The 892,441-nt window shown below is 71.3% G+C and carries 831 protein-coding genes, 1 tRNA gene, 4 pseudogenes and 2 riboswitches (1 of these 838 only partly in view); of the genes and pseudogenes, 380 read left to right on the forward strand and 456 right to left on the reverse strand.

Annotated elements, in window-relative coordinates:
* The 7 genes from ACTWJ8_RS00830 to ACTWJ8_RS00860 all read left to right on the forward strand — a co-directional run.
* On the forward strand, nt 1-412 hold the 3' portion of the coding sequence (locus ACTWJ8_RS00830) for an arylamine N-acetyltransferase family protein (RefSeq protein ID WP_443262371.1). 401 nt of this gene lie to the left of the window's left edge; 412 of the gene's 813 nt are visible here — the last part of the coding sequence; the start codon falls outside the window, past its left edge; its stop codon occupies nt 410-412.
* A 94-nt stretch (nt 413-506) separates the two neighbouring features.
* Nucleotides 507-1,691: a substrate-binding domain-containing protein gene (locus tag ACTWJ8_RS00835; protein WP_443262373.1), complete on the forward strand. Its 1,185-nt coding sequence runs from the start codon at nt 507-509 to the stop codon at nt 1,689-1,691.
* A gap of 103 nt (nt 1,692-1,794) precedes the next feature.
* Nucleotides 1,795-3,135, forward strand: a complete 1,341-nt coding sequence (locus ACTWJ8_RS00840; RefSeq protein ID WP_356382278.1) for an ABC transporter substrate-binding protein — start codon at nt 1,795-1,797, stop codon at nt 3,133-3,135.
* Between the two features lie 29 nt (nt 3,136-3,164).
* The gene (locus ACTWJ8_RS00845) at nt 3,165-4,148 is read left to right on the forward strand and encodes a carbohydrate ABC transporter permease (RefSeq protein WP_443262374.1); all 984 of its coding nucleotides are present in this window, start codon (nt 3,165-3,167) and stop codon (nt 4,146-4,148) included.
* The gene (locus tag ACTWJ8_RS00850; RefSeq protein WP_356382272.1) at nt 4,145-5,008 is read left to right on the forward strand and encodes a carbohydrate ABC transporter permease; all 864 of its coding nucleotides are present in this window, start codon (nt 4,145-4,147) and stop codon (nt 5,006-5,008) included. The genes ACTWJ8_RS00845 and ACTWJ8_RS00850 overlap by 4 nt, the downstream gene beginning before the upstream one ends.
* Before the next feature lie 23 nt (nt 5,009-5,031).
* Nucleotides 5,032-6,012, forward strand: coding sequence for a hydroxyacid dehydrogenase (locus ACTWJ8_RS00855; RefSeq protein WP_443265148.1), 981 nt, complete (start codon nt 5,032-5,034; stop codon nt 6,010-6,012).
* Nucleotides 6,009-7,886 carry a DUF2264 domain-containing protein gene (locus ACTWJ8_RS00860; RefSeq protein ID WP_443262375.1) on the forward strand — a complete coding sequence of 626 codons (1,878 nt, stop codon included), beginning with the start codon at nt 6,009-6,011 and terminating at the stop codon, nt 7,884-7,886. Before ACTWJ8_RS00855 ends, ACTWJ8_RS00860 begins: the two co-directional genes overlap by 4 nt.
* Nucleotides 7,887-7,891: 5 nt before the next feature.
* Here the strand turns inward: ACTWJ8_RS00860 and ACTWJ8_RS00865 are convergent, their stop codons facing one another.
* Nucleotides 7,892-8,461, reverse strand: a complete 570-nt coding sequence (locus ACTWJ8_RS00865) for a TetR/AcrR family transcriptional regulator (RefSeq protein ID WP_443262376.1) — start codon at nt 8,459-8,461, stop codon at nt 7,892-7,894.
* A 4-nt stretch (nt 8,462-8,465) separates the two neighbouring features.
* A complete protein-coding gene (locus tag ACTWJ8_RS00870) occupies nt 8,466-9,920 on the reverse strand; it encodes an MFS transporter (protein WP_443262377.1) in 1,455 nt (484 codons plus the stop codon).
* 169 nt (nt 9,921-10,089) lie between these two features.
* Between ACTWJ8_RS00870 and ACTWJ8_RS00875 the strand changes: the two genes are divergently transcribed.
* The 7 genes from ACTWJ8_RS00875 (at nt 10,090) to ACTWJ8_RS00905 (ending at nt 17,373) form a co-directional block, all read left to right on the forward strand.
* Nucleotides 10,090-11,043: a Gfo/Idh/MocA family protein gene (locus ACTWJ8_RS00875; protein WP_443262379.1), complete on the forward strand. Its 954-nt coding sequence runs from the start codon at nt 10,090-10,092 to the stop codon at nt 11,041-11,043.
* Nucleotides 11,044-11,064: 21 nt separating this feature from the next.
* Nucleotides 11,065-12,258 carry a DUF4032 domain-containing protein gene (locus tag ACTWJ8_RS00880; protein ID WP_356382258.1) on the forward strand — a complete coding sequence of 398 codons (1,194 nt, stop codon included), beginning with the start codon at nt 11,065-11,067 and terminating at the stop codon, nt 12,256-12,258.
* 430 nt (nt 12,259-12,688) lie between these two features.
* Complete coding sequence (locus ACTWJ8_RS00885) at nt 12,689-13,510, forward strand: helix-turn-helix transcriptional regulator (RefSeq protein ID WP_356382255.1); 822 nt, start codon at nt 12,689-12,691, stop codon at nt 13,508-13,510.
* A gap of 101 nt (nt 13,511-13,611) precedes the next feature.
* Entirely contained in the window at nt 13,612-14,655 is a 1,044-nt protein-coding gene (locus ACTWJ8_RS00890) for a PhlD (protein WP_356382252.1), read from the forward strand.
* Nucleotides 14,656-14,722: 67 nt separating this feature from the next.
* Entirely contained in the window at nt 14,723-15,391 is a 669-nt protein-coding gene (locus ACTWJ8_RS00895) for a TetR family transcriptional regulator (RefSeq protein ID WP_443262380.1), read from the forward strand.
* A gap of 7 nt (nt 15,392-15,398) precedes the next feature.
* Complete coding sequence (locus tag ACTWJ8_RS00900; RefSeq protein ID WP_443262381.1) at nt 15,399-16,190, forward strand: SDR family NAD(P)-dependent oxidoreductase; 792 nt, start codon at nt 15,399-15,401, stop codon at nt 16,188-16,190.
* A gap of 112 nt (nt 16,191-16,302) precedes the next feature.
* Nucleotides 16,303-17,373, forward strand: a complete 1,071-nt coding sequence (locus ACTWJ8_RS00905) for an acyltransferase family protein (protein WP_443262382.1) — start codon at nt 16,303-16,305, stop codon at nt 17,371-17,373.
* Here the strand turns inward: ACTWJ8_RS00905 and ACTWJ8_RS00910 are convergent.
* Entirely contained in the window at nt 17,354-18,049 is a 696-nt protein-coding gene (locus ACTWJ8_RS00910; RefSeq protein WP_443262383.1) for a DUF2470 domain-containing protein, read from the reverse strand. The genes ACTWJ8_RS00905 and ACTWJ8_RS00910 overlap by 20 nt on opposite strands.
* 127 nt (nt 18,050-18,176) lie before the next feature.
* On the opposite strand from ACTWJ8_RS00910, the gene ACTWJ8_RS00915 reads away from it, so the two are divergent.
* The 3 genes from ACTWJ8_RS00915 to ACTWJ8_RS00925 all read left to right on the forward strand — a co-directional run bounded on the left by ACTWJ8_RS00915 (nt 18,177) and on the right by ACTWJ8_RS00925 (nt 20,623).
* Nucleotides 18,177-19,754: an FMN-binding glutamate synthase family protein gene (locus ACTWJ8_RS00915; RefSeq protein WP_443262384.1), complete on the forward strand. Its 1,578-nt coding sequence runs from the start codon at nt 18,177-18,179 to the stop codon at nt 19,752-19,754.
* Between the two features lie 108 nt (nt 19,755-19,862).
* Nucleotides 19,863-20,159 (forward strand): hypothetical protein, encoded by a 297-nt coding sequence (locus ACTWJ8_RS00920; protein ID WP_443262385.1) that lies wholly within the window; start codon nt 19,863-19,865, stop codon nt 20,157-20,159.
* 68 nt (nt 20,160-20,227) lie between these two features.
* Nucleotides 20,228-20,623 carry an ATP-binding protein gene (locus ACTWJ8_RS00925; RefSeq protein ID WP_356382231.1) on the forward strand — a complete coding sequence of 132 codons (396 nt, stop codon included), beginning with the start codon at nt 20,228-20,230 and terminating at the stop codon, nt 20,621-20,623.
* A 45-nt stretch (nt 20,624-20,668) separates the two neighbouring features.
* Here ACTWJ8_RS00925 and ACTWJ8_RS00930 read toward each other — a convergent pair whose 3' ends face one another.
* Both ACTWJ8_RS00930 and ACTWJ8_RS00935 read right to left on the reverse strand, forming a co-directional pair.
* Nucleotides 20,669-21,307, reverse strand: coding sequence for an MBL fold metallo-hydrolase (locus ACTWJ8_RS00930; protein WP_356382229.1), 639 nt, complete (start codon nt 21,305-21,307; stop codon nt 20,669-20,671).
* On the reverse strand, nt 21,307-22,392 hold the full coding sequence (locus tag ACTWJ8_RS00935; RefSeq protein WP_443262386.1) for an S-(hydroxymethyl)mycothiol dehydrogenase: 1,086 nt from the start codon (nt 22,390-22,392) through the stop codon (nt 21,307-21,309). Before ACTWJ8_RS00935 ends, ACTWJ8_RS00930 begins: the two co-directional genes overlap by 1 nt.
* 118 nt (nt 22,393-22,510) lie before the next feature.
* Here ACTWJ8_RS00935 and ACTWJ8_RS00940 point away from each other — a divergent pair, with 118 nt between their 5' ends.
* Nucleotides 22,511-23,305, forward strand: coding sequence for an ABC transporter permease (locus ACTWJ8_RS00940; protein WP_443262387.1), 795 nt, complete (start codon nt 22,511-22,513; stop codon nt 23,303-23,305).
* On the opposite strand, the gene ACTWJ8_RS00945 is transcribed toward ACTWJ8_RS00940, so the two are convergent.
* Nucleotides 23,302-23,805 carry a MarR family winged helix-turn-helix transcriptional regulator gene (locus tag ACTWJ8_RS00945; RefSeq protein ID WP_443262388.1) on the reverse strand — a complete coding sequence of 168 codons (504 nt, stop codon included), beginning with the start codon at nt 23,803-23,805 and terminating at the stop codon, nt 23,302-23,304. The genes ACTWJ8_RS00940 and ACTWJ8_RS00945 overlap by 4 nt on opposite strands.
* A gap of 58 nt (nt 23,806-23,863) precedes the next feature.
* Between ACTWJ8_RS00945 and ACTWJ8_RS00950 the strand changes: the two genes are divergently transcribed.
* Nucleotides 23,864-24,640, forward strand: a complete 777-nt coding sequence (locus tag ACTWJ8_RS00950; protein ID WP_356382220.1) for an alpha/beta fold hydrolase — start codon at nt 23,864-23,866, stop codon at nt 24,638-24,640.
* Here ACTWJ8_RS00950 and ACTWJ8_RS00955 read toward each other — a convergent pair.
* Entirely contained in the window at nt 24,603-25,199 is a 597-nt protein-coding gene (locus ACTWJ8_RS00955) for a DedA family protein (protein WP_443262390.1), read from the reverse strand. The two genes, ACTWJ8_RS00950 and ACTWJ8_RS00955, sit on opposite strands and share 38 nt — an antisense overlap.
* A gap of 275 nt (nt 25,200-25,474) precedes the next feature.
* On the opposite strand from ACTWJ8_RS00955, the gene ACTWJ8_RS00960 reads away from it, so the two are divergent.
* Entirely contained in the window at nt 25,475-26,353 is an 879-nt protein-coding gene (locus ACTWJ8_RS00960) for an AraC family transcriptional regulator (RefSeq protein ID WP_356382214.1), read from the forward strand.
* An 8-nt stretch (nt 26,354-26,361) separates the two neighbouring features.
* Here ACTWJ8_RS00960 and ACTWJ8_RS00965 read toward each other — a convergent pair whose 3' ends face one another.
* Complete coding sequence (locus ACTWJ8_RS00965; protein WP_356382211.1) at nt 26,362-26,655, reverse strand: hypothetical protein; 294 nt, start codon at nt 26,653-26,655, stop codon at nt 26,362-26,364.
* A gap of 142 nt (nt 26,656-26,797) precedes the next feature.
* Nucleotides 26,798-27,082 carry an ATP-binding protein gene (locus tag ACTWJ8_RS00970; RefSeq protein ID WP_443262392.1) on the reverse strand — a complete coding sequence of 95 codons (285 nt, stop codon included), beginning with the start codon at nt 27,080-27,082 and terminating at the stop codon, nt 26,798-26,800.
* Between the two features lie 271 nt (nt 27,083-27,353).
* On the opposite strand from ACTWJ8_RS00970, the gene ACTWJ8_RS00975 reads away from it, so the two are divergent.
* The 11 genes from ACTWJ8_RS00975 to ACTWJ8_RS01025 all read left to right on the forward strand — a co-directional run bounded on the left by ACTWJ8_RS00975 (nt 27,354) and on the right by ACTWJ8_RS01025 (nt 36,710).
* Nucleotides 27,354-27,566 (forward strand): hypothetical protein, encoded by a 213-nt coding sequence (locus tag ACTWJ8_RS00975; protein WP_443262393.1) that lies wholly within the window; start codon nt 27,354-27,356, stop codon nt 27,564-27,566.
* Nucleotides 27,567-27,592: 26 nt separating this feature from the next.
* Nucleotides 27,593-27,745: a hypothetical protein gene (locus ACTWJ8_RS00980; protein ID WP_443262394.1), complete on the forward strand. Its 153-nt coding sequence runs from the start codon at nt 27,593-27,595 to the stop codon at nt 27,743-27,745.
* Between the two features lie 306 nt (nt 27,746-28,051).
* Complete coding sequence (locus ACTWJ8_RS00985; protein ID WP_443262395.1) at nt 28,052-28,261, forward strand: hypothetical protein; 210 nt, start codon at nt 28,052-28,054, stop codon at nt 28,259-28,261.
* An 85-nt stretch (nt 28,262-28,346) separates the two neighbouring features.
* Nucleotides 28,347-28,838: a glutathione peroxidase gene (locus ACTWJ8_RS00990; RefSeq protein WP_443262397.1), complete on the forward strand. Its 492-nt coding sequence runs from the start codon at nt 28,347-28,349 to the stop codon at nt 28,836-28,838.
* Between the two features lie 47 nt (nt 28,839-28,885).
* Nucleotides 28,886-30,433, forward strand: a complete 1,548-nt coding sequence (locus ACTWJ8_RS00995) for an ATP-dependent DNA ligase (protein WP_443262399.1) — start codon at nt 28,886-28,888, stop codon at nt 30,431-30,433.
* A 141-nt stretch (nt 30,434-30,574) separates the two neighbouring features.
* A complete protein-coding gene (locus ACTWJ8_RS01000) occupies nt 30,575-31,060 on the forward strand; it encodes a cation:proton antiporter regulatory subunit (protein WP_443262401.1) in 486 nt (161 codons plus the stop codon).
* 4 nt (nt 31,061-31,064) lie between these two features.
* Nucleotides 31,065-32,324 carry a cation:proton antiporter gene (locus ACTWJ8_RS01005; protein WP_356382193.1) on the forward strand — a complete coding sequence of 420 codons (1,260 nt, stop codon included), beginning with the start codon at nt 31,065-31,067 and terminating at the stop codon, nt 32,322-32,324.
* 134 nt (nt 32,325-32,458) lie between these two features.
* Nucleotides 32,459-33,976, forward strand: coding sequence for an MFS transporter (locus ACTWJ8_RS01010; RefSeq protein ID WP_443262402.1), 1,518 nt, complete (start codon nt 32,459-32,461; stop codon nt 33,974-33,976).
* A 174-nt stretch (nt 33,977-34,150) separates the two neighbouring features.
* Nucleotides 34,151-34,678: a GAF domain-containing protein gene (locus ACTWJ8_RS01015; RefSeq protein ID WP_356382188.1), complete on the forward strand. Its 528-nt coding sequence runs from the start codon at nt 34,151-34,153 to the stop codon at nt 34,676-34,678.
* A 55-nt stretch (nt 34,679-34,733) separates the two neighbouring features.
* A complete protein-coding gene (locus ACTWJ8_RS01020) occupies nt 34,734-35,210 on the forward strand; it encodes an NUDIX domain-containing protein (RefSeq protein WP_356382185.1) in 477 nt (158 codons plus the stop codon).
* Nucleotides 35,211-35,315: 105 nt separating this feature from the next.
* Nucleotides 35,316-36,710, forward strand: a complete 1,395-nt coding sequence (locus ACTWJ8_RS01025) for an NADP-dependent succinic semialdehyde dehydrogenase (protein WP_443262403.1) — start codon at nt 35,316-35,318, stop codon at nt 36,708-36,710.
* Here the strand turns inward: ACTWJ8_RS01025 and ACTWJ8_RS01030 are convergent.
* Genes ACTWJ8_RS01030 through ACTWJ8_RS01040 form a run of 3 tightly spaced genes read right to left on the reverse strand, consistent with a single transcriptional unit; the run spans nt 36,685 to nt 40,560 of the window.
* Nucleotides 36,685-37,503, reverse strand: coding sequence for an oxamate carbamoyltransferase subunit AllH family protein (locus ACTWJ8_RS01030; protein ID WP_443262404.1), 819 nt, complete (start codon nt 37,501-37,503; stop codon nt 36,685-36,687). The two genes, ACTWJ8_RS01025 and ACTWJ8_RS01030, sit on opposite strands and share 26 nt — an antisense overlap.
* Nucleotides 37,500-38,945 (reverse strand): DUF1116 domain-containing protein, encoded by a 1,446-nt coding sequence (locus ACTWJ8_RS01035; RefSeq protein WP_443262405.1) that lies wholly within the window; start codon nt 38,943-38,945, stop codon nt 37,500-37,502. The genes ACTWJ8_RS01030 and ACTWJ8_RS01035 overlap by 4 nt, the downstream gene beginning before the upstream one ends.
* A gap of 49 nt (nt 38,946-38,994) precedes the next feature.
* Entirely contained in the window at nt 38,995-40,560 is a 1,566-nt protein-coding gene (locus ACTWJ8_RS01040) for an acyl-CoA synthetase FdrA (RefSeq protein ID WP_443262406.1), read from the reverse strand.
* Between the two features lie 226 nt (nt 40,561-40,786).
* Here ACTWJ8_RS01040 and ACTWJ8_RS01045 point away from each other — a divergent pair, with 226 nt between their 5' ends.
* Nucleotides 40,787-42,160: a purine-cytosine permease family protein gene (locus ACTWJ8_RS01045; protein WP_443262407.1), complete on the forward strand. Its 1,374-nt coding sequence runs from the start codon at nt 40,787-40,789 to the stop codon at nt 42,158-42,160.
* Here the strand turns inward: ACTWJ8_RS01045 and ACTWJ8_RS01050 are convergent.
* Nucleotides 42,141-43,709, reverse strand: coding sequence for a PucR family transcriptional regulator (locus tag ACTWJ8_RS01050; RefSeq protein ID WP_356382168.1), 1,569 nt, complete (start codon nt 43,707-43,709; stop codon nt 42,141-42,143). The genes ACTWJ8_RS01045 and ACTWJ8_RS01050 overlap by 20 nt on opposite strands.
* 202 nt (nt 43,710-43,911) lie before the next feature.
* On the opposite strand from ACTWJ8_RS01050, the gene ACTWJ8_RS01055 reads away from it, so the two are divergent.
* The 5 genes from ACTWJ8_RS01055 to ACTWJ8_RS01075 all read left to right on the forward strand — a co-directional run bounded on the left by ACTWJ8_RS01055 (nt 43,912) and on the right by ACTWJ8_RS01075 (nt 49,540).
* Nucleotides 43,912-44,967, forward strand: coding sequence for a carbamate kinase (locus tag ACTWJ8_RS01055; protein ID WP_356382165.1), 1,056 nt, complete (start codon nt 43,912-43,914; stop codon nt 44,965-44,967).
* 80 nt (nt 44,968-45,047) lie between these two features.
* Entirely contained in the window at nt 45,048-46,181 is a 1,134-nt protein-coding gene (locus ACTWJ8_RS01060; protein ID WP_356382162.1) for an acetamidase/formamidase family protein, read from the forward strand.
* A gap of 69 nt (nt 46,182-46,250) precedes the next feature.
* Nucleotides 46,251-47,528: an amidohydrolase family protein gene (locus ACTWJ8_RS01065; protein WP_356382159.1), complete on the forward strand. Its 1,278-nt coding sequence runs from the start codon at nt 46,251-46,253 to the stop codon at nt 47,526-47,528.
* Nucleotide 47,529: 1 nt separating this feature from the next.
* Nucleotides 47,530-48,099 carry a DUF1097 domain-containing protein gene (locus ACTWJ8_RS01070; RefSeq protein ID WP_356382156.1) on the forward strand — a complete coding sequence of 190 codons (570 nt, stop codon included), beginning with the start codon at nt 47,530-47,532 and terminating at the stop codon, nt 48,097-48,099.
* An 88-nt stretch (nt 48,100-48,187) separates the two neighbouring features.
* Nucleotides 48,188-49,540 (forward strand): esterase-like activity of phytase family protein, encoded by a 1,353-nt coding sequence (locus tag ACTWJ8_RS01075; RefSeq protein ID WP_443262408.1) that lies wholly within the window; start codon nt 48,188-48,190, stop codon nt 49,538-49,540.
* Nucleotides 49,541-49,560: 20 nt separating this feature from the next.
* On the opposite strand, the gene ACTWJ8_RS01080 is transcribed toward ACTWJ8_RS01075, so the two are convergent.
* Together ACTWJ8_RS01080 and xylA are read right to left on the reverse strand one after the other, a co-directional pair.
* Nucleotides 49,561-49,902: a hypothetical protein gene (locus ACTWJ8_RS01080; RefSeq protein WP_443265150.1), complete on the reverse strand. Its 342-nt coding sequence runs from the start codon at nt 49,900-49,902 to the stop codon at nt 49,561-49,563.
* A 108-nt stretch (nt 49,903-50,010) separates the two neighbouring features.
* Complete coding sequence (gene xylA, locus ACTWJ8_RS01085) at nt 50,011-51,177, reverse strand: xylose isomerase (RefSeq protein WP_443262409.1); 1,167 nt, start codon at nt 51,175-51,177, stop codon at nt 50,011-50,013.
* A gap of 120 nt (nt 51,178-51,297) precedes the next feature.
* Between xylA and xylB the strand changes: the two genes are divergently transcribed.
* From xylB to exaC, 5 genes are all read left to right on the forward strand, one after another.
* Nucleotides 51,298-52,737 carry a xylulokinase gene (gene xylB, locus ACTWJ8_RS01090; protein ID WP_443262410.1) on the forward strand — a complete coding sequence of 480 codons (1,440 nt, stop codon included), beginning with the start codon at nt 51,298-51,300 and terminating at the stop codon, nt 52,735-52,737.
* A 57-nt stretch (nt 52,738-52,794) separates the two neighbouring features.
* Nucleotides 52,795-53,991 (forward strand): ROK family protein, encoded by a 1,197-nt coding sequence (locus ACTWJ8_RS01095; RefSeq protein WP_443262411.1) that lies wholly within the window; start codon nt 52,795-52,797, stop codon nt 53,989-53,991.
* Nucleotides 53,992-54,253: 262 nt separating this feature from the next.
* A complete protein-coding gene (locus tag ACTWJ8_RS01100; protein WP_356382142.1) occupies nt 54,254-54,859 on the forward strand; it encodes an N-acetylmuramoyl-L-alanine amidase in 606 nt (201 codons plus the stop codon).
* A 149-nt stretch (nt 54,860-55,008) separates the two neighbouring features.
* Nucleotides 55,009-56,277 (forward strand): GAF domain-containing protein, encoded by a 1,269-nt coding sequence (locus ACTWJ8_RS01105; RefSeq protein ID WP_356382827.1) that lies wholly within the window; start codon nt 55,009-55,011, stop codon nt 56,275-56,277.
* A gap of 75 nt (nt 56,278-56,352) precedes the next feature.
* A complete protein-coding gene (gene exaC / locus ACTWJ8_RS01110) occupies nt 56,353-57,876 on the forward strand; it encodes an acetaldehyde dehydrogenase ExaC (RefSeq protein WP_356382140.1) in 1,524 nt (507 codons plus the stop codon).
* A gap of 196 nt (nt 57,877-58,072) precedes the next feature.
* Here exaC and ACTWJ8_RS01115 read toward each other — a convergent pair whose 3' ends face one another.
* Nucleotides 58,073-58,558, reverse strand: a complete 486-nt coding sequence (locus ACTWJ8_RS01115; protein WP_443262412.1) for a hypothetical protein — start codon at nt 58,556-58,558, stop codon at nt 58,073-58,075.
* A 735-nt stretch (nt 58,559-59,293) separates the two neighbouring features.
* A complete protein-coding gene (locus tag ACTWJ8_RS01120) occupies nt 59,294-59,854 on the reverse strand; it encodes a transposase (protein WP_443262413.1) in 561 nt (186 codons plus the stop codon).
* Nucleotides 59,855-59,937: 83 nt separating this feature from the next.
* Here ACTWJ8_RS01120 and ACTWJ8_RS01125 point away from each other — a divergent pair, with 83 nt between their 5' ends.
* Together ACTWJ8_RS01125 and ACTWJ8_RS01130 are read left to right on the forward strand one after the other, a co-directional pair.
* A complete protein-coding gene (locus ACTWJ8_RS01125; RefSeq protein ID WP_443262414.1) occupies nt 59,938-60,501 on the forward strand; it encodes a hypothetical protein in 564 nt (187 codons plus the stop codon).
* A 153-nt stretch (nt 60,502-60,654) separates the two neighbouring features.
* Nucleotides 60,655-61,071 (forward strand): hypothetical protein, encoded by a 417-nt coding sequence (locus ACTWJ8_RS01130; RefSeq protein ID WP_443262415.1) that lies wholly within the window; start codon nt 60,655-60,657, stop codon nt 61,069-61,071.
* Nucleotides 61,072-61,214: 143 nt separating this feature from the next.
* Here ACTWJ8_RS01130 and ACTWJ8_RS01135 read toward each other — a convergent pair whose 3' ends face one another.
* Nucleotides 61,215-62,762, reverse strand: a complete 1,548-nt coding sequence (locus tag ACTWJ8_RS01135) for an IclR family transcriptional regulator (protein WP_443262417.1) — start codon at nt 62,760-62,762, stop codon at nt 61,215-61,217.
* 317 nt (nt 62,763-63,079) lie between these two features.
* Between ACTWJ8_RS01135 and ACTWJ8_RS01140 the strand changes: the two genes are divergently transcribed.
* Genes ACTWJ8_RS01140 through ACTWJ8_RS01150 form a run of 3 tightly spaced genes read left to right on the forward strand, consistent with a single transcriptional unit; the run spans nt 63,080 to nt 66,055 of the window.
* Nucleotides 63,080-64,366, forward strand: coding sequence for an MFS transporter (locus ACTWJ8_RS01140; RefSeq protein WP_443262418.1), 1,287 nt, complete (start codon nt 63,080-63,082; stop codon nt 64,364-64,366).
* A 28-nt stretch (nt 64,367-64,394) separates the two neighbouring features.
* Nucleotides 64,395-65,384 (forward strand): hydroxyacid dehydrogenase, encoded by a 990-nt coding sequence (locus tag ACTWJ8_RS01145; protein ID WP_443262419.1) that lies wholly within the window; start codon nt 64,395-64,397, stop codon nt 65,382-65,384.
* A gap of 35 nt (nt 65,385-65,419) precedes the next feature.
* On the forward strand, nt 65,420-66,055 hold the full coding sequence (locus ACTWJ8_RS01150; RefSeq protein ID WP_443262420.1) for an RraA family protein: 636 nt from the start codon (nt 65,420-65,422) through the stop codon (nt 66,053-66,055).
* 363 nt (nt 66,056-66,418) lie between these two features.
* On the opposite strand, the gene ACTWJ8_RS01155 is transcribed toward ACTWJ8_RS01150, so the two are convergent.
* Entirely contained in the window at nt 66,419-67,039 is a 621-nt protein-coding gene (locus ACTWJ8_RS01155; protein WP_443262421.1) for a TetR/AcrR family transcriptional regulator, read from the reverse strand.
* A 226-nt stretch (nt 67,040-67,265) separates the two neighbouring features.
* On the opposite strand from ACTWJ8_RS01155, the gene ACTWJ8_RS01160 reads away from it, so the two are divergent.
* From ACTWJ8_RS01160 to ACTWJ8_RS01180, 5 genes are all read left to right on the forward strand, one after another.
* A complete protein-coding gene (locus ACTWJ8_RS01160; RefSeq protein WP_443262422.1) occupies nt 67,266-68,138 on the forward strand; it encodes an ABC transporter substrate-binding protein in 873 nt (290 codons plus the stop codon).
* Entirely contained in the window at nt 68,135-69,055 is a 921-nt protein-coding gene (locus ACTWJ8_RS01165) for an amino acid ABC transporter permease (RefSeq protein ID WP_443262423.1), read from the forward strand. Before ACTWJ8_RS01160 ends, ACTWJ8_RS01165 begins: the two co-directional genes overlap by 4 nt.
* Nucleotides 69,052-69,828: an amino acid ABC transporter ATP-binding protein gene (locus tag ACTWJ8_RS01170; protein WP_443262424.1), complete on the forward strand. Its 777-nt coding sequence runs from the start codon at nt 69,052-69,054 to the stop codon at nt 69,826-69,828. Before ACTWJ8_RS01165 ends, ACTWJ8_RS01170 begins: the two co-directional genes overlap by 4 nt.
* 43 nt (nt 69,829-69,871) lie before the next feature.
* Nucleotides 69,872-71,182: an aminotransferase class V-fold PLP-dependent enzyme gene (locus ACTWJ8_RS01175; RefSeq protein WP_443262425.1), complete on the forward strand. Its 1,311-nt coding sequence runs from the start codon at nt 69,872-69,874 to the stop codon at nt 71,180-71,182.
* Between the two features lie 147 nt (nt 71,183-71,329).
* A complete protein-coding gene (locus ACTWJ8_RS01180) occupies nt 71,330-72,115 on the forward strand; it encodes an ATP-dependent DNA ligase (RefSeq protein ID WP_443265152.1) in 786 nt (261 codons plus the stop codon).
* 11 nt (nt 72,116-72,126) lie between these two features.
* Here the strand turns inward: ACTWJ8_RS01180 and ACTWJ8_RS01185 are convergent, their stop codons facing one another.
* Nucleotides 72,127-72,480 carry a hypothetical protein gene (locus ACTWJ8_RS01185; protein ID WP_443262426.1) on the reverse strand — a complete coding sequence of 118 codons (354 nt, stop codon included), beginning with the start codon at nt 72,478-72,480 and terminating at the stop codon, nt 72,127-72,129.
* A 164-nt stretch (nt 72,481-72,644) separates the two neighbouring features.
* Between ACTWJ8_RS01185 and ACTWJ8_RS01190 the strand changes: the two genes are divergently transcribed.
* The 3 genes and pseudogenes from ACTWJ8_RS01190 to ACTWJ8_RS01200 all read left to right on the forward strand — a co-directional run bounded on the left by ACTWJ8_RS01190 (nt 72,645) and on the right by ACTWJ8_RS01200 (nt 74,445).
* Entirely contained in the window at nt 72,645-73,163 is a 519-nt protein-coding gene (locus ACTWJ8_RS01190; RefSeq protein ID WP_443262427.1) for a GNAT family N-acetyltransferase, read from the forward strand.
* A gap of 28 nt (nt 73,164-73,191) precedes the next feature.
* Entirely contained in the window at nt 73,192-73,698 is a 507-nt protein-coding gene (locus tag ACTWJ8_RS01195) for an NUDIX hydrolase (RefSeq protein ID WP_443262429.1), read from the forward strand.
* 82 nt (nt 73,699-73,780) lie between these two features.
* Nucleotides 73,781-74,445 (forward strand): annotated as a pseudogene (locus tag ACTWJ8_RS01200) (MSMEG_1061 family FMN-dependent PPOX-type flavoprotein).
* 50 nt (nt 74,446-74,495) lie between these two features.
* On the opposite strand, the gene ACTWJ8_RS01205 reads toward ACTWJ8_RS01200, so the two are convergent.
* The 4 genes from ACTWJ8_RS01205 to ACTWJ8_RS01220 all read right to left on the reverse strand — a co-directional run bounded on the left by ACTWJ8_RS01205 (nt 74,496) and on the right by ACTWJ8_RS01220 (nt 81,316).
* Nucleotides 74,496-75,020, reverse strand: coding sequence for a hypothetical protein (locus ACTWJ8_RS01205; protein ID WP_443262430.1), 525 nt, complete (start codon nt 75,018-75,020; stop codon nt 74,496-74,498).
* On the reverse strand, nt 74,986-75,411 hold the full coding sequence (locus ACTWJ8_RS01210; RefSeq protein WP_443262431.1) for a transposase: 426 nt from the start codon (nt 75,409-75,411) through the stop codon (nt 74,986-74,988). Before ACTWJ8_RS01210 ends, ACTWJ8_RS01205 begins: the two co-directional genes overlap by 35 nt.
* 591 nt (nt 75,412-76,002) lie before the next feature.
* On the reverse strand, nt 76,003-80,919 hold the full coding sequence (locus ACTWJ8_RS01215; RefSeq protein ID WP_443262433.1) for a trypsin-like serine peptidase: 4,917 nt from the start codon (nt 80,917-80,919) through the stop codon (nt 76,003-76,005).
* 43 nt (nt 80,920-80,962) lie between these two features.
* Entirely contained in the window at nt 80,963-81,316 is a 354-nt protein-coding gene (locus ACTWJ8_RS01220) for a trypco2 family protein (protein ID WP_443262434.1), read from the reverse strand.
* A 536-nt stretch (nt 81,317-81,852) separates the two neighbouring features.
* Here ACTWJ8_RS01220 and ACTWJ8_RS01225 point away from each other — a divergent pair.
* The 4 genes from ACTWJ8_RS01225 (at nt 81,853) to ACTWJ8_RS01240 (ending at nt 84,930) form a co-directional block, all read left to right on the forward strand.
* Complete coding sequence (locus ACTWJ8_RS01225) at nt 81,853-82,020, forward strand: hypothetical protein (RefSeq protein WP_443262435.1); 168 nt, start codon at nt 81,853-81,855, stop codon at nt 82,018-82,020.
* 1,011 nt (nt 82,021-83,031) lie between these two features.
* The gene (locus ACTWJ8_RS01230) at nt 83,032-83,229 is read left to right on the forward strand and encodes a hypothetical protein (RefSeq protein ID WP_443262436.1); all 198 of its coding nucleotides are present in this window, start codon (nt 83,032-83,034) and stop codon (nt 83,227-83,229) included.
* 109 nt (nt 83,230-83,338) lie between these two features.
* On the forward strand, nt 83,339-84,421 hold the full coding sequence (locus ACTWJ8_RS01235; protein ID WP_443262437.1) for an NAD(P)H-dependent amine dehydrogenase family protein: 1,083 nt from the start codon (nt 83,339-83,341) through the stop codon (nt 84,419-84,421).
* A gap of 29 nt (nt 84,422-84,450) precedes the next feature.
* Entirely contained in the window at nt 84,451-84,930 is a 480-nt protein-coding gene (locus ACTWJ8_RS01240) for a carboxymuconolactone decarboxylase family protein (RefSeq protein ID WP_443262438.1), read from the forward strand.
* Nucleotides 84,931-84,970: 40 nt separating this feature from the next.
* Here the strand turns inward: ACTWJ8_RS01240 and ACTWJ8_RS01245 are convergent, their stop codons facing one another.
* The 10 genes from ACTWJ8_RS01245 to eccD all read right to left on the reverse strand — a co-directional run bounded on the left by ACTWJ8_RS01245 (nt 84,971) and on the right by eccD (nt 111,124).
* Nucleotides 84,971-86,614 carry a GMC oxidoreductase gene (locus tag ACTWJ8_RS01245; protein ID WP_443262439.1) on the reverse strand — a complete coding sequence of 548 codons (1,644 nt, stop codon included), beginning with the start codon at nt 86,612-86,614 and terminating at the stop codon, nt 84,971-84,973.
* A 137-nt stretch (nt 86,615-86,751) separates the two neighbouring features.
* Nucleotides 86,752-101,808: a WXG100-like domain-containing protein gene (locus ACTWJ8_RS01250; RefSeq protein WP_443262440.1), complete on the reverse strand. Its 15,057-nt coding sequence runs from the start codon at nt 101,806-101,808 to the stop codon at nt 86,752-86,754.
* Between the two features lie 9 nt (nt 101,809-101,817).
* Nucleotides 101,818-102,210: a hypothetical protein gene (locus ACTWJ8_RS01255; protein ID WP_356382126.1), complete on the reverse strand. Its 393-nt coding sequence runs from the start codon at nt 102,208-102,210 to the stop codon at nt 101,818-101,820.
* A gap of 3 nt (nt 102,211-102,213) precedes the next feature.
* Complete coding sequence (locus tag ACTWJ8_RS01260; protein ID WP_443262441.1) at nt 102,214-102,672, reverse strand: YbaB/EbfC family nucleoid-associated protein; 459 nt, start codon at nt 102,670-102,672, stop codon at nt 102,214-102,216.
* A gap of 124 nt (nt 102,673-102,796) precedes the next feature.
* Nucleotides 102,797-106,483 carry an AAWKG family protein gene (locus ACTWJ8_RS01265; protein ID WP_443262442.1) on the reverse strand — a complete coding sequence of 1,229 codons (3,687 nt, stop codon included), beginning with the start codon at nt 106,481-106,483 and terminating at the stop codon, nt 102,797-102,799.
* 31 nt (nt 106,484-106,514) lie between these two features.
* The gene (locus ACTWJ8_RS01270) at nt 106,515-106,985 is read right to left on the reverse strand and encodes a type VII secretion system-associated protein (RefSeq protein WP_356382117.1); all 471 of its coding nucleotides are present in this window, start codon (nt 106,983-106,985) and stop codon (nt 106,515-106,517) included.
* Between the two features lie 98 nt (nt 106,986-107,083).
* Entirely contained in the window at nt 107,084-107,392 is a 309-nt protein-coding gene (locus tag ACTWJ8_RS01275) for a WXG100 family type VII secretion target (protein ID WP_356382114.1), read from the reverse strand.
* Nucleotides 107,393-107,417: 25 nt separating this feature from the next.
* A complete protein-coding gene (locus ACTWJ8_RS01280; protein ID WP_443262443.1) occupies nt 107,418-107,753 on the reverse strand; it encodes a hypothetical protein in 336 nt (111 codons plus the stop codon).
* Nucleotides 107,754-108,092: 339 nt separating this feature from the next.
* Nucleotides 108,093-109,625 carry a type VII secretion protein EccB gene (gene eccB / locus ACTWJ8_RS01285; RefSeq protein WP_356382109.1) on the reverse strand — a complete coding sequence of 511 codons (1,533 nt, stop codon included), beginning with the start codon at nt 109,623-109,625 and terminating at the stop codon, nt 108,093-108,095.
* 92 nt (nt 109,626-109,717) lie between these two features.
* A complete protein-coding gene (gene eccD, locus ACTWJ8_RS01290; RefSeq protein ID WP_443262444.1) occupies nt 109,718-111,124 on the reverse strand; it encodes a type VII secretion integral membrane protein EccD in 1,407 nt (468 codons plus the stop codon).
* Between the two features lie 336 nt (nt 111,125-111,460).
* Between eccD and eccCa the strand changes: the two genes are divergently transcribed.
* On the forward strand, nt 111,461-115,411 hold the full coding sequence (eccCa, locus tag ACTWJ8_RS01295; protein ID WP_443265154.1) for a type VII secretion protein EccCa: 3,951 nt from the start codon (nt 111,461-111,463) through the stop codon (nt 115,409-115,411).
* 10 nt (nt 115,412-115,421) lie between these two features.
* Here the strand turns inward: eccCa and ACTWJ8_RS01300 are convergent, their stop codons facing one another.
* The 4 genes from ACTWJ8_RS01300 to ACTWJ8_RS01315 are packed head-to-tail and all read right to left on the reverse strand — an operon-like array spanning nt 115,422 to nt 121,842.
* Nucleotides 115,422-116,660: a S8 family serine peptidase gene (locus tag ACTWJ8_RS01300; RefSeq protein ID WP_443262445.1), complete on the reverse strand. Its 1,239-nt coding sequence runs from the start codon at nt 116,658-116,660 to the stop codon at nt 115,422-115,424.
* The gene (locus ACTWJ8_RS01305) at nt 116,657-119,974 is read right to left on the reverse strand and encodes a right-handed parallel beta-helix repeat-containing protein (RefSeq protein ID WP_443262446.1); all 3,318 of its coding nucleotides are present in this window, start codon (nt 119,972-119,974) and stop codon (nt 116,657-116,659) included. The genes ACTWJ8_RS01300 and ACTWJ8_RS01305 overlap by 4 nt, the downstream gene beginning before the upstream one ends.
* A gap of 60 nt (nt 119,975-120,034) precedes the next feature.
* On the reverse strand, nt 120,035-121,141 hold the full coding sequence (locus ACTWJ8_RS01310; protein WP_443262447.1) for a ricin-type beta-trefoil lectin domain protein: 1,107 nt from the start codon (nt 121,139-121,141) through the stop codon (nt 120,035-120,037).
* Nucleotides 121,138-121,842, reverse strand: a complete 705-nt coding sequence (locus tag ACTWJ8_RS01315) for a type VII secretion system-associated protein (protein ID WP_443262448.1) — start codon at nt 121,840-121,842, stop codon at nt 121,138-121,140. Before ACTWJ8_RS01315 ends, ACTWJ8_RS01310 begins: the two co-directional genes overlap by 4 nt.
* A 363-nt stretch (nt 121,843-122,205) precedes the next feature.
* Between ACTWJ8_RS01315 and ACTWJ8_RS01320 the strand changes: the two genes are divergently transcribed.
* Together ACTWJ8_RS01320 and ACTWJ8_RS01325 are read left to right on the forward strand one after the other, a co-directional pair.
* A complete protein-coding gene (locus tag ACTWJ8_RS01320) occupies nt 122,206-123,156 on the forward strand; it encodes a mannose-binding protein (RefSeq protein ID WP_443262449.1) in 951 nt (316 codons plus the stop codon).
* 122 nt (nt 123,157-123,278) lie between these two features.
* Entirely contained in the window at nt 123,279-124,184 is a 906-nt protein-coding gene (locus ACTWJ8_RS01325; RefSeq protein ID WP_443262450.1) for an alpha/beta fold hydrolase, read from the forward strand.
* Here ACTWJ8_RS01325 and ACTWJ8_RS01330 read toward each other — a convergent pair.
* From ACTWJ8_RS01330 to ACTWJ8_RS01350, 5 genes are read right to left on the reverse strand one after another with little or no spacing between them, the layout of a single operon-like run.
* Nucleotides 124,178-125,005 carry an SCO6745 family protein gene (locus ACTWJ8_RS01330; protein WP_443262451.1) on the reverse strand — a complete coding sequence of 276 codons (828 nt, stop codon included), beginning with the start codon at nt 125,003-125,005 and terminating at the stop codon, nt 124,178-124,180. The two genes, ACTWJ8_RS01325 and ACTWJ8_RS01330, sit on opposite strands and share 7 nt — an antisense overlap.
* Nucleotides 125,006-125,047: 42 nt before the next feature.
* A complete protein-coding gene (locus tag ACTWJ8_RS01335; RefSeq protein WP_443262452.1) occupies nt 125,048-126,073 on the reverse strand; it encodes an NAD(P)-dependent alcohol dehydrogenase in 1,026 nt (341 codons plus the stop codon).
* Complete coding sequence (locus tag ACTWJ8_RS01340; RefSeq protein ID WP_443262453.1) at nt 126,070-126,789, reverse strand: metal-sulfur cluster assembly factor; 720 nt, start codon at nt 126,787-126,789, stop codon at nt 126,070-126,072. The genes ACTWJ8_RS01335 and ACTWJ8_RS01340 overlap by 4 nt, the downstream gene beginning before the upstream one ends.
* A 1-nt stretch (nt 126,790) precedes the next feature.
* Entirely contained in the window at nt 126,791-127,792 is a 1,002-nt protein-coding gene (locus ACTWJ8_RS01345) for an amidohydrolase family protein (RefSeq protein ID WP_443262454.1), read from the reverse strand.
* A 48-nt stretch (nt 127,793-127,840) separates the two neighbouring features.
* On the reverse strand, nt 127,841-128,635 hold the full coding sequence (locus ACTWJ8_RS01350) for an acetoin reductase (RefSeq protein WP_443262455.1): 795 nt from the start codon (nt 128,633-128,635) through the stop codon (nt 127,841-127,843).
* A 219-nt stretch (nt 128,636-128,854) separates the two neighbouring features.
* On the opposite strand from ACTWJ8_RS01350, the gene ACTWJ8_RS01355 reads away from it, so the two are divergent.
* On the forward strand, nt 128,855-130,624 hold the full coding sequence (locus ACTWJ8_RS01355; protein ID WP_356382071.1) for a sigma-54-dependent Fis family transcriptional regulator: 1,770 nt from the start codon (nt 128,855-128,857) through the stop codon (nt 130,622-130,624).
* 282 nt (nt 130,625-130,906) lie between these two features.
* Here ACTWJ8_RS01355 and ACTWJ8_RS01360 read toward each other — a convergent pair whose 3' ends face one another.
* Complete coding sequence (locus tag ACTWJ8_RS01360; protein WP_443262456.1) at nt 130,907-132,325, reverse strand: DEAD/DEAH box helicase; 1,419 nt, start codon at nt 132,323-132,325, stop codon at nt 130,907-130,909.
* Between the two features lie 397 nt (nt 132,326-132,722).
* On the opposite strand from ACTWJ8_RS01360, the gene ACTWJ8_RS01365 reads away from it, so the two are divergent.
* Together ACTWJ8_RS01365 and ACTWJ8_RS01370 are read left to right on the forward strand one after the other, a co-directional pair.
* Nucleotides 132,723-133,016, forward strand: coding sequence for a hypothetical protein (locus ACTWJ8_RS01365; RefSeq protein WP_443262457.1), 294 nt, complete (start codon nt 132,723-132,725; stop codon nt 133,014-133,016).
* Nucleotides 133,017-133,241: 225 nt separating this feature from the next.
* Nucleotides 133,242-133,880, forward strand: coding sequence for a phosphatase PAP2 family protein (locus ACTWJ8_RS01370; RefSeq protein WP_443265156.1), 639 nt, complete (start codon nt 133,242-133,244; stop codon nt 133,878-133,880).
* Between the two features lie 3 nt (nt 133,881-133,883).
* On the opposite strand, the gene ACTWJ8_RS01375 is transcribed toward ACTWJ8_RS01370, so the two are convergent.
* The 26 genes from ACTWJ8_RS01375 to rpmB all read right to left on the reverse strand — a co-directional run bounded on the left by ACTWJ8_RS01375 (nt 133,884) and on the right by rpmB (nt 167,453).
* Nucleotides 133,884-135,149 (reverse strand): glutamate-1-semialdehyde 2,1-aminomutase, encoded by a 1,266-nt coding sequence (locus tag ACTWJ8_RS01375; protein WP_443265158.1) that lies wholly within the window; start codon nt 135,147-135,149, stop codon nt 133,884-133,886.
* A gap of 94 nt (nt 135,150-135,243) precedes the next feature.
* Complete coding sequence (gene rfbC / locus ACTWJ8_RS01380; protein WP_356382063.1) at nt 135,244-135,795, reverse strand: dTDP-4-dehydrorhamnose 3,5-epimerase; 552 nt, start codon at nt 135,793-135,795, stop codon at nt 135,244-135,246.
* Entirely contained in the window at nt 135,792-137,000 is a 1,209-nt protein-coding gene (locus ACTWJ8_RS01385; protein ID WP_443262458.1) for a polysaccharide pyruvyl transferase family protein, read from the reverse strand. The genes rfbC and ACTWJ8_RS01385 overlap by 4 nt, the downstream gene beginning before the upstream one ends.
* Nucleotides 136,997-137,944: a glycosyltransferase family 2 protein gene (locus ACTWJ8_RS01390; RefSeq protein ID WP_443262459.1), complete on the reverse strand. Its 948-nt coding sequence runs from the start codon at nt 137,942-137,944 to the stop codon at nt 136,997-136,999. Before ACTWJ8_RS01390 ends, ACTWJ8_RS01385 begins: the two co-directional genes overlap by 4 nt.
* On the reverse strand, nt 137,941-139,230 hold the full coding sequence (locus tag ACTWJ8_RS01395) for a hypothetical protein (RefSeq protein WP_443262460.1): 1,290 nt from the start codon (nt 139,228-139,230) through the stop codon (nt 137,941-137,943). The genes ACTWJ8_RS01390 and ACTWJ8_RS01395 overlap by 4 nt, the downstream gene beginning before the upstream one ends.
* A gap of 5 nt (nt 139,231-139,235) precedes the next feature.
* Nucleotides 139,236-140,519, reverse strand: a complete 1,284-nt coding sequence (locus tag ACTWJ8_RS01400; RefSeq protein ID WP_443262461.1) for a DUF4910 domain-containing protein — start codon at nt 140,517-140,519, stop codon at nt 139,236-139,238.
* On the reverse strand, nt 140,507-141,532 hold the full coding sequence (locus ACTWJ8_RS01405; RefSeq protein ID WP_443262463.1) for an NAD-dependent epimerase/dehydratase family protein: 1,026 nt from the start codon (nt 141,530-141,532) through the stop codon (nt 140,507-140,509). The genes ACTWJ8_RS01400 and ACTWJ8_RS01405 overlap by 13 nt, the downstream gene beginning before the upstream one ends.
* Nucleotides 141,533-141,535: 3 nt before the next feature.
* Nucleotides 141,536-142,213 (reverse strand): PIG-L deacetylase family protein, encoded by a 678-nt coding sequence (locus ACTWJ8_RS01410; protein WP_443262464.1) that lies wholly within the window; start codon nt 142,211-142,213, stop codon nt 141,536-141,538.
* Complete coding sequence (locus ACTWJ8_RS01415; protein ID WP_356382042.1) at nt 142,210-143,004, reverse strand: glucose-1-phosphate cytidylyltransferase; 795 nt, start codon at nt 143,002-143,004, stop codon at nt 142,210-142,212. Before ACTWJ8_RS01415 ends, ACTWJ8_RS01410 begins: the two co-directional genes overlap by 4 nt.
* Complete coding sequence (locus ACTWJ8_RS01420; RefSeq protein ID WP_356382039.1) at nt 143,001-144,251, reverse strand: class I SAM-dependent methyltransferase; 1,251 nt, start codon at nt 144,249-144,251, stop codon at nt 143,001-143,003. The genes ACTWJ8_RS01415 and ACTWJ8_RS01420 overlap by 4 nt, the downstream gene beginning before the upstream one ends.
* A complete protein-coding gene (locus tag ACTWJ8_RS01425; RefSeq protein WP_356382036.1) occupies nt 144,248-145,474 on the reverse strand; it encodes a glycosyltransferase family 4 protein in 1,227 nt (408 codons plus the stop codon). Before ACTWJ8_RS01425 ends, ACTWJ8_RS01420 begins: the two co-directional genes overlap by 4 nt.
* Before the next feature lie 2 nt (nt 145,475-145,476).
* On the reverse strand, nt 145,477-146,718 hold the full coding sequence (locus ACTWJ8_RS01430; protein ID WP_443262465.1) for an O-antigen ligase domain-containing protein: 1,242 nt from the start codon (nt 146,716-146,718) through the stop codon (nt 145,477-145,479).
* Between the two features lies 1 nt (nt 146,719).
* On the reverse strand, nt 146,720-148,255 hold the full coding sequence (locus ACTWJ8_RS01435) for a right-handed parallel beta-helix repeat-containing protein (RefSeq protein ID WP_443262466.1): 1,536 nt from the start codon (nt 148,253-148,255) through the stop codon (nt 146,720-146,722).
* A 15-nt stretch (nt 148,256-148,270) separates the two neighbouring features.
* On the reverse strand, nt 148,271-150,208 hold the full coding sequence (locus ACTWJ8_RS01440; protein ID WP_443262467.1) for an alginate lyase family protein: 1,938 nt from the start codon (nt 150,206-150,208) through the stop codon (nt 148,271-148,273).
* Entirely contained in the window at nt 150,205-152,385 is a 2,181-nt protein-coding gene (locus tag ACTWJ8_RS01445) for a bi-domain-containing oxidoreductase (protein ID WP_443262468.1), read from the reverse strand. The genes ACTWJ8_RS01440 and ACTWJ8_RS01445 overlap by 4 nt, the downstream gene beginning before the upstream one ends.
* 19 nt (nt 152,386-152,404) lie before the next feature.
* A complete protein-coding gene (asnB, locus tag ACTWJ8_RS01450) occupies nt 152,405-154,336 on the reverse strand; it encodes an asparagine synthase (glutamine-hydrolyzing) (RefSeq protein WP_443262469.1) in 1,932 nt (643 codons plus the stop codon).
* Between the two features lie 3 nt (nt 154,337-154,339).
* Entirely contained in the window at nt 154,340-155,860 is a 1,521-nt protein-coding gene (locus tag ACTWJ8_RS01455; RefSeq protein WP_443262470.1) for a Wzz/FepE/Etk N-terminal domain-containing protein, read from the reverse strand.
* A complete protein-coding gene (locus ACTWJ8_RS01460; protein WP_443262471.1) occupies nt 155,857-157,224 on the reverse strand; it encodes a Wzz/FepE/Etk N-terminal domain-containing protein in 1,368 nt (455 codons plus the stop codon). The genes ACTWJ8_RS01455 and ACTWJ8_RS01460 overlap by 4 nt, the downstream gene beginning before the upstream one ends.
* On the reverse strand, nt 157,221-158,498 hold the full coding sequence (locus tag ACTWJ8_RS01465) for a glycosyltransferase family 4 protein (RefSeq protein ID WP_443262472.1): 1,278 nt from the start codon (nt 158,496-158,498) through the stop codon (nt 157,221-157,223). Before ACTWJ8_RS01465 ends, ACTWJ8_RS01460 begins: the two co-directional genes overlap by 4 nt.
* On the reverse strand, nt 158,488-159,813 hold the full coding sequence (locus ACTWJ8_RS01470; RefSeq protein ID WP_356382012.1) for a nucleotide sugar dehydrogenase: 1,326 nt from the start codon (nt 159,811-159,813) through the stop codon (nt 158,488-158,490). Before ACTWJ8_RS01470 ends, ACTWJ8_RS01465 begins: the two co-directional genes overlap by 11 nt.
* 77 nt (nt 159,814-159,890) lie before the next feature.
* On the reverse strand, nt 159,891-161,531 hold the full coding sequence (locus ACTWJ8_RS01475) for a sugar transferase (RefSeq protein ID WP_443262474.1): 1,641 nt from the start codon (nt 161,529-161,531) through the stop codon (nt 159,891-159,893).
* Nucleotides 161,532-161,971: 440 nt separating this feature from the next.
* A complete protein-coding gene (locus ACTWJ8_RS01480) occupies nt 161,972-163,969 on the reverse strand; it encodes a beta-N-acetylhexosaminidase family protein (RefSeq protein ID WP_443262475.1) in 1,998 nt (665 codons plus the stop codon).
* 128 nt (nt 163,970-164,097) lie between these two features.
* Nucleotides 164,098-164,880 (reverse strand): DUF1963 domain-containing protein, encoded by a 783-nt coding sequence (locus ACTWJ8_RS01485; RefSeq protein WP_356382007.1) that lies wholly within the window; start codon nt 164,878-164,880, stop codon nt 164,098-164,100.
* A gap of 57 nt (nt 164,881-164,937) precedes the next feature.
* Entirely contained in the window at nt 164,938-166,767 is a 1,830-nt protein-coding gene (locus ACTWJ8_RS01490; protein ID WP_356382005.1) for a SpoIIE family protein phosphatase, read from the reverse strand.
* 144 nt (nt 166,768-166,911) lie between these two features.
* On the reverse strand, nt 166,912-167,217 hold the full coding sequence (gene rpsN, locus ACTWJ8_RS01495) for a 30S ribosomal protein S14 (protein WP_356382002.1): 306 nt from the start codon (nt 167,215-167,217) through the stop codon (nt 166,912-166,914).
* Nucleotides 167,217-167,453 carry a 50S ribosomal protein L28 gene (gene rpmB / locus ACTWJ8_RS01500; RefSeq protein WP_356381999.1) on the reverse strand — a complete coding sequence of 79 codons (237 nt, stop codon included), beginning with the start codon at nt 167,451-167,453 and terminating at the stop codon, nt 167,217-167,219. Before rpmB ends, rpsN begins: the two co-directional genes overlap by 1 nt.
* A gap of 116 nt (nt 167,454-167,569) precedes the next feature.
* Between rpmB and rpmG the strand changes: the two genes are divergently transcribed.
* The 4 genes from rpmG to rpsR all read left to right on the forward strand — a co-directional run bounded on the left by rpmG (nt 167,570) and on the right by rpsR (nt 169,476).
* Nucleotides 167,570-167,734 carry a 50S ribosomal protein L33 gene (rpmG, locus tag ACTWJ8_RS01505; RefSeq protein WP_356381996.1) on the forward strand — a complete coding sequence of 55 codons (165 nt, stop codon included), beginning with the start codon at nt 167,570-167,572 and terminating at the stop codon, nt 167,732-167,734.
* A 63-nt stretch (nt 167,735-167,797) separates the two neighbouring features.
* Nucleotides 167,798-168,052, forward strand: a complete 255-nt coding sequence (locus tag ACTWJ8_RS01510) for a type B 50S ribosomal protein L31 (RefSeq protein WP_356381993.1) — start codon at nt 167,798-167,800, stop codon at nt 168,050-168,052.
* The gene (locus ACTWJ8_RS01515; RefSeq protein WP_356381990.1) at nt 168,052-169,206 is read left to right on the forward strand and encodes a CobW family GTP-binding protein; all 1,155 of its coding nucleotides are present in this window, start codon (nt 168,052-168,054) and stop codon (nt 169,204-169,206) included. The genes ACTWJ8_RS01510 and ACTWJ8_RS01515 overlap by 1 nt, the downstream gene beginning before the upstream one ends.
* A gap of 30 nt (nt 169,207-169,236) precedes the next feature.
* The gene (gene rpsR, locus ACTWJ8_RS01520) at nt 169,237-169,476 is read left to right on the forward strand and encodes a 30S ribosomal protein S18 (protein ID WP_356381987.1); all 240 of its coding nucleotides are present in this window, start codon (nt 169,237-169,239) and stop codon (nt 169,474-169,476) included.
* Between the two features lie 6 nt (nt 169,477-169,482).
* Here rpsR and ACTWJ8_RS01525 read toward each other — a convergent pair whose 3' ends face one another.
* From ACTWJ8_RS01525 to ACTWJ8_RS01535, 3 genes are all read right to left on the reverse strand, one after another.
* Nucleotides 169,483-170,748: an amidohydrolase gene (locus ACTWJ8_RS01525; RefSeq protein ID WP_443262476.1), complete on the reverse strand. Its 1,266-nt coding sequence runs from the start codon at nt 170,746-170,748 to the stop codon at nt 169,483-169,485.
* Between the two features lie 63 nt (nt 170,749-170,811).
* A complete protein-coding gene (locus tag ACTWJ8_RS01530; RefSeq protein WP_356381982.1) occupies nt 170,812-171,600 on the reverse strand; it encodes a class II aldolase/adducin family protein in 789 nt (262 codons plus the stop codon).
* Nucleotides 171,597-172,601, reverse strand: a complete 1,005-nt coding sequence (locus tag ACTWJ8_RS01535) for a C-terminal binding protein (protein WP_443262477.1) — start codon at nt 172,599-172,601, stop codon at nt 171,597-171,599. Before ACTWJ8_RS01535 ends, ACTWJ8_RS01530 begins: the two co-directional genes overlap by 4 nt.
* 155 nt (nt 172,602-172,756) lie before the next feature.
* Between ACTWJ8_RS01535 and ACTWJ8_RS01540 the strand changes: the two genes are divergently transcribed.
* The 3 genes from ACTWJ8_RS01540 (at nt 172,757) to ACTWJ8_RS01550 (ending at nt 176,892) form a co-directional block, all read left to right on the forward strand.
* A complete protein-coding gene (locus ACTWJ8_RS01540) occupies nt 172,757-173,656 on the forward strand; it encodes an Lrp/AsnC family transcriptional regulator (RefSeq protein ID WP_443262478.1) in 900 nt (299 codons plus the stop codon).
* A 173-nt stretch (nt 173,657-173,829) separates the two neighbouring features.
* A complete protein-coding gene (locus ACTWJ8_RS01545) occupies nt 173,830-175,467 on the forward strand; it encodes an amidohydrolase (RefSeq protein ID WP_443262479.1) in 1,638 nt (545 codons plus the stop codon).
* Nucleotides 175,468-175,545: 78 nt separating this feature from the next.
* Nucleotides 175,546-176,892 (forward strand): MFS transporter, encoded by a 1,347-nt coding sequence (locus ACTWJ8_RS01550; RefSeq protein WP_443262480.1) that lies wholly within the window; start codon nt 175,546-175,548, stop codon nt 176,890-176,892.
* Here ACTWJ8_RS01550 and ACTWJ8_RS01555 read toward each other — a convergent pair.
* Both ACTWJ8_RS01555 and ACTWJ8_RS01560 read right to left on the reverse strand, forming a co-directional pair.
* Entirely contained in the window at nt 176,889-177,479 is a 591-nt protein-coding gene (locus ACTWJ8_RS01555) for a hypothetical protein (RefSeq protein ID WP_356381968.1), read from the reverse strand. The genes ACTWJ8_RS01550 and ACTWJ8_RS01555 overlap by 4 nt on opposite strands.
* Entirely contained in the window at nt 177,479-178,573 is a 1,095-nt protein-coding gene (locus ACTWJ8_RS01560) for a baeRF3 domain-containing protein (RefSeq protein ID WP_443262481.1), read from the reverse strand. The genes ACTWJ8_RS01555 and ACTWJ8_RS01560 overlap by 1 nt, the downstream gene beginning before the upstream one ends.
* Nucleotides 178,574-178,757: 184 nt before the next feature.
* Here ACTWJ8_RS01560 and ACTWJ8_RS01565 point away from each other — a divergent pair, with 184 nt between their 5' ends.
* From ACTWJ8_RS01565 to ACTWJ8_RS01610, 10 genes and pseudogenes are all read left to right on the forward strand, one after another.
* Nucleotides 178,758-180,191 carry a basic amino acid/polyamine antiporter gene (locus ACTWJ8_RS01565; protein ID WP_356381962.1) on the forward strand — a complete coding sequence of 478 codons (1,434 nt, stop codon included), beginning with the start codon at nt 178,758-178,760 and terminating at the stop codon, nt 180,189-180,191.
* A 41-nt stretch (nt 180,192-180,232) separates the two neighbouring features.
* Nucleotides 180,233-181,495 carry an arginine deiminase gene (locus tag ACTWJ8_RS01570; RefSeq protein ID WP_356381960.1) on the forward strand — a complete coding sequence of 421 codons (1,263 nt, stop codon included), beginning with the start codon at nt 180,233-180,235 and terminating at the stop codon, nt 181,493-181,495.
* Nucleotides 181,496-181,525: 30 nt separating this feature from the next.
* Entirely contained in the window at nt 181,526-183,712 is a 2,187-nt protein-coding gene (locus ACTWJ8_RS01575; protein WP_443262482.1) for a hypothetical protein, read from the forward strand.
* Nucleotides 183,713-183,787: 75 nt separating this feature from the next.
* Entirely contained in the window at nt 183,788-184,111 is a 324-nt protein-coding gene (locus ACTWJ8_RS01580; protein WP_356381954.1) for a type II toxin -antitoxin system TacA 1-like antitoxin, read from the forward strand.
* Nucleotides 184,108-184,500 (forward strand): fic family toxin-antitoxin system, toxin component, encoded by a 393-nt coding sequence (locus ACTWJ8_RS01585; protein WP_443262483.1) that lies wholly within the window; start codon nt 184,108-184,110, stop codon nt 184,498-184,500. Before ACTWJ8_RS01580 ends, ACTWJ8_RS01585 begins: the two co-directional genes overlap by 4 nt.
* Before the next feature lie 10 nt (nt 184,501-184,510).
* On the forward strand, nt 184,511-185,080 hold the full coding sequence (locus ACTWJ8_RS01590) for a hypothetical protein (protein WP_443262484.1): 570 nt from the start codon (nt 184,511-184,513) through the stop codon (nt 185,078-185,080).
* A 63-nt stretch (nt 185,081-185,143) separates the two neighbouring features.
* Nucleotides 185,144-185,551 (forward strand): annotated as a pseudogene (locus ACTWJ8_RS01595) (ADP-ribosylglycohydrolase family protein); the annotation flags it as partial.
* Nucleotides 185,552-185,580: 29 nt separating this feature from the next.
* Nucleotides 185,581-185,783, forward strand: a riboswitch (cobalamin riboswitch).
* 36 nt (nt 185,784-185,819) lie between these two features.
* On the forward strand, nt 185,820-186,884 hold the full coding sequence (locus ACTWJ8_RS01600) for an ABC transporter substrate-binding protein (RefSeq protein ID WP_443262485.1): 1,065 nt from the start codon (nt 185,820-185,822) through the stop codon (nt 186,882-186,884).
* Nucleotides 186,885-186,895: 11 nt separating this feature from the next.
* Nucleotides 186,896-187,975 (forward strand): FecCD family ABC transporter permease, encoded by a 1,080-nt coding sequence (locus ACTWJ8_RS01605; protein ID WP_443262486.1) that lies wholly within the window; start codon nt 186,896-186,898, stop codon nt 187,973-187,975.
* Entirely contained in the window at nt 187,972-188,799 is an 828-nt protein-coding gene (locus ACTWJ8_RS01610) for an ABC transporter ATP-binding protein (protein ID WP_443262487.1), read from the forward strand. Before ACTWJ8_RS01605 ends, ACTWJ8_RS01610 begins: the two co-directional genes overlap by 4 nt.
* Nucleotides 188,800-188,811: 12 nt before the next feature.
* Here the strand turns inward: ACTWJ8_RS01610 and ACTWJ8_RS01615 are convergent, their stop codons facing one another.
* Nucleotides 188,812-189,432: an L-threonylcarbamoyladenylate synthase gene (locus tag ACTWJ8_RS01615; protein ID WP_356381946.1), complete on the reverse strand. Its 621-nt coding sequence runs from the start codon at nt 189,430-189,432 to the stop codon at nt 188,812-188,814.
* 158 nt (nt 189,433-189,590) lie between these two features.
* Here ACTWJ8_RS01615 and ACTWJ8_RS01620 point away from each other — a divergent pair, with 158 nt between their 5' ends.
* Nucleotides 189,591-190,739: a hypothetical protein gene (locus tag ACTWJ8_RS01620; RefSeq protein ID WP_356381944.1), complete on the forward strand. Its 1,149-nt coding sequence runs from the start codon at nt 189,591-189,593 to the stop codon at nt 190,737-190,739.
* Nucleotides 190,740-190,751: 12 nt separating this feature from the next.
* Here ACTWJ8_RS01620 and ACTWJ8_RS01625 read toward each other — a convergent pair whose 3' ends face one another.
* Nucleotides 190,752-191,117, reverse strand: coding sequence for a hypothetical protein (locus ACTWJ8_RS01625; protein ID WP_356381942.1), 366 nt, complete (start codon nt 191,115-191,117; stop codon nt 190,752-190,754).
* Nucleotides 191,118-191,192: 75 nt separating this feature from the next.
* Between ACTWJ8_RS01625 and ACTWJ8_RS01630 the strand changes: the two genes are divergently transcribed.
* Both ACTWJ8_RS01630 and ACTWJ8_RS01635 read left to right on the forward strand, forming a co-directional pair.
* Nucleotides 191,193-191,549 carry a DUF779 domain-containing protein gene (locus ACTWJ8_RS01630; RefSeq protein WP_356381939.1) on the forward strand — a complete coding sequence of 119 codons (357 nt, stop codon included), beginning with the start codon at nt 191,193-191,195 and terminating at the stop codon, nt 191,547-191,549.
* A 38-nt stretch (nt 191,550-191,587) separates the two neighbouring features.
* Nucleotides 191,588-192,820 carry a phosphodiester glycosidase family protein gene (locus ACTWJ8_RS01635; RefSeq protein ID WP_443262488.1) on the forward strand — a complete coding sequence of 411 codons (1,233 nt, stop codon included), beginning with the start codon at nt 191,588-191,590 and terminating at the stop codon, nt 192,818-192,820.
* Nucleotides 192,821-192,895: 75 nt separating this feature from the next.
* Here the strand turns inward: ACTWJ8_RS01635 and ACTWJ8_RS01640 are convergent, their stop codons facing one another.
* The 3 genes from ACTWJ8_RS01640 to ACTWJ8_RS01650 form a co-directional block, all read right to left on the reverse strand.
* A complete protein-coding gene (locus tag ACTWJ8_RS01640; protein WP_443262489.1) occupies nt 192,896-193,297 on the reverse strand; it encodes a hypothetical protein in 402 nt (133 codons plus the stop codon).
* Nucleotides 193,298-193,404: 107 nt separating this feature from the next.
* The gene (locus ACTWJ8_RS01645) at nt 193,405-193,599 is read right to left on the reverse strand and encodes a hypothetical protein (protein WP_356381934.1); all 195 of its coding nucleotides are present in this window, start codon (nt 193,597-193,599) and stop codon (nt 193,405-193,407) included.
* Nucleotides 193,600-193,710: 111 nt separating this feature from the next.
* Nucleotides 193,711-194,568, reverse strand: coding sequence for a phosphatidylinositol-specific phospholipase C/glycerophosphodiester phosphodiesterase family protein (locus ACTWJ8_RS01650; RefSeq protein WP_443262490.1), 858 nt, complete (start codon nt 194,566-194,568; stop codon nt 193,711-193,713).
* Between the two features lie 190 nt (nt 194,569-194,758).
* On the opposite strand from ACTWJ8_RS01650, the gene ACTWJ8_RS01655 reads away from it, so the two are divergent.
* A complete protein-coding gene (locus ACTWJ8_RS01655; RefSeq protein ID WP_443262491.1) occupies nt 194,759-195,520 on the forward strand; it encodes an aminoglycoside adenylyltransferase family protein in 762 nt (253 codons plus the stop codon).
* Between the two features lie 448 nt (nt 195,521-195,968).
* On the opposite strand, the gene ACTWJ8_RS01660 is transcribed toward ACTWJ8_RS01655, so the two are convergent.
* Nucleotides 195,969-198,734 (reverse strand): ATP-binding protein, encoded by a 2,766-nt coding sequence (locus tag ACTWJ8_RS01660; RefSeq protein WP_443262492.1) that lies wholly within the window; start codon nt 198,732-198,734, stop codon nt 195,969-195,971.
* Between the two features lie 105 nt (nt 198,735-198,839).
* On the opposite strand from ACTWJ8_RS01660, the gene ACTWJ8_RS01665 reads away from it, so the two are divergent.
* Genes ACTWJ8_RS01665 through ACTWJ8_RS01690 form a run of 6 tightly spaced genes read left to right on the forward strand, consistent with a single transcriptional unit; the run spans nt 198,840 to nt 203,194 of the window.
* Nucleotides 198,840-200,063: a GNAT family N-acetyltransferase gene (locus ACTWJ8_RS01665; protein WP_443262493.1), complete on the forward strand. Its 1,224-nt coding sequence runs from the start codon at nt 198,840-198,842 to the stop codon at nt 200,061-200,063.
* Nucleotides 200,064-200,099: 36 nt separating this feature from the next.
* On the forward strand, nt 200,100-201,128 hold the full coding sequence (locus ACTWJ8_RS01670; RefSeq protein ID WP_443262494.1) for an aldo/keto reductase: 1,029 nt from the start codon (nt 200,100-200,102) through the stop codon (nt 201,126-201,128).
* A gap of 9 nt (nt 201,129-201,137) precedes the next feature.
* Nucleotides 201,138-201,548, forward strand: a complete 411-nt coding sequence (locus ACTWJ8_RS01675) for a VOC family protein (protein WP_443262495.1) — start codon at nt 201,138-201,140, stop codon at nt 201,546-201,548.
* Between the two features lie 10 nt (nt 201,549-201,558).
* Nucleotides 201,559-202,038, forward strand: coding sequence for a helix-turn-helix transcriptional regulator (locus ACTWJ8_RS01680; protein ID WP_356381913.1), 480 nt, complete (start codon nt 201,559-201,561; stop codon nt 202,036-202,038).
* A 19-nt stretch (nt 202,039-202,057) separates the two neighbouring features.
* On the forward strand, nt 202,058-202,714 hold the full coding sequence (locus ACTWJ8_RS01685; RefSeq protein WP_443262496.1) for a glyoxalase: 657 nt from the start codon (nt 202,058-202,060) through the stop codon (nt 202,712-202,714).
* Nucleotides 202,715-202,729: 15 nt separating this feature from the next.
* On the forward strand, nt 202,730-203,194 hold the full coding sequence (locus tag ACTWJ8_RS01690) for an iron chaperone (protein WP_443262497.1): 465 nt from the start codon (nt 202,730-202,732) through the stop codon (nt 203,192-203,194).
* Here the strand turns inward: ACTWJ8_RS01690 and ACTWJ8_RS01695 are convergent.
* The 9 genes from ACTWJ8_RS01695 to ACTWJ8_RS01735 form a co-directional block, all read right to left on the reverse strand.
* Nucleotides 203,160-203,858 carry an ABC transporter ATP-binding protein gene (locus ACTWJ8_RS01695; RefSeq protein WP_443262498.1) on the reverse strand — a complete coding sequence of 233 codons (699 nt, stop codon included), beginning with the start codon at nt 203,856-203,858 and terminating at the stop codon, nt 203,160-203,162. The genes ACTWJ8_RS01690 and ACTWJ8_RS01695 overlap by 35 nt on opposite strands.
* On the reverse strand, nt 203,851-204,768 hold the full coding sequence (locus tag ACTWJ8_RS01700) for an ABC transporter ATP-binding protein (RefSeq protein ID WP_443264770.1): 918 nt from the start codon (nt 204,766-204,768) through the stop codon (nt 203,851-203,853). Before ACTWJ8_RS01700 ends, ACTWJ8_RS01695 begins: the two co-directional genes overlap by 8 nt.
* 41 nt (nt 204,769-204,809) lie before the next feature.
* On the reverse strand, nt 204,810-205,682 hold the full coding sequence (locus tag ACTWJ8_RS01705) for an ABC transporter permease (protein WP_443262499.1): 873 nt from the start codon (nt 205,680-205,682) through the stop codon (nt 204,810-204,812).
* Nucleotides 205,675-206,667 carry an ABC transporter permease gene (locus ACTWJ8_RS01710; RefSeq protein WP_443262500.1) on the reverse strand — a complete coding sequence of 331 codons (993 nt, stop codon included), beginning with the start codon at nt 206,665-206,667 and terminating at the stop codon, nt 205,675-205,677. The genes ACTWJ8_RS01705 and ACTWJ8_RS01710 overlap by 8 nt, the downstream gene beginning before the upstream one ends.
* Nucleotides 206,664-208,256, reverse strand: a complete 1,593-nt coding sequence (locus ACTWJ8_RS01715; RefSeq protein WP_443262501.1) for an ABC transporter substrate-binding protein — start codon at nt 208,254-208,256, stop codon at nt 206,664-206,666. The genes ACTWJ8_RS01710 and ACTWJ8_RS01715 overlap by 4 nt, the downstream gene beginning before the upstream one ends.
* Before the next feature lie 103 nt (nt 208,257-208,359).
* Nucleotides 208,360-209,472, reverse strand: a complete 1,113-nt coding sequence (locus ACTWJ8_RS01720) for an acyl-CoA dehydrogenase family protein (RefSeq protein WP_443262502.1) — start codon at nt 209,470-209,472, stop codon at nt 208,360-208,362.
* Nucleotides 209,469-210,653, reverse strand: a complete 1,185-nt coding sequence (locus ACTWJ8_RS01725; RefSeq protein ID WP_443262503.1) for an acyl-CoA dehydrogenase family protein — start codon at nt 210,651-210,653, stop codon at nt 209,469-209,471. The genes ACTWJ8_RS01720 and ACTWJ8_RS01725 overlap by 4 nt, the downstream gene beginning before the upstream one ends.
* Nucleotides 210,650-211,636 (reverse strand): NADPH:quinone oxidoreductase family protein, encoded by a 987-nt coding sequence (locus ACTWJ8_RS01730; RefSeq protein WP_443262504.1) that lies wholly within the window; start codon nt 211,634-211,636, stop codon nt 210,650-210,652. Before ACTWJ8_RS01730 ends, ACTWJ8_RS01725 begins: the two co-directional genes overlap by 4 nt.
* Nucleotides 211,637-211,724: 88 nt before the next feature.
* Entirely contained in the window at nt 211,725-212,351 is a 627-nt protein-coding gene (locus ACTWJ8_RS01735; RefSeq protein ID WP_356381887.1) for a helix-turn-helix domain-containing protein, read from the reverse strand.
* 96 nt (nt 212,352-212,447) lie between these two features.
* Between ACTWJ8_RS01735 and ACTWJ8_RS01740 the strand changes: the two genes are divergently transcribed.
* Nucleotides 212,448-213,461, forward strand: coding sequence for an NAD(P)/FAD-dependent oxidoreductase (locus tag ACTWJ8_RS01740; protein ID WP_443262505.1), 1,014 nt, complete (start codon nt 212,448-212,450; stop codon nt 213,459-213,461).
* Nucleotides 213,462-213,496: 35 nt separating this feature from the next.
* On the opposite strand, the gene ACTWJ8_RS01745 is transcribed toward ACTWJ8_RS01740, so the two are convergent.
* Both ACTWJ8_RS01745 and ACTWJ8_RS01750 read right to left on the reverse strand, forming a co-directional pair.
* Nucleotides 213,497-213,709: a helix-turn-helix domain-containing protein gene (locus ACTWJ8_RS01745; protein ID WP_443262506.1), complete on the reverse strand. Its 213-nt coding sequence runs from the start codon at nt 213,707-213,709 to the stop codon at nt 213,497-213,499.
* Complete coding sequence (locus ACTWJ8_RS01750; protein ID WP_443262507.1) at nt 213,709-214,179, reverse strand: DUF2975 domain-containing protein; 471 nt, start codon at nt 214,177-214,179, stop codon at nt 213,709-213,711. The genes ACTWJ8_RS01745 and ACTWJ8_RS01750 overlap by 1 nt, the downstream gene beginning before the upstream one ends.
* Before the next feature lie 121 nt (nt 214,180-214,300).
* On the opposite strand from ACTWJ8_RS01750, the gene ACTWJ8_RS01755 reads away from it, so the two are divergent.
* Entirely contained in the window at nt 214,301-215,215 is a 915-nt protein-coding gene (locus tag ACTWJ8_RS01755) for an SDR family oxidoreductase (protein ID WP_356381874.1), read from the forward strand.
* A gap of 33 nt (nt 215,216-215,248) precedes the next feature.
* On the opposite strand, the gene ACTWJ8_RS01760 is transcribed toward ACTWJ8_RS01755, so the two are convergent.
* The 3 genes from ACTWJ8_RS01760 to ACTWJ8_RS01770 all read right to left on the reverse strand — a co-directional run bounded on the left by ACTWJ8_RS01760 (nt 215,249) and on the right by ACTWJ8_RS01770 (nt 217,659).
* The gene (locus ACTWJ8_RS01760; RefSeq protein WP_443262508.1) at nt 215,249-215,680 is read right to left on the reverse strand and encodes a PPOX class F420-dependent oxidoreductase; all 432 of its coding nucleotides are present in this window, start codon (nt 215,678-215,680) and stop codon (nt 215,249-215,251) included.
* A 64-nt stretch (nt 215,681-215,744) separates the two neighbouring features.
* Nucleotides 215,745-216,584, reverse strand: coding sequence for an enoyl-CoA hydratase/isomerase family protein (locus tag ACTWJ8_RS01765; RefSeq protein ID WP_443262509.1), 840 nt, complete (start codon nt 216,582-216,584; stop codon nt 215,745-215,747).
* A 70-nt stretch (nt 216,585-216,654) separates the two neighbouring features.
* Nucleotides 216,655-217,659: an SDR family NAD(P)-dependent oxidoreductase gene (locus ACTWJ8_RS01770; RefSeq protein WP_443262510.1), complete on the reverse strand. Its 1,005-nt coding sequence runs from the start codon at nt 217,657-217,659 to the stop codon at nt 216,655-216,657.
* Between the two features lie 72 nt (nt 217,660-217,731).
* Here ACTWJ8_RS01770 and ACTWJ8_RS01775 point away from each other — a divergent pair, with 72 nt between their 5' ends.
* Both ACTWJ8_RS01775 and ACTWJ8_RS01780 read left to right on the forward strand, forming a co-directional pair.
* On the forward strand, nt 217,732-218,325 hold the full coding sequence (locus ACTWJ8_RS01775; protein ID WP_443262511.1) for a TetR/AcrR family transcriptional regulator: 594 nt from the start codon (nt 217,732-217,734) through the stop codon (nt 218,323-218,325).
* Nucleotides 218,322-219,788 (forward strand): MFS transporter, encoded by a 1,467-nt coding sequence (locus ACTWJ8_RS01780; protein WP_443262512.1) that lies wholly within the window; start codon nt 218,322-218,324, stop codon nt 219,786-219,788. Before ACTWJ8_RS01775 ends, ACTWJ8_RS01780 begins: the two co-directional genes overlap by 4 nt.
* Here ACTWJ8_RS01780 and ACTWJ8_RS01785 read toward each other — a convergent pair.
* From ACTWJ8_RS01785 to ACTWJ8_RS01795, 3 genes are all read right to left on the reverse strand, one after another.
* Nucleotides 219,718-220,362, reverse strand: a complete 645-nt coding sequence (locus tag ACTWJ8_RS01785) for a LysE family translocator (RefSeq protein WP_443262513.1) — start codon at nt 220,360-220,362, stop codon at nt 219,718-219,720. The genes ACTWJ8_RS01780 and ACTWJ8_RS01785 overlap by 71 nt on opposite strands.
* A 134-nt stretch (nt 220,363-220,496) precedes the next feature.
* Complete coding sequence (gene hemC / locus ACTWJ8_RS01790) at nt 220,497-221,429, reverse strand: hydroxymethylbilane synthase (RefSeq protein WP_356381855.1); 933 nt, start codon at nt 221,427-221,429, stop codon at nt 220,497-220,499.
* 48 nt (nt 221,430-221,477) lie between these two features.
* Nucleotides 221,478-222,056, reverse strand: a complete 579-nt coding sequence (locus tag ACTWJ8_RS01795) for a TetR/AcrR family transcriptional regulator (protein WP_443262514.1) — start codon at nt 222,054-222,056, stop codon at nt 221,478-221,480.
* A 155-nt stretch (nt 222,057-222,211) separates the two neighbouring features.
* Here ACTWJ8_RS01795 and ACTWJ8_RS01800 point away from each other — a divergent pair, with 155 nt between their 5' ends.
* The gene (locus ACTWJ8_RS01800; RefSeq protein WP_443262515.1) at nt 222,212-222,763 is read left to right on the forward strand and encodes a hypothetical protein; all 552 of its coding nucleotides are present in this window, start codon (nt 222,212-222,214) and stop codon (nt 222,761-222,763) included.
* A gap of 18 nt (nt 222,764-222,781) precedes the next feature.
* Here ACTWJ8_RS01800 and ACTWJ8_RS01805 read toward each other — a convergent pair whose 3' ends face one another.
* From ACTWJ8_RS01805 to ACTWJ8_RS01825, 5 genes are all read right to left on the reverse strand, one after another.
* On the reverse strand, nt 222,782-223,528 hold the full coding sequence (locus ACTWJ8_RS01805; protein ID WP_356381847.1) for a PIG-L deacetylase family protein: 747 nt from the start codon (nt 223,526-223,528) through the stop codon (nt 222,782-222,784).
* A 29-nt stretch (nt 223,529-223,557) separates the two neighbouring features.
* The gene (locus ACTWJ8_RS01810; protein WP_443262516.1) at nt 223,558-224,862 is read right to left on the reverse strand and encodes an alpha/beta fold hydrolase; all 1,305 of its coding nucleotides are present in this window, start codon (nt 224,860-224,862) and stop codon (nt 223,558-223,560) included.
* 76 nt (nt 224,863-224,938) lie between these two features.
* On the reverse strand, nt 224,939-225,526 hold the full coding sequence (locus ACTWJ8_RS01815) for a dihydrofolate reductase family protein (protein ID WP_443262517.1): 588 nt from the start codon (nt 225,524-225,526) through the stop codon (nt 224,939-224,941).
* A 60-nt stretch (nt 225,527-225,586) separates the two neighbouring features.
* A complete protein-coding gene (locus tag ACTWJ8_RS01820; RefSeq protein ID WP_443262518.1) occupies nt 225,587-226,075 on the reverse strand; it encodes a nitroreductase/quinone reductase family protein in 489 nt (162 codons plus the stop codon).
* Nucleotides 226,076-226,164: 89 nt separating this feature from the next.
* A complete protein-coding gene (locus ACTWJ8_RS01825; protein WP_443262519.1) occupies nt 226,165-227,193 on the reverse strand; it encodes a LacI family DNA-binding transcriptional regulator in 1,029 nt (342 codons plus the stop codon).
* 265 nt (nt 227,194-227,458) lie between these two features.
* On the opposite strand from ACTWJ8_RS01825, the gene ACTWJ8_RS01830 reads away from it, so the two are divergent.
* The 9 genes from ACTWJ8_RS01830 to ACTWJ8_RS01870 all read left to right on the forward strand — a co-directional run bounded on the left by ACTWJ8_RS01830 (nt 227,459) and on the right by ACTWJ8_RS01870 (nt 240,094).
* The gene (locus ACTWJ8_RS01830; RefSeq protein WP_443262520.1) at nt 227,459-230,548 is read left to right on the forward strand and encodes a family 78 glycoside hydrolase catalytic domain; all 3,090 of its coding nucleotides are present in this window, start codon (nt 227,459-227,461) and stop codon (nt 230,546-230,548) included.
* A 172-nt stretch (nt 230,549-230,720) separates the two neighbouring features.
* Nucleotides 230,721-231,740 carry a LacI family DNA-binding transcriptional regulator gene (locus ACTWJ8_RS01835; protein ID WP_443262521.1) on the forward strand — a complete coding sequence of 340 codons (1,020 nt, stop codon included), beginning with the start codon at nt 230,721-230,723 and terminating at the stop codon, nt 231,738-231,740.
* 89 nt (nt 231,741-231,829) lie between these two features.
* Nucleotides 231,830-233,122 (forward strand): extracellular solute-binding protein, encoded by a 1,293-nt coding sequence (locus ACTWJ8_RS01840; protein WP_443262522.1) that lies wholly within the window; start codon nt 231,830-231,832, stop codon nt 233,120-233,122.
* Nucleotides 233,119-234,009: a carbohydrate ABC transporter permease gene (locus ACTWJ8_RS01845; protein WP_443262523.1), complete on the forward strand. Its 891-nt coding sequence runs from the start codon at nt 233,119-233,121 to the stop codon at nt 234,007-234,009. The genes ACTWJ8_RS01840 and ACTWJ8_RS01845 overlap by 4 nt, the downstream gene beginning before the upstream one ends.
* A gap of 1 nt (nt 234,010) precedes the next feature.
* The gene (locus ACTWJ8_RS01850) at nt 234,011-234,844 is read left to right on the forward strand and encodes a carbohydrate ABC transporter permease (protein WP_443262524.1); all 834 of its coding nucleotides are present in this window, start codon (nt 234,011-234,013) and stop codon (nt 234,842-234,844) included.
* 7 nt (nt 234,845-234,851) lie between these two features.
* Nucleotides 234,852-235,919, forward strand: a complete 1,068-nt coding sequence (locus ACTWJ8_RS01855) for a glycoside hydrolase family 130 protein (RefSeq protein WP_443262525.1) — start codon at nt 234,852-234,854, stop codon at nt 235,917-235,919.
* Complete coding sequence (locus tag ACTWJ8_RS01860; RefSeq protein WP_443262527.1) at nt 235,916-237,133, forward strand: Gfo/Idh/MocA family protein; 1,218 nt, start codon at nt 235,916-235,918, stop codon at nt 237,131-237,133. The genes ACTWJ8_RS01855 and ACTWJ8_RS01860 overlap by 4 nt, the downstream gene beginning before the upstream one ends.
* Entirely contained in the window at nt 237,130-238,740 is a 1,611-nt protein-coding gene (locus tag ACTWJ8_RS01865) for a glycoside hydrolase family 13 protein (RefSeq protein ID WP_443262528.1), read from the forward strand. Before ACTWJ8_RS01860 ends, ACTWJ8_RS01865 begins: the two co-directional genes overlap by 4 nt.
* Nucleotides 238,724-240,094, forward strand: a complete 1,371-nt coding sequence (locus ACTWJ8_RS01870; RefSeq protein WP_443262529.1) for a phosphomannomutase/phosphoglucomutase — start codon at nt 238,724-238,726, stop codon at nt 240,092-240,094. Before ACTWJ8_RS01865 ends, ACTWJ8_RS01870 begins: the two co-directional genes overlap by 17 nt.
* Nucleotides 240,095-240,106: 12 nt before the next feature.
* Here the strand turns inward: ACTWJ8_RS01870 and ACTWJ8_RS01875 are convergent, their stop codons facing one another.
* Genes ACTWJ8_RS01875 through ACTWJ8_RS01900 form a run of 6 tightly spaced genes read right to left on the reverse strand, consistent with a single transcriptional unit; the run spans nt 240,107 to nt 246,202 of the window.
* Entirely contained in the window at nt 240,107-241,132 is a 1,026-nt protein-coding gene (locus ACTWJ8_RS01875) for a LacI family DNA-binding transcriptional regulator (RefSeq protein WP_443262530.1), read from the reverse strand.
* Nucleotides 241,125-241,445: an L-rhamnose mutarotase gene (locus ACTWJ8_RS01880; RefSeq protein ID WP_443264772.1), complete on the reverse strand. Its 321-nt coding sequence runs from the start codon at nt 241,443-241,445 to the stop codon at nt 241,125-241,127. The genes ACTWJ8_RS01875 and ACTWJ8_RS01880 overlap by 8 nt, the downstream gene beginning before the upstream one ends.
* A 24-nt stretch (nt 241,446-241,469) precedes the next feature.
* Entirely contained in the window at nt 241,470-242,549 is a 1,080-nt protein-coding gene (gene rhaS / locus ACTWJ8_RS01885; RefSeq protein ID WP_443262531.1) for a rhamnose ABC transporter substrate-binding protein, read from the reverse strand.
* A gap of 48 nt (nt 242,550-242,597) precedes the next feature.
* The gene (locus ACTWJ8_RS01890) at nt 242,598-243,584 is read right to left on the reverse strand and encodes an ABC transporter permease (protein ID WP_356381824.1); all 987 of its coding nucleotides are present in this window, start codon (nt 243,582-243,584) and stop codon (nt 242,598-242,600) included.
* On the reverse strand, nt 243,577-244,632 hold the full coding sequence (locus ACTWJ8_RS01895) for an ABC transporter permease (protein ID WP_356381821.1): 1,056 nt from the start codon (nt 244,630-244,632) through the stop codon (nt 243,577-243,579). The genes ACTWJ8_RS01890 and ACTWJ8_RS01895 overlap by 8 nt, the downstream gene beginning before the upstream one ends.
* A 58-nt stretch (nt 244,633-244,690) precedes the next feature.
* Entirely contained in the window at nt 244,691-246,202 is a 1,512-nt protein-coding gene (locus ACTWJ8_RS01900; RefSeq protein WP_443262532.1) for a sugar ABC transporter ATP-binding protein, read from the reverse strand.
* A 260-nt stretch (nt 246,203-246,462) separates the two neighbouring features.
* Between ACTWJ8_RS01900 and rhaI the strand changes: the two genes are divergently transcribed.
* The 7 genes from rhaI to ACTWJ8_RS01935 all read left to right on the forward strand — a co-directional run bounded on the left by rhaI (nt 246,463) and on the right by ACTWJ8_RS01935 (nt 256,036).
* Complete coding sequence (gene rhaI / locus ACTWJ8_RS01905) at nt 246,463-247,629, forward strand: L-rhamnose isomerase (RefSeq protein WP_443262533.1); 1,167 nt, start codon at nt 246,463-246,465, stop codon at nt 247,627-247,629.
* 52 nt (nt 247,630-247,681) lie between these two features.
* Nucleotides 247,682-249,721 (forward strand): bifunctional aldolase/short-chain dehydrogenase, encoded by a 2,040-nt coding sequence (locus tag ACTWJ8_RS01910; RefSeq protein ID WP_443262535.1) that lies wholly within the window; start codon nt 247,682-247,684, stop codon nt 249,719-249,721.
* A gap of 640 nt (nt 249,722-250,361) precedes the next feature.
* Nucleotides 250,362-251,807, forward strand: a complete 1,446-nt coding sequence (locus tag ACTWJ8_RS01915) for a rhamnulokinase (RefSeq protein WP_443262536.1) — start codon at nt 250,362-250,364, stop codon at nt 251,805-251,807.
* 115 nt (nt 251,808-251,922) lie between these two features.
* Nucleotides 251,923-252,696: a (Fe-S)-binding protein gene (locus ACTWJ8_RS01920; RefSeq protein WP_443262537.1), complete on the forward strand. Its 774-nt coding sequence runs from the start codon at nt 251,923-251,925 to the stop codon at nt 252,694-252,696.
* A complete protein-coding gene (locus ACTWJ8_RS01925; RefSeq protein WP_443262539.1) occupies nt 252,693-254,171 on the forward strand; it encodes a LutB/LldF family L-lactate oxidation iron-sulfur protein in 1,479 nt (492 codons plus the stop codon). The genes ACTWJ8_RS01920 and ACTWJ8_RS01925 overlap by 4 nt, the downstream gene beginning before the upstream one ends.
* Nucleotides 254,168-254,806 carry a LutC/YkgG family protein gene (locus tag ACTWJ8_RS01930; RefSeq protein WP_443262540.1) on the forward strand — a complete coding sequence of 213 codons (639 nt, stop codon included), beginning with the start codon at nt 254,168-254,170 and terminating at the stop codon, nt 254,804-254,806. The genes ACTWJ8_RS01925 and ACTWJ8_RS01930 overlap by 4 nt, the downstream gene beginning before the upstream one ends.
* Nucleotides 254,807-254,872: 66 nt before the next feature.
* Nucleotides 254,873-256,036, forward strand: coding sequence for an ABC transporter ATP-binding protein (locus ACTWJ8_RS01935; protein WP_443262541.1), 1,164 nt, complete (start codon nt 254,873-254,875; stop codon nt 256,034-256,036).
* Between the two features lie 31 nt (nt 256,037-256,067).
* Here the strand turns inward: ACTWJ8_RS01935 and ACTWJ8_RS01940 are convergent, their stop codons facing one another.
* The 4 genes from ACTWJ8_RS01940 to ACTWJ8_RS01955 form a co-directional block, all read right to left on the reverse strand.
* Nucleotides 256,068-257,240: an NAD(P)/FAD-dependent oxidoreductase gene (locus tag ACTWJ8_RS01940; RefSeq protein WP_443262542.1), complete on the reverse strand. Its 1,173-nt coding sequence runs from the start codon at nt 257,238-257,240 to the stop codon at nt 256,068-256,070.
* Nucleotides 257,241-257,327: 87 nt separating this feature from the next.
* Nucleotides 257,328-258,281, reverse strand: a complete 954-nt coding sequence (locus ACTWJ8_RS01945) for an ABC transporter substrate-binding protein (RefSeq protein WP_443262543.1) — start codon at nt 258,279-258,281, stop codon at nt 257,328-257,330.
* Nucleotides 258,281-258,955: an ABC transporter permease gene (locus ACTWJ8_RS01950; protein WP_356381789.1), complete on the reverse strand. Its 675-nt coding sequence runs from the start codon at nt 258,953-258,955 to the stop codon at nt 258,281-258,283. The genes ACTWJ8_RS01945 and ACTWJ8_RS01950 overlap by 1 nt, the downstream gene beginning before the upstream one ends.
* Entirely contained in the window at nt 258,952-259,656 is a 705-nt protein-coding gene (locus tag ACTWJ8_RS01955) for an ABC transporter permease (RefSeq protein WP_443262544.1), read from the reverse strand. Before ACTWJ8_RS01955 ends, ACTWJ8_RS01950 begins: the two co-directional genes overlap by 4 nt.
* A 121-nt stretch (nt 259,657-259,777) precedes the next feature.
* On the opposite strand from ACTWJ8_RS01955, the gene ACTWJ8_RS01960 reads away from it, so the two are divergent.
* Entirely contained in the window at nt 259,778-260,743 is a 966-nt protein-coding gene (locus ACTWJ8_RS01960; protein ID WP_443262545.1) for a pirin family protein, read from the forward strand.
* A gap of 40 nt (nt 260,744-260,783) precedes the next feature.
* Here ACTWJ8_RS01960 and ACTWJ8_RS01965 read toward each other — a convergent pair whose 3' ends face one another.
* The 3 genes from ACTWJ8_RS01965 to ACTWJ8_RS01975 form a co-directional block, all read right to left on the reverse strand.
* The gene (locus ACTWJ8_RS01965) at nt 260,784-261,698 is read right to left on the reverse strand and encodes a GNAT family N-acetyltransferase (protein WP_443262546.1); all 915 of its coding nucleotides are present in this window, start codon (nt 261,696-261,698) and stop codon (nt 260,784-260,786) included.
* 175 nt (nt 261,699-261,873) lie between these two features.
* The gene (locus ACTWJ8_RS01970) at nt 261,874-262,719 is read right to left on the reverse strand and encodes an aldose epimerase family protein (RefSeq protein ID WP_443262547.1); all 846 of its coding nucleotides are present in this window, start codon (nt 262,717-262,719) and stop codon (nt 261,874-261,876) included.
* 638 nt (nt 262,720-263,357) lie between these two features.
* Entirely contained in the window at nt 263,358-264,251 is an 894-nt protein-coding gene (locus tag ACTWJ8_RS01975) for a LysR family transcriptional regulator (RefSeq protein ID WP_443262548.1), read from the reverse strand.
* A 148-nt stretch (nt 264,252-264,399) separates the two neighbouring features.
* Between ACTWJ8_RS01975 and ACTWJ8_RS01980 the strand changes: the two genes are divergently transcribed.
* Complete coding sequence (locus ACTWJ8_RS01980; RefSeq protein ID WP_443262549.1) at nt 264,400-265,086, forward strand: RraA family protein; 687 nt, start codon at nt 264,400-264,402, stop codon at nt 265,084-265,086.
* A 77-nt stretch (nt 265,087-265,163) separates the two neighbouring features.
* On the opposite strand, the gene ACTWJ8_RS01985 is transcribed toward ACTWJ8_RS01980, so the two are convergent.
* The 3 genes from ACTWJ8_RS01985 to ACTWJ8_RS01995 are packed head-to-tail and all read right to left on the reverse strand — an operon-like array spanning nt 265,164 to nt 267,802.
* The gene (locus ACTWJ8_RS01985) at nt 265,164-266,507 is read right to left on the reverse strand and encodes an MFS transporter (protein WP_443262550.1); all 1,344 of its coding nucleotides are present in this window, start codon (nt 266,505-266,507) and stop codon (nt 265,164-265,166) included.
* 24 nt (nt 266,508-266,531) lie between these two features.
* Complete coding sequence (locus tag ACTWJ8_RS01990; RefSeq protein WP_443262551.1) at nt 266,532-267,143, reverse strand: RraA family protein; 612 nt, start codon at nt 267,141-267,143, stop codon at nt 266,532-266,534.
* Nucleotides 267,143-267,802, reverse strand: a complete 660-nt coding sequence (locus ACTWJ8_RS01995; RefSeq protein ID WP_443262552.1) for an RraA family protein — start codon at nt 267,800-267,802, stop codon at nt 267,143-267,145. The genes ACTWJ8_RS01990 and ACTWJ8_RS01995 overlap by 1 nt, the downstream gene beginning before the upstream one ends.
* A 136-nt stretch (nt 267,803-267,938) precedes the next feature.
* On the opposite strand from ACTWJ8_RS01995, the gene ACTWJ8_RS02000 reads away from it, so the two are divergent.
* The gene (locus ACTWJ8_RS02000) at nt 267,939-268,880 is read left to right on the forward strand and encodes a LysR family transcriptional regulator (RefSeq protein ID WP_443262553.1); all 942 of its coding nucleotides are present in this window, start codon (nt 267,939-267,941) and stop codon (nt 268,878-268,880) included.
* A 75-nt stretch (nt 268,881-268,955) separates the two neighbouring features.
* Here the strand turns inward: ACTWJ8_RS02000 and ACTWJ8_RS02005 are convergent, their stop codons facing one another.
* The gene (locus ACTWJ8_RS02005; RefSeq protein WP_443262555.1) at nt 268,956-270,161 is read right to left on the reverse strand and encodes an ROK family transcriptional regulator; all 1,206 of its coding nucleotides are present in this window, start codon (nt 270,159-270,161) and stop codon (nt 268,956-268,958) included.
* Nucleotides 270,162-270,361: 200 nt separating this feature from the next.
* Between ACTWJ8_RS02005 and ACTWJ8_RS02010 the strand changes: the two genes are divergently transcribed.
* From ACTWJ8_RS02010 to ACTWJ8_RS02040, 7 genes are all read left to right on the forward strand, one after another.
* Complete coding sequence (locus ACTWJ8_RS02010; RefSeq protein ID WP_443262557.1) at nt 270,362-272,008, forward strand: subtype B tannase; 1,647 nt, start codon at nt 270,362-270,364, stop codon at nt 272,006-272,008.
* A 144-nt stretch (nt 272,009-272,152) separates the two neighbouring features.
* On the forward strand, nt 272,153-272,806 hold the full coding sequence (locus tag ACTWJ8_RS02015; RefSeq protein ID WP_443262558.1) for a GntR family transcriptional regulator: 654 nt from the start codon (nt 272,153-272,155) through the stop codon (nt 272,804-272,806).
* Between the two features lie 46 nt (nt 272,807-272,852).
* Nucleotides 272,853-273,608 carry a PIG-L deacetylase family protein gene (locus tag ACTWJ8_RS02020; RefSeq protein WP_443262559.1) on the forward strand — a complete coding sequence of 252 codons (756 nt, stop codon included), beginning with the start codon at nt 272,853-272,855 and terminating at the stop codon, nt 273,606-273,608.
* The gene (locus tag ACTWJ8_RS02025; protein WP_443262560.1) at nt 273,608-274,312 is read left to right on the forward strand and encodes a 4-carboxy-4-hydroxy-2-oxoadipate aldolase/oxaloacetate decarboxylase; all 705 of its coding nucleotides are present in this window, start codon (nt 273,608-273,610) and stop codon (nt 274,310-274,312) included. The genes ACTWJ8_RS02020 and ACTWJ8_RS02025 overlap by 1 nt, the downstream gene beginning before the upstream one ends.
* Nucleotides 274,309-275,397: a 4-oxalomesaconate tautomerase gene (locus ACTWJ8_RS02030; protein WP_443262561.1), complete on the forward strand. Its 1,089-nt coding sequence runs from the start codon at nt 274,309-274,311 to the stop codon at nt 275,395-275,397. Before ACTWJ8_RS02025 ends, ACTWJ8_RS02030 begins: the two co-directional genes overlap by 4 nt.
* Nucleotides 275,394-276,347: a catechol 2,3-dioxygenase gene (locus tag ACTWJ8_RS02035; RefSeq protein WP_356380370.1), complete on the forward strand. Its 954-nt coding sequence runs from the start codon at nt 275,394-275,396 to the stop codon at nt 276,345-276,347. The genes ACTWJ8_RS02030 and ACTWJ8_RS02035 overlap by 4 nt, the downstream gene beginning before the upstream one ends.
* A 265-nt stretch (nt 276,348-276,612) precedes the next feature.
* Nucleotides 276,613-277,923 carry an MFS transporter gene (locus tag ACTWJ8_RS02040; protein ID WP_443262562.1) on the forward strand — a complete coding sequence of 437 codons (1,311 nt, stop codon included), beginning with the start codon at nt 276,613-276,615 and terminating at the stop codon, nt 277,921-277,923.
* Between the two features lie 72 nt (nt 277,924-277,995).
* Here the strand turns inward: ACTWJ8_RS02040 and ACTWJ8_RS02045 are convergent, their stop codons facing one another.
* Together ACTWJ8_RS02045 and ACTWJ8_RS02050 are read right to left on the reverse strand one after the other, a co-directional pair.
* On the reverse strand, nt 277,996-279,492 hold the full coding sequence (locus ACTWJ8_RS02045; RefSeq protein WP_443262563.1) for a UbiD family decarboxylase: 1,497 nt from the start codon (nt 279,490-279,492) through the stop codon (nt 277,996-277,998).
* A gap of 129 nt (nt 279,493-279,621) precedes the next feature.
* Entirely contained in the window at nt 279,622-280,260 is a 639-nt protein-coding gene (locus ACTWJ8_RS02050) for a UbiX family flavin prenyltransferase (RefSeq protein WP_443262564.1), read from the reverse strand.
* A gap of 294 nt (nt 280,261-280,554) precedes the next feature.
* Here ACTWJ8_RS02050 and ACTWJ8_RS02055 point away from each other — a divergent pair, with 294 nt between their 5' ends.
* The 3 genes from ACTWJ8_RS02055 to ACTWJ8_RS02065 are packed head-to-tail and all read left to right on the forward strand — an operon-like array spanning nt 280,555 to nt 283,992.
* Nucleotides 280,555-281,913: an MFS transporter gene (locus ACTWJ8_RS02055; protein WP_443262566.1), complete on the forward strand. Its 1,359-nt coding sequence runs from the start codon at nt 280,555-280,557 to the stop codon at nt 281,911-281,913.
* Between the two features lie 10 nt (nt 281,914-281,923).
* The gene (locus ACTWJ8_RS02060) at nt 281,924-282,595 is read left to right on the forward strand and encodes a response regulator transcription factor (RefSeq protein WP_443262567.1); all 672 of its coding nucleotides are present in this window, start codon (nt 281,924-281,926) and stop codon (nt 282,593-282,595) included.
* A gap of 17 nt (nt 282,596-282,612) precedes the next feature.
* Complete coding sequence (locus ACTWJ8_RS02065; protein WP_443262568.1) at nt 282,613-283,992, forward strand: sensor histidine kinase; 1,380 nt, start codon at nt 282,613-282,615, stop codon at nt 283,990-283,992.
* Here ACTWJ8_RS02065 and ACTWJ8_RS02070 read toward each other — a convergent pair.
* The 4 genes from ACTWJ8_RS02070 to ACTWJ8_RS02085 all read right to left on the reverse strand — a co-directional run bounded on the left by ACTWJ8_RS02070 (nt 283,983) and on the right by ACTWJ8_RS02085 (nt 288,094).
* A complete protein-coding gene (locus ACTWJ8_RS02070) occupies nt 283,983-284,942 on the reverse strand; it encodes a TAXI family TRAP transporter solute-binding subunit (protein WP_443262569.1) in 960 nt (319 codons plus the stop codon). The two genes, ACTWJ8_RS02065 and ACTWJ8_RS02070, sit on opposite strands and share 10 nt — an antisense overlap.
* A 67-nt stretch (nt 284,943-285,009) precedes the next feature.
* Complete coding sequence (locus ACTWJ8_RS02075) at nt 285,010-285,990, reverse strand: TAXI family TRAP transporter solute-binding subunit (RefSeq protein WP_443262570.1); 981 nt, start codon at nt 285,988-285,990, stop codon at nt 285,010-285,012.
* The gene (locus ACTWJ8_RS02080) at nt 285,987-287,399 is read right to left on the reverse strand and encodes a sensor histidine kinase (RefSeq protein ID WP_443262571.1); all 1,413 of its coding nucleotides are present in this window, start codon (nt 287,397-287,399) and stop codon (nt 285,987-285,989) included. The genes ACTWJ8_RS02075 and ACTWJ8_RS02080 overlap by 4 nt, the downstream gene beginning before the upstream one ends.
* Nucleotides 287,400-287,410: 11 nt before the next feature.
* The gene (locus ACTWJ8_RS02085) at nt 287,411-288,094 is read right to left on the reverse strand and encodes a response regulator transcription factor (RefSeq protein ID WP_443262572.1); all 684 of its coding nucleotides are present in this window, start codon (nt 288,092-288,094) and stop codon (nt 287,411-287,413) included.
* Nucleotides 288,095-288,330: 236 nt separating this feature from the next.
* Between ACTWJ8_RS02085 and ACTWJ8_RS02090 the strand changes: the two genes are divergently transcribed.
* Genes ACTWJ8_RS02090 through ACTWJ8_RS02100 form a run of 3 tightly spaced genes read left to right on the forward strand, consistent with a single transcriptional unit; the run spans nt 288,331 to nt 291,778 of the window.
* Complete coding sequence (locus tag ACTWJ8_RS02090) at nt 288,331-289,356, forward strand: amidohydrolase family protein (protein ID WP_443262573.1); 1,026 nt, start codon at nt 288,331-288,333, stop codon at nt 289,354-289,356.
* Between the two features lie 47 nt (nt 289,357-289,403).
* Nucleotides 289,404-290,324, forward strand: a complete 921-nt coding sequence (locus ACTWJ8_RS02095; protein WP_443262574.1) for an amidohydrolase family protein — start codon at nt 289,404-289,406, stop codon at nt 290,322-290,324.
* Nucleotides 290,325-290,371: 47 nt separating this feature from the next.
* Complete coding sequence (locus ACTWJ8_RS02100) at nt 290,372-291,778, forward strand: MFS transporter (RefSeq protein ID WP_443262575.1); 1,407 nt, start codon at nt 290,372-290,374, stop codon at nt 291,776-291,778.
* 138 nt (nt 291,779-291,916) lie between these two features.
* On the opposite strand, the gene ACTWJ8_RS02105 is transcribed toward ACTWJ8_RS02100, so the two are convergent.
* The 9 genes from ACTWJ8_RS02105 to iolC form a co-directional block, all read right to left on the reverse strand.
* Nucleotides 291,917-292,786, reverse strand: coding sequence for a sugar phosphate isomerase/epimerase family protein (locus tag ACTWJ8_RS02105; protein WP_443262576.1), 870 nt, complete (start codon nt 292,784-292,786; stop codon nt 291,917-291,919).
* On the reverse strand, nt 292,783-293,799 hold the full coding sequence (locus ACTWJ8_RS02110) for a Gfo/Idh/MocA family protein (RefSeq protein WP_443262577.1): 1,017 nt from the start codon (nt 293,797-293,799) through the stop codon (nt 292,783-292,785). The genes ACTWJ8_RS02105 and ACTWJ8_RS02110 overlap by 4 nt, the downstream gene beginning before the upstream one ends.
* 109 nt (nt 293,800-293,908) lie before the next feature.
* Entirely contained in the window at nt 293,909-295,336 is a 1,428-nt protein-coding gene (locus tag ACTWJ8_RS02115) for a sugar porter family MFS transporter (RefSeq protein ID WP_443262578.1), read from the reverse strand.
* A gap of 9 nt (nt 295,337-295,345) precedes the next feature.
* Complete coding sequence (locus tag ACTWJ8_RS02120; protein ID WP_443262579.1) at nt 295,346-296,296, reverse strand: TIM barrel protein; 951 nt, start codon at nt 296,294-296,296, stop codon at nt 295,346-295,348.
* A 60-nt stretch (nt 296,297-296,356) separates the two neighbouring features.
* Nucleotides 296,357-297,850 carry a CoA-acylating methylmalonate-semialdehyde dehydrogenase gene (locus tag ACTWJ8_RS02125; RefSeq protein WP_443262580.1) on the reverse strand — a complete coding sequence of 498 codons (1,494 nt, stop codon included), beginning with the start codon at nt 297,848-297,850 and terminating at the stop codon, nt 296,357-296,359.
* Between the two features lie 10 nt (nt 297,851-297,860).
* Nucleotides 297,861-299,738, reverse strand: coding sequence for a 3D-(3,5/4)-trihydroxycyclohexane-1,2-dione acylhydrolase (decyclizing) (iolD, locus tag ACTWJ8_RS02130; RefSeq protein ID WP_443262581.1), 1,878 nt, complete (start codon nt 299,736-299,738; stop codon nt 297,861-297,863).
* Entirely contained in the window at nt 299,738-300,625 is an 888-nt protein-coding gene (gene iolB, locus ACTWJ8_RS02135) for a 5-deoxy-glucuronate isomerase (RefSeq protein ID WP_443262582.1), read from the reverse strand. The genes iolD and iolB overlap by 1 nt, the downstream gene beginning before the upstream one ends.
* The gene (locus ACTWJ8_RS02140) at nt 300,622-301,485 is read right to left on the reverse strand and encodes a Cgl0159 family (beta/alpha)8-fold protein (protein ID WP_443264774.1); all 864 of its coding nucleotides are present in this window, start codon (nt 301,483-301,485) and stop codon (nt 300,622-300,624) included. The genes iolB and ACTWJ8_RS02140 overlap by 4 nt, the downstream gene beginning before the upstream one ends.
* A 10-nt stretch (nt 301,486-301,495) precedes the next feature.
* The gene (iolC, locus tag ACTWJ8_RS02145; RefSeq protein WP_443262583.1) at nt 301,496-302,452 is read right to left on the reverse strand and encodes a 5-dehydro-2-deoxygluconokinase; all 957 of its coding nucleotides are present in this window, start codon (nt 302,450-302,452) and stop codon (nt 301,496-301,498) included.
* A gap of 210 nt (nt 302,453-302,662) precedes the next feature.
* On the opposite strand from iolC, the gene ACTWJ8_RS02150 reads away from it, so the two are divergent.
* Entirely contained in the window at nt 302,663-303,655 is a 993-nt protein-coding gene (locus ACTWJ8_RS02150; protein WP_443264776.1) for a LacI family DNA-binding transcriptional regulator, read from the forward strand.
* A 458-nt stretch (nt 303,656-304,113) separates the two neighbouring features.
* Here the strand turns inward: ACTWJ8_RS02150 and ACTWJ8_RS02155 are convergent, their stop codons facing one another.
* The gene (locus ACTWJ8_RS02155; protein ID WP_443262584.1) at nt 304,114-305,475 is read right to left on the reverse strand and encodes an MFS transporter; all 1,362 of its coding nucleotides are present in this window, start codon (nt 305,473-305,475) and stop codon (nt 304,114-304,116) included.
* A 211-nt stretch (nt 305,476-305,686) separates the two neighbouring features.
* Between ACTWJ8_RS02155 and ACTWJ8_RS02160 the strand changes: the two genes are divergently transcribed.
* Nucleotides 305,687-307,390: a tetratricopeptide repeat protein gene (locus tag ACTWJ8_RS02160; protein ID WP_443262585.1), complete on the forward strand. Its 1,704-nt coding sequence runs from the start codon at nt 305,687-305,689 to the stop codon at nt 307,388-307,390.
* Nucleotides 307,391-307,513: 123 nt separating this feature from the next.
* Here the strand turns inward: ACTWJ8_RS02160 and ACTWJ8_RS02165 are convergent, their stop codons facing one another.
* The 8 genes from ACTWJ8_RS02165 to ACTWJ8_RS02200 form a co-directional block, all read right to left on the reverse strand.
* Entirely contained in the window at nt 307,514-307,762 is a 249-nt protein-coding gene (locus ACTWJ8_RS02165; protein WP_443262586.1) for a hypothetical protein, read from the reverse strand.
* 78 nt (nt 307,763-307,840) lie between these two features.
* Complete coding sequence (locus tag ACTWJ8_RS02170; protein ID WP_443262587.1) at nt 307,841-308,308, reverse strand: Lrp/AsnC family transcriptional regulator; 468 nt, start codon at nt 308,306-308,308, stop codon at nt 307,841-307,843.
* A 9-nt stretch (nt 308,309-308,317) separates the two neighbouring features.
* On the reverse strand, nt 308,318-309,814 hold the full coding sequence (locus ACTWJ8_RS02175) for an amino acid permease (protein WP_443262589.1): 1,497 nt from the start codon (nt 309,812-309,814) through the stop codon (nt 308,318-308,320).
* Between the two features lie 46 nt (nt 309,815-309,860).
* Entirely contained in the window at nt 309,861-310,325 is a 465-nt protein-coding gene (locus ACTWJ8_RS02180; RefSeq protein ID WP_443262590.1) for a RidA family protein, read from the reverse strand.
* 19 nt (nt 310,326-310,344) lie between these two features.
* Nucleotides 310,345-311,544, reverse strand: coding sequence for a MalY/PatB family protein (locus tag ACTWJ8_RS02185; protein WP_443262591.1), 1,200 nt, complete (start codon nt 311,542-311,544; stop codon nt 310,345-310,347).
* 178 nt (nt 311,545-311,722) lie between these two features.
* A complete protein-coding gene (locus tag ACTWJ8_RS02190) occupies nt 311,723-312,424 on the reverse strand; it encodes a GNAT family N-acetyltransferase (RefSeq protein ID WP_443262592.1) in 702 nt (233 codons plus the stop codon).
* Between the two features lie 17 nt (nt 312,425-312,441).
* Entirely contained in the window at nt 312,442-313,530 is a 1,089-nt protein-coding gene (locus ACTWJ8_RS02195; RefSeq protein WP_443262593.1) for a flavin monoamine oxidase family protein, read from the reverse strand.
* A gap of 76 nt (nt 313,531-313,606) precedes the next feature.
* Entirely contained in the window at nt 313,607-314,635 is a 1,029-nt protein-coding gene (locus tag ACTWJ8_RS02200) for an alcohol dehydrogenase catalytic domain-containing protein (protein WP_443262594.1), read from the reverse strand.
* Between the two features lie 159 nt (nt 314,636-314,794).
* Here ACTWJ8_RS02200 and ACTWJ8_RS02205 point away from each other — a divergent pair, with 159 nt between their 5' ends.
* The 4 genes from ACTWJ8_RS02205 (at nt 314,795) to ACTWJ8_RS02220 (ending at nt 316,998) form a co-directional block, all read left to right on the forward strand.
* A complete protein-coding gene (locus ACTWJ8_RS02205) occupies nt 314,795-315,676 on the forward strand; it encodes a LysR family transcriptional regulator (RefSeq protein ID WP_443262595.1) in 882 nt (293 codons plus the stop codon).
* A 150-nt stretch (nt 315,677-315,826) separates the two neighbouring features.
* A complete protein-coding gene (locus ACTWJ8_RS02210; RefSeq protein ID WP_443262596.1) occupies nt 315,827-316,108 on the forward strand; it encodes a hypothetical protein in 282 nt (93 codons plus the stop codon).
* A gap of 17 nt (nt 316,109-316,125) precedes the next feature.
* A complete protein-coding gene (locus ACTWJ8_RS02215; protein WP_443262597.1) occupies nt 316,126-316,341 on the forward strand; it encodes a DinB family protein in 216 nt (71 codons plus the stop codon).
* A gap of 129 nt (nt 316,342-316,470) precedes the next feature.
* Nucleotides 316,471-316,998, forward strand: coding sequence for a carboxymuconolactone decarboxylase family protein (locus tag ACTWJ8_RS02220; protein WP_443262598.1), 528 nt, complete (start codon nt 316,471-316,473; stop codon nt 316,996-316,998).
* Between the two features lie 90 nt (nt 316,999-317,088).
* Here the strand turns inward: ACTWJ8_RS02220 and ACTWJ8_RS02225 are convergent, their stop codons facing one another.
* Nucleotides 317,089-318,384, reverse strand: a complete 1,296-nt coding sequence (locus ACTWJ8_RS02225) for a CitMHS family transporter (protein WP_443262599.1) — start codon at nt 318,382-318,384, stop codon at nt 317,089-317,091.
* 283 nt (nt 318,385-318,667) lie between these two features.
* Between ACTWJ8_RS02225 and ACTWJ8_RS02230 the strand changes: the two genes are divergently transcribed.
* The 12 genes from ACTWJ8_RS02230 (at nt 318,668) to ACTWJ8_RS02285 (ending at nt 329,603) form a co-directional block, all read left to right on the forward strand.
* Complete coding sequence (locus ACTWJ8_RS02230) at nt 318,668-319,384, forward strand: FadR/GntR family transcriptional regulator (protein ID WP_443262600.1); 717 nt, start codon at nt 318,668-318,670, stop codon at nt 319,382-319,384.
* A 211-nt stretch (nt 319,385-319,595) separates the two neighbouring features.
* On the forward strand, nt 319,596-320,264 hold the full coding sequence (locus ACTWJ8_RS02235) for an aspartate/glutamate racemase family protein (protein ID WP_443262601.1): 669 nt from the start codon (nt 319,596-319,598) through the stop codon (nt 320,262-320,264).
* Nucleotides 320,261-321,109, forward strand: coding sequence for a sugar phosphate isomerase/epimerase family protein (locus ACTWJ8_RS02240; protein WP_443262602.1), 849 nt, complete (start codon nt 320,261-320,263; stop codon nt 321,107-321,109). The genes ACTWJ8_RS02235 and ACTWJ8_RS02240 overlap by 4 nt, the downstream gene beginning before the upstream one ends.
* Nucleotides 321,110-321,157: 48 nt before the next feature.
* On the forward strand, nt 321,158-322,243 hold the full coding sequence (locus ACTWJ8_RS02245; RefSeq protein ID WP_443262603.1) for an isocitrate/isopropylmalate dehydrogenase family protein: 1,086 nt from the start codon (nt 321,158-321,160) through the stop codon (nt 322,241-322,243).
* A gap of 230 nt (nt 322,244-322,473) precedes the next feature.
* A complete protein-coding gene (gene otnK, locus ACTWJ8_RS02250; protein WP_443262604.1) occupies nt 322,474-323,736 on the forward strand; it encodes a 3-oxo-tetronate kinase in 1,263 nt (420 codons plus the stop codon).
* On the forward strand, nt 323,736-324,473 hold the full coding sequence (otnC, locus tag ACTWJ8_RS02255; protein WP_443262605.1) for a 3-oxo-tetronate 4-phosphate decarboxylase: 738 nt from the start codon (nt 323,736-323,738) through the stop codon (nt 324,471-324,473). The genes otnK and otnC overlap by 1 nt, the downstream gene beginning before the upstream one ends.
* Complete coding sequence (gene rraA, locus ACTWJ8_RS02260) at nt 324,473-324,964, forward strand: ribonuclease E activity regulator RraA (protein WP_443262606.1); 492 nt, start codon at nt 324,473-324,475, stop codon at nt 324,962-324,964. The genes otnC and rraA (ACTWJ8_RS02260) overlap by 1 nt, the downstream gene beginning before the upstream one ends.
* A gap of 42 nt (nt 324,965-325,006) precedes the next feature.
* Complete coding sequence (locus ACTWJ8_RS02265; protein ID WP_443262607.1) at nt 325,007-326,179, forward strand: DUF475 domain-containing protein; 1,173 nt, start codon at nt 325,007-325,009, stop codon at nt 326,177-326,179.
* 255 nt (nt 326,180-326,434) lie between these two features.
* Entirely contained in the window at nt 326,435-327,805 is a 1,371-nt protein-coding gene (locus ACTWJ8_RS02270) for an NAD-dependent succinate-semialdehyde dehydrogenase (RefSeq protein ID WP_443262608.1), read from the forward strand.
* Nucleotides 327,806-327,842: 37 nt separating this feature from the next.
* On the forward strand, nt 327,843-328,295 hold the full coding sequence (locus ACTWJ8_RS02275; protein ID WP_443262609.1) for a cupin domain-containing protein: 453 nt from the start codon (nt 327,843-327,845) through the stop codon (nt 328,293-328,295).
* 21 nt (nt 328,296-328,316) lie between these two features.
* The gene (locus tag ACTWJ8_RS02280; protein ID WP_443262610.1) at nt 328,317-328,613 is read left to right on the forward strand and encodes an antibiotic biosynthesis monooxygenase family protein; all 297 of its coding nucleotides are present in this window, start codon (nt 328,317-328,319) and stop codon (nt 328,611-328,613) included.
* Between the two features lie 54 nt (nt 328,614-328,667).
* Nucleotides 328,668-329,603, forward strand: coding sequence for a GntR family transcriptional regulator (locus tag ACTWJ8_RS02285; protein WP_443262611.1), 936 nt, complete (start codon nt 328,668-328,670; stop codon nt 329,601-329,603).
* 82 nt (nt 329,604-329,685) lie between these two features.
* Here the strand turns inward: ACTWJ8_RS02285 and rraA (ACTWJ8_RS02290) are convergent, their stop codons facing one another.
* The gene (rraA, locus tag ACTWJ8_RS02290) at nt 329,686-330,189 is read right to left on the reverse strand and encodes a ribonuclease E activity regulator RraA (protein ID WP_443262612.1); all 504 of its coding nucleotides are present in this window, start codon (nt 330,187-330,189) and stop codon (nt 329,686-329,688) included.
* A 101-nt stretch (nt 330,190-330,290) separates the two neighbouring features.
* Here rraA (ACTWJ8_RS02290) and ACTWJ8_RS02295 point away from each other — a divergent pair, with 101 nt between their 5' ends.
* Entirely contained in the window at nt 330,291-331,415 is a 1,125-nt protein-coding gene (locus ACTWJ8_RS02295) for a lactonase family protein (protein WP_443262613.1), read from the forward strand.
* A gap of 45 nt (nt 331,416-331,460) precedes the next feature.
* The gene (locus ACTWJ8_RS02300) at nt 331,461-332,351 is read left to right on the forward strand and encodes a GntR family transcriptional regulator (RefSeq protein ID WP_443262615.1); all 891 of its coding nucleotides are present in this window, start codon (nt 331,461-331,463) and stop codon (nt 332,349-332,351) included.
* 41 nt (nt 332,352-332,392) lie between these two features.
* Here ACTWJ8_RS02300 and ACTWJ8_RS02305 read toward each other — a convergent pair whose 3' ends face one another.
* The gene (locus ACTWJ8_RS02305; RefSeq protein ID WP_443262616.1) at nt 332,393-333,760 is read right to left on the reverse strand and encodes an MFS transporter; all 1,368 of its coding nucleotides are present in this window, start codon (nt 333,758-333,760) and stop codon (nt 332,393-332,395) included.
* 222 nt (nt 333,761-333,982) lie between these two features.
* Here ACTWJ8_RS02305 and acnA point away from each other — a divergent pair, with 222 nt between their 5' ends.
* The 4 genes from acnA to ACTWJ8_RS02325 all read left to right on the forward strand — a co-directional run bounded on the left by acnA (nt 333,983) and on the right by ACTWJ8_RS02325 (nt 340,801).
* Nucleotides 333,983-336,616, forward strand: coding sequence for an aconitate hydratase AcnA (gene acnA, locus ACTWJ8_RS02310; RefSeq protein ID WP_443262617.1), 2,634 nt, complete (start codon nt 333,983-333,985; stop codon nt 336,614-336,616).
* A 90-nt stretch (nt 336,617-336,706) separates the two neighbouring features.
* Nucleotides 336,707-337,876, forward strand: a complete 1,170-nt coding sequence (locus ACTWJ8_RS02315; protein WP_443262618.1) for an ABC transporter substrate-binding protein — start codon at nt 336,707-336,709, stop codon at nt 337,874-337,876.
* Nucleotides 337,877-337,947: 71 nt separating this feature from the next.
* On the forward strand, nt 337,948-339,714 hold the full coding sequence (locus tag ACTWJ8_RS02320) for an ABC transporter permease (protein WP_443262619.1): 1,767 nt from the start codon (nt 337,948-337,950) through the stop codon (nt 339,712-339,714).
* Entirely contained in the window at nt 339,707-340,801 is a 1,095-nt protein-coding gene (locus tag ACTWJ8_RS02325) for an ABC transporter ATP-binding protein (RefSeq protein ID WP_443262620.1), read from the forward strand. The genes ACTWJ8_RS02320 and ACTWJ8_RS02325 overlap by 8 nt, the downstream gene beginning before the upstream one ends.
* A 372-nt stretch (nt 340,802-341,173) precedes the next feature.
* Here the strand turns inward: ACTWJ8_RS02325 and ACTWJ8_RS02330 are convergent, their stop codons facing one another.
* Together ACTWJ8_RS02330 and ACTWJ8_RS02335 are read right to left on the reverse strand one after the other, a co-directional pair.
* Nucleotides 341,174-342,106, reverse strand: a complete 933-nt coding sequence (locus ACTWJ8_RS02330; protein ID WP_443262621.1) for an intradiol ring-cleavage dioxygenase — start codon at nt 342,104-342,106, stop codon at nt 341,174-341,176.
* A 276-nt stretch (nt 342,107-342,382) separates the two neighbouring features.
* Nucleotides 342,383-342,955 (reverse strand): hypothetical protein, encoded by a 573-nt coding sequence (locus tag ACTWJ8_RS02335; RefSeq protein ID WP_443262622.1) that lies wholly within the window; start codon nt 342,953-342,955, stop codon nt 342,383-342,385.
* A 227-nt stretch (nt 342,956-343,182) separates the two neighbouring features.
* On the opposite strand from ACTWJ8_RS02335, the gene ACTWJ8_RS02340 reads away from it, so the two are divergent.
* On the forward strand, nt 343,183-344,499 hold the full coding sequence (locus ACTWJ8_RS02340; RefSeq protein WP_443262623.1) for an AbgT family transporter: 1,317 nt from the start codon (nt 343,183-343,185) through the stop codon (nt 344,497-344,499).
* A gap of 87 nt (nt 344,500-344,586) precedes the next feature.
* Here ACTWJ8_RS02340 and ACTWJ8_RS02345 read toward each other — a convergent pair whose 3' ends face one another.
* From ACTWJ8_RS02345 to ACTWJ8_RS02375, 7 genes are all read right to left on the reverse strand, one after another.
* A complete protein-coding gene (locus ACTWJ8_RS02345) occupies nt 344,587-344,721 on the reverse strand; it encodes a hypothetical protein (protein ID WP_443262624.1) in 135 nt (44 codons plus the stop codon).
* 116 nt (nt 344,722-344,837) lie between these two features.
* On the reverse strand, nt 344,838-345,413 hold the full coding sequence (locus tag ACTWJ8_RS02350; RefSeq protein WP_443262625.1) for a transposase: 576 nt from the start codon (nt 345,411-345,413) through the stop codon (nt 344,838-344,840).
* Nucleotides 345,410-345,925: a winged helix-turn-helix domain-containing protein gene (locus ACTWJ8_RS02355; RefSeq protein WP_443262626.1), complete on the reverse strand. Its 516-nt coding sequence runs from the start codon at nt 345,923-345,925 to the stop codon at nt 345,410-345,412. The genes ACTWJ8_RS02350 and ACTWJ8_RS02355 overlap by 4 nt, the downstream gene beginning before the upstream one ends.
* 54 nt (nt 345,926-345,979) lie before the next feature.
* The gene (locus ACTWJ8_RS02360; protein WP_443262627.1) at nt 345,980-346,633 is read right to left on the reverse strand and encodes a helicase associated domain-containing protein; all 654 of its coding nucleotides are present in this window, start codon (nt 346,631-346,633) and stop codon (nt 345,980-345,982) included.
* Nucleotides 346,634-346,978: 345 nt separating this feature from the next.
* Nucleotides 346,979-347,773, reverse strand: coding sequence for an IS21-like element helper ATPase IstB (gene istB, locus ACTWJ8_RS02365; protein ID WP_443262628.1), 795 nt, complete (start codon nt 347,771-347,773; stop codon nt 346,979-346,981).
* On the reverse strand, nt 347,770-349,347 hold the full coding sequence (gene istA / locus ACTWJ8_RS02370) for an IS21 family transposase (protein ID WP_443262629.1): 1,578 nt from the start codon (nt 349,345-349,347) through the stop codon (nt 347,770-347,772). Before istA ends, istB begins: the two co-directional genes overlap by 4 nt.
* Nucleotides 349,348-349,959: 612 nt before the next feature.
* Nucleotides 349,960-350,229, reverse strand: a complete 270-nt coding sequence (locus ACTWJ8_RS02375) for a hypothetical protein (RefSeq protein ID WP_443262630.1) — start codon at nt 350,227-350,229, stop codon at nt 349,960-349,962.
* 408 nt (nt 350,230-350,637) lie between these two features.
* Between ACTWJ8_RS02375 and ACTWJ8_RS02380 the strand changes: the two genes are divergently transcribed.
* Together ACTWJ8_RS02380 and ACTWJ8_RS02385 are read left to right on the forward strand one after the other, a co-directional pair.
* Entirely contained in the window at nt 350,638-351,570 is a 933-nt protein-coding gene (locus tag ACTWJ8_RS02380) for an oxidoreductase (RefSeq protein ID WP_443264778.1), read from the forward strand.
* A gap of 69 nt (nt 351,571-351,639) precedes the next feature.
* Complete coding sequence (locus tag ACTWJ8_RS02385; protein WP_443262631.1) at nt 351,640-352,314, forward strand: SDR family oxidoreductase; 675 nt, start codon at nt 351,640-351,642, stop codon at nt 352,312-352,314.
* A 102-nt stretch (nt 352,315-352,416) separates the two neighbouring features.
* Here the strand turns inward: ACTWJ8_RS02385 and ACTWJ8_RS02390 are convergent, their stop codons facing one another.
* Entirely contained in the window at nt 352,417-353,010 is a 594-nt protein-coding gene (locus tag ACTWJ8_RS02390; protein WP_443262632.1) for a TetR family transcriptional regulator, read from the reverse strand.
* A gap of 402 nt (nt 353,011-353,412) precedes the next feature.
* On the opposite strand from ACTWJ8_RS02390, the gene ACTWJ8_RS02395 reads away from it, so the two are divergent.
* Complete coding sequence (locus ACTWJ8_RS02395; protein WP_443264780.1) at nt 353,413-353,712, forward strand: hypothetical protein; 300 nt, start codon at nt 353,413-353,415, stop codon at nt 353,710-353,712.
* 32 nt (nt 353,713-353,744) lie between these two features.
* Complete coding sequence (locus ACTWJ8_RS02400; RefSeq protein ID WP_443262633.1) at nt 353,745-354,029, forward strand: hypothetical protein; 285 nt, start codon at nt 353,745-353,747, stop codon at nt 354,027-354,029.
* Between the two features lie 119 nt (nt 354,030-354,148).
* On the opposite strand, the gene ACTWJ8_RS02405 is transcribed toward ACTWJ8_RS02400, so the two are convergent.
* Nucleotides 354,149-354,970: an alpha/beta fold hydrolase gene (locus ACTWJ8_RS02405; RefSeq protein WP_443262634.1), complete on the reverse strand. Its 822-nt coding sequence runs from the start codon at nt 354,968-354,970 to the stop codon at nt 354,149-354,151.
* 308 nt (nt 354,971-355,278) lie between these two features.
* On the opposite strand from ACTWJ8_RS02405, the gene ACTWJ8_RS02410 reads away from it, so the two are divergent.
* The gene (locus ACTWJ8_RS02410) at nt 355,279-356,019 is read left to right on the forward strand and encodes a GntR family transcriptional regulator (RefSeq protein ID WP_443262635.1); all 741 of its coding nucleotides are present in this window, start codon (nt 355,279-355,281) and stop codon (nt 356,017-356,019) included.
* A 17-nt stretch (nt 356,020-356,036) separates the two neighbouring features.
* On the opposite strand, the gene ACTWJ8_RS02415 is transcribed toward ACTWJ8_RS02410, so the two are convergent.
* The 6 genes from ACTWJ8_RS02415 to ACTWJ8_RS02440 are packed head-to-tail and all read right to left on the reverse strand — an operon-like array spanning nt 356,037 to nt 361,766.
* Nucleotides 356,037-356,846 (reverse strand): SDR family NAD(P)-dependent oxidoreductase, encoded by an 810-nt coding sequence (locus tag ACTWJ8_RS02415; RefSeq protein WP_443262636.1) that lies wholly within the window; start codon nt 356,844-356,846, stop codon nt 356,037-356,039.
* On the reverse strand, nt 356,843-357,421 hold the full coding sequence (locus tag ACTWJ8_RS02420) for a carboxymuconolactone decarboxylase family protein (RefSeq protein ID WP_443262637.1): 579 nt from the start codon (nt 357,419-357,421) through the stop codon (nt 356,843-356,845). The genes ACTWJ8_RS02415 and ACTWJ8_RS02420 overlap by 4 nt, the downstream gene beginning before the upstream one ends.
* A gap of 35 nt (nt 357,422-357,456) precedes the next feature.
* The gene (locus ACTWJ8_RS02425) at nt 357,457-358,839 is read right to left on the reverse strand and encodes a carboxylesterase/lipase family protein (protein WP_443262638.1); all 1,383 of its coding nucleotides are present in this window, start codon (nt 358,837-358,839) and stop codon (nt 357,457-357,459) included.
* Nucleotides 358,836-360,059, reverse strand: coding sequence for an amidohydrolase family protein (locus ACTWJ8_RS02430; RefSeq protein ID WP_443262639.1), 1,224 nt, complete (start codon nt 360,057-360,059; stop codon nt 358,836-358,838). The genes ACTWJ8_RS02425 and ACTWJ8_RS02430 overlap by 4 nt, the downstream gene beginning before the upstream one ends.
* The gene (locus ACTWJ8_RS02435) at nt 360,056-360,889 is read right to left on the reverse strand and encodes a fumarylacetoacetate hydrolase family protein (RefSeq protein ID WP_443262641.1); all 834 of its coding nucleotides are present in this window, start codon (nt 360,887-360,889) and stop codon (nt 360,056-360,058) included. Before ACTWJ8_RS02435 ends, ACTWJ8_RS02430 begins: the two co-directional genes overlap by 4 nt.
* A 4-nt stretch (nt 360,890-360,893) precedes the next feature.
* Nucleotides 360,894-361,766 carry a fumarylacetoacetate hydrolase family protein gene (locus tag ACTWJ8_RS02440; RefSeq protein ID WP_443262642.1) on the reverse strand — a complete coding sequence of 291 codons (873 nt, stop codon included), beginning with the start codon at nt 361,764-361,766 and terminating at the stop codon, nt 360,894-360,896.
* 123 nt (nt 361,767-361,889) lie between these two features.
* Here ACTWJ8_RS02440 and ACTWJ8_RS02445 point away from each other — a divergent pair, with 123 nt between their 5' ends.
* Nucleotides 361,890-362,651, forward strand: coding sequence for an SDR family NAD(P)-dependent oxidoreductase (locus ACTWJ8_RS02445; protein ID WP_443262643.1), 762 nt, complete (start codon nt 361,890-361,892; stop codon nt 362,649-362,651).
* 39 nt (nt 362,652-362,690) lie between these two features.
* Nucleotides 362,691-363,470, forward strand: coding sequence for an SDR family NAD(P)-dependent oxidoreductase (locus ACTWJ8_RS02450; RefSeq protein ID WP_443262644.1), 780 nt, complete (start codon nt 362,691-362,693; stop codon nt 363,468-363,470).
* Between the two features lie 131 nt (nt 363,471-363,601).
* Here the strand turns inward: ACTWJ8_RS02450 and ACTWJ8_RS02455 are convergent, their stop codons facing one another.
* The 9 genes from ACTWJ8_RS02455 to ACTWJ8_RS02495 form a co-directional block, all read right to left on the reverse strand.
* Nucleotides 363,602-364,006: a VOC family protein gene (locus ACTWJ8_RS02455; protein WP_443262645.1), complete on the reverse strand. Its 405-nt coding sequence runs from the start codon at nt 364,004-364,006 to the stop codon at nt 363,602-363,604.
* 3 nt (nt 364,007-364,009) lie between these two features.
* Complete coding sequence (locus tag ACTWJ8_RS02460) at nt 364,010-364,909, reverse strand: ABC transporter ATP-binding protein (protein WP_443262647.1); 900 nt, start codon at nt 364,907-364,909, stop codon at nt 364,010-364,012.
* Nucleotides 364,906-365,730: an ABC transporter permease gene (locus ACTWJ8_RS02465; protein WP_443262648.1), complete on the reverse strand. Its 825-nt coding sequence runs from the start codon at nt 365,728-365,730 to the stop codon at nt 364,906-364,908. The genes ACTWJ8_RS02460 and ACTWJ8_RS02465 overlap by 4 nt, the downstream gene beginning before the upstream one ends.
* 17 nt (nt 365,731-365,747) lie before the next feature.
* On the reverse strand, nt 365,748-366,599 hold the full coding sequence (locus ACTWJ8_RS02470) for an ABC transporter permease (protein ID WP_443262649.1): 852 nt from the start codon (nt 366,597-366,599) through the stop codon (nt 365,748-365,750).
* A 22-nt stretch (nt 366,600-366,621) separates the two neighbouring features.
* On the reverse strand, nt 366,622-367,629 hold the full coding sequence (locus ACTWJ8_RS02475) for an ABC transporter substrate-binding protein (RefSeq protein ID WP_443262650.1): 1,008 nt from the start codon (nt 367,627-367,629) through the stop codon (nt 366,622-366,624).
* A 180-nt stretch (nt 367,630-367,809) separates the two neighbouring features.
* Nucleotides 367,810-368,256, reverse strand: a complete 447-nt coding sequence (locus ACTWJ8_RS02480; protein WP_443262651.1) for a hypothetical protein — start codon at nt 368,254-368,256, stop codon at nt 367,810-367,812.
* A 164-nt stretch (nt 368,257-368,420) separates the two neighbouring features.
* On the reverse strand, nt 368,421-369,794 hold the full coding sequence (locus tag ACTWJ8_RS02485; protein WP_443262653.1) for an FAD-binding oxidoreductase: 1,374 nt from the start codon (nt 369,792-369,794) through the stop codon (nt 368,421-368,423).
* Entirely contained in the window at nt 369,791-370,720 is a 930-nt protein-coding gene (locus ACTWJ8_RS02490; protein ID WP_443262654.1) for an amidohydrolase family protein, read from the reverse strand. The genes ACTWJ8_RS02485 and ACTWJ8_RS02490 overlap by 4 nt, the downstream gene beginning before the upstream one ends.
* Nucleotides 370,713-371,537, reverse strand: a complete 825-nt coding sequence (locus ACTWJ8_RS02495) for an SDR family NAD(P)-dependent oxidoreductase (RefSeq protein ID WP_443262656.1) — start codon at nt 371,535-371,537, stop codon at nt 370,713-370,715. Before ACTWJ8_RS02495 ends, ACTWJ8_RS02490 begins: the two co-directional genes overlap by 8 nt.
* Nucleotides 371,538-371,745: 208 nt before the next feature.
* On the opposite strand from ACTWJ8_RS02495, the gene ACTWJ8_RS02500 reads away from it, so the two are divergent.
* Both ACTWJ8_RS02500 and ACTWJ8_RS02505 read left to right on the forward strand, forming a co-directional pair.
* Nucleotides 371,746-373,092, forward strand: coding sequence for a hypothetical protein (locus ACTWJ8_RS02500; RefSeq protein WP_443262657.1), 1,347 nt, complete (start codon nt 371,746-371,748; stop codon nt 373,090-373,092).
* The gene (locus tag ACTWJ8_RS02505; RefSeq protein ID WP_443262658.1) at nt 373,089-373,706 is read left to right on the forward strand and encodes a carboxymuconolactone decarboxylase family protein; all 618 of its coding nucleotides are present in this window, start codon (nt 373,089-373,091) and stop codon (nt 373,704-373,706) included. The genes ACTWJ8_RS02500 and ACTWJ8_RS02505 overlap by 4 nt, the downstream gene beginning before the upstream one ends.
* Nucleotides 373,707-373,794: 88 nt before the next feature.
* Here the strand turns inward: ACTWJ8_RS02505 and ACTWJ8_RS02510 are convergent, their stop codons facing one another.
* Entirely contained in the window at nt 373,795-374,868 is a 1,074-nt protein-coding gene (locus tag ACTWJ8_RS02510) for an MBL fold metallo-hydrolase (RefSeq protein WP_443262659.1), read from the reverse strand.
* A 397-nt stretch (nt 374,869-375,265) separates the two neighbouring features.
* Here ACTWJ8_RS02510 and ACTWJ8_RS02515 point away from each other — a divergent pair, with 397 nt between their 5' ends.
* Nucleotides 375,266-377,203: an MFS transporter gene (locus tag ACTWJ8_RS02515; RefSeq protein ID WP_443262660.1), complete on the forward strand. Its 1,938-nt coding sequence runs from the start codon at nt 375,266-375,268 to the stop codon at nt 377,201-377,203.
* Nucleotides 377,204-377,291: 88 nt separating this feature from the next.
* On the opposite strand, the gene ACTWJ8_RS02520 is transcribed toward ACTWJ8_RS02515, so the two are convergent.
* From ACTWJ8_RS02520 to ACTWJ8_RS02550, 7 genes are all read right to left on the reverse strand, one after another.
* The gene (locus tag ACTWJ8_RS02520) at nt 377,292-378,068 is read right to left on the reverse strand and encodes an SDR family NAD(P)-dependent oxidoreductase (RefSeq protein WP_443262661.1); all 777 of its coding nucleotides are present in this window, start codon (nt 378,066-378,068) and stop codon (nt 377,292-377,294) included.
* Between the two features lie 69 nt (nt 378,069-378,137).
* The gene (locus ACTWJ8_RS02525; protein ID WP_443262662.1) at nt 378,138-379,115 is read right to left on the reverse strand and encodes a LysR family transcriptional regulator; all 978 of its coding nucleotides are present in this window, start codon (nt 379,113-379,115) and stop codon (nt 378,138-378,140) included.
* Nucleotides 379,116-379,267: 152 nt separating this feature from the next.
* Nucleotides 379,268-380,227 (reverse strand): fumarylacetoacetate hydrolase family protein, encoded by a 960-nt coding sequence (locus ACTWJ8_RS02530; protein WP_443262663.1) that lies wholly within the window; start codon nt 380,225-380,227, stop codon nt 379,268-379,270.
* A gap of 91 nt (nt 380,228-380,318) precedes the next feature.
* Complete coding sequence (locus ACTWJ8_RS02535) at nt 380,319-381,281, reverse strand: cyclase family protein (RefSeq protein ID WP_443262664.1); 963 nt, start codon at nt 381,279-381,281, stop codon at nt 380,319-380,321.
* A 5-nt stretch (nt 381,282-381,286) separates the two neighbouring features.
* A complete protein-coding gene (locus tag ACTWJ8_RS02540; protein WP_443262665.1) occupies nt 381,287-381,529 on the reverse strand; it encodes a hypothetical protein in 243 nt (80 codons plus the stop codon).
* Between the two features lie 172 nt (nt 381,530-381,701).
* Nucleotides 381,702-381,860: a hypothetical protein gene (locus ACTWJ8_RS02545; protein WP_443262666.1), complete on the reverse strand. Its 159-nt coding sequence runs from the start codon at nt 381,858-381,860 to the stop codon at nt 381,702-381,704.
* A gap of 215 nt (nt 381,861-382,075) precedes the next feature.
* Entirely contained in the window at nt 382,076-382,921 is an 846-nt protein-coding gene (locus ACTWJ8_RS02550; protein ID WP_443262667.1) for a 3-hydroxyacyl-CoA dehydrogenase NAD-binding domain-containing protein, read from the reverse strand.
* On the opposite strand from ACTWJ8_RS02550, the gene ACTWJ8_RS02555 reads away from it, so the two are divergent.
* Nucleotides 382,806-383,798: an aldehyde dehydrogenase family protein gene (locus tag ACTWJ8_RS02555; RefSeq protein ID WP_443262668.1), complete on the forward strand. Its 993-nt coding sequence runs from the start codon at nt 382,806-382,808 to the stop codon at nt 383,796-383,798. The two genes, ACTWJ8_RS02550 and ACTWJ8_RS02555, sit on opposite strands and share 116 nt — an antisense overlap.
* Nucleotides 383,799-383,885: 87 nt before the next feature.
* Here the strand turns inward: ACTWJ8_RS02555 and ACTWJ8_RS02560 are convergent, their stop codons facing one another.
* On the reverse strand, nt 383,886-384,383 hold the full coding sequence (locus ACTWJ8_RS02560) for a MarR family winged helix-turn-helix transcriptional regulator (RefSeq protein WP_443262670.1): 498 nt from the start codon (nt 384,381-384,383) through the stop codon (nt 383,886-383,888).
* Nucleotides 384,384-384,429: 46 nt separating this feature from the next.
* On the opposite strand from ACTWJ8_RS02560, the gene ACTWJ8_RS02565 reads away from it, so the two are divergent.
* Complete coding sequence (locus ACTWJ8_RS02565) at nt 384,430-385,707, forward strand: multidrug effflux MFS transporter (RefSeq protein WP_443262671.1); 1,278 nt, start codon at nt 384,430-384,432, stop codon at nt 385,705-385,707.
* Here the strand turns inward: ACTWJ8_RS02565 and ACTWJ8_RS02570 are convergent.
* From ACTWJ8_RS02570 to ACTWJ8_RS02595, 6 genes are all read right to left on the reverse strand, one after another.
* Complete coding sequence (locus tag ACTWJ8_RS02570) at nt 385,661-386,671, reverse strand: ISAs1 family transposase (RefSeq protein WP_443262672.1); 1,011 nt, start codon at nt 386,669-386,671, stop codon at nt 385,661-385,663. The two genes, ACTWJ8_RS02565 and ACTWJ8_RS02570, sit on opposite strands and share 47 nt — an antisense overlap.
* Before the next feature lie 14 nt (nt 386,672-386,685).
* Nucleotides 386,686-387,024: a transposase family protein gene (locus ACTWJ8_RS02575; RefSeq protein ID WP_443262673.1), complete on the reverse strand. Its 339-nt coding sequence runs from the start codon at nt 387,022-387,024 to the stop codon at nt 386,686-386,688.
* Between the two features lie 240 nt (nt 387,025-387,264).
* Nucleotides 387,265-388,680, reverse strand: coding sequence for an FAD-binding oxidoreductase (locus ACTWJ8_RS02580; RefSeq protein WP_443262674.1), 1,416 nt, complete (start codon nt 388,678-388,680; stop codon nt 387,265-387,267).
* Nucleotides 388,681-388,848: 168 nt separating this feature from the next.
* On the reverse strand, nt 388,849-389,616 hold the full coding sequence (locus ACTWJ8_RS02585; protein WP_443262675.1) for an SDR family NAD(P)-dependent oxidoreductase: 768 nt from the start codon (nt 389,614-389,616) through the stop codon (nt 388,849-388,851).
* Between the two features lie 352 nt (nt 389,617-389,968).
* Nucleotides 389,969-391,036, reverse strand: coding sequence for a quinone oxidoreductase family protein (locus tag ACTWJ8_RS02590; RefSeq protein ID WP_443262676.1), 1,068 nt, complete (start codon nt 391,034-391,036; stop codon nt 389,969-389,971).
* A gap of 88 nt (nt 391,037-391,124) precedes the next feature.
* On the reverse strand, nt 391,125-392,066 hold the full coding sequence (locus ACTWJ8_RS02595; RefSeq protein ID WP_443262677.1) for a LysR family transcriptional regulator: 942 nt from the start codon (nt 392,064-392,066) through the stop codon (nt 391,125-391,127).
* 349 nt (nt 392,067-392,415) lie between these two features.
* Between ACTWJ8_RS02595 and ACTWJ8_RS02600 the strand changes: the two are divergent.
* The 9 genes and pseudogenes from ACTWJ8_RS02600 to ACTWJ8_RS02640 all read left to right on the forward strand — a co-directional run bounded on the left by ACTWJ8_RS02600 (nt 392,416) and on the right by ACTWJ8_RS02640 (nt 403,813).
* A pseudogene (locus ACTWJ8_RS02600) lies at nt 392,416-393,896 on the forward strand (ABC transporter substrate-binding protein).
* Nucleotides 393,897-393,941: 45 nt separating this feature from the next.
* Nucleotides 393,942-394,889, forward strand: coding sequence for an ABC transporter permease (locus tag ACTWJ8_RS02605; RefSeq protein ID WP_443262678.1), 948 nt, complete (start codon nt 393,942-393,944; stop codon nt 394,887-394,889).
* Nucleotides 394,886-396,721: a dipeptide/oligopeptide/nickel ABC transporter permease/ATP-binding protein gene (locus ACTWJ8_RS02610; protein ID WP_443262679.1), complete on the forward strand. Its 1,836-nt coding sequence runs from the start codon at nt 394,886-394,888 to the stop codon at nt 396,719-396,721. The genes ACTWJ8_RS02605 and ACTWJ8_RS02610 overlap by 4 nt, the downstream gene beginning before the upstream one ends.
* Nucleotides 396,718-398,490 (forward strand): sugar ABC transporter ATP-binding protein, encoded by a 1,773-nt coding sequence (locus tag ACTWJ8_RS02615; protein WP_443262680.1) that lies wholly within the window; start codon nt 396,718-396,720, stop codon nt 398,488-398,490. The genes ACTWJ8_RS02610 and ACTWJ8_RS02615 overlap by 4 nt, the downstream gene beginning before the upstream one ends.
* Entirely contained in the window at nt 398,487-399,461 is a 975-nt protein-coding gene (locus ACTWJ8_RS02620) for an ABC transporter permease (RefSeq protein WP_443262681.1), read from the forward strand. The genes ACTWJ8_RS02615 and ACTWJ8_RS02620 overlap by 4 nt, the downstream gene beginning before the upstream one ends.
* Nucleotides 399,458-400,477: an ABC transporter permease gene (locus ACTWJ8_RS02625; protein WP_443262682.1), complete on the forward strand. Its 1,020-nt coding sequence runs from the start codon at nt 399,458-399,460 to the stop codon at nt 400,475-400,477. The genes ACTWJ8_RS02620 and ACTWJ8_RS02625 overlap by 4 nt, the downstream gene beginning before the upstream one ends.
* Nucleotides 400,478-400,801: 324 nt before the next feature.
* Nucleotides 400,802-401,992, forward strand: coding sequence for an FAD-dependent oxidoreductase (locus tag ACTWJ8_RS02630; RefSeq protein ID WP_443264782.1), 1,191 nt, complete (start codon nt 400,802-400,804; stop codon nt 401,990-401,992).
* Nucleotides 401,989-402,588, forward strand: a complete 600-nt coding sequence (locus ACTWJ8_RS02635) for a cupin domain-containing protein (protein WP_443262683.1) — start codon at nt 401,989-401,991, stop codon at nt 402,586-402,588. Before ACTWJ8_RS02630 ends, ACTWJ8_RS02635 begins: the two co-directional genes overlap by 4 nt.
* Before the next feature lie 55 nt (nt 402,589-402,643).
* A complete protein-coding gene (locus ACTWJ8_RS02640; protein WP_443262684.1) occupies nt 402,644-403,813 on the forward strand; it encodes an alpha/beta hydrolase family protein in 1,170 nt (389 codons plus the stop codon).
* A gap of 201 nt (nt 403,814-404,014) precedes the next feature.
* On the opposite strand, the gene ACTWJ8_RS02645 is transcribed toward ACTWJ8_RS02640, so the two are convergent.
* From ACTWJ8_RS02645 to ACTWJ8_RS02655, 3 genes are read right to left on the reverse strand one after another with little or no spacing between them, the layout of a single operon-like run.
* Complete coding sequence (locus tag ACTWJ8_RS02645) at nt 404,015-404,785, reverse strand: SDR family NAD(P)-dependent oxidoreductase (protein ID WP_443262685.1); 771 nt, start codon at nt 404,783-404,785, stop codon at nt 404,015-404,017.
* Entirely contained in the window at nt 404,782-406,083 is a 1,302-nt protein-coding gene (gene hisD / locus ACTWJ8_RS02650; protein ID WP_443262686.1) for a histidinol dehydrogenase, read from the reverse strand. Before hisD ends, ACTWJ8_RS02645 begins: the two co-directional genes overlap by 4 nt.
* 48 nt (nt 406,084-406,131) lie before the next feature.
* Nucleotides 406,132-407,079, reverse strand: coding sequence for a VOC family protein (locus tag ACTWJ8_RS02655; RefSeq protein WP_443262687.1), 948 nt, complete (start codon nt 407,077-407,079; stop codon nt 406,132-406,134).
* 295 nt (nt 407,080-407,374) lie between these two features.
* On the opposite strand from ACTWJ8_RS02655, the gene ACTWJ8_RS02660 reads away from it, so the two are divergent.
* Complete coding sequence (locus ACTWJ8_RS02660; protein ID WP_443262688.1) at nt 407,375-407,683, forward strand: antibiotic biosynthesis monooxygenase family protein; 309 nt, start codon at nt 407,375-407,377, stop codon at nt 407,681-407,683.
* A 418-nt stretch (nt 407,684-408,101) separates the two neighbouring features.
* Here the strand turns inward: ACTWJ8_RS02660 and ACTWJ8_RS02665 are convergent, their stop codons facing one another.
* The 3 genes and pseudogenes from ACTWJ8_RS02665 to ACTWJ8_RS02675 form a co-directional block, all read right to left on the reverse strand.
* Nucleotides 408,102-408,290, reverse strand: a complete 189-nt coding sequence (locus ACTWJ8_RS02665; RefSeq protein WP_443262689.1) for an Lrp/AsnC ligand binding domain-containing protein — start codon at nt 408,288-408,290, stop codon at nt 408,102-408,104.
* A 304-nt stretch (nt 408,291-408,594) separates the two neighbouring features.
* A pseudogene (locus ACTWJ8_RS02670) lies at nt 408,595-408,933 on the reverse strand (DUF3500 domain-containing protein); the annotation flags it as partial.
* Entirely contained in the window at nt 408,849-409,490 is a 642-nt protein-coding gene (locus ACTWJ8_RS02675; protein WP_443262690.1) for a DUF3500 domain-containing protein, read from the reverse strand. The pseudogene ACTWJ8_RS02670 and the gene ACTWJ8_RS02675, both read right to left, overlap by 85 nt.
* 355 nt (nt 409,491-409,845) lie before the next feature.
* On the opposite strand from ACTWJ8_RS02675, the gene ACTWJ8_RS02680 reads away from it, so the two are divergent.
* Nucleotides 409,846-411,636 carry a subtype B tannase gene (locus ACTWJ8_RS02680; RefSeq protein ID WP_443262691.1) on the forward strand — a complete coding sequence of 597 codons (1,791 nt, stop codon included), beginning with the start codon at nt 409,846-409,848 and terminating at the stop codon, nt 411,634-411,636.
* A 1,008-nt stretch (nt 411,637-412,644) separates the two neighbouring features.
* Here the strand turns inward: ACTWJ8_RS02680 and ACTWJ8_RS02685 are convergent.
* The 3 genes from ACTWJ8_RS02685 to ACTWJ8_RS02695 form a co-directional block, all read right to left on the reverse strand.
* Complete coding sequence (locus ACTWJ8_RS02685) at nt 412,645-413,103, reverse strand: hypothetical protein (RefSeq protein WP_443262692.1); 459 nt, start codon at nt 413,101-413,103, stop codon at nt 412,645-412,647.
* Nucleotides 413,104-413,245: 142 nt separating this feature from the next.
* A complete protein-coding gene (locus ACTWJ8_RS02690; RefSeq protein WP_443262693.1) occupies nt 413,246-416,320 on the reverse strand; it encodes an alpha-L-rhamnosidase-related protein in 3,075 nt (1,024 codons plus the stop codon).
* Between the two features lie 364 nt (nt 416,321-416,684).
* Nucleotides 416,685-417,041, reverse strand: a complete 357-nt coding sequence (locus tag ACTWJ8_RS02695; protein WP_443262694.1) for a winged helix-turn-helix transcriptional regulator — start codon at nt 417,039-417,041, stop codon at nt 416,685-416,687.
* A gap of 82 nt (nt 417,042-417,123) precedes the next feature.
* On the opposite strand from ACTWJ8_RS02695, the gene ACTWJ8_RS02700 reads away from it, so the two are divergent.
* A complete protein-coding gene (locus ACTWJ8_RS02700) occupies nt 417,124-417,420 on the forward strand; it encodes a DUF1330 domain-containing protein (protein WP_443262695.1) in 297 nt (98 codons plus the stop codon).
* Nucleotides 417,421-417,448: 28 nt separating this feature from the next.
* Here ACTWJ8_RS02700 and ACTWJ8_RS02705 read toward each other — a convergent pair whose 3' ends face one another.
* On the reverse strand, nt 417,449-418,003 hold the full coding sequence (locus ACTWJ8_RS02705; protein ID WP_443262697.1) for a hypothetical protein: 555 nt from the start codon (nt 418,001-418,003) through the stop codon (nt 417,449-417,451).
* A gap of 235 nt (nt 418,004-418,238) precedes the next feature.
* On the opposite strand from ACTWJ8_RS02705, the gene ACTWJ8_RS02710 reads away from it, so the two are divergent.
* Together ACTWJ8_RS02710 and ACTWJ8_RS02715 are read left to right on the forward strand one after the other, a co-directional pair.
* Nucleotides 418,239-419,039, forward strand: a complete 801-nt coding sequence (locus ACTWJ8_RS02710) for a hypothetical protein (RefSeq protein WP_443262698.1) — start codon at nt 418,239-418,241, stop codon at nt 419,037-419,039.
* 98 nt (nt 419,040-419,137) lie between these two features.
* Nucleotides 419,138-421,222, forward strand: a complete 2,085-nt coding sequence (locus ACTWJ8_RS02715; RefSeq protein ID WP_443262700.1) for a SpoIIE family protein phosphatase — start codon at nt 419,138-419,140, stop codon at nt 421,220-421,222.
* A 45-nt stretch (nt 421,223-421,267) separates the two neighbouring features.
* Here ACTWJ8_RS02715 and ACTWJ8_RS02720 read toward each other — a convergent pair whose 3' ends face one another.
* On the reverse strand, nt 421,268-421,768 hold the full coding sequence (locus tag ACTWJ8_RS02720; RefSeq protein WP_443262701.1) for a DinB family protein: 501 nt from the start codon (nt 421,766-421,768) through the stop codon (nt 421,268-421,270).
* A 326-nt stretch (nt 421,769-422,094) separates the two neighbouring features.
* Here ACTWJ8_RS02720 and ACTWJ8_RS02725 point away from each other — a divergent pair, with 326 nt between their 5' ends.
* The gene (locus ACTWJ8_RS02725) at nt 422,095-423,492 is read left to right on the forward strand and encodes an MFS transporter (RefSeq protein ID WP_443262702.1); all 1,398 of its coding nucleotides are present in this window, start codon (nt 422,095-422,097) and stop codon (nt 423,490-423,492) included.
* Nucleotides 423,489-424,712 carry an FAD-dependent monooxygenase gene (locus ACTWJ8_RS02730; protein ID WP_443262704.1) on the forward strand — a complete coding sequence of 408 codons (1,224 nt, stop codon included), beginning with the start codon at nt 423,489-423,491 and terminating at the stop codon, nt 424,710-424,712. Before ACTWJ8_RS02725 ends, ACTWJ8_RS02730 begins: the two co-directional genes overlap by 4 nt.
* Nucleotides 424,713-424,744: 32 nt before the next feature.
* On the opposite strand, the gene ACTWJ8_RS02735 is transcribed toward ACTWJ8_RS02730, so the two are convergent.
* Both ACTWJ8_RS02735 and ACTWJ8_RS02740 read right to left on the reverse strand, forming a co-directional pair.
* A complete protein-coding gene (locus ACTWJ8_RS02735) occupies nt 424,745-425,392 on the reverse strand; it encodes an NADPH-dependent F420 reductase (protein WP_443262705.1) in 648 nt (215 codons plus the stop codon).
* A gap of 64 nt (nt 425,393-425,456) precedes the next feature.
* The gene (locus ACTWJ8_RS02740; RefSeq protein ID WP_443262706.1) at nt 425,457-426,266 is read right to left on the reverse strand and encodes an inositol monophosphatase family protein; all 810 of its coding nucleotides are present in this window, start codon (nt 426,264-426,266) and stop codon (nt 425,457-425,459) included.
* Nucleotides 426,267-426,398: 132 nt separating this feature from the next.
* On the opposite strand from ACTWJ8_RS02740, the gene ACTWJ8_RS02745 reads away from it, so the two are divergent.
* Together ACTWJ8_RS02745 and ACTWJ8_RS02750 are read left to right on the forward strand one after the other, a co-directional pair.
* On the forward strand, nt 426,399-427,322 hold the full coding sequence (locus ACTWJ8_RS02745; RefSeq protein ID WP_443262707.1) for a LysR family transcriptional regulator: 924 nt from the start codon (nt 426,399-426,401) through the stop codon (nt 427,320-427,322).
* A 94-nt stretch (nt 427,323-427,416) separates the two neighbouring features.
* Entirely contained in the window at nt 427,417-427,857 is a 441-nt protein-coding gene (locus ACTWJ8_RS02750) for a hypothetical protein (RefSeq protein ID WP_443262708.1), read from the forward strand.
* Between the two features lie 73 nt (nt 427,858-427,930).
* On the opposite strand, the gene ACTWJ8_RS02755 is transcribed toward ACTWJ8_RS02750, so the two are convergent.
* On the reverse strand, nt 427,931-428,791 hold the full coding sequence (locus ACTWJ8_RS02755) for a helix-turn-helix domain-containing protein (protein ID WP_443262709.1): 861 nt from the start codon (nt 428,789-428,791) through the stop codon (nt 427,931-427,933).
* Nucleotides 428,792-428,909: 118 nt separating this feature from the next.
* Here ACTWJ8_RS02755 and ACTWJ8_RS02760 point away from each other — a divergent pair, with 118 nt between their 5' ends.
* From ACTWJ8_RS02760 to ACTWJ8_RS02805, 10 genes are all read left to right on the forward strand, one after another.
* The gene (locus ACTWJ8_RS02760) at nt 428,910-430,130 is read left to right on the forward strand and encodes an MFS transporter (protein WP_443262710.1); all 1,221 of its coding nucleotides are present in this window, start codon (nt 428,910-428,912) and stop codon (nt 430,128-430,130) included.
* A gap of 35 nt (nt 430,131-430,165) precedes the next feature.
* Nucleotides 430,166-430,948: a class I SAM-dependent methyltransferase gene (locus tag ACTWJ8_RS02765; protein WP_443264784.1), complete on the forward strand. Its 783-nt coding sequence runs from the start codon at nt 430,166-430,168 to the stop codon at nt 430,946-430,948.
* Nucleotides 430,949-430,958: 10 nt separating this feature from the next.
* A complete protein-coding gene (locus ACTWJ8_RS02770; protein WP_443262711.1) occupies nt 430,959-431,519 on the forward strand; it encodes a S1 RNA-binding domain-containing protein in 561 nt (186 codons plus the stop codon).
* A 1,051-nt stretch (nt 431,520-432,570) separates the two neighbouring features.
* Nucleotides 432,571-432,915 carry a pilin gene (locus ACTWJ8_RS02775; protein WP_443264786.1) on the forward strand — a complete coding sequence of 115 codons (345 nt, stop codon included), beginning with the start codon at nt 432,571-432,573 and terminating at the stop codon, nt 432,913-432,915.
* 377 nt (nt 432,916-433,292) lie between these two features.
* A complete protein-coding gene (locus ACTWJ8_RS02780) occupies nt 433,293-434,798 on the forward strand; it encodes a hypothetical protein (protein ID WP_443262712.1) in 1,506 nt (501 codons plus the stop codon).
* Entirely contained in the window at nt 434,795-435,877 is a 1,083-nt protein-coding gene (locus ACTWJ8_RS02785; RefSeq protein WP_443262713.1) for a PrgI family protein, read from the forward strand. Before ACTWJ8_RS02780 ends, ACTWJ8_RS02785 begins: the two co-directional genes overlap by 4 nt.
* Complete coding sequence (locus ACTWJ8_RS02790) at nt 435,874-437,781, forward strand: VirB4 family type IV secretion system protein (RefSeq protein WP_443262714.1); 1,908 nt, start codon at nt 435,874-435,876, stop codon at nt 437,779-437,781. The genes ACTWJ8_RS02785 and ACTWJ8_RS02790 overlap by 4 nt, the downstream gene beginning before the upstream one ends.
* Nucleotides 437,782-438,011: 230 nt before the next feature.
* Nucleotides 438,012-440,297, forward strand: coding sequence for a type IV secretory system conjugative DNA transfer family protein (locus ACTWJ8_RS02795; RefSeq protein WP_443262715.1), 2,286 nt, complete (start codon nt 438,012-438,014; stop codon nt 440,295-440,297).
* 29 nt (nt 440,298-440,326) lie between these two features.
* On the forward strand, nt 440,327-441,397 hold the full coding sequence (locus ACTWJ8_RS02800; RefSeq protein ID WP_443262716.1) for a replication-relaxation family protein: 1,071 nt from the start codon (nt 440,327-440,329) through the stop codon (nt 441,395-441,397).
* 20 nt (nt 441,398-441,417) lie between these two features.
* Nucleotides 441,418-442,332 (forward strand): C40 family peptidase, encoded by a 915-nt coding sequence (locus ACTWJ8_RS02805; protein ID WP_443262717.1) that lies wholly within the window; start codon nt 441,418-441,420, stop codon nt 442,330-442,332.
* A 25-nt stretch (nt 442,333-442,357) separates the two neighbouring features.
* Here ACTWJ8_RS02805 and ACTWJ8_RS02810 read toward each other — a convergent pair whose 3' ends face one another.
* The 6 genes from ACTWJ8_RS02810 to ACTWJ8_RS02835 all read right to left on the reverse strand — a co-directional run bounded on the left by ACTWJ8_RS02810 (nt 442,358) and on the right by ACTWJ8_RS02835 (nt 445,435).
* Complete coding sequence (locus tag ACTWJ8_RS02810) at nt 442,358-442,996, reverse strand: hypothetical protein (protein ID WP_443262718.1); 639 nt, start codon at nt 442,994-442,996, stop codon at nt 442,358-442,360.
* A 76-nt stretch (nt 442,997-443,072) separates the two neighbouring features.
* Entirely contained in the window at nt 443,073-443,537 is a 465-nt protein-coding gene (locus ACTWJ8_RS02815; RefSeq protein WP_443262719.1) for a hypothetical protein, read from the reverse strand.
* 93 nt (nt 443,538-443,630) lie between these two features.
* On the reverse strand, nt 443,631-444,746 hold the full coding sequence (locus ACTWJ8_RS02820; protein ID WP_443262720.1) for a DUF932 domain-containing protein: 1,116 nt from the start codon (nt 444,744-444,746) through the stop codon (nt 443,631-443,633).
* 33 nt (nt 444,747-444,779) lie between these two features.
* Nucleotides 444,780-444,853 (reverse strand) — tRNA-Ile (locus ACTWJ8_RS02825).
* Nucleotides 444,854-444,886: 33 nt separating this feature from the next.
* Complete coding sequence (locus tag ACTWJ8_RS02830) at nt 444,887-445,132, reverse strand: hypothetical protein (RefSeq protein ID WP_443262721.1); 246 nt, start codon at nt 445,130-445,132, stop codon at nt 444,887-444,889.
* A gap of 9 nt (nt 445,133-445,141) precedes the next feature.
* Nucleotides 445,142-445,435 (reverse strand): hypothetical protein, encoded by a 294-nt coding sequence (locus ACTWJ8_RS02835; RefSeq protein ID WP_443262722.1) that lies wholly within the window; start codon nt 445,433-445,435, stop codon nt 445,142-445,144.
* A 141-nt stretch (nt 445,436-445,576) separates the two neighbouring features.
* Here ACTWJ8_RS02835 and ACTWJ8_RS02840 point away from each other — a divergent pair, with 141 nt between their 5' ends.
* Entirely contained in the window at nt 445,577-445,810 is a 234-nt protein-coding gene (locus ACTWJ8_RS02840) for a hypothetical protein (protein ID WP_443262723.1), read from the forward strand.
* A gap of 288 nt (nt 445,811-446,098) precedes the next feature.
* On the opposite strand, the gene ACTWJ8_RS02845 is transcribed toward ACTWJ8_RS02840, so the two are convergent.
* From ACTWJ8_RS02845 to ACTWJ8_RS02855, 3 genes are all read right to left on the reverse strand, one after another.
* Entirely contained in the window at nt 446,099-446,641 is a 543-nt protein-coding gene (locus ACTWJ8_RS02845) for an NUDIX hydrolase (protein ID WP_443262724.1), read from the reverse strand.
* Between the two features lie 5 nt (nt 446,642-446,646).
* Nucleotides 446,647-447,768, reverse strand: coding sequence for an adenosylhomocysteinase (locus ACTWJ8_RS02850; protein ID WP_443262725.1), 1,122 nt, complete (start codon nt 447,766-447,768; stop codon nt 446,647-446,649).
* Nucleotides 447,769-447,831: 63 nt separating this feature from the next.
* A complete protein-coding gene (locus ACTWJ8_RS02855) occupies nt 447,832-448,272 on the reverse strand; it encodes an ATP-binding protein (protein WP_443262726.1) in 441 nt (146 codons plus the stop codon).
* Between the two features lie 226 nt (nt 448,273-448,498).
* Here ACTWJ8_RS02855 and ACTWJ8_RS02860 point away from each other — a divergent pair, with 226 nt between their 5' ends.
* Nucleotides 448,499-449,827: a hypothetical protein gene (locus ACTWJ8_RS02860; RefSeq protein ID WP_443262727.1), complete on the forward strand. Its 1,329-nt coding sequence runs from the start codon at nt 448,499-448,501 to the stop codon at nt 449,825-449,827.
* A 99-nt stretch (nt 449,828-449,926) separates the two neighbouring features.
* On the opposite strand, the gene ACTWJ8_RS02865 is transcribed toward ACTWJ8_RS02860, so the two are convergent.
* A complete protein-coding gene (locus ACTWJ8_RS02865) occupies nt 449,927-450,397 on the reverse strand; it encodes a hypothetical protein (RefSeq protein WP_443262728.1) in 471 nt (156 codons plus the stop codon).
* 245 nt (nt 450,398-450,642) lie between these two features.
* On the opposite strand from ACTWJ8_RS02865, the gene ACTWJ8_RS02870 reads away from it, so the two are divergent.
* Nucleotides 450,643-451,548: a LysR family transcriptional regulator gene (locus ACTWJ8_RS02870; RefSeq protein WP_443262729.1), complete on the forward strand. Its 906-nt coding sequence runs from the start codon at nt 450,643-450,645 to the stop codon at nt 451,546-451,548.
* Between the two features lie 83 nt (nt 451,549-451,631).
* On the opposite strand, the gene ACTWJ8_RS02875 is transcribed toward ACTWJ8_RS02870, so the two are convergent.
* The 3 genes from ACTWJ8_RS02875 to ACTWJ8_RS02885 form a co-directional block, all read right to left on the reverse strand.
* Nucleotides 451,632-452,765, reverse strand: coding sequence for an NAD-dependent epimerase/dehydratase family protein (locus ACTWJ8_RS02875; RefSeq protein ID WP_443262730.1), 1,134 nt, complete (start codon nt 452,763-452,765; stop codon nt 451,632-451,634).
* A complete protein-coding gene (locus ACTWJ8_RS02880; RefSeq protein ID WP_443262731.1) occupies nt 452,722-455,001 on the reverse strand; it encodes a hypothetical protein in 2,280 nt (759 codons plus the stop codon). Before ACTWJ8_RS02880 ends, ACTWJ8_RS02875 begins: the two co-directional genes overlap by 44 nt.
* 185 nt (nt 455,002-455,186) lie before the next feature.
* On the reverse strand, nt 455,187-455,576 hold the full coding sequence (locus ACTWJ8_RS02885) for a hypothetical protein (RefSeq protein ID WP_443262732.1): 390 nt from the start codon (nt 455,574-455,576) through the stop codon (nt 455,187-455,189).
* Between the two features lie 128 nt (nt 455,577-455,704).
* Between ACTWJ8_RS02885 and ACTWJ8_RS02890 the strand changes: the two genes are divergently transcribed.
* A complete protein-coding gene (locus ACTWJ8_RS02890) occupies nt 455,705-456,040 on the forward strand; it encodes a hypothetical protein (protein ID WP_443262733.1) in 336 nt (111 codons plus the stop codon).
* A gap of 20 nt (nt 456,041-456,060) precedes the next feature.
* Here ACTWJ8_RS02890 and ACTWJ8_RS02895 read toward each other — a convergent pair whose 3' ends face one another.
* The 12 genes from ACTWJ8_RS02895 to ACTWJ8_RS02950 form a co-directional block, all read right to left on the reverse strand.
* The gene (locus tag ACTWJ8_RS02895; RefSeq protein ID WP_443262734.1) at nt 456,061-456,570 is read right to left on the reverse strand and encodes a TadE family protein; all 510 of its coding nucleotides are present in this window, start codon (nt 456,568-456,570) and stop codon (nt 456,061-456,063) included.
* Nucleotides 456,567-456,941 carry a TadE family protein gene (locus ACTWJ8_RS02900; RefSeq protein WP_443264788.1) on the reverse strand — a complete coding sequence of 125 codons (375 nt, stop codon included), beginning with the start codon at nt 456,939-456,941 and terminating at the stop codon, nt 456,567-456,569. The genes ACTWJ8_RS02895 and ACTWJ8_RS02900 overlap by 4 nt, the downstream gene beginning before the upstream one ends.
* A 41-nt stretch (nt 456,942-456,982) precedes the next feature.
* Nucleotides 456,983-457,177: a hypothetical protein gene (locus ACTWJ8_RS02905; protein ID WP_443262735.1), complete on the reverse strand. Its 195-nt coding sequence runs from the start codon at nt 457,175-457,177 to the stop codon at nt 456,983-456,985.
* Between the two features lie 33 nt (nt 457,178-457,210).
* Nucleotides 457,211-458,104, reverse strand: a complete 894-nt coding sequence (locus tag ACTWJ8_RS02910; protein WP_443262736.1) for a type II secretion system F family protein — start codon at nt 458,102-458,104, stop codon at nt 457,211-457,213.
* Nucleotides 458,101-458,751, reverse strand: a complete 651-nt coding sequence (locus tag ACTWJ8_RS02915) for a type II secretion system F family protein (RefSeq protein ID WP_443262737.1) — start codon at nt 458,749-458,751, stop codon at nt 458,101-458,103. Before ACTWJ8_RS02915 ends, ACTWJ8_RS02910 begins: the two co-directional genes overlap by 4 nt.
* 266 nt (nt 458,752-459,017) lie before the next feature.
* A complete protein-coding gene (locus ACTWJ8_RS02920; protein ID WP_443262738.1) occupies nt 459,018-460,340 on the reverse strand; it encodes a CpaF family protein in 1,323 nt (440 codons plus the stop codon).
* 937 nt (nt 460,341-461,277) lie between these two features.
* Nucleotides 461,278-461,649, reverse strand: a complete 372-nt coding sequence (locus ACTWJ8_RS02925; protein WP_443262739.1) for a hypothetical protein — start codon at nt 461,647-461,649, stop codon at nt 461,278-461,280.
* 1,501 nt (nt 461,650-463,150) lie between these two features.
* Nucleotides 463,151-463,741: a hypothetical protein gene (locus ACTWJ8_RS02930; protein ID WP_443262740.1), complete on the reverse strand. Its 591-nt coding sequence runs from the start codon at nt 463,739-463,741 to the stop codon at nt 463,151-463,153.
* Between the two features lie 150 nt (nt 463,742-463,891).
* Nucleotides 463,892-465,103: an FAD-dependent oxidoreductase gene (locus tag ACTWJ8_RS02935; RefSeq protein ID WP_443262742.1), complete on the reverse strand. Its 1,212-nt coding sequence runs from the start codon at nt 465,101-465,103 to the stop codon at nt 463,892-463,894.
* Entirely contained in the window at nt 465,103-466,260 is a 1,158-nt protein-coding gene (locus ACTWJ8_RS02940) for an MAB_1171c family putative transporter (RefSeq protein WP_443262743.1), read from the reverse strand. Before ACTWJ8_RS02940 ends, ACTWJ8_RS02935 begins: the two co-directional genes overlap by 1 nt.
* 5 nt (nt 466,261-466,265) lie before the next feature.
* Nucleotides 466,266-466,811: a hypothetical protein gene (locus ACTWJ8_RS02945; protein WP_443262744.1), complete on the reverse strand. Its 546-nt coding sequence runs from the start codon at nt 466,809-466,811 to the stop codon at nt 466,266-466,268.
* Between the two features lie 108 nt (nt 466,812-466,919).
* On the reverse strand, nt 466,920-467,351 hold the full coding sequence (locus ACTWJ8_RS02950) for a helix-turn-helix domain-containing protein (RefSeq protein ID WP_443262745.1): 432 nt from the start codon (nt 467,349-467,351) through the stop codon (nt 466,920-466,922).
* A gap of 363 nt (nt 467,352-467,714) precedes the next feature.
* Between ACTWJ8_RS02950 and ACTWJ8_RS02955 the strand changes: the two genes are divergently transcribed.
* The 5 genes from ACTWJ8_RS02955 to ACTWJ8_RS02975 all read left to right on the forward strand — a co-directional run bounded on the left by ACTWJ8_RS02955 (nt 467,715) and on the right by ACTWJ8_RS02975 (nt 471,015).
* The gene (locus ACTWJ8_RS02955; protein WP_443262746.1) at nt 467,715-468,611 is read left to right on the forward strand and encodes a GGDEF domain-containing protein; all 897 of its coding nucleotides are present in this window, start codon (nt 467,715-467,717) and stop codon (nt 468,609-468,611) included.
* Nucleotides 468,608-469,033 (forward strand): hypothetical protein, encoded by a 426-nt coding sequence (locus tag ACTWJ8_RS02960; RefSeq protein WP_443262747.1) that lies wholly within the window; start codon nt 468,608-468,610, stop codon nt 469,031-469,033. Before ACTWJ8_RS02955 ends, ACTWJ8_RS02960 begins: the two co-directional genes overlap by 4 nt.
* A 147-nt stretch (nt 469,034-469,180) precedes the next feature.
* Entirely contained in the window at nt 469,181-469,558 is a 378-nt protein-coding gene (locus ACTWJ8_RS02965) for a winged helix-turn-helix transcriptional regulator (RefSeq protein ID WP_443262749.1), read from the forward strand.
* A 36-nt stretch (nt 469,559-469,594) separates the two neighbouring features.
* Complete coding sequence (locus ACTWJ8_RS02970; RefSeq protein ID WP_443262750.1) at nt 469,595-470,242, forward strand: DUF2637 domain-containing protein; 648 nt, start codon at nt 469,595-469,597, stop codon at nt 470,240-470,242.
* 158 nt (nt 470,243-470,400) lie between these two features.
* Nucleotides 470,401-471,015 (forward strand): DUF1648 domain-containing protein, encoded by a 615-nt coding sequence (locus ACTWJ8_RS02975; protein WP_443262752.1) that lies wholly within the window; start codon nt 470,401-470,403, stop codon nt 471,013-471,015.
* Here the strand turns inward: ACTWJ8_RS02975 and ACTWJ8_RS02980 are convergent.
* The 9 genes from ACTWJ8_RS02980 to ACTWJ8_RS03020 form a co-directional block, all read right to left on the reverse strand.
* Nucleotides 470,942-471,541, reverse strand: coding sequence for a hypothetical protein (locus ACTWJ8_RS02980; protein WP_443262753.1), 600 nt, complete (start codon nt 471,539-471,541; stop codon nt 470,942-470,944). The genes ACTWJ8_RS02975 and ACTWJ8_RS02980 overlap by 74 nt on opposite strands.
* Nucleotides 471,542-471,572: 31 nt before the next feature.
* Nucleotides 471,573-471,812, reverse strand: a complete 240-nt coding sequence (locus ACTWJ8_RS02985; RefSeq protein WP_356381730.1) for a hypothetical protein — start codon at nt 471,810-471,812, stop codon at nt 471,573-471,575.
* A 96-nt stretch (nt 471,813-471,908) separates the two neighbouring features.
* Nucleotides 471,909-472,844 (reverse strand): LysR substrate-binding domain-containing protein, encoded by a 936-nt coding sequence (locus ACTWJ8_RS02990; protein WP_443262754.1) that lies wholly within the window; start codon nt 472,842-472,844, stop codon nt 471,909-471,911.
* A 120-nt stretch (nt 472,845-472,964) separates the two neighbouring features.
* Nucleotides 472,965-473,801, reverse strand: a complete 837-nt coding sequence (locus ACTWJ8_RS02995) for an HpcH/HpaI aldolase/citrate lyase family protein (protein WP_443262755.1) — start codon at nt 473,799-473,801, stop codon at nt 472,965-472,967.
* A complete protein-coding gene (locus ACTWJ8_RS03000) occupies nt 473,798-474,973 on the reverse strand; it encodes a CaiB/BaiF CoA transferase family protein (protein ID WP_443264790.1) in 1,176 nt (391 codons plus the stop codon). The genes ACTWJ8_RS02995 and ACTWJ8_RS03000 overlap by 4 nt, the downstream gene beginning before the upstream one ends.
* Before the next feature lie 48 nt (nt 474,974-475,021).
* Nucleotides 475,022-476,392 (reverse strand): GntP family permease, encoded by a 1,371-nt coding sequence (locus tag ACTWJ8_RS03005; protein WP_443262756.1) that lies wholly within the window; start codon nt 476,390-476,392, stop codon nt 475,022-475,024.
* 126 nt (nt 476,393-476,518) lie between these two features.
* On the reverse strand, nt 476,519-476,833 hold the full coding sequence (locus tag ACTWJ8_RS03010) for a winged helix-turn-helix domain-containing protein (RefSeq protein WP_356381719.1): 315 nt from the start codon (nt 476,831-476,833) through the stop codon (nt 476,519-476,521).
* Nucleotides 476,820-477,356 (reverse strand): hypothetical protein, encoded by a 537-nt coding sequence (locus ACTWJ8_RS03015; RefSeq protein ID WP_443262757.1) that lies wholly within the window; start codon nt 477,354-477,356, stop codon nt 476,820-476,822. Before ACTWJ8_RS03015 ends, ACTWJ8_RS03010 begins: the two co-directional genes overlap by 14 nt.
* Before the next feature lie 109 nt (nt 477,357-477,465).
* On the reverse strand, nt 477,466-477,885 hold the full coding sequence (locus ACTWJ8_RS03020) for a hypothetical protein (RefSeq protein ID WP_443262758.1): 420 nt from the start codon (nt 477,883-477,885) through the stop codon (nt 477,466-477,468).
* A 117-nt stretch (nt 477,886-478,002) separates the two neighbouring features.
* Here ACTWJ8_RS03020 and ACTWJ8_RS03025 point away from each other — a divergent pair, with 117 nt between their 5' ends.
* Entirely contained in the window at nt 478,003-478,233 is a 231-nt protein-coding gene (locus ACTWJ8_RS03025) for a hypothetical protein (protein ID WP_443262759.1), read from the forward strand.
* Between the two features lie 3 nt (nt 478,234-478,236).
* Here ACTWJ8_RS03025 and ACTWJ8_RS03030 read toward each other — a convergent pair whose 3' ends face one another.
* The 7 genes from ACTWJ8_RS03030 to ACTWJ8_RS03060 form a co-directional block, all read right to left on the reverse strand.
* Nucleotides 478,237-479,136: an NADP-dependent oxidoreductase gene (locus ACTWJ8_RS03030; protein ID WP_443262760.1), complete on the reverse strand. Its 900-nt coding sequence runs from the start codon at nt 479,134-479,136 to the stop codon at nt 478,237-478,239.
* Between the two features lie 32 nt (nt 479,137-479,168).
* Nucleotides 479,169-479,963 carry a VOC family protein gene (locus ACTWJ8_RS03035; RefSeq protein WP_443262761.1) on the reverse strand — a complete coding sequence of 265 codons (795 nt, stop codon included), beginning with the start codon at nt 479,961-479,963 and terminating at the stop codon, nt 479,169-479,171.
* Between the two features lie 102 nt (nt 479,964-480,065).
* Nucleotides 480,066-482,306: a 1,4-alpha-glucan branching enzyme gene (gene glgB / locus ACTWJ8_RS03040; RefSeq protein WP_443262762.1), complete on the reverse strand. Its 2,241-nt coding sequence runs from the start codon at nt 482,304-482,306 to the stop codon at nt 480,066-480,068.
* A 29-nt stretch (nt 482,307-482,335) separates the two neighbouring features.
* Complete coding sequence (locus ACTWJ8_RS03045) at nt 482,336-483,676, reverse strand: maltokinase N-terminal cap-like domain-containing protein (RefSeq protein ID WP_443262763.1); 1,341 nt, start codon at nt 483,674-483,676, stop codon at nt 482,336-482,338.
* Nucleotides 483,673-485,427, reverse strand: a complete 1,755-nt coding sequence (treS, locus tag ACTWJ8_RS03050; RefSeq protein WP_443262764.1) for a maltose alpha-D-glucosyltransferase — start codon at nt 485,425-485,427, stop codon at nt 483,673-483,675. The genes ACTWJ8_RS03045 and treS overlap by 4 nt, the downstream gene beginning before the upstream one ends.
* 54 nt (nt 485,428-485,481) lie before the next feature.
* The gene (locus ACTWJ8_RS03055; protein ID WP_443262765.1) at nt 485,482-487,470 is read right to left on the reverse strand and encodes a maltotransferase domain-containing protein; all 1,989 of its coding nucleotides are present in this window, start codon (nt 487,468-487,470) and stop codon (nt 485,482-485,484) included.
* Nucleotides 487,471-487,476: 6 nt separating this feature from the next.
* A complete protein-coding gene (locus ACTWJ8_RS03060) occupies nt 487,477-487,740 on the reverse strand; it encodes a DUF5133 domain-containing protein (RefSeq protein WP_443262767.1) in 264 nt (87 codons plus the stop codon).
* A 288-nt stretch (nt 487,741-488,028) separates the two neighbouring features.
* Here ACTWJ8_RS03060 and ACTWJ8_RS03065 point away from each other — a divergent pair, with 288 nt between their 5' ends.
* From ACTWJ8_RS03065 to ACTWJ8_RS03075, 3 genes are read left to right on the forward strand one after another with little or no spacing between them, the layout of a single operon-like run.
* A complete protein-coding gene (locus ACTWJ8_RS03065) occupies nt 488,029-488,562 on the forward strand; it encodes a pep a2 (protein WP_443262768.1) in 534 nt (177 codons plus the stop codon).
* The gene (gene glgX / locus ACTWJ8_RS03070) at nt 488,559-490,646 is read left to right on the forward strand and encodes a glycogen debranching protein GlgX (RefSeq protein WP_443262769.1); all 2,088 of its coding nucleotides are present in this window, start codon (nt 488,559-488,561) and stop codon (nt 490,644-490,646) included. The genes ACTWJ8_RS03065 and glgX overlap by 4 nt, the downstream gene beginning before the upstream one ends.
* A gap of 22 nt (nt 490,647-490,668) precedes the next feature.
* Complete coding sequence (locus ACTWJ8_RS03075; protein ID WP_356379780.1) at nt 490,669-490,995, forward strand: plasmid stabilization protein; 327 nt, start codon at nt 490,669-490,671, stop codon at nt 490,993-490,995.
* A gap of 13 nt (nt 490,996-491,008) precedes the next feature.
* Here the strand turns inward: ACTWJ8_RS03075 and ACTWJ8_RS03080 are convergent, their stop codons facing one another.
* On the reverse strand, nt 491,009-492,145 hold the full coding sequence (locus ACTWJ8_RS03080; RefSeq protein WP_443262770.1) for an LCP family protein: 1,137 nt from the start codon (nt 492,143-492,145) through the stop codon (nt 491,009-491,011).
* Nucleotides 492,146-492,223: 78 nt separating this feature from the next.
* Entirely contained in the window at nt 492,224-492,778 is a 555-nt protein-coding gene (locus tag ACTWJ8_RS03085; protein WP_356379786.1) for a transglycosylase SLT domain-containing protein, read from the reverse strand.
* 477 nt (nt 492,779-493,255) lie between these two features.
* Here ACTWJ8_RS03085 and ACTWJ8_RS03090 point away from each other — a divergent pair, with 477 nt between their 5' ends.
* The gene (locus ACTWJ8_RS03090) at nt 493,256-494,668 is read left to right on the forward strand and encodes an FG-GAP-like repeat-containing protein (protein ID WP_443264791.1); all 1,413 of its coding nucleotides are present in this window, start codon (nt 493,256-493,258) and stop codon (nt 494,666-494,668) included.
* A gap of 423 nt (nt 494,669-495,091) precedes the next feature.
* On the opposite strand, the gene ACTWJ8_RS03095 is transcribed toward ACTWJ8_RS03090, so the two are convergent.
* From ACTWJ8_RS03095 to ACTWJ8_RS03110, 4 genes are all read right to left on the reverse strand, one after another.
* Nucleotides 495,092-496,447, reverse strand: coding sequence for an aspartate aminotransferase family protein (locus ACTWJ8_RS03095; protein WP_443262771.1), 1,356 nt, complete (start codon nt 496,445-496,447; stop codon nt 495,092-495,094).
* 50 nt (nt 496,448-496,497) lie between these two features.
* A complete protein-coding gene (locus ACTWJ8_RS03100) occupies nt 496,498-497,601 on the reverse strand; it encodes a phosphotransferase (RefSeq protein ID WP_443262772.1) in 1,104 nt (367 codons plus the stop codon).
* Nucleotides 497,602-497,740: 139 nt separating this feature from the next.
* Complete coding sequence (locus ACTWJ8_RS03105; protein ID WP_443262773.1) at nt 497,741-498,682, reverse strand: SDR family NAD(P)-dependent oxidoreductase; 942 nt, start codon at nt 498,680-498,682, stop codon at nt 497,741-497,743.
* Between the two features lie 155 nt (nt 498,683-498,837).
* Nucleotides 498,838-500,265 (reverse strand): amino acid permease, encoded by a 1,428-nt coding sequence (locus ACTWJ8_RS03110; RefSeq protein WP_443262774.1) that lies wholly within the window; start codon nt 500,263-500,265, stop codon nt 498,838-498,840.
* A gap of 135 nt (nt 500,266-500,400) precedes the next feature.
* Here ACTWJ8_RS03110 and ACTWJ8_RS03115 point away from each other — a divergent pair, with 135 nt between their 5' ends.
* On the forward strand, nt 500,401-501,234 hold the full coding sequence (locus ACTWJ8_RS03115; protein WP_443264793.1) for an IclR family transcriptional regulator: 834 nt from the start codon (nt 500,401-500,403) through the stop codon (nt 501,232-501,234).
* A gap of 19 nt (nt 501,235-501,253) precedes the next feature.
* On the opposite strand, the gene hutC is transcribed toward ACTWJ8_RS03115, so the two are convergent.
* Nucleotides 501,254-502,009 carry a histidine utilization repressor gene (hutC, locus tag ACTWJ8_RS03120; protein WP_356379801.1) on the reverse strand — a complete coding sequence of 252 codons (756 nt, stop codon included), beginning with the start codon at nt 502,007-502,009 and terminating at the stop codon, nt 501,254-501,256.
* A gap of 239 nt (nt 502,010-502,248) precedes the next feature.
* On the opposite strand from hutC, the gene hutU reads away from it, so the two are divergent.
* Nucleotides 502,249-503,928, forward strand: coding sequence for a urocanate hydratase (hutU, locus tag ACTWJ8_RS03125; protein ID WP_443262775.1), 1,680 nt, complete (start codon nt 502,249-502,251; stop codon nt 503,926-503,928).
* Nucleotides 503,925-504,875 carry a formimidoylglutamase gene (gene hutG, locus ACTWJ8_RS03130; RefSeq protein ID WP_443262776.1) on the forward strand — a complete coding sequence of 317 codons (951 nt, stop codon included), beginning with the start codon at nt 503,925-503,927 and terminating at the stop codon, nt 504,873-504,875. Before hutU ends, hutG begins: the two co-directional genes overlap by 4 nt.
* 78 nt (nt 504,876-504,953) lie before the next feature.
* On the opposite strand, the gene ACTWJ8_RS03135 is transcribed toward hutG, so the two are convergent.
* The 5 genes from ACTWJ8_RS03135 to hutH all read right to left on the reverse strand — a co-directional run bounded on the left by ACTWJ8_RS03135 (nt 504,954) and on the right by hutH (nt 511,437).
* The gene (locus ACTWJ8_RS03135; RefSeq protein ID WP_443262777.1) at nt 504,954-505,823 is read right to left on the reverse strand and encodes an alpha/beta fold hydrolase; all 870 of its coding nucleotides are present in this window, start codon (nt 505,821-505,823) and stop codon (nt 504,954-504,956) included.
* A gap of 88 nt (nt 505,824-505,911) precedes the next feature.
* Nucleotides 505,912-506,298, reverse strand: a complete 387-nt coding sequence (locus ACTWJ8_RS03140; RefSeq protein WP_443262778.1) for a nuclear transport factor 2 family protein — start codon at nt 506,296-506,298, stop codon at nt 505,912-505,914.
* A gap of 52 nt (nt 506,299-506,350) precedes the next feature.
* Entirely contained in the window at nt 506,351-506,908 is a 558-nt protein-coding gene (locus ACTWJ8_RS03145; protein ID WP_443262779.1) for a HutD/Ves family protein, read from the reverse strand.
* A 35-nt stretch (nt 506,909-506,943) separates the two neighbouring features.
* Nucleotides 506,944-509,664 carry an aminotransferase class I/II-fold pyridoxal phosphate-dependent enzyme gene (locus ACTWJ8_RS03150; protein ID WP_443262780.1) on the reverse strand — a complete coding sequence of 907 codons (2,721 nt, stop codon included), beginning with the start codon at nt 509,662-509,664 and terminating at the stop codon, nt 506,944-506,946.
* Nucleotides 509,665-509,901: 237 nt separating this feature from the next.
* The gene (gene hutH / locus ACTWJ8_RS03155; protein WP_356379818.1) at nt 509,902-511,437 is read right to left on the reverse strand and encodes a histidine ammonia-lyase; all 1,536 of its coding nucleotides are present in this window, start codon (nt 511,435-511,437) and stop codon (nt 509,902-509,904) included.
* A gap of 128 nt (nt 511,438-511,565) precedes the next feature.
* Between hutH and ACTWJ8_RS03160 the strand changes: the two genes are divergently transcribed.
* The 5 genes from ACTWJ8_RS03160 to ACTWJ8_RS03180 all read left to right on the forward strand — a co-directional run bounded on the left by ACTWJ8_RS03160 (nt 511,566) and on the right by ACTWJ8_RS03180 (nt 515,758).
* Complete coding sequence (locus ACTWJ8_RS03160; protein WP_356379821.1) at nt 511,566-512,336, forward strand: IclR family transcriptional regulator; 771 nt, start codon at nt 511,566-511,568, stop codon at nt 512,334-512,336.
* A gap of 136 nt (nt 512,337-512,472) precedes the next feature.
* Entirely contained in the window at nt 512,473-513,312 is an 840-nt protein-coding gene (locus ACTWJ8_RS03165; protein WP_443262781.1) for a helix-turn-helix transcriptional regulator, read from the forward strand.
* Nucleotides 513,313-513,377: 65 nt separating this feature from the next.
* Nucleotides 513,378-513,845 carry a hypothetical protein gene (locus ACTWJ8_RS03170; protein WP_356379827.1) on the forward strand — a complete coding sequence of 156 codons (468 nt, stop codon included), beginning with the start codon at nt 513,378-513,380 and terminating at the stop codon, nt 513,843-513,845.
* A 288-nt stretch (nt 513,846-514,133) separates the two neighbouring features.
* On the forward strand, nt 514,134-514,766 hold the full coding sequence (locus tag ACTWJ8_RS03175; protein WP_443262782.1) for a hypothetical protein: 633 nt from the start codon (nt 514,134-514,136) through the stop codon (nt 514,764-514,766).
* 197 nt (nt 514,767-514,963) lie between these two features.
* Nucleotides 514,964-515,758, forward strand: coding sequence for an SDR family oxidoreductase (locus ACTWJ8_RS03180; protein WP_443262783.1), 795 nt, complete (start codon nt 514,964-514,966; stop codon nt 515,756-515,758).
* On the opposite strand, the gene ACTWJ8_RS03185 is transcribed toward ACTWJ8_RS03180, so the two are convergent.
* Nucleotides 515,759-516,547 carry an SDR family NAD(P)-dependent oxidoreductase gene (locus ACTWJ8_RS03185; protein WP_443262784.1) on the reverse strand — a complete coding sequence of 263 codons (789 nt, stop codon included), beginning with the start codon at nt 516,545-516,547 and terminating at the stop codon, nt 515,759-515,761.
* Nucleotides 516,548-516,659: 112 nt separating this feature from the next.
* On the opposite strand from ACTWJ8_RS03185, the gene ACTWJ8_RS03190 reads away from it, so the two are divergent.
* The gene (locus ACTWJ8_RS03190) at nt 516,660-517,298 is read left to right on the forward strand and encodes a TetR/AcrR family transcriptional regulator (protein WP_443262785.1); all 639 of its coding nucleotides are present in this window, start codon (nt 516,660-516,662) and stop codon (nt 517,296-517,298) included.
* 44 nt (nt 517,299-517,342) lie between these two features.
* Here ACTWJ8_RS03190 and ACTWJ8_RS03195 read toward each other — a convergent pair whose 3' ends face one another.
* Together ACTWJ8_RS03195 and ACTWJ8_RS03200 are read right to left on the reverse strand one after the other, a co-directional pair.
* A complete protein-coding gene (locus ACTWJ8_RS03195; protein ID WP_443264795.1) occupies nt 517,343-517,735 on the reverse strand; it encodes a VOC family protein in 393 nt (130 codons plus the stop codon).
* Between the two features lie 111 nt (nt 517,736-517,846).
* A complete protein-coding gene (locus ACTWJ8_RS03200) occupies nt 517,847-518,617 on the reverse strand; it encodes an NAD(P)H-dependent oxidoreductase (protein WP_443262786.1) in 771 nt (256 codons plus the stop codon).
* 172 nt (nt 518,618-518,789) lie between these two features.
* On the opposite strand from ACTWJ8_RS03200, the gene ACTWJ8_RS03205 reads away from it, so the two are divergent.
* Both ACTWJ8_RS03205 and ACTWJ8_RS03210 read left to right on the forward strand, forming a co-directional pair.
* Complete coding sequence (locus ACTWJ8_RS03205) at nt 518,790-519,920, forward strand: 5-methyltetrahydropteroyltriglutamate--homocysteine S-methyltransferase (RefSeq protein WP_443262787.1); 1,131 nt, start codon at nt 518,790-518,792, stop codon at nt 519,918-519,920.
* A gap of 112 nt (nt 519,921-520,032) precedes the next feature.
* Nucleotides 520,033-521,043, forward strand: coding sequence for an alpha/beta fold hydrolase (locus tag ACTWJ8_RS03210; protein WP_443262788.1), 1,011 nt, complete (start codon nt 520,033-520,035; stop codon nt 521,041-521,043).
* 17 nt (nt 521,044-521,060) lie between these two features.
* Here ACTWJ8_RS03210 and ACTWJ8_RS03215 read toward each other — a convergent pair whose 3' ends face one another.
* From ACTWJ8_RS03215 to ACTWJ8_RS03225, 3 genes are all read right to left on the reverse strand, one after another.
* Nucleotides 521,061-521,267 (reverse strand): hypothetical protein, encoded by a 207-nt coding sequence (locus ACTWJ8_RS03215; RefSeq protein ID WP_356379852.1) that lies wholly within the window; start codon nt 521,265-521,267, stop codon nt 521,061-521,063.
* A gap of 99 nt (nt 521,268-521,366) precedes the next feature.
* Nucleotides 521,367-522,794 carry a sugar porter family MFS transporter gene (locus tag ACTWJ8_RS03220; protein ID WP_443262789.1) on the reverse strand — a complete coding sequence of 476 codons (1,428 nt, stop codon included), beginning with the start codon at nt 522,792-522,794 and terminating at the stop codon, nt 521,367-521,369.
* Nucleotides 522,787-523,668, reverse strand: coding sequence for a phytanoyl-CoA dioxygenase family protein (locus ACTWJ8_RS03225; RefSeq protein ID WP_443262791.1), 882 nt, complete (start codon nt 523,666-523,668; stop codon nt 522,787-522,789). The genes ACTWJ8_RS03220 and ACTWJ8_RS03225 overlap by 8 nt, the downstream gene beginning before the upstream one ends.
* A gap of 151 nt (nt 523,669-523,819) precedes the next feature.
* Here ACTWJ8_RS03225 and ACTWJ8_RS03230 point away from each other — a divergent pair, with 151 nt between their 5' ends.
* Nucleotides 523,820-524,839 (forward strand): LacI family DNA-binding transcriptional regulator, encoded by a 1,020-nt coding sequence (locus ACTWJ8_RS03230; protein ID WP_356379861.1) that lies wholly within the window; start codon nt 523,820-523,822, stop codon nt 524,837-524,839.
* A 22-nt stretch (nt 524,840-524,861) separates the two neighbouring features.
* Here ACTWJ8_RS03230 and ACTWJ8_RS03235 read toward each other — a convergent pair whose 3' ends face one another.
* Nucleotides 524,862-525,905, reverse strand: a complete 1,044-nt coding sequence (locus tag ACTWJ8_RS03235; protein ID WP_443262792.1) for an aldo/keto reductase — start codon at nt 525,903-525,905, stop codon at nt 524,862-524,864.
* Between the two features lie 67 nt (nt 525,906-525,972).
* On the opposite strand from ACTWJ8_RS03235, the gene ACTWJ8_RS03240 reads away from it, so the two are divergent.
* Entirely contained in the window at nt 525,973-526,509 is a 537-nt protein-coding gene (locus ACTWJ8_RS03240; RefSeq protein ID WP_443262793.1) for a TetR/AcrR family transcriptional regulator, read from the forward strand.
* On the opposite strand, the gene ACTWJ8_RS03245 is transcribed toward ACTWJ8_RS03240, so the two are convergent.
* Nucleotides 526,496-527,410, reverse strand: coding sequence for a DMT family transporter (locus tag ACTWJ8_RS03245; protein ID WP_443262794.1), 915 nt, complete (start codon nt 527,408-527,410; stop codon nt 526,496-526,498). The genes ACTWJ8_RS03240 and ACTWJ8_RS03245 overlap by 14 nt on opposite strands.
* Nucleotides 527,411-527,429: 19 nt before the next feature.
* On the opposite strand from ACTWJ8_RS03245, the gene ACTWJ8_RS03250 reads away from it, so the two are divergent.
* Nucleotides 527,430-527,963, forward strand: a complete 534-nt coding sequence (locus ACTWJ8_RS03250) for a MarR family winged helix-turn-helix transcriptional regulator (RefSeq protein ID WP_356379873.1) — start codon at nt 527,430-527,432, stop codon at nt 527,961-527,963.
* Nucleotides 527,964-527,972: 9 nt separating this feature from the next.
* Here ACTWJ8_RS03250 and ACTWJ8_RS03255 read toward each other — a convergent pair whose 3' ends face one another.
* The 4 genes from ACTWJ8_RS03255 to ACTWJ8_RS03270 form a co-directional block, all read right to left on the reverse strand.
* Complete coding sequence (locus tag ACTWJ8_RS03255; protein ID WP_443262795.1) at nt 527,973-529,334, reverse strand: MFS transporter; 1,362 nt, start codon at nt 529,332-529,334, stop codon at nt 527,973-527,975.
* Between the two features lie 105 nt (nt 529,335-529,439).
* A complete protein-coding gene (locus tag ACTWJ8_RS03260) occupies nt 529,440-529,904 on the reverse strand; it encodes an RpiB/LacA/LacB family sugar-phosphate isomerase (RefSeq protein ID WP_356379879.1) in 465 nt (154 codons plus the stop codon).
* 31 nt (nt 529,905-529,935) lie between these two features.
* Nucleotides 529,936-530,931, reverse strand: coding sequence for a LacI family DNA-binding transcriptional regulator (locus ACTWJ8_RS03265; RefSeq protein WP_356379882.1), 996 nt, complete (start codon nt 530,929-530,931; stop codon nt 529,936-529,938).
* Nucleotides 530,932-531,116: 185 nt separating this feature from the next.
* On the reverse strand, nt 531,117-532,334 hold the full coding sequence (locus ACTWJ8_RS03270; protein WP_443262796.1) for an ROK family transcriptional regulator: 1,218 nt from the start codon (nt 532,332-532,334) through the stop codon (nt 531,117-531,119).
* Nucleotides 532,335-532,537: 203 nt separating this feature from the next.
* On the opposite strand from ACTWJ8_RS03270, the gene ACTWJ8_RS03275 reads away from it, so the two are divergent.
* From ACTWJ8_RS03275 to ACTWJ8_RS03300, 6 genes are all read left to right on the forward strand, one after another.
* A complete protein-coding gene (locus ACTWJ8_RS03275) occupies nt 532,538-533,884 on the forward strand; it encodes an ABC transporter substrate-binding protein (RefSeq protein ID WP_443262797.1) in 1,347 nt (448 codons plus the stop codon).
* The gene (locus tag ACTWJ8_RS03280; protein ID WP_356379891.1) at nt 533,881-534,810 is read left to right on the forward strand and encodes a carbohydrate ABC transporter permease; all 930 of its coding nucleotides are present in this window, start codon (nt 533,881-533,883) and stop codon (nt 534,808-534,810) included. Before ACTWJ8_RS03275 ends, ACTWJ8_RS03280 begins: the two co-directional genes overlap by 4 nt.
* Complete coding sequence (locus ACTWJ8_RS03285) at nt 534,810-535,712, forward strand: carbohydrate ABC transporter permease (RefSeq protein ID WP_443262798.1); 903 nt, start codon at nt 534,810-534,812, stop codon at nt 535,710-535,712. Before ACTWJ8_RS03280 ends, ACTWJ8_RS03285 begins: the two co-directional genes overlap by 1 nt.
* A 105-nt stretch (nt 535,713-535,817) precedes the next feature.
* A complete protein-coding gene (locus ACTWJ8_RS03290) occupies nt 535,818-538,793 on the forward strand; it encodes an alpha-mannosidase (RefSeq protein WP_443264796.1) in 2,976 nt (991 codons plus the stop codon).
* Nucleotides 538,794-538,847: 54 nt separating this feature from the next.
* Nucleotides 538,848-540,701: a glycoside hydrolase family 2 protein gene (locus tag ACTWJ8_RS03295; protein WP_443262799.1), complete on the forward strand. Its 1,854-nt coding sequence runs from the start codon at nt 538,848-538,850 to the stop codon at nt 540,699-540,701.
* Nucleotides 540,698-542,503: a sulfatase gene (locus ACTWJ8_RS03300; protein WP_443262800.1), complete on the forward strand. Its 1,806-nt coding sequence runs from the start codon at nt 540,698-540,700 to the stop codon at nt 542,501-542,503. Before ACTWJ8_RS03295 ends, ACTWJ8_RS03300 begins: the two co-directional genes overlap by 4 nt.
* Nucleotides 542,504-542,625: 122 nt before the next feature.
* Here the strand turns inward: ACTWJ8_RS03300 and ACTWJ8_RS03305 are convergent, their stop codons facing one another.
* Nucleotides 542,626-543,321, reverse strand: coding sequence for a nitroreductase (locus tag ACTWJ8_RS03305; RefSeq protein ID WP_443262802.1), 696 nt, complete (start codon nt 543,319-543,321; stop codon nt 542,626-542,628).
* Between the two features lie 105 nt (nt 543,322-543,426).
* On the opposite strand from ACTWJ8_RS03305, the gene ACTWJ8_RS03310 reads away from it, so the two are divergent.
* Nucleotides 543,427-544,032 carry a TetR/AcrR family transcriptional regulator gene (locus ACTWJ8_RS03310; protein ID WP_443262803.1) on the forward strand — a complete coding sequence of 202 codons (606 nt, stop codon included), beginning with the start codon at nt 543,427-543,429 and terminating at the stop codon, nt 544,030-544,032.
* Here ACTWJ8_RS03310 and ACTWJ8_RS03315 read toward each other — a convergent pair.
* Entirely contained in the window at nt 544,029-544,745 is a 717-nt protein-coding gene (locus ACTWJ8_RS03315) for a response regulator transcription factor (protein ID WP_356379909.1), read from the reverse strand. The two genes, ACTWJ8_RS03310 and ACTWJ8_RS03315, sit on opposite strands and share 4 nt — an antisense overlap.
* A 183-nt stretch (nt 544,746-544,928) precedes the next feature.
* Nucleotides 544,929-545,552, reverse strand: a complete 624-nt coding sequence (locus ACTWJ8_RS03320; RefSeq protein WP_356379912.1) for a hypothetical protein — start codon at nt 545,550-545,552, stop codon at nt 544,929-544,931.
* Between the two features lie 235 nt (nt 545,553-545,787).
* Here ACTWJ8_RS03320 and ACTWJ8_RS03325 point away from each other — a divergent pair, with 235 nt between their 5' ends.
* The gene (locus ACTWJ8_RS03325; protein ID WP_356379915.1) at nt 545,788-546,204 is read left to right on the forward strand and encodes a pyridoxamine 5'-phosphate oxidase family protein; all 417 of its coding nucleotides are present in this window, start codon (nt 545,788-545,790) and stop codon (nt 546,202-546,204) included.
* 20 nt (nt 546,205-546,224) lie between these two features.
* Here the strand turns inward: ACTWJ8_RS03325 and ACTWJ8_RS03330 are convergent, their stop codons facing one another.
* From ACTWJ8_RS03330 to ACTWJ8_RS03355, 6 genes are all read right to left on the reverse strand, one after another.
* The gene (locus ACTWJ8_RS03330) at nt 546,225-547,217 is read right to left on the reverse strand and encodes an Acg family FMN-binding oxidoreductase (protein ID WP_443262804.1); all 993 of its coding nucleotides are present in this window, start codon (nt 547,215-547,217) and stop codon (nt 546,225-546,227) included.
* Nucleotides 547,218-547,313: 96 nt separating this feature from the next.
* Complete coding sequence (gene narI / locus ACTWJ8_RS03335; RefSeq protein ID WP_443262805.1) at nt 547,314-548,048, reverse strand: respiratory nitrate reductase subunit gamma; 735 nt, start codon at nt 548,046-548,048, stop codon at nt 547,314-547,316.
* The gene (gene narJ / locus ACTWJ8_RS03340) at nt 548,045-548,677 is read right to left on the reverse strand and encodes a nitrate reductase molybdenum cofactor assembly chaperone (RefSeq protein ID WP_356379924.1); all 633 of its coding nucleotides are present in this window, start codon (nt 548,675-548,677) and stop codon (nt 548,045-548,047) included. Before narJ ends, narI begins: the two co-directional genes overlap by 4 nt.
* Nucleotides 548,674-550,347 carry a nitrate reductase subunit beta gene (gene narH / locus ACTWJ8_RS03345; protein WP_443262807.1) on the reverse strand — a complete coding sequence of 558 codons (1,674 nt, stop codon included), beginning with the start codon at nt 550,345-550,347 and terminating at the stop codon, nt 548,674-548,676. Before narH ends, narJ begins: the two co-directional genes overlap by 4 nt.
* Nucleotides 550,347-554,084, reverse strand: coding sequence for a nitrate reductase subunit alpha (locus tag ACTWJ8_RS03350; protein ID WP_443262808.1), 3,738 nt, complete (start codon nt 554,082-554,084; stop codon nt 550,347-550,349). Before ACTWJ8_RS03350 ends, narH begins: the two co-directional genes overlap by 1 nt.
* A 68-nt stretch (nt 554,085-554,152) precedes the next feature.
* Complete coding sequence (locus tag ACTWJ8_RS03355; RefSeq protein WP_443262809.1) at nt 554,153-555,436, reverse strand: MFS transporter; 1,284 nt, start codon at nt 555,434-555,436, stop codon at nt 554,153-554,155.
* Nucleotides 555,437-555,674: 238 nt separating this feature from the next.
* On the opposite strand from ACTWJ8_RS03355, the gene ACTWJ8_RS03360 reads away from it, so the two are divergent.
* Nucleotides 555,675-557,429 carry a GAF domain-containing protein gene (locus ACTWJ8_RS03360; RefSeq protein WP_443262810.1) on the forward strand — a complete coding sequence of 585 codons (1,755 nt, stop codon included), beginning with the start codon at nt 555,675-555,677 and terminating at the stop codon, nt 557,427-557,429.
* Nucleotides 557,430-557,518: 89 nt separating this feature from the next.
* Here ACTWJ8_RS03360 and ACTWJ8_RS03365 read toward each other — a convergent pair whose 3' ends face one another.
* Complete coding sequence (locus ACTWJ8_RS03365; RefSeq protein WP_356379933.1) at nt 557,519-557,860, reverse strand: STAS domain-containing protein; 342 nt, start codon at nt 557,858-557,860, stop codon at nt 557,519-557,521.
* A gap of 219 nt (nt 557,861-558,079) precedes the next feature.
* Here ACTWJ8_RS03365 and ACTWJ8_RS03370 point away from each other — a divergent pair, with 219 nt between their 5' ends.
* The 3 genes from ACTWJ8_RS03370 to ACTWJ8_RS03380 all read left to right on the forward strand — a co-directional run bounded on the left by ACTWJ8_RS03370 (nt 558,080) and on the right by ACTWJ8_RS03380 (nt 559,588).
* Nucleotides 558,080-558,514: an Hsp20/alpha crystallin family protein gene (locus tag ACTWJ8_RS03370; RefSeq protein WP_443262811.1), complete on the forward strand. Its 435-nt coding sequence runs from the start codon at nt 558,080-558,082 to the stop codon at nt 558,512-558,514.
* A 71-nt stretch (nt 558,515-558,585) separates the two neighbouring features.
* Nucleotides 558,586-558,792 (forward strand): DUF2180 family protein, encoded by a 207-nt coding sequence (locus ACTWJ8_RS03375; RefSeq protein WP_356379939.1) that lies wholly within the window; start codon nt 558,586-558,588, stop codon nt 558,790-558,792.
* A gap of 16 nt (nt 558,793-558,808) precedes the next feature.
* Entirely contained in the window at nt 558,809-559,588 is a 780-nt protein-coding gene (locus tag ACTWJ8_RS03380) for a universal stress protein (protein ID WP_356379942.1), read from the forward strand.
* A gap of 25 nt (nt 559,589-559,613) precedes the next feature.
* On the opposite strand, the gene hypE is transcribed toward ACTWJ8_RS03380, so the two are convergent.
* The 17 genes from hypE to ACTWJ8_RS03465 all read right to left on the reverse strand — a co-directional run bounded on the left by hypE (nt 559,614) and on the right by ACTWJ8_RS03465 (nt 576,694).
* Nucleotides 559,614-560,648 (reverse strand): hydrogenase expression/formation protein HypE, encoded by a 1,035-nt coding sequence (gene hypE / locus ACTWJ8_RS03385; protein ID WP_356379945.1) that lies wholly within the window; start codon nt 560,646-560,648, stop codon nt 559,614-559,616.
* Nucleotides 560,645-561,760 carry a hydrogenase formation protein HypD gene (gene hypD, locus ACTWJ8_RS03390; RefSeq protein ID WP_356379948.1) on the reverse strand — a complete coding sequence of 372 codons (1,116 nt, stop codon included), beginning with the start codon at nt 561,758-561,760 and terminating at the stop codon, nt 560,645-560,647. The genes hypE and hypD overlap by 4 nt, the downstream gene beginning before the upstream one ends.
* Entirely contained in the window at nt 561,757-562,410 is a 654-nt protein-coding gene (locus ACTWJ8_RS03395) for a CBS domain-containing protein (protein WP_356379951.1), read from the reverse strand. Before ACTWJ8_RS03395 ends, hypD begins: the two co-directional genes overlap by 4 nt.
* A 9-nt stretch (nt 562,411-562,419) precedes the next feature.
* Complete coding sequence (locus ACTWJ8_RS03400) at nt 562,420-563,763, reverse strand: Ni/Fe hydrogenase subunit alpha (protein ID WP_443262812.1); 1,344 nt, start codon at nt 563,761-563,763, stop codon at nt 562,420-562,422.
* A complete protein-coding gene (locus ACTWJ8_RS03405) occupies nt 563,760-564,527 on the reverse strand; it encodes an oxidoreductase (RefSeq protein ID WP_443262813.1) in 768 nt (255 codons plus the stop codon). The genes ACTWJ8_RS03400 and ACTWJ8_RS03405 overlap by 4 nt, the downstream gene beginning before the upstream one ends.
* Before the next feature lie 5 nt (nt 564,528-564,532).
* The gene (locus ACTWJ8_RS03410; protein WP_356379959.1) at nt 564,533-565,342 is read right to left on the reverse strand and encodes an FAD/NAD(P)-binding protein; all 810 of its coding nucleotides are present in this window, start codon (nt 565,340-565,342) and stop codon (nt 564,533-564,535) included.
* Entirely contained in the window at nt 565,339-565,803 is a 465-nt protein-coding gene (locus ACTWJ8_RS03415; RefSeq protein ID WP_356379962.1) for a Crp/Fnr family transcriptional regulator, read from the reverse strand. The genes ACTWJ8_RS03410 and ACTWJ8_RS03415 overlap by 4 nt, the downstream gene beginning before the upstream one ends.
* Complete coding sequence (locus ACTWJ8_RS03420) at nt 565,800-566,927, reverse strand: 4Fe-4S dicluster domain-containing protein (protein WP_443262814.1); 1,128 nt, start codon at nt 566,925-566,927, stop codon at nt 565,800-565,802. The genes ACTWJ8_RS03415 and ACTWJ8_RS03420 overlap by 4 nt, the downstream gene beginning before the upstream one ends.
* A gap of 34 nt (nt 566,928-566,961) precedes the next feature.
* Nucleotides 566,962-567,189: a hypothetical protein gene (locus ACTWJ8_RS03425; protein ID WP_356379968.1), complete on the reverse strand. Its 228-nt coding sequence runs from the start codon at nt 567,187-567,189 to the stop codon at nt 566,962-566,964.
* Nucleotides 567,190-567,289: 100 nt separating this feature from the next.
* Entirely contained in the window at nt 567,290-567,829 is a 540-nt protein-coding gene (locus ACTWJ8_RS03430; RefSeq protein WP_443262815.1) for a flavodoxin domain-containing protein, read from the reverse strand.
* A gap of 15 nt (nt 567,830-567,844) precedes the next feature.
* Nucleotides 567,845-568,582, reverse strand: coding sequence for a CBS domain-containing protein (locus tag ACTWJ8_RS03435; protein ID WP_356379973.1), 738 nt, complete (start codon nt 568,580-568,582; stop codon nt 567,845-567,847).
* 41 nt (nt 568,583-568,623) lie between these two features.
* Nucleotides 568,624-571,308, reverse strand: a complete 2,685-nt coding sequence (locus ACTWJ8_RS03440) for a bifunctional acetate--CoA ligase family protein/GNAT family N-acetyltransferase (protein WP_443262816.1) — start codon at nt 571,306-571,308, stop codon at nt 568,624-568,626.
* 52 nt (nt 571,309-571,360) lie between these two features.
* A complete protein-coding gene (locus ACTWJ8_RS03445; protein ID WP_356379978.1) occupies nt 571,361-571,708 on the reverse strand; it encodes a HypC/HybG/HupF family hydrogenase formation chaperone in 348 nt (115 codons plus the stop codon).
* Between the two features lie 7 nt (nt 571,709-571,715).
* Entirely contained in the window at nt 571,716-574,016 is a 2,301-nt protein-coding gene (gene hypF / locus ACTWJ8_RS03450; protein WP_443262817.1) for a carbamoyltransferase HypF, read from the reverse strand.
* A gap of 4 nt (nt 574,017-574,020) precedes the next feature.
* Nucleotides 574,021-574,521 (reverse strand): hydrogenase maturation protease, encoded by a 501-nt coding sequence (locus ACTWJ8_RS03455; RefSeq protein ID WP_443262818.1) that lies wholly within the window; start codon nt 574,519-574,521, stop codon nt 574,021-574,023.
* A 30-nt stretch (nt 574,522-574,551) separates the two neighbouring features.
* Nucleotides 574,552-575,574 (reverse strand): type I glyceraldehyde-3-phosphate dehydrogenase, encoded by a 1,023-nt coding sequence (gene gap, locus ACTWJ8_RS03460; RefSeq protein ID WP_356379987.1) that lies wholly within the window; start codon nt 575,572-575,574, stop codon nt 574,552-574,554.
* A 112-nt stretch (nt 575,575-575,686) separates the two neighbouring features.
* Nucleotides 575,687-576,694: an Acg family FMN-binding oxidoreductase gene (locus tag ACTWJ8_RS03465; RefSeq protein WP_443262819.1), complete on the reverse strand. Its 1,008-nt coding sequence runs from the start codon at nt 576,692-576,694 to the stop codon at nt 575,687-575,689.
* 189 nt (nt 576,695-576,883) lie between these two features.
* On the opposite strand from ACTWJ8_RS03465, the gene ACTWJ8_RS03470 reads away from it, so the two are divergent.
* Nucleotides 576,884-577,747 carry a universal stress protein gene (locus tag ACTWJ8_RS03470; protein ID WP_356379993.1) on the forward strand — a complete coding sequence of 288 codons (864 nt, stop codon included), beginning with the start codon at nt 576,884-576,886 and terminating at the stop codon, nt 577,745-577,747.
* Nucleotides 577,748-577,786: 39 nt separating this feature from the next.
* Here the strand turns inward: ACTWJ8_RS03470 and ACTWJ8_RS03475 are convergent, their stop codons facing one another.
* The 3 genes from ACTWJ8_RS03475 to ACTWJ8_RS03485 are packed head-to-tail and all read right to left on the reverse strand — an operon-like array spanning nt 577,787 to nt 582,305.
* Entirely contained in the window at nt 577,787-578,674 is an 888-nt protein-coding gene (locus ACTWJ8_RS03475; RefSeq protein ID WP_356379996.1) for a universal stress protein, read from the reverse strand.
* Between the two features lie 49 nt (nt 578,675-578,723).
* Nucleotides 578,724-581,408 carry a pyruvate, phosphate dikinase gene (gene ppdK, locus ACTWJ8_RS03480; protein WP_443262820.1) on the reverse strand — a complete coding sequence of 895 codons (2,685 nt, stop codon included), beginning with the start codon at nt 581,406-581,408 and terminating at the stop codon, nt 578,724-578,726.
* A 12-nt stretch (nt 581,409-581,420) separates the two neighbouring features.
* Nucleotides 581,421-582,305, reverse strand: coding sequence for a universal stress protein (locus ACTWJ8_RS03485; protein ID WP_443262821.1), 885 nt, complete (start codon nt 582,303-582,305; stop codon nt 581,421-581,423).
* A gap of 212 nt (nt 582,306-582,517) precedes the next feature.
* Between ACTWJ8_RS03485 and ppk2 the strand changes: the two genes are divergently transcribed.
* Nucleotides 582,518-583,321, forward strand: coding sequence for a polyphosphate kinase 2 (gene ppk2, locus ACTWJ8_RS03490; RefSeq protein WP_443262822.1), 804 nt, complete (start codon nt 582,518-582,520; stop codon nt 583,319-583,321).
* 40 nt (nt 583,322-583,361) lie between these two features.
* Complete coding sequence (locus ACTWJ8_RS03495) at nt 583,362-584,288, forward strand: universal stress protein (RefSeq protein WP_443262823.1); 927 nt, start codon at nt 583,362-583,364, stop codon at nt 584,286-584,288.
* Between the two features lie 222 nt (nt 584,289-584,510).
* On the opposite strand, the gene ACTWJ8_RS03500 is transcribed toward ACTWJ8_RS03495, so the two are convergent.
* From ACTWJ8_RS03500 to ACTWJ8_RS03510, 3 genes are read right to left on the reverse strand one after another with little or no spacing between them, the layout of a single operon-like run.
* Nucleotides 584,511-587,771 (reverse strand): glycosyltransferase, encoded by a 3,261-nt coding sequence (locus ACTWJ8_RS03500; protein ID WP_443262824.1) that lies wholly within the window; start codon nt 587,769-587,771, stop codon nt 584,511-584,513.
* A 54-nt stretch (nt 587,772-587,825) separates the two neighbouring features.
* Nucleotides 587,826-588,080, reverse strand: coding sequence for a hypothetical protein (locus ACTWJ8_RS03505; RefSeq protein WP_443262825.1), 255 nt, complete (start codon nt 588,078-588,080; stop codon nt 587,826-587,828).
* On the reverse strand, nt 588,050-588,649 hold the full coding sequence (locus ACTWJ8_RS03510; RefSeq protein WP_443262826.1) for an AMP-binding protein: 600 nt from the start codon (nt 588,647-588,649) through the stop codon (nt 588,050-588,052). The genes ACTWJ8_RS03505 and ACTWJ8_RS03510 overlap by 31 nt, the downstream gene beginning before the upstream one ends.
* 197 nt (nt 588,650-588,846) lie before the next feature.
* Between ACTWJ8_RS03510 and ACTWJ8_RS03515 the strand changes: the two genes are divergently transcribed.
* The 10 genes from ACTWJ8_RS03515 to ACTWJ8_RS03560 all read left to right on the forward strand — a co-directional run bounded on the left by ACTWJ8_RS03515 (nt 588,847) and on the right by ACTWJ8_RS03560 (nt 598,080).
* Nucleotides 588,847-589,125, forward strand: a complete 279-nt coding sequence (locus ACTWJ8_RS03515; protein WP_443262827.1) for a hypothetical protein — start codon at nt 588,847-588,849, stop codon at nt 589,123-589,125.
* An 804-nt stretch (nt 589,126-589,929) separates the two neighbouring features.
* The gene (locus tag ACTWJ8_RS03520) at nt 589,930-590,211 is read left to right on the forward strand and encodes an SHOCT domain-containing protein (protein WP_356380016.1); all 282 of its coding nucleotides are present in this window, start codon (nt 589,930-589,932) and stop codon (nt 590,209-590,211) included.
* 90 nt (nt 590,212-590,301) lie between these two features.
* Nucleotides 590,302-590,823, forward strand: a complete 522-nt coding sequence (locus tag ACTWJ8_RS03525; RefSeq protein WP_443262828.1) for a hypothetical protein — start codon at nt 590,302-590,304, stop codon at nt 590,821-590,823.
* Nucleotides 590,824-591,053: 230 nt separating this feature from the next.
* Nucleotides 591,054-591,347 (forward strand): dsRBD fold-containing protein, encoded by a 294-nt coding sequence (locus ACTWJ8_RS03530; protein WP_443262829.1) that lies wholly within the window; start codon nt 591,054-591,056, stop codon nt 591,345-591,347.
* Nucleotides 591,344-591,850, forward strand: coding sequence for a flavodoxin domain-containing protein (locus tag ACTWJ8_RS03535; RefSeq protein ID WP_443262830.1), 507 nt, complete (start codon nt 591,344-591,346; stop codon nt 591,848-591,850). The genes ACTWJ8_RS03530 and ACTWJ8_RS03535 overlap by 4 nt, the downstream gene beginning before the upstream one ends.
* Nucleotides 591,851-591,999: 149 nt before the next feature.
* Nucleotides 592,000-592,860, forward strand: coding sequence for a universal stress protein (locus ACTWJ8_RS03540; protein WP_443262831.1), 861 nt, complete (start codon nt 592,000-592,002; stop codon nt 592,858-592,860).
* 52 nt (nt 592,861-592,912) lie between these two features.
* A complete protein-coding gene (locus tag ACTWJ8_RS03545; protein ID WP_443262832.1) occupies nt 592,913-593,914 on the forward strand; it encodes an Acg family FMN-binding oxidoreductase in 1,002 nt (333 codons plus the stop codon).
* Between the two features lie 126 nt (nt 593,915-594,040).
* Nucleotides 594,041-594,922: a universal stress protein gene (locus ACTWJ8_RS03550; protein ID WP_443262833.1), complete on the forward strand. Its 882-nt coding sequence runs from the start codon at nt 594,041-594,043 to the stop codon at nt 594,920-594,922.
* Nucleotides 594,923-594,943: 21 nt separating this feature from the next.
* On the forward strand, nt 594,944-595,690 hold the full coding sequence (locus ACTWJ8_RS03555) for an HAD family hydrolase (protein ID WP_443262834.1): 747 nt from the start codon (nt 594,944-594,946) through the stop codon (nt 595,688-595,690).
* Nucleotides 595,687-598,080, forward strand: coding sequence for a glycoside hydrolase family 65 protein (locus ACTWJ8_RS03560; RefSeq protein ID WP_443262835.1), 2,394 nt, complete (start codon nt 595,687-595,689; stop codon nt 598,078-598,080). The genes ACTWJ8_RS03555 and ACTWJ8_RS03560 overlap by 4 nt, the downstream gene beginning before the upstream one ends.
* A gap of 16 nt (nt 598,081-598,096) precedes the next feature.
* Here the strand turns inward: ACTWJ8_RS03560 and ACTWJ8_RS03565 are convergent, their stop codons facing one another.
* From ACTWJ8_RS03565 to ACTWJ8_RS03575, 3 genes are all read right to left on the reverse strand, one after another.
* Complete coding sequence (locus ACTWJ8_RS03565; protein ID WP_443262836.1) at nt 598,097-598,684, reverse strand: Rv1733c family protein; 588 nt, start codon at nt 598,682-598,684, stop codon at nt 598,097-598,099.
* A gap of 306 nt (nt 598,685-598,990) precedes the next feature.
* Entirely contained in the window at nt 598,991-599,908 is a 918-nt protein-coding gene (locus ACTWJ8_RS03570) for a universal stress protein (protein WP_443262837.1), read from the reverse strand.
* A gap of 225 nt (nt 599,909-600,133) precedes the next feature.
* Nucleotides 600,134-602,059 carry an FAD-dependent monooxygenase gene (locus tag ACTWJ8_RS03575; protein WP_443262838.1) on the reverse strand — a complete coding sequence of 642 codons (1,926 nt, stop codon included), beginning with the start codon at nt 602,057-602,059 and terminating at the stop codon, nt 600,134-600,136.
* A gap of 79 nt (nt 602,060-602,138) precedes the next feature.
* On the opposite strand from ACTWJ8_RS03575, the gene ACTWJ8_RS03580 reads away from it, so the two are divergent.
* From ACTWJ8_RS03580 to ACTWJ8_RS03590, 3 genes are read left to right on the forward strand one after another with little or no spacing between them, the layout of a single operon-like run.
* Nucleotides 602,139-602,879, forward strand: coding sequence for an IclR family transcriptional regulator (locus tag ACTWJ8_RS03580; RefSeq protein WP_356380049.1), 741 nt, complete (start codon nt 602,139-602,141; stop codon nt 602,877-602,879).
* A gap of 52 nt (nt 602,880-602,931) precedes the next feature.
* The gene (locus tag ACTWJ8_RS03585) at nt 602,932-603,219 is read left to right on the forward strand and encodes a hypothetical protein (RefSeq protein WP_443262839.1); all 288 of its coding nucleotides are present in this window, start codon (nt 602,932-602,934) and stop codon (nt 603,217-603,219) included.
* Complete coding sequence (locus tag ACTWJ8_RS03590) at nt 603,216-603,398, forward strand: hypothetical protein (RefSeq protein ID WP_443262840.1); 183 nt, start codon at nt 603,216-603,218, stop codon at nt 603,396-603,398. The genes ACTWJ8_RS03585 and ACTWJ8_RS03590 overlap by 4 nt, the downstream gene beginning before the upstream one ends.
* A 25-nt stretch (nt 603,399-603,423) precedes the next feature.
* Here ACTWJ8_RS03590 and ACTWJ8_RS03595 read toward each other — a convergent pair whose 3' ends face one another.
* From ACTWJ8_RS03595 to ACTWJ8_RS03610, 4 genes are all read right to left on the reverse strand, one after another.
* Nucleotides 603,424-603,606: an amidohydrolase family protein gene (locus ACTWJ8_RS03595; RefSeq protein ID WP_443262841.1), complete on the reverse strand. Its 183-nt coding sequence runs from the start codon at nt 603,604-603,606 to the stop codon at nt 603,424-603,426.
* A 96-nt stretch (nt 603,607-603,702) separates the two neighbouring features.
* Complete coding sequence (locus tag ACTWJ8_RS03600) at nt 603,703-604,614, reverse strand: amidohydrolase family protein (RefSeq protein ID WP_443262842.1); 912 nt, start codon at nt 604,612-604,614, stop codon at nt 603,703-603,705.
* Between the two features lie 149 nt (nt 604,615-604,763).
* Entirely contained in the window at nt 604,764-606,203 is a 1,440-nt protein-coding gene (locus ACTWJ8_RS03605) for a PepSY-associated TM helix domain-containing protein (RefSeq protein ID WP_443262843.1), read from the reverse strand.
* A 155-nt stretch (nt 606,204-606,358) separates the two neighbouring features.
* Nucleotides 606,359-607,024 carry a hypothetical protein gene (locus tag ACTWJ8_RS03610; RefSeq protein WP_356380064.1) on the reverse strand — a complete coding sequence of 222 codons (666 nt, stop codon included), beginning with the start codon at nt 607,022-607,024 and terminating at the stop codon, nt 606,359-606,361.
* Nucleotides 607,025-607,082: 58 nt separating this feature from the next.
* A riboswitch (cobalamin riboswitch) is annotated at nt 607,083-607,224 on the forward strand.
* A 30-nt stretch (nt 607,225-607,254) separates the two neighbouring features.
* On the opposite strand from ACTWJ8_RS03610, the gene ACTWJ8_RS03615 reads away from it, so the two are divergent.
* The 4 genes from ACTWJ8_RS03615 to ACTWJ8_RS03630 all read left to right on the forward strand — a co-directional run bounded on the left by ACTWJ8_RS03615 (nt 607,255) and on the right by ACTWJ8_RS03630 (nt 611,531).
* The gene (locus tag ACTWJ8_RS03615; RefSeq protein ID WP_443262844.1) at nt 607,255-608,316 is read left to right on the forward strand and encodes an ABC transporter substrate-binding protein; all 1,062 of its coding nucleotides are present in this window, start codon (nt 607,255-607,257) and stop codon (nt 608,314-608,316) included.
* Nucleotides 608,313-609,425 (forward strand): FecCD family ABC transporter permease, encoded by a 1,113-nt coding sequence (locus ACTWJ8_RS03620; RefSeq protein ID WP_443262845.1) that lies wholly within the window; start codon nt 608,313-608,315, stop codon nt 609,423-609,425. Before ACTWJ8_RS03615 ends, ACTWJ8_RS03620 begins: the two co-directional genes overlap by 4 nt.
* On the forward strand, nt 609,422-610,210 hold the full coding sequence (locus ACTWJ8_RS03625) for an ABC transporter ATP-binding protein (protein ID WP_356380073.1): 789 nt from the start codon (nt 609,422-609,424) through the stop codon (nt 610,208-610,210). The genes ACTWJ8_RS03620 and ACTWJ8_RS03625 overlap by 4 nt, the downstream gene beginning before the upstream one ends.
* Nucleotides 610,211-610,277: 67 nt before the next feature.
* On the forward strand, nt 610,278-611,531 hold the full coding sequence (locus ACTWJ8_RS03630; RefSeq protein ID WP_443262846.1) for an amidohydrolase: 1,254 nt from the start codon (nt 610,278-610,280) through the stop codon (nt 611,529-611,531).
* A 50-nt stretch (nt 611,532-611,581) separates the two neighbouring features.
* On the opposite strand, the gene ACTWJ8_RS03635 is transcribed toward ACTWJ8_RS03630, so the two are convergent.
* The 4 genes from ACTWJ8_RS03635 to ACTWJ8_RS03650 form a co-directional block, all read right to left on the reverse strand.
* The gene (locus ACTWJ8_RS03635) at nt 611,582-612,091 is read right to left on the reverse strand and encodes a DinB family protein (RefSeq protein WP_443262847.1); all 510 of its coding nucleotides are present in this window, start codon (nt 612,089-612,091) and stop codon (nt 611,582-611,584) included.
* The gene (locus ACTWJ8_RS03640; protein WP_443262848.1) at nt 612,088-612,501 is read right to left on the reverse strand and encodes a hypothetical protein; all 414 of its coding nucleotides are present in this window, start codon (nt 612,499-612,501) and stop codon (nt 612,088-612,090) included. The genes ACTWJ8_RS03635 and ACTWJ8_RS03640 overlap by 4 nt, the downstream gene beginning before the upstream one ends.
* A gap of 141 nt (nt 612,502-612,642) precedes the next feature.
* Nucleotides 612,643-613,158 carry a DinB family protein gene (locus tag ACTWJ8_RS03645; protein ID WP_443262849.1) on the reverse strand — a complete coding sequence of 172 codons (516 nt, stop codon included), beginning with the start codon at nt 613,156-613,158 and terminating at the stop codon, nt 612,643-612,645.
* 152 nt (nt 613,159-613,310) lie between these two features.
* The gene (locus ACTWJ8_RS03650; RefSeq protein WP_443262851.1) at nt 613,311-615,053 is read right to left on the reverse strand and encodes a phosphatidylglycerol lysyltransferase domain-containing protein; all 1,743 of its coding nucleotides are present in this window, start codon (nt 615,051-615,053) and stop codon (nt 613,311-613,313) included.
* Nucleotides 615,054-615,218: 165 nt separating this feature from the next.
* On the opposite strand from ACTWJ8_RS03650, the gene ACTWJ8_RS03655 reads away from it, so the two are divergent.
* Nucleotides 615,219-616,436 (forward strand): alpha/beta hydrolase, encoded by a 1,218-nt coding sequence (locus ACTWJ8_RS03655; protein WP_443262852.1) that lies wholly within the window; start codon nt 615,219-615,221, stop codon nt 616,434-616,436.
* Nucleotides 616,437-616,529: 93 nt separating this feature from the next.
* On the opposite strand, the gene ACTWJ8_RS03660 is transcribed toward ACTWJ8_RS03655, so the two are convergent.
* Both ACTWJ8_RS03660 and ACTWJ8_RS03665 read right to left on the reverse strand, forming a co-directional pair.
* Entirely contained in the window at nt 616,530-617,360 is an 831-nt protein-coding gene (locus tag ACTWJ8_RS03660) for a hypothetical protein (RefSeq protein ID WP_356380092.1), read from the reverse strand.
* Between the two features lie 218 nt (nt 617,361-617,578).
* The gene (locus ACTWJ8_RS03665; RefSeq protein WP_443262853.1) at nt 617,579-618,865 is read right to left on the reverse strand and encodes a glycosyltransferase family 4 protein; all 1,287 of its coding nucleotides are present in this window, start codon (nt 618,863-618,865) and stop codon (nt 617,579-617,581) included.
* A gap of 246 nt (nt 618,866-619,111) precedes the next feature.
* Here ACTWJ8_RS03665 and ACTWJ8_RS03670 point away from each other — a divergent pair, with 246 nt between their 5' ends.
* Entirely contained in the window at nt 619,112-619,792 is a 681-nt protein-coding gene (locus ACTWJ8_RS03670; protein ID WP_443264798.1) for a response regulator transcription factor, read from the forward strand.
* A gap of 1 nt (nt 619,793) precedes the next feature.
* Nucleotides 619,794-621,251 carry a HAMP domain-containing sensor histidine kinase gene (locus ACTWJ8_RS03675; RefSeq protein WP_443262855.1) on the forward strand — a complete coding sequence of 486 codons (1,458 nt, stop codon included), beginning with the start codon at nt 619,794-619,796 and terminating at the stop codon, nt 621,249-621,251.
* A 37-nt stretch (nt 621,252-621,288) separates the two neighbouring features.
* On the opposite strand, the gene ACTWJ8_RS03680 is transcribed toward ACTWJ8_RS03675, so the two are convergent.
* Nucleotides 621,289-622,788, reverse strand: coding sequence for a glycosyltransferase (locus tag ACTWJ8_RS03680; protein ID WP_443262856.1), 1,500 nt, complete (start codon nt 622,786-622,788; stop codon nt 621,289-621,291).
* A 226-nt stretch (nt 622,789-623,014) separates the two neighbouring features.
* Here ACTWJ8_RS03680 and ACTWJ8_RS03685 point away from each other — a divergent pair, with 226 nt between their 5' ends.
* Nucleotides 623,015-624,490, forward strand: coding sequence for a DUF6056 family protein (locus ACTWJ8_RS03685; RefSeq protein WP_443262858.1), 1,476 nt, complete (start codon nt 623,015-623,017; stop codon nt 624,488-624,490).
* Between the two features lie 6 nt (nt 624,491-624,496).
* On the opposite strand, the gene ACTWJ8_RS03690 is transcribed toward ACTWJ8_RS03685, so the two are convergent.
* The 5 genes from ACTWJ8_RS03690 to ACTWJ8_RS03710 form a co-directional block, all read right to left on the reverse strand.
* Nucleotides 624,497-625,309, reverse strand: coding sequence for an HpcH/HpaI aldolase/citrate lyase family protein (locus tag ACTWJ8_RS03690; protein WP_443262859.1), 813 nt, complete (start codon nt 625,307-625,309; stop codon nt 624,497-624,499).
* A complete protein-coding gene (locus ACTWJ8_RS03695) occupies nt 625,306-626,190 on the reverse strand; it encodes a hypothetical protein (RefSeq protein WP_443262860.1) in 885 nt (294 codons plus the stop codon). Before ACTWJ8_RS03695 ends, ACTWJ8_RS03690 begins: the two co-directional genes overlap by 4 nt.
* Before the next feature lie 54 nt (nt 626,191-626,244).
* Nucleotides 626,245-627,585, reverse strand: a complete 1,341-nt coding sequence (locus ACTWJ8_RS03700; protein WP_443262861.1) for an MFS transporter — start codon at nt 627,583-627,585, stop codon at nt 626,245-626,247.
* A 150-nt stretch (nt 627,586-627,735) separates the two neighbouring features.
* Nucleotides 627,736-628,551 carry an alpha/beta fold hydrolase gene (locus tag ACTWJ8_RS03705; protein WP_443262862.1) on the reverse strand — a complete coding sequence of 272 codons (816 nt, stop codon included), beginning with the start codon at nt 628,549-628,551 and terminating at the stop codon, nt 627,736-627,738.
* A gap of 17 nt (nt 628,552-628,568) precedes the next feature.
* Nucleotides 628,569-629,525: a LysR family transcriptional regulator gene (locus tag ACTWJ8_RS03710; protein WP_443262863.1), complete on the reverse strand. Its 957-nt coding sequence runs from the start codon at nt 629,523-629,525 to the stop codon at nt 628,569-628,571.
* A gap of 152 nt (nt 629,526-629,677) precedes the next feature.
* On the opposite strand from ACTWJ8_RS03710, the gene ACTWJ8_RS03715 reads away from it, so the two are divergent.
* Complete coding sequence (locus ACTWJ8_RS03715) at nt 629,678-630,889, forward strand: CaiB/BaiF CoA transferase family protein (RefSeq protein ID WP_443262864.1); 1,212 nt, start codon at nt 629,678-629,680, stop codon at nt 630,887-630,889.
* A gap of 51 nt (nt 630,890-630,940) precedes the next feature.
* On the forward strand, nt 630,941-632,110 hold the full coding sequence (locus tag ACTWJ8_RS03720; protein WP_443262865.1) for an acyl-CoA dehydrogenase family protein: 1,170 nt from the start codon (nt 630,941-630,943) through the stop codon (nt 632,108-632,110).
* Here the strand turns inward: ACTWJ8_RS03720 and ACTWJ8_RS03725 are convergent.
* Together ACTWJ8_RS03725 and ACTWJ8_RS03730 are read right to left on the reverse strand one after the other, a co-directional pair.
* Nucleotides 632,085-632,462: a hypothetical protein gene (locus tag ACTWJ8_RS03725; protein WP_356380122.1), complete on the reverse strand. Its 378-nt coding sequence runs from the start codon at nt 632,460-632,462 to the stop codon at nt 632,085-632,087. The genes ACTWJ8_RS03720 and ACTWJ8_RS03725 overlap by 26 nt on opposite strands.
* Nucleotides 632,463-632,557: 95 nt before the next feature.
* Complete coding sequence (locus tag ACTWJ8_RS03730; protein ID WP_356381606.1) at nt 632,558-632,935, reverse strand: ATP-binding protein; 378 nt, start codon at nt 632,933-632,935, stop codon at nt 632,558-632,560.
* Nucleotides 632,936-633,243: 308 nt separating this feature from the next.
* On the opposite strand from ACTWJ8_RS03730, the gene ACTWJ8_RS03735 reads away from it, so the two are divergent.
* The 3 genes from ACTWJ8_RS03735 to ACTWJ8_RS03745 all read left to right on the forward strand — a co-directional run bounded on the left by ACTWJ8_RS03735 (nt 633,244) and on the right by ACTWJ8_RS03745 (nt 635,259).
* Nucleotides 633,244-634,113 (forward strand): helix-turn-helix domain-containing protein, encoded by an 870-nt coding sequence (locus ACTWJ8_RS03735; protein ID WP_356380125.1) that lies wholly within the window; start codon nt 633,244-633,246, stop codon nt 634,111-634,113.
* Nucleotides 634,110-634,361: a DUF397 domain-containing protein gene (locus tag ACTWJ8_RS03740; protein WP_356380128.1), complete on the forward strand. Its 252-nt coding sequence runs from the start codon at nt 634,110-634,112 to the stop codon at nt 634,359-634,361. The genes ACTWJ8_RS03735 and ACTWJ8_RS03740 overlap by 4 nt, the downstream gene beginning before the upstream one ends.
* An 82-nt stretch (nt 634,362-634,443) precedes the next feature.
* Nucleotides 634,444-635,259, forward strand: coding sequence for an SAM-dependent methyltransferase (locus ACTWJ8_RS03745; RefSeq protein ID WP_356380131.1), 816 nt, complete (start codon nt 634,444-634,446; stop codon nt 635,257-635,259).
* Between the two features lie 121 nt (nt 635,260-635,380).
* On the opposite strand, the gene ACTWJ8_RS03750 is transcribed toward ACTWJ8_RS03745, so the two are convergent.
* A complete protein-coding gene (locus tag ACTWJ8_RS03750) occupies nt 635,381-636,328 on the reverse strand; it encodes a LysR family transcriptional regulator (protein WP_443262866.1) in 948 nt (315 codons plus the stop codon).
* A gap of 114 nt (nt 636,329-636,442) precedes the next feature.
* Between ACTWJ8_RS03750 and pcaD the strand changes: the two genes are divergently transcribed.
* The gene (pcaD, locus tag ACTWJ8_RS03755; protein ID WP_443262867.1) at nt 636,443-637,267 is read left to right on the forward strand and encodes a 3-oxoadipate enol-lactonase; all 825 of its coding nucleotides are present in this window, start codon (nt 636,443-636,445) and stop codon (nt 637,265-637,267) included.
* A gap of 12 nt (nt 637,268-637,279) precedes the next feature.
* On the opposite strand, the gene ACTWJ8_RS03760 is transcribed toward pcaD, so the two are convergent.
* Nucleotides 637,280-639,097: an alkyl/aryl-sulfatase gene (locus ACTWJ8_RS03760; protein WP_443262868.1), complete on the reverse strand. Its 1,818-nt coding sequence runs from the start codon at nt 639,095-639,097 to the stop codon at nt 637,280-637,282.
* A 212-nt stretch (nt 639,098-639,309) separates the two neighbouring features.
* Here ACTWJ8_RS03760 and ACTWJ8_RS03765 point away from each other — a divergent pair, with 212 nt between their 5' ends.
* Nucleotides 639,310-639,999, forward strand: a complete 690-nt coding sequence (locus ACTWJ8_RS03765) for a DUF899 domain-containing protein (protein ID WP_443262869.1) — start codon at nt 639,310-639,312, stop codon at nt 639,997-639,999.
* Between the two features lie 57 nt (nt 640,000-640,056).
* Here ACTWJ8_RS03765 and ACTWJ8_RS03770 read toward each other — a convergent pair whose 3' ends face one another.
* Together ACTWJ8_RS03770 and ACTWJ8_RS03775 are read right to left on the reverse strand one after the other, a co-directional pair.
* The gene (locus ACTWJ8_RS03770; RefSeq protein ID WP_356380152.1) at nt 640,057-640,278 is read right to left on the reverse strand and encodes a hypothetical protein; all 222 of its coding nucleotides are present in this window, start codon (nt 640,276-640,278) and stop codon (nt 640,057-640,059) included.
* A 208-nt stretch (nt 640,279-640,486) separates the two neighbouring features.
* Nucleotides 640,487-641,368, reverse strand: a complete 882-nt coding sequence (locus ACTWJ8_RS03775) for a universal stress protein (RefSeq protein WP_443262870.1) — start codon at nt 641,366-641,368, stop codon at nt 640,487-640,489.
* 238 nt (nt 641,369-641,606) lie between these two features.
* On the opposite strand from ACTWJ8_RS03775, the gene ACTWJ8_RS03780 reads away from it, so the two are divergent.
* Complete coding sequence (locus ACTWJ8_RS03780; protein ID WP_443262871.1) at nt 641,607-642,137, forward strand: cupin domain-containing protein; 531 nt, start codon at nt 641,607-641,609, stop codon at nt 642,135-642,137.
* 4 nt (nt 642,138-642,141) lie between these two features.
* Here ACTWJ8_RS03780 and ACTWJ8_RS03785 read toward each other — a convergent pair whose 3' ends face one another.
* The 5 genes from ACTWJ8_RS03785 to ACTWJ8_RS03805 are packed head-to-tail and all read right to left on the reverse strand — an operon-like array spanning nt 642,142 to nt 646,675.
* On the reverse strand, nt 642,142-642,285 hold the full coding sequence (locus tag ACTWJ8_RS03785) for a hypothetical protein (RefSeq protein ID WP_443262873.1): 144 nt from the start codon (nt 642,283-642,285) through the stop codon (nt 642,142-642,144).
* Nucleotides 642,282-643,772 carry a glycosyltransferase gene (locus tag ACTWJ8_RS03790; protein WP_443262874.1) on the reverse strand — a complete coding sequence of 497 codons (1,491 nt, stop codon included), beginning with the start codon at nt 643,770-643,772 and terminating at the stop codon, nt 642,282-642,284. Before ACTWJ8_RS03790 ends, ACTWJ8_RS03785 begins: the two co-directional genes overlap by 4 nt.
* Complete coding sequence (locus ACTWJ8_RS03795; RefSeq protein ID WP_443262875.1) at nt 643,772-644,512, reverse strand: PHP domain-containing protein; 741 nt, start codon at nt 644,510-644,512, stop codon at nt 643,772-643,774. The genes ACTWJ8_RS03790 and ACTWJ8_RS03795 overlap by 1 nt, the downstream gene beginning before the upstream one ends.
* Entirely contained in the window at nt 644,509-645,588 is a 1,080-nt protein-coding gene (locus ACTWJ8_RS03800) for an ATP-grasp domain-containing protein (protein ID WP_443262876.1), read from the reverse strand. Before ACTWJ8_RS03800 ends, ACTWJ8_RS03795 begins: the two co-directional genes overlap by 4 nt.
* Nucleotides 645,581-646,675 carry a PIG-L deacetylase family protein gene (locus tag ACTWJ8_RS03805; RefSeq protein ID WP_443262877.1) on the reverse strand — a complete coding sequence of 365 codons (1,095 nt, stop codon included), beginning with the start codon at nt 646,673-646,675 and terminating at the stop codon, nt 645,581-645,583. Before ACTWJ8_RS03805 ends, ACTWJ8_RS03800 begins: the two co-directional genes overlap by 8 nt.
* A 178-nt stretch (nt 646,676-646,853) precedes the next feature.
* Between ACTWJ8_RS03805 and ACTWJ8_RS03810 the strand changes: the two genes are divergently transcribed.
* The 8 genes from ACTWJ8_RS03810 to ACTWJ8_RS03845 all read left to right on the forward strand — a co-directional run bounded on the left by ACTWJ8_RS03810 (nt 646,854) and on the right by ACTWJ8_RS03845 (nt 656,489).
* Nucleotides 646,854-647,696, forward strand: coding sequence for a triphosphoribosyl-dephospho-CoA synthase (locus tag ACTWJ8_RS03810; RefSeq protein ID WP_443262878.1), 843 nt, complete (start codon nt 646,854-646,856; stop codon nt 647,694-647,696).
* A gap of 100 nt (nt 647,697-647,796) precedes the next feature.
* Nucleotides 647,797-649,530: a PP2C family protein-serine/threonine phosphatase gene (locus ACTWJ8_RS03815; protein WP_443262879.1), complete on the forward strand. Its 1,734-nt coding sequence runs from the start codon at nt 647,797-647,799 to the stop codon at nt 649,528-649,530.
* A gap of 184 nt (nt 649,531-649,714) precedes the next feature.
* The gene (locus ACTWJ8_RS03820; RefSeq protein ID WP_443262881.1) at nt 649,715-651,322 is read left to right on the forward strand and encodes an AMP-binding protein; all 1,608 of its coding nucleotides are present in this window, start codon (nt 649,715-649,717) and stop codon (nt 651,320-651,322) included.
* A gap of 34 nt (nt 651,323-651,356) precedes the next feature.
* Nucleotides 651,357-652,538 carry an acyl-CoA dehydrogenase family protein gene (locus tag ACTWJ8_RS03825; RefSeq protein ID WP_356380183.1) on the forward strand — a complete coding sequence of 394 codons (1,182 nt, stop codon included), beginning with the start codon at nt 651,357-651,359 and terminating at the stop codon, nt 652,536-652,538.
* The gene (locus ACTWJ8_RS03830; protein WP_443262882.1) at nt 652,535-653,893 is read left to right on the forward strand and encodes a phosphotransferase family protein; all 1,359 of its coding nucleotides are present in this window, start codon (nt 652,535-652,537) and stop codon (nt 653,891-653,893) included. Before ACTWJ8_RS03825 ends, ACTWJ8_RS03830 begins: the two co-directional genes overlap by 4 nt.
* Before the next feature lie 45 nt (nt 653,894-653,938).
* On the forward strand, nt 653,939-654,769 hold the full coding sequence (locus ACTWJ8_RS03835) for a crotonase/enoyl-CoA hydratase family protein (RefSeq protein WP_356380189.1): 831 nt from the start codon (nt 653,939-653,941) through the stop codon (nt 654,767-654,769).
* Nucleotides 654,770-654,822: 53 nt separating this feature from the next.
* Complete coding sequence (locus ACTWJ8_RS03840; RefSeq protein WP_356380192.1) at nt 654,823-655,719, forward strand: enoyl-CoA hydratase-related protein; 897 nt, start codon at nt 654,823-654,825, stop codon at nt 655,717-655,719.
* Nucleotides 655,716-656,489 (forward strand): SDR family NAD(P)-dependent oxidoreductase, encoded by a 774-nt coding sequence (locus ACTWJ8_RS03845; RefSeq protein WP_356380195.1) that lies wholly within the window; start codon nt 655,716-655,718, stop codon nt 656,487-656,489. Before ACTWJ8_RS03840 ends, ACTWJ8_RS03845 begins: the two co-directional genes overlap by 4 nt.
* Nucleotides 656,490-656,514: 25 nt before the next feature.
* Here the strand turns inward: ACTWJ8_RS03845 and ACTWJ8_RS03850 are convergent, their stop codons facing one another.
* The 3 genes from ACTWJ8_RS03850 to ACTWJ8_RS03860 form a co-directional block, all read right to left on the reverse strand.
* Complete coding sequence (locus ACTWJ8_RS03850; RefSeq protein WP_443262883.1) at nt 656,515-657,537, reverse strand: phosphotransferase family protein; 1,023 nt, start codon at nt 657,535-657,537, stop codon at nt 656,515-656,517.
* The gene (locus ACTWJ8_RS03855) at nt 657,534-659,084 is read right to left on the reverse strand and encodes an acyl-CoA synthetase (protein WP_356380201.1); all 1,551 of its coding nucleotides are present in this window, start codon (nt 659,082-659,084) and stop codon (nt 657,534-657,536) included. Before ACTWJ8_RS03855 ends, ACTWJ8_RS03850 begins: the two co-directional genes overlap by 4 nt.
* Nucleotides 659,085-659,212: 128 nt before the next feature.
* Entirely contained in the window at nt 659,213-660,274 is a 1,062-nt protein-coding gene (locus ACTWJ8_RS03860; RefSeq protein ID WP_443262884.1) for an AraC family transcriptional regulator, read from the reverse strand.
* Nucleotides 660,275-660,508: 234 nt separating this feature from the next.
* On the opposite strand from ACTWJ8_RS03860, the gene ACTWJ8_RS03865 reads away from it, so the two are divergent.
* The gene (locus ACTWJ8_RS03865; RefSeq protein ID WP_443262885.1) at nt 660,509-661,639 is read left to right on the forward strand and encodes an NDMA-dependent alcohol dehydrogenase; all 1,131 of its coding nucleotides are present in this window, start codon (nt 660,509-660,511) and stop codon (nt 661,637-661,639) included.
* A 37-nt stretch (nt 661,640-661,676) separates the two neighbouring features.
* Here ACTWJ8_RS03865 and ACTWJ8_RS03870 read toward each other — a convergent pair whose 3' ends face one another.
* Together ACTWJ8_RS03870 and ACTWJ8_RS03875 are read right to left on the reverse strand one after the other, a co-directional pair.
* A complete protein-coding gene (locus tag ACTWJ8_RS03870; protein WP_356380209.1) occupies nt 661,677-662,360 on the reverse strand; it encodes a GAF and ANTAR domain-containing protein in 684 nt (227 codons plus the stop codon).
* A 45-nt stretch (nt 662,361-662,405) separates the two neighbouring features.
* Nucleotides 662,406-663,218, reverse strand: coding sequence for an acyl carrier protein (locus tag ACTWJ8_RS03875; protein ID WP_443262886.1), 813 nt, complete (start codon nt 663,216-663,218; stop codon nt 662,406-662,408).
* 304 nt (nt 663,219-663,522) lie between these two features.
* Between ACTWJ8_RS03875 and paaI the strand changes: the two genes are divergently transcribed.
* The gene (gene paaI, locus ACTWJ8_RS03880; RefSeq protein WP_356381609.1) at nt 663,523-663,903 is read left to right on the forward strand and encodes a hydroxyphenylacetyl-CoA thioesterase PaaI; all 381 of its coding nucleotides are present in this window, start codon (nt 663,523-663,525) and stop codon (nt 663,901-663,903) included.
* On the opposite strand, the gene ACTWJ8_RS03885 is transcribed toward paaI, so the two are convergent.
* The 10 genes from ACTWJ8_RS03885 to ACTWJ8_RS03930 all read right to left on the reverse strand — a co-directional run bounded on the left by ACTWJ8_RS03885 (nt 663,884) and on the right by ACTWJ8_RS03930 (nt 674,318).
* Complete coding sequence (locus ACTWJ8_RS03885; RefSeq protein ID WP_443262887.1) at nt 663,884-664,360, reverse strand: nuclear transport factor 2 family protein; 477 nt, start codon at nt 664,358-664,360, stop codon at nt 663,884-663,886. The genes paaI and ACTWJ8_RS03885 overlap by 20 nt on opposite strands.
* Before the next feature lie 52 nt (nt 664,361-664,412).
* Nucleotides 664,413-665,573: a thiolase family protein gene (locus tag ACTWJ8_RS03890; protein ID WP_443262888.1), complete on the reverse strand. Its 1,161-nt coding sequence runs from the start codon at nt 665,571-665,573 to the stop codon at nt 664,413-664,415.
* A gap of 35 nt (nt 665,574-665,608) precedes the next feature.
* Nucleotides 665,609-666,367, reverse strand: coding sequence for a 3-hydroxyacyl-CoA dehydrogenase (locus tag ACTWJ8_RS03895; RefSeq protein ID WP_356380221.1), 759 nt, complete (start codon nt 666,365-666,367; stop codon nt 665,609-665,611).
* A gap of 37 nt (nt 666,368-666,404) precedes the next feature.
* Nucleotides 666,405-667,562 (reverse strand): acyl-CoA dehydrogenase family protein, encoded by a 1,158-nt coding sequence (locus tag ACTWJ8_RS03900; protein ID WP_356380223.1) that lies wholly within the window; start codon nt 667,560-667,562, stop codon nt 666,405-666,407.
* 76 nt (nt 667,563-667,638) lie between these two features.
* A complete protein-coding gene (locus ACTWJ8_RS03905; protein WP_443262889.1) occupies nt 667,639-668,559 on the reverse strand; it encodes an acyl-CoA thioesterase in 921 nt (306 codons plus the stop codon).
* On the reverse strand, nt 668,556-670,226 hold the full coding sequence (locus ACTWJ8_RS03910) for a class I adenylate-forming enzyme family protein (protein ID WP_443262890.1): 1,671 nt from the start codon (nt 670,224-670,226) through the stop codon (nt 668,556-668,558). Before ACTWJ8_RS03910 ends, ACTWJ8_RS03905 begins: the two co-directional genes overlap by 4 nt.
* Nucleotides 670,227-670,249: 23 nt before the next feature.
* Nucleotides 670,250-671,395, reverse strand: a complete 1,146-nt coding sequence (locus tag ACTWJ8_RS03915; RefSeq protein ID WP_443262891.1) for a CaiB/BaiF CoA transferase family protein — start codon at nt 671,393-671,395, stop codon at nt 670,250-670,252.
* Nucleotides 671,392-672,159 (reverse strand): crotonase/enoyl-CoA hydratase family protein, encoded by a 768-nt coding sequence (locus ACTWJ8_RS03920; protein WP_356380235.1) that lies wholly within the window; start codon nt 672,157-672,159, stop codon nt 671,392-671,394. Before ACTWJ8_RS03920 ends, ACTWJ8_RS03915 begins: the two co-directional genes overlap by 4 nt.
* Before the next feature lie 210 nt (nt 672,160-672,369).
* Entirely contained in the window at nt 672,370-673,245 is an 876-nt protein-coding gene (locus tag ACTWJ8_RS03925) for a universal stress protein (RefSeq protein ID WP_443262892.1), read from the reverse strand.
* Between the two features lie 98 nt (nt 673,246-673,343).
* Nucleotides 673,344-674,318 (reverse strand): aldo/keto reductase, encoded by a 975-nt coding sequence (locus tag ACTWJ8_RS03930; RefSeq protein WP_443262893.1) that lies wholly within the window; start codon nt 674,316-674,318, stop codon nt 673,344-673,346.
* 83 nt (nt 674,319-674,401) lie between these two features.
* Here ACTWJ8_RS03930 and ACTWJ8_RS03935 point away from each other — a divergent pair, with 83 nt between their 5' ends.
* Both ACTWJ8_RS03935 and ACTWJ8_RS03940 read left to right on the forward strand, forming a co-directional pair.
* On the forward strand, nt 674,402-675,022 hold the full coding sequence (locus tag ACTWJ8_RS03935; RefSeq protein WP_356380244.1) for a TetR/AcrR family transcriptional regulator: 621 nt from the start codon (nt 674,402-674,404) through the stop codon (nt 675,020-675,022).
* A gap of 121 nt (nt 675,023-675,143) precedes the next feature.
* Nucleotides 675,144-676,145, forward strand: coding sequence for a hypothetical protein (locus ACTWJ8_RS03940; protein WP_443262894.1), 1,002 nt, complete (start codon nt 675,144-675,146; stop codon nt 676,143-676,145).
* An 18-nt stretch (nt 676,146-676,163) separates the two neighbouring features.
* Here the strand turns inward: ACTWJ8_RS03940 and ACTWJ8_RS03945 are convergent, their stop codons facing one another.
* From ACTWJ8_RS03945 to benA, 6 genes are all read right to left on the reverse strand, one after another.
* On the reverse strand, nt 676,164-677,150 hold the full coding sequence (locus ACTWJ8_RS03945) for an Acg family FMN-binding oxidoreductase (protein ID WP_443262897.1): 987 nt from the start codon (nt 677,148-677,150) through the stop codon (nt 676,164-676,166).
* 90 nt (nt 677,151-677,240) lie between these two features.
* Entirely contained in the window at nt 677,241-680,015 is a 2,775-nt protein-coding gene (locus ACTWJ8_RS03950; protein ID WP_443262898.1) for a helix-turn-helix transcriptional regulator, read from the reverse strand.
* A 28-nt stretch (nt 680,016-680,043) separates the two neighbouring features.
* A complete protein-coding gene (benD, locus tag ACTWJ8_RS03955; protein WP_443262899.1) occupies nt 680,044-680,829 on the reverse strand; it encodes a benzoate diol dehydrogenase BenD in 786 nt (261 codons plus the stop codon).
* A complete protein-coding gene (benC, locus tag ACTWJ8_RS03960; RefSeq protein ID WP_443262900.1) occupies nt 680,826-681,860 on the reverse strand; it encodes a benzoate 1,2-dioxygenase electron transfer component BenC in 1,035 nt (344 codons plus the stop codon). Before benC ends, benD begins: the two co-directional genes overlap by 4 nt.
* 35 nt (nt 681,861-681,895) lie before the next feature.
* Nucleotides 681,896-682,402, reverse strand: coding sequence for a benzoate 1,2-dioxygenase small subunit (gene benB / locus ACTWJ8_RS03965; RefSeq protein WP_443262902.1), 507 nt, complete (start codon nt 682,400-682,402; stop codon nt 681,896-681,898).
* Nucleotides 682,399-683,757, reverse strand: a complete 1,359-nt coding sequence (benA, locus tag ACTWJ8_RS03970; RefSeq protein WP_443262903.1) for a benzoate 1,2-dioxygenase large subunit — start codon at nt 683,755-683,757, stop codon at nt 682,399-682,401. Before benA ends, benB begins: the two co-directional genes overlap by 4 nt.
* Before the next feature lie 242 nt (nt 683,758-683,999).
* On the opposite strand from benA, the gene ACTWJ8_RS03975 reads away from it, so the two are divergent.
* From ACTWJ8_RS03975 to ACTWJ8_RS04005, 7 genes are read left to right on the forward strand one after another with little or no spacing between them, the layout of a single operon-like run.
* Nucleotides 684,000-684,908 (forward strand): LysR substrate-binding domain-containing protein, encoded by a 909-nt coding sequence (locus ACTWJ8_RS03975; RefSeq protein WP_443262904.1) that lies wholly within the window; start codon nt 684,000-684,002, stop codon nt 684,906-684,908.
* 16 nt (nt 684,909-684,924) lie between these two features.
* Entirely contained in the window at nt 684,925-686,028 is a 1,104-nt protein-coding gene (locus tag ACTWJ8_RS03980) for a mandelate racemase/muconate lactonizing enzyme family protein (protein ID WP_443262905.1), read from the forward strand.
* A 35-nt stretch (nt 686,029-686,063) separates the two neighbouring features.
* Nucleotides 686,064-686,918 carry a catechol 1,2-dioxygenase gene (gene catA, locus ACTWJ8_RS03985; RefSeq protein ID WP_443262906.1) on the forward strand — a complete coding sequence of 285 codons (855 nt, stop codon included), beginning with the start codon at nt 686,064-686,066 and terminating at the stop codon, nt 686,916-686,918.
* 6 nt (nt 686,919-686,924) lie between these two features.
* Nucleotides 686,925-687,221, forward strand: coding sequence for a muconolactone Delta-isomerase (gene catC, locus ACTWJ8_RS03990; protein WP_356380261.1), 297 nt, complete (start codon nt 686,925-686,927; stop codon nt 687,219-687,221).
* Nucleotides 687,218-687,997 (forward strand): alpha/beta fold hydrolase, encoded by a 780-nt coding sequence (locus ACTWJ8_RS03995; RefSeq protein ID WP_443262907.1) that lies wholly within the window; start codon nt 687,218-687,220, stop codon nt 687,995-687,997. Before catC ends, ACTWJ8_RS03995 begins: the two co-directional genes overlap by 4 nt.
* Nucleotides 687,998-688,019: 22 nt before the next feature.
* On the forward strand, nt 688,020-689,225 hold the full coding sequence (locus ACTWJ8_RS04000; RefSeq protein WP_443262908.1) for a pyridoxal phosphate-dependent aminotransferase: 1,206 nt from the start codon (nt 688,020-688,022) through the stop codon (nt 689,223-689,225).
* Nucleotides 689,226-689,266: 41 nt separating this feature from the next.
* Nucleotides 689,267-689,788, forward strand: coding sequence for a hypothetical protein (locus ACTWJ8_RS04005; protein WP_356380270.1), 522 nt, complete (start codon nt 689,267-689,269; stop codon nt 689,786-689,788).
* Between the two features lie 20 nt (nt 689,789-689,808).
* Here ACTWJ8_RS04005 and ACTWJ8_RS04010 read toward each other — a convergent pair whose 3' ends face one another.
* Nucleotides 689,809-690,702 carry a LysR family transcriptional regulator gene (locus ACTWJ8_RS04010; protein ID WP_356380273.1) on the reverse strand — a complete coding sequence of 298 codons (894 nt, stop codon included), beginning with the start codon at nt 690,700-690,702 and terminating at the stop codon, nt 689,809-689,811.
* 116 nt (nt 690,703-690,818) lie between these two features.
* On the opposite strand from ACTWJ8_RS04010, the gene ACTWJ8_RS04015 reads away from it, so the two are divergent.
* The 3 genes from ACTWJ8_RS04015 (at nt 690,819) to ACTWJ8_RS04025 (ending at nt 694,965) form a co-directional block, all read left to right on the forward strand.
* Complete coding sequence (locus ACTWJ8_RS04015) at nt 690,819-691,904, forward strand: alcohol dehydrogenase catalytic domain-containing protein (protein WP_443262910.1); 1,086 nt, start codon at nt 690,819-690,821, stop codon at nt 691,902-691,904.
* A 178-nt stretch (nt 691,905-692,082) separates the two neighbouring features.
* Entirely contained in the window at nt 692,083-693,486 is a 1,404-nt protein-coding gene (locus tag ACTWJ8_RS04020) for a glycoside hydrolase family 16 protein (protein WP_356380278.1), read from the forward strand.
* Between the two features lie 132 nt (nt 693,487-693,618).
* A complete protein-coding gene (locus tag ACTWJ8_RS04025; protein ID WP_443262911.1) occupies nt 693,619-694,965 on the forward strand; it encodes a serine hydrolase domain-containing protein in 1,347 nt (448 codons plus the stop codon).
* A gap of 14 nt (nt 694,966-694,979) precedes the next feature.
* Here ACTWJ8_RS04025 and ACTWJ8_RS04030 read toward each other — a convergent pair whose 3' ends face one another.
* Nucleotides 694,980-695,177 carry an antitoxin gene (locus tag ACTWJ8_RS04030; protein WP_356380283.1) on the reverse strand — a complete coding sequence of 66 codons (198 nt, stop codon included), beginning with the start codon at nt 695,175-695,177 and terminating at the stop codon, nt 694,980-694,982.
* A 280-nt stretch (nt 695,178-695,457) separates the two neighbouring features.
* Here ACTWJ8_RS04030 and ACTWJ8_RS04035 point away from each other — a divergent pair, with 280 nt between their 5' ends.
* The 5 genes from ACTWJ8_RS04035 (at nt 695,458) to ACTWJ8_RS04055 (ending at nt 698,506) form a co-directional block, all read left to right on the forward strand.
* Nucleotides 695,458-696,087: a Pr6Pr family membrane protein gene (locus tag ACTWJ8_RS04035; protein WP_356380286.1), complete on the forward strand. Its 630-nt coding sequence runs from the start codon at nt 695,458-695,460 to the stop codon at nt 696,085-696,087.
* A gap of 103 nt (nt 696,088-696,190) precedes the next feature.
* On the forward strand, nt 696,191-696,604 hold the full coding sequence (locus ACTWJ8_RS04040) for a hypothetical protein (protein ID WP_356380289.1): 414 nt from the start codon (nt 696,191-696,193) through the stop codon (nt 696,602-696,604).
* 97 nt (nt 696,605-696,701) lie between these two features.
* On the forward strand, nt 696,702-697,112 hold the full coding sequence (locus ACTWJ8_RS04045) for an SseB family protein (RefSeq protein WP_443262912.1): 411 nt from the start codon (nt 696,702-696,704) through the stop codon (nt 697,110-697,112).
* A gap of 52 nt (nt 697,113-697,164) precedes the next feature.
* A complete protein-coding gene (locus ACTWJ8_RS04050) occupies nt 697,165-697,845 on the forward strand; it encodes a phosphoribosyltransferase (protein WP_443262913.1) in 681 nt (226 codons plus the stop codon).
* A gap of 34 nt (nt 697,846-697,879) precedes the next feature.
* Entirely contained in the window at nt 697,880-698,506 is a 627-nt protein-coding gene (locus tag ACTWJ8_RS04055; protein ID WP_443262914.1) for an NADPH-dependent F420 reductase, read from the forward strand.
* Between the two features lie 24 nt (nt 698,507-698,530).
* Here the strand turns inward: ACTWJ8_RS04055 and ACTWJ8_RS04060 are convergent, their stop codons facing one another.
* Complete coding sequence (locus ACTWJ8_RS04060; protein ID WP_443262916.1) at nt 698,531-701,614, reverse strand: FAD-binding and (Fe-S)-binding domain-containing protein; 3,084 nt, start codon at nt 701,612-701,614, stop codon at nt 698,531-698,533.
* 51 nt (nt 701,615-701,665) lie between these two features.
* The gene (locus tag ACTWJ8_RS04065; RefSeq protein WP_443262917.1) at nt 701,666-703,024 is read right to left on the reverse strand and encodes a hypothetical protein; all 1,359 of its coding nucleotides are present in this window, start codon (nt 703,022-703,024) and stop codon (nt 701,666-701,668) included.
* A gap of 113 nt (nt 703,025-703,137) precedes the next feature.
* On the opposite strand from ACTWJ8_RS04065, the gene ACTWJ8_RS04070 reads away from it, so the two are divergent.
* Entirely contained in the window at nt 703,138-704,358 is a 1,221-nt protein-coding gene (locus ACTWJ8_RS04070; protein WP_443262918.1) for a molybdopterin-dependent oxidoreductase, read from the forward strand.
* A gap of 5 nt (nt 704,359-704,363) precedes the next feature.
* A complete protein-coding gene (locus ACTWJ8_RS04075) occupies nt 704,364-704,831 on the forward strand; it encodes a hypothetical protein (protein ID WP_356380306.1) in 468 nt (155 codons plus the stop codon).
* On the opposite strand, the gene ACTWJ8_RS04080 is transcribed toward ACTWJ8_RS04075, so the two are convergent.
* Genes ACTWJ8_RS04080 through ACTWJ8_RS04090 form a run of 3 tightly spaced genes read right to left on the reverse strand, consistent with a single transcriptional unit; the run spans nt 704,729 to nt 706,754 of the window.
* Nucleotides 704,729-705,439 carry a class I SAM-dependent methyltransferase gene (locus ACTWJ8_RS04080; RefSeq protein ID WP_356380309.1) on the reverse strand — a complete coding sequence of 237 codons (711 nt, stop codon included), beginning with the start codon at nt 705,437-705,439 and terminating at the stop codon, nt 704,729-704,731. The two genes, ACTWJ8_RS04075 and ACTWJ8_RS04080, sit on opposite strands and share 103 nt — an antisense overlap.
* Nucleotides 705,436-706,056 (reverse strand): TIGR04282 family arsenosugar biosynthesis glycosyltransferase, encoded by a 621-nt coding sequence (locus ACTWJ8_RS04085; RefSeq protein ID WP_356380311.1) that lies wholly within the window; start codon nt 706,054-706,056, stop codon nt 705,436-705,438. Before ACTWJ8_RS04085 ends, ACTWJ8_RS04080 begins: the two co-directional genes overlap by 4 nt.
* Nucleotides 706,053-706,754, reverse strand: a complete 702-nt coding sequence (locus ACTWJ8_RS04090; protein ID WP_356380314.1) for a glycosyltransferase family 2 protein — start codon at nt 706,752-706,754, stop codon at nt 706,053-706,055. Before ACTWJ8_RS04090 ends, ACTWJ8_RS04085 begins: the two co-directional genes overlap by 4 nt.
* A 114-nt stretch (nt 706,755-706,868) precedes the next feature.
* On the opposite strand from ACTWJ8_RS04090, the gene ACTWJ8_RS04095 reads away from it, so the two are divergent.
* From ACTWJ8_RS04095 to ACTWJ8_RS04110, 4 genes are all read left to right on the forward strand, one after another.
* Entirely contained in the window at nt 706,869-707,621 is a 753-nt protein-coding gene (locus ACTWJ8_RS04095) for a response regulator transcription factor (protein ID WP_356380317.1), read from the forward strand.
* A 2-nt stretch (nt 707,622-707,623) separates the two neighbouring features.
* Nucleotides 707,624-708,730 (forward strand): sensor histidine kinase, encoded by a 1,107-nt coding sequence (locus ACTWJ8_RS04100; protein WP_443262919.1) that lies wholly within the window; start codon nt 707,624-707,626, stop codon nt 708,728-708,730.
* A gap of 160 nt (nt 708,731-708,890) precedes the next feature.
* Nucleotides 708,891-710,354, forward strand: coding sequence for a catalase (locus ACTWJ8_RS04105; protein WP_443262920.1), 1,464 nt, complete (start codon nt 708,891-708,893; stop codon nt 710,352-710,354).
* Nucleotides 710,355-710,450: 96 nt separating this feature from the next.
* The gene (locus tag ACTWJ8_RS04110) at nt 710,451-710,837 is read left to right on the forward strand and encodes an ankyrin repeat domain-containing protein (protein WP_443262921.1); all 387 of its coding nucleotides are present in this window, start codon (nt 710,451-710,453) and stop codon (nt 710,835-710,837) included.
* An 18-nt stretch (nt 710,838-710,855) separates the two neighbouring features.
* On the opposite strand, the gene ACTWJ8_RS04115 is transcribed toward ACTWJ8_RS04110, so the two are convergent.
* Nucleotides 710,856-711,854 carry an NAD-dependent epimerase/dehydratase family protein gene (locus ACTWJ8_RS04115; protein ID WP_443262922.1) on the reverse strand — a complete coding sequence of 333 codons (999 nt, stop codon included), beginning with the start codon at nt 711,852-711,854 and terminating at the stop codon, nt 710,856-710,858.
* Nucleotides 711,855-712,067: 213 nt separating this feature from the next.
* Here ACTWJ8_RS04115 and ACTWJ8_RS04120 point away from each other — a divergent pair, with 213 nt between their 5' ends.
* Entirely contained in the window at nt 712,068-713,768 is a 1,701-nt protein-coding gene (locus ACTWJ8_RS04120; protein ID WP_443264799.1) for a chloride channel protein, read from the forward strand.
* Here ACTWJ8_RS04120 and ACTWJ8_RS04125 read toward each other — a convergent pair.
* Both ACTWJ8_RS04125 and ACTWJ8_RS04130 read right to left on the reverse strand, forming a co-directional pair.
* Entirely contained in the window at nt 713,765-714,307 is a 543-nt protein-coding gene (locus ACTWJ8_RS04125) for a MarR family winged helix-turn-helix transcriptional regulator (RefSeq protein ID WP_356380331.1), read from the reverse strand. The genes ACTWJ8_RS04120 and ACTWJ8_RS04125 overlap by 4 nt on opposite strands.
* Nucleotides 714,300-714,989 (reverse strand): TetR/AcrR family transcriptional regulator, encoded by a 690-nt coding sequence (locus ACTWJ8_RS04130; protein ID WP_443262924.1) that lies wholly within the window; start codon nt 714,987-714,989, stop codon nt 714,300-714,302. The genes ACTWJ8_RS04125 and ACTWJ8_RS04130 overlap by 8 nt, the downstream gene beginning before the upstream one ends.
* Before the next feature lie 105 nt (nt 714,990-715,094).
* Between ACTWJ8_RS04130 and ACTWJ8_RS04135 the strand changes: the two genes are divergently transcribed.
* The 10 genes from ACTWJ8_RS04135 to ACTWJ8_RS04180 all read left to right on the forward strand — a co-directional run bounded on the left by ACTWJ8_RS04135 (nt 715,095) and on the right by ACTWJ8_RS04180 (nt 724,247).
* Nucleotides 715,095-716,264 (forward strand): FAD-dependent oxidoreductase, encoded by a 1,170-nt coding sequence (locus ACTWJ8_RS04135; protein ID WP_443262925.1) that lies wholly within the window; start codon nt 715,095-715,097, stop codon nt 716,262-716,264.
* 30 nt (nt 716,265-716,294) lie between these two features.
* Nucleotides 716,295-716,801, forward strand: a complete 507-nt coding sequence (locus ACTWJ8_RS04140) for a nitroreductase family deazaflavin-dependent oxidoreductase (protein WP_443262926.1) — start codon at nt 716,295-716,297, stop codon at nt 716,799-716,801.
* Nucleotides 716,802-716,890: 89 nt separating this feature from the next.
* A complete protein-coding gene (locus tag ACTWJ8_RS04145; protein WP_356380343.1) occupies nt 716,891-717,127 on the forward strand; it encodes a hypothetical protein in 237 nt (78 codons plus the stop codon).
* A 434-nt stretch (nt 717,128-717,561) separates the two neighbouring features.
* Entirely contained in the window at nt 717,562-717,960 is a 399-nt protein-coding gene (locus ACTWJ8_RS04150; protein ID WP_356380345.1) for a hypothetical protein, read from the forward strand.
* A 132-nt stretch (nt 717,961-718,092) separates the two neighbouring features.
* A complete protein-coding gene (locus ACTWJ8_RS04155; RefSeq protein ID WP_356380348.1) occupies nt 718,093-719,043 on the forward strand; it encodes a hypothetical protein in 951 nt (316 codons plus the stop codon).
* A 115-nt stretch (nt 719,044-719,158) separates the two neighbouring features.
* Nucleotides 719,159-720,697: a peptidoglycan-binding protein gene (locus tag ACTWJ8_RS04160; protein ID WP_356380351.1), complete on the forward strand. Its 1,539-nt coding sequence runs from the start codon at nt 719,159-719,161 to the stop codon at nt 720,695-720,697.
* Nucleotides 720,694-721,392: an ABC transporter ATP-binding protein gene (locus ACTWJ8_RS04165; protein WP_356380353.1), complete on the forward strand. Its 699-nt coding sequence runs from the start codon at nt 720,694-720,696 to the stop codon at nt 721,390-721,392. Before ACTWJ8_RS04160 ends, ACTWJ8_RS04165 begins: the two co-directional genes overlap by 4 nt.
* Entirely contained in the window at nt 721,389-722,657 is a 1,269-nt protein-coding gene (locus ACTWJ8_RS04170) for an ABC transporter permease (protein WP_443262927.1), read from the forward strand. The genes ACTWJ8_RS04165 and ACTWJ8_RS04170 overlap by 4 nt, the downstream gene beginning before the upstream one ends.
* Before the next feature lie 80 nt (nt 722,658-722,737).
* A complete protein-coding gene (locus tag ACTWJ8_RS04175) occupies nt 722,738-723,250 on the forward strand; it encodes a SigE family RNA polymerase sigma factor (protein WP_356380359.1) in 513 nt (170 codons plus the stop codon).
* 10 nt (nt 723,251-723,260) lie between these two features.
* Nucleotides 723,261-724,247: a hypothetical protein gene (locus ACTWJ8_RS04180; RefSeq protein ID WP_356380362.1), complete on the forward strand. Its 987-nt coding sequence runs from the start codon at nt 723,261-723,263 to the stop codon at nt 724,245-724,247.
* Between the two features lie 12 nt (nt 724,248-724,259).
* Here the strand turns inward: ACTWJ8_RS04180 and ACTWJ8_RS04185 are convergent, their stop codons facing one another.
* Nucleotides 724,260-725,057, reverse strand: a complete 798-nt coding sequence (locus ACTWJ8_RS04185) for a class I SAM-dependent methyltransferase (RefSeq protein WP_443262928.1) — start codon at nt 725,055-725,057, stop codon at nt 724,260-724,262.
* 68 nt (nt 725,058-725,125) lie between these two features.
* Here ACTWJ8_RS04185 and ACTWJ8_RS04190 point away from each other — a divergent pair, with 68 nt between their 5' ends.
* Nucleotides 725,126-725,716: a TetR family transcriptional regulator gene (locus tag ACTWJ8_RS04190; RefSeq protein ID WP_443262929.1), complete on the forward strand. Its 591-nt coding sequence runs from the start codon at nt 725,126-725,128 to the stop codon at nt 725,714-725,716.
* A gap of 344 nt (nt 725,717-726,060) precedes the next feature.
* Complete coding sequence (locus tag ACTWJ8_RS04195; RefSeq protein WP_443262930.1) at nt 726,061-727,602, forward strand: subtype B tannase; 1,542 nt, start codon at nt 726,061-726,063, stop codon at nt 727,600-727,602.
* 69 nt (nt 727,603-727,671) lie between these two features.
* Here ACTWJ8_RS04195 and ACTWJ8_RS04200 read toward each other — a convergent pair whose 3' ends face one another.
* The 6 genes from ACTWJ8_RS04200 to ACTWJ8_RS04225 all read right to left on the reverse strand — a co-directional run bounded on the left by ACTWJ8_RS04200 (nt 727,672) and on the right by ACTWJ8_RS04225 (nt 733,276).
* The gene (locus ACTWJ8_RS04200; protein ID WP_356380367.1) at nt 727,672-729,018 is read right to left on the reverse strand and encodes an MFS transporter; all 1,347 of its coding nucleotides are present in this window, start codon (nt 729,016-729,018) and stop codon (nt 727,672-727,674) included.
* A 63-nt stretch (nt 729,019-729,081) separates the two neighbouring features.
* Nucleotides 729,082-730,035: a catechol 2,3-dioxygenase gene (locus ACTWJ8_RS04205; RefSeq protein ID WP_356380370.1), complete on the reverse strand. Its 954-nt coding sequence runs from the start codon at nt 730,033-730,035 to the stop codon at nt 729,082-729,084.
* A complete protein-coding gene (locus ACTWJ8_RS04210; RefSeq protein WP_443262932.1) occupies nt 730,032-731,120 on the reverse strand; it encodes a 4-oxalomesaconate tautomerase in 1,089 nt (362 codons plus the stop codon). Before ACTWJ8_RS04210 ends, ACTWJ8_RS04205 begins: the two co-directional genes overlap by 4 nt.
* Entirely contained in the window at nt 731,117-731,821 is a 705-nt protein-coding gene (locus tag ACTWJ8_RS04215) for a 4-carboxy-4-hydroxy-2-oxoadipate aldolase/oxaloacetate decarboxylase (RefSeq protein ID WP_443262934.1), read from the reverse strand. The genes ACTWJ8_RS04210 and ACTWJ8_RS04215 overlap by 4 nt, the downstream gene beginning before the upstream one ends.
* Entirely contained in the window at nt 731,821-732,576 is a 756-nt protein-coding gene (locus ACTWJ8_RS04220) for a PIG-L deacetylase family protein (protein ID WP_443262935.1), read from the reverse strand. Before ACTWJ8_RS04220 ends, ACTWJ8_RS04215 begins: the two co-directional genes overlap by 1 nt.
* A 46-nt stretch (nt 732,577-732,622) precedes the next feature.
* Nucleotides 732,623-733,276: a GntR family transcriptional regulator gene (locus tag ACTWJ8_RS04225; protein WP_443262936.1), complete on the reverse strand. Its 654-nt coding sequence runs from the start codon at nt 733,274-733,276 to the stop codon at nt 732,623-732,625.
* Nucleotides 733,277-733,500: 224 nt separating this feature from the next.
* Between ACTWJ8_RS04225 and ACTWJ8_RS04230 the strand changes: the two genes are divergently transcribed.
* Nucleotides 733,501-734,781, forward strand: coding sequence for a phytase (locus tag ACTWJ8_RS04230; RefSeq protein WP_443262938.1), 1,281 nt, complete (start codon nt 733,501-733,503; stop codon nt 734,779-734,781).
* On the opposite strand, the gene ACTWJ8_RS04235 is transcribed toward ACTWJ8_RS04230, so the two are convergent.
* On the reverse strand, nt 734,759-735,232 hold the full coding sequence (locus ACTWJ8_RS04235; protein ID WP_356380383.1) for a MarR family winged helix-turn-helix transcriptional regulator: 474 nt from the start codon (nt 735,230-735,232) through the stop codon (nt 734,759-734,761). The two genes, ACTWJ8_RS04230 and ACTWJ8_RS04235, sit on opposite strands and share 23 nt — an antisense overlap.
* A gap of 114 nt (nt 735,233-735,346) precedes the next feature.
* Here ACTWJ8_RS04235 and ACTWJ8_RS04240 point away from each other — a divergent pair, with 114 nt between their 5' ends.
* The 3 genes from ACTWJ8_RS04240 (at nt 735,347) to ACTWJ8_RS04250 (ending at nt 738,001) form a co-directional block, all read left to right on the forward strand.
* Nucleotides 735,347-735,904 (forward strand): quercetin 2,3-dioxygenase, encoded by a 558-nt coding sequence (locus tag ACTWJ8_RS04240; RefSeq protein WP_443262939.1) that lies wholly within the window; start codon nt 735,347-735,349, stop codon nt 735,902-735,904.
* A complete protein-coding gene (locus tag ACTWJ8_RS04245; RefSeq protein ID WP_443262941.1) occupies nt 735,889-736,773 on the forward strand; it encodes an alpha/beta hydrolase fold domain-containing protein in 885 nt (294 codons plus the stop codon). Before ACTWJ8_RS04240 ends, ACTWJ8_RS04245 begins: the two co-directional genes overlap by 16 nt.
* Nucleotides 736,774-736,843: 70 nt before the next feature.
* Entirely contained in the window at nt 736,844-738,001 is a 1,158-nt protein-coding gene (locus ACTWJ8_RS04250) for an alpha-hydroxy-acid oxidizing protein (RefSeq protein WP_443262942.1), read from the forward strand.
* Here the strand turns inward: ACTWJ8_RS04250 and ACTWJ8_RS04255 are convergent.
* Together ACTWJ8_RS04255 and ACTWJ8_RS04260 are read right to left on the reverse strand one after the other, a co-directional pair.
* Complete coding sequence (locus ACTWJ8_RS04255) at nt 737,977-738,507, reverse strand: flavoprotein (RefSeq protein ID WP_443262943.1); 531 nt, start codon at nt 738,505-738,507, stop codon at nt 737,977-737,979. The two genes, ACTWJ8_RS04250 and ACTWJ8_RS04255, sit on opposite strands and share 25 nt — an antisense overlap.
* Nucleotides 738,500-739,342 carry an N-formylglutamate amidohydrolase gene (locus ACTWJ8_RS04260; protein WP_443262944.1) on the reverse strand — a complete coding sequence of 281 codons (843 nt, stop codon included), beginning with the start codon at nt 739,340-739,342 and terminating at the stop codon, nt 738,500-738,502. Before ACTWJ8_RS04260 ends, ACTWJ8_RS04255 begins: the two co-directional genes overlap by 8 nt.
* A 111-nt stretch (nt 739,343-739,453) precedes the next feature.
* Here ACTWJ8_RS04260 and ACTWJ8_RS04265 point away from each other — a divergent pair, with 111 nt between their 5' ends.
* The 5 genes from ACTWJ8_RS04265 to ACTWJ8_RS04285 are packed head-to-tail and all read left to right on the forward strand — an operon-like array spanning nt 739,454 to nt 744,741.
* Nucleotides 739,454-741,469 (forward strand): CocE/NonD family hydrolase, encoded by a 2,016-nt coding sequence (locus tag ACTWJ8_RS04265; protein WP_443262945.1) that lies wholly within the window; start codon nt 739,454-739,456, stop codon nt 741,467-741,469.
* A 2-nt stretch (nt 741,470-741,471) separates the two neighbouring features.
* Nucleotides 741,472-742,368: an ABC transporter substrate-binding protein gene (locus ACTWJ8_RS04270; protein WP_443262946.1), complete on the forward strand. Its 897-nt coding sequence runs from the start codon at nt 741,472-741,474 to the stop codon at nt 742,366-742,368.
* Nucleotides 742,365-743,351 (forward strand): ABC transporter ATP-binding protein, encoded by a 987-nt coding sequence (locus tag ACTWJ8_RS04275; protein ID WP_443262948.1) that lies wholly within the window; start codon nt 742,365-742,367, stop codon nt 743,349-743,351. The genes ACTWJ8_RS04270 and ACTWJ8_RS04275 overlap by 4 nt, the downstream gene beginning before the upstream one ends.
* A complete protein-coding gene (locus tag ACTWJ8_RS04280; protein ID WP_443262949.1) occupies nt 743,348-744,097 on the forward strand; it encodes an ABC transporter permease in 750 nt (249 codons plus the stop codon). The genes ACTWJ8_RS04275 and ACTWJ8_RS04280 overlap by 4 nt, the downstream gene beginning before the upstream one ends.
* Nucleotides 744,097-744,741 carry an ABC transporter permease gene (locus ACTWJ8_RS04285; RefSeq protein ID WP_443262950.1) on the forward strand — a complete coding sequence of 215 codons (645 nt, stop codon included), beginning with the start codon at nt 744,097-744,099 and terminating at the stop codon, nt 744,739-744,741. The genes ACTWJ8_RS04280 and ACTWJ8_RS04285 overlap by 1 nt, the downstream gene beginning before the upstream one ends.
* Here the strand turns inward: ACTWJ8_RS04285 and ACTWJ8_RS04290 are convergent.
* The 3 genes from ACTWJ8_RS04290 to ACTWJ8_RS04300 form a co-directional block, all read right to left on the reverse strand.
* Nucleotides 744,738-745,229, reverse strand: a complete 492-nt coding sequence (locus ACTWJ8_RS04290) for a DUF5709 domain-containing protein (RefSeq protein ID WP_443262951.1) — start codon at nt 745,227-745,229, stop codon at nt 744,738-744,740. The genes ACTWJ8_RS04285 and ACTWJ8_RS04290 overlap by 4 nt on opposite strands.
* 133 nt (nt 745,230-745,362) lie before the next feature.
* The gene (locus ACTWJ8_RS04295) at nt 745,363-748,557 is read right to left on the reverse strand and encodes an amidohydrolase family protein (RefSeq protein WP_443262952.1); all 3,195 of its coding nucleotides are present in this window, start codon (nt 748,555-748,557) and stop codon (nt 745,363-745,365) included.
* A 168-nt stretch (nt 748,558-748,725) separates the two neighbouring features.
* Nucleotides 748,726-748,869, reverse strand: coding sequence for a hypothetical protein (locus ACTWJ8_RS04300; protein WP_356380418.1), 144 nt, complete (start codon nt 748,867-748,869; stop codon nt 748,726-748,728).
* Nucleotides 748,870-749,039: 170 nt separating this feature from the next.
* Here ACTWJ8_RS04300 and ACTWJ8_RS04305 point away from each other — a divergent pair, with 170 nt between their 5' ends.
* Both ACTWJ8_RS04305 and ACTWJ8_RS04310 read left to right on the forward strand, forming a co-directional pair.
* Nucleotides 749,040-749,327 (forward strand): tetratricopeptide repeat protein, encoded by a 288-nt coding sequence (locus tag ACTWJ8_RS04305; RefSeq protein ID WP_443264800.1) that lies wholly within the window; start codon nt 749,040-749,042, stop codon nt 749,325-749,327.
* Nucleotides 749,328-749,403: 76 nt separating this feature from the next.
* Nucleotides 749,404-750,597 carry a methyltransferase gene (locus ACTWJ8_RS04310; RefSeq protein WP_443262953.1) on the forward strand — a complete coding sequence of 398 codons (1,194 nt, stop codon included), beginning with the start codon at nt 749,404-749,406 and terminating at the stop codon, nt 750,595-750,597.
* A gap of 63 nt (nt 750,598-750,660) precedes the next feature.
* On the opposite strand, the gene ACTWJ8_RS04315 is transcribed toward ACTWJ8_RS04310, so the two are convergent.
* Nucleotides 750,661-750,936, reverse strand: a complete 276-nt coding sequence (locus tag ACTWJ8_RS04315; protein ID WP_356380426.1) for a hypothetical protein — start codon at nt 750,934-750,936, stop codon at nt 750,661-750,663.
* Between the two features lie 100 nt (nt 750,937-751,036).
* On the opposite strand from ACTWJ8_RS04315, the gene ACTWJ8_RS04320 reads away from it, so the two are divergent.
* Nucleotides 751,037-751,711 (forward strand): hypothetical protein, encoded by a 675-nt coding sequence (locus ACTWJ8_RS04320; protein ID WP_443262954.1) that lies wholly within the window; start codon nt 751,037-751,039, stop codon nt 751,709-751,711.
* Between the two features lie 30 nt (nt 751,712-751,741).
* Entirely contained in the window at nt 751,742-752,419 is a 678-nt protein-coding gene (locus tag ACTWJ8_RS04325) for an AIM24 family protein (protein ID WP_443262955.1), read from the forward strand.
* A gap of 14 nt (nt 752,420-752,433) precedes the next feature.
* Here ACTWJ8_RS04325 and ACTWJ8_RS04330 read toward each other — a convergent pair whose 3' ends face one another.
* The gene (locus tag ACTWJ8_RS04330) at nt 752,434-752,895 is read right to left on the reverse strand and encodes an SRPBCC family protein (protein ID WP_356380435.1); all 462 of its coding nucleotides are present in this window, start codon (nt 752,893-752,895) and stop codon (nt 752,434-752,436) included.
* Between the two features lie 168 nt (nt 752,896-753,063).
* On the opposite strand from ACTWJ8_RS04330, the gene ACTWJ8_RS04335 reads away from it, so the two are divergent.
* Complete coding sequence (locus ACTWJ8_RS04335) at nt 753,064-754,581, forward strand: MFS transporter (protein ID WP_443262956.1); 1,518 nt, start codon at nt 753,064-753,066, stop codon at nt 754,579-754,581.
* A gap of 41 nt (nt 754,582-754,622) precedes the next feature.
* Here the strand turns inward: ACTWJ8_RS04335 and ACTWJ8_RS04340 are convergent, their stop codons facing one another.
* Nucleotides 754,623-754,820, reverse strand: a complete 198-nt coding sequence (locus ACTWJ8_RS04340) for a hypothetical protein (protein ID WP_356380440.1) — start codon at nt 754,818-754,820, stop codon at nt 754,623-754,625.
* A gap of 301 nt (nt 754,821-755,121) precedes the next feature.
* Between ACTWJ8_RS04340 and ACTWJ8_RS04345 the strand changes: the two genes are divergently transcribed.
* Nucleotides 755,122-755,808 (forward strand): haloacid dehalogenase type II, encoded by a 687-nt coding sequence (locus ACTWJ8_RS04345; protein ID WP_443264802.1) that lies wholly within the window; start codon nt 755,122-755,124, stop codon nt 755,806-755,808.
* Here the strand turns inward: ACTWJ8_RS04345 and ACTWJ8_RS04350 are convergent.
* The 4 genes from ACTWJ8_RS04350 to ACTWJ8_RS04365 are packed head-to-tail and all read right to left on the reverse strand — an operon-like array spanning nt 755,798 to nt 760,208.
* On the reverse strand, nt 755,798-756,625 hold the full coding sequence (locus ACTWJ8_RS04350; RefSeq protein ID WP_443262958.1) for an alpha/beta fold hydrolase: 828 nt from the start codon (nt 756,623-756,625) through the stop codon (nt 755,798-755,800). The two genes, ACTWJ8_RS04345 and ACTWJ8_RS04350, sit on opposite strands and share 11 nt — an antisense overlap.
* 39 nt (nt 756,626-756,664) lie before the next feature.
* Nucleotides 756,665-757,654, reverse strand: a complete 990-nt coding sequence (locus tag ACTWJ8_RS04355) for a 3-hydroxyacyl-CoA dehydrogenase NAD-binding domain-containing protein (protein ID WP_443262959.1) — start codon at nt 757,652-757,654, stop codon at nt 756,665-756,667.
* Entirely contained in the window at nt 757,651-758,763 is a 1,113-nt protein-coding gene (locus ACTWJ8_RS04360; RefSeq protein WP_443262960.1) for an NAD/NADP octopine/nopaline dehydrogenase family protein, read from the reverse strand. Before ACTWJ8_RS04360 ends, ACTWJ8_RS04355 begins: the two co-directional genes overlap by 4 nt.
* A 56-nt stretch (nt 758,764-758,819) precedes the next feature.
* Nucleotides 758,820-760,208: a spinster family MFS transporter gene (locus ACTWJ8_RS04365; protein ID WP_443262961.1), complete on the reverse strand. Its 1,389-nt coding sequence runs from the start codon at nt 760,206-760,208 to the stop codon at nt 758,820-758,822.
* A gap of 203 nt (nt 760,209-760,411) precedes the next feature.
* Between ACTWJ8_RS04365 and ACTWJ8_RS04370 the strand changes: the two genes are divergently transcribed.
* Nucleotides 760,412-760,618: an EF-hand domain-containing protein gene (locus tag ACTWJ8_RS04370; protein WP_443264804.1), complete on the forward strand. Its 207-nt coding sequence runs from the start codon at nt 760,412-760,414 to the stop codon at nt 760,616-760,618.
* Nucleotides 760,619-760,681: 63 nt separating this feature from the next.
* Here the strand turns inward: ACTWJ8_RS04370 and ACTWJ8_RS04375 are convergent, their stop codons facing one another.
* Nucleotides 760,682-761,221 carry a VanZ family protein gene (locus ACTWJ8_RS04375; RefSeq protein WP_443262962.1) on the reverse strand — a complete coding sequence of 180 codons (540 nt, stop codon included), beginning with the start codon at nt 761,219-761,221 and terminating at the stop codon, nt 760,682-760,684.
* 268 nt (nt 761,222-761,489) lie between these two features.
* On the opposite strand from ACTWJ8_RS04375, the gene ACTWJ8_RS04380 reads away from it, so the two are divergent.
* Together ACTWJ8_RS04380 and proP are read left to right on the forward strand one after the other, a co-directional pair.
* Nucleotides 761,490-762,008, forward strand: a complete 519-nt coding sequence (locus ACTWJ8_RS04380; protein WP_356380469.1) for a lytic polysaccharide monooxygenase auxiliary activity family 9 protein — start codon at nt 761,490-761,492, stop codon at nt 762,006-762,008.
* 269 nt (nt 762,009-762,277) lie between these two features.
* A complete protein-coding gene (gene proP / locus ACTWJ8_RS04385) occupies nt 762,278-763,765 on the forward strand; it encodes a glycine betaine/L-proline transporter ProP (RefSeq protein WP_443262963.1) in 1,488 nt (495 codons plus the stop codon).
* An 18-nt stretch (nt 763,766-763,783) separates the two neighbouring features.
* Here proP and ACTWJ8_RS04390 read toward each other — a convergent pair whose 3' ends face one another.
* The 3 genes from ACTWJ8_RS04390 to ACTWJ8_RS04400 all read right to left on the reverse strand — a co-directional run bounded on the left by ACTWJ8_RS04390 (nt 763,784) and on the right by ACTWJ8_RS04400 (nt 766,158).
* Complete coding sequence (locus tag ACTWJ8_RS04390; protein ID WP_356380475.1) at nt 763,784-764,413, reverse strand: hypothetical protein; 630 nt, start codon at nt 764,411-764,413, stop codon at nt 763,784-763,786.
* Between the two features lie 107 nt (nt 764,414-764,520).
* Nucleotides 764,521-764,967: a hypothetical protein gene (locus ACTWJ8_RS04395; RefSeq protein WP_443262964.1), complete on the reverse strand. Its 447-nt coding sequence runs from the start codon at nt 764,965-764,967 to the stop codon at nt 764,521-764,523.
* Nucleotides 764,968-764,982: 15 nt separating this feature from the next.
* Nucleotides 764,983-766,158 (reverse strand): PucR family transcriptional regulator, encoded by a 1,176-nt coding sequence (locus ACTWJ8_RS04400; protein ID WP_443262965.1) that lies wholly within the window; start codon nt 766,156-766,158, stop codon nt 764,983-764,985.
* Between the two features lie 129 nt (nt 766,159-766,287).
* Here ACTWJ8_RS04400 and ACTWJ8_RS04405 point away from each other — a divergent pair, with 129 nt between their 5' ends.
* Nucleotides 766,288-767,499 carry an FAD-dependent monooxygenase gene (locus tag ACTWJ8_RS04405; protein WP_443262966.1) on the forward strand — a complete coding sequence of 404 codons (1,212 nt, stop codon included), beginning with the start codon at nt 766,288-766,290 and terminating at the stop codon, nt 767,497-767,499.
* 16 nt (nt 767,500-767,515) lie between these two features.
* Here the strand turns inward: ACTWJ8_RS04405 and ACTWJ8_RS04410 are convergent, their stop codons facing one another.
* From ACTWJ8_RS04410 to ACTWJ8_RS04445, 8 genes are all read right to left on the reverse strand, one after another.
* Nucleotides 767,516-769,258 (reverse strand): family 43 glycosylhydrolase, encoded by a 1,743-nt coding sequence (locus ACTWJ8_RS04410; protein ID WP_443262967.1) that lies wholly within the window; start codon nt 769,256-769,258, stop codon nt 767,516-767,518.
* Between the two features lie 47 nt (nt 769,259-769,305).
* Nucleotides 769,306-769,815 (reverse strand): hypothetical protein, encoded by a 510-nt coding sequence (locus ACTWJ8_RS04415; RefSeq protein WP_443262968.1) that lies wholly within the window; start codon nt 769,813-769,815, stop codon nt 769,306-769,308.
* 159 nt (nt 769,816-769,974) lie between these two features.
* The gene (locus ACTWJ8_RS04420) at nt 769,975-770,568 is read right to left on the reverse strand and encodes a hypothetical protein (protein WP_443262969.1); all 594 of its coding nucleotides are present in this window, start codon (nt 770,566-770,568) and stop codon (nt 769,975-769,977) included.
* A gap of 57 nt (nt 770,569-770,625) precedes the next feature.
* Nucleotides 770,626-771,735: a hypothetical protein gene (locus tag ACTWJ8_RS04425; protein ID WP_443262970.1), complete on the reverse strand. Its 1,110-nt coding sequence runs from the start codon at nt 771,733-771,735 to the stop codon at nt 770,626-770,628.
* Nucleotides 771,736-771,739: 4 nt separating this feature from the next.
* Nucleotides 771,740-772,273: a hypothetical protein gene (locus ACTWJ8_RS04430; protein ID WP_356380498.1), complete on the reverse strand. Its 534-nt coding sequence runs from the start codon at nt 772,271-772,273 to the stop codon at nt 771,740-771,742.
* 91 nt (nt 772,274-772,364) lie between these two features.
* A complete protein-coding gene (locus ACTWJ8_RS04435; RefSeq protein ID WP_356380501.1) occupies nt 772,365-773,630 on the reverse strand; it encodes a putative T7SS-secreted protein in 1,266 nt (421 codons plus the stop codon).
* Nucleotides 773,631-773,652: 22 nt separating this feature from the next.
* Nucleotides 773,653-773,955, reverse strand: coding sequence for a WXG100 family type VII secretion target (locus ACTWJ8_RS04440; protein ID WP_443262971.1), 303 nt, complete (start codon nt 773,953-773,955; stop codon nt 773,653-773,655).
* A gap of 824 nt (nt 773,956-774,779) precedes the next feature.
* Nucleotides 774,780-774,956 (reverse strand): hypothetical protein, encoded by a 177-nt coding sequence (locus ACTWJ8_RS04445; protein WP_356380507.1) that lies wholly within the window; start codon nt 774,954-774,956, stop codon nt 774,780-774,782.
* A 102-nt stretch (nt 774,957-775,058) separates the two neighbouring features.
* On the opposite strand from ACTWJ8_RS04445, the gene ACTWJ8_RS04450 reads away from it, so the two are divergent.
* Together ACTWJ8_RS04450 and ACTWJ8_RS04455 are read left to right on the forward strand one after the other, a co-directional pair.
* On the forward strand, nt 775,059-775,481 hold the full coding sequence (locus tag ACTWJ8_RS04450; protein ID WP_443262972.1) for a hypothetical protein: 423 nt from the start codon (nt 775,059-775,061) through the stop codon (nt 775,479-775,481).
* 150 nt (nt 775,482-775,631) lie between these two features.
* Nucleotides 775,632-776,123 carry a hypothetical protein gene (locus tag ACTWJ8_RS04455; protein WP_356380513.1) on the forward strand — a complete coding sequence of 164 codons (492 nt, stop codon included), beginning with the start codon at nt 775,632-775,634 and terminating at the stop codon, nt 776,121-776,123.
* A 16-nt stretch (nt 776,124-776,139) separates the two neighbouring features.
* On the opposite strand, the gene ACTWJ8_RS04460 is transcribed toward ACTWJ8_RS04455, so the two are convergent.
* The gene (locus ACTWJ8_RS04460) at nt 776,140-777,567 is read right to left on the reverse strand and encodes a dihydrolipoyl dehydrogenase family protein (RefSeq protein ID WP_443262973.1); all 1,428 of its coding nucleotides are present in this window, start codon (nt 777,565-777,567) and stop codon (nt 776,140-776,142) included.
* 152 nt (nt 777,568-777,719) lie between these two features.
* Here ACTWJ8_RS04460 and trxA point away from each other — a divergent pair, with 152 nt between their 5' ends.
* Nucleotides 777,720-778,127, forward strand: coding sequence for a thioredoxin (gene trxA, locus ACTWJ8_RS04465; protein WP_443262974.1), 408 nt, complete (start codon nt 777,720-777,722; stop codon nt 778,125-778,127).
* A 118-nt stretch (nt 778,128-778,245) separates the two neighbouring features.
* Here the strand turns inward: trxA and ACTWJ8_RS04470 are convergent, their stop codons facing one another.
* Together ACTWJ8_RS04470 and ACTWJ8_RS04475 are read right to left on the reverse strand one after the other, a co-directional pair.
* Nucleotides 778,246-779,286 (reverse strand): LacI family DNA-binding transcriptional regulator, encoded by a 1,041-nt coding sequence (locus tag ACTWJ8_RS04470; protein WP_443262976.1) that lies wholly within the window; start codon nt 779,284-779,286, stop codon nt 778,246-778,248.
* Nucleotides 779,287-779,326: 40 nt separating this feature from the next.
* A complete protein-coding gene (locus ACTWJ8_RS04475) occupies nt 779,327-780,430 on the reverse strand; it encodes a glycosyl hydrolase family 18 protein (protein ID WP_356380525.1) in 1,104 nt (367 codons plus the stop codon).
* 72 nt (nt 780,431-780,502) lie between these two features.
* On the opposite strand from ACTWJ8_RS04475, the gene ACTWJ8_RS04480 reads away from it, so the two are divergent.
* From ACTWJ8_RS04480 to egtD, 5 genes are all read left to right on the forward strand, one after another.
* Nucleotides 780,503-780,958, forward strand: a complete 456-nt coding sequence (locus ACTWJ8_RS04480) for a type II toxin-antitoxin system PemK/MazF family toxin (protein WP_356380528.1) — start codon at nt 780,503-780,505, stop codon at nt 780,956-780,958.
* A 270-nt stretch (nt 780,959-781,228) separates the two neighbouring features.
* Nucleotides 781,229-782,527, forward strand: a complete 1,299-nt coding sequence (gene egtA, locus ACTWJ8_RS04485) for an ergothioneine biosynthesis glutamate--cysteine ligase EgtA (RefSeq protein WP_356380531.1) — start codon at nt 781,229-781,231, stop codon at nt 782,525-782,527.
* Nucleotides 782,524-783,873 carry an ergothioneine biosynthesis protein EgtB gene (egtB, locus tag ACTWJ8_RS04490; protein ID WP_443262978.1) on the forward strand — a complete coding sequence of 450 codons (1,350 nt, stop codon included), beginning with the start codon at nt 782,524-782,526 and terminating at the stop codon, nt 783,871-783,873. The genes egtA and egtB overlap by 4 nt, the downstream gene beginning before the upstream one ends.
* Entirely contained in the window at nt 783,873-784,628 is a 756-nt protein-coding gene (gene egtC / locus ACTWJ8_RS04495) for an ergothioneine biosynthesis protein EgtC (RefSeq protein WP_443262979.1), read from the forward strand. The genes egtB and egtC overlap by 1 nt, the downstream gene beginning before the upstream one ends.
* The gene (egtD, locus tag ACTWJ8_RS04500; protein ID WP_443262981.1) at nt 784,625-785,599 is read left to right on the forward strand and encodes an L-histidine N(alpha)-methyltransferase; all 975 of its coding nucleotides are present in this window, start codon (nt 784,625-784,627) and stop codon (nt 785,597-785,599) included. The genes egtC and egtD overlap by 4 nt, the downstream gene beginning before the upstream one ends.
* Here egtD and ACTWJ8_RS04505 read toward each other — a convergent pair.
* On the reverse strand, nt 785,596-786,885 hold the full coding sequence (locus ACTWJ8_RS04505; RefSeq protein WP_443262982.1) for an extracellular solute-binding protein: 1,290 nt from the start codon (nt 786,883-786,885) through the stop codon (nt 785,596-785,598). The two genes, egtD and ACTWJ8_RS04505, sit on opposite strands and share 4 nt — an antisense overlap.
* A gap of 161 nt (nt 786,886-787,046) precedes the next feature.
* Here ACTWJ8_RS04505 and ACTWJ8_RS04510 point away from each other — a divergent pair, with 161 nt between their 5' ends.
* A complete protein-coding gene (locus ACTWJ8_RS04510) occupies nt 787,047-787,262 on the forward strand; it encodes a dodecin (protein ID WP_356380546.1) in 216 nt (71 codons plus the stop codon).
* Between the two features lie 79 nt (nt 787,263-787,341).
* Entirely contained in the window at nt 787,342-788,349 is a 1,008-nt protein-coding gene (locus ACTWJ8_RS04515) for an LLM class flavin-dependent oxidoreductase (RefSeq protein WP_356380549.1), read from the forward strand.
* Here ACTWJ8_RS04515 and ACTWJ8_RS04520 read toward each other — a convergent pair.
* Nucleotides 788,346-789,347: an alpha/beta hydrolase gene (locus tag ACTWJ8_RS04520; RefSeq protein WP_443262983.1), complete on the reverse strand. Its 1,002-nt coding sequence runs from the start codon at nt 789,345-789,347 to the stop codon at nt 788,346-788,348. The two genes, ACTWJ8_RS04515 and ACTWJ8_RS04520, sit on opposite strands and share 4 nt — an antisense overlap.
* A 32-nt stretch (nt 789,348-789,379) precedes the next feature.
* Nucleotides 789,380-790,987 (reverse strand): phosphodiester glycosidase family protein, encoded by a 1,608-nt coding sequence (locus tag ACTWJ8_RS04525; RefSeq protein ID WP_443262985.1) that lies wholly within the window; start codon nt 790,985-790,987, stop codon nt 789,380-789,382.
* 169 nt (nt 790,988-791,156) lie between these two features.
* On the opposite strand from ACTWJ8_RS04525, the gene ACTWJ8_RS04530 reads away from it, so the two are divergent.
* A complete protein-coding gene (locus ACTWJ8_RS04530; RefSeq protein ID WP_443262987.1) occupies nt 791,157-793,535 on the forward strand; it encodes an ATP-binding cassette domain-containing protein in 2,379 nt (792 codons plus the stop codon).
* Here ACTWJ8_RS04530 and ACTWJ8_RS04535 read toward each other — a convergent pair.
* From ACTWJ8_RS04535 to ACTWJ8_RS04555, 5 genes are all read right to left on the reverse strand, one after another.
* Nucleotides 793,508-794,338, reverse strand: coding sequence for a lysophospholipid acyltransferase family protein (locus ACTWJ8_RS04535; protein WP_443262988.1), 831 nt, complete (start codon nt 794,336-794,338; stop codon nt 793,508-793,510). The genes ACTWJ8_RS04530 and ACTWJ8_RS04535 overlap by 28 nt on opposite strands.
* Entirely contained in the window at nt 794,335-795,111 is a 777-nt protein-coding gene (locus ACTWJ8_RS04540; protein WP_443262989.1) for a GNAT family N-acetyltransferase, read from the reverse strand. The genes ACTWJ8_RS04535 and ACTWJ8_RS04540 overlap by 4 nt, the downstream gene beginning before the upstream one ends.
* 247 nt (nt 795,112-795,358) lie before the next feature.
* Nucleotides 795,359-796,105, reverse strand: a complete 747-nt coding sequence (locus tag ACTWJ8_RS04545) for a succinate dehydrogenase/fumarate reductase iron-sulfur subunit (protein WP_356380564.1) — start codon at nt 796,103-796,105, stop codon at nt 795,359-795,361.
* Complete coding sequence (locus ACTWJ8_RS04550; RefSeq protein WP_443262990.1) at nt 796,102-798,051, reverse strand: fumarate reductase/succinate dehydrogenase flavoprotein subunit; 1,950 nt, start codon at nt 798,049-798,051, stop codon at nt 796,102-796,104. The genes ACTWJ8_RS04545 and ACTWJ8_RS04550 overlap by 4 nt, the downstream gene beginning before the upstream one ends.
* Nucleotides 798,052-798,056: 5 nt before the next feature.
* Nucleotides 798,057-798,728 carry a succinate dehydrogenase gene (locus ACTWJ8_RS04555; RefSeq protein ID WP_356380570.1) on the reverse strand — a complete coding sequence of 224 codons (672 nt, stop codon included), beginning with the start codon at nt 798,726-798,728 and terminating at the stop codon, nt 798,057-798,059.
* 133 nt (nt 798,729-798,861) lie between these two features.
* Between ACTWJ8_RS04555 and ACTWJ8_RS04560 the strand changes: the two genes are divergently transcribed.
* Nucleotides 798,862-799,752, forward strand: a complete 891-nt coding sequence (locus ACTWJ8_RS04560; RefSeq protein WP_356380573.1) for a LysR family transcriptional regulator — start codon at nt 798,862-798,864, stop codon at nt 799,750-799,752.
* A gap of 3 nt (nt 799,753-799,755) precedes the next feature.
* Here ACTWJ8_RS04560 and ACTWJ8_RS04565 read toward each other — a convergent pair whose 3' ends face one another.
* From ACTWJ8_RS04565 to ACTWJ8_RS04575, 3 genes are all read right to left on the reverse strand, one after another.
* Nucleotides 799,756-801,855, reverse strand: coding sequence for a putative bifunctional diguanylate cyclase/phosphodiesterase (locus ACTWJ8_RS04565; RefSeq protein WP_443262991.1), 2,100 nt, complete (start codon nt 801,853-801,855; stop codon nt 799,756-799,758).
* Nucleotides 801,856-801,899: 44 nt separating this feature from the next.
* On the reverse strand, nt 801,900-802,715 hold the full coding sequence (locus ACTWJ8_RS04570; protein WP_443262992.1) for an SAM-dependent methyltransferase: 816 nt from the start codon (nt 802,713-802,715) through the stop codon (nt 801,900-801,902).
* A 318-nt stretch (nt 802,716-803,033) separates the two neighbouring features.
* Nucleotides 803,034-803,993 (reverse strand): SCO0930 family lipoprotein, encoded by a 960-nt coding sequence (locus tag ACTWJ8_RS04575; protein WP_356380582.1) that lies wholly within the window; start codon nt 803,991-803,993, stop codon nt 803,034-803,036.
* A 256-nt stretch (nt 803,994-804,249) separates the two neighbouring features.
* Here ACTWJ8_RS04575 and ACTWJ8_RS04580 point away from each other — a divergent pair, with 256 nt between their 5' ends.
* The 5 genes from ACTWJ8_RS04580 (at nt 804,250) to ACTWJ8_RS04600 (ending at nt 807,222) form a co-directional block, all read left to right on the forward strand.
* Complete coding sequence (locus ACTWJ8_RS04580) at nt 804,250-804,801, forward strand: hypothetical protein (protein WP_443262993.1); 552 nt, start codon at nt 804,250-804,252, stop codon at nt 804,799-804,801.
* A 54-nt stretch (nt 804,802-804,855) separates the two neighbouring features.
* The gene (locus tag ACTWJ8_RS04585) at nt 804,856-805,617 is read left to right on the forward strand and encodes a bestrophin-like domain (protein WP_443262995.1); all 762 of its coding nucleotides are present in this window, start codon (nt 804,856-804,858) and stop codon (nt 805,615-805,617) included.
* Nucleotides 805,618-805,663: 46 nt separating this feature from the next.
* Nucleotides 805,664-805,897, forward strand: coding sequence for a hypothetical protein (locus ACTWJ8_RS04590; protein ID WP_356380590.1), 234 nt, complete (start codon nt 805,664-805,666; stop codon nt 805,895-805,897).
* 142 nt (nt 805,898-806,039) lie between these two features.
* Nucleotides 806,040-806,537, forward strand: coding sequence for a hypothetical protein (locus ACTWJ8_RS04595; protein WP_356380593.1), 498 nt, complete (start codon nt 806,040-806,042; stop codon nt 806,535-806,537).
* 19 nt (nt 806,538-806,556) lie between these two features.
* Nucleotides 806,557-807,222: a class F sortase gene (locus ACTWJ8_RS04600; protein ID WP_443262997.1), complete on the forward strand. Its 666-nt coding sequence runs from the start codon at nt 806,557-806,559 to the stop codon at nt 807,220-807,222.
* A 9-nt stretch (nt 807,223-807,231) separates the two neighbouring features.
* Here ACTWJ8_RS04600 and ACTWJ8_RS04605 read toward each other — a convergent pair whose 3' ends face one another.
* Complete coding sequence (locus ACTWJ8_RS04605; RefSeq protein ID WP_443262998.1) at nt 807,232-808,047, reverse strand: polysaccharide deacetylase family protein; 816 nt, start codon at nt 808,045-808,047, stop codon at nt 807,232-807,234.
* An 88-nt stretch (nt 808,048-808,135) separates the two neighbouring features.
* Here ACTWJ8_RS04605 and ACTWJ8_RS04610 point away from each other — a divergent pair, with 88 nt between their 5' ends.
* The 4 genes from ACTWJ8_RS04610 to ACTWJ8_RS04625 all read left to right on the forward strand — a co-directional run bounded on the left by ACTWJ8_RS04610 (nt 808,136) and on the right by ACTWJ8_RS04625 (nt 811,426).
* Nucleotides 808,136-808,597, forward strand: coding sequence for a universal stress protein (locus tag ACTWJ8_RS04610; RefSeq protein ID WP_356380601.1), 462 nt, complete (start codon nt 808,136-808,138; stop codon nt 808,595-808,597).
* Nucleotides 808,598-808,704: 107 nt separating this feature from the next.
* Complete coding sequence (locus tag ACTWJ8_RS04615) at nt 808,705-810,126, forward strand: amino acid permease (RefSeq protein ID WP_443262999.1); 1,422 nt, start codon at nt 808,705-808,707, stop codon at nt 810,124-810,126.
* Nucleotides 810,127-810,241: 115 nt separating this feature from the next.
* A complete protein-coding gene (locus ACTWJ8_RS04620; protein ID WP_443263000.1) occupies nt 810,242-810,778 on the forward strand; it encodes a sigma-70 family RNA polymerase sigma factor in 537 nt (178 codons plus the stop codon).
* A 147-nt stretch (nt 810,779-810,925) separates the two neighbouring features.
* Nucleotides 810,926-811,426 carry a hypothetical protein gene (locus ACTWJ8_RS04625; protein ID WP_443263001.1) on the forward strand — a complete coding sequence of 167 codons (501 nt, stop codon included), beginning with the start codon at nt 810,926-810,928 and terminating at the stop codon, nt 811,424-811,426.
* A gap of 15 nt (nt 811,427-811,441) precedes the next feature.
* Here ACTWJ8_RS04625 and ACTWJ8_RS04630 read toward each other — a convergent pair whose 3' ends face one another.
* From ACTWJ8_RS04630 to ACTWJ8_RS04645, 4 genes are all read right to left on the reverse strand, one after another.
* Nucleotides 811,442-812,635 carry a sensor histidine kinase gene (locus tag ACTWJ8_RS04630; protein WP_443263003.1) on the reverse strand — a complete coding sequence of 398 codons (1,194 nt, stop codon included), beginning with the start codon at nt 812,633-812,635 and terminating at the stop codon, nt 811,442-811,444.
* Nucleotides 812,632-814,212, reverse strand: a complete 1,581-nt coding sequence (locus tag ACTWJ8_RS04635) for a sodium/solute symporter (RefSeq protein WP_443263004.1) — start codon at nt 814,210-814,212, stop codon at nt 812,632-812,634. Before ACTWJ8_RS04635 ends, ACTWJ8_RS04630 begins: the two co-directional genes overlap by 4 nt.
* Nucleotides 814,209-814,577, reverse strand: a complete 369-nt coding sequence (locus ACTWJ8_RS04640; RefSeq protein ID WP_356380618.1) for a hypothetical protein — start codon at nt 814,575-814,577, stop codon at nt 814,209-814,211. The genes ACTWJ8_RS04635 and ACTWJ8_RS04640 overlap by 4 nt, the downstream gene beginning before the upstream one ends.
* A 65-nt stretch (nt 814,578-814,642) precedes the next feature.
* On the reverse strand, nt 814,643-815,377 hold the full coding sequence (locus ACTWJ8_RS04645) for a LytR/AlgR family response regulator transcription factor (RefSeq protein WP_443263005.1): 735 nt from the start codon (nt 815,375-815,377) through the stop codon (nt 814,643-814,645).
* Between the two features lie 79 nt (nt 815,378-815,456).
* Here ACTWJ8_RS04645 and ACTWJ8_RS04650 point away from each other — a divergent pair, with 79 nt between their 5' ends.
* Nucleotides 815,457-816,110, forward strand: a complete 654-nt coding sequence (locus ACTWJ8_RS04650; protein WP_443263007.1) for a zf-HC2 domain-containing protein — start codon at nt 815,457-815,459, stop codon at nt 816,108-816,110.
* Between the two features lie 4 nt (nt 816,111-816,114).
* Here ACTWJ8_RS04650 and ACTWJ8_RS04655 read toward each other — a convergent pair whose 3' ends face one another.
* Both ACTWJ8_RS04655 and ACTWJ8_RS04660 read right to left on the reverse strand, forming a co-directional pair.
* Nucleotides 816,115-816,978, reverse strand: a complete 864-nt coding sequence (locus tag ACTWJ8_RS04655; protein WP_443263008.1) for an Fpg/Nei family DNA glycosylase — start codon at nt 816,976-816,978, stop codon at nt 816,115-816,117.
* Between the two features lie 13 nt (nt 816,979-816,991).
* On the reverse strand, nt 816,992-819,094 hold the full coding sequence (locus ACTWJ8_RS04660; RefSeq protein WP_443263009.1) for a SpoIIE family protein phosphatase: 2,103 nt from the start codon (nt 819,092-819,094) through the stop codon (nt 816,992-816,994).
* Nucleotides 819,095-819,169: 75 nt separating this feature from the next.
* On the opposite strand from ACTWJ8_RS04660, the gene ACTWJ8_RS04665 reads away from it, so the two are divergent.
* Nucleotides 819,170-820,579 carry a lipase maturation factor family protein gene (locus ACTWJ8_RS04665; protein ID WP_443263010.1) on the forward strand — a complete coding sequence of 470 codons (1,410 nt, stop codon included), beginning with the start codon at nt 819,170-819,172 and terminating at the stop codon, nt 820,577-820,579.
* On the opposite strand, the gene ACTWJ8_RS04670 is transcribed toward ACTWJ8_RS04665, so the two are convergent.
* The 8 genes from ACTWJ8_RS04670 to ACTWJ8_RS04705 are packed head-to-tail and all read right to left on the reverse strand — an operon-like array spanning nt 820,540 to nt 828,626.
* A complete protein-coding gene (locus tag ACTWJ8_RS04670; RefSeq protein WP_443263012.1) occupies nt 820,540-821,406 on the reverse strand; it encodes an amidohydrolase family protein in 867 nt (288 codons plus the stop codon). The two genes, ACTWJ8_RS04665 and ACTWJ8_RS04670, sit on opposite strands and share 40 nt — an antisense overlap.
* The gene (locus ACTWJ8_RS04675) at nt 821,403-821,717 is read right to left on the reverse strand and encodes an L-rhamnose mutarotase (protein WP_356380638.1); all 315 of its coding nucleotides are present in this window, start codon (nt 821,715-821,717) and stop codon (nt 821,403-821,405) included. The genes ACTWJ8_RS04670 and ACTWJ8_RS04675 overlap by 4 nt, the downstream gene beginning before the upstream one ends.
* On the reverse strand, nt 821,714-822,712 hold the full coding sequence (locus tag ACTWJ8_RS04680) for an aldo/keto reductase (protein ID WP_443263013.1): 999 nt from the start codon (nt 822,710-822,712) through the stop codon (nt 821,714-821,716). The genes ACTWJ8_RS04675 and ACTWJ8_RS04680 overlap by 4 nt, the downstream gene beginning before the upstream one ends.
* A 5-nt stretch (nt 822,713-822,717) precedes the next feature.
* On the reverse strand, nt 822,718-823,494 hold the full coding sequence (locus ACTWJ8_RS04685; protein ID WP_443263014.1) for an SDR family NAD(P)-dependent oxidoreductase: 777 nt from the start codon (nt 823,492-823,494) through the stop codon (nt 822,718-822,720).
* A complete protein-coding gene (locus tag ACTWJ8_RS04690; RefSeq protein ID WP_443263015.1) occupies nt 823,491-824,870 on the reverse strand; it encodes an L-fuconate dehydratase in 1,380 nt (459 codons plus the stop codon). Before ACTWJ8_RS04690 ends, ACTWJ8_RS04685 begins: the two co-directional genes overlap by 4 nt.
* Before the next feature lie 27 nt (nt 824,871-824,897).
* Entirely contained in the window at nt 824,898-825,899 is a 1,002-nt protein-coding gene (locus tag ACTWJ8_RS04695) for an ABC transporter permease (protein WP_443264806.1), read from the reverse strand.
* Nucleotides 825,900-825,936: 37 nt separating this feature from the next.
* On the reverse strand, nt 825,937-827,466 hold the full coding sequence (locus ACTWJ8_RS04700; RefSeq protein ID WP_443263017.1) for a sugar ABC transporter ATP-binding protein: 1,530 nt from the start codon (nt 827,464-827,466) through the stop codon (nt 825,937-825,939).
* A complete protein-coding gene (locus tag ACTWJ8_RS04705; RefSeq protein WP_443263019.1) occupies nt 827,463-828,626 on the reverse strand; it encodes a sugar ABC transporter substrate-binding protein in 1,164 nt (387 codons plus the stop codon). Before ACTWJ8_RS04705 ends, ACTWJ8_RS04700 begins: the two co-directional genes overlap by 4 nt.
* Before the next feature lie 209 nt (nt 828,627-828,835).
* Between ACTWJ8_RS04705 and ACTWJ8_RS04710 the strand changes: the two genes are divergently transcribed.
* Together ACTWJ8_RS04710 and ACTWJ8_RS04715 are read left to right on the forward strand one after the other, a co-directional pair.
* A complete protein-coding gene (locus ACTWJ8_RS04710; RefSeq protein WP_356380656.1) occupies nt 828,836-829,570 on the forward strand; it encodes a FadR/GntR family transcriptional regulator in 735 nt (244 codons plus the stop codon).
* Nucleotides 829,571-829,573: 3 nt separating this feature from the next.
* Nucleotides 829,574-830,443 carry a GNAT family N-acetyltransferase gene (locus tag ACTWJ8_RS04715; RefSeq protein ID WP_443263021.1) on the forward strand — a complete coding sequence of 290 codons (870 nt, stop codon included), beginning with the start codon at nt 829,574-829,576 and terminating at the stop codon, nt 830,441-830,443.
* A gap of 7 nt (nt 830,444-830,450) precedes the next feature.
* Here ACTWJ8_RS04715 and ACTWJ8_RS04720 read toward each other — a convergent pair whose 3' ends face one another.
* The gene (locus ACTWJ8_RS04720; RefSeq protein ID WP_443263023.1) at nt 830,451-831,152 is read right to left on the reverse strand and encodes a TetR/AcrR family transcriptional regulator; all 702 of its coding nucleotides are present in this window, start codon (nt 831,150-831,152) and stop codon (nt 830,451-830,453) included.
* A 156-nt stretch (nt 831,153-831,308) separates the two neighbouring features.
* On the opposite strand from ACTWJ8_RS04720, the gene ACTWJ8_RS04725 reads away from it, so the two are divergent.
* A complete protein-coding gene (locus ACTWJ8_RS04725) occupies nt 831,309-832,790 on the forward strand; it encodes an APC family permease (protein ID WP_443263025.1) in 1,482 nt (493 codons plus the stop codon).
* A 44-nt stretch (nt 832,791-832,834) separates the two neighbouring features.
* On the forward strand, nt 832,835-834,478 hold the full coding sequence (locus tag ACTWJ8_RS04730; RefSeq protein ID WP_443263027.1) for an amidohydrolase: 1,644 nt from the start codon (nt 832,835-832,837) through the stop codon (nt 834,476-834,478).
* A gap of 18 nt (nt 834,479-834,496) precedes the next feature.
* Here the strand turns inward: ACTWJ8_RS04730 and ACTWJ8_RS04735 are convergent, their stop codons facing one another.
* The 4 genes from ACTWJ8_RS04735 to ACTWJ8_RS04750 all read right to left on the reverse strand — a co-directional run bounded on the left by ACTWJ8_RS04735 (nt 834,497) and on the right by ACTWJ8_RS04750 (nt 837,163).
* The gene (locus ACTWJ8_RS04735; protein WP_356380671.1) at nt 834,497-834,673 is read right to left on the reverse strand and encodes a hypothetical protein; all 177 of its coding nucleotides are present in this window, start codon (nt 834,671-834,673) and stop codon (nt 834,497-834,499) included.
* 468 nt (nt 834,674-835,141) lie between these two features.
* Complete coding sequence (locus ACTWJ8_RS04740) at nt 835,142-835,987, reverse strand: cytochrome c biogenesis CcdA family protein (protein WP_443263029.1); 846 nt, start codon at nt 835,985-835,987, stop codon at nt 835,142-835,144.
* A complete protein-coding gene (locus ACTWJ8_RS04745; RefSeq protein ID WP_443263031.1) occupies nt 835,984-836,739 on the reverse strand; it encodes a DsbA family protein in 756 nt (251 codons plus the stop codon). The genes ACTWJ8_RS04740 and ACTWJ8_RS04745 overlap by 4 nt, the downstream gene beginning before the upstream one ends.
* Before the next feature lie 58 nt (nt 836,740-836,797).
* Nucleotides 836,798-837,163 (reverse strand): hypothetical protein, encoded by a 366-nt coding sequence (locus ACTWJ8_RS04750; protein WP_443263033.1) that lies wholly within the window; start codon nt 837,161-837,163, stop codon nt 836,798-836,800.
* A 130-nt stretch (nt 837,164-837,293) separates the two neighbouring features.
* On the opposite strand from ACTWJ8_RS04750, the gene ACTWJ8_RS04755 reads away from it, so the two are divergent.
* Both ACTWJ8_RS04755 and ACTWJ8_RS04760 read left to right on the forward strand, forming a co-directional pair.
* Nucleotides 837,294-837,857 carry an HD domain-containing protein gene (locus ACTWJ8_RS04755; RefSeq protein ID WP_443263035.1) on the forward strand — a complete coding sequence of 188 codons (564 nt, stop codon included), beginning with the start codon at nt 837,294-837,296 and terminating at the stop codon, nt 837,855-837,857.
* A gap of 81 nt (nt 837,858-837,938) precedes the next feature.
* Entirely contained in the window at nt 837,939-838,775 is an 837-nt protein-coding gene (locus ACTWJ8_RS04760) for an SDR family oxidoreductase (protein ID WP_356380685.1), read from the forward strand.
* Here the strand turns inward: ACTWJ8_RS04760 and ACTWJ8_RS04765 are convergent.
* Nucleotides 838,754-840,280: an SDR family NAD(P)-dependent oxidoreductase gene (locus ACTWJ8_RS04765; RefSeq protein ID WP_443263036.1), complete on the reverse strand. Its 1,527-nt coding sequence runs from the start codon at nt 840,278-840,280 to the stop codon at nt 838,754-838,756. The two genes, ACTWJ8_RS04760 and ACTWJ8_RS04765, sit on opposite strands and share 22 nt — an antisense overlap.
* Before the next feature lie 255 nt (nt 840,281-840,535).
* On the opposite strand from ACTWJ8_RS04765, the gene ACTWJ8_RS04770 reads away from it, so the two are divergent.
* Nucleotides 840,536-841,321 carry an NAD(P)-binding domain-containing protein gene (locus ACTWJ8_RS04770; RefSeq protein WP_443263037.1) on the forward strand — a complete coding sequence of 262 codons (786 nt, stop codon included), beginning with the start codon at nt 840,536-840,538 and terminating at the stop codon, nt 841,319-841,321.
* A 33-nt stretch (nt 841,322-841,354) separates the two neighbouring features.
* On the opposite strand, the gene ACTWJ8_RS04775 is transcribed toward ACTWJ8_RS04770, so the two are convergent.
* The 8 genes from ACTWJ8_RS04775 to ACTWJ8_RS04810 form a co-directional block, all read right to left on the reverse strand.
* Entirely contained in the window at nt 841,355-842,722 is a 1,368-nt protein-coding gene (locus ACTWJ8_RS04775) for a wax ester/triacylglycerol synthase family O-acyltransferase (RefSeq protein ID WP_443263038.1), read from the reverse strand.
* A gap of 167 nt (nt 842,723-842,889) precedes the next feature.
* Nucleotides 842,890-845,238, reverse strand: coding sequence for a GH92 family glycosyl hydrolase (locus ACTWJ8_RS04780; protein WP_443263039.1), 2,349 nt, complete (start codon nt 845,236-845,238; stop codon nt 842,890-842,892).
* A 62-nt stretch (nt 845,239-845,300) separates the two neighbouring features.
* Entirely contained in the window at nt 845,301-847,700 is a 2,400-nt protein-coding gene (locus ACTWJ8_RS04785) for a beta-L-arabinofuranosidase domain-containing protein (protein WP_443263040.1), read from the reverse strand.
* A gap of 64 nt (nt 847,701-847,764) precedes the next feature.
* A complete protein-coding gene (locus tag ACTWJ8_RS04790; RefSeq protein WP_443263041.1) occupies nt 847,765-850,392 on the reverse strand; it encodes a PA14 domain-containing protein in 2,628 nt (875 codons plus the stop codon).
* A gap of 215 nt (nt 850,393-850,607) precedes the next feature.
* Nucleotides 850,608-852,074, reverse strand: a complete 1,467-nt coding sequence (locus tag ACTWJ8_RS04795) for an MFS transporter (RefSeq protein WP_356380704.1) — start codon at nt 852,072-852,074, stop codon at nt 850,608-850,610.
* Nucleotides 852,071-853,273 carry a M20 metallopeptidase family protein gene (locus ACTWJ8_RS04800; protein ID WP_356380706.1) on the reverse strand — a complete coding sequence of 401 codons (1,203 nt, stop codon included), beginning with the start codon at nt 853,271-853,273 and terminating at the stop codon, nt 852,071-852,073. Before ACTWJ8_RS04800 ends, ACTWJ8_RS04795 begins: the two co-directional genes overlap by 4 nt.
* Before the next feature lie 86 nt (nt 853,274-853,359).
* Entirely contained in the window at nt 853,360-854,559 is a 1,200-nt protein-coding gene (locus tag ACTWJ8_RS04805; protein WP_443263042.1) for an acyl-CoA dehydrogenase family protein, read from the reverse strand.
* 18 nt (nt 854,560-854,577) lie between these two features.
* A complete protein-coding gene (locus ACTWJ8_RS04810; RefSeq protein WP_443263043.1) occupies nt 854,578-856,128 on the reverse strand; it encodes an acyl-CoA synthetase in 1,551 nt (516 codons plus the stop codon).
* A 133-nt stretch (nt 856,129-856,261) separates the two neighbouring features.
* Here ACTWJ8_RS04810 and ACTWJ8_RS04815 point away from each other — a divergent pair, with 133 nt between their 5' ends.
* Nucleotides 856,262-856,885 (forward strand): TetR/AcrR family transcriptional regulator, encoded by a 624-nt coding sequence (locus ACTWJ8_RS04815; RefSeq protein ID WP_443263044.1) that lies wholly within the window; start codon nt 856,262-856,264, stop codon nt 856,883-856,885.
* A 53-nt stretch (nt 856,886-856,938) separates the two neighbouring features.
* Here the strand turns inward: ACTWJ8_RS04815 and ACTWJ8_RS04820 are convergent, their stop codons facing one another.
* Complete coding sequence (locus ACTWJ8_RS04820; protein WP_356380718.1) at nt 856,939-857,337, reverse strand: VOC family protein; 399 nt, start codon at nt 857,335-857,337, stop codon at nt 856,939-856,941.
* A gap of 142 nt (nt 857,338-857,479) precedes the next feature.
* On the opposite strand from ACTWJ8_RS04820, the gene ACTWJ8_RS04825 reads away from it, so the two are divergent.
* The gene (locus ACTWJ8_RS04825) at nt 857,480-858,133 is read left to right on the forward strand and encodes a TetR/AcrR family transcriptional regulator (protein ID WP_443263045.1); all 654 of its coding nucleotides are present in this window, start codon (nt 857,480-857,482) and stop codon (nt 858,131-858,133) included.
* A gap of 11 nt (nt 858,134-858,144) precedes the next feature.
* Here ACTWJ8_RS04825 and glgC read toward each other — a convergent pair whose 3' ends face one another.
* Nucleotides 858,145-859,362 carry a glucose-1-phosphate adenylyltransferase gene (gene glgC / locus ACTWJ8_RS04830; RefSeq protein ID WP_443263046.1) on the reverse strand — a complete coding sequence of 406 codons (1,218 nt, stop codon included), beginning with the start codon at nt 859,360-859,362 and terminating at the stop codon, nt 858,145-858,147.
* Between the two features lie 17 nt (nt 859,363-859,379).
* Nucleotides 859,380-860,543 carry a glycogen synthase gene (gene glgA, locus ACTWJ8_RS04835; protein WP_356380725.1) on the reverse strand — a complete coding sequence of 388 codons (1,164 nt, stop codon included), beginning with the start codon at nt 860,541-860,543 and terminating at the stop codon, nt 859,380-859,382.
* A 293-nt stretch (nt 860,544-860,836) separates the two neighbouring features.
* Here glgA and ACTWJ8_RS04840 point away from each other — a divergent pair, with 293 nt between their 5' ends.
* Entirely contained in the window at nt 860,837-861,826 is a 990-nt protein-coding gene (locus ACTWJ8_RS04840; protein WP_443263047.1) for a DMT family transporter, read from the forward strand.
* On the opposite strand, the gene ACTWJ8_RS04845 is transcribed toward ACTWJ8_RS04840, so the two are convergent.
* Both ACTWJ8_RS04845 and ACTWJ8_RS04850 read right to left on the reverse strand, forming a co-directional pair.
* Nucleotides 861,816-862,919, reverse strand: coding sequence for a transglycosylase family protein (locus ACTWJ8_RS04845; RefSeq protein WP_443263048.1), 1,104 nt, complete (start codon nt 862,917-862,919; stop codon nt 861,816-861,818). The two genes, ACTWJ8_RS04840 and ACTWJ8_RS04845, sit on opposite strands and share 11 nt — an antisense overlap.
* Nucleotides 862,920-863,006: 87 nt before the next feature.
* Nucleotides 863,007-863,978 (reverse strand): acetylxylan esterase, encoded by a 972-nt coding sequence (locus ACTWJ8_RS04850; RefSeq protein WP_443263049.1) that lies wholly within the window; start codon nt 863,976-863,978, stop codon nt 863,007-863,009.
* A gap of 111 nt (nt 863,979-864,089) precedes the next feature.
* Between ACTWJ8_RS04850 and gndA the strand changes: the two genes are divergently transcribed.
* Entirely contained in the window at nt 864,090-865,529 is a 1,440-nt protein-coding gene (gene gndA / locus ACTWJ8_RS04855; protein ID WP_356380735.1) for an NADP-dependent phosphogluconate dehydrogenase, read from the forward strand.
* Nucleotides 865,530-865,548: 19 nt separating this feature from the next.
* Here gndA and ACTWJ8_RS04860 read toward each other — a convergent pair whose 3' ends face one another.
* The 6 genes from ACTWJ8_RS04860 to ACTWJ8_RS04885 all read right to left on the reverse strand — a co-directional run bounded on the left by ACTWJ8_RS04860 (nt 865,549) and on the right by ACTWJ8_RS04885 (nt 868,804).
* On the reverse strand, nt 865,549-865,758 hold the full coding sequence (locus ACTWJ8_RS04860; protein WP_356380738.1) for a hypothetical protein: 210 nt from the start codon (nt 865,756-865,758) through the stop codon (nt 865,549-865,551).
* Between the two features lie 79 nt (nt 865,759-865,837).
* Entirely contained in the window at nt 865,838-866,281 is a 444-nt protein-coding gene (locus ACTWJ8_RS04865) for a nitroreductase family deazaflavin-dependent oxidoreductase (RefSeq protein WP_443263050.1), read from the reverse strand.
* Nucleotides 866,282-866,324: 43 nt separating this feature from the next.
* Entirely contained in the window at nt 866,325-866,975 is a 651-nt protein-coding gene (locus ACTWJ8_RS04870) for an aspartate/glutamate racemase family protein (protein WP_443263051.1), read from the reverse strand.
* Between the two features lie 36 nt (nt 866,976-867,011).
* Nucleotides 867,012-867,356 (reverse strand): GNAT family N-acetyltransferase, encoded by a 345-nt coding sequence (locus tag ACTWJ8_RS04875; RefSeq protein WP_443263052.1) that lies wholly within the window; start codon nt 867,354-867,356, stop codon nt 867,012-867,014.
* Nucleotides 867,357-867,385: 29 nt separating this feature from the next.
* Nucleotides 867,386-867,808, reverse strand: coding sequence for an aspartate 1-decarboxylase (gene panD, locus ACTWJ8_RS04880; protein ID WP_356380749.1), 423 nt, complete (start codon nt 867,806-867,808; stop codon nt 867,386-867,388).
* Between the two features lie 105 nt (nt 867,809-867,913).
* Entirely contained in the window at nt 867,914-868,804 is an 891-nt protein-coding gene (locus ACTWJ8_RS04885; RefSeq protein WP_443264807.1) for an SCO6745 family protein, read from the reverse strand.
* 112 nt (nt 868,805-868,916) lie between these two features.
* Here ACTWJ8_RS04885 and ACTWJ8_RS04890 point away from each other — a divergent pair, with 112 nt between their 5' ends.
* Nucleotides 868,917-869,609 (forward strand): GntR family transcriptional regulator, encoded by a 693-nt coding sequence (locus ACTWJ8_RS04890; RefSeq protein ID WP_443263053.1) that lies wholly within the window; start codon nt 868,917-868,919, stop codon nt 869,607-869,609.
* Nucleotides 869,610-869,665: 56 nt separating this feature from the next.
* On the opposite strand, the gene ACTWJ8_RS04895 is transcribed toward ACTWJ8_RS04890, so the two are convergent.
* Nucleotides 869,666-870,517, reverse strand: a complete 852-nt coding sequence (locus tag ACTWJ8_RS04895) for a LysR family transcriptional regulator (RefSeq protein ID WP_443263054.1) — start codon at nt 870,515-870,517, stop codon at nt 869,666-869,668.
* Between the two features lie 81 nt (nt 870,518-870,598).
* On the opposite strand from ACTWJ8_RS04895, the gene ACTWJ8_RS04900 reads away from it, so the two are divergent.
* Together ACTWJ8_RS04900 and ACTWJ8_RS04905 are read left to right on the forward strand one after the other, a co-directional pair.
* A complete protein-coding gene (locus ACTWJ8_RS04900) occupies nt 870,599-871,117 on the forward strand; it encodes a cupin domain-containing protein (RefSeq protein ID WP_443263055.1) in 519 nt (172 codons plus the stop codon).
* The gene (locus ACTWJ8_RS04905; protein WP_443263056.1) at nt 871,114-871,473 is read left to right on the forward strand and encodes a DoxX family protein; all 360 of its coding nucleotides are present in this window, start codon (nt 871,114-871,116) and stop codon (nt 871,471-871,473) included. The genes ACTWJ8_RS04900 and ACTWJ8_RS04905 overlap by 4 nt, the downstream gene beginning before the upstream one ends.
* 57 nt (nt 871,474-871,530) lie before the next feature.
* Here ACTWJ8_RS04905 and ACTWJ8_RS04910 read toward each other — a convergent pair whose 3' ends face one another.
* On the reverse strand, nt 871,531-871,911 hold the full coding sequence (locus tag ACTWJ8_RS04910) for a winged helix-turn-helix transcriptional regulator (protein ID WP_443263057.1): 381 nt from the start codon (nt 871,909-871,911) through the stop codon (nt 871,531-871,533).
* A 77-nt stretch (nt 871,912-871,988) separates the two neighbouring features.
* Here ACTWJ8_RS04910 and ACTWJ8_RS04915 point away from each other — a divergent pair, with 77 nt between their 5' ends.
* Both ACTWJ8_RS04915 and ACTWJ8_RS04920 read left to right on the forward strand, forming a co-directional pair.
* Nucleotides 871,989-872,915 carry an NADP-dependent oxidoreductase gene (locus tag ACTWJ8_RS04915; RefSeq protein WP_443263058.1) on the forward strand — a complete coding sequence of 309 codons (927 nt, stop codon included), beginning with the start codon at nt 871,989-871,991 and terminating at the stop codon, nt 872,913-872,915.
* A gap of 187 nt (nt 872,916-873,102) precedes the next feature.
* Entirely contained in the window at nt 873,103-873,351 is a 249-nt protein-coding gene (locus tag ACTWJ8_RS04920) for an SCO4226 family nickel-binding protein (RefSeq protein ID WP_356380768.1), read from the forward strand.
* On the opposite strand, the gene ACTWJ8_RS04925 is transcribed toward ACTWJ8_RS04920, so the two are convergent.
* Nucleotides 873,327-873,995 (reverse strand): phosphatase PAP2 family protein, encoded by a 669-nt coding sequence (locus ACTWJ8_RS04925; protein ID WP_356380771.1) that lies wholly within the window; start codon nt 873,993-873,995, stop codon nt 873,327-873,329. The two genes, ACTWJ8_RS04920 and ACTWJ8_RS04925, sit on opposite strands and share 25 nt — an antisense overlap.
* 115 nt (nt 873,996-874,110) lie before the next feature.
* Entirely contained in the window at nt 874,111-875,025 is a 915-nt protein-coding gene (locus tag ACTWJ8_RS04930) for a LysR family transcriptional regulator (RefSeq protein ID WP_443263059.1), read from the reverse strand.
* A 132-nt stretch (nt 875,026-875,157) separates the two neighbouring features.
* Between ACTWJ8_RS04930 and ACTWJ8_RS04935 the strand changes: the two genes are divergently transcribed.
* The 3 genes from ACTWJ8_RS04935 (at nt 875,158) to ACTWJ8_RS04945 (ending at nt 878,533) form a co-directional block, all read left to right on the forward strand.
* A complete protein-coding gene (locus ACTWJ8_RS04935) occupies nt 875,158-875,748 on the forward strand; it encodes a hypothetical protein (protein ID WP_443263060.1) in 591 nt (196 codons plus the stop codon).
* A 10-nt stretch (nt 875,749-875,758) separates the two neighbouring features.
* Nucleotides 875,759-877,135: an MFS transporter gene (locus ACTWJ8_RS04940; protein WP_443263061.1), complete on the forward strand. Its 1,377-nt coding sequence runs from the start codon at nt 875,759-875,761 to the stop codon at nt 877,133-877,135.
* Nucleotides 877,136-877,270: 135 nt separating this feature from the next.
* Nucleotides 877,271-878,533, forward strand: a complete 1,263-nt coding sequence (locus ACTWJ8_RS04945; protein WP_443263062.1) for a hypothetical protein — start codon at nt 877,271-877,273, stop codon at nt 878,531-878,533.
* Here the strand turns inward: ACTWJ8_RS04945 and ACTWJ8_RS04950 are convergent.
* Entirely contained in the window at nt 878,518-878,964 is a 447-nt protein-coding gene (locus ACTWJ8_RS04950) for a MarR family winged helix-turn-helix transcriptional regulator (protein WP_443263063.1), read from the reverse strand. The genes ACTWJ8_RS04945 and ACTWJ8_RS04950 overlap by 16 nt on opposite strands.
* A gap of 103 nt (nt 878,965-879,067) precedes the next feature.
* Here ACTWJ8_RS04950 and ACTWJ8_RS04955 point away from each other — a divergent pair, with 103 nt between their 5' ends.
* The 3 genes from ACTWJ8_RS04955 (at nt 879,068) to ACTWJ8_RS04965 (ending at nt 880,861) form a co-directional block, all read left to right on the forward strand.
* Nucleotides 879,068-879,979, forward strand: a complete 912-nt coding sequence (locus tag ACTWJ8_RS04955; RefSeq protein ID WP_443263064.1) for an alpha/beta hydrolase — start codon at nt 879,068-879,070, stop codon at nt 879,977-879,979.
* A gap of 166 nt (nt 879,980-880,145) precedes the next feature.
* Nucleotides 880,146-880,559, forward strand: a complete 414-nt coding sequence (locus tag ACTWJ8_RS04960; protein ID WP_443263065.1) for an SsgA family sporulation/cell division regulator — start codon at nt 880,146-880,148, stop codon at nt 880,557-880,559.
* Nucleotides 880,556-880,861 (forward strand): hypothetical protein, encoded by a 306-nt coding sequence (locus ACTWJ8_RS04965; protein ID WP_443263066.1) that lies wholly within the window; start codon nt 880,556-880,558, stop codon nt 880,859-880,861. The genes ACTWJ8_RS04960 and ACTWJ8_RS04965 overlap by 4 nt, the downstream gene beginning before the upstream one ends.
* 282 nt (nt 880,862-881,143) lie before the next feature.
* Here the strand turns inward: ACTWJ8_RS04965 and ACTWJ8_RS04970 are convergent, their stop codons facing one another.
* Together ACTWJ8_RS04970 and ACTWJ8_RS04975 are read right to left on the reverse strand one after the other, a co-directional pair.
* Entirely contained in the window at nt 881,144-883,906 is a 2,763-nt protein-coding gene (locus tag ACTWJ8_RS04970) for a helix-turn-helix transcriptional regulator (protein WP_443263067.1), read from the reverse strand.
* A gap of 182 nt (nt 883,907-884,088) precedes the next feature.
* Nucleotides 884,089-885,978, reverse strand: a complete 1,890-nt coding sequence (locus ACTWJ8_RS04975) for an ABC transporter ATP-binding protein (protein WP_356381637.1) — start codon at nt 885,976-885,978, stop codon at nt 884,089-884,091.
* 181 nt (nt 885,979-886,159) lie between these two features.
* Between ACTWJ8_RS04975 and ACTWJ8_RS04980 the strand changes: the two genes are divergently transcribed.
* Both ACTWJ8_RS04980 and ACTWJ8_RS04985 read left to right on the forward strand, forming a co-directional pair.
* Complete coding sequence (locus ACTWJ8_RS04980; protein WP_443263068.1) at nt 886,160-888,442, forward strand: glycoside hydrolase family 3 N-terminal domain-containing protein; 2,283 nt, start codon at nt 886,160-886,162, stop codon at nt 888,440-888,442.
* A gap of 28 nt (nt 888,443-888,470) precedes the next feature.
* On the forward strand, nt 888,471-889,259 hold the full coding sequence (locus ACTWJ8_RS04985; RefSeq protein ID WP_443264809.1) for a crotonase/enoyl-CoA hydratase family protein: 789 nt from the start codon (nt 888,471-888,473) through the stop codon (nt 889,257-889,259).
* Nucleotides 889,260-889,266: 7 nt separating this feature from the next.
* Here the strand turns inward: ACTWJ8_RS04985 and ACTWJ8_RS04990 are convergent, their stop codons facing one another.
* Nucleotides 889,267-890,130, reverse strand: coding sequence for a GNAT family N-acetyltransferase (locus ACTWJ8_RS04990; protein ID WP_443263069.1), 864 nt, complete (start codon nt 890,128-890,130; stop codon nt 889,267-889,269).
* A gap of 129 nt (nt 890,131-890,259) precedes the next feature.
* Between ACTWJ8_RS04990 and ACTWJ8_RS04995 the strand changes: the two genes are divergently transcribed.
* Nucleotides 890,260-891,084 carry an SAM-dependent methyltransferase gene (locus ACTWJ8_RS04995; RefSeq protein ID WP_443263070.1) on the forward strand — a complete coding sequence of 275 codons (825 nt, stop codon included), beginning with the start codon at nt 890,260-890,262 and terminating at the stop codon, nt 891,082-891,084.
* 133 nt (nt 891,085-891,217) lie between these two features.
* Nucleotides 891,218-891,394: a hypothetical protein gene (locus tag ACTWJ8_RS05000; RefSeq protein ID WP_443263071.1), complete on the forward strand. Its 177-nt coding sequence runs from the start codon at nt 891,218-891,220 to the stop codon at nt 891,392-891,394.
* A gap of 216 nt (nt 891,395-891,610) precedes the next feature.
* Here ACTWJ8_RS05000 and ACTWJ8_RS05005 read toward each other — a convergent pair whose 3' ends face one another.
* The gene (locus tag ACTWJ8_RS05005; RefSeq protein WP_443263072.1) at nt 891,611-892,309 is read right to left on the reverse strand and encodes a vWA domain-containing protein; all 699 of its coding nucleotides are present in this window, start codon (nt 892,307-892,309) and stop codon (nt 891,611-891,613) included.
* Nucleotides 892,310-892,441: the final 132 nt, after the last annotated feature.

Raw genomic sequence — 892,441 nt, forward strand, 5'->3', positions numbered from 1 at the left:
GCTGGCGTACGAGGAGCGGGGCGAGCAGCGGGACCCGGACGGCGTGTTCCGCATCGAGGACGGCGCGGCGGGCACGGTGGACGGGGCGGCCGACACCGACTTCCTCGTGCTGCGGGACGGCGATCCGCAGTACCTGCTCGAACAACGCCCGCGCGCGCTGCGGGACTTCGAGGCGGGCGCCTGGTACCACCGCACCTCCCCCGCGTCCCACTTCACCCGGTCCCTGGTCTGTTCGCGGCTCACGGAGGACGGCCGGATCACCCTCAGCGGTCATACGCTCACCACGACCGTCGGCGGGCGCCGCACGCGCACCGAGCTGCCCACCGATGCCGCCGTGCTCGAGGTCTACGACCAGCACTTCGGCATCGTCCTCGATCGGCTGCCGCCGGAGCCGAATCCCGCCGAGGTCTGACGCCCGGCACCGACCGCTGGTTATGCTCGGCCGAAGCGTTCAGCGAAACGCTCAAACGAACAGCGGAACCAGCGGTTACGAGGGGGCCATCAGCATGCGCGAACCGGTCGATCTCAGGCGGCAGCGGATCCTCGCCGCCGTGCAGGCGCGCGGCGCGACGCGGGTCAGTGATCTCGCCGACGAGCTCGCGGTGTCGGTGGTGACGCTCCGCCGCGACGTGGAGGAGCTGGCACGCGCGGGCAAGCTGCGCCGCGGCCACGGGGTCGCCCGCCCCATCCTGCCGGAGCAGGACGAGGGCGGGGACCATGCGCGGCAGGGCGGGCGGACGCCGGCGGCGGGCGCCGATGCCGCCGATCCGGCGGCGGACGGCGGGCCCGTGGCGGTCGTCGTGCCCGAGCGGCACGCGTATCTGTACGAGATGCTGCACGGCGCCCGCACCGCGTTCGAGGAGGCCGGGGTGCGGATCGCCCTGCACATCGCGCCGGCCGCGCCCGGCGCCGAACAGCCGCTGGTGGAAAGGGCGCTGGCGGACGGCGCGCGCGGTCTCCTGGTCGCCCCGCGCTGGCGCAGCCTCACCACCGAGGAGGCCGACTACACCTGGCTCGCGCGCGTGGACGTGCCGACCGTCGTCATGGAGCGCAGGCCGCGCCGGGGCAGCGCGCTGCACGCCGTGGACACCGTGTGCACCGACCACTGGTACGGCGTGCACCTCGCGGTCGAGCACCTCACGGACCTCGGCCACCGCCGCATCGTGCTCGCGGCGCGCGACGACAGCCCGACGGCGCGCGCGGTGCGGGCCGCGTTCGCCGAGATCGCCGCCGAGCATCCGCTGGTCGACAAGTGGGCGGTCGCCCTCAGCTCCCCCTCCGCGGTTCCCGAGCCGGAGCGGGAGCACGAGGAGAAGCCGCTCGAACTGCCGTCCCTGATGGCCGAGCTGGGGGCCACGGGCGCCCTGCTGCACGGCGACGTCGATGCCCTGATGCTGGTCCAGTCGTTGCGCGACGCGGGCATGCGGGTCCCGGAGGACTGCTCCGCCATCGCGTACGACGACGTGGTCGCCGGGCTCGGCAGCACGCCGCTGACCGCCGTGTCGCCGCCGAAGGCGGAGGTGGGCCGGGCGGCGGCCGAGCTGCTGCTGCACCGTCTCGGGCGGCGCGCGGCGGGCGGCGCGGTCGGGCCCGCCCAGCGGGTGGAGCTGCTTCCGACGCTCAAGGTGCGCGGTTCGACCCGCTCCGCGCCGGTCCGCGATCCGCACCCCTCAACCCCCGCCGCGCAGTGAGCGTTTGACCGTTTCGTTTTCTTCTGATCGATCTATTGACCGCCTCCCGTGAAGCGATCAGTATTCCCGTGACTCGAACACGCAGGAGCCGCGGGAGGCGCCCATGCCTGGTCGACAAAGCCGTCGATCGGTGCTCGCCGCGATCACTGCGCTGCCCCTGACAGGAGCCCTGGGCGCCTGCAGCGGGACGGGCAGCGCATCGTCGGCCAACACCAGCACCAGCAGAAAAGGCAAGACCACCATCACGTTCTGGTCCGCACTGCGCGGCAGCCAGGAGGTGGTGGACGAGTTCAACAAGACGCACGACCACATCCAGGTGGACTTCGAGCAGGTCCCGTCCGGCACCCAGGGCGGCTACCTCAAGCTCAGCAACGCGGCCCGCGCGGGCAACGCCCCCGACGTCGCGACGATCGAGTACCCGCAGCTGCCGGGTTTCGCGATCGACGGCGTCACGCGCGACATCACGTCGCTCATGAGTGACGACCTGCGGCGCAAGCTGCTGCCGCAGGCGCTCGACCAGACGACGTTCGAGAAGCACACGCACAGCGTGCCGCTCGACATCGAGCCGATGGTCATGCACTACCGCAAGGACCTCTTCGACAAGTACGGCTTCGACGTCCCCACCACCTGGGACGAGTTCGCCGACCTGGCCCGCAAGGTGCGGCGCACGGGCGGCGGCCGCAGGCTGACGCTGTTCCCCACCGACGGCATGACGCAGTTCGCCGCGTGGTCCTGCCAGGCCGGCGCCCAGTGGTTCGACACCTCGCACGGCGCGTGGAACGTGTCGATGGCCGACGCCCCGACCCGCAAGGTCGCCGCGTACTGGCAGCGCCTCATCGACGAGGACCTCGTCTACACCAACGCCTCCAGCGCCCGCATCGCCGACGCCCAGATCGGCAACGGCCTGGTGCTCACCCGGCTGAGCGGCGCGTGGGACGCGGGGGCCCAGATGAACGCGCGCCCCGAACAGAAGAACCTATGGCGCATCGCCCCGCTCCCCCAGTGGACGCCGGACCGGCCCTCGCTCGGCACCCACGGCGGCTCCACGTTCGCCGTCACCAAGAACAGCTCGAAACCCGAGGCCGCGATGGAGTTCATCGAGTGGCAGGTGTCGCACCCCGACGCCCTCAAGGCCCGGCTGTCCAGCGGCGCGAGCAGCCAGTACCCGGCGGCGACCGGCCTTGTGTCCGTGGGCGGCGCCGCGTTCAACCGCGCGTACTACGGCGGCCAGGACATCTACCGGCTCTTCGAGGACGAGGCCCACAAGATCGGGCCGTGGACGTGGGGGCCGCGGATGACCGCGACCGGCTACGTCATGCAGGACGCGTTCGCCCGCGCCGGTGCCGGGTCCGGCACCGTCCTGTCCGCCGTGCGCGCCGCGCAGGACGGCACCATGCCCGACCTGAAGGCGCTCGGCCTCAAGACCACCCAGCGCTCGACATGACCGCCCGCACCCCGAAAGGCAGGTGACCCATGACCGCGACAGCCCACGCCCCCACGGCTCCGTCCGCCCCGCAGGAGGCGGGCGACGGGGCCACGTTCAAGGCGCAGCGGGCGGCCAAGCGCCGCCGCGGCGGTGCGGCCGGCGTCCTCATGACGCCGTTCTTCGTCCTGCTCACGCTGGTCTTCCTCATCCCGGTGGCCACCGCGGTGTGGCTGAGCTTCTTCAGCGACGACCAGCCGGGCCTCGGCTTCGGCCCCGAGCGCAGCGTCTTCGTGGGCCTGCGCTCGTACGCCGCCGTCCTCACCGACCCGACGTTCCTGTCCGGGCTCGGCACGGTCGCGCTGTACTGCGTGATCTACATCCCGCTGATGGTGATCGGCTCGCTGGCGCTCGCGCTGCTGCTGGACTCCGGTGTCGTACGGCTGCGGTCCTGGGCCCAGTTGGGCCTGTTCCTGCCGCACGCGGTGCCGGGCATCATCGCCGCCCTGATCTGGCTGTACCTCTACACGCCCGGCATCAGCCCGGTCGTCGAGGCGTTCGCGAAGGCGGACATCCAGGTCGACTTCCTCGGCCTGCACACGACGCTGCCGTCGATCGTGAACATCGCCCTGTGGTCGAACCTCGGCTACAACATGGTGATCTTCTACGCGGCGCTCCAGGCGGTCCCCCGCGAGGTCCTGGAGGCGTCCGTCGTGGACGGCGCGGGCCCCGTGCGCACCGCGCTCCAGGTGAAGACGCCGCTGGTGCGCTCCTCGGTCGTGATGGTCGCGATGTTCACGCTGATCTGGGCGCTCCAGCTGTTCACCGAGCCGATGCTGCTGCACCAGTCGTCGCAGATGGTGGACACCCGGTTCTCGCCGAGCATGTACATCTACGACGCCGCGTTCTCGCGCAACAACTACTCGCTGGCCGCCGCCGCGTCCGTGATCCTCCTGATCATCACCATCGCCGTCTCCTACGGGGTCACCCGCTGGACCAATCGCGTCAACGCGGCCGAGGAGGACGCCCGATGAGCGCCACCGACTCCACCCTCCTTCGCCCCCGCACGCTGGGGCGCGCGACGGTCAACGTCGTCGTCGCGGTCTCCGTCCTCTACACACTGCTGCCCGTCCTGTGGCTGGTGCTCGCGTCGGCGAAGTCCCGCGACGCCCTGTTCAGCAGCAGCATCCTGTCGCTCAGCGACTTCTCCTTCGTGCAGAACCTCAAGGACCTGTTCGCGATGGACGGCGGCCTGTACGCGCGCTGGTACGGCAACAGCCTGCTGTACGCGGTCCTGGGCGCGGCGCTCGGCGCCCTGATCAGCGTCGCCTGCGGGTACGCCTTCGACAAGTACCACTTCCGGCACAAGGAGAAGCTGTTCGGCCTGGTGCTGGCTGCGGTGATGGTGCCGCAGACGGTCCTCGCGCTTCCGCTGTACCTGATCGCTTCGGCAACCGGTGTCGTGAACACGTTCTGGTCGGTGTTCGTCCCGGTCCTGTTCAACCCGTTCGGCGTCTACCTGGGCCGCATCTTCGCGCAGGGCTATGTGCCGAACGAGGTGCTGGAGGCGGCCCGCGTGGACGGCGCCGGCGAGTTGGCGACGTACTTCAAGGTCGCCCTGCGGATGCTGGGCCCCGGCCTGGTCACGGTCTTCCTCTTCCAGCTCACCACGATCTGGAACAACTTCTTCCTGCCGATGGTCATGCTGTCGAATCAGGATCTGTACCCGGTCAGTCTGGGTCTGTTCCAGTGGAACAGTCAGGCGACCGTCTCTCCCGAGTACTACCCGGTGGTGATCATGGGTTCGCTTCTCGCGGTCCTCCCCCTCATTCTCGCGTTCGTCTTCCTCCAGCGCTTCTGGCGCTCCGGCCTCACGGCGGGGGCGGTCAAGTGAGCAAGCCCCGCGTGGCGTTGGCCATGTCCCCCCAGGCCGCGGCGGCCGTCTTCACGCCGCGGTCCATGGCCGCGCTCACGGAGGTCTGCGACCTCGCGCCCCTGCCCGTGCTCGACGACCTCACGACGCCGCGGGCGAAGGAGCTGCTCGCCGACGTCGAGGTGCTGGTCACCGGCTGGGGCTGTCCACCGCTCGACGAGGCCGTGCTGGCGGCGGCGCCCGCACTCAAGGCCGTCGTGCACTCGGCGGGTTCGGTGCGCGGACACGTCACCGAGGCCTGCTGGGAGCGGGGCATCGCGGTGTCGTCGGCGGCCGCGGCCAACGCGCTGCCGGTCGCCGAGTACACCCTCGCGATGATCCTGCTGCACGGAAAGCACGTCCTGGAGCGCGCCCGCGACTTCCGGAGCACCCGGGAGCGCGGCGACTGGCTGCTCACCTCGCACGAGGTGGGCAACTACCGCCGCACCGTGGGCCTCCTGTCCGCCTCGCTGATCGGCCGACGGGTGGTGGAACTCCTTCGGCCCTTCGACTTCGAGGTCCTGCTGCACGATCCGTACGTCTCGGACGCGGACATGGCGGAGCTCGGCGTGGAGCGGGTGTCGCTGCCCGAGCTGTTCACGCGCAGCGATCTGCTCAGTGTCCACACGCCGCTGCTGCCCGCCACGGTCGGCCTGGTCAGCCGGGAGCTGCTCAGCTCGATGCGGCCGGGCGCCACGCTGATCAACACCGCGCGGGGCGCCGTCGTCGACCAGGACGCCCTGACCGACGTGGTCTGCGCGGGCCGGATCCGCGCGGTGCTCGACGTGACGGACCCGGAGGTGCTGCCCGCCGACCACCCGCTGTGGGACTGCCCGCACGCGCTGATCACGCCGCACCTCGCCGGGTCCCAGGGCAGCGAGTGGCAGCGCCTCGCCGACACCGCCGTCGGCGAAGTGGCGCGCTGGGCCGCGGGCGACGGCTTCGCCCATCCCGTACGACCCGAAAGGCTGGCGTTCCTCGCATGACCACGATGCCGTTCGATCTCCCCGACGACGACCGGGAGTTGAGCCCGTACACCGGTTTCACGCGTGCGCACTGGGAGGCCGTCGCCGACGGGCTGCTCGGGGCGGCCTGGCGGTGGGCGACGCCCGAGGGCGCGCTGCTCGACCTGCCGGGCAGGCCCTCCGGGTCCGGCGTCCGCTCCGACGGCCTCGAGGGCTACGCCCGTACGTTCCTCGCGGCCGGCTTCCGGATCGCGGGCGCCCAGGGCAAGGACCCGCACGGCTGGCTCGACCGGTACGCGGGCGGTCTCGCGGCCGGCACCAGGACGCCGGGCCGTGACGACGCCGAGTCCTGGCCGCTGATCCTCGACCACCACGTGCAGGGCCAGCCGATGGTGGAGTCCGCGTCGGTGGCGCTCGGCCTGTCGCTGACCCGGCCGTGGCTGTGGGACCGGCTCGACGGCGATGTGCAGGACCGGGCCGAGAAATGGCTGCGCGGCGCGATCACGCACACCCCGGCGCCGAACAACTGGTACCTGTTCCCGTTCATGGTGGCGTCGTTCCTGGAGTCGGTCGGCCGGGCCGACGCGGCGACGGGCCGGGCGATGCAGCGGGCGCTCGACCTGTTGGAGGGATGGTACGAGGGCGACGGCTGGTACCGGGACGGCGACGGCCGGGCGTTCGACCACTACAACGGGTGGGCGCTGCACCTGTATCCGCTGCTGCACGCGCATCTGGCGGGCGACCGGGCGCTGTCCGCGCGGGTCGGGCCGCGGCTGCGCGAGCATCTGGAGGGGTTCTCGCTGCTGTTCGGCGGGGACGGGGCGCCGATCCACTTCGGGCGCTCGCTCACGTACCGGTTCGCGGCGTCGGCGGCGGTCGGCATCGGCGCGGTCACCGGTCACACGCCGCTGTCCCCCGGCGTCTCGCGCCGGCTCATCAGCGGGAACCTGCGGCACTTCCTGGACCGGGGCGGCGTCACGGACGAGGGTCTGCTCAGCCTCGGCTGGCACGGACCGCACGACGCGACGTTGCAGCACTACTCGGGTCCGGCGTCGCCGTACTGGGCGTCGAAGGGGTTCGTGGCGCTGCTCGCGGGCGAGGACGACCCGCTGTGGACGGCGACCGAGGAGGCGGCTCCGGTGGAGGGCCCCGACCGGGTGCTCGCGCTGCCCGCGCCGGGGCTGCTGGTGCAGTCGACGCGGGCGGACGGCATCGTGCGGCTGCACAACCACGGCAGCGACCACGTGCGGCCGTTCGAGGGCGAGCAGGCCGACCAGGTCGACCCGCACTACGCGCGGCAGGCCTACTCCACGCACACCGGTCCCACGTCGCGGGCCAACGCGGCGGACAACCATCTGTCGGTCGAGTGCGCGGGCGTCGGCAGCGTGCGGCGCCGCATCCACCCGCTGGGCGCGGGGCACGGCGACGGCTGGGGCTGGGCCGCGTCCTGGCACCGCCCGGTGTTCACGTCGGGCCCGCCGATGGTGCCGGGCCTGCGCGTGGAGAGCGTCACCGTGGCGCGGGGCGCGTACGAGCTGCGGGTCCACCGGGTGGTCGGTGCCCCGCACGGGGCGCGCGTGACGCTCACCGGCTGGGCGACGGACGCGCTGCGTTCGGAGCTGGTGGGCCTGCGCGGCTGGGAGGAGCGCGACGCGGTGCGGGCGCCGCAGGGCACGGCGTACGAGCCGTGGGTGCGGGTGCCGCGGCTCTCGGCGGGCGTCGAGGGGACGGCGGTGTTCGCGGCGCTCGCCTCGCTGGGTACGGATGAGGGCGGGGGCGGCGTCGACGGCGCGGTGTCCGACGTGGCGTTCGCGCACGACGAGCTGACGGTCTCCTGGGCCGACGGGGCACGCACGGTCGTCTCCTTCGAGCCGGTCGACGTGCGGCACGGCTGAGGGGCTCAGGGCGGCGTCAGCTGGGCCTGCACCGCGGGTCCGCAGCGCTCGACGACCGCCTCGATGTCCGCGGCCCGTACGTGCGGGCCGCGGGCGATGCCGTACATCACACCGAGGCCGAGGAGGTGGGCCACGGCGAGTTCGGCGCGCAGGCCGGCGTCGGCGCCCGGCAGCCGTTCGGCGAGGCGGGCGCAGACCTGCGTACGGAAGTTGGTGCGCAGGATGTCGCCCTGTGCGCCGTGCAGCGGGGCGAAGACGATGCGCAGGATCGGGTCGGCGCCCCGCTCGGCCTGGCCGGTCAGGACGTGGCGCACCATGTGGCGGCCGAGGTCCGCGAGGGGCGCGTCGAGGATCGCGTCGACGTCGTCCTCGAAGTCCATGACGCGGGAGAACAGGGCGTCTTTACTGCCGAAGTACTTGAGGACGAGCGGCGGGCTGACGCCCGCCCGGTCGGCGACGGCCTTCAGGGTGATGTCGCCGTGCGCGTGCCGGGCGAGCAGATGCCGGGCCACCCTGATGATGGCGCCCTTGGTCTCCTCGGCGTCGCGGCGTCCCGTGCCGGGCGTCGCGGCCATCGCCTCAGGCTCCTTTCGGCATCGCCGTGCGGGCGGGTGCGCCGGTCACGGACCGTCCTCCCGAGCCGTCGGACGGGACGGCCAGGGCGACCGCCGCGGCGACCAGGGCGACGGTGCCCGCCATGGCGAAGGCCAGCTGGTAGCCGTGCAGGGTCGGCACTTCGGCGCCGCCGACCCATGTGGAGTGGTGGACGAGCACGGCGGCGACGGCGGCGCTGGAGACGGCCTGCCCGATGGTGCGCATCAGGACGTTGACGCCGTTCGCGGAGGCCGTCGCGTCGGCGGGGACGGCGCGCAGGATCAGGGTGGGCAGCGCCGAGTAGGCGAGGGTGGTGCCGGTGGAGACCACGGCGGCGCCGACGAGGATCACCCACAGATCGGTGCTGTCGGCGATGCGGACCGCGTAGCCGAGGGCGAGGACGACGCCGCCGATGGCGAGGGTGACGCGGGGGCCGCGCGCGGTGGAGATGCGGGCCGACACCGGTGAGAAGAGCAGCATGATGAGGCCGCTGGGCAGCATGCACAGGCCGGTGGCGACGATGGACAGGCCGAGTCCGTAGCCGGTGGCGGCGGGCGCCTGCACGAGTTGCGCCGTCACGAGGGAGTTGGCGTAGAACGCGAAGCCGGTGAGCAGGGCCGCGACGTGCGGCAGTCCGACCCGGCGGCCGACGGCGAGCCGCAGGTCCACCAGGGGCCTTTCGGTGCGCAGTTGCTGCCACGCCCACAGGCAGAGGATGACGACGGCGCCCGCGAACAGGCCGACGACGGCGGGGCTCGACCAGCCCCACTGGCCGCCCTGCGAGACGCCGAGCAGCAGGCAGACGAGCCCGGAGGCCAGCCCCAGGGTGCCGAGCGCGTCGAAGCGTCCCGGGGAGCGGAGCGGCGATTCGCGCACCGCCCACCAGGCGAGGCCGAGCCCGAGGGCGCCGAGGGCACTGGTGGCCCAGAACATGACGTGCCAGTCTGCGTACTGGACGATGAGCGCGGCGAGCGGCAGGCCGAGCCCGGCGCCTACGCCGACCGTTGAGCTCATCAGGGCGACGGCGGATCCGGTGCGGTGCGGCGGGAGTTCGTCGCGCAGGATGCTGATGGACAGCGGGACGACGGCGGCAGCGGCGCCCTGGAGCGCGCGGGCGGCGATGAGGACGCGGATGTCCGAGGTGACCGCGCACAGCACCGAGCCGACGGTCATCAGGGCGAGCGCGATGAGCAGCACGCGCCGCTTGCCGTACATGTCGCCGGCCCGGCCGAGGACCGGAGTGAGGACGGCGCCGGCGAGCAGGGTCGCGGTGACCATCCAGGAGACGGCGGCGGGCGAGGCGCCGGTCAGACGCGGCAGGTCGGGAAGGAGGGGGACGACGACGGTCTGCATGACCGCCATGAGGATGCCGCCGAAGGCGAGCACGGGCACGGCGAGCCGCTCGCGCGGGCGCGCCGCCGGTATCGGGGCGGGGTTCATCGGTCTCCGGTCGCAGGGTCGGGCGGGGCCGTTCCGTGGCGTGCGGGTCGGGGTGAATGCGTGTTCACCCCGTTCGGTGAATCAGTATTCACCGAACCGCGCGCCCTGTCTGCACCCCCTGGCCCCGTCCTCTGTGCAGGGGCCATCCACAGGGCCGATACTGCCGCCCATGACCTCCTCCACCGCGTCCTCCGCAGACTCGACCGTCCCCGTGCGCTTCGGGCTCGTCGGCACGGGCCCCTGGGCCCATCGCACATACGCGCCCACGCTGGCGGACCACAAGGCCGTCGACCTCGTCGGCGTCTGGGGGCGCCGCCTGGACGCCGCGGCCGAACTCGCGCGGGCGCACGGCACGTCGGCGTACGACGACGTGGACGCGCTGTTCGCGGCGTGCGACGCCGTGGCGTTCGCGGTGCCGCCGGACGTGCAGGCGCCGCTCGCCGCGCGGGCCGCGGCGGCGGGCTGCCATCTGCTCCTCGACAAGCCGCTGGCCACCCGGCCCGACGAGGCGCGCGCGGTCGTCGACGCTGCGGAGGCCGCGGGCGTCGCGTCGACCGTGTTCTGCACGCTGCGGCACGCCCCGCTCACCGCGCCGTGGATCGCCGAACAGGCCGCCGCCGACGGCTGGTTCACGGCCCGCGCCGACTGGTTCGGCGCGCTGTACACGCCCGGCGACGACGCGCACGTGCGGGCCACGACGCCGTGGCGGGCCGAGCGCGGCGCCCTGTGGGACGTGGGCCCGCACGCCCTGTCGGTGCTCCTGCCGATCCTCGGCGACGTGACATCCGTGGCGGCGCACGCGGGGCCCGGCGACACGGTCCATCTCGTGCTGCGGCACACCGGCGGCGCTTCCAGCACGGCGACGCTGAGCCTGACCACTCCCCCGGCGGCGGGCGGCACCGTCGTCGAACTCCGCGGCACACACGGCGTGTCGACGATGCCGGCGGGCCGCGGCACCGCGCCGGAGGCGCTCGCGTCGGCCGTCGACTCGCTCCTGGAGGCGGCGCGCGGCGGCACACCGCACCCGTGCGACGCCCGGTTCGGCCTGCGGCTCACGGCGATCCTCACAGCGGCGGAGCGCTCGCTCGCATCGGGACGCCCGGAACCGGGACCCGCCCAGTAGGCCCCGTTTACGCTGGTGGCCATGCCGCTCGAGATCAGCGCCACCAACCCCGAGCACCCGGTGCTCCTGCTCGCCCTGCCCTGGCACATCCCGCTGGAGGAGTGGCCGGAGGAGTACCTGGTGCCGCTGCCGCGCGGCATCTCGCGGCACGTGGTGCGCTACGCGCGGGCCGGGGACGAGGTCGTCGCCGTCAAGGAGCTGGCGGAGCGTCCGGCGCTGCGCGAGTACGAACTGCTGCGCACGCTCGACCGGTTGGGCATCCCCGCGGTGGACCCGCTCGCCGTCGTCACGGGCCGCGAGGACGCCGCGGGCCATCCGCTCGAACCGGTGCTGATCACGCGGCACCTGGGCGGTTCGCAGCCGTACCGCTCGATGTTCGAGACGACGCTGCGGCCGAAGACGGTGCACCGCCTGATGGACGCCCTCGCGGTGCTCCTCGTCCGGCTGCACCTCGCCGGGTTCGCCTGGGGCGACTGCTCGCTGTCGAACACCCTGTTCCGCCGGGACGCGGGCGCGTACGCCGCCTATCTGGTGGACGCGGAGACGGGCGAGCTGCACCCCCAACTGAGCGACGGGCAGCGGGAGTACGACATCGATCTGGCGCGCGTGAACATCGCGGGCGAGATGCTCGACCTGGAGGCGTCCGGCGCGCTGCACCCGTCGATCGACCCGATCGAGTTCGGCACGGAGATCGTCCAGCGGTACACCGACCTGTGGTCCGAGCTGACGCGCACGTCGGTGTATCCGGCGGGCAAGCACCACTACATGGAGCGCCGCATCCGCCGCCTGAACGATCTGGGCTTCGACGTGGCCGAGATGCAGATCTCCCGCTCCCCGCACGGTGACACCGTCACGTTCGTGCCGAAGGTCGTCGACGCGGGGCACCACCAGCGCCAGTTGCTCCGGCTGACCGGAATGGACGCCGAGGAGAACCAGGCGCGGCGGTTGCTGAACGATCTGGAGGCGTGGATGGCGACGCAGGAGGACGCGGCCGACGCGCGCCCCGAGGTGCTCGCCCACCGCTGGGTCCGCGACGTGTTCCGGCCCACCGTGCGGGCCGTGCGCGACCGGGTGCCGTCCCCGATGGACCCGGCGGAGCTGTACCACCAACTCCTGGAGCACCGCTGGTACTTGTCGGAGCGGGCCCAGCACGACATCGGGCTCGACGCGGCGGCCGACGACTACGTGCGGAACGTGCACAAGAACGGTGGCTGACCCGCGCCCGGTACCGGGCGCGGTCGGTGCCGTGGCCGCTACGTGATGGCGAGTGACGGCACCGACCGCAGCCAGTGACCTCCACCGGCCGCCCGGACGAGTGTGGGCGTTTGCGTCTCACAACGCATTTTCCGGCCACATCGAACTCAATTGGTGGCCCGGCCCCACTCGCACCTGCTGAACGGCTGCAGAGGCTTCCGGGTTACCCGCAGCGGGAAATTTCGGCCATTTTCGAGTGGCCCGGCACATGTGCCGCTGCGCCGTGCCGTCGTGCGCACGGACGAGGAAACCCGCAGGTGGGCAACCCAGCTTCGTCCATCATGACGCACCGTCTGATCGTTTTCTTCGGGCAATGTTTATTACCAAAGACCTTGGGACTATTTAGACTGCTGCCGCTCAACCCGGCGTGAACAACGAGGGATTACCCACCATGAACAAGAAGGCGCTTCGCGCCCTGCTCCGTGAACGGCGCGCCCTCATAGCCCCCGAATCCCATGGCTTCAGCAGACCCACGGGACAGGGGCGCCGCGCGCCGGGCCTGTCCCAGCACCAGGTCGATCAGCTCCTGCACCGCACGATCGGCACCTACCACCGCCTGGAGTCGGGCACGTACCCGAACGCGCCCGCGGAGCTCCTGCGGGACGTGGCGCGCCTGTTCGGCCTGAACGAGCAGGAGTGGGTGCTGCTGTGCCGCTACGCGCTGCTCCAGGATCCGCCGGGGCCGCTGTACCCGACGTCGGGCAAGGAGATCCCCGGCGTGTGGCAGGAGGCGGTCGACGGCATCAACCACATCGCGTACGTCTCCGACTCGTCCTGGGACCTGCTGGCGTGCAACAAGGCGTTCACGGAGCTGTTCCCGGACCACAGGCCCCCGGCGAACACCATGCGCTGGATGCTGCTCGACCCGCACGCCCGCCACATGCTCGTGGACTGGCAGAACGCGTGGGCGCCGCTGCTGCTGCCCCAGTTGCGCGCCGCGCTCGCGGCGCGCCCCGACGACGACACGCTCGCGCAGATCGAGAAGGAGGTCCTCGCCGACCCGGACGCGGCGCCGATCTACGAGTCGGGCGGCTCCGCGATGCACCCCGACGGCGACGAACGGCCGCTGCTGCACGCACGGCTCGGCCCCGGCTGGGCGACGATGTGCGCCGCGCAGCCGCTCACCACACCGGGCGCGCGCCTGATGATCCTCGTCTTCCATCCGGGCGTGCGCCGCGCCCACCCCAGGAACCCCGCCCTGCGCGCAGGCTGAATTCCGCCCCTCCCGCACCACCTGCCCGTGGGCAGACGCGGCATCGCCACGTAGGTTGAACAAGCCCCCCACAGCCCCCTTCAGCCCCGTGGGAGACACCCATGCCCGCCTACGTCTCGATGCCGCACACCGTCCTCGGTCCCCACAAGGTGACCACGGACGAGATAGCCGACGACATACGTTCACGCCACCCGGGCCACCCCCGGATATCCGCCGCGGTGCGCGCCGTCCAGGGATGCGGGGTGTCGACCCGCTACTTCGCCCGCCCCCTCGACTCCCCCACGGTCGCGGGCGAGGCCGGCATCGCCGAGCGCGCCCGCACCGCCTTCGCCGACGCGCTCGAACTCGCCGAGCGGGCCGCCACCTCCGCCATCGAGGCGGCCGGCCTGAGAGCGAGCGACCTCGACGGCATCGTCACCACCCACTCCACCGGCTGGGCCACGCCCAACCTCGACGTCCACCTGATGACCCGTCTCGGCCTGCGCCCCACCGCACGCTCCCTCGCCCACACGTCGCTGGCCTGCACGGGCGGCACCAAGTGCCTGATCCGGGCGGCGGAGATGGTGGCGGCGCGGCCGGGCAGCAAGGTGCTCGTCGTCGCCGCAGAGGTGATCTCCGCCGTGTACCACCACAGCGACACCGGCATCGACGCGATGATCTACAAGGCGCTGTTCGGCGACTCGGCCGGTGCCGCCGTCGTCAGCGACGAACCGCTCGGCCCCGGCTTCGCGTACGAGGACGGCTTCGAGCACGTGCTGCCCGACACGGCGGGACAGCTGGGTGGCCGGATCACCGCGGACGGGCTGCACTTCGACGCCACCAAGCAGGGCCGCGCCGCCTTCACCCGGACGCTGCCGGCGCTCACCGACTGGCTGGGCGCGCGGCCCACCGAGTTCGCGGTGATCCATCCGGGCAGCCCCCGCATCATCGCGGACACCGCGGCGGCACTCGGCCTCGACGGCGACGACGCCCGCCACTCCACCGCGACGCTCACCGACGAGGGGAACCTGGGCGGCGTCAGCGTCCTGCGCGTCCTCGAGCGCACCCACCAGGAGCCGCCGCCCGCAGGGGCCCGCGGCACCGTAGTGGCCTACGGGCCCGGGTTCACCACCGCCGCGCTCCACGGCCACTGGCACGCCTCCTGATCCCGCCCTCAAGATGTCCCGGCGGGACACATGTCCCAATGGGACACGAAGGTGTACAGTCGAAGACATGAAGGCGAACGAGGCCACCGGCTCCCGACCCGCCGGCGACCGCCGGCAGGCCAAGGCCCTGCGGACGCGCGAGGCGCTCGCGGAGGCCGCCGTGGAGCTGGTCCTCGAGCGCGGGCTCGCCGAGGTGACCGTCGAGGCCATCGCCGAGCGCGCGGACGTCACACGCCGCACCTTCAGCCGGCACTTCGCGGGCAAGGAGGACGCGGCGCTCGACTTCACGCGCGCCGACGGCGCGGGGATCAACGCGGCGCTGCGCGCCCGCCCCGCCGACGAGCCGCCTCTGCTCGCCTACCGGGGCGCGGTCGCCGACTACCTCGCCGACCGCGAGAGCCCCGGCTGGCACCACCGCCCACGGCTGCGCGAGCTGTACGCCGTCGTGGACGCGGAGCCCGCCCTGTTCGCCGCGTACGAGCGGATCCGGGTCGACGCCCAGGACGAGTCCGTACGCATCATCGCCGACCGGCTCGGCACCGACCCGGCCCGGGACCCGCGTCCCGAGGTCGTGGTCGGCGCCGCCGCCGGAGTACTGACCGCCGCGCTGCGCACCTGGGCGCGCGGCGCGGGCACGGACGCCGAAGACCTCGCCGCTCTGGTCGCGCGGGCCTACGACGCCCTCATCACGGAGGCCGCCGCCGCGGCGGCCCCCGACGTCGCAACCAGAAGGTGAACGCATCATGAGCACCACCCCCACCACCGGCTCCGTGACCGACTACGCCGCCGAGTTCGCAGGGAAGACCGCCCTCGTCACCGGCGCGGCCTCCGGCATCGGCCTGGCCACCGCCCGTCGCCTGGGCCTCGGCGGCGCCAATGTCGTCATCGCCGACTACAACGAGAAGGGCGCCCAGGAGGCCGCCGACGCGCTGAAGGCGGAGGGCCTGAAGGCCGCCACCGTCGCCCTCGACGTGACCGACCCGGCGTCCGTCGAGGCGGCCGTCCGGTTCTCCGTCGACACCTTCGGCGGTCTCGACCTGGCCGTGAACAACGCCGGCATCGGCGGCGCGAGCGCGCCCACCGGCGAGTACGACATCGATGTCTACAACCGCGTCGTGCGGACGAATCTTGACGGTGTGTTCTACAGCATGCGCTACGAGATTCCCGCCATCGAGGCCGCGGGCAAGGGCGGCGCGATCGTGAACGTCGCCTCGATCCTCGGCTCGGTCGGCTTCGCGGGGTCGCCCGCGTACGTCGCCGCGAAGCACGGCGTGGTCGGCCTGACGAAGACGGCCGCCGCCGAGTACGCCGCGAAGGGCATCCGCGTCAACGCCGTCGGCCCCGGCTTCATCGACACCCCGCTCCTCAAGGAGATGAACAAGGCCGCCTACGACGGTCTCGTCGCGCTGCACCCGGCGGGCCGCCTCGGCCACTCCGAGGAGGTCGCCGAGCTGATCGCGTTCCTACTCTCGGACCGCGCCTCCTTCGTCGCGGGCAGCTACCACCTGGTGGACGGCGCGTACACCGCCGTCTGATCCGCCGCGCCGCATACGCCGCTTGTGTCACATCTCCTCTCATGGAACGGTCTGCGAGGGGTACGGGCGAAGGGACCCGGACCGTCCCGATGTGGAGGGCACAAGGCAGGCAATGGCAGCGCAGGCTCGCGAGTCCTACTTCGACAACGTCAAGTTCCTGACGATCGTCCTCGTGGCCTGCGGGCACGCGTGGGAGCCGCTGACCTACGGCTCCCGCGCGGTGACGGCGCTGTATCTCACGGTCTACGCCTTCCACATGCCGGCGTTCGCCCTCGTCTCCGGCTATTTCTCCCGCACGTTCGACATGGCCCCGCACCGGCTGAAGCGCCTGGTGACCGGGGTCGTCGTGCCGTATGTGGTGTTCGAGGTCGCGTACACGCTGTTCTACCGGTGGGCGCAGGACGATCCGGGGTATCCGATCAGCCTGCTGGACCCCTGGTACCTGATGTGGTTCCTGGCGGCCCTGTTCGTGTGGCGGCTCACGACACCGCTCTGGCTCCAGCTGCGCCACCCCGTCCTGGTCTCGCTCGCCGTGGCGACGGGCGTGTCGATGTGGCCGGGCGCGGGCGGTGACCTGGCGCTCCAGCGGGTGCTCCAGTTCCTGCCGTTCTTCGTGGCGGGTCTGGTGTTGCGCCCCGAGCACGTCGCCCGGGTCCGGACGTGGCGCGTGCGGTGGGTGGCGCTCGGGGTCGGGGCGGTGGCCCTGGTCGCGGCGTACTGGGTGGCGCCGTGGTTCGACGCCGGCTGGTTCTATCACCGGGGCGCCGTGCAGGGGCGGGGCGTGCCCGGGTGGGTGGGTCTGATCGCGACGCCCGCCCTGTTCGTCCTGGCCCTCGCGCTGACGGCGTGCTTCCTCGCGTGGGTGCCGGGCCGCAGGCTCTGGTTCACGGCCCTGGGCACCGGGACCGTCTACGCGTATCTGCTGCACGGTTTCGTCATCAAGTCCTCCCGGTTCTGGGACTGGTACGACCACCCGTGGCTGCACGGCCCGCTTGGCGAGGTGGCCGTGACGCTCGCCGCGACCGCCCTGGTCACGGCGCTGTGCACGGAGCCGGTGCGCCGGGTGTTCCGCTGCGTCGTCGAGCCCCGCATGGACTGGGCGTTCCGGGGCTCCGGGCGGGCCAGGGCGCTGCCCGAACAGGCGGGGGCGCCCCGGGAGCGGGTCACATCCCGCGGCGGCTGATCTGGTGCGCCGAGGCCAGCAGGCAGTGCATGCGTTCGGTGAGCGCGCCGAGGTCGTCGGCGGGCCGGTGGAACGCGAGCCGCACGTCGGCCTGGCCGCGCACCCGCTCCAGACGCAGCGTCAGGCCGTGCCGGTCGACGGCGAGCGGCTGGACGCGGACGACGCCGTGCAGGCTCTCCGGCGTGATGAGCCGGGTGAGCTGTTCGACGGCCTCCGGGTGGGCGTCGGCGAGATGGGTGAGCAGCTTGGGCTCGGCGAGGGCCAGCGGGTCGGGCGTGGCGGCGGCCAGTTCGTCGAGGTCGATGCCGACGCGCCCGGCCCGGTTCTCCAGAACCGCGCGCTCGGGGCGCAGCACCAACTCATCTCCGTCCGGGACCAGCTCCCCCGACAGCCACACCCGGGCGCGCACCCGGTCCCGTACGGGGACGGGCGCCGCGTCGGCGAACTCGAGGAGCGCGGTGGGCCGTCCGTGCGGCGCGCAGAGCACGGCGGCGGCGAGCACGCTGTCGGCCGGCGGCACGATCCGCACCGTGCCGTCGTCGTCCACGCAGTGCGCGCCGACGAGGTCGTCCTGTCCCACGTCGGTGGAGACGCCGCAGGTCCACGCGGCGGCGAGCACGGAGCGTGCGTGGGCCGCCGTGCTGGGCACGGCGGCAGTGATCTGTCGGACACCCATCCCGAACCTCCATTAGGTAAGCCTCACCTAACTTATCCGAGATGATCGACGGGGGTCCACCCCGCCCCGCCGCCGGCTTCCTGTGTCGCCGCCCGCCTCGTGCCGTCCGGTGCGATTGACTCGGCGGGTGCGCAGATACCTCGTGTTCCTCGTCGCCGTCGTCGGCGCGCTCGCCGCGCTCGCGCTGTCGCTGCTGCTGTCCCCGTGGTGGTGGTTCGCCGCAGGGCCCCTGCTCGCCCTCGCGGCGCTCGGGGTGTGGGGCCTGACCCAGTCGCGCCACTCCGTGCTGCGCAACTATCCCGTCCTCGGGCATCTGCGCTTCGTCATGGAGTCGCTGCGCCCGGAGATGCAGCAGTACTTCGTCGAGCGCAACTACGACGGGCGGCCCTACGACAGGGACGTGCGCAGCATCGTGTACGAGCGGGCGAAGGCGGTGGAGGCCGAGGAGCCGTTCGGCACCGAGCGCGACGTGTACGCGTCCGGGCACGAGTTCCTGGTGCCTTCGCTGCTCCCGGTCGACCCGTTCGAGGAGCCGCCCACCGTCCGCGTCGGCGGGCCCGACTGCGCCCACCCGTACGACATGGCGCTCCTGAACGTGTCGGCGATGAGCTTCGGTGCCCTGTCGAGCAACGCGATCCGCGCGCTCAACAAGGGCGCGGCGCTCGGCGGTTTCGCGCACGACACCGGCGAGGGCGGCCTGTCCGAGCACCATCTGGCGCACGGCGGCGACCTGATCTGGGAGATCGGCACCGGCTACTTCGGCTGCCGCACCCGCGAGGGCCGCTTCGACCGCGCCGAGTTCGCCGACAAGGCGGCACACGAGAACGTCAAGTGCGTCTCCCTGAAGCTGTCGCAGGGCGCGAAGCCCGGCATCGGCGGCGTGCTGCCGGGCGGCAAGGTCAACGCGGAGATCGCCCGCGTACGGGACGTGCCGGAGGGCGAGACGGTGGTGTCGCCGCCGTACCACCGGGAGTTCGAGACGCCGCGCCAAATGGTGCGTTTCCTGGCCGAGTTGCGGGAGCTCGCGGGCGGCAAGCCGGTCGGGTTCAAGCTGTGCCTGGGGTCTCGGGCGCAGTTCCTCGCGGTGTGCAAGGCGATGGCCGCGGAGGGCGTGACGCCGGACTTCGTCGTCGTGGACGGCTCGGAGGGCGGCACGGGCGCCGCGCCGCTCGAGTTCGCGGACCACCTGGGGACGCCCCTGACCGAGGGGCTGATCACGGTCCACAACGCGCTCGTCGGCACCGGTCTGCGCGAGCACATCAGGGTCGGGGCGAGCGGGAAGGTCGCGACCGGCGCCGACATCGTCAAACGCCTCGTGCAGGGCGCCGACTTCACCAACGCGGCTCGCGCGATGATGTTCGCGGTCGGCTGCATCCAGGCGCAGCGCTGCCACACCAACACCTGCCCCGTCGGCGTGACGACGCAGGACCCGCGCCGCGTGCGCGCCCTGGACGTCGACGACAAGTCCGAGCGTGTGCGCCACTACCAGGAGGCGACCGTGCGCGGCGCGGCGCAGATCATGGCCGCGATGGGCGCCCGGCACCCGCGCGAGCTCCGCCCGGACCAGCTGATGCGGCGCACCGGCGCGGACATGCCGGTCTCGTACGCCCGGCTGCACGACTGGCTGGAGCCGGGCGAGCTGACCGGGCAGCCGCCCGTGACCTGGGCGGCGGACTGGGCGGCGGCCGACCCCGATCGCTTCTGAGGGCCGGCCGCCGCGCCTGGCGCCATCGAACAGCGCCAACTCCACGCGAACGAGGGGTGAATATGCCAACCGCCCGCGCGCCGCGGCACGGGACGGCATCATGCCGCCATGGACGGTAGTACTGCGCTCCTGCGGGAGCTGTTCACGCCCGACGAGTACGCCGCGGTCCGCAGTCACGCGGACCATCTCGGCGTGACAGTGATCGAGTACGTACGCTCCTCAGCCGCCGAACGCGCCCTGGAGCGGCTCCACATGATCCGGGCCCTGGAAACCCACGCACCGCAGCTGGCGAAGTTGCCGATACCGCAGGTGGAGCGCTCCCACTGCGCCGACGGCGGTTCGTCGCCCGCCCTCGACCGCTTCCTCGACACGCTGGCGCACCCGCACCCCACCGAGAGCGGCTGACCCGGTCTGAACGGGTCTGTACGGGGCACTGGAAAGGGTACGGACGCGAACGAAGGGAAGTGATCGGCATGCGTGCGTCGAGGGGCGCCCAACGGCGCGCCGCGCGCGTGGAGTTCCTCATGCCGCGGGGTTCGGGCGCCGCCCGCTGGGCCCGGCGGCTGACCCGCCGGTTTCTCGCCGCGCACGACGGGGACCGGGCGACCGACGCCGAGCTGGTGGTGTCCGAACTGGTGGCCAACGCCACCAAGGACGGCGACGGTTCCTGCCGGATGAGCCTGCGGCTCGACCCGGGCGGGCTGACGGTGGCGGTCCACGACGAGCTGCCCGGGCTCCCCCGGCGGGCCCCCGATTCCAGGACCGCCGAATCGGGGCGCGGCATCGCACTGGTGCACGCGCTGGCCAGCCGCTGGAGCGTCGAGCCCGACCCGCGGGGCGGCAAGACGGTCACGGCGCTGCTCGCCTGACCCCCGGGGCGGCGCGTACACCGCCCCGGCGGCCGGGCGCGGGCCTCAGTGCCCGCGGGCGATCCACTCGTCGAGGTGCGGGGCCTCGTCGCCGATCGTCGTGCTGTCACCGTGCCCGGTGCGTACGACGGTCTCGGGCGGCAGCGTCAGGAGCCGGTCCTTGATGGACTCCACGATGGTCGGGAAGTCGCTGAAGGTCCGCCCGGTGGCGCCGGGCCCGCCCTGGAACAGCGTGTCGCCGGTGAACACCACGCCGAGCGCGGGCGCGTACAGGCTGACCGCGCCGTGGCAGTGCCCCGGCGTGTGCAGCACCGTCAGCTCGACGCCGGCGACGGCGATCCGCTGCCCGTCGGCCAGCTCCCCGTCCGGCGCGCGGTCGGGGTGCGTGCGCTTCCACAGCTCGGTGTCGGCCGGGTGCAGGAGGATCGGGGCCCCGGTCCGCGCGGCGAGCGCGGGGGCTGCGTCGATGTGGTCGTCGTGCGCGTGCGTGCACACGATCGCGACCAGGCGCCGGTCGCCGACCGCCGCGGCGATGGCGTCGGCGTCGTGGGCGGCGTCGATGACGATCGCCTCGCTGTCGTCGCCGACGATCCAGACGTTGTTGTCGACGTCCCACGTGCCCCCGTCGAGGGAGAACGTGCCGGAGGTGACGAGGTGCTCGATGCGCGCCGTGGCCTCGCTCATCAGAACACCACCACCGAACGCAGCACGTCACCGTGGTGCATCCGCTCGAACGCCTTCTCCACGTCGTCCAGGCCGATGGTCTCGGTCACGAACGCGTCGAGGTCGAGGCGCCCCTGGAGATACAGGTCGATGAGCATCGGGAAGTCACGGGACGGCAGGCAGTCGCCGTACCAGGACGACTTCAGCGCGCCGCCCCGCCCGAACACGTCGAGCAGCGGAAGCTCCAGCTTCATCTCCGGCGTCGGCACACCGACCAGGACGACCGTGCCCGCGAGGTCACGGGCGTAGAAGGCCTGCTCGTACGTCTCCGGGCGGCCGACCGCGTCGATGACGACGTCGGCGCCGAAGCCGCCGGTCAACTGGCGCACAGCCTCGACCGGGTCGGTGGAGCGGGAGTTGACGGTGTGCGTCGCGCCCAGCTCGCGCGCGGTGGCGAGCTTCTTGTCGTCGATGTCCACGGCGATGATCTTCGCCGCGCCGGCCAGGCTCGAACCGACGACGGCCGCGTTGCCCACGCCGCCGCAGCCGATGACGGCGACGCTGTCGCCCCGCCCCACGTTCCCGGTGTTGATCGCGGCGCCGATCCCGGCCATCACACCACAGCCGAGCAGGCCCGCGGCGGCCGGCGACGCGGCCGGGTCGACCTTGGTGCACTGCCCCGCGGCCAACAGCGTCTTCTCGGCGAAGGCGCCGATCCCCAGCGCGGGCGACAGCTCCGTACCGTCGGCCAGGGTCATCTTCTGCTTCGCGTTGTGCGTGTCGAAGCAGTACTGCGGACGCCCGCGCTCACAGGCACGGCACTGCCCGCACACCGCACGCCAGTTGAGGACGACGAAGTCGCCGACGGCGACCTCCGTCACGCCGTCCCCCACCGATTCCACGACACCCGCCGCCTCGTGACCGAGGAGGAACGGGAACTCGTCGTTGATCCCGCCCTCCCGGTAGTGCAGATCGGTGTGACAGACCCCGCAAGCCTGGATCTTCACGACGGCCTCGCCCGGACCCGGGTCCGGCACCGTGATCGTCGCCAGTTCCACGGGCGCACCCTTGGCTCGCGCGACCACGCCCTGCACCTGCTGTGCCATGACGGTCAGCCCTCTTTCTCCATAGCGGCTCTCACGCTTCGTTACCCGCCCATCCTCGCGCACGTGAGGAGCGGAAAACAGCACCGGTGCCCAGGTCGGGGCGCTCTACGCTGCTCTGGTGCACCAGCGGATCCAGGCTGCGGCCGCCCTCCTCCCGGTCAACGGCGCGCTCGTCGGAGCGCTCGCCGTCCTCCTGACGATCGCGGCGGGCGTGGCGGCCCTGCACCGCCTCTCCCCCGACGGTTCGCGGCGCCGGGCGCGGGACATCGCGGTCGCCGGGGCCCGGGCGGCGGTCCAGCTCGCCGTGGTGTCGCTCGTGATCGGCTGGGTGGTGCGGCACGGGGCTGCGCTGCTCGCCTTCCTACTGCTGATGGCGGCGGTGGCCGCGCGCACGGCGGGCCGCCGCGTCACGTCGAACCGGACCTGGGTGTGGGCGGCGCTCCCGATCGCGGCGCCAGTGGCCCCGGTGGTGGGCGGCCTCATCGCCTCGGGTCTGCTTCCGCTGCGCGGCATCGCCGTGATCCCGGTGACCGGCATCCTCATCGGGGGCGCGCTGACGGCGACCGTACTGGCGGGGCGCCGGGTCCTGGACGAGCTGACGGCGCGGCGGGGCGAGGTGGAGGCGTGCCTCGCCCTCGGCCTGCTCCCCCACGAGGCGCGCCTGGAGATCGGCCGGCCCGCCGCGTCGGAAGCCCTCCTTCCCGGCCTCGACCAGACGCGGACGGTGGGCCTGGTGACGCTGCCCGGCGCGTTCGTCGGGATGCTGCTCGGCGGGGCGTCGCCGGTGACGGCCGGGGCGGTGCAACTGTTCGTGCTGGTGGCGCTGATGGCCGTACAGGCGATCGCGGTGGCGGTGACGGTGGAGTTGGTGGCGCGGGGGCTGTTGCACCGGTCCGCGCCGGGTGCGCCCTAGTCGTCCATGATCTTGAGGAGGCCGGAGAGGACGCGCAGGCAGGTGTCGATGTCGGCCTCGGTGATGTCGCCGTCGACGGTGCGCAGGGCCGCGCGCTCGCGATCGAGGACGACGCCGATGACACGGCGGCCCTCGTCGGTGAGGCGGATGAGCGAGGACCGTTTGTGGGCGGGGTTCGGGACGGCCTCGACGAGCCCGCGCTCGGCGACCTCGTTCACCATGCGCTGCACGAACTGACGGCTGAGCGCCTGGAACCGCCCCATCTGCGGAACCGTCATGGGCCCTCGCCCGTGCAGCATGGCGAGCACGGCGCGGGAGCCCGACGAGAGCCCTTCGGCGGCGACGTCGCGCTCCACGGCGACGTAGGCGCGGCGGTAGAGAGGGCCGACGAGGTCGAACACTTCGGCGAGGCGGTCGGCGAGGGCGGGGGGAAGGGTTCCCGTGTCGCGGTCCGCGTCGTGCACGCCCTCGTTCGCCTTCTCGTTCACGTTCTCGTTCACGCGCCCCATCATGACACCTGGGTTGTCATATCGCCGAGCAGATGACAACCTGGTTGTCATGTCCGACCTCTTCTGGATCGACAAAGGCACCGGCCGCCCTCTCGTTCTGCTCCACGGCGGCTTCCTCGACCACCACATGTGGGACGACCAGATCGCCGTCCTCGCGGCGGACCACCGCGTGATCGCGCCGGACGCGCGGGGCCACGGCCGCTCCCCCAACGCCACGGAGCCGTTCCGGCACACGGACGACCTCGCGGCGCTGCTGCGCCACCTGGAGACCGGCCCGGCAATCCTGGTCGGCGTCTCGATGGGCGCCTCCCTGGCCGTGGACACGGCGCTCGAACACCCGGAGTTGGTGGCGGGCGTGGTCGTGAGCGGCGCGGGGACGAGCGAGCCGTACTTCACGGATCCGTGGACGACGGGGCTCTGGCAGACGTGGCAGTCGGCGATGGCCGCGGGAGACGTGGCCGCGGCGGTGGAGGCGTTCACGCGGTTCGCGTCGGGCCCGCACCGCACGCTCGACGACCTCGACCCTCAAGTGGTCGACCGCCTGCGGAAGATGACCTGGGGCACGATGTCGAAGCACACGGCGGAGGAACCCGACTGGAGCGTCCCCCTCAAGGACACCTGGGACCGGGCCGCCGGACTCACCCTCCCGATCCGCGCGATCAACGGCGCCGTCGACTCGCCCGACCACATCGGCATGGCGGAACGCCTGACGTCGAGCGTCACGAACGGCCGCTCGACCTCGATCCCCGACACGGCGCACTACCCGAACATGGAACGCCCGGCGGAGTTCAACCGGGCGCTTGCGGAAGCCCTGCGCGACATGTGACACCGACGCGCCGCCTGCGCCGCACGGCGATCCACCGCACGACCGCGGCCAGGGTCGCCACGGTCCCCGAAATGGCGAGCCCCAGCAGCGCGCCCGTGAACGGACCGCCGGCGGCGACCCCGCCCACGACACCGACCCCCGTCGAGTACGAGGCCCAGACCGCCTCCGCCACACCGGACGCCACGAGGAACCGGCTCACCCGGAAGTCCACGAGGCCCGCCGCGACCACGCCGACGAACCGCCCGGCGGGCAGAAACCGGATCCCGATGACGAACGGGATGCCGTGTCTGCGGACCCGTACGGCGGCCCAGTCGAGCAGCACGGCCCGCCGTCGTACGCGCCGCACGCGCCGCAGTACGGGACCGCAGAACCGTCGCGTGGACCGGAACACCAGGACGTCGCCCAGCACGGCGGCGCTCCACACCACCAGCAGGACCAGGGCGAGTTGGAGCCGACCGTCGGCCGCCATGGCGCCGGCGCTGACGAGCAGCCACGAGTTCGGCACCAGCGGGAGCATGACGCACACGGCGAGGAGACCGTAGACCAGACAGTCGGGCATACCTTCAGCAAACGGGAGGAACGTTAAGAAAACGAGAGGAGTCGGCGTATCTCGGGGAAACCTCTGGGGGCCGCCCTTAAGGGAAGCCGCCCGACGGGTCACTCCACGATGCGCCCACGCCCCACGCCACCGCACTGGGGCGACCGTCCGACCGCGGGGTGGGGTTAACCCCCGCGTCCGGGCAGCACGACCCGACAGAACCGGGCACGGATTGTCGGGTCCGGCACGATGGACCCTCCCTAGCGTAGTGATCACCGAGGGAAGGACGGCAAGGAGTGCTGGAACGGCTGAACCAGGCCATGGACCACATCGAGCACCACGTCGAGGCCCACCCCGACGAGCCCGTCGACACGGCCGAACTCGCCCGTGTCGCCAGGACGTCGGAGTACCACTTCCGGCGGATGTTCTCGGCGCTCGCGGGCCTCCCGCTTTCCGAGTACATCCGCCGCCGTCGGCTGACGCTGGCGGGCGCGGAGGTGCTCGCCGGGGAGCGGACGCTGCTCGATGTGGCGGTGCGGTACGGCTACGGCTCGGGCGAGTCGTTCGCGCGGGCGTTCCGCGCGGTGCACGGTGTCGGGCCCGGCGAGGCCCGCCGGACGGGCGCCGCACTGCACTCCCAGCCACGCATGTCCTTCCGCCTGATCGTCGAAGGGAGCAGCAGCATGCGATACCGGGTCGTGGAGAAGGACGCGTTCACTCTCACCGGCAGGGGGACGAAGGTCCCCCTGGTCTACGAGGGCATGAACCCCGCCATCGTCGAATTCATCAAGAGCATCGGCAAGGAGACACTGTCCCGCTGGGAGGAGCACGCGACGGGTGATCCGGGCGGTGTGCTGGCCGCGGTCAGCAACCATGCGGCGGACGACGCTGAGGGCACCGAAATCGACTACTTCCACGGCGTGTTGACGGAGGACCCCCTCCCCGACGCGCCGGACACCCTCGACGTTCCGGCCGGCACCTGGGCGGTCTTCGAGTCGTCCGGCGAATTCCCGAAGGCGGTCCAGTACCTCTGGCGTGACGTCTACACACAGTGGTTCCCGTCGAACCCGTACCGCTCGCGCCCGGGCCCGTCCCTCTCCCGCACCACAGTGTCACCGGACGGCACCCACGCGGACGCGGAGCTGTGGATCCCGGTGGAACGCGCCGGAGACTGACCCTCCGGCTACCGCTTCCGCACCCGCCGGTCGTACCAGGCCTTCGCGCCCCGCCGCCCCACACCACTGACGACCGCCACGCCGAAACTGATCAGCGTGGCGGTCTCCCAGCGCGCCTGGTCCATGACGGCGCCGTTGGCCACGATGCACAGCGACAGCGTCATGAAGAACACCATCGAGCACAGCATCCGCAACGGCACCAGATACCAGACCGGCTTGCCACGCATCCCGTGCCGAACGATGTCGGCGAACTCCCGGTCGACGTCAGCATCCGAGAACTCCGCCCCATGCTCCTCGCCCACCGCGCACCCCGATCCGCTGAGCAAGTCCCGATGGGCGGATCGTCCCGTGGCCGGGAGGGGACGTCAATGCCGCCCGTGAGGACGGACTCCACAGCACGAAAAAAGGGCCCCGAAGGGCCCTTCGCGTGTGCGCCGGAGGGCGTCAACCGCCGATCGGGAGGCCGCCCATGAGGCCGTCGGTGGGCAGACCGCCGCCCGCGACCGGCAGACCGCCCTTGGTCAGGCCGTCGGTCGGCAGACCGCCGTCCGCGAGGCTGTCGGTCGGCAGGTCGCCCGGGCTGTTCACGGCGCCGCTGAGGCCGCCGCCGTCGTGCGTGGCCGGGAGGGCGGCCGCGCTCGCCGCACCGGCCGTGGCGACCACGGAGGCCGCTCCGGCAGCGGTGAGCAGTGCGACGCGGGTGACCCCACGAGAAAGGGAGAGGGACATGTCGTTCCTTCGAGAACGGGGGATTACGGACATCGTGACTACCGCTCGAAGCGCACGAAGGTTGCGGTCGAGGATGTGAAGGCTTGGCGATGACCCTTTCCGCCGCCCGGCCCGCACCACGGGCCCGCCGAAGTGGGCGTGGTGGGTCGTCGGCATCCTCGTCCCCGCGCTCGGCCTCATCGTCACGCTGATCACGCAGACCAGGCACAACGCGGCCCGGAGCGAGCCCCCGTCGTCGGCGCCTCGCGCGTCGGCGGCAGCGGAGACTCCGGTGGCCGCCGACCCCACCGACTCGCCCCCGGCGGACGACACCGTCACCACCGTGTCTCCGTCCCCTTCGCCCTCGAAGGCATCGCCGAAGGTCCTCAGGACCGGCAACTTCTCGATGCACGAAGGGGACTACGCCGACCTCGAACACGGCACCGTAGGAGAGTCGGTCAAGAGCGCCGACTTCGCGGTGACCGGCGGCGCACGGACGCGCTGACCGACTACCCCCACAACGGGGCCTCCATGGACTACGGCCTGGAGGGCACCTGGTTCTGCCTGCCGACCAGCGCGAACCACCTCGCCGCCGTGGAGTGGATGGGCGACTTCGAGAACGAGGGCGCACGTTTCCACTTCATCGTCTGGGACGTCCCCGCACCTCCCGCCGCCGACCGGTAGCCACGGACGCCCCGGCACTGGTGTTGACCAGAACTTGCACAGAGCGTGCGCAAGGCCGGGGCGGCCTCGTCGCGCTGGTACGGATTTGTCGCCCCAGCCGCGTCGGCGACAACCCCTTCGAGCGCGCCGCACGCTCGACGAGGTGGAGGAACTGCCCCGATTCTGTGCCCGCACACACAAGATTGTCGCCTCAGGTTGGCCAACTGCGCTCCCGTCACCGGCCATTGACTGGATGCTCCGCGCGGCCGTGTGGTGTGATCACCCGCGCCACTCCCCCTTGAAACCCCCCGTGCGAAGGACTTCCCCATGAACTCCGCTCACCAGATCCAGTCCCTCGAGATCTCCGACGCCGACCTCGACAGCGTCTCGGGCGGCCTGAGCCCCGAGGGCAGCGTCACCATCGACGACAAGACCTTCGGCACCGCCGACCTGGTCTCCACGCTGCAGGGCGCCGCCACCCAGGCCCAGGGCGCCCTCGCCCAGCCCCACCAGATCGCCATCAACGGCTCCCTCTGATTCCGCGCGCCGAGGTCCTCCTGCCCGGCGGGGCAGGAGGACCTCGGTCGTTTCTCCGTGGCCCGGGACGCGTACGCTCCGGGCCATGACCGTTTATGACGCAGTAGCGATCGACAGGCTTCAGGGTGGATCGGCCGAGCTGGGGCAGTACCTCGGCAAGGCCGTGCTCATTGTGAACGTGGCCTCGAAGTGCGGGCTCACGCCGCAGTACACCGCCCTGGAAGAGCTGCAGAAGAAGTACGCGGATCGTGGGTTCACCGTGCTTGGCGTGCCGTGCAACCAGTTCATGGGGCAGGAGCCCGGCAGCGCCGACGAGATCGCCGAGTTCTGTTCGGCGACGTACGGCGTGACCTTCCCGATGACGGAGAAGGTCGACGTGAACGGCGACGCGCGGCACCCGCTGTACGGGAACCTCGTCGGCGCGGCCGATGCCGAGGGGCACACCGGGGACATCCGCTGGAACTTCGAGAAGTTCCTCGTCGGGCGGGGTGGCGACGTCGTCGCGCGGTTCTCGCCGCAGACCACACCCGATGCAGACGAAGTCGTTCAAGCCATTGAGCGGGAGATCGGCGCCTAGGAGCCGCTCCTCCTGCGCCGCCGCCCGGCCCGTAGCACGATGGGCGCATGTTGTTCGCTCGGCTCGCTCAGGTGTCCCAGGACGTCGCCGCCGCCTCCGCGCGGTCGCGGAAGATCGCGCTGCTCGCCGAACTGTTCCGGGACGCCGAGCCGGACGACGTGCCCATCGTCATCCCGTATCTGGCCGGTCGGCTGCCGCAGGGGCGGCTCGGTGTCGGGTGGCGGGTGTTGAGCGAGCGGACCGAGCCCGCCGACCGGCCGCGGTTGAGCGTTCATGACGTCGATGCCCTGATGACCGAGCTCGGGGATGTGTCGGGCGCCGGGTCGCAGGCCGAGCGGAAGCGGCTCGTCGGTGAGCTGATGGGCGCCGCCACGGAGGCGGAGCAGCGGTTTCTGTTCGGGCTCGTGACCGGTGAGGTGCGGCAGGGAGCCCTGGACGCCGTCGCCACCGAGGGGCTCGCGCAGGCCACCGGCGCCGCCCCCGCCGACGTACGGCGCGCGGTGATGCTGGCGGGCGGGTTGCAGGACGTCGCGCAGGTGCTGCTCGCGCGGGGGCCCGAGGCGCTCGACGAGTTCCGGCTCACCGTCGGCCGGCCCGTCCAGCCGATGCTCGCGCACAGCGCCGCGAGCGTCGACGAGGCGCTCGACAAGCTCGGTGCCTGCGCCGTCGAGGAGAAGCTCGACGGGATTCGTGTGCAGGTACATCGGGACGGGCGCGACGTGCGGGTCTTCACGCGGACCTTGGATGACATTACCGATCGGCTTCCTGAAGTCGTCGATGCCGTACGGGAGTTCCCTGGTGAGCGGTTCATTCTCGACGGCGAAGTGATCGCGCTCGGCGCGGACGGGCGGCCGCGGGCGTTCCAGGACGTCGCCGGGCGGGTCGGCTCGCGCGTCGACGTGGCGCGGGCGGCTGAGGCGCTGCCGGTCTCCCCCGTGTTCTTCGATGTGCTGTACGTCGATGGGAGGGATCTGCTGGATCTGCCCTTCGCGAAGCGGCATGAGCAGCTGGCTCGGCTGATTCCCGAGCCGATGCGGGTGCGGCGCGTACTCAATGACGATGAAGCCGATGACGAGCAGCGGCGTAACGCCGGGCGCTTCTTCGACGAGACCCTCGCCCGTGGGCATGAGGGTGTCGTCGTGAAGGGGCTCGAAGCGCCGTACAGCGCCGGGCGGCGCGGTGCCTCCTGGTTGAAGGTCAAGCCCGTGCACACCCTCGACCTGGTGGTGCTCGCCGCCGAGTGGGGGCACGGGCGGCGCACCGGGAAGCTGTCCAATCTGCACCTGGGGGCGCGCAGGCCCGACGGTTCGTTCGCGATGCTCGGCAAGACGTTCAAGGGGCTCACGGACGCGCTGCTCGCCTGGCAGACCGAGCGGCTGCTCGAGCTGGCCGTGCACGACGACGGGCATGTCGTCACCGTCCGGCCCGAGCTGGTCGTGGAGATCGCCTACGACGGGTTGCAGCGGTCGACCCGTTACCCGGCGGGCGTGACGCTCCGCTTCGCGCGCGTGGTGCGGTACCGCGAGGACAAGACGGCCGCGCAGGCGGACTCCGTGGAGACGGTGCTCGCGGCCCATCCCACGGTCGCCCCTTGACCTCGCCAAGAACCGTTTGAAACCGCTGACCGTTTCTTTGCCAAAGCTTGGCGCGTATAGGGTGACGTTCATCCATTCAAAGTTGCATCTGCCACCTATTGGCCGCCGGGACAGCGGCCGCGCACGGACAAGGGGAGAGACGTGCCCGCTTCACGCCTGAGCAGGACACCATTGCCGGGAATCGGCTACCGCTACGACCTGACCACCCGCGAACAACGTCAGCTGTCGGTCGTGGCGCATCGCGACGGGGGCCGCACCCTCAGCGCGTACCGGGCCGACGACCCGGACGCCTGCGACCTGTCGCTCAAGCTGACGTCGGGGGAAGCCGCGTACCTCATCGACGCGCTGACGCCCTCGCACCACAGCCCGAACCTGTTGCACACCACCGACCTGGGGCTCGTCGCCGAGCGCATCGAGATCCCGGGCGGTTCGGTGTGGAACGGCCGGCTGCTCGGCGAGACGAAGATGCGCACCGAGACCGGCGCCTCGATCGTGGCCGTGCTGCGCCGCGCCGACGCAATCCCTTCGCCGACGCCCGACTTCCGGCTGGCGGGCGGCGACACGGTCATCGTGATCGGTACGCGGGAGGGCGTCGACGCGGCGGCCACGATTCTGGGGCGGGAGTGACCGTATGCACAGTGCTGTCTTTCTGATCGAATTCGGTGCCATCACGCTGGCGCTGGGGCTGCTCGGCCGGCTTGCCGGACGTCTGCGGTTCTCGCCCATCCCGCTCTATCTCCTGGCAGGTCTCGCGTTCGGCGAGGGCGGTCTGCTGCCGCTCGGCGCCAGCGAGGAATTCGTCGCCATCGGGTCCGAAATAGGCGTGATCCTGCTCCTGTTGATGCTGGGTCTGGAGTACACGGCCAGCGATCTCGTCACCAACCTGAAGACGCAGTACCCGGCCGGTCTCGTCGACATGACGTTCAACGCGCTGCCGGGCGCCGTCGCCGCGCTGCTCATGGGGTGGGGTCCGGTGGCCGCCGTCGTGCTCGCGGGCGTCACCTGGATCTCGTCCTCGGGCGTGATCGCCAAGGTGCTCGGCGACCTGGGCCGGCTCGGCAACCGCGAGACGCCCGTGATCCTCAGCATCCTGGTGCTGGAGGACCTGGCGATGGCCGTGTATCTGCCCATCATCACGGCGCTGCTCGCCGGGGTCGGCTGGGCGGCGGGCGGGCTCACGCTCGCCATCGCGCTCGGCGCCGCCGGTCTGGTGCTGTTCATCGCCGTGCGGTACGGACGGCACATCTCGAAGTTTGTCTCCAGCGACGACCCGGAGAAGCTGCTCCTCGTGGTGCTCGGCCTGACCATCCTGGTCGCGGGCCTCGCGCAGCAGCTCCAGGTGTCCGCCGCCGTCGGCGCGTTCCTCGTGGGCATCGCGCTGTCCGGGGAGGTCGCCGAGAACACGCACACGCTGCTGTCCCCGCTGCGCGACCTGTTCGCGGCCGTGTTCTTCGTCTTCTTCGGCCTGCACACCGATCCGGCGAGCATTCCGCCGGTGCTGCTGCCCGCGCTGCTGCTGGCCGTGGTCACGGCCTGCACGAAGATCGCGTCGGGGTACTGGGCGGCGCGCCGCGCCGGGATCTCCGTCAAGGGCCGCTGGCGGGCCGGTGGCGCCCTCGTGGCGCGCGGCGAGTTCTCCATCGTCATCGCCGGTCTCGCCGTGACCTCCGGCATCGAGCCCCGACTCGGCCCGCTGGCCACGGCGTACGTCCTGATCCTGGTGATCGTGGGCCCGCTGACCGCGCGCTACGTGCAGCCGCTCGCGCAGCGCCTGTTCCCGCAGCGCACCCCGGCCTCGCTCGACCTTCCCGAGCCGCGCCCGGCCGCCGAGGACGAGAAGCCCGAGGCGGTCGACGAGAAGCAGGCGGCGGTGGACGAGCACAGCCGCTGACCTCGCCCGGAACGACGGGGCCGTCCTCCCATCCGGGAGGGCGGCCCCGTTCGCGCTCCGGTCGCCCGCCATGACGGGGGCGCTTAGCGTGGTGGGCGAAGCCGATCGGGGGGCCGGGTGGTTTGGAGGCCACGATGGATCGCTCGCCCGACACCCCGCAGGCGCGGAGCGCCCCGCCGGACGACGGCTCCACGCCCTACGCGGGCGGGGGCAGGCACGAGCACCGCTGGGTGATCCTGGCCGTGATCGGCCTCGCCCAGCTGATGGTGGTGCTCGACGCCACGATCGTGAACATCGCGCTGCCGTCGGCGCAGAAGGACCTCGGGTTCTCCGACGGCGACCGGCAGTGGGTCGTCACCGCGTACTCCCTGGCGTTCGGCAGCCTGCTGCTGCTCGGCGGGCGCGTCGCCGACCTGGTGGGCCGCAAGGCGGTCTTCCTGACGGGTCTCGTCGGATTCGCGGTGGCATCGGCGCTCGGCGGCGCCGCGGTCAGCTTCGGGATGCTGGTGGTGGCGCGTGCGCTGCAGGGCGCGTTCGGCGCGCTCCTGGCGCCCGCCGCGCTGTCGCTGCTGACGACGACGTTCACGGATCCCAAGGAACGGGCGAAGGCGTTCGGCATCTACGGCGCCATCGCGGGAGCGGGCGGCGCGGTGGGCCTGCTGCTCGGCGGCATCCTGACCGAGTACCTGGACTGGCGCTGGTGCCTGTTCGTGAACCTGCTGTTCGCCGCGTTCGCGTTCCTCGGCGGGCTGCGGCTGCTGCACGGCGGGCGTCCCGTGGACCGGCCGAAGCTGGACGTGCCGGGCACGATCCTGGTGTCGGCGGGCCTGTTCTGCATCGTGTACGGGTTCTCGAACGCCGAGACGCACGACTGGGGCGACTTCCTGACCTGGGGATTCCTCATCATCGGCGTGGTGCTGCTCGCGGCGTTCGCCCGGTTCGAGAGGGACGCCGAACATCCGCTGCTGCCGCTGCGCGTGCCGCTCGACCGGGACCGCGGCGCGTCGTACCTGGCGATGTTCATCGCCGGTGCGGGCATGTTCGGCGTGTTCCTCTTCCTGACGTACTACTTGCAGCAGATCCTGGCGTTCTCGCCGGTCCAGACGGGTGTGGCGTTCCTGCCGATGGTCGCCTGCATGATCTTCTCGTCGATGGTCACGCAGAACGCGCTCGCGCCGAAGTACGGCCCGAAGCCGCTCGTCCCGCTGGGCATGGCGCTCGCGGTCGGCGCGATGATCTGGCTGACCTTCCTCGACCTCGACAGCACCTACGCGGGACATGTGCTGCCACCGACGCTGGTGATGGGCCTCGGCATGGGCCTGATCTTCGCGACGGCCATGAACCTGGCGACGTCCGGGATCGCCGCGCACGACGCAGGTGTGGCCTCGGCGATGGTGAACACGAGCCAACAGGTGGGCGGTTCCATCGGCACGGCGCTCCTGAACACCCTCGCCACGACCGCCGCGGCCAACTATCTCGTCGGCAAGAAGCCGACGCCGCTGGTCCGGGCGGAGGCCGCGATCGAGAGCTACTCGACGGCCTACTGGTGGTCGGCCGCGTTCTTCGGCGTCGGCTTCGTCGTGACGCTGCTCCTGTACCGGCCGGGCGCGCCGAAGGTGATGTCCGGCGAAAGCTCCGCCGTGCACATGTGAGGTGCGCACATGTGGGGAGCGCACATGTGGGGAGCCCATGTGTGAGGCACCCGCCGGAACGCGTCGTCCGGTTCGCCCGGCCCATCCACCGGGCATACCCCCTGAGCACAGTCCACCGCGCGCCGCGGCGGTTGTGCCGTGCGGGGCGGACAGGACAGGGGCGAGGTGGCCGTCATGCGTGGCGTGCCGTACGACGCGTACCAGGTGGACAGCGAGCGGCTGGCGACGGCGTTCGTCGAAGTGGCCGACGCGGCCGTACGAGGTGGTGCGCAGGCCCTGTCCGCGCTCGTCGGCAGCTGCGTGGCGCTGCTCGGGGTGGAGTCGGCGGTGGCCGTCCTGAATCCGCCGCCGGGCCGGGTGGAGGTCGCGGCATCGGATCCGCGCGGGCTGCGCCTGGAGCAGGCGGCGCTGACCTGGGGCGAGGGGCCGGGACGTGACTGCCGCAGCTCGGCCACGGCGATCCGGGGCGTCCCGCTGGCGCATCCGTACGCGCGCGCCAACTGGCCCTCGTACACGGCGATGGCCCGCGGTCTCGGATTCGCGTGCGTGGTGGCGGTGCCGCTGCGGGCCCGGGACCGGGCGGTGGGCTCGCTGAGCCTGCTGTCGGAGCGCCCCGGCCCGCCCGGCCCGCTGCAACTGCGGCTCGGCCAGCATCTGGCCGACGCGACGGCGCTGGGGGTCGTGCCGCGCGCGGGGAACTGAAGGAGATCCGTGCCGCCTGCTCGCGAACGCGCGGCCCCGCACCGAGACTTGACGCATGGCTGACGGGACGAGGCGAACGAAGCGCAGCGCCGGCCTGCTCCTCTTCCGGCGCGCTTCGCACGAGATCGAGGTACTGCTCGGGCACATGGGCGGCCCGTTCTGGGCGCGCAAGGACGCGGGCGCGTGGGGTGTGCCGAAGGGCGAGCACGAGCCGGGCGAGACGGCGTGGCAGGCGGCACGCCGCGAGTTCCAGGAGGAGCTGGGCCTGCCGCCTCCGGAGGGCGCCGCGCTGCCGCTGGGCGAGACGGTGCAGTCGGGCGGCAAGCACGTGACGGTGTGGGCGGTGGAGGCCGATCTGGATCCGGCGGCCGTGGTGCCGGGGACGTTCACGATGGAGTGGCCGCGCGGTTCGGGGCGTACGGCGGAGTTCCCCGAGCTCGACCGGGTCGCCTGGTTCGGCCTGGACTCGGCGCGCGGCCGGATCGTGAAGGCGCAGGCGGTGTTCCTGGACCGGCTGGCCGAGCAGGTCTGACGTCGCACGACGCGGGTACCCGGCCGGGTCCCACCCGCCGCCCACGTTGCGCACCTCCGTGGCGCGCGGGAAGGTCGTAGGAACCGCGCAGAGGAGGTCGGCAGCATGCCCATCGCGACGGTCAACCCGGCGAACGGCGAGACCCTCAAGACGTACGAGGCCCTGTCCCCGGAGGAGATCGAACGCAGGCTCGCCCTCGCGGCGAGCGCCTTCGACTCCTACCGGACGACGACGTTCTTCGACCGGGCCAGGCTGCTGCAACGGGCCGCCGACCTGCTGGAGGCGGACGCGCCCGACATCGCCAAGGTGATGACCACGGAGATGGGCAAGCCGGTCGCCGCGGCCCGCGCCGAGGCGCTGAAGTGCGTGAAGACGATGCGCTGGTACGCGGAACACGCGGCGCGGCTGCTGGCGGACGAGCATCCGGCGGAGCCCGACGTGAAGGACTCGGGCGCGGTGCGGGCGCATGTGCGCTACCGGCCGCTCGGCCCGGTGCTGGCGGTGATGCCGTGGAACTTCCCGCTGTGGCAGGTCGTACGGTTCGCCGCGCCGGCCTTGATGGCGGGGAACGTGGGGCTGCTCAAGCACGCGTCGAACGTGCCGCAGACCGCCCTCTACCTGGAGGATCTGTTCCGGCGCGCCGGATTCCCCGAGGGCTGTTTCCAGACGCTGCTGATCGGCTCGGGCGCCGTCGAGGACATTCTGCGCGACGAGCGCGTGGAGGCGGCGACGCTGACCGGCAGTGAGCCGGCCGGGCGTTCCGTGGCCTCCATCGCGGGCGACGAGGTGAAGAAGACGGTCCTGGAGCTGGGCGGCAGCGACCCGTACGTGGTGCTGCCGTCGGCGGACGTGGCGAAGGCGGCGAAGACGGCCGTGACGGCGCGCGTGCAGAACAACGGGCAGTCGTGCATCGCCGCGAAGCGGTTCATCGTGCACGAGTCGGTGTTCGACGAGTTCAGGGACGCGTTCGTGGCCGGGATGCGGGAGCTGCGGGTCGGCGATCCGCTGGACGAGGACACGGACGTGGGTCCGCTCTCCAGCGAGCAGGGCCGCAGCGATCTGGAGGAGCTGGTCGACGACGCGGTGGAGAGCGGCGCGACGGTGCTGTGCGGCGGGCAGCGGCCGAAGGACTTCGCGGACCGCGGCTGGTTCTACGAGCCGACGGTCATCGCCGATGTGACGCCGGAGATGCGCATCCACCGGGAGGAGACGTTCGGTCCCGTGGCGACGCTGTACCGGGTCGCGGACCTCGACGAGGCGATCGCGGTCGCCAACGACACGTCGTTCGGGCTGAGTTCCAACATCTGGACGCGGGACGAGGACGAGATCGAGCGGTTCGTGCGCGACAGTCAGGCGGGCGGCGTCTTCGTGAACGGCATGACGGCCTCCCATCCGGCGCTGCCCTTCGGCGGCGCGAAGCGCTCGGGGTACGGGCGCGAGCTGTCGGACCACGGGATCAAGGAGTTCTGCAACATCACGACGGTGTGGATCGGGGCCTGAGGGCGAGCCTGGCCCCGGCGCACAGCCCGTGCAGCAGGTCGCTGCCGGAGCTGTGACCGACGGCGAGCAGTGCGGCGACCGGTGCGGCGAGGTCCGCGCCGGTCGCCGCCGCGTGCAGCACGGCCGCCGCCTGCGGGACGCAGTACCCTGCGGCGGCGTGGTGCAGGAGGGCAGCGGAGACGGGGGCGGTGCGGGTCGCGGCGTGGTGGGCGGTGTCGAGGAGGACGGGCAGCCAGTCGGGGGCCGGTCCCGGTAGGCGGGCGGCGAGCAGGAGGCCGCAGAGGTGGTCGTCGCCGGACGGGGTGGCTCCGGGGCCGAGGCCGATGAGGGCGTCCGCGGCGCGGCGCCGGTCGACACCGGCCCCGTGCGTGAGGGCATGGTCGAGCGCCGTGACGGCGGAGCGGATCTCCGAGGTCACGGGGCGCGGCGGTCGCAGTGCGGCGAGGCGTTCGCGGGTCGGGCCGGGTGGGGTGTCCTGGGCGCGGGGCGGCTGCCATGTGTCACGGGCGACGAGGTCGAGGCCGCCGACGGCGAGGTGACCGCCGCCGACCCGCCCCGCGTCGCCGACCGCCGTGCCGTCGAAGGGCCGCTCCCCCGCCGCCCCCGGCAGCACGACGGCCGTCGGCACGCGCACGGCCCCCGGAGCGATCACGGCGAGCGGGGTGTCGGCGCCGTACGGGAGCACGTACAGCGCCTGTCGGGTGGTGGCGAGGACCCTGGCCGGGCGGGGCGGCCCGGCCAGGACGTCTCGGGCGAGGGTGCTCACGGTGCAGGAGAGGCGGGCGGGGCTCATGGCCGGGCAGCGGCGTCCGGCACGTCGAACGCCGCGAGTGCCTTGCGGAAGCACTCCAGGGGCGCGTGCGCGAGCCCTGCGCCGATCTGCCCGATGCCGGGTTCGCGGTGGGCGATGCCGGTGGTGACGACGGGCTCGATGCCGGTGTCGAGGACGGCGCGTACGTCGATGCCGACGGGCGAACCGATGCCGCCGAGGGCGGGGAGCCGGTAGGCCTCGTGGCGGGCGAGCGTGATGCGGGCCATGTCGCGGCTGGTCCGCAGCGCTTCGTGAACGGTGCCGCCGACGAAGCCGGTGATGGCGGGGGCGGCGGCGAGGGCGAAGCCGCCGAGGCCGTTCGTCTCGGTGATGGCGCTGTCGCCGATGTCGGGGTTGGCGTCCTCGGGTCCGTATCCGGCGAAGTACAGGCCGCGGACCTCGGCGGCGGGCGCCGTGAACCAGGCGTCGCCGAGGCCGCTGACGCGGATGCCGACCTCCACGCCGTTGCGGGCGAAGGCGGTGACGAGCGTGGAGTGCGGGACGCCGTGGGCGGCGGAGGTGGCGAGTTTGGCGGCGGCCATCGAGAAGTTGAGGAACCAGTAGTGGTTGTCGGCGAGGAAGTCGAGCACGTCGGGTCCGTGGGGCACGCGGGCCAGTGGTGCGGCGAGTTCTCGGAGGAGCAGGGCGGAGGCGGCGGTGTTGCGGCTGTGGCACTCGTCGCCCATCTGGAGCGCCTGGGCGACGACGGCGCGCAGGTCGACGCCGTCGGGCCGGTCGGCGAGGGCGGCCCGCAGGGCGGGGGCGAGTACGTCGGCCATCCAGCGGAGCCGGTCCATCACGTCGTCGCCGAGCGCCCCGTAGCGCAGGCAGCGGCCGGCGCCCTCGTTGAGGTTGGCGTAGGCGCGGCGTCCCGTGGCCGGGTCCTCGACGACGAGCACGGGCATCGACGGCGAGGTGATGCCTCCCATCGGGCCCACGGCCTCGTGGTGGTGGCACGGCTCGAAGCGCAACACGCCCGTGTCCGCGAGCCGTTCGGCCTCGTCGGGGGTCGCGGCCCAGCCTTCGAGGAGCGCGGCGCCGATGACGCCGGCCCGCATCGGGCCGCACATGTCGGGCCAGGCGACGGGCGGTCCGGCGTGCAGCAGGACGCGTTCGCCGGTGGCGCGGTCGTCGAGGACCGGCAGGACGTCGCGGGCGGTACGCACGTCGCGCCACACGGGCCGCACGGCGAGCAGCCGGTCGACGGCGACCCGGTTGGCGGCCCCGACGGCGTCGTGCCCGGTGAGTTCGGCGAGCTTCCACGCGAGGTCCGGGTCGCCGCCGGCCGGGGGCCGCCAGTCGAGGCCGGTCACGTGCGCGCCGGCGGTGCGCGGCACGTCGGCGAAGTCGGCGACACCGACGGCGGCGATACGGGGTGGGATGTCACCGGAGCGGAGCAGGTCGGGGGCGAGGGGCGGGGTCATGGGTGGCCTCCTGAAGGGTGGGCGGACGGGCGGATCAGGCACACCCCGCTCACGGGCCGGCCTTCGCCGTCGCCGCCAACTCCCCCGCCGTGGCGTGCATTTGGTCTGGCTGGGCCACCAACGACACCGCCCACTCGGCGGCGTCGGTACTCGTCGGGGCGAGCACCGCGCCCGCCTTCTCCAGCCGGGCGCGGACCCCGTCCGCGTTCTGCGGGTCGCCGTCCGTGCCGACGACGAACGCGATGACCGGTGGACGGCGGTCCGCCACGCTCTCCAGCTCGGCGGCGAGCGCCTCGGCCGGGTCGGGGCCCGCGCCGTGGCCGAGGACGACGTCCAGGACCACGGCCGCCGTGTGCGGGTCGGTCAGCGCGGCGCCGAGGTGGGCGGCGCGCACGGTGGGGTCGATCATCGGGTGCGGGCGGCCCGCGGTGTAGGCGTCGTCGCCGAGGTCGAGCACGAGGTGGCGTTCCGGCAGGGTGATGGCGCGGCCGGGCACGTACGGGTCGGCCTCCGTGGCGGCTTCGGGCAGCAGGTGCCGTGCCTCGTAGGCGAAGGTGCCGCCCGCGTACAGGGCGCGCAGGTACCGGCCGGGCCCTGGTGTCACGGCCGGTGGGGTCCACGGAGGCGCGGGTGTCCCGCCGAGAGTCCGTGTCACTTCCCTGACGGCGTCGCGCAGTGTGCCGACGACGGTGACTGAGCCGCGCTCGGTGGGGCGCTCGGTGCCGAGGAACGCGGCGACGACCGGTTTGCCCGCGCGGCCGGCGCGTTCGACGACCCGCTCGGCGACCTCCGGCGCGGGCGGCTTGGACACGAGCACGATCAGCTCGCAGCCGTCGTCGGCGGCGAGGAGGTCGAGCGCGTCGAGGGTGGTGCGCGCGCCCACTTCGGCGCTGAGGTCGCGGCCACCGGTGCCGATCATCTGGCGGACGCCCTCGCCCGCGGCGTCGAGGAGGCAGGAGACCTGCTGAAGTCCCGTTCCCGACGCGCCGATCAGGCCGACGCGGCCGGGGCGCAACACATTGGCGAAGCCGAGCGGGACACCGTCGAGGACGCCGGTTCCGCAGTCGGGGCCCATGGCGAGCAGGCCGAGCCTGTGGGCCTCGTCCTTGATGCGGATCTCCTGGTCGAGCGACACGTTGTCGCTGAAGACGAAGGCGTGCATGCCGCGGCGCAGCGCCTTGAGCGCCTCGGCGGCCGCGTACGGGCCCGGGGTGGAGATCAGGGCGAGGGCGGTGGCCGGGTCCGCCTCGACGAGAGCGCGCGGCTCCCATGCGTCGGGCTCCGTGCCGTCGGAAGCGGCGGGCTGTTCGAGCAGCGCGGGCACCTCGCGCAGGGCCCGCTCGATCGCGTCGGCGGTGCCGCGCAGCGCGACGATCAGGTCGGCGGGGCGCGCGGCGCGGCCCTCGTCGGTGAGGAGGCGGGCGTCGTCGAGCAGCCGCAGATTGGGTTCGGTCGCCATGACGAGGCTGGCGGCCGTGATGCCGGGAAGGCCGGTCAGGTGCTGCGCCGCGCGCATCAGGGCGACGGAGTCGGCGTAGGCGTCGCACCGCACGGAGTTCGTGGTGAGGGTGTCAGCGGCGGGGTGCCCTTCGATGGCGGGCGGGGTGGGCTCCATGGCTTCGACGCTACGGCCGCCGCCGGGCGGGGTCTTCGGCGAACGGTGCCAGTGGGCGGGCGCCGATCACCGGCAGCGGCTGACAGTGACCGGGACACGGGGCCGCGACCAGCATGGTCGGGGACGGCCGTGGCCCGTCGGACCGCTCACCGACACCACGGGCGCCGCGCGTCGACGGAGCCGCAGCAGGCCCATTCACCGAACAGGCAACCGAAAGGTGTCCGCCATGCCCGTCCCCCAGCCCCCGCCGCACCAGGATCCCCGCGACCGTGCCCGCAGGGCCGCCGCGGCCACCGAGGACTTCGCCGACGAGCGGCTGCCGCCGGGCAGTGCACGCCCCACCCTGTCGATCATGATGGTGCGGATGGGGTTCACGGTCTCGGCGACGGACCTGCTGTACGGCATGTCGCTCGGCCTCTTCTTCCCGTTCTGGACGGCCCTGTTGATCGCGCTGGGCTCGTCGCTCGTGGTGAGCGCGGTGTCGATCCTGTGCGGCCTGATCGGCCGCCGGGAGCGGATCACGACCGCGCTCGGGCTGCGGGCCGCCTTCGGGCGCGGCGGCAGCCGCATCCCGTCGTTCGTGATCGCGCTGCTGTCGGCGGGCTTCGTCGGCTACAGCACGGGCATCACGGCGGGTGTGCTGCCCGGCGGGCGCGATCCGTGGCTGGGGCTCGTGTACTGCGTGGTGCTCAGCGCCGCGTACACGGCCGTGTCGATCCTGGGCTTCAGCAAGGGGCTGACCTGGGTGGGGCGGATCAGTGTGCCGCTGATGCTGGCGACCGTGCTGATCGCGGTGGTGGCGACAGTGCGGCACGCGGGTGGGCTCGGTGCCGTGGTGGGCAGCGAGCCGGTACGGGCCGGGGAGGCGACGGCGCTCGGCCTGTTCGCGCTCGGCATCAACAAGTGGATGACGGGGGCGACCGTCACCCCGGACATCACGCGCTTCGCCCGCAACGACACAGCCGTGTGGACGACGACGATCGCCGAGTTCGTCGTCGGCAACCTCGGCTTCAACCTGCTGGGCATCCTTCTCGGCCTCGGTGTCGGCGAGTCCGACATGGGCGCCGCGTTCGGCGTCGTCGGGGTGGGGGCGCTGGCCACCGTCGCGATCTTCGTCCAGGGCTTCCCGCACGAGGTGAACAACATGTACGCGGCGTCGCTCGCGGGCCGTTCGGCGTTCGACGTGCCGCGGATCGCGGTGAACGGCGTCGCGGGCCTGCTGGCGTGCGGGCTGGCGTACTACGGGCTCACGGCGGGGATCCTCGACGCGTTCCTCACCTATCTCGGGTATCTCGGATACGCGGTGCCGCTGATCCCGGGCATCCTGCTCGCCGACTACTTCCTGGTGCGGCGCGGCAGCTACGACCTGTCGGAGGCGGCGGTGGCGGCGGTCAACTGGCGTGCGGTGGCGGCGTTCTCGGTAGGACTCGCGATCAATGTCGTGCTCGGGTTCGTGGCGGGTGACGAGCTGTGGCACGTACTGCCGCTGTCCGGAGCGGTCCTGTATCTCCTGTTCTCGCTGCCCCAGTTGCGCAACAGGCCGCCCGCCCGTACGGGCATGGGTGCAGAGGCGGCGTCCGTCAGCGGGAGCGCGCGCTGAGCAATCGGTGGGCGTGGACGGCGAGTTCCGTCTGGAGCCGGCGCATCGGGTCCTTGTCCGGTGCGCCGGTGAGCCTTTCGATCTGCTTGAGGCGGTAGCGCAGCGTGTTGTAGTGCACGTGGAGTTCCTCGGCGGCCTCGACGCCGTTGCGGTCGTGGCGCAGATACACGGTGAGGCTGTGCACGAGGCTGCCGTCGTGCCCGGAGTCGTAGGCGATGAGCGGGCCGAGCGCGTCGTCGACGAGCGCCTGGAGCTCCCCGGCAGGCAGCTGGTCGAGCAGCCGGTACACGCCGCTCTCCTCGTGGAGCCGGACGAACGACCGCCCGGGGCCTTCGAGTTCGCGGCCGAGGGCGAGGGCGCTGAGGGCCTCGCTGTGGCTGAGGTGGAGCTCGGCGAAGTCGGCGCGCACGGTGCCGGCCGCGACGGCGAAGGTCCGCCCGGGGCACGCGGCGGCGACGGCGCGCCGCAGCTCCTCGCAGCGCCCGCGCAGTGCGGCGCCGTCCGTGGCGACGAGGGCGGTCAGTCCGCCGGGGGTGCCCCAGGCGGGTGTGTGGGCGCCGAGGGCGGTGCGGGCGGCGGCGAGCAGGCGCTCCTCGGTGAGGCGGACACCGCCGTCCTCCGTGCGGGCCCCGGCCTCGACGACGACGGCGGCGCGCGGGCGTTCCAGGTCCCAGCCGAGCGCGGCGGCGCGGCGCGCGGACTCGGCCCGGTCGCGGGGCGGATGCGAGACGAGTTCGGTCAACAGCAGGGTGCGGTACCGGCGTTCGCGCTCGGCGAGGACGCGTTCCTGCACGGCGAGCATGCCGGCGAGGCTCGCGACGTGCTCGGCGGCCGTGGCCCACTCCTCGTCGGGTGCGCAGCCCGGCCCGGCCCACAGGGCGACCTCGCCGCCGCCCCGGTGGCCCACGGTGATCGGCCGGGTCACGGCGGCCGGGGTGTCGTCCGGTACGTCGCCGGCCGCGGCGACGACGGTGCCGTCGGGGCCGCGGATGGCCGAGGGGCAGCCGGTCTCGCCCGACAGCAGGACGACCAGTTCGCGGTAGGAGCCGCCGCCGAGTACCGCCTGGGAGAGCCGGTCGCGCAGTGCCTGCGAGCGTTCCAGGCTGAGCGCCTGCCGGTTGAGCACGGTACCGATGACCTCGGAGAGCACGTCATTGAGCATGACGTGGCCCGGCAACTCGACGATGGGGAAGCCGAGTTCGTCGGCGCTGCGCAGCATCGGGGCGGGCAGCCGCGGCAGGTAGGGGCCGACCTTCACGCCGAGGGCCGCGAGGCCGCGCGCGGCGAGTTCGGGTACGAGGCCGGTGAGCGCCTGCTCGTCGTCGCGGACGGCGTACGCGGTGGTGAGCAGGAATTCGCCGCCGCGCATCCAGCGGATGATGTCCGGCACTTCCATGATGTTGGCGACCCGGATGCCGCGCCGCGCGCCGCGCTCCCCCGCCGCCAGACGGGCGCCCGTGAGCGCGGGCAGCTCCAGCGCCTGGGCCACGGTCAGGCCCGCGGAGCCGGCGGGACGGGGTGCCGTCACGGTGCGCGGAACAGGGGTCACGCAGCTCACTATGGGCGCCCGGGCGGGGGCTGTAAACGCTCGTGACGCAAGGTTGTATACGACTCCTGGGCCCGCCGGGGCCCCTCCACCACGAGCCCACGCGGCGCGCCCCGAGGCACTGTCAGCGAGCGTCAACGCCCCCGCGCACACGCTGGCACCGGCTGCCCATGACCGCCGCGCCCGGGGTTCCTATCGTCCTGGCATGCCTCCAGGAACCGCGCCCTCACCAGCCGCTTCCCTTGTGCGGCCGGGGGCCGTGACGCACCCCGCCGCCCCTGTCACGGTCCTCGCCATCGGCGGCAACGCCCTGCTGAGCGGCGGCCCGCGCGCCACCATCGCGGAACAGTTCACCGCCGCCCGCCAGTTGGCGCGCCCGGTGGCCGACCTGGTCCGCGCGGGCCACCGCGTCGTCGTCACGCACGGGAACGGCCCGCAGGTCGGCTTCATCAAGCGCCGCGCCGACCTCGCGGCCGAGCTCGCGCCCGAACTCCCGCTGCTCGACCTCGACATGTGTGTCGCCGACAGTCAGGGCAGCATCGGCTACATCCTCGTACGGGGTCTCTCCGAGGCCCTGCCGCCAGGGTCGCGACCGGTCGCGGTGCTCACGCACACCGTCGTCGACGCCGACGATCCGGCGTTCGCGCGGCCCACGAAGCCGATCGGCGCGCACTACGAGCGGGCGGAGGCGGAGCGGCTCGCCGCCCGGCACGGCTGGACCGTCGCCGACGACGCGGGGCGCGGATGGCGCCGCGTCGTGCCCTCACCCGCGCCCCGGGCCGTGGTCGAACTGAACGCGGTGGCCGCCCTGTTGGACGCCGGGCACGTCGTGGTGGCGGGCGGCGGGGGCGGCATCCCCGTCACGCGCGGGCCCGACGGGGCGCTGCGCGGCGTGGAGGCGGTCGTCGACAAGGACGCCACGTCCGCGCTGCTCGCCTCCGCGCTCGGCGCGCACGAGCTGATCGTGACGACCGGCGTCGAACGGATCGCCCTCGACTGGGGCACCCCGCACCGCCGCGACCTCGACCGCCTCGACGCGGCCCAGGCCCGCGCGCATCTCGCGGCGGGCCAGTTCCCCGAGGGCAGCATGGGCCCGAAGGTGCGCGCGGCCCTCGACTTCCTCGCGGCCGGCGGGCACCGGGTCCTGATCACGTCGCCCGGCGCGCTGGGCGAGGCGCTGCGCGGCGCGACCGGTACGCGGATCGTGCCGACGCCCCGGTCGGCCGACGCCAATGGCAACACACCCGGTGCGGAGCCGTAACACGCCCGACGGAAGATCACCCCAGCGGCAGCCCCACCTCACCGTCCCCGACCCCGCCCTCATCGGCCGAAGGACCCCACATGACGCTGACGTCCGCCGCCCCCTCCCCCGACGCCGTGCCCGTCGACGGCCGCCACCACCTCACCACCACACCCGACACCGCGCGCTGGGGCACCCTGCCCCGCGCGGACAGCGCCCCGGTCCTGAAGGTCGACGACGGCGACACGGTCACGCTCGACCTCGTCTCGCACGAGGGCATCCTCCCGGACCAGGGCCGCGACCCGGTGGAGTTCTTCGGCGCCTACGGGGTGCCGGCCCATCAGGTGCCGCGCGACGCCCAGGAGATCGCCGCGTCCGACCTCGGCCGTGCGCCGGACGGACTGCTCGGCCCGCACATCGTCACCGGCCCGGTGGCGGTGCGCGGCGCCCGGCCCGGCGACCTGCTGCGCGTCCGCACGCTCAGCCTGCACCGCCGCACCCACTACGGCATCGTCTCCAACCGGCACACGCGCGGCTCGCTGCCCGACGAACTCCCGGAGGCGGGCGCCGCGTTCACGGGCCCCGACACGCGGCGCGCCGAGTACGGCACGGTGTGCTCGTTCTGCACGGTCGAGCGGGCCGCGGACGGCACCGAGTTCGGTGTGCTGCGCTGCACGCCGACGCTGGACGCCCGGTTCCCGCTCGGACCGTTCGTCGGGATCATGGGGGTGACCGACGAAGGGCCCGACACCCTCAGCTCGGTGCCACCGGGCCCCTTCGGCGGCAACCTCGACATCAAGCACCTGACCTGCGGCTCGGATCTGTATCTCCCGATCCGCACGGAGGGCGCGGGCTTCTACGCGGGCGACCCGCACTTCGCGCAGGGCAACGGCGAGGTGGCGCTGACCGCCCTGGAGGCGCCACTGCGCGCCACCGTGCAGTTGTCCGTGGTGCGGGGCGATGCCGCGCGCCGGGTGAGCGGGCTGCTCGGCGAGCCGTTCGCCGAGACCCGTACGCACTGGATCCCGTTCGGGCTCGACGCCGATCTCGACGAGGCGATGCGCAAGGCCGTGCGCGCGGCGCTCGCCTTCCTCACCGCGCGCACCGGCATGGACCGGGCCACCGCGTACGCGTATCTGAGCGCGGCGGCCGACTTCGAGGTGTCGCAGGTCGTCGACCAGGTCAAGGGCGTGCACTGTCTGATCCGCAAGGCGGACTTCCCCGCCGAGGTGTAGGCCCCGACCCGCCGCGCGCACCGCACCGCGACCGCCCGTCACGCATCTCTCGACCGAAGGAGAACTCTCGTGACCGCTCTGCTGCTGCGCCACGCGCGGGTGGAGGACTCGCCCGACCCGACCGACATACGTGTCAGGGGCGGCCGGATCGAGGCCATCGGGCCCGGTCTCGCGCCGCCCGCCGGCGCCGAGGTCGTCGACTGCGCGGGCCGCGTGGTCGTCCCCGGCCTGATCGAGGCCCATCTGCACCCGGACAAGGCCCTGCTCGACGGGTTGACCCCGGAAGGCACCGGTTCGCTCGCGGACGCCATCAGGATCACCGCCGACCTCAAGGCGGGATTCACGTACGACGAGGTACGCGCGCGTGCCGAGCGGGTGCTGCGGATGTGCGTCCTCAACGGCACCACGGTGATCCGCGCGCACCCGGACGTCGACCCGGTCACGGGCCTGACCGGGCTCAACGTCCTCCTGGAGCTGCGCGAGAAGTGGGCGTCCCTGGTGACGCTCCAGGTCGTGGCGTTCCCTCAGGAAGGCATCTTCAAGTCGCCCGGCACGGAGAAGCTGCTGCGCGAGGCCCTCGACGCGGGCGCCGACGCCGTCGGGGGTTGTACGTACAACGAGGCGTCGCTCGCGGACTGCCACCGACACGTGGAACTGGTCCTCGACCTCGCGGCGGAGTACGGCGTCCCCGCCGACATGCACGCGGACTTCGGCGACGACGCGGGCGACAGCCGCTTCGCCCTCGCCGAGTTCATCGCCGCCCGCACGGCCGACCGCGGCCTCCAGGGCCGGGTGACGCTCGGGCACGCCACCTCTCTTGCCGGGCGTCCACCGGCCGAGCGGAGCGCCGCCCTCGCCGCTCTCGCCGCGGCCGGGGTGTCGGTGGTGCCGCTGCCCGCCACGGACCTGTTCCTCGGCGGTCGCGGCGACACCACGGCGCCGCGCCGCGGCCTTGCGCCGGTGCGCGAGCTCTGGGACGCCGACGTCCTCACCGCCTGCGCCACCAACAACATCCGCAACGCCTTCACCCCGTACGGCACCGGGGACGTGCTCGAGACCGCGCTGCTGCTGGCCCGGATCGCGCATCTGTCGGGGCCCGCCGATCTGCGCAGGGTGCTGCGCATGGTGACGTACGACGCCGCGCGCGTCATCGGCATCCCGGAGGAGGACTACGGGGTCCGGGAGGGCGCGGTCGCCGACCTCGTCGTCCTGGACACCCGCGACCACGCCACGCTGCTCCTCGACCGTCCCGCGCGCACGGCGGTGGTCAAGGCCGGGCGTGTGGTGGCCCGTTCGACCGTCTCGGCGGAGCTGGACGCTTCGCTCCTCGTGGGCGAGGTGGCGTGACATGGCCGGGACGACGACGGGCACGGGCACGACCGCTCCGGTGACGCCCGTGACCAGGGAACGGATCCCGCACGAGATCGTGGCGTCGGTGCTGGCCGCGACGACCGCGTTCGTGGGCGGCACCGCGCTGCATCTGCCGCCCTGGGCGATCTTCATCTCGTGGGCGGGCATGTTCCTGATGGGCGGGCCGAGCCTCGCGGGCGCGCGCAGGATGTGGTGCGCCATGCCGGTGGGTTCCACGTACGCGCTGCTCATCGTGCTTCTGGAGACCAACGCGGGCACGGCGTTCGGCGAGAGCCAGCTCGCCAGGAACGCGTTCGGGGCGCTGTGCATCCTGGTCCTCAACAGCGCGCTGATGTACACCGGCCGGGTCCGCTTCTTCTCCCTGATCCCCGGCATGTTCTTCGGGTTCGCCAGCTACTTCGCGACGTTCTTCGGCGGGTTCGGCTTCGATGCGGGCAATCCGTGGGCGGCCTGGGTGTGCGTGGTCGCCATGAACGCGCTCGGCCCGGTGTACGCCTGGCTGTCGATGCGGTTGACGTTCCCGGTGGAGATCAAGTCGCCTTCCTGAGCCGGGCGGTTCACCCGCGCTTCACCCGGCGTTCGGGGCCGGGGTCGAACGTGTGCGCTGACCACGTTTCAGCGCCGCAGGAGGCCCCATGTCCCCGCTCGTTCCCGGCAAGCGCCGTTCCCTCGGACGTTCCGCGGCGGCGGGGGTGCCGCTCGCCGTCCTCGTGGCGCTCGGCGTCGCGCCGGCGGTGACGGCCGCGCCCTCCGGCGCGGGCACGGCCGAGGTCACCGGCAGCGCGACGCTCGGCGACATCCCGCTGGACGAGTTCAGCAACGGCCTGCTGCCGGGCACGGTGGAGAACGACCGCGGCGTGGACCTCGGCGGCATCGGCTCCGACCTCTACCCGGCGGGCCGCAAGGGCGAGTTCTGGACGGTGACCGACCGCGGCCCGAACGGCCAGATCAAGGTCGACGGCACGAAGCGCCGCACGTTCCCCGTGCCCGGCTTCGACCCGGCGATCGTCAAGATCCGGGTCACGGGTGACAAGGTCGTCGTCCTCGACGCGATCCCACTGACGACCCGCTCCGGCAAGCCCGTCACCGGCCTCTCCAACCAGGAGTCCCGCGACGAGAAGCCGTACTCGTACGACGCGAAGACGCCGCTCGCGTACAACCCGAACGGGCTCGACACCGAGGGCATCGTGCGCGCGGCCGACGGCAGCTTCTGGCTCGTCGACGAGTACGGGCCCTCGCTCGTGCACGTCGCGGCGGACGGGCGGGTCCTGGCCCGGCACGTGCCGAAGGGGCTGGGGCTGCGGGGCGCGGACTACCGGGTCGTGGAGTCGCTGCCGTCGGTGCTGCTCCACCGGAAGGTGAACCGGGGCTTCGAGGGGCTGGCCCAACTGCCGGGCGGTGACCTGGTGCTCGCGGTGCAGAGCCCGCTGTCGCTGCCGGACGAGGACGCGGGCGAGGCCTCGCGCACGACGCGCCTGCTCCGGTTCTCGCCGAAGCGTCAGGCGGTCACGGCGGAGTACGCGTACCGCTTCGACCCGGTGGACGTGGTGGACCCGGGCGAGGACGACCCGTCCGAGCTGAAGATCTCGTCGATCGTGGCGGTCGGCGGCGACCGGCTGCTGGTCGAGGAGCGCACCGACAAGGCGGCCCGCCTCCAGGAGGTGCGGCTCACGCGCGGCGCGAACATCCTGGGCGGTCGCTGGGACGACGCCGACACGTCTCCTTCGCTCGAGCAGCTGACGGACCCGGCGGCGAGCGGCGTGCCGGTCCTGGGCAAGCGTCTCGTGGTGGACCTGGACAAGGTCGACGGCGTCCCGGACAAGATCGAGGGCATCGCGCTCGCGGGCCGCGACAGCCTCGCGCTGATCAACGACAACGACTTCGGGATGACGGACGGCACGGGCGCGTTCGACGCCGAAGGACGCCTCGTGGACAGCGGTGTCGAGACGAAGGTGACCACGGTGCGGCTGCCGAAGGGCGCCCTGTAGGCGCGTACGTGGCCGTCGGGTCAGCCGCCGAGCGCGCTGGGCAGCTCGCTCGGGAGCCCTCTGGGCAGCTCGGAGGGCAGTTCGCTCGGCAGGCCGCTGGGGAGTTCGCTCGGCAGCTTGCTGGGCAGTTCGCTGGGGATGCTCAGCGAGGGTGAGGGCGTGGCCCGTTCGCTGCTGCGCTCGGGCGACTTCTTGTCGTCGTCCGACGAGCCGTCGCGGGTCACGACGAGGAGGACGGCGCCCGCGATCACGACGAGCGCGACGAGCACCGCGATCACGAGGAGGGGTCGGCGCGGCGGCGGCCCCTCGTCCGGTGGCGGTGCGCCGAACCCGCCGCCCTGCGGGGGCGGCTGCGGTGGCATCGGAGGCACGGACACCCCTCCAGCATTGCCCCCGGGGGCCCAACATGCGAGCCCCCGGGGGGAAGTTGACCGGCCGGGGCGGGCGGCCGCCCCGGCCGGTGTCCGTGCTCAGCCGCGCGCGCCCAGCAGGTGGTCCATCGCCAGCTGGTCGAGGCGCTCGAAGGCCATGCCGCGCTCGGCGGCGGCCTCGACGTCGAACTCCTCGAAGGCGCTCTTGTCGGCGAGCAGCGCGGCGAGACCGTCGTCCGCGGTCGGCCGGGCCAGCTCGTCGAGGCGGGAGGCGGCCAGCGCCGCCTGGACCTCGGGGTCCTCGCGGAAGGCGGCGGCGCGCTCCTTGAGGATCAGGTAGTTGCGCATGCAGCCCGCGGCCGACGCCCACACGCCGTCGAAGTCCTCGGTGCGCGGCGGCTTGAAGTCGAAGTGCCGCGGACCCTCGTACCCGGCCTGCTCCAGGAGGTCGACGAGCCAGAACGCGGCGCGCAGGTCGCCGGCGCCGAAGCGCAGGTCCTGGTCGTAGCGCGTGCCGTGCTGGCCGTTGAGGTCGATGTGGTAGAGCTTGCCCGCCCACAGGGCCTGGGCGATGCCGTGCGGGAAGTTCAGGCCCGCCATCTGCTCGTGGCCGACCTCGGGGTTCACGCCGTACAGCTCGGGGCGCTCCAGGCGCTCGATGAACGCCAGGGCGTGGCCGACGGTCGGCAGCAGGATGTCGCCGCGCGGCTCGTTCGGCTTGGGCTCGATGGCGAACCGGATGTCGTAGCCCTGTTCGGTGACGTACTCGCCGAGCAGGTCGAAGGCCTCCTTCATGCGGTCCAGGGCGTCGCGGACGTCCTTGGCGCCGCCGGACTCGGAGCCCTCGCGGCCACCCCAGGCGACGTACGTCTTGGCGCCCAGCTCTGCGGCGAGGTCGATGTTGCGGATGACCTTGCGCAGGGCGTAGCGGCGCACGTCGCGGTCGTTGGCGGTGAAGCCGCCGTCCTTGAAGACCGGGTGCGTGAACAGGTTCGTGGTGGCCATCGGGACGACCATGCCCGCGGCGTCGAGGGCCTGCCGGAACCGCTTGATGTGCGATTCCCGCTCGGTCTCCGAGGCGCCGAAGGGGATCAGGTCGTCGTCGTGGAAGGTCACGCCGTAGGCGCCGAGCTCGGACAGGCGCTGCACGGACTCGACCGGGTCGAGCGCCGGCCGGGTCGCGTCGCCGAACGGGTCGCGGCCCTGCCAGCCGACCGTCCACAGGCCGAAGCTGAACTTGTCGTCAGGGGTGGGCTGGTACATCATCTTGCGGCTCCCTCGCCGACTATTTCGTCATGGCGCTTTACAAATTAGTATGCGGGAACGCCGCTGGGAAGAGCCGACCGCCGCACAGGCACAGATTTCCCGAGATTTCAGGAGAGCCGCATGTCAGCTGCCGATGGACCCCTCGTCGTAGGAGTCGACAGTTCCACGCAGTCCACGAAGGTTCTGGTCGTCGATGTCGCCACGGGCGCGACCGTGGCGCGCGGGCAGGCACCGCATACGGTGACCTCGGGCGCGGGCCGCGAGAGCGATCCGGAGGAGTGGTACCGGGCGCTGCGCGAGGCGCTGGCCCAGTGCGGCGACGCGGCGCGACGCGCCTCGGCGGTGGCGGTCGGCGGCCAGCAGCACGGCCTGGTGACGCTGGACGCGCAGGGCCGCCCGGTGCGTCCGGCGCTGCTGTGGAACGACGTGCGGTCCGCGCCGCAGGCCGCGCGGCTGGTCGACGAACTGGGCGGGCCGAAGGCGTGGGCGGAGCGGTTCGGCAGCGTGCCGGGCGCCTCGTTCACCGTCTCGAAGTGGGCATGGCTCGCCGAGCACGAGCCGGAGGCCGCGAAGGCCACGGCGGCGGTCCGCCTCCCCCACGACTACCTGACCGGCCGACTGACCGGTGACGGCACCACGGACCGGGGCGACGCGTCCGGTACGGGGTGGTGGGCGTCGTCGACCGAGGCGTACGACGAGGACGTGCTGGCGCGCGTGGGCCTCGACCCGGCGCTGCTGCCCCGCGTCGTCGCGCCCGGCGAGGTCGCGGGCACGGTGACGGGCGGCGATCTGCCGCTGGCCGAGGGCACGCTGGTGGCGGCCGGCACGGGCGACAACGCGGCCGCCGCGCTCGGTCTCGGCCTGCTGCCGGGCACGCCCGTGCTGAGCCTCGGCACGTCGGGCACGGTGTACGCGGTGTCGCGGAACCGGCCGGCCGATCCGTCCGGCACCGTCGCCGGTTTCGCGGACGCGCGCGGCGACTGGCTGCCGCTGGCCTGCACGCTGAACTGCACGCTCGCGGTCGACCGGATCGCGGCGCTGCTCGGCCTGGACCGGGAGGCGGTCGAGCCGGGTGGCACGGCGACGATCCTCCCCTACCTGGACGGCGAGCGGACGCCGAACCTGCCGGACGCCGCGGGCCTGCTCACCGGGTTGCGGCACGACACGACGGGCGGCCAGCTGCTCCAGGCGGCGTACGACGGGGCGGTGCACGCGCTGCTCGGGGCGCTCGACCGGGTGCTCGACGCGGACGCCGACCCGGCGGCGCCGCTGCTGCTGATCGGCGGCGGGGCGCGGGGCACGGCCTGGCAGGAGACGGTGCGGCGGCTGTCCGGGCGGGCGGTGCAGGTGCCGGAGGCCGGCGAGCTGGTGGCGCTCGGCGCGGCGGCGCAGGCGGCGGGCGTGCTGACCGGCGAGGACCCGGGGGCGGTGGCCCGGCGCTGGGACACGGCGCGCGGCCCGCTGCTCGAACCGGTGGAGCGCAAGGACGTGGAGACGCTGGAGCGGATCTCGGGGGTCCTCTCGGGAGCGGCTCCGCTGCTGGGCGGCGGGAACGGCTGACGCCACGCCTGGCAGCCCGACGCCGGACCACCCCGCCGCCCCTGGGAGCATGAGCGCATGACCACCGCACCGCCGCACCGGCAGCGACCGGGCACGTCCGACACCCAGCAGGCCATGCGCCGCCGCAACCTGTCCCGCGTCCTGCACGCCGTGGCCGCCGAGGGTCCGCTGTCGCGGGCCGCGGTGGCGCAGCACATCGGCCTGACCCGGGCGGCCGTCTCCACGCTGGTCGACGAGCTGATCAGGGCGGGTCTCCTGGAGGAGCTGGGGCCGCAGCGGCCGGGCGGGGTGGGGCGGCCCGGCTCTGCGCTCGCGGTCAGCGGGCAGGGGCCCGCGGGGCTCGGAGCCGAGGTGGGCGTCGACCATCTCGCGGTGTGCGCGGTGGATCTGCGGGGCGAGGTGCGGGCGCGGGCCCGGCGCCGGGTGAGCAACCGGGGGCGCGCCCCGAAGCCGGTCCTGGACGAACTCGCCGAGCTGGTGCGGGAGGTGAGCGAGGAGGCGTGGGCGGCCGGTCTGCGGCCCGCGGGGCTCGCGATCGCCGTGCCGGGCCTGGTGGCCCGTGACAGCACGACGGTCGTGCGCGCCCCGAACCTCGACTGGCACGACACGGACCTCGCGCCGCTGCTGCCGGTCGACGTGCCGGTCACCGTCGAGAACGAGGCGAACTTCGGCGCCCTCGCCGAACTGTGGCTCGCCGAGAACTCCCCCGCCGACTTCCTGCACGTGTCGGCGGAGATCGGCATCGGCGCCGCGCTCGTCGTCGACGGCCATCTGCTGCGCGGGACGCGGGGGTTCGCGGGCGAGCTGGGCCATGTGCCGGTCCGCCCTGAGGGCCCCGCGTGCCCGTGCGGCGGTCGCGGATGCCTGGAGCAGTACGCGGGTGAGGAGGCGGTGCTGCGCGCGGCGGGCATCGCGCCGGGGCCCGAGCGGGTCTCGCTGCTCGCCGAGCGGGCCGAGGGCGGCGACACGGGCACCCGCAGGGCGCTGCGGTCCGCGGGCTCGGCGCTCGGCATCGCGCTGACCGGGGCGGTGAACCTGATGGACCCGAGCGCGGTGGTCCTGGGCGGCGCGCTGTCCCGGCTCGCGCCGTGGCTGCTGCCGTCGCTGGAGCGGGAGTTGACGCGTCGTACGGCGTCGCCAGCGGACGGGGTCGTGGTCTCGGGGCTCGGTTCGGACGGGCCGCTGTTGGGCGCGGCGCATTCGGTGGTGCGGGCGGTGCTCGACGATCCGATGGGGGCGGTGGCCACCGCGTAGGCACCGCTCTTGTCGCGGCGCGTCTCGCCGGGCCGTGCCGGGGGCCCGCGTGTTTTCGCCAGTGGTGCGGACCTCTGACGTGCGGTTGTCCACAACGTGCGGGTAGTCCACACATCCGCCGTGCCCTCTTCCGCCCCAACCCGCGGGCCCCGTACGGTGATTCATGTGAGGCACGCCACGCGCGACATGTCACGCCAGGTGCCGCACCGCCCCCGCCCACTGAGCTCCGACCCCCCACCGGTGACCGAGAGGCAGTATTGACATGGACCGAGCAAGAGGTGCGTTCCCGAGCCGCCGCCGGCTGCTCCAACTCGGCGCGCTCGCCGCCGCCCCCACCGCGCTCCTGGCCACGGGCCGGGCGGACGCCGCGCCGCTGGCGACCGTGGACTACCCGAAGGCGGAGTGGGTCCCGGCGAGCAAGTCCAACTACACGGCGTCCAGCCGCCCGTTGACGTACCCCGTCAACTTCGTGGTCGTGCACGTCACGCAGGAGACGTACGCGACGACGCTCGACATCTTCCAGAATCCGGCCAAGCAGGTCTCCGCGCACTACGTGGTGCGCTCGTCCGACGGGCACGTCGCACAGATGGTCCGCGAGAAGAACGTCGCCTGGCACGCGGGGAACTGGGACTACAACACGCGCAGCATCGGCATCGAGCACGAAGGGTGGGTCGACAAGCCGGAGTACTTCACCGACGCCATGTACCGGGAGTCGGCGGCCCTGACCGCATCGATCTGCACGCGCTACGGCATACCGCGCACCCGGGACCACATCATCGGGCACGTCGAGGTGCCGGGTGCGGATCACACGGACCCGGGGGCGTACTGGGACTGGGACAGGTACATGCGACTCGTCACCGGCGCCTGAGCCGCCGCGGCAGGAGATTCGGCGTCTCCACACCCGTGAGCGGCATGTGCCGAAACGCCCGATCCGTGTTCCGGTTCTTGTCGGCCCGGGCCCCTGGAGCGACGATGTGCTCACCGCACCGTCGCGAGGGAGCCGTCCTGGAGGCCGAGTTGACCGATCCGTGGGTCGCCCTGGAGCCGGGCACCGATCCGTCCGAGCGGGTACGGGCGCTGCGCCGCGCGCACGACCGGTTCACCGCGGCGGGCACCGTGGCCCGTCCGGTGCGCCCGGTCGTCGCCGCGTCCTGGCGCCGCTCGGCGGGCGCGCACGTCAGCCCGGACGCCTCGGCGTCCGTGGAGATGCCGGAGGGCGACCTCGGCAGCTACCGCGCCGAGCATCCGCTGGCCCGGGTGATGCCGCTGTTCCGCGAGCTGATGGGCACCTTCGCGGCCGACGGCGAGCACCTGCTGGCGGTCTGCGACGCGCACGGCAGGCTGCTGTGGGTGGAGGGGCACGCCGGGACGCGCGCGGCGGCGGGCCGGATGAACTTCGTGCCGGGCGCCCGCTGGTCGGAGACGGCGATGGGCACGAACGCGCCGGGCACGGCCGTCGCCGTGGACCGCCCGGTGCAGGTGTTCGCGGCCGAGCACTTCATCCGCCACGTCCAGCCGTGGACCTGCGCCGCGGCTCCCGTGCACGATCCGCACACCGGGCGGCTGCTCGGCGCCATCGACATCACGGGCGGCGACCGGCTCGCGCACCCGCACAGCCTGGCGTTCGTGCAGGCCGTGGCGCGGGCCGCCGAGTCCCAGCTCGCCCTGCTCACCCCGCCGCCCACCGCCGAACCGGCGCTGCGGCTCACCGCGCTCGGCCGCGACGAGGCGCTGCTGCTCACCCCGACCGGCCACAAGGTCCGTCTCAGCCGCCGCCACAGCGAGATCCTCGTCCTGCTCGCCCGCCACCCGGAGGGCCTGACCGGCGACGAACTCCTCTGTTTCCTCTACGAGGACGAGTCCGTGACCCCGGTGACGCTGCGGGCCGAACTGGCGAGGCTGCGCCGCGTCCTCGGCCCCGACGTGCTGCGCTCCCGCCCCTACCGGCTCGCGGCCCCGGTCGACTCGGACCTCTCCACGGTCGAGCGGCGCCTGGCCTCCGGAGCGGTCACGGCGGCGGCGTCCGCGTACACGGGGCCACTCCTCCCCCAGTCGCAGGCCCCGGCCGTGGCCCGCGTCCGGGACCGGCTCGCGGACGAGCTGCGGGCGGCGCTCATCGCACGCGGCGACCCGGACCTCCTGGCGGACTGGGCGCACGCCCCGTGGGGCGAGGACGACCTCGACGTGTGGCGGGCGCTCGCGGCGGTCCGGCCGACCCCGCCGGTCCTGGCCCGCCTCGCCGCGCTCGACGACGAACTGCGCGCCCCCTCCGCGTACGCAACGTAGCTGCAACGTCCGGGCTCCTAGCCTCCCGTGCGAACGCTGCCCAACGGCGGGCAGCCGCAGAGGAGGCCACTCACCATGACCCGCTACGCAGCGCCCGGCACGCAGGGCTCCGTCGTCTCCTACCAGGCCCGCTACGACCACTTCATCGGCGGCGAGTACACCCCGCCCGCCCGCGGCCAGTACTTCGAGAACCCCAGCCCCGTGAACGGACAGCCGTTCACCGAGATCGCCCGTGGCACCGCGGAGGACGTCGAGCGCGCCCTCGACGCCGCGCACGCCGCCGCACCCGCCTGGGGGCGCACCGCGCCCGGGGCCCGCGCCGACATCCTCCTCAAGATCGCCGACCGGATGGAGCAGAACCTCGAACTGCTCGCCGTCGCCGAGTCCTGGGAGAACGGCAAGCCGGTCCGCGAGACCCTGGCCGCCGACATCCCCCTCGCCATCGACCACTTCCGCTACTTCGCGGGCGCGGTCCGCGCACAGGAGGGCTCCCTCTCCGAGATCGACGACGACACGGTCGCCTACCACTTCCACGAGCCCCTTGGCGTCGTCGCGCAGATCATCCCGTGGAACTTCCCGATCCTGATGGCGACGTGGAAGCTGGCCCCGGCGCTCGCGGCGGGCAACGCGGTCGTCATCAAGCCGGCCGAGCAGACCCCGGCGTCCATCCACGTCTGGCTGGACCTGGTCAAGGACCTGATCCCGGCGGGCGTCGTCAACATCGTCAACGGCTTCGGCGTCGAGGCGGGCAAACCCCTCGCCTCCTCGTCCCGGGTGGCGAAGGTCGCGTTCACGGGCGAGACCACGACGGGCCGCCTGATCATGCAGTACGCCTCGGAGAACATCAAGCCGGTCACCCTCGAACTCGGCGGCAAGTCCCCGAACATCTTCTTCGACGACGTCTGGGCGAAGGACGACGACTTCCGCGACAAGGCCCTCGAGGGCTTCACGATGTTCGCCCTCAACCAGGGCGAGGTGTGCACCTGCCCGTCCCGCGCGCTGATCCAGCAGGGCCACTACAGCGAGTTCATCGACGCGGCCGTCGCCCGCACCGAGGCCATCAAGCCGGGCCACCCCCTGGACACCGACACGATGATCGGCGCCCAGGCCTCCAACGACCAGCTCCAGAAGATCCTCTCGTACCTCGACATCGGCCAGCAGGAGGGCGCGAAGGTCCTCACCGGCGGCCAGCGCATCGAGTACGACGGCGAACTGGCGGGCGGCTACTACGTGCAGCCCACCATCTTCGAGGGCCAGAACCGCATGCGGATCTTCCAGGAGGAGATCTTCGGCCCGGTCGTCTCGGTCGCGTCCTTCGCCGACTACGACGACGCCATCAAGATCGCCAACGACACGTTGTACGGCCTCGGCGCCGGTGTCTGGACCCGCGACATGAACACGGCGTACCGCGCGGGCCGCGCCATCCAGGCGGGCCGCGTCTGGACCAACTGCTACCACGCGTACCCCGCACACGCGGCGTTCGGCGGCTACAAGCAGTCCGGCATCGGCCGCGAGAACCACAAGATGATGCTGGACCACTACCAGCAGACGAAGAACCTGCTCGTGTCGTACTCGGCGCAGAAGCTGGGCTTCTTCTAGAGGGACGCACGAAGGCGCCTGAACTGGGTTTTTACCCCTCAGGCGCCTTCTACTGGACTCTCTCAGAGCTGGGTCCAAGATGCGTGAGAAGTCCCAGCCCATCCCGCGAGTATCCCGGTTCCGACCAGCTCTTCCGGACCAGTCACGGACCAAAACCCACGACTCATTCCCCCCCCGACACTGCGCCTCGGCTGGCCTAGCCCCACTCCTCCATAGACTGCTCAATGAGGCGGTTGGCCTGCTCCCGCACACCGTCCAGGAACTTGGCGTGGTGACGGGACAGGACCTCGATGCCCTGCCCTTCGCGGCGAGCACATTCGGCCAGGTCCCCGCCGGAGTAGAGCCTGAACGAAATGCCGGCGCGCCGGAGATCGTAGGGCCTCTTGGCCAGCCCGCAGGCGAGTTCCACCCGAGTCAGCACGTACTTCCGTGACCGCGCCCACATAAGACCATAGGCAGCCGCGTCCACGTAGTTGTCGGCCAGATTCCGGAACAGCCGCCCGTCCGGCGCCGTCCCGAGCCGTTCGAAGTGCGCGCGGAGCATCCGCACGAACTGCGGAGGAATGGGCACCGGGCGGGTCGCCGTAGTCGCGCGGCGCTTGAGCGAGTGCACTTCGTGCACAGCGCCGTCGTCCGTCCATCCCTTCCCCACGATGACGACACCGCCCGAGAGGTTGAGCATCCCCCACCCGGTTTTGGGCAAGTGACACTGTTCGAGCCGTAGGTGGATGACCTCCGCGGGCCGCATTGGGCTCGTAACGCGATCTTGTGACCTCGAACACAAAGCACGGATACTCACTGCTCGGGGTCAGGCCAAGTCGCCACAAGTCCCCGGAGATCTGGAAAGCGGGGACCAGGGACTGTCTCCTGGGTGGGCTCGCCGTTGAGCCAGCACACTTGCTCGCGGGCGCCGTCGCCAGTGTCGAACAGGCAGCTGCTCTCGGAGGTGAAGTCGGTGAACACCTTCCTGACGTTGGCCGAGCGCGCGAACAAGCGACTCATCCCTGACGTCGCTGCCCAGCACTCCACCGACGCATAGCCGGGGTGCAGGAGTGACTCGAACCGGATCCTCGCATAGATGTACCCGATCTGGATGCGCCCGTCCGCCTCCGGCGGCATACCCGCCCGTCTCTGCATACTCGTGCAGCGCATCATCGACATCGAACATGAGTGACGTGTCGAGCTCGAGTGCACCGCTCGTGGAGCAATCGACCGGATCGCTCTTGAAGTGGGACGTGAACGGGAGGACGAGCCGGGCATCGCCGGGCAGGGTGACCAGAGGGGGCACGGCACGGGCCGGTGGCGCAAGCTCGGCCAAATTGGTCAATGCCCCGGCAACACTCCAAGGAGGCAGATACATGTCGTAGCCGTAGATCAGTCCCACGCTTCCCCCTGTCTCAGATCGAAGAGCGCCGTCTCACGCTCGGGCCCTTGAACGCCTGCTGGTTAGAGCTCGCGCCACGTTCATGAGAGGTCCCTCCTGAGTCGCCTCCAGCAGATCAGGCCGCAGGCCAACGAGACGAAGGCGTCGCGAAGGTCGAGGCGGCGTTCCCATCGGACGGCGAGGCGTTTGAACTGGTGGAGCAGGGCGAAGGTCTGCTCGACGACGTACCGGAGTTTGCCCAGGCCCTTGATATTCCGGGGCGCCCTTGCGGGAGATCACCGGCATGATCCGGAGTTTGCGCAGTTCGCGGCGGATGACCTTGGAGTCGTACGCCTTGTCGCCGAACACGGCGTCGGGGCGTCGGGGCGTCGGCGGGGATGACCCGGCTGTCCGGCGACCGACCGGACAGCCGTCGACGAGAACGATGGTCTGGGTGATGTCGTTGACGTTCGCCGCGGTGGTGACGACGTACAGCGGGGTTCCGCGCCCGTCGCAGATCAAGTGGTGCTTGCTGCCCGTCTTGCGCCGGTCGAACGGCGACGGACCGGTCGAGGCCCCCCCTTTTTTCCGCGGATGTGGGAGCCGTCCACGCATGCGCGGGACCAGTCTAGTTCGCCGGCTGGAAGCCGCTCCGCGGACCTGCGGCGCCTAGGGCACCGATCGGCCGGGAGCGCCGGATGACGCCCGAGACCTCTTCGCCGGGCGCGGCAGAGAAGGCACGCAGCGTCCTTAGGGTCCGCTTCGATCTCGCCGGCCAAGACGACTCGCACTCCCTGTTCGAGCGGCTGCTCGGCCTGATCGAGGACATCACCCCCGTTCACCAGCCGAACCCGGCAGATCACAGTGCCGACCTCGACATCAGCGGCGCGCGGCGGCACTTCGCCCGCACCCCGTACGAGGTCGCCGCGATCTTGCAGTTGCGGGCCATAGCGCTCTACGGCGCCCCCTGTGCGATCGGGGGCGGCCGCTCGCCGATGATCGCCGCGATGGCGGCCGCCCTCACTCCGTACGGGCGCATCACGGTCGTGGCGCCCGACGATGCAGCCGTGGCGCGGTTCCTGCGGCCCAAGCCGCTCACCGCTCTGCCCGGAATCGGTCCCTCCACCGCCAGGCTCCTGGGCCGCTACGGCCTCACGAACATCGGGCAGCTGGCCGAAGCTCCCTCGAGCGCCCTGAGCCGGACCCTGGGCGCGCACGCTAAGACCCCTCATCGACCGGTGTCAGCCAGGTCGCTGCGCTAACAGCGTCAACGGTCCCGAGCACCTGCCGACATGGCAAGCCGAACGAACCTCGCTCATGAAGCTCCTGGAAACCCGCAAACTGGCGCCCAACCACCGGGCCCACATCATTGACCAGCTCCGCGACGTCAGCCTCGTGGTCCGAAGGGCGACCCCGTGACCGGGCCCACCGTCTCCCCTCGCACAGAGCACGGTCTGCGCGAGGCCATGGAACGACTCTTCAACGGCAGGCCGATACGCACAGACGGGAAGCTCACCAAGAACAACCTCTGGCGCGAGGCAGGCGTCAGCCGAGCCACTATGAACCGCGCTACTGACGTGCTCATCGAGTGGGACCGTCGCGTCGGCCAGAGCCCAGCCAGTCAGCGCGACCAGCGGCAAACCGAAGAGATCGCCCTTCTGCGTCGGCGACTCAAGGCCAACCGCGAACAGCGACAACACCTACAAGATCAAGTCGATGCCGCGGCTACCGTCATCGCCACCCTGCTCGCCGAGAACACCGCGCTTCGCGAGCGGGCCACCACACAATCCGCTGTTATCGTCCCGCTCGCCAGATCTCGCACGGCCGAGTGAGCAGATTGCCACGACTCGGTGAGCCCAAGATCTGTCTCATGAGACATAGCGCAGTCTCAGAACCAGCCAGCCCTCTGCAGATGCCCGTTCCGCAGCGGCCCGCACATGTTGATCGACGCCTGTTCTGTCGTCAATGCATCGCACTACTGCAGTGAAAGGAGACGGGTGAGCGTGTGTGCAGCCCGGGTGAGACTGCAGGTGAGGCCGTCGATGTCGAGTTGGGCTGTCTGGTGCCGTGGAACGGTGGCGGTGACCGAACCGGCAATCGTGTGGCCAACGAAGTAGGGGACGGCGATGCCGAAGGCGTCCGGGATGCGTTCACCGTCTCCCTGCGCCCAGCCTCGTTCACGGATCTGCTGCAAGTCCTTGCTGATCTGTGTGCGATTGAGAGGCGTGTTGTCGGTGTGCTGGACCATGGGCAGTTGCGTCAGCGTGCCTTCTGGCAGGTGGGCCAGGATGGCCTTGCCTGCAGCGCCTGCGGCCAGGGGGACTTCCGTATCCGTGGGCAGGCTGTAGTGCACTGGCTTGGTGCCCCGTACGACGCTGGTCATGCGGGCGGAGTTGGTCTCTGGCGCGTACTCGGTGAGGGCGATGGTTTCACCGGTTTCCTGCGCGAGGGCGTGGAGCACCGGTTCGGCGATCGCGCTGGTGGATGGCAGAGGGCCCAGGGATGCCGCCCAGCGCAGCATGAGCGGCCCAGTTGCGGCGTGCTCGCCGTAAGGGACGGCGAGCCCGGTGACGAGGGCGGCGTCGAGGAGGCGGGCGGTAGTGGCGGGATTGCCGCCCAGGAGCCGGGCCAGTGCGCGGCCACCGGTGGGCAGGGGCGCCCCGGCGGCCAGGAGCGTCAACAGCCCTTCGAGGCGGCAGGCGGCCGATGCCCTGCCCTCCGTGTCATGTCGGCTCGTCAACTGCAACAGACCGGGTGCTTGTTGGGCTGTGGCCGTGGCGTCATCGGTGAGTCGGCCGATCTCGGCGATGGTGTTCCGGACGTGGACGGCGAAGCGCTCCAGGTCCTCGGTGGTGGTCTCGTGGCGCAGGCGGGTCACGGAGATCGCGCCGATGAGTCCGCTCGCGCGCAGGGGCGCTGCGACTCCGGCGGCCAGGGCGACGTGCTGGCCGATGCTGATGGTGATGCCGTCGTGGCGTGACTGCTGGACCAGCCGGGCGAGTTCGCCGTGGTCGGTGATGGTGTCGGCGGTGTGTGCGACCAGGTCCAGGCGGTCGAGGACCTCGGGGCCGAGTTCGGCGAGGATGGTGCGGCCTGCGGCGCCGGCGTGCAGGGGGATGATCCGGCCGGGGTCGAGCCGGTAGCGCAGCGGGCCTTCCGGTATGGCGGCGAGGGCTACGAAGGCCTGGGTGCGTGCGGGTTCGTAGAGGGCGAGCAGGATCGTGGCGTCACAGGTGGCCGCGAGTCGTTCCGTCAGCGGCCGGGCCTGGCTAAGCAGTGGGTGGGTGCGGTGGACACTGTCCATCAGCACGCGCAGGCGGGGGCCGTACGTGTAGGTGGCGTTGGCTGTCTGGGCGGCAAGGTCGCATTCGGCGAGGGCCTGCAGGACACGGTGGATCGTACTGCGGCTCAGGCCGGTTTCCCCGGCGAGTTCGCGTACCCCCCACGGCTCGCCCAGGGGGCGGCGGGTGAGGGCGTCGAGGGTGGCGATGAGCCGGTCGTTGGCGGCCGATCCGCTACTCATGCCGGAGCCTCTTTCGTGCGCGGTCGCGGACTGCTCGGCGGCGTCAGCATGGCGGGCCTCTCCGTCTCGTCTCGCCCCTGCCGTGTCGGGTATGCGGCCACCCTATGCCGCTGCCTGCGGGGCGAGGGGCTGTTGCTCCTGTTCAGAGGGCTGGTTGGTTGTTTCACCAAGGTTTCTTCCCGCTTGCAGGCAGGGGTTGACACCAGGCCAATCTCAGCCAGACACTCCCTGAACAGTTTACAGGACACCGTCCCATTTTTTGCACAGCGAGGTGCGAGATGTCAGTTCCAACGGACACTGCAGGGGTGAGCACGACCGTGACCGAGGAGCGCCGCCAGAAGGCCAAGAAGGCCACCGCGGTCGCCGCGTTCGGCACGTTCATCGAGTACTACGACTTCAGCGTCTATGGGTACGTGGCCGCGACGCTGTCGGTCGTGTTCTTCCCGAGCGACGACCCCACGGTGGGTCTGCTCAACACGTTCCTGGTCTTCGGCTCGGCGTTCGTCGTGCGTCCGCTCGGCGCGCTCTTCTTCGGTCGCCTCGGCGACCGCGTCGGCCGGCGCGCCAGCCTGATCGCGAGCATCGGCCTGATGAGCCTGGCCGCGGCCCTCACGGGAGTGCTGCCCGGCTACGCCACCCTCGGCGTGACTGCACCGATTCTGCTGGTCATCCTGCGCATGCTGCAGGGGTTCTCCACCGGTGGAGAGATCGGTGGCGCGGCCAGCTACATCCGCGAGTGGGCCCCCGCCGAGCGCCGCTCGCTGTACATCTCGTTCATCCCCGGCGTCGGAGTGTTCGGCAAGGCGTGCGCGGCAGGTATGGCCGCGCTGGCCGCTTCGTTCGTTCCCGAGCACGCGATGGAGACCTGGGGCTGGCGCCTGCCATTCCTTCTCGCCGTGCCGCTCGGCCTGCTCTGCCTGTACCTGCGCCTGAAGATCGAAGACACCCCCGAGTTCCGCCGTGCCGAACGCCACGAGGCCACCGCGCGCAAGCCGTTCAAGGAACTGGCCGCCGACCACCCGGGGCCGCTGGCCAAGGTCATGGCGATCTCCACCGTGCAGAACGTCGGCACCTACGTCGGCACCGTCTTCGTCGCCACCTACCTCAGCACCGTCCTGCACTTCTCTGCCAGCCAGGCCGCCACCATCGTGCTGCTCGCCGTCGTCACGGCGTCCGTGTTCATCCCGCTGTGCGGCCAGCTCGGCGCACGCCTGGGCGGCAAACGCCTCCTGATCGTTTCCTACGTGGCCTACGTGGCCGTCACGATCCCCTCGTTCTGGCTCATGGGGCGTGGCTCGGTGGGGCTGGCGATTGCGGGCCTGATCCTCGGCATGGTGCCCTACGCCTTGTGCCAGGCCAGCACCTACGCGGTCATGCCGGAGTTCTTCCCGGTTCAGGTCCGTCACACCGGCGTTGCCTTCGGCCACAGCATCGGCGCCGTCATCGGCGGCGGCGCGGGCCCCTACCTGAGCACGTGGCTCATCGACACCACCGGCAGCACCCTTGTGCCCGCCTACATCCTCGTCTTCTTCGGGCTGTTCGGCCTCGGTATCGCGCTGGGAGCCATGCGCTCCAGCAGCGATCCCGACCACCTCTACGCCTGACAGCACCTGATCGAACGGACTCCAACGCATGACGTCTCTCTACGTCTCCGACCCCACCCACCCCCACGTCCTCGCCCAGCTGCACGAACTCGGCGAAGTCCACCTCGGATACGGCCCCTCGGCCACCGAATACGCGGCCGTCCAGGAGCGCGTCGAGGCCGTCATGCTGCGCGCCGAGCGGTTCACCCCGGACAAGATCGCAGCCTCCTCCCGGCTGAAGATCATCGCCCGGCACGGGGTCGGCACCGACAACGTCGACATCCCCGCCGCCACCCGGGCCGGCGTATGGGTCACCGTGACCCCGGGCAGCAACGCCCGCTCCGTCGCCGAGCACGTCTTCGCTCTCACTCTGGCCCTCGCCCGCCGCATCCCGGCCGCCGCCGCCGGCACCGCCAACGGACAGTGGGGCACGATCAAACCGCACCTGACCGGGTTCGAGCTGCACGGACGCACCCTGGGCCTGTTCGGCTTCGGCCGCATCGCCTCCTTGACCGCCGAGATCGCCCGCGGCTTCGGCATGCCCGTCCTGGTAACCGACCCGTACGTGGACGCGGAACTCACCCGGCAGCACGGGGCCGAACTAGTCCCCTTCGACGAACTCATCGCGCAGTCGGACGTACTGAGCCTGCACGCCCCGCTCACCGCGACCACCAAGGGCATCATCGATGCCGACGCCATTGCCCGCATGCGTCCCGGCTCCGTCCTCATCAACACCGCCCGCGGCGCACTCGTCGACGAGGCGGCCGTCCTCCTGGCGCTGGAGTCCGGGCAGTTGGGCGGAGCCGCCCTCGACGTCCTCGAGGGCGAGTCGACCGACATGAACGACCCCCTGCCCCACAGCACGGAGATCGCCGCCCGCAACGGTCACCTCGACAACCTCATCGTGACCCCGCACATCGCCGGGCAGACCACCCAGTCCCTGCTCGCCGCAGGCACCCAGGCCCTGCACTGCATCCGGCAGGCCCTCGCCGGCGAGAGCCCGCAGCACGCCGTCAACAACCCCGCCGCCACGGCCTGATCTTCCACCGCCTGCGACCTGAATCGAGGCCTCCGTTGTTCATCAACGCCTCCACCGACAACATCGACATCGCCCCGCAGTGGCAGCGCGCCGACCTCGACGAGGTCAAAAGGCTCGCCCAGTACCCCGTGGCCCTCATCGGGGACGTCCAGGCCCGCATGGGCATCATGGCCTCCCCCATTCGCCCCGTGACGCCCTCCCCGCACTTGGCGGGAACGATCCTGCCCGTCCACGCGCGCGAAGGCGACAACCTCGCCATCCACCGCGCCCTCGACGACGCACGCCCAGGCGACGTCCTCGTCGTCAACGCCAACGCCGAAACCAACCGGGCCGTCTTCGGAGACCTGCTCGGCGAGATCTGCCGCGCCAAGGGCGTCACCGGAGTCGTCGTCGACGGCGCCGTCCGCGACGTCGACGAACTCGCCGGTCAGGGACTGGCCGTCTACGCCCGCGGCATCTCACCCGCCGGCCCCTGGAAGAACGGCCCCGGCCGCATCGGCCACCCGGTCGCCTGCGGCAACATCGTCTGCAACCCCGGCGACGCCATCATCGGCGACAACGACGGCCTCATCGTCATCCCCCAGCATGCCCTGGCCGCCACCCTCGAACGCACCCAGGCCCAGGAACAGACCGAGCAGAAGATGCGCGACGCCATCCACGCCACTGCCTGAGCACCCGAACCCTCCGTGCCAGCCGACTGACGGCCGGCGAAAAGACTCCACACCGCGAGGCAGGCACCCGCCCGCCTTCACCGCACCGAGGCGGGCCGCAACGCGCTGTGGACCGGGTGGGTGGGCGCGATTGAGGGCGCGCCCACCCACCAGCGCAAGCCGGCGGCCGACACTGCCCCAGCCCAGGCGTCACCTGTGCCACTCGGCCCTGCACAGAAGCCCGCCCCTCTGAGGCAGGGCTGCCCAGCAGTCGCTCTTGCCGCTCGTGGAAGTTCGTGCAACTTGAAAACTTCCTGGAGGACGGGGCCGCTTCCCCCTACGGCCAGTCCGGGACAGCCCTCTGCCTGCCACTCCAGGCCTTCCTCAGCGCGAAGCCGCGCCCGCCCAGCCGCGCAGCGCCCCGTAGTACGCCTGAGCCAGGCGGTTCACTACGGCTGCTTCGTCCAGGCCCTCACCGATGAGGTCAAGAATGTCGCGGGGGTCGAACATGATGTTGTAGAGGAACAGGGCGTGGTCGAAGTGCTCGTCCGCCACGTCGAGATGGCGCATCACGGCGCGGATCGGGCGTTCCCAGATGTCACGGACTGCGGTGATCACCTGGTCCCGTGCCCGTAGTCGGGCCAGAAAGCCCTGGCGGGAGCGGACCTGGACGGTGGCCACGCCGTGCGTGCGCACGAGACGGACGCGCTCGGCCGCCACGGCCTCGAACAGTCCGGTGCCGGTTTTCGGGCAGTCGTGGCTGAAGTTCCTGAGCTCGACGATGGTGCTGTAGACGTAGGCCGAGATCAGCTCGTCGAGGGTGGAGAAGTACCGGTAGGCGGTGGCCACAGAAAGGCCGGCCTGCTCGGCGACGCGCGGCATCGAGACCGAGGCGGGCTCCGTCACGAGAAGGTGACCGGCCGCGTCGAGCAGCTTGTTGCGGTTACGGACGGCGTCCTGACGCAGGCCGCGGCTCCGCCCTGTCGACGGGCCTGTGCTCTTCAACGTGGCCTCCGTGGTCCGCACTCCATCGATTGTCCCGAGACCTAGGTCTCACTTAACCATCAGCGTATCCCGTGGAGGATGGCGGGGCGAAGTCGATCGCTCCCACCAACACAACTGAGCAAACGGAGAGTTACGTCGCGTTCAAGGGCTTGACACGCACCGAAAGCTGCCTTCAACTCGTACTCGAACTAAGACAGCTATCGCAGTTCTGTCAGAGGAGATCGGTTTGAAGAAAGCCTCACTCCTGCGCACAGCCGCCACGGCCCTCACGCTCGCCCTCGCACTCTCGGCCTGCGGCGCCGAGCCTGCGGCGCACAGCATCGCGGCATCGCATCCGCTCAACCGCCTGTTGCCGGAGCACGTAAGGCAGTCGGGGAAGCTCAAGATCGGCGGCAGTACGAACGTCGCGCCGTACCTCTACCGGGACGGATCCGACATCACCGGTTTCGAGAAGGAGCTGATGGACGCGCTGGGCAAGGAGCTCGGCGTGGACATCGACTTCTACGACGCCGGGTTCACCGCGCTCGTCCCCGGCCTGCAGTCGGGGAAGTTCGACGTGGCGATGGGTGACTTCACCGACACTCTGGAGCGACAGCAGGCCGTGACCTTCGTCGACTACACGGCCTCGTACCAGACCCTCTTCGTACAGAAGGGGAACCCCAAACGGCTGAGGACCGCCGGCGACCTGTGCGGCACCACGGCCGCCGCCACAGTCGGCAGCCTGTCCGGTGACCTCGCCCTCAAGCAGGACGCGATCTGCAGGAAGGCGGGCAAGGCCGGGGTGAAGGTCATGGAGATGGACAACAACGCCGCCACGATGATGCAGGTACGCACCGGCCGGGCCGACTCGGTGGTCATCGACTACGTCATCGGCCGGTACGTCGCCGAGAACAGTGACGCGGGCGAGGTGGCCGGCAAGGCCTTCTACAAGCAGTTCCACGGCGCCGCCGTGCGCAAGGACAACGCCACCCTTCGCAAGGCGCTCGGCGCCGCATTCGAGGAGATCATGCGCAACGGAAGCTACGAACGCGTCCTGAAGCACTGGGACATGGAGCGCCTCGCGATGGACGCTCCCCGCGTGAATGCGGCCACGTCATGAGCGCCCCCATCACCGCATCGCGCGGCGCCGACATCGACGACATCGCCACGCTGCCCGTCACTCCCGTGCGCAGGCCCTGGCAGTGGGCGGCCAGCGCGATCGTCCTGGTCCTGCTCGCCTTGCTGGTCGCGTCGGTCGCGGGTAACTCCAACATGGGCTGGCCGGTCGTCGGCGACTACCTCTTCGACGCCGACGTCCTGCACGGCATCGGCTGGACCGTGCTGCTCACCGTCGTGTGCATGGCGCTCGCGGTGGTCATCGGCGTCGTCATTGCCGTGCTGCGTACTTCGGGCAACCGTGCGCTGTCCGGTGCCGCCGCGCTGTTCGTGTGGTTCTTCCGCGGCACGCCGCTGCTCGTCCAGCTCATCTTCTGGTTCAACCTGGCCTTGGTGTTCCCGCAGTTGGGGCCGGCGATGTTCTTCGGGCAGGGTGCGGCAGGCATCGACACCAACAACGCCATCGACTGGTTCACCGCGGCCCTGCTCGCCTTCGGTCTGCACGAGGGCGCCTACATGGCCGAGATCGTGCGAGGCGGGTTCCTCGCCGTGGACCGCGGCCAGACCGAGGCCGCCGAGTCGATCGGCATGACGAGCGGGCAGACACTGCGCCGCGTGCTGCTCCCGCAGGCACTGCGGGTGATCGTGCCGCCGTCGATGAACCAGTTCGTCAACCTCTTCAAAGCCACCTCCCTGGTCGCCTTCGTCTCCGGGCTCGACCTGCTCTCCGCGGTCCAGCACATCTACGCCACCAACTACGAGGTCGTCCCGCTCCTGATCGTCGCGAGCCTGTGGTACCTCGCGCTCGTCTCCCTGGCCACGCTCGGCCAGCACCTGCTGGAGAAGCGCCTCAACCAGGGCTACGGACGTGCCGCCGCTGTCGAACGGGAGCGCAAGAACACCAAGGAGGCCACCGCATGACGACCGCCACTGCCACCGCCATGGTCCAGGCCCGCGGGATCACCAAGTCGTACGGCTCGCTGACCGTCCTGGACGGCCTCGACTTCGACGTCGAGCGGGGCGAAGTGGTGTGTCTGCTGGGCCCGTCCGGATCCGGCAAGAGCACGCTGCTGCGCTGCCTCAACCGGCTGGAGAAGCCGGACGCCGGGGTGGTCAGCGTCGACGACGAGATCATCGGCTACCGGCACGAGAGCGGCCGCCTGTACGAACTGAGCGGCAAGCACCTCGCCCGCCAACGCGCCGACGTCGGCATGGTCTTCCAGCGTTTCAATCTCTTCCCGCACCGCACGAACCTCGAGAACGTCTTGGAGGGGCCGCTGCTCGTTCGCAAGGAACCGCGGGCGACCGCGCTCGCCCACGCCCGGGAGCTGCTCGCGAGGGTGGGCCTCGCCGACAAGGTCGACGCCTACCCCAACCACCTCTCCGGCGGCCAGCAGCAACGCGTCGCCATCGCCCGTGCATTGGCGATGCGCCCGAAGCTGATGCTGTTCGACGAGCCGACCTCCGCGCTCGACCCGGAACTGGTCGGCGAGGTCCTTGCCGTCATGAAGGACCTGGCCCGCGAGGGCATGACGATGATCGGCGTCACCCACGAGATGGGCTTCGCCCGCGAGGTCGCCGACCGGGTCATCTTCATGGACGGCGGCAAAGTGGTCGAACAGGGGCCGCCCAACGAGGTGATCGACAACCCGCGCGCCGAACGCACCCGCGCCTTCCTCGCCCGCATGAACTGACTGCTCCCCACCTACCACCTGCACCAACAGACTTGGAGTCACCGTGTCCCGCACCACCTCCGACACCCGCCCCTTTCCCGCCAAAACCATGAACTTCGTCCGGGAGCAGTTCGCACACCTGGAACGAGACATGCACGGCACGGAACGGATCTTCTTCGAGAACTCCGGTGGCTCCCTTCGACTGCGGTCCGCTGCCGAGCGCGCGCTGGAGGTGTCACTCTCGCCGGACAGCAACTCCCGCCCCACGCGCGTCGCCCGCGACCTCGCCCGCGTCCAGAAGCAGGGCGAACAGGACCTGTTGGCCTTCTTCAACGGCGCCCCGGACGGGGCCCTGCTGCCAACGGCGACGGCTTCGCAGGCAATGTTCGACGTGATACGCGTCATCACGGACGCGGCCCCGGGCACGAACATCGTCACCACCGCCATCGAGCACCCCTCCTCGTACGACGCCTGCGCGGGCAACGCCGCACGCACCGGCCAGGAGTTCCGCGTGGCCTCGGCCGACCCCGAAACGGGAGGTGTCGACCCACAGGCAGTCGCCGACCTGGTCGACGAAGGCACCTCCCTGGTCTCCGTCATCGCCACGTCCAACATCACCGGCGCCGTCACCGACATCGCGGCGGTCGTCGCCGCGGTACGGGCCAAGAACCCCGACGTGTACGTGGTCGCCGACGGGGTCCAGTACGCCCCGCACGGAGTGATCGACGTACGAGCGTGGGACGTCGACGCGGTGAACATCGCCCCGTACAAGATGTTCGGCGACCGCGGCAACGCCTTCACCTACCTCTCCCCCCGCCTCGCCGACCTCCCGCACGACAAGCTCGCCGCCGCGAGCACTCGCACGTGGGCGGTCGGCAGCTCAGCGCCCGCCGCCTACGCCGGCTTCTCGGCGATCGTCGACTATCTCGCGGCCATCGGCGGTGCTGAGCCCGGCAGCGATCGCCGCACGGCGCTGGTCGCCGGACTGCGGGCGATCCACGGCCACGAGCAGGCCCTTTTGCACACCCTCCTGGAGGGCACGGCCTCGCAGCCGGGCCTTCATCAACTTGCCGGTGTCCACGTCCACTTCGCCGACCGCGCCGCCACCCTGCCCCGCGACCTGATCGTGCCCCTCACCTTCGACGACGTGTCCTGCGCCGACGCCGTACGCGCCTACGAGGAGCGCGGCGTGATCGTCTACGAGCGCGTGGCCACCAGTCCGTACTCCGAACGCATCCTGCGCGCGGTCGGCCTCAACGGCGTCGTCCGCGTTTCCCCTCTGCACTGCCACACCCTGGAGGAGGCCGAGCGGTTCCTGGCCGTGACGCAGGAGATCGCGGACAAGGTACGCAGGGCGGGGGAGCAGGCCGCATAGTCGGGAGCCGGGTGAGGTCCCGGCCGACGAGTGGAAGCAGGTCATACGGAGAGGAGCCGTATGACCTGCCTAGCCATCCGGCCGTAGGCCAGAGCCGGAATCACCACTGCTGACAGTGCTGAACTGTCTCATGAGACGTAGCAGAGTCTGGAGAACGACGGCGACAGGGGCGTTGTGTGGCGGCGAGACGCCGTCCGCATCCAGACCCGGGCGGGCCGTGATGCCACCGAGCAGTGGCTCGACATCGCCGCGCCCGCCATGGCTCTCCCCCGCGACACCGTCCTTGATGGCGAGCTGGTGATCTGGCGGGCCGGTCGCGTCGACTTCGGGGCAGTGCGCTCGCGGAGCTCGGCGCGCGGGCGGCGCCTGGCCGGTCTCATGCAGCAGTGGCCCGCCACGTTCGCGGCATTCGACTGCCTGATGCTCGGCGCTCGGGATCTGCGAGGCCGCCCGTACACGGAGCGCCGGGCGGCGCTTCTCGACGTGCTGGAGCCGCTCGGTCCCCCGCTGCAGCCGGTGCCCGCCACGGACGACGTGGACGTGGCGCGCGTCTGGTACGAGACGCTGACCGCGCAGAGCGTCGAGGGGATCGTCGCCAAGCGGGCAGACGGCCCGTACCGGGCCAATCGCTCGTGGAAGAAGATCCGCCACAACGAGAGCATGGACGTCGCAGTCGTCGGCTACGTCGGTCCCCCGGGGCGGCCGCGCCGGCTTGCGCTGCGGCTGCCGGACGGGCGGTGCGTCTTGTCGCGGCCTGTCTCGGCGGTTGTCTCGGCCGAAGTCGCGGAGCACATCGCCGGATCGGGTCCGGGAGTAGCGTCGGCTTGGGCCGACGACGGGGAGCCGTATGTGACGACCGGGCCGGGTTTGGTCGCCGAGGTCGCGAGTGGCACCACACGGCACTCGACGGTGACGGTGATGCGCCTGAGGTGACCCGCAGGGCATCAGGCGGACCGGGACTTCTTCGAGGCCGTCTTCTTGCTGGCGGTCTTCTTGGTGCTCGAGGTGGTGGCCTTCTTCGCCGGGGTCTTCTTGGCGGTCTTCTTCTTCGGCTTCAGCTCGTGCACGTCTGCGTCGGCGCCGTCTGTGCGGGACTGCTTTGCGCGCTGCACGGACTGCTCCAGGGCGGACATGAGGTCGACGACCTGCCCGGCCTGCTCCTCTTCTGCCTGGGGCTGCGGGAGCTTCTTCCCGTCGACCTTGGCGTGGATGACGTCCTCGAGGGCGGCCGTGTAGCGGTCGGAGGCCCACTCGGCTTTACGGATCGGTCCCTCGTAGGTCATGGAGTCGATGAGCACGAGCGCCTCGTCGATCTCCTTGCCCGTGACGTCTGCCTCCCGCGGGGCAAGGGAGTCCGGGGGGGCGGGCCTCGTCGGGCCACTTCATGGCGTGCAGCGCGATGGCCCCGTCGACCACGCGCAGCAGTCCGAGGCGCTCCCGACCGTGCCACGCGAATTTGGCGATGGCGCCTCGCGAGGCCGTCACCGCCGATATACCGGAACTGATCCGGCTGCGCGCCGTCGCGCTGGAGGCCCTGGGCGTGGATCCGGGGCCGGCCGACACACCGTGGCGGCGCATCGCCCACGGCTGGTTCGAGGAGCGCATCAACCACCGCGACGACGTTGTCTGCCTGGTCATCGGAGGCGATCCCGGTTCACCACTCCTCGCCTGCGGCATGGCCTGGGTCACCTGCCACCTGCCCAGTCCACGCTGGCCCGACGGACGCCGCAGCTACCTCGACGGGATCGTGACCGACTCCCCTGCCCGCGGCCGCGGGCACGCACGCCGCATCGTGGACGCTCTGGTCGGCCACCTCCACGGCGCGGGCATCCACTACGTCCAACTACATGCCAGTACGGTTGGAATGCCGGTGTACGAGGCCGCAGGCTTCGTACCGGGCAGCTACCCGAGCATGGACCTGATCACGGAGCCGCACCTCCGGCTGGCCCGGGGCGAACAGGTCGGCAAGTCAGGTACGTAGCGGGCGGATCCGGCCTACCCTGCCGCACATGCCCCCTCACAAGAAGCCCTTCACCGTCAACGATGGCGTCGAGGTACCCAGACCCCGGCCGCACGAGACCTGGACCGTCGGCGCGGTCATCCTCAACCGGGAGGGCCACGCCTTCGCCCAGAAGCGCAGCCTGGATCGGCGCCTGTTCCCCGGGGTCTGGGACATCGTGGGCGGACATGTCGAAGACGGGGAAACTCTCCTGGACGCTCTCGCACGCGAGGTCGAGGAAGAGACCGGCTGGCACGTGACCCATGTGCGGCGCTTCCTCGGCACCACCACCTGGACGGGGGACGACGGCGCAGGCCTGCGCCAGGAGGCCGACTACCTGGTCGAGGTCGACGGCGACCTGGACCACCCGACGCTGGAATGGTCCAAACACTCCACCTACGACTGGTTCGGCCCCCACAACCTCGCCCGCCTCAAGGAGAACTGCGGCACGGACCAGTTCCTGATCCACGACCTCGTCGCACGGGCACTGCCAGGGCGCCCCGCCCCGTCTTCGTGACGCGTGTCGGAGGTCCTTTCGGCCGGAACCCAGTTCCGGAATCCCGGCTCAAGCCGGCGGGCCACCTTCTAAGGTCGCCCCCATGATGATCGACACCGATGCCGCTGGCTCGCTCTTCGCCTCCCTCCAGGCGGACGCCCTCACCAGCCCGGACCAACTGCGCGAGCTCTACCCGCAGCCGAACCCGCACGCACTGCGCAAGGAGACCGGCCGCCTCAACGAGGAGACAAGGACGCTGGTCGGCTGTTCCTCCCTGGGGTTCATCGGCAGCGCGGACGGCGAAGGCCGGGCGGACGTGACACCGCGCGGCGACCCGACCGGGTTCGTCTCCGTACTGGACGAACAGACCCTGGTGATCCCCGACGCGACCGGCAACAAACGGCTCGACACCATGCACAACGTGCTCGAGACCGGCCGCGTCGGTCTCCTCTTCCTCATACCCGGCCGGCCGACCACCCTGCGGATCAACGGGCGGGCCTGTGTCTCCGCACGTCCGGAGCTGCTCGCCCAGCTCACCCCTGTCGGAAAACCGCCGGTCACCGCACTTGTGGTGCAGGTCGAACAGGTCTACCCGCACTGCCCGAAGTCACTGATGCGCGCCAACGCCTGGCGCCCCGAGCGGTGGCTGCCCGCCGACGCCCAGCCGACCAGCGCCGAGGTGACCCTGGCCCAGCTGAACCTGCCCGGCCTGACCCTGGACCAGATCACGGAGGCCGAAAGGAGTCGCTTCGCCTGCGGTACGAGTGACGTCGACCGGAGAAGGCGCCTCCTGCCAAGTGCCGTGCGCCTAGGTCAGCTCAGAAGGCGGTGCGCCCGCCGCCCAAGCGGTGGGACCGTTCGGCAAGCTGCTTCAGGTTCAGCAACTGCCGTCGAGCCATGACCAGATCGCCGACCGACAGACCGATGGCTGCCCAGCGGCTGGTGCGCATGACGACCTTGAGCAGCAGCCGCGTTGTGTGCTGCCCCTGGGGCACGAGGATATAGGACATGAAGGCACCCATAATGGTGCCCGTCAGCTGCCTGCCTGGCTCGACCGAAACAATCCGGCCCAGCTTGCGCCCACCGGAGGTGGTGAACCTTTCCCCCGGTCGAGGCTCGGGAAGGCCCACCAGTTCACGCGGCGAGCGTCGGCCGAAGTTGTCGATCCAGTCGTACGAGTAAGGTGCAAGCCTCACTTGCCCGATCCACGGCCAAACAGCTTCAGCAGGCACCTCAACACTCACGCCCCGCCATGCCTGCAGTGTGGGCGAGTTGACGAAGGAGTCGCACGGGTAGGGCAACGAGACCTCACCCTCGCTGACACCCCAACGGTCGCCGATCATGCCCCTCCTCCGCCCGTAACCGGCCCACGCCTGCCCTCGCACACATGGCGCCTGGCCACCACGAGTGAAAGGTATCGGCTAGCTTCGCCTGTGATGCCGCTGGAGCCGCGTTCAGCTTTGCGAGCAGGGTGCGGTGTAACTGCTGGAAAGCTCCGGCCTGTTGCCAGCGGTCCAGGCGCCGCCAGCAGGTCTGGCCGGAGCCGAACCTCAGCTCCAGGGGCAGGAGTTGCCCGGCGATGTCCTGGTGCAGGACGTACAAGATGCCCTGCAAGCAGAGCCGGTCCGCCACCGGTCTCAATCCTGGCGACCGCTCGGGCCAGGGCGGCAGCAGCGGTTCGATCACTGCCCACAAGTCGTCGTCCACGATCCACGGCCCAGTCATCACACCCATCCGAACGGTCGGATCGTCACAACAGTCACGCCGGACCAAGGGACTTCAACAAGATACTGTTACGAGCTCTTCGCGTCGGGACGGCGATCACGCTCGTCGCGGGCTCCGCGCGCGACCGCATCGTACGCTCCCCGGACCGCCTCGCCACGGCGACCGGCGTCGGCGGGGCGCTCATGATCCTGCTCGCGGTGATCCTCCTGGTGTGGCGCTGCTTCGCCGCGCACGCTAAGTCGACCGTGAGCGGGCCCGAGCTCCGACATTCGGCTGGCCTGCTCTCTCGCCGAACTCGCCTCTGCCGCGGCTTCGATACGGCGCCCCGTTCCGGCGTCGCGCCCCCGTGGCCAGCCGCAGAAGAACGCAAGTCCGCGGCGCAACTCATTCTGAAACGATCAGTGAGCTTCTTCAACGCCCCAGAGAGTAAACGACCCTGATGGGGCTGACCGGCCATTGCTCTGCAGTGGTACTCGCCTTCACGGGTCGGGCCGTAACCCGATCGGTAACCACTCTGAAGAATCTTATTGATCGAGATCCACTGCGGGTACTCGCTGTAGATCCGAAGATTCAAGAGAGGACGGGAAGGAATCTGAGGCATCACCTGCTGTACGGCGCCAGTCCCTCGTTGCCGGCGACGACCAAGGAGTCGACGAGCATCTGCCATTCATCCAACTTACCGATCTCCTCGGCCGTTGTGCGAATTTCCTTGAGCCAGCTGTCCAAGAACCACGACTGCTTGACCGTGACACGCCCATCTTGAATGCACAGGTCAGAGACCCAGGGCACACCGCGGGTGACTTGCACTTCCTCCGGGAGCTTTCGCAGGATGCTGATAAGCGCGTCGACGGGCTTGACCTCACCTCGAGCGGCAGGCAGCCAATCGTCAATCACCTCAACAAGGTCGTCAGCGCGGACCCAGTCAATGGGTTCACCTACGACCTCGTTGTACAACCCCTGCGTCCAAGGAAGAGGATCCGGCAGTAGGGCAGAGGCGGCCCAGTCCCCCCAGTGGTGGTCGCGATAGGGGCTCGGGTCATCACTCAGGTAGCCAATGGCATGGCGCAGCAACGACGGCCAGACACCTCGGGCAGCCTCGGCCAAGCGGTCGCTCTCTGCACCTGCCGCAGCAAGACCGTGGAGAAAATTCGACATCAACTGTGCACCTGCGCGAAGGGCATCGAGGTGCTCGAGCAACGGTCTGATGTCGCCGTTCTTCGCGAACCCTTCGAGCAGGGCCCGTGCGGCGATAAGGGTGTGCGTCCCGCGGTCGTCCGCGGACCAGCCATCGCTCTCTTGCACGACCATGGCGCGTCGCTCGATGTCGAGGAGCGCGGCGAGGAGCGCGGCTGCCTCGTCAGTGCAACAGTGGTCTGTCGACGCGGCTGCGCCGAGGCCGCGAATGGCTGCATCGAGAACCGCGATCCTGACGGAGTCACCTGGTAGTTCCTGGAGGCGTTCGGCAACGTCGCCAGCAATCTGGACATTCGACCTTCTTTGACCGCTTTGGTCCCACGGGCCGATTTCTGCGCCACGGGCGGTCTCAAGCAACCAGTTCAATGCGGTCGGGTGGATGCAAGGGTTGAAGTGGCATGGCCCCCTCCAGACGACATCGCATCCACGTGCCAGGTACAGCCTGGTCTCCATAGGCGCCTTGCCTGCCATCGCAAGACCGGCTTCGGCAACATCTTCGATCGACCAACCAGCCGCTTCCAGCGGTGCGGCCAGGGCGGGCGTGAGGAACGCCGGCACGGCTTGAGCCACCGCCCGGTCGGCGCCAAGATCGAAGAACTGGCCCTCGTGATGTTGGCCCTCGGTCTCCTGGAACGACAATGCGATGCCGATGACAAGCTCGGTTGCGAATTGCGCTTCGTCACCAAGCGCCTCCATATCACCAGCAGCGGCTCGTTCGATCGCTGCTCGAGTGACGTGGGCAACGGCGTCCAAATCCCGGGGCGGCATTTGATCTCCGTCGGACTCCAGCAGGGCACGACCTGCCGCCAGATCCGCGGCGATCTCTGCCGATGGGGGCGGCACGTACTCGGTGTCGTGCTTGACCGATCCCCAATACCGGTTCTTCAGCCGCGTGCTGGTCTGCAGGGCTTCCTGGTAAGCCGTGTGCGCTTCTTGTGCGGCTCGCAGCTCAGGCGGCGGATCAACCTCAATATGGACTGCATCGCCGTGCTGTTTAACCCGGTATTGATCCGAGTCCAGACTGGCAGCCCAGTTCTTCGTAAGCTCTTGGCTGTATCCAAGACGGTCGCCATTCTCGACAAGCCTTTTGGCGACTTTCTTCAAATCCTGGACACGCCCCTGCCCACCATGCACCATAAGCCACATGGCCACCTCGCGCGGTGTCCAACGGCGACGTTCGAGGTTCGCGAGCCCTTCGGTTGTTGCACGTAGCCCTGAATACTCACTCGTCGTGCGACCGAACTCCAAGTCCCACACTACCGGTTCGGCGAGGAACAGGTCGAGTTCGGTGCCGACTTTCTCGATGTGGCGCGCGAGCAGACCAAATAGCATCCCCGGAACCGCGAGGTTCTCGCAGCCGTGCAGGAGTACCTCAACGACCCTTTTTGGTGACACGCCCTGACTCAACCACATATCGGCAAGGCGCTCCATCGCCTGGAGCGCGCTCATCGCCGAATATGGGCCGACCGACGTACCCCGGTACCAGCTCCAAACATGACTGTCGCCGACATACAAGCGGGAAGTGCCAAATATCTTCAGAATCGCACCGCGGTCTTCTCCCTCTCCATTCTCCGCCTCACCATCGGCATCCTCGCCGCCACTATCAAAAGGATCAGTAAATGCATAGGGCGGGCTAGGCCGCGACAACATTGCTACGCGCGCCCGCGCACCGCTATTCAGGATGCCATTCAACACCCGCACCGACGTCGACACTGACGCTGTCTGGAATAGCTGCCAGAACCCACCGAAGTAGTACTGGAAGAAAGGTACTCCGAAACCTCTCCAGCGCCCCTGATGCCCTCGGACGCCCTCATCTCGGTGCCAGCTTTTTTCGTCGTCGATGTAGTAGGCCATCATCAACGCCGCCAATAGCTCCGGGTCCTTCTGCGCCAAGGCTCGGGCACTCAATGGCGCGTCCGCGGCCGGAGCCAGGTACGCTGGTGCATCGTCCGCGATGGCCCGAAGACACGCTTCGATGGCATCATCAATGTCCGGACCAAGGAGGGCCAACGTTTCGACGAAATTCTCCCTCGTCAGGTGGTAGTCCAGCTCACGTCGGCGTCGACGGCGTTGCAAGATTCGCCCAGACGGTACGCCCGCTCCGGTTTTGCGTAGAGGAAACGAGTTCCAGTAGTCAAGGAGACGGCCTCGAAGGCGGATTCGCAGCTCGTCGCCGGCCGGAATGTTTGCCAGGGAAATAGCTTGCAGCCAGTCCGCGAGCAGTTCGAACGACTCTTCCGACACCTCCCAGGGCTTTTTTTCATCGAGAAGAATCTGGACAACAGGGTTAGTGATAAGATGGTCGACCAGCCCGTTGACCTTATGCCTCTGCTGAACAACTCGAACCACGTCGCCGAGCACCAGGTCGACCGACTTATCCTCGCACGCGGACTTTAGGCATTCGTACGCGAATGGCGTCTCCAAAACCGCCTCCACCGGAACGTCAGACCACCGGGGTCCGTGCGCTGCCGCGAATACCTGCAAGTGTGAGCGCAGTTCGATGAACGTCCGAACGGGTCGAGTGTCTGGTGCTTTCAGTAGCCCCTTGCAGGCAAGTGTGGCGGCCGACAGTGCCCACCGGGGCGCCCCCGCTGCCTGCAGCAACTCGGTCGGGCTCTGACTACGGACGAGAAGGATGGCGGTCGCGTACCGCCGGACTTCGTCGTGCGCGAAGTCCGGCTGGTTCCGGTACCGGCTCGCCGGCGCGAGCAGATGATCACGGCGCAGCGCGTCGACTGCTGCGGCATCGACGCCTGCGAGGGGCCGATGCTCCTCGGGCAGCTTCATGGTCGCTGCGGCTACCGCAAGCAGTGTCTGTTCGCGTGCCTCCGCCGATCCGACACCGGGCCGTCCGTCGCCGCGAACAACCCTGCTCCACACGAGATCAAGACATTCCCACTCACCAAGCGCGCTGTCCGGCTCCGTCCCGGTCCGAGCCAGAAGGTCCAGCACGACAGGTCTGCGCAGCAGCGAGTTCGTAGGCAGGTCTCGCAGGACTGCACGCAGAAGCTGAAAATGGCCCGAGACGACCGAGATATCCTCATCTCCCAGAGGCGACATCTCGAAAGACGAAACGGACTTCGCGAACCCCAGCTCGACCTGTTCCCGTACGTAGCCCAGTGCCACATCAGATGTGACCGCGACGAGCCCAACACCGGCCGCAGCCGCTGCCAGCACCAGATCGCTCAAGAGGCCAGCGGACCGCTCCAGAGCAGCATCAGCCGCGTCGATGACCAAGACTCGAGACGGTGCCGATGCCTCTGCGAGCACGTCCTCCAGCGACATCCCAAGGGCAGCTCGCAGCTCCAAGCTGGACTGCGGCAAACTCCGGAAGTTCACCACCACCCCTTGGAATCCGGCGGGGTCTACGGCTTCCAGCTCGGCGACGGCCGACAGCGTCAGCGCACTCTTGCCGATGCCCGACTCGCCGGATACCAACAGAGCCGAAGCACGAGTACCGGCCTCACGCAGGGCCTCAGCGAGTTGCTCGCGGCGGTCGGCGAATGAGATCACGACCGGACCGCCGGATGACTCATCACCGATGGCGGTCCGAACGCCGGACGTAGCGAGCTTGCGTTGTTCAGCGAGCACCGACCACGCGTGTCGGCTTCGTATCGCGGTTGCCTCGTCGGCGGTGACGTCGTCGGCTGTGTTCCGGGTGCTGGGGAAGCCATGCTCGGTCAGCAGGGTGGTGAATCCTGGGTCGGTGAGGAGCAGGTGGATGGGTTCGGCGGTGAGGCGTCGTTCGCCCATGCCGGTGCCGTACTCGACCGCGACGCCGACGAGGTGTCCGTTGGTGAAGATGGCGGTGCCGGAGGCGCCGGCCCAAGGACGTTCTCTCTGCTGTGTGGCGGCGGGCCACACGCGGCAGTCGAGGACCCAGCGTCTGCCAGCGGTGGTCAGGGGGGCGAGTTCGCCGCGAAGGCTCTCGTATTGGACGCCGCCGCCCGAGAGAGTGGAGAACGCCGGAACCCCGATCCCGGCATAGGCCAGCGGAGCATCGCCCTGGGGCCGGCCCCAGGACACGGCCGTCGTGTGGCCTTCGTCGGCGTCCTGGTCCAGAAGCAGCAGCGCGACGTCCGGCACCCCGGCGCTATCCGGGCCGAGGTCCGGGGCTGGCCAGATGACCATCGCGGTGCGTTTGCGAAGCCCGGAGCCCGCGCGAGGATGCCCGACCCAGACGGTGGCACCGGACGCGCGGACACCGTCGTCGTGGACGACGTGGAGCGCGGTCAGAACCAGCCGGGGCCCGATGAGATAACCCGAACCCGACCCGCCTACCGGCTGGTCAGGCTTGATGTACGCCGTTCTCTGCGCGTCCACTGTCGTCCTCCCGCTACGCCCGCGCCTCCACGTTTGTAACTACTCAGGCGTCGCCGCCAGGCGGGACATCAGCCCTCGGCTCCCCGCCAGGCGTCTCGTGCCGGCGGATGCGAGCGGGCTGTCCGCCCAGGGCCTCGTCGCGGACGTTCAGCGTCAGCGTCAGCGTCTGCCGCTGCGTGCTCCCGCCCCCACCTCCGGCCTCCACTGCACCCTTGTTGCCGAAGGCGCCGACTTCGACGTTGACCTTGCCGTTGCCGTCCTTGCGGAACTCGACCTCAAGACAGAGTTCGGCCTGCTCGACCTCGAACCTGAACTGCTCATTGCCACCGGTATCAGCGGCTTTGTACAGCTCTTCGCGAAGTTCTGCCAGCGCCTCGGACAGCGTTACCTTTGCCACGATCCCCCTCCAACGCCCCTGCGGACCGTGTGCTCGACCGGCCTGAAGCGCAGCTTTCCTGACGACACCCCGCCTGCGCATGGGAAACGCGAAATCCCAGACCACACCCACCGAGGCTGCTTTGCCATGGTACGGAATGTCGGTCTGGAATGTACTGGGAAGCCACAGTTCGGAGCAGGGAAGAATCTGTTGCGCCGTACAGCCCAGGTGTGTCCAGTCAGGCCCCCCGTCACTAAACTCGCCAGCCCCCCCATCTCTGGTAGCGCTCCCACCTGCCAAGGTCTGGAGGCCGCAAAGTAGGACTTTGCAGGCTGCTGAGTGACTTTCAGGCCAGGTGTCCGTCACCATCCGCTTGAGATGGTTGGGGCTGCACTGCGCCCCACAGCCAGAATCGACAGACTGCTGAGGGTGGAGGAGGGGACAGTGCCGGATTTCGGGACGGTGCTCGGCGGTATCGCCCGCGGGGTCGTGGCGGTCGGCCGGTTGGCTTGGGCCGTGGGACCTCGCCGACGACCGCGAGCGAGTACGACGCCGACATGCAGATAGACCGGCTGTCGCAGTTCATCCAAGACGAGGTGCCAGAAGAACTGCACGGCCGGGCATGGGGCCTGGTTGTCGACGAACTGCGTCGAGTCGACACAGAGATCGAGCGGATGGTGGAGGAATCCAAGGTCGAACAACAGGCGGACACCGACGAATATTGACATCCAGGGAGCGGTGGGCCAGGAAGAGGCTGACGTTCCGGCCGAGGCGGCCCGTATGGCGAACCCAGCCCAGGGGACTGCTGCGTCGCCGACGGGGAGGAGGCCCTGGCGGTGACGCGTAGTGGCCAAGGCAGCGGCGTCCTCAGCCGTTCTACCTGGCACCGAGCCGCCCCGCATGCCATGTGGATCCTGCAGACGGGATGAGCGTGTCGAGGATGCGCTGGTAATCGGCACGCGCCAGGGGTTCATCAGCCCAGGCTGGATCAGCCCGCCCGCTGACGAGTTCGAGAAACTGGCCTGGTGTCGCCAACTCCACAGCCCATGCCTCACGGCCGGGCGCAGCCCACCAGATGTCCTTGTGTTCTGGATCGAGGCTGCCTCTGACTGGGCCGAGGTGTCGGCCAAGCGCGTCGAGACGGCACAGGCCCGTGCCTGCGAGATCTGCGATCGGGGCCTGCGCTTCGTCTGCGGTCTGGACGTGGGTGAAGATGGGCACGGTACGGCTGCGCTTTCTCGTGGTCAGGCGACTAGGGAGTGTATTCGGTCGTAATCACATCGCTGCTTCCATGGCCGAGCCGGTAGTCGTGACCTACGACGGACGCGAGGGGATCGATCTGCCGTGGCCGGCACAGTGCCTCCTCTGGACCCAATATCCGGGCGTTGCCCGCCAAGCCGACCCCAGCCGACACCGCCTGACGGCAGCCCCCCCCCTGGCTCTTCACCCTCCTCGACGGCCTCTCGCACCGCTCCCTGCGAGTGATCGGCGACACCGAATGGCACGACTCGCTGGCCGTGTACCAAGAAGCCATCGATAACGTTCCCAAGGCCGCGTTTTCGCCCGACGCCCACTGCTCGTGGTACACCCGAGCAGCCGAGCGGCTCCCCCACCTCCTGCCCATCGCACGCGCAGACGCCGCCTCCGCACAACAACAGACACAGCACCCAGACACCTTGGTAGTAGGACGACTACAGCCTCGGGCCCAGCCAGCAAGCGCAGCAGACGTGCATCACATGAATCACTCCCAGAACTCCCCATCCCTCGCCAGCTTCTCCGTCAGGGACCAGCAGGACCAAGATCCGGGCCAGCCCCCGCCTCGGGGCCGCACCAACCCCCGTTTCCCCGGGTCAGCGTGGGTACAGCTGCTGTACCACCAGCAGACGAAGAACCTGCTCGTGTCGTACTCGGCGCAGAAGCTGGGCTTCTTCTAGAGGCACAGGGCTGGGCGCCTGACCTCGCGCTTCACAGGTCGGGCGCCTTACTCAACAACTCCTGCGGCGGGACTATGAACTGACGACACGTCAGGTTACGCTCCGGCGCATGACTTCCACGGTGGTCTGGGGCACCGGGAACGTGGGACGCGCGGCGATCAGGGCCGTCGACGCCCACCCCGGGCTCGAACTCTGCGGCGTGCTCGTGCACGACCCCGCCAAGGACGGCCGCGACGCGGGCGACCTGGCCGGCTGCGAGCACGCCCTCGGTATCGCCGCGACGACGGACGTCGACGCGGTGCTGGCGGCCCGGCCCGGCGCCGTCTTCTACGCGGCCTCCGGCGAGCTGCGCCCGGAGGAGGCCCTCGACGACATCTGCCGCGCCCTGCGCACCGGCGCCGTCGTCGTCTCCCCCGCCCTCTATCCGCTCTACGACCATCGCAGCTCGCCGCCCGACTTCACCGATCCGGTGCGCGCGGCCATCGAGGAGGGCGGCGGCTCGCTGTTCGTGTCCGGTGTCGACCCCGGCTGGGCCAACGACGTACTGCCCCTGCTGGTCAGCGGTCTCGGGACCCGCGTCGACGTGCTGCGCTGCCAGGAGATCTTCGACTACTCGACGTACGACCAGGAGGACTCGGTACGCCATCTCGTCGGCATGGGGCACCCCATGGAGTACCAGCCTCTGATGCTGGCGGAGTCCGTGCCGACGATGGTGTGGGGCGGGCAGCTGAGGCTGATGGCGCGGGCGCTCGGGGTCGAACTCGACGAGATCCGCGAGACGTTGGAGCGCCGGGCCCTGGAGCGTGACGTCACGACGGCGGCCATGGGTGACTTCGCCGCGGGCACCCAGGGCGCGGTCCGCTTCGAGGTGCAGGGCGTCGTGGACGGCGAGGTGCGGATCGTCGTCGAGCACGTGACCCGGATCCATCCGTCCTGTGCGCCCGACTGGCCGGTACCGCCCGGTGGCGGGGCCGGCGCGCACCGGGTGATCGTCGAGGGCCGCCCGCGCATCGAGGTCACCGTCCAGGCCACCGACGAGGGCGGCAACCACGCGGCGGGCGGCAACGCGACCGCCGTCGGGCGCCTCGTCGGCGCGATCGAGTGGCTCGTGGCCGCGCCGCCCGGCCTCTACGACGCGCTCGATGTGCCCATCTCCCCCGCCGTCGGCCGGCTCGGAAGGAAGCAGCCATGACGGAAGCAGCGATGCCTTCGGAAGCAGTCATGAGGATCGACATACCGGACGGCCAGGAACCCATTCCGTACGTGTGGGGCGGGATGGTGCCCGGGATCGGGCCCGCGGCGGCGGCGTTCTCCATGGCGGTGTACGACCACTCGACGCTGGGGCTGCGGGAGTTCGAGGCCGCGCGGCTGCGGGTCGCCCAGCTCAACGGGTGCCTGTTCTGCCTGGACTGGCGTACCGAGCGGGACGGCGAGAAGGTCGAGGAGTCGTTCGCCGACGCCGTCGAGGACTGGCGCGGGACGGACGCGTTCGACGAGCGGACGCGGCTCGCGGCCGAGTACGCGGAGCGCTACACCGTCGACCACCACGGCCTGGACGAGGAGTTCTGGCAGCGGATGACCGCGCACTACAGCCAGGCCGAGATCGTGGAGCTGAGCATGGCCATCGGTTCCTGGCTGGCCTTCGGACGGCTCAACCACGTGTTGGGGCTCGACACGGTGTGCGCCCTGCCCAAGCCGTGAACCACCTCTTGGCGGCCGTGACCTGGGCAGGGCGCGGCCGTCACAGGTCAGTGGCGACGATCTTGGCGATGTTGCGCTCGGCGAGTGCCGTGATGGTCACGAACGGGTTGACGCTGGTGTTGCCCGGGATCAGCGCGCCGTCGATGACGTAGAGGCCCGTATAGCCGTGCAGGCGGCCGTAGTTGTCGGTCGCCTTGTTCAGTACCGCGCCGCCGAGCGGGTGGTACGTGAGGTGGTCGCCCCAGATCTTGTACGTACCGAACAGGTCGGTGCGGTAGATCGTGCCCTCCTTCGCGTTGATCTTGTCGAAGATGGTCTTGGCCATGTCGATGCCCGACTGCTTCCACGCCCGCTGCCAGTTCAGGTCGACGCCGCCGGACGTCGGGTTGTACGTGAACTCGGCCCGGTACGGGTTCTTCGTGATCGACAGATAGAAGGACGCGTAGGTCTCGATGCCGGTCGGCAGCGGCGCCACTTCGGCGAAGGCGCCTCCCGCGGCCCAGTTGTCGATGCCGCCTGTGGGGATGGCCGCCTGGAGCGAACCGGTCGGGTCCCACAGGTGGTTGGCGCGCCCGCACATGACGTTGCCGTTGTCGCCCCAGCCCTTGCCGATCTCGCCGTTGAGCGCGGGCAGGACGCCGGTGGCCTTGAGCCTGGTGAGGAGCTTACTGGTGCCGACGCTGCCCGCGGCGAAGAAGACCCGGTCCGCGGTGACTTCCTTGGTGGCCGTGACGGTGCCGGTGGTGTCGAGCTGGTCCATGCGCACGGTGTAGCCGCCGCCGGAGGCAGGAGCGACCGATGTCACCTTGTGCAGCGGGGTGATGGTGACCTTCCCGGTGGCCGTGGCCCGCGCGAGGTAGGTCTTCTGCAGAGACTTCTTGCCGTAGTTGTTGCCGTAGAGGATCTCCCCCGCGAGCGCCGACTTCGGCACCGTGCCCGCGGCCTCCTGCTTCATGTAGTCCCAGTCGTACACGTCGGGGACGAACACGAACGGGAAGCCGGAACGCTGCGCGTGCTTGCGGCCGACGCGCGCGTACTGGTAGCACTCGGCCGTCTCGAACCAGTCCGGGTCGATGGTCGCGACGCCGAGCCCCGCGTTGGCGCGCGGGTAGTACGTGCCGTACATCTCGCCCGCGTCCACGGACGGCAGGATCGCCGCGAAGTTCTCCCGCTTGGGTGTCACCGCCATGCCGCCGTTGACCAGCGAACCGCCGCCGACGCCGCGGCCCTGGTAGACGGTGATGCCGGCGAAGTCCTCGGCGTCCAGGATCCCGGTGTACTTCGGGATGTCCTTGTCGATCGGGAAGCCGAGGAAGTTGCTCAGGGGCTGCTTGGTTCTGGATCTCAGCCAGAAGGATCTCTTGTCGGGTGCGGTGGTGTTGGCGAAGATCTTGCCGTCGGATCCCGGGGTGTCCCAGGCCATGCCCATCTCCACCATCCGCACGTCGACACCGGCCTCGGCGAGCCGCAGCGCGGCCACGGAGCCGCCGTAGCCGGTGCCGATGACGAGGGCGGGCAGGTGCGCGCCGTCGGCGACGGGAGCGACGGCCGCCGCGGTGGAGCGGTCGGCCGCTGCGGCGTGGCCGCCGAGGGTCACGGCTCCGAGAACAGAACCTGTTCCCGCGAGGAAGCCTCGGCGGGAGATCCCGTTACGTGCCACTTCAGGGCGGGTTGAGTCGGTCATCTCACGTTCCTCACTCTCGACGGAATGGGAACGAGTTCTACTGTTGATCGCGAATCAAGTCGATGCATACCGATAGGTAACGTACAGCGGGTTCCCCCCGCCTTCTCCCGATCTTGGGCACCGAACTGAGATCCGATTCAGGCGTCTGCCGCCATGCTGTCGCCGTTGTTGTGGAAGGTGGCGTTGGTGCCGAGGCGGCGGAAGTCGTTCAGGACGCCCGCGAAGGTCTTCTTCGACGGCAGGTACGGCAGGAGGGCGGTGCGGTCGTTCTCCGTGAGGTGTTCGCGCAGGAGTTGGTTGTAGGCGTTGAAGGACGCCGCGGTGTTCGACGGCGCCTTCGCCGCTTCTCCGCGGTGGTCGTTGCTGACGGCGATGGACGCGAGGTCCATCAGGAAGCAGTCGAAGAGGTCCGTGACATCCCGGGGGCGCCCCTCCTCGCGCAGCAACTCGGCGAGGCCCAGGACGACATCGCGGTAGACGGCGTGCCGGCGGGTGAGGTGGTAGGCCGCCATGATGTGGTCCGCCTGGCCCGCGCCCTCCGTGGTCATGAACTTCGGGGGGTTCTGGCCCTCGAGGCCCGGCACCGGCAGGTCGGCGCCCTCGAACATGGCCTCCTCGACCTCGATCCGGGCGTCGCGGGAGGCCAGCGGGTGCAGGCCGATCTCGTGGGCGAGCATGCCCATCACGTGGCCGATGTCGTAGGTCTCGAAGTAGTAGCTCGCGAGGTTGATCTGTACGCCGTCGTCGCCGCGGTCCGTGACATCGGCGGGGGGTTCCTGCTTCAGCAGGTCGCGCTTGTGCAGGGTGATGCGGCAGGGGCGGGTGCCGAGGTAGGTGTCGACGACCTCGTGGCCTCGGAGCAGTTCGATGATGCGTACCGCCTTGTCGCGGTAGCGCTGGTCGGTGTGCTTGAGGTTGGTGAACTCGATGTTCCCGGACCGCAAGGGCGCATAGGCCGGCGCCGCTTGCGGTTCGGCAGGGGCTCGGGGCGGGGTCTCCGCCGAGGACTCGGTGGACTGGGGCAGGGACACCGGGTCGACCCACACCGTCGCGCGCGGCACGGCGGTGACGGCGGTGCGGGCCTCCTCCCAACTTCCTCCGTTCTCCTGGCTGTTCGCGGGCTGGTCGATGTCGCCGATCAGGGCGCTGAGGAGACTGAGGTGTCGGCCGCGCAGGCCCGCCGCCACGAGCGACGCGTCCTCGGGGGTCTCGTGCGGAGCGCCGAGCAGGCTGCCGGGAATGTGCGGGCGGTGGGCCGCGTCCGGCTCCCGGTACTCGTCGCGCAGGCCGAGCTGGTGTGTCAGTTCGTGCACCAGGTGCACCGGGTCGGCGTCCGCCCACCACACCGTCTGGTCCATCGGGCGGTCACGGTCCGCCAGGTCCACGGTCAGGTGCGGGGACTCCCCCGGCGTCACGAGTTCCACCGTCACATGCAGCCGGTCGCCGTTCGGCAGGCGGTACGCCGGGTCGTTGAGGTGCCGCGACACCCCGGCGTTCAACGTGTCGAACACCCGCCGCGACGCGCCCTCCCCGCCTCCGCGCAGCGCCACCCGCACGGTCAGGTCCGTCACCGGTTCGCCGCCGAAGGTGAACCGCCGCGCGTCGAAGCCCGAGCGGACCACGAACCGCGGGCGTGCGTCACGCGGGCCGACCGGAGCCGACGGTGTGACCTCCTGGACCGGTTCCGTACGGGCCCTGTCCACCGGAAGCCGGGGGCGCTCCTCGCCCGACGGTGGCGGCAGCGGGCGGCGGATGCTGTCGCCGCGGTTGTTGGTGCCCACGCGCATCGCGAGGGTGCCGAAGTCACGGACCACGCCCAGCATGCCCTTGTCCGGCGGCACCAGCGCCCGCACCGGGCTGTCGTCGGCGAGCTGCTGGACGAACATCTCCTTGTACGCGTTGTAGACCCGCGCCGTGTTCGACGGCTCCTTCGCCGCGTTGACCCGGTTGTCGCTCGTGATGGCGATCGAGGCGACGTCCATCAGGTACGTGTCGATAAGGTCCGTGACGTCCCGCTCCTGGGCGCCGGCCTTCCCTTCCCGCGCGTCTGCGGCGAGGACGTCGGCCATGCCCAGGACGATGTCCCGGTAGATCCGGTGCCGGGTGCTGCTCGGGAACACGGCCATGATGTGGTCCGCCTGGCGTGCCGTCTCCGTGCTCATCATGCGCGGCGGGTTCAGGTGTTCCAGGCCCGGGACCGAGAACGGCATGCCTTCGAGCAACGGCTCCTCGTCCCTGACCTCCGCGTTCCGGGACGCCAGGGGGTGCAGGCCGATCTCGTGGGCGAGCATGCCCATCACGTGGCCGATGTCGTACTTCTCGAAGTAGTAGCTGGCGAGGTTGATCTGTACGCCCTCGTCGCCGCGGTCGACGACGTCGGCCGGTGTCTCCGTCGTGCGCACGTGCAGCGTGATGCGTACCGGGCGGCCGCCTACGTAGGTGCTGATCGTGCCGTGTCTGCCCAGCAGGTCGGCGATGCGGGCCGCCTTGTCGCGGTAGCGCTGGTCGGTGTCGTTGAGGTTGGTGAACGCGATGTCGGGCGTGGCATCGGCGGTCTCGGCGCCCGACATGGTGTCCAGGTCGTACGCCGATGCGTCGGCCGGGGTTCGTTCGAGGAGCGGGACGAAGTCTCCGCCCCGGCGGCGCAGGCGGATGTGGGTGCTGTCGGAGGACGGGCCCGCGTAGGTGTGCGCGGTGCCGTTCTCCTCGATGAGGGTGACCGTGGTGCCGGTCGCGGCGGCGGCCCATTCGGCCACCGCACGGTCCGCCTCGCGTGTCCAGGGTGCCTCGGCGAGGTGGCGGCGCAGGTGTCCTTCGCGGGCGGCCTGGCTGGGGGTGGGTGCGTTCCGGACCTGCTTCAGCGGTGGTGGCGAGAAGAGCGTGGTGCGCTGGTCAGGTGTGCCCGGCAGGCCGTTCAGGCGCATCAGTTGGGCGGCCGGTACGCCGGCGCGGACACGCAGCCGCGCCGCTTCGTGGCGCTCGGTGTGCGGGTGGGCGGCGGCGTGTTGGAGGGCGGTGCTGAGGGCGCCGAAGAAGCCGTTGCCGCGGCCTGTGGGGCGGCCCTGGGTGTAGGTGGCTCCGTCGGGCGCGGTGAGGATGCCGTCGCGGTCGAGGCGATAGCGCGGGCCGCTGGGGTCGGTGGGCGGCGACCAGGGCGGAGTGTCGTGGCTGCGGTGCGCGGGCGGCTGCTCCTTGTCGCCGGTGTCGGCGGTCGTGGCCTCGCTGCCCGGCAGCGGTGTCGTGGTCGGTGCCGGCATGCCCGGTACCAATGCGGCGTGGAAGTAGCCGTCCGCGGTGAAGAGAACCGGGTCGGCCACCGGGTCGACGGCTGCCGGGTCGCCACCGTGCGGCAGGAACACCTGGTCGCGGCCCTCACCGGTGACGACGGTGAGCGGGGTGCCGAGGACGCGGGCGGCGAGCGCGGGCAGCAGGTCGGCTCCGCCGTGGTCGCCCGCGATACGGGCGGGCGGCGCCTGTTCACCATCGGGCCGGGACGTGGTGGTGTCCGGCGCCGGTTCGGCGGCGAAGGGGCGGGACAGCGCGGCGACGGCCAGGGCGACGCGCTGCGCGGGCGTCGGCCAGAAGGTGTCGGGCAGCCGTCCGAACGCGTCGTACTCGGCCTGCTGCGCGGGCGTGAACCGCACTCCGGCGAGGGCGAGTTCGTCCCGCGTGAAGGTGTCGGCGACGTCGAGGGCGAGGGCGTCGAGCAGGTCCTCGTTGCCGTCGTCGCCGAGCGCGGTGGCGAGCCGGTCGCGGGCGGCGCCGATGGCGGCGGCGGTGACGTCCGGGTCGCCGGGAGTGTGCGTGAAGCGGTCGGCGAGGTCGGTGCCGATCAGGTGCGGCAGCCGGTCGTGCGCGGCGGCGGTGGCGAGCAGTGCGTGGAAGAAGGAGGCGCCGTCGTGCGGCATGTCGTGCACCTCGCGCACCGTGGCGTCGTCCGGCGAGGTGAGGGTGCGCGGGGTGGCGCCTTCGGCGTCGGTGACGGTGTACGGGTCGGGGGCCTCGGAACGCCAAGCGGGTTGGGTGTACTCCTGCGGCCGGTCCGGTACGGGGACGGTGGTCGAGCCCTGGTGGTGGGCGGTGAGGCGGGACGCGGCGAGGTGCAGCCTGTGGTGGTCGGCGGCGGCGGTGTCGACGCGCTGCTGCCAGAGCCGGACGTCGTCGCGGGCGGCCTGCCAGGCGGTCACGGCCGGGGACTCGGCGACGGCCTTGGGCAGGGCGGTCGCCCGGTCGGGGTCGCCGTCGCCGAGCGCGGCCCGCTCGTCCGGGCTCAGGGCGAGCCACGTCTCGCGGGCTCGGGCGCGGGCGTCGTAGTAGGCGGTCTCGGCCTTGGCGAGGTCGCCCGCCGCGTCGGACATGGTGTCCCAGGCGGTGGCGACCTCGTCGGGGAACGAGGTGTCGTCCAGCAGTCCGAAGTCGCGGGCCAGGTCCTCGCGCAGCCACACCAGTGCGGTGGTCTCGGCCTCGGCGGCGCGCGGCCCCCGTACGGGCTTGCCGAGCGCCTGCATCGGGCGGCTGTCGGTGAGCCGGTGGTCCGCCTCCGCGACCGTCAGCCAGCTGACCGGCACGGCGAAGAGCATGCTGCGGTCGGTGACCACCTTGAGGTGGGTGCCGAGGGTGGTGTCACTGGCGCCCCGGAGCGCGTTGGTGTCATTGCTGCCGCCGAACGGAGCCGTGGCGCCGGGGATGACGAGGCCGGCGTTGGTGGTGCTGAAGATGGGGCTCGTACCGAGGGCGCCCTCGACGTTGTCGGTGACACCGGTCTCGTTGGCGTCGGAGGTCTTGGCGCGCTGCATGGCTTCCATGCGCGGCTTGCTCTCGACGGCGAGGAGCCGGGCGCCGGTGCGGTGCATCTTCGCGTACAGGCGGGAGTCGGCGGTGTGGGACTGGCCGAAGAGGCGGGCGGACGCCTGGGTCGGCAGCTGCGAGCCGTGGGAGCCGAGCGCTTCGCGGAAACCGGCCGTCAGACCGCCCTGGGTGGTGGCTTCCTGCTGGGCCTGCGCGGCGGCGGTGCCCAGGGCCGTGAGCGGGGTGGAGCGGGCCATGCGCAGCCGCTCGGCCAGGGTGTTGCCGGTGTGCCGCTGGCCCGCGTCGCTGTCGGCGAATCCGTCGGCGCGGGCGGTGGCGAGGGTCAGTGCGTCCCGTACGTTGCCCGCGCCGAGGATGTCGACGGCGAGGATGCCGGAGCCGATCCGGTCGTCGAAGCGCAGGACGTCGGAGGCGCCGGGGGTGGTGCCGGCGGGGGCGGTGCGCCATGCGGCGATGCCGTCGGGGCGTGCCTGTTCGGGGGTCTTCATCCGCACGGCGCGTTCCGGCTCGGGCACGTCGCGTTCGGTGAGCGCGCCGTCGGCGCCTTCGCCGTCCGGGGTGAGCAGGCTGGCCGGGGCCGTTTCGTGCAGGGTGCCGACGTGGGACACGGCGCGCGGCGCGAGCCGGCCGCCGGTCGCGTCGGTCATGGTGACGGTGAGGATGTAGTCGGTGACGATCTCCGCGTGTGCCTGGGTGGTGGCGATGTTCGGCATCGCCGTGCTGCCTGCGGTCCGCGTACGGGTGGTGGCCTGCTGCTGGGTGGCGGTGCCCTGGACCGCGGGCCCGGCGATCAGCGGGCCGCCGCCCATGCGCTCGCCGACGCCGAGGGTCGCGTCGCCGCCGCGGTCCTGGACGGTGGCGTCGGCGCCGTCGCGCGCGTTGGTGCGGTAGTCCTCCAACTCGTACCCCGTACGCAGCCGTTGGACGGTGGTGGTGACCGGTGTCAGCTTGAACGTGACCTGCCCCGGGCTGCCACCGACGACCACATGGTGGGGGCTGGACCAGGAACGGTAGCGGACCGGCAGGGTCATGCCGTCGGTGGTCAGTTCGTGCAGATGGGCGCGGAGGAAGTCCGGGGAGAGCCGCTGGAGCACCTGTTCCCGGTCGTGCGATGGGACACCGATCTTCGCCAGGCGTGGCAGGAGTTGGTGTGCCGCGTTGCCGGCGTCGAGCTGTCCGCTGGGGTGGGTCGGGAAGCGGCGGCCGCGCAGGAACGCGGGGACGCGGTAGCCGCCGCCGAGGTTGCGTGGTGTGTCGGTGCCGAGACCGTCCGGGGCTAGTCCGGCCTCGATGGCGTCCTGCATCGGCAGGTGCATCATCACGGCGTCCTTGATGCGCTGGAGCGCGGCGGCTGCCCTGCGCGGGGCGAGGACGCGCCCGAGCCGGTCGGAGACCCGTCCGGCGGCGGAGCCGAGTGCGGCCCCTGCGCGGGTGCCGACAGTGCCCATCGCGGCGGTCCAACGGTCCCGTACGGCGACGGTCTCGGTGGCGTCGGCGGCCAGGAGATACATCCGGCCCGTGTAGCTCAGGGTGGTGTTCCGGCCGCGCGTGACGGTCTGGGAGATGCTGCGGCCCTTGCCCCAGGCGTACTGGAGGGCGGTCTGGTACGTGCCGGTGACGCCCTGGTGTCCCGGGGTGTGCTGGTAGGGGATGTCGCTGCCCTGGAGGCCCACGGTGGCCCGTGTGGTGGTGCCGGAGCTGCCGAGGATGCGGTGCTCGTTGCCGAGGGTGGCCTCCAGGCTGCCGGGCTTCGGGTCGCTCGTGACCCGTACGTTCGTCAGCTCGCCGCGGACCGCGGCCTTCAGGTAGTGCGTGCGCAGTGGTCCCGCGCCGGTCAGTCCGGTGATCCGGGTGCCGAACGGTCCGAGGTACTGGCCGAGTTGGCCCGCGATGCTCAGGTTGGCCATGGCGCGGCGCAGCGCGGTGCGCACCGGGGCGCCGGGCGCGCTGACGTGCCATGTGGTGCCGGACGCACGGTCGGCGGTGTCCTGCATGAGCCGGGTGCGTGGGCCGCCGCCCTCGGTGCTGAGGACGACGTGCGGTGAGGTGAGCAGCTTGCGGGTCAGGTCACGGTCGGCGGTGGTGGTGTGCGGCAGGGGCCGCGTGCCGTCGAGGAGTTGGTCGGCTTCGGTGGCGGAGAGCCGCTGCGGGGGCGGGGCGGGTGCGGCTGCGGCGGTGCTCGGGTCGGTGGGGGCGTGGCGTTCGGAGCCGTGGGAGGAGGGGACGGCCAGTTCGACGCGGCCCACGCCGGCGCTGCCGCCGTCGAACAGCGGGCGTTCGGCGACCTTGCTGACGAAGATGCCGCCGCCGAGCAGACCGGCCGTGGCGAGGCGCGTCCAGCCGCGCGGGCGGCGGTGGCCCTCGAAGGTGGCTCCCAGCTCGACGCGGTAGCTGTAGAGGTCGGCGGTGCTCTGGAACGCGAGGTTGTCGTGGGTGACGGCGGACGTGCTCCGGGTGGCCGTCTGGTCGGTCCTGCCGAGGCGGGCGCCGACGGTGACATTGCCGATCTGGGCGAGTGAGGTGGTCCCGGGGACGGGGGTGTGGTCACGGGGCGAGACGCCGAGCTCGACGCCGCCGGAGAGGGTGCTGGAGGCCTGCTCGCCCTGTCCTGACACCTCGGTGCCGATCACGCCGTTGCGGAGGGAGCGCTCGCTCATGGTCGTCTCGAAGCGGCGGTCGGTGAGGCGCGCCCGCAGGATCAGCGTGTGGTGGCCGCGGCGCACCTTGCCGTCCTCGGTGAGGGTGACCGGGACTCCGGTGGTGGTCAGGTCATCGAGGCTCTGCGCCAGCGTGGGACGGTTCAGGGCCTCACGCACCTGGCGGTCGTTGTGGAGGGCGGTGCGCATGCGGCCGTCGCCGTACCAGAGCTTGGCGAGTCGCGGGTGACGGAGCATCAGCGGCGGGGCGAACAGGGACGGGTACGACTGGTGGAGGGTGTCGAGGACGGTGTCCGTGAAGAGGCGGAGGGGGTCGGGGGGCGGTTCGGTGGCGGCTTCGGGGCCCGTCGTGGTGTTGAGGTCTGCCGCGGCCCTGGGGTCCGTCGTGGTCGCGGCGCTCGCCGGTGTCTTCGGGGCCGGGGTCGTGTCCGGCGTCGACTTGGTGTCCGGGCGGAAGCCCTCGGCGCGGATCTGGCCGCCGAGGTGGACCGGGTCCTCGCGGGTGAGGTACCACGGCACGGGCGGCTCGGCGTCGGGGTTCGGGCCCGTCCGGCCGGGCGTGCGGCTGTCCCAGCCGGCGAGGCGTCGGGCGTCCTGCGTCGACATCCAGTCCAGGCTGACCACACGCACCGGACGGGCGGCGGAGGCGGGTTGACCGGCCGCCCGCACCATGAGGGTGCGCTCCACCCGGTACAGGGCGACCGGGTGGTTGCGGACGCGGCCGGTGACCTTGCGGGCCGCGTCCGCACCGTAGTAGTGGCCGCGCCCCGTGCTCACGTCCGAGCGGACCTGGGGCCCGCCCTGGACACGTACGTCCACATCGGGCCCGACGAAACTGTGGTTGGGACCCGAGGTGACCTGGACGCCGAAACGGGTGTCACGGACGTGGCCGCGCTGGTTCTGGTACGTGGTCTGCGTGAGGTCACGCACCTCCGCCTTGACCGACTCGGCGACCAGCGTGGCGCGGTGCGGCACCGACCGCTCGACCACCAGATGGCCGAGCGGGTGGTGTCCGCTCCCCCGGGTCAGTTCCGGGCTGCTCACCGGCCCCGCGAGCCGCCCGAACAGTCCGAGGAGCCGCCCCGGCCTGACGTACGACACGAGGGTGCGGTGCGCCGAACTGCCGGGCCGTGCACCGGAGATGGCGAGCGCGATCTCCTCCGGCGGGTCCGTCAGGTGCAGGCCGGTGGTGTCGACCATGCGGGGTTCGACGCCGCCCGGGAAGGTCAGCGTCTCGGGGGCGCGCCGAGTTCCCGTGTACGGGACGGTGAGGTCGTCGGGCAGCCGCCAGCTCAGGCCGTCCCGCACGGCGAACGAGGCGGTGTGCACAGGGGTGCGCCGCCAGTTGGGTCCGCCGGTGTCGTTCGTGGAGCGGCCAGGAGACTGCTTCGGCCCCTCGGTGACACGCTCCACCCGTACCCGATAGTGCACGTCGTCGAGGTGCAGGTGCGAGCCCTCGAAGGCGCGGTGCTCGGACTGGTGGAAGCTCTGGGTGCCGAGCGTGAAGTCGGTCCTGCGGGTCCAGCCGAGGGAGACACCGATCTTCAGGAGCCAGTTGAGCGGCGGGCCCATGCTCAGCGCGCCCGCGATCCGCCGACCGACGCCGACGCTGCGCCCGGCGCCGGTTCCCGACTGGCCTCGGCGCATGGTGTCGAGGCGGGTGGTGCCGCCGTCGATGTCGTTGAACCGTTCCCAGCGGTGGTACGGGACGGCCTCCACGGTCAGCTCGTGGCCGACGCCGGACTTCTCGCGACCCACGAAACGGGCGCCGCGCGGCGCGGTGAACGCGGCGGGCTGTTCGGTGAGCAGCCGCAGCAGTTCGGCCTCGTCGAACTGGGAACGCAGTTTGGGCGGCAGCGCGTCGAGGATCTGCCGGGCCGCGACGTCCGGGGCCCGGAGGTTGAGGGTGCCGAGGCCGGTGAAGAGTCCGGTGGGGGTGGCGCTGTCCGTGGTTTCGGCGTTCGGGTCGGCGTCCGGGCTGATCAGGACGGTGGGCAGCCGGCTGCCGTCGTCGAAGGTGACGGTGCGCGGGGCGGGGCCCGGCGGCGCGGCGTCCGGTCCGGTCATGAGGCGGGGCGGGCGGTGCCGGTCGAGCTGGGTCTCCAACGGGACGGGTTCGCCGCTGCCCTTGGGCGTGGTGTCGTCGTCGCTGAAGACGCCGTCGGCTCCGCCCATGCCGCGCAGCCACTCGCCGAACGGGTCGGGGGCGGTGGGCTCGGGGGCAGCGGTTTCGGGGGCCGGGGTCGGTGGTGGCGGTGCGGGGGTGGCGGGGATCAGGGCGTCGAAGTGGTCCCGGCCGTTGTACGCGAGGTGCAGTGTGCCGTGGGAGCCGCCGGGGTTGAGGCGGGTGACGTAGGTGTCTCCCGGCGCCCCGTGCGGGTCGGGCTGCACGAGCCGCAGGTCTACGTCGAGGGTGTGCGCCAGGGCGTGCGGGAGCAGGTCACCGAAGGGCGAGGACCACAGGCCGGTGCGCTCGGCGGCAGCCGCGATCAGCCCCTCGGTGCCGATGCGCCGCGCGTCGCCGGGCGTGGGAGCCACGTCAGCGAGTTGCGGATACCCGCTGTCGTCGAGGATCTGCCGCCACTGTTCGGGGTCGCCGTCGGTGACGACCTGCTCGGCGATCCGGTTCCAGTGCTCGGTGATCCGCTCCCGCTCCCCCGGGTCCGTGACCCCGGCGACGGCGGTCATGCGCAGGTCGTCCACCACCGCGAGCACCGGGTCGGGTGTCATGGCGGCGGCCGTGGCGACCAGTTCGGAACCGGCGAGGCGGTCGCGCAGGAGTGCGCGCAGTCCTGCGACGTTGCGCGCGGCCCAGGCGGGCGGGATGTCCTGGCCCCGCGCGCTGTCGAGCAGGGACCGGAAGAGGCAGTCGCCGTCGGCGCGGGTGCGCAGCCGGGTCAGCGAACGGCCGTCGACGTGAACGGTGCCGGTCGCTTCGGTTGTCGTAGTCCCCTTGCTGAACAGGGCCACGTCACCGGCGAGACTCGACGGGAGGCTACTGGAGGTGGCCAAGTCGGGTCTGCGACGCAGCAGTTCGGCGATGCCCTGCTGGTCGAGGGAGAGTTCGGAGAGGGGCAGTGGTTCGTTGGAGAGGGACCAGGTGACGTGCGCGGACGGGGCGTAGTCGAGGCCGCGTACGTCGTCGGGTGAGATCAGGGTGTTCGGGGGCGGTTCGGTGGGTGGCGGCGGGAGGAGCGTGTCGAGGGTGGTGTCGGGTCCGCCGGACGTACGCAACTCGGCTGCCGCGCGCAGGAATTCGGCGTACTGATCGGCGGTGGGCCCGGTGGTGGGGTCGGCGGCGTGGGTGTCACCGGTGTTGTGGAGGTGGTCGGTGACCATGCGGTTGAGGAGATCGGGGGTCATCCGGCCGTCGCCGTAGCGGGTGGTGGCGTGGGGGCTGTGCCAGCGGAGTGTGTCCACGTAGGCGAGGCCGGACAACAACTCTCGGTTCTGCGGGTGTTGTTCGGCGTCCGGGCCGAGTATGTCGCGCAGTGTGCGGATCTGCTGGAGGGTGCTGGCGCGGGTGAACGGGTCGGCCGGTTCCGGGCCGTGGTGGAGTCCGGCGTCGCGGGCCAGTCGGTCGAGGGTGGCACCGGTGGGTTCGGGGGTGAACAGCCGCCAGCGGCCGGGTCCGTCCGTGCCTTCGGTGAGGACTGCGCGGACGTTGCCGTCGCGGTCGCGGGCGGTGCCGACCTCGGTGGTCGGTGCGTACACGGGGCGGCCGGTGCGGTTGGCGACGTGCTGGGCGACGGGCAGTCCGGCCACGGCGGGCTGCCGGCCGGTCTCGCACGAGTACAGCACCAGGGGTCGGTCCTGCTGTCCGTCCTGCGCCCATGATGTGAGCACCTCACCGAGCTGCACTCCGCTGACCTTGACGCTGGGGTGTGCCGGGTCGTCGGTGCCGAGTGTGACGGTGCGGGGGGTGCCGTGGCCCGCGAAGTAGTCGGCGCGGGGCAGTGGGGTGGGTGGGCCGGTGAACACGGTGCGGGGGGTGTCGTTGCCGTCCGGCCCTGACGTGGTGCGGACGGGGCGGAAGGTGTCCTGGTCGATGAGTCCGGCACGGCGCTCGCTGAACGGTGTGCCGTCCTCGGCGGGGCTCTGCGAGATCGTCAGCGTCTGCACGGGGCGGCCGGGGGTGGGGTGTGCGGCCGATGAGGGCGTCCAGCGCCGGAGGCGGGAGATCGGGACTGTTTGCCCGGTGAGGGTGGTGATGACGGGTGGGGTGGGGGTGGTTGCGCTCTGGGCGGCGGGCCGGGTGACGATCTTCGCTGCGGGTGGTGGTGGGGTGCTGCTGCGGCCGGACTCGGTGTGCAGGCCGGTCGCCTCTTCGAGGAGGGGGCTGGACTCGGTGTCCGGTCCTGGGCCGCTCTCGGTGCTCGGGCGGGCGGCCGCCGGGCCGAGGGCGTCGGCGAGCGGCAGCAGCACGTCCGCGTCGGGGAACGCGGTGTCGGCGGACTGGGTGGCGGGTTGAGGGCCGGCGAGCGGACGTACCCGGACGGGGGCGCCGGGCCCTCCGCGGGTCAGCTCCACGGCGGTGCGTGCCGGGTGGCCGGTGCCGTCCGGCCCGAAGACGACGGCCTGGTCGGCTCCGGCACCGTCGAGGACGGCGGTTGCCTCGGGGGTTCCGGGCGGGGGCGGCGGGGTCTGGGACACGACGACCGTCAGAGGTGGCACCTCGGCAACGACCGGCTCCGCCTCGGGCGTGGACTCGGTCCGTACGGCGGTGTACGAGCCGGTGGTGGCCACGGGCGGCGGGGTGGCATGGGAGTCGGATGTGTTGGCGGCGTCCGCGGTGGTGGTGACGTCGGAGGTGTTGGCGGTGTCCGGTGAGGTGGTGAGGTCGGAGGACGTGAGCGTGTCCGGCGTGCTGCTGGTGGGCGAATCCTGCGGGTCCCCGACGGGCGACGGGGCGTCCGGTGTGGTGGACCCGGGGTCGCGCCGTGGGGCGGGGGTGCTGCCCGTGCCGGGGCCGGCGGAGGTGTTGGGGCTGGGCGTGAGTGCGGGTGTGGTGTTGCCGGGCGCGGGCGGGGCGACCGGGGCGGGTCCGTTGGCGGTCACGGCGCCGGGGGTGTGCGACGTGTCTGCGTCGGGGGACGTCGAGCCGTCGGGGGCGGGGCTCGTCGAGGGATGGGGGTCCGCATCGGTGTCGGGTGTGCGGGAGCCGACCGTGTCCGGTCCTGGCGAGGTGCCGAGCGTCTGGCCATCAGGCCGACCGGAGCCGTTGGCGACGCCCTGCGGCGAACCGTCCGCCGCATCGAAGTCCGAGCCCGGAGACACCGAGCGGGCGGAGTCAGGTGTGCCCGCCGAGCCGACGGCAGACCCGGTCGAGGCGTCCACGCCCGGCACGCGGGAAGCGTTGGCACCCAGTGCGGGCGAACTGTCGGACGTCCGGACGTCAGGCCGGTCGACGGTCTCGGGGCCGCCCCGCACCGAACCGTCCGCCGTATCCAAGTCCGAGCCCGGAGACACCGAGCGGGCGGAGTCAGGTGTGCCCGCCGAGCCGACGGCAGACCCGGCCGAGGCGTCCACGCCCGGCACGCGGGAAGCGTTGGTGCCCGGTGCGGGCGAACTGTCGGGCGTCCGGGCGTCAGGCCGGTCGGTGGTCTCGGGGCCGCCCTGCGGCGAACCGTGCGCCGTATCGGAGCCCGAGTCCGGGGACGTCGAGTGGGCAGAGTCGGGTGTGCCCGCCGAGCCGACGGCAGGCGCGAAGGACATGTCCGTGTCCTGGGTGTTGGAGGTGCCGGGCCCCGGCCCGGTCGAAGTACCGGAACCAGGAGCTGCGGGCGTGTCCGTACCGACGGCGTCGGATGTTTTCCGGTCGGCCGCGCCCGACGCATCCGCATCCTGCGCCGACGAACCACCCTGGCCCGTCGAGTCATTGCTGCCACCCGCCGCGCTCGAAGCCCCCGAACCGGGCGTCGTGGACGAACTGGCACCGACACCGGACTCTGCGCCGCCGCCCGGCAGCGACGTGTGGTCCGCTCCCCCGGGCGCATCGACCGGGTCCAGGCCCTGCGTATCGACGGCACCCGGAGCCGTCACCGTGACCGGCGCGCCCAAGCCGTCCAGGACGCCACGGATGTGATCCACGTCGGCCTGCGTCGCGGCGCCTCCCGGGGACACCACCCGCACCTCGGGGACCTGCGACAGGCGGTCGTGCAGGGCGTCTCGCACACCCACTTCGGTGCTGCCTGGTGACATCCCACGGAGCATGCCCAGGTCGTCCAGCGCCTGCCGGCGGACATCCGGCGGGCCGGTGAGGACCTGCTGCCACAAGTGGCTCTCCCCCGTGGACACCGAGGACGGCGTGTACGGCGTGTACGGCGTGTACGGCGGCGGGGCGTCCATCGGGGTGTACGGCGGAGGGCCGGCGGCCTGGTCGCCGGTGGGCGCGTCGGCGGCTGGGGACTGCGCCGGGACGTCGCCGCTCTCCGTGTGCGGGCGGCCGGATCCGCCCGCGGAGCGCGTCGGCTCGCCCTCGCCCCCGCTCACTGTCGGCGGCGTACGCATCGTGTCGATCGTGTTGCGGAACTCCGCACCGCTGTTGACGGCGGTCGACGTGAGCGAGGACTCGACCTGGCTGCTGACACCCGCGCCCACGAACGTGGACCAGCTCGTCGACCAGTCCCCGTCGAACACACCCTTGATGAAGATCTCCGCGAGCGCCTCACCGGCTCCGGCGGCGACGAAGTCGGTCGTCCCCTTGAGGCCGTAGTGCCCGGCGAGGCCCCGGAGGTTGTCCGCGTTGTCGCGCAGAATCGTGCTGTTGCGCCACAGGTTCGGGTTGTTGAGGAACGACAGGGAGTTGTTGTGCAGCAGCGGCGGCGGGTTGCGGGTGATGCCCGAACCGCCCGGCACCGGCGTCGGGTCGGGGGTGGGGGTGGGACCCGGGTCGTGCGGCTTCGGGTTCGGGCCCGGTGTGTGGTCCTTGAGGTCGGGGCCGAGGTCGTTCCGCGGATTCGGGGTCGGCGTCGGCGTAGGCGTCGGCTTGAAGTCGAGGTCGGGGCCGTCCTTGAGGAACTTGCTGTCGTAGCTGTTGACGATGTTGCGGCCGAACCTGTCGAAGATGCTGGTGAGGCCACCGGCCGCCGCGCCGAACGCCCCGTCCTTGAGGATCTGGTTCCAGTCGAAGCCGTCGGGGCGGCGATTGTTCGGCGCGAAGTTCATCATGGCCAGGCGCACCGCGAACGTGGTGAACGCCTCGGCGAACGCCTCCGTCAGCGCCGGCGCCAGGTGCAGCCGCTGCAGCAGATGGCTGAGCGTGGTGAGGATCATGAACCGGCTGCGCAGCTTGGCCATCATGATCTGGCTCGCCGACGCGCCGCCGGTGAAGAACGACATCGCGAGGTAGATGGCGATCTCGATGAGCAGGCGGATGACCTCGGCGATGACCTGCCACTTGGACTCCATGATGTCCATGGAGGTCTTGCGCCGGCCTTCGGCGATCTTGTCGAGCTGCTCGGCGAACTGGCGCAGGTAGTTCTTGCCGTTGTCGTCGGTGAGCGTGCCCATCGCCCTGGCGTACGACTTGGCCAGGTCGTCGGGCATCGCCTCGGCGATGTCGTGGACGGACTTGTCGATGAGCGACGACAGCCGGTCCATCTTCCGGCCCAGGCCGGAGTACGGCTGACGGCTGTCGTAGGCCAGATCCTCGTCGGCGTCGATCAGCTTCTCGCCGGTGAGGATGAAGATCATCGCGTTGACCTCGGGCGAGGCCTTGATGCTCATCGGTGCCCGTCAGCGGTGACCGCGGTTGCCGACACCGTCGACATCGACGCCGACGCCGTCGCCGAGTCCGTCGGTCTCGATGCGGCTGTTGCCGCGCTCGACGTCCTCGATGTTCTGGTCGCGGGTGCGCTTCATCATCTCGACCTGGCTGAGCGTGGAGTCCGTGATGCCCACCAGGGCGTCCCTGATGGACATCATGGTGTCCTTGGTGGTCTGCCGCTCCTTCTGCTCCTGCGGTCTGGCCTTCTCGGCGAACTCGCCTTCATGGCCCGGCCAGTTGACCGTGGGTGCCAGGCCGTCGAGGAACTCCTCGGTCATGCTCTTGACGAGTGTCGCGATCTCCTCGAGCTGGCCCGTGCAGGCCTCGATGCGCTGCGGGTCGACGTAGTACCGCTGTCCCATCCGTCAGTCCTCCCCGTCCTCGCCGAGCGCGTCACGCCAGGCGGGTGTGGCGGTCCGGGTGTCGTCGCGTGCGGTGTCCTCGTCGTCCTGCAGCACCTCGGGGCCGAAGATGCGCTCCCAGTCCAGCTCGAAGCCCTTCAGCTCCGGTACGTTGCTGCTCGGCTCCGCGAACGGTGCCATCGCCTTCATGACATGCCGGTTCATCTTGATGCGTGCCGCGCTCGACGCCTCCAGGACGCTCGCGGCCAGTTCCTGGGGTGACATGTCGCGGTGCTTGTTCTCCAGGAACTCGATCCCGGTCAGTTCGCCCTGGGGGCCGACGGTGGCGCGGACCGCCCGGTCGGAGGACAGCACGGAGAAGGACGCCTGCCGGAGTTCGCGCTCGGTGCGCGCGATGGCCTCCTGGGCCTCCTGGAGCTCGACCATCGCCTTCTCCAGGCGCTTCTCCAGCGGTTCCGCCATTGCCGGCCCACCAGCCCTTCCGCGTCGGTCTGTTCGTGCTGTCGGTGTCTCAACTACCTTCATGATCTTGCCTGGTGAGGGTCGTGCCGCGGAAGTCGTGGGCGAGTGGTGTTCGTCTCGACGCCTACCGTCCGATGACCGCGGGGGCGCCACCCTCGTCGGTGCCCCACACGTCCGCGTCCTCCTCCAGGTAGTCGGCGGAGCTGGTCGTGGCCCGTCGGCCTGTGGTGTCCGCGTCCTGCTCGGAACCTTCGCCGGTGGTCGTCGCGACGCGCGGGGCCGGGGCGAGGAAGGTGTCGCTGTCCTCCTGGCGGTTCCACGGGTTGCGCCGACGGCGGTTGCGCCGCTCGCTCTCCTCGGCCGCGTCGACCAGGACGGCACGCACGCGTTCGCCGTTGCCCTTGTCGGCGCCGCCCGCCCCCATGCCGCCGGCGCCGCCCATCGGCATCCCGGGCGTGCCCGGCGTACCGGGGGCTCCTGGTGCGCCGGGCTGCTGGGCGCCGCCGACTCCGGCTCCGCCGTTCAGTGCGGAGGCGCCGGTGGTGCTGTCCGCGAGAGGTGCCACGTGGCCGCTGCCGCCGACCGCGCCCGACACGTCGCCCAGGGACGAGGTGACGGTCTCGGTGCCGGGGCTCGCCCCGCCCGAGCCGTCCGTCCCATTCAAGCCACCCGTCCCGCTCAAGCCGCTCGACCCGCCCAGTCCGCCGACCCCGTCCAAGCCGCCCGACCCACCGAGCCCACTCGTTCCGACGCCTCCGCGTCTGTTCAGGTCGTGCAGATTCACCTTCTCCGTGTGCCCCTGGGGGTCCGTGGTCGTGGCGATCCCCGTGTCCGGGTCGATGGTCTGCTTGCTGCCGTCCGGATACGTCGTGGTGAGCTGCCCGTTGTCGAGCGTGGTCGTGGAGCCGTCCGGGTTGTGCACCGAGGCGCCGTGGGTGAGGTCGGTGGTCGTCGTGGTGCCGTCCGGGTTGGTGACGGTGAGCGCCCCTGTGTCGGGGTCGAACGAGGAGTGCCCGCCGTCGGGGAACGTGGTGGCGAAGTCGTCGCCGTCCATGCCGGTGTGTCCGCCGGTCGGGGTGTCCAGGCTGTTGGCGCTGTTGAGGTCGCCGAAGCTGCCGAAGTCCGACGTGGTCGGGATGTCGGCCCCGATACCGCCGAGGTCGTTCGATCCGCTGCCGCCGTTGATGTTGCCCAGGCTCCCGAGGTTGCTGGTCGTGGTGTGACCGCTCGGGTCCGTGGTGGTTGCCTGGCCGTTGGACGGGTCGACGGTCTGGCTGCTGCCGTCGGGGAATGTCGTCGTCAGCTTGCCGTCGTCCCCGAGGGAGGTCACCGAGCCGTCCGGGTTGGTCAGCGAGCGGCCGTCACCGAGGTCGACCGTGTGTGTCCCGCCGTTCGGGTCGGTGGTGGTGACTTCGCCGGTGGCCGGGTCGAAGGATGACGTACTGCCGTCCGGGAAGTCGGTCGACACGTCGCCGTTGTCGGTCAGTTGGGTGTGGCCGCCGGTCGGGGTGTCGAGGGTGCCGCCGCCGAGCTGTTCGTTGATCGCGTCGTTCGCGGCGTCGATGTCGGCGCCATTGAGGTTGGCCCCGTTGGTGTTCGCGTCGTTGTTCAGGCCCTGGAGGCTGCCGAGGTTGTCCGTGTGCGTGGAGCCGTCCGGGTTGGTGGTGAGGCTCTGGCCCGTGCCCGGGTCGACGGTCTGGGTGGTGCCGTCGGGGAACGTGGTCGTCAGCTTGCCGTCGTCGCCCAGGGAGGTCACCGAGCCGTCCGGGTTGGTCAGCGAGCGGCCGTCGCCCAGGTCCGTGGTCGTGGTCGTGCCGTCCGGGTTGGTCGTGGTGACTTCCCCGGTCGCCGGGTCGAACGAGGTCCGGCTGCCGTCGTCGAAGTCGGTGGTCAGCTTGTTGCCGTCGAGGCGGGTGCTGCCGCCGGTCGGTGTCTTCAGGCCGTTGCCGCCGCCCCCGTTGAGGCCCCCGAGGTTGCCCAGGCTCTGCGTCACCGGGATGTTCGGGTTGCCGCCGAGCCCCTGGGTGTCGCCGTTGCCGAGCTGCTGATCGGCGCCGCCGTTGCCATTCCCGTTCAGGTCGCCCAGATCGCCGAGACTCTCGGTGACCGGGTTCTGTCCACCGCCGCCGTTCAGGCCGTCGAGGTTGCCCAGGTTCTCGGTCGTGGGGCCGTTCTGCTTCAGGTACTCGTCGAGCTTGTCGAGGCTCTGGTCGCCGCCACCGCCACCACCGTTGATGTCACCGAGGCTGTTCTGGAGGTCCTTGGCCTGCTGGTCGGCCTCGCGCTGGGCCTCCTCCTGCTGCTTGCGCTGTTCCTCGCGCAGCTCCTCCTGGTACGCCTTGTCCTCTTTGCGCTGCTCTTCTTGTTCCTTCCGCAGCTCGTCCTGGTAGGCCTTGTCCTCGTTGCGCTGTTCTTCCTGCTCCTTGCGCAGCTTCTCCTGGTAGGCCCTGTCCTCCTCGCGCTGCTTGTTCTGCTCGTCGCGGAGGTCCTCCTGGGCCTGACGGTTCTTCTCGTTCTCCTCCTCGATCCGGTCCTTCTCCTCCTCCGCCTGCTGCTTCTCGTAGTCGTCGGAGGCCGTGCTCGTCGACTTGGGCTCCGGCACGTTGCCGGAGAAGTCCTTGGAGAGGTCGAGGAAGTGGTTGTTCAGGTTCGACTGCACCGTGCGGGCCGGTTCGCCGAGGTACTCGTCGATGCCCTGGTTCCAGATCTTGACGGCCTTGTCGCCGACCTTGGCCCAGTTCTCGATGTTCGTGAGGTCGCCGTACTCCGGGTGGCTCTGGGTGAAGCCGTCCTTCGGGGTGTGGTACGTGCTGGAGGAGTACATGCTGGTCGTCGTCCGGATCTCCGTCTGGGCGACGTTGTGCTCGTCCACCCACATCGCCAGGTCGTCCAGGACGTAGCGGAGCACCTGAAGCGGGTCGTAGTACGGGGAGTTGGCCCATTTGCTCCATGCCTGGAGGAGTTCCTTGGCGGAGTTCTCGAGGTACGTGCGGCCGAGGGAGAGGGCCCGGGAGTAGACGGTGGCGCCGTTGCCGGTCGCGTCGCCCTCGCCGGCCGTCTCGTCGAAGGTCTCGATGTAGTTCTCGTAGTTCTCGCGGACCTTCTTGAGCAGGTTGCGGAAGACCTCGGCCGCCTCGCCCTTCCAGCTCGCGCCGTCGCCGCCGAACCGCTTCTCCCAGTCCTCGAGGACTTCCTTCGTCTCGCGGAAGAACTTGGCGGCGTAGTCGAAGGACTCCCCGGTGCGGTCGAAGGAGTCGAGGTCGACGGCGGCTTCCTCGGGCACACCCACGTTGCTGAACCGGGCGTCGCCCGTGCCGCCGGCCAGCAGCTTCATGAGCGCCTCGCGCGGCCCGTTCATGTACCGGGCGAGCGTGACCGTGCTCATCTTGTCTTTGTTGTAGTCGGTGAAGTCGTTGCCCGAACTGACCGAGGCGTCCGCGTAGTTGTCGCTCCCGGGGTCGGCGAAGTGGATCTCGTCGCCCGACTTGACGCGGCCTTCGAAGACGATGCGGGCCTGTTTGATGACCGTCTTCTTGCCGCTGTCGAAGAAGTAGATGTCGTAGTCTTCGCCGCTGTTCTGGAGGAACCCGGAGTCCTTGACCGCGTTGCTGAGGCTGTGCTCCTGGATGTCCATCCGGAAGAGCTTGCCGCCGTGGTCGGAGCGGAGTGTGTCGAAGACGGTGGAGCGGTCCGGCACCGGGTAGCCCGTGATGTGCGTGACCAGGTTGGCCCAGATGTCGCTCTGCGGGTCCTTGGCGTCCTTGAACTCGCCGATGTTGTCCCGTGAGTCCTTGTCGTACCGCTCCGCCACCGGGCGCCCCTTCTCGTCTTCTCTACGGTCGTCAGCTGGTCTCGTCGTCGGTGCCCGAGCTGCCGGAGGTCAGGGTGTCGACGTCCTCGAACTTCTGGAGCAGGGTCTGCGCGTCGATCGCGTCGAGGTTCTTGTCCTTGGTCTTCTCGGCCTCGTCGATGGTGTCCGTGAGGGCCTCTTTCAGCTCCTTGAACAGGTCCATCTGGTCACCGAGCAGCTTGTCGATCGCGGTGGCCGCCGTGGTGATGCCCTCGATCAGCGTGGGGCCCGAGACGAGGGGCTCCTTGTTCATCTTGCCGAGGCGCAGGAGCTGTTGGTCCTGGGAGAGGTTGTCCGCGGTGGTGTGTCCGTCGATGAGTTCGCCGAGCGGGCGGACGCTGCTGCCGTCGCCGTCCTCGCGGTGCTTCTTCGCCTTGGTGTACACCGGCTGCACCTCGTGGTCCCGGAAGTTCTCCATCTGCTTGAGGTCGAAATGCGTGACGTCGGCCTTGTCGTCGGCCATGGGACGCCTCCTGCCGGTTGCTGCCTGACGGGGATCGGGGTGGCCCGACGGGCGCCCCGCGCAAGGGCCCCGGCCATGTCACCGGGGCCCGGTACGACTCAACGGGCGCGCACACTGCCCCAGTTGTCGGCGCTCCTGCGCTCGTCACGGGAGTGGTTGTCGTGGATGCTCTGGATCAGCTCGCCGTTGTCGCCGAGGAGCTGGGCCATGTTCTTGGTGGCCTGGTCCCACTCCGCCTGGACCCCGCGGTACATCTCCTGGTCCGCGCCCTCCCAGGAGGCGATGAGCGGCTTGAGCTCGTCCTCGAGGTTGTTCAGGGTCGTGATGATGTGCTGGGTCTGCTCGCTCAGTTCCTCGATCGCCTGCCGCACCTTGGGGTACTGCACATCGATGATGCCGTCGGCCATGACGTCTCCTCTACGGTGGGGGGTGTCAGCGCAGCGCTTCGAAGACGCCCTGGCTGGTCTTGCTGTTGAGGACCTCGGTCAGGTCCTGGTTCTCCTGCGCCAGCCGGTTGGCGGAGGTCACGTTCTCCTGGAGGGCGTCGGCCATCTTGCTGATCTGGACGACGACCTTCTGCGCCTCGCCGTTCCAGCTGCGGAAGAGCTTCAGGAGGGCCTGGCCCTCGTCGCCGCCGACGCCCGAACGCGCCGCGATCTCGGCGACGTTGTTCTGGATTTTCTCGACCTGGTCCCTGGCGCTCTCCAGGGAGGAGACGCCTCCCAGACCCTTGGCATATTCCGCTTTCCTCGCGGCGCTGTCCGCCATGTCGCGTTCCCTTCGTGGGGCGAGTCTCGTCGCACGTTGCTCGCTGAGGCTAAAGAGAACCGGCGCTTCCGCGCAACGCGTGCCGGAAAGATTTCGGGTATCAGAGCCGGGGCCAAAATACGTGTGTGGCAGTCGAGTTGAGGGCGTGTTTCGGAGAGATGAACGCGGCCTTGACGGCCGAATCGGGCAGCCCGACATGAACCGTTCACCTGGGTCCGTGATACGGACGGAAAACGGGCACACGCTCCTTCCGAACGGGCATCTCGGGGGCGAGAATCCGCCATTGAAGAGGACGCCCGCGGCATTGTGCGCGGATCCGGTCGGGGGAAATTCTGAGCTTTATCTGAGGTTCGGTGTCTCTTTTCCACTCGTGGCGCAGGCCGGTGCCGTCACCTTGGCGCGGGTCGCTCCGGTCGCGGCGTCCGGGTCGAGGTCGGCGCCGGTCGGCAGGGCGGCGAGCAGCGGGGCCGGTACGGAGTCGATGTCCCCGGCGGCGTAGCCGAGCGCGGTCAGCGAACTCTCGTCGGGCACGCGGTACTTCACCCCGTTCTCGGCGACGAGGTACGTGGTTCCCGCATGTGCGGCGCCGCTCGCGTTCAGGGCCCGTACGAGGGCGCCGCGGCCGGGCCTGACCACGGTGGCGTCGGTGCGGACGCAGGCGTCCCGGATCGGGCCCGCGGTGCCGGCGGGTACGGCGACCGGGGAGAGCGAGGTCAGCGGGACGAGGACGGACCTGATGCGGACGCCGCCGTCGCCGCCGTCGGTCTGGGCGCACAGCGCGGTGCCGCTCGGCGTGTTCTGCGGGGCGGGCGGCGCGTCGGGGAGCTGCGCCGATCCGGCCGCGCCCGCGTTCTTGGCCTGGTGCTCGCGCAGCGCGTCGGCGCCGACGGTGCGGGCCTCGGGCGACTTGCCCTGGTAGGCGTCCTTCTGGGTGGCCGGATCGCCGAGGACGAGGGCGGCGCCGAGCCGGGTGAGCGGCACGAGGCCGTCCTTGCGCAGCAGTTGGTACGTGCTGTCGCCGCCGGGCACGCTCACCTTGAAGACCTGGCCGACGCGGCTGGGCTCGCCGCCGATGTCGGGGCCCTGTTCGCCGCGGCCCGGGTTCGCGGGCGGCTTCAGGGTGGGGCCGGAGGCGAGGGAGTCCAGGAAGGCCGCCGAGACGGGCATGGGGCGCTGGGAGCCGTAGCCGAGGGCGGTGCGGGCGTCGGACGCGCGGTCGAGCGGCAGCCGGCTGCCGCGCCAGACCAGGTACTCGGTGCCGTCCGGTCCGCGTACGAGGACCCCGCGGTCGGCGGCGACGGCGGTGGCGTCCAGCGGCGCCCCGGCCACCAGGGTGGTGGCGCCGGGCTCGTTGACGCCGGTGTCCGACACGGTTCCCGAGGTGTTGGCGAGCGCCCCGCCGGGCCCGGTGACGCACATGTGCCAGGCATCGGCGTCGAGCCGGCCGGGTTCGGGCACGGAGTCGGGGGCCCCGGTGATGCCGACCGGCGAGCCCACCGGGACGTTGTCGAGGGAGGGGGTGTGGACGTCGGACGTGGCGAGGTCGGAGCCGCCGATGAGGCGCGCCGATGCGTAGTTGCGGACCGGGTGCAGGACGCCGTCGGTGTCGGTCCACAGGTAGCGGGCGCCGGTGTCACGGTTGACCACCAGGTGTTTTCCGTCGCGCCAGCTCTCGTTGCCGCCGGGGCGCAGCAGTCCGTAGACGGTGGCGCCCGCGCCGATCAGGACGGTCGCGAGGACGCCGAAGACGACTCCGCGGGTGGTGCGGCCGAGGGGGCTCTCGGGGGCGTCGGGGTCGGCCATCAGCAGGCCGGAGCTGAGCCTGCCCATCATGAAGGTGTGGGCGTGTACCTGGTCGCGTTTGGACTGCACGGCCTCTCCTCAACGTCTTTCTTTGATCCGTCCGCGCGTGCGCTCGGCCCGCGTACGTACGGGATGTGCTCAGCCGGTGTCGCGGGCGTCGCTCAGCCGAACAGGCCGCGCAGCCAGCCGAACAGGCCCGCCACCCACAGCGTCAGCGGCAGCACGGCCACCGCGAGCAGGGTGTGCAGGATCTCCGCGGCGCGCCCCCAGTACGGCAGCAGGCGGCGTCCCGGCACCGTCCAGGCCGCGATCACGAGCGCCGCGGCGGCGGCGAGCAGCACCGCGAACACGACGACGCGCGCGGTGCCCTCGGAGTCCACGGCCCAGGCGCGGGCGAGGAGCAGCAGCCCCCAGACGCCCGGCACCGCGAGGGTCAGGCGCTGTCCGATGTGCACGAGGCCGCGGGAGTGCAGGAGCAGGAGCAGGCTGAGGGCGGCGGCGGTCAGCACCTCGGGCAGGTTCGGGTGTTCGGTGAGGACGACGAGGGCGGCGACGACGACGGTGCCGGTGGCGGCGAACAGGGCGGCGACCCAGCGTCCGGCCAGCTCGGTGCGTTCGGCGACCTCGTCGCCCGCGTACGGCTCGATGCCCTCCTGGAGCTGGCCCGCGGACGAGGGCAGGGCGGGCAGCCGCATCCCGGCCAGTTTGAACGCGAAAGGCGCCACGGCTCCTGCGGCGAGCGCGACGACGGTGGCGACGACGGCGACCGCGGCGGGTGTGTGGAGGCCGGTGTACCCCATGAGGGCGCCTGCGACGGCGCAGGCCACGGCGACGACGGCGGTCGCGAACAGGGCCGGGGCGCCGACCGCGGTGGCGGCCAGGGCGAGGACCGCGCCGCCCGCTCCCGCGGCGCCCGCGGCGAGCAGCCGGGCTCCGGCGACGCGCGCCGCGTCGGGACCGGTGAGGTCGCCTCCGGGCAGCAGCCAGCCCGCAAGCGCGAGGCAGGGGGCGACGAGGAGGCCGAGGGCGGTCGCGGAGAGCCGGTCGCCGACCGCGCGGCTCGCCGATCCGGCGCCGGCGAGGACCAGCAGGCCGGTCACGGCGGCGCAGGCGGCGCGGGTGGAGTCGGTGGCGGTGACGCCTGGCCACAGCAGCAGGACGAGGGCGGCGGCGACGGTGACGAGGGCGGTGACGACGAGGGTCCAGCGGGAGGCCGCGGGGCGCCAGGTGTGCAGTCGGCGGCCCGCGGTGTCGGCTATGCCGTCCACGAGGTCGTCGAGCCGGGCCTCCGGGAGGGCTTCGGTGTGCGGGCGCAGGTAGAGCACGTCGCCGTCGGCGAGGCCCGCGCGTTCGAGGGTGGTCTCCTCGTCGAGGGGCGTGTCGCCGAGGCGTTGGAGCACCCAGCCCGCGTGGTCGAGCCCGGACTCCTCGGCGCCTTCGCCGACGTAACGCAGCAGCGTGGGCAGCAGGTCGGCGACCGGCACGTCGGCGGGGACGGCCAGGTCGACGGAGACGTTCGGCGCACGTACGGTCAGGCGGCACAGTGCGGCCACGACGCTGTCGGTCATCGGCTGAACTCTCGTCTTCCGTGGGGGCTTTGCCGGAGGACTTCCCCGAGAGGAACTTCTCCGAGAGGGATGTGTGAAGACTACGGAAAGCGCGCTCGGTCCCGAACGCCGGGTCGGGGCAATGGAATTCGGCACCGCGGTCGACGCTGACCTCACCCCGCGTGGACAGGGCGCGTTCCGTGAATGCAGACTACTGCCTACGCCCTCCGGATCGCACTGTCGACCGGACTCCCTTTGTCTGGTGCGGACTTGCTGCCGGAAAGTCAGTGAAACCGGAGGTTCTGTTCCTTGAGTGTGGTGCTGTTTCGCCGTCCGGCCCGTAGGCGCGGCCCGGAGATGCCCGACGGGCAATTGACCCTGCAGGAGCCTCCGGTTCTCTCCGAGACCGTTCCGGACACATCGGCGATATGGACTTATTTGCCGATGGCATTGATGTCCGTGTCGATGATGCTGATGTTCCTGCGGACCGGCGGCAGCAACGGCATCTTCATGTATCTGGCGATGGGCGTGATGGTGATCGCCGCCGCCGCGATGCTCCTCGGGCAGCTGATGCGCCGCGCCGGTGAGCGCAAGCAACGCCTCAAGGGCGAGCGGCGCGACTACCTCCGCTACCTGGCGCAGATCCGCAAGCGGGTCCGTACCACCATCGTCGAGCAGCAGCGGGCGCTGGCCTGGCGGCATCCGGAGCCCTCCTCGCTGCGTTCGGTGGCCCGTACGTCCCGGTTGTGGGAGCGGCGGCCCGCCGACGAGGACTTCGGCGAGGTGCGCATCGCGGTCGGCGAGCAGCAGCTCGCGGTGACCCTGGAGCCGGTCTCGACCCGGCCCGTGGAGGATTTGGAGCCGCTGTGCGCGCACGCGCTGCGCCGCTTCATCCGCGCGTACTCCACCGTCCCCGACCAGCCGCTCGGCCTGTATCTGCGGTCCTCGGCACGGGTGTTGCTGCGCCCGGACGGCGATGAGGACACCGATGCGGTACGTGACCTGGTGCGGGCGGTGCTCGGTCAGCTCGCGGTCTTCCACGCTCCGGAGGAGCTGTGGCTGGCGTTGTGTGTCAGTGACGAGCGGCGGGCCGACTGGGAGTGGACCAAGTGGCTCCCGCACGTGCTGCACCCGCACGAGGAGGACGGCGCGGGCCAGGTCCGCCGGATCACGGGTGACATCACCGAGCTGGACGACCTGCTGGGCGCCGAGTTCGCCGAGCGGCCGGGCTTCGACCCGGACGGCCGCCCCGGACGCGACGAGCCGTACACGGTCGTCGTCCTGGATGGTGTCAACGTCCCCGAGGGACACCGCTGGGAGGGGCATGGGTACCGCAACGCGCTGGTGCTCGATGTCTCGGGCGCGCTGCGCTGGCGTCCCGGCCGCAACACCCTGCGTCTGACCGTCGGGCAGGGCCGGGTCAATCTGGTGCGCACCGACCGCAGCCGCAAGGAGCGCTCGGTGCCGCTCGGCACACCGGACCGGCTCGGTGTGCTCGGTGCGGAGGCGCTGGCCCGGCTCCTCGCGCCGCGCCGGATCAGTCTGGGCGGCGACATGTCCCAACCCCTCGACTCCGACGTCGAGTTGACGACCCTGCTGGGCATCCCCGATCTGCACCGGCACGATCCGCAGACGCTGTTCGACCGGCACACCGGCAGCGGCCGCCTGCGCGTTCCGATCGCGGTCGGCGAGGACGGCCGGCCGATGGAGCTCGACATCAAGGAGTCCGCGCAGGGCGGCATGGGCCCGCACGGCATGCTCATCGGTGCCACGGGCTCCGGCAAGAGCGAGCTGTTGCGCACCCTCGTCCTCGGCCTGGCCCTCACGAACTCCTCCGAGACACTCAACTTCGTCCTCGTCGACTTCAAGGGCGGTGCCACCTTCCTCGGCCTGGACGAACTGCCGCACACCGCGGCCGTCATCACCAACCTCGCGGACGAGGCGGCGCTGGTGGAGCGCATGCAGGACGCCCTGCACGGCGAACTCATCCGCCGCCAGGAACTGCTGCGCGCCGCAGGGAACTACACCTCTGTCCTGGAGTACGAGCGGGCGCGCGCGGCCGGAGCCGATCTGAAGCCGCTGCCGAGTCTGTTCGTCGTGGTCGACGAGTTCAGCGAACTGCTGGCCACGCACCGCGAGTTCATGGACCTCTTCGTGATGATCGGCCGTCTGGGACGTTCGCTCGGTGTTCATCTGCTGCTGGCCTCGCAGCGTCTCGACGAGGGACGCATGCACCAGCTGGAGAGCCACCTGTCGTACCGGATCGGTCTGCGCACCTTCTCGGCCATGGAGAGCCGTGGTGTGCTGGGTGTCCCGGACGCCTACGAGCTGCCGGCCCAGCCCGGCAGCGGGTACCTCAAGTCCGGTGTGGAGTCGCTGACCCGGTTCCGTGCCGCGTACTCCTCGGGCACGTATCGCCGTCGCACGGGCGCCGTCGTGCAGGCCCGCGTGGCGAGCCAGGTCGTGCAGTGGACGAGTGGCTGGGTGGTGCCCCGCACCCTGGAGGCTCCGCCCGAGCCGGAGGTGGCCGAGGAGGAGGGCGGCGACGAGGAGACCCTGCTCGACGTGGCGCTGGACCGGCTGCGCGGCTCGGGTCCCGCTCCGCACCGGGTATGGCTGCCGCCGCTCGGCGCGCCGTCCCCGCTCGACGAACTCCTGGGCGGGGTCGTGCCCGACGAGGAGCGCGGGCTCACGGCGGCGAAGTGGCCGGGCACCGGCAAGCTGCGCGTCCCGGTGGGCCTGGTGGACAAGCCGTTCGAGCAGCGCCGTGACCCGCTGGTGGTGGACCTGTCGGCGGCGGGCGGCCATGTCGCCATCGCGGGCGGTTCGCAGAGCGGCAAGTCGACGCTGGCCCGGACGCTGATCGCCGCGCTGGCGCTGACCCACACACCACGCGAGATCCAGTTCTACTGCCTGGACTTCGGTGGCGGCGGCCTCTCCCAGTTCGCCGGTCTTCCGCACGTCGGCGGGGTCGCGGCGCGGCTCAACCCGGAGCGGGTGCAGCGCACGGTGTCCGAGGTGATGACACTGCTGGCGCGGCGCGAGCAGTTCTTCGTGGACCACACCCTGGACTCGATGCAGTCCTACCGGCGCCGCCGGGCCGCGGGCGAGTTCGCGGACGAGCCGTTCGGCGACGTGTTCATGGTGGTCGACGGCTGGTCGACGGTCCGGCAGGACTACGACGAGCTGATCCCGAAGTTCAACGAACTCGCCGCGCGCGGCCTGAACTACGGCATCCACCTCGTCGTCACCACCACTCGCTGGGTGGAGCTGTCCGCGCAGGTCCGTGACCAGTCGGCGACCCGCCTGGAACTGCGGATGGGTGACCCGATGGACTCGGAGATCGACACCCGCAAGGCGCGCTCGGTGCCGCGCAGCGGCGGCCGGGGCATCACCGCGGACAGCAAGATGCACTTCCTCGCGGGCCTGCCCCGCCTCGACGGCAGCGGCTCCCTCGACGACCTCGGTGACGGTGTCTCGCACCTGGTGTCCGAGATCTCCCGCGCCTGGAAGGGCGCCCGCGCCCCGGAGGTCCGGATGCTCCCGCACCGCCTCCCGCTGTCCGAACTCCCGGCGCCCGAGAGCACGGAGGGCGGCGGGCTTCGGCTTCCGCTCGGCATCGACCAGGACGCCCTGGAACCGGTGTGGCACGACTTCAGCCGCACTCCGCACCTCATCGTCGTCGGCGACACCGAGAGCGGCAAGACGAATCTGCTGCGCCGTGTCACCGACGGCATCGTGAGCCGGTACGCGCCGAACGAGGCGAAGATCATCGCGGTGGACTACCGCCGCACCCTGGTGGACGCCATCCCTGCCGAGTACCGGATCGGGCACGTGATCTCCCTGGACAATCTGACGGAGACCGTCGACGGCGCGGCCCGCGCGCTCAAGACCCGGGTGCCCGGCGCGGACATCGCGCCCGCCCGGATGCGCCAGTGCGACTGGTGGACGGGCCCGCGCCTGTTCCTCCTGATCGACGACTACGACATGGTGTCCGGCAGCTCGTTCCAGAACCCCTTCGAGCCGCTCTTCGAGCATCTGACGCTCGGCTACGAGATGGGCCTTCACATCGTCGTCGCCCGCGGCGCGATGGGCGCGGGCCGCGGTCTCAGCGACGGCCTGATCCGTCGCCTGGACGAGGCCAACAACCCGGCGGTGCTGCTGTCCTGCCCGCCCACCGAGGGCCGCCTGTTCGGCAACGCGAAGCCGCTCAACCTGCCGCCGGGCCGTGCCCTGCACATCGCCCGCCGCAAGGCGCGGCTGATGCAGACGGCGCTGATGGACGAGCTGCCGGGCCAGGAGGGCTGACCCCGCGCGTTCAGTCCGTGCCCGGCTCGCCCGGTCCCGCCGGGCGCCAGCCGCGGGCGCGGGCCCGGGGCAGCGCGAACGCCAGCCATACGACGAGGAGGACGACGGCGGAGCCACCGAGCAGCAGGAAGGTGGCTCGGCCGGTGGCCCGCTCGGTGTCGGAGGTGTCGCGCACGGCCACCGGCTGGGCGGCATGCTCGGAGCCAGCGGAACCGGACGCCTTGCGGTCGCCGACGACCGTGGTGACGGCCGCGTACGGGTCGAGTTGCGGGATGTCCGCCGGGTAGGCGGTGGAGGTGAGCCGGTGGACCACCTCGGTGGCCGCGTCGTCGGGGCGTGCGGCGCGCACCACGGCGGCGGCACCGGCCGCGAACGCGGTGGCCGCCGATGAGCCGCCGCCGAGGTAGTGGCCGCCGCCTCGGGCGCCGCCCGACACCACTCCGGCGCCGGGCGCGGCCAGGTCGACGCCCTCGGTCGGCAGCGCGCCCTTCGGCCGGGAGCCGTTCGGCAGCATGTCGGCGACCGACAGGACGCCGGGCTCGGCGGCCGGCCAGTAGCGGCGTGCGGGCACCTTGTCGTCGCCGAGGGTCTTCGGCGGGTCGGGGGTGGCCGCGGCGACCACGACGGCGCCCGCCTTGCGGGCCTCCGCGACGGCGCGGGTCAGGTCCTTGTCGCGGCGGGGCAGCGCCACTCCGATCGCGATCACTCCGGCGCGGGCCCGGGTCGCCGCCCGGACCGCGGACGTCACGAGGGAGGCGTCGGCGCGGCCGTTCTTGTCGGTGCCGCGCAGCGCGAGGATCTTTGCCCCGGGGGCCACGCCCGCCAGCCGGGGGTTTCCGCCGCCGTCACCGGCGATCAGACCGGCCAGGAAGGAGCCGTGGCCCACGCAGTCGTCGGCGGCGGCGCCGGACGCGGTGACCCGGCCGTCGAGCCCCGCGGCGTCGGGCGCGACCCCGGTGTCGATCAGGGCGACGGTCACGCCCGCCCCCGTCCCGTAGCGGCGCACCTTGTCGAGGTCGAGGCGCTGGCGGGACCAGTCCTGCTTCTTCGCCCGCTCCTTCGAGGCGGGCACGCAGGAGGCGCTGCCGTCCTTCGTGTCGAGCGTGGACGGCATCGCGGGCAGCGCCTGCCCCTTGCCGTCGTCCGCCGCCGACGGGCGCTGCGGGGCGGCCTGCGCGGGCGCGGTCACCGGCATGAGCAGGGCGGCGGCGAGGACGGCGCCGGACAGGGCGCGGGCGGTGTCCCTCATCGGGGTGCCGCCTTCGGCTCGGCGGTGGCGACGTCGGCGGGCAGCAGGATGCGCAGGTCGTCCAGGGTCGGCGAGGCCAGCGAGCTGAGGCGTCCCGCCTGCCGGGTGACCATCGAGTCGACGACCTGGCGGGCGAGCCGGGCGTTGCCGAAGGAGCGGTCCCTGGGCAGCGCGTCGAAGTACTCCTTGAGCAGCGGTCCCGTGCCGGGGCCGCATTCGTAGCCCATGGCGGAGGCCTGCGCGCGCACGATGGTGACCAGTTCCTCGGAGGTGTAGTCGGCGAAGGCGATCCGGCGCGGGAAGCGCGAGGACAGGCCGGGGTTGGAGCCGAGGAAGCGCTCCATCTCGTCGGTGTATCCGGCGACGATGACGACGACCTCGTCGCGGTGGTCCTCCATGAGCTTGAGGAGTGTGTCGACGGCCTCCTGGCCGAAGTCGGCGCCGCCGCCGCGCGGGGTGAGGGTGTAGGCCTCGTCGATGAACAGGACGCCACCTCGGGCCCGTTCGAAGACTTCCTTGGTGAGCTGGGCGGTGTGTCCTATGTAGCGGCCGACGAGGTCGGCGCGGGCCGCCTCGACCATCTGACCGCGCTCCAGGATGCCCAGTTGGGTGAGGATCTCGCCGTAGAGGCGGGCCACCGTGGTCTTTCCGGTGCCGGGCGGGCCCGTGAAGACCAGGTGATGGCTGAGCGTGGGCACGGGGAGTCCGGCGGCGGCGCGGTGGCGGGCCGTGGTGATGAGGTTGACGAGGTCGGCGACGTCGCGCTTGACCTCGGACAGGCCGACCATGTCGCCGAGCCGGGTCAGCGGGTCGTCCTCCTGCGCCCCGCTCCCGCCGGCCTGCGGGGCGGCCTTGTCGGACACGTCCTCGGGCAGCAGGAGCCGCAGATCGTGCTCGCCGACCTGCTCCTGTGTGGCGAGCCTGACCGCCTGCCGGTCGACCATCTCCTCGAAGACCCCGCGCGCGGCACGGCCGTTGCCGAACCCGGCGTCGCGGGGCATCGCCTCGAAGTGCGCGGCCAGCGCCTCCGCCGTGCCCTCCCCCAGCTCGTACTGGTGCTGGGCGCACATGCTCTCCATGATCGCGACCAGATCGGGCACCGAGTAGTTCTCGAACTCGACGGTGCGCGAGAAGCGGGAGGCGAGGCCGGGGTTGGAGGCCAGGAACGACTCCATCTCGCGGGAGTACCCGGCGGCGACCACCACCACGTCGTCGCGGTGGTCCTCCATGAGCTTCAGGAGGGTGTCGACGGCCTCCCGGCCGAAGTCGGCGCCGCCGTTGCCGCTGTCGGCGACGAGGGTGTACCCCTCGTCGATGAACAGCACGCCGCCCAGGGCCCGTTCGAAGGTCTCGGTGGTCTTGATGGCGGTGCCGCCCACGACCTGGGCGACCAGATCGGCGCGGGACACCTCGACGAGGTGGCCGCTGCGCAGCGAGCCCAGTTCGGCGAGGATCGCGCCGTAGAGCCGGGCGACGGTCGTCTTGCCGGTGCCGGGCGGCCCGGCGAAGATCAGGTGTCGGCTCATCGGCGGTGCGGTCATGCCGAGTTGCTCGCGGCGCTGGGCGAGCTGGGTCAGGCTGACGAGCGTCCCGACCTGCTGTTTGACGTTCTCGAGGCCGATCAGTGCGTTGAGCGCGCCGAGCGGGCCGTCCGCGCGGTCCGGCGGCGGCGCGTCGGCCGCGCCCGATCCCGCCGGGTCGGTGTTCTCGGCGCTGCCGCTGCCCCAGGCGTCGCGCTTGCCGTTGTCGGTGCTGTTGAGGCCCTCGACCGCGAGCCGTTCGCCGGGGGCGGTCTGCACGAGGCCGCCGCCCTCGTTCTCCCGGGCGGCGCAGTTCACCAGCGAGACGGGGGCGGTGGACTCCACGCGGAAGCCGTCCTGGGCGCCGCCGTTGGCCTCGCAGCCGCTGAGCGAGGCGAGCGAGCCCTCGCGGAGCAGCACGCCGTGGCCCTTCGCGGCGTGCACGGTGGTGCGGTTGGCGGTGAGTTCGCCTCCCGCAGTGACGAGCACACCGTCCTCGGCGGGCGTCTCGACGCGGAAGTCGCGGACGGTGACGTTGCCGCCGTCCTCGACGACGAGACCGTTCCCCGCGGCGTCGGAGACACCACCACCCGCCAGGTAGAGGGTGCTGCCCGCGGCGACCCGGACCCCGGCGCCGTTCGGGCGCAGGATCTCGCAGTCCTCGGCGCGTCCGCGGGCGCTGTCGGTGGCCGTGATGCCGTCGCCGTCCGGTTCGACGAGGCGGGCGCGGCGCAGCATCGGGTTGGCGCCGCCGCGTACGGCGACGGCGGGCGAGCCGCCGATGACCTCCAGGCGGTCCAGCTCGGGGGCCGCGTCCTCCTCCAGGAGCAGCCCGGTCCCGTCGGCGTCGCGCACGGTCAGGCCGGTCAGCGCCGGTGACGCGGCCCCGGCGACGCGGAGGGCGGCGCCGCGCGCGCCGTCCACCCAGCAGTCCTCGAAGGTGCCGCGCGACCGGTCGGTGACCAGGATGCCGTGGCCCCGGGTGCGCGAGACACGGCAGCGGCGAAGCACCGGGTCGGTACCCGCGGCCAGCGCGATCCCGGTCCCGGACGCCCCGGTGACACGGACGTCCTCCAGGGTCGTGCGGCCCGAACTGCTCAGGTGCACACCGGTGCTGGTGTCGTGCACGACGGTGCGGATGACCGTGAGGGCGGAGTTCTGCTCCAGGGCGAGCGAGGGCTTGTCGGTGGAGGACAGGTCGCAGTCCTCGACGGTGCCGCGGGAGTCGCCGTTGGCGAGGATGCCGTTGCCGCGGGCGTCGCGGACCGTGCAGTCGCGGATCCGGGCCTCGCCCTGCTCGGCGAGGACCACGCCACTGGTGCCGAGGTGCTCGAAGGTGCAGGACTCCACCGTGGTGGGCGAGGTCGACGTGATCACGACGCCCGCGCCCTGGGAGTTGCCGACCCGGCACTCGCGCAGGGCGAGCGAACCGGTGCCGCCCGCCAGCATCGCCGTCCAGGCGGCGCCGACGATCTCGCAGCCGTCGAACGCGGCCTGGCCGCGCCGCACGTCCACCGTCGGCAGCTCCGGGTCGCCGCCGCGCAGGGTCACCTCGGAGACCATCACGGCGTCGGCGCGCAGCGCGATCACGCTGCCGGTGCGCGGCCGGATCTCCACGGTGCCGCGTCCCTCGGCGGCGGTGAGGGTGACCCTGGTGGAGATCACCAGATTCTCCGCGTACGTCCCGGGCCGCACGCTCACGAGCGCGCCGGTCCGGGCGGCCGCGAGTGCCTCACCGATGGTCCGGTAGCGGTCCCCCGAACCGGGGCCGACCGTCAGTACCTGGCGCGACACGCACCAACCTCCTTGCTACGGCAGCGTCTTGGACGTACTCCCCCGGACCTCGGCATCCGGTCAGACGCTCCACTTCTGTGCGTCGGACCCGTTGCAGGTCCACAGCTGCACCGGGGCCTTGTTGTCCGGGTTGCTGCCCTTGATGTCGGCACACATGCCCACGACGGTGTTCACCAGGTCGTGGGCCTCGTTCAGGACGAACTTCTGGGCGTCGTTGCCGCTGCATCGCGCGATCTGCAGCGGGGTGCCCGGGGAGAAGTCGGCGTTGGCGACGTCCAGGCACAGTCCGTGGATCCTTACGGTGCCGTCGGAGGCGAACTGCCATTGCTGCGCGGGGCCGTTGTTGCAGTCCCACATCATCAGCTTCTTGCCGTCGGTGAAGTCGGCGGCGGGGACGTCGAGGCAGCGGCCCGCGAGGTGGCTGCGCAGCGCCATGGGGGCGCTGAAGGTGACGGTTCCGGCCTTGGCCGGTGTGTTCTTCTTGCCGTCCGTCTTCTTCGCCGGCGCCTTCTTCTGCGCAGGCTCGCTCTTGGGCTTGTCGGCGTTCTTGCCCGGCTCGGTGGAGGGGGATGCGGGGGCCGCGCCCTTCTTGCCCGAGTCCTTCGTGTCCGCGTCCTTCTTGTCGTCCTCGTCGTGCTTCGAGGCGCGGGCGCTGGGGGTGGCCTCGGAGAAGGCTCCGGGGGACTCCGTCTCGTCGCCGCCGAGGACGGTGCCCGCCGCCGTCGTCTCCTTGCGGTCGTCGTCGTCCTTGTCGCCGCCGAGCACCAGGAACGGTACGGACACGAGCAGTGCGCCCGCGACGGCCGCGCCTGCGAGCACCGCCTTGCCGGGGCGGCCGACCGCGGTGGTGGCACGCGGCTTGTCGATGGCCGTGGCGCTCATGGTCCGGACGAGCGCGGGCAGCCGGCTCTTGGCAGCGGCGGCGGTGTCGGACTCCGTGTCGGTGTCCGTCGGCGTGCTCGTCGAGGCGGCCGTCGGCTCCGCGGCCTGGGAATCCGTGGCCTGGGAGTCCGCGGCCTCGGAAGGTGCCTCGGGCTCGGCCGCCGTCTCCGGCTGGGTGGGTGGTTCGGGGGCGGCGGCGGTCGCGGCCGTGGCCGTCTCATCGCCGTCCGGCCCGGTCGCCGCCGCCTGGGCGGAGGTGGGGGGCTGCTGCGCCGAACGCGTCACGGGGTCCTCCCTGTGCTGTGGGGCGGGGAATCGGGAGCGCCGCCGGTCCGGACCGCGGTGGCGTCGTCCGCCTCCTTCGCAGCCGGCTCGGGGCCGAGCAACCGGTCCGCGGGGACGAGCAGCGGCGCCGCCGCCCCGGCGTTGGCCAGCAGCGTGGTTCCCGTTCCGCTCAGCGTCCGGGCCAACTCCCGCGCGGGAAGGCTGTCATGGCGAAGTGTTGCGGACATGAACGCGTGTGCCGGGGAGGTGAACAACAGCACCACCGGCTCCCCGTCCTGTCCGACGGCGGTGAGCGGTGCGCCGTCGGGTGCGCGCACGACGGTGACTTCGGCGTCGGCGAGCGCCGCGACCGCCTCCTGCGCCGTGCCGTAGCCGGTGGCGGCCCGCTGCGCCGCCGTGTCCACCGGGTCGGTGGGCTCGGGCCAGCCGAGCATGCGGGCGGAAGGGCGGTACGCGGGGTTTGCACGGTACTCGCCGACGTCGCCGTCCTCGTCGGACCGCCATTCGCCGAGCACGGCCCACTCCGGCGGGGGCCGCTCCTCGGTCCACTCCGGGTCGGCGACGCCGATCCAGTGTCCGGGTGCGTGGCGTGCGGCGGCGCGCACCGCGTCGGGTATGGCGGGGGTCGCGTCCGGCTCGGAGCCGTCGGGCGCCTCGGGCCGGGCGTCACGCCTGCCGTCCTGCCGTTCTCCGGGCCGCATCTCCACCTGAGCTCTTTGGTCCGTACGAATTCCCTGGTGTGTCGCGCGAGTTGCGCACACACCGCCGCTGATGGGATCAGGTGTCAACAGGATGCCACACACGTCTCTTCCGTTTCGGCCAGGGCAGGACCCGTATCGGTCCGTGGCCTGCCCGTTTGCCGCCCGAGTGCGGAACTTACCGGGAGCAGTGCGGTGTTGGCGGACATACCGCCACGGGGCGCGTGACAGGAGGGACGGTGGCGGCGCACGCGACGGGCTAAGTTGGTCACGACCGAACTGCCTTTCCCCGCGACGGCGTTCGTCCCGCCGCGCGCCGCGCACACCATGCGCACCAACCGCTCCGACCCCCAGTAGGAGTACCGCATGCCCAGCGAGCAGCAGCCACCCGGCTCGAACGGGGCGGCGGTGGCCGCCTCCCCCACATCCGGTACCGCGCCGGCACCGAGCCCTGCTGAACTCGGCGCCGACGCACCGGAGTCGGCCGCCGAACCGACGCCGAAGGAGTCCGGGGCCGGTGGTGCACTGCCACCGGAGTCACCCGAGCCCGGCACCGCGGAGTCCACCCGCACGCCGGAACCGCGGGAGCGCGTCGCCGTCGCCGCCGCCGTCCCCACCGCGCGGCCGGACACCACGACACGTACCGGCGTGGACGGTGGCCGCCCCCGCAAGCCGGTCCTGGCCGGGGCCGCGCTCGCCGGAGCCGCCCTCGTCGCGATCCCCGTGCTGCTCATCGGCGCGAACGACGATGGCCCCCGAGACGACAAGCGCTCGACCACGTCGGAGTCCGACACGGTGCTCAGCGCGGACTCCTCCCCCGACGACCTCGGCGACTACGTGGAGCAGAAGCCCGAGCCCTCCCCCACCAAGGAGAAGCAGACACCGAAGAAGGCCGTCGCGCCCGCCCCTCCGCCGCCCGCACCCACGACGAGCGCCCCGGCGGCGAAGGAGACACCGAAGCCGAAGCCCAAGCCGAAGGCGGCTCCCGAGCCGGACTGGGGTGTCACCACCGTCACCGCGCCCAGCGTGCTCGAGGTGGACCAGGCGTGGACCACCAACCGCATTCGTATGATCATGCAGCCCGATGGCAATCTCGTCGTCTACAACGAGAAGAACAAGCCGATCTGGGCCTCCATGACCTTCGGCGAGCACCACAAGGCGATCTTCCAGAGCGACGGCAATCTCGTCATCCACAACGGCGACGACCGGCCCATCTGGGCCTCCAAGAGCCATGGTCACGAGGGCGCCAAGCTGGTGCTCCGCGCCGACGGGAAGGTGGTCATCGTGCACAACGGCCGGGTCGTCTGGTCGACCTGACCCGCCTCGGCCCCGGGCGCGGCGGGCGTTCCTGGAGCCCCGTTCGGTGGAGATCCATTACCCCGTCAGCCGGTGTTCGTTGGGCTTGGTGACCGTTGCCCTGATCGAGGAGTCACCTGCTCATGCCTGAGGAATACGTGCGTCGGCTGCAGTTCAAAGGGTTCGCCTACGAGTGCCGAGTCGTGGAGAACCCCGCTCCTCGGACCGAGCCCATCGTGCTGCTGGGCGGCTCCTTCCAGGACATGTACGCCTTCCGGCGCCTGGAGAAACCGTGGACGGAGCTGGCGACGGTCATCACGGTCGACCTGCCCGGGTCCGGCGCGGCCGACGATCTGCCGGCCGAGTACGGCTTCGACTTCCTCGCCGAGGTCCTCGGTGACCTGCTCGACCAGCTGGAGCTCACGTCGGTGAACCTGTTCGCCGCCTCGTACGGTGTGCCGATCGGGTACCGCCTGACGCAGCGGCGGCCGGAGCGGGTGAAGCGGCTGATGCTGGCCGGTGCCTCGATGGAGTACCCGGCCGAGTGCCGCACCGCGCTGCGGGCGATGGTGGACAGCCTCGCGGCCGGTGACATCTCCTCCGCCTACGGCCGGGTGACGGTCGAGGCGCTGATGGCCCACCCGGACCGGCCCGTCCGCAAGCGTGCGGTCACGGCGCGGCTGCTGGCGGCCACGATGAGCGCCGTCACCGAGGCGGACGTGCCCCGGCACGTGGCCATCCTGGAGCGGGTCCTCGCCACTCCGGGGCTGCCCCCGGGCGGCATCCCGGACGTGCCGGCGCTGTGCTTCACCGGCGAGTACGACACGTTCTCCACCCCGGACCGTGTGCGCGAAGTAGCCGCAACGATTCAGCACGGGCAGTTCGCGCTCATCCGCGAGTCCGACCACCTGCCGAACCTGGAGCGCGGCAAGGAGTTCTCCCAGCTGGTCGCCGACTGGTTCACCGACCGGCCGATCGACACGCACGACTTCCTGACCGAGATCGAACACCCGGCCGCCGACCGGGTGCCGGTCGGCGCCGCTCACTGAGAGCCGGCCGCCACCAGTCGCGCGGTGATGGGCTCGAGCTCGGCGACCAGTTCGTCGAGCTCCTCCGGCGTGAGGGCGTCGTAGGGCGCGGTGGCGAGCTCGTCCGTCAGGTCCTCGATGCGCTGCTTGGTGGCGCGCCCCGCCTCGGTGAACCGCCCCTCGGCGTCGACGAGTCCGCGCCCGCGCAGCCCGGCCATGACCTCGGCGAGCCGCTCCTTCGGCAGGTGGTGGATGCGTCCGAACGACTCGGGCGGATCGATGCCCATGTCCAGGGCGGACAGGACATGGGACTCCGTCCCTCCGATGCCCGCGCCGACGAGCGCGGCGATGTGCCCGTCGGCGCGGTGCTCGCGCAGCACGGTCGCGGAGTGCCACAGCCGGGCGACCGGGTCGTCCGGCACCGGCAGCGCCCGCATCCCGGCGTACATCACGCGGCCCGCGACGGGCGCGCCCTGCGCCGCCTTGGTGGTCAGGTCGGCGGCGCGCGCCAGCCCCGGTGAGCCGGCGAGCTCGGGTCCCACGATCCGTCGGAGGGAGGCCGCGCTGCCCCGCTCCCGCGCGGCCAGGGACGCCTCGGGCGGGATCGTCTCCCAGGCGCTCGGGATGTGCCGCGCGACCTCTCCTTCGGCGAAGCTGTAGAACGCCGCGTCCACCACCTCGGCCGGCACCCGGCCGAGCGGCGCCGCCCTACTGGCGAAATAGCCGTCCCAGTAGGTGGGGTGGCCGAGCGCGGCCAGCTCCTCGTTGCACTCGTCCGCGAAGAACGTGACGAGACAGATCGGCTCCAGGAGCTCGAACATGCGACGGGCGGTGTGCGTCATGAGGCACATCATGCCCGCGGTCCCGTCCGCCGCGCGCGCCCTTCACGGCGTGAGGATCGCCCGCCCCCTGATCCGGCCGCTCTCCAGGTCGTCGAGTGCGTCCTGGAAACGGTCGAGGGGGTACTTCGCGGTGTGCAGGCGGACCCGGTCCTGGGCGGCGAGGACCATGAGTTCGCACAGGTCGTTGTAGGAGCCGACGAGGTTGCCGATGAAGTTGATCTCGGCGGAGATGATGTCGATGGTCGGTACGTCGATGTTCTCGCCGTAGCCGACGACGTGGTAGTCGCCCGCCTGTCGGAGCATGCCGACGCCGTCCCTGGTGGAGCCGCCCTCGCCGACGAAGTCGATGACGGTCTCGGCGCCCTGACCGCCGGTCAGCTCCCGCACCCGGTCGACGTGCCCGCCGTCCGCGACGACGCCGTGGTCGGCGCCGATCGACACCGCCAGGTCCACCGCCTCCGGGTTGCGGTCGACGACGACGAGTTCGGCGGCGGTGAGCGCCTTGAGGACCTGGACGCCGATGTGTCCGAGCCCGCCCGCGCCGATCACGACGCACCGGTCCCCCGGGCGCAGCCTGCGGGCCGCCTTCGCCGCGGCGTGATACGCCGTCAGGCCCGCGTCGGCGAGCGCCGCGACGTCCGCCGGTTCGAGGGAGTCGTCGATGCGCACGACACTGCGCGCGGACGTCTTCAGGTACTCGGCGTACCCGCCCGCGGTGTCGATGCCGGGGAACTGGTTGTTCGCGCAGTGCACGTCGTCGCCCGCCCGGCAGGCCCGGCAGAGGCCGCAGGTGATGAGCGGGTGCACGATGACCTTGTCGCCCTCGGAGACGTTGGTGACGGCGCTGCCGACGGCGTGCACCCAGCCGGCGTTCTCGTGCCCGATCGTGTAGGGCAGCTTCACGCCGGACTTCTCGGCCCACTGTCCTTCGAGGATGTGGATGTCGGTGCGGCACACGCCGGCGCCGCCGATCCGCACGATGACGTCGAACGGGCCGGTGACCTCGGGCTCCGGTACATCGGTCAGTTCGAGGGGCCGGTCGTATCCCACGACCTGTACTGCCTTCACGAGACGCTCTCCTTCGATGGGTCGGCCGCGGAGTGCGGATAGCGGGTGCGGAGCAGGCCCCGGCAGAAGTGCGCGTTGCCGTCGATGGAGACGCGGACGGCGCGGGCGAAGCGGAGCCGCAGCGGGATGTCGCCGGGCGGGACGCGGCTGCCGTCCTCCTGCACGAGGGCCGGTTCGGTGGGTGCCACGCCGAGGCCGAGCGCGGCGCGGCGTCGCAGCAGGGCGCGGGTCGCCACGGCGTCGGGCAGGTCGCCGAGGACGACGGCGTGCAGGTCCTCCTCGGCGAGGTCGGGCCGCTCGCGCAGCAGGAGCGTCAACGCCCGTTCCATGGCGGCTGCGTGGGCCTTGCGGCGGAACGTGAGGCGCAGCGCCTCCAGGTCCTTCTCGGCCTCGGCGCCGAACGTGCCCCGGTATCCGGCGTCGGCGGCGAGCCCGCGGTTGATGAGGTCCGAGTCGTGGTGGTCGTCGAGCTGCACGACGACCTCGCGGGTCCAGTCCAGTGCCGTCAGCGCGTCCTTGGCATCGGAGGCCATCAGGTACGCGAAGTTCGGCGAGCAGAAGGAGGTGGGCAGCCGGAGTCGCACGGTGAGCGCGCCGTCGGGGGTGAGGGTCACGGAGCGTACGAAGCCGAGGTCGGTGATGGGTTCGTCGAGCTCGGGATCGAGGACGGTGTCGAGGGCGGCGAGGGCCGACGCCTCGCGGGACGCGGCGGGCATGTCAGGCCGCCGCCGGGGTGTCGAGGCCGAGTCCGGCCGGGACCTCGATGTCGTACATCGCCGCCGCGTTGAGGCCGAGGATCTTCTTCTTCTGCGCCACGGTGAGCGGCGCGTACTCGGGTGTCATGTCCTCGGGGATCTGGAAGTCGACGAACCGCTCGATGAGCCAGCGCGGCGTCCACAGCGCGTAGTCGCTGGAGAACTGGATGCGGTCCTCGTCGAGCCAGTACAGCAGCTCGCCGATGATCTGCGCGAAGTAGCGCGGGCGGCTGTGGATGAACGGGATGGCGACCGCGAGTCCCGCGTGCACATTGGGTTCCTGCGTGGCGATCCAGCAGAAGTCCTCGAGGCGCGGCAGCCCGCAGTGCTCCACGACGAAGTTCATGCCGGGGAACCGGGTGGCCGCCTTGTCGACGTCGGCGACGTCGAAGGCGTCCCGGTCGAGCGGCCGGATCGTGGGCCCCTTGTGGATGTGGATGTTGTTGATGCCGAGTTCCTGGCACACCTCGAGATAGCGGTACGTCCACGGGTCGTCGAGCTTGTAGCCGCGGCTGTCGCCCTTCCACTCGGCGGTGTAGAGCTTGACGCCCTTGAGCTGGAACCGCTCGGCGTCACGCCGCAGTTGATCGAGGCCCTTCTGCTCGTAGCGCGGGTCCCAGGAGTGGTTGTACGTCAGCTTGTCCGGGTGTTTCCGGGTGAGCGCGAAGGCCTCCTCGGTCTGCCCGAAGCCGTTGCGGTAGAAGGCTCCGAGGCGGGCCGGCTGGAAGATGGCGTGGTCGACGTAGCCGTCGACGAAGAGGTCCTTCATGAGCCGCTCGCCGCCCTGGTAGAGGTACTCCTCGTACGACCAGAGCTCGGACTCGGGGCTCAGGTTGCGGTGGTAGTCGTAGAAGCAGTCGATGAACTGCTTTCCGTGGATGTTGAGTTGATTCTCCGGTCGCGCGTCCCAGAGCGCGACGTGGGCGTCGACGATGAAGTAGTTCTCGCCGTCCTTGGAGTACATCTCTCTCCTCAGTTCACGCGTGCGCGGTCGATGGCTGCCGTGGCGGCGTCAGGAGAACTGGATGCCGCCGTCGATCATCACGGACTGACCGGTCATGTAGTCGGAGTCCGGCGAGGCCAGGTACGAGACGAAGGAGGCGACGTCGGCGGGCTCCTCGACGCGGCCGAGCGCGATGGCCTCCGCGTACTTCTTGATGGCTCGCCCCTTCTCCAGGCCCTCCTCCGCGGCGAGGCGTTCGTCGATGAGGTCCCACATGTCGGTGCCGACGATGCCGGGGCAGTACGCGTTGACCGTGATGCCGTGCTTGGCCCACTCCATGGCCGCGGCCTGCGTCAGCCCGCGCACGCCCCACTTCGACGCCGAGTAGCTGCCGAGCAGCGCGAAGGGGCGGTACGCGACGATGGACGCGGCGCCGATGATCTTTCCGCCGCCGCCCTGGGCGATCATCTGGCGCGCGGCGGCCTGGTAGGAGAGGAAGACGCCGCGCAGGTTCACAGCCATGATCTGCTCGAACTCGTCGAGGCCGGTCTCCAGGAGCGGGGTGACGCGGGCGATGCCTGCGTTGGCGACGTAGACGTCGACCCGGCCGAAGCGGCCCGCGACCTCGTCGACGAGCGCATCGGTCTGCTCCTTGCTGGTCACGTCGGCGTGCACGGCGAGGGACCTGCGGCCGGTCTTCTCGATCGCGGCGGCCACCTCGCCCAACTCGCCCGCCATGGAGGGCAGGTCGGCGACGGCCACGTCGAGTCCGTCCTGGGCGAGCCGCTCGGCGATGCCCCGGCCGATGCCGCGGGCGGCGCCGGTGACGATGGCGGTACGGGGTGCGGTGGTGGCGGACGTCATGGCTTGCTCCTGTGCTCGACGGGAGGCATCCGCACCCTTCGTGCGGCGCCGGATTCCAGCCTGCGGGCGGCGGGGGCCGTCGAGTTTTTCAATGTGGAACACACCGGGCCGACGAGCGGGGCCGCGGCGTCCGAACCGCGCGGGAAGTCTTGGCGAACAGCACCTTGTCGGGTACAAACACCTTCGTAATACGGCGGAAACACGCCCATCGGAGTGGCCATGCTCAGTGACATCTCGGAGCGGGACCGGACCATCGCGCGGGCGCGTCTTCAGTTCCTCACCAACGCCGAGCCGCCCGCGCCGATCGTGCCCGAGGGCATCCGCAACTCCTGGCAGCGGTCCAAGCACCTGGGGGTCGGCACGGACGAGGTCGTCGTCCCCTACCAGCCGGACTACGACCGGGAGAGCCGGCTCGTGCGCGCCGCGACGCCGGTCCTCGACCGCCTCGAGCAGGCGCTCGCGGGGTCCGACGCCTGTGTGATCGTGACGGACCGCAAGGGCTGGGTGCGCGACCGGCGCGTCGGCGAGAAGCGGCTCTCCGCGCACCTGGACCGCATCCATCTGGCGCCGGGCTTCAACTACGCGGAGCAGTTCGTCGGCACGAACGGCATCGGCGTCGCGTTGGAGGAGCGCAGGCCCAATGTGGTGTTGGGCACCGAGCACTTCAACGAGCGTTTGCAGGGCGTCTCCTGCGCCGCGGCGCCGATCCGCAACTCGGTGACCGGGCGCGTCGAGGGCGCCATGAACCTGACATGTTGGAACGGTCCGGCGCGCACGCTCATGGCGGCTCTCGCGCAGGAGGCGGCGGGCGACGTCGAGCGGGTGATGTACGAGTTCAGCAGTTCGCACCAGCGGGCGCTGCTCGAGGCGTTCCAGCAGGTGAGCCACTACGGCGACCGGCCGGTGCTCTGTCTCGGCCAGGATCTGGTGCTCGCCAACTCGGCGGCGTCCGCGCGGCTCACCGGGGACGACCACCGGCTGCTGCACGAGGCCGCGGCCGACCTCGGGCACGCGCCGCGCGCCCGCAGGCCGGTGCGGCTGTCCGGCGGGGAGACGGTGCTGATGCGCTGCCGCCAGGTGGACAGCTCGGCGGGGGCGGCCGGGTATCTGCTGGAGCTGGCCTTCACGGATGTGCCCGACGACGCGTCCCGTCCCGCGGCGCGCGCGGCGCGGGACGCCAACCGGCCGTGGCCGCTGCCGGGCCTCGCCGGTTCCGTCCCGGCGTGGAACACGGTCGCCCGTACGGCGTCGCGCTGTGCCCGGGAGCGGACGCCGCTGCTGCTGCACGGCGAGCCAGGCACCGGGAAGTCGGCGCTGGTCGGCGCCGCGCATGCGCTGACGGGAGCGGCCTCGGTGCCGGTCGTCGTGGACGCCGGGCCCGGCCTCCCGACGGCGCTGCGGGAGACGGCCACTGGGCCCGGCCGCGCCCTTGTCGTACGCGGCATCGACGCCGTGCCGCCCGAGGACTGCGCCACCGTGGCCCGCGCCCTGGAGTCCGCCGCGACTCAGGGCACCTGGGTCGTCGGCACCGCCCGCGACCCGCACGGGGTACCGGAGCCGCTGCGGTCCTGCTTCGCCGAGGCAGCAGCGGTCCCCGCCCTGCGGCACCGGCTCGACGACCTCCCGGCACTGGTCGAGTGTCTGATCCGGCGGATCGGCGCGGGCGTCGCATGCGCGCCGGAGGTGCTGCCGCTGCTGCGCAGGAACGACTGGCCCGGCAACGTACGACAACTGGAGCAGACCCTGCGCGAGGCCGCAGCAGGACGCCGCACCTACCGCATCGAGGCGCGGGACCTGCCACCGTCCCTGCACAGCACGGGCGGCCGCAGGCTCAGCGCGTGGGAGGCGTCGGAGCGGGACACGCTGGTGCAGGCGCTGCTCGACGCGGAGGGGAACAAGCTCCTCGCGGCGCAACGGCTCGGCATCTCACGGACGACGATCTACCGGAAGATGCGCGCGTACGGCATCTCCCTGCCGACGCGCGGCTGACGGAGATCCGGGGGGGGCAGCCGCAGGCAGCTTCCGGACCTCACTCGTCTCCCGTCCCGGTCAGCCGCCGCGGCGGACGCGAGCGGCTTTGCGGGGCCCCTCCGCCGAATTCCGGGACACGCGGCCGCTTCCGCGGCGCCTCCCTGCCCACGCGGGGCCAACGGGGCCCGAGTCAGCCGCCGGCGACATCGCGGACCCCCACCGCATTCCGCAACCCACCGCCGCCCCCACGGCGTCTCCCTGCCTACGCCCGGACGACCGGAGGGTGCGTGCGGGTTCCGGTCAGCCGCCGCGGCGGACGCGGGCCGCCTTGCGGGCCTCTGCCAGTTTGCGGGCCTCGGTGGTCTTGCGGGAGCCGCGGCCGCCGCCCGAAGCGGAGCCGGTCTTCGGGTTCTTGGTGGTGCCCAGGCCTCGGAACGGGGCGTTCTGGTTCTTCGGGCGCGCCGCGGGGCCGCCGTCGAGGGGCTTGCCGGACGGGGCGCGGGCGCCGGTGATGCGGCTCAGCTCCGCCTCCCCCGAGCGCACCTTGGTGACCTTGGCGGTGACCTCGGCGTCGGCGAGGACCTGGCTCGTCTCGCGGCGCTGTCCGGACAGGGCGAGGGTCACGACCGTGCCGGAGCGGCCCGCGCGGGCGGTGCGGCCCGCCCGGTGCAGGTAGTCCTTGGGGTCGGTGGCCGGGTCGACGTTGACGACGAGGTCGAGGTCGTCGACGTGGAGGCCGCGCGCGGCGACGTTCGTCGCGACCAGGGCGGTGATCTCGCCGTTCTTGAACTGGGCGAGGGTCTTGGTGCGTTGCGGCTGGGCCTTGCCGCTGTGCAGGGCCGCGGCGGGGACGCCGCTGGCCCGCAGGTGCCGGGTGAGCTGGTCGACGCCGTGCTTGGTGTCGAGGAACAGCAGGACGCGCCCGTCGCGCGCGGCGATCTCCGTGGCGACGGACCAGCGGTCGGGGCCGTGCACGACGAGGACGTGGTGCTGGATGGTGGTGACGGCGCCGCCGGACGACGGGTCGACGGAGTGCTCGGCGGGGTCGTGCAGGTAGTCCCGCACGAGGCGGTCGACGTCGCCGTCGAGGGTGGCGGAGAACAGCATGCGCTGCCCGTCGGGGCGCACCTGGTCGAGGATCTCGGTGACCTGGGGCAGGAAGCCCATGTCGCACATCTGGTCGGCCTCGTCGAGGACGGTGATCCGCACCCGGTCGAGCCGGCAGCCCTTGCGCCCGATGAGGTCGTGCAGGCGGCCCGGCGTGGCGACGACGACCTCGGCGCCGTCCTTCAGCGCAGCGGCCTGCCGCCCGATGGACACGCCGCCGACCACGGTCGCGAGCCGCAGCTTCAGCGCCAGCGCGTATGGGGTGAGGGCCTCGGCGACCTGCTGCGCCAGCTCACGGGTCGGTACGAGGACGAGGGCGACGGGCTCCTTGGGCTGCGCGCGGCGTCCGGCGATGCGGGAGAGCAGGCCGAGGCCGAAGGCGAGGGTCTTGCCGGAGCCGGTGCGGCCCCGGCCGAGGACGTCGCGCCCAGCGAGCGCGTCGGGAAGCGCGGCCGCCTGGATGGGGAAGGGCTTGGTGACGCCGTGCTCGTCGAGCGTGCGCAGGACGGCGGCCGGGAGGCCGAGTTCCGCGAAGGACGCCGCCTGGGTCGCGGCCGGGGCCGGCCCGGGGTCGTCCTGCTGCCGGGGGTCGGGACGTACTGCTTCGCTCACCGTGAGCCTTCCTGCGAACGGACCGTACCGTGGAAGGCGCGGCGGGGAAGCGGCGGTCGGCGTGTGCGTCCGGCGGAGCACCGGCACCCTGGGGCCGCAAACGCCCCACCCTAGCACGCACCCCCTCCACACACCCTGTGACCTGGCCTTTTGCCGGTCCGTCAGCTGCTTGCTCGCGGCATCTCACGGTCCGCGGGCCACCCACACGCGCAATCGAGCCACGTACGTGTCTTCGATGCCCGGACGCGGCGGGGTCCACCGCACGGGTGCCGTCAGGCGTGCACGGGACGGTCGGGGGCAACGGCTGCAGCACGAGGGAGTGCGCGGCGCCCGCCGCGCCCCCAGGGCCCCCGCCGCCCCGCGGCCCGGGGTCCCGCCGAGGGAGGAAGGAACGCGCATGCCACTGGAGAGCCCGTCCCATTCGTCGGCCACGCTGGAGGCGTTGACACTTCTGCGCCGTGCTCTTCGGGACGGATACACGCCGGCGTCCCAGGCCCAGCTCGACTCGGCGGTCCTTCGTCTCAGAGACCGGTTCGGCGACGACGCCTCGGCCCACTGCGCGCTGCTGTGGGCGATGACGCACACCGCCGAGCTGAGCGTGGGTGTCGCGGCGCAGGCGTACGACCTGGACCCGGACTCCGTCCTCGACGAACTGACCGTCGGCCTGCGCCGCGTGGGGCACCGGCCGTGACGGTCACCCACCGCGCTCACCCGGCCCTGTCTTCCCCGTTTCAACTCTGCTCCCTCTCCGGTGAGTTGGCGGCACGCCGCGTGCGCCCGCCGGTTAAGGTCGCTGGAGACCGGTGCGGACACGACGGGGGGGCTCGCGGTGGATCACCTGGCAGGAGCAGGCCCGGAAGCGGGCCGGGACCGCCGCGGTCCCGAGGACGCCGCCCCCGGATCGAGGCCGCCAGCCGTGCTGCCTTCGGCGCTGCGTGCGCCGCTGGCCCTCACCGCGGCGGTCTGCGTGCTCGTCGTCGCCGTCATCGGCGTCATGTACGCGGGACACACCACGTTCGGGAGAGTGGACCGGTGGTTCGTGCTGCCGACGGACGACGCCGTCGCGCCGCCGTGGCGCGGGCTCGCCCTGACCGTCGACTTCCTCGGGGAGCCGGTGGGCGCGGCGGCGCTGGTCGCCGGGGCGGTGGTGTGGTGTCTGCTGCGGCGCAGGCCGCGCGCCGCGGTCCTCGTGGTGGTCGCGGTCGCCCTGACCGTGGGCACGGGGACCGTGCTCAAGTCGGTGGTCGACCGCACGATCCACGGGCCGGGCAACCTGTCGTACCCGAGCGGGCACACCGCCTTCCTCACCGCGCTCGCCCTGGTGGTGGCCCTGGTGGTGGCCGGTGGGCGGGGACTCGGGCGGGCGGCGGGGCTCGCGCTGTTCCTCGCCGCGGGGCTGCTGGCCGGCGCGGCGATGGGCTGGGCGGAGGTGGCGCTCAGCGCGCACTATCCGACGGACGCGGTGGGCGGCTGGTGCACCGCCCTCGCGGTGGTGCCCGCGGCGGCGTGGCTGGTCGACCGGGTCGCGGACTCCGGCCGACCGGCGCGCCGCTGAGGGTCAGGCCAGACGGCGGAAGACCGGCTTCACGGGGCGGCCCGCGAGCCACGGCGTGGGGTCACCGGCGTCGAGCGCCTTGCGGTACACCGCGCAGGCGTCGGCGACCACGTCGACGGTGCGCGCGATGTCCCCGTCGCCGAGCGCGCTGCTCACCACGAACGACGGGGCGAGCACCCCGCCCATGAGGAGCCGGCGCAGGAACAGCGTGCGGTACTGCTGCGACGGCTGCCCGTGCTCGTCGAGGGTGGCGAAGACCAGGTTGCTGGCCCGGCCCTTGACGAGGACGTGGTCGGCGACGCCCATGCCGGCCGCGGCCTCCCTGACCCCGGCGGCGAGCCGTTCGCCGAGGGTGTGCAGGCGGGCGCTGATGCCCTCCTCCACGTAGGTGCTCTGCACGGCCATCGCGGCGGCCAGGCAGTGGGTCTCCGCGCCGTGGGTCGTGGAGAGCAGGAAGACGCGCTCGTCGGAGTGGCGCAGTCCGCCGCGCTCCATCAGCTCGCGGCGTCCGGCGAGCGCGGACACCGCGAAGCCGTTGCCGAGCGCCTTGCCGAACGTGGAGAGGTCCGGGACGACGCCGTACAGGCCCTGGGCGCCGGCCTCCGACCAGCGAAGCCCGGTGATCATCTCGTCGAAGATCAGGACGCAGCCGTGCCGGTCGGCGAGGGCGCGCAGTCCGGCGAGGTAGCCGGGCGGCGGTTCGGTGTGCGAGGCCGGTTCGAGGATCAGGCAGGCGATGTCGCCCTCGTACCGCTCGAGGAGTTCCCCGGTGGCGGCCAGGTCCCCGTACGGGAAGGACACCGTGAGGTCGGTGGTGGTCTCCGGGATGCCCGCGGACATCGGGGTGGTGCCGATGAACCAGTCGTCGGTGGAGAAGAACGGGTGGTCGGCGCAGATCGCGACCCGTCGGCGTCCGGTGACGGCGCGCGCCAGGCGGACCGCGGCGGTGGTGACGTCGGAGCCGTTCTTCGCGAACTTGACCATGTCGGCGGTCGGCACGGTGGCGAGGAACCGTTCGGCGGCGTCGACCTCGATCATGGCAGGGCGCACGAAGTTGCTGCCGCGGTCGATCTCCCGCCGCACCGCCTCGTTCACGCGCGGGTGGGCGTGGCCGAGGCTGACCGAGCGGAGCCCGGAGCCGTACTCGATGTACCGGTTGCCGTCGACGTCCCACACGTGGGCGCCGCGGCCGTGGCTGATGACGGGCGCGAGGTGCTCGGGGTACTGGTCGTCGCCCTTGGCGTAGGTGTGGGCGCCGCCGGGGATCATGGCGTGCAGCCGCTCGTTGGCCGTGCGCGAGCGCGGGAGCTCGAAGCGTTCGGTGTCTACCGTGTCGGTCGTGTTCTCGGTGGGCACGTGTGCCTCAACTCCCCTTCTGCTTCAGGACCTCGGCGAGGCTCGGCGCCTTGCGGTCCCGCTCGGACATCGGGCCGACCGGGAGCGGCCACGGGATGGCGAGCTCCGGGTCGTCGTAGGCGATGGTCACGTCCTCGGACGGGTCGTGCGGCCGGTCGATGCGGTACGAGGTGTCGGCGGTGTCGCTGAGCGCCTGGAACCCGTGCGCGCATCCGGCCGGGATGTGCAGCGTCACCTGTGTGTCGCCGGAGAGTTCGAAGGTGGCGCGGTTGCGGTAGGTCGGCGATTCGGGCCGCAGGTCGACCACGACGTCGAAGATCCGCCCGTACGAGCAGCGGACCAGCTTGGCCTCGCCCTTGCCGGAGCGCAGGTGCATTCCGCGCAGCACGCCCTTGACGGAGCGGGACACGCTGTCCTGGACGAAGGCGTGCGGGTCGAGGCCCACGGAGCGGAGCACGTCGGCGTCGAAGGTGCGGCAGAAGAAGCCGCGTTCGTCGGCGTGCGGGGTGGGTTCGAGCAGGAACGCCCCGGCGATCTCCGGGACTTCGGTCAGTTTCATCGGTCCTCCGGACGCGCGGCGGCGTGGCTGGTCGGAAACAGTGCGGTGGACATCCGGGTGAGGTGGTCGGCGAGTTCGCGCGCGACGGCCTCGTTGCGCTCCGCCAGGGTCTGCCGCAGTTCGGTCGAGCGCTTCTCCAGGGCCCGGAACTGGTCGATCAGTCGGTCCGCGTCGACCTCGCGGGCGGAGTGGCAGTACGCGCCGAGGCCCATCCGTGCCATGAGGGCGTCGCTCTTGGCCGCGTAGGTGAGGGCGAGCGTGGGGGTGCCGGACTTCAGGGCGCAGATCAGGTTGTGGTAGCGGGTGGCGACCACGGTGTCGGCGGTCGCGGTCTCCCTCATCAGGTGGGTGAGGGAGGCCGGTTCGGCGGCGGTGACCTGCGGCGAGTCCACGGCGGCGCGGATCGCGTCGACGACCGTGGTGTCGCAGTCGTCTCCGGTGAGGAGGCGGACGCGGCGGCCGTCGTCGACGAGGTACCGGACGAAGCTGATCACGCCGTCGACGTAGCGGCGGTGGATCTCGTCGGCGCGGGCACGGTCGTCGTTGCCGCCGTGGAAGTCCATGACGCCGACGCAGACCGTGCCCTCCTGCCGGACGGTGCCCTCGGGTGTCGGCAGGGCGAACGCGAGGTCCGGGTGGACCATGTCGCGGGCGGTGCGCACGCCCATCGCGCGCATCGCGTCGCGGGACTGGGTGTCCCGGTACGAGCGGTGGGCGGCGAGCCGCGCCGACCAGCGCACGAGGGCGCGGGTCGCGGGGTCACGGATCGCGGCGGCGCCGACGCCGACGAGCGCGACCTTGGTGCCGAGCAGCCTGCCGCTCGCGCACAGCAGGAACAGGGAGTACGGGAAGCCCCAGGGCCGCAGCGGCAGGGTGGCCTCCAGGACGCCCATGCCGGGCACGATCACCACGTCGTGCCGGCGCACCCAGGCGGCGGTGCGGACGATGTCGACGAGCTTGCCGGCGCCCTTGGCCGCGACGGCGCCGACGCGGGACGCGGTGCGGTACTCGCCGCGGTTCCAGTGCAGCCGGGTCGCGGGAATGCCGTACCGGGCCGTGACGGTCTCGGGGCCACCGCACAGCGCGTCGACACGGGCGTCCGGGTGGGCCGTGCGCAGGTGATCGAGGACGGCTTCCAGTGAGCCGTCGTTGCCGAGATTGCCGGAGCCGAGCAGGCCGAACACCCCGACGCGCACGGGCGTCACGGCTTCCTGCCTTCGCGGCCCGCGACCAGGTCGTCGATGTTCACGTCGAGCTGGGCGGGGTCGACGGGGGCGCGGTCCTCGACCCGCTCCCCCGCGCCCGGCCTGGCCCTGCTGGTGGCCCACGCCGCCAAGTGCGTGTAGCAGGCGCGGCGTTCGGCCGATGACAGCGGGGCCCGCCGGATCGCGGACACGAATCCGAGGACGTACTCGGCGAGCAGGCGGGGCGTCGGGTGCAGCACGCCGGCGCGGCGCGGGTCGAGGTTGACGCAGCGGGAGCGCTTGGAGGGGTTGGCGCGCTCGGCGCGGGTCGGGTGGTCGCGGCGGAAGTACAGCAGCTCGGGCACCTGGTGGAAGGGGCCGTGCAGGCCGATCTCGGCGACGAAGGTGCGGTCGGCGTGGTGGTAGCTGTCGTGCGGCTTGACCTTGCGCAGCACGTCGGCGCGGATCACGCCGTAGAAGTCGTCGCCGCCGGGCTCGAAGAGCATGCTGCGGAAGCGCTCGGGGGCGCGTGGCGAGTCGGTGTTCAGGGTGTACGCGTACGGCACCTTGACCTTGCCGTCCTCGTCGATGACGGCCTGGTCGGCGTGGGCGAGGATCACCTCGGGGTGCTCGTCGAGGGCCTGGACGCAGCGGCGCAGCAGGTCGCGGGCGTACAGGTCGTCGTGCGAGGCCCACTTGAAGAGTTCGCCGCGGCACTGCGTGAACACGTAGTTGTGGTTGGGGGCGGCGCCGATGTTGCGGGGCAGCCGGATGTAGCGGATCCGCTGGTCGCGCCCGGCGTAGTCGCGGCAGATGTCCTGCGTGCGGTCGGTCGAGGCGTTGTCGGTGATGACCAGCTCGAAGTCGTCGTACGTCTGGCCGAGCAGCGCGTCGAGGGACTCGGCCAGGTACTCCTCGCCGTTGTAGACGGGCAGGCCGATGCTCAGCCGGGGGTGGGCGGTCATGTGGTCCTCACTTCGGGGGTGTTGTGGCGGTGTGCGCGCAGGGCCGACCGCAGGTGCAGCCACCACACGGCGGAGCCGGTGACGGTCGCGGCGGCGACTCCCCAGGCGGAGCCGACCGTGCCGCCGACGGCCGCGCCGCCGAGCCCGCCGCCGACGTAGCAGGCGGAGGCGAACAGTTGGGAGCGCAGGCTGAGCCGGGCCGCGCCGAGCGCGCGCAGCCCGGCGGCGGCGCCGGTGCCGAGCCCGGCGCCCGCGACGCCGAGGGTGACGGGAACGATGAGCTGCGAGGAGGCGGCCCACACGTCGCCGAGGAGCAGCTCCCCCGCCCGGTCGGGGACAAGCAGCAGGGCCGCGCCCCACAGCAGCGCGGCGACAGCCTGCCCGCCGCCGAGCATCAGGCAGAACGTGCCGAGCCGGTGCGGGGCCCGCCGCAGCACGCGGGCCGCCTCGGAGACGGTGACCAGCGAGAGCCCCATCAGGACGGCCATGAACGGGCCGAGCAGCAGTTCGGCGCCGCGCACGACGCCGACCGCGCCGACGCCGACGATCACGCCGAGCCCGTAGGCCCGCAGTTGGGAGCCGCCGCTGTTGCTGACGTTCTCGAGGAGGTAGCGGGTGCCGAGGTCGCGGTGGTCACGCAGCCAGTCGCGGGCCCCGGTGAGCCGGGGCCGGATGCCGGACTGGAGGCAGCCGTACACGGCGGCGACCGCGGCGGAGCCGCCCCAGGCGAGCACGAACGCGGGCACGCCGCCGACGCGGGCCGCCAGGAGCAGGGCCGGGACCAGCGCCACGCACCACACGATGTCGTTGACGAAGGCCTTGCGCCCCGCGCCCGCCGCGAAGAACGCGAACCGCCAGGAGTCCTGGAGCAGCAGACCCGGCAGGACGACGCCGAGGCAGGCGAACGCGGTCCCCACCTGGTCGCCGACGGCGAGGCCGACGACCAAGGACGCCGCTCCGAGCGCGATGCCGACGCCCAGGGCGGTGCCCGACGCGCGTGCCACCGCACCGCGCCACGAGGCGTCGGACACGCCGCTGAAGCGCACCACGAGCGGGTCGGTGGCGAGCCCCCGCGACACGTTGAGCACCACGCCGTACGTCACCCAGGCCAGGCTGAACACGCCGAACGCGGTCACGCCGAGCGAGCGGGCGACATAGATGCCCACCGCGAAGTTGGACACGCTGGAGGCGGCCTGGTCGGCGAGCCCCCAGGACAGCCGACCCGCGAGGGCCCGCCGGGCGGATCCGGCGGTCGGTCCGGTCGTCTTCTCCTCCTCGGTGGTCATCGGCGTCACGCCTTGATCAGCCCGGCGCCGCCGAGGGCGTCGGCCGCCGTGGCGACGGTGTCGAAGGGCAGCCCGGAGCGTTCGGCGATGTCCAGGAGGCTGTGGTCGCCGTCGGACAGGTTGAGCACCCAGAGCATCGCCATCTGGGCCTGTTTGGTGTCGCTGCGCCCGCCGAGCGCGTCGTACAGTCCGCGCCGCCCCAACTGCGGTTCCCCGTAAGGACTCTGGTTGACGTAGCGCCGGTTGCGGTCCAGGACGGCGAACGCCTCGCGGCACACGGAGAGGGTGTCCGCCATCGCCTCCGGGGAGACGAAGTCCAGGTCGTCCGCCGAGGTGTGGTACTCGGGGTATCCGGCGTACGGGGTGCGGGTGAGCGAGCCGACGCCGAGGTCGAATCCGGGCGAGCAGTACTGCCGCTCGTCGTACCCGTAGGGCGTGAACTCCGTGATGCGGTGCGGGCGTTCGGACGCGGTCAGCACGTGCCGGAGCACGCGGTCGATCTCGGCGTCGCCGCGCCTGCTCCGCTTGTACGTGAGGTCGCCCCGGTCGCCCGCGCAGGCGAGGACGAGCCCGTGCTTGACGCGGTCCACGCGGTCCTTGTTGCGGGCGAGCCAGGTGATCGCCCCGATGGTGCCGGGGGCGAACACGAACCGGTACGTGTAGTACGGGTCGCGCTCGGCCAGCTCCTTGGCGAGGAACGTGGCGACCGCGATGCCCGCCAGGTTGTCGTTGGCGAGCGACGGGTGGCAGACGTGGCAGGAGACGAGCACCTCGTCGGGCACCTGGCCGGGGACGACGTGCTCGGCGTAGGTGAGGTGCCCGTCCTCCAGGGTGGAGTCGACGCACACCTCGTACTCGCCGTCCGGCAGCGCGTCCAGCGTGTCCTGGGCGAGGCAGAAGCCCCACTCCGACTTGTAGTAGCTGGTGCGGTACGGCACCAGGGACGGCTGGTCGGGCAGCGTGTGCAGGTGCTCGCGCAGCTCGGCGAGCGGCATCCGCTTCGCGACGGGGACGCTGTAGCCGAGCACGTGCAGGCTGGACGCGGCGAAGTCGACGACCCGGTTGCCCGCGCTGTCGGCGACGTACGCGTCCCTGATGTTCCACTCCTGCGGCACCGTCCAGTCCAGAACCTGGGTGCCGGTCGGTACCTCGTGCACGTGGAGCGGGATGTGTTCACCGACGAGGGCCAGGGTGGCGCGCACGCCGTCGCCCGTGATGCTCCGGCAGAGCGGGTACATCCGCTCCACCAGGGCGTGCATCTCCGCTCCGAGCGCGGTCACGGGCGCCACCGCAGGGTGTCGTCGACGGCGCCGGCCGCGGACGCCGAGCGGAGCACGGCGAGGCGGGTGAAGCGGTTGTCGAAGGCGTCCTTGGTGAGGTCGAACTTCCGGTAGGCGTCGGCGAGTTCGAGGGCGCCGCGCTTGACGGTCCACTCGCAGTCGAATCCGGGTATCGCCTCGCGGAAGCGGGAGAAGTCGACCCGGTAGGAGCGCGGGTCGGCGCCGGACTCGCCGGTGATGTTGACCTTGGCGCCGGTCACCGCCTCGGCGACCTGCTCGGCGATCTCGGCGACGGTGACGTTGTTGATCTCGCTGCCGATGTTGAACGCCCGGTCGTGGACGGCCTCGCGCGGCGCGGTGAGCGCGGCGGTGAAGGCGCGGGCGATGTCGGCGGCGTGCACGAGCGGGCGCCAGGGTGTGCCGTCGGAGAGGACGAGGACCTCGCCCGACAGCAGTGCGTGGCCGACCAGGTTGTTGAGGACGATGTCGGCGCGCAGCCGCGGCGAGTAGCCGAAGGCGGTGGCGTTGCGCATGTAGACGGGCGTGAAGTCGTCGTCGGCGAGGGCGTGCAGGTCGTCCTCGACGCGCACCTTGGACTCCGCGTACGGGGTCACGGGGCGCAGCGGGGCGTCCTCGCCGACGAGTTCGTCGCCGCCCGCCGCGCCGTACACGGAGCAGGTGGAGGCGTAGAGGAAGCGCTTGACGCCGGCCTCGCGGGCGAGTCTCGCGAGGTGTACGGAGGCGTGGTGGTTGATGTCGTAGGTGAGTTCGGGCGCCAGCGAGCCGAGGGGGTCGTTGGAGAGCGCGGCGAGGTGGATGACGGCGTCGACGCCGGCCACGTGGTCGGCGGTCACGTCGCGCAGGTCGACGCGGTGCCCCTGCGGGTCGTCGGGTGTCGGGCCGAGGACGCAGTCGGCGAACAGGCCGGAGTCGAGGCCGACGACGTCGTGTCCTGCGGCCTTCAGGACCGGGGCCATGACGGTGCCCAGGTAGCCCTGGTGTCCGGTCAGCAGTACGCGCAAGGTTCAGTCCCCCAGAGTGGGGGCGCCCGAGGTGCGGGCGCCCAGGTCGAGCGTGAGTTTGGTGACGGCGAACGCCTCGGCGTAGCGCTCGTGGCATTCGATGCCCCGGATCCGGGCGAGGCCGAGGAAGGCCTCGCGGTCGTACCAGGGGCGGTGCCGCTGCGAGGCGTAGTGCTCCTGCAGCAGCCGTACCTTTTCCTCGGCGATGTCGTCGGTGAGCGGCTGGTACGCCGTCATCCGGCCGAGGTCGCCGTCCCATTTGACGATCTCGTAGCCGAGCACGAGGTGGTCGCGGAACGCGGTGGGGATCAGCCGGGCGAGCCCCCGGTGGTCCTGGTGCGCGTCGTCGGTGCGCGGGGCGATGACGAGGTCGGGGTCGCCCTGCGCGCGCAGTTCCTCGACGGCCGACTTGGCCTCCTCCCAGTGCGCGGGCAGCCGTCCGTCGGGCAGCTTGTGCACGGTGAGGCGGAGGTCGGCGCCGGGGCAGAAGGCGGCGAGCGCGGCGTGTTCCTCCTGCTCGCGCTCGGTGCCGCCGCCGGAGAGCACGAGTGCGTCGACACGCAGTCCGGGGCGGGCCCGGCACAGCGAGAGCAGCGTGCCGCCGGCGCCGATGGCGATGTCGTCGCAGTGCGCGCCGACGGCGACGATCCGGTCCGGGCCGCCGGTGGAGAGCCGGATCACGCGCCCACCCCCGCGGCGTCGCGCTCCCACACGGCCCAGGGGCGCTCGCCGCGCGCGTACCCGGCGTCGAGCGCGGCGCGCTCCTTGACGGTGTCGGTCGGCTTCCAGAAACCGCGGTGCTGGTGAGCGACGAGGCGACCCTCCTTGGCGAGCCCGGCGCAGCCGTCGGCGACCAGGTCCCCGTTCTCGGGGATGTGGTCGAAGACCTCCTGGCGGAGCACGAAGTAGCCGCCGTTCTCCCACAGCGGCATGTCGCTGACGGCGGTGATGCCGCCGACGAGGCCGTCCTCGCCGAGGTCCACGCAGTGGAACGAGGACTGCGGCGGCACGACCATCATCGACGCTCCGGCGTCGCGCGCGGCGAACCGGTCGACCATCTCGTCGAGCGGGGCGTCGGTGAGGACGTCGGCGTAGTTGGCGAGGAACATCTCGTCGCCGTCGAGGTGGTGGCGCACCCGGCGCAGCCGCTCGCCGATCGGGGACTCGATGCCGGTCTGCGCGAAGGTGATCGTCCAGTCGGCTATGTCGTTGGACAGCAGTTCGGCGCGGCCGTTGCGGAGCACGAAGTCGTTCGACGTCGTCTCTTCGTAGTTCAGGAAGAAGTTCTTGATGTGGTGCGCGCCGTAGCCGAGGCACAGGATGAACTCCTTGTGCCCGTAGTGCGCGTAGTAGCGCATGACGTGCCAGATCAGCGGGCGGGGGCCGACCATCGCCATGGGCTTGGGCACGTCGTCGGTGGCGCCGCTGCGCATGCGCATCCCGTAACCGCCGCAGAACAGGACGACCTTCATGCTGTTGCCTCCTTCGTGGGCGCCTCGACGATGCTCAGTTCCGGGATCGGGAAGACGAGCCGGCCGCCCCACTCGTGGACGTAGGACAGCTGCTCGACGAGCTCGGCGCGCAGGTTCCACGGGAGGACGAGGACGTAGTCCGGCCGGTCGGCGGCGATCTGCTCGGGGTCCAGGATCGGGATCCGGGTGCCGGGCGTGAACCGGCCGTGCTTGTAGGGGTTGCGGTCGACGGTGTAGGCGAGCAGGTCGGGGCGGATGCCGCAGTGGTTGAGCAGCGTGTTGCCCTTGCCGGGGGCGCCGTAGCCGACGACCGTCTTCCCTTCCTCGGCCGCCGTGATGAGGAACTTCAGGAGGTCGCGGCGGACCTTTGCGACGCGGGCGGAGAACTCGGTGTACCCGGACAGCTCCTGGAGCCCCGCCGCCTTCTCGCGGGCCAGTACGTCGACGACCCGCTGGGACGGCTCCCCCGCCACCTCCTGGGGGCGCGCCCACAGCCGGATGGAGCCGCCGTGGGTGGGCAGCAGCTCGACGTCGACGAGCGCGAGCCCGCCGCTGGCGAGCGCCCGGATCGCGGAGGCGACCGTGTAGTACTGGAAGTGCTCGTGGTAGATCGTGTCGTACTGGTTGTCCTCGATCAGGGTCAGCAGGTGCTGCACCTCGATGGAGACCCAGCCGTCGTCGGCGACCAGGGCTCGCAGGCCCTGCGTGAAGCCGACGACGTCGGGGATGTGCGCGTACACGTTGTTGGCGGCGACGAGGTTCGCCGGGCCGTGCTCGGCGCGGACCTTCGCGCCCGTCTCGGGCGAGAGGAACGCGGTGAGCGTGGGCACACCCTTCTCGCGGGCCGCCGCGCCGACGTTGACCGACGGCTCGATGCCCAGGCAGCGGATCCCCCGGTCCACCACGTGCTGGAGCAGATAGCCGTCGTTGCTGGCGACCTCGACCACGAAGGCGTCGGCGCCGAGACCGGCCCGCTCCACCGCGTCGGCGACGTAGGTACGCGCGTGCTCCACCCAGGACGTCGAGAACGAGGAGAAGTACGCGTACTCCTGGAACGTCTCCTCGGGTGTGATCAGCGGCGGGATCTGCGCCAGCCAGCACTCCGTGCACACCCGCAGGTGGAGCGGGTACGCGGGCTCCGGGGCGTCCAGCTGGTCCGCCGCGAGGAAGCTCTCGCACGGCGGCGTCGCCCCCAGGTCGACGACGCTCGCGAGCGTCGTCGATCCGCAGAGTCGGCATGCGGTCATTTACTGCCCCCCATTGGTTCGTCCCCCATTGATGTCGACCGGCCCGCGATCGCGGAGCGGTACTCCTCTTCCAGGCGCGCGAGCCCGACGGCCGGGCTGAAGCCCTGCTCGTAGCGGTGGCGGGCCGCGCGGCCCATGTCCCGGTTGCCCGCGGCGTCGGCCGTGATCCGGCGCAGGCACGAGGCGAGCGAGGTGCGCTCCCCCGGCCGGTGCAGCAGGCCCGTCACCCCGTCGTCGACGATCTCGACGAAGGCACCGTGCCCGGCGGCGACGGCCGGCACGCCCGCCGCCATCGCCTCGGCGACGACCAGGCCGAACGTCTCCGGCGCCAGCGAAGGCGCGACCACGGCGACGGACCGGGCGACGGCCTTGCGGACCTCGTCCGGGTCGAGCAGCCCGACGTAGCGCACGTCGTCCCTGCCCTCCGCCCAGGCGCGCACCTCGGCCTCCAGCGGGCCCGAGCCCGCGAGCACCAGTGGCACGCCGACCCCGCCCTCCGCCGCGATCATGTCCCAGGCCGCGGTGAGCACCCGTACGCCCTTGGCCTCGGCGAGGCGGCCGAGGAACAGCAGGTGTTCGCCGTCGCCCTCCCTTCGGACTCCCGGGTCGGGCACGAAGTTGTGCTTCACCGTGAGGAGATCCGCCGGCATGCCTGCGCGCACCAGGACGTCGCGCTGCGCTCCGGAGATGCAGAAGAAGCGCTCGACGTCCGACCACCAACGGCGCCTGTTGACGGACAGGTTGACGGCGAGCGGCACCGTCGCGAGCCGGGAGTTCCGGTAGCAGCCGTGGCGGACGGCGGGCAGCGGCACCTTCGTGCCGACGCAGTCCGTGCACAGCCGTCCGTCCCGCTGCAACGTGCCGGGCGGGCACACCTGGTAGTAGTTGTGCAGCGTCGTGACGACGGGCACGCCGACGTCCGCGCAGGCCGCGAGGACCGCGGGAGAGAGCAGCGGGAACACGTTGTGGACGTGCACCACGTCGGGGCGCTCGGCCCGCAGCCGGGCTGCCAACTCCTTGCGGACCGCCGGGTTCCACGGCACGAGCAGCGGCACCGCGACCTTGCCGAGCAGCGAGCGGCCCGCGATGTCGTCGCTGCGCCGCTCGAACAGGTCGACGCGGTGGCCCGCCGCGCGCAGCAGCGCGACCTCCTCGGCGACGACCCGGTTCTCGCCACTGGGTTGTCCCGACGAGTAGTGGTTGTGCACCACGAGTACGTGCATGGTCAGCTCACCTCCCGTTCCCGGGCCCAGCGCGGGAGACGTCGTCGGGGCTCTGTGGGGGCGGGGATCGGCGCGGTCTCGGCGGGCGCCGCGAGGAGCGTCGCCGCGAGCGCGAGGTGCAGCAGGTACGGCGAGGCGTCGCCCAGGCCCGCCTCGGTGTACGACGAGAGCACGACGTAGCTGATCAGGAAGATCGCGCAGGCCCTCGGCAGCGACGGCGGCCGCAGGAGTGCGACGCCGCCGAGGACGAGGAGGAGAGCCGCGACGACGGTGACGCCGATCAGGCCCTGCTCGTTGTAGACGGCCAGCCAGCTGTTGTCGATGGGCAGTCCGCCGAACGACTTGTCGCCGAGCCCGGTGCCGAAGAACTGCTCGGCTGTGGTGCGGGGCGCCGCGAGGAGGGCGTCCCAGACCTTGGCGCGGCCGGTGAGGCTGGTGAAGTACTCCTTGTTCTGGCCGCGCAGGAACCACGCCTGGACCGCGCCCGCGAAGCCGACCGCCGCCACCGCCACGACGAGCACCGACCAGCCGAAGAAGCGGCGGGCGGACGCGCTGGTCAGGAGCAGCGAGCAGATGGCGAGCGCGAGTCCGGCGAGCAGGCCGACGGTCGCGGTGCGGGTGTGGGTGAGCGCGAGCAGCACGAGGGAGGGCACGATGACGACGACCGCGCTCGTCCGGTCGATCCGGCGGCCCACCACGAGAAGCACGGTGAGCCCGATGATGACCGCCGTGTACTGGCCGATCTGCGGCGGCGTGAGCGGCCACAGCGCGCCGACGAGCCGGCCGCCGTACAGCTCGGGCATCGCGGCGCCCGGGGAGATCGCGAGGCCCGCGACGACCGTCAGGAGCACGCCCGAGTACATCCGGATGTGGTAGCGGACGAAGGTGAGGCTGCCGTCCCACCAGCAGCTGACCAGCCACAGGGTGCCGACGAAGAGGGCGAGGCGGCCGCAGCGGAACAGGCCGCCGGGGCCCACGCCCAGGCTGGAGATCACGCTGGGCACCAGCAGCATCGTCAGCAGGAACACGAAGGCGCTGGGTCGGATGCGCAGCCGCGGGTTGAGCACGAGCGCCAGCGTGAACGCGGCGACCAGCGAGCCCATCGTGACGAGCTGGATGACGGAGCGGGGCAGCGGGAAGACGGTCTTCGCGCCGGCCGAGCCCATCGTGTTGATGCACAGCAGGAGCCAGACGATGCCGACGGCCTTCGGCGGGCGGGCGGTGTCGAGGGTCATGTCGGCCATGTCAGCCACCGGCCTTCCGGCCGAAGGTGCTGCCGGCGTCCTGCTTGTACGGCGCGTCCTGCCAGTCCTCGCGGTCGACGACCTTGCTCTGGTCCTCGACGACGAACTTCCACGAGCCGCGATACACGTTGTCGCGCCACCGGTTGTGCTGCTTGAGCGCGATGGCCTTGCCGACCTTGGTGCCCTTGTACGGGGACCAGTCCGGGTAGGTGCCGTACAGGGACAGGACGCCCATGCGGTCGCACTTCTCGGTGCACTTGACGACGGATTTGTCCAGGACGAAGCGGTTGTCGTGGATGTCGACGCGCTGGGTCTTCCAGCGGCAGTCGTCGTACAGCGGCGGTTTGGCGATCCCCGGTCGGGCGCACTTCTTGAGGTCCTTGACCAGGAGCGTGCACTCACCGGTGGAGGTGTTGGCCGGGCTGTTGCAGTACCGGTTGGAGTTCTCCCACAGTGTGATGCCGTTCCAGTTGTTCTCCAGCAGGTTGCGGTAGATGTCGAGCTTGTCGGTGCGGGCCTTGACGCGGGGTTCGCCGCCGGCCTCGGAGACGTAGATCGTCCCGTAGGGGAAGCTGTCGCCGCGCTCGGCCGAGCGGCGGCTGCCGACCCAGTTGTTGTTCCGCATGGTGTTGTTGCGGACGATCGCGTTGTAGCTGGTCTCGTACATGAGGGCGGCGCCGTCGTTGGCCTCGATCAGGTTGTTCTCGATGAGGAAGTCGTTGTTGTTGTTGTCGGCCCACAGTCCGGCGCCGCGGTTGTCGTGGATCCAGTTGCCGCGGATGTCCGCGCCGTCGACGGCCCAGAACTTCATGCCGCCGGTGCAGCCGCAGCCGGGCTGCTTCTTCTCCCAGTCGTCGGTGTTGTTGCCGACGACCTCGTTGCCCTCGACGACGAGGCCGCGCGCGGTGTCGCCGTCCTTGTAGCCGTTGACCCCGTACTGGCCGTTGTCGCGCAGGCAGTTGGCGCGGATCCGCTGGTGGGCGCCGGTCATCATGGCGGCGCCCTTGTTGCGCTGGATCGTGGAGTTCTCGATGATCCAGCGGTCTGCCGAACCGTGGTTGACGACGCCCTCGTTCTGCGGCGGGACGAAGCGCTCCACGGTCAGGTGGCGGATCTCGACGTCACTGGCCTGGCCGCCGAACGCGTACTGGTTGACCTTGCGGCCGTCCAGGACGGCGCCGGGCGCCCCGATGTAGATGTCGCCCTTCTTGGGGATGACCTGGGCGTAGCGCGCGGCCTTGAGCCGGTGCTTGCCGGGGCGCAGCCAGAAGGTGGTGCCCGCCGGGTGGCTCTTGGTCTTCGCGGCCAGATCGTTGACCTTCTTGGGGTCGACCGTGACCGCGCCCTTGGGCGCCTTGGTCGGGCCGCCGGACGGCTTGTCGCAGATCCGGGCGACGGCCGCCCGTGACCCCGACATGGACGGCGAGGCCGACGGCTTGGCCCCGGCGTCCGACGTGCCCGTGCAGCCGGTCGCCGCCAGCAGGACCAGCGCCAGCGGTGCCGCGGGCCACGCCCAGTGCCGCCACTTCATACCCACGTGTCCCTTCCCTCCCTAGCCCCGGAACCTGAGCTGGGTGGTGTACCGCGTCGCGCCGTCGGTGGTTCCTGTGCCGATGAGCGTGGTGGCGGGTTCCTTGCGGCCGAATCCGGCGGAGTACCAGCCGAGCGGTGGCTCGCTCTCGCCGCGGTGCGCCGTCCACGACAGCGCGTCGGGCAGGGCGAGTTCGGCGGAGCGGTCCTCGCCGTCCCTGCTCCAGGTCAGCAGGGCGCGGTGGCCGGTCAGTTCGGCGGTGACCTCCGGTCCGATGTGGAAGGCGAGGCGTGCGTCGCGGGTCTGCCCGCGCACCTCGTCGGTGATCGTCAACTCGCCGGTGTCCGCGTCGAGTTCGACGCTGCGGCGGTGCGTGCTGGGCCGGTAGCCGTCGTGCTCGGCGGTCCAGCGGGCCGGGCCCGACTCCAGGACGCGGCTGCGGGCGTGCTGGAGCCACAGAAACGGTCCGCCGGATACGGACTGGTCGGCTCCGTCGAGCTCCAGGGTGTTGTGGCCGATGGTCGACCGGAAGTAGCGCCGCCATTCGGGCTGCCCGTGGTAGCAGTACGTCCCCGGGTCCGCGAGCACGTCGACGCCGTCGTGGCGGACCTCGACGGACAGCGCGTCGGCGTGGGCGTGCGCGGCGATCGACAGGAAGCCGTGCGGTCCTCCGTCGCAGCGGCACCAGATCTCCCCCGTCGCCGTCCGGGCGCGCAGGAGGGTCAGGCCGGCGTCCGCGAGGCGGTGCGGGCGGCCCGCCGGGCGGCGGACGTTCGGCGCGCCGGCGTCGATGAGCGAGGCCAGCAGCGGCGTGCGCACATCGGTGCCGGTGACGTCGGGCCACCAGTCGAGTCGGCCGAACACGGCGTCGCCGGTCGCCAGGAGCGAGCCCCAGCGGTCGGTGCCCGCCCCGTCGAGGACCAGGCCGTGCCCGTCGTCCGCGTCGCCCTGGCGCGGTGGCCGCAGGCGGGCGTCCACGACGGCGGCCAGCGCGTCCGTCATCCGCAGCAGCACGATCCGTACGGTCGCGGGGACCGGCACGTGCGCGGCGTCCGCCTCGGCGAGCGCGGCGAGGCCCAGCTCCAGGACGAGGCCGTGGTACTCGCTCGCCAGCTCGCGGTTGAGGCCGGAGTGGAAGGTGTTGCCGCGCAGGTGCCGGTCGAGGGACTTCAGGGCGCTGTCGCGCCACTGCTCCGACGTCGGGAACCAGGGAAAGGCGCAGGACGCCGCGAACTGTCCGGCGGCCTCGGCGATCACATGGTTGTTCGCGGAGGAGCCGCGGCTCGGGAACCCGGCGAGCCAGCGCTGGTGGTGCCAGATCTGCTGGACGGCCACCGGGTTGTCCTCGAACAGGTCGTGGACGCCGCGCCAGCCGTCGAGCAGCCGCCTGATCCACACCCAGGACAGCAGCCTGATGCCCAGCTCGATGCCGCTGATCCAGTGCACGCCGCGCAGCGGCGGGTTCGCCGCCCACCACGAGCGCAGGTGCTCGGCGACGCGCTCGGCGTACCGCTCGTCGCCGGTGAGCGCGTAGGCGGCGGCGATCCGCGTCAGGTACTGGTGCCGGGAGGGCTCCCAGATCTGCTTGATGTCGCCGACCGTCTCCTCGTCGCGGTACGGCACGCCGAACGCGTAGCCGAACGGCGCCCTGCGCCCGGTCTTCGGGTCGTACCACCAGTCGGGGTCGACGAGGTCGTCGCGGACCACGCCGAAGAACTCGGCGTGCCCGTGCATCAGCCGGTCGGCCTCGGCGACGAGGCGCTTCTCGGCGTCCGGGGGCACGGCGTCGAGCGCCCCCGCGGGCAGCACGGACGTGAACCGGGCCCCGGACACACTGGGGACGCTGGGGTGCGCGGTGCGCCAGCGGCGCCTGCGCACCGTGTCGCCCGCCCGGCCCACGACCTCCTGCGGCCCCATCCGGGAGAGGCGCCGCAGGTACCAGCCCGCGCTCATGGTCATCGCGGCCCCGCCAGGGTCACGGGGGCGCCGGACGCCAGACCTGTCTGCACGGCGAGGGTGGCCGCGGTGGTGGCGACGAGCGAGGACAGCGGGACCGGCATGGGCCCCCCGGTGCGCACGGCCCTGACGAACGAGGCCAGTTCGGCGTTCTGCCCCTTGTCGCGGGCCTTGGGGAGCCGGGAGCTGACCCAGCGCTTGCGGCCGTACACCGAGGCGCGCACGAAGTCGTCGAGGCGCAGCGCCCTGCCGTCGGCGACGAGGTCGAGCGTCTCCTTCGGGAAGGCGGCCGGGCCCGAGGTGACGTACGCGATGGTGGCGGTGGAGCCGTCGCCGTAGCGGAGCACGACCTGGAGGTCCTCGTTGCCTGCCGTGGCGGTCGCGTGCACGGAGACCGGGTCGGCGTCGAGGAGCCAGCTCGCGGTGTCGATGAAGTGGCCGCCCTCGCCCGCGAACCGGGAGCCCTCGGTGCCCTGCTGGAGGTACCAGCTGCCGTGGTCGAGGCGCCCCGCGTTGACGAGGTAGCGCAGGTGGGCCGGGCCGGTTCGGGTGCCGAAGCGCTGCTTGGCCTCGACCAGCAGCGGCGAGAACCGGCGGTTGAAGCCGACCTGGAGGCGGTCGTTGCCCGACTCCTCCACGGCGGCGAGCACGTCGGCCAGTTCGTCCTCGGTCAGCGCGAGCGGCTTCTCCACGAAGACGGTCTTGCCGGCGAGCAGCGCCTGCCGGGTGAGGGCGGCGTGCGAGCTGTGCCGGGTGACGACGAAGACGGCGTCGACGGACGGGTCGCCGAGGACGGCGTCGAGGTCGGTGGTGGCGGCGCCGAAGCCGAACTTGCGCTGGGCGTTGGCCGCGGACAGCGCGGTGGTGGTGACGACGGTGGACAGCTCGACGCCCTCGCGCTGTGCGAGGTGCGGCAGCAGCATCGACGACGCGTAGTTGCCCGCACCGATGAAGGCGAGGCGCACGGGCGTCCTGGCGGCGCGTGCCGTGCCCGACTTCGAAGGCCGGGCGGGTACGGCGGGCACGGCCACGGCAGGGGCCTCGGTCCCCGGCGTCTGCTCCGGGTAGCGGAACAGCGCGGTGACGGCCTTGAGTTCGCCGTCCTTGAGCCGCTGGTACGTCTCGACGGCGTCGTCGAAGTCGGCGACGTGCGTGATCAGCGGTTCCACGTCGACGCTGCCGCGGGCCATCAGGTCGAGGAAGCAGGCGAGGTTGCGGCGCTCGGTCCAGCGCACGTAGCCGATCGGGTAGTCGCGGCCCTCCAGCTCGTACTCCGGGTCGTAGCGTCCTGGCCCGTAGGAGCGGGAGAAGCGGACGTCGAGTTCCTTCTCGTAGTACGCATTCCAGGGCAGGTCGAGGCGGCACTTGCCGATGTCGACGACGCGGCCGCGGTCGCGGCACAGCTTGGCGGCCAGCTCGACGGGCCCGTTGCTTGAGCCGCCGGCCGCGAGATACACCTGGTCGACGCCGTGTCCGTCGGTGAGTTCGGCGACGGCGGTGGGCACGGCGGCGGACTCCGGGTCGCCGCAGGCGGCGGCGCCCTGCCGCTCGGCGAGTTCGCAGCGCGCCGGGTCGGGGTCGACGCCGACGACGCGCACGCCGGACGCGGCGAGCAGCTGCACCACGAGCTGGCCGATCAGGCCGAGGCCGATCACCAGCGCCGTCTCGCCGAGCTGCGGTTCGCCCTGGCGCACGCCCTGGAGGGCGATGGAGCCGACGGTGCCGAAGGCGGCGTGCCGGGGCTCGAGCCCTTCGGGCAGTCGGGCGTAGAGGTTCTTCGGCACCCAGTTGAGCTCGGCGTGCAGCGCGTGCTCGTTGCCCGCGCAGGCCACGAGGTCGCCGACCTTCACGTCGTCGACGCCCGCGCCGACCTGCTCGACGGTGCCGCACAGCGAGTAGCCGAGCGGCGTGTAGGAGTCGAGCTTGCCCATGACCTTGCGGTAGGTCGCGGGCACGCCGTTGGTGGCGACGCTCTGCATGACCTTGGCGACCTGGTCGGGGCGCGAGCGGGCCTTGCCGATCATCGACATGCCGGCCTCGGAGACCTTCATCATCTCGGTGCCGGTGGAGATCAGCGAATAGGCGGTGCGCACCAGCACGCCGCCGGGCTTGCACCCGGGCACGGGCACGTCGAGCACCGCGAGCTCGCCGCTCTTGTAGTTCTGCACAACTTGCTTCACTCGAACTCCTCTGAGATTCCTAAGCCGTCAACCGAGTGCTCTGGCGGCCGGACCCCGAGGTCGCGTCGCGATACCAGTACTCGAGGGTCAGTACGTGCCACAGGTGCTTGGAGTAGTCGCTCTGCCCGGCGGCGTCCGCCGCGGCGAGCCTGCGCAGCGCGTCGCGGCGCAGGAACCCGGCCCTTACGAGCTCGCCGTCGTTGATGACCTCGCGCACCAGCGGGGCCAGGTCGCGGCTCATCCAGGCCCGCAGCGGGGCGCTGAACAGGCCCTTGGGCCGGTAGACGATCTCGCGGGGCAGGATCGAGGTGGCGGCCTCCTTGAGCACCGCCTTGCCCTGTCTTCCGACGATCTTCCGGTCGCCGGGGATCGCGAACGCGGCCTTGACGACCTCGACGTCCACGTACGGGACCCGGACCTCGGTGGAGGCGGCCATGCTGGAGCGGTCGGTGTAGGCGAGGTTGAGGCCCGGCAGGAACATCCGGGCGTCGCCCAGGCACATCCGGTTAACGAAGTCGTCGAGGTCGTTGTCCTCGTAGACGTCGGCGTGCTCGGTCAACACGTCGTCGACCGTGCCCGCGAGGTCCGGGTCGAGCAGGCCGAGCAGTTCGGACCGGTCGTACATGGTGTAGCTGCGCCGGAACGCGGTCTCCTCCGGCAGGTCGGCGAAGGACAGGAACCGCTTGGCGAACCGCACCGAGCGAAGGCCGCGCCGCGACGTGGCGACGGGCAGCCGGTCGACGGCCGCCGAGATCCCGCGGCGCAGCGGGCGCGGCACCCGCTGGTAGCGCAGCGCGATCAGGTTGGCGAGGTGCTTGCGGTAGCCGGCGAACAGCTCGTCGGCGCCCATGCCGGACAGCATCACCTTGACGCCGGCCTCGCGGGCGGCGGTGCAGATCAGGAAGGTGTTGATGGCGGCGGGGTCGCCGATCGGCTCGTCGAGGCTGTACGTCATCTGCGGCAGCAGGTCGAGGACGTTCGGCGCGATCTCGATCTCGTGCAGGTCGACGCCGAAGCGCAGGGCGACCTGCCGTGCGTAGCGCAGATCGTCCGGCATGGCCTCGAACTTGGCGTCCTCGGCACGGAACCCGATCGTGTAGGCGGAGATGCCGGGCTGGTGGCGGGCGGCGAGTGCGGTGAGATAGCTGGAGTCGAGGCCGCCGGAGAGGAACGTCGCCACCGGCACGTCGGACAGCAGATGTCGCTTGGTCGACTCCTCGACAATCGCGGCGAGGTCAGGGAGTTCACCGGCGCGGGCGCGCTCGCGGCCCTCGGCGGCGACGTCCTTGAGGTTCCAGTACCGGCCGCTGTCCGTCCGCCCGTCGGGCCGGAACCGCAGCCAGCTGCCCGGCGGCAGCTTCTCCGCCTCGCCGTACGCGCACCGCGAGTCGGGCACCCAGTAGTACAGCAGCGACGCCACCAGGGCGGCGGGGTCGGGGCGCAGTGAGGTGACGGCGGCGAGCGCCTTCAGCTCGGAGGCGAACACGAGGCCGCCGTCGCGGCGCAGCAGGAACAGCGGCTTGATGCCCAACTGGTCGCGGGCGAGCACCAGTTCCCCGGTGCGCTCGTCGAAGATCCCGAACGCGAACATGCCGCGCAGCCGGGGCAGGCAGTCCGTGCCCCAGCGCCGCCACGCCTCCAGGAGCACCTCGGTGTCGGAGGTGCCGCGGAATCGCACGCCGTGCCCTTCGAGCTCGGCGCGCAGCTGCGGCGCGTTGTACAGCTCGCCGTTGTAGGTGAGGGCGAGGCCGTCCGAGACCATCGGCTGGGCGCCGGTCTCGGACAGGTCGATGATGGACAGCCTGCGGTGCCCGAACTGCACTTCGCCGTCGCCTGCGGGGTGCCCGTAGCGTCCCGAGCCGTCGGGCCCGCGGTGGGCGAGCGTGTCGGTGAGCCGGTCGGTCACGGCCTTGCCGTCCGGCCACCGGTAGGTGCCTGCGATGCCACACATGTGCTAGCGAGCCTCCTGGTCGTTGTCCGCGCCCCGTGAGGCCCACGCGGGCTTGCGCTCGGTGCGCCGGGTGCCCGTCCCGTTCTGCCGCGCCGTCCGCTCGCCACGGCCGCGCAGCGCGGTGTGCAGCCCGTCCCAGAGCGTCCCGTCGGTCCTGTCGCCCGGGTCGGGGTCGATCAGCACGATGCCGACCACCGGGATGCGCTGCTCGGCGAGCTGGCGGGCCACGGTGTGCAGCCAGGCGGCGCTGCCGTGCCCGGCCCGCACCACGAGCACGGTCTGGGTGCCGAGGTGCTGGAGGTCGGTCCACGCCGTGCCGGGTGCCACGGAGCCGACGCCGATGCGGCGGTCCTGCGGCGACAGCGCGGCGACGTGCTCGGAGCCGACGACCTTCGGGCCGCCCTGCTGGGGGCGGAGGTCGATGAGCGGGGCGCCGGGGAGTCCGTCGACGACGGTGACCGGGCCCTCGGCGGCCAGCGCGCCCGCGAGGTCGAGGGCGAGGGTCCCGGTGGCGCGCGGGCAGCCGAGTTCGAGCAGGGACAAGGGTTCCGCGGAGCCGCGCACGGTGCGGGCGAGGGTCGCGGTGAGGCGTTCGCGGGTCGTCCTGGCCCCCTTGCGGCGCCAGGGCCTTCCGGAGCGCCGGGGCAGTTCCGCGATGACGGAGGCGCCCAGGTTGGCGGAGATGTCGCGGCGCAGCACGGGCCGGTCCGCGACGACGGCGCCGACCGCGGACAGGGCGAGCCCGAGCACGAGGCCGAGGGCGAGCCCGATCGCGGCGTTGGTGGCGGCGGCCTTGGGCAGCGAGTGGTGCACGGCGCGCGGCGCGTCGACGATCTGCGTACCGGCGACGACCTTGGGTGTGCCGGTGCGGGCCTCGGCGGCGCGCTGGTCGAAGTCGGCGATCCGCGAGTTGAGTTCGGCGCGGCGGGAGAACAGGGTCTCGATGCCGGCCGATGCCTGCGGGTCGCTGTCCGGTGCCCGGTTGCCGATCTGCTTGTTGACGCGGGCGAGTTCTTCGCGCATGCGGTCGCGCTGGTCGAGCAGGGCCTGGGACTCCGCCTTGGCGGCGGCTTCCATGCGCCGCACGTGGTCGGCGATGAACGCGTCGGCGAGCGCCTTGGCGCGGTCGACGGCCTGTGCGTCGGTGTCGGCCGCGACGTCGATCTGGAGCACGTTGTTGGTCAGGCCGCTGCCCCGGTAGTCCTTCATGAAGTCCTCGGCGCTCTCCGAGGACTTGAGGGTGTTCAGGGCGTCCTTGGCGATCCGTGTGGTGCCGAGCACCTCGATGTCGGTGCGGATCAGGGTGCCGGTGTCGTTGGGCTGGTCCTCGGCGTGGGCGACCAGCACCTTGGTCACGGCGCTCGGAGGCGGCGGCATCAGGACCGCGACGGCGGCGCCGAGCACGAAGCCGATGGCGGCCAGGGCGCACCACAGGCGGCGGCGCCTGCGCACCGCCACGACGAGCGCGTGCAGGTCGATGAGCGGGGTCCCCGCGGAGGACTCCGACGTCCGGTTCGTCGTCACGCCGAACCTCCCGTCGCGTGGCCGCGCACCGCGAGGGCCGGGGTGGCGTGGTCGGGCGGTTCCTCGGGCGTGCGGCCCTGGCGGGCCCTGACCGGGCCGGCGACGACGATGCCGACGACCTCGTGCCGGCCGTCCGCGCAGGCGTCGGCGATACCGGTGAGCTCCTCGGCGGTCCAGCTGCCGGCGCTGAGGACGACGACGGCGCCGGACTCGGTGCCGCGGTCGGGCACGATCGGCCGGTCGACGGGGACCACGACGACGCGCAGCACCGGGTCGCCCTTGGCCTCGGCGACGAGTTGGCCCGCTGCCCGCAGGGCGAGTTCGTCGCCGTCCGGGACGACGACCAGGAGCCGTCGGGGTGCGGGGAGCTGGGCGCGGATGCGGGCGCAGACGCGCCGGAAGCGGGTGCGCCGTCCGGCCTCGTCGCCGGAGCGCTGCGGGGCCGGGACGTCCCAGCGGGTGTCGGTGCCGAGGAGCCGGCGCAGCGTGGCGCGCGCGCCACCGCTCCGGCCGCGTGTCGCGCGCTGTTCGCCGGGCACGTCGACGGCGCCGAGGAGCGTGGAGCCGAGCGCGACGGCGATCTCCTGCCCGGTGCGCAGCCTGCGGTTCATGCGGGCGGCGGTCAGGTGTCCGACGATGGCGACGAGGAGGAACAACAGGGCGCCCGCGACGATGAGTTGCGTACGGGTGGGCGGTGCCTGTCCGGTCGGCTCGGCGGCGGGGCCCATGACGACCATGCCCGCCTTGTCCGACGCCGGATCGGCCTCCTCCAGCTTCTTCATGGCCTCCTCGAGCGAGGTGCGCAGCTTCTCCAGGGCGGTGCGGGCCTGCACGCTCTCCACGGTCCGTCCGGGATCGGCGGCGCCGGCCAGTTCGGTGATCCGGCGGTTGGTCTCGAGCACCTGCTTGCGCAGCGCCTCGGGTCCGGCCGCGGCGTCGGCGTCGCTCGCGCCGCCCTGGATGCGGGCGGCGAAGGCGACGAACTGCTGGGCGACGCGGTCGGTGAGCTGCTGGGCGCGCCGGGGTGTCTCGGCGCTTCCCGCGATCGTGATGATGTTTCCGTCAGCGGCCTTGGCGGTCACCTGGTCGCGCAGGTCGGTGCCGGTGACGCCCGACCAGTCGAGCTTGGCGGCCGCGCGGTCGACCACCGACGAACTGGTGGCGATGTCCACCTGGGTGAGCAGCTCGCGCTCCTCCCACTGTCCTGGCAGCAGCACAGAGGCCGACGCCGTGTACCGCGGCGGGAACACCACGGACACGCCGTAGCCGACGAGCGCGCCGACCAGGGTGAGGACGGCGAGCAGCCGCCACCTCCTGCGCAGAATCCGGCCGATGGTGACCAGACGGATCGTGTCCTCGCTCAACGCCGCCGCCTCCTCCTCGCCGTGAAGGGGCCGCGCGCCGAGGCACGGGCGCGGTCGCAGGCGGCGGCATACGCGGCGAGCAGCGAGGCCTGCGAGTTCCGCCAGGAGAGCGGACCGCCGATCCGCTCCTGGCCGAGCTTGCCCATCCGCGCCCGGCGCTCGGGGTCGTCCAGCAGTTCGGCGACGAGCGAGGCGAATTCGCCCTCGTCGTTCGCACGCGCGTAGACGGCCGCCTCGCCTGCGGAGACGCGGGCCTCTCTGAGATCGAACGAGACGAGGGGCCGGCCCATCGCCATGTACTCGAGCACCTTGTTCATGGTCGACACGTCGTTGAGCGGGTTGCGCGGGTCGGGCGAGAGGCAGACGTCGGCGGTCGACAGGTAGCGCACGAGGTCGGCGTCCGGGATGCGCCCGGTGAACTCCACCTGGTCGGAAAGGCCGAGCCGCTCGGAGAGTTCGACCATCGCGTCGAAGGCGTCGCCCGAGCCGACGAACACCGCGTGCCAGTCGCTCCTGCCGAGGTCGTCGCGGAGCCTGGCGAGGGCTCGCAGCGCGTAGTCGACGCCGTCCTGGGGGCCCATCACGCCGAGGTAGCACAGCAGATGGGGCTTGCCGCGCTTCAACTCCGGCTCGGCGGGCACCGGTTGGAACCGCTCGATCTGCGGGGCGCTGCGCACCACGAACACGTCGTCCGGGTGCTTGCCGCCGCGGCGCACCGCGACGTCCCGGTAGCTCTCGTTCGTGGCGAGCACGATGTCCGCCGCCCGGTACGTCATCCGTTCCAGCGCGCGCACGCCGCGGTACAGGAGGTCCTCGCCGCGGTCGAAGCGGGACAGGTACAGCTCGGGCACCAGGTCGTGCTGGTCGAACACGAACCGGGCGCCGAGCCGCTTGAGCCGCAGTGCGGGCAGGAACAGCAGGTCCGGCGGGTTGCAGGCGTGCACGACGTGCACCGGTCCCACCTTGCGGGCGAGCCGGTAGGTGTGCCACAGCGCCGTGCCGTACTCCCGCAGGTAGCCGGCGGGTCCGCCGGTGGCGGCCGTGAGCGGGTAGCGGTGGATCCGCACCCCGTCGACGACCGCTTCCGCCTCGGTGTCCCGTTTCGTGCCCTGCGGGCAGATGACGTGCACCGTCCAGCCGGCGTCGCGCAGTGTCGTGCACTCCTGCCACACCCGGCGGTCGAAGGGCACCGACAGGTTCTCCACCAGGATCAGGGCGCGCCGCTCCGGCCTGTCGCCGCGGGTCGTCGCGTCGTCGTTCGTGTTACCAAGCAAGGCCCATGTACCCCGGTTCGGTCCGGCGCGCCTCGGCGTCGGGAAGGCGGATGAGGTCGACGACCGCCGGGCCACCGCTGAGCGGGAGCGCCGACAGGACGGCGGGGTCTCTGGTGCCGACGAGGCAGACCTCGGCGTGTGCGAGCACGTCGTCGACGGAGTCCGCGAGCAGCTGCGCGAGGTGCGGCAGCCGGTTCTCGATGTACTCGCGGTTGGCGCCCATGAGCCGGGACAGGCTCACGTTGGCGTCGTAGATCTTCAGGTCGTAGCCCTTGCCGTAGAGCCGCTCGGCGAGTTCGACGAGGGGGCTCTCGCGCAGGTCGTCGGTGCCGGGCTTGAAGGACAGGCCGAAGAGGCCGACCTTGCGCTTGCCCGCGCGCTCGACGAGCTCCACGGCGCGCTGGAGGTGCGCCGAGTTGGAGGCCAGGACGTGCGACAGGATCGGCACGGAGACGTCGGCCCGCTGCGCCGCGTGCACGAGCCCGCGCAGGTCCTTGGGCAGGCAGGAGCCGCCGAAGGCGAAGCCGGGCCGCAGATAGGCGGGGCTGATGTTGAGCTTGCGGTCGGCGAGGAACACGTCCATCACCTGGTGCGAGTCGACGCCGAGCGCCTGGCAGACGGCGCCCAGCTCGTTCGCGAAGCCGATCTTGAGTCCGTGGAAGGAGTTGTCCGCGTACTTGATGGCCTCGGCGACCGGGACCGCGACCCGGAACACCTCGCCGGGCAGCCCCTCGTACAGCTGGGCGACGACGTCGCCGCTGTCCTGGTCGAGCTGGCCGATGACGGTCTTGGGCGGGTCGAAGAAGTCCCGCACGCTGGTGCCCTCGCGCAGGAACTCCGGGTTGACCGCGACGCCGAAGTCGACGCCGGCGGTGCCACCGACGCTCTTCTCCAGGATCGGCACGAGCAGGTTCAGGCAGGTGCCCGGCAGCATGGTGCTGCGGAACACCACCGTGTGCCGGCGGCCGTCCCCCTTGCGCTCGGCCAGCGCGGCACCGATCTGTTCGGTGACCCGCTCCAAGTAGGTCGTGCACAGGCTGCCGTTGGGCTCCGACGGCGTGCCGACGCAGACCAGCGACACATCGCTGTCCATGACCGCCGCGCGGACGTCTCTCGTGGCCCGCAGCGCGCCGGTGCGCACGACCTCGGCGGTGAGCTCGCCGATCCGCTCCTCGACCACGGGCGCCTTGCCGTCGTTGACCAGGTCGACCTTGGCCTGGTTGACGTCGACGCCGATGACCTCGTGGCCCTGGCCCGCCAGGCACGCGGCCGACACGCAGCCCACGTAGCCGAGGCCCAAGACGCTGATCCTCATGACCGTTCCTCCCCCCAGAGCAGGCCCTTGTGGCCTGCCGTCCTTGCCGCGCCGATCGAACGGCGCTCCCCCGCGCTTCAGTAGGCCCCCTGCCCGTGGAGCACGGCGCGCAGGGTCTTCCACAAGATCACCGTGTCGAGGGCGAGCGACCAGTCCTCGACATACCGCAGGTCGAGGCGGACCGCCTCCTCCCACGGCAGGTCACTGCGTCCGCTGATCTGCCACAGGCCGGTGAGCCCGGGCTTGACCAGCAGCCGCCGCCGGATGTCGGGGCCGTACGCCGCGGACTCCTCCGGCAGCGGAGGCCGCGGGCCGACGAGCGACATCGACCCCGTCAATACGTTGAACAGTTGCGGGAGTTCGTCGAGCGAGTAGCGGCGCAGTACGTGCCCCACCCTGGTCACCCGCGGGTCCCGCCGGAGCTTGAAGAGCAGCCCCGCCCCCTCGTTCCGGTCGGCGAGGTCGGCCCGCTTGCCGTGTGCCCCGGCCACCATCGTGCGGAACTTGAGGATGGTGAACTCTCGGCCCTCCTTGCCGACCCGGCGCTGGCGGTAGAACACGCCGCCGCGGCTGTCGACGAGGACGGCCAGGCCGACGAGCACCATCACCGGCGCGAACAGCAGGATCAGCAGGGCCGCGCCCAGCCGGTCGACGACCTCCTTGATGGCCCTGCGGCCCCCGGTGAACGCCGGCATGCTGACGCGCAGCAGCGGTATCCCCAGGACCGCGTCGACGTGCAGCCGCGGTCCCGCCACCTCCATCAGGACGGGCGCCACGACCATTTCGGCGTCGCTGCCCTCCAGGTTCCAGGCCAGCCGCTGCAACCGGTCCGGTGTCCAGTGCGGGTCGGGGGTGACCGCCACGACCCGGTAGCCGTCGCGCGAGACGTGGCTCGCGACATCGCTCAGCGGGCCGACCACGGGCACGCCGTCCAGGCGGTCGCCGTCGACGCCGTGTCCGTCGGGGGTGCAGACGGCCTCCACCTGCCAGCCGATGTGCGGGAACTTGCGGGTCCTGGTGATCAGGTCGCGCACGGTGTCCGGGCTTCCGGCGGCGAGCACCGGGCGCAGGCAGCGTCCTTCCTTGCGCTGTCTGTGCAGCCACAGCCGCAGCAGATAGCGGGCGGTCATCGTGACGAGCGCGATCGCGGGGATCGCCACGAATATCCACAGTTTGATGTTGCGCGAGGTGAGGGCTATCCCACCGAGCGCAAGCACCACGGTCGCGGTGAACAGCGAGCGGCCGAGCCTGCGGAACTCCTCGGCGCCCTGGCCGAGCACGGCCGGCGCCCAGGAGCGGCTGACCGCGAGCGTCCCCAGCACCAGCAGTTCGGTGCCGAAGGCGAGGATCTTCCACTTCTCGTGCCAGTTCGCCGCGTCCCTGACCCCGAAGAAGCCGCCGATGGCCGCCACCACGAGGGCGGTCGCCAGCGTGTCACTGATGATCACGGTGCGCCGGTAGCGCTGTTCCCAGTCGCTCGCGGGCCTTTGCAGTGTCCCGTTCACCCGCCGCTCTCGGACCGGCGGGAACGGGCTGATCAATTCCCCCTGCTGAACAGCCCCGTCCGGGTCGCCAGCGGGTTCGACGTGCTCGCCCAACACGGTTACTCCCCCCTCGGGAGGCCCCCGCCTCCCGCGCTGTTTCCCCTCCTCGGAAGACCCCCCGTCTTCCGCGCCGCGCTGCTCCTCCCCCTCGGGAGGCCCCCGCCTCCCGCGCATGCATTCCGGCTGATTCAGCGCTGTTCGAGCGGTCCGCCTAGTCGGTGGCGGCCGATCCGCTCGGACCGGGACCCGTGCCGCGACGTCGCCTGGAGCTCCTCGCTCCCCCGGGCGCTCCCCGCGCCCGGCCCCATGGATCATCATTTGTCGCGTCGTGTCCCGCCATGTGAAGCACGGTCAATCTAGACCATTGAGCCCGCCCATAGAGAGGGATGTGTGGAATTTGTGGTCAAGGTTTGAAGTTGCCTGCACGATCAGCCAATGTCGCCGACGGCGCACCCCTTGTCAGCGCGGTCCGCGCGCCTGAACGGCCCATTCCCCAGCCTCCGCTAAATGGCCGGAACTAGCCGCTCCTGCCCGGGAGTTCGCCTGGACCGGAAACGGCGACGCCCGCCCCGGTCGCGTTCCCGGGGCGGGCGTCGGCTGGTTGTGGAGGGCCTTCACATCTTGGGTGCCTCGGCGATGAAGGTGTCGAGGACGCCGTCGGCAACCTTGATCGGCCCCTGCGGCCGGGTGGTGCCGGGGATCGTGGTGATCGCGGAGGCCTGCTTCGCCAGGTCGGCAGCCTTGACGAAGTCCGCGTCGCCGCCGCCCGAATCGACCCGGGCGCGCAGCCCGTCGAGGGTGGCGTTCAGGGACGCGCCCCACAGATCGAGGGCGTCGAGCCACGGCTTCGTCTGCGCGAGGAAGGCCTTGTCGCCCATCCCTGCCCTGATCCGCTCCGGCGCGTCCGCGAGCACTCCGGCGTACGCCGAGAGCGCGCGCAGGGCCGCCTTCCGCTCCGCCGCGCTGCCGCCCTCCCACGCCGCGCGGAAGTCGTCGAGGCGCGCGGCGAGTTCGGGGGCCTGCGGCTGCCAGTTGGTGTCGCCGAAGGTCGGGGCGAGGTGCTGGGTGTCGAAGAAGGCGAGGAGGGCCCGCGCGGTGGCACGGTCGCCGCCGGCCAGGTAGTCGGCGGCGGCGCGCCAGGTGCGGTCGGCGTCGTAGCCCTCGTCGTTCCAGGCGAAGGAGGCGCCGCCGAAGAGGGCGACCTTGCTGGGCGCGGCCTGGTTCATGGGGTTGAGCACGATGCCGCTCAACTCCTTGTGCAGCCCGGCCTCCCGCTTGTCGTACGGAGCCATCAGGAGCCGGCCCGTGGTCTGCCCGTAGTCGTTGACCGGGTAGTTGTCCCACAGGAACACCTTGCGGCCCCAGACCTCGGATGCGGCCTTGGCGTCGGCGACGCTGATGGCGGGCGGCACGACGTCGGTGCCGGTCCACTGGACGACGACCTTCGGGTCGAGCTGCTCGCGCAGCACCTTCTTGTACGCGGAGTCGGCGGTGTCGGAGTACTCGGTGGGCACGAACTGGAGCGGCTCGGCGCCCTCGTGGGTGTCGATGAACTCGTGCTGCACCGCGTTCAGCAGGTCGGCCTGCGCCTGCCCGGCGGCGGCCCGGCCCGGCGCTCCGTACGCGGCCTGGTCGGCGTCGCAGTTCCACTTGGTGTAGCTGATGTCGTCCAGGGCCACGTAGAAGCTGCGGGCGCCCTGCTCGTACAGCGAATTCAGCTTGTCCTTCAGCGCCTTGACGTCCGCGGGGTCGCTGTAACAGACGGAGAGCCCGGGCGAGATCGCGTACGTGAAGTCGACGTGGTGGGCCTTCGCCTGCTCGATCAGGTCCCGCAGGTCGGCGAGCTTGTCGTCGGGGTACGGGGTGCGCCACTTCTCGCGCAGGTACGTGTCGTCCTTGGGCGTGTAGATGTACGTGTTCGCCTTGACGTCGCCGTAGAAGGCGAGTTGGTCGACGCGGTCGGCGTGCGACCACGGGGCGCCGTAGAAGCCCTCGATGCTGCCGCGCAGCGGCATGCTCGGGTAGTCGGTGACCGAGACGGCCGCGAGGCGATGCGCCCCGGTCACCAGCTGACGCAGCGTCTGGGCCGCGTAGTAGGTGCCGTCCCCGTCGTTGCCCGCGAGGACAACGATGTCATGACCGTCGGCCGCGCGGGAGGCGAGCGAGTAGCCCTCCGGGTTGAGGGTGTCGGGCACGGTGCCGCCCGCACCCTTGAGGGCGTCGGCCACGGCGGCGTCCTTGATGGAGCCGACCACCACGGTCAACACCCCGGGCCCGGCGGGCGACTTGGCGGCATCCGCCGCCTTCACCGTCTCGACGGATCCGGCGCCGGCCGCCGCCAGCGCCCGCTTCACCACGTCGACGGTCGGCGTGTCGACACCCTCACCGAGAACGACACGCGCGCGGTCGGGCACGCGGAGGTCGGCGCCGGTGGATCTGATGTGCTGCGGCGTCGGCGTGACGACGGGCACCTTCGCCGAGGCGCCGGAACCGGCCGGGGCGGGCGCCCCGCCGAGCGCCTGGGCCGGTCCGGAGAACGTGCCGAGGGTCAGCAGGAGCGCGGCGCCGGCGAGCAGCGGGCGGGGAACACGGGACGAATGGCGTTCGGACATGCGAGAACTGCACCTCCACGGAAGCGGGCCCTCGCCTTCGGGGCGAGGGTGCGTGGTCTAAACCACCACCCATCCGTGGTGCTGTCAAGATCCCGTCACCGTGCGTGAGTTGCCCCTCGATCCGTCCCTCAGGCCATCTCCACGTACCGGTGCACCCGGTCGAAGCGGCGCTCGTCCAGGTCACGGCGCCTGATCACCCAGTGGGCGATTCCCGAGTCGAGTTCGGTGACGTCGTCGCCGCAGCGCCAGGTGGCGAGGAGGGTCCAGTCGTCGACGCTCTCGTCGCTGTAGCGGGCGTGGTGCACGGGGTCGTTCTGCGGATAGACCGGGTGGCCGCCGAGCTGGAGGACCCACACGGGCCGGTTCTCGCCCGCGGCGCCCCAGGCGTCGTCGAGCTGCTCGGCCAGCTCGAACTCCTCCTCGTCGGCCTCTTCGCCCCAGGTCTCCAGCGCGAAGCTCTCCGGTTCCCGCACCGCCGGAGCCTGCCAGAACGTACGCAGTTCGCGCGGCTGGTACGGCTTGCGCCACGCGTCGTCGAGCGGCCGCACGACCGTCGGCGTGCCGGCGGGCACGTAGAGGACCGTGTCCGGCTGCACGCCTTGGGCTCCGCTGACGTCGGGGCTCGCGAAGAAGAGCAGGCGCCCGTCGGCGGGGAGCGGCAGGTTGGTGGCACCGGGCGGCAGGGCCGCCAGGTCGACGTCGGCGACGAACGGGTCGGACGGCGTGGGCGCGTCGGTCGGCAGCAGCGGGTCGCCTCCCATCCGGGCGACGAGCGGTCCGTCGCCGCCCTCGGACAGATACGCCGCGGGCAGCACGCCGCGTATCCACTCCTCCACCGCCTCGGACGGCAGTCCGCTCTCGGCGGCCAGGGCACGGAATCGGTCGGGTCTTTCCATACTCTTCTCGGTCACGGCGCCACAGTAACCGCAGGGTGTGACAACGCAGTTGGGTGTCGCGGAAGCCCCGGCTCAGGGCTCTTCCGGACCGTCCTCGTCCAGTTCGAACCAGACCGTCTTGCCCTCCGGCTCCGGGCGCAGGTTCCAGCGGTGGGCAAGGAGGTCGAGGAGGACGAGCCCGCGCCCCGATGAGGAGAGTTCGCCGGGGGCTCGCCGGGCGGGCACCTCGTCGCTGCGGTCCGAGACCTCCACGCGCAGCCGGCGGTGGCCCTCGGTACCGCTGATGTCGGCGCGCAGCTCGGCGGCCTGCTCGGTATGGACCAGTACGTTGCCGAGGAGTTCGGAGACGAGCAGCTGGGCGGTGTCGACCTGTTCGGGGCGCGCCCAGTCGTGCAACAGCCCCTCGAACTCGATGCGGGCGTCGGCGATGCCCTGCGCCTGGTCCTGTTCGAGGGTGAAGCGCAGATTGCGGCCCGGCCGGTCCTCGTGGTCGACCCGGGGGTCGCGGCGCAGGAGCAGCAGGGCGATGTCGTCCTCGGTGAAGGAGGTGACGGGCCGGTCGCCGGGCTGGGTGGACTGCGGGGCGACGACGGCGTTGAGGAGCCGGTCGGCCATGCCCGTGATGTCGTCGGGCCCGCCGGGCGTGAGCGCGCCGCGTACGCGCAGCCAGCCGGAGTACATGTCGTGCCCACCGGACTCGATCAGGCCGTCGGTGCACAGCATGAGGATCTCGTTCTCCCGCAGCGTGAGCTCGCTGACCGGGTAGTTGTCCTCGCCGAGGTCGAGCCCGAGCGGCAGTCCGCCGCGCACGTGCTTGAGCAGGCAGGTGCCGTCGGGCAGCCGCAGCACCGGGTGCGGGTGTCCCGCGCGGGCGATGCGCAGGACGCCGGTGTGCGGGTCGGCCTCCAGGTAGATGCAGGTGGCGAAGCGGCCTTCGGCGAGGGAGGCCAGGAAGTGGGAGGCGCGCACGAGGACGGCGTCGGGTCCGTGCCCTTCGGCGGCGTAGGCGTGGATGGCGGTGCGCAGCTGGGACATGAGCGCGGCGGCGTGCACGTCGTGCCCCTGGACGTCGCCGATGACGAGGCCGAGGCGCCCGTTGGGCAGGGTGATGCTGTCGAACCAGTCGCCGCCGACCATGAGGCCGCCGCCGGTGGGGACGTACCGGGCGGTGACGGTGAGCCCTTCGGGTCCGGGGCCGACGCGGCCCATGCTGCTGCGCAGGCCCTGTGAGAGGGAGAGGTCGGCCTGGCCGTCGTAGGTCTGCTCGATGCACTGGCCGAGCAGCCGGGCGAGGGTCAGCAGGAAGGAGCCCATGCCGCCGGTCGTCTCGACCTGCGCCCCGAAGGCCGCCATCCACACGCCGGTGAGCTGGCCGTACGTGGTGAGCGGCAGGAACGCCCAGGACTCGTAGCGCTCGCGGTGGGCGTAGCCGCTGGCGGAGGGGAACCGGTCGCGGTAATCCTGCGGCGAGGTCAGCACGACGGGCCGCCCGGTGCGGGCCACCTGCGCGGCGGGGTGGGCGGTGCGCAGCGGCAGCCGGAACGCGTCGGCCTCACCGTCGCTGAGGCCGAACTGGCCGACGCAGTGCAGCACCTCCCGGTCCGCGCGGAACACGGCCTGTCCGCGCAGCGGGAAGTCGGTGTCGGCCATCCGGGAGATCAGGGTGAGCGCCTCCCCCAATGAGGCGACGCGGGCCAGCGCGTGCCCGGTGACGAGGAGGTCGGTGTCGCGGTGGCTCGTGCGGCGCGGGGGCGGCGGCCGGTCGGAGCCGGAGCCGCCGGACGCGGGACCCGCCAGTCGGTTGAGCACGTCGACCTGGCGCACCTCGACGTCGTACGGCTCGGGCTCCCGGCGACCCTCGGGCTCGTCGTCGGGGTCCTGGTGCTCGCGCCCGCCACCCACTGGGCACTCCCCTCGACTCGACGCACTACGGCTCGTCCCATGGTCCGCCGTACCGGCGCGTCGCGCCTGCCGCGCGCGCCGCGGGTTCCCCCATGCGAGGCATCCGGCCGGGCGCGGGGCCCGACCGGACGCCTCGGAGCTACCTCACCAGGAGGACTTGGTGACACCCGGCAGGTGCCCCGCGTGCGCCTCCTCGCGCAGCCGGACCCGGGACAGGCCGAACTTGCGGACGTGGCCGCGCGGCCTGCCGTCCACGCTGTCGCGGTTGCGGACCCGGGTGGCGCTGGCGTCGCGCGGCTGGCGTCGCAGTTCGGCGACGGCCGCGGCCCGGTCGGCGTCCGGGGTGCCGGGGCGGCGGATGATCTCCTTCAGTTCGGCGCGCCGTGCGGCGTGGCGGGCGACGACGGCCTTGCGCTTCTCGTTCTTGGCGATCTTGCTCTTCTTGGCCATCAGACCTTCTCCCCCCGGGCGCGGATGCGTGCGACGGCGGCCTCGATGCCGATCACGTCGATCGTCTTGACCCCCTTGGCGCTCAGGGTGAGGCGCACGCTGCGGCCCTCGCTGGGCAGCCAGTAGCGCTTGCGCTGGATGTTCGGGTCGAAGCGGCGGGAGGTGCGCCGATGGGAGTGCGAGATCCGGTTGCCGAAGCGCGGTGCGGCCCCGGTCAGCTGGCAGTGGGCGGACATGCGGTCCCTTTCTGTCGTGCGTGCTTGTCGGTTGTGTCGTGCGTGCTCGTCGGTAGCGGTCGTCCGTGCAGGTGGAAGCCTATTGAAAATGGATTCCATTTCCATATACTAGCCGCATGGCACGCAACGAACTCCGCCCGATCGTCAAACTCCGCTCCACCGCGGGGACGGGCCACACGTACGTCACCCGCAAGAACCGCAGGAACAACCCCGACCGGCTCGTCCTGCGCAAGTACGACCCCGTGGTCGGCCGGCACGTCGAGTTCCGCGAGGAGCGCTGACCGCGCACACCCCGCCGCACGACACCACCCCGTACGACCGCACGAACCACGAAGGAGTCCGCCATGAAGAACGGAATCCACCCCGCCTACCGGCCCGTCGTCTTCCGCGACCGCGCCGCCGGCTACGCCTTCCTCACCCGCTCCACGCTCACCAGTGACCGCACGGTCGAGTGGGAGGACGGCAACACGTACCCCGTGTACGACGTCGAGATCTCCTCGGCGAGCCACCCCTTCTACACCGGCACCCAGCGGGTCCTGGACACCGCCGGACGCGTCGAGCGCTTCGAGCGCCGCTACGGCCGACGCGAGGGGCGCTGATGGGGGACGCCGACCGACTCCCGGTCGTCATCGTCGGCGGACTGCACGCCGACGCCCGCCGGGAGGTGGTGCGGGGCCTGCTGGACACGGTGCCGTCCAGCGTGGCCCTGCACCACGACCTCAGCACCGCACCGAAGGGCACCGTGACCCGCACGGTCCGCGACGCATCCGGTGAACTGGGCCGGGGCGAGGCGCCGTTGGTCAACGACTGCGCCTGCTGCGCCCTGCGCGAGGACCTCGTGCCCGAGCTGGAGCGGCTCGCGGACGACGGGCGCACCCGGCTCGCCGTCGTGGAGCTGTGGGACTCCGTGGAACCGCAGGCGATGGCGGACGTCGTCGTCGCCCACGGCGAGCCGCGGCTGCGCCTGACCGGCGTGGTCACGGCCGTCGACCCGGCGCTCGTGCTTCCCTTCCTCGGCAACGGCGACGACCTCGCGGAGGCCGGGCTCGCGGCCGCCGCCACCGATCAGCGCACGGTCGCCGACACCTGGGCGCGTCAGCTCGAGTACGCTCCCGTCCTCGCGGTCGTCGAGAGCCCCGAGGCGGACGACGAGGACCGGGCGCTGCTCGCCCAGCTGCACCCGACGGCCCGCCAGGCCCCGTCCCGCTCGGCCGAGCTCGCCGAGCTGGTCCTCGCCGGGTTCGACGCCGAGGCGGCGCGCACCGCCCAGCACCCCGCGAGCGCCCGGCTCCCGCAGGAGGCGGACGAGGCGGGCGTCAGCACCGTCGTGTGGCAGCGGCACCGGCCGTTCCATCCGCAGCGGCTGTTCGACGCGCTGGAGGATCTGTGCTGCGCGGCGGCCCGCAGCCGGGGCCGCTTCTGGCTCGCCGACCGGCCCGACACCCTGCTGTCGTGGGACGCGGCGGGCGGCGCCCTCGGGGTCGACGACTGCGGTCCCTGGCTGCACGCGCTGCCGGACGCGGCCTGGGAGCTGGTGCCGCCGCAGCGGCGCGCGGCGGCGGCCGTGGACTGGCATCCGGAGCACGGCGACCGCTGCCAGCACCTCGTGTTCACCTCCCCCGCCCTCGACCGCGAGGGCCTGACCGCCCTGCTCGACTCCTGCCTGCTCACCGACGACGAGTACGCCGCGGGTCCGGACGGCTGGAGCCGGCTGCCCGCCGCCTTCGACCCGCTCCTCGACCCGGCGCGCTGAACCGCACCGAAAGGAACCAAAGGAACCACCATGGCCCGCTCCTCGCGCACCCCGCGCAAGCCCGCCAAGCCCCGCCCGAACCCGCTCGACGCGGCCGGCATCACCTACGTCGACTACAAGGACACCGACCTGCTGCGCCAGTTCATCTCCGACCGGGGCAAGATCCGCAGCCGCCGCGTCACCCGCCTCACGGTCCAACAGCAGCGCCGGGTGGCGGCCGCCGTCAAGAACGCGCGGGAGATGGCGCTGCTGCCCTACGGGACCCGGTGATCCGGTTCAGTCCTCCGGCGCGGCGAGCCAGGCGAGCGCCGCCGCCGTGAGGGCGCTGACGCCCGTGTCGAGGGTGGGCTGCGGGACCGGCGCGAAGTGCGGGCTGTGGTTCACCGGGACGTCCGAGGTGAGCCGCCCCGCCGCGGCCGCCTTCTCGTACACGGCCGGGTCGGTGCCGCCGATGCCCCAGTAGGTGAAGGGGACGCCGAAGGCCTCCGGGATGCGGCTCATGTCCTCGCTGGCCGTCTGCGGCTCGATGGTGTGCGCCTGGTCGCCGAAGAGCTCGTCGAAGGCGGCGGCGACGGTGCGGGTCGGGGCCTCGTCGTTGACGGTCGGCGGGAAGGCGGCGAGCGCCTCGAACTCGGGCTCGCGCTCGGCCCCGGACGCGGCGGCCTCGGCCCGTACGACGCGTTCGACGGCGGCGCGGACGGTGGCCCGTGTCTCCTCGTCGTACGTGCGGACGTTGATCTTCAGCTCGGCGCGGTCGGGGATGATGTTGGGCCCCGTGCCCGCGGTGATGCTGCCGACGGTGACAACGGCGGGCGTCGCGGGGGCCAGTTCGCGCGAGACCACGGTCTGGAGACGGACGACGGCCATGGCGGCCATCACCACGGGATCGATGGCGTGCTGCGGCATGGAGCCGTGCGCACCGCGCCCGTACAGGGTCACCCTCGTGCTGTCGGCGGCCGTGAGGAAGGAACCGGCGCGGGTGCCGACATAGCCCGCAGGATACGGCAGGACGTGCTGGGCGAGGACGACGTCGGGCCGCGGCGAGCGGTCCACGAGGCCGTCGGCGACCATCGCGTCGGCGCCGGTCCCACCCTCCTCGTCCGGCTGGAACAGCACCACGAGCGTGCCGTGCCAGGCCTCGCGCGCCCGCGCCATCAGGCGGGCGAACCCCAGCATCGAGGCGACGTGCACGTCGTGGCCGCAGGCGTGCATCACCGGGACCGGCGTGCCGTCGTCGGACGGCACGGTGACGGTCGAGGCGTAGGGCAGTCCGGTCGCCTCGGCGACCGGCAGGGCGTCCATGTCGGCGCGGAGCATGACCGTGGGGCCCTCGCCGCGGCGCAGGACGCCGATCAGGCCGGTGCCGCCGATGCCCTCGGTCACCTCGTATCCGTCGGTGCGCAGGGCCTCGGCGGCCTTGGCGGCGGTGCGGTGCTCCTGGCGCCCCAGTTCGGGGTGGGTGTGGAGGTCCTTGTAGAGGTCCTCCACCCAGGGGCGGATCTCCTCAAGTCCCTTGAGGACGGTGTCGGTTGCGCGGCTCACCAAGCGGTCCCTTCGACGGGGGCGTCCCCTTCAGTACACCCCGGCCGCGCCACCGCCGCACGCTCACTCCTTGTAGTCGGGGGCGATCCGCTCGACGAGCCGCAGCAGGGCGCCCCACGCCAGGTCGTAGGCGATGTCGTCCTCGATGTCGGAGGAGGCCTCGCCCTCGCCGGTGAGCTGCTGCGCCGTGTACTCGCAGACCTGCTCGGACGGGATGATCAGCTGCCCGCCGGCCTGGGCGGTCACCTGGATCTCGCAGGCCTTCTCCAGGTAGTACATGCGCAGGAACGCCTGCTTGGCGCTCTCGCCGACGGTCAGCAGGCCGTGGTTGCGCAGGATCAGCGCCGGGTGCGTGCCGAGGTCCTCGACCAGGCGCCGCTGCTCGTCGTAGTTGAGGGCCACGCCCTCGTAGTCGTGGTAGCCGACGCGGTTGTGGAACTCCATCGACATCTGGTTGACGGGGAGCAGTCCGCCCTGCTGGGCGGCGACGGCGCAGCCCGCCTTGGTGTGGGTGTGCAACACGCAGTGGGCGTCGGGGCGGGCCTTGTGGATCGCACTGTGGATCATGAAGCCGGCCGGGTTGACGGGGTGCGGGCTCGGCTCGACCGCGTTGCCGTCGAGGTCGATCTTGACCAGGTTCGAGGCGGTGATCTCCTCGAAGAGCAGGCCGTACGGGTTGATCAGGAAGTGGTTGTCCGGGCCGGGCAGGCGCTGCGAGATGTGCGTGAAGATCAGGTCGGTCATGCGGAAGTGCGCCACCAGCCGGTAGACGGCGGCGAGTTCGCGGCGCAGCCGCAGCTCTTCCTGGGCGGCCTCGTCGGCCGTGACGGGGGCGGTGAGGATGTCGGTCACGCGAGTGCTCCTTCGGTACGAGAGGCGGTGGGGTCGACGACGGGGGTGTGCGGGCGTCCCGTGGCCCACCAGGCGAGGACGTTGCGCGCGGGCTCGGTGACGTAGGCGCGCAGCGAGGCGTCGGAGAGGAAGGCGCTGTGCGGGGAGAGCAGCAGGCGCGGGTGGGAGCGCAGCCGGTCGTCGGCGGCGGGCGGTTCGGCGGGGAAGACGTCGAGCGCGGCTCCGGCGAGCCGGCCGCTGTCGAGGGCGGCGAGCAGGGCGTCCGGTTGGACGAGGTCACCGCGCGAGACATTGACGAGGAGACTGCCGGGCCGCATACGGGACAGGAGGCCGGTGTCGACCATGCCCTGCGTCTGCGGCGTGGACGGGACGTGCAGGGAGAGGACGTCGGCCTCGGCCACCAGCGCGTCCAGGTCGAGGCGTTCGACGCCCTCGGGCCAGTCCGTGGCGCGCGGGTCGTGGGCGGCGATCCGGCCGAAGAGGGGCGCGGCGACGCGAGCGAAGGTGCGGGCGATGCGCCCCATGCCGACGAGGCCGAGCGTCAACTCGCTCGTACGGCGCGGCACTTCGCGCAGGTCGGCGCTCCAGCCGCCGGACCTGACGACGGCGTCGGCCTGCGGGAGGCGGCGGGCCAGGGCGAGCGTCTGGGCGAGCGCGTGCACGGCGACGTCCTCGGTCGCGGCGCCCGGCAGGTTCGCCACCCACAGGCCCCTGCGCTCCGCCTCCGCGATGTCGATCATGTCGTATCCGGCGGACATGGTGGCGAGCATGCGCACCGTGGGGGTGCGGTCGAGGAGGTCCGCGTCCACGCGCGCGTACCCGACGATCAGCGCGTCCGCGTCGTGCGCGGCGGCGGCGATCACCTCCGGGTCGCGACTGCCGGCGATCCGCACCTCCCAGCCTGCGTCGGTGAGGAGCTTGACCCCGGGCTCCGGGTCGAGCTCCTCGGTGTCGGTGATCACGACGACGGGTCGCGGCACACCATCCTCCAGGGCACTCATGAATGATTCGATCGGCTTACGAGGGTTGAACCTACGTTTCGATTGCGTCGCTTGTCCAGGCCGGACGAGACGACGGCCCACCCGGTGACCGACAATGAGCGGGCGCCCGGCCGGCCCACGGCCGGGCCGAACCGAACCGCTGAGGGGAACAGCACGTGGATCTCGACGAGACCGACCTGGGCATCGTGCGCGAGCTGCAGACGGACGGCCGTCTCACGTACGAGACGCTGGCGCAGCGCGTGGGCCTGTCGCGGCCCGCGGCGCGGATGCGGGTGCAGCGGCTCCAGGAGTCGGGGGCCGTGCGGGTCGTGGCGATCGTGCACCCGGCCGTGCGGGAGCTGTCCGCCTCGGCACATCTGTCGATCGACACGGACGGGGCCGCCGGGCCGGTGGCGCGGGCGATCGCCGCGCTGCCGGAGGCGCCGTTCGTGACGCTGACCAGCGGGCGGCGGGCGATCATGACGGAGCTGCGGACGGCGGGCTTCGGCGCGCTCGACCGGACCATCGAGCGGATCCGGGCGCTGCCGGGGGTGCGCGCGGTCGACACGCTCATGGCGACCCGGCACGTGAAGGACCCCTACCTCCTCACGCGGGAGCCGACGGTGACCGCGCTCGACGCGGTGGACGAGCGGATCCTCGCCGAGCTGGAGGACGACGGCCGCCTGGCGTTCGCGGAGCTCGCGGCGCGCGTCGGCCTGTCGGCGGGCGCCACCCGGGCGCGCACCCTGCGGCTGCTCGACGGTGGTGTCGCGAAGGTGGTGGCGCTCGTCCGCCCGGACGTGCTCGGCATGGGATACCTGTGCGGGTTCAGCCTGCGGGTCGACGGCGCGGCGGCGGACGTCGCCGAGCGGGTCGCCGCCTTCGAGCGCGTCACGTTCCTGTCGACCTGCCTGGGCCGCGCCGAGCTGGTCGGCACGATCACCGCCGAATCGTTCGCGGCGGTGCGCGGCACGCTCGAGGAGATGCGGGAGCTTCCGGCCGTGCGCGAGGTGGAGAGCTGGCTGCACCTCGAACTCGTCAAGGAGCGGTACGACTTGGGGCCGCGCACGGACTGACCCGACGACCGGGAGCACTCACACAGTCGATACGGAACCAGAGCGGCGATTCAACTTTACAAACATTCTTCGCTGCATCCTCTGGTCAATCAGTCGTTCGCTCTCTATGGTTCAGCGAGCCGAATCGTCTGTCGGCGCTCTCCTGTACGTTCCCGGTCGAAAGCAGGCCTGCCATGCCCCACTCCCCCGAGTCCACGCTCCTTGTCACCGGCGCCGCCGTCGCGGTCCCCGGTACCGATGGCAGGGCGGAGGCGCTCGCCGTGCGCGGCGAGCGCGTCGTGCACGTCGGCACCGCCGAGGAGGCCCGCGCCGCGCTCGGCGGCCGTGTCGACGAGGAGCTGCGGCTCGACGGCGGCCTCGTGCACCCCGGCTTCGTCGACGCCCACTGCCACCCGGTGATGTACGGGCAGGCGCTCGCCTGGGTCGACCTGCGGCCCGAACGCGTCGGCGACATCGACACGATGGTCGAGGTGCTGCGCGAGGCGGCCCGCGACCTGCCTGCCGGGGTGCCGGTGCGCGGCTTCGGCTACGAGCACCGGCGGCTCGCCGAGGGCCGCCACCCCAGCTGCCACGACCTGGACCGCGTCGCCGACGACCGCGAGGTCTACGTGATGAACGCGTCCGGGCACGGCGGCGTCGTCAACTCGCACACCCTGCGCACCTGCCGGATCACCGCCGGCACGCCGCAGCCCGAGGGCGGCTCCATCGGCCGCTTCGAGAACGGCGAGCCCGACGGACAGCTCTGGGACGCCGCCTGCGACCTGCTGACGGGACCGGCCGGCGTGAAGATCGGCAACCACGGCCCGAACTTCCACCTCTCCGAACCCGACGACATCATGGCCGACCACCTGCTGCGCGCCCAGGAGGTGTTCCTCGCGGCCGGTGTCACCACGATCGGCGATGCGCAGGTGTCGCGGCGCGAGATGGAGACGTATCTGCGGGCGCGCTCGGACGGCTCGCTGCGCATGCGTGTCTCCGCCTACCTGACCTCCGCGCTGCTCGACACCGCGCTCGAGCTCGGCGCCGTGCGCGGCTTCGGCGACGACCGATTCGGCATCCAGGGCGTGAAGTTCTACGCCGACGGCACGCTCGGCGGCTGGACCGCGTACTTCCCCGAGGGGTACGCCGCCGACTGCTGCCACCACGGGCAGCTGTACCACTCCGTCGAGGAGTACGCGGAGATCGTGCGGCGCGCCCACGCCGCAGGGCTGCAGACCGCGACGCACGCCCAGTCCCCGTACGCCATCGGCATGGTGCTCGACGCCATCGAGAAGGCGCAGGCCGACCGGGAGCGGCCCGACATGCGGCACCGCGTCGAGCACTCCGGGCTTCCGACGGACGAGCAGATCGAGCGGATGGGCGCGCTCGGCGTCGTCCCCGTCATGCAGCCGCAGCACCATCTGCGCACCGGCGACGGCACGTTGACCGCGATCGGCGACATGGGGCACCGGTACAACCCGGCGGGGCGCTGCGCCGCGGCCGGGGTGCCGGTCGTGTTCTCCTCCGACGCGCCCGTCGCGCCGCCCGCGCCGCTCGAGGCGGTGTCCGCGGCGGCGACGCGCCGGACGGTGCTCGGCACGGTGCTGGGCGACGCGTCGCTGCGGCTGTCCGTCGCGGAGGGGCTGCACGCGCACACCGGGGCGGCGGCGTGGGCCTTGCACCGTGAGCACGCGGTGGGCGCGCTCGCGCCGGGGATGCTGGCCGACTTCTGCGTGCTCGACGCGGATCCGCTGACCGTGGCCGTCGACGAGGTGGCCGGGATCCGTGTGCGGGAGACGTGGGTCGGCGGCAGCCGCGCCTGGTCGGCGTAGTCCGCAACTCCCCCCAGAAAAAGAAGAAGACGCACCCCCCCACCCGTCCCCAACCCGCACTCATCGCCGGAGGTCCCCTTGTCGGACCGCACCACCTCCCGTACGCCCCAGAGTCCGTTCCGGACCGCGTTCGCCGCGCTGTCCGGGACTTCCATCGAGTGGTACGACTTCTACGCCTTCGCCACCGCTGCCGCGATCGTGTTCAACGACGTGTTCTTCCCCGCCGACATGCCCACTGCGCTGAAGACCATCTCCTCGTTCGCGACGTTCGCCGTGGGCTTTCTGCTGCGGCCGCTCGGCGGCATCGTCTTCGGGCACATCGGTGACCGCGTCGGCCGCAAGAAGACGCTCGTCATCACGTTGCTGATGATGGGCATCGCCTCGTTCGCCATCGGTCTGCTGCCGACGTACGACCAGGTCGGCGTCCTCTCGCCGATCCTCCTGATCACGCTGCGCCTCATCCAGGGCATCGCCATCGGCGGCGAGTGGGGCGGCGCCGTACTGATCGCGGTGGAGAACGCGCCCGAGGGCAAGGCCACGTTCTTCGGCTCCTTCGCCCAACTCGGCTCGTCCGTGGGCGCGTTGCTGTCCACCGGCATGTTCAGCCTCATGAACCTGTTCGGCGAGTCCGCGTTCAACAGCTGGGGCTGGCGCGTGCCGTTCCTGGCCTCCGCCGTGCTCGTCGTGATCGGCCTGGTGGTGCGCGCCAAGCTGGAGGACTCGCCGGTGATGGAGGACATCCACGCCGCCGAGGCCGAGAAGGCGACGCCGAGCCGGCTGCCCGTCGCCGAGGTGCTGCACAAGGACTGGCGGACGGTCCTGACCGGCGTGTTCGCGCTCGCCACCGCGACCGGCGGCTACTACGTCGTAACCAGCTATCTGCTCTCGTACGGCACCGATTCGCTGCACCTGTCGGAGTCGATGCTGCTCAACGGCCTCTCGCTGGCGGCGTTCCTGGAGCTCGTGGTGACACCGCTCCTGTCGCTGCTCGGCGACAAGGTGGGCGCGCACAAGGTCGTCGTGGCGGGGCTCGCCGGGGTCGTGCTGCTGTCGATCCCGCAGTTCATGGTGCTCGGCGGCGGCAGTGTCGCGCTGATCTATCTGATGATGCTGGCGATGCGGCTCGTGATGTCGGCGCTGTACGGGCCGATGGCCGCGATCCTCGCCGACGGCTTCGCCCCGCACGTGCGGTACACCGGCATCTCGCTGTCGTACCAGGTGTGCAACATGGTGTTCGCGGGCTTCGCCCCGGTCACCGCGGTCTGGCTGTCGTCGCTCGCGGGCGGCGCGTACTGGCCGCCCGCGGTGGCGCTGATGGTGATCTCGGCGCTCGGCATCTGGTGCACGCTGCGGCTGCGCGCGCACTTCGAGCAGCGCGTCGCGGCCGGGTCCACGGCCGCGACGCGGGAGACGGCGGCCGCCTAGTACCGCTGCGCCTTCGCGACGCTGGCCTTGAGGTGGGGCTCGGGGGGCTTGCTGCTGATCGCCAGCGGCTGCGCCCGCTCCCCCGCCTTCAGGTCCTTGGCCCCGACGACCTTGGTCTCGACGACCTTGCCGTCGGGGTCGCTGAAGTCGACCTGCACGGCGTACGAGGCGGTCTTCTCGGTCGTGTTGGTGATGTGCACGACGACGGCGCGCACGCCCTTGGTGTCGGAGAGCCGCTTGCCGGTCAGCTCGACGTCGCGCACCGCGTTGCCCTGGCCCTTGGCCTTGTCGAGCTGCTTGGTGAACTCCTGCCGGTTGCGCTCCACGTCGGCCGAGACCGACGCCTCGAACGAACTGGCGCGCGCCGAAGCCGACTTCGCCGCCTCGGACGCGGACGCCTTGATGGACTCCTTCTTCGACTTCAGCGCCGAAGGCGGGGTGCCGGAGAACCGGGAGGCGTCGGGGGACGAGGCGGAGGAGCTGGGGCTGGCCTTGGTGTCCTTGTCGCTGTCCGTGCCGCAGGCCGTCAGCGCCAGCACTCCGGCCAGCGCGCAGGCGAGCGGTGCGATCGTGGTCCGCGCGCGCATCAGAACCTCAGCACCGCGGCGACGCGCCCGGCGTCCGCGAGGGTTTCGTCGGGGACGAACACCACCTCCGCGCCGGTCTCCAGGGCGGACTCCACGACCTCGTCGACGATGTCGTGCACGGCGTCGAGGTCGTCGTCGGCGGCCGGTTCGAGGTGGCCGTCGCCGGCCCGCACGGTGATCCGGTAGTTCTCCTCGACGACGAGGCGGCGGATCCGGCCGTCCTGGGCCTCCTGCCACACCTCGTCGACGCCCGCCGCGTACTTCTTCTCGCCGCGGGCCTCCTCCAACTGGTCGAGCGCCTCGGCGACCTCGAGCCGCGCCGCCTCCTCACGGGCCGGCGCCACCGCCTGCGCGACCTCCTCGGGTGTGGCCTGGGCGAGCCCACCGACCTGCACCTCGATCGCGCCGCGCGCGGCGCTGCCGGAATCCGCCAGAAGGGTGAGGGCGGCCGACTCCCCGGTGACGTAGAGCGGCCTGGGGTCCTCGCCGAGCACGTCGCTGAGTTCGGTGTCGGCGTCGCGGAAGAACTGGCGGGTCTGTTCGTCGCGGAAGGTGCTGGGCACGTCGCCGATGCGTTCCTTGCGCTCGACGTCGGGGTCCTCGAGGCTGCGGGTCAGCGGGAAGCCGTGCTCGGTGTTCTCGGTGACGCGGTCGCCGCGGCCGTCCCACAGCGTGATGCGGTCGGCCGCCAAGGACAGCACCCAGTAGGGGTGCAGCGCGGCGTCGGCGGCCACCAGGTTGCGGGTGAGGAAGGTGTCGGCGACCACGACCCGCTCGGGTACCTCCCGGTCCACGACCCACGCCTGGTGCTCCCCGGGGGCCGCGAAGAGGACGAGCCCCTCGCGCGCCTGCGCCGGGTCGACCTCCTGCACCGCGGCCTTGAGCTGGCCGACGACGTCCTCCTGCAGTTCCTTCGTCACCGCCGGGTCCGCCGAGAGCTGTCGCTCCGCCTCGCTGACGAGGTTGCCGAGCCGCACCGGGTCCTGCTCGTTGTCCGGTCGGGTGCGGTGGGTCGGCATCGCGAGGGAGACGGCGGGATAGGAGCGCGGCTCGCGCAGCTCGCGCAGGATCGTCGGAGTCAATGAGGAATGCATGGCTGCTTGTCCTTCTCCTGAGACGGCTCGCACCATGCTGCCCACATCCGAAGCGATCGGCCATTTGGGATTCGGCCGCCGCCTACGCCGCACTCTTCACAAAAGGTGCACCACTCAACACCTTGGTAGAAAACTGTCTCCGAGCGGACCGGCTTCGTCCGCACTACGACCGAAGGGGACGGAGATGGAGCAGCAGGCCTCCGCACCGCCCGCGAAGCTTGCCCTGTTCACCCTCACGACCATGGTCATCGGCTCCATGGTCGGCGCCGGGGTGTTCTCGCTCCCGGCCCGGTTCGCCGAGCAGACGGGCGTGGCGGGCGCGCTGATCTCCTGGGCGATCGCCGGTACCGGCATGCTGATGCTCGCCTTCGTCTTCCAGTCCCTCGCCGTGCGCCGCCCCGACCTGGACGCGGGCGTCTACGCGTACGCGAAGGCCGGCTTCGGCGAGTACGTGGGCTTCTTCTCCGCCTTCGGCTACTGGGCCAGCTCCTGCGTCGGCAACGTGACGTACTGGGTGCTGATCATGTCGACCGTCGGCACCATCTGGTCGAGCCTCGGGGAGGGCGACACCGCGCTCGCGGTGATCCTCTCCTCGGTCGGCCTGTGGGCGTTCTTCCTGATGATCCGGCGGGGCGTGAAGGAGGCCGCGGCCATCAACCGGATCGTCACGGTCGCGAAGGTCGTGCCGATCGTCATCTTCGTGATCCTGGCGCTGGTCTTCTTCGACCCGGGCGTCTTCGCGGAGAACTGGGGCGGCGCCGACTACGCGGGCTCCCTGTTCAGCCAGGTCAAGGGCACGATGCTGGCGACCGTCTTCGTCTTCCTCGGCGTCGAGGGCGCCAGCGTGTACTCGCGGCACGCCAAGCGCCGCGAGGACGTCGGCCGGGCCACGGTCCTCGGCTTCCTGAGCGTCTTCGCCATCTTCGCCTCCGTCGTGATCGTCAGCTACGGGATCATGCCGATGAGCGAGATCGCCGAGCTGCGCCAGCCGTCCATGGCCGGGGTCCTGGAGGAGGCCGTCGGCACCTGGGGCAAGGTGTTCATCAGCGTCGGGCTCATCGTGTCGGTGCTCGGCGCGTACCTCGCGTGGACGCTGATGGCGGCCGAGGTGCTGTTCGTCGCCGCGAAGGACGACGACATGCCGCGCTTCCTGCGTCGCGCCAACGCCGCCGACGTGCCCATGCCCGCCCTGGTCATGACGACGCTGCTCACCCAGGTCGTGCTCGTCCTCACCGCGTTCTCCGACGACGCGTTCAACTTCGCGCTCGATCTGACCAGCGCGCTCTCCCTCATCCCGTATCTGCTCGCGGCCGCGTTCGCCGCGAAGATCGGCCTGCGCCCCGATCCGCTCACCGAGGGCGGCCGCACATCGGCCCGTGAGCTGACGATCGCGTGCGTGGCCGTCGTCTACACGGCGTTCCTGCTGTACGCGGCGGGCCTGAAGTTCGTCCTCGTATCGCTGATCTTCTACGCGCCGGCCACCGTGCTCTTCGTGATGGCCCGCCGCGAGCAGGGCCGGCGTCTGTTCTCGCCGCGTGAACTGGTCGTCCTCGCCGTCTCCGTGGCCGGCGCCGTCGTCGGCGTCGTCGCCCTCGCTGTCGGCTGGATCAGCCTCTGACCGACCCCCGACCCGTCCCACCCCTCTTCCGGAGGCACCCCGTGACCGACTCCGACAGCACCACTCCCGTCCCGTACGGCGTCCACTCCGAGGTGGGCCGGCTGCGCAAGGTTCTGGTGTGCGCGCCGGGGCTCGCGCACCGCAGGCTGACCCCGACGAACGCGGACGACCTGCTGTTCGACGACGTGATGTGGGTGGAGAACGCCCAGCGGGACCACGCGGACTTCGTCAACAAACTGCGCGGGCGCGGCGTCGAGGTCGTCGAACTGCACGAGCTGCTGGCCGAGACGATGGCGATCCCCGAGGCCAAGTCCTGGCTCCTCGACCGCAAGATCGTCGCGAATCAGGTGGGGCTCGGCCTGATCGACGACACCCGCGCGTTCCTTGAGGGCCTCGACCACCGGATGCTCGCCGAGTACCTGATCGGCGGGCTCGCCACCACGGACCTGCCCGACGACTACCGCTCCCCGTACGTGTCGCTGGCCCGCGAGACCGCGGGTGTGCGCGAGTACCTGATGCCGCCTCTGCCGAACACCCTCTACACCCGCGACACCACGTGCTGGCTGTACGGCGGGCTCACCATGAACCCGCTGTACTGGCCGGCGCGGCACGACGAGACGCTGCTGATGAAGGCGATCTACCGGTTCCACCCGGACTTCGTCGGCTCGCACGTGTGGTGGGGCGACCCGGAGCGGGAGTGGGGGCAGGCGAGCTTCGAGGGCGGCGACATCATGCCGGTGGGCAAGGGCGTCGTCCTGATGGGCATGAGCGAGCGGACGTCGCGGCAGGCGATCACGCAGGTCGCGGCCTCCCTCTTCGAGGCGGGCGCCGCCGAGCGGGTCATCGTCGCCGGGATGCCGAAGCTGCGCTCGGCGATGCACCTGGACACCGTGTTCACGTTCGCCGACCACGACATCGTGACGCTCTACCCGAAGATCATGGACGCGGTGCACACGTTCACGCTGCGGCCCAGCGACAAGGCGCCGGGCCTCGACGTCATCGACGAGGGCTCGGCCGCGTTCACCGACGTCGTCGCGAAGGCCCTCGGCATCGGCGATCTGCAGATCATCGAGACGGGCGGCGACGTGTACGCGTCCGAGCGCCAGCAGTGGGACAGCGGAAACAACGCGGTCGCCGTCGAGCCCGGCGTCGTCTTCACCTACGACCGGAACACGCAGACGAACACGCTGCTGCGCAAGGCGGGTGTCGAGGTCATCACCATCGTCGGCGCGGAACTCGGGCGGGGGCGCGGCGGCGGCCACTGCATGACCTGCCCCATCGCCCGGGACCCGCTCGACTACTGAGCCGGCCGTAGGCCCGGTACGGTCGAGGACATGGGGAAGGTCGCGCTCCATACGGTGGTCCGCGCGGTGGCCCTCGTCGTGGCCGCCGTCGCCACGCTGACCGTGTGCGTGACCGCCACCGTACGCGGCACGCTCCTCGACCCCGGCTTCCACTCCGCGGTCCTCGACGAGCAGCACACCTACGACCGGCTGTACAACGAGGTCCTCGTCGACCCCAAGTCCGCGCCCGTCACCCGCGATCTGCTGGCCCGGCTCGACGTGCCGGAGGCCCAGATCACCTCCAACATCAAGCTGGTGCTGCCGCCCGACACGCTCCGCGACCTCACCCGGCAGCAGATCGACGCCGTCGTCGGATACCTCAACGGCGACCGGGACGACCTGCGGCTCGTCGTCGACCTGCGCCCCGTCATCGCCAACCTCGGCGACCTGGCGCACACGTACTTCGGCGATCTCGTCGCGGGCGTGCAGCACCGCTCCGAGCCGGACTTCGACCGGTTCCGCGAGGCTCTGGCCGACGGGGTGCGGGACCTCGCGGCGGGGCGCGCGCCGAAGGGCCTGCCGGAGCTGCCGCTCACCCAGGAGCAGGCAGGCCAGGTCGCCGACACACTGCTCACGCTCGTACCGGCGAAGGACCGTGCCGGGCTGCGGCCCGAGGTGGAGACGGCGCTGGGGGACGGTGACCTGGGCACGGCGCTCGCCGTCCTCGCGCCGGCCACCGTCGCCGAGCGCACGGAGGGTGCGGCGGCGCAGTTGGGCGAGCTGGTCGACGGCGGCACGTGGGACCTGACCGGCACCCTCAAGGCGTCCGGCAACGACCTGTCGGGGCTGCGCGACGTGCGCCCGTACACGGCGGTGGGTGTCGGCGTGCTCGAAGTCGTCGCGGTCGGCCTCCTCCTGCTCTCCCTCACCGCGCTCTGGCTGCTCGGACCGCGCCCGGTCGGCCGCCGCCTCACCCTCCTCGGCCTGCCGCTCGCGGCGGGCGGAGCACTCGCCGCGCTCCTGGCCTGGGTGACCCGCCTCGTCACCGACGGCCGGCTGGTCGCGCCGCCCGCGTCCTGGCCGCCGAGCCTGACCCGGCTGATCGACGACGTGCAGCGCGCCGCGCTCGGCCATCTCACCGCGACCGCCCTGTGGGTGGCACTCGTCCCCGTCCTCGCGGGAGCGCTGCTCGCCGGGATCGGCCTGCTCACCCGGTCCGGGCTCGCGGGCCGTGTGCCCCGCCTCGCGCGGGAGCGGCTGCGGTCGCCGGGGCGGGCCGTGGGTGTGGGCTTCGGTGCGGCGTGCGTGGCGGTCGCCGGAATGGTGCTGGTGCCGCTGGCCGCGTCGCCCGCCGCCGCCCGCGAGTGCCAGGGCAGCACCGAGCTGTGCGACCGCCGCTACGACGAGGTCGCCTACCTCACCACGCACAACGCCATGTCGACGACCGCCGACCACTTCATCGGGCCGCTCCAGGACCCGCACATCACGACCCAGCTGAACCACGGGGCGCGCGCCCTCCAACTCGACACCTACCGCTGGGAGACACCCGCCGAGTTCACCGGCCGCCTCGACGAGTCCGACTTCACGGCGGAACAGCGCGCCCTGGTCCGATCCGCGGTCAACCGCTTCAACCCGCCGCGCGACGGCCTGTGGCTGTGCCACTCGGTGTGCAGGGCGGGAGCCATCGCGCTGGTGCCGACGCTCCGCGACATCGGCGCGTGGATGCGGGCGCACCCCGACGAGGTGGTCACCCTCATCATCCAGGACGCCATCTCCGGCGAGGACACCCGGCGCGCCTTCGAACAGGCGGGCCTGACGGACCTGATCCACCGCCCACCCGCCGACCCCTCGGCCCCCTGGCCCACCCTCGGCGAGATGATCCACAGTGGCCGCCGCCTCGTGGTGTTCGCCGAGAAGGCGGACGGCCCCGCGCCCTGGTACCGCAACTTCTACCGCTACGGCATGGAGACGCCGTTCACCTTCCGCCACCCCGACCAGATGTCCTGCACCCCGCACCGCGGCGGCGACGACAAACGCCTCTTCCTCCTCAACCACTTCATCACCAACAACGGCGGCAGCCGCCTCGACGCGGGCAAGGTCAACTCCCGCCACTTCCTCCTCGACCGCGCCCACACCTGCGCCCGCGAGCGAGGCCGTCCGGTCAACTTCGTCTCGGTCGACTACGCGACGATCGGCGACGCACGCGGAGCGGTGGACGCACTCAACGCGGGGCGGTGAGGCGCCACGCCGAGCACTGATGCCTTCTCCGCACATCTCTGGAGAGGCGATGGGGCCAGTGGTACCGTCGGTACCATGTCCAGTGGCGGCAACCCCAAGAAGGCGCTCAACCTGAGGTTCCCTGACCCGGCGCAGCGCGAGGCGATCGAGACCGCGGCGCGGCAGCAGAACATGTCGTTGCAGGAGTACATCCTGTCGGCGGCCTACGACAGGGCGACGGCGGTCGAGCGGTCCTTCCTGGCCCACTTCCAGGAGTCCATGGCCCACAGCGGTGCCGCTTTCAGGGACGCCGTGGACGAACTGGATCCGAGCCCCGAGCAGCGCGCCGCCGAAGCCGCGGCGCGTCGTGAACTCACAGCGAAGGAGTCGGGGCGGCGGGGCCACGGGAACGCCGCGTGACCGAGTCAAGTCCTCAGCATCCGCTCGACGTCCAGTTTCTCCTCCACGCCGCCGAACTCCTCGAAGGCGACCCACAGGTCGACGACTACGGCCCGCTGTACGCCGCGGTCGCACGCGTCAACGCACGCGCACTCGACCACGAGATCTACGGTTCGCTGAACCTGAAGGCCGCGGCCCTTCTCCAGACGCTGGCGAAGCTGCCGTGCCTGGAACACTCCAACGCCGCGTTCGCCTGGCACTCCACCGAGGCGTTCCTGCTCCTGCACGGCCGACGCCTCGACTACCCGCCCAAGGAGGCGGTCGACTTGGTACGCGACGCCGCCGCGGGCCACATCGGCGTCGCCGCCATCGCCCGCCGACTTCGCGACTGGACCAATAACCACGGATAAACCGGCCGCCATGACAGTCTTCTACTGCGCGAAGTGCAGCACTCAACTGACAGGCGACCTCGAGAAGCTTCCCGAGGTCCCCGACGCCTATGTCGCCGACTCAGAGCGCGACCCTGAAACCCGGTTGGCGCCGTCGACGGTGCCCATGGGGCGCTACGCCATCGACCCGAAGCCCTGGGGCGCACCCTTCGTGCGACCGTCAGCGCACGTCCTCGAACCTGATACATCGCAGAACCGTGCGCTTCTCATGCCACCCGGATTGACCGGCGCCGTCTCCACAGGCCCCAGGAACTCGGTGATCGTGCACCCGAAGGACGTCCCGAGCCTCCGACTGGCCGACGGCCTGGGGATACACAGCGGGTGCTGCGGGCCCTTGGGAACAGGAGGCCGCAACATGGCCTGCGGTTGCGGAACACTCGTGGCGACCCTCGCCGCGGACTGCCTCGGACCGCACGAGCTCCACCTCGACCCCATCCGCGTGTACGCACACGACACCGAGCCCAGGGCGGCGCGGATAATCTGCGCCAATGAAGCGGATTCAGCGGGCGGCCGGTGCGGTCGTCGGCTCGGCGGTGGGTGATGCTCTCGGGGGACCCTTCGAGTTCGGCCCACAGGGCGTGTTCTCCGCGCGGTTTCCCGCGGACTCATGCGCGTCACCTTGGAGGACGCCGAGCCCCTCGGCACGCTTCCGGACATCCTCACCCATGTTCACCCGGACCATCGCGACCGTTACGCCACCGTCCTCGCACCCGACTGGCACCCCGATCAGGCCACCGAGTTCAACGGTGCCGTGTGGCCGTGCCTGGGATCCGCCGTCTGGGCCCTGCGGACCACCGACAGTTTCGAGGGCGCGATACGCGCGGCGATCGACCTCGGCGGCGACACGGACACCGTCGCCGCGGTGACCGGAGGCCTCGCGGGGGCCTTCTATGGACTGGATGCCGTTCCCGCCCGCTGGACGCGGCCACTCCACGTCCCGCTGCCAGGGTTCGACGGGCGGGTGCTGCGCCTGGCGGATCTGCTTCACCTCGCGCACCGACTCGGAGGATGAACCAGGGGCGGACGGCCGGTTCGGGGGCGTGATAGCTTCGGTGTGCCAGTCGTACCTTTGTGTGTATTTCTACGCGCACGGGTCAGGGAATCCGGTGGGAGTCCGGAACTGACGCGCAGCGGTGAGGGTGACGGGCGGAGCCACTGCCACTGGGCCGCAGGTCATGGGTCTGGGAAGGCGCTTCGTCCGGGTGACCCCGAGTCCGAAGACCTGCTGGTGGCCTCCAGTGCCGCGTGGCGTGGGGGCGGACCGTAGGCCGGCTCCGCGTATGAGCCCTGGACGCGAAGGAATCCCCGTGCTGTTCGCACGTCAACTCCGCCGTTGCTCCCCGCTGTTGGCGGGTGCGCTGTTCCTTTCCGGGTGTGGTGCCTCCGGTGCCGCCGAGGACGACCGGGCCGGTGGTGGCGGTGGGCGCGGTGTCACGCTGAAGAATTGTGGCGAGACCGTGCGCGTCGAGCACGCCCCGAAGCGGGCCGTCGCGCTCGATCAGGGGGCCGCCGAGATCATGCTCTCGCTCGGGCTCGAGGACCGGATGGTGGGGACCGCCACCTGGACCGATCCGGTTCTGAAGGGGCTGGAGAAGGCCAACGCGAAGGTGCCGCGGCTCGCCGACCGGTATCCGTCGTTCGAGAAGGTGCTCGGCACCGAACCGGACTTCGCCGCCGCCTCCTTCACGTACACGCTCAGCAAGGGCGGTGTGGCGCCGCGCTCGGAGTTCGAGAAGCTCGGCGTGCCCACGTACCTCTCCCCCACCGACTGCGTCGGCAAGGACAACGGCGGGGATGGGGATGGCGTGCGGACCACATCGCTCACCCTCGACACGGTGTACGGGGAGATTCGGGATATTGCGCAGGTTTTCGGCGTGGAGGGGCGCGGTGAGGAGTTGGTGCGGCAGCTCAAGTCCCGGGTGAGCAAGGCCACTTCGGAGGTCGATGCGCGAGGCGTCGATGTTCTGTACTGGTTCGCCAACTCCGACTCGCCCTATATGGCCGGGTGTTGCGGCGCTCCCGGCGTCGTCACCAAGGAGCTCGGCGCCCGCAACGTCTTCGACGACACACGCGCCGAGTGGCCGCAGGTCAACTGGGAGACCGTCGCGGAGCGCGATCCGGACGTGCTGGTCATCGGCGATCTGACGCGTCGTTCGCAGTCCGCGGAGTCGGCCGCGCAGAAGATCCGGTTCCTGGAGAGCAATCCGGTGACCCGGAACATGACCGCCGTGAAGAAGAAGCGGTACGTGAAGCTGAGCGGGCAGGCCATGAATCCGACCATCCGGACGGTGGACGGCGTGGAGCAGGTGGCCAAGGGGCTGCGCTCGTTCGGGCTCGCCCAGTGACGGCCCCTCGCGTGACGACGACACCGCGGGTGACGACGAGCGCGGCCGCTTCTCGTACGGGCGTTCCCCGCACCGCGCGCCTCTCGCGCGCCACGCTCGCCTGGGCCCTCGGGATCGCCGTCCTCTGCGCCTCCGTGGCCCTCGCGATCACCATCGGGCCCGCGCAGATCCGCGTCGGCGACGTGTGGGCGGCGGTCGGTGAGCGGATCGGGCTCGGTACGTCGGACCTGTCGCCGATCCGGGACGGCATCGTATGGAATCTGCGGCTGCCGCGGACGCTGCTCGCGGCGGTGTGCGGGGCCGGGCTCGCGGTGTGCGGGACGGTGCTGCAGGCGCTGCTGCGCAACCCGCTGGCCGATCCGTTCGTGCTCGGTGTGTCGTCGGGGGCGTCGACCGGGGCCGTGCTGGTGGTGGTGCTCGGGCTCGGCGGGGGCGCGGTGTCCGTGTCCGGTGGGGCGTTCGTCGGCGCGGTGTGTTCGTTCGCGCTCGTGCTCGTGCTGAGTCACACGCTGGGCGGGAGCACCGACCGTGTGGTGCTGTGCGGGGTCGCGGCGATGCAGTTGTTCTCCGCGCTGACCTCGTTCGTGGTGCTGACGTCGGCGGACGCGGAGACGACGCGCGGCGTGCTGTTCTGGCTGCTCGGCTCGCTCAGCGGCGTCGGCTGGACCGAGGTGTGGCTGTGCCTGGCCGTTCTCGCCGTGACGCTGGTGGTGTGTCTGGCGTACGGGCGGACCCTCGACGCGTTCGCCTTCGGGGCGGAGGCCGCGGCCACGCTCGGTGTGCGGGTGGCGCGGACCCGGATCGTGCTGCTGTGCGTGACGGCGCTGCTGACGGCGGCCCTGGTGAGCGCGGCCGGGGCGATCGGGTTCGTGGGGCTCGTGCTGCCGCACGCCGCGCGCGCCCTCGTGGGATCGGGGCATGCCCGGCTGCTGCCGGTGACGGCGCTCGCGGGCGCGGTGTTCCTGGTGTGGGTGGACACGGTGGCGCGGACGGTGCTCGAACCGCAGGAGGTTCCGGTGGGTGTGGTGACGTCGCTGATCGGTGTGCCGGCGTTCGTGCTGGTGCTCTACCGCAGGCGGGGTGTGCGGTGAGCCTTCCTTCCCAGCGGGGGCTGCGCGCCGAGTGCCTGTCGTGGTCGCCGGGCGGGGCCCTGGTGCTGGACGGGGTGGACCTCTCCCCCGAGCCCGGCACCGTCACGGGCGTGCTCGGCCCGAACGGCTCGGGGAAGTCGACCCTCCTGCGGCTGCTGGCCGGTGTGCTGACCCCGACGAGCGGCGTCGTCACCCTCGACGGCGACCCGCTCGCCTCGGTGGGCCGCAGGCAGGCCGCCCGCCGGATCGCGATGGTGCAGCAACAGTCCGACGCCCAGGTCGAGTTGACGGTCGCCGACGTGGTGCGCCTGGGCCGCGTCCCGCACCGCCGCGCCTGGCAGACCGCGTCGGCCGCCGACGAGGCCGCGGTGCGGTCCGCCCTGGAACGCAGCGGACTCGGCGACCGGGCGCACCGACTGTGGCACACGCTGTCCGGCGGCGAGCGCCAGCGGGTGCAGATCGCGCGAGCCCTCGCGCAGGAGCCCCGCGAGCTGCTGCTCGACGAGCCGACGAACCACCTCGACATCCAGCACCAGCTCGAACTGCTCGACCTGATCGCGACCCTGGACATCACGTCCGTCGTCGCCCTGCACGACCTGAACCTGGCCGCCACCTACTGCGCTCGCGTCGTCGTGCTGCGCGAGGGCCGGGTCGTCGCGGCCGGAGAGCCCGGCGACGTACTGACCGAGGAACTGATCGCGGACGTGTACGGGGTGCGGGCCGAGGTCACCCGCCACGGCGCCCGCCCGCACATCCGCTACCTCGGCACGGCCCGCGGAGACACAAGAGAACCGACGAGCCGAGTCAACACGACGAGTCAATAGCTCGCCGACGCGTCACTCGAACCGGTCAGTGTCCCCGGCCCCGCGCCGTACGATCTCGGCCTCGCCGCCGGAGAAGTCGATCACCGTGGTGGGGACGGTGCCGCAGTCCCCGGAGTCGACGACGGCGTCCACCTGGTGGTCCAGCCGCTCCTTGATCTCCCAGCCCTGGGTCAGCGGGTCCTCCTCGCCGGGCAGCAGCAGCGTGCTGGAGAGCAGCGGCTCGCCCAGCTCGGCGAGGAGCGCCTGCGTCACCACGTGGTCGGGGATGCGTACGCCGACGGTCTTCTTCTTCGGGTGCTGGAGCTGGCGCGGCACCTCGCGGGTCGCGGGCAGGATGAACGTGTAGCTGCCGGGCGTGGCGGCCTTGATGGCGCGGAACACGTCGTTGTCGATGTGGACGAACTTGCCCAGCTGGGCGAAGTCCTCGCACACGAGGGTGAAGTGGTGGCGGTCGTCGAGCTGGCGGATCTGGCGGATCCGGTCGACGCCGGAGCGGTTGCCGAGCCGGCAGCCGAGCGCGTAGCAGGAGTCCGTGGGGTAGGCGACGAGCGCGCTGTCGCGGATGCCGTCGGCGATCGCGGAGATCAGGCGCGCTTGCGGGTTTGCTGGGTGCACGTCGAAGTACCTGGCCATTCGGCGAGCGTACGGGATCGGACACGCCGCACCGGGGTACACGGAGGGCGAATCGGGCACTCACGCGCGACAATCCCGACACCGGCCCACCCTGCCCTGGCCCCGGCGCGCCCACGGACCCATACTGGTCGCGCCCCGATCACTCACAGAACGACTCCATGGCGAAGAAGAACTCAACCACGACACCCGTCCCCGACACCGTGTGGCTCGGCCGCGGACGCCACCTCGGGTCCGAGCCCGAGCGCGACGTCCGGCGCAACCTGATCGCCCTCAAGGCGGCGGGTGTGCTCGACGACTTCCTCGACCTCGATCCCGAGGACGCCTCGCGTTCCACGGTGCTGCATCCGCGCGAGGCGGACGCCGTGCCGGGCCCGGGTGCCCGCCGGGTGTTCGAGGCGCGCTGGCGCGTGGCCGAGAACGTCACCGTGCGCGGCCAGCTCACCCTGTACGACCCGGAGAGCCGGGCGAGGGGCTCCGAGGGTGTCACGTGGATCCTCGCGGCGGAGGCGGAGCGGGCCTGGGAGCTGTCCTGGCCCTCCCCCGCGTCGATGTTCTGGCCGGACAGCGACCGGGTGCCGTGGGACCACGACACGGTGGCGGGGCTGCGGCTGCGGGCGCCGAACCACCTGCCCAAGGACGACGACGCGCTGCGCCGCCTCCTCAAGGACTGCTCGCGCTCCAGCTGGTACGTGCACGTGGTCGTGCACGAGGCGATGACGCCGGACGCCCAGGGGCAGCGCACGCTCACCCGGTTCCTGCCGCCGAGCCTTCAGCACCGGGTGATCGAGCACCGGGCCACTCCGGAGCAGGCGCAGATCGTGGACTTCGGGCTGCGCAAGGACTTCAAGGCGGGCATGCCGCGCGGCGGCGCCGTCGTGCTGCCGACCACGCCGCCGCATCCGGACTACGTGGCGGACCGTTTCACCGTGCGCAGCGTCTTCCTCGACGGCAGTGAGCCGACGGAACTGCTCGACCGCATCCGGGAGTTCACCGCGTTCCCGCGTCCGCTCACGGAGGAGGCGGAGGCGGCCCTGACGCGGCTGCGCAAGGGCTGGCACCTGCTGACGCCCGACGAGGAGCTGACGCACGCGCAGGACATGGTCACGAAGTACGCGGAGGCGCTGGAGGCCATGACGCGCTCCAGGGACAGCTATCGCGAGGCGGCGGAGGCGGCGCGGGCCGCGCTCGCCGAGATGCCGCGCGGCGAGGGCGCGGCGGGCTCCGCGGCGGACCCGGCCGGCAAGGACGCCTCGCCGTTCGGTTCGCTCGGCAAGGCGTTCGGCCGGTTCCGGGGCCCGCAGAAGTAACGGCCGGGCGGGTCAGTCCTCCTCTTCGGTCGCTTCGGCTCCGGGGTCGGACATCCGCAGTGCGATCTCCTGGAGGAGCTCGCTGGAGCTGACGTCGCTGCGGCCCTCGTCGTGGACCTTGGCGAGCTGCGTGAAGAGAAAGGCGAACGCCTCGACCAGTGACACGCTCGCCGGCATCAGCGCGGAGATGGTGAGTTCGGCGGCCTCCTCCGCGCTGGCGCCCGACGGGATCTCGATGGTCGGGAACACCTCCGACACGAGCCGCCCCAGTTGGGTCAGGTCGGTGTCGAGCGCCTCGCCGTCGCTGAGCCTGCGCACCATCTCGTGCGTCTCGGTGAGCACGCCGATGGCCCGCAGAATGATCTCCCTCTGTTCCATGTGCGGAGCTTATGCCGCGCGCCCCGCCGCGCGTGCAACGTGGTCGCAACGTCCGGTGCCTTTGACTGGCGTGTCATGACCGACGTACCCCGCGTGGAGCTGACGTCCGCGGCCGCCGAGCTGGTGCGGCGGCTGCGCGAGAGCCACGGTCCCTTGATGTTCCACCAGTCCGGCGGCTGCTGCGACGGCAGCGCCCCGATGTGCTATCCGGCGGGCGAGTTCCGCACGGGCGCGTCCGACGTGCTGCTCGCCGAGCTCACGGTGGAGGGGGTGGCGGAGCCGGTGGAGTTCTGGATGTCGAAGAGCCAGTACGAGGTGTGGAGCCATACGCGGCTGATCGTGGACGTCGTCGAGGGCCGGGGCAGCGGCTTCTCCCTGGAGGCACCCGAAGGCGTACGTTTCCTCATCCGTTCCCGACTCGTCAGCACGTAGCCATCGACGCGCGACCTCGCGTCTGCTGAACTCCCCGCATGCAGACGAGCATTGGCAAGAGAGGCAGAAGACTCCTTGCGGCCCTCGGGGTCGCGTCGATGCTGGCCGGTGCCGCCCTGACGGGTGCGGCGCCGGCCGGCGCCACGTCGGGCGAGCGGGTCGCCCCTGGCGTCACGTACACCGAGTTCGACGTCCCCGCCGCCAAGGGCACCGCGCACGCCCATGTCCTCACCGTCGATCTGACCGACCCGCGCGTGCGGGTCGACCTGCTGCACCCGGACGCGGTCGGCGCCCGGGCCACCGTCTCCGCCATGTCCGACGCGGCCGGGGCCGTGGCCGGCGTGAACGGGGACTTCTTCAACATCACGGAGAGCCAGCACCCCGGCGTCGAGGTCACCGGCGCCTCCGTGGGCCCGGCGATCGCGAGCGGGCACACCCTCAAGGCGGCGGTGCCGAACGGGCAGCGCTTCGGCCCGGCCCTGCCGCCCGGCACGTCCACCCGGGACGTCATCGGCGTCGGTGTGGACCGGCGGGCCCGCCTCGACTCCATGGACCTCGACGGTTCGGTCGCCACGCCGGACGACCGCGTGCCGCTGGGCGGCCTCAACCAGTACGCACTCCCGGTCGGCTCGGTCGGCGCGTTCACGTCGGACTGGGGCGGCGTGTCGCGGGTGCGGGCCACCTGCGGCACCGACACCCAGCGGGCGGCTCCGTGCAGCACGGACACGTACGAGGTGACGGTGCGGCACGGGAAGGCGGTGGCGGCCGCCGACACGCCGGGCCGGGGGCCGATCGAGGCCGGTGCCACGGTACTGGTCGGCCGCGAGGCCGGGGCGCAGTGGCTGCGGAAGCTGTCGGTGGGCGAGCCGGTGACGGTCCACCACCGCCTGGTCGCGGCGCACTCCCGGGTCCCGTACCGGTTCGCGGTCGGCGGCTATCCAGTGCTGCGCGACGGGGCTCCGCTGCCCGGCCTCGACGGGGTGACGTCGGCGGTGCGCACGGCGGCGGGCATCGGGAAGCACGGGCGTGAGCTGATCCTGCTCGCGCTCGACGGCGCGCCCGCCTACCGCACGGGCATGTCGATCGCGGAGGTGGCAGCCACGATGCGCTCGTTGGGCTCGAACGACGCGTTCAGCCTGGACGGCGGCGGCTCGTCGACGCTGGTGGCGCGGGCGCCAGGGGCGAGTTCCGTGTCGCTGCGCAACCATCCGAGCGATCCGCCGGAGCGGGCGGTCGCGAACGGGATCGGGGTGTTCTCGGCGGCCAAGTAGGGGCCTCACACGGGCGGTCGCCCGGACGGGCCGCTGGGGGCTCGTCCGGGCGACCGCGTGGTCGGATCGGCCGGATCAGTCGTAGTAGTGGACCCGCTTCATGCCGGGGTCGTCCGTGCCGATGTAGAACTCGGCGCGGTTGTTGTCCCCGTCGACGTAGTCGTCGAGATTGTTGAAGGTCCAGCAGCCGCCGCTGTTCACGTCGGCGACCAGCTTCGCGTCGTACTTCTCCGCATCCTGCTCGTACAAGTGGTACGTGTCCTTCTGGCTGCTGGACGTGGTGATGCAGGCCTTGAAGGAACCGCCGCCCGAGTGCACGACGTGGGTGCGGTACTCACTCTGGTAATAGACGCCCTTGGTCCCCAGATCGGTCCATCCGGAGGCCGCGGCGGCGCCCGCGGTCTGCGTCAGGCACATCCCGAGCGCGGCGGTCAGGACCGCGACTCCGGTGGCCGTGCGCCGATCGAACTTGCTCATGCCTCTCCCCGTGAATACGAACATGTGCACGTGCCGGTTCACCGTCTCAAAGGGGTCCGACCGCTGTCCAGGATCTTCAATTCACGGCCGCGCCAGGAGGGTTGCCCTCATGGGTTGAGGCTGCTGACCAGGCTCGCCGTGGAGTTGATGCCGTCGTGGATGGTCGGCGCCGCGTCGGTGCCCGCGAGCAGGAAGCCCAGCAGGACGCACACGAGGGCGTGCGAGAACTTCATGGCTCCGTTGCGCAGAAACAGCACCGCGACGATCAGGAGCAACAGCACGACGGAAATTGACAGAGACATCGTCGATCCTCCTCCGCCACGTCAACACCGTGGCTATCGGCCGCAAGTGTGACGCAGCGGAGGGCTCCGACCGGGGCACGACCTGTCCCCCGAACGGGTGTTAACAGCGGGTCACCGGTCGTGCGTCTCCAGGAACGCGCGCAGCCCGGCGAGGTCGTCGGTGTTGAGGTGGTCGACGTCTGCGGCGATCAATTCGGCCCAGACCGCGTCCCTTTCGGGTCCCGCGATGTCCGGTGTCGCCCAGAAGCGGACGCGCTGGCCCCGGGCGTGGGCGGCGCCGACGATGCCGCGCAGCTTGTCGCGCTCGGCGGGCGGGATCGGGCCGCTGCCCATCCAGGTGAAGTTGTTGGCCCAGTTGTCGCTGATGAGCGGGATGAACGAGGCGGGCGCCGCGCTGCCGAGGTCCGCGAGGCGGCCGTCGTAGAAGGCGCTGCGCCGGGACTGCGCCTCCATCGGCGGGCGGGCGGCCCGGTCGCCGGAGACGACGGCGGTGACGGCCCCGGTGTGGACGCGCCCGCGGTCGTACGTGGTGAAGAGGCGTCCGTAGCGGCGCAGTTGCCGGTCGAGTTCCTGGTACGTCGCCGCGCCGTCGGTCTTGATGTCGACGAGCAGTTGCAGCGGGGTGCGCCACCCCCGGTACACCGATCCGTGGTTCCCCTTCACGCGGGCGGCGAGCGGGGCGAGGTAGAGGGAAGCCAGGGTGCGGGAGGGGTCGAGGTCGACGGGATCGTGGGCGACGAGGAGGTCGCCGTTCACGAGGTAGATGTCGGCCTCGACGCTGTTGAACCGCTGGTCGAGCGCGTCGAACAGGGGGCGCGGGTGCTCGTAGTCGTTGTGGGCGTGGGCGCGGCGCAGAGGCGCGGGACCGCGCTTGGGCCCGGCGGCGTGGGCGAGCTGCGGTGTGGTGACACCGGCGGCGAGCGCGCCGGCGAGGGTGCCGAGGGCTCTGCGGCGAGTGGTCGGGGCCATGCGTGCCTCCCGTGGTGGGCCGGTGGGACAGGGCGAGTATGCGGGGCGCACGACGGCAACCGGCAGGGGTGGGGCGGGAGTTGGCGTGACCGGCACCCCCGGTTCACCGCGGGGCCATCAGGCCGCGCCGGTCACGGGCGTGCATGATGGCGGGGCGGAGGGCAGTCGGCGCGAGGCGGAGGGAGTCGGTGTGCGGCAGGCGGAGGACGTGGTGGAGGTGGTGCGCGAGGTGTTCGGCGCCGATCTGTTGGCCGCGTATCTCTACGGTTCGGCGGTCTCGGGCGGCCTGCGCCCGCACAGCGACGTGGACATGCTCGCCGTGACGGAATCGGCCACTACGCAGGGGCAGCGGGGCCGGCTCGTCGGCGCGCTCATGGGCCTGTCCGGAGCGGGCGCGGCGCACGGCGAGGAACGCCCGGTGGAGCTGACGGTCGTACGGCTCGCGGACGTGCGGCCCTGGCGGCATCCGGCGCGCCGCGAGTTCCAGTACGGCGAGTGGCTTCGGGAGGCGTACGAGCGCGGGGAGACGCCGGGGCCCGAAACGGACGAGGACCTGGCGCTGCTGCTGACCATGGTGCGGCGCGGTGGCGTGGCCCTGTGCGGACCGCCGGCCGCGGAGCTGCTCGATCCGGTGCCGGAGGCCGATGTGCGCCGGGCGACCGTGGCCGGGATTCCGACGCTGCTCGACGAGCTGGAGTCGGACACCCGCAACGTTGTCCTGACGCTGGCCCGGATCTGGGCGACGCTCGCGACGGGCGAGATCCTGTCGAAGGACGCGGCGGCGGACTGGGCGCTGGCCCGCCTCCCGGACGGCGAACGCGACGTCCTCGCACACGCCCGCGCCGCGTACCTCGGCGAGGCGCCGGACACGGAGGAGGCGTGGTCGCCACTGCGGCCCGTGCTGTACCGGCGGGCACAGGCACTCGTCGACGCGGCACGCTCGCTGACCTGAACAGATTCGGGGTTCGCCTGACGGCATCAGGGCCCCGCGCCGCCCGCGCGCAAGGTCCCAGCCAGTCCCTCGCGGAGAGCGATCCCCGCAGCCTCGGCACGCGTCGCCGCGCCGCACTCCGGGAGGATGCGGGAGACACGGACACGGCGGCACGCACCCCGACCTGAACAGGTACGGGGACTACCTGACGGCATCAGGGCACCGCGAGCCCCGCGCCGCCCGCGCGCAAGGTCCCAGCCAGTCCCTCACGGAGAGCGATCCCCGCAGCCCCGGCACGCGTCGCCACGCCGCACTCCGGGAGGATGCGGGAGACACGGACACGACGGCACGCACCCCGACCTGAACAGGTGCGGGGACTACCTGACGGCGTCAGGCCGCCGCGGGATCCGCGCCGCCCTCGTCCGGGGTCCCGGCCAGCCCCTCACGGACGGCGAATTAAGTGCGAGGATCACGGCGCCGCAGGCCCCGCGCCGCCCTCGTGCAAGGTCCCGGCCAATCCCTCGCGGAGAGCGATTCCCGCGGCCTCGGTGCGCGTCGCCGCGCCGAGCTTCGTGAGGATGTGGGAGACGTGGACGCCTGCCGTGCTCGGCGAGATGTGCAGGCGGGCGGCGATCCCGCGGTTGCTCAGCCCTTCCGTGATCAACCGGAGCACCTCGTGCTCCCGTTCGGTGAGCCCGTCCTGGGCGGGCCGCGGCCTCAGGAGCCTGACGATCTGCCGGGCGAGGGGTGCGGCGCCCAGGTCGTCGGCCAGCCGTGCTGCCTCCCCGAGACGATCCTTCGCGCTCGACCGGTCGCCCGCGGCCAGCGCGGCGCGTGCGCCGTGGAACAAGCTGAGCGCCAGCTCGTACGGCTGGCGCAAGCGGCGCCAGGAGGCGACCGCGTGCTCCCAGCCGTCGTCCTCGATCAGCGCGCGGAGCATGATCTGCCAGGCCCGGTCGAGCGCCCCCTCCACGCCGAGCGCGGCGTCGGTCGCGGCGAGTCGGTCCAGCCGGGCCGCGACCCGCTCCCGAAGTTCTCTGTCGGCGCGTGGAGACAGCCGGTCCCGCTGCGCCAAGGCACCGGCCACCAGGACCGGCCGGGCGTCGCTGGTGTGGATCCGGGTGAGCGCCGGGTCGGCCAGCGCCCGGTCCAGGAACGTGTCGGCCCTTTCGTAGGCGCCCTGTGCGGCGGCGAGCAGACACAGCAGTTGGTGGCGGGCGAACAGGCTTCCGGCGGCGGCGTGCTCGACGGCTTCCGCGGCTCGGGCCGCCGCCGTCAGGTCGCCGCGCAGCAACGCCAGCTGACCGGCGAGGACGCGCAGGCCGAGCCGTGACTGCGGCGGTGCGTCTCCTCGAAGGCTCTCCTCCAGTACGGCGCTCGCCTCGTCCCACCGTCCGGCCAGGATGAGGCCGCGCCCCGCGTAGCGCGCGAGCTCGGCGCCGCGGCTGCGGCTCATCCCGTACCGCCGGGCGAGGCGCATCCCCTCGTGTGCGGCCTCGACGGCGCGGTCGTGGTCGCCGGCTCGCGTGTGGAGGGTGGCCTCGTACATCGGCACCGTCAGGAACAAGTCGTTGCTGTCGAGCCGTTCGGCGAGCGCGCGGGCCTCCGCGAGCATGCCGAGGTCGCCCGCCATCGAGCCGACACCCAGCAGCCCCCGGACGGTGACCATCGCGTCGCCGGTGGCGCGGCCGATGGCGAGGGCCTCCTCGAACGACGCGCGGGCCAGGTCCGCCTCGGGCAGCAGGCCCATGGCGAGGACGCCGAGCAGCCGGCCCCGCTGTGTGCTGCCGGCGGGCAGCAGCTCCAGCGCGCGTTCCCAGTCGTCGGCGCCGCTGGTGTCGAGGCGGTGCCGCAGCCTTCCCCGGTGTTCGAGGAGCAGGGCGGCGCGCTCGGGATCGCTCCGCTCGTCCATCGCCGCGAGTCCCGCGTCGGCGTACTCGATGCCGTGCGCGTAGTCGCCGCTGAGCATGCACGCCTCGGCGGCGAGAGTCAGTACGTGGATCCGGTCGACGCCCAGCGGGACGTCCGGGTCCCACAGGTCGACGACCATGCCGAGCAGCCGTGCCTGTTCTGCGTACGCGTACGCCCGGCGGGCCCGGTCCGCGGCCTGCCAGGCGGCCGGCAGTGCGAGGGCGCGGTCCCCCGCGGCGCGGGCGTGCGCGGCGAGCTCCGCCGGGGAGCCGCCGTCGCGCAGGGCTCGGGCGTACCGGGCGTGCAGGCGTGCCCGCTCGCCCGGCAGCAGGTCCTCGTAGACCGCGTCCCGGATCAGGGCGTGGCGGAACGCGTAGCCGTCGTCGGCCGTGACCAGCAGGCTGCGGTCGACGATTTCGCGCAGCAGGTCGTCGAGGGCCGTCTCGTCCTGTTCCGCCACCTCGGCCAGCAGGGCGTGGGCGACCCGCTCGCCCGCCACGGAGGCGATGCGCAGCAGCTCACGGGCCGGGCTCCGCAGGGACCGGAGGCCGTCGAGGAGCAGGTCGCGGGCGTCGTCCGGGGTGTCGTCGCCCGCGCGGGCGAGCGCCTCGACGAACAGCGGGTTGCCGTCGCTGCGTTCGTGGACGCGGCCCACGGTGGCCGGGTCGGGGTCGGTGCCGAGGATGGCGGCGAGCTGGCGGCCCACGTCCCGTGCGCCGAGCGGGGCGAGCCGCAGGCGTGCGGTGCCCGGTCGGCGGGCGAGCTCCGACAGCAGTCCTCCGGCCTCCGTCGGCCGGTGGGTGAGGACGAGGAGCACGCCGGTCCTGGTCAGGTTCCTGGCCAGGAAGCCGAGGAGTTCGCAGGTGGCGGCGTCCGCCCAGTGCAGGTCCTCGACGGTGACGACCAGGGGGCGGTCGGCGGACACCCGCTCGATCAGCGTCAGCGCCTCCTCGTACAGCCGGTGCCTGCCGCCTTCGGCGTCGTCGTCGCTGTCGCCGAGTTCGGGGAACCAGCGGGCCAGCCGGCGGTAGGGGCCGGGCGTCACACCTTCGACCCGGAGGAGGGAGCGCAGCACCGTCAGGAGCGGCGCGTACGGCAGTGCGTCACGGCCCAGTTCCGCGCAGACGCCCCCGACCACCCGCACCTCCGGGCCGAGCGAGCGCGTGAACTCGGCGAGCAGCCGTGACTTGCCGATCCCCGCCTCTCCGGCCACCAACGCCACGGCCGGCCCCTGTTCGCAGGCGGCGTCCCAGGCCGCCGACAGCTCCGCCAACTCCTCGTTCCGGCCGACGAACACCGGACTGACCACACGCTGTGTCACCACCGCGCCAGCATATAAATCCGGCGCGCGAACGATCCGGCGCGTCGTCCGCGTAAATAGGGAGATCGCTCGATGTGCCGCGGGTGTTTACCCGGCCACGCTCGACGCATGACGACGACCTTCTCCCTGCGGACCATCGCCGCCCACGAGATCGACGCCTGGGCCCGCATGGTCACCACGACCTACGGACAGGACTGGCGGGACGGCGGCCTGCGCAACGCCGCCGTGTCCCTCGAACCCGAGCGCACGATCGCCGCCTGCGATGGCGGGGACATCATCGGCGGCGCGTCGGTCTACGGACGCGTCCTGACGGTCCCCGGCGGGGTCACGCCCGTCGCCGGTGTCACCCTGGTCGCGGTGCTGCCCACCCACAGGCGCCGCGGCGTCCTCACCGCGATGATGCGCAAGCAGCTCACCGACCTGCACGAATCGGGCGGCGAACCGGTCGCCGCGCTCAATGCGGCCGAGGCCACGATCTACGGCCGCTTCGGGTACGGACCCGCCAGCCAGGTGGCCGAAATGCGCGGGGACAAGAGGTCCATGTCCCTGCGCCCCGGAACCGATCTCGGCGACGGGTCGATCCGCCTGCTCGGCCGCGACGAGGCGCGCCCGCTCCTCGAGAAGGTCCACGAGTCGGTGCGCGCCACCGCCGTCGGGTGGGTCGACCGTACGGAGAAGTTCTGGGAGGCGCGCCTCGCCGAGACGGAGCAGGCCCGCGACGGCGGCACGGCGCTGCGCTTCGCCGTCCACCTGGAGCCCACGGGAGAGGCCACCGGCTACGCCCTCTACCGCTCGAAGGCGGATCTCGTGCGGGTCGTCGAGGTCGCGGCGGCGTCCCGGCAGGCGTACGCCGCCCTGTGGCGCTTCCTCGTCGACCTCGACGCCCACACCCACCTCGCGTACGACGGCGCCGTCGACGAACCGCTGAGGCATCTGCTGACCGACCCGCGCGCCGCCCGCACCACGGTGACCGACAACCTGTGGGTCCGCCTGGTGGACGTGGGCCGGGCGCTGACGGCGCGCCGCTACTCGGCACCGCTGGACCTGGTCCTGGAGGTCCAGGACGTGTTCTGCCCCTGGAACTCCGGACGCCACCGGCTCACGGCGAACGGCGACCAGGCCACGTGCGAGCCCACCCGGGACCCGGCAGACCTTCGGGTGAGCGCGGCGGAACTGGGCGCCGCGTACCTGGGCGGCACCACGCTGTCGGCGCTGGCCGATGCGGGGCGTGTCGAGGAGCTGCGGCCGGGCGCGCTCGCCGCCGCCTCGCGTGCCTTCCGCGGCGCGCGCGGGCCGTTCCATCCGTCGGGCGCGGCCTTCCCCGCGTTCTGAGGCAGTCCCCCACCACGACCGAAGGAGCAGCACGTCATGGACACACACCGGCTCGGACGCACGGACGTCGAGGTCACCCGCCTCACCTTCGGCGGCGGCCCGTTGGGCGGCCTGTTCGCACCGCTCGACGACGCCACCGCGGCCCAGGCGCTCGATGCCGCCTGGGAGGCCGGCATCCGCTCCTACGACACCTCACCGCACTACGGCATCGGCACTTCCGAGCGCCGCATCGGAGAACTGCTGCGCGGCAAGCCCCGCACCGCGTTCACCCTGTCGACGAAGGTCGGGCGGCTTCTCGTGCCGCAGGACCCGCGGGGGCGGCTGGACGCGTCCTTCGCGGTCCCCGCCACCCACCGCCGGGTCTGGGACTTCACCCGTGACGGCATCCGGCGCAGCGTCGAGGACTCCCTCACCCGGCTCGGCGTCGACCGGATCGACGTCCTCTATCTGCACGACGCCGAGCGGCACTTCGAGGACGCGCTGCGGCACGGCTACCCCGCCCTCGCCGAGCTTCGCGCCGAGGGCGTCGTCGGGGCGATCGGTGCGGGCATGTACGACACCGGCAAGCTCACCCGCCTGGTGCGGGAGGCCGATCCGGACGTGGTGATGCTCTCCGGCCGGCACACCCTGCTCGACCACAGCGCCCTGGACGAGCTGTTGCCTGCCTGCGCCGAGCGCGGGGTGTCGATGGTGGCCGCCTCCGTCTTCAACTCCGGCCTGCTGGCCACCGACCGGCCGGTCCCGGATGCGCGCTACGACTACGACGCGGCGCCTCCTGAGCTGGTGCGGCGCGTCCACCGCATCGCCGACGTCTGCGCGGCGCACGGGGTGACTGTTCCCCGCGCCGCGATGGCCTTCCCGCTGCTGCACCCCGCGGTCGCCGCAATCGCGGTCGGCATGCGCACCGCGCGGGAGGTGCGGCGGAACGTCGCCGCCTTCACCGCTCCCGTGCCGCCGGGCCTGTGGGCGGCGTTGTGCGGCGAGGGCCTTCTGGACGACCGAGTGCTGAAGCTCGTACCGGATTCCATCAGGAATCGAGAAGCGCGCCCCGATCCCCGCGCATAGCCTGCCGCCATGGACATCACCATTCATACGACCGCGCTGCCGCACGACGACCCGGACGCCTCGGTGGCCTTCTACCGCGATGTCCTCGGCTTCGAGGTCCGCAGTGACGTCGGGCAGGGCAAGATGCGGTGGATCACCGTCGGTCCGCCCGGGCAGCCGGGCACGTCGATCCTGCTCGCGCCGCCCGCCGCGGACCCGGGCATCACGGACGACGAGCGCCGCACGATCACCGAGATGATGGCGAAGGGGACGTACGGCTGGATCCTCCTCGCCACCCCCGACCTGGACGGCACGTTCGAGAAGGTGCAGGCCGGGGACACCGAGGTGGTGCAGGAGCCGACCGACCAGCCGTACGGGATCCGGGACTGCGCGCTGCGCGACCCGGCGGGGAACCTCGTCCGCATCCAGCAGCTGGGGTGAGGCGGGCGTCATGTGCACCCCTGAGTGGCGGCGGGCCCGCGTGCAGGCGCAGCGCCTCGACGATCTCGCGCGGCTGCGCCGGGTCCGTGACCGGATCGACCGCGAGTTCGCGCAGCCGCTGAACGTGGAGGCGCTCGCCCGTGACGCGCACATGTCCGCGGGGCACCTGAGCCGCCAGTTCCGTGCCGCCTACGGCGAGTCGCCGTACTCGTACCTGATGACGCGCCGTATCGAGCGGGCGACGGCGCTGCTGCGGCGCGGCGACCTCAGCGTCACCGACGTGTGCTTCGAGGTCGGGTGTTCGTCGCTCGGCACGTTCACCACGCGGTTCACCGAGCTCGTCGGCATGCCGCCGGGCGCCTTCAAGCGGCAGGCGGCGGACGAGCCCGCCGACTCGGGGGACCCGGCGGTCTCGGTCGAGGGCATGCCGGCGTGCGTGGCGAAGCAGGTGACGAGACCGGTCAGGAATCGAGAAGCCCCGGCGTCGTGAAGTCCCTAGCGTGAGGGGCATGGAAACCACCGCACACACCCAGGCCACCACGTCCCTCGCGTCCGTCACCCTCGAGGTCGACGACGTCGACGCCGCCCGCCGCTTCTACTCCGCGCTCGGCGTCGACGACCGCGTCCGGCTCACGCCCTCCGAGGCCCCCTCCTCCGGCTTCCGCGGCTTCACCCTCGCCCTCAGCGTGACGGGCCCGGCCACCGTCGACGGCTTCTTCGCCGCCGCCGTGGAGGCCGGCGCCGAGGTCCTGAAGCCGGCGACGAAGTCGCTGTGGGGCTACGGCGGCGTCGTACGGGCACCGGACGGAACCATCTGGCAGATCGTGACCTCCCAGAAGAAGCACACGGGCCCCGCCACCCGCGAGGTCGACGAGATCGTGCTGCTGCTCGGCGTCGAGGACGTGAAGGCGACCAAGCAGTTCTACGTGGACCAGGGCCTGCCCCTGGCGAAGGGCTTCGGCGGCAAGTACGCCGAGTTCGCCGCGGGCCGCCCCGGCGACGCGAAGCTCGCGCTGTACCGGCGTCGCGGCCTGGCCAAGCTGCTCGGCGTCCCCGTCGAGGGCTCCGGCTCCCACCGCATCGTCCTCGGCAGCACCCACGACGCCTTCACCGACCCGGACGGCTTCGTCTGGGAGCCCGCCGCGACCGAACCGACCGCCCTGTAGGAGAGGACCACCGCCATGGCAGGCACCAAGCCCAACGACGAGTCGTACGCGGGTTTCTCCGCCGAGGAGCGGGCCGCGATGAAGGAGCACGCCCGCGAGCAGAAGAAGACGGCCGCGCGGCGCGGGGCGTCGAAGGCGGAGAAGGCGGCGGCCGCAGAGCGGGACGTCGTCGAGAAGATCGCCGAGATGCCGGACGCGGACCGGGCCGTCGCGGAGCGGATCCACGCCCTCGTCAAGGCCCACGCCCCCGCGCTCGAACCCAAACTCTGGTACGGCATGCCCGCCTACGCCAGGGACGGCAAGGTCGTGTGCCACTTCCAGGCCGCGGAGAAGTTCAAGACGCGGTACCCGACGCTCGGCTTCAGCGACCAGGCGGCGCTCGACGAAGGCACGATGTGGCCGGTCGCGTTCGCAGTGAAGGAGCTGACGGCGGCCGACGAGGACGTCATCGCCGCGCTGCTGAAGAGGGCTGTCGGCTGAGGTCGCCCTCCCACTCCCCCACCAGCTCGGCCCACTCGACCGTCCGCCCGCACCACCGCTCGAGCAGCACGCGGTCGTGCCCCACGGCCAGCAGCCCGGCCCCGGTCTCCCGCCGGTACTCCTCCACCACACCCACCAGGGCCGCCGTGGTCGACGCGTCGAGCATGGCGGTCATCTCGTCGCAGATCAGCCAGCGGGGGCGCAGGGTGAGGGCGCGGGCGAGGCAGGCGCGCTGCAACTGGCCGTCGCTTACCTCGTGGGGGCGGCGGGCCAGGAGTTCGGCGGACAGGCCGACCGCGTCCGCCAACTCCCGTACGCGCGCGACGTGTTCACGGCGATTCGCCCGCAGTGGTTCGGCGATCAGCTCCGACAGGCGCAGTCGCGGGTCGGCGGAGAGGCGGGGCTGCTGGAAGACGACGCCGAACGCGGTGCGCTGGGCGCGCGGGGCGCGGTGCCGCCAGCCGCCGGCCGGTTCGCCGTCGATGACGACGCGTCCGGCGTCGGGGGTGTGCAGCAGCGCCGCGACGCGCGCCAACGTCGACTTCCCGCAGCCGCTGGGCCCGAGCAGTCCGACGCTCTCGCCGGGGCGCAGGGTCAGCGACACGTCACGGAAAACGGGGGCGCGGCGGTCGTAGCCCGCGGTGACGGAGCACAGTTCAAGCACGGGTCGCCTCCTGGTGGGCCGCTACGGGGTGGTGGCAGGCGGCGCCGTCCGTGAGCGCGGGCCGTGTCGCGCACAGCTCGTCGGCGTGTGCGCAGCGCGGCGCGAAGGCGCAGCCCTCCCCCAGGGCGCTCAGCTCGGGCGGCATGCCGGGAATGGGCGTGAAGGCGCGGTCGGGCAGGGCGTCGAGGAGTCCGCGCGCGTACGGGTGGCGGGGGCCCGGCTCACCGAAGAAGGCGTCGGTGTCGGCAAGTTCGACGATGCGGCTCGCGTACATGACGGCCACCCGGTCGGCGATCCGCTCGGCCGCCGCCAGGTCGTGCGTGATGAGGAGCAGCGCCCGTTCGCCGCCGATGTGGCGGCGCAGCTCGTCGACCGTGCGCTCGACGAGGTCGCGGTCGAGTCCGGTGGTGGGCTCGTCCGCGAGGAGCAGCGGGGCGTCGCCGACGAGGGCGAGGGCCGTCGCGGCGCGCTGGGCGAGTCCGCCGGAGAGTTCGTGCGGGTACCGGTCGAGGTGGTCGGCGGGGAAGGAGGCGCGCGCGGCGGCCTCCTCGACGGCCGCCGTCAGCTTCGGGCCCCGGCGCGGCGCACTCGTCAACTGCCGCAGTGTTTCCGCCAGTTGGGAGCGCACGGTCCGGACCGGCGTGAGGTGGGCGGCAGGGCTCTGCGGCACCAGGCCGATGCGGCGGCCGCGCACCTCTCGGGCGAGCGTGGCCTCGTCGGCCGCGAGGAGGTCGAGGTCGCCGACGCGGGCGGTGCCCGCCGTCTCCGCGTTCGCCGGGAGCAGTCCGAGGAGCGCGGAGGCGAGGACGGACTTTCCGCAGCCGCTCTCGCCGACGAGGGCCAGGCACTCCCCCGCCCGCAGCGCGAAGGAGGCGTCGCTGACGGCCCGTACGTACGCGCCGTCGCGCATCCGGAACCGTACGGACAGGCCCTCCACCGAAAGCACCGTGGTCACAGGGTCAGCTCCGATCGGCGGCGGGGGTTGAGGCGTTCGCGCCAGGCGCCGGCGAGTCCGGCGATCGCCAGGGTCGGCACGATGATGAACAGGCCCGGGAAGAGCGTCGGCCACCAGTCGCCCGCGAGGAGCGAGCCGCGGGCCGTCTGGACGAGCGTGCCGAGGCTGGCCTGGTGGGTGGGCAGGCCCAACCCGAGGAAGGACAGGGCGGATTCGTGCCAGATGGCGTGCGGCACCATGAGCACGGCGGCGAGCGCGGCCTGCGGCAGGACGCCCGGCAGGAGGTGTCGGGCCGTCACCCGCCACCGTGAGGCTCCGCCGGAGATCGCGGCGTCGACGTAGGGCCGCGAGCGCAGCGACAGCACCTCGGCGCGCACGATGCGGGCCGTGGACAGCCAGTGCGTCAGGCCCACCGAGATCACGACCGGCCAGACGCCCGGCCGGAACATCGCCACGATGAAGATGCCGAGCAGCAGGTGCGGCACGGAGGAGAAGGTGTCCACAACGCGCATCACACCCCGGTCCACCCAGCCGCCGAGCGCGCCCGCGAGCGCCCCGACGGCGGTGCCGATGACGGTCGCCACCACGGCCGCGACGACGCCGACGAGCAGCGAGACCCGCAGCCCGTACACGCAGCGCAGCAGCAGGTCGCGACCGACGTCGTCGGTGCCGAACGGGTGCGTCCAGGAGGGCGGTTCGAGCTTGGCCGCGAGGTCGACGGCCTGCTGGTCGAGGTGGGTGAGCGGCGGCACGATCAGCACGGCGAGGACGACGAGGCCCACGATCACCGCGGACGAGCGGACCCGCCAGGCGCGCGTGGAGCGGCGCCGTACGCCGCGAGTGCGCCATTGCACAGCTTGTTCAGCCATCGAAGCCCACCCTCGGATCGGCGATGCCGTACAGCAGGTCGGCGGCCCAGTTCCCGGCGAGCACGGCGAGCGTCGCGAGGACGGTGACGGCCGCGAGGAGCGGGAAGTCGACGGAGGTGGCGGCCTGCACGGTCGCGGCGGCGATGCCGGGCCAGCTGAACACGGTCTCCACGAGCAGCGCCCCGGTGATGAGTTCGGGCACGCGGGAGCCGATGAGCGTGAGCACGGGCAGCGTGCCGGAGCGCAGGGCGTGCCCGAACAGGACGGTGCGCGGGGCCAGACCGCGCGCCTTGGCGCCGCGCACGGGGTCCTCGTCGAGCGCGTCGCCGACGCCCTGGCGCACGTACAGGACGAACCACGGCAGCTGCGAGACCGCGAGCACGCCCGCGGGCAGCGCCAGATGGGACAGCACCTGTCCGGCGGTGACGGCCGTCGAGCCGGTGTCGGTGAGCCCTCCGACGGGGAGCACGCCGAGCTTCAGCGCGAACAGCCAGACGGCGAGAAGGCCCAGCCAGAACGGGGGCGCGGCCTCCAGCGTGTACGCGAGCGAGGTGATCGCCCGGTCGAGCCCGCGGCCCTGGCGGCGCGCGGCCAGCACGCCGAGGAGCGTGCCGAGGACGACCGCCAGGAGGAACGCGGTGGCGGCGAGGAGGACGGACCAGCCGAGGCGTTCGCCGATGACCTGGGCGACGGGCTGGCGCATGACGGCGGAGTCGCCGAGGTCGCCGGTGACGGCGCCGGTCAGCCAGTCCCACCAGCGGGTGACCAGGGGCTGGTCGACGCCGAGGTTGGCGCGGAGCTGGTCGAGGTTCTCCTGTGACGCGGTGAGCCCGGCGGTGCCCGCGTAGGCCTTGACCGGGTCGAAGGGGGACGCCGCGGCGATCGCGAAGACGCCGAAGGTGACGGCCGCGAGGACGGGCACGGCGAAGGCGATCCGCCGGCCCGTCAGGCGCGCCATCGGCCCCCAGGGGAGCCGCCTGCTCATGCCTTCCAGTCCTCCACGTTCCACCACGGCCCTGAGGCGAGCCCGTGGTCGTGCGGCTCGACCTGCGTGGTGAGGTCGCCGAACCGCTTGTCGACGACGTAGAGGTGGTCGATGTGGGTGAGGAAGGTGTAGCCGGGGTCCTTGGCGAGTTCGCGCTGGACGGTGTCGTAGGCGGCCTGCCGCTTCGCGCGGTCGTCGGTGCGGCGGGCGTCCTCCAGGGCGGCGTCGACCTTCTTGTTGTCGTAGTGCGCCATGTTGTTGAAGCCGTCGCCCGCGAGGGAGGACTTGAGCATCGTGTACTGGTCGAAGTCGGGGTCGGCGGGGGCGCCGCCGCCCGCGAGGACCGCGTCCTTCGGCATGCGCGGTTCGATGACCTCCCAGGTGCCGCTGTCGACCTTGACGTCGATGCCGAGCTTCTTGGCGTCGGAGGCGTAGGCGAGGGCGTGGTCCTGGCGGAGCTTGTCGCCGGTGAGGTACCAGAGCGGGAAGGCGGCGCGGACGCCGTCCTTCTCGCGGATGCCGTCCTTGCCGGGCTTCCAACCCGACTTGTCGAGCAGCTTCTTGGCCTTGGCGAGGTCGTGCGCGCGCTCGGTGCCCTTGGTGAACCAGGGGCTGTCGGTGGGCACGGGCCCGTAGGCGGCCTTGCCCGCGCCCTCCAGGATCTGGTCGACCATGGCCTTGCGGTCGACGCCGATGTCGAGGGCGCGGCGGATGTCGGTGTCTCCGGTCACCTTGTTGCCGGTGGGCAGGGTGACGACACGGTAGTCGAAGGTCTTCGCGGCGTACGTCTTCTTGTCGGCGTCAGCCTTGAAGGTCTTGGCGAGGTTGGGCGGCAGGATGGCGCCGTCGAGGTCGCCGGAGCGCAGCCGGGTGGCGCGCACGTCGTCGTCCTTGATGATCGCCATGGTGAAGTTCTTGATCTTCGGCGCGCCGCCCCAGTAGTCGGGGTTGGCCTTGAAGACGAGCTTCTCGCCCTTGGACCACTTCACCAGCTTGTAGGGGCCGGTGCCGATGGGCCTGGTGGTGAACTTCCCGTTGTTCACGTCCTGCTTGCCCGCGACGTGCTCGGGCGCGATGGGCAGGACGGTGCGCTCGGCGAACGGCGCGTAGGGGTACTTGAGGTGGAAGACGACGGTGTCGTCGCCCTTCGCCTCGACGTCGTCGACGGCGTCCAGCTCGGTCTTGGACGCGTTGTTCGTCTTCCTGTCGAGGATGGTCTCGTACGTGAAGACGACGTCCTTCGAGGTGAACGGCTTGCCGTCGCTGAACTTCACGCCGTCGCGCAGCGTGTACGTGTAGGTGCGGCCGTCGTCGCTCACCTTCGGGAGCTCGGCGGCGAGCGCGGGCTTGAGCTTCATGTCGGCGTCGTGGGTGAGCAGCCCGTCGAAGATCTTCGAGTTGCCGTCCTTGCCGTAGCCGAGGAGCGGGCTGAGGCTGTCGGGCTCGTAGGCGATGCCGACGACGGCGCTGTCCGTGCCGCCGCCCTTGGCGTCGTCGTTCGGCGCCGCGCAGGCAGCCGCGGTCACCGCCAGTGCGGTGACCGCGGCCCCTGATATCGCGATCCGTGCCGGCCTGGCCACGTCACCCACCCCTATTCAAGATCAGCAGTTGTTGCGAACGGGTCGCAATAATGCCATCCCGTCAAGGGGAGGTAAAACCCGGCTGTGAAGTTGTCGTCCGCGCGGGGCCCGCTCAGGGAGCCCGCAGGTCCACCAGTTCGGCCAGTTCCTCGCGGTGGCGGCCCGCCGTGCCGAGGGCGATGGAGTCCGCCTTGGCGCGCTTGAGGTAGAGGTGGATCGGGTGCTCCCACGTCATGCCGATGCCGCCGTGCAGCTGGAGCGCCTCCTCGGCCGCGTGCACCGCGACGGGCGCGGCGTACGCCTGGGCGACCGCCACCGCGACGTCCGCGTCCTCGCTGCCGGTGGCCAGCGCGTCGGCCGCGTTGCGGGCGGCGGCGCGGGTGTTGACCGTCTCCAGCCAGAGCTGGGCGAGGCGGTGCTTGAGCGCCTGGAAGGAGCCGACGGGCCGGTTGAACTGGTTGCGCTCCTTCGTGTAGCGCACGGTCTCCGTCAACAGCCAGTCGGCGAGCCCCAGTTGCTCGGACACGAGCAGCCCGGCACCGGCCCGCAGCGCGCGCCGCACGGGCGTCGCCGCGCTGTCGCTCAGCTGCCGTCCGGCGGCTCCCGCGAAGGTCACGACCGCGAGCGGGCGCGTCCGGTCGAGGGAGGTCTGCGGCTCGACGGTGACGCCGTCGGCGCCCGCGTCGACCGCGAACAGGCCGCTCGCGGTGGGCACGAGGAACACATCGGCCGCGCCCGCGTCGGCGACGCCGGTGACGCGGCCGGTCAGGTCCCCGCCCTCTTCCCGTACGTCCCGGAAGTCCTGCCCGGCCGTGGCCGCGAGCGGCACGGTGAGCACGCCGATGGAGCGGCCCGAGGCGAGGGCGGAGAGGACGCCGGCGGCCTCGTCGCCCGCGCAGGCGAGCAGCGCCTCCGTGGCGATGACGGCGCTCGTCAGGTACGGCACCGGGGCGACGGCGCGCCCCAACTCCTCCAGGACGACGGCCGCTTCGCGGTGCGAGGCGCCCTGGCCGCCGCGGCCCTCGGGGACGAGGAGCCCGGCGAGGCCCATGGTCTCGGCGAGGTTCTTCCACAGTGCGCGGTCGTGCGGCTCGTCCGTCTCGACGCGGGCGAGGACCTCGGTGGCGTCGCAGTGGTCGGTGAGCAGGTCGCGGACGGCGGAGCGGAGCGCTTCCTCCTCCTCGGAGTAGAGGAGGTCGGGCTCGCTGGTGGGGGTGGTGGTCATCGGGCCAGGTCCTTCCAGGCGACGTCCTTGTCGGTGCGCGGCTCGGACGGCAGGCCCAGGACGCGCTCGGCGACGATGTTCAGCAGGATCTCGCTCGTCCCGCCCTCGATGCTGTTGCCCTTGGCGCGCAGGTACCGGTATCCGGCCTCGCGGCCCGCGAAGTCCACGATCTCGGGGCGGCGCAGGGTCCAGTCGTCGTACAACAGGCCCTCCTCGCCGAGGAGTTCGACCTCCAGGCCGCTGATCTCCTGGTTGAGGCGGGCGAAGCCGAGCTTCATGCCCGCGCCCTCGGGGCCCGGGTGTCCGGCGACGAGCTGCTGGCGCAGGCGCTCGGACGTGAGGCGGGCGACCTCGGACTCGACCCACAGCTTCACGAGGCGCTGGTGCAGGTCGTGGGTGCGCAGCTCGGGGCGCTCGCGCCAGGTCTTGGCGACGAGGCCCACGAGTCCGCCCTCGCGCGGCACGCGCATGCCGCCGATGGAGACGCGCTCGTTGTTGAGGGTGGTCTGGGCGACCCGCCACCCGTCGCCGACCTCGCCGAGCCGGTGGGAGTCGGGGATCCGGACGTCGGAGAGGAACACCTCGTTGAACTCGGCCTCACCCGTGATCTGGCGCAGCGGGCGGACCTCGACGCCGGGGTCGGTCATGTCGCACACGAAGTACGTCATGCCCTTGTGCTTGGGCACGTCCGGGTCGGTGCGGGTGACGAGGATCGCGAAGCGTGCGTTGTGGGCGTTGGACGTCCACACCTTCTGGCCGTTGACGACCCAGGTGTCGCCGTCGCGGACGGCGCGGGTGCCGAGCGCGGCGAGGTCGGATCCGGCGCCGGGCTCGCTGAAGAGCTGGCACCAGATCTCCTCGCCGACCCACAGCGGCTTGAGGAAGCGCCGCTTCTGCTCGTCGGTGCCGTAGCGGAGGATGGTGGGGGCGGCCATGCCGAGGCCGATGCCGTTGCGCCGGGGGTTGTTGTCCGGGGCGCCTGCGGCGTCCAGTTCGGCGTCGACGACGGCCTGGAGTGCGCGGGGCGCGTCGAGGCCGCCGAGGCCCTCCGGGTAGTGCACCCAGGCGAGTCCGGCGTCGAAGCGGGCGCTGAGGAAGTCCTCGCGCGATGTGGTGGCGGGCGGGTGCGCGGCCAGGAACTCCTGGGTCTTGGCGCGCAGTTGCGCGGCGTCGAGCGTCATGCGGCGGCTCCTTCCGTACGGGCGTCGAGACCCGGCACGACCACGACGCGGCCCGTCGTGACGCCGTCGGCGACGCGCTGCACGGCGGACGCGGCGCCGCTGAGGTCGACGCGCTCGCTGACCAGCGGCTTGATGGCGCCGCTCGCGGCGAGTTCGGTGAGCTTCTGGTGGCAGTGCGGGATGAGCTTCGGGTTCTTGGTGGCGTACAGGCCCCAGTGCAGCCCGAGGATCGAGTAGTTCTTGACCAGCGCATGGTTGAGCGCGGCGGTCGGGATGGCGCCGGAGGCGAAGCCGACGATGACGATGCGCCCCTCGAAGGCGACGACCTTCGTGGACTGCCGGTACGCGTCGCCACCCACCGGGTCGTAGATGACGTCGGCGCCGCGGCCTCCGGTGGCCTCCTTCACGGCGGCGATGACGTCCTCGGAGCGGCGGTCGACGACGACGTCGCAGCCGAGTTCGGCCGCGACCTTCGCCTTTTCGGGGCCGCCGACGACGCCGATGACGCGGGCGCCCGCGGCCTTGCCGAGCTGCACTGCGGCGCTGCCGACACCGCCGGCGGCGGCGTGCACGAGCAGCGTCTCGCCGGACTGGAGGTGGGCGCGCTGGTGCAGGCCGAACCAGCCGGTCTGGTAGCCGATGTGCATCGCCGCGACCTCGGCGTCGTCCAGGGACTCCGGGGCGGGCAGCAGGGTGCGCTCGTCGGCGACGGTGTACTCGGCGAAGCCGCCGAGCGGCAGGGCGGGCGTGGCGATGACGCGGCGGCCGTCCTCGGTCTCGCCGCAGATCTCCACGCCGGGCGTGAACGGCAGCGGCGGCGTGACCTGGTACTGCCCCTTGCAGAGCAGCGCGTCCGGGAAGTTGATGTTGGCGGCGCGCACCTTGAGCAGAACCTGCCCCTCGCCGGGCACGGGGCGCTCGACCTCTTCGAGGCGCATCACCTCGCTCGGCTCGCCGTTCTCGTGCACTTGCCATGCCTGCATGCGGGGCCTCCACGGGACTGCTTCGTCAAACCGGGTTCGGCCGCATACTAAGCGGTCGCTTGCCGATCTGTGAATGCCCCGACGGAGGTCACTGCTCCTTCTTGCGGGCGGGCCTGGCCCGTACGTGCATGCGCTCGCCCTGCGGACCGAACAGCACGAGGAACTCGGCGGGGCCCTCCCCCGTGGACCCGAACCAGTGCGGGACGCGCGTGTCGAACTCGACGACCTCGCCCGGCTCGAGCACGAAGTCGTGCTCCCCCAGGACGAGCCGGAGCTTGCCGGAGAGCATGTACATCCACTCGTAGCCCTCGTGCGTCTTCTGGTCGGGCTCGATGCGGCGCTGCGGCTCGATCACCTTGTACGCCTGGAGGCCGCCGGGCTTCCGGGTGAGCGGGATCATCGTCCGCCCGCCCCGCACGATGGGCTTCGCCTGCACACGCGGGTCGTCGACCGGCGGCGCGCCGACCAGTTCGTCCAGCGGCACCTTGTGCGCGCGGGCGATCGGCAGCAGCAGCTCCAGACTGGGCCTGCGCAGCCCGGACTCCAGGCGGGAGAGCGTGCTCACGGAGATGCCGGTGGTCTCGGAGAGCCCCGCCAGGGTGGCGCCGCGCTCCTTGCGCAGGGCGCGAAGGCGGGGCCCGACTCCGGACAGGACGGCATCCATGCTCGCGTCCGCGGGCTCGTGTTCCTCGGGTCCATGACCGTGCCTACTCATGAATCCATTGCAGTTTCGGCAAGCTTGTTTGTCAATCCCGCGAGAGCGGGTGCACCTTCGAAGCACGTCGCATTCACGAGCTACGAGGTGGTCACCATGGAGACGCAGATCAAGCGGAACGCGTACGAGGTCGTGGTCGTCGGCGGCGGGACGGCGGGCCTGACGGCCGCGCTGATCCTGGGCCGCTCGCGCCGCTCGGTCCTCGTGGTGGACGCGGGCGAGCCGCGCAACGCGCCGGCCGCGCACATGCACGGATTCCCTTCGCGGGACGGCATGCCGCCCGCCGAGTTCCTCGCGGAGGTGCGGCGGGAGGTCACGGGGTACGGCGTGGAGCTGGTGCGGGACCGGGTCACGGCGGCCGAGCCCGACGGGGACGGCGAGTTCGAGGTGACGCTGGAGGGCGGCGGCCGGGTGCACGCACGGCGGCTGATCGTCGCGACCGGCCTGGTCGACGAGCTGCCCGACATCCCGGGGATCGCCGAGCGCTGGGGCGCCGACGTGATCCACTGCCCGTTCTGCCACGGCTACGAGTTCCGCGACCAGCCGGTCGGCGTGCTGTACCGCAAGGCGGCCGGCATCCACCAGGCCGTCCTCTTCAGCGCCCTGTCATCCGACGTCACGCTATTCCTGGACGGTACCGACGAGGACGAGCTCCCGGACGAGCACTGGCAGACGCTCGCCGTGGCCGGGGTCGCCGTGGTGAGCGGCAAGGTCGACGGCATCGAGGTCACGGACGACCGCCTCACCGGTGTCCACCTGGAGGGCGGCCGCGTGTTCCCGCGCTCGGTCCTGGTGGTCCCGCCGGTGATGTCACCGCGCGACACGCTCCTGACCTCGCTCGGCGCCCGTACGAAGGACACCCCGGCCGGCCCGTTCGTCGACGTCGACCCGACGGGCCAGACCTCCGTCCCTGGCATCTGGGCGGTCGGCAACGCGACCGGCCCCGCGGAACAGGTCGTCAACGCGGCGAGCGCCGGATACCGCGCGGGCGTCGCCCTCCACGCCCAGCTCCTCCAGTCGGACCTCGACCGCGAGGCGGAGCGCCGACGCGCCGGGGTGTTCTCGCCGGAGGGGGAACGGGCGGTGGCGCGGGCGCGCGCCGCCGTGTGAGGCGCCGGCCTGACGCGCTCCGGACGCGGGGCGTGTCAGGCGCCGTCCGCTTCCCACCGCAGCAGGTCCCCCGGCTGGCAGTCCAGGGCCTCGCACAGGGCCTCGAGGGTGGTGAAGCGCACGGCCTTGGCGCGGCCGTTCTTGAGGACCGCGAGGTTGGCGGGGGTGATGCCGACGCGGTCGGCCAGGTCGCCCACGGACATCTTGCGGCGGGCGAGCATCACGTCGATGTCGACGACGATCGGCATCAGATCACCTCGTCCAGCTCGGCCCGCAGCTGTGTCGCCTGGGCGAGCAGCATGCGCAGGACGAGGACGATGAGGGCGACGCCGAGGATGGCCAGGCCGATGCCGCCCATGATGAGCGTGACGCCGGGGTCGTCGCGCTGGCTGGGGGCGTTGACGGCCGTCACCGTGAACCAAAGGAGGGCGACGGCGACGACGGCGCCGATGACCCCGTTCACGTAGCGGAAGGCGGCGTGCGAGAAGACGGTGCCGCGGCGGACCATTCCCACGAGTCGGCCCACGCAGACCAGGGCGACCTGCGCCGCCACCATGCCCAGGACGGTGATCACGCGGAATGCCGTCAGGGGCCGGGACCCGTCCTCCGGGTCGCCCCCGCTGATCAGCAGCCACACCATCGACACCTGCACGAACACCGTGCCGACGAACACCACCGCCAGCACGACGCGCAGCGCGCGCACGGTCCAGTTCCCCATGGCTCCACCCCACCTTGAATCGAATGACGATTGGAATCTATCGAAATTCGATAGGTGCGGCAAATATCGGTCGTGCTCTGGGCATGGCAGGTTGGGCGCCGAGGGGGTATCCATGGCGGCCATGACGTCCGCATCCGCCGCTCCGCGCGGCCTTCCCGACCCTCCCCCGCTCGGCGCGTCCGCGCTGCCTCCTGCGACGTACGAGGGTCGGCTCGTGCTGGTGACCGGGGGCGGTACGGGGCTCGGGCGGGCCATGGCCGCGGAGTTCGCGCGGCTCGGTGCCGACGTGATGATCGTGAGCCGGAAGGCGGAGCATCTGGAGCCCGCGCGCGAGGAGTTGCGGGCGGTCGAGGGCGCGGGGCAGGTGACGGCGGCGACCTGCGACATCCGGGACGCCGCGCGGATCACCGAGGTGTTCGACGCGGCGGTCGCCGCGCACGGCCGGATCCCCGACGTCCTGGTGAACAACGCCGCCGCCAACTTCCCTTCCCCGGCCGAGGAGTTGTCGCCGAACGGCTGGCGCGCGGTCGTCGACATCACCCTGAACGGCACGTACTTCATGACCCGCGAGTTCGGCCGCCGCCACCTGGCGGCGGGCACACCGGGCTCGGTGATCGCCGTCGGCGCGTCGTACGCATGGACGGGCGGGCCCGGCTACGCGCACAGCTCGGCGGCGAAGGCGGGCGTGAAGAACCTGGTGGAGACGCTGGCCGTCGAGTGGGGTCCCTATGGGATCCAGGTGAACGGGCTCGTGCCGGGGCTCATGCCGCACGACGACATGACGGCCGACATCCGCGACAACCTCGACCGGGCCGAGGCGGACGGTCCGGGCCCAGCCGACCGGCAGCCCGCGCTGAGAGTGGGCGCGCCAAGGGAGTTGGGCTGGGCGGCGACGTTCCTCGCCTCGCCCTACGCCCGTTTCGTCAGCGGCCACACCCTCGTGGTGGACGGCGCGAACTGGCAGCGCCGCGAGCTGGTCAACGCGCCGGTGACGCCGGTGCGGGAGCAGCTCGGTCGCGGCCCGTTCGCGCCGTGATGCACAGGAGCGCCGTGACGCGCGGGGCCGCCGTCAGCCGAGCCGCTGCCCGTACACGTGGTCGACGGCCATGACCATCAGGACCCGCCGGTCGGACACCATCACGGACCGGTACTCGTCCCAGTCGGGGTGTTCGCCCGCGGCCTTGCGGTAGTAGTCGACGAGCGCCTCGACCTCGGGGCTCTTCGGGTCGTCGCCCGGCCCGACGAGGGTGACGGTGCCTTCGGCGGTGGCCCAGGCCCGGCCGTCGGAGCGGGTCACCTCCAGCGCGGCGCGCGGGTCGCGGCGCAGATTGGCGGTCTTGGCGCGGCCCTCGGTCATCGACACGTACAGCGTCTCGGTGGCGGCGTCGTAGTACGGCTGGACCGGCGAGAGCTGCGGGCGGCCGTCGGCCTTGAGGGTGGCGAGCACGCCGAGCCTGCTCTCGGCGAGGAGGGCGCGCGGGTCGAAGGGTGCGGTGGTCATGGTCACCTTTCGTGCGGGGGACGCTGCGGCGCCGGCGCGGTCCGCCGACACCCTTGGGAACATCTCACGCGCCCCGGTATTCCGGCGGTCTGCGGCGCGCCTTCGCCGTGTATCCCTCGGCGACGTCCTCGGAGGTGAGCGTCAGCGCGGCGCTCATGGCGACCTTGTCGAGCGCGGCGTCGAGGCCGGCGTCGGCGTACGCGTCGATGTCGCGCTTGACGGACTGCACGGCGAGCGGGGCGTTGGCGGCGATCTCCTCGGCCAGCTCGCGCGCGGCGCGCTCCAACTCGTCGCCGGGCACGACCTGTTGCAGCAGCTTCAGCCGGTACGCGGTCTCCGCGTCGATGCGTCGTCCGGTGAGCGCGAGGTACTTCGCCCATCCGGCCCCCGCCTCGCGCGCGATCCGCAGATCGCCACCGGCGTCGACGGCGACCCCCAACTGCGCCTCGGGCAGCGCGAACACGGCGTCGTCGGCCGCGATCCGCACGTCGGCCATGAGCGCGAGCTCGAACCCGAAGCCCAGGCAGTACCCCTGCACGGCCGCGACAACGGGCTGCGGGAGCCGGGCGAAGGCGGCGAACCGCTCGTGCACCCACCGAATGCCCTCGTAGTACGCCCGGTGCCGCGCGGCCCCGCTCTCCCCCTCGATGTTCCCGCCGGGCGCGGTCACGTCGATCCCGGCGCAGAACGCCCGCCCCTCGGCGCGCAGCAGCACGACCCGGATCCGCTCGTCGAACCGGATGCGGTCGGCCATCACCCCGAGCTGCCGACTGGACTCCCAGCTCCAGGCGTTGAGCTTGCCGGGCCGACACAGCGTCAGGACGCCGACCCCGCCCTCCTCGACGTCGAGCCGCAGACGCCGCTCGTCCCCCTCGGGGATGCGATGGTCGGTCGTGTCGATCATCCGCGCAGGGTAGCGGCGGCGGCCCGCGACCTGAAGACATGCGACAGGCCCGTACGAGGCCGGTTCCGGCTCAGGCGGCGACGAGGTCCGCCGACACGTCCCAGAGGCGGTCGGCGAGTTCGGGGTCGAGGGCCCATTCCTTGACGCCGTGCGGGTGTTCGGCGAGGTCGGCGTCGTTCGGCACGGTGTACGCCTCCTGCCCGTCGTCGAGATAGTGGCCTCCGGTGCGGGCGAACTCGGGTGCGACGGCCGCGACGAGCGTGGTCGCGGCGCCCTGCTCGGCCGTCTTGTACGTGAACACTCCGGCGGCCTCCGCCGCGTCGAGGGACGCCTTCTGACGGGGTGTGAAGTTCCGCTGGAGTCCGGTGGCGACGCCGCCGGGGTTCACCGTGTTGGCGACGATGCCGTCGGACGCCCAGCGGTGGGTCGCGGCCACGGCGAAGAGGGAGTTGGCGGTCTTCGACTGGGCGTAGGCGAGCTGTGGGTCGTAGGGGCGACGGTCGAAGTGGAGGTCGTCGAAGTCGACTCCGGCGCGCATGTGGGCCGTGGAGCTGACCGCGACGATCCTCGCCCCGTCGCGCTCGGCCGCTCCCCCGGCCAGCGCCTCGCGCAGCCCGGAGGCGAGGGCGAAGTGCCCGAGGTGGTTCGTCGCGAACTGCAACTCCCAGCCTTCGGGCGTGCGTTCAAGACCGCCGGTGACGAGCCCGGCGTTGTTGATCAGCAGGTGCAGCGGGCGCCCGCCCCACGTCTCGACGAAGCGCGCGACGGAGGCCCGGTCGGCGAGGTCGAGCGGAAGGACGCGGGGCCGGGCCCGGCCTGTGGATGCGGCCATCCTCTCGGCGGCGGCCTCACCCGCTTCGACGTTCCGCACGGCGAGGACCGTCTCCGCTCCGGCGGCGGTCAGGGCGCGGGCGGTCTCGAGGCCGAGCCCGGACGACGCGCCCGTCACGATCGCGCGGACGCCGCTGAGGTCGATGCCGCGCAGCACGTCGTCCGTGGTGCTGGAGGCGGTGAAAGGAGTGGTGATGAGTTTGGTGATGGGCGTGGTGATGGGGTCGCGAGGTGCCGGAACCATGCCGCGACTATACGAGCGCCTCTCCGACGCTCGGGGTAGACACTGTCTATCCCGGCGTAGTAGACAGTGTCTATGCCCTCTGAGCGAACCAACGACGCCCCCTCCCCCGGCGGCCTCCGCGAACGCCTGGTGGACACCGGCGTGGCCCTCGTGGACACGGAGGGCGCGGCGGCGCTGTCGCTGCGCGAGATCGCCCGGCGCGCCGGGGTTTCGCACGGTGCGCCGCGCCGCTACTTCCCGACACACCTGGAACTCCTGTCGGCGATCGCCCGCCGCGGCTTCACCGACCTCGGCGAACGGGCCACGCGGGCACTCGCCGACGCCAGCCCCGACCCTCGCGAACAGGTGGCCGTACTGTCGCGCCTCTATCTCGATTTCGCGGCGCGTCACCGCGGCATGTACGAGCTGATGTTCCGCCACGATCTGTTGGAGAGCGGCGAGTTGGGCCTGCGCGACAGCAGCCTTCCGCTGTTCAAGGTGCTCGTCGAGCTCGTCGCGGAGATCCGCACCGATGCCGAACCCGCCGTCGTCGCGGGCGCGTTGTGGGCGAACCTGCACGGCGTGGCCCAGCTGTGGGGCTGGGGCAGCCTGCAACTGGCCGTCGGCGTCGAGGACGTCGAGCCGCTGCTGACCTCCGTGCTCGACGCCCACCTGGGCCCGGCGTGAACGGCCGCGCCCGGCGGCGCATCACGCTCGCGGGCAGCATCGTAGGGGCCGTACTCGTCGCCCTCGACGGCACGGTCCTCACCGTGGCGCAGCCCGCCCTCCAGGACGACCTCAGCGCCTCCCTCGCCCAGGTCCAGTGGACCAGCACCGGCTATCTGATCGCGGTGGCGAGCCTGCTGGTGTTCGCCGGACGCCTCGGCGACCGCTACGGGCACGCGCGGCTGTTCGGCTACGGGATGCTGGGCTTCGCGGCGGCGTCGGCGGGCATCGGTTTCGCGCCGGACATCCACTGGGCGATCGGCCTACGCGTCGTGCAGGGCGTGTGCGGGGCCCTGCTGCAACCGGCGACGCTCGGGATGCTGCGCGCGGCCTACGCGGCGGAGTCCCTCGGCATGCCGATCGCCCTGCGGACGAGCGCGATCGGCGTCGCGGCGGCCACGGGACCGCTGGTGGGCGGGGTGCTCACGGCGCATCTGGGCTGGCGTTCGGTGTTCTTCCTGGGAGTGCTGCCGGGGGTGGTGATCGCGGGGTTGGTGCTCGGCGTACGGGATCGGGCGGGGGCCGAGGGGATCGACGTACAGGAGCGGGCACAACCGTCTGCCGACACGAGGCGCGTCGGGCTCGACCTCGTTGGTGCGCTGCTGCTCGCCGTCGCGTTGGGCTGCCTGGTCGCGGTGCTCGCCGCGCTGCCGGGATCGGGCTGGTCGGTCGGCACCGTGCTGCTCGCGGTGTGTGCGGGGTTCGCGGCGGTGGCTTTCGTCGCGCACGAGCGCCGTACGGCCGACCCGTTGATCTCCCCCGCGCTGCTCGCCTCCCGGGCCGTCGGACCCGCGCTGGGCGTGCTGTTGACGGCGTCGGCGGCCCTGTTCGGGACGCTGTTCGTGGCGACGTACTTCCTTCAGGACGTGCTCGGCCTCGACCCGCTGGGCACGGCGCTGCGGATGCTGCCGGCGGCGGCGTGCATGGTGCTCGCGGCGCCGCTGACACCGGTTCTGCTGCGCCGGTTCGGGACGCGGGCGGTGACGTCGGCCGGGATGCTGGCACTGGCGGCGGGCGTGTTCGGCTTCGGCCGCCTCGACGCCTCGTCGGCGTCCCCGCTCGCCGTCGGGGCGTGCGCGGTGGCGCTGGGCACGGGCTTCGGGGCGGTGATGGTGGGCGCGACGGAGTCCCTCGTACGACGGGCCGACCTCGGCGCCGCCGGAGTGGCGGGCGGCCTGCAACAGACCGCGCTGAACATCGGCCCGACGCTCGGCGTGGCCGCGGCGACGGCGCTGCTCGCCTCCGGCACGGACTTCGTGGCGTCGATGGGCGTGACGCTGACGGCACTGGCCGCTCTGGTGCTGGCGGCAGGCGTGGCCGCCGTACGCCTCCCGGGACGTACGGGCCCGAACCTCAGCCGGAGACGGGCGTCCGGGACAGCGCGGTGCGCAGGGCGAAGACGCCGAGCAGACCGCCTGCCGTGAACCGTTGAGCGGCCATGGCGCGGGGCCGGGCGGCCAGGAACCCGGAGACGCGGGCGGCCCCCAGCATGATCACGGCGTTCACGGTGAGCCCCACGAGGATCTGTACGGCACCGAGTTGGAGCAGCTGCCCCCACGCGGGACCGGCCGTCGGGTCGAGGAACTGCGGGAGCAGCGCCGCGTACATGAGGGCGATCTTGGGGTTGAGGAGGTTGGTGAGCAGGCCCATCGAGAAGAGCCGCAGGTCGGAGACCGGCGGCAGATCGGCCGCGGGAGCGAAGGGCGAGCGCCCGCCGGGCTTGAGCATGCCCCAGGCGAGGTACGCCAGGTAGGCGGCGCCCGCCAGCTTGACCACGAGGAACGCGAGCGGCACTGCGGCGAAGAGCGCGGACAGTCCGGCGGCCGCTGCCAGCAGATAGGCCACGAACCCGACGGCGGTCCCGCCGAGGCTGACCAGACCGGCCCTGCGGCCCTGGGTGATCGCCCGGGAGGCCAGGTGGATCATGTTCGGCCCCGGGGTCAGCGCCATGCCCAGCTCGATCAGGGCCACTCCCCCGGCCGCTGCCGCAGTGATCACCGGTCGTCCCCCTCGGTCGTACGTCGGGCGCCCGCCAGGAAATGGGGGCACCCAGGTGCGGCGGACGGTCGCGATGAGCCGCGCCCGCCCCTGCCACAGATTACGCGTACAAGGTGGATGCCCTGGTCGGGGCCTCAGTGCGCGATGCCGTCGATCAGCTCGCGCGCGCCCTGGCGCAGCAGCGCGACGGCCACGGACATGCCGAGCGTCGCCGGGTCGAGGGGGCCCGCCCACTCCTGGGCGTTGAGGACGCGCTTGCCGTCGGGGGTGAACACGCAGGCACGCAGCGACAGGTCGCCGGAGCGCTCGGCGCGGGCGTACCCGGCGATCGGCGAGTTGCAGTGCCCCTGGAGGACGTGCAGGAACATCCGCTCGGCGGTCGCCTCGCGCCAGGTGTCGCGGTGGCCGAGCCCGGTCACCGCCTCCAGGGTCTCGGTGTCGTCCTCGCGGCACTGGAGGGCGAGGATGCCGGCGCCGATCGGCGGGCACATCGTCTCCGGGGAGAGGATCTCGGTGATGACGTCGGTGCGGCCGATCCGCTCGAGCCCGGAGAGGGCGAGGAGGAGGACGTCGGCGTCGCCCGCCGCCATCTTCTCCATGCGGCGGTTGGCGTTGCCGCGCATCGGGACGCACTCCAAGTGCGGGTGAGAGGCGGCCAGTTGGGCGACGCGGCGGACCGATGAGGTGCCCACGCGGGTGCCTTCCGGCAGCTCGTCGAGGGTGCGGCCCGCCGGGTCGATCAGGGCGTCCCGTACGTCGTCGCGCTCGAGGTACGCGCCGAACGTGCAGCCCTCGGGCAGCGGCCGGTCGGCCGGAATGTCCTTGAGGCAGTGCACGGCGAGGTCGGCCTCCCCGTCGAGCAGCGCCCGGTCGACCTCCTTGGTGAAGGCCCCCTTGCCACCGAGCTTCGCCAGATCGCCCATCCACTTATCGCCGCTGGTCGTGACGGGCACGACCTCGGTGCGGATACCGGGGTGAAGCGCGGCGAGCTCGGCACGGACGCGCTCCACCTGGGCCAGCGCCATCGGCGATGAACGGGAGACGATACGGATCAACTCGGCTGCCATGGCGACACGATAGCCCCTTCAGCGGGCGGCCATTCGACGGCCCCGGCGTCACACGGACCGCAGAATGCCTTCCACTCCGTCCAGGAACGTCTCGGACACGAGCCGGGCATCGGAGAGGCAACCGGCGGCCATGGCGCCGTCCCTGAGCATGACGAAGTGCCGCCCGGCCGCGTCCGCGGGCGCGCAGCCGGCCTGGTCGAGCAGTTCCACGGCGGTGTCCAGGAACCACTGCCGATGCGTCAGAACGGCCTGGTGGACCGGGTGGGACGGGTCGGGGTACTCGGCGGCGGCGTTCAGGAAGGCGCAGCCGCGAAAGCCCTGCGACCGGATGCCCTCGGTGATGGTGCGGGCGACGGCGCGGACCGTGTCGGGCGCCGGGAGTCCCTGGGCACGGACGGCCTCGATCTGGCCCCTGATGCCCTGATCGGCCTGTTGCAGGTAGGCGAGGACGAGTTCTTCCTTGCCCTTGAAGTGGCGGTACAGCGTGGCCCGGGTGACCTGGGCCTCTTCGATGATCCGGTCGACGCCGACGGAGTGGATCCCCTCGGCGTAGAAGATGCGGGTCGCCGTGCCGAGCAGCCGTGACCGCGCCTCGGACGTCCTGCCGGTTGCCGTGCGCTCACTCATGGCGGAAACGGTACCAGCCGCGAGAGGGAGAACGTTCGGTCTTGACGACCGGCCGCGAGCAGCCTTAGATAAAAAGAGACCGAACGTTCTCCCTCGGTCGCCGAGCTCTTCTCTGCTCCTCTCTGCTTCTTCTCCACTCCCTGAAAGGGGTCCTCATGGACACCGTCATCTCCACGCCCGCCCCCGCGGCGAACCCCGTCGCTGCGCTGCGCCGCCTCTACCTGGGGCGATTCGCCTTCGCCACGGTGTGGTCGGGCCTGCTGTTCACGACCGCGGGCCGGCTCGGCGCGCTGGGCAAGGTCCTGCTGGTCGTCTATCCGCTGTTCGACGTGGCGTGCGCGATCGTCGACGTACGCGGCGCCCGCGCGAACCGCGGCCCCGTGCGCGGCCTGTACGTGAACATCGCGCTCAGCGTCCTGACGACGGCGGGTCTGCTCGCCGCCGTCTCCTCCGGCATTCCGGCCGTGCTGCGGGTGTGGGGCGTGTGGGCCGTCACCGCGGGGCTCGTGCAACTGACCGTGGGTGTACTGCGGCGCGGCATGGGCGGACAGTGGCCGATGATCGTCAGCGGCGGCATCTCGGCGCTCGCCGGAGCGTCCTTCGTCGCGCAGGCCGCGAAGGAAGGCGCGTCCCTGTCGAATCTGGCCGGGTACGCCTTCCTCGGTGGCGTCTTCTTCCTCGTCTCCGCTCTGCGACTGCGGCGCTGAGACGACCGTCCTCGGCGGCTACCGCGCGAACACCTCGAACGGCACCGCCGGCTTCCCGCCGAAGCGCTCCGCCGTCGCCTGCGCGTTCCCCGTGAGGAAGGTGCGGCAGTACGTCTCCGGGTCCTCGCTCGTCAGGACCTCGATGTACGTGCGGTGTTCGAGGAGGGAGCGGATGGAGCGCTCGAGGCCTGCCGTGGCGTCGACGGCGTGCGTGGGCTGCGACGAGCCCGCGACGGCCACCCACCGCACGCCGTTCCACGGCTCCAGACCCTGTTCGGTCAGCTCCGGGAAGATCCACCGGTTGCCCGCGTCGCCCGCCGCGTCGAGCGTGGCGCGGCCGACGGCGACGTGGTCGGGGGTGTTCCAGGCGACGCCGCCCCAGGTGTCGCGGTGGTTGAGGGTGATGACGAGTTCCGGCCGGTGGCGGCGGATCGCTGCGGCGATGTCGCGGCGCAGCGCGGTGCCGTACTCGATGACGCCGTCCTGGTGGTCGAGGAACTCGACGCTCTCCACGCCGACGACCGCCGCGCTGGCCCGCTGCTCCTGCTCGCGCAACGGGCCGCACTTGGCGGGCTCGATGGTGTCGATACCGGCTTCGCCGCGGGTGGCGAGCACATAGCTCACCTCGCGGCCCGCGTCGGTCCAGGCCGCGACGGCGGCGGCGCAGCCGTACTCCAGATCGTCCGGATGCGCGACGACGGCGAGCGCCCGCTGCCAGTCCTCCGGCATGGGCTCCAACGGAGAGTGCGATTCGGGCAGGGTCATACGGGCAGCCTATGGCCCCGCCCGGCGGCTCACACCTCCCCGCGCACCATCCCGAGCAACCGGTCCAACACCCGCGGACCGCCCGCCCGCAGCCCGTCGTGTTCGAACTCGTTCGTCACCCACGGGCGCAGGCCGCGGATCGTGCGGGCCGTCTGCAGGGCGTGGGTCGTGTCGACGTACATGTCGTCGTGGTAGACGGCCGCCGCCGTCGGGACCTCGTTCGCGGCGAGGCGGGTCGGGTCGTAGAGGGACGGCCAGTCGGTGCGGGCGGCGAGGTGGTCGGCGACCTCGCGCAGGGGCCGCAGGGCCGGGTCGACGTCGAACTGCCAGGGGTGGATGGTCTCGCCGGTGAACAGGAGGGGGCCGCCGGACGCGAGGGTCTTCTCGCCGTCGAACTGGGGGAATTCGGCGCGCACGCGCTCCGCGGACCAGTCGGTGGGGCGGCCGCCCTGCGCGTAGATCGCCTCGTGCACCAGGGCGTACAGGGGGTGGGAGCGGTACGAGAGGGCCGTCGCGGTCTGTTCCTGGAACGCGTCGGACAGTTCGAGGCCGCCGGGCGTGCGCACGAACGCGTCCTCGAGGAGGTAGTGCAGCCGGTCGCTGCCGTCGCCCGCGCCGAGCCAGATGCCGAGGGACTGGAAGGCGGGGAGGGTGAGCCGGTAGCCGTTGGGGAGGACCGGCTCGTGCTCCTGGACGTACGCGGCGATCTCGCGCGCCCGCTCGACGTCCATCGGGTAACGGGCGTAGTGCGCCCGCACCTTGCGCTCGACGCGCGGGTACGCGGCGCGGTACACGTCGTCGGCGTGGCCGTCGAGGGTGGGCAGGCCGCCCGTGATGATGGCCGCCTCCAGGCCCTCGGGCGCCGACGACAGGTAGCGGACGGCGCAGAAGCCGCCGAAGCTCTGGCCGAGGACGGTCCAGGGCGTGCCGCCGGTGACCTCGCGGCGGATGTCCTCGCAGTCCCGGACGATCGAGTCGGCGCGGAAGTTCCCCACGTACGCGGCCTGTTGGGCGGCGTCGCCGCGCAGCGGGAGCGTCTGGCGGTTGATCGTGGCGGAGGCGCCGGCGCCGCGCTGGTCGAGGAGGAGGACGCGGTGGTCCTTGAGGGCGCGGCCGAGCCAGTTGGGCGTGCCGGAGAAGCGGTTGGCGCCGAAGCCGGGGCCGCCCTGGAGGTACACCAGCCACGGCAGCTCCTCGTGCGCGCGCCCCGGGGCGACGGCCTCCCGCGCGAAGAGCTCGATGCGCTCCCCGTCGGGAACGTCGTGGTCGAGGGGGACGGAGAAGCGTCGGTCGGTGAGGACGACCCCGGCCTGGCGGTAGCTGGCGGCGCTCAATGCGGCTCCTGTGCGGCGGTTCGGATGGTGCGTCCGCCCAGTTCAGCACATGGTCGGGGCGCCGAGGAGCCAGGGTCTACCTCCGCACCGCGTAGCGCAGGTGCAGGGCGCGGCGGCCCTGGACGACGACCGGGTCCTCCAGGAGCTGATGGCCCTGGCGCAGCTTCGCGAAGTACGGGATGCCCTCGCCGAACAGGACGGGCACGAGGCTGACGCACACCTCGTCGACGAGGCCGAGGTCGAGCGCCTGCTGGATGATCGAGGGGCTGGCGATGGTGACGTCCCGCTCGCCGGCGATCTCACGGGCCGCGCGGATCGCCGCCTCGACCCCGTCGACGAACGTGGTCGTCGGCCAGCGGATGGCGGCGTCCTCGGGCACGCGGTGCGTGACCACGACGACGGGGGCGCCCGCCGGGTGCTTGTCGCCCCAGCCGTCGGCGACGTCGAAGAGGCGCCGCCCGGCGACGACCGCGCCGCAGGAGCCCGTGAGCCGGTCGAGCATCCGCGCGCTCGCGTCGTCGACGTGGAACTCCACGGTCTCGTTCGGGTTCGGCACGGACACGTCCCCGGCCTCGTACCACTCGAAAAGCTCTCCGACCTGGTCCTGGGGATCCGCCACGAATCCGTCGAGCGACATCGTCACGTGGCTGAGTACCTTGCCCACCGGGGGCCTCCGTCCGTCGCGTCGGCAGTCATCAGTACCGACCCTGGGCGGGCGGGAAACTCATCGCCGGGCGTCGGTGTCGCTCGGGACGGGTTCGAGGACGACCACCGCCGTCTCGGACGGGCGGCGGCCGGCGTGCGCGTCGAGGTGGGGTTCTAGCGTGCGCCAGCGCGACCACAGGCGGGCGCGTTCCTCGCCGGTCGCGGCGCGCGCCCGGACCGTGCGGCGGCCACCGACGAGGTCGGCCGCGGCCTCGGGATGGGCCTGGAGGTTGAGCCACCAGGCGGGTTCGGCCTCGCCCCAGCCGTTCATGGCGAGGGTGACCAGGCGCGGGCCGTCCTCGATGTACGCGACGATGACGCCGCGCTGCCGCCCGGTGCGGCGTCCGGTGGTGGTCAGCCGCAGGGTGCCCCACTTGCCCTTGCGCGGCTTCCACAGCCCGACCCGGCCGCCGAACGCCCGGTACAGGCCGCGGTGCACCGACCAGGCGAGGCGGATGAACCGGCGCGGCGGCAGCCACGGCGGTTTCGTACGGTCCCCGGTCGGCATGACGGCCTCCCCCACGCGGACGGCAGCGGCTGCCGCGCACGCTAGCGGCGGACGCGGGCCACGGACAGGGCCAAACGGTCCACCGACGCTCAGCGCGCGCCGAGGCTGGAGCCGCGCACCACCAGTTCGGGCTGGAGCACCACGCGCCGGTGCTCGTGGGGCCGGTCGGGCGCGTCGGCCGCCTCGATCTCCTCCAGGAGCAGGTCGGCCGCGAGGGCGCCCATGTGCACGGCGGGCTGGCGCACGGAGGTGAGCGGGACGGCGGCGGCCGCCGCGAACTCGATGTCGTCGTAGCCGACGATCGCCATGTCGTCGGGGACCCGCACCCCGGCCGCGTACAGGGACTGGAGGACGCCGAGGGCCAGGAGGTCGTTGGCGCAGAAGACGGCGGTGGGGCGTTCGGTGAGGCCGAGGAGGCGGGCGCCCGCGTCGCGGCCCGCGGACACGTCGAGGCGGTCGGTCGGCAGCTCCCGCAGGCACGACGCGGGCAGCCCGGCCTCCTTCAGGGCGCGCAGGGCGCCCTGGCGGCGGTCCTCGACCTGGTTGAGGGTGCGCGGGCCGCTGACGTACGCGATGGAGCGGTGGCCGTTGTCGATGAGATGGCGGACGGCGAGCGCGCCGCCGTTCACGTCGTCGACGGACACGGAGCACTCGGTGGCGCCCTCGGCGACCCGGTCGACCAGCACGAACGGGATGTCGTGGCGGCGGAACGCCTCCACGGTCGGCCCGGTCGCCTCGGCGGGCGTCAGGAGGACGCCGCGGACCCGCTGCTCGGCGAAGAGCGACAGGTAGTCGGCCTCCTCGGCGGGGCTCTGCGCGCTGTTGCACACCATCACGCCGAGCCCGGCGTCGCGGGCGGCCCGCTCGGCGCCGCGCGCGACGTCCACGAAGAACGGGTTGCCCATGTCGAGGACGAGCAGCCCGATGATGCGGCTGCGTCCCGCGCGCAGTTGGCGCGCCGACTCGCTGCGGACGTAGCCGAGCCGCTCGATGGCGGCCTGGACGCGGGCCCGCGTCGCGTCGGCCACGGCGTCGGGCCGGTTGATCACGTTCGAGACCGTGCCCACGGACACCCCCGCTTCACGGGCGACGTCCTTGATCCCCACGGACTGTCCCATCGGGTGTGGTCCTCCTGGTGAGCTGGTGCGGCAGTGGGAGTGTACGTGTCGTGACCCGGTCGGCGTTCGACACTTCGGACATCTGGGTGAATCGTTTTGAGTAGGATCACCCTCCCCACAGGAAGCACGAGGTCCGGATCGCGCACAGCCCTCAACTATCCGCTACAGGAAGCCAAATGCACCTCACGCACACCTCTTGCCTATTACCACGCGCTACTGAATCGTTTGAATCGGACCACCTTCATCGACGAAGGGACACCACGACATGCCCAGCGACATCCGCCGCAGAACCGTCCTCGCCGCGACCGCGGGCGCCGTGCCCGTCATCGCGGCCGGCGCGGCGCCGTCCGCCGCCGCGACACCCCTCGCGCCCGCCGCCCCGACATCCGGAGGGGCCGTCACGGGGCTCACCACCGAACACCTCACCGACCCGCTCGGCACCGACGCGGCGCGCCCCCGGTTCGGGTGGCGACTCGGGGCGGGGCGGCGGGGGCTCGCGCAGGGGGCGTACCGGATCCGGGTGGCGACGAGCGCCGCGCGGCTCGCCCGGCCCGACGTGTGGGACAGCGGGCGCGTCACGTCGTCCGACCAGGTCGCCGTGCGCTACGCCGGGCCCGACCTGAAGCCGTCCACCGCGTACCTGTGGACCGTGACGGTGTGGGACTCGGACGGCCGCGAGGTCGGCACGTCGCCCGCCGCCCGCTTCGAGACGGGGCTGCTCAGCAGCGACGGCCGCGCCCGGTGGGACGGCGCCGCGTGGATCGGTATGAAGGGCAAGAAGCCGAACTCGGCGGGCGCGCCGCTGCTGCGCACGCGGGCCGCGCTGCGCAAGGGGCAGGTCCGCGAGGCGCGCCTCTACATCACCGCGCTCGGCGTCTACGAGGCGTACGTCAACGGCGAGCGCGTCACCGTCCCCGAGGGCGAGGGCCGCACGGTCGAACTCCTCACCCCGGGCTGGACGAACTACGACACCAGCGTCAACTACATGACGTACGACGTCACGGAGTCGGTCCGGAGCGGCGGCGACCGGGCGGTGACGCTCGCCGCCGTCCTCGGCAACGGCTGGTACAACGCCCGCGTCTCCGAGGGCAGCACGTACTACTCGAAGGACGGCAATCCGCTCGCCCTCAAGGCCAAGCTCCTGATCCGGTACGCCGACGGCAGCACGCAGAGCGTCGTCACCGCGCCGGGCGCCGGCTGGAAGGCCACCGACACCGGCCCGTACCGCGCCGACGACATCTACGACGGCCAGACCTACGACGCCCGCAAAGAGCTGCCCGGCTGGACGACGAGCGGCTTCGACGCCTCGGCGTGGTCCGACGTCGAGGAGGTCGGCTACGCGGCGAAGTACCCCGACGCCAAGCTGACCGCCTACCCCGGCGAGACCGCACGCATCATGGAGAAGTGGGACCGCACGCCCGAGTCGCTGACGGTGTACTCGGAGGTGACGGGCGAGGAGTCCAGCGCCAACGGCAAGGGCCGCATCGTCCCCGACCCCGACAGCACCACCTCGGGACGGCCGGGACCGGTGACACTGCGCGCCGGTGACACGGCCGTCTTCGACCTCGGCCAGAACATGGTCGGTGTCCCCCGCTACACGCTGCGCGGCCCGGCGGGAACCGAAGTCGTCGTCAGGTTCGGGGAGATGCTCAACGACGACAGCAAGGGCGCGGACGGCCCCGTCGGCTCGCTCTACCGCGCCAATCTGCGCTCGGCGAAGGCCACCAGCACGTACATCCTCAAGGGAGACACCAAGGGCGAGACACATCAGGACTCGCTCACCTTCTACGGCTTCCGTTACGTGTCCGTGGAGGTGACGACGAAGGGCGCCGAGGTCACCGTCTCGGGCCTGACCGGCAAGGTCGCGACGTCCGCGCTCCGCTCGACCGGCGACATCACCACCAACGACACCGACATCAACCAGCTGATCAGCAACGTCCATTGGGGCCAGCGCGGCAACTACCTGTGGGTGCCCACCGACTGTCCGCAGCGCGACGAGCGCCTCGGCTGGACCGGCGACACCCAGGTCTTCTCCCGCACCGGCCTCTACAACACGGACTCGGTCGCCTTCCTCAGCCACTTCGAGGACATCCTCATCGAGTCGCAGAAGACGTACGGCGTCGACGGCGCGCAGTTCACGGCGGTCGCGCCCGGCAACCGGTACAACGCGGCGCAGCCGTGCAGCGGTTGGGCGGACTGCGGTGTCGTCGTGCCGTGGACGGTGTGGCAGATGAGCGGCGACCGGGCGGTCGTCGACCGCAGCTGGGACGCGATGGTCGCGTACATCGACTGGATCAAGAAGAAGGGCGGCGACAGCTACGCGGGTCAGGGCGCGATCTTCGCCGACTGGCTCGCCTTCCAGAACACCGGCACGCAGCTGATGAGCGACGTGTACTACGCGTACAGCGTGCGCCTCATGTCGCAGATGGCGCGGGCCACGGGCAGGACGGCCGAGTCGAAGGCGTACGACGATCTGTTCACCCGCATCCGCCGCGCCTTCATGGCGAAGTACATAGCGGTGGACGGCGACAAGATCACCGTCCGCTCGAGCCTCGGCGGCAAGCCCGTCATGGGCGGCGACCCCGAGGACAACAGCCAGTCGGCGCTCCTGTGGGTCCTCAAGCTCGGCTTCTACGACACCCAGGCCCAACGCCGTTCCCTGGTAGGCCTGTTGGCGGACAACATCGGCAACGACGCGGCGTACAAGGCGGCCCACCCCGACAGCGCGCGCGTCGACTACGCGGAGAACACCCTCTCCGTCGGCTTCCTCGGCGCGAACGTCCTCGCCCCGGTCCTCACCGACGAGGGCCGCGCCGACCTCGCCTACACACTTCTCCACCAGGACGCCATGCCCTCCTGGCTCTACTCGGTGAAGAACGGCGCGACGACCATCTGGGAACGCTGGAACTCCTACTCCAAGGAGGACGGCTTCGGCCCGGTGGAGATGAACTCCTTCAACCACTACTCGTACGGCGCGATCATGGAGTGGATGTACGCGTACATGGCCGGCATCACCCCCGACCCCGACCATCCCGGCTTCCGTCGCTTCCGTCTCACCCCGCACCTGGACCCGACGGGCCGCATCACCGAGGTCACCTCCCACCACGACTCCCCGTACGGCCGCATCACGAGCAACTGGTCGGTGACGCCCGCGGGCACGCTGACGTACGAGACGGACGTCCCGCCGGGCACGGAGGCGACCCTGACCCTGCCCGCGCTCTCCCCCGACACGGTCCGCAAGGGCCGCACGCCCCTGTCGAAGGCGGCGGGCGCGCACTTCGAGTCCTTCACGGACAAGACGGCGACGTACCGCCTGAAGCCGGGGAGGTATCGGGTGAGCAGTACGGTGCGCTGAGTCGCCCCCACGGGGTGGGGCCCCGTGGCCTTCGTCTTGTGACCCACGTCACCCCATGAGAACCCTTGACGCCCTGTCGTTCAAACCGGTTTAGTCATCCCCGTTCCGCGGTTCAAACCGGTTTGAACGCGGGCCGCACAGTCCGCGGCCCGCCGACAGGGAGTCCCACGCCATGGCACGCAAGCCCACCATCGCCGACGTCGCTCAGCGCGCCGGCGTCTCCCGTGCCACGGTGTCCTTCGCCCTGAACGACCGGCCCGGCATCGCGGAGGACACCAAGGCCCGGGTCCTGGCAGCGGCCGCCGAGCTCGGCTGGACGCCGAGCCGCCCGGCCCGCGCGCTCTCGCTCGGCAAGGCCGGAGCCTTCGGGCTCGTGCTGGCCCGGGACCCCGAGCAGATCGGCGCCGACCTGTTCTTCCCCGCGTTCATCGCCGGCGTCGAAACGGTGATCGGGCAGCGCGGCGACGGCCTGATGGTGCACGTCACCACACCCGCCCGGGAGCGCGGTGTGTACGAGCGGATGGCGGCGGAGCGGCAGGTGGACGGCGTCCTCCTGACCGACCTGCGCGAGGACGACCCGCGTCCCGCGCTCGTGCGGGAGCTCGGGTTGCCCGCGGTGGTCGTCGGACGCCCCGAGTGGGGTGAGGGGCTGACCGCGGTCTGCCTGGACGACGAGCCCGCCTACGCGGCCGCCGTCAGCCGCCTCGCCGAGCTGGGGCACCGCCGCATCGCCCACGTGGAGGGCCCGCGCGAACTGCGTCACGCGCAGCGGCGCCGACACGCTTGGGAGCGGACCCTGCACGCGCTCGGCCTGCCGCAGGGGCCGGTGCTGCCCGGTGGATTCAGCGCCGAGGGCGGTGCACGCGCCACCCGGGAACTGCTGGCCCTGTCCGAGCCGCCGACCGCGATCGTCTACGGCAACGACCTCGCGGCGATGGCCGGCCTGTCGGTCGCCCAGGAGCTGGGCGTCCGGGTGCCGGAGCAGCTCTCCGTCGTCGGCTACGACGACACCCCTCTGACGCGCTACAGCTTCCCGCCGCTCGCCTCCGCCCGCGCGGACGCCGGCGGCTGGGGTGAGGCGGCGGCCCGCGCCCTGGACGCGGTCATCGCCATCGGCGAGGCGGCGCACGTGACGCTGCCGCCCGCCCGGTTCGTGCCCCGCGCCTCGATCGGGCCCGCCCCGCGCGACTGACGCGAGGACACCACGTACCGGCCGCGTGCGCGCGGGCCGGCCATGGCGCACGGCGACGAGGCCGCGCGTGAACAGTTCGGAGACCCAACATGCTGAGGAGAACGGCGTCCGCGCTGCTCGTACTCGCCCTCGCGGGCGGGGCGACGGCCTGCGGCCGGGCTGCCCCCGACGCGTCCGTCGCCGCCGACGCGCGCGGCCCCATCACGGTGTGGCTGTCCAACAACGCGCAGGAAGTGCAGTGGGGCAGGGCGATGGTCGCCGCGTGGAACAAGGCGCACCCCGACCAGCACGTCACCGCACAGCAGATCCCGGCGGGCAAGACGTCGGAGGAGGCGATCAGCGCCTCGATCATCGCGGGGACCACCGCGTGCCTGGCGTTCAACACCTCGCCCGCGGCGGTGCCGACCTTCCAGAAGCAGAACGGCCTGGTGCCGCTCGACGACTTCCCCGGCGGCGCCTCGTACATCGAACGGCGCAGCGGAGCGCTCGCCGACCAGTACCGGTCGGCTGACGGGAAGTTCTACCAGCTCCCGTGGAAGAGCAACCCGGTCATGATCCTCTACAACAAGAAGCTGTTCGCGAAGGCCGGCCTCGACCCCGAACACCCGAAGCTGGCGACGTACGACGACTTCCTCGCCACATCGCGCACGCTGGTGCGCTCGGGCGCGGCGCAGGCGGCGATCTGGCCCTCGCCGAGCAGCGACTTCTTCCAGCCTTGGTACGACTTCTATCCGGCGTTCGCCGCGCAGAGCGGCGGCAAGCAGCTCATCGAGGACGGCAAGCCGCAGTTCGATTCGAAGGCCGGACGTCAGGTGGCGTCGTTCTGGCGGAAGCTGTACGCGCAGAAACTCGCGCCGCAGGAGGCGTATCCGGGTGACGCGCTGAACGACGGCAAGGCCGCAATGGCGACCGTCGGGCCGTGGGCGGTCGCCGCGTACAAGAACAGCGTGGACATCGGTGTCGCCCCGGTGCCGACCGCGGACGGCGCCCCGGGCGGGCACTCGTTCAGCGACGAGAAGTCCGTGTCGATGTTCAGCTCGTGCAAGAACCGGGCCACGGCCTGGGATCTGCTGAAGTTCGCGACGTCCGTCGACCAGGACGGCAGGTTCCTCGATACCACCGGCCAGATGCCGATGCGCACGGACCTGACGTCCAAGTACGCCGGTTTCTTCGCGAAGAGGCCGACGTACAAGCCGTTCGCCGACCAGGCGGAGCGCGTCGTGGAGGTGCCCAACGTGGCGGGCTCCGTCGACATCTGGCAGGCCTTCCGCGACGCGTGGACCCGGTCCGTCGTCTTTGGCCGGGAGCCGACCGACGCGGCACTGCGCGGCGCCTCCTCCGAGATCTCCCACCTGCTCGACGAATACGAGGACCCGTCATGAGCGCCACCGCCACTCAGGCGCCCCGCAAGGGCCGCATAGGCGCCCTGTTCGTGTCGCCGTACGTGCTGTTCATCCTGGTCGTGTTCGCGGTGCCGCTGGTCTATACGGTGTGGATCTCCTTCCACCGCTTCTACTTCACGGCGCCGGGCACGGACGTGGACTCGCCCTGGGTGGGCCTGTCGAACTACAAGGACGTCTTCACCGACCCGGTGGTCGGCCGGGCCTTCCTCAACATCGTGATCTTCCTGGTCATCAACGTGCCGCTGACCGTGGGTCTGTCCCTGGTACTGGCGACCGCGCTGAACGCCAAGATCGGGGGCCGCGCCTTCTTCCGCGCGGCGTTCTACCTCCCGTACGTGACGGCGAGCGTCGCGCTGGTCGCGGTGTGGCAGTTCCTCTTCGGCTCGGACGGTTTCGTCAACCACCTGCTCGGCTCCCACGCACCCGACCCGTCGTGGCTCGTCAACTCGCATCTGGCGATGCCGATGATCGCGGTGTTCGTGACGTGGAAGCAGCTCGGCTTCTTCGTGATGCTGTATCTGGCGGCGCTTCAGAACGTCGGCAAGGAGCTGTACGAGGCGTCGTCGGTCGACGGCGCGGGCCGGATCAGGCAGTTCTTCTCGGTGACCGTGCCCGGAGTACGGCCGGCGACGACGCTCGTCGTGATCTACGCGATCATCACCGGCGCCAACCTGTTCAGCGAGCCGTACCTGCTCACCGGTGGCGGCGGCCCCGACCACGCATCCACCTCGCCGGTGCTGCTCATGTACCAGAAGGGCATCGAGCAGGGCCACCCGGACTTCGCGGCCGCGCTCGGCGTGGTCCTCATCGCCTTCGTCGCGGTCGTCTCGGTCCTCGCCCGCAAGCTCTCCGAGAGGGGCAACTGACATGCGTGCCACCGCCGGCTCGAAGGCCGTGCGCTACCTGCTGCTGTCGCTCGGCGCGGTCGCCTTCCTGTTCCCCTTCTACTACATGGTCGTCGGCTCCCTGCGCTCGAAGACCGTCGGCGACCTGTCGGCGGCCGTGCCCTCGGGTCTGACCGGCGCGAACTACACGGCGATCAACGGTGCCATCTCGGTGGGCCGCTCGCTCCTCAACTCGGGGATCATGACCGTCGGCGTACTGGTGTGCACGCTCGTGTTCGGGGTGCTCGCCGGATACGGTCTGGCGGTCCTGCGGTTCCGCGGCAAGGGCGCCGTGTTCGGTGCGCTGCTGCTGGTGCAGATGATCCCTTTCCAACTGCTGACGCTGCCGCTGTACGTGCTCGTGGTCCGCGACTACGGGCTCGGCGACAACTACCTCGGCATGATCCTGCCGTTCGCGATCAACTCGACGGCCGTCTTCCTGTTCCGCCAGTTCTTCCTCCAGATGCCGGCCTCGCTGTTCGAGGCGGCCCGCATCGATGGGGCGAGCGAGCTGCGGATTCTCTGGACGATCGCGCTGCCGATGGCGCGTCCCGCGGTGCTCACCGCACTGCTGCTGACCTTCATCGGACCGTGGAACGAGTTCCTGTGGCCGTTCCTCGTCACCAAGAACGCCGACATGCAGCCACTGGCCGTGTCGCTGGCGAGCTTCCTCTCCAACATGCAGGGCACGGTCGCCAACCCGGCGGGCGCCCTGCTGGCCGGTGCGGTCGTGCTCGCCGTCCCCGCGGTGGTCCTGTTCCTCCTGTTCCAGCGCCACTTCACCTCTACCGACATCGACTCCGGAGTAAAGGGCTAACCCCACGATGAGCACCACCCACATCCCCTACCGCATGGTCCGCAAGGGCGTCGTCATGTCCCCGCTCGCGGGCGAGGCCAATGAGGTCGAGGGCGTCCTGAACCCGGCCGCGGGACGCACCCCCGACGGCAGGCTCCACCTTCTCCCCCGTCTGGTCGCCGAGGGCAATGTCTCCCGCGTCGGCCTCGCCGAGGTCACCTTCGACGACAGCGGCGTGCCCCACGGGGTCGAGCGGCGCGGTGTCGTCCTCGCCCCCGACGAGGGCTGGGAGCGGGGCAAGAACAACGCCGGTGTCGAGGACCCGCGCGTCACCTGGATCCCTTCCCTCGGCAAGCACGTCATGTCGTACGTGGCCTACGGGCCGCTCGGCCCGAAGCCGGCGCTCGCCGTCTCCGAGAACCTGACCGACTGGACCCGGCTCGGCCCGATCCAGTTCGCCTACCAGGCGGGCCTGGACACCGATCTCAACCTGTTTCCGAACAAGGACGTCGTGCACTTCCCCGAGCCGGTGCCGGGCCCGGACGGCGAGATGGCGTATGCGATGCTGCACCGCCCGATGTGGGACCTCGGCTGGTTCCGTGAGGGCGAGGGCGTGCACCTGCCCGCCGGTGTCACCGACGAGCGGCCCGGCATCTGGATCAGCTACGTGCCGGTCGCCGAGGTCGAGGCCGACATCCGCGCGCTGGTCCGCCCGCGCCAGCACCGTCTGGTCGCGCTCTCCGAGTTCGACTGGGAGTCGCTGAAGATCGGCGGCGGCCCGGCGCCGATCCGGGTGCCCGAGGGCTGGCTGCTCATCCATCACGGTGTCTCGGGCGCCATCGAGGACCCGTGGGCACAGAACCAGAAGGTGTCCTACGCGGCGGGCGCGATGATCCTCGACCCGGCCGACCCGTCCCAGGTGCTCGCACGCTCCGACCGGCCGCTGATGGCCCCGGAGACCGAGGAAGAGGTGTCGGGCACCGTCCCGAACGTGGTCTTCCCGACGGCGATCGAGGAGATCGACGGCGAGCTGTACGTCTTCTACGGCATGGCCGACGCGCACATCGGCGTCGCCCTCCTGGAGCGCACGGCATGAGCGGTGGCGCCCGCGCACCTCTCGGCATCGGCCTGGTCGGCTGTGGTGGCTTCGCCGAGTTCGTCCTGGACGCGGCGGCCGGTCTGCCGGGGCTGCGGCTCACCGCCGCCGCCGACCCGTCCCCCGACCGGGCGGCGCGGTTCGGCGCCCGGTACGACGTTCCGGCGCTCGGCTCGCTCGAGGAACTCCTCGAACGCGACGACGTGCAGGCCGTCCTGATCGCCACGCCGCCCGCCACGCATGCCGCGATGGCCACGGCCGCGCTGCGCGCCGGGCGCCATGTCTTCTGCGAGAAGCCCCTCGCGACCACGACCGAGGACGCGGCTGCGGTCGCCGCGGCGGCGCACCGCGCCGACCGCGTCCTGGTCGTCGACCATGTGCTGCGCTACAACCCGCTGCTGCGGGCGGTGCGGCGGCTGACCGACCAGGGACTGCTGTCGCCCGCCCACCGCTTCCTTTTCGAGAACGACGCCTCGGACCAGGACCTGGACCCCGACCACTGGTTCTGGGATCCGGCGCACAGCGGCGGCATCTTCATCGAGCACGGCGTGCACTTCTTCGACGCCGCGCGAACACTGCTCGGCACGGACCCGGTCAGCGTGCGGGCCACCGCGGTCCGCCGCCCCGACGGCCCCGTCGACATGGTCAGCGCGGACGTCGTGCACCCGGGCGGAGTGCTCGCATCGCACCTGCACTCGTTCACCCACGCGCACCGCGCAGAGCGGCAACTGATGCGGCTCGACCACGGGTTCGCCGAGACACGCATCAGCGGCTGGATTCCCGTACGTGCCGAGATCTCGGCCTGGACGGACGAGGCCGGGGCCCGTGTCTGGGAGCGGCTGCCCGCCGAGCAGGAGGGACTGCTGGCCGTCGACGGTTTCACGCCGCACGGCGCGGAACGGATCTCGGTCGAGGTGGAGCGCGACGCCGGTCCGTCCGCCCCCGCCCGCGGCCGGGGCGAGGAGCGCACGGTGCCGCACCATGTGCGCGCCGTCCTCGACCTCGGCGGGGAGCCCCGCAAGCCCTACGTATACGCGCAGAGCGTGCGCGCGGCCCTGTCCGACCTCGTACGGGCAGTGCGGGAGGGCACCGCGCCGGAGGCGGACGCCGTCAGCGGCCTGAGCGCCGTCGCGGTCGCCTCGGCCGCCACGGTCGCGGCCGACACCGGTGTCGGCCGGTCGGTTCCGGGGATCGCCCTGGAGGACTGGTCATGAGCTGGTGGCAGGACATGGTCTGCTACGAGGTGTACCCGCGCGCGTTCGCCGACTCCGACGGCGACGGGATCGGCGACCTGCCCGGTGTCACGGCGCGTCTTGACCATCTGAAGGACCTGGGCGCGGACGCGGTGTGGATCACGCCGTTCTATCCGTCGCCGCTGGCCGACGGCGGGTACGACATCGCCGACTACACGGGTGTTGCCGAGGACCTCGGCACCGCGGCGGACGTGGACGCCCTCACGGCCCGCGCCCATGCATTGGGTCTGAAGCTGATCGTCGACCTGGTACCGAACCACACCTCGGACCGGCACCGCTGGTTCCAGGAGGCACTGGCCGCCGGCCCGGGGTCGGCGGAGCGCGAGATGTACCTGTTCCGGCCGGGCCGGGGCGCGGAAGGCGAACTGCCGCCCAACGACTGGCGCTCGGCGTTCGGCGGTCCCGCGTGGACCCGGGTGCGGGACGGCGAGTGGTACTGCCATCTCCACGCCGCCGAGCAGCCCGACCTGAACTGGCGCAACCCGAAGGTGCGCGACGCGTTCATCGAAGTCCTGCGGTACTGGCTCGACCGCGGCGTGGACGGCTTCCGTGTGGACGTGGCGCACGCCCTGTTCAAGGCGGCGGGCGAACCCGACGCGGGCCCTGGCCAGCACTCCGACCCGTGGCGCAACCACCTCATGCCGTACTACGACCAGGAGGAACTGCACCCGCTGTACCGGGAGTGGCGGGCACTGCTCGACACGCATCCGGCGCCGCCCGGGGCGGTCGCGCCACGTGACCGGGTGATGGTCGCCGAGTCGGCCGTCTTCGAGCCGGAGCGGCTGGCCCGCTACGTGCGGTCCGACGAGATGCACCAGGCGTTCAACTTCGCGTTCCTGGAGGCTGAGTGGGACGCGGCGGAGCTGCGACGGGTGATCGACGGCTCGTTCTCCGTCCCCGGCGCCGCGGTCACCTGGCTGCTGTCCAACCATGACGCGGTACGTCCGGTGACACGGTACGGCTCGCTGCGGCGGGCCCGCGCGGCAGCACTGCTGACGCTGGCGCTGCCCGGTTCCGCATACCTATACCAGGGCGAGGAGCTGGGACTTCCACAGGCCCATGTCCCCGACGACCGCATCCTCGACCCCCTGTGGGAGCGGTCCGGCCGCACCGAGCGCGGCCGGGACGGCGCGCGGGTTCCCCTCCCCTGGTTCGGGAAGCAAGCGCCGTACGGGTTCACCACGGCGGAGGCCGACGCCACGTGGCTTCCGCAGCCCGACGACTGGGCGCCGCTGACCGTCGCCGCACAGGAACGGGACCCCGGCTCCACGCTGTCCCTGTACCGGGCGGCGCTGCGGTTGCGGCGCGGACATCCCGCGCCGGACGCGGCGGCGCCGCCCGAGTGGCTGTCCGCTCCCGGCGACGCCGTGCTGGCGTTCCGCCGCGGCCGGCTGGTGTGCGTCGTGAACCTCGGCGACGGAGCAGTACCGCTCGACTCCTTTGCCCTGCCCGGGTGTTCGGTGCTCGCCAGCGATCCGCTCGACGGGGACGCACTGCCTCCCGACACCGCCCTGTGGCTGCTCGACTCCTCTTCTCCCGAAGGATCCGACGATGATCTCCACGACTGACCTCTCCGGACTCGTGAAGGCGTACGACGTGCGCGGGGTGGTCCCGGACCAGTGGGACGAGCGCCTGGCCGAACTGTTCGGTGCCGCGTTCGTCCGTGTCACCGGTGCGGGGGCGATCGTGACGGGGCACGACATGCGGCCCTCCTCGCCCGCCCTGTCCGGCGCCTTCGCGCGCGGGGCCGCCGCCCTCGGCGCCGACGTCACCGAGATCGGCCTGTGCTCCACGGACCAGCTGTACTACGCCTCTGGCGCCCTCGACCTGCCCGGCGCGATGTTCACGGCCTCGCACAACCCCGCGCAGTACAACGGCATCAAGATGTGCCGCGCGGGCGCGGCCCCCGTCGGCCAGGACACCGGCCTCGCCGAGATCCGCCGCCTCGCGGAGGAGTGGATCGCGTCCGGCGCCCCGGAACCGGCGGCGACGCCCGGCAGCATCACCCGGCGCGACACCCTCGCCGACTACGCGGCGCATCTGCGCGGTCTCGTCGACCTGACGGCGATCCGCCCGCTGAAGGTCGTCGTGGACGCAGGCAACGGGATGGGCGGCCACACCGTCCCCACGGTCCTCGCCGACCTGCCCCTCGACCTCGTCCCGATGTACTTCGAACTGGACGGCACGTTCCCCAACCACGAGGCGAACCCGCTGGACCCGGCGAACCTCGTGGACCTCCAGGCGCGCGTCCGCGCCGAGGGCGCCGACATCGGCCTCGCCTTCGACGGCGACGCGGACCGCTGCTTCGTCGTCGACGAGAACGGCGACCCGGTCTCCCCGTCCGCGATCACCGCCCTCGTCGCCTCCCGCGAGCTGGCGCGCAACGGAGGCTCCGGCACGATCATCCACAACCTGATCACGTCGTGGTCCGTGCCGGAGGTCGTCAAGGAGCACGGCGGCACGCCCGTGCGCACGCGCGTGGGCCACTCCTTCATCAAGCAGGAGATGGCCACGACCGGGGCGATCTTCGGCGGCGAGCACTCCGCGCACTACTACTTCCGCGACTTCTGGAACGCCGACACGGGCATGCTCGCCGCGCTCCACGTCCTCGCGGCCCTGGGCGGCCAGCCCGGCCCCCTCTCCGCCCTGGTCTCCTCCTACGACCGCTACGCGGCCTCCGGCGAGATCAACTCCACGGTGGCCGACCAGAAGGACCGCCTCGCCGCGGTGCGCGCGGCCTGGGCGAACCGTCATGGCGTGCACGTGGACGAGCTGGACGGCCTCACGGTCGCCGGGCCCGACTGGTGGTTCAACGTCCGCCCCTCCAACACGGAACCGCTGCTGCGGCTCAACGTGGAGGCACGCGACGAGGCGGCGATGAGGGCCGTGCGGGACGAGGTGCTGGCGACCGTCCGCGCCTGAGGTGACGGGCAGTCACGCGAGCGCCCGACTCGACCCCCGCACCACCAACTCCGGGCGCAGCACGATGTGTTCGTGTTGGTGGGTGGGGGCGTTCGGGCCCGTTTCCTGGAGCAGGAGGTGCGCCGCGATGGTGCCCAGGGAGGTGGCCGGTTGGCGGACCGACGTCAGGGGGACCGTGGCCGCCGCGGCGAATTCGATGTCGTCGTAGCCGACCAGGGACATGTCCTCGGGGACGCGGACGCCCGCCGCGTAGAGGGACTGGAGGACGCCGAGGGCCAGGAGGTCGTTGGCGCAGAAGACGGCCGTGGGGCGGTGGGAGAGGCCGAGGAGGCGGGCGCCCGCGTCGCGGCCCGCCGCCACGTCCAGGCGGTCCGTGGGGAGTTCGCAGAGGTGGGAGGAGGGCAGGCCCGCTTCCGCGAGGGCCTTGTGGGCGCCCTCGCGGCGGTCCTGGATCTGTTTCAGGTGCGGTGGGCCGCTGACGAAGGCGAGGGAGCGGTGGCCCGCGTCGAGGAGGTGGCGGACGGCGAGCGTGCCGCCCGCCACGTCGTCGACCGCCACCGAGCAGCCCGGTTCGTCGCCGGCGACCCGGTCCACGACGACGTACGGGATGCCGTGGCGGCGGAAGGCCCGGAGGGTGGCGCCGCTGGGGTCCGCGGGGGTGATGAGGGCGCCGCGGACCCGTTGTTCGGCGAAGAGGGACAGGTAGTCGGCCTCGACCTCGGGGCTCTGCGCGCTGTTGCACACCATCACCCCGAGGCCCGCCTCGCGCGCGGCGCGTTCGGCGCCGCGCGCGAGGTCCACGAAGAACGGGTTGCCCATGTCGAGGACGAGCAGCGACACGATCCGGCTGTGTCCGGCCCGCAGTTGGCGGGCGTATTCGCTGCGGACGTAGCCGAGCCGGGCGATGACCTGTTGGACGTGGTGGCGGGTGGGTTCGGAGACCCGGTCGGGCTTGTTGAGGACGTTGGAGACGGTGCCGACCGAGACTCCCGCCTCCCTGGCGACGTCCTTGATGCCCACGGAGGAACGCTCAGGCAAGGTGGAAGACCTCGGTGAGCGGGCGCATCGCGGCGTCGGGGGCCTGCCCGTCGAGCGCCTCGAAGAACTCGCCCATCTCGGCCTGCCAGCGCGCGTTGACGTCGGTGGCGTCCATGGCGGCGCGCGCCTTGTCGAAGTCCTCGGTCTCCAGGTAGCCGACGAGCAGTCCGTCCTCCCGCAGGAAGAGGGAGTAGTTGTGCCAGCCGGTGGCCGTCAGGGCGTCCCGCATCTCCTGCCACACGTGTGCGTGGCGTTCGCGGTACTCGTCGATGCGGTCGGCCTTGACCTTGAGGAGGAAGCAGACGCGTTGCATGTCACTCATGGGTCGGCTCCCCGCTCAGAACTTGTAGTCGTCGATGTTCTTCTTGTCGAAGACGGTCGGCTTGCCGAGGGTGACGACGCCGTCCTTCTCGATCGTGTACTCGCCCATGTCGCCGGCGGTGAACTTCTCGCCCTCCTTGCCGGTGATCTGCCCGGACTCCAGGGCGACGGCGGTGTGCGCGGCGAGCGCGCCGAGCTTCGCCGGGTCCCACAGCTCGAACGCCTCGACGGTGCCGTTCTTGACGTAGGCCCGCATGTCGTTGGGGGTGCCGAGGCCGGTCAGCTTGACCTTGCCCTTGTACTTGGAGCCGGACAGGTACTGGGCGGCCGCCTTGATGCCGACCGTGGTCGGGGAGATGATCCCCTTGATCTTCGGGTGCTCCTGGAGGAGGCCCTGGGTCTGCTGGAACGACTTCTGCGCGTCGTCGTCCCCGTACGCGGTCGTGACGAGCTTGATGTCCTTGTACTCGGGCTTCTTCAGCTCGTCCTTCATGTACTTGATCCACGTGTTCTGGTTGGTGGCCGTCTGGGCCGCCGACAGGATCGCGATCTCGCCCTTGCCACCGATCTGCTTCGCCATCTCCTGCACCTGCGTGCGGCCGAGGTCCTCGGCGGAGGCCTGGGAGACGAAGACGTTGCGGCAGTCGACCTTGGTGTCGGAGTCGTACGTGACGATGCTGACGCCGTTCTTCATGGCCTGCTTGAGCGCGGTGCACAGCGCGCCCGGGTCCTGGGCGGACACGGCGATGGCATCGGCCTGCTGCTGGGTGAGGGTGTTGACGTAGGAGACCTGTCCGGAGGTGTCGGTGCCGGAGCTGGTGCCGACCTCCTTGTACGTCGAGCCGAGCTCCTGGACCGCCTTCTTGCCGCCGTTGTCGGAGGTCGTGAAGTACGGGTTGTTGACCTGCTTGGGCAGGAACGCGACCGTGAGGCCCTTCTTCGTCTTGGCGTTGGGGTCGGCCTTGCCCGCGGCGGCGGACTTGGCGTCCTCCTTGTTGGAGTCGGACTTGGTGGTGCCGCCGCAGGCGGAGGCGCCGATGACGAGGGCGGTGGTCACGGCGAGGGCCGCGGTGAGCCGGCGCGTCTTCTGGGACATGGCGGTTCCTTACGTGGAAGGGGCGGGGGTGGTCGAAGGGGGTGTCGCCTAGGTGGTGGCCGTCGCCGTGCGTTTGCGGGACCTGGCCTGCGCGATCTGGCGGCCGACGCGCGGCGCGAGCACGGAGATGACCAGCAGGACGCCGGTGACGACGATCTGGGACTGCGCGGAGACGTTGAGCAGGCTCATCACGTTCTGGAGCGAGCCGAGCAGGAACACACCGGCGATGGCGCCGCCGAGGGTGCCCTTGCCGCCGTCGAAGTCGATGCCGCCGAGCAGCACGGCGGCGATGACGGAGAGTTCGAGCCCGGTGGCGTTGTCGTAGCGGGCGCTCGCGTAGTGCAGGGCCCAGAAGACGCCGGTGAGCGCGGACAGCAGCCCGGTCGTCACGAACATCGACAGCTTGAGCCGCTTGACGCGCACCCCGGCGAACCGCGCCGCCTCTTCGTTCGCGCCGATCGCGAAGAGCGAGCGGCCGAAGCGGGTGGCGTGCAGGACGACGATGGCGATGGCGAGGAGGACGGCGAAGGGCAGCGCGGCGTACGGGATGAAGGTGTCGCCGATCCGGTTCGCGCCGAAGTCGAGGTACTGGGCCGGGAAGTCGGTCACCGAGTCGGAGCCGAGGACGATCTGGGCGATGCCGCGGTAGGCGGCCATGGTGCCGATGGTGACGGCGAGGGAGGGCAGGCCGAGGCGGGTGACGAGCAGCCCGTTGATCAGTCCGCAGACGACGCCGAGCAGCAGGCACAGCGGGATGATCGTCTCGATGGCCATGCCGTTGTTCCACAGCGCCCCCATCACGGCGCCGGACAGGCCGACCGTGGAGCCGACCGACAGGTCGACCTCGCCGGAGATGACCAGCATCGTCATCGGCAGGGCGATGATCGCGATGGGCAGGGTGTTGCCGATCAGGAACGACAGGTTGAGCGCGTTGCCGAAGTTGTCGACGAAGGCGAAGGAGCAGAGCAGCAGGACGACGAGCAGCGCGCCGACGGCGGTGTCCCACCGCACCGAGTGCTTCAACGAATCAGGCATGGCGGGCGCTCCTCATCTGTGCGGCCTGCTTGCGCAGCACGGCGGCGACGCGCAGCGCGACGATCCGGTCGACGGCGATGGCGAGCAGCAGCAGGATCCCGTTGATGGCGGTGACCCAGACGGAGCTGACGCCGATGGCGGGCAGCACGCTGTTGATGGAGGTCAGCAGCAGGGCGCCGAGGGCCGCGCCGTACACGGTGCCGGCGCCTCCGGTGAAGGCGACGCCGCCGACGACGACGGCGCTGACGACGGTGAGTTCGTAGCCGTTTCCGGTGCCGGAGTCGACGTTGCCGAAGCGCGCCAGGTAGAGGGCGCCGGCGAGTCCGGCGAGCGCGCCGCACAGCACGTACGCGGTCATGATCCGCTTGCGGACGGGGATGCCGGCGAGGTTCGCGGCCTCGGGGCTGGAGCCGAGGGCGTACATCTCGCGGCCGCTGCGGTAGCTGCGCAGGTAGTAGCCGACGCAGAGCAGGACGGCGACGGCGAGGATCGCCAGGTAGGGCACGATCCAGATGCCGTCGTGCCCGAAGTCGACGAAGCCGTCGGGCAGGTCGGCGGCGACGATCTGCTGCGAGCCGACCCAGATGGAGTCGATGCCGCGCACCACGTACAGCGTGCCGAGGGTGACGACCAGGGCGGGCACCTTGCCGAGGCTGACGAGGGCGCCGTTGAGGATGCCGAAGACGGTGCCGATGGCGACGGCGTAGACGACGGCGATCAGTGAGTTGCCGCCGCTCTGGAGGTAGTCACCGGCGGCGAAGGCGGAGATGCCGAGCACGGAGCCGACGGACAGGTCGACGTTGCGGGTGATGACGACGACGGCCTGTCCCGTGGCGACGAGGACGAGGATGGTGGCGTTGAGGAAGAGGTCCTTGACGCCCTGCTGGGACAGGAACTCGGTGTTGGAGACCTGGGTGGCGAGCAGCATCGCCACGAGGACGGCGGCGACGGCGAGTTCGCGGGCCTTGAACACCTTGTCGAGCAGTCGGCGCCCCGCGGTCGGCGGCGGCGCCGCGTCCTCGCGCACGGGCGGTGCGGTCACGGTCATGCGGTGCTCCTTGCGGTGCGGGCCGCGGGGGCGGGGGCGGGCCCGGGGGTCTGGGGGTTCACGCCGCCCTCCCGGTGGCCGCCGCCATCACGGACTCCTCGTTCGCCTCGGCGCGCGACAGCTCGGCGGAGAGCCGGCCCTCGTGCATCACCAGCACCCGGTCGGCCATGCCGAGGATCTCGGGCAGGTCGGAGGAGATCATCAGGACGGCGACGCCCTCGGCGGCGAGCGAGGACAGCAGGCGGTGCACCTCGGCCTTGGTGCCGACGTCGATGCCGCGCGTGGGCTCGTCGACGATGAGCACCTGCGGTCCGGTGGCGAGCCACTTGGCGAGGACGACCTTCTGCTGGTTGCCGCCGGACAGGGTGCCGACGACGTCGGCGAGGCGCGCGTACTTGACCTGGAGTTTCACGGACCAGTCGAGGGAGCGGCTGCGCTCGGCCCTGCGGTTCATGAGGCCCGCGCGCGAGGTGTCGGCGAAGCCGGTGAGGCCGATGTTGCGCTCGATGGACATGTCCATCACGAGGCCCTGGGCCCTGCGGTCCTCGGGTACGAGGGCGAGGCCCGCGTGCATGGCGAGGCTCGGGGCGCCGGGCTTGAGCTTCCGCCCGAGCACCTCCACCTCGCCGCCGTCGAAGCGGTCGACGCCGAAGACGGCGCGGGCCACCTCGCTGCGGCCCGCGCCGACGAGTCCGGCGAGGCCGACGATCTCGCCCCGCCTGACCTCGAAGGACACATCGGTGAAGACGCCCTCGCGGGTGAGCCGGCTGACCTTGAGGGCAACCTCGCCCAGCTCGGTGTCCTGCTTGGGGTACAGCTCGTCGAGGTCGCGACCGACCATGCGGCGCACGAGGTCGTCCTCGCTGAGCCCTTCCACGGGCTCACTGGCCACCCACGCGCCGTCGCGCAGGGTGGTGACCCGCTGGCACAGCTCGAAGATCTCCTCGAGGCGGTGCGAGATGAACAGAACGGCGGCGCCCTGCTCGCGCAGGGTGCGCACGACGCCGAAGAGGCGGGCGACCTCGCTGCCGGTGAGCGCGGCGGTCGGCTCGTCCATGATCAGTACGCGGGCGTCGAAGGAGAGCGCCTTGGCGATCTCGACGAGCTGCTGGTCGGCGATGGACAGTCCGCGGGCGGGCTGGTCCGGGTCGAGGTCGACGCCGAGCCGCTTGAACAGCGCCGCGGTGGCCTCCTTCACCGAGGCGTGGTCGACGCGGCCGAAGGACCGGCGCGGCTGGCGGCCCATGAAGATGTTCTCGGCGATCGACAGGTCGGGGAACAGCGTCGGCTCCTGGTAGATGACCGCGACTCCGGCGTCGCGGGCGTCGGCGGGGCCGTGGAACTCGACCGGGGATCCGTCGAGCAGCACCGTCCCGGTGTCCGGGCGGTGCACCCCGGCGAGGGTCTTGATGAGCGTCGACTTTCCGGCGCCGTTCTCGCCCGCCAGGGCGTGCGCCTCGCCGGCGTGCAGGCTCAGGGACACCCCTCGCAGGGCGCGCACGGCGCCGAAGGACTTGCTCACCCCCTCCAGGGCGAGCACCGGAGTGATCTCCGGTTCAGGTGGCGTCATGACAGGTCTCCAGGGGTCGAAGGGCACCCGACGTGAAATGTTTCAGTGAAACGTTCCGGAAGCTAGCCACGCCCCACGGGAGAGGTCAAGGGGTCTGAACGCCCCGAGTACATCGACGTACGACACGATTCCGTAACGCGACGCAGCCGTGTTCAACCCCTTGACGCACCTCCAGGCGGGGACTAGCTTCGCCTGCGTAATGAATCGATTCACAGACGATTCATCCGACGGCTCGCAGACCCGTGTACTCAGAGGTGGACATGCCTGACATCGCTGCCGTGAAGGCCGCACTCGCCAACCAGCGGATCGAGACGCCGTCCTGGGGCTACGGCAACTCCGGCACCCGGTTCAAGGTGTTCGCCCAGGCCGGTGTGCCCCGCACGCCCCACGAGAAGCTGGACGACGCGGCGAAGGTGCACGAGTTCACCGGCATCGCCCCGAAGGTGGCGCTGCACATCCCGTGGGACAAGGTCGACGACTACGCCGCCCTGGCCGCCTACGCCAAGGAGCGCGGTGTCGAGCTGGGCACCATCAACTCGAACACCTTCCAGGACGACGACTACAAGCTCGGCAGCGTGTGTCACCCCGACGCGGCGGTGCGCCGCAAGGCCGTCGACCACCTCTTGGAGTGCGTCGACATCATGGACGCGACGGGCTCCAAGGACCTGAAGATCTGGCTCGCCGACGGCACCAACTACCCCGGCCAGGACGACATCGTCGCGCGCCAGGACCGGCTCGCCGAGGCCCTCGCCACCGTCTACGAACGGCTCGGCGACGACCAGCGCCTCCTCCTGGAGTACAAGTTCTTCGAGCCGGCCTTCTACACGACGGACGTGCCGGACTGGGGCACCTCGTACATGCAGTGCATGAAGCTGGGCGACAAGGCACAGGTCGTCGTCGACACCGGCCACCACGCGCCGGGCACGAACATCGAGTTCATCGTCGCGCTGCTGCTGCGCGAGAAGAAGCTCGGCGGCTTCGACTTCAACTCCCGCTTCTACGCGGACGACGACCTGATGGTGGGCGCCGCCGACCCGTTCCAGCTCTTCCGGATCCTGCACGAGGTCGCGAAGAACGGCGGCTTCGACCCGGCGACGAACGTGGCGTTCATGCTCGACCAGTGCCACAACATCGAGGCGAAGATCCCCGCCGTCATCCGCTCCGTGATGAACGTGCAGGAGGCCACCGCGAAGGCGCTGCTCGTCGACCGGGACGCGCTGACCGCCGCGCAGTCCGCGGGCGACGTTCTCACCGCCAACTCCGTGATCATGGACGCGTACAACACGGACGTGCGGCCGCTGCTCGCCGAGTGGCGCGAGGAGCGCGGGCTGGCCGCGAACCCGGTCTCCGCCTATGCGGAGTCCGGGTGGCAGGAGCGGATCGCGGCCGAGCGGGTCGGCGGGGAGCAGGCGGGGTGGGGCGCGTAACCGTCATCCCGCACTCCCCCGAACCCACCCCCTCAGGAACTTAGGACCTTTCATGGCTACGCACCCTCAGGTCGCCGCCCTCATCGACCGCTCGAACCGGCTCGGCGCCGACCCCCGCAACACCAACTACGCCGGCGGCAATACCTCCGCCAAGGGCACCGAGACCGACCCCGTCACCGGCGGCGACGTCGAGCTGATGTGGGTCAAGGGCTCCGGCGGCGACCTGGGCACGCTCAAGGAGTCCGGGCTCGCGGTCCTGCGCGTGGACCGGCTCAAGGCGCTCACCGAGGTGTACCCGGGCGTGGAGCGCGAGGACGAGATGGTCGCCGCGTTCGACTACTGTCTGCACGGCAAGGGCGGCGCCGCGCCGTCCATCGACACGGCCATGCACGGCCTGGTGGACGCGGCGCACGTCGACCACCTGCACCCGGACTCCGGCATCGCGCTGGCCTGCGCCGCCGACGGGGAGAAGCTCACCGCCGAGTGCTTCGGCGAGAAGGTCGTGTGGGTGCCGTGGCGGCGCCCCGGCTTCCAGCTCGGCCTGGACATCGCCGCGATCAAGGCCGCCAACCCGGAGGCCATCGGCTGCGTCCTCGGCGGCCACGGCATCACGGCGTGGGGCGACACGGCCGAGGAGTGCGAGGCCAACTCGCTGTTCATCATCCGCACCGCCGAGACGTTCCTCGCCGAGCGCGGCAAGGCCGAGCCCTTCGGTCCCGTCATCGAGGGCTACGCTGCGTTGGGCGCGGCCGAGCGCAGGGCACGGGCCGCCGAACTCGCCCCGCTGATCCGGGGGCTCGCCTCCACGGACCGCCCGCAGGTCGGCCACTTCGACGACTCGGGCCCGGTCCTCGACTTCCTGGCATCGGCCGAGCACCCGCGGCTCGCTGCCCTCGGCACGTCCTGCCCCGACCATTTCCTTCGTACGAAGGTCCGCCCGCTCGTCCTCGACCTGCCGCCCACGGCCGAACTCGACGCCGTCGCCGCGCGGTTGAAGGAGCTGCACGCCGAGTACCGCGAGGAGTACGCGGCGTACTACGAGCGGCACGCGACGCCCGAGTCCCCCGCGATGCGGGGCGCGGACCCGGCGATCGTGCTCGTGCCGGGTGTCGGCATGTTCTCGTTCGGCAAGGACAAGCAGACGGCGCGGGTCGCCGGCGAGTTCTACCTCAACGCGATCAACGTGATGCGGGGCGCCGAGGCCGTCTCGACGTACGCGCCGATCGAGGAGTCCGAGAAGTTCCGTATCGAGTACTGGGCGTTGGAGGAGGCCAAGCTCCAGCGCATGCCGAAGCCGAAGCCGCTCGCGACGCGGGTGGCGCTCGTGACGGGCGCCGGGTCCGGCATCGGCAAGGCGATCGCGCACCGGCTCGTCGCCGAGGGCGCGTGTGTCGTGGTCGCGGACCTCAACGCGGACGGCGCGGCGGCGGTCGCCGAGGAGTTGGGCGGTCCCGACAAGGCGGTCGCGGTGACCGTCGACGTCACGTCTGAGGAGCAGATCGCGGAGGCGTTCAAGGCGGCGGCGCTGGCCTTCGGCGGCGTCGACCTGGTCGTCAACAACGCGGGCATCTCCATCTCCAAGCCGCTGCTCGAGACCACCGCCAAGGACTGGGACCTCCAGCACGACATCATGGCGCGCGGCTCGTTCCTCGTCTCGCGGGAGGCGGCGCGGGTGATGCGGGCGCAGGGCATGGGCGGTGACATCGTCTACATCGCCTCCAAGAACGCGGTGTTCGCCGGTCCGAACAACGTGGCGTACTCGGCGACCAAGGCGGACCAGGCCCACCAGGTGCGGCTGCTCGCGGCCGAGCTCGGCGAGGACGGCATCCGGGTCAACGGGGTCAACCCCGACGGGGTCGTGCGCGGGTCCGGGATCTTCGCCGGGGGCTGGGGGGCGAAGCGCGCCGCGGTGTACGGGGTGGAGGAGGAGAAGCTGGGCGAGTTCTACGCGCAGCGGACGCTTCTGAAGCGGGAGGTGCTGCCGGAGCACGTGGCCAACGCGGTCTTCGCGCTGACCGGGGGCGACCTCACGCACACGACGGGGCTGCATGTTCCGGTCGACGCGGGCGTCGCGGCGGCGTTCCTCCGCTGAGCCCTCCGGGCGGACCCATCCGTCGGGCCTCGCCCACGGGTGGGCGGGGTCGGCTCGGTGGACGGGGCCCCGTGGCCCCGTCTGCCCGCAGGGGCTCCGCCGTCGCCGGCCGGCGTGGCTCTCTGCCGCCCCGTCCGGCTCGCCCACCCGCACGGGGCTCTGCCCCGGGCCCCACTGCCCAATCGCCGCAGGGGCTCCACATGCGGGCTCTGCTCGTCGACTTGTCCGTCTCTCTCCCCCTCTGTCCATCCCCCTCCCGCCGCCTATCTCCCACCCACCCGCCCCCTCCAGGGGCTTCGGCCTCCCGGGGCGCGCCCGAACCACCACGGCTCCCGGCCCGTGGCCACTCACCACTCACCGCCTCGGGCAAGTCGCCGCCGGTACGCCACCGCGCCCCCACGGTCACCCCGCCGCCTTGGGCAGGCTGCTGCCAGGGGCGGCAGGGTGGGCAAGGCGGCGCCCCGGTGCCGCCCAATAAGACGGACGGCGTCAACAACGAGCGGGGTCCGGGGCCTGCCCCGGTTTGGGACGGGAAGGGGCGGCGGGGGCGATCCAACTCCCCACCACCCACCAGACCGCACGCCACCACCCGCACCGCACCATCCGCCCCACCCCACCGCACACACCAAAGGCCACCCTCATGCCCACCACCCCCTACGCCGCGATAGACCTGGGCGCCTCCAGCGGCCGGGTCATGACGGCCCACGTCACCCGGGACACCCTCGCCCTCACGGAGGCCCACCGCTTCCCGAACACCCCGGTCCGCACCCCGGACGGCCTCCACTGGGACATCCTCGGCCTGTACGCCGGCATCATCGAAGGCCTCCGCCGCACCGGCCCGATCCGCTCGATCGGCATCGACAGCTGGGCCGTCGACTACGGCCTCCTCGACGCGGACGGCGCCCTTCTCGGCAACCCGTACCACTACCGCGACACCCGCACGGACCACATCGCCGAGAAGCTGTGGGCGACGGTCCCCCCGCAGGAGCTGTACGCGGCCACCGGCCTCCAGTACGTCCCGTTCAACACGATCTACCAGCTGACCGCCGCCCGCGACACCGCCCAACTCAACGCCGCCCGCCGCCTCCTGATGATCCCCGACCTCCTCGCGTACTGGCTGACGGGTCAGCAGGGCACGGAGCTCACCAACGCCTCCACCACCCAGCTCATCGACCCCCGCACCCGCGACTGGTCCCACGACATCGCCGCCCGCGCCGGCATCGACGTGAACCTCTTCGCCCCGCTCCGCCACCCCGGCGACCCTGCGGGCGAACTCCTCCCCCACGTCCTGGACGCGACAGGCCTCACCGGCCCCGTCCCGGTCACCACCGTCGCCTCCCACGACACCGCGTCGGCCGTGGCGGCCGTCCCGGCGACCGAGGAGAACTTCGCGTACATCTGCACCGGCACCTGGTCCCTCGCGGGCCTCGAACTCGACGCTCCCGTCCTCACCGAGGAGAGCCGCACCGCGAACTTCACGAACGAGCTGGGCATCGACGGCACGGTCCGATACCTCCGCAACATCATGGGCCTGTGGCTTCTCCAGGAGTGTCAACGCGCCTGGAACGAACCGGACTTGACCGGCCTCCTCGACGACGCCGCGAAAGCGGCCCCCCTGCGATCCGTCGTCGACGCCAGCGATCCCGTCTTCCTGCCGCCCGACGGCATGCCGGAACGGATCGCCGCCGCCTGCCGCGACACCGGCCAGCCCGAGCCCCGCACCCGCGCTGAGACCACTCGCTGCATCCTCGACTCGCTCGCCCTCGCCCACCGCCGCGCCGTCGAGGACGCCGCCCGCCTCGCCGACCGCCCGGTCGACGTCGTGCACATCGTCGGCGGCGGCGCACGCGGCGCGCTCCTGTGCCAGCTCACGGCCGACGCCTGCGGGCTCCCTGTCGTGGCGGGACCCGCGGAGGGCGCCGCGCTGGGCAACGTACTCGTTCAGGCGCGGGCCGACGGCGTCGTCGGCGACGACCGGGCCGCGATGCGCCGCCTCGTCGCCGACACCCAGCCGCTGGCGCGCTACGAACCGCGCGGCGACCGGGCGGCATGGGACGCGGCGGCGGCGCGTGTGCACACCCCGTGACCCGCACCCGTACACGTCGTACGCTGCATCCGTCCGATGATCACTCACCGGCCGACGTACCGACCGAATCCGACCGGCCGCGCCAACCGAACCCGACCGACCGAAGGGGCCCCCGATGCGTGTCGCGCTCTTCCTGACCTGTGTCAACGACACGCTGTACCCGGACACGGGCCGCGCCGTCGTGAAGCTCCTGAACCGGCTCGGCGTGGAGGTCGACTTCCCCGCCGCGCAGACCTGCTGCGGCCAGCCGCACTACAACACCGGCTACCGCCGGGAGGCCGAGCCGCTGGCCACCCACTACGCCGACACGTTCGGCCCCGGTCTCGCCTCGGGTGATTACGACGCAATCATCACGCCGTCCGGCTCGTGCGCGGCGATGGTCCGCGAGCTGTACCCGCGGATGGGCGAGCGCGCGGAGGCGGAGGGCCGCGGCACGGCCCTCGCCACCACCCTCGCGCCCGTGGTTCCGAAGACGTACGAGTTGACCGAGTTCCTGGTCGACGTGCTGAAGGTGACCGACGTCGGCGCTTACTACCCGCACACGGTGACGTACCACCCCACCTGCCACGGCCTGCGCTCCCTCGGCCTCGGCGAGCGACCCACCCAACTCCTCAGCAAGGTCAAGGGACTTGAGCTGGTGGAGCTGCCGGGAGCGACCGAGTGCTGCGGCTTCGGCGGCACCTTCGCCGTGAAGAACGCGGACGTGTCGACGGCGATGGGTACGGACAAGGTCCGCAACGCCGAGTCGACGGGCGCGGACGTGCTGTGCGCGGCCGACAACTCCTGCCTGATGCACATCGGCGGCACCATGTCGCGCCTGAAGGTCGGCATGCGCCCGGTCCACATCGCCGAGATCCTGGCCAGCACCGAAGAGGAGCCCCTGGTATGAGCGGCACGTTCGTGGGGATGCCGGCCTTCCCGAAGGCCGCGCACGACGCCGTACGGAACACCACCCTGCGCACCAATCTGAAGCACGCCACGCACACCATCCGTGACAAGCGGGCCCGCGCCGTCTCCGAGCTGGACGACTGGGCGCTGCTGCGCCAGGCCGGCAAGGAGATCAAGGACCACACACTCGCCCACCTGGAGCACTACCTCGTCCAGTTGGAGGAGTCGGTCACGGCGGCGGGCGGCACCGTGCACTGGGCGCGCGACGCCGACGAGGCCAACCGGATCGTCACGGACCTCGTCAAGGAGACCGGCGAGTCGGAGGTCGTCAAGGTCAAGTCGATGGCGACGCAGGAGATCGGGCTCAACGAACACCTCGAGGCCGAGGGCATCAGCGCCTACGAGACCGACCTCGCCGAGCTGATCGTGCAGCTCGGCCACGACAGGCCCTCGCACATCCTGGTCCCGGCCATCCACCGCAACCGCGGCGAGATCCGTGACATCTTCGAGAAGGAGATGGGGAGTTGGGGCCGACCGGCCCCCGACGACCTCACCGACACGCCCGCCGAGCTCGCCGAGGCGGCCCGGCTGCACCTGCGGGAGAAGTTCCTGCGCGCCAAGGTCGGCATCTCCGGCGCCAACTTCATGGTCGCCGAGACCGGCACCCTCGTGGTCGTCGAGTCCGAGGGCAACGGCCGCATGTGCCTGACCCTGCCCGAGACACTGATCTCGGTCGTCGGCATCGAGAAGATCGTGCCGACCTGGCAGGACCTCGAGGTGTTCCTCCAGACGCTGCCGCGCTCGTCGACGGCCGAGCGCATGAACCCGTACACCTCGACCTGGACGGGCACCACCGACTCCGACGGCCCGAAGACCTTCCACCTGGTCCTCATCGACAACGGCCGCACCGACACCCTCGCCGACGAGGTGGGCCGCCAGGCGCTGCGCTGCATCCGCTGCTCGGCATGTCTCAACGTCTGCCCGGTGTACGAGCGGGCGGGCGGCCACGCGTACGGCTCGGTGTACCCCGGTCCGATCGGCGCCATCCTCAGTCCGCAGCTGCGCGGCACGGGCAGCGACATCGACGCCTCCCTGCCGTACGCGTCGTCGCTGTGCGGCGCCTGCTACGAGGTGTGTCCCGTCGCCATCGACATCCCCGAGGTCCTCGTGCACCTGCGCGAGCGGGTCGTCGCGGGCGGCCCGGCCACCCGTCAGGGCAACAAGGTCATGCTCCGCCCCGCCAAGGGCCACGCCGCGGAACGCGCCGCGATGCGCGCGGCGACCTGGGCGTTCACCCACCCTGCCGCCCTCGCGACCGGGCAGCGCCTGGCGTCCCGCACCCGCCGCTTCCATCCGCGTACGGTGCCGGGACCCGGCAAGGCGTGGACGGCGACGCGCGACCTGCCCAAGGTGCCCGCGGAACCGTTCCGCGACTGGTGGAAGCGTACGAACGGCGGAAAGGACACCACGAAGTGAGCAGCAGGGACGTGATCCTGGGCCGGGTACGGCGCGCGCTCGGCGGCCCCGTCGACGCCCCGGAGTCGTACGACGTCGACCGCGGCTATCTGCGTGAGCACGGCAACCGGACGACCGAGGAGACGGTCGAGCTGTTGGCGGAGAACCTGGCGGACTACCGGGCGATCGTCCACTGCGCGACGAGCGAGGAGCTTCCCGCGACCGTGGCCCGGCTGCTGTCCGAGCACGGTTCGCGGTCGGTGGCGGTGCCGCCCGGGCTGCCCGAGGCGTGGCTGGCAGGCACGGAGGTGACACGGGTCCCGGACAGTGACACGGACACCCCGGCCGAACTCGACCGGGTCGACAGCGTCGTCACCGCCTGCGCCGTGGCGATCGCCGAGACCGGCACCATCGTGCTCGACGGCTCCCCCGACCAGGGCCGCCGCCGCATCACCCTCGTGCCGGACCACCACATCTGCGTCGTCCGGGTCCCCGACCAGGTCGTCTCTTCGGTCCCGCAGGCCCTCGGACGGCTCGACCCGACGCGCCCGCTGACCTGGATCTCGGGCCCCTCCGCGACCAGCGACATCGAACTCGACCGGGTCGAGGGCGTGCACGGCCCCCGCACCCTGGAGGTCGTGCTGGTGGCGGCGTGACGAGCGGCGACCTGATGGGCGGCGGCTGAAGGGCGGCGGTGAAGGGGCGCGGCTAGCGTGGGTGGCATGATCCGGTTCGACCATGTCACCAAGCGGTACCCGGACGGCACGACGGCCGTGGACGACCTCTCGTTCGAGGTGGACGAGGGCGAACTGGTCACGCTCGTCGGCCCGTCCGGCTGCGGCAAGACCACCACGATGATGATGGTGAACCGGCTGATCGAGCCGACGTCGGGTCACATCCACGTGGACGGCGAGGACATCTCCACCGTCGACCCGGTGCGGCTGCGCCGCCGTATCGGCTACGTCATCCAGCAGGTCGGCCTCTTCCCGCACCGCACGATCCTCGACAACACGGCGACCGTGCCCGCACTGATCGGCTGGAAGAAGGCGAAGGCCAGGGCGCGGGCCGCCGAGCTGCTCGAACTGGTGGGGCTCGACCCGAAGACGTTCGGGAGCCGTTATCCGGAGCAGCTGTCGGGCGGCCAGCGCCAGCGCGTCGGCGTCGCCCGCGCGCTCGCCGCCGACCCTCCGGTGCTCCTGATGGACGAGCCGTTCGGGGCGGTCGACCCGGTGGTGCGCGAGCAGTTGCAGGACGAGTTCCTGAAGATGCAGGCGGCCGTGCGCAAGACGGTCCTGCTGGTCACGCACGACATCGAGGAGGCGGTCCGGCTCGGCGACCGGATCGCGGTGTACGGGCAGGGCCGCATCGAGCAGTACGACACGCCGGGCGCGGTGCTCGGCTCGCCGGCCACGCCGTACGTCGCCGAGTTCGTCGGCGCGGACCGCGGTCTGAAGCGCCTGTCGGTGACGGAGATCGAGCCGGACGACCTGGAGCAGCCCTCGGTGGTGCGCTTCGACGAGTCGCCCTCGCGGGCCACCGCACGGATGCGGGAGGCAGGGGCACGCTGGGCGGTGGTCCTCGACGAGGGCGGTGACCTGCACGGCTGGGTGGGCGTGGACGAGGCGTCGCTCGCCGGGGCGGACGGCCGGGTGGGCGATCTGGCGCACCGGATGAACGCGTGGGTGCCGGTCGGCGCCCCGCTCAAGCAGGCGTTCGGGGTGATGCTCCAGCACGACGCGGGCTGGGTGGCGGTGTTGGACGGTGCGCGTTTCCTCGGGGTGCTGACCCCGGCGAAGCTGCACGAGGCGCTGCGGCGCTCGGTGGACGCGGACGCGCAGGGTGTGGGGCGTGACGAGGTGGAGTTCGACTCGGTGGCGGACGCGTGAGCGAGCCGACCCGCCTCGCGTAACCCTAACCCTAAAGTTGACCTTCAGAGTTCCCGTCTCCCCGACCGGCCCGCCGGTTCATCGCCCGCAGATTCTCGTCCTGTACGTCGCCGTCGACGGCCCGCTCCGGCCGGTACGCGGCCAGTTCCTGCGCCCGCCGCCCGCCCGTGATCTCCTGCGCGGCGAGCCGCCCGAGCACGGGCGCGAGCGTCACCGCGCTGTGCGACACCAGGTGGTAGAGCCCGGGAGCCGTCTCTGCCTCGCCGACCAGTGGCAGCCCGTCCAGCGGCACGGGCCGTACGCCGATGCGCGCGGCGGCGATACGGGCCCCGCCCATGCCGGGCACGACGGTGCGGCCGCGCCGATGCAGTTCCTGCGGCAGCCCGTCCGCCGCTGTCCCCGTCAGGCGCGCGTCGACCTCCCAGGACAGGGCGAGCACGCCACCGTCCGTCGTGGGCCGCAGGTCGATGCCGGGCGCGGAGAGGATCGCGGTGAGCGGCTGTTCGGCAAGGGGCGCGCTCTCGGCGACGAGGCCCGGCACGTGCCGCAGCGGCAGCCGCGCCCCGGCGAGCACGGCGATCTGGTCGGCCGCAGGACCCGCGCAGTTCACGACGGTGTCGGCGCCCCAGCGGCGCTCCCCCGCCTCCACGCCGACGACGCGCGCCCCGCTGCGCAGCAGGCCGGTGACGCGGGTGCCGTAGTGGGTGCGGGCGCCTAGCCTGACGGCCGCGTCGAGGAGGGCGTGCACGAGGCGCGGCGCGTCGAACCAGGCGGTGCCGGTGTGCACGACGACCTCGTCCGCGGCGCAGGCCGTCGGGTCGACGGCGGGGGCGAGTTCGCGCAGCACGGAGGCCGGTTCGGTGCGGCAGTCGTGGCCCCATTTCCGTACGCGGGTGGCGCGTTCGTGCAGGGCGCGCTGCGCGTCGTCGTTGTCGGCCCACTGCACGATGGGCGCCGGGTGCCGCCACTGCGGCCCGTCGAGTTCCTCGGCGAGGGCGCGGTGCCCGTCGGAGCCCTGCCGGTTGAGCCGGTAGTAGGCGTGCGGGGTCTTCAGGTGGGTGACGTCGGCGGAGAACGTGGCGCCCGAGGTCCCTGACGCGGGACCGGCCTCCTCCAGGACGACGACGTCGGTTCCGGCGCGGGCGAGGTGGTAGGCGACGCAGGCGCCCAGCACGCCCGCTCCGACGACGACGGCTCGATTCATGGGGCTTCCTGTACGTGTCCCGAAGGCTGTCGGGAAGGTCTCGATCGGTCAGGTCCCGATTGCCCGCCGCGCCGCGGTGCACACCTGTCAGCCGTTGTCGCGCAGCAGCCCCTTGTCCTCCAGGTAGGTGCGGGCGACGTCCTCGGGGAGTCGGCGCCAGCTGTCGACCTGCTGATTCATGGAGGCGAGGTCCTCGGTGGTGAGCACGGAGTTGAGGGCGCCGAGCGCCTTGGCGACCTTGGCGTTGCCCGCCTGGGAGCGGTTGACGACGGGCACGAGGTAGTCGGCGTTCTGGAGCTTCTTGTCGTCGTCGAGCAGCACGAGCCCGAATTCGCCGATGGTGGCGTCGGTGGTCGTGGTGAGCACCATCTGGTCCTGCCCGTTCTTGACCGCGTTCTTCGCCTGGGTGGTGCCGACGCCCTTGGGGTCGATGCCGGTGACGTCGATGCCGTAGACCTTCTCAAGACCGGGCTGGCAGTACGGCCGCTGCACGCATTCGTCGCCGGCCGCGAGCCGCACCTTGAGCCCGGATTCGCCGAGGTCGCTGAGCGTTTTGAGCCGGTGCTTCCGCGCGTAGGCCTCGGTGACGGCGAACGCGTTCTGGTCGACGGCCTTCCCCGCGTCGAGTACGTCGAGGCCGCGCGGCGCCGCGAGAGCGCGCAGGGACTTCATGGTGGCGTCGAGGTCGGGCGAGCCGACGGGCTCGGCGTCGGCGCCGTTCTTCTTGGCGTTGAGCCAGTCCGCGAAGGTGGCGGCGTACTCCGGCACGACATCGATCTGTCCGGATTCGAGGGCGGGCTCGTACAGCTCCCGGTTGCCGACGGACAGCAGCTCGGTGCCGTATCCGGCCTGCTTGAGCAGCAGCGCGTACATGTTGGCGAGCAGGTCGCTCTCGGTGAAGCCGGCGGAGCCGATGACGAGGTGCTTGCTGTCGCCGGGCGGCGCGGTCACCTCGCCGCGCTCCTCGAGCGAGGGCCCACTGGCACACCCGCTGACGAGCAGCGCCACGCCCGCCAGCAGTGCGGCCACCTTGCGCGGCATCACGCCCTCCTCCCTCGCAGCCGCCCGGGCCCGAACCGTTCAAGCAGCTCGAACAGCCCCTCGACGATCAGCGCGAACACGGCCACGAGCACGGCTCCCGCGACCACCTGCGGTGTGCTGGCGAGGTTGAACCCGGCGGTGATGATGCGGCCGAGCCCGCCGCCCCCGGCGATGGCGGCGATGGTGGCGGTGGCGACGAGCTGCACGGCGGCGATCCGCACCCCGTTGAGGATCATCGGCAGCGCGAGCGGCGCCTCGACCCGCAGCAGCATCTGCCGCCCGGTCATCCCCATGCCCCTGGCGGCCCGCACGACCTCCCGGTCGACGCCGCGCATCCCCACGTACGCGTTGGTGAGCAGCGGCGGCACGGCGAAGAGCACGAGGGCGACGACCGTGGGCCCTTCGCTGTACTGCCCGAGCGGAGTGAGCAGCAACAGCACCAGCACGGCGAAGGTGGGCACGGCCCGCCCCACGTTGGCGACATTGACAGCGAGCGCACCGCCCTTGCCGAGATGCCCCAGCACAAGCGCAACAGGCAGCGCAATCAGACAACTAATAACAAGACACACGACAGTGAGGGTCACGTGCTGGGCGAGCCGGTGCCAGACGCCGTTGTCGCCGGCCCAGTGGGCGGAGTCGGCGAGCCAGTTCCAGGAGTCGGAGAGCAGCTTCACGCGCGACTCGCTCTCGTCCAGGGAGTGAGGACCCGCCCAATGCCGAGCAGCACGACATCAGCAAGCAACGCGATCACGACGCACAACACAGATGCGGTGAGAACCTGCGCCTTGAAGTAGGTGTTCATGCCGCTGTAGATCAGATTGCCGAGCCCGCCGTAGCCGACGATGGCGCCGACGGTGACGAGCGAGACGGCGGACACGGTGGCGATGCGCAGCCCCGCGAGAGCGGCGGGCAGCGCGAGCGGAAGCTCGACGGTGAGCAGCAGCCGGATCGGCCCGTACCCCATGCCGCGGGCGGCCTGCCGAGTCTCCTCTGGCACGGACCGCAGCCCGGCGAGAATGTTCCGCACGAGCAGCGTCAACGAATACAACACAAGCCCCGCAATAACGAGCGTGGCCGACAGCCCATAAACGGGCAGCAACAACGAGAACATGGCGAGCGACGGAATCGTGTAGAGCACGGTGGTCAGCGCCAGCACCGGCCCGGCGGCCCACCCCCAACGCCGCGCGAACAGCGCCAGCGGCACGGCGATGACGACGGCGATCGCCACCGCGACCAGGGTGATCTCCAGATGCTGCACCGTGGCATCGACGAGCATGTGCCGACGCGTGCTCAGGTACTCGCCGCAGATCCAGTCGTTGCGGGCGAGACAGTCGTCGGGCGGCGCGGAGCCGGGCCCACCGTTCACGAGGCGCACCCGACCATTCCAGTGGCAGCCGCCCGGCTCGGCGCGCCGGGTGACCCGTACGGGCGTCGCACCCGCGTTCCCCGTCCCGCACACCTGACGTCGGCGCGGCGCCGGGGCTAGGGTCTGCGTCATGAGCAACCTTGACCGCGAAGCGGTGCCCTCGGTGTGCGGCGGACGCGGCTTCGTGGTCGCGGAGCCGGTACGTGAACTCCTCAGCCCGCGCCATGTCCGGCTCGGCGAGTCGACGGAAGTGCGCCGGCTGCTGCCGAACCTGGGGCGCCGCATGGTGGGGGCGTGGGCGTTCGTCGACCACTACGGTCCCGACGACATCGCGGACGAGCCGGGGATGCAGGTGCCGCCGCACCCGCACATGGGCCTCCAGACGGTGAGCTGGCTGCACGAGGGCGAGGTGCTCCACCGGGACTCGACGGGGAGCCTCCAGACGATCCGCCCGCGCGAGCTGGGCCTCATGACATCCGGCCGAGCCATCTCCCACTCCGAGGAAAGCCCCAAGTCGCACGCCCGTTTCCTGCACGGCGCGCAGCTGTGGGTGGCGCTGCCCGACTCCCACCGGCACGTGGACCCGCACTTCGAGCACCACGGGGCGCTGCCGACGGTGACGGCGCCCGGCCTCACCGGAACCGTCATCCTCGGCTCCCTCGACGGCGCGACCTCCCCCGGGACGACGTACACGCCGATCGTGGGCGCGGACCTGGCCCTCGCCCGCGGCACGGAGACCCGCCTCCCCCTCAACCCGGACTTCGAGTACGCGGTCCTCGCCATGTCCGGCGAGTCCCACGTCGACGACGTCCCGCTCGTCCCCGGCTCCATGCTCTACCTCGGCTGCGGCCGCACGGAACTCCCCCTGCGGGCGGGGTCGGACGCGGGCCTGATGCTCCTTGGCGGCGAGCCGTTCGAGGAGGAACTGATCATGTTCTGGAACTTCATCGGCCGCACCCAGGAAGAGATCAAGCAGGCCCGGGAGGACTGGATGACGGGGTCCCGGTTCGGCGAGGTGAAGGGGTACGACGGGGGGCGGCTGGATGCGCCGGAGCTGCCGGACGTACCGCTGAAGCCGCGGGGGCGGGTGCGCTGAGCGGCACTTTCAGCGCACGATCCGGCGGGGGCATCGGCACTTAGCCCCGCAGTTCCTTCCGAAAGACTGTTGAGCTGTGCCTGACCGTCATACCCACCCTCAGATAAAGATCGAGGGCACCGGTGTCGGAGTGGGTCCAGAGAGTGCAGGAGTGTCGTCCTGCCTGGTGAAAGGCATGGAAGACGTGGCTCAACAGGAGGCGCGCGATGCCCCGACCTCGCTGATCCTGGCGCACCGCGATCTGCTCGACATAGCCCTCGCCCGACTCGCACATGTCCAAGCACAGCACCGCGCCGACGAGTTGCCCCTCGCGGAAGGCGAGCGGCGACAGATCGCCGGCGAAGGTGGGCCGGTTGACAGTGTGCTCCGCCCACTCCGCATAGGACTGGCGCCGCTCTTGCCACTCGTCGAACGCGTCCTGCACCAGTAGGTGTACGGCGGGCTCGTCCCCACCGCGCAGCGGACGGACCACGATTCCGGACGGCGTATCAGGCACCGAAGGCTCGTCCGACACGGGGAACTCCAGCAACCACTCTGTGACCAGAGGGGCATAGCCCCGCGAGCGCACCAGCGCAACGGTTCCGGTGTCGCTGTCCGGGACGGTCTGCACGATCCCCTTGCTGCCCGCCTCAAGAGCCCGTTCCCCCGCCCAGTCCAGCAGCGCAGCCCCCAGGCCACGTCCACGGTGGTCCGGATGCACGGCGACTTCGGAATACCGGTTCACCCAGGCCCACGCGGCAAGTCGACCGGACTCATCACGGACGAGCACGGTGTCTGACTCCGGGTCAAGACCGGGTCGGGCGAAGACGGCCGCGACAGCCCCGGCATCGGTCTGCCGCCCGCTGTCCGCCTCCCGCGCGCTGTCCGCAACCAACGCGTGGATCGCTCCGACCTCGTCGGCAGTCGCAGGTTGTGAACGGTAGCCGGGCGGCAGCCTGGGAGCGAGAAGGGGCACGACGAGACCGTAGTGCGGCGTCGATCACCCGTCCAGCACTCCTTTCACACAACTGAAGGATCCAGGCCTTGTTCGTTTGCGATCCGACGCCGACCGAACGCTGTGCCCGTCGAGTTGGGCCGCGCTTCTCCACCGCACCCTGGGTTGCAGGCTCCTTAACAACATTCACGGCAGGTCAGTCGTCGCTACCGACAGTGATTGAATACGCGAACGAGCGCGCCCTGCCGGGCGGGAGTACATGCATGCCGGGACGGCCCACGAGTTCACCGGTGTAGCCCTTCGGGGAGGGTAACCCACCCCATGGTTCGACGCAGAGCAGGTCGGAGCCGGGCGACCACACGGCCAGTTGCGTAAAGCCTTCGAGCAGGCGAATCGTCAGTTCGGGCGCGCCCTGTGCCCGCAGCGCAAGGGTGCGGCTCTCGAGCACGTCGAATACCACGGCACCGTCGGCGAACAACCCAGGGGTGAGGCGTAGTTGCCGGCCGTGGACGGGCGTGGGGTACGTCTCGGGTCGGAGTAGTACGCCGGTGACCCGGCGCACCGGGGCGGGTTCCGGCGCGTCGAAGTGCAGGACGTGCTCGACCCGTTGCGCTCCGGGCAGCGGCCACGAGAAGGCCGTGTGCACGCCGAGGGCGTACGGCAGCGGATCCGGCCCCGGGTTGGTGACCTCGTAGCGAGCGGTCACCGTGTCATAGGTCGTTTCGTGGACGACTTCCAACCGGAAGGCGAACGGGTAGGCAGCACGCGTTTCGGCGTCGTCGACGAGCACGTGCCCCGTCTCGGTCCGGGCGAACGTGCGCTCCCGGGCAAATCCGTGCTTCGGCATCGGGAACGTGACGCCGTGCACCTGGATCTCGTCGCGCACTCCGCGACCGATCACGGGGAACAACACCGGCGCACTCCACGGCCACAACAGCCCTGCCTGCCACAGCAGTTCAACTCCGTCCTGCGTCCTCAGAGACACAAGTTCCGCACCCCGGTCGTCGACAATCGCTTGCACCTTCCGACGCGCACCGGTCATGTGCTGTCACCTTCCGTTGGGGATGATCCGTTTCGTGGCGGCACCTGAGACACCCGTTGGGCCCCGGACGCCGCCGGCGTCACGCGCCGGGGGCGACCACAGCATTGCGCTGCCGCCCCAGCCCGGCGATCTCGATGTCGACCGTGTCGCCGGGCCTGAGAGCCGCCTCGCTCACCGTGATGTGCGAGTCCCTCACCGACGCGGAAGTCCTCGCAACGGCCGCGTATGCCCGCGGAGTTGAGGCGCAGGCACGGCTGGATCGGCTCCCCGGTGTCAGGGCCTTCGCGATCACGACGTCCGGCGCGACATGGACGACATACGGCCTGACTCCCTGCGCTCCATAACCGGCCGGCCCGCGGAGGGGCCACACATCCCGCACTCGGGCCGGCGCCGGCCCTGGGCCGGTGTCGCCGCCAGCGGCAACCTGAAAGCGACCGGACTGAACCGCCATTGAGCCGAACAGGGGGGGGCACTGGATCAACTCGGGATTCGGCTGCCTTCCCGCCCACCGCCTTGACCCGGCGTTACTGCCGTGCCGGGCGTGAAATCGCGGCCGAGAGTCGCGTCGACGACAGCCCGCTCCCACGGTTCTCTCACCGGGCCGGGCCGCCCCCGCGGGGAACCGGTGTCGCTCCGCCCTATGGATTCACGCTTGCCAGCGCGCACGCCATGAACTGCTCGACCAGCACGCCGGGGTCCTCGGACCGGCACACCAGCGCAAGTCCTTCGAGGGGGACGGGCCCACACAGGGGCCGGTAGGCGACGCCGGGGACCTCGGGGCGGGACGACGTGTGTGGCACGAGCCCGACCCCCATGCCGCAGCCCACCATCGCCAGCTGCGAGTGGATGGAGCCCGCCTGATGGACGGGCATCGGGCTGAACCCCGTGCGACGGCAGGCCGCGACCAACTCGTCGTGGTACGTCGGGGAATGTTCCCGGGGGATCCATACCCAGTCCTCGTCGGCCAGCTCAGCGAGGTCGATTTCGTCGTGCGCGGCGAGTGGATGCCCCGCGGGAACGGCCGCTACGAGACGGTCACGACGGAGCGGGGTGGAGCTCAGGCGACCATCGATGCCGGCACCGCCGTAGCGGATCACGGCGACGTCGAGATGCCCGTCGAGGAGAGCCTGGACTCCTTCGGTGGTGTCCAGCTCCCGTGCCCGGAGCTGGATGCGCGGGCGTTCGGCACGGAACTTGCCCAAGATCGCGGGCAGCGGTTCGGTGAAGGCCGCAGTGACAGCGCCCAAGGTCAGCATCCCGATGATCCCCGACTGAGCTTGCTCAGCCGCCGTCTGAGCGCGCTCAGCCGCCGCGACCAACGTGTGGCAGTGCCCCAGAAAGACCCTGCCGGGTTCGGTGAGGGCGACCGTGCGGCTGTTCCTGTCGAGGAGCCGGGCTCCCAATTGCTGCTCCAGCCTGCGGATGGCCTGACTGAGCGGCGGCTGGGACATGCGCAGGCGCTCCGCCGCCCGCCCGAAGTGCAGTTCCTCGGCCACTGCGATGAAGTAGCGGGCCTGACGGACCTCAAGCATCGGACCACTCCTCGTTCTCCGCGGGGCGCCTGACCGAGGCGCGTACTGACTCGCGTACCGGCGCCACACAGATCAAGTGGCCAAGCATATTGCTGGCATAGGAAATCAGACCTTTTACATATGCCTCATCCTTGCTTGACTCCCTGGCATGACCAGGAACAACAGCACGAGCAATGCCGATAGCACCTTGCTGACTCAGTTCGCGGGGCTGGACACCGCCGCCGTGTCCGACGCCCTGGAGGGCCTCGGCCTGCCGCCAGGCCAAGGGGGCATTACACCGATGTGGGGGCGCCCCCGAGTGACCGGCATCGCCCGCACGGTCCAGCTCGCTCCGCTCGATCGCGAGCATGGCGGCGCGCACATCCTGACCTCGGAGATCGCGCAGGCCGGGCCCACGGACGTCCTGGTGATCGCCAACGACGGTCGTACCGACGTGTCGTCCTGGGGCGGCATCCTCAGCCTGGGCGCCAGTGCTCAAGGGGTCCGCGGTGTCCTCACCGACGGCGCCTGTCGGGACGTTCACCAGGCCCGCGAACTGGGCTTTCCCGTGTATGCGCGGGGGCAGGTACCGAGGACGGCGCGCGGCCGACTGATGCAGAAGTCAGCCGGTGAGCCGATCCTCTTCGGCACGGTCACCGTCCACCCCGGTGACGTCGTTGTCGCCGACGAGAACGGCATCTGCGTCGTGCCGAGCGCCAGGGCCGCCGAAGTCCTCAGAGCCGCCCACAAGGTGCAGGAGCGCGAAGCCGCCATCGAAGCCGAGATCCGGGCCGGAGCAGCGCTGACCGACGCGATGCGCGACGCCCGCCTCGCAGGCGAGGAAGACAACATGTGACCCAAGTGTCTGATGACGACACCGAGCCGATGGCCCACACTTCCATCGTCTCCGAACTGCCCGCACTGGCCGTGCTGCTACCTGGCTGGGCTGCCGAACGTACCGAGGGGCTCAGCAGCGGTAAGTGGCTTGTTGGTGCGGGTGAGGAGGAAGGCGACGATTCCGAGGACGGCGATGGCGGCGTTCACGGTGATCACGCTGGCCCAGCCGAACTTGTCGGCGATCAGTGGCGCGAGTGTCGGCACGATGGCCGCGGCAACGAAGCCCCACATGTTCATCCAACTGCCGACGGCGGGAGAGTGAGAGCGGCCGAGGTCGGTGGCGATCGACCAGGCCAGGGTCTGGGCGAATCCGGCACCGCCGAGCGCGAGACTGAGCCAGATCACGCTCAGCACCACATCATCGGTGGTGGTGCTCATGAGCAAGCAGACCGCGGCAACGGCGAGGCCGGTCGCGGCGACGAGATTGCGCGACTGATAGAGGGTGCGCCCCGACCGGAGCAGCCGGTCGCTGACGGTGCCGGCGATCAGAACACTGACTGTGATGCACGCGAACGCCGTTCCGGTGTACGTGCCCACGCTCTCGAACGGTACGTGCCGCGCCTTCTGCAGATAGTACGGGAGCCAGTAGATGAAGAACTGAACGGTCCACAGTGTCCCGAAGTAGGCGAGTGCGAGCGTCCAGAACGAGCGCTGCCGCAGGAACGCCGACCATGGGGCTGGCCCCGGCCGGGCGGCAGCGCCCGACTCCTCCTCGGTGAGACGGAGTTCGGCCGCATTGACCAGACGGTGCTGGGCAGGTCGGTCGCGGATGAAGAATGCCCAGAACGCGGTCGTGACCCCACCGAGGGCGGCGCAGACGAAGAATGCGGTGCGCCAGCCGAAGTTCGCGATGAACGGTACGAGCAGGATCGGCCCGATCGCCGGGCCGAAGAAGGATCCGGCGTTCATGAGCGCGTTGGCCCGGCCGCGTTCCCGGGTGGGGAACCAGTTGGCGAAGAAGGCGTTGCCGGCGGTGAATACCGGCGCCTCGCCGATACCGAAGGCAAACCGGACGACTGCCAGAACGACCAGGGAGTTCGCCACCCCGGTCAGGCCTGTGCACAGCGACCATGCGAGCAAGGCGATGGTCATCGCCCGGCGGGGCCCCGCGCGCTGGATGAGGAGCCCGCCCGGTATCTGCGAGATGAAGTAACCGATGTTGAAGACCGTGGTGATGAAGCCGAACTGGACGGTCGTGATGTCCAGAGCCGTCATCATGGGGTCGGCCGAGACCGAGAATGCGATCCGGTCGAGATAGGCGGTGAAACACACGAACAACACCAGCGCGCCGCCGTACCAGCGCACTCGGGTCGGCGGCGTACCCGTAGTAGAGGCGGTGGCCTGGGACGTACTCGGGCAGGTCTCGTCGTTGAGAGCCATGGCGTGCCTGTCCCTTCTGGTCTCCTAGTTCCCGAGCGGGTTGAGACCGAGCAGTTCGATGGTGGTCCGGCCGGTGAGGAGTTCGGACATGACATGGGCCTCGTGCGCGACACGCCGGTCGGCGCTCTCGATGACGGCTTGCTGGTCGGCTGCGGGGATGGACACGAGGCCGTCAGCGTCACCGACGACAAGGTCGCCGGTGCGGACGACTCTGCCGCCGGCCAACACCGATCGGCCGAGAATTCCGGGGTAGCGCTTGGCGGTTCCCGCGATGGCCAGACCACGGGAGAAGACGGGGAAGCCGAGAGATGCCTGCTCGACGCTGTCCCGGACCGCGCCGTCGATGACCAGGCCGAGCAGCCCGCGCGCCTGTGCCGCCACGGCAAGTACCTCGCCCCAGTGGCCGAACTCCCCACCGCCCAGGTCGGCGACGAGTACATGTCCGGGGGGTGCGGCGGCGACCGCGTTGTGCAGCGCGAGATTGTCGCCGGGCACGCCCTGCACGGTGTAGGCGGGGCCCGCCAGGCGGGCCCCTGACCACAAGGGCCGGAGGGCGGGATCGAGCGCGATGTTGCGCCGGGATGCCTCGAGCAGCGTCGCCGAGGTGTGCTCCGTGTGCAGCACGGTCGTGGTCATCAGACAGCCCGCCTTTGCAGGGAGTGGTAGGCGAACGCGCGGCGCGCTTCGGCGAGGGAGGTGCCTTCGAGAGCCGCGGCCACGATCTCGAGCTCCACGCGCTCAATGTCCTCGGCGAGGGCAATGACCTCCTCGACCCGCTCGTGTGAGACCGCTACGACACCGTCCGCGTCGGCGACCACATAATCGCCAGGAGCGATACGTACGGAGTCGACGACGACCTGCTCCTGCACCGCCACGCAGCGCACGCGGTCCTTGCCGGTGCGCATGAAGCGGGACACCGACCAGACGGGGTATCCGACCGCCTCCGCGGTCGCTGTGTCGCGGCAGGCGCCGTTGATCACGGTGCCGGCGATGCCGCGTCCGGCGGCGACCCGTGCCATGATCCCGCCCCAGACGGTGCAGTCGGGACGGCCCTGGTTGTCGATGACGACGATGTCCCCGGGGCGGACATCGTCGAGAAAGTCGCCGACCGTACCTCCCTGTTCATCGTCGACGGGCTCGTAGCGGACCGTGAAGGCGCGGCCCGCCACGCTCCCGCTCGTGGTCTGACGCTGGATCCCGAGCAGCGAACCGGGCAGTCCGAGGCGGTCGAGGGCGTCCGACACCGCTGCTGTGGGCAGCGCCGCCAGGCGTTCGGCCATCACGTGATCGTCCATGGCATTCCTTTGGCAGAGGCTTTTGAACTGCCGGAATTCTCTGGGATCATTCCGGGGAGAGTCGAATGATTCTTTGGGATACCCCGATGCGTGACAGGCATCGGCGAAGGCGGGAGTGGGAGGCGGACCGGACCGCATGGACCTCAAACAACTCAACGCCCTGCTCACCGTTGCCGAGACGGGCAGCGTCACTCGTGCGGCAAATCTCCTGCACCTCGTGCAATCGGCTGTCACGCGACAGATCCAGTCCCTCGAGGACCAGCTCGGCGTCGCGCTCTTCGAGCGGACCAGAACGGGAATGGTGCTCACTGAGGCGGGCGAGCGGCTGGCGCTGAGCGCGCGGCGCGTGCTCAGCGAGCTGGAACGCGCCGAGGCCGAAGTACGCGAGGAGGCCGGCGCTGTGCGCGGCATCGTCTCTGTCGGTTTGCTCGACAGCGTCAGCGACCTCGTGGCCGAACCACTCGTCGCACAGCTCAGACGGACACACCCGCGGATCGAACTTCGCATCTTCACCGCGTTCGCCGGTCACCTGCGGCAGTGGCTCTACGACGGAGAACTCGACGTCGCGTTGCTCTTCGGTGTCACCGACCCGGCCGCCATCTCGGTGACACCGCTGGCAACCGAAGCCCTGTGGGTCGTTGCCCCGCCGGGTGAGGGCCTCAGTCCCGAGCAACCGGTGTCGTTCGCCGAGGTGGCCCGACATCCGGTCATCGCACCCGCACGGGGCAACGGACTGCGCACCTTGATCGAAGAGGTCGCCGCTCGCGCCGGCGTCACCGCGAACGTTGCTATCGAGGCCAACTCGGCTCGAGTACAGAAGCAGTTGGTCGAACATGGCCACGGCTGGACGGTTCTACCAGCCATCTGCGTTGCCGACGAAGTCTCACGCAAGAACCTCTCCATGGCAGCGCTCGACGATCCCGAGGCCCAACGTCATCTCGTACTCGCCATGCCGCGCTCACGCCGACGGTCCCCGGCGACCGAGGCTGTCGCGCAGGCACTTGTCGCCCTACTGCGCGCCGCCGCAGAGGACGGCCGGTGGCCATCGGTGCAGTGGCAGGTGACTTCGTCACAGTAACCGCCAGGTCACGTCGTCCCGGCCCGTGTACACCTTCCCCAGGGCCAAGCCCTGGTCCATCGGCTCGGCGCGTCGTCACGTGAGCTTCGGTACGACAGCCGGATCAGTCAGGATCTGCTCACGTCCGGCAGCGAGGGCGCCGTGAAGGGCCGCGTCCGCGCCGAGGAGGCCGGGGGTGACGGTCGGGGAATGGGCCGGGAAGGCGGCACGGCGCGGGCCGAGTCGGGCGTCGATGCCCGCCCTCAACCAAGGGAGCCAGTCGGCGAGTTGACCGCCGAGGACAATGCGGTCGGGATCGCTCAGCCCGGTGACCGACTGGAGTGCAGCGCCCAGAGCGTGTCCGGCGCGGTCCAGAGCGGCGAGGGCGCGGGGGTCCTTGCCCTGCAGACGCCGGCCCAGTTCGGCGAGGGCGGCGCCGGTGTCGCCGTCAACCGCGAGACCGGCCGCGCCCAAGACTCCGCGGGTGCCGATGTATGTGGTCAGGCAGCCGACCGCGCCGCACCGGCAGGCGGGCCCGTCGAGGGAGACCGGGATGTGGCCGAGTTCCCCCGCCAGGCCGTGACTGCCCTGGAAGACGCGACCGCCCACGATCAGCGCGCCCGCGACACCGGCATCGGACTTCACGTACGCGACGGCACCCCCGAATGCGCTGTCCTGCGCTGCGAGGGCGTGGTACTCGGCCAGGGCGGCAGCCTTGGCGTCGTTGACCACGTCGACAGGGCACGCCAGCCCAGGCAACCGATCGGCGACAAGCCGGGCGAGGTGTGAGGCGTGCCGGGCCGGGCCCGGCGCATCCTGGTTCCCCTCGGCGACCGGTCCTGACAGGGCGATCACCAAGCGGCACTGGTGCACCCCAGCACGCGGCGGGTCAAGGGCGGCGACAGCAGACACGATGTCATCGGCCAACGCATTCGGCGGTCCGAACGGGTCCCGAACGCTGGGGAACTGGCGCCTCTGGCCTGACGCGGCCGCCAAGTCGGCCGTCATCACCGTGATGTGCCCCCAGGCCGCGTGGACGGCCGTGGTGCGCACCCGTCCAGGTACCAGACTCACCAGTCGGCGCGGGCGCCCCCGACCGCCCGATGCGACGCCGCCCGCGTCCGCGACCAGGCCGCGCTCGATCAGATCGGCGACGAGCGCGGTCACCGAGGCATGCACCAGGCCGGTGCCCGCGGCGACCTCCGTGCGCGCACACGGACCGTGAGCGGCGATGTACCGCAGGACCAACGAGAGGTTGGCCCTGCGCACGGCCGCAGAATCGGTGGGGGCGAGGGTGTTCACGTCTCGATTGTGCCCGCTCGCGGCAGCGTTCCTGCCCTCACCCGTCTCACCGACTTCTAATTTTTCAACCGTTGAAAAATTAGCGCTCGATTACTCACACTCGACGGGACGGGTGCGGCGCACCCTTCACGGCCGTGAGGAAGCCCGCCCCATGCCCCCCCCACAGGCGGCAGAGAACCCGCCGCGAAAAGGAGACAACCGTGAAGCACAGGGCAGTGAACCGCAGGAGCGTCGTCATAGGGCTCGGCGCGACCGCCGGGGTGGCAGCCATCGGCGGCATCGCCCTGAACGCACAGGCGGAGAACACCGACAGCTCCGGCGGCAGTGGGGAGGCGTCAGCGAACGGCAAGCTGTTCTTCGACAAGGACGACTACACGGAGAAGACCGAGTCGATCGCCGACGCGGCCGGTACCAAGCACTCGGTGACGTACCACTTCTACAAGGCCCGGAACTACGTCGCGAACCCGAGCGACTCCGACCACCAGAGCCTGGTCGTCAGTGTTCCCGTGAAGATCGACGGCAAGAAGGTCGACGCGTCGAACGCCCCGATCGTCCTGGCCAACGCCGTGGGGGCCTATATGCCGTCGACCGTGGCCGATGCCACCGGCGTGGGCCAGGCCAAACTGGAGATGACCGGCATGGGCGGCGGCGCCATGTCCAGCGGCATGCCGGACAGCGGCACGCCCAGTGACGCGCCATCGGGCGGAGCCGGCGGTGACACCGGCGCCATCAACGGCATGGTCAACCTGGCCAATCTGGCGATCGTCGCGGGATACGTGGTCGTGGAGCCCGGCACCCGCGGCCGCAGCCTGACCGATGCGGACGGCGACTATTACGGCACCGCACCCGCCGTGATCGTCGACCTGAAGTCCGCAGTGCGCTACATCCGCGCCAACAAGGGCCGAGTCCCGGGGAACGTCGAGCGGATCGTGTCCACCGGCACCAGCGCCGGCGGAGCCTCCTCGGCCCTGCTCGGGGCCACGGGCGACAGCGAGCTCTACGCCTCCTACCTCAAGAAGGCCGGCGCGGCCGACGCCTCCGACGCGATCTTCGCCACCGGCGCATGGTGCCCCATCACCGACCTGGAGCACGCCGACAGCGCCTACGAGTGGAACTGGGGCGACCTGCCCACGCAGTCCACCGGCAAAACCGTAGACCAGACCGTGTCGAAGGAGCTGCGGTCGCAGTTCGCCGAGTACCAGGCGGGCTTGAAGCTGCGCGGCCTCAAGGGCTCCGGCTTCGGCAGGATCACCGCCCGGAACTACGACGACTATCTGCTGCAGCAGTACCTCCAGCCGTCGGCCACCAAGTACCTCCAGAGCCTTTCGGACTCGGACCGCGAGACGTACCTGGCCGAGAACACGTTCATCACCTGGAAGAACGGACGGGCCACCTTCACGTACGCGGACTACCTCAGGCACGTGGCACAACGGAAGAAGACCCAGCCGGCCTTCGACGCCTTCGACCTGTCCGCCGGTGAGAACAACGAGTTCGGCAAGGGCACCACCAAGGCCCGTCACTTCACCACATACAGCGCGAAGAACGACACCAGCGGGCTGGCACGCAAGCGTGTCGACAGCGACATCTCCGAAAAGCTCAAGCTGATGAACCCGATGTACCACCTGCTGCAGGAGCGCAACCCGAACCGCTCCAAGCACTGGTGGATCCGACTCGGCACCTCCGACACGGACACCGCACTGACGGTCTCCGCGAACCTCGCCATGGCCGCGGAGGGCCTCGGTGACGAGGTCAACCACGAGTACTACTGGGACAAGGGCCATGCCACGAACGAAGACCCGGACGACTTCATCGCGTGGGTCGCGAAGGTGACCGGCCACAAGAAGTAGCCCCACCTGAGCCCGGAGCCACAGCCTGAAGTCCTGCAGGACGCCGCCCACCCACAGCGCATGCCCCACAGATTGAGAACAGAATTGTTGACAATTCTGTTCGCCTAGATTTAGCGTCGACAGGCACTCACTCAGGGAGGGCACATGCCGAAGGAAGCCCGGCCGGGCTCCGGCGAGCAGGCGAAGCAGTACGCGTTGGATGAACTGCGCAAGGCGATTCTGCGCGGTGAGATGTCACCGGCTCAGCGGCTGGTGGAGAACGAACTCGCCGAGCAGTACGACGTGACGCGGGCGAGCATCCGCGCGGCGCTGCTGGAACTCGCCGCCGAAGGTCTGGTCGAGCGGATTCGCAACCGCGGCTCGCGGGTGCGGGTCGTGACGGTCGAGGAGGCCGTGGAGATCACGGAGTGCCGGATGGCGCTCGAAGGACTGTGCGCGGCCAAGGCGGCCGAGGAGGCCACCGACGCACAGCTCGACGAGCTCACCGGACTCGGTGACGCCATGTCCAAGGCCGTCGCGAACGGTGACCCGGTCACCTACTCCGACCTCAACCACGAGCTGCACGCCCGCATCCGGGACATCTCGGGCCAGCAGACGGCCGTGACGCTCCTGGAACGGCTCAACGCGCAACTGGTCCGGCACCGCTTCCAGTTGGCGCTGCGGCCGGGGCGTTCGCAGCAGTCCCTGGGTGAGCACCTGGCCATGATCGAGGCGATCAGGGCCAGGGATCCGCAGGCGGCCGAGACGGCCGTCCGTGCCCACCTCCGCAGTGTGATCGACGTGTTGCGCGCCGACTGACTCTGCATCGGAGGCGGGTGCACACCTGTCACCAAGGAGATGCAGCATGACCAACGGCCACGCGCCCGCCGCCGCCACGCCACGTTCGACCCTGGTGGTCACCGCGCACGCGGGGGACTTCGTGTGGCGGGCGGGCGGCGCCATCGCGCTCGCCGCCGCCCGTGGCGAGAAGGTGACCATCGCGTGCCTGACGTTCGGGGAGCGCGGCGAGTCCGCCAAGGCCTGGCGGGAGGGCAAGAGGCTCGACGAGATCAAGGCGCTGCGCCGCGACGAGGCGGAGCGGGCCGCCGCCGCCCTCGGCGCCGAGGTCCGCTTCTTCGACGCGGGCGACTATCCGCTCGTGGAGAGCGGCGAGCTGACCGACCGGCTGGTTGCCGTCTACCGCGACACGCAGCCCGACGTCGTGCTCACCCATCCCGTCGAGGACCCGTACAACGGCGACCACCCGGCCGCCAACCGCATGGCCTTGCAGGCCCGTGTTCTCGCGCAGGCCATCGGCTATCCCGGCGAGGGCGAGATCATCGGTGCGCCGCCCGTCTTCTACTTCGAGCCGCACCAGCCCGAGATGAGCGGCTTCAGGCCCGAGGTGCTCCTGGACATCACCGAGGTGTGGGAGACCAAGCGCAAGGCGATGGAGTGCCTGGGGGCCCAGCAGCACCTGTGGGACTACTACACCGACCTCGCCGTGCGCCGGGGTGTGCAGCTCAAGCGCAACGCCGGGCCCAACCTCGGGCTCGCCCACCAGACCATGGCCGAGGCGTACATGCGCCCCTACCCGCAGATCGCGAAGGAGCTCGCCTGATGCCCGGCGTCATCATCACCAATCCGCCCAAGGCCGAGGCCAAGGACGTCGAGGCGCTCGCCGGATACGGTGTCGCCACGATCCACGAGGCGATGGGTCGCACCGGTCTCCTCGGCCACCACCTGCGCCCCAACCAGTCCGACACGCGTATCGCGGGCACCGCGGTGACCGTGCTGTCCTGGCCCGGCGACAACCTCATGATCCACGCGGCCGTCGAGCAGTGCGGCGAGGGCGACATCCTCGTCGTCACCACCACCTCCCCCTCCACGGACGGCATGTTCGGCGAACTGTTCGCCACCGCCCTGCAAAAGCGCGGGGTGCGCGGCATCGTCACCAACGCCGGTATCCGGGACACCGCCGAACTGCGCGAGATGGGCTTCCACGCCTGGTCCGCGGCGGTGTCCGCGCAGGGCACGGTCAAGGCGACCGGCGGCAGTGTCAACGTGCCCGTCGTCATCGGCGGCGAGACGATCCGGCCCGGTGATGTCATCGTCGCCGACGACGACGGTGTCGTGGTCGTCCCGCGCGAGCGCACCGCCGAGGCCGCCGAGAAGTCGCGGGCCCGCGAGGAGAAGGAGGCCGCCACTCGCGCCGCCTTCCTCGAGGGCCAACTCGGCCTGGACCGCTACGGATTGCGCGACACCCTCACGCGGCTCGGCGTCGAGTACCGCACCTACGAGGAACACACCGGAGCCGGATCGTGACCGGGCCCGAGGAGGTGCGCTGCATGCTGATGCGTGGCGGCACCTCCAAGGGGGCCTACTTTCTCGCCGACGACCTGCCCGCCGACCCGGCCGCCCGCGACGACCTGCTGCTGCGCGTCATGGGCAGCCCCGATCCCCGTCAGATCGACGGCATCGGCGGCGCCCACCCCCTCACCAGCAAGGTGGCGGTGGTGTCACCCTCGGACGATCCGGATACCGACGTCGACTACCTGTTTCTCCAGGTCAACGTCGACGAACCGGTGGTGTCGGACCGTCAGAACTGCGGCAACATCCTCGCCGGCGTCGGCCCCTTCGCCGTCGAGCGGGGCCTCGTGCCCGCCGGGGACGACACGACCTCGGTCCGCATCCGCATGGTCAACTCCGGCGACCGTGCCACGGCCACGTTCCCCACCCCCGGAGGCCGCGTCGACTACACCGGCGACGCGGAGATCTCCGGCGTCCCCGGCACAGCGGCCGCCGTGGTCATCGAATTCCCACCGGGCAAGGGCACATTGCTGCCCACCGGGAACGTCGGCGACACCCTCGCCGGTGTCGAGGCGACGTGTGTCGACAACGGCATGCCCACCGTGCTCGTCGCCGCCGAGTCCCTGAAGGTCACCGGGTACGAAGACCCGAAGGAGCTGGAGGCGGACGAGGAGCTGGCCGCCAGGCTGCGCGAGATCCGGCTTGCGGCGGGTGAGGCGATGGGGCTCGGTGATGTCACCGACACCACCGTGCCCAAGCTCACCCTTCTCGCCGCGCCACGGCACGGCGGAGCCGTCACCACCCGCACCTTCATCCCCGTGCGCTGCCACACCTCCATCGGCGTGCTCGGCGCCGCGAGCGTCGCCGCCGGGCTGCGGATCGACGGCAGCGTCGCCGACGGCATCGCCCAACTCCCCACCACGGGCGACCGGTTGCGCATCCAGCACCCCACCGGCTTCACCGACATCGAGGCCAGCCTCACCACCGGGCCCGACGGGCTGCCCGCCGCGCGGCGCACCGCCGTCGTCCGCACCGCCCGCAAGCTCTTCGACGGCACGGTCTTCCCGCGCCCCGCACACACCCCAGGAGGCCCCCGATGACTCCGCCCCTCGGCGACATCGCCCACGTCGGCCACGCCCAGCTGTTCACCCCCGACCTCGACGCCAGTGTCGGCTTCTTCACCGACTTCCTGGGGCTCACCGTCTGCGGCCAGGACGGCGACCACGTCTACCTGCGCACCTTCGACGACTACGAGCACCACAGCCTCGTCCTCACCGCCCGCGAGACGCCCGGCCTCGGCCGCCTCGCCCTGCGCACCTCCAGCGAGGAGGCGTTGCAGCGCCGCGTCAAGGCCGTCGAGGACGCCGGCGGCACCGGAAAGTGGGTCGAGGACGAGCCCGGCATCGGAAAGCTCTACCTCACCACCGACCCCGACGGCCACGAACACGCCCTGTACTGGGACAGCGAGCACTACACCGCCCCCGACGAGCTCAAGCCCGCCCTGAAGAACCAGCCGCAGGCCAAGCCCAACCGAGGCGTCGGCGTGCGCCGCCTGGACCACATCAACTTCCTGGCCTCCGACGTCCTCGCCAACGCCGAGTACCAGCAGCAGATCCTGGGCGCCCGCCCCACCGAGCAGATCCGCCTCGACACCGGCCGCATCGCCGCCCGCTGGCTGACCTTCACCAACAAGTCCTACGACGTCGTCTACACCGAGGACTGGACCGGCGCCAACGGCCGACTGCACCACATCGCCTTCGCGACCGACAACCGCGAGGACATCCTGCGCGCCGCCGACCTCGCCATCGACACCGGCGTGTTCATCGAGACCGGCCCGCACAAGCACGCCATCCAGCAGACGTTCTTCCTCTACGTCTACGAACCCGGCGGCAACCGCATCGAACTGTGCAACCCGCTCACCCGCCTCGTCCTCGCCCCCGACTGGCCGCTCATCACCTGGACCGAGGAAGAACGCAAGAAGGGCCAGGCCTGGGGCCTGAAGACCATCGAGTCCTTCCACACCCACGGCACCCCACCGATCAACCCCTGACCGACCTTTTGGCCCCGGGGGGCGGTGGCTGCTACCCCCGGGGCCAAATCGTTGCCGAGATTGTTAACAAAAGCGTTGACGTGACGGTCATGGCTTCTTAACGTCTACGCATCAGCGAGCTCGAGGCTCCACGCGGAGTCAGCAGCTCAGGGGCACGCTCCGGCCGTTTCACATCCGGCCTCGCGAACCGCACTCCACGCCCCCTCTGCCCTTGCAGCCCTGGGACCAGGCCTCGTCCTGGATTCCCGCACGAGAGGAAACAACGATGTCCTCCTCCGCCACCTCCCCGCTCGCCGACGCGAGCAGGCCAACGGCCCGCCGAAGCCGAAACGCCGTCGTCGCCCTGTGTTGGGCACTCGTCCTCCTGGACGGCATCGACACGTTCATCTACGGCTCCGTACTTCCCAAGATGCTCGGCAGCCACAGCCTCGGGCTCGCCCCCGACGTCGCAGGCACCATCGGCAGCTGGTCCAACTTCGGCATGCTGCTCGGCACGATCCTCTCGGGTATGGCGTCGAACTGGATCGGGCGCCGCGTCACCGTCTTCGCCAGCGTCGCAATCTTCACTCTTGCCACGCTCGGCACCGGCTGGTCACAGTCCACCGGCCAGTTCGGCTTCTTCCGCTTTGTGTGCGGCTTCGGCCTCGGCGCGCTACTGCCGATCGCCATCTCGTACGGCATGGAGTTCACCTCGCGCGGCCGCCGCGCCCTCGCCACCGGCATCATCATGACCGCACACCAGACCGGTGGAGCCCTGGCCCCGCTGATCGCACTGTGGCTGGTCGAAGACTTCGGCTGGCGCTCGGCCTTCATCGCCTCCGCGGTACCGGCCCTGATCCTGCTGCCGATCGCCTACAAGATGCTGCCCGAGTCGCCCACCAACCTGCTCACCCGCGGCCGTCACGCCGAAGCGGGGCAACTCGCCGCCGACTTCGGCACCGAGCTGCCCGAGCCGAAGGAGCGCAGCACCGACAAGCTCGACGCCCTGAAGAATCTCTTCCGCGGCGGCCAGTGGACTATCACGCTCTGTTTCTGGCTGACGTCCTTCGCGGGGCTGCTCCTGGTCTACGGCGTCGGCCAGTGGCTGCCGAAGATCATGGTCGATCTCGGCTACGACACCGGTGACTCGCTCCTCTTCTCCACGTTCCTGAACGTCGGCGGCATCTGCGGCATGCTCATCGCGGGCCGCACGGCCGACAAGATCGGCCCGCGCAAGGTCGTCATCGCCTGGTTCATCCTGACCGCGGTCTTCGTCTACCTCATGGGCGTCAAGATGTCGATCGGCCTCCTGTACACGGTCGTCTTCTTCGCCGGACTGCTGCTGTTCTCCGGTCAGACCATGGTCTATGCGACGGTCGGCACCCACCACAACGACGAGGACCGTCCCACCGCCCTCGGCTGGGTCTCCGGAATGGGGCGCTTCGGCGCCATCTTCGGCCCGTGGATCGGCGGTGCGCTGATCGCTGCGGGCAATGCCGACATCGGCTTCACGATGTACGCCTGCGCCGCGCTCATCGGCGCGGTGATGATGGCGCTGGCCGCCCTCATGATCAGGACGCGCTCGGCAAAGCGCTGACGCCGCAGGGCGGCCCGCCCTCAACGAGACCCGGGCCGCCACCATTTGCCCGTCGGGTCATTCCTCCATGCCTCAGGCCGTGTCGGTCCAGTCCGGGAGGAAACGGGAGACGTCGACGTCCATGAACGGGGCGCGGATGAACTTGTCGCGCAACTCCCACGGCACGGTGCAGTCAAAGATGACCTTGGTGGAAATCCCGTGATCAAAATTGGTCCAGAGGAACTGCGGGTCGGCGGAGGGATCGAGAGGATGGCACCGCACCCCTGGGATGGGGATGACGGACCGTTCTGCCTGGAACCGCGTGGTCATCGCCCAGAGCACATCATCAGTGTCGAAGATGTCGACGTCGTCGTCGACCAAGATGATGTGCTTCATCTCCGGGAAGGCACCGAACGCCACGATGGCGGCCTGGCGTTCGCGTCCCTGGTCGTTGTGGTCTCTCTTGTGGACCTGCAAGATCCCCACGTACTTGCCCCCGCCGGCCGGGTGCGCATAGACGTTCTTGACCAGCCCGGGCAAGGCGTCGTCGAGTGCCTGAGTGAGGGATCCCTCGGTCGGGATGCCCGCCAGGCTCACATGCTCCTCCCCTGGCCCGACCAGCGTCTGCAGGATCGGGTCGGTACGGGTGGTCACTGCCTTCACCTTGACCACTGGCAGGGCAGGGTTGGCCACACCGTCATAGCCGGGGAACTCCGGCATGGCGAAGCCCGTGCCCGAGTGCTGATCCTCCGCCACCCGACGCTTCGGAAGGATCTCGCCCTCGATCACGATCTCGGCTGACGCCAACGCGTATTCCTCGACCGTCTTGGCTTTGACCAACTCCACGGGTGCGCCCTTGAGGCCGCCGGCGAACTCGAGCTCGTCAAAGCCGTACGGTGTCGACGGTGGTTCGAACGAGATCGCCATGTACTCGACTGGCGAGATCCCCATTGAGATGGTGATCGGCATCGGCTTGTCCATCGCTTCGTACTTCTCGTACATGAAGCCGATGTGCCGACCGGTCTGCATGAAGACCGACAGCTCGTCCTTGTCCTGCACGCACAGCCGGTGGATGGTCACGTCGTGCTTGCCGGTCTCGGGGTCGGTGCCGCGCAGCACGGCCATACAGAAGTAGGGGCCGGAGTCTTCAGGCGTGTTGGTCGGAGCCGGGAGCAGTGTGCGGATGTCGAAGCCGGGATCGGAGGCCAGATGGATTTGTTCCTGGCATGGCGCTTCATCAACAATCAGGGGGGCTTTCGCATGCTTCATGGCGCGCAGCATGTGTCGGCCCAACTGCTTCTCGTCCGCTCCGAGGAATGTCGCGATCCGTCGGCGTGAGGCCAGTACGCCGACGATCACCGGGATGTCGTACCCCTTGACGTTCTCGAACAGCATGGCCGGGCCGACCCTGGTGGGTCGCGTCACGGTGCCACCAGCGCCCACCTTCTTGTAGACCCCGGCAAGTTCGGCGGTGGGGTCGACCTCGACGGCGCTGGAGACGAACTGACCCGGTTCCTGCTTGAGCAGCTCGATGCCCTCACGCAGATCCCTGATGGAGGCTCGCGGTACGTCCGCGGTTGGATCATTCATGCTTGCAGCCTCCGTGTCAGGTCGACGAGTCGATCGAAGAGCACGTCCAGTTCTGTGTTCCGGCGTTCCAGCGGATGACGTCGCGGCCCCGCGCCAGCAGCGGAGCGCCGGAACACAGAACTAGAATTGTCACTCGCTGCCCCCGAGGGCGCCGGTGTGCGGGTTGGACTTGCGGGCGCTTTCACGCAGGTCCTGATCCCAGCGCGGAAAGATGTCGGTCCGAATGCCGAATTGGTCCAGCGCTCGTCCAACCGTGTGATCGACGATGTCCTCGATCGTCGACGGACGGGAGTAGAAGGCAGGAACCGGCGGGAAGACGGTCGCCCCAGCCTCGGTCACGGTCGCCATATTGCGCAGGTGGATCAGATTGAGCGGCGACTCACGCACCAGCAGCACCAGCGGTCGGCGTTCCTTCAGAGTCACGTCGGCGGCACGCGAGATCAGCGAGGCAGTCACACCGGAGGCGACCTCTCCCAGCGTACGCATCGATGTCGGGGCGATCAGCATCCCCATGGTCCTGAAGGAACCGGACGAGAGTGGTGCTCCGATGTCGGTGTGCTGGTGGACGACGTCGGCACGGCCTTCCAAGTCGTCCTTACTCAAGTCCGTTTCGTAGGCCCGGGTCAGTGAAGCCGACTTCGAGACGATCAGGTGGGACTCGATACCGAGTGCACGCAGGACGTCCAGGGCGCGCACGGCATACACGACACCGGTCGCACCGGTGACACCCACCACCAGGCGACTTCGGTCATCGGTCCGATTGACCATAAAGGGCTCCGATCCCAATAGGCAGCTCACATCACCGGTATCCGGGGACGGCCAGCAACGCCTTCCAAGCAATCACCGGCGATATTGCTTCGCAACCCGGACATTCCAGGCGGCCTTCGGGGGGCTTGCGCGAGGAGCAGGAAACTCCCCAGACGTTCGGGCAACAAACGAGCGAAGTCTTAAGCACGCGTTAGATGTGGGCGATACCTCTTGGTTGCCCCTCCTGCGACCGGTCAAGCTGCCTGCGACCTGCGGTGATGCGGAACGAGTCCCGCAGTGTCACTTCAACGATGGATGCCGGACAGACAGGAGACCACTGTGTCCACGACGGACGCCCGGGCCGCTGCACGCGGCCCGTGGAAAGCAATCATCGGCGGTTCGGTCGGCAACATGATCGAGTGGTACGACTGGTTCGTCTACTCGACCTTCTCCGTCTACTTCGCCTCGGCCTTCTTCCCCGACGGTGACACCACTTCCCAACTCCTGCACACGGCGGGCATCTTCGCGGTCGGCTTCTTCATGCGGCCGGTCGGCGGCTGGGTACTCGGGCGCCTCGGTGACCGCAAGGGACGCAAGGCCGCGCTGAACGTCACCGTCATGCTGATGTCGCTCAGTGCCCTTCTCATCGCCGTCGCTCCCACCCATGCCCAGGTCGGCTCCTGGGGCGCGGTGGTGCTGCTGCTGGCGAGGATGCTGCAGGGCATGTCGGTGGGCGGCGAGTACGCGGCCAGCGCGACATATCTGACCGAAGCGGCCCCCGCCGGGCGGCGCGGGTTCTTCTGCAGTTTCCAGATGGTGTCGATGAAGGTCGGCCAGCTGATCGGGCTCAGCCTGCAGATCCTCCTCCAGCGGACCATGTCCGACGGGACGCTCACCTCCTGGGGCTGGCGCATCCCGTTCATCGTCGGCGCCCTGGGCGCCGCGGCCGTCTTCTACCTGCGTCGCAGCCTGGTCGAGACCGAGGCCTTCGAGGACGCGGTCGAAGAGGTGGGTCAGGAGAACAAGCGCGGCACACTGCGCGGTCTGTGGGAATACCGGCGTACCGTGGCCCTCGTCATCGCGTTCAGCATGGGCGGCACGCTGGCCGACTACACGTACTCGACGTACATGACCAAGTACCTCTCCAATAGTGCCGGGTTGAGCAAGACCGACGCCTCTCTCGTCAGCTTCGTCGCAATTCTGGTCTTCATCTGTGTCCAGCCCCTGGCCGGCGCGTTGTCGGACCGGGTCGGCCGCCGCCCTCTGCTGATCACCTTCGGTCTCGGCGCGATGCTGTTCACCGTGCCGCTGATGACGGCACTGGGACATGTCTCGACGTTCGGCGGCGCACTGCTGCTGATGATCGCCGGACTGTTGATCATCACCGGGTACACCTCGACGAGCGCACTGGTGAAGGCGGAGATGTTCCCCGCCCGCATCCGTTCGCTGGGCGTCGCGCTGCCCTACGCCCTGGCGAACGCCCTGTTCGGCGGGAGCGCGGAGTACGTGGCGCTGTGGTTCAAGGACGCCGGCATGGAGTCCGGCTTCTTCTGGTACGTGACCGCGTGCGCGGCCGTCTCACTGGTCGTGTACCTCACCATGCGCGAGACGAAGGATGTCTCCCTCTCCCCTGCCGCGGCTCCCCGGACTCGTGCCGCCGACCTCACGGTCTAGCCTGGGCATCATGCGCGTGCTGCTGATCGAGGACGACGAGCGGCTCGCCGATGCCCTCACCCTGGCCCTCTACGAGCGCGGCCACCTGGTCGAACGGGTGGCCCGCGCCGACGAGGGACTGCGCCGCAAGGACCATGCCGACTTCGTGCTCCTGGATCTCGGGCTGCCCGACATGCACGGCCTGGAGATGCTCAGGAGGCTGCGCCGTGTCTCGTCGGTTCCGGTGATCGTGCTCACCGCGCGCGGTGACGAACGGACCGTGCTGCAGGGTCTGACTTCCGGGGCCGACGACTACCTCACCAAGCCGTTCCGTATGAAGGAACTGCTCGCCCGCATGGAGGCCGTCCGCCGGCGCACCCAGCAGCAGTCGTCGACCGTGCAGGAGCCGGAGCAGCAGACACTGGAGATCGGCGACGTCCTGATCGATCTGGCCACCCGCAGCGTGACGGTTGCCGGTCGGAGCGTCACGCTGACGGCCCGTGAGTTCGACGTCCTCGCTCTGCTGGCCGGCACTCCCGGGGTGGTCAGGAGCCGCGAGGAGATCATGGACGCGGTGTGGGGCGACGCGTTCCTCGCCGCCTCGCGTTCCCTCGACGTCCATGTGTGGGGCATCCGCACCAAGACGGGCCGGCGCGATCTGATCCGGACGCTGCGCGGCGTCGGTTACCGGCTGGGCGACTGATGCGGCGCCGTCTCCTGGTGACCTACCTTGCGCTGATCGGCGGGGTCCTGCTCGCCCTCGCTCTGCCGCTCGGCCTGGCCTACGCCCAGGAACGCACCGCCGAACTCCTGCTCGCCCGGCGCGCGGACGCCACGCGCCTCGCCGATCTCGCCGAACAGGCCATCCAGGAGAGCGACTTGACGGTTCTGCGGGCCGAAGCCTCCCGCTATACATCGCTCTACGGGACTCCCGTCGAGATTCGCCGGGGCACCGGCGCCCTGTTGATCAGAACAGGCGGGGGTGTCGCCGGCAGTGCGGGGCCGCTGCGGCGGGCACTCGCCGGCAGGACCACCGAACATCTCCGGCTCATCACTGTGTTCGGCCCGGGCCGGGAGGTGATCGCCGAACCGGTGGGCAGTGACGCGAAGGTGACCGGCGTGCTGCTGCTCGCCGCCCCCACGTCCGAGGCCCGCCGCGATGTCGCCCTGATCTGGCTGGCACTGGCCGGCGGCATGGCGGTGGTCTTCACGGTGGCCGTCGAGGCCGCGCGACGGCTCGCACGCTGGACCTTGCGCCCGGTGGCCGAACTCGACGCGGCCACCGAGGCGATCGCCCAGGGGCGGATGACCGCGCGCATCACAGCCACCGGGGGCGGGCCGTCCGAACTACGCCGCCTGGAGGACCGGTTCAACGCGATGGCGGATGCCGTGGCGACCGCTCTGGAGAAGCAGCGCGCCTTCATCTCGGACGCGTCCCACGAGCTGCGAACCCCGCTCGCCGTGCTCTCGCTCCGGCTGGAGAATCTGGGCGCTCACCTCGCTGACTCCGGCACCGAGCGGTACGAGGAAGCGATGCAGGAGATGGACCGGCTCGGTGTCCTCCTGGAGGACCTCCTCGCCCTCGGGCGCATCGAGTTCAAGGGCCCGGTGCACGACGGCCAGGCCGACCTCGTGGCCGAACTCGACCGTCGGCTGAGGGTGTGGGGCGAGGTGGCCGAGTCCTCGGGCCTGACGCTGCGGACCGAGCTGCCCGGCGCCCCAGGGATCCTGGGGCCTGCCGACACGGTGGGGCGTATCACCGACATCGCCGTCGACAACGCCATCAAATTCGTTCCCCGGGGCGGACACATCACCGTCACCCTGCAGGAACGCACCACTGCCCGCGAGGACCTGCTGTTGACGGTCGCCGACGACGGGCCGGGACTGGACGCCGAGGAACTCACCGCCGCCCGTGGCCGCTTCTGGCGCTCCGCACGGCACGGCGGCATCGACGGCAGCGGGCTCGGCCTCGCGATCGCCGACGAACTGGCCCGCGCGGCAGGGGGCACGCTGGAACTGCACGCGGGACGCCCCCACGGGCTTGTGGTCCTGTTCAGGCTGCCCGGCAGCACGCCGGGATCGGCACGAAGTCAGCCGTAGACACTGCGGAAGTAGCGTGCGGCCCCCGGGTGCAGCGGCACCGGATCCGTGCCGATGGCGTACCGCTCATCCAGGTACGCACCGGGTACTTCAGGGCCGGGCAGTGTCAGCCGGGCCCCGAACATGGCCCTGGTGACCCGGTATGCCGCCTCGGCCGGAAGATCGTCGCGAGCCATCAAGAAGGTGGCCACCCCGACCGTCGGCACCTCCCCCGCATTCCCGTACGTTCCCGCGGGGACCGACACATCCACGTAGGCCGACCCATGTTCTTCGCGCAGCTTCCTGGCCAGCCCGGCCATCGGCACCAGCGCCACGCGCCGGTCGTCGGCCAGCTCGCGAACCGCGCGTGCCGGAACCCCGCTGGACGCGAAGAACGCGTCGATCTCACCGCGCCGCAGGGCCCGGGCCGAATCGTCGAGCCCCAAGTAGTGACTCCGCACCCTTGGTTCGACGCCGGCGGCCGACAGGATCCGCCGCGCGACGGTGACCGTCCCCGATCCGGTCGCCCCCAGCGACACCCGCAGCCCGGCGAGATCGGTGACAGTGGCCACCGCGGCCTGCGTGTCCGCCACCAGGTGGGTGTAATTGAGGTAGATCCGAGCCAGCGCCGACACCCGCTCCGAGGTGTCGAACGTGCCGTGGCCCTCGAAAGCGTCCGCGGCGCTGTCCCCGAGTGCCAGGGCCAGATCGGCGTCGCCGGATCCGAGCAGCTGAAGATTGCGGATGCTCGCCTCCGTGTGGCGCACGCGCAGGTCCAGGGACGGGTCGCGCAGGTTGATTTCGTGAGCCAGGCGCCGCCCGAAGATGCCGTACGGCGCCCCCGTCAGGCCTGTGGCCAGGATGAGCGGCCGCTTCATGTGCCCCGTCGGCCGAACTGCCGGGACGGCGGCCGTGCCCACCGCCGCCAAGGCAAGCAGCGAGCGGCGGGCTATCGGGGGACGGGCGATCACCCGACGATCCTAGCCCCGCGCCGCGGGCCACAGCCCGGGACGGGACCGCCCGCGTCGGCGTCCACGATCAGCCGTGCAGCGACCGGTACGCCGCGAGCGCCCCGGGGTGCAGGGAGACGCCTCCGGTGCCGATCAGGCTGCGGACGTCGAGGAACTGGGTGCCCACGGCGTTGTCCGGGACGAGGGATGTGGCGCGCCGGACCAGCAGGCGAGTGAGCGCGCCGGCCACGTCCCGGTCGAGGTCGGGGCGGCACACCAAGAGGTTCGACACACCGATGGTGGCGACCCCGCCTGCCGCCCGGTACGCATCCTGTGGCAGGGCCACCTGTTCAAGCCCTGAAGCTGCCCGTGCGTCCCGGCCGCCGAGCCGGGGCAGCAGCTCGGCCAGCGGCAGGAAGCGCAGGCCCGGCCGCTCGTCGAGGTCCTTGAGCGCGGGCAGGGGCACACCGCCCGCCACGAGCAGCCCGTCCACGGACCCGGCCGCCATGGCGTGCGCCGCGTCGTTCAACGGCAGATGGCGTACGTGCACGTCGGTTCGGGCCGACAGGCCCGCGGCGCGCAGCAGTCGTTCTCCGAACACGGCCGCCCCCGAGCCCGGGGCGCCCAGCGAGACGACGTGTCCGCGCAGGTCTGCCACGGTCCGCACACCCGTGTCGGCGCGCACGGCGAACTGGAGATAGGTCTCGTAGACCCGGCCGATCGCGCGCAGCGGCACGGGCCGCGGGAACACGTCGGTGCCGGAGGCGTCCTGTGCGGTGGCGGTGAGGACGAGGGCGAGATCGGCGCGGCCGTCGCGCAGCCGCTCGATGTTGTCGACGCTGCCCGAAGTGGTGCGGACGCGGCATTGCAGGCCGGGGTGCGCCGCCGTGAGTTCGTCGGCCAAGAGGTGCCCGAAGGCCTCATAGAAGGCGGTCGGTTCCCCGGTCGCCAGGTGCAGCACTCCGCTGGGCCCGCGGCCGATTCCGGAGACGTCGCCGGTGAGCGCGCCGCCGAGGGCGACGGCGCCCGCGGTGCCGAGCGCGGTGCGCAGGACCGTACGGCGGTTCATCGGGAAACCCCTTCGCCGGCCTCTTGGGCAGCGCGTGGCACGACCGCTCGCGCGCACAGCCCGCGGGGCCGCGCCGGGCCGAGCTCCAGGCGTCCACCGCGCCCCGCGAGGAGCTGTTCCGCGATGGCGAGGCCGAGGCCCGTGCCCGTGGTGCCGGCCTGCTTGCCCGAACGCCAGAACCGTTCCGTGGCGCGGGTGAGCTCCTCGACGTCCAGGCCGGGGCCGTCGTCCGTCACCGTGAGCACCACGTGCGGCCCCTCGACGGTGCAGCGCAGCGTGATCTCCGCGTCCTCGCCCGCGTACTTGATGGCGTTGTCGAGGAGGATGTCGGTGATCTGGGCGAGCTCGTGTTCCGTGCAGGCGACGAGGACGGGGGCCGCGGGATGCGTGGTGAGGTGTGTTCCGCGGCGGCGGGCAACCGGTTCCCACAGCCGGTGCTGCTCGGCCGCGACGGCCGCCGCGTCGCATGGTGCGTACGGCCCTTCACTCACGGTCATCTCGCCGGCCCGGTGTTCCGCCGTGGCGAGCGCCAGCATGTCGTCGAGCAGCGTTTCCAGGCGGTCGAGTTCGGTGGTGACTCCGGTGTACGTGCGTCCCGCCGCGGCGGGCAGGTGGGTGTGCAGCGCGTCCACGCGGAGCCTGAGCGCGGCCATGGGGTTGCGCATCTGGTGGGAGGTGTCCGCGACGAGCCGGCGCTGTTGTTCCAAGGCGGAGGTGACGGTGCTCGCCATCCGGTTGAATCCGGTGGCCAATTGACGCAATTCGGGTGGCCCGGAGGCGTGGGTGTGTTCCGGGGGCAGTCCCGCGGCGAGCTGGCCGACGGCGCGGTCGAGGCGGCGCAGCGGTCTGACCACCCAGCGGGTGACCGCGCGAGCGAGGGCCGTGCAGGCGAGCGCGACCGCGGCCGCCGCGGCGAGGACAGCTGCCCAGCGCCAGGCGATGTCACCGGCCGCGGCCCGAACGGAGGCCCGCAGGACGATGGCCCCGGACACCTGGGTGCCGGTGCCCGCGGGCTCGGCGAACATCCGCTGGCCTGCCGACCAGGGCGTGAGCGAGCCCGTGGGATGTGCGGTCTGATTGCGCAGGGCCGCGTCGATGAGGCGTGACACGGCCGGGTCGGCGGCCCGCATCCCGCCGGTCTCCACCACGGGCTTGTGGCGCGCGTCGGTGACCACGAGCGCCTCCCCGTACAGCCGGGTATAACGCCGCGCCTCGGAGACCACCGCGGCGGTGTCCCCCGTGGTCGCCGCCTGGTCCATCAGCGAGGCGAATCGGTCGAGGTCCGAACTGCGGGCGAGCACCAGCTGCTGTGTGCGGTCGGATGCGGTGGACACCAGCAGCGGCACGGCGAACGCGGCCACGGCGAGCACCACGAACGCGAGGAGTGCCGCCTGGACCCGGTTGCGCACGTGCCCGCTCCTCAGTCCGTGGGGCCGGACGCGGCGTCGTCACCGAAGCGGTAGCCGAAGCCGCGGATCGTCGTGAGCAGCTCGGGGCGGGACAGCTTGGCCCGCAGCTGGGTGAGGTGCACGTCGAGGGAGCGGGACACACCGTGGTGGGCGTCGCCCCACACCTCGTCCAGGACCTGCTCGCGGCTCACGGCCGTTCCGGCACGCGCGGCGAGTACGGCGAGGATGTCGAACTCCTTGGTGGTCAGCTCGACGTCCGCCCCGCCTGCCTGGACCCGCCGTGCGTCGAGGTCGACCTCGACGTCACCGGCCAGGACTCTGCCCGCCGCCGGGGCGCTCTTCGCGGCACTACGCCGGGTGACGGCGTCGATCCGGGCGAGCAGTTCCGCGAGCCGCACCGGCTTCACCAGGTAGTCGTCGGCGCCGAGCCGCAGCCCGCGCACCACCGAACGCTCGTCGCCGCGCGCGGTCAGCACCACCACCGGCAGGTCACTCACCGAGCGCAGGGAACGCAGTACGTCGAGGCCGTCCATGTCGGGCAGGCCCAGGTCGAGGAGCAGCAGCTCGGAACTGCGGTGGTAGGTCAGGACGTCCCTGCCGTGCTTGACCCGCCGAGTGACATGACCGTGGTCGTACAGGACCTCGAGAAGGGCCGCGGCCACGCCGTCGTCGTCCTCCGCAAGCAGTATCTGCACTGTCTCCCGCCTCCCATCAGCGGTGTCTACGCGGAAACCGCCCAGGTCCGAATGTAGACCACGTCCCTGAGCACACTCCGTGACCGGTGGGCGGGAACCGGTCGACGGGCTCCTCGGAGGGCCCGGAATGTTAAGGGACAGTTAGGTCCGTGTGCGGCACCGTCGCGGGGCCGCACGGTCCGGGGTCAGGCTGCTGCCGTCGAAGACGACAGAGTCGGCCCCTAAGGACACAGCACATGATCATCGACTGCCACGGCCACTACACGACCGCACCGTCGGCGCTCGAATCCTGGCGCAAGCGGCAGATCGCCTCGCTGACCGGCGACACGCCCTCCCCGGCGCGAAGCGAACTGCAGATCAGCGACGACGAGCTGCGCGAGAGCATCGAATCGAACCAGCTGCGTCTGATGGACGAACGTGGCATCGACCTGACCATCTTCTCGCCGCGCGCCTCTTTCATGGCACACCACATCGGTGACTTCGCCACCTCGGCGGCCTGGGCGTCGATCTGCAACGATCTCTGCCACCGTGTCAGCCGGTTGTACCCCGAGCGTTTCGCCCCCGCAGCCATGCTCCCGCAGTCCCCCGGCGTCGACCCGGCCACCTGCATCCCCGAACTCACGCGCTGCGTCGAGGAGTTGGGGGCAGTCGCGCTCAACCTCAATCCCGACCCCTCGGGCGGGCACTGGACCGCACCGCCGCTCACCGACCGCTCCTGGTACCCCGTCTACGAGAAGATGGTGGAGTACGACATCCCGGCGATGGTCCACGTCAGTACGAGCGTCAACCCGGCCTTCCACACCACCGGCGCGCACTACCTCAACGCCGACACAACGGCGTTCATGCAGCTCGTGCAGGGTGACCTGTTCGCCGACTTCCCGACGCTGCGGCTGGTCATCCCGCACGGCGGCGGCGCGGTGCCGTACCACTGGGGCCGGTTCCGCGGACTGGCCATGGCCCTGGGCAAGCCGCCGCTGGAGGAGCACGTCCTCGGCAACGTCTTCTTCGACACCTGCGTCTACCACCAGCCTGGATCCGACCTCCTGTACGACGTCATTCCGTCGCGGAACATCCTCTTCGCCTCCGAGATGATCGGCGCCGTGCGCGACATCGACCCGTGCACCGGCCACCACTTCGACGACACACGCCGGTACACCGAGGCGGCCGGGCTGCCCACGGACGACCTCGCGGCGATCCAGGAGCACAACGCCCGTGCCGTGTACCCCCGCCTCGACGCGCTGCTGAAGCGCCAGGGCCGCTGAGCCGCACACACCACGGCACCCGACACCCCCGTACGGAGAGCAGAGCAGTGCACACCCTTGCCCCCAAGACCCCCGGATGGCTCGACTGGTACGAAGGACCGTCCGAGCCGACATTGCGGCTGCCGGCCGGAGCCGTCGACACCCACTGTCATGTCTTCGGCCCGCAGGCCGAGTTCCCCTTCGCGCCTGAGCGCAAGTACACACCGTGCGACGGCGGCAAGGACCAGCTGTTCGCGCTCCGCGACCACTTGGGCCTCGCCCGCAATGTGATCGTGCAGGCCACCTGCCACGGCGCGGACAACTCCGCCATGGTCGACGCCGTCCGTTCCGCGGGCGACAGGGCGCGGGGCATCGCCACCGTCCGCCCGGACATCAGCGACGCCGAACTGCACGAGCTCGACGCGGCAGGGGTGCGCGGCGTGCGCTTCAACTTCGTACGGCGCCTGGTGGACACCTCCCCCACGGACGCGCTCCGCACGATCGCACGGAAGATCGCCCCGCTCGGCTGGCACATCGTCCTGTACTTCGAGAGCGCCGACCTGCCCGAACTGGAGGCATTTTTCGCCTCGTTGCCCGCTCCGCTGGTCATCGACCACATGGGGCGACCGGACGTGAGCAAGCCCGTGGACGGACCCGAGTTCACCCGTTTCCTGCGCTTCGTGGAGCACAACGACGTCTGGGTGAAGGTGACCTGCCCCGAGCGCCTCAGCGTGACCGGGCCTGCCGCCCTCGACGGCGAACAGCACGCCTACACCGACGTCGTCCCCTTCGGCCGCCGCGTCGTCGAGGAGTTCTCCGACCGCGTGCTGTGGGGCACCGACTGGCCTCACCCCAACCTCACCGACCACATGCCCGACGACGGCCTCCTGGTCGACCACGTACGGCACATCGCCGTCACCGAAGAGCAGCGGCACAAGCTCCTCGTCGCCAACCCGATGCGCTTGTACTGGCCCGGCGAGGACGCCTGACCCCGCAGCCACCCCCCTCCCCCCGGCCCACCTGACAAAGGCGTCACATGTCCCCATCCAACAATGCCCACCCGCCCATCCACTCCAACGCGCTGAACAGAATCAACCGGCTTCCGATATCCCGTTTCCACAAGCTCACCCTGCTCGCCGTCGCCTTCGCGTACTTCTTCGAATTCGCGGACATCAACAGCTTCGCCACCACGGCACCGAAGCTCGTCGATCTGTGGGGCATCACAGTGGACCAGGTCGCGTACGTGACCTCGCTGTCCTTCGTCGGCATGTTCATCGGCTCGGTCGTCGGCGGGGCCATCGCCGACCGGTGGGGACGCAAGCGGGCGCTGTTGCAGACGACGTTCTTCTTCGCCCTCTTCTCGTTCGCCTCGGTCTTCGCCTGGGACCTCGTGTCCCTCGGTGTCTTCCGCGTGCTGACCTCGGCCGGCCTGTCCGCGATGACCGTCGTGGCCGTCGTCTACGTCAGCGAGATGTATCCGGCCGCGGTCCGCGGGAAGTACCAGGCGTACGCCATCGTCATCGGCATCTGCGGCACCCCGGTCACCAACCTCATCGCCAGCCTCGTCGTCCCGCTCAGCGACTGGTCGTGGCGCCTGGTCTACCTGTGGGGCTCCCTGGGCATCCTGCTCGTCCTGTTCACCCGGCACCTCAAGGAATCGCCCCGCTGGCTCGAGAGCCGGGGCGACCATGCCGCGGCCGACGGGGTGCTGCGCGACATCGAGGCGCACGTCACCGCGGAGAAGGGTCCGCTCCCCGAGCCCGCGCCGCCGGTCGACGAAGTTCCGGCCCAGAAGGCCCCGTTGAAGCTGCTGCTGCAAAAGAAGTACCTGCTTCCGACGCTCCTCCTCACCGTGCTCTGGGTGACCCAGACCATCGGATTCTTCGGCTACTCGAGCTGGGCCCCGACCCTGCTGGCCAAGGAGGGCCTCAGCGTCGAGAAGTCCGTCTTCTACGTGGCACTCACCACGGTTGGCGCACCGCTCGGCTCCTATCTGGCGTCCCTCGTCACGGACCGCTTCGAGCGCAAGTGGTCGCTGACGGTGTTCGGCACGGTCATCGCGGTGTGCGGCCTGCTGTACGGGCTCACGTTCAGCCCGGTCTTCATCATCGTGTTCGGCTTCCTGGTGAACTTCTTCGAGCGCGGCTACACGGCGCTTGCGTACGCCTACTCCCCCGAACTCTTCGACACCCGCGGCCGCTCGCTGGGCACGAGCGTCTCCTACGGCCTCGGCCGCCTGTCCAATGCCGCGGGCCCGCTGATCGTGGCGGCGCTGTACACCACCCATGGCTACCGCACGGTCTTCTATTTCATCGCCGGCACCTGGATGGTCGGCGCCGTCGTTCTGGCGCTCTTCGGCCCCCGCACACGCCGGGCCCGCCTCGCCGCGACCGAGGCACCCGCGGAGGTTGTCGACGTGGAGGCGGCAGGCCGCGCCGGCTGATTCGGGAAGTGCGCGGCCACGGTGGTCAAGGCCTCCAGGGCGGCATCATCGCCACCCGGCCCCGCAGGCCCAGGGACGCCATGGTCTCCGGGGCCGCGCGCAGGAGCCGGCGTGCGGGACCACGGGCAGCACCGAGCCTCAGCCGACGAGTTCCTTGCGGATGCGGTCGAGCATGAATGCCGAGGACTCGCGGGCCCGTTCCTCCCAGGCGAAGACGCAGGCCGTGGCGACGCCGTCGAAGTTCAGCTCGCGCAGGGTGCCGAAGAAGGCGTCCCAGTCCACCTCGCCCTGGCCGATGTCGAGGTGCTGGTGGATGCGGGCGGGTGTGCCGGGCGGGTTCATGATGTAGCGCAGCCCGGACGAGCCCTTGTGGTTGAAGGAGTCCGCGATGTGCACGTGCTGGAGCTTGTCGCCCGCGTGGCGCATCATCGCCGCGACGTCCGCCTTCGGGTCCGAGGCACCGGACAGGTGGAAGGTGTGCGGGGCGCAGTACAGGTAGTTCACCCACGGCTTGTTCACTGCGCGGACCAGCTCGACGGCCGGGGCGTTCTCCTCGCAGAAGTCGTCGGGGTGCGCCTCCAGGTTGAGGGCGATGCCCTCGCGCTCGAACACCGGGAGGAGTTCCTCCATCGAGCGCCAGAAGGCGGCCTCGCTCTCGGCGGCGCGCTCGGGGCGGCCGTTGAACTCCGAGTTCATCAGCGGGCATTCGAGCTCGGCGGTGATCTCGATCATGCGCTTCCAGTAGCGCACGGCGGTCTGCCGCTCGGTCTCGTCCGGGGACGACCACTTGTAGAGCGGGAGCACGGAGGAGAGCTGCACGCCGTGGGTGCGCAGGGCCGTCTTGAGTTCGGCGACGCGCGCGTCGTCGGCGCGGGGGTGGAGGAAGAAGGGCATGAAGTCGTCGCGTGGCGACAACTCGATGTACTGGTAGCCGAGTTCGGCGACGGTGCGCACCATCTCGTCGATGGGCAGCGCGCGGAACATGTACGGGTCGATGGCGATCTTCACGCGGTGCCTCCGTAGAAGACGGGTCGGGGCTTCATGTCGGTGCTGATGACGTCGCCGGAGGTCAGGGCCTCGGCGGTGGCGCTGGTGATGACGGTGGCGGCGTAGCCGTCCCAGGCGGAGGGTCCGGTGGGCTCGGCGCCCGCCGCGACGCCGGCGATCCACTCGCGGAATTCGGTGTCGAAGGCGGCCTCGAAGCGCCCCACCCAGTCGGTGAGGACCTCGGTGCTGTGCTGTCCGGCCGTGCGCACACCGACGGCGGCCGGGTCGGGCAGTCGGACGAGGCCGTCCTCGGCGACGACCTCGCACTGGATGTCGTAGCCGTACTGGCAGTTGACGAAGACCTCGAGGTCGATGCGGGTGCCCTTCGCGGTCTCGAAGAGCATGAGCTGCGGGTCCTTGAGGTGTGCGAACCGCTTGCTCGTCGAGCGTGGTGTCACGACCTGGGTGGAGACGATCTCGTCGTCCAGGAGCCAGCGCAGTACGTCGATCTCGTGCACGGCGGTGTCGAGCGCCGCCATGTCGGAGGTGTAGGACTCGGGGACGGTCGGGTTGCGGTGGGCGCAGTGCACCACCAGCGGCTCCCCTACGCGGCCGGATTCGATGACGTCCTTCAGCTGGCGGTAGCCGTGGTCGAAGCGGCGCATGAAGCCGACCTGGACGAGGCGCCGCCCGTGGGCCATCTCGGCCTCGGTGATCCGCAGGCAGTCCTCGGCCGTGGTCGCGAGGGGCTTCTCGCAGAAGACGGGCTTGCCCGCGGCGATCGCGTTCAGGACGTGCTCGGCGTGCGTAGGCCCCCAGGAGGTGACCAGCACGGCGTCGACGTCGTCGGCCGCGACGAGCGCGGCCCCGTCGGCGTACACCCGGGCACCAGGCCCTGCGGCGGCCCGTGCGGCCCGCTCGGCGTCGATGTCGGTGACGGCGGTGACACGGGCTCCGGTGACGACGTCGGTGAGCCGTCGGATGTGTTCCTGACCGATCCAGCCGGCGCCGATGACCCCTACGCGCACTGTCATGGGGTGTCCTGCCTTTCTACGCGCCCCGGGTCCGGACCGGCCCGGGGCATGGGTGGGTAAGGAGATGTCTGTTCGAGGTCTGTTCAAGAAGGAGGGGGTTGCGGGGTGTTCAGGAGAAGCGGGCCTTGAGGTCAGCTTCGAGGGTTTCGAGACTGCGGCCCCTGGTCTCGGGCATGTACCTCTTCACAAAGGCGAGGGCGACCAGACCGAGGGCCACGAAGAGGAAGAACGTGGCGGAGATGCCCATGCCGGAGACCAGCGAGGGGAAGACCAGGCCGATCGTGAAGTTCGTCAGCCACAGGACCACCGCGGCGACGCCCATTCCGAAGGCCCGCATCCGCATGGGGAAGATCTCGGACAGCGTCAGCCAGGTCACCGGCGAGATCGCGCCCTGCTGGAAGGCGAGGAACGTGACCGTCATGGCGAGCACGGCGTATGCGCGCCCCTCGCCCGCAGGCAGGACCAGCGAGAACACTCCGATCAGCAACAGAGCTGTAATCGTGCCGAGTTGACCGATCATCAGCATCGGACGGCGGTTGACCCGACCGAGCAGCCAGATGCCGACGAAGGTGGCGGTGACCGAGATGACGCCGTTGGCGATGTTGGCGGTCAGGGCGCTGTCGGAGGCGAATCCGGCGTCGGTGAGGATCTCCGTGCCGTAGTACATGATCGTGTTCACGCCCGTGACCTGCTGCACGATGGCGATGCCGAAGCCCACGAGCATCAGCTTGCGGATCCAGGGCGTGGCCCTGAGGTCCCGCCAGCCGCCGAGCCCCTGCTCGTCGTCCTTGACGGACAGCGCCGTGACCTCGGCCAGTTCGGCCTCCGCGCGCTGCTGCGAGCGGACCTGCCTGAGCACCTTCAGAGCGTCCCCGAAGCGGCCCTGCGAAGCCAGCCAGCGCGGGCTCTCGGGCATCACCAGCATGCCGAACCAGAGGACGACGGCGGGCAGCGTCGAGATGACCAGCATCCAGCGCCACACGCCGCCGGACTCGCCGCCCACCCGGGCGATGATCGCGTTGAAGGTGAAGGCCAGCAGCTGGCCGGTCACGATCATGAGTTCATTGCGGGTGACGAGCGCGCCACGGCGTTCCGCGGGTGACACCTCGGCGAGGTAGACGGGGACCGTCACGGAAGCGCCGCCGACGGCGAGGCCGAGCACGAAGCGGGCCACCACCATGAACGCGGTGGTCGGGGCGAGGGTGCAGGCCAGCGCGCCGGCGAAGAACAGAACGGCGAGCAGCAGGATGTTGCGGCGACGCCCGCGGGCGTCGGAGAGCCGCCCGCCGACGACCGAGCCGAGCGCGGCCCCGAGCAGCAGCGAACTGGTCACCATGCCCTCGGTGAGCGGGCTGAGCCCGAGGTCGTCGCTCATGTACGGCAGCGCGCCGTTGATGACACCGGTGTCGTAGCCGAACAGCAGGCCGCCGAAGGTGGCGATGACGGTGATGACCCGCAGGCGGCGGCTCGCCGCGCGGTCCGCCGTGGTGTCGGCCCCGGCGGGCGGGACCGTGGGCGTGTCGTCCTTCACGTCCATGGCGGCCTCCTACCGGGTGAGGGTGGGGCGTCGGGTTCCGGTCAGTCCGCAGCCTGCCAGGTGCTCGCGGGTGCGTACGGCGATGGGCAGCGGCGTGTCGGGCGCGCACGGGTACAGGTCCTGCTCGACCACGACGAACAGCTCGGCGTCCAGCTTGGCGAGTTCGTCGACGACGGAGGCCGGGTCGGGCACGCCCGCGGGCGGTGTCACGCACACCCCGCGCTTGACGGCCTCGCCGAACGACAGGTTCTCGGCGGCGACCTGCGCGAGGACGGCCGGGTCCATCTGCTTGATGTGGACGTAGCCGACGCGCTCGCCGAAGCGACGGATCAGGTCGAGGTTGTCACCGCCGCCGTAGGCGACGTGCCCGGTGTCCAGGCACAGGTTCGTGTAGCGGGCGTCCGACTCGTTGAGCAGGCGCTCGATCTCGGGCTGGGTCTGGATGTGGCTGTCGGCGTGCGGGTGCAGGACAAGGCGTACGTCGTACTCGTCGAGCAGCAGCTTGCCGAGCCGGTCGGCCGCCTTGCCGAACCCTGCCCACTGCGCGGCGGTCAGCTCCGGGGACTCCGTGAAGGCGCCGGTCTTCTCGTCGCGGTACATGGGCGGGATGAGGACGAGGTGGTGGGCGCCGGCCGCGGCGGTCAGCGTCGCGACCTGGCGGACGTGGGCGAGCATGTCGTCCCACGCCTCGGGGCGGTGCAGCGCGCCGAAGGCGGTGCCGCCGGAGACCTTGAGGCCCCGCTCGGCCAGCTCGCCGGCCAGCGCGGCCGGCTCGGTGGGCAGGTAGCCGTACGGACCCAGCTCCAGCCACTCGTACCCGGCCTGGGCGAGTTCGTCGAGGAAGCGGGTGTACGGGACCTGGTGCTCGTCCTCGGGGAACCAGATGCCCCAGGAGTCCGGGGCCGAGCCGAGACAGAGGTTGCCGACGGTGGTGCGCAGCGGGGTTGGCGCCGTTGCCATGGTGTGCCCTTCGGTCGTGTCGTTGGAACAGGTGGATGGGTGACTGGGTGACGCAGAGTCTCAGTGCGACGTGGGGAAGCTGAACCCGGCGGCCGTCTGCTGGCGCGGCTGCGGCCAGCGCGTGGTGACGACCTTGGGTCGGGTGTAGAAGCGGACGCCTTCCTCGCCGTGGACGGGCGAGTCGCCGATGAGGGAGTCGTTCCAGCCGCCGAACGAGTAGTACGACATCGGGACGGGCACCGGCACGTTGACGCCGATCATGCCGACCTTGACACCGCGCTGGAAGCGTCGCGCGGCCTCGCCGGAGTCGGTGAACAGGGCGGTGCCGTTGCCGTACGGGTTGGCGTTGATCAGGGCGATGGCCTCGTCGAGGGTGTCGACACGGACCACGGCGAGGACGGGGCCGAACAGCTCGTCCTTGTAGGCGTCCATCTCGGCCGAGACATGGTCCAGGAGGGACGGTCCGGTGAAGAAGCCGTTCTCGTGGTTGTCGACCTTGAGGCCGCGGCCGTCGACGAGGACGGTGGCGCCCTGGGCGGCGGCGGTCGCGACACCGTTCTCGACACGCTCGACGGCGGACTCGGTGATCAGCGGTCCCATCTCCGTGCCTTCCGCGTCGCCGGGGCCGACCCGCACCTCGCGCGCCTTGCGCTCCAGGATCTCGACGAGGGAGTCGGCGGCCTCACCGACGGCGACCGCGACGGAGACGGCCATGCACCGCTCCCCCGCCGATCCGTAGGCGCCCGCGGTGATGTGGTTGGCGGCGAACTCCAGGTCGGCGTCGGGCAGGACGACGGCGTGGTTCTTGGCCCCGCCGAGCGCCTGGACCCGCTTGCCGGCCTTCGTGGCCTGCTCGTGCACGTACCGGGCGATCGGCGTGGAGCCGACGAACGAGACGGCCTCGATGCCGGAGTGGCCGAGGATCGCGTCGACCGCGTCCTTGCCGCCGTGCACGACGTTGAAGACACCGTCCGGCAGACCGGCCTTCTTGTAGAGCTCGGCGACGAACTGGGCGGCGGACGGGTCGCGCTCGCTCGGCTTGAGGACGAAGGTGTTGCCGGTCGCGATGGCGATGGGGTGCATCCACAGCGGCACCATCGCCGGGAAGTTGAACGGGGTGATACCCGCGACCACCCCGAGCGGCTGACGGAAGTTGTGCACGTCGACGCCGCGGGAGACCTGGTCGGAGAACGAGCCCTTGAGGACGTCGCCGAGTCCGCAGGCGTACTCGACGACCTCCCGGCCGCGCACGATCTCGCCGCGCGCGTCGTCGACGGTCTTGCCGTGCTCGGCGGAGATGATCCGGCCCAGCTCCTCCTCGTGCTCGACGAGCAGCTGCCGGAAGGCAAACATCACCTGCGTGCGCTGACTGACCGAGGACTCGGACCAGGTCTCGAAGGCGCGGGCCGCGGCCTGAACGGCGGCGTCGACCTCCGCGCCGCCGCCGAGGGCGACGCGGGCCTGCTCGGCGCCGGTGGCCGGGTTGAAGACGGGTGCGGTGTCACCCTGTACCGGTGCGGCCGCGCCGTCGATCCAGTGCTGAATGGTCTTCACGTTGCAGTCCTTACAGGTAGTGGCGCTGGGCCTGCTTGTGGGCGGCGTACGTCTCGTACGCGCTGCGGGTGGAGTCGAGGGCGGAGACCTCGCTGACGGGCACGTCCCACCAGCCGTGGCCGGGCGGGTTGGGGCCGTAGAGGTCGGTCTCGACGTGCACGACGGTGGTGCGGTCGGCGGCCTTGGCCTTGTCCATCGCGGTGCGGAACTCGTCCACGGTGGCGGCGTGCAGCACGTCGGCGCCGAGCGAGGCGGCGTTGGCGGCCAGGTCGACGGGGAGCACGTCGCCGTCGAGCTGCCCCGAACCCTGCTGCCGGTACCGGTATTTGGTGCCGAACCGCTGCGAGCCGAGGGACTCGGACAGGGCGCCGATGGACGCGAAGCCGTGGTTCTGGACGAGGACGATGATGACCTTCAGGCCTTCGGAGACCATGGTGACGATCTCCTGGGCCATCATCAGGTACGAGCCGTCACCGACGAGGACGACGACCTCGCGGGACGGGTCGGCCATCTTGGCGCCGACGCCGGCCGCGACCTCGTAGCCCATGCAGGAGTACGCGTACTCGACGTGGTACGCCTTCGGGTCGCGGGCCCGCCACAGCTGTTGCAGGTCGCCGGGCATGGACCCGGCCGCGTTGATCACTACGGCGCGGTCGTCGAGGCTGTCGTTCAGCGCGCCGAGGATCTCCGTCTGGGCGGGCAGCGGCGCGTGACCCACCGTGAAGCACTTCTCCTCGATCTCCCGGGTACGGGCGATGAGTTGGCGCGTGTGCACCCGGTACTCCGGTGAGACCTGCCAGTCGGCGAGCGCGTCCGCGAGGGCGTCGATGCCGAGGCGGGCGTCGGCGACGAGCGGTTCGGCGGAGTGCTTGACCGCGTCGAGGCGGGCGACGTTGAGGTTGACGAAGGTGACGTCGGGGTTGCCGAAGACGGTGTGGCTGGCGGTGGTGAAGTCGGAGTAGCGGGTGCCGATGCCGAGCACGACGTCCGCCTCCCGCGCCAGCTCGTTGGCCGCGTACGCGCCGGTGGAGCCGAGGCCGCCGACCGCGCAGGGGTGGTCCCAGGGCACCGCGCCCTTGCCCGCGTGGGTGTCGGCGACCGGGATGCCGGTGGTCTCCGCGAAGGCACGGAGCTGGGCCTCGGCGCCGGAGTAGACGGCGCCGCCGCCCGCGACGATCAGCGGCTTCTTCGCGGACTTGAGGAGCTGGACGACCCGCTCGACCGCGGCCTGTTCCGGGACCGGGCGGCCGATGTGCCACACCCGCCTGCGGAAGAAGTCCACCGGCCAGTCGTACGCCTCGGCCTGCACGTCCTGCGGAAGGGCGAGGGTGACGGCGCCGGTCTCGACCGGGTCGGTCAGCACCCGCATCGCGGCGAGCGCGGCGGGGATCAGCTGCTCGGGCCGCGTGATGCGGTCGAAGTACTTCGACACCGACCTGAAGGCGTCGTTGACGGTGACGTCCCCGGCACGGGTGTCCTCCAACTGCTGGAGCACGGGATCGGCGGCGCGCGTCGCGAACATGTCGGAGGGCAGCAGCAGGACCGGGATCCGGTTGGTCGTCGCCAGCGCCGCACCGGTGATCATGTTGGTGGAGCCGGGCCCTGTGGAGGCGGTGCAGGCGAAGGCGGCGAGCCGGTCGCGCATCTTCGCGTAGGCCACCGCGGCATGCACCATGCCCTGCTCGTTGCGCGCCAAGTAGTACGGCAGATCGGCCTCGCCCGTGGTCGCCGCCTGGAGGAGTGCCTGGCCGATCCCGGCCACGTTGCCATGCCCGAAGATGCCCCAGGCGCCGGGGATCAGCCGCTGCTCCTGGCCGTCGCGCTCGCTGTACTGGTTGGCCAGGAAGCGCACCAGGGCCTGGGCCGTGGTCAGCCTGATCGTTTCCATCAGTGGTTCTCCTTGGACCCGAAGGGCAGCCGGTCGTCGACGTCCTGCGTCTGCCAGGTGGAGCGGACCCAGCCGTGGGCGGGGTCGTCGCAGATCAACCAGGCGCGGTCCTGGCCGGGGCCGGCCATCACGTTGAGGTAGTACAGGTCGTAGCCGGGCGCCGCGATCGACGGGCCGTGCCAGCCGTGCGGGATGAGTACCGTGTCGCCGTCCCTGACCTCGGCCAGGACGTCCAGCGGCCGATCCTCGGTCCCGTACACACGCTGGTAGCCGAAGGCGTTCTCGCCGCCGTCGAGCTCGAAGTAGTAGATCTCCTCCAGCTCCGACTGCTCGCCGGGAATCGCCTCGTCGTGCTTGTGCGGCGGGTACGACGACCAGTTCCCGCCCGGTGTCAGGACCTCGCACACGAGCAGCTGGTCGGCGTCGAAGGTGCCCGGCAGGCAGTAGTTGTTGACCTGCCGCGAGCAGGCCCCGGCGCCGCGCAGCTCGACGGGCACGTTCTCGACCGGCCCGTAGCGGGCGGGCAGGTCGCGCTCGGTGCGTGCGGAGGGGAGCGCGAACCGGCCCCCGGAGGCGCTGCGGATCACTGCTTCCGTGGCCCGCGGCACGTATGCGAAGTCGGTCGCGGAGGCGAACACACCGCTCCGCCCGGCCAGTTCGAAGGTCTCGCCCGCCACGGAGACGGTCGCGGACCCTTGCAGCGGCAGCACCAGGAACTCGGCGCCCCCGGTGGTGAAGGAGTGGGACTCGCCGGGCGCCAGTGTCACGATCCGCAGCCCGGAGTGGCCCCAGCCCGCGGACTCGGGCGTGACCTCCAGGTCGTACGCCCCGGCGGCCGACGTCCCCTTCGGGAGGTGGTACTTGCTGGTGTCGGTGTAGCGGCTCACAGCAGCCCCACCGCCCGGTCCACCGCGCCGGCGACGTCGCCGTCGGAGGGATAGAGCAGGGAGCGGCCGACGGTCAGGCCCTGCGCGGTGGGGAGCTTGAGGGCCTTGCCCCAGGAGGCGAAGGCGGCATCGGGGTCCTTGACCTCGCCTCCGAGCAGCACGGCGGGCAGCGTCGAGGAGGCGAGTACGCGCTCCATGTCGTCGACGACCGGCAGCTTCAGCCACGTGTAGGCGGAGCGCCGCCCCAGGCCCGAGGCGATGGTCACCGACTTGATGACGGCATCCGTGGTCAGGTCGTTGCGGATCCGGCCGTCCTGCTGCCACGCGGACATGAACGGCTCGACCATGGCGATCAGTTGCCGGTCGTTGAGCTGGTCGACCGCGTGCGCCGTGTTCTCCAGGACGGAGGGTGTCGCCGGGTCGTCCAGCGCGATGCGGGTGAGCATCTTGCCGCCGTCGAAGCGCATCTCCGCGATGGTCTGCGCGTCGTATCCGGTGAACCGGTCGTCGATCTCGAACGTCGACCCCGCGAGGCCGGCGCGGTTCATCGAGCCGAACACGCTCTTGCCGTCGAGGACGCCGAGCAGCAGCAGGTCCTCCAGGATGTCGGCGGTCGCCAGCACCCCGGTCACTCCGGGCCGTTCCAGCGCGATGCACATGCGCTCGAGGAGCTCGAAGCGGTCGGCCATCGCCGACGGGTTGGAGCCCACGGCGTTCGCGCCGCGCGCCGGGTGGTCCGCGGCGATGATCATCACCTTGCCGTGCTCGCCGAAGGGCGACTCCGCCCGTACCCGGCGGGCTGCCGCCTCGGCGACGGCTCCGGGCTCGTTTACGCGGGTTCGGACGATCCGGTCGGCCATCCACGACTTGTCAGCGGACAGCATCCGCCACCTCCTGCAGCTTGGACTCGACCTCGGACTCGGTGGGCATGGCGTCGGCGCAGGACAGCCGGCCCGCGACGACGGCTCCCGCCGCGTTGGCGAAGGAGACGGCGCGCCGCGTGTCCCAGCCGGACAGCAGGCCGTGGCAGAGCGCACCGCCGAAGGCGTCACCCGCGCCGAGACCGTTGACCACGTCCACGGGGACCGGCGGGATCTCGCAGACCGAGCCGTCCCGGTCCATCGCCAGAACGCCCTTCGGCCCCTGCTTCACCACCGCCAGCTCGACACCGGCCGCGAGCAGCGCCTTCGCGGCGGCGAGCGGCTCGCGCTCCCCCGTTGCGACCTCGCACTCCTCGCTGTTGCCGACCGCGACCGTGGTGTGCCGCAGGGCCTCGGCGTAGTACGTGCGGGCTTCGGCGGGGTCCTTCCAGAACATGGGACGCCAGTCCAGGTCGAAGACGGTGGTGCCCGCCTTCGCCCGGTGGGCGAGGGCGGCGAGGGTCGCCGAGCGGCTCGGCTCCTCGCTCAGCCCGGTGCCGGTGACCCACAGGATGTCGGCCCCGCGCACGGCGTCGAGGTCCAACTCGCCCGGCTCGATGTCCAGATCGGGCGCCTTGGGCTGACGGTAGAAGTACAGCGGAAAGTCGTCCGGCGGGAAGATCTCGCAGAACGTGACGGGTGTCGGCGCGATGTCCGACGCCCCGACGTAGCGGGTGTCGACGCCATAGCCGTCGAGCGCCGCGCGGACGAAGTCGCCGAAGGGGTCACGGCCGGTCTTGGTGATCACCGCGGCGCGGTGCCCGTGCCGTGCGGCCGCCACGGCGACATTGGTCGGGCTTCCGCCCAGGTATTTGCCGAACGACGCGACCTCGGCAAGACCCACTCCCGTCTGGAGCGGATACACATCCACTCCGACACGGCCCATGGTCAGCACTTCGAACGACATCACGCGGGGTCCCTTCGCTCAGGACGAGGCAAGTACCGGTGCGAGACCGGACGACGAACTCACTGTCGCGCTCTACTAGCGCGCTCTAGTTCGAGTACGATGACCCCTGTTCAAATGTCATGTCAATAGGTTGTTGCCGCGAGATTTCGTGGACGCACGACGAGAGGCGTGGAGTCACAGGTGAGCGAGACGGGCAAGCATCGCCCCACGATGGCGGACGTCGCCGAGAAGGCGGGAGTGTCGCGGGCTCTGGTGTCGATCGTGTTCCGCAACCAGCCGGGGGCGGGCCAGGAGACGCGTGACCGGGTGCTGCGCGTGGCCGAGGAGATCGGCTACCGGCCCGACAACGCGGCGCGACTCCTCGCCCGGGGACGCAGCCGCACCCTGGGCGTGCTGTTCACCGTGCACCAGCCGTTCCAGGCCGACCTCGTGGAGGGGATCTACCCCGAGGCCGAGCGGCGCGGCTACGAGGTGCTCCTGTCGGCGACGGCTCCGGGGCGCGACGAGGCGCAGGCCGTCGAGGCACTGCTCGCCCACCGCTGCGAGGCCGTCATCCTGCTCGGCCCGCTGGCGGAGCAGGCGCAGCTTGAGGCACTCGGCGCGCGCACCGTGGCGGTCACCGTCGGCCGACGGGTGCGCGATGCCCGCCTCGACAGCGTCTTCACGGCCGAGAACAAGGGCGTACGGGAGGCCATGGACCATCTCGTCGCGCTCGGTCACCGCCGCATCACACACGTCGACGGCGGACGCGATCCGGGCTCGGCGGAGCGGCGCCGGGCCTATCGGGCGGCGATGCGGCGGCACGATCTGCAGGACACGGCGCGGGTCATCCCCGGCAGTCACACCGAGGACGCGGGCATCGAGGCGGGACGGCTACTGCTGGCCGAGCGCGAGCAGGGCACACCTCTGCCGTCGGCGATCTTCGCCTCCAACGACCGTTGTGCGATGGGCCTGTTGATGGCGTTCGCGCGGGCGGGCGTGGACGTGCCGGGCGAGGTCTCCGTCGTCGGCTACGACGACAGCCATCTGTCCCACCTCATGCCCGTCGCACTGACCACGGTCCGCCAGGACGCCGTGCTCATGGCCGAAGAGGCGGTACGTTTCGCGGTGGAGCGACTGGAGGACGAGACGCTCGACATTCGGGAGGCCGTCATCGACCCGAAGCTCGTCGTACGGGACACGAGCGGCAAGCCGGCGGCCTGACCGGGCCGGGCCGGTCAGGCCGCATGTCAGGGGCGACACTGGTCCACGCGCAGGCGTGGTGGGACGGTGTCGCATCACTGTCGGGCGTTGGCGGCAGCCCTCCCTGGGGCACCGCGCGGCTGCGCTTCCGACATGCGCCCACGCACGTGCCGACGGGACTGCTGGAGCCCCCCCCCCGAAGCTTGAAGATCTCCACGTCACGGAGAAACCCGGAGGGGGAGCACGCCGCGCCGCTCCCTGGTGATCGACCTGCTCATCGCCACCACCCCCGCCACGGGCCCCACCGCGAGCGCCGCCGGCGCCACCCTCCAAGTGCGGGCGGCAAGGCTCTCCTTGCCGCCCTGTCGACACTGGCCGTTCCGATCCAGCGGTTCTCCGACGAGCGCGCACAGGACCTCGCCACCGAACTGCGGCAGCAGGCCCGGTTCCTCGCCGATACGTCGATCTGAGCCCGGTGCTCAGTGCGCCCGCGTACGACCGCGGTTGCGGGCCAGGAAGAGACTGAAGACGACGACAGGCAGCACGAGGAGGCCGGCGAACGCGTTGAGGCCGCCGAAGCCGATGCTGCCCATGAGCGGCCCCGACACACAGGCCCCCGCCGCGGCGACCACGTTCATCGCCGTGTCCGCGACGCCCTGCACCCCGGGCCGCAGCCGCGCGGGTGTCGCGTCGCTGAGCATGGCGGAACCCGCCACCAGGCTGAACGACCACCCCAGGCCCAGCAGGAAGAGGCCCGCCATCACCATGGGGACCGACCCGCGGCTGAAACCGGACAGCAGCGCCGACACGACAAAGACCACCTGTCCCGCGAGGGTGACCGTAAGGTGTCCAAACCGGTCGGCGAGCCACCCGACCACCGGTGAGAAGGCGTACATGCCCAGCAGGTGACCGCTGATGGTGATGCCGACGACGGTGAGTGTCTCGCCGTGGCCGGCCATGCTGACCGGTGTCATGGTCATCACCGCCACCATGACGGTGTGAGCGGCAACGATCGCGAGGAAGGCGAAGGCGGCGCGGGGCGTGCGGCGAAGATGTGCCCGGACCTGACGCAGTGTGCCGGTCATCGACTCCTTCGCGGAGTCCTGCGACGACGTTCCAGCGGTCGCGGGCTGCGACTCGTCCTGTGTGTTCTGCCTGGAGAGCAACAGCGGATCGGGACGCAGCCAGACCCACAGCAGGATCGACGCCACCGTCATGCACACGGATGCCAGAAGGAACGCCCCGGTGAGCCGCGGAAGATGCAGGGCCGTCGCGACGGAGGTGCCGGGTTCGGCGAGGTTCGGGCCGATCACCGAGCCGATCGTCGTCGCCCACACCACGACGGACAGCGCCCGCGCCCGCCGGTGCGGCATGGCCAGGTCGGCAGCGGCGAACCTGCTCTGCTGATTCGTGGCGCCGCCTGTCCCGAACAGCAGCATGCCGAAGGCAAGCAGCGGTACCGACCCCAGCACGGCAGCCGCGACCAGGATGAACCCACCGATCGCGGCCGCGAGCCACCCCGCGCTCAGCGAGGATCTGCGACCGCGGCGCTGGGCGAGGAAGGCGAGCGGTATACCGACCACGGCGGCGCCCGCCGTCATCGCCGTACGGGCGAGGCCGGCGTAGGTCTCGCTCTGCGCGACATCCTCGGCGAGGAGCGAGCCGAGTGAGGACGCCACACCGACCCCGACACCGCCGACTGTCTGAGCCGCCACGAGCAGCCGGACCGTCCGCTTCTGGACGGCGGCCACGTGCTCCAGCGCCTCCCACGGCTCGGCGGGGGCCGCGCCGTCTGCTCCAGCCGCGGCTTCAGCCGCTTCTTCCTGCTGCGGGACGGACATACGTGTGCAACTCCTTGGGACGGGAGAGTGGGGGTGCCGAAGTGGCAGCTCACGGTAGGTTTGCCGGACACCGGCGCAGAAGAGCAGCACGTTGAATGGCCGTATAGCCGCCGTCTATGGCCGCATCACCGAACGTCCTCTACCAGCACCCCACCGCGATACGTACGGTCGTGCCGTCCGTACGTATCCGCACGTGTTGGGAGAACGCCCGGTGTCCGACTACGCCTACGACTTCGGCAAACACGGTCGCCCGGTGACCACCCGGTCCGCCGATGCCCAACTCTGGTTCGACCGAGGGTTGTTGTGGGCGTACAGCTTCAACCACGACGAGGCCGTCGGCTGCTTCGAGGAGGCCGCCGAGCACGATCCGGACTGTGCGATGGCGCACTGGGGCATGGCCTATGCGGCGGGGCCGAACTACAACAAGCCGTGGCGCCTCTTCGACGACCGCGACCGCGCCGCCACCCTCGAGTACGGGCACGCGGCGCTGGAGCGGGCCCGGTCCCTGGCCCCGAGCGCGACCCCGGTGGAGCGTGCTCTGATCGAGGCGCTCGTGCGCCGCTTTCCCGAGTCGACGGCAGGCGACGAGATCGCCGAGCCCGCGCTGCTCGACCGCGCGTACGCCGACGCCATGCGCTCCGTCCACCGGGAGCATCCCGACGACCTCGACGCGACCGCGCTGTTCGCCGAGGCGCTGCTGTGCGTGAGCCCGCGCGCTCTGTGGTGCGACGACGGCGAGCCGGCCGGCGAGCACGTCGTCGAGGCCCGCGAGGTGCTGGAATCCGCGCTGGCCCGGCCCGAGGCACAGGACCACCCGGCGCTGAACCACATGTACATCCACCTGATGGACATGTCTCCCCAGCCCGAGCTCGCCCTCCCCGCCGCCGACGCGCTGCGGCACGCGGTCCCGGACGGCTCGCACATGGCCCACATGTCCACCCACATCGACGCGGCCTGCGGTGACTACCGCAGCACCATCGACTCCAATCACCACGCGGCCGCCGTCGACGACAGGTACTTCGCCCGCGAGAGGCCTGTCGGCCGGTACTTCTCCTACCGCGCGCACAACATCCGATTCCTTGCCTACGGCGCGATGATGGCGGGCCGGTCCCGCGATGCGCTCCGGGCGGCCCGGCGCCTCAACGAGATCGTCACACCCGAGGTCCTCAAGGTCACCAGCCCTCCCATGGCGGACCTCGCCGAGAGTTACCGCACCACGCTCCCCCACGTCCTCATCCGCTTCGGCCACTGGGAGGAGATCCTCGATCTCGAACTCCCCCAGGACAAGGAGCTGTTCGCCTCCACCACGGCGATGACCCACTACTCAAAGGCCATCGCCTACTCCGCCCTGGGCCGCATCCCCGAGGCGGAGGCGGAGCGGGAGGTCTTCGAAGCCGCACGGGCGGCCGTTCCCGAGTCCCGGTTCAGCGCCCTGCCGGCGAAGGAGATCGAGGTACTCGAAGTGGCGACCGCCATGCTGGACGGCGAACTGGAGTACCGCAAGGGCAACTTCGACGCCGCGTACGCCAGCCTGCGCCGCGCCATCGAGGTCGAGGACTCGCTGCCCTACACCGACCCGCCGGCCTGGCTGCTCCCCGCCCGCCACCCCTACGGCGCACTCCTGCTGGAGCAGGGCCACGTCGAGGAGGCCGCCGCGGTGTACAGGGCCGACCTGCGCATGGACGACACCCTCACCCGCTGGCGCACCCACCCGAACAACGTGTGGAGCCTGCACGGCTACCACGAGTGCCTCACCCAGCTGGGCCGCCACGAGGGGGCAAGGCAGCTGTCGATCCAGCGCGACATCGCGGTGGGCGCCGCCGACATCGAGATCGGCGCGTCCTGCTTCTGCCGCCTCAGCGCATTCGAGGACGAGGCACAGTCGTGCTGCGCGTCCGAGGTGGCGGCCGAGTAGCGACACGGCCGTCGGCCGCCACCCCGGATTCCCACACCGAGAACAGGCGCGCCCCGCACACGTCGTGTCGTGCGGGGCGCGCCTTCGGCGCACGGCGGCGCCGGTCGTCGCGAAGCAACAGGGTCACGGACGTGATCGCCGCCGCCACGGCCAGAATGCCCAGGAGCAGCCGATCGGGCACGGCGCCGCCGATCCGCGCCAGGTGTGTTCCTCCAGCCCGGCCTCGCCTCGACGCTGATGAGGGAGGGACGGGAGGGCCGCGGCGCCGTCGAACAGCAGGAACAGCGCGCCCAGCAGGATGAACAGGCTGCCGCCGATGACGGACGTGGTGTGCCAGGTCAGCGGTCCCACCTGGGGGGTGCGCCCGCGCACCCAGCGCTTGTGCCGAGGTCGAAGCGGTCCCACAGCAGCGCCGGCAGTGCCGGAAGACACCACCACGCCAGGTGCGGGTCAGGTGGGCAGCGGGCGCGGGCCGACGACCGGTTTCATCACGATGGTGGAGGACAGCCGCTCGACGGTCGGCAGCGTTCCGAGCTTCTCCTCGAAGAGCCGCTGGTACGACTCGTTGTCGGCGGTCACCACGCGGAGCAAGTAGTCCGGGATGCCGTACAGCCGCTCCGCCTGGACGACCTCGGGGATCGCCGCGACCGCCGCGTCGAAGGCGGCCAGGGAAGCGCCGTCCCCCTTGTTGAGGTTGACGAAGACCAGGACCTCGAACCCCAGGCCGATGGAGACGGGGTTCACCACGGCGTGGTACCCGCGCAGCACCCCGGCCCGCTCGAGCTCACGTACACGCCGCTGGCAGCGGGACACGCTCAGCCGCACCCGCTCCGCCAGCTCCGTGATGGTCAGCCTGCCGTCGCGCTGGAGTTCGGCGAGGATCTGGCGGCCTACGACATCCTGGGGACCGATTTCCATCGCGTCAGGCTAGGAGTCCCGCGGGGACTCGGGTAGGGCCTCCTGGTGAATCGGGGTATAGGTGTCGGTTATGGCTGAGGGGTGCCCTCCGCCGCGCCGGGTGTGGATGCGGTACGCCGCGTAGACCACGGCCACCCACCCCGCCGAGACGGCCAGCGAGACACGTGTGTCCGGGAGGATGGCCATGCAGACCAGCACGGCCGCCACGAAGGCGAGGGCGATGTAGTTGCTGTAGGGATGGAAGGGCATCCGGTACTTGATGTCCCCGTCGGTACCGTCCGCGATCCTGGCCTTCCGGAACCGTAGATGGCTGATCACGATGGAGGACCAGGCGCAGACGAGGGCGAAGGACGTCACTGAGGCGAACACCTCGAAGACGCGGCCGGGCATCAGGTAGTTGAGCAGGACGCCCGCGAACATCGTGCCGAAGACCAGCAGGACGGCTCGCGACGGGACGTTCTTGCTGTTGACCTTCCCCAGGAACGCCGGCGCGTTCTTCTGCAGTGCCAGGTTGTAAAAGGTACGGCTGTTGGTGAACACGCTGGAGTTCACGGCGGACAGGACCGCGGTGATGACCACCAGGTTCATAACAGTTGCGGCGGCCGGGATGCCGGTCCTGGAGAAGACCTCGACGAACGGGCTGCCCTCACCTCGAAGCGAGGTCCACGGGAAGACCGTGACGAGGACCGCGATGGCGCCGACGTAGAAGATGAGCAGGCGCCAGAAGGTCGCGTTCACGGCCTTGGGCATGGTGGTGCCGACCGCCTCGGCCTCGCCCGCGGCGAGACCGAGATTTTCCACGCCGCCGAAGGAGAAGGCCACCATCACGATGGACAGCAGCAGGCCGCTGAACCCGTGCGGGAAGAAGCCTCCGTGGTCGACGAGGTGGTGGAGGCCGACCGCACGGCCCTCGTTGCCGAGCCCGAAGAAGATCAGCGCCGCACCGAAGAGGATGAACCCGACGATGGCCGCGACCTTGATGATCGCGAACCAGAACTCGGCCTCGCCGTAGAACTTCACGCCGATCATGTTGACGACGAACAGCAGGGCCACCGCCGCCAGCGCCGTCACCCAGATGGGAACCGCGGGGAACCAGAACTGCATGAAGGTGCCGAGGGCGTTGAGTTCCGCGGCGCTGGTGGCGAGCAGGAAGATGAAGGCGTTCCAGCCGTTGAGGAAGCCGGCGAACCGGTGGATGTACCGGTTCGCGTAGGACACGTAGGCACCCGAGACCGGTTCTTCCACCGACATCTCGCCCAGGGCCCGCATCACGAAGTAGATCGCCGCCGCGGCCCCGATGTACGTCAGGATGATCGCCGGCCCCGCGGTCTCGATGGCCCAAGAGGAGCCGTAGAAGAGCCCGGTGCCGATCGCGCCGCCGATGGCGATCATCTGGATGTGACGGCTTTTGAGGTCCCGCTTCAGGTCTTCCTGCTCGTAGCCCGAAGTGGCCCTGCTCGTACGTTCTTTGGTGGTGCTCGCTTTGGTCGTGCTCGTTTCCGTCATCGCGCTGCCTTCTTCCTTGAAGGGTTGTCGGGCGAAAAGCGGCTGGTCACTTGACGCGGATGACGGCCTCGATCTCGACCGGCGCGTTCATCGGGAGGGCCGCGACACCGACGGCGGAGCGGGCGTGCCGCCCCTTGTCCCCGAGGGCTTCGGCGAACAGGTCTGAGGCACCATTGGCGACGAGGTGGTGCTCGGTGAACTCCGGTGCGCCCGCGACGAATACGGTGATCTTGACGAGTCGTTCGACCCGGTCGAGATCGCCCGTCGCCTCGCGGGCCTGGGCGAGGACGTTGAGCGCGCACCACTGGGCGGCGAGGCGTCCTGTCGCCGTGTCCACGTCCTTGCCGAGCAACCCGCCGGCCACGAACTCGCCTTCTCGCAGCGGAAGTTGTCCGGAGGTGAAGAGCAGATCGCCGGTCTGTACGCAGGGCAGGTAGTTGGCCACGGACGCGGCGGGCCGGGGCAGCTCCAGGCCCATGTCGGCCAGGCGCTTTTCGACGTGTGACGTCATGATGTGTCGGTCCTTCCGCTCAGAGTCCCGCGACGGCGGTGGTGAGGCGGTGGATGGCCTCGTCGACGGTGGAGCGGGGACAGCCGAGGTTCACCCTCATGTAGCCGTGCCCCTCCGCCCCGAACTTCTGCCCCTTGTCGAGCCACAGCCGGGCGTTGAGCAGCATGAACCGGTCGAGGGCCGCCGCGTCCAGGCCGAGGCCCCGGCAGTCCATCCAGGCCAGGTAGAGGGAGTCGGCGGGCAGCACCCGCACCTTGGAAGTGGCCCGGTTCACCGAGTCGGCGAAGTGGGCGTGGTTTTTGCGCAGGTAGCCGAGCAGCTCCTCAAGCCACGGCTCGCCGTGTGCGTAGGCGGCCTCGGCGGCCACCATGCCGAGCACATTGACCAGGGGGAAGAGATTGCGCTCGTACTGGCGCGAGAACTCCTCGCGCAGATACCGGTCGGGGATGAATACATTTGCGCTCTGCAGACCGGGCAGATTGAACGTCTTGCTGGGCGCCGTGCACGTGATGCTGTTTCGGGCGAATTCCTCACCGAGGGAAGCGAACGGAATGTGCTTCTTCGATGGATTGACGATCAGGTCCTGGTGAATCTCGTCGGATATGACGAGGACGCCGTGGCGGGCACATATCTCGCCCATCGTGCGCAGTTCGTCCTCGGACCAGACGTTCCCGGTGGGATTGTGCGGGTGGCTCAGGATGAAGATCTTGGTGTCGGGGCGGATCGCCGCCTCGAAGGTGTGGGCGTCGAACACGTAGCCGTCGTCGGTCCGCCGCAGCGGCGCGTGCGCGAGGTGACGGCCGTTGAGGCGGACGTCGTCGTGGAAATGGGCGTAGACCGGCGGCTGGATGAGGACCGAGTCACCGGGGGCCGAGAAGGCCTGGACCGCCGTCTTCAGGCTGGTGATGATGCCTGCGGTGGGCACCACCCAGGACCGGTCCACATTCCAGGCGAAGCGCCCCGCCTGCCAGCCCGTCACGGCGTCGAGGTAGCCGGCGGTAGGACCGCCGGGGTAGCCGAAGACACCGTGGTCGACCGCTTCGTGGAGCGCTTCGCGCACCACGGCGGGCGCCTTGAAGTCGGTGTCGGCGACCCACATGGGCAGCGGGTCGGCCGCGGCCTCTTCCGGTGCGAGGAATGCGTCGGCGACGGCCCATTTCATGGAGATGGACTTCTTGCGGTCGATCGTCTCGTCGAAAAGCGAGAGTTCTTCGTTCATGATTCATCCCCGGGTTGGGCGATTGTTGCGTGCGGTTTCGGCCGCGGCAAGAAAGTAGCAACGTATCGCCGCAAGATGTTCGCCACTTCGGCGGCCGAAAGCGGCCGACGGGCAAACATTCGTCACGGGGGTGTCCCGGCGCGCGAAAAGCGTGCCCCGGCTCCGGGACGGCCGGTGGTCAGGGTGTCCTGAAGCCGCGGAAGGTCACCGTCGTGCGCACGTCGAAACCGAGACGCTCGTAGAGCGCGAGGGCGGCGGTGTTCGCCTCGGTGACGTGGAGGAAGGGGTGCTCGTTCCGGTTCTCGATGCGGGAGACGAGTGCGGACACCAGCCGGGCGGCATGGCCCCGACCTCGCACCTCGGGCGCGGTGCACACGGCGCTGATCTCGGTCCACCCCGGCGGGCGCAGCCGCTCGCCCGCCATGGCCACCAGCGTGCCGCCCTGCCGGATGCCGAGATACGTGCCGAGTTCGTGGGTGCGGGGCCAGAAGGGCCCGGGGCTGGTGCGCTCGACGAGGGCGAGCATGTCGGGCACGTCGGCCGCGCCCAGCTCGACGACCCCGTCCATGCTTGTGGCATCGTGCCTGGCGCCCCGGGGGCGGACCATCTGCAATCCGTCGAGGGAGAAGACCGACTCCCAGTCGTCCGGAGGTGTCGCCGGGCCGCTGAACATGTCGGCGAGCTCCGCGGGGCCGAGCAGGGCGGCGAGGTCGGACCATGCCTCCTGGCCGGGTGCGACGGGCACCGCGGCGAAGGTTGCCACCTCGGGCTCGTAGGTGACCGCCTTGCCGAACGACCGTGCCAGGTGGGCGTGTTGGGTACGCAGCGAGGCGCCGACCGGATCGTCGAGCGGCGCGTCGTCTCCGTGGGTGTGGTGCATGGTGTGTCCTTCTGCGGTCAGGCGACGCGGGTACGGGCGGCGAGGTCGGTGGCCACGGCGCGGGCGGCTCGCTCCCCCGCGGCCAGCGCCCCCTCGATGTGGCCGGCGAACTCGGTCGCCGTCTCGGTGCCCGCCCAGTGCAGCCGGCCGTCGAGGGCGGGACGCCGATACAGGGGGTGGCCGAAGAGGGAGTGGTCGGTGAGCCGGTGCACGGTGGTCGGCGCCGTCCATTGCTCGGCGCTCCAGTTCTGTACGAGCAGGGCGCGGGGACGCAGAGCCGCTGGGCCGAAGAGGTCGGCGAGCTGGGCGGTGACCGCGTCCTCGAAGCCGTCGAGGGCGGCGGTGCGACCGTGAGCGAAGCCGAAGAGAACGGCGGGGCGACCGTCGGGGCCGGAGATGTCATGGACCTCGCGCAGCGGTCCCGTCCTGCTGAACGCGGCGCCGGCCAACCCCTCCGCACGCCAGAAGGGTGTCTCGTACTCGGCGAGGATCTTCGCCGTGGTCCCCATCCAGACCGGCGTGTGCGCGGCCAGTCGCGTCAGTTCGTCGCCGAGCGCGCCCGCGAAGTCGACACGCTCGGCGGCGAGGCCCGGTGGCACCGCGAGGACCACATGCCGCGTGCGAAGCATCGAGGCGCGTGTGTGCACCGCGAGGCCGTCCTCGCCGTCGGGGCGTACGGCCGTCACGGGCGTGCCGAGCCGGAGCGCCTCGTCGGGCAGCCGCGCCGCGAGGGTGTGGGCCAGCCGCTGCGCGCCGGGCACGAAGCGGTGCGAGGGCCCGTCGAGCAGGTTGCCGGTCAACCGCCTGACGCCGCTGGTCTCCTGCAGCATCGTGTCCCCGTCCAGGTGCTGGTCGACGAGCTCCACACCGCCGGAGCCGGCCAGTTCCCGCACCCGCTCCTCCCCGTCCCAGAACCAGCTGGCGCCCAGGTCGAGCGCCCGGTCCGGTCCGTCGGCCGAGGCAACGGAGAGCAGACGTCCGCCGACGCGGTCCCGGGCCTCCAGAACGAGGATGTCCAGACCGGCGGCGTGCAGCCCGGCGGCCGCGTGGAGTCCTGAAACACCGCCGCCGATCACGATGACGTCGCGCCTGTCCTGCTGGGCCATGAGGGGTTTGCCTTTCGTCCTGTACGTTCCTGTCCGATCCGGGCCGGCGGCCTCGCCGACGCCCGGGGGAGGTGGCTCAGTTGGAGGTGTCCGCGTCCAGGACGATACGGAACGGCGCGTTGCCGGACCGCAGGCGCTCGACGGCCTTGCCCGCCTCTTCCAGGGGCATCCGCTCGACGGTGGGGCGCACCCCGGTGGTGAGCGCGAAGCCCATGGCCTCCTCGATCTCGCGCGGACTGCCGGTGAGATGGCCGGTGACGGTGATCCCGTCGGCGACAAGGCGACCGGCGGGGATCGATACAGATCCGGCGTCCACGCCGATGAGGGTGAGCCGCCCGTGCGTACGCAGGCCGTCGAGCACCTCGTCCGCGGGCCCGGTGGAAGAGGCGGTGTAGATGACATGGTCGGCACCGCCGAGTGCCTTCAGCGCGGCCCCGGGTGCCTGGGCCTGACTGTCGATGTAGTGGTGGGCGCCGAGGGCACGCGCCTCTTGCTCGCGCCCGGCGCCGCGCGCAACGGCGACCGTCTCGTAGCCGTTGCGAGCCGCGAACTGCAGGGCGAGGTGTCCGAGGCCACCGATGCCGAACACGGCGACGCGGCCACCCGCGCGGGTTCCGGCCTTGCGCACGGCGTTGAACGTCGTCACGCCGGCGCAGCCGAACGGGGCCGCCTCGAAGAAGCCGAGGCCGTCGGGAATGCGTGCGAGCGCGTCGGCGGGCACGGTGACGGTCTGTGCCCAGCCGCCCGGATAGGCCAGGCCGGGTGTCATCCGCTCCGGGCAGTGCACGACATCGCCCGTCCGGCAGTACGCGCAGCGCCCGCAGCTGCCGCCGAACCAGCCCACGGCCACCCGGACCCCGACGGCGTATCCCTCGACGCCCGCCCCCGGCTCCGCGACGAACCCGGCGATCTCGTGCCCGGGGGTGACGGGGAAGCAAACGTTCTTCCCGGTGGCCGCGGCGGTGCCGATGTCGTTGCCGCACACTCCGCTCGCCACGACCGACACCCGCACCCACCCGGGCGCGGGCGCTTCCACCGGCGCCCGAGTGGGAAGCAGCGGCCCCCGCGGCTCGGTGACGGTCATGGTCACGGCGGTGTCCGCCATGGTGTCTCTCCATCCTGCGGTGTGCGGCACTCACGGAGCGATGTGCCCGTACGATGCCTGCATAACGTCCGGTTATGCGGAAACGGCGGCACCCCACCGTAGATACAGAACAAGGCACCCGCTAGGTCAGACCTGCGAATGTGGAGATAAGAGATGGCTATGGCCGACCGACTGAACACCGAGGGACTGCGGTACGCGCAGGCGGTCGCCGAGACGAAGTCGTTCAGCGCCGCGGCCCGGGCCTATGGTGTCACCCAGCCGGCTCTCTCCAACGGGATCGCCAAGCTGGAGGAGCGCCTGGGCGGGAAGCTGTTCGACCGGTCACCGCGGGGAGTGACACCGACGGCCTTCGGAGCCCGCGTCCTGCCGCTCGTCGGACAGGCCGTGTCCGCGCTGGACGCGGTCGTGGCGGAGGCCAAGCGGCTCACCGAACCGGACGACCAGAAGCTCCGCCTCGGCCTCTCCCCGCTGATCAGCCAGGCCCTCGTCGCCAGGGTCTTCAGTATGGTCCGCGACCTGCCGACCCCGCGCGACCTCGTGCTGCGCGAGGCCAACATGCAGGACCTCCGCGAGGATCTCGCGGGCGGACGGCTCGACATCATCCTGATTCCGGCCGTGACCGCCATGCCGCGCTTCGAGCACCGTGTCGTCGACGTCGAACCGATCGTCGCCTTGACCCCCGACACGACGGACGACACCCCCCTCGAACTGGAGGACGCGGGCGAGGCCCAGTTCATCCTCGTCCCCGACACGTGCGGCCTGACCACCTTCACAACCCAGCTGTTCCGGGCGCACGAGATGCCCCTCAACGTGTATCCCGGCGAGGCACTCGGCTACCAGGTACTGGAGGAGTGGTCGAAGCTCGGTCTGGGTTCGGCGTTGGTGCCCCGGTCCAAGCTGACCTCACCCGACTCGGCTCACCGGCCACTGGTGGACCAGGGCCGCGAGGTCCAGATCTCCTTCGAAGCGGTCTGGAACCCCAACGCGCCGCTCAGCGCGGACCTTCTGCGCCTGGCCGACGCCCTCGCCGCCACCCGGTAGGCCCGCCACAGGACAGGACAGCCATACACAACAGCTATATCCAGATTCACCAGGACCCTCTACCGACTTCTGCCGTCCCTGCCTAGCTTGAGGGAAGTGCTGCGGAAACACCGCACCACCTTCCCACCACCGATCAAGTAAGGCATAGCCATGGCTTATCTCAAGATCACGCTGCAGGTGGCTCCGGCGAACCGGGCCGCGGCCACGGGCGTGTACGAGCAGTACAAGCAGCCCTTTCTCGACACCGTCCCGGGTGCCACCAGCAAGGAGCTCCTCGTCCGCGACGAGGACGTCCAGGTGCTGCACGGCTTCACCACCGCGGCCGAGGCGGAGTCCTACCTGACCAGCGCCCTGTTCACGGACGACGTGGTCAAGGCCCTGTCCCCGCTGCTGGAGGCCGACCCCGAAGTCCGCGTCTACGACGCCACCTGAAGCCTGAGGCCGTCGTCATGCACGACCTTCACACACTGCTGCGCGAGTACGACCGCGCCCGCGCCTACACCGACGGCCTGTCGCGGGACCTCACTCCGGACGAGGTGATCTGGCGCCCGAACGAGGACTCCAGCGCCATCGGCTGGCACCTCGGCCACGCACTCCCACCGGCCCCCGCATCGGACCTGCTCGGCCGCGTCGACGGCTACCTGGTCTGCACCCCCTGCGCCTGACCCGAGGCCCTGACCACTCGGGGCCCTCACCGCATCGAGTCCCCCACCAAGGCCGTGCGGGCCGACGGGACGTACGGCCACGGCTTCATGGCCATGAACTTCTTCCACAGGAAGACCAAGGAGCAGAGCATGAGTGAAGTACGCGTCACCCCGTGGCACGAGGGCGACGTCCCGCCTCCCCCGGCCGAACTGCTCGAAGGCATGCAGGCGCGTCGCCCGAACGGCGAGCTGATCGGCATCGACCGCGTCCTGCTCAGAAGCTTTCCGCTCGCGACGGGGTGGAACGGCCTCCTGGGCCGTGTCCGCGCCGAGTTCACCCTGTCCCTGGAGTACCGCGAGCTGATCATGCTGCGGGTCGCCGTGCTGAACAAGGCCGACTTCGAGTGGGGTGTGCACTACCCGGCGTACCTGCAGGCGGGCGGCACGGAAGAGAAGTGCGAGGCCATCAAGGCGGTGAGCGTCGCCGACGGCGTGTTCAACAAGGAAGAGCGCGCCCTGATCACCCTCACCGACCAGTCCACGCGGCAGGTCACCGTCGATGCCGAAGTCATCGAGGACCTGAAGCGTCTCTTCGGAGAGGAACAGACCGTGGAGGCGGTCGCCACCGTCGCGGCCTACAACATGGTCTCCCGCTTCCTGGTGGCACTGGCCATCTGACCGGCCGCGCTCCATTCGTCCACGTGCCCGGTCGACTTCGGAGGGGAGAGGCGCGGGAGGCCGGGTCACCGGCTCCCCCGCACTGCCCGGTCACGCGATGGAGATGGCCCCCGTGACGAGCGCGAAGAGGATGTACGCGAGCGAGACCGGGATACCCCAGCGCAGGGCGAGCTTCTGGAAGTCGCCGAGGTCCGCCTTGACGAGGCCGAGCAGCACCCACAGCGGCGCCGAGGTGGGGCCCATGCTGTGCAGGATCTGGCCGATGGCGCCGGCGCGGGCGATCTCGTTGGCGTGGATGCCGTAGTGGCTCGCGGACTCGGCGAGTACGGGGACGACGCCGAACCAGTACGCGTCGTTCGACATGAAGAAGCCGAGCGGCAGGGCGAGTACGGCGGTGAAGACCGGGACGACACTGCCCCAGCCGTCAGGGACCAGGGCGAGTGCCGCGTCGGCCATGGCCTTGATCATTCCGGCGTCGGTCATGATGCCGGTGAAGATGCCGGCGGCGAGGACGAGCATCACGACGGGGACGGCATTGGCGGCCTGACGCTTGATGAGGTCCTGCTGGGCGTCGATGGTGCGCAGGTTCAGGAGCAGCGCGATGACGAAGGCGACCATGAACAGGACGACCAGGTCGGCGACTTCGAGGATGAGCAGCACCATCAGCAGGACGGTGAGGGCGGCGTTCGCCCACATCCTCCAGGTGATCTCGACCTTCGGGATGGCCTCGCCGGAGGCGACCTCCAGCTTGTAGGCGGCCAACTTCTCGGGGTCGAGCTTGCGGCGTTCGCGCAGGCCCAGCCAGTAGGCCACGGCGACGATCGTGAGGCTGGTCAGCGTCATCGGGCCGATCATGTGGACGAAGTAGTCGCTCGCGTTGAGGTGCAGGGCGCTGATGCCGCGGGTCGCTGCGCCACCCCACGGAGTGGTCCCGGAGATGGTGCCGAGCGCCATGGTGGCCAGGGCGGCGAGGATCAGCGGGTTCATACCCAGGCGCCGATAGATCGGCAGGAACGTGGAGCAGACGATCATGAAGCTCGTGGTGCCGTCCCCGTCCAGGGCGACCACGAGCGAGAGCACCGCGGTCCCCACCACGATGCGCATCGGGTCGCCCTTGGAGACCCGGATGATGAACGCCGATATCGGGTCGAAGAGCTTGGCCTCCATCATCAGGCCGAAGTAGAGGACCGCGAAGAGGAGAAGGACCGCGGTGGGGGCGACGGTCTCCAGGCCGCCCATGATCATGTCGCCGATCTTGGTGCCCTTGCCGACGATGACGGCGGCGACGATCGGCGTGATCATGATGGCGGTGAAGGCGGAGAGGTACTTGCGCATCACGAGCAGCATGAAGCTGCCCAGTGTGGCGAAGCCGAGGACGGCGAGCATCGTTGCTCCTTGGGGCGGCGCTCGGGGCGCGGCGGGTGGCAGGGTGCGGGCGCGCATCCGCGCAGGGCTGGGGGCCGGTCGCGCGGGAGGGCGGACTTGAAGCGGCGGCTCAAGATTCGCGTGGGCACGGCCAGTTGCGGCTAACCGGTTTACCGGTTGGCCGGTAGGTAACTAGACTCCTGGCTGATTAGTCAATAGCCACGTTCGATCGATGCGCCGTCGAAGCACCCTCGGGTGCCGCCCGCGGCCCGCCCCGGACCTGCCCGCCGAAACGAGGAATTTCATGGCCGAGCTCTCGAGAATCACGGTCGAGCCGAGGGAACCGCTGGCGGCCGAGGTGTCTCGGCGGCTGATCGACTACCTGATGTCCGGGGAGGTCCAGCCCGGCGATCGCATCCCCTCGGAGCGGCAGCTCACCGAGATGCTCGGAGTGAACCGGCCCACCGTGCGGGAGGCCATCAAGTCCCTCGGCTTCCTGGGTTTGCTGGAGATCCGGCAGTCCAGTGGGACGTACTTCCGCGGCACCGACTCCGACGTGCTGTACCGGCTGTTCGAGCTGGGCCTCGTCCTCGGCGAGCGCGGCGCGAAGGACATGGTGCAGGCGCGCGCCGAGCTGGAGGTCGTCGTCGCGGGGCTCGCCGCCGAGGCTCGAGACCAGGCCGGCGTCGACTTGCTGCGCGCCCGGCTCAAGGCGATGCACGAGTGCCCGGACGAGGAGTTCGCCGAGGCCGACACGGCCTTCCACGCGGCTCTCGCCGAGATGTCCGGCAATTCGGTGCTGCGGGACATGCTCAAGGGCATGCGGGCCATGATCCAGCGCGGCTGGGTCGAGCGGACCGGCGCCGTACGCACCCGGAAGATCGCATACGACGACCACGTACCGATCTTCGAGGCCGTCGAGCAGGGGGACGGACCGGCCGCCCGGGAGGCCATGAGCCGCCACATGCGCGGAGCCTCGCGACGGCTGCACGAAGCCCTGGAGCAGAACACCGGGCACTGACCGGTCCGGCCCGGCGTCACACGGCGGGGGCCTGCCGCCAGGAGAGATTTCCCGGGCGGCTTCACAACATCACTTGGTCAACCGGTTGACCGGTTATCCGGATGTGCTTAGAGTGACGCCGCGCGGTACCGAACCAAGCGGTGCCGCCGACCGGAAGAGCCGGACGAACCGGCAGAGGGGATTCCCGGTGCACCACCCACCCTTGATCGCCATGATTCACGCCGTTCCGGCGGCAGCCCGGACCGCCGAGGACGCCTTCGCCCGGGAGTTTCCCGAGGCCAGCCTCTGGAACCTGCTGGACGACCGACTCCTGCACGACGCCCGGCAGGCCGGCGGCCTCACTCCCGTCCTGCGCCGCCGCATGCTGCGCCTCATCGGGCACGCCGTCGAGGGCGGCGCCCAGGGAGTCCTGCTGTCCTGCTCCTCGTACGGCGAAGTGGTGGACACGGCCCGCACGTTGTGGAAGATCCCGGTCCTGAAGTCGGACGAGTCGATGTTCCATGCGGCGCTCACCGGTCCCTACGACCGCATCGCCGTCACCGCCTCCACTCCCCCGGCCGTCCCGGCCGCGGTCGCCCAACTCGAAGCGCTGATGGCCCGGTTGCGGCCCGGCCGCCCGGCCCGCATCGACACCGTGCTCAGCGAGACGGCCGCCACCGCGGCCACCCCGCGGGACACGGCCCGCCACCTCGCCGACGCCCTGCACACCTCGGGCGCCACCGACGCACAGGCCGTCCTGCTCGCCCAGTACTCCCTGGCCCCGGCGGGCCCGGCCCTGTCCGACCTGCTCGGCCTGCCGGTGCTCGACGGGGCAGGAGCCGCCGCACGAGAACTGCGTACCGCCCTGATGTCCCAGCTGTCCGCACAGGCCGCGCCGTGACCGGCGGACTCGACACGCTGCCCTGGCCGCTCGCGTACACCGTCTCGTCCGACGACTGCCGGACGCCGATGCCGCTCGGCTTCGACGCACCGCTCGCCGACGCCGCCCAGGAGCTGGCCGAACTCGGTTACGACGCCGTGGAGGTCCAGGTCAGGGACGTCGACGCGCGGGACGCGGAGCGGCTCGGCGCCGCGGTCGGCGCGGCCGGCCTGCGGATCGCGGCCCTGGGCACCGGCGCCGTCACCGCGCAGGACGGCCTGAGCCTGACCGATCCGGCACCCGACGTGCGCCGGCACACGCTGGGCCGGCTGCTCGGCGCGGCCCGCCTGGCCGCCGCGCTCGGCGTGCCGGTGACCCTCGGCCAGTCCCGCGGCACATTTCTGCCGGGCCTGGAGGACCTGCAACAGCACTGGGCGGAGCAGGCGGTGCGCCGTCTGGCCGCCGAGGCGGAGGCGCTGGGCACCCGGCTGCTGATCGAACCGCAGACCCGGACCAACACGTCCCTGTGGCACACGCCCAAGGAGGCCCTCGGCTTCACCGCCACGGTCGAGGCGCCCACCGGCCTCGTCCTGGACACGCACCATCTGGACGCCGAGGGTCTGGACCCGGTGACCGCCGTCACCGAGTACGCCCGGGCCACCGGCGCCGTACAGCTCGCCTCCGCCGACCGGCGTGGGCCGCTGACGGTGGGCGAGCCCCGACTGCCCGCGCTCTTCGGGGCGCTGCGCGAAACCGGCTACACGGGCTGGCTCACCCTGGAGCACACCCAGGACGGCGACAGCGCCCGTGCGGCGGCCCGCTCCTGGACCGCGCTGCGCGACGCCGCGGCGACAGCCCTGAACTGACCCCCTTCACCTACCCCCACGCACCAACCGACCGGAGGAGAACCGGACATGAGCACCACCTACCGCCTCGGCGTCCTCGAGGGCGACGGCATCGGTCCCGAGATCGTCCCGTCGTCCGTGGAGATCGCCACCGCCGCGGCCGCCGCCGCGGGCACTTCGATCGACTGGGTGACGCTGCCGCTCGGCGCGTCCGCGATCGAGACGCACTCCGCCCCCGTGCCGGACGAGACGAAGTCCGCGCTGGCCGACCTCGACGGCTGGTACCTCGGCCCGCACGACTCGGTGTCCTACCCCGAGCCGTACAAGTCGCAGCTCAACCCGTCGGGCACGCTGCGCAAGCACTTCCAGCTGTTCGCCAACATCCGCCCCGCCAAGTCGTTCCCGGGCGCCAAGGCCGTCTGCGACAACGCCGACCTGGTGATCGTCCGCGAGAACACCGAGGGCTTCTACGCCGACCGCAACACGTTCGCGGGCACCGGTGAGTTCATGCCCACCCCGGACACGGCGATCATGCTGGGCATCATCACCCGCGAGGCCACCGAGCGCGTCGCCCGCGTCGCCTTCGAGCTGGCCCGCTCGCGCCGCAAGAAGCTCACGATCGTGCACAAGGCCAACGTCCTGAAGCTCACGACCGGCCTGTTCCGCACGGTCTGCCAGGAAGTCGCCAAGGAGTACCCGGACGTCGCCGTCGACGACTTCCACATCGACGCCATGACCGTTCACCTGGTGCGCCGCGCCGCCGACTTCGACGTGATCGTCACCGAGAACATGTTCGGCGACATCCTCTCCGACCTCGCCGGCGAGATCTCCGGTTCGCTCGGCACCGCCCCGTCGATCAACGCCTCCGCCGACCGCGCCATGGCGCAGGCCTCGCACGGCTCCGCCCCCGACATCGCGGGCCAGAATCTCGCCAACCCGGTCGCGATGATCCTCTCCGGCGCGATGCTCTTCGAGTGGCTGTCCGCGCGTCACGAGGACCCGGCGCTCGCCAAGGTCGCGAAGATCATCGAGGCGGGTGTCGCCCAGGCCATCGCCGAGGGCACCTCGACCCGTGACCTCGGCGGCTCGGCGTCCACCACCGAGTTCACCGCCGCGGTCATCAAGGCGATCGAGGCGGGCGCCGGCCAGAACTGACGTCCTTCCTCGTCCGTGGTCGGGGAAGGGAGCCGGACCTGGGCGACGGGCAGGTCCGGACCCCTTTCCTCGACCACGGACGAGCGCGGGAGGGGGCCTCTCTTCCGGGAGGCCCCCTCCCGGAAGGCGGGCCATGCCGCCCTTCCCGACCGCGGGACGGGCACCCTCACTGCCCTGACCGGTGCCCGTCCCGCTTCCCTCTCCCTCCGCACGCCACAGGAGACACACCCATGACCCTGCGCATCGGCTGCATAGCCGACGACTTCACCGGCGGCACCGATGTCGCGGCCGCCTTCCGGCGCGCGGGCCTGCGCACCGCCCTGGTCTTCGGCGTGCCCGACGCCGACACTTCGCTGCCCGCCGACTGCGACGCCGCGGTGATCGCCCTCAAGTCCCGCTCCACGCCCGCCGACGAGGCCGTCGCCGAATCGCTCGCCGCCCAGAAGTGGCTGTGGTCCAAGGGCGCGGCGCAGGTCTACTTCAAGTACTGCTCGACCTTCGACTCGACGCCCGACGGCAACATCGGCCCGGTCACGGACGCGCTGCTCGACGCCGCGGGCGCGCCGCTCACCCTGGCCTGCCCGGCCTCCCCGCCCAACGGACGCACCGTCTACCAGGGCCATCTGTTCGTCCACGACCAGCTGCTGTCGGACTCGCCGCTGCGCCACCACCCGCTCAACCCGATGACGGACTCGTCGCTGCCCCGGCTGCTCGCCGCGCAGACCCCGCACCGCGTCGGCCTGGTCCCGCTGACCACGGTCCGCGCCGGGGTCGACGCCGTGCGCGAGGCACTGGTCGCCCATGAGCGCGACGGCGTACGGCATGTGGTGGCGGACGCGCTGACCGACGAGGACCTCGCGGTGCTCGGCGCCGCCGCGCTCGAACTTCCCGTCGTCACCGGCGCGGCGGGCCTCGCCGAGGGCCTCGGCCACGCCTACCCGGCCTCGGGCCCGGCGGTCGCCGAACCGCTGCCGACCGGGGGCCGCTCCGCCGTCCTGGCCGGCAGCTGCTCGGCCCGCACCCTGGAGCAGATCGCCGAGTTCTACGCCGCCGGGCTGCCCTCGCTGCACCTGGACGTGCTCGCGGCGGCCGCCGGCCGGGACATCGTCACCGAGGCCCTCGCCTGGTACGACACCCAGGACGCCGACCGGCCCGTCCTCGTCTACGCCTCCGCATCGCCCGACGAACTCGCCGCGGTCCAGCGGCAGTTGGGGGTGGCCGAGGCCGCCGCCCAGGTGGAGGAACTGCTCGGGGCGCTCGCCGCCCGGCTCGTCGAGCGGGGCGTGCGCCGACTCCTCGTCGCGGGCGGCGAGACCTCCGGCGCCGTCACCACCGCCCTGGACATCCGTACGGTCCTGGTCGCCGACGAGGCCGACCCCGGCGTCCCGTGGACCCGCACCACGACGCCCCACGGTGACCTCGCCCTGATGCTCAAGTCGGGCAACTTCGGCGCCCCGGACCTGTTCGTCCGCGCCCTGAAGGAGACTTCCTGATGCCCGCGAACGCCAACGAGACGTCCCCGTACAGCGACGAGGCGGCGGCCCGCGCTCTGATCGTGCGCACGGCCCGCTCCCTGTTCATGCGCGGACTCACCCACGGCTCGACCGGAAATCTGTCGGTCCGGCTCGCCGACGGCAGCCTGCTGCTCACCCCGACCGGCTCCAGCCTGGGCGAGCTCAACGCGGACGACCTGTCGCGCACCGACGTGCACGCCCGCCACCTCGACGGACCGCGGCCGACCAAGGAAGCCTTTCTGCACGCCGCGTTCTACCGCGCCAGGCCCACCGCCCACGCCGTGGTCCACACCCACTCCACGCACGCGGCGGCGGTCTCCTGCCTTGCCGACGTCGACCCCGAGCAGGCGCTTCCGCCGCTGACCGCGTACTACGCCATGCGCATCGGGACGCTGCCACTGCTGCCGTACCACGCACCGGGCGACGACCGGCTGGAACCGCTCGCGGAGGAAACGGCCCGCACCCGCCACGCGGTCCTGCTCGCCAACCACGGCCCGGTCGTCGCGGGCGCCACCCTCGAACAGGCCGCCGACGCCACCGAGGAACTGGAGGAGACCGCCCGGCTCCACCTCCTCCTGAGAGGGCACCGCACCCGCCCTCTCACCCCCGAACAGGCTGCCGCGCTCGCACCGAATCCTCTTGACGACCGGAAGAGGACGAGCGCGGCGGCCCTCACAGCACCCGCCCCCGACGCCCCCGTCGCCCAGGACACGTGATGAACCAGCCCCACACGCCGATCCCCACCGCCGACCTCGTCGACCAGTACGGCACCGAACTGCGTGTCTGCGACGTCCAGTTCCGCCAGTACGGCGGCCGGCACACCTTCGCGGGGCCGGTCCGCACCGTCTCCTGCCACGAGGACAACGGCCTGCTGCGCGAGCTGCTGCGCACCCCCGGCGAGGGGCACGTCCTCGTCGTCGACGGCGGCGGGTCCCTGCGCACCGCGCTCAGCGGCGACCTCATCGCCACCGCCGCCCAGGACAACGGCTGGGCGGGGCTCGTCCTGCACGGCGCCGTCCGCGACAGCACGGTGCTCGCCGGACTCGACCTCGGCATCAAGGCGTTGGGCACCACCCCGCGCAAGAGCGCCAAGGACGGTGTCGGCGAGGTCGACGTGCCCGTCACCATCGGCGGCGTCACCTTCGCTCCGGGAGACGTGCTGCACGCCGACGACGACGGCATCGCCCTCCTGCCGCGCACCGCCTGAGACCTCGGCCCGCCCCGGCCACACCCGACCAAGGGACAGTCAGTGGTTCTGAAAACCTTCGGCTGGTCGTTCGCGATCACCGTCCTCGGCCTGATCGCGGCGGCCTTCTACGGCGGCTGGCAGGCGTTCGGGGTCGTCGCGATCCTCGCCGTCCTCGAAATCTCGCTCTCGTTCGACAACGCGGTGGTCAACGCCGGAATCCTGAAGAAGATGAATGCCTTCTGGCAGAAGATCTTCCTCACGATCGGCGTCCTGATCGCCGTCTTCGGCATGCGCCTCGTCTTCCCCGTCGTGATCGTCGCGATCAGCGCCCAGTTGGGGCCGGTCGAGGCGGTCGACCTGGCGTTCAACCAACCGGACCGCTACCAGCAGCTGGTCACGGACGCGCACCCGTCCATCGCCGCCTTCGGCGGCATGTTCCTGCTGATGATCTTCCTCGACTTCATCTTCGAGGAGCGCGACATCCAGTGGCTGCGCTGGATCGAGCGCCCGCTGGCCAAGCTGGGCAACGTCGACATGCTGTCGGTCTGCATCGCCCTGATCGTGCTGCTCGTCGCCTCCGTGACCGTCGCGCTCGACGCGCACCAGCATGGCGGCGCACACGTCGACAAGCAGGCCACCGTCCTCATCGCAGGCGTCGCCGGTCTCGTCACGTATCTCGTCGTGAACGGCCTGTCCGGCTTCTTCGAGAACCGGCTCGAAGAAGAGGAGGAGCGCGAGCAGGAGGAAGAGGAGCGGGCCGCCCGCGAAGGGAAGCCGGCCTCGGCCGTACTGATGGCCGGCAAGGCCGCGTTCTTCATGTTCCTCTACCTGGAGGTCCTGGACGCGTCGTTCTCCTTCGACGGCGTCATCGGCGCCTTCGCCATCACCAACGACATCGTGATGATGGCTCTCGGCCTCGGCATCGGCGCCATGTACGTGCGCTCACTCACCGTCTACCTGGTCCGCCAGGGCACCCTGGACGACTACGTGTACCTGGAGCACGGCGCGCACTACGCGATCGGCGCACTCGCCGTGATCCTCCTGGTCACCATCCAGTACGAGATCAACGAGGTCATCACCGGCCTCATCGGCGTCGTCCTGATCGCCTGGTCCTTCCTGTCCTCGGTGCGGCGCAACAAGCGGTTGGCCGGCGCCAAGGACGGCGGCACCATCAACGGCCGTGCCGAGCCGCAGGGTTCTGCACCCGAATCCGTTTCGCCGCACTCGCACTGAGGGTTCGGACGGCGGCACCCCGAAAACCTCTTGGCACAACACCCTTCCAAAAAACCATGCGGCGTGCTTAATCTGTCTCCGGCAGCGGCATGCCGTCCTCGAACGCGCGCCGCACTCGCCACCGCCTCCGCGCACACGGCGCCCTGGACGCCCCGCCACCCTCGACCGTGGCATCGGCCGCCCCCTTCCGACACCACCGCCTTCGCCCAAGCCGCCTGGCGCCGCACCATCGCAGACATCGGAGAAGCTCCCCTGATGATCACCTCCCGCAACCCGGCCACCGACGCCGAACTCGCCCACTACGACGTGCAGTCCGCCGACGAGGTCGACGCGATCCTCACCGGCGCCGCCACCGCGCAGGCCGCCTGGCGCCGCAACACAGTCGCCGAACGCACCCCGCTGTTGCGGGAGATGGCCCGTGTCCTGCGCGAAGGCCAGGACACCTACGCGGCCCTCATCACCGCCGAGGTGGGCAAGCCCGTCACCGAGGCCCGCGCCGAGATCGAGAAGTGCGCGCTCACCTGCGAGTACTACGCCGACCACGCGCCGCAGCAGCTCGCCGACCGGCCGCTGGCCTCCAACGCCACCGAGAGCGGCGTCGTGTACGACCCGCTGGGCGTGGTCCTCGCGGTGATGCCGTGGAACTACCCGTTCTGGCAGTTCTTCCGGTTCGCCGCGCTCGCCCTGGCTGCCGGCAACGGCGCGCTGCTCAAGCACGCCAACAACGTGCCGCAGTGCGCCCTCGCCGTCGAGGAGATCGTCCGCAAGGCCGGCGCCCCCGAGGGCCTGTGCCGCACGCTGCTCATCGACGTCGACCAGGTGGCGGGCATCATCGCGGACGACCGGGTCGCCGCCGTGACGCTGACCGGCTCCACCGAGGTCGGCGCCATCGTCGCCTCGCAGGCCGCCGCGGTACTGAAGAAGCAGGTCCTCGAACTCGGCGGCTCCGACCCGTTCGTCGTCCTCGCCGACGCCGACGTCCCGGCCGCCGCGGCCACCGCCGTCAAGGCCCGCTATGTCAACGTCGGCCAGTCCTGCGTGAACGCCAAGCGATTCATCGTGGAGGACGCGGTCGCCGACGAGTTCGTGGCGGCATTCGTGGCCACCGCCGCTCAGTTGAAGGTCGGCGACCCCACCGACCCGGAAACCGCCATCGGCCCGATGGCCCGCGCCAACCTGCGTGCCACGCTGCACGACCAGGTCGAGCGCTCCGTCGCCGCGGGTGCCGAGCTGAAGCTGGGCGGCACGGTCCCCGAGGGGCCCGGCTGCTACTACCCGCCGACCGTCCTCGACCGCGTCGTTCCCGGCATGGCCGCCTTCGACGAGGAGACCTTCGGCCCCGTCGCCGCGATCACCCGCGCCGCCGACGCCGACGAGGCCATCGCCCTGGCCAACCGCACCGAGTACGGCCTGGGCGCCGCCCTGTGGACCTCCGACCTGGACCGGGCGCGTCGCCTCACCCGGGCCCTGGACGCGGGCGCCGTCTTTGTCAACGGCATGGTCGCCTCCGACCCGCGCCTGCCGTTCGGCGGCATCAAGCGCTCCGGCTACGGCCGGGAGCTCGGCGCCGAGGGCATCCGCGAGTTCACCAACACCAAGACGGTCTGGATCGGCCCGGCGGTCTGACGCACCCCATTCCTGTTCGCACCACGGAGATCACCCCATGAGCACCACGGAAACCGGCAACAGCCCCTGCTGCGGCGCCTTCCCGCCCGTCGTCCTGCGCCCGGCGGAGCTGCCCGCCTTCACGCGCGGCGGCGGCGCCCGCACCATCCCGCTGGTCACGCAGGCGGTCGGCGCCGAGGTCTTCCTCACCGGCCAGACCCTCTTCGAGGGCGGGGCGGGCATCCCGCTGCACACCCACAACTGTCCCGAGAGCGTGACCATCCTGGAGGGCAACGCGGTCGTCGAGATCGACGGCGTCGAGCACGAGGTCACCACCTTCGACACGACGTACGTGGCCGCGAACACTCCGCACCGCTTCCGCAACGCGTCCGCCACCGAGCCGATGCGCATCCTGTGGATCTACGCCTCCGTCGACGCGACCCGCACCCTCGTCGAGACGGGGGTCACCGCCCGCGTGGACGCCGAGCACAACAAGGCCAAGCAGCAGTAGCGAAAGCGAGGAATCCGCATCATGGTCACCGAGATAGCCCAGATCGAGATCAAGACCGGGCAGGAGGACGCCTTCGAAAAGGCCGCCGCCGAGGCCCGCCCGCACTTCCTGGCGGCCGACGGCTGCCACGGAATGGACTTGCACCGCAGCGTCGAACACCCCACGCGCTACCGCCTGATGGTCCAGTGGGAGACGGTCGAGCACCACACCGTCACCTTCCGCGAATCGGCGGGATTCGCCCGGTGGCGGGAGCTCGCGGGCCCGCACTTCGCGGCTCCGCCGCAGGTCGAACACGTATACTCCGTCCTCACCCACTGACGTCGGCGGCCGGGGCCGCGAGCCGGCCCCGGTCCTCCGTGGAGGCACCGGACGATGAGCCCGCCCACAGCGCGGAAGCAAACCCCCGCGGCAGCGGACCCCGCGAACGGGCCGACTCCGCTGACCCGCCGTACCGCCGCCCGGATCGTGGAGCACATCACCAGCGGCGGCCTGCCCGTCGGTACCCGCCTGGTCGAGCGCAGCCTCGCCGAGCAGCTGAAGGTGTCCCGCTCCCCCGTCCGCCAGGCCCTGCGCCTGCTGGCCGACGACGGCGTGGTCGCGGCGGCCGAACGCGGCGGCTACACCGTCGCGCTGACCGGCCAGGCCCTCACGTCCGCGGCACCGGCGGGGCCCGCCGACGACGACACCGAAGAGACGTACCTGCGCATCGCGGCCGACCGCCTGGCCGGCGAACTGCCCGACCGCATCACCGAGAACACCCTGGCCCGCCGTTACCACCTCACCCCCGGCCAGCTCGCGCACACCCTGCGCCGTATCGCCGTCGAGGGCTGGATCGAGCGACTGCCGGGCTACGGCTGGGAGTTCCAGCCCATGCTGACCTCGATGGAGGCGTACGAGGACAGCTACCGCTTCCGCCTCACCATCGAACCGAGCGCCGTCCTCGAACCCGGCTTCCACCTCGACCGCGAAGCCGTCGAAGCCGTCCGCGCGGAACAACAGCGCCTGGTCGACGGCGAGATCCGGGACATCGGCAACGCCCGGCTATACGACCTCAACAGCCGTTTCCACGAGGTCATCATGGCGTGCAGCCACAACTCCTTCTTCATCGACGCCCTGCGCCGCGTCGACCGCCTGCGCCGCCTCATCGAGTACCGCCGCTCCCTCCAGCGCGACCGCGCCGCCGTCCGCTGCGCGGAACACGTGGAGATCGCCGACCTGCTCCTGTCCGGTCGCCGCGAGGAGGCGTCGGCCCGCCTGCGCGAGCACCTGTCCACGGTTGGCGACGAGAAGACGCGCCGGGACACCTGAGACCGGCGCGGCCTCGTGCTCGGTGCGTGGGGCGCCGGGCGGCGAGCACCACCTCGACCACGGCCGCCCGCGCCCCTTCACGTCACTGCGATGCGTCACCGGACGAGGGCAGCAGCACCACCCCGTCCTCATCGGCATGCAGGATGTCGCCGGGGTGGAAGGTGACACCGCCGAACGTCACCGGCACGTCCACCTCGCCCTTGCCCTCCTTGTCGCTCTTGCGAGGTGTGGTGCCGAGCGCCTGTACGCCGACGGTCGTGGCACCGACGACGGCCGCGTCGCGTATCGCCCCGCGGATGATCAGCCCGGCCCAGCCGTTGTCCCTGGCGCGCTTCGCCATGAGGTCGCCGAGGAGCGCGGCACGCAGGGAGGCACCACCGTCGACGACCACCACGGCGCCGTCGCCGGGCTCGTTGAGCAGGGCGTGCAGCAGGGCATTGTCCTCGTACACCGACACGGTGCGCACCGGCCCGGTGAAGGCACGAGCACCGCCGTAGGAGGTGAACTGCTCCTCACAGACATGGAGTTGATCACCGTACTCGTCGTAGAGGTCTGCGGTGGGGACGGGGATACGGGTCGCGGACACAAGGGCCTCCGGGTGGGATAGCTGCCAGCCTTTTGTATTGATCGACAGACAGATACAATCAGAGGCCTTCGCTGCGATCAACCCTTGAAACGGGAGTGGACGTGACACCAACCGCCGACAACCCCACCACCGTCGCCTATGTCGGCTCACGGACCACCCCCGAGCGGGCGGGCGACGGCAAGGGCATCGAGGTGTACGGGGTCCGGGACGGCGGCACGCCCTGGGAGCCGCTCCAAGTCATCGAGGCCGACAACCCGACGTTCCTGGTCACGGATCGCACCCGGCGTTTCCTCTATGCGGTGCACGGCGACCTCAGCGAGGTGAGTGCCTACCGGATCGCGCCCGGCAGCGGGCGGCTCACGCCGCTGGGGCGGCAGGACACCGGCGGCCGCAACCCTGCACATCTGGCCGTGGACCCGACGAACCGCTTCCTCGTCGTGGCGAACCACTCCTCCGGCACCGTGGCGAGTCTGCCGCTGCGCGAGGACGGCAGCATCGGGCCGCTCGCCGACCTGCTGCCGCTGCCGGGGACGCCCGGGCCGCACAGGGTCGAGCAGACCGGTGCGAAGCCGCATCACGTGCCGTTCTCCCCCGACGGCCGTTTCGTCGTGGTACCGGACAAGGGGACCGACCGGATCTTCACCCTCACCCTCGACGCCGACTCGGGGAAGCTGGATCCTGGACCCGAACCCTCTACCGTCACGAGGGAGTTCGCGGGCCCCCGCCATCTCGCCTTCCACCCGCACCTGCCATACGCGTACACCATCGACGAACTCCGCTCGACCGTCACCACCTACCGGTGGGACGCCTCGCGCGGATCGCTGGAAGCGCTGCACACCGTCCCCAGCACCCCGCCCCACGCGACCGGCGACAGCCGTGGGGCGGAGATCGCGCTGAGCCCGGACGGGCGGTTCCTGTACGCCTCGAACCGTGGCGGGGCGGGTGACCGGGAGCCGGGCGGGCCGCGCCCGGACACCATCGCGCTGTTCGCGGTGTCGACAAGCACCGGCCTGCCGACGCCCGTCGACTGGTTCTCCACCGAGGGCATCAGACCGCGGCACTTCTGCCTGAGCGGGAACGGCCGCCTGCTGTACGCGGCCAACGAGCGCAGTCACAGCATCGAGACCTTCGCCGTGGACACCACCAGCGGCCGCCTGCGGCACCGCGGGCGGGTGGCCCGCACGGGATCGCCGACATGCGTGCTGCTTGTCGCGTGCGCTTCGTAGGATGAAGCGGCACTTACCCAGTCCCCCACAACGAGCGCAGGAGCGATGTCCCGGCCCAACCTGACCACGTCCATGGCGACCCGACTCGTGGACCTGATGCGCCGCCACGACCTGCCTTCGGGCGCCCATGTCACCGAGCAGTGGGCCGCGAACGAACTGGACGTCTCCCGTACGCCGGTGCGCAAGGCCATGCTCGTCCTCACCGAGGTCGGCATCCTCGAACGCATCCCCAACCGAGGCTTCTACCTCACCCGGGACGCCGCTGAGCTGGCCCGGCCCGACACGGGCGAGGACGAGGACACGGAGCAGTCGGCGTACTTCGAGATCGCCGACGACTACGTGGGCGGCCGGTTCACCGGCGCGTTCACGGCGGCCGACATCAGTCGCCGCTACCGGCTGACCCCGCGCCAGACCGAGCGGGTGCTGTCCCGCATGGAGGGCGAGGACCTGGTACGGCGCAAGGCGGGCGGGCGGGGCTGGGAGTTCCAGCACGTGATGGCCACCGTCGACGCGCACGACCAGAGCTACCGGTTCAGGATGATCATCGAGCCGGCCGCACTGCTCGAACCCGGTTTCGCCATGGACGCCGAGGCGTTCGCGCTGCATCGCAAGCAGCAGGAGGCGCTGCTGCACGGCGACATCCTGCTGCTACCCCGGGCCGAGCTGTTCCAGGTCAACGCCTCGTTCCACGAGATGCTGGTCGGCTGCTCCGGCAACCAGTTCCTGCTCGACTCGGTGCGCCGGCAGAACCGGCTGCGCCGCCTGATCGAGTACCGCCTCCAACTGGACCGGTCCCGGATCGCGGGCCAGGCCCGGGAGCATCTGGAGCTCCTGGACCTGGTTGAGAGCGGGAAGCTGGAGGAGGCGTCCGCCTTCCTGAGCCGGCACCTCGACAAGGTGCGGGCCAAGAAGACGGGGCTCGGCGCTGGGGGTTGAGCGCTCCCCGCTCAACCCCGCCGCATCGCGCGGTCGCTCTCCTACGGCGCCGAGGCCGGCTCGTCGGCAGCCTCGGTCACCGGGGGCGCCGCGCGGTCGGCCGGGTCCTTCCTTCCGCCGCCGATCCGGATCGTCACCGTCAGGACGAACGCCAGCACGGTGAGCCCGCCCAGGAACAGCAGGCCGCCGGTCGCGCTGCCCGTCGAGTCCTTGGCCCAGCCGATCGCGTAGGGGCCGAAGAATCCGCCGAGGTTGCCGACAGAGTTCACCACCGCGACGGCGACGGCCGCCGTGCTGCGGGTCAGGAACAGTGTCGGCAACGCCCAGAACGGCGACTTGAAGCTGTACATACCCGTGAGCGAGACGGCGATCAGGGCGACGCCGAGGACCGGCGAGTGGGCGAACCCGGCGGCGCACAGTGCGACCGCGGCGACGGCGAGGGGGATCGCCGAGTGCAGCTTGCGCTCGCCGCGGCGGTCGGAGCGGCGCGACCACCACACCATGCCGACGGCCGCGACGACGTAGGGGATCGCGCTGACGAAGCCGATGGCGGTGGCACCGAGACCGCCGGAGAAGTCGTCGATGATCTGCGGGAGCCAGTAGCCGACGCCGAGGCTGCCCGCCTGGTAGACGAAGTAGATGACGGCCAGGAGGAGCACCTTGGGGTCGGCCATCACCTTGAGCGTGCCGAGTTTGCGCGCGTGCGGCTTGCCCTGCTGCTCCTGCTCCAGTTCGGTGGTCAGCCATCGGCGTTGCCGCTCGGTGAGCCACTTCGCGTTGGCCGGCTTCTCCGTGAGGACGAAGTAGCAGGCGATGCCGAGGACCACGGCGGGAGCGCCCTCCAGGAGGAACATCCAGCGCCAGCCGCTGAGCCCGAACCAGTCCACGTGGCCCATGATCAGCGTGCTGATCGGGGCCGCGAGGACGTAGGAGGCGGGGATGGCCGTGAGGAAGAGGGCGGTGGCGGTGGCGACCTCCTTCTTGCGGAACCAGTACGTGAGGTAGACGACGATGCCGGGGAAGAAGCCGGCCTCCGCGACCCCGAGCAGGAACCGGAGCACGTACAGCTGCATCGGTGTGTGCACGAAGGCCATGAAGGTGGCGAGGATGCCCCAGCTCACCAGGATCCGCGCGATCCAGCGGCGGGCCCCGAAGCGGGCGAGGGCGATGTTGCTGGGCACTTCGAACAGGAAGTAGCCCCAGAAGAACAGACCTGCCGCCAGGCCGAAGGCCTGACTGCTCAGGCCCAGTTCCTTGTTCATCTGCAGGGCCGCGAAGCCGATGTTCGCGCGGTCGATGTAGTTGACGACATAAAGGACGAAGAGGAACGGGAGGATGCGGCGCGACACCGTGCGCATCATCGCCGCTGCCTCGCTCCGGTCGACTTCGACCGGCGGGGTGATCGCCATGGGGGGCTCCAGAAGGCTCTGGCCGCCGAGCGTTCGCATCGGATCTGCCTGGGATGAAGACGTGGGTGCACGTGCTTGCACGAGGGTTGTATCAGTCGGCGGCGTAGGACAATATGTGTCCACCACGTCGAGGCGTCAAGGCACGAGAAGCCGACTTTGTACTTCTCTTTAAGACCGATGCAATCTCTCGACCCACCGTCTTGCCTACGACCGCAGGGGATCATGAACGTCGACCGCACCGCTGTGCTCACCGTCGGGGGCCGCTCCTACCGCCATCTCCCGCTCGACCGGGTGCTGCGACCCGCCGAGCTGGACGAAGTGCCGTACGCGATCCGGGTGTTGCTGGAGAACGTGGCCCGTCGCACCCCGGAGGCGCTCGCGGACGTCGTGGCTCGGGTCCGCGCGGGGTCGGGGGCGTGCGAGGTGCCGGTGCGGCCGAACCGGATCATGCTGCACGACACCACGTGTCTGCCCGCCCTCGCGGACTTCGCCGCCATGCGCGACTGTGTCGCCGAGCTGGGCGGGGACCCCCAGGGGCTGCAACCGTCGGTGCCGGTGGACCTCACCGTGGACCACTCGGTGATCGTCGAGGAGTACGGGCGGCCGGACGCCGTCGAGCGCAATCTGCTGATCGACTTCCGGCGCAACGGCGAGCGCTACGAGATGGTGAAGTGGGCCGAGAAGAGCGTCGACAACTTCCGTGTGGTGCCGCCCGGTACGGGGATCATCCACCAGGTCAACATGGAGGCGCTGGCCCGCGTCGTGTGGCAGGACGACGACGCCGAGGGCGCGCCCTTGCTGTACCCGGACGTGCTCGTCGCCACCGACAGCCACACCCCGATGATCAACGCGCTCGGGGTCGTCGGCTGGGGTGTCGGCGGCCTGGAGGGTCAGGCCGCGATGCTCGGCGAACCGGTCACCATCCCGTTTCCCGAGGTGGTCGGCGTCCGGCTGACCGGGCGGCTGCGGCAGGGCGTCGGCGCCACCGACCTCGCCCTGACACTGACCGAACTGCTGCGGGCCACGGGCGTGGTCAACAAGTTCGTGGAGTTCTGCGGCGACGGCGTCACCACGCTCGGCTGGGCCGCGCGCGCCGCGGTCTCCAACATGGCACCCGAGTACGGCGCCACCTGCGTGTTCTTCCCGTACGACGAGGAGACCGCGGGCTATCTGCGGCTCAGCGGGCGCGACGAGGAGCATGTCGCGGTCGTCGACGCCTATCTCACCGCGCAGGGCCTCAAGCGGACCGATGACCGGCCCGTACCGCGCTACGACCAGCTGCTCGACCTCGATCTCGCGACGGTCGAGCCGAGTGTGGCGGGGCCCCATCTGCCGCACCAGCGACTGCCGTTGTCGCAGGTCCCGGAGTCGTTCCGCACGGTGCAGCAGGCTCCCGCGCGCACCGTCGACGCCTTCCCCGATGAGCTTCCGGCCGGGCCCGTCGCCATCGCCGCCATCACCAGCTGCACCAACACCGCGAACCCCGCGCTCATCGTGCAGGCGGCGCTGCTCGCGCGGCGGGCGGCGGCGGCCGGGCTGAGTGCCAAGCCGTGGGTCAAGACGTCGCTGTCCCCTGGCTCCCAGGTCGTCGAGAAGTATCTGCGCGCGTCCGGGCTGCTGCCCGACCTGGAGGCGACCGGCTTCCACATCGTCGGTTTCGGCTGCATGACGTGCATCGGCAACTCGGGCCCGCTGCATCCGGAGCTGGAGCGGCTCGCCGAGGACGGTGCGGTGGAACCGGTGGCCGTGCTGTCCGGCAACCGGAACTTCGCGGGCCGGGTCAACCCTCGTATCGGGCACTCCTACTTGGCCTCACCCCCGCTCGTCGTCGCCTACGCGCTCGCCGGGTCCGTGCTCCACGACTTCGACGACGAACCTCTCGGCACCGACGCCACCGGGCGTCCCGTCCTGCTGAAGGACCTGTGGCCCTCGGACGAAGAAGTCGCCGCGTGTGTGGCCGAGTTCGTGCGGCCCGAGATGTTCCGCGACAACGCGTCCCGCATCCGGCAGGGCACGCAGGCGTGGCGGGACATCGAGGCGCCGCGCAGCACCCGGTTCCCCTGGCACGCCGAGTCCACCTACGTACGGCGACCGCCCCACCTGACCGGTCTCGCCGCCCGCGCCGAGGACCGGCTGCGGATCGACCGGGCGCGGATCCTGCTGCGCCTCGGCGACGACGTGACCACCGACCACATCTCCCCTGCGGGCGCCATCCCCGCCCGCAGCGCCGCCGGAAGCTGGCTCACCGAGCGTGGCGTCGCGCGCCGCGACCTGAACCAGTACTCCACCCGCCGCAGCAATCACGAGGTCATGCTGCGGGGTGCCTTCAGCAACGCCGCCGTCGTCAACCGCCTGCTCGACTCCACTCCGCCCGGTGGTCACGCCCACAGCGCCGACGGCACCCGCGTCCTGCCGGTCCACGAGGCCGCGCCGACCTACCGCGAGGCCGGCTGGGACCTGGTCGTCGTGGCGGGCCGCAACTACGGTGCCGGCTCCAGCCGAGACTGGGCCGCCAAGGCGCAGGCGCTGCTGGGCGTGCGGGCCGTGATCGCCGAGTCCTACGAGCGCATCCACCGCAGCAATCTCATCGGGATGGGTGTGCTGCCGGTGGAGTTCGAGGAGGGCGACACCGCGTCGTCGTACCCCTTCACCGCAGCCCAGCAACTGTCCTTCGACGGCCTCGACACCCTGACCGTGGGGACGAACCGCGTCACCCTGCACCTGCGCGACGCCGACACCGGCGCCGAGACCACGGTGCCGTTGCGGCTGCGGATCTTCTCCCGGCAGGAACTGCACTACCTGCGGCACGGCGGGATCCTCCCGTACGTGGTCCGCCGGGCGCTGGGCACCGCCTGAGCGCACCCCAGCCCCCTCCCACGGCACTTGTACGGCATTCGTGACACCCGTTCCACACAGTCAGTCGCGCCCACCACGAGAAGAGCCGCCATGAATCCCTTCCGTCCCGGCCGGTCCGCCGCGCCGCCACCACACCGGCCCTCCCGCCGCGCCGTCCTGCGCGGGGCAGGCGCCGCCTGCGCCCTCGCCGCCACCGGCGGTGCACTCGGCGGCTGCGCGGGCACCGACGCGCACGCCGCCGCCCGGCCGAACCCGGACTACTACCCGGCCTCGTACCAAAAGCTCGTCGAAGGTTCGCGCAGCGAGAAGAAGCTGCTGATCTACTCGCAGACCTCGCAGACCAACTGGCAGCCGATCTTCGACGCGTTCACGGCGCACTACCCATGGCTGGAGGACATCCGCGCCACCAACCTCGGCAGCTCCGCCGTCTACGAGCGGTACTACAGTGAGCGCGCCACCGGCGGCTCCCCCGCCGATCTGCTGGTCTCGAACGGCGGCCCGCTGTGGGCGGACTTCGCCGACCGCAAGGTGGCCGCCCGATACGACTCGCCCGAGCGGGACAAGCTTCCCGACTGGGCCGAAATGCTCCCGGGTGTCTGGGTGTTCACGGTCGACCCGTCGGTCGTCCTCTACAACCGCAAGACCCTCGACGCCTCCCAGTACCCCAAGGGCCTGATCTCGCTGGCCGAACTCGGGGAGTCCAAACCCTCCCGGTTCCGGGGGAAGTTCGGGGTGTACGACCCGACGAACGCGTTCGGCTACTCCACGAACAAGGGGTACAGCGCCTCCGTCGATCACGGTTGGGACACCTTCGGGCGGCTGCTGCCGTTCGCCCGCGCCGACCACTCCTCCGGGACCCTCGTGGAGAAGGTCGTCTCCGGCGAGTACGACGCCTCGTTCAACCTGAGCGGCGGGGTCGCCGTCCCCGCGGCCGAGAGCAGCGGCGGGCTTTTGGGCTGGGCGTACTGCGAGGAGGGCACCGTGGTCGTGCCGCGGGCCGCCTCCGTCGTCAAGAGCGCCCCGCACCCCAACGCGGCGCGTCTCTTCCTCGACTTCCTGCTCTCCGCCGAGGGCCAGGCAGCGGTCGCCGACGGTGGCCTCACCCCCTACCGCGAGGGAGTGAACCCGGACGGCCAGGACACCCTCGCGGACATCCGCCGCAAGCTCGGCGCCGACCGCGTGCACCTGTACCGCTACGAGCGCGTCCCGACGAAGACCCAGGATGCGTATGTGGCGCGCTGGGAGAAGGCCATGGGCTGACATCCCGCCCTCCGCCCGGCCCTTCCGTCAGAAGTCCCCTTTTCCCATCGGCCTGTTCGTACGGAGTCGCCATGGCCACCCAGACATCACCGGCACCCGCACCGCCGCGCGGTCCCCGCGCGGGCGAGCTCGGCACACCGCACTACCGGCGCCTGTTCGGCGCCGGTCGCGAGGTCACCATCCACTGGGTGACGTTCCTCGTCACCGCCGCTCTGGTGCTCGCCCCCGTCGTCCCGATCCTGTTCCAGTCGATCCGCAACCAGCCGCTGTACGCGGCGGGCGGCGCCTTCACGCTGTCGAACTACGTGCACCTCTTCACCGAGGCCGGGTTCGGCACGATCATCCTCAACACCCTCGAATTCGCCGTCCTGACCACGGTGTTCGCCCTCGCCATCGCCGTCCCCATGGCGATCCTCCTGGAGCGCACGAAGTTCCCCGCCGCTCGGGTCATCGGACAGGTGCTGCGCTGGCCGATCTACATCTCGCCGCTCGTCCTCGCCTTCGGCTGGATCGTCGTCTACGGCCCGGCCGGCTTCCTGACCACTGCGCTGCGCGAGGGCCTCGGCTGGGTGCCGTGGGACCTGTACACGCTGCCGGGGATGGCGTTCGTCGAGGCCGTCGCCCAGGTGCCGATCGCCTACCTCTTCTGCGCCAACGCCCTTGCAGCATCCGACACTTCGCTGGAGAACGCCGCCCGCTCGGTCGGCGCGGGTCCCGTGCGGGTGCTGCGGTCGATCGTCGTCCCGATGCTGCGTCCGCCGATGCTCTACGCAGGTCTGCTGATCTTCGGCACGGCCGTGGAGACCCTCTCCATCCCCCTCATCCTCGGCGAGCCCGCCGAGATCACCCTCTTCTCCAGCTTCCTGTACGAGCAGGGCATCGACTCGGTCAGCCCGGACTACGGACTGCTCGGCGCGGCCTCCACCTTCATGCTCCTGACGACGATCGGTCTGGTCGTCTTCCAGGCGCGGCTGCTCAAGCACGCGCAGCGCTTCGTGTCCGTGCGCGGCAAGGCGACGCGCTCGAACCTGCTCGACATCGGCCGCTGGAAGTGGGCGGGCTTCGCCTTCGTCGGGATCTACGTCGTGTTCGGCGCGCTGCTTCCGATGATCGCGCTGGTCCTGCGGGCCTTCACGACCCTCCTGACGCCCCTCGTGAATCCGCTGAGCCTGCTCACGCTGGACAACTTCCGGCTGATCTTCGCGTACGGGCCGTACACCGAGTCGATCACCAACAGCATCACCGTCGCCTTCATCGGCGCGGTCGCGGTCACCGTGTTCGGAACGGTGGTCGTGCTGGTGGCGCGCCGCTCGGACTTCCGGTTCGCCCGCGTCCTGGAGATCGCCGCGCAGTCCCCGCACGCGGTGCCCGGCCTCATCGTCGGTATCGGCTTCTTCTGGGCCTTCGCGTGGATGCCCGGCGGGGACGCGGTCCGGGGCACGATCTTCGCCCTGATCATCGCGTTCGGGCTGCGCGCGCTGCCATCCGCGTACGGGGCGATCTCCCCGGCGACGATGCAGCTCGGCTCCGAGCTGGACAACGCGGCCCGGGTCGCGGGCGCCGACTGGTGGCGGACCGTCTCCCGGATCATGCTGCGGCTGCTCGTCCCGGCGATGCTCGCCTCGTTCCTGCTCATCTGGACCCAGATGATCCGCGAGTACGCGCCCGCCATGTTCCTCGCCGGGGCCGAGTCCCAGGTCATCGGCACCACCGCCATCGACCTGTGGACGCAAGGGGAGACCGGCTCGGTCGCCGCGCTCGCCACTTTGCAGATCGCCGTCACCGCCGTCGTCGCCGGCCTGGCCGGAATCCTCCTGAAGGGGAAGCGCAATGCCTGAACTGGTCGTCGAGAACCTCAAGAAGTCCTTCGCCGGCAACACCGTCCTGGAGGACATCAACTTCACCGTCAAGGACGGCGAGTTCTTCACGCTGCTCGGCCCGTCCGGCTGCGGAAAGTCCACGACGCTGTCCTGTGTGGCGGGACTCGAACACCCCGACGCCGGGACGATCCGCGTCGGCGACGACACGTTCTTCGACGGAAACGCGGCGGCGGCCACACCGCCCGAGGGACGCAACCTCGGCCTGGTCTTCCAGTCGTACGCCCTGTGGCCGCACATGACGATCGCCGACAACCTGGCGCTCCCCCTGAAGCTGCGCAAGGTCGACAAGGCCGAGCAGAAACGGCTGATCGACGAGGCACTCGACAAGGTCGACATGCTGCACCTGCGCGACCGCTACCCGCACCAGCTCTCCGGCGGGCAGCAGCAGCGCGTCGCACTGGCTCGCGGCATCGTCTACTCCCCCGGCGTCCTCCTGCTCGACGAACCACTGTCCAACCTGGACGCCAAGATGCGCGACCAGGCCCGCCTGTGGCTCAAGTCGTTGCAGCGCGAGGTCGGTATCACCACGGTCTACGTCACGCACGACCAGGTCGAGGCGATGTCCCTGTCGGACCGCATCGCCGTCTTCATGCACGGCGAGTTGCAGCAAATCGGCACGCCGACCGAGATCTACGAGACGCCCGCCACCCCGGAGGTCGCCGGGTTCATCGGCCGCTGCAACCTGCTGGAGGGGCGGGTCGCGGACGCGCCCGCGGACACGGGGACGGTGACCGTCGAACTCGGCACGACGGGGCGCCACTTGAAGGTCCTGCGCGCCGACGGAGTGCGGGCGGGCCAGAAGGCCACGGTCGGCCTGCGCGCCGAGCGCATCACGCTCGCCGCCCCCGCACAGGAGCCCGGTGACGGCGTCAACGTCCTTCCGGCGCGGATCGAGCAGTGCTCGTACACGGGCGCCCGCTTCGAGTACCAGCTGTCCGTCGACGGCCTCACCCTCCACGCGGAGAGCCCGGCCCGGCACGAGGGCGACACCGTCGACCTCATGATCCGGCCCGAGGACTGCCTGCTGTACCCGGAGGCTGTCTGACGGTCCCGGGCGTCCGGAGAGGCATTCAAGCCTCTCCGGGCGCCCGCCCGGCTTGCGTTCATCATGGCGCGCGGATGGGCCGCCTCCGGACAGACTCAGTCGGCGGTCATCGCGGATACGGTGCGAAGCCGCCTCCCGCCAGTAGCGACAGGGCCGGCCGAGCGGGCTGTTCCGGGAGGCCCGTGTCGCCTCCCGGGCTGACCGGGACGCTCCGCGCTCCGTCACACGGTCAGCCGTTTCCCGGGCCGGGGAGTGACTCAGGCCGGTGGCCGACGCGAAGTAACCGAGCGGTTCCTCGCGGATCGCGACTCTCCGCCCTCGCACTTCCCATCAAGCCACCGGCGACTGCGCCGACGCTCGCGTGTCGGCCGGCTACGACGAGGAAGGCGCCGCACCACTGGGCATTGGCATCGAGTCCATCGTGTCGTTGTCGTTCGTCTCGTTCGGGGCAACACCCATCGTGAGGGAACCGACCAACCCCTTGTCGAGCTTCCTCTCGGGCACATGGCGGATGTCGAGGAGACCGCCCTCGGCGCCCTTCCCGTCGTAGATGATGTCCTGCGAGAGCGTGGTCATCTCCGTGTCGTTCCCGGAGTACGGCGCGTACTTCCTTGAGGCTTCGACCAAGTCCTGGTCGAAGTAGAACTGGCCGGTGTGGCAGACGTGCCCGCCCACGTACTCCCGGTCGGAGTTCCACTTGCCGTCCACGTGCACCTTGGTGTGGATGTGCACACACCGGCCCTGGTACCAGCCCGGCAGGATGGTCTTGAACTCGACGTAACCGTGCTTGTCGGTCCGTTGGGTGCCGCGCAGGTAGGTCTTGTTGTCGGTGGGCTCCTGGTGGATCGTGCGATCCCCGGACGGCGCCCCAGTAGGGGAACCGCTCGGACGGGGGCTGCCGTCGCCGGCGGTCCCGCTGGCCGACTCGTAGCCCGCGTAGATTCCCATCGCGTCGCAGTGCCAGATGTCGACGGCCGCGTCCCGCAGCGGTTTACACGTCTCGGCGTCGATCACTTTGAGTTGCAGGGTGAGGGGAATGCCCTCCTTGCCCTCGGTGATGTCCTTCCGGAAGATGTCCAGGTCCAGGTAGTAGGGTCCCTCGGTGTTCTCTGAAGTCAGCCGGTAACAGGTCTCCCCGGCCGAGGCTTCCGCTGTACTGGCGCTGCCTTTCGTGTCGCTGGCGAACGCGCCGTTCGCCGCCAGTGTGCCACCGGTGCCGACCGCGGCGATGGTGGCGCCGCCCGCCAGCAGAATCTTGCGTCGCGACAGGTCCTTCTTGTGCTCTGGAGATCGTTTGTCAGCCATGTGTCAGGACGCTAGGGGCGGCGTCCGCCCGGAATCCATAGGTGTGAGCTGTGAACAGCAGATGTCCGAAAGTGACCGAGGCACACGGGTGGGCAGGCCAACTACCGCTTCTGCGCAGGAGAATGGAGGTACACGAAAACTTCCGGGCTCAACCGTATCCGACCTCTCACGACACGGGCTGCGACCGAGCTGCGCGTCCTCGACGCCGCCGGGGCGCGCCGTGTGCGCCACGACTTCGTCTGGCGCCGCTCGGCCAGCATCTTCGGATTCGATGAACTACCGGTAGCGCGCCACAGCGTCGAGCAACTCCCCCACCGTGTTCGCCGAGGCGGCTGTGAGCAGCCACTCGGCCAGCCCCCGACGGGCATCACCGTCCAAGTGCCGAAAGCACCCACATGCCTTGTCGACGAGCTGTGCCTGCGTGAGCGGGGCACGGGAGTCTCCCCTCGCGATGCTCACCCTCTCAGACACCTTCCCTCCGGAGCGAGTACGGACGGTGACCTCGGCGAATCGCTCCCGACACCCCGGGTCCTCGCGGCAGTTGATCCGCCCTACGAGCTCCCGCACCTCAGGGCGGCGGGCCCCCTCGTCGGTGAAGGTGTTCAGCGTGAGTTGCCCGTCAAGGAGCGCCGCGGCGACGACGAACGACATGCTGAACTTCGCGGCCAGTCCGGTCTCCGGTTGCCCTTCGGTCAAAGCGGCCAGACCACCCTGTTGAACCCGTACATCGATCACGTCCACCGCATCGGCCGCCAGGCCGTGCTCCCTGAGTTCGAGAATCGCGTCCGCAGCAAGATGGGTCCAGTAACAGCAGGGGTGACGCTTGATGTTGAGCCCGGCCCGGCTCAACGACGACTCTCCCGACGGGCGCTCCAGAGGGGGGCCCGCCTCGCCTGCGGGCCACATCGGTGTCGTTCGTTCAGGACTTTATGGCGGAGATCCCTGTCTGGTGGTGCGCGAGCCGAGAGCACCACCGCGATCGGACAGCATCCGAGGGAGATCGGTAAATGTCGTCAGAGTCGCCGCAATCGATCTTGGCGCCCCCACCCCCGCCCATGCCTCGCATTATGCGGGCGATGGCAGTGATCGAACGCGTGGGAAACGCGCTCCCCCATCCGTTCTGGCTGTTCTGGATCCTGTCCGCGGTGCTCGCGGTCTGCAGTGCCGCGTGCGCATGGCTCGGCCTGTCGGTCGTGACGCCGGACGACACCCTGGTCCACGTGCGCAACCTCTTGTCCGGCGAAGGTCTGCGGATGGCCGTCTCCACGGCCGGCTCGAACTTTGCCGAGTTCCCCCCGCTACTCATGATCATCACCGTGATCATGGGCGTGGCCGTGGCCGAGCGGAGCGGTTTTCTCGAAGCGCTCATGCGGGTCGGAGTGTCCCGCGTCCCGGCATCGATGGTGGTCTTCGCGGTCGCCTTCACCGGTACCGTCTCGCATGTGGCATCGGCCGCCGCCTACGTCATCCTCGTCCCGCTGGGGGGCCTCGCGCTGAAGGCGGTCGGCAGGTCTCCGATCCTGGGGATCGTCGTCGCCTACACCTCGATCGCCTCCGGGTACGACGCCAGCCCGGTGCCCACGCCCAACGACGCCATCTTCGCCGGCATCACCACTGCCGCCGCCCACATGGTGGACGATCAGGCCTACATATCGCCACTGAGCAACTGGTACTTCAACATCGCGTCATCACTCCTCCTGGCGACCGTCATCACGCTCATCACGCGACTCGTGCTCAGCAAGAGGGACGACCTGGAGCCTGACGAGAACCTGCTCACCGACGACCACGGCTCCATCGTCGTGTCCGCGAGCGAGAGCTGCGGCCTGCGCCGGGCCGGCGTCGGCTTTCTGCTCGCGGCGGCCGCCATCGTCCTGGTGCTGCTGCCGTCCGACTCGCCGTTGCGCGGTGACGGAGGCAGCATTGTCGATTCGCCGTTCCTCGACGGCATCTCACTGGTCGTGGCCCTGGTCTTCGGGTTTCTCGGCGTGCTCTACGGCACCGCGGCGGGCACCATCACCAAGGGGTCGGACGTTCCGACGCTGATGGCCGAGGGCATCAAGCAGATGGCGCCGATCCTGGTGCTGTACTTCGCCGTCGCCCAGTTCCTCGCCTACTTCGAGTGGACTCATCTCGGCGACCTCATCTCGACGAAATCCGCCCGCCTGCTGTCCGACATCGGTGCGCCAACAGCCGTGATCTTCCTCGGTATCCTGCTTTTGCTCACGGTCGTCAACGTGCTGATCACCAGTGGCTCCGCGATGTGGTCCATGGCGGCGCCGGTACTCGTGCCGATGATGCTGCTTCTGTCGGTACCCGCGGAGACGACGCAGGCGGCGGCAGGGACCGTTCGGGCTGTAGCCGCCGAGGTGTCTGCTCCGCTTGCCCGACGGTGACAGGCCAGCGTCCGCGCCCTCCCCGTGTCGGGGCGGGCGCGGACACCGGCTGAGACAGTCACCACCGGCGACGCGGGGTCCGCCGGGTCAGAGCAAGGTGTCCACGTACGGGGTGAGCTTGACGCCGGTCAGGCCGTAGGTCTGGGACGTCGTAGTGGCGCCGGTGCGGTGGCCGAGGCTGGTGTCGAGCTTGATCTCCAGCGTGTTGGAGCCGGCCTTCACCAGACCTCCGACATCGATGGTGCTGGTGAACTGGTCGACGTCGTCGACCAGGGTGCCGTTGACCCGGACCTCCGTGATGATGTCGTCGCCGTGGGCGAGTTCTACTGAGGTTTTCTTTAGTTCTGTGGTGGTTCGTGATGGATTGTCAGTCCGGTGTGAGTGAGGAAGGACCACGGGAGTTGTTCGTTGGAGCAGATCCGGTGGATGCCGCGTTCGGCCGCGTCGGCGACATCGGCGAGGTGGTCGCCGGCGAGGTTAGCCAGCTCGCGGGCCTTGATGGCCGACCACAACAGTTCCACCGGGTTGAGTTCGGGTGCGTAGGCCGGCAGCCGCTCCAGGGTGAGCCAGTCCTGCTCGGCCACCCAGGCCCGCATGCCCCGGCTCCAGTGGGCCGACAGCCCGTCCCACACCAGCACCACCGGTTCGCCGGCGTAGAAGGTTTTGAGGTGTTCCAGCACGTCGATCAGGGATGTGGTGTCGTAGCTGCCCGGCTTGAGGTGGAAGCACAGCCTGGGGCCGCGTTCGAGGTCGGTGGCGTGGTAGCCCAGTGCGGCGGCCATCCCGGCGCGTTTCCAGTTCAGCCGGTGCCGCAGTGTGGGGGTGCGACCGCGGGGTGCGTAGGTGCGGCGCACCTGGGGCAGCAGCGACACACCCGATTCGTCGAAGAAGACGAGCCAGGCACGTTTCTTCACCGCCCCTTTTTGATACGTGGCCACTCCTGGGCGACCCACCGGGCGATCTCGGACTCGTCCCGCTCGACGGCCTGACGCCGGGGCCGCTGCAGACTCCAGCCCATGCGTCCGGTCAGCAGGCGCCACACCGAGGCCCGGGCCAGCGTCACCCCGGTCACCCGCTCCACCACCACACCGGCCCGTTCCAGGGTCCACAGATCCGCCTCGAACCCGTGCGCCTGCGCGCCCCGCTCCAACGCGGCCCGCACCAGCTCGACTTGGGCGTCATCCAGCTTCGGCGGCCGGCCGGTGGCCGGACGCCGCCGCAGCGCATCAGCCCCGCCCTGCTCCCACCGGCATCTCCACCGACGCACGCTCTCCGGGTGCATCCCCACGATCCGTGCCACCTCGGAGGTAGAACGCCCCAGTTCGAACAACTCGGCCGCGCGCACCCGCCGGGCCTCGGCCAACTGCGGCCGTGTCAGCGGCGGAACAGAGACGTCGGAAACAACAGCCTGCGACTCGGAAGACACCCCCAACATGCTCACACCGCCGACGCCCCTGCACCCACAGAACTAACGAAAAACTCAGTAGCACGTGTCTACCAAAGTGAGCAGGAGCGGCCTGGCTGAACCTACAGCGGGCCAGCCCGGTGCTGGGGCTGCGGCCACCGTCTGGTGAGGTGGCTTGGCCGGATCGTCGGGATTGAAGCCGAGAGCTGCCAGGAGCTGCCGCTGGCCAGGGCGTAGGAGCGGCCATGCCTGGCGCTGAGCGGTGATCCATTGTGTGTCGGGGTGGGTGCGGGCGTGGTGGTAGGCGTACTGCCATCGCATGGGCCAGGGCGGGTTCCACCACGGGTCAAGGCCGGCCAGGACCTGGGCTTGAGGCGACGTCCCGCTTCTTTTGCGGGCGCGCTGGCGGTGTTCGGCCAGCCATCGCCCGATCGGGAAGCCTTCGTGTTCCTCACTCGAGCGGGCGGCGAGGTGCCCGTACCGGGCCGTGTAAGAACGGGCATGGGCGACGTCGGCATCGAAGCGCGGTGTGGTGGTCAGCCGCCGGGAATCACGTGGGCCGACCCGCGCCCGGGCGGTTTCGTGGGTGATGCCGATCGCGGCAAGCAGGCGTTGCTGGTCGGGGTGGAGGCTGTCGTAGAGGGTGCACTGGCGCTTGACCCAGACCCCCAGGGCGTCTTTCCCGACAGGGACACCATGCACCGTGTCGGCTCCGCGGCCGGCCCGCATGGCGTCGCGGGCGCGATAATAGTTGCGCTGCCAGTGCAGGTCCCAGGGCGGGTTCCACCACGGATCGAGCGCGGCCAGGTGGTCGAGGTGCGGCGAGGCGGGCTTGGCTTTGCCGATGACGTTCAGCAGCGTATGTCGGGCAGTTCTGGCAGCGGTTTCTGATCGTCGGTTGGAGATGTGTCGGTGAGTTTTGGCAGCGGGGTTCGCACTCTCGCGAGCATCTTGCGGAGGTCTTCACGCATCTGCTGGGCAAGTTCCCGCTGTCGTCGTGCCCGGTCTCGCATGTGTCGGGCTCGCCGGGATGCCTCGTCCATGACCATGGTCGCTGAGCAGATGGTGCGGCGATCAGCCGGTGCCGGTCTGCTCGATGCGGGATCGGGTCTGCTGCAGGCGGTAGGAGTCGGTGCCGGTCTCGATGATGTTCCCTCCGAAGGTGAGGCGGTCGACGATGGCCGTGCAGAGGCGAGGGTCGGTGAAGGTTTTGGTCCAGCCGCCGAAGCTTTCGTTGGAGGCGATCGCGACGCTGTTCTTCTCCTCTCGCTCGGTCAGGACCTGGAACATCAACTCCGCGCCCTGCTTGTCGAGTTCCATGTAGCCGAGTTCGTCGATGCATAAAAGATCGACGCGGCCGTAGCGGGCGATCGTCTTGGTCAGCTGCTTCTCGTCGGCGGCTTCGACGAGCTCGTTGACGAGCTTGGTGGCCAGCACATACTTGACCCGGAACCCGGCCATCGCGGCCTCGGTGCCCAGCGCGATCAGCAGGTGCGATTTCCCGGTGCCGGAGTCGCCGATGAGGCAGAGCGGCAGGCCCTTCTTCACCCACTCGCACTTGGCGAGCGTGTGGATGACCGCGGCATCGATGTTGGGGTTGGCATCGAAGTCGAACCCCCGGATCGACTTCTGCCGCGGGAACGCGGCGGCTTTGATCCGCCGCTCCGAGCGACGCCGGGCCCGGTCATCACACTCGGCCAGCAGCAACTCGGCGAGGAACCCGCGGTAGGTCATCTGGACCTTGGCTGCGTCCGCGGCCATTTCGGGGAACTGGGCCCGGATGGTGGGCAGGCGAAGTGCCTTGCAGGCGCCCTCGATAGCGGCATCAGCGGCTTGTTCGGTCAGCCCGCGGTGACTGTTCGCGCTCACGGCATCTCTCCCTCGAAGTGGCCCCGGCCATGAGACCGGGAACGGCGTAAGAGCTGGTCATAGATGGTCACCGAGGGCATGGGCCGGGTGTCGGGCGGCAACTTCGCCAGCCGTCGCTCCGTCAGTGAGGTCACCTTCGGCACTCGTGCCGGACGAGGCCCGGACGGCTTCAGCGGCGAGGAGACGGCACCCCGGTCATCGGTTTCGGCCGCCTTGCGGGCCTCCAGCGCAACCGCGTCCGATGTCATCGCCCCGGCCCGCAGCGCGGAAGCCAGTCCGGCGACCAAATGCTCGTGCCCGATGTGACGGCTCAGCAGGAGCACCTGGATCAGGGCCCGGGTTCCGTCCCTGTCCCCGTGGAGCTTGCATGCCTCGGCCCACCAGGCTTCATGGACCGGGGTGAACTTGCCTGCTGCCTTGGCCTGTTCCAGTGCGGTCGAGCCGGGGAACGCGCCGGGCTTGCGGATCAGGAGCTCCAGATAGTGGTCCAGAACGAAGCGGTCCTGGGCCTTGCCCATCAGCCGCTCGTGCCGGGCGACCTCAACGCCGTGGTCGTAGACCACCAGCTCGGAGGCATGGAGGACGACCCGGACCTGGCGGCCGATGAGCCGGGCGGGCACCGAGTAGTGGTTCGCGCGGACCCCGATCTGCGCGTATCGGTTCACCCGCAGCGAGAACAGGCGCCCGGTCTCGAAGTCCTCCAGCGGCAGCGGCTTCAACAGCGGTGCCTCGATGGTGAAGGACTCGCCGATCGTTCGCAGCCGGGAGCGGATGCGCCGGCCGTCGTCCTCCTGGTCCCACCGGTCCACCAGTTCGTTCAACTCGGCCAGCGAGTCGACCTCGGGGACTGGGACGAAGTGGTTGCGGCGGAAGTAGCCGATCTGCCCCTCCACCCCGCCCTTCTCGTGAGCGCCCTCGATGCCAGGGCGGCAGTAGAACGCCTCCAGCCCGTAGTGCGAGCGAAACGCGGTCCACCGTTCGGTCTCCACCCGGGCCCGGTTGAAGCCCAGCACCTGGGCGACCGCGGAGTTGAGGTTGTCGTAGCGGACCTTGCCGGTCGGAATCCCGCCGAGGACGCTGAAAGCGTGGACGTGCCCCTCGAAGAACGCCTCCTGTCCGCCGGTCGCGAAGACCCGGTGCACCGCCTTGCCCGAGTAGGACATGCGAAACGAGAACAACACGCATTTCACCGTCTCGCCGGCCAGCCGCACGCTCACGTCCCCGAAGTCCACTTCCGCTTCGACGCCCGGGCGGTGGGACTGCGGCACGAACGCCTTCTCGGTCCCGTATCCGGCCGCGATCCGGATCTCCTCGCGGCGCAGTCGGACGTAGTCCCGCACCATCCCGTAGGAGATCCTCTCCGCGGCGTGCTCGTCCACCAGCCGGTCCCGTTTCGCGGTGTGCCGTTGCTTGGGCGGAGCCCGCAGATCGTCGCGCAGCATTGCATCGATCAGCTCTTTGTAGGGGTCCAGACGGGTGGGCAGGGGCGGCAGCTTCTTCCGAGGCTCCGGCCAGGCCGACGTGGCATCGCGTCGGATCGCCGCGTACAGAGCGACCTTGGTCGACGGAGGCATCCCAACCCCCTTACCACAAAAGGCACTTCAATGCTCCCACCACAACCCCCGCGGTGCTGCCAGAACTCATCGATATCGCTTCACGCGACAAGCGGGCGCTTCCAGAACTGACCGACAAACGGTGTCGCTACCCGGCGACAGAGCCAGCAAATCCCACGGAGCCGGGGCGCCGCGTGACGCGATCTGTCCTCGGCCGCCGCACCGTCAACACGCCTCAGGACAGCGCCTGTTCAATGCGGCGAGCTCTTCCTGTGCTTCTCAGCAGACAGCAGCCCACCTGGGGGAAAGTCACGCATCCGCTCCCCGTGTTTCCCCGGAAGTAAAGGAGGCAGCGGTCCTTCGGGATGTGCCCGAGGAGTCCGGAGGTTGGGGCCACTCCGCCCTGCCACCGCCACCCATGACTGGGATATGCCAGAAACATAGAACCAACGGTTCTTGGGCCGGTGACGCCGGTGCTGACCGACATGGCTCCCCCATGTCAGTAGGCGGCGCCACCTGAGGCTGCCCTCCGGGACCGTCTGAAACTCTGGCGCCCCCCGGAGGGACAGCCGCCACACCCCACACGGGTGACGGCAGCCCGTAGTTGAACCGGAAGGAGGCGGCGCCCATACGCTACAGAAGCAGCGACGCTGTCGAGTCACGGCTGCGGCTCATGACCAGAGGGCGCGCCAATTGAACCAGCCACCCCAGCCCCTTGAGCCAGGCGCCCCCGAGGAGCCGCCGACCAGCCGTGGTGACGCCATCGCGGCAATCCTTCGCGCGGTTACGCAGCGCTCCCACTGGCAGGCCGGCATCCTCATCGAGCAGTTCGCGGCCACCGCTGCCATGCCAGACCTCCTGGCCCTGCGCGCGGCCCTGCAGGAACTCCAGGAGCCGGCCCACCAGGACAACGGCATCTCACCTGACAGCCGCCACCAGGGCGATAGGACAGAGGAAGGCAGGTGACCCCACAACCCTTCCGGACGGCGGGCGACGCTCGGTGACTGCTCCCCTGTTCAACAGCCGCAAGGAGCGCCCCGCACGGGAAGCCCCAACGGAGACGGTGCCGTTGAGGCTTCGGCCGGGACCCTGCGGGAGAGGCCCGGCTGTGTGTCCGCTCGGCACCGCCCGGGCGGACACTCCCGCACCACCCCCGTACGGGCGCGCCATCTCTCGAGGAACCAGGGTCTTTCAACTGATGAGACGGACCAAGTAACTCACGTTCAACGCCTTTGTTAGGAGTTCTTAGACCCAGAGCGTCCCATCGAGCTTCAATTGACACACTGAGACAAGTGGGGCAGCATGGGACACATGAACGGGAGTAATTGGACGGCCGACCGGATCCCGGACCTGGCCGGAAAGACCTTTGTCGTGACCGGAGCCAACAGCGGCCTCGGCCTGGCCACCACCCGGCATGCGGCCCGCCGCGGCGCGCATGTCGTGATGGCCGTACGCAACGAGACCAAGGGGCGCAAGGCCGCCGCGGAGATCCGCAAGAATCACCCTGGAGCGAGCCTTGAGGTGCGCCACATCGACCTCGTCGACCTGGACTCGGTGCGCGCGTTCGCCGCCGGGCTGCACGCCGACGGGGTGGAAGTGGACGTCCTGATCAACAACGCCGGAGTCATGGCGGCACCTCGCCAGCTGTCCCCACAGGGGCATGAGTCACAGTTCGCCGGCAACCACCTGGGTCATTTCGCCCTCACCGGCCTGCTGCTCGACCTGCTGCAAGCCAGCAGCGATCCCCGGGTGGTGACGGTTACCTCGATCGGGCACCACGGCGGAAAGATCTTCTTCGACGACCTGACCGGTGCGCGCAAGTACGAGCCGGTGGCCTACTACGACCAGTCGAAGTTCGCCAACGCCGTGTTCGGCCTGGAACTCGACCGCAGACTGCGCGCCGCGAGCAGTCCGGTACGCAGCCTGCTTGCCCACCCCGGGGTCTCGGCCACGAATCTGCAGAGCACCGGCCCGTCCGGGCTGATCAGGGTGGGCGGCTTGTTCGTCAAGCATCTGTTTGCCCAGCACGTCGAGCGGGGCGTGCTGCCCCAGCTGTACGCCGCGACCTCCCCGGACGCCCGCGGCGGCGAGCTGTACGGGCCCGACGGCTGGAAAGAGTTCCGCGGACACCCCACGACAGTCGCTCCGGATGCCGGGGCCGAGGACCTGGACACGGCACGCCGGCTGTGGAATGTGTCCGAGGAATTGACCGGGGTCTACTTCACCCTCGCCGCCTCGTCCTGACCTGGGCCACCGGCCCTCACCGAAAAGCGCCCGACCGTATTTTCCCGAATTTCTCGAAGGGACATTTTCATGCCTACCATCGGCATCGTCGGAGCAGGCCCCGGGATAGGCCTCTCGATCGCCAAGGTCTTCGGCCGCAACGGGTTCTCCGTGGCCCTCGTGGCGCGGACGCAGGAAAAGATAGACGCGCTCGCCGCGGAACTGGGCCAGGAGGGCATCGAGGCGGCCGGATTCACCGCCGACGTCACCGACCGACCGTCCCTGGCCTCCGCGTTCAGTCGCATCAAGGAGCGGTTCGACCCCATCGACGTACTGGAGTACTCACCCAAGCCGGACATGAACCCCGAGGCCATGATCGCTCCGCTGGACGCGACGGTGGACAACCTGCAGAGCGAGCTGGACTACTACCTCCACGGCGGTCTCACCGCAGCCCGGCAGGTGCTCCCCGAAATGATCGAACGCGATGCAGGCACCCTGCTGTTCACCACTGGCGGCTCCTCAAAGGAGGTACTCGCCGGGCCTGTGGAGTTCGGAAACGTCGCCGTGGCCACTGCCGCCCTGCGGGCCTACGTACTCAAGCTCAACCAGCAGCTCACCGGCACAGGCGTGTACGCGACGCACGTGCCGATCTTTGCCTGGATCGGCTCCGGCGGCCCGGAGACCCAAGCCGACACAATCGCCGAGCACTACTGGGAGCTCTACACCAAGCGCGAAGGCGCCGAGCACCCCTACGACGTCCGCTGACGCAGCGACCCGGTACGGGCACGGACGCAACACGGTACGCGGTGCACGGGGCGCCAGGGGCGGACCGCACCAGATACCGTGCCAGCAGACGCCTGTCCGCGGTCAGCTCGCGCCGGCGGCGAGGTCGAGAGTCGGCGTGACAGCTGCGAAGGCCTCATCGACCAGTGCGCTCATGTCCGCGGTGCCGCCGAGGTCCACCCAGCGGCGCAGCGCGACATTGAACGCGGTGAGCGCCACACCGGAGGCGAGCCTGGGCCGCAGATCGGCCTGGGGGTCGAGGTCGGAGCGCTCGGCCAGGATCGTGGTCATCTCGTCCTGCCAGTGCGATTGCCGCTCCAGGAACCGAGCCAGCAGCGCAGGGGTACCCAGCATCAGCCCCGTCACATGCTGCGTCTTGACCGGGTTGCCCGTCATCAGCGCCGTGAACACCGACACCGCGTGACGCAACGCCACCGCAGGCGACTCGTCGACCGGCCGGGCACGCAGGGCCGCGCACAGCTGCGTGCCCGCACCCGCGAGCATGTGCACGATCACATCTTCCTTGGAGTCGAAGTAGCGGGAGAACGTGCGGCGCGACATACCTACGGAGGCCGCGATCTGCTCCACCGTCGTCTCGTCGAACCCCTGCGTGGCCAGCAACTTCACGGCGGCCTCGGTCAGCTCGTCGCGCACCAGCCGACGCTTGCGCTCGGCCATGCCGACCACGGGGGCTGCATCTATGTCCATCAGACCATGGTACATCGCGCCGTTCTCGTCTCATCGAGCAGCACATGACCTGCTGTGTCATTATTGGCCGACGCGGAACCACGGCCGGTAACAGTAACGCGGCCAGGCCACCGCCGGGCGCGAGAGGGCCTCACACCGGCCAGGAAAGGGCTAAGGACCATAGCGGGAAGTGCCGACGCTGCCGCTGCATAATGGCGCCGACTCGAGCGCACCAGGAGAGCCATGGCACGGGCGATGACGTAGGTTTGCGCGCCCGCTCGTCCCGTCCTCCGGCCACCGGCCAGGGCCGGACAACCAGATCGAATTCAGATCCCTCAGTGCCGAGGCCGCGCCTTTCTGATCACGGGCGGCAACACCGGGATCGGGTACTTCATCGCCGAGCAGCTCGCGGGCACCGGAGCCGACGTCGTCCTCGATAGCCGCACTCCGACGCGGACCGAGGCCGCGATCAGCGCGATCCGCGCTCGCATGCCGGAGGCACGGCTACGCGCCCTGAAGCTGGATCTGGCTGACCTGTCCTCGGTCGCGTCCGTGGTGGAGCGACTGGGGCAGACAGCCTCGACGCGGTCGTGCACAACGCAAGCACAGGGAACAGGCAAACGCAGCGCGCACAGACCGTGGACGGCCACGAACTGGCGTTCGGCGCAGATCACCTCGGCCATTTCGCGCTGACTGACCGCCGTCTGCGTGCAGCCGACAGCTCTATGACGAGTGTGGTCGTCCACCCCGGCGGCGCGTTCGACGCGCTCACTCCCTCCCGCCCTCCGGTGCACGTCCGCACCACGGGCCAACTCCTGCGTGGCCTGCCCGCCCGCATCCTCGTACAGAGCAAGGACATCGCGGCCCGCCCCTCCGTCCTCGCCGTACTGGACCCCGCAGTACATGTCGGACAACTCTGGGGGCCACGCGCCTTCGGTGCACGAGGCAATCCCAGGCTCGAACCGGTGAAGGGGCCGCTGGCCGACACCACGACCGCGGCACGCCTGTAGGACATCAGCGCGGAGCTGACCGGCATGGAACCCAACCCCCTGTGAGAAGTCAAGCCCTATTGAAGATCGACACGCCTCGGAGGCGGGCAGGCAAGCTGCGCAGACTTCGCTACTGCGACTCAGCCGCGCGGCTGACGGGTGCGGCCGCCATGCCGTCTGAGGAAGGAGATCAGGAGGGTGTTCCACGCAGCTGGTTGCTCCCAGTGCGGGTTGTGTCCCGCCTCGGTCACGACGTGCGTCTCGACGTCGCGCAGATGCTGTGCCTGCAGACGCATCACGGACGGTGGGCTGTAGAGGTCGGCGTCGCCGGTGATGAGCTGGACGGGAAGCGTCAGCTTCTCCAGCCCGGCCCAGGTGATCCGGTGCGCGAGGGGCTGGGTGAAGGCGTCCGCCGTCTTCGCCCGGGTGTTGATCGCCACCCAGGCCGCGAATCCTGCCGGGTCCCCGCCCCGATAGGAGGGTCCCAGCTCCTTGAAGGACACGGGCAGGTCCTCGAACGGGTCGGGCTGCATCGCCCCGGTCAGTTCCAGGTACGCGGCGTCCTGCACGTCCATGATGCTGCCGGAGACGGTCAGGCTGCGCAGACGGTCCTCGTACGAGAGGGCATAGTCGAGGGCGACGAAACCGCCGGCTGCCGAGCCGACCAGGTGGAAGCGGCCCAGGCCGAGATGGTCAGCGAGCCTGTCGAGATCCCCGGAGACGGTGTCGGCCTCGGCCTCGGCACCCGCCACGGAGCCGTGGGCACCCCGCCGCGAATAGCCGATCACACGGAATCCCGCCGCTGACAGCACCGGCTGCTGATACGGCCAGCTCTCGGCGCTGCCCGACCCAGGGTGCAGCAGCACGATCGGCTCGCCGTCGCCGCCGGTGTCCCAGCACCACAGCATGCCGCCCCCGGCAACGGGGACCCGGTGCTCGCTGAACGGCGCCTGCTCGGGCACCGCGACCGGCTCCCACGGCAGCCCGGTGCGAGAAGATGCCTCGACTGGGCCCGCTCCGACGCCGACCGTGGTCAGTGCCGCCAGGGCCGCTGACCCGACGACGGCTCGCCTGCTGAGGGCCGGTCGGTTTCTGCTGTCCTTCTCCACTGTTTCTCCTGCATTGTCATAGGGATGGACTGAGTCAGGGAGATCCATAGAGAATCCCGCCATCTGTCGACAGAGGCGACCAGAAGGCCAACGAAAGCCGCCAGGGGATGCGATAGTGTCGACAACCAGTTGGTACTCGAAACTCACAGGGGGCACGGCACATGGCCGGTCAGGACACGGATCTGGTGCTGGAGCGCCTGCTACGGCTGCGAGACCGGCGCGAGCCGCTCGTCGCCCAGATCGCCAGCTGGGTCGGCTCCGGCATCATCGAGGGGCGGCTGGAACCGGGGCAGGACCTCAACAGTGTCGAGCTGTCTCGCAGGTTCGACACCAGCCGCACTCCCGTGCGCGAGGCACTGATGCTGCTGGAGCAGGAGGGCTTGGTCGAGATCCAGGCCCGGCGCCGCCCCCGAGTCGCCGCACCCACACTCGCCGACATCCGGGACATCTACCAGGTGCGGCGGCAACTGCTGTCGATGCTGGCCGGGCTGCTGGTCGAGCGCGCCACGGACGATGAGCTGGCCGAATTGCGAGGCCAGGTGGAGAAGATGCGCGAGCTCGCCGATGACGGGGACGTGGACGCGTACTTCTGGAGGCACGTGCAGCTCCAGGAGCGGATGACAGAGATCGTCGGCAACGCCACGCTGAAGCAGATCCTGGACTCCCTGGCCCTGCGCACCCTGATGCTGCGGCACCTGAGCCTGACCCGCCCCGGCCGGCTGGCCTTCAGCGTCGACGACCAGGAACGACTGATTCAAGCATGCGAGGAGCGCGACAAGGACCTGGCTTCCGCGCTGATCGCCGGTGCGACCGTGCGGGCCTTGCGCGCGGCGGAGGAGCAGATCGAACAGGACACCGCGAGCAACCGCAAGCCCGCCCGCAGACGCCGCCCCCGCGCCTGACGGGGCCACGCCCGCCCCTACTTCGCCAACACCCCACCGTCCACGGGGAAATTGCCGCCGGTGACCCACGCGGACTCGTCCGACACCAGATAGACCGCGCACCAGGCGATGTCCTCGGGCCTGCCGACCCGCCCCAGCGGGATGCGGGACAGCAGCGCCTCGCGGGCCGCGCCCTCGTGCGCACCCGCCGACTCGGTGGCCGGCGTGCGCACCATTCCCGGCGAAATGGTGTTGGCCCGGATGCCCAGCGGGCCGCCCTCCACCGCCAGTTGCCGGGTCAGCCCGAGCACAGCGGCCTTGCCTGCGCAGTGCGCGACCATCCCGAAGGTGCCACTGCCGCGGAAGGCGTTGACGGACGCGAAGTTGACGATCGAGCCGCCGCCGGACGCCTCGAGGTGCGGCCAGGCAGCCTGCACCGGCAGAAAGGCGACGTCGACCTCACCCCGCATCGTCGGGGTCCACTGCCCGGCGTAGTCCATGTCGGCGGCGCTGGCCATGTGCGGGGCAATGGCACCCGCGGTGACCAGGGCGTCGATCCGGCCGTGCCGCCCGTAGGCCTTGTCCGCGAAGCGCCGGGCGTCGGCGGGGTCGGTCATGTCCAGGGGCGCGATCACCTCCACGGCGAGGCCGCGGTCGGCAGCCAGCTTGCGGGTGCGCTCTGCCGCGGACGGATCGATGTCGCAGCCGACCACGGTCGCACCCTGTTCGGCGAAGAGCAGCGCACACCCCTGGCCGATACCGGCACCGGCCCCGGTGACGAGGGCCACCTTGCCGGAGAGCCGGCCGGTGCCGGGCGGCGCGGCCCCGGGGCGGGAAACGGTCGTCACGATGTCCTCCTGGAAACGGTGTCGGTGGTGCGGGACGGCATGGCAGATGCGCGGCCCGGGGGCGTCGGCAGCTCCACCTCCAGCGCGACCAGGAACCGGGACACCATGCTGTACGCGGCGACGGTGGCGGTCAGTTCCACGAGTTCGGCCGGGGTGAAGTGCTCCCTCAGCGCGTCGAAGACGGCATCGGGCACGTGCACGTCCCGGGTCATCGCGTCGGTGTAGCCGAGGACCCGGCGCTGCCGCTCGTCGAGAGCAGGATGCCGTACGGCGTTCTCGTCGCGGACCGCGTCGAGGTGCCTCTGTTCGAGTCCTGCGGCGCGGGCGTCCGCCTCGTGGGCGACCCATTCGTAGGGGGCCCTGTTGAGCACGGCGATCCTGAGAATCACCAGTTCGCGCAGGTCGGGCGGCAACATCATGCGTTGCCGGATCGCGCCGAGCAGGCTGTTCCAGCCGTCCGCGAGCTGCGGACTGTGCAGCAGCATCCGGTCCAGGGGGCGCAGGGTGCCCCCGCGCCGCTCGCGGACGCGGTCCGCGATGTCGCCGGCTCCGTCGGTACCCGGAAGTCGTGCCACGGCCTTTCCTTTCTGGGAAGTCGAGCTCGGTGCGTTCAGGGCCGGGCGGGAGCTCGCAGGACACCCTGGCGAACGGTGTCACCGAAGACCATGGCGGGCGTGTCGTCGGGCCCGGTGAATTGCGGCCAGGGCGGCAGCCCCGCACCGTTCGGGTCGCCCGAGGCGACGAAGCGCGCCCAGGCGTCGGCCATGACCGTGGCCAGACGCCGGTCCGTGTCCTGCCAGCCCCAGGCCGGCCGCTGGGTCAAGTTGTCCAGTACGTAGGGCAGTTCGGCGGTGTGGTACACGCCGAGATCGGGCAGGCCGGGCGGCAGCGGGGGCCGATGGTTGAAGCGGTACATCCAGGTGGGCGAGTGGGACGTGGCGCGATGGGTGTCGGCCCAGTGCCATACGGGGCCCACGAACCGGGCGTCGCCGACGGCCTCGGCGTTCTCGCTCGCGGAGGCGTAGACCGTGCCTTCGTCCCGGTTGGTGCCGACCAGCAGCGGGACGGCGTGCTGGCGGCCGGCGGCGAACACGTCGTCGGTGGCCTCGGTCAGGACGCGACCGTCCACGACCGGCCCGAAGTGACCGCGCACGACCAGTTCGACACCCGAGACGCGGCGCAGTTCGCCGATGTCCCGGCCGCCGAAACCTTCGGCGTACGCCAGTCCCTGCTTCTGTGCGTCCTCCTGGCTGGGCAGCGGCCCTTCCGCCCGCCCCACGCCGGACGCGCTCTGCCCGAGGGCGGCGCGGAAGAGCGGGCGGGCGGCCTGTGCGGCCATGAGGTGGCAGATGTGGGCGGCGCCGGCGGAGTTGCCCGCGAGGGTGACCCGGTCGGGGTCGCCTCCGAAGGCCGTGATGTTCTCGCGCACCCAGGTCAGAGCGGCGACGATGTCGAGCAGCCCGTAGTTGCCGCAGGCGCCCACCTCGTCCTCGGCGGCCAGCTCGGGGTGGGCGAGGAAGCCGAGTGCGCCCAGCCGGTGGTTGAGGGTGACGACGACCAGGCCGCGGCCGGCCAGGGCGCGGCCGTCGTGGATGTCCTGGGAGCCGTGTCCGTAGCGGTTGCCGCCGCCATGGATCCAGACCATGACCGGCAGCCCGGCGCCCGGTGCCGGCTCGGGCGTCCAGACGTTCAGGTAGAGGCAGTCCTCGCTCATCACCAGGGCCCGGCGGTCGTCGAAGTTGGTCCGGTACATGACCGAGTCGGTCGGCGGCTGCGGCTGGAGCGGCGCGGCGCCGAAGTCGGTCGCTCGTCGCTCCCCGTCCCAGCGCGCGGCGGGCCGGGGCGGGCGCCAGCGCAGGTCACCGACCGGGGGCGCGGCGAAGGGAATGCCGCGGAACGCGGCGACGGCGCCGTCCCACTCCCCCACCAGCCGCCCGGCGGCGGTGCGGGCTCCGGGGGCGCCCGCGCGTTCCCTGTCCCTCGGGGCGCTCACGCGCGCGCCTTGTGCAGCCGGCCGTCCTTCATGATCACGGCCAGTCGGTCGCGGTCCTGGAGGATACGGATGTCGTCGAGCGGGTTGCCGTCCACGAGTACGAGGTCTGCCAGATACCCCTCCTCGACCAGGCCGAGTTCGTCGCCCATGCCCATCACCCGGCCCCCGTACTGGGTGGCGGCGCGCAGCGCCTGCGCCGGGGTGAAGCCGAACCAGTCGACGAACAGCTCCAGGTCGCGGGAGTTGCGGCCGACCGGGTTCCAGGCGAATCCGTAGTCACCGCCGGGGACGACGCGGATGCCGCGGCGGACGAGTTCGGGGACGACCTGCCTGATCGCCTTCTCGGTGGCCTCGACCTCCATGCCGGGCTCGGGTTCGCTGTCGGCCTCGTGCAGGTTGGCGTGGATGATGCCGGGGGTCGGCGCGACGAACAGGCGCTCGCGCGCCTCCTGGAGCAGGTCGAGGGCTTCTTCGTCGGCGAAGGTGCAGTGGTAGACGGCGCGGATGCCGTGTCGCACCGCCATCTTGATGGACTCGGCGGCGTGGGCATGGGCGGTCAGCCACACACCGCGCTCGCGGGCGGTGGCCGCCGCGGCGGCCACCTCTTCGTCGGTGAACTGCACGATCCGCGAGGTGCCCTGCACGACCGCGCTCTCGCCCGACAGCGACAGCTTGACGATGTCGACGCCCACGTCCGCCATCTCCCCGACGAAGCGGCTCACGGACTCGGGGTCGGAGGCCCGGCCGTCGACGCCGGGGAAGTCGTAGACCCCCGGCTCGACCATGCCGGCGGTGCCCTCCCACGATGCGGCCCTGAAGCGCGGCCCCGGCATCCAGCCCTCCGCGAAGGCCTTGCGGGCAGCGACCTCGGTGCGGGGCAGGCGGTTGCCGCCGGAGTAGGCGCTGGTGATGCCGTGGTCCAGCAGGACCCGGCCCGCGTGGGCGACCAGCAGTGCCTTCTCCTCGTCGGGTTCGTCGCGGCGCAGTGAGCGGTGCTCGACGGTGGACCCGAAGCCGAGGTGGGTGTGGGAGTCGACCAGGCCGGGGATCAGGGTCCCGCCGCCTCCGTCGATGATCCGGGCACCGGCCCGCCGGGCGGCGGGAAGCCGGGGAGTGACGGCCGTGATGCGGTTGTCCTCGACGAGTACCTCGGCGGCGAAGGGATCACGTCCGGTGCCGTCGAAGACATGGACGTCGGTGAAGACGGTCGTGCCGTTCATGGTGCGCTCCTGAAGGTGTGCCGCATCTCGCCCAGTTCTGCGATTCTGCTGACGAGGGTGTCACCAGGCCCTATGAAGCGTGGGGGCGTGCGGCGGTTGCCGACGCCCGCGGGGGTGCCGGTGAAGATCAGGTCGCCCGGCCGCAGCGGGCAGATCGCGCTGAGGTGGGCGACCAGCCTGGGCACCGGGAAGATCATGTTCGAGGTGCGGTCGTGCTGGACCACCTCGCCGTTGAGCTCGCAGGTGAGTTCCAGATCGTCGCGGTCGGCCAGTTCGTCGACACTGACCAGGGCGGGCCCCACCGGTCCGAAGCCCGGGAAGGACTTGCCCAGTGAGAACTGGGCCGGGCGGCCGGCCAGCTGGACGATCCGCTCGGACAGGTCCTGTCCGACGGTCACCGCGGCGATCGGGTCCCAGCCGTGCTCCTCCGGGACACGGTGGGCGTCCCGGCCGACGACCGCGACCATCTCCAGCTCCCAGTCGACGTGGCCGGGCGGCAGGTCGACGGTGGAGTACGGGCCGGTGAGGCAGGAGGGATACTTGGTGAACACCAGCGGCTGGGCGGGCTCCTCGTAGCCCGCCTCGGCCGTGTGGGGGCGGTAGTTGAGGGCGACGGCGAAGATCTGCCGCGGCTCCGGCACGGGCGCGAGGAGGTCGGACTCCTTGTAGGGCACGGCGGTCGCCGGGTCGACGCCGGCCGACCAGTGCAGCAGGGACTCCCACTGGTCGAAGAGCGCGGCCGGGTCGGTGTCGAAACCACCGGTGGCGACGTCGACGGCGCCGCCGCCGGTCAGCAGGGCGAGCCGGCCCGCGAGGTTGGCGATCCTCATGCCGTCACACCCACTGTTCGGCGGGCGGCTCGGGGGTGCCGTACGCCTCCTGCCAGGAGACCACGCGGTTGCGCAGCACGCCCAACCCCTCGATCTCGGCCTCCACGACGTCACCGGGGTTGAGGTAGTTGGCGAACGGGTCGTCGGTGCCCGCCGCGACACCGGCGATGGTCCCGGTGGTGATGATGTCGCCGGCACTGTAGATCTGCGGGGAGTGGTAGGCCACCAGCTGCGGGATCGACACCGACATGCGCGAGGTGTTCGACTTCTGCCGGACGTCGCCGTTGACCCGCAGCTCCATGTCCAGGTCGTGCGGGTCGTCGATCTCGTCGGCGGTGACGATGTACGGGCCGATCGGACAGAAGGTGTCGATGGCCTTGGAGAAGGAGAAGACACCCGCCTCCATCTCACGGCGCTGGATGTCGCGCGCGGTGATGTCGTTGAACACCAGGTATCCGGCGATGTGTTCGGCGGCCTGTTCGGCGGTGAAGAACTTGCCCGGCTTGCCGATGATGACGCCGAGTTCGAGTTCGTAGTCCATTTCCCGGGTCAGGTTGGCCGGGTACACGATCGGATCCTCGGGGCCGACGATCGCGTCCACGTTCTGGAAGAACACGATTCCCTTGTTGACCGGGTGCGACCAGTCGACGCGTTCCAGATCCGCGTGGTGCTCCCGGAAGTTGCCTGCCGTGTGGAAGAACTTCTTGGGCACGATCGGCGCCCGCAGCCGGACGTCGGCGAGAGCGAACGTCCGTCCCGTTTCGCGCACTTGCCCATCCCGCTCGAAGTACGCCCGGGTGGACGGGACATCGAGTTCGACCACGGTGTCGCCGTCCAGTCGCCCTACGAGTCCCTCGTCGAACGTCACCAGTTTCATCAAAGCCTCCGTACCGTGTCGACCAAGTAACTGTCGACACTCACCCTGCATGTTCCCAGTGTTCGCGTCAATAGTGCGGCGAAGTGTGGACACCTCTCTTAAGAGTCGACTACGGTCCGGGGCATGAAGACACTGTGGAACTTCTCCGGGACGCGTGCGCTCGTCGCCGGTGCGGGGGGAATCGGAGGCGTTGTCACGGAGGCGTTCGCCGATGCCGGCGCCGACGTGGTCGTCGTGGACCGCGACCCCGAGCCACTGGCCAAACTGACCCGCAGCCGCACCACCGACGGGTCCGGCGCGATCCAGGGGCTGGCCGCCGACCTCACCTCTGCGGACGCCTGTCGCGACGCCGTCGCTCGCGCCGCCGAACACCTCGGCGGCATCGACGTGTTCGTGCACGCCGTCGGCACCAACGACCGCAGGCCGGTCCTGGAGACACCCGACGAGGTCTGGGAGCGGATCGTCGCCGTCAATCTCAACAGCGGCTTCTGGCTGGGCCGGGCGGTGGGCGCCCTCATGGTGCCGAACGGATACGGCCGGCTCATCTACCTCTCGTCCGTCTCCGGCCTGCTCGCCCACCGCGACCACGCGCCGTACGCCGCCACCAAGGGCGGCATCAACCAGCTCATGCGGGTCATGGCCCGCGAGTGGGCGCCGCACGGCGTCACCGTCAACGCGGTGGCCCCCGGCTACACCGAGACCGACCTCACCCGCGACTACCTGGCCAAGCCGGGGATGCGCGCCTCCATGGAGGCGCTGGTCCCGGCCGGCCGCCTCGGCCGGCCCGGCGATCTCGTCGGCCCCGCCCTCTTCCTCGCCTCCGCGGAAGCCTCGTTCGTCACCGGACAGGTGCTGTACGCGGACGGCGGCCGGACCCTGGTCTGAACCCCGCTCCCCACGATCACTCCCACGAACGGAGACGTCATGACCACCTCTCAGCGATTCACCGACAAGACCGTCCTCGTCACCGGCGCCGGTACCGGCTTCGGTGCCGAGATAGCGGTGCGCGCCGCCCAGGAGGGCGCCGACGTCGCCGTCCACTACCGCAGTTCGCGCGCCGGAGCCGAGGAGACGGCCGCGCGGATCACGGAACTGGGCCGCAAGGCCCTGGTCGTCCAGGCGGACATCGCCGAGCACGACCAGATCAAGCGCCTGGCGGACGAGGTCTGGGATCACTTCGGCCGGCTCGACGTCGCCATCAACAACGTCGGTGACGTGGCCCGTGAGCAGATGTCCTGGCGGGACGTCACGGAGGAGTCCATCGACCACGTGCTGGCGGTCGACATCAAGGGCACGATGCTGTGCACGCACGAGTTCGGCGCGCGGATGCTGGAACAGCCGGGGGGCGGCTCCATCGTCAACATCGGCTCCACCGTGGTGGCGCGCGGCAGTGCGCGGGCGCCCCAGTACGCCGCGGCCAAGTACGGGATCATCGGGCTCACCAAGTCGTACGCGCACGCCTTCGCTCCGGCCGTGCGGGTCAACGTCTTCGCGCCGGGGTTCATCGAGACTCCGGCGACGCTGGGGCGCGAGGACTGGAAGAACGGGCGCGGAGAGCAGCTGCGGAAGATGACGCCCCTCGGCCGCATCCCCGGCCCGGAGGAACTCGCCGGTGCCGCGCTGTTCCTGGCCACCGAGGACGCCCACCACATCACCGGCGGATTCTTGATCGCCGACGGCGGCTACAACATGATCGGCGCGTGAGCGACTCCCCTCCCGGCCGCGGCCCCGGTGCGCATACCTGTGCGTACCAGGGCCGCGGCCTTCGCACGAGTACGGCATGGCGATGCCGGCCCCCGACGTGCATCGGGGGCCGGCATCGGCATGCCATGGCATCAGTGCCGGTCGAGGAGTTCGACCAGGTTGCCGTACGGATCCGTCACGAAGGCCATCCGGGCGCCGGGCCGCGGGGCCGGCCGCGGGGACATGCTGCTGCCCGCGCCGGCGGCGACCAGGCGGTGGTACTCGGCGTCCACGTCCTCGACGCACAGGCACATGTGCCCGAAACCGTGCGTGGCGGCCGCTTCCAGGGCGCTGCCCGGCCGCGGTCCCGGCCGGGCCGTCGGGCGGTGCAGCAGCTCGATCCGGTACCCGCTGGGATGCAGCAGCATCACTCCGCGCAGGTCGGTGTCCGGGATGGCGAACACCGGGGCGGCCGTGAGGCCGAGCGCCTCGCAGTACCAGGCGGTGGCCGCCTCCAGGTCCGGCACCGAGATGCCCACGTGGTCGAAGGACGTCATCGTTCAGAGCACCGCCTTTCCGGTCTTCTCCCGCTCGGCGTCGGAGGCGGTCTCCCCCGTGGAGCCGGTCTCCTGCGCGGCCCCGTCGGCGGCGTCCGGGGCCGCGACGTGCTGCGGCCCACCGGTGGCCTGGGCCGCGCGGATCCTGGTCAGCACGCGGGTACGCAGATCGGTGAAGCGCGCGTCGGCGCGGGTGGTGATCTGGTCACGGTCCGCGCCGAGGCCGACGGTCAGGTTGTCGATGACCGTGGTGGGCCGCCCGCCGAGGACCACGACGCGGTCGGCGAGGTAGACGGCCTCGTCGATGTCGTGGGTGACGACGATGACGGTGATGCCGAGGTCCGCGCGCAGCTTGAGCGTGAGGTCCTCCAGGTCGAAGCGAGACTGGGCGTCGACCGACCCGAACGGCTCGTCCATCAGCAGCACGGGCGCCTCGTACGCGAGACCGCGCGCGATGGCTACCCGCTGCTGCATTCCGCCCGAGAGCTGCCAGGGGTACTTGTCCCCGACGTCCGCGAGACCGACGGACGCCAGGCACGCGTCGGCGCGCCTGCGGCGCTCGACGCGCTTGACGCCCATGCCCTCCAGCGGGAAGGCCACGTTGTCCCTGACCCGCATCCACGGCAACAGCGAGCCGCGGTAGTCCTGGAAGACCACCGCGATGTCGGCGAGCGGCTTGGTGACCTCCTTGTCCCCGTAGCGGACCGTGCCCGAGGTGGGCCGGGTCAGCCCCGACAGACAGCGCAGCAGGGTGGTCTTGCCCGCGCCGGACGGGCCGACGATGCTGACCAGCTCGCCGGGGTCGACCTGCAACGACAGGTTCTCGATCACCCGGTGCTCGTCCGCGCCGTGGCCGAACGTCTTGCAGACGTCCGCCACGACCAGACTGGATCCGCGTTTCATGATGTCGTGACCTCGTTCCGGGGCTGGGGCGTGGTCCGCCGGGTGCGGGGCGGACGCTGGTGGTACCAGCCGAGCAGAAGATGCTCGGCCGCGAGGAGGAGCACGCTCAGGCCGTAGCCGAGAATGCCGATGAGTACGGTGCCGGCCCAGGTCTCGGGCACGGCGAAGTTGGAGCCGCTCTGCAGGATGAAGTTGCCCAGACCCACCGGGGAGCCGTAGATCTCGCTGACGACCATGAGGACCACCGCGATGGACAGGGCGACGCGGATGCCGGCGAGGATCTGCGGCAGCGCCCCGGGCAGGACGACCTTTCGCAGGCGCAGACGCGCGGGGATGCAGTAGCTGTGGACACTCTCGTGGACGGCCGGACTGATGCCGTGCACGCCGCTGATGGTGTTGAGCAGGATCGGCCAGAGGGAACCGAGGGCGATCAGGAAGATCTTGGGGCCGGAGCCGATGCCGAGGGTGAGGATGATGACGGGGACGAACGCCACCGTCGGGGTCGCGCGGGCGAAGTCGAGCAGGGGGCCGGTCGCCTGCCGCAGCAGTCGGCTCTCGCCGATCACCAGCCCGGCGCCGACTCCCACGACGGTGGCGCCAGCCAGCCCGAGCGCGATGTTGCGCAGGGAGAACAGCAGATCTCCCACCAGCCCGCCGTGCACGAGCTCGCGCCACAGGGTGGCGAGCACTTCCGTCGCGGGCGGGAAGTAGAAGCTGGTGCTGCCCGCGGTGGCCAGCAGCAGCACCGTGACGCACAGGACCGGCAGCCATAGCTGCTTGAGCGCGGACGTCCAAAAGGCGCCCGAAGATGTGTGGGACATGATGCCTCTCTTCCGCCTCACTCGGTGTGCGCCGGCGGGCGCCACCGCAGCAGCCGCCCTTCGGCGAGCTGGGACAGCACTGTGATCCCGTAGCCAATCGCGCCCGCCGTGAGGATGTATGCGTACGCCTGCGCCGAAGCGCCGCCCTGCTGCGCCTGGACGACCTCGTGGCCGATACCAGGCAGCGTGGTGAGCACCTCGACTCCGATCGCCACGAGCACGGACGTCGCCGCCGCGAGCCGCATCCCGGTCATGATCGAGGGCGTGGCGCTGGGCAGGACCACCTTGCGAAAGCGCAGCAGTCTCGGCACCCGGTAACCGTGCACGGTCTCGGCGATCATCGGGGTCACCGACCTGGCGCCGTACTGGGCCTGCAGGAAGACGGGAAAGACGCAGGCGAGGAAGACGACCGTGATCTTCGTCGTCGGTGTCGAGCCCAGCACCAGCAGGAACACCGGCAACAGCGCGATGACCGGGAACGAACGCAGAACGTCCACGAGCAGCCGTGATGACTGTTCGACCGCCGCGTACGTCCCCGTCACCAGACCGAGCGGGACACCGATCACGACGGCCGCGACGAATCCGGTCACGGCTCCGCCGAGGGTGTCACCGACCGCCTGCCAGTAGGCGCTGCTGCCCAAGAGGTCGGGGAACTGTCCGAACACCGACACGGGGCCGGGCAGCGCCGCCGCGCTCACCGGGCCGGCCACCGCGACGACCGCCCAGAGGACGAACACGGCGGCGACGGCGGACAGTTGGAGCAGAAGAAGCCCGCGACGACCTGGCGCCCCGGGCCGGGCGCGCCGGGTCGGGTGCGGCCGGTCGGGCCGGTCGGGAGCCGGACGCCGAACCGTTGTTGGTATGGCCATGGTTGGTGCACCTCTGCCGTTGTCAGCCGCCGGTGATGGTCGGGGCCTGGTCCCAATAGATGGCGTCGTCCTTCGGTGTGCTGCTGAGCAGTTCGTACTGGTGCATCTTCGTGATCACGGTGCGCATCACGGTCTTGTCGATGTTCTTGTCGTAGTACGGGACCTGCTCGTTCTTGATGTAGTCGGCGGACAGTTGGGTGTACTTCGTCTGGATCGCCTTGACCGCCTCGGGATGGGCGTTGGCATAGGTGTTCGCCTTGGCGACGGCATTGATGAACTTCTTCGCCGTCGCGGCGTTTTCGGACAGGTACTTCTGGGTCGAGAAGAGCACTCCCTGGGTGATGCCGGGCAGGTCGTTCATCCCGTTACCGATCACCTTCAGCCCGTCGGCCTTGGCCGCCGCGTAGAAGGCGCCAAAGGAGTAGACGGCGTCGGTCTTGCCGCTCTTGGCGGCGTCGCCGAGCGAACTGGTCGGCAAAGCTACGAACTTGACCTTGCTCGGGTCGCCACCCTCCTTTTCGACCATGTACTCGACGATGAACTGGATCGTGCCGCCGAGCGCCGGCAGGCCCACGGTCGTTCCCTCCAGGTCCTTGAAGGACTTGATGGGGCTGTCCTTCTTGACCATCAGGCCGTCGGTGGGGTCGGTCTTCGTGGTCGCGGACTCCAGCCCGGTGGCGATCCGGATCGGCATGTTCTTCGCGGCTCCCTTGAGGAAGCCGGAACTGTCGGTCATCGCGAACTGGGCCTCGCCGTTGAGGACGGACGGCGCGTTCTGCGAGGTGTCCTGCGCGCCCGTCTTGATGGTGACGTCCAGTCCGGCGTCCTTGAAGTAGCCCTGCTGCTGGGCGATGTAGAGCGGCTCGAAGAGCGCACTGTTGGATCGCAGGACGGTGATCTTCCCCGTGCCGTCACCGGCCACGGCGGTGGAGGACGCCCCCGAACCGCAGGCGGCGACCGGGGCGGCGACGGCAAGCGTGACTAGTGCGACGGAAAAGCGGCCCAACGGGGTTCTCGTGCGCTTCGGCATAGAGGTGTGCTCCTTTGCACGGTTGCGGCGCCCCGCACGGCCGCACCGTGAACAGGTGCGGGCGTACGAGTACGGCGCCGGAGGTGAGCGGTTGGTGCCGCTCGGACCGGCCTGGTGGGGTCGGTGGGCGAAGCGGGGCGGGACGCGTCGGCACATCCCGTCGCGTCAATGGGGCCGGCGCTACGAGCGGTGGGGGTGGGCGGTGGTGGACCGGGTCGGGGCCGGGTGCGGGTCGCGTCGGCCGGAGTCCGGTGTGACGCAGACCGTGGCGCGGACGGACCGGCAGGCTTCGGGACGCGGCGGGTGGTGGCCCCACGACATCCGCGGCGCGAAGCCGGTGCCGCCCGGCACGCTCTCGAACGGGTCGCAGGACCGAGCGGGCGGCTCGCCGCGCACGTCGAGCGGATGGTCGCACACCGTCCGTGCGTTCCGTGCCGGCCGCTCGCGCAGGGCCGGCCGGAAGCGGGTGGCCACGCCGAAGGAGCCGCTGCCATTGCCCCGTGCCGCCCGCATGAGGTCAGCCTCGACGACGCCCTGGTCCTGCGCGGCGATGACGACGCCGTCAGCAAAGCGGGGCGGCTTGCGCTCGTCCCACTTGGCGACGGGACAGGCCTGCTCATACCTCACATCGCCACGACGGATGACAGCTCCACGCATGGCCTGGGCAGGGATGGGACCGGACGACCTGGACAACTGTGGCTCCTTGGGTGATGCGGACGCCTTGACGGTACTGTCGACAAAAAAGGGCGGTCAAGGGTCTGTAGTGCGCCAGTTTTGCCATTCTGTCGACACTAGGCCGTCACGTGCGCTCGCCGCCGCGCGGCAAGTGCCGTAGTGGACTCCCGAGGGGACAGATAGGCGCGGAACAGTCCCTGCGGGTCGTACCGCCGGCGCAGCTGCTCCAGCCGTGCGGCCTGCTCCGGCTCCAGGCCATGGTCCGGCCGGTCGGCTGGGTTGGCGTCGGCGAACTGGGTGCCGTGCGCAACCGGGGCGAGGGCCCGCAGCGCGTCGTGCGCCCAGGTCTCGTTGTGCAGATCGTCGGCCGGGTCACGCCAGACGGCGTTGGGCGAGAAGTACAGCCGGCCCTGGGTGGACCAGCAGGCGTTCTCCCGGGTGGGCTGGCCGCCCCAGAGCATCCACAGCAGGAAGCTCTCCCGGTTGGGCAGCCCGTCCAGCACCCCCCGGCCTGCATCCAGCACCTTCTCCACCGGGGCGCTGGTCCACACTCCGTCCACGGCATACCGCCGCCCCTGGGGGGTCAGCGCGTCGGAGAGGGCGTACAGGTCGTCCAGACTCGAGGGCACTCGTTCGATGCAGCGCAGGGCGTGGCGCAGGAAGGGCGCCCTCTCCAGCGGCTCCAGCATGGCCGGTCCCTCGTGCGGAGTGCAGAAGGCCGCCGCGGTGATCATCGTGACAGGACGGTCCTCACCGGGCGCGTAGGCGACCTTCGCCGACATCTCCAGCGAGGTGGAGACCTCCGGCACGGTGTCGTAGGTCCAGGCCAGCACCTCGTCGCGCATCTCGTACGGGAACACGTAGGCGCTGCGCAGAATCTGCTCGTAGGCCGGGTGGACGCGCAGGTGGAAGCGGGTGACGACGGCGAAGAAGCCGGGGCCCGAGCCGCGCACCGCCCACATCAGGTCGGGGTGGGTCTCGTCGGTGGCGTGCACCAGGGTGCCGTCGGCGAGCACCACGTCGACGGCTTCGACGCTGAAGCAGGCCGGGCCGAGGGCGCGGGAGTTCCAGCCGTAGCCCCCGCCGATCAGGAAGCCACCCACGCCCACGGAGGGGCAGTGTCCACTGGGGAAAACGAGCCCTTCGGCGGCGAGCAGCGCGTTGAAACGGGTTCCCTGGACCGCGGGCCGTACGGTGGCGCGGCGGTTCGGGGCGTCGATGACGACCTCATCCAGGGCGGAGAGGTCGATCAGCAGGCCGCCGTCGCGCACGCCGTTGCCTATCCAGCTGTGCCCTCCGGACCGTATGGACACCTGCTTGCCGCGGGCCGCCGCCCAGCGCACCCCTTCCTGGACGTCCCGGTCACCGGCCGCTATGAGGATGGCGTCCGGATGACGGTCGGGCTTGCGCTCGTTCCACACCGCGCCGAGCCTCGCCTCTTCGTAACCGGGGGCGCCTCGCAGGAGGAAGGGACCGTCGAAGTCGCTCATGTCTGCTCCATGTGCTGGTCGGGCGGGAAGTCGTAGAGATCCGTCGGATTGTCGACCATCAGCCGGCGCAACAGGCCGGGGTCGGGGGCGATGTCGGTGAGCAGGTCCACCAACAGTCCGTCGTCGGGGGCGGCACCCTTGATGTTCACGTGCGGGTAGTCGGTGCCCCACACCACCCGCTCAGGGGCGTGCGCCACGAAGGACGCGGCCAGCGCCACGGCGTCGGCGTAGGGCGGGCCCTGGCGGGAGACCCGGTCCACGCCGCTCACCTTCAGCCAGACGTCTCCGGTGTCGAGCAGGGTGCGCAGGACGCGCAGCGCCGGACTGTGGGGCCCGTCCGCGAGGTCCACGCGCGCGAGGTGGTCGATCACCACGCGGCCCGGGAGCGAGCGGATGAGGGATTCGCAGTCCGCGACACCGCTGCCGGTGACGTGGAGTTGGGCCACCCAGTCGAGCCCGTCCACGCGCTCCAGCACGGAGTCGATCTCCTGTCGCGTCGGGGCCGTGCGCAGGTGCGGCAGGAAGTTGAGCCGGAAACCGCGCACGCCAGCGCTGTGCAGCGCCTCGATCTCGGCCCGGGTGGTCGTCTCACCGATCAGGGCGACCCCGCGCAGCCGGCCGCCACCGGCGGCCAGGGCGTCGCACAGCACCCGGTGGTCCGAGCCGTTGCACGAGGACTGGACCACTACCGCACGGGACAGGCCCAGATGGGCGTGCAGGGCAGCGAGTTGCTCCTTGGGGGCGTCCAGCGGCGTGAAGGTGCGTTGCGGCGAGTACGGGAAGACCTCGGCCGGACCGAGGATGTGGCAGTGTGCGTCGCAGCTGCCGGGCGGCAGGACCAGGGAGGGAGTGCGTGGCGAGGGGTGCGGGGGCGGGCACTCCGGCGAGGGCGCCGACCGGCCTTCGCGCAGAGCGGGTTCAGTCACAGCGGGCCGTCATTCCGCCGTCGACGACGATCTCGGTGCCGGTGACGAAGCGGGCTTCGTCGGACGCGAGAAAGAGCGCCGCGTGAGCCGTGTCCCGGCCGTCGCCCATGAATCCGAGGGGGATGCGCGCCTGGCGCTCGGCGAGCAGCTTCGCCACGTCACCGCCCGCGCGCTGATGGGCCAGGCGCGCCTCCACCATCGGCGTGTGCAACTGGCCCGGCACCACGGTGTTCACGCGGATGCCGTCGGGCGCGTACTGGACGCCCGTGACCCGGGACAACTGGATGACCGCCGCCTTCGCCGCGGCGTAGCCGACCTGGGCGGCGCCGGTCCAGCGAAGCCCGGACGCGGACGCGGTGTTGACGATGGAGCCCCCGCCGCCGCGACGCATGATCGGGACGACGTGCTTGCAGGCCAGGAAGGCGCTGGTGAGATTGGTCCGCAGTTGGTTCTCCCAGTCCTCCAAGGAGAGCTCGACCGCTCCCCCGGCACGGGAGCCACCGACGTTGTTGACCAGGATGTCGATCCGGCCCGCCTGTTGCTCGGTCTGTTCGAAGTAGGCCTGGACGGCGTCGGGTTCGGTCACGTCCAGCACATGGGCGTGGGCCTGCCCGCCCTCCTCGCGGATCTGCTGCGCGGTGACCTCCAGCGCGTCCTTGTCCCGGTCGGTCAGGTACACGGTGGCGCCCTCACGAGCGAAGATCACGGCGGTGGCCCGGCCGTTGCCCCAGCCGGGGCCGACACTGCCGGCGCCGCTGATGACGGCGGTCCGCCCGGCCAGGCGGCCGGGCCGCGCAGGGGGCACATCGTGGCTCACGGTTGTCTCCCTCGGTTCGGGTGCTGCCGCACCAACGGGTGGGTACGGCTGGCGAGAGTCTCACCTAGTGTCGACAGAAAGTAAACACATGCGGGAATACACGCAGGCCATGACCTTGATAATCTCCAGAGTGTCGACAGCAAAGAAGGTGCGGTGTTTGAATGGCACAGCAGGAGGACCGTTCCCAAGACAGTCGCTCGGAGGGCCCATGGACAAGCCGACCGTGTTCACCGACGAAGAGATCGCCCGTTTCCGTGCAGAACTGGCCGCCAAGCGCGTGCCCGGCGCCTACGAACCGGGACGCTGGTCGGTGAGCCCGCTCAACCGCCGCCCGCAGGTGCGCGGACCGATGCCCGAGTCCGTGCGACTGCGCGACGCCACCCTGCGGTCGGTCGAGACCCTCCCGGGCGTCGTCGCCCCCACCGAGGCGAAGGAGGCCTATCTGCGCCGGCTTGTCGGCGCCGGGGTGTGCGAGGTCGTCACGGCCGGACTCGCGGGGCGGGACGACAAGGTGCTGCGCACCGAGGTCGAGGTCATCAAGGGCGAGAACGCCGAGTGCCGGGCCGTCCTGCCGCTGCTGCGCACGACGCACGACATCGACCGTGCCGCCGACGCGGGCTACGACGCCGTACAGATCTGGGTGCAGGGGCTCGGCGAAGCCTCCCTCATCTACAACCCGGCCGTCTACCAGCAGGCGTGGCGGGGTGAGGACTGGCGCACCCCGGACACCCCGCGGGACCGGGCCGACGTCCTGGGCCGGGCCGTTCCCCTGATCCGGCACGCCCGCTCCCGGGGCCTGGATGCCATCGTGCCGATGCTCATGGTGTCGTACCTCACCGAGGACGTACTCGAGGAGTCCGTCGCCGCGCTCACGGCCGCGGGCGCCACCGAGCTCACGCTCTTCGACGGCCCCGGCGCTCTGAGCCCCGAGGCTTACGGTCATCTCGTCACCCGCACCAAGGAGCTGGCCCCTGACGTCCAGGTGGGCCTGCACCCACACAACACCTTCGGGCTGGCGGTCGGTTGCGCGGTCGGCGCGGTCCGGGCCGGCGCCGACGTCGTCGAGCTGTCCGTCAACGGCTACTGCGGCGGCCCCGGCAACGCGGATCTGTCCGCCACCGCCATGGCCTTCGAGACGCTCTACGGCGTGCGCACCGGGATCAGGACCGAGCGGCTGACCGGACTCGCCCGCGCCGGAGAGGAACTGACGGGGTATCACCTGGCCTGGAACCATCCCGTGACCGGTACGAATGCCTTCTCCTGGGGAGGAATGGACCTCATCACCCAGGAGACCACCGTCGACCCGCTGCTCCACAACTGCCTGGAACCCACCCTGGTCGGCAACGAGCGAAAGATCCCCTTCACGCCCGACAGCGGCCCCTTCACCCTCGCCGACAAGCTGGCCGAGGTGGGCGTCGCCGGCACCACCGCCCAGGTCGACGAGGTGCTGCGCCGGGCCCGCGAGGTCATGGCACGCGAAGGCCGACTGCTCACCGACGCGGATCTCGCTACGCTCGCCCATGAGGTGGCGGACGAGACCGGAGCCAGGCCATGAGCGGCACGGCCTCCGGCGGCCGGCTGCCCCTCGCACACCCCGACCGTCTCTCGTCCGAGCAGCGGGCCCTGTACGAGGAGATCACCGGCGGCCCACGCGCCGCCGGCCCCCAGCTCTTCGCCCTCACCGACCCCCACGGGCACCTGAACGGTCCTTTCAACGCCATGCTGTCGAGTCCCCGGCTGGGCGGCGCCCTGCAAGCCCTGGGCTCGGCCATCCGCTACTCCTCAAAGCTCCCGCCCCGGGTACGGGAGTCCGCGATCCTGGCCGTCGCCACCGTCTGGGACTGCGCGTTCGAGCGGTACGCCCACGAGGCGGTCGGCAGGGCCGCGGGCCTGACGGAGGACGAACTGCGCGCGCTGCGCGAAGGCGTCGACCCGGGCTTCGCCGACCCCTTCGAACATGCCGCGTGGTCGGCCGTCAGCACCCTCGCCACGCCTGGGCAGGAGCTCGACGACACCTGGTACGCGGCGGCCCGCGCCGCCCTCGGCGAGGCCATCCTCTTCGAACTGTCCACACTCGTCGGCTACTACGCCACACTCGCCCTCCAGCTGCGCCTCTTCGGTGTCCCCGCGCCCGATGCCACCGCCACGGACAGGCCGAACCAGCGGTGAACCACGTCAGATCGGTGCGCGGTGCGGCTCACTTCTGCCCCCAATGTGCCGAACGGGGGCAGGAGTTCGCAGCGGAGAGCACTGCGGCCTAGCCCCGCGCCGTACCTCGGGTGACACCGACCGGCACATGCATGAGGTCATGGCCGACCACGATGTCACCCGTGTAGCGGGCCGCGCGCCGGCTCTCGGCGGCGGCCCGGCGCCACCAGCTGTCCGTACGGGCGTGGGGGTCTCCCGGTGAGAAGTGGGTGAGGACGACCTTTCCGGCGTCGGCCTCGGCACCGATACGCCCGATTTCGGCGATCGGCGTGTGCACGGCGTGCATGTGGGTCACGACCGCGTCGGGAAAGCCCTGATCCTCGAACCACGACGTGTCGATGACCTCGTGCACGAGCACGTCCGCGCCGCGCGCGAGGGTGGGGATGTTGGGCGTGAGGGCGGTGTCGCCCGAGAAGACGACGGAGCCGCCGTCGGTGTCGAAGCGGTAGGCGTAGGCGGGGAAGGCAGCGCCGTGCGGCACCAGCACCGCGGTCACCTTCATGTCGTCGCTCTCCATCACGAGGAAGGGCGACATGGTGGGTGCGGTGTGCTTGATGTCTGCGCCAACCGAGTCCGGGGCCGTCGTCTCGTGCACGTGGAGGAGGTCGGTGGGCGGGGTTCCCAGGCCCTCGGCTGCGAATGCCTCCGTGGAGGCCGCCCAGGCACGGTCCGCGTAGTGGGTGAGTTCGGCGGTGCGGGGCGGCCCGTACACGTCGATGGGATCGCTGAATCCGGCGAAGGGTTCGGCGACGCCGCCGGACAGCAGCGGGAACGAGAAGTAGTCCACGGTGTGGTCGGCGTGCAGGTGGGTCAGGAAGATGCCGCTCAGGGAACGCATGTCGAGGCCCGCCTTGAGGTACTGGGTGACGGCGCCGCGGCCGCAGTCCACCACGTACGTGCGGCCGCCCACCACAAGTGCCGACGAGATGCCCGCCCGGTCGGCGAAGGGGGGTGGGCCGCCCGCTGTGCCGAGCAGGAACAAGTGGGTGCCACTGTCGAGCGGCTCGGCCACGGCAACCGGTGCCACCACCGTTCCCACCGTCGCGGTGGTGGCCAGGGCAGCCGCTGTGCGCAGCAGCGTGCGACGCGTTGGAGAACGTCCGGGCGGTTCGTCCGTGCACATGTTGATGTCTCCTTCGGGGACATGGAAGGAAGTCGGGTGGTGGTTCCGGCGGCTCTTGGGCCCCGATCTTTGTAGCCCGCGGGACGCATGCCGCACAGGGGGTCGTGCTGCGCCCGGCGCGCATACCAGGCATGCGAACGCCCGATGGTGCGATTCCTGTCGCTTTATTGCTCGGGGATGTGGCCCTACCTACGCTGCCGTCACCGCGCAGCGCACTCTGCACTCCACCGCGAGCAAGGGACTGCCATCCATGGGCCGACTCACAGGACAGACCGCTTCCATCAGCGCAACAGAGGCCGGAATCGGGCGGGCTGCCGCGCCTGTCCTCGCGGCTGAAGTCGCCCAGGTTCCTGGCTGTGACCTCGAAGAGTCGTCCGACGCCGGAACGGGCTGAGCCATGGACTGTCGCCTCGACCACGTCGGTCTGAACGTCCGGGACCTGGCGTCGCAGACGTCCTGGTACCGCGCCGCGTTCGGGCTGCGCACGGTCTTCGAGTTCACCCTCGAGGGGGCGGGCATGAGCGCCGTCGTCCTGGAGCATCCGGACGGCTGGCGCATCGAGTTGCTCGCCCGCGCCGGCTCGGCCACAGGGCTGCGGGCCCCGGACCCGATCAGCGCGGTACTGACCGAGGGGTACGGCCATTTCGCCGTCACCACCCCCGACCTCGATGCGGTGCATACCCAGTTGCTGCAGCTCGGCGCGCGGACCGTGCTGGAGCCCGCCCCCCTCCCCCGAGCCGGGAGTGCGGATGGCGTGGGTGCACGACCCCGAGGGCAATCTCATCGAACTCATAGAGAAGACGGATTCATAGTGAAGAAATTCCAGCAACTCGACGTCAGGACTCTCATAGCCTGCTGTCTCGCGGTGGCGGCCGCACAGCTGTGCATCACCGTCCCCTCCCCCATCAACGGCGAAATTCAGTCCGCATTCGGCGCGTCCGGCGCCCAGGTGGCCTGGGTCTCCTCCGCATTCGTCCTGCCGACCGCAATCCTTGAGCTCAATTTCGGCGTCGTGGGAGACCTGTTCGGTCGCAAGCGGCTGCTCGTGATCGGTGGTTTCACACTCGCACTGGGTGAATTGCTGAACGCCACCGCGCAGAACATCACCATGCTGTGGGTCGGCCAGGTCGTGGCCGGCATCGGTGCGGCCGCGCTCTTTCCCAGCTCGCTCGCGGTCATCGCGGCGGCCACGCCTCAAGAGAAGGACCGCGCGAGGGCCGTGTCCATCTGGGCGGTGAGCATCTCCCTAGGCTCCGCTGTGGGTCCGCTTTCGTCCGGGGTCCTGGCCACCGTGGCCAACTTCCGGTTCGCCTTCGTGCCGCCCATCGTTCTCGGTGTCGCTGTCGCTGTCACCGCCTGGTTGACGGTCACGGACTCCCGCGCCCCGGAGGGACGCAGTCTGGACTGGCCCGGCCAGATCACCATCGCCATCGGTCTCACCGCACTCCTCTGGGGTGTCATCGAGGGCGGCGAACGTGGCTGGGGCAGCCCCGTCATCGTCACCGCGCTGATCGTGGCGGCGCTGGCACTGGCCGCCTTCGTGATGGCCGAACGGCGGGCGGCAACGCCCATGTTTCATCTGGAACTGCTGAAGATCCCGTCGTTCGCTGCGGCTGCCGTCGTCGCCCTCGTCGGCATGTTCGGATTTATCGGCACCGCGTACTGCGTGTCGATCCGACTCGGAGCGGTGATGCATCTGAGCGCACTGCGCGCAGGCATGCCGTTCGTGATCCTGCAGTTCATCCCCCTGCTCCTGGCACCGTTGCTCAGCCGGATGCTCAGCCGCATCGAAGCCCGCTGGCTACTCATGGGCGGCCTGATCCCCATGGCGGCCGGGCAGTTCTGGATCGCCGCGCTGCCGATCACGACGACGTCGCTGCTCACGTTCCTCGGCCCGGTGCTGCTGCTCGGCGTGGGCTTCATCTGCGTCGTATCTTCCCTGACGCAGGCCGCCGTCAACGCCGTACCGATCCGTATGACGGGCATGGCCAGCGGGGCGACGAGCCTGGTCCGGGAGTTCGGTCAGGGACTCGGCCCCGCGGTGATCAGCACGGTCGCGATGAGCATCGCGTCCTCGGCCCTGGTGGGCAAGCTGTCCGGCAAGGACGCGGGCATGGAGGAAGCGGCCGGTCCGCTCGCCGTGGTCAGCGCCGGCAGCGACAGCGCCCGCGCCGCCGCACAGTCCGCCCTCGCCCACGGCATGGCGGTCGGCGTGGTGATCTGCGGCTGCACCTCGCTTGTCGGGGCCCTGGTGACGCTGCTCCTGGTGCGGGGAAACAAGGAGCGCACCGGGCAGCCGGTGGCAGGGGAGCCCGTGGCGGCTCAGGCGGTGTGACCCCACCTCCGACGTGTAGCGGCGCACACACAGGGGGAGGCCGGGACCGTGCGAGCGGCCCGGCCTCCCCCTGTCTGTGCGCCGTGCGTCAGTCGGCGTCCAGCGCGTTGGTGATGGCCTTGACCCCGCCGTGCGCCGAGTAGCCGCCGTCCACAGCGATCTCCGCCCCGTTGATGTACCCCGCCTCTTCGGACAGCAGGTAGACGACAAGGGAGGCGACCTCGTCGACGGTTCCGGGCCGCCCCTGGGGGGTCATGGACAGATGTGCCGCCACAAAGACGGGGTTGGCGCTGTCCATCAGCGGGGTCTCGATGAAGCCGGGGTGGATCAGGTTGGTGCGGATGCCCCGGCCGGCCAGTTCCAGGGAGGCCACCTTGGACAGGCCGCGCAGCGCCCACTTGCTGGCGGTGTACGCCGCGGCGTGGTGGGCGGTCAGGGCCGCCACGGAGCCCACGTTGACGATGGCGGAGCCGGCCGGCATGAGAGGGGCCAGCGCCTGCATGCCCAGCATCGGGCCGGTGGTGTTCACGGCGAATGCTCGCTCCCAGTCACCGAGTTCGATGTCGCCGAGGCGAGCACGCATGGGGATGCCGGCGTTGTTGACGAGGCCGTGCACGGCGCCGGCGTCGAGCGAGGCGGCGAGTGCCGACCAGTCGTCGGGGGATGTCACGTCCAGGTGGCGGTAGCGGACGTCGAAGCCCTCGGCGCTCAGGGACGCCGCGAGCTTGTCGCCCGCGTCGTCCAGGACGTCCGTCGCGATGACGCGGGCGCCCTCACGGGCCGCGGCCTCGGCCTCGGCGGCTCCCTGGCCGCGGGCGGCCCCGGTGACGACGACGGTGCGGTCGGCCAGTCGGGTACGGCTCACCGTTCCTCCAAGTAGTAGACGGGATCGGGACGTTGACTCACGAGTGGGAGTCAGCCCCTCCCGCCCACGCTAGGAAGCGGCGACCGGATACGGAAACGCGTCCTCGGCATGGCTGGCATCGACGGCGGCGATCACCGTCTCCTCCTCCAGACTGGCCCCGACCCGTCGCACCACGTCGCGCAGCCATCCGTGCGCCGGGTCGGTGTGCCGGTTGTGGTGCCAGTGCATCGCCTCGACGAGCGGTACGTCGGGGAACGGCGTGGGTACGACGGCGCAGCGCAGCGGGTCCGCGTGGCGCCTTGCCTGGCGTTCGGGGACGAGGGCGACGAGGTCGGTGCCGCTGACCAGGCCCGGCAGCACACTGAACCCGGGCGTGCTGACCTGCACACGCGGGGCGATGCCCAGGGTTTCCAGCTGGCGGTCGCACGGAGTCAGGCTCTTGCCGATCGCGCACTGGGCGTGCGGCATCTCGGCGATGTCACGCTGCGTGAGCCGACCGTCGACAAGGCGCGGGTTTCCGGGGTCGACGACGCAGACGAACCGGTCGTGCAGCACGATCTCGCTCACCCCCGGCAGCTGGTACCCGAGCGGGGCGATCATCAGGTCGTGGCAGCGCAGGTGTGCCTCGTCCTCGGGGGTCTTGTGGCCGAGGGGGTGGAAATCGATGCGCAGGCCCGGTGCCTCCCGCGCGAGGATGCGCAGCAGGGGCTCGACGAACAGCGTCATCATGTAGTCCGACATCACCACGGAGAACCGCTGGCGGCTGTGGCGCGGCTCGAAGTGCCGGGTCAGCGAGAGTGCCTCGTCGGCCTTGTGGAGGCAGGACTGGACGACGGGCAGGAGCCGCTCGGCGAGGGGTGTGAGCTCGTAATCGCGGCCGACACGCACGAGAAGCTCGTCGTTGAAGTGACGGCGCAGACGGGACAGCGAGCCGCTCATCGCCGACTGGCTGGTGTTGAGCCGGGTGCCGGCGTGGGTGACGTTCTGCTCCTCCAAGAGGGCTTCCAGTGCCACCAGAAGATTGAGGTCGATCGCCCCCAGGCCCACGTCATGCCTCCCGTTCACTTCGTCGTTGAAATACTCGGTGGCGGGAGGTTAAGCACAGTTCGCGGGCCGGGGGAAGGGTCCGCGCGAGGACTCACAGGCTCGCGATACGACCCATCCGCCCGGCCCATGCCTGGGGCCCTGCGGCGTCCGCGCTACGGGCGCGGGGTGCGGCCCCGCTTGCGGGCGCGCGGCAGGTAGGCGTCACGGCGGCCCGGCACGATCCGGTTGGAGACGGTGCCGAGACGTTCGACGCCGAGGGTGACCTCGTCGCCGGGGGTGAGCGGCGGCGGGGTCCGCTCGCCGTTGCGCCCCCAGTGCTCGGCGAGGGCACCCCAGCCGCACGTGCCGGAGCCGAGGATGTCCCCGGGCTTCACCCAGGTGTCGCGGGAGGCATAGGCGATCATCTCCTCGAATGTCCAGGAGCAGTTGGCGAGGGTGTCGCGGCCAATGAGTTCGCCGTTGAGGGTGACGGTCATCTCCAGATCGAGGAAGCCGTCGCCGTCGCGCCGGTCCTCGACCTCGTCGGTGGTGACGAGGCAGGGTCCGAGGGTGTTGGCGAAGTCCTTGCCCTTGGAGAAGCCCAGGCCGAGGTTCTTCTCGGGCTTTTGCAGGTCGCGGGCGGACCAGTCGTTGAAGATCAGGTATCCGGCGATGTGGTCGCGGGCCTCGTCCGGCGTGAGGTCGCGGCCGGCGCGGCCGACGACGACGCCGATCTCCAGCTCGAAGTCGAGGACCTCGCATCCGGCGGGCACGGGAACGTCGTCATGCGCGCCGTAGGCGGCGTGCGGGTTGGTGAAGTAGAAGTTCGGGGCGCGGTACCACTCCTCGGGGACGTGCTCGAGCCCGTCGAGGGACTTCGACACCCCTTCGATGTGCGCCTCGAAACCGACGAAGTCGCGGATGGACGGCGGGGTGAGGGGCGGCAGCAGGCGTACGTCGCCGAGGCGCAACTCGCTCTGTTCTGCCAGGGCTTGGCGTCCAGTGTCGACGAGCGCGTCCGCCTCCAGCACGTCGAGGACGGTGCGGCCCTCAGGCAGCGGGTGGATGGTGTCACCGTCGTCGAGCACGCCGGCTCGGACCGTGCCCCGGTGTTCGTACGTGACGTAGCGCATGGGTGTCTCAGTGCTCCCAGTGGTTGGTGTGGGTAATGGCCGTGGTACTCAAGTGGCCGAAACTGGCTCTCGGGGCCTCATCTGCGGGGGCTCACTTCATCGCGATCGGGTTGACGGGGGCACCCACCGCGCCGGTCACCGGCAGCGGCGCGGCGATGAGCAGGAACTCGTGGACGCCGTCGGCGGCGCAGTCCGCCGCGAGCCCCTCCAGGTCCCACATCTCGCCGAGCGGCAGACCCATGTTGGGGATGGCGATCTGGTGCAGCGGGGACATGCAGGGCTGGGGGAATTCATAGGGGCGCACCTCAAGTCCCCACGTGTCGGCGGCGATCGCGGCGACCTCGGTGCGATGCAGCCAGTCGAGGGTGGTGAAGGACAGGCCGGGCGCGTCCCCGCCGGCGTAGGTGCCCCACTCCCCCAGCCTGCGGACGCGGCCCAGTTGCCCGGTGCGGAGGAGGACCATGTCGCCCCTGCGGACAGCGGAGGTGGCGCCCTGCGCCTCGATGGTGGTCCGCAGATGCTCCTCGGTGATCGCGAATCCGTCCTCGAGTTCACCGCGCTCGTCGCCGCAGACCCGTCCCACGTCGAGGAGGACACCGCGTCCGGTGAACGCGTCCTTCATGCGCTCGATGCCGGTGACCGAGTCACCGTTGACGATCGCGCAGGAACGGCCGTTCCACGCCTTCTTGTTGTCGTAGATGTGGCCGAGGCCGTCCCATTGAGTGGAGGCCTGCAGCGGCATGACGACATGGTCGTCGGCCCCGCCGAAGCCGTGCGGGAAGCCCTGGGTGCCGGCGGCGGCGGAGCCGGTGTCCCGCATGTAGTGGACCGGGTTGATGCGGCCACGGAAGCCGCGCTGCGGGCCGTCCTCGTTGAAGTCCAGAGCGAGGGAGAAGGCACGGCCGCGGCGGGCGAGCGAGGCGGCGTGGGCGCGGATCGCGTCGTCGAGGAAGTTGAGCGTGCCAAGCACGTCGTCCGTGCCCCATCTCCCCCAATTACGGTAGGCGACACGGGCCTTGGCGAGTTCCTCCTCGATAGGTCCGAGGCTGGTCATCACGGTCATCCTTTCTGGAGCAGGGCCAGGGCGCCTCCGACGACGGCGGTCCGGTCCTCGGCGCCGGGTGCGAGGCGGTCGGCGACGACCTCCGCGATGACGTGGCTCGGGCCGCCCGTGGGGCGCACGAGCGCGTCGGACCGGAGGCGGCGCGAACGCCTGCCGGAAGCAACAGGGCGTGGGCTTCGGTCGCGGTACGAGGGGGCCGAGGTGGTCGACGACGTGGGGGGCGGTGGCACGGAGCTCATGTCGCCACCGTCGGGAAGACAGTGGCCTCGCCCATGACGCATGTCCTGCCCGTTCCGGGGTGCCAGCCTGCTCCAGGCGTCGTACGGCTAGTCCCTGCGCGCTGCTGCCGCCGCCGCCGAGTCTTCACGGGGTGGTGCATGGCGTTCCTTGCACGAGGTGTCGGAAGCGGGGTCAGCCGGTGAGGCCTGGCCCGAGTTCGTGGCAGCGCAACGGCTCGGCCCAGCGGGATCCGTGGGCCTCGGCGCGCATCTTGCGGGCCTGGCCGAACGCATTCTGCAACTGCTGCTCGCGGCCGGGCTCAATGGTCGGCTCGGCGTGTTCGACGACCATGTCGGTCTCCTCCGTCGATCTCCACGGTGGGCGGGTGAGACGAGCCTCATGGGCCGGCCGACCGTGGTCAACGGATCGAGGCATCGCCATGTGGCACGTCTGCCATCGGCAGCAGCCATTCCCGCCCGCGCGCTCCCGCCCAGGGAGGACGTCGAGCCCCCCCTGGACCTCGCGCCGTACGACGACACGGGAGACACCAGCGCCAGGATCCGTGCTCACACCTGATCGGTGCTCGGCTCCTCCAGCGGCCGGCCGGCCAGCCCTCGAGCGATCTCGGCGCGCCGCCGTTCGGCTTCACCGGGCTTCCAGGCGTAGAACCCTCGGCCCGTCCGCGCACCGAGGCCCCCGCGTTCGCACATGGCCACCAGGTACGGGTGGGGGGCGGATGTGGTGTCCAGGACCGGCATCAGAATCTCGTGGATGGCAAGCGTGAGATCGCAGCCGCCCAGATCCGCCTGCTCCAGTGGCCCCACGAGTGGAAGTCGGCGGCCGAATCCGCAGCGGACCACCGTGTCCACGTCCTCAGCGCTGGCGACTCCGCCCGCGACCAGGGCGATGGCTTCGCGTTTGAGCGCGTGCTGGAGACGGTTCCCGATGGCCCCCGGCACGTCGGCGTTGACCGACACCGGCCGCATCCCGGCGGCCGAGAGCAGGGTGATCACCGCGGCCACTTCCTGGTGAGTGGCCGCGGCCCGGACGACCTCGACGAGGGGCACGAGCGAGGGCGGCTGCCAGAAGTGGGTACCGATCACTTGTTGCGGCCTGGTGAGCCTATCGGCGATCCGGGAGATGGGAATCGCCGAGGTGTTGCTGGCCAGTACGGTGTCGGGTGCCGTGTGCCGCACCAGTTCGGCGAACAGCGCCTGCTTGAGGGCGAGTCGTTCCGGTGCTGCCTCGAACACGGTGGTCGCGCTGTCGCAGGCCTCGGGGAGCAGGTCGTGCACCGTGATCAGCGCGTCGACGCCGTCGCCGTCGGCACCGGACAGTCGGCACCCGGTCGCGATCCTGCTCCGGGCGGAGTTCCTCGCGCTCGGATCCGGGTCGTACAGGGCGACCGGCACGCCGTGGGCTGCGAAGACCTGGGCGAAGGTCCACCTGGCACTGGGCGCCAACAACGCCCTGCTGGTGCTGCCCAACGCCGACCTGGACGCGGCGGCTTCGGCCGGCGCCTGGGGCTCCTTCCTGCACCAGGGCCAGATCTGCATGACCACCGGACGGCACCTCGTGCACCGGTCTCAGGTCGCCGAGTACGCGGCCAAGCTGGCCGAGAAGGCCGCGGCCCTCCCGGTCGGCGACCCGACCGACCGGTCCAACGCACTCGGCCCGATCATCGACGAGCGTCAGCGGGACAAGGTACACGACATCGTCACGAGCAGCGTCGAGCAGGGCGCGGTGGTGGCCGCGTGCGGTACCTATGGCGGCCTGTTCTACCGGCCCACCGTGCTCACGGACGTACCGATGGACGCGCCAGCGTTCGCGGAGGAGATCTTCGGGCCGGTCGCGCCGGTCGTCGCGTACGACGCGATCGACGAGGCCATCGAACTGATCAACTCCTCGGAGTACGGGCTGTCGGTGTCGATCCTCACCGCCAACGCGTTCACCGCCTGGGAACTGGCCGACCGCATCGAGTCCGGCGCCATCCACATCAATGAACACCTTTTCCGAGGGGCAGTGGCTCACGGCGCAGTCGAGCATCGAGCGCTACCCCTTCTGACATGGCCACCGACACGGTGGCGGCCCTGCTGCTGGTGTCCAGGCTCGCCGAACCGCCGAAGCGTCCGCCCACCCTGGCTGCTGGAACCGGAGATCATGGGACCCTGGGCCCTGTTACCCCCGGCCCCGGACGCGTTCACCGGCGGACGGAACCGGCCGACGACGGAGGCGCTCCGCTGCGCCGCCGGTCGGCCCAGCCTTTGTTCCGCCTGTCGCACCCGGTAGGCGACCGTGTTGGGCGCGAGGGACGCCATCGGTGCGGCATCAGCGGCCCGCGGCCCAAGGGAAGCGTCCCGCTCCCACGTGCCCTGGTCAGGTGCCAGGGCTGTGGCGGTGCTGACGGAGCGCCTCGGCCAGTTCCGTCAGCGCCGCGACGACGGCGCCCCGCCGCTCCCCGAGCGCCGCCAGCATCTGCGCCTCGATCTCGAGCTGTCGCGGAAAGACTGCGTCGACGGCATCCTGGCCGGACTCGGTGATCCGGACGAATGCGGCGCGCCGATCGGCGGGATTGGGGGTGCGCTCGATGAAGCCACGCTTCTCCAGCTTACCTAGAGCCTTGCTCACACCGGCCCGCGACAGGTTCATCTGGTCCGCCAGACGCCGCGCGATCACCGGCCCGTCCGCGTGGCGCAGGGGCACCAGCAGATCCATCTCGGGCAGGGTAAGAGGGGCGCTGTCGTACAACGCCCCCACCGCCTCTTCGATCATATGAGAGACCTGTTTCACCAGTGCGACCACTTCGATGGGCGAAGTGTCGAGGTCAGGACGGTGGGTGGCCCACTGTTCGTGCACCGTTGACGGCGTGTTCATGCAGCTCCTTTTGTTAACCGGAAAACTATTGGTTAACCTTTAGTCCATGGTACCCCTCAGCCAAGCCCAGTCAGAGATCTCCACGGCATCCGGAAGTTCCCGCCACCTCGCGTCTGAACCGCCCCGGAAGCGCGCCGTCGGCCTACTCGTCGTCCTGGGCGCGCTCACCGCGATCGCTCCCCTCGCGACCGACATGTACGTCCCCGGCTTCCCGTCGATGGGCGAGTCACTGAGAACGAACAGTTCATCGATCCAGCTCACCATGACGACCTTCCTCGTGGGGCTTGTCATAGGCCAGCTCGTGTTCGGGCCACTCAGTGACAGTCTGGGGCGACGCAAGCTACTCATCGCGGGGTCCGCGGGCTTCGTCCTCTTCTCCACCCTCTGCGCCCTGGCCCCCAGCGTGCAGGTCCTGTTGGCGGCCCGACTGCTCCAAGGGGTCGCCGGTGCCGTCGGCATGGTGCTGGCACGGGCAGTGATCACCGACCTCTTCGACGGTGCCGAAGTCCCGCGTTACTTCGCGGTCCTGTCCCAGATCCTCGGTGTCGCGCCCGTCGCCGCCCCGGTACTCGGCGGCGTCATCCTGGCCGTCGCTTCCTGGCAGATCATCTTCGTAGTGCTCGCCCTCATCGGCGCGGCTCTGGTCCTGTCGATCATGGGACTGGTGCCGGAGTCGCTGCCGGCCGAGAAGCGTAACGGCGGCGGTCTCGGCTCCGCCTTCCGCGCCATGGGTACGCTGCTGCGGAACCGCAGTTTCATGGGTTACGTACTTGTGCTCGGCTTCGCCGCAGCGGCGCTCTTCGTCTACATCAGCGGTTCCAGCTTCGTCTTCGAGAACCTGCATGGTGTGTCGTCGACTACGTATTCGCTCATCTTCGCAGTCAACGCGATCGGCATGCTCGTCTCCGGCACCTTGTTCGGCAAGCTGGTGCACAAGGTGCTGCTCAACACGCTGCTAAGTGTCGGACTCACCATCTGCCTTGTAGGCGCCATCGCTCAGGTATTGGCGGTAGCCCTACTCGGTGAGACCCTGATCGGCTCCTGGATCTGCCTGTTCGTCACCGCGGCCGGCATCGGCATGGTGTTCCCCGCGACCATGAGCCTCGGCCAGGCGCTCGGCCGCCGCGCACCCGGTGCCTCCTCTGCTCTGATGGGCGGATCCCAGTTTGGTTTCGGCGCGATCGCCTCCCCGCTGGTCGGCGTCTTCGGCGAGGACAGCTCCCTCCCCATGGCCACCATCATGCTGGTCGCCGCCTCCTGTGGCGTCCTGGCCCTGATCACACTGGCTCGCCCTTGGAACCGCCACGGCGAGCACAGGGTCTGAAGGAGGCGCGGCAGATGGCACCCACGTCCCGGCGCGCACAGGATGACAAGCCGACGCCGACCAGAGGCGTTTCCGCTAGCGATGGGACAGGCCCGTAGGCCCGACACCTCAACCGTGGGCGCCGCGGCCCTCGACCACACCTGCGTGGCGCGTCGAGCCCTCGTGACGGATTGTCCCTCCCTGTACCAGGGCCCCGGCAAAGTCGTTCATCACGCGGCTCAGAAGAGGTTGATGGGGCGGTCGGTGTCGCGGGCCTGGCGGCGATGTTGTGGTGGCCGATGAGGCACAGGAGGGTGATCGCGGTGTTGCGGAGGCCGGCCATGACGCGGGGTGTGTTGCCGGTGCGGACCTGGGAACGGTCCTCGTCGAAGGTGACGTCCCGGACCCAGTGCAGGCGGTTCTCGATCTCCCAGTGCGACTGCACACACGTGGCCAGGAGTTCCGCAGGCGCGGTGCGGACGTCCGTGCTGGTGATCAGGTAGCCGATCTCGACCGTCCGTCCGCCCCTCCTGGTGACGGTGGGTCGCAGTTGGGCGACTTGCGTGGCTCCGGTGAAGCCGATCCAGGCGGGCACGTCGACGACCTTGATCGTGCGGGTGGCTCGGCGTCCGTGTCCGCGCTCTGTCCTGGTGAGGGCGGGCATCCGGGCCCAGAGCAGGACCTTGAGCTGCGTGTACAAGGACTTTTGATTGGCCTTCACAGTCAGCACGTAGTCGGCGCGGGCCCCGGTCACCAGCGCCGCGGTGTCGTGATGAGTATGCAGCACGTCCATTGTGACCACCGCCCCGTCGAGATCGAGGATCTCCAGCAGGCCCCGGGCCGCGGGTATCTCGTTGCTCTTATCGCTCACGGCGACCTGACCGAGCACTGCACCCGAGCCGCGCGCGAGCGCGGCGACCAGGTGCGGGGCCGAGGAGGTATCGACGCGTGCGCCCCTCACGGCCTTGCCGTCGATCGCGATCACCCGCCAGCCCGCGATCAGCGTGTTCCCGTCGCCCAGGTTCCCAGCACCATGTCGCGACGGTCCGCATCCAGCCTCGCGAACAAGCGCCGCAGCGTCGACTCGTCAACCGATCCCCACGCCAGACCCAGCCGCGTCATGGCCACCGCCCCGGCGTCCCGAGCCCACTCCCCGATCGCCGTGAAGCCTCGTGCTCCGGCCATGACCGCGCACACCGCGACCGCGATCAGAGCTCCTACCGGGTGGCGGACCCCGCGCCGCCGGCGCGGATCGGGTATCCGGCCGAGCAGGTCGAAGAGAAGCTCGTCATCCGGGACGGGCGTGCGAACAGATGCGGAGATGCGGGCCGATGGCATGGCGCGGGCGTTGGTCCCTGGTCGGACAGAAGGCGTAGGAACCTGCATCCAACCGGACCGGAACACGCCCGCGCACCTCACCCACCCGCAAAGCCCCCACGTCACGGAGTTACCAGACGACTTTGCCGGAGCCCTGGGTGGGGAACAAGCCCCTGCACGTGTGTGGCGCTCCGAACGCGCTGCGGCCGGATCACGGTTCCTGCGCCGTCCCCCTCCGGCCGAGGGGGACGGTGTCGTGGCTCAGCCGATCACCGTGTCGACCTCCCAGTGGTTGACGTTGAGAGCGTCGTGGTCCTTGGCGAGGTAGCGGTGGAAACGGCCCTCGGGGTCGCGGGCTTCGATGATCTCCAGCAGGCGGGCCCAGTTCTCCGGTGCCATGACTCGTAGTTGACGGTGCGTCATGTCCGAGTCGCCGAGGTACTGGCCGGCCGTGACGGGCTGCGCGTAGGCCATCACGTCGGTGAGCCAGTCGCGGTTGCGCTCGTAGTCGGCCTCGTCGGTGTAGACCGTGTAGCTCGCGACATAGGCCTCGGTCTGGAGCGAGAACGCCATGTCGGGCAGCTCACGCCGCATCGGCGCGTTGCTCATCCATATCGCGAAACCCTTCTCGGTGGGGTTCGTCGTGAACAGAGGGCGGATGTGTTCCACCATCCTGGCTATTCCCTCGGGGGTGTTCTCACCGTCTATCCACGCGTTGTCGGTGATGTACTGCCAGTGCTCCGGGTTCTGCAACTCCTGCTGGACCCGCTGCTCGGCGAGAGTGGACTCGCGGCAGTCCTCGACGAAGACGGCCCGGTCGATCGCCGGTGACTCGTTGAACGGCGCGAGCGCCTCCTCCGCCGCCGCGCGGTCGTCGACGAGCGCGACGCCGGTGACCAGAAGGACTCGCTTCTCGGTGCCGTCGGGTAGCGGGACAGGGGTGGAGATCGCGACGATCTCGACGTCCGTGGAGATGCGATGGTGCACGCCGTAGAGCCATGTCATGACTTCGGTGAAGTCTTCCAGCTCGTAGGCGTGCACGGTGTGTCCGAGGAAGCCGAACAGCGGCCGGGTGTGGATGTGGAAGCGCACCACCACCCCGGGGAAGGTGGGACCGGCGCCCCGTGCGGCCCAGTACAGGTCGGAGTTCTGGGTGGCGTCCGCACGGACGAGTTCGCCGTCGGCGGTGACCACGTCGACGGCGACGACCGACTCGGCCGCCCAGCCCCAGCCCCGCTGGTTCCAGCCCTGGCCGCCCTGGAGCAGGAAGCCGCCGATCCCGACCGACGGGCAGTGACCGCCGTTGAAGAACCGGCCTCGCTGCTCCAGGAACGGTGACAGCTCATCGCCGCCCTTCGTCGCCGGTCCGGCGGTCACGATGTGCGTCTGCTCGTCATAGACCATGTCGCGGAGCACGCCGAGGTCGATGAGCAGACCGCCGTCCCGGACACTCCACGCCGCCCAGGAGTGACCTCCGGAACGGACCGCGACGGTCCATCCCTTCTCCTTGGCCAGGCGCACGCCGCGCTGAACGTCCGCGACGGAACCGGCGAGGAGCACGGCGTCGGGCTGGCGACCGGGACGCCGCCCGTTGAAGACGCGGCCGACCCGCGCGTCCTCCCAGTCGGGGTCGCCGGGCAGTACCAATCTGCCGTCGAAGGCCTGATCGTGAGTCATCCTCTAACTCCTCGTGAAAGGTGGTGCGGAACCGCGTCGTCCTACGGTTTGTTCGCCGACGCTAATGAACCGGCGCCCGTGCCCGGACGCGGTGAGAGCGATATCTGTCATCTCGGTGCGGACCCGTGGGGTGTGCGCTGACACCTGCCGTCCGGGTCGGCGGAGCGGTCAGCCCAGAACGCTGTTGCCGCCGTCGACGACAAGATTGATCCCGGTGATCCACGAAGCCTCGTCGGAGGCGAGAAACAGTGCGGCGTTGACGACGTCCTCGGGTTGCCCCGGACGCCCCAGGGGGATGCGGGCCAGGTTCTTCAGCAGCGGCTCCGGGCCGGACTCAACGAGCCAGGCGGTCGACGGCGTGACCGTGAAGCCCGGGCTGACGCACACCGCCCTGATGCCGTGCGGGCCGCCCTCGACGGAGAGCTGCTGGGTGAGGTTGATGACGCCCGCCTTGGCCGTGCCGTGCGCGTTCTGGGCCATGAACTCCACGCCGCGCGTTCCGGCGATGGAGCCCACGTTGAGCACGACGCCACCGCCGCGCCGCTTGAGGTGCGGCCAGGCGGCCCTGGTCGCGTAGAAGACCAGGTTGAGTTCGTTGTTCATGACGAAGTCCCAGTCCTCGACCGGGAGTTCGTCGATCGGGCCGAAGCGGGGCGAGGAAGCGTTGTTGTAGAGAATGTCGAACCCGCCGTACACTCCGGCGGCCTCGTCCACCCAGCGCGCCGCCGCGGCGGCGTCGGAGAGCTCGACGGGCGCGAAGTTGGTGATCTCGCCGCCGGCCTCGCGTACGAGCCGGACCGTTTCCTGTGCCCCTTCGGCGATCAGGTCACAGCCGACGACCTTCGCCCCCTCAGCGGCGAAGCGCAGCGCGGCCGCTCTGCCCATTCCGCCCCCGATGCCCGTGATCAACGCGACCTTGGCGTCCAGCCGTCCCATGGTGCCCTCCTTGTGGGTATTGCTCCGCGGGCGATCATCGACAGGGCCCGCAGGCATGACGCGAGGCCGCCGCGTTGGTCCGGAACAGCGGTGCCCCGGTCGCCGAGAACACCGGCCCGTCCGTCACTCGCGTCACACGCTCCGAGACACCCTCAAAGCGGCCCCGCAGGGAAGCCTAGGCCGCTGGCTGCCCGTCGGAGAACACCGGATTGTGGATACCTCCCATCGTCGACCCCGCTTCTTCGCCCTGCCGACGGGGCACCTCCGGAAGAGGTGCCGGCCCGTGGTCGCGGCGGCACGCGGCGTAGCCGCCGCAACCGCCCCTCGCCGCGGCTGGGGGTCCTCACAGACATCACCGGGCGTCGACCAGGCCACCGTCGGGCGCCACTCGGAAGACGATGCGCCCGACGGGTTGTACGCCCTCTTCGAGAGTCTGGTGTGCGGTGGCCGATTCCTCCAGGGGCCATGTCCGGGCGATCCGGGTGCGAAATCCCTCGGCCGCCGCGGCCCAGAGCCGCTCGTGGTCGGCCGGCCCGGCGGCGGAGACACCTACGATCCGCACGTCGTGTGTCATCACCCGGTTCAGGTCCACCGGCACGCGCACACCGCCGTACAGTCCGGTCAGGGCGATGGTGCCTCCCGCGCGGACGACGGCGCAGGACACCTCCCAGACCTTGGGCGCTCCCATGTTGTGCACAACGACGTCGAAGCCATCCGGAAAATCCTTGCCGATCCTGAGCACGGCGTCCTGGGCCGTACTCGCGTAGGCGTGTGCAAAGCCGAGTTCCCGCAGCTCGGACAGCTGCTCCACACGTGGCGTCGCCACAGCCACCTCGGCGCCGAGACACTTCGCCAGCAACGCCGCGGTGCATCCGAGCCCCGATCCGGCGCCCTGCACCAGCACACGGGTATCACGCCCGACCCCCGCGGCCCTCAGCAGCGCCGCGGCAGCTGGACCGGAGAGCGCCAGGGCGGCTGCCTGCTCGGTCGGCACACCGTCCGGGATGCGGTACACACACGAAGCCGGTACGACCACGAAGTCCGCGTAGGCGCCCTGCCGGTGCACACCGACCAGCTCCGCCCGGCCCCCGTCACGGACCACGGGGTCGACGGCCACGCGTTGCCCGGCCCGCACACCGTCGACCCCCTGACCGGTGGCCTCCACCGTGCCCGCACAGCCACCTCCGGGGATGTGCGGGAGACTCACCTCGTGGCCCGGGACCCGCCCATGACGGACGATCAGGTCGAGAAACCTGCTGAGCGCGACGTATCCGACCCGCACCAGCACCTCCCCCGGGCCCGGCGACGGCACGGGCCGCCGCTCGGGCATGAGGAGTGCCGGGGCGCCGAACTCGTGGATCGTGATGGCGCGCATGGTGGCCGTACCGCACTGGGGCGGCGCGGTGGATTGTTCCTTCACAGGCGGCGTTCCTCTCGTCGTGCTCCATGCTGTCGGTGACGACCGCTTCGTGGAGGAGCCGCTGCCCATACCTGGCATCGCGCAGGCGTCATGTGGCGCGCGCCGCGGACCCGGCGCCGTCCAGCAGAGCGGTCACCAGCCACTGAAGGCCCGGGTCGGCGTCGCGGGCCGCGTGCCAGGAGAGGTACTGCGGAATCGGTACGTCCCCGAACGGGGGCTCGACGACCCGCAGTTCGCCGGTTCGGGCACTGACGAGTGCCAGCTTCTCCGGCACGACGGCGATCAGCTCCGTCTCGGCGACGATGCTGACCGCGGTGGCGGGATCCTCGACGGCGACGACCGGGCTCAGCTCGACACCCTGGCTCATCAGGACCTGGCGCAGCCGGGCGTCGGTGTCCTCACCGCACGTCCCGACCGCGATGTCACCACCGGCGAAATCCGCCCACTCGATGTGCCCGCTCGCAGCGAGCGGGCTGTCCACGCCGAGCACACAGACGAACCGGTCCTCGGACAGCACGATCGAGCGGTACTCGTCCGGCCCCACGGTGGGAGAGAGCACCAGATCGTGCGTGAGCCAGTCACGCACCGGTGGGGACGGGCGCCCCTGCCCGTTGACCACGTCGATCCGAATTCCCTGTGCCTGCTGCACCAGTTGAAGCAGGCGAGCGTGCAGCAGAAAACTTCCGTAGCCGACCGAGAGGATGGTGAACGAGCGGGTACTCTGCCGCGGATCGAAGACGCGGGGCTTGGCCCCGAGCAACCCCTCGATGGCGGCGGTCGCCTCCTGCACATGAGGCAGGAGCGCCCGCGCGAGAGGTGTCAGCTCGTAGTCCCTGCCGAATCGGACGAGAAGTTCGTCGCCGTAATGGGTGCGCAGCCGTGCCAACACACCACTCATCGCCGGCTGCCCCATACCCATCCTGGCGGCGGCGTGGGTGACGTTGGACTCCTCCAGCAACGCCCGCAGCCCGAAGAGCATGTTCAAGTCACGCGAGGCGGTCAGAGCTGACGAAGCGTTAGGTATCGGCATGCTTCCGTCCTTTCCGCCGGTACCCTAACTTTCCGTTTCACCGCCGGACCAGACCTGGGCGAAGATTTGCGCTGTTCACAGGTTCGCGGCGGCTACCGGCCGGTGCAGTCGATATCACCCATCATCCTGAGAACACATCCGGCCATTCCCCGCGCGTTACTCTCCCGAAACGAGCCGACGAATGCAGCTCCCGGTCCGGGCGGGCACTGTCCGGCGGGGCGTCCGCCTGTCGCTGCGCGGACCAGCGTCCGCACGATCGTTTTGCTGACAAGGGAGTCACATGAGCAGGTCTTGCGCACGAGTCCACCGATTCACCACGGCCGCACTCTCCTTGGCCGTCACGACCGCGATGCTCACCTCGTGCTCGGGTTCCACCACCGCGGGTGACAAGGAGGGCGGGCGGGGAAGTCTCCTCACCTTCGCCTCACGTGAGCCCGAGAGCCTCAACCCGGCACTGGTCAACAAGGCTTCCGTCATACCGCGGCTGGCATACCAGGCACTCCTCGGTTTCAAGGACGGGGACGTGGTCGGAGTCCTCGCCAAGGACTTCTCCTGGGACAACGACGATTTCACCGCCCTCACCGTCAAGCTCAGAACAGGACTCGCCTTCTCCGACGGCGACAAGCTGGACGCGGATGCCGTGGTGAAGTCGTACCGCTACTTCCTGTCCGCCAAGGGACCCACCAGCGCCCTGTACTCGGGCATCGCGGTGAAGAAGGTCGACGACACCACCGTGCGGTTCATCTCGTCGTCGTCCAACCCCGACCTCGAATACCTCCTGACCGACCAGTACTACGGCGGCTCGATCATCAGCCCCACCGGAGTCGATCACCCGAAGACCCTGGAGACGTCCTCGCACGGCATCGGGCCGTACGTGTACGGCAAGATCAAGAGCGGTGTCGAGTACGACCTCGTCGCCAACGACGACTACCGGGACCAGTCGGAGATCCACTACGACAAGCTGGCGTTCCCGGTCATGGCCACCGAGGCCGCGCAGACCCAGGCACTGCTGGCCGGCCAGGCCGACATCACACTCTCCTCGGTCTCCGCCTCGTGGTCCGACACCGTCGGTTCGAACCCGTCACTCACCCTCACCAGCGGAACGGCCGCCTGGAACGGCCTGGAACTCCTGGACACCCAGGGCAAGGTCGTACCCGCCCTCGGTGACGAGCGCGTCCGCCGGGCGATCAACTACGCGATCGACCGGAAGGCCATCACGAAGCCGTCTACGGGCCCGACGCCTCGGCGGTGGTCCAACCCGCCAACAGCACCTGGCCGGGCTACGACAAGTCCCTGGAGTCGGACTACCCATACGACGTGGCCAAGGCCAAGAAGCTGCTGAAGGAGGCCGGGTACTCCGCCGGGTTCACCGTCCCGGTGGCCGTCACCGCAGGCGACGTCAGCGAAACGCTGCTGCAGGCGGTCTCGGGCTATCTGAAGAAGGTCGGGATCAAGCTGGACATCACGACCTCGACCGACGTCGGCGGCCTCATCAGCAAGCTGTACAGCGGGACCGTCGCCGGCATGGCTCTTCCGAACGCCCAGAGCACCGTGTTCCAGTACATCTCCACGGTCCACCTCAAAAACGCCGGACTCAACGCCCTCCACCAGGACGACAAGGGCCTCGACAAGCTCTTCGAAGCCGCCTGCGCAAGCAACAGCTCCAAGGACTGGGCGGCGGTCGTCTCCTACGTCAGCGAGCACGCCCTGACCGTGCCGGTCAGCAACGCGCCCGACGCCTGGATCTCGACCTCGAACGTCGACGTCAGCAAGGCCTACGACAAGCGGACAGGGCTGTTCGACCTGCTCCAGGTGGAACCGGCGAACTGAGCTGCGCCCAAGCCCTCTTCCCTGACCCGTCCGATCGGAGCCACCATGTTGAAGCTCCTCACACGCAACGTCCTGCGGACCGTCGCGCTGCTGTTCTTCGTGACCGCGCTCGTCTTCGTCCTGCAGTCACTCGTACCGGGTGACACGGCCCGCTCGATCCTGGGCACCTCCGGCAACGAGACACTGTACGAACAGCTGCGGCAGAAGCTGGGCCTCGACCTGCCGCTGTGGCAGCAGTACCTGAACTATTGGAAGCAGGTGTTGAGCGGCTCCTTCGGAACGAACCTCACCACCGGTCAACCGGTCCTCGCCACCGTCCTCGACCGACTGCCGGTCACCCTGTCGCTCGTCCTGCTGTCCACCGCCGTGACCGCCGTCGTCGGGGTCCTCCTGGGCATCGCGGCGAGCACCGGGCGCGGCGCCCGCCGCGCGGTCGCGGACGTGACCTCGCTCATCGGCATCGCCTTCCCTAACTTCTGGCTCGCCATCCTCATGGTCCTCACGTTCGCCGTGACGATCCCGCTCTTCCCCGCCACCGGCTACACGGAGTTCGCCGATTCGCCGGCGCAGTGGATACGTTCCCTGGTCCTGCCCGTGGCGGCGCTCTCCGTGGGCGGGATCGGGCTGATCGCCAAGACCACCCGTGACAGCATGCGGCGTTGCCTCAACGGCGATTTCGCCCGCACGCTGCGCGCCAACGGGGTGAGTGAGAGCCGCGTGATCTGGCGTCACTGCCTGAAGAACAGCGCGCTGCAGATCCTGCGCGTCCTGAGCGTCGTCTTCATCGCCTCGCTCGGCGGATCCGTTCTGGTGGAGAACGTGTTCGCGCTCAACGGCCTCGGCAGCCTCATCGTCGGCGCCGTCACCGGGCACCAGATCTACCAGGTTCTCGGAGTCTCGGTCCTCTTCACCGTCCTCGTCGGAGCCGTCAACCTCGTCATCGACGTCCTGTGCGGTGTCTTCGACCCCCGGCTGAAGGGAGCCACCTCATGACGGACGTGTCCGCACCGGACCTGTCCTCGGACTCCACGCCCCGGCGGCAAGCGGGCTTCTGGGCCCGGCTCGCCAGGCGTCCGTCGGCCCTCGCCAGCGCCGCCGTCCTCGGTGTGATCGTGCTGGCATGCCTGCTGGCCCCCGTGCTCGCACCCGCCGATCCCCTCTCGCAGGACCTGTCCCAGGTACTGCGGACACCCGGCTCCGCCCATCTGCTGGGCACCGACAGCCTGGGCCGGGACGTCCTGAGCCGACTGCTGTACGGCGGCCGGTCGAGCCTCGCCGCCACGCTGGTGGCGCTGGGGGTGGCCGCCGCGCTCGGCCCGTCGCTGGGGATCTGGGCGGGATACCGCGGAGGACGCGCGGACCGGGTGATCTCCGCAGGGATCGTCACACTGCTGGCCGTCCCCTCGATCGTCATCCTGCTCGCGGTGCTGGCGGAGTTCCCCTCCACCATGGCGGCGCCCATGATCGCGTTGGGTGTGCTCGGCGCGGCACCCATCGCGCTCGTGGTGCGCGGTGCGACCCGTTCGATCAGTCTGGACGCCTTCGTCTCCGCGGCTGAACTGGCCGGGGTGAGCCAGACACGGATCATGGTCCGTCACATCCTTCCGCGGCTGACGGGCGTCCTGGTCGTCCAACTGTCCCTCTTCGCCTGCGTGGCACTGGTGATGCAGGGCGGTCTGGCCTATCTCGGTCTGGGCATCCCCCAGCCGGCTCCGAGCTGGGGCGGTGGCATCGCGGAGGCCCAGAAGGCCATCTTCCGTACGCAGTGGCTGTTCGTGCCGTACGGCGGCGTGCTCGCCCTGACGACCCTCGCCGTCGCCCTGCTCGGCGACGCCGTGCGGGACGCGGCTGCGGAAACGCTGCACGCCGAGTCCCCGGGTACGCGCCGCGACAACGCCGGCGCCCGCCCGGCACCCGACCCCGCTCCACCGCAGAGCGCACCGGACAAGGACGACACCGACCTCGGCCCCGACACCGTTCTCCGGGTCCGCGAGCTGTCGGTGACCTTCGAAGGACAGCCGCGGCCGGCTGTCGCCGGAGCCGGCCTGGCGGTGCGCCGCGGCGAGGTGCTGGGGGTGGTCGGGGAGTCCGGCAGCGGCAAGAGCACCCTGATGATGGCGCTGCTCGGCCTTCTCCCCGGTTCGGCCAGGGTCACCGGCGGGCCGGCGGAGCTGGACGGCCGGGACCTGCTGGCGCTGGACCGACGGAGCATGCGCCGCACCCTCGGCAAGGAGATCGCGCTCATCGCCCAGGACCCCATGGCCGCGCTGGATCCCGCCTTCACGGTGGGATCCCTGCTCGACGAGATCGTCCGCGGCCACGGCGCCCCGGCCGGCCGGACGGTCCGCGAACGGACGGACGAACTGCTTCGGCGGGTGTCGTTCAAGGATCCGGAGCGGATCCGCCGACTGTATCCGCACGAGCTGTCGGGTGGTATGGCGCAGCGCGTCTGCATCGCCATGGCGATCTCCGCCGGCCCGAAGGTGCTGGTCGCGGACGAGGCCACGACCGCGCTCGACGTGACCGTGCAGACCCACATACTCGACCTCCTCCGGGATCTCGCGGACACGGCTTCGATGGCGGTGGTCGTGCTGACCCACAACCTGGGTGTGGTGGCCGACATCTGCGATCGCGTCGTGGTGATGAGGAACGGGCAGGTCGTTGAGTCGGGCGACACGGACCAGGTGTTCTACGAGAGCACCGAGCCCTACGTCGCGGAGCTGCTCGCCTCGACCCCGTCGCTGATCCCCCTGGACCGCGACTCCGCCGGGCCGCCCTCCCCCCGTTCCACACAGTCCGCACCATCCGAGGGAGTCACCTCTTGAACACGCTGCTGACCGTTTCCGGGCTGAGCGTGGACTACGGGCGCCGGCCCGCCCGCCGTGTCGTCTCGGACGTCTCCTTCACCGTGGAGCACGGTGAGACCGTGGCTCTTGTCGGTGAGTCCGGCTCGGGCAAGACGACCATCGGGCGCGCGGTGCTCGGGCTCGTGCGGCCGTCCGAAGGCACCGTCGTGCTGGAGGGCCGCACCGTTGATGTCTCGTCGTTGCGCGACCGGCGAGGCTGGGCGGGCACCATGCAGGCCGTCTTCCAGGACCCGGGAAGGTCCCTGAACCCCTCGCTCCGGGTCGGCACCTCCGTGGCGGAGCCGCTCACCGCGTCGGGCGGGACGCGTGCCGCCGACCGCGCGGCGACCGTTGCGCGGCTCATCCGGCGGGTCGGGCTGCCTGAGGACACCGCGGACCGATATCCCGGGCAGTTCTCCGGGGGCCAGCGGCAGCGGATCGGGATCGCGCGGGCCCTGGTGGTCGGCCCGCGCTCGGTGCTGGAGAACGTGTGGCTGGGCGCCGACGGGGTCCTGCGGCGCAAGGTCTCCGAGGCGGGCAAGCGGGCCAGGGCCGCCGAGGTGCTGGCCGAACTGCTCGGTGCGGCACCCGACCTGGACACACCGGTCGAGCGGCTGTCGCTGAGCGATCGGCAGGCCTGCGGGATCGCCCGCGCGCTCGTCCGCGATCCCAAGGTACTGGTCCTCGACGAGGCCACCAGCGCGCTCGACGTGGCCACCCGGGACCGGCTCTTCCAGGCCGTCGCCCGGCGTACGGCAGACGGCATGGCCGTGCTGTTCGTGTCGCACCGCATGGACGAGGTCGACGCGGTCTGCGACCGGGTGTCCGTGCTCCGCTCAGGTGAGTCGGTGGCCACGCTGGACGGCGCCGATGCCACCACCGCCGAGCTCGTGCGTCTGATGACCGGCGCGGAGCACCTCACCGACATCCCCGGGGGAAGCACCTTGGCCCATCGAACCCTGCCCGCAGCCGACGCGCCGGTGGTGCTCCGGGTGAGCGGCCTGCGGCTCGGGCCGGACACCGAACCGGTCGACTTCGAGCTGCGGGCCGGGGAGCTGGTCGGCCTGGCCGGGCTGGAGGGCCACGGTCAGGACGCCTTCATCAAGGCGCTCTGGCACGGGCCGGCCGGCGAAGGCGCCGTCACCCGGCTCGAGGTGGGCGGCGAGAGAGAGATCCGCTCGCAGCAGCACGCGGCGTCCTGCGGCATCGGCTACGTACCGCGCGACAGGCGCGGCGAGGCACTGTTCGGGGCGCTGTCCATCCGGGAGAACTTCTCGGCCGCGACCCAGGCCAAGGACGCCCGTGGTGGACTGCTGTCGCGTGCGTCCGCTCTCGCCCGCTTCGCGGAATACCGCTCCGGCCTCAAGATCCGGATGGGCCGCGCGTCCGACCCGATCACCACGCTGTCCGGCGGCAACCAGCAGAAGGTCGTCATCGCCCGCTGGCTGGCCCACCGTCCGGACGTCCTGCTCCTCAACGACCCCACCCGGGGCGTGGACATCGGCGCCAAGCGGGACATCTACGCCCTGCTCGACGAGCTCACCGCGCGCGGAGTCGCGGTGGTCATGCTCTCCACGGAGGTCGACGAGCACATCGAACTGATGGACCGTGTCCTGGTCTTCCGCGAGAACTGCCACTCCACGACCCTCGACCGGCAGGCCCTGACCCGCGGTTCCCTTGTCGCCGCGTTCTTCGGACGCACGGTCACCCCGGTCGCCGGCTCGGCCTCCCCGGATGGTGACGCATGAACGCCCTTGTCCTATTGCGGTCCCGGCTAGGCGCCCACCCGTGGGCGTTCGCCGCGCTCCTCGCGCTGCTGCTCCTGGTGGTCAACACCGCGATCCAGCCCGCGTTCCTGGCCTTCGGCAACTGGGCCGCAGTGCTCGCGTCCCTCGCTCCGCTGGCCGTGGCCGCCATGGCCGGTACCCCGGCAATCCTGTCGGGTGGCGGTGGCATCGACATCTCCATCGGGCCGCTGCTGACCCTGGTCGACATCGTCATCGTGGCGGACCTGCTGCCGCGCGGCTTCACCTCACCGTTCGTGGTGGTCCCCATCTGCCTGGCACTCGGCGCGGCCATCGGCACGGTCAACGGGGTACTCGTCGCCGTCCTGCGCTTCCAGCCGGTGGTGGCCACGCTGTGCGCGAACATCGTCATCGGAGGGCTGGCCACCCAGGTGCAGGGCGACACCGTCCCCACCGGGAGCACCTCGTGGACCAAGGACCTGGCCGGTTCCTTCGGTCCGATTCCCGGCGGACTGCTGACGATCGGTGCCCCGCTCCTCATCTGGTGGGGGCTGTCCCGCACCCCGTTCGTCAAGACGCTGTACGCGGTGGGCGGCGACGACGCCACGGCCTTCTCGGCGGGCGTGAACGTGGCGAAGGTCCGGATCGCCGCGTACGGCGTCGGCGGCCTGTTCGCGGGTGTCGCAGGCCTGGCCCTGATGTCCCTGATCAGCGAGGGCGCGGCCAGCATGTCCGCGCAGTACACGCTGCTGGCCATCGCGGCGATCGCCCTCGGCGGAACGGCCCTGGGCGGTGGTCGTGGTTCGCTGCTCGGCTCGCTGCTGGGCGCCGCGACCATCTACCTGATCAACAACCTGCTCAACGTGGTGAAGGTGTCCACCCTGTGGTCCACCGCGATCTACGGCGCCATGCTGCTCTTCGCCGTGATTGTGGGCGCTGTGTTGACCAACGCCCGCAGGAGGGCCGCCGCATGACCACACAGACCGCCGCGGCGGACCCGGCGGCGGGCGGGGACGCGGTCCCCTTCCTCCAGCGGATCGGCCAATGGCAACGCCGCGTTCCACTGTTCCAACTCCTCGCCCTGGCCGCGTTGTACGGCTACGGGCTGAGCACCATCGACAGCTTTGGCTCACAACGGGTGCTGTACGCGATCCTCATCAACGCCTCGCTGCTCGGCCTGGCGGGGGCGGGCCAGACGATCGTCGTCCTGGTGGGCGGGATCGACTTCTCCATCGCCGCGTTCATCTCGGCCGGCGATGTCATCATCGCCCAGCTGTGCGGCACGTACCACTGGTCGCTCGGTCCCGCGGCCCTGGTGGCGCTGGCCGTCGGCCTGGCAGGCGGCGTCGTCAACGGGGTGGTGTCGTACCGGTTCAAGGTCGAGCCGCTGATCGTGACGCTGGGGGTCAGCGCACTGCTGTCCGGGCTGATCCTGAAGTGGATCAACGGCGCCTCCACCGGCGTCACCCCGGCCTGGCTGGGAAGGCTGACCGCCGCCAACGGCACAACGTTCAGTGTGGGCATCCCGCCGGTGGTCCCCGTCTGGGCGGTGGTGGCGGTCGTCATCGGGGTGGTGCTCTCCCGCACCCGCGCCGGCCGCAGCCTCTACCTGACCGGCGTCAACCAGCCCGCTGCCCTTCTCGCGCTGGTTCGGGTCGGCCGCACCTGGATCTTCGCGTATGTGGCCAGCGCGGTGCTCGCAACCTTCGTGGGCATCCTGCTGGCCGGCTACTCGGGTTCCGGGAACGTGGCGATCGGCGACCCCTACCTGTTCCAGTCCCTGGCCGCGGTCATCGTCGGCGGCACCATGTTCGGCGGGCGCGGCGACTACTGGCGGACGATGATCGGCGCGCTGGTGCTGTCGGTGATCGCTCTGCTGCTGAGTGCCCATCAACTGTCCTCCGCACAACAGGACATGATCACCGGCGGCCTCATCCTGCTCGTCGTCGGCCTCTACGGCAGGGAACGGCGGCTGCGCGACCGCATCTGAGGCCATTGGGGCGGCGGGCCGGCACAGCACGCCTGCACGCCGCCCCATACGGGTACGCCGCCTCACACCGGCTCGCGCCGCCCGGCTCGGACCCTCGTCCGGGGCCACCGGATTCCGGATACCAGCCATCGGCGGAACCGTACGCCGCACGGGACGAAGCCGCCCCGTCCCCGCCCACGAAAGCGGAGCTGACCAGGGCGAAAGGCCCGCCATTCGACGTACACCGCCCCCGCCGGGACGCCCATGACGGGGCGCCACGGCCCACTCACCGGGCCGTACGCAACCGCCGCGACAGCGCGGAGATGGATGGCATCGCCAACGCCGATGCACGGATCCACTGTCCCTGACCTACGGTCCAAGAACAGCCAAAACAGCCTGTCTTCGGGAGGAGCAAAGAGGATGACGGTCTCATCCGTTCTCGTGGTCGGTGGCGGTATCACCGGCTGCGTAGCGGCGATCGCGCTCGCACAGAGAGGCACCGAAGTGGTGCTTGTGGAGCGCTCGCCTCAGTGGTTCGGCGTCGGTCACGGCATCACCGTTCAGGGCAACGCGCTGAAGGTGTTCCGCGACATCGGGGTACTCGATCCCATACTTGAGAAGGGCCGCGGTTTCGACCAGGTCCGGATGCGGCTGGCCGACGGCACGGACCTCGCGAACATCGACGTGGCACGCACCGGCGGCGCGGACCTTCCCGCGACGATGGGTGCGCTGCGCAGCGACATCCAAAACGTGCTGGTGGCGAAGATCCGCGAATTGGGTGTCGAGGTACGACTCGCGACCGAGCTGGTCGGCTTCGAGACGGTGGACGACCGGGTACGGGCCGAACTGTCCGACGGCCGGACCGAGTTCTACGACGTCGTCGTCGCCGCCGACGGCATCAAGTCCGCCACCCGCCGGCAGCTCGGCATGCCGGAGGACAAGCAGCCCTCCGGCATGGGCATCTGGCGGGCCGTGGTGGGGCGCACACCTGAGATGTCGGTGTCGGGCCTCTACTACGGCGGCCCGGCCTACAAGGTGGGGTTCACCCCTATATCCGACGAGCTCTGCTACGCGTACGTCCTGACCGAGCCGGAGCGACCCGACAACGGGCTCAGCGACGCGGCGGAGATGCGCCGGCTGCTCGACGGTTACGGCGGCGACGTGCCGCACATCCGCGACCAGATCACCGAGGACACCTTCCTCAACTTCCAGCCCATCGAATGGCTGCTGGTCAAGGGGTCCTGGCATCGGGGCAGGGTGATCGCCATCGGTGACGCCGTGCACGCCTGCCCGCCGCTCATCGCGCAGGGCGCCGCCCAATGCGCGGAGGACGCCCTGCTGCTGGCAGACCACCTGACCCGCGAGGGCGACATGGAGAAACTGCTGACCGAGTTCGAGGAGCGCCGCCGGCCGCGCGTCGAGCTGGTCGTGCAGGCGTCGCTGCAGCTCGTGGAGTGGGAGGTCTCCCCGACACCGGATGCCGACCCAGGAGGCGTGATGGAACGTTCCCTCAAGGCCCTGGCGGAGCCCGCATGAGCGCCGCCGAGCAGCCGGCGAGCAAGACTCCCCGCCGCGTCGTCACCGGGCACGACGCCCAGGGTGTGTCGGTCGTCGTCTCGGACGGCCCGGTGCCTGTGCACCGATACATGCCGCAGGACGGCGTGGGTTTCTCCGAGATCTGGCAGACCGAGGACTCCCCCGCGGTGATCCTGCCGGTCGAGCCGGACGAGCCGACGGAGCGCACCCTTCGGGTGCCGCCGGAACCGCGCGGCACCAAGATCCGCATCAATGAGTTCTTCCCCGGTCATGTCGGCCCGAAGGGCAACCAGTCGCCGGTGCACCGCACCGAGTCCGTCGACTATGGCATCGTGCTGGAGGGCGAAATCGTCCTGATGCTCGACGACAGCGAGGTCACGCTGCGCGCGGGCGACGTCGTGGTGCAGCGGGGCACCGACCATGCATGGGCCAACCGCAGCGAGAGCGTGTGCCGAGTGGCGTTCGTCCTGGTGGGCGGCGAGTTCTCGGCCGAGCTCCTCGACATGCTGCCCGCCGATGTCCGCGGCTCACTGATGACGCACGGCCCGCACGACGGCGCAGGTCCCACCGCGGCGTCGGCGCCGCCGCAGACCTGACCTCGCCCGGCTCGGCGCCGCCCACCTCCCCTTCTTACTTCCACGGAGCAGCAGCATGTTCATGTACTTTCCCACCAACTACGTCTGGAGCATGTCGGTCGTCGCGACGCTCAACAACGGCGGTTACATCGACGAGGTCGACCGAGCCTGCAAGCCGGTCCTGCTGGCCTCGCAGAACGGCGACGACACCGGTACCGAGGAGCTGTACGCGTCCTGGGCAGCCGTCGCCGACCGGCTACTGGAGAAGGCTCGGGCGGACGAAACGGCCGGCCGGCGGATCGGCGCCGGACAGACGTACTACCGGGCCTCGCTCTACACCTCGCAGGCGGAGCGGCTCCAGTCGCCGCAGTGGGAGGGGCGCAACGCCGCCTACCAGAAGTCGATCGACCTGCTGCTCAAGCACGTGGAGCTGTGCGGGGTGCCACTCACCCCGGTCGACATCCCCTACGAGGACTCGTCCCTGCCGGGCTACTTCCTCCGTGCTCCCGGCGAGGGGCCGCACCCGGTGGTGATCCAGTGGAACGGTCTGGACTCGACCAAGGAGATGATGTACTACTCCGGCTTCCCGCAGATGCTGGCGGAGCGCGGGATATCCACGCTGATGGTCGATACGCCGGGCTCCGGCGAGGCGCTGAGGCTGCGCGGCCTGACTGCCCGTTACGACACCGAGGCGTGGGCGGCGGCCATCCTCGACTTCATCGAGACCGAGGCCGGATCGCTCGGCGCCGACCCGGATGCCGTGGGCATCGTCGGCTGGTCCCTGGGCGGCTATTACGCGCCCCGGGCCGCCGCCTTCGAAAAGCGCCTGAAACTCGCGGTGGCCTGGGGCGCCAACCACAACTGGGCCGAGGTGCAGCACAGGCGCCGCAACCGTGAGGGCGAGAACCCGGTCCCGCATTACTGGGACCACGTCTGCTGGGTGTGGGGCGCGGACGACGTCGAGGACTTCATGGACAAGACCCGTCACATGCACCTCGACGGCGTCGCCGAGCAGATCACCGTGCCGCTGCTGATCACGCACGGCGTCGGCGACCGGCAGATCGGCGTCGAGTACGCACACCGTACCTACGACCAGGCCGTCAACAGCCCGAAGCGCGAACTGCGCCTCTTCGACGACCCCGAGGGCGGCACCGAGCACATCTCCATCGACAACATGCCGTACGTCGCCGGCATCATCGCGGACTGGACGGCCGAGACCTTCGCCGACCTGAACACTAAGCTCTGACGCGCAGTCCCGGATCCCCGCACCCCACCCCGGGGCGCGGGGACCTACGCATGTCCGCACCCCGTAGTCCTGCCCCGCCGTCCTCAGGGACATGGTGGAACCGAACCGGCCCTCGGCAGCGAAAGGGGCGGGGAACCAACCGGCTCCCCGCCCCGCACCGCCCTGTCCTGCCTGTCCCTGCTCCGCCGCGCACGGGCGGGGTCACGCCGGCGCGATCATCCCAGCCGACAGATCGATGTCCGCCCCGCACAGCCCCGGCATCCCCAGCATGGCCACCAGCGCCCGCGCCACCTCGCCCTCCTCCACCAGGCGGCCGAGCGCGGCCCGGGAGGCGAAGTCCCGCTCGGCCTCCTCCTCGGTGCAGCCGGTGAGTTCCGCGGTGAGCCGGAAGTTGCGGGCCATCCGCGGTCCCCGGACCGGGCCCGGGGACAGGGAGTTGACGGCCACGCCGAGCGGGCCCACCTCACCCGCCAGAGTGCGGGTCAGCCCGATCAGCGCCATCTTGGAAGCGGTGTACGGCGTACGGTTCAGCAGCGGGCGCTTCCCGCTGACCGAGGCCACGTTGACCACGTCGCCGCGCCCGGCCGCCGTCATGGCCGGCAGGAACGCCCGGCACATCAGGTACACCCCGCGCACGTTGGCCGCGAACACCTCATCCCACTCGTCGGGCTCGATGTCGGTCAACCGCTTGACCGGTCCGGCCACACCCGCATTGTTGACCAGCACCGACACATCTTCGTCGGCGAGTTCCACGGCCAGCGCCGCCACCGACGCCGGGTCGGCGACGTCGCAGAGCGCCGTACGGGCGCTCCCGCCCTCCTTCTCGACCAGGCCAACGGCCTCCGCCAGCGAGCCTTCGTTGCGACCGGTGAGGATCGTCCGGGCGCCGGCCTGCGCCAGGGCGAGCGCGAACGCTCGCCCCAGCGGACCGCCGCCGCCGGTGACCAGCGCGGTACGCCCGCGCAGGGTCACCGCGGGTCCCACGGGAGCGCGTCGCCCGCGGCCAGGGTCGCTCGCAGGTCCCCAGAGCGGGCGTGGCCCTCGAACAGCTCCACCCGGGCTGCCCGGCCACACAGCCGGCCCAACTCGGCCTGTGACGTCGGGTCGGTGACCTCCTGATAGGTCACCGTCTTGAGGTACTTGCCGACCCACAGGCCGCCCGTGTAGCGGGCCGCGCCCCGAGTGGGCAGCACGTGGTTGGTGCCGATCACCTTGTCACCGAAGGAGACACAAGTGCCCCCGCCGAGGAAGAGTGCCCCGTACTGGCTCATCCGCTCCAGCGCCTGGCGCGGCTGAGCGGTCAGCACCTCGACGTGCTCAGAGGCGAACAAGTCGGCCAGTGACCAGAGTTCGTCCATCGAGTCGACCACGATGACCTGGCCGTGGTCACGCCAGGCGGGGCCGGCGAAGTCGTTGGTGGGCATGCCCGGCAGCAGCGCCTCCACGTGCGCGATCGTCTCCCGGGCGATCCGCTCCGAGGTGGTGATCAGCACCGCCGGGGAGTCCGGGCCGTGCTCGGCCTGTGAGAGCAGGTCGACGGCGCAGGTGAACGGGTCGGCGTCGTCGTCCGCCACGACCAGGATCTCGGTCGGGCCTGCGAACAGGTCGATGCCGATCTCGCCGAACAACTGCCGCTTCGCCTCGGCGACATACGCGTTACCGGGTCCGGCGATCAGGTTCACCGGCTTCATCGTCTCGGTCCCGACCGCCATCGCCGCCACCGCCTGGACACCGCCCAGCAGCCAGATCTCGTCGGCCCCGGCGAGGTGTGCCGCGGCGACGGTGGCGCCGGGGATCTCGCCGTGGATCGGCGGGGTGCAGGCCACCACGTGCGGGACGCCCGCCACCTTCGCGGTGATGATCGTCATGTGGGCGGAGGCGGTCAGCGGATAACGCCCGCCCGGGATGTACGCACCCGCTGCCTGGACGGGGACGTGCTTCTGGCCGAGCCGCACGCCCGGCAGCGTCTCGATCTCGAACTCGCGCATCGAGTCCATCTGCGCTTCGGCGAAGGCGCGGACGTTGCGCTGGACGGTCACGATGTCCTCGATGACCTGCTGCGGGACCGAGGCGACGATCTCCTCGATCTGCTCGGCGGAGAGCCGGAAGGACTCCGGGCTCCAGTTGTCGAACTTCGAGGAGTACTCCCGGACCGCCACGTCGCCGCGCTCGCGAATGTCAGCGATGACACCGGAGACGGTCTCACGGACCTGGTCGAGGGAGGCGGCGACCTGCGCCTTGGGTACGGCGGTCTTCAGATGCTGAGCCACAACGGCTGCCTTTCTGGGAAGGGGTGGTGATGGGGTGCCGGCAACGGGTCACACGGGGGGCGCCTCGAAGAGCACGTCCGGATCGTTGAACTGCTCCTTGGCGACCGACTCGCTCATCGGGTCCGCCGTGCCCCACTGGTCCTGCACCTCGGGGTCGTCCACGTCGTGGCGGCCGGGGTGCCACAGGTCCTCTTCGAGGACCGCGAGCTCGGTGGTGTACTCCACCGTGTTGCCGTGCGGATCGTGGAAGTAGGAGAACGTGTTGTCGCCCGCGTGGTGGCGGCCGGGCCCCCAGGTCAGCCGGGCACCGGCACGCAACGCGCGGCCGGTGCCGCGCATGTACTCCTCCACTCCGCGCATCTCGAACGACGCGTGGTGCAGCGAGACATGGGGGCCGCGGGCGATGGCGAAGGAGTGGTGCAGCGGGCTGCACCGCAGGAAGTACATCAGGTCGCCCATGTGGTGCGAGTACAGGGTGTCCGTCAGCCGGAAGCCCAGGTGCTTGACGTACCAGGCCAACAGGCTTTCCGGATTCTGCGAGTTGACCACGCAGTGCGACAGCCGCACCGGTACGGCCTCGCGCTCCTCGATCTTGCGGTGCTCCCGGACGGACACCTCCGCGGACACCTCCACGACCCGACCGTCCGGATCGAAGAAGCGCACGCCGTAGCCGCCACCCGGGGTGTCCAGGCTCCGGGGCTCGTGGATGAGCCGGACACCGGCCCGGCCCAGCCGCAGCGCCAGTTCGTCCACCGCGGCCGGGGAGGTGGCGCCGAAGGCGACCAGGTCCATCCGCTTGCGATCGTCCTTCCGGATGCGCACCACGTACTGCTCGGGGCTGCCTTCCGCGGCGAAGAACGCAATGTTGCTGTCGTTCGCCACCTCCGTCAGACCCCATGTGGTGCCGTAGAACGCACGCTGCGCCGCGAAGTCGGGCACAGCAAGGTCGACATGGCGCAGATGGCTGATGGGCTGGAATGGTGCCTCGGTGATCACGGTCCGCTCCTGACGGTGTCGCGCGGGTCGTCCAGTCCGGTCGTGCACAAAGGACATTCCTCGGGCATGGACGGGGACCCTTCGACGCTAGGCACGCAGGCCGGATGGCGGAAATGGGCATTCGAGATGCCTGGCATCGCCCGGACGGCATCGAAGCAGCGCCCCGCCGGGCCGGAGCCGCGGGCCCATCGCACCGGACGATGGATGGCGTGTGTCCTGTCGATATTCCGGCCCGTTGACCAGCACCGCTGCCCCCTGCATGCTCGGACGACCGTCTAGGACAGGGAGCACGCACGTGATCATCGAACACGCCGAATTGACCATCGACGCGGGTACCGAGGAGAAGTTCCTCGCCGCCTTCGCCGAGGCCCGCGAGGTCATCTCCGAGGCCGACGGCTTTCTCTGGGTGAAGCTGCACCGCGGTGTGGAGCGTCCGTGCACTTTCCTCTTGCTGGTCGGCTGGGAGTCGGTCGAGGCGCACACCGAGGGTTTCCGCGCATCCGAGCGATTCACGCGCTGGCGCTCCCTGATCGGGCCGTACTTCGCCACTGCCCCGGTCGTGGAGCACTTCCACGAAGAGGCATCCTTCCGTCCCCTCGACTGACCGGGGCTCAGTCCCTCACGATCCGCCCTGTTCCCACCGCCGCCCGTTCGCGTCGAATCCGTGCCATTGGAGACAACGCGGCGGTCCACGGATTCCCGGTGGCCTCGGCTGAACCGGTGAAGAGTTCGCCCATGGGCCGTTCGGAGGGGAACCGCAGGAGGCTTTCATCGGCTCGTTGCCGGCACGCCGCTGATGTCGGAGGCTATGCCGTGCAAGGCGTGGGGGCATCGCAGCGAACCCTGAACCGTTGAGCAGCACGGGCGGCACACCCTCGCGCCCCGGAAGATCGAGGACACAAGGCGGGTAAGCGGGAGGCAGGTCAGCGGGCCGACATCCTTGCCTCCATGCCTGGACCACACTCGTTCCCTTCCAACTCGTCGTGCAGCTTCGCGATCAGCGGGACGATCTGGGGCATGAGTCAGCGGCTGAGCACGACCTTGGTCGAGGTTCGCTGGACAGCGTCGACCGCGATCCGTTGCAGGGCCTCTTCCAGGCCGGCATTGTCCTTCGCGACGACCCGGCACAGTAGGTCGGCGTCTCCGGCCACCGCGTTCGCCTTGATGACCTCCGGTATGCCGCTCAGGCCCGCAAGAGTGTGGTCGATCATGCCTTGGATGTTCAGGCGGACATAGGCGAGCCGCCCCGTCCGCCAAGCGCACGCAGTATCTCCGGGATGTCGGCGGCGACGCCACCTGCGACCACACTCCGGCTCGGACATGCTGCTGCGTCGGTGCGCCGCCACCCATCCCATCGCCACCTCCAGGGCCGCCGGACGGCGCGCCGCTCGGCCGGCCGGACGGCTCGCTGCTGGGCAACCCGCCGCCACTGCCGGACTTGGTGCCACAGAAGAGTGGTGACCGGGCGTCGTACTCGATGAGCACGACCGGGGTGTGACCGCGGTAGTAGAAGGCCGAGAAGCCCTTCGTCTCTCCCAGCCAGTAGAAGTAGGTGGCGTCGCGGTGCTCCTCGGCCTCCTTCATCTGCACTTCCTCGTGCCCCTCGGTCCAGCAGCTTCACTTCTGCGACGCGGTCATCCTCGAACTGGGCAGCCCCGCGTAGGGGAGCTTGAGGTTGTCCTGACCGGCGCCGGCGAGCATGTCCGTGCCGCTCTTCTCCTTCTTGAAGTCGATGACCTCGGCCCGCTGCGCCTTGCTCAGCAAACGGATCATCGCGAGTCCGGCCGTCGTCTCCGGCTTGAAGAAATGAATCTTCTCGCCCTTGTACGTGATCTTCGTCGGCTCGGAGCCCATGAAAGAGTGGGCGTCATGACGACCTGGTCGCCCAGCATGAAACAGTTGATGGCGACGTGGTGCCCATCGAACTGGAAGCCCCACGGCCTTACTGGTCGACGGGGCATCTTGAGCTTCATGACGTTGCGTGTCTGGGTGAGCCCGTCCGCGGACAGCGCCTTGCCGAGCAGCGCGTAGTCCAATTTCCGCCGCGCGGCGGTGATGTCACACATCCGGACACCTTCGCGCTCATAACCGTCGACGTTGCTCCAGGCCAGCCACTCGTCGTCGTCCACGTCGAACGTGCACGCGCGACGTTCCTTGGCGGAGAGTCCGTCGAGGAATGCCTGCGCGGCATGCACCACCGCCGTCGTGGAGACACTCGTGGAATGGATCGAGTAGAGGTCGGCGACGATTTTGCCGTCAGTCGCTAGTCCCTTGAAAACGTCGTACTCCACCTCGTCCACGCCCGGCCCACCGGACGACGCCGACGCTTTCGCGGCGTCCGAGGAGTTGGCCGAGCATCCGGTCATGCTGGCGAGAACGGCGACGCCACCGGCGAGCAACGCCTCGTTCATGAACCACCGGCGCGTGCGGTCGACTTCAGGGCTCCGGGGCCCCTGTCCATGCATGGGGCATGCCTTGCCGATCTCGCCGTGCAGGGCAGGGGCGTGAGCTGTCAATTCCTGTGACGCGTTTTCGGCCGATCCGGATTCCGGGGAACACAGGCGGCTGCACCACCACGACGAGACCGGCCGGCCCCCGGTCGTCCGGGCCCAATTCGTGCCCATTGCCCCTCGATGTCGGGCCCCATCAGCGTTCCTGAGAATGTGAGCAAAATTGTTGTGCAGATTGTTAACACAGCTATAGCGTGCACGACGCCCCGCACTTGAGGCATCCAGCGAAGCACTCGGTACTCAATGAGGAGACTCCATGCAGCGGTTCTCCGCGTCCCCCCGACGCACCGCGTTCGCCCCCACGAGACGTCAGGAAGGGCCCGCTCCGGCGCGCAAGCGCCTTTTGCGAGGTCTGGCGATCGTCGGTTCACTCGCGCTGACGTCGCTCGCGATCCCGGCCTCCCTCGCGGCCGCGTCCGGCGCGTACGAGCGCGGACATGTCGCGGATCCGCAGGACGCGGCGCTGGCGTTCGACCAGAGCGCCTACACGACCATCACCGTCACGGTCGACGACCAGCCGGTGAAGGTGCGTTGGTACAAGGAGCTCTGCTACGTCGCCAACCCGGTCGCCGCCGCGGCCCAGCAACCCGGGATGGGCGGCACCACCACCATCAGCAACACGCGTTGCGGCTACGAGAGCATGAACGTGTTCGTGCCCGAGAGCGCCTTCAGCGACCAACGGGCGCCGATCTATTTCGCGGTGAACAACAGCGGCTGGATGGCCAGTTACGTCAAGGCGAGCGTGACCGCGGGCGCCAGCTACAACAGCTCGACCAGCAACGCCGGCGCGGCGCTGAAGGCCGGTTACGTCTTCGTGGACGTGGCGAACCGCAGCCGCGGGCTCGTCGGCGCGGACGGTTCCTCTCCGGGCAAGGCACCGGCTGCCGCGGTCGACGCGAAGGCCGCGGTGCGCTATCTGCGGCTCAACGACGCCGAGATGCCGGGCAGCGCCGAACGGATCGTCGTCAACGGCACCAGCGGCGGCGGCGCCCTCTCCTCCGTCCTGGGCGCTTCCGGCAACGACAGCGAGTACGACTCCTACCTCGCGGACATCGGCGCGGCCGGCATCGACGCCGAGGGGCACAGCACCCTGCGCGACGACGTGTTCGCGGTCAACGCGTACTGCCCGATCACCGACCTCGGCAACGCGGACGTCGCCTACGAGTGGCTCTACAACATCCTCGACACCCGCGACACGACCGGCTCGAACGCGCATCCGGCCGACGCGGCGGCCATCGCGGCCAAGTTCTCCGCGTACGAGAAGAGCCTCGGCCTGCGCAACCCGGACGGCTCGAGGCTGACGGCCGACACAATGCTGGACACCATCAAGAAGGAAGTCGTCCGCTCGGCGGAGACGTATCTGAAGGCCGACCCGTCCCACACCATCCCGGCGCTGGGCGAGAACTTCGTCATCACGTCCGGCGGTCCCGGCGGGTCCACCACGAAGTCGTACGTCAACGACTGGATGGACGTCGACAATGCCACGAACAAGGTGCGCTCCGTCGACATGACGAAATACCTGAAGTTCGTCGCCACCCAGGCCACGCTGAAGTCCACGCCCGCGTTCGACGCGGTGGGGGTCTACGGCAACACCACGAGCGGCACCGAGACCAACCTGTTCGGTCCGTACTCCCAGAAGTACCTGAACTACACCGAGTTCAGCTGGGACCACAACAACGTCCCGAGCGACGGCAGCGGCCTCGACGACACCGGGCTGACCTGGAAGCAGTACACCGCCAAGAAGAGCACCACCGTGGACGACCAGATCCACCTCATCAACCCGATGGACTTCATCGGCAGCAAGGACGCCGACGCGGCGCCGCACTGGTACGTCCGCAACGGCACGCGGGACCGCGACACCTCGTTCATCATCGGAATCAACCTGGACCGCGCGCTCGAGGCGGACCCGCAGGTCGCTGACGTGAACTTCCAGCTCGCCTGGAACCAGCCGCACGCCGGCAACTACGACGTGCCCGAAGCCATGGCCTGGATCGACAAGACCGTGAAGAAGGCCGGCGACCCGCTCTCCGGTGGCCACCGCAAGTAGATCCGGTGCTCGCCTCGGTCGGCCCTACTCACGGAGTGATGTGGGCACCGGCTACCGGCGCTCGACCGCTTTCCCCGGTTGAGCGCCGTTCGGCACACTCGCCCCATCAGCGGTCGCGTGCCGGGTCCTGAAGCTTGCCCGCCAGCCCTACTATCGCTGTTTGGAACGGCCGGTGTCCGGGGCCGAGTTCGAGCGGGCCCACCGCGCGAACGCCTTGTTCGACGCGCATCGGGACGAGCCGGAGTTCGGCTACCGCTTCCTGGCCGACGAGGCCCGCAGCACGGGGCCGGTCCACGACGACCTGGTCCGCCGCGACTTCACCGCGAACGGTCCGAACCGGCTGTGGCCGGCGGGCCGGGCAACTTCTGGATCCGATCCCCGAGGGTCACCCCTTGGATGGGCACTTCCCTGCCGCCACATACAGATCCACGTTCTCCGGGTTGTGAAAGGGGCGGCCGGCGGGCGGGAGTTGTTTGCACACCTGGCCCTTGATGCCTTTGAGCTGCGAGTGGCCTGTCTCGACGCTGCTTCCGTAGTAGACGCGAACGTCCCGTTCGGGGTAGCCCATGGCCAGGATCTGCTGATAGGCCTGCCTGAACGTGTCTCCGACGACCGAGGGTGTCCGTGGCGCGGCCGTGGCCCGTGCACTCCGCGACTGCGGCGCGTATCTGCGAGACCAGGCTGTTCTTGTCGGCTTCCGGATGGCTCTGGGCGGGCCGAGCCGACTTCGCATCGCTGTCGTTGTCTCCCGTCGTGCAGTCTGTCGCCGCCAGAGCCATGGCCGCGACGCCGACGATGCTACGAATGCGCCCGCTGTCAACTCAGAGGAGCTCCACGCTGATCGGGGTCGAGCCCTCCCCTGCCGCATAGTCCGTTGAACCGACTGTTGTCGTCGCATGGCTGATCGCAACAGATCCATGCTAGATCGCTTGGACTCAGTCGCACGGGCACGGGCCGAGACGTCGGCCGGGCGGTGGGGCTCGGTTCGGTTCCCTGGAGCAGGGACGGTCAGGCCTGCCTGATGTCGGAGATGAGCTTCGTGCGCAGGTCGCTCTGGACCGCGAGCCGGGTGTACGTGGGGTGCTGGTCGCTGCCCCACGTGAGGACGACCGTCGTGAACGCGTGGCCGGTTCCGGAGCCGTCGTAGCGCACCTTCCAGCGGCGGGGCACGTCCTGGGCGCGCAGGACTCCGTCGGCGTGGTTGGCGTTCTCCCACGCGGTGAGCCGGTGTTGGAGAGCGGGGGTGAGGTAGTGGGCGCGCAGTTGATCGGGCAGCCGGTCGGTGCCGTCAGCGACGGTGTCGATGTACGCGCCGTAGAAGTCCGCGACCCGGTCCACCGTGGATGCGGGGCTGCCTTCGCGGACCTGAGCCGGGGGTTCCGGCCGGTCCGCGGCTTGGGCCGCACAGGGTGTGATGAGGGCGGTCAGGGACAGTGCTGCTGCGGCGAGGCGAACAGGAAGGCGCATCGGGAAGGTACTCCGCTCTGACCGGGCCCGGACATTGGGCCGTGCGATGTTCCACTCTTGTGCAGACCTCGCCCCAGCCCGCCGTCGCCGGGCCCGTAAGTCACCTGAAAGGCGGCGCACCGTTCACCGGTGCGCCGGCCGGCTACTTGCTCGCCTCCGCGTGGAAACTCGTCCGTCCGGAGCCCGCCCGGTACAGCGCCCGACCGTCCTCGGTGCCGAGGTACTTGGCGCTGCCGGTGACGCGGTACGTGCCGCCGTCGGCCACGGGCAGCGCCACGGTCGCGGTGACGTTGACGGGGATGTCGACCTTGGTGTCGACCCCGTGGGCGTTCCGACGCCAGTCGACGCCGACCTCGCCGCGCTCCGTCCACTGCGTTCCGCTCGCGTGGTCGAGCCCCTTGTCCGCCGGGGCGATGCGCACGGTCGACGCCCCGGGGGACGTCACCTGGATGCCGAGTACGCCTTCGAGGATCCCGGTGATGGCGCCGGCGCCCCAGCCGTGGGACATGCTCTCACTGGAGCTCTGGGAGACCTGGCTTCCGGTACAGGACGACGTGGCGCAGCCCGGGGTCCACTGCTCCCACAGGAAGGTTCCGCCCTCGGCCAGCACCTGTGCGGGGCCGTCCTGGGTCGGATCGGTCAGGACGTCGACGATGGTGTCCGGGCGGTCGGTGATCCGCAGCGCGTCCAGGAGGGTGCGCAGCGTCATCGGGCCCTGCCGCATGCCCAGTTCGGTGAGCTTCCTGCCCGTCTTGGTGTGGTCGGCGGGGGCCTCGACTCCGTAGGTGACCGGGAAGCTCTGGGCGTGCTGGCCGGTGCCGCCGAGGCGGTTGCCGTCCTTGTCGAGGCCGTCGGCCCATGTGCCGTCGGCCGCGTCGTACAGGTGGGTGCGCATGGCGGTGGTGAGGCTGTCGGCCCGCCGCTCGTACGTCGAGCGCACCTCGGTGTCCCCGAGTGCCTCGGCCGCGCGGGCGACCGTGCGCAGGGTGCTGACGCCGAGGGCGTTGACGACGGTGCGGTTGACGTTGCCGGTGGTCACCGTGGAGTAGCGCATCGGGGCAGGCCAGTCGGTGATGCCGTTCAGGTAGGGTCCTGAGCCGCCCGGCAGGTCGGCGACGAGGCCGCGGCTGTCGACAGCGCCCCATACGTAGTCGGCGATGTTCCGCATCACCGGCAGGGCCTGTTCGAGGAGTTCGCGGTCGCCGGTGGTCCGGTAGTAGCGCCACACCCAGTCGGGGAACATCTCGGTGAAGTCGGGGATGTCACGCTTGCCGTCGCCGTTGGGGTAGACCGCGTTCATGCCGCCGTTGCCCCAGAACCGCTTCTGCGAGTTCATGAACGACACGATCGCCTGGCGGGTCAGGCCGCGCTCCCCGAAGGCGGCCATGGTGGCGCTGGACTGGTTGGCGGTGTCGGCGAGGAACTGTCCCTTCTCGCGGGTCGGGGTGTCGAGGAAGACGTTCTGCGCGGATTGGATCGCCGAGTGCTGCATGAGCGCGAACACGTCGTCGAGGACGGCGTTGTCGCTCTTGAACGTGGCGCGGTGAGGAGCTGTGGTGTGCTGCACCACGGCGCTGACGTCGTCCGCCGTCAGCGTCTCGCCCGGGTCGCTGATCTGTAGATAACGCCAGCCCCAGTAGGTGAAGGGGCGGGCGGTCTGGGCCCCGTCCTTCTCGGTGTAGTAGGAGCGCATGTTGCTGCCCTGGGTGTCCAGGCCGGAGGTTCCCGCCCGGGAGTTCTCCACCCAACTTCCCTCCGCATGGCTCTTCTTGAGCGCGGCGTCGAGGGTGACCGTGTCGTCCTCGACCGCCCGCACGGTACGTGTCTCCGGGTCCCCCACGCCGTAGCCCGCCGCGGGGGCGTCGACGGTGATCTCGTCCCCGGCGCGCACGTTCGATGTCTTGGCCAGGGTCACGGTGGTGTCATCTGCCGACGCGGCGGCGGTCAAGGTGGAGTTGTTGCGCCGGTAGCTGGTGGTGAGCGTCAGCTCCCGCCCTGCGGTGCCCTTGTGGAGCCGGATCGAGGGCACCGCGGAGTAGACCTTGCCGAAGTCGGCGAAGACCGTGCCGTCCGCGAGCCGTTTCAACGAGACCGGGTGGACGGTCTCGTACGACAGGTGCGCCTCGAGCGCGGACAGGTGTGTGAAGGCACACGGGTATCCGCTGGAGGAAGGGCAGGCCGCGGGGCCGGGGCGGGGGTGGGCGCCGATCGTGGTGGCCGCGGGCCAGGCCGTGTCGTCGTAGTCGGCGGTGTCCCAACCGGTCGGCTCCGCCCGGGCGTCGTAGTACTCCACGCGGTCCCCGGAGTCCGAGTTGCGGTAGGTCAGGGTGTCGACCCGCTGCGGCTCGTAGCGGTGTACCTTCCACGAGTCGTCGGACACCATCACGTCCCGGCTGCCGTCGGCGCGGTCGACAACGACCTTGACCAGCAGGCCGGAAGGGCCCTCCGCGCCGGCGGGCCCGTTCGCCCGGCCCTGGCACTTGCAGTTCCAGTAATGGGTGAGCACCCCGATCGGGAGCTCCTGCCCGGCCTTCACATCCGGGAGTTCCGCCACGTCGTAGTGGCCCTCCCCCGCGTACTCGTAGGAGGAACTGCGCTGCACCACGCGGCCGGCGACGTTCACCTGCCAGTCCCCCATGGCCGCGACGTAGATCCGCGCGTCGGTCACCTTGCTGCCGGCGGGCAGCCGCATGACCTTGCGGGCGGCGGTCCACTCGTTGCTCGCGTCGTTGCCCGTGGCGGGCCTCTTGATCCACTGGGCGCCGGACCAGTCACCGTCGTCGAGGCCGGTGGCGAACGAGGCGCTGCGCGCGTATGGAGATGTCTCGCCTCCCCGGTCCCACGTGCGCACCTTCCAGGTGTACTTGGTGCCGGGCTTCAGGTCGGGGCCCGCGTAGGGCACCCAGGACTGCTGCCCGCTGTCCACCTTGCCGCTGTCCCAGACCTGACGCCCCCGGCCGTCCCGCACCACCACCTCGTAAGCGGACTGCGTCTCGTCGCGGTCGGCATCGCGCGGAAGCCAGCCGAACGACGGCCTGCCGTTCACGGCAAGCGGGTCCACCTGGTCTGCGACCGTGAGGTGTGTCGGCGCCTGCGGCCGGTGGTTCGGCTCGGACCGATCCGCGACGCCGGGCGACGCCGAGGCCACAACCAGGCCGATCGCCAAGGAAGCCACCACGGACCGCGAACGCAAGGGCCACCGCAATCTCATACGCATTCTCAGGAAAGAGCCTGGTGGAGCACAAAGAGCCTGGTAGAGTATCCGGGCAGGGCTGAGCGACGCGATTGAAACGTATTAATCGATGCCAGCCCGGACCTTACGGAGCTTCCGGCTCCAGCGTCAATGGGCGTGCGGGTGCAAGCCGAGCCAACTGGGCGCTACTGAACGGCAGTCGAGGTCTCGCCGGTCGTGGGTGGCATCGGCTCGGAGGCGTGGCGACGCTGATGGGTCAGCAGGCCGAGGAAGCCGGCAAGGAAGCCGGCAACTGGGGCACGGCTTCGCCGTCGGGGCCGCTCGCCGGGGCGTGATGGCGAGTGGCCCCGGGGGGCAGGGATGCCGATGTGGCACGGTCACGCGGTGATTATTCCGGCCCTCCTGACGTCGGAGGCCCCATTTCCTCGGCCCACCGTCGACTCCAGGCATCCAACGGGTTCAGCGCCTCGACAAGTTCCCGGCCGAGTTGGGTGAGGCGGTAGCCATCGCCCTCAAGGGCGAGCAGGTGGGCGCCGGACAGTTCCTCGATCCGCGTACTGAGCACGCTGGAGGACATGCGCTCGCATCGGCGCTGCAACTCACGGAAACCGGCCGGGGCTTGGTTCAGTTCCCACAGGATTCGCATCGTCCATCGGCGTCCGAGCAGGTCGAGTGCAGCCATCACCGGACGGCCCGTTTCGGACCCGCGCACCGGCACACCCGGGCGCGGCGGCCTGGCTTCCATGCTCACTCCTTGTGCTTCGATTCTCGAAGCATCATAGTGATGCGAAAAGCCAAGCAGGGGTCATCCCGACAGTGGAGGTTCCATGCCCAAGGGCTACTGGGTCAGCGTCTACCGCACCATCTCCGACCCCGAGAAGCTGGCTGCGTACGACAAGTTGGCCGGTCCGGCCGTCCAGGCCGGGGGCGGTCGACTCCTCGCCGCCGCGAGCAGCCGGGTCGTGGCGCATGAGGACGGAACCGTCGAGCGCACCATCCTGATCGAGTTCGACAGCTTCGAGCAGGCCGTCGCGGCGCGAGAGAGCGCGGCCTACCAGGAGGCGCTGGCCGCCCTCTCCGACGGCGTCGAGCGCGACTTCCGCATCGTCGAAGGCGTCGACTGACCTGGTGTGGGGCTGCGGGGCTGCGGGGTCAACCCTCGTCCGGCCCCGCGATGATGTCGGGGCCGGTGAAGCCGATGCTCTGCCGCCAGCTGAGCTCCGTGGTTCCATCGGCGTCGCCCTTGCGGAAGACGACGCGGTAGCCGCTCCACGAGAAGCGAGTCCACTCCCACCCGTCGATGTTCTCGATGCTGTGCGTGTCCCAGTCGTGGAGGTCCCCGTCACTCACCGCCGCGATCGCGATCTCGGCGGGGTCGCCGTAACAGCCGCGGTCCCAGTCGGCCATGACGGCGACGGTGTTGTCGTACGTCGCCAACTCCGGGTCGCACTCCGCGTCGCCCGGCGCCGGATGCAGCACCTTCGGCTTCGACCACGGGCCGCCGTGGGCGCTCTGGTGCCGCTCGACGAGACCCTGCTCGGTGAACCCCACCGTGACGCGGCGCCCGTCGTCGAGCTCGATCGGACCCTCGGACGTGCGTCTGACCTGCGAAGGTGTCTCGGCGGGCCACTCGGCGCAGCCCACCCACACCCCGGCCACGAACGTCGCCGTCACCACACCAACCACCAGCACGGGCTTCCTGCGCAACGCCCCGCCTCGTCTCCGCATCGACCAACACTGCCCTTACGTGTGCGTGAACCATGCGATCAGACACCCGGCTGACACGGTGTCTCAGGGGCACGTTGAGATCGTCATCACCTCGTAACGGCGCTTCCCCCGCGCACATCCGATCGTGCAGGCTCAAGATCGAACAAGGGCGCACAGCCCGACCGTTCGACCGACCGACCGCATGCACGCTCACACCGCACGGGGGAACCACATCATGCTTCGCAACCACCGCCGCAAGGCCGTCCTGACCGCCGCCGCCCTGATGGCCACCACCACCCTGCTCACCGCCTGCCAGGGCGGCGCCGACGCCAGCGACACGTCCAGCGACTCGAAGGCATCCGCCTCGACCGCGGCCTCCGACGCCAAGGCGGACGCGAAGAACACGGCGACCAGCTCCGGTTCGGGTTCCGCGGGCGGCACGCAGCCGCAGTCCGGCGGTGGCACGGCGAAGGGCAAGGGCGTGAGCGGCACCTGGTTCGGCAACGTGTCCTACCTGGCGCCCGGCAAGTACACGGTCAGCGACCTGAAGGGCACCGAGCAGGCGTTCTTCACCTCGACCGACACCGACATCGAGGGCGCCGGCGAGATCTGCGGCGACGCCGACGGGCAGGCCGCCACGCCGTGCTCGGAGCAGCAGCTGGAGGCCGCCGCGAAGAAGGGCGTCTCGGCCACCGTGAAGATCAAGAACGGGACGGCCGTCAGCATCGTCGAGGACCACGCCGGCAGCGGCGGCGGTGACGGAGACACCGGCAAGCCCAGCGGCCTGCGCTCCGGTGAACTCGGCTACCTGGCCCCGGGCAAGTACACCCTGCGCGACAGCGACGGAAACACCCTCTCCTTCTACAGCGCCACCGCCACGACCATCAACGGCAACGGCTGGATCTGCGGCGAGAACGGCGACAACAAGCGCTGCACCGAAGGCGAACTCGAAGCCGCGGCCAAGAAGGGCGGCGTACGCGTCGTCGTGAAGCTCGACAACGGCGCCGCCGTCACCATCGACGAAGAGCACAACTGAGCCACAGCTTCCGTCACTCAGGCGGGCCGCCGCGAGCCCACCGCCGGAGCGGATCGAGTACGGCTGCTGATTGCACCGCCTCGGGGGATCATTGCCGTGTGGATGAGGATGCCGTACTCAAGCCGGGTCCCGTCTTCGACCTGGAGAGCCTTCAGGCGGCGACGGTGGGGGTCGGGCTGGTCACGGGGCCTTTCCACCGGCTGAGGGAGCACAATCAGCCATTCGGTAGAACGTTCGATTTCTGGCGGGTCGGACAGGAAGCAGGCGTCGCCCTGGCGGGGCCCGCGCTGCGCCCCGTCCTTCGGGCTCTGGATCTTGCCGGTACGCAGCGCTCGACCGTCCTGGTCGACGTCCCCGGCAGCCGCCCAGAAGGCGCGGTGAGCCGGACGTGTGTGGTGACCTGCATTCCGGTACGGATCTGGAGCGGGCGTGCCACGTTGATGCTGGCCGCGGAGATCACGACGCGAGTGCTCGGCGCGGGCGGGGTGCGCGAAGAGGCCCATGAGGCGCCCGCTGACGCGGTCAGGCGCTACGAGGCGTTGCTGTCCGCCATCCCGCACGTGGTGTGGCTGATGGCCAAGGACGGGAGCGTGTCGGCCCTGGTCGGACGGTTCGGGCAGGACAGCAGCGGGCTGTGGAATCCGGACGGCACCGGCTCGTGGATGGACGCCGTTCACCCCAACGACCGGGCGTGGTTCGAGGCCAAGTGGCGGGCCACCTCGAACGGCCAGTCGCTCCTCGACGCGGTGATCCGGGTGCGCCAGGCGCACGACCCCGACAGCTACCGCCACGTGAAGATCATCGCGGTTCCGGTACTGAAGGACGGCGAGCTCGTCGAGTGGATCGGCACGGTCAGCGACGCCGAGGAGCAGTGGCACAAGCAGATGCGGGAGCGGCTCCTTGCGAAGGTGGCGGCCGGTCCCGTGGCGGCCGACCTCGCGGAACTGTTCGCCGGCACGGCCGAGGCCGTGGTGCCCGACCTCGTCGACGCCTTCGCCGTCTTCCAGCTGCACGACGACGATTCCGCCGCGCGTGATCCCGGTTCGGGCCTCCACCTCACCAGCCGGGTACGTATCGCCCGCTCACCGAGCCTTCCGCCGATGCCTTCGCCGGGGGACGACTTCGTTCTGGGCCCGCTGGCCGAGGAAGCCATCGCGCAGGGCCGGGCCCGGGTCGTGAGGTTCCCTACCGGCGAGCCGCCCGAAGGCCTCTTCTCGGCGGCTACGCGCGGGTGGCTGGCTCGCGCCCGGGGCACCAGCCTGACGCTGCTGCCGGTCACCGTGGAGGGGCGGGCTGTGGCCATCGCTGCGGCGGCGACCTGCCAGGGAAATCCGCCACCGAGCGACGCGGAGGTCGATCTGCTCCAGGAGGTCCTGCACCGGGCGCAGGGCCCGGTGTCGCGCACGCTCGAGCTCCAGAACGTGCGGGATACGGCCCTGGCCCTCCAGCGTTCCTTCCTGGCCGCCCCTCCCCCGGTCGACGGCGCAGAGCTGGCCGCCGTGTACCAGCCGGCCAGCTCCCGGGCCGAGATCGGCGGCGACTGGTACGACGCCACGGCGTGCCGCGACGGATCGCTGACCTTGACGATCGGTGACGTGGCCGGGCACGACCTGAACGCCGCCACCGCCATGGGAAAGATCAGCACCATGCTGCGCGGCTTCGCCTACGACAGTCCCGAAAGCCCCGCGCAGACGCTGTGCCGCCTGGACCGGGTGACGCAAGGCCTCGGCACCAGCCCGTACGTCACCATCCTCCACGCGGTGCTCACTCCTGCGGAGGACGGAGGCCGGAACGTCGTGCTGTCCAATGCCGGGCATCTTCCGCCCCTGCTGATTCCGGCCGGCCACGGAGTGCCGCGCTATCTCGCCGCCGACGGCGGTCCTGACCTTCCCCTGTGTGTGGCACCTGGCGTACGGCGCGGCGAGTGGCGCGAGCGGCTCGGGCGGGGAGACACGCTGCTGCTTTTCACCGACGGGCTGGTGGAGACGCCCGGGGAGGACATCGAGGAGGGGCTCGGACGGCTTGCGTCGCGCGCGGCAGACCTCGCCGCCGAGGGCCTGTCCCTGCCTGCCCTCATCAAGGAACTGCTCACGCTGCCGGCCGAACGTCGCGACGACATCGCCATCATCGGCCTCCGCGTCACGGACGACCCGCCGTCGCCCGCACGAGCCTCCCAGCGCTGAGCAGCGGCCTGTTGGCGCACCTGTGCGGACCGAACAGGGCCCGGATCAGCGGCCGGTCGAGCCGTCGACCAGTTCGCGGAGGATGTCCGCGTGGCCCGCGTGGCGGCCGGTCTCCTCGATCATGTGGGTGAGGGCCCAACGGACACTGGGTGCGGAGCGGCCCGAGCCCGGTCGAGGGACGGGTGCGGCGAGGTCGGCGCACCCGTCCAGGACTTCGTTCGCGCGCTCGACGGCGTCCCGGTAGCGGGTCACGGCATCGGCCACGGTGTCCGTCGTGGCGGCCTGGAAGGTCGCTTGCCAGTCGCTGACGTCGTCTCCGAGGAACATCGACCGTTCGACGAAGGTCAGGTGGTTGAGCAGGCCGAGCAGGTTCGTGCCCGACGGAACCGCGGTCGTACGCACTTGGAGTTCGGGTGCGTCGGCGACCTTCGCGGCGTTCGCCGTCCGGAGGTAGTCGAGGAATCCGCGCAGGACCTCACTCTCGCTGTTGCCGGTCCTGGGTGGCGGGGTGTCGCGGCGCCGGTTGCGGCGCGTGGTGCTGGGCATGGAGGTCTCCTTGCCTTCCGGGCCGGTCGAGAGGGCGGGCGGCGTCTCTTTCGGATGCGCCTGGCGTCAAATGCGCCTCTCGTCGGATGCGCCCCATGGTGCTGGCGGCTCCGGCACTTGGCACGGATCCTTGCGTTTTTGGCAAACCGCCTCGGTGAAGGGGCTCGGTGGCCGCCTGAGCCGAGCCAGCTACGCCCCCCCCTACTGCGGTATCACCTCCACATTGGCTCCCCGGTATGACGCGTGTCCTGCGGCCGGTCCTGCACTCTTCCTCGCACTCGCCCCAATGGCGGCGCGTGCACCCGTACTTGATGGAGAGGAGAGTCATGCACACGGCGCTCGAACCCTCGGTTCGCATCGGAAAGGCCGCCGTCGGCGCGGTGGGCCTGCTGGCGCTTGCCACCGGTGCTCTGGAGTCGGTGGTGACGCCGACGCTCCCGCTGCTGCAGCGTGAGCTCGACATGACCCCGGCGCAGGGAGCGCTGCTCAGCATCGTGCTCCTCATCACCGGCGCCCTCATCACGCCGATCGCCGGGAAACTCGGGGACCGCTACGGCGGCAAGCGGATCCTGACCCGGCTGATGGCGGTCGTCTCGGCCGGCGGCCTGGTGTCCGCCCTCGCGCCGAATCTGCCGGTGCTGCTGCTCGGCCAGGTACTGCAAGGGGCGATGGTGGGCGCGCTGCCCCTGTCGTTCATCGTCGTGCGCAAACACCTCGCCGAAGAGGAGGCGAAGGTGGCCATCGGCGTGGTCAGCGGGTTGTTCGTCGGCGGCGGCATGGTGGGGACCCTGGCGGCCGGGCCCGTGGCGGAGGCGCTGTCCCGGCACTGGATGTTCGCGTTGCCGACGTTCGCCGTCATCGGAGCCACCGCTCTGGTGAGCAGACTGTTGCCGTCCGATCCGCCGGCTCGCTCCGACGATTCCCGGATGGACTGGCCCGGTCTGGTCCTCCTGAGCGGCGCACTGACGACGCTGATGCTCGTGCTCGCCCTCGTTCCCGACGTTGCCTCACAACCCCTCATACTCGGCGCACTTGTCGTGACTCTGGCCGCCTTCGTGTCCGGATGGGCGGTCGTCGAGCGTCGCGCGGCCTCGCCGATGATCGACCTGCGCATGCTGGTGCGGCCGGCGATCTGGAAGGCGTGTGTGCTGACGTTCGTGATCTGCGTCGGCACGTCCGTGGCGGTCTATCTCGTGCCGCAACTGTTCGCGGTGCCCACGGAGGCGTACGGCTTCGGTGCCAGTGCCACGGAGATCGGCTTGTTCCTGCTTCCCGGTGCGGTGGCCGCGTCGCTGGCCGGGCCGCTCGGCGGGATGGGCGCCCGCCGATTCGGCTCGCGCCGCGTGGTCACGACGGGAGTCGTGATGATGGCGGGCGCGCTGATGGCCGTGGCGGCGGTGCACACGGAGCCCTGGCACCTCATCGTCGGCAAGGCGTTCATCGCGCTCGCCAACGGCCTGTGCGTCACCGCGCTGATGACCAGCACCGCCACCTCCGTCGACCAAGGCGACACCGGCATCGCCACCAGCCTGGTGCTGGTGACTCGCGTGGTCGGCTACGCCGTGGGCGCGCAGTTGGGCGGCGCGCTCCTCACCGCCGCCACGCCTTCCGGGTCGGACATCCCGGCCGAATCGGCCTTCGTCACCGGCTTCGTCATAGCCGGCGCCGTCACCGCACTCGCCTTGCTCGTCACCCGCACAACCAACAACGGAGTCAAAGCATGAACCCCATCAACCGGCCGGGCACCCATGCCACGAACCGGCGCACGATCCTGATCTCCGGAGCCGGCATCGCGGGCCCCGCCCTCGCCTACTGGTTGACCCGCTACGGCTTCGCGGTCACCGTCGTCGAGAAGGCGCACGCCCCACGCCACGGCGGCTACCCCATCGACATACGGGGTACGGCCCTCGAAGTCGTCCAGCGGATGGGCCTCATGCCGCAACTGCGGGAAGCGCACATCGACCTGCGCCGGATGACCTTCCTCGACGGGGAGGGCGGCACGGTTGCCGCGCTCCACCCGCACACCGTCTCCGGCGGCGTCGCGGGACACGACCTGGAGGTACGTCGCGGAGACCTCACCGGCATCCTGTACGCGGCGGTCCGTGACGACGTGGAGTTCCTGTTCAACGACTCCATCGACACCCTCGACCAGTCCGAGCACGGCGTCGACGTCACCTTCCACGGCGGCGACCACCGCACGTTCGACATGCTGATCGGCGCCGACGGCGCACATTCCCGCACCCGCCGTACGGCCTTCGGCCCGGAGGAGCCGTTCCACCACTACCTCGGCTACCGATTCGCCATCTTCACCATGCCCAACACCTTCGGTCTCTCGCACGAGACGGTCATGTGGAACACGCCCGGCAGAGCCGCAGCCCTCTACGCGCTGGGGGAAACCGAGGACGTACATGCCTTCCTGAACTTCTCCCACCCACAGCCCCAACATGACGCACTCTCGGAACCGGCGGCCCAACGGGAGCTGCTCTTCGAAACGTTCGCCGACGCAGGTTGGAAGGTCCCGGACCTGCTGACCGCCCTCCACGCCGCCGACGACGTGTTCTTCGACGCGGTCGCCCAGATCCGCATGCCTCGCTGGTCGAGCGGGAGGGTCGCACTGGTCGGCGACAGCGCGTACGCGCCATCGTTCCTCACGGGTCAGGGCACGAGCCTCGCGCTCGTCGGCGCGTACATGCTCGCCCACTCCTTGGCCGCCAACTCGGGTGACTACGCAGCGGGGTTCGCCGCATACGAACATGCCACCCGCGAGTTCGTGAGCCTGAACCAAGGCCTGGTCACCGCAGGCGACGCGGCACTCTTCCCGACCACGGCGCAGGCGCTGCGACAACGCAATGACAGACTCCGCAGCCTGGACGCCCTCCCCGCCGCGCAACCACGGCCGGCCCATTCGGCCCTCACCCTGCCGGACTTCGCGGACCTGATATGAGGCCGGCCCAAGGCTCACCCCCGTGCGGCCGGTCAGCGGGCGAGGGTGACGGCAAAGGGGGTGAAGCCGTTGCGGCGCAGGATGTGCGGGACGAGCAGGATCGTGGCTTCGGTGGCGCGGGCGGTGGTGACGTCACCGAGGTCCTGGATCCAGTCGGACTGCCAGCCGAGGTCGTTGAGGAGCTCGATGACGGTCTTCTTCGCCTCGTCGCTGTTGCCGGAGAGGAAGGCGGTGGGTGGCTGGGTCAGGGAGCCCGGGGCGGTCATGACCATGAACAGCATGGTGTTGAGGGTCTTGACGACGTGAGTATCGGGCAGCGCGGCCTGGAGGTGTTCGGCGAGGCTGCTGCCGGGATAGCACAGGTCGCCGGGGAGTCCGTCGGCGTCGTCGTGGGTGGCGTTGGAGACGTCGATGAGGATCTTGCCCGCGAGTTCGGCCCGCAGGGCGGTGAGCCGGTCAAGGGCGCTGTCGCCGGGCGTGGCATTGATGACGACGTCGGCGGTGCGGGCGGTCGTGGCGTGGTCGGCGTAGCGGAGGGCCGGCCCCTCCGCGGGCGAGGCGGCGGGTATGCCGGCGTCGTGACCGCGGCGACCGACGGTGACATGGTGTCCCGCCGCGGTGAGGGCGTGGGCGAGGGTGGTGCCGACGCGGCCGGCTCCCAGGATGCCGATGCTGCTCATTACGGGTGCTCCTTGTGGTCTGTTGGAGGGGGTAGGGGGTGGGAGATGTCTGTGGGCGGGTTGGTCAGATCGAGGACAGGACGTCGAGCGCCGCCGTGTGGATGCCGGGGGCGGCGGCCAGGAAGTCGCGGGCTCCCGTGGTCCAGGGCTTGCCGTCCAGATCGGTGACGGTGCCTCCGGCCTCGGTGACGAGCAGGGCGCCTGCGGCCAGGCCGGAGGGGACGTCGGAGAACTGCCAGAAGGCGTCCGTGCGTCCGGCGGCCACGTGGATGAGCTGGAGAGTGGCCGGTACCGACACCCGTACGACGAGGCCGGCGGTGAGCGTGGCGGTGACCGACGCCCCGATCCGGCGGAACGTGTCCGTGCTCTCGCCGGGCCGGGCCTGTCCGGTGCCGATCAGGGCGGCGCCGAGCTCGTCCTTGGCCGAGACGGTCAGGGGGTCGCCATTGAGGTGGGCGCCGCCCCCGGCGGTGGCGGTGTAGATGTCGCCGGTCAGCGGCAGGTGCACGACCGTGAGCACCGGCTGGTTGTCGCGCACCAGGGTGGCGGTGACGGCCCAGTCGGGCATGCCGTGGACGTGGTTGATGTTGCCCTCGGCCGGGTCGACGACCCACCACTCCCCGGACGGCAGCGCCCCGCCCGCGAGCTCGTCCTCCATCCACCGCGACCCCGGACGGGCCTTCAGAAGCGGCTCGCGCATCACGGCGAGGACCGCGTCGTCATTCGCGTGGGTCTCCCTGACGATCTCCGCGAGGCTGGTGCCCCGGGCGTACGTCGTGTGGCGCTCTCGAAGGGTGGCTCCGGCCGTCTTCAACACGGCGATCACCGTGGGCAGGAGGGTCGTCTCGAGGTCGGAAGGCATGGGTGCGGTCATCGCGTACTCCCTGGATTCGATGGAAACGAGAGCGACTTCGGGGCCGCTCGGCCCGCCTGCTCTCGTACCTCGACGGTAGAAGCGCGGGCAGTTAACAACAAGTGCATGGTTTTCACTCGTACAGTTACTGACATGCAACTGGATTTGAATCTGCTCACTGCGCTCGACGCGCTACTGGAAGAGGGCAGCGTGGCCGGGGCCGCGGCCCGTCTCCACGTCACCGCACCGGCCATGAGCCGTTCCCTGGGCCGGATCCGCAAGGTGACAGGTGACCCCATCCTGGTTCGCACAGGGCGCCACATGGTGCCCACGACCCGTGCGCTGGCCATGCGCACCGAGGTGCACGCCCTGGTGCAGCAGGCGCATCACCTGTTGTCCGCCCAGGAGGAACTCGACCTGGCGCATCTGGAGCGGGTGTTCACCATCCGCTGGCACGACGCCCTCGCCACCACGTGCGGCGCCGCGCTGATCGCCGCCGTGCACCGGGAGGCCCCGGGGGTGCAGGTGCGTCTCATCGCCGAGCCGGCCGTAGACACCCCCGAGCTGCGCCGCGGCGAGGTCGACCTGGCCTCCAGCGCCGGCCCGCCGTCGCTGCCCGACATCCGCGACCGACTCATCGGCCACGACCGGCTCGTCATCGCCGTCCGGCCGGGCCACCCGCTCACCGAGGGGCCCGTCACCACCGCTACGTACGCGGCGGCCGAGCACCTCACCGTCTCCCGGCGCGGACACCTGCGCGACCACGTCGACGAGGCACTGGCCGAACTCGGCCACGAGCGCCGCGTCATCGCCTCCGCTCCCACCACGGCCGGCGCACTCCAACTCGCCCACGACACCGACCTCGTGGTCACCCTGCCGGACGCCACCACCCTCGACTCCCGCAGGCAGCTCGGCCTGACCACACTGCCCCTGCCGTTCGAACTACCGGCGGTCCCGCTCCACTTGCTCTGGCATCAACGCCACGACAACGACCCCGCTCACACTTGGCTGCGCGAAACAGCCACCCGGGTCCTTGAGGCCCTGTTCCCGCCGCACGACAAGGCATCGCCGAAGTAAGGCCGACGATGGTCACAGGTCAGCCACATGCGCACACGCTTTCCCCATGTACGAGCGATGATGTCCCGTCAGCACATTCGCATGGGGGGGGGCCATGAATCACCACTGCACCACCACCGCCGCCGGCATCCTCGCCATCGCGGCCCTAGCGCTCACGGGCTGTACGGCCGACAACACCATCGACGCCAAGCCGAAGCCGAAACCGAGTGCCACGCCACTCAGTCCGCAGCCCAGCTTCGCCGAGATTGAGGAGGCCAAGCCCGGGGGAACTCCGCTCATCATTCCGCCGGAGCCGACCGGCGCCAAGCGTGCCGCGTTGCTCCGGGCGCTCGCGGCGGCCAATCCGGCGATCGTGAAGTACGAGGACAAGGCGATCACCGCTGCCCGCAATCAGTGCGGCGCGTTCGGCGAGGGTGTGAAGAAGCCCGACTGGCTGGCCTCTCAGCGCTTCACGTACAAGGACGTCACGACCACGGAGGCCCAGGGCAAGCAGATCAATGAGGCACTCAAGGGCCTCGGGTTCTGCAAGGCATGACACCTGACACCCGACACCTGACACCTGTCCTGCCGGACTCAGATCCTTACGCGACAGGCTTCGTGACGTAGCATCAGACGTTCAGGCCGTCCACGGCATGCGTGCCCAGCAGCGCCTGGGTGCGCGTGCCGTCGGGGTCGTCGCGCAGCTCGTAGATCTCGATGCGCTGGTCGGGTTGGTCGGTCTGGGCCCAGAGCTGGAAGTCGACCGTGATCTCTCCGGCGTGCGGGTGCACCATGCGCTTGGTGCCCGCGACGCATTCGCCCACCCGTCCCGACGACCACAGGGCGGCGAAGGCGTCGTCGCGGACGCACAGCTCGCCGATCATTCGGGTCAGTGCCTCGTCGTCCGGGTACTTTCCGCTGATCAGCCGCAGGTAGGCGACGTAGTCCGCGGCCTCGCGCTCCCAGTCGCGGTAGAGGGCGCGGACGTGCGGGTCGAGAAAGAGCAGGGTGGGCAGGGAGGGGCGGCTGGTCGGGTCGTCAGGGGCGTCGGCGGGCAGATGCGGGGCCACCAGGGCGTGCCCGAGGCTGTTCCACGCCAGAACGTCGTTGCGCCGCCCGAGGATGACGGCGGGGCGGGCGGCGACCAGGGAGAGCAGGGAACGGGCGCTCGCACTGGCCTTCTCGGGGCCGGGGTCGACGATCTGCGTGCGCGTGCCGCGTGCCAGATCCAGCAGGTGCTCGGTCTCGGTGACGGTCAGCTGCAGGGCACGGGCCAGCGCCAGCAGCACCTCGTCCGAGGCGTGGCGGCTGTGCCCCTGCTCCAGACGCGTGTAGTACGTGACGCTGACACCGGCCAGCTGCGCGACCTCTTCGCGGCGCAGGCCGGGGACGCGTCGGCGCACGCCGTAGCCGTTCAGGGGCGTGGAGTCCGGGGTGAGCGCTGCACGCTTCGCCCGGAGGAATACCGCCAAATCGCCCGGATCGTTCATGCGTCAACCGTAAACCGGAGCGATGCGCCGCAACATATCCCTGGGAGTGCCACCCTCCGCGAGGGACGGAAGAAGCGGGATCTGGTAGGTGGTGCATGCACCTTTCACGATCGGTGGCATGCCAGTCCCCATCCTTGCTCTCGCACTCACCGCTTTCGCCCTGGGCACCGCCGAACTCGTCCCCAACGGTCTGCTGCCGCTCATCAGCGGCGACCTCGGGGTGCCGGTGTCCACGGCCGGCTGGGTCACCACCAGCTTCGCCTTCGGCGCCATGATCGGCGGTCCGCTCGTCGCCGCGGCCACGATGCGCCTGCCGCGCAAGCCGCTCGTCATCGGCCTGACCGGCGTGTTCCTGCTCGCCAACGCCGTCACCGCCCTGGCCGGCTCGCTCGTCGTGGTCTCCCTCTCCCGCGCCGTCGCGGGAGCGATGCTCGGCGGGTTCCTCGGAACCGCCGTCACCATCGCCACCGGTCTGGTCGCCCCCGACCGCAGGGCGTCGGCCATCGCCGTGGTGTTCACCGGCTTCACCGTGTCCAACGTCATCGGCGTTCCCATCGGCAACGTCGTCGGCCGTGCGGCCGGCTGGTCAGCCGCCTTCTGGGTCGTCTCCGCGCTGGCCGCGATCGGCGCCGCCGCCATGTGGCTGCTGCTCCCCAAGCAGGCCAACGACGGAGAGGCGGCGTCCGACGACCGCGGCTTCGGGGTGCTGCGCAACGGAGCCCTGTGGGCCGCATTCCTCGCCATCGCACTCGGCTACGGAGGTCTGTTCGTCGTCTACACCTACATCGCGCCGTACCTGACCGGTGTGACCGGTGTGTCGGCCGGTTCGGTCACCTGGCTGCTGCTCCTGTTCGGCGTCGGCCTGATCGCCGGCAACGCCTTGGGCGGCCGCTTCGCCGACCGTTCCGTCATCCGCACGGTGACCGTCATCCTGAGCGCGCTCGTCGTCTCGCTGCTGGCCCTGTGGGCCCTAGGGTCCCTGCTTCCGGCCGTCCTCGTCCTGCTCGTCCTGCTGGGCGGCACGGGCTTCGGCATGGTGCCACCGCTGCAGTCGTACGTGCTGCACCTGGCGGGCGCGGCGTCCGTGCTGGTCTCGGCGCTGGCGGCAGCCTCCTTCAACGCGGGCGTCGCGCTCGGTTCGGCTGTCGGCGGCCGGGTCCTGGACCGCACGTCCGACTATCCCGCCCTGGCCGTCGTCGGAGCCACCATGACCCTGCTCGGTCTGCTCGTCTTCCTCCTCACCCACCGCCGGCACCGCGTCCGGCGGGCCGCGCCCGTCGCCGGTGGCGCGGCTCGGACTGCCGGATCCCAGAAGGCCGGAGTACCGTCAGAAGTGTGAGCCCAGACGATGCGGACCGGCGGTGGACGCAGTCCATGCCGGACGCTTACGAGCGTCACCTCGTGCCGGTGTTCTTCCGACCGTTCGCCGCCGAGATGGCGGCGCGGGCGGCAGCCCTGCACCCCCGCCGCGTGCTCGAGCTCGCCGCCGGTACCGGAGCCCTCACCACCGCCGTGCTCGACGCGACACCGGGTGTCCACGTCCTCGCGACGGATCTGAACGACGCCATGGTCAGTCGCGGGTCCGCGCAGGAGCCGCGTGCGGAGTGGCGGCAGGCGGACGCGCAGAAGCTGCCGTTCGACGACGGATCCTTCGACCTCGTGCTGTGCCAGTTCGGCGTCATGTTCTTCCCGGACAGGCCGGGTGCCTACGCGGAGGCGCGCAGGGTTCTCGTACCCGACGGACGGTTCCTGTTCAGCAGTTGGGGGCCGGTGGCCTCGCACGGGTTCGGTGCGGCCTTCCAGGACGCCCTGGAAGCCGCGATCCCTGATGGCGCGCCGACCTTCCTCCGCGACATTCCGCACGGCTACACCGACCTGGCGGTGGTGGCCGAGGATCTCGCGGCGGCGGGGTTCGGTCTGGACGCCGCCGAGGAAGTGACGTTGGACGGCGTCGCGGAGTCGGCCGCCTCCGCCGCCACCGGGTTCCTGACCGGCACACCGGTGAGCGCCGCGCTCGCCGCGCGCCCGGACGCGGAAGCCGTCGGCGCCGCCGTCACCCGCGCCATGACGGCCACCCTCGGAACCGGCGAGGTGACCGCCCCTATGACAGCGACCGTCTATACGGCGCGGCCTCTGGCCCAAGGAGGAACCGCATAGGCTCGTCCCCATGTCCGAACCCGCCCGTGATCCACGTCTGCGGTCCTTGGCCGACCGGCTCGGGACGGGACCCGTACGAAGAGTGCTCGTCCTCGGGTTCGACGGAGGCGACGTCCTGGTGCGGCTCGCCGACACCGAAGGAAGCGCTGCGGGCGCCGAGTTGGGACGGATCCCTCGGCACGAAGTGGCGATGCGGCGTGTGGAGAACCCGCCCCAGGTGTTCGACGTTGGCCAGGAGATCGACGCCGAGGAGATCGGGCGGTGGCGGAACGGGCAGCTGCTGCTCTCCGCGAGGGCATGCGAGATTCCAGCCCTGCGGTCCTTCCTCCTCGCCCTTGAACGAGGGCAGGTCGTGGAGGGCACCGTCGCCGCCGTGCACGACTTCGGTGTCTTCGTTCACGTCGACGGCGAGCCGGACGGCCTGTGCACCGGTTTCATCCGGGTGCCGGACCTGGCCCCTGGCTGGATCGAGCATCCCCGCGAGGTAGTCGAAGCCGGTCGACGCGTCACCGCCGAGGTGATCATCACCGAGCCACGCTCAGGCCAGGTCACGCTCTCTTTGGAGGCTTGAAAAGAAGATGGACGGACCCGCCTCCGCTAACCCATGAAGGCCACCTGACCACCATGATCAGTACTCCGCCAATCGCCCCGCCTTTCGGCCATCGGTTGTGAAGCCTGCTTCGATGCGCGGCAGGCTTTTGGCGTAGACACGCTTGGTTCGTCCTGCTAGACGACGCGTCTCGCGCCCTAGGAATTTGGACCGGTATCGGGATCCGACGGCGGTCGATGGTGCGTCCACCACTGCGGCACGACCAGACGAGGGGCTCCGGCAGCGCCAAGAGAGCCCGGGCCTAAGACGCATCGCCGGGGCGACCGCTGTCCCGCAAACACTTCTTGGTCGCCCCGAGCAAGCCTCCGCCCTCCCACTTAATTTCAGCTTAAGCACCGAAAAGCACTCCCTTTCGTAGCTCTCGGGGGAGCGGAGACCCCGTCGCCCTCGGCAAGCGCAAATCCTCTACTCCACGCCAGCCGCATAGGAGCGCGAACTTTCTGCGGCTTGCCTCTTTCTTGTCGCTCTTCTGTCTGACTCCAGGTCCTTGCTTCTTCGCATCAAGGAGTACTGGACATGGAAACCAGACGTCGAAACGCTCCCTGCTTCTTCGCTCACAGCAGCGACCCCCGACGCCCTTCGACAACCGAGCCTCTGGGCAGCCTCGGCCGTACGCGGACTGCCGGCTGTTCCCGGACTTGGTCAGCCGTCTGCCCGGTTATCCAGAACCAGCCATCAGCCGGACGCCGGCCATCGCACAAGGCCTGGCAACACATCCGACGCAGGCGGGATGCCGTTTTGCGGATTCCGGACGGCGCCAACCGAGGCAGCCGTGTCCGCATGACAGGGCTTTACACCCCGACCGCCGCTGGCACGTTCAGTCCGTCCATGGAGACCCGCCATGACCAACGTTCTACTTCAATGGCCGCCCCGTACTCGCCGGTCCGCCGCGTCCACGGTCTGCGTCCGACCCGATGCAGAAGGGACCGACCACGAGTCCGGTCGAGTCCGATGCGGCCGTGTCGAGTCCGACGCAGTCCGATCCGAGTCGGACAACCACACCCGGTCCGGACTGCGCCCCGCTCTCCGGCGATGCATTGCACTAGCCGTACTCGCGGTCGTGCTTCTCGTCTACGCCACTTCTGCGTACGCAGCCGCCGACCCCAGTCCGGCCCTGGCGCTCGCCAAGTCCGTCAACCAGGTCCTCAACAACATCCGCAACTGGATCATGGGGATCCTTGCCGGCCTCGCGACGGTGTTCCTGACCGTCGGTGGCATGCGCTACGTCATGGCCGGCGGGGACCCCGGCGAAGTCGAGAAGGCCAAGACGGCCTTCAAGAGTGCGGGGTGGGGATACGGGCTTGCCGCCCTCGCTCCGCTCATCGTGGAGATCCTCAAGGGAATCGTGGGCAACTGATGGCCCGAAACCCTGCCCAGGCAGCTCGACCGAACCGTGGCAGTCGCACACGGCGACTGCATCGCCCTGCGGCGGTTGCGCTCGGCGCCGCCGCGCTCATCTTCGCCCTCAGCACGCTGGCGACCCCCACCCAGACCGCCCACGCCGCCGCACCGCCCAGCATCTCTGCTGTTCACTCTCTACCTCTCCCCCGCGGGCCCTCCGACGCCCCGAGCCCTTGTTCCTCTACGGACTGCATCCCCCAACCCGTCGGTCCCAGCGCACCGGAGCCCGCGCCCCAGCCTGCCACTCCGCCGCCGGACAGCGCACCCGGCGGCATCACCGGCTGGATCGCCAAGGGGATCACCAGCGCGCTCAACTCCTTCTTCCGCAGCGCCGTGGACGCGGCCCTCAACCCATTGCTCGATCTCCTCGGCCGGACCCTGCTGACGACACCAAGCCCTTCCTCGCTGCCCCGCCTCGGCGAACTGTGGAGCAACTCCTGGCAGATCTCCATTGCCTGCTACGTACTTCTGGTGGCCGCCGCCGGGGTGGTCCTCATGGCACACGGATCCGTACAGACCCGGTACTCCGCCAAGGAGTTGGTCCCACGCATTCCGCTGGGGTTCTTGATCGCCGGTCTTTCGCTGTTCCTTGCCGGTAAAGCGGTCGGCTTGGCCAACGCCCTGTCCGCTGCGGTGATGGGCGAGGGCGTGGACACGGGCGCAGCGGCGGCCACGCTCCAGACCTTCGTCCTTGCCGCGCTCAACGCCAACACTGGCAGCCTGTTCTTCGTTCTGATCGGCTTCGCCATCGCTGGGACGCTGGCGGCGCTTCTCGTCGGCTACGCCGTCCGGCTCACCCTCACCGTGATCCTCATCGCTGGTGCCCCGTTGGCCCTTATGTGCCACGCGCTGCCGCAGACCGAGGGCATCGCCCGCTGGTGGTGGAGGGCGTTCGGCGGGGTCCTTGCCATCCAGGTCGTCCAGTCGCTCGCGCTGATCACCGCGCTACGGCTCTTCCTCTCGCCGAACGCCGCGTTCGCCGTGTTCGGCGGCAACCGTAGCGGTCTGGTGGATCTGCTCGTCGCGCTCTCGCTGTTCTACGTCCTGTTCAAGATTCCGTTCTGGATTCTCGGATCGGTACGCGGCAGCCACGGCCGCTCGCTCATCGGTGGTCTTGTCCGTACCTACGTCGTCTACCGGACGTTCGGGGCTCTGCGCGGCCGAGGCGGGGCAGGCGGGGGCGGCGGCAGTGGCGGCTCGCCGTCTTCCCCGTTCTCCGGCGGCTCGCCAGTGCCTGGCAGCCCGCCGCCGCCCAGCGGCATTTCGCCGGCAGCAGCGCTGCGACGTACCCGCGAGGGGGCGCGCCTGCCGCGTACGACCTCGCACGGCTCGGCCGGCTACCGCCCTCGGCGCGCGCCTCTACTGCCTTCGTTCCGCGCCCCGGTACCTACGTCACCGGCCGGAGCCGGCGAACCTGCCTGCTCCAACGGCAGCCCCCCGCCTCCGTCGGCGTTCCGCGGCCCCGGTGATCCGCCCTCGCCCGACGCGCCACCCAGGCCCTGGCCCCGACCGACCGGTCCGCCAGGTCCACCTGCCTTCCGGGCGCCGCTCATGCACTCCGCGGTACCACTTGTTCCTCACTCATCGGACTCAGCTGGCGCCCACACCAGCAGCCCCGGCCGATGGCCTGGCGCCTCCTCCCAACGACCGTGGCCCCCTGGCCCCGCCACTTTCCGAGCCCCGGCGCCCGAGAACCCGCTTGCGGCACGCCCGCTGCCACCACGCATCGCATCTCCCCCGGCCACAGCCTTCCGTGCTCCCCCGCCCGTCCCACCGCCGACGACGCCTTCCAGCAGCCGTCCTCTTCCTCCGCCACCGACCTGGAGGCGAGAACAATGAGCACCCCCACCCCGCACCAGCCGCGATACGCGGTCCGCATCCCCGCCGACGTGGACCGTGAGGACACGGTGCTCGCACGCCTCACCGCCCGCCAGCTCCTGATCCTCTCGGTCACCGGAGTGGTGCTCTACGCACTGTGGATCATGGCCCGCCCGTTCCTGCCCCTCGCCGTTTTCCTGGTCGCGGCGCTCCCCGTGGCGGGTGCCGCTGCCGCGCTCGCGCTCGGTCGGCGTGACGGCCTGTCGCTGGACAGACTCCTCATTGCCGCGGTCCGACAACGCATGGCTCCCCGCCATCAGGTCACGGCTCCCGAAGGGATCCATCCGCCGCCCGACTGGCTCGCTCGATACGCCACAGCCCCCGAGGACGGTTCACCGACAGGCACCCATGCCGTACCGCTCGACCTGCCTGCCCGCGGCATCACCGACACCGGAGTCATCGACCTCGGCCCGGACGGACTCGCCGCCATCGGCGTCTGCGGCACGGTGAACTTCGCTCTGCAGACCGCCACCGAGCAGGAGGCCCTGATCGGCGCCTTCGGCCGATATCTCCACTCGCTCACCGCTCCCGTGCAGATCCTCGTACGCGCCGAACGCCTGGATCTGAGCGCGCAGGTCACCGAACTGCACGAGTCCGCGCCGACCCTGCCTCACCCCGCCCTGGCGGCGGCAGCGCTCGAGCATGCCGATTACCTCATGGCGCTCGCCGACCGTGTCGACCTTCTGCGGCGCCAGGTACTGCTCGTCCTGCGCGAGCCCGTGCTAACCCGTCAAGACGCTCCTGGACAGGGCGTCCACCTGCCCACAACCCACCGCACACGTCGTCCATCTGCCACCGACGCGACCCGCCGCGCGGCCGAGGCACGTCTGGTCCGCCGACTCACCGAAGCCGTCGAGCTGCTGGGCCCCATCGGCATCACCGTTACGCCACTCGACGCCGGGCAGGCAACTGCCGCTCTCGCCGCCGCCTGCGATCCGGACAGTCCCCTACGGCCGTCGTCCGCGCTCGCCGGTGCCGACGCGGTCATCACGGCCGACACGAGCCCGTACGAAGACATCGACGCAAGGCGATCGCCATGAAACGCGCCGGCCCCCGCACGCTCCGACGGCAGGGATCAGCCACCGACACAGCCACCGCCGCCTTCGCTCCGGATGCCCTCACCGTCGCCCCGCGGCACCTGGAAGTCAGCGGCGACTGGACGGCATCGTTCGCCGTCACTGGATTCCCGCGCGAGGTGCAGGCCGGATGGCTGCAACCCCTGCTCACCTATCCGGGGCGGGTCGACGTGGCGCTGCACATTGAGCCGATCGATCCAGTCACCGCCGCTCGGCGGCTGCGTCGTCAGCTCGCCAAGCTCGAGTCCGGCCGTCGCTACACGCAGGACAAGGGCCGTCTACTGGACCCGCAGGTGGAGGCTGCCACCGAGGATGCATACGACCTGAGCGCCCGGGTGGCGCGCGGGGAGGGCAAGTTGTACCGCCTGGGCCTGTACCTGACCGTGCATGCCGGCAGTCGGGACCAACTTGCCGACGAGGTCGCCGCGGTCCGGTCGCTTGCCGCGAGTCTGCTCATGGACGCGAAACCCACGACGTACCGAAGTCTGCAGGGCTGGCTCACCTGCCTGCCCATGGCCCTGGACCTGATCAAAATGCGGCGCACCTTCGACACCGCGGCGCTTTCGGCGGCCTTCCCGTTCACCAGCCCCGATCTGCCGCCGTCCGATCCGACCTCCGTCGCCGCGCCGAGCGGAGTGCTCTACGGCTACAACGTCGGCAGTCAAGGCCTCGTCCACTGGGACCGGTTCGCCCTCGACAACCACAACGCGGTGGTGCTCGGGCGCTCCGGCGCCGGAAAGTCCTACCTGGTCAAACTGGAGGCGCTGCGCTCCCTGTACCGCGGGATCGAGATCCACGTGATCGATCCGGAGGACGAGTACGCACGCCTTACGCGTGCGGTGGGCGGCTCCTACGTGCATCTGGGCGCGGGCGACGTCCGCGTCAACCCGTTCGACCTACCGGTACGGACGCGACCCGACGGTCGACTCAGCGCGCCTCGGGACGCGCTCGTACGCCGTTCGTTGTTCGTGCACACCGTGCTCGCGGTGCTGCTCGGCGGAACGCCGAGCCCGGCCGACCGCGCCGCACTCGACCGAGCCATCGCGAGCACGTACCAGCAAGCCGGCATCACCGCCGATCCGCGTACCTGGACGCGGCCGCCACCGCTGCTCGCCGATCTCGCCACCACACTCAGGCACACCAAGGACCGGGCAGCGGCAGCTCTGGCCGACCGGCTGCACCCATTCGTACGGGGCGCGTTCTCCGAGCTGTTCGCGGGACCGACGACCACGCGGCCCGAGGGGCATCTCGTGGCATTCTCGCTGCGGGACCTAGCCGATGAACTCAAGCCAATCGGCACGCTGTTGACCCTCGACACGGTGTGGCGATGCGTCTCCGACCCTTCGCTGCGGCGACCTCGGCTCGTCGTGGTCGATGAGGCCTGGACACTGATGAAGGAGCCCGCCGGGGCCGAGTTCCTCTTCCGTATGGCCAAGTCCAGCCGTAAGCACTGGGCCGGGCTGACCGTGGCCACCCAGGACACCGCCGACGTCCTCTCGACCGACCTGGGCAAGGCAGTCGTCGCCAATGCCGCCACCCAGATCCTGCTGCGCCAGGCCCCACAGGCCATCGACGAGATCACCCGTGCCTTCAACCTCTCCGACGGAGAAAGACAGTTCCTGCTGACCGCCGACCGTGGCCAAGGCCTGCTCTCCGCGACCCAACGTGTCGCCTTCCAGGCCGTGGCATCGGCGACCGAGCACTACTTGGTGACCACTGACCCGGCCGAACTCGTCGCCTACGAGGAACAGGACCACGGGGGCGCCGGAGATGGCGTGTCGATCGAACTGACCACAGCCGAAGACGACTTGACTACCGCCCCCGTACCTACCGGCGAGGAGGACTCGATCGATCTCGGCTCCAGCTGAGCCGGCGCACACCTACTCGCGCCCTTTACCAGGAGGCATCTGCCATGTCACCTCCCCGGACGTCCCCGCTTACGGACTACCTCCGCGATCCGCGGGGCGTGATCCACGACGTGCTCGATCTCCTCAGACGATGCGCACCCGAGTACGGGCCTGCCGCCGGGACAGCCGCACTCCTAGCCGCCGCAGGAGCAATCGGAGTCTGCTGTTGGTGCCGACGGCGTCGGTGCCGCGTGCTGGCCGACCGCGCCCGCGAGATCATCGTCCTCCCGCCGCCCACCGCCGCCCCGGAAGGCGCTGCCGCCCTCTGGGAGAACCTGTCAGGTCTACTCGCTGCGTCCAGGCGCCGACGCCTCGCGGGTCGAGCGCCCCATGTGGTGTGGGAGTACGCCTTCGACCGGGATTCAACACGCCTCCGCCTGTGGGTACCCGGCACGGTCCTGCCGGCTGAGTTCGAGCACGCTGTCGAAGCCGCCTGGCCCGGAGCCCGAACCTTCACCCGCTCCGCACAGCCGCCACTCCCTCAGGACACACCCAAAGGACTTCGGCTGTTCACCTCCGGTGGCGAGTTGAGGCTCTCCCGCGGCGATGCGCTGCCGTTGCGCGCCGACTTCCCGGCCGACCCTCTCCGCGCGCTGTTCGGCGCCACGATTGATCTCGCCCGGCAGGAGCAGGCAATCGTTCAGATTCTGGCCCGGCCGGCAACCCGACGCCGGTCGCGGCGAGCGCACCGGGCCGCACGACGCATCGGCACCGGACGCTCCCCGCGTCTTGTCGGCCGTCTCCTGGACCTCCTGACTCCCGGCCGCCTCCCCCACGCGCGCTCCCGCGCCACGACGGCCGACCGGCAGACAGTGCTCGAGGCTTCCGCTCAGAACAGAGCGATCGTCGCCAAGCAGCGAGGCACCTTGTACGAGACCTCGATCCGCTACGGCATTGCGGCCGCGCTTCGCACCGAGGCGCCCGCTGCAGCCAGGGCGGGTGTGCGAGGCCGTCTACGCGGCAGGGGGCACGCCATCGCCAGCGCTTTCTCGACGTTCACCGAGCACAATCACCTCCGCCGTGTGCGGCTCCGGCGCCCACTGCGTCGCGTTACCGAACGCCGTCTGGATCGCGGCGACTTGCTGTCCATCCCCGAGCTCGCGGCCCTGGCACACCTCCCGTGGGACGACACCGTGGCCGGCCTGCAGCGAGCAGGCGCTCGCTCCGTGCCGCCGCCGCCCGATGTTCCCACTTCCGGAACCACCATCCGTCCGCTCGGACACACCGAGACCAGCCCACACCGCCCGGTCGGCCTCTGGGTGCCCGACGCCCGCCACCACCTCCACGTGCTCGGTGCCACCGGCGCGGGCAAGTCCGAGTTGCTCGCCCGCATGGCGCTTGCTGACGCCGGTGCCGGGCGCGGCCTCGTAGTGATCGATCCCAAGGGCGATCTCGTCAACGATGTCCTGGCGCGCTTGCCGGAGGAACTCGGCCCCAAGGTCGCCCTGTTCGATGCCGACAGCTCCGATCGCCCGCCCGTGCTCAATCCGCTCGACGGCGAGGACGTGGCGCACGCGGTTGACGACATCGTCTCCGTCTTCTCGCGCGTCTACGCGGCCTCCTGGGGGCCGCGCACCGACGACATCCTGCGGGCGGGCCTCCTTACGCTGCGGATGCTGCCGGGCACGCCGACCCTCACGGACCTACCGCGGCTGCTGTCCATCACACCGTTCCGCAGCCGCGCCGTCGCCCAGGTATCCGACGAGATCCTGAGGGGGTTCTGGGCTTGGTACGACGCCTTGTCCGAGACGGGGCGCGCGTATGTGACCGCCCCGCTCATGAACAAGCTGCGGGCCTTCCTCTTGCGCCCGTTCGTACGCGCAGCCCTGGCCTCAGGGCCGTCGACGGTCGACATGAGCCGCGTTCTGGATGGCGACATCTGTCTGGTCCGGATCGCACGCGATTCCCTGGGAGCGGAGACGTCGAGGCTGATCGGTTCGCTCATCCTCGCCAGGACCTGGCAGTCGGCCACCCGCCGGGCTCATCGTCCACCGGCGCGGCGCCGTGACGCGTCCCTGTACGTCGACGAGGCGCACACGTTCCTCAACTTGCCGTACGCCATGGGTGACCTGCTCGCCGAGGCCCGCGGCTACCGGTTGTCGCTCACGCTCGCCCACCAGTACCTCCGCCAGCTCCCCAGCGATCTGGCGGAGGGGATCAGCGCCAATGCCCGTACCAAGGTCTTCTTCAACTCCTCCCCCGAGGACGCCCGCCGCCTTGCCCGACACACCGAGCCCAGGCTGACGGAACACGATCTGTCCCACCTCGCCGCGTTCCACGTCGCCGTGCGGCCGGTCGTCCACGGTGCCGAACTGCCGGCCTTCACCGCGGTGACCCAGAAGCTGCCTCCGCCGATCCGAGGCCGGGCCGACACGATCCGCCGCGCCGCTCGATGCAACGCCCCGTCCATCCCGCCACCTGAGGCAAGCACCCCGCCGCCCGATTCCCCTCCCCGGGATCCCCGCCGTGCGCCCTGACCAAGCCTGCCCCCACAGAGGAGTACGCCATGTCCGCTCACCCCGGCCCGCAGCGCTCACTGCGCGGGCACCGCCCCCAGCGCCCCACTCCACGTGCCGCCACCAGCACCGAGTACGTCGCCCGCCTCGCCGGTCGCCTCACCGACCGGGACCGTTGGCTGGCCCGCATGCTCTACGAGCACAAGGTCCTGACCACCGGTCAGATCACCCAGCTCGCCTGGCCCTCTCCGCGCAGCGCCAACCTCCGTCTCCTCCGCCTGTACCAGTGGCGTGTGGTGGACCGCTTCCAGCCGTTCGTCACCTACGGCTCCGCCCCCATGCACTATGTCCTGGACGTCGGAGGTGCCGCCGTCCTCGCCCGTCAGGACGGTCTGGAACACGGCGAGTTGGACTACCGGCACGACCGTGCGCTCGGCCTGGCCCACTCCCTGCGCCTGGCACACACCGTCGCCACGAACACCTTCTTCACCACCCTGGTCGCGCGCTCACGCCGCGGCGACAGCGAAGGACGGTTGACCGCCTGGTGGTCGGAAGCACGCTGCCGAGGGTTCTTCGGCGACATCGTCCGCCCGGACGCGTACGGCAGGTGGCGTGAACGGGGTACGGAGTTCGAGTGGTTCCTCGAGTACGACTGGGGCACGGAGCGCCCGGCCGATCTCGTGGGTGACAAGCTGCGCGGCTATGCCCATCTCGCGGCGACGAGCGGGATCACCACTCCGGTCCTGTTCTGGACCCCGACGGCGCACCGCGAGGAGCGGGTGCGTCGAGCCCTGGACGTTGCCGCCGCGCTCTTGGAAGAACCCTCGCTCGTGCCCGCGGCGACGACCTCCACCGCTTTCGTCCCGGGCGAGGAAGCCGTCGACCCGGCGGTGCGCAGGTGGCTTCCGCTGGGCGTTCCGACGACGGAATCCGGTCGGCGCCTGTGCCTGGCCGAGCTCTCCACCGCCTGGCCCGGACTGCGCGCTCCCGCCTCAGCGACCGCCCCACACCCAGCAGCGGAGGACCGCGACGATCTCGACGGCGTGTCCGGGCCGCCGCGGCCACCCACGCCTCAGCCGCCTAGCGCGCCGACCGGTCGCCGCCCGCGCTTGGCGCCGTGATGCGCGCGGCGGGCGGTCTCGTGCCCGCGGGCACAGCCGGCGTCATCCTCATCGCCGCGGTGGCGGGCGCGGGGGCAGGGGGTCTCCTGGCCCCCTTCGGTTCCAGCCCTCCCGGCGCCCACGCCTTGGCCGACATTCCAGCCCGCTATCTCGCCCTGTACGCGAACGCCGCGGCCACCTGCCCCGGCCTCGACTGGCCGGTCCTGGCCGCCGTCGGCAAGATCGAGTCGGACCACGGGCGCTCGCCGTTGCCCGGCGTGCACAGCGGCGCCAACTCCGCAGGCGCGCGCGGGCCGATGCAGTTTCTGCTGCCGACGTTCACCGGTGTTGTCGCCCGGCACCCCGCCCTGTGGCGTGGCTCTCGGATGCCGTCACCGTACGATCCCGACGACGCGATCCCCGCGGCAGCGGCCTACCTGTGCGATTCCGGTGCCCGTAACGGCGCGAACGTCACCCGAGCTCTCTGGGCGTACAACCACGACAACGCCTACGTCGCCCAGGTCCTCGCCCAGGCCGACGAGTACCGGAACCACTCGGCACCGAACTCGACGGCGACACGCGCGATCGCCTACGCCCAGGCCCAGCTCGGGCTCCCGTACGTCTGGGGCGGCGACGGCCCTGCCCAGGGCGACGCCGGCTTCGACTGCTCGGGCCTGACCCGCGCCGCCTATGCGGCTGCGGGAGTGCCGTTGCCACGTACGGCTCAGCAACAGTTCGCCGCCGCCCGCCCTCTGCCCACCCGCGCGACCCTGCGCCCTGGAGATCTCGTCTTCTACGGCAGCGATCGCGCCCACATCTCCCACGTGGGCCTTTACATCGGAGCCGCCCGGATGATCCATGCGCCGGGCCGCGGCAAGCCGATCAGGATCGCCCCGCACCGCTATCGCGGGGACAACTACGTGGCGGCCGCGCGCCCGGTACGTGCTGGGCTGTAGGCGCGGCCGCCGGGCGGTGTGCAGGTCACCAGACGCGGAATCCGCTCCGGTGCTGGGCCCGATGCAGGTAGGCGATCCACTGTGTCCAGTAGTCGAGTTCTTCCGCGTCGCCTCCCACGATCACCTTGACTTCCTCGGCGCTGTGGACGCGGTAGCTCTCCAGTGCGGCGGCGATCTCCTCTGGAGTGACCAGCCAGCCGTCGTTCGAGCAAAACTTGTGCAGGGCGATACCGAAGGCCGGATCGGGGTGCCATGCGAGGTGTGCCTCCAGTTGCTTCCAGTAGGCGACCACTTCGGGCCTGACGGGCGAATCCGTCGCCTCGCCCCGGTCACCGTAGGCATCGATTTCCACGTCCGGGACGCCTTCGGGCTCGTGCGGGAACGGCGGCAGCTCGTAGTCGGAAACGACCATGCCGAGCTGTTGCATGACCTCGCAGTACCGGGCCATTCCCCAGATGTTTAGGCGGAAGTACGAGACGTCGACCTCCCTCAGCGCCCGGAAGGCGCGCTCGACGGCTTCCTGGGCCGCCATGTAGGCAGCATCGTCCGGCGGCAGGTCGAGCGTGTCTCGTGCCCTTGCCGCCTCGTTGAAGGCGTTCTCGGCCGCGCGGACAGTGGCGGCCTCGTCGGCGGGCACAGCTTCGATGAACATGTCGTAGCCCATGACGGGCTCCTTGGGTGATTCGGATACAGCGGGTGCCCGGCACGGCGCGCGGTCGTCACCGGGCAAGGGGGGGGCGTTACCAGACGCGGATGCCGCCGTGGTCACGGGCCGTGATCAGCAAGTCGAGCCACTGGGACCACCAAGGCAGTCCCTCGCGGGCGTACGCCTGTATCTGAGGCGTGGCCAACGTCCACCAGCCGAGCGCCGCAGCAATCTCGTCGGGCGTCAGGAGCCATCCGCCGTGGCTGAACTTGTAGCAGGGGATGCCCACGGGGTCCTCCGCCTGTCCGTCGAAGAGTGCGCCGACCGCACCGGCGAACTGTTCGAGGTCGGGCGGTGTCTCCTCGGAGTCCGTGGACAGGAACGCAGTCACACGCGCGGCTGTGGTGCCGTGGTCCTCCGGGAGCGGTTCCCTCGGCGGGCTCAGGTGCTCGATCATGCCGAGCGCATCCATGATCTGGAGCGTCATGGCAAGGCGGGTGCATTCCACACGCAGGTTCACGCCCTGCGTTGCGTCCTCGACCTCCAGTTCAAAGCACATCATTGACCTCCTTGTTGGGTCGGACAGGGATGTACGGGGTGGCCGCGCCCCGGTCGTGGGGACTCTGGGGCGGGGCGCGGCCGGTCGGTGGGCTCACACCGTCCGCAGGCGCATCAGGCGCTCGTGGGCCTTGGACTTGGTGTCGTCGTCGGTGCCTTCCAGCAGCGCCGTGGCGCGGGCGATCTCCTGCGTCATGGTCTTGCCGGGGCGGCGCGGGGCGACGTGATCGAGGTAGTCGGTCAGGGCACGTTCGGCGGCGTACGCCGTGCGCCCGATCTGCTGGGCCTCGATGGTGAACATGTCGGCGAGGGTGTCCCGGCGGCGCTCGTCGGCGCGCACGGTGCGCTCGCTCGCGTCGTCCTTGCGGGGCCACAGTTCGCCGACGAGCCGGTCGAATTCATCGATGGCGAATTCCGTCCGCGCGAGTGCCGTCTCCTCTGCCGCCCACTGTTCGAAGTAGGCGACCGACAGGTTGAGCGTGCGGCGCGCTTCCTTGATCCGGTCGCTGGCCGACTTGGTGTGCCTTACGGTCCACCGGGTGTACGCGTCACGGACGGCGAACCGTTCGGTGTTGCCGCACACCGGCCGCCACGGTGTGACGACGGCAGTGAACGGGGAGCGCCCGTCGTGGGAGTTGATCACGGCGATGAACGGGGTGATCTCGTCGTTGATGCCTTCGGCGTCGACCGTGATCGTGCGCGGGAGGCGGATCGAGACGAACACCTTCCGCCCGGACCGCAGCGCCCCCGCCGATTCCCAGACCACGCCGAACTCGTTCACGAGTTCTTGCAGGAACTCGAAGCCCGACCGGTTCTGGATCGGCGCGTACTGTGCACCGACCACACCGAGCGCGGCGCCCGTATCATCGCGCACGGTGTGGAACTTGCCCTCGTCGCGGCGCAGTTCACCGCGCCACTCGTAGCAGGCGGGGACCCGTTCGACCTGGAAGTCGATCCCGGCGAGCCCGAGCACGGTGTCGATCTCCGTGATCCCTCCGGGGATGACGTTGCCCAGTCCGTGCCACGCGGGGGTGGTGGTGTAGAGGGCGGCCGTACCGGTCGAGGTGTCGAGACCGTCCTTGCCGATCACCTCGCCCGTGTCGTATCCGACGGTGGCGGCGTACGTGCCGTCGTCGCGGCGCACGGCTCCGGTTTCCGCGATGCGCGCGGAGCGCTCTGCGTAGAACCTCTCGTTGACGTCCGTGGACATTGCTCCTCCTCCATGGTCACGAGATGAGAGGAGTGGACCCGACCGGGATCGAACCGGCGCAGACGTTCGGTTATAAGCCGACCGCTCTACCACTGAGCTACGGGCCCTGTGTGCGTGAGGTGTGCCGACGACACGCGCGCTCAGTCGCAGGCGGCGGAGCGGGTGATGGACTCGCGGCGTGCGTGGTGCGGGCCCGAGCGCTCACCCCACGGGTCGACGAGCGCGAACCGGGAGGCCGGAAGACCGAGTTGATCGGCCAACGCACACTCGCGGCACTGGCACGGCAGCGCGAGCCACAGGCCGTGGTGGCTCTTGATCGAGCCGTGATAGATCACGAGGTCACCGGGCTCGATCATGTCGAGCGCCCGGAACAGCGAGTCGGACATGGCGCCCCCTCAGGCAGCCAGAACCGGGAGGGTTGCGGTGCGCGGGTAGCTCCCCCACGCGGTGGCGAGCACGTGGACCTCGCTCGCTCGGTATGCGGCGACGCGACGGAAGCGGCCGTGGATCAGGAGAAATGCACAGCTCGGCTCGCGCCGGTAGATCGTCCGATAGGTCTCGGCAGCGACGCGGCCGAACGGGGAGGCGTACCGCCAGTCGGCGGGGAGGCCCTGAGCGGCGAGGAAGTCGGCGGCCGTTATCCGAGGGACACCGCCCTCAGAAACTGTGTCGCTGAGCTTGGCGTTCATCACGAACCCCCAGACCTGGAGTGCCAACTTTCTTGGCACTTTCAGTGTCTCGCTCGGGACGCTTGATCGCAACAAAGTTGGCAGTGATTCTTTACGCCGCATGCCCGCTTCCGGGCGAGCCGCCGTGAGATCATGCCGACCATGACGCCACGTCCCGACCCGCGCGTTGAGGCCCAATGGCTGCGCAAGCTGGAGCGCGCGACCGCCGCGCACGAAAAGGCGCGCCGCGCGCTGGATGAGGTCATCGCCGACGCGCGCGCCGCCGGCGTGCCGTTGATGACGATCGCGAAGCACACGCCGTACAGCCGGGAATGGGCCCGCAAGATCGCGGAACGGGTCGACGCGGAGCGCACTGGGCCCGGCTCGGCGGATTGAGGGGCGCGGCCTCGGCCCACATGAAGCTGATGGATGCTGAGCAACAGCATTGAGTTGCGGGAGCCGTAGGCAGGGGCGAATGCGCTGCGGACCTGCAGCGCGCCATCTTTTTGCGGACTACCGCTCTAACGGGAAGACGGGTTGGTAGCCGCATCGGCAGTTCTTAAGGCAGGTCCTTAAGCGGCCTTGAAATTGCCAGGCCTGCCGGTACCGACGCCCCCGCCACTTGGCGACATGGCAGCGTCCCGTGCGCGGTCGATCATCGCGCACGGGACGCTCGGCCGTTACTCACCGAGTGGTCTGGACGATGCGATTCCTCAGACGCTCGTCAAGAAGGCTCGACACTTCGCGCCATGCGGCATCGCCGACTTCCTCGGTCTGCAGGTCGCCGATCTCCGCGGTGGTCCGGAAAAGGAAGCGGAAGTCGAAGTGCTGGTGGGCGGGTTCGCGCTTGGCCGGATTGGCCGCGATGGGGTGGATGTCGATGTGGAGCGGTGTCTCACGCTGCGCCGTGACCAAGTGAGCCGGAATTCCGGTCTCCTCTGCCAGTTCACGGCTTGCCGCTTGAAGCAGCGTTCCGTCGCTGGGCTCCAGGTGACCGCCCGGGAGCAGCCACTTCCGGGTGGCGTTGTGCAGGATGTGCAGGACGCGGCCGTCCGACCCGATGAGGATCGCTCCGGCGGTGACATGGCCCGGCAGGGTCTTGCGGCTCGTGAGGTCGTCGCCGTCGTCGAGCAGGCCGAGGATGACGCCCAGTTCACGCTTCTCGTCGGGGTGCTCATCGAGGTACGCGACCAACGTCGAGCGGATGTGGTCTGCCTTGATGGCCATGGTGATCACCTGTTGAAGTAGGAGAGCCAGATCGCCGCGATGACTTCGCGGTCGACTGCGGGAACCTCATGGATACCGGGCACGAGGTCGCCGCGGGTGAGCATCCTGATGGCCGCGAGGATCTCGGCCTGGACCAGGAAGATGAACGGCCCGACGCTGGCGCCGTGGATGAAGTTGACGGCGTTGCCGCCGTTCGCGAGATAGAAGTAGTGACCGGTGGTCTGGTAGCGGGTGACGTGGTCGCCGACCTGCGTACGGGTGTAGACATCGGGGAGTCCGGCGAGGTCGAGCTCGTCCTCGCTGGAGGTCACCGTGGCGACGTAGGCGCCATTGCGCAGGTGGGAGAAATCTTCGCCACGCAATGAAACGGCACCCGTCGCGCAGAGCACCAGACCGGCCCCGGTCAGAGCGGCTTCGCGGTCTCGGGCGACGGTGAAGCCCTGAGACAGGGCCTGTGTACGGCGCACCGGATCGATGTCGAAGACCGTGACCTGGACACCCTTGGCGTGAAGAAGACGGGCGATCGAGCTGCCCAGCTTGCCGAAGCCGATCACCAAGGCCGGACGACCGTGGAGGATGTCGCCGCGGTCCCGCATGACGGCTTCGGTGGAGAAGACCACGGACTGGCCGACGAGGTAGTCCTCGGGGTCCTTCAAGGGTGAGCGCGCGACCGAGACGACCGGGCACGGCAACTTGTCGAGGTCCTCGTAGCGCCTGCGTCCGTTCTCGGTGTCCTCGATCACCCCGAGGAGCCGACCTGTGAACCGGCTGGCGACCTCAATAAGGCTCGGTGCGAAGTAGCCGCCTACGTCCAGCAAACAGACCGTGTCTCCGGCCGCCCTGGACTCGAAGTAGTCGACGGCCGTGTCGTCGTCGGTGAACATCTCCCGGGCGAGGCAGTCAACCGGAACGGCCTGCTCGACCTCCCGCTTCGCAGCTTGCTGGACCGACTTCGGCTTGGGCAGCACAGCCGCCAGCCTCGTCATGGCGGAGACCGCACGCACGAACGCAGGGCGCTCCGCCAGCAGGTGCGTGATCAGGAACGATGCGGCCCGTTCTTCCGGAGCGAACTGCGCGGCGACGCGCGCGAAGTACGCGTCCAACCGTGCGCGTTCGAAGGTTTCCATCGTCAGTGCCCTCAAATCCGTCCAGTGGATCGTGCAGGGGTGGGGAGGCCGTACGTGGAGTAGTCAGGGAGCCATCTGGACGCGGGTCGTCTTGCCGCTGTCACCGCGCAGGAACCAGGAGATGCGACCACCGAGCGCGCGGATCACGAAGAGACCTCGGCCTTGCTCGGATTCGCTGTCGTCCGGCTGGAGTCTGCCAAAGTTCGGGAATGCCGGCAGCGGGTCGGACACGTCGATCAGCACGCTTCCGTCGTCGAGCGCGACCAGTCGGCATTCCAGCAGATGGCCCACGATGCGGCCGTGGTTGATCGCGTTCGTGAGGAGTTCGGAGCCGACGAGCACCGCGTCCTGTACGTCTCCACGCCACTGCCACATGGTGAGGGTACGGCGTATGTGCACACGAGCCAGCGGCACGGAGCCGTGCACCATCGCGTACTCCATCGCCCACTCGTGCAGGACGCCCGCAGTGACTACTGGGGAGGTGTCGGTCGTGTTCACGGGCACGGGCCCTCTCTTCAGTGACCTGTCTTCCGGTTCACCAGAGTTTCGGTCGGTGAAGGGAGGGCGCCATGTGCCGGAGGTATCACCTGGGTCTCGTTCTCCCGCGACCAGGACTCATCTGCATGTCACCTCTCCAACTACCGTTCCAACGAGCACCGTTGGAGGGAAAGTCAGGTAGCCGACCAACGATGCCGTGGTCGGCTGTGCCCACGTGGAGGAGGACGACCTCATGGCGCAGATCGAAGAGGCTCGCAACCTGCTGCACGCCTTCGTCCTGGCGCGCTCGCTGACGTACTCGGAAGGAGCGAAGGAGTACCGGCGGACCGGACAGCAGATCGGCGACGAACTGGACGACGACTCCTACCGGACCGCAGACGTGTCCGAGCCCACGTGGCGGCGATGGACCAGCGGACAACAGCGGCGTGCACCCAATCCACCGGCACCCCGCATTCTGGAGCGGATGTTCGGCCACCCCGTCACGGAGCTGCTCGGCCCGGCGCGTCCGGCTGCGCTCTTCCCGCAATCACCGCTCGACGAAAGCGACATCGCCATGACTGCTCGTGATGCAGCCGCCCACGCCGGGCAAGCCGCCTCCGCGCACATCTCCGAAATGACCATCGACCAGATCGAGGACGACGTACGCACACTGGCGGTCGCCTACGAGACAACCGACCCGGTGACGGCGTTCCGACGGACCGAGAACCTGCTGCTCGACATCCAGGACAAGCTCGAGCGCACCCAGCGGCCTCGACAGCAGGAGCGCCTCTACCTTGCGGCCGGCATGGCAAGCGCACTGCTCTCCGTGGCCTCGTTCGACCTGGCTGTTCTCGGCCCAGCGGTCCAGTTCGCTCGGACGTCGGCGATGTATGGCCAGACGATCGAGCACGGGCCGTTGCAGGCGTACGCGCACGGCGTGCTCGCGTACTTGGCGTATTGGGACGGTCGACCGACGGCCGCGCTCCGTCACGTCCGGATCGCGGAAGGATTCGCCGGAGTGGGTGACGTCGGCCGGATTCGCCTCGCGTCCGTCGAGGCCCGCGCTCACGCACACCTGGGCCGTCGCCGGGACGCGGAGCGCGCCGTGCAGGCAGCTCTCGAACCGGCGGCCGACCTACGGGACGACCTCCACGACGAGGTGGGCGGCGAGTTCGCCTTCGGACCAGCTCGCGCGGCAATGAGCCATGCCAGCACGTACCTGATCCTCAACGACGCCCAGCGCGCCGAGGCGTCCGCCGCGCACGCCCTGCAGTTGCTGACCAACGACCCGCACGCCGATCGGCCGGTGCAGATGCAGGTGACCGTGGACCTGGCCCGCGCCCGGCTGCTACGAGGCGAACTCGACGGCGCGGACGAGGCCCTGGCCCCCGTCTTCGACACCGCAGTGGAGTGGCGCACCATCGGCCTCGTCGACAGGGTCGCCCGACTCCGGGCCGAAATGGCTCGCCCCAACCTCGCGTCATCCACGATGGCCGGTTCACTCGGCGAACAGATCGAGGGTTTCGTGGCACGGGCGGCGGCCCGACCGCTGCCCGCGAGTCGTCTCGCCATAGGTTCTTAGGCGATGCGTAGATTGGCTGCCACGCCCGCATGGCATTCCAGACGACGCGTGCCGGGAAGCCGCCCCCGTACGGTTCCCAGCACGCGCCCGTGCAGCGCCTTACGGCAGACAGTTGGGCCCGTCTTCAACGCGCCAGTAAGACCAGGTGGGGATCGATGCGTAGTGGAGACGCAAGGTCGCGCACTTGTTCTGCTGCGCGGCGACATTGATGGAGCCGATGCTGACGGCACCGTAGATGGCTCCTCCAGCACCGCACGCGAGGGAGAGAACCGCTCCGCCGGGGCCACAGAGCGCGGCCGCCGCACCAGCTACGGCTGCGGGGCCGCCCTGCACGGCCGGCTGCAGGGTGTTCTTGGTGTAGCTGCGGCTGTAGATGAGGTCGACGTAGCCGGGGCCACCGACAATCTTGCCCGGCGGACCGGCCGCAGGTGTGGCCTTGGGTGCGGGCTCGGAGGGCTGCGCATGGGCAGCCGGTGCCGCCGCGGCCACGCCCAGGCAGGCAAGAGTTGCGGCGATCACTCCGCCGCGGACGCAACTGCGCTTCAAAATAAGGGTGTTCAGGATCGCCATGCATGCTCCATGAGGGTCTGTACGTTCGGCTGGATCATCGTCCCGTAAGCGCAGGCCCCTTTGGCCGGCTTGGGGTGCTGGAATCCCAGCCGATTGATCATCGTTCGCTTATCAATCCACGATCGAGGGCGCGCAGCGGTGTGGAAGACTGGCGAGCGACTCGAAGCAGGCAGCAGTACAGGGGGAGTTTTCCTGTGGGAGGCGACCGGACCGGTCGATCGGATCCCAGTGTCCACCAACTCCGGTTGTTCGTGACGCTCTCGGACGAGATGCACTTTCGCCGCGCCGCATCCCGTTTGTTCATGACGCAATCGGCCCTCAGCCAGCAGATACGAGCGCTTGAACAGCGGGTCGGCCTGCAGCTGATCGACCGCACGACGCGCACGGTGACACTCACGCCCTCCGGAAAGGCGCTCCTCCCCGAGGCTCGTGCGGTGGCCAACGCGATGGACGGGCTGCACCGGACCGTGCGTGTCCGCACTCGGGAGGTCGAGGGACGAGTCGTCATCGGCACGCTCACCGCGGAGCCTGCGATGCCGCAGACCAGAGCCATCATCGAAGGAGTGCGAACCCACCACCCGAATGTGATCGTCGAGATGCGCAGCCTCAACTTCGCCAACCAGTACGAGGCTCTTACCAACGGCGAGGTGGATGTTGCCTTCCTGCGCCCGCCCGCGCCCGCGGGCATACGCGTGCAGCCACTTGCCGAGGAGCCGAGGGTCGTCTGCCTCCCGTCCGCCGACCCCTTGGTGGCCAAAGAGATCATCACCCTGGAAGACCTTTCGTCACGCTCGATGGTGACCATGCCCAGCAAGTCTCCGCGGGCCTGGCGAGACTTTTGGGCCATCAACCCGCGCCCTGACAGCACGCCCATCCACTTCGGTCCGCTCGCCGTCGACGTCGAGGAGGTTCTCGCGCAGGTCGCCCTCGGCAACGTCATCGGATTCCTGCCGGCCTCCGCGCGCGACTTCTATCCGCGTCCCGGCATCTGTTACCGAGACGTCGTCGATCTGCCGCCGTGCACTATGGCGCTCACCTGGTTCGCGCAGAACCACGACCACCCTGAAGTCAAGCTGATCCGCGACCTGGCGCGAAACGTGCTCCGATCCGGCATGTCAGCCGAGCCGCCCGACACAGCCCCGCACTCGTAAGACACCCATAGATCGATGGGCCCCTGACCGCGAACGCACGCGCACGTTGACACCCGTCTGGGGCTGGTCGGTCGCATCACGCCTTAGCGGGCAGCCACTTCGGCCAGGATCCGCGCCTCCTTCGCCGGGTCCAGTCCGTGCTCGTCCCAGCGAGGGTGCGACACGGGCTCGTTGCCGCCCCGGAGCCAGGCCCATGTGTCGATCACGGTTTCTTGCACCGGACGGGATGCAAGTCCGGCCCCCTGGGCGAGGCCAGTCTCCACAGCCCAGGTTCCGTGCGCGGTCCGCCACAGCGGAAGTTCGGTCCATTCGCGCACGCCGTGCTTTGCGAGGGTGTCGTCGTCGACCCACACCAGACGCCCGCGATCTCCTGTTACACGCATGCACGCCGTGAGGAGATCTTCCATGGTGTTCCGGCCCAGGGGCGCGGCCACGTTGAACGTCCCCGGCGGCGCGTCGAGCGCGAACGCTGCCAGATCCCGGACATCGACGGGTTGTACCGTCTGATCCGCCCGGCCCGGGGCCAGGACCGCTCCGCCTCGCTCCGCTCGACGCAGCCACCACGGCAGACGTCCCACATACTCGCCGGGGCCGAGGATGACTCCGGGACGGAGAATGCTCGCTCGATCCCCGAAGACGCTGAGCACCGCGTTCTCGCATCCTGCCTTCTGCATGCCGTAGTGGATCGTTGTGCCGAGCTCGGCCCCATAGCCGCGGTCGGCGTCGGCAGGAGCCTGGTAGGTCGGACTTGCTTCAGTGAGGCGCTCGTGCGGCCAACCCTTATAGGCGTTGACCGTGGACACATAGACGTAGTGCTGAGCGGCGCTGCCAAGTGCTCGTGCGCCATCGAGAACCTGCCTCGGTGACATCTCCGAGGCCGATGTGTCGACGACCAGGTCCCACGGCCCGTGCCCGGCAAGCCGCTCGAGGTGCTCACGGCGTGTCCGATCGCCGTGAACCGGCTGCACTCCGGGCGCATCCGGAGCGCTGCGACCGCGGTTGAACGTAGTCACCTCCCAGCCCCGTTCACAGGCAGCGTTCACGACTGCTCTGCCAAGGAACCACGTGCCGCCGAGTAGAAGGATGCGCATGTCGTTGATCCTGTCGAGCAGCAGCGCGACCCGCCAGACCGCTCCTCGTCGTACTTCGCTCGGAAGCTCGAGTTCATCCGCCTCAACGCCCAGCGCTTCCTCCGGACTTTTCCTGCCGCGAGCCACGGCGCTGAAGTGCCTCGAACGTCGCGATCGTCTCGCGGCTCGGTTCCTCATCCACTTCGGCGAGCACCGCGCCGAGAAGAGTCAGAGTGCGCGGGATCTCGGCCGGCAGACCGAGGCGTGCTTGTACGCGCGCGATGTCGCGGTAGATGGCCTCGTTGTAACGGTCGAGCTTCGTGGCCCGCTCCAGCAACGCAAGAGCCTTCGATGGGTCAGAGGTGCTCAGTGCACGAGTGAGGGTGGCTACTGCGTCGAGTACGTCCCTCCGCACTGCCTCGCGAGGCGCTTCGCACCACTCCGAGACGACGTCGCTCGCCAAGTCGCCCGTATAGAGGTCGATCCCACGATGCAGTGCCTCACGGCGCTTCTCTTCGCTCCTCGCCATGCCGGCCTCGGTCAGGGCATCCTGCAGCTCCCACAAGTCGACGGAGACCTTGCCGGGCTCCACGACGTATCGACCGTCCTGTCGTCGGACGACGTCTGCGAGCTCTCCACCTGTAAGCGTCCGCACCGTACGCCGGAACTGGCTGAGTGTGGCGTGGAAGCTGTTGTACGGGTGGTCGCTCGGCGCGTCGGGCCATATCGCGGCGGTGAGAGCTTCCCTTCGCGCACCGTCTCGGTGGAGGGCAAGGTACGCGAGGATCTCGCGCTGTTTCGGAGCGAGTGAGTGAGTGAGGTTCTTCGCTTCCGCATCGTGGCTCGGGCGATACGCCAGTTGTACCGGGCCCAGCACTGCGAGCGTGAACGCGCGCTCGCCCGGAGATCGCTTCGGACTCCGTGCCTCTGCGGCCGCCGATCCCTCGGGATTCGCTTCGCGAAGCAGGTCCAGGACGGCGCGTGCATCGGGAGCCGGGAGCGTGAACAGGCGGACGCCAGTGAGGTCTTCCTCGCCCGGCGAGCTGTCGGCCGAGACGATTCCGTCCTGCTCAACTTGAAGTGTTCGCCCCGAACGCCACTCCCCCAACAGCACGCCGGCCAGGCCGAACTGGGCGCCGTTCTCCAGGAGCGACTGCAGACGGCCTTCTGATTCCGTGGTGGGTTGAGCGACCAGAAGCAGATCGGCGTACATGGGCCTGTCGTTGGCCGGGCGGTTGTCCTCGTCCTGCTCCTGACGGACCCGGCTCAGGAGCTCTGCCTCCAGCACGTCCAAGGCTGCGCTCAGGTCTGCCACGATGCACAACCCTGGTGGCCGTGGGGACTCGGCGATTTCGTCCACGAGACCGAGCTTCTCGGCGGAGCCCGCAGGAATCAGCATCTCGAGTTGCCCGGACCCCGACTGCCCATCCTCTGCTGCGTGAGCGACAAGGAGAGCTCGAGCGGCATCCGACGCCCCGGCTCCGACCATGCCGAGGCCCCTGCTACGAACCGCGTGCCAGGCGACGCTTCGGCCGTCGTTCGGCCCGTGCGCTTCCTTCGTGAGCGGCGAGTCTGCCTCCAGGACTTCGCGGTCGCCGGCAACGCGCAGGGCACGGACCACCGGTGCCATTGTCAGGTCGTCGCGTTCACCACTGCCCGGCCGGTAACGCGCCCGCCGGCGCAGACGCACCGTGGCCGCGGCGGCGCCGATCAGCGCAGCCAGGCCGAGGCCGACGTAGGCTCCGGTCGCCAGCTCGAGCCCTGGCGCCGAGTGCCCCTCCGAATGAGGCGCGCTCGGCGACGGCGAGCCGGGAGGAGACGGTGTCGCCCGCGGCGGAGGGGGGCTGGGAGATGAGTCGTCGGGCCGCTGAGACGAAGCGTTGTCCGGCAGCTGCAGGATCCAACCCGGACGGATCAGATCAGGGTTACTCAGCGCCTCGCCGTCCGCTTGGGGCCGACCGCGGTTCAGCTTGTAGATCTCCGGCCATCGGCCGCCATCCCCCATGGATCTGACGGCGATCCTCCACAGGCTGTCGTGAACGCCGCCTTCCGGGGGACGCACCGTAGCCGTAACTACAGGATCAGCGCTCGAGAGCGCGGGCGCCGATTCGGGAGAGTAGGTGTGCCATGGCAGGCTCGACGATACGTGAACAGGGGCAGTTCGAGCTCCAGCAGCTTCGGCTCTGTTCAGCAACAACGCCGTGATGGCCGTTCCCACGAGCATGGTGGCGACCGCATGGACTGGGCCGTGCGAGGCACGAAGCTCTGGCCATGTGCGGCCCCTGATCACATCCATCGCAGTGCGGACGACGTCGACGACGAACGCGAACCACAGAACCCAGAGCACACACGCCAGCGTGTCGCGCAGGAAGCCGATACTCATCGGTGTGCCGACAGCCCTTCGGATCTCCTCCCACCTGGGGACGTGACTCGGCATCGGCCACCCGACGTAGTGCCACAACCCCCACGGAACTCCAGCGCCCAGCAGGAGCAGCCCTACTGCGGTCAGCAGTTCCCGGAGCGGCCGGCTCACCCTGCGTCGTCCCGACTCCCCCTCCAGTGGCGATCTCATGGGACCGCGATGCCGGAATTCCGTACTGGATGTGCTGACCCCGACGCCGACACGGTGAGGGACTGGATACCCACCACACGCAGCAGCTGGGTGGAGGAGCGTGCCGTGACGGTCACGGTGACCTCGTCCGCCGTGGCCACTGCGGTACCCGAGTCACCTGTTGCAGCGACGTGGCGCTCGGCGAGGGCTCTGGCCTGCTCCGGCAGCAGGCGGAGGGCGCCGTTCGCCCGGTAGGCGGTCAGGTCGAGGGCTTGCGCGCCTTGTCGTGCTGCTTCTTGGGCCTCACCGATGGCACGCGCCTTCGCCGCCAGTGCAAGGCCGCCGTCCAGGACGAGCCCTCCGAACATCAAGACTGCCACCGAGACCAGGACGACGAATACCGTCACCTGTCCACTGTCGCTCCGCGCCGCGTCCAACAGGCGCTTCGCAGATGCCGATGACCGGAGTATCACGTGGAGCCCCGTGCCCGATACGCCTTACATCCGACCGTGAAACCGTCGTCCACAATGACGGCATGACGCGCTTGTTCCGCAGTTACTGGGCCGAGGAAGACATCTGGTTCTACTTCGAGGTGGATGCTGACGGCTGGGTCGTTCGTCAGGTTGAGCTTCACGGGCCGCTCGGAAAACCTCTTGCTGCGGCGTCCTGGGCCGAAGAAGAAGCCGCCCAGCGGGCCGGAACCCTCGCAGACTACGAGGCAACGTTCGGTGGGACGGCCCAGGCTCCGGTTCATGAGTGGGACGATCACGATCCGCAGGTTCTCACCCTCGCCGAGTTCGAGACCGTCTGGGCCACGGCACGGGCGGCCTGCCAGGCGAGAGTTCATGCACGCTCCACTCGCGGAGCGTGACACCACGTGCCTTCGCGCGCTCACTGCTGAACACCAACGCTTCGGTTCGTAGTCCGAGACACTTCAGGTTTTGTGAACCCAAGAGTTGTCCCTCGATACACGTCGACCGGCGAGGTGAAGTCTGCGCTCAGATCGACACCGCCCGGCACACGGAGAAGTCCAAGGTCACTCAAGTCGACGCGGCAGGTTACAGAAGCCCGGGCGGCACCACCCGGCCGCACGCTGCCCGTGACTCGTACCGCGAGTTCCCGGCAAGTGACGCCCTCGTCTTGCAGCGCCTCGTCTGAGGTTTTCCGGGCGTGCGCTGCCGCCGCCGCGGCGGTGCGCTCGGAGCTCGCGGCTCTGGCCGCTTGGTGGGCGGCGTCCTCGATGCGCAGTCGGGCGTCGGTTGTCCGCCCGCACAGGACCAGGAACCACAGGGCCAGGATCAGTACGGGAACGGTCAGTACGAGTTCGACCGTCGCCGAGCCGGTCTCCTCTCGGGTTCGGCGCAACCGAAGGTCCACCGGGCGCGCTCCAGCGAGCTTCATCGAGCGCCTCCCCCGATGTCTGTCACGCGTTCTACAGGCCCGGACGACTGCGCTCGCACCGGCATCCTCAGGAAGGGGAGAACGGACCCAGCAGTGCCAGTCACCTGTACTTCGGCCGTGAGAGCCCCACGTGTCACGTCGATCTGTGCCCCGCGAAGGGGCCCTGGCCCCAACTGGCTCAGGATCCTGTCGCCTTCCAAACTCCCCGCCTGCTCGGTTCCGTGTTGAACACGGGTGGCTGCCAGTGCCTGGACGGCTGCTTCCTGGGCTATGTGGTTGGCATGGAGGTACACGGCAGCTTGGGCCAGGAACAGGACGACGGTGAACATCAGCGGCAGGACGAGAACCGTCTCGACAGTCCCGCCACCCACATCCAATCGACGTGAACCTGTCGGCCCTGTACGAATCGCGCCTACTTGAAGGTGACGCTGCGTGCTGCGGCCAAGATCTGCGGTCCGAACAATCCGGTCACCGTCAGGGCGAGCGCGGCGAGAAACGCGATCCAAATGACCTGTTCGGTTGTCATCCCGCCGACATCGTTCTTGATGGCTCGTCCGACATTGACGACGCGGTGTCGTAGCCACCGGAAGCAGGTTGTGGGTGACATGTCCGTGGCTCCTCAAGCGTGATCGAAGGGGGTTCACAGCGAGGCCTCGATTTGTACGAGGGCCGGGTAGAAGACGAACAGCACGAACCCGAAAGCCATCAGCATGCCGGGCAGTGCCATGCGCTCCGTCGCGGAATTGGCCCGTCCTTCGGCCTCCGCCGCATCTCGGCTGCGCAGCGCCCCGGCCTTGGCCGAGAGGGAAGAGCGGATCTTGGCTCCCTCGGCTCCGGCGAGCGTGAGGGTGGCCGCCAGCTCCGACAGCTCGCTCACGCCAACTTCGTCGCCGAGTTGCCCAAGGGCGGTCCAAGGGGAAGTGCGGGTCAGGCGTGCGGTGTTCAGTGCGCTGCGAATACTCTGGAACGGCCGGCCGTGGCCGACCTCCGCCGCGTCGGTCAGTGCACCCTCCACACCTGCACCTCCGGCGAGCAGGATGTGGATGAGGTTGAGGTAGGCGCTGAGCGCCTGGCGGAAGGCCGTTCGTCGGCGCTCGGCGGCTGTGCGCACGCCGGCATCCGGCAGGAGGAAGCCTCCGACCGCCAGAGTCAGTGCGCCGGCCAGCGGGACGGGCCACGGCAGAGGGCGACCTACGAGGGCAAGGAGCGCCGCCACGGCAGTCGGAGGACACAGCCCTGTGAGCGTCAGGGCCGCCTTCTCCCCCAGGTACGTCTCCACCGACCGCCCTACGGCAACCAGGTCTCGGCGCACCCCACTCGACGGCAGCCCAAGAGCGCTCAGCACAGGAGTGAAAGGAGCGCCCAGGCGTTCCACCCGCCCCTTGCGGAGCGTGGTGCGGCCGTCCGACGAAGCGGGAACGGCATGGAGCCGCGAGATCAGCTCACTCAGTGGAGGTGGAGGCGGGAACACCCAGAACGACAGGGCCCACAACCCGAGTCCGACACCCATGGCGAGCACCACGATGGCGATCATGTGACGGCCTTCCGTGCCTCGCCGCCCTTGAGGCGCGTCGGGTCTACGGAGAGTCCAGGCCCGGCCAGAATCCTTGCCGGTTGCTCGAGCCGTGCCATCCTCCCCAGCCACGTGAATGCCCCTGCGAACACCGTCCCGATCAGCATGAGGACCAACTGGCCGCGCCATGTGTCGTATGGGCTCAGGAACTCCGGGTTGAGCAGGACCAGTCCACCGGCGAAGGAGACCGTGGTGATCACGACCACACGGACGGTCGTACGTACCCGCGCTCGACCGGCATCGATCCGCTGGCGCATCTCGACGTGTGCACGGGCGGTGGCCGCCAATGCGTCTAGAACCGGCCCGAGTCGGCGGCCTTGCCGTTCGGAGGCGAGTATCAAGGAGGCGATGACCAAGTCGGCTGTGGCATCGTCCAGTTCATCCGCGAGGTGTCGCAGTGCGTCGGGGAGGCGTTGCCCCGCGGAGATGCGGACGGCGAGAGCTCTCACCTGTGGCCGCACTGCCTCCGGCGCGGTGTCTGCCGTCGCTATGATGGTCTGCTCGATACCTGCGGCGGCGGCAAGCGTGTCACGGAGCATCTCCGTCCAGCCGGCGATTCCTTCGACCCGGGCGACCTGCTGGCGTTGGGCAGCTGCCTGTCCCAGCATGCGCGGCAGACTCCACATGGCCGCCGCCGCCAACGCACCTCCGACCACCCACCCCGTCATGGCTCCACATGCCAAACCGGCGAGTACCGCGGCCGCCAGCCACCGCCCTCGATGCTCCCTACGCCATGGTGCATCAGACGACTGTGTAGGCGTGCCCCATGGGCCTGCCTGCGCGCTTCGCCTGGCTGCCCGCGCAAGCATGACGATCCCGGTGCCGCATCCGAGACCGAGGACACCGAACAGCGCTGCGTATCCGTGCATGACCTTCACCCCCACTCGGCCTGGTCGCTTCGTTCCAAGCAGTCGGGGTCGAATCCGGCGGCCGCCAGGTCATCGATCGTGTCTGCACGGAGCGGCGCTCCGGGCACGGCGCGCAGGTCCGGCCCTGGCCGGAAAACCTCGTTGGACACGATCTGTTGGTTGTCCGCGTCGACGATCTCGCGTACGGATGACACCACTCGCTTGGCTACGTCGTCACGTGGCTTGTCGAGGTGCACGACGAAGTCGAGCGCGGAGGCGACCAGCAGATTGGTGGCTTCCAAGGGAAGCCTCTCCGGTCCCTGAACCGCGTAGGCCGCCAGCTTGGTGAACGCGCCGCGGCTGGTGGAGGAATGCAGCGTAGCCATGGAGCCGTCGTTGCCCTGGCTCATGGCATTGCACATGGGGATGACTTCCGGTCCACGCACCTCGCCCACGATCACACGGTCCGGTGACATGCGCAGCGCCCAGCGCACCAGCTCCGCCTGACTTATGGCTCCCTGGCCCTCGATGTTCGGCTCACGTGCCTGCAAGGCAACAACGTCCGGGTGGGCCGTCATGTCGGTGTCCAGACCGAGTTCGAGCACGTCCTCTATGGTCACCAACCGCTCCCACGCCGGTATCTCCGCGGCGAGGGCGCGCAGCATCGTCGTCTTTCCCATCGCCGTACCTCCGGTGATGAGAACGTTCTTCCGGGCGCGGACCATCGCACTGAGGAAGGACTGCAGCGGTCGATCGAGCGTGCCGGTTTCTCGGAGCTGAGCAAGGCCGACGCGGCGGAAGCGGTGTCGCCTGATCGAGACCGATGGGCGTCTGGTGACCGTCATCACCGCGAACACTCGCTCTCCGCCCGGTAGCTGGAAACTCACACCCGGGCTGCCGCGGTCGAATCGGCGTTCCTCGACACCGGCGCGCGCCGCCAGATCGCGGATCAGGGCGATCAGCTCCGCATCCGACGTCACCACCGGACGAAATCGTTCGCGCCGGCCGTCGGAGAACCGAAGGAAGACGCGGTCGCCGTTGATGTTGATGTTCTCGATGTCCGGGTTGCGCAGCAGAGGTTCGAGCCCTCCGAGGCCCAGACACTCGGCCAGGACGGAGGCGATCAGCTGCTGCTCGATGTCCGGTGACACCACGTCTTCGCCTCGCCCGAGCTGGGTGCGCGTGTGCTCCTCGGCCACATCGACAAGGATCGACATGGCGTGCTGCCGTCGTTCGGCCTCGGACATCGGGGGGCGCCCGGACTCCTCGTCGACGCGAATATGTCCAGCCAGCCGATCAGGGAGTTCCTGACGCAGTCGGCGCCGCAGCAATTCGGCGACCGGGCCCATGTCGTCAATACGTGTGCCTGTCGGACCCCACGGCACACCGGGTTGCATCACCGCGGTACCTGGTGGGAGAGGTCGCGTGTGTTGAGGCCGTGGCTCATTGGTCGCACCCATCACAATCCTCCGCTCGGACCGGCCGCTGTGGCAGTGCGCGCCGCGGCAGTCACACGCTCGACGGCGTCAGAGGCCGCATGCTCCGTTGGTCGCCCCCTGACCGCTTTCGCGTCGAACGCGGGCGAGGCGACCGTAGCTGCGATCCGTGCCATCGCCCCTGCGAGCGGCGAGCGCATCGATGCTCGGTGTGGCCCCTTTCGCCCGCCCAGGAGGGCCGCTCCTCTCCGGTCTTCCGGCACGCGTCCGAGCACGTCGACTTGCAGAGCCTCTTCGATCACGCGGGTCCCGTGACCGTCACCGACCAGGAGCAGACACGTGGACGGCGCCCAGAGCGCTGTCTCGTCCCATCGGGCCGAGACATGCGACAGGGCGTCATCGTGGGCCCGCGCGACCAGCAGTACGACGTCCGCAGCTTTCATGATCTGCAAGGCGGGGGAATCCGGGTCGGCTCGTCCGCAGTCGGCCACCACCACGACGCCCGTCTGGTCAGCTGCCTTGCGCAAGGTGTTCACGGACAAGCTGGTGAGTTGCCGGAGAACTGCGCGCGCTTGGTCCGCCCCCGCTGGGCCGACCACCACGGGCAAACCACCAGGGAGTCGCTGGCTGTGCTCTCTCAGTACGACTGGCTTCTGCTTCCGCCGAGCCGCAGCCGTCAGAGTCACCAGCCCGGGCGCGAGGGCGAGACGAAACCGGGCGAGCAGGTCTCCCCCAGCCGGATCGCATTCCACCAATACGGGACGTTGCCCCGCGGGCAACCCTGCGGCCAAGGCGAGCGCGGCCGTCGTGACTCCTGGCGAACCCTTCAGACTGCACAGGGCTAAGAGCGTCATCCTCGGCCCCCGTTCACGATGACGACGGCGACATCTCCCTCGCGCGCGGTGGCGAGTTGCCGAGCGGCCTCGTTGTCCATCTGCAGGGAGGCCACAGTGGTCTCTTTGTTGGGCGGCGACTCCACAGCCATGACCGTGGCGTTCCAGGACGTGGACGTCTCGCTCGTCGGCTCGTCGCTGACTTCCTCCCGCGAAGTCATCACCACCATCACGAGGTTCCCCGCTCGCAGCCCCGGTGGGAACTGGCCCGCCTTGAGGCCGACTGCCGCGACGGCCGAGCCGGGAGGAGGCACCTTCGCGTCCCCGACCACGCTCTCGGTCAGCAGGGTCCCTGCGGGGAGGCTGTAGGCGACGGGACGGCCCTCCACCCTCGAACGAGCACCCGCCGGAACGACCCGAAGGCCGTTGCCTCTCGTGACGCTGACCTCACGCAGGTCTTGCGCTTGGAGTTCTTGGCCCACGGTCACCGGACGTACCAGCGCCAATGCCGATTCGCTGTCGCTGAGACGCGTACCGACGACCGTGCCTGCGGTCGCACACCCCACCACGAGGACGAGCCCGATCAGCAGATGCCGCGGGCGGCGCACTGTACGCAAAGCGGTCAGCCGCTCCGGCGGACGCCTGGTAGGCCGACCCTTCTGGTTTGGCCTGCTCCCCTTCTTTCGGCCTCCACTCCGCGCCGGGGAAGGTGCACCATGCCTCGCCGTCGAATGCGGGGAAACCCCTGATCCCACCATCTGCTTCCTCCCGGGGCATGTCTTCTCGGCACCGCGACTGCGCGGCGCCCGTGCAGGACTCGGTTGTCGTCTACAGCGCTGAATGCAGCGCAGGCACGGCAACCCCAACCCCGCACTCACCTGGTGTTCAGTGCCTGGCTCTCGGCCACATGCACCGCTGCACTCGACGTGGTCGTCAGGTCGGCAAACGTGCCAGTCCGGCCGGCGCCCTTCCAGGTGACCTTCCAGTGCACGGTCACCGAGAGGGCGAAGGCACGGTTCGGCCGATCCGCCGATGAGGTGCGGTAGGTGTGACCGCAGTCCGGGGACGACCGGCCCGCTGCGACCGATCCCGTATACGGTGTGCCGGGCCCTCGGCAGATGACCGAGTTACCGTCTCCGAGGGACCAGACGGCTCTCGCCGGCCGGGCCGTCGCGGTCACGGACACCCCAGGCACCGCGGCAGTCGCCGAGACACGACGCCAACCATCGTGAGCCAGCCACAACCATGTCGGCAGATTCACCAGCTGCTCACCATGCGGGTTCGTGGCCACCTTCGGCTCCGGGAGCCCGAGTTGGGCACGCGCCCGTCGTGCCAGGTCGATGGGCGCAGGCGCGGGAGCCACCGGGGCAACAGCGTCTCCTGCTTCCCTGTCCGGCATCCACACAGGCGGCCGGTAGAAGGCATCGCGAGTGCCGCCCTTCGTGCACCGGTACACGTACCAACCGCCATCCCTTTGTGGCGCGGAGGCCTTCTCAGCGGCCCCGAGTCCGCGCGTGAACGTCGCTTGCACGGCTCGGGACCGCTGCCTTCCCGCCGAGCGGGGATAGATGGCCGGTGCCACCTCCGGCGGGGGCTTGTAGTTGCTGCGCTCGTACGCACATGTGGCGAGGTTCGGGTCACGTGGCGCCGCCTTGCCGTCGCCCTTCCGCCCGTAGCTGTCGCCATCACCGGCGTTCGGACGCTTCCTGGGCTGGGAGTGCCGTGGAGCCTCAGTTCCACTGTCGCTCTTGCCGGCGCCGAGTTCGCAGCCCGGGTGGGGGTTCTGGGAGCAGTCCACGACTCCCCAACCGTCGTCGGCGAAGGCGGGCGCCGCTCCGCCGAGCACGAGGACGGCGCCGGCACCGGCACCGGCTACGAGAAGGGGTCGCTTCAACATGACCCGACCCTCTCCACGGCAAATCGCGTGACCTTCCAGGCCCCGTCGTCCTGCTTCTTCACCTCGGCGGTGATCGCCCGGCGCCCACCGGGCGTACTGTCCGCCAACTTGCCGGTGGTCTTCCGGTACTTCAGCCAGTGGGTGGAGTCACCACAGTCGGAGACCAACGCCACGACCGGCGCGGCGCGTGGAGTGAGACGGCTGACCGTGGGGTCGTTGCGTGGCGCGCCCCTTGTGACGAGGCCGTTTCGGTGGTCCGCGTACATGCCTCGCGTGATCGTGCCGAGGGCATCCCCGGTCGCGTGCCTTGCCAGCAGCGGCGACTTCCAGTCGGAGGTTCGTGCCGCGGCTGCTACGTCCTGCCACATGCCGAGGTATGCGGCTGTGGCCCGCCGTCTCGCAATGTCCGCGGGTGGCGGTCCATTGGAGGAGGCAGCGCTCGGCGTCCAGGCACTCGACCGCCCGCTGCTGCCGCTCGCGCCCCCGTGGTCGCCGGAGTCGGTGCAGCCGGCGACCACCAACAGCAACAGCGCGGCAGAGGTCCCGGAGCAGAGAGCGCGGCGCGACGCGTTCGTCCCGTTCATGGCCGGCACAACGGTCACCTCCCCCTCAGACGGAGATCAGATGGATCCGCCGACCACAGGCGACTCGGTCGGCGCTCCACTTCCTCTACTCCGCCTCAGCGCCCCGACTGCAAGGTGCGTACGCGTACGCACTTCAGAGTCGGTCCGCGTTCATTGCCGATCCTTTACCTCCAGCGGGCCGGTTGTCGCCTCCCAGTCGATGTGGTGTCTGGTCAACCATGGCCTCGCGTTCCGCGGCCCGTCCTTCAGAAGCCGCGACAGCATGAAGTCGCGCAGGAGGCGCTGAAGAGGTCCTGGAATCGCCCGCCGCTTCATGTTGGCGCTGGTTGCGACGAGCTCCTCCACTCGAGGCCGTCGTAGTTGCTCGAAGCGTGCGAAGGCAGCTTCCACCCCCGGGACATCGCGCAGGCACTTCGCGAGGACCACGCTGTCCTCCAGCGCCATGGCCGCCCCGTGCCCGGCGTTCGGCGCTGCGGCATGTGCGGCGTCCCCGATCACCAGCATGTGGTCCCTGTGCCAGACGGGCGTCGAGGAGATGTCGTACACGCTGATCCCCACCACGTCGTCCTCCGTGGAACGGATCAATTCGGTCGCGGTGCGGATGTCCCCCGACACCCGGTTCAGGGCCCTGCGCTTCCACTGTTCAGGCGTGACCGATCCGCGGTCGTCCGGTGTGGACGTGCTTCCGGGAGTGTTGATGAACCACCACGTGTCACCGCCCGGTGTCGTGACGTAGGCGAAGAAGGACCGCTTGCCGTACATCATGCGCATGGTCTCCGGAGAGGCGATCGCCGGTGCCTTGCTCGCGTAGCCACATACGGCGTCCTCGCCTGTGTAACGAGGGCGCGGAGCAGCTGGGTCGATAAGCCTTCGGACCACCGAGTGGATGCCATCAGCCCCCACCAGGAGGTCCCCTTCGGCCTCCGTTCCATCAGCGAATGTGGCCACGACCCGGTCGGCCGAGGTGCGCACCGCGGAGACCAGCCTCTTGCCCCCTTCCACCGGGATGCCACGTCGTCGCGCCTCGTCGGCGAGCAATCGGCAGAGTTCCGCACGCCGTAGTGTACGCGGAGCTTCCAGCCGCCCGAATCGGTCCTGGTCCAGGCGTGCGTCTCGCAGCCTCTTCCCTGTTCCCGTGGCGAATTCGAGTCTCGTGACGGCGAATGACCGCTCCGACACGAGCTGATGGGCGTCGATGGCGCGGAGTGCGTCCATGCCGTTGGCGAACAAGGAGAGGAATGCCCCTCGTTCGCTGAGGCCGTCGGGATGGGCCTCGTACACGGCGGACGTGATTCCGGCCTTCTTGAACGCCATCGCGGTCGTCGTGCCCGCGACGCCGCCACCGATGATCAGAGCGTGCATCAGTGTTCTCCGTTCGGGTCCGCGGTGCGGAGAGCGTCCGAGAGGACAATGAGCTCGCGGACGTCCGCTTCCAAGGTCGGTTCCATGGGCACAGCGACAGGCACAGCGGGTGCAGAGGACCGCTCACCGGATCGGTGAGCTCGAAGAGCGCTCCGCAGACGTTCTGAAAGTTCCGCGTTGCCGTCGCCAACGGCGACCGCGTCCTTCTCCGGCGGCGGGATGTACGGGCTGATGCGAACCAGGCCGTCACGGCACTCGATGGCCCGCCTGTAGTAGTAGCGGTGCACTGACCGGGGGTTGAGCCCACTGCGCCAGGCACTCATCGGAACACGCGGCAGTACGTTCTCCGGGAACAGTTCGTGCAGAGCCACCCACAGAGGCTTCAGTCGGCGGTAGTGCCGAAGATGGCGCACCCACACCCTCAAGGCGATCACACGCATCGCAGCGGCCGGATACGTGACTCCGGCCAGGAACAGGACCACACCAGGCAGCATCAGGAAGACAGCGGCAAACCACCCGAGGGAGGTCGAAGCGGCCCCGGCCGTGTCCAGGTTGTCGGGTGCGTCGTCGCCGCCGGCCCAGTGGAGTACGACCGCCACGATGTACAGGGTGTTGGCCAAGGCGAAGGCGACCATGCCGGTGGCCGCGATGCGCAGCCCGCGGCGCAGGCGAGGGCCCGCCCCGTGCGCGTAGCAACGGTTCCAGAACCAGGCCTTGGAGAACGCGAAGACGAGGTAGGCGTCCGCTGCTACGTAGAAGACGGCCACGCTCGTCACTCGGTGGTCACGTGTCCCGACGCCCTCCGGCGTGCTCAGGGCAGCCGCCACGAGAACGATGAACGTCAGGGCCAGGGGAATCCCGTACAGCCGCGCTCGCCGTCCAGCCTCGCGCCTGCCGAGAGCCGAGTAGAGGTAGAAGCAGATCAGGCCGTGCATGGAGGCGATGTCCAAGGAGTGTTCGATGAGGCGCGACACCATCGGTGGCGTACCGAAGAGCCCTGAGCCGGCATCTGCGGCTCTCCCGAAGGGGAAGGCCAGTGTCCACCCGATGATCAGGCCACAGAGCGACCAGAGGGCCCGGTCCTTGGGCGCCTTGCGCAGCCTCAGGACAGTCCATATGAGAACCAGCGGGGCCGCGATGCCGTACAGCGTGAGCATGCCCCTCATAGCCACCCCAACCGATCGCTCAGCGCCATGTCCATCCGCTGCGCCGCCGTCTGGTCCGGCACACCCGTGACTACGTGATCGAGGACGGACGCCCACTCCAGGATGATCGTGGCCACTGTCTCGGCCTCGCGTTCGTCTGCGCGGTCATAGGCCGACCGCCCCAGAGCACGCAGGACGCGGCCGTCGTCAAGGAACGCCGTGAGGCCTTTCCGGTCCCCCGGCTCGCCTCGTCCGAGACCCAGGGGCAGTTCGAACGGCAGGTGGTTCTCATGGCCGGCGAGAATGTGGCCGAGCTCGTGCAGGATGATGTGCCTTTGGTGCGCCGGACTGGTCTGCTGCTGGAAGACGATCAAGTCCGCCAGGTCGTGGTTGATCCACACTCCGTATGGGCCGGACACGGGAATGTCGTAGGGCACCAGTTTTAGGTCTCTTCCCCGCTGCTGCGCGAAACGACGGCACAGTTGCTCAACATCCAGAGGCGGCCTGATCTCCAGTTCGTTGAGTAATCGTCGGCAGCGTCTGCGTAAGTCGCGCTCGCTCATCGATCTCGAATTCCTCCATACCTACAGAGACTTCCGTGGCACACGGAATTGAACGGTCCGCCTGATACACCTGGTTCGACCGCGGCGCGGCTGCAGCAACAACGAATCTCAGTCGTCGGGCTGCGAGGTTCCCCGATTGTCGATCTGCTGCCCTTCGCCCGACTCTTCAAGGCGAATATCGATCAACACCCGTTCAACGATCTGCGTGACGACCGCCAACGACTCGGGGCTGAGCTCCAGAGCGCGGAGGGCCAGGTTTCTGACCTGCGGGTGATGACCCACCCGTGCCAGCGCGACCTCCTCCTCCGCCTGCCTCTGCGGAGCTGGATCGAGGAAATACGAAGCAGACACACCGAAGAACTGGGCCAGCGCGGTCAGCAGGTCAAGAGACGGGTTGCGCTTGGACCCGTTTCGCAAAGCGGAGAGGTACGCACCGCTCACCCGCAGCCCCGGCTGGATCCTCCGGAGCTCCGCGGCGACTTCGTCGTGCGTGTATCTGCGCCCCGTCGCCCCTTGCGGACGGATCTCATCGAAGAGCATCTCAAGCCTCTCGGCCAATGTCGGCCGCCCCGCAGCACCCGGCACAGATCATCCTCCCTGTACGCGAATCCCTACCAGCACCCCTTCAATTCGCCTTACCCAAGAACCAGTTGACAGAACGGTACTACCGCACTCTAGACTCGCATCCCACCGAATTCAACCAGGAGTTGCGCGGCAACTTCCAACGATCACCCAAGAGTTGTCAATTCGTGAATAACTGAAGCGCGAACAATCGCTTGGGGCCTGCTCACCAAAAAGATCCGTAAAAGGAGGGTCCCGCCTTCGCCGGCCGTAAAAATCGCCGATGCGGAACCTCGGCCCCACGGCGTGACCTCGTGCCGATGCCACGAGGGGACGATGACCATGGATCAGCATGCAACGCCGTTCCACGATTCAAGCCCCAATCCCTGCGCCGGGCCTCCGCCGTCTCAGCCACCGCCGAGCGACGGGCCCTCCGCAGCAGCCCCGGGTGCGGATGCCTACGAGCAACCCGGACGCTGCACCGTCTGCGGCGAGTCACTCGTCGACGCCGTCACCGGCGCGCTCTATCGGCACACTTGGGACCGACGCGCAGCCGCCACCGTGGCCGACGCCCGCCGCGACCGACGTTCCCTGGCCCTGATCCTCGCCGACGTCGACCGCTTCAAGGCGATCAACGACACGTACGGACACCCCGCCGGCGACGACATGTTGCATGCCATCTCGGAGGTGCTCCGCCGCGGCAGCGGTGACACCGGCATCGTAGGTCGCTACGGCGGCTGCGCGGGCGACGAGTTCCTCATACTGCTGCCCGACCTGGACCTCAACCGGACACTCTCGCTCGCCCTCCACATGCGGGACCAGGTCCGAGCTCTCGTCGTCAAAGTGCGCACCCAGCGCGGCGTGTTCACCACGCTGGCCGGACAGACCGTCTCCATGGGCATCGCGGTCGCCAGCAACCTGCCGCGCGGCGCCCTGTCCGACCTTCTGCTGGACTGCGACACCGCCCTGCGCCAGGCCAAGCGGAACGGCGGCGACCAGGTTCGCGTCGCGATCCCCCACCCCGACATTCCCACCGGCGGCATCGGACGACAGCCATGCAACGCCGGCGGCGACGGAGTCACCTACGACGTGGGGTACCGACTCATGCTGGCACCCCAGCACTGCCTCCCGCGCACAGCCGAACGGGAGTTGGCGCTTTCGCCCCTCGGCGTGGAGCACGTCTACGCGGTCCTCTCCACGCTCCTCAACCGCTGCACCGCACCCCTGGACACACCATGAAGACCTATCGGCAAGCCAACCTGCTCCACTCCACCGCCTGGGCCCCGGAAGAGGGCGCGCAGGCCATCCGCTCGGGAATCTGGTGGGAAGCCGTACGTGTCCCGGAGGTCCTGGGCGTGAACGTGGTCCGAGCCTTCCGAACCTTCTCCCCTGCTCGGCTCGGCCCTGTCATCGCCGACCTCGACATGAAGGTCCCCAGCGTCTACTTCCTCATGCCCCTCGACACGGCCGCGACCTGGGATGCCCCGGCGTCACGCGGTCTCGGCCACCACAGCTACATCGTCGTCCCCGCTCTGGCCACGACCAGTCCGCCCGGCCCATACTGGCTGGTCAGGCCCCAGGACGTCACCGGTCTGACTGACCCGCGCGCCTTACTCCGCTTCCTCCGCTGCGCGGCGCCGGACAACTCTGCGCCCGCGTGACGGGAACAGGCAGCCATGTGTCGCCGGTCGGGCACCAATCCCTCCCGCCGTACCTCGTTCGCCCGCTGGCGGGCCATACTGCAGGGCGCCACGTCGCGGGCGCAGGAGGCCGAGGTGCCCCCTTCCTCTGAACCACCTCCAGTATCGGTGGCCCACCGGTCTCGCTATGCGCTGCGTCTGCTGCGGCGTGAGTGGCTCGCGGACATCCTCGAAGTGCTCGCTGCCAACCCCCACCAGTACAGCGCACTGCTGGAGGAGGTACGCACGAACTGCTGCAACTCCGGGGACCCAGAGCATAATTCGGGCCGCCGCTATATCCAGGACTCGGTACTCAACCGCACGCTGGCCAAGATGCGGGAGCTCGGGCTGATCGAGAAGGACCGAGAGACGGATTTCCCGTACCACACGACATACCGCATCACCTCGGCCGGAGAAGACCTACTCGGCGCTCTCGTCCCCCTGATGCACTGGACGGAACGCCACGGGCCACCTCTGCCGCCGCCACCCAAAATCGACCAGGGGTGAGCGCCGACTTACCGGGGCGTCGAACCGGGACGCACGATGAACGCCTCACACGGAACCCCTCCCCGGGGCCACGAGCCGAACCGGACGAGTGGGCACAGGCTCCTTTCCCCCGACGCCTGTCTCCGAGGTGGGTGCACGCTCACCGTGGCGGGTGTGGCGGCGTATGCCTCCTACGTTCATCAGAGAGCGTTCGCCTTACAGGGTGGAGCCGACCCAGTCAGCGCGTCACTGTGGCCCCTGTCGGTGGATGGTCTTCTTCTGTTGGCGACGACTGCTCTCCTCAAGCAGACGAGCAGCAGGCCCCACAGCGACCATCCCCTCGTGTGGCTCTCGTTCGTCCTCGCGATCGCGGTGTCCTTGGCGGCCAATATCGCGGCCGCCCCGGCGTTGGCGTGGAAACCAGTGCTCGTGGCAGGGTGGCCCCCAATCGCGCTATTGCTCGCTGTGGAGCTCCTGACTCACCCGGCGTCGCCCCACGATGGCAACCGCAGCAGGCGGCCCCGGCCGAAACGCCCAGACGGGCGGGAAGAACCGCTGCTCGAGGCGGCCCGCCGCATAGACCTCCGACACCGGGAGGCGCACCACCGCCCAGTTTCGGCGGAGACTCTCCGCAAGCAACTCAGGGTCGGAGCATCGAGAGCCCGGCAGTTGCACTCCCAACTGAGCGAGGGAAAGAAGACATAGCCCCCATGACTCGCGTCCCGCCCCAGAACGTCCGACTCCCACAACCAAGTCTGTGCGGCAGACGTCCAGAGCTGAAGCGCCACCCGGCAATCGGTTCCAGTGGATCGTTGCCGAGGGCGGGAAAGGTCACGGGGGTTGTGTCCCGGGACAATGGGGGCATGCCGAACGACACGTACAGCCCTCCGCGTTTCCCCTGGACCTGGCTCGCCGCCGGTGTGGTGGTGCTGGTCGGGATGGTGGTCTGGGGTGTTGTCGTGTATCCGCGGCTGCCCGAACGGATTCCGCAGCACATCGGCGGGAGTGGCGTGGACGCCTGGACGGACAAGTCCGTGGGTGCGGCGTTCATGCTGGTCTTCGTCTACGCCGGGGTGACCGTGCTGTTGTCCGTCACCGCCGCACTGCTGCTGAGGGCCACGCCGGCCGCCGAACTGCCCGGCGGGGAACCGCGGTTCGCGATCACGGGCAGTCAGCGCCCCGCCACCCGCGAAGGTGCCCGGCGGATGGCCGTGGCGATGCTTGTCACCAACCTCGGGATCGGGATCTCGTTCATCGTCGGCAACCTCGTGATGTGGCGTACGAGCGAGGTGTCCGACGTGCCGTGGTGGTTCTTCGTGGGGCTTCTCGCGCCGATCGCGGCCGGGGCGGCGCTCACCGTGGTCGTCGGGGTGCAGGACCGGCGGGCGGGGAACAGGCTGCGCGTCACCGGTGCCGCTGCCTCTGCCGGGTCATCCACTCCTCGAACTGCGCGGGATCGCGGACCTCGTCGTCGATGACCGCGCGGTAGATGTCGACGCTCTTCACCGGGCCGCCGTACTCGGGGCGGTCGGCCCACGCCCGTTTGATGTCGATGATGTGTGCGCGGAGCTCGTCCGTGAGGCGCGGCAGCAGGGTGGTCAAGTGGGCCGTCGACGGCTGGCGTTCGGGGTCGGTGAGGAACCAGATGTCGAGGGTCCACACCGATCCGGCCGGTGACAGGCATTCCACGCCGAGGTAGAGGCCGTCGGGGTAGACGTCCGGTTCGGTGTTCCACGCTCCGGTGTCGTTGCGGAAAGTCACGACGCGGACGCGCGGGTGCGCGGCGAGCCGGGCGCCGACCGCCGCCACGGCGGAGGCGTCCAGCGTCGCGCACGCCACGTCGATGTCCAGGTCGCGGCGGACCATCACGCCCAGCGCCGCGCTTCCGACGACGGTCGGTGTGCCGATGGCCGTCAGTCGTTCGGCCAGGTGGAGGTCGCGATGGACGGCGTCCGCCTCGGCGCGCAGCGCGGCCTGGTCCCGCAGCAGTTCGGAGTGGTCCACTCGGCAAGCGTAGAGGCGGCCAGGGGGCTCGCTACTTGCCGTGGGTGATCAGGCTGCCGTCCTTGCAGTGTTCCGTGTGCTCGCCCATGTGGCCGCCGCCGAGCGCGGGAGTGACGGCGACCTCCTGAAGGCAGGTGACCGCGTCGGTGGCGTTCCAGTCGTCCGCGATGCCGACTCCGGAGCCGAGGTTGCTGCCGTTCGCGGCCTGGGCAGGCGCGGCGAGTCCGGTGATGGCGAGGGCGAGTCCTGCGGCGCTGATGATCTTCTTCATGCCCGGCGAACGATGCGGCGCACCGCCGGGGTGCGGGATGCCGGGAACTGTCACCTGCCCAGGCGACCCGGACCAGGAGACGTATGTTCGATGCCGCTACGTCAGGTGGATGCCCGGCCAGCGGCCCGATGCCGCCAGTTCCCTCGTGACCTCGACGATTCCGCGCCGGACCGCCACCACCGCCTCCCGCGGCTCGTAGCCGTCCGTGGCCGTGCGCACCGCGATGTGGCGGCGCAGTGACGGGTCGACGATGCGGCGGACCGCCAGGCGGTCCCGCGTGCCGTGGACCGCCGCTACCGAGCGGGGCAGGATCGTGCACGCCTCGCCGCTCTCCGCGATCCGGATCAGGGTGCCGAGCGACTCCACGTCGCCGACGTTCCTGGGCTCCAGGCCGTGGGCGGCGAACGCCCGGTCGACCAGTGCCCGCAGGTTGCTGCGCACGCCCGGTGTCACCAGCGGCACCTCGCTCAAGTCGCGCAGGGACACCTCGTCCGGGTTCGCGGGGGCCGGGTCCGGGTCGCCGATCAGGTACAGCTCCTCGGAGTACAGCGGGAGTTCCCCCGTGCGCGGCGAGTCGTCCTCGCGGAAGACGGCGGCCAGGTCGAGGCGTCCGGCGAGCAGCAGTTCGTGGACGTAGCCGCTCATCGACTCGAAGAGTTGCAGGTGGACGTCCGGGTAGTGGGCGCGCACCCACGAGAAGAGGGCGGGGGCGAGCGGGGCGGCGACCGTGGTGGGCAGGCCGATGGCGACCGGGCCGTGCACCGGCTGCCGGGCGCCGGTGATGTCCTGCGCGAGCCGGTCGAACTGGCGCACCAGTTGCTGCGCGTCCCGATAGAGCGTCAGGCCCCGCGACGTCGGCCGCACTCCGCGCGGGCCGCGGTCGAGGAGCCGGACGCCGAGGTGGGCCTCGAGCTGGGCCATGCGCTGACTGATGGCGGGCTGCGAGACGTGCAGCGCGCCGGCGGCCCGGGACAGGCTGCCGGCGTCGACGACGGCGATGAAGTCACGCAACTGTGCGACGTCCACGGACACGGGGTTCACTGCCGCCTTCCGGCTCTCGCTGAGACGATCGACGGCTCGCGCGCCCACCTTCGAGCCGCCGCCCGGGCGATCGGGTGAGCCGCCGACCTGCCCAGCCGCCGAGCTGTCGATTTATGGCTTTGTCTGCCGCGTGTCGAGGTCCGCCCTGCTGAGGATCCGACGGGCCTTCTCGACGACCGGCCGGTCGATCATCTCACCGTCCACGGTGGCCGCCGCGTCGTCCCCGACGGCGAGCACGCGCCGCGCCCAGTCCACCTCTTCCTCAGTGGGGGCGAAGGCCCCACGTACGTACGGGAGTTGCGCGGGGTGGATGCAGAGCTTGCCGCCGAAGCCCCAGGCCCGGCCGCGCGCGGCGTCCCGCGTCACGGCGGCCTCGTCGCGGACGGCCGTGGTCACGCCGTCCACGGGCGCGGGCAGCCCGTTCGCCACCGACCAGCGGACGAGGTCGGAGCGGGCCGCGTCCAGGGCCCGGTCGTCGGACACACCGAGGTCGAGAGCGAGGTCGATGCTGCCGAAGAGGAGGCGGGCGCAGGCGGGTTCGGCCGTGATGCGGTCGAGGTGCACCAGACCGCGTGCGGTCTCGACGAGCGGGAGCACGGGGATGCCGCCACTCCCCTCGGCCGCGTCCCGCACCTGCGCGGCGGACTCCGTCTTCGGCAGCACGACGGCGGCGGGTGACAGGGCTCGGCATGCGGCGAGATCGTCGGCGTACTCGGGGGTGCGCGGGCCGTTGATCCGCACGGCGATCGGTACGTCCACGCCCTCCGGCCACGCCGCACGCAGGTGATCGCGAGCAGCCGCCTTCTCCCCCGCCGCGACGGCGTCCTCCAGGTCGACGATCACGGCGTCGGCGCCGCTCGCGGCCGCCTTCGCCAAGCGGTCGGGGCGCGTGGCCGGCACGAACAGCCAGGTCACCGCCGTGGCCAGGAGGTCCGTCGAGGTTGTCATGCGGTCCCCCGGGCGGTCATGTCGTCGATCTCGGCGTCGGTCAGGCCCACCTCGGCGAGGATGGCGCGGGTGTGCTCGCCGAGGCCGGGGACGGGGTCCATGCGCGGGGTGTCGCCGACGAGGCCCGGTGGGGCGAGCGCGGGAATCGGCCCGGCCGGGGTCGCGACCTGGTGCCAGCGGTCGCGGGCGGCGAGCTGCGGGTGCTGCCACACCTCGTCCAGGGAGTTGACGCGGGCGTGCGCGACGGGGACGGCCGCGAGGAGGTCCACCGCCTCTGCGGCAGTGAGTTCGGCGAACCGTGCCGAGATGATCGCGCCCAGGGCCTCGCGGTGGGCGTTGCGGGCCGCGTTGCCCGCGTAGTCGGGGTGCGTGGCCAGCTCCGGGCGGTGCAGGAAGCGTTCGCAGAAGGCCGCCCACTCGCGCTCGTTCTGGATGCACATCATGACGACCTTGCCGTCCCCCGCGGTGAAGGGGCCGTACGGGTAGATGGTGGCGTGCGCCGCTCCCGCGCGCGGCGGCGGCTCAGCGCCGTCGTACGCGTAGTACAGCGGGAAACCCAGCCACTCGACGGTGGCCTCCAGCATCGACACGTCGACATGAGAGCCCTCGCCGGTGCGGCCGCGTTCGAGGAGTGCGGCGAGGATGCCGCTGTAGGCGTACATGCCGGCGGCGATGTCGGACACGGAGATGCCCACCTTCGCCATCTCCTCCGCCGAGCCGGTCACCGAGAGCAGTCCGGACTCGCTCTGCACCATCAGGTCGTAGGCCTTCGCGGTGGCGTACGGGCCGGGGGCGCCGTAGCCGGAGATGTCGCAGACGATCAGTTTCGGGTGGGCGGCATGGAGTTCGGCCCAGCCGAGTCCCGCCCGCTCGGCGGCGCTGGGCGCGAGATTCTGCACGAAGACGTCCGCGTCGGCGAGCAGCCGACGCAGCACGTCCATACCCTGCGGGTCCTTGATGTCGAGGGTGAGCGATTCCTTGTTGCGGTTCACCCACACGAAGTGCGAGCTGAGCCCGCGCACCCGGCTGTCGTACGCGCGGGCGAAATCGCCTGCGCCGGGCCGCTCCACCTTGATGACACGGGCGCCGAGGTCGGCGAGCTGGCGGGTGGCGTACGGAGCGGCGATGGCCTGCTCGAGCGAGACGACGGTGATGTCGCGGAGGGGCTGCATGTGCATCTTTCTCTCGTACTTGCTGCTACGGCGGCGGGTCTGAGGCGCTCACACCACGAGACTCGCGGCGACGACCAGGACCAACGAGACCACCGAGGCCATCGCGGTCACGAACGTAAGTGCCTTGAGCGCGCCGCGGGTGGTCACCCCGAGGAGCGGCTGGAACATCCAGAAGAAGTTGCTGTTCACCTGGAGGGCGAAGAGCGAGCCCGAGCCGATGGCCAGGGCCAGTACGGCGGGTGGCACGGCGAGGTCGCCCATGATCGGGGCGATGATGCCGGCCGCGGCGATGGCGGCGACGCCGATGGAGCCGATGGCCAGGTGCAGCAGCGCGGCGACCAGCCACACCAAGAGGATCGTCACGACGGTGGACATGCCCGCGTCGGCGGAGAAGATCCCGGAGAGCACCTTGTCGAGGCCCGTCTTGCCGATGACCGCGCCGAGCGATCCGCCCACGCCCGTGACGAGCAGGATCTGGCCGGTGCTGTGGAAGCCCTCGGTGACGGCCTGTTCGACGCGTTCGCCGGTGAGTACGCGCTTGGCCAGGACGTACGCGCCGACGAGGCCGGCGAACAGGGCGAACGCCGGGTCGCCGAGGAAGGCGAGCAGGTCGGACTTCACGCCCGCGGCGTCGGCGATGGCGCCGGTGGCGATGAGCAGCAGCGGTACAGCGATGGGGAGCAGGGAGAGGTACAGCGGCGGCAGCGGGCGGCGGGTGCCGGTCGGCGTCTCCTCGCTCACGGCCTCCTGGGAGGCGGACTCGGCGTCGGCAGCCTCGGCGTCGGCGGTCACTTCGTCGGTGTCCGCGTTCCACAGGCCGACCCGCAGCAGCCTCCCGTACAGGAACGTGGTCAGGAGGGCCGCGAGCGGGCCGAGGACGAAGCCGTACACCAGCATCGTGCCGAGCGGCACGTGCAGCAGTCCGGCGACCGCGAGGGTTCCGAGCCCTGGTACCACGAACACGTAGCCGACGAGGATGCCCGCGCTCAACGCGCCGCCCATCATGGGCAGTCCGAGGCGTCCCATGCGGGGTGCGGCGGACTTGGCGAGCGGGGCGGCCAGGACGAGTTGGACGTCGACGTAGATCGACGGGAAGACGGCGCTGAGGGCGCCGGCGAGCGCGTAGGGCAGCTTGCCGGGGCCGAGGAGGCGCAGCAGTTTCTCGACGAGTTTTTGCAGCGCTCCCATGGAGTTGAGCAGGGAGCCGAGGAGCACACCGAAGCCGATGAGGAGTCCCACCTCGGCCATGATGTCGCCGAAGCCGTCGACGATGGTCCTGATGGTGCCCTCGAAGCCGAGGCCGGTCGCGATGCCCAGGTAGAGCGAGCCGACGACCAGGGCGATCACCGGTTCCACCTTGGGCACCAGAATGAGCAGGACGACCACCAGGATGGCGATCGCGGTGTGCAGAGCTGTCACGGGGATTCCTCTCACCACGGCGTGAGTTCACGTGAGGGAACCACGGTGATCGCGGTGGCGGAAGACGGGAATCCGCGAGGGGGGTATCAGGTGTTCTTATAGCGGGAGCGCTGTCGCGCGGGCCCCTTATGAGTCGTCGGTGCGGCGGTGCCGTGATGTCTCCACGACCTGCTGGAGGGCGGCGACATGGCTCTCCAAGGCGCTGCGGCCGGTCTCGCTGAGGCTCACCCAGGTGCGCGGGCGCTTGCCCACGTACCCCTTCTTGACCTCGACGTAGCCCTTCGACTCCAGGGTGCTGACCTGCTTGGACAGCGCGGACGCCGAGACGCCGGCCTCCTCGCGGAGCCACCCGAACTCGGCCCACTCCACGCCGGCAAGGAGTGAGACGAGCGTCAGGCGCGTCGGGTCGAGGAGGACGGTGTCGTACTCAAATGTGGCCATTGAGGGCGCTTCCCGTGGTGTGTCGTTCCCGCGTCGCCGCGGAGGTCAGCGCGCGCTGCATGCGTCCGCCGAAGAGGATCAGCGCGCCGCCGAGGACGACGCCGAGCGCCGTTCGCCAGTACGGGACGTGGACGCCGAGGTCCGGCTGGAGCAGGGCGAACGCGATGCCGACCGCGGCGCACAAGAGGATCAGCAGGCGGGCCACCAGGGCGTATCGCCCGGAGACCTCACTCCTGCGGAGCCGGGCACGCTGTCCGAGCAGGGCGGAGCCTCGGCGGGTGTTGAGCAGGACGACGTAGCCGACGGCCAGTGCCGAGAACGCGGGCGTGGCCCAGCCGCTCACCTCGGCGCCGAAGAAGTCCGGCGCGGCGAGCACCGCGAAGGTCAGGACACCGAACACGACGTCCACCCAGCGGGCGCTGCCGGTGCTCTCGCGCGCTCGGGTGCGGCGCGCGTCGATGTCCCGCAATGCCCGCGCCGCCTGGGCGGCCTCGTCGGCGGTGGGCTGGTGGGGTTCGGACATGGGACCCTCCATCGCTGTGCGTCAACAGAACTAGTTTCCTGAGAGGAAACTAGTTTCCCGCGCTCGGCTCGTCAACCGTGACCGGTCGGGCTCTGCCGGACGCGCGGCGTCACGCCTCGCTGTTCTCGGCGTCCTCGGGGTCGGTCCCTGCCGTCGCCGCGGCCTGGAGCCGCGCGATGCGCTCCTCCGACTCGATCCGGAGCCGCTCCGTCTCCGCGTCGAGCTCGTTCTTACGACGCTGGGTGGTGGCCTCGATCTTGGCCTTGGCGATGCCCGCGGCGGCGGTGAACGAGGCGGCGACGGCGCCGCCGGCCAGGATCTCGTTCATCAGCTCGGGCTCGGCCTGGCGCTTGAGGGCGTCCTCCGCGCTCTCGACGGGGCGGCGGGCCGGGCGGCGGCGCTTGCGCTTCGGCGCGCGCCCGTACGCGACCTCTTCCTCCCGGTCCTCCTCGATCACCTCCTCCGCCGCCACTGGTACGTCCGCATCGTGCGGTTCCGACGGGGTGAGGGGTGCGTTCTCGTCTGCCACGGGGACAGTTTGCCCGAGATTCCGGTGGATACGGGCCCGCATAGGATCGACGTCACGAGCCGTGCCGTGGAGGGGAGTTGATCGAGTGTGATGCCGCCGATGTGTCAGGTCTGCGGGGTGACGAACCTGAATCAGGAGTACAAGAGCTTCACGCTCGTCTACTTCCGAGCGATCCAGCCGCCGCTCGGGCACGAAGGACATCCCGAGAACGCGCTCTGGTTCTGCAAGGACCATGTGCGGCACACCGAGGGCAAGACGGACATGAGTGCCCTCGTGGCGATGGTGCACATCCGGGCGGCGGTGCGGCGCAATGCGCGGAATCCGTGGCCGTTGAAGAGTCTGCCCTGACGGTCAGGGCAGCAGGATCAGTTTGCCGCGGAACTCGCCCGATTCGCCGACCCGATGGGCCTCGGCGATGTCCGTCAGCGGGAAGGTGCGGGCGACGGGGAGGCTGAAGCGGCCCGCCTCGGCCAGGGCCGCCACCTGGGCGAGGGCGTACAGGGCGCGGCCCGAGTCGCCGCGGCTGAAGCGCACGCCGTGCTCACGCGCTCCGGCGAAGTCGGCGACGGTGAGGACGCGGTCCGCGCCGCCCGCGAGGGCGATCAGGTCGGGCAGGATGCCGCTGCCCGCGACGTCGAGAGCCCGGTCGACTCCGTCGGGGGCGATGGTCCGTACGTCGTCGGGCATGTGCTCTCCGTACGCGACCGGTTCCGCGCCGAGTGCCCTGAGGTGGTCGTGGGTGGCCGGGCTGCCGGTGCCGATGACCCGCGCGCCGCGCGCCACGGCCAGCTGGACGGCCGCGCTGCCGACGCTGCCGGACGCCCCGCTGATCAGGAGGGTCGTGCCGTCCTCGACGCCCAGCTGGTCGAGGGCGCGCGCCGCGGTCTCCACCGATGAGGGCAGTGCCGCGGCGGCGGCGAAGTCGAGCGACCGAGGAATCGGCGCCCAGGCCGAAAGGACGGCGAGTTCCCCCTGCGCGGCGCCGTCGCCGCCGAAGCCGAACACGCGGTCACCGAGCGCGACGTCCGTGACACCCTCACCGATCTCGTCGACGACGCCGGCGGCCTCGTAGCCGAGCGTCTGAGGCAGCTCCTGGTCCATCAGGCCCTGCCGCTTCTTCCAGTCGCTGGCGTTCACCCCGGCGGCGCGCACCGCGATGCGGATCTCGCCGGGTCCAGGGTGCGGGTCGGGAAGGTCGACGAGCTCGAGGACGTCAGGGCCGCCGAAACGGCTGAAGCGCGCCGCCTTCATGGATGGGCTCCGTTCCTGGGGTCGGGTGCCCGTCAGTCTTCCATGGCGTTGACCACGAACCGGGCCCCGGACGGGTCTGCCAGGACCGCCTCCGCGGCGTTCTCGTCGCCCTCCAGAACGCTGCCGCCGTGCTCGCGCGCCGCCCGTACGCAGGCGGCCACGCTCTCCACCGAGAAGTGGACCTGCCAGCGGGGCCGCACCGACGGATCGGGCGCCGAGTCCACGGCGCCCGAGTGGATACGGGCCACGACGTCGTCGCCACTGCGCAGGACGACCTCCTCGTCCTCGTAGCGGACCTCGCAGCACCCCGGGCCGCCGGACGCCCAGCCGAGCACCTCGGCGTAGAAGATCGTCGCGTCGAAGGCGTCACGTGTGTGCAGCTCGACGAAGGCGGGGGCGGCGCGGCGCCACTTCTCCCACTCGCTGACCAGCTCGCCCTCCCAGATGCCGAAGGAGGCGCCGTCGCGGTCCGCGAGGACGGCCGCGCGTCCGGGCGGGAAGGACAGCGGCCCGACGGCCGTGGTGCCTCCGCGTTCGCGGCTGCGGGCCACGGTGTCGTCGGCGTCTCCCACGGCGAAGAAGGGGGTCCACACGCCGGGCGTCGCTCCCACGCCCATGGCCGACACACCTGCCACGGGGACGCCGCGCACGCTGGCGAAGCGGTACTGCTCCCCCAGCCTGCCCACGCGCCAGTCCCAGCCCAGGACCGCGTGGTAGAAGGCTTCCGCCTCGTCGAGGGCGGGTGTCGTCAGACTCACCCAGCAGGGGGCGCCGAACACCGAGCTGCTGTTCAGGTCGTTGTGGCGCGCTGTCGTAGAGGTATTCATTCCGTACCGATCCACCGATCCGAGAGGCATGGCCCGCCCCCGCGTCCCAGGCCCGCCGCGACTTTGGCCTGGCACCGCCCGAGTGCCCCTCATCCAGGTCCCTCAATCTTCCGGAGCCAGCCACAGCGTGGCCAGCGGAGGAAGGCATACGGTGAGGGAAACGGGCAGGTCGTGGCGGGCCACGGGCTCCTGCGGGAGCGATGCCCCGTTGGCGACGCCGCTGCCGCCGTACCCCGTGACATCGGTGTTGATGATCTCGCGCCAGGCGCCGGAAGCCGTCCGCGGCACGCCGAGCCCGACACCCTCCCGGACCACGGGAGAAAAGTTGCAGACCGCGAGGAGTGGTGTCCCGTCGGCCGCGTGGCGCAGGAACGCGAGCACGTTGTCGTCCGCCTCGTCGGCGAGGAGCCAGCGGAAGCCCGCCGGGTCGGTGTCACGCTCCCACAGGGCGGGGTGTGTCACGTAGTGCCGGTTCAGGTCAGCCACCAGCCGCCGCACACCGAGGTGGTCCTCACGGGCCGGCCAATCGTCCTCGGTCACATGCCATTGCAGGCCTTCGACCTCGGACCATTCGGCGCCCTGGGCGAATTCCTGGCCCATGAAGAGGAGTTGTTTGCCGGGGTGGGCCCACATGAAGGCCAGGTAGGCGCGGAGGTTGGCGCGTTGCTGCCACCAGTCGCCGGGCATTTTGGACACGAGGGAGCGTTTGCCGTGGACGACTTCGTCGTGGGAGATGGGCAGGACGTAGTTCTCGCTGTAGGCGTACACCATGGAGAAGGTCATCTCGTTGTGGTGGTACCTGCGGTGCACGGGTTCGTGGCTCATGTAGTCGAGGGAGTCGTGCATCCAGCCCATGTTCCATTTGAGGCCGAAGCCGAGGCCGCCGAAGCCGGTGGGGCCGGTGTGGTGGGTGGCGCGGGTGACGCCGTCCCAGGCGGTGGATTCCTCGGCGATGGTGACGACGCCGGGCACGCGCCGGTAGAGGGTGGCGTTCATTTCCTGGAGGAAGGCGACGGCGTCGAGGTTCTCCCGGCCGCCGTGGCGGTTGGGGGTCCACTGGCCGTCCTCGCGGGAGTAGTCGAGGTAGAGCATGGAGGCGACCGCGTCGACGCGCAGGCCGTCGATGTGGAACTCCTCGCACCAGTACAGGGCGTTGGCGACGAGGAAGTTGCGGACCTCGGTGCGGCCGTAGTCGAACTCGAGGGTGCCCCAGTCGGGGTGGGCGGCGCGGGCCGGGTCCTCGTGCTCGTACAGGGGGCGGCCGTCGAACTCGGCCAGGGCCCAGTCGTCGCGGGGGAAGTGGGCGGGCACCCAGTCCATGAGGACGCCGATGCCGGCCTGGTGGAGGGCGTCGATGAGGTGCTTGAAGTCGTCCGGTGTGCCCAGGCGGGCGGTGGGGGCGTAGAAGCCGGTGACCTGGTAGCCCCAGGAGCCGCCGAAGGGATGCTCGGCCACCGGCAGGAACTCCACGTGCGTGAACCCGAGTTCGGATACGTAGGCGGGCAGCTGCTCGGCCAGTTGACGGTAGGTCAGGCCGGGGCGCCAGGACGGCAGATGCACCTCGTACACGGAGAACGGCGACTCATGCACCGGACGCGCCGACCGCTGCTCCAACCACGCCGTGTCGCGCCACTCGTAGTGGGACACGTCGACGATGGACGCCGTGGCCGGTGGTGTCTCGGTGCGGCGGGCCATCGGGTCCGCGTGTTCGCGGCGTGAGCCGTCGGGGGCGAAGATCTCGTACTTGTAGAGCTCGCCCTCGCCGACGCCGGGCAGGAACAGTTCCCAGATGCCGGTCGAGCCCAGGGAGCGCATGGGGGTCGAGGCCCCGTCCCAGCCGTTGAAGCCGCCGACGACGCGGACACCGCGGGCGTTCGGCGCCCACACCGTGAAACGTGTGCCCTGAGCACCCTGGTGGGTCATGACATGAGAGCCCAGCGCCGTCCACAGCTCCTCGTGGCGGCCCTCACCGATCAGGTGCAGGTCCAACTCCCCCAGCGCGGGCAGGAATCGGTACGGGTCGTCCACCTCGGTCACGCCGTCGGCGGTGGTCACCTGGAGCCGGTAGCCCTGGACCGTGACCTCGGGGAGCACACCTTCGAAGAGGCCGTCGCCCGTGTCCCGCAGCTCCCACGCCGTGTCACCGACCAGCACCGCGACCTCCAGCGCGTACGGCAGGAGGCAGCGCACGAGCGTGCCCCGCGGTGCCTGATGCGCGCCGAGGACGGCGTGCGGGTCGTGGTGGGTGCCGCACAGCAGGGCCGCACGGGTTCCGGCGTCGATGCCCGGCGCCGCCTTCGCCCGTCGGCGCAGGGGCGGGTCCGCGGTGGCGTGGACGGTCATGGTCGGCTCCTTCGGGAGAAAGGCCCGGGTCAGCGGGGGTCGGCGAGGCGTGCCACTGCCTTCAGGGGAACGGTGATCCAGTCGGGGCGGTGGGTGGCCTCGTACAGCACCTCGTAGACGGCGCGGTCGGCCTCGTAGGCGCGCAGGAGTTGCGGTGCGTCGGCCGGTTCGAAGCCGCCCGCCTCGCTGTATCCGGCGCGGAACGCGGTGCGGCACCGCTCGGCCCACTCGGGGCGTGGCGTGGGGCTCATGTGTGCCGCGTAGTCGAAGGACCTGAGCATGCCGACGACGTCGCGGATCGGTGACCGGTCCGCGCGGCGCTCGGCGAGGGGGCGGGAGGGTTCGCCCTCGAAGTCGACGACGTGCCAGGCGCCGTCGGCCCACAGGACCTGGCCGAGGTGGAGGTCCCCGTGGATGCGTTGCAGCGGAAGGTCGCTGCGGGTCGTCGCGGCCTCGGCGAAGATGCCCTGGAGCGCGGGCACATGGCGGCGCAGGGCGGGGACCGCGTCCGCCGCGTGTTTCAGGCGGTGCAGCATCTCCTCCGCGAGCCGGGGCAGATGGTGCTCCTCGGGCGTTGAGGTGGGGAAGGCCTGGGCGAGCGCGGCGTGCAGTTCGCCGGTCGTACGGCCGAGACCCCACGCCTGCTTGTCGAAGTCGCCTTGCGTGGAGGCGGAGTTGAGAGCCAGTTCCCAGCCGTCCGTGGCGTCGGCGAGATAGGGCTGGACCATGCCGAGGGTGCCCCAGACGGGTTCCGTCACGAAGAACCAGCCGGTGGGCGCGGGCACCGAGCGGTGCCCCCATCGGGCGAGTCCCGCGGTGACCTCCAGGTCCGGGTTGATGCCTCGCTGGATGCGGCGGAACAGCTTCAGGATGAGCCGGTCGCCGTACACGATCGAGGTGTTGGACTGTTCGGCGGACATCGCTCGCGGGGTGAGGTCGGCGGGAACGGAGGTGCGCGGGAAGGACTCGAAGCGCAGTACACCGGTCCTGCCGCCCTGGCGGATGCGGTCGAGCAGCAGGATGGCCACGCGGTGGTCGTGCACGGCGTCGTAGACCATGAGGGCGCCGCCTGTGGGTCCGTCGACCTGTCCGATGGCGTGCTGCCACAGCCGGGGCGGCGGGTCGGCGGCCGCGCCCAGGATCAACTGGTAGTAGGCCTCGTCCTGTTCACCCGCCTCGCGTACGCGGACGAGGAGGTGGAAGCACTCGGGTGTCAGGGCGGTCGCGGCCGCCACCGACACCTCCGTGATCCGCCGGCCCCGGCCCGCGTACCAGCGCTGACGCGGCAGCCAGCGGCCGAGCAGGGCGTTGAGGGAGGAGCCGAGCAGCGCGGGCCGCACGTCGTCGCGTTCGATCAGGGGCTGAGTCATCGCGTCGGGTCCAATCCTGAGGGTCCCCCCGGGATGCGGTCCGAGGTGCGGGCCGGCTCGGCGGCCTCGCTCAGTCCGAACCAGTAGAAACCGTGTCCGCCGACGGTGAGGAGATAGGGCAGTTCACCGATGGCGGGGAAGCGGACGCCGCCGATCAGCTCGACCGGGTGGCGGCCGTCGTAGGCCCTCAGGTCGAGCTCGGTGGGCTGCGCGAAGCGGGAGAAGTTGTGCACGCACAGCACCAGGTCGTCCTTGTACTCCCGCAGGTAGGCGAGGACCGCGGGATTCGACGAGGACAGCTCGGTGTAGGTGCCGAGGCCGAAGGCGGGATTGCGTTTGCGGATCTCGATCATGCGGCGGGTCCAGTGCAGCAGCGACGAGGGCGACGCCATCGACGCCTCGACGTTGGTGACCTGATACCCGTAGACCGGATCCATGATCGTGGGCAGGAAGAGGCGTCCCGGGTCAGCCGAGGAGAAACCCGCGTTCCTGTCCGGCGTCCACTGCATGGGGGTGCGGACGGCGTCGCGGTCGCCGAGCCAGATGTTGTCGCCCATGCCGATCTCGTCGCCGTAGTACAGGATCGGCGAGCCCGGCAGCGACAGCAGCAGCGCGGTGAACAGTTCGATCTGGTTGCGGTCGTTGTCCAGCAAGGGCGCCAGACGTCTGCGGATGCCGACATTCGCCCGCATCCGGGGCTCCTTGGCGTACTCCGCGTACATGTAGTCGCGTTCCTCGTCGGTGACCATTTCCAGGGTCAGCTCGTCGTGGTTGCGCAGGAAGATGCCCCACTGGCAGCCCGACGGGATCGCGGGAGTCTTGGCGAGGATCTCGGAGACGGGGTGGCGGGATTCGCGGCGCACCGCCATGAAGATGCGCGGCATGACCGGGAAGTGGAACGCCATGTGGCACTCGTCGCCGCCCGAGGGGAAGTCGCCGAAGTAGTCGACGACGTCCTCGGGCCACTGGTTCGCCTCCGCCAGCAGCACGACGTCCGGGTAGTTGGCATCGATCTCCTTGCGGACCCGCTTGAGCATCTCGTGCGTGGCCGGCAGGTTCTCGCAGTTCGTGCCCTCCTGCGCGTACAGGTACGGGACCGCGTCGAGGCGGAAGCCGTCGATGCCCAGGTCCAGCCAGAACCGCAGGGCGGCCAGGATCTCCTCCTGCACGGCCGGGTTCTCGTAGTTCAGGTCGGGCTGGTGGGAGAAGAAGCGGTGCCAGTAATACTGCTTGCGCACCGGGTCGAAGGTCCAGTTCGAGGCCTCGGTGTCGACGAAGATGATGCGCGCGTCACCGTACTGCTTGTCGTCGTCGGCCCACACGTAATAGTCGCCGTACGGGCCGTCCGGGTCCGAGCGGGACTGCTGGAACCACTCGTGCTGATCGCTCGTGTGGTTCATCACGAAGTCGATGATCACGCGCATACCGCGCTGGTGCGCCGCGTCCACGAACTCCACGAAGTCGACCAGATCACCGGTCTCGGGGAGCGTGACGATGTAGTTGGCCACGTCGTACCCGTTGTCCAGCAGGGGTGACTTGAAGAACGGGGGCAGCCACAGGCAGTCGACGCCGAGCCACTGGAGATAGTCCAGCTTCGATGTGATGCCTTTCAGGTCGCCGATGCCGTCGCCGTTGCTGTCCTGGAAGGAACGGACCAGGACCTCGTAGAACACGGCTCGCTTGAACCAGTCGGGGTCCCTGGGCAGACGGTTGTCCGGGCGTGCGGACAGGGTGAAGTCTTCCGTGGTCATGAGGGTGCTCTCCCTCGCTTGGTCATGCGGGTTGCGGTCGGGCGCTTGCCTGGCTCAACCGATGGTGAAGATGTGGGCGGGCGTCTCGCCCGGCGTCAGACACACGTAGTTGGTGTCACTCCAGGCGTAGGTGCGCCCGGTCAGTTCGTCGCGCACCTGGAAGTCCTCGCCCGGTGGGACGTTCAGGGCTTCGCGGTCGATGCGGACGGTGGCTTCCTGGGTGTGGTGCGGGTCGAGGTTCACGACGACCAGAACCGTGTTCGAACCCTGCCCGGTCCGGGCCGACTTGGAGAACACCAGCACCGCGTCCTTGTCCGCGTGATGAAAGTGCACCCCGCGCAGCGTGCGCAGCGCCGGGTTGCGGCGCCTGATCGCGTTCAGCTCCGTGATCAGCGGGGCGATGGTGCGGCCCTCCCGCTCGGCCGCCGCCCAGTCCCGCGGACGCAACTGGTACTTCTCCGAGTCCAGATACTCCTCGCTGCCCGCCCGCAGTGCAGTGTTCTCGCACAACTCGTACCCGCTGTAGACCCCCCACGTCGGCGACAGCGTCGCCGCCAGCACCGCCCGCAACTCGAACGCCGGACGGCCGCCCTCCTGCAACACCTCATGCAAAATGTCCGGGGTGTTCACGAAGAAGTTCGGCCGCATGTACGCCGCCGCCTCCCCCGCCAACTCACTCACATAGTCCGTGAGTTCACTCTTCGTGGTGCGCCAGGTGAAGTACGTGTACGACTGCTGGAAACCGATCGCGGCCAGCGTGTGCATCATCGCCGGACGCGTGAACGCCTCCGCCAGAAAAATCACATCCGGGTCGGTCGCGTTGATGTCGGCGATCACCCGCTCCCAGAACACCACCGGCTTGGTGTGCGGATTGTCGACCCGGAAGATCCGCACCCCGTGCCCCATCCACAGCCGCAGGATCCGCACCGTCTCCGCGACCAGCCCCGGCATGTCCGCATCGAACGCGATCGGATAGATGTCCTGGTACTTCTTCGGCGGATTCTCTGCATACGCGATCGACCCGTCGGGGCGGTGGTGGAACCACTCCGGATGCTTGTCCACCCACGGATGATCCGGCGAACACTGCAGCGCGAAATCCAGGGCCACCTCCATGCCCAGCTCCCGCGCCCGCCCCACGAAATGATCGAAGTCGTCGAAGGTGCCCAGGTCCGGATGGATCGCGTCGTGCCCGCCCTCGTGCGAACCGATCGCCCACGGCACCCCCACATCGTCCGGACCCGGCGTCAGCGAGTTGTTCGGCCCCTTGCGGAAGGTCCGGCCGATCGGGTGCACCGGCGGCAGATACACCACGTCGAACCCCATCGCCGCAATCGCGTCCAGCCGACGCTCCGCCGTCCGGAACGTCCCGCTCACCGGCGCCTCACCCGGCCGCACCACCGCCCCCTCAGAGCGCGGAAAGAACTCGTACCACGACCCGAACAACGCCCGCTCCCGCTCGACCAGAAGCGGCAGTTCACGGCTTTCGGTCGGGCGCTCACGCAGTGGGCTCCCGCTCAGCGCCGTGCGTACGGCGGGGTCGAGGGCCGCGGCGAGCCGGTCCTGCGGGGTGCGGGCGGCGTCACCGAGAGCGTCGACTGCCTTCCCCAGGACGGCGCGCGCTTCGTCCGTCGCGGACCGGGCCTGCGCCTGCTCCAGGAGCACGGCGCCCTCTTCCAGCGTGATCTCGGTGTCCACGCCGGCGCCCACCTTGATCTCGGCGGCGCGCATCCAGGTCGCCACAGGGTCGCGCCAGGCCCGGACGCAGAAGCTCATCCGGCCGGGCCGGTCGACGCTCACGTCGGCACCCCAGCGGTCGGAGCCGGGAGCCAGCTCCCGCATCGGCCATCGGCCGACCTCGTCACCGTCCGGCGAGCGCAGGACCACCTCGGCGCACAGGACTCCGTCGCCCTCGACGAAGACCAGGGCCGAGACCGGGAAGCACTCCCCCACCACGGACTTGGCCGGGCGCCTCCCTCCGTCGACCGATGGGCGTACGTCCTCGATCGGGACGGGCACGGCGGGTGTGTGCGACTGCGTCGTCATGCGATGTCACCTTTCCCGGTTGTCCGCGAGTGGCCTACGAAGGCGCCCGATGTCGCGAGGTCGTGGGGTGTCGCCGCGCTGCGGGCGCGAGGCCGCCTCGGCGGCCTCGCGCCCGCAGCGCTCGCCCGTCGCCCGGCACAGCTCGGCGACGGCGCGCCCGAAGGCGGCACGGGCCCGGGGATCGGCGGGCGCGGCAAGGAAGCGGCGCTGCCAGAAGCGGTAGCGCGCCAGACAGCGGCGTGCTTCCGCGGTGACACGCGACGTGCCCATGGGGTGACCTCCGGTCCTCCGCGGCGCCGGGCCCGGTGGGCCTCAGTGATGTCGTTCACGGAGCGGGAGCGCGCGATCACTGTCGGCAGCTCCTCCACCCATGGTGTGGTGTCGACGGCGATCCGTCCTGTTGAACCGACGGTCACCGGCCGCTCACGCTCGGGTTGCACGAATGGAGTACGGAGCACAGGCTGATGGTGACTCTCGAGCGACCGATGCTCACGGCCCCTGCCGCACGGCTCCGCCGAGTCCGGCAGGCCGCGAGCGTCGCGGTGAGGAGCAGGAACCATGCACCAGGCAACGCCCAGCTACTACCACATCGCTGTGGACCCGATCCCCGAACGGGTCGGCCAGGTCCAGCGCATCGTCGCCGCGCACACGCGCTACTGGGGCCTCGAAACGCTGACGCCCTCGGTGACCCGCGGCCTCGGTCTGCTGCTCGAACTCGCCGTACGGGGTCGTCCCGACGCCCGTATCGAGGTCGAGGCGTGGTGGAACGGGCAGCATCTGATCAGCGCCGTGTCGTACGAGGACGCGGCCACCGGTACCTCCCAGGAGCTGTCGCGGCGCTGCTCGACGCAGCTCGCGGCGATGAGCGACGGGTGGGGCAGCTGCACCCAGGACGCCCGGCACATCGTCTGGTTCTCGCTGCGCAGCACGATCGGCGACCGCGAGGTGCGCGTGCCCATGTGTCCGGTCCCGGACGCGAGCGAGGCGCTCCAGGTGCCGCGCACGACGCTGCCGCACGCCGCGCCGGAGCCGACGACCGTCGCCGCGCCCGAGCCCGAGCCCGCGATCGTCGACACGGCCGCCGCCTCGTGACGGCACGGACCACCGCTGCCCCGGTCGGGGTGCACAGCGGTCGCCCGTATCCGTTGGGAGCGACGTACGACGGCCACGGCACGAACTTCGCCCTGTTCAGTGCCGTGGCCGAACGTGTGGACCTGATCCTCCTGGACGCCGACGGCACCGAGCGCACGGTGCCGCTGCCGGAGGTGTACGGCTCGGTGTGGCACGGCTACGTGCCGGATGTCGGCCCGCCGCAGCAGTACGGGTACCGCATCCACGGCCCGTGGGAGCCGGCGTCGGGTCACCGGTGCGATCCGGAGGCGTTCCTCCTCGACCCGTACGCCAAGGCGGTCCACGACCGCTCGGGCGAGGGCGGTGTCGACGGCAAGGGACTGTGCTCGGTGGTCGTCGACCCGGACTTCGACTGGTCGGGCGACACACCACCGGATCACGCCTACGCGGACTCCGTGGTCTACGAGACACATGTGCGCGGCCTGACCGCGCGACACCCCGGGGTGCCGGAGGAACTACGGGGCACCTACGCGGGCCTGGCCACGCCGGCGGTCCTCGAGCATCTGACCGCGCTGAACGTGACGGCGGTCGAGCTGCTGCCGGTGCACCAGTTCGTGCAGGACGGCTTCCTGCGGGACCGAGGGCTGTCCAACTACTGGGGCTACAACACCATCGGCTTCTTCGCGCCGCACCACGCGTACGCCGCCCACGGCACGCTCGGCGAGCAGGTCACCGAGTTCAAGAGCATGGTGAAGGCGCTGCACGCGGCCGGCCTCGAAGTCATCCTCGACGTCGTCTACAACCACACGGCGGAGGGCAACGAGAACGGTCCCACCATCTCGTTCCGCGGCATCGACAACGCGTCGTACTACCGCCTCGACGACCACGACTTCAGCCGCTACTACGACACCACGGGCACCGGCAACAGCCTGCTGATGCGGCACCCGAACGTGCTCCAGCTGCTGATGGACTCGCTGCGGTACTGGGTCACCGAGTGTCATGTCGACGGCTTCCGCTTCGACCTGGCGGCCACCCTCGCCCGGCAGTTCCACGAGGTGGACCGGCTGTCCGCCTTCTTCGACCTCATCCAGCAGGACCCCGTGGTCAGCCGCGTGAAGCTGATCGCCGAGCCGTGGGACCTCGGCGAGGGCGGCTACCAGGTGGGCAACTTCCCGCCGCTGTGGTCGGAGTGGAACGGCAAGTACCGGGACTGCGTCCGTGATGTGTGGCGGGCCAGGGAGGGGACGCTGGCCGAGTTCGCGTCCCGGCTCACCGGCTCCTCCGACCTGTACCAGCACGACCGGCGCAGGCCGCGGGCGAGCGTCAACTTCGTCACCGCGCACGACGGGTTCACGCTGCGCGACCTCGTCTCGTACAACCACAAGCACAACGAGGACAACCGCGAACGCAACCGGGACGGCACGGACGACAACCGGTCCTGGAACTGCGGCGCCGAAGGACCCACCGACGACCCCGGTGTGCTCGCACTGCGCGGCAGGCAGCAGCGCAATCTGCTGGCCACCCTGCTGCTGTCGCAGGGCATTCCGATGCTGAGCCACGGCGACGAACTGGGCCGCACGCAGCGCGGCAACAACAACGCCTACTGCCAGGACAACGAGCTGTCGTGGGTCGACTGGGACCTCGACGACGAGCGGGCCGCCCTGCTGGCCTTCACCCGCGAGCTCGTCGCGCTGCGGGCCACCCACCCGGTGCTGCGCCAGCGCCGCTTCTTCCGCGGCGAGGCCCCGTCCGGCGGCGAGCACGACCTGCCGGACCTGGTGTGGCTGCGGCCCGACGCGGCGCCGATGACACCGGACGACTGGAACCGGCCCGACGCGCACACCTTGGGGGCCTTCCTCAACGGCCAGGCCATCGCGGCGCGCAGCACCTGCGGCGAGCGGGTCGTCGACGACTCGTTCCTGCTGCTCTTCAACTTCTACTGGGACGCGGTGGAGTTCCGACTCCCCGACACCTCGTACGGCACCCGCTGGACGACCCGTGTCGACACGGCGGAGCCCGACGGTGCGCCGGACGAGTCCGAGTACAAGGCCGAGGCGACCGTGCGTCTGGAGGCGCACTCCCTGGTCGTCCTCTCCCACCCCTGAATCCCCCATCGAAGGAGACACCATGCCTCAGGGTTCCAGCTCCAAGCGCGAGCGCCAGTACGAGCACGTCAAGAAGAGCGCGGAGCAGCGCGGCGAGTCGAAGGGCCGGGCGAAGGAGATCGCCGCGCGGACGGTGAACAAGGAACGGGCGCGCTCCGGCGAGTCGAAGTCGGCGAGCAAGACGTCGACGCAGGACAAGAAGTCCGCGTCGCAGCGCGGCGGCGAGCGGTCCCACAAGGGGGCCCAGGGGCCGACGAAGGACCAGCTCTACGAGGAGGCCAAGAAGAAGAACATCGACGGCCGTTCCTCGATGAACAAGCAGGAGCTGCGCAAGGCCCTGGGCCGCTGACCGCCGGGAGCCGTCAGGCCCCGGCCCCCACCACCGGCGAGTCGGTGCGGTCGCCGACCGAACCGTGCGTCGCCTTCTCGGGGATCGGCCGGTCGTGCCGCAGCGCCGTCCACACGTGCTGCGACGCCTTCTCGATGGGCAGGACGCGGCCGGCGTCCTGCGCGTCGTAGGTGACGGGCAGTGTCACCATGGTGGTGCGGTCGGGGCTGATGCCCTTCAACTCCTGGCCCAGGCTGAGGAGTTTGTCGGCGGACGCCAGGTCGGAGTCGGCGCTGATGCTCTTGGTGGCGGTGTCGGCGAGCGCGTAGGACTTGCTGGGGCTGCCCAGCGGGTCGACGGTCTCGACGCGGTGGATCAGCGCCTTGATGAAGGCCTGCTGAAGCTGGATGCGGCCGAGGTCGCTGCCGTCGCCGACGCCGTGCCGGGTGCGGACGAGCGCGAGGGCGTCCTTGCCCTTCAGGCGGTGCTTTCCTGCGTCCAGGGACAGTCCGCTGTTGGTGTCGTGGATGGCGGTGCGGGCGGTGATGTCCACGCCGCCGAGCTCGCCGATGAGCTTCTGGAAGCCCTTGAAGTCGACTTCCAGATAGTGGTCCATGCGGACGCCCGACATCTTCTCGACCGTCTTCATGGTGCAGGCGGGCCCGCCGACGGCGTACGAGGAGTTGAACACGGCGTCGTGGGCCGCGGGGGCGCTGCCGCTGGAGGTCTTGCAGGCGGGCCGGTCGACGACGGTGTCGCGGGGGATGCTGACGACGGAGGCCTTCTTGTGGCTCTTGTCGACGTGCAGGACCATCGCCGTGTCGGCGCGGGCGCCGAGGACGCCTGAGCCGTACTCGCCGTGGGTGCCCTTCCGGGAGTCCGAGCCGAGCAGCAGGATGTTCATCGCGCCGTCGTGCCGGTCGTGCGGCCGGTTCTTGCCGAGGGCGGAGTCCACGTCGGTGCCCTCGATGTTGCCGTTGAGGTGCTGCCAGGCGTAGGCCACGCCGCCGCCTCCGACCAGGGTCAGGCCCAGGGCACCGCCCGCGATCCAGCGCAGGGCGCGCTTGCGCTTGCGGTGCTTGGAGCGGCGCAGGCGTGCGGGGCCGTAGGCGGGCACCACGGGCGGGTCGTCCGGGTGTGCCTGGGGCTCGTTCCCGCTGTCGTGCGGCATGGAGGGGGCCTTCCTTGGTACTGCGGTACTGCGGTACTACGTGGTGCGTGTCGGGGCGCCGGGTGTGCGGCGGGCGCCTCAGTACGCGGAGTCGACGTTGTCGATGGAGCCGTAGCGGTCGGCGGCGTAGTTGGCGGCAGCGGTGATGTTGGCGACCGGGTCGGTGATGTTGTGGGACGTGCCGGCCACGTGGTACGTGTCGAACGTGGGCTGGATCACCTGGAGCAGGCCCTTGGACGGGACGCCGTTCTGGGCGTTGATGTCCCAGCCGTTCTCGGCGTTCGGGTTGCCGGAGGACTCGCGCATGATGTTGCGGTGCAGGCCCTCGTAGGAGCCGGGGATGCCCTTGGCCTTCATGATGTCGAGGGACTCGCGGATCCAGCCGTCGAGGTTGTTCGGGTAGCTCTTGGCGGTCTTGGCGGCGGGGGCCTTGGGGGCCTCGGCCTTCGGCTTGGCGGCGGCGGCCGCCGCGGCGGGCTTGCTGTCGGCGGCGAGGCGCTCGGAGGCGTGCGCCTGCGTGGGCACCAGGGTCAGGGCGGCGGCGATGGCGCCGGTCGCGGCGATGCCGGTGACGGACATCTTGCGGAGGCGGAGGGTGCGGTCGGTGCTCGCCGGCGTCTGGACAAACAGCATGAGGGTGACTCTCCAAGCGGGGGTACGGCGCGAAGCGCGTCGTGGGGGCGAGCCGGGGTCGGTGCGTTCCGGACCCTTCCGGCCTGCCGGGGACTCAATCAGGGGTAACGGCGGCGGTCGGCGGGACGCAAAGGTGTGACGTACTACCCGACTACGCAGGTCCGGCGGATCGGACACTTCGGACAGGAGGTCGGTGCGACGCGGGCTGGCCGTCGACCCGGACCTGGGCACCTACTACCGCGCTTCGCATGTGCCGTGGCTCATATGGGTGGCCTCACAGCCCGAGACCCCTTCGGGTGGTTTGGACCACTTCGTCGCCCCGGCCTCCGTGGGGCGTTCACATGTCCTTTACTCCGGCGTGGACAACCGGTCACATGCCTCAGAGGTCTGCTGTGATGACGATGCGCCGGATCACGCGGGGAAACCCCGCGCATCGGGCACCACGGCGACAGGACAACGGGAGTGTGTGTGAACGGCATGAGACGGCAACGGCTGCTCGCGGCGTGCGCGACGGCGCTGGCGGTGACGGGCGGCGTCCTGCTGGCCGCCCCGGCGCAGGCCGAGACGCGGGCGGCGGCCGCCCCGGCGGGCGACTTCGACGGCGACGGCTTCGGTGACCTCGCGGTGGGCGCCCCCGAGGGCACGATCGCCGGGTTCGCGAAGGCGGGCTACGTGTCGGTGGCGTACGGCACCGCGCAGGGTGTGCGGACCACGCGGCACAAGGGCATCACGCAGCGCACGGCGGGCATCCCCGGCACGCCGGAGGCGGGCGACCGGTTCGGTTCGGCCGAGGCCGTCGGCGACGTGGACGGGGACGGGTACGCGGACCTGGTCATCGGCGCGGGCGGCGAGGCCATCGGCTCGGTGAAGGGGGCCGGCTCGGTCACCGTCGTCTTCGGCGCGAAGGGCGGGCTGAGCGCGGACGCGATCGCCTTCAACGCGCCCACGCCGACGGCCCGGCAGGGCTTCGGCGACAAGCTGGCCGTCGGCGACTTCGACCACGACGGCCGCGACGACATCGCGGTGGCGGCCGGGACGAAGGTGTACGTGGTGAAGGGGGCCACCAAGCTGCGTGACACCCCGAAGCCGGCCATCAAGTCGCTCACCCCGCCCGGCGGCGGCGCGGGAACCGGGCGGATCGCCGCGGGCGACGTCAACGGCGACGGCTACACCGACCTCGCCACCGTCGCCTACATGGACGATCCGGCGGACGAGGGCACGCTCGGCGTCCTGGCGGGCTCGGCGAAGGGTCTCACCGGGTCGACGCTCGGCAAGACGGGGCTGCCGTTCGCGGGCTACACCCTCGTCTCCGGTGATGTCACCGGGGACGGCAAGGCGGACATCGTCGTGGACACCACGGCGGAGGACGGGCCCGACGACTTCCTGATGCGGATGTTCCCGGGCACGGCCTCGGGCCTCGGGTCCGGCGTCGCGTACGGCGGCGAGGCGCATCCCGGCCGCGCCGGTGTCCTCGCCGACCTGGACGGGGACGGCCACGCCGACCTCGTCACGTCCGACACCACGGCCCCCGACCCGGACGGCTTCAACAACGCCGGCTCGGTCACGGTCGTCCCCGGCGCCGACTCCGGCCTCGACGCGTCCGGCGCCCGCACCATCACCCTGGCCACGCCGGGCGTCACCGGAGCCAGCGAGGGCAACGACCTCTTCGGCTCGGCGGTGGCCGCGGGCGACTACGACGGCGACGGCACGGCCGACCTCACGGTGGGCGCCCCCGGCAAGTACCTCGGCACGGGCGCGGTGAGCGTCATCCCCGGCACTCCCGACGGCCCGACGGGCAAGGGCTCCATCCTCTTCAACCCGGAGAGCATGGACCACCCGTCGGTGAAGGCACGCTTCGGCTCGGCGCTGGGGGCGACGACGCAGCGCTGAACCCTCGCCGAGGCCCCGGCCCTCAGGGTGTCGGGCCTCGGCGAGCGACAGGCTGTTGCCGTCGGGGTCGAGGACGACGACGTGGCGCACGCCGTTGCCGTACGTCTCGACCGGCTCGTGGGGCACGCCGTGCGCGGCGAGCCGGTCCAGGACGGCGTCGAGGCCGGTCACCCCGAGCGTGACCATGGCGCCGCCCACCCGCTCGGCGCGCACGTTCCGGTCGTCGACGACGATCCACGCGTTCTCGCCGAGCCGCCACAGGCGCTCGTCGCCGATGGTCTCGTCGGCGGGGCGCCCGAAGAACACCTCGTACCACTCCAGCGCCTTGGTCCGGTCGCTCACGCACATGACGCTGTACAGGTCCATGTGTCCCACTCCTCCGGGTCGGCTCCCGCAAGGGTGGACCGGCTCCCGGAGCGGAACTCATCGGGCGGTGTGGGTGAGGACCTCGTCCAGCGTCGCCAGCAGGCGGTCCGCGTCGTTCTCCGTGAAGACCAGCGGCGGGCGGATCTTCAGGACGTTGCCGTGGGTGCCGGTCGCCGAGATCAGGATCCTGCGCTCGCGGAGGCCGTTCACCACCGCCGTGGTGAGCGGCTGGTCCGGGGACTTGGTGGTGTGGTCGGTGACCAGTTCCACTCCGGCGTAGAGGCCTGCGCCGCGGACGTCGCCGATGGCGGGGTGGCGGGTGGCCAGGTCCGCGAGGCCTGCGCGGAGGGTTTCGCCGACGCGGTGGGAGTTGGCGAGCAGGTTCTCGTCGCGGATGACGTCGAAGGTGGCCTGGGCGGCGGCGATGGCGACCGTGTTGCCGCCGAAGGTGTTGAAGTACCGCATGTCGTGACCGAATTCGGCGACGGCGTCGTGGGTGACGGCGAGGCCCGCGACCGGGTAGCCGTTGCCCATCGGCTTGCCCATGGTGACGATGTCGGGGTGCACGTCGTGGCGCTGGTGTCCCCACATGCGCTCCCCCGACCGCGCGAACCCGCACTGCACCTCGTCGGCGATGAAGAGCCCGCCCGCCTCCTGCACCGCCTTGACGGCCGGTCCGAGCAGGTCGGTCGGCTGCGCGTACAGGCCGTCGGAGCTGAACAGCGAGTCGACGATGAACGCCGCGACACCCACGCCGTGGCGCTCCAACTCCCGTATCTGCTCGCGGACATGGGCGGCGAACCACTCCGCCATGCCTTCCTGCGGGATGCGGTACGAGTCCGGTGTCGGCACGCGACGCACCCACGTTCCGAGTGAGGCGTTCTCACCGAGCGCCGGTGAGATGCCCGCGATCTGGTCCGAGTTGCCGTGGTAGGCCTCGGAGGTGACGATCACGCCCTCGTTGCCGGTGCGGTACTTCGCGATGCGCAGCGCCAGGTCGTTGGCCTCGGAACCGGTGCAGGTGAACATGGCGTGGCCGTCCCCCACTGGCCCTTCGAGGGTGGCCAGCAGGTCCTCGGCGTAGTCCAGGATGCCGTCCTGGAGGTAACGGGTGTGGGTGCACAGCGTCTGCATCTGGCGGTGCACGGCCTCGACGACGCGCGGGTGGGCGTGGCCGACGGACACCACGTTGTTGTAGGCGTCGAGGTACTCGTTGCCCTCGTCGTCCCAGAGCCGGCAGCCCTCGCCGCGCACGATGTGCAGGGGCTGCTGGTAGAAGAGGCGATAGGCGGGACCGAGCAACTTCTCGCGGCGCTCCACCAGTTCACGGGAGGCCGGCGAGAGCCCCTCGGCCGTATTGGGGTCGAACGCGTTGTTCATCTTGCCGCGGGACTTGGTCTCAGGGGTGGTCATTCACATCATCCTCGGGTGCGGGCGGACCTGCTGCGGTGTGTCGGACGGCTTCAGAGGAACGTGGCCGAGAGGGCGTCGGGACTTCGAGCCAGGAACCACGCCAACTGACCCCAGCCCGGCTCGGTGTTGCGCAGGATGTACGTCGTGTTCCCGGGGATCAGCGACGCCCGGTGCAGGGTGATGAGCGCGCGGGCGACCACCCGGCCCATCACGAGGTGCGGCAGCAACGCCCGTTCCGTGTCGGTGAGGTCGGCGTGCCGCAGGTATCCGCGCAGGACGTCCCGGGCCTCGGCGAACAGGTCCGGCACGGGCCGCGTCGCGGCGTCGCGCGGGAGCTGGTTGAGCAGCGCGGTGGCCACGTCGACCGCGATCGCGGTGTGCACGGCGTCGCCGAAGTCGATGACGCCGGTGACGAATGCGGGGTCGTCGTGGTCGACGAGGAGGTTCGAGGTGCTGAAGTCGTTGTGCAGCACGTGGGTGCGCAACGACGGCAACCGGGGCACGACCACGTTCTCGTAGCGGTCAAGACCTGCGGCCAGTGCCTCGCGCTGTGCGATGTCGGGGACCTCGCGCAGGAGGGGGCGCAGTACGGGGAGGTGGCGGACGTCCCACGCGCACAGCCGGTCGTCCGCCGGATGCCGGAACCCGGCGGTGGCGTGCCGCAGGTGGGCCAGCATCTCGCCGATGCGTTCCCGTTCGGGTCCTGACGTGCCGGTGGTGTCGAGCGGGGTGCCCGCGGCGAACGTCATGAGGCGCGCCAGCCGGTGCCGCCCGCCACCGTCCCGTACGGGCACGAGGAAGCGGCCGTCGGTCGACGGCAGCAGTTCGGGGACCGGCACCCGGCGCGCGGTCTCGCGCACGTGCCGCATCAGCTCGGTCTCGAAGTCGACCTCGGCGTCCGCCTCGTCGGGATGCGAGACCTTGACGACGTACGCCCGACCCCGCGCGGTCTCGAGGCGGAACGTGTCGTCCTTCTCCGTCGCGAGCCGGGTCGCGGCGACGGCGTCGAGGCCCCAGTGCCCGCGGGCCAGGGCGACCGCCTCGGCCTCGTCCAGGACCGTGTGGGCCGCGGCGAGGCGCCCGCTCCCGAGGCCGAGCCGGTCGAGCGTCACCGCGGGCGCGGCCTCGACCTGCCGGGCAACAGCGTCCGTCATGCCACCGTCCTTCCCCGGTGCGCGGGCCACCGGTGATCTCCGTAATGACGTACCTGACGTGCCTCTCACGATGGTGCTCGGTGCTTCGTGCTCCCCGAAGGACTGCGCCGCCGCGCCCGTGTCAAAACATGCCGCACGGTCACCGGAAGCCGAGATCCGCGTCCACGCCCACGAGTTCCGCGCTCGCCGACCACAGCCGGTCGGCTACGCCCCGGTCCGCCATGTGCTCCGGCACCGGCTCGCGACGCGGCGCCCCTCGCAGCCCGAAGACCCGCGGCCCCCACAGCTCCCCGCCCCGTACGTCCGGGTCGAGGACCGCACGCACGACGGGCCGCGCTCCTGCCTCCTTGCCCTGGACGAGCAGCGCGGCGGGCAGTGCCCGCAGCCGTTCGCCGGGCGTGGTCACGGACACCGGCGGGCGCGAGGGCGTGAGGCCGTCCAGGGCGCCGCCGGGGTGGGCCACGACGCTGATCACCGTGCTGCCGGCGGCCCGCAGGCGGCGGTCGAGTGCGAAACCGAAGGTCATCTGGGCGAGTTTGGAGCGGCCGTAGGTGCGCTTGGGCCGGTAGTCGCGGGTGGACTGGAGGTCGGCGAGGTCGAGGCGTTCGGAGCGGGCCGCGAAGCTGCCCACGGTCACGACGCGGCCCACGGGCGCCGCGGTCAGCAGGGGCGCGAGCCATCGGGTCAGGGCGAAGTGCCCGAGGTGGTTGGTGCCGAACATCAGCTCGTGGCCGTCGCGGGTCTCGCGGCGCGGCGGGTCGTCGAGGGCGACTCCGGCGTTGTGGACGACGGCGTCGAGACGGCCGACCCCCAAGGCGTCCAGGGTGTCCACGGATGCCTTCAGGGACGACAGGTCGGCGAGGTCGAGCGGCAGGTGGCGCAGGCGCGCGCCGGACACGTGCGAACGGATCGATGCGATGGCGGTGTCCGCCTTGGCGCGGTCGCGGCTGCCGAGGAAGACGAGGGCGCCGGTGGTGGCGAGCTGTTCGGCGGTGAAGTAGCCGATCCCGGCGTTGCCTCCTGTCACCAGGAAGGTCCGGTCTTCGGCGGACGGTGGCCGGGCGGCGTTCCAGGACGTCATGGCGGCGGGCTCCTCGTGACGCGGGCGGCGTGCTCGCGAGGAGCACCGGTCCACCCACCATGGCAAGCGTTACCGACATGTCGCCGACAGGTCTCCGACGTACCGCGGCCCGGACCACTCGAGGTGGTCCGGGCCGTGAGCAGGGGGGGCCGGGGTCAGCTCGTGACCTCGGCGCGCTCCTGGTCGACGGCGTCGGCCTCGGCCGGCACGGACTGCGGGGCCGTGCCGGCCTTGCGGCGGATCGCCAGGGCGTAGACGGCGCCGAGCAGCACCAGCCAGGCCGCGCCGACCTCGAGGGCCACGCGGGTGTCCTCCTGGAAGCCGAGGAGGACGAGGACGGCGACCATGAAGACGAGCGTGATGATCTGCCCGTACGGCCAGAACGGGGCGGGGAACTTGAGGCCCGCGGCCTCCTCGGCCGACATCGAGCGGCGCGCCTTCACGTGCGTCAGCATGATCATCACCCACACGAAGACGGTCGCGAACGTGGCGATGGAGGAGATGATCAGGAAGATCTTGCCGGGCACGACGGCGTTCATGACGACACCGAAGAGCAGCGCGCCGACCATGACGAGGGTGGTCACCCAGGGCACGCCGTTGGAGGTCGTGCGCCGCATGGCGGCCGGGCCGTGGCCGCGCTCGGCGAGACCGTACATGGTGCGGCCCGCGGCGAAGATGTCGCTGTTGATGGCCGACAGGGCGGCGGTCAGGACGACGAGGTTGAGGACGGCGGCCGCGGACTTCAGGCCCACCCCGGCGAAGATCTGCACGAACGGGCTGCCGGAGTCGTCGATCTGCTGCCAGGGCGTGATCGACATGATGACGCCGAGCGTCAGGACGTAGAACAGGATGATGCGCAGCGGGATGGAGTTGACCGCGCCAGGGATCGTCTTCTCCGGGGACTGCGCCTCGCCGGCCGTGACGCCGATGATCTCCGTGCCGCCGAAGGCGAACATCACGACGGCGAAGGAGAGAACGAAGCCGTCGATGCCCCCGGCGAAGAAGCCGCCGTGGCTCCACAGGTTGTCCAGGCCGACGTGGACGTGTCCGCTGCCGAGGCCGAACGCGATGACCGCGATGCCGACGAGGATCATCGCGACGATGGCGACGATCTTGACGAGGGAGAGCCAGAACTCCAGCTCGCCGAAGACCTTCACACTGACCAGGTTGAGCGCGCCGACGATGACGACGGCGGCGAGCACCCAGATCCAGCGGGGCACGTCGGGGAACCAGAAGCCCATGTAGACGCCGATGGCGGTGACGTCGGCGACCGCCACGATGACCATTTCGAAGGCGTACGTCCAGCCGGTGACGAACCCGGCGAGCGGGCCCAGATATCGGTTCGCGTACTCGCCGAACGAGCCGGCGGTGGGCGAGGCCACCGCCATCTCGCCCAGCGACCTGAGCACCAGGAAGACGGCGGCGCCGCCGATCAGATAGGCCAGCAGGACGGCGGGACCGCCCGCCTGTATGGACTCGGAGGAGCCGTAGAACAGCCCCGTGCCGATGGCTGAGCCGAGCGCGATGAAGCGGATGTGCCGTGAGTTGAGCCCTCGGCTCAGGCCGGCCTTTTCGGTACGCAAACGAGTGTCTCCCTCTTCGGGGTGGGGCCGGCGGACGTGCTGCAGAACGTGCGGTCCGGGCTCCCGACGACGAACGGCAGCCTGTATATTCCTGTCTATACAGGCCCGTCAAGAGGTGGTCCGATGACTGAGCGGATGAGCGCGCCGAAAACCGTCACGGCAACGGCGTCGAGTGCGTCGCCCGCCGTGGGACGAGCCCTGGACATGCTCCTGTACCTGGCCGGCCGACCCGGCCTGGTGCAAGCCGCCACTCTAGCCCGTGACCTGGGCATTCCACGGTCGACCGCCTACCACATCCTGACCGTCCTCACGGACCGCGGCTTCGTCACGTACGTGCCGTCGGAGCAGGCGTACGGGCTCGGTGTCTCCTCGTTCGAGGTGGGCTCCGCGTACCTGCGGCACGAACCCCTGGAGCGGCTGGCCCGGCCCGTGTTGCGCACCGTCGCGAGCCGCCTGGGCCAGCCCGTGCACCTCGGCATTCTGCACGGCGCGGAGACGGTCTATCTGCTCAAGGAGCGGCCCCCGGCCCGCTCCGGTGACATCGACATCGCACTTGTGACGGATGTCGGTGTCCGCCTTCCCGCCCATCTGACGGCCAACGGGCGCGCCGTCCTCGCGCACACCTCCGAGGCCCAGCTGCGGGCGTTGTTCCCGCGGCCCGGCGACCTCACCACCCGCACCGGACGCGGGCCGCGCTCCCTCGCCGAGCTGACGGCCGAGCTCGACCGGGACCGGGAGCGCGGCTGGTCGCAGGAGGTGGAGCTGGTGTCGCCCGGGTTCTGCTCGATGGGCACCGCGGCGTTCGACCACAACGGGCGGCCGGTCGCGGCGATCAGCACCACCTGGCGCCGCCATCACGGGCGGCACGACACGGAGTCGGTGCGCGAGGCGCTGGCACAGGGCGCGGCGCGGCTGACCGCGGCGCTGTCGGGCCACGCCCCGGCGACGGGCGGCGGGCGGGCCGCCTGAAACACCCAGGCCCGTGCCGTCAGTGCGTGGCGAAGGCGCCTTCGAGGCGGTAGCGGGTGCCGGGGTGCAGCAGCCGGGCGATGCTCACGAGGGCGTCCCGCGACCAGGTGCGGCGGTGGATCAGCAGGCACGGCTCCGCGGGGCCGATGTCGAGGATCGCGGCCTCGTCGGGCGAGGCGAGGACGGCCTCCACGATGTGCTCGCCGCGGCCGAGCGGCGCCACCTTCGACAGGAACGTGAAGGGTGTCTGGAGCGTGAAGTCCTGCTCCAGATAGCCGGGCGCGAACGCCGGATTGACGTACCGGTCCTCCAGCTGGAGCGGCACCCCGTCCTCGTAGTGCACGACCTGTGAGCGGAAGACCGGCTGTCCCTTGCCGAGGCCGAGGTGTGCGCCGGTCCGCTCGTCGGCACGCTCCTCGCCCAGGGACAGCACGCGGGCCGAGTAGCGGTGGCCGCGCGCGTGCACCTCGTCGGCGATGTTGTGGACTTCCAGGAGCGCCGAGCTGGCCTTCTGCTGGGCGACGAAGCTGCCGACGCCCATGACCCGGCGGATGACACCGTCCGCGGCGAGTTCGCGCAGCGCGCGGTTGACCGTCATGCGGGACAGGCCGAGCGCCTCCACGAACTGGCTCTCGGACGGCAGGGCGTCGTCCTCCCGCCAGTGCCCGTCCCTGATCTGCCGCTCGACGAGCTCCTTGACGCGCTGGTACGCGGGCACGGCGCCGCTCACGCCCTCCTCGTACCAGCGGGCCAGCTCCGCCGGGTCCACGGTCATGCCGCCCACCGTCCTCGCCATCGCTCCCCCGCTGCCTCCGACTGTCCAGGCCCGTGCTGCCGACCCGCTCCTGCCTGCGTCGATCCTATGGGAGCGGTGCCGCGCGCGGTCGGCCCCTCCGGCCCTCGCGGACACAGCCGTCTCGGATCCGAGAAATCCGGGCGGCCCCGCTGGTCCAGGGCCGCCCGCTGCCGTGTGATGACGGGGCACAACCGCTCGATCCCCTGAGGAGCACACACATGACCAGCCCTTCCCACGAAGCGCCGGGCGCCGTCCGGGCCCCGCGCGGCACCGAGCTGAACACCCTCGGGTGGCAGCAGGAGGGCGCGCTGCGGATGCTCATGAACAACCTCGACCCCGAGGTCGCCGAGCACCCCGAGGACCTCGTCGTCTACGGCGGCACCGGGAAGGCCGCGCGCAACCACGCGGCGTACGAGGCGATCGTGCGCACCCTGAAGACGCTGAAGGACGACGAGACCCTGCTCGTGCAGTCCGGAAAACCGGTCGGTGTCATGCGGACGAACGAGTGGGCTCCGCGCGTGCTGCTCGCGAACTCCAACCTCGTGGGCGACTGGGCCAACTGGGAGGACTTCCGCAAGCTGGAGGCCGAGGGCCTCATGATGTACGGGCAGATGACGGCCGGCTCGTGGATCTACATCGGCTCGCAGGGCATCCTCCAGGGCACCTACGAGACGTTCGGCGCGGTCGCCCGCAAGAAGTTCGACGGGACGCTCGCCGGAACCATCACGCTCACCGCGGGCATGGGCGGCATGGGTGGCGCCCAGCCGCTCGCCGTCACCATGAACGAGGGCGTCGCGATCTGCGTGGACGTCGACGAGACCCGCATCGACCGCCGCATCGGCACCCGCTACCTCGACGTCAAGGCCGACAACCTCGACCACGCCCTGGAGCTGGCGGTCCAGGCCCGCGACGAGCGCCGCGGCCTGTCCATCGGCGTCGTCGGCAACGCCGCCGAGGTCTTCCCCGAGCTCCTGGAGCGGGACGCGCCGATCGACATCGTCACCGACCAGACCTCGGCCCACGATCCCCTGGCGTACCTGCCGGTGGGTGTCTCGGTGGCGGACTGGCACAAGGAGCGCGAGGCGGACCCGGCCGGCTTCACCGAGCGGTCGCGGCAGTCGATGCGTCTGCACGTCGAGGCGATGGTGGGCTTCCTCGACAAGGGCGCCGAGGTCTTCGACTACGGCAACTCGATCCGCGACGAGGCCCGCAAGGCCGGTTACGAGCGGGCGTTCGCGTTCCCCGGCTTCGTTCCGGCGCACATCCGGCCGCTGTTCGAGGAGGGTCTCGGCCCGTTCCGCTGGGCGGCGCTGTCCGGCGACCCGAAGGACATCGCCGCCACCGACAAGGCGATCAAGGAGCTGTTCCCGGAGAACAAGCACCTGCACCGCTGGCTCGACATGGCCGGTGAGCGCGTCGCGTTCGAGGGTCTCCCGGCGCGCATCTGCTGGCTCGGCTACGGAGAACGGCACCTGGCGGGCCTCAAGTTCAACGAGATGGTCGCCAGCGGCGAGCTCTCTGCCCCCGTCGCCATCGGCCGCGACCACCTCGACTCGGGCTCGGTGGCCTCCCCCTACCGCGAGACGGAGTCGATGCTCGACGGTTCGGACGCGGTGGCCGACTGGCCGCTGCTCAACGCCCTGGTGAACACCTCGTCCGGTGCCTCCTGGGTCTCCATCCACCACGGTGGCGGCGTCGGCATGGGCCGCTCCATCCACGCCGGTCAGGTGTGCATCGCGGACGGCACCGAGCTGGCCGCCCGCAAGCTGGAGCGCGTGCTCACGAACGACCCCGGCATGGGTGTCATCCGGCACGTCGACGCCGGGTACGAGCACGCGTCGTCGGTCGCCAAGGAGCGTGGTGTGCGGGTGCCGATGGCGGAGGGCGACTCCGCGTGAGCACCCGTGCCGTCGTCCCGGCCAGGCTCTGGTCGGGCCGGGACGACGGGCCAGGAGCCGAGCACCTGCGCTGGCACCATGCCGTCGAACGGGACCCCGGGCTGATCGAACCGGGTGACATCGCGTTCGTCGGCTTCGCGAGCGACGCCGGTGTGCGCCGCAACAAGGGGCGGCCCGGCGCCGCCCAGGGCCCGGACGCGCTGCGCCGCGCGCTGGCGTCGATGGCGCTGCCGAGGCCGCTGCGGGCGTACGACGCCGGTGACGTGACGGTCGAGGGCGACGCGCTCGAGGACGGCCAGCGGCGCCTGGGCGACGCGGTCGCGCACCTCGTCGACGGGGGTCTGCGGGTGGTCGTCCTCGGTGGCGGCCATGAGGTGGCGTACGGCACGTACAGCGGTCTGGCGCGCACACGGGCCGTACGCGCCGGGGCCCGGCTCGGTGTCCTCAACCTCGACGCGCACTTCGACCTGCGCGACGACGCCCGGCCCAGCTCCGGCACGCCGTTCCTTCAGATGGCGCAAGGTGAACGGTCGCACGGCCGCGACCTCCACTACTGGGTGCTCGGCATCAGCCAACCCAGCAACACGGAGGCCCTGTTCCGCACGGCGGCGTCCCTCGGGGTGCGACACCTGGCCGACACCGAGTGCGGTGTGCTCGGCATGCGGCGGGTGGAGGAGTTCGTCGACGCGTTCCTCGACGGCTGCGACCTGGTGCACCTGACGATCGACCTCGACGTCCTGCCGGCGGCCACCGCGCCGGGTGTCAGCGCTCCGGCCGCGTACGGGGTGCCGGTGGAGGTCGTCGAGCGGGTGTGCGCGCGGGTCGCGGCGAGCGGGAAGCTCGTGGTGTGCGAAGTGGCCGAACTGAACCCGGAGTTCGACGTGGACACCCGCACGGCCCGCACGGCGGCCCGCCTGATCCACACCGCCACGACCACGTGGACCTGACACCACTCCCCCACTCCCCCTCCCCACGAACAAGCCGCCAGGCCGCCGGGCACGAGAGCCGCGGCCTGGCGGCTGCTCCTATGCGTCGACCGCCTCACGGACGAAGCGCCGCAGGTGGGCCCGTACAGCTTCGGGCCGTTCGAGCCACGGTTCGTGTCCGGCGGCCTCGATGCGCGTGAGCGGGACGTTGAGCCGGCGCGCGAGAGCCGCGAGGGCCGCCACGGGGCGCGGATCTTGGGCGCCGGCGAGGAGTTCGGTGCGGGCGGGCAGACACGCCCGCAGCTCGTCCAGGCGCGCATCGAGCGGGTCCGCGCGTCCGTCCGCGCCCAGTTCGGCGTTCATGGCCCAGTTGACTGGGCGACGTGTGCGGGCGGCGCGGGCGGCCCACTCCCGGCCGCGCTCGGCGTCGGCGTGGTCGGTGAACCACGAGAGCGTGAGCAGCTCGACCTCCTGGTCCACGGTGCGGTCGCCCACGGCCTCCAGCTCCCGGCGCCGCTCCTGCTGCGCAGCAGTCATGCGGCGGCTCCGCTCGGCCCGGTACCCCGTACGCCACTCCCCCACGTACGGACCGCACATGAGCAACGCGGCGGCAACCCGGTCGGGGTGTCTCAGGCAGAACCGGCTCGCGAGGTCGGCACCGTAGGAATGGCCGATCAGGACGGCCCGGGGTGCGTCCCAGGCGTCGAGCAGCTCGGCGAGATCGTCGACGTGCCGGGCGAGTGTGTGGCGGCCCTGCCAGACGGAGCGGCCCGTGCCCCGCTGGTCGTAGCGGTACACGGGCGCGAGGTCTCCGACCATGGCGGCGAGGTCACCGAGGTAGCCCGGCAGTCCTGGGCCGCCGTGGAGCAGGACGACGGGCGGCCGCCGGGCGGTGTCGCCGAGGGCGGTCCAGTGCAGTGCGGCCCCGTCACTCATCGGCGCCAGGCCCCGCGTCTCCTTGAAGGTCACCGTGGAGAAGGTACTCGTCGGCCGGCGTGCCACCAAGGTTCTGCACGCTCGTGCTCTGCGGCAGACGATCACCGTCCAGGACGTCTGGTCACATGCTGTCGGCCGGGACCGGCGTGGCCTGGTGGTAGTACATCCGCCATGGTGTGTTCGCGTCCTGCCTGCGCCAGAGCGAACTCCGCCGTGCCCGCCGCCCGTCCACCACCGTCTCGTACGTGAGGTGCACGAGGCCGGGTGCCAGCAGGACCCCGGTGATCTCTGTGGGCTCGTAGCGTGGGCCGCCCTCGACCGCACCGTCGAGTTCGGGCAGCGCGGCGAGCATGTCGTCATACGTCCACCGCCGCCCGGACGCACCCACCTCCACGAACTCCGGATCCAGCAGCTGTCCGGCGAGCGAGCGCGACGTGCGGACGTCGGGGTCCATGAGGCGCTTCTCGCCTGCGATCGCTTCGCGTACCTCATCGCTTCCCTGGCTCATGCGGACATCTTCGCTCAGGGGGCCCGGACCATCGAGGCCCCGAGCCATGGGATCAGCGGACTTCGGTGAGGGACACGACGGCAAGCACCCCGTCGACGGCGATGTCCGCGGCGTCCTCCTCCAGCAGGACCGCGTCCAGGCGGTCGAGGGTGATGTCGGCGAGCGTCGCCGTGCCCTCCAGGACCAGAGCCAGGACACGGGTGCCGGGGGACGGTTCGAGGCGGGTCGAGGCGCGTTCGATGCGGACCGTGGCCTTCGCGTCCGACCGGCGGGTCATCACGTTGAAGTCGACCAGGGGGCCGTCGAGGAGGCGGCAGTCGGTGGTGGCGTCGCCGGAGAAGGGGAAGGGGGCGTAGCGCGTGTCGATGATGTGTTCCGTGCCGTCGACGGTGAGGGCCATGCCCCGGCCCTCCACGACGGTGATGATCCGGTCGACGCCCTCGAACGCGGAGAACGGGCCCGCGGTGGCGACGTCGGCGAGGCTGATCCGCCACGCGAAGTCGTCCGTGCCCGCGCCCTCGGGGTGCGCCAGGACCTCCGTGGTGATGCCGCCGCCGTTCTTCCACGGTGCCGGGGTGCGGTCGTGGGCGCGCAGGATCTGGGGTGCCATGAAGGGTCGTGGTCCTTTCTCGGGGCGGACGGGTCTCAGCGCTCGGCGGTGTGCCGTGCTTCGAGGGCGGCTTCGGTGAAGACGCGGTAGCCGGCCTCCGGGTCGTAGCCGTGGATCTCGCGGGTGTCGAGGGCCTCCATGTACGTCAGGACGTCCTTGCTGACGACCTGTCCGGGGACGAGGACGGGGAAGCCGGGCGGGTACGGCGTGACGAACGTGGCGGAGACGACCGTACGCCCCCGTGCCATCGCCTCGGTGATGGCGTCCACCGTGAGGTGCTCGCACTCGGTGTCGTCGTACGCGAGGAAGAACGCGCTGCGCATGTCTCCCTCAGGGGTGAGCGGGCTCGGCCTGAACGCCGGGTGGAAGGCGCTGAAGTCCGGCAGCGTGGCGGAACCGGCGTCGAGCGCGGTGACCGTCGCGCGGTGCGCGGCGAGGTCGTGCGGACCCATCTCGCCGATCCGTTCCTCCAGGTCCTCGGCGATGCGGACGAGGACCTCGATGAGGTAGGCGACCGAGCTGCGGGTGGTGCCGATGTTCGTCATGAACAGGACCGTGTTGCGGGTGGTCTTGTTGACCTGGACGCCGTGCCGGTCCATGAGGAGATCGTGCTTGAAGGTGTCTCCGTCGATGCCGGTGAGCCCGATGTGCAGGGTGGCGCGGGTCGGGTCGAGCACGAACTCGTCCTCCTCCCAGGCCCGTTCCATGCGGGCGAGGCCCGCGGGCAGCGGCTGGTCGATGCCGGAGGAGCGGAAGCGGTGCGGGACGAGTTCGGGGGTGGTGAGGATGCGCAGGTAGCGGCTGAGCAGCGGGTGCTGGGCGATGGCGTCGCGGAGCACACCCGCCTGTTCGAGCTGCTTCTGGACGAGGGCGTACCCCTCCAGGACGGCCTGGCGCCGGCCCAGGTCCATGGAGGCGAGGATCTGGTAGTTGGGCGAGGTGGAGGTGTGCGTCATGTACGCCTCGTGGAACACCTCGGCGACCTTGTGCCGGAAGTCCTGGTCGAAGACGTGGACCATGGAGCCCTGGCGCATCGACGTGAGTGTCTTGTGCGTGGACTGGGTGGCGTAGACGCGGACGCGGACCTGCTCCGGGTCGGGCATGAGACGCGCGGTGGCGAGGGTCTCGTCGTCGGGGTCGTCGCCGAGGCTCGCACGGTGTGCGGCGTACGTGTCGGCGTACGCGGGGTCGCGGTAGCGGTCGGTGAGCGCACGCGCGGAGGCCATCGCGGTGCGCCGCCGGTACACGGGGTGGAAGCGGGCGAAGGCGAACCATGCCTCGTCCCACAGGAACGCCAAGTCCGGCTTGAGGGCCAGGCACTCCTCCATGACGCGCGTCGGGTTGTAGACGATGCCGTCGAAGGTGCAGTTCGTCAGCATCAGGAGCTTGACGCGGTGCAGGACGCCCTCGCGCTTGAGCATCAGCAGCTTGCGCTTGATCTCCTCGACGGGGACGGCGCCGTACATCCCGTACTCGTCGAGGGGATACGCGTCGAGGTACACGACGTGCGCGCCGGCGAGGACGAGCCCGTAGTGGTGCGACTTGTGGCAGTTGCGGTCGACGAGCACGATGTCGCCGGGCCGCACCATCGCCTGCACCACGATCTTGTTGGCGGTGGACGTGCCGTTGGTGACGAAGTACGTCTGGCGGGCGCCGAAGGCCTCGGCGGCCAGGTCCTGGGCCTCGCGCAGCGGCCCCGTGGGGGCGAGCAGGGAGTCGAGGCCGCCGGAGGTGGCGGAAGTCTCGGCGAGGAAGATGTTGAGGCCGTAGAAGTCGGCGATCTCCGGGATCCAGGGCGAGTTGAGCACCGAGGCGCCGCGGGAGACGGGCAGCGCGTGGAAGACGCCGGTGGGCTTGCGGCTGTGGGCACGCAGCGCGGTGAAGAACGGGGCGCGGTGGCGCTCGGTGATGCCGTGCAGGATCGACAGATGGAGTTCGAGGAGGCCGTCGCGGGCGTGGAAGACGCGCCGGAAGCGGCGGCTGAGCCGTCCCGCGGTGGACTCGACAGCCCGCTCGGACACGAGATACAGGTCGAGTTCGGGACGCAGCGCGAGGAGCCGGTCGCCGAGGTCGCTGACCTGGTCCTCGCTGTCGCCGGGGTGGGCGGCGGGCGCGTCGGCGGCCGCGTCGAAGAAGCGGCGTACGACGCTGAGGTCGTGGCGTGAGCGGTCGGTGAAGCGGTCGCGTATGACGACGGCCTGGAGGCCGGAGTTGACCAGGGACGCGATGACGGCGTCCTCGAAGCTGGGCGCGACGACGATCTCGTAGGCGAACTCGTCGTCGGGGCGGCGCAATCGGCGAAGTTCGGCACGGAGCGCGTGCTCCTCGGCGGCGTCGAGGTCGCCGACGACGAGGACCTCGAAGTACGGGGTGGAGGGCGCGGGAAGGGTGTGTGCGCCGTCGGCGGTGTCCTCGGGAGCGGGGCTGGGGGTGGCAGCGGTGTGCGGGGCGGTGCCGCGGTGCCGGTGGCCCGCGAGCGCGCGGTTCAACTCGTCGGCGCGCTGGGCGAGATGACGGTGGTCGCCCTCGTCGAGCAGGGCGGCGAGTTCGGTGAGGGCGGGGATGCCGGGGAAGGCCCAGCAGTGCTCGATGGGGGTGAGGAGGTCGAGGAGTTCCTCGATGCCCGCGACGGTGCCCGGATGCTCGTCCGCACCCTGCGTGGCGAGGCGGTGGGTGAGGTCCGTCAGGGAGCTCCAGGCGTCGGCGCGCAGTTGCCCGACGCTGTTGTGCACCGTGGCCGTCGGCAGGTCGTTCACCGGGAAGAGCTCCTTCTGAGGGCTGCCCGGCCGCGCCGCGGACGGGGAGGGCACGAAGAGGGTGGGGTGGGGCGTGGGTGGCAGCGGGCCGGGCCCTTGCCCGTTGCGCCGGATCCTGACCGGCCCTTCCCTGCGGCACGTTGAGGGACGTGCGAGGGGGAAGGGCCGGCCGGGGCCCGGCACACCTCCCGGGTCACGCCGGAGCCGGGAGGTGTGAGGGGACGGCGTGCGTCCGGGTCAGACGAGCGAGCCGGTGACCGACTCGGCGGCGGCCAGGGCGCGGCCGGACGCGACGTACTGGACGGCCTCCTCGATCTCGGGGGCGAGCCAGCGGTCGGTGCCGGGGCCCTCGACGGTCTTGCGCAGGCCCTCGCGCACGGCGGCGGTGGCCGGGGCGGGCGTCAGCGGGGCGCGCAGGTCGAGCGCGCGGGCCGCGGTGTAGAGCTCGACGGCCAGGACGCGGCTCAGGCCGTCGATGGCGCGGCGCAGCTTGCGGGCGGCCGACCAGCCCATGGACACGTGGTCCTCCTGCATGGCGCTGGAGGGGATCGAGTCGACGGAGGCCGGGGCGGCGAGCCGCTTCAGCTCGGAGACGATCGCGGCCTGCGTGTACTGGGCGATCATGTGGCCGGAGTCCACGCCCGGGTCGTCGGCCAGGAACGCGTTCAGACCGCGGTTGCGGGCCGGGTCGAGGAAGCGGTCGGTGCGGCGCTCGGAGATCGAGGCGACGTCCGCGACGGTGATGGCGAGGAAGTCCAGCACGGCGGCGACCGGGGCGCCGTGGAAATTGCCGTTGGACTCGACGCGGCCGTCGAGGGTGACGACCGGGTTGTCGACGGCGCTGGCCAGCTCGCGGGAGGCGACGAGCTCGGCGTGCGTGAGGGTGTCGCGGGCGGTGCCGTGGACCTGCGGGGTGCAGCGCAGCGAGTAGGCGTCCTGCACGTACGTGCAGTCGGGGCCCGCGTGGCTGGCGATGATCGCCGAGTCGGCGAGCAGGGAGCGCAGGTTGCCGGCGGAGTCGCCCTGGCCGGGGTGCGGGCGCATGGCCTGGAGGTCGGCGGCGAACACGGCGTCGGTGCCGAGCTGGCCCTCGACGCTCATGGCGGCGGCGATGTCGGCGGTGCTGAGCAGGCGGCGCAGGTCGTGGGCGGCGAGGACGAGCATGCCGAGCATGCCGTCGGTGCCGTTGATGAGGGCGAGGCCCTCCTTCTCCTCCAGGACGACCGGGGTGATGCCGGCCTCGGCGAGGGCGTCGGCGGCGGGCTTCTTCTCGCCGTCGGCGGTGCGCACGACACCCTCGCCCATGACGGCGAGCGCGCAGTGCGCGAGCGGGGCCAGGTCGCCGGAGCAGCCGAGGGAGCCGTACTCGTGGACGACCGGGGTGATGCCGGCGTTCAGGAGCGCGGCGTAGGCCTCGGCGGTCTCGGTGCGGACGCCGGTGCGGCCGGTGGCGAGGGTGGACAGACGCAGCAGCATGAGGGCGCGGACGACCTCGCGCTCGACCTCGGGGCCCGAACCGGCCGCGTGGGAGCGCACGAGGCTGCGCTGGAGCTGGGCGCGCAGCTCGGTGGGGATGTGGCGGGTGGCCAGGGCGCCGAAGCCCGTGGAGACGCCGTAGTGGGGCTTCACGTCGTCGGCGAGGGCCTTGATGACCTCGCGACTGCGGGCGATCTCCTGGAGGGCCTCGGGGGCGAGGGCCACCTGAGCGCCATGACGGGCAACGGACACAACTTCGTCGGCAGCGAGGGCACCGACACCAACAACAACGGTCATGTCTCTATGAAGCCGCAGGCGAGCAGGGATCCGCGACCCCCGCGACACGCGATCTGTCTGGGATCCCAGACAGAGATTCTGGGATCCCAGACAGTTGGTTTGCGGCATGTCTGGTCTACTCTCGCCCCATGAGCATCGTCCCGGCAGCCGCGCAGGTCCTGGCCGTCCTGCGCTATCTCGCCCGCCAGGCCGCGCCCGTCCCCGCGGCCGCCATCAGCCGCGACGTGGGCCTGCCGCGCTCGACGACGTACCACCTGCTCGACACCCTGGCGGCGGACGGCTTCGTGGTCCATCTGCCGGAGGAGCGGCGCTACGGGCTCGGAGTCAGCGCCTTCGAACTCGCCTCCGGCTACGAGCGGCAGGCCCCGATCCAGCGGCTCGCCCGCGCCCCGCTCGCCGCGCTCGTCGACCGCACGGGGCACAACGCGAACCTCGCGGTGCTGCACGGCCGGGAGGTCATCTACGTCATCGAGGAGCGGGCTCCGGGTCGTCCGCCGCTCATCAGCGAGGTCGGCGTGCGGCTGCCCGCGCATCTGACGGCGAGCGGCCGCGCGGTGCTCGCGCTGCTGCCCCCGGCGCAGGTGCGGGCGCTGTTCCCCGACCGCTCGGCGTTCGTGATGCGGCGCCACGGGGCGGGCCCGGCGACATTGACGGCGCTGCGGACGCTGCTCGCGCAGGCGCGGCGCCGCGGTTACGCGACGGAGGAGGGCGAGGTCACCCCGGGCCTTTCCTCGGTGGCGGCGCCCGTCCTCGACCACCACGCCCACCCGATAGCCGGGGTCGCGGTCACCTTCCCCGACGAGCAGGTCGACGAGGCGGAGCAGCAGCGCATCGCGGGCCACGTGGCACAGACGGCGCGCGAGCTGACGCGCCGGGTGGGCGGCACGCCGCGTCGATGACTTTCGGGCTCGGGCCCCGTCACCACGTTCAAGAGCACGACTCCCTCTGGAGGACGGCATGCCCCTGGACCTGTTCGCCGGCGTCCCCGTCACCGACCATGCGGCGGCGCTCCCCTGGGAGCGCTAGCATCCGGGCGTGGTCGACGCCCGTCTCCTCACCGGTCGGGCGTACTCGGGGGGAGACATGACGGTGGACCAGTGCGCGCTGCCTGAGCGGGACTTCTCGGTCTTCGACGATTCCGTACGGTTCTCCGGGCCGGGGCGACTCCGGGTGACGGAGGCGATGACGCGCCTGGAGGCCGAACGGCTGCGGGTGGCACGGGCGCTGGAACGCGGGCAGCCGGTCGCCGCACGCGTCCTCGGACGGGGCGGACAGGAGATCAACCGGAATCTCGCCCGTGAGCTCCCGTCCTGGCGCACTCTCGACTCCGTCAAGCCCAGCGGTTCCGTGGAACGACTCGCCGTGAGCCTGCCGAACAACGCGTTCGCGGTGGACGCCGGCCTTCGGATGGTCAGCGTGTGGCACCGCGACGCGCTGAGCCCGGACGTGCGGCTCGTGCTGTCCGGAGAGGACCCGCAGGTGTACTTCTTCGGCTACGGGCCGTTGGAGATGAAGATCGTCGACGGGGTCGAGGTTCTCCTCGAGGGGCCGACCGTCCGCAACCGGTCGACGGTCATCGCCGTGCGGGACGCCGCGTGCATGGCCGCCGCGCGCCGCTACTGGGACGCGGTGCGGGCGACGGCGTACCCGTGCGCCGCCGAGGAGCCGCCCGCCGACGGCCTCACCGAACGCCAGCGCCGCGTCGTCGCGCTCCTGCTCATCTGTTCCTCGGACGAGCAGATCGCCCGCCGGCTCGAACTCAGCGTGCGCACGGTCCGGACGGAGGTCGCCGCGATCCTCGACCTCCTCGACGCCCCGACCCGTTTCGTTGCGGGGTTCCGGCTCCGCGAGCGTCTGAGCCGCATCACCACCTGACCGCAACCGCCGCGGGCTGCAGGATGCTGCAATCTGCCGTCGACGGCGCCGGACAGTCTCCCGCCATGCGAATCCACGGAAAGTTCATGAGCGGCCTGGCGGCCGCCATCGGCACCGCGTTCGGGATGACCCTGCTGACCGCCGCGCCGGCGTCCGCCACCCAGATCGCGCACAACTGCGAGGGCAGCGGCGTCGTCCGCTGCGCCAACATCGAGATGCCGTCCACCGGCGTCTTCAACGCGCACGCCCGGGTGACCGACACCAGCGGCGGCACCAACTACGACGTCCAGGTCATCGAGGTGCGACTCGAGTACAACCTGAACGGCAACTGGACCCTCCTCCGGGACGAGTTCCCTGCCAACGCCTGGGAGCCCGATCAGGACGTCGCGCGCACCACCACGTACTCGTGCGGTTCGTCGGCACGAAAGATCGTCCGCGCGAAGGCCTACGTGCAGTGGCGCAGCGGCGGCACAGTGACGGGCGACTGGGTCGCGACCCCCACGGAGCCGCCGACGTACATCTGCCCTCGCTGATCACGTCACTGAGGGACCGGCATGGGGGCTGGTCATCGGCTGCGCAAGTGGCGGACGCACGCCCTTAAGTGAGGATTTCTCATGGAGATCTGTTCCCATGCCGGTCGAGGGTCGGGCACGTGACGGCCCTGATCACCCCGCGTACATCATGCGTGTAGGGCACAAGCGTCGTCGTCACGAGACGGTCGCGTCACGTGACGCGCACAGAAAGCACACACTGCGCCTGACAAACTTCGCGGAACTTCGCCACGTCGGCGAACGGTTCATGAAACAGCGAGGGTTTGACACATGCGCATGGCACGTACCGTACTGACGGCCGCTCTGGCCACCACGTTCGGCATCGGGCTCGGGGGCTGCGGCAGCGACAGTGACGACGGGGCGGCGGAGAAGGAGTCGCCTGCGGCGACGGCTTCGGCGAGCGCCGCGGCGGAGGAGAGCCCGAGCGCCGACAGTGGGGAGGCCGCGCCCGCGGGCGACGCCACCGCGCCGGGCACCCAGCTCAAGGTCGGCGACAAGGCGATCCTGCCCTTCGAGTACGCCAAGAAGAAGGGCACCCTCGCCATCACCGTGACGGCGATCGACAAGGGCGCCGAAGCCGACATGTCCCAGTTCGGCGCGCGGGCGAAGGGCCTGACTCCGTACTTCATCAAGATGAAGGTGGAGAACGTGGGCGACACCGACCTCTCGCGCGCGTACATCCAGTTGAGGGGCCTCCTCGACGGCGGCCAGAGCACGGGCGTCTCGCTGATCGGCGACATCCCCGGCAAGTGCGACAAGGAATCCGCGCCCGCGGAGTTCGCCAAGGGCGCGTCGTTCGAGACCTGCTCGCTCGCGGCGTCGCGGAGCGGCGACGTCACGGGCGCCGAGTTCGACGAGGGCGACGCGTACAGCGACAAGCCGGTCATCTGGTCCGCCGCCTGATCGCACCGCCCCGTTCGCGTTTGCGGGCCCAAAGGGGCTCGGCTCTTCGGAGCCGGGCCCCTTTCCCTTTCCCTTACGCGCGCCCCTGATCCGCTTGCTTGAAGTGCACTCCAAGGTCATAGCGTTGCGACAGCTCAACCGAACACCTGCCGCGTCGACGCAGCACCCCGCAACACGACCAACGAGAATGGCGGCAAGTGGTGGACAAGCAATTCACAACGCATGCGGAACTTTTCGACCTGCGTGGAAAGCACGCGCTCGTCACCGGTGGCACCAGAGGCATCGGAATGATGATCGCGCGTGGCCTTCTCCAGGCGGGCGCCCGCGTGGTCATCAGCTCACGCGACGCGGAAGCGTGCGCTCGGGCGACGGAACACCTTTCCGAGTTCGGTGAGGTCCGGGCCATCCCCGCCGATCTCTCCCGCCACGACGAGTGTCGGCGGCTGTCCGATCTGGTCACCGCCGACGCGGAGCGTCTCGACATCCTCGTCAACAACGCGGGCGCCATGTGGGACGAGCCGCTGGAGACGTTCCCGGACGCGGCCTGGGACACGGTCGTCGACCTCAACCTGAAGTCGCCGTTCTGGCTGATCCAGGCGCTGTTGCCCGCACTGCGCAAGGCGGGCACCGTCGACGATCCGGCGCGGATCATCAACATCGGCAGCATCGCCGCGATCCACATCCCCCAGCGGCCCAACTATTCGTACTCCAGCAGCAAGGCCGCGCTGCACCAGCTCACCAGGGTGCTCGCCAAGGAACTCGGACCGCAGCACGTCACCGTGAACGCCGTGGCACCGGGACCGTTCCCGTCGAAGATGATGGCCGAGACCCTCGACGAGTTGGGCGAGGCGATCGCTGCGGCGGCCCCACTGCGCCGGATCGGCCGCGACGACGACATGGCGGGCGTCGCGGTCTTCCTCGCCGGCCGGGCAGGCGCGTACCTGACCGGCACCGTGATCCCCGTGGACGGCGGCATCGCCACGACCGCGTAGTCAGGCCGCGTTAGCGGGCTCGGGTCGGAGCGCGGGGCCGAGCAGCAGGCCGCCGTCCAGGACGAATTCCGAGCCTGTGGCGAAACCCGCCTCCTGGGAGGTGATGAAGAGCAACAGGCGGGTGACGTCGGCGGGTTCGGCGAGTCGGGGGATGGCGAAGGGATCGGGAGAGTACACGTCGGCGATGGCCGGCTGTCCTGCGGCGGCGGGTTCGTTGATCAGCGGTGTGGAGACGACGCCGGGGTGGATGGAGTTGACCCTGATGTTGTCCCGCCCCAGCTCCAGCGCGGCCGTCTTGGTGAGCCCGCGCACGGCCCACTTGCTCGCGGTGTAGGGCGCGTAGTAGGCCGTGCCGCCATGGGCCATCGTCGAGGCGATGTTGACGATGACCCCGCCGCCGCCCTCGCGCATCGACGGGGTCACGGCCCTGGTGCCGAGGAACTGCCCGGTGACGTTGACGCTGAAGGTGTGCTCCCAGGTGTGCAGTTCGGTGTGCTCGATGAGTGCCGCCGGATTCTGCACCCCGGCATTGTTCACCAGGACGGCGACCGGCCCGAAGCGGCCTTCAACCTCTCGCACCAGTGCCGCCCAGTCGTCCTCGCTGGTGACATCAAGCCGAACGAACAGCGCCCGGTCGCCGAGCTGAGCGGCGAGTTCGCGCCCCGCCTCCTCGTCCCGCCCTGCGATGACGACGTTCGCCCCCTCGGCGTGGTAGCCCCGCACATGGCTGCTGCCCATGCCTCCGCTGCCGCCCGTGACGACGACGGTCTGCCCCTCAAAGCGCCCCATGGTGCTTCCTTCCGCTAATGGCGAGTCGGTCGACTCACCACCTCTCTCAAGGTAGGCAGACCCTAGAGGTGAGTCAAGTGACTCACCTCGGATCGGCAGGCATACTGGGGGCATGACGGCACAGCCCTCGGAGTACCACCGGCGCGTGGCAGCGCGGAAGCGGACGTCCATCATCGAGGCGGCGACGGAGCTGTTCCTCGACTCCGGCTACGACGGCACCTCACTGGCCCGCATCGCGGAGGCGGCCGGAGTGTCGAGGGCGACCCTGTTCAAACAGTTCGCGACCAAGGCGGCCCTGTTCGAGGCGATCGTCACCGAACACTGGAAGATCGACGACGAGGAGGCGCCCCTCCCCGAGCCAGGGAATCTCCGCGCAGGCCTCGAGACCATCGGCCGCCGCTACGCGGACCTGCTCACCCAGCCGGGCATGGCGGCCCTCTTCCGCATCGTCATCGCCGAAGTGCCGCGTTTCCCCGAGCTCGGCGAGACCCAGTTCAAGCTCGGCAAAATGCCGTACTTCGAATCGGTCCGCCACTACCTGGCGGCGGAGAACACCGCCGGCACGGCCCGGCTCGACGACGCGGAGACGGCGGCGACCCAGTTCCTCGGGATGATCTCCAACTACGTGTTCTGGCCCCGGATGCTGCTCGCACGCTGGGAGCCCGACGCCGACGCGGTCGCGAACGCGGTCGACGAAGCGGTCCTGACCATGCTCGCCCGGTACGGCGTGCAGGGGGTCGACGGCGCCTGAGGCGCCGGGCAGCCGTCCCGGGCCCGCTCGGCAAGCGTGGAGAACTAGGCGGGCCTGCCTCCCTCACGCTGCCATTGCGCCTCGTCCCACTCGACGTATTCGAGCTGGACGCCACCGGGCATCTGCGCCGTCACGTTCCTTCCCGTCGGAACGTCCTGCGGGCCGCGCACGATGCGCGCCCCTGCCTCGTCCAGACGTGCCAGGCACTCGTTCAGGTCGTCCACGATCAGCGTCGCCGCCGTCTTGGTGTACGGCCGCAATGTCTGCTCGTCACCGGCCACGGCCAGCACACGACCGACAGCCGCCAGCTGCAGCCCGTTCGGCAAGGCGAAGCGCGTGGTGACCGGATCGCCGGTGACGGTGCCGAGAGCCGTCGTCAGTTCATCGAGGTCGGTGGCGTAGGCGCGCGCATAGGTACGAAGAACTCGCATGGTCACCAGCAAGCCGCGGCGGGGGGCTGCTATTCCCTCGACTTCCCGGCCTCGCGAAGGGCCGACCGGGACGGCTGCGAGCGCTCCCCCGAACGCCGACGCCGTGTCGTGCATGTGTCACCGCAGGTGGACCCCCAGTCCTTCGCCGCCCGCCGCGAGGTCAGGGCGCAGGACGAGTTCCCCGTCGTACTCGCCGCCCCTCTCGGTCCTGTACGCCAGCGGTTCCTCGTCGGGCAGCGCGCGCAGCCGTTCGCGCAGCGCGGCGGCCGTACGCTCGTAGTCCGCCGCGTCGTGCCGGTCCGCGCCGTAGGTCACGAACGGCGCGAGCGGCGCCATCCCCGTGTACCAGAACGTCCCGTGCAGCAGCGGAAACAGCACCTGATCCACCTGCCCGTGGATCCCGCGCGGCCCGAACCCCGACGGCCGGGCCCCCACCGACGTGACGATCAGAGCCCGCTTGCCGGCCAGGCCGCCGTCGCCGTAGCGGCGGGTGTGCCCGTCCGGCGCCTTCACGCCGAACCCCAGCCCCTGCACCAGAACCCGGTCGAACCAGCCCTTGAGGATCGCCGGAGGCCCGAACCACCACAGGGGGAAGTGCAGGACCACCACGTCGGCCCAGGCCAGTTTCTCGATCTCGGCACGAATGTCGGGGCTCAACTCCCCCGCCGCATAGGCGCGTTCCTGCTCGGCACCGACGAACAGCCGCCCCTCGCGGGGCGAGCCGCAGCCGAAGTCGTCGGCGTCGAGGACCGCCTTCCACTTCATCGCGTACAGATCGGACACCCGGTGGGCGTGCCCGAGGCCGTCGAGGGCCGCGAGCGCGTCGGCCATCAGGGAGCCGTTGAGTGACCGCTGTTCCGGGTGGGCGAAGATCCAGAGAATGTTCATGCCTCGAGCGTGCGCCCCCGCCCTGGTACGGCATCAGTGGCCAGACGGCCACGAGGTGAAAGAATCTGGCCACTCGGCATCCGGCCGCTCCCGGCGAACCCGGTCACAGTGCTTGAGGGACGCAATGATTCGGGTGAGGGTGTTGGCCGTAGCCGAGGAAAGGACGCCCGCCATGGCCGCCACCGCCCAGCCGCCGTTCCGCGCCGACCACGTCGGCAGTCTGCTGCGTCCGCCCACGCTCCTGCGGGCCCGCGAGCAGCACGCCGCGGGGAAGATCGACGATGCCGCGCTCGCCGCCGCCGAGGACGCGGCGGTGCGTGAGGTCGTCGCGATGCAGAGGGAGGCGGGACTGCGCAGCGCCACCGACGGAGAGTTCCGTCGCGCCTCGTGGCACATGGACTTCATCTACGCGCTCGGTGGCATCCGGCGCGTCGAGGACGAGTCCCTGCACGTGCGCTTCCACAACGAGGACGGGGACATCGAGTTCGCGCCGCCCTCCGCCCGCGTCGACGGCAAGGTGACACTGGAGCGCACCATCTTCGCGGACGCCTTCACCTTCCTGCGCGACACCGTCGCCGAAGGCATCACCCCGAAGCTGACCATCCCCTCGCCGAGCATGGTCCACTACCGCGGCGGCCGCGCCGCGATCGACCCGTCCGTCTACCCCGACCTCGACGCCTTCTGGTCCGACCTCACGGACGCCTACGCCGCCCAGATCCGCGGCGTCCACGAACTGGGCTGCCGTTACCTCCAGTTGGACGACACCTCGCTCGCGTACCTGAACGACCCCGAGCAGCGTGCCTACGTCGCGTCCATCGGCGGCGACGCGGAGCACCAGCACGAGACGTACATCGCGAACATCAACCGGGCGCTCGCCGGCCGCCCCGACGATCTGCGTGTCACCACCCACATGTGCCGGGGCAACTTCTCCTCCTCCTGGGCCGCTTCGGGCAGTTACGACTTCATCGCCGAGGCCGTCTTCGGCGGCCTCGACGTCGACGGTTTCTTCCTGGAGTACGACGACGAGCGCTCCGGCGGCTTCGCCCCGCTGCGCTACGTCCCCAAGGGCAAGCAGGTCGTCCTCGGCCTCGTCACCACCAAGCGGCCGCAGCTGGAGGACAAGGACGCCCTCAAGCGGCGCATCGAGGAGGCCTCGCGCTACATCGACATCGACCAGCTGTGCCTGTCCCCGCAGTGCGGCTTCTCCTCCACCGTCGAGGGCAACAAGCTCACCGCGGAGGACCAGCTGGCCAAGCTGCGCCTCATCGTGGAGACGGCCGAGGAGGTGTGGGGCGGCGTGTGACTCCGGCCCGCCCGGGAAACGGAATCCATCCGCAACCGGCGCGAAACCCGCCGCCGCGCCGCGCTCCGTACGCTCCCGTACAAGACCGGCACGGGGCACGGGGAGAAGAGCCATGGCGCACGTCATTCCGATCCGCGAGCCCGCCGGCCGCGCACCGGAGACCGACAGCGCGCTCGCCTTCACGACCGTCCACGGCTACCGCCGCGCCTACCGGATCGCCGGCGAGGGCCCGGCCGTCCTCCTGATCCACGGCGTCGGAGCTTCCTGCGCGCACTGGGAGGACTGCATCGACGCCCTCGCGCGGCGGCACACCGTCGTCGCCCCCGACCTGCTCGGGCACGGCCACTCGGCGAAGCCGCGCGCCGACTACTCGGTCGCCGCGTACGCGAACGGCCTGCGCGACCTGCTCGGTGTGCTCGGCATCGACCGCGTCACCCTGGTCGGGCACTCCTTCGGGGGCGGGGTCGCGATGCAGTTCGCGTACCAGTTCCCCGAGCGCGTCGACCGGCTCGTCCTGATCTCCACCGGCGGGGTCGGTCGCCAGGTGACACCCGTCCTGCGGGCCGCGACCCTGCCCGGCGCGGGACTCGCGCTCGGCCTGCTGAAGACCGCCGGGGCCCGCCTGCCGATCATCGCGGCGGTCCGCGCCCTCCAGCTCCTCGACACCGGTCTCGGAGTGGACGCGCCCGACCTCGTCCATGTCGTCGACGCCCTGCCCGACCAGAACTCCCGCGACGCCTTCACGCGGACGCTGCGGGCCGTCGTGGACTGGCGCGGCCAGGTGGTCACCATGCTGGACCGCTGCTATCTGGCCCGGGGCATCCCCACCCTCCTCGTGTGGGGCGATCGCGACAGCGTGCTGCCCGTGGCGCACGCCTACACCGCGTACGAGGCGATGCCCGGCAGCCGGCTCGAAATCTTTCCGGGCGCCGGGCACTTCCCGCACCACACCGATCCGGCACGGTTCCTCCGGCTCCTGGAGGAGTTCATCGCCACCACCACTCCCGGCGACTGGAGCGCCGAACAGTGGCGCGAACTCCTCCGCCAGGGAAGCCCCGCGGACACGTACGCGCGGGCCGTCTCACGCGAGTACCGCGAGGCGGGCGAGCGCAGCGCGACGTGACAGCGGCGCGCGGCCCGCTACTCCATCAGGGAAACCGCGAGCCCGACGACGATCAGCCCGCTCGCCACTCCGACGAGAACCAACCGCAGCGCCATCGCCCAGTCCCGCGGCGGCCGGGAGCCACGGCAGTCACAGACGGCCCGCCTGTGCCCCAGCACGGGTGAATCGAGCCAGTACGGATCGGTCAGCTCGGCCTGTTCCTCGGCGCGCACGGTGTCGCTCATACCGGGGAAACGACACTGCACCCCGCGCGGGCGCGCGCCTGCCCGAACCGTTATCCCGCTCTCACGGAATGGGCACAGACCACCTGGCGCCGCCGCGGCTCACGGCTCGTCCAGTGCCTTGCGGAACGACAGGGGGCTGTGCAGCGCCTGCTCGATGCGTTCCAGTGAACGTCCCTTGGTCTCGGGGACCTTCAGGACGACGAAGGCGATGCAGGCCACGTTCATCAGGGCGTAGAAGAGGAACGTGCCCGAGCGGCCGACGGTGTTGATCGCCGTCAGTGCCGTCATCGCGATGAGCAGGTCGAAGCCCCACAGGCAGACCGTCGCCAGGCTGGTGGCCTGGCCGCGGACGCTCAGCGGCAGGATCTCCGGGCCGATGAGCCACACGACGGCCTGCATGCCGACGCCGTTGAACAGGATGTACGCGAACAGCGCGATGATCACCGTCCAGCGCTGGGTGGCGGAGTCACCGAGGACGCCGAAGGCCAGCGCGAGGACGGCCATCGCCACGGCGGAGCCGGGCAGGAACCACAGCATGGTGCGGCGCCGGCCCGTCTTGTCGACGGCGATGGCACCCACCACGCCCGCCACGACGAGCATGGTGCCGATGCCGATGCCGGTGAGGAGGGCCACCGAGTCACCGAACCCTGCGTCGGACAGGATGGTGGGGGCGTAGTAGACGATCGCGTTGATGCCGGTCAGCTGCGAGAACGCGGCGATGCCGACGGCGATGAGGAGGGCCGGGCGCAGCCAGCGCTGCCCGAGGCTGCGCCAACTGCCGCCGCCCGCCGGGGCGGCCTGCGTGACGGCCGTGATCTCCGCCGCCTCGGCCTCGACGTCCGTGCCCGGTGGGCGCAGCCGCGCGAGGGTGCGCAGCGCCGCCGTGGTCCTGCCGTTCTCGATCAGCCAGCGCGGGCTCTCGGGCAGGAACACCATGCCGATCGCCAGGGCCGCGGCCGGGAGTACGGCGAGTCCGAACATGACGCGCCAGCCGCCGCTGTCGTTCAGCGCCCAGCCGCACACGTAGGCGATCAGCTGGCCGATGGCGACCATGAGTTGGAAGACGACCATGAGTCGGCCGCGGATGGCGGGCGGGGAGAGTTCGGCGATGTAGACCGGCACCATGTTGGACGCCCCGCCGACCGCGAGGCCGAGGACGAAGCGGGCGGCGATCAGTGTCGCAACGCCGGGCGCGAGGGCGGCCGCGACCGCGCCCACGGCGAAGATCACCGCGACGGCGGCGACCACCCTGCGGCGGCCGTGCCGGACGGCCGCCCTGCCGGAGACGACGGCGCCGACCATCGCCCCGAGGAGGATGACACTGACCACGATCTCCTGTTCGCGGGAGGTCAGGTCGAGGTCGTCCCGCAGGTGCAGCAGGGCGCCGGAGATGATGCCGGTGTCGTACCCGAAGAGCAGGCCGCCCAGCGCGGAGACGGCGGCGACGGCGTAGACGAGGCCGGGGGTGCGGCCCGTTCCGCCGTCTGCGCCCGGCGCTCTCGCGGCCACCGTGGTCGGCTCAGGCATCGCCCATGACCAGACCCTCGATGGTGTGCTTCTGGGTGACCGGCGTCAGCTCGTCGACGACCGGGCAGTCGAGGTGGCGGCGCACGCGCTCGGGCAGCGTCTCCCAGTAGGCGCGGGTGACGGCGGTGTCGTGGCGGTCGCCGTTCGTGGCTTCCGGGCCGTCGATGCCGAGGATCAGCACGGGCCGGGACGTCGCCGACTCGTTCTTGGTGCCGCGGTGGATGGTGAGCGCGGTGCGGGCCGAGATGTCGCCGCGCTGCGGGTACTTGCGCACGGCGCGCTCCTCGTAGCGGGAGTAGCGCTCGCGGGGCGGGAACATGCCGTGCTCGAAGTCGGGTTCGTCGTCCCACTGGGTTCCGGGGGCGATCTCGAACGGGCCCATGTCCTCCTTGGTGTCGACGCCGGTGATGTTGAAGGCGAGGGAGGTCAGGCGGCGTTCGGCGCGGGTCTCGTCCGGGATCGGGAAGTCGCGGTGCCACGGCTGGTTGACAGCGCCTTCGAGAGGAACGTCGAAGCCGAGCTCGACGATGCGGTAGTCAGGGCCGAGCACGGCGGTGGCCACGGAGCGCACCCAGGGGTGGTCGACCAGGTCGACGAAGCCGCGCAGCTGCTCGGGGTGGATCTCGACGTAGTAGCGGTTCGGGCCGCGGCCCACGGCGCCGCCGGGCCGGGCGCGCGCCTCCTCGAAGGCCGTCTCGATGTCCTCGCGCAGCCGGTCCACCCACTCGACGCTGAAGGCGCCCTTCCGCGCAGTGATGCCGTCGGTGTACAGGTTCTCGACGTCCGCAGTCACGTCGACATCGAGCTCCGCGGGTACGACACCCGGGAATGCGCCGCCGGCGGACACGACACCGGTCGAAGTGTGCACAGCCATCCTTGCCTCCTTGCAAGCAGAACTTCCGCGCACAGGTTTGCATCGCTGCATGCAACGTTGCAATACCCTTTTGGCAAGGAATTTCGAGAGGGCGGTCGGAACCACCGCAGCGCCCGCCGGGAGCGCGTGGGCCGCATGAAAGGATGAGCCGGTGAGCAGCCGACTGAAGGATGTGGCCGCACGGGCCGGGGTCTCCGTGCGCACGGTGTCGAACGTCGTCAGCGGATCCGGCGCGGTCGCCGCCGAGACCCGGCGGCGGGTGCAGGAGGCCATCGACGAGCTGGGCTACCGGCCCAATCTGGCCGCGCGCAGCCTGCGGGCGGGACGCACCGGCATCATCGGCCTGGCCATCCCCGAGCTGCACTCCCCCTACTTCGGCGAACTCGCGGGCCTGCTCGTGGAGGAGGCCCAGCGCCGCTCGTGGACCGTGGTGATCGACCAGACGCGCGGTGACGCCGACGCGGAGCGGCGGTTGCTCACCCGCGGCGGCGGTCGCGTGGTCGACGGCCTCATCATCAGCCCCTGGGCGCTCGACCCGGCCGAGCTGACCGAACTCGCCGCCACCGCCTCCCCCGCCGTCCCGCTCGTCCTGCTCGGTGAGCGCAGCCCGCGCGGCGCCCTTGACCGGGTCGCGGTCGACAACGTGGCGGCGGCGGACGAGGCCACGAGTCACCTTGTCCGCATCGGCAGGCGCCGCATCGCCGCGATCGGCCTTCAGCCGCACCTCCAGAACGGTACGGCGCAGCAGCGCACGCAGGGCTACCACCGGGCCCTCGAACGGGCAGGCCACCCGCTTCCCACCCAAGCCCTGCAGCGTACGGTCACCGCGCTGCACCGGGCGGACGGCGCCCGCGCCATGACCGAACTCCTCGACGGCCCCGAGCGGCCGGACGCGGTGTTCGCGTTCAGCGACGAACTCGCCCTGGGCGCCCTGCACATCGCGCACGAGCGGGGCCTGCGGGTGCCGGAGGACATCGCGATCGTCGGCTTCGACGACATCGAGGACGGCCGCTACAGCCATCCGCCGCTGACGACCATCGCCCCGGACAAGCACCAGATCGCGCTACGGTCCCTGCAGTGCCTGGCCGACCGCATATACAGCCCCGACAACGCGGTGCCCGCACAGGATCTGACGGTGCCTCACCGGCTGGTGGTGCGGGGGACGGCGTAGGACGTGGGCGCGCCCGTCGGGCTCACACCACGGGCACGAACGGTCCGTCCAGGAGAGTCCTGTCGCCGTCGATGCCGTGGGCCAGCGCCGCGGACACGTCCTCGTACGGGGCGCCGAGGCGGATCGCGCTCGCCGCGTCGAGCTTCTCGTGGTGGTGCGGGGCGAGTTCGACGGTGAGGGCGTCGAGGTAGGTGGCGAGGTGTGCGGGGGTGCGGGGGCCCACGATGGGTGTCATCGAGGTCCCGGCGCGGGCCGCGCGTTCGCGCAGCCAGGCGAGGGCGACCTGGACCGGGCCCGTGCCCGTCTCCTCGGCCACGGCGAGGACCGCGTCGAGCACGGCGGTGCGCCGTTCGTCGCCCTCGGCGTCGGGCCGTGCGCTGAGGCGGCCCTGTTCGCCGCGGCGGTACTTGCCGGTCAACAGGCCGCCGGCCAGCGGGGAGTAGAGGACGACGCCGAGGCCGTGCGCCTCGGCCATCGGGAGCAGCTCGCGTTCCGCGGAGCGTTCGGCGAGGCTGTACTCGGTCTGGATGCCGATCAACGGGTTGCGGCCGCTCAGCTCCGAGCGGACGGCGGCGCCCGCCACCCGCCAGGCCGGGAAGTTCGAGAGTCCGGCGTAGCGGATCTTGCCCGCCCTGATCAGGTCGTCGAACGCGGCGAGGAGCTCCGGGAGCGGCGTGACACCGTCCGGGAAGTGCGGCATGAAGACATCGACGTAGTCCGTCCCGAGGCGCCGCAGGCTCTCCTCCAGGGAGCGGATCATCGTCTTGCGGCTGTTGCCCGTGGTGCCGGGGCGGACCTGCGCGGCGCGGGTTCCGCTGTACTTGGTGATCACCACGTAGTCGTCGCGCTCGCGGCCGAGGAGCTCGCCGAGTACGGTCTCGGCCTCGCCGTCCTGGTAGATGTTCGAGACGTCGAAGGTGGTCCCGCCCGCCGCCACGAACGACCGGAAGATCTCCTTGGCCCCCGCCAGGCCGGCCGCCGTGGGCGCCGATCCGAAGTTGGCCGTGCCCAGGACGTACTCCGAAACCCGGAGCCCGCTGTGTCGTCCGAAGGTCTGGTAGCGCATGGAAGCCTCCTCGGGTTCTGCGGTACGGTCGACGACACTAACACGTAAAACGAATGGTCATTCTCTTATGCCGAAGGTCAGCCAGGCCCACCTCGACGCCCGCCGCCAGCAGATCGTCGACGCCGCCCGCGCCCGCTTCGCCGAGGTCGGTTTCGCCCGTACGTCGATGCCCGACATCGTCCGGGCCTCCGGCCTTTCGACCGGGGCGATCTACCGGTACTTCAAGAGCAAGGACGAGATCGTCACCGCGATCTGCGAACAGTCGGGGCAGGCGTTCCCGGCGGAGCTGTCCGCCGAGGCGGTGCGGGACTTCCTCCAACACATCCGCACCCTGGCGCGCGAGGAGGGCCACGCCCGGCTGGTCGCCCAGATCTACGCGGAGGCCGCCGTCTCGCCGAGCCTCGCCGCCCTGGTCGACCGACAGCTCGGGGAGCTGCGGGCGGCGGTGGTCGCGCTGCTGCCCGACCGCTCCCCCGCCGACGCGTACCGGATCGCGGAGGCGTTCGTGGCGCTGTGCCAGGGGTACAGCCAGCAGCTCGCGGTACGGGAAGACGTCGACCCCGCACCGTTCGTGGCGGCGCTGGTCGCGCTCACCGAGTCGTAGACGTACAGGCGGCGCGGCCGACTTCAGGACGCCGACCGGCGCGCTGCCCCGAGGTCGAGCGCGAAGGCCGGCCGAGCAGGATGCCGAGCAACACCAGTGCCATACCTGCCGCTTGACGTATGGTCAGGGGCTCGCCTCCGAGCGTGACACCAAGGGCCACCCCGGTCACCGGGTTGAGCAGGCCGATCAGGCCGACCGTGGCGGCAGGCAGGCGGCGCAGGCCCGCGAACCAGGCGACGAAAGCGAGGGCTGTGGCGATCACGGCCGTGTACGCGAGCGCCGCCGCGCCGGGTGCGGTGAGCGACGGTGGCCCGCCTTCGAAGACCACGGCGGCGATCAGCAACAGCACTCCCCCGAAGGTGAGTTGCCAGGACGTGGAGGCAAGGACTCCGGCCTCGTTGCTCCAGCGTTTGGACAGCGCGTAGCCGATCGAGGACGAGGTGAGCGCGCCCGCCGAGGCGAGCAGACCGGACATGCTGGGCGCGCCCACTTGCCCGGCCAGCATGAGCACCACACCGCCCAAGCCGATCGCGGCACCGATCAGCGGCGCCGCCCGAGGCCGTTCGGCCAGCAGTGCCCACGCGCTGAGCATGAGGGCGGCCGGGGACAGGGCCATCAGCGTCGAGGCTGTCGCGGTGCTCAGCAGCTGGGCGGCGACGTAGACGAGCAGGAAGAACGCGCTGGTGTTGAGCAGCCCGAGCACGGCGGCCCGCCACCACCAGGCGCCCCGCGGGAGTTTTCGGGCGAGGGCCAGAAGCAGCAGCCCGGCGGGCAGGGCGCGGAGGGCCGCGCCCCACCAGGGGCTGTCGGCCGGGAGGTACTCGTGGGTGACGAAGTAGTTGGCGCCCCAGGCCACCGGGGCGAGCGCCGCGACGGCTCCCCAGCGGTAGGTAGTTTCCATGGAAGGTAATATAGCTTCCATGGAAACTACCTCGTCCAGTGCGGAGGAACCCGCTTCCGGACTCGATCACGTCGCCCGCATCCAGGCCGCCTGGCGGCAGGAGCGACCCGACCTCGATGTGTCGCCGCAGGGTGTCATCGGCCGGCTGCACCGGATCGCGACGCTGCTGACGCAGGAGCTGTGCGCGGTCTACGGCCGGTACGACCTGAGCGAGGGCGAGTTCGACGTGCTGGCGGCGCTGCGCCGCGCGGGCGCGCCCTTCGAGCGCGCTCCCGGCGAACTGGCCGCGCACACCATGGTCACCACCGGTGCCATCACGAAGCGCATCGACCGTCTGGAACGCGCCGGTCTGGTCGCCCGGCGCCGCGCCACGGGCGACGGGCGCGGCCGGGTCGTCGCGCTCACCGAGGCGGGCCGCACCCTCTTCGACCGGGCGTTCACGGACCACATCCGCAACGAACACCGGCTGCTCGCGGCGCTGCCCCCGTCCGAGGCGGCGGCCCTCGAACACCTCCTGACCTCGTGGCTCGCCCAATTGGAGCCCCCGCAGTAACAGCAGGTGTCAGGTCGCCGCGGACTTGGTGGCGGCCGGCACCGCCCGCAGCTCATCGGCCACCAGTCCGCGCACCCGCTCCCGCTCGGCCCTCCCCCACGTCTCCTTCGTGACGAGGATGCCGACGAGTCCGACCACCGCCGCTCCGAGGTACAGCAGCGCCGCCCCCGGCCACCCGAAGGCACCCACCAACGCGGCCGCGAGAAGCGGCGCGAAGCCGCCGAGGGCCGCCGCCACCTGGTAGCCGAGCGAGGCACCCGACGTACGGGTCGCGGTGCGGAACTGCTCGGTGAGCAGCGAGCCCTGCGTGCCGGTCAGCGAGGCGTGGATGAGGCCGATCCCGATGACGAACACCGCGACGACCAGGGCGGGTTGGGCGGAATTGGTCAACAGGTACATGGGGAACGCGAAGAGGATCGCCGCCGTGCACCCCACGATGTAGAGGGGCCGACGCCCGATGCGGTCGGTGAGTGAGCCCGCGAGGAACGTGACACCAATGGCCAGGACACTGGCGACGGTGATGGCCGTGAGGGCCACGGACCGCAGCTCCGGATGGTGTTCGGTGACGTAACTGAGCAGGTACGTCGCGGTGGAGTAGTACGCGAACGACTCCACGATCCGCAGCGCGATCACCCGCAGAATGCCGCGCCAGTCCCCCGCCAGCGTGGCCAGGAACGGATTCCGTTCCGTCCTGCCGCCGGCCTTGGCCTCCTGGAACTCCGGCGACTCCGACAACCGCGAACGCACGATCAGCGCCGCCACCACCAGCACGGCACTCACCAGGAACGGCGTGCGCCACTGCCAGCTGCCGCCCAGGGTGTCGCTCCACGCGAACACACCACTGGCGAGGGCGATCCCGAGAGGATTGCCCGACTGCGGTATCGCGGCGAACATGCCTCTCCGATGCCATGGCGCGTGCTCGTACGCCATGGTGATCGCGCCGCCCCACTCGGCGCCGAAGGCGAGGCCCTGGATCATGCGGATGACGACCAGGAGCACCGGGGCGACCACGCCCACCTGCTCGTACGTGGGCAGCGCGCCGATCAGGAAGGTGGCCGCGCCCATCACGACCATCGCGGCGACGAGCACCGGCTTGCGGCCGAACCGGTCGGCGAAGTAGCCGCCGACGGCGCCGCCCAGCGGACGCATCACGAAACCGACGGCGAGCGTGGCGAAGGACAGCAACGTCCCCACGAACCGGTCGCTCTCGGGAAAGAAGACCGCGCCGAAGTAGAGCGCGGAGGCGGTGCCGTAGGCGATGAAGTCGTAGTTCTCGACGCTGGTTCCGAAGGCGGCGGCGATCGCGGTCTTCACGCGATCCTTGGAGCCGAGGACGCTCGGTGGTCCGGCGGGTGTGCGGGCGGTGGACATGGGGATCTCCTGCGGGTTCGGGGCACGTGCGGGTACGCCGAGGGGACGCCCGGCGCGGAAGGTGGGCGCGGGCGCGGGGACGAGCAGGCGGTACGTGAAGGTGTGTCAGGCGGTCGTGGGTGCCGGTGCCATCTCGTCGAGGGCGTTGAGCTTGGCCACGCGGCGGCGGGTGTCCGCGTCGTCGTCGAAGGTGGCGTCGAGGAACTCGCGGACGATGTCGGGCACGAGCGCGTGCGGGACGAGCCAGGCGCCCATGGCGATGGCGTTGGCGTCGTCGTGCTCGACGGACTGGTGGGCGGAGTACGGCTCGTGGGCGAGGCCGCAGCGGATGCCGGGCAGCTTGTTGGCGGCCATCACGGCGCCCTGCCCGGTGCCGCACACCAGCACGGCGCGATCGGCGGTGCCGTCGAGCACGGGCTGGCAGGTGTCCCGGGTGATGTCGGGGAAGTCGACGGGTTCCGCGCTGTGGGTGCCGCAGTCGACCACCTCGTGCCCGAGGTTCTCGATGGCCTGCCGGACGGTGTCCTTGAGTGCGAAACCGGCGTGGTCCGCGCCGAGGGCGACCCTCATCGTGCTGTTCCTCTCATACGTCGTGCGACGTTCACTGGTGTGTCCTGGGCGCGCGGTCGACGAAGGTGGTGGGTACGCGCTGCCCGGTGGCCTCCCGTCCGGCGATGAGGTCGACGACGCCGCGCACACCGAGCCGCCCGATCTCGGCGGCGTCCTGACGGACGGCGCTGATGGGCGGTGAGGCGAACTCGAACCAGTCGAGGTCGTCGACGGACACCACCTCGATACGAGACGCCCCCTCGACACCAAGCCGTTCGCGCAGCGCGCGCACGGCGCCGAGGGTGGTGAGCCCGTTCGCGCCGAACACGGCGGTGAAGGGCACACGCCGGTCGAGTACACGCCCCATGGCCTTCCCTGCGCCTTCGGCGAGAAAGTCACCGGCGTCCAACAGCCGCTCGTCGGTACTGATCCCGTGGGACGCACGCCCGGCGAGATAGGCGGCCCGCCGCTCGGCACCGGTGGAGATCGTGTCCGGTCCTCCGATGAACGCGACGTCCCGGTGCCCGCGCCGCTCCAGCCAGTCGAGCACCTGCCCGACACCCTGGGCGTTGTCCGTCCCGTACATGGGAGCGTCGACACCGTCGATCGTCCGGTTGAGAAAGACAAGCGGAAGCCCGGAGGCGACGGTGGCGGCGAGCTGGGGTGTCACCGTGCTCTGCGGCGCGAACAGCAGCCCGTCGATGCGCTGGGAGGCGAAGGTCTGAAGGTAGGCGTCGGCCTGGTCGGCGTCCTCGTTGGCGTTGGCCAGCAGCACGGTGTAGCCGTGCAGGCGAGCCTCCTGCTCGGCGGCGTGGGCCAGTTCGGAGAAGAACGGGTTGCGGATGTCCGAGACGAGCAGCCCCAACACATCGGTGCGGGCACGCCGCAGCGCACGGGCGGGCCCGTTCGCCACGTACCCCAACTCGGCGGCGGCCGCGAGCACCCGCCGCCGGGAGTCGGCCGACGTCTGACTGCTCCCGCTGAGCACGCGCGACGCGGTCCCGAGCGCGACCCCGGCCCGCGCCGCGACATCCTTGATCGTGGCCATCGGCCGCGCCCACCTCCTTGTGGAAGCCATGGAGCCATGGAAGCGATTGAAATGATGGAAACGTTTCCATGGTGTGGATGACTTCAAGGTCGCACACGGGGTGGGGATCGGGCAAGGGTCGGGCGCGGTCGAGAGGTTCGGGAGGAGGCCGCGGGCAGTCGGGGCGCAGCCCCTCGAAGCGGCCCTCAGTCCACCATCAGCGCCGAGGCCCGCGGCGCCAGGAAGTGGTCCATCACCAGCTCAGCCGCTCCTTGCGCGGCCACCCGGTCCCCCACCGCGGAGCCCTCGACGCGGACGCCTCCGCGCGCTGCCACGAGTTCACGTGTCACGAGTTCGGGGACGACGGGGAGGAAGGCCGGACTCAGCCGGTCCCACAGGGGCCCACCGAGCACCACCCTGGGCACGTCGAGCAGGTTGACCAGCACACCGAGTCCCACCGCGACCCTGCTTGCCGCGCGGTGCAAGATGCGGGCCGCGACGGCGTTCCCCGAGGCTGCGAGGTCGCACAGCGCGGAGCAGGCGTCGTCGACGGCCACGTAGTCGTTCATGTCCGGCAGCGGCATGAGACCCACGCGGGCCGCTTGGAGCACCAGGGCTTCCGGGACGCAGGCGGCGGCCAGGCCACCGCGGCGCCCGTTCCACTCCAGTTGCTCGGCATCGGGGTCCACGAGCAGGTCACCGACCTCGCCCATGTTGTTGGTGACACCGCGGACGACCTGATTGTCGAGGACGACCGACGCCCCGACACCGGAGCCGAGGTAGAGGAAGACGAACGTGTTCGACGCCTCCGGGGAGCGCCGCAGCTCCGCCGTGGCCGCTGCGGTGACGTCCTTGTCGAGGAGGACGGGGAGGCCCGTCGCCTCGTGCAGGTCCGCACGGAGTTGCACGTTGCGCCAGTTGGGCAGTTGGGGCGGGTCGAGGAGCAGCCCCGCCTCGACGTCGAGCGGGCCCGGCGCCGCGATGCCGAGACCGAGCACGCGGGACCGGTCGGGGGCGGCCTCGGCGACCAGCCCGTCGACGACATCGGCGATGAACGCGGTCACCTCGGACGGGTTCGTGGCCTGCGGGGTGCGCTCCTGCCGCGCCAACCGGACCTCGCCCGCGAGGTCGAGGAGCACTACGGTCAGCCGGGCCGGGTCGATGTGCACGCCGACCGAGTAGGCGCCATCGGGCTCGGGGACGAGTGGGATGCTCGGGCGTCCGCGGGCTCCCGCCCCGGGCGCGCTCTCGCATATCAGCTGGTCGTCGACCAGTCTGCGCGTGATGTTGGAGATGGTCTGCGAGCTCAGCCCCGACTCCCGCTGCAGATCCGCGCGGCTGACTCCGGGCGACCGGCGGACCAACTCCAGCACGACTGCCTGGTTGTAGTCCGCCAGCCGGAGCTGGTTGCTCCCTCGCCGCATCCGATCTCCCCATTTTTCAAAGCGATTGACGTTCCCGGGGCAAGTCGACCCTCAACCCGCCCTGCCCGCACAAGTGTTACAGCAGCCTGTGGTCTGTGCGTAAACCCTTGACGGCCTTCGAACGGCGTCCCTACGATCGCCGAACTTTATCCGATTCATTTGACAAAAGCATCGGACGGAACAGAGTCAGGAGAGGTGACGCGATGAGGCGCAACCGTGTCCTTGCAGCCGCCGCGGCCGGAGCGCTGCTCACAGCGGGACTCACGGCCTGTTCGTCGAGCTCCGGGTCGGGTGAGGACGGCCCGGTGACCATCAAGCTGCTCGAGTACCAGGAAGCCAGGGCCAAGGTGGTCAAAGGCCTCATACCGCAGTTCGAGAAGGCGATGGCCAAGCAGGGCCGAAAGGTCAAGGTGGAGCTCGTCGCCGACACCCTGACCGACGACCAGTTCCACACGAAGATCACGCAGCAGCTGCACTCCGGCACCGCGCCCGACGTCCTCGACATGGGCGGCAGCAACGTGACGGGCATGGCGGGCGCCGGCTACCTGCTCAACCTGGACGAGTACGTCGAGAAGTGGGACGGCTGGGACCAGTACTACCCGTCCGTGAAGGACGGCGCGCGACAGCCCGACGGCAGCTACTACTCGCTCCCCCACGAGGCGAGCGTGCAGAGTCTCTTCTACCGCAAGGACGTGCTGAAGCGGCTCGGCGTTCCCACCTCGCAACCACGCACCTGGGACGAGCTGATCAGCAGGCTGAAGAAGGTCAAGGCCAAGACCGGCGAGGCCCCCATCGTCCTGCCCGCGGGCACCGCGTGGGGCGCAGGCACGTGGACGGAAGGGCTGCTGCCCCTCATGGCCGGCACGGGCAGCACCTTCTTCGACGCCAAGTCAGGCACGTGGCAACTCGAGAGCAAGGGCCTGACCGCCGTCTTCGACCTCTACGCCCGGCTCGTCAAGGACGACCTCCTTCCCGTACGCGACCTGCAGAACCCGAACCCGTGGGAACCGACGAAGTACAAGAAGTTCCCCAAGGGCACGCTTCCGGTCTCGGCACAGGGCAGTTGGGGCTGGAAGTACGACTGGGGCCCCGACGGCGCGGCACCCGTCAAGGACGTGCGGGAGAAGGTCGGCACCTGGGACTATCCCGCCCTTGTTCCGGGCACCAAGCCGTACTCGGTCAGCGGCGGCGGCTACGTCTACAGCGTCAATGCCAAGTCCAAGGCCCCCGACGCTGCCGTGGAGCTGGCGAAGTGGCTGAGCTCCGGGAAGGCCCTCGCGACGCAGCTCTCCGCGGTCGGCGCGGTCTCCCCGCGCAAGGGCCTCACGGCCACCGCCCCGTACAAGGACGAGCCTTCACTGCTGGAGGCGGAACGCAAGCTGAGGACCAGTGTCCAGCCGCCTCTGGGCGACGGCGAGGACCAGGTGTCGCAGGCCGCCCAGGAGACCACGGGGAAGCTGCTGTCCGGCGACACCGACGGCCGCGGGGCAGCCGCCGACTTCGCGGCCCAGGCCAAGGAGCTTCTCGGCGACCGCCGGGTGGCGAAGTGAGCGGCGCCCGCACGCTGTCCGCTCCGCCTGCCCTCGCGGGCCCGCCGGGCAGGCGGTGGCGGGAGCGCGGAGCGGTGTCGCTGCTGCTCGGCCCTTCGGTCCTGCTCATCGCCGTGTTCGTGATCGCTCCGGCCGGTTACGGCATCTACCTCGGCCTCACCGACACCCAGTTGACCGGCTGGGGAGCCCGCGACCCGCAGTTCGTCGGCCTGGAGAATTTCAAGAACCTCCTCGGTTCCAAGGACTTCCTCGCCTCCCTCGGCCGCACCGGCGAGTTCGTGCTCTGGTCGGCGATCATCGGCCAGACGCTGCTCGGCATGCTGGCGGCGCTGCTGCTGCGTGCCAAGTGGCTGCGCGGCAAGGGCGTCTTCGGGGCGCTGGTGCTGCTTCCGATGGTGGTGCCCGAGGTGGTCGCCTCGCTGACCTGGGCGAGCGTGCTCTCCTCGAACGGCGACGGCACCCTGAACCGGCTGCTGGGGCTCTTCGGGTCCGGCGCCGCGGCTCCGCTCCAGGACTCACCGATGCTTTCGGTGATCATCATCAATGTGTGGCGAGGCATCGCGTTCGCCATGATCATGTTTCAGGCAGCCCTTGAGGACGTCCCCGACGAACTCATCGAGGCCTCTCGCGTGGATGGAGCGAGCGCGCTCCAGGTGTTCCGCCACGTCACCCTGCCGCTGATCCGCGGGCCGGTCTTCCTGTATCTCCTCCTGACGACCATCACCACCGTCGGGGTGTTCGGACTCGTCTACTTCCTGACACAGGGCGGCCCTGGACAGGGCACGCAGCTGGCCTCGATCTACATCTTCCAGCGCGCCTTCCAGTACTCGCAGATCGGCCTCGGCAGCGCCGCCTCGGTGATCCTGCTCGTCCTCCTGATGATCCTGGGCCTGACGTACGCCCGCCTCGCGAAGGTGGAGGTCTGATGGCGACCACGACTCCTGTCACCAAGGCGCCGGCACCCGGGCCCCGTGTGCCGGCCCCGCCCCTCGGTCCGCCGCGCCGCCCGCCGAGGTGGAGGCTCGTCCAACGCGCCGTGCAGTACGCCCTGATGGTGCTGCTCGCCCTGTTCTGCGTCGTGCCGTTCGCGTGGGTCGTGCTCACGGCGGTGGACGCGGACGGCGGGCCCACGGTGAGCCTTCCGTCGCTCACGCTGGACAACTTCGTGCGGTTCTTCACCGACGGCGGTACCCCGCGACTCCTGCTGAACAGCGTCATCGTGTCGTTCTCCGCCACCGCCCTGAACCTGGCCTGCGGGGTGTTCGGCGCCTACGCGCTCTCCCGTTACCGGTTCCGTGGGCGTACGACGTTCATGTTCGCGATCCTGCTGATCCGCGTGATCCCGCCGCCCGCGACGATCGTGGCCCTGTACCTGCTCATGGTGAAGATGCACCTCGACGACAGCTATCTCGGCCTGATCCTGGTCGAGGCGTCCGCGGCGCTGCCCATCACCCTGTGGCTGCTCAAAGGAACCATCGACGCCGTGCCGTACGAGCTGGAGGAGGCGGCCTGGCTCGACGGGAACACCCGGTTCGGGGCGATCCGGCGGGTCGTGCTGCCGCTGGTGGGTCCCGGGCTCGGAGCGGCGGCCATGCTGACGTTCATGGCGGTGTGGGGCGACTTCCTCACGCCACTGGTGCTGCTGCAGACCCCGGACCTGTACCCGCTGTCCATCGGCCTGTTCCGCTCGTTCACGGCCTTCAACCAGGTCGACTGGGGCGTGCTCGCCGCGAGCGCCCTGGTCTACATGGCGCCGCCGGCCGTCCTCTACATCTTCCTGCGCCGCCACCTGATGCGGTCCAGCCTCGGCGGCGCGCTCAAGGGGTGACGGGCCCACCTTCACACCGACCTTCACGCAGCAACTCGAGGAGTTCTTCTCTTGGTTGACGACAACCCGAACGGCCGGGTGCAGCTCGACACGACCGCCCTGGCGATGCTCCGGGTGCGGCGGTTCACCAAGTTCCGCATCCGGCCCGCCGTCTGTCGCGAGAGCCGTCCGACGCGCATCGCCGCGTGGACGGTCGGCGGCGAGCCGGTGCCGTTCGCCCTGGCCGTCACGCAGCACTACCAGCCGTTCGAGCTCGGCGGGCGGTGGGGCCGGCCGTGGGACACCACATGGTTCGAGGTCTCCGGTGACGTGCCGGCCGACTGGGCCGCCGACGCAAGCGCCGAACTCGTCGTCGACCTGGGGTTCACCGGAGACCAACCGGGCTTCCAGGCCGAGGCGATGGTGTATCGGCCGGACGGAGAGATCGTCAAGGCCATCGAGCCTTACAACTCCTGGGTGCCCCTGACCGAGCCGGGTCCGTTCCGCCTTCTGATCGAGGCGGCCGCGAACCCCATCGTCCAGGTGCCGTACGAGTACGAGCCCACGGCCATGGGCGACAAGGCGACCGCGGGCAATGAGCCCCTCTACCGCCTCACCGGCCTTTCGGTGGTCCGCCGCGACCGCACGGTGTGGGAGCTGTTGCAGGACGTGGTCACCCTCGACGGGCTGGTCGACGTGCTCCCGGCGCAGGGCTCGCGGCGCGCCGAGATCGTGCACGCCCTGGAGCGGATGGTCGACGTCATGGATCCCGAGGACGTGGCGGGCACGGCCGCCCGCGGGCGGGAAGTCCTGGCGCCCGTGCTGGCCGGTCGCGCAGCCGACAGCTCGCTGATCGTGTCGGCGGTGGGGCACGCCCACATCGACTGCGCCTGGCTGTGGCCGACGCGCGAGACGGTGCGGAAGGTGGCTCGGACCTTCGCCAACGTCCTGGACCTGAGCGAGCGCCACCCGGATTTCGTGTTCGCCGCGTCGTCGGCGCAGCAGTACGCATGGCTGAAGGAGACCCAGCCACGCCTGTTCGAGCGGGTCCGCAAGGCGGTGGGTGACGGTGTCATCCGCCCGGTCGGTGGCATGTGGGTCGAGTCCGACACGAACATGCCGGGCGGCGAGGCACTGGCCCGCCAGTTCGTGCTCGGCAAGCGATTCTTCATCGAGGAGTTCGGGGTGGACAGCGAGGAGGTGTGGCTGCCCGACTCGTTCGGCTACACGGCGGCGATGCCGCAGATCGCCCGGTCCGCGGGCGCACGCTACTTCCTCACGCAGAAACCGTCGTGGAACGAGACGAACCCGATGCCGCACTCCAGCTTCCAGTGGGAGGGCATCGACGGTTCCCGGGTATTCACGCACTTCCCGCCGGCGGAGACGTACAACTCCGATCTCGGGGCGCAGGACTTGGCGCGCACCGAGCGGACGTTCCGGCAGAAGGGCGCGGCGCGCAATGTGCTCGGGCTCTACGGCTGGGGCGACGGTGGTGGCGGCCCCACCCGCGAGATGCTGGCGGCGGCCGAGCGCAAGCGCGACCTGGACGGGTCGCCGCGGGTGCGGATGGCCGACCCCGACAGCTTCTTCCGGGCGGCCGAGGCGGAGCTGGAGTCCCCTCCGGTGTGGGTGGGCGAGATGTATCTGGAGCTGCATCGCGGCACGCTCATATCGCAGCAGCAGGGAAAGCGCGGCAACCGGCACAGCGAGGCCCTGCTGCGGGAGGCCGAGCTGTGGGCGGCGACCGCGGCCGTGCGCAGCGGAACCCCGTACCCGTACGACGAGCTGCGGCGGGTCTGGGAGACGGTGCTGCTGCTGCAGTTCCACGACATCCTGCCGGGAACGTCGATCTCCTGGGTGCATCAGGACGCCGAGCGGGACTACGGGCGGGTGACGGCCGAGCTGGAGGGTCTGATCACGAGTTCCCTGGACGCGCTCGGGGGCGGGACGGACGACACCCCGGTCGTGGCCAACGCGGGTCCGTATGCGCGCCACGGGGTGCCCGCCATGGGCGTCGGTCCCGTGACGGCGCCGGTACCCGCCACACCGTGCCGGGACGGCGACCGGATCGTGCTCGACGACGGGTCGCTGCACGTCGAGGTCGACCGGCGCGGCACGCTCGTCTCGGTCCTCGACCTGGCGGCGGACCGGGAGCTGCTGCCGCACGGCGTCGCGGGCGGTGTCCTCCAGCTGTTCCGCGACACCCCGCGCGAGTGGGACGCGTGGGACATCAACGACGAGGACAAGCGGAGCGGTCAGGATCTCGTCGAGCCGGTGTCGGTCGACATCGTCGGCGAATCGGTGGTGGTGCGCCATGAGCGCGGGGACACGGCCATCACCGTGTCCATCCGGTTGGTGGAGGGCCGGGTCGAGTACGGATTCGACATCGACTGGCACGAGTCGCAGAAGCTCCTCAAGCTCGCGTTCCCGCTGGACGTGCGCGCCGACCGTGCCACGTCGGAGATCCAGTTCGGTCATCTGCACCGGCCGATCCACCAGAACACCTCGTGGGACGCCGCCCGCTTCGAGACCGTCGCACACCGATGGATCCATGTCGGCGAGCCCGGATACGGCGTCGCCATCGCCAATGACGTCGTGTACGGCCACGACATCCGCGGAGGCCAGGCACCCGACGGCCGCCCGATGACCACGGCGCGCCTGTCCTTGCTGCGCGCTCCGCGCTACCCGGATCCGAACGCGGACCAGGGGCGGCACACATTCACCGTCAGCCTCCGCCCGGCCGGGATCCCCGGCGCGGTCGCGGACGGGTACACCCTGCACCTGCCGCTGCGCGCGGCGCCGTCCGGAGCAGCGACGCGACCGCTGATCGAGGTCAGCGATCCCGCCGTCGTCGTGGAGAGCGTCAAGCTGGCCGAGGACCGCTCGGGCGACCTCGTCGTGCGGCTCTACGAGGCGCACGGCAACCGCTCCCGCGCGAGCGTGCGGACCGGCTTCTCCTGGTCCGAGGCCGTCACCACCGATCTGCTGGAGCGCACCGTCGAGAGCGAGGCCGTCCGCGGAACGACGACGGACACCGAAGTCCTCCTGGAACTGCGCCCGTTCGAACTGGTCACCCTGCGCTTCCGTGACCCGGTGGCCTGAGCACGCCGCGCCACGGCACGTCTCCCCTACGGAAGGTTGTCAAGGTTGTCCCCGATGTCGCAGGCCCTGTCGCAGCCGCCCCGGCCCGAGTACCCGCGGCCCCAGTTCCGCCGCGACCGCTGGCTGAACCTCAACGGCCGGTGGGAGTTCGAGATCGACCGCTCCGACACGGGCCGGGAACGCGGCCTGATCGAGCGTTCCCTGACCGACGAGATCGTCGTGCCGTTCGCCCCCGAGTCCGAGCTGTCGGGCATCGGTGAGCACGACTTCATGCGCGCGGTGTGGTACCGCCGCACGGTCACCGTGCCCCGGGACTGGGCAGGCGACCGGGTGCTGTTGCACTTCGGCGCGGTCGACCACGACGCGACGGTGTGGGTCGACGGCGTCGAGGTCGGCCGGCACCGGGGCGGCTTCTCCGGTTTCACGTTCGACATCACCGACACGGCACCGCCGGGGACGCCGGTGCCCGTGGTGGTGCGGGCCCGCGACGAACCGGAGGCGCCGCAGGCCCGGGGCAAGCAGTCGGTGGCGTACACGCCGATCGCTGCCAAGTACGCCCGCACCACCGGGATATGGCAGACGGTGTGGATGGAGCCGGTGCCGCGCACGGCCCTCCGACGACCGCGCGTCACACCGAACGTGGCGGCCGGGTCGCTCGACGTGGAGGTGCCCCTGTCGGCCGGCCTGCCCGGCGGAACCCTGCACGTCAGCGTCCGCGACGCCGACGGCGAGGTGGTCCGCGCAGCAGTCCGCGCCGACCTCGATCTGGCACCACGACTCAGCCTGGTACTGCCCCCGGAGCGCATCCGGCTGTGGTCGCCGCAGGATCCGCACCTGTACGACCTGTGCTTCGAACTCAGGGACTCCGAGGGGGCGGTGGTCGACGAGGTCGACTCGTACGCCGGGCTGCGCGGCGTGTCCGTCACCGGCAAGCAGGTCCGACTCAACGGCGAGGTCGTGTTCCAGCGCCTCGTCCTCGACCAGGGGTACTACCCCGACGGCCTGATGACGGCGCCGAGCGACGCCCACCTGGTCCGCGACATCGAGCTCGGCCTGGCCGCGGGCTTCAACGGCGCGCGCCTGCACCAGAAGGTCTTCGAGGAACGCTATCTCTATCACGCCGACCGTCTCGGCTATCTGGTGTGGGGCGAGTTCGGCGACTGGGGCTGCAACACCGAGGAGGGCCGGTCCACCAACCAGCAGCCGGACGCCTCGTACGTACAGGAATGGCTCGAGGTGCTGGAGCGGGACCACTCCCATCCGTCGATCATCGGCTGGTGCCCGATGAACGAGACCTGGCAGGAGTACGGCGACCGGATCACGGCCCTCGACGACGTGATGCGTGCGATGTTCCTGGCCACCAAGGCCCACGACACCTCACGGCCTGTGCTCGACACCTCGGGTTACGCGCACCGGATCGCCGAGTCCGACGTGTTCGACAGCCACGACTACGAGCAGGACCCGAGGCTCTTCGCCGCCAACCACAAGGCGCTGTCCGACGGGGCCCCGTACGTGAATCGCTCGGACGCGACGGGCGAGTGCTGGTCCATCGGATATCGCGGACAGCCCTTCTTCGTCAGCGAGTTCGGGGGCATTTGGTGGAATCCGGCCGAGGCCGACCGGCCGCAGTCGGACACCAGGTCCGGTTCGTGGGGCTACGGCGACCGCGTGCGGACCGTGGAGGAGTTCCACGCCCGCTTCGAGGGACTGGTCGGGGTGCTGCTGGACCACCCGGACATGTTCGGCTACTGCTACACGCAGCTGACCGACGTCTTTCAGGAGCAGAACGGCATCTTCGGTTTCGACCGGTCGCAGAAGTTCGACATCGCGCGCATCCGCGCGGCTCAGCTGCGCCCCGCGGCGATCGAGTCCGCTATCGAGTCCGCTGAGGAGGGGGCACGCCCGTGAAGGCCATCATGGTCATGTTCGACAGCCTGAACCGGCGCATGCTGCCGCCGTACGGCGCGGAGTGGACGCACGCCCCCAACTTCACCCGCCTGGCGGCGCGTTCCACCACGTACGACAACTGCTACGTCGGATCGATGCCGTGCATGCCCGCGCGCCGTGAGCTGCACACCGGCCGCCACAACTTCCTGCACCGCAGCTGGGGCCCGCTGGAGCCGTTCGACGACTCCATGCCCGAACTCCTGAAGCAGCACGGTGTGTACACCCATCTCGCCAGTGACCACCAGCACTACTGGGAGGACGGCGGCTCCACGTATCACGGCCGCTACAACACGTGGGAGTTCTTCCGCGGCCAGGAAGGCGATGCCTGGAAGGGGCAGGTGGCCGACCCGGTCGTCCCGGACGACCTACGGGGCAAGCGCCACGACCTGTGGCGGCAGGACTGGGTGAACCGGGCGCACATGGACACCGAGGACAAGCACCCGCAGACACTCACCTTCGACGCCGGGCTCGAGTTCCTGCGGGTGAACCGGGCCGAGGACAACTGGTTCGTGCAGATCGAGACGTTCGATCCCCACGAGCCGTTCTTCTCGCACAAGCAGTACAAGGACCTCTATCCGCACGACTACGACGGCCCGCACTTCGACTGGCCCGACTACGGCAAGGTCACCGAGACCGGCGAGCAAACGGGGCACGCCCGCATGGAGTACGCGGCCCTGCTGTCGATGTGCGACCACTCCCTGGGCCGGGTCCTGGACGCCATGGACGCCTACGACATGTGGGCGGACACCCTGCTGATCGTCTGCACCGATCACGGCCTGCTGCTCGGCGAGAAGGGCTGGTGGGGCAAGCTCGTCCAGCCGTGGTTCAACGAGCTGGCCCACATCCCGCTGTTCGTCCACGACCCGCGCGAACCGGAGCGCGCGGGCAGCCGCCACGCCGGCCTCGTCCAGACCATCGATCTCGCGCCGACGCTCCTGGAGTTCTTCGGTGTCGACCGCACTCCGGACATGCAGGGCCGCCCCTTGAGCGAGGCGACGGACGCGTCCGGGACCGAGGTGCCGCTGCGCGAGACCGCGCTCTTCGGCATGTTCGGCGGTCATGTGAACATCACGGACGGCCGCTGGGTCTACATGCGCACCTGCCACGACGCGACGAACACACCGCTGTACGAACACACCCTGATGCCCACCCACGGACGCGGTCGCTTTGCCCCGCACGAACTGGTCGACGCCGAACTCGCCGACCCGTTCACCTTCACCAAGGGTGTCCGCACGCTGCGGACACCGGCCAGGACCGGCCCCGGTTTCGACCCGTACCGCTTCGGGGCCCTCTTGTACGACCTGGCGGACGACCCTCGTCAGGAGCGACCCGTCCGGAACGACGACGTGGAACTGCGCATGATCCGAGCGCTGGTGGCACGGCTCAGGGACTCCGATGCCCCGGCGGACCAGTACGAACGCCTGGGTCTGCCGCGGACTCCGGAGGACGTCACGACGGCCCACCTCCAGGTGGCCACACACCACGAAGGGCCGCAGCAGGAAGCGTCCCTGTCCCCCGCGCCACGAGCCGACGAGTTCCCCGACAGCCGCCTAGGCCTGCGCACACCACTGGCCGTGCTCCTGTCCGACCCGGTGGCGGTGGAAGCGGTGCGCCGTTTCGTCCCCGGCCTCACGGACGCCGAACTGCTGACGGTCCGGGACTCGGTGTCCCTGCTTCAGCTCTCGGCCGCGACCGGCCGCCCGGACCGGGACCAACTGGAGGGCCTGGCGGTCGAGCTGGCGCGGCTGTTCCCGCCATCATGAGCCGCGCTTGCCCCTTACGTGATGCGCGCGCAGCGTCCCGCGGGCGCGGCGCCGTGCGTGGCCGCCCGCGCGGAGCGGCTACCGTCCACCGACCGCCCCCGCGCCTGCCCGTCGCCTGCCCCCTAGCCGTGGAACGTCGTGGTCGAGCCGAGGGCAGCGCGCTCGGTCCTCACCCGGTTCACCGGCGCCGTCTCGTCGCCGTACCCGAAGGAGATACCGACGAGCAACTTGCCGCCGGAGACACCAAGTTCGGTCCGCACCGTGTCCGCATAGAAGCTCAACAGGCCCTGCGGGCAGCTGTCCACGCCGTACGCGGTCAGGGCCAGGAGCAGTGTCTGCATGTAGGCCCCGACGTCCGCCGCGAGCCGGGCGTCGCCCTCGCCGTCGACGAAGAGGAAGGCCACGTGCGGGGCGCCGTAGAAGCGCAGGCTTTCGGCGTCGTAGGCCGCGCGCGCCGTGTGGTCGTCGGGGCCGATACCCAGGGCTACGTACAGTTCGGCGCCGAACGCCGCGCGGCGCGTCTGGTGCACCGGCGCGTACATGCCCTCCGAGTACGGGAAGTCCACCGAGGTACGGCGTTCCGCGTGGGCGGCCCGCAGGGCGTCGGCCAGGCGTTCGCGTGCCGCGCCGCTCACCACCTCGACCCGCCACGGCTGCGCGTTGGAGTTGGAGGGTGCGGCGCCCGCCAGCGAGAAGATCTCGCGCAACGTCTCCTCGGGCACGGGGTCCGGGCGGAACGCGCGGGTGGCATGGCGGCCGCGTATCAGCTTCTCCGCGCTACCGCTCAGTTCGGTGGGGATGGTGGTGTTCTCACTCATGGCACTCCTCGATCACGTAAGACCTAAGTACACGCTCGCGTTTACTTAGGTAGGCACCATAGCCCGACACATCGAGCGAAGTAAACGGCGGCGTATACTTACGCCATGAACACGACCGCGAACGCGAAGGACACGGGAGCCCAGCGGCGGGGGCGGGGTGGGCGGGAGCGCATTCTGGCCGCCGCCACCCGGCTTTTCGCTGTTCAGGGCATCGGTGCGACCGGGATGGAGCAGGTCGCCGACGAGGCGCCGGTGTCGAAGCGGACGTTGTACGCGCACTTCCGCACCAAGAACGACCTGGTCGTCGCGCACTTGCGGGGACTCGCGGCGTCAGGTGCCACGCTGGAGGGCGTACTGACCCGGGAGGACATCCCCCCGCGTGAGCGCATCCGCGGGCTGTTCGACCAGCCGGTCACGGACGCGGCACCGGTGCGCGGGTGTCCGTTCATCGATGCCGCCGCGGAGTTCCCCGACCCGGAGAGCGCGGTGCACGCGTACGCACGGGAGCAGAAGCTGCGCATGGTGGAGCTGATCGACGCGGTGGTACGGGAGTTGGGCTGCCGCGAGCCCCGTGACCTCGCCGAACAACTGGCCACCCTCGCGGACGGGGCGGCCAGCCGGGCCATGGTCCTGGACGACGCGGACTACGGGCGGTACGCACGTGCGGCGGCGGAGGTCCTGGTCGATCAGGCGCTGGCGGGGAAGCGCTAGGCGTTCGGGCTTCCGTGACTTCCCGGCCCGGACCGACGGGCGGTATTGCGGGTCTCGGTGGCGATGACCGCTGCCTGGATGCGTCGTTCGACGCCGAGTTTGTTCAGCAGGCGCGAGATGTGGTTCTTGACGGTCTTCTCCGCGAGGTAGAGCCGCTGGCCGATCTGGCGGTTGGTGAGTCCCTCGCCGATGAGGTCGAGGATCTCCCGTTCCCGCTTGGTCAGTCCGGCCAGCGCGTCGGGTTCGGGATCCTCGGACCGCTCGCCGCGCAGCCGCGCCATCAGCTTGGTGGTGGCGCTCGGGTCCAGGAGCGACTGGCCGGAGGCGACCGTTCGTACGGCGGAGACCAGGTTCGCCCCCTCGATCTGCTTCAGGACGTAGCCGGACGCGCCGGCCATGATCGAGTCGAGCAGCGCCTCTTCGTCGTCGAACGACGTGAGCATGAGACAGGCGAGCTCGGGCATGCGCGAGCGCAACTCCCGGCAGAGACTCACGCCGTCCCCGTCCGGCAGCCGCACGTCGAGCACGGCCACGTGCGGTCGCAGCGCGGGGACGCGGACCAGCGCCTGTCCGACGGACGCGGCCTCGCCGACGACGGTGATGTCCGGCTGGTCCTCCAACAGATCGTGCACTCCCCGACGAACGACCTCGTGGTCGTCGAGCAGGAAGACCCGTATCGGGGTCTCGTACGCGTGCTGCTCACTGTCCGGCATCGAAGCGGCTCCCGTCCTGCGTCGTCTACTCGTCCCGGGTGCCCCGAGGGGCGCCCGGCACAGCCCTCCGGCCCCGATCTTTCGCGATTGCCGGGCCGAAGACCAGGGCCGGTCGGCCCCTACTCACGAGCCGCCGAGTCCGAAGACGGTACGAGGGACGATCCGCCCCCTTCCGAACGACGATCAGCGCAGCCAGCTGTGGCGGGCGACCAGCGGAACGCGTGACCACAGTCGGCCGAGGCCCCACGTGGTGCCCGCCCCCGCGGCGGCGAGCGCGATCAGGACGGCGGCGTAGACGAGGTGGTAGTCGGCGAACGGATTCGTCGACATGCTCGGTGAGCCGTCCGAGAGGTGTCGCGCCGGGGGCCATTCCGCTGCCCACATCAGCGCCATCATCAGCGTGCCGGCGCCTGCGGCGAGGCGCAGTCCGATGCCGGCGAGCAGGGCGAGCCCGACACCGGCCAGACCGAGCATGAACAGCCAGTCCGCCCAGGCGGCCCCGGCCAGTTCGTGGAACACGGACTCCATGGGCCCCACCGCGACATGGGCCAGGAATCCGCTCGTCGGCGAACCACCGTCGATCCACCCCTTGCCCGACGCTGTGGCGTATCCGAGGCCGAAGGTCTTGTCGAGGAAGGCCCATGCGAAGACGAACCCGGTCAGCAGACGCAGGCTCGCCAGGGCGCGGGAGCCGCTCGTCGTGACCGCCGGAGCCTCCGTCCCGCCGGTCGCCGGTCCGCGCCGGTTCTTGCGCAGGGCGGGGAGGTGGAACCCGTGGTGACGGTGGAGTTGCTCGTGGACTGCCATGTTCGCTCATCCCTCCTGGGCGGGGGCCGCGGTGGCCCCGCTGCGGCACCAATGTCCACGCTGAGCAAGGGAAACGGCTGGGGCCCGCGGGCCTCGACCGTGTGGGCCGGAGGTCCCTGTCCGCACGGACCGGTCGGCCGGTTCTCCCCCGTCGCGCCGCTCACGGAGGTCATCCGTTCTGGTTGAGGGCCATGCGGCCCTAACCCCGTGGCGGGAGAAGGGGAACGATGGACGCATGTTCCAGAGGGACAGTGTTCGCGCACTTGAACGCGAGGAGTGCCTGCGTCTGCTGGCGAAGGTTCCGGTCGGGCGGGTCGTCTACACGCGCCACGCGCTGCCCGCGGTGCTGCCGGTCAACTTCGCCCTCGACACGGACGACTCCGTCCTGGTGCGGACGTCGGCCGCGTCGGAACTCGCGCGGCTCGTGGACGGCGTCGTGATCGCCTTCGAGGCGGACGAGCTCGACGTGGAGCAGCACTGTGGCTGGAGCGTGGTCGTGACGGGGCGCGCCGAGGTCGTGACCGATCCCGTCGCGTGCGAACGGCTGGCACGGGTCGGCCCGCGCTCGTGGGTGGTGCCGGACGGCGGCGTCTTCGTACGGATCGAAGCCGCGTTGATCACGGGCAGGGAGATCGCGGCCGGCCGCGCCTGAGCGGGGCCCGCCGCCGGGCGTCACGCGATGCTCAGGATGTCGCGCACGGCACGGCGCGGGGTCGCCGGGCCTGCCGGTCCGTAGCCGAGGCGGAGCACCATCTGGACGTGGCCCATGGAGGACAGCGGGTCACGGGCGAGGCCGCGCAGATCCGGTGACTCCAGCGGGTGGGAGGTCAGGGAGGTGGCCAGTCCGTCGAGGGTGGCCACGAGCAGCACCCGTTCCATGGCCTGCCCGGCATGCAGCCAGTCCGAGGGCCCGTCCTCGGCCGTCCCCAGCAGAGCCAGGTGCGGATCACGTTCGAAGGCCGCGGCGCCACGATCCGCCACGGGGCGGCGTCCGGCGAAGTCCCGGACCGGCGCCCCGCCCTCCCGCAGGCGCGGGCCGAAGGCGTACTCGGGCACTCCCTCCGTCGCCGTGTCCGCCTCGTCGCCGAGCCGGGTCCATCGCTCCACGTCCCTCAGGCGGTCCGGTTCGAGACCGTCACGGCCCTCGGCGTCCCGGACGAGATCCCGCAGCACGTCCGAGTGCCACTGCTCGGGGAACAGCAGCCGGGCCTCCTCGGCGCGCGCGGCGTCCTCGAGGGCGTCACGCAGCGCCGCGGGAATGTCCTCGTCGGTGAACGGCCGACGGCTGGTGTGCCGCTGCCTGATCGCGGGGTGCAGCCGCGCGAGCATGTCGGTTCCCTCGGGCGGCAGCGGGTCACCGAGGTCGATCGTGGCCAGGAGGAGCGGATCCGAGTCGTCCGGAAGCAGCCGGACCCGCGACCGCCGCCCGGCGTGGGCCGCCGCCACCCGCAGGTTGAACAGGGCCGCTCCGCAGCCGATGTGGAGGGCCCTGTGGTCGGGGTCGGTCGTCGGCATGGCCCGGTCCAGGTCGGCGCGCAATCGCAGCGTCCCCGTGTCCGACCGGTAGTGGAACCGCCAGGGCTGCGCGTTGTGCATGGAGGGTGCCGCGCCCGCGTCCCTGACGAGTGCCGTGAGGACCGCGGGATCCAGGGGGGGCATCGTCATGGGGCCTCCTCACCTGCTCGCTTCCATTGTCCCGCTGAGCCGTCCGGCTCGCAGCGGCGTCCACGGCGGCGGTCGGCCGGGACGCCGCGCGCCCGGTCAGCGGGTCCGCTCCCACCCGCGCCGCTCCGCCCGGGAGCCGAGCCGGGCGTCGCGGCTGCGGTAGACGATGTACGGGCGGGTGAGGTAGCCCAGCGGTGCGGTGAGCATGTGCACGAGGCGGGTGAAGGGCCAGAAGGCGAAGAGGAGCAGGGCGCTGAGCACGTGCAGCTGGAAGAGGACGGGTGCGCCGGACATCAGGGCGGGGTCGGGGTGCAGGGCGAAGACGCCGCGGAACCAGGGGGAGATCGTCAAGCGGTAGTCGTACCCGCCTCCCACCACGTTGGCGGCGACGGTCGCGGCCAGGCCGAGCCCGAGGGTCAGCGTGAGCGCGGCGTACATGGCCTTGTCGTTGTGAGTGGTGGCCGAGAAGACGGGGCCCACGGTGCGGCGGCGGTAGATCAGGACGGCGAGGCCGCCGAGAGTGGCGACCCCCGCGGCGGTGCCGAGGACGACGGCGCCGAGGTGGTACGTGTCCTCCCCGACGCCGACCGCCTCCGTCCAGCTCTTCGGGATCACCAGGCCGCCGATGTGACCGAGCAGCACGCCGAGCACACCGAAGTGGAACAGAGGGCTTCCAATGCGCAGCAGCCGGCTCTCGTACAGCTGCGAGGAGCGGGTGGTCCAGCCGAACTTGTCGTAGCGGTAGCGCCAGACGTGGCCGAGGACGAAGACCACGAACACGACGTACGGCAGGACGGCCCACAGCAGGGTGCCGCCGGAATCGCTGGTCATCGTCGGCCTCCGAGCGAGGTCAGGGGGATGAACGGGGCGAGGCCGACCTGCTCCTCGGGTGGCCCCTGCGCGGCGAGTCGGCGCACGGCGTCGTGGGCGTCCCCTTCGAGCGCGGGCAGCGTCGCGGAGACCGAGTCCAGTACGTCCGCCCAGGGCGAGGCGGACTCGCGCAGGGCGAGCCGCAGCAGTTCGAGGCCCGCCCGGTGTTCGCCGAGGAGTTCGCCCCCGGCCCGCGGGGTCGTCGCGGCGAATTCGAGGAGGACGGCGATGTGGTCGGGGAGTTCGTCGTCGCCGAGCCTCCAACCGGCTGCCGTGTACGCCTGTTTGAGGCGAAGCAGCGCCACGCCACGATTGCGGGTGTCGCCGTGCGCGTAGTAGGTGAGGTACGGGCAGCAGCGCTTGCGGTGGTCGAACGTGGCCACGTACGCGGTGGCCAGTGCGTGGAGGTCGGTGCGCTCGGCGTGCTCGACGAATGTCAGGAGGGGCTCCCCCACCTGCCGCGGCCGGGTCGCGGCGACCCGGCGGGCCAGGTCGAGGCGCTCCGCGAGGTTCTCGTCGGGGTAGGCGAGGAGCAGGGACTGGGCCTGCCAGGCCAGGGTGTGGTGCCCGTCGGACGTGTGCTGTGTCATGAGGCGCTCTCCTGGTCGGGGCGTTCGGCGGGCGGGAACAGGCCGGGTGGGTGCCCCTTGCCGTCCCAGTTCAGGAGGTTGACGCGGGAGCCCTTGTCCGCGGGGGCGGCGGCGGTGTCGGAGGTCTGACGGTCGCGCAGGGCGCGGTGGGTCTCGACGGCGATCGGGACGGCGGTGCCTGACGCCTCTCCGAAGGGGCCGGAGCCCCCCATGCCGGGCCCGCCGTCGCGGTCGAGCTCGCACTCGGCCCCCAACTCCTCGAGCCGGTGGGCCTCTTCGGCGTGCGTGGAGGGGATCACGTAGCGCTCGTCGTACTTCGCCAGGGCGAGCAGCCGGTACATGTCGTACATCTGCTCGCCGCTCATGCCGACCTTCTCGGGGATGGCGTCGTCGGGTTCACGTCCGAGGTTGATGTCGCGCATGTAGGAGCGCATGGCGGCAAGGCGCCGCAGGACGGCGTCGACCGGGGCGGGGTCGCCGGCGGTGAAGAGCCGGGCGAGGTAGTCCACCGGTATGCGCAGGGCGTCGACGGCGGCGAAGAGGTTGTGGTGGCTCTCGGCGTCGTGGCCGGTGTCGCGGACGGCGTCGACGACGGGGGACAGCGGCGGGATGTACCAGACCATGGGCAGGGTGCGGTACTCCGGGTGCAGCGGCAGTGCCACCTTGTACGTGTTGATCAGGGCGTGGACGGGCGAGCGCTGGGCGGCCTCGATCCAGTCGCGCGGAATGCCGTCGCGCTCGGCAGCGGCGACGACCTCGGGGTCGTGCGGGTCGAGGAGGACCTCGCGCTGGGCCTCGTACAGGTCCTTGTCGTCGAGGGTGGAGGCCGCTTCGAGGACGCGGTCGGCGTCGTAGAGGACGAGACCGATGTACCGCAGCCGCCCCACACAGGTCTCGGCGCACACGGTGGGCAGGCCGACCTCGACGCGCGGGAAGCAGAAGGTGCACTTCTCGGCCTTGCCGGTGCGGTGGTTGAAGTACACCTTCTTGTACGGGCAGCCGGTCACGCACATCCGCCAGCCGCGGCAGCGGTCCTGGTCGACGAGGACGATGCCGTCCTCCGCGCGCTTGTAGACGGCGCCCGAGGGGCAGGAGGCCACGCACGACGGGTTGAGGCAGTGCTCGCAGATCCGCGGCAGGTAGAACATGAAGGTCTGCTCGAACTCGAATTTGATCTTCTCTTCGATGCCGCGCAGCAGGACGTCCCGGTCTCCGTGGTCGGAGGAGCCGCCGAGGTTGTCGTCCCAGTTCGCCGACCAGGTGATCTTGGTGTCCTTGCCGGTGATGAGGGATCGGGGGCGGGCGACTGGGGTGTCCTCCTGCAGCGGGGCGTTGGTCAGCGTCTCGTAGTCGTACGTCCAGGGCTCGTAGTAGTCGTCGAGGGCGGGGAGCCTCGGGTTGGAGAAGATCGTGATCAGCTTCTTGAACCGGCCGCCCGCCTTCAGGCCGAGCCGCCCCTTCTTGTTCAGCTCCCAGCCGCCGCGCCACTTCTCCTGGTCCTCGTAGCGGCGCGGATAGCCCTGCCCCGGTCGGGTCTCGACGTTGTTGAACCAGACGTACTCGACGCCGGTGCGGTTCGTCCACGCCTGCTTGCAGGTGACCGAGCAGGTGTGGCAGCCGATGCACTTGTCGAGGTTCATGACCATCGCCAGCTGTCCCATGACGCGCATCAGTACGTCACCTCCTGGTTCGTGCGGCGCCGGATGACCGTGATCTCGTCGCGCTGGTTCCCGGTCGGGCCGAGGTAGTTGAAGGCGTACGTCAACTGCGCGTAGCCGCCGATGAGGTGGCTGGGCTTGATGAGCAGCCGGGTCAGCGAGTTGTGGATGCCGCCGCGCCGGCCGTCGGTCTCGGTGCGCGGCACGTCGATCAGCCGGTCCTGGGCGTGGTGCATGTAGACGGTGCCCTCGGGCATGCGGTGCGAGACGATCGCGCGGGCCGCGACGACACCGTTGCGGTTGACGGCTTCGACCCAGTCGTTGTCGTGGACGCCGACCTTGGCCGCGTCCTGGGGGCTCATCCAGATGGCGGGCCCGCCCCGGGAGAGGGAGAGCATGAGCAGGTTGTCCTGGTACTCGGAGTGGATGGACCACTTGCTGTGCGGGGTCAGGTAGCGCACGGTCACGCCGCGTTCGCCGCGTTGGCCGACCTCCGGTTCCCCGAAGAGTGCGCGCATGTTCAACGGGGGCCGGTACACCGGCAGTTGTTCGCCGAGGGCCGCCATCCAGTCGTGGTCGAGGTAGAAGTGCTGGCGGCCGGTGAGGGTGTGCCAGGGCTTGAGCCGCTCGACATTGACGGTGAAAGGTGAGTAGCGGCGCCCGCCCGTCTCCGAGCCCGACCACTCCGGGGAGGTGAGCACCGGGGTCGGCGCGGCCTGGGTGTCGGCGAACGTGATCCTTTTGCCCTCGTGCTCGGCGGACAGGTCCGCCAGCCGGGTGCCGGTGCGGGCCTCCAGGATGTGGAAGCCCTGGGTGGCGAGGCGGCCGTTGGTGGTGCCGGACAGCGCGAGGATGGCCTCGCAGGCGTGGACGTCGCGGGAGAGCAGGGGCCGCCCGTCGGCGGGTCCGCCTCGTACGGTGCCGTTCTTGTGCCGCAACTGGTCCAGTTCCGGGCCGAGTCGGAAGGTCACGCCCTTGGTGGTGGCGCCCAGGGTGTCGAGGAGCGGGCCGAGGGCCGCCATCTTGTCGGCGACGGCGGGGTAGTCGCGCTCGACGGTGACCAGCTTCGGCATGGTCAGGCCGGGCACCGGTGCGCACTCCCCCGCCTTCCAGTCGCGCACCCGGCCGTGCGGCGTGGCCAGTTCGTCGGGGGTGTCGTGCAGCAGCGGCGCGGCGACCACGTCCGTGCGCGCCCCGAGGTGCCGGGTGGCCTGCCGGCTGAACTCGCGGGCCAGGACGTGGAAGGCGTCCCAGTCGGTGCGGGTCTGCCAGGGCGGGGCGATCGCCGGGTTGAAGGCGTGCACGAAGGGGTGCATGTCCGTGGACGACAGGTCGTGCTTCTCGTACCAGGTGGCGGCCGGCAGCACCACGTCGGAGAAGAGGGTGGTGCTGGTCATCCGGAAGTCCAGGGTCAGCAGCAGGTCGAGCTTGCCGACCGGAGCCTCGTCCCGCCATGTCACGTCGCGTGGTCGCGCCCCGGGCGGTGCCTCGGCGGCACGCACCGAGGAGTCGGTGCCCAGCAGGTGCTTGAGGAAGTACTCGTTCCCCTTGGCCGACGAGCCCAGCAGGTTGGCGCGCCAAATCGTCAGGACGCGCGGGAAGTTCTCGGGCGCGTCCGGGTCCTCGCCGGCGAACCGCAGCCGTCCCGCGCGCAGTTCGTCGACCACATGCTCGGCGACGGGGCGGCCCGCACTCCTGGCCTCGTCCGCGAGGGTCAGGGGGTTGCGGTCGAACGTGGGGTACGAGGGCATCCAGCCCATCCGGGCGGACGCGGCGAGCACGTCGGCCGTGGTCCTCCCGGCGAACGGGCCGGCGCCGTCCCCGGCCGCCGAGAGGGTGTCGACCGTGAAGGGGTCGTAGCGGAACTGGTCGCTGTGCAGGTACCAGTAGGCGGTCTGGATCATCTGCCGTGCGGGCCGGTTCCAGTCGGCGGCGGTCGCGATCGCCGAGTAGCCGGTGAGTGGGCGGACCTTCTCCTGGCCGACGTAGTGGGCCCAGCCTCCGCCGTTGACGCCCTGGCAGCCGGTGAGCGTCGTCAGGGTCAGGAACGTGCGGTAGATGGTGTCGGAGTGGAACCAGTGGTTGGTGCCCGCCCCCATGAGGATCATCGAACGGCCGCGGGACTCCTCGGCGTTGGCGGCGAACTCGCGGGCGATGCGGGCGGCCTTGTCCGCGTCCACACCGGTGATCGCCTCCTGCCAGGCGGGGGTGCCGGGCTGTTCCGCGTCGTCGTACGACGCGGGCCACTGGCCGGGCAGTCCGGGGCGCGCGACGCCGTACCGCGCCAGGAGCAGGTCGTACACCGTCGTCACCGTGCGCCCGGCGATCCGTCGCACCGGCACGCCGCGCCGCAGTCGGCCGGCGCCGCCGTCCTCGGTGTCGAAGCGCGGCAGCTCGACGACGGCGGACTCCGCCTCTTCGGCGTCGGTCCACGCGGACAGCCGCGGGTCGATGTCGCCGAGGTCGAGGTTCCACTTTCCGGCGCCGTCCTCGCCGAAGCGGTCGCCGAGCGTGCCGTTCGGGATCACGGCCCGTCCGGTGGCCGCGTCCAGGAGAGCGGGCCTGAACTCGGCGTGCTCGGCGTCCCGTTGTCCGTCGTCGAGGTCGGCGGCGGTCAGGAACTTGCCGGGCGTGTACCCGCCGTCGGCGGTCTCGTCGAGGGTCACCAGGAACGGCAGGTCCGTGTACCGCTTCACGTATTCCGTGAAGTACGGGGTGGCGCGGTCGACGAAGAACTCCTTGAGGATCACGTGGCCCATGGCCGTCGCGAGGGCCCCGTCGGTGCCGGGCCGCGCCGCGAGCCATTCGTCGGCGAACTTCACGTTGTCCGCGTAGTCGGGGGCGACCGCCACGACCTTCTGGCCACGGTAGCGGGCCTCGGCCATCCAGTGCGCGTCGGGCGTCCTGGTCACCGGCACGTTGGAACCCCACATGATCAGGTATCCGGCGTCCCACCAGTCGCCCGACTCCGGCACGTCGGTCTGGTCGCCGAACATCTGCGGGGACGCGACGGGCAGGTCCGCGTACCAGTCGTAGAACGACAGCATCGCCCCGCCGAGCAGGGAGTAGAAGCGTGCGCCCGCGGCGTGCGAGACCATCGACATCGCCGGGATCGGCGAGAACCCGGCGAGCCGGTCGGGACCGTACTTCTTGATCGTGTGCACATGGGCCGCGGCGACCAGCTCGACGGCCTCCGCCCAGCTCGCGCGCACCAGGCCGCCCTTGCCGCGCGCCCGCTGATAGCGGCGGCGCCGCTCGGGGTCGTTCTGGATGTCGGCCCAGGCGAGCACGGGATCCTTCAGTCTGGCCTTCGCCTCCCGGTACATCTCCAGGAGGACACCGCGCACATACGGGTAGCGGACCCTGGTCGGCGAGTACGTGTACCAGGAGAACGCCGCACCGCGCGGACAGCCCCGCGGCTCGTACTCGGGGCGGTCGGGGCCGACCGAGGGGTAGTCGGTCTCCTGCGCCTCCCAGGTGATGATCCCGTCCTTGACGTACACCTTCCACGAGCACGAGCCGGTGCAGTTGACGCCATGGGTCGAGCGGACCACCTTGTCGTGCGACCAGCGGTCCCGGTAGAAGCTGTCCGCCTCCCGGCCGCCGGCCCGGTGCAGCGAGCGGAGGTCGTCCGACACGTCCGCCCGTGTGAAGAACCGCCGCGAGCGCACGAGGGCCCGGGCCAGTTCGCCGTCCGTCTCCACGGCCGCCCTTCCGGTCTCTCCTGATCGCTTGGATCGCCTGCTCACCTGTCACTCCGCCCCGGGCGCTCGGGCCCGTCGTCTCGGGATCTGCTGTCGCCGACGCGCCGTTCGCGTCAGGGCCGTCGGCTCGCTCGTCGCTCGCCGTGCCGCGCCCCGGGCGGCGGCTCTCCGTCCCGCGCGGCCAGGGAGCGGCGGACGACGGTCACGGTGAACACCAGCGCGGCCGCCGCGACGGCGGCCAGCAGGGCGAGCCCCAGGGCGTAGGAACCAAGGGCGCCGTACACCGACCCCATCACCAGCGGCGGGACGAATCCGCCCAGTCCTCCAGCGGCCCCGACCACGCCGGTGACCGAGCCGACCTTGCTCGCCGGGGCGACCAGCGCCACCAGCGCGAACACCGCGCCGCTGCCCGCCCCGAGCGCGGCCGCCATCACGAGGAAGGCGACGGTGCCGAGCGGTGCAAGGTCCGGTGTGAACGCCTGCACCGCGGCCCCCGCCGCGACCGCCGCCATCGCCCAGGACAGCACCCGTACGGGGCCTCCGCGGTCCGAGAGCCAGCCCCCGACCGGCCGCATGGCCACCGCGAGCAGCACGAATCCGGCCATGCGGTTCGACGCGTCCGCCGGCGAAAGGCCGTAGCCGGTCTTCAGATACGTGGGCAGGTAGACGGAGAACGCCACGTACCCGCCGAAGACCAGCGCGTACAGCGCGGAGCCCTGCCAGGTGATGCCGAGGCGGGCGGTGGCGGCGAGCCGGCGCGGCAGCGACTCCGTCGGCACCGGCCGTGCCGGCGCGTCCCGCAGGACCACCGCCGCCAGCACCGCGAACGCCGCGAGCACGACGGCCGTGAGCACGAACGGCGCCGCCGTGCCATTCGCCTCCACGAGCTTCACCGTGGTCAGGGCGCTGATGGCCGTGCCGCCCATGCCGGCCCCGAAGACTCCGATGGCAAGACCGCGCCGCTCGGGCGGGAACCACGCGCTGACGAACGGCACGCCGACGGCGAACGCGGTGCCGCCGATGCCCAGGAAGAACCCGCCCACCAGCAGGGCGGCGAACGAGGAGTGCCCGGCAAGTCCCAGATAGATCACCGGCACGACCGTGGCCGCCGACACGAGCGGGAACATCAGCCTCCCGCCGAACCGGTCGGTCAGCGCACCCACCGGGATCCGGCCGAGCGCGCCGACCAGTACCGGCACCGCCACCAGCAGGGACTGCTGGAACGAGGTGAGTCCGAGACCGTCCTTGAACCGTGGGCCCAGCGGGCTGAGCAGCGCCCATGCCCAGAAGTCGAGGGCGAACCCGAGGGTCGCCAGAGCGAGCATCAGCCAGGCCCTGCCGGGCACGGGCGTCCTGTCGGTCGGCGCGCCGTCGCGCCTTGCCGTCGGCTGAAGCATCCCGCTGTCCTCCCCTTGGGCCGCGCACCGGCCGTCGGGTCAAACCTTCGACGTTCATGCGCCGTACCGGCATGGGCCCTTCGGCCCCATCGGTGGCCCGGCGGGCCCTGGATCATGCCGGAACGCGTGCCGGGCGCCGGCGGGCATCGCCAACCAGCCATCGATCGCACAGGTACTCGACTTTCGGGGCCGCCGATCCACCATGATGGGGCCCGGAGGATGCGACCGAGGGAGTCACATGGGGCATCAATCGCACAACCCGGGCATGCCGTCGGGCGAATCCGGTTCGCCCACGCCCCAACTGCGCCTGGACACACTGATGGAGGAGCTGCAGGACCAGGTCCAGCGGGTGCGCGCCACACAGACCCGCGTGCACACCCTCCTCGACGCGGTCCTGGCCATCGGCAGCGACCTGGACCTCGACATCGTCCTGCACCGGATCGTCGAGTCCGCGATCCATGTCGTGGACTGCCGCTACGGGGCGCTCGGCGTCGTCGGCGAGGAAGGCGGCATCAAGCAGTTCATCACCGTCGGCATCGACGACGAGACCATCGCGCGCATCGGGCACTACCCGCGGGGCGAGGGGATCCTCGGACTGCTCATCCGCGACCCTCGCCCCCTGCGCCTCCCCGTCCTCAACGACCACCCGGACTCGGTCGGCTTCCCGCCGGGGCACCCTCCCATGACGACGTTCCTCGGCACGCCCGTACAGGTCCGCGACCAGGTCTACGGCAACCTGTACCTGACCGAGAAGAGCGGCGGCCGGCAGTTCGACGAGGACGACGAGGCGGTGCTGCGCACCCTCGGCGCGGCGGCAGGCGTCGCGATCGACAACGCGCGCCTGTACGACGACGCCAGGCGGCGCGAACGCTGGCTGACGGCGAGCAGTGAGCTCACCCGCACGCTGCTGTCGGGAGCTGACCCCGTCGAGGTGCTGCACTCGTTCACCGCCACCGTCAGAGAACTCGCCGCCGCGGATCTCGTCACCCTCGCCGTGCCGGTGAGCGAGGGCGGCGATCTGGTGGTCGAGGCCGCGGCGGGCGTCGACGCCGAACACCAGCACGGCCTCGCGCTGCCCGGTGGATCGAGTCTGGCCGCCAAGGTCTTCAGCTCGGGAGAGACCATCGTCAGTTCGTCGCTCGGCGAGGACACACGGGCCTCGTCGGAACGGACGGCGGGGCCCGACCTGGGCTCCGCCTTCCTCGTCCCGCTGGGCACCCGCGACCGGATCCGCGGCGTCCTCCAGGTCGCCAATCTGCGGGAGCGCCCGACGTTCCCCGACACCACCATCGCGATGATCAGCGGCTTCGCCGACCATGCCGCCCTCGCCCTGGAGATCGCCGAACATCGCCGCGAGGCCGAGCAGTTGCTCGTCCTCAACGACCGTGACCGGATCGCCCGCGATCTCCACGACCTGGCGATACAGCGGCTGTTCGCGAGCGGGCTCAGCCTTCAGTCCGTTCTCAATCGCCTCGCCGACCAGCCCGAGACGGCCCAGCGCGTACGCCGTGTGGTCCAGGACCTCGACGACACGATCAAAGTCGTCCGTTCCACCATCTACGCGCTGCGCGAGTCGGACCAGTCCGACGCCGCCTCGCTCCGCGCACGCCTGGTCGGTCAGGTCAACCGGGCGGCCGAGACGCTGGGCTTCACCCCGTCGCTGCGCATGAGCGGGCTGCTCGACACGGCCGTCCCCGACCAGCACGCCGAGCATCTGCTGGCCGTGCTCCGCGAAGCGCTCTCCAACATCGCGCGGCACGCCGAGGCCACCACGGCCGAGATCTCGGCGGAGGCCACGAACGACCGGCTGCGGCTCCGGGTCACGGACAACGGCCGCGGCCTCGACGCCTCGGCGACGCACCGCAGCGGCCTCGCCAACATGGGGACGCGCGCGGAGGGCCTCGGCGGCACCTTCACCATCGCACCGGGAGACCCGGCGGGAACCGTACTGGAATGGACCGTCCCGCTGGAGCCCGAGCCCGCTCCGGGGTGATCCCGGCGTCCCGCGGGCACCGCGGACGGGCCGACAGGCAGCATTCCCGCCCTCCCGACGCCGTCTCTCGGTCTGCATGGTCCGTGCGGTCACCCGGAGGTTTCCTCCGGAGGCGGCTCCGGGGTGGTGAGCAGCACGCACGAGGCGCCGGAGAGGTCCAGGACCCGGCGGACCGGGCCGCTGACGGAGATCAGGCGCAGGCTGCCGCCCGCGGCGGCGGCCTCCCGTTGATGACGTACCAGCAGGTTGACACCCGTGGAATCGATGAACGGGACGTCGGTGAAGTCGAGTTCACAGTGGCGCGGATGCAACGGCGCCAGCATGCGCTCGAGTTCGGGCGCGGTGTCGAGGTCGAGCTCCCCGCGCACGCAGAGAAGAATCGGGTCACCCACATCGATGACGCGGATGTCGAACAGGGGTGAACTCGGCATGCTCATCTGCGTGGCTCCCCAGCCTCCCCGCGTGCATGGCGTTGAACGCTCCATGAAAGCAGCGAGGGCGCCACTCCGGCACCCGTAATGACTAAGCCGCCACGACGTTCCGGTAGGGGCCGTTCGTCCCGTGGTCGGGTCGGAACAGCCCTGGGCGCGCGCAAGCAGAAGGCGGACGCTGAAGGTAGCCAATCCATTGAACTGGATGGGAGGTTCCACATGACCGGCATGCTGGAATGGCGGCCTCCGATGCTGCCCGACCTCTTCGACTGGATCGAATCGGGACTCGGCGGCCTCCCCGCGCACCGGGCCGCGCCCTCGTTGCACGGCATTCGCATCGAGGAGCAGCTCACGGACGAGGGGTACACGCTGTCCGCCGAACTGCCCGGTCTCGCCCCGGAGAAGGACATCGAGATCAGTGTCACCGGTGACATCCTCACGCTGCACGCGGAGCGCACGGCGCAGACAGCGCAGAAGCGCCACACGGAGTTCCGGTACGGCAGCTATGCCCGGGCCGTACGCCTCCCCTCGGGAACCCGATGGGAGGACGCGACGGCCGACTACAAGGACGGCATCCTCACCGTGACGGTTCCGCTGGCCCAGGCCGCGAAGGCCGACACCCGCACCATCCCGGTGCGGCGCGAAGCGACCTGACCGTACGGACGAGCGGGGCGCGGCGCGCCCCGCTCGCGGCCGAGTTGCAACGTCCCAGCGGAAGGAGAGCCATGAACTGCTACGACTGCGCCATGGAAGAGAAGGTCGCGACCGCAGTGGCGGTGTGCCGGCGTTGCGGCGCGGGTGTCTGCGTCACGCATGCGCACGTCACCCGTGGCGCCATCCACCGCGCGGCCGGCACGGGACTCAGTGAGAGCCATGCCCAGGCGCGTCACATCGCCTGTGGTGTCTGCCACCACGCCGAGGTGTCCGGATAGGAAATGAGGGACGGGCATGGCGTCGGGATGCATCGTGGTCGGTGTCGATGGCACGGCGCGCGCCGATACCGCCGCCGAGTGGGCGGCGGGTGAGGCGTTGCGGGTGCGGGCGGTGCTGCGGGTGGTGCATGTGGGGCCTGTCGATTCCGCCGATCACAGTGCCCGCGCGGCCCGGAGGCTGCTGGCCTCCTTCCCCGGTTTGGAGGTGGAGGCGGCCCTGGTCCCCGGCGTCCCTGCCGGAGCGCTCGCCGCGCAGGCTGCGGGGGCCGAGCTGCTCGTTCTTGGCGTGCGGGGCGACGGGACGCCCCTGGGGCCGACCGCCTGTGCCCTGAGTGAGCGCTCGCTGGTCGCCGTCGCGCTCGTGCCGTCCCGGCCTCGGGCGGGTGGCCGGGCCGCCGACCGGATCGCCGTGGGGGTCGGCGCTCCGCGGCCGGCCGGGCGCGCTCTGGAGTTCGCCTTCGAGCGCGCCCGGAACCGGGGCCTCGGGCTGCGCGCGATCCGCGCGTGGAAGGCGCCCGTGCCGATCGGTCCGCTGCTCCCTCCGGAAGCGGACCGGGCGACGTGGGAGGACCAGGAAGTGCAGTCGTTGTCCGACGCGCTGCGCCCCTGGAAGGAGAGGTTTCCCGAGGTCCCGGTCCTCGAGGATGTCGTGCTGCTCTCCCCCGAGCGGGCGTTGGCCACGGCGTCCGAACGCGCGCCGCTCCTCGTGGTCGGTCGCCGCGGCGCCGGGCTCGGCCCCGCGACGGCCGGGCTGACGGACCTGCCGCACGGGCTGGTCGTCGTCGTGCCCGAGTGACAGCCGCGTGTCGGGCGTCCAAGGGTCAGCAGATGCGCGGCAGTTGTTCGCCCAACGGCAGGTCGACGATGCGTCGTGAGCCGACGAGGGTACGCAGGGAGACCCGGCCCGGTGAGGACGTCACGGCCTCGCCGATGAGGGTGGCGTGCCGGCCCTCAGGGAGGTCGCGCAGTGCCTTCAGGGCGGCGCCCTCGCGGCCGCCGGCGACGAAGGCGACGAAGCAGCCCTCGTTGGCGACGGCCAGGGGGTCGAGGCCGAGCAGGTCGCAGGCGGCGCCGACCTCGGTCGGGACCGGCAGCGCGCTCTCCTCGATCTCCACGCCGACCCGCGCGTCCCGGGCGATCTCGTTCAGTACCGCGGCGACGCCGCCACGCGTCGGATCGCGCAGGACGTGGACGTCGGGCCCGAAGGGCTCGAGCGCGCGGACGAGACGGTGGAGCGGTCGTGTGTCGGAGGCGATGGCCGTGTCGAAGCCGAAGCCCTCGCGGGTGGAGAGCACCGCCGTGCCGTGCAGCCCGATCGGTCCCGACAGGAGGATCCGGTCCCCGGGCCTGGCGCGTGCGGCGGAGGGTTCGAGGCCGGGGACCCTGCGGCCGACACCGGTCGTGGTGAGGAAGAGGCGGTCCGCGGCGCCGCGTCCGACGACCTTGGTGTCACCTGTGATCACCGGGACGCCGATGTCGCGTGCCGCCTTCCCCGCGGACTGCAGCGCGGCCCGCAGCTCGGCCAGCGGCAGTCCCTCCTCGGCGATGACCGCGAGGGCGAGGGCGATCGGCAGGGCGCCGCGCATGGCGAGGTCGTTGACGGTGCCGTGGACGGCGAGCGAGCCGATGTCGCCGCCGGGGAAGAACAGCGGATCGACGACGAACCCGTCCGTGGACACGACGAGTTCGCCCTCTCCCGGCAGGAGGGCGGCGTCCTCGAGCACGCCGCCCTGAGGAGCGCCGAGGGCCGGCAGCACCACGTCGTCGAGGAGTTCGGCGGTCAGCCGGCCGCCGGCCCCGTGGCCGAGCAGCAGTGTCTCGTCGTCGTGGTGCGGGCTGGGGCAGGCCATGGTCATGGGGCGCTCCTCGTGGCGGGCTCGCTCCGGACGCGTCCGGCGGTGTGGAAGGCGGCGCAGGTGCCTTCCGTGGACACCATCGGGGCGCCGAGCGGCGTGCGGGGTGTGCAGCGGGTGCCGTATGCGGGGCAGTCGGTGGGCAGCGCGGCGCCGGTCAGGACGGAGCCCGCGATGCAGACGGGGTCCTCGGCGGGGTGCAGGTCCGCGACGTCGAACCGGCGGGAGGCGTCGAACCGCTGGTAGTCCGGGGCGAGTTCCAGTCCGCTGTCGGGCAGGGTGCCGATGCCGCGCCAGGCGCGGTCGGCGACGCTGAAGACGCGGGCGAGCGCCTGCTGGGCCGCCGGGTTGCCGTCGCGGCGTACAGCGCGCGCGTACTGGTTCTCGACGGCGTACCGCCCGTCCTCCAGCTGCCGCACGGCCATGAGGACGCCTTCCAGCAGGTCGAGCGGTTCGAATCCGGTGACCACGACGGGCACCTCGTAGCGTGCGGCGATCGGTTCGTACGCGCGCCAGCCCATGACCGCGCAGACGTGTCCCGCGGCGAGGAACGCCTGCACCTCGCAGTCCGGGTCGTCGAGCAGGGCGGTCATGGCGGGCGGTACGAGGACGTGGCTGACCAGGAGGGAGAAGTTCGGCAGGGCGAGCCGCTCGGCCTGGAGAACTGCCATGGCGTTGGCGGGCGCGGTGGTCTCGAAGCCGACGGCGAGGAACACCACGTCCCTGTCGGGGTGGCGCGCGGCGAGGCGGACCGCGTCCATGGGGCTGTAGACGACGCGCACGTCGGCGCCGCGGGCCCGCAGCGACAGCAGGTCGGTGGTCGAGCCGGGTACGCGCAGCATGTCGCCGAAGCTGGTGAACACGACGCCGGGGCGGGCGGCGATCGCCATGGCCCGGTCCAGGGTCTCCAGGGGGGTGACACAGACCGGGCAGCCCGGCCCGTGGATCATGCGGATGCCCGCGGGCAGCAGCTCGTCGATGCCCTGGCGGACGAGGGTGTGGGTCTGTCCGCCGCACACCTCCATGATCCGCCAGGGCCGGGTCGCGGTGGCCGTCAGCTCGGCGAGCAGGCGTCGGGCCAGTTCGGGATCGCGGTATTCGTCCAGGTACTTCATCGCGGCTTCGGGGCCGTGTCGGTGAAGTCCATGCGGATGTCGACGACGCCCTCCACGGCCCGGGCGAGCCGGGCGGCCACGGGCACCAGGTTGCGGTTGGTCAGCGTGCCGCCGAAGGTGACGACGCCCTCGGTGACCGCGACGGTGACCTGCTGGCCGGGGAAGAGGTAGGCGGCGACGGTGCGCCGCACCTCCTCCTCGATGTCGGAGTCGCTGCGCAGGAACACCTTCAGCAGGTCGGAACGGCTGACGACGCCTTCGAGCATGCCCTCCGCGTTGACGACCGGCAGCCGCTTGACCTTGCGGTGGGCCATGATGCGGGCGGCCTCGGCGAGGGTGGCGGTGGCCTGGACGCAGACGGCGGGGCTGCTCATGAGTTCGCCCGCGCTCACGGCTCCCGCCTTGGCCAGGTCGGACAGCCGGCGCAGTTGGTCGTACCGGCTGGGATCGGCGTCGCGGAACTCCTCCTTGGGCAGCAGGTCCGCCTCGGAGACGACGCCGACGACGCGGCTCTCGCCCTCCAGGACGGGGACGGCGCTGACCTTCCACTCCTCCATCAGCTCGACGACCTCCTTGAAGGGGGCGTCGCGCCCGACCGCGACCACGGTGTGGGTCATCACGTCGCTGACGATGTGCGGGCTGTCGTTCATGGGGGCCTCCTATGGGACGGGCGCACGGTCGACGGTGAGATCGAGGAAGTGGGTGGAGCAGGAGATGCACGGGTCGTGGTTGCGGATGGCGCGTTCGCACAGGTGCGTCAACTCGGCGTCGTCGCAGTCGGTTCGCACGAGCGCGTCCTCGGCGATGCGGCGCAGGTCCTCCTCGATGGCTCCCTGGTTCTGGGAGGTGGGCGGGACGAGGCGGGCGTCGGTGACGGTCCCCTCCGCGTCGAGCACGTAGCGGTGGTAGAGCAGCCCGCGGGGTGCCTCGGTGGCGCCGTGGCCGGTACCCGCGCACGGCGGCACCTCGACGCACGGGCGCGGGGGCGGCTCGTAGGAGTCGATGATGCGCAGCGCCTCCTCGACGGCGTACACGACCTCGACGGCCCGGACGAGGATGCTGCGGAACGGGTTGCGGCACGCCTCCGCCGTGCGCGGGTCCCCGAGTCCGGCCTCCCGCGCCGCTTCCAGCGCGGTGGCGGACAGGAGCCCGCCGTTGATCGCGTATCGCGCGAGGGATCCGGTGAGGTGGCGCCGTCCTCGCAGTGTGGCGTGCAGGGCGGTGGAGTGCGGGACCTGGGACTCGACGACCTCGCGGGTGAAGTCCGCGAGGGCGAACCGCCGGGTGGTGCGCGTGTCCGACCGCAGGACCGTGGGCGTGCCGGTGTCGATCGCGTACCGGTCGGGTTCGGCGAGGGCCAGGAAGTCGTAGGGACTCTCCGCGTCGGGGAAGTCGAAGCCGGACACCCACCGCACGGTGGCCCATGCGTCGTCGAGGGCCCGGCGGAGCCGTTCGGCGAGCGGGCGCAGTTCGGCCCTGGTCGGCGCGCGGTGGAAGCCGCCGACGCGGACGTTGACGGGATGGATGGCGCGGCCGCCGAGCAGCTCCAGGAGGGCGTTCCCCGCCTGTTTCAGGCGCAGTCCGCGCTCGACGTCGCGGCGGTGGGTGCGGGCCAGGTCGATGGCTCCGTCGCGGCCCAGGAAGTCGGGGGCGTGCAGGAGGTAGATGTGCAGCGTCTGGCTCTCGATCCACTCCCCGCAGTACAGCAGCCGCCTCAACGTCCTTATCGTCGGCGGTACTTCGACACCACAGGCGTCCTCGATGGCCGCGCAGGCGCTCATCTGGTACGCGACCGGGCAGATGCCGCACACCCGGGCGGTGATGTCGGGCGGCTCGGTGTGGGCGCGACCGCGCAGGAACGCCTCGAAGAAGCGCGGTGGCTCGTAGATCTGCAGCCGGGCCGCAGTGACGGACTCGCCCGCCACCGTGAGGCGCAGGGCGCCTTCCCCCTCCACACGGGCGAGGGAGCCGACGTGCAGCACGCGGGTTCCACGGTGGGTCACGGCTCGGGCTCCTTGTCGCAGGCGGCGAACGCGGTGGCGTTGAAGGTGCGCAGGAAGCGCTCCGTGTCCCGTGCGTCGAGACCGTCGCGGTGGAGCATGGGGACGAGCGCGGGCAGGTTCACCGATCCCGACGGGCCGAAGCAGCCGTAGCAGCCGCGCCCGTACGCGGGGCAGATGGCGCCGCAGCCGGCGTGGGTGACCGGGCCGAGGCAGGGCGTGCCGTGGGCGACGGTGACGCACACCGTGCCGCGCCGCTTGCACTCGAAGCACACGCTGTGGTCGGGGACGTCGGGCTTGCGGCCGGCCAGGAACGCCGTGACGACCTCGATGAGCTGGCGCCGGTCGATGGGGCAGCCGCGCAGTTCGAAGTCGACGTCCACATGGGCGGAGACCGGGGTGGAGGTCGCGAGCGTGTCGATGTAGTCGGGACGGGCGTAGACGGTGCGGCGGAACTCCTCGACGTCGGCGAAGTCGCGCAGCGCCTGGATGCCGCCGGCGGTCGCGCAGGCTCCGATGGTGACGAGGTGGCGGGAGGCGGCCCTGATGTCCCGGATGCGGGCGGCGTCGGCGGCGGTCGTGATCGAGCCCTCGACGAGCGTGAGGTCGTAGGGGCCGGGCAGCACCTCGCCGGACGCCTCGAGGAAGTGTGCGACGCGGAGCCTGCCCGCGAGCGCGAGCAGTTCGTCCTCGCAGTCCAGGAGGGTGAGTTGGCAGCCGTCGCAGGAGGCCAGCTTGAACACGGCGAGCGTCGGGTTCTCGGTCATCGTCGTCACAGCTCCCTGACGGCCATGAGGGGCGCTGCCCGGTCGTGGCCGAGGACCGGGCCGTCGCGGCACAGCAGCACGGGTCCCAGCTGGCAGTGCCCGCAGTGGCCGGTGGCGCAGCGCATGTTGCGCTCCAGGGAGACCCGGATCCGGTCGGGCGGCACACCCCGATGCACCAGGTCGCGTGCGGTGGCCCTGATCATCGGCTCGGGACCGCACACGAACGCCGTGGTCTGTCCCGGGTCGAAGCGCGCACCGTCCAGGAGCCGTGTGACCAGGCCGATCTCGCCACGCCATGCGGCGTCGGGGTGGTCGACGGTGACCCCGGTGTACGCCGTGTCCCACTCCCCCGTCTCCGTACGGCAGATGAGGTCGGAGGGGGTGCGGGCGCCGATGAGCACATTGGTGCGTCCGTACGCGCCCGGGTCGGCGACGGCGTGCCGGATCAGCGGCCGCAGTGGCGCGAGACCGATGCCTCCGGCGATCACCACGAGGTCCTGGCCGAGCGCCTTCTCCACCTCCCACGACGTGCCGAAGGGACCGCGCAGCCCCACCGTGTCGCCGACCCGCTCGCCGCACAGTGCGGTGGACACGGCACCGACCGCGCGGATGGTGTGGGCCAGGCCGTGGCCCGCGGTCTCGATCCCGCTGACCGACACCGGTATCTCCCCCACCCCGAACGCGTACACCATGGCGAACTGGCCCGGTGAGAAGCGCGTGAGCGGCGCGTCCACCGGGGCGAGGCGCAGCGTGACCGTGTCCGGTGTCTCGTCCCACCGTTCGACGACCCGGTACGGGGTGGGGGCGGCGCTCATCGGGGCAGTCCGCTGCCGTGCGGGGCGTACAGGTCGAGGAGGCGGGTGCGCGCGGCGAGGAGCCGGTGGGCGAGGACCTCGCCGACCCAGTGCTCGACGTCCCTGCCGAAGTCCGCGTCGTCGGCGCACAGTTCCCGCACCTTCGCGGCATCGAACTCGTAGGCGCGTACCGGGCTCATGGTCTCGGCGCCCAGCTGCCACACGTACGGGTCGAACAGCCAGGACCAGCCGACGAGTTCACCGAAGCCGAGGCTTTCGATGACGGCCGGACGGCGGCCGGGGACGTGCATGTCGAGGGCGACGGTGCCGGTGCGGATGATCCAGAAGTGTTCGGCGTGCGCGCCCTCCTCGAGAATCCGGGCTCCCTGGGGGAAGTTGACCGGTCGGGCCAGCTCCATGAGGCGGGTACGGTGGATCCCGGACAGTGCCTGGACCATGCGGGGTGTCGTTGTGGCGATCATCGTGGGGCCTCCTCTGCGATGGCCGCGACTTCCTCGGTGATGTCGATGCCGACGGGGCACCAGGTGATGCAGCGCCCGCAGCCCACACAGCCGGTGGAGTCGAACTGGTCGTGCCAGGTGGAGAGTTTGTGGGTGAGCCACTGCCGGTAGCGGCTGCGCGGTGTCGCGCGGACCGGGCCGCCGTGCAGCCGGGTGAAGTCGAGGTCGAAGCAGGAGTCCCAGCGCTGCCACCGCTCGGCGTGGTCGCCGGTGAGGTCGGTGACCTCCTCCGTGGTGGTGCAGAAGCAGGTCGGGCAGACCATGGTGCAGTTCCCGCAGGTCAGACAGCGCGCGGCCACGTCGTCCCAGCGGTCGGCGTCGGGCTTCGCGCCGAGCAGCGCCCGCAGGTCGACCGGGGGCATGGCCCGGCCCATCCGGTCGCGGGCGGAGTCGACGGCGGCGCGGGCGGTGTCGGCCGACACGGGGTCGCCCGGGGTGTGCGGCACCTGTTGCAGGAGCCGGGCGCCGTCCGTGGTTCCGACGCGGACGAGGAAGCGGTGCCGGTCGGCGTCGACGAGTTCGGTCAGCGCGAGGTCGTAGCCGGCGTCCGCGCCGGGGCCGCTCCCCATGGACACGCAGAAGCAGGTCTCACCGGGTTCGGTGCAGTCGACGGCGACGAGGAACGCCTTCCGCCGCCGCTCGGCGTAGCCGTCGTCCTTGAAGCGGCCGCCGGCCAGGACCCGGTCCTGGATGGCGATGGCCCGCAGGTCGCAGGGGCGCACGCCGAGAAAGGCGTAGGTGGGCCGCTCGGCCGTCGAGGGTCGGACGGCCAGCCCGCCGCCGGGGTCGCGGTCCGCGTCCCACACCTTCTCGCGCTGCGGGTGGAGGAAGGACTTCCAGGACTGGGGGCCCGAGGTGTGCGCGAAGACGGCGGCGTCCGCGCGGCGCACCAACCGGTAGTGTCCGGCGTCCAGTTCGGTGCCCCACCCCCACGGCAGCGACTCGGCCCCCTCCAGCTCGGCGAGCACCACGGCGCCGTCGCGCACGGTCGGTCCCACGACGGTGCGGCCCTCGGCCGCCAGGGCCGTGATCAGGGCGTCGAGCCCGCTCCGGTCCAGGATCGCCGTGGTTCCGATGGCCTCCATGGCCGCCTCCTTCGTCGGGTTGCCGGTTTCCAGGTCACCGCCAGTGGCGCTCGTGCCGGCCGGAGTCGGAGCGGCCGCCGATGTAGTGCCGTTCCTCGACGACCCGTTCGCTCTCGCCCGGCAGTCGGCGCAGCCCCGTGAGGGTGCTCAGTCCTGCGATTCCGCCCGCCATCAGGACCAGGCCGAGCACCGAGGCGTGGAAGCCGAACACCAGGCCGGCGCCGAGGACCACCGCTCCGAGCAGAAGCAACATGGCGAACATGTCGTGCCTCCTCCCTGCGGGCCTCGGGGGCGAAGCCCCGGGGCCCCTCACCAACAGACTCCTCCGCGCGCGGGCCCTTGTCCTGGGCCGAAAGTCCCTGTCAAAAGCCCTGCCCGGCCCTTCCGGTCCGCCCGTCCGAGCGGAGTTCGCGGGCGATGCCCTCCGCCCACGCCGTGATCTGCGCGAAGTCCCGGAAGTCGCCGCCCTTGCCGGAGTTGACGATCATCCGGGCCATGCGTCCGCGGGCGTTCTCGTCGAGGCGGCCGCCGAAGGTGATGTGGCCGCGCGCGTCGATGCGGTCCGCGATCCTGCGCACGCCGGGCACCGGCGGGATGTCGCGCTCCGCCGCCGAGGCGTCCAGCGGGCCGCTGCTGAACAGCCACACGGGCATTCCGCGCAGGGCACGCGCGTTGCGGCGCGCGAAACCGCGGGCGTTCCGGTGCCAACGCCCCGCGTACAGGCCGCCGCCGATGACCACCGCGTCGTGGTCGTCGACCCGTGTCCGGGTGTCGCTCGCCGGACGGACCGTGACGGCGCAGGCCGCCTTCGTCAGCACCTCACCGATGTGTTCGGCGATCTCGGCGGTGGAGCCGTTCTTCGTCGCGTGGACGATCAGCACGCGGGGGCTCGTGTCCGGCATGGTCCTTCCTCCCCTTCAGAGTTTGCGCAGCCAGTCGTCCGCGACGCCGTGCAGGGCGTCGCTGTCCGGCCTCAGGTGCGAGTCGTCGAGGCGGTACGTCAGCTTGTCCACCACGCCGACCACTCCGTCGATGTGTCCGGTCATCCGGGCCGCGATCTCCTTCTCGCTGATCCGCTCCACCTGGCCGGAGAGCGTGACCACGCCCTCGTGCACCTGGACGGAGAGGGTCTGCGGGGCCAGCCACAGGCTGCGCACGAGCACTTCGTCGATCACCTCGCGACGGATCTCGGCGTCGGTCCGCAGGAACGTCTGCAGCAGATCACGGCGGGTGACGATGCCGACGAGCCGTTCCTCCTCGTCGACCACGGGCAGCCGCTCCACCTTGTGGTGGGCCATGGTGCGGGCGGCCTCGGCGATGGTGTCCTCTGCATGCACCGTGACGGGCGGCTGGGACATCAACTGACCTGCCGTGCGCGCCCTCGCCTTCTGCGCCTCGACGCGGGCGGAGCGGCTGAGCGCGGGCAGCCTGAAGCGGCGCCCACGGCCGCCGTACGGGCGTTCGTCCGGCTGCGCCTGCCGGGTCAGGAGGTCGGTCTCCGAGATCACCCCGATGACGTGGGTCTCCTCGTCGACGACCGGCAGTCCGCTGATGCGATGCCGGTGCAGCAGACGCGCCACCTCCTTGAACGAGGTGCCGTACTCGGCCCGGATCACATCACTCACCATGACGGAACCGACCTTGCTGTGCTTCATGGTCTTGTCTCCTTCTCACTGCGTGCGGGTGGCGGACCCGGTCAGCGCAGCCGGCGCAGATACGGGTCCCGGGCGCGGGCCGGCGTCAGACGCACCCGTGCGTCGAGGGCCGTCACACCGTCGGCCGTGGCGAGGACCGGGTTGAGGTCGGCCTCGGCCAGCTGCGGAAGGTCGCCCGCCAAGGTGGACAGGCGCAGCAGGAGCTGCTCCAGGCCCTCCAGGTCGACCGGCCCCGCGCCGCCGCGCCCGAAGAGCAGCGGGGCGCAGCGCGGAGCGGTGATCAGGTCGTGGACGTCGTGGTCGGTCAGTGGGGCGAGGCGGGCGGCGTGGTCGGCGAGGACGTCGGTGGCCGTGCCGCCGAGGCCGAAGAGGACCAGTGGGCCGAAGACGGCGTCCTGGACCACTCCGGCGAACAGCTCGGTGCCGCGCTCGGCGAGCGGTTGCACCACGGCGCCGGTCATGAGCCCGGCGAACCGGGTCTCCAGGTCCCGCCAGGCCGCGCGGACCTGTGTGTCCCCGCGCAGGTCGAGGTGGATGGCGTGCTCGTGGGCCTTGTGCAGCAGTCCCGGCCAGTGGGCCTTGAGCACGACGAGGCCTCCGGGGCCCTTGACGCGTTCGGCGGCGAGCACGGCCTCCTCCTCCGTCTCCGCCCACGCCCAGGGCAGTTGCGGGATGCCGTAGCAGCCGAGCAGTTCGGCGCAGGTGCGAGGGTCGAGCCAGCCGCCTTCCGGGTGCTCGGCGAGGTGGCGGGCGACGACCTCCTCGGCGCGGGCCCGCTCGGTGCCGGCGACTTCGGGAACGGTGCCGGGCGGCCGGGCAAGCCAGCGGGCGCGGGCCACGCCGTGTGCGAGGGCCCGTGCCGCGGACTGCGGGTCCGCGTACGCGGGGACGTGCCCTTCGCCGGAGGGCAGCAGGCGTACGGGGACGTCCTGGTCGAGGAGGACGGCGGCGGTCGTGCGGGGCGCGCCGCGGGGTCGGGTGCCGGGTGCGGGGGCCAGGGATCGTACGAGGTCGTCGCCTGTCGCGGCGGCCACGGCCGTGGGCACCAGGGCCACGAGGACCGCGTCGACGGAGCCGGTGGCGGCGAGCCGGTCGAGGCAGGCGCGCAGCTCGTCCTCCGACACGGCGGCCGTGGCGTCGATCGGGTTGGTGGCGCCCGCGCCGGACGGCAGGACGTCCAGGAGCTCCCCCGCGAGTTCGGCGGGAAGCTCCGGCAGGACGAGTCCGGCCTCGGCGCAGGCGTCGGCGGCCAGCACCCCGGCGCCGCCCGCGTTGGTGACGACGGCCACCCGGGCGCCGGTGGGCAGTGGTTGCGCGTGCAACAGGGCCGCGGTGTCGAGGAGTTCACGAATGGTGCGGGTCGCCGTGATGCCGGCCTGGGTGAACAGGGCTTCGCGGGTCATGGTGCGGGTGGCCGCAGCGGCCGTGTGCGAGGCGGCCGCGCGCCGACCGGCCTCGGTGCGTCCCGCGTCCACGGTCAGCAGGGGCATCCGCCGGGTGATCCGGCGGGCGGTGCGGGAGAACGCCCGCGGGTTCCCGAAGGACTCCAGGTGCAGCAGGGCGAGGTCGGTGCGGTCGTCGCTCTCCCACCACTGCAGGAGGTCGTTGCCGCTGACGTCGTACTTGTCGCCGAGGGACACGAAACTGGAGACACCGATGCCGAGGCGTTCCAGGCCGCCGAGGAGCGCGATGCCGACGCCTCCGGACTGCACGGCGGCACCGGCGGTGCCGGGGCGCGGATGACTCGCCGCGAAGGTGGCGTCGAGGGCCACGCCCGGCTCGGTGTTGGCGAGCCCGAGGCAGTTGGGCCCCACGCACCGCATGCCGTGGGCGCGGCACGTCGCGAGCAGGGACGCGGCCTGTACTGCGTCGAGTCCCGCGGTGACGACCAGGAGGGCGCGCACGCCCGCCTTGCCGCAGTCCTCGGCCACGGGCCCGACCTCGGCGGCCGGAACCGCCACGACGACGAGGTCCGGCGGGTCGGGCAGAGCGGACACGGAGGGGCTCGTACGCATCCCGAGGATGCTGGCGGCACGCGGATGGACGACGTGGACGCGCCCTGTGTATCCGCCGGAGCACAGGTTGCGCAGGATCGCCCTGCCGACGGAGCCGGGTTTGCGGCCGGCGCCGACGACCGCCACGGAGCGGGGCCGCAGCAGGGGGACGAGGCTGGCGACGTCCGCGGCGCGCCCGCGCTCCTCCACCGTCGTCAAGTACCCTTCGTCCTGACCGAGTTGGATGGTGCAGTGCACTTCGGGGCCGTCGAACCGGCGGGCGGTGCGCAGGCCCAGGTCGGCGAAGACCTTGAGCATCTCGTGGTTCTCCGAGAGCGCGTCCGCGGTGACGGCGGTGATGCCCTCGTCGCGTGCGGCGGAGATCAGGTGTTCCAGCAGCAGTGTGCCGACGCCCCGGTGGTGCCAGGCGTCCGACACCGCGAGCGCGATCTCCGCGAGATCGTCGTCCGGGGTGCGCTCGTACTCGGCGACACCCACCAGCTGTTCGTGCACTTCGGCGAGGAGCCCGCGGTGTCCCGGCGGGCGGTCGGGCCCGCACATGCGGTCCGCTGCCCGGCGGGCGGAGTTCCGGCTCAGGCCGAAGAACCGCAGCCGCAGATTGTCCGCCGACATCTCCTCGTACAGCCCTTGCACCGCGTCGTGGTCCGAGCCCCGGGCCGGGCGGATGCGGACGGTCGTACCGTCGGTGAGCAGTGCGTGTGTCTCGGCCACGGTCTCTCCCCTGTCCGTCGGCGACCGGCGCGGAGTCGGCCACCGGTCACCTTCAGACTCCGGCGCCCGCGCCGGGCTCCCCAGGTGCCGGGCGGGCATCCCCATGGGGCCGTCCGGCCCTACTCACGGCCTCCGTCCCGGCGGCGGGCAGTGCCTCACCCAGTTCTCCCTCGACGGCGCCGTCCATCGCGCGCAGCACGTCGAGCGTGCGCCGCGCCTCCGCCTCGTCGACGGTGGTGATGGCGAAGCCGACGTGCACGATGACGTAGGTGCCGGTGCGCGCCAGCGGCGTGTACGCCAGGCACACCTCGCGGCGCACACCACCGAAGTCGACCGTCGCCATGGGCAGTCCAGCGCTGTCGTGCGTCTCCTCGATCCGTCCGGGGATTCCCAGGCACATGAGGCGCTCACTCCTTCGTCCGCGCGAGTCGGGCGGCGGCCACGGCCGCCTGTCCGTAGCTGATGCCGCCGTCCCCGACCGGCACCTCACGGCCCACGAGGACCCGCAGTCCCTGGGCGCGCAGCAGGCGCCGCACGTCGGCGAGCAGGCGCCGGTTGACGAAGCAGCCGCCGGCGAGGCAGACCGTGCGCGGGGCGCCCGACTCCACGGCCCTGCCGACGAGTTCGGCGGTGGCCGCGGCGAGGGTGGTGTGGAAGGCGGCGGCCAGCGCGGCCACGTGTTCGCCGTCCGCGCGGCGGGACAGCAGGTCGGCGAGGGTGGGCTGGGGGTCGTACACCCACAGACCGCGGTCCCGCACGATCCGGTGGGCGAGCGGCGCTGCGCGGCGGCGCGCGGCCGCCGCCTCCAGCGCGACGGCGGCCTCGCCCTCGTAGGTGACGCTGTCGACGAGCCCGAGCAGGCTCGCGGCCGCGTCGAAGAGGCGGCCCGCGCTGGAGGCACGGGGGCAGTTGAAGCGCCGCTCGACCATGGTGCGCACGGTGGCCGCGCCGTCCGGCGGGAGGCGCGCGGTGAACGTGTCGGCCAGTTCCGGGGCGGGGCCCGGCGATCCGAGCGGTTCGGCGCCGTACAGATATCCGAGGGCGGTACGCCACGGGTGGCGCACGGCCGCGTCGCCGCCGGGCAGCGGCGCGGTGCCGAAACGGCCCACCCGGCGGTACGCGGTCAGATCGGCGACCATGATCTCGCCGCCCCACAGGGTGCCGTCGTCGCCGAGTCCGAGGCCGTCGTAGGCGACCCCGGTGAACGGCCGTGTCAGCCCGTGCTCGGCCGCGCAGGCGGCGAGGTGCGCGTGGTGGTGCTGGACGGGGACGAGCGGCAGCCCTCTCGCCCTGGCCCACTGGGTGGACAGGTATCCGGGGTGCGGGTCGTGGGCGACGACGCGCGGTACGACGCCCGTCAGCTCCCCGAGGGCCCGGTACGTTTCCTCGAAGGCGTCGTGGGTGGCGGGGCCCGCCAAGTCCCCGATGTGCGCCGAGAGATGGGCCCGGTCGCCCTCGCCGAGCGTGAAGGTGTGCTTGAGCTGGGCTCCGACGCCGATCAAGGGGAGCGGCGCCCGCCGGGGCAGCCGCAGCGGCGCGGGGGCGAGGCCCCGGGCCCGCCGTACCGTGAGCACGCCGCGCCCCGACAGCTGGAGCACCGAGTCGTCGTAGCGGGCGTGCACCGGCCGGTCGTGGCTCAGGAAGCCGTCGGCGATTGCGCCGAGGGACACGCGGGCCGCCGCGTCGTCCGTGGCGATCGGTTCGTCGGCGCCGTTCCCGCTGGTGACCACGAGGGGCCGCGCGCACGCGCGCAGCAGGAGATGGTGCAGCCCCGTGGTCGGCAGGAAGATCCCGATCCGGTCCGTGCCCGGGTGGACCGCGCGCGGCAGCCGGACGCGGCCCGCGGTCAGCAGTAGGACGGGCCGCACGGCGGAGGTGAGCGCCGCGCGCGCGGACGCCCCGACGCGGGCGAGCCGCCCGGCCTCGTCCAGGTCGCGCACCATCACGGCGAACGGTTTGGCGGGCCTGCGCTTGCGCCGGCGCAGAACGGCGAGCGCCGTCGCGTCGGTGGCGTCACAGACGAGTTGGTAGCCGCCGAGCCCCTTCACCGCGACGATGCCGCCCGCCACGACCGTCTCGACGGCCGCGCTCAGCGCCGCCTCGCCGCGCAGGGAGTCCCAGGCCAGGGTGGGGCCGCAGTCGGGGCAGGCGATCGGCTCGGCGTGGAAGCGCCGGTCCCGCGGGTCCGCGTACTGGGCGGCGCAGGCCCGGCACATCGGAAAGCGGCGCATCGTGGTCCGTACCCGGTCGTAGGGCAGGGCTTCGATGATCGTGGCGCGCGGGCCGCAGTCGGTGCAGTTGATGAACGGGTAGCGGTACCGGCGATCCCGCGGGGCGAACAGCTCGGCCAGGCAGGCGTCGCAGATCGCCGCGTCGGGCGGGATCTCGCGGGCGGCCGTGCGGACCTCGGCCGGAAACGGCCCGGTGGCCCGCACGGCGAACCCGCTGCCGGGATCCGGGCCCGCGGCGCCCGCGTCGGACATCCGCACCGACCTGACCCGGGCCAGCGGCGGCGCCGCGTGCGCGAGGCGGCGGCCGAACTCCTCGACGGCGCCGGGCGCCCCGGCGACCGTGCCCGCCACGTGTCCGTCCACGTTCGCGACCCAGCCGTCGAGGCCGAGGGCGGTCGCGGTGCGGTGCACGAACGGGCGAAAGCCCACGCCCTGGACGATGCCCGCCGCCTCGAAGTCCCGTACGACACGGCTCATGCGCTCACCCCCGGGCCGCCGCGTCGCGGTACCGGACGATCTCGTCCTCGACCGAGTCGGTCAGCGGGCCGACCACCGCGGCCACGGCGCCGGACATGGCGGTGCCCAGCGAGCTGTCGCCGCCCTCGACCGCGTACACGACGAGCCGCTGCGGCAACCGGCCGAGCACGCGGGCGAGTTCGACGGCCTCCCCCAGGCCCAGACCGTGCGAGCTGGTGGTGGGCGGCCGGTTCAACCGCTCGGCGTCGAGCTCGATCCGGTGCACCCGGCCCGGCTGTCCCGGATGGGCGTGCGCGGCGTCCACGACGACCACCAGGCCCGCCCCCTCCCACAGGCCGATCAACCGGCCCGGGTCGCCGTCGCAGGTGGCCAGCACCGTGCCGGGCGGCAGCGGGCGTCCCACGGCGTGTGCGCGCAGCCGTTCCACGACGGCCCAGCCGACGCCGTCGTCGCGCCGGAACTCGTTGCCGACGCCGATCACCGCGATACGTGTGGCTGCGGCCATGGCCGCTCCCTTCGCCGGTTTTCCCCGGGGCTAGGTCAGGCGGGCGGCGACGTGTTCCGTGAGGTCGAGGAGGCGGTTGGTGTAGCCCCACTCGTTGTCGTACCAGCCGAAGACCTTGACCAGGTCGCCGTTGACCTGCGTGAGCGGGGCGTCCAGAACGCACGAGGCCGGGTCGCCGACCACGTCGCGGGAGACGATCGGGGCGTCGGACACCCGCAGGATCCCCTTCAGGGAGCCGTCGGCCGCCTCGCGGTAGGCCCCGTTGACCTCCTCCGCGCTCACGGGACGGTCGAGGCGGACGGTCAGGTCCGTCAGCGATCCGTCCTCCACCGGTACGCGCACGGCGAGCCCGTCCAGCGTCCCGGCCAGTTCGGGCAGCACCACGCCCACCGCGCGGGCCGCCCCGGTGCTGGTGGGGATGATGTTGACGGCGGCGGTGCGACCGCGGCGCGGGTCCTTGTGGGGGCCGTCGAGCACGACCTGGTCGTTGGTGTAGCCGTGAATGGTCGTCATGAGGCCCGCGGTGATGCCGAACCGCTCGTCGAGCACCTTCACCATCGGTGCGACACAGTTGGTGGTGCAGGAGGCGTTGGAGACGACGTGGTCCCTGTCCGGGTCGTAGGTCCCCTCGTTGACGCCCATGACCAGGGTGGCGTCGACCCCCTTCCCGGGAACCGACAGCAGCACCTTGCGCGCTCCCGACTTGAGGTGTGCCCCGGCTTCCTCACGGCTGCGGAAGCGACCGGTGGACTCGATGACGATGTCCACCCCGTGCGTCTGCCAGGGCACGGCGGCCGGATCGCGCTCGGCGGTCACGGCGATCCGCCTCCCGTCCACCGTCAGCGACGCCTCGTCGTGCTCGACGGTGCGGCGCAGCCTGCCGTAGGTGGAGTCGTACTCCAGCAGGTGCGCCAGTGCCGCCGGCGAGGTGATGTCGTTGACGGCGACCACCTCGACGGCGGTGCCGTTCCCGCTCTCGGCGCGCTCCAGCGCGCAGCGCAGGTAGTTGCGGCCGATGCGGCCGAAGCCGTTGATCCCGACACGTGTGCTCACGTTCCCGCCCTCCTGGTCGTCTCGCTCCGTCCTTGCCGCCAGCGTGCTGGCCCGCCGCCCGGCCGGGTATGGGCCGAGCGGGGCGTGGGCCGGGACCTTCGGCCCACGCCTGTCACGTCCTGCGCGCCCCGGCAGGGCGTGAGCACAGTGCGCCCGCCGCCAGGCGCGGGCCGGCCGCGCCCTCGGGGCCGTGGCCCAGGCGTACGAGCATGTGGACGTGGCCGGTGTGCTCGGGTGCGGGGCGCAGGGCCCGGCGCAGGTCGGGCCATTCCATCGCCTGGTGGAGCAGGGACGTGCGCAGCCCGTGGGCGGTGGCCACCAGCAGCACGTGCTGGAGCGCCTGCCCGGCCCGCAGCCAGTCGGCGCGGCGGTCGTGCGCGGTGCTCAGCACGGCGATCACCGGGTGTCGCTCGAACTCCTGGGCCGGCAGCCCCGAGACGTGGCGCCGCGCCGTGAAGTCCCGCATGGGCAGCTGCTCGTGGGCGTCCTGCACCCCGAGGGTGTCGCGCGGCATGCCGCAGGCGGCGTCGTCGTACGCGTCGCGGTGCACCCAGCGTCGGCTCTCGGCCGCGCGGTCGGGGTCGTGGCGGTTGCGCTCCTCGGCCTCCTTCGTGACCTTCAGGAGGAGGGCCTTCTCCGCGGAGGTCGGGAACCACAGCGCTCCCCCGCTCATGTGGGCGGCCTCGGCCAGTTCGGCGCACACTCCGGCGTCCAGGGGCCGGTCCGCGAAGGGGAACCGGGAGCTGTGCCGGCGCCAGATCGCTTCGTACAGGTCGGCGCGGTGTCCGGGCGCGCTCCGCGGTGGCGCCTGAGCCGTGCGCACACTGGCCAGCAGCTCCGGGTCGTCGGGGTCGGGCAGCAGCCGGGTCACCGGCATCCATCCGTCGTGCGCGACCGCGACGCGGAGGTTGAACACGGCGGCGCCGACCGACAGGTGCAGGGCCCTGCCCACGGGGTCCGCCTGGGGCAGGCAGCGTTCCGGAGCGGCGCGGACCTCCACGGAGGTGGTGTCGACGTTGAGGCGGAACCTCCATGGTTGCGTGTTGAAGATGGAGGGCGCCGCGACCGCGGCCGCCAGCCACCCTTCCAGGACAGAAGCGTTCAACGCGGCGGCACTCACGGCCACCACCTCCCAACCCTGGTCGTACGAGGGGCTCTTCGCCCAGGCTGCACATCGCGGGGCCGCACCGACATGGGCCGGACGTCCCCTCCGGCACTGCCGATCGGGCCCTGCCCACGGGGCCGCCGCGGTGGCAGCGTGACAGCGACGGGCTCCGCCCGCGGGCCCGGCGCCGAGGAGGCGGGAACAGTGGAGCAGACAGTGATCGTGGGAGTCGACGGCTCGGACCCGAGCCTGCAGGCGCTGGACTGGGCGGCCGACGAGGCCGCCCTGCGCGGCGGAGATCTGCGGGTCGTGCACGCCTCCCGCTGGGAGCGCTACGAAGTGCTCCAGCCGTCGTCCGGGCCGACCCGGGGCACGCTGCGGCAGCACGCCGAGCACCTCGTGGCGCAGGCCCTCGAGCGGGCCCGCAAGCGCGTGCCGCGGGTGCGCATGTCCGGCGACGTCGTGGACAAGGACCCGTCGGCCGCGCTCGGCGAGGCCTCGCGCGAGGCGGGGTTGATCGTGGTGGGCAGCCGCGGCCGTGGCACGTTCACCGGCCTCCTGCTCGGTTCGGTGAGCCTGCCGGTGGCCGCGCACGCCGAGTGCCCCGTCGTCGTGGTGCGCGGGCACGACAAGAATGTGCACGGAGGCCACGGGCGGATAGCTCTCGGTGTCGGCGACCCCGAACGGTCGTCAGCGGCGACCGAGTTCGCCTTCCGCGAGGCGGAGCTGCGCAGGGCGGAGGTGCTCGCGCTGCGTGCCTGGCGCTGCCCCGCCCACGAGCTCCCTGACTACCCGACGGACGACAGCGAGGCCCATGTGGTGCGCGCCGAGAACGAGTTGACGACCGCGCTGCACGACCCGCGGGAGGCCCACACCGCGGTGCGCGAGCGCGCCGAGCCCCATGAGGGCCGGGCCCGCGACGTTCTGGTGGAGGCCTCCGCACTCTCGGACCTGCTGGTGGTCGGCGCCCGTCGCCGGCGCAGTTCGGTCGGCCTGCAGCTCGGCCCGGTCGGGCACGCCGTGCTGCACCACGCGGCCTGTCCGGTCGCCGTCGTGCCGCACGACTGACACCGGCACCGACACCGGTGGGGCCCGGCGAACCGGTGGTCATCCGTGCGGGACCACCGCCACCGGGCATCCCACATGGTGGATCACCGCGTGGGTCACCGCCCCCGTGCGAGGGCCCAACGCGGCCGAGCGGGCCCGCCGCCCGACGACCAGCAGACCCGCGCCCGCCGCCGCCCTGGCCACGTGGTGGGTGGGCCACCCCTCCGCCACGACCTCCCGCACCGGCACCGAGGGGAACTTCTCCCGCCACGGCTTCATGGCGAGGGCCAGCTCGGCCTCCGCGTGCTCACGGAACGTCGCGCGCTCCCCCGGCCCCACGAGGCCCCGGCGCACCGGCACGTGCCAGGTGTGGACCACCCGCAACGGCGCGCCGCGCGACTCCGCCGCGCGGAAGGCGAATTCGGTCACCGTGTCGCTCGTCCCGCGAAGGTCGATCGCGAGTGCCACGTCACGAGGGGCGCCGGGCCCCTCGGAGCGGTCGCCGCACGGCAGGCGCTCGCTGTCCCGCGTGTACGTGGCGCGCACAAGCACCACAGGGCACACCGCGCGGGACGCGACCGCGAGGGCCACCGAACCCGCGAGCACCCCGCTCACGCTCCCCAGCCCCTGGCTGCCCAGCACCAGCAGTTCGGCCGACGCCGACTCCGCGACCAGGGCGGGCACGGGCGCCGTCCTGACCTGCTCGGTGGACAGGTACACCTTCGGGTGCTTCTGGAGGAGTTGGTCGCTCACCGAGCGCAGCGCCCGGCGGGCCCAGTACTGCGGGGCCCGCAGCTCTGGAAGGGTGACGTCCGCCTGCGGCTGCCCCTCCCAGGCGTGGACCAACCGCAGGGGTGCGGCCCGGCGGAGCGCCTCCGCGGCCGCCCAGTGCGCCGCCGCGGTGCTCTCCCGCGAGCCGTCGACTCCCACGACGATCGGCTTCAGCATGATGCCCACCCCTTTCTCACATGTCCTGCGGTGCGCGGGCCGCACCGCCTCAGCGGGTGTCGTTCGTCCCGTCCGCGCCGAGCGCGGCCCGGCCCGCTTCGAGGCGCGCGGCCGGGACGCGGAACGGCGAGCAGGAGACGTAGTCGAGTCCGGCGCGGTGGAAGAAGCGGATGGAGGCCGGGTCTCCGCCGTGTTCGCCGCACACCCCGGTCTGCAGGCGTGGGTTGGCGGCGCGTCCCATGGTCACGGCGCGCTCCACGAGCACGCCCACGCCCTCTTCGTCGAGGCTCTCGAAGGGTGACGTCGCGAACACGCCGCGGTCCAGGTACAGCGGGAAGAAGGAGGCCTCGGCGTCGTCCCGGGACATGCCCCAGACCGTCTGCGTCAGGTCGTTGGTGCCGAAGGAGAAGTAGTCGGCGTACGGTGCGATGCGGTCGGCCGTCAGCGCGGCGCGGGGCAGTTCGATCATCGTGCCGATCGGGCAGTCGACGCTGACGCCCGACTCGCGCGCGACGTCGGCGATCACCTGCTCCGCCTCGGCGCGTGCCAGACGGAGTTCGGTGGCGTCGGCGACGAGCGGGATCATGATCTCGGCGCGCGGGTCGCCGCCGTCCCGCAGCCGCCGGACGACGGCCTCGGCGATCGCGCGGACCTGGGTGGCGAACAGGCCGGGCACGGCGAGGCCCAGACGCACGCCGCGCAGGCCGAGCATCGGGTTCTGCTCGTGCAGGGCCCGTACCGCGGTGAGGAGTTCGCGGGTACGAGGGTCCGCTCCGTCGTCCGTCGCGGCGCGCACGGACAGCTCCGTCAGGTCGGGCAGGAACTCGTGCAGCGGCGGATCGAGGAGCCGGATGGTGACGGGCAGGCCGTCCATGGCCCGCAGGATGCCGGTGAAGTCGTCGCGCTGGAGCGGCAGCAGGGCCCGCAGCGCCGCGGAGCGCGCGTCGTCGTCGCCCGCGAGGATCATGTCCTCGACCAGGACGCGGCGCTCGCCGAGGAACATGTGCTCGGTGCGGCACAAGCCGATCCCGCGTGCGCCCAGCCGACGGGCGAGCGCGGCGTCCGCGGGAGTGTCGGCGTTCGCCCTGACCTCCAGGCGGGCCGCCTTGTCGGCGTGGCCGAGCGCCCGCAGCACGGCGTCCCCCAGGGCCCCTTCGCGCTCACCGGTCTCGACGGTCCGCCTGACCTCGGAGTCGACCAGCGGCAGCGCACCGAGGTGCACGGTCCCCGCCGTGCCGTCGACGGAGACGGTGTCGCCCTCGCACACCACGATTCCGGAGTCCGTGGTCAGACGGCGCGCGGCGGGGTCGACGGTGAGGGTGTCCGCGCCGCACACGCAGACCGTCCCCATGCCGCGGGCCACGACCGCCGCATGGCTGGTCTTCCCGCCGCGGCTGGTGAGGACGGCCTCCGCGACGACCATGCCGGGCAGGTCGTCCGGTGTGGTCTCGCGGCGTACGAGGATCACGCGCGCCCCGGCCTCGTGCCGGCGGACCGCGCTCCGCGAGTCGAAGACGACCTCGCCGACCGCGGCGCCGGGCGAAGCGGGCACGCCCCGGGCGAGCGGCGCCCCGGCGGGCCGCTGGGCGAAGCGCGGGAACATCAGCCGGTTCAGGGCCGTGCCGTCGACGCGCAGCAGTGCGGTGTCCTCGCGGACGCGCCGCTCGTCCAGCAGGTCGTACGCGATCCGGAAGGCCGCCTCCGCGGTCCGCTTGCCGATCCGGGTCTGCAGGATCCACAGGGTGCCGCGCTCGACGGTGAACTCGACGTCGCACATGTCGCGGTAGTGCCGCTCCAGCGTGCCCAAGTGCCGTGCCAGTTCGGCGTACACGGCGGGGAGCTCCCGCCGCAGCGCGTCGATCGGCAGCGCGTCGCGTACCCCGGAGACGACGTCCTCGCCCTGGGCGTCGGGCAGATAGTCCCCGTACGGGCCGGGAGCCCCGGTCGCGGGGTCCCGGGTGAAGGCGACGCCGGTGCCGGAGTCGGGGCCGAGGTTGCCGAACACCATGGCCTGGACGTTCACGGCGGTGCCGAGGTCGTCCGGGATGCGTTCACGCGAGCGGTACAGGCGGGCGCGCTCGCTGTTCCAGGACGCGAACACCGCGCGTATCGCCTGTTGCAGCTGCTCGGCGGGGTCCTGCGGGAACTCCGCGCCGCTCTCCTCGCGGATCAGCGCCTTGTACTCGCCCACCAGGGACCGGAGTTGCTCCGCGTCCAGCTCGCCGTCGTCCTTGACGGCGCACTCCTCCTTGTGCCGGGTGATGAGGTTCTCGAACAGGGCGGGGTCGAGGCCCAGCACGGTGTGCCCGAACATCTGGAGCAGCCGGCGGTAGGAGTCCCATGCGAAGCGGTCCTGGCCGGTGGCGCGGGCCAGTCCCGCCACGCTGTCGTCCGTGAGCCCGATGTCCAGGACGGTCTCCATCATCCCCGGCATCGAGAAGCGGGCTCCGGAGCGCACGGACACCAGGAGCGGTTCGTCGGCGGATCCCAGGGTGCGCCCCGTGGCGCGTTCGAGGGCCGCCAGGTGCTGTGCCACCTCGATGCCGAGCTCCGGGGGTTCCGACCCTGTGGCCAGGTACGCGCGGCAGGCTTCCGTGGTGACCGTGAAACCGGGAGGGACGGGCAGCCCCAGGCCGCTCATCTCCGCGAGGCCCGCCCCCTTGCCGCCGAGCAGTTCGGCCATGTCACGACCGCCGTCGGTGAAGGCGTACACGTACTTCTTGGGCTTGCTCATGACGGGTCCCTCTCAGGGGTGCGGCACGACGGCCACGGGGCAGCGGGCATGGTGGATCACGGCGTGGGTGACGGGGCCGTTGCGCCGGCCGAGCGCGGGCCCTGCGCGCAGGCGGCGGCCGACCACGACGAGCGAGGCGCCGTCCGTCGCCGCCAACAGGGGTGGCGCGGCCCGTCCTTCGACGACCGTCGCGGTCACCTGGACGGAGGGGTGCTTGGCGGTCCACGTCTCCAGGACGGCCCGCTGGAAGCCGTGCCACTCGTCCGAGCGCCGCGGCCCCTCCGCGAGCGCCAGCTCACCGGGTCCCAGCGTGTAGAACGCGGGGCCGCGCCACGCGGACACCACCCGCAGCCGGGCGCCGTGCGACGCGGCGGCGGTGAATCCGAACTCGATGACCTCGTCGCAGGGGTCGGCCAGGTCGAGCCCCAGCACCACCTCCGGGGGAGGGCCGCCCGATTCGGCCGGTTCGCGGCGCCGGACGAGCACCACCGGAACGTTCGCGGCGCCCGCGACGTGCTGCGCGACGGAACCCGCCACCACGCCGCCGACGGCGCCCAGGCCGCGCGAGCCGAGCACCAGCAGCTCGGCCTGTCCGCCGGCCCTGATCAGTGCGCTCGACGCGGGCCCCTCCACGGCGTCGGCCGTCACACTCAGGGCCGGGAAGGCGGCACGCACGCGGGCCTCCGCCGCACCCAGCGTCGCGCGGGCCCGCTCGCGCTGCGCGGCACTCGCCTCGAACACGCCGGCCGGCACGTCCGACGAGGGGTGCGGACTCCAGTTCCAGGCGTGCACGAGCCTCAACGGCCGCTCGCGCAGCGTCGCTTCATCGGCCGCCCAGTCCGCGGCGGCCAGGCTCTCCGGGGACTCGTCTACTCCGACGACCACAGGTCGCAGCATGGTGCGGCACCCTCCGTGAGGTCTCCTGATCCGTCAGTCCGCATCGTCGCGCCGTCGCCGCTCCCGCAGGAGGGGCCGCCGGGCCCCGGAGAGGGCCGTCCGGCCCATGCCCGCCGGGTCCCCCACTCGCTCCCGCGGCTGAGTACGTTCGTCATGTCACTTCAAGGCGACCGGTCGACGCGGTCGCGACGCGACGAGGGAGACGAGGTCCCGTGGACAAGAAGCTCTACGAGCAGGAGCTCTACCGGCTCCAGACGGAGCTGGTGAAGCTCCAGAGCTGGGTGCGCGCGGAGAACGCACGCCTCGTCGTCGTCTTCGAGGGCCGGGACGCCGCGGGCAAGGGCGGCACGATCAAGCGGGTCGCCGAGCACCTCAATCCGCGCGTGGCCCGGATCGTCGCGCTGCCCGCACCGACCGAGCGCGAGCGCACGCAGTGGTACTTCCAGCGGTACGTGGAGCACCTCCCGGCCGCGGGTGAGATCGTGCTGTTCGACCGCAGCTGGTACAACCGGGCCGGTGTGGAGCACGTGATGGGGTTCTGCACTCCGGCCGAACACCGGCGCTTCCTGCAGCAGTGCCCCATCTTCGAACGGCTGCTGGTGGAGGACGGCGTTCTGCTGCGCAAGTACTGGTTCTCGGTGAGCGACGCCGTGCAGGAGCAGCGCTTCCGCCGCCGGCTCGAGGACCCCACCCGCCGCTGGAAACTGTCGCCGATGGACCTCGAGTCGATCACTCGCTGGGAGGCCTACTCGCGCGCCAAGGACGACATGCTGGTGCACACCGACATCCCCGAGGCGCCCTGGTACGTGGTGGAGAGCGACGACAAGCGCAGCGCACGCATCAACATGATCGCGCATCTGCTGTCGACGGTTCCCTACCGGGACGTCCCGCCACCCCAACTCGAACTCCCCGCCCGCCCGGCGGCGACCGGCTACGAGCGCCCGCCGCGGGAATTGCAGACGTTCGTGCCGGATCACGCCGGCTCCCTGACGCAGTCGCAGCACCCGCCCTCTTGAGCTACAGGGCACCACCTCGTGCCCCGGCGAAGGAGACGTGATGGCATCGTCTCGTGCCCCGATCATGGTCGGCATAGCGCCCGGCCTCTCCCACCGCGTGGCCGTCGCCTGGGCTGCCGACGAGGCGGCCAGGCGCCACCGGCCTCTGCATCTGCTCTGCGCCAGGCACCCGACGGTGGAGCACACCGTTCGTGAGGCCCTGGCCCTGGTCGCGGCTCGTCATCCACAGCTGGAGACCGTCGTGCATCCCCCCGTCGGCAGCCTCGTCACGGCTCTGCGTCACCATGCACGCACCGCGACGGCCATGGTGGTCGGACCACTGGGGCAAGACGCGTCGGACAGTACGTTCGCCACCGCCTCCGACGTTCTGCCGATCGTCGCGTACGCCAACTGCCCAGTGGTGGTCGTGCACCCTCCCGGCGGGAGTGCGCCCAGGGACCGCTTGGTCGTCGGTGTGAACGTCGGCTGGGACGGACGGCGCCATTCAACGGCCCCGCTCGACTGTGCCTTCGAGGCGGCCCGCCTGCGGGGCGTGGCGCTGCACGTGCTGTACGTATGGCGTCCACCGGTCCTCGGCGTACTCGACGAGCGCGCCGCGATGCAGGATTGCCGCATGATCCTTTCGCAGAGGGTGACGACTCTGCGGGCCCGCTACCCGGACGTAGAGGTGCGCCAGGAAGTCCGGCGCGGCTGCCCCTCGCGGATCCTGACACAGGAAGCCGCCGACACACTCGGCCTCATCGTGGGCGGCCGGGGACACAGCGACCTCATCGACATGCTGTCCGCCCCGGTCCTCCCGGCTGTTCTTCGCCGCGCTCCATGCCCAGTCGTCGTCGTGCCCTGCCCCGCCGCCTCTCACCACTCGCTCGAACGACCGCGCATCAACCGCGTGCGCCGACGGGCACGGTCCGCAGTCATCCCCCGCCTCCGCAGGCTCCTGCGCCCCATCCGTGCGCACCTTCGATGAGGCCGCGGGGCCGCTCAGGTGCCCGTGGATTCGGCCTTGTGTCGCCCAGGAAAGGGGCCAACGGCGGGCCAGGCCGCACCGGCCCAGATCACCCCGGCGTCGACCCCGGGTTTCGTAGGCCCGCGTTCGCCTTGGTCGGGCTCAACCGGTGGGTACTGCGCGTAGCCGCCTACGTCGCCCTGATGACCGACGACTGCCCGTGTCTCGCGGCGCCTCGCCGGCTCACGTACCCGCCCGCGAGGGCAACGGCCACAGTCGTACCGGCCGTTTGGCCGCGAGGTCCTCGACCCAGCCGACGAGGACGATCGCCGCCCCGATGAGGGGCCAGACGAGCAGGAACAGGAACCACTGAGAGCCGAGTGGGAGAGCCCTCTCGAGTGCGGGCACCTGCCACATCCGGTCGATCAACAGCACGCCGAGGACCAGCGCCACCTCGTGCCACAGATACACGGTGACGGCTCGCGCGTTGAGCAGGACGACGGTGGCGTGCACGGGCCGCAGGCGCCGTACCCAGTGGTCGCCGCTCGGAGACAGACGCAACAGGACAAGGACGAAGCCGAACGACCAGAGAGCCTGCGCCAAGGGGATCTCCCCGAGGTCGTACCCGACATCGCCGCCATGGGCGAGGGCGAACCAGCCGCCGAGCACCATGGCAAGTGCGCACAGTACGCCCACCCGCCCGATCGGAAGCCGTTCCAGGAGCCGGTCGCGGTGCGCGAAGCCCAGCAGCCAGCAGGCCGCGAACGTGACCAGGTCGGTGACGGGCCCCTCCAGGCGATCGGGCAGCGGCACCCGCCCGCTTTGGGCGACGGCGGCAAGGGCGAGGAATCCGGCCACGCACCACCACGGGCGCCGGCGGAAGAGCCGCAGCATGAGCGGGGAGAGCACGACGAAGAGAAGGTAGGCACGGATGTACCAGATGGGGGCCGCGATCTGCTGGGACCAGTCGCTGTGGGCCGCGGCGGGATCGTTCAACGGCACGATCCACCACAGCAGATCGACGCTCCCGCTCCTCGATGGCCGCCACCCCGAGGCGAACATCGCCGTCACCACACATCCGGCGAACACCCACAGCGGTGGCAGCAGCCTGCGCATCCGTGCCCGCACGACGGCCGGAGCGCTGCGGTCGCGCCGGTCGAGAGAGCGGGCCATCAGGGAACCGGCCAGCGCGAACATCACGCCCATGGCGGGGAAGGCGAAGGTCAGCCAGGCCCAGTTGAAAGTGTGGTAGGTGACCACCCGTACCAGTGCGAGGGCACGGAGGAAGTCCAGATAGAGGTTGCGGGGTGCCTTCGGGACCGGCGTCCTCGGAGTTTCCGCAGGGCGAACGGAGACACTGGTCGGCGCGGGTGGCACAGGCGCGGTGATGCGCCCCGTGCGGCGCAGCTTGTGCCAGCGCAGCCGGGCCCCCGTCACCGCGGTGGCGCACGACTGCAGCAGCACAAGGTAGAGCAGTTGACGATAGACGATCTGCTGCAGCGGCAGGGCCCACAGAGACCGCAGCTTCTCCCCGTCCAGGTGCAGTGCGTAGCCCGCGCACAGCGTTTGCAGGGCGAGCAGTCCGCCCCATACGAGGAGCGTGCGCCGCGGGTCCTGGAACAGCAGCCCGTACAGCAGGAACAGGTCGACAAGCGGTGCGAGCAGCGGGGTGACCGCTGTGAACAGCACGACGAGGACGAGACCGTAGCGTCCGAAGTGGCCGCCGTGGCCGCGCTCCACGACGGCGTGCCGGTGTTTCCACATCGACTGGAGCGTGCCGTAGCTCCACCGGTAGCGCTGGCGCCAGAGCTGGCCCAGACTTCCGGGCGCCTCAGTCCAGCCGCAGGCGCGCCCCTCGTAGACGATGTCCCACCCTCCTCGGTGCAGTGCCATGGTGAGGTCGGTGTCCTCTGCGAGCGTGTCACCGCTGACGCCGCCGACGTACCGCAGCGCGGAGCGCCGGAAGGCACCGACGGCGCCCGGCACGGTCGGGATACAGCGGAGCAGGTCGTACATGCGCCGGTCGAGGTTGAGACCCGTCACGTACTCGAGGTGCTGCCATGTCCCCAGCAGGTGAGTGCGGTTGCCGACCTTGGTGTTGCCCGCGACCGCGCCGACCCCGGCGCGGGCGAAGGGCTGGACGAGGCGGTGCACCGTGTCGGGCTCGAAGACGGTGTCGCCGTCCATCATGACGAGCAGGTCGTGCGAGGCGCGGGAGATCCCTGCGTTGAGTGCGGCGGCTTTCCCCTGGTTGGGTTGTCGGATCAGCACGACGCCGGGGAGACCGAGGGAGGTCACGACGGCAGCCGTGTCGTCGGTGGAGCCGTCGTCCACCACGACCACCTCGACAGGGTGGGTGCTGCCGGTCACCGACAACAGGGTCTGGGCGATGCATGCGCTCTCGTTGTAGGCCGGAATGATCACACTCACCGGTGCCGTGACCTCCGGCCCCCAGGTGAACCGGGGGTCGGCACGTTGGTGAGCATGGTGGTGGGCCAGGAAGAGCATCGCGGTCAGGCGCAGGAGCATCAGTGAGCCGGCCACCGCGAGCAGGACGGCCAGGAAGGGCACGACCTTGTCGGCGGCGACCACCGCGAACACGAGGATCCGCCCGCTCCACAACTCGGTTCCGTGGACGGGTTGATGCGCCTCGTCGGCGCCGAGCGCCTCGCTGACGGTGGCGAACCGGTAGCCGCGCTGTTTGAGTTCGGGCACGATCCGCTCGAGCGCGCGGACCGTCTGGGAGCGGTCTCCGCCGGAGTCGTGCAGCAGGACGACGGCGCCACGGCCGTCAAGCGGCCTCGTGACGTGCTCGACGATCGCGTCGACCCCCGGCCGCTGCCAGTCCTCGCTGTCCACGTCCTCGAAGACGGTGAGGTATCCCTTGTCGCCGAGCCGTCGTACCACGGGCCACGAGAGGTCGTCCAGATCGGCCGCCGCGGAGGAGTACGGCGGGCGGACGAGCGTACTGTGCACCCCCGTGGCACCTGCCAGGGCCAGCTGGGTCTGAGCCAGTTCACGGTCGAGCCGGAACTGCGAGATGCGGGCCGGATCGGGGTGGGTGAACGTGTGGACCCCCAGCTCGTGCCCGGCCCCGGCCAGGTTCCGGACGACCCCGGGTCGGCGAGCAACCTCCCCACCGATGACGAAGAACGTCCCGTCGACATGGTTGCGGTCGAGTACCCGCTGCACACGCGGCGTCCACGTCGGATCGGGCCCGTCGTCGAAGGTCAGCGCCACCACGTGGTCGGGCACGCGGTGGCCACGCGGCCGGGAGCCGCTGAACTCGACGATCGGGCCGCCCCGCAGCACCTCGCGGGGAACCCGGTCGGAGGCGACGGTACGGTGCGCACGATGGTCCGCGCCGAACTCGCCGTGCACGTAACCGTGCAGGAGCAGGACCCCGACCGCCATCGTCAGCGCGAACAGCAGGAGCGCGGTCCACAGGCCCGGGCCGCCGGCACGGCGCTGCCGTGTCCGGCCCCGGGACTGCTGGGCGCTCATGGCCCTCTCCTGTCGTCGTACTCGGCAGGAACCGGCCGCACGGTTCCTCTGCTGTCACACCCCGGCCCGGGACGCGATCAAGCGGTCGTCCTCGTCGAGGCGGACACCCGCCGGCCCGGAGAGGACCTCGACGAACTGCAGGTAGTCGAGCGAGTCCACCTCACCGAGCAGTCCGTTCCTCGCGCACGGGCGGTCGGTGACCGCTCCGAACCCGACGAGGGTCACGGTGAGTGTGGCTCCGGTCGGCTCCCTCGCCCGCGGCCGACCGGAGCGAGCGCTCACGAGGTGGGCGAGGACGGCGTCGTGCACGTGCAGCGCCTCCTTGGGGGCGGCGATCGTGCACCTGGTGAAGTGCGGCAGTGCCGTGTCCTCCCGTCCGTCGGTGGGATCGTGAACTCCGGCGGCGCCGCGGACATCAACTCGTCGAACGACTGCGTGTCGGGCAGCTTTTCCGCGCCCTCCCCCACGATCAGTACGTGCCACAGCCCCGGGAACTGTTCCCACACGCCTGCGCCCTTGCGGCGGCACCGGACGCTGGTGTTCTTCAGCGTGCCGATGACGACGGTGAGCAGGTCCGGCCCGCGTCCCAGGAGCGTGCACACGCGACCGCCGGGCCCGATGCTCAGAGAGCGCAGCCCAGCGGCGAACCGGTCGCTGCGCCGGGCGAGTTCGGCACAGGTGACGCTGGTGAGGGTGTCGTCGCGTCGGAGGGAGCGCAGCGCCACCGCTTCGCCGTGGCCCACGTCGCCATGCCGGTCGGCAGCCTCGTACGCCGTGTTCAGACCGCGCCCACCGGGCAGCCCGTGCGGTTGTCCGCGCGCGTTGGACCAGGTGAACCAGCGGCGCCCCCGCTCCCAGCGGATGGTCTGACACGGCATGACGACCCCTCCCTCGGGCTGCGGCTCCTGCTTCGACCCTCCGCCCGGTCGGCTGGGGCCCGCGCGGGCCGAAGGGCCTCGAACGGGGGCCCACCGGACCTCATGCGGCGCCGTCCAGGCACTCACCGGCGACGCCGGACGAACTGCAGATCGGACCGCCTGCTCGTTCTCACGGCTCGGCGGAGGAACGGTCAGGGGTGGTGGCCGTGCCGGTGGCCGGTGAGGACGTGCCGCTGCCACCGGTCGAGCCCGTGGCGGGCCCGCTTTGCGATGGACTCGACGGCACCGGGCCGGTGGACGGGGACGACGTCGGCGCGCTCGGCGCAGCCGTCGTGGGAGGGGACGGCGGTGGGACGACGCTTGCGGTCGGTGCGCTGCCCGACTCCGAGGGGCTGGGCGCGGGCGTCTTCGGCGCCGGTGACGCGGAGGGCACCGCGGGACCGCCGGGACGTTCCGGTGGGGTCGAGTGGTGCTGAACCGTCCCGGGGTCTTTGGACGGCACCCCGGGCACCGGAAGCACCGTGCGCGGCGCGAACGGCGTCGCCCCCATGAAGCTGAGCACCAGCACGAGCACGTACGCGGCGCTCACGGCAGCAGCCGCGTACACGAAACGCCGGACGACACGTCCGCGTCGGCCGGTGGCATCGACGAAGACCGGGGCCGACGCCCCGTCGCCCGAACCGCTGAGGCGCACGCGCGTCAGGGGCAGGGTGCGCGTCCGCCGTCGTCCGTCGCCTCCGAGCCCCTGGACGCGACCGGGCCTTCCCCTCCTGTGCAACAGCATGGCCGCCCTCCATCCCCCAGCGGGCCGTTCACGCACCACGCTCCCGCACCCCCGCACCGGAGCGTATGGGCCCCATGGCCCCTACGAAAGTGCCGGGCAGCCCCTCCGACGACGGCCACGGGTGGCAGCCGAGCGGAGCACTGCGCGCGCCCTATGCCCTGGTCGTCGGCAGCCCGACCGACGCCGATGACAGGGGCGTCGCCGACCTGCACCTGCACGATGCCGTCTCACGCGCTCGCCGCGAGTGCGTCCGCCGGGCGGCCTGTCCCGTCGTCACGGTTCCCGAGCCCGCCCATGGGCTCGTCGCCGGGACCGGGGACCCTCGGGCATGGGGATGCGGGTGAGCGGAGCGAGTGCCCAATGGCCGGCAGCCTTGGCCCCACCGGCCCATGACGCCCCGCTCTCCGGGGACGACGGTGAAGACGGGACCGCGGGAAAGAGGCGGGCACCGGCCCTCCTGATGCGGTCGCCGTCATCGTGGAAGGGAGCGGACAGGATGTTCAGGTACGACCACGATCCCAGCGGATGGGACTGGTTCGCCATGTCGGCCGGCATGGTCCTCTTCTGGGTGTTGCTGATCGCGATCGGCGTGCTGCTCTTCCGTGTCCTGTCCCGGACAGAAGGCGACACGACGCGGCCCCGTCCGCCGTCGCTCCGGCCGGAGGAAGTGCTCGCCGAGCGCTTCGCCCGCGGCGAGATCGACGAGGACGAGTACCGACGCCGCTTGTCCGTCCTGAACGCACACGGCGCCGACCGGTCCTGGCCGCACAAGGTCTGACCGCCGGAACGTCCCAAGCCACCCGGGGCGCACGGCGTGCAATGAAGAGTGAAGGGCACGCTGCTCTTCCTCGTGGTTGGAGGGAACATCATGGCCACGCCACAACACATACCTCCCCGGATGCGTCACGCGGCCGCTTTCGCCGCCGTACTCGTCCTGGGCACTGCGGGCTCGGCGGTCGCCCACAACCAGGCCGCCTCCACCACGCGGGCCCCGACATCGACCACGGTCACCGCCCGCGACACCGCGCGCACCGGCAGCCCGACCTCCGCCGTCGACCGGGTCGCGGACTTCTACGGCACGTACATCGACGTCCGACACGACTCGGGGCGCGGTCCCCTGGCCAACGCGCTCAGGGCCCACTACCTCACCCACAACCTGCAGCGGTCCCTCTCCCGTTGGGAGACCACGCATCGCAGGGACGGTGTGCTGCGGTCCAACGCGACTCCGGCGCAGTGGCGTGTCGACTACCACGACAGCGGGATGGGTCACTGCTGGACGACGGTCACCCTGACCTGGCAGGGCCGGGGCCACCACACGCACCACACCGGGCTGATGGTCCGGTCCGACCTCGCCACGCGGCTCATCTCCGACATCCGGCCGATGCATTGACCCACGGCAGAGGCACAGCCCGAGGGGGTTGATCCAGATGCGTACGATCCTGCCGGCTGAGTTCTGGTGGATGTTCGCAGCGCTGCTTGCCACGTCGACCCTGCTGATACTCGCCCTCACCGCCACCGCCGACGCTCTCTACGCGTGGTGTGCGGGTCGGGATCCGCACGGGCACCGCCCGAGCGCCCGTGAGCCCGGGGGCGCATCACCCGACCCGGAAGGGGCTCGCCATGACCACCAAGGAATGGACCGTACGTATTCATCTCGTCGAGGACGGCGACGTGACCCTGGCCCGTGCCGAACTCACCGTGCCGGGGTCCTCCATGAAGGTCCTCGGCCACGGCCGCGCGCGCCGCAATCCGGTCGACCGGCCCGTACCGGAAGTCGGTGACGAACTCGCCGCGGGGCGCGCCCTCGAGGATCTCGCCCTGCGGGTGCACGACGTCGCGGTCGACGACCTTGTGGAGCTGGCGGGTCCCGCCGACGCGAGGCAACGGGACCTCGCTGCCTGGTGGTCCCCGTGACGGTACTGATCGTCTACGCCACCGTGCACGGCTCCACCCGCACCGTCGCGCAACGCGTCGCGGCCCGGCTCTCCGCACGCGGGATCCGGGTGGACGTGGCTCCGGTCGACGCGGTCCCCGAGCTGACGCCGTACCGGCAGGTCGTGCTGGGCAGCGCCGTGCACAGCGGGGCCTGGCTGCCCGAGGCGGCCGCGTACGCCCGGTGCCACCACGAGGCTCTGGCCTCCCGGCAGGTGTGGATGTTCAGCGTCGGCATGGCGGCCGCCCTGCCCGGTCCGCTGCGGAGGCTGGCCGCGCGGACGGAACCAGGGCCGATCACCGCTGTCGTCCGGGCGGTTCACCCGCGCGGGTATCGGCGCTTCTCCGGCGTGATCCGGCCGGAGCACCTGGACCGGAGGGGCCGGATCCTCTTCCGGCTGCTCCGCTGTCGCTACGGGGACTTCCGCGACTGGGCTGAGGTCGACACGTGGGCAGACGGCGTCGCGGACGGCCTCACCGACTGAGAGCCGGTCATGGTCACGTCGGCGGAACGGGGTCCTTCGGCCACCCTGGTGAGGCCCCAAGCGCCCTGTCCCATCACCGCGTTGGGCCATGACGATGGAGTCGGGAGCCGGAAGGCTCCTGGTGACCGCTTCCCGAGGAGGCGAAGGTCATGATGAAACCGGTCCTCGTCGGTGTCGACGGATCACGTCAGAGTCTCGCCGCGGTCGACTGGGGAGCCCGCGCGGCTCTGCGCCGGGAGCTGCCCCTGCGTCTGGTGCACGCCTGGGAAGGCGTGCCAGGCCGGGACGCCACACCTGGCGGCGCCGTACCGCAGTACTGGGCGCGCAGGGTGCTGCGCGGCGCCATGGACCGCGTCAGCGAACGGTATCCGCGGCTCTACATCAGTGCGGAGCAGGTGAGCAGGCCGCCGCGTCAGGCCCTGCTGTCCGAGGCCGAAGGCGCCGAACTGCTCGTCATCGGGAACGAGGGCCTCAGTGGCGTGGGAGGGCTGTTCTCCGGAACGGTCGCCCTGTCGGTCGTGGGCCGCACGCCGGTCCCCGTCGTCCTCGTGCGGGCCGGCTTCACCGCAACGCACGAGCATGAGCGCGACGCGAGCGGCGCGGCTTCCGAACGCATCCCGTATCGGAACGTGGTGGTGGCCGTCGAGCTCGGCAGGCCGTGCGACGAGGTGCTGTCGTTCGCCTTCGAGGAGGCTGCCAGGCGCAACACGTCGCTGCGCGCTGTACACGTCCGGCATCTGCCGCACACGGCGGGCCCGGGCGACCGGACCAGGCCGATGCTGGAGGACGCGCTGCTCCCGTGGCAGGACAAGTACCCGACGGTCCCGGTCACGGCGTCCACCGTGCATGCCCGTGCTCCCCACGAGATCGTGCACGCGGCGGCAGGCGCGGGCCTCCTGGTGGTGGGGCGTCGGCAGCGGCACTCCGGACCCGGCTCGCAGACGGGCGCCGTCACCCACGCGGTGATCCACCATGTCGCCTGCCCCGTCGCCTTCGTGCCGCACCGCTGAGCGCGCCGACATCCACGCGGCACCGGCGGTGCACGAGCAAGGGGATGTCGCCATGTCATCGGTGCAGAGGAACGAGCGTCGATACGGCGCGGCGCGCCACGCCGCACATCACGTGGTGCGTGCGGCCGTCACCGCGCCCTCGCTCCACAATTCCCAGCCCTGGCTCTTCACATACGACGCGTCCGGAGTGGATCTGTTCGCCGACCCCGAGCGGCTCGTGCGGCTCGCGGACCCGGCCGGAAGGGAACTCGTCATCAGTTGCGGCGCGGCCCTCTTCAACGTACGCCTCGCCATGCGGCACCTGGGCTTCCGGCCGGTGGTCCGTCCCTTCCCCAGTCCGTGCAGGCCCGCGCACCTGGCACGGATCGGATGGGGCGTCCGCGTCGGGGCGGGCGCGGAGGTGAACCGGATGCACCGCGCGCTGCGCGAGCGGCGGACCCATCGTGGCCCGTTCCGTATCCGCCCGCTCCCTCAACGGCTCGTCGACGAGCTGCGCGACCACGCGCGCGGGGAGGGCGCCGACCTGCACGTCATGGAGTCGAGGCAGCAGACGGAGCGCATCGCCGACCTCGTCCGTGCGGCCGAGGCCGTGCAGCGCACGGATGCCGGACGCCGCGCGGAACTTGTGCGGTGGAGCCAGGAATTCACCGGCTCCCGACTGGACGGAGTCCCCCTGGCCACCTGCTCGTACCACCCGGACTGCGTCACGCTCGCCGGCCGGGACTTCGTCGGCCTCACCGCCACCCTGCCGACGGCGCCCGAGGTCTGGCCCGGTCGTACGGGTCTGGTCGCCGTACTCACCACGCGGCGCGACGGCCGTCCGGACTGGCTGCGGGCCGGCCAGGCCCTGCAGCGGGTCCTGTTGCACGCCACGGCGTGCGGCGCGGTGGCCGCCTTCCACACCCAGCCGCTCGAACTGCCCGAGCTGCGCTCCGAGGTACGGTCTGCCGTACTCCTCGGGGAGTTCCCGCAGATGATTCTCCGCATCGGACAGGCGGCGCCTTCCGCGCTCGCGCCGCGTCGGCCCGTCTCCGAGGTGCTGCTCGAAGCGTGACCACGGGCCGAACGTCCTCCTTCCTGGCCGAACCGGCCCCTCCTGGTGGCTTCCCGGTCGTGTCACCGTCCTTGCAGAAGGAGTTGTCCGGCCCGCTCGATGTCCGTGGGAAAGGTGGTGGCCGTCGTGGTACTTCCCTTGGTCGTGGGCGTGGACGGATCCGAGAGCAGCCTGCGGGCGGTGGACTGGGCCGCCAGGGAAGCCGCGCTGCGCGGGTACGACCTGCGGCTGGTGCACGCGTCGCTCTGGGACAAGTACGAGGGTGGGGAGCCCGCCGTGCCGATCGGCCCGGGAACCGATCCCCACGCGCTGTCCGAACCGATCCTCCGGGCCGCCGCCGAGCGGGCGGCGGCCCGGCATCCGGAGGTCCGGATCCGCACCGACGGAGTGGCCGAGGAACCCGTGAGCATGCTGTTGCAGGCTTCGCGGAACGCCGTCGCCGTCGTCACGGGGCGCAGCGGCCGTGGCCCCGTACAGGAGTTGCTGCTCGGGTCGGTCGGTCTCGCGGTGGCCGCGCACGCGCAGTGCCCGGTCGTCGTGGTGCGCGGGAGCGAGGCCGGGATCGAGGGCACGCACCAGCGCGTCCTGGTGGGCGTGGGCGACCCCGAATCAGCGGGTTCGGCGGTTCGTTTCGCGTTCGCCGAGGCAGCCGCCCGGCACTGCGTGCTCGACGCGGTCCGCGCCTGGCGGGCCCCCGCGCCCCGGCCGAGCGACCATCCGCTCCTGACCGGTGGCTCCCCGCACGAGCGGCGGGATGCGGCCCGGCGCCTGCTGTCCGACGCGCTGCGTGCCCCAGGCCGCGCCCACCCCGACGTGCCGGTGCGCCCGGCCACGGTGGAGGGGCCCGCCCGCAGGATCCTGATCGACCGCTCGGCCGCTGCGGACCTGCTGGTCGTCGGCGCCCGCAGGCGCCACGGCCACTTCGGTCTGCAACTCGGCCGGGTCGGACACGCCGTGCTGCACCACGCTGACTGCCCGGTGGCCGTGGTGCCACAGAATGATTCCTGAACCGTGCCGTGAGGAGTCGACGTGCGTGAGCTGGCCCCGCCTCTGCGGACCGTCCGTGCCGTGGTTCTGGACACCGACGGGGTGATCACGGACTCGGCCCGGCTGCACGCGGAGGCCTGGAAGACCGTGTTCGACGCCTTCCTCAAGGAACACCCGCCGGAACTCGACATGCATCGCAGGCCGTTCGACATCGCTCTCGACTACCCGCGGTACGTGGACGGGAAGGCGCGGCGCGACGGGGCCGCGGCCTTCCTCGCCTCCCGCGAACTGCGGCCGGACCCCGCGACGGTCGAGTCGGTGGCGGCCGACAAGGACCGGCACTACACGGACCGGCTCCACCACGGAACGGCCGTACCCGCCTACCCCGGCACCGTGCGGCTCCTTCACGCCCTGCTGGATTCCGGTGTGCTGCCGGCCGCGGCGTCCGCGTCCCTGCACGCCCGGGAGCTGCTCACCCGCGCCCACGTGATCGATCTCTTCGACGCCGTGGTCGACGGCACCGAGGCGTCGCGCCTGAACCTGCGGGGCAAGCCCGCTCCGGACCTGTTCCTCGAGGCCGCGCGCAGGCTGCGTACGGATCCGGAGCGGACGGCGGTCGTCGAGGACGCGCCGGCCGGTGTCGAGGCGGGCAGGCGCGGCGGGTTCGCCGTCGTGATCGGGGTCGACCGGACACCGGGCCGGGACCGTACCGAAGAGCTGCTGCACCACGGCGCGGATCTGGTGGTCGGGGACCTGAGTGAGCTGATCCTCGAGGGGGACGCGCCGTGACGGACGGAACCTGGAGCTACGAAGGCTACGCACCGGCGCAGGAGCGCCTCCGCGAGTCGCTGTGCACGCTGGGCAACGGCTACTTCGCCACACGCGGAGCCCTTCCGGAGTGCGCGGCCGACGAGACCCACAGTCCGGGCACCTATGTCGCGGGCTGCTACGACCGCCTCGGCTCGGTGGTCGCGGGCCGGCAGGTGGAGAACGAGGACCTGGTGAACGTCCCCAACTGGCTTCCGCTGCGGTTCCGTTGCCGCGACGAGGCCGGGGCAGGGCCCTGGCTGCATCCGGACACCGCGCACGTCCTGGAGCACCGGATGTGCCTGTTCCTCGGCAGCGGCCTCCTGGAGCGCCGCACCGTCTACGAGGACACGGCGGGGCGGCGTGTCGGCGTGCGGCAGCTCCGCCTCGTGCACATGGCCGACCCTCATCTGGCCACGCTGCGGACGGAGTTCCGCGCCGAGAACTGGACGGGCGAGCTCGAGGTGGAGTCCGCGCTCGACGGCGCCGTCCGCAACACGGGCGTGCCCCGCTACCGGGACCTGGCCGACCTCCATCTCGTGCACGGTCACGCCGGCACAGCCGCGCCCGACCTGTTCTGGCTGCGCTGCCGCACCCGCGCCTCCGACGTCCGCATCGCCCTGGCGGCCCGCACGACCTGCCCGGAAGCCACGCAGACGTACGGACACCTCACCGACCGGCGTGCCGCCCAACTGCTGTACCTGCCGCTGGAGGAGGGCCGGACCGTCACCGTGGACAAGGTGGTCGCCCTGCACACCTCCCGCGATCCCGCCATCAGCGATCCGCTGGAGGCGGCCGTCGACAGGGCGCGGCGGGCGCCGACCTTCGACGCGCTGCTCGACACGCACCTCACCGCCTGGGACCAGCTCTGGCGCCGCGCCGAACTGGACGTGCCCGCCGAAGCAGGCCGCATTCTGCGCCTGCACCTCTTCCACGTCCTGCAGACCCTATCGCCGCACACCGCCGACCTGGACGTGGGCGTGCCGGCGCGCGGACTGCACGGGGAGGCGTACCGCGGACACGTCTTCTGGGACGAGCTGTTCGTCCTGCCGTATCTGAACCTGCACTTCCCCGAGGTCTCCCGCGCGCTGCTCACCTATCGGCACCGCCGCCTGGAACGGGCCTGCCGCTCAGCCCGTGACGCCGGGCGTCAGGGCGCCATGTATCCCTGGCAGAGCAGCAGCGACGGCCGCGAGGAGACGCAGCAGCTGCATCTCAATCCGAACTCCGGGCGCTGGCTGCCCGACCACACGCATCTGCAGCACCACGTGGGGTCGGCCGTCGCGTACAACATCTGGCGCTACTGGCAGGCCACGGGCGACGCCGAGTTCCTGCACACCAAGGGCGCCGAAATGCTGCTCCAGATCGCCCGGTTCTGGGCGGACAGCGCCGCGTACGACGACGGTGTGCGGCGCTATCGGATCCGTGGCGTCGTCGGCCCCGACGAGTACCACGACGCCTACCCGGACTCCGACCGGCCGGGCATCGACGACAACGCGTACACGAACGTGACCGCGGCCTGGGTGCTGACCCGCGCGCTCGAGCTGCTGGACCTGCTGCCCCCGCCGCGCCGTCAGGAACTGGCGGAGCGGATCGGTTTCGACGGGGGCGAGGCGGAGCTGTGGCGGGACGTCTCACGCTCCTTGTACGTTCCGTTCCACGCCGGGGTCATCAGCCAGTTCGCGGGCTACGAGCGGCTGGCCGAGCTGGACTGGGAGGCGTACACGAAGAAGTACGGGGACATCCGCCGCCTCGACCGGATCCTGGAGGCCGAGGGCGACCGGGTCAACCGCTATCAGGCGTCCAAGCAGGCGGACGTCCTGATGCTGGGCTATCTGTTCCCGCCCGCCGAACTGGGCTCGCTGTTCACGCAGTTGGGCTACTCGCTCGACGACGCCACCTGGCTGCGCACGGTCGACCACTATCTGCGCCGCACCAGCCACGGGTCCACCCTGAGCGGCCTGGTGCACGGCTGGGTGCTCGCCCGTGCCCGCCGCGCCGACGCCTGGCGCTTCGCCCACGAGGCGCTCATCGGGGACATCGCGGACGTCCAGGGCGGCACGACGGGCGAGGGCATCCACCTCGGCGCGATGGCCGGCACCGTGGACCTGGTCCAGCGCGGCCTCACCGGCCTGGAGACCCGCGACGACGCGCTGCGCCTCGATCCGGCGCCGCTCCACCAACTCACCGGCTCCTCCTACGGGTTCACGCTCCACTACCAGGGCCACTGGGGTGTGCGACTGCGCGTGTTCGCCGACCGCCTGCACGTCACCGTGCCGGCGTCGGACCGCTCCCCCATCACGGTGGAACTGCCGGACCGGGTGGTGACGGTCCGGCCGGGCGAGACGTGCGAGCTGCTGCTGCCCGGATGAGCGTGGAGCCCTCGCGTCAAGCGGTCCTGCGGCCCCGCTCCGGCCCGTCCCACACGGCCCACTCCCGCTCCCACTCGGCGAGGCGGCCCCGGTCGAGACGACACACCAGCCCCCACCCCACGAGGCCCGCCACACCCACGACCGCGATACCGGACCCCACCCCCGTGGTCAGTGTGCGCGTCCACACCTCCGCCTCCGGCAGCGGTTCGTCCGCCTGACGCCCCCGCCGGTCGAGCCAGACATCGGTACGCTCGCCCTGTCGCACGCCCGCCCGCACCCGCGCGGTCCCCGTGCGGGTGTCTCCCTCGGCGGTCCGCCAGCGTACGGGCACCCTGAAGCTCGTCTGCGTGCCCGGCTCGCCCGCCACCACGTTCGAGGGGACGGCGCCGACGACCTCCGCGTCGACCCGGTGGCGCTCCTGGCGCTGGGCCGACGCGAGCGCACGGGCATCGGTGTGAGCGGACCATCCCGCGGCGAGCCCGGCGGCGGGTGCTCCCACGATCACGGCGGCCCCGAGCACGAGCACCGTCCATCCCTCGACAACATCGGACCGACGGCGCAGCGGATTCTCCCGCCAGCGCCACCCCCACCGCGTCCCCTTCATCGCGTCCCCTCCTCCGTTCTCCGACGATCGGGGCCTGCCCGTCCTCACTCGTGCGGCACTGCCCCGGTCGGCGTGCAAGGCCCAATGGGACATGGATCGAGTCCCTTGGGCCCAAGCGTCGAATCCGTGCCACGTGTGATCATCAAAGTGGCGTGAGGGCCGACTCCCCTACGGTCCCGCGCCGGGAACGCCCCGGGGCGACCCGCTCCGGGACGGCGTCCGCAGCACGCGGGAGCAGCCGGACGCGTGCCCGCTCGACGGGGTCGCCCGCGCGGGCACTTCCCCCAGGACGTGGAAGCCGCCCCCTCAGTCGTGCGGTACCACCGCCACCGGTGCCGCACAGTGGTGCAGCACGGCCTGCGTCACCGGTCCGATGCGGCCGCCCGCGGGCGTGCGGCGCCTGCGACGTCCGACCACGACGAGGGACGCGTCGTGCGAGTCCGCAACCAGGGCACGGGCGGCGCCGCCCGTGAGGACCTCCTCCACCACCTCGACTCCGGGGAACTTGGCCCGCCATGGCCCCACCGCCTCGCCGACGGCCCGACGAACCCGGGCGTCCAACTCCTCCTTGAGCCCTGGGGCGTTCACGCCTCCGTATCCGTAGTGGTACGGCGGTACGTTCCAGGCGTGCAGCACGCGCAGTCGCCGGCTCCTTCGGGCGGCGGCGTCGAAGGCGAACCCGAGCACACCGGCGTCCGGGCTCTCGCAGTCGAGCCCGAGCACGACGTCGCGGTACGGGGTCGTGCCCGACGGCTGCCCGTGAGCGTCAGGGTGGTGTTCGTTCGCGGCCCGATCCCGGGCCCGCACGAACACGACCGGACCGGTCGCCCGGACCGCCACACCGTGCGCGACGGAACCGACCACGAATCCGGTGATCCCGCTCAGGCCCCGTGAACCGAGCACGAGCACCTCGGCCCGCTCGGCTTCCGCCAGCAGCGCGGCGACCGGCTCTTCGGACACCTCATGCGTGCTGATCGGCACGTCCGGGTGGTGGCGTCGCAGCTTCGCCTCGGCTCCGGCCAGTATCTCCTCGGCCCTGTCCCGCTCCCGTGTGTCCGGCGGCGTGCTGATGCCCGCCAGCGGCGCGTAGACGTAAGGCTGCCAGTACCGTGCGTGGACCAGCATCAGTTCGATGGACCGCAAGCGGGCCTCGCGGGCCGCCCAGTCGGCTGCCGCCAGGCTCTCTGCGGTGCCGTCCAGGCCGACGGTGACGGTGCGGGACATGTCCGGACCTCCTCGGAGCGGGTGAGCACTGCGTCCTCACCCCCTCAATGTCCCGCGCCCACGGCCCGGTTCGCGGGGGCCTGTGGGGCTCCGACGGGAGGGCCGAAGGTCCCTGATGCGTGTCCCCGACGGCTGAGCGCGGCACGCCGGCGGGTGGGGAAGGCATCCGGTGGAAGAGTGCGTTGTGGGCGTCCGGCAGGGGCTCGTGGCTGGAGAGTCCGGCCGTCAGGCGGTGACCGGGTTCGACCTGGCTTCGCGCAACACCCCCTCGAAGAAGGCGGACAGCTCCGCGGTGGCGTCCAGCGGCAGGACATGCGCGACGTACTGGTCGGGGCGTACCAGCACCATGCAGCCCCGGTCGCGGTCGATTCCGCGCAGGTCGAAGATGTCCGTCTGCCGCGGGTCGGGGCAGAAGACCTTCTCGTGGTCCACCAGGGCGTAGCGGCCCTTGCGGGGGCGCAGCACCGGCGGCAGCGCGGTCGGCTCGAGGGTGCGGTGCGGCTGCTGCAGGATCGCGCGGACGTCGATGACCGCGTCCGGGTCGGCGCCCTCGGGCGTGAAGCGGGCCAGCGGGGAGGCCGCGGAGGCGAGATGGTCGCAGAGTCGGCGGAACGGGCCCTCGGCGACCTGCGGCCCCATTCGGTCGGCGAAGAGGTAGAGGCGCCAGGCTCCGTCCGCCCGGGCCGCGTGCCCCAGCTGGACGGGCCGGGCGTCGGCGAGGCGCACCACCGGCGCGGAGTGGAAGCGCATCCCGATCGGGAAGCCCTTGGCGAGGTGCTGGTGCTCGCCGGTGCCCGTGATCATCGACGGTTCGTAGCGGACGGAAAGACCGGCGGTGTAGAGGCCCTGGGCGCGGAAGTAGTCGGAGAACTCCTCCTGTTCGCCCTCCGTCGCGGCCGTCTTGGTTCCGCCTCCCGCGGCCATCTTGGAGGCGAAGTCGCGGTCGAAGTCGATGAGGTCCTGGGCGACCCGCTGCCGCTCGGCGGAGTAGGTGTGCAGCAGTTCGGGGGCCGCCGTGCCGTTCAGTACGGCGGCCAGCTTCCAGCCGAGGTTGAAGGCGTCGGCCATGGACACGTTCATGCCCTGTCCGGCCTTGGCGCTGTGCGTGTGGCAGGCGTCGCCCGCGATGAAGACGCGGGGCAGCCGGTCGTCGACCTCTTCGTCGGGTACGTCGTCGAACTTCGCGCACAGCCGCTGGCCGACCTCGTACACCGCCCACCAGCCGACGTCCTTCACCTCGACCCGGTACGGCCGCAGGATCCGGTTCGCGGCCCCGGCGAGCACCTCGGGCGTGACGGCCTTCTCCCGCAGCAGGTCCCCGTACCGCTCCGCGTCCAGCTCGATGTAGAGCCGCACCAGGTAGCCGCCCTCACGCGGAATGATCAGCAGGGAGCCGGCCTCCGACTGGATCACGGACTTCAGCCGGATGTCGGGGAAGTCGGTGTCCACCAGGACGTCCAGGACGCCCCAGGTCTGGTTCAGCGCGTCGCCCTCGAGCCGCCGGCCGATCGCCTTGCGGACCGAGCTGCGCGCGCCGTCGGTGCCGACCACGTACTTGGCGCGCACCACGGACGTGCCGCCGCCCGCGTCCTCCAGGGTCACGGTGACCGGGTACTCCCCCGCGTCCGGGCCCCGGGCGATGTAGACGGCGGTGGCGTTCAAGGAGTAGTGCGGCATCAGGCGGGACGCCGAGCGGGCCATGTGCTCGCGCAGGAAGTCCAGCATGCGGGCCTGGTTCACGATCAGGTGGGGCATCTCGGAGATGCCCTCCTCGACGTCGTCGATCCGGCCGGTGCGGACGATCGCGGAGCTGTCCGTGGGGTCGGGCTTCCAGAAGGTCACCTCGTTGACCTGGTAGGCCTCCTGCTTCAGCCGCTCGGCCAGGCCGAATGCCTCGAACATCTCGACGGTCCGGCAGGCGACCCCGTCGGCCTGCCCCACCAGCAGCGGCCCGTCCTTGCGATCCACCACGACCGTCCGGATCCCGGGGAAGGCGGCCAGCTGCGCGGCCAGGACCAGACCGGCCGGGCCACAGCCGACGATCAGCACATCGGCGGTCTCGGGCAGGCCGGCGTCCGGGTCCTGCGCGGCGGGGTGCGCCTCCTTCATCGAGGGGTCGCCGGGACGGTATCCGTCGAGATGGAACTGCACGATGCGCTCCTGGGCAGAGGGGGCGGGACGACGCCACGATTCTCCGTAGGTCCCGCTATGAGGGATAGACTTTTCTGCTGTGCAGAACAAACCCGCCTACGCCGTCGGCTCCGTCGACTCCGCCCTGCTGTTGGCGATCGTGCTCCGCCAGGAGGGTCCGATGCGGGTCACCGACGCCGCGCAGCGGGTCGGCGTGTCCGTCTCGACCGCGCACCGGCTGCTCGCCACCCTCGTGCACCGCGACTTCGCCGTGCAGTTGCCCGACCGCCGCTACGACGCGGGGCCGCAACTGGGCCAGGCCCCCTCCCGCGCACCCGTGGCCCGACTGCGCGAGGCCGCAGGGCCGGAGCTGCGCGCGCTGCGCGACCAGTGGCACGAGACCGCCAACCTCCTGCTGCTGGACGAAGAGGGCACCGGGGTCCGCTTCCTCGCCACCGAGGAGGCCGACCAAGTGCTCCGCGTCGGCGACCGCACCGGTCGCATCCTGCCCGCCTACGCCGCGTCCGGCGGCCGTGCCCTGCTCGCCCGGTACGACGACGCCGCCGTGGAGGCGGTTTTGGAACGCTGCGGCCTCGCCCCCGACCAGCGCGTCGTCCACCGGCGTGCCATCCAGCGCGCCCGCCGCGAGGGATACGCCCTCAACCAGGAGGCCACGGAGACCGGCCTCACGGCGCTGGGCGTCGCCCTGCCCGCCGGCACGGCCGACTGCCCACCGGCCGCGATCTCCCTGTCCATGCCGTCGGCCCGCTGGTCCCGGGCGCTGCTGCCGTCCTTGTCGGCCGCGCTCAAGGCCGCGGCGGCCCGGATCGCCGCCGACTGAGGGAGTCGCCCGAGTCAGCCCCCGACGGCCGTCGCGCTCGTAGGATGCCCGGGTGTCAAGACCCATACCGAACAGTCGCCGCACCTGGATCGTCACGTGGGCGGTGCTGTGTGCCGCCGGGATCGCCGCCACCTATGGGCTCAACGCGTCCTCCGAGCCGCCGCCCGAGAAGCCCGTGAGTGCCCGGTGCGCCGCGCTGATCGACGACATCGAGGGGCAGTTGGCCAAGAACGAGCGGGAAGGGCACAACGACGCAGTGGTGACGTTCTCGCGTATCCGGAACGCCGATGAGGACGATTGCAGCGACGCGCTTCACGAGCATTTCGCCGGTGACAAGTGAACCGCGGTCTCCTGCTCGCCGTGGTCGCGGTGCCGGTCGTCGTCGGTTGCGTCGTCGTCGCGCTGCGCGCCTCGGCGGAGCCCGAGCCGCGGCCCGCGCCGTCACGGGTGCACTCGTCGTGTCTGGCGGCGGACACGCAGCCGTTGGAGGCAGGGAAAGATCCGTGCGCCGGGCCATGACGACTCGTCAAGTAGCCTTCTCTGGCTACGCCTTGTCAGTCGGGTCATGGTTTCTGCCCGCCGCGATCACGGCCGCCACCGACCCCAGCGCGCCGAGGTCCGCGAGCGGGTCGCCGTGCACCACGACGGCGTCCGCGCTGTAGCCGGGGGTGAGTTGGCCGGTCGTGTCGTCGAGGCCGAGTGCGTGGGCCGGTTCCGTCGTGGCCATCGCGAGGATGCGGTGCGTGGGCAGGCCCAGGTGCTCGTAGAACGTGAGGGCGCTCGGGAGGCCGTCGAAGGCGGCGCGTTGGACGCCCGCGTCCGTTCATGCGATCAGCCGGGCGCCGGACGTCGCCATCCGGCGGATCGCGTCGAACATGGCCTCGGCGCGTTCGGCGCCGAAGAAGGTCGGCAGCATGCGCCAGTTCGGGCTGACCGTCGGACACACGTAGATGTTCTGTTCGACGATCCGGTCGAGCACGTCCTGGCGGACCTCGAATCCGTCGGCCGTCATCCACGTGCAGTGTTCGACGGAGTCCACTCCGGCCGCGACCGCCGCCGCGATGCCGTCCACGCCGTGGGCGTGTGCCGCGACCGGAAGCCCGGCGCGGTGCGCCTCGTCGACGATCGCCGCGAGTTCCTCGTCGGAGAACTGGGACTCCCAGCTGTCGGCCCCGCCTTTGGTGAGGCCGCCGCCGGTCGCCATGACCTTGATGACCCGGGCGCTGGTCTCGACGTTGCGTCGGACCAGTCGCCGGGCCTCGTCGGGGCCCGAGACCTCGCCACCCAGAAACCAGCAGTGGCCGCCGGGCGGGGTGAGGGGTGTCGTCGCCGGGACGATCCGCGGGCCCGCCACCGCCCCCGTGCTGGTGTCCTGTGCCAGTCGCACCGCGAGGCCGTTGCGGTCGCCGAGGTCGCGGGCCGTCGTGACACCGGCGTGCAGCAACTGCCGCGCCCGAGCCGCCATCGCGGTGAACAGTGTCTCGTCGTCCTGTGCCTGGAGCGTGGCCACGGCGTCCGGCCCCGCGTCGAAGCAGAGGTGCACGTGCGCGTCGATCAGGCCCGGGAGCACCGTCCCGTCCGGGAAGTCGAGGCGGGGCTCGTCCAGCTGTGCGTGCCGTTCGACCTCCTCGCGCGGGCCGACGGCCGCGATGACACCCTCGCGTACGAGGACGGCCGCGTCGGGCACAGGGCGCAGGTCGGGGCCTGCCAGGGCCTGCGCGGCGGTGATCAACATGTGGCGCGACCTTCTCTCGCGTACGGGCGACGGCAGTTGCCGCTTCTGCCATGCAGCACATCAGAAGGCGGACCCAATTGGCGCCTGGACGCGCCACCTCGGCCGCACGAACTCCTTCAGGCGGGGTCGTGCGGCCGAAGGCTGCCTCCTCAGGCCGCCGGTGCGTACGTCCGCTTGCCGCGCCGGTACGCGATCTCACCCAGCGCGATGTCGCACAGCAGGAACGCAGCGAGCGGGATGCCGAGCAGCGGCAGGAAGCACCCGAGCAGGGTGACCGCCACCATCAACGACACCAGGAAGTACGGCGGTACGTGCTGCCAGGCGCCGCGCTGGATCGGCCGGCCGAACGCGGCGCCGCGCCCGCGCTGCCACCACATGCGGTAGCCCCACACGATGAGCGCGACCACCGCGAGGGCGAGAACGGCGAGGGCGATCTGGTTGGCGAGTCCGAACAGGCTGCCGGTGTGCAGGTCGATGCCCCAGCGGGACAGCTTCGCGAGCACCGGGTAGTCGGCGAACCGCACCACGTCCGTGACCCGCCCGCTCGCCTGGTCGACGGCGACGGCGTCCTGCTTCTCCGGCCAGCTCCGCTGGATCTGCTGCACGACGTGCGCGGAGGAGGGGTCGGCGGGTGGGACGATCTCCACGGGGTTCGAGAGGCCCTCGGAGCGGGCCGCCTTCAGTACGGTGTTCAGGCCTGCGCCTCCGTCGGCGCCCGCGGCGCCGGTCCCGCCGCCGCCCATGCCGTGGCCCGCGTGCTCCCCGCCGGAGTCGGCGGGGGCCGAGGAGACCGTGGACGTCGAGACGGTCGGCGTCGTCTGGCCGAGCGCCTCGCGCAGGTCGGTGACGTTGGCCCCGGCGTACGTCGACCAGGTCAGGCCCGTCGCGGACAGGAAGAAGAGTCCGAGCGCCGCCCAGACACCCACCGAACCGTGCAGGGACAGGGTGCGCCTGCGGCCGCTCGTGCCGCGGATGGCTCGGCGTGAACGGCGGCGGCCGAACCAGAGGACGAGGCCGCCGCCCGCGATGACCCACATCCAGCTGGCCGCGAACTCGCTGTAGAGGCGGCCCACTTGGCCCAGGTGGAGGTCGCGGTGCAGCTCGTCGATCCAGGTGCGCAGGGGCAGCGCGCCGGTGGAGCCGTACTGTTCGAGGGCGCCGCGCACCTCCCCGTCGTACGGGTTCACGAACACCGCGAGGGTGTGGTCGGCGTCGACATCCGGCACGCCGGACAGCAGGACGCGGGTCGTCGCCCCGGGCTCGGGCGAGGGGCGCACGGCGCTGAGCTCTCCCTCCGGGTGGGCCTTGCGCGCGGCAGCCACCTGGTCCGCGATCGGCAGCTCGGCCTTGCCGACGGGAACCGTCAACTCATGGGCGTACACGAGCTTCTCGGCCTGGAACGAGCCCGCGTAGAGCAGGCCCGTGAGCGCTGCGACGAGCAGGAACGGGGCGACGAACACCCCCGCGTAGAAGTGCATTCGCAGGACCAGCGGGCGCAGGGACGCCCAGGCCGAGCGGGTTCCCGGCGGGGTGCGGGGACTCTCCTCCTCCGGGCGGGATTCGGGGGTGGTTTCCGAGGTGATGGACAACGTGGTCCTCCAGTTTCGGGCAGCGCGATGTCCGGGCGCGGGCCGTGTGGCCCTCGGCGCGTCCGGATCCGGCGCGTTGCAGGGGGAAACGGTCGCGCGGGCGCACGACCGATGCCCGAGGGTGCGGGGCGCAGCCTCGGGTGAACCGGCTGTCGTCAGGCGACAGCGTGCCCTGCGGGTGGGCCCCTGGAGGTGATCGTGTCCGCGAGGAGGAGGACACGCGGTGTGCGGTCGTCGCGCGTGCGGCGGACGTGAATGCGAGGGCGGTGGACGGGAGTTGGGAGGCGGAGCGGGAGGTTGAGAGGTGCGAGGAGGTGGCGGGCGGCGCAGCGCGCGATGCGGAACGCGGCCTGTTCGCCGTACGCGAGCCAGAGCCCGCTCAGGACGGCCGCCAGCAGGTGGGCCAGGAGCATGCCGGTGCCTGACATGCCGCCGACCGACATGTCAGTGGCCGATGTGTCGGCCATGCCGTGCATCCCATGCATGGCATGGCTCGAGTGTTCCATCGCGGGCGTCGTCGGCATCCCGGCCGTACCCAGTGACTCCGCTGAGTTCACCGAGTGCCCGACGCCCTGCGTCCACGAGAAGAAGACATGCAGCACCGCCTGCGACGCCACCGCGAGCCCCACCACCGGCAGCAGCCCCCGCTCACGGCCGCCCACCCCGTACGCCGCTCCCCCGGCGACGACGAATCCTCCGCCCAAGGCCCACCACGGCACGGTGTCGCCGGACATGAGGGCGTGCCCCAGGGATGTGAGCAGCACGCAGACGGCCGCGAACACCGCGGCCCGTCCTGCCCTGGCACCCCAACCTGTCGTCATGGCCGGTCCATCTTTGCATCCGCCACCCCCTTTTGCTCCGCCTTTGCCTTTCGCCCGGCACTGCGTACTATCACCGGGTCATCGCCGCGACGGGAGACAGGAAGCCGGTGCGAATCCGGCACGGTCCCGCCACTGTGACCGGGCAGCGCGCGTCAACGCCGCCCGGGAGTCAGGTCACTGGCCCGTCGCGGGCCCATTCCGAGGAGCGCGGACTCCGTAGGAGGCTTCACGTGTACGACGGCCCGTACCGTCCTCATGCCCTTGCTCAATCCCGTGTGCGTCGGCGGCGGTTCGCCACGCGGCGCCTCACGGCCGCGGTCGTCGCGTTGTCGGCGTCGCTGCTGCTCACCGTCGGATGCGGCCCGTCCGGATCGGACACCGCGGGCGCCGAAGGCTCCCGGTCGTCGGCCGCGAAGGGCTTCCCCGTCACCATCGACAACTGCGGCGTCAGGACGACGTACGAACGGCCGCCGTCCCGCGTCGTGACCATCCATCAGCACCCGGCCGAACTCCTGCTCTCTCTCGGCCTGAAGGACCGCATGGTCGGCACGGCATTTCCCGACTCCGCCGTCCTGCCGGGCCTGCGCGAGGACTTCCGGTCCGTTCCTCAACTGGCCGCGAAGGCGCCCTCGTTCGAGAAGGTCCTCGAAGCCGAACCCGACTTCGTCTACGGCGGCTACAGCAGCGCCTTCGACGAGAAGGAGGGCCGCTCCCGCAAGGCCTTCGCCGACGCCGGGATCGACACGTACCTCAACCGCGAGTACTGCGGCGAGAAGAACGTGACCATGGAGGACACCTACGCCGAGATCCGCACCATCGGCAGGATCTTCGGTGTCTCGAAGCGTGCCGACGCCCTCGTCTCCGACCTGCGTCGACGGGTGGCGAAGGCGAGCGCCGCCGTACGGGACGCGGCGGACGTCCCCGTGTTCGTGTACGACAGCGGCGACAAGTCCGCGTTCACGGCGGGCGGCAAGGGCCTTGGCACGCAGCTGATCCGGCTGGCGGGCGGGCGCAATGTCTTCGCCGACCTGGACGACGTGTTCGGGGACGTCTCCTGGGAGCAGGTCGTCGACCGCAGGCCCGAGGTGATCGCCATCTACGACTACGCGGGCGACAAGAGCGTGGCGCAGAAGAAGCGGTACCTGCTCGCACAGCCCGCCCTCGCCGACGTACCGGCCATCAAGCACAAGCGGTTCGTGGTGCTGCCGTTGACCGCGACGCTCGTCGGGGTCCGCTCGGCCTACGCGGTGGAGGGCCTTGCGCGCGGGCTGCACCCGGGGAGCTTCGCGTGACCGCGCCGCCCGCGGTGGCCGGGAAGCCGTCAACCGGCGTACGGGAACGGCGGCGCGTCGGCCAGGGGGCGCGGCTCACCGCCACCTTTGTCGTACTGACCGCCCTGTTGCTGGTGTCCCTCACGGCCGGAGTCGCCATCGGTTCCGTGCACGTGCCTGTCGGCCAGGTGTGGGGCATCGTCACGCACGCGCTGGGCGCCGACTGGTGGGGCGACGCGGACTGGTCGCGGGCGCGGGAGACGATCGTGCTCGACGTGCGGGCGCCGCGCGTGCTGCTCGGGGCCGTCACCGGCGCCGGGCTCGCGGTCGTCGGCACGGCCCTGCAAGCCCTGGTGCGCAATCCGCTCGCCGAGCCGTATCTCCTTGGTGTCTCGTCCGGTGCCTCGCTGGGCGCGGTCGCGGTCCTCGTGTTCGGGGTGGGTGTGTTCGGGGCGATGTCGCTGTCGGCTGCGGCGTTCGTGGGTGCGCTGGGTGCGCTCGTCCTCGTGTACGCCACCGCCCGTACCGGCGGTCGCATCACGTCGGGGCGGCTCGTCCTCTCCGGGGTCGCCGTCGCCTCGATCCTCAGCGCGGTGCTGAATCTGCTGCTGCTCACCACGGACCGCGGCAACGAGGCGCGTACGGTCCTCGCCTGGACGCTCGGCGGGCTGGGCGGTGTGTCGTGGAACTCGCTGTGGCTGCCGGGTCTCGCGCTGCTCGTGGGGATCGGTGTCCTCATGGTGCAGGCGCCGAACCTGAACCTGCTGCTCGCGGGCGAGGAGGCGGCCACGACGATGGGCCTGGACGTGGCCCGGTTCCGCGGGCGCATGTTCGTCCTGGTGTCGCTCGTCACCGGGGTGCTGGTCGCGGCGGCGGGGCCGATCGGCTTCGTCGGTCTGATGCTGCCGCACATGGTGCGGTTGCTCGTCGGCGCCGACCATCGGCGGGTCCTGCCGACGGCCGCGCTCGGTGGCGCGGTGTTCCTGGTGTGGGCGGACATCGCCGCGCGGACGGTCGCCGCGCCGATGGAGATCCCGGTCGGTGTGCTGACGGCGCTGTGCGGCGGGCCGTTCTTCCTGTGGCTGCTGCGACGGGACGCGCGGCGAGCGAACGCGGGAGGTGTCGGATGACGGCCGCCGACCTCCACGTAGAGAACCTCACGCTCACGGCGGGCGCGCGGCGGCTCGTCGACGACGTGTCGCTGACCGCGCGTCCGGGCGAGACCGTCGGACTCGTCGGGCCGAACGGCAGCGGCAAGTCCACGCTGCTGCGGGCCGTGTACCGGGTCCTGCGACCGGCCGAGGGGACGGTGCGGGTGGACGGATCCGACGCCTGGGCTCTGCCGGTGCGCCGGCTCGCCCGTACGGTGGCCGCCGTCGTCCAGGACGCGGGCGCCGACCTCGAGCTGACGGTGCGTGAGGTCGTCGCGATGGGGCGCGCCCCGCACAAGCGGCTCCTCGCGGGCGACACGGCCGCGGACTCCGCCCTGATCGAGGCATCACTGGACGCCGTCGATGCCGCACGGCTCGCCGATCGGCCCTTCGCCCAGCTCTCCGGCGGCGAGCGCCAGCGCGTCCTCATCGCCCGCGCCCTCACCCAGGAGCCCTCCCTGCTCGTCCTCGACGAACCCACCAACCACCTCGACATCCGCCACCAGCTGGAGATCCTCTCGGCCCTGCGCCGCCTTCCCGCCACGGTCCTCATCGCCCTGCACGACCTGAACCTGGCGGCCCACTACTGCGACCGCCTGTACGTGCTGCGGGACGGCGAGGTCGTCGCGGCGGGCCCACCGGGCGACGTTCTCACCCCGCGACTCCTCTCGGAGGTGTACGGGGTGGCCGCCGAGGTCGCCGTCCATCCGCGCACGCGTCGGCCGCAGGTGACGTATCTGCCCGGCGACGCACCACGGCCCTGAACGTCGGCTCCCCCGCCGCCCGCGTGGGCGACACTGAACCGAGCCGATGGAACGGAGAGTTTGGATCATGGCGGATGCCGTAGTCGCAGGGCTCGAGGGAATCCGGGACGACCTGGCCGATCTGTACCGGGACCTGCACGAGCACCCGGAGCTGTCGTTGCAGGAGACCCGGTCGGCCGAGGTGCTCGCGCGGAGGCTGCGCGACGCGGGAGTCGACGAGGTCGTCGAGGGGATCGGCACCACGGGTGTGGTCGGGGTGGTGCGCAACGGAGAGGGCCCCGTGGTCATGCTGCGTGCCGACTTCGACGCGCTGCCGGTGGAGGAGAAGACGGGGCTCCCCTACGCCAGCGTCGCCCGCGGGGTGGACCGCGAGGGCAGGGACGTGCCGGTGATGCACGCGTGCGGGCACGACATGCACGCGACGTGTCTGATCGGGGCCGCGACGCTGCTGGCCGGGGCGCGTGAGCGGTGGCGTGGCACGCTGCTGCTGGCGTTCCAGCCCGCGGAGGAACTCGGGTGCGGGGCCCGCGGCATGGTCGACGACGGCCTCTTCGAGCGGTTCCCCGTGCCGGAGGTGGTGCTGGGGCAGCACGTGGGGCCGCTGCCCGCCGGGTTCATCGGCCACGGCAGCGGTCCGGTGATGGCCGCGTCGGACTCCCTCGACGTCGTCCTGCACGGTCGGGGCGGGCACGGCTCGCGTCCCGAGGCGGCGATCGACCCGGTGCTGATGGCCGCCCACGTGGTGACCCGGCTTCAGGGGGTCGTCGCGCGCGAGGTGCCTCCGTCGGAGACGGCGGTGGTCACGGTGGGCCGGATGCAGGCCGGCACCAAGGACAACATCATTCCCGACAGCGCCGAACTGGGCATCAACATCCGCTCCACGACACCCGCCACCCGCGACCTGCTCCGCTCGGCGACCGAACGCGTCGTCCGCGCCGAGGCCGCGGCGGGCGGCGCCACACGCGATCCCGAACTCACCTGGACCGGCAGCGTTCCCGCACTGGTCAGCGACCCCGACGCCACCGCCACCACCCTGGCCGCGCTCGTCGGACACTTCGGCGAGCAGCGTGTCATCCCGATGCCGCCGGTCAGCGCCAGCGAGGACGTCGGGGTGTTCGGCGAGGCACTCGGCGTGCCGACCGTCTTCTGGTTCTGGGGCGGCCTGGAGACCGACACCGTCCTCGCCGCGCTGGGATCCGGCACCCTCGACGAACTCCCGGCCAACCACTCCCCGCACTTCGCCCCCGTGATCGAACCGACCCTGAGCACGGGCGTGGAGGCGCTCACGGTCGCGGCGCTGACCTGGCTCGAGACACGGTGAGGCGGTGGCCGGCCCGGAACGCCGGCAAACCTGTTCCGGGCCAGCCGGAATCATCCGGAGTAGGGGTTGCCGCCGTGCCAGGTGGTGCCGTCGATCAGTTCGCGCGCCGCGTCCAGGTGACCGCTGTGACAGGCGACTTCGGTGATGACGTGGATCAGGATGTGCCGCACGTCGGGCAGGTTCCAGTTCGGCCAGATCTCCACGGGCCAGGCGGCGGGCTTCTGTTCGGGCACGGCGGCAGCGACAACGGAGTCGGACCGCGCGATCGCCGCCCGGTAGTCGGCGAAGACCTCCTGGTTGCTCATCCCGTCGGGTACGTACCAGTGCGCCTCCGCGCCCGCCGTGAGCTGTCCGGCCACATCCGGGTCGCCTTGGATCACCCCGGGAAACCAGAAGCGCTCGACATCCAGGGTCAGGTGGCGCAGCAACGCCAGGCAGCTCCAACCGCTGGGCAGTACCGGGCGCCGCAGGTCCTCCTCCGAGAGCCCTTCGAGGATCCCGATGACGTGCGCGCGCTGGCCGTCCAGGGCCCCCTTGAGGGTCTCGAGTTCGACGTTCATCGGGTGGCGCACCCTTCTGTGAGGCGTTCCAGCGTGCTCTCCATGTGCGTCTGCCACCAGGCGCGCCCGCTGTCGACTTCCGCGCGCTTTTCCTCCGGCATGCGCGAGCCGTCGAAGATCTGGGTCTCCACCGTCGCCGCAGGCCCGTCCGGGAGCAGGTCGAAGATCCACCGGTGGCCCCACGCCGCCCCGGGCGTGGTGGCGTCCGGGTGCCCGCGACCGGGCCTCGGCTCCCAGCCGATACGGCGGTCCGGCTCGTACTCGACGACGTGGTTGTTCATCTCGTAGTCGCCGTACCGCTGGTTGTGCATCCGCATCACGAAGACGTCTCCGACGCCCGCGACCACGGCGTCGGCGACACCACCGCGCAGCCGGGACACCACCACGGACTCGCCTGTCGTACGCGCCATCCTCCGACCTCCGTCGACCGCAGAGCATGAACCTGACTATGGTCGTGACGTTACAGCGGAGGTATGACAACGCCTCCGAGAACGTGGGAGCCTCGCCCTGCACGCGCTCTCGCCGAATCAGGTCCGTCACCGGTCGGAGCGCTAGTAGTACCCCTTCGTGCCGTCGAGCAGCTCGCGCACGATGTCGGCGTGGCCCGCGTGGCGGCCGGTCTCCTCGATGAGGTGGATCAGCATCCAGCGGAGGTCGACCTTCGTCGCGTTGAACTTGGGGTGGCGGCCGACGTCGTCGAGGGAGGCCGCGGCCACGATCTCGTTGCTGCGCGCGCACTGCGACTCGTAGTCCGAGAGGAGTTGGGACAGCGGGATGCCGTCGGTGCGCCAGTCGGCGTCCTCGTCCGACTCGTCGAAGGAGGGGTTCGTGGATTCGTCGCCGCCGAGGAACAGCACCTCGAGCCAGGTGTGTTCGACCCAGCGCATGTGGCTGACGAGGCCGGCCATCGTCATCATCGGCGAGGTCGGGACGACGCTGCGGCGGGCGTCCTCCTCGCCGAGTCCTTCGCACTTCCATCGGAGGATCTGTCGCTGGAGGTCCAGCCAGTCGACGAGAGCCGTGCGCTCGTCGGTCCGGAAAGGTGGGCGCTCGAGAGAAGGAGACATGTCCAAGGACCGTAGTGGACGGAGCAGTTGTGCGGCTCCCGATTTTCCGGGCCGCAGGTCAGGGTGCGTGCTTGTAACGCCCACGAGTCTGGGGACGCTGTCCAGAGAGGGGCTCCTCGGCAGTCGGCGGCCGAGGAGCCCTCACTCGTTTCTCACGTCCAGGCGCGGGTCACCGCGGGCTCCTCGCGGGTGCCGTTCGCGCGGTGACGGACCCACTGACGCAGGCGTTCCGCCGGGCGCGGAAGCACCACGAACGCCTCGGCCTGGAGGCAGGCCCAGCTGATGCGCGGCAGGTCCCGAGCCGTCGGGTAGACGACGAAGCGCGGCTGCCACTGCGGGCGGAACTTGGCGTTGAAGCGGTAAAGCGACTCGATCTGGAACCAGCGCGAGAGGAACACCAGGAGGCCCCGCCAGCCCTTCAGCACCGGACCTGCGCCGATCCGCTCGCCGCGCGCCAACGCGGCGCGGAACACGGCGAAGTTGAGGGATACGCGGGCGATGCCGAGGGCGGGGGCGGCGCGCAGCGCGGCGACGATCAGGAGTTCGTTGAGGCCCGGTTCGGCGGTGCGGTCGCGGCGCATGAGGTCGAGCGAGAGTCCGTCGTCGCCCCAGGGCACGAAGTGCAGCAGGGCCCGTACGCGCCGGGTTCCCGCGGCGTCCTCCTGGTGGGCGGTGACGACGACGCAGTCGCTGTCGGCGGGGTCGCCGAAGCGGCCGAGCGCCATGGAGAAGCCGCGTTCGGTGGCGCTCCCCCGCCAGGCCGCGGCGGCCTCGCGCAGCTGCTGCTTCTCGTCGTCGGGCAGGTCGCGGACGCGGCGCACCCGGCACGAGTAGCCGCTGCGCTCGATGCGGTGGACCATCTGGCGCACGTTGCGCATGGCGCGCCCGGAGAGGCTGAAGTCGGCGGTGTCGACGATCGCCTCATCACCCAACTCCAGGGCTTTCAGGCCACCTTCACGCGCCCAGACCTGGGCGCCGAGTTCGCTGCACCCCATGACGGCGGGTGTCCAGGCGTGTCGTGCGCACCGGTCGAGGAACTCCTTGATGGCTCCGGGCCAGGCCTCCGGGTCGCCGAGCGGATCTCCGCCGACGACCGCGACCCCTGACACGACACGGTAGGCGACGGCCGCCTTCCCCGTGGCCGAGAACAGCACGGCCTTGTCCTCGCGCAGCGCGAAGTAGCCGAGCGAGTCGCGGCGTCCCTCGCGGGCGAGCAGGGCACGCACCCGCCCGTCCCCTTCACGCGGTTCGACACGGACCGGACGCAGCGCCAGATACACCGTCGTCGACGCGGTGAGCAGACCGAGGGCGAGCAGGGACATGCTCACGGCGTCGCCGATGCGGTCGTTGTCGTACGTCAGCGGCCCCGCCATGCCCACAAGCCCGTACGCCACCTGTTTGACCCGGTCGATGAGCGAGATGCCCTCTCCCGCCTCGTGGTCGGCGCGCACCCCGACGATGAGGAGGCCGAGACCGAAGCTGACGGTGCCGAGCAGCAACAGGTTCCCCAGGGCCCGCAGTCGGCCGCGCGGGTCGCTCAGGGCCCGGAACTCGCCCCGCAGCAGCATGAGTGCGGCGCACAGCAGCGCGGACACACCGGCCGCGACGAACGCGTGGTGGCGCAGCCCCTGCACCAGGGCGCTCACGGCGAGCAGGGCGACGGCCGCCTCCCACGCGCGCCGTTTGCGACGCCGCAGTCCGCGTGCGAGCAGCACGAGGAGGACGCCGCAGACCAGGGCGGCGGCGCGTGCCACGTCTTCGGTGAGGCCGGGGACGTAGGGCGCGATGCGTTCGATCCGGGCGGCGCGCATGTGTGGGGAGACGGCCGTCGCGATGTCGACGAGCCCGATGAACAGGCAGGTGTGGCCGGCGATGGCCGCGGGGCGTGGTGTCACGGCCGCTGAGCGTAGGCCCGCAGGTCAGCGGCGAGGTAAGGGCAGGTGAGGAGAAGGGTAAGAAAGCGCGGCGCCGCCAACCGGCCTCCCCGGACGGCGGTCTTCTCCGGTGGAGGCTGCCGCGGGGACGGCGGTCGCGCGTCCCCGGCGAGAGGTGGAGGAAGCATGGGCCTGACGAGCCGCACGCTGGAGTACGCGACGGTGCTGCTCGCGCTGGTGTGCGTGGCGCTCACGGTGTGGGCGTGGCCGCGGCTCGCGCGGCGCGGTCCTTTCGCCGTGCTCGCCAGGCTCGGTGTCATCGCGGTGACCCAGCTGGCGCTGCTCGCGTCGTGCGCAGTGGCGGTGAACGCGCACTTCGACTTCTACGGCTCCTGGGACGAGCTGCTCGGCCGTCCACCCACCACACCCGGACGCGTGCGGGACTCGGGCGGTGTCACCGATGTGCGCGCCTCCGGGCGGAGTCTGGTGCAGGCCGCGGGGCCGCAGGGCCTCGACACCGTACGCGGGTTGCCGACCGGGCCGCCCGCGAAGGCGGGGCGTGTGGAGTCGGTGCGGATCGTCGGGCGGCGCAGTCACGCGGTCGACCCGGCGTTCGTCTACCTGCCGCCGCAGTACTTCCAGCACCAGTACCACCGGCAGCGCTTTCCGGTGATCGTGGCCATCAGCGGCTATCCGGGCGGCATCGTGAACCTCGCCCGGTTCCTGCGCGTGCCGCAGACCGTAGGCCGGTTGGAGGCGCAGGGGCGGATGCAGCCGACCGTGGTGGTGATGGTGCGGCCCACCATCGCGCCGCCGCGCGACACGGAGTGCGTGGACGTGCCGGGCGGGCCGAAGGCGGAGACGTTCTTTGCCAAGGACCTGCCGGAGGCGCTGCGGGCCACCTACCGGGTGGGGCACGACCCGAGCGCGTGGGGCGCGCTCGGCTACTCGTCCGGTGGCTCGTGCGCACTGCAACTGGCGCTGCGCGATCCGAATGTCTACCCGTCCGCTGCGGCCCTTTCGGCCGACTACCGGGTGAGTGAGGACCTCACCACGGGCAGCCTCTTCGGATCGGGTCCTGGCGCGCGGCACCGGCGTGAGGGGCACGACCTGATGTGGCGGCTGCGGCATCTGCCGGTGCCGCGGGTCTCGGTGCTCGTGGCCAGCTCTCGGCACGGCGAGCGGGACTACGGGCCGACGATGCGGTTCCTACGAGCCGTCAGGTCACCGATGACGTCGGCGCGCATCATCCTTCCGCACGGCAGCCATCACTTCACGACGTGGCGGCGGGAGATCGGTCCTGCGCTGGAGTGGATGGGCGGCCAGCTGACGTTCCCGCAGGACACGACGCCGCGCTCGAGGCCGCACGGTGGTGCGGTGCGGGCGGCCGGGCGCGGACGGTGACGCGGGCATGAGGGCGGGGCGGGTGCTGGGCCGCCGTACGCGGTCGGCCCGTCACCCGCCCCGTGTGCGCCAGGGGCGCGGGGTCACACGGTGTCAGGAACGCTTCCTGCGGGAGAAGTAGCTGAGGCCGGCGCCGATGGCGACGAGCATCGCGGCGATCCCGCCGAGGACGTAGCTCTCGACCTCCTGGCCCGTCGCCGCCATCTGCGGCGGGTGCGACGGCGGGGTGGTCGACGGGGCGGACGGAGTCGGACCGTTCGGCGGGGTGCTCGGTGTGCCGGGCGGCGTCGACGGGCTGGTGGTGCTGGGCGTCGGGGCGCCGGGAGTGCTCTGGCTCGGCGTCGGGGTCGGGGTGCCGGGCGGCGTGGTGTGGTCGCTCGGCGTGGGCGTCGGAGTGTCGTGCGACGGCGGCGTGGTGTGGTCGCTCGGGGTCGGCGTCGGGGTGCCGGGCGGGGTCGTGTGACCGCTGGGAGTCGGCGACGGGGTGTCGTGCGAGGGCGGCGTGGTGTGTCCGCTCGGGGTCGGCGTGGGCGTAGGTGTGTCCTCCTCGCCGTAGCCGGGGGTGTCCCCGTGACCGGAGGAATCCCCGTAGCCGCCCGGGGAGTCGCCGTTGCCGGAGGAGTCCCCGTAGCCGGGCGAGTCGCCGTAGCCGGCGGGCTCCTCCACCGCGCCGGGCTCCTGGGGCTCCTCGCCGTACCCGGACGCCGCCCCGGTGCCCTCGAAGGCCCCCTGACCGCCGGGCACCTCCAGGTCGTCGAGGATCCCGGCGACCGGCGCCGGGTTCGCGTCGTCCACGGTTCTCGATGTCCCGTCAGCGACGGGCGTGGCCAGGGCCGGGGCGGTGGCGCAGCCGATCGCGGCGGCCGTCGCGGCCCCCACCATCACCTTGCGCACTCCGACCCGCAGGCCTCGACGGCCAGACATTGTGTCTTTTTCGTGCATACCGGTGATAATCGGACGGCACGCCGGTGCGCACAAGGTGACGCGCCGTCGGAAAACTTGACCCGGGCATCGCCGCCGCTCATGCGGGCACGGATGGTGGGCCGCCACCGACAGTCGGCCCACCACCCGTCCCTCGGGAGCTCGCCCCACCGGCACGCGGGGGAGGGCGGCCACAGTGGGGCGAGCGGATCGGGAAGGACTCAGGGGAGCCGGGGGCGGGCGGTGCCGGGAGCGGCGGTGCGGCGCCGGCCACTGTGGGACACATCACGCACCGAACGTGTCTTGCGCTGCGTCCAGTTGGCCGTACGGGCCGCGAAGCGCCGCCAGGCACGGCGGTGCCGGGTGGTCCGCAGGTCGTGGAAGAGGGTGTCGTAGCGGGCCACGACGGGTTCGGGGTCGTAGCGGTGCGCCGAGTCGAGGGCGGCGGCGCTCATCTCCTTGCGGGCCGCCTCGTCGTCGATCAGGTCCAGCATCGCGGCCGCGAGCGCGAACGCGTCGCCGACCGGGACGAGCCGGCCGTCGACGCCGTCCGTGATGATCTCGCCGGGCCCGAGCGGCGCGTCCGTGCTGACGACGGGGACACCGCAGCGCATCGCCTCGATGAGCGTCATCCCGAACGACTCGGCGTCGGACGCGCTGACCACGAGCGAGGCCCGCGCGAACTCCGGCTCGATCGGCGCGACCGCGCCCATCAGCCGGGCCCTGCCCTCGAGCCCGAGCCCCGCGACCATGTCCCGCAGCCGCTGTTCCTCGGCCCCGGCGCCGTAGATCCGCAGCTGCCAGTCGGGCGCCTGCGCGGACACCGCGGCAAAGGCCTCCAGAAGCAGGTCGAACCGCTTGCCCGGCGCGAGTCGGCCCGCCGCCGCGATCACCTTCGACGTGCCGTCCGACGCCGGCACGGGCACCGCGGGCACGATGTTCGGTACGCACCTCACGTCGACACCCGGCAGCGGCATCTTCGCCCGGTACACCGCGGCGTCCGCCTCGGTCATCGTCACCACCGCGTCGAGCGCCCGGTAGTGACGGCGCAGCACGGCCCGCAGCTTCTTGCCGTGCGCGTCGTGCCGCAGATGTTCCTGCGCGATCCGCAGCGCCCGCTTCGGCCCCCACAGCGACAGGTAGACATTGATGCCGGGTCGGGTGCCGATGACGACATCCGCGTCGCACTGCTCCTCCAGGTACGCGCGCACGCGCTGATCGTGCAGGAGCGTGTACTGCTTGTGGCGCTTCTCGGCGGCCGGGAAGTCCCGCGCGGGCTCGGCGTACGCGGCGAGCCGGACGTCGTCACTGTCGGCGCGGGTGTCCACCAGCGGTACGAGGGTGATCCGGGGGTCGACCGCGAAGCGGGGGTTCCTCCGGTGCCGGGACATGGAGACGATCTCCACCTCGTGGCCGCCCTGCTCGACGAGCGCGGCGGCGAGGTTGAGTGTCGTGCGCACCGTGCCGCCGATGGCGTACGCGTTGTGCAGCAGGAACGCGATCTTCATGTGCCCGTGCCCTTCTCGGCGGGCGCACCGTGCGAGGCCCCGCCGTTCTCGATATCCCTCGATATCGGTGAACAGCGTGCGGTTCGCGGGTAAGGGCGCGGCCGGTCGCCGGTGAGAGGCGGGTAAGAAGCACTCCGGTCGGCGGTCGAGCGGTCGATCGGGGCGGACCCGGCAGGCAGACTGGGACATGTGTCGCAACCAGCCGCCTCCTCCGCCGCCCACAGGTCCGCCGCGTCCGCCCACACGGTGCTGCTCGCCGAGGACGACCGCGCGATCCGGCACGCGCTGGAACGCGCCCTGACGCTGGAGGGCTACACCGTCACCGCCGTCGCCGACGGGGTCGAGGCGCTCGCCGCGGCCCACCGCGAGCGTCCCGACATCCTGGTCCTGGACGTGATGATGCCCGGCATCGACGGCCTGCAGGTCTGCCGTGTGCTGCGCGCCGAGGGCGACCGCACACCGATCCTGATGCTCACGGCCCTCGTCGAGACACCGGACCGCATCGCGGGGCTCGACGCCGGGGCCGACGACTACGTGGCCAAGCCCTTCGACGTCGAGGAGGTCTTCGCCCGGCTGCGCGCACTGCTGCGCCGCACCTCCCCCGAGGACCCCGAGGCCGCCGACAGCCACCAGATCACCGCCGCCGACCTGCGCATCGACCCGGCGGCCCGGCGCGCCTGGCGCGGCACCCGGGAACTCGAACTCACCCGCACCGAGTTCGACCTCCTCGAACTCCTCGCCCGCAACAGCGGCATCGTCCTCGACCACACCACCATCTACGACCGCATCTGGGGCTACGACTTCGGCCCCGGGTCCAAGAACCTCGCCGTGTACGTCGGCTATCTGCGCCGCAAGGTCGACGACCCCGAGGGCCCCTCCCTCATCCACACCGTCCGGGGCGTCGGTTACGTCCTGCGGGAGGCGTGAGGTGCGAGGCACCAAGGACGCCGACCCGTCCTCTCCGCCGGAGCGGGCGCGCCCCGGCGGACGGCGGGCGCGCAGCCTGCGCACGACGCTCGCCATCGCGTTCGCCCTCGTCGCGGCCGGTGTCACCGCGCTGGTCGGTGTGCTGTCCTACGACTCGGCGGCCCGGCTCGTCCGCGTCGACCAGGAGGCGGTCTTCGACGAGGTGGTGCACGACCTGCGCTCCCAGGTCCGTCAGCAGACGCTGACGCCAGAGGACTTCACCTCCGCCGACCCGGACCACGACGGTCCGCGCGACGACCTCACCCGTCCGGTGGGCACCGATGTCCAGGTGCTCGGCCCCGGCGGCACCGTGATCGACAAGGGCAGTCCCCCGCTGCCGGTCGGCGCCGATGCCCGCCGCACCGCCGACGACGACACGGCGGGCTCCCACGTCGAGGACGACGACGTGGCGGTCGGCGACGACGAGTACCGGATGGCGACGGTCGCGCTCGGCGACGGTCGCGGCGCGGTGCAGGTGGCGCAGGAGTTCAGTGACACCGAGGATCTGCTGCGGGAGCTCCAGAAGCGGACGCTGCTGTTCGCGGCGGCCGTCGTGGTCGCGGCCGGCATCTTCGGATGGTGGCTGGCGCGGCGCATCACCTCGCGGCTCGTGCGGCTCGCGGAGACGGCCGAGCGGGTCGCGTCGACGGGGCGCCTCGATGTCGCGGTGCCGGTGACGGGCGGCGACGAGGTGGCCAGCCTCGGGCGATCGTTCGACCGGATGCTGGGGCGGCTCGCCCGCTCCAAGGACGACCAGCGGCGCCTGGCGCAGGACGCGGGGCACGAGCTGCGCACGCCACTGACCTCGCTGCGTACGAACATCTCCCTGCTGCACCGCATCGACGAGCTGCCGCCCGCGTCCCGCGCCGAGCTGGTCGCCGACCTCACGGACGAGTCCCGCGAACTCACCGACCTGGTCAACGAGTTGGTGAACCTGGCGGCGGGCCATCAGGACGACGAGTCACCGGTCGAGGTGTCGCTCGCGGAGGTCGCGGAGGACGTCGCGGTCCTGGCACGGCGCCGCACCGGCCGCACGATCACGGTGCGCGCGGAGCCCGACACCACCATCACGGGCCGCCCCTCGCAGCTCCAGCGGGCGCTGTCCAACCTGGTCGAGAACGCCGCCAAGTTCGACGCCGAGGGCACCGAACCCATCGAGATCGCCGTCACCCGCATCCCGGGCTCCGGCGTCCGCGTCGAGGTCCTCGACCGGGGCCCCGGCCTCGACGAGGTCGACACGGAACGCATCTTCGACCGCTTCTACCGCGCCCCCGCCGCCCGCAGCCGCACCGGCTCGGGCCTCGGCCTCTCCATCGTCCGCGAGGTGGCGGCGGCCCACGCGGGCGTCCCGTTCGCGGCACGCCGGGACGGGGGCGGAGCGGTGATCGGGTTCACGGCGCGGGAGGCGATGTCGGACTGAGGGCGGGCCCCAGGGGGCGTCCGGCCGTCCGTCGGCGTCACAGACTCTGGTGTTCCTTCAGCCGGAGCGGATCTGCGGAGCCGACCGCCACCGGTACCCGGTTGGGCTCCGACTGTTGCTGCTGCGGCTGCTGGGTGTGCGCGCTGCCCGAGTGGATGGCCCAGCGGGCGATCAGGAACGAGAACGGTGTCACGAGGATGCCCGCGACCAGCGCGGTGACGTTCTTGTCCGTGCCCAGGGCGTGCACGCCGAGGAAGAGCAGCGCGCCACTGCACACCATGTTGACGAGGCTCGACAGCGGGAAGCGGAAGAAGCCCTGCCAGGTCGGCCTGGTGCGGTACGTGATGCAGCTGTTCAGCAGGAAGGAGCCGACGACGCTCACCATGAATCCGATGACGTGGGCGATCAAATACGGGATCCAGCGGTTGAGCGACACGTACACGGCCATATACACGGCCGTATTCACGACTCCGATCAGGCCGAAGACGACGAACTGCTTCATGGTGCGCAGTCCGGACGTTCGCCGAACGGACTCCTTCGGCCGCACGATCGTATCGACGGTGAGGGGAACTTCATTTCCCTGTGCCGGTACCGAACCGGCGCGCAGTGCGTTCTCCTCCGTCTCGCGCACCACATACGGCGGGCGGTGCTTTGTCTCTCCGTAGATCCGGCCGACGTATTCGCCGATGACGCCGAGCGTGGCGAGCTGGATTCCGCCGAGGGCGACAATGGCGATCAACAGGGTCGCGAATCCGGGAACGTCCACGCCGTGCACGACGACATTGACGGCGATCCACAACGCGTAAGCGAACGCCGCGAAGGCGAGAGCGAGGCCGGCATAGATCACCAAGCGAAGCGGGCGGCTGTTGAAGGAGATCAGTCCGTCGATCCCGTAGTTGAGAAGGCGCCTGCCGCCCCATTTCGACCGGCCGGCCGCCCGGTTGACGTTGTGGTATGTGAAGCTGACGGTGTCGAAGCCGATCCAGGAGAAGATGCCCTTGGAGAAGCGGTTGGCTTCGGGAAGGGCGAGGACCGCTTCGACCGCGCGCCGCGAGAGCAGCCGGAAGTCCCCCTCCCCGTCGACGACATCGACGTCCATGCAGCGGCCCATGGCCTGGTAGTACGCCGAGCTGACGGTCCTGCGCAGCAGGCCCTCGCCCGACCGGTCGCGGCGGGCGACGACCTGGTCGTAGCCGTGCCGGCGCAGTTCCAGCATCCGGTACAGGAGTCCCGGCGGATGCTGGAGGTCGGCGTCCATGAGGGCCACGGCCTCGCCGCGCGACATGCGGAGTCCGGCGAGCATGGCCGCTTCCTTGCCGAAATTGCGGCTGAACGACGTATAGCGAACGCGCTTGTCATCGGCGGCGAGCGCACGAAGTCGGTATCGCGTGCTGTCGCGGCTTCCGTCGTCGACGTAGCAGATCTCGAAGGAGCGCCCCGTGCCTTCCAGGACTTCCATCAACGCACAGTGAAATGTGTTGATCACTTCTTCCTCATTGAAGCACGGCACGACAACCGAGATCTGGCACGCTTCCATTCGGTTCCCCAGCAGGTGTGTGTCCAGCAATTTCGACTACGGCCACCACCATGACGCATCAGGTCAAGACAACGGTAAGAACGTCGGGCCGGACGCGCCGACGAGCCCCCGTGCCGGGTTATGTTTCGATCAGGCAGACGAGCGGACCTCTCGTCGGCCGCTCGTCATCCGTCGGTCCGTGGCGGGAAATATTCTTTCCCGACACTTCAGGGGAAGGGGGCAGCCTGTGGTGCACGCACCGGAGAAGGCTGTCAGTGACCAGCACACCGGTGTCGCTCCGGAAGCGCGGAAGGCGTGGTGGAGGACCACCGCACCGCTGGGGCTGCTCTCGCTCCTGCCGATCGCCGTGCTCGTCTTCGCGGCCTGGAACTCCCGGTGGGTGCGCACGGGCGGCGACGACTGGTGCTTCCTGCCAGTGGTCCACGACGGCGGACTGCCCGCCATGGTCGAGAAGTTCTACCTGCGGGACAACGGACGGATCGTCAACGCCGTGCTGGTGTGGGCGTACGCACGTTTCGGTGAAGCGGGCCAGCAGTGGTTCGCGCCGGTCACGGGCGCGCTCGTGCTGGTCCTGATGTGGGTGTTCGCCCTCGCCGTGCTGCGCGCCGCGAAGGTGCGGGCGCCGCGTGGTGTGCCGTTGCTCGTGGCCTCGATGGTGACGGCGCTGTTCCTCTTCGGCTCGCCCAACACGTACAAGACGTTCTACTGGCCCGCGGCCTCCGTCTCGCACACCCTGCCGCCGGTGTTCGCCTGCGTGGCGGCCGTCCCGGTGCTGCTCGCGGGGTCGCGGCGCGGGAAGTACCTCGCGCTCGCCGTGGTCGTCGTCGCCGGGGTGTCGCTCGGGCTGCTGTCGGAGGAGACCAGCGTGGTCGTCGCGACCGTGCTCGGGTGCGCCCTGCTGGTGAGCGGGCGGGTCTTCCCCGAGGCGCGGCGGCGCTTCCTGCGCGTGTGTTGCGCGGCGGGGATCGTGAGCGTCGTGCTCGGCACGCTGATCCTGTACACCTCCCCCGGTGCCACGCGCCGCCGAGAGCGCAAGCACGCGTCGACGATGTTCACCTCGGACTCGCTGCTGGGCGCCCTGCACGGCTTCGCCGAGATCGCCGTGACGCTGCTGACGACCTGGTGGTACCTGGGGGCGGTCGTGGTGGGTGTCGTCGTGGGGCTGATGTCTCCCGGCCCGCGCGGTGGTGTCTCGCCGGTCAGGAAGTACGCGCCGCTGCTCGCCGCCGGTGTCGTCGCGCTGGGGGTCTCCGGGTTCCTGTGCACGGTCATCACGTATCCGGTGTTCAAGGAGTACGTGGTGTCGTCGACCCGCCTGTGGAACGACTATCTGCTGCTCTACCTGCTGCTGCTCGTGTTCGCCGGCGGCCTGCTCGGACACGCGGCGCGCGGCTGGGTGCGGCGGCCCGTGCCGGTGCTCGCCGCCGGTGGTGTGCTGTACGCCGTCGTGTGCGTCGCGCTGACGGTGTCCCTCGCGGGCCTCGCCACCACCATGCAGGCGCACGCCCGCGACTGGGACCGTCAGGACGCCTGGATGCGGGGCCAGGCCGCAGCGGGCGCCCAGGTGCTGCCGTACAAGCGGCTTCCGCAGAGCAAGATGACCGAGCCGTTCCGGCACGGCGGCAAGGCGAAGTGGCCCGCGTCCTGCATCGCCACGTACTACGGTGTCGACCACATCGTGCAGGGCCACAAGCTGCCGTAGGTGGTGTCAGCGGGCCTCCTGGGCCAGGATGCGGCGGGCGCGTTCCAGGACGGGCCTGTCGACCATCTGGCCGTCGACGGTGGTGACGGTGTCCCCGGCGTCGAGCACCGAGCGCGCCCAGGCCAGTTCGGCCTCGCTGGGCGCGAATCCGTCCGTCACGTACGGCAGTTGGGTGGGGTGGACGCACAGCTTGCCGGTGAAGCCGAGGCGGCGGCCGTGCGCGACGTCGGCCGTGAGCGTGTCCGTGTCCCGTACGGCCGTGGTGACACCGTCGACCGGCGGGCAGAGCCCCGCGGCGGCCGAGGCGAGGACCACCTGGGAGCGGGCATGGGTCAGCGCCAGGTGGTCGTCCGGCGCGACACCGAGGTCGGCGGCGAGGTCGACGTTGCCGAAGGCGAGCCGTACGACGCCCGGCGCCCCGGCCACCTCGGGCGCGCGCAGCACACCCCGGGCGGTCTCGATCAGCGCGACGAGCGGGCAACGGCCTGCCGTGCGCGCGGCCAGCTCCGAAAGGACCGCCGGATCATCGGACTTGGGCACCATCACCGGGCAGCCGTGCTCGGCCGCCACGGCGAGATCGGCCTCGGCCCACGGTGTGCCCGGCGCGTTGATCCGTACGACGGGCCGGTGCCCCGCCTCCAGCCAGGCGGCGACGTGGGCGCGGGCCGCATCCTTGTCCGCGGGCGCCACCGCGTCCTCCAGGTCGACGATCACCTGGTCCGCGCCGGACGCGTGCGCCTTGGCGTAGCGGTCGGGGCGGTCGCCCGGCACGAACAGGAAGGTACGGGCGGCCGCGAGAGCCGCGCGGGGGCCGGTCATGCGAAGGTCACCCCCGCGCTCGCGTGCCGCTCCTCGCGGTGCGTGGCCACGCCGAGTCGCGCGCCCTGCCCTTCGTCCGTCGGGGCGCCGGTGGCCAGCAGGTGTTCACCGGCGAAGACGGGGCGGTGCAGCCGGTAGGACAGCGAACGCACCTGCCGTTCGGGCGCGTTGCGGCGCACCAGGTCGAGCATCAGGAGCGCGAGCAGCGGGCCGTGAACGACGAGTCCGGGGTAACCCTCGACGTCGCGGCAGTACGGGGCGTCGTAGTGGATGCGGTGGGCGTTGGCGGTCAGGGCGCTGATCCGGAACAGCAGCCGCTCGTCCGGCTGTGCCGCGATCGTCCAGGGCGCCTCGGAGTGCGGGAGTGCCGTGGTGTCGAGGGTGGCGGGGTGTGCCGCCGCTGCGCTGCGCCCGGAGCGGTAGACGATGTCCTGTTCCTCGACGAGGCGGGTGCGGCCCGACTGGCGGAACTCGCGGCGTTCGGTGACGAAGAGCAGTTCGCCGCTGCGTCCTGTCTTGGGTGTCACGGACGCGAGACTGCACACGCGCTCGGCGGGCTCGCCCAGGCGCAGCGGCTCCTCGACCCGCACCCGGCCGCCGGCGAACATGCGCTGCCGTTCCGGGATCGGGGGCAGGAAGCGGGCGTCGGCGAGGTGGCCGTCAGGGCCCAGTTCGCTTTGTCCCGGCCACTCCAGGAAATACAGCCACTGCCACAGCGGGGGCAGCGGGTCGCCCGCCCTCGCCGCCGGTTCGGGCAGATCGAGGACGGCGGAGAGGGCGGCCGCGGGGCCCGGCGGCAGGGCGTCCTCGTCGGTGGTGGCGGCGGGCGCCCAGGACTCCACGCAGGAGGCGAGGGACGGGGTGGACGCGGCGGGTTCCATGCTGGTGTGTGCCTTCCTTCTACGGGCGCCGTGAAGTCACGAGGTGCCGTGGTGTCACGCGTGGGCCGTGGGCGCGGTCTCGGTCCGTGCGGTCGTGGTGGTCTCCAGGTGGGAGTCGCGGGACGGCTCGCGCACCAGGATGGTGGCGAGGAGCGTCAGGGCGACACACCCGGTGACGTACCAGAAGAACACGGTCTCGTGCCCGTTCTGCTTGAGGGCGAGGGCGACCGGCTCGGTGAGTCCGCCGAACGTGGCGGTGACCAGGGCGTGCGGGAGGCCGACGCCCAGGGCGCGTACCTTCGTCGGGAACATCTCGGCCTTCACGATGGCGGCGAGCGCCGAGTACCCGGTGACGAACGCGAGGGCGAGGGTCATCAGGAGGAACGCGACCCACGGGTTGCTCGTGTGTCCGAGGAACGTCATGACCGGGACGGTGAGCACCATGCAGCCGATGGAGAAGCCGAACATGACGGGGCGCCGGCCCACCCGGTCGGACAGCGCGCCGACGAGCGGCTGGAGCAGCATGTAGACGAAGAGCGCGGCGAACCCGATGACCGTGACGGTCGACTTGGGGATGCCGGCGGTGTTCACCAGGTACTTCTGCAGGTACGTGGTGTACGTGTAGAAGGCGACGGTGCCGCCGATGGCGAGGCCGAACACGGCGAGGAGCTGGCGCGGGTACTCCTTGAACAGGGCGACGAGTCCCTTGCGTTCGCCGTCGGTGGCGCGGGCCCGCTCCTTCTGGAAGTGCTCGGACTCCTCCATGGTGCGCCGCAGGTACATGACGGTGAGTCCGGCGACCGCGCCGACGACGAAGGGGACGCGCCAGCCCCAGTCGGCGAGTTGGGCCTCGGTGAGCACGTTCTGGAGGACGATCGCGACGAGCAGCGCGCTGAGCTGGCCGAGCACGATGGACACGTACTGGAAGCTGGAGTAGAAGCCGCGGCGTCCCGGCGGTGCCACCTCGGAGAGGTAGGAGGCGCTGGAGCCGAACTCGCCGCCGACGGACAGACCCTGGGCGAGCCGGGCGACGACGAGGAGGACGGGCGCCCACAGGCCGATGACGTCGTGTCCCGGCGACAGGGCGATGACCAGCGATCCGGCGCTCATCAGGAGCACGGACAGGGTGAGCGCCCGGCGCCGCCCGAACCGGTCGGCGTACGCGCCGAGCAGCCAGCCGCCGAGCGGGCGCATCAGGAAGCCGACGGCGAACACCACGGCGGTGGACAGGAGTTGGGCGGTCTGGCTGCCCTCGGGGAAGAACACGGGCGCGAAGTAGACACTGAAGGTGGCGTAGGCGAACCAGTCGTACCACTCGATGAGGTTGCCCAGACATCCGCGCACGACGTTGGCGGTGACCCGGGAGGGCGGGTCGGGGATCGGCGTATGGCTCATCGTGGCGTCTCCGTACTCAGGGCTCGATACGAGGTGGTCGGGCGGCTCAGAACGCCACTCATCATGAGTGCTGATGAGGGATGCGGAACAATAGAAATCCGTGATGCGACCATGCCTCGGCAGCATGGCGGCCGCCCACGCCCCGCCCTCTCACATCGGGGCCCCCTTGAGGAAGTTCAGGACCATCGCCCCGGCCTCTTCTCGACACTCCTCGAAGTACGCGTGGCGCGCGCCGGGGAAGAGCCGCGTCGTCGCGTCGGGGATCCGGGAAGCGAGCAGCGGCACGTTGTCGGGCGGGGTGAGCCGGTCCTCGTCGCCGTGCAGGATGAGGGTGGGCGCCATGATGTGCGGCAGCGCGTCCCACGCGTCGTGCCCGCTGCTCGCACGGAGGTGGCCGCGGCGGGCGTGCGGCGGCATGTCGGGGTCGCCGAGCGTGCCGTACGGGCCGGGGTGGGCGGCGCGCCAGGCGGGTGTGTACATGAGGTCGGTCAGCGCCTCCTGCGCGGCGCCCGGTTCGGTGCTCGCCAGCGCGCGGCGCACGTCCCCGTCGCGCTCGACCGCGTACGGCCCACCGGGGGACGTGCAGCCGAGGACGAGGCGCCGGATCCTCCCGGGGTAGCGCGCGGCGGCCCACTGCGCCACCCGTCCGCCCATGGAGGTGCCGTACACGTCGGCGCGCTCGATGCCCAGGGCGTCGAGGACCCTCATCACGTCGTCGGCGAACTGCCATGTGGCATAGCCCTCCTGGGCCTCGGGGCTCCCGCTGGCGCCCGTGCCCCGGTAGTCGACGGTGATGGTGCGGCGGGCCGGGTGGAAGTCGTCCCGGACGGAGTCCCACCAGTGGTGGTTGTTGGCCTGTCCGGCGAGCAGGACGAGCGGGTGGCCTGTGCCGCGCGTCTGGTAGGCGAGGACGGTGCCGTCCGCGGCCGTGGTGGTGGCTTCTTCGGTGTGCACGTTCTCACTCATCCCTTGTTTCTCGCTTCTCATTCGTCGGCGCCGCCCTCGTCCTCCGTCTCGGGCAGTCGCGCCGACGGCCACCCACCGCTTTCCACCGCGGCGCGCACCTGACGCACCAGTTCCCGCGCGACGACGGCGACGGCCGGAGGGGTGCGTCCGGTACGTGGTGTACCGAGGACGATGGAGCGCCAGGCGATGGGCTCGCACAGCGGGGCGGCGCTGAGGGTACCGGCCGCGACGTCCTCGGCGAGTCCCACACCTGGCAGCACCGTCCAGCCGTGCCCGGCGCGCGCGAGCTGCTTCTGCACGGGCATCGAGTTGGTCTGCGCCGCCACCTCGATGCGGGCTCCGGCGCGGGCCGCCGCCGACTCGATGAGCGAGCGCAGCGCGTGCCCCGACGTCGGCATCACCAGCGGGCGCGCCGCCGCCTCCGCGAACGGCACGGGTTTGTCGGCGCTGAGCCCTGCCGACGGCGGCGCCGCCACCCACAGCCGCTCCCGCACCAGGGGCCGTACGTTGAGGGAGGGCGCGCGGTCGAGGTTGTAGAGCAGGGACAGGTCGAGGTCGCCGTCGTCGAGCCACTGCTGGAGGTGGCCCGAGTAGGCGGTCATCACCCGCAGCCGCACGCCCGGGTGGGCCTCGCGCATCGCCGTGACCAGGGGTTCGGCGAGGAGTTCGAGCGTGCTCTCCAGGAGGCCGACGGTCACGATGCCGGACACCTCGCCGGGCGTCGGCCGCACCTCGGCGCGGGCCCGCTCCAGCTCGTGCAGCGCGCGCCGGGCCCGCTCGACGACGACCGCCCCCGCCTCGGTGGGCCGCATGCCCTGGCGGGTCCGCTCGAAGAGCGGTACGCCCAGCTCCTCCTCCAGGGTGCGGATCTGGCGGGTGACGGCGGGCTGCACGAGGTGCAGCACCGTCGCGGCGCGCGTCACGCTGCCCACCTCCGCGACCGTCACCAGCGCCTTGAGCTGCTTGATGTCCATCCGCCCGCCCCTCCCCTGCCATCCGCGCCACGCATGGCGCCATCAACACTTGCTATTTCCCGAGCCCTGCCATGAAGACCCATGATGTCAGTGGCCGCGAGGCAGCCCGCCGCCGGCCACCCCGCGCACGCCCCGCCCCTGGAGGTCACCGCATGACCGGGACGCCCGAGCCCGCCACCGCGCCGCCCGCCCCGCTGGCCGGGATCACCGTCGTCAGCCTCGAACAGGCCGTGGCCGCCCCCTACGCCACCCGCCAACTGGCCGACCTCGGCGCCCGCGTCATCAAGGTGGAGCGCCCCGACGGCGGTGACTTCGCCCGCCGCTACGACACCACGGTGCACGGCGAGTCCAGCTATTTCGTCTGGCTCAACCGCGGCAAGGAGTCGCTGACCCTCGACGTAAAGTCAAGCGAAGGGCGTGCACTGCTCGACGAACTCCTCGCGGACGCCGACGTGTTCGTGCAGAACCTCGGTCCTGGCGCCGCCGCCCGCCTCGGCCTGGACGCCGCCGCGCTGGCGGAGCGGCACCCGCGCCTGATCGCGTGCACCGTCTCCGGCTACGGCACCAGCGGCCCGTGGGCCGACCGCAAGGCGTACGACATGCTGGTGCAGTGCCAGACCGGTCTGGTCTCGCTCACCGGCACCGCGGAGGAGACGGCCCGGGTGGGTGTGTCGATAGCCGACATCGCGGCGGGGATGTACGCGTACACGGGCATCCTCACCGCCCTGTTCACCCGCGCGACCACGGGCGTCGCGCGCGCCGTGGAGGTGTCGCTGTTCGAGGCGCTCGCCGAGTGGATGGGCCAGCCCGCCAACTACACCCGCTACGGCGGTTCCCAGCCGCCGCGCATCGGCACCCAGCACGCCACCATCGCCCCGTACGGCGCGTACACCGCGCGCGACGGGAAACAGATCCTGCTCTCCGTGCAGAACGAGCGCGAGTGGCGCGCCCTGTGCGCGCGGTTCCTGATGCGTCCAGAGCTTGCCGACGATCCCCGGTTCGCGAGCGGGTCCGCGCGCGTCACCCACCGCGACGCCCTGAACGTCGTCATCGCAGAACGCTTCCGCGAGATCGACGGCGCGGCGGCGGCCGAGGCGCTCGACGCGGCGGGCATCGCCAACGCCGGGGTCAACGACGTCGCCGCGTTCCTCGACCACCCCGTGCTCGCGGGCCGCGACCGCTGGCGCGAGATCGACACACCGGGCGGCCCCGCGCACGCGCTGCGGCCCCCGGTTGATCTGGCCGGAATCACCCCCCTGATGGGCCCGGTCCCGGCCCTCGGCGAGCACACCGAACGGATCCTGAAGGAACGCGGACGCACCCCCGAGCAGATCGCGGAGCTGCGCGCGGCCCGCGCGGTCTGACCCCGCCACCCGACACCACGAGACGACAGCAGCAAGCAGAGGAGAACGCCCGTGAGCACCCTGGACGCCCTGGACGGCGACGAACGGTTCGTCGTCGAGACCGTGCGCGACTTCGTCGACAAGCACGTCAAGCCCGTCGTACAGGAGTTGGAGCACGCCAACACCTATCCCGAGGCCCTCATCGAACAGATGAAGGACATGGGCATCTACGGACTCGCCGTCCCGGAGGAGTTCGGAGGCACCCCGGTCTCCATGCCCGCCTACGTTCTGATCACCGAGGAGCTGGCGCGCGGCTGGATGAGCCTCGCGGGCGCGATGGGCGGCCACACCGTCGTCGCCAAGCTGCTCACCCTGTACGGCACGGAGGAGCAGAAGGCCGCGTATCTGCCGCGGATGGCGACCGGCGAGCTGCGCGCGACCATGGCGCTCACCGAACCGGGCGGCGGCAGCGACCTCCAGGCCATGCGCACCACGGCCCGCCGCCAGGACGACGGCACGTACGTCGTCAACGGCTCGAAGACGTGGATCACGAACTCCCGCCGCTCCGGGCTGATCGCACTGCTGTGCAAGACCGATCCGGACGCGACGCCCACGCACCGGGGCATCTCAATCCTCCTCGTGGAGCACGGTCCCGGCCTGACGGTCTCCCGCGATCTGCCGAAGCTGGGCTACAAGGGCGTGGAGAGCTGCGAACTGGCCTTCGACGGGTACGTCGCGGGCGCCGACTCCGTGCTCGGCGCCACGGAGGGCAAGGGGTTCGGGCAGATGATGAAGGGCCTGGAGACCGGCAGGCTCCAGGTGGCCTCGCGCGCGCTCGGCGTCGGCCGCGCCGCCCTGGAGGACTCACTGGCGTACGCGCAGGAACGGGAGTCGTTCGGCAAGCCGATCTGGCAGCACCAGGCGATCGGCCACTACCTGGCCGACATGGCCACCAAGCTCACGGCGGCCCGGCAACTGACCCTGCACGCGGCCCGTGAGTACGACGCGGGCCGGCGGGTCGACATGGAGGCCGGGATGGCGAAGCTGTACGCGTCCGAGACGGCGATGGAGATCGCGCTCAACGCCGTGCGGATCCACGGCGGGTACGGCTACTCCACCGAGTACGACGTGGAACGTTACTTCCGCGACGCGCCGCTGATGATCGTCGGCGAGGGCACGAACGAGATCCAGCGGAACGTGATCGCGGCGCAGCTCGTCAAGCGAGGGGGCCTGGACGCGTGAGCGGCGCCCAGGTGTAACGCACGCGCACGCCGTGGTCCTGGAGCCAGGCGGTCTCGCGATGCCGGAGTTCGTGCGCGGACTCCGGCGCGATCGCGCTCGGCCAGCGGACGAGGACCGCGGCGACGTCACCGGTCTGCACCAGCTGACGCACCCGCCGCCAGCCTCTGCGGCGGGCCGGATCGGGCTCGCCGTAGGTGTCGGTGACGACCTCGGCGATGGTCAGACCGCGCTCCTGCGCGAACGCCTGGCCTTCGGTCTGCGCGCACTGCGTGGCCGCCCCGGACGCGCCCGGGGCCCGGTCGGCACAGACGTACAAGACGGCGGGAGAAGCGGTTTCGCCGTGGGGGGTCATGGGCGCCTCCTGTGAATGGATCGAGGAGAATGGATTCCTCGCCGCGTGTGGGGTGAAGGAGCGCGGCCGTGCGGCGCGGGCCGGCTCCCGGGACATCACGTGAAGGCCGTCAACTCCGCCCAGACGACCTTTCCTTCGGCCCGCGTGGAGCGCCCCGAGCCCCAGCGGTCCGCGAGTTGACGGACGAGGAACAGGCCGCGCCCGCTCTCCTCCCCCGGTCCCGCGCGGTGCTCGCGCGGCTGCTCGTCGGTGCGGCCCTCGTCGTGGATCTCGATCCGCAGGCTCCGCTCATCACCCGTGAGGGTGAGGCCGCACAGCACCTGAGCGCTGTCGGTGTGGAGCAGTGCGTTCGTCGTCAACTCCGAGACCAGCAGCACCGCGTCGCAGCAGGTGTCGCCCGGCACCTCCCAGGACCGGAGTCTCGCGCGCACCGTGTCTCTCGCCGATCTCGCGCTGCTTCGCAGGGCGGGCAGACCGAACCAGAACTCCCGGCCGGGCCCGGCCTCGCCTAACGCGGGGGACGGAGCCGGTGCCGAGGGCGTGGGGAGAGTCACGAATGTCGCCTTCCAGTGCCTTCCGCGGGGCGGGGCGCGCGGAGTGGGGGTGCGGGCCAACAGCTCGAGCGAGAGCGGCGTTCACCGCTCACACAGCAACTATGCGCGTGATCGTGCGCACGCTGCAACCGACTCCCTGATAATTTCAGCAAGACGCCTATCACTCTGGCGTCTTCAACAAGTCACTGCAAGAATGGTCTTGTTGATGAATCCTCAGGAGGTTGGGCGTGAGTGAGGCCCGCGCTGGCACCAGCGCACCGACAGTGCTGCGCATGATCCTCGGCCGCAGGCTGCAGGACATGCGTCTGGCCGCCGGTGCCTCGCTGGAGGACGCGGCCAAGGCCCTGCGCGTGAAGACCCTGACGATCCGTCGGCTGGAGAAGGCCGAGGTCGCGCTCAAGCCCCTCTACGTGGAGAAGCTGCTCGAGACCTTCGGCGCGGGCCGCCAGGAGATCGACGAGTTCGTCGACCTGGCCGAGCAGGCCAACGAGCCGGGCTGGTGGCACTCCTACCGGGACGCGGTCCCCAGCTGGTTCACCGCCTACGTGAGCCTGGAGACCGACGCCAAGACCCTGCGCACCTACGAACCCCAGTACGTCACCGGCCTCCTGCAGACTCCCGACTACGCACGCGCGGTACTGCGCGGCGGCCTGCCGAACGGGAGCGAGGAGGACCTCGAGCGCCGCGTCGAGCTGCGGCTCCGCCGTCAGGGCCTGCTCGACAAGGAGGACGCCCCCACGCTGTGGGTGGTCATGGAGGAGGCGGTGCTGCACAAGGAGGTGGGCAGCGCCGACATCATGCGCGAGCAGATCGAGCGGCTGCTGGACATGTCCGAGCTGCCGCACATCAGCGTGGACATCGTGCCCTTCTCCGCGGGAGCGCATGTCGGAGCCTGCGCCCCGTTCACGTACTTCCGGTTCGAGGAACCCGAGCTTCCCGACATCGTCTACAGCGAACTCCTGTCCGCTTCCGTCTACTTGGACCAGCGCGCGGACGTCGTCTCCCATCTGGAGGCGCACTCCCGCATGTCGCTGCTGACGTCCTCGGAGGACAGCAGGGCGCTCTTGAACCGTATGCGCAAGGAGTACTCAACATGACGGTCATCGAAGAGGGCGTCTACAACGGGATGCCGGCCCGCAACCTCGGGGAGCACGGGTGGGAGCGTCCCTGGAGCGGGCCCAACGGTGGTCAGTGCGTCGAGACGAAGCTGCTCGCCGACGGCCGTGTGGCCGTTCGGCAGTCGACCGACCCGGCAGGGCCGGCGCTGATCTACACGCCGGAGGAGATCGCCGCGTTCGTGCGCGGCGTCAAGCAGGGCCTGGCCGATCATCTGGCCGCCGGATGAGCCGGCGGTGGGCGGAGGGGACGCCGACCGAGGTCGCGTTCCAGACCAGTGGGCCGACAGACACACCTACGAAGGGGAGCACATGACCACCAGGCAGTCCGGCCGGGACCTCGACACCAGCAAGGCGCACTCGGCCCGGATGTACGACTACTTCCTCGGTGGCAAGGACCACTTCGAGGTCGACAAGGAGGCGGCCATGGTCGCCGCCAAGGCGCACCCGGGCCTCCCTGTCACCGCCCGCGAGAACCGCGCGTTCATGCACCGGGCCACCCGCGTCCTCGCCCAGGAGCACGGCATCCGCCAGTGGCTCGACATCGGCACCGGCATTCCCACCGAGCCCAATCTGCACCAGGTCGCCCAGTCCCTGGTGCCCGAGGCCCGTGTCGTCTACGCGGACAACGACCCGCTGGTCCTCAAGTACGCCGAGCGGCTGATGCGCAGCACGACGCAGGGGCGCACCGCGTACATCGAGGCGGACGTCACCGACCCCGACTCGCTGATGGACGCGGTGGAGGACGCCGAGGTCCTGGACTTCTCCAAGCCCATCGCGCTGTCGCTCAACGCGCTGATGCACTTCGTCACCGACCCGCACGACCCGTACGCGATCGTGCGCCGGCTCCTCGACCCGCTCCCGGCGGGCAGCGCCCTCGCGATGAACCACTGCACGCCGGACTTCGACCCGGAGACGTGGAACGGGGTGGCGGAGGCGTACACCAACTCCGGTACGCCGGTGCAGTTCCGCTCGCACGCGGACGTGCGCCGCTTCTTCGACGGCCTCGACCTCATCGACCCGGGCATCGTGTGCTGCCACCGCTGGCGCCGCGACAACCCCGAGGACGGCACGGAGATCGCGGACGCCGAGATCAGCCTCTTGGCGGGCGTGGGCATCAAGCACTGAGCCCGGCCGCGAAGGTGTGTCGACAGCGCCGGTTCCGTGGGGGCCGGCGCGTCGGCGTGCGCGGAGTCGACGACGATGGACCGTGCCGCGCTCCTCGGCCAAGGGCAGGAAGCCGCCCGCGTCACCGGTCGCGCGCCGGTGCCTTCCTCGCCCTGGGCACACGACCCAACGCCGGTTTCAGGACCGGAGCGTGCCGGGCCAGGAAGTCCCACAGGCGGTCCGCCACCGGGCCGTGCGGGCGGTCGAGCCTGCGGGCCGCCGCGAGGTCCTCGACCACACCGGGGAAGTGCCGTCCGGCGATGGAGATCAGGCTTCCGTTGCGCAGCTCGGTCTCGATGAGGAATCGCGGCACGTGTCCCCACGCCATGCCGTGCAGGATCAGTTCCTTCTTCATGAGGTGGTCGGGTACGGAGGTCTGCGGCGCGCCCTCGACCAGGAAGTGGCCCGGCTCGGACGGCTGCCGCGCCGAGTCCCTCACCACACATTGCGTGAGGTTCTGCATCCGCTGCGGGGTGATGTCGGTGTCCGGGGCGAAGGGCAGGAAGCCGGGTGCCACGACGGGCACCAGGGCGATGCGGCCGAGGTCGATCCACTCCATGCGCACGTCGCTCTTGGGGACACGGTGCACGATGAGGTCGGCCTCGTCCTCAAGGAGTCGCTCCCACGGTCCGGTGACCGTTTCGAACTGCAGGTGCAGTCGGGTCTGCGGGCGCCGCGCGAAGAATCCGCTGAGCAGTTCGAGGACAGGTGGCAGCGGGCACAGGTCCCCGAGCACAACGCGCAGCTCGGCCTCCTCGCCCATCGCCAACTGCGCCGCGTACGTGCCCAGTTCCTCGGCCTCATGAAGGAGGACTCGCACCTTGCGGTGGAAGGCGTGCCCGGACTCGGTGAGGCGGATGCGGTAGCCCGAGCGGTCGAGGAGGGCCAGGCCCAACTGACGTTCCAGCTTGCGGACGGCCGCGAACACCGAGGGATGCGAGCGGTGCAGCAGATCGGCGGCGGCCTGGAATCCGCCGCCGCGCACGACGGCGTCGAAGCACTGCAATTCGTGGAGCGTGAAGTTCGACATTGTCCGGCGAACCTACAGTGAGCGTCCGATCTTTGTAATGGATCCCTCCAGAGGGCGTTCCTACGCTGAGCACATGGCCGCTGGACCACCGGCCGCTGGACCCCTGGAGCTGAGATGACTTCTCGAACCCGTACCGCCGTCACCACCGGAGACGGCGTCCGCATCGCCTACCGATTCGACGGCGACGAGGACAAGCCCGTGCTGCTGCTGTCGAACTCCATCGGCACCGACCTCCACATGTGGGGCGGCCAAGTACCGGCCCTGACGGAGCATTTCCGGCTGCTGCGCTACGACGCGCGCGGTCACGGCGCCTCCGACGCCCCGAGCGGCCCGTACTCCCTGGACCGTCTCGGGCGCGATGTCGTGGAGCTGCTGGACGCGCTGGATCTGCGACGCGTGCACGTTCTCGGCCTGTCCCTGGGCGGAATCGTCGCGCAGTGGCTGGGAATCCACGTCCCGGAGCGCGTCGACCGACTGGTGCTCTCCAACACCGCCGCACACCTCGGCCCCGCCGACCAGTGGAACCAGCCGATCGCCGAACTGCTCGCCGCCCCCGACATGCGGGCCACCACGGAGACCTTTCTGCACAACTGGTTCCCGGCCGACATGCTTCGAGGTGACAACGACATCGTCGAGGGCTTCCGTCGCACCCTGCTCGCCACTCCGCGCGAGGGCGTGGCCGGGAGCTGGGCTGCCGTACGGGACTACGACCTGCGCCGCACGGCCGCGCTCATCGACCGCCCGACCCTGGTCATCGCGGGCGAGCACGACACCGTCACCTCCGCAGGGCACGGCAAGGAGCTCGCCGCGGCCGTCCCGGGGGCGCGGTTCGTCGTCCTGCCCACCGTGCACATGGCCAATGTCGAGGCGCAGGCGGCGTTCCTCGACGCCGTGGTGCCGTTCCTCACCGAGACCGAGACCGACGGCCGTCGCGCATGACGACAGCCGCCATCAGGGCGTCACGATCGGGAAGTTCGGGTCAGGCGTGTCGAGGAGGCCGAACAGGCGGGCCAGCGCGGACGCGTCGCCCTGCTGTCCGATGCCGTCGAGGCCCTCTCCGGCGAGCATGCCCAGCAGTTGGGCCTTGGTGAGGGTCAGCGTCAGGTCGGCGTCGCTGTCGCGGGGGTCGGGGAAGTGGACGAGCGCGCCGTTGGAGAGCTCCATGCGGTGCGTCTCGCCCAGGTCGATGATCTTCCAGACGATGCTCAGGCGCACGTCCCAGGCGCGCGGGCCGTTGACGCGGATCGCGAGCGAGTCGAGGATCTGCGTCACGGACAGCGCGGACGCCATGCTCGCGGCGAGCGCGATCGGTGTCCTGGGGATGCCGTCGGTGAGTTCGTGGGCGCCTTCGAGGAAGAAGTTGCGCCAGGTCGCGCACTCGGCGCCGTACCCGAGCCGAGTCAGCACGTCGGCGAGCAGTTCCTTCGCGCCGGTGTGGTCGGGGGCGCCGAAGACGACGTGGGAGGCGAGTTCGGCGGCGAACCGCAGGTCGCCCTCGTCGGCGAAGGAGCGGGCGGTCTCGACGGCGCGGTCGGCGCCGCCGAGCGTGCGCACGTACCGCTCTCCCTGCGCCTGCGGCGGGTGCTGCCACAGGTGGGCGGGGTTGCCGTCGAACCAGCCCATGTACCGCTGGTAGATGGCCTTCACGCCGTGCGAGACGGAGCCGTAGTAGCCGCGCGCGTGCCACGCCTTCTCCAACTCGGGCGGCAGCTCGATCTCCTCGGCGATCTCGATGCCGGTCTGCCCGGCGTTCATCAGGCGCAGCGTCTGGTCGTGCAGATAGCCGTACAGGTCGCGCTGTTCGGTCAGGAAGCGGACGATGCGCTCGCGGCCCCAGGTCGGCCAGTGGTGGGAGGCGTAGACGACGTCGGACTCGTGGCCGAAGAGTTCGAGCGCCTCGTTGAGGTAGCGCGACCACATGCGGGCGTCGCGGACCTGGGCGCCCCGCAGGGTGAGCAGGTTGTGGAGGGTGTGGCAGGCGTTCTCCGCCATGCACAGGGCGCGGCGCTCGGGCAGGTGGAAGTTCATCTCGGCGGGGGCCTCGGTGCCGGGCGTCATCTGGAAGACGAAGCGCACGCCGTCCAGGACCTCCTCCTGCCCGGTCCTGGTGATCGTCAGGTTCGGCGGGATCAGCCCGACCGAGCCGGACGAGGTGGCCATGCCGAGCCCCATGTTGACCTGCCCGGTGGGCCCGACGGGGGTGCCGAAGGCGGAGAAGTACATGCCGCGCCTGATCATGGCGGTGCCCGCGTACACGTTCTCGGAGACCGCGTGCTCCATGAAGTGTTCCGGCGCGACGATCGGCACGCCGGTGTCGGGGCCGATCACGCCCATCACGCCGCCGAAGTGGTCGAAGTGCGGGTGCGTGTAGATCACGGCGGTGACGGGGCGGTCGCCGCGGTGCGCGCGGTAGAGGCCGAGCGCCGCGGCGGCGACCTCGGCGGAGACCAGCGGGTCGACCACGACGACGCCGCGCTCGCCCTCGATGAGCGTCATGTTCGACAGGTCGAGGCCGCGCACCTGGTAGACGCCGTCGGTGACCTCGTACAGGCCCTGGCGGGCGCAGAGCGCGGCCTGCCGCCACAGGCCGGGGTGGACGGTGTCCGGCGGGTCCGCGGCCTGCTCCCTGAGGTAGGCGAAGGCGTCGCTGTTCCAGACGACGTCGCCGGCGGCGTTCCTGACGACGCCGGGTTCCAGGGCCGCCACGAACCCCTTGTCCGCGTCCGCGGCGTCGGTTCCGTCGTCCGGGGGCAGATGGTGCGCGGACATGGGTTCCCTCCTGAGGTCCCTGGCCCGGAACCGGCGGCCACGGGCCCTGAGGTCCCAGCCTCTGGCGGGCGCGGGACCCGGACCATCAGGACTGGGCCGAACGGGTGAGACAGGGCCGCACCACCCGATGCGCGACGACCGATGACTTTCGGTGCCGCGCGCGGTCCACCCCTCGTAAGGGAGAAGTACGCAGCCCGTCCTCCGGAGGTCCCATGCCCACCACCGGCAACGCCCTGCCGCCCGTCGTCGACCACGCCACGTGGGAGAAGGAGCTCGCGGCGCTCCGTGTCAGGGAGAAGGCCGCCACGCGGGAACTCGACGCCATCGCCGCGCAGCGCCGCCGGCTGCCGATAGTCGAGATGCCCGACTACGTACTGGAGGGTGAGGAAGGCCCGGTGCGGCTCGCCGAGCTGTTCGGGGAGCACCCGCAGCTGATCGTCTACCACCACATGTGGCACGAGGGCGCCGAGTGGCAGTGCGACGGCTGCACGGGCTTCACGTCGCAGTTCACGCGGCTCGCGGGGCTCGAGAAGTTCGACGCCCGCTTCGTGATCGTGACGCAGGGTCCGATCGACGAGGCGCTGGCGTACCGGCGCAGGGTCGGCAACACGATGACCTGGTACTCCATCGCGAACAGCCCGTTCGGCGCCGATGTCGGCGCGCCTCCGGGCGGCGGGTTCGCGGTCAATGTGTTCCTGCGCGACGGCGACCGCGTGTACCGCACCTGGCACACGGCCGGCCGCGGCACCGAGCAGCTCAGCTACCTGTTCGGCCTCGTGGACCTGCTGCCGTACGGGCGGCAGGAGGAATGGCAGGACTCCCCCGCCGGGTGGCCCCAGTCACCGACGTACAGCCGGTGGGCGACGTCGCAGGAGATCGCGGCGGCGTACGGCGAGGGCTGAGGTCGAGCCTCTTCGAGGAGGTCGTGCCCTTTCGAGGAGGTCGGACCTTCGACGAGGTCAGGCCTCTTCGACGCCGAGCACGCGGTGCACGGTCTTGCGGGCCTCGTAGAAGTCCTCGTCCGAGACGTCCGGATCGTCCTCGGTCTGCTCGAGCCACTCCGACATGTCGTCGGCCGACCAGCGGTCGAAGTCCTTGGGGATGTCGAGCGTCGTGGTCGTCATGCGCAGCCGGGCGATGGCTGTCGCTTCCTCGACGCTGATGGTGTTCACTTCGGTCATCGCGCCCCTCCCATCGGGTCTACGGGATCGGACGGGCGACCTTGCCAGACGCGCCCCTGGGGTGTCCAACCGCCACGGCCCGCGGAGCGCCGCCCGCCCGTCAACGCCCTTCGAAAGAGACCGAGTTCGACCGCGTGTGCGCCGCGTCGGGCGCGCCGCGCTCAGCGCACGCCACCCAGAAAGATGAGCAGTTGGGGACGGACCCCGCTCACGCGGTGTCCGTCATGTCGCCGCGCACGACGAGGACCTGGCAGTCCGCGTGGTGCAGCAGGGCCTGGCTGACCGAGCCCATGATCAGCCCCTTGAAGCCGCCCCTGCCGCGGGCGCCCACGACGACGAGCCGGGCGTCCTTGGACGCCTCGATCAGCGCCGGGCGCACCCGGCCCTCCAGGAGCTCGCGCTCGACGATGACGTGCGGGTGGGCGCGCTGCGCGACGGCGACGGAGTCGGCGAGGGTGTCCTCGGCCGCCCTGCGCAGCTCGCTGATGTTCGACACGAGCGGGGTCAGGGCACCGGGCCGCTCCGGGCCCTCGGCGGTCCAGGTGTTCCACACGTGCAGGGCGAGCACCTTGGTGCCGAGGCGGTCGGCGGCGGCGAACGCGGCGTCGACGGCGGACGCGGAGTCGCCGGAGCCGTCGACGGCCACGACCACCGGGCCCTCGGCGTCGGCACGGCCGCGTACGACGAGGACGGGGCACTGGGCGTGGGCGGCCAGGTACACGGCGACGGAGCCGACGAGGAGGCCGGTGAAGGCGCCGAGGCCGCGGCTGCCGACGACGACCAGGTCGGCCTGTTTCGAGCGGACCGCGAGGATGGTCAGCGGCTCGCCGGTGGCGACCTCGCCCTCGATGTCGGCGAGGTCCGGTTCGGCGGCGCGGGCGTGCTCGACGGCGGCCTCCACGAGGCGGTCGGCCTGCCCGCGCAGTGCGTCGGCCGCCGCCGCGAATCCTCCGCCGCGCATCATCGGCCAGATGAAGGCGTGCACGATCCGCAGCCCGACTCCGCGCTGCCGCGCCTCCGTGGCGGCGACGGCCACCGCTTCCAGACTCGATTCGGACCCGTCGGCCCCGACCAGCACGTGGCCTGCCATCGGTGCGCTCCCTCTCTTGGTACGTGTGTCACCGGCCGCGACCGGCGCTCCGCCGCCGCGCCCCCTCATTTCCAGCGTGACCCCGGAGGCGGGGCGGCGCACGGCGAGCGGGCGGATGCGGGAGGCCTAGGCCCTCCGGCCTGGGCCGCCGGGTCCCTGTCGATCGTTCACGGGCCCGATGCGGGGCGTCCCCGGGCCGGGGCACGCTGAGGGCCGGCCTTCCGACAAGGAGCGTGTGATGTCGTACGTCGAGAACATGCGGTACCCGGAGCCCCGCTACCACGGCGACACGGGCGAGGTGAGCGCGTCGTTCCGGTCCGCCGACACACCACCGGAGGTGTCCTCGCCCGGCGGGTCCACGAGCTACCTCGCCACGCAGGAGTCGACCGGGGGTGAGTTCGGGCTCTACAGGGGGGTGTTGGGGCCGCGCTCGGCCGGTGCGAAGGCCCACTTCCACCGGGCGATGTCGGAGTCGTTCTACGTGCTGTCCGGCGAGCTGGAGCTGTACGACGGCGAGAAATGGGTGACGGGCCGCGAGGGTGACTTCCTGTACGTGCCCGCGGGCGGTCTGCACGCCTTCAAGAACGTGACCGAGGAGCCGGTGTCCATGCTGATGCTGTTCGCCCCCGGCGCCCCGCGGGAGGAGTACTTCGAGCGGGTCGCGGAGATGTCGCGGCGTGGCCCGGAGGAGCTGAAGGAGTTCCGCGTCCGGCACGACAGCTACTTCGTGGAGGACTTCGACTTCGGGGCGGGGACCGTGGACCGGTAGGCGCTCAGAGCAGCCATGCCCAGCGGGCCACCAGGACCGCCGCCACCAGCAGCAACGCGAGCAGCTCGAGCCAGAACAGTCGGTGGTCCCGGCGGCGGTCCTCGCGGGTCAGGGCCCGGGTCCGCTCGATGAGTTCGTCCTCGGTCATCGGCCCACCGCCACCTTTCCGGTCTTCTCCGTCTTGTCCCAGGTCAGTTGCTTGTTGCGGAGCTCCTGGTAGAAGGAGGCGACGAGGCAGGCTGCCAGGAGCGAGCCGTAGCCGGCCAGGTGCAGGAGCGGCGGTGCGAGCCACCGCAGCCGGGTGCCGGTGAGGAGTTTCGCCAGCCAGGCGATCGGCATGGACAGGGCGAGCCACGCGTAGACGACGAGCATCACGGGGTGGATCGAGCCGTCCTGCGGGAGCAGCCCGGAGCGTTCGAGGAGCGGCATGAAGATGCCGGGCAGCGCCGTGATCACGAGGATCGCCGTCGCGATGGCGCCGGGGTAGATCAGGGCCTCGAACCAGCTGCGCTTGAAGGTTCCGGGGTCGATGACCGCGGACATGAACGTGATCAGGAGGCAGCAGATCAGGTTCGTCACCCAGAGCCAGTGGAACAGCGGCCAGGCCCGGTCGGGGTCGGTGAGGTAGAGGAAGAGCAGCGACGCCGAGCAGAGGACGAGCAGCACGGGTGTGATGAGGAGCGAGAACCAGATCAGGCCGAAGAGGAACGAGCCGAGCCGGTGGTGTCCGCCGCCGCGCGCGGTGCGGCCACGGAACCAGAGGTTCTTGTAGCGGCGGGTGACCTGGACGTTGCCGCGGGCCCAGCGCAGGCGCTGCTTCCACAGCCCGGCGAGCGACGTCGGTTCCTCGGCGAGCACGGTCGCGTATCCGTCGAAGACGACGCGGCGGCCGGCGAGCTGCGTCTCGAACGTGGTGACGGTGTCCTCGGCGAGCGTGGTGGTGTCGATGCGACCGCCGATGTCCTCCAGGTTGGCGCGGCTGTGCAGCTGGGCGCCGCCGGCGAGGCAGGCGACGACGCCGAGGACGTTCTGGGCGCGGCGGGCTGCGGCCTGCGCGGTGATGTACTCGTAGGCGATGTAGCGGGTGAGGTAGTTGCCCTGCTTTCCGCTGCCCTCCTTGATGTACGCGGTGACGGCGCCGACGTCGGGCTCGGCGAGGTGCCGGGTCATCCGCCACAGCGCGTCCTCGTCGAAGACGACGTCGGCGTCCATGATGAGGACGGCCTCGGCCCAGTCGTCGCGCAGCACGTGGTCGAGGCCGTGGTTGAGGGTGTGGGCCTTGCCCTGGCCGCCGTGCTCGCGGCGCAGGTGGACCACGCGCCCTGGGTGCCGCTCGGCGAGGGCGCGCATCACGTCGGGTGTCTCGTCGGTGCTGGCGTCGTCGACGACGAGGACCCGCAGCCGGTCGGCCGGGTAGCGCATCGCGAGGAGGCCCTCGACGGACGCGGTCAGGACGGGCGCCTCGTTCCAGGCGGGGATGAGGACGGCGGTGCGCGGCAGGTGCGGCGTGGGCTGGTCCTCGTACAGGTGGCGGAAGCGCTGGAGGCCGATGAGCAGGAACTGGACGACCGCGGTGACCAGGGGCACCGCGCCGAGGAAGACGATCACCTCGGCGACGGTGTGCAGGATCTCCATCAGGCGGCGCACCGCCTCTCGGTCTCGGTGAGCGCCTCGGCGACCCAGGGGAAGACGCCGACGGCCTCGGCGCGGTGGGCGTCGCTGCCCGCGGCGAGGTGGACGCCCGCGCGGGCGAGGAGCGCGGCGGTGCGCGGGGCGGGGCAGCGCCACTTCTCGTTGAGTTCGACGACGACGTCGTGTTCGCGGCAGGCGCGGGCCAGCGGCGCGAGCAGGTGCCCGTCGAGCGCGGTCTCGTCGAGGCCCGCCTTGGGCAGCACGCTGAACAGGTGGGCGAGGTGCGCGGTGCGGCCCGCGGGGATGCGGGCGACGGCGCGGGTCGTGGCGGTGAGGAGGTGGTCGAGCGCCTCGGCGGGGGTGAGCGTGTCGGAGTCCAGGCGGGCGCGGACGTCGTCCGGGTGGGCGGGGCCGTCGGGCAGCGGGAAGCGGTGGTCGGCGAGGGCGATGTGGTCGATGCCGGTGAGGTCGTCCGGGAGGTCGATGCGGCCCTCGGTGTCCATGATCTTGGCCTCTACGCCGCAGACGAGGTGGACGCGGGTCCCGTTGCGGGCGGCGCGCACGGCGGCGACGTACTCCGGCAGGTAGCGGGTGTCGGCCCGGACGTGGTCGGTGAGGACCAGGGTGTGAAGACCGGCGGACTCCGCCGCGGCGACGACCCGGTCGAGCGGGTCGTGGCCGTCCGAGAAGTCGGTGTGGGTGTGCAGGTCGGAGCCGAGCAGCGGGTGCGCGAGGTCGCTCATGCGACGCCTCCCGCCCCGCGTGCCTCCCGTACGTCGCCCAGGTCGCCCAGTTCGCGCGGGTGCAGGACGACGTCCTGCCAGTGGCGTACGACGGCGGTCTCGCGGTGCTCGATCCGCTCGGGCAGCGGGGCGCCGAGCAGTCCCGCGACGGCCAGGACCGGCATGTCGACGCCCGCCGCGACGGTGAGCGACAGGCCGCCGGGCGGGCGCGGGTTGACCTCCAGAAGAGCCGGCTTGCCCTCGCGGTCCTCGCGCACCTGCACGTTGAGGACACCGCGCAGGCCGAGGACGCGGACGGTGTCCTCGGCGAGCGCGGACAGTTCGGGATCGTGCAGCACGCGTCCGGCGACGACGATCCCGGAGTCCGTCTTGTCGCGGGCACGCGGCACCGCGGCCACCACACGGCCCTCGCCGTCGGTGAGGACGTCGACGGAGTACTCGGTGCCGGGCAGCATCTCCTGGAGCAGGTACGAACCGTCCTGCGGGAGCCGGGCCAGGTCCTCGGGGCGTTCGACGACGGTGACGCCGCGGGAGCCGGAGCCGGTGCGCGGTTTGGCGATGGCCGGGTAGCCGCCCTCGAAGTCGGCGCCCGGTATGCGGGTGGGTCCGATGGGGCGGGTGACCGGCTGGCGCACCCGGCCGTCGCACGCCTCGGCGAGCCGCCCTTTGTCGAGGCAGGTCTCCAGCGCGTCGACGGACGGCACGAGGACACGCACCCCGGCGTCCGCGAAGGCGTCGGCGGCGCGGGCGAGGGCCACGAGTTCGCTGTCCACGGTCGGTACGACGACGTCGACGGCGTAGCGGCGGCACAGGGCCAGCACGGCGTCCGCGAAGTGCGGGGCGTGGCCGGGAGGCAGCAGCAGCCGGTAGGCGCGCGGCACGAGGTACAGGCCGGCGCCGTTGGGGTCGATGTCGGCGGCGTACCGCTCGGCGGAGCCTTCGATCGCCCGCAGGAAGCACACGCCCGACGGTCCCCCGGCGCCGGTCACGAGGACGCGGGGCGGCCGTCCGAGGAGGTCGGCCGGGTCGGGGACGGGGGTGGTGTGCGCGGCGGGCGCGGTGTGCGGCTCAGACATGGTCTGCGGGGAAGAAGCCGAGCGGAGTGGCATCGCGGATGACCTCCAGAGGTTCTGCGTAGCGGGCCTGCGAGAAGCGGCCCCAGTAGCGGGCGGTGGAGCGCAGCAGGTCCTCTTCGAGGTACCAGCGGCTCGCGGCCTGTGAGTGGTGTGCGTTGATGGCGGTGAGCTTCGCTTCGAGGTCGCCGTCGCGCAGTCCGACGAAGCGGTTGGGGCGGTAGGCGACGGTCGCGGACGGCGACTGGTAGCAGGCGACGCGCGGCACTCGGCGGCAGGCCACGAGGGTGGCCCGGTGCACGGCCCTGTGGTCCTGGTGGGTGTCGCTGTCCGAGTGCACGAGGACGACGTCGGGCCGGGTCTCGGCCACGGTGCGTTCGATGGTGCGCACGGTGTGGCTGTCGTCGGTGATGGATCCGTCGGGCAGGTCCTCCATGACCAGCCGGGCGCCCATGGCGGCGGCGGCCCGGTGGGCCTCGTCGCGGCGCTCGTCGGGGTCGCCGCCGCCCGCGCCGCGGGACAGCGTCAGGATCGTGACGTCCCAGCCCTCGTCGGCCCTGCGGTGGATGGTGCCGCCCGCGCCGATCTCGACGTCGTCGGGGTGGGCGCCGACGACCAGCATGTGCACGCGGCTGCGGGGTTCCGCATCGGCGGGCCGTTCGTGCAGGGCGCGGGTGAGGGCCGCGACGAGTCCGTCCGCGTCCCGTCGCTCGACCATGTCGGCGGCCCGGCCGCGCAGCACGGCGAGGGCGCGGCGGGTGCTGGGCGTCTCCTCGTTGACGACGAGCGGGACGCGCGGGTGCTGCTCGTGCCACTGGCAGAGGAACGCGGTGAGCGCCTCGTCGTCGCCGGTGAGCCCGGTGTCCCACACGGCGACGTCCCAGCGGGGCACGGTCGGCGGAGGGGTGCGTCCCGCGTCGAGGAACGCCTGGGCGGAGCCGACGGTGTGGACGTGGGCCGCACCCTGGTCGCGCAGTGCGTCGGCGACGGCGGACGCGGTGTTCGCGTCGCGGTCGGCGAGCAGCACGTGGGCGCCGGCCAGGATCTGCCGACCGTCCCCACCTGGGGAGTTATTGGATATGTCGGACATAAAGACCACCGTAGCGCGCGGCTCGGCACACGGCCGCGCACCGGACAGGTCTCAGTACTTTTGCGCTCAACTACTGACGCAGGGCCCGCGCGACCGAGGACTTTGGTCCCGGTTTGCCCGAGTCGCGCCGGGCAGGACGACCACACCCGACCACACCGTCCAGCGGAAGCAGCAGAGCATGCTCAGCAGCACCTCCTCCGGCCCGAATCAGGACCAGAAGCACACCTCACCCACCGAAGGGCCGTCCGGCTCCGCCGACCACCTCGCGGATCTCGCCGTCGCCGCCTTCACCCGCGAGGCGTTCCTGACGCCGAAGCCGGGCCTGCCGGACTGCAGGACCGCGCAGTCCCCCGCCAACACCGTGTTCGCCTCGCTCGTCGACGCCGGCGTCGGCCTGCACGGCTCGTTCCGCGACGCCGCCGCGGCGGGCGCGGACCTGGGCCGGCTCGCGGCGGCCTGCGACGACGCGCAGCGCCAGGGCCCGTACGTCGCCTCCCTCAACGGCCTCGACGTCGCCGCCCGCTCGCTGTGCCTGCTGTCGGCCGCGTGGACCCAGGGCGCGCGGGACGCCGGGCACGCCTGCCGCGTCGCCCTCGACCTCGACGCGCACATCGAGCCGTCAGGGGACTTCCGCGACGGCTACCGGGCACTGCCGACCGAGGCGAAGCGGCGCCACCTGACGACGGCACTCGCCCTCCTGCCGAAGCTGCGCTCGGCGCGCTCGCGCGGGATCGCCGAGGAGATCGCCCAGCTCGACGCCCTCCTCACCCTCATCGCGTCCGTGGATGACGTCCGCGTGGAACAAGACAGGGGCCCGCTGGCCGTCCGGCTGATCCAGCAGGACGCCGCCGCCGTCCTCGCGGCGGGCGGCTCCGGCACCGACGAGGGACGCAGGCTGCTGTCCGAGCTCGACGAGGAGACGGTCAGGTACGGGATCTGCCCCGCGGCCAGCGGCGCCCTGTTGACGGTGCTGCTGTTCCTGGACTCCGTCGACGAGCACCCGCTGCCGGTCGCCGCCTGATCCCGACACCGCTTGGCGTAGGAAGACTTGGCCCGTCGCGCCGCGAGCGCCGAGGCTGGTGGGCACCGACCCCGCCGCGCAGAGGAGGCAGCCACCCCGTATGGACGCCACCTCACCGGTGCCGGACGCCCGCACCCACCTGGCGCTCCAGTCCATCAGGGAGCTGCTGCGGGCCCAGGAGCGGCGGATCAGGCGGTATGCCGCTTCGTACCAGGGTGCGGCCGAGCCGGCTGCGACCCCCGCCGCGACGGAACCGGTGCCGCCCACGCCATCGGCCCGGGAGATCCTGGACGCCGTGCCGCTCCCCGCGCTCCTGGTGGCGCCGCTCGTCGACGGCGAGGGGCGGGTCGAGGACGCGGTCTACGTCGCCCGCAACGCGGCAGCCCACACGTACGCGGCCGAGCGCCTCCCCCGCGGTGTCCTGCCCGCGTGGCAGGTCCCCGGCTCGCTGTTCGCGCGGTTCCCCTCCCTCGCGGGCTCGCCGCTGCCGGACATGATGACGGAGGCCCTGCGCGAGGGCGCCGCGCAGGGGCCGACCCTGGTCGAGTGGGTCATCACCACGTCGTACGGGCCCGTGCGGATAAACGACCAGGTGCGGGTCAGCCCCTGCGGCGAACACCTCCTCATCACGTGGGAGCGCGGACACCGGCTGCACATGGCGGCCGCCGCGCAGCAGCTGGTCCGCACCTGCTGGGCCGAGTGGAACCTCGGCGACGGCGGCGTCGACCCCTCGCGCGGATTCCGCCAGGTGCTCGGGCTCGACAGCCACGCGCCCGTGCCCACGCTCGCCGAACTGGCCGAGGCGGTCACCCCCGACAGCCTGCCGGAGCTGTACCGCGTCCTGTACGACGTCATCCTGCGCAAGCGCACCGGCGTCTGCGAGCTGCGGCTGCGCGGCATCGGCTCCCGAGTGATGCGGATGACGGCCGAGCCGGTGCGGATCGCGCCCGGCAGCCTGGTGTGGGCGCTGCGCGCGGTGCTCACCGACGTGACCGCCGAGCGGCGCAGGCGGGCCACCGCCGAGCGCGCGGAGCGGGAGGCGCGCCGCCAGCGCGAGCGGGCGGAGGCCGTCGCCGAGGTCGCGGGCTCCCTGCGCGAGGCACTGCTCCCGCACTTCCAGGACGAGTTGGCGGCGTACGGACTCGAGGCGACCGCCGTGTACCGTCCTGACGCGCGGGAGGCCGGTGTCGGCGGCGACTGGTACAAGGCGCGCAGGCTTCCGGGCGACCGGCTGCTCGTGGCCCTCGGCGACGCTCGCGGGCACGGTCTGGCGGCGGTCACGCTGATGGCCAAGCTCCGCTACGCGCTGGCGGGCCTCGCCTACACCGAGCAGCGCGTCGAACAACTCACGCAGTGGCTCAACGAGTTGGCGTGCGCCGACGGCGACGAGTCGACGGCGACGGCGATCATCGCCCGCTACCACCCGGAGGAAGGCGTCCTGCGCTGGACATGCGCGGGCCACCCGCGTCCTGTGCTCGTCCGGGACGGCAGGGCACGCCAACTCCCCGACCCCGACGGCGGACCCGGCCTCCCGCTGGGAGTACTGCCGGGCGAGTCGTACGTCGCCGCCGTGTCGGAGCTGCGGGTCGGCGACATCGTGCTGATGTACTCCGACGGGCTCACCGAGCGCCGCGACAGCGACCCGGACCTCGACACCCGGCGCTTCCTGGACGCCGCGGAGGACAGCCTGCTCGGCTCCGCGCCGGACGCGGGCCACGACGCACTCCAGGAGTACGCCGAGCGCGTCGTCGCCCGCCTCGACGGCCCGCACCGCTCCGACGACGCGACACTCCTGGTCCTGCGCCGCACGTCGACCGCCTCCGAGACGCCTTAACGACCGCTCAGCACCCTGTCGTCCGCGCGGCCGGAACAACCGGCTCTCACGCCGCGGGGGTTGTCGCCCGCCCGTCACTCTCTTAACGTTCGATCAGTCCTGGATCGGGTCCCCGCACCGGCCGCCACGGCCCGGGGTGACCCGGGCCTCCGGCAGCCGTCGACGGGAGTCCCGCGTGTCCTTCGTGTCCGACGCAACCGACGCATCCGGCCCCACCGCACCCCCGGACCCCACGCCCGAGTCCTCCCTGCGGGCCGGGCGCCGACTCTCGCTCGCCCACCAACTGGCCCGCCAGGCGCGGCGCACGCCGTCAGCGCCCGCCCTGCGCCACAACGACAGGGAGCTCACGTACGGCGAGCTCGACGCCCGCGTGAACCGGCTCGCGCGCGCCTATGCCGAGCGCGGCGTGGGCCCCGGCGACCGGGTCGCGGCGCTCACCACCAACCGGATCGAGACGGTCGAGGTGTGGTTCGCGGCGCTACGGCTCGGGGCGATCGCGGTGCCGATCAACTTCCGCCTCGTACCGGACGAGGTGGCCCACGTGCTCGGCGACTGCACGCCGTCGGTGCTCGTCGTCGACGAACTGCTCGCCCAGGCGGGCCTGGAGGGGCGGCGCCTGGCCGGTTCGGACTGCCGGGTGCTGCACCTCGGCGACGGGCCCGCGCCCGACGGCACGAAGGACCTCGCCGCGGTCCGCGACGCGTACGACGCCGGGCCCGTCGAGGTCGACGTCGAGGAGAACGACCCGGCGTTCCTGATGTACACCTCCGGCACCACGGGCCGCTCCAAGGGCGCCGTGCTCAGCCACCTCAACCTGGTGGTGAACACCCTGCACATGGTGGAGGTCCAGACACCGAAGCCCACCGACAGGACCCTCCTGAACATCCCGATGTTCCACATCGCGGGCGTCGACTCGGTCGTCGCCTCCATGCTCTACGGCACCTGCACGGTCATCGGCGCAACCGTGGGCTTCGACGCCGCGGAGACCGTCGACCTGCTGGAGCGGGAGCGGATCACCGGCTGCTTCCTCGTGCCCAGCCAGTGGAAGGCGATCTGCGAAGTGCCCGGGATCAGGGACCGCAAGCTCGTCCTGAACAGCCTCAGTTGGGGCGCATCCGCCGCTCCGCCGTCCGTACTGCACGCGATGAACGAGACGTTCCCCGGCGTCGTCATCAGGAGCGCCTTCGGGCAGACCGAGATGGCGTCGGTGACCTGCTACCTCGACGGCGAGGACGCGGTGCGCAAGCTCGGTTCCGTCGGCAAGCCGGTGCGGCACGTGGACGCGCGGATCGTCGACGAGGAGATGCGGGACGTGCCGGTGGGCGAGGTCGGCGAGATCGTCTACCGCGGCGCCAACCTCATGCTCGGCTACTGGAACAACCCGGAGGCCACGGCCGCCGCCTTCGAGGGCGGCTGGTTCCACTCCGGCGACCTGTGCCGGATGGACGACGAGGGCTACATCTACGTCGTCGACCGCAAGAAGGACATGATCATCTCGGGCGGCGAGAACATCTACTCCGCCGAGGTCGAGGCCGCCGTCGACCGGCACCCGAAGGTCGCCGAGGTGGCCGTCGTCGGCGTACCGCACCCCGAGTGGGTGGAGACACCGCGCGCGTACGTGGTCTCGAAGGACCCCGCGGACCCGCCCACCGAGGACGAGATCATCGAGCACTGCCGGACACTCCTCGCCTCGTACAAGAAGCCCACCTCGGTCGTCGTGATCGACGCGCTGCCGCGCAACGCCGCGGGCAAGGTGCTCAAGGTGCGGCTGCGGGACGCCGCCCGCGACTGACCGGACACCCCCACCGCGACAGGACGGACCCCGCATGCCCGAAGACCTGACCGCACTGCGCGCCCGGATGGCCGCGTTCATCGACGACGAGGTGATCCCCGCCGAGCGGCTGCTCGGCTCCGGCACCCCCGAGGGCCGCGCCGCGCTCGCCGCCCTCCAGGACCGGGCGCGCGAGCTCGACCTGTGGATCCTCGGCCACCCGGCCGAACTCGGCGGCAAAGGGCTGCCGTTGTACGAGTTCGCGCTGATCAACGAGATCATCGGCCGCTCCGAGTACGGCCAGCTCGCGGTCGGCACGTACACCATGCAGGACTCGATCATGCTCGATCTGTACGCCTCCCGCGCGCAGCGCGAGCGCTGGCTGAAGCCGCTGGTGAACGCGGAGATCAGCCCGAGCGTCGGCCTGACCGAGCCGGAGGTCGCGGGCTCCGATCCGACGCGGATCGCGACGACCGCCGTGCTCGACGGCGACGAGTGGGTGATCAACGGCCACAAGTGGTTCACCACCGGGGCCAGCCGGGCCGCCTTCACCACGGTCTTCGCCCGCACCGAGGAGGACGCCGCGAGCCCGCACGGCACCGTCTCCGCGATCATCGTCCCGGCCGGCACGCCGGGCCTCGAGATCACCCGCGTCCTCGAGACGATGGGCGACACCGAGGGCGACCACTGCGAGCTGCGGCTCACCGACGTCCGGGTGCCCGCCGACCACCTCCTGGGCGAGCGCGGCAAGGGCTTCACGATCGCCCAGCGCCGCCTGGGGCCAGGCCGGATCTTCCACTGCATGCGCTGGCTCGGACAGGCCCAGCGGGCCTTCGAGTTGATGGTCGAGCGGGCCAACTCCCGGTACGCGCACGGTTCGCTGCTCGGCGAGAAGGGCGAGATCCGCCGCTACATCGCGGAGTCGGCCGCAGAGATCCAGTCCGCCCGGCTCATGACGCTCGACGCGGCCCGCCGCTACGACCAGGACGGCCAGGCCCGCCTGGAGATCAGCATGGTGAAGTTCTGGGGCGCGCAGGTGCTGCACAACGTGGTCGACCGCGCCATCCAGGTGCACGGCGCGCTGGGCGTCACCGCGGACACCCCGCTGGAGGGCATGTACCGCAGGGCCCGGTACGCGCGCATCTACGACGGGCCCGACGAGGTGCACCGCATGGTGGTCGCCCGCAAGCTGCTCGCCGATCCGGGCGCCGCGCCGTGGGCGGGGCTGCCCGCGTGAGCGAGGAACTGCGGGAGGAACTGCGGGCCCGGCTCGCCGAGTTGTGGGGCGTGCCCGTTTCCGTCGAGGGCTGGCGGCGGCTGTCCGGAGGCGCGAGCCGTGACACCTGGTCCCTGGACGCCGCGCCGGAGGGCGGGGCCGCGCGCCCGCTGATCCTGCGCCGCGATCCGCGGTCCCGGCCGAACCCGGAGGTGATGGCGCGGGAGGCCGCGGTGCTCTCGGCCGCGGCGGACGCCGGGGTGCCGGTGCCCGGCCTCGTCGACCACGGCGCGGTCCTGGGCCGCGCCCACCTCGTGATGGAGCGGGTCGAGGGCGAGACGATCCCGCGCCGTCTGCTGCGGGACGACCGGTTCGCGGCCGTGCGCCCGAAGCTGGCGCGCGAGCTCGGCCGGATCCTCGCGCGCATCCACGCGATCCCGGTGGACGCGGTCCCCGGGCTCGAACACGTCGACGTACTGGACCAGTTGAGCGGCCTCTACCGGGAGCTGGACGACCCGCGCCCGGCCCTCGAACTGGCCTTCCGGCACCTCGCCGAGCACCGGCCGCAGAGCACCCGGCCGACCCGCGTCGTGCACGGCGACTTCCGCAACGGCAACCTCATGGTCGACGGGACGGGCGTGCGCGCCGTCCTCGACTGGGAGCTCACCCACGTCGGCGATCCCGTCGAGGACCTCGGCTGGCTGTGCGTGAAGGCCTGGCGGTTCGGCTCGCCCGAACCCGTCGGCGGCTTCGGCCCGCGCGCGGAACTGCTCGCCGGATACGCCGAGATCGCGGGGGACGCGCCGGGCGAGGACGAGCTGCGCTGGTGGGAGACGTACGGCACGCTGCGCTGGGCCGTGCTGTGCCGGATGCAGGCCGAGCGCTTCCTGTCGGGCGCCGAGCAGTCCGTCGAGTACGCCGTCCTCGGTCGCAAGGTGTGCGAGCAGGAGCACGACGTGCTGCTCGCGCTCGGCGTCACCGAACCGGCGCCCGTGCCCGACGTCCTCGCCGACCGCACGGACACCGCCGCCGCTCCCCCGCACGATCCGCCGGGCGCCGACGCGCTGCTGCGCGCCGTGCAGGGCTTCCTCGCCGAGGAACCGGCTGACGATCCGCGGCGCCGGTTCCTGGCGAAGGTGGCGGCCAACGCGGTGGCCGTCGCCCGCCACGAGGCCCTGCTCGGCCCCACCCACGCCGAGGCCCACGCCCGCCGCCTGGCCGCCGTCGGCCGCACCGACGACCGCGACCTCGCCGAGGCCATCAGGCACGGCGCCGTCGATCCCGGCGATCCGGCGGTCCTCGCGGCCGTACGCGGCGGGGTCGCGGACAGGCTCGCGGTCGCCAACCCGGCGTACGCGGCGCAGCCGGCCCGGTGACCGCCGCCCCGAACCCGTAGGAAAGAGAACCGAGGGAGCACGCGCATGACCAGCACAAGGCCCGCACCCGACACGGACCGGCGGGTGAAGGTCACCGTGACCGACGGCGTCGCCGACGTGCGGCTCGACCGGCCGGAGAAGCGCAACGCGCTGGACCCGGCCATGTTCGAGGCGCTCGTGGCGACCGGCGAGCGGCTGAAGACCGAGCAGGGCGTCAGGGCCGTCGTGCTGTCGGGCGAGGGGCCCGACTTCTGCGCCGGGCTCGACTTCACCGCGTTCGAGGCGATGCGCGACGGGGAGCGGATCTCCGGGCTCGCCGAGCTGCCGCCTTCGGACGGTCCCGCGCGGGCCGCCGGGCAGCGCGCGGCGTACGTGTGGGCGGAGCTGCCGGTGCCCGTGATCGCGGCGCTGCGCGGCAACGCGCTCGGCGGCGGGCTCCAGATCGCGCTCGGCGCCGACATCCGCATCGTGGCGCCCGACGCCCGGCTCAGCGTGTTCGAGGTGGCGTGGGGGCTGGTCCCCGACATGACCGGCACGCAGCTGCTGCCCGAGCTCGTGGGCCGCGACGTCGCGAAGGAACTCACGTACACGGCCCGCGTCGTCGGCGGTGAGGAGGCGGCGCGCATCGGCCTGGCGACGTACGCGGCGGACGATCCGGTGGCGGCGGCGCTCGAGACGGCGCGGCGGATCGCGGGGCAGAGCCCGCACGCCGTGCGCGCGGCGAAGCGGCTGCTCGACCTCGCGGGCCGCACCGATCTGGCGACCGGCTTCGCCGAGGAGCAGAAGGAGATCGGCGCGCTCATCGGCAGCCCGAACCAGGTCGAGGCGGTCGCCGCCCGCTTCGCCAAACGGGCGCCCCGCTTCACCGACCTCTGACCGCCCGTGCCGCACAGCACCTCACCGCACCGAGTAGACCTGGGGATCAACGCATGACAGTCCAGACCGAGTTCACGGAGATCCGCCTGCGGGTCGCCGACCACGTCGCCACCATCACCCTGCACCGTCCCGACCGCCTGAACGCGTTCACGCACACCATGGCCGCCGAGCTGATCGCCGCGTTCGACGCCACCGACGCCGACGACGACGTCCGGGCGGTGGTCCTGACCGGCGAGGGCCGCGGCTTCTGCGCGGGCGCCGATCTGGCGGGCGGCGCCGCCACGTTCGACCACGATGCCGTGGGGCGCGCGGGCGGGCGCACGGACTTCGGCACCATCGACGGCGTCCCGCGCGACGGCGGCGGCTGTGTGGCGCTGCGCATCGCCGCGAGCGTGAAGCCGGTGATCGTCGCGGTCAACGGGCCGGCGGTGGGCGTCGGTTCGACGATGACGCTGCCCGCCGATGTGCGGATCGCCGGCGAGTCGGCCCGCTTCGGGTTCGTGTTCGCGCGGCGCGGACTGGTCCCGGAGGCGGCGTCGAGCTGGTTCCTGCCGCGGGTCGTGGGGATCTCGCAGGCGATGGAGTGGGTGGCGACGGGCCGGGTCTTCGACGCGGCGGAAGCCCTGAACGGACGGCTGGTCTCCCGCGTCGTCCCGGACGTCGAGCTGCTGCCGACGGCGTACGCGCTGGCCGCCGAGATCGCCGAGAACACCTCCGCCGTGTCGGTCGCGCACTCCCGCCGCCTGATGTGGTCGATGCTCGGCGCGGCCTCCCCGTGGGACGCGCACCGCCTCGACTCGGCGGCGATCTTCCGGCTCGGCCAGGGGCCGGACGCCGCCGAGGGCGTGATGTCGTTCCTGGAGAAGCGACCGGCCAAGTTTCCGGCGACGCTCGCCGACCACGCGGACACCCTGCCGTCGTGGCCCGACGCCCCGGAGGACGTGCGATGAGCGCGGCGGACCTGTTCGACCTGAGCGGGCACGTCGCGCTCGTCACCGGCGGCAACTCCGGCATCGGCCTCGGCATGGCCCGCGGCCTCGCGCAGGCGGGCGCCGACGTGTGCGTGTGGGGCACCAACGCGGAGCGCAACGCCGCGGCGGCCGAGGAACTCGCGCAACACGGTACGCGGGTGGCCGCGATCCGCTGCGACGTGGGCGACGAGGACGCGGTGACGGCGGCCTTCGCCGAGACCCTTGAACGCTTCGGCCGGGTCGACTCCTGCTTCGCCAACGCCGGGATCAACGGCACCATCACCCCGTTCACGGAGCTGAGCCTCGCGGACTTCCGGCGGGTGATGCGGGTGAACCTGGAGGGCGCGTTCCTCACCCTGCGCGCCGCGTCCGCGCACATGGTGGAGCGCGGGGGCGGCGGTGTCCTCGTCGGCACGTCGAGCCTGTCGTCGGTGCAGGGAAGCCCGCGCAACGAGGCGTACGCGGCGAGCAAGGCGGCGCTCACCTCGCTGATCCAGGGCTGCGCGGTGGAGTTCGCACGCCACGGCATCAACGCCCACTCCCTGCAGGTGGGTTGGGTGGAGACGCCGCTGGCCTCGGCGACGCTGCACAACGAGACGTTCGAGCGCAACGTCATGAAGCGGATGCCGCAGCGGCGCTGGGGCGATCCGGCCGACTTCGCCCGCCTCGCCGTGTATCTGGCGGGCGGCACGGGCGGTTTCCAGACCGGGGACACGATCGTCGTGGACGGGGCGTACTCGATCTTCTAATCGACTCGGAAACTTCCGAAGGGCGCTACGACCGGTCGAGGTCGCGCACCGCGTCGTGCGCGGCCTCGCTCTGGCGCAGCACCTGCCTGTTCAGCTCCTCGACCGGCAGCTCGTTCTCGCCCATCACCCCGGCCGCGAAGCGGGCCGCCACGCCCGCGCCGATGCACGCGGAGCGCCAACGGGAGAACGCCACGTAGTACGGCAGGTCCGACACGTCGCGGCCGGAGGCCTTCGCGTAGGCGTCGACGAGTTCGGCGCGGGTGCGGAAGCCAGGGGCGGCGGTCGGGCCCGCCGTGGTCGGGGGCAGGGTGTCGCCGGGCTCCTCCCACGTGGAGACGAGCCAGCCCAGGTCGGCCAGCGGGTCGCCGAGGGTGGCCAGCTCCCAGTCGAACACGGCGAGCACGGTGCCGTCGGGGGCGAAGGAGAGGTTGCCGGGCCGGAAGTCGCCGTGCACGATGCCGGTCGACTGCGCGGGTACGCGGGCGAGCAGCGCGTCGTGGACCGTGTCGAGGAGCTTCGGGTCGGGGGCGCCTGAGCGGTGCACCTGGCGCCGCCAGCGGTGGAGTTGGCGTTCCACGTAGCCACGCGGCCGGGCCAGATCGCCGAGGCCGACGGCTTCCGGGTCGACGCGGTGCAGGTCCGCGAGGACGTCGACGAGGTGGTCGCCGGCCCGGCGCCGCGCGTGTGCGGGCCAGTCGCGCACGGCGTCCCGGTCCGCACCGACCGTGCCGTCGACGAAGTCCATGACGTAGAACTCCGCGCCGGTCACCGACGGGTCCGCGCAGTAGGCGAGCGGGCGCGGCACCGGGACGGGCGTCGGTGCGAGCGCGGTGAGGAAGCGCCATTCGCGGCTCATGTCGTGCGCGGTGCTGAGGACGCCGCCGGTCGGCGGTCTGCGCAGGGCTCGTACGGTGCCGTCGGCGTCGGTCACCCGGTAGGTGAGGTTGGAGCGGCCGCCGGAGACGACGTCGAAGGTGAGCGGCGGGACGAGCCCGGGGACGTGCGCGGCGAGCCAGTCGTCGACCGCGGCGTCGAGGCCGGCCGTCACGCCGGGTCCGGCTGCGCGTAGCGTGCCTTGAGCTTGCCCTTGACCAGCTTGCCGGTCGGGGTGCGCGGCAGTTCCTCGACGAAGTCGACGCTGCGGGGCGCCTTGTAGTGCGCGATGCGTTCCCGTACGTACGCGATCAGCCGCTCCTCCAGGTCGGGCCCCGGGGCGACGCCGGGCGCGGGCTGTGCGACCGCCTTGACGGCCTCGCCCATTTCGGGGTCGGGCACGCCGATGACCGCGACGTCGGTGATGTCGGGGTGGAGGGCGAGGACGTTCTCGATCTCCTGCGGGTAGATGTTCACCCCACCGGAGATGATCATGAAGGTGCGGCGGTCGGTGAGGAACAGGTAGCCGTCCTCGTCGAGGTGGCCCACGTCGCCGAGCGTCACCCAGTCGTCGTGCTCCGGGTGCTGGGCGCCCTTGGTCTTCTCGGGGTCGCCGAGGTACTCGAAGGAACCGTCGCCCTCGCGCGCGAAGTAGACGGTGCCGGTCTCCCCCGCGGGCAGCACGCGGCCCTCGTCGTCGCAGATCCGGGGCTGCCCGAGGATGGGGCGGCCGACAGAGCCCGGCTTCTTCAGCCACTCCTCCGAGGTGATCAGCGTCATGCCGATGCCCTCGGTCGCCGAGTAGTACTCGTACAGCTTGGGGCCCCACCAGTCGATCATCGCGCGCTTCACGTCGGGCGGGCAGGGCGCGGCGGCGTGCACGACGACCTTCTGGCTGGAGACGTCGTAGGCGGCGCGGACCTTCTCCGGCAGCCGCAGCAGGCGGATGAAGTGGGTGGGCACCCATTGGCTGTGCGTGATGCCGTACCGCTCGATGGCCCGCAGCGCGTCCTCCGGGTCGAAGCGCTCCATCATGACGACGGTGCCGCCGAGTGCGTGCACGGAGGCGCCGTAGCGCAGCGGCGCCGCGTGGTAGACGGGAGCGGGCGACAGGTACACCGCGTGCTCGTCGAAGCCGTAGAACAGGCGCAGGAGTTCGACGAGGGTGTCGCCGGGCTCGCCGACCTGGCGGTCCGGCAGGTCGGGGCGGATGCCCTTGGGGCGTCCTGTGGTGCCGGAGGAGTACAGCAGGTCGGCGCCGCGCGGCTGGTCGTCGGGCGGCTCGGACGGGGCGCCGGCGAGCGCGGTGGCGTAGTCGTCGTAGCCGTCGACGTCGCCTCCGTAGGCGAGCCGTACGCGCACGGTCTGCGGGATCCGCCCCGCGACGTCGCGCGCCAGGTCGGCGAGCGCGCCGGAGACGACGAGGGCGGCGGCGCCGGAGTCCTCGACGATGTACGCGATCTCGGGCGCGGACAGATGGTGGTTGACGAGGGTGATGTAGAGGCCGGAGCGCACGGCGGCCCAGTACACCTCGTAGGTGTGGATCGAGTTGTCGGTGAGGAGGGCGACCACGTCGCCGCGGCGCAGGCCCGCCTCGCGGAACACGTGGGCGAGCCGGACGGAGCGCTCCTCCAGCTCCCCGTAGGTCAGCTGCTCACCGGTCGACGCCATGACGACGGCGGGGCGCTGCGGATCGCTCTGGGCATGGGCACCTGGATACACGGGACGCCTTTCGCGTGGACGTGGACGCCGGTGGGTGGCCGTGCACTCTTTCTAAGTCACCGCGCGAGGGGGCAGCAAGACGTACGACGTCATGAATAGATCGTTCGTTCAGGGCGGATGCGCCCGGTTCAACTCCCGTCGGAGCGCGAGGTTTCGGCCGCCGTCCAGCGCCGGAAGGCCCGCATGAAGCTGGACGGCTCCGAGTAGCCGAGCCGGTGCGCGAGTTCGGCGGCGGACAGCCGCTCGTGCCGCAGGCCGTCCTGCACGAGGGTGAGCCGCACGTCGTCGAGGAGCCGCCGGTAGGTGGTGCCCTCGGCGGCGAGCTTGCGGCGCAGGGTGCGCGAGGTGATGTTCATGCGGCGGGCGACACACTCGATGCCGGGGTCGGGTCCGCCACCCGCCAGCAGCTGCCTGCGCACCGTGCGGGCCGCTCCGCTGCCGCCCGCCCGCTGCGCCACGAGCCGCTCGCACAGTTCGCGGCAGATCTGCGCGGTGTGCGGATTCCCGTACGGCAGCGGCCTGTCCAGGAACGCGGCGTCGTGGACGAGGGCCGTGGTCGCCGCGTCGTAGCGGACCGGGACGCCGAGCGCGGGCGCGGGGCCCGGCGGTTCGGGGAAGGCGAGGTCGACGCGGAGCAGCGGGCCCGGCGGGTCGCCGGTGAACACCTGCCGGGCGAGCACGATGTTGGCGGCGCAGTCCCGCTCGACGAGGAAGCGGCGCACGTCGGCGGGGACACGGCTGCCGTCCATCCGGTGCTCGACGTGCCCCGAGGCGCCGATGACCGCGCTGTGCCGGGCGAAGCCGAAGGTCAGCGCCGAGTACCGCAGCCCGTCCCGGAAGGCCTCGCGCATCGTCGGGGCGCTGAGCAGCGCGTACCCGAACAGGCCGAACGTGGTGACGTGGTAGCGGGCCCCGACCTCCAGACCGAGTCCGGGGCGGTCGCCGATGCCGTGCAGCAGATTGCGGACGACGGCGAGTTCCTGCGCGGCCTCGACGAGGTGGTGCGGGTCGGCGAGCGCCGCCTCGTCGATTCCGGAGCCGTCGAGGCAGTCGGCGGCCGGCAGGCCGCGCTCGGCGGCGAAGGCGAGCAGCGGCAGGACGCCGGACGCGGCGCGCGGGAAGTCCCAGTCGGTGAATCCCTCGGCGATGACCTCCGGCTGCGCGGCAGCCGTGTCCACCGACACGGTCATGACCGGCCCTCCGTTTCCCGCCGTCACGCTGCCAACGCCCGCATCCGTCAGGGGAGTTCATGACAGCACGGCGCTCTCGGCGGCCACAACCCGGCTGCGTGTCCGAATCTGTCCCGGCGTTGTCCGCTTCGGTCATGGAGGGCCCGGGGCCCGCCGCTTAGCTTGAGGCGAGTGTGTCCGGTCCCGTCCGGCGGCCGGGCGCGGCATCGTCGCCGACGCAGGGAGGACGCGCGTATGCAGACCAAGGGAGCCCTGCTCCACAAGCCCGGCGAGGACTGGACGGTCGAGCCGATCGAGATCGGCGACCCGGTCGCGGGCGAGGTGCAGCTGCGCCTGGCCGCCTCGGGCCTGTGCCATTCGGACGAACACTTCCGCGTCGGCGCCAGCCTCGCCGCCACCTACCCGCTGCTCGGCGGGCACGAGGGCGCGGGCGTGGTGACGAAGGTCGGCCCCGGCGTCACCGGTGTCGAGGAGGGCGACCACGCGATCCTCGGCTTCATCCCGGCCTGCGGCGTGTGCCGCCCCTGTTCGCAGGGCCTGCAGAACCTGTGCGACCAGGGCGCCAACCTGCTCACCGGGCAGTCCATCGCCGACAACACCTACCGCACGCGCACCGCGGGCGGCGCCCCGGTCACACCGATGTGCCTGCTCGGCACGTTCGCCCCGTACGTGACCGTGAACCAGTCGTCCGTCATCAAGATCGAGAAGGATGTGCCGCTGGAGACGGCCGCCCTGCTCGGCTGCGGTGTCTCCACGGGCTGGGGCTCCGCCGTCTCCATCGGCGACACCCGCCCGGGAGACACCGTCGTGGTCGTCGGAGTCGGCGGCATCGGCATCAACGCGGTGCAGGGCGCCGCGGCGGCCGGCGCGCGGTTCGTGATCGCGGTGGACCCGGTCGAGTTCAAGCGGGACAAGGCACGGGAGTTCGGCGCCACCCACACCTTCGCCTCGATGGAGGAGGCCGAGGGGCCGGTCACCGAGCTGACCTGGGGCGCGAAGGCGCACACCGTCATCCTGACCGTCGGCGAGCTCCAGGGCGACCAGCTGGCCCCGGCGCTCGCGATGACCGCCAAGGGCGGCCAGGTCATCGCGACGGCCCTCGCGGACATGCAGCAGATCGACGCCAAGGTCAGCCTGTTCGATCTGACGCTGATGCAGAAGCGGATCCAGGGCGCGATCTTCGGCGGCATCAGCCCGCGCACCCAGATCCCGCGCCTGCTCGAGCAGTACCGCGCCGGCCGGTTGAAGCTGGACGAGCTGACGACGCGCACGTACCGCCTGGAGGAGATCAACCAGGGCTACCAGGACATGCGCGACGGCAAGAACCTGCGCGGCGTGATCCGCTACACCGACGCGGACTACTGATTCCGTACGGGAGCGGGGCGGGGCGGCCCGTGCCGGGTCACAGGCCGCCCCGTTCGCTCACGCGTCGTGCCACCTCGCGCAGCTTGATGTTGTGCTCCTGCGAGTAGCGGCGCAGCGTGGCGAAGGCCTCCGCCTCGGAGAGGTCGTGGGCGGCCATCAGGATGCCCATGGCCTCCCCGATGACGTGGCGGGTCTCCACGGCTCGGTGCAGCGAGGCGTGTTCGCGTGCGGTGGCGAAGGCGACGGCCGCGTGCGAGGCGAGGAGCCAGCCCGCGGCCTCGCTGTCCTCCGTGAACGCGCCCGGCTTGCGGGAGTAGAGGTTGAGGGCGCCGAGGTCGCCCTCCTCCTCGGTGTAGAGCAGGAACCCCATCATGCTGCCGACGCCGAGTTCGTGGGCGCGCGGTGCGTAGGAGCGCCAGCGCGTCGTCTCGGTCGACACGTCCTTGATGCGGAACACCGGGTGCCCGGTGCGGGCCGCGTCGAAGCAGGGGCCCTCGCCCAGCCGGCCCTGGAGCCTGTCGCTCTCCTCGACGAGCGTCTCCGTGGCGGCCAGTGTCTCGACCCGGCCCTTGCGCAGGACGAGGATGCCGGCCGCGTCGCAGCCCTCGACCTGGCCGACGGCCCAGGCCGTGATGTGGTTCAGGGTCGCGTCCACGGAGTCCTGCGCCAGCAGCTCACGCGCCATGGACGCCATGTTCAGAGCAAACTCACGCCATTCCATGCCGCGCTCCTCGCCTCGGGGGTACGTGCCTTCTCGCGCTGCCGCCTACCCTGCCACGGCCGAGGCGTTGCTGACCGGAAGCGTCTTCTGTGCCCCGGCCACATAGAGGTCGCGCGGGGCGGTGCGCAGCACGAACGTGTCGTCGTCCTTGTCGACACGCACGGACATCACGAAGAAGCCGTCGTGCTCGGTGGTGGTCCGCACGTCGACCTGGCTCTCCCAGTACGTCTGGAGGAACACCTCGGTGTCGTAGGGGTCGACGCCCTGGGGCGTGGTGACCCGGCCCTGGACGGTGAGGATGTCGCCGGCCTTCACCTTCCGCTTGTTGACCTGGTAGCTGACGGTGCTGGTCCGGCGCTCGACGCCGACCGTGGTGTCCGCGAAGTAGCCGTCCTGCGGGGTGTCGGGGTCGCCGTCCTCGTCGTACGTGGCGGAGATCTCCACCTCGGATTCGACGTTGAGGAGGCTGCTCGCGCCCACGTGGTCGATGTTGACGTTCGGGATCGTGAACTTCCCTTCGGCGTCGCTGACCGGCGTGCCGAGTTCGCGCGGCTCGTAGTAGTTCGGGTCGATGGGGTCGCCCCACGGGTTCCAGGTGGTGAAGCGGACGACCTCCTTGACGGTGACGGGGATGTTCGGCGCCGGGGTGCCGTCGGCCTTGGTGACGGTGCCGGTGACGTCGACGCGGCGGTCGTCGTAGTCAGTGCTGGTCGGGTTGGTGGTCACGTGCAGGACGTACGCGTCGCCGGGCGCCGCGTCGGCGCCCTGCGCGGAGGCGGCGGGTGCGGACAGGGCGCCCGCGGCGAGGAGGAGCGCGGCGACGGCGGCGGTGCGCTTCGCGGATGTGGTGCGGGACACGGTTCGACTCCAGGTGTGCGGGGTGGGTGTGTCACCGGGTTCGATCCGTGCGGTGGGGCGGGAGTTGTCCGGGGGGGCGGGTGCCGTTGCGCGGCTGTGACGGGAGACCGATTTGCCCGCCTTTCGTGTTCATCCGGATGTCGCTCGCGGGTCACACACCCGGCCGCCGCTCCCCTGGGTGTCCCTTGACAAGCCTCCCCCTCCTTGATTGCTTGGCTTCACCACACACCGAATGATCGGTCGGTTCGTCGACGGAAGGGGAAGCGGCGTGACGGAAGGCGTCGAACCGGGGCCCGCGGAGCGGATGTTCGCGGCGGATCTGGCCTCCCAGCTGCTCGGGATCGAGCTTCTGGAGCACGGCTCGGGGCACGCCACGCTCCGGATGAAGGTGACGGCGGCCATGGTGAACGGGCACGGGATCGCGCACGGCGGCTATGTCTTCCTCTTCGCGGACACGGCCTTCGCCTGCGCCTGCAACAGCGAGGGTCCCGTCACCGTGGCCTCGGGCGCCGACATCACCTTCGTCGCCCCCGCGCACGAGGGCGACGTGCTGGTGGCGGCCGCCCACGAGGTCACCCGCTACGGCCGCAGCGGCCTGTACGACGTGCGGGTGACCCGCGGCGACGCGGTGATCGCCGAGTTCCGCGGCCGCAGCAGGAGTGTGGCTACAGGCCCAGGTCGCTGAGGCCCGGATGGTCGTCGGGGCGGCGCCCGAGCGGCCAGCGCAGCAGCCGGTCGGCCTCGGTGATCGGCACGTCGTTGATGGAGGCGTGCCGCCTGCGCATCAGACCGTGCTCGTCGAACTCCCAGTTCTCGTTGCCGTACGCGCGCTTCCAGTTGCCCGAGTCGTCGTGGCACTCGTACGCGAACCGGACCGCGATCCGGTCGCCGTCGAACGCCCACAGCTCCTTGATCAGCCGGTAGTCGAGCTCCTGGCGCCACTTGCGGGTGAGGAAGGCGACGATGTCGTCGCGGCCCTCGAGGAACTCGGCGCGGTTGCGCCACCGGCTGTCGAGTGTGTAGGCGAGCGCGACGCGTTCGGGGTCGCGGGTGTTCCAGGCGTCCTCCGCAAGGCGCACCTTCTGCACGGCCGTGTCGTGTGTGAAGGGCGGGAACGGCGGGCGGGCGGTGTCGTCGGTCAAGGTCTGCTCACTCCTTCTGTCGAGACCAGGATGCGCCCGCGCCGCCTCGCTGTCAGAGCAGTTCGAGCACCGTGGCGTTGGCCATGCCGCCGCCCTCGCACATGGACTGCAGCCCATAGCGGATGCCGTTGTCCTTCATGTGGTGCACGAGCGTCGTCATGAGGCGGGCGCCGGAGCCGCCGAGCGGGTGGCCCAGCGCGATGGCGCCACCGTTGGGGTTCAGGCGCGCGTAGTCGGCGCCGGTCTGCCGCTGCCAGCCGAGCGAGACGGAGGCGAACGCCTCGTTGATCTCGTACGTGCCGATGTCGTCGAGCGCGAGGCCCGACCGCTGCAGGACCTTGGCGGTGGCCGGTATCGGGCCCTTGAGCATGGTGACCGGGTCGACGCCGGTGACGACCCCCGTGTGGAAGCGGGCGAGCGGCGTCCAGCCGTTGCGGGCGGCCACCTCGGAGGTCGTGACGAGCAGCGCGGCGGCGCCGTCGGAGATCTGCGAGGCGTTGCCCGCGGAGATCACCCCGTCCTCCTTGAACGGCGTCTTGAGCCCGGCCAGCTTCTCGACCGTGGTGCCGCGGCGCACGCCCTCGTCGGTGTCGAAGAGGGTGCCGTCGGCGAGCGTGACGGGGGTGATCTGGTTCTTGAAGCGTCCCTCGTCGATGGCGCGGGCGGCCTTCTCGTGCGAGTCGGCGGCGTGCTGGTCGAGTTCGGCGCGGGTGAGGTCGAACTCCTCGGCGATCATCTCGGCGCCGACGCCCTGGTTGAAGACGACGTGGTCGTAGCGTTCGCCGACGAGCGGGCCGAACGGCTTGCCGGCCACGCCGCCCGCGCGCGAAGAGCCCATCGGGACGCGGGACATGGACTCGACGCCGCCCGCGACGGCGATGTCGTACTGCCCGGCGATGACACCGGCGGCCGCCTGGTGCACGGACTGCTGCGAGGAGCCGCACTGCCGGTCGATGGTGAGGCCGGGCACCGACTCGGGCCAGCCGGCGGCGAGCACGGCGAACCGGCCGACGCCGCCCGCCTGCTCGCCGACCTGGGACACACAGCCCCAGATGACGTCGTCGACGGTGGCCGGGTCGAGCCCGTTGCGCTCGGCGAGGGACTTCAGGACATGGGCGGAGAGGTCGACGGGGTGGATGTCGGAGAGGGCGCCGCCCGGCTTGCCCTTGCCGACCGGTGTCCGTACGGCGTCGACGATGACTGCGTCACGCATGGGAACTCCTGTACCTGGTAAGGGGGTCGGTCGGTCTACTTCGGGGCCATGCGGATCGCACCGTCGAGGCGGATGGTCTCGCCGTTGAGCATCGGGTTGGTGACGATGGACTCGACCATGTGCGCGTACTCGGCCGGCTGCCCGAGGCGGGCCGGGTGCGGGACCTGGGCGCCGAGCGAGTCCTTGGCCTCCTGCGGCAGACGGCCGAGCAGCGGGGTCTCGAACAGGCCGGGAGCGATGGTCATCACGCGGATGTTCATGCGTGCCAGGTCGCGGGCGATCGGCAGCGTCATGCCGACGATGCCGCCCTTGGACGCCGAGTACGCGCACTGGCCGATCTGGCCGTCGAACGCGGCCACGGAGGCGGTGTTGACGATGACGCCGCGCTCGCCCTCGACCGGTTCGTTGCCGGTCATGGCCTGGGCGGCGAGGCGGATGACGTTGAAGGTGCCGATGAGGTTGATCTCGACGACCTTGCGGAAGGTGTCGAGGACGTACGGGCCCTCCTTGCCGACGGTGCGCCCGGCGGAGCCGATGCCCGCGCAGTTCACGGCGACGCGCAGCGGGGCGAGCGCGACGGCGGCCTCGACGGCGGCGGTGGCGTCGGCCTCGCTGGTGACATCACCGGCGACGAAGGTCGCGCCGAGTTCCTTGGCGACGTTCTCGCCGTCGGATGTCGGCAGGTCGAAGATGACGACCTTGGCGCCCGCGGCGGCGAGCCGCTCGGCGGTGGCCCGGCCGAGGCCGGAGGCGCCGCCCGTGATCAGGGCGGAGGACTGGGCGTCGATCTGCATGGCAGGTCCCTTCTTGGAGCCAGTGGTGGCGGGGCGGTCAGAGGCCGAGCGACTTCGCGATGATCGTCTTCATGACCTCGTTGGTGCCGCCGTAGATGCGCGAGACGCGGGTGTCGGCGTACAGGCGGGCGATCGGGTACTCGGTGACGTAGCCGTAACCGCCGTGCAGTTGCAGGCACTTGTCGATGACGCGGCCGGCGACCTCGGTGCAGAACAGCTTCGCCTTCGCGGCGTCGGCGACCGTCAGCTCGCCCTGGTCGTGCAGTTCGAGCGCGCGGTCGGCCATCAGCTGGGCGGCCTCCACCTCGGTGGCGCACTCGGCGAGCACGAACTTGGTGTTCTGGAAGTGGGCGACCGGCTTGCCGAAGACCGTGCGCTCCTTCACGTAGTCGGTGGCGAAGCGCAGCGCGGCGGCGGCCGTGCCCGCGCCGCCCAGGGCGATCATGAGGCGTTCCTGGGCGAGGTTGTGGGACAGGTAGGAAAAGCCCTTGCCCTCCTCGCCGAGCAGGTTCTCGACCGGCACCTTGACGTCCACGAAGGCGAGTTCGGCGGTGTCGGACGCCTTGAGCCCGATCTTCTGGAGGCGGCGTCCCACGGAGAAGCCCTCGCTCGCGGACTCCACGACGAGGATGGACAGGCCGCCGCGGCGGTCGTCGGGATCGTACGGAGACGTGCGGGCGACGACGAGGACGAGGTCGGCGAGGACGCCTCCGGTGATGAACGTCTTGGCACCGTTGAGGACGTAGTGCGTGCCGTCGGCGGAGAGTTCGGCCTTCGTCTGGATGTTGGCCAGGTCGGATCCGGTGCCGGGCTCGGTCATCGCGATGGCGGTCATCAGGTCGCCGGAGACGAAGCCGGGCAGCCAGCGCTCCTTCTGCTCCGGCGTCGCGTACGTCATGAGGTACGGCAGGATCAGGTTCGAGTGCACCGAGTAGTTGCCGAAGGTGACTCCGGCACGTGTCGTCTCCTCGACGGCGACGGCCGCGAACTTGAGGCTGGCCTCGCCCCCGCCGCCGTACTCCTCGGGGACCTGGACGCCGAGCACGCCCAGCTCGCCGAGCCTGCGGTAGAAGTCGCGCGGCGGGTGTCCCTGTTCCTCCCACTCCTGGTGGACGGGGGTGACTTCCTTGGCGATGAAGTCCCGCAGCATCCGGCGGAACGCCTCGTGGTCCTCGTTGAACAGCGTACGGCGCACGGTGGCCCCTTCTGCCTGTGTAGAACGATCGTTAAGTTACGTCGGCCCGACGGCCCTGACAACCCGCCCCCTGGGGCTATCGCGGGCGGGGTACGTGGAGCAGGGCCTCCTGAGTGACCGAGGCGACGAGCTCCCCGCGCTCGGACCAGAACTCGCCCTGCGCGAAGGTCCTGCCGTCGCCCGCCGCGACGCTGTGGCACGCGAACAGCAGCCACTCGTCGACGCGCGCGGGCCGGTGGAACCACATGGCGTGGTCGAGCGAGGCGAGCGCGATGCCACGGGGCCGCGGTTCGCCGTAAGCGACCAGGGCGGTGGGGGCGAGCGGGGCGTCGCACATGTAGGCCAGGACCCCGGCGTGCAGGCCCGGGTCGTCCGGCATCGCGCCGACCGTGCGCATCCAGCCGTAGCGGTCGATGCGCCCGCCGTCGGCCGGTGTCGCGTCGGCGCGCACCCCGTCGGGGCGGCGCTCCATCGGCACCTCGCGGTACTCGACGGACGTGCGCAGCGGATGGTTCTGGGGCCGGTGCGCCCAGCCGTTGCGGAGCCGCTCGGGCCCCGGCACGTCGGGCATGCCGGGCTGGCGCCAACTTCCGCCCTGCTGCGGCTGCTTGAAGGACACGCTCATGGTGAGCGCCTCCTTGCCGTCCTGCTCGGCGGTGACCTGCCGCATCGAGTAGCTGCGGCCGTCGCGTACGACGTCGGGCGTGAAGCGCACCGGCCGCTCGGGCGACAGGGCGCGCAGGAAGTAGGCGTGCAGCGAGTGCACGACCCGGTCGTCGCCGACGCTGCGGTGGGCGGCGTCCAGGGCCTGAGCGAGGACGGCGCCGCCGTAGCTGCGGGCAGCGGCGCGTCCCGCGTGGCAGTGCCCCTGATACGCGCCGCCGTCGGGCGTGACGTCGACGCGGACGTGCCGGCCCTGCCCGAGCACGCCGTAGCGGGGCTGTGGCGGGGCGCCCGTCTCCCTCGGTATCGCCTCGTGGACCGTTCCGCCGCTCATACGCGTGTCGCTCCCGTCGCCGCCGCGTACCGCTGCCGCAGCTCCGTCTTGAGGATCTTCCCCGCGGCCGAGACGGGCAGCGCGTCCAGGAAGTGGATCTCGCGAAGGCGCTGGTACGGCGCGACGTGCTCGGCCACGAACGCCATGAGTTTCTCCGCGAGTTCGGGTCCGGCGGGGTGTCCCGCGCGCGGCACGACGTACGCGACGGGGATCTCGCCGACCTCGGTCCGCGGCGCCCCGATGACGCTGGCGCCCGCGACGGCGGGGTGCCGGTGCAGCAGGTCCTCCAGCGGCGTCGGGTACACGTTGTACCCCTTGTAGATCAGCATGTCCTTGGCCCGTCCCACCAGGTACAGCCAGCCGTCCTCGTCGACGCGGCCCAGGTCGCCGGTGCGCAGCCAGCCGTCCTGGAACTGCTCGGCCGTCAGGTCGGGGTGGCCCTGATAGCCGTCGGTGACCTGCGGGCCGCGCGCCCACACCTCACCGGTCGCGCCGACGGGCAGGGCGGGGCCGCAGCCCAGGTCCCTGATCTCGATCTCGGTGTCGAAGACGGGCGCGCCGACGCTTCCCTCGGGCACCGGGTTGTCGGCGACGAGCGGGTGCGCGGCGAGCGCCATGGTGGCCTCGGTGAGCCCATAGCCTTCGACGATCGTGGCGTTCGGGAAGAGGCTGCCGAGGCGGCGCATGGTGTCCGTGTCGACGGGCGCGGCACCGGAGTTGACGCTGCGCACCGACGACAGGTCGAGTTCGTCGACGCCGGGCAGGGCGAGCAGGGCGTGGAAGAGGGCGGGCGATCCCGGCACGGAGGTGACGCGGTGCTCCTCGATGAGCCGCGCGAAGCGGCGGGGTTCGAACCGGCCGGCCATCACGACCGTACTGGCCACGGCGACGCTGACGGACTGGCCGACGAGCCCCATGGCGTGGAAGAGCGGGGCGAGGGCCACGGCGGTGGCGGTGCCGAGGTCCAGGGTGTGCGGGGTCCGCGCCTCCGGGACGGTCTCCAGGAGCACCCGTCCCGCGGCGTCGGTGCGGGGCACGGCGGCGCCGCGCCAGCACGCCATCTGGAGGGCGTTGGCGAGGACGTTGCGGTGCAGGACGCGCACGGCCTTGGAGCGGCCGGTGGTGCCGCCGGTGAACGCGAGGTGCGCGAGGTCGCCGCCGCCGACGACGGCCCGCTCCCCCGGCTCGGCCGCGAGCACGTCCTCCAGCGGGGTGCCGACGGGCCGTGCGCCCTCGGGGGCGGGCGCGGTGTCGGTGGCGGGGACGAGGACGGTCAGGCGAAGGCCCGGCGCGGCGGCCTCGGCGAGCGCGGCCGCGGTGGCGGGGTGGGTGAACGCGGCGACGGCGCGCGCCTCGTCGAGCTGCTCGCGCAGCGCCGTGGGCGGCAGCGCCGGGTTGACGGGGACGACGACCGCTCCGGCGAGCAGGACGGCGTAGTACGTGACGGTGAACCAGGCCGAGTTGGGCTGGTGCAGGGCGACGGCGTCGCCGGGGCGCACGCCGCGCTCGCGCAGGCCGGTGGCGAGGCGCAGTGCGGTGACGTACAACTCGGCGTAGGTGGAGGTGAGTTCGCCGTCGCTCAGGGCGGTGCGGTCGGGGTGGTGGTGGGCGGTTCCGGCGAGCAGGTCGCCGACGGCGGCGTCGGGGTAGGTGAGGCTCTGGGGCATGCCCGGAGGCACGTAGCGCGTCGTCAACCGACGATTCCCTTCTCACGGAGCGTGTCGACGTCTTCGGGGGTGAGCCCGGCGAGCGCGGTGAGGACCCGCACGGTGTCGGCACCCACGGGCGGGGCTGGGGCGGGATCGCCGGGCGGGGTGGCGGTGAAGCGCGGGGCGGGCGCGGGTTCGTGGCCGCCGTGCGGGCCGCGCCGGAAGGTGGCGCGGGCGGTGTTGTGCGGGTGCTCGGGCGCCTCGGTGAGGGACAGGACGGGCGAGACGCAGGCGCCCTGGCCTTCGAAGCGTTCCGCCCAGTCGTCGCGGGTGCGGGTGGCAAAAATCCGCGTCAACTCGGCTTTCATGGCCGGCCAGTTGGAGCGGTCGCGCTGCCGGGCGAACCGTTCGTCGGTGTCGAGGCCGAGGACGTGCAGCAGGGCGGCGTAGAACTGCGGCTCGATGGCGCCGACGGCGATGTGCCGGTCGTCGGCGCAGCGGTACACGGCGTAGAAGGGCGCGCCGCCGTCGAGCACGTTCGCGCCGCGCCGGTCCTGCCAGGCACCCTGGGCGAGGAATCCGTAGGTCATGGCGAGCAGCAGGGCGGTGCCGTCGGTCATGGCGGCGTCGACGACCTGCCCGACGCCCGTGGCGCGGGCGTGCAGCAGGGCGCTGACGAGGCCGAGCGCGAGCAGCATGCCTCCGCCGCCGAAGTCGCCGACGAGGTTGAGCGGCGCCACGGGGTCGCCGTCCGCGGCGCCGATGGTGTGCAACGCGCCCGCGACGGCGATGTAGTTGATGTCGTGCCCCGGCTCCTGGGCGAGCGGCCCGTCCTGGCCCCAGCCGGTCATCCGCCCGTACACGAGCGCGGGGTCGGCGGCGAGCAGGACGTCGGGGCCGAGGCCCAGGCGTTCGGCGACACCGGGCCGGAAGCCCTCGACGACGGCGTCGCTGCGGGCGATCAACTTCCGTGCGGCTTCCGCGCCTTCGGGGGCCTTGAGGTCGAGGGCGACGGAGCTGCGTCCGCGCAGGATCACCGGGTGCGGACTGGCCCGGCCCGCCTCGCCGGGGCGGTCGATCCTGACGACCTCGGCGCCGAGGTCGGCGAGGAGCATGCCGCAGAACGGGGCGGGGCCGATGCCGCCCAGCTCGACGACGCGGATACCGGCGAGCGGTCCGGCGGTCACCGGCCGGTCCAGCGCGGGGCGCGCTTCTCGGCGAATGCCCGTGCGCCTTCGCGGGCGTCGTCGGACTCCATGACGGGGGCGGCGAGTTCGCGCATCCGCTCCCAGGACTCGTCGGCGCTCCAGTGCTGGGCGTTCGCGACGATCTCCTTGGTGGCGCGGACGGCGAGCGGGCCGTTCGCGGCGATGGCGCGGGCGAGTTCGAGCGCGCCGTCGAGGGCGCCGCCCGGCGCGGTGAGCCGGTTGACGAGTCCGTAGGTGTGGGCGCGTCCGGCGTCGAGGAAGTCGCCGGTGAGGGCGATCTCCAGGGCGACGGAGTACGGGATGCGCCTGGGGAGTCTGAGCAGCCCGCCGGCCGCGGCGACGAGCCCGCGCTTGACCTCCGGGATGCCGAACCTGGCGTCCTGCGCGGCGACGACCATGTCGCAGGCGAGCGCGATCTCGCAGCCGCCCGCGAGGGCGTATCCCTCGACGGCGGCGATCACGGGCTTGCGCGGCGGCGCCTCGGTGATCCCGGCGAGACCGCGCCCCTCGACGACGGGCCGCTCCCCCGCGAGGAACGCCTTGAGGTCCATCCCGGAGCAGAAGCTGCCGCCCGCGCCGGTGATCACGCCCACCACCTGGTCGTCCCTGCGGTCGAGTTCGTCCAGCGCGGCGGCGACGCCCTCGGCGACGACCCGGTTGACCGCGTTGCGGGCCTCGGGACGGTTCAGGGTGATGACGGTGATCCCGTCGGCACGGAATTCGCTGAGCACGGCGTCGGTCATGGCGGGGCTCCCGAAAGTGGGTCGCGGACTGCGTACGCTGCGAACGGAGCGGTCGACGACCGCCCCGCCCGGCACGGCTCGGCCTCGCCCACCCCGCATTGAACATTCGTTAAGCTACGAGGGTGGGAGCCGGGCTGTCCAGACCCGTGATCAATTCCGGGACGAAGGTGGGGTGTTCGGCGGCCGACATCGTCCGGCCGCGGGGGCGTGTCAGCGGCGCGTGACCAGGACCGGGCAGTCCGCGTGGTGCAGCAGCGCCTGGCTGACCGAGCCGAGCAGCAGCCCCTGGAAGCCGCCGCGGCCGCGCGCGCCCACCACGAGGAGGCCCGCGTCCTGCGACGTCTCGATGAGGCTCTGGCGGACCCGGCCGTGCACCGAGCGCGCCTCGACCTCGACGTCGGGGTGCCGGTCGCGGCCCGCCGCGAGCGCCCCGGTCAGGGTCTGCTCGCTGTCCTCGCGCAGCTTGTCCGTGTCGAACCAGAGCGGGGCGGGGCCGCCGGGCCCCGCCGGGCCCGTGCCGCTCCAGGTGTTCCACACGTGCACGGCGAGCAGCCCGACCTCGCGCTGCGCGGCGGCCTCGAAGGCCGTCTCGACCGCCGCCTTCGCGGCGTCGGAGCCGTCGACGGCCACCGCGACGGGCCCTTCGGGGTGCGCCCGGCCGCGTACGACGAGAACGGGGCAGTCGGCGTGCGCGGCGAGGTGCACGGCGACCGAGCCGATCAGCAGGCCGGAGAAGGCGCCCAGGCCGCGGCTGCCGACGACGACCAGGGTGGCGTCGCGGGAGCGGCCCGCGAGGACGGTGAGCGCCTCGCCCCTGACGGCCTCGCCCTCGACCGGGGCGAGTTCGGGCTCCGCGGCCCTGGCCTGCTCCACGGCCTCCGCGACGACCTCCTCGGCCCGGGCGCGCAGCTCGGGCTCGGCGGAGTCCGTGGACGTCGTGCCGTGCCGGATGCGGTGCGCCGGCACGTTGAAGGTGGTCACGACGCGCACGCCGAGTCCGCGGCGGCGCGCTTCGTGCGCGGCGACGGCGACCGCCTCCAGGCTCGACTCCGACCCGTCGGCTCCGACCAGCACGTGGCCCGCCATGTGCGCCCCTTCCTCCTGCCGGACTGTCCGGTCACTTCCAGACTGGCCCCAGGAGCGGCCCTTCGCACGGCGGGCGACGGCTCATCGGCGCGGATGGCTCACTCGTGCCCCATCTCGATGTCGCCCGCGCGCGTCGGCACGGCGTCCAGGGCGGCGACCGTCGCCGCGTCGAGGGCCACGTCGCCCGCCGCGACGTTCGCCGCCAGGTGGTCGGGGTCGGCGGTGCCCGGGATCAGCAGGACGTTCGGGGCGTGGTGGAGCAGCCAGGCGAGGCCGACCTGCGCCGGGCTCACGCCCAGGGTCTCGGCGGCCGTGACGACGGCGGGCTCGTCGGTGACCTTGGGCATGCCGGGGAAGGCGCTGCCCAGCGGGAAGTACGGCACCCAGGCGATGCCCTCGGCGAGGCAGAGCCGCAGCAGCTCCTCGTCGTCGCGGGCCACGAGGCTGTACGCGTTCTGGACACAGGCGATCCCGGCGGGCAGTCCGCGGCGCAGCTCGTCGAGGCCGACGTTGCTGAGCCCGATGGCGCCGATCTTGCCCTCGTCGCGCAGGGCGGTCATGACGGCGAGCTGGTCGTCGATGTCGACGACCTGGTCGCCCTCGGCGCGCAGTCCGGGCCCCGTCTCGGCGCGGCGCAGGTTGACGAGGGGCACCTGGTCGACGCCGAGGCTCTTGAGGTTGTCCTCGACTCCGGCCCGCAGCTCGTCGGGGCGCTGGGCGAGGCGCAGCGGCAGCGGGCCTCCGGAGTCGGGGGTGGCGCCGACCTTGCTGACGACGAGCACGTCGTCGTCGGGGCGCAGGGCCTCGCGGATGATCTCGTTCGAGAAGCCGTCGCCGTAGAACTCGGCGGTGTCGACGTGGTCGACGCCCAGCTCGACGGCGCGCCGCAGCAGGGCGACGGCAGCGGCCCGGTCGGGGGCAAGGCGCGGCAGCTGCATCGCGCCGAATCCGACCCGCGAGACGTCGCGGTCGAGGAGCCGGCCCGCGCCGCCGGGGCGCGGGGTGCCGTGCGCGGTGACGGCGGAGGAAGCAGAAGAAGACGACGAAGAAGAGGAAGACGCGGAAGAGGTCATGGAAATCCCGCCTCGTGCGAAGATAGAAGAAACGGAGGAGCCTCCGTTACGTCGAAGGTAGCACAACCGGAGGAGCCTCCGCTTTGCCCGCGTCATCCAAGCCGTCCGACCGACCCGACCAGCCCGAGCAAACCGGGCGAACCGGGCGCCCCGCCCGCGCCGACGCCCGCCGCAACCGCGAGCGCCTCCTCGCGGCCGCCCGCGCCGCCTTCACGCGGGAGGACACCACGGTGCCGCTCGACGCGGTCGCCAAGGAGGCGGGTGTCGGCATCGGCACCCTCTACCGGCACTTCCCCACCCGCGAGGCCCTCGTCGAGGCCGTCTACTCGGCCGAGCTGGACGCGGTGACGTCCGCCGTCGAACCGCTGCTCGCCCAGCTGGCGCCGCACGACGCCCTGCGCGCGTGGATGGATCGGTACGCCGACCTGGTGACGGCCAAGCGCGCCATGGCCGGCAGCCTCGTCCTGGCCCCCGCCTCCGGGCGCGGCGTCACGGCGGACACCCGGGAGCGACTGACCGCGTCGGTCGCGGCCTTCCTCGACGCGGGGGCCCGCGCGGGCACGCTGCGCGACGACGTGCCCGCCGACGACGTGATCACCATGCTGCTGGGCGTGTTCCTGGCCACGGCGGCCGGGGAGCGCGCGGACCGCACCCGGCACCTGCTCGACCTCGTCGTCGACGCGCTGCGCCCGCCGCGTGGCTGAACAGCACCGCACGCCCGGTCGGCCCACGTTTCACGCCGCTCACACCGGCAACGCACCCCACGGACGATGATCACGACCTGCGGCCGCGCGGGACCCCGTACGGCCGCGGACGGGAGGCAGGGTGCGCACGGACGTCAACTCCGGGCACGCGAGCGGCGGTTCCGGGCGGCGGGCGCTGCTCGCCGCGGGCGCCACGACGGCGGCGGGTCTCCTCGCCGGCTGCGGCACCTCCGGCGCCGACGGCAAGGGCGAGCCTTCGGGCACGTCGCAGGCCGCCCGCTCCCCGTCTCCGAGCCACCGCCGCAGCCGCCGCCCGCGCCCGCGTCCCGAACTGCCGCGCGGCGGGCGCCGGGTGTTCCCCTCGCACCGGCTCGTCGGCTACTGCGGGCTGCCGGGGGCGACCGCGCTGGGTAGGCTCGGCACGGGCGATCTCGACGACCGGGTCGACGAGCTGGAGCGGCGCGGGCGCGCCTACGCCGACGGCCGTGACGTGCTGCCCGTACTGGAACTCCTCGCGGTCGTCGCCAACCCGTCGGCGGGACCGGACGGCACGTACCGCACCCGCACACCCGACTCCACGATCCGCACGTTCCACGAGGCCGCCCGCCGCCACAGGGCGCTGCTCCTCCTCAACATCCAGCCGGGCCGCGCCGACGCCCTCGACGAGGTGAAGGCCCTCGACCGGTGGCTCGCCCACCCGGACGTGGGCATCGCGCTTGACCCCGAGTGGGAGATGGGTCCCGGCCAGATCCCCGGTGACACGTACGGGCACACCAGCGGCCCCGAACTCACCCGGATCGCCCGCCATCTCGCGTCCCTCGTGGCGGAGCACGACCTGCCGGAGAAGGTGTTCGTGTATCACCAGGTGGCCGAGTCGGTCGTCGAGGACGAGCAGGAGCTCGACGTTCCGGAGGGCGTCTCGATGGTGAAGAGCGCGGACGGGATAGGCGACGCGCGGCTGAAGCGGCACACGTGGAAGCGGCTCGTCGACGCGCTGCCCGACGATCTCCGCACCGGATTCAAGCTGTTCTTCGAGGAGGACACCGAGGGCGGCTCCCGGCTGATGTCCCCCGACGAGGTCCTGGGCCTGCGCCCGCGCCCTTCGTACGTGATGTACGAGTGAGCGGGGCCTGTCGGGCCGCTACACGACGGTGAGGATCTCCCGCACCGGGCGGCGCGGCGTCAGGGGCCCGGTCGGCCCGTAGCCGAGCCGCAGGACCATCTGCACCTGCCCCAGGTCGGACTGCGGATCGCGGGCGAGGCCGCGCAGATCCGCCCACTCCAGGGCGTGCGAGGTGACCGATGCGGCCAGGCCGTGCGCCGTCGCCACCAGGAGGACCCGCTCCATGGCCTGCCCGGCGCGCAGCCAGTCCCGCGGTCCGTCGCCGTCCGTGCCCAGCAGGGCCAGGTGCGGCTCGTCCTCGAAGGCGGCGGTGCCGGGGCCGCGGACCGGGTGGCGGCCCGCGAAGTCCCTCATGGGCGCGCCACCGGAACGTGCGCGCGGGCCGAACGCGTACTCGGGCACGCCGTCGTGCGTCGCGCCCGTCTCGTCCCCGATCCGGGTCCAGCGCTCCACGTCCCGCTGCCGCGCCGGGTCCGCGCTGTCGCGGCCCTCGGCGTCGCGGACGAGGTCCTGGAGCAGGTTCGCGTGCCAGGGCCCCGCGAAGCGCAGGCGGGCGCCCTCGCGCTCGGCGGCCTCGGCGACGGCGGCGCGGGCCGGTTCGGGGATCTCCTTGTCGGCGAAGGGCCAGCGGCTCGTGTGCCGCTGCCGGATCGAGGGGCCCAGCTCCGCGAGGCCCTCGTCCACTGGGCCCGGCTCGGCGAAGTCGACCGTCGCGAGCAGGGTCGGGTCCGCGGGATCCGGTACGAGGCGGACCCGCGGGAACCGGGCGTCGCGGGCGGCCGCCACCCGCAGATTGAACAGCGCGGCGCCGCACCCCAGGTGGACGGCCCGCAGATCGGGATCGGCCGCGGGCATGACACGGTCGGTGTCGACGGTGAGCCGGAGTGTCCCGGTCGCGGTGTCGTAGTGGAACCGCCACGGCTGGGCGTTGTGCATGGAGGGAGCGGCTGCGGCGTCCTCGACGAGAGCGGAGACGGTGGCGCGGTCCGGCAGGGGCTTCGGCATGATTCCTCCTCGGCGCTCACCACCATCGTCCGCGCCCCTCCGGCCCCGCACAGGAGTCCATGGTCCCGCGCGCATCGGGCCGAAGGGCCCTCAGCGGTCACCTCGCTCGCCCGACTCCCGAAATCGGGCGGCCAGTTCGCTGCGCGAGCGGATGCCGAGCTTCGCGTAGACGTGCGTCAGGTGGTACTGGACGGTCTTCACGGAGATGAACAGTTCGAGCGCGGCCTGCTGGTTGGTGGCCCCTGCGGCGACCACCTTCGCCACGGCCCGCTCCTGCGGCGTGAGCCGGGCGAGGCCCGCGGCGGCCCGCCCGGCGTTCAGGCCGCCCGCCTGGAGTTCGCGCTCGCACCGCTCGACGTACGTGCGGGCGCCGAGCGTGGCGTAGGCGTCGCGCGCGTTCCGCAGGACGGTGTCGGCCTCGCGGCGCTTGCCGACGCGGCGCAGGGTCTGGCCGTACGCGAAGTTCACGCGGGCCCTGTCGTAGGGCAGCGGCAGCCCGTCGAGCCGGGTGAGCGCCGCGTCGAACTGGGCGCGGGCGGCTTCGACGTCGCCGCGCGCCGCGGTCAGGCGGCCGCGCGCGATGGCGAGCCTGGCCTGGGCGGAGCGCCGGCCGCGCGCCTCGGCGCACCGCTCGTGCGGGCCCAGGAAGCGGTCGGCCTCGTCGAGACGGCCGGTCATCACGAGCGCGTTGGCGTAGACGTCGGGCCACGGCCAGAAGCCGGGTTCGTCGACGGAGCCGCGCGGGTCGAGCTGGACGAGCGGCGCCAGGGCCTCGACGACGCGCTCGTACTCGCCGCGCGACTCCGCGACCTGGGCGCGGGCCAGGCAGGACGGCACCAGCATGCAGGCGTACGGGTGGACGTCGGCGAGGGCCGCTGCCACGTGGTGGTCGGCCGCGTCGGCGTCGCCGCGCAGGGCGTGGATCTGTGCGGCGGTCCAGTGCACCAGCGGGCGCACGAGTTCGATGCGGACGACGGAGAGGCGTTCGGCGGCGCGCTGCGCCGTCTCCAGGGCCTCCGTCCAGGCGCCGAGGGCGAACTGGGTGCGGGCGAGCCAGCCCTGCGCCCACAGGGAGATCCGGGTCGAGCCCATCCGGTAGCCGGTGGGGACGGCGGCCTCCAGTCTGCGGCGGGCGGACTCGGGGGCGTCGGTGGCGAAGTCGACCCAGCCGAGGCCGAGTTGGAAGCGCTGCGGCTGGGCGCCCGCCGGGTGGCCCGCGGCGGCCTCCTCGTAGGCGGCGGCCGCTTCGGTGTGCCGGCCGGTCATCGCGAGTCCGAGGCCGAGCACGGCTTCGGACTCGATGCCGGACGGGTCGTCGGCCTGCGCGAGTCCGACGGCGCGGCGGGCCCAGGTGACGAGTTCCTCGCCGTCCCAGCGGGCGAGGGCGTGCAGCACGCGCCGCTGGCTGATCCGCGCCATCAGCTCGGGGCTGCGCGTGGCGTCGCAGTGCGCCTCGGCGGCGTCCAGGAGGGTCTCGGCCTCGGCGGGGCGGCCGCGCATGATGGCGAGGTAGCCGAGCACGGTGTCGCGCAGGGCACTCGCCGGGAAGCTCTCCAGCTCGGGGGCGAACATGGCGGCCTGCGGGATGTCGCCCGCTCCGATCATGGCGTCGACGGCGCGCAGCAGCCGGTCCTCCCGGCTCGCCCGCCCGGTGCTGAGCCGTCCGGCCCGAACGAGGGTGTCCGCCACGGCCGACCACTCCCCCGCGCTGGCCCGCTGGGTGGCGTAGCGGTCGAGTTCGTCGGCGAGGGTCTCGTCGGGGGCGGCGAGGGCGGAGACCCGGTGCAGCAGGGCGCGGCCGGTGTCCTCGACGAGTTCGGCGGCGCGCCGGTGCAGGGCGGCCCGCTCGGTGAGGCCGATGCCGGTGAGGACGGCGGCGCGTACGAGGGGGTGGGAGAAGGCGAGTTGGGCGCGTCCCGGGTCGACGGCGGCGGTGAGGAGTCCGGCGGCGCGGGCCTCGTCGACGGCGGGCAGCGGGTCGCCGGTGAGCGCGGCGAGCGCCGCGGCCTCGCTCAGGGTCGCCTCGTCTCCGAGGACCGCGCAGGCCTCGACGAGGCGGCGTGCGGCGGTTCCGCAGCCGTCGAGGCGGTGGCGGACGGCGTCGGCGGCGCGGGCGGGCGCGGGGAGTTCGGGGCGCCAGTCGCGCCAGGTGTCGCGGGGCAGCTCGGCGAGGAGCCGGGAGATGTGGCGGGGGTTTCCGCGGGTGCGCTCGCACAGGTGGCGGGCCGCGGGGAGTTCCAGGGCGAGGCCGTGGTGGTCGCGGGCGAGGGTGCGGGCGTCGTGGGGTCCGAGCGGGCCCAGCCGGAGGGCCTCCCCCTCGCAGCCGTCGAGGAACGCGCGGGTGCGCAGGAGGGCGGCGGGCGGTGCCTCGGTGTCGGCGCCGAGTTCGTCGGGGCGGTCCCGTGCGAGGAGCAGGACGAGGACGCGCTGGTCGGACAGGCGGCGCAGGGCCGAGCCGATCGCGCGCAGACTCTCGGCGTCGGCCCAGTGCGCGTCGTCGACGACGATGACGAGCGGTTCGCGCTCCTGCCGTGCGGCCCACTGCCTGCGCAGGTGGTCAGCGGCGTCCAGTACGGCGTCGGTGTCCGGCAGGGCCGCGCCGAGGGCCAGGGCGAGCTGGCGGGCGAGGCCGAACGGCAGCACGCACTCCCAGGGGACGCCGGAGACGGACACCGTGCGGACGTCCGCCGTGCCGGGGCCGTCCAGGGTGTGTCGCACCAGGGCGGTCTTGCCGATGCCCGCGGGTCCCTCGACGAGCAGCAGGGCGGGGTGTCCGGCGTGTGCGGCCGTGAGCGCCCGGGTCAGTGCCGCGGCCTCGGCGGTGCGTCCGACGAGGTCGCGCCGCTGTTCAGGGCGCCCGTCCATGGCCCTGCACGCTAGCAGGGTGCCCTGGTCAGCCAAGGTCGCCGCCCGCGACCGGCAGCACACTGCCGGTGATGTACGAGGCCTCCTCGGAGGCCAGGAAGCAGATGGCGGCGGCCTGCTCGTCGAGGGTGCCGTAGCGTCCCAGCGGGCTGTGGGCGAGGGTCTGGTCGATGTGTGCCCGGAACCAGGCCCGCTCCCGCTCGGTGTGCTGTGGTGGTGTGCCGCGGGAGACACGGCGTGGCGGGGCGTCGGTGCCTCCGGGGGCGGTGGCCACGACGCGGATGCCGGCCTCGGCGTATTCGAGGGCAAGGGAGGCGGTCAGCGCGTTGATGCCTCCCTTGGCCGCGGAGTACGGGATGCGGTGGATGCCCCGGGTGGCGGCCGAGGACACGTTCACGATGACACCGTGGCCCTGGTCCTTCATGCCGGGCAGGGCCGCACGGCATGAGTACAGGGTCGTCATCAGGGAGCGGGTGATCTCCGCCTGGATCTCGGGGGCGGTGAACTCGGTGAACGGTTTGAAGTTGATGGCGCCGCCGACGTTGTTCACCAACACGTCCACCCCGCCCAGGAGGTGGGCCGCTTCGGTCAGGGCGGCGCGTGCGCCCTCGTAGCTCTCCAGGTCGGCGAGGACAGCGTGTGCCCTCAGTTCGTCGGCGGCCTCGCGGGCGGTGTCGGCGCGGTCGACGAGGACGACGTCGGCGCCCTCGGCGACGAGCCGGCGGGCCACGGCGAGGCCGATGCCCTGGCCTGCCCCGGTGACCACGGCCCGCTTCCCGGCGAACCGGCCGGTGTGCACGGTGGGGACGCTCACGCGGCGGCCTCCGCGGTGGCGCGGGCGGTGGCCGGGGTGAACTTCTCGTAGTGGAAGCTCGCCGGTGTCACGCCGAGGGCGGTGATGTGTCCGCGGACGGCCTCGACCATGGCGGGCGGTCCGCACAGGTAGACGTCGGCGGCGCCGTCGTGCAGGGTCGCCGCGTCCATCAGGCCGGTCACGAAGCCCTTGTTTCGGGCGCTGGAGGCGGCGTCGGCGACGCAGTGGTCGAAGGTGAACCCGGGGATCACCTCTGCGTAGTCCTCCAGGGTGTCCAGGTGGACGAGGTCCTCGTCGGTGGTGACTCCGTAGAGCAGGTGCACGGGCTGTCCCGTCGGCCGCTGGGCGATGCGTTCCAGCATGGACAGCAGGGGTGCGAGGCCGGTGCCGCCCGCGAGCAGCAGTGCGGGGCGGGCCTGTTCGCGCAGGTAGAAGCTGCCCATGGGGCCGGTGAATTCGAGCCGGTCACCGACGCGGGCGCGCTCGGTGAGGTACCCGGACATGGCGCCGCCGTCGACAACCCGTACGAGGAAGGACAGCTGCCGCTGGTTCGGTCCCGAGCTGAAGGAGTACGAGCGGGCCTGGTCGGTGCCGGGCACGGCGATGTTCACGTACTGGCCGGGCAGGAAGTCCAGGGCGTCGCGGTCGTCGACGTCGAGGGTGAACTCGACGGTGGTGGCGGAGTGCCGCTTGACGTCGGCGAGGGTGGCGGCGTGCGTGGCGGCGCCGGTCTTGGCGGCGGCCGACGAGGCGGGGATGCTCAGCACGAGGTCGCTCCGGGGTGTCATCTGGCAGGGCAGGCAGTACCCGGCGGCGGCCTCGTCGTCGCTGAGGGCCTCGTCGATGTAGTCGCCGCCGTCGTAACCTCCGGACTCGCAGAGCGACTTGCAGGTTCCGCAGGCGCCGTCGCGGCAGTCGAGCGGGATGTTGATGCGGGCCTTGTAGGAGGCCTCGGCGACGGTCTCGTCGGGGCGGCACTCGATGAATCGGGTGATGCCGTCCTCGAAGTTCAGGGCGACCTGGAAGGACATGTGGCGGCTCATTTCGACGGCTCGGGCGGGGCGGTTCAGACGTGGTAGATGTCGACGACGTGATGCACGAAGTCGTTCTTCAGGACGACCTTCTTGCGGGCGATGAGCGGCTCGGGCCCGGAGACGTCGAGGGTGTAGTGCGAGGTGCCGAAGTACGTGTCGGTGCTCTGGTAGCGGTAGTAGAGCGTGAACCAGTTGAACCGCACGTGCAGGAGGTCGCCCTCGCGGCCGGTGACCTCGACGTTCGTGATGTTGTGGCCGGTACGCGGTTCCGGCAGGCTCGTCGCGCTGGAGCGGTCGGTGCGGATGCGGAAGACGCGGTCCTCCAGGCCCGCCCTGGACGGGTAGTAGACGAGGGAGATCTCCGTCTGCGGGTTCCGGGTGAGTTCGTCGTCGTCCGCCCAGGCCGGCATCCAGAACTCGGCGTCGGCGCGGTAGCAGTCGAGCCACTTCTCGAACTCGCGGTCGTCGAGGTACCTCGCCTCGCGGTACAGGAACTGGCGGACGTCCTCAAGGGTGAACGTCTCGACGGCGGTGGTCACTTGACGTCCTCCAGGTCGAGCGCGGCGGTCAGGGTGTCGGCCCAGTAGCGGTGCTGGATCGGGTAGAGGCCCTCGTCCTCGGTGCGCACACCGCTGGCGATCGGGTTGATGCCGATCTTCTTGGCCTCCTCGTCGGGCCCTTCGATCTGGTGCACGGCGCCGCGGCTGAGGTCGTTCCAGGGCATGGCCCCGGCGACGTACGTCTTCTGGCAGGAGCGGAACTCCTCCAGGTCGTCTGGGGTGGCCATGCCGGTGGCGTTGAAGAAGTCCTCGTACTGGCGGATGCGCTGAGCGCGCTGCTCGGCCGGCTCGCCCTTGGGGGCGATGCAGTAGATGGTGACTTCCGTCTTGTCGACGGAGATGGGCCTGAAGTGCCGGATCTGGGAGCTGAACTGGTCCATCAGGTACACGTTCGGGTACAGGCACAGATTGCGGGAGACACCGATCATCCAGTCGGCGCGCTCGGCGCCGACCTGCTCGGCGAGCTCCTCGCGGCGCTCGTACAGGGGCCGGTTCGCCGGGTCGAGCCACTGCGTCCACAGCAGCAGATGGCCGTGCTCGAAGGAGTAGAAGCCGCCGCGCTGCTTGGCCCAGCCTCCGGCGTCCATCGTCCGGGTGTCGTTGCCCGACTCTCCGGAGGTGCGGCGGGCCTGCGTGGCGGCGTAGTTCCAGTGGGTGGCGGACACGTGGTAGCCGTCGGCCCCGTTCTCCGCCTGGAGCTTCCAGTTGCCGTCGTAGGAGTACGTGGAGGAGCCGCGCAGCACCTCAAGGCCCTCGGGCGACTGGTCGACGATCATGTCGATGACGACGGCGGCGTCCCCGAGGTGCTCGGCCAGCGGCTTGACGTCGGGGTTGAGGCTGCCGAAGAGGAAGCCGCGGTAGCTCTCGAAGCGGGCGACCTTCTTGAGGTCGTGCGAGCCGTCCTTGTTGAACTGCTCGGGGTAGCCGGCCTCGCGGGGGTCCTTCACCTTGAGGAGCTTGCCGGTGTTGTTGAAGGTCCAGCCGTGGAACGGGCAGGTGAACGTGGTCCTGTTGTCCGTCTTCCTGCGGCACAGCATGGCGCCGCGGTGGCTGCACGCGTTGATCAGGCAGTGCAGCTCGCCCTGCTTGTCGCGGGAGATCACGACGGGCTGGCGTCCGATGTACGTGGTGAAGTAGTCCCCGATCTCCGGGATCTGGCTCTCGTGGGCGAGATACACCCAGTTGCCCTCGAAGATGTGCTTCATCTCGAGCTCGAACAGTTCCTCGTCGGTGAAGACGCTGCGCCTGACGCGGTGGACCCCGCGCTCCGGGTCCTCCTCCAGGGCGTCCGCGAGGATGGTCCGCGCGCGACCCGTGCTGCTGCCCTCCGCCATGTCCTTGTCCCTCCGCCTCGACGTGGCACGCCTGGTCGGCGGCCGTGCTGCGACTGCTTTTCAGCACGATGACAGCCGGGTGAAGCGTCGGCCCCGGACATTCCCCCAGGGTTGGCCCAGGGGGGTACTGATATCGACAGAGTCTCAATAGCCTGCAAGTGGATATTTGTGGGCTATGGGGTGCGCTGCCTACGCTGAAGCGCGTCAAGGGCCCCGCCGGGACACAACAAAGGGGCAGCCAGATGGAATTGAGGCACCTGCGGTACTTCGCGGCCGTCGCCGAGACACGTCACTTCGGCAAGGCCGCGCAGGCGCTGCACATGGCTCAGCCGCCGCTCTCCCAGGCGATCCGCCGCCTGGAGACGGAGCTGGGCGTGGAGCTGTTCACCCGCACCACCCGGCAGGTGTCCCTGACCGGCGCGGGCGAGGTGTTCCGCACCGACGTGGAGCGCATCCTCACGTCCGTCGACGAGGCGGTGGCCCGCGTGGGCCGTTTCGCCTCCGGCGTCGAGGGCGTGCTCCGGGTCGGCCTGACCGGATCGGCCTCGTACCGCCAACTGCCCACCCTGGCACGCCTGGTGAAACAGGAGATGCCGCACGTACGGATGGAGGTGCACACGGAGATGCTGACACCCGCGCAGGAGCACGGCCTCGACGAGCGGCGCCTCGACGTCGGCGTGCTGCGCCCGCCGATCCGCCAGGAGGGCATCGCGCACCGCCTGATCGCGGACGAGCCGCTGGTCGCGGCCGTCCCCGAGGGCCACTGGCTCGCCGATGCCACGACCGTCCGCGTCGAGCAGCTGCGCCACGAGGACTTCATCATGTACGGCGCCACGCTCGGCTCCGTCGTGAACGACGCCGTCGTCCGCAGCTGCCTGACCTCCGGCTTCTACCCGCACCGCGCCTACGAGGTGACCGAGACATCGGCCGCCCTGGCCCTGGTCGCGGCGGGACTCGGCGTGGCGGTGCTGCCCGACTCGGTGCGCTCCGCACCCCGCGAGGGCGTGGTGTGCAGGACCGTCGAGGACGCCCCGACCGTGCCGCTGGCCCTGGCCTGGCGCCGCGAGGACGAGACACCCCTCATCCGGCAGCTGCTCGACGTGCTGGAGCGGCACGACCTGTTCGTACGAGAGACCGAGGGAACGCCATGAGGACCGGGGGAACGCCATGAAGATCGTCAAGGTGGAGGCCATTCCCTTCGCCATCCCCTACGTCAAGCCGCTGCGGTTCGCGAGCGGCGAGGTGCACACCGCGGACCACGTGCTGGTCCGGGTGCACACCGACGAGGGCCTGGTCGGCACGGCCGAGGCGCCGCCCCGCCCGTACACGTACGGCGAGACACAGGAGTCCGTCGTCGCCGTGATCGAGAAGATCTTCGCGCCGCAGCTCCTGGGCCTCACCGCCCTGGAGCGCGAGACCGCCCACGCCCGCCTCGACCGGACCGTCGGCAACCCCGCCGCCAAGGCCGCGATCGACATGGCCCTGTGGGACCTGCTCGGTCAGAGCGCCGGGATGCCGGTGTCCGGCCTGCTCGGCGGCTTCGGCGACCGGATGCGCGTGAGCCACATGGTCGGCTTCGCGCCCGCCGACGCCATGGCGGCCGAGGCCGAGCGGATCCGTGACACGTACGGCATCACGACGTTCAAGGTGAAGGTCGGGCGCAACCCGTACGGCGAGGACGTCGCCGCCTGCCGGGCCCTGCGCGCGGCCCTCGGCCCGGATGTCGAGCTGTACGTCGACGGCAACCGCGGCTGGTCCGCGTCCGACGCGGCGCGCGCCCTGCGGGAGATGGCGGACCTGGACCTGACGTTCGCGGAGGAGCTGTGCCCCGCCGACGACGTGCTCGGCCGGCGGTGGCTGGTCGGGCAGAGCCCCATCCCGTTCATCGCCGACGAGAGCGCGACCCGGGCCGCCGAGGTCACCCGCGAGCTGCTCGGCGGCTCCGCGACCGCCATCAGCATCAAGACCGCGCGCACCGGCTTCACCGCCTCCCAGCGGGTCCTGCACCAGTGCGAGGGCCTGGGCGTCGAGGTGGTGATGGGCAATCAGATCGACGGCCAGATCGGTACGTTGTGCTCGGTCGCCTTCGGCGCCGCGCACCGCTCCTCCTCGCTGCACGCGGGCGAACTCTCCAACTTCCTGGACATGTCCGACGACCTGCTCACCGAGCCGCTCACGATCGCGGACGGCACGCTGCGCGTCCGCGAGGGCGCGGGACTCGGGATCGACATCGACCCCGAGAAGCTGGCCCGCTACCGCCTGGACACCTGAGACACACCACCACCTCACCAAGGACGGGACACACCATGACCGACACCGCCACCGAGCAGGCCACGGCCGCCGCGTCCGGCAACGCGGCCACCGAGCAGTTCCGCAGCAAGCAGCGCGCCGACGCCCCCGTCGCCGACACCGCGCGGGTGAACACACTGGTCTCCGAACTCCTCGCCGCCACCCACGACATCATCCGCCGCCACAAGGTGAGCTACGCCGAGTACGACGCGCTGAAGGCATGGCTGATCCAGGTCGGCGAGGACGGCGAGTGGCCGCTCTTCCTCGACGTGTGGGTCGAGCACGTCGTCGAGGAGGTCGCGAACGAGGACCGGGAGGGCAGCAAGGGCACGATCGAGGGCCCCTACTACGTCCCCGACGCGCCGGAGCTGCCCGCCGAGGCCACCCTGCCGATGCGCGAGGACGAGGGCGGCACCCCGCTGCTGTTCCAGGGCCAGGTGCGTGCCGTCGACGGCACCGCGCTGGCCGGCGCCACCGTCGAGATGTGGCACGCCGACGACGACGGCTTCTACTCCCAGTACGCGCCGGGCCTGCCGGAGTGGAACCTGCGCGGCACGATCGTCGCCGACGAGCAGGGCCACTTCAAGATCCACACGGTGCAGCCGGCCCCGTACCAGATCCCGACCGACGGCTCCTGCGGCAAGCTCATCGCCGCCGCCGGATGGCACGCCTGGCGCCCCGCCCATCTGCACCTCAAGGTGTCGGCGCCCGGCCATCAACTGGTCACCACGCAGCTGTACTTCGACGGCGGCGAGCACGTGGCCGACGACATCGCCTCCGCCGTCAAGCCCGAGCTGATCCTCTCCCCGACGCCCCGCGCCACGGGCGAGGGCCACGAGGTGACGTACGACTTCGTTCTCGACAAGGTGTGATGCACGGTGCTGTTCGCTGTACGCATGGACGTCGACATCCCGCGCGATCTCGCGCCGGACGAGCGCGCCGATCTGGTGGCCCGGGAGAAGGCCTACTGTCAGGAGCTGCAGAAGTCCGGTGAGTGGGTGCACATCTGGCGGTGTGTCGGCCAGTATTCCAACCTCAGTGTCTTCGACGTCGCCGACAACGAGGCGCTGCACCGGATCCTGTGGAACCTTCCGCTGTTCCCCTTCATGTCCATCGAGGTGACACCGCTCGCCCAGCACCCGTCCGACCTCGCGGCCGGGGAACCGGTGCGATGACACCGCTCCATCACGTGGTGAGCGGCCCGGCGGACGGGCCGCCCCTCGTCCTCGGCCCGTCCCTGGGCACGTCCACGGCGGTCTGGGAGCGGCAACTCCCCGACCTGGCACGGGACTTCCGCACCGTCGCCTACGACCTGCCGGGGCACGGCGGCACGGCGCCCCTTCGGGACGCCGCTCCCGGGAGCACCACGGTCGCCGACCTGGCGGCCCTGGTGCTGTCCCTCGCGGACCGCCTCGGCCTCGGCCGCTTCCACTACGCGGGGATCTCGCTCGGCGGGGCCGTCGGCGCCCACCTCGCCGCGCACCACCCGGAGCGGATCGCTTCCCTCGCCCTGGTCTGCTCGTCGGCGCACTTCGGCCCGCCCGAACCCTGGCGCGAGCGGGCCGCCCTGGTCCGCGACCGGGGCACGGCGGCGCTCCTCACGTCGGCGCCCGCCCGCTGGTTCTGCGACGCGTCGCTCGCCACGAGCGCCTTCGGCCGCCACCTTCTCGACACCCTGGCGGCCACGGACGCGGAGGGCTACGCGGCCTGCTGCGACGCCCTCGCCGCGTACGACCTGCGCCACCACCTCGCGAAGATCACCGCACCGACCCTCGTCGTGGGCGGCTCGCGGGACGAGGCGACGCCGCTCCCCCACGCCCGTGAACTCGCGGACGGTGTCACGCGGGGCCTCCTGGAGGTACTGGAGTGCGGCCACCTGGCGGCCGAGACACCGGAGCCGCTGGTCAAGGCGCTGCGCGGCCACATGACCGGTGCCCGGCGGGCGCCCTGACCCACTGAAATATGATCGCGCCATGTCCGACACGACCGAGACCACGCCTGACATCAAGATCTCGCAGCGCGCGCTGAACGTCGCCCCGTTCTACGCGATGGAGTTCGCCAAGCAGGCCGCGGCGCTGGAGGCCGACGGCCACCACGTCGTCAAGCTCAACCTCGGGGAACCGGACTCCGGGGCGCCCCCGGCGGTCCGCGAGGCGATGCGCGAGACCATGGACGGCCGCCCGCTGCCCTACACGGCGGCGCTCGGCCTGCCCGCCCTCCGGCAGGCCATCGCCGGCTTCTACCGGGAGCGGCACGGCGTCGAGGTCGACCCGGCCCGCGTCGTCGTGACGGCGGGCGCGTCCGCCGCGCTGGTCCTGGCCACCGCCGCCCTCGTCGACCAGGGCGACGAGGTGCTGATCGCCGACCCGTCGTACCCGTGCAACCGGCAGATCGTCGAGAGCTTCGGCGCGGACGTCACCCTCGTGCCCACGGACGCGGAGACCCGCTTCCAGCTCGACGCGGCGGCGGTGCGCGCGCACTGGACCGACCGGACGCGGGGCGTCATGGTCGCCACGCCCTCGAACCCGACCGGGACGTCCGTGCCGCTCGACGAGCTCGACGCGCTGTGCCGGTTCGCGCGCGAGCGCGGGGCGTGGCGGCTCGTCGACGAGATCTACCTCGACCTCGGCGACCACGACGCGGACGGCCGCCCGCCGCGCAGCGCGCTCTCGGTCGACCCCGACGCCGTCATCATCAACAGCTTCTCGAAGTACTTCGGCATGACCGGCTGGCGGCTCGGTTGGTGTGTCGCGCCGGAGGCGCTCGTCCCGGCGATGGAGCGGCTCGCGCAGAACTACTTCCTGTGCGCGTCCGCCCCCGCCCAGCAGGCCGCCCTGGAGTGCTTCACCCCGGCGTCCCTTGCGATCTGCGAGGAGCGCCGCGCCGAGTTCCTGGCCCGGCGCGCGCTCGTCCTCGACGGCCTGCGCCGGATCGGCCTGCCGGTCCCGGTGCCGCCCGACGGCGCGTTCTACGTCTACTTCGACGTCTCGGGGACGGGCCTGACGTCCTGGGAGTTCTGCGAACGGGCCCTGCGGGAGGCACACGTGGCCCTCACCCCGGGCCGCGACTTCGGCAGCCACACGGCGGACACCCACGTACGCCTGTCGTACGCCGCGTCGTCCGCCGCCCTGCGCGAGGGCCTCGACCGGTTGGGCCGTTTCGTGTCCGGCCTGAACTGAACCGTCGGGGCGGCCCGCCCCGGCGCGGATAGGCTTCGATCATGAGCGAAAGCACACCGCCGCAGGCCCCCGCGTACGACCGCGCCGCGGTACTCGGCGAGCGCCTCAAGGAGCGCATCTACGCCTCCCTGACCCTGCTCGCGGTCCTCGTGGGCCTCGCGCAGGGCGGCCACGCCACCCACAAGGGGGCGACGGTGGCGGTGGCGGCCACGGCGCTCGGCCTGTGGCTGGCGACCCTGGTGGCGGACATGCAGGCCCACCCGGTCGTGCACGGCAGCCGCCCCGGCCGCCACGACATCCGCCACGAACTGTTCACCAGCAGCCCCCTCCTGACCACCGCCATCGGGCCCCTCCTCCTCATCGCCGTCTCGGCGCTCGGAGCCGTGGACCTCACTACGGCCCTCTGGATCGCCGCGGGCTCCGAGGTCCTCACCCTCGCCGTCTGGGGCTTCGTGGGCGGCCGCCGCGCGGGCGCGGGCCCCCTGCACGCCGTGGTGACATCGGCGCTGAACGCGGCGATCGGCCTGGGCGTGGTGTCGGTGAAGCTGCTGGCGGGGCACTGAGGCTCGTACGGCCCCGGGTCTCAGGCCGTCGCGGCGATCGCCCGCATGACGGCCGTGGCACCCGGGCCGGGTCGGCCGGGAAGCCGTGCGAGGTGGACGCGGCGGACTTCACGAGGCGCGCCCTCCACCTGCAGCAGGCGCACCCCGGGCGGCAGCACGGGCGCCATCCGGGCGGGCACGGTGGTCACGCCGCGTCCGGCGGCGACCAGGTGCAGCTTCGTCAGCCAGTCGCGGACGGTGTGGGCGATGTGCGGGCGGCCCGGCAGCCCCGGCCAGACACCCAGCAGCGGCTCGGCCTTCGACGTCGGAGCGGCGATCCACGGCAGGTCGACCAGCTCGTCGACGTGCACGGTGGCCCGGCCGGCCAAAGGGCCCGCGGCGGACACCGCGACGAGCAGCTCCGTGTCCTCGACGGTGTCGAGGTGCAGGCGCGGCGACTCTCCGTCGGACGGCCGGTGCGGCGGGCGCGAGGTGAGCACGGCGAGGTCGAGCGATCCCGCGCGCAGCGCCCGGATCAGGGCTGATGTGGTGCCCTCGCGGGTGGTCACCGACAGCTGCGGGCGCGCCTCTTCGAGCCTGGCGAGCACGCCGGGCAGCAGCGTGGCGCCCGCGCTCATGAACAGTCCCAGCCGCACCGTCTCACTCGGCGCCGCGCTGCCGGTGAGTTCGCGCTCCGCGGCTTCGACGGAGGCGAGGATCGCGCGGGCGTGGCGCAGCAGCCCCAGGCCGGCGGAGGTGAGCCGCACGCCGTCGGGTCGCCGCTCGAACAGGACGGCGCCCGCTTCCCGTTCGAGGGCCGCCGCCTGACGCGATACGGCGGACTGCGTGTATCCGAGCTTCGTGGCCGCGGCGGTGAAGCTGCCCGACTCGGCGACCTGCCGCAGTACCCGTAGTCCTGTGCTGGAGAAGTCCATGCGCATTACGCATACCAGAGATGCCAGATCTTCGCTTGGCGCATGCCGGGGCCGCTCCTACGCTCCAAGTGACCGATCAAGGAGCGGTCGGTCGTGCGAATCGAGGAGGCCATGGCATGCGCGCAGCGGTCCTGACGGAGTTCGGCGCACCCCTCGCGGTGCGCGAGGTGCCCGATCCGGTGGCGGAAGGCGGCGAGGTGGCCGTCGAGGTGCTGGCCACCTGCGTTCCGCCCTACGCGGAGGACGTCTTCGGCGGCCGCCGCAACTACCCGCTCGAACCCCCGGTGATCCCCGGCGTCGGAGGCGTGGGCCGTGTCGTGCACGTCGGCCCCGACGCCACCCGCCTTCGCGTCGGGGATCTGGTGTGGTGCGACTGCACGGTGCGGGCGCGGGACGACGCACTGACCCCCGACATCGCGTTGCAGGGCTGGAGTTCGCGGGGCGAGGGCGGCGCGCGACTGGCCCGGCACCTGCACGACGGCTCCTTCGCGGAACGCATGCGGGTACCGACGGAGAACGTCCACGTCCTCCCACCGGACACGCCCCTGGATGCCACGCACTGGTCCTCGCTCGGGGTCTACGTCATCCCTTACGGCGGCCTCCTGGCGGGTCGCCTCGAAGCGGGCGAGACCCTCCTCGTCGGCGGCGCCACCGGGAATCTGGGCAGCGCGGCGGTCGCCACGGCGCTGGCCATGGGCGCGGCGCGAGTGGTGGCACCGGGCCGCAACCGGGCGGCGCTCGACCTGCTCGCGGACCGCTTCGGAGACCGCGTGCGCCCCGTGGAACTGACCGGCGACGAGACGGTGGACCGCGCGGCGATGACCGCGGCGGCCTCCGGGCCGATCGACATGGTGCTCGACCTCCTCCCGCCCTCCGCCCCCGCCTCGGCGGCGCGGACGGTGGCCATGACCGTCCGGGAGTACGGCCGCGTCGTCCTGATGGGCGGCGTCGGCATGCTCGGCGGCGAAGACCTGTCGCTTCCCTACCCCTGGCTCATGCGCAACTCGGTCACCGTCCGCGGCCAGTGGATGTACCCGCGCTCCGCGAACGCCGCCATGATCCGCCTCATCGCCTCGGGCACCCTGGACGTCACCCGCGACCGCTTCACGACGTTCCCCCTCGCCGCCACGAACACCGCGATCCACCACGCGGCCGCCCACCCGGGCCCGTACGACCGGACGGTACTGGTGCCGTCGGCCTGACACCCCACGGCTTCATGGGGTGAACCCACCTGGCACGGAAGAAGTTCCTCTGTTTCAAGTCTTGACGCCCGTGAGGAGCGAGAGGACATTGAGACCGCTCTGGGAGCGCTCCCAGAGAGTTCCGTTCAGTTTCGGCCATCCAGTTCGCTTGTTCCGTCAATCCCTGGAGGCACCCCCCATGACCGAGAGATCCGGCGGACGCACGCGTCGCCGCCCTCGCAGAGCGCACACCATCCGCCGCGCGCTCGCCGCGGCGGTCGCCGCCCTCGGCCTTGTCGCGGCCGCCGCGACGCAGTCCGCGAGCGCCGCGGCGCCGCCACCGCCGTCGGGCTGGAGTCAGGTGTTCCTCGACGACTTCAACGGCTCGGCCGGCACCGGCGTCAACACGTCCAACTGGCAGTACGACACCGGGACTTCGTATCCGGGCGGCCCCGCCAACTGGGGCACGGGCGAGGTCGAGACGATGACCAGCAGCACCGACAACGTCTCCCTCGACGGCAGCGGCAATCTGCGCATCACCCCGCTGCGCGACTCCTCGGGCCGCTGGACCTCGGGCCGCATCGAGACCAGGCGCACCGACTTCCAGCCGCCGTCCGGCGGAAAGCTGCGCGTCTCCGCGCGCATCCAGATGCCCAACGTCACGGGCACCGCCGCCGAGGGCTACTGGCCGGCGTTCTGGGCACTGGGCGCCCCGTACCGCGGCAACTACCAGAACTGGCCCGGCGTGGGCGAGCTGGACATCATGGAGAACGTGCAAGGCCTGAACAAGGTCTGGGCGACGATGCACTGCGGCACCAGCCCCGGCGGGCCCTGCAACGAGACCACCGGCATCGGCGGTTCCACGGCCTGCCCCGGCAGCACCTGCCAGTCCGGCTTCCACACGTACAGCATGGAGTGGGACCGTTCGGTCAGCCCGGAAGCCATCCGCTTCTATGTCGACGACGTCAACTACCACACGGTCACGGCCAACCAGGTGGACGCGACGACCTGGGCCAACGCCACCAACCACGGGTTCTTCCTCATCCTGAACGTGGCGATGGGCGGCGGATTCCCCGACGCCTTCGGCGGCGGACTCGACGGTGACACCCAGCCCGGCAAGCCGATGGTCGTGGACTACGTCCAGGTCCTGTCGGCCGAGGGCGGCGGCACCACTCCCCCGCCGTCCGGCAGCCGTGACGCGTACGGCACCATCCAGGCCGAGTCGTACGACGGCCAGTCCGGTGTCGCCACGGAGGGCACCACCGACTCGGGCGGCGGGCAGAACCTGAGCAATCTCGCCAATGGCGACTGGGCCGTCTACAAGGGCGTCACCTTCGGCTCCACCCCGGCCACCCAGTTCAAGGCCAGGGTGGCGAGCGGCGCGGCGGGCGGTGTCAGCGGACTGGTGGAGGTGCGTCTCGACAGCCGCAGCAACGCACCGATCGGCAGCTTCTCGCTCGCCAACACCGGCGGCTGGCAGTCCTGGCGGACGGTACCGGCGAACATCTCGTCGGTGACCGGCACGCACGACGTCTATCTCACCTTCACGAGCGGCCAGCCCGCCGACTTCGTGAACGTGAACTGGTTCTCGTTCGGGCACTGAGCGAGGCTGGTTCCGTCGTGGTTCCCCTGCGAGGACGGTGTCTCGCAGGGGAACCGGCGTATCGCCCGGTTCCGAAACACCGTGCCGAGGCGCAGTATTGACCGACCGTCACGCGCCCACGAGGGAGAGGTCATGTCACGAGCGTCCGCCGCACGGACCTGGATCACGGACAACCTGCCCAAGCTGATCGCCACGCACCGAGTGCCCGGCGCGCAGGTCGCCGTGCTGGTCGACGACGAGGTGGTGGACGGCGCCGCCGGAGTGGTGAGCAGGACCACCGGCGTGCCCGTCACACCGGACGCGGTCTTCCAGATCGGCTCGATCACCAAGGTCTGGACGGCGACCCTGATCCAGCAGTTGGCGAACGAGGGCCGCCTGGACCTCGACAGCCCGGTTCGCGCGTACCTGCCCGCGTTCACGCTCGCCGACGAGCGGGCCGCCGAGACCGTCACCGTCCGCCAACTCCTGTGCCACACCTCGGGGATCGAGGGCGACCGGTTCACCGACACGGGCGCGAACGAGAACGCGGTCGAGCGCTATCTGCCGACGCTGTCCGACGCCGAGCAGCTGTATCCGCCCGGCGAACAGTTCTCGTACTGCAACAGCGGCTACGTCGTGCTCGGCAGGCTCGTCGAGGTGCTGCACGGCCAGCCGTTCAACGCGGCGCTGCGCGCACACCTGGTGTCACCGCTGGGCCTCGCCCACGTGGCCACGCACATCGGCGAGGCCATTCTGGAGCTGCCCGCCATCGGCCACCTCGGCACCGACCCGCAGCCGGCCCCCGTCTACGGGCTGCCACCCTCGACCGCCCCGGCCGGCGCCGCACTCGCGATGCCCGCGCGCAGCCTCCTCGGGTTCACGCGGCTGCATCTCGCCGACCGCTCGTTCGACGTCATGCGCGAGACACAGGTGACCGTGCCGCCGCTCGGGGCGCTCGGCGACCGCTGGGGGCTCGGCTGGATGCTCTACGACCGCGCGGGCGCCGACATGATCGGGCACGACGGCGGCACCATCGGGCAGTACGCCTTCCTGCGCGTGGTGCCCGACGCGGGCGTCGCGGTCGCCGTGCTCACCAACGGCGGGGACGCCGCCGCGCTCTTCCAGGACGTCGGCGGTCATCTCCTCGCCGAGCTCGCCGACGTACGGCTGCCGGCCCTGCCGCGGGTCCCCGAGGACCCGGCGCCGGTCGACGCGCACCGCGCGACCGGCACGTACCGCTCCACGCTGCTCGACTTCGACCTCGCCGTGCGGGACGACGGCACGACATGGCTGACCACCACGCCGCGCACCGCAGAAGCCCGGGTGCTGCTCGGCGAGGACAGCATCGAGCAGCGACTCGTGGGCCTCGGGCCCGACCGGCTGATCAGCGTGGAGCGGCGCGCGGGTCGGCACGAGGTGTTCGTGCTCGTCGGCGAGGACGACGCGGGCCGCGCCCGGTATCTGCACAACAGCCGGGCGGCGGCCCGCGTCACCGTTTGACGGGTGGGGTCCGGTTACTTCTGCTGCTCGTCCTGCCCCTTGCCCTGGTCCATGCCGAGGTGCTTCCTGGCCTGGTCCTGGACGGAGTCGACCTGGGACTTGTACTTGCTCCCGGTCTTCTTGTCCACGGCATCGCCCGCCATGTCGATGCCCTTGCCGGCCTGGGACTCGTGCCCCTTGAGCATCTGCTTGATCTTGTCCAACGCAGACATGTGCAACCTCCTCGTGGACCTCTTCTCCCACCAGGATCACGCCTTCGGCCACGACGCGCACGCGGGGACGGCACTCACCGCGACAATCACCGCGATCCGGGTGTCCGAGGGGCGTACTGTCACCGTCACCCCCATATCGTCCATACTCGACGAAACACACTGATCACCGTGCGTCGAGGAGAGCGTCATCAGCATCACAGGGCCCGTGCCCAGCGCAGTCGTTGAACGGTCGTCCGGGGGTTCCCGGGCGTGGCACGGGGTGTTGGGGGGTGTCGTCGCCGTGGCCCTCGTGACGCAGCTCGTGCTGGTGTTCACGGGCGGGTCCGCCGCCGGTGCCGGCGACACCACGCGGGACCAGGCCGACGCCCTGACCCGGCTTGTGCGGATGCTCAGTTACTTCACGATCCAGAGCAACATCCTCGTGCTCGTGTGTGCCGTGACGCTGGTGCTGCGCCCCGGCAGGGACGGGCCGCTGTGGCGGGTCCTCCGGCTCGACGCGCTGCTCGGCATCACCATCACCGGCCTGGTGTTCGCGATCGTCCTCGCGCCGCAGATCCACCTCGAGGGCGTGTCGCTGTGGATCACGGTGGGGCTGCACTACGTGGCGCCGCCGATGACGCTCGTCGGCTGGCTGCTGTTCGGACCACGGGGGCGGATCGACGGCGCGAGCGTGGCGTGGGCGTTCGTGTGGCCGGCGGCCTGGATCGCGTACACGCTCGTGCACGGCGCGGTCACGGACTGGTACCCGTATCCGTTCCTCGACGTGCAGGCGCGCGGGTACGGCGTCGCGCTGCGGAACATCGTCGGGGTGCTGCTCGTCGCGGCCGTGCTGGCCTGGCTGTTGGCGTGGATCGACCGGCGGCTCGCGCGGCGCGTCAAGCGGCCGTTGCCGCTTCCCCATCGCGTGTGACGGCGTCGGCGGACGACCTCACGCACCCCCTGTCGTCACGCCCCCGCCGCGTGAAAGGATGCGCGGGCACAACTCCGACACAGCACGCCCGCAGGAGGCCCGCATGCGTAGGAGGACGGGCGGGCTCTTCACGACCGGTGACGGAACCGTGGTGATGCTCGCCGAACAGCGCCCCGGCGCCGACGGTCAGTGGCGGATCACCGCGCGCACACAGGCCGGTCGGCAGATCGCCGAGGTGAGGTTCCGGCTGTGCGAGGCCTGTGAGGTGGGGCGGATCCAGGCGATCTGGGTGGACGAGCCGTGGCGCCGCGAGGGGATAGGGCACGAGTTGCTGCGCGGCGCGATCGCCGTCGGTGACGGCTTCCGCTGGACCACCACGCTCCAGTCCCCGATGGGCCGCCGTTTCTTCGTCGCCACGGGCGCCACGGAGGGCGTCGACCTGGTGCACGGACGGCCGCTGTGCCCGCACATGATGGGGCGGTGGGGCCGGGCCTGGGCGAGAAGGACGGCGGCCTGAGCCACCGGCCGGTCGCCGTCCCCGGATCCTTCTGCATGGACCGGTGCGCCTGGGGTACGCGGGGCGCCAGCCACCCGTCCAGCGAAGGCTGTTGATCATGGATAACGCAACGTCCGACACCCCGCAGAACGGCTCCTCCCCTGCTCAGCAGGCCCTCAGCGCACTGAGTGTGAACACCGAGGACCAGAGCGCGCTCGACACGCTCGCCGGGTGCGAGGTCCTCGTGCCGGTCCCCGACGACGTGGGCGAGGAACAGGACACGGACTCCGCGGCCCTGTCGCTGCCGGTCATCGAGCAGCCTGGCGGCGAGCAGTTGGTGCCGTTGTTCACGTCGGAGCTGCGGATGTCGGAGCTCCTGCCGTTCATCTCGCGCTGCACTCCGGTGCCGCTCGGCGCGCTCGCGGAGCGCTGGCCGATGGAGCTGTCGATGACCATCGACGCCGGTTCGCCGGACGCCCTGACGCTGAACGGCGAGGGCGTGCGCGAGCTGCTCGGCCACCGCGCCTGAGCGGGTCCGCGCCGGACCCCACCCCCCACCACGCCTCACCGAGGAGGCCACCGTGCCCTTCCGTGACCGTACGCACGCCGGGGAGGAGCTCGCCCTGCGGATGCTGGAGTGGGCCGACTCCAGCGATCTCGTCGACCCGGTCGTGCTGGCGCTGCCGCGCGGCGGCGTCCCCGTGGCGGCGCCTGTCGCGCACGCCCTGCACGTCCCCCTCGACGTCCTGGTCGCCCGCAAGATCGGCGTGCCGGGCCGCCGCGAGACCGCGATCGGCGCCATCGTCGGCGACGAGGCCCCGCTCTTCGACCGCGTCGCCCTGGAACTCCTCGGCCTGAGCGAGGACCGGCTCGGATCCGACGTGGCCGAGGCCCGCAACGAGCTGCACCGCCGCGAACACCTGTACCGCGCGGGCCGGCCCGAACCTCCGGTGGAGGGCCACACCGTGCTGCTCGTCGACGACGGCCTCGCCACCGGCCTCACCGCCACCGCGGCGCTGCTCTCCCTGCGCCGCAGGAACCCGGCCCGCCTCGTCCTCGCCGCCCCCTTCGGCAGCCCGCAGACCGTGTCCGACCTCAGCGGGCACGCCGACGACGTGGTCTGCCTCGAACAGCCGCCGGACTTCCACGCCGTGAGCGAGGGCTACGACACCTTCCCCCAGGTCACGGACGCGGAGGTGATGGACGTACTCCAGGTCTTCCATCACGGCCGGGAGGACGCGCACGAGCAGAGCGGACGCTGAACCGCACCAGGAGCCCGCACCTTGGAGGCACCCCATGCGCATCGGCATCATCGGAGCAGGACACATCGGTTCCACGCTCGCCGGACATCTCGCCGGCATCGGCCACGACGTCGCCCTCGCCAACTCGCGTGATCCGTCGACGCTGAAGGACGTCGTCGCCGGGATCGACGGTCCGGTCTCGGCCGTGGACGCCGCGCAGGCCGCCCGCTTCGGACAGGTCGTCGTCGTGTCGGTCCCGTTCGGCCGGATCTACGACCTGCCCACGGCCGAACTGCGCGACAAGGTCGTCGTGGACACCTGCAACTACTACCCCGAACGGGACGGCGACGACGCCGAGTTGGACACCGACACCACCACGTCGAGCGAGAAGCTGCGGGACCTGACGGACGCGGATCTCGTGAAGGCGTTCAACGCCGTCCACTGGGAGACCCTGCGCGACGGCGGCCGCCCCAAGGGCAGCCCCGAGCGGATCGCCATCCCGCTGTCCGGCGACGACGAGGAGGCCAAGGCCGTCGTGTCGGGCCTGATCCGCGACATGGGCTTCGACCCGGTCGACGCGGGATACCTCGGCGGCGGCGGTCGCAGGCATCAGCCCGGAACCCCGGTGTACGGCTCGGAGCTGTCGGCCCACGACATGGAGCGCTGGCTGCACGTGACGTGAACCCGAGCAGGCGCCGCCTCCACGTCACCCACGCCGCAGCGCCCCGCCCACCAACGCGCCCACCGCGCCCGCGAATCCGACCCCCGCGAGCACCTTGGCCCTACGCCCCGGCGTGGCGGGCCGGACGCCGGGCGCGGCGGCGTAGGCGCTGCCGTGCCCGTCCGGGGTGCGCAGTCCCGCCGCGAGGAGTTCCGCCGCGTGCACGGCTTCGTGTCCGCCGCCGTCGAACTCGTGGATCTGGATGCGGCAGCTGAAGCCGTCGGCGAGGACCACGGTCGACGCGTCGGCCTCGCGCAGGCGCGGCAGCAGCACCCGCTCCGCGCACGCCTCACTGACGTCCAAGTGCCCCTGCTCGAAGCCGAAGTTGCCCGCGAGGCCGCAGCACCCGGACTCCAGGCGTTCGACGTCGACGCCGGCCCTGCCGAGCAGTTCGGTGTCCGCCTCCCAGCCGATGACGGCGTGCTGGTGGCAGTGCACCTGGGCGAGGGCGTGCGCGGCGTGGTCGGGGACGCGCGGGGGTGTGTAGTCGGGGGTGTGCTCGGTGAGGAGTTCGGCGAGGGTCACGGTCTGCCTGCGCAGGCGGCGTACGTCGAGGTCGCCGGGGAAGAGTTCCGGCGCGTCCGCGCGGAAGACGGCGGTGCAGCTCGGCTCCAGGCCCACCACGAGTCCGCCCGCGCGCACATGCTCGGCGAGGTGACGGACGGTGCGCGTCACCACCCGCTTGGCGGTGGCGAGTTGGCCGGTGGAGATCCACGTGAGACCGCAGCACAGCGGCTCCTGCGGCATGACGACGTTCCAGCCCGCGTCCTCCATGAGGGCGACGGCGGCCTTGCCGACGTTCGGGTGGAAGGTGTTGGTGAAGGTGTCGGGCCACAGCAGGACAGTGCCGCACGGCCCGCTGGTGCGTGGCTCGCGGCGGGCGAACCACTGCTGCAACGTCTCCTGCGCGAACAGCGGCACCTCGCGCCGCGCGACCCCGGCCACCGCCCTCGCCGCGCGGTCGAACGGCGCGGTGTGCGTGAGCGTGTTGACCGCGGGGCCGAGCCGGGCGCGGCCGACGGCCTGGGCGACGGCGGGCAGCCAGCCCATCGACAGGTCGGAGCGCGGCCGCCGCCACTGCCGACCTTCGTAGTGGTGGGCGAGGAACTCCGCCTTGTACGTGCCCATGTCGACGTCGGCGGGGCAGTCCGACTTGCAGCCCTTGCAGGACAGGCACAGGTCGAGGGCGTCCTTGACGTCCTGCGAGCGCCAGCCGTCCCGGACGGGGCTGTCGCCGTGTCCGTCGAGCATTTCGAAGAGCAGTCGGGCGCGGCCCCGCGTGGAGTGCTCCTCCTCGCCGGTGACCTGGTACGAGGGGCACATCACGGAGCCGCCGGTGTTGGTGTGCTGGCGGCACTTGCCGACGCCGACGCAGCGATTGGCGGCCTCCGCGAAGGAGTTGCCGTCGTCCGGGTAGCGGAAGTACAGGTCCTGCGGGTCGTGGGGCGCCCAGTCGCCGCCGAGCCGCAGGTTGTCGTCGAGCCGGTAGGGGCCGCCGTCGGCGGGGTCGACGACCTTGCCGGGGTTCATCCGGTTCTCCGGGTCGAAGAGGGTCTTCACCTTCCCGAAGGCGTCGACCAGTTCGGTGCCGAACATGCGGGGCAGCAGTTCGCCTCGGCTCTGCCCGTCGCCGTGCTCCCCCGACAGGGAGCCGCCGAACGCGACGACGAGGTCGGCGGCGCGCTCCATGAACCGCCGGTACGTCGCGACACCGTCGGCCGTGTAGAGATCGAAGGGGATGCGGGTGTGCACGCAGCCCTGCCCGAAGTGCCCGTACAGGCTCGGCCCGGTGTCACTGAGGTAGCCGAACTCGTCGTACAGATCGCGCAGTTGGCGGAGGTAGGCGCCGAGCCGGTCGGGGTGGACGGCGGAGTCCTCCCAGCCCTCGAAGGTGTCGGCGCGGCCCGGCACATGGGCGGTGGCGCCGAGTCCCGCCTCGCGGACCTGCCAGAGTTCCGCCTCGCGGGCCTCGTCGTCGAGGAAGGCGACCTCGGGGTCGTGCTCGGACTCGTGGAGCGCGCGCAGCATCCGGTCGGCGCGGTCGTCGGACTCGGCCACGCTGTCGCCGCCGAACTGCACCATCAAGTAGGCAGTGCCTTCGGGGAGTTGGTCGATGGCCTTGGGGTTGAGGTGTTTGATGCGCTCGTCGCGGATGAGCTTGGCGTCGACGCCTTCGAGGGCGATCGGCTCGTGCGGGAGGATCGCGGGGACGGCGTCGGCGGCCTCCTCGATGCTCGGGAAGCCGAGGACGACGAGGGTCTGGTGGGTGACGACGGGGACGAGGTCGAGTTCGGCGCGCAGCACGGTGACGAGCGTCGACTCGCTGCCGACGAGGAGTCCGGCGACGTCGAAGTTGTGCTCGGGCAGCAGCGAGTCGAGGTTGTAGCCGGAGACGCGGCGCGGGATGTCGGGGTAGCGGCGCCTGATCTCGTCGGCGTACGTGTCGCGCAGGGCGCGCAGCTGCCGATAGATGGTGGCCTGCCGGTCTCCCCTGTGCTCGATCCGCGCGTACGTGTCGTCGTCGGTGGGGCCGCACCAGAAGCGGGTGCCGTCGGCGAGGAGGACTTCGAGGCGGCGCACGTTGTCGACGACCTTGCCGGTGCGCTGGGCGGTGGCGCCGCACGAGTTGTTGCCGATCATTCCGCCGATGGTGCAGTTGGCGTGGGTGGCGGGCTCGGGCCCGAAGCACAGTCCGGTGTCGGCGAGTTGCCGGTTGAGTTCGTCGAGGACGATGCCTGGCTGGACGACGCAGGTGCGGGCGTCGGCGTCGACGGATTCGAGGCGGTCGCAGTACTTGGACCAGTCGATGACGACGGCGGTGTTGGTGCACTGGCCCGCGAGGCTGGTGCCGCCGCCGCGGGAGAGGACGGGCGCACCGTGCTCGCGGGCGACCGCGACCGCTTCGGCCGCCGCCTCCGGGGTGCGGGGGACGACGACGCCGATGGGCGTCTGCCGGAAGTTCGAGGCGTCGGTGGCATAGGCGGCGCGGCTGCCCGCGTCGAAGCGGACCTCTCCGTCCACGCGCTCGCGCAGCGCGTTCTCCAGCGCCCGGCCGGTGCGAGCCTCCATGTGTCCTCCCTCGTACGACGGGACCGCCGGGTACCCCGCCCGCGCGCGGCGTCACCACCCGGTGAGCAGCAAATGGTTCACGAGGAGGGCGGTGGCGGCCTGGGCCACGAGCCACAGCCTGGGTCTCGGCAGGAACGCGCAGGCGGGGACGAGCCACAGCGCGAAGGGCAGCCAGATCCGCTCGGTCTCCGCCTTGCTCATGCCCGACAGGTCGGCGACCAGCAGGGCGAGGAGCGCGGCGGCCACCAGCAGCGCGAGCCGCGCCGCCCCGCCGTCCCGTTCCCGGGGCCGCAGGAGGTGCCCGGCCGTCCGCCGCAGTCCTGCCACCGTCGCGAGGCCGACCACGAGGACGGTGCACGCGAGGTTGGCCCACACCCAGTAGCTGTACGGGCGGATGCCGCCCGCGCCCTGGAAGTAGCGGGTGTGCAGCAGGCGGTACGCCTCCCACCAGTCGAATCCGGCGAGGGTGAAGGCCGCGGGCACCACGGCGAGTCCGGCGCAGAACAGCAGGGCGAGCGCCCCGGGACGCTCCCGCACGCCCGCCCGGCCGAGGAACAGCACGGCGAGGCCGATCAGCGCGAACAGCGTGAGCCCGTACGAGAGGTAGCAGGTGAGCCCGAACAGCAGCCCGGATCCGAGGGCCCAGCCGATGGCGCGTCCGGTGACGGCGAGCGCGAGGAGGGCCACCGCCCAGGCGGCGACGGCGGCGAACCAGGCGTCCGCCGAGGCGCCCATCCACACCGCGCCCGGCACGAGGACCAGGAAGGGGGCGGCCCGGCGCGCCAGGTCCTCCCCGGCGAGCGCCCGCACGGCGACGAGCACCGCCACGCACGCCGTCGCCCCGGTCACGACGCACCACAGCCCCGCCCATCCCCCGCCGCCGAGGCCGATGCGGTCGAGGAGGACGAAGGTGAGCGGGGCGGCGGGCGGGTGGCCGGCCGTGTGGGCGGGCCAGTGGTCGGGCGCGTCGATGAGGATGTGCCGGGTGTAGTCCCGCAGGGTGGCCGGGATGTCGTGGAAGCGGTCGATGACCTGGAGGTACTCGTACTTGGTGGTGAGGCGGCGGGCGATGCCCCGGTGCCAGCCGTCGATCAGGGCGAGGGAGAGGATCCAGGCGGTGGCCGTCGCCCAGGCCGTGGCGAGCAGCGCGCGCCAGCGCAGCCGGGCGGCGAGCGCGGGCCCGTACGCGACTGCAGCGGCGGCGACCGCGAGGGCGGCGGGGGTGCCGGGTCCGACGTGCGGGAGCCAGTTGGCGTACAGCGGGGGCGCGCCGACGTGCAGGGTGCCGTACGTGTCCTCGATGTGGCGGCCGACGAGCGCCGCGGTCAGGACGAGGAGGAGCGCGGCTCCGGCGGCGTACAGGTCGCGGCGGGTGCCGCGCGCGTCGGTGCGGGGGGTGCGGGTGGTCACACGGGAACGCTAGGCCGAGAGGCGTCCTCGGCTGCGCCGACCGGCCCTGATGTCAGCGTTTCGTCATGAGTCGCGCACCCGATTCCGGGCCAGGACCGGCCTACCGTCGGGGCATGCGCGACACACCCGCCTCGCCCTCCTTCTGGCGCAGCCCGCTGCGCGGCCCCTGGTTCACGTCGGTGCTCGGTCTGGTGCTGCTCGTCGGCGTCACCGTGCTGTTCGTGACGGGCCTGCTGTCGTACGCGGCGTACAACCCTGGCCTCAACCCGGTCAACGACAAGACGCCGGACAAGGGGATTCTCGGCTTCTACCTGTTCGCGTGGCCGACGAGCCCGCACTGGCTGTACCGGCTCACGCAGGGCGTGCACGTCACCCTCGGCGTGACGCTGATCCCCGTGCTGCTCGCGAAGCTGTGGTCGGTGGTGCCGAAGCTGTTCGCGCTGCCGCCCGCCCGCTCCGTGACGCACGCGCTGGAGCGGCTCTCGCTGTTGCTGCTGGTCGGCGGCGGTCTGTTCGAGTTCGTGACGGGTGTCCTGAACGTGCAGCTCGACTATCTGTTCCCCGGCTCGTTCTATCCGCTGCACTTCTACGGGGCGTGGGTGTTCTTCGGCGCGTTCGTGGCGCACGCGGTGCTGAAGGTGCCCGCGGCGGTGCGGAACGTGCGGCGGGCGCGCGAGGAGGGGTCGTTGGTGGCTCCGCGGCCCGATCCGCCGACGGTGTCGCGGCGGGGCGCGCTGTGGTTCGTCGGGGGCGGTTCGCTGCTGCTGTTCGCTACGACGGTGGGGCAGGGCTTCGACGGGCCCGCGCGGCGCACGGCGCTGCTCGCCCCGCACGGCGGCGCGGACCCCGGCGCGGGCCCGAACGGGTTCCAGATCAACAAGACGGCGGCCTACGCCGGCATCGACCGGGCGGAGACTGCGGACGACGCCTGGCGGCTCGTGGTGGTCGGCCGGTCGGGGACGGTGCGGCTGAGCCGCGCGGAGCTGGCCCGGATGCCGCTGTACAGCGCGGCCCTGCCGATCGCCTGTGTGGAGGGCTGGTCGACGTCCGACCAGTGGTGGCGCGGCGTACGGTTGCGGGATCTCGCGGCGCTCGTCGGCGAGGGCGGGGACCCGCCCGACGTGCTCGTCGAGTCGCTGCAGCGGCGCGGCGCCTTCCGGCACGCGGCGCTGCGCGCCAACCAGGTCGCCGACCCCCGCTCGCTGCTCGCCCTGTACGTCAACGGGGAGCCGCTCTCCCCCGACCACGGCCACCCGGCGCGCGTGATCGTGCCCGCCGCGCCGGGCGTCCTCAACACCAAGTGGGTCGCCCGGCTCACGTTCGGAAAGGTGTGACCGTGATGCCGCGTGGACTTCCCCGGCTCCCCCTCGGCAGTCCGCTGCACCTGCTGGTGCTGCTCTGCTCGTTCGCGCTCGCCGGATACGCGGGGGTGCGGCTGCTGGCCGGTGACTGGTTCGGCGTGGCGCTGTGGTTCGTCGGCGCCGCCCTCGTGCACGACCTCGTCCTGGTGCCGCTGTACGCGGGCGTGGACCGGCTGCTGCTGCGCGGGATCGCGGCGGCGGGGCCGCGGGAGCGGGTGGGGTACGTGCGGGTGCCCGCGGCCCTGTCGGCACTGCTGCTGCTCGTGTGGTTCCCGCTGATCAGCGGGGCGGTCGACGAGCGGTACCGGTCGGCGACGGGCCGCTCGGCCGACGCGTACCTCGGTCACTGGCTGTTGATCACGGCGGCGCTGTTCGCGGGTTCGGCGCTGGTGCTCGTGGTGCGGGTGCGCAGGGCCGCGAAGCGGCGGCCGCCCACGGACCACTGATCGACGGGGCGGAGTCCGGCCCCGGCTGCGTAGCGCAGGAGGGCGGGGGTGCCGAGCCGCGCCCACGGGAAGGTGCGGCCTCCCGCCTGTCCGGGCGAGTCGGTGACCTCGACGCTGGCGCGCTCGTCCACGTCGACGGGCGCGGCCTCGGCCACCAACAGGCCGCCGGGGGCGAGGAGTTGACCTATGCGGGTGAGCAGGGTGTGGGGTTCGCCGCCGATGCCGATGTTGCCGTCCATGAGCAGGACGGTGTTCCAGCGGCCCTCGCCCGGCAGCGGGTCGAACACCGAGCGGCACAGCGCCTGCCCGCCGAGGTCACGGCTGTGGGCGACGGCGGCCTCGCTGACGTCGACGCCGAGGGCGGTGCGGCCGCGTGCGGCGAGTTCCGCGACGAGGCGTCCCGGGCCGCAGCCGACGTCGAGGACGGCGCCCTCGCAGCGGTCGAGCACCTGCCGGTCGACGGCGTCGGCCCGCGCGCACCAGCGCTCGACCTCCAGCGGCAGCAGCCAGCCGTCGGTGCGGCGCAGGAAGAGCGGTCCGCGGCCGGTGCGCAGGGCGGCGGAGTACGGGTCGGCGCCGGCCCACGGGGCGGCCGGTGGGGCGCTCATGCCTCCACCCGACAGCGCGCCAGGCGTGCCGCGAAGCGGCCGTGCGGGGCCTCGGCCGCGACGGCGGCGGCGTCGTCGGCCGTGTCGACGTCACGGAGCGGGGGCAGGTCGCGGACGCGGAGCCCCGCGCCGGTGAGCCGGGCGCGCTGCGCGGCGCCGGTGTGCGCCGTGGACATGGGGACGCCGCGCAGCAGGTCCGGGTCGGGCGTGGCCAGGCCGAGCGCCCAGAAGCCGCCGTCGAGCGCGGGTCCGAACCAGGCGTCGCAGTCGGCGAAGTCGACGGTGAGGAGGTCGGGCGTGAGCTGCGGGGTGTCCATGCCGACGAGGAGCGCGGGCCCCGAGCAGGCGGCGAAGGCGGCGGCGAGGCGTTCGTCGAGGCCGCCCGCGCACTGCGGCACGACCTCGAATCCGGGCGGCAGCCAGGGTCCGGGCGCGCCGTCGAGGACGAGGATCCGGCGGGCCGCTGGGGTCGCGGCGACCGCCTCCAGGGTGTCGGCGAGCGCGGCCTCGGCGAGCCCCGCCGCCTCCCGCGGAGTGAACGGCGGGGTGAGCCGCGTCTTGACCCGGCCGGGGCGCGGCTCCTTGGCGATGACCAGCAGATCGGGCGGCGCGCTCACCGTGTGCTCCCTTCGTGTACGGGGTTCTCGGCGAGGACCCGGCTCATGTCGCGCACCGCGTGCCAGGTGCCGCGCCAGGTGCCGGTCACCTTGGACTCGCCGGTGCGCGGCAGGTACGGCACGTCGTGCTCGGCGATCCGCCAGCCGGCGTCGGCGGCGCGCACCACCATCTGGAGCGGGTAGCCGCTGCGCCGGTCGGTGAGGTCGAGGCCGAGCAGCGCGTCGCGGCGTGCGGCGCGCAGGGGTCCGAGGTCGTGCAGGCGCAGTCCCGTCCTGCGGCGGAGCATGCGGGCGAGGGCGAGGTTGCCCGCGCGGGCGTGGGCGGGCCAGGCGCCGCGCCGGGTGGGGCGGCGCCTGCCGAGCACCAGGTCGGCCGCGCCTTCGGTCACTTCGCGCACGAACGGCACGAGCAGGCCGGGGTCGAGCGAGGCGTCGCAGTCGCAGAAGCAGACGATGTCGGCGTCGGACGCGGTGAGCCCGGCGTGGCAGGCGGCGCCGAATCCGCGGCGCTCCTCGCGTACGACGTGGGCGCCGAGCGAGCGGGCGATCCCGGCGGAGCCGTCGGTGGAGCCGTTGTCGACGACGAGGGCGCGCCAGTGCGGCGGGATCCGGTCGAGGACCCAGGGCAGGGCCTCGGCCTCGTTGAGGCAGGGAAGGACCACGTCGACGGTGGTGGGTGGGCTTGTCACGGGTCTCACCCTACGAGCCGGATTCCGACATTTCGGGCGCGAGATCCTTACGAAACACGGACGTCCGCCGCCCGGCACCGAGCGGAACACCCGGCGGACGCGGCGCGGTGCGACTCTGGGGGCATGCAGCAGTCACACGAGCCCACAGCGGCGCCGACCGGCGAGAACGCGGCCCGCGTCCTGGTCGTCGACGACGATCCCACGGTCGCCGAGGTGGTGGCGGGTTACCTGGCCCGCGCGGGCCACCGGGTGGAGCGCGCCGACGACGGCCCCACGGCCCTGGCGCGCGCCGCCGCACACCGCCCCGACCTGGTGGTGCTCGATCTGATGCTGCCCGGCATGGACGGCCTCGAGGTGTGCCGCCGAATGCGTGAACGCGGCCCCGTGCCGGTGATCATGCTGACCGCGCGCGGCGACGAGGACGACCGGATCCTCGGCCTCGAGGTCGGCGCGGACGACTATGTGACGAAGCCGTTCAGCCCGCGCGAGCTGGTGCTGCGCGTGGAGTCGGTGCTGCGCCGCGCCCAGCCCGCCGCCGCACGGCAGGGCCCGCTGCGGGCGGCGGGCCTCACGGTCGACCCGGCCGCGCGCCGCGCCACCCGGGACGGCGCCGAACTGGCGCTCACCCTCCGCGAGTTCGACCTGCTCGCGTTCTTCCTGCGCCACCCGGGGCGGGCCTTCAGCCGCGAGGACCTGATGCGGGAGGTGTGGGGCTGGGACTTCGGCGACCTGTCGACGGTCACGGTCCACATCCGGCGGCTGCGCGGCAAGGTCGAGGACGATCCGGCCCGCCCGCGCCTGATCCAGACGGTGTGGGGCGTGGGCTACCGCTTCGAGCCGACGACCGACCCCGACTCCGCGCCCGAGGAGGCCTGACCGTGCGCGACATCCTGCTCATCGCCCTGTACGCGTTCGCGGGCGCCGCCGCCACGGGCCTGGTCGGCGCGGGCGCGCTGCGGGTGCTGCGCCGGCGCTCGCTCACCGCCTCGATCGCCGTGGTCGCCACCGTCGGCGTCGTCGCGATGCTGGCGGGGACGCTCGCCGTGGCGTGGGCGATGTTCCTGTCGCCGCACGACCTGACCGTGGTGACGACGGTGGTGGCGATGGCGGCCGTGGTCTCGCTGGCGACCGCGCTCCTGCTGGGCCGGTGGGTGGTGGCCCGCAGCCGCGAACTGGCCGTCGCCGCGCGCTCCTTCGGGGACGGCGGGGACTTCGCCGCGCCCGACGCCCCGGCCACGGCCGAGCTGGAGGAGCTGAGCCGGGAGCTGGCGGCGACCAGCGCGAAGCTCGCCGCGTCCCGGGAGCGGGAGCGCGCCCTGGAGACCTCGCGGCGCGAGCTGGTGGCCTGGATCTCGCACGATCTGCGCACCCCGCTGGCGGGCCTGCGGGCGATGGCGGAGGCGCTGGAGGACGGGGTCGCCGCCGACCCCGACCGCTATCTGCGCCAGATGCGCACCGACGTCGAGCGGCTCAACGACATGGTGGGCGACCTCTTCGAGCTGTCCCGCATCCACGCGGGCGCGCTGCCGCTCGCCCCGGCACGGGTCTCCCTGTACGACCTGGTGAGCGACGCGCTGGCGGGGGCGGACCCGCTCGCCCGCGAGCACGGGGTGCGGCTGGTCGGCGAGCGGGTGGAGCCGGTGCCCGTGGAGGTCGACGGCAAGGAGATGAGCCGGGTCCTGGGCAACCTCCTGGTGAACGCGATCCGACGGACGCCCGCCGACGGCACGGTCGCCGTGGCCGCGCACCGCTCCCCCGACGGCGTGGTGGTGTCGGTGTCGGACGCCTGTGGGGGCATCCCGGAGGAGGACCTGCCGCGCGTCTTCGAAACCGGCTGGCGCGGGACCCATGCCCGTACGCCCCCGGCGGGCGCGGGCCTGGGGCTCGCGATCGTGCGCGGGATCGTGGAGGCGCACGCGGGCCGGGCGACGGTGCGGAACATCCCCGGCGGCTGCCGCTTCGAGGTCACTTTGCCGAGCGCCTGATCCAGGTTGCCGTGCGGCCTGAACTTGGACCCTCGCTTGACTTGGACACAGTCCAAGTTAGGATCTGAACCACGATCCACCGCACGATTCGCATTCCTCCGGGTCTTCCTCTGGCTCGCCCCCAGGGACAGGCCCCGGAAACGCGCCGAAGGAGCCAGCCTTGCCCGAGAACAACCAGAAGCCGCTGACCACGGTCGCCGGTGCGCCGGTTCCCGACAATCAGAACTCGATGACCGCGGGCGCCCGCGGCCCCATGCTGCTCCAGGACGTGTGGTTCCTGGAGAAGCTCGCGCACTTCGACCGCGAGGTCATCCCGGAGCGCCGGATGCACGCCAAGGGGTCGGGCGCCTTCGGCACGTTCACGGTCACGCACGACATCACGCGGTACACGAACGCGAAGATCTTCTCCGAGGTCGGCAAGAGGACCGACATGTTCGCCCGGTTCTCCACCGTCGCCGGTGAGCGCGGCGCGGCCGACGCCGAGCGCGACATCCGCGGTTTCGCCCTGAAGTTCTACACGGACGAGGGCAACTGGGACCTGGTCGGCAACAACACCCCGGTGTTCTTCTTCCGCGACCCGCTGAAGTTCCCCGACCTCAACCACGCGGTCAAGCGCGACCCGCGCACGAACCTGCGCGACCCCGAGAACAACTGGGACTTCTGGACGAACCTCCCCGAGGCCCTGCACCAGGTCACCATCGTGATGTCGGATCGCGGCATCCCCGCCTCGTACCGGCACATGCACGGCTTCGGCTCCCACACGTACAGCCTGATCAACGCCGAGGGCGAGCGGTTCTGGGTGAAGTTCCACCACCGCACGCAGCAGGGCATCAAGAACCTCACCGACGCCGAGGCGGAGGCCCTCGTCGGCAAGGACCGCGAGTCCCACCAGCGGGACCTGTTCGACGCGATCGAGCGCGGCGACTTCCCGAAGTGGAAGCTGTTCATCCAGGTCATGCCGGAGGCCGACGCGGAGAACTACCGCTTCCACCCCTTCGACCTCACCAAGGTCTGGTCGAAGAAGGACTACCCGCTGATCGAGGTCGGCGAGTGGGAGCTGAACCGCAACCCGGACAACTACTTCGCGGACGTCGAGCAGGCCGCGTTCAGCCCCGCCAACGTGGTGCCGGGCATCAGCTTCTCGCCCGACCGGATGCTCCAGGGCCGGCTCTTCTCCTACGGTGACGCCCAGCGCTACCGCCTCGGCGTGAACCACCACCAGATCCCGGTCAACGCCCCGAAGAACCCGGTCAACTCCTACCACCGCGACGGCGCCATGCGCGTCGACGGCAACCAGGGGGCCACGCCCGGCATCGAGCCCAACTCGTACGGCCGCTGGCGCGAGCAGCCCGCCTACCGCGACCCGGCGCAGGCCGTGGGCGCCGTCGCCGACCGGTTCGACTACCGGGAGGACGACGACAACTACTTCGAGCAGCCCGGCAATCTGTTCCGGCTGATGACGCCCGAGCAGCAGCAGGTCCTGTTCGAGAACACGGCGCGTGCCATCAACGGCGCGTCGCAGGCGACCGTCGAGCGGCACATCGCCAACTGCACGCAGGCCGACCCGGCCTACGGCGCGGGCGTCCGCAAGGCGATCGAGGCCCTGGCGGCCGGCACCCTCTGAGCCCGCACGGGCGGAGCCCGGCGCGCGGCCCGTTCCGCGCGCCGGGCTCCGCCCGTCCGGCCGGCCCCTACGTTCAGTTCATCAGGAGTGGTACGTGTGAACAGCGCCGCGCTGACGCCCGAGCAGACGGAGCGGGTCGTCGCCCTCGCCCTCGACCTGGCGCGGGAGGGAAGGACCGCGGAACTCGTGGAGTTCGTCGAGCACGGGCTGCCCGTGGACGTGACCGACGCGCAGTCCAACAGCCCGCTGATGCTGGCCGCCTACCACGGTCACGCCGACACGGTGCGCGCCCTGCTGCGCCTCGGTGCCGACCCCGATCTGCGCAACGCGCGCGACCAGTCGCCCGTCGCCGGGGCCCTGTTCAAGGGCGAGGAGGACGTGGCGGCGGTCCTCGTCGAGGCCGGCGCGGACCTCGACGCGGGTACCCCGACGGCGCGCGCGGCGGCCGCGATGTTCGGCCGCGCACACCTGCTGCCCGGCTGACACCTCTTCCGGCTCGCGTCAGCGGTCCATCGCGGCGCGCGCGAACTCCCGTACGCCGTCGGCGAATTCCACGTCCGGCTTCCAGCCGAGCTCCGCGCGCAGCCGCGCCGAGTCGGCGGTGATGTGTCGGACGTCGCCGAGGCGGTACTCCCCGGTCACGACGGGCTCGGGTCCGCCGTACGCCGCGGCGAGCGCGGAGGCCATCTCGCCGACGGTGTGCGGCGTCCCGCTGCCCGTGTTGTACGCGCGCAGGGCGCCGGGTTCGCCGTCGGCCTCCAGGGCCACCGCATTGGCCTCGGCGACGTCCCGTACGTGCACGAAGTCGCGCCGCTGGCGGCCGTCCTCGAAGACGCGGGGCGCCTCACCGCGGGCGAGCGCCGAGCGGAAGAAGGAGGCGACACCGGCGTACGGGGTGTCGCGGGGCATCCGGGGGCCGTACACGTTGTGGTAGCGCAGCGAGACCGCCGTGCCGCCGGTCGAGCGGGCCCAGGCGGCGGCGAGGTGTTCCTGCGCGAGCTTGGTCGCGGCGTACACATTGCGCGGGTCGGCGGGGGCGTCCTCGCCGACGAGGCCCGGCGCCAGCTCGGCGCCGCAGTCGGGACACCGGGGCTCGAACCGTCCCGCGTCGAGGTCGGCGACGGCACGCGGGCCCGGCCGGACGACGCCGTGCCGGGGGCAGGCGTAGCGGCCCTCCCCGTAGACGACCATCGACCCGGCGAGCACCAGGCGCGGCACCCCGGCCTCGGCCATGGCCGCGAGCAGGACGGCCGTGCCGAGGTCGTTGCGGGAGACGTACGCGGCCGCGTCGGCGACGCCGTTGCCGAGGCCGACCATGGCCGCCTGGTGGCACACGGCGTCGACGCCCGCCAGGGCGCGTGCGACCGCCTCGGGGTCGCGCACATCGGCGCCCGGGTCCTCCCGCACGTCGAACACGACGGGCTCGTGCCCGCGCGCGGTGAGCGCCTCGACGACATGGGACCCGATGAACCCGGCACCGCCGGTGACCAGAACTCGCATGCCGCCACGCTAGGCCGCCGAGGCCCGCGCGCCACGGCAACGGGCCGAGGCGTCACGACTCCGTAAGACCCTCCCCCTTGGCCCCTTGACACGTTTTGCATAATGCAAAGGTCGGTATTTTGCATGGTGCAAAGGTGAGGCGGACAAAGAGTGAGTGGCACAGGAGGCGGCCTGCGGGCGATGCGGTCGGCGCTCGGCGGCCGGGGTTCGACGATGGTCCTCGCGGTGCTCGTCGGCGCGGGGGCGGGACTCGGCTCGATCGTCTTCCGCTGGTGCATCCAGACGTTCACCCGGCTGCTGTCGGGGCACGACGACTACGCGGCGGACCCGGGCAGCGCCAACCCGCACGTCCCCTGGCTCGGCCCGTTCTTCGTGCTCGTCGCGCCCGTCGTCGGCGGGCTGCTCTACGGGCCGCTGGTCAACCGCTTCGCCAAGGAGGCGCGCGGGCACGGCGTGCCGGAGGTGATGCTGGCGGTCGCCAAGCGCGGCGGCCGGATCAGCCCGAAGGTCGCCGTGGTGAAGACGCTCGCGTCGGCGCTGACCATCGGCTCGGGCGGTTCGGTGGGGCGCGAGGGGCCGATCGTGCAGATCGGTTCGGCGCTCGGCTCCACGCTCGGCCGCGTCACCGGGCTCTCGGAGGAGCGCCTGAAGCTGCTCGTGGCGTGCGGCGCGGCGGGCGGCATCGCGGCGACGTTCAACGCGCCGCTGGCCGGGGTGTTCTTCGCGATGGAGCTGATCCTGCGGGCGTTCACCGTCGAGGCGTTCGGCGCGACGGTCCTGGCGAGTGTCACCGCGAGCGTGATCGGCCGGGCCGCGTTCGGCGACGTGGCGTTCCTGAACCTGCCCGACTTCCCCGTCCAACACCTGGGCCAGTACGCCCTGTTCGCGGTGCTCGGCGTCGTCGCGGGCGCGGTCGGCGTCGGCTTCTCGCGGGTCCTGTACGCCATCGAGGACGCCTGCGACTGGCTGTGGCGCGGCCCCGAGTGGCTGCGCCCCGCGGTCGGCGGCCTCGCGCTCGGCCTGGTCCTGCTCGCGCTCCCCGAGATGTACGGGGTCGGATACCCGGTCCTGGAGAAGGCCACGGAGGGCGGGTACGCGATCGGGTTCCTGCTGCTCCTGCTCGTCGGCAAGATGATCGCCACGAGCCTCACCATCGGGGTCGGCGGCTCGGGCGGGGTGTTCGCGCCGAGCCTGTTCATCGGGGCGATGCTGGGCGCGGCGTTCGGCGCGGGCGCGCACGCGCTGCTGCCCGGCACGGCGGGTGCCGTCGGTGCGTACGCGCTGGTGGGCATGGGCGCCGTCTTCGCGGGCTCGTCGCGGGCTCCGATCACCGCCGTGGTGATCCTCTTCGAGCTGACCGGCGAGTACTCGATCATCCTGCCGCTGATGCTGGCGATCGTCCTCGCGACGGCCGTCAGCCGGCTGCTCACCCGGGACACCATCTACACGCTGAAGCTGCGCCGCCGCGGCATCGACCTCGACGGTCCCGCGCCCGGCGCGCCGCTCGGCGGCCAGGAGGTGTCCTCGGTCCTGGAGCCGCTGCCCGCTCCCCTGCCCGCGTCGCTGCGCCTCGCGGACGCCGCCGAGCTGTTGAGCCGCTCCGGCCACGGGGCGCTGCCCGTGCGCGACGAGACCGGTGCGCATGTCGGCGTCGTCACGGCGCAGGCCGTCGCCGAGACGCTGGCGGAGCAGCCGGACGGGGCGCCGGCCACGGTGGGCGAACTGGCCCTGCCCGCCCCGCGGGTCACCACGGACCAGCCGCTGGCGACGGCCCTGCACACCCTGCTCGCGGCGCCCGGCACGGGGCTTCCCGTGATGGACGCGGACAAGGACGAGCCGGCGGGGTGGCTCAGCCACCAGGGGGCACTGCGGGCGCTGCACAACACGCCCGCCCGCGTACAGCAGCCCGCTTAACGGGTGGCGCCGCCCGTCGGCAGGTCGGCCCAGCCGAGCGGGTGCAGGGTCGGGTCGGAGCCGTCGGGCGCGGAGGGTTCGCCGCCGGCCTCGTTGAACGCGTCGAGCGCGCCGATCAGCGAGGCCCGCTGGTCCGGGTCCAGGCGCTCGACGATCCCCGCGATGTCCTCGCGGCGGCGGGCCGTCACGTTCTCGACGGTGCGGCGGCCCTCGTCGGTCAACTGCAGCAGTGTCTCGCGGCGGTTGGCGGGGTTGGCGCGGCGGTCCGCGAGCCCGGCGGCGATCAGCCGGTCCACCATCCGCATCGCCGTCGAGGGCGCCACGTGCAACTGGTCGGCGAGCGTGACGAGTTTGGTGGCGCCGCGCGTCGACAGCACGACCAGCATCCGGAACTGAGCGAGCGTCACCCGGTCCTCGACCTCCGCGAGGGACCGGGCCGACACGGCGACCAGCAGCCGCGACGCGGTGAGCACCGCCCGCGTCACCGCGTCCACGTCGTCGCGGCCCTCCGCTCCGGCCCCGCTCCCGCTGTCAGCCATGCGCCCTCCTCGCGGTGTCGATGCCCGTCAGTATGAGGTCGATGCCCGCGAGGAACTGCGCCCGGTCGTCGTGTTCGGGCAATTCCTCCGCCACCTGCCGCAGGAACGGATGGCGTGCGGCGTCGAGTTCCGCCCACTGGGAGGCGATGCCGCCGAGGAACGAGGAGCGGTCCGTGGCGGCGCCGGGCAGAACCAGGCGGGCGTTCGCCGCGTTCTGGGCGGCCGCCCCGAGGACGTAGTTCAGGAGCGCGGACGCGGCGTCGAACTGCGCGTCCCGGGCGACGCCCAGCTCCTGGACCCGGCCGCCGAACCCTTCGAAGATCTGCAACAGCGCAGGCCCCCACGGCTCGCGGGAGAGCTGCGCGCCGACCCACGGGTGGGCGTCGATGGCGTCGAACACCCCGAGCGCGAGCGCGCGGATGCCCTCGCGCGGGTCGGCCCCGGGCGTGATGCCTGCCAGGACGCGGGTGACGACGTCCTCGGTGGCGGCGGCGAGCAGCTCGTCCTTGTTCGCGACGTGCCAGTAGATCGCCCCCGCCCCGGTGGCGAGGCGCGCCGACAGCGCACGGAAGGTCAGCGCCTTCTCGCCCTCCGTGTCGAGGATGCCGATCGCCGCCTCGACGATCCGCTCCTTCGAGAGCGCGTCGGTGCGCCGCTCGGTCCGTTGTGCCCTGGTCGCCATGGATCACATTTTGACATGACTGGAACGTTGTTCCAAACTGGTGGAACCGACACTGGAACACCGTTCCAGTCGCTTCAGGAGATCGCCACGAAACGGAGCCCGATCATGAACACCACGACACCCACCCCCACCCCCGTCACCATCGTCGGCGCGGGTCTCGGCGGCCTCGTGCTCGCCCGCGTCCTGCACCTCCACGGCATCCCGGCGACGGTCCACGAATCCGATCCCTCGCCCGACGCCCGCAGCCAGGGCGGCCAGCTCGACATGCACGAGGCCGACGGGCAGGCCGCGCTCGCCGCGGCGGGGCTCACAGAGGAGTTCCGCGCGATCATCCACGAGGGCGCGGAGGCCCTGCGTGTGCTCGACCGGCACGGCGAGGTGCTGCTCGACGAGCCGGACGACGGCCAGGCACACCGCCCCGAGGTGCTCCGCGGCGACCTGCGCCGCATCCTGCTCGACTCGCTGCCCGAGGGCACCGTCCGCTGGGGCCACAAGCTCACCGCCGTCCGCCCGCTCGGCTCCGGCCGCCACGAGCTGACCTTCGCCGACGGCTCGACCGTCACCACCGGTCTGCTCGTCGGCGCCGACGGCGCGTGGTCGAAGGTCCGGCCGCTCGTCTCCGCCGCCACACCCACGTACACCGACACGACGTTCGTCGAGACCTATCTGCACGACGTCGACGCGCGGCACCCCGCGGCGGCGCGCGCGGTCGGCGCGGGCGCGCTGCTCGCCCCCTCCCCCGGCAAGGGCATCAACGCGCACCGCGAGGCCGGCGGGATCATCCACACGTACGTCCAACTGACCCGCCCCGCCGACTGGTTCGACGCGATCGACTTCACGGACGCGCGGGCGGCGAAGGCCCGGATCGCGGCGGAGTTCGACGGCTGGGCCCCGGAGCTGACGGCGCTGATCACGGACGGCGAGTCCGCCCCGGTCGCCCGCATGATCCACACGCTGCCCGACGACCACCGCTGGGACCGCGTCCCGGGTGTCACGCTCCTCGGCGACGCCGCGCACCTCATGCCGCCGTCCGGTGACGGCGCGAACCTCGCGATGTTCGACGGCGCCGAACTCGGCCGGGCGATCGCCGCGCACCCCGGCGACGTCGAGGCCGCCCTCGCTTCGTACGAGGAGGCCATGTTCGCCCGCACCTCCCCCTTCTACGGGGACGCGCGTGAGATCTTGGACCTCTGCCTCGGCGACCGCGCACCGCACTCGCTCGTCGACTTCTTCACCGCCGCGGGCGAAACGGTGCGGGAGGCCGCGGGAGCCTGACCCGACGACGTCCCACGAAAGGCACGGGCGATGCCGCTTCCCCGCACCCTCGACGGCCGACCGGCCCTCCCCACCGGACTCCGGCGCCGACTGGCCCGCCTGCCCATCGGCCTGTACCGCGCGGGCCTCGGCCCGCTGCTCGGCAAGCGACTCCTCCTGCTGCACCACAAGGGCCGCACGTCGGGACTGCACCGGCGCGTGGTCCTGGAAGTCGTCGCGCACGACGCGGAGCGCGGCACCTGGACCCTCGCCTCGGGCTTCGGCCCCAAGTCCGCCTGGTACCAGAACCTGCGCCGCACCCCGCGCACCCTGATCCAGCACGGCGCCCACCGCCACATCGTCGACGCCCGCTTCCTCACGCCCGACGAGGGCGCCGCCGTCATGGCCCGCTACGCCCCCGAGCACCCGCGGACCGCCCGCAAGCTGTGCGCCTTCATGGGGTTCGAGACGGACGGCAGCGAGGACTCGTTCCGCGCGGCAGGCCGCCGGATCCCGTTCGTGCGCCTCGAGCGCGCGCCCGGCACCCGCACGACATAGTCGCTTCCGTGTGCGTACGTCTCCAGAGCCCGGGTACCCGGCCGCAGCACACAGTCCACCGAGACGAGACGACGACACGGAGGACCGTCATGACGACCACGGCCGAGACCGGTGAGGTCACCGGCACGCTCGACAAGGACTACAACCTCGTCTGGTTCGTCGAGTCCTGCCTCAGCAACGCGCTGCGCCTGGAGACGTACATCCAGGACGCCGAGCGCACCAAGGACGGCGAGCTCGCCGAACTGTTCCGCAAGGCGCAGGCCGACAGCCGCAAGGGCGCCGACCTTGGCAAGCAGCTGCTGAGGACGCGACTCCAGCAGGGCTGACGCCGCTACGAGGCCGGGGCCGACCCACCGCGGGTCGGCCCCGGCGCTTTTCTGTCGAAGGCGGGGGCCGGGTCAGGGGCGGGGATCGGCCAACATCCGGGCCGTCGCACGCCCGATTTCGAAGGGTTGGGGCGAGGGAAGCCCGGAGTCCGAATGAGGGGCACTCATTCCACTTAGGGGGACAAGCCTCCCGTTCCCCTCTATTCCCCCTACTTCCGCATCATTCGGTGGTCGCGCTCCGTCGCGCGGACGCCGTCGTGGTGGCAGCGCGTGATCGTCGGGACGGCGCGATCGGGACGGAATGGTTTAGGCCACCGAGATCAACTTTTGTTGTTCGGGGATGACCGGCGGCCTAGATTCTGCGTGGCTCAACGACCCGATCACGAACGGCAGTTGAGGGATCGACGCTGCCGTTCTCGACGAAAGGACGTGCCATGCGCGTCAGAAGACTCGCCCTGGCGGGCGCCGTCACCCTCGCGGGCCTCGGCACCGCGCTCTCCACCGCGGGCCCGGCGAACGCCGCCGAGACCTGCACCAGTGGTTACGCCTGCCTCTACTACAACAGCAACTACTCCGGCGCCTTCTACCGGCAGTACTTCGACATTCCCAACTACGCCGGTTACTACTTCAGCGCCAGCGCCGCCGGCAGCGCCGGTGCGGGCCTCCCGGTGAAGAACAACACCGCCTCGGTGGACAACTGGGACTTCTACAACGGCATCCGCGAGTACTACAACAGCAACTACGCGGGCGCTTCCCAGTCGATCGCCGCCGGTGGTCAGGCCAACCTGAACACGACGCTCAAGAACGAGAACGCGTCGGGCAAGTTCTACTAGGCCGACCCTGAGCACCACCCGATGAACGGGGTGTGCTGCCCAATGCAGCTGGGCAGCACACCCCTCCTCGCAGTCTAGCCAGTGGCTGTTCCACCAGAGCGACCTCACGTCACCCCAAGGATGAGCATCATCATGCGCAGGCGCCAACTCCACCTGACCGTACTGGCCTTCGGCAGCATCGCCACTGTGCTGGCCCTGGCCGGCTGCGACTCCTCCGGTTCGAGCGACTCGGGCGACACCAAGGCCGGTTCGGTCCCCCGCACCTCCACCGCGCCGAAACTCGCCTCCACGACGGACCAGTCGCTGCCCATCGAGGCGTACATGTACACCAAGGACCAGACCCAGCAGCTGGACAACGCCCGGGTGGTCCTGCGCCGCGAGTGCATGCGCCGCTTCGGTTTCCCGTACGAGGACCAGAAGGCGCAGAACACGTTCCAGCCCAAGAGCATCGCGCAGTTCCGGTACGGCGTGACCGACGCCGACGACGCGGCGGTGCACGGCTACAAGCCCGCGGGGTCCGAGCGCAAGGTCGTCAAGCCGGCCCCGGTGAAGATGGCGCCCGCCGCGACCACGGCGCTGACCGGCACCCAGGACGCGAAGGTCAAGCCCGGTTCCGCACAGGCCAAGGGCGGCCAGCGGATCAACGGCCACAAGGTCCCTGCGGGCGGCTGCATCGGCGAGGCCGACCGCAAGCTGGGCGCCACCTCGTCGCAGGACTTCGGCGACGCCCCCGTGGTGGTGCGGGTCAACAGCGACAGCTGGGCCAAGTCGTACAACGACAAGCGGGTCCGCGCGGTCTTCACCAAGTGGTCGGCCTGCATGAAGGACAAGGGCTACGCCTACGCCGACCCGATGAAGGCCAACGACGACCGCCAGTGGCAGAAGACCGCCACGGCCACGCCCCGTGAGCAGCAGGTCGCCGCGGCCGACGTGGCCTGCAAGCACAAGTACAACGTGCTGGGCGTCTGGTACTCCGTCGACGTCGCCTACCAGAAGCAGATGATCGAGCAGAACGCCGAGGCGCTGAACGATGTGCGCAAGCAGATCGACAAGCGGCTGAAACTCGCGGCCGACATCGCGTAACGCGGCGGGCACTTCGACGCGTCGGACGGACGTGGGGAGTGCCCGCTTCCCATCTCACGGCCGCGGGCGGCCACACGACGACGAGTGCCGGGCGTCACCGGCCTGGAGAGACGCGATGATCGAATCCGTGCGCGGCGGCCACGTGGGGCCGGCCGACGCCGAGGACACCGACGCCGAGGAGACCGGCCGGGGCGGCGGTCCCGCGGGCGCGGGACGCGGCCGGCGGCGCCGGAGCGGTGCGGCCGACGAGGAGACGAGCGGGGCCGCGGGGCTCGGGCGGCGGCGCAAGGCCGTCGCCCTGGTCGCGGGCGGGGCGCTGGTGCTCACCGGGGCGGGCGTGGCCGCGTCCCTGGTGGTGAAGTCCCCCGCCCAAGTGGCCGCCGAGGCCAAGGCACCGAAGCAGGGCGTGCTGACGGCCCCCGTGGAGAAGCGGGTGCTGAAGGACTCGGTGGTGCTGCGCGGCACGGTGGTCGCCGGTCAGTCGGTGGACGTCACGGTGTCGGCGTCGACGGGCACGACGGGGGCGAGCCGCGCCGTCGTCACGAAGGCGCCCAAGCCGGTCGGCGCCAAGGTGACGGCGGGTCAGGTGGTCGCCGAGGTGTCGGGGCGGCCGGTGTTCGCGCTCAAGGGGAAGGTGCCGGTCTACCGGGACCTGAAGTCCGGGGCGACCGGCGCCGACGTCGCCCAACTCCAGGCCGCGCTTGCCGACTTGGGGCACGCGTCGAACCCGGACGCGCGCGGCACGTTCGGCGCTGGCACCCGCCGCGCGCTCGCCTCCTTCTACACCTCGATCGGCTACGACCCGGTGTCCGCGCAGACCGACGGCGCCACCGCCGTGCGGGACGCGCAGGACGCTGTGACCTCCGCCGAGCGGACGGCTCAGGACGCCGAGGACGCGGACAAGGCGCGTTCCACGGCGGCGACCCGGCGGGCGGTGGAGCGGGCCGAGCAGGATCTGCGCAGGGCGCGGGACCGGCTGAGCGAGGCGCAGGCCGAGGCGGGACCGATGCTTCCGGCGTCGGAGGTCGTGTACCTGTCCGCGTTCCCGGCGCGGGTGGACAGCGTGTCCGCGGTGCTCGGCTCGGCCGTCACCGGCAAGGTGATGACGCTGTCGGCGGGCCGCCTGGTCGTGGACGGCTACCTCCAGGAGGCGCAGAAGGGGCTCGTCAGGGCCGGGCAGAAGGCGGAGATACTTCAGGAGCAGAGCGGCAAGGAGACCCGGGCCCGGGTCCGTTCGGTCGCCGACACACCGGAGGCCGCCGAACAGTCTGGCGACAGTGCGGCCGCTCCTGCGGGTGGCGGTGATGACGCCGGTTCCGGGCAGCAGTCCGAGACCCAGGGCTACCGGATGGTGGTGGCGCCCGACACGCCGCTCGCGTCGGGCGCGGTGGGACAGGACGTGCGGCTGACCGTCGAGGCGGCGTCCACCGAGGGCGAGGCGCTCGTCGTGCCGGTGACCGCCGTGTCCGCGGCGTCGGACGGCGACACGGTCGTCACCGTCGTCACCACCGGCGGCAAGCAGCGCAGGGTGCCGGTCCGCACCGGCACGACCGGAGACGGCTATGTGGAGGTCCGGCCCTCGGGCGAGGCCGAACTCGCCGCGGGCGACGAGGTCGTGACCGGCGTCAAGGCGGGCGCGGGGGACGCCCGGTGAGCGGCGGCGAGCGGGCGGTGCCCGTCATCGAGTTCCGGCGGGTGGCCCTCACGTACCCGGGCCCGCCGCCCGTTCCGGCGCTGCTCCCCTGCGATCTGCGCATCGAGCGGGGCGAGTTCGTGACCGTGGTCGGACCCTCCGGGTCGGGCAAGTCGACGTTCCTGAACATCGCGGGGCTGCTGGACGCGCCGACCGGGGGCCGTTATCTGCTGGACGGCATCGACACCGGCGCGCTGCGCGACGGCGACCGCACGGCGCTGCGCGGCCGGCGCATCGGCTTCGTCTTCCAGTCCTTCCATCTGCTGCCGCACCGCAGCGCCCGGGAGAACGTGGCGCTGGCCATGGTCTACAACGACACCCCGCGCGGCGAACGCGCGGACCGCGCCCGCCGCGCCCTCGAACAGGTCGGCCTCGGCCACCGCCTGGACGCGGCGCCGACCCGGCTCTCCGGCGGCGAACGCCAGCGCGTGGCGATCGCCCGCGCGCTGGTGTCACGGCCCTCGCTGCTGCTGTGCGACGAACCGACGGGCAACCTCGACAGCAGGAACGCCGACGCGGTCCTCACGCTCCTCGAGGAGCTGCACCGCTCGGGCATGACGGTCCTGGTCATCACGCACGACCCGGCCGTGGCCGCGCGCGGCGCCCGTACGGTGACGATCCGCGACGGCGTCCTCGACGAGCGGGTGACGGTATGAGCAGACACCGCGACCGCCGCCGAAGATGGGCGGTCCGCCGCTCCCGCGCCGTCGAGCCGTCCGTGCTCAGCCCCCGCGACCTGCTCGGCGAGTCCCTCGCCGGAGTCCTCCAGCGTCCGGCCCGCTCCGCGCTCACGGCGCTCGGCACGGTGCTCGGCGTCGGCACGTTCGTGGCGATCCTCGGGCTCACGGCGACGACGTCGTCCCAGATCGACTCCCGGTTCAACGCGCTGACGGCCACCGAGGTCAACATCGAGGACGTCGGCATCGAGCAGGACGAGTTCGTCCGCCTCGCCTTTCCCAAGGACGCCGACGCGCGCATGCGGCGGCTCGCGGGGGTCGAGCACGCGGGCGTGTACTGGACGGTGGACACCCGCACCACCGATGCCACGGTCCGCTCCTCGCCCGTCGGCGACGCGGCGGACGGCGAGCGGGCGAACATCGTCGCCGCGTCGCCGGGCGTCATCGAGGCGGCGGTGCCGCGCCTGGCGCAGGGCCGGATCTACGACGCGTACGCGGAGCGGACCGCCCAGCCCGTCGTCGTGATCGGCGCGGGCATGGCACGGCGGCTCGGCATCACGACCCTGGAGACCCGGCCCGCGCTGTTCATCGGAGACCAGCCGTTCACCGTCGTCGGCATCATCGACGACGTGAAGCGCAAGGCGGACCTGCTGCTCTCGGTCGTCGTCCCGCGCTCGACGGCCCTGAAGACGTGGGGCGAGCCGCAGTCCGGCGGGGCGAAGATGCTCGTCTCGACGAAGATGGGCGCCGCCCGCCAGGTCGCCCGGCTCGCCCCGACGGCCCTGCGCCCCGACCATCCCGAGTACTTCAAGTCGATCCCGCCACCCGACCCGCGCACCCTGCGCGGCAACGTGACGGACGACCTCCAGCAGCTGTTCCTGCTGCTCGCCGCGATCTGTATGGTCATCGGCGCCGTCGGCATCGCCAACACGACGCTGGTGGCGGTTCTGGAGCGGACCGGCGAGATCGGTCTCCGCCGTGCCCTGGGCGCACGGGGCGGTCACATCACGGCGCAGTTCCTCGCCGAGTCCGGGGCGATGGGCGCGCTGGGCGGTCTCATCGGGACGAGCCTCGGCACGCTGACCGTCGTCGGCGTCGCGGTCGCCCGGGACTGGACGCCGGTGCTGCACACGTCGACGGTGGCGTCCGCGCCGCTGATCGGCCTGGTCACGGGCGTGGTGGCGGGCCTGTATCCGGCGTGGCGGGCGTCCCGCATCCAGCCGGCGGAAGCGCTGCGGCGCTGAATTCGCGAGGGCGTGTAACGCGGCCACCGTGCCGAGGCGTCAATAGGGCAGAGCGTACGCGTGGCCGGGAGGGGACTCAGATGCGCGGATCGGCGCACCGGACCGAGGAGATCGAGGAGTTCATGCGGACCGTCAGCCCTGGCCTGTTCCGGGCGGCGCTGCTGGTCTGCGGGGACCATCATCTCGCGGAGGACCTGGTGCAGACGACTCTGGGCAAGGTGTTCGTCTCCTGGCGACGGGTGCGCAAGGCCGACCGCCCAGCGGCGTACGTGCGCGCGATGCTGATGCGCACGTACCTCTCGTATGTCCGGCTGCATCGGACATACGAGAAGCCGGTGGAGGAGGTGCCGGAGCAGATGTCCGGCCCTCACGACCCGGCCCTGCGGCTGACGCTGGTGGACGCACTGGCACAGCTTCCGCCGCGGGACCGGGCCGTGGTCGTCCTGCGCTACTGGGAGGACCTCAGCGTCGCCCAGACCGCCGCCGAACTGGGCATGAGCCAGGGCAATGTGCGCATCCGCAGCATGCGGGCGCTGAAGGTCCTGCGCGCCGCCCTCGCGGACCAGCACGACGTCCTCACGGGGAAGCAGTAGGGAGCTTGTCATGGAACGAGTGGAGAGGCCGGGGCGGCGGGCCCCCGGAGCCGGAACACCTGACGGGGACACGGAGTTCGAGCGCCACCTCGGCGCCCTGCTCGACGCGTACGCGGAGGAGGCGGGCGCGCCCGTCGACCCGCTGGTCGCCGGCGGGCTCGCCCGGGGCCGCCGGCTGCGCGCCCGGCGCAGGGCTCTGTGGGGCGCGGGCACCGTGGCCTGCGCGGGCGCGGTCGCCGCGGTCGTCGTCTTCTCCGGAAGCACTCCGCACCGGGCGGTGCTCGAGGCGGGCGGGGTGACGATCCCCGACTTCGCGCCGGTCGCCGCCGCGTCGTCAGGGGCGTCGGCGGTGACCGGGCAGGAGGCCGTCGACACACTGCGCGGACTGCTGCCGCACGGCGGGGCGGGCGCCACGGGAGCCCGCGCGTGGGACGGGCCCGATGAACGCTCACGCCCCTCGGCGGGCGGCCGGCTGCTCCTGGAGGGCTCCGAGGTCGCCGTCAGCGTGCAGGGCAACTTCCAGCTGACCGGGGCCGACGCGCTCGGCAAGGAAGCGGCACGCAAGGGGGCAGGAGGCGCGGAGGGCCGGGTCGACAAGAGCGGTACCGCGGCCCCCGACAAGTCCGCCGCCGCGCGCGAGGCGAAGGGCGACGGCAAGGACGGCGGAAAGCAGATACGCCCCGCCACCCGCGCCGAACTCCGCACCTTCTACTCGTGCGCCGCACGCACCGCCCCCGACGCCGACCTGTCCGGCTGCACGGCGCGCAACGTCTCGGGCGGCGCGGTCCTCATCACGTACGAGGAGCACCGGGGCGATCTGGTGGAGCGCACCGCCGATCTGCTGCGCAAGGACGGCACGCGCGTGGTGCTGACGGCCGCGAACGCCGCCGACCCGAAGCAGGGTCCGGCCACCGCCGCCGCTCCCCCGCTGACCACAGGTCAACTGTCCAGGATGGCGGGCAGCAAGGCGTGGCAGCCCTGGGAGGTCAACCGCTGAGCGGCCCGGGTGTCACTGTCCCGGCGCACGCTCCGCCGTGACCACCACGGCGGTGTACGGGAGGGTGAACGTGCCGCCCATGGCGTCGATCGCGGCGCCGGTGCGCGCGACCAGGTCGTCCAGCTGCTCGGGCGCGTACGTGCCCGCCTCCCCGCTGGTGCGCAGCTGTTCCAGCCACACGTCACGGGTGTAGGTGGCCTCCCACGGGAAGCGCCACTCCTCCGGTGCGCCGAACAGGCCGGTGGCTCGCAGCCCGTCGGAGACGGTCCCGAGGATCGTGTCGTACGCGTCGAGGGCGGGCCCCGCCCAGGGGTTGCGCGGCGCGTCGGGCAGGGCCGCGCGGTGGGCGGCGGCGAAGGCCTCGGCGACGTCGGGCGTGGGGCGGAAGACGTTCCAGAACAGGGCGATCCGGCCGCCGGGGCGCAGCACGTGGGCGGCCTTCGCGGCGCCCGCCTCGGGGTCGATCCAGTGCCAGGTCTGGCCCGCGACCACAGCATCGAAGCTGCGGCCCGCCGCGTCCCAGGTCTCGAACCTGCCGACTTCCACGTCGAGTCCGTGGCCGCGGGCGTACTCGGCCATGCGCGGATCGACGTCGACGCCGAGGACGGTGCAGCCCGCCGCCCGGAACTGGCGGGAGGCGATGCCGGTGCCGCAGCCCACGTCGAGGACGTCGGGTCCGGGCGCGGCGGCGGCGATCCGGGCGACCAGGGCCTCGGGGTAGCGGGGGCGGGTGCGGTCGTAGCGCTCGGGGTCGGTGCCGAAGGACTCCGCCATGGCGCGTGCCTTGTGCGGCTCGTTACGAGTGGGCATGCGCCCACCATAATGGGCAAGCGCCCACTCTTCTAGTGTGGCCGGAGTCGAACGAAGGAGAACCGCAGGTGCCGACCGGTGTGGCCATCCGCGATGTCCGCGAGCAGCTCTTCGACGCGGCCGAGCGCGTCCTCATGCGGGACGGCGCCGCCGCGCTCACCAGTCGGGCGGTCACCACGGAGGCGGGCTGCGCCAAGGGCGTGCTGCACCGGCACTTCGCGGACTTCGACGCCTTCCTGGCGGAGCTGGTCCTCGACCGGGCGGGCCGCACCGAGGAGCGGGCCGCCACGCTCGTCGCGTCCGCCGGGACCGGCGACGTCGTCGACCTGCTCACGGAGGCACTGCGGGACCTGTTCACGCCGGTCGTCGTCGCCATGGTCGGCCTGCTGACCTTCCGCGACGGACTGCGCGCGCGGCTGCGGGCGGCCGGACGACCCGGCGTCACGGTGCTCGCGGACGCCACGGCGATGATCCGCGCCTACCTCGAAGCGGAGCGCGCGGCGGGCCGGTTGACGCCGGACACGGACATCGACTCCCTCGGCCTCACCCTCATCGGCTCGGGCCACCTCCTGTACGCGGACCGGGAGGCGGGCCCGCCCACGGACGCGGAGGTCCGCCGGGTCGTCACGTCCGCCGTCGCGGGGGCACTCCCCCGCTGACGCCGACCGCCCCTTCGGTGGGCACATCCGCTCGACAGGACAGCCGTCCGAGGGGGACGCACCGTTCGGCCGTCACCCGCACGTGGCACCGGAGTTGTTCCGGGTGGACGCCGTCGCGCCCGAGCGACAGCGCGACGGCGCCCCGGGCGGCGGTCACACCACTGTGCGGGTGTGATCCACGTGACCGCCGCCCCTCTCTCCCACATCTCCCCGCCCTCCTGTGGCCCCCTCCTGAGTAACGCCTATGAATGTCACCCAGATTGTTGACACTTACGTTGACAGTTGGTGGCGTAGGGCCCCGGGGTGAGGCTCGCTCACCCCAAGAGCCACACGGGAGCCATGAGTTGAAGCACAGGGCCATCAAGCGCAGGAACGTCGTGATCGGGATCGGGGCCACCGCGGGCGCCGCGGCCACGGGCGGCATCGCCCTGTCCGCCCAGGCGTCCACCGGGGCCGCACCCGCCCAGACCGCCGACGCCGCCCAAGCCCTCGCGTTCGACAAGGACGCGTACACCGAGCTGATCACGACCGTCACCACCGACGACGGCGACAAGGAGGTGACGTACCACTTCTGGAAGGCGATCACCTACGTTGCGAAGCCCGTCGACGAGAAGTACCAGAGCCTGAACGTCAGCGTCCCGGTGAAGATCGACGGCAAGGCGGTCGACGCCTCCGACGCGCCGATCCTGCTGGCCAACGCCGTCGGCGGCTACATGCCGTCGTCGGTGGCGGACGCGGAAGGCGTCGGCGGGGGCGGTGCGGGCGCGCCGGGCGGCGGCCGGAGCATGGCCGTCAACCAACTGCTCGCGCTCGCCGCCGGATACGTCGTCGTGGAGCCGGGCGCCCGCGGCCGCACCCTCAAGAACGCGGACGGCGCGTACTACGGCACCGCGCCCGCCGCCATCGTCGACCTGAAGGCCGCGGTCCGCTACGTCCGCGCCAACAAGGGCCGCATACCCGGCGACACCGACCGCATCGTGTCGGCGGGCACCAGTGCGGGCGGCGCCCTGTCCTCGCTGCTCGGCGCGTCGGGCGACAGCACGCTGTACGCCTCCTACCTCGCGGAGCTCGGCGCGGCCGACGCCTCCGACGCGATCTTCGCGACGGGCGCCTGGTGCCCCATCACCGATCTCGAGCACGCCGACGGCGCCTACGAGTGGAACTGGGGCGCCAACAAGCTGAGCGACGGCACGACGGTCGACGCGACGGTCTCGCGGGAGCTGCGCGCCGCGTTCGCCGAGTACCAGGCGTCGCTGCGGCTGCGCAGGCGGGACGGGCACGGGCTGCTCACGGCCCGCAACTACGACGACTACCTCGTCACGCAGTACCTCCAGCCCTCGGCCACCCGCTACCTGGCGGCCCTGTCGGACGACGAACGCGTCGCGTACCTCGCCGACAACCCGTTCATCACATGGCGCTCCAGGCGGGCCACGTTCACGTGGGAGGACTTCCTCGCGCACGTGGGGGCGCGCAAGAAGGACGCGCCGGCCTTCGACACGTTCGACCTGTCGTCGCCCGAGAACAACGAGTTCGGCGCGGGCACCACCGAGGCGCGGCACTTCACCGCGTACGGCGCCCGGCACGACACGTCGGGCGTCGGCGGCAGCCGGGTGGCCTCCGACATCCCGGAGAAGCTCGACCTGATGAACCCGATGCACCACCTGGCGCTGCGCAACCCGGGCCGCTCTCGGCACTGGTGGATCCGGCTCGGGACGAAGGACAGCGACACCTCGCACACCGTCTCCGCCAACCTCGCGGCGAGCGCCGCGGGCCTCGGCGACAACGTCGACCACCGCTACTACTGGGACGAGGGCCACGGCGCCAACACCGACCCGGCGGACTTCATCGCGTGGATCGCCGAGGTGACGGGCCACCGCGAGAAGTAGCCCGTACGAACGACGGTGGCCCGGCTCCCTCGGAAGGGGCCGGGCCACCGTCGTTCGTGCGGCGATGGATCAACCGGCCAGCGCCGGCGCCCCCTTGCGGTCCCCGTTGTCCCGGCCCGCCCGTGCCTTGATGGTCAGCGCGGCGAGCGCCATCATCACCGCGCCGAACACCGCGGCCACCGCGAACATCGAGAAGCCCAGGTCCGCGTGGCCCGCCGCGAGGAGCTGGCCGCCCATCCACGGGCCGAACACGGCGCCGAAGCGGCCCATGCCCGAGACCCAGCTGAGCGCGGTCGGCCGGTCCTCCTCGACGTGGTGCGAGCCGACCGTCGCGTACACCATCGTCTGCCCGCTGAACAGGAGCAGACCGGCGAGGAACACCACGCAGTACAGCAGCCCGACCGACATGTGCACGCCCATCAGGTAGACGAAGACCGCGGTCAGGGCGAACCAGATGATGACGATGCGGCGCGGCCCGACCAGGTCCGCGAGGCGGCCGGCGACCAGCATGCCGACGATGCCGCCGACGTTGAGGAACGTCGAGAAGAGCAGCGAGTCGCCGGTCTCGTACCCGAGGTCACCCATGATCTTCGGCAGCCACTGCCCGACGCCGTAGACGAGGAGCAGTCCGGCGAACGACGTGAGCCAGAAGCACAGCGTCGTCAGCCATTGGCGGCCGCGGAACAGCGCCTTGAGGCTCTCCAGCTTGTCGGTGGCGTGCCCCTTGGGCTCCGGCAGCTCGATCCCGTAGCTGCCCGCGAGCCCCTGCGCCTGCTCCGTGCGGCCGCGCGTCAGCAGGTTCGTCGGCGACTCCGGCAGCATCTTGAGGGCGAGCGGCAGGAAGATCAGCGCGGGTATCGCGCCGACCAGGAACGCCGAGCGCCAGCCGAAGTCGTCGATGAGCCACAGCGCGAGCAGCGGGGCGACGGCGCCGCCGGTCTGGTGGGCGGTCATGATGACACCGGTCGCGAGCGCCTTGCGGGCGCCGGTGGTGAACTCCATGCCGTACGAGATGGCGATCGGTAGCAGCGCGCCGAGGCCGAACCCGCACACCAGGCGGAAGAAGCCGAACACCCCCGCGCTCTGGGCGAGTCCGCAGCCGACGGTGGCGACGGTGAAGACGACGACCGACGTGAAGACGGTCTTGCGGCGGCCCACCCAGTTGCTGACGGTGCCGGACAGGATGGTGCCGACCAGCATGCCGAACGTGGTGTAGCTGCCGATGTCACCCGCGGTGGCGTCGGTCAGGCCGAGCGCCTTGGAGCCGAGCATGTGCGGCAGCGCGGAGCCGTAGATGAAGGTGTCGATGCCGTCGATGAACACCAGCGCCCAGCACAGGGCGATGACGACGGCTCGGCTCCTGGGGGACGGAGCGGCGGCGTTTTCGGGCAGGGGGGAGCGGTAACGCGAGGACATCGTTGTTCCTCTCGTGCGGGCAGTCCGGCGGGCCGGAGGTGATGGTGGTGGAATCCCCTGGGGTCAGGGGTTGATCGGTGGGGTGCCGTGGGTGTGGAAGGACTCGATGGTCTTCAGGCCCCAGGCCTGGCCCTTCTTGCGTTCTTCCTCGGTCCAGGTGATGAGCGGCCAGTCGGGGGCGAGGACGAGGCGGGTGAGCGGGTTGCACAGTTCGATGCGGTTGCCGCCGGGTTCGTAGACGTAGAGGAAGAACGTCTGCTGGATGGCGTGCTTGTGCGGGCCGGTCTCGATGAACACGCCGGTGTCGATGGCGAGGTCGGCGGCGCGCAGGATGTCCTCGCGGTTGTCGGTCGCGAAGGCGATGTGGTGCAGTCGGCCGTTGGCGCCGGTCCAGTCCTCGGTGTAGACGACGTCGTAGGACTTGTTGGTGAAGGTCAGCCAGCGGGCGGCGATGCGGCCGGTGTCGAGGCGGATCTGCTCGGTGGGGCGGGCGCCCAGGATCTGCTGCTGGTACTCGGCGTTGGCGAGGACGTCGGAGGCCAGGAAGTTGATGTGGTCCAGGCGGCGCACGCCGACGCCTCGGTTGGGCTTGGCCTGCGGCTGGTTCTTCAGGGCGGGCTTGAGCTCGTCGGGGGCGGTGTAGTGCTCGCTGTCCCAGTACAGGGCGTGTTCGTGGCCGTCGGGGTCGGTGGTGAGGTAGAGCTTGCCGATGCCGGGCTCGTCCTCGACCCACTTTCCGGTGCCGCCGGCGTCCTCGACGGCCTTGACGCGGCGCTGGAGGGCCTCCTCGCTGGAGGTGCGCAGGGCGAGGCGGCCGAGGCCGGGCGTCTCGCGGGCGGTGAGGACGAGGCTGTGGTGCTCGTAGTCGTCGAAGGTGCGCAGGTAGACGTGGTCGCCGTCCTGGCCGCAGACGGTCAGGCCCAGGAAGTCGGTGAAGAAGCCGACACTGGCGTCGAGGTCGGGGGTGAACAGCTGGGCGTGGCCGACGTGGGCGATGTCGCCGAGGGGCGGAGTCATCGGGGGCCTCCTGGGGTGTGTGCGGGGCGCGGGAAGACCGTGCCGTCGAAGAGCTTGCGGGCGGTGCGGACGACGGCGGTGCGCCGCGCGGCGGGCAGCCCGTCGGGCCCGGTGGTGAGGCTGGCCTCGATGTCGGTGAAGCCGGTGGGGTGCTCGATGCGCAACCGATCGCCCGTGGTGCGGAGTTGGGCGATGCCGTCGGCCACGCTGCCCTCGATCCGCAGCCCGGCGGCGACGCTCGCGGCGCCGAGCACGCCGATGGAGGTGTGGCAGCGCACGGGGATGAAGGTGCGCGTGGTGACGGCTCCGCCGTTGCGGGGCGGGGCGAGCAGGGTGAGCTTGGGGACGGTGGCGTCGGTGACATCGCCGAGGCCCATCAGTTCCCCTGCGGCCAGGCGGAGGTCGTGGAGGCGTCGGGCCAGTTCCTCGTCGGCCTCCAGGTCCTTCGGGTCCTCGTACCCGGTGACCTTGAGGGACTCGGCGGGGATGAGCACGGTGGGCATGCCGTTGTCGACGCAGGTGACCTCGACGCCCGCGATGGTGTCCCGGACGTGGCCGGTGGGGAGCAGGGCGCCCTCCCCCGGCGGGAATTCGATGACCACGGCGGCCGCGGTCCCGGGGACGCCGGAGATCTCCGCGTCGCCGGTGTAGTCGGGCCGGCCGCCCGGGGTGGGGAAGGTGGCCGTGGCCCGGTCGCCGGAGTTCACCATGCGGATGCGGACCGAGGTCTCGCCGTCCTCGGCGGGCACGAGGCCCCGCTCGACGGCGAAGGGGCCGACGCCGGCGAGGATGTTGCCGCAGTTCTGACGGTCCGACACCACCGGTTCGTCGACGTTGACTTGGAGGAAGAGGTAGTCGACGTCGGCGTCCGGTTCCTGCGACGCGCTGATGATCGCGACCTTGCTGGTGAGGGGGTGGGCGCCGCCGATGCCGTCGATCTGGCGCGGGTCGGGGCTGCCCATGACGCGCAGCAGCAGGTCGTCGCGGGTCGCCGCGTCGGCGGGCAGGTCGTCGGCGAGGAAGTAGGCCCCCTTGGAGGTGCCGCCGCGCATCAGCATGCAGCGCACCTCCTCGGGCCCGGTCACGATCCGGCTCCGGTGTGTTCCTCGTAGGTGCGGTACTCGACGCCGAGCCGCGTGAGGGTGTCGCGCAATCCGTAGCGGTCCAGGCCGAGTTGGCCCTCGAGGAAGGCGGCGCGAGTGGCGGCCTCCTTCTCCTCGCGGGCCCGCGACTTCTCGGCGGCCTCGGCGGTGCGCTCGCGCGGGACGACCACGACACCGTCGTCGTCGGCGACGATGACATCACCGGGCCGGATCGTCTCGCCGCCGATGACGACGGGCACGTTGACACTGCCGCCGGTCGCCTTGACCGTGCCCTGCGCGGACACCGCGGCGGACCAGGCGTGGAAGCCCATCTCGCGCAGTTCGGCGGTGTCCCGGATACCGGCGTTGGTGACGATGCCGCGCACCCCGCGCTTTTGCAGGGCGGTGGCGAACAGTTCGCCGAACATGCCGTCCGTGGAGGGGGAGGTGGTGGTGACGACGAGGATGTCGCCCTCGCCGCACTGCTCGACGGCCGCGTGGATCATGAGGTTGTCGCCGGGCCAGGACAGCACGGTCACCGCGGTGCCCGCGATACGCGTGTCGGACTGGTTGGGGCGCAGGTGGTGGCCGAGGAGACCGGTGCGGCCCATCGCCTCGTGGATGGTGGCGACGCCGTATCCGGCGAGTGCCTCGACGTCCTTGGCCTCGGCCTTGGGCGGGTTGGTGACGATGACGCCGGGCATCAGGCGAGCTCCTTCGCGATCTGCGGGTAGGGGCGCATGTACGCCTCGGCCATGGTCTGGTGGGTGAGCCCGAGGTTGGGCCCGGCGTTGCGCTTGAGCTGCACACCCCGGCGTACGGCGAGGTCGGTGTAGTAGTCCCACAGGTGCTGCTGGGCGCCGAGACACTCCATGGCCTTGCGCTTGGTGTCCCACACCTCGGTGATGTCCAGGAGGACCTCGGGCTTGAAGCCGCTCATCTCGGGCTGGTGCGGCTCGAAGTAGAAGACGGGCGGCGCGCCGATGATCTCGCCGTCGCCGGGGTAGCCGATGGCCTGCGCGAGAACGCGGGCCTGCAGGGCCATGCGGTTGGCGGCGGGGTGGTCGCCGTTGTACGGGTCCTCGACGGGGTGGGTGAGCACGACGTCGGGCTGCGTGTCGCGGTAGACGGCAACCAGCCGGTCGGTCAGCTCGCCGCTCTCCACGAGCGGATAGTCGCCCGCGTCGAAGAAGCGGACCTCGGCCCCGAGGGCGGCGGCGGCCCGCTCCGCCTCGTCGCGGCGCAGCGCCTTGATCTCGTCGAGCCTCTTGCCCTCCCGCCAGGCCTTGGCGGACTCGCCGCGCTCCCCGAACGTCAGGCACGCGATGGTCACCTTCTCGCCACGGGCGGCGGCGAGCGCGATGGCGCCGCCCGCCCGCCACACGAAGTCCCCCGCGTGCGCGGTGACCACCAGGGTCGAACGTGGCGTGGCGGCGGCGGGCGCGTGGCCGTTGGTCATGCTGCATCTCCTTGGTGACAGGTGTGCACCCGCCTCCGATGCAGAGTCAGTCGGCGCGCAACACGTCGATCACACTGCGGAGGTGGGCACGGACGGCCGTCTCGGCCGCCTGCGGATCCCTGGCCCTGATCGCCTCGATCATGGCCAGGTGCTCACCCAGGGACTGCTGCGAACGCCCCGGCCGCAACGCCAACTGGAAACGGTGCCGCACCAGTTGCGCGTTCAGCCGCTCCAGAAGCGCCACGGCCGTCCGCTGGCCCGAGATGTCCCGGATACGGGCATGCAGCTCGTGGTTGAGGTCGGAGTAGGTGACCGGGTCACCGTTCTCGACCGCCTTGGACATGGCGTCACCGAGCCCGGCGAGCTCGTCGAGCTGCGCGTCGGTGGCCACCTCGGCCGCCTTGCCCGCGCACAGCCCCTCGAGCGCCATCCGGCACTCCGTGATCTCCACGGCCTCCTCGACCGTCACGACCCGCACCCGCGAGCCACGGTTGCGAATCCGCTCGACCAGACCCTCGGCGGCCAGCTCCAGCAGCGCCGCACGGATGCTCGCCCGCGTCACGTCGTACTGCTCGGCGAGTTCGTTCTCCACCAGCCGCTGAGCCGGTGACATCTCACCGCGCAGGATCGCCTTGCGCAGTTCATCCAACGCGTACTGCTTCGCCTGCTCGCCGGAGCCCGGCCGGGCTTCCTTCGGCATGTGCCCTCCCTGAGTGAGTGCCTGTCGACGCTAAATCTAGGCGAACGAAATTGTCAACGATTTTGTTTGCAACTCACAGGAAGGCGCTCCGCACCTCATGGGTGAGCGACTCCGCACCGCCCGTTCACCCGGCGTACGCCCCCACTTCGCGCACTGCCCCTTTGCGCCTCACGCCAAGATCACAGGATGTGTGTGCCATGTACGCGACATGAAGGAGCTTTCACGTGGCCATTCCACGGACGTCCCTGCTGGTGCTCGCCACCGCCGTCGCCGCGCTCGCCGCGACCACGACGGGCCCCGCACAGGCCGCCGCGGCGCTGCCCGCCGTCACCCCGCGCGCCGAGACGGCCGCCCTGCACGACGACACCGCGGGCGGCGACGCGGACGCCGACGACCCGGCGATCTGGCGCAACCCGGCCGACCCGGACCGCAGCCTCGTCGTCGCCACCGCCAAGCAGGGCGGCCTGCGCGTGTACGACCTGGACGCGCGCGAGGTGCAGTCGCTCCCGGCCCCCGCCGGCCCCGGCGCCGACGACGCGCCGGGCCGCTTTAACAACGTCGACCTGGTGCACAGCGCCGCCCTCGGGGACCTGGCCGTGACCTCGGACCGGGGCAACGACCGGCTGCGCGTGTACCGCATCGACCGCGACCGGGCGGGCGGCCCGCTCGCCGATGCCACCGACCCGAAGGCCGCCCCGATCTTCTCCGCCTCCCAGGACGAGATCAACGAGCAGCGCACCGCTTACGGCCTGGCCACCTGGACGGACAAGACCAGCGGCCGCTCGTACGCCCTCGTGAGCCAGCGGGAGCGCACCCGCCTCGCGCTCCTCGAACTCAAGGCGAACGCCGACGGCTCGGTCGGCTACACCAAGGTCCGCACCCTCGACCTGCCGTCCTCCTTCCGCCTCCCGAACGGCGCCGACTGGTCGCCCTGTGCGGAGCCCGGCGAGCAGCCGCAGGTCGAGGGCATGGTGGTGGACCCGGCGACCGGCACGCTCTACGCCGGCCAGGAGGACGTCGGCATCTGGCGGCTGCGCGCCGACCTCACCGGCACCCCGAAGCTGATCGACAAGGTCAAGGAGTACGGGGTGCCCGGCACCTACGACGAAGCGAGCGAGGAGTGCGTCGCGGGCGACGACCCGGGCTTCGGCGGCACCCACCTCACCGCGGACGTCGAGGGACTGACCCTGGTCGACGAGGACGACGGCGACGGGCTGCTGCTCGCCTCCAGCCAGGGCGACAACACCTTCGCCGGCTACGACCGCGAGGTCTCCGACGCCAACGAGTACGAGGGCGGTTTCCGTGTGGCGCCGGCGTCCGACGGGATCGACGGCTCGGAGGAGTGCGACGGCGCCGCCGCCCTGAACGAGCCGCTGGGCAGGCGCTATCCGAACGGCCTCCTGGTCGTGCAGGACGGGCACGACGCGCCGGGCGACCCGGACCGCCCGTCCACCAACTTCAAGTTCGTCGACCTGGGCGCGGTCACGGACGCGGTCGACGGCTGACCGGCGCGGCGGGCCGCTCGTCGACCGGCCCGCCCCACGGGGCCTCGAGCGCCGCCCGCAGGGCGCCGAGCGCGTCCGCGCCGATCCGCTCGGCCAGCCTGGCCTCCAGCCCGTCCAGTGCGCGGCGCGCCCGCTCGTGGGCGCGCCGTCCGTGCGCGGTGCGACGGACCAGCCGCTGACGGGCCGATTCGGGGTGCGGCACCTGCTCGAGGAGGCCGTCCGCGATCAGCACCCTGACCGCCTGGTGGACGGTCTGCCGGGTCACTCCCATGCGGCGGGCCAGCTCCGCGACGGTGGTGCCGTCCGCGTCGAGCATCGCGAAGAGCTGCACCTGCGTGGGCGTTATCGGCGCGACGCCCTCCGCCTCCAGCGTCGCGAGCAGGCCGTCCTCGAACCAGCGGCGGGCGTCGCCGAGCAGTTGCGGCAGATCACGTCGGGGCTCGCTCGTCACTGCGTCCATCCTTCCGGGTGGGTCTCGTCACGGCCCCTTGCCTCGCGACCGCACGTCGTGTCAGGCTACCTGACATCAAACGTCAGGCACCCTGACACGACCGAGGACTTCGCCATGACCATGGAATTCGCCACGCGCTACCGCAGCGCCTCCCGCATACCGGCCGACCCGTCGAAGCCGTACGTGATCGAGAAGGGCGAGGGCGACCGGGCGCACCTCTTCGGCGACCTCGTGACCGTCTACGCGGGCGGCGAGCAGACGGACAACACGTTCAACTTCTTCACCGTCGAGGGCCCGAAGGGCGACATCATCCCGGCGCACGTGCACGCCGACACCCACGAGGTGTTCTACGTGACGCAGGGCGCGGTCCGGCTGTTCGCCGAGGACCCCGAGGGCGAGCAGATGGAGCGGCTGCTCACGCCGGGCGACTTCGGTTTCGTGCCGAAGAACTGCACGCACGCCTATCGCATGGAGCGGCACCACTCGCAGGTCGTCGGCGTCGCGGCGGGCCCCGGCGGCACGTTCGAGCGGTTCTTCGAGACGCTGGGCACGCCGGTGGAGGAGATGGGCCTGCCCGCGCGGCCGTTCGTGCCGGAGCCGCACAAGTTCGGCACGGTGCCCCAGGAGTACGACGTGCGGTTCCTGCCCGACCACCAGTGGCGGACCTCGTGACGCCCGGCGAGCTGCGCGGCCTCATCGCTGCGCCGCACCCCGATGTCGCCCCACTGCCCCGGGCGACCGAACACGCCGACGGGGTGCGGGCGATACGCGGGGTGCCGTACGCGGAGGTGGAGGGCTCCCGGCCGCTGGAGCTCGACCTGTGGCTGCCCGCCGCCGAGGGGCCCGCGCCCGTGGTGCTGTTCGTGCACGGCGGCGCGTGGCGGCGCGGTCGCCGTGACGACATGGGCGTGCGCACCCGCGGCTGGGCTCCGGGCCCCTTCGAGCGGCTCGCGGCGGCGGGCCTCGCGGTGGCCTGCGTCGACTACCGGCTCAGCGGCGAGGCGACGTTCCCCGCGCCGCTCGACGACCTGCGGTCGGCGCTGCGGTGGCTGGGCCTGCGCGCGGACGAGCTGGGCATCGACGCCGAACGGACCGTGGTGTGGGGCGAGTCGGCGGGCGGCCACCTCGCGTCGCTGCTCGCGCTCACGGACGACGAGCCGCGGCTCGCGGGCGCGGTGATCTGGTACGGCCCAGCGGATCTGACCTCGCCCAGACCGCCGTTCGACCCGGCGGACGCGGCGACGCCCGAGGCACTGCTGCTGGGCGGGGCGTCGGCCGCTCTCCCCGAACTCGCGGCGGCGGCGAGCCCATTGCGGCAGGTGCACGCGGACGCCCCGCCCTTCCTCGTCGTGCACGGCGAGGCGGACTCGATGGTGGCGTGCTCGCACGGCCGCGACCTGGCCGACGCGCTGCGGGACGCCGGGGCGCCGGTCGAGTGGCGGGCGATACCGGGCGCGGACCACGGCTGGCACGGCGCGAGCGACGACGAGGTCGAGCGGATCTTCGCCGCGTCCCTGGACTTCGTGCGACAGCACGCCTGACCACCCCTTTGCCCGGCACCTCCCACCTGGCAGATTGGGGTGTCCCTGCTCCCTGGCGAAGAGGTGCGTGATGAGCCCGCAGTTCGGCGACTACCAATTCGAGATCTACCTCGACGGACTGCGCGGTGTCACACCCACGCAGCCGATGGACTTCGCCGCCCTCGAACAGCGGGCGCGTTCGGCCCTCTCTCCCTCCGTGTGGTCGTACGTCGCCGGGGGCGCGGGCGACGAGCACACGCAGCGCGCCAACGTGCGGGCCTTCGAGCGGTACGGTCTGATGCCCCGGATGATGGTGGGCGCGGCGCAGCGCGACCTGTCGGTCGACCTGTTCGGGACGCGGCTGGCCTCGCCGCTGTTCATGGCGCCGGTCGGTGTCATCGGGCTGTGCGCGCAGGACGGGCACGGGGACCTGGCGACGGCGCGGGCTGCCGCCCGCACCGGGGTGCCGATGGTGGCGTCCACGCTGTCGGTGGATCCGCTGGAGGACGTGGCTGCGGAGTTCGGCGACACCCCCGGCTTCTTCCAGCTCTACACGCCCACCGACCGCGCGCTCGCCGAGAGCCTGGTCAAGCGGGCCGAGGCGGCGGGTTACAAGGGGATCGTGGTCACGCTCGACACCTGGATCACCGGCTGGCGCCCGCGCGACCTGTCGACGTCCAACTTCCCGCAGCTGCGCGGCCACTGCCTCGCCAACTACACCTCGGACCCGCGCTTCCAGGAGCTGGCCGCGAGCACCGACCCCATGGACCTCGTCCGGTCCTGGGTCGGTATCTTCGGCAACCCGCTCACCTGGGACGACCTGCCGTGGCTGCGCTCCCTCACGGACCTTCCGCTGATCCTCAAGGGCATCTGCCACCCCGAGGACGTGCGGCGCGCCAAGGACGGCGGCGTGGACGGCATCTACTGCTCGAACCACGGCGGGCGTCAGGCCAACGGCGGCCTGCCCGCGCTCGCCGCGCTCCCCGGCGTCGTAGAGGCGGCGGACGGGTTGCCGGTCCTCTTCGACTCCGGTATCCGCTCGGGCGCCGACATCGTCAAGGCCCTCGCCCTCGGCGCGACGGCGGTCGGGGTCGGCCGCCCGTACGCGTACGGGCTCGCGGTCGGCGGCGAGGACGGTCTCGTGCACGTCCTGCGCTCCCTCCTCGCGGAGGCGGACCTGACGATGGCGGTGGACGGCTATCCGACGCTCGCGGACCTGACGCCTCAGTCGCTGGTCACGCTCGACTGAGGCCGCGAGGGCGGCGGCAGCAGCTCGAAGGCCTCCTCCCAGCGGAAACCGTCGCCGCCGCCGAACCGCACCCCCATCCCGCGCAGCCGCCGCAGGCTGTCCCCGTACGCGGGGTGGGCGGCCAACTGCTCCGCGACGCACGGCAGGACGACGACGGGGACCCCGGCCCCGTACGCCTCGCAGAGCGTGGCCACCGCAAGCGTGTCCGCGATTCCGGCCGCCCACTTGTTGAGAGTGTTGAAGGTGGCCGGCGCGACGACCATGGCATCGGCGGGCGGGAACGGGCGCGGGTCGGCGGGGGTGCGCCAGGCCGAGCGGATGGCGCGGCCGGTCAGCCGTTCCACCTCCGCCACGTCGAAGAAGTCGTTCAGGGCGGTCGGCGTCGCGATCACCCCGACGTCCCAGCCGCGCTCCCGTGCCCCGGCCACGAGCCGGGGCACGCCGTCGGCGATGCCTGCCGCGCACACGACGACGTACAGGAAGGGCTTGGCGGCGGGTTCAGGCATGGGTCACCGTTTCGATCAGGCGCGTGAGCGCGGCCGCCGCCCGTGCAAGACCCTCGTGCGGGGTGACCGGCTCGGTGAGGTACGTGTCGCGGCGGATTTCCAGCATCAGGGCCGTGACGCGGGGGTCCTCGGCGTAGTGGGCGAGGGGGACGTACGTGCCGGCGAACGGGGTGTTCTCGGCGGTCGCGCCGTACGGGGCGAAGGCCTCGCGGGCCGCCGCGAGGAGGGCGTCCGGGGTGTGGAACGGGTCCGTGCCCAGGCAGACCGGTGGGCGCGGGTCCGTGCCGTGGAGCTCGTAGGGCAGGGCCCGGCTCGGGTACGAGTGGACGTCGATGATCACCGCGTGGCCGGTCTGGGCGAGGCGATCCTCGACGGCGGCCGTCATGGCGCGCGCGTACGGATGGAAGTACGTGGCCAGGAGCTCCGACTCGTCCGGCGGGGGCTCCGGGCGCAGGGGCTCGCGGTGGGTGGTGCGGGTGTAGACCGCGCCCATGCCGACCGCCCGCATCTCCTCGCGCTCGTCGGGGAACCGCTCCGGGTCGACGACCAGGCGGGAGCGTGCGTTGACGAAGCGCCAAGGTGTGAGCGGCGCGGCCCGCGCCGCGCGCTCGGCCAGGGTGTCGGTGTGCGCATCCGTGATGAGGTCCAGTTCCCGGGCCAGCGCCGCCTCGTCGAGCAGCAGACCTTCGCGTACGCGTGCGGGGATCGCCCGGGACGCGTGCGGCACGTGCAGGAGCACCGGGGAGGCCGGGTCGCCAGGGTGCAGCCGGAACGGCGGGCCCGCGCCGTCCTGTACGGAAGTGTCCGGGGTGTCCATGGGGAGCCACTCTGCCATCCGTCCAGGTTCTGGGACAGGTGGTTTCGAGGTGTGGGCGCGGGGTAGGGGGCCCGATCGCTACTACTGAATGGACAGTGAGTAGCTGGAGCGCGACAGGAGTACCTCACCTTGCCCGAAGCACCTTCAGAACTCGTGCGTCATCTGTGGATTCCGCTCGCCGACGGCACCCGCCTCGCCGCCCGCGTCTGGCTCCCCGAGGGCGCGGCACGCCCGGCGCCCGCGATCCTCGAGTACATCCCGTACCGCAAGAACGACGGGACGGCGGACCGCGACAACAGCCTGCACGCCCGCTTCGCCGCGTCCGGCTACGCCGCCGTCCGCGTCGACCTGCGCGGCAGCGGCGACTCCGACGGGCTGATGCTCGACGAGTACGCGCAGCAGGAGCTGGACGACGGCGTCGAGGTCATCGCGTGGCTCGCCGCGCAGGAGTGGTGCGACGGCACCGTCGGCATGATCGGCAAGTCGTGGGGCGGCTTCAACGGGCTCCAGATCGCGGCCCTGCGCCCGCCGGCCCTGAAGGCGATCGTGACGGTGTGCTCGACGGACGACCGGTACGCCGACGACGTGCACTACACGGGTGGTTCGCTGATCGCTTCGGAGATGCTGCCGTGGGCGTCGACCATGCTCGCGTACAACGCGCGCCCCGCCGACCCCGCCGTGGTCGGCGACGCCTGGCGCGAGAAGTGGCTCGAGCGGATGGCGGACACCCCCGTGTACGTCGAGGAGTGGCTGCGGCACCAGACCCGCGACGCGTTCTGGAAGCACGGCTCGGTGTGCGAGGACTTCTCGGCGATCGAGGCGGCGGTGCTCGCGGTCGGCGGCTGGTACGACCCGTACTGCGGGGCCGTGCTGCGCCTCCTGGAGGGCATCGACAACGCTCCGGTGCGCGCGCTCGTCGGACCGTGGGCACACACGTACCCGCACCAGGCGTCGCCGGGCCCCGGCATCGACTTCCACGGCGAGGTCGTGCGCTGGTTCGACCAGTTCCTGCGCGGGAAGGACACCGGCGCGCTCGACGATCCGGCACTGCGGGCGTGGTTGCCGGAGTGGGCGGCGCCCGGCACCGACCGGGACGAGCGGCCCGGCCGATGGGTCGCCGAGCAGCGGTGGCCGTCGCCGCGCGTCGAGCGGCAGCAGCTCGCGCTCGCGGGCGAGTCGGCGGGCGAGGCCACCGGGCACGACCCGCTGCGCTTCCGCGACGCGCGCCTCGACAGCACGCGCGTGCTCGGCACCGCGGGCGGCAGCTGGCTCCAGTTCGGCGACGCGGCAGGGCAGTTCGGCCCGCAGGGCGGCGACGACGGGCTCTCCCACTGCTTCACCACCACGCCCCTCGACGAGCGCACCGAGATCCTCGGCGCGCCGACGGTGACCCTGCGGGTGAGCGCCGACCGGCCCGCCGCGCAGCTCGCCGTGCGTCTCACCGACGTGGCGCCGGACGGCAGTTCCCGGCTCGTCACCCGCGGCCTGCTCAACTTGACGCACCGCGAGGGCCACGAGGAGCCGCTGCCGCTCGAGCCGGGGCAGGCCTACGACGTGACCGTGCCGCTGGTGGCGACCGCGCACGCCTTCGCGCCCGGTCACCGCATCCGCGTCGCGGTCTCCTCCTCGTACTGGCCGCTGGCCTGGCCGTCCCCCGAGCCGGTCACCGTGACGCTGCACCACTCCCCCGGCGCCGCGCTCCACCTCCCCGTACGCCCCGCGACGGACGCCGACGACGCACTGCGCCCCTACGGGGAACCGCAGCCGGACCTGCCGGTGGACCTCTCCACCTCCGGCGACGGCGCGTCGCGGCACATCGAGCACGACCCGGTCACCGGGCGGACCACCGTCGAACTCACCGTCAACGACGGCGACTTCAAGGACCTCTCCGACGGGCTGTGGAAGTCGGGGGTCGCCGTCGACCGCTTCTCGCTCACCGAGGGCGACCCGTCGTCCGCCGTCGTGGAGTGCGAGCGCACCGAGGAGGGCGGGCGCGGCGACTGGCACTGGAAGGTCGTCACGCACAGCCGCATGACCTCCGACGCCACCTCGTTCACCGTCGTCAACACCCTCACCGCCTACGAAGGGGACACCCGCGTCTTCCATCGCACCACGGACGCGGTGATACCCCGGCAGGGAGTCTGAGCATGCGCAGACGCACCTTTCTCACCGGCTCGCTCGGGGTCGTCGCGGCCGCCGGAGTGGCCACCGCCACCGGCTCCGCGGCCGGCACCGGGCCCGTCATCACGGTCGGCTCCAAACAGTTCACCGAGTCGTGGGTGATGGGCGAGCTGTACGCGCAGATCCTGCGCGACCGCGGCTTCGACGTCGTCCTCAAGTCGAACGTCGGCAGCGCCGACCTCATCGACCGGGCGCTGCGCAACGGGCAGATCGACCTGTACCCCGAGTACACGGGCGTGATCCTCCAGACGTTCGCGATGCCCAAGCACATGCCGACGACCGCGCGCGGCACGTACGAGGCGGCGAAGAAGTTCGAAGAGGGCCGCGGCATCTCGCTCCTGAAGCCGACGCCGTTCCAGAACCGCAACGCCGTCGCCGTGCGCACCGCCGACGCCCGCGAGCACGGCCTGAAGACGGTCGGCGACCTGAAGAAGCTGGGCCGCATCCAGTACGCCGAGTACCCCGACAACATCACGGGCCCGCTCGGCTTCGACGCCATCGTCAAGGCGTACGGGCTGCGCGACATGAAGGTGCGGCCGCTCAACATCGGCCTGCAGTACCCGGCGCTGAAGAACGGCGACGTGGACGCGGCCGACGTGTTCACCACCGACCCGCAGCTGCGCCGCTACGACTTCACCATCCTCGACGACGACCAGGCCATCTTCGGGTTCCAGAACGTCTCGCCCGTCGTGCGCACCTCCCTCGTCGAGAAGTACGGCGAGCGGCTCACCGAACCGCTCGACGCCGTCGACGAACTGCTCACGGAGGAAGCCATGCAGGCCCTCAACGAGGCCGCCGCCATGATGCGGCTCAGCCCGGCCAAGGTGGCCGACCGGTTCCTGAGAGCGAACAAGCTGATATGACCGTGACCGAGGAGCACTCCACGATGCAGACCGCAGGCGCCGCAGCAGACATAGTCTTCGACGCGGCCACCAAGACGTACGACGGCACGGACGAGCCGGCCGTCGACGCGCTGTCCCTGACGGTTCCCGCGGGCGAGATCTGTGTCCTGCTCGGCGCCTCCGGCTGCGGCAAGACGACGGCGCTGACGCTCGTCAACCGGCTCACCGAGCTGACGAGCGGTGACATCAGGATCGGCGGCAGCAGCATCCGCGAGCAGGACGTCATCGAGCTGCGGCGCGGCATCGGCTACGTCATCCAACAGGCGGGCCTCTTCCCGCACTTGACGATCGAGGAGAACGTCGCGACGGTGCCGCAGGTGCTCGGCTGGAAGAAGCCGAGGATCGCGGAGCGCACCCGCGAACTGCTCGAACTCGTCGGCCTCCCGCACAAGGAGTACGGCCACCGCTACCCCTCGCAGCTCTCCGGCGGTCAGCGCCAACGGGTCGGCATCGCGCGGGCGTTGGCGGCCGACCCGCCGATCATGCTGATGGACGAGCCGTTCGGCGCGCTCGACCCGGTGACGCGCGAGCACGTGCAGGACGAGTTCCTGCGGCTCCAGGAGCAGGTGCAGAAGACGACGCTGTTCGTCAGCCACGACATCGACGAGGCCGTCCGCATGGGCGACCGGATCGCGATCCTCGCCAAGGGCGGCAAGCTGCTCCAGTACGACACCCCTGAGCGCATCCTGCGCGAGCCCGCCGACGACTACGTGGCGCGGTTCGTCGGCACGGACCGTGGGCTGAAGGCGCTGACGCTGCGGACGCTCGGCGATCTGAAGCTGGAGCCGGCGGGCGGTACCGAGGGTTCCCTGCGGACCAGTGACACGCTGCGGACCGCTCTGTCGGCGCTGATGGCCGGCGGCGCGGAGCGGCTCTCCGTCCTGGACGACGGCGGCAAGCCGGTCGGTTCGGTCACCGTCGCGCTCATCCGGGAGGCGGCGTGAGCGCCCTGCTGACCTTGGCGACGGGGTCCCTGGCGGCCGGGCCCGATCCCGTCATCCCCGACTTCGGCGCGGCCAGTTCGTGCGTGCGCGACAACGGCGTGTTCTGCGTGGACTGGTTCACGCAGAACTTCTCCAGCGTGTTCGGTCCCGCGCTCGTGCAGCACGTCCGGCTGACGGTGATCGCGGTCGGGATCGGGTTCGTCATCGCGTTCCCGCTCGCGCTGCTCGCGCACTTCAGGCGGTGGCTGGTCAGGCCGCTGGGCGGTCTGACGTCGTTCCTCTACACGATCCCGCCGATGGCGCTGTTCACGCTCCTGGTGCCGGTGACGGGTCTTTCCGTGCTCACGGCCGAGATCGCCCTCGTCGCGTACACGCTGATGGTGCTGTTCAAGTCGACGGTGACCGGGCTCGGCGAGGTGCCGGAGGACGTGCGGCGGGCGGGGGTCGGCATGGGCCTCACCCGGCGCGAGGTGCTGTGGCGGATCGAGCTGCCGCTGGCGCTGCCCGCCGTGGTGAGCGGGCTCCGGGTGGCGACGGTGACCACGATCAGCGTCGTGGAGATCGCCGCGTTCATCATCGATCAGGGCCTCGGTTCGCCGATCATCCAGGGGCTCCAGTCGCCGTTCAACACCCAGTTCATCGGGGCCGGGCTGCTCGCCGTCGCGCTCGCGCTCGCCGCCGACGGGCTGCTGGTGCTGCTCGGCCGGGTGCTCACGCCGTGGGCCAGGACGCGGAGGACCGTCTGATGCACACCTTCCTCGCGAGTTTCTCCTTCATGGCCGACCACCTCGGTCTGCTGCTCAGCCGGACCGTGGACCACCTGCTGCTCTCGGCGGCGGGTGTCGCCGTGGCGCTGGTGATCGCCGTGCCGCTCGGGGTGTGGCTCGGACATCGCGGCAAGGGCTCGTTCCTGACCGTGAGCATCTCCAACATCGGCCGGGCCCTGCCCTCGCTGGCGCTTATCGCGATCTTCCTGGGGCTGCTGGGCATCGGGTTCGTGAACGTCATGACCGCGCTCGTCATCATGGCGATCCCGCCGGTGCTCACGCACGCGTACCTGGGTGTGGAGCAGGTCGACGCGGATCTGGTGCGGGCGGCGCGCGGCATGGGTCTGACGCAGTGGCAGATCCTGTGGCGCGTCGAACTGCCGCTCGCGCTTCCGGTGCTGTTCACGGGCATCCGGATCGCCGTCGTGTACGTGATCTCCAGCGCGACGCTCGCCGCCGTGGCGGGCGGCGGCGGCCTCGGCGACATCATCCTCAACCAGGTGTCGTACGGCCTGTCCGGCGTCATCGCGGCGGCGCTGTGGGTGGCGGTCCTCGCGCTGCTCGCCGACGGCCTGTTCGGCGCGGTGGGCAACCGGCTGGCGCCGCGCGGGACGCGGGTCTAGCGCTTGGGGGTGTCCAGGGGCGGCGGCAGGTGGTCGTCGGGGACGACGTGCATCGCCGCCTCCTCCGCGCCCGCCGCGCCGCCGTCGACGCCCTCGTCCCTGGCGACCTCCTCCTTGGTCGTGTCCGGGCGGGCACCCTCGTCAGGCCGTGTGAGGCGGCCGGCTCGGTCCTCGCCCGCCTCCGGGTCCATGGGCTCGCCCTCGCCGCCCGGCTGGTCCCCCAGCCCGTCACCCTCCGTGTCCGAGCCCTCGGGAATCTCCTGGCGCAGCCGCTCGTCCAGCGATTCGCCCTCGTGCTGTTCGGACGCGGTGACGCCGGTCTTGGTCACGCCCAGCGGCTTCTCCGGCGGGGAGTAGCCCTCGTCGAGCATCTCGTCGTAGTCGCGTTCGTCGAGCGCGTCCTCGGGGTCGAACGGGGCGGCGTCCTCCTGCTCCTCGTTTCCGCCGGTGGGCTGGTAGGCGTCGTCCGCCATCTCGTTCTCGCTCATGGTCGCCTCCGATCGTCGGTGGTCGCTTCGGGGAAGCGGAGCGCTGCGGTTCGCGCCGTGGGGGACGAGTGCCCGCGTGGCCCGACCTCATACAGGGCGGGCGCACGCGGCGGCGGGGAGGGCCTTCTCGGCTCTAGATTCCGGGGTCGCAGCAGCCCTCGCGGCGCATGTGGCGGCCCACCTCCAGCCAGTCGTCTTCGGTGGACTTCAGGGTGCGGGTGGTCACCGGTTCGAAGGCGGCCACCAGGTCGGCCTGGTGGAAGGGGACGCCGCCGCGCAGCACCGTCGTCGTACGGATCAGGTCGTCGAAGTCGGTGAAGGGGTCGCCGTCGACGATCATGAGGTCGGCAAGCTTGCCCACCTCCAGGCTGCCGAGGCCCTTGTCCGCCCCGAAGACCCGCGCCGGCATGAGCGTCGCCGTGTGGAGGACCTGCGCCGGGGTGAGCCCGCTCCGGTGCAGGGCGCGGAGCGCGAGGTGCAGGTGGAGGCCGACCGGGACGAGCGGCTGGTCGGTTCCGAGGGCGATGTGTCCGCCGGCGGCGAGCACGCCACGGTAGACCGCGAGTTCTCGGTCGAGGGTGGCGAGTTGGGCGGACGTGGGCGGGGTCCCCGCCAGTTTCCGCACGGCGGCGGTGTCCCACGGCGGCATCAGGCGCGTGACGCGCGGGTCGTCGGCGAGGTCCGGGTCGGCGCCGATCAGCGGCTGCGCCGTGAACGGTGTCGCGATGAGGTGGAAGTCGCCGGTCTTGGAGTAGATCTCCCGGACGTCCTGCCCGGAATGGCCGCTCGCCGTCGTGGCGTGCCCGAACTCGAGCCGCTGCGTGGCCTGAAGATGCGTCGTCAGGTCCTGCCCGAGCTGGATCCCCGGGGTGCACAGGTGGCTTCCGCTGCGCACGCCGAGCCGCTCGTGCGCGAACTCGGCCGCCTCCTTCATCACCCACCCCGGTGCCCGCACGTACGTCTTGACGAAGTCCCAGTCGAGCGCCGCCGCCCGGTCGAGGGAGCGGCGCAGTCCTGCCCGGGTGCGGTGGGCGCGGCCCATGCTGTAGGCGACGCGCGCCCCGTCGAGGAGTTCCCCGGTGGCGAGCAGTCGCGGTCCTGCGAGCGCCCCCGCGTACACGGCCTCGCGGATCCGGGCCTGTTCGTAGGCGAAGCCGCCGAGGGAGACGGCGGTGGTGATGCCGTACGCGAGTTGGAGCGCGGTCTGGCGGCCGCCGTAGGTCGACTGCCAGGGGTGGGTGTGGGCGTCGAAGAGGCCCGGGACGACGGTCTTGTCGGAGGCGTCGATCCGCTTGCCCGCTCCCCGGCTGCCCGCGCGGTGCCTGGCGACGGCGGTGATGCGCCCGCCCTTGATGGTGAGGTCGACGTCGTCACGGACCTCGGATCCGGTGCCGTCCCAGAAGCGGCCCGCGTGCACGACGGTGTCGGCGGGGCGCGGGCGGCGGTGGTCGAGCGGGACACGGACCGTGCGGGCGGTGCCCTTCGCGACGTCGAGGAGGCGGAGGCGGCCCGCGCTCACGTACAGGATGCGGCGGCTGTCGCCCGACCAGCTCGGGTGGTCGGCGGCCTCGTCGGTGACCTGCCGTGGCGCGCCGTCCGGGGTGCCGTCGGGGCGGACGGGCAGCAGCCACAGCGCGGATTCGACGATGACGGCCATGGTGCGGCCGTCGGGCGACCACACGGGTCCCGAGTCGTAGCGGTCGGCGATCGAGACGTGCGGGGCGACGGCGTGCACGACCGCCTTGCCGGTCTTCGTGTCGACGACGCGGATGAGGTTGTAGCCCTCGCGGAACCGCTGGTTGAGGCGGCTGCGGTCGCACAGGGCGAGGTGTCTGCCGTCGGGCGACCAGGAGGGTCTGCCGGGCAGTCCGCCGCTGCCCATGGGTGCGGCGAGGACGCGTTCGGTGCCCGCGGCGAGGTCGCGCAGGACGAGGTTTCCCGACATGTCGACACAGGCGAGCCGGTCGCCGTCGGGCGAGAGCGCCGGGAACACCCGGCCGCCCTCGGCGAGCACGGTCTCCTTGCCGCCGTCGAGTTCGTGGCGGCGCACGGAGAACAGTCCCGCGCGGTCGTCGGCGTAGACGAGGGCCGTGCCGTCGCGGGTCCAGGTGGGGGCGAGGACGTACCGGGTCGGCGGTACGTCGACGACCTTGCGCGGTGGCCGGCCGCCGGAGGTGGCGCCGATCCACAGCGAGTTGAGCGCGGCGAACGCGACCTGTTCGCCGTCCGGGGAGAGCGCGGGCAGGTGTGGGGCGCGTACCGGGCGGACTCCGCCGCTCTCGAAGTCGTAGCGCTTGACGCGGTAGCGGGGCCGGTCGACCGGGAGCTTCGCGGTGAACGCGATCCGCTCGCCCTCGCTCGGTGCGGCGGGACGCACGAGGCGGAAGCCGCCGTCGACGGTGAGGAGAAGGGTGTCGGGTCCTGTCCAGCGGGGTGGCACGGGGGCGAGGTCGCCCGGGACGTCGACCGGTTTCCCGTCGACGACGAGGGTGCAGGAGGCCGCGGGCGCGGCGGTGGTCCGCAGATAGGCGAGCGGGCCCTTCGCACCCGGGGCGACGGCGGGGGTCATGACCTGCGCCCCTGAGTCGTCGGTGTGCGCGGCGGTGACCGGCCCCGTGCCGTCGGCGGCGACGGAGGCGATCGTGGACGACTGGAGGGTTCCCGCGGCGGTGACCACTCCTCGTACGAACAGGACGCGGGTGCCGTCGGCGGACCACGTCGGGTCGAAGTCCTCCCAGGCGCCGGACTGCCCCGGGCCGTCCTGGTCGGGGGCGCCGGTGAGGCGGGTGAGGGTGCCGTCGCGGACGTCGACGGTCCAGATGCGGTACGGCGCGGCGGACTCGGGGTCGCCGCCGCGCTCGGAGGCGAAGGCGATGCGGGTGCCGTCGGGCGACCAGGCGGGGCCGCGGTCGTCCCAGGGGCCTTCGGTGAGCTGTTTCGGGGTGCCGCCGTCGGCGTCGACGAGCCACAGGTGGAAGCCGCCGCCCTGGTAGCCGCAGACGACGAGGCGTCTGCCGTCGGGCGCGAACTGCGGTCTGGTGGGCTCGAGTTCGGGTGTGGTGAGGGCTCTGGCAGCGCCGCCCTTGCGCGGTACCGACCAGAGGATGTTCTGGATCTCGGCGACGATGCGGTCGCCGGACGGGGCCAGGGTGGCCGAGCCGTTGGTGGCGGCGGTGAAGGAGAGCGCGGTGGACCGGGGCGCGGCGGCCGCGGAGGTCTCCGCGAGGAGGCCGGTGCCGCCCGCGGCGGCGGCTCCGGCCGTGGCGGTGGTGGTCTGGAGGAAGCGGCGGCGGCTGACGCCGATGCGGTGGAGCGGGGTGGTGTCCATGAGACTCCCAGAGCGCGGAGGTGTGTGGAACCTGTGGGACCGATGGGTCTTGCGGGACCGGACTGTGCGCGTGTCGGAGAGGGGACGCACAGCAACATACGTGGCACCCGCAGTGAGTCAACACGTCCGGTGGCGCGAAGTCGTCGACGGACACACGGCAGCCGCCCGTCACGGTGACGCCGTGCCGCTCGCGCAGGCCGCCGACTCGCTGCGCCGGGCCAGGACGCTGCGCGAGCACAGCCCCGGCGACGGCCGGCGGGAGGCCGGGCGGCGCCTCAGCGCGACCGCCTCGCGCACACCCTTCTCGCCCATGCCTCCACCTCGGAGCGGGCGGCGACCTGCGCGAACGCCCCCGGCGCCGCGCCCCGACACCCAGGGAATACCTCCCGGCCCGCCCCGGTTGAAGGCGGTCGAAGGAGGCAACAGTGGAGCAGCAGTACTACACCCATGGGACGGCCGCGGAGCGCTGGGACCGCGCCCAGATGTTCTTCGACGCGAAGGAGTACGCGAACGCCGCCCGCATCCTCGACGGTCTCGTCGAGGAGGTTCCCGAGCAGACCGGCCCCCGCCTTCTCCTGGCCCGCTCGTACTACCACTCGGCGCAACTGCGGCGCGCCGAGAGCGAGTTGCGCGTCATCGTGGACCGCGACCCGGTGGAGCACTACGCCCGCCTGATGCTCGGCCGCACCCTGGAGCGGCAGGGCCGGCACGACGAGGCGGCGCCGCATCTGCGGATGGCGGCGGCGCTCGCGGGCGACTTCCCCGAGTGACACGACGTACGCGTACGGGCGTGCGCCCACCTGGGCGTACGCCCGTACGTCATGCCTCGGCTAGCCTTGCTGGACGATGAACCGCACCGATCAGCCCGCTCCCGCCCCGGCGCCCACCACCCGCACGGCCACCCCCTGGGGTGATGTCGACCTCACCCGCTTCCCCGAGGACCCGCGCGACCAGCTGCGCGCGTGGGACGCCGCCGACATGTACCTGCTGCGGCACCTCGCCGAGAGCGGCACGGACCTGAGCGGCGCGGTGACGGTGGTGGGCGACCGTTGGGGCGCGCTGGCGACCGCGCCCACGGGCGTGCCCGGCTGCACGCCCACGGTGATCTCGGACTCGTACCTCGGCCAACAGGCCACCCGGGCGAACCTGGCGCGGAACGGGCACGGGGACGCACATCTCCTCACCACCCAGGACACCCCGCCTCCGCGCGTCGACGTGCTCCTGGTCCGGGTCCCGAAGAGCCTCGCGCTCCTGGAGGACCAGCTGCACCGGCTGCGCCCCGCCCTCCACGAGAACACGGTGGTGGTCGGCACCGGCATGGTGAAGGAGATCCACACGTCGACGCTGAACCTCTTCGAGCGGATCGTCGGGCCGACGCGCACGTCACTGGCGGAGAAGAAGGCGCGCCTCATCTTCACGACGCCGGACCTGTCGCTGACGCCGCCGCCGAACCCGTGGCCGCACAGCTACCGGCTCCCGTCCGACATCGGCCCCTTGTCGTCGCGCACCGTCGTCAACCACGCGGGCGTGTTCTGCGCGGAACGCCTGGACATCGGCACCCGTTTCCTCCTGGCCCACCTGCCCCGGGACACGGGGGCGCGGCGGATCGTCGACCTGGGCTGCGGCAACGGCGTGGTGGGAACCAGCGCGGCCCTCACCCACCCGGACGCCGAGGTCCTCTTCACGGACGAGTCGCATCAGGCGGTGGCGTCGGCGCGGGCCACGTACGAGGCGAACGCGGGCGAGCGGCCCGGTGGGGCGGAGTTCCGGGTCGGCGACGGCCTCGCGGACACCCCTGCCGGCAGCGTCGACCTGGTCCTGAACAACCCCCCGTTCCACACCCACCAGGCCACGACGGACGCGACGGCGTACCGCATGTTCACCCAGGCCCGCGCGGCGCTCCGCCCCGGCGGCGAGCTCTGGGTGGTCGGCAACCGCCACCTCGGCTACCACGTGAAGCTGCGCCGTCTGTTCGGCAACAGCCAACTGGTGGCCAGCAACGCCAAGTTCGTCCTCTTGAAGGCGACGAAGCGCGGCTGAGCGGTCGGACGTGCCGGACGTGCCGGACGATCCGATCGTCGGGTGTGCCCGACGACTTGGCCTTCAGGTGTGCCGGACGACCTGATACATCGTCTGCGACACCGGACCGGGTCGAGGCTCCTCGTTCCAGCCGATCTCCTCGGCCCGCTTCTCGATGGCCCGCCGCGCGGCCTGGGCCGCGCCCTCGTCCTCGAAGAAGGCGACGGACAGCCCGTTCCCGGTGACGGGATCGACGAGGTGGTACGACCCGTGCACCCCGGGCACGGACGCGGCCGCCTCCAGCACCCAGTCCCGGTCGTCCGTCGGCATCGGCTCCCACACGGCAACCCTGGCAATCATCCGGTCCTCCTTCGCCCCTCCCAGAATGCCCCGGCCCCGCCGTCACGTCACCGCGAAAACCACGTGCCGAGGCCATCGACCGGACGCCACAATGCACCCCGTGACCGCACCCCACCCGCTCCTCGCCCACTTCGACCGCGCGGCCGACGGCCGGTTCCCGCCCTCCGACGGCGGGGTGACCGTGCTGCCCGCGCTGCCCGGTGGGCTGGAGTGCTCGGTCGCCTTCACCGGGCACGCTGTCGTCGCGACCGCCCTGCCGGCCGACGAGGTGCTCGCTCGGAAGCCCGACGGTTTCGGGGCCTCCCTCGCCCCCGACTTCCTGCGCTACCTGGCGGGCCCGGCGGGCTGGATCGGCTGCACCGACGCGACCCTCGTGGCCCGCGGCACCGGAGGCCCCGCCCGGCTGCCTTCGCTCGGGGCCTCCGCCGACGATCACCCCCGCGTCCGCCACGCCCGCGACGTGCGCACGGACGTCCGTGTCCACGGCGACGAGCGCGGCCTGGTCACCCTGGCCTCCGGCCTCGCGGGCCGCCTCGAGCTGAGCATCGAGCTGCACTCCCCCGACGGCGCCGCACCGGGCACGGGACGCCGCCTCCTCGTCGACGCCCTGACACTCGTCCCGGCGGGCAGCGCCGTCTTCGCCGCCGTCTCCCCCGGCAACGCGCGCTCCCTCCGCACGTTCCTCTCCTGCGGCTTCACCCCGATCGGCAGCGAGACGATCCTGCGCCCTGACCACCCGGAGCGCGAGGACCGCCCGGCGCCGCGGGCCTTGTAGGAACGAATCCCTCCGGGACACGATGCCCGGATGAAGGGTGATCTTTTCGCGAGTGAGTACGTGGTGCAGGCCGCCGCCGCGCCCGGGATGACCGTGCAGAACGCCAAGGCGATCCGGTACGTCGTCGACGGCGAGATGCTGGCGCGGCAGGGCTCGATGGTGGCCTACCGGGGGAACCTGTCGTTCGAGCGGAAGGGACAGGGCGTCGGCGGCATGCTGAAGCGGGCCGTCACCGGGGAGGGCCTGCCGGTGATGAAGGTGCGCGGGCAGGGCGAGGCGTGGTTCGCGCAGGAGGCGCAGAACGTGTTCGTGGTGGACCTCGAACCCGGCGACGTGTTCACGGTGAACGGCCGCAACGTGCTGTGCTTCGACGCCTCGCTGTCGTACGAGATCAAGACCGTGAAGGGCGCCGGGATCTCCGGGGGCGGGCTCTTCAACAGCGTGTTCACCGGGCACGGGCGGCTCGGGTTGGTGTGCGAGGGCAATCCGCTCGTGTTCACCGTGACACCTCAAGCGCCGATGTACGTCGACACCGACGCCGTCGTGGGCTGGAGCGCCAACCTGCGGACCTCGCTGCACCGTTCGCAGTCGCTCGGCTCCATGATCCGCGGCGGGTCCGGGGAGGCGGTGCAACTCATGCTGGAGGGCGAGGGGTTCGTCGTCGTACGGCCCAGCGAGGCGACGGCGCAGAAGCCACAGCAGCGCTGAGGACTCCCAGCGGCTCAGAAGGTGCGTGCCGGGCCCTTGTTCTGGTGTTCGTCGACCGCGATGCGGGCGAGCTTCGTCAGCATCATGCCGTTGCGGACGGCGACGAGGTAGTCGACCGGGAGCCCGTGCATGCGGGTGCCCGGGCCCCGCAGCGGGTGCCAGTCGAGGACGAACAGGGTGTGTTCCGCCCACGGGATGAGGTTCATCGCGATGCGGGCCGCGCCGAACGGGTCGGCCTTGGCCTCGAGTTCGAGCCGGTGCTCCGGTTCGCAGATCCGCACCGTGCTGGTGTCGTCGAGGGTCAGCGGGCCGAGTCCGACCCGCACCTTCAGGGCCGTGCCGACGGCCGGCCAGGCGGGGTCGACGTCGAGCACCCGCTGGGTTCCCGTCACCCACTCCCCGTAGCGGTAGCCGTCGGAGAGCAGCGCCCACACCTCGGAGGGCGAGCTGAGGATCAGTCGACGGGTCCTGGCCATGGCTGGGTCACGCTCCTGTTCGACGCTCCTGTTCGCCGACGGGACACGACGGCCGCATTTCCGGACAAACCTAGCAGCGCGCCCCCGGTGTCGCCTGCGCGGACACGGCCGCCCACGGGCGAGCGCGGACGGTCGCGCCCGCCCCTCCCCTCCGCGACAATGTGCGCAATGGCAGCGACGGACCGCCCCACCTCCGAAGCCGTCCCCGGCGTCCGGCTCTCGTCGGCGCGCGGGCGGTGGATCCTCGCCTGCGTGGTGCTGGCCTCCGGAATGGCCATGCTGGACGGCACGGTCGTCAACGTCGCTCTGCCGACCATGGGCCGCGATCTGGGCGCGTCGCTCTCCGCCCTCCAGTGGGTCGTCAACGCCTACATGCTCACCCTCTCCGCGCTGCTTCTGTGGGGCGGCGCGATGGGCGACCGGATCGGGCGGCGCAGGGCGCTGGTGCTTGGCGTGGTGTGGTTCGCGCTGGCCTCCGCCGCGTGCGGGCTCGCGCCGGAGGAGGGCACGCTGATCGCGGCGCGGGCGCTGCAAGGTGTCGGCGGGGCGCTGCTCACACCGGGTTCGCTGGCGCTGGTGCGGTCGGTGTTCCATCCGGACGACCAGGCGCGGGCGGTCGGCGCGTGGTCGGGTCTGACGGGTGTGGCGGGCGCGCTCGGGCCGTTTCTCGGCGGGTGGCTGATCGACGGGCCCGGCTGGCGGTGGATCTTCCTCATCAACGTGCCGATCGCGGCGGTCGTCCTCGCGATCGCCCTGCGGTACGTGCCGGAGAGCCGGGACGCGGCGGCGGCCGACGCCCCGTTCGACCTGGTGGGAGCCGTGCTGGCCGCGCTGTGTCTGGCAGGGGTGAGCTACGCACTGATCGGCTCTTCGGGCGGCCGGTTCTCCACGCCCGCCGGGGTCGCCGCGGCCGTCGGTGTACTGGCCGGGATCGCGTTCGTGCTCGTGGAGCGCAGACGCGCCGCGCCGATGCTGCCGCCCTCACTCTTCCGGTCCCGCCTGTTCAGCGCGGCGAACGGGATGACGCTGTGCCTGTACGCGGGGATCGGCGGCATCCTGTTCATGCTGCCGGTGCAGTTGCAGATCGCGTTGGGCTACGACGCGTTGGAGGCGGGCGTGGCGACGCTGCCGGTGACGGCGCTGATGCTGCTGCTCTCGCCCCGTGCGGGCGATCTGGCGCGCCGGGTCGGGCCGACGCCCCCGCTCGTCGTGGGTCCTGTCGTCGCGGCGGTCGGGGTGCTGCTGATGCTGCGGGTCGGGCCCGGTTCCTCGTACGCGGCCGATGTGCTGCCCGCCGTTGCGGTGCTCGGGCTCGGCATGAGCCTGTTCGTGGCGCCGCTGACGACGACGGTCCTGGCGTCGGTGGCCCCGGAGCACGCCGGGCTCGCCAGCGGCGTCAACAACACGGCGGCACGCGTCGCCCAGCTCCTGGTGGTGGCGGCGCTGCCGCTGGCGGTGGGCCTGTCGGGCGACGCGTACACCCGCCCCGACTCGGTCGACACGTCGTTCCACCGGGCGGCGTACGGCTGCGCCCTGCTGTTCGCACTGGGCGCCGCGACGGCGGCGGTGTTCATCCGCCCGCGCGCGGTCCGCCCCCGCGTGAAGGACGCCCCGCGCCCGCAGTGCCGCTCCCATCTGGGCGTCTCCGCACCGGCGTTGGAGCCGGGCGAGGAGCGGCACCCGTAGGGGCCGGGACACCACAGTCCCCCGGCCCCTACGGAATCGGGTCAGCCCAGCGGGATGTCCGAGACGGTGATGCTGAGGGACTTCACGGAGCCGCCGGTGAGGACGGGCAGGCCATTGGGGCCCTGGTCGAACTCGGCCGTCAGCCCCTTCACCGTGCCGCTGACGGAGAGTCCGCCCGCGACACCGTCCAGCTCGTCGTCGGCTATCTCACGGGTCTCGATACGAGAGATGTCACTCACAGTGATGAGCATCCTTACTTGTCCGAAGCCGCGGTCGCGCGGCGGCGGCACCCCCGTTGGGCTCCGCGTCGCGCCAGACTGCCCGCCCGGTGGATCACCCGCCGCTCCCTTCACAGCCCGGGCACCACACATCTCGAAACGGAAGGCCGACCTCAGCGCCGGCCGACGGTGAGCGGCAGGCGCACGGTGAGCAGCGGACGGTCCACTTCGTAGCGCACGAGGACGTGGACGACGCGCGGGAATCCGGTGGGCGGGGATCGTGTTGACGTCGATGTCGCCGATCTCCCTGGAGCTGAGCCGCATGTCCTCGCCGCAGTTCGACGCCCTCGTCTTCGACGTGCTCGGCACGCTCGTCGACGAACCCGCCGGGATTCGCGCGGGCATCCGCCGTCTCGACCCGGCGCTCGACGACGCCGAGGTGGAGCGCCTGCTGGCGCTGTGGCAGCGGCACGTGGAGGAGGCCCAGGGGCAGATGCTCGACGGCAGCCGCCCGTACCTGCCGAGTGACGCGCTCGACCTGGAGACGGCCGCGCTCGTCGCCGAGGCCGCGGAGGTGAAAAGCGCCGACGCCGTACGGGAGTTGGCGTTCGCGGCGCGCACCCCTCCGCCGTGGCCCGACACCGTCGAGGGCCTCGAACTCCTCGCCGGGCGCTTCCCGTTGATCGGGCTTTCGAACGCGAGCCGCACCGCACTCCTCGACCTCAACGCGCACGCCGGACTGCGCTGGCACCAGGCGCTGTCTGCCGAGGACGCGACGGCGTACAAGCCGGATGCGGCGGTGTACCGGCTGGCCGTGACGGTGTCGGGGGCCCCGCCCGAGCGGCTGTTGATGGTCGCGGCGCACGCCTGGGACCTGCGCGGCGCCCAGGCGCTCGGCCTGCGCACGGCCTACGTCGCCCGCCCGGTCGGCGACCCGCCCGCCACCTCGGATCGCTTCGACCTGTACGCCGACGGGCTCGCGGACCTGGCGGCGCAGCTCAGTCGGTGACGCTCAGGAAGCGGGCGATCTCCGCGGCGACCGCGTCCGGGGCGACCGACGGCGCGAAGTGCATCTGGCCGGGGAACGGTACGTCGGTGACGTGCGGTAGCGCCGCCGCGAGCCGGTCGAGGGTCTCCGGCATCGGCTGCCAGGTGTCGGCGCCTCGCATCAGCAGGGTCGGGGCGGTGACGGCGGACCAGCGCTCCACGTCCGCCGGTTCGGCGATGAGCGATTCGAGGTCGAGGCTCCAGCCGGCCGAGTCGTCGGGCTCGTCCGACTCGTGGGCGGCGGGCTCGGACGCCCCCATGGCCTCCAGGAGTGCGGCGGGGATGCGGGCCACCTTCTCCGCGAGCAGCAGCCCGGCCCGCCCCCGCTCCCCCTTGGCGGACAGATCCCTGAACTCGTCGAGCACGGGCGCCAGTTGCTCGCCCACCGCGAACAGCGGCGGCTCCCACAGCAGCAGCGAACGCACCGGCAGGCCGGCCACCGCGGCGTGCAGCGCGACGGTGGCGCCGTAGGACATGCCGGCGAGGTGGACCGGTCGGCCGATCCGCTCGATCAGCGCCTTGAGGTCACCGACCTCGTCGGCGAACGTCTTCGGCGAATGGCCTGGCCCGCTCGGCTCGTAGCCGCGGCGGGCCGGAAGCCACACCGCGTACCGGTCGGCAAGCCGCTCGGCGACCGGCTGCCACGAATGCAGGCCGCCGCCGGACCCGTGCACCATGACCACGGGGTCCCCTGCCCCGATCCGCCGCCACACGATGTCCGTACCGTCGAAGGACGCCAACGTGCCGAGCTCTCGGCGCGTCCCACTCTCGTTCACCATGCGGTGAACGCTCGCACGCCGTTTCCGGCGCCGTCCACCTCATTTCTCCGGTGGTGCGGGCCGCTCCGTGAGGACGGGGTCCGCGCGCAGTTCGGGGCCGCGCAGCCGGAGCAGTTCCTCGAACTCCCGTATGCGGCCCGCCTGGTAGGCCGCGACGGTCTCGGGGTCGTACGCGTAGAAGCCGTCGTGGTCCTGGAGGCCGCGGCGGCGGGTCGTCATGTTCTCCTCGACCACGGCCGGGGCGCGGAAGCGGTCGCCGAGCTGTGCGGTCAGGTAGCGGGAGGCGTAGTAGAGGATGTCGCCGCCGCCCCAGTCGATGAACTCCAGCGGCCCGAGGACGGAGAAGCGGGTGCCGAGGCCCGCACGGACGGCCAGGTCGATGTCGGTTGCGGTGGCGACGCCCTCCTCGACCATGCGGGCCGCCTCGTTCATGACGAGGGCTTGGAGGCGGGGCACGATGTAGCCGGCCGCGGGGCCGCAGACGACGGGGATCTTGCCGATGCGGCGGAGCAGCTGTGTCGTCCGCTCGACGTGCGCCGGGTCGGTGCGGTCGCTGCGGCTGACCTCGACGAGGGGCATGAGGTCGGCGGGGTTCAGCCAGTGCGCGTTCAGGACGCGGCTCGGGTCGGCGACCAGCTCCGCGATCTCCGTGACGAGGAAGGTCGACGTGGTCGAGGCGATCACCGCGTCGTCCGCCACGTGCGCGTCGACCCAGGACAGGACGGATTGCTTGATCTCGACGACCTCGGGGACGGCCTCGAACACCACGTCGGCTTCGGCGAGTCGGGCCCGTGCGGACTCGCGGTCGCAGACGACGAGGCAGGCGGTCCGGGTGGGGGTGTCCGTCCGCAGGCCGTCCAGGATCCGCCGCTCGGCCGTCTTGCGGTACGGCGTGCGGTCCTCGTCCGTCTCCTTGACGTCGGCGAGGACCACGTCCATGCCCGCCGCGAGGAACGCGCGGGCGATGCCCTGGCCCATGCGGCCGGCCCCGACCACCACCACGTCGACGTGCTCGTGCGTCTCCGTCATGCGGGCATCCCTTCGTGCAGCAGCTTGGTCAGTTCGGAGCGGGTGAGCCCGGCCAGGCCGAGCGAATCGAGGGTGCGTCCTTCGGCGTACAGATCGCTGCCGGTGACCGCCGACGCCAGGCTCAGCAGACCCTGCGCGACCGGTGTGGGCACGCCCGCCCAGCGGCCGACCGACACCAGGAACGACAGGCCGAGCCGGGTGTCCTCCAGCATGTAGCGGTGGCGCAGGAGGTCGATCTCCTCGCGCCAGTCGCCGCTGTCCGTCAGGCGTTCGTGGGCGGCCCTCCCGTACATCCACTCGTCGCCGTCGGTGGCGTAGTGGTCGGCGAGCGGGAAGTGCGGGGCCGTGTAGCCGAGTGCCTCGCGGACGGCGACGCGTTCGGCGTCGAGGGTGTCGGTGACGCGGCGGATGGCGGGCTGGGTGCCCTCGTTGTGGATGTCCCAGTTCGAACTGTGCTCCAGGGGGCCGGCGTTCATGAGGATGAGCGGCGGATGGATCACAGGCCCCGCGTTCATGAGCGCGCCGCTGAGGCAGTCCTCGACCGGCTCGACGGCGGGATAGGCCTTCCGCAGCACGCGGAACGCGGCGTCGGACGAGCGGGCGGGCAGGACTCCGGTGGGCAGCCGCGTGGCGTACCCGCTCACCACCACCTCGTACGGCCCGTGGGTGCGCGCAAGGTAGGGCAGCGTCCCGGTCTCGGCGAAGGCGACGTCGGCCGTGTTCCCCGCGTCGGCCAGGGCCCGCGCGAAGAGCACGGAGCCGAAGGTGCCCGGCGGCAGGAAGACCACCTGGCCGTCCTCGAGCAGCGGCGCCACGCGCGCGGCGAGGTCCTCGTGCACGGTGGCCGGCAGCGGTACGACGACGAGCCGCGCTCCGCGTACGGCGTCCGCGAGGTCGGGCACCGGCCGGACAGCGCCTTCGCCCGCCGTGTCGCTCACCGGCACTTCTCTGCTGCCGCGGTGGTCGCGGACGGTGAGGGCGCCGGTGTCGCGCAGGTCGTCGAGGGCCGCGGTGTCCCGCCGCCACCAGCGCACGGCGTGGCCGTGCTCGGCGAGTTCCGCCGCCGCGGCGAAGCAGCCGTGTCCGCCGCCGAGGATCGTGAGGTCCATGGGTGGTTGCGTTCCCTTCAGTGGGGCGTACGAAGCGTGGTGCGGGCGGGGGCGTGCTACGCGGCCGGGTCCGGCTCGGGGGTCCGTGCGGCGAGCCGTTCCTCGTGGGCGAGGCTGCGGCGGAAGTGGGCGCAGCCGCGCCACAGGAGCAGGATGCTGGCGACGGCGGCGACGCCGTAGACGAGCGAGAGGGACGTGCCGACGCGCTGTGCGGAGCCGAGCAGTTCGTCGGTGACCAGCGCGACGAGTGTCGTGCCGAGTCCGACGGCGGCCAGGTTCGAGATGAGCAGGAAGACGGCGGACACCTGGGCGCGCATCTGGTTCGGGCTGAGCACCTGCATCGCGGCCGTGGAGGCGGGCATCGGGAACGAGGCGAAGAACATGGTGACCGCGAGCAGCGCGAGCGACAGCCACAGGGGCCGCACGTGCGGGAAGGCGACGACCGGCACGAGCATGCCGACGGCTCCGACGACGCCCGCGCGCATCGCCCCGTCGGGGTGTCCCGCGGCGGTGAGGCGGTCGACGAGCCAGCCGCCGAAGAGCACGCCCGAGCCGTTGGCGAGGAGTACGACGCCGCCGAGGACGTAGCCGACCTCGGTGGGGGTCAGGTCGAAGGCGCGCAGGTAGAAGGCGGGCGCCCAGGCCATGAGGCCGAGCAGCACCATCGCGTAGCAGGAGAACCCGACGTAGTGGCAGAAGAACGTGCGGGCGTGGCCGCGCAGGAAGGCGAACACGTCGCGCAGGGCCACCTTCCGCACGGCGCCCGACGCGTCGCGTGCCAGGCCGCGCCGTGCCGGGTCGCGGACCGTCAGGAGGAACACGAGCGCGACGAGCAGTCCGGGCAGCCCGATGACGAAGAACGTCAACTGCCAGGCGCGCACGTCCCCGACGAGCGGGAGGCTCACCCGGTCGACGTCCTTGAGCAGCCCGATGACGTACCCGCCGATCACGAACGCGGCGCTGCCACCGATGAACGAGCCGAGCGAGTAGATCCCGGCGGCCCGCCCGAGCTTCTTCTTCGGGAACATGTCGCTGAACATCGAGTACGCGGAGGGGGTCAGCGCGGCCTCGCCCACGCCCACCCCGACCCGCGCGAGGAACATGTGCGCGAACCCCTTGCTGAGGCCGGACAGGGCCGTGGCGAGGCTCCACAGCGCGATGCCGACGGAGATGATCACGGGCCGGGAGCGGCGGTCGGCCAGGGCCGCGATGGGAAGGCCCATCACCGCGTACAGGACGGAGAAGGCGAGCCCGCTCAACAGGCTGAACTGCGTGTCCGTCAGGCTCAGGTCCCGCTTGATGGGCTCGATCATCAGCGACAGGGCCTGCCGGTCGACGAAGGACAGCACGTACGCGGCGGTGCAGATGCCGACGACGTAGTTCTTGTACCGCTCGGACATACGGGGTGCGGTGTCGGGTGCGGACAGCGGCGAGAGCTCGGTCATGGGACGGCGCCTCATCGGGTCTGGGGAGGGAGGGCTCAGAGGCTAGCCAGGCCCAACTCCCCCAGCCATAGCGGGAATCCCGCTGCCGCGTCGGGGATTTCCCGCACCACTCCCCCGGCCACCTGGCACGACGCACCGCGCGAGGTCCTAGAGTGGGGGCCGCTCTCTTGCACCGACGAGGAAACGAGGAACACGTGGTCGACATGGCAGCCGCGGCGCGGAAGGTCTTCGACCGGTACGACGTCGACGGGGACGGACAGCTGACCGCCGACGAGTACCGTCAGGTCGTCGCCGAGCTGGGCGACACGGGCGTCACCGTGGAGGCCGCGCAGGACCTCATCGACACCATCGACAGCGACGGTGACCGCAAGGTCTCGTTCGACGAGTTCAAGGCCTCCATGGGCCTCTGAACGCCGCCGTACCACCGGCCTGTGCCCCCGGATCAGCGGATCCGGGGGCACAGTGCCGTGCGCTCAGGAGCGCTTGAGCCGCAGCAGTTCGGGCAGGCCCCGGCGGCGCGGGTGCAGCGCCCTGCCGAGCCGCCGCCCGACGACGAGGTATCCGACGAAGGCGCCGGCCGCGTTGAGGATCACGTCGTCGATGTCGAAGGCGCGCCCCTCGACCAGCAGACCTTGCGCGACCTCGACGGTGAGCATCACGAACGCGGTCATGAGCACCACCCGCACGAACCCCCGGGTGCGCGGGAAGAGCACCGGCAGCAGCACGCCGAACGGCATCCCGAGGACGAGGTTCCCGCCGACCTGCTTGATCGTGTCGCGCCAGTCGGGCTGGTCGAAGTAGAGGCGGATCGAACTGCCCGGGTGCAGGTTGGTGTGCGTCAGCGACTCCGACACCGGTGACGGCACGAGGGTGGCCCGGGCCAGGGCGACGGCGAAGGCCACCATGCAGACGAAGCCGACGGCCATGGCGAGGGCGCGGACGAGCCGCCGCCCCCACGAGTTCTTCCGCGTGCTCCTGTTCGTACTCCTCCGCGTGCGGGTTTCGGTCTCCATGTACCCCCGGTTTCCACGGAGTTGGCGCCGCACACGCGCCGCCGGAGCGACCACTCATTGGTTCAGACCTTGACACGTACACGCCCGCTTGTATGGTCTAGTCCAAGCAACGGCCGTTCCGCTTAAGGGAGTTCGCCCACGCCCCGCGCGTCGGGCGGACCTCCGCTGCCCCCTTCGCGCCTCTTGGTCCCCACCCTCGAGAGGCCGACCCGAGCGTGCGCCCCCACTTCACGCACGCCGCGGGAAGACCTGAAGTGAAGGAGTACGCATGAACGCCAGAAGGAAGACCGCCGCGCTCATCGGCGCGGCCCTGGCCCCCGTCATCGCCGTCAGCCTCCCCGCCGGCACGGCGAGCGCCCACGGCTACATCTCGAACCCGCCCAGTCGGCAGGCGCAGTGCGCGGCGGGCACCGTCTCCTGCGGGGACATCACCTACGAGCCGCAGAGCGTCGAGGGCCCCAAGGGCCTCACCAGCTGCAGCGGCGGCAACAGCCGATTCGCCGAGCTCGACGACGACTCCAAGGGCTGGGTCGCCACCCCGGTGTCGCGCAGCACCACCTTCGAGTGGAAGCTGACCGCGCAGCACGCCACCAGCACGTGGCAGTACTACGTCGGCGGTCAGGAGATCGCCGAGTTCGACGACGGCGGGGCGAAGCCCGGCGCCACGGTCACCCACCAGGTGGACTTCGGCTCGCTGACCGGCCGGCAGAAGGTGCTGGCCGTGTGGAACATCGCCGACACCTCGAACGCCTTCTACGCCTGCATCGACGTGAACGTCGGCGGCTGAGCGAACACCGCGCCACAGCGGCGCCGCAGGCCCTTCCCCCACGGCGGACCCCGGTCCGTCACGGCCCGCGGCGCCGCCTTTTGCCGTGCCCGCGACCATGCCGTTGGTGTGCGGCAGCGTGTGCCGGGCAGTCGTCCTCGAGGTGCGCCGAGTGATCAATGTACGGAGACTCGGCCCAGACGCACGGAGACGAGGACGACAGAGAGAGGCGGCATCGGCACGTGGCCCACACACCTTCTGACGGCCCGACCACCAGAGGCCGCAAGCGCATGCCGGAGACGGTCGCGGAGCTGCCGGGACACGTCCGTGAGGAGCTCGTGCGCCGGCTGCGCCGCACAAAGCGGGCCTACCGCAAGCAGGACGTACAGGTCGTCGAGAAACCCCTGCTCAAGCGGGCCGTCGGCGCCTCCGCGCTCGGCAACTGCATGGAGTGGTTCGACTTCGGCGTCTACAGCTACCTCGCCGCCACCATCGGCAAGGTCTTCTTCCCCGGCGCCTCGCCGGGCGCCCAGCTGATCTCGTCGTTCGCCACGTTCGCCGCCGCGTTCGTGGTGCGACCGCTCGGCGGACTGGTCTTCGGCCCGCTCGGCGACCGGATCGGGCGGCAGAAGGTGCTGGCCACCACCATGATCATGATGGCGGCGGGCACCTTCTCGATCGGCCTGATCCCCAGCTACGAGACGATCGGCATTGCGGCGCCCGTGCTGCTGCTCGTCGCCCGAATGGTGCAGGGCTTCTCGACCGGTGGCGAGTACGGCGGAGCCACCACGTTCGTCGCCGAGTACTCGCCCGACCGGCGGCGCGGCTTCCTGTCCAGCTGGCTCGACTTCGGCACCTTCGTCGGCTACGCCCTGGGCTCCGCGCTGGTCACCGTCCTGAACATCGCGCTCACCGACGACCAGATGCTGTCCTGGGGCTGGCGCCTGCCGTTCCTGATCGCGGGACCCCTTGGCGTCATCGGCCTCTACATGCGGCTCAAGCTGGAGGAGTCCCCCGCCTTCCAGCAGCAGCTCGACGAGCACGAGAAGAACCTCGCCCAGGACTCCGTCGGCAGCGAGTTCAAGACCATCGTGCGCGAGCACTGGCGCCCACTGTTGATCTGCATGGGCCTCGTCCTGCTCTACAACGTCACGAACTACATGGTCACGGGCTATCTGCCCAGCTATCAGACGGAGGCGCTCGGCCGCTCCAGCGGCTCCGCGGACGTCCTGGTGCTCATCGGCATGGTGTGGATCGTCGTCCTCATCACGTTCCTCGGACGCCTCAGCGACCACATCGGCAGGCGCCCCCTGTACGCGGGCGGGGCCATCGCCATGATCGTGCTCGCGATCCCCGCGTTCCTGCTCATCAAGTCGGCGGGCACCTGGCCGCCCATCTTCGGCGTCCTGCTCCTGTCCACGCTCCTGGCCTGCTTCGCGGCACCGAGCGCCGCCACGCTCCCGGCCCTCTTCCCGACCGCGGTGCGGTACGCGGCGATGGGCATCGGCTTCAACTTCGCGGTGGCGGCGTTCGGCGGTACGACCCCGCTGTTCACGGAGGCACTGGTGAACGCGACGGGCGACAAGCTGGTGCCCGCGTACTACCTGATGGTGGCCGGTGTCATCGGCCTGGTGACGGTGAAGTTCCTCCCGGAGAGCGCCCAGCTCCCGCTCAACGGCTCCCAGCCGATGGTCGGCTCCAAGGAGGAGCAGAAGGAACTCATCGACACGTCGCAGGACCTGTACCGATATGCCAAGGAGGAGTCCTCGGCGCGCTGACCGGCCCGGCCCGCCGGGTCAGCGGAGCTTGTTCACCGCTGTCACGGTCGTCTTCTTGAAGGCACCCACCGGAGCGTCGCTGTAGGAGCCCATCTGCCCCCACCGGACGACGGTCACGATGTTGCCGTCCCGGCCGACGGAGAACAGATTGATGTCGGACGCGCCCCACGTCGTCGTGGTGTGCACGCCGTAGACGTACGCGCCCTCCTCGACGGGGAGCCGGCCGTAGTACTTCTGTGTGGCCGTGACGTCGGGGTTCTGGTTCATGACCGACGCGGCGCACCCGGCCAGGTCCTTGCGCAGCAGCGCCGCGAAGTCCTTGGCACGCTGCGTGCTGCGCTCGACCACGGTCACCTGGAGCGCGGTCGCGTCGAGGTCCGTGTGGTACGCGCGGTGCACGGAGATCGACGGCAGCGCGTCCCCCACGCACATCGGCAGCGGATCCGGCTGCCCGGCCGTGACAGGTCCCGCGTACCAGGGGGACGACGGGTGCGGCGGCAACTGCGAGGCGGACAGGAACCTCGGCGTGTCCGCCGCCGACGCGGGCGCGGTGGTCACGGCGACGCCGGCGGTGGCGGCGACGGCGGCCGTCAGCGCCAACAGGCCTCTCCTGGCGTTCCTTCGGCTGCGAACAAGAGTGTGCGTCATCGTCGGGCTCCCCGTCTGCTCGTGTATGCGGCCATACATGACGTTTCTTATCGTTCTTCCTGTCCTGTACGACCCACGACACGACGTCCCCGTTGCCCCGACTTGTGTCACGACTCTGTCACCGGCCAGAACTGCACGAGGTAGCACTCGACGCCCTCGGGGACGTCGTGCTGCGCGAGGGCAAACACCTCGTCCCTGCCGCGCACCCGCACGCGCACGTTCCAGGCGCGGCCGGGTCGGCCGAGGTGGATGTCCTCCTTCGAGACCGCCGCGTAGGTCGACAGCCTCAACCGGCCCGCAGGCGCGTCGATCCGAGCGTCGGCGGACACGTCCCACTCCCCTGGCGCCGCGGGCGGCTCCTCGTCCCAGACCTCCGCGCGCAGGTCGGCCGTATGCGTGTGGCCCGCGCTGTGGATCACGAGGCGGGCCCCGTCCGAGGAGCCGAACGGGGTGTCGGCCGCGGGTTCGTCGTCGAACGACGCGCCGATGTCCTGCATCCACAGGCCGTAGAACATGACCTCGGCGTCGAGGCGCTGCGCGGTCAGCAGTCCCATCTGCCCGCTCCTTCTCTAACGGTCGCCCCACGGGCCCAGGCCCGCCAGTTGGGCAATGCGGAGGCCGGTGTGGAGTTCGCGGCGGAGGCGGCCGTCGGAGAGGTCGGAGCCGATGGCGGTGCGGAGTTTGTCGAGCCGGTAGTAGAGGGTCGAGCGGTGGATGCCGAGGGAGCGGGCGGTCTGCCGGGCGTCACCGCCCGCGTCGAGGTAGCGGTCGAGCGTGGTGAGGAGTTCGCGGCCGAGGTCCGCGGTGAGCAGGCGGTGGACCGGCGACGGCAGTTCGTCGACGGCGAGCGTCTCGAGCGGGAGGCGGGCGAGCGTGCCGTCGAGGCCGACCTGGTCCCAGTCGGTGACCGTCGGGTGGTCCTGCGGCGCGAAGCAGGAGGCGCGCCAGGCGAGACGTGCGCGTTCGAACGAGCGGTGGACGTCGGCGAGTCCGACGAGCGGCCCCACACCCGCTCGTACGCCCGCGACCTGCGGCTGTTCGAGGATGCGGGTCAGCCGTGGCTGGACGACCGGTCGCGGGAAGAGCAGGACGCCGAGTCCGTCGGGGAGCGTGGCGCCGGCCGCGGACGCCGTCGAGGCCCGGTCCACGTAATCGAGGGTCGCGGTGACGGCCAGGGCCGCCCGCTCGCCGTCACCGGGTGACGCCGTACGCGGGTCGGTGCCGAGGACGACCGGGCTGTACCGCCCGGACGCGCTGAGAATCCGCTCGGCCACCAGCGCATCGGCGGCGGCCGCCCGGCACTCCGGCCCTCCGGTGACCAGGTCGACCGTCAGGCTCCGCGCCCGCTCCGACTCCCGCTCGGCGCGCAGCCCGCGAAGGGCCAGGAGGTCGCCGAGCGCGGGGCCGGCGGCCACGAGGGTGTCGCGTACATCGGCCGGGACGCGTTCCGTGCCGAGTACGAGGACAAGGTGGCCCACGATCCGGTGATCGCGGTCGGTGAGCCGCAGGAAGAGGCAGTCGCCGAGCTCCGGTACCGGCTCGACGCAGCACGCCTCACCGGCTGTTCGCGGCGGGCGCCACGCGTCGCTGTGCGCCAGGACGTGGGACAGCCTCCGCCGGTCGGCCTCGCTCTCGTGCATGGAGTAGCCGACCACGCGCATCGTGTCGTCGACGAGGACGAGCCGGCGCCCGACGGTCTCCGCCAGGTCCTGGACGGCGTCGTCCAGGTCGGGTGTCCGCTGCATGAACGCATCGTAGAAGACGCCCTTCCGACACAGTGTCGGACCGCGGTGGCGCAGCTTGCCACTGCGGGCCGATGCCCGGCGCCGCACACCCCGCCTAGCGTCGGACGGACCGACCGGGAGGAGCCGAGCATGACGGGTGTGAACTCAGGGCGCAGGATCGCCATCGTGGGCGCGGGCATCGGAGGACTGACCCTCGCCGTCGAACTGCGCAGACGGGGCCTCGAGCCGCAGGTGTACGAGCAGACGGACGAACTGCGCGAGGTGGGCGCGGCCGTCGCCCTCTCGGCGAACGCGACCCGCTTCCTCCGCGACCGCACCGGCATCGGCGAAGGCCTGGCGCACAAGGCCGCCGATGTCGACGGGTTGGTGTTCCGCGACGGCAGGGACGGTCGCGTGATCGGCAGGGTGCTGTCCCGCGAGGAGTACCGGGCGCGGTGCGGGGCGCCGTACTACGGCATCCACCGCGCCGACCTCCAGCAGCTACTGGCGGGCGCCCTCGACGGCGCAGGTCTCCACCTGGGCAAACGCCTGCTGAGCGTGGACGACACCGGCACCGCGGGCGCGGTCCTGCACTTCGCCGACGGCGACCGTGCGGAGGCGGATCTGGTGCTCGGCGCGGACGGCGCGAGGTCCTTGCTGCGCCGCGAGGTCGTCGGCTACGACGACGCCCGCTTCTCTGGCTGCTACGGCTGGCGCGGCATCGTCGGTCCTGACCACCTGGATCTCCTCCCCGACCCCGAGGCGATCCAGTTCTGGATGGGTCCTGGCGGCCACCTGCTCCACTACCCCATCGGCAGCGGCGATCAGAACTTCCTGCTGGTCAAGCGACTTAAGGGCCCATGGCCCGAACAGGCCTGGCTCGCACCCTCCGCGCCCGGCGAACACGTCGCCGCCTTCGAGGGCTGGCACCCCGCGGTCCTCCAGATGATCGCCGCGGCGCCTGCGGGCGAACGGTGGGGTCTGTTCCACCGCCCGCCCCTGCACCAGTGGAGCAGGGGCCGTGTCACCCTGCTCGGCGACGCGGCGCACGCCCTCGTACCGCACCACGGACAGGGCGCGAACCAGTCCATCGAGGACGCGATCGTCCTCGCCGACTGCCTGACTTCCGCGCTCGCCCGCGGCGAGGACTGGGAGTCGGCGCGGCTGCGCTACCAGGCACGCCGCCTGGAACGCACCCGTAGGGTCCAGATCGCGTCGATCACGACGGCCGACGTCCTGCACCTGCCCGACGGACCTCGCGCGGAGACACGCGACCGACGCCTGGGCGCGCCGGACGCGTGGGAGCGCCACTTGGCGTGGATCCACGAGTACGCGGCGGACGACGCGGACGCCCCCGCCTGACACACCGTCGTTCAGGTCACCGCACCACGACCGGCACCGTCACCCCCACAGCCTGCGGGCGTCCACCGGGCCGTGCCTGGTGGACGTCTCGGTACGATCCGTCCGCTCGGCGCCGCTGATACACGAGGGTCAACCGAGCCGTCCCCCGACGCAGACCACGAACTCTCACGACGCCCCCTTCGACGTTGACGGACGCAGGACCGCCGCCGTCCGGTCGCAGCTCGCCCCGCACCCGGTTCTCCGGCGCCGTCAGGTCGAAGGCGGCGCCCGCGGCACTGCGCACCGCACACTCGACGTCCACCGTCCCACCCACCCGTACGGTGACGGGTTCCGCGGTGAACGCGAAGGGCGCGGTCCCCGCGGGCACGGGTTGGTCACTGGTGGACTGCTCGATGGTGAGCAGCGGATACCCGGAGGCGACCCGCTCCTCGACGCGCAGCCGCTCGGTGTAGACGACGCGGTCGGACGAGGTGGGTGACGTACGGCCGTGGTGCACGTAGTACAGCTCGCTGCCGTCCGGCGAGGCGGTCAGGCTGCCGTGCCCGGTGGAGTACATGCCGATGTCGGGATTCTGCGCGAGCACCGGATTGCCCGGATGCTTGCGCCAGGGCCCCAACGGGTGCTCGGCGACGGCATAGCCCACTCCGTAGTACTGATTCTCGAAGTTGTTGGCGGAGTAGGTCAGGTAGTACGCGGTGTGCCGCCGGCCGTCGCGCACGTACTCGTGCCGCCAGGCCGTGGAACCCTCCTCCCACCGACGGTCCTTCTTCGAACCACCCGATGTCTCATGGTCGTTGACGTGCGCGTCCTCCCAGGGCTGGGGATCGGCACCGTAGGTGAGGATGGGCACGAACCCGTCGCGCCGCCGACCATCGGAAGCACCGGATCGCGGCGCGTTGGCATCGAGGTACCGAGGGTGAACGCCAGGCATGGTGGCCCCTTCGGGATCGTCCCACCAGCGCGTGGTCAGTTCGACAGCCGCAATATTGGACTCTTCGATGTACTTGCCGAGGCGGGTGTCCCACACCCAGTTTCGGTAGGCGTTGCTGGAGAAATAGAGGTAGATCCGCCCGTCGTCGAAGAGCAGATTCGGGTCGATCATCGGGATGTACGAGCCGAGCGGCGCGGTCCGGCCCTCCTCCTCGGTGGCGGGCGGGGTGAGCTGGTCGTCGCCCATGATGAGGTTGACGTCGTGGTAGTCCGGTTTGTACGGGTGGTAGTCGATGGGCCGGTCGCTGATGTCGCGGAACGGACCTTCGGGCGTGCGGGACACCGCGACACCGATCGAGCAGGGCTCTTCGAAGTCGGCGTAGCCGAAGTACTGTTCGCCGAGGTCGGCGCCCATCCGGGCCGCGTAGAACAGGAAGTACATCCCGGTGTCGGGGTTCCGGTACACCTCCGGCGCCCAGAACCAGTCCTTCCCCCACCGCTTCGGATCATCGGCCCGCAACGCGCCGCCGGGCAGCCGCTCCCACGTCGCGAGATCGGGCGACCGGTGCACACCGAAGAAGTATCCCTCGTCCGAACCACCCGTGCAGTACGCGTAGTAGTACCCGCTGGGCTCGTCGAACAGCACGTAGGGGTCGCCACCGGAGGTCCGCGCGTCGTTGACGTACGTGGCGTCGGTGACAGCTCCTCCGCGCCGTGATGCGCCGACGGCGACGCCGGGCACCAGAGCCGTGGCGGCGACGGCCACCGCCCCACCGAGAAGGGCACGCCGACCGGGCGCGAAGCGGGAACGCACGGACTCCTGACTCATGCCAACACCTTCTTCAACTCACTTACAAACAGGGGCGGTTGAGGGGATCAACACCCACCACAGTTGTAGAACGTCACATCCCAGTGATTGCCCTCGTCGGCGTACACATTGCCGGAGGCGGCCTTGTACTGCGGGGCGCCGTCGCCGCGCAGACCGATGTACGTGAAGTGGTTCTTGATGTAGCTCGTGAGGCAGGTGCTCTTGCCGAAGTCGAGCTTGTAGCCGTTCCAGTGCGAGTACGTGCCGCTCGCGTGGCCGGTCTCGGTGCCGCCCGTGATGTTGAGCGCACACGCGCTCGCCGACTTGAGCGTCTGGGCGCCCTGGGCGGTGGCGAGATTGAGCTGCTCGAACGACGTGCACGTCGAGACGTTCCGATCCGAGCAACCACCGGACGAGGACCAGGTGATCCCGGCCGCCCTGAACATCGACGTCGCCGTCGCATGCGAGATCTTCGTGACGGCGTACGCGTCGGTGGAGCTGGTCAGCACCCCGAAACCGGGTGCGACGAGCGCGGCGGTGGTGAGCGCGAGCGCGGTGAACGCGGAACGGATACGCATGGTGATCGCGGGCCTTCCTGCCAGTGCCTGAGTGGGGTGTGACAGCTGTGATGCAGGTGGATCGGCCCAGATCGTGCCAGGGTCTACGCGCGTGCGGAAGACCGTGGGCGGTTCCTCCGGTGACGGCCGTCCGAAACCTCTCTGAAGGGACGACAGGCTTTATGGCGCGGGCGTGGCCGCAGGCCCCTGGACTTCCAGCACGACAGCCGTGCCACCAATGGTCCGGTCTTCGTGCATCGTGATCGTTTGGCCGGGCTGGAGATGTCGCCACCGCGAGGGATCGAGAGGGGCAAGCCGCACCGAGGAACGCTCGCCTGGCCCCAGGGCAGGCATGAACTCGACCCACAGGCGTGCGATGTCGAGGGCTTCCCCACCGGTTGATGTTTGATTTCCGATGCTCCACATGGGCCGCAGAACACCGGCCCCGGAGAAGGCAGCCTGCCGTCGGCCTTCGCCGGCCCGCCGAAGCGTGAGATCGGCTCGGATGATCCCGTGTCGTGATTCGTAGCAGCGCCAGCGGCACCAGGCCGCGCTTCTTTCGAGCCGCATCTGCCCGGCGGCCGTGGCGAGGCTTTCCCAGAAGTCGTGCGGAAGCGGGTGGACGTCGCCGAGTTCCTCCAGGAGCCCAAGAGCCACCTCCCACTCGTCGTGGGCGAGGTGGTCCCAGATGTCATCGACCGTGATGTCGTTCTCGGTGGCGATGTCTGCGGGGACCAGGAGGGAGGCGGCTTCCAGCAGCGCGGGGACGTCCATGCGTCGATTCTGGACCACGGGCTCCTGGTGGCGCCTGGAGGTGCCCGATGACCCCCATCAACCAGATCGCCACCCCGCCCTCGCTGCTGCGCGGCTGATGAGAGCTGACCCGAAGTTCGGGTCCGACATCGGGTCCATGCCGGGCACGCTGCGCCGGAACCCGCCTTGTGCGAACTCGCCGCCCAGACTCAGGGCAGGCCCTTGAGCCTGACCTCCACTGTCCGTCACGATCACTCGGTGGTGCCGCAAGCTGCTGCTGATGCTCTTCGTCTGCGGATTGCAGGTGACCTTCCACAGGTAGACCCTGTCCTGACCACCCTCACCCAGCACCCGCTGCCAGCGCGGGTCCGTCAGGTCGGGTACGACGTCCAGACGCGACTGGGTGACCTCGATGCGGTAGGGGGCTCTGGTGGCGGCAAGTTCCGCGCGGGCATGCTGGATCAGCGCGTCACCCGCAGTGCTCCCGGCCTGGGGCGGTACCGCGGGTACGGGAAGACAGTCCGCAATCTCGCACAGGAACTGCAACGCGGCTTCGATCTTGTCGGGTGACTGCTCGCCCTTCTCCCACGCCATCACCTCGTCGCCGATGAACCGCAGCCCGAAGTCCTTGCTGCGCGGGTCGGCCAGCAGGAACTCGGCCAACGGCCCCTGCAGAGCAGCAACGGCCGCGCCTTCCTGCAGCCCTCGGACCGTGAACTGCTCGTCGAACTCGGGGTGCCCGATACGGAGGTCGTTGGGGCCGCCGAAGGCACGCGAAACGCGGCCTGTACGGCGTACGGAGAAGTCGCCGACAAAATAGGGGAGTTGCGTGGCCCACGCGGCGACGACGATCGGTTTGCCAGTGTCGTCGTCACCCGCCCCGGGGAACGACAAACGGGGCACGGAAGCCTCGAAGGAGCAGGCGGGGCGGCCGCGGTAGGTTCCGTGGCAGTAGTCGGAGGCAAGCCGTTCCGGGGTCCCGCCGGCCGGGAACGGCTCATCACGCATGAACCTGGCGACGTCCCCGTTCCGAGGTCTCTCGACGTGCTGCCACCCGAGCCGCTTCGTGAACTCGTCGTACTTGCTCAGCTCCTGGCGCCGCTTTCGGCGGCGCCAAAGCGAGGAGACGACGCCTAGGACTACGACAAAGAACGCCATGCCGATGATTTGCTGCACACTCTCAGACATCGCGTCAGCTCTCCCCTTGCCCGATACCGCTCTGCCCTGCCGGGCGGACGGTGCGCAGAAAGTCCTGGAAATCGTCAAGGACACTCGGCAGCTGGTCGAAACGTGCAGTCAGCGCAATCTCGATCTCAGCCAGCCGACGCGGCTGCTTCGGGTCCTCGAGGAGCAGAATCAGCTGGCTCTGGGCGAGCTTCTCCGGGCGGCCGTTGACGTTCGCGTCGATCCGGAGATTCTGTACGACGCCCGGAGCTTCGAACAGGCTCGGCTTGAAGTGAGTCCCCACGTCCGTGCGCTTGACGAGGGTCACCGGGCCGACCGTCTCCTGCAGTCGTTGCACCGACTCATCCGCGACGCGGTGCAGACTCGCGCCGTCCTCACGGACCGACCCAGTCACCGTGATGTTCGGCGTGAATCCCGAACCATGCGACGCGATGTGCAAGGCCACAAAGGCGGCTTTCGGCGCTCCGACTTCATCGGGCGGTGCGGCCTGCCAGCCTTCGGGGACCTCACAGGTCAGCGGCACCGGAAGGGTTCCCGGCATGGTTGATCAACTCCTATGGATATACCGGCCCCTAGAACGAGGGCCCACATCGCGGCGAACGGCGGGACGCACGCGACCTCACATCAGTGCGCTAGAACCACGAGTCGACCGTATCGGCCACGCCCCCGCCCCAGTCCTTGACCGCATCCACTCCATCACCCACAGCGTCCACGACCTTGCCCGGGTCGACCTCGACCTGCCCGCCCAGCTTGCCGCCCACACCGATCGCGGCCCCTACGTCCGCGCCGATCACCAGCTTGCCGTCTTCCATGCCGGCGTCGACATGTGCCGAGACGCCAGCACCGGCCCAGCCCTCAGCCGTGCCACCTACCCCGACGCCGGCCACGGAGGCGTGCCCCTCTGCGGATGCCTTGGCCCCGGCAAAAGCCTCGCCGCCGAGGTGCGCACCGTCCAGGCCGACGCTCGCTTTGGCGCTCGCGTCGGCACCGGCGAACGCCTGCGCCTTACCTGCCGCTTCGAAAAGCCCAGCTTCGTACTTTCCCTCCGCTGTGGCTTGGGCAAGATACGCCTTCCCGGAAGCCTGTGCCTGGAGCCTGCCGTCCTCCACACCGACCCCGGCACTGCCCTCCACTCCAAGGGCGGAAAAGCTGGCCCGGCCTGCGACATCACCACCGAGGGCCTCCCCGCGTCCCTCGGCCGCCGCCTCCCACGCCTTGGCGTCCCCAGAGGCGGACACGCCCTCGACCCTGACGCCGTGTGCGCCCTTCTCCCGACGCTCTTCAGCTTCCACCCGGTTGTCGTTGGCGCCCCAGCCTTTGTACTTCCGAACCTCCCTCGGCTGATCCTGGCTGTCGCCCTGGGGGTACTTCAGGAGATTCTCGTACTCAAGCCGACGAACCTGGACACCAATTGCCCACGGCGAGGTAGTGGCATCCTGCGCCGCCCAATACAGCCACGCGGGGGCTCCCGGATCAGATCCTCCCTGAGCCTTGAACCTTTTGGCGGCGACTTTCCCCGCCTCATCCAACTGTTCCCGGGCGGATTCCAACGTGACGACGGCACCGAGAAGGTTGCCACCCTCGTGTTGCGCGATGGCGTCTGCAGCCTTGTCCTGCGCCCACGCAACGGTGTCGGCGTACGCGCGCAGGGCCTCCGCCGTCGCGTTCAAGGAATCCGCGCCTCGATACCACTTGCCTGGCTGCGGGGAAAAGCCCTCCCAGAATCGCTCGCTGGCCGTGCCGCTCCAGCCGTCAACACGTACTGCCTTCAGGTCGTCGCCGATCCCCTCCAGGGTCTTCGACCACGTAGCCAAATGGTCGGCCTGCCCGTGGAGCCCCGGCGCGTCACCCGGGACGAGCTCCTTGGGATCCTGGGTCTCTCCCAGTTTCGCTGCCACCGCCGCTACTTCCCCCCTTGAGTCACTGATTATCGGCGCGTTGCGCAACGAGGTCAGCCGTTCGTCCCTCGTTCTTCTCGTAGAGGTCGGCCGAGCTCTTCAGGCCGTCCGCAGAGCCCTCGGCCTCGTCCTTGAGCGTCTTCGTGAGGGCCTGGTGCCAGGTGGCCAGCAGTTCCGCGTAGGCATCGGAGGCGTCGCCATGGCCGAACTCGGGTGCGTCCTCGGCGAGTTTGTCCACGTGGACCTTGTCCACGGCCTCTACGGCATCTGCGATCGACTTCGCCGACGCGCGCAACGCCTCAGGCTCGACGGTGTAGCCCGTCATACGAGTCCCCCGACTCCTGCTCATTCCGGATGTGCATGCACACCGGATCTGATGATCAACAGACGGGATTGTCGCACGCGCGTCACACGCAGACGGCGAGGACGTATTGCCGAGGAACTCGACCCCCGCGCCATCTCGCTGTCTAGCAAGCTCCGCCGTCCCCCTGTGTCCTCTGGTTCGACCCCTCACATGCTTCACCGCTGCTCCCCGCCCGCACTGCTTACGGATTACTTCGAACGAGCTTCCAGGGACGTCGACTTGACCCTCTCCAGGACTGAGGGTTCAGCCGTGAAGGGGGCCGCTCCCTCGCCTTGCCCTGGGCGCCGCCTGCCGGCGACGGGACTGATTACCAAGCAGACCCACCCGCGTTCCAGGGCTCCATCGCGAGAACGGTGCTGACAGACAATTCTGACTTCACCAACGCACCCACGAAACATCCACATGACGTGCACCGCTTCCGCCCATTGCGCTTCAGGCCGGACACCCAGTCCGAATACGTCTCCAGCGACCACCGTCACACGCAAACGCGGAAGCTCACCTCAACCAACGGCCGGAGCTGAACACAGGCCGACGATCTACCGGCCGAGCCCTTCGTTCATTCACTTTCCGTTCCTCTCCCCGGTTGACGTCGCCAAGTCGCGATGCCCCGCCGGTCGCCACCGGCAATACGGGCGAGCCGCCCGATTCGGTGACCGTCCGGGCTCAGCCGCGGAGTGCCGAGGCAAAGATGCCCGGTAGCGCGCACGGGCGTGGAAGTCGACCAGTCGGCGACCTGTGGTCGCGGCCGCCCTGTTCGACACGAACCTCGGAGGTTTCAGGCTGAGTTACCACTCGCCACGAAGCAGGTCGCGCGGCATCGGGCGGAACGGATGGCGGACGACGGCGCGTGAGGCCTGCGCCAGCAGTAGTGCGTTGCGCGCGACCCCGATGCCGCTCTGCACGTCGTCGATGGTGTGGCCGGGAAAGGCGCCCCAGGTGGCGTTGGCCGTCGGATAGCCCACGCCGGTCCAGGCGTTGACGACGATCGTGCCGTAGCGCAGGTCGGCGAGGGCGTCGTCGAAAGAGGCCCCCCTGAGTGCGCATATGCTCCGGACCTGCGCGCGATGGGCTACCAGCAGATCAACCCCATCGCCCGCTCCTGGTACCTCACCGGCGCCCTTGAACTGGAGCGCGCCTTCGACCCGCAGTTGGCGCTCGACGCGGTCGGCCGGATGATCGCGGCCAACCAGTCGGGCCCGGAGGTCGCCGCGGGGTGGCGCTACCGCCTCGACGCGGACAAGGCCGCAGGCAAGCTCCTCACCGTCGGCATCCGCTTCACCGACTCCGACACCGTACGCACCCTCCGCGTCCGCCACCGCATCCTCGTCGTCGGGGACGGCCTCGCCGCCGACCGCGACGCGCTCGTCGAGGCGACGTCGGACGTCATCGCCTCCGCGAGGACGACGGAGGGCGACCCGAAGGCCTGGCCCGCGCTCATGGACCTGCTCGACCTGTCGACGACGGCGTTTCACATGCGCATGCGGTAGGCGTGTCGTCCGACACCAAGTCGGACGGCCTTCATGACCCGCTTGCATACTGGCCATCAAATATCGGAGGTGACAAGGTAGTTCACCGTGACAGCCTGCGCATCACCGACAACCGGAAGCGTCCGCGCTTCGATCGGCACTCCCGACAAGGTGCGCGCCACGGCTTTCACCGGCGTGACCGCGGCGCTCGCACTGCTCGCAACCGGCTGCAGCCCGCCTCAACTGCCGTTGGTGGCCATCGGCAAGGGCCCCCACGGCGACGTGCGGGCCCTGCTGCACCCCTGCGGCGGCGACCGCATGCAACGGATCGAACTCCTGGGCGGATCGCAGGACGAGGAAGACGACACAGCGGTGGACGGCTGGTCGTCCAGGCCGCCCACTTCCGCGACCGGTGAACAGGAGATCAGTCTCCTCTCACCGCCGTCCGACTGGCAGGGCACCGCGCGTCCGGTCTCCCGGCTGACCAAGTCCTGGAGCTACTCGGTGAGCTTCGTCGTCGGACCGGACAACACGGTGCGGTACGAGGGCATCGCTTACTTCACGAGCGCCGACATCGACCGTCTCGCCCCCGGGCAGTGGTGGGCCGACGGCGAGCCCCTCAGCCGCGCCGCCTTCCGCTCCAAGGCGGACGACGCCTGCTGACGTCCGCCGCTCGCACTCAACCCCGATACGTCTCCAACAGCCGCAACCACACCTCGCTGATCGTCGGATACGCCGGTACCGCGTGCCACAGGCGGTCGATCGGGACCTCGCCTGCGATGGCGATCGTTGCGGCGTGGATGAGTTCGCCGGCTGCGGGGCCGACGAAGGTGACGCCCAGGAGGATCTCGCGGTCGAGGTCGACGATCATGCGGGCCTTGCCGGTGTAGCCGTCGGCGTAGAGGCCGGAGCCGGCGACGTTGGCCATGTCGTAGTCGACGGCGCGGACGCGGTGGCCCGCCGCCTCCGCCTCGGAGAGGGTGAGGCCCGCGCTGGCCGCCTCGGGGTCGGTGAAGACGACCTGGGGGACCGCGTCGTGGTCGGCGGTCGCCGCGTGGGCGCCCCAGCGGTCGGTCTCCAGGAGGGGGACGCCCTGCGCCCGCGCGGTGATCGCCGCGCCGGCGATGCGGGCCTGGTACTTGCCCTGGTGGGTGAGGAGCGCGCGGTGGTTGGCGTCGCCGACCGCGTAGAGCCAGGTGGAGTCCTTGACGCGGAGGGTGTCGTCGACGTCGAGCCAGGAGCCCGGTTCGAGGCCGACCGTGTCCAGGCCGATGTCGTCCGTGCGCGGCGCGCGGCCCGTCGCGAAGAGGATTTCGTCGGCCTGGAGGGTTGAGTCGTCGTCCAGCCGAGCCGTGACCGTGCCGTCGGAGGCGCGGGTGACCGACGTGACCGAGACGCCCGTGCGGACCTCCGCGCCCGCCTCCCGCAGCGCGTCCGCCACCAGCTCGCCCGCGAACGGTTCCATGCGCTCGAGGAGGCCCTTGCCGCGGACGAGGACCGTGACCTTCGAGCCGAACGCCTGCCAGGCCGTCGCCATCTCCGCCGCGACCACCCCGCCGCCGACCACGATCAGCCGGCCCGGGACCTTGTCCGCGCTCGTGGCCTCCCGGCTGGTCCACGGCTTGACCGAGTCCAGGCCCTGGAGTGGTGGCAGCGCGGCGCGCGTGCCCGTGCAGACGGCGACCGCGTGCCGCGCCGTGAGCGTGGTCACCGTGCCGTCCTCCGCCGTGACCGTGACCCGACGCGGTCCGTCGAGGCGGCCGTGGCCGCGGTAGAGGTCGATGCCGATGGAGTCGAGCCAGCCGACCTGGCCGTCGTCCTTCCAGTTCGAGGTGTACGCGTCGCGGTGCGCGAGGACCGCCGGGACGTCGAGCTCGCCCTGGACCGCCTGGCGCAGTCCGGGGACCCTGCGGGCGTCGGCGCGGGCGATGACCGGTCGCAGGAGTGCCTTGCTGGGCATGCACGCCCAGTACGAGCACTCGCCTCCGACGAGCTCGCTCTCCACGATGGCGGCGCTCAGTCCGCCCGCCCGCGCGCGGTCGGCGACGTTCTCGCCGACGGGCCCGGCTCCCAGCACTACGACGTCGTACGCGATGGCTTCCGTCATGCGGTCCAGTGTCTCAGTGTGGTCGGATGTGTGCGTGCCGAGCACGTGGGTACGAGCGCGGAATACGTCCGACATCCGGACGGTTGTGCACAGCGGCATTGCCCCCGACGGCTTCGCCCAGAACCCCGGAAGCAGGAAGAGGGAAAAACACCATGAGCAGCACCACCATGGAGCTGACCAAGGAGAACTTCGATCAGACGGTTACGGAGAACGAGTTCGTTCTGATCGACTTCTGGGCTGACTGGTGCGGACCGTGCAAGCAGTTCGCGCCCATCTACGAGAAGGCCGCCGAGGCCAACCCCGACCTGGTGTTCGGCAAGGTCGACACCGAGGCCCAGCCCGAGCTGGCCGCCGCCTTCGGGATCCAGTCGATCCCGACGCTGATGATCGTGCGGGAGCAGGTGGCCGTGTTCGCCCAGCCGGGCGCGCTGCCGCAGGAGGCCCTGGACGACGTGATCGGCCAGGCCCGCAAGCTGGACATGGACGAGGTCCGCAAGTCCGTCGCCGAGCAGCAGGCGCAGGCCCAGCAGGAGGGCCAGGGGCAGGGTCAGGAGGGCTGAGGCCCGACTCCCCCCTCCCCCTCAGTCACTCGACTGTCCCCGAGGCGGTCGCCCACTTGGGCGACCGCCTCGCGGTGTTTCCGGCTCCCCCAGAAAGCCCCGGAAGGCCTCGGAAGCCTCAGGTCGACTCGCGCGCCACCAGCGTCACCGCCAGCGCCTCGCGCGGCTCCGCCACGGCGTCCTGCTCGGGGTCCCGGACGAGGCGGTCCACCAGCGCCGCCAGCTCCTCGCCCGACGGCAGGTCGAGCCGCACCGTACTGAGCCGGGGCCGCAGCAGCCGGCCGAGCATCAGGTCGTCGGCCCCCATGACGGCGACGTCGCCGGGGACGTCGACGCCCGCGTCCTGGAGGGCGCGCATGAGCAGCATGGCGTACTCGTCGTTGTAGGCGAAGACCGCCGTGACCCCCAACTCCCGCACCTGTACGGCCACTTGGGATGCATCCTGCTCCTCGTAAGCGAGCGGCAGCGACACCGCCTCCGCGCCCGTCGCACGGACTCCCTCGAGCCGTGGCACCGCGAACATGTCGAGGCCCGGCTCCTTCGGCATGACGACGCCCACGCGCCGGTGGCCGCGCTCGACGAGGTGTTCCGCGGCGACGCGGCCGACCTGCCGGTGGTCCGTGAGCAGGGCGTGCGCGCCCTCGACCGGATCGGGGCCGAGGGTGATGACGGCGCGGGCGCCGGAGCGACGCAGCACGGCGATGCCGTCGGGGCCCATGCCCACCGGGCCGAGCACGGCGACGGGACGCAGCTCGGCCCAGGCGCGGGCGGCGGCGTCGCCGCTGAGGCCCACGCCGCCGTACTGCACGACGGTGTAGTCGAGGCGGCTCAGGGCGCGCTGCAGTTCGTTGAGGAAGGCGCTGTAGAGCGGGCCGATCGGGACGTCGGGGGTCGGCACGAGGACGATCCGGGTGTGTCCGGCGCGCAGGCTGCGGGCGGCGGCGTGCGGGACGTAGCCGAGTTCCTTGGCCGCCGCGTGGACGCGCCGCCGGGTCGGCTCGCTGATCCGGACGGCGCTGGTGTTGTTGAGGACGTAGCTGACGGTGGCGCGCGAGACCCCGGCGAGGCGTGCCACGTCGGCGCTCGTGGGCAGGGCGCCGGGCGCGGGCCGGGTCGGCGCGGCCGGCTGGGCGGGCTGCTGCTTCGGTATCTGCACCATGACGTACGGCATCCTTGCAGACGCCGCACGGGGCGTGCGGCTACCCCCGCGCCAGGGTCTTCCACAGCTTCGGGTCCTCGAAGTTCAGGGCCCACAGGACCGTGTTCCGCACGCCGTGTTTGCGCAGGACGGGGAGGTGCGCGGCGGTGCCCGCGGCGTCCTGGTACCAGACGGTGCGGCGGACCGCCTTCTTGCCCTTGCCCTCGGTGTACGTGAAGTGCGGGGTGCGCGATTCGGGGTCGAGGGCGTAGCGGGCGCCGACCTTGCGGCGCAGCGCCTCGGCCGACTTCGAGGTGACGTGCTGGGCGCGCTTGGAGCTGCTGCCGTCCCGCCCGTCGTCGGCACCCTCGGCGACCTTGTCCGCCTTGCCGAGTTTCCAGTTCCAGCCGTACGCCGGGATGCCCATCTCCAGTTTGGCGCGCGGGACTTGGGCGGTGGCGCGGGTGAGGATCTCGTCGTACCAGGCGGGCGAGGCGAGCGGTCCCGGCTTGCCCTGCGCGTTGTGCAGGTTGTAGCCCATGATGCGCACCCGGTCGGCGACCCTGCCCAATCGCTCGTAGTCCCAGACGCGGCCCGTTCCGCGGGTCTTGGGCATGACGGTGACGAAGCACTGTTTGTCGACGGCGTGCAGGCGGGCGCAGAGTTCGGTGGCGAAGTCGGCGTAACCGTCGCGCACCGCTCGGTACTTGTCGTCGGGTGACGGGGCGATCGACTCGTAGTCGATGTCGAGGCCGTCGTAGTCGCGGCTGCGGGCGACGGCGAGCAGGGCGTCGACGTGGCGGGCGCGGGCCTTGTCGCTGGTGAGGACGGATCCCAGGGCGCCGGGCTTCATCTGCTCCATGACGGTGGGGACGACCTGGATGCCGCGGGCGTGCAGCCCGTCGATGATGCGGCGCTCCCCCGCCCCTGTGTGCCCGGCGACGCGGGTGGCCGATTTCGTCTGGTACCAGAAGGGGCTGATGGTGCGGATCTGTGCGGAGTGGGCGAGGGCGTCGCGGTAGGCGGCCTCCTGGTCCCAGTACGGGAGCCAGGCGGAGACGGTGCGCGGGGGCGCGGCCTGTGCGACGGGGGCGGCGGGCGCGGCTGCGGCGAGGGCGGCGGTGGCTGTGAGGGCGCAGAGCGCTGTGGTGTGGCGTCGTTTCATGGCTGCGAGCCTGCGGTCCATCCGGCGTACCCGCCGCAGGGATTGGGCCGGTCGGCGTCTAACGTGACCCGCGTGACTGCCTTTACAGACGACCACGCGTACGAACACCCCGGCCGTTCGGGGCCGACGGCCACGGTGGAGGCCGAGCCGTCCCGCGTCGGCAGGGTGCGCACGGAGTACGCGCCCGCGCACGACGGCGACCCGGACCCCGGCGAGATCGTGTGGACGTGGGTGCCGTACGAGGAGAACGACGGGCGCGGCAAGGACCGACCGGTGCTCGTGGTGGCCCGGGAGCCGGGCGGCACCCTGCTGGCCGTCCAGCTGTCGAGCAAGCGGCACGACAACGACCGGGAGTGGATCGCGCTCGGCTCGGGCCCGTGGGACCGGGACGGCCGTGACTCGTGGGTGGACCTGGACCGGGTGCTGCGGGTGCACGAGCGGGGCATGCGCCGCGAGGCCTGCGCGCTGGACAGGGGCCGGTTCAACACGGTGGTGCTGCGGCTGCGGGAGCGCTACGGCTGGCGCTGACGCCCACGACTCCTGGTTTCGCGCGCCGGTCGCTCCCGCCGCTCCCCCTCCCTCCCATGAACCTGCCGTGTACGCACAGTGACCGGCAGGGCAACAGGTTCTCGCCACCCTCGACGAACTCTTGAGGCGCCCTTGTGCGAGGCGGCCGAACGGTCTTGGGTGGGGAGTCTGCGTCGCCCAGAAGGGGCCGTTTGGTGACATCCGGCCGAATCGACGCCATGGTCCCCACGGGGGACCATGGAGAGCGTGCGAACCAGGAGGAATCCCCCCATGAGCGAGGGAGACTGTACGGCGCTCGGTGATCTGGTCACCGAGGCCGAGGCGGAGGCCCTGGTGCGGGGCATCTGCTTCAAGACCGGGCCGCCCCGCAGGGTCGGGGTCGAGCTGGAATGGATCGTGCACGAGCCCCGGCCGCCCATGAAGCCGTGGCTTCCCCTACCACCCGAACGACTCGACGCGGCGTACGTCGCACTGCGCGCCCTGCCCCTGCGCTCGGCGCTCACCGTGGAACCCGGCGGGCAGCTGGAGCTGAGTTCGCTCCCCGCCGACTCCCTCACCGAATGCGTCTCGGCCATGCGGGCCGATCTCGACGCCGTCCGCGCCGCGCTCCGCGGCCACGGACTCGTCCTCTCCGGGCACGGCACCGACCCGTGGCTGCCCCCGCGGCGCGTGCTCCACCAGCGCCGCTACGACGCCCTGGAGGCCTCCCTCGACCGTGCGGGTCCCGCCGGGCGCTCCATGATGTGCTCGTCGGCGTCCGTGCAGGTGTGCCTGGACGCGGGGCACGAGGAGCCGGGCCCGCAGGGCCTGGGCAGGCGCTGGCGGCTTGCCCATCTGCTGGGCGCCGTACTGGTGGCGGCGTTCGCCAACTCGCCGATGCTGTCCGGTCGTTCGACCGGCTGGCGCTCCACACGGCAGCTGCTGTGGGAGCGCATCGACGTGGGCCGCTCCGGTGGTGTGCCGCTGGACTTCGAGCCGCGCGCGGCCTGGGCCCGGCACGTCCTGGACGCGCCCGTGATGTGCGTGCGCACCGAGGAGGGGCCCTGGCAGGTGCCGGAGGGGCTCAGCTTCCGGCAGTGGGCGCGCACGGGCGAGCCGCGGCCTCCGACCCGCTCCGACCTCGACTACCACCTGACCACCCTGTTCCCGCCGGTGCGGCCGCGCGGGCACCTGGAGCTGCGGATGATCGACGCGCAGCCGGGCGACGACGGGTGGCTGGTGCCGCTCGCCGTGACGACCGCCCTGTTCGACGATCCGGAGGCCGCGGAGACCGCGTACCGGGCGGTCAAGCCGCTCGCCGAGCGCGCGGGCCCCCTGCCCGCGCCGCACAATCCGCTGTGGCGGGACGCGGCCCGGCTCGGGCTCACCGATCCGGAGCTGCGGGAGGCCGCGACGGCCTGCTTCACGACCGCCCTGGAGGCCCTGCCGAGGATCGGCGCGAGCCCGGACGTGCGGCGGGCGGTGGCGGACTTCACGCACCGCTACGTCGTGCGGGGACGCTGCCCGGCCGACGACGTGCTCGACCAGCTCATGCGAGAACCCGCTCAGGGGAGGACCGTTCACTCATGACCGCCCAGGAGAACGTCACCACCGACCCCGAGGCGCTGCGCGGGCGCGCCGCGGCCGCCCTGGAGGCCGCGCGGCGCCGCACGACGCTGCTGACGAGCTGCGTCGACGAGGCCGAACTCACCGCCCAGCACTCGCCGTTGATGTCGCCGCTCGTCTGGGACCTCGCGCACATCGGGAACCAGGAGGAGCAGTGGCTGCTGCGCGCGGTCGCGGGACAAGAGGCGATCCGGCCGGAGATCGACCCGCTGTACGACGCGTTCGAGCACCCTCGCTCGGAGCGTCCGAGCCTGCCGCTGCTCGCCCCGAAGGAGGCCCGCGGCTACGCGTCCGACGTGCGCGGGCGGGCGTTCGACGTGCTGGAGAAGGCGTCGTTCGAGGCGGAGGGGACGCAGCGCCTGACGCGTTCGGGCTTCGCCTTCGGCATGATCGCGCAGCACGAGCAGCAGCACGACGAGACGATGCTCATCACGCACCAGCTCAGGAAGGGCGGCGCGGCGCTCACGGCGCCCGACCCCGAGCCGCTCGACCGGCCCTTCGACGGTCCGGCCGAGGTCCTCGTGCCCGGCGGCCCGTTCACGATGGGCACGACGGCCGAGCCGTGGGCCCTGGACAACGAGCGGCCCGCGCACACCCGTCTGGTGCCGCCGTTCCACATCGACACGACGCCGGTGACGAACGCCGCGTACATGGAGTTCGTCGAGGAGGGCGGCTACCGCGAGGAGCGCTGGTGGGCGCCTGCCGGGTGGGCGATGGTGCGCGAGCACGGCCTGGAGGCGCCGCTGTTCTGGCGCCGCGAGGGCGGGCAGTGGCTGCGCAGGCGGTTCGGGGTGAGCGAGCCGGTGCCGCCGGACGAGCCGGTCCTTCACGTCAGCTGGTACGAGGCCGACGCCTACGCGCGATGGGCCGGGCGGCGCCTGCCCAGCGAGGAGGAGTGGGAGAAGGCGGCCCGGCACGACCCGGCCACCGGACGCTCGATGCGCTACCCGTGGGGCGACGCCGACCCGACGCCTGACCGGGCGAACCTCAGCCAGCGGCACCTGCGCCCCGCACCCGCCGGAAGCTACGAGCTGGGCGAATCCCCCCTCGGCGTCCGGCAGTTGATCGGCGATGTGTGGGAGTGGACGTCGAGCGACTTCCTGCCCTACCCGGGGTTCGTGGCCTATCCGTACCGCGAGTACTCGGAGGTGTTCTTCGGGGGCGACTACAAGGTGCTGCGCGGTGGCTCGTTCGCCGTGGACGCGGTGGCGTGCCGGGGCACGTTCCGCAACTGGGACCATCCGATCCGGCGGCAGATCTTCTCCGGGTTCCGCACGGCCCGTGACGCCGAGCCGCGGGAGCGTGCCTGATGTGCCGTCACCTGGCCTACCTGGGGCCGCCGGTACAGCTCGGCGAGGTCGTCGACCGGCCGCCGCACAGCCTGTTCCGGCAGTCGTGGGCGCCGCGCCGGCAGCGGCACGGCACGGTCAACGCCGATGGTTTCGGGGCGGGTTGGTACGCGGACGGCGATCCGGTGCCCGCCCGCTACCGCCGCGCGGGGCCCATCTGGGGCGACGCCGCCTACCAGGACCTGGCGCGCGTGGTCCGCTCCGGGGCGCTGCTCGCGGCGGTTCGCGACGCGACGCTGGCCGGCCCCGACGGGGAGGCCGCCGCGGCGCCGTTCGCGTCGGGGCCCTGGCTGTTCAGCCACAACGGCGCGGTGCCGGGCTGGCCGCAGTCGCTGACCCCGCTGGTGCCGACGCTGCCGCCGGCCGACCTGCTCGCCATGGAGGCCCGCTGCGACGCGGCGTTCCTGTGGGCGCTCGTCCTGCACCGGCTGCGCTCGGGCGACGACGAGGCGCAGGCGCTCGCCGACACCACGCTGGAGGCGGCGGAGGCCGCGCCCACCGCCCGCCTCAACTTCCTGCTCACCAACGGCGAGACGATCACCGCGACGGCCTGGGGCGACACCCTGTGGTACCGCACCGAGCCGGGCCGTTCGGTGGTCGTCGCCTCCGAGCCGTACGACGACGATCCGCACTGGATCGAGGTCCCCGACCGCACGCTGCTCGCGGCGAGCCGCACCGACGTCCTGCTGACCCCGCTCAAGGAGCCCACCGCGTGAGCCCGTTCCGCATCACCCGCACCCTGCCCGAGGACGCCACGGGAGCCGCCCTGCGGGCCGACGCCCTGCACGGTCTGACCGGCACGCCCAAGACGCTCCCGCCGAAGTGGTTCTACGACGCGCGCGGCAGCGAACTCTTCGACGAGATCACCCGGCTGCCCGAGTACTACCCGACCCGCGCCGAGCGGGAGATCCTCATCGCGCGCGCCCGCGACATCGCGGCGACGACGGGCGCGCGCACCCTGGTCGAGCTGGGCTCCGGCTCCTCCGACAAGACCCGCCACCTGTTGGAAGAGCTCACGGACCTGGCGACGTACGTGCCCGTTGACGTGAGCGAGAGCGCGCTGCGCGGGGCGGCGGACGCGCTGCTCGCGGAGCATCCTGCGCTCGACATCCACGCCATGGTCACCGACTTCACGTCGGCGTTCGAGCTGCCGGAGACGCCGGGGCCCCGCCTGGTGGCGTTCCTCGGCGGCACGATCGGCAATCTGCTGCCGGACGAGCGGGCCGCGTTCCTGACGGCGGTGCGCGGCCTGTTGGAGCCCGGCGACTTCTTCCTGCTCGGCACGGACCTGGTGAAGGACGAGGCGACGCTGGTCGCGGCGTACGACGACGCGGCGGGCGTGACCGCGGCGTTCAACAAGAACGTGCTGGCCGTCATGGACCGCGAGCTGGGCGCCGACTTCGACCCCGGCGCGTTCGAGCACGTCGCGCTGTGGAACGCCGACGACGAGTGGATCGAGATGCGGCTGCGCTCGGCGCGGGCGCAGACCGTGAAGCTCACGGCCCTCGACCTGGAGGTGGAGTTCGCGGCGGGCGAGGAGGTGCGCACGGAGGTGTCCGCGAAGTTCCGCCAGGAGGGAGTGAAGGCGGAACTGCACGAGGTGGGCCTGGAGTTGGCGCACTGGTGGACCGACAGCGAGGGCCGGTTCGCGCTGTCGCTGAGCCAGGCGTCGGACGAGCGGCGCTAGCCGCGCTCGTCGAGGCGGCGGGTGATCTCGCGGGACGCCCGCCTCGCCTCGGAGGCCGGGTCGCCGCCGGCGAGGACCGCGGACATGTACGTCTTGATGGGGTTCTCGCCGGCCTCGACGTTCGGCCACAGCGGGGAGCGGGGCGTCGCCTTGCCGTGCGCGGCGCCGACGGCCATGGCGGCCACGCCCGGCTCACCCGCGACGGCGTCGGCGAGCGTCGTCTTGTTCGGCACGTAGTTCATGGTGCGGGCCAGGTCGGTGTTCCACTTCTCGCCCGCCAGCTCCTTGACCACCTCCACGGCGCCGTCCCTGTCGTCGGTGTTCGCGGGGACGATCAGGTCGGAGCCGCCGGTGAACACAGTGCCCGCCCTGCGGGACGTCTTGCCGGGGATCGGGAAGTAGCCGAGCTTTCCCTTGAGTTCCGGGTTCTTCTGGAGGATCCGCTGGGTGGCGCCCGGCACGGAGATGATCTGCGCGATGTCGCCGCGCGCGAACCGCTCGGCCTGCGGCGGATGCTCCTCGTCGGCGTCCTTCGGTCCCTCGCCGAGCGCCTGGAGCTGCTGGTAGAAGGCCATGCCGCGGAGCGCGGCGGGGGCGTCGAGGGTGCCCGCCCAGACGCCGTTGGTCTCCTTGGCGAGGGTGCCGCCCTCGTCCCAGACGAAGCCGGCGAGCGTGTACCAGTCCTGCCCTGCGAGGTAGATGCCCTGGGTGGCACCGGAGTTGAGTGTGCGGGTCGCGTCGAGCCACTCGGTGCGGGTGGTGGGCGGCCGGTCGATGCCGGCCCGGCGGAAGAGGTCCTTGTTGTAGACGACGACGCGGTTGGCGGCGTACCAGGGGATGCCGTACTGGCGTGAGGTGTCGACGCCGGGTTCGGCGAGTCCGGGCAGCCAGTCGTGCATGCCGAGGTCGCGGGCGGACTCCAGGGACAGGTCGAGCAGGCCGTCCTCCTCGATGTACTGCGGGACCTGGGTGTTGCCGACCTCGATGACGTCGGGGGCGCCCGGCTCGTCGCCGCGCCGCGCGTCGAGCGCCTTGGTGACCTTGGCGCCGATGCCGGTCCAGTCCTGGATCCGGATGTCCAGGGTGAGCCCGTCGTGCCGGGACTCGAAGTCCTCGGTGAACCGCTTGACGAAGTCCTCGGACGCGCTCCCCCGCATCAGCCACACGGTGACCGTGCCCGTCTCGCCGCCTGTGCCGGGCAGGGCTCCACAGCCGGTCAGGAGGGTGCCGGTGGCGAGGAGGGAACAGAAGGCCAGGGCGGAGCGGCGCGCGTTCACGTGGGTCACTTTCTGCCTGCGGACAGGGGAAGATCGGCCCGACGTGGGGGAAGAGCGCGCGGCTCGTACGGGTGTGCTGGATTTTGGTATAGACCAAGGGGTGGGTCAAGGGGCGGGAGAGGCGCCGCGCACGGATGGCGGGCCGCGCCGCGCTGGGGCACGGTGGAAGCATGTCGAATCACACGTATCGCGTCACCGAGATCGTCGGCACCTCTCACGAAGGCGTGGACGAGGCGATCCGCAACGGCGTCTCCCGTGCCTCCCAGACCCTGCGCAACCTCGACTGGTTCGAGGTCACGCAGGTGCGCGGCCAGATCGTCGAGGGCCAGGTGGAGCACTGGCAGGTCGGCCTGAAGGTCGGCTTCCGCCTGGAGGACGAGGGCTGAGCGCGCCGGTCCGCACCTCCGTGCCGACGAGCGGGCGCCGGGCGGGAATCCCCCGCGCCCCCGTGCGTTGACTCAAGGTGTGAGCACCGTGATCGAATCGACCCGCTTCTCCGTCCTCGACCGCTCCCGCACCCGCGAGGGCCACACCGACCAGGACGCGCTGCGCGACACCGTCGCGCTCGCGCAGGACCTGGAGCGGCTCGGCTATGCGCGCGTGTGGGTGTCCGAGCACCACGGGGTGCCGGGGGTCGCCGGGTCCGCGCCGACCGTGCTCGCCGCGGCCGTCGCGGCGGCGACCCGCACCATCCGGGTGGGGACAGGCGGCGTGATGCTGCCCAACCATCAGCCGCTGGTAGTCGCCGAGCAGTTCGGCGTCCTGGAGTCGCTGTTCCCCGGCCGCATCGACATGGGTCTCGGCCGGTCCGTCGGCTTCACCGGCGGGGTGCGCAAGGCACTCGGCCGCGACAAGGACGACGCGGAGGACTTCGCGGCACAGCTCGACGAACTCCTCGCCTTCTTCACCGGGACCTCCGACACGCGCGTCCACGCACGGCCCGCCGAGGGCCTCACCGTCCCGCCGTTCGTGCTCGCGATGGGCGAGGGCGCGTCGATCGCGGCGCGCGCGGGGCTGCCGATGGTGATCGGCGACTTCCGCTCCCGCGACAAGATGCTGCGCGGCATCGAGCGCTACCGCTCCGAGTTCCGCCCCTCCGCGTGGTCCGCGGAGCCGTACGTGGTGATCTCCGGGACGGTCGCCGTGGCCGGCAGCGAGCCCGAGGCACGCCGGCTGCTGCTGCCGGAGGCCTGGTCGATGGCGCACTCGCGCACGCACGGCACGTTCCCGCCGCTGCCGCCCGCCGAGCGCGTGTCGTCCCTGGAGATGACCGCCAAGGAGCGCGAGTTCTACGAGTCCGGGCTGCGCGGCCACGTCGTCGGCACGGAGCAGCAGGTCACCGAGGAGCTGGAGGCGCTGATCAAGGAGAGCGGCGCGCAGGAGGTGCTGGTGACGACCAGCACGTACGACCGCGAGGCGCTGCTCGAGTCCTTCCGCCGCCTGGCCCGCATCGCGCGCCTGACGCCCCGCTAGCCGCCCGCCTTGAGGGCGTGCAGCAGCATCGGCAGGGAGGCATGCAGTTCGCGCTGCCAGTACGGCCACGTGTGGGTGCCGGGGCCGTAGAAGTTGGTGGTGAGGTGCTTGGCGCCGGCCTTCCTCAACTGGGCGGCGAGGGCATGGTTCTGCCGGTTGAAGTCGGCCTCCAGGGCGTTCGTGGCGCCGGGCTGGTCGAGCGGGCCCGCGGTGCCGTCGCCGCAGGAGAGGTACACGGGCAGGGTCTTGAGGCGCTTGGCCAGGTAGTACGGGTCGTGGGCGGCCCAGATGTCGCGCTGGGCGACGGGGTCGCCCCACACGCGCAGGGGGTCGTCGCCCTGGCCCGCGAAGAAGCCCATGATGCGGCTGGTCGACTCGTCGTTCAGGAGCGGGTGCGCGGAGCCGGAGTAGGCCGCGGCGGCCTTGAACATGCCGGGGTGCCGGGCCGCGTACAGGAGCGCGCCCTGGCCACCCATCGACAGGCCCGCGACGACGCGGCGCGGTCCCGCTCCCCAGTCGCGCTCCAGGAGGCGGCGCAGATCGCGGGTGTGGAAGGTGTCCCAGGCCGGGTCGCCGCCCGCGCCGTGGTTCCACCAGTCGCTGTACCAGCCGTTCCAGCCGGCCTCCGGCATGACGACGAGGACGTCCCGGAGGCTGTCGAGGGAGGCCACGTCCGTCTTGGCGGTCCAGGACGTGTAGTCGCCGCAGCAGCCGTGCAGCAGCCACAGCGTGGGCCACTGCTTGGTGCGGTCACCCGGGTCCCAGCCGTCGGGCGTGAGGAGCCGCACCTTCACCGTCCGCCCGCCGAGCGCGGTCGCGCGCACGGAGAGGTCCACCTGGCGTTCGGCGACCTGGCGGACGCCGACGACCTCGGCGGCGGGCCTGACCGTCGTCGCGGCGACGGCCGTCGGGGCGGAGGCCAAGGTCAGCAGGAGCGCCGCGAGGACGAGCAGCAGGCGTCTGGTGCGGCGGCGCAGCGGTACGACGACGGTGGTCATGGCGGCTCCCTCGGGACGTCGGCCACAGGTTCTCAGGGTCTGTCGGGCAGCACCAGCAGAGCGTCGCCGACCGGGCGTTCGCCGGTCGCGTCGGACGGGTCGTTGATCACCGCGCCGTCGACGACCATGGTGGTCGAGCCGCCGCCGTCGAGGTTGATCGCGTCCTTCAGGCCGAGGGCCTTGGCGACGGCCGCGCTCTCGTTGATGCTCAGGCCGAGCGATCCGGTGCTGCGGCCGTCGGCGGTGACGAGGACGGTGCGGCCCGCGGCGTCGGTCCCCGCGAGGGTGCGCGGGTTCCGTTTGTGCACCCAGCCGTAGTAGAAGCTCGGGTTGCCGGGCTGCACCATGCCGTCGGTGGCGGGGGTGACGTGGAGGCGGCCGTCGCGGACGAGTTCGGGGCCGCCGTTGAGGACGCTGGTGTCACGGGAGGCGGTGAACGGTCGGCCCTTCGTGTCCCGGAGCCCGCCGTCGATCCGCAGGGTCCGTCCCACCTTCGCGAGCGCGGTGAGCTTCGCCGCGTACGTTCCGGTGGCCTGGACGCTGCGTCCGCCCGCGGGCAGCGTTCCGCCGCGCGTCGTGCGGACCTCGACGACCCGGCCGAAGCGGTCGAGCACGGCCTCCGCGCCTTCGCCCTTCGGTGTCTCCTTGCCGAACTCCGGGGTGAACGCGACGAGTTCGTCGGGGTCGGCGCAGGTGGTGTCGTGCAGCGGGCGGGCGGTGGGGGTGTCGTCGGCGGTGCCGCCGCAGTTGCGGATCAGGCCGGGGACGCGGTCGATGCCGTCGAGCGGGAAGCGGGTGCCGCCTACCGTGACCGTGCCGCGCCAGGTGAGGCGGGAGACGGCGGTGGAGCGGGCGGAGTCGTGGACGACGAGGGCGGGCCGCCCGTCGACGGCCTCGCTGAGCAGGCGGCCGCCGTAGACGCCGACGCCCGCCGGGTCGCCGGGGGCGCCCGCCTTGGGGTCGAGGACGAAGAACCCGGCGTTGATCCCGGCGGTCGCGCCTTCGGCGGCGGCGAGCGCGCTGGTGGTCTCCCGGTTCTCCAGGTCGGGCCCGTACGACGCCGTGAGGCCGCCGCGGAACGTCTTCGGGTCGATGGTGAGCACGTCGACGCGCCACGGTCCGCGGTCCCCCGCGTCGCCGTCCCAGCCGGTGTACCAGGCGGACCCGGTGTATCCGGCGGCGCGCAGCCGGGTGCGCTCGGCGGTGGCGGCGGCCTCGCTCGGGAACGTGCCGACGCGGACCCGCCAGCCGAGCGTGCCGCCCGCGTAGTCGGCGGTCCGCGCGGTGGTGACCTTCTCGGAGCGCGCCGCGAAGCCCTTCGCCCGCAGGCCCGAGGCCAGTTCGGCGGCGCTCGACTCGTCCTTGAGGGCGGTCGGCGGGGCGTCGGGATCGGGCGATCCGGCGCCACCCGGGATGGACACCTCCACGGTCCACGCCATGGCCGGGGCGTCGGCGCCGCGCACGATGCGGGTGAGGGTCACGCCGGGCTGCAGGGTCCGCGTGGTCCGGGTCTCCGTCAGGTCGGCGGCGCCGAGCGGAAGGCCGTGCCGGGGCGGGGCCGGGGCCGCGGGAGTCGCCGCCGTGCCCACGAGGGCGAGCGCGCACAGCGCGGCGCCCGCGCCGAAGAGTCTGCCGTTCACGAACCCCCCACTGCTCCGGATGACGACCTCCGTAACGGTGCGTGAGGCCGTGACCACCAGTCAAGGCATGTGCACATCATTCATCGGGCGTTCTCCGCGCCGCCTCCGCGGCGACGTGGGTGGATCATGGAGTACGACAGCCGACGCAGCCCGACCGGGAGCCCGCCCCATGCACCACCCCAGCGCAACGCCCGACCCCCGCCACGACGGCCTCGTGCGGGTGCGCGGCGCCCGCGAGCACAACCTCAAGGGCGTCGACGTGGACATTCCGCGGGACGTGCTCGCGGTCTTCACGGGCGTTTCGGGCTCAGGGAAGTCCTCGCTGGCGTTCGGCACGATCTACGCGGAGGCGCAGCGCCGCTACTTCGAGTCGGTCGCCCCGTACGCCCGCCGCCTGATCCACCAGGTGGGCGCGCCGAAGGTCGGGGAGATCAGCGGCCTGCCGCCCGCGGTGTCGCTCCAGCAGAGCCGCTCGGCGCCGACGTCCCGCTCGTCGGTCGGCACGGTGACGACGCTGTCGAACTCGCTGCGGATGCTGTTCTCGCGGGCCGGTACGTATCAGGAGGGGGCCGAGCGCCTGGACTCGGACGCGTTCTCGCCGAACACGGCGGCCGGCGCCTGCCCCGAGTGCCACGGCCTCGGCCAAGTGCACCGCACCACCGAGGAGTTGCTGGTCCCCGACGCCTCGCTGTCGATCCGCGAGGGGGCCATCGCGGCGTGGCCGGGGGCCTGGCAGGGCAAGAACCTGCGGGACGTCCTCGACGCGCTCGGGTACGACGTGGACCGCCCCTGGCGGGAGCTTTCGCAGGCCGATCGGGACTGGATCCTGTTCACGGACGAGCAGCCGGTGGTGACGGTGCACCCGGTGCGGGACGCGGGCCGTATCCACCGCCCGTACCAGGGCACGTACATGAGCGCGAACCGGTACGTGCTCAAGACGTTCTCGGACTCCAAGAGCCAGTCGCTGCGGGCGAAGGCGGAGCGGTTCCTGGAGAGCAGGCCGTGTCCCGCCTGCGGGGGTGCGCGGCTGCGGGCGGAGGCGCTGGCCGTCACGTTCGCGGGCCGTACGATCGCCGATCTCGCCGGGGTGCCGCTCGCGGACCTCGCCGACCTGCTCGCTCCCACGGACGACACGTCGCAGACGGCGCGCGTGCTCACCGACGATCTGCGGGCGCGGATCGCGACGGTCACCGAGCTGGGCCTCGGCTATCTCAGCCTCGACCGGGCGACGCCCACCCTTTCGGCGGGCGAGCTCCAACGCCTGCGCCTGGCCACGCAGTTGCGCTCGGGGCTCTTCGGTGTCGTGTACGTCCTCGACGAGCCGTCGGCCGGGCTGCACCCCGCCGACACGGAGTCCCTGCTGACCGTCCTCGACCGGCTGAAGGCAGCGGGCAACTCGGTGTTCGTGGTCGAGCACCACCTCGATGTGATGCGGCACGCGGACTGGCTGGTCGACGTGGGGCCGAAGGCCGGGGAGCACGGCGGCCGGGTGCTGCACAGCGGTCCGGTGGACGGGCTGCGCGAGGTCGCGGAGTCGGCGACGGCCCGCTACCTCTTCGACGAGGAGCCCGCCCCCGTACGTGAAGTCCGCTCGCCCAGTGGCTGGTTGAAGGTCGGCCCGGTGACGCGGCACAACCTGCGGGACGTCACCGCCGCGTTCCCGCTCGGCGCGTTCACCGCCGTCACGGGCGTCTCCGGCTCCGGAAAGTCGACGCTGATCGGCGAGATCGGCGAGGAGCTCGAGGGTGTCGGCCGGCTCGTGGTCGTGGACCAGAAGCCGATCGGCCGCACGCCGCGCTCGAACCTGGCGACGTACACCGGTCTGTTCGACGTCGTCCGCAAGGTGTTCGCGGCGACCGACGAGGCGAAGGCGCGCGGCTACGGCGTCGGACGGTTCTCGTTCAACGTGGCGGGCGGGCGCTGCGAGACATGTCAGGGCGAGGGCTTCGTCAGCGTGGAGCTGCTGTTCCTGCCGAGCACGTACACGCCGTGCCCGGACTGCGCGGGCGCCCGCTACAACCCGGAGACGCTCGACGTCGCCTACCGGGGGCGGAACATCGCCGAGGTGCTCGATCTGACGGTGGAGTCGGCGGCGGAGTTCTTCGAGGCGGCGGACGACGACGCGGCGCGGCCCGTGCTGCGCAGCCTGCGCACGCTGCTCGACGTCGGGCTCGGCTATCTGCGGCTCGGGCAGCCCGCCACCGAGCTGTCCGGCGGCGAGGCCCAGCGCATCAAGCTGGCCAGCGAGCTGCAGCGGGTGCGGCGCGGCCACACCCTGTACCTCCTCGACGAGCCGACGACGGGGCTTCACCCGGCGGACGTGGAGGTGCTGCTGCGGCAGCTGAACGGGCTCGTCGACGCCGGGAACTCGGTGGTCGTCGTCGAGCACGACATGGCGGTGGTCGCGGGCGCAGACTGGGTGGTCGACATGGGTCCCGGCGGCGGGGCCGCGGGCGGGCGGGTCGTCGTGGCGGGGCCGCCCGCGGCGGTGGCGGCCTCGCGGGAGAGCAGGACCGCGCCCTACTTGAGGCGCGCGCTCGGTACGTGAGCCCGCCCCTGGGGCTCGGCCGCACGTACGCGCCCGCCCACCGCCTCCTCCGCCGCCCGCGCGAGCGCCCCGCGCTCCCGGTGCGCACCCGCGGCGAGGACCGGAAGGACCGTCACGTGCGCCTCGATCCGCCGGGCGCACACCACCCGCCACAGCGCGGCGAGCAGGGTGTCGTCGCCGACGAACGCGGGGGCGGTGCTCACGGCGCCGTCCGGCAGCCGGTACCCGATCCGTACCGGCTGCACGGGCACGCCCACGTCGAGAGCGGCCTGGAACGCGGCGCGGCGAAAGGTGCCGCCGGCCCGGCCGCACCACGTACTGCCCTCCGGGAACACGGTGACGGCGCCCCCGGACCGCAGCACACCCGCGAGCCGCGCGACCGTGCCGGGCAGGGTGCGCAGCCGGTCGCGGTCGATGAAGATCACGCCGGCCCGTGCCGTCAGGAACCCGGCGACGGGCCAGCCCCGTATCTCCCGCTTCGCCACCATGCGGGCGGGTCGGACGGCCGCGAGCAGCGGGATGTCCATCCACGAGATGTGGTTGGCGACGATCAGCAGCCCGCCCGCGGGCGGCGTGCCACCGGTTAGGCGCGTCCGCACCCCGGTGGTGCGGACGACCGCGCGGGCGAAGAGCCGTACCCAGCGCGCCGGGAGCCACCGGCCCAGCGGCAGCGCGACGACGCCGACGAGCAGCACCGCCAGCAGCGCGGCGAGCCGCAGCACCGCGCGCGGCACCCGGACGGTGCCGCTCGGGTCGCCGACGCACGCCCGTGAGCAGGGCGCCGTGGGCAGCCAGACGCTCACCGGGCGGGGACGAGCGACAGGAAGTGGTCGAGGTAGCGCCGGTTGATCGCGCGCATCGGCAGCAGCACGTACAGATCGGCGACGCCGAAGTCCGGGTCGTGCGCGGGCGCCCCGCACACCCAGGCGCCGAGCCGCGTGTAGCCGCGCAGCAGGGCCGGGAGTTGCACGGGAGCGGCGGGACGCTCGACACCGGCCGCGTGCCAGGCGCGCAGCGGCGTGACCCGGTACTCCTCGGGTGCGAGGTGCGAGGCGCGCACGCGGTCCCAGGTCGCCGCGGCGAGCGAGCCGCCGTCGGCGAGCGGGATCGAGCAGCAGCCCGCGAGCCATTGGTGGCCGCGGTCGACCATGTAGCGGGCGATGGCCGCCCAGATGAGGCCGATGACGGCGCCGTCCCTGTGGTCCGGGTGGACGCACGAGCGGCCGACCTCGACGAGCCCGGAGCGGATCGGGGCGAGCGCCCTGAGGTCGAACTCGCTCTCGGAGTAGAGCCGGCCGAGCTCTGCGGCCCGGTCGGGCGGCAGCAGCCGGTAGGTGCCGACGGCCTCGCCGGTGGAACGGTCGCGTACCAGCAGGTGGTCGCAGTGCGCGTCGAACGGGTCGGTGTCGAGCCCCGGCCTCGCGGTGTCGAGGCGGGCGCCGAGTTCGCGGGCGAAGACGTCGTGGCGCAGGCGCTGGGCGGCGCGGACGTCGTCCGCGTCCCTGGCCAGGCCGACGGTGTACCGGGTGGGGGTGGCGGAGGGGGCGGGGCGGTCGAGCGTGCGTGCGCCGGTCATGACTGGCTCCTGGTCACGTGCCTGTCGGGGAGGGCTCAGCTGGGGGACGTGGGGCCGTGGGTGCGGCCTTCCGCCTCAGTTCTTCCGATCCCGGTTGGCGTGTACGTGACGAGCGGGTCGTGGGCGCATGTGCGGCTGCTGAATGCCCGGGGTGGGGCGAACGCGATGACGGGACCGGGGGTTTGAGCACCACTCCCGGTCCCGCCCACCCCGCGCTTTTCGCGGGACGCCTATCGCACGCGCACGGTCAGCGGCTGACCTTGCGGTTCGCGCGCAGCCATTCCTTGTTCATGCTGGTGATGGAGAACAGCGGGATGCCCTTCGGGCAGGCCGTCGCGCACTCGCCGGTGAGCGTGCAGCCGCCGAAGCCCTCGGCGTCCATCTGGTCCACCATGTCGAGCACGCGGGTCTCGCGCTCGGGCGCGCCCTGCGGCAGCACGTTCAGGTGGTTGATCTTCGCGGACGTGAAGAGCATCGCCGCGCCGTTCGGGCAGGCGGCGACGCACGCGCCGCAGCCGATGCACTCGGCGTGCTCGAAGGAGAAGTCCGCATCCGGCTTGGGCACCGGGGTGGAGTGCGCCTCGGGCGCCGCGCCGGTCGGGGCGGTGATGTAGCCGCCGGCCTGGATGATGCGGTCGAAGGCCGAGCGGTCCACGACCAGGTCCTTCACGACCGGGAAGGCGGAGGCGCGCCACGGCTCGATGTCGATCGTGTCGCCGTCCTTGAAGGACCGCATGTGCAGCTGGCAGGTGGTGGTGCGCTCCGGGCCGTGCGCGTCGCCGTTGATGACGAGCGAGCAGGCGCCGCAGATGCCCTCGCGGCAGTCGTGGTCGAAGGCGACCGGGTCCTCGCCCTTGAGGATGAGCTCCTCGTTGAGGGTGTCGAGCATCTCCAGGAAGGACATGTCCTGGCTGATCCCGTCCACCTCGTACGTGGACATGGCGCCTTCGGCGTCGGCGTTCTTCTGGCGCCAGACGCGCAGGGTGAGCTTCATGCGTAGCTCCGCTGAGTGGGGTGGACGTACTCGAAGACCAGGTCTTCCTTGTGCAGGGTGGGGGCGGCGCCGGTGCCGGTGAACTCCCAGGCGGCGGCGTAGGAGAACTCCTCGTCCTGGCGCGCGGCCTCGCCGTCGGGGGTCTGCGACTCCTCGCGGAAGTGGCCGCCGCAGGACTCGGCGCGGTGCAGGGCGTCGAGGCACATGAGCTCGGCCAGCTCCAGGTAGTCGACGATGCGGTTCGCCTTCTCCAGGGACTGGTTGAACTCCTCGCCGGTGCCGGGCACCTTGATGCGGCGCCAGAACTCCTCGCGGATCTGCGGGATCCGGTCGAGGGCCTTGCGCAGCCCGGCGTCGGTGCGGGCCATGCCGCAGAACTCCCACATCAGCTCGCCGAGTTCGCGGTGGAAGGAGTCGGGCGTGCGGTCGCCGTCGACGGCGAGCAGCTTGGCGAGCCGCTCCTCGGTCTCGCGCACGACCTCGACGGTGGCCGGGTGCGAGGCGTCGACCTCGTCCTTGTGCGGGTTCTTGGCGAGGTAGTCGTTGATGGTGGCCGGCAGGACGAAGTAGCCGTCCGCGAGGCCCTGCATCAGCGCGGAGGCGCCGAGCCGGTTGGCGCCGTGGTCGGAGAAGTTGGCCTCACCGATCGCGAACAGGCCGGGGATGGTGGTCGACAGGTCGTAGTCGACCCACAGCCCGCCCATCGTGTAGTGCACGGCCGGGTAGATCCGCATCGGCGTCTTGTACGGGTCCTCGTCGGTGATCCGCGCGTACATGTCGAAGAGGTTGCCGTACTTGGCCTCGACGGCCTTCTTGCCCATGCGCTTGATGGCGTCGGCGAAGTCGAGGTAGACGCCCTGGCCGCCGGGGCCCACTCCCCTGCCCTCGTCGCACACGTTCTTCGCTGCGCGCGAGGCGATGTCGCGGGGCACGAGGTTGCCGAAGGCGGGGTAGATGCGCTCCAGGTAGTAGTCGCGCTCGTCCTCGGGGATCTCGTTGGCGGGACGGGTGTCGCCCTTGGCCTTGGGCACCCAGATGCGGCCGTCGTTGCGCAGCGACTCCGACATCAGGGTCAGCTTCGACTGGTGGTCGCCGGTGCGCGGGATGCACGTCGGGTGGATCTGCGTGAAGCACGGGTTGGCGAAGTAGGCGCCGCGCCGGTGCGCGCGCCAGATCGCCGTGGCGTTGCTGTTCATGGCGTTCGTCGACAGGTAGAAGACGTTGCCGTAGCCGCCGGAGGCGAGCACGACGGCGTCCGCGAAGTACGTGTCGATCTTCCCGGTGATCAGGTCGCGGGCGACGATGCCGCGGGCCTTGCCGTCGACGATGATCAGGTCGAGCATCTCGGTGCGCGGGTGCAGCTCGATGTTGCCCGCGGCGACCTGGCGGCTGAGCGCCTGATACGCGCCGAGGAGCAGCTGCTGGCCCGTCTGGCCGCGGGCGTAGAACGTGCGGGACACCTGGACGCCGCCGAAGGAGCGGGTGTCGAGGAGGCCGCCGTACTCGCGGGCGAAGGGCACGCCTTGGGCGACGCACTGGTCGATGATCTCGACGGAGATCTGCGCGAGCCGGTGCACGTTCGACTCGCGGGCGCGGAAGTCGCCGCCCTTGACGGTGTCGTAGAAGAGGCGGTGCACCGAGTCGCCGTCGTTGCGGTAGTTCTTCGCGGCGTTGATGCCGCCCTGCGCGGCGATGGAGTGGGCGCGGCGCGGCGAGTCCTGGTAGCAGAACTGGACGACGTGGTAGCCCTGTTCGGCGAGCGTGGCGCCCGCCGAGCCGCCGGCGAGTCCTGTGCCGACGACGATGACGGTGTGCTTGCGGCGGTTGGCCGGGTTGACCAGCTTCGCCTGGAAGCGGCGGGTGTCCCAGCGCTCGTTGACCGGCCCTTCGGGGGCCTTGGTGTCGACGACCGGCTCACCCGTGGTGTATTCGGCGTACGAAGTCATGTCTCTCAACTCACCAATCCGGTCATGACGCCCACGGGCACGGCGATGAAGCCGAGCGTGAGCAGTACGGCGAGTACGTTGCCGACGGTCTTCAGGACGCGGTCGCGGGTGCGGCTGCCGACGCCGAGGGTCTGCGCGGCGCTCCAGAACCCGTGCTGGATGTGGAAGCCGAGCGCGAGCATCGCGACGATGTAGATGACGTTGCCGTACCAGGTCGAGAACGTGTCGATGATGTTCTGGTACGGGTGCAGGTGCTCGTAGCCGCCCGGGTGCACCGTGCCGGTCGTCAGGTCGAGGATGTGCCAGACGATGAACAGGCCGAGGATGATGCCGCCCCAGCGCATGGTGCGCGTGGCGTAGTCGGCGCGCGGCTTCTTGTGCACGTACTTGCTGGGGCGCGCCTTGTTGCCCCGGCGGCTCAGCTGGTACGCGGAGGTGGCGTGCGCGACGACCGCGACGACGAGCACCACCCGCACGATCCACAGCGCCCACTCGTAGTGCAGCACCGGGGAGCCCATGGTGCGCAGCCAGGAGGCGTAGTGGTTGATCTCGTCGGGGCCGAAGAAGATCTTGAGGTTCCCGATCATGTGGGCGACCAGGTAGAGCAGCATCACGAGGCCGCTCACCGCCATCACGGTCTTCTTGCCGACGGAGCTGTCCCAGATCGTGCGCGTCATGGACGGCCGTCGGTCCGTCCGCGTTGCCAGAGCCATGGGTCAAGACGCTAGAGCCCGAGGGCCCGATCGGTCCAAGACATGGTCCAGCTCATTTCCATAGGCTTTCGCTATCGAGGGAACTATTCTGGTCGGCATGCAGTTCCAGCAGCTCCAGTACTTCGTCGCGGTCGCGGAGACCCGGCACTTCACCCGCGCCGCCGAATTGGTGCACGTCGCCCAGCCCTCGCTGTCCCAGCAGATCCGGGCGCTCGAGCGGGAGCTGGGCGTGGACCTGTTCCAGCGGGCGCGCGGCAACATCACGCTGACCGACGCCGGGGAGGCGCTGCTCCCGCTCGCCCGGCGGATCCTCGCCGACGCCGACACGGCGCGGCACGAGGTGCAGGAGCTGGCGCAGCTCAAGCGGGGCCGGGTGCGGCTCGGCGCGACGCCGTCGCTGTGCACGGGCCTGCTGCCCGACGTGCTGCGGGCCTTCCACGACCGCTACCCCGGCATCCAGCTGATGATCGAGGAGGGCGGCTCCCACGACCTCGTACGAGAGCTGGCGCGCGGCGCGCTCGACCTCGCGCTCGTCGTGCTGCCGCTGCCGGCGCCCGCTCCCGCCCTGACGACGGTGGAGCTGCTGCGCGAGGAGCTGGTGGTGGTGTCGTCCAAGGAAGCGCCCGCGCCGGGGCACGGCCGCAAGTCTGTGCGGGTCTCCGATCTGGAGGGCGAGCGGCTCGTCATGTTCCGCCACGGCTACGACCTGCGGGAGCTGACGGTCGCGGCGTGCCGGGCCGAGGGGTTCGAGCCGGACTTCGCGGTGGAGGGCGGCGAGATGGACGCGGTCCTCGGCTTCGTGCGGGCCGGGCTCGGCGTCGCGGTGGTGCCGTGGATGGTGGCGCACCGGGCCGGCTCGGACCTGCGGGTCACCCCGCTGGCCAAGCCGGGGCTGCACCGCACCATCGCGCTCGCGCACCGCTCGGACGTGGCGCCACCACGCGCGGCCCGCGAGCTGCAGCGAATGCTGTTCGAGGGCCGCTCCTGAAAGTCAGCCCGTGGCGTCCGCCAGGGCCAGCTCGTGGAGGCGGTCCGGCGGGCCGGGGCGGGCGTAGTACCACCCCTGGGCCGTGTCGCAGCCCAGGTGACGCAGCTGCTCCGCCTGCGCCCCGGTCTCGACGCCCTCGACGGTGACCGACAGGTCGAGGCTGTGGGCGAGCGAGACGATGCCCTCGACGATCTTCAGGTCGACGGGGTCCGCGGGGAACCGCTGCATGCCTTGGGTGAAGGAGCGGTCCAGCTTGAGGACGTTCACGGGCAGACGCCGCAGGTTCGCCAGGTTCGAATAGCCGGTGCCGAAGTCGTCGAGGGCGATGTCGACGCCCATCTCGGAGAGGTTGCGCAGCGGCTTGAGGAGGTCGTCGTCCGCGCCGATCAGGGCCGACTCCGTCACCTCCAGGCACAGCGCGTCCGGCTCGAGCCCGAAGCGCTCCAGGATGTCGACGGTGTCGGCGACCAGGCCGGGGTGGGTCAGCTGCATCGGCGACAGATTGACGTTGATGCGGAACGGGCCCGCGTCCTCGTACCGGTCCTGCCACACGCGCGCCTGGCGCACCGACTCCTCCAGGACCCAGCGGCCGAGCGGCACGATGAGCCCGGTGTGCTCGGCGAGCGGGATGAAGCGGTCGGGGCCGAGCACGCCGTGCTGCGGGTGCAGCCAGCGGACCAGGGCCTCGGCTCCGCGCACGCTGCCGTCGCCGAGGTGCACGAGCGGCTGGTACTCGATGAAGAACTCGCCGCGGTCCAGGGCCGCGGGCAGCGCCGTGGTCAGTCCGTGCCGGGTGATGGCGCGGGCGTCGGCCTCGGGGTCGGCCAGCTCGTAGCGGTTGCCGCCCGCGGACTTCGCCCGGTACATCGTGATGTCGGCGCTGCGCAGCACCTCGGCGGGGCTGCGCTCGGCGGCCGGGCCCTCCACGATGCCGACCGAGCCGCGCACGGTCAGCTCGCGGCCGTCGATGCGGATGGGCGTGGCCAGCGCGTGCATGATGCGGCCGGCCAGCTCGTCGACCTCGGTCTCGGTGTCCGTGCCGGTGGTGAGGGCCACGAACTCGTCGCCGCCGAGCCGGGCGACCATCTCGCCGGGGGCGGTGGCGCAGGCCTGGAGGCGGTCGGCGACCTCGACGAGGAGCCGGTCGCCCGCCGCGTGGCCGAGGCTGTCGTTGACGGTCTTGAAGCCGTCGAGGTCGAGGTAGCACAGGCCGAAGCGCATGCCCTCGCCCGCGCTGAGCACCTTCTCCAGGCGCTCGAAGAACAGGGTGCGGTTGGGCAGTCCCGTGAGCGCGTCGTGGGTGGCCTCGTAGCGCAGCCGCAGGTTCAGCAGGCGGCGCTCGGTGACGTCCTCCATGAGCGCCAGCTGGTACTGCGGGGCGCCGTCGGCGTCGCGCAGCAGGGAGACCGTCAGGTTGGTCCACAGGGCGGTGCCGTCGGGGCGTGAGTACGCCTTCTCCACCCGGTAGCTCTCCCGGTCGCCCTGCACCAGCTCGTGGTACATCCGCCAGATGTGCGGGGCGTCCTCGGGGTGGGTCAGCTCGTGGGCCTTGCGGGCGAGCAGCTGGGTCCTGCTGCCGCCGAACATCCGCACCATCGTCTCGTTGACCTCGAGGATGGTGCCGTCGAGGTCGGCGATGCCGATGCCGATCGCGGCGCCGTGGAACACGGCGCGGAACTTGGCCTCGCTCGCGTGCAGGGCCTCGGCGACGGCGCTGCGGGCGTTGAGCGCGGCCCGCGATATGGCCTCCTGTTCGGAGCGGGTGCGCTCGCGCAGCGCGCCCGCGAATCCGGCGGCCATCGCGTGCTGGATGCGGGCGCAGCGGGAGCGCAGTTCGTCGGCGCGGGCCGCGCTCGGCTCCGCGTCCCCGCAGTGCCGGACGAGTTCGCTCTCCACCACGTCGAGGGTGAGGGTGAGCGCCTCGGGGTCGGTGCAGTGCGCGTCGACCAGGGCCGCGCCGACGGCCCGCGCCTCGGCGCTGTCGAGGGTCCGCGCGGCGAGCGCGGTGCGCAGCCGGCGCGCGAGCGGCACGAGTTCGTCCTCGAACTCGTGCCGGGTCAGTGAGGTCGCCGTGACCGGGAAAATAGCCCGGCTCCAGATCATGGCGAACCCGCGCACTCTGTCTTCCGGTCCGCCCGGCACGTCAGTCACGCCTTGCGCCCCACTCCCACATAGCCCGCGAAGGTGTACGGGTCCTCGTCCTCGGGGGCGGAGTCGGGCCGCCACTCCGGCATCGCCACGATGCCCGGTTCGACCACGTCGTACCCCTTGAAGAACCGTTTGATCTCCTCGCGGTTCCGCATGATCAGCGGATTGCGGACATCGTTTCGGTAGACGCCGACCATCCCGTCCGCCCGCTCCGTCTCTATGGGCATGCCCTCATTGGATGCATGCGTCACGATGAGCAGGCTGCCGGGTGCCAGCGCCGCACTGAGTTCGGCCACGGCCGCGTACGGGTCCTCGGCCTCCTCGATGAAGTGCAGTACGGCGACGAGGAGCAGCGCCACGGGCCGCTCCAGGTCGATCAGTTCCTCGACCTCGGGGCTCCCGAGGATCTCCTGGGGCCTGCGCAGGTCGGCCGCGACGACGCCCGTGCGGGGCACGCCCTCCAGGACGGCGCGGCTGTGGGCGACGGCGACCGGGTCGTGGTCGACGTAGACGACGCTCGCTCCGGGGCTCGCCTTCTGGGCCACCTCGTGCACATTGCCGAACGTCGGGATTCCGGAGCCGATGTCGAGGAACTGCGTGATGCCGAGGTCGGCGGCGTACCGCACGGCCCGGCGCATGAACGCCCGGTTCGCCTGCATGATCTTCGGCAGTCTCGGCAGGAACTCCATCGCCTTGCGGGCGGCCTCCCGGTCGACCTCGAAGTTGTGCGATCCGCCCAGGTAGAAATCGTAGATTCGGGACACACTGGGCACCGAGATGTCGATGCCCTGTGGAGCCCAGGCGGGACGCTGCATCAATCTCTCCATGGCGTAGGCGAGCCGTTGTTCGAGCCGAGGCTACTGATCCACCGCCAATGGAGCGAGTCAAAACGGAAATTGACCGTCCGTTCCCGGACACCGTATCCGGCACTCGCCAATCGGCAACGATCCGAAACCATCCCGAAACCTTCTCTTTCCCCGACGAAAAGAACCGGTCCGTTCCCTGCACACGGCCTGACCTGGGCCATGCGGGGAACGGACCGGCGACGAGCCAATTCCGTTGACGACTCTACTGTGAGCACCGCGCCGAACGCACCGCACCCACCTGGTTGTTACTCGGGAGCCGCTGGGGAACTACTTGGGGGCGCCCACCGGCTTTCCATCCGGAGCCGCCGCGTACCACGTACCACCGACGCCCTGCCCGTTCGTGTCACCTGGCTTTTTGTCGCCGGAGAAGGTGTAGACGGGCCAGCAGTTCAAGGTCTGCTGCTTCGTACCGTCGGGCCTCGTGAAGGTCATGTAGCCCTTCAGTGGAATGTTCTGCGTGTCGTTCTTCGCAACCGGAGCGACCGCCGGCCACTTCTCGGCGCAGGCGCCCACGCAGGTGGACTTGATCGGCCACGCGGAGTCCTTGAGGAAGCGGTAGACCGTCATGCCGTTCTTGTCGACGACGATCTCGCCGAGCTTCGGGTCCTTGCGCGTGGACAGGCCCTTGAGGTCGGCGGGCTGCGCCCCCGCCTCCTCCTCGGCCTTCTTGTTGGCCTTCTTGCCGTCGGGCGCGGCCGCCCACCAAGTGCCGCCCACGCCCTGCCCCTTGGTGTCGCCCGCCTTCTTGTCCATGGCGTAGCGGTAGACGGGCCAGCCGTCGACGGTGAGCTGCTTGGTGCCGTCGGCGGCGGTCACCGAGCCGAGGAGCGAGTCGTCGACGCCGGGCGCCGCCTTCGCGCCGCTCGACGGGACGGCCGGCCACGCCTTCAGGCACGCCGCGTCGCAGTTCGACTTGGGCGGCTGCGCGGTGTCCTTGTCGAAGCGGTAGAGGGTCATGCCGTCGGCGTCGGTGAGCACCTTGCCGAGCTCCTTGCTGTCCCACGAGGCGAGCTGCCCCGCGGACTTGGTCTCGGCGGCGCTCTTGTCGGTGTCGTTCGAGGAGCCGTAGCCGTCGGACGATCCGTAACCGCCCTGCGCCGGGGCCGCGTTGCCCACGTTCTGTCCGGCGCCCGACTGGTCGCCCTGGTCCTGACCGCACGCCGTCGTCAGCGCCAGCAGGGCCGCAGCTGTCGCTACGAGCGAGGCGCTCCGCCAGGAGGTCTTCATCTCAACTCCCGCACATTGCTTGGGTGTTGTACGACCCGGGGCGGGCCGCACATGGCCCTAGGTACGCGCGGCGATGACGGCTGTGTTCAATGCGCGGGAAGATTTCTTCCGGTGCGCCGGGGCGTGCGCGGTGGGGCGCAGGCCCGGGAGCAGGGCCGCGCACGGCCGCAAACCCGAATGCTCCTACTCCCCACCATCGGGCCAATCCCGCGCCGCGTCGGCGTGGCAGCATCCCGCGCTGCTCAGGATCTTGGTCGTGCATCGAACCAAGCGCTCCACGTCAGCCCTGGTCACCCGCGCCGTCGCGGTGCTCGCCACCGCCTGGCTGTGCGGCGCGCCGAGCGCGGCGGCGATGCCCGCCGTGACACCGGCCGACAACTGCGCGTACGCGTCCGTCGACGGCGGCTCGTCGGGCGACGCGGTGGCGGTCTCCGGCAGCGGCGTCATCTGCCGCGCGGGCCCCACCACTCCCCCGCCGAAGAAGCCCGCGCCCAAGCCCCCGCCGCCCGAACCGGCGCCACCGCCTCCGCCTCCGCCACCCCCGCCGAAGCCGACGCCGACCCCGACCCCCACGCCTCCGCCGCCCCCGCCCGCGCCGCCGGCCCCCGAGCCGCCGCCGAAGCCGAAACCGAAGCCGACCCCCACCCACACCAAGCGCCCGAAGCCTTCGCCGAAGCCGGTGGACTACCCCGCCTACCGCCCCACCGTGCACCGCGCGCCGCCCCGCAGCGGGCCCTCCCTGGTGACCCTCACCCTCCTCATCACCGCGCCCGCGGTGCTCGCGGTCGCGGTCCTGCGGCCCCGCTGACCCCGCCGATCCCTCCGAACCCGCTCAATTCGTTGAATCCCTGTGGAGCTGTCGATGTCGGAATGGCTTGTTCTCGTCCTCGCGATGCTCGCGGTCTGCGGTGTCGTGCTCGTCGTACAGGTCCTGCAACAGCGCAGGATCGGCGACGACGACGACCCGTCCGAGACCCCCGACGTCATCGAGTACATGACGATGATGATCGGCGTGGTCTACGCGATCGTCCTGGGTCTGGCCATCGCGGGCGTCTGGGAGGCCCGCAGCGCCGCCCAGGACCACGTCCGCAACGAGGCGCAGGCGCTGCACGAGATCAGCGAGCGCGTCCGCGTCTACCCGGCCGACGTCAGGGACGGGATCCGCGAGGATGTCGACAGGTATGTCAGCCACGTCGTCACCACCGAGTGGCACACCATGCGCACCAAGGGCGAGCTGACGCACAAGGGGGACCAGCTGCTCCAGAAGGTCCGTGAGGACGTCACCGACTTCGAGCCCAGGAACGACTTCCAGGCCCAGGCCTACCAGCCGCTGCTCGACCAGGTGACCGCGGCCGACGACGCGCGCGGCGCCCGCGCCGACTCGACGGGCGCCACGATGCCGGGCGTCGTCTGGTTCGGCCTCGTCATCGGCGCCCTCGTCACCATCGGCATGATCTTCGCGCTCCAGATCAGGCGCACCCCGCGCGAACTGCTCCTCGCCGGGCTCTTCTCGTCCCTGATCGCGTTCCTGCTCTTCCTGATCTGGGACCTCGACGCGCCCTACAGCCGGGGCGTGGCCGCGACCGCCGATCCGTTCCTGATGCTGTTCCCCGGCGCCCACTGACCGCCTCGGGCTGCGCCCAGGCCCGGCGCGCCGCACTCTGAGACGCATGACCCGATGGCACGCCCCGATCGTCGTCCACCCGCCCGCCCCGGCGGGTGGTCGGCACGTCTCCGTCCGCGGACAGGCGCTCGGCCTGGCGCACAGCGACGCGGACCTCACGGCGCTGCTGCGCCGCGCGGGGTTCGGCGAGGCCGACGTCACGCTCGACGACCCGCACCTCGTGGAGTGGCGCGGGGCCGGCCCGCACATCTGGCACGCCGCGGACCCGGACGCCACCTGACCGGCCCACACGTGTGCCCCGTTCGTACGACACGGATCGCGGCCGTCCGAGGGTGTCCCTAGCGTTTCGGGCATCGAGGTGCCTGTCCCCGGCGCGCGGAAACGGTCCGCTGCCGCGCCTCGTGGACCCCGGAGGAAACCTCATGCACGCGATACGTGCCACGTCCGCCGCCGCGCTCGCCCTGGCCGCGCTCTCCCTCGCCGCGACGCCCGTCGCGGCGGACGACTCCTCGTTCAACGTGGCGGTCACCCCGTCGACCATCGCCGCGGGCGGCGAGGTCTCCCTGCAGGCCAGCGGCTGCTCCAACCCCGAGTCGATCACCGTGACCGAGGGATTCTTCAAGCAGGTCAGCTTCAGCAGCAGCGGTGCGGGCAACGCCAGCGTCGACTGGAACGTCCAGCAGGGCGCGGTGCGCAGCGTCACCTTCCACTGCGGCGACTCGAAGGACACCGTCTCGGTCACCATCGCGAGCGGACAGCCCAGCTCCTCCCCCGTCCCCCAGGGCGTCAAGGCCGGCATCGGCGGCAGCGTCGGCGGGATGGATCTGCACGAGGTCGCGCTCGGCGGCGCCCTGATCGCGGGCGCGCTCGGCACCGCCTACGTCGTGGCGCGCCGCCGCACCGGCGACAAGCGCGCCTGACCCGCCCCGGCCCTCGCCCGTGCCGAACTGGTCCTTCGCCGAGTCCGAGGAGGAGCGGCCGCGACGGCGCGCCCCGTGGGGTGTGCTCGCGCTGGTCCTGCTGACCGGTCTCGCGCTCGTCCGCAGCGGTTCGGGAGCGTTCGACCCGGGGCCGCCGCAGCCCGCGTCCGCCGCCGCTGCCGAGCGCCGCACGACGGAGCAGGCCGCGGCGCGGGGCGCCGGCCCGCTGCCGTACTCGCCGGGCGAGCGGGTGCGGATCCCGGCGATCCGGGTCGACGCGCCGGTGACGGAGGTCGGCCTCGACGCGGACGGCTGGGTGGACGCACCGCCGTCGCGGGAGCCGAACCTGGCGGGCTGGTTCACCGGCGCGGCCTCCCCCGGCGAGCGGGGCACCGCGGTCGTCGTCGGGCATGTCGACAACGCACGCGGTCCCGCCGTCTTCTACGGCCTCGGCTCCCTGCGCGCCGGGCAGCACGTGGAGGTCCGCCGCAAGGACGGCCGCACCGTCGTGTTCCGGGTGTACGGGGTCGAGGTGTTCGCCAAGGACCGCTTCCCCGGCCGCACGGTGTACGGCTCGCGCGGCGGCGCCGAGCTGCGGCTGATCACGTGCGGCGGCCGGTTCTCCGCGCGGGGCGGCTACACGTCGAACGTCGTGGTGTTCGCCCGCATGGTGTCGGCGCGCTGACGCGGGGTGTCACAGTCCGGGCGGGCGCGGCACGGTGAGCCGGTAGCCCGCGTCGAGCAGGCGGGGCAGATAGGCGCGGACGGCGGTCAGGGTCTGGGAGCGGTCGCCGCCCGCGTCGTGGTTGAGGACGATGACGCCCGGCGCGGCGCGGTCCACCACCCGGGAGATCACCGTACGGGCGCCCGGGTCGTCCCAGTCGAGGGAGTCGACGGTCCACGCGAGCGGCTCCATGCCGAGCTCCGTGCCGAGTTCGAAGACATGGCGGTTCCACGCGCCGTAGGGGGCGCGGAACCACTGCGGCGGTTCGCCGAGCGTGCGGTCGATCAGTTCGCAGGTGCGCTCCATCTCGGTCCTGATGCGCGCGCGGTCGAGCTTGAGGAGCAGGGGGTGGGTCCAGGTGTGGTTGCCGACGATGTGTCCCTCGTCGGCGAGTCGGCGCAGCAGGTCGGGGCGCTCGCCGGCGCGGCCGCCGCAGACCAGGAACGTGGCGCGTACGTCGTGCTCGCGCAGGATCCGCAGGATCTCGGGGGTGTACTCGGGGTCGGGTCCGTCGTCGAAGGTGAGGGCCATGGCGCGGTCGTCGGGCGCGGTGTCGAGCCGCAGGATCGGCGCGGTGCGCACCTTCAGGGCGGCGCGCTGCGGCCCGTGCCCCGCCATCGGCCGCAGCCGGTACGCGGCGGGCTCCCGCGCGGGGCGGACGCTCCCGGCGGCGCGTGTTCCCGTATCCGTGCCGCTGTCCGTACAGCCGGTGAGCGCGGCGAGGCCGGCGGCGCCGAGCCCTGCGAGCAAGGCGCGCCGTCCCCTGGGGTGCTGATGCTTTGTCATGATTGATGCGTGACACGCCGTGCGCGCGGCCACCGGAGCGGAGACGGGAAAGCACCTGATCGGCGGCTTCTCGGTTAACCTCTGCCGCGTGACCGAAGAGCAGCCACATCAGTTCGAACGCGGCACCGACGGACCGAAAGTGATCGTTGTCGGTGTCGACGGCTCCGATTCCTCGTTCCGCGCCGCGGCCTACGCCGGGGGCCTGGCCCGCAGACAGCGCGCGCTGCTCGCGGTGGTGTACGTACAGCCGGTGATGACGGGCGGGGCCGCGCTCGGGGTGCCGGTGGCCGAGACCACCGACGAGATCGCCGAGGGCCTCATCCAGGAGATCCGCGCCTCGGCCGCGCGGGTGAAGGACATATACGACGTGCGCTGGGAGTTCCACACCTTCCGCGGCGATCCGTTCAACGGCCTGGTCACGGCCGCGGACGAGCTGAAGGCCGACGCGGTGGTGGTCGGCGCGTCCGAGCAGGCGGGGCACCGCATCGTGGGTTCGGTGGCCGTACGGCTGGTGAAGGCGGGGCGCTGGCCGGTGACGGTCGTCCCGTAAGGATGGACGTGGGGGCCTCTACGGCGCTGCTGTCTTCCGAACCCCGTGCCGCGGAGGCATCATGATCGGCCGTCAGCCGTCGTCCCCGCAGCAAGAGGTGAGGCCCCATGTCCGTCCCCCCGAAGATCTCGAGAGGGCAGGGCGTACTGCGCCGCAAGCCCATCGAGCAGATCGACGACACGGAGTCCGGCGGTAAGCTCACCCGCTCTCTCGGCCTGTGGCAGCTCACCGCGATCGGCGTCGGCGGCATCATCGGCGCCGGCATCTTCACGCTCGCGGGCACCGTCGCCAACGGCACGGCGGGCCCCGCGGTGCTCATCTCGTTCCTCATCGCGGGCGTCGCGAGCGCGGCGGCCGCTCTCTCCTACGCCGAGTTCGCCGGGCTCATCCCGAAGGCCGGGTCCGCCTACACGTACGGCTACGCGGTCCTCGGCGAACTGGTCGGCTGGTTCATCGGCTGGGACCTGCTCCTGGAGTACACGGCCATCGTCGCGGTCGTCGCCATCGGCATCTCCGGCTACTTCAGCTTCCTGCTCGGCGAGATGGGCGTGGACCTGCCCAGCTGGATGCTGGGCGCGCCGGGCACCGGCAGCGGCCACAAGGTCGACCTGTTCGCCGCCGCGCTGTGTCTGCTGATCGCGTGGCTGCTCAACATGGGCATGAAGAACGCGGCCCGCTTCGAGACCTTCGTGGTCGTCCTCAAGGTCCTCGTCGTGCTGCTCGTGATCGGCGTCGGCGTCTTCCACATCAACTCGGACAACTACACGCCGTTCTTCCCGTTCGGCGTCAGCGGCGCCTTCACCGGCGCGGCCACGGTCTTCTTCGCGGTCTTCGGCTACGACGCCATGTCGACGGCGGCCGAGGAGTCCAAGGACGCCCAGCGCCACATGCCGAAGGCGATCATCTACTCGCTGATCATCTCGATGATCCTGTACGTGCTCGCCTGCCTGGTCCTGACCGGCATGCAGAACTACAAGGACATCGACCCCGAGAGCGGCTTCTCCACCGCGTTCAAGGCGGTCGGCCTGAGCGGACTCGCGGACGTCATCGCGGTGGGCGCGATCATCGGCATCCTCACCGTGATGTTCACGTTCATGCTCGGCGTCACCCGCGTCTGGTTCTCCATGTCCCGCGACGGCCTGCTGCCGAAGTGGTTCGCGAAGACCCACCCGACGCGGCACGTGCCGACGCGCGTGACGTGGATCGTCGGCGTGGCATCCGCGATCATCGCCGGATTCCTGCCGATCGGCGAGGCGGCCGAGCTCACCAACATCGGCATCCTGCTCGCCTTCGTCGTGGTCTGCGTCGCGGTCATCGTGCTCCGCTACCGGCAGCCGGACCTGCCGCGCACCTTCCGCACGCCCGCCATGCCGTTCGTGCCCGCGATCGGCGTGATCTTCTCGATCTGGCTCATCACGTTCCTCCAGTGGCAGACGTGGGTGCGGTTCGCCATGTGGTTCCTGATCGGCCTGGTCATCTACTTCGGGTACTCGTACCGGAAGTCCGAACTGGCCCGCGCCTCCGACTGATCCGGGCCGGCGCACGGGCCGCTCGCCGCACCGCTCGTCGAGTGCTTCGCCCCGTCCGTCGCAGAGCCCCGCGCGTCCCCTGGGCGCGTGGGGCGCCCTGCGTTGCCATACGGCCATGACGACGGCGTTCACGACACCCACGACGACGGAGGACGAGCTCGCCCAGGTCCAGCGGGAGCACGGCGGGCCGCTGTTCTCGTTCCTGCTGCGGCTGTGCGACGGCGACGCCCAGCGCGCCGAGGACCTCGTCCAGGAGACGTACGTCCGCGCCTGGCAGCATCCCGAGGCGCTCGACTCCGCGTACGAGTCCGTGCGGCCCTGGCTGTTCACGGTCGGGCGGCGCCTCGCCATCGACGCCCGCAGGGCCCGGCTCTCGCGGCCCGCCGAAGTCGGCGACGCCGTCCTGGAGCACGCGCCGGTCTGCGCGGACCACGCGGAGCGCTCGGCGGCCGCCATCGACGTGCGGGACGCCGTGGCGACCCTCACACCCGAACACCGGGCCGTATTGCTCGAGGTCTACTTCAAGGGCGCTAGTGTGGCAGAGGCCGCAGACACCCTCGGCATTCCCCCCGGTACGGTCAAGTCCCGTGCGTACTACGCGTTGCGGGCGTTGCGCCGTGTCCTTCCGGGGTACGCGCCCGACCTGCGGTGAAACCGAGGCCCGGGTCAAGCATCGGTAAAGCGCCTTGCTCCGCACACCCATTCCTCGGTTGAGTAATCCGCTGTCCTCCCCGGTGAGTTGAGACGGGTGGGTCCGGGGGCCGGAGAAGCACGCGGACCGGAGGAAGGCAGGAAGGCGATGCGGTACGAGAGCGAGTCCGATGGCGGACCGGGCGGCGACGGTCTCGTCGTCCCCATGGCGTGGCTCTACGCGGAGTACATCGCGGACGAGCTGTTGCGGACCGGCGACCTGATGCCGCCCACGTCCTTCGAGTTCAAGGCCGGCCGGGACGCGCTCGCCCTGACCATCTTCCTGTCCGACGCGGGCGACGAGCTGTCCGGCATCCGCGTCGTCTCCCAGCTGGAGACCTGGCTGTCCCTCACGGCGTACGACCAGCCGTGGCAGTCGTGGGTGCGGGACCGCTTCGCCGAGCGGTTCGACGCCGACGCGACCGCCCGCCGCCCCTCCCCCGACCTCCAGCTCGCCGACGCGGCGTGGCGGTGGCTGGAGGAGACCGAGCTGCTCGCCCCCGACCTGGACGCGGTGCCGGTGCCGGACGAGGAGGACGGGCCGCAGGTGTGGACGCCGGCGTGGCAACTCGGCCTGCCGCTCGGCCACTTGGCGATCTCCCTGTTCTGAGCGCGGCCCGGCGCTCTACGGCGCGTAGACGCCCGCCCGGTACTTCGGGATCCGGATCGTGATCTTCATGCCGGCGCCCTCGGCGGTCTCGATGACGAGTCCGTAGGCGTCGCCGAAGACCTGGCGCAGGCGTTCGTCGACGTTCGAGAGGCCGATGCCGCGGCCCTGGCCGCCCTCGCCGCGCAGGATGGCGCGCAGCTCGCCCGGATTCATGCCGACGCCGTCGTCCTCGATGACGACCTCGGCCTCGGCGCCCGCGTCGGTGGCGCCGATGGAGATGTGGCTGCGCGTGACGGCGCCTTCGAGGCCGTGCTTGACCGCGTTCTCGACGAGCGGTTGCAGGCACAGGAACGGCAGCGTCACCGGCAGCACCTCGGGCGCGATCTGCAGCGTCACGGAGAGCCGGTCGCCGAAGCGGGCCCGCACGAGCGCCAAGTACTGGTCGATGGAGTGCAGTTCGTCGGCGAGCGTCGTGAAGTCGCCGTGGCGGCGGAACGAGTAGCGGGTGAAGTCGGCGAACTCCAGGAGGAGTTCGCGGGCGCGTTCGGGGTCGGTGCGGACGAAGGAGGCGATCGCGGCGAGCGAGTTGAAGATGAAGTGCGGCGATATCTGCGCGCGCAGCGCCTTGATCTCCGCCTCGATCAGGCGGGTGCGGGAGCGGTCGAGCTCGGCGAGTTCGAGCTGGACGGAGACCCAGCGGGCGACCTCGTCGGTGGCGCGGGCGAGCACGGCGGACTCGCGGGCCGCGTAGGCGACGACCGCGCCGAGCACCCGGCCGTCCGCGACGACGGGCGCGGCGACCGCCCAGCGCAGCGGGCAGTCGTCGGCCGGGCAGCCGCAGCCGAACGCGGCGCTGCGGCCCCCGGCGAGGACCGGCCCTACCGCGTCCATCACGTGCGCGGCGTGGGCGTGTTCGGCGGCGCCGTCCCAGGCGAGGACGGTCGAGCGGTTGGTGACGGCGAGGGCGTCGGTGCCGAGCAGCGTGCGCAGGCGGCGCGCGGACTTGCGGGCGGTGTCCTCGGTGAGCCCGGCGCGCAGGGCGGGCGCGGCCAGCGAGGCCGTGTGCAGGGTCTCGAACGTGGCCCGCTCCACGGGCGTGCCGACATCGCTGCGCCCCGCGGGATGCGCGGTGCGCCGCCCGAGCAGGAACCCGGCGCCGAGCAGCAGCGGGCACAGCGCGATGAGCAGCGCGGTGGCGGTGCCGCTCACGACGTGCCTCCGGAGGCGGGCGGCTCCAGGTGCTCACGGGACGCGGGCTCCGCGGGGCCCCGGCCGCGCAGGGCACCCGACCACAGGGCCTCCGGCAGGTGCAGCCGGGTCATCGTCGCCGACGTGTGCGGCGGGATCGCGTCGCGGGTCGCCAGGGACACCAGGATCATCGCGAGGAAGCCGACCGGGACCGACCACACGGCGGGCCACGCCAGGAGGGTGTGCAGCCAGCCCGACGTCACCGGCCCCGCCACGGTCAGCGTCACCGCGACGAGCGCCGAACCGCCGCCCAGGAACAGCCCTGCCAGCGCCCCCGGTGGAGTGAGGCGGCGCCACCAGATGCCCAGGATGAGCAGCGGGCAGAACGACGACGCCGACACCGCGAACGCCATGCCGACCGCGTCCGCGACCGGCACCCCGTCCACCAGGAGCGCCCCGCCCAGCGGCACCGCGATGGCCAGCAGCACGGCGAGCCTGAAGTGCCGTACGCCGCGCGCCTGGAGCACGTCCTGGCTGACGACGCCCGCCACCGCCATCGTCAGGCCCGACGCCGTCGACAGGAACGCCGCGAACGCGCCGCCCGCCACCAGCGCCCCGAGCAGATCGCCCGCCACGCCGTCGAAGACCCGCCCCGGCAGCAGCAGCACGGTGGCGTCGGCGTCCTGGGTGCCGGTGAGTTCGGGAGCGTAGACCCGGCCGAGCCAGCCGTACACGGGCGGCAGCAGGTAGAAGAGGCCGATCAGGGCCAGGACGACGACGGTGGTGCGGCGCGCGGCCCTGCCGTTGGGGCTGGTGTAGAAGCGGACCACGACGTGCGGCAGCCCCATCGTGCCGAGGAACGTCGCCATGATCAGCCCGTACGTGGCGTACAGCGGGTGGTCGGCACGGCTGGTGGCCAGCGGCTGGCCCGCGCCGACCCCGGCGGTGGGTGGCTCGAACGTCGCGGCGTCCGGCGGCAGCGGGCCCGTGCCGTGCCACGTCAGGAGGATGAAGAAGGCGGGGACGAGCAGCGCCGTGAGCTTGAGCCAGTACTGGAAGGCCTGCACGAACGTGATGGAGCGCATGCCGCCCGCCGCCACCGCGAGCACCACCACCGCCGCGACGAGCGTGCCGCCGAACCAGCGGGGCGCCCCCGTGAGGATCTGCAGCGTGAGCCCGGCGCCCTGGAGCTGCGGCACGAGGTACAGCCAGCCCGCCCCGACCACGAACAGGCTGACGACGCGCCGCACCTGCCGCGATTCGAGCCGGCCCTCGGCGAAGTCCGGCAGCGTGTACGCGCCCGAGCGGCGCAGCGGCGCCGCGACGAAGACCAGCAGCACCAGATACCCGGCCGTGTAGCCGACCGGGTACCAGAGCATGTCGGGGCCGTGGATGAGGAGCAGCCCGGCGATGCCGAGGAAGGAGGCGGCCGAGAGGTACTCGCCGCTGATCGCCGCGGCGTTGAGCCGGGGGCCCACCGTGCGGGACGCCACGTAGAAGTCCGACGTGGTGCGCGAGACGCGCAGGCCGAAGCCGCCGATGAGGACGGTGGCGAGGACGACGACGGCCACCGCCGGGATCGCGTACGCCTCGTTCACGGCGCGTGGTGGTCGGCGGGGCGGCCGCGGACGAGGTCGGCGAAGTCGTGCTCGTTGCGCTCGGCGCGGCGCACGTACCACCAGGCGAGGAGCACGAGGAACGGGTAACAGCCGAAGCCGAGGACGAGCCACTGCACGGCGGCGTTGCGCAGCGCGCCGAAGAACAGGGGCAGCACGGCGACGGGGACGGCGAGGAGCATGAACGCGGTGACGCCGGCCCGGAGTTGGCTCCGCATGAGGGAGCGGACGTAGGCGGCTCCGAGAGGGGTCTGTTCGTCGATCTCCCACTGCGGACGGAGGCCCGCGGGACCGGGGACCCGGCGGGGTTCGCCGGTGACGGTCTCTCGCTGCGGGTGATCGGACACGTGGCGGAGTTTAAGCAGGTCGGGTCGGTTCGCGGAAGGGTTCGCCCCGGGGGCGGCCAGACGGCTCACGGTCTGCGCATCAGGAGTTCGCGGACGCGGCTCGCGTGGCGGCGGCTCACCGCGATCTCCGCCTCGCCGACCCTGACGGTCATCCCGGCGCCGTCGAGGCGGAGTTCGTCGATGCGGTGCAGGGCGACGAGGTGGCTGCGGTGGACGCGGACGAAGCCGAGTTCCTGCCAGCGTTCCTCCAGGGTGCTGAGCGGGATCCGCACGAGGTGGCTTGCGCCGTCCTCGGTGTGCAGACGCGCGTAGTCGCCCTGCGCCTCGGCGTACGTGATGTCGGCAATGGCCACGAGGCGGGTGACGCCGCCCAGTTCGACCGGGATGCGGTCGGTGACGGTGGCGGGCGGAGCGGTGGCCGCGGCACGCTCGGCGACGCGGCGGACGGCCTCGGCGAGGCGTTCGCGGCGCACCGGCTTGAGGACGTAGTCGACGGCCTTCAGGTCGAACGCCTTGACCGCGAAGTCCTCGTGCGCGGTGACGAACACGACCAGCGGCGGCCGGGCGAAGCCGGCGAGGAGGCGGGCGACGTCGAGGCCCGTGAGGCCCGCCATCTGGATGTCGAGGAACAGCACGTCGATCGCGCCGTCGCCGCCTTCGAGGGCGCGACCGATGCGGCGCAGCGCCTCGTTGGCGTCGGTGGCGCCCTCGGCGCTGCGCACGCGCGGGTCGGCCCGCAGGAGGTACAGGAGTTCGGCGAGGGCGGGTTCCTCGTCGTCCACGGCCAGTACGCGCAACATGCGGCGGAGTGTAATCGCGCGGTCGCTTGAATGAATCAGCCACCTCCTGCGTACCGGTGGGCGACAGACGGAGGAAGGCATGTGGTCCCTGGAACGCCATCGCGATGTCGGCGCCTACGCGCTGGGGGTTCTCGACCCCGCGGAACGCTTCCGCTTCGAGGACCATCTGCCCGAGTGCGCGACCTGCGCGTCGCTCGTCGGTGAACTGGCGCCCACGACGGGCGTCCTGGCCCTGTACGCGCGGGCGACGCCGCCGTACGTGGACGTGCTCGCGCGCCCCGCGCCGACATTCCTCGACCGTGCGGTGGACCGGCTCGGGGCGGCGCACCGCAGGGCGCGGCGCCGGCTGTGGGGCGCGGCCGTGGCGGCGGTGCTGGTGCTCGCGGCGGCGGGGCAGGGCGTGGCGCTGCTGACCGGGGCCGGCCCGGATGCCGGGCACACGGCGACGCTGCGCGGGCGTGATCCGGGGTCGGGGGTCGCGGCGACGCTGACGGCGGACGGCCGGGACTGGGGCACGGCGGTGGGCCTCGACGTGCGGGATCCGGGCGGGCCCCGGGTGTGCGAGCTGGTGGCGGTGGGCCGGGACGGAGCGGAGCAGACGGTGGCGACGTGGGCGGTGCGCGGTGGGGCGGTGGCCCTGGACGGCGGGGTGGCGGCGCGGCCCGCCGACCTTGAGCGGTTCGAGGTGCGGGCGGCGGACGGGCGGCGGCTCCTGACGCTTCCGCTGCGGTGATCCGCTATTTCAGGAGCCGTGACATCCGCCGGTCGGCGAGCGGTTTGCCGCCCGTCTGGCACGTCGGGCAGTACTGGAGGGCGCTGTCGCTGAAGCTGACCTCGCGGATGGTGTCCCCGCACACCGGGCACGTCTCCCCGGCTCTGCCGTGCACTCGCAGGCCGCTCTTCTTCTCGGCCTTGAGCCGGCCCGCCGCGACACCCCGGGAGCGTTCGACCGCGTCGGTGAGGGTCGTGCGCATCGCCTCGTACAGCGTGTGCACGTCGTCGGCGCTCAGGCCCGATGTCGGTTTGAAGGGGGACATGCGGGCGGCGTGCAGGATCTCGTCGCTGTAGGCGTTGCCGATGCCCGCGATGAGCGCCTGGTCGCGCAGGGCGCCCTTGATCTGCCGCCGCTCTCCCGCGAGCAGCGTCGCGAACGCGGTCTCGTCGAAGTCGTCCGCGAGCGGGTCGGGGCCGAGGCGGGCCACGCCCGGTACGTCGGCCGGGTCGCCGACGACGTACACCGCGAGCTTCTTCGTGGTGCCCGCCTCGGTCAGGTCGAATCCTGCGCCGGTCTCCAGGGCGACGCGCAGCGCGAGCGGTCCCTTGCCGGGTTTCGGCGGGCCGTCGGGCAGCCGGTCCTTCCAGTGCAGCCAGCCGGCGCGGGCGAGGTGCGTGACCAGGTGCGGTCCGCCGTCCGTGGCGATGTCGAGGAACTTGCCGTGCCGCGCCACGGACGCGACCGTGCGGCCTTCGAGGGCGGTGGGCGGCGGGTCGTACGTCTTCAGGACGCTCACGGCGACCGGCAGGACGCGCAGGATGTCGTGCCCCACCAGGTGGTCGGTGAGGAAGTCCTTGAGCGCTTCGACCTCGGGCAGCTCCGGCATGCTCTCCAGCCTCTCATTCGCGCGCGGGCACCACGAATTCGCACCAGACGCATTTTCCGCCCCCTCGTGCCTCGACGCCCCAGCGGTCGGCGAGCTGGTCGACGAGGAGCAGCCCGCGCCCGGACACGCCGTCCTCGCCGGCCTCGCGGCGGCGCGGCAGGGCGCTGGAGGTGTCCTCCACGTCGACGCGGAGCCTGCGGTCGCCGCCCGTGAGGACGCGCAGGGTGACGATGGCGGGCCCTTCGGTGTGCATGAGCGCGTTGGTGATCATCTCGTCGGCGACGAGTTCGATCTCGTCGGCGGTGCCCTTGGCGCCCCAGGCGCGGACGGCGTGCCGGATCATGTGGCGGGCGGCCCGCAGCGCCTCGGGGTCGCCGGGCGGCACGTGCTCGGTGAGCCGGCCGCCGCTGTGCACGGCGCCCGCGCCGCGCCTGCGCAGCAGGAGCAGCGCCACGTCGTCCTCGGCGTCGCGGGCTTCGACGGAGGCGACGAGCCGGTCCGCGAGCCGGTCGAGGTCGTCGGGGCCCGTCCCGATGAGCGAGGTGAGGATCCGCAGCCCGTCGTCGAGGTCGGCGCCCGGCTGCTCGACGAGGCCGTCGGTGCACAGCAGCAGGGTCTGTCCCGGATCGAGCTCCGCCGTGGTGACGGGGTAGGTGAGCCGCCCGAACTCGGCCGAGAGGCCGAGCGGGAGTCCGCCCGCGACGGGCAGCCTGCGGCAGCTGCCGTCGGGGAGGCGGAGCAGCGGATCGAGGTGCCCGGCCCGGACGAGCTGGACGACGCCGGTCGACAGGTCGGCCTCCGCGTAGAGGCAGGTCGCGAAGCGGTCGGTGTCGAGTTCGTGCAGGAAGGAGGAGGCGCGGGCCATGACGGTGGCGGGCGTGTGGCCCTCGGCGGCGTAGGCGCGCAGCACGATGCGCAGCTGGCCCATGACGGCGGCGGCGTGCGTGTCGTGGCCCTGTACGTCGCCGATGACGGCGCCGACGCGGCCGCCGGGCAGCGGGATCACGTCGTACCAGTCGCCGCCGATGTCGCGGCCGAGGGAGGCGGCGCGGTAGCGGACGGCGAGGTCGGCGCCGGGCACGTCGGGGATGGTGCGCGGCAGCATCGCCTGCTGGAGGCCCTGGGCGAGGTCCTTCTCCATCTCGTAGAACATGGCGCGCTGGAGGCTCTGGGCGATGCTGCTGCCGAGGGCGACGAGGACGTTGCGCTCGGACTCGGTGAAGCCCTCGCGGTCGTGGTAGAGCAGGCCGACGGCGCCGATGGGGCGAGCCTGGGCGATCAGCGGCAGATAGGCGGCCGAACTGATCTCCAGGTGGGTGATGTGCGGCCACAGCTCCGGGTACGAGGTGGCGAACTCGGCGGCGGACTCGATGAAGCGCGGCTTGAGGGTGCGCACGGTCTCGCTCATCGGGTACGGGGCGTCGACCGGCGTGATGCCGGTGCCGGGCACGAAGCTGCCCTCCGGGCCCTCCGCGAGCAGGTGGATGCGGCCGCCCTTGACCAGGCCGAGGACGAAGCTGGTGGCGCCGAGGTGTTCGATGCCCTGGTTGTCGCGGAGCACGTCGATGACGTCCTTGACGGTGCGGGCGTGCGCGAGGGCAGCGGTGGTGTTCTGCACGACGCTGGTCTCGCGGCGCCGCAGGGCCTCGCGCGCCTCCCGCTCGGCGTGCACGGTGGCGTCGTTCAGCTCGTCGGTGGCGTCGCGGACGATACCGACGATGCGGCGCGGCCGGCCCTGCTCGTCGCGGCGGATGTAGCCGCGGGTGTGGGTCCAGCGCAGCTCGCCCGACCGGGTGCGGATGCGGAAGTACGTGCCGTAGGTCTCCTCGCCGCTCTTGAGGGCGCGGGAGACGACGCCGTCGAGGCGGGCGCCCTCGTCGGTGGGGACCCGGGAGGCGAGGGTCTCGGGCCGGTCGTCGTACTCGTCGGGCCGCATGTCGAAGACGTCGTGGGCCTGCGCGTCCATGGCCATGAGGCCGGTGTCGAGGTCCCAGTCGAAGCTGCCCATGCGCAGTCCGCGCCCGTAGGCCTCCAGAAATCCGCGCGGCGCGTCGTCCGGGCCCTCCCCGCCTGGGGCGTTCCCGGGCTCCTCGCCGCCCCCGGTACCCGCGCCCATGGGCCCCACGCTAGGCCGAGCCCCCTCGGCGCGCACGTCGTGACCCTGCCGCGCATCGGGGCACACACTGGAGACATGGACTGGTTCGGCGCCTCGGACTACTGGCTGGCCCGTCTGGTGTTCCAGCGGGGCCTGGCGGCGCTCTACCTCGTCGCGTTCGTGGCCGCGGCGCTCCAGTTCAGGGCGCTGATCGGGGAGCGCGGAATGACGCCGGTCCCCCGGTTCCTGGCGCGGGTGCCGTGGAAGGCGGCGCCCACGCTGTTCCGCCTCCACTACTCGGACCGGTTCTTCGCGGGGTGCGCGTGGGGCGGCGCCGCGGTGGCGGCGGGGCTGCTCGCGGGCGTGGACGGGCTGCTGCCGCTGTGGGCGGCGATGCTGCTGTGGCTGGTGCCGTGGGTGCTGTATCTGTCGATCGTGAACGTGGGCCAGACCTGGTACGGCTTCGGCTGGGAGTCGCTGCTCCTGGAGGTCGGCTTCCTGGCGGTGTTCCTGGGCAACGACGAGGTGGCGCCGCCGGTCCTGGTGCTGTTCCTGCTGCGCTGGGTGCTGTTCCGGCTCGAGTTCGGGGCCGGTCTCATCAAGATGCGCGGCGACGCGTGCTGGCGAAAGCTCACCTGTCTGGACTTCCATCACGAGACGCAGCCGATGCCGAACCCGCTGAGCTGGTTCTTCCACCATCTGCCGCGCCCGCTGCACCGGGTGGAGGTCGCCGCGAACCACGTCACCCAGTTGGTGGTGCCGTTCCTGCTGTTCACGCCGCAGCCGGTCGCGACCTGGGCGGCGGCCCTGATGATCGTCACCCAGCTGTGGCTGGTCGCCTCCGGCAACTTCGCGTGGCTGAACTGGCTGGCCATCGTCCTCGCCCTGTCCGCGCTCGACCTGTCCCGGCTGCACGCGCCACCCGCCCTGCCCGAGGCCCCGCTCTGGTACGAGGTGGTGGTCATCGCCCTCACGGTCGCGGTGGCCGCGCTCAGCTACCGCCCCACCCGCAATCTGCTCTCGCGCCGGCAGTCCATGAACCGCAGCTACGACTCGCTGCACCTGGTCAACACGTACGGGGCGTTCGGCTCGGTCGGCCGGGTCCGCCAGGAGATCGTCATCGAGGGAACGGCCGACGAGGTGCCGCGCCCCGACTCCGGCTGGCTGGCGTACGAGTTCAAGGGCAAGCCCGGCGATCCGCGGCGCCTTCCGCGCCAGTTCGCCCCGTACCACCTGCGGCTCGACTGGATGATGTGGTTCGCCGCGCTGTCGCCCGCCTATGCCCGCTCCTGGTTCCAGGGGCTGGTGGAGCGGCTCCTGGAGGGTGACAGGGACACGCTGCGGCTGCTGCGCCGCTCCCCGTTCCCGCCCGACGCGCCGCCCGTGCACATCAGGGCGCTGGTGTACCGGTACCGGTTCACGTCGTGGCGGGAGCTGCGGGAGACGGGGGCGTGGTGGGAGCGGACCTACGTGCGGGAGTTCCTGCCGCCGACCCGGCTGAGGTAGACGCGGCGCGCGGTCTCGCCGAACACGTGCGGGTCCGCGCCGCCGACCAGCGTCCGCGCGGTGTCGACGACCTCGGTGTACGTGGCGGCGAGCGTGCACACCGGCCAGTCGGAGCCGAACATCACGCGGGCGGGCCCGAAGGCGTCGAGGACGGTGTCCGCGTACGGGCGCAGGTCGTCGACGGTCCAGCGCGCGTGGTCGGCCTCGGTGACCATGCCGGACAACTTGCACACGACGTTGGGCAGCGCGGCGAGGGCCCGCACATGGTCACGCCAGGGCTCGAGCTCGCCCGTCGCGATCGGCGGCTTGCCCAAGTGGTCGAGCACGAAGGAGAGTTCGGGGTGGTGGGCGGCGGCGCGGACGCAGGCGGGCAGCTGGTGGGGCAGCACCACGAGGTCGTAGACGAGTCCGGCGTCCGCGACGGCGGCGAGACCGCGCCGCACGTCGGGCCGCAGCAGCCACTCCGGGTCCCGCTCCCCCTGCACCTGGTGTCTGATGCCGACGAGGTGCTCGCCGCCCGGCAACTCCCGCAGCCGGTCGAGGGTGACGGCGATGTCGGTGCGGGTGAGGTCGGTCCAGCCGACGACGCCCGCGACGACGTCGTTGCGCGCGGCGAGCGCCAGGAACTCGGGCGTCTCCTCGGCGACCGTGACCGTCTGCACGAGCACGCTCGCCTCGACACCGGCCGCCCGTAGGTCGGGAGCGAGGTCGTCGAGGGTGAACGTGCGGCGGATCGGGGCGAGTTCCGGTCCGGTGATCCAGTCCTGGTCGCGCACGGCGAGGTCCCACACGTGGTGGTGCGCGTCGACGATGCCGGGGGCGGTCACGGCAGCTCCCACACGACGGGCAGTCCGGCGTCGGCGCCCTCGGCGGAGTAGTCGTGGACGACGTCGAGGAGCTCGCCCATGCGGGCCTGCCAGGCGATGTTCACGGGCAGTCTGTCGAGTTCGGCGAGCATCCGGGCGTAGTCCTCGCACTCGATGACGTGGAACAGGTCGGTGCCGCTGCGCCAGATCGTCCACTGCCGGGCGCCCGCCGCGCGGATCGCGGCGACGAGCTCGTCCGGCACCTCGCGGTGGGCGGCCTCGTACGCGTCGATCCGGTCGGCGCGGACCTTGGTGTGCAGGGCGACTCTCACGGGTGCGGCTCCTGTTCGGACGGTACGGGCACGTCCGCCGGGAGGAGTCCGCGGTCGCGGGCCTCCTGCCAGAACGCGGCGGGGACATCGGCGGTGAACTGCGCGACTGTGTCGCGGACTTCGGCAGCGGAACGCGTGCCGACGAGCACGCTGGTGACGCCGGGGTGGCCGAAGGGGAAGGCCAGGGCGGCGGCGCGCAGGGTGGTGCCGTGGCGTGCGGCGAGGGCCTGGAACTCCTGGGCGCGGGCGACGAGTTCGGGCGGCGCCTGCGCGTAGTCGAAGGTGGCGCCGGGTGCGGGGTCGGCGAGCAGCCCCGAGTTGAAGACGCCGCCGACGACGACGGAGACGCCGCGTTCGACGGCCGCGGGCAGCAGTTCGCGCAGGGCCCGCTGGTCGAGGAGGCTGTAGCGGCCCGCGCACAGCACCACGTCGACGTCGGTGTCGCGGACGAAGCGGGTCAGCATCGCGGCCTGGTTCATGCCCGCGCCGATGGCGCCCACGAGCCGTTCGCCGCGCATCCGCTCCAGCTCCGGATAGCCCTCGCCGAATGCCTCCTTCGCGTGGTCGTCGGGGTCGTGGAGGTACGCGACGTCGATCCGGTCGACGCCGAGCCGCTCCAGGCTCTCCTCGATCGAGCGGCGCACCCCGGCCGCGCTGAAGTCCCACACGCGGCGGGTGCCCGCGGGCACGGCGAACCCGTCGGCGCTGTCGTCGCCCCCGCCGTCGTACGGCGCGAGCAGCCGGCCGACCTTGGTGGACAGGGTGTACGAGCCCGGGGGCCTGGTGCGCAGGAACGCGCCGACGCGGCGTTCGGACAGGCCGAGGCCGTAGTGCGGCGCGGTGTCGAAGTAGCGCAGGCCCGCGTCCCAGGCGGCGGCGAGCGCGGCGTGCGCGTCCTCGTCGCCGACCGGCGTGTAGAGGTTGCCGACGGCGGCGCCGCCGAAGCCGAGCGCGGTGACACGGACGTCGCCGCGCCCGAGCCGGGCGGTCCGCATCCCGGTCACTGGCCCGCGGGGCGCAGCCGCAGCCCCTGCATGCCGCCGTCGACGGCGACGGACGTGCCGGTGGTGGCCGCCGACAGCGGGCTCGCCAGGTGGACGATGGCGCCCGCGACCTCGGCGGCGGAGACGAGGCGCCCGGTGGGCTGGCGGGCTTCGAGGGCGGCGCGCTCGGCGGCCGGGTCGTCGGCCTGGTCGAGCAGCCGGCCCACCCAGGGGGTGTCGGCGGTGCCGGGGTTGACGCAGTTGACGCGGATGCCCTCCCGGATGTGGTCGGCTGCCATCGCCAGGGTCAGCGAATACACGGCCCCCTTGGACGCCGAGTACAGGGCGCGCTGCGGGAGCCCGGCGGTGGCGGCGATGGAGCAGGTGTTGACGATGGCGGCGTGCGCGGACTCCCGCAGCGCGGGGAGCGCGGCGCGGGCGACCCGCACCATGCCGACGACATTGACGTCGAGCACGCGGTGCCATTCGGCGTCGTCGTTGTCGGCGACGGTGCCCTGGGCGCCGATGCCCGCGTTGTTGACGAGGACGTCGAGCCCGCCGAGGTCGGCCGTGGCGGCGCCGACGGCGGCCCTGACGGCCTCGTCGTCCGTGACATCGGCGGCGTATCCGCGCAGCGGTTTGTCGACGTCGGTGATGTCGCGGTCGAGTACGGCGACGTCGGCGCCGCGCGCGAGGAGGAGTTCGGCGGTGGCCCGGCCGATGCCGGAGGCGCCGCCGGTGACGAGGGCCTTGAGTCCTGCGAAGTCCTGGACGCTGCGGGCGGCGTCGCTCATGCGGGGGCTCCGTTCTGCTCGGGGGCTTCGGTCTGCTTGCCGGCTTCGGCCGGGTGCCCCGCGAGGTCCTTCGCCCAGAACTCGCCGTCGGGGTAGGTGAATTCGGCGATGGACGCGGGCCGCATGGTGGCGGAGAAGCCGGGCGCGGTGGGGGCGGCGTAGTGGCCGCGGTCGACGACGACCGGGTCGACGAAGTGTTCGTGGAGATGGTCGACGTACTCGATGACCCGGTCCTCGGTGGTGCCGGTCAGCGCGACGTAGTCGAACATCGACAGGTGCTGGACGAGTTCGCACAGGCCGACGCCGCCCGCGTGCGGGCAGACGGGGACGCCGAACTTCGCGGCGAGCAGCAGGATCGCCAGGTTCTCGTTGACGCCGCCGACGCGGGCGGCGTCGATCTGGAGGACGTCGAGGGCGCCCGCCTGGAGGAGCTGCTTGAACACGACGCGGTTCTGCACGTGTTCGCCGGTGGCGACCTTCACCGGGGCGACTCCCTCGCGGATCGCGGCGTGGCCGAGGATGTCGTCGGGGCTGGTGGGCTCCTCCACCCAGTAGGGGTCGAACTCGGCGAGGGCGTTGGTCCAGCGGACGGCGTCGCCGACGTTCCAGCGCTGGTTGGCGTCGATGGCCATGCGGATGCCGGGGCCCACGACGGCGCGGGCGGTGCGGCAGCGGCGGATGTCGTCGTCGAGGTCGGCGCCGACCTTCAGCTTGATCTGGGTGAAGCCGTCGGCGACGGCCTGCCGGGCGAGGCGGGTCAGCTTCTCGTCGCTGTAGCCGAGCCAGCCGGGCGAGGTGGTGTAGCCGGGGTAGCCGCGCTCCAGGAGTTGCTCGGTGCGCTCGGCGGCGCCTTCCCGTCCGGCCTCGAGGAGTGCGAGGGCCTCTTCGGGGGTGAGCGCGTCGGCGATGTACCGGAAGTCGATCTGGGAGACGAGCCACGCGGGGTCCGCCTCGGCGAGCAGCCGCCACAGAGGGCGTCCCGCGCGCTTGGCCGCGAGGTCCCAGGCCGCGTTGACGACGGCGCCGATCGCCATGTGCATCACGCCCTTCTCGGGCCCGAGCCACCGGAGTTGACTGTCGCCGATCAGGTCGCGGTTGAGGCTTCCGGGGTCGGCGCACAGCGCGTCGAGCGGGCGTCCGACGACGTGGTGGGCGAGCGCGTCGATGGCGGCGACCTGGACGTCGTTGCCGCGCCCGATGGTGAACGTGAAGCCATGCCCATCGTGCCCGTCGGGGTCGTCGGTGCGCAGCACCACGTACGCGGCGGAGTAGTCCGGGTCGGGGTTCATGGCGTCGGAGCCGTCGAGCTCCCGTGAGGTCGGGAACCGGATGTCGTACGTGTCGACGGCGGTGACGCGGGGCGGGGTGGAGGTCACGTGCTGCCTTTCGGGCGGGGACGGGGGTCAGTCCTGGGCGCGGCCGGTGGTGACACGGGCGACCATGAGGGCGAGCAGGATGATTCCGCCGTAGATGGCCTGGATCCAGAAGGACGGCACCTGGGCGAGGGTCAGCATGTTCTGCACGACGCCGAGCAGCAGCACGCCGGTGAGGGCGCCGAACATGGTGCCCTTGCCGCCGTCGAGGCTGATGCCGCCGATGACGGCCGCGGCGAACACCGTGAAGATCATGTTGTTGCCCTGGTTGGCGCTGATGGCACCCACGTAGCCGGTCTGCATGATGCCGCCGACGGAGGCGAGGACACCGGCGACGACGAAGACGCCGAGCATGACGCGCTCGACGCGGATGCCGGCGGCGCGCGCGGCCTCCGCGTTGCCGCCGATGGCGTACAGGGCGCGGCCCACGCGGTGGTACTTGAGGACGAGCCCGGCGACACCGAACGCGATGGCGGCGAACCACACCGACATCGGGACCCGCAGGAACGTGGAGGTGGCGAGCGCGAAGAACGCGTCGGGCATCCCGAACAGCGTCTTGCCCTTGGTGGCTCCGACGAGCAGACCGCGCAGCACGATCAGCATCGCGAGCGTCACGATGAACGCGTTGAGCTTCAGCTTGACGACGAGCACGCCGTTGAAGGCGCCGATGCACGCCCCGGCCACGAGCACCGCCAACAGCGAGACGGCGACGGGGAATCCGGTGCCGAAGCCGGACTGCGCGACCGGCAGCACGAGCAGCGCCCCGAAGGCGGGCGCGATGCCGACGACCGATTCGAGCGACAGGTCGAACTTGCCGCTGATGAGGACGAGCGACTCGGCGAGCACCACCATGGCGAGGGCGGCGGACGAGCCGAGGATGGTGATGATGTTCTGCTCGGTCAGGAACGAGTCGTTGAGGACGGCGCCGAGGACGACGAGCAGCAACAGGGCGGGGACGAGGGCGAGTTCGCGGGCGCGGCGCAGCAGTACGCTCTTGGCCGGCGCCGCGAGGGACGTCTCGGGGCTCTTCACCGGGCCCCGCGGCCTCTCGTCCAGGAGGCGTGCTTCGTTACTGGACGTCACTTGCGACCCCCTCGATCGATGCGATCAGTTCGTGATCCGCCCACCCCGCCGCGTGCTCCGCCACCACTCGCCCGTGGAACAGGACGAGCACCCGGTCGCAGCGCCGCAGATCGTCCAGCTCGTCGGAGACCACGAGCACCGCCGTGCCGTCGTCCCGCGCGCTGTCGACCCTGCGCAGCAGCGACTCCTTGGACTTCACGTCGACCCCGGCGGTCGGATTGATGAGCACGAGCAGCCGCGGGTCCGAGGCGAGCGCGCGGGCCATCACGACCTTCTGCGCGTTGCCACCGGACAGGTCGGACACGGGCTGGTCGGGCCCCTCCGCGTGGATGTCGAGCCGCTCGATCAGCTCACCGGCGAACCGCCTGCGGCTCTCCGTGCCGATGAATCCGCGCGTGCCGAGCCGGCCGAGCACGGACAGGGTCGCGTTGTCGCCGATGGACATGCCGGTGACGAGCCCCTGGTCGTGCCGGTCGCGCGGCACGCACCCGACGCCGGCGGCCAGCGCGGCGGACACGTCCCCGAAGGGCAGCGGGCGCCCGTCGAGGCGTGCGGTGCCCGACGTAGGTGTGTGCAGTCCGGCGAAGGACTCCGCGAGGGCGATCTTGCCGCTGCCGCTTGAGCCCGCCAGCCCGACGACCTCGCCGCGCCGCACGGTCAGATCCACGTTCTCGTACGTCTCCGACGTGAGGCCCGCGGCCTCGAGGACGACGGGTTCGACGGCCTCCTCCGCGGCCTGCTCGACGACCGCCTCGGCCGCTGCCGCCGCCTGTTCCGCGACCGCCTCCCCCGCCATCGCCTCGACGAGCGCGGGCCGTGGCAGTTCGGCGACCGGCGCCGTGGTGATCCAGCGGGCGTCGCGCAGCACGGTGACCGTCTGGCACACCTCGTACACCTCCTGGAGGTGGTGCGAGATGAACAGGAAGGTGACGCCCGAGTCCTGGAGGGCGCGCATGCGGGCGAAGAGGCGCTCGATCTCTCGGTTGTCGAGCTGCGCGGTCGGCTCGTCGAGCACGATGAAGCGGGCGCCGCCGCTCAACGCCCGTGCGATCTCGACCATTTGGCGGTCCTCGACCTTGAGGTCCGCGGTGCGCGCGTCGGGGTCGACACGGACGTCCCAGTGGTCGAGCAGTTCGCGCGCGGCGCCGTGCAGCCTCTTCCAGCTGAAGAAGCCGCGCCGGGCGCCGGGCTGCCGGTTCAGGAAGAGGTTCTCCGCGACGGTCAGATCGGGGATGACGGTGGGCTTCTGGTAGACGCAGGCGACCTTGGCGCGCCATGCCTCCCGGTCGCCGAGCGGCGGCGCGGGCCGGCCGTCGAACGTGAGGCTGCCCGCGTCGGCGGCCTGGAGGCCGGTGAGGACCTGGACGAGCGTGGACTTGCCCGCGCCGTTGCGGCCGACGAGCGCGTGGGACTCGCCCGCGCGCACGGTGAGCCGGCCGTCGGCGAGGGCGACCGTGGGGCCGTACCGTTTGACGATGCCGCGCGCCTCGACCAACGGGGGTGTGGGGGCGGTCATTTGACGGTGTTTCCCCACAGCTCGGGGTCGTCGACGTTCTTCTTGGTGACCAGCGGCGCGGGCAGCTGGTCCTCCAGGATGCCGCTGGGCAGCTTCACGATCTTCGAGCCGTGGTCGGTGGGGCCCGGCTTGAACGTCTTCCCCTGCATCGCCGCCTTGATGTAGTACATGCCGTACTTGGCGTAGGTGTCGGCGGGCTGCGAGACGGTGGCGTCGATCTGGCCCTTGCGGATGGCGGCGAACTCCTGCGGGATGCCGTCGTTCGACACGATGGTGATGTGCTCCGGGTCGCCCGCCTTCTTCAGCATCCCCTTCGACTTGAGGGTCTGGAGGGTCGGCGCGAGGTAGACGCCGCCGGCCTGGAGGTAGATGCCCTTGATGTCGGGGTTGGCGTTGAGGAGGGTGTCGAGCTTGGACGCCGCGGTGTCCGACTCCCACTTCGCCGGGATCTCCAGGACCTTCAGCTTCGGGTACTTCTCCTTGACGCAGTCCCGGAACGCCTTGGACCGCTCCCGGCCGTTCACGGAGGCGAGATCGCCCATGACCTGCACGACCTTGCCGGACTTCACGTGGTCGCCGAGGTACGTGCAGGCCTTCTTGCCGTACGCGACGTTGTTCGCCCTGACGACCATGGCGACCTTGCCCTTGTCGGGTGCGACGTCCACGGCGACGACGGGCACGCCCTTGCGCTCGGCCTGGTCGAGCCCGGCGCCGATGGCGGCGCTGTCGAGCGGGGCGACGACGAGGCCCTTCACACCCTGGTTGAGCTGGTTGTTGATGTCGGTGATCTGCTGCGACGGATCGCTGTTGGAGTTGACAGTCTTCAGCGCGTCCACGCCCTCGGACTTCGCCATCTTCGGCACGTAGTCGTTGTACGACTGCCAGAACGGCGAGGTCAGCAGGGGCAGGACGACGCCCACCTTGCCGGTGTCGCCGCCCCCGCCGCCACCGGCGCCCGCCGCGGTGTCCTTGGTGCTGCCGCAGGCGGTGAGGGCGAGGGCGGCGCAGCCGAGGACGGCGACCGCGCCGAGCCGCCCCCGCCTCCCGGATCCACGCCCGCGCCCGCGATCCGCCCGTACCGCTTCCGGCGAAGTCGCCCGCCAGGCTGCCTGCGCAGCTGCCTGCGTCGTTCCCTTCGGGTCCTGCGTGGTGCCAGTCATCGGACTGCTCCTCGGCTCCTGAAGTGGTGGGGGCCCGACCGGCCACCGCGCCTCCGGTTCCGGTCCGCGCCGAGATATTTATCAGACCACTTCCGGGGGCCAACACCCTTCGTACCCAAGTTTTCTCGGTATTTACGCCCTCCGGGACGGAGAAGTGGTCCGACTTCCCTGGTAGTGGTCGGACCACCTCGCTGGTTACACTGCGCGGCATGCAGAAGGCCACCGTCCCCCAGAAGGCCGCGGGCACCCCGAAGGCCACGGTCACCCAGCAGGCCATCGAGCGGGTCAAGGCGATGATCGGCGGCGGTGACCTCCAGCCCGGGCAGCGGCTGCCCACCGAGCGGGACCTCGCGGCGCAGCTCGGCATCTCGCGCAGCTCCATGCGGGAGGCGATCCGGGCGCTCACCGTGTTGGGCGTCCTGGAGGCGCGGCACGGATCGGGCATCTACGTCACGCAGTTGGAGGCGGGCGACCTCCTGGAGACGTTCGGCGTGGTCGCCGATCTGTCGCGCGGCACGCAGCTCGTCGAGCTCCTGGAAGTGCGCCGCATCCTAGAGTCGACGGCCACCGCGCTCGCCGCCGCCCGCATCACCCGCTCCCAACTCGCCGAGGTGGCCGACCACTTGGCGGCGATGGAGGCGACGGACGACCCGGAGGAGATCCTCGCCCACGACCTGGCGTTCCACCGGACGATCGCCGCGGCGGCGGGCAACGACACGATGGCGGCGATCCTGGAGGGCCTGTCCTCCCGCACGTTCCGCGCCCGCGTGTGGCGCGGCTACGAGCAGGAGGGCGCCTTCGAACGCACCCGCCGCGAACACGCCCGCATCCTGCGCGCCCTGAACGACCACGACCCGGAGGCGGCCCGCGCGGCCGCGGCGGCGCACGTCGGCGAGGTGGAGGAGTGGTTGCGGGGACAGGTCGGCGACGCCGGGGGATCATGAGGCATGACCACGGACGAGAACTGGCGCCTGACCGAGGACCTCGACGACTTCCTCTCCCGCGCGGGTGACTTCCTGCGTTCCCGCCCCGCCCTGCACAACACATGGCTGACCGACATCGAGAAGCTGCGGGTCGGCGGGCCCGAGAGCGGGGGCTCACGGACCGCCGTCTTCGGCCTGCTGGAGTCGGCGGGCGAGGTCCGCGCCGTCCTCTACCGCACGCCGCGCGGCCGCCTCGGCCTGACCTCGCTCTCCGCCGACCGGGCAGACCGCCTGGCCGACCAACTGGCCGACCACGGCCTGGAGTTCACCAACGTCATCGCGGACCGCTCGACGGCCACCGCCTTCGCCGAGGCCTGGCGGCAGCGCACCGGCGCGACCGGCGAACTCTTCTGGCGGACCCACCTCTACCGCCTCGACACCCTCACGCCGCCCCACCCGCTCCCGCCCGGCCGAGGGCGCACGCCCACAGCGGCCGACCACGATCAACTCGTGCGCTGGTGCCGTGAGTTCTGCGTCGACGTCGACGAGCAGCGCTCCATCGACCTGATCGACGCCGGTGCCTGGTCGGAGTCGCGCTTCTCCGACCGGCACTTCACCTTCTGGGAGACCCCGGACGGCACCCCCGCCTCCATGGCCGCCGCGACCTCCCTGATCGGCGGCATGATCCGCATCGACCCCGTCTACACCCCGGCCGACCTCAGAGGACGCGGCTACGCGGCGGCCGTGACGACGGAGGCCAGCAGGGCCGCGCTCGCGGCGGGCGCCCGCGAGGTCGTCCTGTTCACCGACCCGGACAACCCGACGAGCAACGCCCTCTACCAGCGCCTCGGCTACGTCCGCATCGACGACTTCGCCGGCTACCGCTTCTCCTGAGCCACCCTCACTCCGACGCCCCCGCCGCCGACTCCAACGCGGTGAGCAGCAGTTCCAGGGCGCCCTCGAACGAGCTGCCCGCCATCAACGGCAAGTGGCCCCGTACCGCGTCGAGTTGGGGGTGCGTGTCGGCGGGCAGATTCGCGTACTCGGCCGTCCACGACCGGTCGTCCGCATCCCGCCGCTCCGCGGGCAGCGCCAGATACGCGGCGTCGAGGGCGGCATGCCCGAGGACGGTGTCGACGAAGGCCGAGTAGTGGCGCACCGCGTCCGCGTCGCCGAACCCGGCCCGCCGAAGGAGCCCGATGCCCGCGTCGACGGCCCGGAACTCGTGCGCCCGCCGCGTCACCCGATACGCCGCCAGCGCCGCCACCCGCGGATGCGCCCGGTAGCCGCGGTGGATGCGCAGACCGAACTCGCGCAGCCCGTCGCGCCACGCCATCCGCTCGGGCTCGAAGCCGTCCATGGCCTCGCCGATGATCCGGTCGGAGACGGCGAGCAGCAGGTCGTCCGTGCTGTGGAAGTACCGGTACAGCGCGCTCGGATCGCAGCCGAGCGCCGCGCCGAGCCGTCGTACGCTCAGCGCGTCGGGCCCGTGCTGCCCGACCAGGCGCAGCGCGCAGTCGACGATCACGTCGTCGGACAGCAGTACGCCCGACTTGGTGGGTTTGCGGCGCCGCCGCTCCACCGGTATCCGCCCCTCCGCCATGGTCCTCTCCCCTCGCTCGCCCGCTCACGGTGCGCCCAGGACAGCACCGTGGGCCGCTTATGACAACACCATTGACGCAACTCGGCAAGGCCGATTTGATCGCGGTCGCCTCCCCTCGCACCTCTCCCCCGCCTCTCTGTCCCGAGGAGATCGATCATGAGAAGCGAACCACCGGGTCTGCGCCGCTCCCTCGGCGTCGTCGACGGCATCGCCATCGCCGCGTCCAGCACCGCCGCGACCACCAGCATCGGCATCGGAATGGGTTCGCTCGCCGCGACCGTCGGGCTCCAGGCGCCGGCGATCCTGCTCGTGGCGTTCGTGCCGATCCTGGGCATCGCGACGGCCTACGCCAGGCTCAACCGCCAGGAGCCCAACATGGGCAACGGCTATGTGTGGGTGGGTCGTTCGCTCGGCCCCTGGCTCGGCTTCCTCACCGGCTGGGTCACGCTCGTCGGCACGCTGGTGTTCATGGCGTACACGAGCGCGGTGACCGGCTCGGTCTTCCTCCAGTTCGCGAACAAGGCGGGCCTGCACTCCTTGCTCGGGCTCGGCCTCGACCCGAACTCGACGGCGCTGTCGACCATCGTCGGCCTGCTCGTCCTCACCGCCGTCACCGTCACCGCGGTCACGGGCGTCCGCAAGGCGACCCGGCTCCAGGCGTGGCTGCTCGTCTTCGAGTACGCGGTGCTGCTCGGGTTCTGCGGCTGGTCACTGGTCACCGGGGCGCACGCCTTCCAGTGGTCGTGGCTCAACCCCTTCGACATCCACGACGGCACGGCGTTCGCGCAGGGACTCGTCCTGGCGGTGTTCTTCTTCTGGGGCTGGGACGCCGCGTTCACCGTCACGGAGGAGACGAAGGACATCGGGGACGCGGGCCGCGGCGGCTTCATCGCCCTGTTCGCGATGCTGGCCCTCTTCCTCTACGGTTCGGTGGCCTTCCAGCGCGAGATGTCGCTGCCCGAACTGGTCGAGCAGGGCCCGCAGGCCCTCACGTACCTCGGCGCGAAGCTCGCGGACGAGCCGGTGGCCAGTCTGCCGCTGCTCGCGCTGCTGTTCTCGGCGGTGGCGTCCCTGCAGGCCAGTGTGATCCCGACGGCGCGCGGGCTGCTCGCGATGGGCCGGGACCGCACGATGGGCCGGGTGTGGACGCGGGTCAGCCCGCGCTACGGCTCGCCCGCCGCGGGCACCGTCGTCGTGATGTCGATCGCCGCCGCCGTCGCGCTGCTCGCCCTGGCGATACCGAAGCTGAACGAGATGATCCTCGCGGCGGTGAACTCCATCGGCCTCACTGTCGCCCTCTACTACGGCCTCACGGCCCTGGCCTGCGCGGTCCGCTTCCGCCCTCTGCTGCGGGCGGCGCCGCGCGAGGCGGTCCGCGCGGTCCTCGTGCCCGGACTCAGCGGCCTCGCGCTTCTCGGCATCGGCGCGTATCTGGCGTACTCGTACGCGACGATGAGCGACCGCTTCGCGCTGTCGCCGGACAACGGCTGGTTCATGCTCGCCGTGCCCGCGGCGATCGTCGTGACCGGCCTGGTGATGGCCGGGGTCGCCAAGTACGGGCGCCGCTCGCCCTACTTCAGGACCGGCCGCGGCACGGACGCCGACGCGGTCGAACTGGCCGGGCCCACCGCCGACTGAGCGCTTCCTTCCCAAACCCCGTACCCGCACAAGGAGTTGACACCATGTCCGCACCCGCCGACCTCGTCCTCACCGGCGGCCCCGTCCACACCGGCTCCCCCGCCCGCACCCGCGCCACATCGGTCGCGGTGCGCGGCGAGCGGATCGTCGCCGTCGGCCACGACGAGGTGCGCGAGCTGATCGGGCCGCGCACCGACGTGGTGGACCTGGCGGGCAAGCTGCTCGTCCCCGGCTTCCAGGACGCGCACGCGCACCCGGTCGGCGCGGGCATGGAGATGGGCCAGTGCGATCTGAGCGGGGCGACGACGCTCGCCGCGTACCGGGAGCTGATCGCCGGGTACGCGGCCGCGCACCCGGAGGCCGAGTGGATCACCGGGGGCGGCTGGGCGATGGAGGCGTTCCCCGGCGGTCTGCCGACGGCGGCCGAGCTCGACGCGCTGGTGCCGGACCGGCCGGTGTATCTCGTCAACCGCGACCACCACGGCGCGTGGGTCAACTCCCGCGCGCTGGCCGCCGCCGGTATCGACGCCCCGACGCCCGACCCGTCCGACGGCCGCATCGAGCGTGCCGCCGACGGAACGCCGACCGGCATGCTCCAGGAGGGCGCCGCGAATCTCGTGGGACGGCTGCTGCCGCCGGTCACCCGCGAGGAGCGGATCGCGGGACTGCTCCGCGCCCAGGAGCATCTGCACTCTCTCGGCGTCACGGCCTGGCAGGACGCCATCCTCGGCGACCACGCCAATCTCACCGACCCCACGGACGCGTATCTGGCGTGCGCCGACGACGGCCGGCTCACCGCGCGGGTCGTGGGCGCGCTGTGGTGGGACCGTGCGCGCGGCACCGAACAGATCGAGGAACTCCTCGCGCGCAGAGAGGCCGGCACCCGGGGGCGGCTGCGCTCGACGACCGTGAAGATCATGCAGGACGGGGTCGCGGAGAACGGCACGGCGGCGCTGCTCGGCCCCTACCTCGACGGCTGCGGCTGCCGCTCGGACAACAGCGGGATCAGCTTCGTACCGCCCGAGGCGTTGAAGAAGTACGTCACCGAGCTGGACGGCCACGGCTTCCAGGTGCACTTCCACGCGCTCGGCGACCGGGCGGTGCGGGAGGCACTCGATGCCGTGGAAGCGGCACGGAGGGCCAATGGCTGGTCCGACACGCGCCCGCACTTGGCGCATCTGCAGGTGGTGCACCCCGACGACATCGGCCGGTTCAGGGAGCTGGGGGCGACGGCGAACATGCAGCCGCTGTGGGCCGCGCACGAGCCGCAGATGGACGAGCTGACGATCCCGTTCCTGGGGGCGGAGCGGGCCTCCTGGCAATATCCGTTCGGGGCGCTGCTGAGGGCCGGGGCGACGCTCGCGGCGGGCAGCGACTGGCCGGTGAGCAGCCCCGATCCGCTGCACGGCATCCATGTGGCGGTGAATCGGGTCCTCGCGGACGCGCCCGCCGGGACACCGGTGTTCCTGCCGGAGCAGCGGATCGGCCTGGCCGACGCGCTCGCGGCGTACACCTCCGGGAGCGCGTACGTGAACCATCTCGACGGCGGGACCGGGGTGATCGCGGCGGGGTACCTGGCCGACCTGGCGGTCCTGGACCGGGACCCGTTCGCCGGGCCGCCGACGGAGATCGGCTCGACGCGGGTCGAGCAGACCTTCGTCGGCGGCCTGCGGGTCTTCTCACGCTGACCCGCGAGGGCCCTCGGGTCAGTCCACGCTGGGCAGAATGTGCGGTTCGGCCAGATCGTCCTCGTAGCCCGCGAGGCGGATCGGCGCCGACCGGGCCCACACGTCGAGGCTGCCGAGCTTCTGCGGCCTGCGCCGGCCGGCCCGCTCCGCCCGTTCCTTGGGGCTCTGTTCGTGGTTCGTCTTCTCTGGTGTCACCGCGCACTCCTTGTGTGTCGGGTAACCCGCGTCGGCAGGCCGGACCGGCGTCGCGCGGGTCCAGCGCCCGATCGGGCTTGTGTAGAGGGCCAGTTCGGGCGCGGTGGCGCCGGTTTGTCGCTGGTGGGGCCGGCCGTGGTTCTCGGTCATTCCCGGGACGGCCACCATGGGTCAAGGTGTCGGGCCCACTTGCGGTGACCGTCCGGCTACAGACTAACCAAATGAGCGGGGGTCCGCTCGATGGGGCTGAAATCTCTGGGTCTTTCGGGGGTTGCCCGCTGTTCATTCAGCCATGAACCCCCGTACCGACGCGAAGGGTTTTCCCTCGTACGGGGGCACTTCAGGACATCACGGCGTGTCGCGGCCCGGCGCCGACGCGCACCAGTGCGTCGGCCGGGACCACGGGGACGGCTGGGGCGGGGGCGGCCGGCGCCGGAGTTTGGCGCCAACTCGCCCCTGCCCTCGGAACTAACCGCTGTCCGGCGCCGACTCCCGCGCGGGGCGCCCGCGCAGGGCCCGTACGACGAAGAACGCCCCGACGAGCGCGCAGGCCACGACGACCACGAGCAGGTCGGGGACCCGGTCGCCGATGCCGCGCGCCCACTGCTCGGCCGCGAACGAGTTGTCGACGTCGAGGAGTCCGGGCAGCGCCGTCGTCCCGTCGAACACGAGGAACAGCGTCCCGAGCGCCAGGAAGAACAGGCCGGAGGCGAGCGACGTGGAGTGCGTCTCGAAACGGCCGATGCGCACCGGGCGGCCGCGCAGCCAGCGCCGCTTGCCGAGGTCGAACCGTTCCCACAGCAGGGCGAGCAGGAACAGCGGCACGGCCATGCCCAGGGCGTACACGGCGAGCAGCGCCCCTCCGTACACCGGGTGGCCGCCGAGCGCGGCGACCGTGAGGACGCTGCCGAGGATCGGTCCCGCGCAGAATCCGGCGAGTCCGTAGACGGCGCCGAGCGCGTACACGGACACGGCGTTGGTGGGGCGGATGCGGCCGGAGAGTTCCGACATGCGCCGGGAGGCGAAGCCGCGGCCCGCGATCTGGAGCACGCCGAGCGCGATGATCAGCCAGCCGCCGACGGAGACGAGCAGATCACGGTGCCCGTAGAAGAAGCGTCCCGCGTACGAGCCCGCGGCGCCGAGCGGGACGAGGGTGGTGGCGAGCCCGAGGTAGAAGACGCCGGTGCGGGCGACGAGCCTGGTCGGGCTGTCGATGGAGTACGCGAAGAACGCGGGCAGCAGCAGTGCGCTGCACGGGCTGAGCAGGGCGAGCAGCCCGCCGAGGAACGCCGCGAAGTAGCCGATGTCGCTCACTTGCCGCCGCCGGACTTCGCGGTGGACTGCGCCTTCGCCGCCTCGATGGCCTGCTCGAACGCGGCGGTGGGCTGGGCGCCCGCGATGGGCTGCCCGTTGAGGAGGAAGGACGGCGTGGAGGTGGCGCCGAGCGCGTACGCCTCGTCGCTGTCGTTCTTCACGGCGGCGCGGGCGGCCTTGCTGTCGTGGTCGGAGCGGAACCGGTCGAGGTCCTTCACCCCGGCCTCGCGGGCGAGCGCGTCGAGACGGTCCGCGCCGAAGCCCTTGTCCTTGGCGCCCTCGGCGTAGGCCGCCTTGTGGAACTGCCAGAAGCGGCCCTGCTGCCCCGCCGCCCAGGCGGCGCGCGCGGCGGCGTTCGAGTCGGCGCCGAAGATCGGGAAGTTGCGCCACTCGATGCGCAGCGTGCCGTCGTCGACGTACTTCTTCACGAGGGCGGGTTCGGTGTCGCGGGCGAACTTTCCGCAGTAGCCGCACTTGAAGTCGGCGTACTCGATGAGCACCACGGGCGCGTCGGCGCGGCCCTGCGCGAGCGGGTCCTTCGCGTCGCGCCGGGCGAGCTTCTGGAGCTTGTCGGTGAGCGCGTCGGCGTTCTCGGCGGTGTCCGTCTGCTGCTGGTCGGCGACATCCGTACGGTCCTCGGGCCGGGTCGCGGTGTACGAGACGGTGCCGAGGAGGGTCGCGGCCACGGCGACGGCCGCCGCGATCGCGGCGGAGCGGCGCTGCTTGGCGCGGGTGGTGGTGTTCTTGGGCATGACGAAGTCGTCCTTGCGTGCGTGGGTGTGCGTGATGACGGGTGGAACGGGGCGTCATCTACACGCGCAGGACGGACAGTTCGACGTGGCCGGGCGGATCGTGCGGCGGCGGGGGTCCGCGGCCCTGCGGGGTGGGCGGGACGATGCCGGTGAGCGGGGCGGTCGCGCCGAGCCCGTGCTCGTACGCGAGCGGGGCGAGGAGTTCGTGGGCGGTCGTGCCGCGCGTGGGCACGCCCTGGCGACTGTCGGGCGCGTGCCGTCCCTCCCGGTCGCAGTCGGGGGTGCCCGGCGACGACAGGTGAGGGGCCGACACGAGGGCCGGGGCCCGGTCGGCGGGCGCGGTCGCGGCGTCGCTGCCCCAGGCCGCGCCGACCACGGTGACCAGCAGGGTCACCAGGAGGGCGGGGACGGTGAGGCGGCGCATGCGGGCAATTCTGCACCATAGGGGGAAAGGGTCAGCGTTCACGTCCTGTTGTCCGGTGGGTCGGCTCGGCCTCAGTTCGCCATGGTCTGCTTCCGGGCAGGCTGCGGAAGAGCTTCGGGAGGAGTCGTCCATGGATCGCGTCGAACTGCGCACCGTCGAGGAACTGATGGCCGCCCTGCACGCCTGCCGGGGCGCGTGGGACACCCCGGACCGCAGCGGTGATCCCGTGGACCTGCACGACCACGCGCTGCAGACGGCCGCGCTGCTGCGCCGCTCCCGGCCCAGCGACAAGGAGTTGCAGGTCGCGGGGCTCGTGCACGACATCGGGCATCTGCTGTGCCCGGGGGACGACGCGGGGCACGCGGACCGGGCGGCGGACGCGGTGCGCGGGCTGCTCGGCGCGCGGGTGGCAGGCCTCGTACGGATGCACGTTCCGGCGAAGCGATATCTGGCGGCGGTCGAGCCGGGGCGTGGCCTGTCCGCGCAGAGCGCGCTGACACTCGGCGTGCAGGGCGGGCCGATGACGCCGCGCGAGGTCGCGGCGTTCGAGGCCGACCCGCTCGCGGAGGACGCGGTGACCCTGCGACAGGCGGACGACGCGGGCAAGGTCGTGGGCCTGGACGCGGGGATCCTCGAGGACTGGCGGCCGGTCCTGGAACTCGTGGCGGCGGCGCGGACCTCGTACGTGCGTTAGGGCCCGCCTCCACAAACGACCCACGAACCGTGCACGGCTGACACATCGTCATGCGCCGGTCGGCCGTGAGACCGTACGCGCATGACCTCGCGTCCCACCGACCCGCGTGTGCTCGACGGCAGGGCGGCCGTCGTGACCGGTGCCTCGCGCGGCATCGGTCGCGCGGTCGCGGAGGAACTGGCCAACTGCGGCGCCCTGTTGTGCGTGACGGCGCGGGACCCGCACGGCGTGCGGGAGACCGTCGCGGCGCTGCGGGCGCGGGGCGCCGAAGCGGTGGGTGTGCCGGGGTCCGTGGCGGATCCGGCGCATCTGTGGGAGGTCACCGAGCGGGCGATGACGGAGTTCGGCCGGGTCGACGTCGTCGTGAACAACGCCGCGACCAACCAGCCGTACGGGCCGCTCATGGACGCCGACCCCGACGCGTGGCGCGCCGCCTTCACGGTCAACGTGGAGGCGCCGCTGCGCCTGGTGCAGTGCGCGTGGCGGGCGTGGATGAGCGAGCACGGCGGCGCCGTCGTCAACGTCTGCACGGAGGGCGCGGGACATGTCGGGCCGAACGTCGGCGCGTACGGCACCAGCAAGGCGGCGCTGCTGCATCTGACGGCCCAACTGGCGGGCGAGCTGGGCCCGTTGGTGCGGGTGAACTCGGTGTCGCCCGGCCTCGTGCGCACCGAGATGGCCCGCTTCGTGTGGGAGCGGGCCGAGGAGTCGGTGGCGGCGGGCCTTCCGGCGGGGCGGATCGGGGAGCCGGAGGACGTGGCGCGGGCGGTGCGCTGGCTGGTGTCGGACGAGGCGTCCTGGATCACCGGCGCCGAGCTGCTCGTGGACGGCGGTACGCGGGTGCGCGCGGCCTCAGCGGGCGGCGCCGCGAACGACGCCGTCCACCAGCGGCTGCGTCACCACTTCCCGGGCGCGTAGTCCTTGAGGAAGACGCCGTACACGTCCTCGCCGGCCTCGCCGCGCACGACGGGGTCGTAGACGCGGGCGGCGCCGTCGATCAGGTCGAGCGGGGCGTGGAAGCCCTCCTCGGCGAGGCGCAGCTTGTCGTAGTGCGGGCGCTCGTCGGTGATCCAGCCGGTGTCGACGGACGTCATGAGGATGCCGTCGGCCTGGAACATCTCCTGGGCGCTGGTGCGGGTCACCATGTTCATCGCTGCCTTGGCGGCGTTCGTGTTCGGGTGGCCCGCGCCCTTGTAGCCGCGGCCGAAGACGCCCTCCATCGCCGAGACGTTCACGACGTACGCGCGTCCGCTCTCGGCCTTCTTGGCGGCGTCGGCCATGGCCGGGCGCAGGGCGCTGATGAGGATGAACGGCGACGTGTAGTTGCACAGCTGGGTCTCGAGCAGCTCGACCGGGGAGATCTGGTCGATGGTCTGCACCCACGTGTTGGACTCGACGACGTCGGGGACGAGGCCGCCCGCGTCGATGGCGGTCCCGGCGAGGTGCCGCTCGATGCTCGCGTTGCCCGCGACGAGCGCGAGGTCGGCGACCTTCTGCGCGTCGAGGCCGCTGGTGCCGAGGGGAAGCGCCTGGATGCCGTCGACGGCGCCCGAGTTGAACGCACCAATGACGGTGTGCGGCGGCAGCTCGCCCGCGGGCAGCGGCGCGCTCTCGCCGTCGACGAGGGCGGCGTACGCGGAGGGCAGCCGGCGCACGGTCTGCGTGGCGTTGTTGATGAGGATGTCGAGCGGTCCGGCGGCGGCGACCTGCTCGGCCAGGGACACGGCCTGCGCCGGGTCGCGCAGGTCGATGCCGACGACCTCCAGGCGGTGGATCCAGTCCGCGGAGTCCTCCATCGCCTTGAAGCGGCGGATGGCGTCCTTCGGGAAGCGGGTCGTGATCGTGGTGTGCGCGCCGTCGCGAAGGAGGCGCAGCGCGATGTACATGCCGATCTTGGCGCGGCCGCCGGTGAGCAGGGCGCGCTTGCCGGACAGGTCGGCGCGGGCGTCGCGCTTGTTCCGGTTGAGGCGGGCGCAGTCGGGACAGAGCTGGTGGTAGAAGTAGTCGACTTCCACGTACCGGGTCTTGCAGGTGTAGCAGGAGCGGGGGCGCTGGAGTATCCCCGCGATCTTGCCTTCCTCGGTCCGCGAGGACGGCAGGATGCCCTCGGTCTCGTCGTCGATGCGCTGCGCGGAGCCGGTCGCGGTGGCCTCGGTGACCGCCTTGTCGTGGGCGGTCTTCGCGGCGCGGCGCTCCTGGCGGCGGCGCTGCTTCACGGTCCGGTAGATGCCGGCGGTGGCGCGGCGGACGGTGATCGCGTCGGGGTGATCGACATCGATCGTGTCGAGTTCCGCCAGGACGCTGAGGCAGACGGCCAGCCGCTCGGGGTCGATGCCGGGGCCGAACTCGGCCTCCGGGTCCGTGGAGGCGACCTCCGGCTCCACGGAGGCCTGAGGGGCCTGGTTGTCGTCTGTCACCGTCATCGCCGCTGCCGTTCCTAGGGTCTCGCGCGTCGCGCGCGGACCGCGCTCGCTGCCAAAGCACTCGAAGGCGGAATTTTACGGAGCGGCGGCGCCTGTCTCCAAACCCGTGGCGGCCCCGGCCCCTGTTCAGTGGCCGGTCTCACGCGCCCAGGCCGCCGCCGGAAGTCCGCGGGACCGGCGGACCGCCCTGTCGACACGGCTCCCGCGGGGATCAAGGATGGAGCCGCCCGCGAGACCTGACTGAAGGGACATCCAGTGGAGCGCATAGGCATCATCGGCGTCGGCGAGCTCGGCCGGGCCCTCGTGACCGGATTGAGCGAGGGTGTCGAGGATCCGCCGGACGTCTTCCTCTCCCCGCGCGGCGCACAGGCGGCGGCCGAGCTCTCCCGGCTCTTTGCGAACGTACGGGTCTGCGCCGACAACCAGGAAGTGCTCGACCGCTGCTCGACGGTGATCCTCACGGTCCGTCCTCAGGACCGCGTGGAGGCGCTCTCCGGGCTGCGGGCGGGCCGGGACAAGGTCGTGGTCAGCGCCATGGCGGGCGTCGGCATCGACGAGGTGCGCGGGCTGCTCGGCGGCGCAGCCCCCGTGGTGCGCGCGATCCCGATGCCCGCCGTGCGCGAGCGCGGCGCCGTCACCGTGACGTGCCCCGCGCACCCCGCCGTCGACGGCCTCTTCGACCGCCTCGGCGGGGCGCTGCCGGTCGCCGACGAGCCCACGCTCGACGTCTTCCAGACGCTGACGTCCACCCTGACCACCCACTACTGGTACCTGGCGACGCTCACCGAGTGGGCCGCCCGGCAGGGTGTCGCCCCCGCGGACGCCGACCGGTACGTCCGCGGTCTCTTCCACAACGTCGGGCGTTCGCTGGGCGACAACACGCGCTCCGTCCAGCAGCTCGCGGGCGACCACGAGACCCCGAAGGGCACCAACGAACGGGTCCGCACCACCTGGTTCACCCCGGCCAACGCCGAGGCGCTGACCCGAACCCTGGACGAGCTCCGCACGGACCTGGGCAGGCCGGGCGTGGACCCTGCCTAGAACCCGCCGTCACCACCGTGCCCGAAGGCACGCCTAGAGCGTGCAGGCCTCGAGCAGCTCCGTCAGCTCCTCGGTCACCGCGCCGGCCAGGGTCTCCAGGTCCGGCACCGCTTTCGCGTCAGCGACGATCCCGTAGTGGACCCTCCCCCGGTACGTCGACACCGCGACGGCGAGCGACTGGCCCTGGGCGAGCGGGGCCAGCGGGAAGACCTCGGTGAGCGGGCAGCCGCCGAGCCGCAGGCCGAGGCTGGGGAGCGGCACGCTGGTGACGAGCAGGTCGAACAGGAGTCGTGCGTTGCGGCCGACGAGTCCGCCGCCGAGCCGCAGGCCGAGCGGCGGCACATGGTCGGCGAGCAGGGCGACGGCGCCCGCGCCGCGCGAGGGGCCCGCGTCCTTGTGCCGGTCCATGGCGGACCGCACGGTGCGCAGCCTCGCCAGCGGGTCGCCCTCGGCGACGGGCAGGCGCACCAGGTAGCCGGAGAGCCTGTTGCCCTGCGGGTGGGCGGTGCGGGGCCTGCGCCGGGAGACCGGGACGAGGGCGCGGGGTTCGACGCCCTCGCTGCCGTCGCCACGCTCGTCGAGCCAGCGGCGCACGGCCCCGGCGACGATCGCGATCAGTACGTCGTTGACGGTGCCGCCCGCCGTCTTGCGGATGCGGTGCACGTCGTCGAGGTCGAGCACGACGCCGGCGGTGCGCCGGGTGCCGCTGGCCGCGGAGCCGAGGGCGGGCGAGGTGCGCACGCCCCAGGTGGCGCGGGCGACGGCGGCGCCGATGGCCACGGCCTGGCGTGCGCTGCCGGTGAGGTCGCGGACGTGGTCGGGGTAGCGGCGCGGGTCGAGGTCGCCGAGGGTGATCTCGCGCAGGCCGGGGACGGGGAGGCGCAGTCCGCGGCGGGTGGCGGTGGCGTCCTTGGCGGGGCGGCCCGCGGGCAGGTCCATGGGGTCCATGACGGCGGCGGCGAGGGTCAGGGCGCGCAGTCCGTCGGCGAGGGCGTGGTGGAACTTGAAGAGGACCGCGAAGGACGCGCCGTCGGCCGCGGGCAGCACGTGGGCCTCCCAGGGCGGCCGGCCGCGGTCGAGCGGGCGTTCCATGAGCGCGCCCGCGGCGGCGTGGAAGTCCGCCACGGGTTCCGTGAGCCGCACATGGTCGAGCGGGTCGAAGTCCGCGGCGGGGACGCGGGCGGCGCCGCCGATGGGCACGAGCACGCCGGCGATCCGCATGCGCAGGCCCGGCACGCCCGCCGCGCGGGCGGCGAGCAGTTCGACGGCGTGCCGGGCGGCGCCGGGGTCCTCGGCCTCGAAGACGCCCAGGGCCCCCAGGTGCATGGGGTGTTCCGGGGTCTCGATGTTCCAGAAGGCAAGGTCGAGTGGAGCGAGCAGATCCGAACTCTGAGAGGTCATGGAAGGCTCTCGCGTCGACAACGGGAATGGGCAGTCAACCCCCGGCAGTCGATTACGGTCAAGTACGATCATGCCACGCTGCGTTAACAACTGATGAAGACCCGCCCCTCTGGGAGAGGCGGGTCTCATGTGACACAGAAGCCGACTCGTGTGGCGTGTCGACTACGTCACTTCAGGGCCGGCGGCGCCGCGTCGGGCCCGGTCCCCCACGCCGACGGCTGCTCGCCGAGGGTGAAGGACAGGTCCCGCGTGCCCCGCAGGTCGTCGGTGGTCAGATACGTCCGCTCGTACGCGGCGCCGTCCGTCCGCGCCGACTGGATGTACCGCTTCGCCTCCGACGTGCCGGGCGCCTTCACGGTCAGCGCGCCCTTCGGGTAGTAGCGCCGGTCGAGCCGGATGTCGACCCGCTCGAAGACGGGCGTCGACAGGCTCCACGTGTCCGTGCCGGGCTGCACCGGGAAGATCCCGATCGACGACAGGACGTTCCAGGCGGACATGGTGCCCAGGTCGTCGTTGCCGGTCATGCCGGTCGGCGTATCGGTGAACAGGGTCAGCGCGGCGTGCACCACGTCGGTGGTCTTCCACGGCTGGCCGGTGGACAGATACGTGTACGGCGCGATCAGGTCGGGCTCGTTCTGCGGGTTGTACTTGTCCGCGTTGTAGTAGTCGTACGGGCCGTTGACCCACACCTCACGGGCGGTCTTCGCGGGGTCCTTGACCAGCTGGTCGTAGGCGAAGAACGAGTCGAGCCGCTTGTTCGCCGCGTCCTTTCCGCCGATCAGGCCGACCGTGCCGGGCAGGTCCTGCGGCACGAGCCACTGGTACTGCCAGGACGTGCCCTCGTGGAAGCCCTCGCTCTGCGCCGGGTCGGCCGGGCCGGTGAAGGCGCCCGACGCGTCGCGCGCCCGGAAGAATCCGGTCGAGTCGTCGAAGATCTTCCGGTAGTTCTGCGCCCGCTCGGCGTACCGCTTCGCGTCGTCCTTGTGCCCGAGTTCCTTCGCCATCTGGCCGAGCATGGCGTCGGACAGCGCGTACTCGAGGGTGGCCGAGGCGCCGTGGTCGTAGTCGGAGTCGCCGGGCTTCACGTGCTGGCGGCCCTTGATGTACGGCGCGAACCCTTCGGCCAGGTACTCCTTGTTGGCCTCGCGGCCCACGGGGGCGGAGTCGGCGGGCGGCACGCCGTCGGCGTTCTTCTTCAGGGCCCGGTACGCCTCCTCCTCGTGCCCCTTGAGCAGGCCCTGCTGATAGGCGTTGGTGAGGAACGGGGTGACCGGGTCGCCGGTCATGATGTTCGTCTCGACCGTGCCGTAGCCCCACTTGGGCAGCCAACCGCTGTCCTTGTCGATCCGGATCACCGACAAAGCCATGTCCCGAGACTCGCGCGGAGCGAGCAGCGAGAGCAGCTGCGCCTGGGTGCGGTACGTGTCCCAGAGCGACCAGTTCTGGTAGTACGTGAACCCGTCGGCGCGGTGGATCTTCTGGTCCCAGCCGGTGTAGCGGCCGTCGACGTCGCTGCCGATGTTCGGCGCGAGGAACGAGCGGTACAGCGAGGAGTAGAAGGTCCGGCGCAGGGTCTCACTGCCGCCCTGCGCCTTCACGTCGTCGAGGCGGTCCTCCCACGCGGACTGCGCCGCGCCCCGCACGGAGTCGAAGGAACGCCCGCCCTCCTTGGCGAGGTTGAGCGCGGCGCCGTGCGCGTCGACGTAGGAGATCGCGGTGGTCGCCTCGACGGTGCGGTCCTTGCCGGTGTCGAAGCGGACGTACGCGCCGTTGCGCTCGGCGTCCGCGGCCGAGGCCTTCGACCCCGCGGTGACGGTGTCGCCCTTCCAGGTGCCCGACGAGGTGAACGGGCGGTCGAACCTGGTGATCGTGTAGAGCGTGTACTGCTTGGTGTCCTGACAGAAGCCGCTGCCGGTGATGGCCGTGCGCACGGTCCGGTTGTCGAGGATCTCGACCTTGGTGTGCACGGTCTTGTGCAGCGACTGGCCCGCGTTGATCATCACGTTGGCCTTGTCGGTGGCCGGGAACGTGTACTTCTGCACCCCGGTCCGCTTGGTGGCGCTCAACTCGGCGCCGACGCCCGACTTCAGACCGACCTTGTAGTAGCCGGGCGACGCCTTCTCGTCGTCGTGGCTGAACTCGGCCGCGTACTTCGCGTAGTCCGTGCTGCCGATGTCACCGACGGTCGGCAGCACCGGCAGATCGCCGCCCAACCCGCAGCCCACGCCGGACAGATGAACGGTGGAGAAGCCGCGGATGTGGTTCTCCGAGTAGTCGTAACCGGTGTTGTGCCCGGTGTCGGGCGAGAACTGCACCATCCCGAACGGCACGGCGGCCCCCGGGTAGGTGTTGCCCTCGTTCTCGGTGCCGATGAACGGGTTGACCAGATCGGTCAGTCGGCCGCCCGCGGACGGGGCGGAGGCCGCGGCGGGCGCCGCGAGCCCGGCGCCGAGCAGCGCGACCGCCCCGGCGAGCACCCCCAATGTGCGGCGGACGGGTCTTCTGCGCCTTCTCATCATGCACTCCTCGACAACGTTGTCAGCATGGCTGGTCATTCTTCGCGCGCCCCGACGGCCCGTCAAGACTCAAGGCGCCACAGGTGATCGTCCGTCCCGTTGTCGGCGAACTGGACGACCTGCGCGCTGTCGGCCGTGGACATGCCGTCGACGCCGAGAACCTTGCCGCTGTGCCTGTTGCGCAGCAGGAACCAGCCGTCGCCCTGGTCTTCCCGCTCCCACAGCAGATCCTCCCGGCCGCTGCCGTCGTCCTCGTACTGCACGACCTGGGCGCTGTCGGCCGTGGAACTCCCCTTCACCGCCAGGTACTTGCCGCTCTGCCCGTTGCGGATGCGCAGCCCGTCGCCGCCGGCCGGGAGGAGCTGCCACGCGTGGTCCCCAGTGCCCGAGTTGCGGAACTGCACGACCCGCGCGTCGTTGTCGGTCGACATGCCGTCCACGGCGAGGACCTTGCCGCTGTGCCGGTTCAGCACACGGTGGTGGCGTGGTTCCGGTACCCACGGCCTGCCGTTCGGGGCCGCCGTCGGGAACGCGGTGATGCGCAGCCGGGCAGCCCCCATCGGCACCAGGGTCACGTCCTCCACCGCGGCGCGGCTGCGCGCGGGGCTCGGCTGCAGGGGTGCGACGACGCCTTCCTCATCAGCGATCCACTCGGGGATGAGGCGGCCCCGCGCCGTGAGCGTGACCGGCGCGGCCTCGAGGGTGAAGGGATTGTCCGCGAGCGGCCCCTTCCCGCGGTGTGCGGTGATCGCACCGTCGGGTACCAGGCCGTAGTTCCACGGGGAGGTGGCGTGCACCTCGTACTCGGGGAACGTGTCGTCGCCGCCCGTGCGCACATACCGCTCGCCGATCCTCAGCGAGTACGTGAGCGGGCCGCGGTCGACGCTGACGCTGTCGTGGTTGCCGCTCCAGGTGCGCAGCGACGTCCTGCACGGCAGGCGCAGGCGCACCTCGTCGCCGTCCCGCCAGGTGCGCCGGACCTCCGCGAACGAGGGCCCCTTCGCGACCTTCACCGCACGTCCGTTGACGGTCAGGCGGGGCGCTTCGCACCACCGTGGAACACGCAACCGCAACGGGAACTCCACCGCCCGCTCCAGGCCGATCCGCAGGGTGACCGTCTCGTCGAACGGGTAGTCCGTCTCCTCCCGCACCGTGGCCTCGACCCCGTCGCCCACCTCTGCGCGTACCTCGCACGGCGCGTACATCGCGGCCACGAGCCCGCCGCCGGGAGACGCGAGCCACAGCTCCTCGGTGAAGTAGGGCCAGCCCATGCCGTAGTTGTGCGGACAGCACCGGTACTGGTCGACTCCGGGCTGATAGGACTGCATGGCGAAACCGTTCTGGAACTGCCCGTTGGTCTTGCGGGTGTTGTCGAGGTCGACGCCGTTGGCGCTGGTGATGTAGTGGACGCCCTTGCCGTTCGGGTCCAGGGCGGCCGGGAGCATGTTGAAGGCCAGATCCTCGCAGCGGTCCGCCCACACGGGGTCGCCGGTGATCCGGGTGAGCAGCTCGTGGCTGGCCATGAACTCGACGATGCCGCAGGTCTCGAAGCCCTGGCGGGGGTCGCCGAAGCCGGGCCTGACGTTCTCGTCGCCCGCCATGCCGCCGCCGGGGAACTGGCCGTACTCCGCCAGTACACGGTCGTAGGTGCGGTAGGTGGCGCGGCGCAGTTCCTCCTGCCCCTCGGTGGCCCACTGGGCGTACTGGGCGGGTTCACGGAAGCCCTGGGCGATGTTGACATTGTGCGGGGTGGGGAGCTCGCCCGTCCAGTCGGCGCCGTAGCGGTGCATCTTGTCGACGAGGTCCGCGAGGAAGGCGTCACCGGTGCGCTCGTACAGCCAGCGTGCGGTGTCGATGCCGTCGCCCCAGCGCACGGACACCCAGCTGCTGTCGAACACGCCCTTCCCCTGGTCCTCCATGTACCTCAGGAACCGGGTCAGGAACGGCACGATGCGCTCGTCGTGCGTGTACTCCTCCCATGTGCGCAGCGCCATGAGCAACGGCAGGAACGGCCAGAAGTCCGGGCCGCCGTTCAGAGATGTCCGCAGTGAACGCGGGCCGAAGAATCCGTCGTCCTGCTGCGTGGCGAGGATCGGCTCGATCCAGCGTCGGCACGTGGCGAGCGCGTCGGCGTCGTGTGTGGCGATCGCTAGGGGCACGAACCCCCGCAGCCAGTATGGGACTTCCTCCCAGCCGCCGAGCTCCGGGTGGATCCAGCCGCACGTGTCCATGTCGAGGAAGTGCGACTTCTCCTCGTACCGTCCACACAGTCCGGCCAGTTCCAGCCGCAGTTGGCCGGCGAGCCACCCGTGTGCGGTGACGCTGCCGACCGGCAGACGCGTGAACGCGTCGGCGGACGGTCCCGACGCCTCCGCGCGCGCCGCCGTCGTCGCACCGCCCCACGCGGTGGCCGCGCAGGCCACCGTCGCGGCCTGCAGCACGCCGCGTCGAGTCACAGTCATCAGCTGCCTCCTACGGGGAAGGGGCGGGCCCGTGGGTACGGGCCCGCCCCGGGGACGTACGGGATCAGGAGCAGTTCGCCACGGTGTCCTGCGAGGCGTCGCGGATGAGCGCCTGCTGGGCGTCGTGCACCCGCTTCACGTCCGGCTTGACGACACGGCGGTCGTAGGTGAGCAGGCCGTTCAGCTCGCCCTCGACGTCGGAGATCTGGGTGTAGACCGCGCCGTTGCCGCCCTTGCAGGCCAGCTTGTGCACCTCGTCGAGCTTCTTGAGGTAGTCGTCCGTGTACGTCGCCGGGTCCACGTCGACGTAGGACTGCTGGACCGACCAGGCGTGGCCCGGCACCGCGAGGCCGAGGCCGCCGTACTCGCCCGCGACCAGGGCGCGTTCGCCGTCGGGCTGCGGCGGCAGGGCGGGGCTCGGGTAGCCGTGCTCGTCCATGATGTCGCCGGCGCCGCCGTCGCGGCCGAGGTTGAGGCCGGACTGGCCGTTGATCAGCCGGGTCGGGTCCCAGGACTTGGCCTGCTCGGCGATGCGGCCCTCGTCGTACTGGCCCCACCCCTCGTTGAAGGTGACCCACATGACGACCGACGGGTGGTTGACGTGCTGGTCGATCATCGTCTTCATCTCGCGCTCGTACTCGGCGCGCGCCTCGGTGGACGGGTTCTTCCCGGCCTCCATCGCCGGCATGTCCTGCCACACCATCAGGCCGAGCTTGTCGGCCCAGTAGAACCAGCGGTCGGGCTCGACCTTGATGTGCTTGCGGACCGAGTTGAAGCCCATCTTCTTGTGCATCTTCAGGTCGTACGCGAGGGCCTCGTCGCTGGGCGCGGTGTGCAGTCCGTCCGGCCAGAAGCCCTGGTCGAGGGTGGCCATCAGGAACGTCGGCTTGCCGTTGAGCAGGGTGCGTGGGGTGCCGTTCACCTTCTCGACGGAGATCGAGCGCATTCCGAAGTAGCTGCCGACCTTGTCGCTTCCGACGCTCACCTTGAGGTCGTAGAGGAACGGGTCCTCGGGCGACCACAGGTGCGGCTCGGCGATCTTCAGGGTGAGCGGGGCGCCGGAGGTACCGGTGGCGGTGGCGACCTTCTTGCCGTCCGCGTACGCCGTCGCGGTGACGGGCAGGCCGTCGCGAACTCCCTTGGTGGAGACGGCCACTTCACCGGTCTTCACGTCCGGCGTCACCTTCAGGTCGCTCACGTGGTCGGTGGCGACGGGCTCCATCCACACGGTCTGCCAGATGCCGGAGGACGGGGTGTACCAGATGCCGCTGGGGTCGAGGCGCTGCTTGCCCATCGGCGGGTTCTCGCCGTTCGCCGCGTTCGTCGGGTCGTAGACACCCACGATCAGTTCCTGGGTACGGCCGGGCTTGAGCGCGTCGGTGATGTCGGCGCTGAACTTGTCGTAGCCGCCCTTGTGGTCGGCGACCTTCGTGCCGTTGACGTAGACCTCGGACTTCCAGTCGACGGCGCCGAAGTTGAGCTGGAGGCGCTGCTTGTCGCCGACCTTCCAGTCCGCCGGCACGGTGAAGGTGCGGCGGTACCACATGCGGTCCTCGTGGCGCTCGATGCCGGAGAGCTGGGACTCGACCGGGTAGGGCACGAGGATCTTCTCGTCGAGCTTCTTGCCGACCGGCGGCTGCTCGCCCTCCTTGGCTCCGGCGAACTGCCAGCTGCCGTTGAGGTTCTGCCACGCGGAGCGGGTGAGCTGGGGGCGCGGGTACTCGCGGTGCGCGTTCGCCGGGGTGACGTCGTCGCCCCACTTGGTGGTCAGCTCGTACGTCGAGTGGTTGGGGCCGCTCGACCAGAAGGAACCGACCGCCGTGCCGTCGCTGCCGGCCAGACCGCCCTTGCCGTCGTACGTGACGTCGGCCTGCCCGGAGGCGTCGCCGTCCTTGTTGCCGACGACCGGCTCGTCGAGGCCCACCAGGAGGGCGCGCGGGTCGTCGGGGTCGGCCTTCGCCGAGCCGAGCGGCCACTTGGCGCCGCCGATGACGGCCTTGAGGTGGTCGTTCAGATCGCCGGGCACGGCGCCCAGCTTCTGCGCGAAGTCCAGCTTCAGGGTGCGACCGTCACCGAGCACGGTGGTGCCGATGGCACCGTCGTACTTCCAGTCGTCGGGGAGGCGGAACGCGGAGGACGGGATGGCCTCCTTCTGCTCGCCGGGCTCGGTCCAGCGCAGATGGAGGTTGGAGCCGCCGTAGTGCTCGAAGTACTCGACCTTGATGTCGACGGCCTTGCCGGCGGTCAGATCGACGGGCTGGGAGGTCTGCTCCTTGTCCCAGTCGTCGACCCAGTGGTCGATGACCAGCTTGTTGTCGACCCAGAGCCGGAATCCGTTGTCACCGATGATTGACAACGTTGTCGGCCCGGACTTCTCCGGAACCAGCTTCCCGGTCCAGCGCACGCTCGCGTCGTCGGAGCGGCCGGTCGCGGACGACAGTCGGGACTCCAGGCTGTCGAAGTCGATCTGCGGGTCGAAGCCGGTGGCCTTGAGCTCGTCGAAGTCGAAGGCGCCCGCGGCGGACTGGGTGTAGTACTCGCCCTTCAGGCCGTGCGGCACGACGGTGTCGTCGTCCGCGGCGGCGGCAGCGCCGGACGGCACGGTGCCGAGCGCGCCGAGGCCGAGGGCCGCGGTGAGCAACAGGGACAGGCGTCTGAGGCTTCGGGGCTTTCTGGTGGGTTTGGTGCGCACGGATCCTCCTGTGCTGGGACGCGTCGAGGAAGAGTGGCGGCTCGCCGCTCGGGTCTGTGCAACTGCGGTGGACTACGTTGGACTTCGTTGAACATTGTTGCGAGGACGGGCAGTTGGCATCACAGCACGGGCGGACGCGTCCGGCAAGACCGCGCGAGCAAGAAGGGGCGGCCGTGTCCGCCGCCCCTTCCTGTTCCACAAGTTCCCCAGGTTCTCTACGCCGACGGTTCCTTGGCCGCTCCCCCGGCCCCGGCCGGGACGCCGACGGCCGCCGCGGGCTCCTGCTCCCGGCTCCGCGCGAGGAGTTGGACGCCGACCGCCGCCAGGCAGGCCACCGCGGCAGCGGCCCAGATCGTGACGTACGCGGAGAGGGTCGGGGTGTTCGTCGAGCCGATCACGAGGGTGCCGAGCGCGACGGAGAACGCGGCGCCGCCGACGCTGCCGCCGAGTGTCTTGAAGTTGTTGTAGACGGCGGTGGCGCTCGCCGTACGGTCCGCCGCGCTGCTCTCCACGATCACGGTGGGCAGCCCGCCGAGCGCGAGCCCGACGCCGAAGCCCACCAGGGCATTGGCGACGGTGAACGGCACCAGGCCCGTGTGCAGCGCGATCAGCCCGCCGTAGCCGCAGGTGAGGAGGGTGAAGGCGAGCAGCAGCAGACGGCGGTAGCCGATCTTCCCCGCGAGATTCGCGCAGAGCGAGGAGCCGAGGAAGGCCATGACGTGCGGGACGATGCCGCACAGGCTGATCTGCCAGGCGGCGAGGTCGAACCCGTAGCCCGTCTTCTCCGGCGCGGTGGCCATGAAGCTGACGGCGACGGTCTGCCCGCCGAGCAGGACGGCGCCGAGCACGAACCCGGAGGCGTAGTACGGGGCGCTCTGCCGGCGGCCGAGTGCGCGCACGTCCACCAGGGCCTCGGGGCGGCGCAGTTGGAGCCGGGTCCACAGGTACAGGAGGGCCGCCGCGAGGACGAGGCCGCCGAGTGTGGGCACCGACAGCCAGCCCCAGGAGGAGCCGCGGGAGACGGTTCCGAGCAGCAGGACCAGGGCGACGGCGAGGAGCGCGGCGCCGGTCCAGTCCATCCGGCCGCTCGCCCGGGTGCGGGACTCGGGGATCGCCGTGAAGGACAGGGCGACGCACGCGACGGCGAGGGCGGCGAGCGCGAAGAGGGTGGTGCGCAGGTCGCCGAGGAGCGCGAGCAGCGGTCCCGCGAGCGCGTGGCCGAGGACCGAGCCGAGGGTGAGCGAGCCGACGAGCAGGCCGACCGCGCGGCGTCCGCCGTCGACGGTGAGCCGGTCGCGCACAAGGCCGATCTCCAGCGGCAGCAGCGCGGCGAGCGGTCCCATCAGGGCGCGGCCGAACAGCAGGACGCCGAGGTTGGGAGCGCAGGCCACGAGGACGGTGCCGACGGCGATGGTGCCGAGGGCGACGCGCATCATGCGCCGGTGTCCGTACAGGTCGCCGAGGCGGCCGAGGGCGGGGACGCTGACGGCGGCGGCCAGGTACTGCACGGAGGTGATCCACTGGGCCTGGCCGGTTCCGATGCCCTGCCAGTGCTGGATCTCGGGGACCAGCGGGATGGCGGCGCCCTGGAGGAAGCCGCTGATCAGCTCGAAGGCGACGAGCAGTCCGACGACCGCACGCACGCCGCCGCCCGTGGCGGGCGGCGCGCCTCCGGCGCTCACGCGGCTGCTCCCCGGGCGAGGCGGCCCTCGGCGAGCGCGGCAAGCAGCGCGGACTGCCGGTACAGGACGCGGTCGTCGAAGACGGCGCGCGGCGAGTGGTTCACGGCCGCCTTCGCCGGGTCGGCGCCTTCGGGGGCGGCGCCGACGAGGAGCATCGCGCCGGGGGTGCGCTGGAGGACGAAGGCGAAGTCCTCGGAGCCGTTGGCGGGCTTGGGCGCCTCGTGGACCTGCTCGGCGCCGAAGAGTTCGCGGGCGGTGTCGAGGGCGAAGGCGGTCTCGTCGGGGGCGTTGACGGTGACCGGGTAGCACACGTCGTACGTCACGTCGACGTCCACGCCGTGGGCGTCGGCGATGCCGCGGACGAGGCGGGGCAGGCCCTCGATGAGGCGCTCGTGGACGGGTTCCGAGTAGCTGCGGACGGTGGCCTCGAACGTCGCGGTGTCGGGGATGACGTTCTGCTGGGTGCCCGCGTGGAAGGTGCCGACGGTGACGACGGCCGGGTCGAAGATGTCGAAGCGGCGGGTCACCCACGTCTGGATCGCGGTGACGATCTCGCAGGCCACGGGGATGGGGTCCTGGGCGGCGTGCGGGGTCGAGCCGTGGCCGCCGCGGCCGCGGACGGTGACGCTCAGGACGTCGGACGCGGAGGTGACGGTGCCGGCGCGGCTGGCGATCATGCCGCCGGGCAGCCGGTCGGCGGCGACGTGCAGGGCGTAGGCCGCGTCGAGGGGTTTTCCGGCCGCGTCGAGGACGCCCTCGTCGAGCATGACGCGGGCGCCGCCGAAGCCCTCCTCGCCGGGCTGGAACATGAACACGACGTCGCCCGCGAGGTGTTCGCGGCGCTCGGCCAGGAGCCGGGCGGCGCCGACGAGCCCTGCGCTGTGCAGGTCGTGGCCGCAGGCGTGCATGGCGCCCTCGATCCGGGAGGCGTAGTCGACGCCGCTGGCCTCGGTGATGGGCAGGGCGTCCATGTCGGCGCGGAGCAGGACGGCGCCGCCGGGCCTGCCGCCGCGCAGCACGGCGGTGACGGAGCTGAGGTTCTTTCCGGTGGTGACCTCCAGGGGCAGCCCGTCGAGCGCGGCGAGGAGCTTTTCCTGGGTGCGGGGCAGGTGCAGGCCGAGTTCGGGTTCGCGGTGCAGGGCTCGGCGCAGCTCGACGAGGTCGGGCTGGAGCTCCTTGGCGCGTTCGGTGGGCGACATGACGGGGTGGACCTCCTGATGGGGCCGGACTGGTGGTGCCGGATGCGATGCAGGGGGACGTGCGGGCGCGGGGGCGCCGGGGTGGCTCAGCTCGGCAGCAGCAACTGCCGTGCGATGCCGTTCTTCTGGATCTCGGACGAGCCGGTGAGGACGCGGAACATGCGCAGCTTGCGGAAGATGGACTCGACCTCGGCGCCGCGCACGAGGCCCGCCTTGCCGTGGATCTGGACGGCCTCGTCGGCGATGCGGAAGGCGCTCTCGGCGACGAACAGCTTGCACATAAAGGCTTCCGTGCGCAGTTCCCGGCCCGCGTCGAGGTCGGCGAGCGCGTCGTAGGTCATGCTGCGGGCCGCGTAGTACGAAGTGGCCATGTCGGCGAGCTTGTGCTGGATGGACTGGAGGGCGCCGAGGGGTGCGCCGAAGACCTGCCGGGTGCGGGCGAAGTCGACGGTGAGGGCGAGGGCGCGGCGGGCCTGGCCGAGGACGGTGGGGCAGTGCAGGAGCCGGTTGGTGGTGACGCGGCCGAGTCCGATGCGCAGCCCGTCGCCCACCTTGCCAAGCAACTGGCCTGCTTCCACGCGGCAGTTGTCGAGGACGATGTCGCTCTCGATGTGCTCGCCGGACATCGGGGTCTCGCCGGGCAGCACGGTGCAGCCGGGGGAATCGAGGTCGACGAGGAAGGCGGAGAAGACCGGCTTGGCGTCCTCGGGGGCGTCGGGCTCCGGAGCCATGCGGGCGATGAGCACGGAGAAGTCGGCGAACGGTCCGGCGGAGGAGAACACCTTGTGCCCGGTGATGCGCCAGCCGTCGCCTTCGGGTGTGGCGACGGTCTTCATGGCGCGCACGTCGGACCCGGCGTCGGTCTCGGTGAGCGAGAAGCAGCAGGCGCGCTCGCCGCGGATGACCGGTTCCAGGTACGTCTTGATCTGCTGCTCGGTGGCGTACTGGAGGATGGAACCGGCACGCAGCGGGCCGCCCATGTCGCCGAGGACGCTGTGCTGGAGGATGCGTCCGGAGGCGCCGACCTCCTCCTTCAGGGCGGCGAGTTCGGTGTACGTGAGGTCCTGGCCGCCGTGTTCCTTGGGCAGGTGGATGCCGTAGAAGCCGAGTTCGCGGCTGCGCCGCCAGACGGGTTCGAGCTGCGCGCGGGTGTAGCCGGCCTCCGGCGCGAGGCCCAGTTCGCTCTCGTAGTCGGCGAGTTCGCCGTCGAGGTAGTCGCGCAGGCGGCCCACGAGGTCCTGGAGCCGCGGATTGTCCTCGTAGGTGGGGGTGAGGGTGAAGGTCATGGTGGTGCTCGTCTCCTGTCAGTGGACGCGGCGCTCGGCGCCGGTCCAGTGGCGCGCGCGGACGGCGCGGCGGTCGATCTTCCCGTTGCGGTTGACGGGCAGCGCGTCCACGAACTCGACGGTGCGCGGCTTCTTCACGCGGGCGAGGCGTGCGGCGCAGAAGTCGACGACCTCCGCCTCGCTGACCTCGGCGCCCGGCCTGCGCACGACGACCGCCTTGACGGCCTCGCCCCACTTCTCGTCGGGGACGCCGACGACGCAGGCCTCGGCGAGCGCCGGATGGTCGTACAGGACGGCCTCCACCTCGGAGCAGTACACGTTGTAACCGCCCGAGATGATCATGTCCTTCTTGCGGTCGACGATGAACAGATAGCCGTCCGCGCGGAGAAAGCCGAGGTCGCCGGTGTGCACCCAGCCGTTCTTGAACGTCTCGGCGGACAGCTCGGGTTCGTGCCAGTACGCGGTGACGCAGTCGGGGCCGCGTGCGACGACCTCGCCGATCTCGCCCGCGGGCAGCGGGGTGCCGTTCTCGTCGACGACCCGGACCTCCGTGTCGAAGACCGGACGCCCGCAGGACAGCAGCAGATCCGGGTCCGTGGTGGTGCCGGCGAGGACGTCCTCGCGGGTCAGGACGGTGATGCCGCTGGTCGTCTCGACCTGCCCGTAGCCCTGCATGACGATCGGGCCGAAGGCCTCGACGGCGTCGCGCAGGCGCTGCGGCGAGACCGGGGCGCCGCCGACGTGCAGTGAGCGGAGGCTGGACAGGTCGGCCGTGGCGGTCTTGGGGTGGGCGAGCAGCATGCCGAGCATGGTCGGCACGAGGAACGTCGCGGTGATCCGCTCGGCCTCGACGGTGGCCAGGAACTCCTCGGCTCCCCAGCGCGGCAGGACGACGACGGTGGCGCCGGAGGCCAGCAGGGCGAGCAGGGGCATGCCGGGGGCGTGCGTGATGGGTCCCGCGGCGAGATAGCACTCGGGGTGCGCGAGGTCGCCGTCCGAACTCATCATCCGCTTGCGCATGTTGGCGAGCCTGTTGCCGTGGGTCTGCACGGCGGCCTTCAGCTTGCCGGTGGATCCTGAGGTGAAGTTGAGGACGGCGGCGTCGTGCTGGTCGACCTCGACGGCGACGGCGTCCTCACTGCCCTCACCGAGCAACGCCTCGTACGTGAGCGGCCCTTCACCCCCGTACACGACAAGCAGACAGTCCCCGGATGCCTGCTCGAGAGCAGCCCCTGCGGCCTCCACCCTCTCCGCATCCACGAACAGCACCCGCACATCGGCGTCGTCGAGGATGTGCGCGACCTCGTCGACGGAGAGCCGCGGGCTGATCGGGACGCGGACGAGTCCGCTCTTGGAGAGGGCCATCTCGGTCTCGACGGCCTGCGCGCAGTTGCCCGCGTACGTCGCGACGGCCTGTCCCGGCGCGAGCCCGCGGCGTATCAGAGCGGAGGCGAGGCGATTGGTGACCCTCTCCAGCTCTCCATAGGTCAGCCTGCGTTCCCCGCAGATCAGGGCCTCGCGGTCGGGCCAGAAGGTGCTGCTTCGAGTGATGTACGTGCCCAGGTTCAACGGACTGCTCCCACGCTCGTCGGCTCAAATCGCCATGGCGACCAGTTGGAGACAGCGTGTCTACAAACCTTCGGAGTGTCAATGATCCGGTGTACGCTTCCCGGACCGAACGGGACGTGAGAGGAGCCGGACCATGCCGCCGGAACCGGGGGACCGCCGAGTACGCCGCACCCGACGCCTGTTGCGCGACGCGCTGGTGTCGCTGTCCCTGGAGCGCGGGTACGCGACGGTGACCGTGGAGGACATCACGGAGCGGGCCGACCTGGGCCGGGCCACGTTCTACAAGCACTACACGGACAAGGACGACCTGCTCGACCGCGTGGTGACCGATCTGCTCGACGAGCTCCAGGACCGTCTTCGCCCGCTCGTCCAGGCCTCCGAGGTCGGCTTCACCGGCAAACCGGCGCTGGAGATCTTCCGGCACGCCGACGAGGAGCGGGACGCCTACCGGATGATCCTGCGCGGTGAGGGCGACGGCCGGGCGCTGCGCCAGTTCACCCAGGCGCAGACCGAGGCGACCGCCGACGTCTTCCGCGCCCGCGCCGCCCACGAGGGCGTCACGCCGCGCATCAGCGTCGACGTCCTGGCCCGCGCCTGGGTGGGCGAGCAACTGGCCGTGCTCGCCTGGTGGTTGGAGGAGGACCCCCGCCCCATGCCGCCCGAGGAGGCCACCCGCATGCTCCTCGACCTCTCGATGCGCGGCCGCTACTGGGCCAACGGCTTCGAGGGCGAACCCCCGGTGCCGGACCCGTCATAGGATCCCGTCCGGCGCCGCGCGGGGCCGGACGGGAGCCCCGGACACCTGAGAGGTCAGGCGCTCTCGGCGCCGGGCGGGGTGGCCCATTCGACGAACTGGACGATCACCCCGTTGGGGTCGGTGACCTGGAAGAGGCGTTCGCCCCAGGGCTCCTCGCGCAGCGGCATGGTGATCTCGACGCCTTCGGCGCGCAGCCGCTTCTCCTCGTCCGCGATGCCGGTGACGGTGAACGCGATGATCAGGCCGGAGGCGCGCTGGTCGCGCTGGTCGGGCGGCAGTACCTCGATGCCGCGGGCGAGCAGGACGATGTCCACCGCGGCGTCGTCGCGCGACAGGGAGGCGAACCCCTCGGCGGCGGCCTGCTCGACGTAGCCGAGGTGGGCGGTGAAGAACCGCTGGGAGGCGGCGACGTCGTCGACGGTGAGCGAGACGGTGGACGCGGTGATCTGCAAGGGGCTTCTCCTCCGTGATTGCGACAGGTGGAGCACGGGAGCATCCATTCTTCGCTCCGGCGCAAACTTACGACGGACGTAAAGTTAGACCGGCACACTCAGGGGTGTCAACATAAAAATGCTACGAGGGTAAGATTGCCCCATGACTACCGACGCCGCCTCGTCCGCACCCCCTACCGGCCTGCGGGAATCCAAGAAGCAGGAGACCCGTCAGCTCATCTCGGACGTCGCCACCGGCCTGTTCCTGGCCCAGGGGTTCGAGCGGACCACCATCGCCGAGATCGCCTCCGCCGCGCGGGTGGCGAAGAAGACGGTCACCAACTACTTCCCCCGCAAGGAGGATCTGGCCCTGGACCACCAGGACGCCTTCGTGGCCACCCTGGCCGACACCGTGGCCCGCCGTCGGTCGGGCGAGTCCGCCCTGTCGGCCCTGCGTCACGCGTTCACCGAAGCGGCAGCGAAAGCCGATCCGGTCGCCGGGTTCTCCGGCCCCGACTTCGCGCGCATGGTCGCCGACAGTCCCACCCTGACCGCCCGGCTGCGCGACCTGCACGACCTGCGGGAGGCCGCCCTGGCGGACGCCCTGGCCGACGCCACCGGCGCACGCCGCGGCGACATCACCCCCCGCACCGCCGCCGCCCTGCTCGGCGCCGTGCACCGCACCTTGTTCCAGCGCATCCAGGAACTCACCCTCACCGGTGAGGACAACGCCCGGATCTCCGCCACCGTCAGCGCGGAGGCGGACAGCGCCTTCGACCTGTTGGCGCCGTCGCTGGCCGACTACGCCGCCGGGTGAGCCGGCGTGGCTCAGTGCACCGACTGCCCCTTGCCCAGGGCGATCACGCCGGACTTCGACACCGTGTAGAGCTCCGCGTCGCGGCTCGGGTTGACGCCGATCGTGGCGCCGACCGGGACCTCGACGTTCTTGTCGAGGACGGCGCCGCGCACCACCGCTCCCCTGCCGACCCGGACGTTGTCGTGCAGGACCGAGCCCTGGACGACCGCGCCGTCCTCCACGACGACGCCGGGTGACAGGACGGAGCGGGTGACCTGGCCGCGGATGACGCAGCCGGGACTGACGATGGACTCCGACGCGATGCCGCCCGCGCAGAACTTGGCGGGCGGCAACTGGCCGGAGTGCGTGTAGATCGGCCAGCGCCTGTTGTCGAGGTTGAAGACCGGGGTGTCCGAGATGAGGTCCATGTGGGCCTCGTAGTACGCGTCGAGGGTGCCGACGTCCCGCCAGTAGCCGTGGTCGCGGTCCGTCTCGCCGGGCACGTGGTTGCCGTCGAAGTCGTAGAGCTGGGCGACGCCGCGCTCGGTGAGCATCGGCACGATCGAACCGCCCATGTCGTGCAGCGAGTTGGGGTCGTCGGCGTCGCTCTGGAGGGCGTCGACCAACACCTTGGTCGTGAACAGGTAGTTGCCCATCGACGCGAACACCTGGTTCGGGGTGCCGGGCAGCGGTGGCGGGTCGGCCGGCTTCTCCAGGAACGCGTCGATGCGCGTGCCGTCGCGGGCCGGGGTGATGACGCCGAAGGACGAGGCCTCCGCGCGCGGGACGCGGATGCCCGCGACCGTGACGCCCGCGCCCGACTCGATGTGCTGGTTGAGCATCTGCCGCGGATCCATCCGGTACACGTGGTCGGCCCCGAACACCGCGATGTAGTCGGGCTGTTCGTCGTGGACCAGGTTGAGCGACTGGAGGATCGCGTCGGCGCTGCCCGAGTACCAGCGCGGGCCGAGCCGCTGCTGGGCCGGGACGGGCGTGACGTAGTTGCCGAGCAGGCTCGACATCCGCCAGGTCGTCGTGACGTGCCGGTCCAGCGAGTGCGACTTGTACTGGGTCAGGACGCACACCCGCAGGATGTCGCCGTTGACCAGGTTGGACAGGACGAAGTCGACCAGGCGGTACGTGCCGCCGAAGGTCACCGCGGGTTTCGCCCGGTCCGCCGTGAGCGGCATCAGCCGCTTGCCCTCCCCGCCTGCCAGTACGATCCCGAGCACCGAAGGTCCGCCGCGCATACCAACCCCCCTGGGATTCACGTGCCGTTGAGGATCTCCTCGTACACGTCGACCGTCCGCCGGGCCACCGTGTCCCAGCCGAACTCCGCCGCCGCCCGCTCCCGGCCCGCCTCGCCCATGGCCCGCGCCGCGCCGGTGTCGGCGACCACCCGGTTCAGGGCCTCCGCGAGCCCCGCCTCGAACGCCTCCGGGGCCCCGGCGTCGTACGGCACGAGCAGCCCCGTCTCCCCGTCGGCGACCACCTCGGGGATGCCGCCGACCGCGGAGGCGACCACGGCGGTGCCGCACGCCATCGCCTCCAGGTTCACGATGCCGAGCGGCTCGTACACCGAGGGGCAGGCGAACACCGAGGCGTGCGTGAGGAGTTGGATGACCTCCGGGCGCGGCAGCATCGACGGGATCCAGCGCACTCCGTCGCGCATGCCGCGCAGCTCGTCGACCAGCTCCCGGAACTCCCGGCCGATCTCCGGGGTGTCGGGCGCGCCCGCGCACAGCACGAGCTGCACGTCCTTCGCGAGCCCCTTCGCCGCGCGCAGCAGATGCGGCACGCCCTTCTGCCGCGTGATGCGCCCGACGAACAGCACGTAGGGCCGCTGCGGGTCGATGTCGTGGCGGCGCAGCACGTCGGTGCCGGCGTCGGCCCGGTAGAGGGACACGTCGATGCCGTTGTGCACGACGCGGACCTTCTTGGGTTCGAGCGACGGATAGCAGTCGAGGATGTCGGTGCGCATCGCGTGCGACACGGCGATCACGCGGTCGGCCGCCTCGATCGCGGTCCGCTCGGCCCACGCCGACAGCGCGTAGCCACCGCCGAGCTGCTCGGCCTTCCAGGGCCGCAGCGGCTCCAGGGAGTGCGCGGTCATCACGTGCGGTATCCCGAGGTGCAGCGCCGCGAGGTGCCCGGCCAGGTTCGTGTACCAGGTGTGGGAGTGGGCGAGGTCGCGGCCTTCGAGCGCGGCGGCGATGGACAGGTCCACGGAGAGCGTGCGGAGCGCGTCGTTCGCCCCGTCGAGCGCGGGCCAGGCCCGGTGCCTGCGCACCCCGTCACCGGCGCCCTCGCCCCAGGTGTGCACCTCGAGGTCGACGAGGGGGCGCAGCTCGCGCGCGAGGAATTCGACGTGCACTCCGGCGCCGCCGTACACATCCGGCGGATACTCCCTGGTCAGCAGTCCTACCCGCACGCGCGGCCCCCGTCTTCGTCGGTCGGCGTCACTCGCTCCGGATCGCTGTTCGAAAGCGCATCTCATGGTCACCCATGGAAGGCCCGCGCGGAAGGGCGCGGACGGCACCGGCGGCCCGAGTCTCCCCCGGGTCCCTGGGGCACCCGTCCTGGGGATGAAACAGGACCCGGCCTACTCCAACGGGAGTAGGACCCAATGCGTGCTCAGGTCGGACGACGCGAAGGGGGGAAAAGAGCGATCGTGGAAGGTATGAGAAGCGATCGTGCGCCACGCCGCACCTCCAGGAGCTCCACATGAGCGACCTGGTGCTTTCCGTGCTGCTCTCGCTCGTCTCCGCCGTCGCCTACGCCGGCGGGGCGATCGTGCAGGAGCGCGTGGCCGCGACGTCGCCCGAGGCGGCGTACGCACCGCTGCGCAGGCCCGCCTGGTGGGGCGCGGGCTGCCTGAACGGGCTCGGCGCGCTGCTGCACGTCGCCGCCCTGGCCTTCGGTCCGCTGAGCGTCGTGCAGCCGCTGGGCGCCCTGACGATCGTGCTCGCGCTGCCGATGTCGGCGCTCCTGGTGGGGCGCAGAGCCGGGGCGACGGCCTGGCGCGGCGCGATCATGGCGACGGTCGGTCTCGCGGGCCTGCTCGCGCTGACCGGGGCCACCACCGAGCAGACCCTGGACGGGACGCAGCGCCTGGTCGTCGGCCTGATCACGGCGGGCGGCGTGCTGGCCCTCATGTCGTCGGCCCGCGTCGCGCACCGGCACCCGGTGGTGCGGGCGGTGCTGCTCGCGGTCGCGGCGGGCGGCGCGTTCGGCATGGCGTCGGTGTTCACGAAGTCGGTGACCGAGGACTGGACCGGTCAGCCGCTCGAACAGCTGGCGACGCTCCTCGCGATCGCCGGCCTTGCGGCGACCGGCATGCTGCTGTCGCAGGCCTCCTACCGGGGCGCCGGGCTGGCCGCACCGCTGGCGACCGCGACGGTCGTGAACCCGGTGGTGGCGGCGACCATCGGCATCACCATGTTCGGCGAGTCGTTCCGCTACGGGACGATCGGCACGATCCTCGCGCTCAGCTGCGGCGTCGTCGCGGCGGGTGGGCTGATCCTGCTGACCACGGAGCGCATCGGGCGCGGCCGCCGTGCGGGCGCCTCGGTCGTCGCCCAGGGCGTGTCCCCGGCGATCCCGCCCGTGGTGCCGGACAGCCCGGCCGGGCTCGACTCGGTGCCGCTGCCCGGCCCCGGGTCCCGGCGCAACCGGCCGCCGTGCGACGGCCGTCCGGAGGACGTCAGATCCTGACGCCGCGGGCCCGCAGATACGCCAGCGGGTCCACGTCACTGCCGAAGCCGGGCCCGGTCCGCACCTCGAAGTGCAGATGCGGGCCCGTGCTGTTGCCGGTGGACCCGGAGCGCGCGATGCGCTGGCCCGCCACGACGCGCTGCCCGCTCTTCACGGTGAGCGCCGACAGATGCCCGTACTGGCTGTACTTGCCGTCGGCGTGCCGGATCACCACCTCGTAGCCGTACGCGCCTCCCCAGCCGGCCGAGACGACGTGTCCCGCGGCGACGGCCTTGACGGAGGTGCCGGTGGGCACCGCGAAGTCGACACCCGTGTGGTACCCCTTCGACCAGGAGGAACCGGCGGCGCGGTACGGGGTGCCGAGGGACGCGGCGACGGGGGCGACGGCGCTGTGCGCGGTGGCCTTGGCCGTCTCGGACTTCTTGGCGGCGGGCTTGGGCGCGGCCTGTTTCTGCGCCTGTTTCGATGCCTTCTTCGCGGCCTGCTGCGGTGCCTGCGCCTTCCCCGGCATCGCGAGGCGCTGGCCGGGGGTGATGAGGTCGGGGTCGGCGCCGATCGTGCTGCGGTTCGCCGCGTACAGGGCGCGCCAGCCGCCCTTCACGGACCGCTCGGCCGCGATGCCGGAGAGGGTGTCGCCGCCGACGACGCGGTACATCCGGGCACGGCCCGCCCGTGACTGCGGCGTGGACTGCGGGCGTACGTCGGGTGCGGCGGCCTCGCGGGTGAGCCCGGCGCGTCCCGAGCACACGGGCCAGGCTCCGGGGCCCTGGCCCTTCAGGACCTTCTCGGCGACGGCGATCTGCTCCTGCTTGGTGGCGAGGTCGGCGCGCGGGGCGTAGGCCGTGCCGCCGTACGCGGCCCAGGTGGAGCGGGTGAACTGGAGGCCGCCGTAGTACCCGTTGCCGGTGTTGATGCTCCAGTTGCCCGAGGACTCGCAGGCGGCGACCTTGTTCCAGGTGTGCGCGTCGGCGGCCTGCGCCGTGCCCGCGCCGATCACCGGGATCGCCATCCCGACGCCGCCCACGGTCACGGTGAGCGACGCCCGGTTGACCCGGCTCGCCTTGTACCGGCGGTGCCGGCCGCGTAACGCCATGACTGCCCCCTCGGCCACACGTAGGAGCGGCAAATTAGCCGCTCCTACGGAAGCCGACAAGGGTGCCGTGGGCCACCTTGGCGGGATTCAGCCCCTCAAGTGACCAGGAATCCACCGCAGTTGCGCGGCCTGCTGGAAGGGGCCGCCGCCCTCGTGGTCGTTGAAGGCGTACACCTCCATCGACTTGTCGGTGCCCGCCCAGTGGTTGTACGCCGCGAAGACCGTGGACGGCGGGCAGGTCAGGTCCTCCAGGGCGGCGGAGAACAGGGTCGGCGCGGTGGCGCGCGCGGCGAAGTTCATGCCGTCGAAGTACGACAGCGTCCGGAAGACGCGCTCGTCCTCGCCGATGTGCGCCTTGAGGTAGAGGGCGATCTCGCGGTAGGGGTGACGCTCGGTGAGCGTGGCCGCGCGCCGGAAGTCGCACAGGAACGGCACGTCGGGCGCCGCCGCCCTCAGGTCGGGCACCAGTCCCGCCACGGCGATGGTGATGCCGCCGCCCTGGCTGCCGCCGGTGACCGCGATCCGTGAGGCGTCGATCAGCGGGTGCGAGCGGGCGGCGTCGACGGCACGCACGGCGTCCGTGTAGACGCGCCGGTAGTAGTACTCGTGCGGGTCCTGGATGCCCTTGGTCATGAAGCCCGGCTGGGACGGCGTGGAGCCGACCGGGTCGGGGGTGTCGCCGACGCTGCCGCCGCTGCCCTGCCCGCGGGTGTCCATCACGAAGTGCGCGAACCCGGCGGCCGCCCAGCGCAGGTGGACGTGCGGGAGGCCGCGGCCGCCGCCGTAGCCGATGTACTCGACGACGGCCGGAAGCGGCTCGTTCGTGCCCGCCGGGAGGACCAGCCAGCCCTTCACGGGATGCCCGCCGTAGCCCGCGTACGTAACGTCGAATACGTCCACCGCGGTGTACGGGACGTCGACGGGCTCGAAGCGTGCGTCCAGGTCGTGCTCCCTGGCCTCGACGAGGGTCTTCTCCCAGAAGGCGTCGAAGTCGTCGGGGGCGGTCGGCTCCGGTCGGTAGGTCCGCAACGCGTCGAGCGACAGGTCGAAATGAGGCACGCACGGCTCCAAATTCGTAGAGAGTCCACGGTGGGGCGGACGCCAACCTAACCCGTCCTCCGACCAGGAATGAACAAAATTCTTCATCTTCCAGATACAGGAGCGGCAGACATGAGCACTACAGCCCAGATCGGTATCACGGGCCTCGCGGTGATGGGGCGCAATCTCGCCCGCAACTTCGCCCGGAACGGCTACGCCGTGGCCCTCCACAACCGCACGGCGTCCCGCACGCACGCGCTGGTGGAGGAGTTCGGCGAGGAGGGCGTCTTCGTGCCGACCGAGACGGCGGAGGAGTTCGTGGCCGCGCTCGAACGGCCGCGCCGCCTGGTCATCATGGTCAAGGCGGGCGAGCCGACGGACGCGGTGATCAAGGAGTTCGCGCCGCTCCTGGAGCCCGGCGACATGATCGTCGACGGTGGGAACGCGCACTTCGCGGACACCCGGCGCCGCGAGAAGGAACTGCGCGAGCAGGGCATCCACTTCGTCGGCACGGGCGTCTCGGGCGGCGAGGAGGGCGCGCTGCACGGTCCGAGCATCATGCCCGGCGGCAGCGTCGAGTCCTACGAATCGCTCGGCCCGATGCTGGAGAAGATCTCCGCGAAGGCGAAGGACGGCGCGCCCTGCGTGACCCACGTCGGCCCCGACGGGGCGGGCCACTTCGTGAAGATGGTGCACAACGGCATCGAGTACGCCGACATGCAACTCATCGGCGAGGCCTACCAGTTGCTGCGCGACGTGGCCGGCTACTCCCCCGCCGAGATCGCCGACATCTTCCGCGAGTGGAACACGGGGCGCCTCGACTCCTACCTGATCGAGATCACCTCGGAGGTCCTCGCGCACGTCGACGAGGCGACCGGCAAGCCGTTCGTGGACGTCGTCCAGGACCAGGCCGAGCAGAAGGGCACGGGACGCTGGACCGTGCAGATCGCGCTCGACCTGGGCGTGCCGGTGTCCGGCATCGCGGAGGCGGTGTTCGCCCGCTCGCTCTCGGGCCACGCCGAACTGCGCGACGCCTCCCGAGGGTTGGCGGGGCCGACGGCGAAGAAGCTCGGCCCGGGCGAGGCCGCGGCCTTCGCCGGACGCGTCGAACAGGCCCTGTACGCCTCGAAGATCGTGTCGTACACGCAGGGCTTCCACGAGATCGCCGCGGGCAGCGAGCAGTACGACTGGAACATCGACTCGGGCGCGGTGGCCCGGATCTGGCGCGGCGGCTGCATCATCCGCGCCGCGTTCCTCGACCGGATCACGGCTGCGTACGAGGCCGAGCCGGGCCTCGTGTCGCTGTTGCAGGACAAGGAGTTCGCCGCCGAGATCGCCGCGGCGCAGGACGACTGGCGTTCGGTCCTGGTCGCGGCGACCCAGCAGGGTGTGCCCACGCCGGGCTTCGCGGCGGCGCTCGCCTACTACGACGCGCTGCGCGCCGAGCGTCTGCCGGCCGCGCTCACGCAGGGCCAGCGGGACTTCTTCGGCGCGCACACGTACCGCAGGGTCGACCGGGAGGGCTCGTTCCACACGCTGTGGGGCGGCGACCGCTCCGAGGTCGAGGCGTAGGCCCTTGTCGCCGGCTCCGCTAAGCGGGTGACGGCTCGGGCTCCGGCGGGTGCGGGTCGGGGTCCGGGTCCGGCAGCGGCGGCGTCGGTGACGGCGAGGGCCGCGGCGAGGGCTCGGGCACCGGCGTCGGGAACGGGTCGGGCATCGGGCCCGGGTCGGGGCGGTCGGGGCCCGGTCCTGGACCCGGCGTCGGGGTCGGCGGGACGGGGTCGGGGAACGGATGGGTCATCGTTGGTTCCTCCAACGGTTCGGAGGGGACCTCTCCACTGTCTCCCGGCTCGCGTGCCCACGCCCGCCGGGTCCACGCGTCAGCCGTCCGTTCGCGTCAGCCTCACGACCGGAATGTCCCGGCTCGTCTTCTTCTGGTAGTCCGCGTACGGCGGGAACAGCTCCACGAGCGAGTCCCACACCCGCGCCTTCTCCTGCGTCGAAAGGGTCTCGGCGCGGGCCGCGAACCGCTCGGTCTCCACCCTCAGCCGCACGTCCGGATTGGCCTGAAGGTTGAGGTACCACAGCGGGTGCTCGTCGGCGCCGCCCTTCGATGCCACGATCAGGTAGTCCTCTCCGTCGCGGCCGTAGATCAGGACGGTGCGCCGCCACTGGCCGCTCTTGCGGCCCTGGTAGTCGAGGAGCAGGCACGGGGCGCCCTGCATGGTGGTGCCCTTGGTGCCGCCGGACTCCTCGTAGGTGCGGGCCTGGTCCGCGACCCAGCCGCTCGGGCTGACGACGACGTCGGCATCACTGTGAGTCATGCGTACTGCCTCCTGGGAAGTCGTGGGGTCAACGCCTTTCAATCTAAGTCCGGTTGACGCCCGCGCATTCCGAGGCGGCCGCGGCGAGGCCGGGGCGCGGGCTGGAGAGCACGGGCAGCGTGGTGTGGGCCCGCTCGGCGGCGTCGGTCAGCGAGGCCTGGGCGAGCACGATCACGTCGGCGTCGGCGACGCCCTCGATCGCGGTGGCGACGAGCGCGAGGTAGCCGTCCCTGTCCCCCGCGAGAAAGCGGTCCCAGGCGCCCTCGACGAACACGGTGCGCACGTCGACCGTGCGCCCGGAGCGCCGCGCCTCCTCCTCGACGAGGTCGAGGGTCGGGCCGAAGGTGCTGCGCACGGTGGCGACGACGGCGATCCGCCGCCCCTGGGCCACGGCCCGCGCGGCCATCGGCCGGTCGACGCGCAGCACCGGCACGCCGGCCTCCGCGGCGAGGCCCTCGGCGACGGCGCCGAGGGTGGAACACGTGCACAGCACGGCGTCCGTCCCTTCGGCGACCGCCGCGTCGAGCAGCGCCCGCACCTCGCCGGTCACGGCGTCGGGCCCCTCGGCGCCCGCCCGCTCCAGCAGCTCCTCGCGTACGACGTGACGCAGCGCGAGGCCGGGGTGGTCGGCGTCGCGCAGGGCGTCGAACACGGGCACGTGGACGGGCGAGGTGTGCAGGAGTGTCAGGTGCATGCCGGGCACCCTACGCGGTCGGCCACGCGCGCTGGATCACCACTTGGCGGGGTCGGCCTCCAGGGCGGACTTCGCGGCGAGCAGCAGGTCCGTGGAGACGGCGGGCGCCTCACCGGGGTGCCGCTCGGCCCACCGCACCACGAACGGGCACAGGGGCGCCACGAGCATGCCCGCGCGGGCGGCGACGGCGTACAGCTCGCGGGCGAGCGAGCCCGCGATGCCCTTCCCCTCGTGCTCCGGCTCGACGATGGTGTGCACCGGGACGAGCGCCCGCTCCGGCTCGTCCAGCACGAAGTACTGGATGTAGCCGACGACCTCGCGGCCCGAGCGGGCCTGGAGCAGCCCATTCTCCCGGAAGTCCTGGATCTCGATGTCGCTCATGGGCTCTCCTGCGTCGTGGTGGACCGGATTCAGCCCGCGGGTACCGCGTGCGGGCCGCGCGTCACATCGCCGCCGGGCACGGGAGCGGAGGCGTCCGAGCCGAGCGCCACGATCCGGTTCTCCCGGTCGACGTGCACGACGCTCGGCCGCAGGGCCCGCGCCTCGGCGTCCTCGACCTGACAGTAACTGATGATGATCACGAGGTCGCCCGGGTGCACGAGGTGCGCGGCGGCCCCGTTGATCCCGATGACACCGGACCCGCGCTCCCCCTCGATGACGTACGTCTCGAGCCGGGCGCCGTTGTCGATGTCGACGATGTGCACGAGCTCACCGGGCAGCAGATCGGCGGCGTCGAGCAGATCGGCGTCGATGGTCACGGAACCGACGTAGTGCAGGTCGGCCTGGGTGACGGTGGCGCGGTGAATCTTGGACTTGAACATGGTGCGCAGCATGGAGCTACTCCCTGAAATCGGCTCCCTGCCTGCGTTGTTGCAGGTCAAGGGCTGTCGGGTCAGCTTACAGCGAGACGCGGTGGCGGGGATGGCTCCGCAGGTTCCTCACTGTCCCGGGCGCCGATCGTGCGGCCCCTGTGCCGCTGCGGCGAACGCGTCGGCGATCGGCGCGATGAGCGAGGCGAGGCGGCGGGCGCCGATGTTGCCGATCGGCTCCCACAGCGCGGCGCAGTGCTCGTCCGTCTCCACTTCGATGCGCTCGCGCGCCGCGCTCCCGGCGTCGGTGAGCACACCGTCGGGGTCGAGCCAGCCGCGCGCGACGAGGCGCGCCGTCGCCGCGCCCCACTCCTCGTCGTCCCACTGGCGGGTCGCTCGCACCAGGGCCGTCGGGAGGCTGCCGGTCGCGGTGTGCAGAACGAGGCAGTCGCAGGGCCCGAGACCGTTGTCGGCGAGGACGACGAGATGGGCGTCGCCGCGCCACTCGCGCACCACCGTGATCTGCTGCCACAGCGCGACGAGAGGCTCGGAGGGAAGCGCGACCGAGGCGTTCGCGGCGGCCAGCACCTTGCCCGCGCAGTCGGCGCCGGCGACGACCGGGTCGATCAGCGAGCGCGCCTCGGCGAGGTGGCCGTCCGTGAGGTGTACGCCCACGCGCCGCATCGCCCGCCCTGCGGCCCGAAAACGGGCGGCCTGCCACCGCTCCGGCGGCGCGACGCCCCAGACGCCCTCCATGGCCCGCACCGCCCTCGGACTGAAGTTGTAGAAGGCCGCGAGCACGACCTGCCACGGGACCGCGCCCATCGCCGCCGACCGGAAGGCCAGATACGCCGGTCCACGGTCGGTCACGCCGAGCCCGGCCGCCTCCTCGGCGGTCTCGGGAGCCAGGTAGATGAACAGGTGGGCGGCGCTGACGGCGCGGCTGACCTCACGGACGGCACGCAGATCCATCGGGCCGTCGCCGGTGCGGACTTGGTCGGGCAGAGCGTCGAGGTGCATGGCCATGGTGCCTCCTGGGCTTGGGCGGCGGTGTCGGGCGGGTGCCTCACCGCCAGCGAATCGACAGTAACAGAGATAATCGATTATCCAGCGGATCGTCTAGGGTGGGCCCATGACTGAGACGGCGTCCCCCTCGACCCCACCGGGGAAGCAGATGCTTTCCGAACAGGTCTATGCGCACCTGCGAGACGCGATCATGCGTGGGGAGCACGCCCCTGGCGCCCCGCTCAAGCCGCAGGACCTCGCCAGGGAACAGGGCGTGAGCCTGGCCGTGGTGCGCGAGGCGCTCGTACGGGTGGTCGGTGACGGGCTCGCCGACCGGCTGCCCAACCGCGGTTTCGCCGTCCCGTCCTTCACCGACCGCCGCTGGCAGGAGATCGCGGAGGCCCGCCGGACCGTCGAACCGGTCGTCCTGCGCATGTCCATCGAGCGTGGCGACCTCGACTGGGAGGCCCGCGTGCGGGCGGCACACCATCGTCTGGCGCGCACTCCCGCATACACACCGGAGGAGGGAGAGCACTACACCGCCGCCTGGGCGGAAGCTCACCGGGCCTTCCACCGCACGTTGTTGGAGGGGTGCGGCAACCGCGCGCTCCTGGAGACCTTCGACCGGATGTGGACCGCGAGCGAGCTTGCCCGCCGTTGGTCCGCGCACCGCGACCCCGACCGGAACGGCGCCGAGGAACACCGCATGCTGGAGGAGGCGGCGCTGGCCCGCGACGCCGACACCGCGGCCGCGGTCCTGGCCCGGCACCTCACCTTGACCGCGGCGGCCCTGACCGACGACTCGGGCCGAACCACCTAGGCGTACGCCTCAACAGCCGGGGCCGGGGTGGGAGTTCACGCGTGGATTCCCGGCGCTCAGTCCCGGTACGCGGCTGTCGCGGTCTCGACGAAGGACCGGATCAGCGGATTGGTGTCGCCCTCGTTCCACACCGCCACCACGCGGCTCGGCGCCATGTCGACCAGGGGCACCACGGCCAGGTCCGCGGGCAGGTCGTGTCCGAGCGGGGTCAGGCCGACCGTGCCGTTCCACAGCACGGCCTGCACGCACTCCTGGACGGCGCGCACCACCGGCCCCTGGCGCGGTGTGCCGCCGTTCCAGTACGCCTGCCAGAGGGGGTCGGTGCCCTGCGGGAACTGGAACCAGCGACGGTCGTTCAGCTCGGCCAGTCGCAGCCGGTCACGGCCGGCCAGCGGATCGTCGGCGCGCAGCACCACTCCAACGGGGTCGGCCCGCAGCACGCGCACCGTCAGGGCGGTCTCGTCGAACGGGGCCCGCGTCAGCGCGACGTCGACAAGGCCGGCACGCAGCCCGCAGGTCGGGTCGCTCAGATCGGCGTCGCGGACGCGGATGTCGATGCCGGGATGGTTTCGGCGGTGGACGGCGGCCAGCCTCGCCACTCCGGGGTCGGTGCCGTCGCCCAGGATGCCGACGGTGAGGGTCGCGGTGCCGGCCGCGGCGCTCACGCGTACGCGGACGCGGTCGGCGTGGTCGAGCAGGGCCCGCGCCTCGTCGAGCAGCACCGTGCCCACCGACGTGAGCGTGACGCCCGTGGCCGAGCGGGTGAACAGCCGGGCCCCGACCTCGGCCTCCAACTGCTTGATCGCCCGGCTCAGCGGCGGCTGGCTCATGTGCAGTCGTGCGGCGGCCCGGCCGAAGTGGCGTTCCTCGGCGACGGCAACGAAGTAGCGCAGGGTGCGTAGCTCCACGCAGCGACGATACCCACGAGGTATCGGCGTCGCGGAACGGGTCTTGGACACCGACAGGGCATCGGCGGTGCACTCGTGGGCATGACCGAAGAAACAAGGGCCAGCGGGCCGCGGACCGACCCCGCCGTATCGGTGGTGGGTCCCGGCGACGGAGAGACGATCGTCCTGGGCACGACGCGCATGCGCGTCCTGGAGGACGGCAGCCACACCGGGCACCGCCTCGCCATCGCCGAGTCCGTCCTCGCCCCGCACACCCCTGGGCCGCCCCAGCACCGCCACTCCGAACACGACGAGGGCTTCTACATCCTCTCCGGCACCGTGCGTTTCACCGTCGGGCACGAGAACCACGACGCCGCCGCCGGCACGCTCGTGATGGTTCCGCCCGGCACCCCGCACACCTTCGCCAACGTGTCCGACCAATCCGCCGTCATGCTCAGCACGTTCACCCCCGATCTGTACGTGCAGTACTTCCGGGACCTCCAGGCCCTGCTCACCGGCGACCGGCCCCCGACGCCTCAGGCCACGATCGACACGATGAGCCACTACGCGACCGAGCCCGCCACCGACCTCGCACCGGTTGCCCATGAACGGGAATCATGAACATCGCCTATTGGATCGTCGCGGGGCTGCTCGCCCTCTTCTACGTCTACTCCGGCACGCTGAAGGTGAGCCGGAGCCGCGATCGGCTCCGCCCCATGATGGCCTGGGTCGACCGCGTGCCGTTGCCCGTCCTCAGAGCGCTGGGGGCGGTCGAAGTACTCGGCGCGGCCGGCCTGATCCTGCCGCCCCTGACCGGCATCGCCCCCGTCCTCGCACCGGCCGCGGCCGTCGGCTTCGTCCTTCTGCAGGCCGGTGCGATCGCCGTCCACCTGACCGGCGACGACCGACGGATCACGCTCAACATCGGGCTCGCCGCCGCCGCGGCCGTGACCGTCTGGCTGGCCACCGGTCTGTGATCGTCGGCCACGCCGCCGCCGAACCGCTCGACGAGCGCTCCGCGCGCCGGAGCGGGTTCAGTCGGCGTGGGCCGTCGTCCCGAGGCCGTCTTCGTGTGCAGCGAGCACCGCGTCGCCGTGCTCCCTCGCCCAGTCGGCCAGCATGCGAATCGGATCGATCAGCGTCGCCCCGAGCGCGGTGAGCTCGTAGTCGACACGGGGCGGCGCCTCGGCACGGGCGTGACGGCGAACGAGTCCGTGCGCCTCGAGCCGGCGGAGCGTCTGGGTGAGCACCTTGCGGGAGATACCGCCGATCAGTTCGATCAACTCACCGTGGCGCACGGGCCCCTTGCTGAGGCCGGCGAGCACGACCACCGTCCACTTGTCGGCGATCAGCTCGACCGCCAGACGCGCGGGGCAATCGGCCAGAAAGAGGTTGCCGGGGCCAAGATCGCTCATGGTGCCCAAGGTACCTGCCGGTTCCTGTCGGATACCTAGCGTGGTTTCTCCCCCCCCCGTCTTCAACCAGGAGAGTCATGCGAGTCATCACTCAGCACACGACCGGCGGCCCCGAGGTACTCACCATCGTGGAAGCGCCCGAGCCCCGGCCGCTGCCGACCGAAGTCCTCGTCCGGGTCAGGGCGATCGGCCTCAACCCACTGGAGGCTCGCCTGCGCGCCGGCGAATTCCCGCTGATCGGCCCGCCGCCGTTCGTCCTCGGCTGGGACATCAGCGGCGTCGTCGAACAGGCGCAGACCGGGCGGTTCAGGCCCGGCGACGAGGTGTTCGGGATGCCCCTGTTCCCTCGGGCGGCCCGCGCGTACGCCGAAGCCGTGTCGGCGCCGGCGCTGCACCTGGCACCGAAGCCCGCGTCGCTGTCGCACGTCGAGGCCGCCGCGCTGCCGATCGTCGGGCTCACAGCCTGGCAGGGACTCGTCGACCTCGGCGGCGTGACCGAGGGCGACCGCGTCCTGGTCCACGGCGGTGGCGGCGGGGTCGGACATGTCGCCATCCAGATCGCGAAGGCGCTCGGTGCGCACGTCACCGCGACCGCCGGCCGGAGCAAGCGCGAGTTCGTCGAGGCTCTCGGCGCCGACGAGGTGATCGACTACACCGCGGTCGACTTCGCCGAGACGGTCCGGGACATCGACGTCGCGCTCGACACGCTCGGCGGCGACACCGCCGCGCGGTCGCTCCCAGTGCTCCGCCCCGGCGGTCACCTGGTGACAGCGGTCGCCGACGACGACGTGGAGCTCGCCGCCCGGTTCGAGTCGGCCGGCATGCGCTTCAGCGGCATCGCGGTCGACCCCGATCCTGTCGCCCTGCGAGGCCTCGTCACCCTTGTCGAACAGGGCGAACTCCGCGTCCACGTACAGGAGACGTTCCCCTTCGAGCGCGTCGCCGACGCGCACCGCTTGCTGGACGAGGGGCATCTCCAGGGCAAGCTCGTTCTCACCATCTGAGCCGCTCACGGGTGGCTCGGAAGGCGACCCGTCGACGCCGGCTCCGCCTCCGACACAGCAGCCCCGCGAAGAGGAGCGCTCTCCTGTCGCCGGTGGGGCACCCGAGGAGGACGATGGAGGGTACGGAGCCGGGCGGTGAGCGGCGAGTTCTGATCGGCCGGCCGAGTGAGAGAGGAGGTGCGGCGTCATGGCGCAGTTCATGGACGTCCACCACGGAATGAAGGGCCTCACCGCCGACGACCTGATGAAGGCGCACCAGGCGGATCTGGCGATCGAGAAGGAGGAAGGCGTCCACTTCGAGAAGGCCTGGGCGGACCCGCAGTCCGGCACGGTGTACTGCCTGTCCGAAGGCCCCTCCGCGGATGCGGTCCAGCGCATCCACGAACGGGCCGGGCACAAGGCCGACGAGATTCACGCGGTGCCGCTGTCCGCCTGACCGGTCCGCCGGCGCAGCAGCCGGTCCGCCGTGAGCACGGCGAGCGCCACCGTAAGGCCGAGGGCGAGGCCGCCGAGCACGTCGGTCGCCCAGTGCACGCCCAGGTAGATCCGGCTGGCCCCGACCAGCACCGTGCAGGCGACGACCGCCACCCACACCCCGGCCTTCGCCCCGCGCGCGGCGAGGCGGTCGGTGATCAGGACGGCGAGCAGCGGCAGCAGTGCGGCGGTCATGGTCGTGTGGCGTGACGGGAAGGAGTAGTCGCTCTCGTGCACGAGCCAGTACGACATCGGGGGCCTGACCCGCAGGGCCAGGTCCTTGGCGACGGTGGCCGCCGCCACCGACAGCGCGCCCGCGGCGCCGACGAGCAGCACGGGTCGCCATGACCGCGCCCGCCGGGCCAGGACCAGTGCCACCAGGACCGCGAGCACGACCAAGGGGATCTCGGCGGCGTTCGTGACCGCCGTCATGACCGTGGTGAGAACGCCGTCGCGGTGCTCGACCGCCTCCGTGAGCGCCGGGTGGTCGAGCCATGCGGCGTGGCCGTCCGCGACGAGCCCGGCGTCGGCGGCGAAGACGGTCGCGCTCGCGGCGAGCGGCAGCACCGCGGGGCGAAGGGCGGGGACGACGGCGGACGAGGACACGGGGCACACTCCGAGTTTCTGCGGCGGCTCCCGTGCGACGGCCGCGGGAGCGGAATCGGAGCATGCCCCAGGCCGGTAAGAGCCCGGCAAGGACGCGGGCGGGCCCGCTCCCCGACTACTCCGCCGGCACCAAGTTCGACGCCGAAGACTTGATCAAGGCGAGGGCCTCCGCCACCACCGGGTGCCGGGCACCGCCCTTGCGCGTGGCGGCGAGGATGCGGCGGGCGGGAGCAGGCTCGCCGGAGAGCGGGATGCGGGCCACCGGCCACTCCGTGTTGATGCGGGCGAGGCGCGGCACGAGGATCACGCCGAGGCCGTGCGCCACCATCGCCGTACCCGTGTCCCACTCGTCGGACTGATGGCCGACGTCGGGGGTGAAGCCGGCGGCCATGCACGCCGTGACCAGCAGGTCGTGGTACGTCGTGCCGGGTGTGCCGACGATCCACTGCTCGCGGGACGCGTCCGCGAGGACGACCCGGTCGCGCGCGGCGAGCGGATGCTCGGCGGGCACGACGAGGTCGAGCGGGTCGTCGAGGAGCGGCTGCTGCTCGAAGCGCTCGTCGCTGAGCGGCGGTGAGTCGGTCGTGACGACGACCAGGCCGAGGTCGGCCTCGCCCGTGAGCAGCAGCTCGAAGCAGCGGGCGGGCTCCGCCTCGACGAGCCGCACCTTCAGCTGCGGATGCCGGTCGCGCAGGGTCGCCGCCGTGGACGGCAGCAGGTGCGTGGCGGCGGTGGAGAAGCCGCAGAGCGTGAACGACCCGGTCTGCACGTCGGCCATCGCGGCGAGGTCGCTGCGCGCCCGCTCCCACTGCGCCTCCAGGACGGCCGCGTGCCGCAGCAGCGTACGGGCCGCCGCCGTCAGCTTGATGCCGCGGCCCGCGGGCTCGATGAGCGTGACGCCGACCTGCTCGGCGAGCTGCCGCAGCTGGTACGAGACGGTGGAGGGCTTGAGGCCCATGGCCTCGGCCGCCGCGGTGACGCCACCGTGCGCCTCGACCATCTGGAGGACCTTGAGCTTGGGGTCGATCATTCGACCATCTTGCACGGTCACGTACAAGATCGCCCAATTGTGTCGACGAGTCACGGGTGACACCCTTCCGGGGTGCTGTCCAAGAGTCCTTTCCTGCGCCGGAATCCTGCGGTTCCGACGGGAATGCGCGCTTTGTTCGCCACAGTCTCGGTCGTCCGCTTTCTCGCCCGGTCCACGGCGGGCCTGTTCCTCGTCGCCGTTCCCGCGGTCCTGATCGCGTCGGGGCGGAGCGATCCGGCCGCCGTCTGCGGCGTTCCGCTGTGCGTCGTCGTGTGCTCGGCGCTCGCGGGGCCGCTCGCCGCCGAACTCGGCCACCGCGCCGCCCAGTTCGCCGGTCTCACCGCGCTCCTGGCGAGCCTGTCCGTGCTGTCCCTGACGGCCGGGTCGTCGACCTGGCTCACCCTGTGCGCCGCCGCGGTCGCGGGGGCGGGGCACGGCCTCGCCCGCTCCGGAGCCCGCGCCGTCCTGGCCGTCCGCACCCCCACCGCCGACCGCCTCGGCGTGTGCCTGCCGCTGCTCGTGGCGGCGCTGCTCGCGCCCGCGAGTTCCCCGGCGTCCGCGACGGCCCTGGTGGCCTCGGCGCTCGCGCTGCTCGTCTTCCCGGCGGCCGGCGCCGTCCTCGAGGCGGGACGCACCGCGCGCCGGGTCCGGCAGCCCGTCCACTGGATCGATCCCACCCCCCTGCGCGGGAGTTCCGCCCGCCGCACCACGCACCAACCCTGAGGAGTAGTACGTGCCAGCCGCGCACACCGTTTCCGAGCTGCCCGATTCCCCGGCGGCCCCGGCCGAACCCCTGGTCACCGACCCGAAGGTGACCAGGCGGGCCGTGGGCGCCGCGGCCATCGGAAACATCACCGAGTGGTTCGACTTCGGTGTCTTCGCCAATCTGACGCCCGTGCTCACGGCGGTGTTCTTCACCGGCGCGAGCGAGACCGTCGGCACCATCGGCACCCTCGGCCTGTTCGCGGTCGCCTTCCTGGTCCGCCCGCTGGGCGGCATGTTCTTCGGCCCGCTCGGCGACCGGATCGGCCGCACCAAGGTGCTGTCGATCACGGTCATCATGATGGCGATCGGCACGTTCGTGATCGCGTTCATACCCGGCTACGAGACCTGGGGCCCCGCCGCCCCGCTCCTGATGCTGCTCGCCCGCCTCGTGCAGGGCTTCTCCACGGGCGGCGAGTACGGCGGCGCGATGACGTTCATCGCCGAGTACGCGCCCGACAAGCGGCGCGGATTCCTCGGCAGCTGGCTGGAGTTCGGCACCCTGACCGGCTATCTCCTCGGCGGCGTCGCGGGCCTCGTCATCCAGCTGCCGGGCGTCATGTCGCACGACGACCTGCTGTCCTGGGGCTGGCGCATCCCGTTCCTGATCTCGGGCCCGATCGGCATCATCGGGCTGTACCTGCGCCTGAAGCTGGAGGACACCCCGGCGTTCAAGGCGGCCGTGGCCGAGCAGCAGGGCCGTGAGGGCAACCAGACCCTCAAGGAGATCAAGCGGGTGTTCACCGACCACTGGCGACCGATGCTGATCTGCATGGGCCTCGTGCTGGTCTTCAACGTCACGAACTACATGCTCACCACGTACATGCTCGAATACATCGACAAGTTCGCCCCGTCGGTGAGCTCGACGTGGGCGCAGCTCCTGGAGATCGCGGTCCTCGCGGTGGGGATGCTCCTCATCACCTTCGTGGGCCGGCTCTCGGACCGCGTAGGGCGCAAGCCGGTGCTGTACTTCGGCTGCGGCATGCTGATCGTGCTCGGTGTGCCGTCGGTGCTGCTGATCCAGCAGAACACTCTGACGTCGGTCTTCCTCGGCCTGGTCCTGATGTCGTTGATGCTGCTCTGCTTCAACAGCACGATCCCCTCGACGCTCCCGGCGCTGTTCCCGACGGAGATCCGGTACGGCGGTCTGTCGATCGCGTTCAACATCTCGGTGTCGCTGTTCGGCGGCACGACCGCCGTCGTCAACGCCCTTCTGGTGGAGGCGACCGGGGACATCAACGTGCCGGGCTACTACCTGATGGCGGCAGGCGCGATCGGTGCCGTGGCCGCCTACTGCGCGGCGGAGTCCGCGGGGAAGCCGCTGCCTGGTTCGGCACCGGCCGTGTGACCGGGGTTTCCACGGTGTCCGGATGATGTCGCGGGGCTGTCACAGCGGAACAGATGTGCGCACTCCCGTGCCTACGGTGGCCGAGCAGTGATCAACGCGTCCACCCCACGGCCCCCCACACAGAAACGGACAGCTGTGACTCGCCACACCACATCCCGCCGCATGCTCCTGGGCGTCACCGGGTCGACCCTCCTGGCCGCCGCCTGCTCGCCGTCGCCGTCGAACGACGCCAAGGCCTCGGGCACGACGTCGACGCCGACGAAGTCCACCGGTCCCGTCGAGGGCAAGGCCGCCGCGGGCAAGGCACCCGGCGGCGCCCCCGACGGCGCCCTCGGCGTGAACTTCAACGAGGACCCCACGGGCCTCGGCGCCGCCCAGCTCCAGGCGCTCTCGGCCACGTGGGTGCGCGGCTTCGTCCCGATGACGCCGGGCGACCTCGACGGGGACGTCACCCAGCAGCGCGCGATCAAGGCACTCCTGGCCGCGCACGGCGACGGCCGCAAAACGATCCTCTCGCTCAAGTTCCCCTACGCGCTGGGCCCCACGAAGGGCCCGCTCCCCACCCCGGGCAGCGCCGAACTGAAGGACCTCCTGGCCCTCGTGGACCGGGTCCTCGCCGCCGTCGTCGGCAAGGTCGACATCCTCACCATCGGCAACGAACCGTTCCTGGAGACGCTCCCCGAGGAGCGCGACAAGACGCTCAACGTCTTCTACGAGACGCTGGCCCGCCACGTCATCGACTTCCGGGCGCGACACGGCGGCTCGGGCTCCGGCACCAGCCTCTACATGGGCGCGCTCAACAACCTCGACGACCCGGCGGGCCGCACCCCCGCGACCGAGCGGTGGATGCGGTTCGTGCACAGGACGCCCGAGCTCGCGGGCGTCGACATCCACCCGCACGTCACGTCCCTCCAGAACGCCGCCAAGTTCGTCAACTACGTGCTGCCGCAGCTGCGTCAGGACCAGAAGTTCCTCGCGACGGAGTTCTCCCTGGTCCAGTTCTGGAAGGCGCACATGGCCGACCCGGTGTCCCCGCGGTTCGCCGAGCGCTACGACGTGGACCCGGGCCGCAAGGTGTGGCAGGTGATCGGGGACGCCATCGAGGAACCGTTCCCGCAGGAGAAGTGGAACGACTTCGTCTCCCTGACCCGCTGGTTCGACGACAGCAGGAACTACCTCACCGAGCAGATGAAGGCGTTCCGCGACACCGGCAAGCTGGCGGTCGCGACGTACGGCGGCCTCCAGATCGAGTCGATGGCGTCGCACTGGGGCGCCGACAAGACGCCGTGGATCCTCAACCCCCTGTACGCGAACCGGACCGTGCGGCCCGGCGCGAACGGCGCCCTGGGCCGCAACGTCTGGTTCGACCAGTTCAAGGCCCTTCAGGCGAGCGCCTGACCACCGCGCCGGTCCTCTTGGGCGGAATCGAGCAAGGTCAGGAGAATGCGTCGCAGCGCGTCGCGATCCCGAGGGGTGACTCTCGACAGCCTGCGGTCGAACTCCGCCGCAAGCGCCGCAAGCGCTCGATCCCGCACCGACTCGCCCTCGGCAGTCAGCGTGAGTCGGTGCCGGCGCAGGTCCGCCTCGTCGATCTCGCGCCGCAGGAGCCCTTTCGCGACAAGGCTGCGGACGTAGACCGAGACGCTGGCCTTGGGAATGACCAGCTTCGCCGCCAGTTCGGCCGGGTACGGCGACGCGGCCACCTCGGCCAGCACGAAGAACTCCTTCGCTTCGAGCCCCAGCGCGGCCAGTTCGGCACTGCAGTCGCTCATCACGACGGCCAGCAGACGATGGTTCAGCGCCCACAGCTGAGCGGCGTCGACGGACACAGGAACCCCCTGGAAGGTACAGTTCTGGACTAGTTCAGTATCGTACTGAAGTGCATTTCGGACCGATCGACTTCCAGCGCACCCTCGGCGAAAGGTGCCCCAGATGGTTCAGCACATCACGATTCCGCGCGGGCCGATCGAGCTCGCGGCCGACCTCCACCTCCCCCTCGACGGCGGGGAGGCTCCCCTGCGCGCCGTGGTGCTCTCCACGCCCGGCAGCAGCGTGAAGGAGCAGATCGGAGCGAACTACGCCTCCCGTCTTGCCGCCCGGGGCCTCGCGGCGCTGGTGTTCGACCCCGCCCATCAGGGCCAGAGCGGCGGCGACCCGCGCGACCTCGAGGACCCCTACCGCCGCGGCGAGGACATCTCGTACGCCATCGACGCGCTCAGCACACATCCCCGCATCGACCCGCGGCGCATCGGTGTCCTCGGCATCTGTGCCGGCGGCGGCTATGCCGTGCACACCGCCCGCACGGACCACCGCATCAGGGCCGTGGGGACGGTCGTCCCCAGCGACATCGGCACGTCGTTCCGCGGCTTCCAGCCCGACGGCCCGGCCGCCGCGCTCGACGCCATGGCCGAGGCGCGCACCACGGAGAGCCTCACCGGCAACCTGACGCGCACGAACTGGCTGCCCGACACTCCGGGAGACGCCGTCGCCGCCGGGCTGACCGACATCGACACGACCCAGGCGATCGCCTTCTACCGCACCGAGCGGGGCTGGAACAAGCACTCGACCAACCGCCGCCTCTCGCGCAGCGACTCGCTGCTTCTGGGCTACGACGCGTTCCACCTCGTCGACCGGCTCATGACTCAGCCGCTTCAGGTCGTCCTCGCGGGACGCGTCGGCAACACCGGCTCCTACGAAGCCGGCATGCGGTTGTGGAAACTGGCGCCCAACCCCGTCGACCTCATGATCGTCGAGAACGCCGGCCACTACGAGATGTACGACGAACCCGCCTACGTCGACGCCGCCGTCGACCGGCTCGCCGAGTTCTATACGAACCACCTGTGAACAGCGATACCCCTGACCGCCCCCTCCACGCTGAAGCCACTTCCCCACCAGGAGAGACGTACGTCACACAAACTTCTCGTGTGAACTCGCGTAATGCGCAGCCACCTGGGTGCTCCTACAGCACACCGGTCACACGAGGCCGGGCCGCACCCCGTTGGAGCCCTTCATGCACGTCACCCTTGAACTGGTCACCGGCGCCCGCCTGGTCACCACGCACCACGAAGCCCCCGTCGCCGTCACCCTCTTCCACTCATCGTCCGACCCACTCGCCGTCCAGCTCAGGTTCCCGGAGCACATATCGGCGGACGGCGAGGCGGCGACGTGGACGTTCGCGCGTTCACTGCTGGCCGCGGGTCTGAGCTCCGGAGCTCGCGGCGGCGCGGTGCAGATCACGCCCCGAGGGCCTGACCACACCCGCGTAGAGCTCTCGTCGCCGCAGGGGGTGGCCAGGCTCCGTTTCGACACGCGCGCCCTGCACCGCTTCCTGGCCCGCAGTCACACCATCGTCGCGCCGACCGAGGAAGTCGTGGCGGCCGAACTCGACCACAACCTCGGGACGCTGTTCGGAAGCGCGGCATGAGACACCACGACGCCACCCGTATGGGTTCCACCAGCCGCACCGCGTCGGTGACGTTCCGGGGCAGCGAGGCCCTGGAGCTCGGCAGACAGCTGCACGCGGTCCGCATGGAACAGGGGCTGCCCCTGGCCCGGGCCGCTGCGTCCGCGGGGCTGTCCCCGTTGTGGGCGGCGCAGATCGAGTGCGGTGAAGTGCTCGACCTGGAAACCCTGCACGCCTACGCCCGCGCCCTCGGCGCTCGGCTCACCGTGCGCCTCGACACCGGCCTCCCGCCGGACCGCCATGGGGCGGGCGACCACCCCTGAGACCGGCGGGGCAGTTGTCCGGTGGGGAGCGCGACGCGTGCTCTCCACCGACCCCGCGTCGGGGCGACTACAGCAATCGGCGTACGCCCCCGGCGTCCGATCCCAGGGTTTTCCCCGTGGCCCAGGGGCCCGGCCGGGTCCATCGTGGAGACACGAAAGCACACGGGGGCTTTCGACACGGGGGATCCGACGGAGGAACGACGGGGAATCTCCGGAGGAGTTACGGGGGACACGGGGGACGGGGGTGCCCGGCGCGGGCACCCCCACTGCGCGTGCGCGGGGTCAGGCGTGCGCGGACTCGCTGAGCAGCCGCACCAGTTGAGCCCGCCGGTGCACGCCCTCCAGCTTCCGGTAGATGTTGCCCAGGTGGAACTCGACCGTCTTCACGCTGAGGAAGAGCTGCTCCGCCGCCTCGTGGTTGGTGACACCGCGGCCGACGGCGAGCGCGACGCGCAGCTCCTGCGGGGTCAGTCCGTCGAGCGGGCTGCGCCCCGAGTCGACGCGGTCGCCGCCCGCCGCGTGCAGCTCGGCGGCGGCGCGGCCAGCCCAGCTGGTGGCACCGAGGCGTTCGAAGGTGGCGAGGGCGCGCTGGAGCCTGCGGCGGGCCTCGCTGCGCCGGCCCAGCCTGCGCAGCAGCTCCCCGCGGGCGAACTCGGTGCGGCCCACTTCGAACGGCGCCCGGACGTCGGCGAGCCGGGCGAGCGCACGGTCCATGTGCCGCTCCGCATAGGCGGGTTCCAGCATGCCGCGGCAGCGGGCGGCAGCGGCGGCGGTGATCGGGCGTCTGCCGCGGCCCGCCTCGTGCTCCAGGACCCGCAGCACCTCGTACGCCTCGTCGTGGCGGTGCAGATGCACGTACGCCTCGGCGAGGTCGGCCGCCCAGGAGAGGTAGAGGCCGTCACCGCGGCCGTTGGCGAGGGAGAAGGCCCGTACCTCTTCGAGGTGTCCCGCCGCCTCCTCGTAGCGGCCGAGGCCCAGTTCGAGGAGGCCGAGGGCGCCGCGGGCGCGGGCCGCGTCCATGGGGAGTTCGGCGGCCGCGGCCAGCGACCGGCACTGCGCCTCGTGCGCCCGGCAGTCCGCCTCCCTGCCCAGGACGGCCTCCGCGCGGGCCTGCGCGGCGAGCGCCCTGCACACCTCGATGACGCGGCCGGTGTCCTCGCCGAGCCGGGCGGACTCGTCGGCGTGGGCGAGGGAGGCGTTCCACTCGCCGCGCCAGAACTCGACGACGGAGAGCGTGCCGAGGAGGTGCGCGAGCAGTCCTACGGTGCTGGAGGAGCGGGCGGCGTGCACGGCGCGGTCGAGCAGGGCGTGGCCCTCGTCCAGCTCCTCCGTGGCGAGGTAGCAGAGGCCGCCGACGCCGGAGACGGGGTACGGGAACGACAGGTCCGGTGCGGCGAGCGGCTTCTCGAGGTCGTGCAGGAGCGCGCGGCCCTCCTCCGCGTCGCCGCCGAGGAGTTCCACGAGGGCGTGCAGCAGGCGGACGGGCAGCGCCGCGGCGGTGTCGCCGAAGGCGTCGGCGAGCTGCATCGACTCGGCCGATGTGGCGCGGGCGGCGGTGAGGTCGCCGATGGCGAGTTCGGTGAGGATGATGCCGCCGAGCATGACGGCGGCGAGCGCCGGGTCGACGCGGCGGGCCTGGTCGACGGCGGCCCGCAGCTGCTCGCGGGCGCGGGCGGGGCGGCCGCGCTGGATGTCGACGTAGCAGCGCAGTTGGCGCAGGTCGAGGCGGGTTCGTTCGTGGGCGGCGTGGTCGAGGGCGCGGTCCAGGAGGTCGGCGGCCTCGTCGAGGGATCCGGCGGCCTGGGCGGCGCGTGCGGCGGCGAGCAGGCGGCGGGCCTTGCCCTCGTCGTCGGGGGTGAAGCGGGCGGCGTGCGCGAACAGGCGGGCGGCCAGCGGGAAGGTGAGGCTGGCGGGGCCGCCGGACGCGGCCCGCGCGAGCGACTCGGCGACCTCCTCGTCCGGGTCGGCGCCGGATTCGGAGAGGTGCCAGGCGTAGCGCTCCAGGGCGGCGGGGGCGCGGGCGCCTCGGAGTGCCTGGGCGACGGTGCGGTGGGCGCGCCAGCGACGGACGGCGGTCGCGCCGTGGTAGACGCCGGAGCGGACGAGCGGGTGGCGGAAGACGTACGCGCCTTCCTCGACGGTCATCAAGCCCGCGCGCTCGGCCGGTTCGAGGTCCGCGTAGGTCAACCCGTGGGCGCGCAGCACCCGTTCGGTGCCGGCGAGGGGGCGGGGGCCGAGGACCGCGAGCAGCAGCATGGCGTCGCGTGTCCGGTCCGGGAGCCGGGTGATGGCGCTGTGGAACGTGCGGGCGAGGATGTCGCCGATCGGGAGCGGCGCGCCGCGGTCGGGGCGGTGGCCGCTGTGGGCGAGCAGGGCGGGAAGCTCGACGAGCGCCAGCGGATTGCCGCGGGCCTCGCTCAGCAACCACTGCACGTCGTGCGGGGACAGCGGCTCGTCGGACTCCTCGGCGACGAGTTCACGCGCCGCGCCGGTGTCGAGCCCGCGCAGGGCGAGGGTCTCCACCGGGGCGAGCCGGGAGGCCGTCTCGTCGGTGTCACGGGTGGCGAAGAGCACGACGACGCCTTCGCGTCCGAGGCGCCGGGTGGCGAAGGCGAGGGCGTCCAGCGAATACGGATCGAGCCACTGCGCATCGTCCACGACGACGAGCACGGGCCCCGACTCGCTGATCGCGCCCAACAGACTGAGCGTTCCCGCGGCGACGGCGAAGCGGTCCTGGGCGACGGCGGGACCGAGGGCGAGGGCGCCGGTGAGCGCGGCGGCCTGGCGGTCCGGGATGCGGTCGAGGTGATCGGTGACGGGGCGGAACAGGTCGGCGAGGCCCACGTACGGGAGCTGGGACTCCGCCTCGATGCCCTGGGTGCGGAGGCGGGTGAGGTCCCGGGCGACGGATTCGGCATAGGCGAGGAGGCTGGTCTTCCCCATGCCTGCCTCGCCGCGGACGACCAGGGCGGCGCTGTGGCCGGCGCGGGCCCCGTCCACGAGGTCGGCCAGCCGTGCGCATTCCGCTGTGCGACCCAGCAGCATACGCCCCAGCGTAGCGTCAACTCTCCGCTGTGGACCGGGTGTTGTCGTCGCGGTGACCCGTCCCTACGCCACGGGGCTGTCATGCCGAACCGGCGTTGCGCCCCGGGGCTCCGCCCCAGACCCTGCTGCTCAATCGCCGCAGGAGCTTGATTTACCCACCTGCGCCCCACAAGGCTCCCGCCTCACGCCGCTTCCGCCTCCGCCACCACCCCCGCCCCGAACTGCGTCGCGTACAGCTCCGCGTAGCGGCCCCCGTGGAGGAGAAGCTCCTCGTGGGTGCCGCGTTCGACGATGCGGCCGTCCTCCACGACCAGGATCTGGTCGGCGGAGCGGATGGTCGACAGGCGGTGGGCGATGACGACCGCCGTGCGGTCGGAGAGCGCCTCGGCGAGGGCCTCCTGCACGGCCGCCTCGGACGTGTTGTCCAGGTGCGCGGTCGCCTCGTCGAGGATGACCACCCGCTGCCGCGCGAGCAGCAGGCGCGCGATCGTCATGCGCTGGCGTTCGCCACCGGACAAGCGGTAGCCCCGCTCCCCGACCACCGTGTCCAGTCCGTCCGGCAGCTCCCGGACCAGCCCGTCGAGGCGCGCCCGACGCAGCACCTCCCACAGTTCGGCCTCCGTCGCCCCCGGCCGCGCGAGCAGCAGGTTCGCCCGCACCGTGTCGTGGAAGAGGTGCCCGTCCTGCGTCACCATGCCCAGCGTGCCGCGCAGCGACTCCGCGGTGGCGTCCCGCACGTCGACCCCGCCGATCCGGACCGCTCCGCCATCGGTGTCGTAGAGCCGCGGCAGCAGCGACGCGATGGTCGACTTCCCCGCCCCGGAGGAGCCGACGAGCGCCACCGTCTGCCCGGGTTCGGCCCGGAAGGACACCCCGTGCAGGACCTCCGCCCCGCCCCGCGTGTCGAGCGAGGCGACCTCCTCGAGCGAGGCGAGCGACACCTTGTCCGCGGCCGGGTATCCGAACCGTACGTCGTCGAACTCCACCGCCACGGGTCCCTCGGGGATCTCCCGCGCGTCCGGCTTCTCGTCGATGAGCGGCTTGAGGTCGAGCACCTCGAAGACCCGCTCGAAGCTGACGAGCGCGCTCATGACCTCGACGCGCGCCCCGGCGAGCGAGGTCAGCGGCGCGTAGAGGCGGGTCAGGAGCAGCGCGAGCGAGACGACCGCGCCGGCCTCCAGCGTGCCGGACAGCGCGAAGTAGCCGCCGAGCCCGTACACCAGCGCGAGCGCGAGCGCCGACACGAGGGTGAGCGCGGTGATGAACGCGGACTGCGCCATGGCCGTGCGCACGCCGATGTCCCGCACCCGCCGCGCCCGTTCCGCGAACTCCGCGGACTCGTCGCCGGGACGCCCGAACAGCTTGATCAGCGTGGCGCCCGGCGCCGAGAACCGTTCGGTCATCCGCGTCCCCATCGCCGCGTTGTGCGCGGCGGCCTCCCGCTGCAGGCGTGCCATCCGTGAGCCCATGCGGCGGGCGGGCAGCACGAACACCGGCAGCAGCACGAGCGCGAGCAGTGTGATCTGCCAGGAGAGCGTGAGCATGACGGCCAGGGTGAGGATCAGGGTGACGACGTTGCCGACGACGCCGGACAGCGTGTTGCTGAAGGCGCGCTGCGCGCCGATGACGTCGTTGTTGAGGCGGCTGACGAGGGCTCCTGTGCGGGTCCTGGTGAAGAACGCGACGGGCATCCGCTGGACGTGGTCGAAGACGGCCGTGCGGAGGTCGAGGATGAGGCCCTCGCCGAGGTTCGCGGAGAGCCAGCGGGCGAGGAGCCCGATGCCGGCCTCGGCGAGCGCGATGGCGGCGATGAGGAGCGCTAGGCGGACGACGTGCCCCTGGTCGTCGCCGCGCACGATGGCGTCGACGACCTTGCCGGCGAGCATCGGTGTCGCCACGGCGAGCAGCGCGGTCAGGATGCTCAGGAGGACGAACTGGGCGATGCGCCGCCGGTGCGGCCGTGCGAAGGCGGCGATCCTGCTCAGGGTCGCGCGGGTGAAGGGGCGGCCGTTCGGGCCGCCGTTCTGGGCATTCATGACGCTGTGCAGCTGCGTCCAGGCTGTGGTCTCCATGCTCATGCCGAAGACGCTAGAACCTCAACCAATCTTGAGGTCAAGACTCGGGCCGCGGAAGGTCGGGCGGCCGACACCCCTGTCACACCTCTTGACCCTTGAGTAACCGGAACGTAACTTCGCTTCAATTCTTGTGCCCATTACACAAGTTGTGGGTTCCACACGATCGGGAAGCGAAGGCATGCCGGAGCTGCGCAGACGAACCCTGCTGTCCGCGATCGGTGTCACCGCCGCCGCGGGCGCCGCCACGACCAGCCAAGCCACCACCGCGTACGCCACGACGAGCGCCCCCGCCGCGCCGAAGAAGCCTCATGAGGCGAAGGTCCGGGCCCTGCTCGCGCGTATGACTCTCGAAGAGAAGCTGGGGCAGCTCCAGCAGCTCCCCTGGTCCTACGACCTCAATCCGGGCTCGGGCACGACGAAGGCGGTCGAGGACGCCGCGCGGGCCGGCAAGGTCGGCTCGGTGTTCAGCATCTTCGGCGCGCAGACCACCAACGAGCTGCAGCGCATCGCCGTCGAGGAGTCCCGGCTCGGCATCCCGCTGCTGCTCGGCCTGGACGTCATCCACGGCTTCTGGACCAACTTCCCGATCCCGCTCGCCCAGGCGTCCAGCTTCGATCCGGAGGTGGCCCGCTCCGACGCCGAGGTGTCGGCGAAGGAGGCCCGTTCGAACGGGGTGCACTGGACGTTCGCGCCGATGATGGACGTCACGCACGAGCCGCGCTGGGGCCGCATCGCGGAGGGCAACGGCGAGGACCCGTATCTGACCGCGAAGTTCGCGGCGGCCAAGGTCGAGGGCTACCAGGGTTCCGGCTACGGCTCGAAGGACACGGTCGCCGCGTGCGCGAAGCACTTCGTGGCGTACGGGGGCGCGGAGGGCGGCCGCGACTACAACACGGTCGACGTGTCCGAGTCGCGCCTCCGCAATCTCTATCTCCCGCCGTTCAAGGCGGCGTTGGACGCGGGCGTCGCCACGGTGATGGCCTCCTTCAACACCATCAGCGGCGTCCCTGCGCACGGCAATCCGCACACCCTCACCGACATCCTCAAGAAAGAGTGGGGCTTCGAGGGGATGGTCGTCAGCGACTACACCGGCGTTCAGGAACTGATCGCGCACGGCTTCGCGGAGGACGGCGCCGACGCGGCGCGGCTCGCGCTCAACGCCGGCGTCGACATGGAGATGACCAGCACGAACCTCCTCACCAACGGCAAGAAGCTGCTGCGCGCCGGGAAGATCGAGCAGCGGCGCGTCGACGAGGCGGTCGCGACCGTGCTGCGCCTCAAGTACGAGCTCGGCCTCTTCGACGACCCGTACGTGGAGGAGTCGAAGGCCATCGACGCACCCACGGCCGAAGCGCGGAAGGCGGCGCGCACGGCGGCATCCCGCTCGATGGTGCTGCTGAAGAACGAGAAGGGCGCGCTCCCCCTCAAGAAGTCGGTCGCGTCCGTGGCGGTCGTCGGCCCGTTCGCCGACTCGTCCGATCTGCTCGGTACGTGGGTGGTGCCCGCCTCGGTCGAGAAGTTCCCCGCGGTGAAGGTGCTCGACGCCGTGAAGAAGGCGGCGCCTGACGCCAAGGTCACGTACGCGCGTGGCGTCGACCCGGACGGCGAGGACACCGGCGGCATCCCCGACACGGTGGCCGCGGCGAAGTCCGCTGACGTCACGGTCGTGGTCGTCGGCGAGCCGCCCGCCATGAGCGGCGAGGCCGCGGCCCGCAGCGACATCTCGCTGCCGGGCGCGCAGGAGAAGCTGATCGCGGCGGTCGCGGAGACCGGAAAGCCGTTCGTGGTGGTCCTGGTGGGCGGCCGCCCGCTCACCGTCGGCGACTGGCTGGACAGCGCGCCCGCCGTCCTGGAGGCGTGGCACCCCGGCATCGAGGCGGGCAACGCGATCGCGGACGTCCTGTTCGGCACGGTCAACCCGGGCGGCAAGCTGCCGGTGTCGTTCCCGCGGACGACCGGGCAGATCCCGATCCACTACAACCACGAGTCGACGGGCCGCCCGTACGACAAGGACAACAAGTTCACGTCGAAGTACCTGGACCTGCCGCCGACGCCGCAGTTCCCCTTCGGGTTCGGCCTCAGCTACACCACGTTCGCCTTCTCCGCGCCGAAGCTGAGCCGCTCGTCCATCTCGGCGGCGGCGCTGCGCAAGGGCGACACCTTCGAGGTCTCCGTCGAGGTCCGCAACACCGGCTCGCGCGCGGGCGACGAGGTCGCGCAGCTCTACGTGCGCGACGTGGCGGCCTCGATGACCCAACCGGTGCGCAGGCTGCGGGGGTTCAAGCGGGTCACGCTCGACGCGGGCGCGTCGACGACGGTCCGCTTCCAGCTCGGCGCGGAGGACCTGGGGTTCTGGACGAACGACCCCGACGGCGAATTCCGCGTAGAGGAGGGCACGTTCGAGCTGTACGTCGGGAACAGTTCGACGGCGGATGCCAAGCTGAAGCTCACCGTCAGCTGACCACCCCGTCGAAGAGGCCACTATGTCGATGTCGCCGTCGCCGTCCGTCCGCGTCGAACGGGACGGCCCGGTCACCACGGTCGTCCTGTCCCGCCCCGAGGCCCGCAACGCGGTCGACGGGCCGACGGCGGAGCTGCTGGCCGACGCCTTCCGCGCGTTCGAGGCGGACGATGCGGCGCGGGTGGCCGTGCTGTGGGGCGAGGGCGGCACGTTCTGCGCGGGCGCCGACCTCAAGGCGATCGGCACGGAGCGCGGCAACCGGGTGGCGGAGGACGGGGACGGCCCGATGGGCCCGACCCGCCTCCGCCTGTCGAAGCCCGTCATCGCGGCGGTCGCCGGGCACGCGGTGGCGGGCGGCCTCGAACTCGCGCTCTGGTGCGACCTGCGGGTCGCCGAGGAGGACGCGGTGTTCGGCGTCTTCTGCCGCCGCTGGGGCGTCCCCCTCATCGACGGCGGGACGGTCCGCCTCCCCCGCCTCATCGGCGAGAGCCGCGCGAGCGACCTGATCCTCACCGGCCGCCCCGTTCCCGCCGGCGAGGCGTACGAGATCGGCCTCGCGAACCGGCTCGTGCCGCCGGGCCGGGCCCGTGCGGAGGCGGAGGAACTGGCGGCGTCGATCGCCGCGTTCCCGCAGGACTGCCTGCGCAGCGACCGGGCGTCGCTGCGGGAGCAGCACGGGCGGGACGAGACGGCGGCGATGTCCACCGAACTCGCTTACGGCGTCGGGGTCTTGAGCGGGGCGCTGGAGGGCGCGAACCGCTTCGCGTCGGGGGCGGGACGCCACGGTTCGTTCGACGACCACTCCCCGATGACGTGACGGAACCTCACCCCAGTTCGAGGGTGGTCACCCCGAAGACCCGCTCGGCGGCGAACTCCCGCACCGGCCCCGTATACATCCGGGCCGTCTCGAACCCGGGCACCAGCCCCCGCTCCTGGGCAAGTTCCACGGCGTCCGGATTCGACGCGGGAACGTCGAGGCAGACCGGTCGCCCCGCGGGCGCGAGGGCGTCGAACAGCGCACGCGCGTCGTCCCGCGTGTCCGCGAACAACGGCCCGATCCGCGGCATGTCGTGCGCCTCGCGCCGCACCCCGTACCCGGTGACGCGCCCGCCGACGACGCGGGCACGCACGACGTGCCCCTCCGTGCTCAGCCAGGACTCCAGGAACCGGGCCCTGTCCGCCGGGTAGCAGGCGTTGTCGTACGCGAACAGGGGCACGAGGTCGCCCGCGCGGTAGACGGTCACGACGCCATCGGCGGGTGCGTCCGGAGCTCCACTCGGGGTCCCGGTGAACCGGACGGTACGGTGGGCGAGTTCGAAGCCGGACCTGCGGTAGTTGTCCTGCTGGGCGACGACGCCGTCGAGCCCGACGGTGCGCCCTCCGGCGTGCGCGAGGCCGGTGTTCCAGGTGGCGATGCCGTACCCGCGGCCCCGCAGATCGGGCCGGACGAGATAGCACCCCAGGAAGGCGTACGCGTCCCCGTAGTTGACGACGGAGACTGCCGAAACCGGCTCTCCGTCGACCCGGCCGAGGAAGAACCCGTCCGGGTCCTGCGCGAAGAAGCTGACACCGTCGGCGACACCGGGGTTCCAGCCCTCGTCGGCGGCCCAGCCGCGGATCACGGGCCAGTCGTCGAGGGTGGCCCGGGAGATGTCGAGGCGGTCGGGGTGCCGGGGGTCGTCACTCACGCGCGGAGGCTCTTCTCTTCGCATGCCCCCATCCTCCCTCATTGGCCCCACACGCCCCGCGTCCGTACGGCAGGATGGCTGACGCACGCGCTCGACCACCCGTCCCCGACAAGGGAGTTGCAGCCGCCCATGCCCCTGACGCCCGAGACGTCTCCCACCCCTCCGCGTATCGACACCAGCAAGCCGCATCCGGCGCGCGTGTACGACTGGTACCTGGGCGGCAAGGACAACTACCCGGTGGACGAGGCGCTGGGCCGGCAGATCACGGCGATGGAGCCGACGGCGAAGTACGGGGCCCGGCACAACCGTTGGTTCATGCACCGCGCGATCCGGATGCTGGCGGCGCGGCGGGGCGTGGACCAGTTCCTCGACATCGGCACGGGCATACCGACGGAGCCCAACCTGCACCGGATCGCGCAGCGCGCGGTGCCCGCGGCGAGCGTCGTGTACGTCGACAACGACCCGATCGTGCTCGCCCACGCGGAGGCGCTGCTGCACGGCACACCCGAGGGCACGACCCGCTACCTCCAGGCGGACGCCCGCGAACCGGAGACGATCCTGGAACTGGCGCGCGGGATACTGGACTTCGAGCGTCCGATCGCGGTCTCCCTGATCGCGCTGCTGCACTTCATCCCCGACGAGCAGGGCGCGTACGACATCGTCCGCACCCTGGTCGACGCGCTGCCCTCCGGGAGCCACCTGGTACTGTCCCAACTCGCCTCCGACTACGACCCGGAGCGCACGCGGGAGGCCGTCGAGATGTACGCGGTCGGCGGGGTCACACTCGTACCGCGTACGCGCGAGGAGATGACCAAGTTCTTCACGAACTCGGGCCTCGAGCTCCTGGACCCCGGAGTCGTCTGGCTCCCGGACTGGCACCCGGAGTTGGCGGTCGACGAGGAACGCGACGGAACCGCGGTGCCGTTGTACGGGGCCGTGGCGGTCAAGCCGTGAAGTGACGGGAGAGCATGCCCACTTGGAAGTGACAGCAGTCACGGCACCGATGAGCATGACGAAACTCACACATGGCGATGACCACGTGACGGACCGCAGCGAATAGGCGTGCGGATCCCCTACTCTTTTTCACATGTCCGCCATCCAAGCCCCACGCACCGTCCGGTCCGCCGACGTGGTCAACGAGCAGATTCGTGACCTGTGGGCCCGCACGGGCGGCCACCTGAGCGCCGAGGACCGCGCTGAATACGAAGCGCTGGTCACGGAGTGGGCTTCGGCGATCGACGGAGGGGTCGCGCAGCGCGCATGACCCCTTCCGCCGAGTGACGCCGCGCCGCTGAGCAGGCGCCTAGGACTGCGGGCGGGACCCGTGATTCGCCGCGTGCTTGCGCCGCGCCTTCTTCTTGCGTCGCCGCTTCGAGGACATGGGACCTCCCGGAACAATTTGGGGCATTTGTCGCACCCAACGATTCCACGCCCCTGGCCGGGCCGCGACCGGACGGAGAACAGCAGGCCGCGGGAAAGATCAGTCGACGATCCCGCCGGCCCGCGCCGCGGCCAGCCACTCGGGAAATTCACCCATCAGCTGCCCGTACAGCACCCCGTCCGGAATGAGCTTCGGATCCTTGCCTGCGGCAAAGAATCCGGCATTGTCGACGGCCCGCTTCTTCGGCACGGCGAGCTCATCCAGCTTGCGCAGGAATCGGAACTCGTCGTCGCCGTACCCGATGAACTGCCAGAAGATCGGAAGCCCGGCGGCCTTGCACAGGGTCTTCTCGGCAGCCCGCCGCGAATCCGGCGACCCATCGGTCTGAAAAATGACGAAGGCGGGATCCTTGCTCCCACTCGCCAGGTAGTGATCGACAACGGCATCCATGGCAGCGGCGTAATTCGTGGTCCCCATGTGCCCGAGCGCATCGTGCAGCTTCTCGATACGCCCGTGATAATCATCGAGCCCGATATCCACGGGACTGTGCGCGCGACTGTCGAAGAAGACGACGGGAACAACGCCGTCGTCATCGAGATTCACGGACAGCGCGAGCGCCTGCTCCGCGAGGTGCTGCATGCTGCCGTCCTTGTAGTAGCGGCGCATGCTGCCCGAGCGGTCGAGCACGAGATATACGGCGGCCCGCTCCTCGGCGAGGCCCTGCTTCTCCAGGGACACGGCGGCGGTCTTGGCGAGGCTGACGAGCCCCGCGGGAACCTTGTCGAAACTGATCGGCATGTGGTGCTCCTTGTGCTGGTGGGACTATTGACGCCCCACATCCGCCAAGGGTTGCACCCGCACGCGGCGCCGCCCGAACGAATCGGTATATGCCGCCTCTTCTCACGGACTGGCCCGCCGTCACCGCCACCA

It is taken from the genome of Streptomyces sp. SDT5-1, from assembly GCF_052245995.1.
GTDB lineage: Bacteria > Actinomycetota > Actinomycetes > Streptomycetales > Streptomycetaceae > Streptomyces.

What these genes read in the sequence shown, in the direction of transcription:
- ACTWJ8_RS00835 (WP_443262373.1), top strand. Translation starts at nt 507, where the DNA reads ATGCGCGAACCGGTCGATCTCAGGCGGCAGCGGATCCTCGCCGCCGTG.
- ACTWJ8_RS00840 (WP_356382278.1), top strand. Translation starts at nt 1,795, where the DNA reads ATGCCTGGTCGACAAAGCCGTCGATCGGTGCTCGCCGCGATCACTGCG.
- ACTWJ8_RS00845 (WP_443262374.1), top strand. Translation starts at nt 3,165, where the DNA reads ATGACCGCGACAGCCCACGCCCCCACGGCTCCGTCCGCCCCGCAGGAG.
- ACTWJ8_RS00850 (WP_356382272.1), top strand. Translation starts at nt 4,145, where the DNA reads ATGAGCGCCACCGACTCCACCCTCCTTCGCCCCCGCACGCTGGGGCGC.
- ACTWJ8_RS00855 (WP_443265148.1), top strand. Translation starts at nt 5,032, where the DNA reads ATGTCCCCCCAGGCCGCGGCGGCCGTCTTCACGCCGCGGTCCATGGCC.
- ACTWJ8_RS00860 (WP_443262375.1), top strand. Translation starts at nt 6,009, where the DNA reads ATGACCACGATGCCGTTCGATCTCCCCGACGACGACCGGGAGTTGAGC.
- ACTWJ8_RS00865 (WP_443262376.1), bottom strand. Translation starts at nt 8,461, where the DNA reads ATGGCCGCGACGCCCGGCACGGGACGCCGCGACGCCGAGGAGACCAAG.
- ACTWJ8_RS00870 (WP_443262377.1), bottom strand. Translation starts at nt 9,920, where the DNA reads ATGAACCCCGCCCCGATACCGGCGGCGCGCCCGCGCGAGCGGCTCGCC.
- ACTWJ8_RS00875 (WP_443262379.1), top strand. Translation starts at nt 10,090, where the DNA reads ATGACCTCCTCCACCGCGTCCTCCGCAGACTCGACCGTCCCCGTGCGC.
- ACTWJ8_RS00880 (WP_356382258.1), top strand. Translation starts at nt 11,065, where the DNA reads ATGCCGCTCGAGATCAGCGCCACCAACCCCGAGCACCCGGTGCTCCTG.
- ACTWJ8_RS00885 (WP_356382255.1), top strand. Translation starts at nt 12,689, where the DNA reads ATGAACAAGAAGGCGCTTCGCGCCCTGCTCCGTGAACGGCGCGCCCTC.
- ACTWJ8_RS00890 (WP_356382252.1), top strand. Translation starts at nt 13,612, where the DNA reads ATGCCCGCCTACGTCTCGATGCCGCACACCGTCCTCGGTCCCCACAAG.
- ACTWJ8_RS00895 (WP_443262380.1), top strand. Translation starts at nt 14,723, where the DNA reads ATGAAGGCGAACGAGGCCACCGGCTCCCGACCCGCCGGCGACCGCCGG.
- ACTWJ8_RS00900 (WP_443262381.1), top strand. Translation starts at nt 15,399, where the DNA reads ATGAGCACCACCCCCACCACCGGCTCCGTGACCGACTACGCCGCCGAG.
- ACTWJ8_RS00905 (WP_443262382.1), top strand. Translation starts at nt 16,303, where the DNA reads ATGGCAGCGCAGGCTCGCGAGTCCTACTTCGACAACGTCAAGTTCCTG.
- ACTWJ8_RS00910 (WP_443262383.1), bottom strand. Translation starts at nt 18,049, where the DNA reads ATGGGTGTCCGACAGATCACTGCCGCCGTGCCCAGCACGGCGGCCCAC.
- ACTWJ8_RS00920 (WP_443262385.1), top strand. Translation starts at nt 19,863, where the DNA reads ATGGACGGTAGTACTGCGCTCCTGCGGGAGCTGTTCACGCCCGACGAG.
- ACTWJ8_RS00925 (WP_356382231.1), top strand. Translation starts at nt 20,228, where the DNA reads ATGCGTGCGTCGAGGGGCGCCCAACGGCGCGCCGCGCGCGTGGAGTTC.
- ACTWJ8_RS00930 (WP_356382229.1), bottom strand. Translation starts at nt 21,307, where the DNA reads ATGAGCGAGGCCACGGCGCGCATCGAGCACCTCGTCACCTCCGGCACG.
- ACTWJ8_RS00935 (WP_443262386.1), bottom strand. Translation starts at nt 22,392, where the DNA reads ATGGCACAGCAGGTGCAGGGCGTGGTCGCGCGAGCCAAGGGTGCGCCC.
- ACTWJ8_RS00950 (WP_356382220.1), top strand. Translation starts at nt 23,864, where the DNA reads ATGTCCGACCTCTTCTGGATCGACAAAGGCACCGGCCGCCCTCTCGTT.
- ACTWJ8_RS00955 (WP_443262390.1), bottom strand. Translation starts at nt 25,199, where the DNA reads ATGCCCGACTGTCTGGTCTACGGTCTCCTCGCCGTGTGCGTCATGCTC.
- ACTWJ8_RS00970 (WP_443262392.1), bottom strand. Translation starts at nt 27,082, where the DNA reads ATGTCCCTCTCCCTTTCTCGTGGGGTCACCCGCGTCGCACTGCTCACC.
- ACTWJ8_RS00980 (WP_443262394.1), top strand. Translation starts at nt 27,593, where the DNA reads ATGGACTACGGCCTGGAGGGCACCTGGTTCTGCCTGCCGACCAGCGCG.
- ACTWJ8_RS00985 (WP_443262395.1), top strand. Translation starts at nt 28,052, where the DNA reads ATGAACTCCGCTCACCAGATCCAGTCCCTCGAGATCTCCGACGCCGAC.
- ACTWJ8_RS00990 (WP_443262397.1), top strand. Translation starts at nt 28,347, where the DNA reads ATGACCGTTTATGACGCAGTAGCGATCGACAGGCTTCAGGGTGGATCG.
- ACTWJ8_RS00995 (WP_443262399.1), top strand. Translation starts at nt 28,886, where the DNA reads ATGTTGTTCGCTCGGCTCGCTCAGGTGTCCCAGGACGTCGCCGCCGCC.
- ACTWJ8_RS01005 (WP_356382193.1), top strand. Translation starts at nt 31,065, where the DNA reads ATGCACAGTGCTGTCTTTCTGATCGAATTCGGTGCCATCACGCTGGCG.
- ACTWJ8_RS01010 (WP_443262402.1), top strand. Translation starts at nt 32,459, where the DNA reads ATGGATCGCTCGCCCGACACCCCGCAGGCGCGGAGCGCCCCGCCGGAC.
- ACTWJ8_RS01015 (WP_356382188.1), top strand. Translation starts at nt 34,151, where the DNA reads ATGCGTGGCGTGCCGTACGACGCGTACCAGGTGGACAGCGAGCGGCTG.
- ACTWJ8_RS01020 (WP_356382185.1), top strand. Translation starts at nt 34,734, where the DNA reads ATGGCTGACGGGACGAGGCGAACGAAGCGCAGCGCCGGCCTGCTCCTC.
- ACTWJ8_RS01025 (WP_443262403.1), top strand. Translation starts at nt 35,316, where the DNA reads ATGCCCATCGCGACGGTCAACCCGGCGAACGGCGAGACCCTCAAGACG.
- ACTWJ8_RS01030 (WP_443262404.1), bottom strand. Translation starts at nt 37,503, where the DNA reads ATGAGCCCCGCCCGCCTCTCCTGCACCGTGAGCACCCTCGCCCGAGAC.
- ACTWJ8_RS01035 (WP_443262405.1), bottom strand. Translation starts at nt 38,945, where the DNA reads ATGACCCCGCCCCTCGCCCCCGACCTGCTCCGCTCCGGTGACATCCCA.
- ACTWJ8_RS01040 (WP_443262406.1), bottom strand. Translation starts at nt 40,560, where the DNA reads ATGGAGCCCACCCCGCCCGCCATCGAAGGGCACCCCGCCGCTGACACC.
- ACTWJ8_RS01045 (WP_443262407.1), top strand. Translation starts at nt 40,787, where the DNA reads ATGCCCGTCCCCCAGCCCCCGCCGCACCAGGATCCCCGCGACCGTGCC.
- ACTWJ8_RS01055 (WP_356382165.1), top strand. Translation starts at nt 43,912, where the DNA reads ATGCCTCCAGGAACCGCGCCCTCACCAGCCGCTTCCCTTGTGCGGCCG.
- ACTWJ8_RS01060 (WP_356382162.1), top strand. Translation starts at nt 45,048, where the DNA reads ATGACGCTGACGTCCGCCGCCCCCTCCCCCGACGCCGTGCCCGTCGAC.
- ACTWJ8_RS01070 (WP_356382156.1), top strand. Translation starts at nt 47,530, where the DNA reads ATGGCCGGGACGACGACGGGCACGGGCACGACCGCTCCGGTGACGCCC.
- ACTWJ8_RS01075 (WP_443262408.1), top strand. Translation starts at nt 48,188, where the DNA reads ATGTCCCCGCTCGTTCCCGGCAAGCGCCGTTCCCTCGGACGTTCCGCG.
- ACTWJ8_RS01080 (WP_443265150.1), bottom strand. Translation starts at nt 49,902, where the DNA reads ATGCCACCGCAGCCGCCCCCGCAGGGCGGCGGGTTCGGCGCACCGCCA.
- xylA (WP_443262409.1), bottom strand. Translation starts at nt 51,177, where the DNA reads ATGATGTACCAGCCCACCCCTGACGACAAGTTCAGCTTCGGCCTGTGG.
- xylB (WP_443262410.1), top strand. Translation starts at nt 51,298, where the DNA reads ATGTCAGCTGCCGATGGACCCCTCGTCGTAGGAGTCGACAGTTCCACG.
- ACTWJ8_RS01095 (WP_443262411.1), top strand. Translation starts at nt 52,795, where the DNA reads ATGACCACCGCACCGCCGCACCGGCAGCGACCGGGCACGTCCGACACC.
- ACTWJ8_RS01100 (WP_356382142.1), top strand. Translation starts at nt 54,254, where the DNA reads ATGGACCGAGCAAGAGGTGCGTTCCCGAGCCGCCGCCGGCTGCTCCAA.
- exaC (WP_356382140.1), top strand. Translation starts at nt 56,353, where the DNA reads ATGACCCGCTACGCAGCGCCCGGCACGCAGGGCTCCGTCGTCTCCTAC.
- ACTWJ8_RS01115 (WP_443262412.1), bottom strand. Translation starts at nt 58,558, where the DNA reads ATGCTCAACCTCTCGGGCGGTGTCGTCATCGTGGGGAAGGGATGGACG.
- ACTWJ8_RS01120 (WP_443262413.1), bottom strand. Translation starts at nt 59,854, where the DNA reads ATGCGTGGACGGCTCCCACATCCGCGGAAAAAAGGGGGGGCCTCGACC.
- ACTWJ8_RS01125 (WP_443262414.1), top strand. Translation starts at nt 59,938, where the DNA reads ATGACGCCCGAGACCTCTTCGCCGGGCGCGGCAGAGAAGGCACGCAGC.
- ACTWJ8_RS01135 (WP_443262417.1), bottom strand. Translation starts at nt 62,762, where the DNA reads ATGAGTAGCGGATCGGCCGCCAACGACCGGCTCATCGCCACCCTCGAC.
- ACTWJ8_RS01145 (WP_443262419.1), top strand. Translation starts at nt 64,395, where the DNA reads ATGACGTCTCTCTACGTCTCCGACCCCACCCACCCCCACGTCCTCGCC.
- ACTWJ8_RS01165 (WP_443262423.1), top strand. Translation starts at nt 68,135, where the DNA reads ATGAGCGCCCCCATCACCGCATCGCGCGGCGCCGACATCGACGACATC.
- ACTWJ8_RS01170 (WP_443262424.1), top strand. Translation starts at nt 69,052, where the DNA reads ATGACGACCGCCACTGCCACCGCCATGGTCCAGGCCCGCGGGATCACC.
- ACTWJ8_RS01190 (WP_443262427.1), top strand. Translation starts at nt 72,645, where the DNA reads ATGGCGCCTCGCGAGGCCGTCACCGCCGATATACCGGAACTGATCCGG.
- ACTWJ8_RS01195 (WP_443262429.1), top strand. Translation starts at nt 73,192, where the DNA reads ATGCCCCCTCACAAGAAGCCCTTCACCGTCAACGATGGCGTCGAGGTA.
- ACTWJ8_RS01205 (WP_443262430.1), bottom strand. Translation starts at nt 75,020, where the DNA reads ATGATCGGCGACCGTTGGGGTGTCAGCGAGGGTGAGGTCTCGTTGCCC.
- ACTWJ8_RS01210 (WP_443262431.1), bottom strand. Translation starts at nt 75,411, where the DNA reads ATGGGTGTGATGACTGGGCCGTGGATCGTGGACGACGACTTGTGGGCA.
- ACTWJ8_RS01225 (WP_443262435.1), top strand. Translation starts at nt 81,853, where the DNA reads ATGCAGATAGACCGGCTGTCGCAGTTCATCCAAGACGAGGTGCCAGAA.
- ACTWJ8_RS01230 (WP_443262436.1), top strand. Translation starts at nt 83,032, where the DNA reads ATGAATCACTCCCAGAACTCCCCATCCCTCGCCAGCTTCTCCGTCAGG.
- ACTWJ8_RS01235 (WP_443262437.1), top strand. Translation starts at nt 83,339, where the DNA reads ATGACTTCCACGGTGGTCTGGGGCACCGGGAACGTGGGACGCGCGGCG.
- ACTWJ8_RS01240 (WP_443262438.1), top strand. Translation starts at nt 84,451, where the DNA reads ATGAGGATCGACATACCGGACGGCCAGGAACCCATTCCGTACGTGTGG.
- ACTWJ8_RS01245 (WP_443262439.1), bottom strand. Translation starts at nt 86,614, where the DNA reads ATGACCGACTCAACCCGCCCTGAAGTGGCACGTAACGGGATCTCCCGC.
- ACTWJ8_RS01250 (WP_443262440.1), bottom strand. Translation starts at nt 101,808, where the DNA reads ATGAGCATCAAGGCCTCGCCCGAGGTCAACGCGATGATCTTCATCCTC.
- ACTWJ8_RS01255 (WP_356382126.1), bottom strand. Translation starts at nt 102,210, where the DNA reads ATGGGACAGCGGTACTACGTCGACCCGCAGCGCATCGAGGCCTGCACG.
- ACTWJ8_RS01260 (WP_443262441.1), bottom strand. Translation starts at nt 102,672, where the DNA reads ATGGCGGAACCGCTGGAGAAGCGCCTGGAGAAGGCGATGGTCGAGCTC.
- ACTWJ8_RS01270 (WP_356382117.1), bottom strand. Translation starts at nt 106,985, where the DNA reads ATGGCCGACGACAAGGCCGACGTCACGCATTTCGACCTCAAGCAGATG.
- ACTWJ8_RS01275 (WP_356382114.1), bottom strand. Translation starts at nt 107,392, where the DNA reads ATGGCCGACGGCATCATCGATGTGCAGTACCCCAAGGTGCGGCAGGCG.
- ACTWJ8_RS01280 (WP_443262443.1), bottom strand. Translation starts at nt 107,753, where the DNA reads ATGGCGGACAGCGCCGCGAGGAAAGCGGAATATGCCAAGGGTCTGGGA.
- eccD (WP_443262444.1), bottom strand. Translation starts at nt 111,124, where the DNA reads ATGACCGACAGCGTCGTGGCCGCACTGTGCCGCCTGACCGTACGTGCG.
- eccCa (WP_443265154.1), top strand. Translation starts at nt 111,461, where the DNA reads ATGCCCGACGGGCAATTGACCCTGCAGGAGCCTCCGGTTCTCTCCGAG.
- ACTWJ8_RS01300 (WP_443262445.1), bottom strand. Translation starts at nt 116,660, where the DNA reads ATGAGGGACACCGCCCGCGCCCTGTCCGGCGCCGTCCTCGCCGCCGCC.
- ACTWJ8_RS01315 (WP_443262448.1), bottom strand. Translation starts at nt 121,842, where the DNA reads ATGCGGCCCGGAGAACGGCAGGACGGCAGGCGTGACGCCCGGCCCGAG.
- ACTWJ8_RS01320 (WP_443262449.1), top strand. Translation starts at nt 122,206, where the DNA reads ATGCCCAGCGAGCAGCAGCCACCCGGCTCGAACGGGGCGGCGGTGGCC.
- ACTWJ8_RS01325 (WP_443262450.1), top strand. Translation starts at nt 123,279, where the DNA reads ATGCCTGAGGAATACGTGCGTCGGCTGCAGTTCAAAGGGTTCGCCTAC.
- ACTWJ8_RS01330 (WP_443262451.1), bottom strand. Translation starts at nt 125,005, where the DNA reads ATGACGCACACCGCCCGTCGCATGTTCGAGCTCCTGGAGCCGATCTGT.
- ACTWJ8_RS01340 (WP_443262453.1), bottom strand. Translation starts at nt 126,789, where the DNA reads ATGCCCGCCGCGTCCCGCGAGGCGTCGGCCCTCGCCGCCCTCGACACC.
- ACTWJ8_RS01345 (WP_443262454.1), bottom strand. Translation starts at nt 127,792, where the DNA reads ATGTACTCCAAGGACGGCGAGAACTACTTCATCGTCGACGCCCACGTC.
- ACTWJ8_RS01350 (WP_443262455.1), bottom strand. Translation starts at nt 128,635, where the DNA reads ATGACGTCCGCCACCACCGCACCCCGTACCGCCATCGTCACCGGCGCC.
- ACTWJ8_RS01355 (WP_356382071.1), top strand. Translation starts at nt 128,855, where the DNA reads ATGCTCAGTGACATCTCGGAGCGGGACCGGACCATCGCGCGGGCGCGT.
- ACTWJ8_RS01365 (WP_443262457.1), top strand. Translation starts at nt 132,723, where the DNA reads ATGCCACTGGAGAGCCCGTCCCATTCGTCGGCCACGCTGGAGGCGTTG.
- ACTWJ8_RS01375 (WP_443265158.1), bottom strand. Translation starts at nt 135,149, where the DNA reads ATGATCCCCGGCGGCGCCCACACCTACGCCAAGGGCGACGACCAGTAC.
- rfbC (WP_356382063.1), bottom strand. Translation starts at nt 135,795, where the DNA reads ATGAAACTGACCGAAGTCCCGGAGATCGCCGGGGCGTTCCTGCTCGAA.
- ACTWJ8_RS01390 (WP_443262459.1), bottom strand. Translation starts at nt 137,944, where the DNA reads ATGACCGCCCACCCCCGGCTGAGCATCGGCCTGCCCGTCTACAACGGC.
- ACTWJ8_RS01395 (WP_443262460.1), bottom strand. Translation starts at nt 139,230, where the DNA reads ATGACCACCGAGGAGGAGAAGACGACCGGACCGACCGCCGGATCCGCC.
- ACTWJ8_RS01415 (WP_356382042.1), bottom strand. Translation starts at nt 143,004, where the DNA reads ATGAAGGTCGTCCTGTTCTGCGGCGGTTACGGGATGCGCATGCGCAGC.
- ACTWJ8_RS01420 (WP_356382039.1), bottom strand. Translation starts at nt 144,251, where the DNA reads ATGACCGCATGCCGACTCTGCGGATCGACGACGCTCGCGAGCGTCGTC.
- ACTWJ8_RS01425 (WP_356382036.1), bottom strand. Translation starts at nt 145,474, where the DNA reads ATGCACGTACTCGTGGTGCACAACCACTACTCGTCGGGACAACCCAGT.
- ACTWJ8_RS01430 (WP_443262465.1), bottom strand. Translation starts at nt 146,718, where the DNA reads ATGGCCGACATGACCCTCGACACCGCCCGCCCGCCGAAGGCCGTCGGC.
- ACTWJ8_RS01440 (WP_443262467.1), bottom strand. Translation starts at nt 150,208, where the DNA reads ATGACCATGAGCGCGGGCTGGTACCTGCGGCGCCTCTCCCGGATGGGG.
- asnB (WP_443262469.1), bottom strand. Translation starts at nt 154,336, where the DNA reads ATGTGTGGCATCGCAGGCACCTACCGGTGGCCGGACGGCAAGGCCGTG.
- ACTWJ8_RS01470 (WP_356382012.1), bottom strand. Translation starts at nt 159,813, where the DNA reads ATGAGGATCAGCGTCTTGGGCCTCGGCTACGTGGGCTGCGTGTCGGCC.
- ACTWJ8_RS01475 (WP_443262474.1), bottom strand. Translation starts at nt 161,531, where the DNA reads ATGCGCGGGAGGCGGGGGCCTCCCGAGGGGGAGGAGCAGCGCGGCGCG.
- ACTWJ8_RS01480 (WP_443262475.1), bottom strand. Translation starts at nt 163,969, where the DNA reads ATGTCCGAACGCCATTCGTCCCGTGTTCCCCGCCCGCTGCTCGCCGGC.
- rpsN (WP_356382002.1), bottom strand. Translation starts at nt 167,217, where the DNA reads ATGGCCAAGAAGAGCAAGATCGCCAAGAACGAGAAGCGCAAGGCCGTC.
- rpmB (WP_356381999.1), bottom strand. Translation starts at nt 167,453, where the DNA reads ATGTCCGCCCACTGCCAGCTGACCGGGGCCGCACCGCGCTTCGGCAAC.
- rpmG (WP_356381996.1), top strand. Translation starts at nt 167,570, where the DNA reads ATGGCACGCAACGAACTCCGCCCGATCGTCAAACTCCGCTCCACCGCG.
- ACTWJ8_RS01510 (WP_356381993.1), top strand. Translation starts at nt 167,798, where the DNA reads ATGAAGAACGGAATCCACCCCGCCTACCGGCCCGTCGTCTTCCGCGAC.
- ACTWJ8_RS01515 (WP_356381990.1), top strand. Translation starts at nt 168,052, where the DNA reads ATGGGGGACGCCGACCGACTCCCGGTCGTCATCGTCGGCGGACTGCAC.
- rpsR (WP_356381987.1), top strand. Translation starts at nt 169,237, where the DNA reads ATGGCCCGCTCCTCGCGCACCCCGCGCAAGCCCGCCAAGCCCCGCCCG.
- ACTWJ8_RS01535 (WP_443262477.1), bottom strand. Translation starts at nt 172,601, where the DNA reads ATGAGTGCCCTGGAGGATGGTGTGCCGCGACCCGTCGTCGTGATCACC.
- ACTWJ8_RS01545 (WP_443262479.1), top strand. Translation starts at nt 173,830, where the DNA reads ATGCCCCACTCCCCCGAGTCCACGCTCCTTGTCACCGGCGCCGCCGTC.
- ACTWJ8_RS01555 (WP_356381968.1), bottom strand. Translation starts at nt 177,479, where the DNA reads ATGCGCGCGCGGACCACGATCGCACCGCTCGCCTGCGCGCTGGCCGGA.
- ACTWJ8_RS01560 (WP_443262481.1), bottom strand. Translation starts at nt 178,573, where the DNA reads ATGCATTCCTCATTGACTCCGACGATCCTGCGCGAGCTGCGCGAGCCG.
- ACTWJ8_RS01565 (WP_356381962.1), top strand. Translation starts at nt 178,758, where the DNA reads ATGGAGCAGCAGGCCTCCGCACCGCCCGCGAAGCTTGCCCTGTTCACC.
- ACTWJ8_RS01575 (WP_443262482.1), top strand. Translation starts at nt 181,526, where the DNA reads ATGGGGAAGGTCGCGCTCCATACGGTGGTCCGCGCGGTGGCCCTCGTC.
- ACTWJ8_RS01580 (WP_356381954.1), top strand. Translation starts at nt 183,788, where the DNA reads ATGTCCAGTGGCGGCAACCCCAAGAAGGCGCTCAACCTGAGGTTCCCT.
- ACTWJ8_RS01590 (WP_443262484.1), top strand. Translation starts at nt 184,511, where the DNA reads ATGACAGTCTTCTACTGCGCGAAGTGCAGCACTCAACTGACAGGCGAC.
- ACTWJ8_RS01600 (WP_443262485.1), top strand. Translation starts at nt 185,820, where the DNA reads ATGAGCCCTGGACGCGAAGGAATCCCCGTGCTGTTCGCACGTCAACTC.
- ACTWJ8_RS01615 (WP_356381946.1), bottom strand. Translation starts at nt 189,432, where the DNA reads ATGGCCAGGTACTTCGACGTGCACCCAGCAAACCCGCAAGCGCGCCTG.
- ACTWJ8_RS01620 (WP_356381944.1), top strand. Translation starts at nt 189,591, where the DNA reads ATGGCGAAGAAGAACTCAACCACGACACCCGTCCCCGACACCGTGTGG.
- ACTWJ8_RS01625 (WP_356381942.1), bottom strand. Translation starts at nt 191,117, where the DNA reads ATGGAACAGAGGGAGATCATTCTGCGGGCCATCGGCGTGCTCACCGAG.
- ACTWJ8_RS01630 (WP_356381939.1), top strand. Translation starts at nt 191,193, where the DNA reads ATGACCGACGTACCCCGCGTGGAGCTGACGTCCGCGGCCGCCGAGCTG.
- ACTWJ8_RS01635 (WP_443262488.1), top strand. Translation starts at nt 191,588, where the DNA reads ATGCAGACGAGCATTGGCAAGAGAGGCAGAAGACTCCTTGCGGCCCTC.
- ACTWJ8_RS01640 (WP_443262489.1), bottom strand. Translation starts at nt 193,297, where the DNA reads ATGAGCAAGTTCGATCGGCGCACGGCCACCGGAGTCGCGGTCCTGACC.
- ACTWJ8_RS01645 (WP_356381934.1), bottom strand. Translation starts at nt 193,599, where the DNA reads ATGTCTCTGTCAATTTCCGTCGTGCTGTTGCTCCTGATCGTCGCGGTG.
- ACTWJ8_RS01650 (WP_443262490.1), bottom strand. Translation starts at nt 194,568, where the DNA reads ATGGCCCCGACCACTCGCCGCAGAGCCCTCGGCACCCTCGCCGGCGCG.
- ACTWJ8_RS01665 (WP_443262493.1), top strand. Translation starts at nt 198,840, where the DNA reads ATGACGACGACCTTCTCCCTGCGGACCATCGCCGCCCACGAGATCGAC.
- ACTWJ8_RS01670 (WP_443262494.1), top strand. Translation starts at nt 200,100, where the DNA reads ATGGACACACACCGGCTCGGACGCACGGACGTCGAGGTCACCCGCCTC.
- ACTWJ8_RS01675 (WP_443262495.1), top strand. Translation starts at nt 201,138, where the DNA reads ATGGACATCACCATTCATACGACCGCGCTGCCGCACGACGACCCGGAC.
- ACTWJ8_RS01680 (WP_356381913.1), top strand. Translation starts at nt 201,559, where the DNA reads ATGTGCACCCCTGAGTGGCGGCGGGCCCGCGTGCAGGCGCAGCGCCTC.
- ACTWJ8_RS01685 (WP_443262496.1), top strand. Translation starts at nt 202,058, where the DNA reads ATGGAAACCACCGCACACACCCAGGCCACCACGTCCCTCGCGTCCGTC.
- ACTWJ8_RS01690 (WP_443262497.1), top strand. Translation starts at nt 202,730, where the DNA reads ATGGCAGGCACCAAGCCCAACGACGAGTCGTACGCGGGTTTCTCCGCC.
- ACTWJ8_RS01700 (WP_443264770.1), bottom strand. Translation starts at nt 204,768, where the DNA reads ATGCGCGACGGCGCGTACGTACGGGCCGTCAGCGACGCCTCCTTCGCG.
- ACTWJ8_RS01705 (WP_443262499.1), bottom strand. Translation starts at nt 205,682, where the DNA reads ATGGCTGAACAAGCTGTGCAATGGCGCACTCGCGGCGTACGGCGCCGC.
- ACTWJ8_RS01710 (WP_443262500.1), bottom strand. Translation starts at nt 206,667, where the DNA reads ATGAGCAGGCGGCTCCCCTGGGGGCCGATGGCGCGCCTGACGGGCCGG.
- ACTWJ8_RS01720 (WP_443262502.1), bottom strand. Translation starts at nt 209,472, where the DNA reads ATGACCACCACCCCCACCAGCGAGCCCGACCTCCTCTACTCCGAGGAG.
- ACTWJ8_RS01725 (WP_443262503.1), bottom strand. Translation starts at nt 210,653, where the DNA reads ATGACGCTCGACGCCGCGCAACTGCGCGCCAAGACCCAGGAGTTCCTG.
- ACTWJ8_RS01730 (WP_443262504.1), bottom strand. Translation starts at nt 211,636, where the DNA reads ATGCAGGCATGGCAAGTGCACGAGAACGGCGAGCCGAGCGAGGTGATG.
- ACTWJ8_RS01735 (WP_356381887.1), bottom strand. Translation starts at nt 212,351, where the DNA reads ATGAGTAGGCACGGTCATGGACCCGAGGAACACGAGCCCGCGGACGCG.
- ACTWJ8_RS01740 (WP_443262505.1), top strand. Translation starts at nt 212,448, where the DNA reads ATGGAGACGCAGATCAAGCGGAACGCGTACGAGGTCGTGGTCGTCGGC.
- ACTWJ8_RS01745 (WP_443262506.1), bottom strand. Translation starts at nt 213,709, where the DNA reads ATGCCGATCGTCGTCGACATCGACGTGATGCTCGCCCGCCGCAAGATG.
- ACTWJ8_RS01750 (WP_443262507.1), bottom strand. Translation starts at nt 214,179, where the DNA reads ATGGGGAACTGGACCGTGCGCGCGCTGCGCGTCGTGCTGGCGGTGGTG.
- ACTWJ8_RS01755 (WP_356381874.1), top strand. Translation starts at nt 214,301, where the DNA reads ATGACGTCCGCATCCGCCGCTCCGCGCGGCCTTCCCGACCCTCCCCCG.
- ACTWJ8_RS01760 (WP_443262508.1), bottom strand. Translation starts at nt 215,680, where the DNA reads ATGACCACCGCACCCTTCGACCCGCGCGCCCTCCTCGCCGAGAGCAGG.
- ACTWJ8_RS01765 (WP_443262509.1), bottom strand. Translation starts at nt 216,584, where the DNA reads ATGATCGACACGACCGACCATCGCATCCCCGAGGGGGACGAGCGGCGT.
- ACTWJ8_RS01770 (WP_443262510.1), bottom strand. Translation starts at nt 217,659, where the DNA reads ATGGTTCCGGCACCTCGCGACCCCATCACCACGCCCATCACCAAACTC.
- ACTWJ8_RS01775 (WP_443262511.1), top strand. Translation starts at nt 217,732, where the DNA reads ATGCCCTCTGAGCGAACCAACGACGCCCCCTCCCCCGGCGGCCTCCGC.
- hemC (WP_356381855.1), bottom strand. Translation starts at nt 221,429, where the DNA reads ATGGCAGCCGAGTTGATCCGTATCGTCTCCCGTTCATCGCCGATGGCG.
- ACTWJ8_RS01795 (WP_443262514.1), bottom strand. Translation starts at nt 222,056, where the DNA reads ATGAGTGAGCGCACGGCAACCGGCAGGACGTCCGAGGCGCGGTCACGG.
- ACTWJ8_RS01800 (WP_443262515.1), top strand. Translation starts at nt 222,212, where the DNA reads ATGGACACCGTCATCTCCACGCCCGCCCCCGCGGCGAACCCCGTCGCT.
- ACTWJ8_RS01805 (WP_356381847.1), bottom strand. Translation starts at nt 223,528, where the DNA reads ATGACCCTGCCCGAATCGCACTCTCCGTTGGAGCCCATGCCGGAGGAC.
- ACTWJ8_RS01820 (WP_443262518.1), bottom strand. Translation starts at nt 226,075, where the DNA reads ATGCCGACCGGGGACCGTACGAAACCGCCGTGGCTGCCGCCGCGCCGG.
- ACTWJ8_RS01825 (WP_443262519.1), bottom strand. Translation starts at nt 227,193, where the DNA reads ATGGGACAGTCCGTGGGGATCAAGGACGTCGCCCGTGAAGCGGGGGTG.
- ACTWJ8_RS01830 (WP_443262520.1), top strand. Translation starts at nt 227,459, where the DNA reads ATGCCCAGCGACATCCGCCGCAGAACCGTCCTCGCCGCGACCGCGGGC.
- ACTWJ8_RS01835 (WP_443262521.1), top strand. Translation starts at nt 230,721, where the DNA reads ATGGCACGCAAGCCCACCATCGCCGACGTCGCTCAGCGCGCCGGCGTC.
- ACTWJ8_RS01840 (WP_443262522.1), top strand. Translation starts at nt 231,830, where the DNA reads ATGCTGAGGAGAACGGCGTCCGCGCTGCTCGTACTCGCCCTCGCGGGC.
- ACTWJ8_RS01845 (WP_443262523.1), top strand. Translation starts at nt 233,119, where the DNA reads ATGAGCGCCACCGCCACTCAGGCGCCCCGCAAGGGCCGCATAGGCGCC.
- ACTWJ8_RS01850 (WP_443262524.1), top strand. Translation starts at nt 234,011, where the DNA reads ATGCGTGCCACCGCCGGCTCGAAGGCCGTGCGCTACCTGCTGCTGTCG.
- ACTWJ8_RS01855 (WP_443262525.1), top strand. Translation starts at nt 234,852, where the DNA reads ATGAGCACCACCCACATCCCCTACCGCATGGTCCGCAAGGGCGTCGTC.
- ACTWJ8_RS01860 (WP_443262527.1), top strand. Translation starts at nt 235,916, where the DNA reads ATGAGCGGTGGCGCCCGCGCACCTCTCGGCATCGGCCTGGTCGGCTGT.
- ACTWJ8_RS01865 (WP_443262528.1), top strand. Translation starts at nt 237,130, where the DNA reads ATGAGCTGGTGGCAGGACATGGTCTGCTACGAGGTGTACCCGCGCGCG.
- ACTWJ8_RS01870 (WP_443262529.1), top strand. Translation starts at nt 238,724, where the DNA reads ATGATCTCCACGACTGACCTCTCCGGACTCGTGAAGGCGTACGACGTG.
- ACTWJ8_RS01880 (WP_443264772.1), bottom strand. Translation starts at nt 241,445, where the DNA reads ATGCAACGCGTCTGCTTCCTCCTCAAGGTCAAGGCCGACCGCATCGAC.
- rhaS (WP_443262531.1), bottom strand. Translation starts at nt 242,549, where the DNA reads ATGTCCCAGAAGACGCGCCGGCTCACCGCGGCCCTCGCCGTGACCACC.
- ACTWJ8_RS01890 (WP_356381824.1), bottom strand. Translation starts at nt 243,584, where the DNA reads ATGCCTGATTCGTTGAAGCACTCGGTGCGGTGGGACACCGCCGTCGGC.
- ACTWJ8_RS01895 (WP_356381821.1), bottom strand. Translation starts at nt 244,632, where the DNA reads ATGACCGTGACCGCACCGCCCGTGCGCGAGGACGCGGCGCCGCCGCCG.
- ACTWJ8_RS01900 (WP_443262532.1), bottom strand. Translation starts at nt 246,202, where the DNA reads ATGACGCCACCTGAACCGGAGATCACTCCGGTGCTCGCCCTGGAGGGG.
- rhaI (WP_443262533.1), top strand. Translation starts at nt 246,463, where the DNA reads ATGCCTGACATCGCTGCCGTGAAGGCCGCACTCGCCAACCAGCGGATC.
- ACTWJ8_RS01910 (WP_443262535.1), top strand. Translation starts at nt 247,682, where the DNA reads ATGGCTACGCACCCTCAGGTCGCCGCCCTCATCGACCGCTCGAACCGG.
- ACTWJ8_RS01915 (WP_443262536.1), top strand. Translation starts at nt 250,362, where the DNA reads ATGCCCACCACCCCCTACGCCGCGATAGACCTGGGCGCCTCCAGCGGC.
- ACTWJ8_RS01920 (WP_443262537.1), top strand. Translation starts at nt 251,923, where the DNA reads ATGCGTGTCGCGCTCTTCCTGACCTGTGTCAACGACACGCTGTACCCG.
- ACTWJ8_RS01925 (WP_443262539.1), top strand. Translation starts at nt 252,693, where the DNA reads ATGAGCGGCACGTTCGTGGGGATGCCGGCCTTCCCGAAGGCCGCGCAC.
- ACTWJ8_RS01935 (WP_443262541.1), top strand. Translation starts at nt 254,873, where the DNA reads ATGATCCGGTTCGACCATGTCACCAAGCGGTACCCGGACGGCACGACG.
- ACTWJ8_RS01940 (WP_443262542.1), bottom strand. Translation starts at nt 257,240, where the DNA reads ATGAATCGAGCCGTCGTCGTCGGAGCGGGCGTGCTGGGCGCCTGCGTC.
- ACTWJ8_RS01945 (WP_443262543.1), bottom strand. Translation starts at nt 258,281, where the DNA reads ATGCCGCGCAAGGTGGCCGCACTGCTGGCGGGCGTGGCGCTGCTCGTC.
- ACTWJ8_RS01960 (WP_443262545.1), top strand. Translation starts at nt 259,778, where the DNA reads ATGAGCAACCTTGACCGCGAAGCGGTGCCCTCGGTGTGCGGCGGACGC.
- ACTWJ8_RS01970 (WP_443262547.1), bottom strand. Translation starts at nt 262,719, where the DNA reads ATGACCGGTGCGCGTCGGAAGGTGCAAGCGATTGTCGACGACCGGGGT.
- ACTWJ8_RS01975 (WP_443262548.1), bottom strand. Translation starts at nt 264,251, where the DNA reads ATGCTTGAGGTCCGTCAGGCCCGCTACTTCATCGCAGTGGCCGAGGAA.
- ACTWJ8_RS01980 (WP_443262549.1), top strand. Translation starts at nt 264,400, where the DNA reads ATGACCAGGAACAACAGCACGAGCAATGCCGATAGCACCTTGCTGACT.
- ACTWJ8_RS01985 (WP_443262550.1), bottom strand. Translation starts at nt 266,507, where the DNA reads ATGGCTCTCAACGACGAGACCTGCCCGAGTACGTCCCAGGCCACCGCC.
- ACTWJ8_RS01990 (WP_443262551.1), bottom strand. Translation starts at nt 267,143, where the DNA reads ATGACCACGACCGTGCTGCACACGGAGCACACCTCGGCGACGCTGCTC.
- ACTWJ8_RS01995 (WP_443262552.1), bottom strand. Translation starts at nt 267,802, where the DNA reads ATGGACGATCACGTGATGGCCGAACGCCTGGCGGCGCTGCCCACAGCA.
- ACTWJ8_RS02000 (WP_443262553.1), top strand. Translation starts at nt 267,939, where the DNA reads ATGGACCTCAAACAACTCAACGCCCTGCTCACCGTTGCCGAGACGGGC.
- ACTWJ8_RS02015 (WP_443262558.1), top strand. Translation starts at nt 272,153, where the DNA reads ATGCCGAAGGAAGCCCGGCCGGGCTCCGGCGAGCAGGCGAAGCAGTAC.
- ACTWJ8_RS02020 (WP_443262559.1), top strand. Translation starts at nt 272,853, where the DNA reads ATGACCAACGGCCACGCGCCCGCCGCCGCCACGCCACGTTCGACCCTG.
- ACTWJ8_RS02025 (WP_443262560.1), top strand. Translation starts at nt 273,608, where the DNA reads ATGCCCGGCGTCATCATCACCAATCCGCCCAAGGCCGAGGCCAAGGAC.
- ACTWJ8_RS02035 (WP_356380370.1), top strand. Translation starts at nt 275,394, where the DNA reads ATGACTCCGCCCCTCGGCGACATCGCCCACGTCGGCCACGCCCAGCTG.
- ACTWJ8_RS02040 (WP_443262562.1), top strand. Translation starts at nt 276,613, where the DNA reads ATGTCCTCCTCCGCCACCTCCCCGCTCGCCGACGCGAGCAGGCCAACG.
- ACTWJ8_RS02045 (WP_443262563.1), bottom strand. Translation starts at nt 279,492, where the DNA reads ATGAATGATCCAACCGCGGACGTACCGCGAGCCTCCATCAGGGATCTG.
- ACTWJ8_RS02050 (WP_443262564.1), bottom strand. Translation starts at nt 280,260, where the DNA reads ATGGTCAATCGGACCGATGACCGAAGTCGCCTGGTGGTGGGTGTCACC.
- ACTWJ8_RS02055 (WP_443262566.1), top strand. Translation starts at nt 280,555, where the DNA reads ATGCCGGACAGACAGGAGACCACTGTGTCCACGACGGACGCCCGGGCC.
- ACTWJ8_RS02060 (WP_443262567.1), top strand. Translation starts at nt 281,924, where the DNA reads ATGCGCGTGCTGCTGATCGAGGACGACGAGCGGCTCGCCGATGCCCTC.
- ACTWJ8_RS02075 (WP_443262570.1), bottom strand. Translation starts at nt 285,990, where the DNA reads ATGAACCGCCGTACGGTCCTGCGCACCGCGCTCGGCACCGCGGGCGCC.
- ACTWJ8_RS02090 (WP_443262573.1), top strand. Translation starts at nt 288,331, where the DNA reads ATGATCATCGACTGCCACGGCCACTACACGACCGCACCGTCGGCGCTC.
- ACTWJ8_RS02100 (WP_443262575.1), top strand. Translation starts at nt 290,372, where the DNA reads ATGTCCCCATCCAACAATGCCCACCCGCCCATCCACTCCAACGCGCTG.
- ACTWJ8_RS02110 (WP_443262577.1), bottom strand. Translation starts at nt 293,799, where the DNA reads ATGACAGTGCGCGTAGGGGTCATCGGCGCCGGCTGGATCGGTCAGGAA.
- ACTWJ8_RS02115 (WP_443262578.1), bottom strand. Translation starts at nt 295,336, where the DNA reads ATGGACGTGAAGGACGACACGCCCACGGTCCCGCCCGCCGGGGCCGAC.
- ACTWJ8_RS02120 (WP_443262579.1), bottom strand. Translation starts at nt 296,296, where the DNA reads ATGGCAACGGCGCCAACCCCGCTGCGCACCACCGTCGGCAACCTCTGT.
- iolD (WP_443262581.1), bottom strand. Translation starts at nt 299,738, where the DNA reads ATGGAAACGATCAGGCTGACCACGGCCCAGGCCCTGGTGCGCTTCCTG.
- ACTWJ8_RS02140 (WP_443264774.1), bottom strand. Translation starts at nt 301,485, where the DNA reads ATGGCCGACCGGATCGTCCGAACCCGCGTAAACGAGCCCGGAGCCGTC.
- iolC (WP_443262583.1), bottom strand. Translation starts at nt 302,452, where the DNA reads ATGTCGTTCGAAGTGCTGACCATGGGCCGTGTCGGAGTGGATGTGTAT.
- ACTWJ8_RS02150 (WP_443264776.1), top strand. Translation starts at nt 302,663, where the DNA reads ATGGCGGACGTCGCCGAGAAGGCGGGAGTGTCGCGGGCTCTGGTGTCG.
- ACTWJ8_RS02155 (WP_443262584.1), bottom strand. Translation starts at nt 305,475, where the DNA reads ATGTCCGTCCCGCAGCAGGAAGAAGCGGCTGAAGCCGCGGCTGGAGCA.
- ACTWJ8_RS02170 (WP_443262587.1), bottom strand. Translation starts at nt 308,308, where the DNA reads ATGGAAATCGGTCCCCAGGATGTCGTAGGCCGCCAGATCCTCGCCGAA.
- ACTWJ8_RS02175 (WP_443262589.1), bottom strand. Translation starts at nt 309,814, where the DNA reads ATGACGGAAACGAGCACGACCAAAGCGAGCACCACCAAAGAACGTACG.
- ACTWJ8_RS02180 (WP_443262590.1), bottom strand. Translation starts at nt 310,325, where the DNA reads ATGACGTCACACGTCGAAAAGCGCCTGGCCGACATGGGCCTGGAGCTG.
- ACTWJ8_RS02185 (WP_443262591.1), bottom strand. Translation starts at nt 311,544, where the DNA reads ATGAACGAAGAACTCTCGCTTTTCGACGAGACGATCGACCGCAAGAAG.
- ACTWJ8_RS02190 (WP_443262592.1), bottom strand. Translation starts at nt 312,424, where the DNA reads ATGCACCACACCCACGGAGACGACGCGCCGCTCGACGATCCGGTCGGC.
- ACTWJ8_RS02195 (WP_443262593.1), bottom strand. Translation starts at nt 313,530, where the DNA reads ATGGCCCAGCAGGACAGGCGCGACGTCATCGTGATCGGCGGCGGTGTT.
- ACTWJ8_RS02200 (WP_443262594.1), bottom strand. Translation starts at nt 314,635, where the DNA reads ATGGCGGACACCGCCGTGACCATGACCGTCACCGAGCCGCGGGGGCCG.
- ACTWJ8_RS02205 (WP_443262595.1), top strand. Translation starts at nt 314,795, where the DNA reads ATGGCCGACCGACTGAACACCGAGGGACTGCGGTACGCGCAGGCGGTC.
- ACTWJ8_RS02210 (WP_443262596.1), top strand. Translation starts at nt 315,827, where the DNA reads ATGGCTTATCTCAAGATCACGCTGCAGGTGGCTCCGGCGAACCGGGCC.
- ACTWJ8_RS02215 (WP_443262597.1), top strand. Translation starts at nt 316,126, where the DNA reads ATGCACGACCTTCACACACTGCTGCGCGAGTACGACCGCGCCCGCGCC.
- ACTWJ8_RS02220 (WP_443262598.1), top strand. Translation starts at nt 316,471, where the DNA reads ATGAGTGAAGTACGCGTCACCCCGTGGCACGAGGGCGACGTCCCGCCT.
- ACTWJ8_RS02225 (WP_443262599.1), bottom strand. Translation starts at nt 318,384, where the DNA reads ATGCTCGCCGTCCTCGGCTTCGCCACACTGGGCAGCTTCATGCTGCTC.
- ACTWJ8_RS02230 (WP_443262600.1), top strand. Translation starts at nt 318,668, where the DNA reads ATGGCCGAGCTCTCGAGAATCACGGTCGAGCCGAGGGAACCGCTGGCG.
- ACTWJ8_RS02235 (WP_443262601.1), top strand. Translation starts at nt 319,596, where the DNA reads ATGATTCACGCCGTTCCGGCGGCAGCCCGGACCGCCGAGGACGCCTTC.
- ACTWJ8_RS02245 (WP_443262603.1), top strand. Translation starts at nt 321,158, where the DNA reads ATGAGCACCACCTACCGCCTCGGCGTCCTCGAGGGCGACGGCATCGGT.
- otnK (WP_443262604.1), top strand. Translation starts at nt 322,474, where the DNA reads ATGACCCTGCGCATCGGCTGCATAGCCGACGACTTCACCGGCGGCACC.
- otnC (WP_443262605.1), top strand. Translation starts at nt 323,736, where the DNA reads ATGCCCGCGAACGCCAACGAGACGTCCCCGTACAGCGACGAGGCGGCG.
- rraA (WP_443262606.1), top strand. Translation starts at nt 324,473, where the DNA reads ATGAACCAGCCCCACACGCCGATCCCCACCGCCGACCTCGTCGACCAG.
- ACTWJ8_RS02270 (WP_443262608.1), top strand. Translation starts at nt 326,435, where the DNA reads ATGATCACCTCCCGCAACCCGGCCACCGACGCCGAACTCGCCCACTAC.
- ACTWJ8_RS02275 (WP_443262609.1), top strand. Translation starts at nt 327,843, where the DNA reads ATGAGCACCACGGAAACCGGCAACAGCCCCTGCTGCGGCGCCTTCCCG.
- ACTWJ8_RS02280 (WP_443262610.1), top strand. Translation starts at nt 328,317, where the DNA reads ATGGTCACCGAGATAGCCCAGATCGAGATCAAGACCGGGCAGGAGGAC.
- ACTWJ8_RS02285 (WP_443262611.1), top strand. Translation starts at nt 328,668, where the DNA reads ATGAGCCCGCCCACAGCGCGGAAGCAAACCCCCGCGGCAGCGGACCCC.
- ACTWJ8_RS02300 (WP_443262615.1), top strand. Translation starts at nt 331,461, where the DNA reads ATGTCCCGGCCCAACCTGACCACGTCCATGGCGACCCGACTCGTGGAC.
- ACTWJ8_RS02305 (WP_443262616.1), bottom strand. Translation starts at nt 333,760, where the DNA reads ATGGCGATCACCCCGCCGGTCGAAGTCGACCGGAGCGAGGCAGCGGCG.
- acnA (WP_443262617.1), top strand. Translation starts at nt 333,983, where the DNA reads ATGAACGTCGACCGCACCGCTGTGCTCACCGTCGGGGGCCGCTCCTAC.
- ACTWJ8_RS02315 (WP_443262618.1), top strand. Translation starts at nt 336,707, where the DNA reads ATGAATCCCTTCCGTCCCGGCCGGTCCGCCGCGCCGCCACCACACCGG.
- ACTWJ8_RS02320 (WP_443262619.1), top strand. Translation starts at nt 337,948, where the DNA reads ATGGCCACCCAGACATCACCGGCACCCGCACCGCCGCGCGGTCCCCGC.
- ACTWJ8_RS02325 (WP_443262620.1), top strand. Translation starts at nt 339,707, where the DNA reads ATGCCTGAACTGGTCGTCGAGAACCTCAAGAAGTCCTTCGCCGGCAAC.
- ACTWJ8_RS02330 (WP_443262621.1), bottom strand. Translation starts at nt 342,106, where the DNA reads ATGGCTGACAAACGATCTCCAGAGCACAAGAAGGACCTGTCGCGACGC.
- ACTWJ8_RS02340 (WP_443262623.1), top strand. Translation starts at nt 343,183, where the DNA reads ATGGCAGTGATCGAACGCGTGGGAAACGCGCTCCCCCATCCGTTCTGG.
- ACTWJ8_RS02360 (WP_443262627.1), bottom strand. Translation starts at nt 346,633, where the DNA reads ATGCGGGCCGGCCGCGGAGCCGACACGGTGCATGGTGTCCCTGTCGGG.
- istA (WP_443262629.1), bottom strand. Translation starts at nt 349,347, where the DNA reads ATGCCTCCGTCGACCAAGGTCGCTCTGTACGCGGCGATCCGACGCGAT.
- ACTWJ8_RS02380 (WP_443264778.1), top strand. Translation starts at nt 350,638, where the DNA reads ATGAACGGGAGTAATTGGACGGCCGACCGGATCCCGGACCTGGCCGGA.
- ACTWJ8_RS02385 (WP_443262631.1), top strand. Translation starts at nt 351,640, where the DNA reads ATGCCTACCATCGGCATCGTCGGAGCAGGCCCCGGGATAGGCCTCTCG.
- ACTWJ8_RS02390 (WP_443262632.1), bottom strand. Translation starts at nt 353,010, where the DNA reads ATGGCCGAGCGCAAGCGTCGGCTGGTGCGCGACGAGCTGACCGAGGCC.
- ACTWJ8_RS02400 (WP_443262633.1), top strand. Translation starts at nt 353,745, where the DNA reads ATGACGAGTGTGGTCGTCCACCCCGGCGGCGCGTTCGACGCGCTCACT.
- ACTWJ8_RS02410 (WP_443262635.1), top strand. Translation starts at nt 355,279, where the DNA reads ATGGCCGGTCAGGACACGGATCTGGTGCTGGAGCGCCTGCTACGGCTG.
- ACTWJ8_RS02430 (WP_443262639.1), bottom strand. Translation starts at nt 360,059, where the DNA reads ATGAACGGCACGACCGTCTTCACCGACGTCCATGTCTTCGACGGCACC.
- ACTWJ8_RS02435 (WP_443262641.1), bottom strand. Translation starts at nt 360,889, where the DNA reads ATGAGGATCGCCAACCTCGCGGGCCGGCTCGCCCTGCTGACCGGCGGC.
- ACTWJ8_RS02440 (WP_443262642.1), bottom strand. Translation starts at nt 361,766, where the DNA reads ATGAAACTGGTGACGTTCGACGAGGGACTCGTAGGGCGACTGGACGGC.
- ACTWJ8_RS02445 (WP_443262643.1), top strand. Translation starts at nt 361,890, where the DNA reads ATGAAGACACTGTGGAACTTCTCCGGGACGCGTGCGCTCGTCGCCGGT.
- ACTWJ8_RS02450 (WP_443262644.1), top strand. Translation starts at nt 362,691, where the DNA reads ATGACCACCTCTCAGCGATTCACCGACAAGACCGTCCTCGTCACCGGC.
- ACTWJ8_RS02455 (WP_443262645.1), bottom strand. Translation starts at nt 364,006, where the DNA reads ATGACGTCCTTCGACCACGTGGGCATCTCGGTGCCGGACCTGGAGGCG.
- ACTWJ8_RS02460 (WP_443262647.1), bottom strand. Translation starts at nt 364,909, where the DNA reads ATGAAACGCGGATCCAGTCTGGTCGTGGCGGACGTCTGCAAGACGTTC.
- ACTWJ8_RS02465 (WP_443262648.1), bottom strand. Translation starts at nt 365,730, where the DNA reads ATGTCCCACACATCTTCGGGCGCCTTTTGGACGTCCGCGCTCAAGCAG.
- ACTWJ8_RS02470 (WP_443262649.1), bottom strand. Translation starts at nt 366,599, where the DNA reads ATGGCCATACCAACAACGGTTCGGCGTCCGGCTCCCGACCGGCCCGAC.
- ACTWJ8_RS02475 (WP_443262650.1), bottom strand. Translation starts at nt 367,629, where the DNA reads ATGCCGAAGCGCACGAGAACCCCGTTGGGCCGCTTTTCCGTCGCACTA.
- ACTWJ8_RS02485 (WP_443262653.1), bottom strand. Translation starts at nt 369,794, where the DNA reads ATGAGCGACTTCGACGGTCCCTTCCTCCTGCGAGGCGCCCCCGGTTAC.
- ACTWJ8_RS02500 (WP_443262657.1), top strand. Translation starts at nt 371,746, where the DNA reads ATGGACAAGCCGACCGTGTTCACCGACGAAGAGATCGCCCGTTTCCGT.
- ACTWJ8_RS02505 (WP_443262658.1), top strand. Translation starts at nt 373,089, where the DNA reads ATGAGCGGCACGGCCTCCGGCGGCCGGCTGCCCCTCGCACACCCCGAC.
- ACTWJ8_RS02510 (WP_443262659.1), bottom strand. Translation starts at nt 374,868, where the DNA reads ATGTGCACGGACGAACCGCCCGGACGTTCTCCAACGCGTCGCACGCTG.
- ACTWJ8_RS02515 (WP_443262660.1), top strand. Translation starts at nt 375,266, where the DNA reads ATGGACTGTCGCCTCGACCACGTCGGTCTGAACGTCCGGGACCTGGCG.
- ACTWJ8_RS02530 (WP_443262663.1), bottom strand. Translation starts at nt 380,227, where the DNA reads ATGCGCTACGTCACGTACGAACACCGGGGCACGGTCCGAGCCGGCGTG.
- ACTWJ8_RS02535 (WP_443262664.1), bottom strand. Translation starts at nt 381,281, where the DNA reads ATGACCAGCCTCGGACCTATCGAGGAGGAACTCGCCAAGGCCCGTGTC.
- ACTWJ8_RS02540 (WP_443262665.1), bottom strand. Translation starts at nt 381,529, where the DNA reads ATGAGCTCCGTGCCACCGCCCCCCACGTCGTCGACCACCTCGGCCCCC.
- ACTWJ8_RS02545 (WP_443262666.1), bottom strand. Translation starts at nt 381,860, where the DNA reads ATGGTCGTCGAACACGCCGAGCCGACCATTGAGCCCGGCCGCGAGCAG.
- ACTWJ8_RS02560 (WP_443262670.1), bottom strand. Translation starts at nt 384,383, where the DNA reads ATGAACACGCCGTCAACGGTGCACGAACAGTGGGCCACCCACCGTCCT.
- ACTWJ8_RS02565 (WP_443262671.1), top strand. Translation starts at nt 384,430, where the DNA reads ATGGTACCCCTCAGCCAAGCCCAGTCAGAGATCTCCACGGCATCCGGA.
- ACTWJ8_RS02575 (WP_443262673.1), bottom strand. Translation starts at nt 387,024, where the DNA reads ATGCCATCGGCCCGCATCTCCGCATCTGTTCGCACGCCCGTCCCGGAT.
- ACTWJ8_RS02580 (WP_443262674.1), bottom strand. Translation starts at nt 388,680, where the DNA reads ATGACTCACGATCAGGCCTTCGACGGCAGATTGGTACTGCCCGGCGAC.
- ACTWJ8_RS02585 (WP_443262675.1), bottom strand. Translation starts at nt 389,616, where the DNA reads ATGGGACGGCTGGACGCCAAGGTCGCGTTGATCACGGGCATCGGGGGC.
- ACTWJ8_RS02595 (WP_443262677.1), bottom strand. Translation starts at nt 392,066, where the DNA reads ATGCCGATACCTAACGCTTCGTCAGCTCTGACCGCCTCGCGTGACTTG.
- ACTWJ8_RS02605 (WP_443262678.1), top strand. Translation starts at nt 393,942, where the DNA reads ATGTTGAAGCTCCTCACACGCAACGTCCTGCGGACCGTCGCGCTGCTG.
- ACTWJ8_RS02610 (WP_443262679.1), top strand. Translation starts at nt 394,886, where the DNA reads ATGACGGACGTGTCCGCACCGGACCTGTCCTCGGACTCCACGCCCCGG.
- ACTWJ8_RS02620 (WP_443262681.1), top strand. Translation starts at nt 398,487, where the DNA reads ATGAACGCCCTTGTCCTATTGCGGTCCCGGCTAGGCGCCCACCCGTGG.
- ACTWJ8_RS02625 (WP_443262682.1), top strand. Translation starts at nt 399,458, where the DNA reads ATGACCACACAGACCGCCGCGGCGGACCCGGCGGCGGGCGGGGACGCG.
- ACTWJ8_RS02630 (WP_443264782.1), top strand. Translation starts at nt 400,802, where the DNA reads ATGCACGGATCCACTGTCCCTGACCTACGGTCCAAGAACAGCCAAAAC.
- ACTWJ8_RS02635 (WP_443262683.1), top strand. Translation starts at nt 401,989, where the DNA reads ATGAGCGCCGCCGAGCAGCCGGCGAGCAAGACTCCCCGCCGCGTCGTC.
- ACTWJ8_RS02640 (WP_443262684.1), top strand. Translation starts at nt 402,644, where the DNA reads ATGTTCATGTACTTTCCCACCAACTACGTCTGGAGCATGTCGGTCGTC.
- ACTWJ8_RS02665 (WP_443262689.1), bottom strand. Translation starts at nt 408,290, where the DNA reads ATGATCGACCACACTCTTGCGGGCCTGAGCGGCATACCGGAGGTCATC.
- ACTWJ8_RS02675 (WP_443262690.1), bottom strand. Translation starts at nt 409,490, where the DNA reads ATGAACGAGGCGTTGCTCGCCGGTGGCGTCGCCGTTCTCGCCAGCATG.
- ACTWJ8_RS02680 (WP_443262691.1), top strand. Translation starts at nt 409,846, where the DNA reads ATGCAGCGGTTCTCCGCGTCCCCCCGACGCACCGCGTTCGCCCCCACG.
- ACTWJ8_RS02685 (WP_443262692.1), bottom strand. Translation starts at nt 413,103, where the DNA reads ATGCGCCTTCCTGTTCGCCTCGCCGCAGCAGCACTGTCCCTGACCGCC.
- ACTWJ8_RS02690 (WP_443262693.1), bottom strand. Translation starts at nt 416,320, where the DNA reads ATGCGTATGAGATTGCGGTGGCCCTTGCGTTCGCGGTCCGTGGTGGCT.
- ACTWJ8_RS02695 (WP_443262694.1), bottom strand. Translation starts at nt 417,041, where the DNA reads ATGGAAGCCAGGCCGCCGCGCCCGGGTGTGCCGGTGCGCGGGTCCGAA.
- ACTWJ8_RS02700 (WP_443262695.1), top strand. Translation starts at nt 417,124, where the DNA reads ATGCCCAAGGGCTACTGGGTCAGCGTCTACCGCACCATCTCCGACCCC.
- ACTWJ8_RS02710 (WP_443262698.1), top strand. Translation starts at nt 418,239, where the DNA reads ATGCTTCGCAACCACCGCCGCAAGGCCGTCCTGACCGCCGCCGCCCTG.
- ACTWJ8_RS02720 (WP_443262701.1), bottom strand. Translation starts at nt 421,768, where the DNA reads ATGCCCAGCACCACGCGCCGCAACCGGCGCCGCGACACCCCGCCACCC.
- ACTWJ8_RS02725 (WP_443262702.1), top strand. Translation starts at nt 422,095, where the DNA reads ATGCACACGGCGCTCGAACCCTCGGTTCGCATCGGAAAGGCCGCCGTC.
- ACTWJ8_RS02730 (WP_443262704.1), top strand. Translation starts at nt 423,489, where the DNA reads ATGAACCCCATCAACCGGCCGGGCACCCATGCCACGAACCGGCGCACG.
- ACTWJ8_RS02735 (WP_443262705.1), bottom strand. Translation starts at nt 425,392, where the DNA reads ATGAGCAGCATCGGCATCCTGGGAGCCGGCCGCGTCGGCACCACCCTC.
- ACTWJ8_RS02740 (WP_443262706.1), bottom strand. Translation starts at nt 426,266, where the DNA reads ATGACCGCACCCATGCCTTCCGACCTCGAGACGACCCTCCTGCCCACG.
- ACTWJ8_RS02745 (WP_443262707.1), top strand. Translation starts at nt 426,399, where the DNA reads ATGCAACTGGATTTGAATCTGCTCACTGCGCTCGACGCGCTACTGGAA.
- ACTWJ8_RS02750 (WP_443262708.1), top strand. Translation starts at nt 427,417, where the DNA reads ATGAATCACCACTGCACCACCACCGCCGCCGGCATCCTCGCCATCGCG.
- ACTWJ8_RS02755 (WP_443262709.1), bottom strand. Translation starts at nt 428,791, where the DNA reads ATGAACGATCCGGGCGATTTGGCGGTATTCCTCCGGGCGAAGCGTGCA.
- ACTWJ8_RS02760 (WP_443262710.1), top strand. Translation starts at nt 428,910, where the DNA reads ATGCCAGTCCCCATCCTTGCTCTCGCACTCACCGCTTTCGCCCTGGGC.
- ACTWJ8_RS02765 (WP_443264784.1), top strand. Translation starts at nt 430,166, where the DNA reads ATGCCGGACGCTTACGAGCGTCACCTCGTGCCGGTGTTCTTCCGACCG.
- ACTWJ8_RS02770 (WP_443262711.1), top strand. Translation starts at nt 430,959, where the DNA reads ATGTCCGAACCCGCCCGTGATCCACGTCTGCGGTCCTTGGCCGACCGG.
- ACTWJ8_RS02785 (WP_443262713.1), top strand. Translation starts at nt 434,795, where the DNA reads ATGAGCACCCCCACCCCGCACCAGCCGCGATACGCGGTCCGCATCCCC.
- ACTWJ8_RS02790 (WP_443262714.1), top strand. Translation starts at nt 435,874, where the DNA reads ATGAAACGCGCCGGCCCCCGCACGCTCCGACGGCAGGGATCAGCCACC.
- ACTWJ8_RS02800 (WP_443262716.1), top strand. Translation starts at nt 440,327, where the DNA reads ATGTCCGCTCACCCCGGCCCGCAGCGCTCACTGCGCGGGCACCGCCCC.
- ACTWJ8_RS02810 (WP_443262718.1), bottom strand. Translation starts at nt 442,996, where the DNA reads ATGGGCTACGACATGTTCATCGAAGCTGTGCCCGCCGACGAGGCCGCC.
- ACTWJ8_RS02815 (WP_443262719.1), bottom strand. Translation starts at nt 443,537, where the DNA reads ATGTGCTTTGAACTGGAGGTCGAGGACGCAACGCAGGGCGTGAACCTG.
- ACTWJ8_RS02820 (WP_443262720.1), bottom strand. Translation starts at nt 444,746, where the DNA reads ATGTCCACGGACGTCAACGAGAGGTTCTACGCAGAGCGCTCCGCGCGC.
- ACTWJ8_RS02830 (WP_443262721.1), bottom strand. Translation starts at nt 445,132, where the DNA reads ATGTCCGACTCGCTGTTCCGGGCGCTCGACATGATCGAGCCCGGTGAC.
- ACTWJ8_RS02835 (WP_443262722.1), bottom strand. Translation starts at nt 445,435, where the DNA reads ATGAACGCCAAGCTCAGCGACACAGTTTCTGAGGGCGGTGTCCCTCGG.
- ACTWJ8_RS02840 (WP_443262723.1), top strand. Translation starts at nt 445,577, where the DNA reads ATGACGCCACGTCCCGACCCGCGCGTTGAGGCCCAATGGCTGCGCAAG.
- ACTWJ8_RS02845 (WP_443262724.1), bottom strand. Translation starts at nt 446,641, where the DNA reads ATGGCCATCAAGGCAGACCACATCCGCTCGACGTTGGTCGCGTACCTC.
- ACTWJ8_RS02850 (WP_443262725.1), bottom strand. Translation starts at nt 447,768, where the DNA reads ATGGAAACCTTCGAACGCGCACGGTTGGACGCGTACTTCGCGCGCGTC.
- ACTWJ8_RS02860 (WP_443262727.1), top strand. Translation starts at nt 448,499, where the DNA reads ATGGCGCAGATCGAAGAGGCTCGCAACCTGCTGCACGCCTTCGTCCTG.
- ACTWJ8_RS02865 (WP_443262728.1), bottom strand. Translation starts at nt 450,397, where the DNA reads ATGGCGATCCTGAACACCCTTATTTTGAAGCGCAGTTGCGTCCGCGGC.
- ACTWJ8_RS02880 (WP_443262731.1), bottom strand. Translation starts at nt 455,001, where the DNA reads ATGAGTATCGGCTTCCTGCGCGACACGCTGGCGTGTGTGCTCTGGGTT.
- ACTWJ8_RS02890 (WP_443262733.1), top strand. Translation starts at nt 455,705, where the DNA reads ATGACGCGCTTGTTCCGCAGTTACTGGGCCGAGGAAGACATCTGGTTC.
- ACTWJ8_RS02895 (WP_443262734.1), bottom strand. Translation starts at nt 456,570, where the DNA reads ATGAAGCTCGCTGGAGCGCGCCCGGTGGACCTTCGGTTGCGCCGAACC.
- ACTWJ8_RS02905 (WP_443262735.1), bottom strand. Translation starts at nt 457,177, where the DNA reads ATGTCACCCACAACCTGCTTCCGGTGGCTACGACACCGCGTCGTCAAT.
- ACTWJ8_RS02910 (WP_443262736.1), bottom strand. Translation starts at nt 458,104, where the DNA reads ATGATCGCCATCGTGGTGCTCGCCATGGGTGTCGGACTCGGGTTGTGG.
- ACTWJ8_RS02915 (WP_443262737.1), bottom strand. Translation starts at nt 458,751, where the DNA reads ATGCTGGGACAGGCAGCTGCCCAACGCCAGCAGGTCGCCCGGGTCGAA.
- ACTWJ8_RS02920 (WP_443262738.1), bottom strand. Translation starts at nt 460,340, where the DNA reads ATGGGCCCGGTCGCCGAATTGCTGCGGCGCCGACTGCGTCAGGAACTC.
- ACTWJ8_RS02930 (WP_443262740.1), bottom strand. Translation starts at nt 463,741, where the DNA reads ATGAACGGGACGAACGCGTCGCGCCGCGCTCTCTGCTCCGGGACCTCT.
- ACTWJ8_RS02935 (WP_443262742.1), bottom strand. Translation starts at nt 465,103, where the DNA reads ATGCACGCTCTGATCATCGGTGGCGGCGTCGCGGGCACGACGACCGCG.
- ACTWJ8_RS02940 (WP_443262743.1), bottom strand. Translation starts at nt 466,260, where the DNA reads ATGCTCACGCTGTACGGCATCGCGGCCCCGCTGGTTCTCATATGGACT.
- ACTWJ8_RS02945 (WP_443262744.1), bottom strand. Translation starts at nt 466,811, where the DNA reads ATGAGCGAGCGCGACTTACGCAGACGCTGCCGACGATTACTCAACGAA.
- ACTWJ8_RS02950 (WP_443262745.1), bottom strand. Translation starts at nt 467,351, where the DNA reads ATGCTCTTCGATGAGATCCGTCCGCAAGGGGCGACGGGGCGCAGATAC.
- ACTWJ8_RS02955 (WP_443262746.1), top strand. Translation starts at nt 467,715, where the DNA reads ATGGATCAGCATGCAACGCCGTTCCACGATTCAAGCCCCAATCCCTGC.
- ACTWJ8_RS02960 (WP_443262747.1), top strand. Translation starts at nt 468,608, where the DNA reads ATGAAGACCTATCGGCAAGCCAACCTGCTCCACTCCACCGCCTGGGCC.
- ACTWJ8_RS02970 (WP_443262750.1), top strand. Translation starts at nt 469,595, where the DNA reads ATGAACGCCTCACACGGAACCCCTCCCCGGGGCCACGAGCCGAACCGG.
- ACTWJ8_RS02975 (WP_443262752.1), top strand. Translation starts at nt 470,401, where the DNA reads ATGCCGAACGACACGTACAGCCCTCCGCGTTTCCCCTGGACCTGGCTC.
- ACTWJ8_RS02985 (WP_356381730.1), bottom strand. Translation starts at nt 471,812, where the DNA reads ATGAAGAAGATCATCAGCGCCGCAGGACTCGCCCTCGCCATCACCGGA.
- ACTWJ8_RS02995 (WP_443262755.1), bottom strand. Translation starts at nt 473,801, where the DNA reads ATGACAACCTCGACGGACCTCCTGGCCACGGCGGTGACCTGGCTGTTC.
- ACTWJ8_RS03000 (WP_443264790.1), bottom strand. Translation starts at nt 474,973, where the DNA reads ATGCAGCCCCTCCGCGACATCACCGTCGTCTCGCTCGAGCAGGCCATC.
- ACTWJ8_RS03010 (WP_356381719.1), bottom strand. Translation starts at nt 476,833, where the DNA reads ATGGCCACATTTGAGTACGACACCGTCCTCCTCGACCCGACGCGCCTG.
- ACTWJ8_RS03015 (WP_443262757.1), bottom strand. Translation starts at nt 477,356, where the DNA reads ATGTCCGAACCCCACCAGCCCACCGCCGACGAGGCCGCCCAGGCGGCG.
- ACTWJ8_RS03030 (WP_443262760.1), bottom strand. Translation starts at nt 479,136, where the DNA reads ATGAAGGCGGCGCGCTTCAGCCGTTTCGGCGGCCCTGACGTCCTCGAG.
- ACTWJ8_RS03035 (WP_443262761.1), bottom strand. Translation starts at nt 479,963, where the DNA reads ATGAATACCTCTACGACAGCGCGCCACAACGACCTGAACAGCAGCTCG.
- glgB (WP_443262762.1), bottom strand. Translation starts at nt 482,306, where the DNA reads ATGACCGTCCACGCCACCGCGGACCCGCCCCTGCGCCGACGGGCGAAG.
- ACTWJ8_RS03045 (WP_443262763.1), bottom strand. Translation starts at nt 483,676, where the DNA reads ATGACTCAGCCCCTGATCGAACGCGACGACGTGCGGCCCGCGCTGCTC.
- treS (WP_443262764.1), bottom strand. Translation starts at nt 485,427, where the DNA reads ATGACCACGGAAGACTTCACCCTGTCCGCACGCCCGGACAACCGTCTG.
- ACTWJ8_RS03055 (WP_443262765.1), bottom strand. Translation starts at nt 487,470, where the DNA reads ATGACGACGCAGTCGCACACACCCGCCGTGCCCGTCCCGATCGAGGAC.
- ACTWJ8_RS03060 (WP_443262767.1), bottom strand. Translation starts at nt 487,740, where the DNA reads ATGGGCACGTCGCGTGTCACCGCGGAAGCACGCCGCTGTCTGGCGCGC.
- ACTWJ8_RS03065 (WP_443262768.1), top strand. Translation starts at nt 488,029, where the DNA reads ATGCACCAGGCAACGCCCAGCTACTACCACATCGCTGTGGACCCGATC.
- ACTWJ8_RS03075 (WP_356379780.1), top strand. Translation starts at nt 490,669, where the DNA reads ATGCCTCAGGGTTCCAGCTCCAAGCGCGAGCGCCAGTACGAGCACGTC.
- ACTWJ8_RS03080 (WP_443262770.1), bottom strand. Translation starts at nt 492,145, where the DNA reads ATGCCGCACGACAGCGGGAACGAGCCCCAGGCACACCCGGACGACCCG.
- ACTWJ8_RS03085 (WP_356379786.1), bottom strand. Translation starts at nt 492,778, where the DNA reads ATGCTGTTTGTCCAGACGCCGGCGAGCACCGACCGCACCCTCCGCCTC.
- ACTWJ8_RS03090 (WP_443264791.1), top strand. Translation starts at nt 493,256, where the DNA reads ATGAGACGGCAACGGCTGCTCGCGGCGTGCGCGACGGCGCTGGCGGTG.
- ACTWJ8_RS03095 (WP_443262771.1), bottom strand. Translation starts at nt 496,447, where the DNA reads ATGACCACCCCTGAGACCAAGTCCCGCGGCAAGATGAACAACGCGTTC.
- ACTWJ8_RS03100 (WP_443262772.1), bottom strand. Translation starts at nt 497,601, where the DNA reads ATGACGGACGCTGTTGCCCGGCAGGTCGAGGCCGCGCCCGCGGTGACG.
- ACTWJ8_RS03105 (WP_443262773.1), bottom strand. Translation starts at nt 498,682, where the DNA reads ATGACGTCCTGGAACGCCGCCCGGCCACCGTCCGCCGAAGACCGGACC.
- ACTWJ8_RS03115 (WP_443264793.1), top strand. Translation starts at nt 500,401, where the DNA reads ATGAGCGCGCCGAAAACCGTCACGGCAACGGCGTCGAGTGCGTCGCCC.
- hutC (WP_356379801.1), bottom strand. Translation starts at nt 502,009, where the DNA reads ATGACCGTGGACCCGGCGGAGCTGGCCCGCTGGTACGAGGAGGGCGTG.
- hutU (WP_443262775.1), top strand. Translation starts at nt 502,249, where the DNA reads ATGACCAGCCCTTCCCACGAAGCGCCGGGCGCCGTCCGGGCCCCGCGC.
- ACTWJ8_RS03140 (WP_443262778.1), bottom strand. Translation starts at nt 506,298, where the DNA reads ATGAGCCAGGGAAGCGATGAGGTACGCGAAGCGATCGCAGGCGAGAAG.
- ACTWJ8_RS03145 (WP_443262779.1), bottom strand. Translation starts at nt 506,908, where the DNA reads ATGGCACCCCAGATCCTGCGCGCCCACGACCGCACCCCGGCACCGTGG.
- hutH (WP_356379818.1), bottom strand. Translation starts at nt 511,437, where the DNA reads ATGACCGTTGTTGTTGGTGTCGGTGCCCTCGCTGCCGACGAAGTTGTG.
- ACTWJ8_RS03160 (WP_356379821.1), top strand. Translation starts at nt 511,566, where the DNA reads ATGAGCATCGTCCCGGCAGCCGCGCAGGTCCTGGCCGTCCTGCGCTAT.
- ACTWJ8_RS03170 (WP_356379827.1), top strand. Translation starts at nt 513,378, where the DNA reads ATGCGAATCCACGGAAAGTTCATGAGCGGCCTGGCGGCCGCCATCGGC.
- ACTWJ8_RS03175 (WP_443262782.1), top strand. Translation starts at nt 514,134, where the DNA reads ATGCGCATGGCACGTACCGTACTGACGGCCGCTCTGGCCACCACGTTC.
- ACTWJ8_RS03185 (WP_443262784.1), bottom strand. Translation starts at nt 516,547, where the DNA reads ATGGGGCGCTTTGAGGGGCAGACCGTCGTCGTCACGGGCGGCAGCGGA.
- ACTWJ8_RS03190 (WP_443262785.1), top strand. Translation starts at nt 516,660, where the DNA reads ATGACGGCACAGCCCTCGGAGTACCACCGGCGCGTGGCAGCGCGGAAG.
- ACTWJ8_RS03200 (WP_443262786.1), bottom strand. Translation starts at nt 518,617, where the DNA reads ATGAACATTCTCTGGATCTTCGCCCACCCGGAACAGCGGTCACTCAAC.
- ACTWJ8_RS03205 (WP_443262787.1), top strand. Translation starts at nt 518,790, where the DNA reads ATGGCCGCCACCGCCCAGCCGCCGTTCCGCGCCGACCACGTCGGCAGT.
- ACTWJ8_RS03210 (WP_443262788.1), top strand. Translation starts at nt 520,033, where the DNA reads ATGGCGCACGTCATTCCGATCCGCGAGCCCGCCGGCCGCGCACCGGAG.
- ACTWJ8_RS03215 (WP_356379852.1), bottom strand. Translation starts at nt 521,267, where the DNA reads ATGAGCGACACCGTGCGCGCCGAGGAACAGGCCGAGCTGACCGATCCG.
- ACTWJ8_RS03220 (WP_443262789.1), bottom strand. Translation starts at nt 522,794, where the DNA reads ATGCCTGAGCCGACCACGGTGGCCGCGAGAGCGCCGGGCGCAGACGGC.
- ACTWJ8_RS03225 (WP_443262791.1), bottom strand. Translation starts at nt 523,668, where the DNA reads ATGGCTGTGCACACTTCGACCGGTGTCGTGTCCGCCGGCGGCGCATTC.
- ACTWJ8_RS03235 (WP_443262792.1), bottom strand. Translation starts at nt 525,905, where the DNA reads ATGCGCTACCAGACCTTCGGACGACACAGCGGGCTCCGGGTTTCGGAG.
- ACTWJ8_RS03240 (WP_443262793.1), top strand. Translation starts at nt 525,973, where the DNA reads ATGCCGAAGGTCAGCCAGGCCCACCTCGACGCCCGCCGCCAGCAGATC.
- ACTWJ8_RS03245 (WP_443262794.1), bottom strand. Translation starts at nt 527,410, where the DNA reads ATGGAAACTACCTACCGCTGGGGAGCCGTCGCGGCGCTCGCCCCGGTG.
- ACTWJ8_RS03250 (WP_356379873.1), top strand. Translation starts at nt 527,430, where the DNA reads ATGGAAACTACCTCGTCCAGTGCGGAGGAACCCGCTTCCGGACTCGAT.
- ACTWJ8_RS03255 (WP_443262795.1), bottom strand. Translation starts at nt 529,334, where the DNA reads ATGTCCACCGCCCGCACACCCGCCGGACCACCGAGCGTCCTCGGCTCC.
- ACTWJ8_RS03260 (WP_356379879.1), bottom strand. Translation starts at nt 529,904, where the DNA reads ATGAGGGTCGCCCTCGGCGCGGACCACGCCGGTTTCGCACTCAAGGAC.
- ACTWJ8_RS03265 (WP_356379882.1), bottom strand. Translation starts at nt 530,931, where the DNA reads ATGGCCACGATCAAGGATGTCGCGGCGCGGGCCGGGGTCGCGCTCGGG.
- ACTWJ8_RS03270 (WP_443262796.1), bottom strand. Translation starts at nt 532,334, where the DNA reads ATGCGGCGAGGGAGCAACCAGCTCCGGCTGGCGGACTACAACCAGGCA.
- ACTWJ8_RS03275 (WP_443262797.1), top strand. Translation starts at nt 532,538, where the DNA reads ATGAGGCGCAACCGTGTCCTTGCAGCCGCCGCGGCCGGAGCGCTGCTC.
- ACTWJ8_RS03285 (WP_443262798.1), top strand. Translation starts at nt 534,810, where the DNA reads ATGGCGACCACGACTCCTGTCACCAAGGCGCCGGCACCCGGGCCCCGT.
- ACTWJ8_RS03290 (WP_443264796.1), top strand. Translation starts at nt 535,818, where the DNA reads ATGCTCCGGGTGCGGCGGTTCACCAAGTTCCGCATCCGGCCCGCCGTC.
- ACTWJ8_RS03295 (WP_443262799.1), top strand. Translation starts at nt 538,848, where the DNA reads ATGTCGCAGGCCCTGTCGCAGCCGCCCCGGCCCGAGTACCCGCGGCCC.
- ACTWJ8_RS03305 (WP_443262802.1), bottom strand. Translation starts at nt 543,321, where the DNA reads ATGAGTGAGAACACCACCATCCCCACCGAACTGAGCGGTAGCGCGGAG.
- ACTWJ8_RS03310 (WP_443262803.1), top strand. Translation starts at nt 543,427, where the DNA reads ATGAACACGACCGCGAACGCGAAGGACACGGGAGCCCAGCGGCGGGGG.
- ACTWJ8_RS03315 (WP_356379909.1), bottom strand. Translation starts at nt 544,745, where the DNA reads ATGCCGGACAGTGAGCAGCACGCGTACGAGACCCCGATACGGGTCTTC.
- ACTWJ8_RS03320 (WP_356379912.1), bottom strand. Translation starts at nt 545,552, where the DNA reads ATGGCAGTCCACGAGCAACTCCACCGTCACCACGGGTTCCACCTCCCC.
- ACTWJ8_RS03325 (WP_356379915.1), top strand. Translation starts at nt 545,788, where the DNA reads ATGTTCCAGAGGGACAGTGTTCGCGCACTTGAACGCGAGGAGTGCCTG.
- ACTWJ8_RS03330 (WP_443262804.1), bottom strand. Translation starts at nt 547,217, where the DNA reads ATGACGATGCCCCCCCTGGATCCCGCGGTCCTCACGGCACTCGTCAGG.
- narI (WP_443262805.1), bottom strand. Translation starts at nt 548,048, where the DNA reads ATGACCAGCGATTCCGGCGGCACCCTGCTGTGGGCCGTCCTGCCGTAC.
- narJ (WP_356379924.1), bottom strand. Translation starts at nt 548,677, where the DNA reads ATGACACAGCACACGTCCGACGGGCACCACACCCTGGCCTGGCAGGCC.
- narH (WP_443262807.1), bottom strand. Translation starts at nt 550,347, where the DNA reads ATGCGCGTCATGGGACAGCTGGCGATGGTCATGAACCTCGACAAGTGC.
- ACTWJ8_RS03355 (WP_443262809.1), bottom strand. Translation starts at nt 555,436, where the DNA reads ATGCTTCAGCCGACGGCAAGGCGCGACGGCGCGCCGACCGACAGGACG.
- ACTWJ8_RS03360 (WP_443262810.1), top strand. Translation starts at nt 555,675, where the DNA reads ATGGGGCATCAATCGCACAACCCGGGCATGCCGTCGGGCGAATCCGGT.
- ACTWJ8_RS03365 (WP_356379933.1), bottom strand. Translation starts at nt 557,860, where the DNA reads ATGCCGAGTTCACCCCTGTTCGACATCCGCGTCATCGATGTGGGTGAC.
- ACTWJ8_RS03370 (WP_443262811.1), top strand. Translation starts at nt 558,080, where the DNA reads ATGACCGGCATGCTGGAATGGCGGCCTCCGATGCTGCCCGACCTCTTC.
- ACTWJ8_RS03375 (WP_356379939.1), top strand. Translation starts at nt 558,586, where the DNA reads ATGAACTGCTACGACTGCGCCATGGAAGAGAAGGTCGCGACCGCAGTG.
- ACTWJ8_RS03380 (WP_356379942.1), top strand. Translation starts at nt 558,809, where the DNA reads ATGGCGTCGGGATGCATCGTGGTCGGTGTCGATGGCACGGCGCGCGCC.
- hypE (WP_356379945.1), bottom strand. Translation starts at nt 560,648, where the DNA reads ATGACCATGGCCTGCCCCAGCCCGCACCACGACGACGAGACACTGCTG.
- hypD (WP_356379948.1), bottom strand. Translation starts at nt 561,760, where the DNA reads ATGAAGTACCTGGACGAATACCGCGATCCCGAACTGGCCCGACGCCTG.
- ACTWJ8_RS03395 (WP_356379951.1), bottom strand. Translation starts at nt 562,410, where the DNA reads ATGAACGACAGCCCGCACATCGTCAGCGACGTGATGACCCACACCGTG.
- ACTWJ8_RS03405 (WP_443262813.1), bottom strand. Translation starts at nt 564,527, where the DNA reads ATGACCGAGAACCCGACGCTCGCCGTGTTCAAGCTGGCCTCCTGCGAC.
- ACTWJ8_RS03410 (WP_356379959.1), bottom strand. Translation starts at nt 565,342, where the DNA reads ATGAGCGCCGCCCCCACCCCGTACCGGGTCGTCGAACGGTGGGACGAG.
- ACTWJ8_RS03415 (WP_356379962.1), bottom strand. Translation starts at nt 565,803, where the DNA reads ATGATCGCCACAACGACACCCCGCATGGTCCAGGCACTGTCCGGGATC.
- ACTWJ8_RS03420 (WP_443262814.1), bottom strand. Translation starts at nt 566,927, where the DNA reads ATGGAGGCCATCGGAACCACGGCGATCCTGGACCGGAGCGGGCTCGAC.
- ACTWJ8_RS03425 (WP_356379968.1), bottom strand. Translation starts at nt 567,189, where the DNA reads ATGTTCGCCATGTTGCTTCTGCTCGGAGCGGTGGTCCTCGGCGCCGGC.
- ACTWJ8_RS03430 (WP_443262815.1), bottom strand. Translation starts at nt 567,829, where the DNA reads ATGCCGGACACGAGCCCCCGCGTGCTGATCGTCCACGCGACGAAGAAC.
- ACTWJ8_RS03435 (WP_356379973.1), bottom strand. Translation starts at nt 568,582, where the DNA reads ATGAAGCACAGCAAGGTCGGTTCCGTCATGGTGAGTGATGTGATCCGG.
- ACTWJ8_RS03445 (WP_356379978.1), bottom strand. Translation starts at nt 571,708, where the DNA reads ATGTGCCTGGGAATCCCCGGACGGATCGAGGAGACGCACGACAGCGCT.
- hypF (WP_443262817.1), bottom strand. Translation starts at nt 574,016, where the DNA reads ATGAGCCGTGTCGTACGGGACTTCGAGGCGGCGGGCATCGTCCAGGGC.
- ACTWJ8_RS03455 (WP_443262818.1), bottom strand. Translation starts at nt 574,521, where the DNA reads ATGGCCGCAGCCACACGTATCGCGGTGATCGGCGTCGGCAACGAGTTC.
- ACTWJ8_RS03475 (WP_356379996.1), bottom strand. Translation starts at nt 578,674, where the DNA reads ATGCTGAAGCCGATCGTCGTGGGAGTCGACGGCTCGCGGGAGAGCACC.
- ppdK (WP_443262820.1), bottom strand. Translation starts at nt 581,408, where the DNA reads ATGAGCAAGCCCAAGAAGTACGTGTACGCCTTCACCGACGGCGGTCGT.
- ACTWJ8_RS03485 (WP_443262821.1), bottom strand. Translation starts at nt 582,305, where the DNA reads ATGCTGCGACCTGTGGTCGTCGGAGTAGACGAGTCCCCGGAGAGCCTG.
- ACTWJ8_RS03495 (WP_443262823.1), top strand. Translation starts at nt 583,362, where the DNA reads ATGGCATCGTCTCGTGCCCCGATCATGGTCGGCATAGCGCCCGGCCTC.
- ACTWJ8_RS03500 (WP_443262824.1), bottom strand. Translation starts at nt 587,771, where the DNA reads ATGAGCGCCCAGCAGTCCCGGGGCCGGACACGGCAGCGCCGTGCCGGC.
- ACTWJ8_RS03510 (WP_443262826.1), bottom strand. Translation starts at nt 588,649, where the DNA reads ATGCCGTGTCAGACCATCCGCTGGGAGCGGGGGCGCCGCTGGTTCACC.
- ACTWJ8_RS03520 (WP_356380016.1), top strand. Translation starts at nt 589,930, where the DNA reads ATGTTCAGGTACGACCACGATCCCAGCGGATGGGACTGGTTCGCCATG.
- ACTWJ8_RS03525 (WP_443262828.1), top strand. Translation starts at nt 590,302, where the DNA reads ATGGCCACGCCACAACACATACCTCCCCGGATGCGTCACGCGGCCGCT.
- ACTWJ8_RS03530 (WP_443262829.1), top strand. Translation starts at nt 591,054, where the DNA reads ATGACCACCAAGGAATGGACCGTACGTATTCATCTCGTCGAGGACGGC.
- ACTWJ8_RS03540 (WP_443262831.1), top strand. Translation starts at nt 592,000, where the DNA reads ATGATGAAACCGGTCCTCGTCGGTGTCGACGGATCACGTCAGAGTCTC.
- ACTWJ8_RS03545 (WP_443262832.1), top strand. Translation starts at nt 592,913, where the DNA reads ATGTCATCGGTGCAGAGGAACGAGCGTCGATACGGCGCGGCGCGCCAC.
- ACTWJ8_RS03565 (WP_443262836.1), bottom strand. Translation starts at nt 598,684, where the DNA reads ATGAAGGGGACGCGGTGGGGGTGGCGCTGGCGGGAGAATCCGCTGCGC.
- ACTWJ8_RS03570 (WP_443262837.1), bottom strand. Translation starts at nt 599,908, where the DNA reads ATGTCCCGCACCGTCACCGTCGGCCTGGACGGCACCGCAGAGAGCCTG.
- ACTWJ8_RS03595 (WP_443262841.1), bottom strand. Translation starts at nt 603,606, where the DNA reads ATGGCCACGACGGAACCGGCCCACGCACTCGGCCTCGACGACACGACC.
- ACTWJ8_RS03600 (WP_443262842.1), bottom strand. Translation starts at nt 604,614, where the DNA reads ATGTTGATCACCGCCGCGCAGGCCCTGGCAGGCCCCGACCTGCGCCCT.
- ACTWJ8_RS03610 (WP_356380064.1), bottom strand. Translation starts at nt 607,024, where the DNA reads ATGACGACAGGTTGGGGTGCCAGGGCAGGACGGGCCGCGGTGTTCGCG.
- ACTWJ8_RS03625 (WP_356380073.1), top strand. Translation starts at nt 609,422, where the DNA reads ATGACGGCCGCCGACCTCCACGTAGAGAACCTCACGCTCACGGCGGGC.
- ACTWJ8_RS03630 (WP_443262846.1), top strand. Translation starts at nt 610,278, where the DNA reads ATGGCGGATGCCGTAGTCGCAGGGCTCGAGGGAATCCGGGACGACCTG.
- ACTWJ8_RS03635 (WP_443262847.1), bottom strand. Translation starts at nt 612,091, where the DNA reads ATGAACGTCGAACTCGAGACCCTCAAGGGGGCCCTGGACGGCCAGCGC.
- ACTWJ8_RS03640 (WP_443262848.1), bottom strand. Translation starts at nt 612,501, where the DNA reads ATGGCGCGTACGACAGGCGAGTCCGTGGTGGTGTCCCGGCTGCGCGGT.
- ACTWJ8_RS03645 (WP_443262849.1), bottom strand. Translation starts at nt 613,158, where the DNA reads ATGTCTCCTTCTCTCGAGCGCCCACCTTTCCGGACCGACGAGCGCACG.
- ACTWJ8_RS03655 (WP_443262852.1), top strand. Translation starts at nt 615,219, where the DNA reads ATGGGCCTGACGAGCCGCACGCTGGAGTACGCGACGGTGCTGCTCGCG.
- ACTWJ8_RS03660 (WP_356380092.1), bottom strand. Translation starts at nt 617,360, where the DNA reads ATGTCTGGCCGTCGAGGCCTGCGGGTCGGAGTGCGCAAGGTGATGGTG.
- ACTWJ8_RS03665 (WP_443262853.1), bottom strand. Translation starts at nt 618,865, where the DNA reads ATGAAGATCGCGTTCCTGCTGCACAACGCGTACGCCATCGGCGGCACG.
- ACTWJ8_RS03680 (WP_443262856.1), bottom strand. Translation starts at nt 622,788, where the DNA reads ATGGAAGCGTGCCAGATCTCGGTTGTCGTGCCGTGCTTCAATGAGGAA.
- ACTWJ8_RS03690 (WP_443262859.1), bottom strand. Translation starts at nt 625,309, where the DNA reads ATGACCGGCCCCCGCGCGGCTCTCGCGGCCGCCCGTACCTTCCTGTTC.
- ACTWJ8_RS03695 (WP_443262860.1), bottom strand. Translation starts at nt 626,190, where the DNA reads ATGGAACCCGCCGCGTCCACCCCGTCCCTCGCCTCCTGCGTGGAGTCC.
- ACTWJ8_RS03700 (WP_443262861.1), bottom strand. Translation starts at nt 627,585, where the DNA reads ATGAGCCATACGCCGATCCCCGACCCGCCCTCCCGGGTCACCGCCAAC.
- ACTWJ8_RS03705 (WP_443262862.1), bottom strand. Translation starts at nt 628,551, where the DNA reads ATGAGTGAGAACGTGCACACCGAAGAAGCCACCACCACGGCCGCGGAC.
- ACTWJ8_RS03710 (WP_443262863.1), bottom strand. Translation starts at nt 629,525, where the DNA reads ATGGACATCAAGCAGCTCAAGGCGCTGGTGACGGTCGCGGAGGTGGGC.
- ACTWJ8_RS03715 (WP_443262864.1), top strand. Translation starts at nt 629,678, where the DNA reads ATGACCGGGACGCCCGAGCCCGCCACCGCGCCGCCCGCCCCGCTGGCC.
- ACTWJ8_RS03725 (WP_356380122.1), bottom strand. Translation starts at nt 632,462, where the DNA reads ATGACCCCCCACGGCGAAACCGCTTCTCCCGCCGTCTTGTACGTCTGT.
- ACTWJ8_RS03740 (WP_356380128.1), top strand. Translation starts at nt 634,110, where the DNA reads ATGACGGTCATCGAAGAGGGCGTCTACAACGGGATGCCGGCCCGCAAC.
- ACTWJ8_RS03745 (WP_356380131.1), top strand. Translation starts at nt 634,444, where the DNA reads ATGACCACCAGGCAGTCCGGCCGGGACCTCGACACCAGCAAGGCGCAC.
- ACTWJ8_RS03750 (WP_443262866.1), bottom strand. Translation starts at nt 636,328, where the DNA reads ATGTCGAACTTCACGCTCCACGAATTGCAGTGCTTCGACGCCGTCGTG.
- pcaD (WP_443262867.1), top strand. Translation starts at nt 636,443, where the DNA reads ATGACTTCTCGAACCCGTACCGCCGTCACCACCGGAGACGGCGTCCGC.
- ACTWJ8_RS03760 (WP_443262868.1), bottom strand. Translation starts at nt 639,097, where the DNA reads ATGTCCGCGCACCATCTGCCCCCGGACGACGGAACCGACGCCGCGGAC.
- ACTWJ8_RS03765 (WP_443262869.1), top strand. Translation starts at nt 639,310, where the DNA reads ATGCCCACCACCGGCAACGCCCTGCCGCCCGTCGTCGACCACGCCACG.
- ACTWJ8_RS03770 (WP_356380152.1), bottom strand. Translation starts at nt 640,278, where the DNA reads ATGACCGAAGTGAACACCATCAGCGTCGAGGAAGCGACAGCCATCGCC.
- ACTWJ8_RS03775 (WP_443262870.1), bottom strand. Translation starts at nt 641,368, where the DNA reads ATGGCAGGCCACGTGCTGGTCGGGGCCGACGGGTCCGAATCGAGTCTG.
- ACTWJ8_RS03780 (WP_443262871.1), top strand. Translation starts at nt 641,607, where the DNA reads ATGTCGTACGTCGAGAACATGCGGTACCCGGAGCCCCGCTACCACGGC.
- ACTWJ8_RS03785 (WP_443262873.1), bottom strand. Translation starts at nt 642,285, where the DNA reads ATGACCGAGGACGAACTCATCGAGCGGACCCGGGCCCTGACCCGCGAG.
- ACTWJ8_RS03790 (WP_443262874.1), bottom strand. Translation starts at nt 643,772, where the DNA reads ATGGAGATCCTGCACACCGTCGCCGAGGTGATCGTCTTCCTCGGCGCG.
- ACTWJ8_RS03795 (WP_443262875.1), bottom strand. Translation starts at nt 644,512, where the DNA reads ATGAGCGACCTCGCGCACCCGCTGCTCGGCTCCGACCTGCACACCCAC.
- ACTWJ8_RS03800 (WP_443262876.1), bottom strand. Translation starts at nt 645,588, where the DNA reads ATGTCTGAGCCGCACACCGCGCCCGCCGCGCACACCACCCCCGTCCCC.
- ACTWJ8_RS03805 (WP_443262877.1), bottom strand. Translation starts at nt 646,675, where the DNA reads ATGTCCGACATATCCAATAACTCCCCAGGTGGGGACGGTCGGCAGATC.
- ACTWJ8_RS03810 (WP_443262878.1), top strand. Translation starts at nt 646,854, where the DNA reads ATGCTCAGCAGCACCTCCTCCGGCCCGAATCAGGACCAGAAGCACACC.
- ACTWJ8_RS03815 (WP_443262879.1), top strand. Translation starts at nt 647,797, where the DNA reads ATGGACGCCACCTCACCGGTGCCGGACGCCCGCACCCACCTGGCGCTC.
- ACTWJ8_RS03825 (WP_356380183.1), top strand. Translation starts at nt 651,357, where the DNA reads ATGCCCGAAGACCTGACCGCACTGCGCGCCCGGATGGCCGCGTTCATC.
- ACTWJ8_RS03835 (WP_356380189.1), top strand. Translation starts at nt 653,939, where the DNA reads ATGACCAGCACAAGGCCCGCACCCGACACGGACCGGCGGGTGAAGGTC.
- ACTWJ8_RS03840 (WP_356380192.1), top strand. Translation starts at nt 654,823, where the DNA reads ATGACAGTCCAGACCGAGTTCACGGAGATCCGCCTGCGGGTCGCCGAC.
- ACTWJ8_RS03845 (WP_356380195.1), top strand. Translation starts at nt 655,716, where the DNA reads ATGAGCGCGGCGGACCTGTTCGACCTGAGCGGGCACGTCGCGCTCGTC.
- ACTWJ8_RS03860 (WP_443262884.1), bottom strand. Translation starts at nt 660,274, where the DNA reads ATGACCGTGTCGGTGGACACGGCTGCCGCGCAGCCGGAGGTCATCGCC.
- ACTWJ8_RS03865 (WP_443262885.1), top strand. Translation starts at nt 660,509, where the DNA reads ATGCAGACCAAGGGAGCCCTGCTCCACAAGCCCGGCGAGGACTGGACG.
- ACTWJ8_RS03870 (WP_356380209.1), bottom strand. Translation starts at nt 662,360, where the DNA reads ATGGAATGGCGTGAGTTTGCTCTGAACATGGCGTCCATGGCGCGTGAG.
- paaI (WP_356381609.1), top strand. Translation starts at nt 663,523, where the DNA reads ATGTTCGCGGCGGATCTGGCCTCCCAGCTGCTCGGGATCGAGCTTCTG.
- ACTWJ8_RS03890 (WP_443262888.1), bottom strand. Translation starts at nt 665,573, where the DNA reads ATGCGTGACGCAGTCATCGTCGACGCCGTACGGACACCGGTCGGCAAG.
- ACTWJ8_RS03895 (WP_356380221.1), bottom strand. Translation starts at nt 666,367, where the DNA reads ATGCAGATCGACGCCCAGTCCTCCGCCCTGATCACGGGCGGCGCCTCC.
- ACTWJ8_RS03905 (WP_443262889.1), bottom strand. Translation starts at nt 668,559, where the DNA reads ATGAGCGGCGGAACGGTCCACGAGGCGATACCGAGGGAGACGGGCGCC.
- ACTWJ8_RS03910 (WP_443262890.1), bottom strand. Translation starts at nt 670,226, where the DNA reads ATGCCCCAGAGCCTCACCTACCCCGACGCCGCCGTCGGCGACCTGCTC.
- ACTWJ8_RS03920 (WP_356380235.1), bottom strand. Translation starts at nt 672,159, where the DNA reads ATGACCGACGCCGTGCTCAGCGAATTCCGTGCCGACGGGATCACCGTC.
- ACTWJ8_RS03925 (WP_443262892.1), bottom strand. Translation starts at nt 673,245, where the DNA reads ATGGCGGGCCACGTGCTGGTCGGAGCCGACGGGTCGGAGTCGAGCCTG.
- ACTWJ8_RS03930 (WP_443262893.1), bottom strand. Translation starts at nt 674,318, where the DNA reads ATGACCTCTTCCGCGTCTTCCTCTTCTTCGTCGTCTTCTTCTGCTTCC.
- ACTWJ8_RS03945 (WP_443262897.1), bottom strand. Translation starts at nt 677,150, where the DNA reads ATGCCGAAGCCCCTGCCGGACCGCGCCACCGTCTCCGCTCTCGTCGAG.
- ACTWJ8_RS03950 (WP_443262898.1), bottom strand. Translation starts at nt 680,015, where the DNA reads ATGGACGGGCGCCCTGAACAGCGGCGCGACCTCGTCGGACGCACCGCC.
- benC (WP_443262900.1), bottom strand. Translation starts at nt 681,860, where the DNA reads ATGTCCTTCCAGGTCGCCCTGAACTTCGAGGACGGCATCACCCGATTC.
- benA (WP_443262903.1), bottom strand. Translation starts at nt 683,757, where the DNA reads ATGGCGGAGGGCAGCAGCACGGGTCGCGCGCGGACCATCCTCGCGGAC.
- ACTWJ8_RS03975 (WP_443262904.1), top strand. Translation starts at nt 684,000, where the DNA reads ATGGAATTGAGGCACCTGCGGTACTTCGCGGCCGTCGCCGAGACACGT.
- ACTWJ8_RS03980 (WP_443262905.1), top strand. Translation starts at nt 684,925, where the DNA reads ATGAAGATCGTCAAGGTGGAGGCCATTCCCTTCGCCATCCCCTACGTC.
- catA (WP_443262906.1), top strand. Translation starts at nt 686,064, where the DNA reads ATGACCGACACCGCCACCGAGCAGGCCACGGCCGCCGCGTCCGGCAAC.
- ACTWJ8_RS03995 (WP_443262907.1), top strand. Translation starts at nt 687,218, where the DNA reads ATGACACCGCTCCATCACGTGGTGAGCGGCCCGGCGGACGGGCCGCCC.
- ACTWJ8_RS04000 (WP_443262908.1), top strand. Translation starts at nt 688,020, where the DNA reads ATGTCCGACACGACCGAGACCACGCCTGACATCAAGATCTCGCAGCGC.
- ACTWJ8_RS04005 (WP_356380270.1), top strand. Translation starts at nt 689,267, where the DNA reads ATGAGCGAAAGCACACCGCCGCAGGCCCCCGCGTACGACCGCGCCGCG.
- ACTWJ8_RS04010 (WP_356380273.1), bottom strand. Translation starts at nt 690,702, where the DNA reads ATGGACTTCTCCAGCACAGGACTACGGGTACTGCGGCAGGTCGCCGAG.
- ACTWJ8_RS04015 (WP_443262910.1), top strand. Translation starts at nt 690,819, where the DNA reads ATGCGCGCAGCGGTCCTGACGGAGTTCGGCGCACCCCTCGCGGTGCGC.
- ACTWJ8_RS04020 (WP_356380278.1), top strand. Translation starts at nt 692,083, where the DNA reads ATGACCGAGAGATCCGGCGGACGCACGCGTCGCCGCCCTCGCAGAGCG.
- ACTWJ8_RS04025 (WP_443262911.1), top strand. Translation starts at nt 693,619, where the DNA reads ATGTCACGAGCGTCCGCCGCACGGACCTGGATCACGGACAACCTGCCC.
- ACTWJ8_RS04030 (WP_356380283.1), bottom strand. Translation starts at nt 695,177, where the DNA reads ATGTCTGCGTTGGACAAGATCAAGCAGATGCTCAAGGGGCACGAGTCC.
- ACTWJ8_RS04040 (WP_356380289.1), top strand. Translation starts at nt 696,191, where the DNA reads ATGCGTAGGAGGACGGGCGGGCTCTTCACGACCGGTGACGGAACCGTG.
- ACTWJ8_RS04045 (WP_443262912.1), top strand. Translation starts at nt 696,702, where the DNA reads ATGGATAACGCAACGTCCGACACCCCGCAGAACGGCTCCTCCCCTGCT.
- ACTWJ8_RS04055 (WP_443262914.1), top strand. Translation starts at nt 697,880, where the DNA reads ATGCGCATCGGCATCATCGGAGCAGGACACATCGGTTCCACGCTCGCC.
- ACTWJ8_RS04060 (WP_443262916.1), bottom strand. Translation starts at nt 701,614, where the DNA reads ATGGAGGCTCGCACCGGCCGGGCGCTGGAGAACGCGCTGCGCGAGCGC.
- ACTWJ8_RS04070 (WP_443262918.1), top strand. Translation starts at nt 703,138, where the DNA reads ATGCGCGACACACCCGCCTCGCCCTCCTTCTGGCGCAGCCCGCTGCGC.
- ACTWJ8_RS04075 (WP_356380306.1), top strand. Translation starts at nt 704,364, where the DNA reads ATGCCGCGTGGACTTCCCCGGCTCCCCCTCGGCAGTCCGCTGCACCTG.
- ACTWJ8_RS04080 (WP_356380309.1), bottom strand. Translation starts at nt 705,439, where the DNA reads ATGAGCGCCCCACCGGCCGCCCCGTGGGCCGGCGCCGACCCGTACTCC.
- ACTWJ8_RS04095 (WP_356380317.1), top strand. Translation starts at nt 706,869, where the DNA reads ATGCAGCAGTCACACGAGCCCACAGCGGCGCCGACCGGCGAGAACGCG.
- ACTWJ8_RS04115 (WP_443262922.1), bottom strand. Translation starts at nt 711,854, where the DNA reads ATGCGAGTTCTGGTCACCGGCGGTGCCGGGTTCATCGGGTCCCATGTC.
- ACTWJ8_RS04120 (WP_443264799.1), top strand. Translation starts at nt 712,068, where the DNA reads ATGGTCCTCGCGGTGCTCGTCGGCGCGGGGGCGGGACTCGGCTCGATC.
- ACTWJ8_RS04125 (WP_356380331.1), bottom strand. Translation starts at nt 714,307, where the DNA reads ATGGCTGACAGCGGGAGCGGGGCCGGAGCGGAGGGCCGCGACGACGTG.
- ACTWJ8_RS04130 (WP_443262924.1), bottom strand. Translation starts at nt 714,989, where the DNA reads ATGGCGACCAGGGCACAACGGACCGAGCGGCGCACCGACGCGCTCTCG.
- ACTWJ8_RS04135 (WP_443262925.1), top strand. Translation starts at nt 715,095, where the DNA reads ATGAACACCACGACACCCACCCCCACCCCCGTCACCATCGTCGGCGCG.
- ACTWJ8_RS04140 (WP_443262926.1), top strand. Translation starts at nt 716,295, where the DNA reads ATGCCGCTTCCCCGCACCCTCGACGGCCGACCGGCCCTCCCCACCGGA.
- ACTWJ8_RS04145 (WP_356380343.1), top strand. Translation starts at nt 716,891, where the DNA reads ATGACGACCACGGCCGAGACCGGTGAGGTCACCGGCACGCTCGACAAG.
- ACTWJ8_RS04150 (WP_356380345.1), top strand. Translation starts at nt 717,562, where the DNA reads ATGCGCGTCAGAAGACTCGCCCTGGCGGGCGCCGTCACCCTCGCGGGC.
- ACTWJ8_RS04155 (WP_356380348.1), top strand. Translation starts at nt 718,093, where the DNA reads ATGCGCAGGCGCCAACTCCACCTGACCGTACTGGCCTTCGGCAGCATC.
- ACTWJ8_RS04160 (WP_356380351.1), top strand. Translation starts at nt 719,159, where the DNA reads ATGATCGAATCCGTGCGCGGCGGCCACGTGGGGCCGGCCGACGCCGAG.
- ACTWJ8_RS04170 (WP_443262927.1), top strand. Translation starts at nt 721,389, where the DNA reads ATGAGCAGACACCGCGACCGCCGCCGAAGATGGGCGGTCCGCCGCTCC.
- ACTWJ8_RS04175 (WP_356380359.1), top strand. Translation starts at nt 722,738, where the DNA reads ATGCGCGGATCGGCGCACCGGACCGAGGAGATCGAGGAGTTCATGCGG.
- ACTWJ8_RS04180 (WP_356380362.1), top strand. Translation starts at nt 723,261, where the DNA reads ATGGAACGAGTGGAGAGGCCGGGGCGGCGGGCCCCCGGAGCCGGAACA.
- ACTWJ8_RS04185 (WP_443262928.1), bottom strand. Translation starts at nt 725,057, where the DNA reads ATGCCCACTCGTAACGAGCCGCACAAGGCACGCGCCATGGCGGAGTCC.
- ACTWJ8_RS04200 (WP_356380367.1), bottom strand. Translation starts at nt 729,018, where the DNA reads ATGTCCTCGCGTTACCGCTCCCCCCTGCCCGAAAACGCCGCCGCTCCG.
- ACTWJ8_RS04205 (WP_356380370.1), bottom strand. Translation starts at nt 730,035, where the DNA reads ATGACTCCGCCCCTCGGCGACATCGCCCACGTCGGCCACGCCCAGCTG.
- ACTWJ8_RS04215 (WP_443262934.1), bottom strand. Translation starts at nt 731,821, where the DNA reads ATGCCCGGCGTCATCGTCACCAACCCGCCCAAGGCCGAGGCCAAGGAC.
- ACTWJ8_RS04220 (WP_443262935.1), bottom strand. Translation starts at nt 732,576, where the DNA reads ATGACCAACGGCCACGCGCCCGCCGCCGCCACGCCACGTTCGACCCTG.
- ACTWJ8_RS04225 (WP_443262936.1), bottom strand. Translation starts at nt 733,276, where the DNA reads ATGCCGAAGGAAGCCCGGCCGGGCTCCGGCGAGCAGGCGAAGCAGTAC.
- ACTWJ8_RS04240 (WP_443262939.1), top strand. Translation starts at nt 735,347, where the DNA reads ATGACCATGGAATTCGCCACGCGCTACCGCAGCGCCTCCCGCATACCG.
- ACTWJ8_RS04250 (WP_443262942.1), top strand. Translation starts at nt 736,844, where the DNA reads ATGAGCCCGCAGTTCGGCGACTACCAATTCGAGATCTACCTCGACGGA.
- ACTWJ8_RS04255 (WP_443262943.1), bottom strand. Translation starts at nt 738,507, where the DNA reads ATGCCTGAACCCGCCGCCAAGCCCTTCCTGTACGTCGTCGTGTGCGCG.
- ACTWJ8_RS04260 (WP_443262944.1), bottom strand. Translation starts at nt 739,342, where the DNA reads ATGGCAGAGTGGCTCCCCATGGACACCCCGGACACTTCCGTACAGGAC.
- ACTWJ8_RS04270 (WP_443262946.1), top strand. Translation starts at nt 741,472, where the DNA reads ATGCGCAGACGCACCTTTCTCACCGGCTCGCTCGGGGTCGTCGCGGCC.
- ACTWJ8_RS04275 (WP_443262948.1), top strand. Translation starts at nt 742,365, where the DNA reads ATGACCGTGACCGAGGAGCACTCCACGATGCAGACCGCAGGCGCCGCA.
- ACTWJ8_RS04285 (WP_443262950.1), top strand. Translation starts at nt 744,097, where the DNA reads ATGCACACCTTCCTCGCGAGTTTCTCCTTCATGGCCGACCACCTCGGT.
- ACTWJ8_RS04290 (WP_443262951.1), bottom strand. Translation starts at nt 745,229, where the DNA reads ATGAGCGAGAACGAGATGGCGGACGACGCCTACCAGCCCACCGGCGGA.
- ACTWJ8_RS04295 (WP_443262952.1), bottom strand. Translation starts at nt 748,557, where the DNA reads ATGGACACCACCCCGCTCCACCGCATCGGCGTCAGCCGCCGCCGCTTC.
- ACTWJ8_RS04300 (WP_356380418.1), bottom strand. Translation starts at nt 748,869, where the DNA reads ATGGGCGAGAAGGGTGTGCGCGAGGCGGTCGCGCTGAGGCGCCGCCCG.
- ACTWJ8_RS04305 (WP_443264800.1), top strand. Translation starts at nt 749,040, where the DNA reads ATGTTCTTCGACGCGAAGGAGTACGCGAACGCCGCCCGCATCCTCGAC.
- ACTWJ8_RS04310 (WP_443262953.1), top strand. Translation starts at nt 749,404, where the DNA reads ATGAACCGCACCGATCAGCCCGCTCCCGCCCCGGCGCCCACCACCCGC.
- ACTWJ8_RS04315 (WP_356380426.1), bottom strand. Translation starts at nt 750,936, where the DNA reads ATGATTGCCAGGGTTGCCGTGTGGGAGCCGATGCCGACGGACGACCGG.
- ACTWJ8_RS04325 (WP_443262955.1), top strand. Translation starts at nt 751,742, where the DNA reads ATGAAGGGTGATCTTTTCGCGAGTGAGTACGTGGTGCAGGCCGCCGCC.
- ACTWJ8_RS04330 (WP_356380435.1), bottom strand. Translation starts at nt 752,895, where the DNA reads ATGGCCAGGACCCGTCGACTGATCCTCAGCTCGCCCTCCGAGGTGTGG.
- ACTWJ8_RS04335 (WP_443262956.1), top strand. Translation starts at nt 753,064, where the DNA reads ATGGCAGCGACGGACCGCCCCACCTCCGAAGCCGTCCCCGGCGTCCGG.
- ACTWJ8_RS04345 (WP_443264802.1), top strand. Translation starts at nt 755,122, where the DNA reads ATGTCCTCGCCGCAGTTCGACGCCCTCGTCTTCGACGTGCTCGGCACG.
- ACTWJ8_RS04350 (WP_443262958.1), bottom strand. Translation starts at nt 756,625, where the DNA reads ATGGTGAACGAGAGTGGGACGCGCCGAGAGCTCGGCACGTTGGCGTCC.
- ACTWJ8_RS04355 (WP_443262959.1), bottom strand. Translation starts at nt 757,654, where the DNA reads ATGACGGAGACGCACGAGCACGTCGACGTGGTGGTGGTCGGGGCCGGC.
- ACTWJ8_RS04360 (WP_443262960.1), bottom strand. Translation starts at nt 758,763, where the DNA reads ATGGACCTCACGATCCTCGGCGGCGGACACGGCTGCTTCGCCGCGGCG.
- ACTWJ8_RS04365 (WP_443262961.1), bottom strand. Translation starts at nt 760,208, where the DNA reads ATGACCGAGCTCTCGCCGCTGTCCGCACCCGACACCGCACCCCGTATG.
- ACTWJ8_RS04370 (WP_443264804.1), top strand. Translation starts at nt 760,412, where the DNA reads ATGGCAGCCGCGGCGCGGAAGGTCTTCGACCGGTACGACGTCGACGGG.
- ACTWJ8_RS04375 (WP_443262962.1), bottom strand. Translation starts at nt 761,221, where the DNA reads ATGGAGACCGAAACCCGCACGCGGAGGAGTACGAACAGGAGCACGCGG.
- ACTWJ8_RS04380 (WP_356380469.1), top strand. Translation starts at nt 761,490, where the DNA reads ATGAACGCCAGAAGGAAGACCGCCGCGCTCATCGGCGCGGCCCTGGCC.
- proP (WP_443262963.1), top strand. Translation starts at nt 762,278, where the DNA reads ATGCCGGAGACGGTCGCGGAGCTGCCGGGACACGTCCGTGAGGAGCTC.
- ACTWJ8_RS04390 (WP_356380475.1), bottom strand. Translation starts at nt 764,413, where the DNA reads ATGACGCACACTCTTGTTCGCAGCCGAAGGAACGCCAGGAGAGGCCTG.
- ACTWJ8_RS04395 (WP_443262964.1), bottom strand. Translation starts at nt 764,967, where the DNA reads ATGGGACTGCTGACCGCGCAGCGCCTCGACGCCGAGGTCATGTTCTAC.
- ACTWJ8_RS04400 (WP_443262965.1), bottom strand. Translation starts at nt 766,158, where the DNA reads ATGCAGCGGACACCCGACCTGGACGACGCCGTCCAGGACCTGGCGGAG.
- ACTWJ8_RS04405 (WP_443262966.1), top strand. Translation starts at nt 766,288, where the DNA reads ATGACGGGTGTGAACTCAGGGCGCAGGATCGCCATCGTGGGCGCGGGC.
- ACTWJ8_RS04410 (WP_443262967.1), bottom strand. Translation starts at nt 769,258, where the DNA reads ATGAGTCAGGAGTCCGTGCGTTCCCGCTTCGCGCCCGGTCGGCGTGCC.
- ACTWJ8_RS04415 (WP_443262968.1), bottom strand. Translation starts at nt 769,815, where the DNA reads ATGCGTATCCGTTCCGCGTTCACCGCGCTCGCGCTCACCACCGCCGCG.
- ACTWJ8_RS04420 (WP_443262969.1), bottom strand. Translation starts at nt 770,568, where the DNA reads ATGGACGTCCCCGCGCTGCTGGAAGCCGCCTCCCTCCTGGTCCCCGCA.
- ACTWJ8_RS04425 (WP_443262970.1), bottom strand. Translation starts at nt 771,735, where the DNA reads ATGTCTGAGAGTGTGCAGCAAATCATCGGCATGGCGTTCTTTGTCGTA.
- ACTWJ8_RS04430 (WP_356380498.1), bottom strand. Translation starts at nt 772,273, where the DNA reads ATGCCGGGAACCCTTCCGGTGCCGCTGACCTGTGAGGTCCCCGAAGGC.
- ACTWJ8_RS04440 (WP_443262971.1), bottom strand. Translation starts at nt 773,955, where the DNA reads ATGACGGGCTACACCGTCGAGCCTGAGGCGTTGCGCGCGTCGGCGAAG.
- ACTWJ8_RS04450 (WP_443262972.1), top strand. Translation starts at nt 775,059, where the DNA reads ATGGGCTACCAGCAGATCAACCCCATCGCCCGCTCCTGGTACCTCACC.
- ACTWJ8_RS04460 (WP_443262973.1), bottom strand. Translation starts at nt 777,567, where the DNA reads ATGACGGAAGCCATCGCGTACGACGTCGTAGTGCTGGGAGCCGGGCCC.
- trxA (WP_443262974.1), top strand. Translation starts at nt 777,720, where the DNA reads ATGAGCAGCACCACCATGGAGCTGACCAAGGAGAACTTCGATCAGACG.
- ACTWJ8_RS04470 (WP_443262976.1), bottom strand. Translation starts at nt 779,286, where the DNA reads ATGGTGCAGATACCGAAGCAGCAGCCCGCCCAGCCGGCCGCGCCGACC.
- ACTWJ8_RS04475 (WP_356380525.1), bottom strand. Translation starts at nt 780,430, where the DNA reads ATGAAACGACGCCACACCACAGCGCTCTGCGCCCTCACAGCCACCGCC.
- egtA (WP_356380531.1), top strand. Translation starts at nt 781,229, where the DNA reads ATGAGCGAGGGAGACTGTACGGCGCTCGGTGATCTGGTCACCGAGGCC.
- egtB (WP_443262978.1), top strand. Translation starts at nt 782,524, where the DNA reads ATGACCGCCCAGGAGAACGTCACCACCGACCCCGAGGCGCTGCGCGGG.
- egtC (WP_443262979.1), top strand. Translation starts at nt 783,873, where the DNA reads ATGTGCCGTCACCTGGCCTACCTGGGGCCGCCGGTACAGCTCGGCGAG.
- ACTWJ8_RS04510 (WP_356380546.1), top strand. Translation starts at nt 787,047, where the DNA reads ATGTCGAATCACACGTATCGCGTCACCGAGATCGTCGGCACCTCTCAC.
- ACTWJ8_RS04520 (WP_443262983.1), bottom strand. Translation starts at nt 789,347, where the DNA reads ATGACCACCGTCGTCGTACCGCTGCGCCGCCGCACCAGACGCCTGCTG.
- ACTWJ8_RS04530 (WP_443262987.1), top strand. Translation starts at nt 791,157, where the DNA reads ATGCACCACCCCAGCGCAACGCCCGACCCCCGCCACGACGGCCTCGTG.
- ACTWJ8_RS04540 (WP_443262989.1), bottom strand. Translation starts at nt 795,111, where the DNA reads ATGACCGGCGCACGCACGCTCGACCGCCCCGCCCCCTCCGCCACCCCC.
- ACTWJ8_RS04545 (WP_356380564.1), bottom strand. Translation starts at nt 796,105, where the DNA reads ATGAAGCTCACCCTGCGCGTCTGGCGCCAGAAGAACGCCGACGCCGAA.
- ACTWJ8_RS04550 (WP_443262990.1), bottom strand. Translation starts at nt 798,051, where the DNA reads ATGACTTCGTACGCCGAATACACCACGGGTGAGCCGGTCGTCGACACC.
- ACTWJ8_RS04555 (WP_356380570.1), bottom strand. Translation starts at nt 798,728, where the DNA reads ATGACGCGCACGATCTGGGACAGCTCCGTCGGCAAGAAGACCGTGATG.
- ACTWJ8_RS04560 (WP_356380573.1), top strand. Translation starts at nt 798,862, where the DNA reads ATGCAGTTCCAGCAGCTCCAGTACTTCGTCGCGGTCGCGGAGACCCGG.
- ACTWJ8_RS04565 (WP_443262991.1), bottom strand. Translation starts at nt 801,855, where the DNA reads ATGATCTGGAGCCGGGCTATTTTCCCGGTCACGGCGACCTCACTGACC.
- ACTWJ8_RS04570 (WP_443262992.1), bottom strand. Translation starts at nt 802,715, where the DNA reads ATGCAGCGTCCCGCCTGGGCTCCACAGGGCATCGACATCTCGGTGCCC.
- ACTWJ8_RS04575 (WP_356380582.1), bottom strand. Translation starts at nt 803,993, where the DNA reads ATGAAGACCTCCTGGCGGAGCGCCTCGCTCGTAGCGACAGCTGCGGCC.
- ACTWJ8_RS04585 (WP_443262995.1), top strand. Translation starts at nt 804,856, where the DNA reads ATGTCGGAATGGCTTGTTCTCGTCCTCGCGATGCTCGCGGTCTGCGGT.
- ACTWJ8_RS04590 (WP_356380590.1), top strand. Translation starts at nt 805,664, where the DNA reads ATGACCCGATGGCACGCCCCGATCGTCGTCCACCCGCCCGCCCCGGCG.
- ACTWJ8_RS04595 (WP_356380593.1), top strand. Translation starts at nt 806,040, where the DNA reads ATGCACGCGATACGTGCCACGTCCGCCGCCGCGCTCGCCCTGGCCGCG.
- ACTWJ8_RS04605 (WP_443262998.1), bottom strand. Translation starts at nt 808,047, where the DNA reads ATGACAAAGCATCAGCACCCCAGGGGACGGCGCGCCTTGCTCGCAGGG.
- ACTWJ8_RS04615 (WP_443262999.1), top strand. Translation starts at nt 808,705, where the DNA reads ATGTCCGTCCCCCCGAAGATCTCGAGAGGGCAGGGCGTACTGCGCCGC.
- ACTWJ8_RS04620 (WP_443263000.1), top strand. Translation starts at nt 810,242, where the DNA reads ATGACGACGGCGTTCACGACACCCACGACGACGGAGGACGAGCTCGCC.
- ACTWJ8_RS04625 (WP_443263001.1), top strand. Translation starts at nt 810,926, where the DNA reads ATGCGGTACGAGAGCGAGTCCGATGGCGGACCGGGCGGCGACGGTCTC.
- ACTWJ8_RS04645 (WP_443263005.1), bottom strand. Translation starts at nt 815,377, where the DNA reads ATGTTGCGCGTACTGGCCGTGGACGACGAGGAACCCGCCCTCGCCGAA.
- ACTWJ8_RS04650 (WP_443263007.1), top strand. Translation starts at nt 815,457, where the DNA reads ATGTGGTCCCTGGAACGCCATCGCGATGTCGGCGCCTACGCGCTGGGG.
- ACTWJ8_RS04655 (WP_443263008.1), bottom strand. Translation starts at nt 816,978, where the DNA reads ATGCCGGAGCTGCCCGAGGTCGAAGCGCTCAAGGACTTCCTCACCGAC.
- ACTWJ8_RS04660 (WP_443263009.1), bottom strand. Translation starts at nt 819,094, where the DNA reads ATGGGCGCGGGTACCGGGGGCGGCGAGGAGCCCGGGAACGCCCCAGGC.
- ACTWJ8_RS04665 (WP_443263010.1), top strand. Translation starts at nt 819,170, where the DNA reads ATGGACTGGTTCGGCGCCTCGGACTACTGGCTGGCCCGTCTGGTGTTC.
- ACTWJ8_RS04680 (WP_443263013.1), bottom strand. Translation starts at nt 822,712, where the DNA reads ATGCGGACCGCCCGGCTCGGGCGCGGCGACGTCCGTGTCACCGCGCTC.
- ACTWJ8_RS04685 (WP_443263014.1), bottom strand. Translation starts at nt 823,494, where the DNA reads ATGAGCGACGCCGCCCGCAGCGTCCAGGACTTCGCAGGACTCAAGGCC.
- ACTWJ8_RS04700 (WP_443263017.1), bottom strand. Translation starts at nt 827,466, where the DNA reads ATGACCGCCCCCACACCCCCGTTGGTCGAGGCGCGCGGCATCGTCAAA.
- ACTWJ8_RS04705 (WP_443263019.1), bottom strand. Translation starts at nt 828,626, where the DNA reads ATGACTGGCACCACGCAGGACCCGAAGGGAACGACGCAGGCAGCTGCG.
- ACTWJ8_RS04710 (WP_356380656.1), top strand. Translation starts at nt 828,836, where the DNA reads ATGCAGAAGGCCACCGTCCCCCAGAAGGCCGCGGGCACCCCGAAGGCC.
- ACTWJ8_RS04715 (WP_443263021.1), top strand. Translation starts at nt 829,574, where the DNA reads ATGACCACGGACGAGAACTGGCGCCTGACCGAGGACCTCGACGACTTC.
- ACTWJ8_RS04720 (WP_443263023.1), bottom strand. Translation starts at nt 831,152, where the DNA reads ATGGCGGAGGGGCGGATACCGGTGGAGCGGCGGCGCCGCAAACCCACC.
- ACTWJ8_RS04725 (WP_443263025.1), top strand. Translation starts at nt 831,309, where the DNA reads ATGAGAAGCGAACCACCGGGTCTGCGCCGCTCCCTCGGCGTCGTCGAC.
- ACTWJ8_RS04730 (WP_443263027.1), top strand. Translation starts at nt 832,835, where the DNA reads ATGTCCGCACCCGCCGACCTCGTCCTCACCGGCGGCCCCGTCCACACC.
- ACTWJ8_RS04745 (WP_443263031.1), bottom strand. Translation starts at nt 836,739, where the DNA reads ATGCCCAAGAACACCACCACCCGCGCCAAGCAGCGCCGCTCCGCCGCG.
- ACTWJ8_RS04750 (WP_443263033.1), bottom strand. Translation starts at nt 837,163, where the DNA reads ATGCGCCGCCTCACCGTCCCCGCCCTCCTGGTGACCCTGCTGGTCACC.
- ACTWJ8_RS04755 (WP_443263035.1), top strand. Translation starts at nt 837,294, where the DNA reads ATGGATCGCGTCGAACTGCGCACCGTCGAGGAACTGATGGCCGCCCTG.
- ACTWJ8_RS04760 (WP_356380685.1), top strand. Translation starts at nt 837,939, where the DNA reads ATGACCTCGCGTCCCACCGACCCGCGTGTGCTCGACGGCAGGGCGGCC.
- ACTWJ8_RS04765 (WP_443263036.1), bottom strand. Translation starts at nt 840,280, where the DNA reads ATGACGGTGACAGACGACAACCAGGCCCCTCAGGCCTCCGTGGAGCCG.
- ACTWJ8_RS04775 (WP_443263038.1), bottom strand. Translation starts at nt 842,722, where the DNA reads ATGACCTCTCAGAGTTCGGATCTGCTCGCTCCACTCGACCTTGCCTTC.
- ACTWJ8_RS04780 (WP_443263039.1), bottom strand. Translation starts at nt 845,238, where the DNA reads ATGAGAAGGCGCAGAAGACCCGTCCGCCGCACATTGGGGGTGCTCGCC.
- ACTWJ8_RS04785 (WP_443263040.1), bottom strand. Translation starts at nt 847,700, where the DNA reads ATGACTGTGACTCGACGCGGCGTGCTGCAGGCCGCGACGGTGGCCTGC.
- ACTWJ8_RS04800 (WP_356380706.1), bottom strand. Translation starts at nt 853,273, where the DNA reads ATGTCGCCCACCGAACGCGCCAAGGAGCTCCAGCCCGACCTCGTCGAG.
- ACTWJ8_RS04805 (WP_443263042.1), bottom strand. Translation starts at nt 854,559, where the DNA reads ATGACCTTCACCCTCACCCCCACCTACGAGGACAATCCGCGGCTCCAG.
- ACTWJ8_RS04815 (WP_443263044.1), top strand. Translation starts at nt 856,262, where the DNA reads ATGCCGCCGGAACCGGGGGACCGCCGAGTACGCCGCACCCGACGCCTG.
- ACTWJ8_RS04825 (WP_443263045.1), top strand. Translation starts at nt 857,480, where the DNA reads ATGACTACCGACGCCGCCTCGTCCGCACCCCCTACCGGCCTGCGGGAA.
- glgC (WP_443263046.1), bottom strand. Translation starts at nt 859,362, where the DNA reads ATGCGCGGCGGACCTTCGGTGCTCGGGATCGTACTGGCAGGCGGGGAG.
- ACTWJ8_RS04840 (WP_443263047.1), top strand. Translation starts at nt 860,837, where the DNA reads ATGAGCGACCTGGTGCTTTCCGTGCTGCTCTCGCTCGTCTCCGCCGTC.
- ACTWJ8_RS04845 (WP_443263048.1), bottom strand. Translation starts at nt 862,919, where the DNA reads ATGGCGTTACGCGGCCGGCACCGCCGGTACAAGGCGAGCCGGGTCAAC.
- gndA (WP_356380735.1), top strand. Translation starts at nt 864,090, where the DNA reads ATGAGCACTACAGCCCAGATCGGTATCACGGGCCTCGCGGTGATGGGG.
- ACTWJ8_RS04860 (WP_356380738.1), bottom strand. Translation starts at nt 865,758, where the DNA reads ATGACCCATCCGTTCCCCGACCCCGTCCCGCCGACCCCGACGCCGGGT.
- ACTWJ8_RS04865 (WP_443263050.1), bottom strand. Translation starts at nt 866,281, where the DNA reads ATGACTCACAGTGATGCCGACGTCGTCGTCAGCCCGAGCGGCTGGGTC.
- ACTWJ8_RS04870 (WP_443263051.1), bottom strand. Translation starts at nt 866,975, where the DNA reads ATGCACCTGACACTCCTGCACACCTCGCCCGTCCACGTGCCCGTGTTC.
- ACTWJ8_RS04875 (WP_443263052.1), bottom strand. Translation starts at nt 867,356, where the DNA reads ATGAGCGACATCGAGATCCAGGACTTCCGGGAGAATGGGCTGCTCCAG.
- panD (WP_356380749.1), bottom strand. Translation starts at nt 867,808, where the DNA reads ATGCTGCGCACCATGTTCAAGTCCAAGATTCACCGCGCCACCGTCACC.
- ACTWJ8_RS04885 (WP_443264807.1), bottom strand. Translation starts at nt 868,804, where the DNA reads ATGCACCTCGACGCTCTGCCCGACCAAGTCCGCACCGGCGACGGCCCG.
- ACTWJ8_RS04890 (WP_443263053.1), top strand. Translation starts at nt 868,917, where the DNA reads ATGACTGAGACGGCGTCCCCCTCGACCCCACCGGGGAAGCAGATGCTT.
- ACTWJ8_RS04900 (WP_443263055.1), top strand. Translation starts at nt 870,599, where the DNA reads ATGACCGAAGAAACAAGGGCCAGCGGGCCGCGGACCGACCCCGCCGTA.
- ACTWJ8_RS04905 (WP_443263056.1), top strand. Translation starts at nt 871,114, where the DNA reads ATGAACATCGCCTATTGGATCGTCGCGGGGCTGCTCGCCCTCTTCTAC.
- ACTWJ8_RS04910 (WP_443263057.1), bottom strand. Translation starts at nt 871,911, where the DNA reads ATGAGCGATCTTGGCCCCGGCAACCTCTTTCTGGCCGATTGCCCCGCG.
- ACTWJ8_RS04915 (WP_443263058.1), top strand. Translation starts at nt 871,989, where the DNA reads ATGCGAGTCATCACTCAGCACACGACCGGCGGCCCCGAGGTACTCACC.
- ACTWJ8_RS04920 (WP_356380768.1), top strand. Translation starts at nt 873,103, where the DNA reads ATGGCGCAGTTCATGGACGTCCACCACGGAATGAAGGGCCTCACCGCC.
- ACTWJ8_RS04930 (WP_443263059.1), bottom strand. Translation starts at nt 875,025, where the DNA reads ATGATCGACCCCAAGCTCAAGGTCCTCCAGATGGTCGAGGCGCACGGT.
- ACTWJ8_RS04955 (WP_443263064.1), top strand. Translation starts at nt 879,068, where the DNA reads ATGGTTCAGCACATCACGATTCCGCGCGGGCCGATCGAGCTCGCGGCC.
- ACTWJ8_RS04960 (WP_443263065.1), top strand. Translation starts at nt 880,146, where the DNA reads ATGCACGTCACCCTTGAACTGGTCACCGGCGCCCGCCTGGTCACCACG.
- ACTWJ8_RS04965 (WP_443263066.1), top strand. Translation starts at nt 880,556, where the DNA reads ATGAGACACCACGACGCCACCCGTATGGGTTCCACCAGCCGCACCGCG.
- ACTWJ8_RS04970 (WP_443263067.1), bottom strand. Translation starts at nt 883,906, where the DNA reads ATGCTGCTGGGTCGCACAGCGGAATGCGCACGGCTGGCCGACCTCGTG.
- ACTWJ8_RS04975 (WP_356381637.1), bottom strand. Translation starts at nt 885,978, where the DNA reads ATGGAGACCACAGCCTGGACGCAGCTGCACAGCGTCATGAATGCCCAG.
- ACTWJ8_RS04980 (WP_443263068.1), top strand. Translation starts at nt 886,160, where the DNA reads ATGCCGGAGCTGCGCAGACGAACCCTGCTGTCCGCGATCGGTGTCACC.
- ACTWJ8_RS04985 (WP_443264809.1), top strand. Translation starts at nt 888,471, where the DNA reads ATGTCGCCGTCGCCGTCCGTCCGCGTCGAACGGGACGGCCCGGTCACC.
- ACTWJ8_RS04995 (WP_443263070.1), top strand. Translation starts at nt 890,260, where the DNA reads ATGCCCCTGACGCCCGAGACGTCTCCCACCCCTCCGCGTATCGACACC.
- ACTWJ8_RS05000 (WP_443263071.1), top strand. Translation starts at nt 891,218, where the DNA reads ATGTCCGCCATCCAAGCCCCACGCACCGTCCGGTCCGCCGACGTGGTC.
- ACTWJ8_RS05005 (WP_443263072.1), bottom strand. Translation starts at nt 892,309, where the DNA reads ATGCCGATCAGTTTCGACAAGGTTCCCGCGGGGCTCGTCAGCCTCGCC.